This window comes from Bartonella sp. B35(2025), from assembly GCF_053794465.1.
In genome coordinates this window covers 288,357-1,032,500 of sequence record NZ_CP200035.1, presented here as the reverse complement: position 1 = coordinate 1,032,500, position 744,144 = coordinate 288,357, and the positions used below count along the sequence as shown (strand labels likewise).

The 744,144-nt window shown below is 34.6% G+C and carries 581 protein-coding genes, 25 tRNA genes, 2 other RNA genes and 26 pseudogenes (1 of these 634 cut by a window edge); 308 read left to right on the top strand and 326 right to left on the bottom strand.

The genetic code is table 11. From position 1 onward, the window contains the following. Window positions 1–874 precede the first annotated feature (874 nt). On the bottom strand, window positions 875–1,960 hold the full coding sequence (locus tag V4P56_RS04315; protein WP_455481710.1) for a YrzE family protein: 1,086 nt from the start codon (window positions 1,958–1,960) through the stop codon (window positions 875–877). A 627-nt stretch (window positions 1,961–2,587) separates the two neighbouring features. On the opposite strand from V4P56_RS04315, the pseudogene V4P56_RS04310 reads away from it, so the two are divergent. Together V4P56_RS04310 and V4P56_RS04305 are read left to right on the top strand one after the other, a co-directional pair. Next, window positions 2,588–2,761 (top strand): annotated as a pseudogene (locus tag V4P56_RS04310) (histidine--tRNA ligase); the annotation flags it as partial. Window positions 2,762–4,914: 2,153 nt separating this feature from the next. Continuing rightward, complete coding sequence (locus tag V4P56_RS04305) at window positions 4,915–5,832, top strand: N-acetylmuramoyl-L-alanine amidase (protein ID WP_455481709.1); 918 nt, start codon at window positions 4,915–4,917, stop codon at window positions 5,830–5,832. An 865-nt stretch (window positions 5,833–6,697) separates the two neighbouring features. On the opposite strand, the gene V4P56_RS04300 is transcribed toward V4P56_RS04305, so the two are convergent. Then, window positions 6,698–7,897 (bottom strand): porin, encoded by a 1,200-nt coding sequence (locus tag V4P56_RS04300; protein ID WP_455481708.1) that lies wholly within the window; start codon window positions 7,895–7,897, stop codon window positions 6,698–6,700. Window positions 7,898–8,202: 305 nt separating this feature from the next. On the opposite strand from V4P56_RS04300, the gene V4P56_RS04295 reads away from it, so the two are divergent. Further along, window positions 8,203–8,293: transfer RNA gene (locus V4P56_RS04295), tRNA-Ser, on the top strand. 185 nt (window positions 8,294–8,478) lie between these two features. On the opposite strand, the pseudogene V4P56_RS04290 reads toward V4P56_RS04295, so the two are convergent. Further along, window positions 8,479–8,660 (bottom strand): annotated as a pseudogene (locus tag V4P56_RS04290) (tyrosine-type recombinase/integrase); the annotation flags it as partial. 454 nt (window positions 8,661–9,114) lie between these two features. Here V4P56_RS04290 and V4P56_RS04285 point away from each other — a divergent pair. The 4 genes from V4P56_RS04285 to V4P56_RS04270 all read left to right on the top strand — a co-directional run bounded on the left by V4P56_RS04285 (window position 9,115) and on the right by V4P56_RS04270 (window position 13,504). Further along, window positions 9,115–11,268, top strand: coding sequence for a helicase-related protein (locus V4P56_RS04285; protein ID WP_455481707.1), 2,154 nt, complete (start codon window positions 9,115–9,117; stop codon window positions 11,266–11,268). A gap of 97 nt (window positions 11,269–11,365) precedes the next feature. Further along, entirely contained in the window at window positions 11,366–11,767 is a 402-nt protein-coding gene (locus tag V4P56_RS04280; RefSeq protein WP_455481706.1) for a hypothetical protein, read from the top strand. Between the two features lie 11 nt (window positions 11,768–11,778). Next, complete coding sequence (locus tag V4P56_RS04275) at window positions 11,779–12,984, top strand: type ISP restriction/modification enzyme (RefSeq protein WP_455481705.1); 1,206 nt, start codon at window positions 11,779–11,781, stop codon at window positions 12,982–12,984. Beyond that, window positions 12,947–13,504, top strand: a complete 558-nt coding sequence (locus V4P56_RS04270; RefSeq protein WP_455481704.1) for a type ISP restriction/modification enzyme — start codon at window positions 12,947–12,949, stop codon at window positions 13,502–13,504. The genes V4P56_RS04275 and V4P56_RS04270 overlap by 38 nt, the downstream gene beginning before the upstream one ends. Before the next feature lie 303 nt (window positions 13,505–13,807). On the opposite strand, the gene V4P56_RS04265 is transcribed toward V4P56_RS04270, so the two are convergent. From V4P56_RS04265 to rpmH, 8 genes are all read right to left on the bottom strand, one after another. Next, a tRNA-Leu gene (locus V4P56_RS04265) sits at window positions 13,808–13,892 on the bottom strand. Between the two features lie 113 nt (window positions 13,893–14,005). Further along, window positions 14,006–14,626: a 2,3-bisphosphoglycerate-dependent phosphoglycerate mutase gene (locus tag V4P56_RS04260; protein ID WP_455481703.1), complete on the bottom strand. Its 621-nt coding sequence runs from the start codon at window positions 14,624–14,626 to the stop codon at window positions 14,006–14,008. A gap of 30 nt (window positions 14,627–14,656) precedes the next feature. Next, window positions 14,657–15,469 (bottom strand): 4-hydroxy-tetrahydrodipicolinate reductase, encoded by an 813-nt coding sequence (dapB, locus tag V4P56_RS04255; RefSeq protein WP_455481702.1) that lies wholly within the window; start codon window positions 15,467–15,469, stop codon window positions 14,657–14,659. 331 nt (window positions 15,470–15,800) lie between these two features. Beyond that, window positions 15,801–16,493 (bottom strand): glutathione S-transferase family protein, encoded by a 693-nt coding sequence (locus V4P56_RS04250; protein WP_455481701.1) that lies wholly within the window; start codon window positions 16,491–16,493, stop codon window positions 15,801–15,803. A gap of 142 nt (window positions 16,494–16,635) precedes the next feature. Next, window positions 16,636–17,280 (bottom strand): ribosome biogenesis GTP-binding protein YihA/YsxC, encoded by a 645-nt coding sequence (gene yihA, locus V4P56_RS04245; protein WP_455481700.1) that lies wholly within the window; start codon window positions 17,278–17,280, stop codon window positions 16,636–16,638. Further along, on the bottom strand, window positions 17,277–19,115 hold the full coding sequence (yidC, locus tag V4P56_RS04240) for a membrane protein insertase YidC (RefSeq protein WP_455481699.1): 1,839 nt from the start codon (window positions 19,113–19,115) through the stop codon (window positions 17,277–17,279). Before yidC ends, yihA begins: the two co-directional genes overlap by 4 nt. Continuing rightward, window positions 19,105–19,497 (bottom strand): ribonuclease P protein component, encoded by a 393-nt coding sequence (gene rnpA / locus V4P56_RS04235; protein WP_455481698.1) that lies wholly within the window; start codon window positions 19,495–19,497, stop codon window positions 19,105–19,107. The genes yidC and rnpA overlap by 11 nt, the downstream gene beginning before the upstream one ends. A 119-nt stretch (window positions 19,498–19,616) precedes the next feature. After that, window positions 19,617–19,751, bottom strand: coding sequence for a 50S ribosomal protein L34 (gene rpmH, locus V4P56_RS04230; RefSeq protein WP_455476768.1), 135 nt, complete (start codon window positions 19,749–19,751; stop codon window positions 19,617–19,619). Between the two features lie 646 nt (window positions 19,752–20,397). Here rpmH and V4P56_RS04225 point away from each other — a divergent pair. From V4P56_RS04225 to V4P56_RS04210, 4 genes are all read left to right on the top strand, one after another. Beyond that, window positions 20,398–21,492, top strand: a complete 1,095-nt coding sequence (locus tag V4P56_RS04225; RefSeq protein ID WP_455481697.1) for an Mrp/NBP35 family ATP-binding protein — start codon at window positions 20,398–20,400, stop codon at window positions 21,490–21,492. A 785-nt stretch (window positions 21,493–22,277) separates the two neighbouring features. Further along, complete coding sequence (rsmI, locus tag V4P56_RS04220) at window positions 22,278–23,168, top strand: 16S rRNA (cytidine(1402)-2'-O)-methyltransferase (protein ID WP_455481696.1); 891 nt, start codon at window positions 22,278–22,280, stop codon at window positions 23,166–23,168. A 4-nt stretch (window positions 23,169–23,172) separates the two neighbouring features. Then, a complete protein-coding gene (locus V4P56_RS04215) occupies window positions 23,173–23,541 on the top strand; it encodes a YraN family protein (protein ID WP_455481695.1) in 369 nt (122 codons plus the stop codon). A gap of 437 nt (window positions 23,542–23,978) precedes the next feature. Beyond that, on the top strand, window positions 23,979–24,770 hold the full coding sequence (locus tag V4P56_RS04210; protein WP_455481694.1) for a pyrroline-5-carboxylate reductase: 792 nt from the start codon (window positions 23,979–23,981) through the stop codon (window positions 24,768–24,770). A 417-nt stretch (window positions 24,771–25,187) separates the two neighbouring features. On the opposite strand, the gene V4P56_RS04205 is transcribed toward V4P56_RS04210, so the two are convergent. From V4P56_RS04205 to V4P56_RS04195, 3 genes are read right to left on the bottom strand one after another with little or no spacing between them, the layout of a single operon-like run. After that, window positions 25,188–26,849 carry a 4Fe-4S dicluster domain-containing protein gene (locus tag V4P56_RS04205; RefSeq protein WP_455481693.1) on the bottom strand — a complete coding sequence of 554 codons (1,662 nt, stop codon included), beginning with the start codon at window positions 26,847–26,849 and terminating at the stop codon, window positions 25,188–25,190. 4 nt (window positions 26,850–26,853) lie between these two features. Continuing rightward, window positions 26,854–27,774: an electron transfer flavoprotein subunit alpha/FixB family protein gene (locus V4P56_RS04200; RefSeq protein WP_455481692.1), complete on the bottom strand. Its 921-nt coding sequence runs from the start codon at window positions 27,772–27,774 to the stop codon at window positions 26,854–26,856. Between the two features lie 52 nt (window positions 27,775–27,826). Beyond that, complete coding sequence (locus tag V4P56_RS04195; RefSeq protein ID WP_455481691.1) at window positions 27,827–28,573, bottom strand: electron transfer flavoprotein subunit beta/FixA family protein; 747 nt, start codon at window positions 28,571–28,573, stop codon at window positions 27,827–27,829. A 566-nt stretch (window positions 28,574–29,139) separates the two neighbouring features. Here V4P56_RS04195 and V4P56_RS04190 point away from each other — a divergent pair. From V4P56_RS04190 to V4P56_RS04180, 3 genes are all read left to right on the top strand, one after another. Beyond that, the gene (locus V4P56_RS04190) at window positions 29,140–30,039 is read left to right on the top strand and encodes a hypothetical protein (protein WP_455481690.1); all 900 of its coding nucleotides are present in this window, start codon (window positions 29,140–29,142) and stop codon (window positions 30,037–30,039) included. 161 nt (window positions 30,040–30,200) lie between these two features. Continuing rightward, window positions 30,201–31,121, top strand: coding sequence for a sulfite exporter TauE/SafE family protein (locus tag V4P56_RS04185; RefSeq protein WP_455481689.1), 921 nt, complete (start codon window positions 30,201–30,203; stop codon window positions 31,119–31,121). 1 nt (window position 31,122) lies between these two features. Then, window positions 31,123–31,923 carry a TIGR02186 family protein gene (locus V4P56_RS04180; RefSeq protein WP_455481688.1) on the top strand — a complete coding sequence of 267 codons (801 nt, stop codon included), beginning with the start codon at window positions 31,123–31,125 and terminating at the stop codon, window positions 31,921–31,923. 23 nt (window positions 31,924–31,946) lie between these two features. On the opposite strand, the gene V4P56_RS04175 is transcribed toward V4P56_RS04180, so the two are convergent. After that, on the bottom strand, window positions 31,947–32,228 hold the full coding sequence (locus V4P56_RS04175; RefSeq protein WP_455481687.1) for a DUF6460 domain-containing protein: 282 nt from the start codon (window positions 32,226–32,228) through the stop codon (window positions 31,947–31,949). Window positions 32,229–32,670: 442 nt separating this feature from the next. Between V4P56_RS04175 and xseA the strand changes: the two genes are divergently transcribed. The 8 genes from xseA (at window position 32,671) to V4P56_RS04135 (ending at window position 43,743) form a co-directional block, all read left to right on the top strand. Beyond that, window positions 32,671–34,359 (top strand): exodeoxyribonuclease VII large subunit, encoded by a 1,689-nt coding sequence (gene xseA / locus V4P56_RS04170; RefSeq protein WP_455481686.1) that lies wholly within the window; start codon window positions 32,671–32,673, stop codon window positions 34,357–34,359. Next, a complete protein-coding gene (locus V4P56_RS04165) occupies window positions 34,337–34,963 on the top strand; it encodes a DNA-3-methyladenine glycosylase I (RefSeq protein WP_455481685.1) in 627 nt (208 codons plus the stop codon). The genes xseA and V4P56_RS04165 overlap by 23 nt, the downstream gene beginning before the upstream one ends. Window positions 34,964–36,422: 1,459 nt before the next feature. Beyond that, window positions 36,423–37,988, top strand: coding sequence for an ABC transporter substrate-binding protein (locus tag V4P56_RS04160; protein WP_455481684.1), 1,566 nt, complete (start codon window positions 36,423–36,425; stop codon window positions 37,986–37,988). 358 nt (window positions 37,989–38,346) lie between these two features. Next, on the top strand, window positions 38,347–39,984 hold the full coding sequence (locus V4P56_RS04155) for an ABC transporter substrate-binding protein (RefSeq protein ID WP_455481683.1): 1,638 nt from the start codon (window positions 38,347–38,349) through the stop codon (window positions 39,982–39,984). A 104-nt stretch (window positions 39,985–40,088) separates the two neighbouring features. Then, on the top strand, window positions 40,089–41,162 hold the full coding sequence (locus tag V4P56_RS04150) for an ABC transporter permease (protein WP_455481682.1): 1,074 nt from the start codon (window positions 40,089–40,091) through the stop codon (window positions 41,160–41,162). A gap of 2 nt (window positions 41,163–41,164) precedes the next feature. Continuing rightward, window positions 41,165–42,094, top strand: a complete 930-nt coding sequence (gene nikC / locus V4P56_RS04145; protein ID WP_455481681.1) for a nickel transporter permease — start codon at window positions 41,165–41,167, stop codon at window positions 42,092–42,094. After that, window positions 42,087–42,956 (top strand): ABC transporter ATP-binding protein, encoded by an 870-nt coding sequence (locus tag V4P56_RS04140; protein WP_455481680.1) that lies wholly within the window; start codon window positions 42,087–42,089, stop codon window positions 42,954–42,956. The genes nikC and V4P56_RS04140 overlap by 8 nt, the downstream gene beginning before the upstream one ends. 1 nt (window position 42,957) lies before the next feature. Next, entirely contained in the window at window positions 42,958–43,743 is a 786-nt protein-coding gene (locus V4P56_RS04135) for an ABC transporter ATP-binding protein (RefSeq protein WP_455481679.1), read from the top strand. A gap of 1,502 nt (window positions 43,744–45,245) precedes the next feature. On the opposite strand, the gene V4P56_RS04130 is transcribed toward V4P56_RS04135, so the two are convergent. Continuing rightward, window positions 45,246–45,322 (bottom strand) — tRNA-Met (locus tag V4P56_RS04130). Window positions 45,323–45,491: 169 nt separating this feature from the next. On the opposite strand from V4P56_RS04130, the gene V4P56_RS04125 reads away from it, so the two are divergent. Further along, on the top strand, window positions 45,492–46,448 hold the full coding sequence (locus V4P56_RS04125) for a Gfo/Idh/MocA family protein (protein ID WP_455482656.1): 957 nt from the start codon (window positions 45,492–45,494) through the stop codon (window positions 46,446–46,448). 49 nt (window positions 46,449–46,497) lie between these two features. Continuing rightward, entirely contained in the window at window positions 46,498–47,616 is a 1,119-nt protein-coding gene (locus V4P56_RS04120; RefSeq protein WP_455481678.1) for a DegT/DnrJ/EryC1/StrS family aminotransferase, read from the top strand. A 255-nt stretch (window positions 47,617–47,871) separates the two neighbouring features. Here the strand turns inward: V4P56_RS04120 and V4P56_RS04115 are convergent, their stop codons facing one another. Further along, entirely contained in the window at window positions 47,872–48,534 is a 663-nt protein-coding gene (locus V4P56_RS04115) for a hypothetical protein (RefSeq protein ID WP_455481677.1), read from the bottom strand. A gap of 26 nt (window positions 48,535–48,560) precedes the next feature. After that, window positions 48,561–49,157 (bottom strand): DUF1134 domain-containing protein, encoded by a 597-nt coding sequence (locus tag V4P56_RS04110; protein WP_455481676.1) that lies wholly within the window; start codon window positions 49,155–49,157, stop codon window positions 48,561–48,563. A 219-nt stretch (window positions 49,158–49,376) separates the two neighbouring features. On the opposite strand from V4P56_RS04110, the gene chpT reads away from it, so the two are divergent. Then, window positions 49,377–50,015, top strand: a complete 639-nt coding sequence (gene chpT, locus V4P56_RS04105; RefSeq protein WP_455481675.1) for a histidine phosphotransferase ChpT — start codon at window positions 49,377–49,379, stop codon at window positions 50,013–50,015. A gap of 193 nt (window positions 50,016–50,208) precedes the next feature. On the opposite strand, the gene ctrA is transcribed toward chpT, so the two are convergent. Beyond that, on the bottom strand, window positions 50,209–50,910 hold the full coding sequence (ctrA, locus tag V4P56_RS04100; protein WP_455481674.1) for a response regulator transcription factor CtrA: 702 nt from the start codon (window positions 50,908–50,910) through the stop codon (window positions 50,209–50,211). A 582-nt stretch (window positions 50,911–51,492) separates the two neighbouring features. On the opposite strand from ctrA, the gene V4P56_RS04095 reads away from it, so the two are divergent. Then, the gene (locus tag V4P56_RS04095) at window positions 51,493–51,879 is read left to right on the top strand and encodes a flagellar export protein FliJ (RefSeq protein WP_455481673.1); all 387 of its coding nucleotides are present in this window, start codon (window positions 51,493–51,495) and stop codon (window positions 51,877–51,879) included. A 128-nt stretch (window positions 51,880–52,007) separates the two neighbouring features. On the opposite strand, the gene sciP is transcribed toward V4P56_RS04095, so the two are convergent. Beyond that, entirely contained in the window at window positions 52,008–52,283 is a 276-nt protein-coding gene (gene sciP, locus V4P56_RS04090) for a CtrA inhibitor SciP (RefSeq protein WP_455481672.1), read from the bottom strand. Between the two features lie 346 nt (window positions 52,284–52,629). Between sciP and mnmA the strand changes: the two genes are divergently transcribed. Together mnmA and V4P56_RS04080 are read left to right on the top strand one after the other, a co-directional pair. After that, on the top strand, window positions 52,630–53,826 hold the full coding sequence (mnmA, locus tag V4P56_RS04085; RefSeq protein WP_455481671.1) for a tRNA 2-thiouridine(34) synthase MnmA: 1,197 nt from the start codon (window positions 52,630–52,632) through the stop codon (window positions 53,824–53,826). A 1,660-nt stretch (window positions 53,827–55,486) separates the two neighbouring features. Further along, window positions 55,487–56,395, top strand: coding sequence for a cation diffusion facilitator family transporter (locus V4P56_RS04080; RefSeq protein ID WP_455481670.1), 909 nt, complete (start codon window positions 55,487–55,489; stop codon window positions 56,393–56,395). Window positions 56,396–56,472: 77 nt separating this feature from the next. Here the strand turns inward: V4P56_RS04080 and V4P56_RS04075 are convergent, their stop codons facing one another. The 5 genes from V4P56_RS04075 to V4P56_RS04055 all read right to left on the bottom strand — a co-directional run bounded on the left by V4P56_RS04075 (window position 56,473) and on the right by V4P56_RS04055 (window position 64,490). After that, window positions 56,473–57,375: a metallophosphoesterase family protein gene (locus tag V4P56_RS04075; protein WP_455481669.1), complete on the bottom strand. Its 903-nt coding sequence runs from the start codon at window positions 57,373–57,375 to the stop codon at window positions 56,473–56,475. Between the two features lie 257 nt (window positions 57,376–57,632). Beyond that, window positions 57,633–59,729, bottom strand: a complete 2,097-nt coding sequence (locus tag V4P56_RS04070) for a hypothetical protein (protein WP_455481668.1) — start codon at window positions 59,727–59,729, stop codon at window positions 57,633–57,635. After that, a complete protein-coding gene (locus V4P56_RS04065) occupies window positions 59,729–62,530 on the bottom strand; it encodes a DUF4159 domain-containing protein (protein WP_455481667.1) in 2,802 nt (933 codons plus the stop codon). The genes V4P56_RS04070 and V4P56_RS04065 overlap by 1 nt, the downstream gene beginning before the upstream one ends. Then, window positions 62,527–63,441, bottom strand: a complete 915-nt coding sequence (locus tag V4P56_RS04060; protein WP_455481666.1) for a DUF58 domain-containing protein — start codon at window positions 63,439–63,441, stop codon at window positions 62,527–62,529. The genes V4P56_RS04065 and V4P56_RS04060 overlap by 4 nt, the downstream gene beginning before the upstream one ends. Continuing rightward, window positions 63,441–64,490 (bottom strand): AAA family ATPase, encoded by a 1,050-nt coding sequence (locus V4P56_RS04055; RefSeq protein WP_455481665.1) that lies wholly within the window; start codon window positions 64,488–64,490, stop codon window positions 63,441–63,443. Before V4P56_RS04055 ends, V4P56_RS04060 begins: the two co-directional genes overlap by 1 nt. Window positions 64,491–64,777: 287 nt before the next feature. Here V4P56_RS04055 and V4P56_RS04050 point away from each other — a divergent pair, with 287 nt between their 5' ends. Further along, window positions 64,778–66,031, top strand: a complete 1,254-nt coding sequence (locus tag V4P56_RS04050) for a CCA tRNA nucleotidyltransferase (RefSeq protein ID WP_455481664.1) — start codon at window positions 64,778–64,780, stop codon at window positions 66,029–66,031. A 238-nt stretch (window positions 66,032–66,269) separates the two neighbouring features. Here V4P56_RS04050 and V4P56_RS04045 read toward each other — a convergent pair whose 3' ends face one another. Continuing rightward, window positions 66,270–66,752, bottom strand: coding sequence for a tRNA (cytidine(34)-2'-O)-methyltransferase (locus V4P56_RS04045; protein WP_455481663.1), 483 nt, complete (start codon window positions 66,750–66,752; stop codon window positions 66,270–66,272). A 769-nt stretch (window positions 66,753–67,521) separates the two neighbouring features. On the opposite strand from V4P56_RS04045, the gene V4P56_RS04040 reads away from it, so the two are divergent. Together V4P56_RS04040 and V4P56_RS04035 are read left to right on the top strand one after the other, a co-directional pair. Further along, window positions 67,522–67,665 (top strand): hypothetical protein, encoded by a 144-nt coding sequence (locus V4P56_RS04040; protein ID WP_455481662.1) that lies wholly within the window; start codon window positions 67,522–67,524, stop codon window positions 67,663–67,665. A 142-nt stretch (window positions 67,666–67,807) separates the two neighbouring features. Continuing rightward, window positions 67,808–68,248, top strand: a complete 441-nt coding sequence (locus V4P56_RS04035; protein WP_455481661.1) for a PRC-barrel domain-containing protein — start codon at window positions 67,808–67,810, stop codon at window positions 68,246–68,248. 151 nt (window positions 68,249–68,399) lie between these two features. Here V4P56_RS04035 and ychF read toward each other — a convergent pair whose 3' ends face one another. Beyond that, the gene (gene ychF / locus V4P56_RS04030; protein ID WP_455481660.1) at window positions 68,400–69,503 is read right to left on the bottom strand and encodes a redox-regulated ATPase YchF; all 1,104 of its coding nucleotides are present in this window, start codon (window positions 69,501–69,503) and stop codon (window positions 68,400–68,402) included. Between the two features lie 263 nt (window positions 69,504–69,766). Here ychF and V4P56_RS04025 point away from each other — a divergent pair, with 263 nt between their 5' ends. Beyond that, a complete protein-coding gene (locus tag V4P56_RS04025; protein ID WP_455481659.1) occupies window positions 69,767–70,510 on the top strand; it encodes a L,D-transpeptidase in 744 nt (247 codons plus the stop codon). A gap of 148 nt (window positions 70,511–70,658) precedes the next feature. Here V4P56_RS04025 and pth read toward each other — a convergent pair whose 3' ends face one another. The 6 genes and pseudogenes from pth to lgt form a co-directional block, all read right to left on the bottom strand. After that, window positions 70,659–71,240, bottom strand: a complete 582-nt coding sequence (gene pth, locus V4P56_RS04020; protein WP_455482655.1) for an aminoacyl-tRNA hydrolase — start codon at window positions 71,238–71,240, stop codon at window positions 70,659–70,661. Window positions 71,241–71,305: 65 nt separating this feature from the next. Continuing rightward, window positions 71,306–71,932 (bottom strand): 50S ribosomal protein L25/general stress protein Ctc, encoded by a 627-nt coding sequence (locus tag V4P56_RS04015; RefSeq protein WP_455481658.1) that lies wholly within the window; start codon window positions 71,930–71,932, stop codon window positions 71,306–71,308. Between the two features lie 1,732 nt (window positions 71,933–73,664). Further along, on the bottom strand, window positions 73,665–74,597 hold the full coding sequence (locus tag V4P56_RS04010; protein ID WP_455481657.1) for a ribose-phosphate pyrophosphokinase: 933 nt from the start codon (window positions 74,595–74,597) through the stop codon (window positions 73,665–73,667). A 1,174-nt stretch (window positions 74,598–75,771) separates the two neighbouring features. After that, window positions 75,772–76,563: a peptidoglycan editing factor PgeF gene (gene pgeF, locus V4P56_RS04005; RefSeq protein WP_455481656.1), complete on the bottom strand. Its 792-nt coding sequence runs from the start codon at window positions 76,561–76,563 to the stop codon at window positions 75,772–75,774. Between the two features lie 80 nt (window positions 76,564–76,643). Continuing rightward, window positions 76,644–77,723 carry a class I SAM-dependent methyltransferase gene (locus V4P56_RS04000; protein ID WP_455481655.1) on the bottom strand — a complete coding sequence of 360 codons (1,080 nt, stop codon included), beginning with the start codon at window positions 77,721–77,723 and terminating at the stop codon, window positions 76,644–76,646. Further along, window positions 77,698–78,574: pseudogene (gene lgt, locus V4P56_RS03995) on the bottom strand (prolipoprotein diacylglyceryl transferase). Before lgt ends, V4P56_RS04000 begins: the two are co-directional and overlap by 26 nt. Window positions 78,575–78,850: 276 nt before the next feature. Between lgt and V4P56_RS03990 the strand changes: the two are divergent. From V4P56_RS03990 to V4P56_RS03980, 3 genes are all read left to right on the top strand, one after another. Next, window positions 78,851–79,108 (top strand): accessory factor UbiK family protein, encoded by a 258-nt coding sequence (locus V4P56_RS03990; RefSeq protein ID WP_455481654.1) that lies wholly within the window; start codon window positions 78,851–78,853, stop codon window positions 79,106–79,108. A 376-nt stretch (window positions 79,109–79,484) separates the two neighbouring features. Beyond that, window positions 79,485–79,985 (top strand): YbjN domain-containing protein, encoded by a 501-nt coding sequence (locus V4P56_RS03985; RefSeq protein ID WP_455482654.1) that lies wholly within the window; start codon window positions 79,485–79,487, stop codon window positions 79,983–79,985. Window positions 79,986–80,535: 550 nt separating this feature from the next. Then, a complete protein-coding gene (locus tag V4P56_RS03980; protein WP_455481653.1) occupies window positions 80,536–81,180 on the top strand; it encodes an MBL fold metallo-hydrolase in 645 nt (214 codons plus the stop codon). A gap of 60 nt (window positions 81,181–81,240) precedes the next feature. Here the strand turns inward: V4P56_RS03980 and V4P56_RS03975 are convergent, their stop codons facing one another. From V4P56_RS03975 to V4P56_RS03965, 3 genes are all read right to left on the bottom strand, one after another. Further along, window positions 81,241–81,948 (bottom strand): BA14K family protein, encoded by a 708-nt coding sequence (locus tag V4P56_RS03975; protein WP_455481652.1) that lies wholly within the window; start codon window positions 81,946–81,948, stop codon window positions 81,241–81,243. Window positions 81,949–82,669: 721 nt separating this feature from the next. After that, complete coding sequence (uvrB, locus tag V4P56_RS03970; protein WP_455481651.1) at window positions 82,670–84,838, bottom strand: excinuclease ABC subunit UvrB; 2,169 nt, start codon at window positions 84,836–84,838, stop codon at window positions 82,670–82,672. Between the two features lie 250 nt (window positions 84,839–85,088). Then, the gene (locus tag V4P56_RS03965; protein WP_455481650.1) at window positions 85,089–85,409 is read right to left on the bottom strand and encodes an SH3 domain-containing protein; all 321 of its coding nucleotides are present in this window, start codon (window positions 85,407–85,409) and stop codon (window positions 85,089–85,091) included. 312 nt (window positions 85,410–85,721) lie between these two features. Here V4P56_RS03965 and greA point away from each other — a divergent pair, with 312 nt between their 5' ends. Together greA and V4P56_RS03955 are read left to right on the top strand one after the other, a co-directional pair. Continuing rightward, window positions 85,722–86,195 (top strand): transcription elongation factor GreA, encoded by a 474-nt coding sequence (greA, locus tag V4P56_RS03960; protein WP_455481649.1) that lies wholly within the window; start codon window positions 85,722–85,724, stop codon window positions 86,193–86,195. A gap of 6 nt (window positions 86,196–86,201) precedes the next feature. Next, window positions 86,202–87,260: a glycosyltransferase family 4 protein gene (locus V4P56_RS03955; protein WP_455481648.1), complete on the top strand. Its 1,059-nt coding sequence runs from the start codon at window positions 86,202–86,204 to the stop codon at window positions 87,258–87,260. A gap of 768 nt (window positions 87,261–88,028) precedes the next feature. Here V4P56_RS03955 and V4P56_RS03950 read toward each other — a convergent pair. Next, window positions 88,029–89,417: a TrkH family potassium uptake protein gene (locus V4P56_RS03950; RefSeq protein ID WP_455481647.1), complete on the bottom strand. Its 1,389-nt coding sequence runs from the start codon at window positions 89,415–89,417 to the stop codon at window positions 88,029–88,031. 304 nt (window positions 89,418–89,721) lie between these two features. On the opposite strand from V4P56_RS03950, the gene trxB reads away from it, so the two are divergent. Both trxB and V4P56_RS03940 read left to right on the top strand, forming a co-directional pair. Continuing rightward, a complete protein-coding gene (trxB, locus tag V4P56_RS03945; protein ID WP_455481646.1) occupies window positions 89,722–90,669 on the top strand; it encodes a thioredoxin-disulfide reductase in 948 nt (315 codons plus the stop codon). A 59-nt stretch (window positions 90,670–90,728) separates the two neighbouring features. Continuing rightward, window positions 90,729–91,634, top strand: a complete 906-nt coding sequence (locus tag V4P56_RS03940; RefSeq protein ID WP_455481645.1) for a LysR family transcriptional regulator — start codon at window positions 90,729–90,731, stop codon at window positions 91,632–91,634. A 688-nt stretch (window positions 91,635–92,322) separates the two neighbouring features. On the opposite strand, the gene V4P56_RS03935 is transcribed toward V4P56_RS03940, so the two are convergent. The 4 genes from V4P56_RS03935 to V4P56_RS03920 all read right to left on the bottom strand — a co-directional run bounded on the left by V4P56_RS03935 (window position 92,323) and on the right by V4P56_RS03920 (window position 99,276). Beyond that, window positions 92,323–93,525 carry a pyridoxal phosphate-dependent aminotransferase gene (locus V4P56_RS03935; protein ID WP_455481644.1) on the bottom strand — a complete coding sequence of 401 codons (1,203 nt, stop codon included), beginning with the start codon at window positions 93,523–93,525 and terminating at the stop codon, window positions 92,323–92,325. A 302-nt stretch (window positions 93,526–93,827) separates the two neighbouring features. Continuing rightward, the gene (locus V4P56_RS03930) at window positions 93,828–94,037 is read right to left on the bottom strand and encodes a cold-shock protein (protein WP_455481643.1); all 210 of its coding nucleotides are present in this window, start codon (window positions 94,035–94,037) and stop codon (window positions 93,828–93,830) included. A gap of 256 nt (window positions 94,038–94,293) precedes the next feature. Beyond that, entirely contained in the window at window positions 94,294–97,779 is a 3,486-nt protein-coding gene (carB, locus tag V4P56_RS03925) for a carbamoyl-phosphate synthase large subunit (protein WP_455481642.1), read from the bottom strand. A gap of 657 nt (window positions 97,780–98,436) precedes the next feature. Then, the gene (locus V4P56_RS03920) at window positions 98,437–99,276 is read right to left on the bottom strand and encodes a DUF1460 domain-containing protein (protein ID WP_455481641.1); all 840 of its coding nucleotides are present in this window, start codon (window positions 99,274–99,276) and stop codon (window positions 98,437–98,439) included. Between the two features lie 234 nt (window positions 99,277–99,510). On the opposite strand from V4P56_RS03920, the gene V4P56_RS03915 reads away from it, so the two are divergent. Together V4P56_RS03915 and V4P56_RS03910 are read left to right on the top strand one after the other, a co-directional pair. Next, window positions 99,511–99,777 (top strand): hypothetical protein, encoded by a 267-nt coding sequence (locus V4P56_RS03915; protein ID WP_455481640.1) that lies wholly within the window; start codon window positions 99,511–99,513, stop codon window positions 99,775–99,777. A gap of 293 nt (window positions 99,778–100,070) precedes the next feature. Next, window positions 100,071–101,291: a TCR/Tet family MFS transporter gene (locus tag V4P56_RS03910; protein ID WP_455481639.1), complete on the top strand. Its 1,221-nt coding sequence runs from the start codon at window positions 100,071–100,073 to the stop codon at window positions 101,289–101,291. 171 nt (window positions 101,292–101,462) lie between these two features. Here V4P56_RS03910 and carA read toward each other — a convergent pair whose 3' ends face one another. The 5 genes and pseudogenes from carA to V4P56_RS03885 form a co-directional block, all read right to left on the bottom strand. Beyond that, a complete protein-coding gene (carA, locus tag V4P56_RS03905; RefSeq protein WP_455481638.1) occupies window positions 101,463–102,653 on the bottom strand; it encodes a glutamine-hydrolyzing carbamoyl-phosphate synthase small subunit in 1,191 nt (396 codons plus the stop codon). A gap of 950 nt (window positions 102,654–103,603) precedes the next feature. Then, on the bottom strand, window positions 103,604–104,119 hold the full coding sequence (gene ubiC, locus V4P56_RS03900) for a chorismate lyase (RefSeq protein WP_455482653.1): 516 nt from the start codon (window positions 104,117–104,119) through the stop codon (window positions 103,604–103,606). A 735-nt stretch (window positions 104,120–104,854) separates the two neighbouring features. Then, window positions 104,855–105,106, bottom strand: coding sequence for a GlsB/YeaQ/YmgE family stress response membrane protein (locus V4P56_RS03895; protein WP_455481637.1), 252 nt, complete (start codon window positions 105,104–105,106; stop codon window positions 104,855–104,857). 536 nt (window positions 105,107–105,642) lie between these two features. Then, window positions 105,643–107,333 (bottom strand): annotated as a pseudogene (locus V4P56_RS03890) (Na/Pi cotransporter family protein). 73 nt (window positions 107,334–107,406) lie between these two features. After that, on the bottom strand, window positions 107,407–108,618 hold the full coding sequence (locus V4P56_RS03885) for a mechanosensitive ion channel family protein (RefSeq protein ID WP_455481636.1): 1,212 nt from the start codon (window positions 108,616–108,618) through the stop codon (window positions 107,407–107,409). A gap of 123 nt (window positions 108,619–108,741) precedes the next feature. Here V4P56_RS03885 and dnaG point away from each other — a divergent pair, with 123 nt between their 5' ends. From dnaG to V4P56_RS03870, 3 genes and pseudogenes are all read left to right on the top strand, one after another. Next, window positions 108,742–110,682, top strand: coding sequence for a DNA primase (gene dnaG / locus V4P56_RS03880; protein ID WP_455481635.1), 1,941 nt, complete (start codon window positions 108,742–108,744; stop codon window positions 110,680–110,682). A gap of 343 nt (window positions 110,683–111,025) precedes the next feature. Then, the gene (gene rpoD / locus V4P56_RS03875) at window positions 111,026–113,035 is read left to right on the top strand and encodes an RNA polymerase sigma factor RpoD (RefSeq protein ID WP_455481634.1); all 2,010 of its coding nucleotides are present in this window, start codon (window positions 111,026–111,028) and stop codon (window positions 113,033–113,035) included. Between the two features lie 696 nt (window positions 113,036–113,731). Next, window positions 113,732–114,180: pseudogene (locus tag V4P56_RS03870) on the top strand (YcgN family cysteine cluster protein). 39 nt (window positions 114,181–114,219) lie between these two features. Here the strand turns inward: V4P56_RS03870 and V4P56_RS03865 are convergent. Next, window positions 114,220–114,945: an SIMPL domain-containing protein gene (locus V4P56_RS03865; RefSeq protein WP_455481633.1), complete on the bottom strand. Its 726-nt coding sequence runs from the start codon at window positions 114,943–114,945 to the stop codon at window positions 114,220–114,222. A 170-nt stretch (window positions 114,946–115,115) separates the two neighbouring features. Between V4P56_RS03865 and V4P56_RS03860 the strand changes: the two genes are divergently transcribed. Next, a tRNA-Ile gene (locus V4P56_RS03860) sits at window positions 115,116–115,189 on the top strand. Between the two features lie 918 nt (window positions 115,190–116,107). On the opposite strand, the gene V4P56_RS03855 is transcribed toward V4P56_RS03860, so the two are convergent. Together V4P56_RS03855 and V4P56_RS03850 are read right to left on the bottom strand one after the other, a co-directional pair. Then, a complete protein-coding gene (locus tag V4P56_RS03855) occupies window positions 116,108–116,287 on the bottom strand; it encodes a YegP family protein (protein WP_455481632.1) in 180 nt (59 codons plus the stop codon). 440 nt (window positions 116,288–116,727) lie between these two features. Further along, window positions 116,728–117,267 carry a helix-turn-helix domain-containing protein gene (locus V4P56_RS03850; RefSeq protein WP_455481631.1) on the bottom strand — a complete coding sequence of 180 codons (540 nt, stop codon included), beginning with the start codon at window positions 117,265–117,267 and terminating at the stop codon, window positions 116,728–116,730. 338 nt (window positions 117,268–117,605) lie between these two features. Between V4P56_RS03850 and V4P56_RS03845 the strand changes: the two genes are divergently transcribed. Continuing rightward, window positions 117,606–118,658, top strand: a complete 1,053-nt coding sequence (locus tag V4P56_RS03845; protein WP_455481630.1) for a DUF475 domain-containing protein — start codon at window positions 117,606–117,608, stop codon at window positions 118,656–118,658. 49 nt (window positions 118,659–118,707) lie between these two features. On the opposite strand, the gene pncA is transcribed toward V4P56_RS03845, so the two are convergent. Beyond that, window positions 118,708–119,316, bottom strand: coding sequence for a bifunctional nicotinamidase/pyrazinamidase (pncA, locus tag V4P56_RS03840; protein WP_455481629.1), 609 nt, complete (start codon window positions 119,314–119,316; stop codon window positions 118,708–118,710). 59 nt (window positions 119,317–119,375) lie between these two features. Further along, entirely contained in the window at window positions 119,376–119,900 is a 525-nt protein-coding gene (locus V4P56_RS03835; protein WP_455481628.1) for a hypothetical protein, read from the bottom strand. Between the two features lie 168 nt (window positions 119,901–120,068). On the opposite strand from V4P56_RS03835, the gene ettA reads away from it, so the two are divergent. The 24 genes from ettA to ligA all read left to right on the top strand — a co-directional run bounded on the left by ettA (window position 120,069) and on the right by ligA (window position 150,332). Further along, a complete protein-coding gene (ettA, locus tag V4P56_RS03830) occupies window positions 120,069–121,718 on the top strand; it encodes an energy-dependent translational throttle protein EttA (protein ID WP_455481627.1) in 1,650 nt (549 codons plus the stop codon). Window positions 121,719–123,253: 1,535 nt separating this feature from the next. After that, on the top strand, window positions 123,254–123,652 hold the full coding sequence (locus V4P56_RS03825; RefSeq protein ID WP_455481626.1) for a hypothetical protein: 399 nt from the start codon (window positions 123,254–123,256) through the stop codon (window positions 123,650–123,652). Window positions 123,653–123,806: 154 nt separating this feature from the next. Next, entirely contained in the window at window positions 123,807–124,037 is a 231-nt protein-coding gene (locus V4P56_RS03820; RefSeq protein WP_455481625.1) for a hypothetical protein, read from the top strand. 454 nt (window positions 124,038–124,491) lie between these two features. Continuing rightward, on the top strand, window positions 124,492–125,001 hold the full coding sequence (locus V4P56_RS03815; RefSeq protein ID WP_455481624.1) for a lytic transglycosylase domain-containing protein: 510 nt from the start codon (window positions 124,492–124,494) through the stop codon (window positions 124,999–125,001). A gap of 98 nt (window positions 125,002–125,099) precedes the next feature. After that, window positions 125,100–125,490, top strand: an RNA gene (rnpB, locus tag V4P56_RS03810) — RNase P RNA component class A. A 261-nt stretch (window positions 125,491–125,751) separates the two neighbouring features. Beyond that, on the top strand, window positions 125,752–126,750 hold the full coding sequence (gene rsmH / locus V4P56_RS03805; RefSeq protein WP_455481623.1) for a 16S rRNA (cytosine(1402)-N(4))-methyltransferase RsmH: 999 nt from the start codon (window positions 125,752–125,754) through the stop codon (window positions 126,748–126,750). After that, complete coding sequence (gene ftsL / locus V4P56_RS03800) at window positions 126,747–127,151, top strand: cell division protein FtsL (RefSeq protein WP_455481622.1); 405 nt, start codon at window positions 126,747–126,749, stop codon at window positions 127,149–127,151. Before rsmH ends, ftsL begins: the two co-directional genes overlap by 4 nt. Beyond that, window positions 127,151–128,896 carry a peptidoglycan D,D-transpeptidase FtsI family protein gene (locus V4P56_RS03795; RefSeq protein WP_455482652.1) on the top strand — a complete coding sequence of 582 codons (1,746 nt, stop codon included), beginning with the start codon at window positions 127,151–127,153 and terminating at the stop codon, window positions 128,894–128,896. Before ftsL ends, V4P56_RS03795 begins: the two co-directional genes overlap by 1 nt. A gap of 24 nt (window positions 128,897–128,920) precedes the next feature. Next, a complete protein-coding gene (locus V4P56_RS03790; protein WP_455481621.1) occupies window positions 128,921–130,372 on the top strand; it encodes a UDP-N-acetylmuramoyl-L-alanyl-D-glutamate--2,6-diaminopimelate ligase in 1,452 nt (483 codons plus the stop codon). After that, window positions 130,369–131,799, top strand: a complete 1,431-nt coding sequence (locus V4P56_RS03785; RefSeq protein ID WP_455481620.1) for a UDP-N-acetylmuramoyl-tripeptide--D-alanyl-D-alanine ligase — start codon at window positions 130,369–130,371, stop codon at window positions 131,797–131,799. Before V4P56_RS03790 ends, V4P56_RS03785 begins: the two co-directional genes overlap by 4 nt. 25 nt (window positions 131,800–131,824) lie before the next feature. After that, on the top strand, window positions 131,825–132,895 hold the full coding sequence (mraY, locus tag V4P56_RS03780; RefSeq protein WP_455481619.1) for a phospho-N-acetylmuramoyl-pentapeptide-transferase: 1,071 nt from the start codon (window positions 131,825–131,827) through the stop codon (window positions 132,893–132,895). 4 nt (window positions 132,896–132,899) lie between these two features. Further along, a complete protein-coding gene (gene murD, locus V4P56_RS03775; RefSeq protein ID WP_455482651.1) occupies window positions 132,900–134,315 on the top strand; it encodes a UDP-N-acetylmuramoyl-L-alanine--D-glutamate ligase in 1,416 nt (471 codons plus the stop codon). 115 nt (window positions 134,316–134,430) lie between these two features. After that, window positions 134,431–135,588 (top strand): FtsW/RodA/SpoVE family cell cycle protein, encoded by a 1,158-nt coding sequence (locus V4P56_RS03770; protein ID WP_455481618.1) that lies wholly within the window; start codon window positions 134,431–134,433, stop codon window positions 135,586–135,588. Continuing rightward, complete coding sequence (locus tag V4P56_RS03765; RefSeq protein WP_455481617.1) at window positions 135,578–136,711, top strand: UDP-N-acetylglucosamine--N-acetylmuramyl-(pentapeptide) pyrophosphoryl-undecaprenol N-acetylglucosamine transferase; 1,134 nt, start codon at window positions 135,578–135,580, stop codon at window positions 136,709–136,711. Before V4P56_RS03770 ends, V4P56_RS03765 begins: the two co-directional genes overlap by 11 nt. Beyond that, window positions 136,695–138,122 (top strand): UDP-N-acetylmuramate--L-alanine ligase, encoded by a 1,428-nt coding sequence (gene murC / locus V4P56_RS03760; RefSeq protein WP_455481616.1) that lies wholly within the window; start codon window positions 136,695–136,697, stop codon window positions 138,120–138,122. Before V4P56_RS03765 ends, murC begins: the two co-directional genes overlap by 17 nt. Then, window positions 138,100–139,068, top strand: a complete 969-nt coding sequence (gene murB, locus V4P56_RS03755) for a UDP-N-acetylmuramate dehydrogenase (RefSeq protein ID WP_455481615.1) — start codon at window positions 138,100–138,102, stop codon at window positions 139,066–139,068. Before murC ends, murB begins: the two co-directional genes overlap by 23 nt. Window positions 139,069–139,305: 237 nt before the next feature. Further along, window positions 139,306–140,226: a D-alanine--D-alanine ligase gene (locus V4P56_RS03750; RefSeq protein ID WP_455481614.1), complete on the top strand. Its 921-nt coding sequence runs from the start codon at window positions 139,306–139,308 to the stop codon at window positions 140,224–140,226. Then, window positions 140,214–141,119, top strand: a complete 906-nt coding sequence (locus V4P56_RS03745) for a cell division protein FtsQ/DivIB (protein WP_455481613.1) — start codon at window positions 140,214–140,216, stop codon at window positions 141,117–141,119. Before V4P56_RS03750 ends, V4P56_RS03745 begins: the two co-directional genes overlap by 13 nt. After that, a complete protein-coding gene (gene ftsA / locus V4P56_RS03740) occupies window positions 141,116–142,417 on the top strand; it encodes a cell division protein FtsA (protein ID WP_455481612.1) in 1,302 nt (433 codons plus the stop codon). The genes V4P56_RS03745 and ftsA overlap by 4 nt, the downstream gene beginning before the upstream one ends. A gap of 69 nt (window positions 142,418–142,486) precedes the next feature. Then, complete coding sequence (gene ftsZ / locus V4P56_RS03735) at window positions 142,487–144,241, top strand: cell division protein FtsZ (RefSeq protein ID WP_455481611.1); 1,755 nt, start codon at window positions 142,487–142,489, stop codon at window positions 144,239–144,241. 210 nt (window positions 144,242–144,451) lie between these two features. Then, window positions 144,452–145,324: a UDP-3-O-acyl-N-acetylglucosamine deacetylase gene (gene lpxC, locus V4P56_RS03730; protein ID WP_455481610.1), complete on the top strand. Its 873-nt coding sequence runs from the start codon at window positions 144,452–144,454 to the stop codon at window positions 145,322–145,324. A 172-nt stretch (window positions 145,325–145,496) separates the two neighbouring features. Beyond that, window positions 145,497–146,390: an outer membrane protein assembly factor BamD gene (locus tag V4P56_RS03725; protein WP_455481609.1), complete on the top strand. Its 894-nt coding sequence runs from the start codon at window positions 145,497–145,499 to the stop codon at window positions 146,388–146,390. A gap of 6 nt (window positions 146,391–146,396) precedes the next feature. After that, window positions 146,397–148,070 carry a DNA repair protein RecN gene (gene recN / locus V4P56_RS03720; RefSeq protein ID WP_455481608.1) on the top strand — a complete coding sequence of 558 codons (1,674 nt, stop codon included), beginning with the start codon at window positions 146,397–146,399 and terminating at the stop codon, window positions 148,068–148,070. Between the two features lie 102 nt (window positions 148,071–148,172). After that, complete coding sequence (gene ligA / locus V4P56_RS03715) at window positions 148,173–150,332, top strand: NAD-dependent DNA ligase LigA (protein WP_455481607.1); 2,160 nt, start codon at window positions 148,173–148,175, stop codon at window positions 150,330–150,332. A 279-nt stretch (window positions 150,333–150,611) separates the two neighbouring features. On the opposite strand, the gene V4P56_RS03710 is transcribed toward ligA, so the two are convergent. Genes V4P56_RS03710 through V4P56_RS03700 form a run of 3 tightly spaced genes read right to left on the bottom strand, consistent with a single transcriptional unit; the run spans window position 150,612 to window position 153,933 of the window. Further along, window positions 150,612–152,438 (bottom strand): aminopeptidase P family protein, encoded by a 1,827-nt coding sequence (locus V4P56_RS03710; protein WP_455481606.1) that lies wholly within the window; start codon window positions 152,436–152,438, stop codon window positions 150,612–150,614. 14 nt (window positions 152,439–152,452) lie between these two features. Then, the gene (locus V4P56_RS03705; protein ID WP_455481605.1) at window positions 152,453–153,322 is read right to left on the bottom strand and encodes a 50S ribosomal protein L11 methyltransferase; all 870 of its coding nucleotides are present in this window, start codon (window positions 153,320–153,322) and stop codon (window positions 152,453–152,455) included. A gap of 29 nt (window positions 153,323–153,351) precedes the next feature. Continuing rightward, the gene (locus tag V4P56_RS03700; RefSeq protein WP_455481604.1) at window positions 153,352–153,933 is read right to left on the bottom strand and encodes an SCO family protein; all 582 of its coding nucleotides are present in this window, start codon (window positions 153,931–153,933) and stop codon (window positions 153,352–153,354) included. 460 nt (window positions 153,934–154,393) lie between these two features. Between V4P56_RS03700 and V4P56_RS03695 the strand changes: the two genes are divergently transcribed. Next, entirely contained in the window at window positions 154,394–154,546 is a 153-nt protein-coding gene (locus V4P56_RS03695; protein ID WP_455481603.1) for a hypothetical protein, read from the top strand. Between the two features lie 206 nt (window positions 154,547–154,752). Here the strand turns inward: V4P56_RS03695 and V4P56_RS03690 are convergent, their stop codons facing one another. From V4P56_RS03690 to ssrA, 4 genes are all read right to left on the bottom strand, one after another. Continuing rightward, complete coding sequence (locus V4P56_RS03690; RefSeq protein WP_455481602.1) at window positions 154,753–157,089, bottom strand: ATP-dependent helicase; 2,337 nt, start codon at window positions 157,087–157,089, stop codon at window positions 154,753–154,755. Between the two features lie 144 nt (window positions 157,090–157,233). Next, complete coding sequence (locus tag V4P56_RS03685; protein WP_455481601.1) at window positions 157,234–157,524, bottom strand: ribbon-helix-helix domain-containing protein; 291 nt, start codon at window positions 157,522–157,524, stop codon at window positions 157,234–157,236. 179 nt (window positions 157,525–157,703) lie between these two features. Continuing rightward, window positions 157,704–158,264, bottom strand: a complete 561-nt coding sequence (locus V4P56_RS03680) for an SspB family protein (protein ID WP_455481600.1) — start codon at window positions 158,262–158,264, stop codon at window positions 157,704–157,706. Between the two features lie 168 nt (window positions 158,265–158,432). Then, window positions 158,433–158,789, bottom strand: a transfer-messenger RNA (tmRNA) gene (gene ssrA / locus V4P56_RS03675). 91 nt (window positions 158,790–158,880) lie between these two features. Between ssrA and V4P56_RS03670 the strand changes: the two are divergent. Further along, a pseudogene (locus tag V4P56_RS03670) lies at window positions 158,881–159,187 on the top strand (DUF2853 family protein). Window positions 159,188–159,264: 77 nt separating this feature from the next. On the opposite strand, the gene V4P56_RS03665 reads toward V4P56_RS03670, so the two are convergent. Beyond that, window positions 159,265–160,572 carry an MFS family transporter gene (locus V4P56_RS03665; RefSeq protein WP_455481599.1) on the bottom strand — a complete coding sequence of 436 codons (1,308 nt, stop codon included), beginning with the start codon at window positions 160,570–160,572 and terminating at the stop codon, window positions 159,265–159,267. A 208-nt stretch (window positions 160,573–160,780) separates the two neighbouring features. Between V4P56_RS03665 and V4P56_RS03660 the strand changes: the two genes are divergently transcribed. The 10 genes from V4P56_RS03660 to ilvC all read left to right on the top strand — a co-directional run bounded on the left by V4P56_RS03660 (window position 160,781) and on the right by ilvC (window position 173,481). Further along, on the top strand, window positions 160,781–161,575 hold the full coding sequence (locus tag V4P56_RS03660; RefSeq protein ID WP_455481598.1) for a thymidylate synthase: 795 nt from the start codon (window positions 160,781–160,783) through the stop codon (window positions 161,573–161,575). Continuing rightward, entirely contained in the window at window positions 161,572–162,081 is a 510-nt protein-coding gene (locus tag V4P56_RS03655) for a dihydrofolate reductase (protein ID WP_455481597.1), read from the top strand. The genes V4P56_RS03660 and V4P56_RS03655 overlap by 4 nt, the downstream gene beginning before the upstream one ends. Before the next feature lie 122 nt (window positions 162,082–162,203). Beyond that, on the top strand, window positions 162,204–163,352 hold the full coding sequence (gene hflK, locus V4P56_RS03650) for an FtsH protease activity modulator HflK (RefSeq protein WP_455481596.1): 1,149 nt from the start codon (window positions 162,204–162,206) through the stop codon (window positions 163,350–163,352). Between the two features lie 2 nt (window positions 163,353–163,354). After that, on the top strand, window positions 163,355–164,290 hold the full coding sequence (hflC, locus tag V4P56_RS03645) for a protease modulator HflC (RefSeq protein WP_455481595.1): 936 nt from the start codon (window positions 163,355–163,357) through the stop codon (window positions 164,288–164,290). A gap of 129 nt (window positions 164,291–164,419) precedes the next feature. Continuing rightward, window positions 164,420–165,937: a Do family serine endopeptidase gene (locus V4P56_RS03640; RefSeq protein ID WP_455481594.1), complete on the top strand. Its 1,518-nt coding sequence runs from the start codon at window positions 164,420–164,422 to the stop codon at window positions 165,935–165,937. Window positions 165,938–166,514: 577 nt separating this feature from the next. Next, window positions 166,515–167,408, top strand: coding sequence for a tRNA (adenosine(37)-N6)-dimethylallyltransferase MiaA (gene miaA, locus V4P56_RS03635; protein WP_455481593.1), 894 nt, complete (start codon window positions 166,515–166,517; stop codon window positions 167,406–167,408). Between the two features lie 218 nt (window positions 167,409–167,626). Further along, window positions 167,627–169,426: an acetolactate synthase 3 large subunit gene (locus V4P56_RS03630; protein ID WP_455481592.1), complete on the top strand. Its 1,800-nt coding sequence runs from the start codon at window positions 167,627–167,629 to the stop codon at window positions 169,424–169,426. Window positions 169,427–169,789: 363 nt separating this feature from the next. Beyond that, window positions 169,790–170,911 (top strand): ATP-dependent DNA helicase, encoded by a 1,122-nt coding sequence (locus V4P56_RS03625; RefSeq protein WP_455481591.1) that lies wholly within the window; start codon window positions 169,790–169,792, stop codon window positions 170,909–170,911. A gap of 86 nt (window positions 170,912–170,997) precedes the next feature. After that, window positions 170,998–171,732, top strand: a complete 735-nt coding sequence (locus tag V4P56_RS03620; RefSeq protein WP_455481590.1) for a pyridoxine 5'-phosphate synthase — start codon at window positions 170,998–171,000, stop codon at window positions 171,730–171,732. Window positions 171,733–172,461: 729 nt separating this feature from the next. Further along, on the top strand, window positions 172,462–173,481 hold the full coding sequence (ilvC, locus tag V4P56_RS03615) for a ketol-acid reductoisomerase (protein ID WP_455481589.1): 1,020 nt from the start codon (window positions 172,462–172,464) through the stop codon (window positions 173,479–173,481). A gap of 89 nt (window positions 173,482–173,570) precedes the next feature. On the opposite strand, the gene V4P56_RS03610 is transcribed toward ilvC, so the two are convergent. Then, a complete protein-coding gene (locus V4P56_RS03610) occupies window positions 173,571–174,968 on the bottom strand; it encodes an amino acid permease (RefSeq protein ID WP_455481588.1) in 1,398 nt (465 codons plus the stop codon). A gap of 627 nt (window positions 174,969–175,595) precedes the next feature. Here V4P56_RS03610 and V4P56_RS03605 point away from each other — a divergent pair. Then, on the top strand, window positions 175,596–175,742 hold the full coding sequence (locus V4P56_RS03605; protein ID WP_455481587.1) for a hypothetical protein: 147 nt from the start codon (window positions 175,596–175,598) through the stop codon (window positions 175,740–175,742). A 320-nt stretch (window positions 175,743–176,062) separates the two neighbouring features. Here the strand turns inward: V4P56_RS03605 and hutC are convergent, their stop codons facing one another. Continuing rightward, a complete protein-coding gene (hutC, locus tag V4P56_RS03600; RefSeq protein ID WP_455481586.1) occupies window positions 176,063–176,803 on the bottom strand; it encodes a histidine utilization repressor in 741 nt (246 codons plus the stop codon). 77 nt (window positions 176,804–176,880) lie between these two features. Continuing rightward, window positions 176,881–178,227: a formimidoylglutamate deiminase gene (locus tag V4P56_RS03595; protein ID WP_455481585.1), complete on the bottom strand. Its 1,347-nt coding sequence runs from the start codon at window positions 178,225–178,227 to the stop codon at window positions 176,881–176,883. Between the two features lie 89 nt (window positions 178,228–178,316). On the opposite strand from V4P56_RS03595, the gene hutI reads away from it, so the two are divergent. The 6 genes from hutI (at window position 178,317) to V4P56_RS03565 (ending at window position 185,757) form a co-directional block, all read left to right on the top strand. Beyond that, window positions 178,317–179,573, top strand: coding sequence for an imidazolonepropionase (hutI, locus tag V4P56_RS03590; RefSeq protein WP_455481584.1), 1,257 nt, complete (start codon window positions 178,317–178,319; stop codon window positions 179,571–179,573). A 39-nt stretch (window positions 179,574–179,612) separates the two neighbouring features. Next, window positions 179,613–181,148: a histidine ammonia-lyase gene (gene hutH, locus V4P56_RS03585; protein ID WP_455481583.1), complete on the top strand. Its 1,536-nt coding sequence runs from the start codon at window positions 179,613–179,615 to the stop codon at window positions 181,146–181,148. Window positions 181,149–181,150: 2 nt separating this feature from the next. Continuing rightward, a complete protein-coding gene (gene hutG, locus V4P56_RS03580) occupies window positions 181,151–181,954 on the top strand; it encodes an N-formylglutamate deformylase (RefSeq protein WP_455481582.1) in 804 nt (267 codons plus the stop codon). Between the two features lie 2 nt (window positions 181,955–181,956). Then, a complete protein-coding gene (gene hutU / locus V4P56_RS03575; RefSeq protein ID WP_455481581.1) occupies window positions 181,957–183,636 on the top strand; it encodes a urocanate hydratase in 1,680 nt (559 codons plus the stop codon). 112 nt (window positions 183,637–183,748) lie between these two features. Beyond that, a complete protein-coding gene (locus tag V4P56_RS03570) occupies window positions 183,749–185,137 on the top strand; it encodes an amino acid permease (RefSeq protein WP_455481580.1) in 1,389 nt (462 codons plus the stop codon). 56 nt (window positions 185,138–185,193) lie between these two features. Further along, a complete protein-coding gene (locus tag V4P56_RS03565) occupies window positions 185,194–185,757 on the top strand; it encodes a HutD/Ves family protein (RefSeq protein ID WP_455481579.1) in 564 nt (187 codons plus the stop codon). 963 nt (window positions 185,758–186,720) lie between these two features. On the opposite strand, the gene V4P56_RS03560 is transcribed toward V4P56_RS03565, so the two are convergent. Continuing rightward, window positions 186,721–186,796: transfer RNA gene (locus V4P56_RS03560), tRNA-Lys, on the bottom strand. A 481-nt stretch (window positions 186,797–187,277) separates the two neighbouring features. Here V4P56_RS03560 and V4P56_RS03555 point away from each other — a divergent pair. Then, complete coding sequence (locus tag V4P56_RS03555; RefSeq protein ID WP_455481578.1) at window positions 187,278–188,855, top strand: TerC family protein; 1,578 nt, start codon at window positions 187,278–187,280, stop codon at window positions 188,853–188,855. A gap of 630 nt (window positions 188,856–189,485) precedes the next feature. On the opposite strand, the gene V4P56_RS03550 is transcribed toward V4P56_RS03555, so the two are convergent. The 3 genes from V4P56_RS03550 to secD form a co-directional block, all read right to left on the bottom strand. Next, window positions 189,486–190,436, bottom strand: coding sequence for a lysylphosphatidylglycerol synthase transmembrane domain-containing protein (locus tag V4P56_RS03550; protein WP_455481577.1), 951 nt, complete (start codon window positions 190,434–190,436; stop codon window positions 189,486–189,488). Window positions 190,437–190,463: 27 nt separating this feature from the next. After that, window positions 190,464–192,218 (bottom strand): YbaL family putative K(+) efflux transporter, encoded by a 1,755-nt coding sequence (ybaL, locus tag V4P56_RS03545; RefSeq protein ID WP_455481576.1) that lies wholly within the window; start codon window positions 192,216–192,218, stop codon window positions 190,464–190,466. Between the two features lie 101 nt (window positions 192,219–192,319). Continuing rightward, on the bottom strand, window positions 192,320–194,833 hold the full coding sequence (gene secD, locus V4P56_RS03540; RefSeq protein WP_455481575.1) for a protein translocase subunit SecD: 2,514 nt from the start codon (window positions 194,831–194,833) through the stop codon (window positions 192,320–192,322). A 624-nt stretch (window positions 194,834–195,457) separates the two neighbouring features. Between secD and V4P56_RS03535 the strand changes: the two genes are divergently transcribed. From V4P56_RS03535 to V4P56_RS03505, 7 genes are all read left to right on the top strand, one after another. Continuing rightward, window positions 195,458–197,830 carry a mechanosensitive ion channel family protein gene (locus tag V4P56_RS03535; protein WP_455481574.1) on the top strand — a complete coding sequence of 791 codons (2,373 nt, stop codon included), beginning with the start codon at window positions 195,458–195,460 and terminating at the stop codon, window positions 197,828–197,830. Then, the gene (locus V4P56_RS03530; protein WP_455481573.1) at window positions 197,827–198,099 is read left to right on the top strand and encodes a hypothetical protein; all 273 of its coding nucleotides are present in this window, start codon (window positions 197,827–197,829) and stop codon (window positions 198,097–198,099) included. Before V4P56_RS03535 ends, V4P56_RS03530 begins: the two co-directional genes overlap by 4 nt. A 1,203-nt stretch (window positions 198,100–199,302) precedes the next feature. Continuing rightward, window positions 199,303–200,154: an outer membrane protein gene (locus V4P56_RS03525; protein WP_455481572.1), complete on the top strand. Its 852-nt coding sequence runs from the start codon at window positions 199,303–199,305 to the stop codon at window positions 200,152–200,154. Between the two features lie 680 nt (window positions 200,155–200,834). After that, window positions 200,835–201,317, top strand: coding sequence for a phage integrase central domain-containing protein (locus tag V4P56_RS03520; RefSeq protein ID WP_455481571.1), 483 nt, complete (start codon window positions 200,835–200,837; stop codon window positions 201,315–201,317). Between the two features lie 90 nt (window positions 201,318–201,407). Then, entirely contained in the window at window positions 201,408–201,809 is a 402-nt protein-coding gene (locus V4P56_RS03515; RefSeq protein WP_455481570.1) for a hypothetical protein, read from the top strand. A 32-nt stretch (window positions 201,810–201,841) separates the two neighbouring features. After that, window positions 201,842–202,105, top strand: coding sequence for a phage antirepressor KilAC domain-containing protein (locus V4P56_RS03510; protein WP_455481569.1), 264 nt, complete (start codon window positions 201,842–201,844; stop codon window positions 202,103–202,105). A gap of 95 nt (window positions 202,106–202,200) precedes the next feature. After that, window positions 202,201–202,374 (top strand): hypothetical protein, encoded by a 174-nt coding sequence (locus V4P56_RS03505; RefSeq protein WP_455481568.1) that lies wholly within the window; start codon window positions 202,201–202,203, stop codon window positions 202,372–202,374. 46 nt (window positions 202,375–202,420) lie between these two features. On the opposite strand, the pseudogene V4P56_RS03500 reads toward V4P56_RS03505, so the two are convergent. The 4 genes and pseudogenes from V4P56_RS03500 to V4P56_RS03485 all read right to left on the bottom strand — a co-directional run bounded on the left by V4P56_RS03500 (window position 202,421) and on the right by V4P56_RS03485 (window position 204,199). Beyond that, window positions 202,421–202,691 (bottom strand): annotated as a pseudogene (locus V4P56_RS03500) (type II toxin-antitoxin system YafQ family toxin). Beyond that, the gene (locus V4P56_RS03495) at window positions 202,678–202,941 is read right to left on the bottom strand and encodes a type II toxin-antitoxin system RelB/DinJ family antitoxin (protein WP_455481567.1); all 264 of its coding nucleotides are present in this window, start codon (window positions 202,939–202,941) and stop codon (window positions 202,678–202,680) included. Before V4P56_RS03495 ends, V4P56_RS03500 begins: the two are co-directional and overlap by 14 nt. Window positions 202,942–203,128: 187 nt before the next feature. Further along, a pseudogene (locus V4P56_RS03490) lies at window positions 203,129–203,890 on the bottom strand (MFS transporter); the annotation flags it as partial. Window positions 203,891–204,049: 159 nt separating this feature from the next. Beyond that, window positions 204,050–204,199 (bottom strand): hypothetical protein, encoded by a 150-nt coding sequence (locus V4P56_RS03485; protein ID WP_455481566.1) that lies wholly within the window; start codon window positions 204,197–204,199, stop codon window positions 204,050–204,052. A 157-nt stretch (window positions 204,200–204,356) separates the two neighbouring features. Here V4P56_RS03485 and V4P56_RS03480 point away from each other — a divergent pair, with 157 nt between their 5' ends. Next, complete coding sequence (locus tag V4P56_RS03480; protein WP_455482643.1) at window positions 204,357–204,584, top strand: hypothetical protein; 228 nt, start codon at window positions 204,357–204,359, stop codon at window positions 204,582–204,584. Between the two features lie 193 nt (window positions 204,585–204,777). Beyond that, complete coding sequence (locus tag V4P56_RS03475) at window positions 204,778–204,930, top strand: hypothetical protein (protein ID WP_455481565.1); 153 nt, start codon at window positions 204,778–204,780, stop codon at window positions 204,928–204,930. Between the two features lie 340 nt (window positions 204,931–205,270). On the opposite strand, the gene V4P56_RS03470 is transcribed toward V4P56_RS03475, so the two are convergent. Continuing rightward, a tRNA-Leu gene (locus V4P56_RS03470) sits at window positions 205,271–205,356 on the bottom strand. A 159-nt stretch (window positions 205,357–205,515) separates the two neighbouring features. On the opposite strand from V4P56_RS03470, the gene ilvA reads away from it, so the two are divergent. From ilvA to V4P56_RS03455, 3 genes are all read left to right on the top strand, one after another. After that, entirely contained in the window at window positions 205,516–206,781 is a 1,266-nt protein-coding gene (gene ilvA / locus V4P56_RS03465) for a threonine ammonia-lyase IlvA (RefSeq protein WP_455481564.1), read from the top strand. Between the two features lie 36 nt (window positions 206,782–206,817). After that, entirely contained in the window at window positions 206,818–207,348 is a 531-nt protein-coding gene (locus V4P56_RS03460; RefSeq protein ID WP_455481563.1) for a hypothetical protein, read from the top strand. Window positions 207,349–207,613: 265 nt separating this feature from the next. Then, entirely contained in the window at window positions 207,614–209,020 is a 1,407-nt protein-coding gene (locus V4P56_RS03455) for a DEAD/DEAH box helicase (RefSeq protein ID WP_455481562.1), read from the top strand. Between the two features lie 980 nt (window positions 209,021–210,000). On the opposite strand, the gene V4P56_RS03450 is transcribed toward V4P56_RS03455, so the two are convergent. Then, window positions 210,001–210,075, bottom strand: a tRNA-Asn gene (locus V4P56_RS03450). 184 nt (window positions 210,076–210,259) lie between these two features. Here V4P56_RS03450 and V4P56_RS03445 point away from each other — a divergent pair. From V4P56_RS03445 to V4P56_RS03425, 5 genes are all read left to right on the top strand, one after another. Further along, window positions 210,260–210,333: transfer RNA gene (locus V4P56_RS03445), tRNA-Cys, on the top strand. Between the two features lie 211 nt (window positions 210,334–210,544). After that, window positions 210,545–211,219 carry a protein-L-isoaspartate O-methyltransferase family protein gene (locus tag V4P56_RS03440; RefSeq protein ID WP_455481561.1) on the top strand — a complete coding sequence of 225 codons (675 nt, stop codon included), beginning with the start codon at window positions 210,545–210,547 and terminating at the stop codon, window positions 211,217–211,219. A gap of 69 nt (window positions 211,220–211,288) precedes the next feature. Continuing rightward, a complete protein-coding gene (locus V4P56_RS03435) occupies window positions 211,289–212,581 on the top strand; it encodes a TolC family outer membrane protein (protein ID WP_455481560.1) in 1,293 nt (430 codons plus the stop codon). Between the two features lie 228 nt (window positions 212,582–212,809). After that, window positions 212,810–213,376, top strand: a complete 567-nt coding sequence (locus V4P56_RS03430) for a DUF2497 domain-containing protein (protein WP_455481559.1) — start codon at window positions 212,810–212,812, stop codon at window positions 213,374–213,376. Window positions 213,377–213,516: 140 nt separating this feature from the next. Further along, entirely contained in the window at window positions 213,517–216,240 is a 2,724-nt protein-coding gene (locus V4P56_RS03425; RefSeq protein WP_455482650.1) for a valine--tRNA ligase, read from the top strand. A gap of 1,103 nt (window positions 216,241–217,343) precedes the next feature. On the opposite strand, the gene V4P56_RS03420 is transcribed toward V4P56_RS03425, so the two are convergent. From V4P56_RS03420 to xth, 5 genes are all read right to left on the bottom strand, one after another. Then, the gene (locus V4P56_RS03420; RefSeq protein WP_455481558.1) at window positions 217,344–218,090 is read right to left on the bottom strand and encodes an amino acid ABC transporter ATP-binding protein; all 747 of its coding nucleotides are present in this window, start codon (window positions 218,088–218,090) and stop codon (window positions 217,344–217,346) included. A gap of 11 nt (window positions 218,091–218,101) precedes the next feature. Continuing rightward, window positions 218,102–218,818, bottom strand: coding sequence for an amino acid ABC transporter permease (locus V4P56_RS03415; RefSeq protein ID WP_455481557.1), 717 nt, complete (start codon window positions 218,816–218,818; stop codon window positions 218,102–218,104). Between the two features lie 2 nt (window positions 218,819–218,820). Beyond that, window positions 218,821–219,573, bottom strand: coding sequence for an amino acid ABC transporter permease (locus tag V4P56_RS03410; protein ID WP_455481556.1), 753 nt, complete (start codon window positions 219,571–219,573; stop codon window positions 218,821–218,823). 131 nt (window positions 219,574–219,704) lie between these two features. After that, a complete protein-coding gene (locus V4P56_RS03405; protein WP_455481555.1) occupies window positions 219,705–220,616 on the bottom strand; it encodes a transporter substrate-binding domain-containing protein in 912 nt (303 codons plus the stop codon). Window positions 220,617–220,743: 127 nt separating this feature from the next. Next, a complete protein-coding gene (xth, locus tag V4P56_RS03400) occupies window positions 220,744–221,526 on the bottom strand; it encodes an exodeoxyribonuclease III (protein WP_455481554.1) in 783 nt (260 codons plus the stop codon). 513 nt (window positions 221,527–222,039) lie between these two features. Between xth and rpsL the strand changes: the two genes are divergently transcribed. From rpsL to V4P56_RS03215, 37 genes are all read left to right on the top strand, one after another. Further along, window positions 222,040–222,411 carry a 30S ribosomal protein S12 gene (gene rpsL / locus V4P56_RS03395; RefSeq protein ID WP_455481553.1) on the top strand — a complete coding sequence of 124 codons (372 nt, stop codon included), beginning with the start codon at window positions 222,040–222,042 and terminating at the stop codon, window positions 222,409–222,411. Window positions 222,412–222,429: 18 nt separating this feature from the next. Continuing rightward, window positions 222,430–222,900, top strand: coding sequence for a 30S ribosomal protein S7 (gene rpsG, locus V4P56_RS03390; protein WP_455481552.1), 471 nt, complete (start codon window positions 222,430–222,432; stop codon window positions 222,898–222,900). Between the two features lie 29 nt (window positions 222,901–222,929). Then, the gene (fusA, locus tag V4P56_RS03385; protein WP_455481551.1) at window positions 222,930–225,014 is read left to right on the top strand and encodes an elongation factor G; all 2,085 of its coding nucleotides are present in this window, start codon (window positions 222,930–222,932) and stop codon (window positions 225,012–225,014) included. A 63-nt stretch (window positions 225,015–225,077) separates the two neighbouring features. Beyond that, window positions 225,078–226,253, top strand: a complete 1,176-nt coding sequence (tuf, locus tag V4P56_RS03380; protein ID WP_455481550.1) for an elongation factor Tu — start codon at window positions 225,078–225,080, stop codon at window positions 226,251–226,253. 64 nt (window positions 226,254–226,317) lie between these two features. Continuing rightward, entirely contained in the window at window positions 226,318–226,626 is a 309-nt protein-coding gene (gene rpsJ / locus V4P56_RS03375) for a 30S ribosomal protein S10 (protein WP_455481549.1), read from the top strand. A 27-nt stretch (window positions 226,627–226,653) separates the two neighbouring features. Further along, window positions 226,654–227,394 carry a 50S ribosomal protein L3 gene (rplC, locus tag V4P56_RS03370; protein ID WP_455481548.1) on the top strand — a complete coding sequence of 247 codons (741 nt, stop codon included), beginning with the start codon at window positions 226,654–226,656 and terminating at the stop codon, window positions 227,392–227,394. Further along, window positions 227,394–228,014, top strand: a complete 621-nt coding sequence (gene rplD / locus V4P56_RS03365) for a 50S ribosomal protein L4 (RefSeq protein ID WP_455481547.1) — start codon at window positions 227,394–227,396, stop codon at window positions 228,012–228,014. Before rplC ends, rplD begins: the two co-directional genes overlap by 1 nt. Then, window positions 228,011–228,304, top strand: a complete 294-nt coding sequence (locus V4P56_RS03360) for a 50S ribosomal protein L23 (RefSeq protein ID WP_455481546.1) — start codon at window positions 228,011–228,013, stop codon at window positions 228,302–228,304. Before rplD ends, V4P56_RS03360 begins: the two co-directional genes overlap by 4 nt. A gap of 20 nt (window positions 228,305–228,324) precedes the next feature. Further along, entirely contained in the window at window positions 228,325–229,158 is an 834-nt protein-coding gene (gene rplB, locus V4P56_RS03355) for a 50S ribosomal protein L2 (RefSeq protein WP_455481545.1), read from the top strand. A gap of 15 nt (window positions 229,159–229,173) precedes the next feature. Next, window positions 229,174–229,452, top strand: a complete 279-nt coding sequence (gene rpsS, locus V4P56_RS03350) for a 30S ribosomal protein S19 (protein ID WP_004855734.1) — start codon at window positions 229,174–229,176, stop codon at window positions 229,450–229,452. Between the two features lie 2 nt (window positions 229,453–229,454). Next, window positions 229,455–229,844 carry a 50S ribosomal protein L22 gene (rplV, locus tag V4P56_RS03345; RefSeq protein ID WP_455481544.1) on the top strand — a complete coding sequence of 130 codons (390 nt, stop codon included), beginning with the start codon at window positions 229,455–229,457 and terminating at the stop codon, window positions 229,842–229,844. Beyond that, entirely contained in the window at window positions 229,844–230,554 is a 711-nt protein-coding gene (gene rpsC / locus V4P56_RS03340) for a 30S ribosomal protein S3 (RefSeq protein ID WP_455481543.1), read from the top strand. Before rplV ends, rpsC begins: the two co-directional genes overlap by 1 nt. A gap of 36 nt (window positions 230,555–230,590) precedes the next feature. After that, window positions 230,591–231,004, top strand: coding sequence for a 50S ribosomal protein L16 (gene rplP / locus V4P56_RS03335; protein ID WP_455481542.1), 414 nt, complete (start codon window positions 230,591–230,593; stop codon window positions 231,002–231,004). 12 nt (window positions 231,005–231,016) lie between these two features. Next, window positions 231,017–231,217 carry a 50S ribosomal protein L29 gene (gene rpmC, locus V4P56_RS03330; RefSeq protein WP_455481541.1) on the top strand — a complete coding sequence of 67 codons (201 nt, stop codon included), beginning with the start codon at window positions 231,017–231,019 and terminating at the stop codon, window positions 231,215–231,217. Window positions 231,218–231,228: 11 nt separating this feature from the next. Continuing rightward, complete coding sequence (gene rpsQ, locus V4P56_RS03325) at window positions 231,229–231,468, top strand: 30S ribosomal protein S17 (protein ID WP_455481540.1); 240 nt, start codon at window positions 231,229–231,231, stop codon at window positions 231,466–231,468. Between the two features lie 148 nt (window positions 231,469–231,616). Next, window positions 231,617–231,985: a 50S ribosomal protein L14 gene (gene rplN / locus V4P56_RS03320; protein WP_455481539.1), complete on the top strand. Its 369-nt coding sequence runs from the start codon at window positions 231,617–231,619 to the stop codon at window positions 231,983–231,985. Between the two features lie 12 nt (window positions 231,986–231,997). Next, on the top strand, window positions 231,998–232,312 hold the full coding sequence (gene rplX / locus V4P56_RS03315) for a 50S ribosomal protein L24 (protein ID WP_455481538.1): 315 nt from the start codon (window positions 231,998–232,000) through the stop codon (window positions 232,310–232,312). Then, on the top strand, window positions 232,305–232,862 hold the full coding sequence (rplE, locus tag V4P56_RS03310; RefSeq protein WP_455481537.1) for a 50S ribosomal protein L5: 558 nt from the start codon (window positions 232,305–232,307) through the stop codon (window positions 232,860–232,862). The genes rplX and rplE overlap by 8 nt, the downstream gene beginning before the upstream one ends. Window positions 232,863–232,886: 24 nt before the next feature. Continuing rightward, on the top strand, window positions 232,887–233,192 hold the full coding sequence (gene rpsN / locus V4P56_RS03305) for a 30S ribosomal protein S14 (protein WP_455481536.1): 306 nt from the start codon (window positions 232,887–232,889) through the stop codon (window positions 233,190–233,192). Between the two features lie 14 nt (window positions 233,193–233,206). Beyond that, window positions 233,207–233,605: a 30S ribosomal protein S8 gene (gene rpsH / locus V4P56_RS03300; RefSeq protein WP_455481535.1), complete on the top strand. Its 399-nt coding sequence runs from the start codon at window positions 233,207–233,209 to the stop codon at window positions 233,603–233,605. Between the two features lie 64 nt (window positions 233,606–233,669). Beyond that, entirely contained in the window at window positions 233,670–234,203 is a 534-nt protein-coding gene (rplF, locus tag V4P56_RS03295; protein ID WP_455481534.1) for a 50S ribosomal protein L6, read from the top strand. Between the two features lie 12 nt (window positions 234,204–234,215). Then, window positions 234,216–234,578 carry a 50S ribosomal protein L18 gene (gene rplR, locus V4P56_RS03290; protein ID WP_455481533.1) on the top strand — a complete coding sequence of 121 codons (363 nt, stop codon included), beginning with the start codon at window positions 234,216–234,218 and terminating at the stop codon, window positions 234,576–234,578. A gap of 101 nt (window positions 234,579–234,679) precedes the next feature. Next, window positions 234,680–235,228 (top strand): 30S ribosomal protein S5, encoded by a 549-nt coding sequence (gene rpsE, locus V4P56_RS03285; protein ID WP_455481532.1) that lies wholly within the window; start codon window positions 234,680–234,682, stop codon window positions 235,226–235,228. 31 nt (window positions 235,229–235,259) lie between these two features. Beyond that, window positions 235,260–235,466: a 50S ribosomal protein L30 gene (gene rpmD, locus V4P56_RS03280; RefSeq protein ID WP_455481531.1), complete on the top strand. Its 207-nt coding sequence runs from the start codon at window positions 235,260–235,262 to the stop codon at window positions 235,464–235,466. Window positions 235,467–235,486: 20 nt separating this feature from the next. Continuing rightward, on the top strand, window positions 235,487–235,954 hold the full coding sequence (gene rplO, locus V4P56_RS03275) for a 50S ribosomal protein L15 (protein WP_455481530.1): 468 nt from the start codon (window positions 235,487–235,489) through the stop codon (window positions 235,952–235,954). Between the two features lie 171 nt (window positions 235,955–236,125). Then, complete coding sequence (gene secY / locus V4P56_RS03270) at window positions 236,126–237,472, top strand: preprotein translocase subunit SecY (RefSeq protein ID WP_455482649.1); 1,347 nt, start codon at window positions 236,126–236,128, stop codon at window positions 237,470–237,472. Further along, the gene (locus V4P56_RS03265; protein ID WP_455481529.1) at window positions 237,469–238,047 is read left to right on the top strand and encodes an adenylate kinase; all 579 of its coding nucleotides are present in this window, start codon (window positions 237,469–237,471) and stop codon (window positions 238,045–238,047) included. The genes secY and V4P56_RS03265 overlap by 4 nt, the downstream gene beginning before the upstream one ends. 186 nt (window positions 238,048–238,233) lie before the next feature. Continuing rightward, window positions 238,234–238,602 (top strand): 30S ribosomal protein S13, encoded by a 369-nt coding sequence (gene rpsM, locus V4P56_RS03260; RefSeq protein WP_455481528.1) that lies wholly within the window; start codon window positions 238,234–238,236, stop codon window positions 238,600–238,602. 143 nt (window positions 238,603–238,745) lie between these two features. Continuing rightward, window positions 238,746–239,135, top strand: a complete 390-nt coding sequence (gene rpsK, locus V4P56_RS03255; RefSeq protein ID WP_455481527.1) for a 30S ribosomal protein S11 — start codon at window positions 238,746–238,748, stop codon at window positions 239,133–239,135. 94 nt (window positions 239,136–239,229) lie between these two features. Continuing rightward, window positions 239,230–240,243, top strand: a complete 1,014-nt coding sequence (locus tag V4P56_RS03250; protein ID WP_455481526.1) for a DNA-directed RNA polymerase subunit alpha — start codon at window positions 239,230–239,232, stop codon at window positions 240,241–240,243. Window positions 240,244–240,266: 23 nt separating this feature from the next. Further along, complete coding sequence (gene rplQ / locus V4P56_RS03245; RefSeq protein ID WP_455481525.1) at window positions 240,267–240,695, top strand: 50S ribosomal protein L17; 429 nt, start codon at window positions 240,267–240,269, stop codon at window positions 240,693–240,695. 251 nt (window positions 240,696–240,946) lie between these two features. Then, window positions 240,947–242,341, top strand: a complete 1,395-nt coding sequence (locus V4P56_RS03240) for a DegQ family serine endoprotease (RefSeq protein WP_455481524.1) — start codon at window positions 240,947–240,949, stop codon at window positions 242,339–242,341. 8 nt (window positions 242,342–242,349) lie between these two features. Further along, window positions 242,350–243,663, top strand: a complete 1,314-nt coding sequence (locus tag V4P56_RS03235; protein ID WP_455481523.1) for a replication-associated recombination protein A — start codon at window positions 242,350–242,352, stop codon at window positions 243,661–243,663. Between the two features lie 616 nt (window positions 243,664–244,279). Further along, on the top strand, window positions 244,280–245,323 hold the full coding sequence (recA, locus tag V4P56_RS03230; RefSeq protein ID WP_455481522.1) for a recombinase RecA: 1,044 nt from the start codon (window positions 244,280–244,282) through the stop codon (window positions 245,321–245,323). A gap of 137 nt (window positions 245,324–245,460) precedes the next feature. Next, window positions 245,461–248,124: an alanine--tRNA ligase gene (gene alaS, locus V4P56_RS03225; RefSeq protein WP_455481521.1), complete on the top strand. Its 2,664-nt coding sequence runs from the start codon at window positions 245,461–245,463 to the stop codon at window positions 248,122–248,124. Window positions 248,125–249,298: 1,174 nt separating this feature from the next. After that, a complete protein-coding gene (locus tag V4P56_RS03220) occupies window positions 249,299–250,282 on the top strand; it encodes an RluA family pseudouridine synthase (protein ID WP_455481520.1) in 984 nt (327 codons plus the stop codon). Between the two features lie 216 nt (window positions 250,283–250,498). Continuing rightward, window positions 250,499–251,281, top strand: a complete 783-nt coding sequence (locus tag V4P56_RS03215; protein ID WP_455481519.1) for an ATP12 family chaperone protein — start codon at window positions 250,499–250,501, stop codon at window positions 251,279–251,281. 51 nt (window positions 251,282–251,332) lie between these two features. Here the strand turns inward: V4P56_RS03215 and V4P56_RS03210 are convergent, their stop codons facing one another. The 4 genes from V4P56_RS03210 to uvrA form a co-directional block, all read right to left on the bottom strand. Then, window positions 251,333–251,878: a hypothetical protein gene (locus V4P56_RS03210; protein ID WP_455481518.1), complete on the bottom strand. Its 546-nt coding sequence runs from the start codon at window positions 251,876–251,878 to the stop codon at window positions 251,333–251,335. 154 nt (window positions 251,879–252,032) lie between these two features. Further along, window positions 252,033–253,442 carry a type I glutamate--ammonia ligase gene (gene glnA / locus V4P56_RS03205; RefSeq protein WP_455481517.1) on the bottom strand — a complete coding sequence of 470 codons (1,410 nt, stop codon included), beginning with the start codon at window positions 253,440–253,442 and terminating at the stop codon, window positions 252,033–252,035. 54 nt (window positions 253,443–253,496) lie between these two features. Further along, on the bottom strand, window positions 253,497–253,835 hold the full coding sequence (locus V4P56_RS03200; protein WP_455482648.1) for a P-II family nitrogen regulator: 339 nt from the start codon (window positions 253,833–253,835) through the stop codon (window positions 253,497–253,499). A gap of 258 nt (window positions 253,836–254,093) precedes the next feature. After that, the gene (gene uvrA / locus V4P56_RS03195) at window positions 254,094–256,997 is read right to left on the bottom strand and encodes an excinuclease ABC subunit UvrA (RefSeq protein ID WP_455481516.1); all 2,904 of its coding nucleotides are present in this window, start codon (window positions 256,995–256,997) and stop codon (window positions 254,094–254,096) included. 248 nt (window positions 256,998–257,245) lie between these two features. Between uvrA and ssb the strand changes: the two genes are divergently transcribed. The 6 genes and pseudogenes from ssb (at window position 257,246) to V4P56_RS03165 (ending at window position 264,701) form a co-directional block, all read left to right on the top strand. Continuing rightward, window positions 257,246–257,764 carry a single-stranded DNA-binding protein gene (gene ssb / locus V4P56_RS03190; RefSeq protein WP_455481515.1) on the top strand — a complete coding sequence of 173 codons (519 nt, stop codon included), beginning with the start codon at window positions 257,246–257,248 and terminating at the stop codon, window positions 257,762–257,764. 253 nt (window positions 257,765–258,017) lie between these two features. Beyond that, on the top strand, window positions 258,018–260,798 hold the full coding sequence (gyrA, locus tag V4P56_RS03185; protein WP_455481514.1) for a DNA gyrase subunit A: 2,781 nt from the start codon (window positions 258,018–258,020) through the stop codon (window positions 260,796–260,798). A gap of 24 nt (window positions 260,799–260,822) precedes the next feature. After that, on the top strand, window positions 260,823–261,341 hold the full coding sequence (gene coaD, locus V4P56_RS03180; protein ID WP_455482615.1) for a pantetheine-phosphate adenylyltransferase: 519 nt from the start codon (window positions 260,823–260,825) through the stop codon (window positions 261,339–261,341). After that, entirely contained in the window at window positions 261,331–261,906 is a 576-nt protein-coding gene (locus tag V4P56_RS03175) for a peptidylprolyl isomerase (protein ID WP_455482614.1), read from the top strand. Before coaD ends, V4P56_RS03175 begins: the two co-directional genes overlap by 11 nt. Window positions 261,907–261,924: 18 nt before the next feature. After that, window positions 261,925–262,437 carry a peptidylprolyl isomerase gene (locus V4P56_RS03170; RefSeq protein ID WP_455482613.1) on the top strand — a complete coding sequence of 171 codons (513 nt, stop codon included), beginning with the start codon at window positions 261,925–261,927 and terminating at the stop codon, window positions 262,435–262,437. 1,043 nt (window positions 262,438–263,480) lie between these two features. Continuing rightward, a pseudogene (locus V4P56_RS03165) lies at window positions 263,481–264,701 on the top strand (MFS transporter). Window positions 264,702–264,734: 33 nt separating this feature from the next. Here the strand turns inward: V4P56_RS03165 and V4P56_RS03160 are convergent. After that, window positions 264,735–266,105 carry an MFS transporter gene (locus V4P56_RS03160; protein WP_455482647.1) on the bottom strand — a complete coding sequence of 457 codons (1,371 nt, stop codon included), beginning with the start codon at window positions 266,103–266,105 and terminating at the stop codon, window positions 264,735–264,737. Between the two features lie 172 nt (window positions 266,106–266,277). Continuing rightward, window positions 266,278–267,492, bottom strand: a complete 1,215-nt coding sequence (locus tag V4P56_RS03155; protein WP_455482612.1) for an NADP-dependent isocitrate dehydrogenase — start codon at window positions 267,490–267,492, stop codon at window positions 266,278–266,280. Window positions 267,493–269,234: 1,742 nt separating this feature from the next. Here V4P56_RS03155 and V4P56_RS03150 point away from each other — a divergent pair. Beyond that, complete coding sequence (locus V4P56_RS03150) at window positions 269,235–269,558, top strand: XRE family transcriptional regulator (RefSeq protein ID WP_455482611.1); 324 nt, start codon at window positions 269,235–269,237, stop codon at window positions 269,556–269,558. Window positions 269,559–269,701: 143 nt separating this feature from the next. Here V4P56_RS03150 and V4P56_RS03145 read toward each other — a convergent pair. Continuing rightward, window positions 269,702–269,776, bottom strand: a tRNA-Glu gene (locus V4P56_RS03145). A gap of 1,242 nt (window positions 269,777–271,018) precedes the next feature. On the opposite strand from V4P56_RS03145, the gene V4P56_RS03140 reads away from it, so the two are divergent. Together V4P56_RS03140 and glpX are read left to right on the top strand one after the other, a co-directional pair. Next, window positions 271,019–272,335, top strand: coding sequence for a homoserine dehydrogenase (locus V4P56_RS03140; RefSeq protein ID WP_455482610.1), 1,317 nt, complete (start codon window positions 271,019–271,021; stop codon window positions 272,333–272,335). A 98-nt stretch (window positions 272,336–272,433) separates the two neighbouring features. Next, window positions 272,434–273,417: a class II fructose-bisphosphatase gene (gene glpX, locus V4P56_RS03135; protein ID WP_455482609.1), complete on the top strand. Its 984-nt coding sequence runs from the start codon at window positions 272,434–272,436 to the stop codon at window positions 273,415–273,417. A 105-nt stretch (window positions 273,418–273,522) separates the two neighbouring features. Here the strand turns inward: glpX and V4P56_RS03130 are convergent, their stop codons facing one another. Then, on the bottom strand, window positions 273,523–274,629 hold the full coding sequence (locus V4P56_RS03130; RefSeq protein WP_455482608.1) for a branched-chain amino acid aminotransferase: 1,107 nt from the start codon (window positions 274,627–274,629) through the stop codon (window positions 273,523–273,525). Window positions 274,630–274,931: 302 nt separating this feature from the next. Between V4P56_RS03130 and V4P56_RS03125 the strand changes: the two genes are divergently transcribed. Beyond that, window positions 274,932–275,339 carry a hypothetical protein gene (locus V4P56_RS03125; protein ID WP_455482607.1) on the top strand — a complete coding sequence of 136 codons (408 nt, stop codon included), beginning with the start codon at window positions 274,932–274,934 and terminating at the stop codon, window positions 275,337–275,339. Between the two features lie 61 nt (window positions 275,340–275,400). On the opposite strand, the gene V4P56_RS03120 is transcribed toward V4P56_RS03125, so the two are convergent. The 3 genes from V4P56_RS03120 to V4P56_RS03110 all read right to left on the bottom strand — a co-directional run bounded on the left by V4P56_RS03120 (window position 275,401) and on the right by V4P56_RS03110 (window position 280,946). Continuing rightward, entirely contained in the window at window positions 275,401–277,827 is a 2,427-nt protein-coding gene (locus tag V4P56_RS03120; protein WP_455482606.1) for an SPOR domain-containing protein, read from the bottom strand. A 128-nt stretch (window positions 277,828–277,955) separates the two neighbouring features. Next, on the bottom strand, window positions 277,956–279,713 hold the full coding sequence (argS, locus tag V4P56_RS03115; protein ID WP_455482605.1) for an arginine--tRNA ligase: 1,758 nt from the start codon (window positions 279,711–279,713) through the stop codon (window positions 277,956–277,958). A 30-nt stretch (window positions 279,714–279,743) separates the two neighbouring features. After that, complete coding sequence (locus tag V4P56_RS03110; protein WP_455482604.1) at window positions 279,744–280,946, bottom strand: deoxyguanosinetriphosphate triphosphohydrolase; 1,203 nt, start codon at window positions 280,944–280,946, stop codon at window positions 279,744–279,746. A 96-nt stretch (window positions 280,947–281,042) separates the two neighbouring features. Here V4P56_RS03110 and V4P56_RS03105 point away from each other — a divergent pair, with 96 nt between their 5' ends. The 5 genes from V4P56_RS03105 (at window position 281,043) to glmS (ending at window position 286,588) form a co-directional block, all read left to right on the top strand. Then, complete coding sequence (locus tag V4P56_RS03105) at window positions 281,043–281,366, top strand: HesB/IscA family protein (protein WP_455482603.1); 324 nt, start codon at window positions 281,043–281,045, stop codon at window positions 281,364–281,366. Between the two features lie 58 nt (window positions 281,367–281,424). Next, entirely contained in the window at window positions 281,425–282,393 is a 969-nt protein-coding gene (locus V4P56_RS03100; protein ID WP_455482602.1) for a carboxypeptidase regulatory-like domain-containing protein, read from the top strand. Between the two features lie 42 nt (window positions 282,394–282,435). Then, complete coding sequence (locus V4P56_RS03095) at window positions 282,436–283,224, top strand: cytochrome c biogenesis CcdA family protein (RefSeq protein ID WP_455482601.1); 789 nt, start codon at window positions 282,436–282,438, stop codon at window positions 283,222–283,224. Window positions 283,225–283,238: 14 nt separating this feature from the next. Continuing rightward, the gene (gene glmU, locus V4P56_RS03090) at window positions 283,239–284,588 is read left to right on the top strand and encodes a bifunctional UDP-N-acetylglucosamine diphosphorylase/glucosamine-1-phosphate N-acetyltransferase GlmU (RefSeq protein ID WP_455482600.1); all 1,350 of its coding nucleotides are present in this window, start codon (window positions 283,239–283,241) and stop codon (window positions 284,586–284,588) included. A gap of 176 nt (window positions 284,589–284,764) precedes the next feature. After that, complete coding sequence (gene glmS, locus V4P56_RS03085) at window positions 284,765–286,588, top strand: glutamine--fructose-6-phosphate transaminase (isomerizing) (RefSeq protein ID WP_455482599.1); 1,824 nt, start codon at window positions 284,765–284,767, stop codon at window positions 286,586–286,588. Between the two features lie 102 nt (window positions 286,589–286,690). On the opposite strand, the gene recG is transcribed toward glmS, so the two are convergent. After that, window positions 286,691–288,799 carry an ATP-dependent DNA helicase RecG gene (gene recG / locus V4P56_RS03080; protein WP_455482598.1) on the bottom strand — a complete coding sequence of 703 codons (2,109 nt, stop codon included), beginning with the start codon at window positions 288,797–288,799 and terminating at the stop codon, window positions 286,691–286,693. Between the two features lie 389 nt (window positions 288,800–289,188). On the opposite strand from recG, the gene dnaE reads away from it, so the two are divergent. Beyond that, the gene (gene dnaE / locus V4P56_RS03075; RefSeq protein ID WP_455482597.1) at window positions 289,189–292,689 is read left to right on the top strand and encodes a DNA polymerase III subunit alpha; all 3,501 of its coding nucleotides are present in this window, start codon (window positions 289,189–289,191) and stop codon (window positions 292,687–292,689) included. 134 nt (window positions 292,690–292,823) lie between these two features. Here the strand turns inward: dnaE and V4P56_RS03070 are convergent, their stop codons facing one another. Together V4P56_RS03070 and V4P56_RS03065 are read right to left on the bottom strand one after the other, a co-directional pair. Then, complete coding sequence (locus V4P56_RS03070; RefSeq protein WP_455482596.1) at window positions 292,824–294,083, bottom strand: FAD-binding protein; 1,260 nt, start codon at window positions 294,081–294,083, stop codon at window positions 292,824–292,826. Between the two features lie 33 nt (window positions 294,084–294,116). Then, window positions 294,117–294,365 (bottom strand): zinc-finger domain-containing protein, encoded by a 249-nt coding sequence (locus V4P56_RS03065; RefSeq protein WP_455482595.1) that lies wholly within the window; start codon window positions 294,363–294,365, stop codon window positions 294,117–294,119. A gap of 273 nt (window positions 294,366–294,638) precedes the next feature. Here V4P56_RS03065 and V4P56_RS03060 point away from each other — a divergent pair, with 273 nt between their 5' ends. Continuing rightward, complete coding sequence (locus V4P56_RS03060) at window positions 294,639–296,819, top strand: RNA degradosome polyphosphate kinase (RefSeq protein WP_455482594.1); 2,181 nt, start codon at window positions 294,639–294,641, stop codon at window positions 296,817–296,819. A 6-nt stretch (window positions 296,820–296,825) separates the two neighbouring features. Beyond that, window positions 296,826–298,337 carry an exopolyphosphatase gene (ppx, locus tag V4P56_RS03055; protein ID WP_455482593.1) on the top strand — a complete coding sequence of 504 codons (1,512 nt, stop codon included), beginning with the start codon at window positions 296,826–296,828 and terminating at the stop codon, window positions 298,335–298,337. 516 nt (window positions 298,338–298,853) lie between these two features. Here the strand turns inward: ppx and rnd are convergent. Then, a complete protein-coding gene (gene rnd, locus V4P56_RS03050) occupies window positions 298,854–300,008 on the bottom strand; it encodes a ribonuclease D (RefSeq protein ID WP_455482592.1) in 1,155 nt (384 codons plus the stop codon). A 135-nt stretch (window positions 300,009–300,143) separates the two neighbouring features. Here rnd and aspS point away from each other — a divergent pair, with 135 nt between their 5' ends. Both aspS and parC read left to right on the top strand, forming a co-directional pair. Next, the gene (gene aspS / locus V4P56_RS03045) at window positions 300,144–301,934 is read left to right on the top strand and encodes an aspartate--tRNA ligase (RefSeq protein ID WP_455482591.1); all 1,791 of its coding nucleotides are present in this window, start codon (window positions 300,144–300,146) and stop codon (window positions 301,932–301,934) included. Between the two features lie 720 nt (window positions 301,935–302,654). Continuing rightward, window positions 302,655–304,904: a DNA topoisomerase IV subunit A gene (gene parC, locus V4P56_RS03040; RefSeq protein ID WP_455482590.1), complete on the top strand. Its 2,250-nt coding sequence runs from the start codon at window positions 302,655–302,657 to the stop codon at window positions 304,902–304,904. 99 nt (window positions 304,905–305,003) lie between these two features. Here parC and V4P56_RS03035 read toward each other — a convergent pair whose 3' ends face one another. The 10 genes from V4P56_RS03035 to rpe form a co-directional block, all read right to left on the bottom strand. Beyond that, complete coding sequence (locus V4P56_RS03035) at window positions 305,004–306,263, bottom strand: multidrug effflux MFS transporter (protein ID WP_455482589.1); 1,260 nt, start codon at window positions 306,261–306,263, stop codon at window positions 305,004–305,006. 69 nt (window positions 306,264–306,332) lie between these two features. After that, window positions 306,333–306,665 carry a Grx4 family monothiol glutaredoxin gene (gene grxD, locus V4P56_RS03030; protein WP_455482588.1) on the bottom strand — a complete coding sequence of 111 codons (333 nt, stop codon included), beginning with the start codon at window positions 306,663–306,665 and terminating at the stop codon, window positions 306,333–306,335. A 100-nt stretch (window positions 306,666–306,765) separates the two neighbouring features. Further along, window positions 306,766–306,999 carry a BolA/IbaG family iron-sulfur metabolism protein gene (locus V4P56_RS03025; protein WP_455482587.1) on the bottom strand — a complete coding sequence of 78 codons (234 nt, stop codon included), beginning with the start codon at window positions 306,997–306,999 and terminating at the stop codon, window positions 306,766–306,768. 68 nt (window positions 307,000–307,067) lie between these two features. Then, window positions 307,068–309,278: a phosphoribosylformylglycinamidine synthase subunit PurL gene (gene purL / locus V4P56_RS03020; RefSeq protein ID WP_455482586.1), complete on the bottom strand. Its 2,211-nt coding sequence runs from the start codon at window positions 309,276–309,278 to the stop codon at window positions 307,068–307,070. Window positions 309,279–309,481: 203 nt separating this feature from the next. Beyond that, the gene (gene purQ / locus V4P56_RS03015; protein ID WP_455482585.1) at window positions 309,482–310,153 is read right to left on the bottom strand and encodes a phosphoribosylformylglycinamidine synthase subunit PurQ; all 672 of its coding nucleotides are present in this window, start codon (window positions 310,151–310,153) and stop codon (window positions 309,482–309,484) included. A 12-nt stretch (window positions 310,154–310,165) separates the two neighbouring features. Next, window positions 310,166–310,405 (bottom strand): phosphoribosylformylglycinamidine synthase subunit PurS, encoded by a 240-nt coding sequence (gene purS / locus V4P56_RS03010; protein WP_455482584.1) that lies wholly within the window; start codon window positions 310,403–310,405, stop codon window positions 310,166–310,168. 84 nt (window positions 310,406–310,489) lie between these two features. Next, a complete protein-coding gene (gene purC, locus V4P56_RS03005; protein WP_455482583.1) occupies window positions 310,490–311,254 on the bottom strand; it encodes a phosphoribosylaminoimidazolesuccinocarboxamide synthase in 765 nt (254 codons plus the stop codon). Window positions 311,255–311,428: 174 nt separating this feature from the next. Beyond that, on the bottom strand, window positions 311,429–311,977 hold the full coding sequence (locus V4P56_RS03000; RefSeq protein ID WP_455482582.1) for an RBBP9/YdeN family alpha/beta hydrolase: 549 nt from the start codon (window positions 311,975–311,977) through the stop codon (window positions 311,429–311,431). A gap of 78 nt (window positions 311,978–312,055) precedes the next feature. Continuing rightward, on the bottom strand, window positions 312,056–313,357 hold the full coding sequence (gene purB, locus V4P56_RS02995; protein WP_455482581.1) for an adenylosuccinate lyase: 1,302 nt from the start codon (window positions 313,355–313,357) through the stop codon (window positions 312,056–312,058). 10 nt (window positions 313,358–313,367) lie between these two features. Next, the gene (gene rpe, locus V4P56_RS02990; protein ID WP_455482580.1) at window positions 313,368–314,042 is read right to left on the bottom strand and encodes a ribulose-phosphate 3-epimerase; all 675 of its coding nucleotides are present in this window, start codon (window positions 314,040–314,042) and stop codon (window positions 313,368–313,370) included. 966 nt (window positions 314,043–315,008) lie between these two features. Here rpe and dksA point away from each other — a divergent pair. Continuing rightward, the gene (gene dksA, locus V4P56_RS02985; RefSeq protein WP_455482579.1) at window positions 315,009–315,425 is read left to right on the top strand and encodes an RNA polymerase-binding protein DksA; all 417 of its coding nucleotides are present in this window, start codon (window positions 315,009–315,011) and stop codon (window positions 315,423–315,425) included. A gap of 45 nt (window positions 315,426–315,470) precedes the next feature. On the opposite strand, the gene V4P56_RS02980 is transcribed toward dksA, so the two are convergent. Further along, entirely contained in the window at window positions 315,471–316,019 is a 549-nt protein-coding gene (locus V4P56_RS02980; protein WP_455482578.1) for a flagellar biosynthetic protein FliO, read from the bottom strand. A gap of 212 nt (window positions 316,020–316,231) precedes the next feature. Here V4P56_RS02980 and V4P56_RS02975 point away from each other — a divergent pair, with 212 nt between their 5' ends. After that, window positions 316,232–318,790 carry an ATP-binding protein gene (locus V4P56_RS02975; RefSeq protein ID WP_455482577.1) on the top strand — a complete coding sequence of 853 codons (2,559 nt, stop codon included), beginning with the start codon at window positions 316,232–316,234 and terminating at the stop codon, window positions 318,788–318,790. Window positions 318,791–319,062: 272 nt separating this feature from the next. Here V4P56_RS02975 and purN read toward each other — a convergent pair whose 3' ends face one another. Further along, the gene (purN, locus tag V4P56_RS02970; RefSeq protein ID WP_455482576.1) at window positions 319,063–319,674 is read right to left on the bottom strand and encodes a phosphoribosylglycinamide formyltransferase; all 612 of its coding nucleotides are present in this window, start codon (window positions 319,672–319,674) and stop codon (window positions 319,063–319,065) included. Then, window positions 319,671–320,756, bottom strand: coding sequence for a phosphoribosylformylglycinamidine cyclo-ligase (gene purM / locus V4P56_RS02965; RefSeq protein WP_455482575.1), 1,086 nt, complete (start codon window positions 320,754–320,756; stop codon window positions 319,671–319,673). The genes purN and purM overlap by 4 nt, the downstream gene beginning before the upstream one ends. Window positions 320,757–320,917: 161 nt before the next feature. On the opposite strand from purM, the gene V4P56_RS02960 reads away from it, so the two are divergent. The 6 genes from V4P56_RS02960 to V4P56_RS02935 all read left to right on the top strand — a co-directional run bounded on the left by V4P56_RS02960 (window position 320,918) and on the right by V4P56_RS02935 (window position 327,477). Continuing rightward, complete coding sequence (locus V4P56_RS02960; protein ID WP_455482574.1) at window positions 320,918–322,129, top strand: AI-2E family transporter; 1,212 nt, start codon at window positions 320,918–320,920, stop codon at window positions 322,127–322,129. Then, window positions 322,126–322,815, top strand: coding sequence for a DnaA regulatory inactivator HdaA (hdaA, locus tag V4P56_RS02955; protein WP_455482573.1), 690 nt, complete (start codon window positions 322,126–322,128; stop codon window positions 322,813–322,815). Before V4P56_RS02960 ends, hdaA begins: the two co-directional genes overlap by 4 nt. A 798-nt stretch (window positions 322,816–323,613) precedes the next feature. After that, window positions 323,614–323,690: transfer RNA gene (locus tag V4P56_RS02950), tRNA-Pro, on the top strand. 113 nt (window positions 323,691–323,803) lie between these two features. After that, on the top strand, window positions 323,804–324,109 hold the full coding sequence (locus V4P56_RS02945) for an ETC complex I subunit (RefSeq protein WP_455482572.1): 306 nt from the start codon (window positions 323,804–323,806) through the stop codon (window positions 324,107–324,109). A 36-nt stretch (window positions 324,110–324,145) separates the two neighbouring features. Next, window positions 324,146–324,222: transfer RNA gene (locus V4P56_RS02940), tRNA-Arg, on the top strand. A gap of 459 nt (window positions 324,223–324,681) precedes the next feature. Further along, window positions 324,682–327,477: an autotransporter outer membrane beta-barrel domain-containing protein gene (locus V4P56_RS02935; protein WP_455482646.1), complete on the top strand. Its 2,796-nt coding sequence runs from the start codon at window positions 324,682–324,684 to the stop codon at window positions 327,475–327,477. Between the two features lie 331 nt (window positions 327,478–327,808). On the opposite strand, the gene V4P56_RS02930 is transcribed toward V4P56_RS02935, so the two are convergent. The 6 genes and pseudogenes from V4P56_RS02930 to V4P56_RS02905 all read right to left on the bottom strand — a co-directional run bounded on the left by V4P56_RS02930 (window position 327,809) and on the right by V4P56_RS02905 (window position 333,156). Continuing rightward, window positions 327,809–328,330 (bottom strand): DUF805 domain-containing protein, encoded by a 522-nt coding sequence (locus V4P56_RS02930; RefSeq protein WP_455482571.1) that lies wholly within the window; start codon window positions 328,328–328,330, stop codon window positions 327,809–327,811. 832 nt (window positions 328,331–329,162) lie between these two features. After that, window positions 329,163–329,719, bottom strand: a pseudogene (locus tag V4P56_RS02925) (phage integrase central domain-containing protein); the annotation flags it as partial. Window positions 329,720–329,899: 180 nt separating this feature from the next. Continuing rightward, a tRNA-Thr gene (locus tag V4P56_RS02920) sits at window positions 329,900–329,972 on the bottom strand. 204 nt (window positions 329,973–330,176) lie between these two features. Next, window positions 330,177–331,535 (bottom strand): acetyl-CoA carboxylase biotin carboxylase subunit, encoded by a 1,359-nt coding sequence (accC, locus tag V4P56_RS02915; RefSeq protein WP_455482570.1) that lies wholly within the window; start codon window positions 331,533–331,535, stop codon window positions 330,177–330,179. Between the two features lie 14 nt (window positions 331,536–331,549). Continuing rightward, complete coding sequence (accB, locus tag V4P56_RS02910) at window positions 331,550–332,035, bottom strand: acetyl-CoA carboxylase biotin carboxyl carrier protein (protein WP_455482569.1); 486 nt, start codon at window positions 332,033–332,035, stop codon at window positions 331,550–331,552. A 251-nt stretch (window positions 332,036–332,286) separates the two neighbouring features. Further along, entirely contained in the window at window positions 332,287–333,156 is an 870-nt protein-coding gene (locus tag V4P56_RS02905) for a DsbA family protein (RefSeq protein ID WP_455482568.1), read from the bottom strand. 353 nt (window positions 333,157–333,509) lie between these two features. Here V4P56_RS02905 and glpD point away from each other — a divergent pair. The 3 genes and pseudogenes from glpD to cobT all read left to right on the top strand — a co-directional run bounded on the left by glpD (window position 333,510) and on the right by cobT (window position 337,849). Next, window positions 333,510–335,016 (top strand): annotated as a pseudogene (gene glpD, locus V4P56_RS02900) (glycerol-3-phosphate dehydrogenase). A gap of 480 nt (window positions 335,017–335,496) precedes the next feature. Then, window positions 335,497–336,477, top strand: a complete 981-nt coding sequence (dusA, locus tag V4P56_RS02895; protein WP_455482567.1) for a tRNA dihydrouridine(20/20a) synthase DusA — start codon at window positions 335,497–335,499, stop codon at window positions 336,475–336,477. A gap of 382 nt (window positions 336,478–336,859) precedes the next feature. Beyond that, entirely contained in the window at window positions 336,860–337,849 is a 990-nt protein-coding gene (gene cobT, locus V4P56_RS02890) for a nicotinate-nucleotide--dimethylbenzimidazole phosphoribosyltransferase (protein WP_455482566.1), read from the top strand. A gap of 57 nt (window positions 337,850–337,906) precedes the next feature. Here the strand turns inward: cobT and V4P56_RS02885 are convergent, their stop codons facing one another. From V4P56_RS02885 to topA, 6 genes are all read right to left on the bottom strand, one after another. Then, window positions 337,907–338,377 (bottom strand): Lrp/AsnC family transcriptional regulator, encoded by a 471-nt coding sequence (locus V4P56_RS02885; RefSeq protein WP_455482565.1) that lies wholly within the window; start codon window positions 338,375–338,377, stop codon window positions 337,907–337,909. Next, window positions 338,364–339,023 (bottom strand): uracil-DNA glycosylase family protein, encoded by a 660-nt coding sequence (locus tag V4P56_RS02880; RefSeq protein WP_455482564.1) that lies wholly within the window; start codon window positions 339,021–339,023, stop codon window positions 338,364–338,366. Before V4P56_RS02880 ends, V4P56_RS02885 begins: the two co-directional genes overlap by 14 nt. Before the next feature lie 52 nt (window positions 339,024–339,075). Then, entirely contained in the window at window positions 339,076–339,636 is a 561-nt protein-coding gene (locus tag V4P56_RS02875; RefSeq protein ID WP_455482563.1) for a thermonuclease family protein, read from the bottom strand. Window positions 339,637–340,023: 387 nt separating this feature from the next. Further along, complete coding sequence (rpmG, locus tag V4P56_RS02870) at window positions 340,024–340,191, bottom strand: 50S ribosomal protein L33 (RefSeq protein ID WP_004864083.1); 168 nt, start codon at window positions 340,189–340,191, stop codon at window positions 340,024–340,026. A gap of 888 nt (window positions 340,192–341,079) precedes the next feature. Beyond that, on the bottom strand, window positions 341,080–343,353 hold the full coding sequence (gene rnr, locus V4P56_RS02865; RefSeq protein WP_455482562.1) for a ribonuclease R: 2,274 nt from the start codon (window positions 343,351–343,353) through the stop codon (window positions 341,080–341,082). Between the two features lie 3 nt (window positions 343,354–343,356). Beyond that, the gene (topA, locus tag V4P56_RS02860) at window positions 343,357–345,918 is read right to left on the bottom strand and encodes a type I DNA topoisomerase (protein WP_455482561.1); all 2,562 of its coding nucleotides are present in this window, start codon (window positions 345,916–345,918) and stop codon (window positions 343,357–343,359) included. Between the two features lie 248 nt (window positions 345,919–346,166). Between topA and V4P56_RS02855 the strand changes: the two genes are divergently transcribed. Continuing rightward, window positions 346,167–346,373 (top strand): hypothetical protein, encoded by a 207-nt coding sequence (locus V4P56_RS02855; protein WP_455482560.1) that lies wholly within the window; start codon window positions 346,167–346,169, stop codon window positions 346,371–346,373. Here V4P56_RS02855 and dprA read toward each other — a convergent pair. Genes dprA through V4P56_RS02835 form a run of 4 tightly spaced genes read right to left on the bottom strand, consistent with a single transcriptional unit; the run spans window position 346,303 to window position 350,401 of the window. Next, window positions 346,303–347,517 (bottom strand): DNA-processing protein DprA, encoded by a 1,215-nt coding sequence (gene dprA / locus V4P56_RS02850; RefSeq protein WP_455482559.1) that lies wholly within the window; start codon window positions 347,515–347,517, stop codon window positions 346,303–346,305. The two genes, V4P56_RS02855 and dprA, sit on opposite strands and share 71 nt — an antisense overlap. After that, a complete protein-coding gene (gene plsY / locus V4P56_RS02845) occupies window positions 347,492–348,124 on the bottom strand; it encodes a glycerol-3-phosphate 1-O-acyltransferase PlsY (protein ID WP_455482558.1) in 633 nt (210 codons plus the stop codon). Before plsY ends, dprA begins: the two co-directional genes overlap by 26 nt. Window positions 348,125–348,137: 13 nt before the next feature. Next, complete coding sequence (locus tag V4P56_RS02840) at window positions 348,138–349,439, bottom strand: dihydroorotase (RefSeq protein ID WP_455482557.1); 1,302 nt, start codon at window positions 349,437–349,439, stop codon at window positions 348,138–348,140. Continuing rightward, window positions 349,436–350,401 carry an aspartate carbamoyltransferase catalytic subunit gene (locus tag V4P56_RS02835; protein ID WP_455482556.1) on the bottom strand — a complete coding sequence of 322 codons (966 nt, stop codon included), beginning with the start codon at window positions 350,399–350,401 and terminating at the stop codon, window positions 349,436–349,438. Before V4P56_RS02835 ends, V4P56_RS02840 begins: the two co-directional genes overlap by 4 nt. A 128-nt stretch (window positions 350,402–350,529) precedes the next feature. On the opposite strand from V4P56_RS02835, the gene V4P56_RS02830 reads away from it, so the two are divergent. Further along, window positions 350,530–352,158 (top strand): acyl-CoA dehydrogenase family protein, encoded by a 1,629-nt coding sequence (locus V4P56_RS02830; protein WP_455482555.1) that lies wholly within the window; start codon window positions 350,530–350,532, stop codon window positions 352,156–352,158. Here the strand turns inward: V4P56_RS02830 and ruvX are convergent. After that, window positions 352,143–352,622: a Holliday junction resolvase RuvX gene (ruvX, locus tag V4P56_RS02825; protein WP_455482554.1), complete on the bottom strand. Its 480-nt coding sequence runs from the start codon at window positions 352,620–352,622 to the stop codon at window positions 352,143–352,145. The two genes, V4P56_RS02830 and ruvX, sit on opposite strands and share 16 nt — an antisense overlap. Before the next feature lie 136 nt (window positions 352,623–352,758). On the opposite strand from ruvX, the gene gatC reads away from it, so the two are divergent. Further along, a complete protein-coding gene (gatC, locus tag V4P56_RS02820) occupies window positions 352,759–353,046 on the top strand; it encodes an Asp-tRNA(Asn)/Glu-tRNA(Gln) amidotransferase subunit GatC (protein ID WP_455482553.1) in 288 nt (95 codons plus the stop codon). Window positions 353,047–353,077: 31 nt separating this feature from the next. Continuing rightward, the gene (gatA, locus tag V4P56_RS02815) at window positions 353,078–354,562 is read left to right on the top strand and encodes an Asp-tRNA(Asn)/Glu-tRNA(Gln) amidotransferase subunit GatA (protein ID WP_455482552.1); all 1,485 of its coding nucleotides are present in this window, start codon (window positions 353,078–353,080) and stop codon (window positions 354,560–354,562) included. 103 nt (window positions 354,563–354,665) lie between these two features. Here gatA and V4P56_RS02810 read toward each other — a convergent pair whose 3' ends face one another. The 5 genes from V4P56_RS02810 to V4P56_RS02790 form a co-directional block, all read right to left on the bottom strand. Beyond that, window positions 354,666–355,376 carry an ABC transporter ATP-binding protein gene (locus V4P56_RS02810; RefSeq protein WP_455482551.1) on the bottom strand — a complete coding sequence of 237 codons (711 nt, stop codon included), beginning with the start codon at window positions 355,374–355,376 and terminating at the stop codon, window positions 354,666–354,668. Beyond that, window positions 355,363–356,145 carry an ABC transporter ATP-binding protein gene (locus V4P56_RS02805; RefSeq protein ID WP_455482550.1) on the bottom strand — a complete coding sequence of 261 codons (783 nt, stop codon included), beginning with the start codon at window positions 356,143–356,145 and terminating at the stop codon, window positions 355,363–355,365. The genes V4P56_RS02810 and V4P56_RS02805 overlap by 14 nt, the downstream gene beginning before the upstream one ends. After that, entirely contained in the window at window positions 356,142–357,200 is a 1,059-nt protein-coding gene (locus V4P56_RS02800) for a branched-chain amino acid ABC transporter permease (protein ID WP_455482549.1), read from the bottom strand. Before V4P56_RS02800 ends, V4P56_RS02805 begins: the two co-directional genes overlap by 4 nt. Then, on the bottom strand, window positions 357,200–358,276 hold the full coding sequence (locus V4P56_RS02795) for a branched-chain amino acid ABC transporter permease (RefSeq protein WP_455482548.1): 1,077 nt from the start codon (window positions 358,274–358,276) through the stop codon (window positions 357,200–357,202). Before V4P56_RS02795 ends, V4P56_RS02800 begins: the two co-directional genes overlap by 1 nt. A 118-nt stretch (window positions 358,277–358,394) precedes the next feature. Further along, a complete protein-coding gene (locus V4P56_RS02790) occupies window positions 358,395–359,528 on the bottom strand; it encodes an ABC transporter substrate-binding protein (protein WP_455482547.1) in 1,134 nt (377 codons plus the stop codon). A 285-nt stretch (window positions 359,529–359,813) separates the two neighbouring features. On the opposite strand from V4P56_RS02790, the gene V4P56_RS02785 reads away from it, so the two are divergent. From V4P56_RS02785 to V4P56_RS02775, 3 genes are all read left to right on the top strand, one after another. Further along, a complete protein-coding gene (locus V4P56_RS02785) occupies window positions 359,814–360,389 on the top strand; it encodes a cold-shock protein (protein ID WP_455482546.1) in 576 nt (191 codons plus the stop codon). A gap of 609 nt (window positions 360,390–360,998) precedes the next feature. Then, the gene (locus tag V4P56_RS02780; RefSeq protein WP_455482545.1) at window positions 360,999–361,772 is read left to right on the top strand and encodes an alpha/beta fold hydrolase; all 774 of its coding nucleotides are present in this window, start codon (window positions 360,999–361,001) and stop codon (window positions 361,770–361,772) included. A gap of 632 nt (window positions 361,773–362,404) precedes the next feature. Then, window positions 362,405–362,617, top strand: coding sequence for a DUF3126 family protein (locus V4P56_RS02775; protein WP_455482645.1), 213 nt, complete (start codon window positions 362,405–362,407; stop codon window positions 362,615–362,617). Between the two features lie 44 nt (window positions 362,618–362,661). On the opposite strand, the gene radC is transcribed toward V4P56_RS02775, so the two are convergent. The 3 genes from radC to sfsA are packed head-to-tail and all read right to left on the bottom strand — an operon-like array spanning window position 362,662 to window position 365,013. Further along, the gene (gene radC / locus V4P56_RS02770; protein ID WP_455482544.1) at window positions 362,662–363,456 is read right to left on the bottom strand and encodes a RadC family protein; all 795 of its coding nucleotides are present in this window, start codon (window positions 363,454–363,456) and stop codon (window positions 362,662–362,664) included. Window positions 363,457–363,473: 17 nt separating this feature from the next. Then, window positions 363,474–364,304 carry a type I methionyl aminopeptidase gene (gene map, locus V4P56_RS02765; protein ID WP_455482543.1) on the bottom strand — a complete coding sequence of 277 codons (831 nt, stop codon included), beginning with the start codon at window positions 364,302–364,304 and terminating at the stop codon, window positions 363,474–363,476. Continuing rightward, a complete protein-coding gene (gene sfsA, locus V4P56_RS02760) occupies window positions 364,297–365,013 on the bottom strand; it encodes a DNA/RNA nuclease SfsA (protein WP_455482542.1) in 717 nt (238 codons plus the stop codon). Before sfsA ends, map begins: the two co-directional genes overlap by 8 nt. 348 nt (window positions 365,014–365,361) lie before the next feature. Here sfsA and V4P56_RS02755 point away from each other — a divergent pair, with 348 nt between their 5' ends. The 3 genes from V4P56_RS02755 to rpsD all read left to right on the top strand — a co-directional run bounded on the left by V4P56_RS02755 (window position 365,362) and on the right by rpsD (window position 367,804). Further along, a complete protein-coding gene (locus V4P56_RS02755) occupies window positions 365,362–366,198 on the top strand; it encodes an RNA methyltransferase (protein ID WP_455482541.1) in 837 nt (278 codons plus the stop codon). Further along, entirely contained in the window at window positions 366,191–367,003 is an 813-nt protein-coding gene (gene murI, locus V4P56_RS02750; RefSeq protein WP_455482540.1) for a glutamate racemase, read from the top strand. The genes V4P56_RS02755 and murI overlap by 8 nt, the downstream gene beginning before the upstream one ends. A gap of 183 nt (window positions 367,004–367,186) precedes the next feature. Beyond that, the gene (rpsD, locus tag V4P56_RS02745) at window positions 367,187–367,804 is read left to right on the top strand and encodes a 30S ribosomal protein S4 (RefSeq protein WP_455482539.1); all 618 of its coding nucleotides are present in this window, start codon (window positions 367,187–367,189) and stop codon (window positions 367,802–367,804) included. Between the two features lie 1,689 nt (window positions 367,805–369,493). Here the strand turns inward: rpsD and lexA are convergent. Next, a complete protein-coding gene (gene lexA, locus V4P56_RS02740) occupies window positions 369,494–370,210 on the bottom strand; it encodes a transcriptional repressor LexA (RefSeq protein WP_455482538.1) in 717 nt (238 codons plus the stop codon). 545 nt (window positions 370,211–370,755) lie between these two features. Here lexA and V4P56_RS02735 point away from each other — a divergent pair. Beyond that, window positions 370,756–370,831, top strand: a tRNA-Lys gene (locus V4P56_RS02735). Window positions 370,832–370,907: 76 nt separating this feature from the next. Here the strand turns inward: V4P56_RS02735 and V4P56_RS02730 are convergent. The 3 genes and pseudogenes from V4P56_RS02730 to V4P56_RS02720 form a co-directional block, all read right to left on the bottom strand. Further along, the gene (locus V4P56_RS02730; protein WP_455482537.1) at window positions 370,908–371,951 is read right to left on the bottom strand and encodes a tyrosine-type recombinase/integrase; all 1,044 of its coding nucleotides are present in this window, start codon (window positions 371,949–371,951) and stop codon (window positions 370,908–370,910) included. Between the two features lie 2 nt (window positions 371,952–371,953). Next, window positions 371,954–372,201, bottom strand: a pseudogene (locus V4P56_RS02725) (hypothetical protein). A gap of 118 nt (window positions 372,202–372,319) precedes the next feature. Further along, a pseudogene (locus V4P56_RS02720) lies at window positions 372,320–372,807 on the bottom strand (lambda exonuclease family protein); the annotation flags it as partial. 150 nt (window positions 372,808–372,957) lie between these two features. On the opposite strand from V4P56_RS02720, the gene V4P56_RS02715 reads away from it, so the two are divergent. Next, the gene (locus V4P56_RS02715; protein ID WP_455482536.1) at window positions 372,958–373,311 is read left to right on the top strand and encodes a hypothetical protein; all 354 of its coding nucleotides are present in this window, start codon (window positions 372,958–372,960) and stop codon (window positions 373,309–373,311) included. On the opposite strand, the gene V4P56_RS02710 is transcribed toward V4P56_RS02715, so the two are convergent. After that, window positions 373,283–373,498, bottom strand: a complete 216-nt coding sequence (locus V4P56_RS02710; protein ID WP_455482535.1) for a hypothetical protein — start codon at window positions 373,496–373,498, stop codon at window positions 373,283–373,285. The genes V4P56_RS02715 and V4P56_RS02710 overlap by 29 nt on opposite strands. Before the next feature lie 130 nt (window positions 373,499–373,628). Between V4P56_RS02710 and V4P56_RS02705 the strand changes: the two genes are divergently transcribed. The 13 genes and pseudogenes from V4P56_RS02705 to V4P56_RS02645 form a co-directional block, all read left to right on the top strand. Further along, entirely contained in the window at window positions 373,629–374,108 is a 480-nt protein-coding gene (locus tag V4P56_RS02705; protein ID WP_455482534.1) for a crossover junction endodeoxyribonuclease RuvC, read from the top strand. After that, complete coding sequence (locus tag V4P56_RS02700; protein WP_455482533.1) at window positions 374,098–374,232, top strand: hypothetical protein; 135 nt, start codon at window positions 374,098–374,100, stop codon at window positions 374,230–374,232. Before V4P56_RS02705 ends, V4P56_RS02700 begins: the two co-directional genes overlap by 11 nt. Before the next feature lie 84 nt (window positions 374,233–374,316). Then, window positions 374,317–374,571, top strand: coding sequence for a hypothetical protein (locus V4P56_RS02695; RefSeq protein ID WP_455482532.1), 255 nt, complete (start codon window positions 374,317–374,319; stop codon window positions 374,569–374,571). Then, window positions 374,522–374,785: a hypothetical protein gene (locus V4P56_RS02690; RefSeq protein WP_455482531.1), complete on the top strand. Its 264-nt coding sequence runs from the start codon at window positions 374,522–374,524 to the stop codon at window positions 374,783–374,785. The genes V4P56_RS02695 and V4P56_RS02690 overlap by 50 nt, the downstream gene beginning before the upstream one ends. A gap of 63 nt (window positions 374,786–374,848) precedes the next feature. After that, window positions 374,849–375,292, top strand: coding sequence for a hypothetical protein (locus V4P56_RS02685; protein WP_455482530.1), 444 nt, complete (start codon window positions 374,849–374,851; stop codon window positions 375,290–375,292). A 66-nt stretch (window positions 375,293–375,358) separates the two neighbouring features. Next, the gene (locus V4P56_RS02680) at window positions 375,359–375,814 is read left to right on the top strand and encodes a hypothetical protein (RefSeq protein ID WP_455482529.1); all 456 of its coding nucleotides are present in this window, start codon (window positions 375,359–375,361) and stop codon (window positions 375,812–375,814) included. 502 nt (window positions 375,815–376,316) lie between these two features. Further along, complete coding sequence (locus V4P56_RS02675; RefSeq protein ID WP_455482528.1) at window positions 376,317–376,829, top strand: hypothetical protein; 513 nt, start codon at window positions 376,317–376,319, stop codon at window positions 376,827–376,829. A gap of 19 nt (window positions 376,830–376,848) precedes the next feature. Beyond that, window positions 376,849–377,310, top strand: a pseudogene (locus V4P56_RS02670) (hypothetical protein); the annotation flags it as partial. Beyond that, on the top strand, window positions 377,303–377,944 hold the full coding sequence (locus V4P56_RS02665; protein ID WP_455482644.1) for a phage baseplate assembly protein V: 642 nt from the start codon (window positions 377,303–377,305) through the stop codon (window positions 377,942–377,944). The pseudogene V4P56_RS02670 and the gene V4P56_RS02665, both read left to right, overlap by 8 nt. Beyond that, window positions 377,941–378,282 (top strand): GPW/gp25 family protein, encoded by a 342-nt coding sequence (locus V4P56_RS02660; RefSeq protein ID WP_455482527.1) that lies wholly within the window; start codon window positions 377,941–377,943, stop codon window positions 378,280–378,282. The genes V4P56_RS02665 and V4P56_RS02660 overlap by 4 nt, the downstream gene beginning before the upstream one ends. Continuing rightward, window positions 378,279–379,103, top strand: a pseudogene (locus V4P56_RS02655) (baseplate J/gp47 family protein). The gene V4P56_RS02660 and the pseudogene V4P56_RS02655 overlap by 4 nt, the downstream one beginning before the upstream one ends. Then, window positions 379,103–379,648 (top strand): annotated as a pseudogene (locus tag V4P56_RS02650) (phage tail protein); the annotation flags it as partial. The pseudogenes V4P56_RS02655 and V4P56_RS02650, both read left to right, overlap by 1 nt. Beyond that, window positions 379,626–379,872: pseudogene (locus tag V4P56_RS02645) on the top strand (late control protein); the annotation flags it as partial. The pseudogenes V4P56_RS02650 and V4P56_RS02645, both read left to right, overlap by 23 nt. A 350-nt stretch (window positions 379,873–380,222) precedes the next feature. On the opposite strand, the pseudogene V4P56_RS02640 reads toward V4P56_RS02645, so the two are convergent. Further along, window positions 380,223–381,380: pseudogene (locus V4P56_RS02640) on the bottom strand (MFS transporter). 159 nt (window positions 381,381–381,539) lie between these two features. Then, window positions 381,540–381,689 (bottom strand): hypothetical protein, encoded by a 150-nt coding sequence (locus tag V4P56_RS02635; RefSeq protein ID WP_455481566.1) that lies wholly within the window; start codon window positions 381,687–381,689, stop codon window positions 381,540–381,542. Between the two features lie 157 nt (window positions 381,690–381,846). On the opposite strand from V4P56_RS02635, the gene V4P56_RS02630 reads away from it, so the two are divergent. Beyond that, entirely contained in the window at window positions 381,847–382,074 is a 228-nt protein-coding gene (locus tag V4P56_RS02630) for a hypothetical protein (RefSeq protein ID WP_455482643.1), read from the top strand. 193 nt (window positions 382,075–382,267) lie between these two features. Continuing rightward, window positions 382,268–382,420: a hypothetical protein gene (locus tag V4P56_RS02625; RefSeq protein ID WP_455482526.1), complete on the top strand. Its 153-nt coding sequence runs from the start codon at window positions 382,268–382,270 to the stop codon at window positions 382,418–382,420. A gap of 138 nt (window positions 382,421–382,558) precedes the next feature. Here the strand turns inward: V4P56_RS02625 and V4P56_RS02620 are convergent, their stop codons facing one another. Further along, complete coding sequence (locus V4P56_RS02620) at window positions 382,559–383,491, bottom strand: YopJ/AvrA family T3SS effector serine/threonine acetyltransferase (protein ID WP_455482525.1); 933 nt, start codon at window positions 383,489–383,491, stop codon at window positions 382,559–382,561. Window positions 383,492–383,998: 507 nt separating this feature from the next. On the opposite strand from V4P56_RS02620, the pseudogene V4P56_RS02615 reads away from it, so the two are divergent. The 8 genes and pseudogenes from V4P56_RS02615 to V4P56_RS02580 all read left to right on the top strand — a co-directional run. Further along, window positions 383,999–384,070: pseudogene (locus V4P56_RS02615) on the top strand (DNA adenine methylase); the annotation flags it as partial. A gap of 554 nt (window positions 384,071–384,624) precedes the next feature. After that, window positions 384,625–385,506, top strand: coding sequence for a septal ring lytic transglycosylase RlpA family protein (locus V4P56_RS02610; RefSeq protein ID WP_455482524.1), 882 nt, complete (start codon window positions 384,625–384,627; stop codon window positions 385,504–385,506). Window positions 385,507–385,831: 325 nt separating this feature from the next. Next, window positions 385,832–386,995 (top strand): D-alanyl-D-alanine carboxypeptidase family protein, encoded by a 1,164-nt coding sequence (locus V4P56_RS02605; RefSeq protein WP_455482523.1) that lies wholly within the window; start codon window positions 385,832–385,834, stop codon window positions 386,993–386,995. Between the two features lie 34 nt (window positions 386,996–387,029). Continuing rightward, window positions 387,030–387,674, top strand: coding sequence for a dTMP kinase (gene tmk / locus V4P56_RS02600; RefSeq protein WP_455482522.1), 645 nt, complete (start codon window positions 387,030–387,032; stop codon window positions 387,672–387,674). Continuing rightward, window positions 387,671–388,726, top strand: a complete 1,056-nt coding sequence (locus V4P56_RS02595; RefSeq protein WP_455482521.1) for a DNA polymerase III subunit delta' — start codon at window positions 387,671–387,673, stop codon at window positions 388,724–388,726. Before tmk ends, V4P56_RS02595 begins: the two co-directional genes overlap by 4 nt. 61 nt (window positions 388,727–388,787) lie before the next feature. After that, the gene (gene metG / locus V4P56_RS02590) at window positions 388,788–390,347 is read left to right on the top strand and encodes a methionine--tRNA ligase (RefSeq protein ID WP_455482520.1); all 1,560 of its coding nucleotides are present in this window, start codon (window positions 388,788–388,790) and stop codon (window positions 390,345–390,347) included. Continuing rightward, window positions 390,337–391,110: a TatD family hydrolase gene (locus V4P56_RS02585; protein WP_455482519.1), complete on the top strand. Its 774-nt coding sequence runs from the start codon at window positions 390,337–390,339 to the stop codon at window positions 391,108–391,110. The genes metG and V4P56_RS02585 overlap by 11 nt, the downstream gene beginning before the upstream one ends. Window positions 391,111–391,120: 10 nt before the next feature. Further along, complete coding sequence (locus tag V4P56_RS02580) at window positions 391,121–391,942, top strand: MBL fold metallo-hydrolase (protein ID WP_455482518.1); 822 nt, start codon at window positions 391,121–391,123, stop codon at window positions 391,940–391,942. Window positions 391,943–393,119: 1,177 nt separating this feature from the next. On the opposite strand, the gene pcsA is transcribed toward V4P56_RS02580, so the two are convergent. Further along, window positions 393,120–393,923, bottom strand: coding sequence for a phosphatidylcholine synthase (gene pcsA / locus V4P56_RS02575; RefSeq protein ID WP_455482517.1), 804 nt, complete (start codon window positions 393,921–393,923; stop codon window positions 393,120–393,122). 184 nt (window positions 393,924–394,107) lie between these two features. On the opposite strand from pcsA, the gene V4P56_RS02570 reads away from it, so the two are divergent. The 5 genes from V4P56_RS02570 to V4P56_RS02550 all read left to right on the top strand — a co-directional run bounded on the left by V4P56_RS02570 (window position 394,108) and on the right by V4P56_RS02550 (window position 397,537). Further along, window positions 394,108–395,337, top strand: coding sequence for a UbiH/UbiF family hydroxylase (locus V4P56_RS02570; RefSeq protein WP_455482516.1), 1,230 nt, complete (start codon window positions 394,108–394,110; stop codon window positions 395,335–395,337). A gap of 31 nt (window positions 395,338–395,368) precedes the next feature. After that, a complete protein-coding gene (locus tag V4P56_RS02565; RefSeq protein ID WP_455482515.1) occupies window positions 395,369–395,791 on the top strand; it encodes an NUDIX hydrolase in 423 nt (140 codons plus the stop codon). Window positions 395,792–396,049: 258 nt separating this feature from the next. Then, entirely contained in the window at window positions 396,050–396,394 is a 345-nt protein-coding gene (locus V4P56_RS02560) for a hypothetical protein (protein ID WP_455482514.1), read from the top strand. Next, the gene (locus V4P56_RS02555) at window positions 396,387–396,695 is read left to right on the top strand and encodes a hypothetical protein (RefSeq protein ID WP_455482513.1); all 309 of its coding nucleotides are present in this window, start codon (window positions 396,387–396,389) and stop codon (window positions 396,693–396,695) included. The genes V4P56_RS02560 and V4P56_RS02555 overlap by 8 nt, the downstream gene beginning before the upstream one ends. A 317-nt stretch (window positions 396,696–397,012) precedes the next feature. Then, window positions 397,013–397,537: a superoxide dismutase family protein gene (locus V4P56_RS02550; RefSeq protein ID WP_455482512.1), complete on the top strand. Its 525-nt coding sequence runs from the start codon at window positions 397,013–397,015 to the stop codon at window positions 397,535–397,537. Between the two features lie 198 nt (window positions 397,538–397,735). Here the strand turns inward: V4P56_RS02550 and V4P56_RS02545 are convergent, their stop codons facing one another. The 6 genes from V4P56_RS02545 to V4P56_RS02520 form a co-directional block, all read right to left on the bottom strand. After that, window positions 397,736–398,131 carry an SUF system Fe-S cluster assembly protein gene (locus tag V4P56_RS02545; RefSeq protein WP_455482511.1) on the bottom strand — a complete coding sequence of 132 codons (396 nt, stop codon included), beginning with the start codon at window positions 398,129–398,131 and terminating at the stop codon, window positions 397,736–397,738. Then, window positions 398,124–399,368: a cysteine desulfurase gene (locus V4P56_RS02540; RefSeq protein WP_455482510.1), complete on the bottom strand. Its 1,245-nt coding sequence runs from the start codon at window positions 399,366–399,368 to the stop codon at window positions 398,124–398,126. Before V4P56_RS02540 ends, V4P56_RS02545 begins: the two co-directional genes overlap by 8 nt. A gap of 9 nt (window positions 399,369–399,377) precedes the next feature. Next, window positions 399,378–400,646 carry a Fe-S cluster assembly protein SufD gene (gene sufD, locus V4P56_RS02535; protein ID WP_455482509.1) on the bottom strand — a complete coding sequence of 423 codons (1,269 nt, stop codon included), beginning with the start codon at window positions 400,644–400,646 and terminating at the stop codon, window positions 399,378–399,380. A gap of 11 nt (window positions 400,647–400,657) precedes the next feature. After that, complete coding sequence (gene sufC / locus V4P56_RS02530) at window positions 400,658–401,413, bottom strand: Fe-S cluster assembly ATPase SufC (RefSeq protein WP_455482508.1); 756 nt, start codon at window positions 401,411–401,413, stop codon at window positions 400,658–400,660. 59 nt (window positions 401,414–401,472) lie between these two features. After that, a complete protein-coding gene (sufB, locus tag V4P56_RS02525) occupies window positions 401,473–402,984 on the bottom strand; it encodes a Fe-S cluster assembly protein SufB (RefSeq protein WP_455482507.1) in 1,512 nt (503 codons plus the stop codon). 153 nt (window positions 402,985–403,137) lie between these two features. After that, window positions 403,138–404,271 carry a cysteine desulfurase family protein gene (locus V4P56_RS02520; RefSeq protein WP_455482506.1) on the bottom strand — a complete coding sequence of 378 codons (1,134 nt, stop codon included), beginning with the start codon at window positions 404,269–404,271 and terminating at the stop codon, window positions 403,138–403,140. 183 nt (window positions 404,272–404,454) lie between these two features. On the opposite strand from V4P56_RS02520, the gene V4P56_RS02515 reads away from it, so the two are divergent. The 3 genes from V4P56_RS02515 (at window position 404,455) to V4P56_RS02505 (ending at window position 407,315) form a co-directional block, all read left to right on the top strand. Continuing rightward, a complete protein-coding gene (locus V4P56_RS02515; RefSeq protein ID WP_455482505.1) occupies window positions 404,455–405,135 on the top strand; it encodes an alpha/beta hydrolase in 681 nt (226 codons plus the stop codon). Between the two features lie 223 nt (window positions 405,136–405,358). Next, window positions 405,359–406,612: a tyrosine--tRNA ligase gene (tyrS, locus tag V4P56_RS02510; protein ID WP_455482504.1), complete on the top strand. Its 1,254-nt coding sequence runs from the start codon at window positions 405,359–405,361 to the stop codon at window positions 406,610–406,612. Window positions 406,613–406,835: 223 nt separating this feature from the next. After that, the gene (locus V4P56_RS02505) at window positions 406,836–407,315 is read left to right on the top strand and encodes a peroxiredoxin (RefSeq protein WP_455482503.1); all 480 of its coding nucleotides are present in this window, start codon (window positions 406,836–406,838) and stop codon (window positions 407,313–407,315) included. A gap of 152 nt (window positions 407,316–407,467) precedes the next feature. On the opposite strand, the gene prfB is transcribed toward V4P56_RS02505, so the two are convergent. From prfB to V4P56_RS02490, 3 genes are all read right to left on the bottom strand, one after another. Then, window positions 407,468–408,596 (bottom strand): peptide chain release factor 2 gene (prfB, locus tag V4P56_RS02500; RefSeq protein ID WP_455482502.1). Its coding sequence is split into 2 segments (ribosomal slippage): window positions 407,468–408,526 and window positions 408,528–408,596, totalling 1,128 coding nucleotides; the frame shifts between segments, so codons are not numbered across the junction. A gap of 188 nt (window positions 408,597–408,784) precedes the next feature. Beyond that, a complete protein-coding gene (locus V4P56_RS02495) occupies window positions 408,785–411,250 on the bottom strand; it encodes a penicillin-binding protein 1A (RefSeq protein ID WP_455482501.1) in 2,466 nt (821 codons plus the stop codon). 170 nt (window positions 411,251–411,420) lie between these two features. Next, window positions 411,421–412,650, bottom strand: a complete 1,230-nt coding sequence (locus V4P56_RS02490; RefSeq protein ID WP_455482500.1) for an N-acetylmuramoyl-L-alanine amidase — start codon at window positions 412,648–412,650, stop codon at window positions 411,421–411,423. Window positions 412,651–413,263: 613 nt separating this feature from the next. Here V4P56_RS02490 and V4P56_RS02485 point away from each other — a divergent pair. Beyond that, window positions 413,264–415,882, top strand: coding sequence for an Rne/Rng family ribonuclease (locus V4P56_RS02485; protein WP_455482499.1), 2,619 nt, complete (start codon window positions 413,264–413,266; stop codon window positions 415,880–415,882). Between the two features lie 84 nt (window positions 415,883–415,966). Here the strand turns inward: V4P56_RS02485 and V4P56_RS02480 are convergent, their stop codons facing one another. The 23 genes from V4P56_RS02480 to V4P56_RS02370 all read right to left on the bottom strand — a co-directional run bounded on the left by V4P56_RS02480 (window position 415,967) and on the right by V4P56_RS02370 (window position 442,974). After that, window positions 415,967–416,578 carry an invasion associated locus B family protein gene (locus tag V4P56_RS02480; RefSeq protein WP_455482498.1) on the bottom strand — a complete coding sequence of 204 codons (612 nt, stop codon included), beginning with the start codon at window positions 416,576–416,578 and terminating at the stop codon, window positions 415,967–415,969. Window positions 416,579–418,072: 1,494 nt separating this feature from the next. Then, the gene (mfd, locus tag V4P56_RS02475) at window positions 418,073–421,573 is read right to left on the bottom strand and encodes a transcription-repair coupling factor (protein ID WP_455482497.1); all 3,501 of its coding nucleotides are present in this window, start codon (window positions 421,571–421,573) and stop codon (window positions 418,073–418,075) included. Window positions 421,574–421,578: 5 nt separating this feature from the next. Continuing rightward, window positions 421,579–421,869 carry an FAD assembly factor SdhE gene (locus tag V4P56_RS02470; protein ID WP_455482496.1) on the bottom strand — a complete coding sequence of 97 codons (291 nt, stop codon included), beginning with the start codon at window positions 421,867–421,869 and terminating at the stop codon, window positions 421,579–421,581. Between the two features lie 72 nt (window positions 421,870–421,941). Continuing rightward, window positions 421,942–422,622 (bottom strand): ABC transporter ATP-binding protein, encoded by a 681-nt coding sequence (locus V4P56_RS02465; RefSeq protein ID WP_455482495.1) that lies wholly within the window; start codon window positions 422,620–422,622, stop codon window positions 421,942–421,944. Further along, window positions 422,622–423,890 (bottom strand): lipoprotein-releasing ABC transporter permease subunit, encoded by a 1,269-nt coding sequence (locus V4P56_RS02460; RefSeq protein WP_455482494.1) that lies wholly within the window; start codon window positions 423,888–423,890, stop codon window positions 422,622–422,624. The genes V4P56_RS02465 and V4P56_RS02460 overlap by 1 nt, the downstream gene beginning before the upstream one ends. Before the next feature lie 11 nt (window positions 423,891–423,901). Then, window positions 423,902–425,227 (bottom strand): proline--tRNA ligase, encoded by a 1,326-nt coding sequence (proS, locus tag V4P56_RS02455; RefSeq protein ID WP_455482493.1) that lies wholly within the window; start codon window positions 425,225–425,227, stop codon window positions 423,902–423,904. Between the two features lie 218 nt (window positions 425,228–425,445). Then, window positions 425,446–427,122: a ribonuclease J gene (locus V4P56_RS02450; RefSeq protein ID WP_455482492.1), complete on the bottom strand. Its 1,677-nt coding sequence runs from the start codon at window positions 427,120–427,122 to the stop codon at window positions 425,446–425,448. Window positions 427,123–427,176: 54 nt separating this feature from the next. Beyond that, window positions 427,177–427,980 carry a biotin--[acetyl-CoA-carboxylase] ligase gene (locus tag V4P56_RS02445; RefSeq protein ID WP_455482491.1) on the bottom strand — a complete coding sequence of 268 codons (804 nt, stop codon included), beginning with the start codon at window positions 427,978–427,980 and terminating at the stop codon, window positions 427,177–427,179. Window positions 427,981–427,985: 5 nt separating this feature from the next. After that, window positions 427,986–429,443, bottom strand: coding sequence for an NADH-quinone oxidoreductase subunit NuoN (gene nuoN / locus V4P56_RS02440; RefSeq protein ID WP_455482490.1), 1,458 nt, complete (start codon window positions 429,441–429,443; stop codon window positions 427,986–427,988). A 17-nt stretch (window positions 429,444–429,460) separates the two neighbouring features. Continuing rightward, window positions 429,461–430,930 (bottom strand): NADH-quinone oxidoreductase subunit M, encoded by a 1,470-nt coding sequence (locus V4P56_RS02435; protein ID WP_455482489.1) that lies wholly within the window; start codon window positions 430,928–430,930, stop codon window positions 429,461–429,463. Further along, window positions 430,930–432,894 carry an NADH-quinone oxidoreductase subunit L gene (gene nuoL / locus V4P56_RS02430; RefSeq protein WP_455482488.1) on the bottom strand — a complete coding sequence of 655 codons (1,965 nt, stop codon included), beginning with the start codon at window positions 432,892–432,894 and terminating at the stop codon, window positions 430,930–430,932. The genes V4P56_RS02435 and nuoL overlap by 1 nt, the downstream gene beginning before the upstream one ends. A gap of 6 nt (window positions 432,895–432,900) precedes the next feature. Next, window positions 432,901–433,209 (bottom strand): NADH-quinone oxidoreductase subunit NuoK, encoded by a 309-nt coding sequence (nuoK, locus tag V4P56_RS02425; RefSeq protein ID WP_455482487.1) that lies wholly within the window; start codon window positions 433,207–433,209, stop codon window positions 432,901–432,903. Window positions 433,210–433,221: 12 nt separating this feature from the next. Further along, window positions 433,222–433,842, bottom strand: a complete 621-nt coding sequence (locus V4P56_RS02420) for an NADH-quinone oxidoreductase subunit J (protein WP_455482486.1) — start codon at window positions 433,840–433,842, stop codon at window positions 433,222–433,224. A 97-nt stretch (window positions 433,843–433,939) separates the two neighbouring features. Further along, entirely contained in the window at window positions 433,940–434,431 is a 492-nt protein-coding gene (nuoI, locus tag V4P56_RS02415) for an NADH-quinone oxidoreductase subunit NuoI (protein WP_455482485.1), read from the bottom strand. Window positions 434,432–434,445: 14 nt separating this feature from the next. Next, window positions 434,446–435,492 carry an NADH-quinone oxidoreductase subunit NuoH gene (gene nuoH, locus V4P56_RS02410; RefSeq protein ID WP_455482484.1) on the bottom strand — a complete coding sequence of 349 codons (1,047 nt, stop codon included), beginning with the start codon at window positions 435,490–435,492 and terminating at the stop codon, window positions 434,446–434,448. Window positions 435,493–435,515: 23 nt separating this feature from the next. Further along, entirely contained in the window at window positions 435,516–437,588 is a 2,073-nt protein-coding gene (gene nuoG, locus V4P56_RS02405; RefSeq protein ID WP_455482642.1) for an NADH-quinone oxidoreductase subunit NuoG, read from the bottom strand. Window positions 437,589–437,651: 63 nt separating this feature from the next. After that, entirely contained in the window at window positions 437,652–438,959 is a 1,308-nt protein-coding gene (nuoF, locus tag V4P56_RS02400; RefSeq protein WP_455482483.1) for an NADH-quinone oxidoreductase subunit NuoF, read from the bottom strand. Window positions 438,960–439,140: 181 nt separating this feature from the next. Continuing rightward, window positions 439,141–439,794: an NADH-quinone oxidoreductase subunit NuoE gene (gene nuoE / locus V4P56_RS02395; RefSeq protein WP_455482482.1), complete on the bottom strand. Its 654-nt coding sequence runs from the start codon at window positions 439,792–439,794 to the stop codon at window positions 439,141–439,143. Continuing rightward, window positions 439,794–440,984: an NADH-quinone oxidoreductase subunit D gene (locus V4P56_RS02390; RefSeq protein ID WP_455482481.1), complete on the bottom strand. Its 1,191-nt coding sequence runs from the start codon at window positions 440,982–440,984 to the stop codon at window positions 439,794–439,796. Before V4P56_RS02390 ends, nuoE begins: the two co-directional genes overlap by 1 nt. Before the next feature lie 120 nt (window positions 440,985–441,104). Then, on the bottom strand, window positions 441,105–441,713 hold the full coding sequence (locus V4P56_RS02385) for an NADH-quinone oxidoreductase subunit C (RefSeq protein ID WP_455482641.1): 609 nt from the start codon (window positions 441,711–441,713) through the stop codon (window positions 441,105–441,107). Window positions 441,714–441,729: 16 nt separating this feature from the next. Continuing rightward, window positions 441,730–442,311 carry a NuoB/complex I 20 kDa subunit family protein gene (locus V4P56_RS02380; protein ID WP_455482480.1) on the bottom strand — a complete coding sequence of 194 codons (582 nt, stop codon included), beginning with the start codon at window positions 442,309–442,311 and terminating at the stop codon, window positions 441,730–441,732. Beyond that, the gene (locus V4P56_RS02375; RefSeq protein WP_455482479.1) at window positions 442,302–442,667 is read right to left on the bottom strand and encodes an NADH-quinone oxidoreductase subunit A; all 366 of its coding nucleotides are present in this window, start codon (window positions 442,665–442,667) and stop codon (window positions 442,302–442,304) included. Before V4P56_RS02375 ends, V4P56_RS02380 begins: the two co-directional genes overlap by 10 nt. A gap of 230 nt (window positions 442,668–442,897) precedes the next feature. Further along, window positions 442,898–442,974 (bottom strand) — tRNA-Asp (locus V4P56_RS02370). A gap of 219 nt (window positions 442,975–443,193) precedes the next feature. Here V4P56_RS02370 and V4P56_RS02365 point away from each other — a divergent pair. Beyond that, a tRNA-Val gene (locus V4P56_RS02365) sits at window positions 443,194–443,269 on the top strand. Window positions 443,270–444,549: 1,280 nt separating this feature from the next. Then, window positions 444,550–444,639 (top strand) — tRNA-Ser (locus tag V4P56_RS02360). A 394-nt stretch (window positions 444,640–445,033) separates the two neighbouring features. Here the strand turns inward: V4P56_RS02360 and V4P56_RS02355 are convergent. Then, window positions 445,034–445,996, bottom strand: coding sequence for a YopJ/AvrA family T3SS effector serine/threonine acetyltransferase (locus V4P56_RS02355; protein WP_455482478.1), 963 nt, complete (start codon window positions 445,994–445,996; stop codon window positions 445,034–445,036). Between the two features lie 1,910 nt (window positions 445,997–447,906). On the opposite strand from V4P56_RS02355, the pseudogene V4P56_RS02350 reads away from it, so the two are divergent. From V4P56_RS02350 to parE, 4 genes and pseudogenes are all read left to right on the top strand, one after another. Then, a pseudogene (locus V4P56_RS02350) lies at window positions 447,907–448,074 on the top strand (LemA family protein). A gap of 419 nt (window positions 448,075–448,493) precedes the next feature. Then, window positions 448,494–448,577 carry a hypothetical protein gene (locus tag V4P56_RS02345; RefSeq protein WP_455482640.1) on the top strand — a complete coding sequence of 28 codons (84 nt, stop codon included), beginning with the start codon at window positions 448,494–448,496 and terminating at the stop codon, window positions 448,575–448,577. A gap of 597 nt (window positions 448,578–449,174) precedes the next feature. Then, on the top strand, window positions 449,175–449,912 hold the full coding sequence (lipB, locus tag V4P56_RS02340; protein WP_455482477.1) for a lipoyl(octanoyl) transferase LipB: 738 nt from the start codon (window positions 449,175–449,177) through the stop codon (window positions 449,910–449,912). Window positions 449,913–449,986: 74 nt separating this feature from the next. After that, the gene (parE, locus tag V4P56_RS02335) at window positions 449,987–452,047 is read left to right on the top strand and encodes a DNA topoisomerase IV subunit B (protein WP_455482476.1); all 2,061 of its coding nucleotides are present in this window, start codon (window positions 449,987–449,989) and stop codon (window positions 452,045–452,047) included. Window positions 452,048–452,066: 19 nt separating this feature from the next. Here parE and recJ read toward each other — a convergent pair whose 3' ends face one another. Next, the gene (gene recJ, locus V4P56_RS02330) at window positions 452,067–453,851 is read right to left on the bottom strand and encodes a single-stranded-DNA-specific exonuclease RecJ (RefSeq protein ID WP_455482475.1); all 1,785 of its coding nucleotides are present in this window, start codon (window positions 453,849–453,851) and stop codon (window positions 452,067–452,069) included. 337 nt (window positions 453,852–454,188) lie between these two features. On the opposite strand from recJ, the gene rplM reads away from it, so the two are divergent. Both rplM and rpsI read left to right on the top strand, forming a co-directional pair. Then, a complete protein-coding gene (gene rplM, locus V4P56_RS02325; protein ID WP_455482474.1) occupies window positions 454,189–454,653 on the top strand; it encodes a 50S ribosomal protein L13 in 465 nt (154 codons plus the stop codon). Between the two features lie 2 nt (window positions 454,654–454,655). Beyond that, entirely contained in the window at window positions 454,656–455,141 is a 486-nt protein-coding gene (rpsI, locus tag V4P56_RS02320; RefSeq protein WP_455482473.1) for a 30S ribosomal protein S9, read from the top strand. A gap of 122 nt (window positions 455,142–455,263) precedes the next feature. Here rpsI and V4P56_RS02315 read toward each other — a convergent pair whose 3' ends face one another. The 5 genes from V4P56_RS02315 to folE all read right to left on the bottom strand — a co-directional run bounded on the left by V4P56_RS02315 (window position 455,264) and on the right by folE (window position 459,650). Further along, a complete protein-coding gene (locus tag V4P56_RS02315) occupies window positions 455,264–455,629 on the bottom strand; it encodes a response regulator (RefSeq protein ID WP_455482472.1) in 366 nt (121 codons plus the stop codon). Between the two features lie 1,170 nt (window positions 455,630–456,799). After that, on the bottom strand, window positions 456,800–457,291 hold the full coding sequence (locus V4P56_RS02310; RefSeq protein WP_455482639.1) for a hypothetical protein: 492 nt from the start codon (window positions 457,289–457,291) through the stop codon (window positions 456,800–456,802). A 139-nt stretch (window positions 457,292–457,430) separates the two neighbouring features. Beyond that, window positions 457,431–458,603, bottom strand: coding sequence for an alpha/beta hydrolase (locus tag V4P56_RS02305; RefSeq protein ID WP_455482471.1), 1,173 nt, complete (start codon window positions 458,601–458,603; stop codon window positions 457,431–457,433). 201 nt (window positions 458,604–458,804) lie between these two features. Continuing rightward, a tRNA-Leu gene (locus V4P56_RS02300) sits at window positions 458,805–458,889 on the bottom strand. Between the two features lie 137 nt (window positions 458,890–459,026). Beyond that, the gene (gene folE, locus V4P56_RS02295) at window positions 459,027–459,650 is read right to left on the bottom strand and encodes a GTP cyclohydrolase I FolE (protein WP_455482470.1); all 624 of its coding nucleotides are present in this window, start codon (window positions 459,648–459,650) and stop codon (window positions 459,027–459,029) included. Between the two features lie 517 nt (window positions 459,651–460,167). Between folE and yidD the strand changes: the two genes are divergently transcribed. Continuing rightward, the gene (yidD, locus tag V4P56_RS02290; RefSeq protein WP_455482469.1) at window positions 460,168–460,521 is read left to right on the top strand and encodes a membrane protein insertion efficiency factor YidD; all 354 of its coding nucleotides are present in this window, start codon (window positions 460,168–460,170) and stop codon (window positions 460,519–460,521) included. 118 nt (window positions 460,522–460,639) lie between these two features. Then, complete coding sequence (gene thrS / locus V4P56_RS02285; protein ID WP_455482468.1) at window positions 460,640–462,616, top strand: threonine--tRNA ligase; 1,977 nt, start codon at window positions 460,640–460,642, stop codon at window positions 462,614–462,616. 42 nt (window positions 462,617–462,658) lie between these two features. Here thrS and V4P56_RS02280 read toward each other — a convergent pair whose 3' ends face one another. The 5 genes from V4P56_RS02280 to V4P56_RS02260 all read right to left on the bottom strand — a co-directional run bounded on the left by V4P56_RS02280 (window position 462,659) and on the right by V4P56_RS02260 (window position 466,570). After that, entirely contained in the window at window positions 462,659–463,171 is a 513-nt protein-coding gene (locus V4P56_RS02280; protein ID WP_455482467.1) for a MerR family transcriptional regulator, read from the bottom strand. 212 nt (window positions 463,172–463,383) lie between these two features. Next, window positions 463,384–463,707: an integration host factor subunit alpha gene (locus tag V4P56_RS02275; RefSeq protein WP_455482466.1), complete on the bottom strand. Its 324-nt coding sequence runs from the start codon at window positions 463,705–463,707 to the stop codon at window positions 463,384–463,386. A gap of 78 nt (window positions 463,708–463,785) precedes the next feature. Further along, complete coding sequence (locus V4P56_RS02270; RefSeq protein ID WP_455482465.1) at window positions 463,786–464,760, bottom strand: beta-ketoacyl-ACP synthase III; 975 nt, start codon at window positions 464,758–464,760, stop codon at window positions 463,786–463,788. A 49-nt stretch (window positions 464,761–464,809) separates the two neighbouring features. Further along, complete coding sequence (gene plsX / locus V4P56_RS02265) at window positions 464,810–465,886, bottom strand: phosphate acyltransferase PlsX (protein ID WP_455482464.1); 1,077 nt, start codon at window positions 465,884–465,886, stop codon at window positions 464,810–464,812. A gap of 132 nt (window positions 465,887–466,018) precedes the next feature. Continuing rightward, window positions 466,019–466,570: a DUF177 domain-containing protein gene (locus V4P56_RS02260; protein ID WP_455482463.1), complete on the bottom strand. Its 552-nt coding sequence runs from the start codon at window positions 466,568–466,570 to the stop codon at window positions 466,019–466,021. 220 nt (window positions 466,571–466,790) lie between these two features. Here V4P56_RS02260 and V4P56_RS02255 point away from each other — a divergent pair, with 220 nt between their 5' ends. Then, window positions 466,791–467,264: an outer membrane protein assembly factor BamE gene (locus tag V4P56_RS02255; RefSeq protein ID WP_455482638.1), complete on the top strand. Its 474-nt coding sequence runs from the start codon at window positions 466,791–466,793 to the stop codon at window positions 467,262–467,264. Window positions 467,265–467,343: 79 nt separating this feature from the next. Here V4P56_RS02255 and nusB read toward each other — a convergent pair whose 3' ends face one another. The 6 genes from nusB to glyA all read right to left on the bottom strand — a co-directional run bounded on the left by nusB (window position 467,344) and on the right by glyA (window position 471,887). Beyond that, window positions 467,344–467,814, bottom strand: a complete 471-nt coding sequence (nusB, locus tag V4P56_RS02250; protein WP_455482462.1) for a transcription antitermination factor NusB — start codon at window positions 467,812–467,814, stop codon at window positions 467,344–467,346. Between the two features lie 2 nt (window positions 467,815–467,816). Further along, window positions 467,817–468,275 carry a 6,7-dimethyl-8-ribityllumazine synthase gene (locus V4P56_RS02245; RefSeq protein WP_455482461.1) on the bottom strand — a complete coding sequence of 153 codons (459 nt, stop codon included), beginning with the start codon at window positions 468,273–468,275 and terminating at the stop codon, window positions 467,817–467,819. A gap of 84 nt (window positions 468,276–468,359) precedes the next feature. Then, complete coding sequence (locus V4P56_RS02240) at window positions 468,360–468,977, bottom strand: riboflavin synthase (protein ID WP_455482460.1); 618 nt, start codon at window positions 468,975–468,977, stop codon at window positions 468,360–468,362. Further along, the gene (gene ribD / locus V4P56_RS02235) at window positions 468,959–470,086 is read right to left on the bottom strand and encodes a bifunctional diaminohydroxyphosphoribosylaminopyrimidine deaminase/5-amino-6-(5-phosphoribosylamino)uracil reductase RibD (protein WP_455482459.1); all 1,128 of its coding nucleotides are present in this window, start codon (window positions 470,084–470,086) and stop codon (window positions 468,959–468,961) included. The genes V4P56_RS02240 and ribD overlap by 19 nt, the downstream gene beginning before the upstream one ends. Then, window positions 470,079–470,561 carry a transcriptional regulator NrdR gene (nrdR, locus tag V4P56_RS02230; RefSeq protein WP_455482458.1) on the bottom strand — a complete coding sequence of 161 codons (483 nt, stop codon included), beginning with the start codon at window positions 470,559–470,561 and terminating at the stop codon, window positions 470,079–470,081. The genes ribD and nrdR overlap by 8 nt, the downstream gene beginning before the upstream one ends. A gap of 12 nt (window positions 470,562–470,573) precedes the next feature. Continuing rightward, the gene (gene glyA, locus V4P56_RS02225; protein ID WP_455482457.1) at window positions 470,574–471,887 is read right to left on the bottom strand and encodes a serine hydroxymethyltransferase; all 1,314 of its coding nucleotides are present in this window, start codon (window positions 471,885–471,887) and stop codon (window positions 470,574–470,576) included. Window positions 471,888–472,226: 339 nt separating this feature from the next. On the opposite strand from glyA, the gene argC reads away from it, so the two are divergent. Continuing rightward, the gene (gene argC / locus V4P56_RS02220; protein ID WP_455482456.1) at window positions 472,227–473,162 is read left to right on the top strand and encodes an N-acetyl-gamma-glutamyl-phosphate reductase; all 936 of its coding nucleotides are present in this window, start codon (window positions 472,227–472,229) and stop codon (window positions 473,160–473,162) included. Window positions 473,163–473,182: 20 nt separating this feature from the next. On the opposite strand, the gene V4P56_RS02215 is transcribed toward argC, so the two are convergent. The 4 genes from V4P56_RS02215 to hfq all read right to left on the bottom strand — a co-directional run bounded on the left by V4P56_RS02215 (window position 473,183) and on the right by hfq (window position 477,909). Next, on the bottom strand, window positions 473,183–474,277 hold the full coding sequence (locus tag V4P56_RS02215) for a COX15/CtaA family protein (protein WP_455482455.1): 1,095 nt from the start codon (window positions 474,275–474,277) through the stop codon (window positions 473,183–473,185). Between the two features lie 71 nt (window positions 474,278–474,348). Continuing rightward, the gene (locus tag V4P56_RS02210; RefSeq protein ID WP_455482454.1) at window positions 474,349–476,109 is read right to left on the bottom strand and encodes a hypothetical protein; all 1,761 of its coding nucleotides are present in this window, start codon (window positions 476,107–476,109) and stop codon (window positions 474,349–474,351) included. 159 nt (window positions 476,110–476,268) lie between these two features. Further along, window positions 476,269–477,612 carry a GTPase HflX gene (gene hflX, locus V4P56_RS02205; protein ID WP_455482453.1) on the bottom strand — a complete coding sequence of 448 codons (1,344 nt, stop codon included), beginning with the start codon at window positions 477,610–477,612 and terminating at the stop codon, window positions 476,269–476,271. A 57-nt stretch (window positions 477,613–477,669) separates the two neighbouring features. Next, entirely contained in the window at window positions 477,670–477,909 is a 240-nt protein-coding gene (hfq, locus tag V4P56_RS02200) for an RNA chaperone Hfq (protein WP_455482452.1), read from the bottom strand. Window positions 477,910–478,649: 740 nt separating this feature from the next. On the opposite strand from hfq, the gene V4P56_RS02195 reads away from it, so the two are divergent. The 7 genes from V4P56_RS02195 (at window position 478,650) to V4P56_RS02165 (ending at window position 491,710) form a co-directional block, all read left to right on the top strand. After that, window positions 478,650–483,215 (top strand): apolipoprotein A-IV repeat region-like domain-containing protein, encoded by a 4,566-nt coding sequence (locus V4P56_RS02195; RefSeq protein WP_455482451.1) that lies wholly within the window; start codon window positions 478,650–478,652, stop codon window positions 483,213–483,215. A 1,185-nt stretch (window positions 483,216–484,400) separates the two neighbouring features. After that, a complete protein-coding gene (locus V4P56_RS02190; protein WP_455482450.1) occupies window positions 484,401–486,734 on the top strand; it encodes an NADP-dependent malic enzyme in 2,334 nt (777 codons plus the stop codon). 189 nt (window positions 486,735–486,923) lie between these two features. Further along, window positions 486,924–487,208, top strand: coding sequence for an acyl carrier protein (locus V4P56_RS02185; protein WP_455482449.1), 285 nt, complete (start codon window positions 486,924–486,926; stop codon window positions 487,206–487,208). Between the two features lie 12 nt (window positions 487,209–487,220). Next, window positions 487,221–488,396, top strand: a complete 1,176-nt coding sequence (locus tag V4P56_RS02180; RefSeq protein WP_455482448.1) for a beta-ketoacyl-ACP synthase — start codon at window positions 487,221–487,223, stop codon at window positions 488,394–488,396. 13 nt (window positions 488,397–488,409) lie between these two features. Beyond that, window positions 488,410–489,684 carry a beta-ketoacyl-ACP synthase gene (locus V4P56_RS02175; RefSeq protein ID WP_455482447.1) on the top strand — a complete coding sequence of 425 codons (1,275 nt, stop codon included), beginning with the start codon at window positions 488,410–488,412 and terminating at the stop codon, window positions 489,682–489,684. A 61-nt stretch (window positions 489,685–489,745) separates the two neighbouring features. After that, on the top strand, window positions 489,746–490,774 hold the full coding sequence (locus V4P56_RS02170; protein WP_455482446.1) for a zinc-binding dehydrogenase: 1,029 nt from the start codon (window positions 489,746–489,748) through the stop codon (window positions 490,772–490,774). Between the two features lie 6 nt (window positions 490,775–490,780). Next, window positions 490,781–491,710: a lipid A biosynthesis lauroyl acyltransferase gene (locus V4P56_RS02165; RefSeq protein ID WP_455482637.1), complete on the top strand. Its 930-nt coding sequence runs from the start codon at window positions 490,781–490,783 to the stop codon at window positions 491,708–491,710. A 332-nt stretch (window positions 491,711–492,042) separates the two neighbouring features. Here V4P56_RS02165 and V4P56_RS02160 read toward each other — a convergent pair whose 3' ends face one another. After that, window positions 492,043–492,420 carry an iron-sulfur cluster assembly accessory protein gene (locus V4P56_RS02160; RefSeq protein WP_455482445.1) on the bottom strand — a complete coding sequence of 126 codons (378 nt, stop codon included), beginning with the start codon at window positions 492,418–492,420 and terminating at the stop codon, window positions 492,043–492,045. Between the two features lie 462 nt (window positions 492,421–492,882). Here V4P56_RS02160 and V4P56_RS02155 point away from each other — a divergent pair. Further along, window positions 492,883–492,959, top strand: a tRNA-Pro gene (locus V4P56_RS02155). 247 nt (window positions 492,960–493,206) lie between these two features. Here the strand turns inward: V4P56_RS02155 and V4P56_RS02150 are convergent. Continuing rightward, a complete protein-coding gene (locus tag V4P56_RS02150) occupies window positions 493,207–493,704 on the bottom strand; it encodes an Hsp20 family protein (protein ID WP_455482444.1) in 498 nt (165 codons plus the stop codon). Between the two features lie 271 nt (window positions 493,705–493,975). Here V4P56_RS02150 and V4P56_RS02145 point away from each other — a divergent pair, with 271 nt between their 5' ends. The 3 genes from V4P56_RS02145 (at window position 493,976) to V4P56_RS02135 (ending at window position 496,254) form a co-directional block, all read left to right on the top strand. Beyond that, window positions 493,976–494,896: a serine aminopeptidase domain-containing protein gene (locus tag V4P56_RS02145; protein ID WP_455482443.1), complete on the top strand. Its 921-nt coding sequence runs from the start codon at window positions 493,976–493,978 to the stop codon at window positions 494,894–494,896. An 821-nt stretch (window positions 494,897–495,717) separates the two neighbouring features. Further along, window positions 495,718–496,080 (top strand): cell cycle two-component system response regulator CpdR, encoded by a 363-nt coding sequence (gene cpdR, locus V4P56_RS02140; RefSeq protein ID WP_455482442.1) that lies wholly within the window; start codon window positions 495,718–495,720, stop codon window positions 496,078–496,080. Between the two features lie 99 nt (window positions 496,081–496,179). Then, a tRNA-Val gene (locus V4P56_RS02135) sits at window positions 496,180–496,254 on the top strand. 559 nt (window positions 496,255–496,813) lie between these two features. Here the strand turns inward: V4P56_RS02135 and V4P56_RS02130 are convergent. From V4P56_RS02130 to V4P56_RS02120, 3 genes are all read right to left on the bottom strand, one after another. Beyond that, the gene (locus tag V4P56_RS02130) at window positions 496,814–498,190 is read right to left on the bottom strand and encodes an amino acid permease (protein ID WP_455482441.1); all 1,377 of its coding nucleotides are present in this window, start codon (window positions 498,188–498,190) and stop codon (window positions 496,814–496,816) included. A gap of 591 nt (window positions 498,191–498,781) precedes the next feature. After that, window positions 498,782–500,314, bottom strand: coding sequence for a histidine ammonia-lyase (gene hutH / locus V4P56_RS02125; RefSeq protein WP_455482440.1), 1,533 nt, complete (start codon window positions 500,312–500,314; stop codon window positions 498,782–498,784). Between the two features lie 538 nt (window positions 500,315–500,852). Then, window positions 500,853–500,929, bottom strand: a tRNA-Arg gene (locus tag V4P56_RS02120). Window positions 500,930–501,216: 287 nt separating this feature from the next. On the opposite strand from V4P56_RS02120, the gene V4P56_RS02115 reads away from it, so the two are divergent. Then, complete coding sequence (locus V4P56_RS02115) at window positions 501,217–501,990, top strand: NAD kinase (RefSeq protein ID WP_455482439.1); 774 nt, start codon at window positions 501,217–501,219, stop codon at window positions 501,988–501,990. A gap of 142 nt (window positions 501,991–502,132) precedes the next feature. Beyond that, window positions 502,133–503,536 (top strand): DEAD/DEAH box helicase, encoded by a 1,404-nt coding sequence (locus V4P56_RS02110; protein ID WP_455482438.1) that lies wholly within the window; start codon window positions 502,133–502,135, stop codon window positions 503,534–503,536. Between the two features lie 69 nt (window positions 503,537–503,605). On the opposite strand, the gene gltX (V4P56_RS02105) is transcribed toward V4P56_RS02110, so the two are convergent. The 7 genes from gltX (V4P56_RS02105) to V4P56_RS02075 form a co-directional block, all read right to left on the bottom strand. Then, window positions 503,606–504,976 (bottom strand): glutamate--tRNA ligase, encoded by a 1,371-nt coding sequence (gltX, locus tag V4P56_RS02105; RefSeq protein ID WP_455482437.1) that lies wholly within the window; start codon window positions 504,974–504,976, stop codon window positions 503,606–503,608. 9 nt (window positions 504,977–504,985) lie between these two features. Further along, window positions 504,986–506,647, bottom strand: a complete 1,662-nt coding sequence (locus V4P56_RS02100; protein WP_455482436.1) for an NAD+ synthase — start codon at window positions 506,645–506,647, stop codon at window positions 504,986–504,988. 124 nt (window positions 506,648–506,771) lie between these two features. Next, on the bottom strand, window positions 506,772–508,151 hold the full coding sequence (locus V4P56_RS02095; RefSeq protein WP_455482435.1) for a class II 3-deoxy-7-phosphoheptulonate synthase: 1,380 nt from the start codon (window positions 508,149–508,151) through the stop codon (window positions 506,772–506,774). Between the two features lie 73 nt (window positions 508,152–508,224). After that, window positions 508,225–509,616, bottom strand: a complete 1,392-nt coding sequence (gor, locus tag V4P56_RS02090) for a glutathione-disulfide reductase (RefSeq protein WP_455482434.1) — start codon at window positions 509,614–509,616, stop codon at window positions 508,225–508,227. Between the two features lie 198 nt (window positions 509,617–509,814). Continuing rightward, entirely contained in the window at window positions 509,815–510,372 is a 558-nt protein-coding gene (locus V4P56_RS02085; RefSeq protein ID WP_455482433.1) for a DUF2059 domain-containing protein, read from the bottom strand. 108 nt (window positions 510,373–510,480) lie between these two features. Next, complete coding sequence (rpiA, locus tag V4P56_RS02080) at window positions 510,481–511,185, bottom strand: ribose-5-phosphate isomerase RpiA (RefSeq protein WP_455482432.1); 705 nt, start codon at window positions 511,183–511,185, stop codon at window positions 510,481–510,483. Window positions 511,186–511,640: 455 nt separating this feature from the next. After that, the gene (locus tag V4P56_RS02075) at window positions 511,641–513,950 is read right to left on the bottom strand and encodes a ComEC/Rec2 family competence protein (RefSeq protein ID WP_455482431.1); all 2,310 of its coding nucleotides are present in this window, start codon (window positions 513,948–513,950) and stop codon (window positions 511,641–511,643) included. A 109-nt stretch (window positions 513,951–514,059) separates the two neighbouring features. Between V4P56_RS02075 and gltX (V4P56_RS02070) the strand changes: the two genes are divergently transcribed. From gltX (V4P56_RS02070) to V4P56_RS02060, 3 genes are all read left to right on the top strand, one after another. Then, window positions 514,060–515,487 carry a glutamate--tRNA ligase gene (gene gltX, locus V4P56_RS02070; RefSeq protein WP_455482430.1) on the top strand — a complete coding sequence of 476 codons (1,428 nt, stop codon included), beginning with the start codon at window positions 514,060–514,062 and terminating at the stop codon, window positions 515,485–515,487. 261 nt (window positions 515,488–515,748) lie between these two features. Further along, window positions 515,749–517,044, top strand: a complete 1,296-nt coding sequence (gltA, locus tag V4P56_RS02065) for a citrate synthase (protein ID WP_455482429.1) — start codon at window positions 515,749–515,751, stop codon at window positions 517,042–517,044. A 1,631-nt stretch (window positions 517,045–518,675) separates the two neighbouring features. Next, complete coding sequence (locus V4P56_RS02060; protein ID WP_455482428.1) at window positions 518,676–519,008, top strand: hypothetical protein; 333 nt, start codon at window positions 518,676–518,678, stop codon at window positions 519,006–519,008. Window positions 519,009–519,815: 807 nt separating this feature from the next. Here the strand turns inward: V4P56_RS02060 and V4P56_RS02055 are convergent. From V4P56_RS02055 to V4P56_RS02030, 6 genes and pseudogenes are all read right to left on the bottom strand, one after another. Next, a complete protein-coding gene (locus tag V4P56_RS02055) occupies window positions 519,816–520,202 on the bottom strand; it encodes an Mth938-like domain-containing protein (protein WP_455482427.1) in 387 nt (128 codons plus the stop codon). Window positions 520,203–520,662: 460 nt separating this feature from the next. Beyond that, complete coding sequence (gene yajC / locus V4P56_RS02050; RefSeq protein WP_455482426.1) at window positions 520,663–521,115, bottom strand: preprotein translocase subunit YajC; 453 nt, start codon at window positions 521,113–521,115, stop codon at window positions 520,663–520,665. Between the two features lie 391 nt (window positions 521,116–521,506). Next, the gene (locus tag V4P56_RS02045; RefSeq protein WP_455482425.1) at window positions 521,507–522,673 is read right to left on the bottom strand and encodes a peptidoglycan DD-metalloendopeptidase family protein; all 1,167 of its coding nucleotides are present in this window, start codon (window positions 522,671–522,673) and stop codon (window positions 521,507–521,509) included. Window positions 522,674–522,840: 167 nt separating this feature from the next. Beyond that, window positions 522,841–523,500 carry a protein-L-isoaspartate(D-aspartate) O-methyltransferase gene (locus V4P56_RS02040; RefSeq protein WP_455482424.1) on the bottom strand — a complete coding sequence of 220 codons (660 nt, stop codon included), beginning with the start codon at window positions 523,498–523,500 and terminating at the stop codon, window positions 522,841–522,843. A 132-nt stretch (window positions 523,501–523,632) separates the two neighbouring features. Continuing rightward, window positions 523,633–524,910, bottom strand: coding sequence for a serine--tRNA ligase (gene serS, locus V4P56_RS02035; RefSeq protein ID WP_455482423.1), 1,278 nt, complete (start codon window positions 524,908–524,910; stop codon window positions 523,633–523,635). 71 nt (window positions 524,911–524,981) lie between these two features. Then, window positions 524,982–525,467: pseudogene (locus tag V4P56_RS02030) on the bottom strand (twin-arginine translocase subunit TatC); the annotation flags it as partial. 1,360 nt (window positions 525,468–526,827) lie between these two features. Here V4P56_RS02030 and V4P56_RS02025 point away from each other — a divergent pair. The 3 genes from V4P56_RS02025 (at window position 526,828) to pgsA (ending at window position 530,763) form a co-directional block, all read left to right on the top strand. Continuing rightward, window positions 526,828–527,691, top strand: a complete 864-nt coding sequence (locus V4P56_RS02025) for a 23S rRNA (adenine(2030)-N(6))-methyltransferase RlmJ (protein WP_455482422.1) — start codon at window positions 526,828–526,830, stop codon at window positions 527,689–527,691. 431 nt (window positions 527,692–528,122) lie between these two features. Beyond that, on the top strand, window positions 528,123–530,108 hold the full coding sequence (uvrC, locus tag V4P56_RS02020; RefSeq protein ID WP_455482421.1) for an excinuclease ABC subunit UvrC: 1,986 nt from the start codon (window positions 528,123–528,125) through the stop codon (window positions 530,106–530,108). A gap of 73 nt (window positions 530,109–530,181) precedes the next feature. Beyond that, window positions 530,182–530,763 (top strand): CDP-diacylglycerol--glycerol-3-phosphate 3-phosphatidyltransferase, encoded by a 582-nt coding sequence (gene pgsA / locus V4P56_RS02015; protein ID WP_455482420.1) that lies wholly within the window; start codon window positions 530,182–530,184, stop codon window positions 530,761–530,763. A gap of 99 nt (window positions 530,764–530,862) precedes the next feature. Here the strand turns inward: pgsA and ndk are convergent, their stop codons facing one another. The 4 genes and pseudogenes from ndk to bafA (V4P56_RS01995) all read right to left on the bottom strand — a co-directional run bounded on the left by ndk (window position 530,863) and on the right by bafA (V4P56_RS01995) (window position 543,579). After that, on the bottom strand, window positions 530,863–531,285 hold the full coding sequence (gene ndk, locus V4P56_RS02010; protein ID WP_455482419.1) for a nucleoside-diphosphate kinase: 423 nt from the start codon (window positions 531,283–531,285) through the stop codon (window positions 530,863–530,865). Window positions 531,286–531,696: 411 nt separating this feature from the next. Continuing rightward, window positions 531,697–534,582: a BafA family autotransporter gene (bafA, locus tag V4P56_RS02005; RefSeq protein ID WP_455482418.1), complete on the bottom strand. Its 2,886-nt coding sequence runs from the start codon at window positions 534,580–534,582 to the stop codon at window positions 531,697–531,699. 409 nt (window positions 534,583–534,991) lie between these two features. Then, window positions 534,992–537,562: pseudogene (locus V4P56_RS02000) on the bottom strand (autotransporter outer membrane beta-barrel domain-containing protein). Between the two features lie 371 nt (window positions 537,563–537,933). After that, the gene (gene bafA / locus V4P56_RS01995) at window positions 537,934–543,579 is read right to left on the bottom strand and encodes a BafA family autotransporter (RefSeq protein WP_455482417.1); all 5,646 of its coding nucleotides are present in this window, start codon (window positions 543,577–543,579) and stop codon (window positions 537,934–537,936) included. Window positions 543,580–544,187: 608 nt separating this feature from the next. Here bafA (V4P56_RS01995) and V4P56_RS01990 point away from each other — a divergent pair. Continuing rightward, window positions 544,188–545,477, top strand: a complete 1,290-nt coding sequence (locus V4P56_RS01990) for an MFS transporter (protein WP_455482416.1) — start codon at window positions 544,188–544,190, stop codon at window positions 545,475–545,477. Here the strand turns inward: V4P56_RS01990 and V4P56_RS01985 are convergent. Continuing rightward, complete coding sequence (locus V4P56_RS01985; RefSeq protein ID WP_455482415.1) at window positions 545,474–545,737, bottom strand: hypothetical protein; 264 nt, start codon at window positions 545,735–545,737, stop codon at window positions 545,474–545,476. The genes V4P56_RS01990 and V4P56_RS01985 overlap by 4 nt on opposite strands. 163 nt (window positions 545,738–545,900) lie before the next feature. Further along, entirely contained in the window at window positions 545,901–546,347 is a 447-nt protein-coding gene (locus V4P56_RS01980; protein WP_455482414.1) for a DNA polymerase III subunit chi, read from the bottom strand. A gap of 406 nt (window positions 546,348–546,753) precedes the next feature. On the opposite strand from V4P56_RS01980, the gene lptF reads away from it, so the two are divergent. The 6 genes from lptF (at window position 546,754) to rsmA (ending at window position 554,293) form a co-directional block, all read left to right on the top strand. Next, window positions 546,754–547,944, top strand: coding sequence for an LPS export ABC transporter permease LptF (lptF, locus tag V4P56_RS01975; protein WP_455482413.1), 1,191 nt, complete (start codon window positions 546,754–546,756; stop codon window positions 547,942–547,944). After that, the gene (gene lptG, locus V4P56_RS01970; protein WP_455482412.1) at window positions 547,941–549,032 is read left to right on the top strand and encodes an LPS export ABC transporter permease LptG; all 1,092 of its coding nucleotides are present in this window, start codon (window positions 547,941–547,943) and stop codon (window positions 549,030–549,032) included. The genes lptF and lptG overlap by 4 nt, the downstream gene beginning before the upstream one ends. Next, on the top strand, window positions 549,033–551,387 hold the full coding sequence (locus V4P56_RS01965) for an LPS-assembly protein LptD (protein ID WP_455482411.1): 2,355 nt from the start codon (window positions 549,033–549,035) through the stop codon (window positions 551,385–551,387). A gap of 115 nt (window positions 551,388–551,502) precedes the next feature. Beyond that, window positions 551,503–552,459: a SurA N-terminal domain-containing protein gene (locus tag V4P56_RS01960; RefSeq protein ID WP_455482410.1), complete on the top strand. Its 957-nt coding sequence runs from the start codon at window positions 551,503–551,505 to the stop codon at window positions 552,457–552,459. Continuing rightward, the gene (gene pdxA / locus V4P56_RS01955; RefSeq protein WP_455482409.1) at window positions 552,459–553,472 is read left to right on the top strand and encodes a 4-hydroxythreonine-4-phosphate dehydrogenase PdxA; all 1,014 of its coding nucleotides are present in this window, start codon (window positions 552,459–552,461) and stop codon (window positions 553,470–553,472) included. The genes V4P56_RS01960 and pdxA overlap by 1 nt, the downstream gene beginning before the upstream one ends. Beyond that, window positions 553,463–554,293: a 16S rRNA (adenine(1518)-N(6)/adenine(1519)-N(6))-dimethyltransferase RsmA gene (gene rsmA, locus V4P56_RS01950; RefSeq protein WP_455482408.1), complete on the top strand. Its 831-nt coding sequence runs from the start codon at window positions 553,463–553,465 to the stop codon at window positions 554,291–554,293. Before pdxA ends, rsmA begins: the two co-directional genes overlap by 10 nt. A 49-nt stretch (window positions 554,294–554,342) precedes the next feature. Here rsmA and gmk read toward each other — a convergent pair whose 3' ends face one another. The 7 genes from gmk to V4P56_RS01915 form a co-directional block, all read right to left on the bottom strand. Continuing rightward, on the bottom strand, window positions 554,343–555,008 hold the full coding sequence (gene gmk / locus V4P56_RS01945; RefSeq protein ID WP_455482407.1) for a guanylate kinase: 666 nt from the start codon (window positions 555,006–555,008) through the stop codon (window positions 554,343–554,345). 94 nt (window positions 555,009–555,102) lie between these two features. After that, window positions 555,103–556,212, bottom strand: a complete 1,110-nt coding sequence (gene mltG, locus V4P56_RS01940) for an endolytic transglycosylase MltG (RefSeq protein ID WP_455482636.1) — start codon at window positions 556,210–556,212, stop codon at window positions 555,103–555,105. Window positions 556,213–556,317: 105 nt separating this feature from the next. Continuing rightward, complete coding sequence (fabF, locus tag V4P56_RS01935; protein ID WP_455482635.1) at window positions 556,318–557,580, bottom strand: beta-ketoacyl-ACP synthase II; 1,263 nt, start codon at window positions 557,578–557,580, stop codon at window positions 556,318–556,320. A 107-nt stretch (window positions 557,581–557,687) separates the two neighbouring features. Continuing rightward, window positions 557,688–557,924 (bottom strand): acyl carrier protein, encoded by a 237-nt coding sequence (locus V4P56_RS01930; RefSeq protein WP_455482406.1) that lies wholly within the window; start codon window positions 557,922–557,924, stop codon window positions 557,688–557,690. A 259-nt stretch (window positions 557,925–558,183) separates the two neighbouring features. Beyond that, window positions 558,184–558,921 (bottom strand): 3-oxoacyl-[acyl-carrier-protein] reductase, encoded by a 738-nt coding sequence (fabG, locus tag V4P56_RS01925; RefSeq protein ID WP_455482405.1) that lies wholly within the window; start codon window positions 558,919–558,921, stop codon window positions 558,184–558,186. 19 nt (window positions 558,922–558,940) lie between these two features. Beyond that, window positions 558,941–559,885: an ACP S-malonyltransferase gene (fabD, locus tag V4P56_RS01920; RefSeq protein ID WP_455482404.1), complete on the bottom strand. Its 945-nt coding sequence runs from the start codon at window positions 559,883–559,885 to the stop codon at window positions 558,941–558,943. Between the two features lie 77 nt (window positions 559,886–559,962). Further along, a complete protein-coding gene (locus V4P56_RS01915) occupies window positions 559,963–560,550 on the bottom strand; it encodes an undecaprenyl-diphosphatase (protein ID WP_455482403.1) in 588 nt (195 codons plus the stop codon). A 359-nt stretch (window positions 560,551–560,909) separates the two neighbouring features. Between V4P56_RS01915 and rpsF the strand changes: the two genes are divergently transcribed. The 9 genes from rpsF (at window position 560,910) to V4P56_RS01870 (ending at window position 569,776) form a co-directional block, all read left to right on the top strand. Next, the gene (rpsF, locus tag V4P56_RS01910; protein ID WP_455482402.1) at window positions 560,910–561,317 is read left to right on the top strand and encodes a 30S ribosomal protein S6; all 408 of its coding nucleotides are present in this window, start codon (window positions 560,910–560,912) and stop codon (window positions 561,315–561,317) included. Next, the gene (gene rpsR / locus V4P56_RS01905; RefSeq protein ID WP_455482401.1) at window positions 561,317–561,565 is read left to right on the top strand and encodes a 30S ribosomal protein S18; all 249 of its coding nucleotides are present in this window, start codon (window positions 561,317–561,319) and stop codon (window positions 561,563–561,565) included. The genes rpsF and rpsR overlap by 1 nt, the downstream gene beginning before the upstream one ends. Window positions 561,566–561,723: 158 nt before the next feature. Continuing rightward, window positions 561,724–562,704, top strand: coding sequence for a hypothetical protein (locus tag V4P56_RS01900; RefSeq protein ID WP_455482400.1), 981 nt, complete (start codon window positions 561,724–561,726; stop codon window positions 562,702–562,704). A 24-nt stretch (window positions 562,705–562,728) separates the two neighbouring features. After that, window positions 562,729–563,313 (top strand): 50S ribosomal protein L9, encoded by a 585-nt coding sequence (gene rplI, locus V4P56_RS01895; RefSeq protein WP_455482399.1) that lies wholly within the window; start codon window positions 562,729–562,731, stop codon window positions 563,311–563,313. 546 nt (window positions 563,314–563,859) lie between these two features. Continuing rightward, complete coding sequence (locus V4P56_RS01890; protein ID WP_455482398.1) at window positions 563,860–565,362, top strand: replicative DNA helicase; 1,503 nt, start codon at window positions 563,860–563,862, stop codon at window positions 565,360–565,362. A gap of 6 nt (window positions 565,363–565,368) precedes the next feature. Beyond that, a complete protein-coding gene (gene radA / locus V4P56_RS01885; RefSeq protein ID WP_455482397.1) occupies window positions 565,369–566,745 on the top strand; it encodes a DNA repair protein RadA in 1,377 nt (458 codons plus the stop codon). 142 nt (window positions 566,746–566,887) lie between these two features. Next, window positions 566,888–567,466 carry a CvpA family protein gene (locus tag V4P56_RS01880; RefSeq protein WP_455482396.1) on the top strand — a complete coding sequence of 193 codons (579 nt, stop codon included), beginning with the start codon at window positions 566,888–566,890 and terminating at the stop codon, window positions 567,464–567,466. Window positions 567,467–567,533: 67 nt separating this feature from the next. Then, window positions 567,534–569,024 (top strand): amidophosphoribosyltransferase, encoded by a 1,491-nt coding sequence (purF, locus tag V4P56_RS01875; RefSeq protein ID WP_455482395.1) that lies wholly within the window; start codon window positions 567,534–567,536, stop codon window positions 569,022–569,024. 2 nt (window positions 569,025–569,026) lie between these two features. After that, window positions 569,027–569,776 (top strand): SDR family NAD(P)-dependent oxidoreductase, encoded by a 750-nt coding sequence (locus V4P56_RS01870; protein ID WP_455482634.1) that lies wholly within the window; start codon window positions 569,027–569,029, stop codon window positions 569,774–569,776. 80 nt (window positions 569,777–569,856) lie between these two features. Here the strand turns inward: V4P56_RS01870 and pssA are convergent, their stop codons facing one another. The 5 genes and pseudogenes from pssA to cysS form a co-directional block, all read right to left on the bottom strand. After that, the gene (gene pssA / locus V4P56_RS01865) at window positions 569,857–570,696 is read right to left on the bottom strand and encodes a CDP-diacylglycerol--serine O-phosphatidyltransferase (protein ID WP_455482394.1); all 840 of its coding nucleotides are present in this window, start codon (window positions 570,694–570,696) and stop codon (window positions 569,857–569,859) included. Between the two features lie 8 nt (window positions 570,697–570,704). Next, entirely contained in the window at window positions 570,705–571,418 is a 714-nt protein-coding gene (locus V4P56_RS01860) for a phosphatidylserine decarboxylase (protein ID WP_455482393.1), read from the bottom strand. Between the two features lie 99 nt (window positions 571,419–571,517). Beyond that, window positions 571,518–573,398: an ABCB family ABC transporter ATP-binding protein/permease gene (locus V4P56_RS01855; protein ID WP_455482392.1), complete on the bottom strand. Its 1,881-nt coding sequence runs from the start codon at window positions 573,396–573,398 to the stop codon at window positions 571,518–571,520. A 111-nt stretch (window positions 573,399–573,509) separates the two neighbouring features. Further along, window positions 573,510–574,201: pseudogene (locus V4P56_RS01850) on the bottom strand (DUF421 domain-containing protein). 42 nt (window positions 574,202–574,243) lie between these two features. Next, window positions 574,244–575,752 carry a cysteine--tRNA ligase gene (cysS, locus tag V4P56_RS01845; RefSeq protein WP_455482391.1) on the bottom strand — a complete coding sequence of 503 codons (1,509 nt, stop codon included), beginning with the start codon at window positions 575,750–575,752 and terminating at the stop codon, window positions 574,244–574,246. Window positions 575,753–576,247: 495 nt separating this feature from the next. Here cysS and V4P56_RS01840 point away from each other — a divergent pair, with 495 nt between their 5' ends. Further along, window positions 576,248–576,619: a TIGR02301 family protein gene (locus V4P56_RS01840; RefSeq protein WP_455482390.1), complete on the top strand. Its 372-nt coding sequence runs from the start codon at window positions 576,248–576,250 to the stop codon at window positions 576,617–576,619. A 205-nt stretch (window positions 576,620–576,824) separates the two neighbouring features. On the opposite strand, the gene V4P56_RS01835 is transcribed toward V4P56_RS01840, so the two are convergent. Beyond that, window positions 576,825–578,153: a dihydroorotase gene (locus V4P56_RS01835; RefSeq protein WP_455482389.1), complete on the bottom strand. Its 1,329-nt coding sequence runs from the start codon at window positions 578,151–578,153 to the stop codon at window positions 576,825–576,827. 64 nt (window positions 578,154–578,217) lie between these two features. On the opposite strand from V4P56_RS01835, the gene ygfZ reads away from it, so the two are divergent. Continuing rightward, window positions 578,218–579,084, top strand: a complete 867-nt coding sequence (gene ygfZ / locus V4P56_RS01830; RefSeq protein ID WP_455482388.1) for a CAF17-like 4Fe-4S cluster assembly/insertion protein YgfZ — start codon at window positions 578,218–578,220, stop codon at window positions 579,082–579,084. A 353-nt stretch (window positions 579,085–579,437) separates the two neighbouring features. On the opposite strand, the pseudogene recO (V4P56_RS01825) reads toward ygfZ, so the two are convergent. From recO (V4P56_RS01825) to rpoZ, 12 genes and pseudogenes are all read right to left on the bottom strand, one after another. After that, window positions 579,438–579,937 (bottom strand): annotated as a pseudogene (gene recO, locus V4P56_RS01825) (DNA repair protein RecO); the annotation flags it as partial. Between the two features lie 687 nt (window positions 579,938–580,624). After that, the gene (gene panB, locus V4P56_RS01820; RefSeq protein ID WP_455482387.1) at window positions 580,625–581,440 is read right to left on the bottom strand and encodes a 3-methyl-2-oxobutanoate hydroxymethyltransferase; all 816 of its coding nucleotides are present in this window, start codon (window positions 581,438–581,440) and stop codon (window positions 580,625–580,627) included. A 14-nt stretch (window positions 581,441–581,454) separates the two neighbouring features. Then, complete coding sequence (gene panC, locus V4P56_RS01815) at window positions 581,455–582,300, bottom strand: pantoate--beta-alanine ligase (protein ID WP_455482386.1); 846 nt, start codon at window positions 582,298–582,300, stop codon at window positions 581,455–581,457. A gap of 34 nt (window positions 582,301–582,334) precedes the next feature. Next, window positions 582,335–583,060 carry a DNA repair protein RecO gene (gene recO, locus V4P56_RS01810; RefSeq protein WP_455482385.1) on the bottom strand — a complete coding sequence of 242 codons (726 nt, stop codon included), beginning with the start codon at window positions 583,058–583,060 and terminating at the stop codon, window positions 582,335–582,337. Window position 583,061: 1 nt separating this feature from the next. After that, window positions 583,062–583,967: a GTPase Era gene (gene era, locus V4P56_RS01805; RefSeq protein WP_455482384.1), complete on the bottom strand. Its 906-nt coding sequence runs from the start codon at window positions 583,965–583,967 to the stop codon at window positions 583,062–583,064. Continuing rightward, window positions 583,960–584,667: a ribonuclease III gene (gene rnc, locus V4P56_RS01800; RefSeq protein WP_455482383.1), complete on the bottom strand. Its 708-nt coding sequence runs from the start codon at window positions 584,665–584,667 to the stop codon at window positions 583,960–583,962. The genes era and rnc overlap by 8 nt, the downstream gene beginning before the upstream one ends. Then, a complete protein-coding gene (gene lepB, locus V4P56_RS01795; RefSeq protein ID WP_455482633.1) occupies window positions 584,648–585,457 on the bottom strand; it encodes a signal peptidase I in 810 nt (269 codons plus the stop codon). Before lepB ends, rnc begins: the two co-directional genes overlap by 20 nt. An 82-nt stretch (window positions 585,458–585,539) precedes the next feature. Continuing rightward, window positions 585,540–585,941, bottom strand: coding sequence for a holo-ACP synthase (gene acpS / locus V4P56_RS01790; protein ID WP_455482382.1), 402 nt, complete (start codon window positions 585,939–585,941; stop codon window positions 585,540–585,542). Further along, complete coding sequence (locus V4P56_RS01785; protein WP_455482381.1) at window positions 585,938–586,540, bottom strand: DUF2062 domain-containing protein; 603 nt, start codon at window positions 586,538–586,540, stop codon at window positions 585,938–585,940. Before V4P56_RS01785 ends, acpS begins: the two co-directional genes overlap by 4 nt. 98 nt (window positions 586,541–586,638) lie before the next feature. Next, on the bottom strand, window positions 586,639–587,217 hold the full coding sequence (gene pyrE / locus V4P56_RS01780; protein ID WP_455482380.1) for an orotate phosphoribosyltransferase: 579 nt from the start codon (window positions 587,215–587,217) through the stop codon (window positions 586,639–586,641). Window positions 587,218–587,235: 18 nt separating this feature from the next. After that, the gene (locus V4P56_RS01775; protein WP_455482379.1) at window positions 587,236–589,464 is read right to left on the bottom strand and encodes a RelA/SpoT family protein; all 2,229 of its coding nucleotides are present in this window, start codon (window positions 589,462–589,464) and stop codon (window positions 587,236–587,238) included. Between the two features lie 138 nt (window positions 589,465–589,602). Continuing rightward, window positions 589,603–590,001 (bottom strand): DNA-directed RNA polymerase subunit omega, encoded by a 399-nt coding sequence (gene rpoZ, locus V4P56_RS01770; protein WP_455482378.1) that lies wholly within the window; start codon window positions 589,999–590,001, stop codon window positions 589,603–589,605. A gap of 611 nt (window positions 590,002–590,612) precedes the next feature. Here rpoZ and V4P56_RS01765 point away from each other — a divergent pair. Further along, window positions 590,613–591,281: a uracil-DNA glycosylase gene (locus tag V4P56_RS01765; protein ID WP_455482632.1), complete on the top strand. Its 669-nt coding sequence runs from the start codon at window positions 590,613–590,615 to the stop codon at window positions 591,279–591,281. Between the two features lie 35 nt (window positions 591,282–591,316). On the opposite strand, the gene smpB is transcribed toward V4P56_RS01765, so the two are convergent. After that, the gene (gene smpB, locus V4P56_RS01760) at window positions 591,317–591,793 is read right to left on the bottom strand and encodes an SsrA-binding protein SmpB (RefSeq protein WP_455482377.1); all 477 of its coding nucleotides are present in this window, start codon (window positions 591,791–591,793) and stop codon (window positions 591,317–591,319) included. An 18-nt stretch (window positions 591,794–591,811) separates the two neighbouring features. Next, on the bottom strand, window positions 591,812–592,696 hold the full coding sequence (gene dapA / locus V4P56_RS01755) for a 4-hydroxy-tetrahydrodipicolinate synthase (RefSeq protein ID WP_455482376.1): 885 nt from the start codon (window positions 592,694–592,696) through the stop codon (window positions 591,812–591,814). A 243-nt stretch (window positions 592,697–592,939) separates the two neighbouring features. Between dapA and V4P56_RS01750 the strand changes: the two genes are divergently transcribed. Then, the gene (locus V4P56_RS01750; protein WP_455482375.1) at window positions 592,940–595,051 is read left to right on the top strand and encodes a lytic transglycosylase domain-containing protein; all 2,112 of its coding nucleotides are present in this window, start codon (window positions 592,940–592,942) and stop codon (window positions 595,049–595,051) included. A gap of 113 nt (window positions 595,052–595,164) precedes the next feature. Here V4P56_RS01750 and V4P56_RS01745 read toward each other — a convergent pair whose 3' ends face one another. Then, the gene (locus tag V4P56_RS01745) at window positions 595,165–595,950 is read right to left on the bottom strand and encodes an energy transducer TonB family protein (protein ID WP_455482374.1); all 786 of its coding nucleotides are present in this window, start codon (window positions 595,948–595,950) and stop codon (window positions 595,165–595,167) included. Window positions 595,951–596,223: 273 nt separating this feature from the next. Here V4P56_RS01745 and V4P56_RS01740 point away from each other — a divergent pair, with 273 nt between their 5' ends. From V4P56_RS01740 to V4P56_RS01700, 9 genes are all read left to right on the top strand, one after another. Then, window positions 596,224–598,428 (top strand): TonB-dependent hemoglobin/transferrin/lactoferrin family receptor, encoded by a 2,205-nt coding sequence (locus tag V4P56_RS01740; RefSeq protein ID WP_455482373.1) that lies wholly within the window; start codon window positions 596,224–596,226, stop codon window positions 598,426–598,428. Window positions 598,429–598,606: 178 nt separating this feature from the next. Then, complete coding sequence (locus V4P56_RS01735; protein WP_455482372.1) at window positions 598,607–599,650, top strand: hemin-degrading factor; 1,044 nt, start codon at window positions 598,607–598,609, stop codon at window positions 599,648–599,650. Window positions 599,651–599,665: 15 nt separating this feature from the next. After that, on the top strand, window positions 599,666–600,568 hold the full coding sequence (locus V4P56_RS01730; protein WP_455482371.1) for a heme/hemin ABC transporter substrate-binding protein: 903 nt from the start codon (window positions 599,666–599,668) through the stop codon (window positions 600,566–600,568). A 23-nt stretch (window positions 600,569–600,591) separates the two neighbouring features. Next, window positions 600,592–601,680 carry a FecCD family ABC transporter permease gene (locus V4P56_RS01725; protein ID WP_455482370.1) on the top strand — a complete coding sequence of 363 codons (1,089 nt, stop codon included), beginning with the start codon at window positions 600,592–600,594 and terminating at the stop codon, window positions 601,678–601,680. Then, window positions 601,677–602,477, top strand: a complete 801-nt coding sequence (locus V4P56_RS01720) for a heme ABC transporter ATP-binding protein (RefSeq protein ID WP_455482631.1) — start codon at window positions 601,677–601,679, stop codon at window positions 602,475–602,477. Before V4P56_RS01725 ends, V4P56_RS01720 begins: the two co-directional genes overlap by 4 nt. Before the next feature lie 880 nt (window positions 602,478–603,357). Beyond that, complete coding sequence (locus tag V4P56_RS01715; RefSeq protein WP_455482369.1) at window positions 603,358–604,110, top strand: transporter substrate-binding domain-containing protein; 753 nt, start codon at window positions 603,358–603,360, stop codon at window positions 604,108–604,110. A gap of 78 nt (window positions 604,111–604,188) precedes the next feature. Further along, window positions 604,189–604,908 carry an ABC transporter permease gene (locus V4P56_RS01710; RefSeq protein ID WP_455482368.1) on the top strand — a complete coding sequence of 240 codons (720 nt, stop codon included), beginning with the start codon at window positions 604,189–604,191 and terminating at the stop codon, window positions 604,906–604,908. Next, window positions 604,909–605,616 carry an ABC transporter permease gene (locus V4P56_RS01705; RefSeq protein ID WP_455482367.1) on the top strand — a complete coding sequence of 236 codons (708 nt, stop codon included), beginning with the start codon at window positions 604,909–604,911 and terminating at the stop codon, window positions 605,614–605,616. Between the two features lie 81 nt (window positions 605,617–605,697). Further along, complete coding sequence (locus tag V4P56_RS01700) at window positions 605,698–606,471, top strand: amino acid ABC transporter ATP-binding protein (protein WP_455482366.1); 774 nt, start codon at window positions 605,698–605,700, stop codon at window positions 606,469–606,471. 27 nt (window positions 606,472–606,498) lie between these two features. Here V4P56_RS01700 and lpxB read toward each other — a convergent pair whose 3' ends face one another. The 13 genes from lpxB to V4P56_RS01635 form a co-directional block, all read right to left on the bottom strand. Further along, entirely contained in the window at window positions 606,499–607,671 is a 1,173-nt protein-coding gene (gene lpxB / locus V4P56_RS01695; protein ID WP_455482365.1) for a lipid-A-disaccharide synthase, read from the bottom strand. Beyond that, entirely contained in the window at window positions 607,664–608,536 is an 873-nt protein-coding gene (locus V4P56_RS01690; RefSeq protein ID WP_455482364.1) for an LpxI family protein, read from the bottom strand. Before V4P56_RS01690 ends, lpxB begins: the two co-directional genes overlap by 8 nt. 2 nt (window positions 608,537–608,538) lie before the next feature. Next, a complete protein-coding gene (gene lpxA, locus V4P56_RS01685) occupies window positions 608,539–609,363 on the bottom strand; it encodes an acyl-ACP--UDP-N-acetylglucosamine O-acyltransferase (RefSeq protein WP_455482363.1) in 825 nt (274 codons plus the stop codon). A gap of 23 nt (window positions 609,364–609,386) precedes the next feature. Next, on the bottom strand, window positions 609,387–609,854 hold the full coding sequence (gene fabZ, locus V4P56_RS01680; RefSeq protein ID WP_455482362.1) for a 3-hydroxyacyl-ACP dehydratase FabZ: 468 nt from the start codon (window positions 609,852–609,854) through the stop codon (window positions 609,387–609,389). 1 nt (window position 609,855) lies between these two features. Next, window positions 609,856–610,902, bottom strand: coding sequence for a UDP-3-O-(3-hydroxymyristoyl)glucosamine N-acyltransferase (gene lpxD, locus V4P56_RS01675; protein ID WP_455482361.1), 1,047 nt, complete (start codon window positions 610,900–610,902; stop codon window positions 609,856–609,858). Between the two features lie 68 nt (window positions 610,903–610,970). Then, entirely contained in the window at window positions 610,971–613,373 is a 2,403-nt protein-coding gene (gene bamA / locus V4P56_RS01670; RefSeq protein ID WP_455482360.1) for an outer membrane protein assembly factor BamA, read from the bottom strand. A 207-nt stretch (window positions 613,374–613,580) separates the two neighbouring features. Further along, window positions 613,581–614,729 carry an RIP metalloprotease RseP gene (rseP, locus tag V4P56_RS01665; protein WP_455482359.1) on the bottom strand — a complete coding sequence of 383 codons (1,149 nt, stop codon included), beginning with the start codon at window positions 614,727–614,729 and terminating at the stop codon, window positions 613,581–613,583. A gap of 15 nt (window positions 614,730–614,744) precedes the next feature. Beyond that, window positions 614,745–615,560: a phosphatidate cytidylyltransferase gene (locus tag V4P56_RS01660; RefSeq protein WP_455482358.1), complete on the bottom strand. Its 816-nt coding sequence runs from the start codon at window positions 615,558–615,560 to the stop codon at window positions 614,745–614,747. Between the two features lie 789 nt (window positions 615,561–616,349). Then, the gene (gene frr, locus V4P56_RS01655; protein WP_455482357.1) at window positions 616,350–616,910 is read right to left on the bottom strand and encodes a ribosome recycling factor; all 561 of its coding nucleotides are present in this window, start codon (window positions 616,908–616,910) and stop codon (window positions 616,350–616,352) included. Window positions 616,911–616,947: 37 nt separating this feature from the next. Continuing rightward, complete coding sequence (pyrH, locus tag V4P56_RS01650; RefSeq protein WP_455482356.1) at window positions 616,948–617,667, bottom strand: UMP kinase; 720 nt, start codon at window positions 617,665–617,667, stop codon at window positions 616,948–616,950. Window positions 617,668–617,827: 160 nt separating this feature from the next. Beyond that, the gene (gene tsf / locus V4P56_RS01645) at window positions 617,828–618,751 is read right to left on the bottom strand and encodes a translation elongation factor Ts (protein WP_455482355.1); all 924 of its coding nucleotides are present in this window, start codon (window positions 618,749–618,751) and stop codon (window positions 617,828–617,830) included. A gap of 103 nt (window positions 618,752–618,854) precedes the next feature. Further along, window positions 618,855–619,628: a 30S ribosomal protein S2 gene (gene rpsB, locus V4P56_RS01640; protein WP_455482354.1), complete on the bottom strand. Its 774-nt coding sequence runs from the start codon at window positions 619,626–619,628 to the stop codon at window positions 618,855–618,857. A gap of 155 nt (window positions 619,629–619,783) precedes the next feature. Then, window positions 619,784–620,611 carry a cell envelope integrity EipB family protein gene (locus V4P56_RS01635; protein WP_455482353.1) on the bottom strand — a complete coding sequence of 276 codons (828 nt, stop codon included), beginning with the start codon at window positions 620,609–620,611 and terminating at the stop codon, window positions 619,784–619,786. A 142-nt stretch (window positions 620,612–620,753) separates the two neighbouring features. Between V4P56_RS01635 and V4P56_RS01630 the strand changes: the two genes are divergently transcribed. Both V4P56_RS01630 and V4P56_RS01625 read left to right on the top strand, forming a co-directional pair. Then, complete coding sequence (locus V4P56_RS01630) at window positions 620,754–621,215, top strand: RidA family protein (RefSeq protein WP_455482352.1); 462 nt, start codon at window positions 620,754–620,756, stop codon at window positions 621,213–621,215. Window positions 621,216–621,362: 147 nt separating this feature from the next. Beyond that, window positions 621,363–621,785 carry an HIT family protein gene (locus V4P56_RS01625; protein ID WP_455482351.1) on the top strand — a complete coding sequence of 141 codons (423 nt, stop codon included), beginning with the start codon at window positions 621,363–621,365 and terminating at the stop codon, window positions 621,783–621,785. Window positions 621,786–621,792: 7 nt separating this feature from the next. On the opposite strand, the gene clpA is transcribed toward V4P56_RS01625, so the two are convergent. Both clpA and clpS read right to left on the bottom strand, forming a co-directional pair. Next, entirely contained in the window at window positions 621,793–624,144 is a 2,352-nt protein-coding gene (gene clpA / locus V4P56_RS01620; protein ID WP_455482350.1) for an ATP-dependent Clp protease ATP-binding subunit ClpA, read from the bottom strand. Window positions 624,145–624,150: 6 nt separating this feature from the next. Next, the gene (clpS, locus tag V4P56_RS01615; RefSeq protein WP_455482630.1) at window positions 624,151–624,525 is read right to left on the bottom strand and encodes an ATP-dependent Clp protease adapter ClpS; all 375 of its coding nucleotides are present in this window, start codon (window positions 624,523–624,525) and stop codon (window positions 624,151–624,153) included. 245 nt (window positions 624,526–624,770) lie between these two features. Between clpS and V4P56_RS01610 the strand changes: the two genes are divergently transcribed. Both V4P56_RS01610 and V4P56_RS01605 read left to right on the top strand, forming a co-directional pair. Further along, on the top strand, window positions 624,771–626,120 hold the full coding sequence (locus V4P56_RS01610) for an SPOR domain-containing protein (RefSeq protein WP_455482349.1): 1,350 nt from the start codon (window positions 624,771–624,773) through the stop codon (window positions 626,118–626,120). 32 nt (window positions 626,121–626,152) lie between these two features. Further along, a complete protein-coding gene (locus tag V4P56_RS01605) occupies window positions 626,153–626,431 on the top strand; it encodes a hypothetical protein (RefSeq protein WP_455482348.1) in 279 nt (92 codons plus the stop codon). Between the two features lie 476 nt (window positions 626,432–626,907). Here the strand turns inward: V4P56_RS01605 and V4P56_RS01600 are convergent, their stop codons facing one another. The 14 genes from V4P56_RS01600 to V4P56_RS01535 form a co-directional block, all read right to left on the bottom strand. Next, complete coding sequence (locus tag V4P56_RS01600) at window positions 626,908–628,302, bottom strand: L-serine ammonia-lyase (RefSeq protein ID WP_455482347.1); 1,395 nt, start codon at window positions 628,300–628,302, stop codon at window positions 626,908–626,910. Window positions 628,303–628,750: 448 nt separating this feature from the next. After that, window positions 628,751–629,431: a nitroreductase gene (locus V4P56_RS01595; protein WP_455482346.1), complete on the bottom strand. Its 681-nt coding sequence runs from the start codon at window positions 629,429–629,431 to the stop codon at window positions 628,751–628,753. Window positions 629,432–630,519: 1,088 nt separating this feature from the next. Then, window positions 630,520–634,731, bottom strand: a complete 4,212-nt coding sequence (rpoC, locus tag V4P56_RS01590) for a DNA-directed RNA polymerase subunit beta' (protein ID WP_455482345.1) — start codon at window positions 634,729–634,731, stop codon at window positions 630,520–630,522. A 174-nt stretch (window positions 634,732–634,905) separates the two neighbouring features. Continuing rightward, window positions 634,906–639,057, bottom strand: a complete 4,152-nt coding sequence (gene rpoB / locus V4P56_RS01585; RefSeq protein ID WP_455482344.1) for a DNA-directed RNA polymerase subunit beta — start codon at window positions 639,055–639,057, stop codon at window positions 634,906–634,908. 288 nt (window positions 639,058–639,345) lie between these two features. Next, on the bottom strand, window positions 639,346–639,717 hold the full coding sequence (gene rplL / locus V4P56_RS01580) for a 50S ribosomal protein L7/L12 (RefSeq protein ID WP_455482343.1): 372 nt from the start codon (window positions 639,715–639,717) through the stop codon (window positions 639,346–639,348). A 102-nt stretch (window positions 639,718–639,819) separates the two neighbouring features. Then, window positions 639,820–640,338 (bottom strand): 50S ribosomal protein L10, encoded by a 519-nt coding sequence (rplJ, locus tag V4P56_RS01575; RefSeq protein WP_455482342.1) that lies wholly within the window; start codon window positions 640,336–640,338, stop codon window positions 639,820–639,822. A 365-nt stretch (window positions 640,339–640,703) separates the two neighbouring features. After that, window positions 640,704–641,402: a 50S ribosomal protein L1 gene (gene rplA / locus V4P56_RS01570; RefSeq protein WP_455482341.1), complete on the bottom strand. Its 699-nt coding sequence runs from the start codon at window positions 641,400–641,402 to the stop codon at window positions 640,704–640,706. 4 nt (window positions 641,403–641,406) lie between these two features. Further along, window positions 641,407–641,835, bottom strand: coding sequence for a 50S ribosomal protein L11 (rplK, locus tag V4P56_RS01565; RefSeq protein ID WP_455482340.1), 429 nt, complete (start codon window positions 641,833–641,835; stop codon window positions 641,407–641,409). Between the two features lie 154 nt (window positions 641,836–641,989). Further along, window positions 641,990–642,520, bottom strand: coding sequence for a transcription termination/antitermination protein NusG (gene nusG / locus V4P56_RS01560; RefSeq protein ID WP_455482339.1), 531 nt, complete (start codon window positions 642,518–642,520; stop codon window positions 641,990–641,992). Window positions 642,521–642,540: 20 nt separating this feature from the next. Further along, the gene (gene secE, locus V4P56_RS01555) at window positions 642,541–642,753 is read right to left on the bottom strand and encodes a preprotein translocase subunit SecE (protein ID WP_455482338.1); all 213 of its coding nucleotides are present in this window, start codon (window positions 642,751–642,753) and stop codon (window positions 642,541–642,543) included. Window positions 642,754–642,963: 210 nt separating this feature from the next. Then, a tRNA-Trp gene (locus V4P56_RS01550) sits at window positions 642,964–643,039 on the bottom strand. A 47-nt stretch (window positions 643,040–643,086) separates the two neighbouring features. Further along, window positions 643,087–644,262: an elongation factor Tu gene (tuf, locus tag V4P56_RS01545; RefSeq protein WP_455481550.1), complete on the bottom strand. Its 1,176-nt coding sequence runs from the start codon at window positions 644,260–644,262 to the stop codon at window positions 643,087–643,089. 171 nt (window positions 644,263–644,433) lie between these two features. Continuing rightward, a tRNA-Gly gene (locus tag V4P56_RS01540) sits at window positions 644,434–644,507 on the bottom strand. 33 nt (window positions 644,508–644,540) lie between these two features. After that, window positions 644,541–644,624 (bottom strand) — tRNA-Tyr (locus V4P56_RS01535). Between the two features lie 202 nt (window positions 644,625–644,826). Here V4P56_RS01535 and V4P56_RS01530 point away from each other — a divergent pair. After that, complete coding sequence (locus tag V4P56_RS01530; RefSeq protein WP_455482337.1) at window positions 644,827–645,657, top strand: TrmH family RNA methyltransferase; 831 nt, start codon at window positions 644,827–644,829, stop codon at window positions 645,655–645,657. On the opposite strand, the gene V4P56_RS01525 is transcribed toward V4P56_RS01530, so the two are convergent. The 6 genes from V4P56_RS01525 to V4P56_RS01500 form a co-directional block, all read right to left on the bottom strand. Continuing rightward, complete coding sequence (locus V4P56_RS01525) at window positions 645,647–646,384, bottom strand: rhomboid family intramembrane serine protease (RefSeq protein ID WP_455482336.1); 738 nt, start codon at window positions 646,382–646,384, stop codon at window positions 645,647–645,649. The genes V4P56_RS01530 and V4P56_RS01525 overlap by 11 nt on opposite strands. A 552-nt stretch (window positions 646,385–646,936) precedes the next feature. Next, complete coding sequence (locus tag V4P56_RS01520) at window positions 646,937–647,362, bottom strand: DUF2155 domain-containing protein (RefSeq protein ID WP_455482335.1); 426 nt, start codon at window positions 647,360–647,362, stop codon at window positions 646,937–646,939. A gap of 81 nt (window positions 647,363–647,443) precedes the next feature. Further along, on the bottom strand, window positions 647,444–647,842 hold the full coding sequence (locus V4P56_RS01515; protein ID WP_455482334.1) for an NADH:ubiquinone oxidoreductase subunit NDUFA12: 399 nt from the start codon (window positions 647,840–647,842) through the stop codon (window positions 647,444–647,446). A 185-nt stretch (window positions 647,843–648,027) separates the two neighbouring features. After that, on the bottom strand, window positions 648,028–649,527 hold the full coding sequence (gatB, locus tag V4P56_RS01510) for an Asp-tRNA(Asn)/Glu-tRNA(Gln) amidotransferase subunit GatB (RefSeq protein ID WP_455482629.1): 1,500 nt from the start codon (window positions 649,525–649,527) through the stop codon (window positions 648,028–648,030). A 126-nt stretch (window positions 649,528–649,653) separates the two neighbouring features. After that, window positions 649,654–651,081: a trigger factor gene (tig, locus tag V4P56_RS01505; RefSeq protein ID WP_455482333.1), complete on the bottom strand. Its 1,428-nt coding sequence runs from the start codon at window positions 651,079–651,081 to the stop codon at window positions 649,654–649,656. A 135-nt stretch (window positions 651,082–651,216) separates the two neighbouring features. Continuing rightward, window positions 651,217–651,299: transfer RNA gene (locus tag V4P56_RS01500), tRNA-Leu, on the bottom strand. A gap of 166 nt (window positions 651,300–651,465) precedes the next feature. Here V4P56_RS01500 and trmFO point away from each other — a divergent pair. Then, window positions 651,466–652,872 carry a methylenetetrahydrofolate--tRNA-(uracil(54)-C(5))-methyltransferase (FADH(2)-oxidizing) TrmFO gene (gene trmFO / locus V4P56_RS01495; protein WP_455482332.1) on the top strand — a complete coding sequence of 469 codons (1,407 nt, stop codon included), beginning with the start codon at window positions 651,466–651,468 and terminating at the stop codon, window positions 652,870–652,872. Between the two features lie 613 nt (window positions 652,873–653,485). On the opposite strand, the gene V4P56_RS01490 is transcribed toward trmFO, so the two are convergent. The 9 genes and pseudogenes from V4P56_RS01490 to V4P56_RS01450 form a co-directional block, all read right to left on the bottom strand. Then, window positions 653,486–653,764 carry an HU family DNA-binding protein gene (locus tag V4P56_RS01490; RefSeq protein WP_455482331.1) on the bottom strand — a complete coding sequence of 93 codons (279 nt, stop codon included), beginning with the start codon at window positions 653,762–653,764 and terminating at the stop codon, window positions 653,486–653,488. 230 nt (window positions 653,765–653,994) lie between these two features. Next, window positions 653,995–656,418, bottom strand: a complete 2,424-nt coding sequence (gene lon / locus V4P56_RS01485) for an endopeptidase La (protein ID WP_455482330.1) — start codon at window positions 656,416–656,418, stop codon at window positions 653,995–653,997. A 178-nt stretch (window positions 656,419–656,596) separates the two neighbouring features. Beyond that, window positions 656,597–657,871: an ATP-dependent Clp protease ATP-binding subunit ClpX gene (clpX, locus tag V4P56_RS01480; protein WP_455482329.1), complete on the bottom strand. Its 1,275-nt coding sequence runs from the start codon at window positions 657,869–657,871 to the stop codon at window positions 656,597–656,599. 185 nt (window positions 657,872–658,056) lie between these two features. Then, on the bottom strand, window positions 658,057–658,686 hold the full coding sequence (clpP, locus tag V4P56_RS01475; protein WP_455482328.1) for an ATP-dependent Clp endopeptidase proteolytic subunit ClpP: 630 nt from the start codon (window positions 658,684–658,686) through the stop codon (window positions 658,057–658,059). Between the two features lie 143 nt (window positions 658,687–658,829). Then, a pseudogene (locus V4P56_RS01470) lies at window positions 658,830–659,634 on the bottom strand (hypothetical protein). Between the two features lie 14 nt (window positions 659,635–659,648). Next, entirely contained in the window at window positions 659,649–661,025 is a 1,377-nt protein-coding gene (trkA, locus tag V4P56_RS01465; protein ID WP_455482327.1) for a Trk system potassium transporter TrkA, read from the bottom strand. 3 nt (window positions 661,026–661,028) lie between these two features. Continuing rightward, window positions 661,029–661,175 (bottom strand): annotated as a pseudogene (locus V4P56_RS01460) (helix-turn-helix domain-containing protein); the annotation flags it as partial. Next, entirely contained in the window at window positions 661,168–662,532 is a 1,365-nt protein-coding gene (ntrX, locus tag V4P56_RS01455; RefSeq protein ID WP_455482326.1) for a nitrogen assimilation response regulator NtrX, read from the bottom strand. The pseudogene V4P56_RS01460 and the gene ntrX, both read right to left, overlap by 8 nt. 43 nt (window positions 662,533–662,575) lie before the next feature. After that, the gene (locus tag V4P56_RS01450) at window positions 662,576–664,798 is read right to left on the bottom strand and encodes an ATP-binding protein (protein WP_455482325.1); all 2,223 of its coding nucleotides are present in this window, start codon (window positions 664,796–664,798) and stop codon (window positions 662,576–662,578) included. A 177-nt stretch (window positions 664,799–664,975) separates the two neighbouring features. Here V4P56_RS01450 and rirA point away from each other — a divergent pair, with 177 nt between their 5' ends. From rirA to V4P56_RS01435, 3 genes are read left to right on the top strand one after another with little or no spacing between them, the layout of a single operon-like run. Then, window positions 664,976–665,422, top strand: a complete 447-nt coding sequence (gene rirA, locus V4P56_RS01445; protein ID WP_455482324.1) for an iron-responsive transcriptional regulator RirA — start codon at window positions 664,976–664,978, stop codon at window positions 665,420–665,422. A 17-nt stretch (window positions 665,423–665,439) separates the two neighbouring features. Then, the gene (locus V4P56_RS01440) at window positions 665,440–666,639 is read left to right on the top strand and encodes a bifunctional 2-C-methyl-D-erythritol 4-phosphate cytidylyltransferase/2-C-methyl-D-erythritol 2,4-cyclodiphosphate synthase (RefSeq protein WP_455482323.1); all 1,200 of its coding nucleotides are present in this window, start codon (window positions 665,440–665,442) and stop codon (window positions 666,637–666,639) included. Continuing rightward, window positions 666,636–667,124: a CinA family protein gene (locus tag V4P56_RS01435; RefSeq protein WP_455482322.1), complete on the top strand. Its 489-nt coding sequence runs from the start codon at window positions 666,636–666,638 to the stop codon at window positions 667,122–667,124. The genes V4P56_RS01440 and V4P56_RS01435 overlap by 4 nt, the downstream gene beginning before the upstream one ends. 78 nt (window positions 667,125–667,202) lie before the next feature. On the opposite strand, the gene V4P56_RS01430 is transcribed toward V4P56_RS01435, so the two are convergent. The 13 genes from V4P56_RS01430 to tpiA form a co-directional block, all read right to left on the bottom strand. After that, window positions 667,203–667,664 carry a type II toxin-antitoxin system RatA family toxin gene (locus V4P56_RS01430; RefSeq protein WP_455482321.1) on the bottom strand — a complete coding sequence of 154 codons (462 nt, stop codon included), beginning with the start codon at window positions 667,662–667,664 and terminating at the stop codon, window positions 667,203–667,205. Between the two features lie 2 nt (window positions 667,665–667,666). Then, on the bottom strand, window positions 667,667–668,629 hold the full coding sequence (gene lipA / locus V4P56_RS01425) for a lipoyl synthase (RefSeq protein ID WP_455482320.1): 963 nt from the start codon (window positions 668,627–668,629) through the stop codon (window positions 667,667–667,669). Between the two features lie 74 nt (window positions 668,630–668,703). Further along, window positions 668,704–670,164 (bottom strand): dihydrolipoyl dehydrogenase, encoded by a 1,461-nt coding sequence (gene lpdA / locus V4P56_RS01420; RefSeq protein ID WP_455482628.1) that lies wholly within the window; start codon window positions 670,162–670,164, stop codon window positions 668,704–668,706. A gap of 211 nt (window positions 670,165–670,375) precedes the next feature. Then, window positions 670,376–671,713, bottom strand: a complete 1,338-nt coding sequence (locus V4P56_RS01415) for a pyruvate dehydrogenase complex dihydrolipoamide acetyltransferase (RefSeq protein WP_455482319.1) — start codon at window positions 671,711–671,713, stop codon at window positions 670,376–670,378. Window positions 671,714–671,727: 14 nt separating this feature from the next. Then, on the bottom strand, window positions 671,728–673,089 hold the full coding sequence (locus V4P56_RS01410) for a pyruvate dehydrogenase complex E1 component subunit beta (protein WP_455482318.1): 1,362 nt from the start codon (window positions 673,087–673,089) through the stop codon (window positions 671,728–671,730). A gap of 16 nt (window positions 673,090–673,105) precedes the next feature. Further along, window positions 673,106–674,146: a pyruvate dehydrogenase (acetyl-transferring) E1 component subunit alpha gene (pdhA, locus tag V4P56_RS01405; RefSeq protein WP_455482317.1), complete on the bottom strand. Its 1,041-nt coding sequence runs from the start codon at window positions 674,144–674,146 to the stop codon at window positions 673,106–673,108. A gap of 128 nt (window positions 674,147–674,274) precedes the next feature. Continuing rightward, entirely contained in the window at window positions 674,275–674,604 is a 330-nt protein-coding gene (locus tag V4P56_RS01400; protein ID WP_455482316.1) for an FtsB family cell division protein, read from the bottom strand. A 176-nt stretch (window positions 674,605–674,780) separates the two neighbouring features. Next, window positions 674,781–675,185, bottom strand: a complete 405-nt coding sequence (locus tag V4P56_RS01395; RefSeq protein WP_455482315.1) for a TM2 domain-containing protein — start codon at window positions 675,183–675,185, stop codon at window positions 674,781–674,783. A gap of 558 nt (window positions 675,186–675,743) precedes the next feature. Then, the gene (gene eno, locus V4P56_RS01390; protein WP_455482314.1) at window positions 675,744–677,012 is read right to left on the bottom strand and encodes a phosphopyruvate hydratase; all 1,269 of its coding nucleotides are present in this window, start codon (window positions 677,010–677,012) and stop codon (window positions 675,744–675,746) included. A 69-nt stretch (window positions 677,013–677,081) separates the two neighbouring features. Then, window positions 677,082–677,924 carry a 3-deoxy-8-phosphooctulonate synthase gene (gene kdsA / locus V4P56_RS01385; protein WP_455482313.1) on the bottom strand — a complete coding sequence of 281 codons (843 nt, stop codon included), beginning with the start codon at window positions 677,922–677,924 and terminating at the stop codon, window positions 677,082–677,084. Window positions 677,925–677,961: 37 nt separating this feature from the next. Then, on the bottom strand, window positions 677,962–679,590 hold the full coding sequence (locus tag V4P56_RS01380) for a CTP synthase (protein WP_455482312.1): 1,629 nt from the start codon (window positions 679,588–679,590) through the stop codon (window positions 677,962–677,964). A gap of 127 nt (window positions 679,591–679,717) precedes the next feature. Beyond that, on the bottom strand, window positions 679,718–680,173 hold the full coding sequence (secG, locus tag V4P56_RS01375; RefSeq protein WP_455482311.1) for a preprotein translocase subunit SecG: 456 nt from the start codon (window positions 680,171–680,173) through the stop codon (window positions 679,718–679,720). Between the two features lie 82 nt (window positions 680,174–680,255). Beyond that, the gene (gene tpiA / locus V4P56_RS01370) at window positions 680,256–681,020 is read right to left on the bottom strand and encodes a triose-phosphate isomerase (RefSeq protein WP_455482310.1); all 765 of its coding nucleotides are present in this window, start codon (window positions 681,018–681,020) and stop codon (window positions 680,256–680,258) included. A 152-nt stretch (window positions 681,021–681,172) separates the two neighbouring features. Here tpiA and V4P56_RS01365 point away from each other — a divergent pair, with 152 nt between their 5' ends. Next, on the top strand, window positions 681,173–683,062 hold the full coding sequence (locus tag V4P56_RS01365; RefSeq protein ID WP_455482309.1) for a peptidyl-prolyl cis-trans isomerase: 1,890 nt from the start codon (window positions 681,173–681,175) through the stop codon (window positions 683,060–683,062). A gap of 678 nt (window positions 683,063–683,740) precedes the next feature. On the opposite strand, the gene V4P56_RS01360 is transcribed toward V4P56_RS01365, so the two are convergent. Beyond that, a complete protein-coding gene (locus V4P56_RS01360) occupies window positions 683,741–684,601 on the bottom strand; it encodes a phytoene/squalene synthase family protein (RefSeq protein ID WP_455482308.1) in 861 nt (286 codons plus the stop codon). Window positions 684,602–686,377: 1,776 nt separating this feature from the next. On the opposite strand from V4P56_RS01360, the gene V4P56_RS01355 reads away from it, so the two are divergent. From V4P56_RS01355 to V4P56_RS01345, 3 genes are all read left to right on the top strand, one after another. Continuing rightward, the gene (locus V4P56_RS01355; protein ID WP_455482307.1) at window positions 686,378–687,205 is read left to right on the top strand and encodes a uracil-DNA glycosylase; all 828 of its coding nucleotides are present in this window, start codon (window positions 686,378–686,380) and stop codon (window positions 687,203–687,205) included. Window positions 687,206–687,284: 79 nt separating this feature from the next. Further along, a complete protein-coding gene (gene pepN, locus V4P56_RS01350) occupies window positions 687,285–689,912 on the top strand; it encodes an aminopeptidase N (protein WP_455482306.1) in 2,628 nt (875 codons plus the stop codon). A 279-nt stretch (window positions 689,913–690,191) separates the two neighbouring features. Continuing rightward, window positions 690,192–692,531: an ATP-binding protein gene (locus tag V4P56_RS01345; RefSeq protein ID WP_455482305.1), complete on the top strand. Its 2,340-nt coding sequence runs from the start codon at window positions 690,192–690,194 to the stop codon at window positions 692,529–692,531. 1,718 nt (window positions 692,532–694,249) lie between these two features. Here V4P56_RS01345 and V4P56_RS01340 read toward each other — a convergent pair. The 11 genes from V4P56_RS01340 to V4P56_RS01290 all read right to left on the bottom strand — a co-directional run bounded on the left by V4P56_RS01340 (window position 694,250) and on the right by V4P56_RS01290 (window position 707,472). After that, window positions 694,250–697,174 carry a bifunctional [glutamine synthetase] adenylyltransferase/[glutamine synthetase]-adenylyl-L-tyrosine phosphorylase gene (locus V4P56_RS01340; RefSeq protein ID WP_455482304.1) on the bottom strand — a complete coding sequence of 975 codons (2,925 nt, stop codon included), beginning with the start codon at window positions 697,172–697,174 and terminating at the stop codon, window positions 694,250–694,252. A 95-nt stretch (window positions 697,175–697,269) separates the two neighbouring features. Next, complete coding sequence (locus tag V4P56_RS01335; RefSeq protein ID WP_455482303.1) at window positions 697,270–698,652, bottom strand: sensor histidine kinase; 1,383 nt, start codon at window positions 698,650–698,652, stop codon at window positions 697,270–697,272. Continuing rightward, entirely contained in the window at window positions 698,649–699,335 is a 687-nt protein-coding gene (locus V4P56_RS01330; protein ID WP_455482302.1) for a winged helix-turn-helix domain-containing protein, read from the bottom strand. The genes V4P56_RS01335 and V4P56_RS01330 overlap by 4 nt, the downstream gene beginning before the upstream one ends. Window positions 699,336–699,412: 77 nt before the next feature. After that, window positions 699,413–700,924 (bottom strand): Do family serine endopeptidase, encoded by a 1,512-nt coding sequence (locus V4P56_RS01325; RefSeq protein ID WP_455482301.1) that lies wholly within the window; start codon window positions 700,922–700,924, stop codon window positions 699,413–699,415. A 200-nt stretch (window positions 700,925–701,124) separates the two neighbouring features. Further along, the gene (locus tag V4P56_RS01320; RefSeq protein WP_455482300.1) at window positions 701,125–701,562 is read right to left on the bottom strand and encodes a cytochrome c-type biogenesis protein; all 438 of its coding nucleotides are present in this window, start codon (window positions 701,560–701,562) and stop codon (window positions 701,125–701,127) included. Continuing rightward, entirely contained in the window at window positions 701,559–703,544 is a 1,986-nt protein-coding gene (locus V4P56_RS01315) for a heme lyase CcmF/NrfE family subunit (protein WP_455482299.1), read from the bottom strand. Before V4P56_RS01315 ends, V4P56_RS01320 begins: the two co-directional genes overlap by 4 nt. A gap of 7 nt (window positions 703,545–703,551) precedes the next feature. Beyond that, window positions 703,552–704,031 (bottom strand): cytochrome c maturation protein CcmE, encoded by a 480-nt coding sequence (ccmE, locus tag V4P56_RS01310; RefSeq protein ID WP_455482298.1) that lies wholly within the window; start codon window positions 704,029–704,031, stop codon window positions 703,552–703,554. A gap of 203 nt (window positions 704,032–704,234) precedes the next feature. Beyond that, window positions 704,235–704,945, bottom strand: a complete 711-nt coding sequence (locus V4P56_RS01305) for a tetratricopeptide repeat protein (RefSeq protein ID WP_455482297.1) — start codon at window positions 704,943–704,945, stop codon at window positions 704,235–704,237. A gap of 194 nt (window positions 704,946–705,139) precedes the next feature. Then, on the bottom strand, window positions 705,140–706,552 hold the full coding sequence (locus V4P56_RS01300; protein WP_455482296.1) for an ATP-binding protein: 1,413 nt from the start codon (window positions 706,550–706,552) through the stop codon (window positions 705,140–705,142). Continuing rightward, window positions 706,552–707,217: a response regulator transcription factor gene (locus tag V4P56_RS01295; protein ID WP_455482295.1), complete on the bottom strand. Its 666-nt coding sequence runs from the start codon at window positions 707,215–707,217 to the stop codon at window positions 706,552–706,554. The genes V4P56_RS01300 and V4P56_RS01295 overlap by 1 nt, the downstream gene beginning before the upstream one ends. 18 nt (window positions 707,218–707,235) lie before the next feature. Further along, a complete protein-coding gene (locus V4P56_RS01290) occupies window positions 707,236–707,472 on the bottom strand; it encodes a hypothetical protein (protein WP_455482294.1) in 237 nt (78 codons plus the stop codon). 373 nt (window positions 707,473–707,845) lie between these two features. Here V4P56_RS01290 and V4P56_RS01285 point away from each other — a divergent pair, with 373 nt between their 5' ends. The 4 genes from V4P56_RS01285 (at window position 707,846) to V4P56_RS01270 (ending at window position 712,542) form a co-directional block, all read left to right on the top strand. Then, entirely contained in the window at window positions 707,846–709,993 is a 2,148-nt protein-coding gene (locus V4P56_RS01285) for a transglycosylase domain-containing protein (RefSeq protein WP_455482293.1), read from the top strand. A 17-nt stretch (window positions 709,994–710,010) separates the two neighbouring features. Continuing rightward, on the top strand, window positions 710,011–710,604 hold the full coding sequence (locus tag V4P56_RS01280; RefSeq protein ID WP_455482292.1) for a DUF1214 domain-containing protein: 594 nt from the start codon (window positions 710,011–710,013) through the stop codon (window positions 710,602–710,604). Next, window positions 710,597–711,136 (top strand): DUF1254 domain-containing protein, encoded by a 540-nt coding sequence (locus tag V4P56_RS01275; RefSeq protein ID WP_455482291.1) that lies wholly within the window; start codon window positions 710,597–710,599, stop codon window positions 711,134–711,136. Before V4P56_RS01280 ends, V4P56_RS01275 begins: the two co-directional genes overlap by 8 nt. A 620-nt stretch (window positions 711,137–711,756) precedes the next feature. After that, the gene (locus V4P56_RS01270) at window positions 711,757–712,542 is read left to right on the top strand and encodes a DUF1499 domain-containing protein (RefSeq protein ID WP_455482290.1); all 786 of its coding nucleotides are present in this window, start codon (window positions 711,757–711,759) and stop codon (window positions 712,540–712,542) included. 1,048 nt (window positions 712,543–713,590) lie between these two features. Here the strand turns inward: V4P56_RS01270 and V4P56_RS01265 are convergent. The 3 genes from V4P56_RS01265 to V4P56_RS01255 all read right to left on the bottom strand — a co-directional run bounded on the left by V4P56_RS01265 (window position 713,591) and on the right by V4P56_RS01255 (window position 714,302). After that, a complete protein-coding gene (locus V4P56_RS01265) occupies window positions 713,591–713,716 on the bottom strand; it encodes a hypothetical protein (protein WP_455482289.1) in 126 nt (41 codons plus the stop codon). A 314-nt stretch (window positions 713,717–714,030) separates the two neighbouring features. After that, entirely contained in the window at window positions 714,031–714,156 is a 126-nt protein-coding gene (locus tag V4P56_RS01260) for a hypothetical protein (RefSeq protein ID WP_455482288.1), read from the bottom strand. Window positions 714,157–714,176: 20 nt separating this feature from the next. Further along, complete coding sequence (locus V4P56_RS01255; protein WP_455482287.1) at window positions 714,177–714,302, bottom strand: hypothetical protein; 126 nt, start codon at window positions 714,300–714,302, stop codon at window positions 714,177–714,179. A gap of 696 nt (window positions 714,303–714,998) precedes the next feature. On the opposite strand from V4P56_RS01255, the gene V4P56_RS01250 reads away from it, so the two are divergent. Together V4P56_RS01250 and V4P56_RS01245 are read left to right on the top strand one after the other, a co-directional pair. Beyond that, window positions 714,999–716,666 carry a peptidase domain-containing ABC transporter gene (locus tag V4P56_RS01250; RefSeq protein ID WP_455482286.1) on the top strand — a complete coding sequence of 556 codons (1,668 nt, stop codon included), beginning with the start codon at window positions 714,999–715,001 and terminating at the stop codon, window positions 716,664–716,666. After that, window positions 716,656–717,981 carry an HlyD family type I secretion periplasmic adaptor subunit gene (locus V4P56_RS01245; protein ID WP_455482285.1) on the top strand — a complete coding sequence of 442 codons (1,326 nt, stop codon included), beginning with the start codon at window positions 716,656–716,658 and terminating at the stop codon, window positions 717,979–717,981. Before V4P56_RS01250 ends, V4P56_RS01245 begins: the two co-directional genes overlap by 11 nt. 1,435 nt (window positions 717,982–719,416) lie before the next feature. On the opposite strand, the gene V4P56_RS01240 is transcribed toward V4P56_RS01245, so the two are convergent. Beyond that, a tRNA-Gln gene (locus V4P56_RS01240) sits at window positions 719,417–719,491 on the bottom strand. 1,012 nt (window positions 719,492–720,503) lie between these two features. Here V4P56_RS01240 and V4P56_RS01235 point away from each other — a divergent pair. After that, complete coding sequence (locus V4P56_RS01235) at window positions 720,504–721,106, top strand: superoxide dismutase (protein WP_455482284.1); 603 nt, start codon at window positions 720,504–720,506, stop codon at window positions 721,104–721,106. 83 nt (window positions 721,107–721,189) lie between these two features. On the opposite strand, the gene V4P56_RS01230 is transcribed toward V4P56_RS01235, so the two are convergent. Continuing rightward, window positions 721,190–723,283, bottom strand: coding sequence for a S9 family peptidase (locus tag V4P56_RS01230; RefSeq protein WP_455482283.1), 2,094 nt, complete (start codon window positions 723,281–723,283; stop codon window positions 721,190–721,192). Window positions 723,284–724,171: 888 nt separating this feature from the next. Between V4P56_RS01230 and V4P56_RS01225 the strand changes: the two genes are divergently transcribed. Further along, window positions 724,172–724,609, top strand: a complete 438-nt coding sequence (locus tag V4P56_RS01225; protein ID WP_455482282.1) for a MucR family transcriptional regulator — start codon at window positions 724,172–724,174, stop codon at window positions 724,607–724,609. A gap of 106 nt (window positions 724,610–724,715) precedes the next feature. On the opposite strand, the gene V4P56_RS01220 is transcribed toward V4P56_RS01225, so the two are convergent. Continuing rightward, on the bottom strand, window positions 724,716–725,126 hold the full coding sequence (locus tag V4P56_RS01220) for a SufE family protein (RefSeq protein WP_455482281.1): 411 nt from the start codon (window positions 725,124–725,126) through the stop codon (window positions 724,716–724,718). 124 nt (window positions 725,127–725,250) lie between these two features. Continuing rightward, window positions 725,251–725,619 (bottom strand): DUF5330 domain-containing protein, encoded by a 369-nt coding sequence (locus V4P56_RS01215; RefSeq protein WP_455482280.1) that lies wholly within the window; start codon window positions 725,617–725,619, stop codon window positions 725,251–725,253. 972 nt (window positions 725,620–726,591) lie between these two features. Here V4P56_RS01215 and V4P56_RS01210 point away from each other — a divergent pair. After that, window positions 726,592–727,434: a peptidoglycan-binding domain-containing protein gene (locus tag V4P56_RS01210; RefSeq protein ID WP_455482279.1), complete on the top strand. Its 843-nt coding sequence runs from the start codon at window positions 726,592–726,594 to the stop codon at window positions 727,432–727,434. Between the two features lie 176 nt (window positions 727,435–727,610). Here V4P56_RS01210 and ppdK read toward each other — a convergent pair whose 3' ends face one another. The 3 genes from ppdK to V4P56_RS01195 form a co-directional block, all read right to left on the bottom strand. Continuing rightward, window positions 727,611–730,286: a pyruvate, phosphate dikinase gene (gene ppdK, locus V4P56_RS01205; RefSeq protein ID WP_455482278.1), complete on the bottom strand. Its 2,676-nt coding sequence runs from the start codon at window positions 730,284–730,286 to the stop codon at window positions 727,611–727,613. Window positions 730,287–730,468: 182 nt separating this feature from the next. Beyond that, window positions 730,469–731,125: a DsbA family protein gene (locus V4P56_RS01200; protein WP_455482277.1), complete on the bottom strand. Its 657-nt coding sequence runs from the start codon at window positions 731,123–731,125 to the stop codon at window positions 730,469–730,471. A gap of 93 nt (window positions 731,126–731,218) precedes the next feature. After that, on the bottom strand, window positions 731,219–731,719 hold the full coding sequence (locus tag V4P56_RS01195; protein WP_455482276.1) for a DUF721 domain-containing protein: 501 nt from the start codon (window positions 731,717–731,719) through the stop codon (window positions 731,219–731,221). Between the two features lie 208 nt (window positions 731,720–731,927). Between V4P56_RS01195 and mutY the strand changes: the two genes are divergently transcribed. Beyond that, complete coding sequence (mutY, locus tag V4P56_RS01190) at window positions 731,928–732,986, top strand: A/G-specific adenine glycosylase (RefSeq protein WP_455482275.1); 1,059 nt, start codon at window positions 731,928–731,930, stop codon at window positions 732,984–732,986. A gap of 49 nt (window positions 732,987–733,035) precedes the next feature. Here the strand turns inward: mutY and V4P56_RS01185 are convergent, their stop codons facing one another. After that, entirely contained in the window at window positions 733,036–734,124 is a 1,089-nt protein-coding gene (locus V4P56_RS01185) for a DNA methyltransferase (protein ID WP_455482627.1), read from the bottom strand. Between the two features lie 364 nt (window positions 734,125–734,488). On the opposite strand from V4P56_RS01185, the gene V4P56_RS01180 reads away from it, so the two are divergent. From V4P56_RS01180 to V4P56_RS01155, 6 genes are all read left to right on the top strand, one after another. Next, the gene (locus tag V4P56_RS01180; protein WP_455482274.1) at window positions 734,489–735,184 is read left to right on the top strand and encodes an HAD family hydrolase; all 696 of its coding nucleotides are present in this window, start codon (window positions 734,489–734,491) and stop codon (window positions 735,182–735,184) included. Window positions 735,185–736,396: 1,212 nt separating this feature from the next. Beyond that, entirely contained in the window at window positions 736,397–736,606 is a 210-nt protein-coding gene (locus V4P56_RS01175) for a hypothetical protein (RefSeq protein WP_455482273.1), read from the top strand. A gap of 206 nt (window positions 736,607–736,812) precedes the next feature. Beyond that, window positions 736,813–737,181 carry a hypothetical protein gene (locus V4P56_RS01170; protein WP_455482272.1) on the top strand — a complete coding sequence of 123 codons (369 nt, stop codon included), beginning with the start codon at window positions 736,813–736,815 and terminating at the stop codon, window positions 737,179–737,181. A 637-nt stretch (window positions 737,182–737,818) separates the two neighbouring features. Next, window positions 737,819–739,216 carry a threonine synthase gene (thrC, locus tag V4P56_RS01165; RefSeq protein WP_455482271.1) on the top strand — a complete coding sequence of 466 codons (1,398 nt, stop codon included), beginning with the start codon at window positions 737,819–737,821 and terminating at the stop codon, window positions 739,214–739,216. A gap of 83 nt (window positions 739,217–739,299) precedes the next feature. Further along, window positions 739,300–740,574: a M16 family metallopeptidase gene (locus tag V4P56_RS01160; protein WP_455482270.1), complete on the top strand. Its 1,275-nt coding sequence runs from the start codon at window positions 739,300–739,302 to the stop codon at window positions 740,572–740,574. Window positions 740,575–741,012: 438 nt separating this feature from the next. Then, window positions 741,013–743,886 carry an EAL domain-containing protein gene (locus V4P56_RS01155; protein ID WP_455482269.1) on the top strand — a complete coding sequence of 958 codons (2,874 nt, stop codon included), beginning with the start codon at window positions 741,013–741,015 and terminating at the stop codon, window positions 743,884–743,886. A 59-nt stretch (window positions 743,887–743,945) separates the two neighbouring features. On the opposite strand, the gene V4P56_RS01150 is transcribed toward V4P56_RS01155, so the two are convergent. Continuing rightward, window positions 743,946–744,144, bottom strand: the 3' portion of a protein-coding gene (locus V4P56_RS01150; protein WP_455482268.1) for a YqgE/AlgH family protein. Its footprint extends 386 nt past the window's final position; only the last 199 of its 585 coding nucleotides appear in the window; its start codon lies off the right edge, out of view; its stop codon occupies window positions 743,946–743,948.

Here is a 744,144-nt window from a genome sequence, read left to right as displayed (position 1 = left end):
AAGAGGAGATACTGTTTTGGCATGTGTGCCTTCCTTGCTCATGGTGAAAAGAAATACAATACAATGTCCTCTTAAAAAGGATTCTATACTCTTTTCTTTTAATCTCTTCAGCATAAAGCAGAAAACTTCAAATAAAGAGATATTCCTTATAGTTAAGTGGTGAAATTATATAGAAAAAATTATCCTGATAATATGCCTTAACAGTGAGTAATAACACTGCCTGCTGTCATAGTGCCTATATCACCTTCTAATCTATAATGAGAAAGTGGTTCAGCTGTTAAAAATAAAAATTGTCAGCAGTATTGCAATATTATTGTAAGAGATTTTTTAAATGTGCCATAAAGCTCATCTCTAGTGCTTAGAAGTTTGCTCTAAGATTGATCTTCTTTAAGGCTAAACATATCCTTGCTTATATCAAAGGTTAAGAAGATTTATTATCTGAGCAATTAGCATCAAACAGGAAAATTTTAAGGTATATCTTCGCTTATATCAAAGATAGAAAAGTTTTTATTATTTGGATGATGAGCATTAGGTGGGTAAATTCCAAGATTAGTGGAGCTAATTTTGTTTATAATATCAACTGCTATGCAAAAAGTGGGTAAGGCATAAAATTAAGGTGCTTATGAAAGAGGGAGAGTGCAGCCAAATGTCATGAAAAATTTATTAGGAAAATTTAAAGATTTTTCCTGAGAAGGTATTTTCAATTATCTCAACTTCATAAATAATTGTTTTTAGGTTTTTTTATTGGAGAATAGATTGTTTGATACATGTTATTTTTGGTTTGAAGGAAAGACCTTAGAAAGTTTGCAAATAAAAAGCTGCACTGGTTTTGCAGCTTTTTGATATGTTCAATACTTTATGAAGGTATGAGTTTTTAAAGCATGAAAGAATCTTTGCGGCTTTTGTAGCCATAGTAACCAAAAATACTAGAAATAATGGCACCAATTAAGCCGCCTAAAAAGCCCCACCATCCAATACTAGAGGCTGTTTTTACAGCTTTATCTGCAATATAACGAGTATCCTTGATTGGCATATCTAGCTTTTTAGAGAGTATATTTGCTTGTTGTTTGAGGGCTTTTATGGCCTTTTCGGTTTTTGCTTCTGCTGTTTGATAAATATGCAATGCGTTGTTTGCCATGGCTTGTGCATCGGCATGTGTTATACCATTGTTCATGAGGTCGTTGATGATGTCATTCTGATTGATATTTGCTGTAATGGTTTGTGCATGATTAGAAAGACGGTTGCTCAGATTTTTAAGGTATGTGCGATAGTGAGAAGGATCATTCTTGAAAGCTGTTATTGTTGAATCAATCTCTTTAAGAGCTTCCTTATAGGATTGCTTTAAGCGGTCAGGATTGAGAGATGGAACTTCACTTCTATTGAGGGCAGTGTGCAAATCATTGCGTAATTTTTCAAAATCGATCTCTTCGTTTTTTGTATGTAAAAGCTTTTCAAAGCTTTCACTGTTTAATTTTGAGAGAAGGGGAATAGTATCTGTTTCTAGGTTGGTTATGTCTTGTTGAGTTGCTGTAATATTTGCTGAAATAGCCTTAGTACCTAGGTTAACAGAACCTGAAACAAAAAGGATTGTTTGGATTGTCATGAGCAGTGTTAACAGAGCCCAAGTTAAAAAGCCGTGAAATGCTCCTGCTGTTTCTGCAAAATGTCCAGCAACAAAACTTCCTCCTGCAAGACTTATCAGCATAGCAATGAGTGAACCAATACCAACGGATAGAAAGGTGCCTTCAAAAGGGGATGAAGAGTAAAAATCAATTTGGGTTAAGCCTAAAGCCGCAATCAGAAATGATAAGCAGATCAAGCTGGCAAGGGTTGTGACTAGTCCAGCAAAGATTGCTGACCATGAAATGGGTATGTGAAAAAGGGGATACTGTTCCTCTAAAGAGGTTTCTTTTAGAAAATGTGTATCAAATGATGTATCTCCTGGAATACGGGTTTCCATGTGTTTATCTCCTTGAATGATGCTGGAGATACAATGCCTTAGGTTCAATTATGTTCCAAAAGTGGACAGAGATACACCAAAACGGATAAAAACTCTCAAGAAGATATTACGATAGATGATGATTATTATCATTGAAAGTTTGTTTATAGCAGTCAAATTTTAGATATTGAATTTATAGAATGTGAAAAGAAAGAGTGTAATGTTATAAATCGTTAGCTAAAGTCCCCATTAGCTACAATATCTATTAGCAAATCGCCCATTAGCTAAGTTAATTGTGACACTTTATCTTGTTGTTGAAAGCATCTTTCTATCCGTTCGTTGGCATTGGCTTTCTTATTGTTATGCTGATAAGTCTTGCAGGAGGAAGTTTTGTTGCTGGACATTTTGCAAAAATATTAAGAGCATTTAAATGCTTAATAATTGTGAAAATGTAGAGCTTATAGCTTGGTTTTAAGACAAGTCGTTTTATGACAACTTCTTCTGATGTTGAAGTATATGGTTTTTTATTAAGAAAAAGCTTAAAACTTAAAATGTGACATAACGATTGATTTACAAAATTATTGCAGAGTGCTTTTCTATAAGATAGACACAAAAAAGCGTGAATATATACTATTAATAGAGAAAAAAATGCTGCTAAAACAAGAAAAAACCAAAGCTCGTTTACCACGTGGTTTTGTTGATCGTACAGGTGTACAGTTATATGCAATTGAAACAATGATTGCTCAGATTCGTGAAGTGTACGAACTGTATGGTTTTGAAGCACTTGAAACACCGATTTTTGAATATACGGATGTGTTGGGAGATGGTAGGATTGAAACAAAGGATAAAACTTTTTAAAAATTATGAAGCCACTATCTGAATCATGAATATAAGATTATCTTTGGTGTTGGTATGTGTTTATGGGATGATAATTTTTTCGTGCTTTAGATAAGGGATTTTCCATAAAAAATTTTATTCAAATGGCTCTTTTTAGAGATGATAATCAACCACAATGTGTAGTGATACTTTTATCAATTCCAATACAAGCTCCAACGTATTGAATACACAATACAAGAGAAAACATCTTCTTACTATACTTTAAATAATCTTCTAAAAAATAAGTGTTTGCTTAGGTAAACCAAGCAAAATAACAAGGAAACTTCTATTACAGAAAAAGTAAAAATCAGATGCTGTATCAATAAAATTATCAAGAATTTTACTGTATCAGGAAATAATACTTGATGAATATTATTGGTATCTGGTATGATATTTAATCGTTACAATTAGATTTTTATAGTTTACAAAATAGTTTCATGATAAACTGAGGGATGTCGTATACCTTGGGCTATCAGATCATATGTTTTATCTTTTTTGGATATTAGCTTTAATTCTCTACTGGATAATAATGAGATCTTCTTGCTCAAGACAATCAATCATAGCTTTATTAATTTGTTGTAATTGATTGGTATAAACAAAATAGTGTGTTACTTAGACATTTCTCTTTTCGAAGCTTTGACTCAAATCTTGTAAATTTGTATTTACATATTATCCTGAAGAAAATTTATCACCAATAGTCATAATCGCTGCTTGATAAATAGAAAAAGGATACATGAAAAAACTGTGAACAGCTGCAGTCATCTGATATATAAAAGCTAAATCTCCAATATCATAAGAACAGTTTTTTCAATATGAATAATTTGATCAACATTCTTAGATAGTTGTTATGTTGTACTCCACCTGAATTATATAAGAGTGAAATCATGATATAAGGGTACAATTGATTGGTTAGTCATCAACATCTTTAGTACTGTATTTGATCGAAGAATTTTAAGATCATTTTCGCTTACACTTCTAGCTGATATAGAAATTACTCTATTCATCAACAACTAGCAATGCATGTTTGAGGTTCATTGATTATAGAATGATCTACTGATTTCAAAATATTTTCAGCTAATAGAAAAAATACGAAATATATTCCTTATCTTGAAGTTGAGATTAGCTTATTACCTTTCTTTAAGAAAACATTGAACATGCTACAATAATTATACAAATTAAAGGCTATGATGATAATTATATGATTTTTTCCAATACGTGACTGATTTTAAGCATAATTTTATAAGAGTATACAGTTTGGTTGATGTTAAAAAGATACTTGTAAACAGAAAATAGCTAATAATATTTTATGAGGATAATGCAAAAATATTCAAATAAAATTTTTCTTGAGATTATTTTGATCTTTTAATATTTTAAGAAGATAAAAACAGAGAATAATAGCTTTATTCTGAGAAAAAAATTTGAAAACATGTTAATTTAATAGATGAAGAGGGGTATTGAAAAGAATTGGGAAGGAAATTCTTTATCGGAACACCAGGAAGAGACTTTCCATCTTCGATGCCATGTTTAAGAAAGAACCTTTAAATTTCATTAAAAAATGCTCTAATGAAAAGTTAATTATACAGATTAATTAACTTTTTATCGAGATATTGCCACAAAGTTCTTTTATCAATACTCTTTCTATGATTCTAGAGATGTTATAATACAATGAAATATGGCTGGCTGGCTGCAATAGAGCTTTGAAATTGTAACTATATATTATTTCAGATTAATAACAGAAAGAGCTTTATGTACAAACAAGTTTGGGTGAATATTCAATAAGAAATTGTGTAAAGCTTTTGTGTTTTTTTTAATTCATATTTTCCCAGGCATTTTCTTTTCTAGAAAATGAGTGGTCGGCAAGATTTTTCAGTATTTTTGTAATCGCTTTATTGATTATCTGAAAAGCATTGAGGATTAATTCTTAGTTTGAATAATAGTTTGATATTTTATGGCTATTCAATTTGGGGTGTAAGTACCCAGAAATTGAATAAATAGATGATAAGATATATTACAAATAACTATTTTTGAATGGTGCTACGGCTAGTTTTGAATATGGTCTATTGTGATGTGTGATGTAGACAAAAAGGAAGATTTTTTTTATGTATCAGATTGATTATAATAGCTATCGTTCTGTTAAAAGCTTTAATCGTCGTGTTCGTTTTCTTGTAATGCATTATACTTCTATCGACTTTAAGAGTTCGATTACAGCACTTACAGGACTTGCAGTTAGTGCTCATTATCTTGTACCTGATCCTTCAGAAAAAACGTATATTGAGGCAGGGTTTAAGGATATGCGTATTTTTAATCTAGTTGATGAAAATGAACGTGCCTGGCATGCTGGTGTTAGTTCATGGGCTGGACGTAGTAATCTGAATGATACATCTATTGGAATTGAAATAGTTAATTTAGCTACTGGTCACACTAATTGCCTTAAAGAAACACATACTGAATCTCAATTTAAGGATATGCGTGGTGATAAAAGTGAAAATGAAAGATATGTTGCTCGCTTGCTTTCTGGGAGTAGTAATTTAAATGATACTGCTGTTAAGCGTGGAACTGTTTATAATAATGAAGCATTTATATTTCCTCCTTATAATCCGATACAAATTGATGCTGTTAAAGAACTTGCATTAAATATTCTCCAACGTTATCCAGATATTATGCCAGTTGATGTTGTTGGACATAGCGATATTGCCATTGGAAGAAAAAGTGATCCGGGTGCAGCTTTTCCATGGAAAGAATTGTATGTTGCGGGTATAGGGGCATGGTATGATAATGAATTAAAGGATCACTATCAGAAGCAGTTTTGTAAAAATTTACCAACTAAAGCAGATATTTTGGCTAAATTAAAGCAGTATGGATACGATATTCTGATGGCGTGTACAGAGAGTGGATACAAAGATTTAATCCGAGCGTTTCAGCTTCATTTTCGTCAAGAAAATTATGATGGGATTTTGGATGCTGAAACAGCGGCGATTATCTATGCATTAGTAGATAAATATTTTCCATCAAATTAATTCAACTTATTCTTAATTTTAATACATGTAATTATTCATCTTGTATATTTTCTTTTACCAATAACACTTTGTAGTTTAGGTTTGTATGAGAGCGAGAAGATTATTTATGGTATGAGATCAAAATTACATGTAAACAATTAATGAAAAAAGGAAAAAAGCAATGTCGATTTATTAAGATAGCTTTTAAAAGTTTATTTTTTTCATCGTATGAATACTCTATTAATTTTCAAAGATATGTCAAGTTAAGCTTTTGTGTACATTACGAAAAGTATGTTATTCAAGAGTGTGTAGAGGAAAAGAGGTGCAGTATATTAATGTTATGCCTACAATATCGAAGATAAAAAGTAATAGCATATTAGTTTTGCATCTGTAGCGTAAAAACTTGATAATAATTGAAAGAAGAGAGAAAAAAGTACATGCATGTATGTACTTCAGAAAATGTAGGTACAATACCTTCATAATTTTAAAAAAGATACAAATATCTCTCTTTGGTGAATGTCTTTGACGTAACCAAAAACCATTAAGGTCACAAAGAATTTTGCTATTTATTTTAGCATTAGTGTAATTATTTCGATTACTTATTGATCATTGCTTGTAAGATATATTCAGATTTTTTAATTACTTTTAAGGACATTTGCACAATTTTGATTAAAAATTATTAAAGTTTGTATTATTTGAATCAGATATACAGAGTTTGTGAGGTATGTTTATCAGCCATTCATTCACTTAGAGTATTTTCACAAATTAAGCAGTTTTTTGTCAAAAATAGTGGCAAATAAATATTAAAAAGATATTGTTACAATTTTACTTATAGCTAAAAAAATAGAAACTGGTAATTCAAATTACCAGTTTCTAAAAGTATGAATTAGAATGAACGTTGGATACGAATCATGCCTCGCAAAGCACTTTTTCCATCCAGAGCATGGGTATATTTTATATTATTATCTATATCTTTGAAAGTTCTGTCATCACTCCAAGAAACATAAGCCAGTTCAGGAGTTATTATAAGTCCTGGAATTAGTGCATATGAGACATTTATAGCAGTGGCAAAGGTTTTTACAGCACTGTAAGAAATTTGAGCATTGAGATCTGCTTTTGGAGTTATTTTATAAGTCGCGCCAGCCCAAGTGGCCCACTTACCACCCCAGTTTGCATAGATTGTAGTATTTTGTCGTGACAGCACATTTTCATCTGCGTTGTAGTAATCAATGTTGGTTTTATATCCCCCCATGATCCAAAGGTTTAAGTTATCGTTAATATTAAAATCTATACGGGTTTTACCAGCCCACTTTTTATAGTAAGCATCGTAAGCCGCAACTGTTGAAAAACCGCCCCATGCTTGCATGAATTTCATACCAAGAACCAAATTAGGCACATAATTTTTTATTTTTTTACTTGGAGGAGTATTTTGAGGAATGATAGCAATTTTATCATTTTTATCAATGTAATAGTATTGAATATTGTCAGATTCAGGACCTGAGGCATTGCCTAATTCAGTTCCGACAATAGCAGAAAAGCCAGTATCACCACTAAAAGTATAAGATACAAAATTAGTGCGTGTATTACCTGCTGGTGCTATACTATCATCATTTAAAACGTTCCCATAACCACCGGTCCAACTGTTGAAAATTGTGTCATCAAGACCTATGCGAAAACCACTAAGTTCAATGTAAGCAGATGAGATTCTTGCTCCTGCTTTATCTTTACCGTCGCCCCAGGTTGAGGAGACTTTTACATATGAACGAAGTGTTCCCCACTCTGTTTCAGAAGCAGTCTGAAAAGCAAGAACAAATTGTGATGATGCGTTGTAAGTTTTTTTACTTTTAGCTAAATCAGCATTAGTTATTGCATCTATGTTTTCACCACCTATAAGACTAGCTCGGATACTTCCTGATAAACGCATACAAGTTTCAGTTCCGGGGATATAGAAATATCCTTTGCCATATGCATCGCAAATGCGAACATATTTTTGCTCTGGTTCTGTAGTAATTGCTGATGCTGCTTGTGCTCCAGAAACTGCTACAAAAGCTAATGTAAAACTCGAAAAAAGGGACTTAATATTCATAACGAATCTCCAGTGTAAAATAATCTCATCTTGTTAAGGGATATCGTTAGTTTAACCCATTGAAGACAGAATAAGTTACATAAATATTGATGATTTTAGCTATACTGATCTTTTTGACATATACCAGTATGAAATTGTCTTTTTGAAGGGGATTCATGTATTATTCAAGAGAATGTGATAAAAAAATCATACACTTGTTAATTTCAATCTGATAGTATCAATAAAAAAAGAAAAATCTTAGATATTTTTGAAAAAAAGTGAAAATGTCTTGAAATTTTTGTTGATACCATTTATGCACCGCTCTTGGAGAGGTGGCCGAGTGGTTGAAGGCGCTCCCCTGCTAAGGGAGTAGGGCTCAAAAAGCTCTCGAGAGTTCGAATCTCTTCCTCTCCGCCATTTTTTAATAAAATAAGTCAGTTACATAAAGGTTTGGGGATTTTTATCCCATTGGTACTATGGGCTTATTTTTTCCTATCCACAATCATATTTGAATGAAGTATGCACTATAATGGATTGCTTTGAGGTTTATGTCTGTCCATGTTACAGGAAGAAAATTACAAGAAATTTTTTTCAATTGTTATTTAGTTTCTTTGTAATTTTTTAACTGTTTTTAAGAAAAGTTTTTTGCGGTCGATGATTTTTGTATAAAGCGATGCCACATTGTCTTCAGTTCAGCCAAATAGAGCTTTCATCTGCGAAACTGTAGCGCATCTGCATTAGCCGCATGTGTTGCTTCTGATTTTCTTAATTTACATGCTAATTTTTAAAGCTTCACTACATTGCACATTTTTTACAACGGATTCTTCAAGCTTTCTTTGATAGATTTTTAGCTACGTAATACTGCGTATAAGTATTGTATTTTGATAAATAAATTTGAAGTAAGATGGTAAGCTTAGGTTAAAAATAAAGAGAAAGATATTTATCAAGAATTTATTGTTTCAGCCTCTAAAGAAGCGATGCTATTTTTTATCTTTTTTTATTGATGAACACGGCGGTTTTACGATGTGAATCTGTACAGAAAAAATATTCAACTACACATATTGATAAATTCCAAAATTCTGTAAAATCTTTATGAATTCAATTTTACTAAGAGAATTGAGATTTTATCGAACAATACGATCAAAGTTTACACATAATTCATGCAAAAATTTAACCAAGTAATTCTGTAAAAGAGATTTTTATAAATTATTTTCAATAAAATAAACGATATATGAGTAATGAACTTTTTACGTGAATGGAGCCAAGAGGCGCGTATTCCGCTGACGAGTTTTGCCGTTTGTTCAGATAAAACTATTGGGAAGAAGAAAAAAGTGGATCAGGCTCATGAGCTTTTCTATCCTGCAACCACGAGTGCTGATGATTTGGTGGAAGAGTTGTTTTCACAGCATCATGATGAGGCAATGACTGTCATTTTTTCGACCTATCAATCTATCGATGTAATCCGTCAGGCTCACTATCATGCTAAGAAGCCTCTTCCAGAATTTGATCTTGTTATTTGTGATGAAGCACATCGGACAACAGGGTGTACTTATTTCGGTGATGAAGACTCTAATTTTGTTCGTGTCCACGATAATGACTATATTCTTGCGAAGAAACGACTTTACATGACAGCAACGCCACGCATCTATGGAGACAAGGCAAAAAAGAGGGATGACGTTGAACTGTATTCGATGGATGATCCTTCATGGTATGGGGAGACGTTACACACCCTGACTTTCTCTGATGCTGTTTCTTTAGGCTTGTTGTCCGATTATAAAGTAATGATTCTAGCTGTTGATGAAAGGCATATTAATCGAACATTACAGTCAGTTTTTGCAGATGCGAATAATTCGATCAAACTCGATGATGCTGCAAAAATTGTTGGTTGTTGGAAAGCTCTTGCAAAATATGGAATCTCTAAAGAGAAAACTGTTTCTTCTCATCCGATGCGCCGTGCTGTTGCTTTTTGTCAAGTAATTGAGCCTCAAAAGGAGACTAAGACGCACAAGGTCAGCTCAAAGCTTATTGCTAAACATTTCCAGAGGGTAGTCGAAGTCTATCAAAAACAAGAAAAACATGATTTACTGGAAAATAATCCTGCTGCAAAAATAAATCCTGTTCTCTCTATGGAGTGTGAAGTAGAGCATGTCGATGGCTCCATGAGTGCTCACGACAAAGAAAAATTACTCAATTGGTTAAGAGAACCAATCTCTCCAAATGAAAATTGCTGCAGAATTCTCACCAATGTGCGATGTCTTTCCGAAGGTGTGGATGTTCCTGCTCTCGATGCTGTAATCTTTCTAACCCCTCGTTCTTCTAAAGTAGATATCGTTCAAGCCGTGGGATGTGTCATGCGGAAAGCAGAAGGAAAACAGTTCGGATATGTCATCTTGCCGGTTGTTGTACCAGAAGGATATGATCCAGATAAATTGTTAAGAGAGAGTTCTTATAGAGTAGTCTGGGAGGTTTTGAATGCTTTGCGATCTCATGATGATCGTTTTAATGCAACATTGAATCAAGCTAAATTTAATGATTATGCTCAAGACAAAATAGAAGTTGTTGCGGTCACAGACACAATCCATAGAAAAAGCGCGGCTTGCAGAGATGGATTAGATCATGGACAAAATTCTTATATCTCTAGCGTTGCTGCCCATGTTGGACAAGGTGTGCTGGATCTCTTTGGCGAGGAATTTGAACGGGCTCTCTATGCAAAAATTGTCGAAAAATGCGGCAATAAACGCTATTGGGATGATTGGGTCAAGGATATTGAAAAAATTGCACAAACCCATGTTAATCGGATTAAAGCTATTCTAGAGAATGAGAAAAATGTCAAAGAGAGAACAACTTTCGATACATTCCTCAAAGAAATGCGGCAGAATATTAATGAAAGCCTTGGTGAGGAGGAGGTCATCGAGATGTTAGGGCAACATCTGGTGACAAGGCCTGTATTTGATGCTTTGTTTGAGGGAGATAATTTTTCTCAAAAAAACCCGATCTCTCAAGCAATGCAAAAGATCCTCGAACAGATTGATAAATATGGTCTTGAGAAAGAGCGTGATACCTTGCAGAAATTTTATGATTCCGTTAGACAACGGGTAAAAGGGATCGATAATATTGAGGGAAAGCAGGAGTTAATTAAGGAGTTTTACGAAAAATTCTTTCAAGGTGCTTTCCCAAAAATGTCTGAACGACTAGGCATTGCGTACACACCAATCCCAGTTGTTGATTTTGTTTTGCATTCCGTTGAGCATATTTTCAAAACGGAATTTAAGAGCAGTATGGCTGAGGATAATGTCCATATCATAGAGCCTTTTGTTGGAACGGGAACCTTCGTTACACGGCTGTTGCAAAGCGGCATTATCTCTGAGGAAAGACTCCCCCCAGAAGTATAAGCGGGAAATCCATGCCAACGATACTCTTTTGTTAGCCTACTACATCGCTACAGTGAATATCGAAACGGTTTATCATAATCTGCTTAAAGAGAGAGAAATGCCAAAAATGCACCTGAAGCTGTTAGTAAATGAACAGCATTTAGAGCAGGGGGGAAGTAATGGGATCAGCGCAGAGTCACTTTCTTATACGCCATTTGAGGGGATTTGCTTGACCAACACATTCCAGCTGTCTGAAGATAGTCATTGTCTTGAGGGCATTTTAGCGGAAAATAATGAACGACGAAAGAGACAATTTAATCTTCCGATTACGGTTATTGTGGGTAATCCTCCTTATTCTGCGGGACAAAAGAGTGAAAATGACGGAAATAAGAATCTCAAATATCCCCAATTGGACAATCGGATTGCAAAGACGTATATAAAAAGTTCTCAAAGCAAGGGATTAAAGAGATCATTATACGATCCTACATTCGTGCCTTTCAGTGGAGCTCGGATCGTATAGCCAATCGTGGTGTGATTGGTTTTGTTACAAATGCGAGTTTTATCGATGCAAAATCGATGGATGGATTAAGGGCATGTTTAAAGGAAGACTTTACCAGCCTCTATATTTTTCATTTGCGTGGAGATTGCAATACATCAGGGGAAAGGCGCCGTAAAGAAGGCGGGGGAATCTTTAAAGATTCTAGTCGAATGCCTATAGCCATTTTCATTCTCGTCAAAAACCCAGAGGCACAAGAGAAGGGGAAAATTTATTTCAAGGATATAGGAGACTATCTCACAACAGAGGAAAAATTAGATAAAATTAAAAAGCTTGGGAATATCAAGGCTATCGCAGATTGGGAAAGGATTATTCCCAATGAATTTAACGATTGGATTAATCAGAGGGATACTGATTTTAATAGCTATATTGCTTTGGGAGAAAAAAGAGATAAATCTTCTGTCACAATTTTTGAAAATTATTCACAGGGGGTTATGACGAACAGAGATTCCTGGTGCTATAATTTCTCACGCAAAAAGTTACGTGAGAATATGAAGCTTATGATTGATTTCTACAGCTCTGAGTTGGAGAGAATTCAACGAAACAAGATTTCCGTTAATAATGAAAACACATTTAATAACGTGGTGAGTCGCGATCCAACAAAAATCAGCTGGGATGGTCGATTGAAGAAGAGCTTTGTGAAGGGGATATGTCACCAATATGAGCCCAAAGAGAGACGATCTGTTTATCGACCCTTCATAAAAAAGATGCTGTATTTTGATAAGAACTTAAATTGGAGCCACTATCAAATTCCAAAGGTATTTCCAGAGGAGTCCTGCGAAAATCGGGCGATTGTTGTGATAGGATTGGGGGCAAAACAAAAATTTTCGACGCTAATCGTTGATGGAGTTCCTGATTATTCTTTTATCTCATCGGGTCAATGTTTCCCATTGTATCTTTATGAGCCTATAGATTCCTCAGGACAGCTATCTTTAGGGGCCAAGAATGGTGAGCAATACCGACGGAGAGATGCCATTACCGATAAAGGATTGGCTCACTTCCAAGAGGCTTATCCCGGAGAGAAAATCCGAAAAGAAGACCTCTTTTACTACATTTACGGTTTGCTGCATAGTGATGAATATCGAGAGCGTTATGCCAAGAATCTCAACAAGCAGATACCACGGATCCCGCGTGTAAAGAGCTTTGCGGATTTTTCTGCTTTCGCACAAGCTCGGTCGTGATTTAGCTGCTCTCCATCTGAATTATGAAACTGTACCTCTATACACAGGTATTAGTTTGGTCAGTCGCTTAGAGGGATTAGCACTGACAGAACAAGGCGTTATCGGTGGGAATGATTCAGATTTTCGTGTTGAACAAATGAAGTTTGCCAAGAAAAAAGATCCCAAAACAGGGAAGAGTATCGATGATAAAACAACTCTTATTTACAACGGTAGGATTACTATCGAGAATATCCCTGAAGAAGCTTATGAATATGTGGTTGGTGGAAAATCCGCTCTAGAACAGGTGATGGGTTGTCAAACTAGCAAACCAAAAAAGCAGAAGAAAAATAATTCTGGAATTGCGGATGATGCGAATGATTGGGCTTGTGAGATTATGGGCAATGCACGTTATCCGCTCGAATTATTCCTGCGAATGATCACGGTGAGTTTGGAGACATGCAAAATTGTACGGAACCTTCCTCAATTAGATATCAAAGAAGAGTTTTTAGAAAAAGAGATACCTTTGAAGCTGGTCGTCTAAAAGAACTTTCGTCTTCATTCGGTAAGCTGTTGCGAAAAGAAACAATTATTGAAGTGATTGTGGTTATTCGCAGATTTTAAAATATAGGATAGTAAAATAAAAAAACTGAAATAGTATAATGGATTTAGATGGTTTTCTTTTACGCCAGCAATTGTTTTTTAGAGAGCATAGTTAGATTTCCAATAGCTTATTTAAAGTTCCGCTTAGCGCTTTTAATTAAGCAATAAGAGGTGGATTATCAGGTAGATTAAAAAATAACAAAAATGACTAAATTATTGATTATATTGTATTATTAAAATAAAATGGTGCCCAAAAGAGGACTCGAACCTCCACGCCTTGCGGCACAGGTACCTGAAACCTGCGCGTCTACCAATTCCGCCATCTGGGCTAGAAAATCTATCTAAGTTTACGAAGCAATGCTGTCAATCAAATTATAGAATTTACTCTTTAAGCTAACAAGTATTGAATTAAATTACTTCTGTCCGTTATAATTTCAAAAATTTAAGGTGTGACGATTATCTTTGATGAAATTGTTGAATCGGAATTGAATGTATAAATAATAGGAATACCAGTTGCTAATTCTTGAGATATAATTTCCTCATCGTTTAGACCTTCAATTGCCATAATAAGTGCACGAAGAGAGTTACCATGGGCAGCGACCAAAACAGTTTGACAGCGTAAAATGTGAGGTTGGATATGGTAAAGATAATAAGGCCAAACACGTGCACCAGTATCGCGTAGACTTTCCCCATTAGGTGGTGCAATCGCATAAGAACGACGCCATATTTGTACTTGTTCTTTCCCCCATTGCTGACATACTTCCTCTTTATTCAGACCAGATAGATCGCCATAATCACGCTCATTTAATGCTGGTGTTTTTACCAAGTGTAAATCTGGTTGTCCCATTTGTTCTAAAATATGCTGGGCTGTTTTTTGTGCTCGCTGTAAGGCAGATGTATAAGCAATATCAAATTTTAAACCAGCAGCTTTAAGATTTTTCCCTGCTATTATTGCTTCTGCATGGCCTTTTTCTGTTAAATCTGGATCTTTCCAACCAGTAAAAAGATTTTTGATATTCCATTCACTTTGTCCATGCCGAATTAATACAAGCGTACGTTCCATTATAAATTCTCTATGTCAATTGTTGATTGTTTAAAAATTATCGTCTAATCCCAAAACATTAAGCATTGAATAAAGTCCATTTTTGTGTTTCTTTGCCCATAAAGCTGCTTTTAATGCACCATTGGCAAAAATAGAGCGCTCTTGCGCTAAATGTGAAAGAACGATACGTTCATTTGAGCCAGCAAAAGTAACACTGTGATCTCCAATGATTGTTCCACCGCGTGAACAGGCAAAGCCAATAGTACCTTTTTTACGCTTACCGGTATAGCCATTACGTTCGCTGACGCTGATATTCTTAAGTATAACATTACGACCTTCGGCTGCAGCGTGTCCAAGAAAAAGAGCTGTTCCAGAAGGAGCATCAACTTTGTCAGAATGATGCATCTCGTAAATCTCAATATCGAAATCATTAGCTTCCAATGTTTTGGCTGCTTTCTTTACAAGACTAGCCAAAAGATTAACTCCAAGGCTCATATTTCCAGATTTAACAATAGTTGTATATTTTGCAAAAGTTGCAATCTGTGCTTCTTCTGTTTTACTAAATCCAGTTGTTCCTATAATGTGAACTAATCTTTTTTGAGCAGCATAGTTAGCATAGAGAATACTAGCTTGTGGTTGGGAAAAGTCTAAAATACCCTCTGTATTAGAGAAAGCGTTTTCAGGATCGTCGGTAATACGAATTCCAAGAAGTTTTGAATCAATCAATGTGCTGACATCTCTTCCTGCAAGAGGTGATCCCTTGCGTACCAGTACAGCACAAAGCTCTATATCATTTCTACGCTGAATAGCCGCAATTAGCTCGCGTCCCATTTTTCCATTACCGCCAACAACCGTAAGGCGCATATTTATCTCCTTATGACACTTTATTTTTTGAGTATAAGAAAATTCTCTTCTTCTTTCTAACGGTTTTTTCTATATGGAGGGGAAAAATTTTCCTCTTTTTAATTCTTTGAAATAATTATTGGTTTAGATAAGTTTATGATGAGTGATTTATTTGTTATTGTTATAAAATTATCATTTAGATGTATTCCAATAAGCTTTTAAAATATATGTTTTGGGGAGTGATGTGAGAGTTATATAGATATATTCGAATCTATAAGATTTTATTGTAGCAGAAGTATATTAGGAGCATATTATCTGTTAAATATTTCTTATATTTATTTAGCAAAAGTGCTCAAAAATCAAGGTCTGCGTAATAAGGACTAGCTGCAATTCCTCGGACACGGTCTGTTAAAAGAGAGCGAAAAGAAGGTCTTGACTTAATTCGCATATACCAGTCTTTGGCTGCAAGAAATTTATCCCAGTCGATTTCTCCTAAAAAATCAAGTACAGAAACAGCAGATGCAGCTGCTAGATCTGCATAAGATAGCTTAGAGCCAACTAACCAGTCTCGAGATGCACAGAGCCAATTTAGATAATTCATATGTGGTGAAATATTGGCACGCGCATTGCGTAAGATTTGTGAATTAGGGGCGCCGCCGCCAATAGCCAATGGCATTTCACGCTTATAGATTCGTTCTCGCACGATATGGCGTGTAGCTTCATTTTCAAATTTATTTAAAAACCAGTCATTTAAACGTCGTACTTCGGCGCGATCTAAAGGATTTTCTGGAAAAAAATTATTCTCTTGTCGTAAATTACCACGTGTTTCATCCAGATACTCGCAGATAACGGTAGCTCCTGATAATGGAACTTCACACTCAGCAAGGAGAACGGGTACATTTCCGGCTGGATTAAGTGAAAGAAATTCATGTCTTCTTGCCCATTCTTGCTCTTCAATTAAGTGAGTAGCTATACCATATTCATTAAGGATAAGACGTATGAAACGAGAAGCAGAAGAGAGAGGGGAGTGAAAAAGTGTTAGCATAGTCTACATTATCAAAAAGAGTTAATAATTTTTTTTCAAGTAACAGAAATTTCTATAAAGATGCTTTACTAGAAGTACAAGATTATTAATATCTGCTAGCAATCATATTTAATAAGATATTAATAACGAGAGCTACGTCTTACTATGTGATTGCTTGTAAAATGGCAGCACGCAGCTCTTCTAAACCTACTGCTTTTTCTGAAGATGTTACTAGAAGTTCAGGATAAGCTGCTGGATGCTTAAGGAGCTTTGTTTTTGTGGTTATTATTAATTTTTCGAGCATATTCGATTTGATTTTATCACTTTTGGTCAAAACAACCTGGTAAGAGACAGCTGCTCTATCAAGAAGATCAAGAACATCTGCATCATTTTGTTTAATTCCATGACGTGAATCGATCAATACATAAACACGCTTTAGTGTTGTGCGACCTCGTAAATAACTAAAAACTAAATGTGTCCATGTATCGACTAGATTTTTAGGTGCTTTAGCAAAACCATACCCTGGCATATCTACGAGTGCCATAGGGGGAAGATCTCCTAATTGTCCACTGAAACCGTCAGGCACGAAGTAATTAAGTTCTTGAGTACGTCCTGGTGTATTTGAGGTTCGGGCTAAGTTTTTTTGTTGGACAAGTGCGTTAATCAAGGATGATTTCCCAACATTGGAACGTCCTGCAAATGCAATCTCTGGTGGTCCTTCAGGTGGAAGAAAGTGTATTGTGGGTACACCACGAATAAAAACCCAACTACGAGAAAAAATTCCAGAAAAGGGAGGGCATTTTGTCATTCATGTACTTCTGTTTTTGGTGATTTTCGCCACATTGCTTTAAGATTATTGTAGAGCTCAATTTTAACACCTTGACGTTTCATCATAATACTTTGCTGAATTATTGACAATATATTGTTCCACGCCCAATAAATGACAAGACCAACAGGAAAAGAAGCTAGCATGAATGTAAAGATGATTGGCATCCAAGTGAAGAGCATAGCTTGTGTTTGATCTTGAGGTGTTGGGGTCATACGCATTTGTAAAAACATCGTTATCCCCATAATTAAAGGCCATGCACCAAGCATAAGAAATGTTGGAACTGTGTAAGGTAATAGGCCAAAAAGGTTAAAAAGAGACGTTGGATCAGGTGCTGCTAAATCTTTGATCCAACCAAAGAAAGGTGCATGCCGCATTTCAATGGTAATATACAACACTTTATAAAGAGCAAAGAATATTGGAAATTGAATCAACATTGGCCAGCAGCCTGCAAGAGGATTGATGTTTTGTGTTTTATACAATTCTACCATTTCTTGTTGTTGTTTGATGCGATCATCTGGATATTTTTCTTTGATTTCCAATAGCATTGGTTGGATAAGCTTCATACGCGCCATAGATTTATAAGACTTATTTGCAAGCGGAAATAGAAGTATTTTCAAGAGAACTGTGACAAGAAGAATGGCGACACCAAAATTACCTGTCTGCTTATAAAGAATGTCAATGAGGGAAAACATTGGTTTGGTGATAAAATCAAACCACCCCCAATCAATTAAAAGGCCAAATTTTTGAATTTGCAGCTCATTTTGATAATTATTAATTATCTCAACTTGTTTTGCACCAGCAAAAAGATAATTTGTAACAGTTTTTGTTTCATTAGGTGCAATAGTTAAAACTTCACCGAGTAAGTCAGATTGATAATGGGTGTTTAGGTTATCAAAATAGATAAAGCGGCTTGTATATTCTTTATTTTGTGGTGGAATAACTGCTACAGCCCAATATTTATCAGTGATACCAATCCAACCTCCTGTAACTTTAGAAAAAGTTATACTTTTTTGACCATTATCAGGGTTTGGATTAAGCTCCTCTAAGTCTTTGTATTTTTCAGTTTTTAATGAATTTCCTGCAATACCAATCATACCTTCATGGAGCAAATAAGTTGCATTTGTATGTTCTGGTGGAGCTGCACGGGCAATTCGAGCATAAGGGGAAAGATTTATCAGTTTATCACTCTCATTACTGATAGAATCTTTAATGGTAAACATGTAATGGTTATCAACTGAAAGGATGCGGCGAAAAATCTGTCCTTGCTTGTTATTATAGATTAAAGTAACGGGTGTTGAAGGGGTAAGTGTTGTATTATTTCCCTCGATTTGCCATTGTGTATCAGGTTGTGGTAATGCTTTTGCTGACAAAGATGAACTTATAAAACCAAATTCAGCAAGATAGGTCGTTTTAAACCCCTTAGGGTTTAATAAAGCGATATTCGATGATTTCTTATTTGCTTCTAAGTGATATTTTTTGAGAAAAAGGTCATCAAATTGTGCACCTACAAGATTAATTGACCCTTCAAATTCGCCAGTTTTAATCGCAATACGATTTGTTTTAGCCAATTCAGCATTCCGACTCTCAGGAGTCATTAGATCATTGATTGTATATTTTGATCCATGTGTTGGTGCAACATCAGAGAAATTTGTATGAGCAGTTGAAGATGTTAACTGCTGTTTTGACAATTGCTGTGCGATTATTTGTTTTTGTTGTAGCTCATTCTGTTTTGGTATAACATAAAAAAAATGCCATGCAATAAGCACTACAAAAGACAAGCTAATGGCTATAAAGAAATTGCGATTATATTCCATTTGTATTACCCTGTTGTCGCTGCTGGTGTTTTATTTTTGGCTTTATACGTCGGTTTAATTCACTAATTAAAGATGTAAAAGGTGCATGGAGGGCAGAAGAGTGCGCTACAATAACATAATCTGTTCCTGCTTCCATGTTATTTGTTAAACCAACCCTGACTGCTTCGCGCAAACGCCTTTTTATACGATTACGTTTTACGGCATTGCCATTTTTACGTGTAACAGTAAAGCCTACACGCGCGACAGGAGGATGCTTCATTTCCACTGTTTGCTCACGAGATTTGACTTCAAGCAAAAATAAAGGACCACGTCGTTTCTCTCCTGTACGTACAGCTAAAAAATCCGCTCTCTTACGAATGCGACAGGGATGTTTTTTTTTCATAAAGGACGTTTCAAAATTTCGCTAAACACTTGCAGAAGCAAGCATCAAAGGTTGACAATAAAAATTTCACAATAAGAAAATGATAAGTAATATTCAACCTGTTGTGAAAGTTTAAATATTCAAGTAGATAATCGTTTACGTCCACGGGCACGCCGAGCCGCAATAACTTTACGGCCACCAACTGTTGCCATGCGTGCGCGAAATCCATGACGACGTTTACGAACAAGTTTAGAGGGTTGGTAAGTACGTTTCATTTATTTAAATACCGCGGTGTGCGGCCCTTCTTACTTCTATAGGCATTTATACACTATAGTAAACAATCTTACTCCTATTAAATGATAACTAACCCATAAGGAAAAACACAAAAAAAGTCAATCTTAGATTATTTTTCTATTTCTTTAAAAAAAAATATAATAATCGATGACAGATATTTATTTTATGTGCGCCACTTTTAATTTCAGGAAAATAGTTATTAATTTTAATGATTTTAGTCTATAATTGCTACTTCATATACTGAAGATAAATGACCAAAGCATTAAGAGGTTAAAGAAAGAATGGTACCTTATTGCTTTATGGTTGTAAAAAATGTTTTTCTGGATACAAAAAACTCTATATTTTGCATAAAAATATGATGGTTTTTAGCTTTTAAAGCGCTGATATAAACATTTATGAAGTGATTAGGTGATAAAACATATTTGGTAGGATTTTGTAATAGATTTTACACCTAGAATTTTTTATTAGAGGTTGGTTTGGTATTTTGAAAGAGATAAGGTATATGATATTTATACTTTATAATTCGTATATTTCGTATATAGAGACAGAAAATTTTCAGGTAATTAATCTCAATATTTTTCGTTCTTAGTGCTATATTCTCTGGCATTTGTATAGAGAGGAAAGAGCGTGAGTTTTATCACAAGCGAAGCTATCCGAAAAGAGTTACATAAAATCCAAGGGTTGGGTTTTGAAAGCGATATTGTATCGCTGGGGCTTCTTTCAGAAATATTTATTGCTAATGGTAAGGTTTTTTTTTCCATTACGGTTCCTGATGGGCGTGTACAGGAGTGGGAATCGTTGCGCCGTGCTGCTGAAGAAGTGGTGTGTGCTATGGATGGAGTTGATTCTGTTTTTATCACCCTTACAGCAGAAAAAAAATCAAAGGTACCTTCTCAGCCACGTAAAGGTGAAGCTTTTTCTTCACATAAACGTCGGACAAATATGTTGCCTGTAAAAATGCCAGTAGAAGGTGTGCGGCATGTAATTGCGGTTGCTTCTGGAAAGGGGGGAGTTGGCAAATCTACAACAGCGATAAATATCGCCTTAGCTTTACAGGATTCTGGTTTCAAAACAGGTTTAATGGATGCAGATATTTATGGCCCATCTTTACCACGTTTGACAGGATTGATTCATCAAAAACCACAGCTTGTTGCTGAGAAAAAGATTCAACCGATTGAAAAATTTGGTCTTAAATTGATGTCAATGGGATTTTTAGTGGAAGAAGAAAAGCCGCTGGTATGGCGTGGGCCTATGGTGATGGCAGCTGTGACGCAATTGCTGAGAGATGTTTTATGGGATCCTCTTGATGTTTTGGTAATTGATATGCCACCAGGTACAGGAGATGCGCAATTGACGCTTACTCAACAGGTACAGTTATCTGGTGCATTGATTGTTTCTACTCCTCAGGATCTCGCTTTGATTGATGCTCGTAAAGCGATAGAAATGTTTATGAAAGTTGGTGTTCCCATTTTAGGTCTCATTGAGAATATGAGTTATTTTATTGCTCCTGATACTCGGAAACGCTACGATATTTTTGGCTATGGTGGTACGCGTGCAGAAGCAGAACGCCGAGGTTTACCTTTTTTAGCAGAAGTGCCACTTGATGCAGCTTTACGATCTTCTTCAGATGATGGTGTGCCAATCTTTGTTGCTAGACCCGATGAGGAGCATGCTAAGCTTTATCGTTCGGTTATTGATCAAGTAAAAAACAAATTTTTTTAAATAGTAGAATTTGCCAGAATACAATAATTAAAAAATATAAGGCACTATTTTTATGATAATTCTAGAATATTGATGCTTTATTGTTGGATTAGATATTCTAGATGTGAAATAAAAAAATTAATCATGCAGTTGGGTAATTATTTCTGTTATTATAAAATGAGCTATCGATTTGTTTTTGTTGATAAAGTGGAATAGGATAAGAATTTTATTCAGGGATAAAAAAGTATTTTCTAATATAAAATTTCTGGATATTAATTGTATTGTCGCAAAGTCTATAAAAATATTATAGAATTAAATGCTTCGATACTTTGTTGTAAAAGTATTGCAGATAGTTGTTTCTTCCGTCAAAGAAAACAGTCTATTTTTATTTGAGGTGGAAGTTTTTCTATTGATGGATCAGGTTGATTTAGCAAATGCGAGTTATAGAAGTCATCTAAAAAATTTAGCCTTAAAAAAAGCTAAGCAAAATTGAGATACTGGAATAAGAAAAATTATTGCTTCCACTCTTAAAATGGGAGGGGTAAGGAAAATTATTGAAGCTGGTTGATATCGATCATACTGGGAATTCGTTTTGCTAAAGTAATAATAACAATTAAAATATTTATGATACCAAGAATGATGCTTGGTGTTGAGGTAAGCTATCTTATTATGGTACGGTCAATTATTTAAGCGATTGATCTTAATGGAAGCAAAAAAATGGCAAAATTGTCTATTGTCTTATGATCATGAATAAAGGGATTGATGAGGTTTTATGGAGAGAGATTATTTAATTGTGAAAGCAAAGCATGAGTGAGAAGGTATATATTATAGGTACTCATACTTATTTTGTGCCCATCATAGAACCAGCACTTTATCTTGTGGCAACGCCTATTGGAAATCTTGCAGATATAACTATTCGTGCTTTACAGGTGCTTGCAGGTGTTGATATTTTAGCGTGTGAAGATACACGGGTAACACGTATTTTATTAGAACGTTATGGTATTCAGAAAAAACTATTTCTTTATCATGAATATAATGCAAAAAAAGCAGGATCGAGGCTATTAGCAGCGTTAGCAGAAAACAAGACTGTGGCACTGATATCAGATGCTGGAACACCGCTTATTTCTGATCCTGGTTTTAAATTGGTAAAAGAGGCACGTGAAGCTGGTCATAAAATCATTCCGATTCCTGGTGCATCAGCTCTTTTAGCTTCTCTTGTAACGACAGGGCTTCCAACAGATAGTTTTTTCTTTGCAGGTTTTTTGAGTGCTCGTAAGGCACAACGCCAAAAGCGATTGAAACAATTAATGACTATTCCTGCAACTTTAGTTTTTTATGAATCACCTCATCGTCTTGTTGAAACTTTGCAGGATATGGTTTCTATTTTTTCTGCTGATCGTCCTGCTGCAATATGTCGTGAATTAACAAAAAAGTTTGAAACAGTGGATGTATCTAATTTAGGTAATTTGTTTGAAAGCTATAAAAAACAAGCACATATTCGTGGAGAAATTGTTGTACTTGTTGGGGAAGCACTTACTTCCTTGGAAGTAATGAGTAATCAAGAGATTGATCAAATGTTGTTAGAATTAGCGAGTATACACTCTACTGCTAAGGCAGCTTCTTTAGCTGCAAAGAAAACTGGTTTAAAAAAGCAGGAGCTTTTTCAGCGATTAACTTTTTTAAAGGATATGCTGTAATATTATGCAAAAAGAACACAGACAAAAATCTTTTTATCGAGGTGTTCGTGCAGAAAAATGGGCAGCTTGGTGGTTACGTTTCAAAGGATTTCACATTGCTGAAACTCGTTTTAAAACAAAGTGTGGTGAAATTGACTTAATAGCGCGGCGTGGAAATCTTGTTTTAATCGTTGAGGTAAAAGCACGTTCAACATTAGTTGAAGCAATGGCTGCTGTTTCTCGGATAAATGAAAGGCGGATTGAAGCAGCAGCTGATATTTGGTTAGCACGACAAAAAGATCATTCTCTTTTATGTATACGCTTTGATCTGATTGCAATTTTACCATGGCGTTTGCCACACCATATTCCAGCATTTTTTACATCTTATAAATGAAAATTTCTATTCCATTTAAATCATAATAGATAAAAAATATTTTGTTTTTATGTATATATTTTTATGACATAGGTTGAGTTTATGATATGGATTGAAAAAATAAGTAACAGTTTGAGCACTATGAAAAGCGAAATATAGATGATTATGAAAAATTTATAATTGATTTGTTGATTATTTTTTTGGTGCTAATTATTGATGGTATTATATATAGTTAAGGCATATCATGTTCAATGAGTAAGCTAGATTTTTTATTTACGTTACCAGTTTTTGTTGATTAATTTTCCGCTTTTGCAGTTTTTTTGATGGGTGAAAAATCTATTTTGGATTAATTGTTTTTGTTATGATCTGCATTGCTTCTTCAGTTAGTATTTATATTAGTTAAAATGTATGAAGTATTGGTTGAGCTCTATTTAAAATTATGAAAGCGAGGAGTAGAAATGAAAATTGGTTTTTTAGGCACAGGTAAAATCAGTGCTTCAATGGTGGATGGTTTAATGGCAAGCACTTTTGACATTCTTTCCATTATTGTTTCGCCTCGTAATGCACAAATAGCAGAGCGCCTTTCGCACGATTATGATAAAGTTACAATTGCTGAAAATAATCAAGTCTTGTTGGACACTAGCGATTGTGTTTTTCTTTGTTTACCTAATCAAACTGCAGAAGAGATCCTGCGTCCTCTTTATTTTCGTCCTGAACAGATTGTCGTTTCTGTGCTTGCTATGGCAAAGGCAGCAGAAGTTGAAGGATGGATCAATCATAAGATTTATCGTGCTGTTCCTCTTCCTTTTGTTGCAGAATGTAAAAATTTGACACCAATTTATCCTGATCACCTTTTTTTACGTACTTTATTTGATGCGTTGGGTGGTACATTAGTGTTGGAAGCAGAAGAACAATTTGATCTCTTTATGACTGCTGGTTCATTAATGGGGGTTTATTTTAATTTTATAGAAACGGCACATCAATGGCTGATAACAAAAGGGTTAAAGAAGCAGCAATCAGCAGATTTTCTTGCTATAATGTTTGCAAATCTTACTGATGAAATGAGAAAAATGATAGCAATTAATTGTCCTTCATCTCTTGATTTTGCATTGCTTGAGAAAGAGTTTTCAACAAAGGGGGGAACAAACGAATTTTTATCAAATTGTTTTTCTCGTCAAGGAGGAAGAACCGCTTTAACAGGGGCTCTTGAAACTACTTTGCAGAGAATGAACAATTTATCTAAAAATTAAAAAATATTTGATCAATGTTTTTTCTCTAATCCAAATGAGGAGGATGTTGATGTACTTGTTTCCTGTTTATGCGAACATAGAATTCGTAAAGTTGTTTTCTAGGTATGTTCAACAGTGAATAAATAAGTTGATATTAAAAATTTTTCTGTAACTATTAAAAATAACCAAAATATCTTAGTCATTATTTTTTTATCTCTTGATAAGAATTTTTCAATAAGAGCGCGTTATATATTTTTTGAAACAAAAAAGCTCTTAATGCAATGGTACAAATATTTTACTGTAAGTGTGGTACAAAGTGCATTTCACATTGTAAAAGAACTAGATGTATTGATGAGAAAGGATGAGATATCAATTTAAAGAAAGCGCTATCATTGATCAAGTTTTTATAGATTCTCATTTTAAAAGAATAAATAATAATTACATATTTGGGTAAATTGGTCCCTCATTGCCTTGTGGGCAGGTCCAGTTTATATTTTGACTGGGATCCTTAATATCACATGCTTTACAATGTATGCAGTTTGAAGCATTGATAACATAAGTTTGTTGATTATTATGATTTATCCATTCGTAAACAGCAGCAGGGCAATAGCGTGCAGAAGGCCCTCCGTAGATTGCATATTCAGAGTTTTTCTGTTTTTCTAGTGAAGCTATTTTTAAATGGCAAGGCTGATTTTCTTCATGATGTGTATTAGAAAGCACGACACTGGAAAGGCGATCAAAAGTTACAATACCATCTGGCTTTGGGTAAGCAATAGGTTGAAATTTTTCTGCTGGTTCAAGACATTCATGATCTTCTTTTCCATGAGAGAGTGTTTTAAATAAAGAAAATCTGAAAAATTGTTGCCACCATATATCAAAGGCGGCAAGTTTGATTCCATATTTTGTGCCATATTTTGCCCAAAGTGGTTTGGCATTACGTACCTTATAAAGATCTTTACCAATGGGGCTTTCGCGCCAATATTCTTCTATTTCTTTTACTTCATCATGTGCTCGGCCTTGAGCAAGAGCCATAGCAATTTTATCGGCTGCTAGTATGCCGGATAAGATGGCATTGTGTGCTCCTTTCATACGAGGGACATTAACAAAACCCGCAGAGCAGCCAATAAGTATTCCACCAGGAAAAGTGAGTTTTGGTACAGATTGCCAGCCACCATCATTAATGACGCGTGCACCATAAGAAAGGCGTTTACCGTCTTTGAAGATCTCATACAGTTTAGGGTGTGTTTTAAAACGTTGAAACTCTTCAAATGGGGAAAGATAGGGATTTTTATAATTTAAGTGTACAATAAAGCCGACAGAAATTAAATTATTTTCTTGGTGATAAAGGAACCCACCACCACCAGTGTTATCATCTAATGGCCAACCACTGAAATGCTGAATTAAACCAAGTTTATGTTTTTTAGGGTCAATTTCCCAAAGCTCTTTGAGCCCTAGACCAAACTTTTGTGGTTCACGGTTTTTGCTGAGATCAAATTTCTTTATTAGTTGTTTTGTAATTGAACCACGTGCTCCTTCTGCGACTAGAATGTATTTTGCCAGTAAGGCAATACCAGGCATATAATTTTTTCCAGGATTTCCATTTTTTTCAATTCCCATATCACCAGTAAGAACACCAATGATGGCTCCATTATCATTCTGGATGATATGTGATATAGCAAAACCAGGATAAATTTCGACACCGAGTGCTTCAGCTTTTTTGCCTAGCCAGCGGCAAACATCGCCAAGTGAAACGATATAGCAGCCATTACTTAATAAAATTTTTGGGCGAAAAATATTAGGAAGTATTGTGGCGCTTTTTGGCTTAAGAAAAAAAAATTGATCACTCGTAACGGGTGTTTTGAAGGGATGATCATGTTCATTTTTCCACTCAGGCAAGAGAGTATCGATGCCGATAGGATCAAAAATTGCACCAGATATAATGTGTGAACCGACTTCAGCACCTTTCTCAACGATTGTGACAGAAAGCTCAGGATTAATTTGTTTTAGACGAATTGCGGCAGAGAGTCCTGCGGGGCCTGCACCTATAATCACTATATCAAATTCCATGCTTTCGCGTTGGTGGTGTATAGATGAAGTCATGGTCTTATAAAGCTTTCTCAAATTCGGGAATAATTTGATGAAGATCACCTACAAGAGCATAATCAGCAATCTGCATAATGGGAGCTTTTTCATCTTTATTAATGGCTACAATAACTTGCGCGTTCATTATACCAGCTAAATGCTGAATTGCACCAGAAATACCAACAGCAATATAGAGTTCAGGGGCAATGATTTTGCCTGTTTGTCCGATTTGCCAATCATTAGGAGCATAGCCTGCGTCAACTGCTGCTCGGCTTGCACCTAAGGCAGCTTGTAGTTTGTTTGCAAGGGGCAGAAGGAGTGCCATAAATTGCTCTTGCGAACCAAGACCCCGTCCACCTGCTACAACAACGCGAGCTGAAGTAATATTAGGACGATCACTTTTATTGGTTTCTGCTTTAATAAAAGAAGAAAGATTTGGATTGGGCGCTGGTTCTACTATTTTAATAGGAGCGGGGTCATTTTTTTTAGGGGTTGGTGTGAAAGAGGCTGTTCGTACTGTTATAATTTTTCGATGATCACTGGTACGTACAGTTTCAATAGCATTTCCTGCATAAATCGGTCGTTTGAAAGTATTAGGTGTAACAACTGCAATAATGTCTGAAATTTGCATAAGATCAAGAAGAGCAGCTACACGTGGCATCACGCTTTTACCAGTGCTGGTGGTAGCCGCCATGATCACATCATAATCATCAGCCAGTTTAGTTATTGTATCTGCTATAGGTTCAGCCAATTGATGCACTAAATAATCAGCTTCAGCAACAAGAATTTGCCGCACACCAGCCAATTTTGCACTTTTTTCAGCAAGTTCTTGAACTTTTGCTCCACAAACTAAAATATCAATATCGTTGCTGATTTCTTGAGCAGCGGTGAGCACTTTTGCAGTTTCTTCTGTGTTATGTTCAGCCAATAAAAGAATTGCCATAAATTTTTATCCTTTTACGCACTTTTGTGTTTGATCTATTGGTTATCAAATATTAAATGCGATTTGTTTGTTTTAGTGCATCGACAAGCTCTGTTACATTAGCTACTTTGATACCAGCTTGACGGGGAGGTGGCTCTTCAACACTAAGAACTGTTAAGCGTGCCTGTGTATCTACACAAAGATCGACAAGTGCTTTTTGTTCAATGGGTTTCTTTCTTGCTTTCATAATATTGGGTAAAGAAGTATAACGAGGTTCATTTAACCGTAGATCAGCAGTCATGACTATGGGAAGAGGGAGGTGAATAGTTTGTGTACCATTATCTACTTCGCAGATGACTGTAGCATGCCCATTTTCTATATCCAGATGCGAGGCAAAAGTCGCTTGTCCCCAGCCAAGAAGAGCGGCTAGCATTTGTCCGGTTTGATTGCTATCATCGTCAATGGCTTGTTTGCCCAAAAAGACCATATCTGGTTTTTCTTCATGAACAATAACTTTAAGAATCTTAGCAATTGCCAAGGGTTCAAGTGTCTCTTCAGTTTTTACAAGGATAGCACGGTCAGAGCCCATTGCAAGTCCTGTGCGGAGGGTTTCTTGTGCTTCTTCTGATCCAATTGAAACAAGAATAACTTCCGAAACTTTACCAGATTCTTTTTGGCGGATTGCTTCTTCTACAGCAATTTCATCAAAAGGGTTCATAGACATTTTCACATGGGACAGATCAACACCTGTGCTATCGGGTTTGACACGTATCTTGATATTATGATCAACAACACGTTTGACAGCAACAATTATCTTCATGATAATCCTCTTTGTTTATGTGATCACAAGTTTATAGTAATAATTACGAGAAACAAAATGATCTAGAACAGAGCTTCTATTATTATTTCTTTAAAAATATATAAGTTTTCTTATGTTTGTCTGTACTCTTTAATAACTTTGTCATCAAATATTTTTCTTTTTTTACAGCTTAATAATTATCTCCTTGCCTTGGGTAAGAGCAGACGAATCGATGAGTATTCATTGCAAAAATTGAACGCATTTATCAAAGTTTATAAAATAATTTTATGAAAGGAACTTGAAACAGAAAGGGTTAAGAGTGAGCTATGAATAACAAAATGAGGATATCCTTTTTTAGTTCCGTATTCTCAATTTATAACAGGTGTGATATGCATTTAATATTATGGTAGAATAGTGAAAAAGTAAAATGAGGAGACATTTTTTAACTCAAATATTAAGAGTAGACAAATCAAATATTATTATTTCAGATTTTTCTGATAATTTTTAAAGCTCTATTTACTAAAATAGAGCACACTTCTTATTTATTCATGTGATTCTTTAAAAAAGATAAATGAGGGGTAGTATTTGTGAATACCAAGAGTCGTATTATAAATCAGACTATTCGTGATAAATCTCCTTCTTTTGTTGTTGAAAAAAATGAGGCGGTGAATGCGTCTGTTAAAGTTGCGATGTCTGATATTGCTACCAAATTACACTCTGTTTCTGCACAAATGCAAATGAAGCATTCGCTTTCTGCACAAACGCAGACGAAGCATTCATCTCGTCGTTCTTTGGCATCACAGGATTTTATGGATAATGGCTTAAAATCTTATTTAGATGACATTAGTCGAGCGATTTTAGCAGAGCATTATATGCGTCGTCAGGAAGAAAAAAAGTGTTTTGAGCATTTAGAGCAGATTAAAATACTTGTTCAAGGTTTGCATAACGAAAAGAAAAATCAGCAAGAAACTACAATAACACAGAATATTTTTCGTACAAAATCGCCTGCTTCTGTTGTGCATCACCTTGCTCATATGGCATGTAAGGAAAGAAAAATTCCCTCTTCACATCAAAAGGTACAAAATTTTTCGAAACAAAACAGCGTGAATATAATCCAAGAGAATACTGTAAAAGCATTGCAAAAAGACAGACAAAGCCTTTCATTAACAGATGCTGTGAAGCCTTCTTTAAAAAGAGTTTATAGGCCTGTAGCAGAACGTATTGATAGGCCTGTAGCGCATTCTATAGTAAAAGAAAATCATTCTAATACTCAAGCATCTTGTGGTTTTATTAAAGGTGATCAGTATACTCCTTCTTTAAAAACAGAGTTTTTGGGAATTTTCTCTTTTTTACGTTATTTTGATTTTGTTAAAAAATTTCTTACATATTTTTTAATTATTGCATCTATAGCAGGGATAACGTTATTTTTTTACAGATTTTTACAGAAATCTCATTTTTTTGATTTTATGATGTTTCTGTTAAATTAATAGAATAGATATGAGGGATATATGAGTGTAATTCATAATTTTGCAAAGGTATCTATGGAATCTTAAACTTTGTTTTTTTAATAAAGCAAGGCTTATTGAAATTGAAGAAGAGCTTTGAAATTATTCAAAACAAACTTAAAATTATATTGAAGGCTCTGTAAGTGAGTATTTATTTACCAATTGCTGAAATGTCACTAAACATGCTGATTTTGATTAGTATGGGAGTGGTTGCTGGTTTTTTTTCTGGTCTTTTTGGGATTGGTGGTGGCTTTTTAATCACACCTTTATTACTTTTCTATAATATTCCTCCTGCTATTGCTGTTGGAACAGGAGCTAACCAGATGATTGCATCATCTGTGACAGGAGCAATTACACATTTCAGAAGACGCACTCTTGATATCAAACTTGGTATTCTTTTGGTAATTGGAGGAGGAATAGGTTCTTTAATCGGGATTCAGATTTTTTCTATTTTGAAGAAATTGGGTCAATTAGATTTAATCATTTCGCTCCTTTATGTAATTCTTCTTGGGGTTGTAGGAAGCTTGATGATTATTGAAAGTTGGTATGGTATGATACGGCAGCGTAAGGTACAAGAATCGCATGTTCGTTTTACCGGTCGACATCTTTGGATCCATCGACTACCTTTTAAAATGCGTTTTCGAACATCTATGATATATGTTAGCATCATTCCAATTTTAGGAATTGGTTTTATTGTAGGGTTGTTGTCTTCTGTGATGGGAATTGGTGGGGGTTTTTTTATGGTGCCAGCACTAATTTATCTTTTACGCGTTCCAACGAGCGTGGTGATTGGAACTTCACTTTTTCAAATTACATTTGTATCTTCTTTTACTACAGTTTTGCAAAGTATGAGTAATCAGTCAGTTGATATTGTTTTGGCTTTTTTGCTGATGCTTGGGGGAAGTATTGGTGTGCAATATGGAACACGGGCTGGACGAAAATTAAAGGCTGAACAGTTGCGTATAGCGCTTGCATTTTTAGTGTTGATTGTATGTATGCGTTTAGCTTTTCAATTATTTATACGCCCTGATAATCTTTTTTCTCTTAATATTTTTATGATATAAAATGGGCAAGTTATCTCTTTTATGTATCATTATGAGCTTGTTTTGTGTAGTCACTTCTTCTGTATCAGCATATGTCAGAAAAGAAACAGCATCAGTTAACCATGAGACTATTCAAATTATTGTGACAACAAATACGATCATGATTGATACATATTTCGATGGTCGTGATCTTTATATTGCAGGTGTTTTGGAAAACATTGATCCACTATATTCTCGACAGAACCGTTATGATATTGTTGTTAGCTTAGAAGGACAAACTCAACCGATTATCATACGGGAGAAGAAGCGTAATGCTGGAGTTTGGATTAATGCAGATTCTCTCATTTTTAAAAATGCTCCTCTTTTTTATTCAATGGTAACAACACGTGAAATTGATGATATCACTAGCGCTGAAAATTATAGACGCTTGGGGTTGGGATTATCTTATTTTTTGTTGCAGACGGATGAAAAAGATCAAACAAAAATACAAACCTTTCGTAATGAATTTATAAAATTGCAAAAAGCTAAAAAACTTTATAATGAAGAAGTGGGTGGCGTTCATTTTGGTTCTAGTACACTTTTTACTGCACATTTTCAGTTGCCAGCAAATATTCCTGTTGGGCATTATAAAGTTCATGCTTACCTTTTTCGTGATGGGCAGTTTATTGATAGTGCGATCACGACTTTTGAAATAGTTAAAGCACATATCGCTTATACAGTTTTTTATTGGGCTCACGAGCATAGTTTTTTGTATGGTGTTATTGCGGTGATTGTAGCTATTAGCACAGGCTTTTTATGTCGTTTAATTTTGCAAAAGGATTAGCAATAGGGTAGTCTCTAAAGTATTTATTTTTTGCGAAAAATGCGTAAAAAAAGAAAAATAGGTACAACAATAACTGCTCCCATCATGGTTGTATGGAAGAAAGTTGTAAAAGTTATAAATCCTGTTTCCCATAGAAATTTAAAAAATTCTATTATTTTCCGTATAAAAGTGTGAGGTGTCCATCCAAGAAGATTCATTACAATGCCAACAAGGAATGAAAGGATGGATAATTTTATAATAGTAGATCTTAATGTGCCTCCAAGAAATGAATGAAAAACATTAGATATATTTTTTCTTTTGGTCATTTTGGCATACTTTCGAATATATTATGATTCAGTTGTGAAGGATAATGGTATTGGCTGTTAATAAATAAGCAATGAAGTATTTTTGTTATTTATTTTTCATCCAATTATGTGGCTTTGTCATGCAGATATAGTATCTGCGCATGTCTTTAAGATATGCTTGTGTTCTGTTAGCATTTTTCGTGGTATTTTCATTAGCTTGTTGGGTATTCTTTGGTTTTTAGAAATTTACAAAGAGATATTTATACTATTTCAGTTTTAGTATTTTATATGATAATAAGAATTTTTTAGAACGTTAAAGACTTCCCTTATGATGGGGTAATATGTTGTGTATAGAATATAATTTCAAGATATTCTATTTTATAAAAATGCTGCTTATTTCGATATAGATGTGTTCGTGTGGATTTTAGGAGTGAATATTTCAAAGCCCGTGAATTGAAAAAAAATGACGAATTTATTTTTTGAAAAAACAGTTGCTACAAATGTAGTAGAATTTAGTGTTTCTGAAATAGCAGGGGCTTTAAAGCGCGTTGTTGAAGAAAAATTTGGTTATGTGCGAGTACGTGGAGAAATATCAGGTTATCGTGGTGCTCATGATTCAGGTCATGCCTACTTTGCCTTAAAAGATGATAAAGCTCGGTTAGAGGCTGTTATTTGGCGTGGAGTGATGAAAAAACTCAAATTTCCTCCTGAAGAAGGGATGGAAGTGATTGCTATAGGTAAACTTACGACTTATCCAGGATCATCGAAATATCAAATTATCATTGAAGCTCTCGAGCCAGCAGGAGTTGGCGCTTTGATGCAACTTTTAGAAAATCGTAAAAAAAAGTTTGAAGATGAAGGTTTGTTTGATCCAACAAAGAAAAAGCCTTTGCCTTATATGCCACGAGTTATAGGTGTTGTAACATCACCAACAGGCGCTGTTATCCGCGATATCATTCATCGTATATCAGATCGTTTTCCATTGCATATTTTAGTTTGGCCTGTACGAGTTCAGGGGGAAACAAGTGGTCGGGAAGTAGCTGCTGCTATTGAGGGTTTTAATGCGTTGCCTCTGGGAGGTATTATTCCTAAGCCTGATCTTATTATTGTTGCGCGGGGAGGGGGAAGCTTAGAAGATTTGTGGGGGTTTAATGATGAAGCTGTTGTTCGTGCTGTTTACACATCTTCTCTTCCGGTTATCTCTGCTGTTGGGCATGAAACGGATTGGACTTTGATTGATTATGTTGCTGATTGGCGTGCTCCAACTCCCACAGGTGCAGCAGAACGGGCTGTTCCCGTTAAGCTTGATCTCGAAGTGCAAGTAGCATCATTTAGTGCACGTTTACGTACAGGAATAGTTCGTTATTTTGATTTTCATCAACAAAGATTGTATGCATTGGTGCGGAGACTTCCTACCTCTGATCAGCTCTTTGCTTTGCCTCGGCGGAGTTTTGATGAAATTTCAAGCCGATTACAACGTGCTCTTTATGTAGGCTATGATAAAAAACATTTTTGTTTTCATGCGGTTAGCGTGCGTCTTTCTCCACGTTTATTAAATATTGAAAAAGCACAAAAAAGTTTTGATGAAATTTCAAGTCGATTACAACGTGCTCTTTATGTAGGCTATAATAAAAAATGTTTTTATTTTCATGCGGTTAGCGTGCGTCTTTCTCCACGTTTATTAAATATTGAAAAAGCACAAAAAAGTTTTGATGAAATTTCAAGCCGATTACAACGTGCTCTTTATGTAGGCTATGATAAAAAACATTTTTGTTTTCATGCGGTTAGCGTGCGTCTTTCTCCACGTTTATTAAATATTGAGAAGGCACAACACAATGCAAAGGAATATACAGTGCGTTTTCGTCGTACTTTTTTGCGCAATATTGAAAAAAAATGTACCCAGATAGAAACAATATACAGGATTTTAAGAAGCACTTCGTATCAAAATATTTTAGAGCGCGGCTTTGTTTTAGCTTTGGGGCAGGATAAAAAACCCATTAAACGATTAGTTCAGTTTCCTGAAACAGGTGTGATAAATTTACGCTTTTTTGATGGTGAAATCAGCGTTTTGGCACATGGCCATGATCTCAATCAATCTGCAAAATATAAACGAATAAAATCGAAGCAAGATGGTCAAGGAACACTCTTTTGATACAGTAAATTTAGTGCTTGATGAAGGGCTTCTTATGGGTGCGGATGGAAAAGTTCGTTGTTCATGGGCAGGAACTGATCCGCTTTATTGTATTTATCATGATTATGAATGGGGAAAACCTATTTTTGATGATCATCGTTTATTTGAGAAAATTTGTCTTGAAAGTTTTCAGGCAGGGCTTTCTTGGTTGACAATTTTAAAAAAGACCTCTCATTTTCGCCAAGCTTTTGACTATTTTGATTTCGAAAAAATTACTTGTTATAATGAGGAAAAAATCAAAATATTAATGTTGAATAAAAGTATTGTTCGCCATCAAGGTAAAATTCAATCAGTGGTTAATAATGCTTTCAAAGCGCAGGAAATAGTAGCAGAATGGGGTAGTTTATCTCGTTATTTTTGGTCTTTTCAGCCTCCAAAATCTGAGCGCTTTGAAAAGATAAATTTTCAAACACTACAGAACAATCCTGTTACACCTTCTTCTCTTCGTCTTGCTAAAGATTTAAAAAAACGTGGTTGGACATTTGTTGGCCCTAAAATTTGTTACGCTTTTATGCAGGCAATAGGAATTGTGAATGATCATCTTGAAGGGTGTTTTTGTCGTTAAATTTATAAAGATCCTTTTTCTATAAGGGGATAGCTATATTATTGCATGAAGCAATAAAAGAATAAGGATGGGGATTTTGATAATTTAATTTACTTATTTTATTTAATAATTTCTTTTAAATGCAGTAAAGAATGTTGAACTGATTTTAATGGGTGTAGCGATATAATTTAAAAACAAGCAAAAAATTATATACTATTTATTTCTATAGTTATTATTGTTATGTTTGTTTTGAATAATCTGTGTCTATTATTTTTTTATTTAAAATAATTATAAGAAAGAAAAATAGATATTCTACGATAATTATCAATGAAAGTAAGGAGATTTTCAGTTTATTGATTTGAAGTACTTATGTGTGTTGTTTCATTTATTAAAATTTAATAGAATATGTTTGGTTCAGTTTTTACTGAATGTAAATTTTATAGCATCCTACTATTAAATATTTATGAATAAAATAGTAGTATGGACAATCGATACTAAATTATTTATGGTTCTTGTGTTAAATTTTATTATTTGGTAATTTCATCCTTAGGAAGCAACTTTATTGTGTGTGAGCTTTAGTGCTTTAAAACTTGGGTAGGCTTCTATTTACTGCATTTCTTAGTTAGATTCCTCGTTTGTCATTTAAAATAAAATCTTGGATGCGATGATAGATCTTTAGGCGTGAAGCAGTGCTAGGCATCAAATTAAGAGAGATTTATAGCTAATTGTGTTTTTTGAGGTGGGAATCAATATGATAAATTCTGTTTTTATCAATAAATAGAGTATGTTTTGTTATACTCTCTCTTATTAATTGTAGTATCTGTAAATTGTGGTATCTGTAAGAAGATGTCATTTAGAGAGGTGGGTAATTCTTATAGTAATTTTATCTTCAGTAAATTTCTTGATACTGTAAATGAAGAGAGAGTGGTTTCATTTTATTATTTTTCAAAAAACAAATAGCTTTTTCTGAGTACAGTGTTTTAGAGGGGGGTATTTTTATGTTTTACTGACTGCCCAATTCGGCCATGATAATGTGGTAAATTGAATATATACCTTGGAATTATGTATCTGAAGGGGTGCGGTTATTTTTGAAGTTTGTACATTGTATTTTAAATATGGTTTAAGGAGATGGTAAATTTGTGAATTTCCACATGATGACTTTGCTTATGGCTTACATTTTGACGATTAGATATAGCTTATTACTGTAAGTAAGAAGATGTCGTAATGCTAATGTAAGTTGGTCGATTGAAGGTGTATTGTGTGTTTTATGGGTTTTATTGCAATATAAGTGAGTAAATTAAGAAGGGAATAGCTATCATGTACAAGAGGGTTAAAATGTGTTTGCTTAGTTTTTTTGTTGCAAGTGTACAGTGTTATTCCAAAATAATTAATTGATACAATAACATTAAGAAGGAAAATTTATGAGCTCGAGAAAAAAATATTGAAAGGAAGTGGTTCTTTTATTTCTGCGTTTATTGCTATGGGTATATTTATAAAGCAGGTTCCAGCAAAAACACCTGCTGATACACTTGTGATGGCTTGGAATCTTGATGCAATTTCTTCATTGGATCCTGCACAATTGAATGATGTATACAGCAGTGAAATTATTAACAATGTTTGTGATACTCTGGTTGGTTCAGCTCCAAATGAAGTAACTAAACTAGTGCCACGGCTAGCAAAGAGTTGGGATATTTTGAAAGATGATAATAGTACAACAATCATTTTTCATTTACGTGATGATTTGAAATTTTTTGATGGTCGTCCTGCTCGTGCTGATGATCTTGTTTGGAGCATAAAACGAGCTATAAAATTGAAGATGGCTGGTGCAGCTATATTTATTGATTATGGTATTACAGAACAAACAGTTGATGGTGCTATTCAAGCACCAGATGATAAAACTGTAGTAATGAAATTTGATAAGCCTTATCCTGATACACTGCTTCTTGGTCATGTTATTTCTAGTAATAGCACTATGTTGCTTGATCGTGAAACGATTATGAAACATGAAAAAGATGGTGATTTAGGAAATCGGTACTTAACTACTCATGCTGCTTGTGTTGGGCCATATCAATTGAAAAGTTGGCGTCCTGGCGAAGGAGTTTTACTACATGCTAATCTTCATTATTGGGGTGAGGCACCCAAACTAAAGAAGATTCTCATTCGCCATGTTTCTGAGCCAAGTACACAGCGCTTATTGTTGCAAAAGCAAGATATTGATGTAGCACGTGACTTAACACCTGATGATTCAGCAGATCTTCAAGCGACTACGGATATCAGGGTTGAAAAGGTTCTGGTACCTTCTATGATGTATTGGGGATTTAATGTGACAAACCCTATTTTTGCTAATGAAAAAGTACGGTTGGCTATGCGTTATCTTATCGATTATGATGGTTTGGAAAAGACAATACTGAAGGATAGTGCTATCATGCGTGCAAGTTTTATCCCTATCGGTGTTTTAGGAGCTTTGGATGAAAAAGAAGGTCAGCCTTTTAAATTAGATATTCAAAAAGCTAAGCAGCTTTTAACTGAGGCGGGCTATCCAGAAGGGTTTGAAGCAAATTTTTTAGTGTCAGCATCTCCTTATACTTTGGTGCTTGCTCAGTCGATTCAAGATAATGCAGAAAAGGTGGGAGTTCGTTTTAAAATTGAACGTCTAGTCGGTTCACAGTTGTTTTCAAAACTTAATGCTCGTGCCTTTGATACAATTTTTGTTGGATGGAATAATGACTCAGCGGATCCTCATACGATGGCTTCACGTGTTATTGCCAACCCTGATAATCGGTTAGAAGCTAAAAATACAGCTTATCCTAGTTGGCAGCATGGGTATTTTGATGCAGATATGAATCAAAAAGTTGAAGATGCTTTATTCGAGAAAGATCCACAAAAACGAATAGAAAAATATGAGCATTTGCAGCGTGAACTTATGCAAAAAGGACCCTACGCTTTTATTTTTCAAAAATATAGCAAAATATCTGTTGGACCGTCCATTAAAAAGTGGGTTTGGAATAGTGGACCAAATATCTTCTATAATTTAATTGAAAAATAAATGTGTGTTAATTAATATAAAATACTAAAGTCGAGCATGATAATGGGATGAGTGATAAGAAGATTTTTTTCATTTGAGTCACTAAAACTGCAAAATCATGCTCCCTATCAGAATATCTTAGAAATTTGGAATATAGCGTCGTATAAATTATCGTTTATTCAAAGTATAATTTCTTTGTGTTAAAGTGATAATAATGGGACGCATATTATATGCCAAAAATGCTTAAGTTTATTAATTAAACTGTCATCTTGATCGTATGGTGGCAATTAAGAGGAATATTATAGTTTTTTTATAATAGAAAAGCGAGTAAAGAAAATTATAGTTGCTGTATTCATACAGGAGAGTTCAAAATAAAAATATGGAAAATAAGATAAAAATAAAAAGAATATTTAAAAGCTTTTATATTTCATTTGGGTTAATTAGTTTCTTGAGTATCTTCATGTCGTTTGCTTTGAGTGCGCCATCCAAAGATACATTAGTGATGGCGTGGGACATTGATGCAATTAGCAGTTTTGATCCCGCAAAGGCTCTTGAAGTTGTAACGAGTGAATTATTAATGAATATGTGCAGTGCGTTGGTACATTTTGATCAGCATGATGCTACAAAAGTTCGTCCTGCTATGGCTCAATCTTGGGATGTTTCGGATGATGGTAAAACAATAGTTTTTCATCTGCGACATAATTTAAGATTTGATGATGGAAGAAAGGCAACAGCATATGATCTTGCTTGGTCAATGCAGCGGATTGTTAAATTAGGATATAGTTATGCTCAGTCTTTTATAAACTATGGCTTTAATGAAGAAAATGTTGAAACAAATATTAAAGCTCTTGATGACACAACTTTACAAATAAAACTTGATAAACCTTATCCGATATCTTTGTTTTTAACTGTAATTGGGCAATCTTATTCGTCTGCGTTACTCGATCGGCAAACACTTGAGGCAAACAGTGTTGATGGTGATATGGGGAATAAATATTTGGCTACTCACTCGGCTTGTGTTGGTCCTTATAAATTGGTACGTTGGGTTCCAAGAGATCGGGTTGTGTTACAAGCTACGCAATATTATTGGGGAGATGTGCAAAAAACTAAGCGAATTATGATCCTCCATGTGGCTGAACCCATGAGCCAGAGGTTTCTTTTAGAAAAGGGCGATGTAGATATAGCTCGTGATCTCTCTTCTGAGGATATTTTAGATCTTGAAAAAAAGAATGGGGAAATTAAAATTGCTCGTGTTTTACGTCCGCAATCTATTTATCTGTCACTGAATAATAGGCATGCAGTATTATCTCATGAAAAGGTGAGGTTAGCATTACGTTATCTGGTTGATTATGACAATCTTGGCAAAACTGTTTTACAAGGTATTGCAATTCCACGTGCAAGTTATATGCCATTGGGTGTACCAGGCGCTTTGGATGAAAAAGAGGGATTGCCCTTTGAGCTAAACTTAGAAAAGGCAAAACAGTTAATAAATTCAGCAGGATATTCTAATGGTTTTGAGGTTAATCTTTTGATTGGTACTGTTTCTTATATGTCGCCTGTTGCGCAATCTATCCAAGAAAATGCACGCAAAATTGGTATTAAGATTACAATTGAAAAAATGACAAAAGCTCAATTATTAAGTCGTGTTCGTAATGGAAATTATGATATGGCCATTATGGGATGGAATTCAGCTGATCCTGATGGACACCCATCTTCACTACATAGTATTTTTAATCCTGATCCAACTTGTACTCAAAAGCATGGTATGTACTTGGCTTTGCGTGCTGGTTATTATGATGAAAAAGCTAATAAAATGGTGATGGATGCTTGGTTTGAGAAAGATCAAAATAAACGTCTTAAGCAATATCGTGATTTACAGTTTTATATGCTTGAACATGGTCCTATGGTTTACTTATTTCAGACATACTATATCGTTGGTATGGGATCTAGAGTAAAAAAATGGGTTTGGAATAGCTATAGGATTTACTATAATGAGATACAAAAGGATGAAATATAAAAATAAGTGTAAGCATGTTACAAATAATGTCTGATTAAATTTATTTAATTGCCTGAACACAGATGTTAGGCTTGAGTATCGTAAGTATAAAGGGGATTATTACAATGGCTTTACCATTTTCAAAGGTGGGGAGTACAACATTACAGGAAAAGAAAAATCTACCCTTGTTGGATTTTTTTTTCAAGGTACTTAGGCTACTGATATCAGTTTTTATTACATTGCTTGGTTTGGTGACGATCACTTTTTTTATTGGTCGTATTCTTCCTTTAGATCCCATTCTCTCCATCCTTGGTGAAAATGTTAGTCAAGAAGCCTATGATGCAATGTTTTATAAATTGGGTTTTGATCAACCATTGATCGTCCAATATTGGAATTACCTTAAAAATGTTTTTATGTTGGATCTTGGGGATTCTTTAACCTCGGGGCGTCCTGTTTTGGTGGATATTGCACGTGTATTTCCTGCAACGGCAGAGCTTGCGACAGTTGCCATTATTATTGGTACGGGCTTTGGTATTCCATTAGGTGTTTTTGCAGCAATGTATCGTGATTCATTTATTGATTATTTTGTCCGTATTTTTACACTGATTAGTTATTCAACACCAAATTTTTGGCTTGGGTTGATGGCATTGTTGGTGTTTTATGTTAAACTTAATTGGATTGGTTCTCCGGGGCGGATTGATTTTATCTATGAATATTCTTTTGAAGTTAAAACAGGCTTTTTTCTTTGGGATACTGCTATGCAAGGGCAATGGGAAGCTTTTAGGAATGTTTTTAGCCATATTATTATGCCAGCCTTAATTCTTGCTTTTGGTTCTATGGCTTATATTAGTCGTATGACTCGTGGATTTATGCTTGAACAGCTGAATCAGGAATATATCATTACCGCACGTGTTAAAGGATTATCGTGGATGCGAACAGTTTGGAGGCATGCTTTTCGTAATATTTCTGTTCAGATTATTACTATAATCGCACTTTCTTATGCTTTCTTATTAGAGGGTGCTGTTTTAACAGAAACAATTTTTGCTTTGCCTGGTTTTGGTCGCTATTTAACTAGTGCTCTTTTAGCGGGAGATATGAATGTAGTTGTAGGGTGTACTTTGCTCGTGGGATTTTTCTTTGTCGCCATCAATTTATTTTCTGATTTACTTTATCGCATTTTAGACCCAAGGACACGTTGAATATGATAACAACTAATAATAATAAACTATATTTATTATCTTCTTTAAGATGCTGGTTGAATGAATCTATTCCACAATCAGCAATTCAAGCAAATATACAGAAATTCTATCATACATTGATCAGGGTTTTTCATAATTTTTCAGCTTTATCAGGGATGTCCATTGTTTTTGTTGTTATCTTGTGTGCAATTTTTGCTCCTTGGATTGCTACTCATGATATTTTAAGCGCTGACCTTTCTCAGCGGCTGCAGCCACCATCTATGCAGCATTATTTTGGCACAGATGAATTGGGGCGTGATATTTTTAGTCGTTTAGTTTTTGGAGCACGTATTACCCTTTATATTGTTTTTTTAACTACAGTTATTGTAGGACCAATAGGACTTATTGTTGGTACTATATCTGGTTATGTAGGGGGATGGGTTGATACTATTTTTATGCGTATAGTTGATATTTTCCTCGCTTTTCCAGGTTTAATTTTAGCACTTGCTTTTTCAGCAGCTTTAGGACCAGGGATTGAAAATGCTGCAATTGCAATTTCAATTGCAGCATGGCCACCAATAGCACGTTTAGCACGTGCTGAAACTTTAACTATACGTTCCTCTGATTATGTTTTAGCAGTATATTTACAAGGTGCGTCTGCTTGGCGGATTATTTTATTGCATGTAATACCGATGTGTATTCCATCAGTGGTTGTTTGGTTAACATTGAATATATCTGGGATTATTTTGACAGCTGCAGGACTTGGTTTTCTAGGATTAGGTGCTCAACCACCGGATCCTGAGTGGGGTGTCATGCTCTCGACAGGTCGTGAATTTATGATGACAAACTGGTGGTTAGCAGCGATACCAGGTTGCGCAATACTGCTAACAAGTCTTGGTTTTAATCTTTTAGGCGATGGGCTTCGTGATATATTGGATTCGCGTAATGGATAAAAAATTATTGAAGATAGAAGATTTACGCGTTTCTTTTCCCACACCTCGTGGTGTTTTAGAAGCTGTGCGCGGTGTTAGTTTTTCTGTAGGAAAAGAAAAAATTGGGATTGTTGGAGAGTCAGGATCAGGAAAATCCATGACTGGGCGTGCGATTTTGAAACTAAATCCAAGATCGGCAATTGTTAAAGCCCAAAAAATGTGTTTCGATGGTATTGATTTATTGAGCGCAAGTGAAGCTCAGATGCGGACTATTCGGGGGAAACGTATTTCAATGATTCTACAAGATCCTAAATATTCGCTTAACCCATTGGCACGGATTGGGGATCAGATCATAGAGGCTTACCGTATTCATCATCATGTTTCAAAAATGGAGGCGCGTGAAAGGGCGATTATGATGTTAGAATCTGTTCATATTCGCAACTCTGAACATGTTATGCAGCTATTTCCTCATGAAATATCAGGTGGAATGGGGCAGCGAGTTATGATTGCTATGATGCTTATTCCACAGCCTGATTTAATTATTGCAGATGAACCAACATCTGCACTTGATATCACTGTAAGATGTCAGGTTTTATCAGTATTAGATGAACTTGTAACAAAGTCTGGAGCAGGACTTATTTTTATTAGTCATGATTTAAATATGATTGCTGATTTCTGTGATCGTGTTTTGGTAATGTATGCTGGGCGCATATTAGAAGAATTGCCTGCGTGTGATTTATCGCGTGCATGTCATCCTTATACCAAAGCTCTATTAGATAGTTTGCCACGGCTTGATAAACCAGTTGATGTTTTAGCTGTTCTTGAACGAGATCCCAGTTGGCTAAATGGTCCCACGATTGTTAATGGTGTTGAAAGAGCTTAATATGACAAATTGTGAAAATATTGTTAATGTTTCTGATTTATCTGTGACCTTTGGGCGTGGAAACAAGGCAGTAACAGTCATTAAAAATGTTAATTTCCATATTAAATGCGGTGAAGCTTACGGTTTAATTGGTGAATCAGGATGTGGAAAATCAACAATTTTGAATGCATTAGTGGGGCTTGTTCCCTATCATAGTGGAAATTTTATCTTTGACGGAGAAAAAGTATTGCAAAAAAAAAGCAAAGCTTTTTTGCGTCGCATTCAAATGGTTTTTCAAGATCCCTATGCCTCACTTCATCCAAGAAAAATGGTGCATACTGTCCTTTCAGAATCGCTTGCAATTCATCATATGGATAATCAAAAAGAACGGGTGCACAATGTTTTGTATTCTGTTGGTTTAGATTCTTCATTTCTTTATCGTTATCCACATGAGTTATCTGGAGGGCAGCGTCAGCGTATCGCTTTAGCGCGGGCTTTAATTATTGAGCCAGAAGTTTTATTGCTTGATGAGCCAACATCTGCATTGGATGTATCTGTACAGGCTGAAATTTTGAATTTATTAAGATCATTGCGGAAAGAAAAGCAATTAACTTACTTGATGGTATCACATGATCTTTCTGTTATTGCTCATATATGTGAACGTGTTGGTATTATGCATCGAGGAGTTATTCTTGAAGAGCTCAGCAATAATGATTTGCGCAATTTACGTGCAAAAAACGATTATACTAAAAGGTTTTTTGAAACCAGTATTGAACCTATTGCTTATAGAGAAGAAAGAGTGTGGTAGGTTATATAGCAAGATAGTGAAGTTTTTTCCGCTTTTGGTTGTTGTTTCTAAGATGTAAGATTCGTTTATTTTTATTGTATCAGAAAATTCTACCAGTAAGCTTTAATAACAGGATTTTGCTGCTCATATTGTTAAGTTTTCTTGCTATTACATCATGTCGTATGGTTTATAATATAAACTGTAGGATATGTCGTTTTTTAAATATAGTTATTATATTTCTTTTATGAAAAATATTTTTGATTATTTTATGGCATATGTTTTATTCTTGTTTATCTTTGTTTTTATGTGTCTATAAAATGCTATGTTATAGTTCTAGAAAAAGAGGAATTTTATGAGAATTTTTCAATCATAAATTATAGTTATTTGAATAAAAGAGTACTTTTTTCCTTTTATAATTTTTACTCTATTTTTTAAAATAAAATGATTTGTAGTTGTAGTTAATGTAAAAATACTATTAGATATCATTCTAATATCTTTGTTTTTTCCTTAATTTTTTTATTTTTTAATGAATATCAGGGTAGATCTTTGAGTTTATAGGATTGATTGTGCTAATTAATATGTTTGCAATATCTTCGATATCTTTTTCAATAAGAAGATTCAATTTTACAAAATTGATCTCACTATTTTGATATTTTTTAGAATCATTTAGTTTCGCTTAGAGAGATATTTACAAACTGTAGGCTTCAAGTTTTGCTATCTGTTGCAAAAGTACTGTATCTTTCAGATTCATGGGTAATTACTGTTAAATTTTCTCTAACAATTTTGTTATTAGGTATTATCCAATTACATTATTATAGTCATTTCTAAAGGCAATTTTTGTCTTTTCATTCATAGTACTTTGAATTTAAAAGTATATATTATAATAAATGCTAAACGGTATGTTGATTATGGAAGCTGCATAAGATAAAGGGATTTTTACATCTCAATACTTTCTTGGCTTATAAACTTCATCGGTTCTTATCCTTTTTAGCCTTACAGGAAGGATATAAAATAGATAGATATTTTAGAGATGAGTAGATTATTTTCATGTAAAATATAATAGTAATTATATATTTGAATAAAGAATATTTCATTAATTTTTTAGCATTTATGTTCATAATTTAATATATGACTGTTTAGTGAGATATTGTGAAGCACTGATGGTGGTATTTAAAGGGCTTTTACGGGTGGATATTATCAGGTCTTAATTTTAATTTGTTTAGGGTAAAAGATAGAGGAATGGATAATATGCTAAAAAAGATAGAAAAGAAAAATGATTAATAGAAAGTAATAGTGCTTATGTGGTTGTGCACATGCATAGAAGAGGCTTATTATTTCAGAATTATAAGGGAAGAAATTTTTTTAAGCAGCGCTTACAAAAAAGATACAAAGGCTCCAAATAAATTTTAAAACTTCTTAAAAAAGTTATCTGAAAGAGTAAATTAGTAAAAAACCTATAATAAATTATGTAAAGAACTACGATAGCTATCAGTAAGACACTTAAAAAGTATTTTAAAAGAAAGTGGTAGCGGAGGAGGGATTTGAACCCCCGACACAAGGATTATGATTCCTCTGCTCTAACCTACTGAGCTACTCCGCCAAAATGGATAAATATTATGTAAAATATCTCATCTCTGCTGGATATAAGGGGTAGAACAGCAAGATGTCAAGCGTCGCTTTTAAGCTTTTCTCTTGTCATTCCATTTTATCCTAGATATGGAGTATACAAAACTGTATTTTTTATATGATTAATAGGGGAAGGCATGAAAATGTTGCCACGTGTAGCGGTCTTAGGTTGTGGGTATTGGGGTAAAAATCATATACGAACACTTCATAATCTTGGAGCTTTAGCGGCAGTCTCTGATATAGATGTTGAGCGCGCTTCAAGCTTTGCAAAATTATATAGCGTTGAAGCTATTGCACCTAAAGATCTTTTTATCCATAAAGATATTGATGCGTTGGTGCTGGCGTTACCTCCTCAATTCCATACAGAAAATGTTCTGCATGCTATAAAAAATGGTAAAGATGTTTTTGTTGAAAAGCCAATCGCTTTAAATGTTTCTGATGCTGAAGATCAAATCCGAATTGCCAGTGAATATGGACGTATTTTAATGGTAGGTCATATTTTACGATTTCACCCTGCTTTTGAAAAAATGTGTGAATTGGTAGTAGGAGGAAAGTTGGGTGATATACGTTATATTTATTCTCATCGATTAGGTTTTGGAAAATTTCATACACAAAGTGATGCTTTATGGGATCTTGCTCCTCATGATCTCTCAATGATTTTGGCTTTGACAGAATGCGAACCCTCTGAAATTCGTGGAGAGGGAGCAGCTGTGATTGATAAACTCTCTGATTTTTTTCATATTCATTTGACTTTTCCAAATGGTATGCGTAGTCATCTGTTTACTTCACGCCTTAGTCCTTATCGTGAAAGGCGTTTAACAGTTGTTGGTACAAAAGCTATGCTCGTTTTTGATGATATGGAACCGTGGAGTCGTAAATTAGCATTTCACCGTTTTGCTGTTTGGAAAGAAAGTAAAGAGTGGGCTTCTAGCACTGATGAGCTGAGTTATATTGATGTTTATGAAGATTTGCCCCTTACTCGTGAATTGCAGCATTTTCTTTATTGTATTAAAACGCGTCAATCACCTCGTACAAATGGTGATGATGCTGCTACTGTTTTACGAATTTTAACTGCTGCTGGTATCAATTATTATAGATAAAAGAGATAAATAATATTTTTGTATTATTGTGATTAGCAATGGAGTTAATATGCAATTTATCAACCTTGGAGCTCAGCGTGCGCGTATTGCAGATAAAATTAATGCTGCAATTGCACATGTGGTAGACAGTGGTAAGTATATTTTGGGGCCAAAAGTAACAGAATTTGAAGAGCGGCTGGCAGATTATCTCAATGTTAAACATGTAGTTGCGTGTGCCAATGGAACTGATGCATTGAAGATGCCTCTTATGGCTAAAAATATTGGCCCAGGTGATGCTGTTTTTTGTCCTAGCTTTACGTTTTCTGCAACAGCTGAAGTTGTTGTTTTAGTAGGAGCTGAACCTGTTTTTGTTGATGTTATGCCTGATACATTTAATATTGACGTTGAAAAACTCTGCGAAGCTATCACAATGGTTAAAAAAGAGGGACGTCTCAGGCCAAAGGCGATAATTCCCGTTGATTTATTTGGGTTGCCTGCCAATTATAAACAACTTGCTGCAGTAGCTAAAAAAGAGAATCTTTTGATTATTGAGGATAGTGCTCAATCGATAGGTGGTAGAAGTAATAATGTTATGTGTGGAGCTTTTGGTGATGTTGCTGCAACCAGCTTTTATCCTGCAAAGCCATTAGGGTGTTATGGTGATGGAGGTGCTATGATGACAAATGACGATGATTTGGCAGCACTTTTACGTTCTATTCTGTTTCATGGTAAGGGTGAAACACAATATGATAATGTACGCATTGGTTTGAATTCACGTCTAGATACCATTCAGGCTGCTATTTTGTTAGAAAAGCTTGTTATCTTTGAAGATGAGATAGAAAGGCGTGTAAAAATTGCTCAATATTATTCCAATAGTTTAAAAGATATTATTACAGTTCCAGAAGTAGGAGAGGGCATTCGTTGTGCTTATGCACAATATACTGTTAAGGTGGAAAATCGTGATAAATTAAAGAGTTATTTACAGGAAAATTCTATTCCTACAATGGTTTATTACAAAACTCCATTGCATAAACAACCGGCTTATAAACACTTTCCTTATGTAGAGGGTTCTCTTTCTGTTTCTGAATCTTTAGCAAACTATGTTTTAAGTTTACCTATGCATCCTTATTTGACGCAAAGTGACCAGGATGTGATTATTCAGCGAATAAGAGATTTTTATCATTCTTAAGATAAGTATTTTTATTTTTTTAAAAGTTTTTTTAATAGTGCACTTTATTTAAGTTGTTTCTTTAAAAATATTTAGGGAGTGCTTAAAAAGCAAAGAAAAAATTATATGAAGCTATTTCATTAAGAGGATAGATCATATGTAAAGGTTTATCTTATTTTTCTTTTAATGCGATAATAAATTTATTGTATGACGAAAAATACAGTTAATACTAATACTAATTCAAATATTCATATGAGATTATTTAAATAACGCAGATTATTTAAGAGGTGTTTTTTTAGTACTGGCTATTTTCTTATGGATAAGAGATGCTAAGTCATTTTCGCTTTTAGAGTTTTTAATCAATGTGTTGATAGGTGAAGATTCGCATTCGTGTATAGCTATTTGGGCAGCTAATGTTGCTGCTAACTCTTTTATTTCTTCACGTAATTCATCCAAAAGCTGCTGGCCAGAACCGGTATTAAGTTCATTGATATGAATTTTCTGTAAACGCTTCTGGTAATGTATGATTTTTTCATGCATAGTTTCCATTGCCATTATGAATGTATTTGTTGCAGGATCACTTTGTTTGTTTTTTATCATGATGGAATTTTTTTCATGAATAGAATCAGGAGCATATTGGGTGGGCAATATTGATCGATAAAGTTGTTCTTTTACTTGGCTAAGCTGTATTTTCTGTTGGGCGTATTTTTCTTGTAAAGAGTTGTACTTCTGTTCATTTCGGGTTAATTCTATAGCATGTTGAGCACGGAAAAAATCCTGGTTTGCTTGTATTTCGGTGAGTGATAGTGGAATTTGTTCAGAAGCAAATTTATGTGCAAAGTAAACAGCTTTGCGCCAAATAAGGGGGGAAAAAAGCACTAACAACCAAGATGTGAAAGCAATTCCGAGAATAAAAAAAAGAAATGATTGGATAAGCATAAATTTCCTTTTCAATGAGGATCCATTTAAAATGGATTCCATGTTGGTGTGTGTGTCAATTTTAAATATCCCACATTGATTCCAAGGCGTGCACCAATTCCAGTGCGTACTGGAATTAATAAGATGTCATTGCGTTTTAGGACGTGAAAACCAACACCTGCAATTAAATAGGCTGAACCTGAAATACCACCATAGCGTCCCCATAAATTATTTATATTATTGAGATTATAAATTAAAATCATTAAACGGGAACCTTGACCACCAAAATCCCATCCTACAGAAGGGCCTTGCCAAAAAATTTTATGCTGACCATGGCTTTTGGTAAAAATATGTCCTTCACCATAGGTTAATCCTGCAAAAAAAGCACCAGAAGCTTCTTCCCCTAAAATATAGGCATTTGGATAACCGTATTGCGAAAAGATATTTTCAATTGCGGTTGCTATACCACTTGCTGTTTTTCCAAAAAAAATGTGACCGGAATCAATAATTTCTTGTAGTGAATAACGTGGTTCATTTTTCTCTATCGGTATGGATTGAGCATATGTAATGTTGATGGTGACGAATAAAAGGAATATCAAAGGTACAATATTTTTATACCAATGTAACAGAAGAGAGAAAGTCATAGGATTTTTTCCTTTTATTAATTGCTAACAAGAAGATAATATTAGGATTTTCATCTGATTCAAATAAAAAATAAAAGTGTAAAGTTATTTAAATTCTTGAATTTATTTCTTTAAATTTTTTAAACGTAATTGTTAAAGTTCTATATAGGCATGTATTAGATATTAAGAATTTTACTTCAAAATAAATTTTATTTTTGAATCTGGGAGTTATCAATAATTATGACATTAGCTATTTCTTTAAAGTCTACCGATCTTGCTGCTTTGCTCTGTAGCCGTATCTGCCATGATTTAATTTCGCCTGTTGGTGCTATTCAAAATGCGATGGAGCTCTATGATGAAGGAGGATCTGACGAAGATGCTTTGCAATTAGTGCGTTGGTCTGTTGCAAATGCTTCTGCACGTCTACAATTTGCACGGTTGGCTTTCGGGTTTTCAGGAGCAGTGGGGTGTCAAATAGATATACGTTCTGCTGAGCAGGTTGCTCAACAATATATGAAAGAAGAAAAAGCAATTTTAAAGTGGCAAGCCCCTGGTTTATTTTTACCAAAAGATGAAGTTAAACTTTTGCTTAATTTATTATTGATTGCAAATGCAACAGTTTCTCGTGGTGGTGAAATAGTTGTTATGGTTTTGCAGGATGAAAATAAACGTTCTTTTCGATTTGAGATCTATGGTGAAATTTTACGAATTCCATCTCATTTTGTTGAGTTATATAGTGGAAAATTTCAAGAAGAACTTATTGATGCTCATGTAATACAGTTTTATTATACAATGCTTCTTTCTGAGATGACAGCTATGAAAATAAATATAGATAAAGCGGATGGTTGTATTATTTTAGAAAGTGTAAAGAATCTTTGAGCGAGATAAAATGGCTTAAGCCGTTTTAAAAAGATGAATTAGGATTGTATGAGTGGATAGTAGTTTTAGATTTTCTAATCCATAACACTTTATCTGCAAAAGAGATCTTTTTATGTAAAAGAATTCTTTAATAAGAGAAAAAAATCCCGGATCGTTTCTCCGAGATTTTATAATACGTATTCTTATTATTTATTTAAGCAGTTTTACGTATATTTTGTTCAATTGGGTCACGTAATACATAACCGCGTCCCCAAACGGTATCAATGTAGTTTGCGTTAGAAGATACAGCTTCCAATTTTTTCCGTAGCTTACAGATAAAAACATCAATAATTTTTAGTTCTGGTTCATCCATTCCACCGTAGAGATGATTGAGAAACATTTCCTTGGTGAGTGTAGTACCTTTACGTAGAGATAAAAGTTCTAGCATCTGATACTCCTTCCCAGTTAAGTGGACAGGTTGTCCTGCAACTTGAACGGTTTTAGTATCAAGATTGAGGGTAAGGTCACCGGTAACGATAACCGATTGTGCATGGCCTTTAGAGCGACGAACAACCGCATGAATACGTGCAATTAACTCATCTTTATGAAAAGGCTTAGTCATATAATCATCAGCACCAAACCCAAACCCACGAACCTTATCTTCAATGGCACCCATTCCAGAAAGAATAAGAACGGGAGTTTTTATCTTTGCTAATCTTAAAGTTTTTAAAACATCATAACCTGACATATCAGGTAAATTCAGATCAAGCAAAATGATATCATAATCATAAAGTTTACCTAAATCGACACCTTCTTCACCTAGATCAGTGATATAGACATTAAAATTTTCTGATTTTAGCATTAACTCAATGCTTTGAGTGGTTGCTTTATCATCTTCAATTAATAATACGCGCATCTTCGATCCCTCACTTCGCTCCCTCCCGAATCAAGTGGAGCTATCTTATTTTACAGCAATTGATAAATTACTAATTATAAAAAATGATTTACAAAAACAAACACTTACAATGAAAGTGTTTATGAACATTTCAGTAGTACGCGCAACAATCACCACCGAATTTCCCACTATCTATGATAGTGATTAACAAAATATTTTTATTTTTAAAAGAGGTTAATAAAATTATTTTAGAAAAATCGTATATTTTAAAATTTAGTAAAAAAATGAATTGCCTATTTTATTAACCTTTAATTTTTAAAAAATCCAGTAGTGAGTTTTTTAAAATTCCTCTTTTTACAATTGCGTTATTTATTTACCGAGCTTTAAATCTCTTTTTTTATAGTGAAGATGAAAAGTAAAGAAATGGTTATGACTCTTTAAGACAGATTGTGTGTATAGATTACTTTATGGAAGGGGAAAAAATTTGAAATTTCAAGTTAATAAGGGTTGATCTATTTTTCGCCAGTAAAGATAGAAACTAAGAGTGTGGGTAAATAGTAAAAATGAAAATTTTTGAGTTGGGGTAACCAAGGAGTAGTGAATATGAAATCACGAGAAGGTATAGTGCGATTGAAGATGTTTCAAGTGCGTGGAAAACGTCGTGAAATTGCACAACTTGAGATGATGATTGTAGAATTTGAGAAAATGGTGTTAGAGCTAGAAGCTCAAATTACGAGTGAAGAACGTAAATCTGGAAATAGTGATATTCATCATTTTGCTTATTCAGCTTTCGCTCGTGCAGCACGGCAAAGGCGTGATAATCTTATAAATTCAATTCGTGATTTGCAGCTTCAGAAAACAAATGCAGAAATTGCTCTTCATGAAATTAGTACAGAACTGCAACGTGAACAGCTTCTTGATGCGCGAGAAAATGGAACAACAGTAGGTGATGATCATATCTTGATTCAATCTAACTCTATGGTTGGATAATGATAGCTGCAATTTGAAGATAAATTTCTAAAGATTGATGAGCTGAAAGAAAAAACAGCCAAATTTTATAAAATTTGGCTGTTTTGGATGGTATTTTGAAGTAAATATCCAATCATTATCAATGGCAATTAATACCTATAGCGTTGGATTTTGGTTGTTTGTAATCCAGCTAAGCCATGCTCATCAATCAAACTCTGCCATGAAAGAAATTCCTCTACAGTCAAAGTATAAAGTTTACATGCCTCATCAAGACTTAACAATCCACCTCTGACAGCAGCAACAACTTCAGCTTTGCGACGAATCACCCATCGTCTCGTTGTTTTCGGTGGTAGATCGGTGATTGTGAGTGGACTTCCATCTGGCCCAATAACATATTTTATTTGTGTTTTTGTTAAATCAGTCATTGTATTCTTCTATTTTCATCAAGGACTTGATTCTTTTGTAAGACGTGAAATTTAAAAAAGAGCTAAATTTGTTTAAATAAAAAATTACTAAAGTAAGCCAACACATAAAAATATAAAATAAAGCAAGTAGAATAGTCTATTATAGTGCTTTTATGGAATTTTTTATAAATAGAGTAAAAGGGGAGCATCTTGGGTCATATTTTCACTAATTTTTTGTTTTCAGGACCTTCTTAAAAGATAATGCTATTGGTTGTAGAAAAAATTAAAAAGCGCTATAGGGAAATCAATGAACAGTGCACATGAAAATATTAATCATATGGTGTACATTTAAATAGAGAATAAAAGCATGATTTTGAATAGCCTTGATTTACCAGGACAGCCTGAAGATTCTCGTATTATTGTTGCAATGTCTGGTGGAGTAGATTCATCAGTTGTGGCAGGTCTCTTGAAAAAAGAAGGTTATGATGTGATTGGAATTACACTGCAGCTTTATGACCATGGTGCTGCAACGCATCGTGTCGGATCTTGTTGCGCTGGGCAAGATATTGAAGATGCGCGTCGCGTGGCTGAAACATTAGGGATACCTCACTATGTTCTTGATTATGAAAAACGATTTCGTGAGGCTGTAATTAATCCTTTTACAGAAAGTTATGTGTACGGAGAGACGCCTGTGCCATGTGTGGCATGCAATCAGACTGTCAAATTTGCGGACTTATTAGCAACTGCACGTGAATTAGGTGCAGATGCTTTAGCAACGGGGCATTATATTCGTAGTCGTTCTCATGGTGTGCATCGAGCACTCTTTCGTCCTATTGATTCTGCTCGTGATCAAAGTTATTTCCTTTTTGCAACAACACAAGAACAGATTGATTACTTACGTTTTCCACTTGGTGATCTTCCGAAAGCACGTGTTCGTGAAATAGCAGAAGAAATGGGTTTAGTCGTTGCAAATAAGCATGATAGCCAGGATATTTGCTTTGTTCCGCAGGGAAAATATTCTGATGTTATTGCAAAACTTCGTCCAGAAGCTGCAAAACCTGGTGTTATTGTACATGTCGATGGGAAGATTCTGGGTAAACATTCTGGAATTTTCAATTATACTGTTGGTCAGCGTCGTGGTATTGGTGTTGCAACCGGTGAGGCACTTTATGTAGTTCATCTCGATGTGGAAAACGCACGTGTTATTGTTGGCCCTCGTGAAATGTTGGAAACATATAAGTTCTTTTTGCGTGATATGAATTGGCTTGGTGATGAGCAGTTAGATAATTTTCCCTCCAGTGGTGTTGAAGTGGCTGTAAAAGTTCGTTCAACGCGTCCTCCGCGTCTTGCGCGTTTATATTATCAAGAGGGTGTTTTTTCTGTTAATTTGCTAGAACATGAAAGTGGTGTAGCACCAGGACAAGCTTGCGTTTTTTATGATGAAGACAGTGATGGAGCACGTGTTCTTGGGGGTGGATTTGTTACACGTTCAGAACGTACAGCTGGTGCTGAAGCGATGCTGCAGCGTGTTTTATGTAATCTTGAAACAAAAGCAACTGTTTAATCTTAATTAAAAATAACTGTTTCTCATAAATAAAATATAAATACTTAGGGATGTATTTCTAGAACTTTTAATATGGTCATTTTTAGTTACGTTTAATAGAGTCGGTAAAGTGCATTAATGTAAGATTCGAGACCATGGTAACATTACAACTTATCACGGTTGTAGGCTAAGGGAATATGCAAAGTTTATAATTTTTGCGAAGTATAAGCATGTAAGTCGTTGCTCTCAATATGCTAAAAGTAAGTGGTGTCAGTTTTGTTGTTTTTTCTTGCTTGATAATACAGAGGATGAAAAAAGGAAGAATATAAAGATAAAAGTTTGCATCGTTTAAATATCTTATGACGATTATCAACAATCAACACTTTGCGTATAAGGCATTTTAGAGTTGCGCCCGAAGAGATTTGGATTGATTTTCTATAAAGGTAATTGCATGAAGTTTTATCAATGACGTTATCATTATTGGTAAAAATAGCCATGTTATAAAAAATGGCATTTATATCATCGTAATTAGAGAGATTGTATAAAACTATAATCAAGGATTTTTGGGTAATATCTGGGAAAAATTTTTATAATGATGTAGCATTCTGCATTTACTAATGCTGTATTGCTACCACTATAAATATGGAAGCCCATGATATCATCTATGGTTTTTTGTGGAACGCAGCAAATGGAACACAATGGTTATGTTGTTTTCAAAAATGATGTAAGTCCAAAAAAGCATTCTATTGCTATGAGAACCATAGAGCAGAAGATTCTTACGAGTGCAATAATACCGATGATATCATTTTTTTTCTTTTATAAATTGGTGTTGCCTGTCCAATAAAATTTTTTCACTAATATTATGATAGGCTCTTAGATATGAATAAACAGCTTTACGAATTATTGCGAGATTAGGATTTGTCTAAGGTTTTGAATATTCTTTTTTGAGATTACTAGGTATTGAATATTTTTTTTGAACAGAAGGATAAGAAAATATTATTTTAAACTAATAGTAGAATTTTGTTGACATAATACAACCATAGGTATAATGTGTAGGTACCGAGTGTGGTACAACGTGTTGTCTTCGTATCGGGTGCAGGGTTTTGGGTCCCCGCTATTTCCTAAGCCCTGTATACCCTTGATTGCTAAGGGAAAAGAATCTGGGTCCCCAATGCCCAGGTTCTTTTTTTTAATCCTAAAATGGTTTTTATTATTTTATCAGTGTAATGTCTTTGATATAATGTAGAATTAAAGTTGCAGTGGGATGCTAAGCGACTATTCGGTATTTTCGTAATTATGCTGATTAGTACGATAATTATAAAAAGGTTAGTAAGTGGTGTGTAATCACATATTTGAATAAAAACAGTGGGTGATTTTTCAATTATAAGTCAGTAAGCTTGTTAAGCTATTTTAAAAATTATTGATTATTAGGAGAATGTGTTTGGTTTCTCTTAGAGATTGCTTATTTCTCTTTTGAGCAATATCTGTACATCATATTCATCTGTTATGATACGTGTATAGCTACTCCAAGTGGAAATGGTGAGATATAGGAAGTATTTTATTATATTCTGAAATTTTTTATCACATGAGGAAATATTAACAGCATATCAAAAAAGATTATAGGGTATATGGGTTAAAAATATCATTTCTTGTTTGATAAAAGAAGAAGGGGTGTGTGGTGATGGACGTCAAAATCAAAATACAAAGCTTAACCCTATGCTCTATTTTAGTTGCTTGTATCGTTTTTGCTTTGAAGTATTGGGCGTATTACATTACTGGTTCGGTCGCACTTTATTCTGATGCATTAGAGTCAATTGTAAATATACTTGCAGCAGTAGTGGCGTGGTGGGCTGTGAAAGTGAGTATGAAGCCAGCGGATCAAGATCATCCTTTTGGACATCATAAGGTGGAATATTTTTCTGCTATTCTCGAGGGGATACTGATTATTGTTGCGGCAATTATGATTTTAAGAGAAGCATGGATGGCTCTTTCAACCGTTAAATTAGTGCAGAAGCCTGGGATATGGCTTATTATTCACCTTGTAGCAAGTGCCATAAATTACGTGTGGGGTTGGGTTCTTATTAAACAGGGAAAAATTCACCGATCGCCAGCGTTGAGAGCTGATGGCGCACATTTTATAACAGATGTTTTTACTTCATTTGGAATTTTAGTTGGCTTACTTGCAAGTTTTATGAGTGGATGGGCTATTTTGGATCCAATTTTGGCAATAATCATTGCTATTAATATTCTTGCACAGGGATGGAAGGTGGTGAATAATGCTATTCAAGGGTTAATGGATGTTGGAGTTGAATGGAATGAAACCATTCAGATCCGTAATCTTATTTCTACAAATGCGCATGGTGCGCTGGAAGTGCATGATTTGCGTACGCGTGTTGCTGGTCGAGTTACTTTTATAGAATTTCATTTAGTTGTGCCAGCTACAATGCAGGTGGGAGAAGCTCATAAGATTTGTAACAAAATTGAAGATGTTCTTGAAAAAGAATTCAATAATGTGCACATTTCTGTTCATATAGAGCCTGAAGATGAAGCTAAATTGCCTCCTGGCACAACAGCTATTCCTCTTGTATAAATGATTTTTGCGGGTTGGATTATCTTTTAAAGAGACATAAATCAAAAAATGTTTTTTTGTGATTTTTCAGAAAAATATTAAAGATTAATTTTTTCAATACAAGCGATCTCGTTTTCTTGATTAATGATACTATATCGTTGTAATTGACAATGCCATTGATGATGAAAATGCTCAATAGCAAATAAGTTAAAACCAGCAGGTGATTTTTTACTATCGAAAGCTTGCGATGCAGAAGCAACACCAACAATAGGAATTTTTCCCATTTTTCCTTCGACAATATTTAATGTGGGTAAATGGGTATGTCCATGAAGAATAAGTTCGCAGCCGTGATGTTTGATAACATTTAAAAAACGTTCTATGCCCCATAATTTTTTATGCCAAGAAGTTGCATGATGAAAAGGGGGATGATGTATCACTATAATACGGAAAAGATTGCGTGCCGCAGCTTTATTTAAAAGCTTTGATAAAGTTTGCGCCTGCGTTTTATCGAAATAGCCAAAAGCTTGAAAAAATGGTGTAGCAATGGCTGATGAAGCACCTATAATGGCTATATTATCACGAACACGCATATAAGGAAAAGAAAGTGGATTCTTTTGTGGGAAATCATCTGTGATCCAAGGGTAGAAGAGAGTACAAGCCTTCTTGAATGCTCCACGGACATAAGCGTCGTGATTTCCAAACGTTAAAGAAATATTTTGAGGCTGGCCTTGGTTAAGTAACCAATTACGTGCTTGTTCAAATTCTTTATCTAAAGCCAGATTGACAAGATCACCGGAGATTATGAGATGGTCAGGCTTTTTCTTTTTCAACGTGTCCATTAAAATCTCTAGGACATTTGTTGCCATTTGATTTTTACGTTTTTTTTGCCAATTAAGATAGCCGGTAATGCGCTTCCCAAAGAGCTCAAATAAGGAAGGTTGTGGTAAGGGTGAAAGGTGTACATCTGATATATGAGCAAGATAAAACATAGATGCTAGCATAGTGTTGAAAACAATTTAGGCAATAAAAAAATATAAGATAAGTTGTTGTATTTTTAAGGTAAGAGTGGATTATAAAATGAAAAATATCCTATTGAAAATACCAAAAAACCTTTGGGAAATTTACACTTTATTTATTTTTAAAATGACAAAAAGGTACATAATAATGATACTCTATTGTTGTCTATATGTTCTCGATATATATTTTTCTTTAAGATAAGCTCCATCTTAAAGTGATAGCAACAATCTTTTAAGATTTTTTAACGGCTTTCACGATACCACATAATACTAAATAGTAAAAGACAAGTGAGTAATGCAAAGAAACCAGAAAAAATCGAAAAATAAAAAGTATTGACTAAACGAGTTTCTGTAGCTTCTTTCAAAACAATTGAATGAGCAAAGGGGGATTTTTGTTCTGTTTGTGATTGAAGCAGCTTGATAGGAGGAAGATTAATACTCGCTTTTCTTTCGTTGTGTAAACGCACTATGTGGCCACCAGTATATTTGCTGATAGGAGCTAACTTTTCTTCCGTTGAGATTAAGTCAGTCAATTCAAGATTGTTGAGAACACCCACAGAAGAAAGTACTGTTAGATCACCATTTTTGATGTTAAAAATTCCTGTTTCATTGGTATTAATAACAGCTGTAAATACACCTTCCTGTTCTTTGGTAAGGATAATATCCTCTTTTTTTCCAGAGGGAAAAGTTACTTCAATTGGTTCTGGAAAGTCTTTAAGCGTTTGGCGACGAATTATTAAACGATGACGGTCGCTTATTGTGCTTAATTTTTCCTCCTCAAGATCGGGTTCTTTCATAAGCCAATGAGCAATTCGACGATAAAGAGCTGCATAAGGGCCTCCACCTTCGAAACCTCGTGCCCAAAGCCAACTTTCATCAGAAAGTAACATACCAACACGTCCTTTACCAACATGGGAAAGAAGTAAAAGTGGTTGTTCATCAGCTCCCTTCATAAGAATAGTACCTTTATTTGTTTTTTGAATTGCAATTTGTCGTAGCCATTGTCCCCATTGAGAAGCTGGATAAGTAGGAGTTGCAAGGTCTCGTGTAACAGGATGGCGTTCACCTTCTTTGGTTAATGTAGGTCGAAAAGGTTTTTGAATAATAATACCAGTTGGTAATGCAGGAAGGATGCTTATCAAAGGTGTTTTAGCAAGCGAATATTGCTGGATAAATTCAGGACCTGTTACCATTAATAATGCTCCGCCCTTTTGTACATATTGAGCGATATAATCATAATAGATTAATGGGAGAAACGGAGAATGTTGGTAACCATCAAGGATGATAAGATCAAAATTATTAATATCTTCAACAAATAGCTTTGTTGTAGGAAATACCACAAGTGATAATTGGTTTAATGGCGTATTATCTGCTTTTTCAGGAGGACGTAAAATAGTAAAATGAATAAGGTCAATATTGGAATCACCTTTTAAAAGATCTCGCCATGTACGTTCACCGTTGTGAGGTGCGCCTGAAATAAGAAGAACGCGCAGATTTTCTCTTATTCCTTCAATAATGGCTACAGCTTTGTTATTCTCAGAGCTTAATTCACCTTCTTGTACATCAGTTGCAACCTGAATAATGTTTTTTTCGGCATGGGTAAGGGTAATTTCAGTTTGAAAAATAACACCAGGGGTCACAAAATAATGACCAACTTCTTGGCCATTAATACTTACAGTAATGTTTGCTTGTGTTGATATAGATTCTTGAGGTTGTCCTTTATCTTCTACCAAAATAGAGAGTATTTGTGGTTTATTGATAAGAGCAAAGCGAGGAGGGGAAATAAATTTAATTTGGCGATCAAATTCATTCGATCTTCCTGTTATGAGAGCATTGATAGGTGCTTTATGGTAAAGGTCTGATAATGGAGGAATGTCGTGCACTTGTCCGTCGGTGATTAAAATTGTACCTGCATAACGAGATTGCGGTACATCAGATATGGCGTGTGTTAAAGCGTTAAATAAATTCGTTGAGAGTGCATATTGATTATTATCAAGTTTTCCAGCATCGATAAAGCGTGGCTCAAATTGTGGATAGTGAGCTAGTTCAGCCATTAATTGTGCACGCGCTTCATCGCTATCATTTGTACGTGTACCAAATGTTTGGCTTTTACTGCGGTCGACTACAATTCCTACAGTACTTTTGAGTAGTTCTCGTTGTTCTTTTATAATTATTGGGTTCAGTAAAGTAAGGATGAGAGAAACCAATACCATAAGACGTAATAAAGATCCTTGACGTCGTGTAATGAGGCCAATGATTACAAAAATACTGGATATTCCCCCTAACAATAAAAGCCAAGAGATAGGCAAAAAAGGCTGAAAAGTAAAAAATGGTCTCATTACCTTCTTTCTCTGTTAAAGCGCTCCAACAGTGTTGGGACGTAAACTTGGTCAGCTTTATAGTTTCCTGTAAGCACGTAGATGACAATATTCAATCCTGCACGAAATGCCCATAAGCGCTGCATTGCATCATTAGGAATAAGTGGGTATTTCCAAGTACCTTTTGGATCTAGTGCCCAAGCACCAGCAAAGTTATTGGCAGTGATAAGGAGAGAACTTACATTATCACCGGTGGCAAGAAAATTATTATTTCTTTTTTTCATTGATGATGATTCAACCCATAAAGGAGAACCACGGTAGAGACCAGGAAAATCTGGCATAATATAAAAAGAGCGAGCAATAACATGATCAGCAGATGCTGGTTCAATGGGTGGAATATTTAATCCTTTTAATATAGTTCGCAATCTTTGTGTGGCTGGAGTAGCAGTTCCTTCAAAATTAAGATTGGTATTTATTTGATCGCGTGTGTCAAATAAGATTGTACCACCATTTTTCATAAAGCTATTTATTTTTTCAAGGCTTTTTGGTGTTGGGATGGGACTGTTAGAATCAATTGGCCAATAAATGAGAGGATAGAAGGCGAGCTCATCTTTATCAAGATCAATTGCTATCACAGATCCGGGTGAAAGCATTGTACGCTCTGCAATAAACTGACTCAGCGTTTCTAGTCCACTTTTACTTGTAGTATCAATTTCATGATTATTTGTTACGACATAAGCAAGATGAGTAGCACCAGCTGCTTGTATTATAGTTTCATAATAGTTTTCTGTGCTTTGTGCATGAGCACTTGGTATATGCATGAACAAGGTTATAAGACTTATTAGGAAAGGAAGCAGAAGGAGTACATTGTTTCGTCGGTTGAGAAAAAAAGCTCCCCCCATCCATAAAACTAAAAAATTATCCAAAGCAAATAATAAGACAGCTAATCCTAAAAGTGGACCAATGAGATATTTTTCTTTTGTGTCATAAGATAAAGGATTTGTGCTTAAGGAGGTAAGTAATACCGATTGCTCTATTAAGTGTGATGAATGAGTTAAGAGATTAAGTGCATAGAGATTATTTTTTAAGCCATAAAGCCCAGGTGGGGTATGATAAGAGGGAAAAGGTGGGCTTTGTGCATCAATAACGAGTGGAACAACAAAAGTAGGAGGAGTTTGTAGCTGACCATCAGCGGTTAATGTTCGCCAAGGATTTTGTACTGTTGTTGTTTTTGTGTGTGATGGATTTTTATTTTCATAGGCACTGAGCGTGATTAATTTTTGCAACATTTGTGCAAAAAATCCAGAAAGAGGAAGATTTGACCATGTGGGATCTGGTGCAATATGAATAAGAATGAGTGTGCCTTTGCCATGGCTAGCTGCTGTAATAAGAGGAGTTCCATCAGCAAGACTGAGCCATGTTTTTTCAAAAAGATCTGGGCTTGGTTCTCCTAGAATTTGGCGTGAAACAGTGATATCTTCTGGGAAAGGAAGATCAAAAAAGAAGTTATTTTTTGCAAAAGGCGCAAGTTTTTGTGGTTTTGTCCAAGACATGATACTTCCAAGGAAGCGATTTCCAGGACGTAGTGGAACGGGCAGTAGGCTATCATGATGTTCTGTAGTACTGAGATTTTCTCCAGCAAAGCGAATAAGTGTTCCCCCTTTAGTGACAAAATCAGATAGTTTTTTTTCCACTTCTTTTGGCATATTAACGATGTCACCCATAATGAAAACAGAAGGATTTTGTTTCAGTAAGTGATCGATATCAATTGAAAGCTCTTTTCCTCCCGCTGTTATAAGCTGTGTATGGCCTTGTAATGCTTTGATAATGTAATAAAATGGAGAAAGCAGGGGTTGTGTTATTTTGTTAATATTTGGCGATAAGAGAGCAACACGGCTCACTCGATTACGACTGTCAATTAAGAAAGTTGCAGCAGCGTGAGCTTGATTTTCTATTTTTATCCATGCAATTTTATTGCGTAATTCAAGCGGTAAGTTAAAAGAAACAAGAGCTGTTGTTGCTCCTTCTTGAAAGTTTGTTGTAGAACGGCCAAGGAGTTGGTTATTTAAATCATAAAGGCTTAATGTAACTGTAGTTTCACCTTGATTAGTTGCACGAATGATATGTGCTATGATGTTCTTATTGTTATTTTCTATAGCTGTTACACCAATTATGTCGGAAATATCTGCTAAATACCACAAGAATTTTTGAGGTTTTAACTGTTCGATTAGGGCAAAAGCTTGCATATCTTCGCTTGTTTGTAAGCCATCGCTTAAGTAAGCAATATCAAGAGATTTGCCTTTAGTTATTTCAATAAGTTTTTTCAATGTATGTACACGGTTAACAGGCCAAGGGCGGGGCTGTAAATGTTTTAAATGTTGTTTTATAGTTTCTGCCGGTAAGGGATTAATATCAAGGGTGTCATTTTCAGCGGTAGCAAGAAAATAAATATTTTTTTGCTGCTTTTCTGCTTGTGCTAGGAGAGATTCAGCAACGATAATACGTTTTTTCCATTCTTTCGCGGATGCCCATCCATTATCAATAATGAGCGCAAGTGGTTGAGATCCAGAGAATGTAATTGGCTCTTTATGTAAAATGGGTCGTGCTAAAGCGATAATAATTAGCGCTGCTATGGTTAACCGTAATAACAGTAACCACCAAGGTGTACGGTTTTTGGCTTCCTGTTGATTGGCTATTTTAGGAAGGAAACGAAAAGGAGGAAAAAGCTCTTTACACGGAGTAGGAGGTGTTATTTGCACCAACCACCAAATGATTGGTAAAGATAAAAGCCCCAGCAAAATTAAGGGAGCAGCAAAACTCAAAATGCCCTCCTTGTATTATTAGATGAAGAACTGGCCATTTTATTTGTAAGCTGTAAAATAATTTTTGTTAAGGGTTGATCAGTTGTACTGGCATAATAGATCCATCCTTGGCGTAAACAAAAATCTGCTAATTTTTGCCGCCTTGCTTGATATAGCTTACAATAGCGCTCTCGGAAATTGTCTGCTTTTCCCAAAACGTACTTTTCCCCTGTTTCAGGATCAATAAATTCTGTACAGCCTTTGTATGGGAAATGCTCTTCTGCAGGATCAGCTACTTCAATTAAATGAGCAGTAACCTGTTTTGTGGCTAAAATTGTTAAATATTGAATAATTTTTTCAGGACAATCAAGAAAGTCGCTTATTATGATGGCGTGTGAAAAACGTGTAATGGTTGAGAAATCTGGAAATGGATTTTCATCTTGATGATTTATTAAAGCCAGGAGCATACGTTCTATTATATTAGATGTCATTGTGGGTGGCATTAAATTGGGTATAGCAATATGCTCGCCACTTTTTGCAAGAAGTGTTGCTAATGCAAGGGCAAGAATAATAGCATAATTACCCTTAGAGATTTGTGAAAAGTGCGAACAATAATGCATTGAAGCACTCTGATCAGGCCAAATCCAAACTGTTTGTGTTGTTTCCCATTCGTATTCACGTAGGTAAGTATATTCATCGCGTGCTGAACGGCGCCAGTCAATCTGCGTAATGGATTCTCCTTCAACATAAGGGCGAAATTGCCAAAAATTTTCCCCGTTACCACGTTTACGTTGACCATGCCATCCTGTTATTAACGTATTGGCAATAAGACGTGCTTGTAAAAGAAAATATTGTATATTGGCAGTATCTTTATACAACCTAGTAGTGAGTGATAGTGGAGGTTTTTTTGAAACTTTTTTGCCAATAGCCATTAGAGGATGTCTCTTATAAGATTATCAATAAAATCTTTTACAGTTATAGCTTCAGCATGTGCGGAAAAATTTAGCGCCATGCGGTGTTGTAATACGGGTTGAGCCAATATTTTGATATCATCAAGTGAGGGAGCTAAACGTCCATGATAAAGGGCACGAGCGCGGGCACAAAGTGAAAATGCTTGTGATGCCCGAGGACCTGGACCCCAAGCAACATAAGAGTTTGCAAGAGTATTATGCTTATGAGGGCGGGCTGAACGAACAAGTTTTAAAATGGCTTCGACAACATTTTCAGAGATAGGCATTTTACGGACAATTTTTTGAATTCTTTGCAATTTTTTTGCTGATAAAATCGGCTGTGCGCTTTTATTTTCCTCTCCTGTTGTTTTTAAAATAATACGTCGTTCTGTAGTTATATCAGGATAATCGATGTCGATTTGCATCAAAAATCGATCCAGCTGTGCTTCAGGAAGTGGATAAGTTCCTTCTTGTTCAAGGGGATTTTGAGTTGCAAGCACATGAAAAGGTTGTGGTAAATCGTAACGATTTCCAGCAACAGTGACATGATATTCTTGCATAGCTTGTAATAGCGCTGATTGGGTACGGGGAGAAGCGCGATTGATCTCATCAGCCATGAGAAGTTGAGTGAAAATAGGGCCTTGCATGTAGCGAAAAAAGCGCTTACCATTTTCATCTGAATCCATAATCTCAGAACCAATAATATCTGATGGCATCAAGTCGGGTGTAAATTGGATACGCTTTTCATCAAGTCCCAATACTGTTCCTAATGTTTCAACAAGATACGTTTTAGCAAGTCCTGGAACACCAACAAGCAGGGCATGTCCACCAGCTAAAATAGCTGTTAAAGTATATTCAATTACATGGTTTTGGCCAAAAATAACTTTATTAATTTCCTGTTGTAGAATATCCAATTCTTTGTGTGCAATATCAATGTCATCAATGGTTACTTGATCATCTATAATTTCTGGTGCTTCATTACCAATATTAACTTTCTTAATAGAATTGGATAATGTATCATTTTGGATCATATTTTTTCCCCGAAGCACTAATCGTAAAATTGACAATTCCTTATGAATAATAACAAATATTTTATAATGAATATTTTATGATTTGTAGCAAAAAATAAGAAAAAAAGAAGCGTAATGTGCTATTTTTTAAATATTCGTATACAGATGGAAGAATTCATTTCTAACAAGTGGTATGTATTTTGTCAAAGGGCGTATTGGAGATATTGTCTTAGAGGAATAGCTATTTAATAGAATTTATAGGGATAGTTGTTTGATACAATAATAAAATTTGTCTGAAAGGTTAAAGGGTGAGTATAACACAAAGTTTTAAGCACGTTGATTGGTTGCAGACTAATCATATTCAAATGCTTCTACGTGTTTTATCTTTGGATGGTGAAGAAGCTCGTGTTGTCGGTGGGGCAATACGCAATCAGCTGTTAGGGCAGCCTATTAGTGATATTGATATTGCTACAACCTGTTTACCACAACAAGTTATAGCACGTGCTGAAGAAGTGGGATTTAAAGCTATTCCTACAGGTATTGCATTTGGTACAGTGACGGTAGTTGCTGAGTCATGCTCTTATGAAGTTACAACTCTTCGTTCTGATTTTGAAACGGATGGACGTCATACCAAAGTGGTCTTTGGTCGTGATTGGCAAAAAGATGCTGAACGTCGGGATTTTACTATAAATGCGCTTTATTGTGATGCAGCTGGTCATCTTTATGATAAAGTAGGAGGTTTGAACGATATTGCTGGTCGAACAGTACGCTTTATCGGTATTGCGGAGAAGCGTATTCGTGAGGATTATTTGCGTATTTTACGGTTTTTTCGCTTTTTTGCTTGGTATGGGGCAGGACGACCTGATGTACAGGGACTAAAAGCATGTGTCAGTTTAAAGCAAGGTCTGAAAAAACTTTCATCTGAACGTATTTGGGGAGAGATAAAAAAACTTCTTACTGCTTCAGATCCAACACGTGCTCTTTTGTGGATGCGCCAAAGTGGAGTTTTAACACTCATTTTTCCTGAAACAGAAAAGTGGGGTATTGATGCAATTCACTCACTCGTGAAAACAGAACAAGCGCTTGGTTGGAAAGTAGATCCTTTATTACGATTAGAAAGCCTTCTTCCTCCTGATCCTGTCCGTCTTAATGAAATGGCTCGTCGCTTACGTTTGTCTAATAGGGAAACAACACGGTTAATGGAATGGGCAAAATTGGAAATAATTAGCCAAAACTGTTCAGATAGTTTTGTACAAAAACTGATTTATTTTTATGGTCGACAGCCAGTTTTAGACCAGTTATCCTTGTCTATAGCTGCAATGCGTGCTAATACTTTTGAAGAAAAAGAAGTTTCGCAAAAAGCAGAAAATTATATCAGACTTTATCAGCTTGCCCAAAAATGGCAGATTCCTACTTTTCCTATTAGTGGTAAGGATTTGATGAGGAAAGGTTTGACTGAAGGAGTTCTTTTAGGACAAAAACTCAAGGAGCTAGAAATGATATGGATTGAAAGTGGATTTTTAATAGATCGCAATAAGTTATTAGAAAAAATTAATTTATAATACTGCTTTTTAAAAGCAGATTTTTGTTTTTTTATTTTTATATGAAGTTATTATTATTTTTTGGTAATGCTAGTTTATAATTATTGAATTTTTGGCAGAAGAAAAGAAATGATGGTGAAGTTTTAAATGGTTGTTGCAGTGTCTTAGAAAGATGTGAAAGTTTCACTTTTAAAATAAATAGTGATTATATGTAATGTATTGGTATTTTTATTAACATATTAAAGGACTTAATGAATTTTTACATTTTTTCATAAGCAAAATTTTTATTGTAACCAATTTGGCGGAGTGCTTCTCCTGTAGTGATAGCTACGCTCATTGCGAGATTTAGAGAGCGCATGTATGGTAGCATGGGAATTTTCAAGGTATAATCAACGGTTTCATGGACATAGTCAGGAACTCCTGCTGATTCACGGCCAAAGAGTAAAACATCATTTTTTTGGTAATACATCTCTGTATAGCATGTTTCTGCTTTTGTGCTTAAAAGTAAAAGACGGCGATTAAAGCACTTCATAGTGTTCATAAAATGTTTCCAGTCAATGTGCCGTTCTAGTGAAACATATTCAAGATAGTCCATGCCAGATCGCTTAAGATTGCGATCTGATATATCAAAGCCTGTGGGTTCAATGATATGAACATGCAAACCAAAACAGGCGCTAAGACGCAAAATTGTCCCTGTGTTACCAGCAATATCAGGTTGAAAAAGAGCAATATGAAGTGTCATACTCTAGTGGAGTAATTTTTTCTTCATAATTTGTAAAGGAGATATGTGAATTATTCCAAAAATATAGATGAGCATACAGTTTTTATGTTTAGCTGCCACTTACTCTGAAGCTTAGGATAAAATTATATACATAGATTTATCATTAGGTAAGAAAGAAAGTATCTTTTTTCTTTTTTGATAATGTTGGAAGTAGATTTGGTTCATTATAGTAAAAAATGGTATATTTGTAAATGGAATAGGTTTCATTAATATATAAAGTTTATCCAAGCATTGCTGTGTGCAGTGTTTGCCCAATGTAAATCAGGTAATTGGAAGCTTTTGTATTATACAAGTAGCATCAGCAACATAAAAAGAAGAGTGCAAGAAGTCTCATGATAGAGATCACTTAAAAGCAGTAAATTTATTAAAAAAATTTGTTATTGTGAAAAGAGTTATTCTATTTTTGCTTCAATTACTGAAAATATGAAACAGAAAAAAATAGATTATAGTAAATGTTTTTATTGGATTGATTATTATGGCAGCAATGAATTTTTCTTTTCAGAGTGATGCAAGTAATATCCCTTATGAAGAGAAAGAGTCCATTTCTTTTCCTTTATCTGCTCCTAAAAATAGGAATAGAGCTTTTTAGAGCCATTTAGTGTTTATGATCAAAGACTCATTGTAGCGTGGATTGAAGATTTATAAATTAGTTTTTTTAGTTGCCATAGGTTTAAACTTTTCATTATTTGAAAACGTTTGGCTATGATCAGGAACAAGTTAAAATTTTACCATGCAATATGAGGTGAGTAATAGTTTTAGTGGGAAGAAAGAAATTTTTAATCATGTTGGTATTGCAACAAATTATTTTTCTTCTTTTTTTGCTAACGGAGAAGGAGCGAGATTGATTCACAATGATGTTTATGCTTTAGATTGAGGTAATTTAAAGAACAAATTTATAAAAAAGTTGAAAATTGAAGGAGAGAAAAAGGCTAAGATTGTTGATCTTGAAAGAGCACAGGGAACAAATTTGGTTATAGCGCATTGAGACTTTGTAAAGTAAAAACGGAGATGTTAAAATGAAGAAAATTGCATTTACTACTCTTGTTTCAGTTTGGATGGCTTCTGGTGCTTATGCTCAGTCTTTGGCAGTGTCTTCTGAACCTGAAACAGTTTCATCAACAGGTGTCGTACAGATTGGTTCGAATATGTCTGTACGTTATGTTACACCTACAGCAACTGATTTTGTTGCTTCAAGTCTTATTGGTGCAAATGTACACAATATAGAAAATGAAAATATTGGCGAAGTGAAAGATATTATTTTACGTGAAAATAATATTGCGGGGATTGTTATCGCTATTGGTGGTTTTTTGGGTATAGGGGAAAGCTATGTGGTCGTTTCTCCAGAAACAATTCAGATGACAAATGATTATGGTAAGTGGAAGCTCATTACCAATATAACAAAAGATTCGCTGAAAGAAGCTCCAAGATTTAAATATGAAGGACGTTGGGCGCACTAATTTTTGTGTTTTCTTCTTTTATGAAAAAAACAGCCGCTATCATATACCATGATAGCGCTGTTTTTGTTGAAGCGTATTTTTTGAAGATTTAAAAATAATTTTTTATAAAATTATTCCTACTTTTTAAGAGATGTAAAACATTTCAGCTGAGTTAAGTATTATGTTTAAATAACATAATATCACCATCTTGCACAATGTATTCTTTGCCTTCATCACGAGCTTTTCCTGCTTCTTTTGCTCCATGTTCACCACCTAAAGCAATATAATCTTCATAACTGATGGTTTGGGCACGAATGAAGCCACGTTCAAAATCTGAATGGATAACACCTGCTGCTTGGGGTGCTTTTGTTCCGCGCGTAATTGTCCATGCTCGTGTTTCTTTAGGTCCACATGTAAAATAAGTAATTAGATCAAGTAAAGAATATCCAGCTCGAATGAGGCGATTGAGACTTGGTTCACAAAGTTCTAAGGCACTGAGATATTCTGCGATTTCTTCATCATTGAGTTGGGAAATTTCAGCTTCGATAGAGGCAGAAATGATAATGCTTTGAGCGTTTTGCTCTGTTGCCATCTTCTCAACCATTTGGGTAAATTTATTCCCACGAGCGGCGTCATCTTCACTTACATTGCAAACATAAAGTACGGGCTTAGCGGTTAAAAGATTTAAACTATTAAGGATGCAGTGCTCGTCTGAGGAAATATCTTTGAGTAATAATCGAGCAGGGCTTCCTTTTTGCAGTAAATTTAGTGATTCTTCCATCATGGGAAGAATTGTTAGAGCTTCTTTGTCCTTTCCGATTGCACGTTTACGAATTTGTATAATTCGTCGCTCAAGACTTTCAAGATCTGCAAGCATGAGTTCTGTTTCAACAGTTGCAGCATCGGAAATGGGATCAATTCGTCCTTCTACATGAGTGATGTCTTCATTTTTAAAACAGCGTAAAACATGGACAATAGCATCAACCTCACGAATATTAGCTAAAAATTTATTACCTAAACCTTCCCCCTTTGAAGCGCCACGTACAAGTCCGGCAATATCAACAAAACTGATGCGTGTAGGAATAATCTCTTTTGAACCAGCAATAGATGCAATTTTTTTCATCCGTAAATCTGGGATAGCAACTTCACCGGTATTGGGTTCGATTGTACAAAAAGGATAATTAGCAGCTTGTGCTGCAGCTGTTTTTGTTAATGCATTAAAAAGGGTTGATTTACCGACATTAGGTAGTCCGACAATACCACATTTAAAACCCATAAGTGTATTTTCTTCTCTGTTAGTGATTATGGTCAAGATAAAACTTATTTAATATTTTATAGCATATTTTGAGAAGAGTCATAGTCTATACTTACCATGAAGAGAAAAAAAGCTATATTTAAAAAAAGTTATCACTTTTTATCGTCACATTTTAAATATTACCTATTTAAGGTATAAGAAAACCAAAATTAACGTTAATAGTGTGCTAAGTTTTTTAAAGTATGAAAATCTGCATGATAAATTAATAGGAGAAAATTTAAAGAGTGTTGTTTTGTCGTGCTTTTTTAATTGCAATACCTCTGATTTTGGTTGGATGTTTTATGCATCGGTCAGATATGCCACTTGTTTCTTCTCAGCAAGTTCAATATGTGCCAGAAGAAATACAGGCTTTATATGGACCTGTAATAAATGAGCCTTACTTATTGCCTGCTATTGATCTTTCAACAATTGATCCAAAATTTTGGCGTCAACAAGTAATTTATTATACATCTTATCCACCTGGTACATTAATTATAGATACTCAGGAATGTTTTCTTTACCTTATTGGTGAAAATGGAAAAGCTTTACGCTATGGTATCGGTGTTGGTAAGGAGGGATTGGCATTTGAAGGTGTAGGGATTGTACAGAAAAAACGTCGGTGGCCACATTGGGCTCCGACTGCAGCAATGATGGCTCGAGAGCCAGAACGTTATGGTCATTTAGGGCAAGGAATGCCACCAGGGCCTGATAACCCATTGGGAGCACGAGCACTCTACCTGTTTAAAAATTCGCAGGACACCCTTTTCCGTATTCATGGTTCACATGAATCATGGTCAATTGGTCATGCTATGTCAAGTGGGTGTATCCGTTTGCTTAATCAAGATATCATTGATCTTTATGATCGTGTTCCCGTAGGTTCGCGTGTGGTTGTGTTACAGAACGGTGAGAATACATCTAGTATTTTAAGTCAACAATTAAATGTTAATAATAAACTATTGTCAACTTTTACTCAAAGTGAATTATTTTAATTCTAAAAGGTACGGGTTTAGATGGCTTTATTTAGTAAACTTTTATTTGCTATTGGGCGGTCTTTTACTTTTTATAAAAGTGAGAGACTGTTTAGCCACAAAAATTATAGCAAGAGGTATGGTTTTTGTGTACCTAAGAGATGATTTGTTATTGTAGCCCTTTATTTTTCATTGTTAATGAGATCTCATTCATAAAAAGATTACTGTCTCCTTTTATAAGAAGAGTAATGTTTTTTGCAATTGTATCTAATAGAGGCAATAACCATTCTTGGTCAGATTTTGTAAAATTCCCTAAAACATGCTGATGAACGAGTTCTTTAGAACCAGGATGTCCAATTCCCAAGCGAACACGACAATAGCCAGTGCCACAATGAGCATCAACAGATTTTATACCATTATGTCCATTATGTCCTCCACCGGTTTTTATCCGTATTTTCCCAGGGAGTAAATCTAATTCATCATAGATGACAATTAAGTTCTTCGATTCTAATTTATAAAACTGCAAGATTTTACTAATAGCTTGCCCAGATAGATTCATAAAGGTTTGAGGTTTTATAAGAAGAATTTTTTCACCACTTATGAACCCATTAGAAATTTCGGCTTGAAATTTTTTTGACCAAGGAGAAAAAGAAAAGGATTTGTAAATAGCATCAATAGCCATAAAACCAATATTATGGCGGTTATTTTGATAATGTAAACCAGGATTACCAAGACCAGCAATAAGCCACATGTGTGCTTTCAATGAGGTGTAGATTAAAGTAAGGCGGAAAAATATCCCGCCCATTGAAGTTTTATTTAAGCTTTTGTACCAGTTCCGTCATTTTCTTGTTCTGAAGTATTATCACTGATATTCATGCCAGCAGGAGCTGCAATGGTTGCAATGGTAAAGTCTCGATCTTGAATAACTGGGGTAACTCCCTCTGGCAATTGTACTGCTGAAATGTGGATAGAATCACCAATAGAATAACCAGAAAGATCAATTTCGATTGCTTCAGGAATAGCATTTGCCGGTGCAGTACATTCAATTTCATGGCGAACGATATTTAAAACACCACCTCGTTTGATACCAGGAGCTGTATCTTCATTAAGGAAATGAACAGGGATATTTACATCCACAACTGATTTTGCTGAAATACGTAAGAAATCTACATGCATAGGAAAATCACGAACTGAATCCAGTTGGTAATCCTTTGGTAGAACTAAAATTTTCTGTTTATCAACTTCAATAGTTGCAACAGTGGTACGAAAGCCACCTGCATGAATTTTGTAGAAAATTTCTTTGTAGGAAACTGCAATTGCCAAAGGAGGCTGTTTGTCACCATAAATGACGGCTGGAATAAGGCCATTGCGGCGAAGTTCACGGGAGGACCCCTTACCAACCCGTTCGCGTACTTCGGCCTTAAGAGTGTAGCTCTTGCTCATAATTAAGTCCTTTTACATGATTGGAGATTCACAAAAAACCAACAATAGTTTTCGCATGAATATGAAGATATACACTACAAAGTAGTAATCACTTCATTCTGTGTTGCCTCCAAGGGTGTCTACACAGAGATCCTATCTATAATTCAAACTATTTACAGATGCAAGAGTTGTGGAAAAAATCGGTGATTTCTATCATTGAGAAAGAGAAAATGTTGCAAATATGATGCAAATAATACTGGTTAATATATTCAAAATCAGATCTTAGAGGTGTGATAAAGGTTGAGATTACCTTAGGTAGGATGCGAGAATATAATACTTTATATGGAACAATACCACAGTATTTGCTGATCTTAAAAAATTATTAGTAATATATCTTCTTGTATAAGGTAATCTTGATTCAAGAAAATCATATTTTGGCAATATCCTCTCGAAAAAATGATTTTATCAGTACAATATTTATATAATTGATAAAGAGGATATTTTATAACTTTGGCCTATGAATTAGGCTATGTCATCGTTGAGACTCAAGGTAGAAAATAAAAACTAAAATGTATTGTTACAAGATTCACCAATACTAGGTTTTTTGCGGTGTGTAATCTTAAAAATTTAGAGACAGAATAACAGATTATTCCGTTGATATTTTTCTTAAGTGCTATTTTATATGGAGCATGGTTATTGTACATCTATTATGGCAGTAAAGCGTGGTTATTGGTTCTAGCTGTTAGCAGGGGAGATCGCTGATTGTATAAGATTTCACTTAGATGTTATAGCTAATCTTATGTATTAGAGGGGGAGTAGATATGATTTTGTCATATTATTGCTATATAGTGTTTAGTTAAGTTTGAAAGAATGTTGTTGTTGAAATTTTAAGTTTTTTAATAAGATGAATTTTTGATAATATTGATCATATATACTGCTGTCCTTTTGAGAATGGCGCAGCTATCATGAAAAAATATTTAGAGATCTTTGGTATAGCTATGTTATTATTTTAAAATTTGCTTAATCATGACACATTCTTTGATTCTTATAAAACGTTAGTGCGTTTTTTTACCTCTGCATTAATCTACTTACAATAGAATGAGCTGAAGTAAAAGAATATATTTTTACTGCTTTTTTAGAAAAAATCTTAATCTTTATTAAAATGTTTATGAGAGCTTATCAAGAAAAATTAATTTATGAGATGTTAGAAGCATACATGCGCAAAAATAAGATCTTTTGAAAGAAGAACTAAGTTTATTTTCTTAAACATTTCTATTGTTGATCATGATACGCTACATTATTTGTTATCTGCAAGACTTTGGATAGTTCTAAGGTTTCTTATCGTTTTATGGTAGCATGTTATTAAAATTTTTTAATTCTTTATTATATTCAGGGAATATTAAGACTACTTTTTAATTTTCTGTAACTTGGTATAAATTAACTACTGTTTAGGCTTCTATTTATGAAAAAATCGCTGAAAGGAAGGTTGGGAAAATATCTTACATAGGTTGGAAAATTTAAAAGGAATAGTTTGTCAGTTTTTTTGAATACTGCATAGGGAGTGCTAACTGAAAAACTATCTCCATCAGATACATTTTAGGTATGCTTTTTTTATTTTTTAATCTACACATGTCAATTTTTTATTTATTTCAAGGAGCATAAATTTATTGTTATCTATATCATTTAAATGATTAGCAATTATTTTTCTAAATTTTATTTAAAAACAGCATTTAAGAAATTCAAAGCTATAAATTTAACCGAATAAGCTTGAGACAGATTGTTCTGCTGCTGTTCTTGCAATTGCTTCTCCAATTAAGTCTGCAATTGGTAAAACACGGATATTATGTGCATTCTCAATGGCTGCTGTTGGCATAATTGAATCAGTAATGACTAATTCTTTCATTTCTGAATTAGTGATGCGTTCGATAGCATTTCCAGAAAGAACACCGTGGGTGATATAAGCTGTAACACTATTTGCACCGTGTTTGAGTAAAGCGCTTGCTGCATTGCATAAAGTTCCACCTGAATCAACAATATCGTCAAGTAAGAGACAATCTTTTCCAGACACATCGCCAATGATATTCATCACTTCTGATTCGCCTGGGCGTTCACGACGTTTATCAACAATAGCCAGCAAACTGTTTAAGCGTTTGGCTAAGGAGCGTGCACGCACTACACCACCGACATCAGGTGAAACAACGATAACATTTTCAAGGGAATAATGTATCTTGACATCACGAGAAATGGCTGGAACAGCATAGAGATTATCTGTCGGAATATCAAAAAAACCTTGAATTTGTCCTGCATGAAGATCCAATGTTAAAACGCGATGGGCACCTGCTTCAGTAATTAGGTTGGCGACAAGCTTTGCAGAAATGGGAGTGCGTGGTTCAAGTTTTCGATCTTGGCGAGCGTAGCCAAAATAGGGTATAACAGCTGTGATACGACGTGCTGAAGAGCGACGCAAAGCATCAATCATGATGAGTAATTCCATCAAATGATCGTTAGCAGGATAAGATGAGGATTGTAAAACAAACACATCTTCTCCACGTACATTTTCATGTAATTCTACAAAAATTTCCTGATCAGCAAAGCGCTTTACGGTTGCTTTACCTAAGGGAATATTTAAATATTTTGTAACATCTTCAGCAAGTCGTGGATTAGAATTGCCACAGAAAAGTTTCATGGTAGAACCTCTGAATAATCACGGTAGAATGTAACACGGTTTTTAGCTTTTTATTATCACATTGCAAGGAAACAATTACAAAAACATTATAATTTTATCCATCATTATTAAAAAGGTATCTATTGTCTCTTCTTTTTTTCCAAAATTCTTGTCATTAAATAATAGAGTTGGTTGAAAGTTTTATTTTATTATAACACTCAATTTGAATGAGTCTATTGCGTAGTTATTAAGGACAGTATCGTTGAGAATGGGATAGATTTTTATTTTTCTATAATTTAAAAATATATTTTAGTTTTTCTGGATATTTTATAAAGTTAAGTGTATGTTATTTTCGGTATGCTTTTGAATATCTTGATAATAATAATTAACATTTATCTTTAAGTTTTGTAACTAATTTTCTTATTAAATCTTATCTTATCCAAGCTTACAAGATAAGTTATAGCGATGGCATCATGGAACAGATGGTGATGGAAAAGGTCTACCAGAGGACTGATTTCATGGCTCTTTATTTTTGTCTATTGATTGTTATTATTAGGGGATCAAGTTGCTAATTTCTTTATTAATGAATCGTGGATAGACAGATGCTTTATGATAGCATAAAAGCTAAAATTGTTTATTTTATTTATAGAAAAACATTAGCTCTTTTGCAAAAAAAGCTCTTCACGGATCATTTAGATAATATTTATTTATACAGTACAATATAAATAATATATAATTAATTATCATTATCTATAAGTATTTTATATTAATAATAGTATTTGTAAGTATGATATTTCTTACTTGTGTTGATGTTAATATTTTTTTGATTTTCAAAAAAATATTAATATTTTATTATTGTAAGTATGTATACAGTGTATTTTATACTTGTTTTTATATTAGATAAAAAAGATTTATTTTAGTAATAATAAAAATTCAATATTAAGAGAGCTTTTCTGTGATTATTTATGAAAGACCAATGTAGATGGTCACTTTTTTAAAATTTTTTCTATTTCAATATAAAAAGTATCTTATGTTTGAGATAAATGAAGGAGAGCGTATTAAAAAGTTTGTTTTTCCATCAGTCAAATCAACCAAATATTGAAAACAATAGTAACCAAAGTTATCATATTTTATGAATCAATTGGTGAGAAGTTTTGTTTTACAATTTTGATCTTTTTCTAAGATAAAAAGACAGCTATCTTTTATTTTTCAGCATAATAGCAGAAATTTGCCGTCCGTAATCAGGCTCGTTATGATGTACTGCGCGCCGATAGGAGAAAAAGCGTTGTTCATCTTGGTAAGTGCAAAGTTCCAAGCAAGAAGCATTGACTCCTGCTTCTTTGAGTTGCTCCATAATAAATGCCCATAGATTAAAGTTAAAGTGATTTTCTTGATCTGTTTTTAAAAAAAATTTTTGGAATTTGCTATGGCAATCGATAAATTGGCTATAAAATTCACCTTTTACCTTATAGTGGCAAGGTCCAATACAAGGTCCAAGAATCGCTGTTATTGATTGTCGTTTAGCGCCTTGTTTTTCCATAGCAGAAATTGTTTTTTCTATAATTCCATTCAGACTTCCTCGCCAGCCAGCATGTGCAGCAGCGATGACGCCTGCTTGTGGATCAGAAAATAGAATTGGTCCACAATCTGCTGTAAGAATGCCAATTGCTAGATTTTTTGTAGTTGTAACGATGGCATCAGCATTAGGGCGTTCACCAATAAAAGCTCGATCAACGGTAATTACTTGGCAGGAATGTATCTGATTTACAGTGACTAAATTTTGTGCCTTAATCTCAAAATAATTGGCAACTAAAGTACGATTTTGTTCAATATTTTCAGGAGAATCATTGGAGTTTTGACCTAAATTAAGGCTATGATAAAGATTTTTTGAAACACCACCTTGACGTGTAAAAAATCCATGTTTTATTCCATGTATGTGCAAAGCGAAAAGTTCTTTTGCAAGAATAGGGTCAGAGGCAGGTTGCATAAAATTTCCTTATCTGATGGCTTGAAGTGAGAATGGTGAGTGAAATGCCAGTATTTGTCAATGATGGTTATTGTCTTCAGTTAAAATTTAGAAGAAAACAATATATTTTTATTGTTTACATGCAGGACTTTAAATAATTTTCCCATTTGATCTGGATTAACAAGCCGTTCAATATCCTGACAGATTTTGCTTTGTAGTGCAGCACTTTTGTTTGCTCCAAGCCGTTTTGCACGCTCTAAAAGACCCATTTGAAAAAGAAATTCTCTTTGTTCCAAAATTTCAGCAAAGCAGCCTTGTTCAAGAGCTATCGTTTTTAAAAAAGAAAAATCGACATGTGATGTTAAATCATGCTCACCTGGAGCATCAAAAATATTACAAAATTTATGTTTTGAGATAGCCTGTAGTGTATCGCCAAATGCAAGATCAGAAGCACCGTAATCAATGAGCAAAGCAGAACCTTTCATTTGTATTAAGTGGTTGCTAATTTGTTGCATCAATTGATACCGTAAAGGCGCATGTTCAAAAATTATTCCATCAGGTATGTTAGAACAATAAGATTGTAGGCAAGAAGAAGGAAGTTTATGTAAGGTCGAAATAAACGTAAAATCTCCATCTTGATTAACTGTAATGCGGCGTTCTCTCCATTCTCCATTGATTTTAATATATTGGTTGATGGGGAGTGTATCGAAGAATTCGTTAGCAATTAAAAAAAGAGGTCCTGAAGGGATTTGGCTAAAGTTTTCAATACTATGGATTTCTTTTTGATAAGATGAAAGACGCTTTTTTTGTTCTTTTGCAAGGCGTTGGCTTATTTCAATTAGAAAAATTTCAGCAGCATTAAATGCTGTGGTACATAATTTTTGAATGGTACGCAAAACATCATCCATAAGAGTTCCGCGTCCTGGACCTATTTCAGCTAAAATGAAAGGGATGGGACAATCTTGAGCTTTCCAGCTTGCAAGGGTCCAGATACCAATCATTTCTCCAAATAATTGGCTTATCTCAGGAGCGGTAATAAAATCACCAGCACATCCAAAAGGGTGGTGCTTTTGATAATAACCAAATTGAGGGTCTGTAAGTGCCAATGTCATATATTGGCTAACGGTGATTGGCCCATTGTGGGCAATAATCTCTTTAATTTTTTCTTTTAGAGTAGCCATTATTTTACAGATTTATGTCTAAAGGCTTGGAAAAGTAGATAAATACCTAAAAGCAGCATAGGAAAACATAAAGCCATACCATAGGTAAATCCAATGGAATGGAAAAGGGCAGAAAACCATTCTGGGTCTTCTTGAGGAGCGCGATAAATTTCCAAAATGCTTCGTGCTATCGCATAAATTATAATAAATATTCCTGCTACAGTGCCAGGGCGTTTTAATGCTTTGAAAGCGAAAATAATGATGGATAAGATGATAAAGAGCAAAAACCCTTCCATTAGTGCTTCATAAAGTTGGCTTGGATGGCGTGGTAAATATTGGGGATCTTGGGGAAAGCAAACAGCCCAAGGTACAGTAGTGATATTGCCCCATAATTCTTGGTTAATAAAGTTGCATATTCGTACAATACCAATTCCAATAGGAGCACCTGCAGCAACTATATCAAACATTGCCCGTATGTTAATGTTGTTTTTACGGGCAAACCAGATTATTGCAATCATTATGCCAATGAGTCCACCATGAAAGGCCATACCTCCATCCCATACTGCGATGATAGCACTTGGGCGGTTAAAGTAATAAACGGGATCCCATACAAGCACTTGTCCTAAGCGACCACCAACAACGATACTGATGGCAGACCAGACAACGAAATCTCCTATCTTCTCTTTATCCATAGGAGGTTTGTTTGCATACCATAAGGACTGTTCTTTTAATAATTTTTGCGCATACCACCAAGAAAAAAGAATACCTACAACGTAACCAAGCCCATACCAATGTAGAGCTATGGGGCCCAAATGGACAATTACGGGATCAAGAAAAGTAGGAAAAGCAATGGTAGGACAAAAATCGTTCATGGGCAAACACTTTATATTTATAAGTTACATGACGTATAGATTACATGACGGTTAGAAATGCCAGATGAATACATAATGGTCAAGCTAGTAGAATGACAAGTTCCCGCTGTTTATAATGATAAAAATTTATAGTGGAAAAAGAAGTGTGAGAAAGCTTAGATGAAATTTGTATAGTAACGTGAAATCTATAAAGCAAAGGGAACAAATACAGTACCTAAATGTTATTAAAATACGCTATAGTGCGTGCGTCAATAATTAAAATTAAGGAAAAATCATATGCGTAATGGATCAAACCGTATTCTTGATGAATTAGCAAAATTAGCAACAGATGCAGCTGATGTTGCACAAGGGATACGACGAGAAGCTGGGACAGCGTTTCGTTTGCAAGCTGAAAAAATAGCGAATAAACTTGATCTTGTTTCACGGGAAGAATTTGAAACATTTAGAGAAATGGTGCTGAAAGTACATGCCGACAATGCGGATTTGAAAAAACGTCTTGATGATTTGGAAAAAGCGCAGACACAAAAAAAATAAAATGGTTTCTATAAAAAAATATCCCCAATTTTTCAAATACGATGTGTGAAACTGAAAAATGCTGAATCATGAGTCTGTTAGAGCAGATTATCTATGATAATTTTTTATTTTTTTTATAAAAAATTACTTTTTTTAAATCAGGGGGCTGGCGTTCTGAAATTGTATCAATACACTGAAAAGTCTAAGTGATTCGTTTTATAGTTATTAGGTTTATTGCCATAGGAAGCATCATTTGTTTCCTAATGTTGTGGTGTGTATTGTTGGTGTTTTTAATGTGATTTGTTTCGTGTAAAGGTTTGATTTTAGCAAAATGTTGTGACGGTTTGGGCGTTTTACGTTTTGTTGATAGTGTTGTTCATATAGTTGAGGGTTAATGATGAGGCTTGCATTTTGCGCCATAGAAAGAGAAGAGCATCCTGTTGATTTTATTGAGCAAATTGCTTGCAAATATGATTGGTCTTTTGAACGGAATGCAGAAGATGAAATTAATGTTTGCGTAGAAGGGAAACGGGCAAATTATCGTCTTGCTTTTTCATGGATGGAAGAGCATGAGGCTCTCCATTTGGCCTGTGCATTTGATCTTTTTATTGAAAATACTCGAACAGCGGAGATGAATCGCCTATTATTGGCAATTAATGAAAAATTATTACTGGGGCATTTTGATTATTGGCAGGGAAACAATACGGTAATTTATCGGCAAGGTCTTCTTTTGGCTGGTGGGGTGCATCCATCTCATTTACAGGTTGAAACATTGTTAATACATGCGCTAAAAGTCTGTGAGAGCCATTATGCTGCGTTTCAGATGGTTGCTTGGGCTGGTGAAAGCGCCTACAAGGCACTGCAATATACCTTGTTTGAAACTGTAGGTAATGCCTAATAGTTATTTGGAAAATTTTTTTCGTAATCTTTTTTATAGAATTTTGTTTTGTAAAGGGACTGAATATTTTTCATTAGAGGGTAATCAATAATAGTACGAAAATCTCTGGTGGATTGTTGTCTCATTGAATAATGAAAAAATCTTCCTTTTAACGGAATACATAACTGAAATGAATATCGTTTTTGCTTAGAATCGTGAATATTAACTATCAAGATGTTAAAGTGTAAGCATAAAAATGACCATTTTTCTTTATGGGCGTTGATAGAAATTGGGACACGAAGTTCATTTTTAATGAAAAACTGAAATAAAAGATTGAGAATACGTGCATTGCTGTCAATAACAAAAAAATGAAGTGTGTCATTTACGCAAAACTTGAATCTGATCAGCTATTTTTAAAAACTTTGAGAAAAATTTAATTTATACAAAATTTAAGTTTACACAGGTTGCATAAATCTGAAATTGTATAAATATGGTGAGAAGGATATTTTACTCTATAAGAGGAAAATATTACTTATAAGATTGAAAATATTTAACCTTTGAAAAGAGTATCATGGGTAATCTTAGTACACATATTATTCCAGTTACACCTTTCCAACAAAATTGTACTTTGCTTTTTGATAGTGAGTGTAAAATAGGCGTTTTGGTTGATCCTGGTGGTGATTGGTTTCAAATTCAAGAAGTGATCCAAAAGGTAGGTGTTATCGTTGAGGCTATTTGGATAACACATGGTCATATTGATCATGTAGGAGCTGCTATGCAAGCTAAAGAAGCGCTTAATGTAAAAATTATTGGTTCACATCGTAATGATAAGCCTGTAATGGATGCTGTGAGTGAAAGTGCAAAAAATTATGGTATGGCTGATGCGCGCATTTGCATTCCTGATCAATGGTTAGAAGATGGCAGTAGCGTTCATTTTTCTGGACATGTTTTCAATGTTTTTCATACGCCAGGTCATTCTCCCGGTCATGTTATTTATTTCAATAAAAAAGAACGCTTTGCCTTATTGGGTGATGTACTGTTTCGTGGCTCTATTGGACGTACAGATTTTCCATTCTGTTCTCATGAAGAATTGATGAAATCTATTAAGGAAAAAGTTTTGCCTTTAGGTGATGACGTCAGTTTTATCTGTGGTCATGGCTCCGGGAGTCGAATAGGTTATGAGCGTCAGTGGAATCCTTTTCTTCAAGGAATTTGAGAAGTGAGTATACAAAAAACCCGCTTTAAAGCGGGTCTTTGATGAAAAAGATTGCTTAAATTATTTTAGTGGAGCGTAACAGAAATGATCTAAGCCATCATACCCTCGGAAAGTACCTGTTTTAGGATTAAACGAACGGTATTTTTTCTTACAATATTCAAGCCAACCAGCTGTCCATGGTTGCTGAATAGGCTGATATCCTGTTGTTTGTTGTGCTTGATAAACTACTTGTTTTTGCGGTTCTTTTTGGTAAATCACTTGGTTTCTTGGTGGTGCTTGATAGATGATTTGTGGTTGTTGAGGTTGTTTTAAAATATTACCAAGAACTGCACCAGCTGCGAGTCCGAGAATACCTGCAGCTAAAGTATCACTTGCGTTATTAGATATCTGAGGATTATGAATATAGTGGTGTGTTTTTTTCTCAACATACTTGTATGTCTTATGTTCAATATGATAATTATTTTTTACCTGACTTTGACGATCAGCATGGTGGTGGTTCTTCTTATTATCAGAATAAAAAGGATGATGTTGACTGAGAATAGATTGGACATTATAGCCGCCAAAGGGGTGATGTTTACTAAGAATAGATTGGACGTTATAGTGGTTAATAGAAGGGATAGAATGACTAACAGGAGGGCTAGTTTTTACACTTCTCGTAGTATATTCGTTATAAATTATTGTTGAATCGGCTAAAACCATAGTTGATGGCGCTAAAGCTGTCACAGTTGATACTGCCGATAATACTGCTAATTTAGTTAATTTTACCATAGCAATACTCCTTGTACAAAGTTTATATTATCCATATTCTAAACATATCAAGCTGAATATAGCCTGAACAATTTTGAAATTTATTCTGGTAAAACGGATAAATAAGCTATTTAATTTAAAATAAAATACAAAGACACAAAAAAATTGAGTCAAAAATCTATTTTAAAAAACAGACTATATTCAAATTAATTCGTAATACCAGCTAGTATTTACGGCTTTTGATACTTGGCTATAGCAATTAATTCTATATTGAATAACAATTTTCGTATCACCTAATTTAACAAAATCTGTGGTCTGAATAATAGGAATGTAGATAAAAATATCGCCCTTATTATCGTAAAGCTATAATATCATTAATGGCGTCAGGAGTAAAATTATTAATTTTTTTCAATTTGTTTAGAACAATTTTGCTGATCTAGAAGGATCAGCTAAGGTGGCTTATTTGTTAAAGAAAATTATTTTTTATGTTGTATAAATTGATTTTATTAGTTTTCTTTTAGTTGAAAGAATAGTACAGTTTTTGTTACTGTAATGCTATTCTGTTTTGGATAAAAAGAATTATAAATTTTTCTAAATATTCTAAAAAAGATTATTTTCCTTCTCAGCAGCGCTTTTAAGAAGAATACAGAGAGTTAGGAAAAAGCTGTTTCATCCAAATATTTTACTCTTTTCATAAGAATGTGTTGTTGATTTTTTTTATGCTCCAGAGAATTTATTTTATTTAGGTTTGCTCATGGATACATTGTTCATTATTGAGTGTTAAGAGATCATCAGCGATTGCTAATTCTATTTTTTGTAATCTCTTAATTTCATCACGAAGTTGTGCTGCTTTTTCAAAATTAAGATCAGTTGCTGCTTCATGCATTAATTTTTCAAAATGTTTAATATGGAGTGCTAAATTATTACCAACTATGTTGTTTTGTATGATAAAATCAGGAATATTTGTGTGTACATGGTCATTTTCGTTTCCTGAATGAAGAATGTCACTGACATCTTTTTTGATACTGGTTGGTGTGATATGGTGTTTTTCATTATAGGCTATTTGTTTTTGTCGACGTCTTTGTGTTTCTTGCAAAGCGCGTTTTATAGAATCAGTGATCGTATCTGCATAAAGAATAACTCTGCTATCTACATTACGTGCAGCTCGTCCGATCGTTTGTATGAGTGAGGTTTCTGAGCGCAAGAAACCCTCTTTGTCAGCATCTAGAATAGCAACAAAACCACATTCTGGAATATCTAAGCCTTCTCGAAGCAAGTTAATGCCAATTAAGACATCAAAGGTGCCAAGTCGTAAATCACGAAGAATTTCAATACGTTCTAAAGTATCAATATCAGAATGCATATAGCGTACGCGAATACCATGTTCGTGGAGGTATTCAGTTAAGTTCTCAGCCATACGCTTAGTTAAGACAGTTACTAATGTACGATAGCCTTTTTGAATTGTGTTACGAATTTCATTCATAACATCATCGATTTGAGTGCGAGCTGGGCGAACTTCTGTTGGTGGATCAATGAGCCCTGTTGGGCGAATAATTTGTTCAGCAAAAATACCTTGAGATTGTTCTATTTCCCAGCGTCCTGGTGTTGCAGAGACAGCAATAGTTTGTGGACGCATGGCATTCCATTCTTCAAAGCGTAAAGGACGATTATCCATACAGGAAGGTAAGCGAAATCCATATTCTGCTAGAGTAGCTTTTCGACGAAAATCACCTCGGTACATGCCACCAATTTGGGGTATGGTTACGTGGCTTTCATCAATAAAAACGAGAGCATTATCCGGAATATATTCGAACAAGGTTGGTGGTGGTTCACCGGGCTTTCGTCCTGTTAAATAGCGTGAATAATTTTCGATTCCAGCACATGATCCAGTAGTTTCCAACATTTCTAAATCAAAAATTGTACGTTGTTCTAAGCGTTGTGCTTCTAAAAAACGTCCAGCTTTGTTTAATTCATCGAGGCGTTGAACTAACTCCATTTTAATGGATTTCATTGCTTGATTTAATGTTGGTCGTGGTGTTACGTAGTGTGAATTAGCATAAATTTTTATAGATTGAAGGTCATCTGTTTTTTGTCCTGTTAGAGGATCAAATTCAGTAATTGTTTCTACTTCATCACCAAATAATGAAATGCGCCAAGCACGATCTTCAAGGTGAGCAGGAAAAATTTCAATTGTATCACCTCGGACACGAAAAGAACCACGAATAAAATTAATGTCTTGTCGATGATAGTGTTGAGCAACTAAATCAGCTAATAACTGCTGTTGATTGAGCGTATCACCTTTTTGGATTTGAAAAGTCATAGCAGTATAGGTTTCTACTGAACCGATCCCATAAATACAGGATACAGATGCAACGATAATAACATCATCACGTTCAAGTACAGCACGTGTTGCAGCATGGCGCATACGGTCGATTTGTTCATTAATAGAAGATTCTTTTTCGATATAAGTATCAGAGCGTGCAACATAAGCTTCTGGCTGATAGTAATCATAGTAAGAAACAAAATATTCAACAGCATTATGAGGGAAAAAATTCTTAAATTCTCCGTAAAGTTGTGCAGCTAGGGTTTTATTTGGTGCTAAAATTAAAGCTGGGCGCTGTGTTTTTTCAATAATTTGAGCCATTGTATAGGTTTTTCCTGAACCTGTAACACCTAAAAGTACTTGAGTAGGTTCATTGTTTTCAATCCCTTCAACTAAAGTTTTAATTGCTTTGGGTTGATCTCCTGCGGGCTTAAAAGATGTTTCGAGCTGAAATGGAATACCACCTTCAGATTTTTTAGGACGAGCAGGGCGGTGAGGTGTCCATAATACACCATTCTTAAAAAGAGGGTTACCTGAAGCAATAAGTGCAGAAAGAGCTTCAACTGTTGCTGTAATACCATTTTTCATTATTTTATCCCTTGTTAAAAATATTTATAGTTTTGAAAGAAACATCAAGTTTTAAAATGGGATTGAGACAACAGCAAAACGTTACTTAACGATTTTATCTCGGTTTATCTGGATATTGCATAGGATATTTAATTAATTTTTTGGAGAGTTCTTTCGCTATTTTAGTATGATGACAACTATGATTATGTATCTATTATTTTGCTTGCATTATTGCATTATAGAGTGTTTGTCATAATGCTTAATATAGCTGCTATGGGTAGTAATGATCCATGCTGTGATTTGTGACTGAAAACATCATATATGTGTGATAAAGATCATTTCCATCTTTAAATGAGAGGTAACGAGATGATACCCAGCCTGTTTGGCTATTATATATGATATTGCACCAGTTGCCTCTACAATTTTGGACAAATACCGGTTGTCCCGCAGGGATTAAGCCACGAAGTGCATATTGAGTGCTTGGTCCTGCTCTAAAATTAAGATTTTTTATGACAAAGGCGTCAACAGCTCCAGCCGTTGTTGTAGTCAAAAAAAGAGAACCAAATATAAAAAAAATTATCAATTTTTTCATTTCTTCCCCAGAGATTTCTTTTCATTTTACCCTTAAGAATCCTCTCCTGTAAGCTATGATAAAACAGAGATAAATACAATTATTTTTTCTATATGTTGTTGATAAGAATTCAAATGAAGATTTTAAACCATCAATATTGGAGATAGTTTAAATATTCGTTGAGTATCTTGTGCCATTTTTATTTTTATATGGAAAACAAGGATTCTGTGCTATATAATAAGGAAAATCGTGGTTTTCGGATTCCAAAATTACTTTTGGAAGCCGTTTTTTGTTTTTTTATTAAACCTTCCATGTAATAGAAAGGGACGGATTATGGAAAAAGTTCCGATGACTACAGCTGGTTTTGAGAAGCTTAAAGAAGAGTTACGTTGGCGTCAACAACAGGAGCGTCCACGGATTATTGAAGCAATCTCTGAGGCGCGTGCGCATGGTGATTTGTCAGAAAATGCTGAATATCATGCAGCTAAGGAAGCACAAAGTCATAATGAAGGGCGTATAAATGAACTCGAAGATTATATTGCACGCGCAGAAGTTATTAATGTTTCACGCCTTTCAGGTGGCAAAATTAAATTTGGTGCTACTATCAAGCTTTTAGATGAAGATACTGAAGAAAAAAAGGTTTATCAGATTGTTGGTGATCAAGAGGCTGATGTAAAAATTGGCAAAATTTCCATCTCTTCTCCTATCGCACGTGCACTCATTGGTAAGCAAGAGGGTGATGTGATTGAGGTAAATGCGCCAGGTGGTGCACATAATTACGAAATTATTAAGGTTCAGTATATTTAAATTGTTATGCGTGTATCTTTGGAAGAAACTGAAGTTATTGCTCCTCACTTTAAAAAGCGTTTATCAGGGGTGACATCTACAGTTATTCAACTTATTCCATTACAGCGAAAGCAGGGTGTGCGTATATCCACTTTTGGAGTGGGATTACCACAAAATTTGCCATCTCTTGCTTTTAAAGATTTTTTTGGATTTTGGAAAAGTCCTATAGGTAAGCCATTTCGTATTTGGCATGCACGGCGCAATATTGAGATGCTTTGTGGGATATTTTTACGCGATATTTTGCGAATGAAGCTTAAACTCATTTTTACATCTGCATCTCAGCGCCATCATAAGCCTTTTACCAAATGGTTGATTCGGCGTATGGATAAAATTATTGCTACTAGTGTGTGTACAGGAGCTTATTTAGAGGTGCCTCATCAAGTTATCATGCATGGAGTAGATATTGAGCGTTTTTCACCACCAAAAACCATTGATGATCATTTTTCTTCGACTGGGTTTCCTGGAAAATATGCAGTGGGGTGTTTTGGGCGCATACGCTATTCAAAGGGAACCGATTTGTTTATAGATGCAATGATAGCGTTATTGCCGCGCTATCCTGAATGGACAGCACTTATTGCTGGTCGTATTGTAAAACAACATTATAATTTTGGGAAAAAATTACGTCAGAAAATTACTAAAGCCGGTTTAGATGATCGTATTATTTTTCTTGGTGAAGTACTGGATACACCTTTGTGGTATCGTCGTTTATCACTTTATGTAGCGCCTCCTCGTATGGAAGGTTTCGGTTTAACACCGTTGGAGGCAATGGCATCACAAACAGCTGTGGTGGCTAGTGATGTAGGAATTTTTAAAGAATTAGTAGTAAAAGGAACAGGAATAGTTGTTAAAGCAGGAGATGGATTAGCTTTAACTACAGCGATTGAAACCTATTTTGCTGATTTAGAAAAAACATTGATAACCGGAGAAAAAGCTTTAGCTCATGTTCGTACTCATTTCCCTCTGGAAAAGGAAGCTGCCGCAATTGGGAACGTTTACCAGACAATGTTTTCAGAGAAAGATTTTTAAATAAATTTAAAAATCTTTCAAATAAGAAGATAAAGTGAGTTATCTTCAAATATTTATGTAAATAAATATTCAAGTAAAAATCTCAATAATATAGATTTTATTTTATAAAATAAAATCTATATTTGATATGATCAAATAATTACTTAGAAAAATTTTTAATAAAAAACGATAGGGTTATATTCTTAAAAGTGATATTACGATTGTAATTAAACTATAGGCACGGATTTGTTATTTTTTACTCCAGTGATGCTTTATTTTAGAATATAGGATAATGCCCTTTTAATAGAGTAGATTGCTAAAGCTTCGTATTGGTTTAGCGCCAGATGAAGTATAGAATGCTTATTTAATAATACAGTTTAATATCAGATGCAGTAAAATATAAAAAAATTATCGTTTATTAGAAATCATCTATATTTTATGGGATCAGCGATTTTTTATAAGTTATATTAGAGAAAGGAAGGTCTGAATCTATTTTCTATTTGATTAGGGAGATCGATAAGGAAATGTGCTATAAGGTAACTGAGATAAAAGCTATTGAGAAATGTGCAATAGTTATTTTGTAAATATACCTTTGTTTTAAACTACCGATTTTCTTAAAGGAAAATGATATAAGATATTGATTTTCATATAGATTTTATTATTCGTTTAGAGGTTTTTGAAAATTATTTAATCAATTGAAATAATATTAAATTTTATAATATGTATTATTCATTTTTTGTTTATTCATCAATTCCTTATTATTAAAAAAATAAACGTTGCATATTAAAATTATTCAGACCAGAAGGCAGGAATAAAAAGCACAAATATAGTTATAATTTCAAGGCGGCCAGCCAGCATCAGAAAACTCAAAATCCATAAAGCGTTGTCATTAATTGTAGAGAAATTCCCAGTAGGGCCAATAATGTTTCCAAAGCCTGGACCAATATTTGAAAGTGCAGTTAAGACACCTGTAAAAGCAGAAGTAAAGTCAAGACCAGTTGTGAGCAAAAGTGCAGTGCCGATAAGAAGACAGAACATATAAAGACATATAAAGAATAAAACTGCTTTAGCAACATCGCTAGATATATGTGAATGATCATAGCGAGCTTTTACAATGACATTAGGAGAAAGAAGTTTAGCCATATTTGTTTGGGCAATACGCCAAAGAATAATTAAGCGATTGATTTTTATGCCACCAGAGGTAGAACCAGCACATCCACCTGTAAAAGAAACAATAAAAAAAATTCCAAGTGCAAAAGGCCCCCAAAGTTGATAGTCTTTAGCGCTATAGCCAGTGGTACTAATGATAGATGAAAGGTGAAAAATTACATCAAAAAAAATCCAATGGAAAGCACGATGATCATGAAAGCGTAGCCATGCTGCTAAAGCAAAGCTGAAAAGGAAAACAATATTCAGAAAAACAATTACTTGTGGATCAATAAAGTGTTTAGAGCGGCCGGGAAGCACTAATTTAACGTAAAGCACAAAAGGTAAAGCAGAAAGCAACATAAAAATTGTTGCAACAATCAAAATGGCTGGTTTATCAGAAAAATAGCCAAAAGAGGAGTCATGGGTTGAGAATCCAGCTGTTGCTATTGTGCTCATTGCGTGGTTGATAGCATCAAATAAGGTCATGCCGGAAGCAAAATAAGAGAGTGTACAGGCAAGTGTTAGACCAACGTAAGCTATGATAATTCCATTAGCAATTTGGTTGATACGGGGCAATATTTTTTCAGATTTATCTGATGATTCCATATGAAAAAGTTGCACTCCTCCAACACGGAGTGAAGGTAACAGTAATAAGGCTATACCGATAAAGCCAATACCTCCAATCCAGCATATGATAGAACGCCATAACAAAATACTTCGTGATAAATTATCAAGGCCAGTGATCACTGTAGAGCCTGTTGTTGTAATTCCAGAAACAGATTCAAAAATTGCTCCAGCTAGAGAAATTGGGAGAGGGGAGAGATAAAGAGGTAAGGCACCTACTACACTTCCTGTTAACCAAAGGCAAACAGTGAGCATAAAGCCAAGCCGTGCAGAAAAACGACAAGTAGCACCTCTTGTTGCTAAAAGAATCAATGTTGATAACATGGTAGTTATGGTGAAAGAGCAAAGAAAAGTTGTACGGCTATGGGGTTCGTCACGTAAATCTGCAAAAACTGGCAGAAGCATTGCTACCCCCATAATTAACGCAAAACGTGCACAGACATTAGTAATAAATTGAAAAATGGCTATTCCCTATCTTTTTTTATTTTTGTTACAGTTATATGCTCATTAAAATTTACGTTTCTATATTTATAGGGGAAAGCTTAATTTTTACATTAAATATGCCCTGATAAATTAGTAATAAACCTTTTAGTAAAGTTTGCAAAAAATACGTATACACTATAATCTGACTTGTTGGAAAATATTTTTTTAAAGCCACGCATTATTATAATTTATAGAACATTAAAATATGTAAAAGGAAAGGGATTTTATGTCACAATCGCATATTCGCTTGCTTATTATTGGCTCAGGACCAGCTGGTTACACAGCGGCGATTTATGCAGCGAGAGCGATGCTCAAACCAGTTTTAATTACTGGATTACAGCAAGGAGGACAGTTGATGATTACAACTGATGTTGAAAATTATCCAGGTTTTCCTGATCCAATTCAAGGACCATGGCTGATGGAGCAAATGGAAAAACAAGCTAAGCATATGGGTGCAAAAATTATCTATGATATTGTTACAAAAGCTAATTTATCGCAGCGTCCTTTTATCTTACATGGGGATTCAGGAACACAATATTGTTGTGATGCTCTGATTATTGCAACGGGAGCACAAGCTCGCTGGCTTGGTTTAGAAAGTGAGAAGACATTTATGGGTGGTGGTGTCTCTGCTTGTGCTACATGTGATGGTTTTTTTTATCGTGATAGAGATGTTATTGTTGTAGGCGGAGGAAATACAGCTGTAGAAGAAGCTCTTTATTTATCGCATTTGGCGAAAAGTGTAAGTATCGTTCATCGGCGGAACTATTTTCGGGCAGAGAGAATTTTGCAAAATAGGTTACTAGCTCGCAATAATGTACGTGTTATTTGGGATCATGTTATAGAAGAAATTGTGGGTTTACCAGCCCAAGATTCAAGGGGAGCTGTTGTAACAGGTGCACGTCTTAAAAATGTTAAAACAGGTCAAGAAATTAAGGTAGATGCTGATGGGATATTTATTGCCATCGGGCATGATCCTGCTGTTTTTCTATTTGAAGGACAACTAAAACAGAAAAAGGGTGGCTACTTATGGACAAAACCAGACTCAACAGCAACAAGTATTGCCGGTGTTTTTGCTGCAGGAGACGTAGCAGATGACACATTTCGCCAAGCTGTAACAGCTGCTGGAAGGGGATGTATGGCAGCACTGGAGGCGGAACAATTCTTAGATTTGTAGACACAGATATTTAGCACCAAATATTGACCAGAGAAGTAAAAGAAATTAGAGGTAAAATTGTGACGTCACCGTTAGATTGGGATAAGTTACGAATCTTTCATGCTGCAGCAGAGGCAGGTTCTTTTACGCATGCAGCTCAAAAGCTTCATTTATCTCAATCAGCGATTTCACGACAAGTTTCATCTTTAGAGCAGGATGTGGGTGTATCTTTGTTTCAGCGCCATGCACGTGGCTTAATTTTAACAGAGCAGGGTGAAATTCTCTATCGCACAGCCCATGATGTTTTGATGAAGCTTGAAAATGCACGTTCGCAGTTAAATGAAAGCTGTGAAAAACCAACAGGTCATTTACGTGTTACATCGACTTTTGGAATGGGTGCCGGATGGCTTGTGGAGCGTATGCCTGAATTTCTTAGACTTTATCCTGATATGCAGATCCAACTTTTACTTGATGATAAAGAATTAGATCTGACAATGCGTCATGCAGATTGTGCTGTTCGTTTACATCAGCCTCAGCAGCCTGGTCTTATACAAAGAAAACTATTTACGATTCATATGCATGTTTATGCTTCGGAAAATTATATTGCAAACTATGGAAAGCCAGAAAAATTATCTGAGTTAGATACACACCGCATTATTTCATTTGGTGAACCTGTTCCACCTTATTTATCTGGCTTAAATTGGTTAGAAAAGGCTGGAAGAAGTGGTGGATCTTTGCGTACTTCAATTTTACAAATTAATAATATCATTTCAATCAAGAATGCGCTTATGAAAGATCTTGGTATTGCTGTGCTTCCTGATTATATTGTGAATAATGATGAGCGACTTGTGCGTCTTTTCCCTGATATGATTGATATCCCTTCCTTTGATACCTTTTTTTGTTATCCTGATGCTTTAAAAAATTTGGCAAAGCTGAATGCTTTTCGAGATTATATTTTTTTGAAAGCTCGTAAATGGTCTTTTTAATTATGCACTGTTTTAAAGATATGCATTTACTGCATAGCAGATTCGCGTAAGTTTTTATTGTTCTTTTTCCCATAACATGAGATAAGAACGCTATCTCTTGATTATGTTGCCTCCCATTGCATTTTCTTGAGTGTTCCCTTAGCGAAAGTCTATCAGATTGATTTTATCTCTGGAGATTTTCCAAATTTGCCGGGCATGTTTGTCCGGCTTTTTTTTAGTTTCTGAAAGAATATTTATAATAGCTTCTACGCAATAGAAATGGTTTGAGGGAGTATCTACATTTATAGGTATTAGATCTTTTTGATATTGTAAATTTAATTGATAAATCTAAGATATTTCTAATATGGGGCAGCATTTTTAGCGATAATAATTTTAACATTTCAAAAAAGTAATTTCTTAATTATCAAAGTATAATATAGTTAAAGATATATGATTTTAGTATAATAGGAAAAGTAAAAACGTATTTTATACAAAAATTACTTTTAAAATTACTTATATATTACTGATCAGAATAAGATATTAAAAAAGATTTTCTAATTGTGACCGTAATATATTTCTTTTAGTACAACTTTGTTTATATAATTTTTTATAATACTCAGTTATTTAGATCATGGTTTGATTTCTTAAAATGTTATCAAAATACTGGTATTCAGAGACAGAGCTGTCATGATGAATGATACTTAAAATTTTAAAGTAAGTTATTGCAAAAGCGCTGGATACGTAAGCAGGCTTCTTCAAGCAATTCTTCTGAAGTTGCATAAGAAATACGAAATGCTGGCCCAAGTCCAAAAGCAGAACCATGAACTACAGCGACAGATTCTGCTTCCAGAAGCGCTATTACAAAATCTTCATCATGAGCGATAATTTTACCTTTAGGGGTTCTTTTTCCGATGAGCTTTACACAGGAAGGGTAAACATAGAAGGCACCTTCCGGTGTTGAACAGCTAATACCAGGAGCTTTGTTGAGCATAGAAACAACGAGATCACGGCGGGCTTGGAAAATACTTTTATTCTTGGCAATAAAATCTTGTGGGCCATTAAGTGCTTCAACGGCTGCCCACTGTGAAATAGAGCTTGTACCAGATGTTTGTTGGCCTTGAATAACATCCATAGCTTTTATCAATTCTTGTGGACCTCCTGCATAACCGATTCGCCAACCAGTCATAGCATAAGCTTTAGAAACACCGTTCATTGTGAGCGTACGGTTGTAAAGTTTTGGTTCTACCTGAGCTGGGGTAACAAAGGTAAAACCTTCATATGTTAGGTGTTCATATATGTCGTCAGTAAGGATATATACATGAGGATATTTCACTAAAACATCGGTTAACTTTTTTAATTCATCATACGTATAAGCAGCACCTGATGGATTTGAAGGAGAGTTAAAAATGAACCACTTAGTTTTGTGGGTAATGGCAGCTTCTAGTTCTTGTGGTTGAAGTTTATAAGAAAACTCCCCCTTAGTTTCTAAAAAAATAGGGATACCATCGTTGAGAGTAACCATTTCCGGATAGCTTACCCAATAAGGAGATGGAATGATAACTTCATCTCCTTTATTTAAAGTTGCCATCAATGCATTAAAGAGGATCTGTTTACCACCAGTACCAACAATAATTTGCTCCGGTTTGTAAACCAGATTATTTTCTCTTTTGAATTTTGCAGCAATTGCTTGGCGTAATTCTGGAATCCCAGATATGGGTGTGTATTTTGTTTCTCCACGTCGAATAGCTTCAATAGCAGCATTTTTGATATTATCTGGTGTATCAAAATCTGGCTCTCCAGCACTTAAAGAAATGATATTATGACCTGATGCTTTCAAATTACGTGCTTTTTGGGAGACTGCAATTGTTGCAGAAGGTTTGATACAAGAAAGTTTATCAGCGATAAAGGCCATAGTTTGAATTCCTTATACATATAAGCAAATGATTGTTGATTTAAAAATATTGTATAAAAGATCATGTTCTATGCAATAAAAAATTGTGAAAGGATTTTTTAAAAAAATTCAAATATAGACGTTATATTATTGTTTTTTAATATTTTTACTAAAAATAATTCTTGGTAATTATAGAATATTTAAGGAAAAGGATAGGATTATTTTAAAAATTATGCAAAATAGGTAATGAGTATTTTACAAAGAAAAAAATCCTCACCTGTAAAGAAAAGGATTTTTTAATGAAATATAGAAAAACTTAAAAACTAAATGGCTGCAAGGTTACCAGCAGCAAATTTTCCTGAACGACGATCTTGAAGAACATCATAAGAAATTCTTTGTCCTTCATTAAGGTTATTTAGGCCAGAACGCTCAACCGCAGAAATGTGGACAAACACATCTGCACTGCCATCACTAGGCTGAATAAAGCCAAAACCTTTTGTTGTATTAAACCACTTAACTGTTCCTGTAGACATAGGAAACTCCTTAGAATTATAGTATAGTATATTGAAGATAAAGATCTTCAATATGATTTTAAATCGAAATTAGGTGGGAGAAGTTTCATCAAAAGTGCAAAGTGCACAGGAAAGAAAGTCACATAACCGAAAGTCCGATAAGATTCACATAAAGGTTTTGAAGATAAAAAGCAAGTCTTAATCAGTATTTTTATTAAAAGAAAAAGATTGATAGAGAATGTCAAAGGACAGTATGCTTTTTAGCATAGCAAGAATTTTAGGTAAAATAACTTTGTAGTGGACATACTTCAAGGCTCTTTTTTTTAAGAGCTTTGATAGCCTGTACTACAGATTCGGCTCCAGCTATTGTTGTGTAATAGGGCACTTTTTGCATGAGTGCTGCATAGCGTAATGATTTTGAGTCTGAGATGGTACTGGCAGTATTGGTTGTATTAAAAATTAATTGAATTTGCCTATTACGAATAGCATCTTCAATATGAGGATGGCCTTCTAGCACTTTATTGATTTTCTCTGCCTTAATATGATGTTCAGCAAGAAATTTTTGTGTTCCACTTGTTGCTAAAACGGAAAAGCCAAGCTCAATTAAACATTTCACAGGATTTAAGATACGTTTTTTATCTTCGTCTCTAACAGAAACAAACAAAGTGCCCTCCTGTGGGAGTTCAACACCGGCTCCAAGTTGTGCTTTAGCAAAAGCAAGTGAAAATTCATAATCAAGTCCCATTACTTCACCAGTTGAACGCATTTCAGGGCCAAGAAGCGTATCGACACCTGGAAAACGAGCAAAAGGAAAGACAGCTTCCTTGACAGCGATGTGCGGTTTTTGTTGTTTAGATGGCAATCCACCATAAGCTTGAAGAGCACTATGGAGCGTTTCTCCTGCCATAATACGTGCAGCCATTTTAGCAATAGGACGGCCAATCGTCTTGGCAACGAATGGAACAGTACGCGAAGCACGAGGATTGACTTCTAAGACATAAATTGTACCATCTTTAATAGCATATTGCACATTCATAAAACCACGAACATGAAGTGCTTGTGCTAAAGCTTTAGTTTGACGCTCTAACTCAGTTATTAATTCATGTGAAAGTGTGCGTACTGGTAAAGAACACGCTGAATCACCAGAGTGGATGCCTGCTTCTTCAATATGCTCCATAATACCAACGATCAGTGTTTCTTTTCCATCACACAAACAGTCAACATCAAGTTCAATTGCTTCTGTTAGATAGGTATCAAATAAAAGTGGATTTTTACCAATCAATGTATTAATCTGCCCTGTTTTGTCGTTAGGATAACGAGCTTTAATTTCTTCTGATACCAATTCAGGAACTATCTCAAGTAAATAATTTTGTAGGCTACGTTCATCGCGGATAATTTGCATAGCACGTCCTCCTAAAACATAAGAAGGGCGTACGACCAAGGGAAATCCAAGTTCATGAGCGATGAGTCGTGCTTGCTCAACTGAATGGGCAATGCCGTTTTTGGGTTGAGTTAAGTTAAGTTTAAATAATAATTTTTGAAAGCGGTCTCTATCTTCTGCTAAATCGATGGCATCAGGAGAAGTTCCTAAGATAGGAATCTTATGTTTTTCTAGCGCTGTTGCCAATTTTAGTGGTGTTTGTCCGCCAAATTGGACAATAACTCCAACCAATTCTCCTTTTTTTTGTTCTGTTTCTAAAATGGCTAAAACATCTTCTGTTGTTAAAGATTCAAAATAAAGACGATCAGATGTATCATAATCAGTTGAGACTGTTTCAGGATTACAGTTAATCATGATAGCTTCAAATCCTGCGTCACGCAGTGCAAAAGCAGCATGGCAGCAGCAATAATCGAATTCAATGCCCTGTCCGATACGATTTGGGCCGCCACCTAAAATGGCAATCTTTTTACGTTCAGAAACTTGTGCTTCTGAGTATTCCAGACCCGCAAAGGGTACTTCATATGTTGAGTACATATACGCCGTAGGTGAAGAAAACTCAGCTGCACAAGTATCAATACGTTTGAAAACGTGTTTAACATTAAGTGATTTGCGCAAAGCAGCAATATCATCAGGATCTTGTCCAGTAAGGGTGGCTAATCGTGCATCAGAAAAGCCCATTGCTTTCAACATGCGCAGATTTTCTGTATCTTGAGGCAATCCATGGATACGGATGCGTTGTTCTGTTTCAATGATGGAGGCTATCTGCTCTAAAAACCATGGATCAATTTTGCTGATTTGGTGAATTTCATTTAAGGATAATCCTGTTCGCATTGCTTGAGCTATATAGCGTAGACGATCAGGACTTGGTATTGCAATGGCAGAGCGTATAGAATTTTTTTCATCACCCTCAGCGTGTTCAGGGATTGTGATTTCATCAAGACCGGTAAGGCCTGTTTCAAGCCCACGAAGTGCTTTTTGTAATGATTCTTGAAAAGTACGACCGATTGCCATAACTTCTCCTACAGATTTCATTGCAGTTGTTAAGACAGGAGATGAATTGGGAAATTTTTCAAAGGCAAAACGAGGAATCTTGGTTACGATATAGTCGATAGAAGGTTCAAATGAGGCTGGTGTTGTACCACCCGTAATATCATTTTTTAATTCATCAAGTGTATAACCAACTGCTAGTTTAGCTGCTACCTTAGCAATTGGAAAACCTGTTGCTTTTGAAGCAAGCGCTGAAGAGCGGGAAACACGCGGGTTCATTTCAATAACAATCAGACGGCCATTTTCAGGATTAACGGCAAATTGTACATTGGATCCGCCAGTTTCTACACCAATTTCACGCAGCACAGCAATTGAGGCATTACGCATACGCTGATATTCTTTGTCAGTTAAGGTGAGGGCAGGAGCTACAGTAATAGAATCACCGGTATGGATGCCCATAGGATCAATATTTTCAATGGAACAAACGATGATACAGTTGTCGTTTTTATCACGAACAACTTCCATTTCATATTCTTTCCATCCTAAAACACTTTCTTCAATCAAAACTTCTGTTGTGGGTGAAGCTTCAAGACCACGTTCAATGATTTCATAAAATTCAGAGCGGTTGTAAGCAATTCCACCACCTGTACCACCAAGCGTGAATGAAGGACGGATAATAGCTGGAAGACCTACAATATCAAGAGCTCGAACCGCTTTTGCAGTAGCATGTGCAATATAATGTTGTTTACGGACAGATTCTGTGTGACACCAGTCATGCTCAAGCTTTTCTAATGCTTGGTTAAGTGCATCACCGGAGAGTTTGGCTTTAAGTTTATCGCGTGTTTTTGCATGTAGTCGGCGGTTTTCTTCTTTAAGTTCAGTTGCATTAGCTAATATGGAACGTGGTGTTTCCAACCCGATCTTTTCCATTGCTTTGCGAAATAAAGCGCGGTCTTCAGCTTTATCAATAGCATCAGCATTTGCACCTATCATTTCAACATGATAGCGATCTAAAATTCCCATGCGCTTTAATGATAAAGCGGTATTAAGTGCTGTTTGTCCTCCCATTGTTGGTAAAAGAGCATCAGGACGTTCACGAGCAATAATTTGAGCAACTATTTCGGGAGTGATGGGTTCAATATAAGTTGCATCGGCTAAATCTGGATCCGTCATAATAGTGGCAGGATTAGAATTAACCAGAATAATTCGGTAGCCTTCTTCTTTTAAAGCTTTACAGGCTTGTGTGCCAGAATAGTCAAATTCACATGCCTGACCAATAATAATGGGTCCTGCTCCAATAATAAGAATAGATTTTATGTCTGTACGTTTTGGCATGTTTTTTTTCCTATGACAAACATCCGTGCGTGATTGCGGTAGGTAGTATTTAAATTTTAAGGCTAAAATCGTTTTATAGGTCAATATACAAATAAAGTAAGCTATAAAATGCCCTTTCCATGCTTTTTTATTGAATTGAAGATCAATATCTTTTTTATATTGGTTAATTTTAAATGGGAGTGGAGGGATAACCGTCGATAAAACCACAGTATTGCACGACAAAGTTAGAATATTGTAGATTACTGTGGACGATAGAATATAAGGGATTATTTTACAGGCAAATGAAGTCTTTTACATGAAGTGGTAAGACATAACATGCTTATCATTATTGCTATGTTAGCTATTGTAAGTTTTTTAGCTGTGATCTTTCACACTTTATTTTCCATGATGATTCTTAAGTTCAATTTAAATTATTCATAACAAATTAATCTATCAAAATAACGAGTTGATCATGGTAAAAAAGTAATTATCAACACTAAGCTGATTATTTTATCAGCATACGAAGCTAGACTGGAATTATTTAGTACTGTGTTTCAAGTGATAAGAAAAGATATTGTATTTTTATAAATTACACAGATTCTAATATTTATATTTATAAATATTTATTTGAAATACATAATTGATAATAGTAAGGAAGAATTTTTGCCTTTATATAGGTTATTTGATAGCTCTTAAAACAATAATTCCTGGTATTTTTGCCACATAATCCATAAAAGGGGAATCTACTACTTTTTTATTTTCTTTTCGTGAAGAAGCATTTCGTAACATTGGGCCATTATCTGTCATGATAAAGAAACCAACATGGGTTACATCCAATCCTGCAAGTTTGGTATAAATGCCAATGAAATCCCCAGATTGTAAACGGCTTATAACCTCTTCATTAATAAAGTTACTTGGAATGTAAGTTATTTTGCGTTTTACAATTGGTAATCCAGGAAGGTAGTTTTCACCGTCAGCTTTTTTATTGAGATATTTTTCAATGCTCACCGCATTGGAGCTTATTTTTGCGGTAATATCATTGGCGAGTTTATATTCTCTATAAGCCCAGTCAGTGAAAAAATGTTTCCGATTTAAAAAGCTAACATTGCCATCAACATAACGAGTGCGGATGACATTATTGATGAATTCTGTTTGCGATTTTGATTTTCGTAATGCTTCAACATAGTCCAGATAAGTGAAGCAATCTAAGCCTCTAAAATCAATTACCAATTTTTCTGGTGTTTTTTCTGATCCATGTAGCATATTTTCCTTATAAATTGTCCCTAAAAAAGCTTCAGATAGAAGATCAATCGTTTGTCCTATCTCATGGTCATTCATCTTTGATTGTTTTTCAAGAAGAGTGTTTAGTTTATTTAAAGTATATGGATCTAGGTTTATTTTGATCTTTTGTTGTGTTTCTGTTTTGTTTTTTTGAACATTTTTCTTACCACTAGAATCTTGAAAACCACATCCTGAAACAAAAAATAATATTAAAAATAATTGAAATATTTTTTGCATTTTATTCACCATTTTTTAATTAATAATTAATCGGTTAATAATTGCTGAAAGTGGTATTATTTATGCTAACTGGATTATTGTTGAACTAACGATAACATAATAGCAAATTGTAGCGTAAATAGATATAATTAGAATTCTATTTTAAGTTATACAGATTATGTATGATGTAAATATTTCCCGATGTTTCAAGCTGTGAAATATTGTATACCTTATCTTGGTGGAAAAAATTTAACTATGCTGATTTTCCTGTTTTTTCCAACAAAACCTAAAGGATATTGGATTCGTCGGTTAAACAATTTACCTTTGATAGGTACTATAGGTATTGTTTCCTTTGCGCTTATTAGTATTACTAATACTTTTATATTGTGGCATCGATCTAATGATGTTTTCATAGAAGATGAAAAACTTTTACTCGTAGATAAAACATCTTTGCCAATTTGTCCAGAAAGAGAATTGTATTTAATGAAAATTAACGGAGATTTTCCTATTAGAATCAACTAAGCCAATTGAAATTAAACAATTAGTAGAAAAAAACAATAAAATCAGCATAGTTAAATATTTTCCTCATAATTTGATTTTATTTAATCCCTTGAATAGTACCTCTTGAAAATAGTTATGATACTGCGCGAGGTGTGTGCAATAATATATGATAAAATAAAAATTTGTGCTATTCTTCTGACTTTTTCTAAAATTTTTTGCTCTAACTACGGTTTTGGTAAAAATAAATTATACTGTATAACAATCCTTAACGATAGGTGGGATTTAGAGGGTAGTAGGGAAAGCACGTGCATGTTATGAATGATCAAGAACCTGATTCAAAATTTATTCGTCGTGGACTTATTTTAGTTTTTATTACTTTGTTGCTAGATATTATTGGTATCGCAATTATTAGTCCTGTTTTACCTGAGTATTTAGTTCAGTTGACAGGAAAGAATATTAGTGATTCATCTATAGAAGGAGGAAGATTACTGGTAGTATATTCAGTAATGCAGTTCTTGTTTGCACCTATTCTTGGTAATCTTTCTGACCGTTACGGTCGTCGTCCTATTTTGCTTATCTCTATTATCAGTTTTGCTATTGATAATCTTATATGTGCTATAGCGTGGAGTTATACTATCTTGTTTATTGGGCGTATTTTATCAGGGATGAGTGGTGCTAGTTTTGCAATTTGTACAGCTTGTTTAGCTGATATTTCCGATGATAAAACTCGCACACGCAATTTTGGTTTATTAGGAATTGCATTTGGATTGGGATTTATTTTAGGCTCACTTATTGGAGGTTTTTTAGGTCAATTTGGTCCACGTATCCCATTTTATTTTGCAGCTGGTTCTTCACTTATTAATTTTATTTTTGCATGGATTATGCTTCCGGAAACTCTTCCTATGCAAAATAGGCGATATTTTGACATTAAGCGTGCAAATCCTGTGGGAACTCTTTTGCAACTTAGACAATATCCAAAAGTTCTCTGGTTGTTATTGGCTTTTTTTCTTTATTGGCTTGCGGAATCTATATGGCCAAGTATTTGGGCATTCATTGCTAAAAAACGCTATGATTGGAGCACTTTATCTATTGGATTATCTCATAGCATTTTTGGGATAGGACAGATTATTGTAATAGCTTTCATTTTACCTTATTTTTCTAAGCGATGGAGCAGTTGGTGTATTGCAATGGTAGGCCTCGTATTTGCATTGGTTGCTATGCTTGGTTATACATTTGCGACGCAAGGATGGATGGTTTATGCAGTTTTTGCATGTACAATGCTTGAATATCTTATTCACGCACCTATGCGTTCTATTGCTTCGACACAGGTACCAAAGAATGCACAAGGGGCATTGCAGGGAGCAATGACATCTATTTTTTCACTGAGTTCGATATTTGGCCCCATTTTTTATACGCTTCTCTTTGAACGATTTACACGTGAAGGTACAGCATTTTATTTTCCTGGCGCTCCTTTTGTGGGGAGCTTCTGTATACTTGTCATTACGACGATAATTTTTGCTTTAAGGGTACGCTAATTTCTTAAGATTTTGAATGGTAAGAGTACTTTACCAAGGAATTCAAGATGCAGATAAAGTTTATAAATTTATAAACAGGGTGAGCTATCTATTTCAAAAAAATATGTCAGTAAATGAAAAAAGATACAATTTGGAAAGAAAGAATCCAAAGTACAAAGTCATTTGATTAAGTTATTTTTTATAATCCACAATGAGATTGAAAAAACGTTGAAATAAATAGTGACTGTCTTGTGGTCCAGGAGAAGCTTCAGGATGATGCTGAACAGAAAAAACTGGCTTTCCAATGATCTGAATACCGCAATTTGAGCCATCAAAGAGGGAAATATGTGTCTCTTTAACATATTTCGGCAAAGATGTTTTATCTACAGTAAAACCATGATTCATTGATACAATTTCTACCTTTCCGGTAGTAAAGTCTTTAACAGGATGATTGGCACCATGGTGTCCTTGATGCATTTTTATGGTTTTGGCTCCAACAGCAAGAGCCAGAAGCTGGTGTCCGAAACATATGCCAAAAAGGGGTATATTATGCTCAATGAGTGTTTTGATCATTGGAACAGCATAATCGGCTGTAGCTGCTGGATCTCCTGGTCCATTAGAAAGAAAAACACCATCAGGGTTCATTGCCAAAATTTCTTCTGCGTTTGTGTCTGCTGGCATGATGGTTATGCGGGCACCTTGTGCAGCCATAAGGCGGAGAATATTGCGTTTAATACCGTAGTCAATTGCAATGATGTGAAAATTGTGCTTACTATTTGTGCTATAGCCCTTATCCCATACCCATGGTTTCTCACTCCATTCCATTGATTGTCTTGATGTTACTTCTTTTGCAAGATCAAGGTTGATGAGACCAGTCCATTTTTGTGCACGTTTTTTCAAAGAACTGATATCAAAGTTTCCATTAGGATCATGGGCGATAATAGCATTTGGTACACCTTTTTCACGAATAAGAACAGTTAATGCCCGTGTATCAATGCCACAAAGTACAATAATTTTACGCATTTTGAGCCACTGATTAAAATTTTCATTTGCTCGGTAGTTGGAAGGATGGGTGATATCTGCTTTAAAAACAGCACCGATTGCTCCATGATAATTCAAGGGTGTAAGATCTTCAATATCCTCATTATTTGTTCCTACATTACCAATATGAGGAAAAGTGAAGTTAATGATTTGTTTTTTATATGATGGGTCTGTAAGAATCTCTTCATAGCCTGTCATGGCAGTATTGAAACATACTTCAGCTTCAGCAACACCCGTAGCACCTGCTCCTTTGCCTTCAATAATTGTTCCATCAGCTAATATTAAGAGAGCTGTAGGTCTGCTTATACTCCAAGGATTAAGAGATGAGATAGTTTGTATCATAGTGAGCGCCTACAATCTTTTATTTGAAAAATATAATGACCAATGTTACACAAAAAGCACAACCATAACAGATGCTGTGTATACCGTATTGTAATGTTTCACTTAAAGCTAAGAGTATAGGTATATTCCATGACGAGGTAAAGCCCTTTTTAGCTTTTCTAAAACTTGGATATTAATTATTTTTTATCATACATGGTAAGTTGTATAAAGATTGGTCAGAATCTATTTTTCGGCTTAAACAAAATTAGATAAATTTATACTACATGACCAGATTAATATGGTACTAAAAATTACCTTTTAAGGTGCAAGATAGGGTGTATCTTGCCACATTTCGTTTAACTAATGCTGCAGTTAAAAATCAGATGTTTTTCACTACAATGAGGGGGGGGATCATAAGCTGATGATCATTAGATACAGTTTATTGTAGCTAAAATAGTTAACAAGGTGAGGGGGGTAACACGTATTTATGAAGAGTCTGATTGTTTAAAACTGGTGAAGAAACCACAAGAGAAAGTGGGAGTTATTTGTGAATTTCTTTCCTATCAATTTTAATGAGATGAACGTTGAGTACGTTTTCTGTGAAGTTTTGGTGAAAATAAAGATATGAAATGATTGTGTGATATAAGTAAAATTATAGTATAGATGAAAGAATATTATGTAGGAGTCAATAAATTTCTTTAAGATTAGCAGTTATTTGTAGAAAAGTATGATAAACATTACTAAGTTATAAAGAATATATGAAAGTCTTTTTCATTATCATCAATTATCTGAGCGCATAAATAGTATAAGTTAATATTATTAGGTAATACTTATTCAATAAAAATTATTTTGAAAGTATAACTTGAAGAAAGAAAATTAGTGATTTTTTACTGATGGATAAATAAGGCAACTTCTTTCTATTTTATATTATTCTTCTCTTCAGAATATACAGGATATATATGTCTTCTAATTTATGTAAGATTTTTTGTGTATAGCGGTGAATCTTTTAAAAACAGTTCGGTTAACAACAATGGTTTGTTTGCTAATCGTAAACGGGAACGGCGAGCCCATAGTGTATCTTGTCGACCAATATGAATGTAATCGCGGGTTAGTTTACCACTACTAAATAAATAGCGTCCTAGCGGTACAGTTCCCAAATTTATCAGTGCTTGATTGTGTTCAGATAAAGTTTCTTGTGGGATTACAGTACGCCCAAGGAGCCAAGGCTGATTGTCTCCTAATAATATGACTTCGCGTAACCAGTAACGCGAGCTGTCGGGAAGATGTTCAGCTTCTTTCTTTAGTTTATCACGTGTAATGAAGCATTCACGTTGTGGTTCAACACGTAGGTCAGTACAATAGCTTTCAAATCGACGCGTCATGGATCCCAGCTCCATTAGCCAATCACTAACGTCAGCTGGTATTGGAGGATCTTGATCAGATAGCCATTTCAGAGGTGGTAAGATAGAATCTTGAAGATTGGGCATCATGTTGCTCTACATCTAAAATTGTATTTCCTTTGTTGTTGTGCTGTGTTGGATGATACAAATAGACGTTCTTATTATAATATAGAAATGTGAAGACAGCAAGATTCTAAAAGGGAAGACATAAGAAGATATAAAAGGAGGATATCACTTTTTGGGTGTTTATTTTTTACCTTTTATTATACCGTAAGCTCTGTTTTTATTTACAGATTTAAAAGAGACATATGTCAGTTAAATGTCTGCGATGGAGATTTTGATATAAGATGTCAGTTATCATAATAAAATTTGTTGGCTATTTTTGTGTATGCGGTTAGATAAGAAGAATTTGATAGTCCGTAATCGACATATTTTATTTTTTATCAGAATTTTGATTATCAATATAGGTGCATAGTAATTATGTGCTGGAGATGGTGATATTAGAGCGTGAGTTGTAAAAAGAAAAATTCGTGCTATACAAATTCAGTGTAGGAACCTCTACTAATACAAATGCAACATTCTTTAAGATAGAAACACGATTATAAGTATCATAGATGATAAATGTAAGTACTATAGATGACAAACTGCTGGGATTTCTCGTTGTTTGCTTAATGACATGGTAACGGTGATATAAAAAAGCTACAGATTAAGGAGCTAACTGCTCTTCCCAATAATTGCTAAGGCTTCTAAAATTGTAGTGAGAATATTTCAACAATCCCAAGAAGTATCAAAAGAAATCCCTCTAAAAAATGAATAAACGCTCTATGGTCGAATTTTTCGTCCTATCCATATCAGGAGACATGCTCCAATAAAACCTGAAATAAGATAGCCAAACAAACCAGCAAAGTTAATACCTAAAAGGCCAAAAAGAAAACTAGCTAATGCGGATCCAATAATTCCCAAGATAATGTTCAAAAATATTCCTGTTTTGCTTTTCATAAAATATTGTGCAGCCCAACCTGCAAGGCCACCAATAATAATAGCTGCAATCCAGCCAATGTTCATCTCTTCCATTACACCCTCCTTATGCCTGAATCTTAACTGTTAATTCTAGCTAGGGTAAGCTTTGTAAAGGTCAAGATCTATCTTTTTACTATCTGGGGAGATATTGCTGTTGGGAGAGGGTATTAAAATTTGATTTTGTTGATTTTTCAACTAATGTAAAGATACTATGATCTAACATCGTATTTGTGAAATAATAAGTACATATAACTTTACATGCGGTACCAAAAAGCACTAAAATTAGCAGTTATTGTATGGTAAAAATAGAAATGTTTGCAAAGATATTTAAGAGGTATAGATAAAGTATATTTATGATTAGATCTTTTGCAAATAAAGGACTGAAAGGAATTTTGCCAACGCGGTATTAACAATACTTAAGCTGATATTAAAAGTATTTATTTTTAATTCTTTGCAAAATGTTATCTATGCGCTGAATTTACAAAAATATTGATATAATAATCACAAGCTGATCAATCTTTGTATTCTTTATGATATACTTCTTACCAGAAATAAAAATCATTAATTTTTTTGTTAAAATAATCTTAAAGTTAAGATTTTGATGTTTGTTGTTCAGAAGGATCACGTAGGCGGGAATTTTGAAGTAATCCCTGTGCTTCTAGAATTGGATAAATCATTGAAGTTAAAAGAGAGTTGATTTGTTTCAGGTCACGCACGATATCAAGATGAAGACTGGATGATTCTACATTTTTAAGATCTCCTTCACGGAGGCGTTTAAAGTGCTTTAGGTTCATTTCTTTTTCTAGATCTCGGAGTTGATCTTTTTTCTGTACCAATAAATGTGCAGTATGTGTATCACGCGAGACGAGTACATTAAATGCAATATGTGCATTGGCTAAAACAATTGCATGGAAACAGAGTAAGTCATTCTATCCTTCATTACTAAATTGTAGATTTTTTTGTTGTTTCTTCTTAACCAGCATAAGCATACTGTGAATAATGATATCTCCTGCTTGATCCAATTTTATACAGGATCCAAGAAGCTCTTGTGTTTGAAGAGCCTCTTCATCGGATAATTTTTGTCCAGCTAGTCGTGCAAGATAAAGTTTGATTGCAATATGCTTTTTATCCAATATGATGTTTAACTGATTAAGTTCACGTATGATGTCTGGATCAGGCGTTTCATAAAGTTCCATAATTTTTTCCAGCATGATATCTACAAGATCACAAATATGGATGACTTCAACGTCGGACATTAGAGAGTGCTAAAGTTGGTCATTCAATAACGCTATCATCAAGAGCTGTTTGGTCAGATAAATTAAGGCTTTTATCAGTTTGTGTTTTTTTGTGCTTACATGGACAATTTTGGTGGTTAGTTTTAAAATCCATTTTGATAGAGGTATTCCAGCAAAAAGGATAAAAGTATTAAAAATGATATGAGTATTAACAACTTGAGTAGCGGTATCATTGCCAAGCCATGTAATGGGTGGTTGAAAGAAGAGAAATAAGATCAGGATAAGGATTGAACCAGCACCACGCATAAGTAAATTTCCTAATGGAACAAGTCGAGTATTAGGAGAGGTGTGGCGTGTTAAAAATGGTGCTATGAGAGAGGAGCCCAAATTAACACCAAGAACTGTTATGACACATAATTGAGCGTTGATGAGATCGTAATTGGCAAAATTGACCAATAAGATGATTCCAGCGATGGATGAATGCAAGAGGTAAGTCAATATCGTGGCTAATAAAAAAGCAGAAATAGGGTCGGTTGAAAGGTAGCTAATAATATTAAGCAAGATTATACTATCACGTAAAGGCTCTGTGGCTTCACTGATTATTTGTAAAGATAGAATTAAAAGACCGATACCAATAACAATACGCCCTATTTGACGCCAATCGCGTTTTTCAGTTGTCATAAAAATAAAAGTACCAATGAAAAGACATAAAGGTATAACGATAGTGAGGTCATAGGAGAGAATTTTGACAACCAATGCTGATCCTAATTCTCCTCCACGGAGGCCATAAGCCCTGCTAAGCCAGAGACAAAACCAGAGTTAACAAAAGAACTAACAAGGAATGTTACTGCTGTAGAGCTTTGTAAAATCATTGCTGTGAAAAGCCCAAAACTTACAGCGAAAAATGGATTAGACATGATTTGGCGCATTTTGAATTTAAGTCTATCACCATATCCACGTTCAATTCCTGTGCGCACCATACGTGTAGACCAAAGCAGTAAGGAAATAGCCCCTGCAAGATGAAGGAGTACCAATGAGCCGTTCATGATACTTTTGTCTCTTTCTTTTTGGCTTTATTGATAAGAGTTCATTTAAAGAATGTAGTTGGGGTTTATTATTTCACTTTATTATAGAAGCGTGAGCAAAATCATAGCCGCTTGGATTTTGAAAAATCTTTAAACCAAAATCAGGAAGAATAGAGTAAAGATGATCAAAAATATCAGCTTGAATTTGTTCATACTCTGCCCAGACAGTTGTATTAGTAAAGCAATAGATTTCCAAAGGTAGACCATTTGGTGTAGGAGGTAGTTGTCGTGTCATTACGGTCATGTTTTGTGTGATATTTGAATGTTTTTGCAAATAAGCTAAAGTATAAGCGCGAAAAGTTCCAATATTAGTTAAACGGCGAGTATTGGCTGGTATGTCGTGGTTTTTATTTAATTGAGCATTCCATTCGTTGATTTCCGGTATTTTTTTTGCAAAATAACTTTCTAATAAATTCAATTGTGTAAGATATTCTTGTTCTTCTTTAGTATGAAAGCGAATGCTTGATTGATCGATAAATAAGGATCGTTTAATACGCCTTCCACCTGATTCTTCCATTCCACGCCAATTTTTGAAAGGATCAGTTACCAATTTACGGATGGGAACTGTAACAATCGTTTTATCAAAATTTTGAACTTTGATGGAATGAAGCGCAATTTCAATGACATCACCGTCTGCACCGAGATTAGGAATTTCAATCCAATCGCCGACACGTACCATATCAGTTGATGAAATTTGGATACCAGCAACGAAGGAGAGCAGCGTGTCTTGAAAAATCAAAAGAAGAACTGCTGCCATTGCACCAAGACTGGAGAAGAGGATAAAAGGTGAGCGGTCAAGCAGTGTTGCTACCATTAAAATAGCAGCGATAGCAAAAAGTGTAATTTTAGCAATTTGAATATAGCCTTTTATTGGCTTTAATCGTGCTGTTGGTCGTTGTTCATAAATAGCATTAATGACATTGCAAAGAGAAGAAATTGTTAGGACAATAACAAAAATGATCAAGGCGTTGGAAGCATTACGGATAATAGTGCTGAATACCTTAGGTAATGTAGGTATAAAATTGATACCGGTTGAGATAATAAAGATCGAAGTAATATGAGCCATGTACTGTATAGCGCACTCAATATCGGTAGTTGTATTCTTAGGAAGAAAAGAAGAAAGGCGCCTTGTTACCTTCATGAGTAAGTTTCGTGCTAAAAAATTAACTAAAAACGCAGTAAAAATAAGGAAAATGAGCCAAGAAATAGGTTCGAGCAATGGATATTGAACAAGAAATTTGGTCACTTTTTTGTCTCCATTTTTAAATTAATCATTTGCAAATTCGTTAACAGCTTAAGATAAAGTATTGGAATTATGCTCTAAAGTCATTAAATATGCAAAAAAGAATTTTAAACTCTGTGAGAGATAATGCGTTTTCCGCCTGATTTCCTTGATGAGATCCGTACTAAGTTACCAATTTCAACAGTTATTGGCCAAAGGGTGACATTTAACCCCCAAAAAAGCAAACCTTCACGAGGAGATTTTTGGTGTTGCTGCCCATTCCATGGTGAAAAAACACCAAGTTTTCATTGTGATGATCATAAAGGTCGCTATTATTGTTTTGGTTGTGGTGTGAGTGGTGATATTTTCACTTTTCTTTGTGAGCTTGATGGATTGCACTTTTCGGAAAGTGTAAAACGTTTAGCTGATCTTGCAGGTATTAAATTACCTATTTTTGATCCACAAAGTCATCAACATCAAATGGAAAAGGCCGATCTTTATGATATTATGAGGATGGCGACAGATTTTTTTCAACATAGTTTGCATGATAAAGAAGGTGCACAAGCACGCTGTTATCTTAATGAGCGTGGTGTAACGTCAAAGCTTGCTGAGCGCTTTAAGATTGGTTTCGCTCCGACAAAGCGTACAGCTTTAAAAGAAGCTTTAAGTGCACGTGGTATTTCAATAAAACAAATGGAAGATTGTGGACTCCTCAAATTTGGTGAAGATAATAAAGTTCCTTATGATCAATTTAGAAATCGTATTATATTTCCCATTGAAGATTTACGCGGACGTGTGGTGGCTTTTGGAGGGCGTGCATTAGGTAAAGATACGCATGCAAAATATCTCAATAGCCCTGAAACAGTGCTGTTTCATAAAGGAAATATACTTTACAATGCAGCTTTCGCTCGTAAAAATAGCCGCTTCATTGGTAATGATGAAAAGAACTGTTCCATCCTTGTTGTTGAAGGTTATATGGATGTAATTGCATTAACCAAAGCTGGTTTTGAGAGAGTAGTAGCACCTTTGGGTACGGCATTAACAGAAGCGCAAATTGGGCTTTTATGGCAGATGGATCCTAATCCAATTTTGTGTTTTGATGGAGATGATGCTGGTTTAAGAGCTGCTTTTCGTGTAGCTGATCGTGTTCTTCCTCTTTTAAAAGCTGGGGTATCTGTGCGCTTTGTTTTACTTCCACAGGGCAAAGATCCAGATGAAATTGTTTGTGCTGGTGGTGCACAGCTTTTTACTTCTTTTTTACAAAAATCAATTCCGTTAATTGAGCTTTTATGGTGGCGTGCTACCTATGGAAAGAATTTTGAAACTCCAGAAGCACGAGCTGCACTGGAAAAACAACTGAAACAGCAAATTTTTATGATTAAGGATCAAGATATACGTCGTTATTATCTTCAAGATATAAAGAAACGTCTCTTTGATTTTTTCCGTCTATCTTTTTCAAGAAAGGAAAGTGGGGGGCAATATGATCGAAATTACAAAAATAGGATATTAAAAGATCAATTTTTTTCTACGCTAGCAAACTCCGATATTGTGCGCAATTCATCACACTCTATTCCTTTGCGCGAAACAGTTATTTTACTGATTTTAGCTTATTATCCTGAGTTATGGTATGAAAATTTTGAAGTTCTTGCTGAGTTGGAGCTACAAAACACTCAATTGATGAGCCTTCATCAATCTATGTTAGAGATTCTTGGGAGCCAGAATCTTCATAATAAAGAAACGATGGTTGCGCTTTTGGAAGAAAAAGGGCAAAAAGCTCTTTTAGAGCGGATGAAAAATCTTGTACAAAATATTGGTATGCGTACTATCTTTGTTGGAGCGCCTATAGAAGATGCTCGTACTGTATTAAAACAAGCCATCTACTTGCATCTTCAAGAACACCACCTACATAAGAGGTTGCAAGATATCGAAGAGCAACTTATAGAAAATCCTGATAATGAGGTTTTTGATCTGCTTCGTGAAATAAAAATAGAGTTAGAGAAGATGCAAGCGACAGAAGCTTTAATTGAGGGATTCGGAAGTTGGTTTGATGAAGAAATAGACGGGAATAAGCAAGATAAGATAAAATGATTCGCTTTTTTGGAGCGAATCAGTCACCTAAAGCTTAGTATGAGGAAATTTATGTAGATCGACATTTTTCTGAAGAATGACGACTAAATTTTAGGAAAAGCGGGAAATTGGTTCTTACTATATGGTACAGAAATTATCTCAGAAAGGCTGAGAGGTGTCGGGGAAGCTTCTAGAGTTCTCCCGCGTTTTTGTGTGAATGAGGCGCGTGTGCAAAATGTATCTTTTACAATAGAGATCTCCTCTAAAAATAAGTGTATATAGGAAATTGTTAATACACTTAAGTGAGAATACAAAAAAAGCTGGTCACGCAGAAGCTGTACGGTGATCAAGTGGAGTTAATGGTATGGCCACAAAGGTTAAACAGAAAGATAATATGGAAGCAACAGGCCAAGCGAATTTGGATGGTCCTCTTCTCGATTTTTCTGATGATGCCATCAAAAAAATGGTTAAACTCGCCAAAAAGAATGGTTATGTAACAATGGATGAATTGAATGCAGTTCTTCCTCCCAGTGAAGTAACATCTGAGCAAATTGAAGATACTTTGGCGATGTTCTCTGAGATGGGTATCAATGTTGTAGATGATGAGGATGAAGCTGAGCCTGAACATTATGAAGGAGAAATTACAGCAGAGGGTGGAGATTTAGTAGGAGCTACCAGCTTTGCTGTTGCAACGACATCTAAGCGTGAGACAACAGATCGTACTGATGATCCGGTACGTATGTATTTACGTGAGATGGGGGCTGTCGAATTACTTTCTCGAGAAGGTGAAATTGCCATTGCTAAGCGTATTGAGGCAGGACGTGAAACAATGATTGCTGGGCTTTGTGAAAGCCCCTTGACTTTTCAAGCTCTCATTATTTGGCGTGAAGAATTGAAAGAGCAGCGTATTCTTCTTCGTGAAATTATTGATCTTGAAATGACTTATGCTGGCCCTGAGGCTAAGCAGGCTCCTATTATTGAACGAAGTGAGGTTGAAAGAATAACAGAGGAAAAACCATTTTCTAGCGCTCGTGATATGAGTGATATCGCGAAAAATATGGGGATAGAGGATGATGAAGATGATGAAGATGAGGTTAATCTATCACTCGCTGCAATGGAAAATGAGCTATGTCCTCAAGTTATGGAAACATTAGATTTCATTGCTGAAACCTATGTAAAACTGAGAAAGTTACAAGATCAGCATGTTGAAAGCAGTTTGGCAGATTGTAAAGAGGGAGCCTTGTCACCTGCCCAGAAGAAAAAATGTATTCAGTTGAAAAGCAAATTAGTTCAAGCAGTAAAATCTCTTTCTCTGAACCAAAATCGCATTGAAGCTTTGGTTGAGCAGCTTTATGATATTAATAAGAGGTTGATTCATAATGAAGGTAAATTGAAAAGAATCGCTAATAATTATGGTGTTGGCCATGAAGATTTTTTAAAAGAATACCAAGGACGTGAATTGGATGCAGATTGGATAGATTATATTTCAACTTTGTCAGGGCGCGGTTGGAAAGAGTTTTCAACACGTGAATCTACAGAAATCCAAAATTTGCGCAGTGAAATCCAAAATCTTGCACAAGAAACTGCTATTTCGATTGGTGAATTTCGTCGAATTGTTACACAGGTGCAGAAGGGTGAGCGTGAGTCAACAATTGCTAAAAAAGAAATGGTGGAAGCTAATTTACGCCTCGTGATTTCGATAGCAAAGAAATATACTAATCGTGGCTTACAGTTTCTTGATTTGATCCAAGAAGGCAATATTGGTTTGATGAAGGCGGTAGATAAGTTTGAATATCGGCGTGGGTATAAGTTTTCAACTTATGCAACATGGTGGATCCGTCAGGCAATTACACGCTCAATTGCTGATCAGGCACGTACCATTCGTATTCCTGTTCATATGATTGAAACAATTAACAAGATTGTTCGTACATCACGCCAGATTTTACATGAAATTGGACGTGAACCCACACCAGAAGAATTGTCGAGCAAACTTTCTATGCCACTAGAAAAAGTACGAAAAGTACTTAAAATTGCAAAAGAACCTATTTCACTTGAAACACCTGTTGGTGATGAGGATGATTCTCATTTAGGTGATTTTATTGAGGATAGGAACGCATTATTGCCAATTGATGCAGCTATTCAAGCTAATTTACGAGATACGACAACTCGTGTACTTGCCTCACTAACACCACGTGAAGAGCGTGTTTTACGAATGCGTTTTGGTATAGGGATGAATACTGATCATACCTTGGAAGAAGTTGGTCAACAATTTTCAGTTACACGAGAACGTATTCGTCAAATTGAAGCAAAGGCGCTTCGTAAATTGAAGCATCCCAGCCGTTCACGGAAATTGCGTAGTTTTCTTGATTCTTAATGATATAATTATATGTTTCAAAAGATGTGTTATTTATAAATTGAGTGTGAATGAAGGGCGCATCATGTAATTCTAGAAGTACTTTTTAGAAGAAGATGAATCTAACACTAGCATAGTTTATACAGAGTTTATGATATAAAAACTTTCTCTTGGCTTCGATATTTAAGCTACAGTCTATAAAACAGAAGATACTATAAATCAAAAGATAAGTGATGTAGCACTGTATAATAATTTATAAAATGAATAAACAGTATCCAAGGTATATTAGTAAGTTTGTTGATAAAGGTGATGTATTAAGTATGCTTTATATCGGATTATGTTAGTTTTCTGGTAAACAAGAAAATTCTCCTTTATATAGAGGTATTCGTAAAAGTAGCCTAATAAGTATATGAGTATGTGAAAAATTTCATTTAGATTACGCTGTCTTAGAACTGCTAAATATTTATGGTTAAATATTATGGTATACATTTAAGTGAATTGATCTTGGCTATTTAGGTTGGTTATTTTTATTCATATAAGATATTTACTAAGGGTGTGTTCTATTTTTATTAAATTGAATTTTGAAAAAATACACTGAATTGAATATTTTTTTAACAAACGAAATATATGAAACTACAAAGATTAGATTTTGTTTATTTTGCTTTTTAATAGATTTTCTTATTTGAAAGAGATGCAACTAATTTTATGAATCAATAGATTCCTTTTTGGAAAGAAAAAAATTAGAAGAGATTTCCGTTTCTGAGTGGGAAAGCCTTTGTGATGGATGTGGGCGTTGTTGTTTATACAAGGTGGAAGATGATGATACCGGTGATATCTATGTAACCAGTGTTGCTTGTCGTCTTTTAAATAAGGAAACTTGCCGATGTCGAGACTATGTTAATCGTAGATCAATTGTTTCAGACTGTATATCGTTGGATATTGCAATGATTAAAACGGCTCGTTGGCTTCCAGAAAGTTGTGCTTATCGATTAATTAATGAGGGAAAAGACCTTCAATGGTGGCATTCATTGGTATCAGGAGATTGTCAGATAGTGCATCAAATACAATTTTCTGCGCGTAAACAGGTAAAAATTTACGAAGATGAATTATCGTCTGAAGAAGATTACCTTTGGCACATCACCGGCCTTCTGTGTGAAGGTCAGTGATAAGGTTATTTTACGCAATGATTGATGATACTACGTGACTTAGTCGATAGCAAATACTACGGTAACAGTGACATCATAGTTCAATTCACCACCTGAAAAATTTGTATCTGCGTAGCTTGTTGTTGCACTTCCTATTAAGCGTGGTGTCAGATTATAGTTACCATTATTTTCTTTGATTTCAAGAATTTTCCCTAATTTTAAATTGGCTGCCTGTGCTATAGTTTTTGCTTTTTCAATGGCTTCAGCAATAGCTTTTTTACGTGCTTCTTGAAAAAATGGTTTGGTATCAGCGTTGGTAAAGATAATACCATTAACTGAATTAACACCAAATGCCATTGCTTGATCAAATATTTTACCAGCATTGGGAAGATCACGAATGCGCACTGTTAAAAAATTTGAAACATGATAGAGATTTTCATTATTATTTTTTTCATGATTTTTATCTGAGCCAGATTGATAAATAGACATATCTGATGTTTGCAAATCATTTGCTTGAATACCATTGCTTTTTAAAGCATTGATAACATCTTTCATTGATTTATTATTGGCTGCTAATGCTTTTTGAGCAGTTTCATCATGAGTAATAATGGCTAGATTGATAATTGCTATATCTGGTACTGCTTGGTTTTCACCGGTTGCAGTAACAGTGATAGTTGATTTTCTTTCTTCAGCATATACGGTGAATGCAGTGACTAGTGATATGAGTGCTATCGTGGCTATTTTTATAAAATAACTATTTAACGGTTGAAAAATTACCTTTGTCATATCTGTTCCTTTTTATTTATTAATTTACTAATTCTCTCATTTTCTGGAGCTATTGTAAATAAATTAGGATATTAGGAGAAAAAACAAATAAAAAAGAGAAAAAGATAGTTTATACTTTAAGTAAGCTCTTGTATCATAGGGTATTTTAGTTTAGAGAGAAACAGCTTGTGGGGCCTGTAGCTCAATTGGTTAGAGCCAGCGGCTCATAACCGCTTGGTTGGGGGTTCGAGTCCCTCCGGGCCCACGTTACCTCAATGAGAATAGTAATTTGTTGCAAGAAGTTAGTATAGCACAATACAAGAGAGTTTTGTAGTTATCAATTTATTTAGGCTTTGGAGAGTTGTGCTTTCTAGTTTGCCTATTTTTTTTATGATTTTCAGCCTATTTATGATTCATTACGTTATCTTGTAGAGTTGCTGTTGCGTGGCTTTAGTAAAATTGTAAAGTGTACTGCATTATAAGGATTTTTATCAATTTTATAATATACTATACCAAAAGCTATTTTGAAGCTGATTTTCATGTTAGTCTTATATTTTCTTTTTTATTGAAGATAAGCTGGTTATTAAAATCTAGTCAGCAGATTTTTGGGTTTATTTTGTGTTCAATTGTAGATTTGAGTTCTATAAGTAGAAGATAGTACATAAAATAATTGGGAGCAATTTAGCTCTATTCAGGAAGATAAAATGTACTTTCTTGATTCAATAATGTATAATACTCATTGGTAAATTTATAGCTCAGAGTATAAAGATACGATTGTGTGTGCTGGTTATTTATTATTTTAAGGTATAAAAATTAATTTAACTATATATCTGAATATATGATTTTCATTTAATTTTAAAAGAAATAGCACAATAAATTTCTTAAACTAAGTGATTTTAATCCATTTCCCTACAAAGAATAAAGCTCGTTTATCTTCTTTTCTTTTAAATAAGAATAAATAATGTTGTTTCTGCTGATTTGTGGATTAAATAAAAATTTAATTGTTTACTTAAAGAAGAATATACCAATAACAAAAAAATTTATTTAATAGTCATTTATAAGTATATTATAACTATAAAAGGCACATTTTTTTGCAAAAAAACAACTCTTTTTTTGATTATCACTAAAATACGATACGAATCAAATATACTAAATAAAAAATCTTATTTTAATGGTAAAAGCGTTAGGGATGTAGCTCTCTAATAATAGCTTTATATGTAATTTCTTTTATTTGTTCAATATTTACCAGAATATCTTGCTTTGTTGGATAACCTTTACTAGAAAAAGCAATTTTTTGTTCATCTCCTGAGATTAAACGCCAGTACCATTGATTATGAACACCTTGAAATATCTCAAAATACATGCTCCCTACCTCATAAAATAGTAGATGATTTACAAGATAAGTATCAACCCATCTGACTTATGAGAATTAAATATGCTTCCATCATCAGCAGTCAATATATTTTCCTTAATTTTTTTAGATCAAAAAAATTAAATGAAAGTTATATTTGTAACAAGAAAATATTTATTGTCAATAAGGTACAAATAGTATTTTATACTCTTAAACAGATTTATTTTAACAATTATGTCGTTGTATTTTTATTTATAGTAGGAAAATTTTACTATTGCTGGTTTATTATTGCTATAAGGATATATTCAATTATTTTACTATAAAAATAAATTTAAATAGAAACTCTAATTTAGCCAGTATGAAAAAAGAAACTCCAACTTTACCAGCGTAAAAAAAAGTTAAAATACTTTTTTTTGTGCTGGTAAAGTTGGAGTTTGTTCTGTGGCCTTTATTTATTGATTAGCGATAATCTCTTTTTGTGATATGCTTCGAATAAGTAAATCAATAAATAGACTAAGAGCATAAGAATTCGCCATCTTTGCTTTCATATCGATCAAAGAGGTTGCAGCTTTCAGATTGGGGCCATTGGATGTGCTCTGTGTTAATAGATATTGCTGCAATTTTTCATAAGAGCTTTCGATTTTTTCTTGGTTTTGTTTTTCACTGTGACTGTTGTTGGTAAGAATCTCTTCGAGTTTCTCAATTTTTTTTATAAAATAGTTCCAGTCAAAGTCACCTTGAGTATATTCAGTATCAAACATTTTTCCTTGTCCAGTTAAAAGCCAATTAATATTGACTCCGTACAATGTACGATATGTTTGTAAAACACTCAGATTAGGTTCTCTTTCTCCACGCTCATAAAAGGCGATAGAGTTTTTTGTCATGCTAAAACTTTTAGCTAAGGCTTCACGTGATGGATCCCCTAAAGCGAGGCGTACATAACGTAAACGTTTTCCAAATATAGTTTTTGCTTCAGTTTCAGGACGTGCCACGAATTATCTCCCTCAGTAAATCATCATGGTATAAGCTTTTGTCAATAAAGATACACTACGTCTTAATACCTCGTTATGCAATGTCAATATTTATCGCTTTATATTTCTTTTTATTTATTAATTTTAGCAAATAGGAAGTAAATTTTAATTTATCAGGTTATGCGACGTTTAAAAGTGATATCTATTTCAAATGAAAGATATTACTTACCAATTGTTTTATTGTTTTTTTAGGAGAAGATTTTATGTACATTTGCTAGTTGTATTTGATATTGTATTAATAAACAGAATCTTTTGATTTTGTGTAAATAAATTAAAGAAATAAATTTTAAGGAACGATCATGGCCCTGTTAAGATATTTTGGGTGGGCTTTTTTTTTCACAATTGTTGGTGTTTTTACGGGAGGGGCTATTGGTTGGTTTGAAACGGGAAGTATTGCTGGCTTTCTGAAATATTTTTTCATTTGCTGTGTTTTAGGAATTTTGGAAATTTCTTTATCTTTTGATAATTCTATTATCAATGCGCGTATTCTCGGGGGCATGGATCAGTTATGGCGCCGTCGTTTCTTAGTATGGGGCATTTTGATAGCAGTATTTGGGATGCGGATTATTTTTCCATTGTTGGTAGTTATTGTTGCTGCTTGGATTAATCCGATTGCAGCAGTAAAATTAGCGATATGGGAACCATATCAATATGCTGCAATCTTAACAGATGTGCATGTGGGTATTGCTGCTTTTGGGGGAACTTTTCTTATGATGGTTGGTTTGAGATATTTTTTTAATCCTGAAAAAGAAGTGCATTGGCTAACTTTTATAGAAAAATCAGCTCAAAGGCTTGGATTATTTGTTGGAATTGAGATTGCATTTGTTTTGATTTTGATATTGCTCTTTTCAGGTCAGGTTGCAACAGAAGATAAGATGGCTTTTTTGCTTGCTGCCCTTTATGGGCTTTTGACATTCATAGTAGTTGATGGTGTCGGTTCACTCTTGGATGCTCCAAAAACTACTTTAACTACAGTTACCAAGGGGGGGGCAGGATCATTTCTTTATTTAGAAATTCTAGATGCTAGTTTTTCTTTTGATGGTGTTGTTGGAGCTTTTGCCTTTTCACACAATCTTTTTATTATCGCAATTGGTCTTGGTATAGGTGCATTTTATGTTCGTTCTATAACGATTATGTTGGTTGAATCAGGAACATTATTACATTATCGTTATCTAGAACATGGTGCTTTTTATGCGATCTTGGTACTTGCAGTGATTATGTATATGCAAACTATTATATCAGTTCCTGAAATATTAACGGGATTTGTTGGTATAGGTATTATTGGAATGGCATTTTATTCTTCTATTCGCTTTAAGCGTCATCATTTAAATGAACAGGTTATACCTCAGTAAGCTTATAGTTTTTGCTATCGTTGCAATAGTTAAAAGAAAAGAAGGTATTTTAAGAGGTCATTAAGAGCTCTACACCAGCCTCATTCATAGTTTTAAGCATTGTGTTCAGCGATCCGTTTAGGTCAATACCAGCACAGGCATTTAATGAAATACTAACTTTGAAACCACATTTTATGGCATGAAGTGCAGAAAATCCAACACAAAAATCGGTTGCTAAGCCGCATATAGATAGTTTTGTAAAACCATTTTCTTTGAGATAAACTTGTAAGCCTGTTGGTGTTTTTTGATCATTTTCAAAAAAAGCAGAATAGCTATCAATTTTTTTATTATAGCCTTTTCGAAGGATAAGTTGTGCCTTCTCAGCTTTAAGAGATGGATGAAATTCTGCACCTTGTGTTCCCTGTATACAGTGATCAGGCCAAAGTATTTGGGGACCATAATTAAGATTGATTGTGTCATAGGGCTTTTTCTCAGAATAGGAAGAGGCGAAGCTGCAATGATTTTGAGGGTGCCAGTCTTGGGTTAAAATGATATGATTAAAATGGCTTATAAGATTATTGATAGCAGGTAGAATGATATCGCCTTGTGGTACTGCAAGTGTTCCACCTGGTAAAAAATCATTTTGAACATCAATGACGATCAAGGCTTTTTTTTCCATGACATATTCCTGTAAGAGATTTAATTTTGTGTAGTAGCTTTAAAAGTCTATGTTTCGTCTTAAAATTTCAGGATAACTTTATGAATATCAGTGTTATTTTTATAATTATCAAGCCAAAGTAATGGGATAGATAAATTGTTATAATTAGTTTCATAGTTTTTTATTAATTGCAACCATGTGCCAATGGGCAGGGTGCTGTAGTTACTTACAGCTACATGTTGATGTAGGGCTTTAATTATCATAGGGCTTGGTACATCAGATCCCATAAGATAGCGATCATTTTTTAAACGTAATTTTAGCCATATTAAGGCCAGAGGCGAATACCATTGTTTTCCATGACACAAAAGTGCTGAAAAGAGGTGAGGATTTTCTACAGTATAATGTAAAGCCCACAAAGCAAGAAAAGAGGGAGCATAGAGAATTGGTTTTTTTTGTGGTATTATATTACATTGATAAGTTGGTTTAATACGATAAAAACATAATTTTATATTTGGTATAAAAAAGAGAGATGATGTTTGATAACATGTTTCAGGTATAGCTAAAAAGATTTTCTTTTCACTTTCTAATGTGGTGTTTTTTTGCATTCAGAACCATAAGGGGGCTTGTGAGATTAGAGAAAATGTACCAGTATAAAATGAAAAGCTCTGAATTAAACGAAAACTCTGCTTAATCCCAGAACTTAAGAAAAGAGAAAGTAATTTTTTTAAAATCCTAACTCCTTTAATATTGAGCAATATCATAAAGAGAAATTTATGGCACGTCAATTTATCTATCACATGGCTGGACTTAGCAAGGTTCATGGTAATAAAAAAATTTTAGAAAATATTCATCTGTCTTTTTATCCAGATGCTAAAATTGGGATTTTGGGACCAAACGGTGCTGGTAAATCAACGATTTTACGTATTATGGCTGGGTTGGATAAGGAATATACAGGAGAAGCATGGCTTTCTGAGGGAGCATGCTGCGGCTATCTACCACAGGAGCCTGTTCTTGATATAAAAAAAGATGTGCGTGGTAATGTTATGGAAGGTGTCGCGGATAAGCAAGCAATTGTAGAGCGTTATAATGAATTGATGATGAATTATAGCGAGGAAACGGCTGATGAAAGTGCACGTCTTCAGGATATTATCGATAGTCAGAATCTTTGGGATTTGGAAAATCAAGTAGAAATGGCTATGGCTGCTCTTGCCTGTCCACCAGCAAACGAGGATGTGACAAAACTTTCAGGTGGAGAGAAGCGCCGTGTTGCTCTTTGTAGACTGCTTTTATCAAAACCAGATCTATTACTTTTGGATGAGCCCACAAACCATCTAGATGCCGAAACTACGGCTTGGCTTGAAAAGCATCTACGCGAATATTCTGGTGCGGTACTTTTGGTTACACATGATCGCTATTTTCTCGATAATGTAACGGGTTGGATTTTAGAATTAGACCGCGGTAAAGGCATTCCTTATGAGGGTAATTATTCTGCTTATTTGAAAGCTAAAGCCAAGCGTATGGCACAGGAAGGTCGTGAAAAGGCTGCTCTTCAGCGTGTATTGTCACGTGAGCAAGAGTGGATAGCTTCCAGTCCGAAAGGGCGGCAAGCAAAGTCAAAAGCTCGGATTAAAGCTTATGATGAATTGGTGCAGGCTGCTCATGAGCGTCATCCTGGAGAAGCACAAATCATTATTCCTATTGGTGAAAGATTGGGGAAAATTGTCATTGAAGTTGATAAGTTATCTAAAGCATATGGCAATCGTGTATTGATTGATTCTCTTTCTTTTAAGCTTCCTGCAGGGGGAATTGTTGGGGTTATTGGTGCTAATGGTATGGGAAAATCTACCTTGTTTAAAATGTTGACAGGGCAAGAACAGCCAGATTCAGGTCAAATCCGTATTGGGGAAACAGTTCAGATGAGTTACGTTGATCAAAATCGTGATTCGTTAGAAGGTAATAAAACTGTTTGGGAAGAGATTTCTGATGGAAATGACATTATTAAGTTAGGTAAATATGAGATGAATAGCCGCGCTTATTGCAGTGCGTTTAATTTTAAAGGTACAGACCAACAGCAAAAAGTAGCAAATTTGTCAGGAGGTCAGCGCAATAGAGTACATTTAGCTAAGCTTTTAAAAGAGGGCGGTAATGTTCTTCTTCTTGACGAACCAACAAATGATCTAGATACTGAGACGTTGGGTGCATTGGAAGATGCACTAGAAAATTTTGCTGGTTGTGCAGTTATCATCTCGCATGATCGAATGTTTCTTGATAGATTAGCAACTCATATTTTAGCTTTTGAAGGGAATGGTCATGTAGAATGGTTTGAAGGTAATTTTGCTGAGTATGAGGCTGATAAAATTCGTCGTTTCGGTTCAGATGCTTTTAATCTTAAGCGTGTAAGTTATAAGCCGCTTACACGTTAGCATCACTTACCTTGTTTGAATTTGACTGGGAAAATGTTGACAGTATTTGGATGATTCCCGTTTTTTTGAAGGGGAATCATATATTGTACTTTGAGGTTTTCTTAATTTTATCTACGACAATAAAGACAAAATTCTTGATTATATCCTTCATGAAGTGTGCTTTTGGTATATATTATAAGTTTTTTTCATTAAATTATAATTAGAAAGTGGCAAATTTTTATATAAAATCTCGTTACTTGTAGGATGAATGCTTTAACCATTAAGGTGAGTTTGATATTGTTAAATCTTTAGCAATTGCTTATTTTTTGTTATCAAAAATCATACTATCAGAATAAATGAATATATATCTTATTGCTTGATTTTTTATTAATTCGAACAAATATCTACATTTAGTAGCATGACAGTTCGCATAATCATACTTGTTATTAATTTTCCTTAAAAGTACAAAAATGGAAATTTAGTAGATTATTAAGGGGCTGATTTTTGCAGCTGACATGTATCTTTACAAAGTATAGAGCGGCTGTTTCAATTATAGATTTGTAGAAAAGATGTTTTTGCAGAAATAGAGCTATTAGAACAATCATTTTATCCGTATTAATACAGGATGTACTGAACCAGAAAGCGTGATACAGCAATTGTCTAATATAGAGATTAATAGAGTAGCCAAAAAAATAGGAACAAGGGAGAGGTTATACTGATTGTTGTTTGTTATGGTAATGCACTGTGATTGGTTACCGGTTTACAAAATGATTTGTAGCGATCTTACATAAGGATGATAGATGATTCGGAATAAGTACGCTCAAAATTTTGATTTTTTGCTGCAATCTTAAAGAAGTACAAAAATATTTCCAGATTCACATTTTGGCTTCAGTTGTGCAGATTATTGAATAAGCGAGGTAATTGTGTGGATATGATTCGTCTCTTTTATCAAAGCGTAGTATCTATACATACTGCTTGTTTTTAAGACTTTTACAGTGATGGTTTTTTAAAAAAAATGACACATAATTAAAGGATATCTGTTGGTACATTCTGAAATAGAAATGCTTCAAATTGGATCATTTTAAATATTTTTTGCCTAAATTTTTCCATTTTTAGACAATTTGTAACTTTTTTACATTTTTTTGCGTGGAAGATGATAAGAACTGCTTGTTGTTTAGAATATTTTATTCCATAGCAAGGATATTGCATCGGCTATCTTAGTGGTTGATGCAAGAAGACAATCAGGGAACCTCCTCCCCCCCCCCGCGTGGATCCCTTAGATTGTCTGGCCTGGCTGGGAGTTTTCTCAGTCGGGCTTTGTGGGGGGGTAATATTAAAGTTTAATAAAGTTTTGTATGTAGGATATTTGAAGATATTAAGCGTCTGACACTGTATACCGTGTAGTATAAATAGGGAGAGATGTGGGGAGTAATTTGATAGCGAGTATTATCCATATTGCTGTCAATGATTAGAAGAGTCATCCTTTATTAAAAAACTAGACAATATTGTATAAGGGGTGTATATCTAATGTGCTGCAGTGTTTTAGGTAAAAGATAATGGGATTTTGCTGGCGCCGTATTATTTTAATTTTGTTTGTATTTTTGATGTTTGCAACTAGCTTATTTGTTTCTAGAGGTGGAACATTTTATCAATTTGTGTTTGATAGAGCATTTTCTTCTCGTCAAATTAACGTAACAGAAGAGGTGTTTGTTGATGTGACACAAGGGTTACTTTTAGAAAAATTAGCAGTGTCTTTCCCGGATGTTATAATGAAACTTTCTAAAATGAGCTCTCAGCAAAAAAGAGAATTTATTGAGGTTGTACGTCGAGATGCGATCGCTGTTGCTTTTGCGAACGGTCAGAGCAATGAGCGTGCACAGAAATTTGGTGAAGCTGTCGCTATGGCTATATCAAAAGCAGTTTATAATCCCTCTATCGGTGATAATTATTTTTAGTCGTTTCTTTTATAATTATTTTTTATAAAGAAATTATGCTTTTATAGCTGAATATGGAGATAAAAGGTAGACACGCTATTGTAGTGTCGCCTTTTTTTATGGATTTCAGTATATCTATTTCTTGTATAGCATACAGGGGTAGGGGTGCAGGTGTGTGCTGCAACGAATGTATGAAGGTGATTGTGTTTATGGTGTGCTGGTGAAATATTTTGAAGGGGATCAGCAGCGTAAATTTTCATTCAATCTATTTATATTAATTTTTTATAAAAATAAAAAATTAGCATTTATATTATTTGTATATTTATATGTTGTTCTCTATCAAGAAATTGATTTTGATAAGCAGTTTATATTACATAAATTTGCACTAATGGTTATCAGCTTTTAAGAGAATTGGTAAGGAAGAAGCTGTTCTTGGTGGATACTAGAATAGTATCAAGAGTATTTTGGTATCAGCATTTTAATTTATGTTAACTTTTACAATTATAGAATTGACATACATTAGGATTTAATAATCATATGTGAAAAATAATAAAGATTTTATAATAGTGTTTTCATTTACTGAAAGTTTGCAGTGCGATAGCCATATCGGTAATTTGTATATTGTATATCCGATTTAGCATGTTAAAGTTTTCATTATAATTTCTTTATTTTTATATTTTATGAGATGTAGAAATATTATTGAGCCAGTTTAGTAGTTCTTTTATGGGTATAAGAAACTATCTTGAAATTGTCTTAATATTTCCATTTTCACGCCGCTCTTTAGCTTTCTTTTTACATATAATCCGCCTGCAAAATTATCATGGCTGTGATTTAAGAATATCTTAATAAAGAGAAAGAGAATGCAATTTTTGAAAATTCGTTTAAGTACAGTATTTGCTGTATTTTTTATGTTTAACATAAGTCTAGCTTACGCAGTGTTAAGTGTTGCAGGTTCGAGTGAAGATTCGGTGATTATTGCTTCTAAGATGCCTGTTCGCCCTTATGAATCTCTCATTCAGAAATTTGCAACTAAGTATAATGTTCCTATCAACCTAGCGCATGCTGTTGTAAGTATCGAAAGTAGTTATAAAGCGCGCACAAAGGGAGCTGCTGGTGAAATAGGATTGATGCAGATCAAACCATCTACAGCACGAGGATTAGGATTTAACGGTTCTGTGCAAGATCTTTACGATCCTGCGACAAATCTTGAATATGGTATGCGTTATTTGGCACAAGCGCATAAACTGAGTGGTGGCAATACATGTGGCACAATTCTTAAATATAATGCAGGTCACGCTGCCAAAAAAATGAATTCCATTTCGGCAAAATATTGTTCAAAAGTTAAAATTTATCTTGCTTCATTAAAATGATAATACAACTGTAAAAGCAGTGTGTTTTCTGGTTAGATTTTTAAAATATTTTGAGGGATCTATTTTCACTTAATGAAAAATACTTTATAAGTAATATGTCAGTCGGCTGGGCAGCCGCGCTTGTCTCATATCTAAAAGTGGCAGGTGAGGAAAGTCCGGGCTCCATGGAAAAACGGTGCCGGGTAACACCCGGCGGGGGCGACTCTAGGGAAAGTGCCACAGAAAGTAAACCGCCTATTTTTTTAGGTAAGGGTGAAAGGGTGGAGTAAGAGCCCACCGCACATTCAGTAATGAGTGTGGCAAGGTAAACCCCACCGGGAGCAAGACCAAATAGAAATGACGTGCAAGGTTTAGCTTGCAGCCGGTTTCCGGGCGAGTCATTCGGGTAGGTTGCACGAGGCGGGTGGTAACATCCGTCCTAGATGAATGGCTGCCATGTAAAGTGTAAGCTTTACTATACAGAACCCGGCTTATAGGCCGACTGATATCTATGTGATTTACATTGTATGTACTTGGTATTGTACACTAGATTCCATGAAGCTTGTGTTTTTAGCTACACATTTAAATAAAAAGTATTTTTTTTAATCATAACATTTTTTTAAGTATAATGCGTCAATATGCGTGTTGAGCCAATTTTAGCTCCATTTATTCTCATTGTGAGCGATATGAAAGTTAAATTTTGGTTATGATGATATCAGTCACCATTGATGGTTATTGATTTGGAAAAGTATAAATTCAAGACGGATTATTTTGACAAAATATGATAACAGAGCTGAGCGCCATATTCCAGTATTGTTGCAGCCAGTTTTAGCTGGACTTGCACCGTTGGTCGGAGCAAAAGTAATTGATGGCACCTTTGGTGCTGGCGGTTATACACGCGCTCTATTAAATGAGGGTGCTGATGTTATTGCTCTTGATCGCGATCCTTATGCAATTCGTGAGGGGCAATCACTTGTTGATGAATTTTTTCCACGACTTCGTTTAGTACAAATAGCATTTTCACAGTTAGATCGTGTGGTAGAAGAGAAGGTGGATGCAGTTATTCTAGATATTGGTGTATCTTCTATGCAGCTTGATGATGCTGAAAGGGGATTTTCTTTTCAAAGAGATGGTCCGTTGGATATGCGAATGGCTCAGACAGGTTTTACAGCCGGTGATATTGTGAATCGTTTAAAAGTAGATGAGTTAACTCGGATATTTAAGATATTAGGAGAGGAGCGCTATGCGAGTCGAATTGCACGGATGATTGAAAACCGCCGCTGTATTCGCCCTTTTCTGCGTACAGGTGATCTTGCCAATGCTATAGAAGCATTGGTGGGTCGTAAATCAAGAGATCGTATTCATCCCGCAACACGTGTATTTCAAGCTCTTCGTATATATGTTAATGACGAAATTGGTGAGCTTGCACGTGGTTTATTTGCTGCCGAACGTGTTTTAAAAGCAGGAGGGCGTTTAGGCATAGTTAGTTTTCATTCTCTTGAAGATCGTATGGTTAAAAATTTTTTTTCTATTCGTTCAGGAGGGTATGGAAGATCGCGCCATCTTCCTGAAATAGAGGCAGCTCCAGCAACATTTTTTCCTTTGTTTAAAGGCGGAATAACTGCAAATAAAGAAGAATTACAGCAAAATCCTCGTGCACGTTCTGCAAGGTTGCGTATTGGTGTACGCACTGAAGCTGATAGTCTTGCTGCCGATATGAAATTGTTTGGCTTAGAAGAGATTGCCAGTTTTGAAGGCAGCAAGAAATGACAATTTTTCGTACATTGGATATAATTTTATGGATGGTTATGATTTGTATGGCAGGCTTCACATATAAGGTAAAATATGATGTTCAAAAACGAATTAACGAAGTTGGTCGTCTTGAACGTGAAATTGCTGCAGAAAAAAATATGGTTAATTTGCTTCATGCTGAATGGGCTGTGATGATAGAGCCTTCACGCATGCAAAAACTTGCAAAGCGTTATCAAAAAGAGCTTAATCTAGAAATGATACAGCCTCGTCAAATTGTTGGATTGGAAGATATTCCAATGCGTTTATATGATCAAATTGACGAGGTGATTAAACAAAATACCCTTGAAGAGAATAAAGGTTTTTTGGCTAATAATCATATTTCACATATGAATGGTTTTGTTCAAAAGGGTATGCGATGATGAAGCAATTATTTTTACAGAAGAAAAATAATTTAAATAACTCATTGAATTTTCAAAAAAAATCTATTTATTATTCAAATTCTGGCTGCTTATGGTTATTTATTTTTTTATTCATTTTTTTTGCTTTTTACAGTATTATAGGAGTCTGCCTTATTTCTTATGGGCTTAAAGGTGGTCAGATTGAAGAAGCAAAAGGGCCGGTAGCATTGCAGTTGGCTGTTCGTCCTGATATTATTGACCGCAATGGTCGTTTATTAGCAACAGATATTGAGACTTATTCGCTCTTTGCTGAACCACGACGTATTGTTGATGTAGATGAAACAATTGAATTACTTTCAACAGTTTTGCCCGATCTTAATTGGCAGGAAATGTATAAGCGCTTAAAAAAAAAGTCTGGTTTCTCTTGGATTCAGCGTGGGCTAACACCGATGCAAAAAGCAAAAATTATGGCACTTGGAATTCCAGGTATTGGTTTTCGTAATGAAATACGCCGTTTTTATCCAGGTGGATCTATAGCTTCGCATATTCTCGGTATGGTTAATGTTGATAACCAGGGTATAGCGGGTATGGAAAAATATATTGATGATGCTGGCTTGAGTGTTTTGCGTGCTGCTGGTCTTGCTACTAAAGCCTCATTAAAGCCGGTTCAGCTTTCCATTGATGTGCGTATTCAGACAATTGTGCATGATGAACTTATCAAAGCAGTGAAGCGCTATAAAGCAATTGCTGCAGGAGCAGTTATTTTAAATATTCACACCAGTGAAGTTTTAGCTATGGTATCTATACCTGATTTTGATCCTAGAAATCCTGTTGATGCTCTAAAAAGTGATCGCTTAAATCGGATGACTGCTGGAACTTTTGAAATGGGGTCTATCATTAAAAGTTTTACAACTGCAATGGCACTTGATTCAAATATTTTTCACTTAAACAGTGTCATTGATGCTTCACAACCTATTCAAGTAAGTCGAAACTATTTTATTCGTGATTTTCATGGAAAAAATCGTCCCTTAACATTATGGGAGGTTTTTATTTATTCTTCTAATATTGGCTCAGCTAAAGAAGCATTAGCAATAGGGATTGATGGACATCGTGATTTTTTAAAACGGATTGGTTTACTTGATCGTATGATAACAGAATTACCTGAAGTAGCTCATCCTGTTGTGCCGCGTCATTGGCAAGATGTCCATTCTATGACTATTTCTTTTGGACATGGTATGGCGACAACACCTTTGCAAACAGCAGTAGGCGCTGCTGCTTTAATGAATGGTGGTAAGCTCATTGCACCTACATTTTTAAAACGCACAAAAGCACAAGCTTTGAAACATGCAAAACAAGTACTGCATACCAAAACAAGTCAAGATATGCGTTATCTTTATAAATTAAATAGTGATATTGGTTCTGGGCGTAATGCAAAAGTGGAAGGTTATCGTGTTGGTGGGAAGACAGGAACAGCTGAAAAAGTTGAAAATGGAAAATATTCTAAGACAAAAAATTTTAATAGTTTTCTTGCCGCTTTTCCAATTGATAATCCCTCTTATGTGGTCTTAACAATTATTGATGAACCTCAGCCTGAAGATGGAAAAAAATCGGCAACAGCAGCAATGAATGCGGGGCCGATACTTGCTAATATTATTCGCCGTTCAGCTAGTTTTCTAGGAATAAAACCAGATTTTAAGAAAGAATATGAGCCAGTTTTAAGTATGAATAGCAATATGAGATTATTTAGGACAATGGTGAAAAATTAGCATATTGAATATAGGTGTATCGCCATGTTGCTTGGAGAATTATTTACGGAATGGATTAAAGAAGATAGTCTTCACTTCATTGAAGTTACAGGAATAAGTGCAGATTCTCGGCAAATATTGCCAGGCTATGTTTTTGTAGCTATTCAAGGAAATAAAAGTGATGGTAGACAGTATATAAATGATGCTATAAAGCGTGGTGCGCGGGTAATCGTTACAGATTATAATTTTGTTCTTGAAAATTTATCTGTTCCAGTTTTGCATGTTTTTAATGTTCGTCATAGTTTAGCTATAGCCGCGGCACGTTTTTACAGTTCTCAGCCTGAAATTATTGTGGCTGTGACAGGTACAAGTGGTAAGACATCAGTTGTATCTTTTCTTCAGCAAATTTGGAAATATGCTGGGGTTTGTGCAGCTAGTATAGGAACAGTAGGTATTATTTCTCCTAAACGAAATGATTGTGGATCTCTTACAACTTTGGATCCGGTAATATTACATCGTTTATTACGTGAGATGACTCAGGAAGGTGTGACGCATGTCGCTCTTGAAGCCTCTTCGCACGGACTTGATCAGAACCGACTTGATGGAGTCCGGTTAGAAGCTGCTATTTTTACTAATTTAGGTCGTGATCATATGGATTATCACACGTGCGTAGATGATTATTTACGTGCTAAAATGATATTGTTTGATACACTTTTACCACAAGATGCACCTGCTTTGATTTTTGCAGATGATGTTTATTCAAAAAGAGTTATTGATTATGTCACACAAGTACATCGCCGTGTATTAACAATTGGACGTAAAGGGCAGTTTATTACAATTAATCGTGTTGAACATCAACGTTCAAAACAGTGTGTTGAATGTCGTATGGATAATAATATTTATACATTTGATTTGCCTTTAGTTGGAGATTTTCAGGTAGCAAATGCACTTATGGCTGCGGGAATGGCAATTACAATGGGTGTGTCTCCTGATAAAGTTTTTCGTTCTCTTGAAACTTTGCAGGGGGCACCTGGTCGGCTAGAATTGGTTGGAAAGACAGAAAATAATGCTCCTGTTTATATAGACTATGCACATAAACCGGAAGCTTTGGAGCAGGTATTACTTGCTGTTCGCCCCTTTACACAGGGACGTTTAATTCTTGTTTTTGGTTGTGGTGGTGATCGTGATCAAGGAAAAAGACCGTTGATGGGGAAAATTGCAGTTAATAAGGCTGATATTGTTATTGTAACTGATGATAATCCCCGTACTGAAGTACCAGAAAAAATCCGAAAAGATATTTTACAAGCGGCGCCAGGAGCGATAGAAATAGCAGATCGAGGTGAAGCAATTTCTCATGCAATAGAGCTTCTTGAAGCTGGGGATACATTAATTATAGCTGGAAAAGGTCATGAAAATGGTCAGATTATAGGGCAAGAAATATATCCTTTTTCAGATCGTTTGCGAGCGCTTTCTGCTTTAAAAGAAAGGCATAAATGACTATTTTGTGGGATAAACAGACACTCTTGACTGTAATGGATGGTTTTGCACTTGGGTGTTTACCAGAAACTTTTTCTGGGATTTCTATTGATAGCCGCACACTTATAAAAGGTGATATCTTTTTTTGTATTAAAGGTGATCATTTTGATGGCCATGATTTTGCTGCACAAGCTTATGCAAAAGGTGCTGGAGTTGTTATAATTGCGCAAGATCATTTATCTAAAATGAGAAAATTAGCTCTTCCATTTATTGTTGTTTCTGATGTTTTTCATGCATTAAAAAAGCTTGCACAAGCAGCACGTAGGCGTTCAAAAGCAAAGATTATAGCTGTAACTGGTTCCGTTGGAAAAACAACAACAAAAGAAATTCTTAAACAAGCACTTGAAACTGTTGGGAAAGTTCATGCTAATCTTGCATCTTTAAATAATTGTTGGGGGGTGCCACTAACTTTGGCACGGATGCCTGTAGATAGTGATTATGGTATTTTTGAAATTGGTATGAATCATAAAGATGAAATTCGTCCTTTAGTGAAGTTGATCCGTCCACATGTGGCTTTGATTACTCGCATTGCTGCTGGACATATGGGTTTCTTTAAAAATCTTACAGAAATTGCAGATGCAAAAGCTGAAATCTTTGAAGGATTGGATAAGGGGGGTACCGTTGTTTTAAATGCAGATGATGATTTTTTTTCTCATTTAGTTCATAAAGCAAAGCAGTGTGGTATCAAAAAGATTTTAAGCTTTGGTGAGTGTGATTATGCTGATTATCAAGCGAAAGAGCTTCATCTTTTTAAAGATTCTTCTCGTATGATGGTGGATATTTCTGGGCGTAATTTGGGCTATGATATGATGGTTACAATTGGTGCTCCTGGTCAGCATATAGTACAAAATAGCTTAGGTGTTCTCGCTGTTTGTGATGTAGTTGGTGCGGATTTAGCGCGTGTTGTACTTGCTTTGAGCTGTTTTTCTCTACAAAAAGGTCGCGGTATTTGTTATCGGTTATCTTTACCAAATGGTGGTGTATTTCATTTAATCGATGAAAGTTATAATGCTAACCCTGCTTCCATGCAGGCAGCTCTTAATCTTCTTGCTACAGGGCCAGTTGGAAAAAAGGGGCGACGGATTGCTGTTTTGGGCGATATGCTTGAATTGGGAGATTATAGTGAAAAGCTTCATCGTGATTTAGCAAAGCCGATATGTATTTCTGGTGCTAATCCAGTTTTTTTATTTGGTGAAGCAATGAGGTTTTTGACTATCGATCTATCTGCTTTCATTAAAGTTTATTATGCTGAAAATAGTAAAAAGATTTTACCGTTTATTTTTTCAGAAATTTCAGATGGGGATTTGATTATGGTTAAATCATCCCGTAGTGTTTATTCATCATATATTGTGACTGAAATTTTGGACCATTATAAGGTAATTTCTTGATAATTTTAATAGGTTTTTTTATTCTATGATGCTATTCTTATCTTCATTTAATGATTGGATTCCAGGTGTCAATGTTTTTCGTTATATTACTTTTCGTACTGTGGCGGCCATGCTTACGTCAGGATTAATTGTGTTTTTATTTGGTCCTAGCATCATTTCTTCTCTTAAATTGCGGCAGGGAAAAGGACAACCAATACGAGCGGATGGTCCTCAAACACATTTTAAAAAAGCTGGAACACCTACTATGGGTGGATTGATAATTTTAACTGGTATTGTGGTATCAGCGCTTTTGTGGTGTAATTTATCGAATATTTATTTTTGGGTATCGTTGTTTGTTATGCTTTCTTTTGGGATCATTGGTTTTTACGATGATTATCTTAAGGTAACAAAACAAACAGAGAAGGGGTTTTCTGGTAAGGCACGGTTAAGCCTAGAGTTTTTTATTGCAGTAATTGCTTCTTTTGTCATTTTACAAATTGGTTCGTCAGGATTAGCTTTGCCCTTTGTGAAGGATTATTTTATTAATTTAAGTTGGTTTTTTCTTCCTTTTTCTGCTTTTGTTATAGTAGGAACTGGTAATGCAGTTAATTTAACCGATGGTCTTGATGGACTTGCTATAGTTCCTGTAATGGTTGCTGCTTTATCTTTTGCTTTGATTGCTTATCTTTCTGGTAATATAAATTTTGCTGATTATCTACAGATCCATTATGTGTCGGGGACAGGTGAATTAGCTGTTTTACTGGGAGCTGTTGTTGGTGCTGGTCTTGGATTTTTATGGTTTAATGCGCCTCCAGCAGCTATTTTTATGGGAGATACTGGTTCATTAGCACTTGGAGGGTTACTGGGTGTTGTTTCTGTCATAACTAAGCATGAAATTGTTTTAGCTTTTGTTGGTGGGCTTTTTGTTTTAGAAGGATTTTCAGTTGTTATTCAGGTTGGATATTTCAAATTAACAAAAAAGCGTGTGTTTCTTATGGCACCGATCCACCATCATTTTGAAAAAAAAGGTTGGACTGAAAGTCAGGTCGTAATACGTTTTTGGATTATTTCGATTGTTCTTGCTTTGATTGGTTTGTCAACACTTAAATTACGGTAAGATTTTGATTTCTGTTGAACATTATAAAGGTCAAAAAGTTGCTCTGTTTGGATTAGGACAGTCAGGGTTAGCTACAGCACAAGCATTACTCAGTGGCGGTGCAGAAGTGGTTGCGTGGGATGATAATTCTTCAGGCGTGGAAATGGCTTGTAGAAAAAATATTCCAACGAAAGATCTTCAGTATGAAGATTGGTCAGAATTTGTTGCATTGATTTTAGCTCCTGGTGTTCCTTTGACTCATCCTAAATCTCATTGGGTTGTTGATAAAGCACGTCAAGCAGGTATAGAAATTGTTGGTGATATTGAATTATTCGTTCGTGCACGCAATCATTTTTTACAGCACTATGGTTTTTGTGATTGGGATATTCCATTCATTGCGATTACAGGTACGAATGGGAAATCGACAACAACAGCTTTGCTTGCTCATCTTTTAGAACAAATGGGCTATGATGTACAGATTGGGGGAAATATTGGAACTGCAATATTAACTCTTAAACCATTCATTAAAAACCGTATTTATGTTATTGAGTGCTCATCATTTCAAATTGATCTTACACCATCTCTTCAGCCGACTATTGGTATATTATTGAATTTAACGCCTGATCATATTGATCGTCATGGTAGCTTTGCTAATTATGTACAAACTAAAAGGCAGCTAGTTGCGAGAGCTTCTCGTTCTTTCATTTCAGTTGACGATGAAGCTTGTCAGGTTTTGTATCAGCAATTGATTCATGATGGTTGTCAGATTGAGGCAATTTCTAAGAAATATTCTATTGAAAATGGTTTTTATATGGATAAGAGAAAACTTTTTTCTGTTCGCCATGGTCAGCACTGTATGCTTGCAGATCTTGCTAATATGACGTCGTTACGTGGTGATCATAACGCGCAAAATGCTCTTATGGCTTTAGCAATATTGCAGGCCTTAAAAATTACTGATCCACATATCGAAAAACACTTGGAGAATTATAAAGGGTTAGCGCATCGTATGCAGCAAGTACGTAAAATTCGATCAGTGTTGTTTATTAATGATAGTAAGGCCACTAATGCAGATGCGTCAGCTTCTGCACTTTCTGCGTTTGATAATATTTTTTGGATTATTGGAGGACAGGCGAAAGAAGGTGGGATTGATACTCTTAGAAGATTTTTTCATAAAATTCGCAAAGCTTATTTAATTGGAACTTCAGCAGAAGAATTTTCCAACGTTATTGGATCATCTTTTCCTTTTTCGATGAGCTTAACTTTAGAAAATGCGGTATATGAAGCAGCTGTTGATGCAATTCGTTATAAAGCAAAAGAGGCTGTTGTTCTTTTTTCACCGGCTTGTGCAAGTTATGATCAATTTAAAAATTATGAAGTACGTGGAGAAGCCTTTGTTTCTTTTGTTATGCAGTTAAAAGAAACAGAAATTGTGAAAAAATGATTTTTTGTTAACATTCCAGAATTTTTTTTCGTGTAATTCACTTTCTGAAGTGCTGACTAAAAACAGTAAATTATGTCACTTTAAGCAGAATAACGAAAAGGATAAAGTAAATATTATGGTTACTCGTGCCGATCGAGATCTGACTGCAAATTGGTGGTGGACAATTGATCGTTCCATTCTTTCTGCTTGTTTGATCTTAATGGGAATAGGAATCATTTTATCTTTTGCTGCGAGCCCCCCTATTACAAAAAAAATTGGGATTGCTGATAGTTTTTATTTTGTGCGGTGGCACATTATTTTCAGTATATTTGCATTTTTTATCATGATTACTATTTCTTTTTTTTCACCTCGTAATATTCGTCGTTTAGGCGCCTTTTTATTGGTTACGACGCTTATTCTTATGGTAGCAACTTTATTCTTTGGTTTAGAATTTAAGGGAGCTCGGCGGTGGATTCGCGTGTTTGGTACTTCTGTACAAGCTTCAGAGTTTATGAAGCCAGCTTTGGTGATAGTGTCTGCTTGGCTTTTTTCAAAACAGGCATGGTACATTGGCATTTTTAGCTACATATTAGCTACTGTACTTTGTGTTTTTTGTTGTATACTTCTCATTTTACAGCCTGATATTGGTCAAACACTTTTGCTTATTGCAACATGGGGTAGTGTATTTTGTATCACAGGTGTGCCTTTTGTCATTATTTTGTTATTTATCATTGTAGGTATTGCAGTATATGCTTTAGCTTATCTTTTTTTTCACCATGTACGTGAACGTGTTAATGGATTTTTGGCAGGTGAAGGCAATACTTTTCAAGTCGATGTAGGACGTGAAGCTATTTTGAATGGTGGTTGGTTTGGGCAAGGACCGGGTGAGGGAACAGTGAAGCGCATTATTCCAGATAGCCATACGGATTTTGTATTTTCTGTTGCCGCTGAAGAATATGGTATTATTCTCTGTTTATTGATTATGATGCTTTTTGGCTTTATCGTTATCCGTTCGCTTTATATAGCATTGAATACACGTGATTCATTTATACGTTTTGGTATCACTGGTATAGCGGTAATGATTGGTATTCAATCAGGAATTAATATGGCGGTTAATCTTCATTTAATACCTCCCAAAGGTATGACATTGCCATTTATTTCTTATGGTGGTTCATCTATGGTAGCAGTTGCTATTTCAATGGGTATTTTGCTTAGCTTGACACGCCGCTGGCCAGAAGCATGTCTTTCAGCTTTTTCCTTACCAGCTGTTTTGGATGCTACTTATGGCACATAAAAAAGTTATTGTTTTGGTTGCTGGTGGTACAGGTGGACATCTTTTTCCTGCAGAAGCACTGGCTGTTGAATTAAGGCAGCGTGGGTATGATGTTCATTTGGCAACAGATAGAAGAGCTCAGCGTTTTGTTCGTCACTTTGATGCTGAACATATTCATATTATTTCATCGGCAACATTTGCACGACATCATCCTTTTGCATTTATAAAAACACTTTGGCTTTTGTTGAAAGGGATGGGGCAATCATTAGCACTTTTTTATAGATTACGTCCTGTTCTTGTTGGTGGGTTTGGTGGTTATCCTACCTTTCCTCCTATTTTAGTTTCTGCTTTAACGAGGCACGTAACATTTATTCATGAACAAAATGCTGTTATGGGGCGTGCCAATAGAATGTTGGCAGCTTTGGTACATGCGATAGCAGGTGGTTTATTATCCTCAAATAGTGCCTATGCTCATAAAACATTTTTAACAGGTAACCCTGTGCGTGAGGATATTCTCAAAGCAGCAAAAATTCCTTATTGTCCTTCTACTGGCGAAAATACATTTCATTTTTTGGTTTTTGGTGGTAGCCAAGGAGCTTCTTTTTTTTCAAAAATTGTACCTGAAGCAATTGCTTTGTTAGATAGTAAGATACGTAAACGCTTACAGATTAGCCAGCAAGTTCGAGATGAAGCTGTAAAGTTGATAAAGATCTATCGTGATATGGGTGTGCAAGCAGAAGTTGCTCCTTTTTTTGATGATATGGCTGAACGTATGGCGCGATCTCATTTTATTTTATCACGTGCTGGTGCTTCATCTGTTTGTGAAATAGCTGTGATTGGGCGTCCTGCTTTGCTTATTCCATATCCTCATGCCTTAGATCATGATCAGGCAGCGAATGCAGAACGGCTTGCTACAGGAGGAGGTGCTCAAATTAGGTTAGAAAAAGATTTAGATGCACAAGGACTTGCTTCTTTCTTAACGAAAATTTTTGGTGAATCGCATTTATTAGAAAAACAAGCACTGGCTGCAAAAAAGGTTGGGCAACCTTATGCAACCAACCGCCTTGCCGATATGGCTGAAGCGTTGATTGCGAAGCAGTCACTGTTAGATTTAAAGAGGATTTTTGATGAAAATGCCACTTAATATCGGCCTTATCCATTTTGTCGGAATCGGTGGAATTGGTATGAGCGGAATCGCTGAGGTTTTTCACAATCTTGGCTATAAAGTTCAAGGATCCGACCAAGTTGATAATACGAATGTTGAACGTTTACGGAGACGGGGAATTAATGTTTATATAGGCCATTGTGCTGAAAATTTAAGAGAAGCAGAGGTTGTTGTTATCTCTACTGCTATAAAAAAAACAAACCCTGAATATATCGCTGCAAAAGAAAGGCATTTACCGGTTGTAAGGCGTGCAGAAATGCTTGCTGAGCTAATGCGGTTTCGTCGAGCAATTGCCGTTGGCGGTACGCATGGAAAAACAACCACTACATCAATGATCGCTGCACTTCTTGATATCGGTAGTTTTGATCCAATGGTGATTAATGGCGGTATCATTAATGATTATGGCACCAATGCTCGTATGGGGGGTGGTGATTGGATGGTAGTTGAAGCTGATGAAAGTGATGGTACATTTTTAAAGTTACCTGCCGATATTGCTGTTGTTACCAATATTGATTCTGAGCATTTAGACCATTACGGTAGTTTTGGTGCTGTACGTGAGGCTTTTCGGCAATTTGTTGAAAATGTTCCTTTTTATGGTTTTGCTGTTTTGTGCCTTGATCACCCAGAGGTTCAGACATTGGCAAGCCGTATCGATGATCGTTGGATAATTACTTATGGTGCAAATCCACAAGCTGATGTTCGTTTTTTTAATCTTTCTATGAATGGTCAAAAAACACATTTTGATGTTATCATTCGCTCACGAAAAACAGGTAAAGAAACTGAATTTAGAAATTTGGTTTTGCCAATGTCGGGACGACACAATGTTTCTAATGCTACTGCAGCGATTACTATTGCTTATGAACTTGGTATATCACATGAATCTATAAAAAGGGGTTTAGCAGAATTTGGTGGAGTAAAACGCCGTTTTACGCAAACAGGGAGTTGGCGTGGTATTGAAATATTCGATGATTATGGGCATCATCCTGTCGAAATAAAAGCTGTCTTACGTGCAGCCCGTGAAAGTGCAAAAGGGCGAGTTATTGCGATTGTACAGCCACATCGATATTCACGTTTACGTAATTTATTTGATGATTTTGCTGGTTGTTTTAATGATGCAGATACAGTAATGATTACACCGGTTTATGCAGCTGGTGAAGAGCCAATTGCTGATTTCGATTCTAAAGAATTGGTAAACCATATTCAAATGGCAGGTCATCGTGATGTGCGTTTGATTAATTCTTTAGAAGATGTTGTTTTGGTTGTATCCACATTTGCTAAGCTTGGTGATTATGTTATTTTTCTTGGTGCTGGCAATATTACACAATGGGCATGGGCATTGCCTAAGCAGTTAGCGGTACTTGATAGCAATGATAAATTTTCAGCAAATTGATGGTGAGGCGTTATTAGCGCAGTTGAAATCGGTGTTAAGCGGTATAAAGGGTAAACTTACACCTAATGTTGAAATGCGTAAGGTGACATGGTTTCGAACCGGTGGATTAGCTGAGCTTTTTTATCAACCTGCGGATGAAGACGATTTAGCTCTATTTCTTAAGATTTTGCCTGAATCTGTTCCAATAACAATTGTGGGGATTGGTTCTAATCTTTTGGTGCGTGATGGAGGTATTCCTGGTGTTGTTATTCGTCTTTCAGCAAAAGGTTTTGGACAAATTCAGCAAATTTCTCCAAATCGCTTTTTAGTTGGTGCTGCTACAGCAGATAAACATTTAGCAGTGGCAGCTTTAAAAGCTGAGATTGCAGGTTTTCATTTTTATTATGGTATTCCTGGTGGTATTGGTGGAGCACTGAAAATGAATGCAGGAGCTAATGGTGTTGAAACAGCTGCACGTGTTGTTGAAGTTTATGCACTTGATCGTAAAGCACAACGCCATACCTTAAGTTTAGAAGATATGCATTATTCTTATCGCTGTTGTGATATCCAGGAAGATCTTATTTTTACTGCTGCATTGTTAGAAGGGCAGCAAGGCGATAAAGATGAAATTCGTGCTTCCATGAATGAAGTTGCTCTTCATAGAGAAACAGTACAACCTATTCGTGAAAAAACAGGTGGATCTACCTTCCGAAATCCTGCAGATACATCTGCATGGCGTGTTATTGATGAAGCAGGGTGTCGTGGTTTACGAATTGGCGATGCACAAATGAGTGAAATGCACTGTAATTTTATGATTAATATGGGTCAAGCAACAGGCTATGATCTTGAAGCATTGGGTGAAACAGTGCGTGCTCGTGTTTTTGCTCACTCAGCTCATCTGTTACAGTGGGAAATACAGCGTATCGGTCAATTTGAACAAGGCCGTATAGTTCCTTCTTTTGATTAGTTTTATTAGTTTGTTTAGCACAAATAAAAAAATGAGTCATTTCAAAGAGATAATAAAAAAATCCATTAAAAAACAATAAATTAATAGAGAGGCTCTTGCGTCAAGCGCCTGAGTCTGATTCATTATAGCGAATGCTAGGTTATTGATTCGCAAGGATAAATCTTTGTTTTTTTCTGGATATAGTATTAGTGATTTCTGTGTATTCTATATTTAGTATATAAAGGAGGATAAATTACTATGAAGGATGAACATGTAGCTGTGTTGATGGGTGGGATTTCCTCGGAGCGTTCTGTAAGTTTGTCTTCAGGTACTGCTTGTGCTGATGTTCTTGAAGCTCAAGGGTATCGTGTAAGTCGTGTGGATGTTGACAGTCATATTGCTTCCGTTCTTGCGCAGTTGCAGCCTGATATTGCTTTTAATGCATTGCATGGATCATTTGGTGAGGATGGTCGTATTCAGGGGATTCTTGAATATTTAAAAATCCCCTATACCCATTCTGGGGTAATGGCATCGGCATTGGCAATGGATAAAGGGCGCGCAAAAATTATTGTTGCTAATGTTGGTGTTTCTGTTGCTCCTTCTTATGTGATGAGCCGCTTTGCTGTGGGGCGATCACATCCGATGGAGCCTCCTTATGTGATTAAACCTGTGTCTGAAGGGTCAAGTTTTGGTATTGTAATTGTAGAAAGTCATGAATCGTTACCGCCACGTCATATTGTAGGAGCTGAATGGGTTTATGCAGATGAAGTGATGGTTGAAAAATATATTCCTGGGCGCGAGCTTACTTGTGCTGTTTTGGGAAATGAAGCTTTGGATGTTTGTGAAATCTTGCCTGATCAGCGTTTCCAGTTCTATGATTATAACTCAAAATATAAATCTGATGGTTCTCTTCATATTTGTCCTGCACAACTTTCATCAAATATTTACCAAAAGGTGCAAAGAATGTCTTTAGCGGCACATCAGGCAATAGGTTGTCGAGGTGTTAGTCGTTCTGATTTTCGTTTTGATGAGGAAACGGGAGAGTTGGTTTGGCTTGAAATTAATACACAGCCCGGTATGACATCAACATCTCTTTTTCCTGATATTGCAAAAGCGAGTGGCCATACTTATGGCGATATTATTCAGTGGATGGTGGAGGATGCATCGTGTCTGCGTTAAATGTTGGTAAAACAGATATTCCGATGGTGCTGTCAGTGCCGACTTTGCCGCGTCTCTATCGTCGCTTTCTTCGATTTATGTTTGAGTTTATATTTGCCAATATTCACGTGCCTCGTCATTTTGGTTCTTTTGCAGTTTTGTTTTTTTTCTTTGTTACGATGCTTTATGGGATTTCATCTAGTGGTCATATGGAAATGATTATGAGGACTGCAATATCAGATGTTGGTTTTGTAATTACTGATGTCGATATGAGCGGTAATAAGCGTATAGTAAAACAGGAAATTTTGAGGATTTTAGGACTTGATGTTTCTCCATCAATACTCGATTTTGATGTTGATAAAGCACGTTCTATTTTGGAACAACAAGCTTGGATTCAATCGGCTAATGTACAAAAAATTTATCCTAATCGAGTACGCATTACACTAGTAGAACGTGAACCGTATGCAGTTTGGCAGCATGATGGTATGATGGATATCATTGATAGCACAGGGAGTGTAATTGTACCATTTCAGAGAGGCTTGGTGCGGAATTTACCTTTCATCATTGGTCATGGTGCACAAAATACTGCAAAAGCGTTTATTCAAGCACTTTCAGGGTATCCGCAATTTTATGATCATATTCGTGCTTATATACGTGTTGGTGATCGGCGTTGGGATCTTATTTTGGATAATGGGGTACGCGTTATGTTGCCGGAAAATGATGCGTTTGAAAGGCTTACTTTCCTTATTAAAACGGGTGCTGTGCAGGATCTTTTTTCGCGTGATATTTTGAGTATTGATTTACGTCTTTCTGATCGGATTACAGTTTCTTTGTCGGATGAGGCATTAGAGCGTCATGGTGCTACTGTGGAAGAAGAGCGCATTTTGAAAGTGAAAAAAGCAGGGGGGCTATGATGTTGCTAGGATCACATCATATAGGAGGGCGAAAAGCTCGTCTTTTGACAGTTCTAGATGTGGGATCAAGCAAAATTGTTTGTCTTATTGCTTGTTTACGTCCTTTGAAGCATACACAATATTTACATGGTCGTAAGTACTCTGTGGAAATTTTAGGTTTTGGAGTACAGCGTTCATGCGGTATCAAATCTGGTGTTGTGATGGATATGCTTGCAGCAGAACAATCAATACGGTTAGCGGTTGGTGCTGCAGAAAAAATGTCTGGTTTAGTAGTGGATTCAGTGATTGTAAATTTTTCCTCAAGTCGATTACAAAGTGCTCTTATCAATGGCATGGTACGTTTAGATGGCCGCGCAGTAATTATGCATGATATGTATACGGCATTAGCGGATGTTTCACACAAAGTTTTTGATGCTGAGCGTCATGTTCTGCATTCAATTCCAGTATCTTATACATTAGATGGAGATAAAGGAATTTCTGATCCTGTTGGGATGGTGGGGGAATTATTGGGTGTAGATGTACATGTTGTAACAGCGGAAAAAGCGTCGTTACGTAATTTAGAAGCTTGTATTAATCGTGCATATTTAAGTGTTGAGGCAATGGTTGCAACTCCTTTTGCAAGTGGTCTTGCTGTTTTGGTTAATGATGAGGCGCATTTAGGGGCAGCATGTATTGATTTTGGTGGTGGAACAACGACATTTGCAGTGTTTTCTGAAGGAAAATTTGTTCATGCGGATGCACTTGCGATTGGTGGACATCATGTGACTCTTGATGTTGCACGTGGATTCTCTATTTCTATTGAAGAAGCCGAGCGCTTAAAAGTTATGGAGGGGTCAGCGCTTTTGGCGAGTTCTGATGATCAGCATATGATTAATGTAGCAGAAATTGGAAGTGAGCATCATGAAACTCAATATCCACGTTCTGTTCTTAGTCGTATTATTCGTGCACGCGTTGAAGAAATATTAGAGATGGTACGTGACTGTTTGAACCGTTCTGGTTTTGGCTACATTATTGGTAAGCGTGTTATTTTAACTGGAGGAGCAAGCCAGTTAACAGGGTTACCAGAAATGGCACGTAATATATTGGGAAGAAATGTTCGTATAGGGCGGCCTTTAGGTATTTCGAGGCTTCCTACTCTTGCAAAAGGGGCGGCATTTTCATCTGCTGTTGGATTGTTAATTTATCCGCAATTAGCGGATTTTGAAGAAAAAACAGTACAGGCTGCAGTGAATCATTTATCAACAGGCACGTGTGGGTATTGGGGGCGTGTTGGTCAGTGGTTGCGTGAAAGTTTTTAAGTAAGTTTATTTAGATAAAGTTAATTTTCATCGCTTTGGCTTGCGATGTCTTATGAGAAGGAAAAGAAAATGACGATTAATCTGCATCGGCCAGATATCGCGGAATTAAAGCCACGCATTACCGTTTTTGGTGTTGGTGGTGGTGGCGGGAATGCCGTGAATAATATGATTAATGCTGGTCTTCAAGGAGTTGATTTTGTTGTTGCTAATACAGATGCACAGGCTTTAGCTATGTCAAAAGCTGAACGTTTAATTCAGCTTGGTGAAAAAGTTACGGCAGGTTTGGGAGCTGGCGCTTTACCAGAAGTTGGACAAGCGGCTGCAGAGGAATGTCGTGATGAGATTATTGATCACCTTGCGGATTCTCATATGGTTTTTATTACTGCAGGTATGGGTGGAGGTACCGGAACTGGAGCGGCGCCTGTTGTTGCTCGCGCAGCACGTGAAAAAGGTATTTTAACTGTTGGTGTTGTGACAAAACCGTTTCAGTTTGAAGGTGCTCGCCGTATGAAAACGGCAGAAAGCGGTATTGCAGAATTGCAAGAAGCTGTTGATACGTTAATTGTTATTCCCAATCAAAATCTTTTTCGTATTGCAGATGATAAGACCACATTTGCTGATGCTTTTGCTATGGCTGATCAGGTACTGTATTCTGGTGTTGCTTCCATTACGGATTTGATGATTAAAGAAGGGTTGATTAACCTTGATTTTGCTGATGTTCGTTCTGTTATGCATGAAATGGGTCGTGCAATGATGGGAACTGGTGAAGCGTCTGGTGAAGGTCGTGCTTTGGCTGCCGCTGAGGCTGCTATTGCGAATCCACTGTTGGATGATACTTCTATGCGTGGTGCGCGTGGTCTCTTAATTTCCATTACTGGTGGTCGTGATATGACCTTATTTGAAGTAGATGCAGCTGCTACTCGTATTCGAGAAGAAGTTGATGCTGATGCAAATGTTATTTTTGGTGCTATTGATGATGAATCATTAGAGGGGATTATTCGTGTATCAGTGGTTGCAACAGGAATCAACCGTGAAATCAGTGATATGGTTCAACCTGCTCAGTCTAAATTACAAAGACCTGCAGCTTCAATTCGTAAAAATGATTCTGGAACATCACATGCTTCTTTTCATTCTCAGTCATCTTCATCACGTTCTGAGTCAATGGTAGAGGTAGTAGAAGCACTTGAAATAGAGATGAACAAGTCGGCTGAAGAGCAATTCCGTCCTAAAAGCCAAATTTTTGCACAACCTGCAGATACAATTTCTGCACGAAGTGTGAATGCTGCTCCTTATAAGCAAAGTGTTATACATGGGCAAGCACATATACCACGTATGCAAGTTAGTCGTGGTTCTCATCAATCTACGGCTGCAGCAGTAAATATGGAGGCGACATCACATGTTCTTGATGAGATGACTGAGCTTGTGAAGCAGAAGGAGAAGCAAGTACAACAGATGCAGCCTCGTTCAACGCCGGTGCGTATGCCGGAATTAAAGGATTTTCCACCTGTTGTACATGATCAAAGAGAGAGGTCATCTGCTGCTGATCATGGACTTCACAATCTTTGGCAGCGTTTGAGACGGAGTTGGACTCATCGTGAAAAAATGGAGCCAGAAGCTCGGCTAGAGCCTGCTGTAAGATCTTTTCAACAGCAAGAAAATTATGCTTATAATAAAAATTTTCAAGCACCTTCTCAAGACGCCTCTGTTTATGTTCCACGCCGTTCTGGTGAATTGCATCCACGTGTGCCACAAGATCAGCATACTTTTTTAAGTGAAGAAGATCAGCTAGAAATACCGGCATTTTTGCGTCGTCAGGTATATTAGCTAAAAAAATAAAAAGAGGAGAGATTTTAGTATTTCTTTCATGGTCAAGTGAAAGATTTATTTAATAAAATGCACTGTACTTTTTTAAAAGATTCTATGTTTTTTATAAACTCGTCATTATAAATGAGATTATGATTTTACGAATGGATATGATTTTTTTGATTTTTTAAATATTCTAAAAAGAATCAAAAAAATCAGTGAATCGATATTATGAAGTTTATGAAAAAATATCAGTCTACTCTAAAAAAGGCAGTCACATTTAAAGGTTATGGTATTCATAGTGGATGTTTATCTGTTGTGAGAGTTTGTCCAGCTGACGTTGGGTGTGGAATTATTTTTAAACGTTGTGGAATAGATGGAAAAGAACAGATATTTCAAGCACATGCGTCACAAATAGGAGAAACTGAATTATCAACAGTGCTTGGATGTGGAGATATAAGGATTGAAACAATTGAGCATTTGATGGCTGCGATTGCAGCTTATAATTTGGATAATTTGATTATTGAAGTAACAAACAATGAAATACCTATTTTAGATGGTTCTTCATGGCAATATTGTCAAGGTTTTGAAGAAGTTGGTATCGTTCAGCAAAATGCATTGCGTTCTTATTTCATTATAAAAAAGCCACTACGGGTTGAAGTAGGTAGTAGCGTTGCAGAATTTTTGCCATTTGATGGATGTCGTTTTGATGTGACAATCTCTTTTTCTTCTTCTGCTATTGGTAAACAACACTTAATTTTTGATCTTACCTTAGAAGGTTTTCGAGATGATTTGTCACGTGCGCGTACTTTTGGCTTTGTTAAAGATAGGGAAAAATTACGGGCTTTTGGAAAAGGATTGGGTGCTTCTTTGGACAATTCCCTTATTATTGATTTTAATGATCAAGTTATGAATCCAAGTGGTCTTTATTGGGAAAATGAATATGTTCGGCATAAAATGCTTGATGCAATTGGTGATACTGCTTTGCTTGGAGCACCTTTTATTGGATTATTTCGTTCGTATTGTGGTGGGCATAGGATCAATTCGCAATTGGTGAAAGCTATTTTAGCAGACGAATCGTGTTATCAAAAAAGCTATTTGTAGGTAAATTAAAAGAGAAATTGAAAATATTTTATTGTGGTCTATTTGATTTTTAAGGGGATGATTGACCTAAGTTTATAAATTGGTTAGTGGGTTTTGGGGTGATATGGTATAAAAAGATTTTTTTATAAATAACTTTTGCTATAAATGATGTTCTCTGGAAGACAAAGGAAATATGATGGAATCATACATATGTGTTAGCAATATGGTGTATAAGAATCCTAGCATTGTGCACAAAATATTGAGTGGGATTCTTGTAGGGTGTGTTTTCTTTTTAGCTGGATGTTTATTCAAAGATAAAAACGCCCTCAGTCCATCAGCATATGTTTTAGCAATAGATTCACCAGATGTTTTGTACAATCAAGCACTTTCTAGCCTTAATAATGGTCGATTTGGTGAGGCGTCAAAAAAATTTCTTACGATTGAAAAGCATTATGCTTATACTGATTGGGGTCGTAAATCTCTAGTTATGGGTGCTTTTACAAATTATCAGCTTGCTAATTATGATGATGCAATTAGCATGGCTCAGCGCTATCTCACTCTTTATCCAGAATCAAATGAATCGGCTTATGCTTATTATATCATTGGTCTTTCTTCTTTTCGTCGGATTCCTGATATTACGCGTGATCAACAAGATACTAAGCGTGCTATTGCTGCTATGCAGCTACTTGTGGAGCGTTATCCAGAGTCTAAGTATGTCAAAGATGCTAAAGATAAAATACATTTTGGGCGAGAGCAGCTAGCTGGTAAAGAGATGCAAGTTGGCCGTTACTATGAAAAAGGTCGGAAATATCTCGCTGCTAGTAGAAGATTTCGTAAGGTAGTTGAAGAATATTCAGATACAAACCAAGTTGAAGAAGCACTTTTTCGTTTGACCGAAGTTAATCTTGCTCTTGGCTTAATCGCGGAAGCACAGACAGCAGCAGCTATTTTGGGACGTAATTATCCGAAAAGCGAGTGGTATAAATTCTCTTGCAATTTATTACAGAAGAATAGTGTATTGCCACAGGATCATAAGTCTTCTTGGATTTCGCATGCTTTGAGTAGTGATAAAAATAAGGTACGTTGATTCTATATGCTGGTACAGCTTTCGATTCATAATATTGTTTTGATCGAAACGCTTGAGATTCATTTTACAGCGGGTTTATCAGTTTTAACTGGAGAGACTGGTGCAGGGAAGTCTATCTTGCTTGATGCATTATCGTTGGCTCTTGGTGGGCGTGGAGATGCTTCGCTTGTGCGTCATGGTGCAACGCAAGGGCAGGTGACCGCTGTCTTTGATGTACCTATTTCACACCCTGCACGTCAGCTTATCCGTAAAAATGGTTTTAATGATGACGGCGATATTATTTTACGACGTATACAATCAAGTGATGGTCGTAGTCGTGTCTTTATCAATGATCAGGTGGCTAGTGTTACGTTGATGCGTAATATTGGGCGTATGTTGGTTGAAATTCACGGACAACATGATGATCGTGCGCTTGTTGATATTGCTACGCATCGCCAATTATTAGATGCTTTTGCTGGGCTTGAAGATAAAATAGAAAGTTTACGTCAGTGTTATAAGACATGGCGTGAACTTGAAGAATGCCTGCAACAACAGCGTATTAAAGTGGAGCATGCAGTGCGTGAAGCTGATTATCTCCGTGCATGTTTAGAAGAGCTTGATAAGTTTAATTTTCAAGTTGGTGAAGAAAATACTCTATCTCTTCGTCGTGCAGATATGCTTAAATTAGAAAAAATAGCGACAGATATTAGGGAGGCTGGTGCTCTCTTGGGTGGTTCGAAATCACCAATTCCTGTCCTTTCTAATTTAGTAAGACGTTTGGAGCGGAAAATTCCTGAGGCGCAAGCGCTGATTGTACCTGTGGTGAAGTCTATTGATGATGCATTACATGCGCTTGCAACAGCACAAGAGGGTATTGAATCTGCAATGCAGGCATTGGATTTTGATACTGGCGAATTAGAACGGATAGAAGAACGTCTTTTTGCTCTTCGAGGTTTTGCTCGTAAATACCATGTTTCTGCAGATGAATTAGCTCAGTTACGTGATAAAATGGATGCTGAACTCACTGATTTTGAAGAAGCTAAGGCTACATTAACACATTTTGAAGATGAGATGAGGGAAGCACAAAAAAACTATGATATATTGGCGCAAGAACTATCAATAAAACGTCGAGAAGCGGCAAATCACTTATCTAATAGTGTTATGGTTGAGTTACCTGCATTGAAATTAGAAAAGGCAGAATTTATTGTTGAAATGCAAAGTGATGCTGAAAGACGTAGCGCAGAGGGTATAGATCGTATTGAATATTGGGTTCGAACAAATCCTGGAACACGAGCTGGACCAATGCTTAATGTAGTTTCTGGTGGTGAATTATCTCGTTTTTTATTAGCATTAAAAGTCGTTTTATCTGATCGTGGATCAGCTCCTACATTGATTTTTGATGAAATTGATACAGGAGTTGGTGGAGCTGTCGCAGCTGCTATTGGACAACGGCTGCAGCGTTTATCAGAAAATGTTCAGGTTTTCGCTATTACGCATGCACCGCAGGTAGCATCTAAAGCACACAGTCACTTTCTTATTTCAAAAGTTGAAAGTGATGATAAAAGATGTTTTGTTACAGCTGTTCATAAAATGGAAGAGCATGAGCGTGCAGAGGAAATTGCTCGTATGTTAGCAGGAGAACAGATTACTAAAGAAGCACGTGCAGCGGCTAAAAAGCTTTTAGCAAAAGATATAAATTGATAATCGATAAAATATTGATTCACATATGTGTATTTAGATTTTCTTGAAAGAAATTGGAGTTAAGAGTCGTATGATTATAGTGTACGATTTTAAATGAGATTTATGGATAAAAATGTAATCAAAAATTTAACTGCCCTTGAAGCAGAAAGAGAGTTAGAGCGGTTAGCAAAAGAAATAGCACGTCATGATATTCTTTATAATAACAATGATCAGCCTGAAATTTCTGATGCACAATATGATGCTCTTCGTCGTCGTAATGCGGATATTGAAGCTCTGTTTCCTGAGTTAATTCGTACAGATTCTCCTTCGTATAGAATTGGAGCACCAGTTTCTGAGAAATTTGAGAAATCCATTCATACACATGCAATGCTTTCTCTTGATAATGCATTTAGTTCTGAAGATGTTAGTGAATTTTTTGATCGCATTCGTCGCTTTTTACGATTTCCAGAAAAACAGATATTGGAGATGACAGCTGAGCCAAAGATTGATGGTTTATCTCTATCTTTGCGCTATGAAAAAGGAAGACTTGTATGTGCCGCAACGCGTGGTGATGGGCATGTTGGTGAAAATGTTACAGTAAATGCACGAACAATTTCTGATATTCCACAAATTTTGCAGGGTAAATTTCCTGATATTATAGAAGTTCGTGGTGAGGTTTATATGAGGCGAGAGGATTTCCAATTGCTTAATATGAGTCATCAAAGAGAAGGAAAATTGACTTTTGCTAATCCTAGGAATGCCGCAGCTGGTTCTTTACGTCAGCTAGATTCACGGATAACCGCTAGCAGAAAGCTTAAATTTTTTGCTTATGCTTGGGGTGAAGTAAGTGAAATGCCAGCAAAAAGTCAAATGGAAATGATGAAAAAGTTAAAAGAATATGGCTTTGTTATCAATCCATTAACAAAAGTTTTTAAAACAGTAAAAGAGGTTATTTCGTATTATCATGATATTGAAAAATGTCGTCATTCCTTAAGCTATGATATTGATGGGGTTGTATATAAGGTTAATGATTTGATGCTACAAACGCGTTTGGGATTTGTATCTCGTTCACCACGTTGGGCAGTGGCACACAAATTTCCAGCAGAAAAAGCTATAGCACTTTTGGAAGGTATTGATATTCAAGTAGGTCGAACTGGAGCATTGACTCCTGTTGCGCGTCTTTCACCTATTACTATTGGGGGGGTGGTGGTTACTAATGCAAGTTTGCATAATGAGGATTATATTAAGGGAATTGGCCATAAAGGTGAACTTATTCGTGAAGGGCGTGATATCCGTGTGGGTGATACAGTGATTGTGCAGCGTGCTGGTGATGTGATTCCACAAATTGTTGATATTATTTCTGAAAAACGTCCTAAAAATTTGCATGCTTTTATTTTTCCTCAGCTGTGTCCAGCTTGCGGGAGTCATGCTGTTCGTGAGATAGGCGAAGCTGTACGTCGATGTACTGGTGGACTTATTTGTCCAGCACAAGCGATTGAACGTATTCGTCATTTTGTTTCACGTAATGCTTTTGATATTGAAGGGCTTGGTAAAAAACAGGTAGAGTTCTTTTTTCACATTCAAGATGAGACACTTTGTATTCATACACCAGCCGATATTTTTACTTTACAACGGCGCCAAGAAAAATCTTTGACACGTTTGGAAAATATGGAAGGTTTTGGTGCTGTTTCAGTTCGTAAACTTTATGATGCCATTAATGCTAGTCGAGAAATTTCTTTAAGCCGTTTTTTATTTGCATTAGGAATTCGCCATGTTGGAGAAGTTAATGCACGACGACTTGCTCGCGCTTATCAAAATTATGTTGCCTTCGAAACTGCGGTAACAGCAGCCATTATGCCATATGATAAGGTGAATGAAGAAGGCAATGAGGAATGGATAGAACTTACTAATATTGAGGGGATAGGATCACGTGTAGGGCGAGCAATTATTGATTTTTATCGAGAAGAACATAACCGTGAGATTTTATCTTCTTTACTTCAGGAAATAACACTTCTTCATGAAGAATCAGTGATGAAAGGCTCTTCACCAATAGCAGGAAAGATAATTGTTTTTACAGGAACTTTAGCGCACATGTCACGCGATGAAGCAAAAGCATTAGCAGAACGATTAAGTGCTAAAACGTCTGGTTCTATTTCTAAAAAAACCGATATTCTTGTTGCAGGATTGGGAGCAGGATCAAAATTATCCAAAGCACAAGAATTAGGTATTGAGGTTATGGATGAAGAAGCTTGGTTGCGGTTGATTGAGGGACATTATATTTAATTTTTTTCTTCAAGAATGATGAATACACCAGCACTATCATTTATCTTAAGATAATATTTTTATTTATATGCTTGAGAATAGCGATAGCTTTCTTTTTTAGATGGTTATGATTTGCTTTACTCTTGCAAAATATTCTTATGTTTAAATATCTTAGGAAAAATTATTCGTATAAGAGGCGGCTTCTTAGATTCTCTGATAGCAAGTAAGGCATCTTTTTCTTTTAAATAGAAGGGGTAGCATTTTGCTAAAAGAGTAAAAAGATTCTCGATACTAGTTCATTTAAAGAGGCATTGTTGCTTCTTTTACCCATTTTTTGTCTTCTTCGTTTAAATAAGGCATAGTAACATGACAAACGTGATCATGATAGTCATTAAGCCATTGTCGTTCTTGTTGTGTTAAAAGATCTAATAGGATTAATCGTCTATCGATAGGGCAAATTGTCAATGTTTCAAATGACAGCATATCTATGTCTCCAGCAGTAATTTTTTGTGCCGGTTTTACAATCATTAGATTTTCAATACGAATACCAAAAATACCTTCACGGTAATATCCAGGTTCATTGGAAATAATCATTCCAGGAATCAGTTCTTGACTTCCGTAACGTGACAAATTTTGTGGTCCTTCATGAACAGAGAGATAAGATCCAACCCCATGGCCAGTGCCGTGAGCATAATCAAAACCAGCTTTCCATAATGCGATACGTGCTAGAATATCAATGTCTTGTCCACGCGTACCTTTTGGAAATCGTGCTGTTGAAAGAGCAATCATTCCTTTTAAGACAAGAGTAAAACAACGTTTTTCTTCTTCTCCAATATTCCCAATTGCTACTGTGCGCGTGACATCTGTCGTACCATCACGATATTGTCCACCTGAATCAATAAGATAAAGTTCACCAGAATTTAGTAATTTATTTGTTTCAGTTGTTACACGATAATGGATAATTGCACCATTTTCTCCTACTGCTGAGATTGTATCAAAAGATAAATCTTCAAGTTTTTCACCCATTTCTTTTGCTGTTATTATACGACATTCTTCTAATTTTTGGGCAGCGGAAATTTCACTTATTGTGCCAGGTGTTTTTTTATCTAACCAGGAAAAAAAGCGAATAAGGGCTATACCATCACGTAAATGTGCATTACGTGCACCATTTAATTCTATGCTATTTTTAATAGCGCGTGGTAAAGCAGCAGGATCGGTAAGCCTAATGAAAGAGCTATTTTCTTCTTCAATAACAGTACGTAATTTTTCGCATGTTAAATGTGGATCCAAAGCAAAAACCGTTCCTTTTTGAACATAGTCTTTGATTTTTGAAATAAGTTGTTCTGGTTCATATAATTGTGCATATCGTTTTAGATATTGTCTCTGTTCTATACCAAGTTTTTTACTGTCAATGAATAAAGTTGGTATTTTTTTGATTGAAATGATGGCAAAACAAAGGGAAAAAGGTGTGTTGGAAACATCATTGCCACGTATATTAAATAGCCATGCAATAGAGGAAGGATCTGTAAAAATAAAAGCATCTGCATTGGCTTGCTGTATAGCTTTACAAATCAATGTGAGCTTTTCATCGGTTTTGCATCCTGCATATTTGAGAGGATGAATCGATAATGCAGATTGCGGTACTTGTGGTTGATCATGCCAGATAAGATCAATAGGATTGGATTGAACTGCAATAAGTTTTCCGCCTGTTTTAAATTCTAATGCTTTTTTTAGTATATCTGTGGCTTCAATGGTGTGAAGCCATGGATCAAAACCAATAGAAAGCTTTTGCTTATTTTGTTCAAGCCATTGTGATGGTGGGCAAGTTATTAGATTTTCATAATCAAAAATATGAGAGTCAGTTTGTTGGCGAACTTGGAGTTTATAACGTCCATCTGTAAATATGATCGCTTTATTTTTTAAAATGAGAGCTATACCAGATGAGCCAGTAAATCCGGTTAGCCAACTAAGACGTTGAGCATGTGGGGGGACATATTCTCCTTGATGTTCATCTGCACGTGGAACCAAAAAGCCATCTAATTTAAGATGATCGAGTTCTTTACGAAGGGAGGAAACACGTTCTGCAGCATAAATTGAATTTGTTGTTGCCTCAAAAGATTGGTACATAACAGTTTCCTTTTTTATTTCATATATATTGTAACCCATCCCTGACGGTAATATGTTTCAATATGTTTTAGACCTTGTTTTACATAAGCTTCTAAAACATAAGCATGTTGTTCTTCAAGAATTCCAGATAATATGAGTGATCCGCCTTTTTTGAGTGCTTGTACTATTTTTTCTGCAAGTTCAATGAGAGGATTAGCAAGAATATTTGCAACGATGAGATCAAAAGGTGCGCGGAGTGCAATTTCATCATGGTTGAGATCTATTGCTGTGATAGCCGTAATATATTCTTTTACACCATTGAGTTGGATATTATGTTGTGCAACTTGAATAGCAATTGGGTCAATATCAGATGCTAGTACAGCAATAGGTTTAAGCATTGCGATGCTAATTGCTAATACTCCGCTGCCAGTACCAAGATCAAGAGCATTTTGTGGATTTTCATTTTGCATCACTTTGGCAATCATTTCTAGACAACCGGCTGTCGTTCCGTGATGTCCTGTACCAAAAGCTTGATTAGCGTCAATTTCAATAGGTAAAACATTAGGTGGAATGTTATTTTGGTTATGGCTTCCATGAAGAAAAAAAGGCCCTGAATATACAGGTGTTAATCCTTCAAGACTTTGTTTCACCCAATCAATATTGGGTAAAACTTCTATATTAATTTTATCAGGATCTATAGCAAAAAGATGTGCAAAACGCTTTAAAGCATGTTTTTGATTTTCACTATCTACATAAAGCGAAAGCTCATACACAGCATTTTTTTCATCTATTTCTGTGAGAGCAAGAGGATATCCTTCTTCTTCAAAAGCTGTTTCTACAAGAGTATAAAACCGTTCTGCTTCATTTTTTAAAGCAGTATAATACAAGCGAATTTGCTGTGACATATTTTTCTTTCTTTGGGCAGCCCTTAAATTCAGCTTGAGATAAGCTTTTTAAGCCGTCTAATAGCAATGTCATCTTGTAATTCACTGTTACTTTCTTCAAGTTTATAAGGAATAATCCCAGCTAACTTTCCACCTTTTTTTAATAAAAAGATCGCAGCTGTATGATTATAGGTGTAATTGCCATTTGTTCCAAATACTTTTTCAGCAAATATCTCAAAAGAATCTACCATTTTATGAACTTTTTCAGGATCTCCACTGATACCAATAATTTTATTGTCAAAATTACTAAGATACTCATGAAGCACTTCTGGTGTGTCGCGTTCAGGATCGACAGTGACAAACCATATTCCTAATTTATCAGCATTTGATCCGAGTGCTGTCAGCCATCGATCAAGATTGGCCAATGTGACAGGGCAGCTTTCAGGGCACATAGTGAAGCCAAAGAAAATTGCTGAAGGTTTGCTTCGAATATCAGCTTCAGTAATAGTTTTTCCATTAGAATCAGTAAGTGTAAAATTACCACCTACAGGCTTGTTTCTGTACGTGTCATAGATAAAAACGCAAGAGAGAAATACGATTGTTAGCCCTAAGATGCGCATTACATTTTTCATAGTCTTACTTTCTTAAAAGATCAGAAAACTGTAGCATTTGTGGGTTAGTTTTGCAATCTTTGTTTTATGGTTAGCTTTATTTACCTAGTCAGGTATATTTTCTTAATTGGTTATGAAAAAATAAATTAGTAAAATATGAATGAATACTTGGAAAGATCTTCAATTTTATAATGGTAAGCTTTGTATCAATAGGTATTAATAGATTGTAAGATCTGGATAGCTGTGAATTTGAATGCCATATGGAAATCAATGAGTAAATAGTTTTACATGATATATATTGGGTATTTTCTTATTTCGAGTATAACAGTGAGGCTGTTTATAGCAATATTAGGCATTTTTCTTTATTACATCCTGTAGATGTATAGATGTGCTTAAAATTTTTTATAGAAAACTTTTAATTAATAAGATAATACACCATCTTAAAGAATATTTTTGCTATATGACAGTTGGATAGCTTGTTTTGCAAAAGATATTTTACAAAGTATTTATCGTTGAACATAATGTATGGATTGGCTGTAATGCAACTATTGTCTCTGTGGTGATAGTTAAATATAATGCAATTATTGGCATTCAAGTTGTTATACCGTACACGATTATCATTGATATTCTTTAAAAGTAATTATGGATGTATTTTAAAAATAACATAATTCGGACATTTTTAGATATAATTTAATGAAATTAGCGATTTGATAAAGTTTGTAATGCATAGTTTAATATGAAAAACTTTCTAATTAAGGTTTTTAGTTGCAAATAGAAGTAGTGTTCAAAATAAAATGAAAAATAGCTATCTCTAAGCAGGAAATGTTTGCTATGTGTGTGTTAGGCTTTGGTTACAAAGTTAGCGAGTACACGTTTTTCCCCAGCTTTCTCAAATAGAATAGTTAATTTATGACCGTCTACTGCTGAAATATAGCCATAACCAAATTTTATGTGAAAGACTTTATCATTGATTAAAAATTTTGATGATATCTCAGATATTGATTGGGCAATGACTTTTCCTTCAATGTTTTTTTGTGCACGCTTCCATTCTGATGATGAATAATCATGATAAAAAGGGTTTTGATGTTTAAAGCGCGATTTTCCATAACTGCCATAAGATGTTTCCATCTCTACTGCTTCTATATGTCCTTCTGGCAATTCATCAAGAAAGCGAGAGGGAATTGTAGATTGCCAAAATCCATGAATTCTTCGATTAGATACAAACCATATATGTAGATATTTTTTTGCTCTTGTCAGTCCTACATAAGCTAATCGCCGTTCTTCTTCTAATCCTGAACGTCCACCTTCATCTAATGAGCGCTGATGGGGAAATAAGCCTTCTTCCCAACCAGGGAGAAAAACTGTCTCAAATTCAAGCCCTTTAGCTGAATGAAGAGTCATAATGTTTACAGCATCCATATTTTCATTGTTTTCAGAGTCCATAACTAGTGCAACGTGTTCTAAAAAGCTATGAAGACTTTCAAATTGTTCCATAGAGCGGATCATTTCTTTGAGATTTTCTAGCCGTGTTTGTGCTTCTGGTGAGTGATCTTTTAGCCACATAGCTGTATAGCCTGAATCATCAAGGATTGTTTCGGCAAGTTCTCTATGGGGAGTATATTGCAGCATATTTTGCCAACGGTGAAAATTTTCGATGATATTCCGTAAAGCACTGCGTACTTTGGGTTTTAATTCGTCTGTTTCAATTATTTCAGCTGCAGCAGCAAAGAGAGGAATAGCACGTGCACGTGCACTTTCATGAAGGTAGTGCAGGGTTGCATCTCCTAAGCCACGTTTGGGTGTGTTAATAATACGTTCAAACGCCAAATCATCCGCTGGTTGGACAACGACACGTAAATAAGCCATGGCATCACGTATTTCCATTCGTTCATAAAAGCGTGGACCACCAATGACACGATAGTTAAGACCTAATGTTACAAAGCGATCTTCAAATTCACGCATCTGAAATGATGCTCGTACCAGGATAGCTATATGATTTAATAAATGACCAGCTTGTTGTGCTCGTTCAATTTCTTCTCCGATTGCACGAGCTTCTTCTTGTGAATCCCATGCTGCGTGAATTTTTACTTTTTCTTCTTCAGTATTTATTTGATCAGAAAAAAGTACTTTTCCGAGCCTTCCTTGATTATGAGAAATTAGATGAGAAGCAGTTTTAAGAATATGTGATGTTGAGCGATAATTTCGCTCTAAACGAATAATTTTAGCAGGAGGGAAATCTTTTTCAAAGCGTAATATGTTGTCGATTTTAGCACCACGCCACCCGTAAATGGATTGATCATCATCTCCGACACAACAAAGATTGACTTGTTGTCCTTTAGGCTGTTGTGCTAGAAGACGGAGCCAGAGATATTGTGCTATATTTGTATCTTGATATTCATCTACAAGAATATAGCGGAATTTTGCATGATATTCACGGAGAATATCTGGATTTTGTTGAAAAATAGAGATAGAATGAAGTAGAAGATCACCAAAGTCACAAGCATTAAGATTTTTTAATCGATCCTGATAATTTCTATAAAGCTCACGTCCCATACCATTACCAAAGGAATGGTCATCACTTTTTGAAATATGTTCTGGTGAAAGTCCTTGATTTTTCCAAGAATCAATCATCATTGCAAAGTTACGTGCTGGCCAACGCTTATCATCTAAACCTTGAGCTTGAATAAGTTGTTTTAAAAGACGAATGACATCATCGCTATCAAGAATTGTAAAGTTACTTTTTAAGCCAACGATTTCTGCATGAAGTCGCAGAATTTTTGCACCAGTAGAATGAAAAGTTCCAAGCCAAGGCATACCTTCAACAGTTTCACCAATAAGTTCACCAATACGCATTTTCATTTCACGCGCTGCTTTGTTAGTGAATGTTACAGCTAATATTTGCTTAGGGGAGGCAAGACCAGATCGCAAAATATGAGAAATACGGGTTGTCAGAACACGTGTTTTTCCAGTACCAGCTCCTGCAAGAACTAAAAGAGGCCCTTCTGTATTCATAACAGCCTGTCGTTGTTCTGGATTAAGTTTTTCTAAATAGTTGGCATCACACTGTACTTTTTCTTTTACTGTTATAGTATGAGCGGTTAATCCAGAGTTATTCTCAAGTTTATTGAGGGCGGATTCATCTTCAAAGAATGGTATGTGATAAGAAAAATTATTCATTAGACCTTTTGTGTAGTATTTTTTTGATTTAAACGCTAGGTATAAAAAAAATTTTCTTGAAAAAGCGGTAACAACTTTTGGTTGAATAAGTTGATAAAGATCGCAAAAAAATAAAAGTGAATATTATAGATAATTTAGCAGGTATCACGGTTTTGAAGATATTTCCTTTGTTGGATGTCTGGTATTAAGACATTGGGTAAGAATATTTTGAAGTACATAAATGCGTAATGCAGATGAAAGATTTACTTGCTGTGGTTTTTGGTTATCAACATCAGTAATAATGAAGGTTAAAGATTGTCCTTTTTTATTTGCTATGGTTTTCAAAATGTCTAGAAATGGTTGTTCTAAAGATACACTTGTTGAGTGTCCATTAATTCGGACAGATATTTTTTGTAGAATTACTTTTGACCAATCAACAGAATCATCTATTTGCATTTTCTGTCACTTTTATTCACCACTAGATAAATGACTTTAATTAATAAAATTTCAAGTCTTTAGAAGATTTTTTCTATCCAAAATAATAACCATTTTTCTCTACATAGCTGGCTTGTTTTGGATATTTTTTTGTTTTTCAAATTATTGAATATTAATCGATTCAATCGTATAAAACTTATTTATTTTTTTCGAAAAGAATCTAAAGAAACAACATCAGCGCTTTGTTTAGCATTATTGTTTGGTGATTTTTTATTTGATGATTCTTTGTTTGTTTTAAGATTATGTTTTTTTGTAAACATATTTTCTTTTTTTTGTTGGTGCGATAGCGGGATAGGTGTGGATAAGGTATTTTCTAAATTCTTGCTTTCTCCAGAGGTAAGATTTGAAGGTAAATCAAACGCTGCTTCAAATGCTGCTACAGGATCATAAAATACTTGTATAGAAGTAAAAGGAATTACTAATTTTTCTGTAATTTCTCTAAAAGAGAGTGTCACTTCGAAAGCAGTTTCTGATACACTTAAATCTCTAAATTGATGTTGTAATACGATTGTCATTTGCTCAGGATAGCGGTTTTTAAGCCGTGGGGAAATTTTTATTCCTGGTGCATTTGTCAAAAAAGTAATAAAGAAATGGTGATTATCTGGAAGACCTGCTTTGGCAACTTCTAATAAAACCTTGCGGATAACTCCACGCAGTGCATCCTGAACGAGAATATCGTAGCGGATTTGATCTTGAACCATAGAAGTTTATTCCTTTTATTTTATACAGTAGTTAAGTACGAATGATATCGTTTAATGAAATATTTCTTTAAATTAGCAATATTGTATCTATGGTATACCTAATTAACCAAGAAAACGAAATCTTATGGCAAATAAGATCTAAAAGATCAATCAATAATATTTACAAAAGGTGAAGGCTTCTGTTGCCAGGTGCCTTCAAACCCCGCTTAAATCTGCGATGATTTAAGACTTAATTTGAAACATTCGCACCGCATCAAGCAGCGAGACGTGCTTCCGCATAGTTGTCATTTGCAACTACTAATTTAGTCCGATAACGGTGGTACTATGCCGAGTAAAAGAGCAATCTTTACACTCTTGTCGATCCTATTTCGCCCCCACCAAAATATAATTTTTGTTTATTATATTTTGGTGGAGGCGCCGGGTACCGCCCCCGGGTCCAATGAGTTTATTTCATTGTCCATTTATTACCATAGCTAGCAAGCTAGCTCTCTAAATATAGATGAAGAATAGTCTTTAGAAAAGGGGGGGTGTTAATATTTTAAGTTTTCTAGTTATTTATTAATATGATGCGGTTGTAAAATACAGCTGTTAATTCTTGGAAAAGAGGTATCGCGGAATGACGAATGATTTAGCAGATATTAAATTATATGATCCAAGTCCCGATGAATCCGCAATAAAATGGCTTAGTCATCGTTTAGCTTTAGTAATGAAAAAAATGGGATGCATCGTTGGTTGCTACATCAGATCTAAAAGAGTTAGAGCGTGTTGAAAAATGGGTTCAAGATGTTTTAAGTGTTGATGAGCAGTGTACTAAAACAGCTATTTCAAAAGTTTTAGAAATGATGTCGGAAAGCCGGAGAAAAAGCCGTATGACTTTTTATTATTTGATAGTTAAACAATTAGGTATGCTTGATAAATTATAATAATATCAAAATTGGATTTTACACAATAATCACAAAAAAGCCCAAGATATTGGGCTTTTTTGTTTTACGTAAAACGATTAATGGATATCATCTCTTTGAAGGTATCCTTCTTTTCGGGCATCTGGCATCAAGATAACCGCAATAAACGCAATTATCATCATGCCGGTTATGTAAAAATAGAAAATTGATCCACATCCAATATCTTTTAACCAGAGTGCTACAGCTTCAGCAGAGCCACCAAATATCGCATTGGCGATAGCATAAGACAGTCCAACCCCTATAGCTCTCACAGAAGCGGGGAACATATCTGCTTTTATAATACCAGAAATAGAGGTGTAAAAGCTTATGATACATAGCATCCCAATAATGGCTGATAGAGCAATCCATGTATTATCGGTGTTTCCAATTACTGAAAGTCCAGGAATTGTAAAAATAATGGATAAAGAACTCCAAATAAGAAGTGAAATTTTTGTTCCAATTTTATCAGCGAGAGCACCAAATGCAGGTTGGATTAACATAAAAACAAAGAGTGCTGCTGTCATTATCGTTGTGGCTGTGTGTTTATCAAATCCAGTAGTTGTAATCAGATATTTCTGCATATAAGTTGTGTAGGTATAAAATGTAAGTGATCCTCCAGCTGTAAAGCCAATAACCAGAAGAAAAGCTTTTAGATGGTTACGCAAAAGCTCTTTAAGGCTGCCCGTGTGTTCTTTAGAACGGCTTTCTTTGGTTGTTGTTTCATGAAGAGAGCTGCGTAGGAAAATTGCAACAATTGCTCCTAGTCCACCAATAGCAAATGGAATACGCCAACCCCATGCTTTTAGTTGATCTTCTGTCAGATAAAGCGCCAAAATAAATATAACAAAACTAGCAAGAAGTTGACCACCAATGAGTGTAGTATATTGAAAAGAACCAAAGAATCCTCGATGATTCTTAAGGGCGATTTCACTCATATAAGTTGCTGTTGTACCATATTCACCACCGACAGAAAGCCCTTGAATCATTCGGAGTAATAGCAAAAGAATTGCTGCTGTTACTCCAATAGTTTCATAGGTAGGAAGTATAGCAATTAAAAATGAACCACCACACATCATAAAAACAGAAATGAGTAAGGAGCGCTTACGACCATAACGATCAGCAATGAAACCGAAAAGCCATCCACCGATTGGACGCATAAGAAAGCCAATAGCAAAAACTCCTGCGGCCTTTAAAAGTTGGGCAACAACATCACCGTCTGAGGGGAAGAATTGTGATGCAAAATAAATTGATGTAAAGGAATAAACATAAAAATCGTACCATTCTACTAAATTTCCTGATGCACTAGATACAATAGATAGAATACGCTTTTTTGTATCACATGGTGTTAAAGTTTCTTCATTCTCCATAAGTCTATCCCTTTTATGTTCATATATGTACTCTATTTCCCCAGCGCTTTGTTAGGGTTGTTTACAGTATTTTATCTTTTTCGTCACTAAAATTTAATTCTATTATAACAATTTTCTGTGTAAGATGTTTTAGAGGGATGTAAATTGTATTTTTATATATTTTGTATTTCTGCTTTTTATAATTAGTAGAATAGGTCATAATGCTTATATGAAAATTTATCTTGATCTTTTATATCATGTTTTAAATAAAGGTATTGATCGTGCGGATCGAACTGGGGTTGGGACAAGGTCTGTTTTTGGGTATCAAATGCGGTTTGATTTACAAGCAGGGTTTCCATTGTTAACAACGAAAAAATTACATTTGCGTTCGATTATTTATGAGCTTTTGTGGTTTCTTAGAGGTGATACAAATATTGCATGGTTAAAGAAAAATGGTGTATCAATTTGGGATGAATGGGCTGATGAAAAAGGTAATTTAGGTCCTGTTTATGGTTATCAGTGGCGTTCTTGGCCAGCTCCTGATGGGCGTCATATTGATCAAATTAGTAATCTTTTAACTATGATTAAGGAAATACCTAATTCTCGTCGCTTAATTGTATCTGCATGGAATCCCGCTTTGATAGAAGAAATGGCGTTACCTCCTTGCCATTGTCTTTTTCAATTTTATGTTGCTGATGGTAAATTATCTTGCCAGCTTTATCAGCGTTCGGCAGATATTTTTTTGGGTGTTCCATTTAATATTGCTTCCTATGCGTTATTAACGATGATGATTGCACAAGTAACTGGCCTTAAAGCAGGTGAATTTATTCATATTCTTGGTGATGCACACCTTTATTCTAATCATTTTGAGCAGGCTAGATGCCAATTATCTCGTATACCAAATACTTTGCCATCAATGTTGATAAATTCAGCAATAAAAGATCTTTTTTCTTTTAAATTTAAGGATTTTGAATTACTTAATTATGAAGCGCAACCACATATTAAAGCACCGGTAGCAGTATGACTTTTCCAGTTTATTTAATTGCAGCGGTTGCAAAAAATAATGTTATCGGTCGTAAAGGTGCGATACCTTGGCGCCTATCGACAGATTTGCAACGTTTTAAAGCTTTAACTCTTGGTAGACCCATTATTATGGGGCGAAAAACTTGGGATTCTCTTAAGCATCCTTTATCAGGACGCACAAATATTGTAATTACCCGCAATTGTACTTTTACAGCTGAAGGCGCTATTATTGCTCATTCTTTTTCTGAAGCTTATTGTATTGCAAAAAGTGTAGCTTCTAAAGATGGCGCAGATGCAATCTTTATTATTGGTGGTGGTGAAATTTTTCAACAGGCTTTGAGTATTGCTGGTAAAATATTCCTTACAGAAGTTTTGGATTCTATTGAAGGTGATAGTTTTTTTCCTGTTTTTGATAAAGAGGAGTGGACTATTGTACAAATGCAATATATTCCAGAAGGAGATAAAGATAGCCATCCAACACGTTTTGTAGTTTATGAGCGAAAATAATTATTTATAATTTAAGTGGAAAGAGCCTATTAATTGAATTATAACAGGTGTAAAATACACTATAAAATTAAGTAAATAAATAGTTGGTATTTATTAACGGTACTAAATTCAAAGAGGTGATAATGCCCTGGACAAATCAAAATGGCGGCGGCCCATGGAGTGGCGATAATAAAAATAAGCTTGGTGGTGATAAAAAAAATGCAGCTAAGAATTTCTTTGGTTCTGGCAGTAATAATAGTGGTGACAATAACCCCAATCTTGACGATATTTTTCGTAAAGGACAAGATCAGCTCAAGCAATTTGGTGGGGGTAGTCTTTTTATTTTATTGTTGTTGCTCGTCGTATTTCTTTGGTTATACCAGTCTATGTATATTGTTCAACAAAATGAGCAAGCAGTAGAGTTACGTTTTGGTGTTCCTAAATCAAAAATTATCAGCGATGGTTTGCATTTTCACTTTTGGCCAATTGAAACTTATATGAAAGTACCTTTAACGGAAAAAACAATCGCAATTGGTGGCCAGTCTGGTCAAATGCAACAAAGCGATGGCTTGATGCTTTCAAGTGATCAAAATATTGTTAATGTTAATTTTTCCATTTATTATCGAATCTCATATCCTAGCCAATTTTTATTTAATGTGAATGATCAAGAAGGAACAGTGCGTCAAGTTGCTGAGAGTGCAATGCGTGAAGTAATTGGTTCTCGTCCAGTTGATGATGTTTTACGTGATAAAAAAGAGGAAGTTGCTGATGATGTCAGAAAGATTATTCAGCTGACTGCAGATAAATATCAACTTGGCATTGAAATAAACCGTGTGTCGATCAGTGAAGCTGCGCCTCCTACTAAAGTTGCTGCAGCGTTTAATTCTGTTCAACAAGCAGAGCAAGAACGTGGACGAATGATTGAAGAGGGAAATCGTGTACGTTTCAATAAAATTGGTTTAGCTAATGGTGAGGCCTCACGTACACGGGAGGTTGCAAAAGGTGAAAAGGCACAAATGGTTGAAGAGGCAACAGGACGTGCTGAACGCTTTCAGGCTATAGCTCGTGAGGCAGCGATTGCGCCAGAAGCTGCTCGTTATCGCCTCTATATGGAGACGATGGGGCGTATTCTTGCTTCGCCAAATAAGTTGGTTTTTGATCAAAAAAATTCTCCAGTGGTGCCTTATTTACCTTTGAATGAATTGCTGCAGAGTAATTTATCAGAAAAAGCAAGAGCGACATCAGTACGTTCTGCATCACCAGTGAATTCTATCATTTCTGGAGGGCGTTGATTATGCAGCAATCTCGTTTCTTGTTTATTTTCAGTGCTATAGTATTTATTTTTATGATTTTATGGATGTCCATTTTTATTGTTTATCCTCGTCAGCAGGTGGCAATTAAGCGTTTTGGACAGATTGTTAAAGTTGAGCCTAATCCTGGTATTTATTTTAAAATTCCCTTTTTAGATAAGATGGTTATTATTGATAACCGATTATTGCGTTATGATGTGCCTACACAATCTGTACAAGTTCGTGGTGGGGCTTATTATGAAGTGGACGCATTTTTTATCTATCGTATTACAGATCCTAAATTATTTTTACAGCGTATTGCATCGGGGCGTCCACAAGTCGCTGCACGTGAAAATCTTGCACCGCGTTTTATTGATGCTTTGCGTGCTGTTTATGGTAAGCGAGAATTTAAAGCAGCTTTATCGGATGAACGTGGAGCGATGATGGCTGAAGTACAGCGACAGTTTTCTGTAGATGCAGGCTCATTAGGGATTACTATCGTTGATGTACGTATCCGAAAAACTGATTTAACAGATGCAGTTTCAGAAGATGTATATCGTCAAATGGCTGCTGAACGTGAAGCTGTAGCAGAAAATATTCGTGCTCGTGGTCAGCAGGAGCGGGATCGTATTGTGGCAGAAGCTAACCGCGAATATGAAGAAATTGTAGCAGCTGCAAAGCGTGATGCTGAAATTACTCGTGGTGAAGGTCAAGCTGAAAGTATTCGTCTTTTATTGAATGCGAGAGAAGCTAATCCATCTTTTTACGATTTTTGGTTAGCAATGGAACAATACAAAAATTTAGAGCGCACCTCAATGGTAATTTCACCAAGCGAGGATTTCTTTTTTTATTTTCGTAATCCACCGCAAGCAAATAGAATATTTTTACCGGCAATGAATACTGATCTCAATAATACTGCTTCAAAATCCGTGAGAGAATAGATGAAATAATAAGTTGTAACCAATATTTACAGTAGCTTTCTTTTATGATGAAAGTGGTGGGGGGTCTATATTGGTCTCGTATAGATGGATTTAGCGATACTTTTTTCAGCTTTTTGTCAACGGTATATCATGAGTAAAAATGTTGAAGATAAAAATACATCTCTGAAGTACTTTGTCACAAGAATTACTGTTTTTATGGTTTTATTTTTTTCAGGATCAGTGAGTTGGTCTGAAGAGAAAATACCGGAAAGTGCACCACTTTCTGTTCCTGATTTAGCTGCTAAGCTCTTGGAGACGGTTGTGAATATTTCTACAACACAAACAGTTGATGGAACTGAACAGGATGAACATACTTCTATGCCTGTTATTCCGAAAGATTCATTATTGCAAGAATATTTTAGTGATTTTTTTACATCAAAAGACGGTGAGAAAGGTAACCAGTTTCAAAAAGTACGTTCTTTGGGATCTGGTTTTGTGATTGATGCGCAAAAAGGGCTTATCGTTACTAATTACCATGTTATTGTTGATGCTGACGACATTGAAGTTAATTTTACCGATGGTACAAAGCTAAAAGCAAAGTTACTTGGAAAAGATAGTAAGACTGATTTGGCGCTACTTAAAGTAGATACGGGAAGAAAAAAATTAACAGCCGTACGTTTTGGTGATTCAGAAAAAGCGCGTATCGGTGATTGGGTAATGGCTATTGGTAATCCTTATGGTTTTGGTGGAAGTGTAACGGTTGGTATTATTTCTGCACGAAATCGTGATCTTAATGCTGGTCCTTATGATAATTTTATTCAGACAGATGCGGCAATTAATCGAGGTAATTCTGGAGGTCCGTTATTTGATAGAAATGGTAAGGTAATCGGGATTAATACAGCAATTATTTCTCCTTCTGGAGGATCGATTGGTATTGGTTTTGCTATACCGTCTGACATGGCTCTTTCTATTATTAATCAGTTACGTGATTTTGGAGAAATAAGGCGAGGTTGGTTAGCTATTCGTATTCAACCGGTGACTGAAGATGTTGCAAAAAGTTTAAAATTAGACAATGTTGAGGGAGCGTTGGTTGCGGGTAAAATAAAACATGCAGATGTGGATAATAGCCAGTTGCGTGTTGGAGATATCATCCTTCGCTTTGGGAAATCAAAAATCAAGAATGCACGTGAATTACCGCGTTTAGTGGCAGAGAGTTCAGCAGGAAAAATAGTGGATGTTACGGTTTTGCGTAATGGACAGGAAAAAATAGTAACAGTTAAGCTTGGTCGTTTGATTGAGACGGATGTAAATGAAAACACTGCAGAGGAATCTGATGATGAAAAAAGTGATGCTGTATCAAAAAGCGTAACAATGCAATTTATGGGAATGACATTATCTGAGTTGACAGCTGATCTGCGTCAGCGCTATTCAATTTCTGATAAGCTTAGCGGATTGGTTGTGACATTTGTTACACCAAATAGTATAGCTGATAAAAAACGTATTTGTGTTGGTGAGGTGATTGTTGATATTAATCAAAGTGCAGTCACGACGATTGATGAAGCTAAAAAACGTGTTCATAAATTGCGTGAAGCTGGGCGCAAGAATGCTTTATTTATTGTTGCTCGTCCAGATGGAGAATTACGATTTGTAACCATTCAAATAGATTGATATGCTGCTCAATCTTGAAATATCTCACTTTATATAGAAATCTTTATATATGACCAGTAATTTGAGCATATCGTTGTATTTTATTTTATTAAAAATAAAAGATTTTAAGAAAGTTATGTATATCTTTTTGGGGAGTGTTTTTATAAAGTGGAAGCTGTAAAAATTTTATAAGTTTATTTTCCTCATTATTAAAAAGAGTTATGCGATATTTTGTCATAGCTGCAGGCTTTTATATTAAATAGAAAAATTATCTGATATGAAGTATTGTTTTATGTATAATTGCAAGTGTTTTTTATTATTAGTATTTATTTAGAGGATTTATTTTTGTCTAAACTATCATTAGACAGATATTATTATGGAAAGTACTTTAAATATTCTTGTGTAGGATTTTTATTCTTCTAAATAGATGAAAATTTGCTCTAGGTATATTTCTTTCTTAATAAATGAATAAGTATTGTTTGTATGCCCATTTAAAAGAATTGATGCTATGATATGATATGGTATCGTAGGTGAGATTTAAGGTAGCTATAGGTAATTGCAATAAGTTGTGATTGATGGGCATAAAAGGTTTTCATTCATGACACAAAGAACGATTACATTGATAGCAGGTCCCACTGCAAGTGGGAAATCGGCGTTAGCATTAAAAATAGCTCAAGAAAAAAATGCTGTTATCATCAATACAGATTCTATGCAAATTTATGATATATTAAATATTTTAACAGCGCGGCCAACAAAAGAAGATATGACAATTGTTCCGCATTACCTCTATGGCTATGTGAATCCTGCTATTCATTATTCAGTGGGTCAGTGGTTACATGATGTTGGTAAGCTTTTAAGTATATTAGAGTCGAAATCACTTATTTTTGTTGGCGGAACAGGACTTTATTTTCGTGCTCTTTTAGAAGGTATTTCGGAAATTCCTCATGTTCCAGATGTTGTACGGCAAAAATGGCGACTTCGGCTTAATGAAGAAGGAGCAGAAAGTCTTTATCAGCAGTTATTGCAGGTTGATGCTTGTCTTTCTAAAAAAATTTCCTCACAAGATGGTCAACGTATCATACGTGCTTTGGAAGTTTATGAAGCGACTGGTAAAAAGTTAAGTTGGTGGCATAAGAAAAAAACAACGCCTCTGATTATGCAAGATTGTTCAGAAAAAATTCTTCTCATTCCTCCACGTCAATTGCTTTATGAGTACATTAATAAACGGTTTAATGATATGGTTAAGAAAGGAGCTTTAAAAGAGGTGGTTGCTATAAAAAATCTCATGCTTTCTCCCTTATTGCCAGCAATGAAAGCTATTGGTATGCGTGAGTTAATAGCTTATTTAGATGGATATAAAAGTTTTGAGGATGCTCTGGAGATAGCAAAGACACAAACAAGGAGATATGCAAAAAGACAAATGACGTGGTTTCGAAATCAATTTGATGAAAAATGGACGATTATTTCTTCAGAAAATTTAAAAGCATTTTAAGATAATTGGATACTGGCTTGAATGGAAAATTTTTAGTAAGGTAATTTGTGATTGACGAATAATATTAATATTGATGGAATTAAAACCTTTTTTAGGAAATATCCTTTTTGGTAGGGTATCAAACAATGGGGGGGCATCATACGGTGTATGTTTTTGTGTGTAATAGGCTCCTAAAGGGGCCTTCTTTTATTGTATTATGAAATGAATGAGTGGGAAAAATGACAAATCATCAAGGAACAAAAGAGAGTGCCGATGGGAAAATAATGTCAGGAGCTGAAATAGTGATTCAAGCTCTTATTGATCAAGGAGTTGAACATCTTTTTGGTTATCCTGGTGGTGCTGTCCTCCCTATTTTTGATATTATTTACCAACAGGATTCAATTCAACATATTTTAGTGCGTCATGAACAAGCAGCAGGTCATGCTGCAGAGGGGTATTCACGAAGTACAGGAAAAGTAGGCGTTATGCTTGTAACTTCTGGTCCAGGTGTAACTAATGCCATAACACCTCTTCAAGATGCATTAATGGATTCTGTTCCCATTATTTGTTTTTCTGGTCAGGTACCAACAACTGTGATTGGAACAAATGCTTTTCAAGAGGCTAATACAGTTGATATTACAAAACCCTGTACTAAACATAATTATTTAATTAAAGATGTGAATGATCTTGCAGCGGCTATTCATGAAGCTTTTTATGTTGCTCAATCAGGATGTCCAGGACCAGTTTTGATCGATATTCCTAAGGATATTCAATTTGCTTTGGGTGTTTATAAAGCACCTAAGATAGCAGAATTTATGTATTCTTATCCACAGCCAAAAGAGAATAATAAAGCTATTGAATCTGCTGTTTCTTTTTTGGCCAAAGCAAGACGGCCTGTTATTTATTCTGGTGGTGGTGTTATTTCATCAGGATCTGAAGCAGTACAGCTTTTGCGTGATTTGGTTCAGTTGGGAGATTTTCCGATCACTTCAACATTAATGGGGCTTGGTGCTTATCCAGCTTCTAGCAAAAATTGGCTTGGAATGCTTGGGATGCATGGAACCTATGAAGCCAATATGGCTATGCATGATTGTGATGTTATGTTAGCTATTGGTGCACGGTTTGATGATCGTATTACTGGGAGGCTTGATGCGTTTGCTCCTTATGCACGCATTATCCATATTGATATTGATCCTTCTTCCATTAATAAGATAGTAAAAGCAGATGTTCCACTTATTGGTGATATAGCCTGTGTTTTGCGAGATATGGTTCAACGTTTGCGTACGTACAAACCAATATTTAAAAGTGAAGATCGTGATTCGTGGTGGATGCAAATTAATCGTTGGAGAGCTCGTAATTCATTAGCATACGCTGAGAAGAAAGATGTTATCCTGCCACAATATGCTATTGAACGGCTTTACTTTCTTACTAAAGATACGAATGCTTATATTACAACTGATGTTGGACAACATCAAATGTGGGCTGCACAATATTATCGCTTTGATAAACCAAACCATTGGGTAACTTCTGGTGGTCTTGGAACTATGGGTTATGGTTTACCTGCTGCTATTGGTGTTCAAATAGCACATCCTAATGCACTTGTTTTATGTATTTCTGGTGATGCTTCAATACAGATGAATATTCAAGAACTTGCAACAGCAATTCAGCACAATGTACCTGTGAAAGTTTTTATTTTAAATAATCAGTACATGGGCATGGTTCGTCAATGGCAGCAATTGCTACATGGCAATCGTCTTTCTCATTCTTATATGGAATCAATGCCAAATTTTGTGAAATTGGCAGAAGCTTATGGAGCGGTTGGTCTCTATTGTTCAAAAGCAGATGAATTGGATGAAAAAATTAAACAAATGATTAATTATAATAAACCAGTTCTTTTCGATTGCCGGGTTGATAATTTAGAAAATTGTTTTCCAATGATTCCTTCTGGGCGTGCACATAATGAAATGTTGTTGCCTGATGAGGCTAATGATGAAGCAGTTGCTAATGCTATTCCTGCTGAAGGACAATTTTTTGTATAAGGAATCTATGGTTATGATTATACAGATTTAGATTTTTATTTTAGTTGTTTTTTTAGTTCTGAAAACAATGCTCATATATGAGCCATTTTGGAGTTGCTGTGTGTATTTACTGTAGGAAAAGTTATTTTCCTCAATAAAAATAATATTTGATCAAGATGGTTGGTAAAAATTTTATTTGTGTAGAATGTGTTATAGATTTTGGAATTATTTTGTTTGAAAGTCATTGTTTCGATGGTTGGTGCTTGCTATGTAAGAATAGCTAGATATCTGTGTATTAAAAACTCTGAGGGATAAGGTTTTTTTGATAGAAATTTTGCTGTAAAAATACTTGCTCTTTTGGTACAAATCTTATTTTGGTAAACTATGCAGTTTTCTCTGGAACAGAATAATGCATTGAAGGCTGTCTCCAATTGGTTAAAGGATGGGCGTTCTCCTATTTTTCGCCTTTTTGGCTATGCAGGAACGGGGAAGACGACGCTTGCTCGCTATTTTGCCGAAACAGTTGATGGATCTGTCCAGTTTACTGCGTTTACCGGTAAAGCAGCTCAAGTTTTACGATCTAAAGGTGCAAGTAATGCTTGTACTATTCATTCTCTGATTTATTGTCCGCGTGGAGAAGAAGAAGTTTCTGATGAAATAACAGGAAAGAAATCTATCACACCAACATTTGTATTGAATAAGAGGAGTTCTGCGGCACAAGCGAAACTTATCATTGTTGATGAGTGTTCAATGGTAGATGAACAGTTAGCACATGATTTAATGAGCTTTCGGACACCAATTCTTGTTCTTGGTGATCCAGGTCAGTTACCTCCTATATCGGGTGGTGGTTTTTTTTCTAATGGTACACCAGATTTTCTTCTTTCAGAAATTCATCGACAAGCGCGTGATAATCCGATTGTTCGTTTAGCTATGGATGTACGTGAAGGACGTGATATCGCTTATGGTGATTATGGGGCAGCATGCGTTATTAAACGAAAAGAGGTAGATCAACAATTGGTTTTGGACGCTGATCAGCTTTTAGTAGGGGTTAACCGAACACGTTACCTCTATAATAAACGTTTGCGTGAGTTGAAGGGATTTACGGCAGATTATCCACAAGCAGGAGATAAGCTTGTTTGTTTGCGTAATGATCCTGCTAAAAGCTTATTGAATGGTTCTTTATGGAAAGTCGTAACTTCTCAAAAAGAAACAGTTAAACCGAGTATTAATCTTCTTATTAAACCGGAAGAAAGTGAGCGTGGGATAGCGAAAATTAAGCTTTTAAAAGCAGTATTTGAGAACCCTCATAATGAGGTTTCATGGCAGTTTAAAAAAAGATATGATGATTTTGATTATGGGTATGCGTTAACTGTTCATAAAGCGCAAGGATCCCAATGGGATAATGTGGTTTTATTTGATGAAAGTTTTGCATTTCGTGAAATATATGCACGTTGGCTTTATACTGGAATTACACGTGCGGTGGAGCGTTTAACAATTATTCGATAAAGGAAAATATTTTTATTGTCTGAGGTTATGTTGGGAAATGTATTTTTTTTCTGTCTTTAAAATTATGTATGAAAACGGGAGTGTGTATGGCAGTAAAACTTTCAGTTAATCTTAATGCTATTGCTGTTTTACGCAATCGACGTAACCTTCCTTGGCCAAATATCAAAAATATCGGACATATAGCACTTACAGCTGGTGCATCTGGTTTAACAGTTCATCCGCGAGCAGATGAACGGCATATTCGTTTTACTGATTTACCAGACATATATTATTTAATTAACAGTACTTTTTCTACTGCAGAGTTTAATATTGAAGGTTATCCAAGCAAGAAATTTTTGGATTTAGCAGAAAAATATGCTAGCCAGATTACCCTTGTTCCTGATAACCCAACGCAATCAACTTCTGATCATGGTTGGGATTTTGCTCGTAATGCAGAATTTTTGGCACCTATTGTTCAGCGTTTAAAAGAAAGAAAAATTCGTGTATCGTTATTTGCTGATCCTGTTGTAGATGGTTTGGATATTGCTAAAGCGATTGGTGCTGATCGTGTAGAGTTTTATACTGGTCTTTATGGCGGTGCGTTTAAAGATAAAGCAAAACAAGATCACGAGTTAAATAAACTTACTTTAGCGGCAAAAAAAGCAAAAGAGCTACAATTAGGTGTTAACGCAGGTCACGATTTGACGATTGCTAATCTTCCTGCTCTTGTTAATCAGATTCCTTGGCTTGATGAAGTTTCTATTGGTCATGGGCTTATTGCTGATGCATTGGAGTATGGAATGTATGAGACTGTTCAGCGTTTTATTCGGTTATTGCTGTAATCTTTTTTCTTTATTAAATTTGTGGGATGAGATTTTATAAAATTTTGCTATTTGTATCCCAATAGAATGGTTTTTCACATACTTCCATAAATAACATCGCTATATTTTTAGTGTGTATTCATTTATAGTTATAGTTCTCCATTTTTCTGCATTTTTAGTATATTAAATGCTTCTGTGTTGATGTTATCAGTTATGAAGATATTTTAGTTGATATATTTTTATGTGATCTTTACATAAAAATATTAAATTTTTGAAAGAACTTTTTGTCAAAAAAATATATAAGATTATATAAATGGTATTTTTTCTGAGAAAGGAAAAGTTAATTTTTTATGCTAAAGTGTAAAAAGCTATTATGTTCATTTTATAATTTTTCTTATTATCCGTTTTAATTTTGTTTATATATAACTGCATAATGTATCTTAATTTTAAGAATATAATGTATTATTAAGTAAAATAATAATATATTTTATAGTATATATTTATATTAATTAATTATTATTTTAAAAATATAATATTAATTTATATTTTTTATTTATTTTATTTAAGAGTATTTTATAAACAAATAAGAGTATTTTATAAACAAAAAGGTTTTTATATAAATTATATTTATTTATTAAATTAATAATTTAATAAATTACTTATGTAATATAATATTTATTATTTATAATATAAAAAATAATTTACAGATATTTTGAATTATTTTCAAAATAAATATAAGGAAGTACTTTCATGCGTGTTTATTATGATTGTGATGCGAATATTGAATTGATTAAAGAAAAAAAAGTAGCCATTGTTGGTTATGGTTCACAGGGACGTGCACATGCCTTAAATTTAAAAGATTCTGGTGTTCAAAATATGCAAATTGCTTTGCACTTAGGATCGGAAACAGCTAAAAAGGCTACCATAGATGGTTTTGAAGTTGTTAGTGTTGCTGAAGCAGCAAAATGGGCAGATCTTATTATGATGGCAACACCTGATGAATTACAAGCTGACATTTATAAAGAGCATATTCATGATCATTTACGTGATGGGACAGCAATTGCTTTTGCTCATGGTTTAAGTATTCATTTTGGTTTAATTGAAGCTAAAAAAACAGTTGATGTTGTGATGATTGCTCCCAAAGGTCCAGGTCATACAGTTCGCAATGAATATCAACATGGTGGTGGTGTTCCTTGCTTAATTGCTATTGCACAAGATGCTTCAGGTTATGCTCATGATATAGCATTGTCTTATGCTTGTGGTATTGGTGGTGGACGTGCTGGTGTCATTGAAACAACTTTTAAAGAAGAATGTGAAACAGATCTTTTTGGTGAACAAGCTGTTCTTTGTGGTGGGCTTGTTGAGCTTATTCGTGCAGGTTTTGAAACATTAACGGAAGCAGGTTATGCACCAGAAATGGCTTATTTTGAGTGTTTACATGAGGTTAAACTGGTTGTAGACCTCATTTATGAAGGTGGTATTGCTAATATGAATTATTCAATTTCTAATACTGCTGAGTGGGGTGAATATATGTCTGGTCCGCGCATAATTACTGATAAAACTAAAGCGGAAATGAGACGTATTTTAAAAGACATTCAAACAGGTAAATTTACATCAAATTGGATTCAAGAATACAAAGCTGGTGCTGCCCATTTTAAGAGTATGCGTAGATTAAATGATAATCACCCTATTGAAGAAGTTGGTAAAAAACTCCGCACGATGATGCCTTGGATTGCATCTAATGCTTTAGTTGATAAAGAACGTAACTAAGCTTATTGAATTATTATAAAGACCATCATGTTATATATAAAAAGGCAACTTTTGTTGCCTTTTTTTGATCTGTTTTCTATACATAATTTCTATTTTTTAGATCTCATAATATTTTTTTTAGATATAAAATACGTAATTCCTAAGAAAATAAACCATAATGGAGCGTACTTTAAAGCTATAAAAGTATCTGCATCTAATGTTAATAAAAAGATAATAAAAGCAAAGAAGACTAAAATAGCACAACACATAATAACGCCTCCAGGCATTTTATAGGTGGATGTAGCATGTTGTATAGGACGAGTGCGGCGATAAACAATGTAGCTAATTAAAATTATGGACCACACAAAGATAGATAAGATCGCTGACATAGTGGTCACGACTGTAAAAGCACCCACGATAGTAGGGGATAGTGATGCGATTATATATCCCAATAAAATACATATGCAAGAAAAGAATAATGCGTTAGCAGGAACATGGTTATTGGAAAGTTTTCCAAAAAGCTGAGGAGCTCCTCGTTGAGTTGCAAGTCCATATACCATGCGACTGGTAGAAAAAATACCACTGTTTGCAGAAGATGCGGCTGATGTGAGAACAACAAAATTCACTAAACCAGCAGCTATTGGAATACCAGCAAGTAAAAACATTGTTACAAATGGGCTTTTTTCTGGTACAACTTGATCCCAAGGTGTGACTGACATAATCACAATAAGAGAAAATATATAAAATAGTACAATACGAATGGGTATTGAATTAATTGCTTTTGGTAAAACTTTTTCAGGATCTTTAACTTCAGCTGCAGCTGTTCCTGCAAGTTCTAGACCAACAAAAGCAAAGATAGCAATTTGAAATCCAGTAAAAAATCCTGTAATTCCTTTAGGAAAGATATTTCCATCGTTCCATACATGATTAAGAGAAGCTACAGTGCCGTTTGGAGAAGTATAACCGGCAAATATCATAAAAAATCCTACAATAATTAATGCTACAATTGTTATAATTTTGATGAGACCAAACCAAAATTCAAGCTCACCGAATAATTTTACAGCTAAAAGATTAAATATTAAAAAGAAAGTGATACAACTTAGAACAATAATCCACGGATCAAGTGTAGGCCACCATAAGTGTGTATAACTAATGATAGCGATAATGTCTGCGATTCCGGCTACGATCCAACATAACCAATAGCTCCATCCAATAAAAAAACCAGCTCCTGATCCTAGTAAATCAGTTGAAAAATCAATAAAGGATCGGTATTCTAAATTGGATAGTAGCAATTCTCCCATAGCACGCATCACAAAATAGAGGAAAATACTAATAATAGCATAGACTAATATAATTGAAGGGCCAGCAACACTAATAGTTTTTCCTGATCCCATGAAAAGACCTGTTCCGATAGCACCACTGATGGCGATAAGTTGCACATGGCGTGTAGTTAGCTCACGACGCAACTTTTTATTATAATTTCCATCTATATTTTGTTTAAAACTCATTTTTTGAGGTTCCCTTTATTTTAAGGTTAAAATTATACCAAAAAAAGCAATTTCTTATATGGAAGCATGATATGAATGAGTCGTAAAGGAGAAAAATGTTTTTAATAACTTTTATGGATTCAAATAAATTACTGTAGAGAAAGAATTAATACAGTATTGCTAAAATTATCTATTTATTAACAATATTATGAAAATTTTGATGTGAAATTTTGCACTGTAGACGATATAGGGTAATCAATATACTATAGCTGATAGAATTCATAGTAATTGTTACAATTGCTATGAATTACTGAGTAGAGTCAAGAAACTGTCAAAATGTTATGCTGAATGCTATAGGTTACAGCAAAGTTATTTGGAAATATAGGAAGTCTAATTTAAACGATAACAGATTCAGTTAAAAGCAAGAAGAGTTTCTTGAAATCTTTAATTATGCCTTAAAGTAGGGATAGGCTGATTTCGCACTGATTGTATTTTACTGGTTGTATAATTTTTTAAAGATGTTGAATAAAAAACAAAGTTGTATCAACGGAGATGACAACTTTCGCTTTGTTGGCAAGTGTTAGCTTGGACGGGGTATGTCCGTGCTTAACTTTCTGTGGTATTTAAAGATTCAAATTTTTTCGACATGTGGTGAGATTAAAAAATGTTATAGAAATTTTAACCCATGTCTTTGATATGCAGCACAAAGAAGAAATTAGTGAAGCTGCACAGCTTTTGCAGATTGTTGACCTTTATAGTCATAAGAATCAGTATCTAATTTTTTCTTATGGCTAATAACAGCATATCACGATTGTGTACATTTTGTGTATAGATCAAAAGGTGTTTCTTTTTTTATGAATCGATATTGGCCTTAGGTTAGGTTCTAAATTTGTAAAAAAGTACTGAATGTTATTGGTAAATTGGCAGATGAGAAACGAAATATGATACTGATGACACATGAGGTAAAACTTATCTAGAATGTTTCAATTCAGATTATCTTTCTACAAAAAGGAAAGATTGACAAAGAAGGTATTCAGATAATGCCTTTTACCATGCTGAAAATAAAACTTTCCAGCAATTTTTTTGCATTCATTACTACATTGAAATTGTAATCATTAGCTTATTGTTGGTAAGTGGTCGAGTGTAGGCTTGAATTGGGCAACAATAGAGTGTCTGTTACCGGCATAGAGAAGCTTAACTTTTGTCACAACACCGCCGTGATTGCGGGTTAGACGTTCGACAAGAAGGCATGCATCACGCTCGGAGATTTGCAATATTCGAGCTGTTTCCAAATTAGCCGATATGGCTGAAATACGATTTTCTGCTGCACTCCATGGAACCATCTTAATCAACCAGTTTCCTGGTGCGGTTGCTGCGAAATCAGCATTTTCAGCATCAGGTATAGTTTCAAGATTGATAAGACGTCGTTCTAGGCAAAATGGTCGTGCATTGGCAAGGTGAAGGCAACTTATCGCAAGAACCATACCACCTTGTTTCAGACCTAATATTTGTTTTTCTTTTTGTTTTGCTTTACGTTTTTCTTGTGCAAGAATAGTCCAACTATAATCAAGATTCATAGTTGCGACCTCCGTTGCAATTTCATTAATAGGTAAAATAGCTGACTGGCTTTGAGGTACACGAACAAACGTACCTGATTTGCGTCGACGTTCCACCATACCAGCCGTAGCAAGCTGGGTCATAACTTTATTGACTGTCATACGTGAACAGCCATAATGTTTGGCTAAATCAATTTCAAATGGCAAACGGTATCCCGGCGGCCAAGCCCCTGACAAAATATTATTCTGGATTTCATTTAAAATACGCTGGTGCAGCGTTTGATCTTCTTTGTCTGACATGATCCTATTTTATTAGATTAGATTACATCAGGCAAAGCATAGTTAGTACAGATCACAACAAACATAGATCAATAATGTTATTTTTCAAATAAAGAACGCATGGTTTTTTGAAATGCGCCTGTTATTGATGATCGTGCATGATGTTGACCATTTTTGACGATTTCATGGCCACCGATCCAAACACTTTCTACGGCTATATTACCAGTGAAAATCCAATTATCCAAAATTTCGTCATCCACAAGCCAATCTTGCCCTCGGCGGTCAAGTGCTACGAAATCTGCCGGTTGTCCTACATGTAATGCACTTTTGGCGCCCAGCGCTCTATCTCCACCTAAAACAGCTTTTGTATAAAGATTAAAGCCATTGGACTGCTTAGGCATCGAGATTACATTGCGCATGTGATTTTTTAATCGCAATGAATATTCTAGCTGACGCAATTCCTGATCGACAGAAATACAGATATTTGAGTCTGAGCCAATGCCGTAAGTACCGCCATAATCGAGAAATTCTAAACCATTGAAAATACCATCACCTAGATTTCCTTCTGTTATTGGGCAAAGACCGACAATTGCATCAGTTAGAACGGTGTTTTTTGTTTCTTGTTTGGTCATGTGGGTAGCATGTATAAGGCACCATTTTTCATCAACGGGTTGGTGTGTAAGCAACCATTCTACGGGCCGTTGTCCTGACCAAGCCAAGCAGTCTTCTACTTCTTTTATTTGTTCGGCAATGTGGATGTGTATAGGGCCGCCTTCAGCCATAGGCAAAATAGATTCTAATTCCTGTGGTGTAATCGCGCGTAAACTGTGCGGTGCAATACCGAGTACAGAACCGTCAAGCTGTTTTAAATGCTGTTTACATGATGTTAGAATTTTATCAAAATTTTCTGGTGTATTGATAAAACGTTTTTGCCCATCAATCGGGTCGAGTCCACCAAATCCAGCATGGGCATAGAATACTGGTAAAAGTGTTAGACGTATTGATGTCTTTTGGGCAGCAGCTGCAATGCTTCCGGCCATTTCGCCAATATCGTCATAGTTTTGACCATCAATATTGTGGTGCAGATAATGAAATTCTCCTATGCGTGTAAAACCAGCCTCCAGCATTTCCATATAAAGCTGACTAGCAATATCTTCCAGTTGCTGGGGAGTTATAGAAAGTGCAAGCCGATACATTTCGGTGCGCCAGCTCCAGAAACTATCTGTTGTGCTGCCGCGACGCTCAGCAAAACCGGCCATTGCACGCTGGAAAGCATGGCTGTGTAGATTCGGCATACCAGCAACTAGTATCTGATAATGGTATGCATTATCTGTTGGTTTTGTATCAGCCATTATAGAATTAATGATACCATTTTCTACGCACAGGGTTACATTATGTTGCCAAGCATTTCCAACCAAAACAGTATCTGAAAAAATTTTGTGCATTACGTTCTCCAAATCGCAAGCTTGTCAAAATGAGCTTGCCAAGACAAATATTATGTATATACATTATAGCGGCATTCAGGGAGGCCGCAATGGAAAAAATCATGTCACATGCCCATTTCGAAGAATTGAGCAATGGTTGGATTTTGTTTAAAAATGCGCGTATCATGACTATGGCCTCGGATTGTCAAGGAATTGGCATTGTTGAAGATGGTACATTATACGTTGAAAATGGGCTGATTCTCTATTGTGGGCCTTCTGCTGGGCTTGGGGAAATTCAAGACAATACGCGTATTGTCGATTTAGAGCAGCGTTGGGTTACACCGGGACTTATTGATTGCCATACGCATATTATCTATGGCGGAAACCGTGCAAAAGAATTTGAAATGCGGTTGGAGGGGGCTTCTTACGAAGAGATAGCACGCGCAGGTGGTGGTATCGCTTCTACAGTATCAGCTACAAAATCTATGTCGGTAGATGAATTGGCAGCTTCGGCTTTACCACGTCTCGATCATTTACTGAGTGAAGGTGTGACGACGATTGAAATTAAATCCGGTTACGGCCTTTCAGTTGAAGCTGAATTGAATATGTTACGCGCAGCTAAAATGATCGCGCATCTACGGTCTGTTCATGTATGTACAACCTGCCTTGCTGCTCATGCAGTACCACCGCTCTATAAGAATCGTATGGATGATTATATTAATGAGGTGGTTTTTCCAGTTATCGAACGTGGTCAAGCTGAAGGTCTTATTGATGCTGTCGATGGATTTTGTGAAAATATTGCCTTTTCGCCAGATCAGATTGCACGTGTTTTCGATAAAGCGAGAGAGTTTGGGTTACCAGTCAAATTACATGCAGAGCAATTAAGCAATCTTGGTGGAGCCAAACTTGCAGCCTCCTATGGTGCTTTGTCTGCTGATCATCTTGAATATCTCGACGAAGCTGGGGTTCAGGCTATGGCTGATGCAGGTACTGTTGCAGTTATTTTACCGGGCGCTTTTTACACGATCCACGAAACACGAAGACCCCCAATTGCTCTTTTGCGTGCAGCAAATGTACCCATTGCTTTAGCTACTGATTGTAATCCCGGTACTTCACCACTGATGTCATTGCTTCTCACGATGAATATGGCGGCAACGCTTTTTGGTATTCGTGTTGATGAATGTCTACGTGCGGTCACACGTGAGGCAGCACGTGCGCTGGGCATTTTGAAATATTGTGGCACTCTTGAAAAAGGCAAGCGTGCCGACTTTGCAGTATGGGATATTGAAGAGCCTGCGGAGCTTGTCTACCGCATAGGATTCAATCCCCTTCATGCCCATTACCGGTCACTGGCCCCCTTTTCTTAAAAGTGAATTTGATTCCGGCAATTGCCGAGGGAGGAAATTATGAAACATATTCTGAAACCAGGGCACGTTTCCCTTGATATATTGGAAACGGTTTATTGGCATGGTACTGTATGCAAACTTGATCCAGATACATGCACAGCCATTGAAAAAAGTGCGGCTCGCATTGCGGAAATCGCGGCGGGGGACGAGCCTGTTTATGGTGTGAATACCGGTTTTGGCAAACTGGCTTCTATCAAAATTAATGCAGATGATGTAGCAACCTTACAAAGAAATCTTATTTTGTCACATTGTTGTGGTGTAGGGGATCCTCTTCCTGAAAATATCGTGCGGTTGATTATGACTCTTAAGCTGATTTCCCTTGGTCGGGGTGCTTCAGGTGTAAGGACAGAATTAATCGCATTAATCGAATCGATGCTAGAAAAAGGTGTTATTCCTATTATTCCTGAAAAGGGATCAGTTGGTGCCTCCGGTGATCTAGCTCCATTAGCGCATATGGCTGCTGTTTTGATGGGGGAGGGTGAGGCTTTTTATCAGAATAACCGTATGAGTGGTGCTGATGCTTTAGTAAGAGCAGGGCTGAAACCGGTAGTATTGCAAGCTAAAGAAGGATTAGCTTTGATTAACGGCACACAGACATCTACTGCACTTGCTTTAGCTGGTTTATTTCGCGGCTATCGTGCATTATGTGGTGCACTGTTGGCAGGAGCAATGTCAACGGATGCAGCCATGGGGTTATTAGCGCCTTTTCATCCAGATATTCATAGCTTGCGGGGACATAAGGGGCAGATTGTTATCACACAAACTTTGCGCAAATTGCTCGAAGGTTCACAAATACGTATCAGTCATCTTAACAATGATGAGCGAGTACAGGATCCTTACTGTATTCGTTGCCAACCTCAGGTTAGTGGAGCTTGTTACGATATTCTTTCAGCAGCAGCCAAAACACTTATCATTGAAGCTAATGCTGTAACTGATAATCCGCTAGTATTGAGTGATAATACAGTTGTATCAGGTGGAAATTTTCATGCAGAGCCGGTAGCATTTGCAGCTGACCAGATTGCTCTTGCCCTTTGCGAAATTGGTGCTATCGCACAACGCCGCATCGCATTAATGATGGATCCAGCTTTATCATATGGTTTACCGGCATTTTTAGCTAAAAAACCGGGACTCAATTCTGGATTGATGATTGCTGAGGTAACATCCGCGGCTTTAATGTCTGAGAATAAGCAGATGGCGCATCCAGCTTCTGTCGATTCTACACCAACTTCGGCAAATCAGGAAGATCATGTTTCTATGGCTTGCCATGGTGCTCGTCGTCTTTTGAAAATGAGTGACAACCTGTTTGGTATTATTGGGATTGAAATCATTGCTGCGGCACAGGGGGTAGAATTTCGTGCGCCACTCAAGACTAGCCCACTATTATTATCAGTTATCGACAGATTACGCAAAGATGTTGCTACTCTTGAAACTGATCGCTATATGGCGCTAGACTTAGAAAAGGTGCAGAAACTTGTGGCTGAGGGTACACTACTTAGCGTGCTTCCAGAAAACATTTTTACTACCTTGGAAGTTTAGCGATGAAGGTGTTTGATATTAAGCGTGGTAATAGTCCGCTTATCTTAGCTTTTCCGCATACTGGTACGTTTGTTCCTGAAAATATTCGTCATGTTTTAAACGAAAATGGGCAGATTTTTGCCGATACAGACTGGCACATCAACCAGCTTTATGATGGTCTTGTCGATGATGCTACAACCATACATGCCCTTTTCCATCGTTATGTTATTGATGCAAATCGTGATCCATCGGGTATGAGTCTTTATCCTGGACAGAATACGACATCACTTGTGCCGACGACCGATTTTGATGGACATCCGATCTGGCTTAAAAATCCCTATCCTGCAGAAATTGAACAGCGAAAAAAGCAATATCATACCCCTTATCATGCTGCTTTGCAGGCAGAAATTGATCGAGTGAAGGGCATACATGGTTTTGCTGTTTTATATGATTGCCATTCTATCCGGTCACATATTCCGTTTTTATTTGAAGGAAAATTACCGGATTTTAATGTGGGTACAAATAGTGGAAAAACTGCAACAAAGTCTATCGAGCAAGCAGTTATGGGCGTTTTGGCAAAAGCCGAAGACTATGATTATGTCTTGAATGGACGATTTAAAGGTGGTTGGACGACACGCCATTACGGCGATCCAGAAAACAAGGTTTACGCTATACAGATGGAGCTTACACAATCAACTTATTTAAAAACTGAAAAACCACCCTTTGCCTATGATAGTGAAAAAGCAACAGCTTTGCGGATTCATTTAAAAGCAATTCTTAAGGCCATATTAGCCGATGTTAAGACATATTCAAATACTGGGAGGTAAGAATGAAAACAATAAATCCACGTCATAATATTCGAGAAGTAAAGCCACCTTTGGGCAATGAAATTTCGGCAAAAAGCTGGTTAACAGAAGCACCACTGCGAATGCTTATGAACAATCTTCACCCTGATGTTGCGGAAAATCCACATGAATTGGTGGTTTACGGTGGTATTGGACGTGCAGCGCGCACATGGGCAGATTTTGACCGTATTGTTGATACATTGCGTTCACTGGAAAATGATGAAACCTTGTTGGTACAATCAGGTAAGCCTGTTGGCGTATTTCGCACTCATAAAGATGCACCACGTGTGCTTATTGCTAATTCCAATCTTGTACCGCATTGGGCAAATTGGCATCATTTTAATGAGCTCGATAAAAAAGGCTTGATGATGTATGGCCAAATGACAGCAGGATCATGGATCTATATTGGTTCACAAGGTATTGTGCAGGGTACTTATGAAACCTTTGTCGAAGCAGGCCGCCAGCATTACAACGGTAATCTGAAAGGTAAGTGGATTTTAACAGCAGGACTTGGTGGTATGGGTGGGGCACAACCTCTTGCAGCAGTTATGGCTGGTGCATCGTGTCTGGCTATTGAATGTAATCCTGAAAGCATCGACTTCCGGTTACGTACACGTTATGTTGATGAAAAAGCTGAAAACCTTGATGAAGCTTTGGCAATGATAGCTGACTGGACTTCAAAAGGTATTGCAAAATCTATTGGGTTACTTGGAAATGCTGCCGAAATTTTACCAGAAATAGTGCGTCGTGGTGTGCGTCCAGATATGGTAACAGATCAGACTTCTGCGCATGATCCGATCAATGGTTATTTGCCAATTGGTTGGACGATGGCGCAATGGAAAGAGAGACGTGAGTTCCATCCTGCTGAAGTTGAAAAAGCAGCACGTGCATCGATGAAAGTGCATGTTCAGGCCATGCTGGATTTTTGTCATGCTGGCATTCCAACATTTGATTATGGTAACAATATACGCCAGATAGCAAAGGATGAAGGCTTGGAAAATGCTTTCGATTTCCCTGGATTTGTGCCTGCTTATATCCGGCCACTTTTTTGCCGTGGGATTGGACCTTTCCGTTGGGTTGCGCTGTCCGGTGATCCAGAAGATATCTATAAGACCGATCAAAAAGTTAAAGAATTGATGCCAGATGATAAACATCTGCATAACTGGCTCGATATGGCACGTGACCGTATTGCATTTCAGGGATTACCTGCTCGCATATGCTGGGTTGGTCTTGGTGATCGCCATCGCCTTGGTTTAGCATTTAACGAGATGGTCAAGAATGGTGAATTATCTGCTCCTGTTGTTATTGGTCGAGACCATTTAGATTCAGGTTCTGTAGCATCACCAAACCGTGAAACTGAATCTATGAAAGATGGTTCCGATGCAGTTTCGGATTGGCCATTGTTGAATGCATTGCTGAATACATCATCTGGTGCAACTTGGGTTTCACTTCATCATGGCGGCGGTGTTGGTATGGGATTCAGTCAGCATTCTGGCATGGTTATTTGTTGTGATGGTAGTGATAATGCAGCACGAAGGATTGAACGTGTCTTATGGAATGATCCAGCAACTGGTGTTATGCGCCATGCTGATGCAGGATACGACATTGCAATTCAATGTGCCAAGGAACATCATTTACGGTTGCTCGGTATATTGGGCAACTGATCATAAAATTCTTCAATAAGGCAAGCCTATCAGATGGGAAAATGATGTGGTTTGCTCTGAAGGTTTGTATTTTTATTTTAATGGATAATACAAAATATGGGAGAAAATAGGGATGGGTCGTCGTAGTTTGAAAAAGGGTCTGAACAAGCGGCATGTTTTTTTTATTGCACTTGGCTCGGCAATCGGTACTGGTCTTTTTTATGGATCGGCAGGTGCGATCAAATTGGCTGGTCCTATCGTGCTGTTGGCTTATTGTATTTCTGGTGTTATGGCTTTTATGGTTATGCGTGCCTTAGGTGAAATGGTATTACATAATCCGCTGCCTGGTTCATTTGGTCGTTATGCCTCCACTTATATTACTCCTCTTGCCGGTTTTCTAACGGGCTGGACTTACATTTTTGAGATGGCACTTGTATGCCTTGCCGATATTACTGCATTTGCCACCTATATGGCTTTTTGGTATCCTGATGTGTCACCTTGGATATGGACATTGGGTATCACGTTGATCATTACAGCTTTAAACTTAATTGCTGTGAAGATTTTTGGTGAAATGGAATTCTGGTTATCGGCGGTAAAAATAGTAGCAATTATTGCAATGATTGTTGCTGGTATTGCTATTATATTTTTTGGTTTTGGTAATTATTCGCATCAATCTACGGGTATCCACAATCTTTGGGATAATGGCGGCTGGATACCCAATGGGTGGTTTGGTTTTATTGCTTCTTTCAGTGTGGTAGTTTTTGCTTTTGGTGGGATAGAAATCATTGGTCTTACGGCTGTTGAGGCTGAAGATGCAGATCAGAATATTCCCAAGGCTATTAATGCGATACCATTTCGTATCTTATTATTTTATGTCATGACACTGGCTGTCCTGATGTCACTTTATCCATGGAATCAGATTGGTCTAGATGGGAGCCCCTTTGTCACGATTTTTGAAAGTCTTGGTATCAAATATGCTGCTAATATTCTCAATATTATTGTTATAACAGCTGCAGTTTCAGCAATCAATAGTGATTTTTTTGGTGCTGGTCGAATGATGCATGGTTTGGCAGAAGAAGGTCATGCCTTAAAACATCTTACCTATGTTTCGGAAAACGGTATACCCATTTTTTCAGTTTTGGTAATGTTTATGGTGCTAATATCTGGTGTTGTGCTAAATTATTATTATCACGAAAAACTATTTTTTCTTATCGCAGCTATGGCAACTTTTGCAACAGTTTTTGTTTGGTTTTTTATCTTACTTTCGCAATTTTTTATGCGCATGAAAATGTCAAAGAGTGAAGTTGCAGCATTGAAATACCCTGTTCCTTTTTGGCCAATTGGCCCGATTATTGCTATCTTATTTATGGTTTTTATTATTGTTCTTTTAGGTGTATTTGAAACTACAAGAGCAGCACTTATTGTCGGTACGATCTGGGTTATATGGCTAACCATATGTTATTGTGCTATCAAATATTTGCATAAGAATGACAGATGGGTCATCAAAAAAAATCACTACTAAAATCATCATTAATTCAGGTAAATTTTATAATTAGTAAATAAAGTTAAGATTCTCTAATGCAATTGTTAAAAGCTGATCAATATAAAGTTATGTCTTGGAAAAACGGTGGTGGAAGCACACGTGAAATAGCATTTGCGTTGAATGATAATGGTGAAATAGATTGGCGACTTAGCATTGCAACGATAAGTCAATCTGGCCCTTTTTCAAATTTTGAAGGTATTGATCGGACGATTGTGTTGTTGGATGGTGATCAGGTTACCCTCAACATTGCTGGTCAACCTGCAGTTGTTCTTGATTATTCAAGCCAGCCTTTTACATTTGCAGGAGAGGCGGATGTAGATGCAGTTTTAAATGGTCGAGAAACAATTGATCTGAATATTATGACGCGCAGGAAGATTTTTCGCCATCATATATCGAAAATTGATACCAAGAAAGATCTTCTATTACAAAAAGATGTTGAGTATATGTTTATCGTATTCAATGCTGATTATAAATTAGGGTTTGAAGGCAGAATAATAAATGTCTCACGCTTTGATACATTGGTTTTAGAAAATTCTGATACAATCAGTTTATATAAGGGGAAAGGGACCGTTTTCTCTATTGAAATTTATAGTTATTAGTAGTGCTGATTCTTAATTATTTAATTTTAATAAAAAGAGATTTATAATAAATTTTTAACTTTAATTTATCAAAAGTTGGAGCTGTCATAGTTGACATATTTTAAACTTTAATGGCTGAAAAATAGCTAAAAGGGGACGTATAGCTCAAATATATCAAATGCATAACACGAAAATAGTAAATACTTTATCAGGCGTATTGCTGTGACAGAAACTAAGGTATTGGGATGATAAAAATGTATATGATTGTGAATGTAGCTTTTCTCTTATCAAGTATTAGTTTAGTCGTAGCGCAAACGGTGAGCCTTGGTGTACCTACGGTGCTAGATATGATTAAAGTAAATTAAAATATGTCTGAAATCACTCAAAAACATTTTCAGAATATATCTGGAAGATAGTATTGTAGATAATGATGAAGTGCCAACATCATTTAACCTTTGTTAAGGGGTTGTTTTATGTCTTGCAGGTTTTTATAGCTTTTTAATGTTCTTAGTGCATAAATCTCTAATCTTAAAGTAGCTAAGTGAGCAGTAGAAAATGGGTAAGGAAAAAGCAGTGAAAGACATCTCAAGTTAATAAAGAAATAACAATATCAACTTGATAACCAAATTAATAACCAAAATTTTATCATTATTGAGCAGTAAATAATGATATTCTTTTGACTAAAGCAACAGTATAAACGGGGTGTTTCTCATTGCCAACATGTATTATTTTAGGTATTTGATCATTGCATAGCCGTCATGAGTGAAGGTGAGAAAAAAATTAGCTTTCCATAATAAATGATAAAATAATATGGTCAAGATACATCTTTATTTCTATTATCAATGCTGGGAAGATAGAGTGATTTTTTAATTATGCAATATACTGAATTAAAGGCAAAAAGTGTGAACTTGAAATTCCGCGATTTCTTTCGTTGCAATTAAGCATTGTGCAATGCAGTTACCTACTAACTTATTGAAAAAAAATTGGTGGGTGATGAGGGGATCGAACCCGCGACCCGCTGATTAAGAGTCAGCTGCTCTACCAACTGAGCTAATCACCCATAATTTTTCGAAAAATGAGAATAAGTGGTTCTATAACGGTCTCAAAGAAGGATGTCTAGATGGTTTCGCTATTTTTTTTATATGAGAACGAGTAAAGACTGTAACTAAACTAAGCTGTATAATTAAATTAAAATATGATATTATCTCTTGATCTTATATAAAAATATAACCATTATATTAGCTTCTATGAATAAATTCTGAATTATTATGTAGAACTGTAGTTGGAGGATCATCGAGTGTAATGCCTGAACAAAATTTAGGGGAACCTTCTTGTGATTGCAGGCGGTACAGACTGCTATTTTGTTCTATGAATTTTATCAATGATCATATGCGTTTAAGCGATATTTTGCGGTTTTTTATTTTTGGACTCAATCCGTTTGTATTTAATACTGTTGATCGATCGTGCGAATGAAGGCTTATGGATTTATTTTTTCAGCTGCATATGTTTAAGCTTTTCAAGATGTTTTTTAAGGATGAACTATGATGGAATGGATCGTTGATCCTCATGCGTGGTTTGGCCTAGTAACTTTGATTTTTCTCGAAATTGTTTTGGGAATAGATAACCTTGTCTTTATTGCTATTTTAGCAGAAAAATTACCACTGCATTTGCGTAATCGGGCGCGCTTGATAGGTTTGATTTTAGCATTAGTTATGCGGCTTTTCCTTCTTACGGTTATCGGGTGGGTGATGAATCTCGATACTATGATTTTTTCATTTTCATCTTTTGTATTTAGTTGGCATAGTTTCATCTTGATTGGTGGTGGAGCTTTTTTGTTAGCAAAAGGAACACTAGAGTTACATGAAAGATTAGAAGGTACGATGCATAAAAGAGAAACAGGTGTTACTTATGCTGTTTTTTGGCAGGTTATTGTTCAAATTGTTGTACTTGATGCTATATTTTCCCTTGATAGTATTATTACTGCAACGGGTATGATTGCTAAAGAGCAAGCAACAGTTATGTATATAGCAGTGATTGCTGCTATGGGGGTAATGATGTATGGATCCGGCCTCCTCATGCATTTTATTAATCGTCATCCTACTATTGTGATCCTTTGCCTTGGTTTTTTGATGATGATCGGTTTTACTCTTATTGTTGAAGGATTTGGTTTTCATATACCAAAAGGATATCTGTATGTAGCTATTGGTTTTTCTGTTCTTATTGAAGCTTTTAATCAAATTGGACGTCATAATCGTGAGAAGATGATTACAACAAATGATTTGCGTAGTCGAACAGCTGATGCTGTGTTAAGGCTTTTGGGCGGTGGAAAAAAGGATGGAAATCTTAGTGAGACTGTAGATGTTATTGCTGAACAGGCTGCAGCGTCTGAGATTTTTCGGCCTGAAGAAAAAGAGATGATTCGTGGCGTTCTTGATTTAGCTGATCGTCCTGTCCGTTCTATTATGTCACCACGTAATGAGATTGAATGGTTAGATTTAAATAGTGATGAGAATGAAATGCATGAAGAGTTGCAACAAGTTAAGCATAGCCGATTAATTCTTGCACGTGAAAAAGTGGATGAGTTTGTTGGTGTTGCTTTGACAAAAGATCTTCTTTTAAATTTAGCTGAAGGTAAAAAGATCAATTGGAAAAAAGCTATGCGTGAACCGCTCGTTGTTCATGAAAATACAAGTGTTTTACGGTTGATGGAGCAACTACGGCGTTCTTCAATTCAGCTTGCAATTATTGTTGATGAGCATGGATCTTTTGAAGGAATTGCAACACCAACAGATATTCTTGAAGCTATTGCGGGTGATTTTCCTGATGATGATGAAGAATCTGTCGTAGCAGAAAAGCTTGAAGATGGCAGTCTTCTTGTTGAGGGATATGCCGATATCCGTCGTTTAAGCGGTTACCTTGAGCGTAATCTTGTTGATGAATCAGATCGTTATACAACCTTAGCAGGATTTATGCTTTGGCGTTTTGGTCATTTGCCAAATGAGGGTGAGAGCTTTGAAGCTGATGGCTTACGCTTTAAAGTTATTGAGATGCAGCATCGAAATATATCTAAAATTCTTATTTCTCCACTTGTTTTGCAGGAAAAAAACTCATCATTTTAGTAAGTAAAGGGGTGGGTAAATACATCACTATTATAAAGAATTGAAGATGTATGGAGATAAGCTACTCGATTATATTGAAATTATTGTTTTAATAGGTTTTTAAGCTTGTAGTGATGGGTATATAAAAAATTGAATTATCAGTGATTCTTCATATTAAAAAGGGTATTGAATTGGTGATTAATGGAAAACTTTGAGGGATAAGAGATTGCTGATAAATACCCATTAATAAAGCTGGTGACCATATTTTTGTTATTCAATGTACTTTTGTGTAGTGGTTTATAAAGGCTTCACTTTATCTTTTTTAGATTTAGTATTAACTATAGAAATGCTTCTCTTTTCAGATAAATTTTATTTTGAATCAAAATATATGGAGTATTTTATCCTCTTAGGAAGCTGCTAAACGATCTGTCTAAAATCCATAAAAAAGCAACAGTTCTCAATAAATTGACTTTTAATATGGATATTTGAGTTACTTTATTTGTAATAAAATGTACTCTGTAACGCTTTAAATTAAAGAAAAAATAAAGAAAGCTAAAGATCACGTTAACTTATGAGTAAAATAAAATTCAACACATTATCGGTTAATTATATACGAACAAAAATAATGGGGGTGAGTTTTTCTTTTTTTATTTAGGTTATGTTTTTCTGTGTTCGTTTACAATATTGTTGAATTTCAAAAATTGCTACAACAAATAACGAAATAATGAGAGGTATAACCAAATAAAGTATTCTAAATACAATAAGTGCTGCAATGACATCGGTTGGATCTACATTGGGCATGCCTGTTATGAATAAGGCTTCAAGAACGCCAACTCCTCCTGCTGGAGCATTAGAGAGAAGGGTTATAGTAAAAGATGCAAGGAAAACACCAAGTACTGAAATAAAATAAACATTCTCATTGTGTGGGAGAACAGAGTATATAATTCCTGCTGCACCCAAAAGCTCAATGGGACTAATCAGGAGTTGTTGAATGACAATTTTAAGCCGAGGGTAGGAGAGTTGAGTTTTCTTACCCAAGCGTAAAGGTTTTAACTGAAGCCAACTGCCAAAAGTATAAAGTGCTATAAAGCCGAGTAAAACTATACCAATCGTTATACCAAGCCATTCAGGAAGATTATCATTGATCAGAGTGATAATTTCGGGCCGAAGAATCAAAATAATACCAGAAAGTAAAACCGTACCAATTACAAAAGTGAAAGAGCAAAAACCAACCAATATGGCAATTTCTGTCCCATTTAATCCTTTCATTTTATAGGCACGATAACGTACGACAGCGCCAGAAAAAACTGAAGCACCAATATTATGTGAAAGCGCATAAGTAGTAAATGAGCATATAGCAATGAAAATCCAAGAAATTTTGTGACCAAGATGCTGTAAAGCAATTCGATCATATCCAGCAAGAGCTGCATAAGCTATAAAAGAGCATAAGCAAGCTAATAACCAGTGATTTGCGTTTAAATTACTCAAGCGTTCTAGTACATCACTGAAAGAAATAGCGGATAGTTTTATATAAAGAATACGGATAGATATCAGCATTGTTAAAATACCAATAAACGGCCATATGAATTGCTTTGTTTTCACGCTTCTTTATCCATTTTTTGTTTTCATTTATGTTTTCTGTAAACTTAATTTACGGTTCTGTATATCAGATAAAGATTGCTGTTCAGATATATTATCAATAATACCCTCAGAAATTTCTTCATCATCGGTTATTACAATATTTGCACCTAAATCAATGAGGTAAGATGTTTCTGTATCAGATAGCGCATGAGTGATTATCGTAATATCCTTTTTGATATTACGTATATTTGTTATGCATTGTCCTACTTCAATAGTGCTTCGCATTGTAATAATAATTTTACATGCATTACTAATATTTGCAGCGTCCATTACCTCCTGTTTAATAATATTACCGCAGATTGCTTCGATCCCGTCTTCAATTGCTTTATCAGTAAGGCGTTTTGATTCTTCTACTACTACTACAGATTCATTTCTGTTTATTAAAGATAATGCAACACGTTTACCAATACGGCCATAACCAATAACTACAATATGGTTGATTTTTGAGGTGATTGGAAAAAAATCTTGGTCAGAATCCTTCGAATCAATATCAATGACTACTTGTGTATTTTGTAAGTTCATAGGAAAATTTTCTAGATATTTTTTAATTTTATCACAGATAATAAAAACAAAGGGATTAAGTAAAATGGAAAGAATTGCACCTCCGATGATCAAGTCATGAGCATCATTGTTTAGAAATCCAAAATTTAAACTTAGGCCTGCAAGGATGAAAGAAAATTCTCCGATTTGAGCAAGGCTAGCAGAAATAGTTAAAGCTGTCTTATTAGAGTAGCGAAAAGCTTTAATGATGAAAAAGGCAATAACAGATTTTCCTAGTACTATAATTAATAATGTTGCTAATAGAGGGAAGAAATTTGTTAATATTTTTCCTGGATCAAATAACATACCTACAGAAACAAAAAAAAGCACAGAAAATGCATCTCGCAGTGGTAAGGATTCTTCCGCTGCACGATGACTTAATTCTGATTCGCTCATAACCATACCTGCAAAAAAAGCACCAAGGGAAAGAGAAACACCAAATAAATGGGCTGCTCCAAAAGCAACTCCTAATGCAATAGCAAAGACACTAAGACGAAATAATTCACGTGATCCTGATTGTGCACTTACTTTTAGTAACCATGGAATAACACGTCGTCCAATAACAAGCATAAGAGCAATAAATACAATCACTTTTAGGATAGTAAGACCAAAAATTCCCCAAATATCTAAGTCTAACCATTGAATAAGAGGATCGATAGCTTTTTTTTTCGTATTACCAAAGATGTTTGCTAATGATGGTATGAGAACAAGTATGAGAACCATAGCTAAATCTTCAATAATCAACCAACCAACAGCAATACGTCCTTTTTCTGTTTCAATAAGATGACGTTCTTGTAAAGTGCGCAGCATGATAACAGTACTTGCTATTGATAAAGCTAAACCAAAAACTAAACCACCACTGATTCCCCACCCCATGATTAAAGCAAGGCATAAGCCTAGAAAAGTAGAAAAAATCATTTGTGCAATAGCAGCAGGAATTGCGATAGCTTTAACAGATAAAAGGTCTTTTAATGAAAAATGTAACCCAACACCGAACATTAGCAAAATTACACCAATTTCAGCAAGTTGATTAATAATAATGGAATCTATTTTAAATCCACCTGTGTTGGGTCCTACAATAACGCCAGCTAATAGGTAACCTACTAGGGGTGAGATGCGTAAACGATTAGCAATCATTCCCAAAAGGAATGCTAAACATAGGCCTGCAACTATAGTTGTAATAAGTGGTGTATCATGGAGCATGATTATTTACGGCTTTTTGTAAAAAATAAGTTAGTTAAGACGATTATAGTTTTTTTATGAGACAAAGAGATTAGTATGTCATACTGAATTAAGTGGCATTTTCATGTTAGATTAACGTTTGTACGATTATTTCGTTCACACCACCAATTACCCAGTAATAGTAAAATAGGAGCTGCAATAAAGATTGAAGATGATGTTGCAATAATAATTCCAAAGACCATAGGATATGCAAAATTATGGACAGCACTTCCACCCCATATCGCCATAGGTAGCATAGCTAAAACTGTAGTAGTTGATGTAAAGAGACAGCGTATCAGAACCTGATTAATTGAAAGATCGATCAGTTCACGCAGCGGCATTTTTCTATAAAGACGCATATTTTCACGCATTCGATCGTAGACAACAACCTTATCATTGATAGAATAACCAACAATAGTTAAAAGAGCGGCGATAGCAGTCAAATTGAAATCAAACTGAAATAAAGCGAAAAAACCAATCATTTTTGTGGTGTCTAGAGTAAGTGTAATGATTGCTCCAACTGCGAAGAACCATTCGAAGCGCAGCCATATATAGAATGACATAGCAATTGCTGCTAGAATAATAGCGGTAAAAGCAGCTGTTGCAAGTTCACCTGAAATTTTAGGGCCAACAACCTCTATTTGATCAAATGTGGCGTTTGGATAGATGTTCTGTACGGCTGTTTTGACTTTATCAATGGCAATAGTTTGTTGTGCTTCACTGCCGCTTTGTTTTTGAATACGGATCATAACGGTGTTTGCATTATCAATATTTTGCAGCGTAACTTCACCAATGTTAAGGGTAGAAAGCTTTGAACGTAAGGTTGCTAAGTTTGCTGGTTCTTTTGTGGTAATACTCATTTGGCTGCCACCAATGAAATCAATTCCAAAATTTAAACCAGGTTTAAAAAATAAAAAAGCTGAAGTAAGCGATAAAATAACTGAGATACCAATCCCGATAAAGCGGGCGTTCATAAAGCGGAAAGTCGTATTTTGGGGGATAATATTAAATCTAGAGTGAAAATCTAGAGTTTTTATTTTCCATCTACGAACTACCCAAATCATGATAGTGCGCACAATAATGACATTCGTAAACATGGAGATGATAATACCAAGCAACATTGTTACAGCAAAACCACGAACAGGGCCGGTGCCGAACCAAAATAATAAAATGGTTGCAATAATTGCAGTAACATTGGCATCAATAATGGTTGCAAAAGCTTGTTTAAACCCATGATCTAAGGCAGCAAAGGCACTGATACCTTTTCGACTTTCTTCACGAATGCGTTCATTAATTAAAATATTGGCATCAACGGCGATACCAATACCTAAAATAATTCCTGCAATACCTGGTAATGTGAGTGTTGCACCAAGAAGACTTAGTGCAGCGAATGTTAAAATAGTATGTAATATCAATGCTATATTAGCAATTATACCCCAAATTCTGTACAGAAAAAAAATAAAAATTGTAACGAGAAAAAAGCCTATAATACCTGTGTAAAGTCCCATCTGGATAGCATCAGCACCAAGATTTGGACCTACGGTTCTTTCTTCAATCACAGTTAGTGGTGCAGGTAAGGAACCAGCTCGGAGGAGAGCAGCTAAAGTTGATGCTTCTTTGGGATCAAAATTTCCTGTAATTTGGCCTTGTCCATTGGGAATAACGCCATTAATGGTAGGGGCAGTTAAAACTTTGTTATCAAGAACGATTGCAAAGGGACGATTAATGTTTTTTCGTGTTATATCTGCAAATATTTTTGAGCCAGCAGAATTCATAGTAAATGAAATAACAGAACGTCCTGGTATTTGTGGGTCGAAACCTGCACGGGCATCTTTAAGTACATTTCCATCTAAAGCGATTTGATCATAAATTGGATAACGTTGTGTTTCATCAGTATATCCAGGAAGAATTGAAACACCTGTAGGTGGATTATTTATATCTACATTGGAGGGAACAAGATGGAAAGTCATCTTAGCAGTAGTTCCTAAAAGATTACGTAGCTGTTTTGGATCTTGTAAGCCAGGTAATTGAACCATAATACGATCAGTTCCTACTTTTTGGATGGCTGGCTCAATAACACCAACTTGGTCAATACGGCGACGGATGATTTCTAAGCTTTGTTCGATAGCATTGCTGATACGATCTTTAATACCAGCTTCAGTTAATACCACACGGATAGTTTCATTTTGAATACTGATAGCAATGTCATTAGCTGTAGTGCCAAAACTGCTGTGTATGGGGGTAATTAATGTTTTCAAAGCAGAAATTGCTTTTTCACTTTGTGTTGGATCAGAAATAATTGCAATTACGCTATTTTCAACTATACGAACACTTGATGTTCGGATTTGTTTTTCACGTAGAGTGTTACGTACATTATTTAATACTATATGTAGTTGGTCGCGCTTTAGTGTTTTGGTATCAACTTCGAGTAAGAGAGAAGATCCTCCTTGAAGATCAAGCCCAAGTGTTACACGAGTGTTAGGTAAAAATTTTGAATTTTTAACCTGTTCTTGCGAAAATAAATTAGGTAAGGCAATGTAAATGCTACTTAAAAGGATAAAACAATAGAAAGTAGTTAACCAGCTGGGTGTACGCATAATATATTCCGCTAATAGGCAATTTAATAATAATTAAAGTTAAATGCAGGAGTAAGATAGAATGATAATTGCATAGTTAAAGCAACAGGAGGGGCGTGTTTATTAAAAAAATATTGTGTGCAAATCATTGTGTTAGCCATTAAAAATATATTCAATACTAAGATATTTTGAATAGTACTGATAAGTAGAACATGATCTGTATGGAGTATTAAAAATTTTTTATTTGCAATTGTTTCAATATCCAATTGATCATACTTATTTTTATATCAATTGGATTTGTTTTAATTATATTACTGGCATGTAGTTGTTTGATAAAATAAGTTTTGTCTCCTAGGTTACTCGTTAAAAATATGCCAAAATTGGACAGAAGAGTCCAAGTCATAAAAGGAAAAAAATTTTCTTTTTTGCAATATATCTTTTTTGCAAAATAAGTGCAAAAAAACATGCTCAGGCGCCTTCTTTATTTTGCTATTTTATCTTGATGTTATCTTCTCTCTTATCAGTATTATAGGATTAGGGGAAGCTTTTATAAGATTATTCTACAAAAGTTGAAAATATTTTCCTCATGCCATATTTTCAAAGGAGGTGGTGGGGTATTTATTATGATTTACGCTTAAGGTAGACATGTATTTATTTTTTAAAAAAAAATTACGTATTCTTTTTTTCATTTTTGGAATTATCATTGTATTTAACTCTTATGTGTGGGGGCATTTAATACCACAAAATACAACAATTGGACAATCAGTAACTACACACTCGATTGATGAAATTATTCAACAACAACAGTTAATTATAAAAAATCTTGAACAAAATACAGAAACTTTAAAAAAAGATTTTTCAAACGAATCAGAAGATGAACATATTTTGACAGAGCTGCGATTGCGGGCACAAAATATCAGTAACCGTGCTATAGAATCAGCACTTGTTTTGCGTGCTCCTCTTAATGATATTAATATACTTCTTGATCAGTTAGCAGAGCTTCATGATGATCCAAAAAAATTAGAAAATTACAATAAAGAGCATGCTTGCTTAATGGAGCAAAGAGCTAAAATTAATAATACAGTGCGTCGATTTGAAGAAATATTTTTAAATGCAAATAAAATAGCTGAACTTGCCATTTTTCAGTCTCGAGAACTTTTTAAACGTAAGCTGACATACAAGTTTAATTTTTCAATACCAATGATCAAGTATACTGCTGAGAAAACCAAAGAAGCTGCATCTGATTTTGTTTTGTTGTTTAATTCTTGGTGGAAATCTGTATCATATTTTAAATTGTTACAACTGTTTCTTTCTTTTTTAATTTCACTTTTTTTGGCTTTTATCTTTGTTTATTTTTTTCGTAAAATCCTAACACATGTGCGCTATCGTGTTACCAAGTGTAATGAGGAAGTATCTTATTTACAGCGCTTATTAATTGCTTTTATGTCAATTCTCTTTCCTTTATTTGTGTGTATTGCTTGTGTTTATTTTTTATTTTTTCTGTTGCATAGTTTTAGTTTTGATCTGGGAAAACTCGAACCGGTATTTTATACAATTGGGCACCAGATTAGCTTAGTCTTTTTTATAAATCGTTTAGCAGTTGTTTTGTTATCATCCAATATAGCATATGGTCACCTTTTAAATATTGCACCGTTTACGGCATATCAATTGATGATTTTACTGACTGTTCTAGGTGGAATTTTGGCATTTGATGCTATTCTCGATAGTGTTTATCAAGTGGTTTCAGCTTCTCTTTCTTTAACAATTGTAAAAAGTTTTATTGCGGTTTTTCTTATAGCAATGCTTTTGTTCATAATCTCATTTGTACCTTTGTATTTCAGGTATAAAAGTTCTCACAGTAAAGAAAGAGAGCCACTATTTTGGCCATTTTATATACGCATACCCCTTATTTTACTGGGATTATTACTTATTGTAATGGATTTTTTGGGTTATGTTGGCTTAGCACGTTTTATTGTGCAGCAGATTGTGATTAGTGGTGCATTTTTAATTTTAATGTATTTAGGGATAAAAAGCGCCCAAGCTATTAGAATTAAAGGACAATTTATGAAAACAAGTGTCGGCCGTATTTTAATGCAACGGTTACATTTGGAAGAGAAAACAATGGATCGATTGGGGATTATTGTTAGCATTTTTCTCAATTTTTTTGTTATCGTATTTTGTACTATGCCGATTATCGTACAATTCGGGTCTTCGTATTTTGATTTGAGAGCGGTGTTATGGCAGTTGATTACTGGTTTTCAAATTGGAAATATATCTATTTCTTTGATTTCTATCATAACAGGGATCATTGTTTTCTTTGCCTGTTTATTCTTTATCCGCCGATTTATTGGTTGGCTGGATGATACAGTATTAACGCATGGAGAATTTGATTCTGGTGTACGTAATTCTATCAAAACAGTTATAAATTATTGTGGTGTTGTTGTGTCTGCCTTGGTAGGATTGTCAATGGCAGGTTTGGATCTTAGCAATTTTGCACTCATTGCTGGTGGTCTTTCACTTGGTATAGGCTTTGGTCTACAGAATATTGTTCAAAATTTTGTATCTGGACTTATTATTTTGGTTGGAAGACCGTTTAAATTGGGTGATTATGTAGAGTCTGGATCAGTAGGTGGTATTGTTAAACGTATTAGTGTGCGTGCAACTGAACTTGAAACGTTTCAACGTAAGACGATTATTATTCCTAATTCAAGTCTCATTAATAATAACGTAAGTAATTGGACTCGACATAGTAAAATGGGAAGGATCGATATCCCTGTTACTGTCTCTCCTAATATTGCACCAGAACGCGTTGTTGAAATCTTGCTGGAGATCACTTCTGCAACAGAAGGAGTTTTAAAAAACCCTATGCCACAGGTAAGTTTTACTGCATTTGATAGTAAGAAACTCTCATTTAATTTGGCTATTTATGTACCTAATATCACTTCTACTTCTAAAGTGGTTAATGCTCTTCGCTTTATACTATATAAGCGTTTTTCTGAGGAAGGGATCTTAGAATGATAAAACATATTTATGTTGTTATTACAGTTATGATGTTGGATATTTTGACTACGACAGTTTTTTCCGCAACTGTGAAGAATACTGATTTAAAAGCACAATCGTTTACTATTGCTGAAGGCAGTACATTTTCAACCATTTCATTGAATAATAATCAAACAGTCACAGTTTGTTTGAAGGGTTGTTTTATCATTTTTCCTAATAAAGATCATTTTGCAATAACGGCTGAAGATAATATAGAAATCAATGAAGGTAGAGCGATTTTTAAATGAACTACTTTAATTTTTTTATTGATTTGTTAGAGTATAAAGAAGTGGTAACTATTTCCTTGGAGTGAACTTGTGGTAAATAAGAATTTTAAGCTATTTTTCTATAGGAAATTGGCTCAGTAGCAGAAAAAGATTTTTTATATCATTAAAATAATTGAAGGGTGGATTGTGGGGTGTCCAATCCTTATTCAAGCCACGAAAGATTTTCGTATTTTTTAGCTATTTTTATATAATTTGTTCTCGGGTAGATACAGTCTTTTTTGATTGGTAATGTTTTTTGTTGTTCAGGAATAGTTGTTATTTTTTTGAATACAGTTTTTGCAAATTTAGCAGATACGATACCTTAGAAGTTGTATCTAATATGGTAATAAAGCCAGCAATTATATGTTACTGTTTACTTGATTGATAGGGTAAGGCTTCCATTGTCATGGATTAAACAACAGATAGCATCTATAGTTTCTGCTATGATATCGCGTCTACTTAAATTTAATGTTATATTTCTACAAATACGCTATACTTTTGGTAAACAGAAAGTCTATTGGATACTTTGGAATGTCACAGAATTGATTTGAAAAAAGGCTAAATGAAAATTTACTGAAGTCTTTTGGTTATTTTTTACGTGCAACATAGTATATAGTATTCCTCAATTGCAGCTCGCATATTTTAAGATGATAAAGTTTTATGTTTTTGATGTCATCTAATGCGTCATTGGCAAATTTACATCAATTTTTTAGTGATATGATCGTAGAAAATAAATCAGCTTTTTAATATTTCAGTAATTTTTTATTAAGAATGGATGTGTATTTGTTGATATTAATTTAGTATTTAACTACCCATCAAATATATTAAAATGATTTTTTTGATAAACATCAATATGATAAAAATCATTGATAATATTTGTATGATTCTTCATTTAAGTAGGTTGTTGTATAACCTATTTTTAGGATTTTAATATAATAATTTGAGTAGAAAGTGTTTCTTAATTTAATTCTTTTTAATGATAATTTTGAGACATTGTAATAAAATTTTAACCTTTTAACTATTTATAATTTCTTGAATTTTAAAAATAATAAAAATTATTTACTAATCTTGAATTTTGATGTAATTTAGAAAACATATGAATTGTGCAGCATGAAATTTTAAAGTATTCTATTTTTCTAGATTGAATTTTTATTATATTTAAACAATAGAAATGAGGTATATTATATGAATACAAAGTGGTTAATAACAGCATCTATTTTTGCTTTTATTGTGCCTTCTATGGCATATGCAGCAGATAAGGCATATGCAGCAGACAGGATGGTTCATCATCAACCAAAACATGTTATTTCACCAGTTGTTGCTCCTTCTGATTTTTCTTGGACAGGTTTTTATTTCGGAGGTCAAATTGGTAACTTTTCGAGTAAAATTTCTGCGACTACCCGTGATGTTGATATTCCTCTATTTCCTGATAAAAATAGCAAGAATAAAAAATGGGTTCCGATGGAGGAAAAGTATTTACCAAAGCTTTCTGGTTTTGTAGGTGGTTTGTATGCAGGTGCTAATATTGATTTTGGCAATAGTATAGTTTTGGGCGTTGATACAGATGTACTTTTATCGGAACGAAAGGGTACAAAAACTATTGTTATTGTAGATAATACAGCAAAGGATGAAGCAAATAGGGTTCTTCAGCCAGCTGCAAGAAAAAAAGAAGAAAAAGATAGTGCAACTTTCAGTCATACTATAAAACAAAAATGGGCTGGCGCTACACGGTTGCGTGCTGGTTTTTCTGCTGTTCGTGCTATGTATTACGTTGCTGGTGGTGTTGCTTATGGGCAGTTACAGGATACTTTATCAACGTTGATTACAGGGAGCGATGGCTTTCATGGTGTGTCAGATGATAAAGGTACGATGATTGGATATACTATTGGTGGTGGTGTTGATTTTGCAATGACGGACAATACTATTTTTCGTGCCGAATATCGTTACTCAGACTTTGGTAAAAAGAAATTTGGAAATGAGATTGAGCTTGACTATAAGACCAATGATTTCCGCGTTGGTGTAGCTTATAAATTCTAATTTTTACAAATTTAATTTTTGTAAATTAAATTTCTAAGAGGTTCTATCTTTGATAGGGCCTTTATTTTTTTAGTGCATTGTAAGAATTACATTTTATGATAAAGGGAAAATCATTAATTTATGATGATTGTGATAAGGTAAGAAAGATTTTTAAAGATTTCTGTTTTTTAAAGTAGGGATGCTTTGAATATTTTTATAGTCAAAAAACATTTTGCAAAGAAGCCTTGATTCGTAATTTGATATAATCACGATTCCATCTGATACACTATAATAATGTTACAAAAGATGGCTTAATTTTTGTCATCCTCTCTTTAGGAATAATAAATTTCCATGAAATGGTGTGGACGGCGTGCGCCTATTTTTCTCTCTTCTTAGAGTTCAGGACAATATCATGTGATAACGTTATTTATCTTTTTTCTATTTAATAAGTAATTGTTTTTATTATAATTTATTTTTCATATTGTTTTTTATACGTCATTTTGATACCAGGTGAAAGCGTCTCAAGCGCGACTTGAAAGGTGGTTTTAAGAGCGAGAATGCGTGATAGGTTGTCTGCCTTAGAAGTCAAGAATTTGTCAAAAGGTAAATATGCTGATGGAGCTTGCTTATGGCTTATTAAAATGACATCAGATTAAGGGCGTTGGGTTTTTAGATTTGATCTTAATAAAAAGCACTGTAAGATGGGATTAGGCTCTCGTGATGATGTATCTTTAAAAGAGGCAAGGCTTAAGGCCGTGATTTGCCGTGAACTCTTGAATCAAGGAATTGATCCAATTTGTGAAAGAAAAAAAGCAAAATTACAACGAGCTGGTGATGGTATTTCTTTACGGGAGATTGTCTTAAGTGCTTTTGAAGCGAAAAAAAGTGAATTGAAAGGTGGGGGAAAAGCTGCAAGGTGGCTAACACCTCTTGAGCTGCATGTTTTCCCTAAACTTGGTGATATAGCAATTAATGAATTGAGTCAGGTTAATATAAAAGAATGTGTGTCGCCTATTTGGAAAACAAAAAACGAAACAGCAAGCAAAGCTTTGTCTCGCTTGAATATTGCTATAAAACATGCGGCAGCACGTGGTATAGATGTTGATATGCAATTGATACCAAAAGCAACAGCTTTATTGGGAAAATTTATCCAAGATACCCAAGATATTCCAGCAATGCCATGAAAATAAGTGTCTGAATTTTATCAATCTTTAAATGATTCACTTGTATCAAATTTAGCTTTAAAGCTTCTTATTTTAACTGGGGTTCTCTCGATGCCGATCAGACATATTCGGTCGGAGGAGATTAATGAATCAATATGGACGATTCCAAAAGAAAACATGAAGGGAATAGTTGGAAAGGTTTCTGACTTTCACGTTCCACTTACAATTGAAGCGCTTGCTGTTATTGAAAAAGTAAAACGAAATGGCTTTTTATTTGTTGGAAGTTCTGGAAAGTCTATATCTGATGTTACACTTTTTAAATTCATGAAAGGTAGAGGGATTAATTATAGACCTCATGGTTTCAGATTAATTCTTCGTGATTGGATAGCAGAAACAACGTCTACACCATTTGAAATTGCAGAAACTATTCTTGCTCATTTGGTCGGGAATACAGTCACAAAAGCTTATATGAGAACTGATTTTTTAGAACAGTGCCGCGTCCTTAGGTTATAGCTTATGACCACTTAACTCGTGCTGAGGGCACTATGTGCATCACAGATACCGCTAAAATGCTTGAAATACGTCCAAAAGATCTATTCGGCTATATGAAACAAAAACGTTGGATATATAAACGCGTGGGTACATCTGAATTTGTATCCTATCAGGATAAGATACAACAAGGTCTTATGGATTGTGCGACGAATGTGTTTAGAAGAGATGATGGCAGCGAGAAAATTTCTGTTCAGGCACGTGTTACAGCAAAAGGCTTGGTATACTTGAAAAAACAAATCCATGGGGGTGTACAATGAATATCGATTCTTTATGTGATTTATGACTGGTGTTATTTAAGCTTTTCAATCGCGATTGTATTGAAGATGAGGAATGTAATGCTTTGGTTAATATTATGAGCACAGTAGAGAAAGTTTTAATTTTTAAGCTTAAGGAAGAATCTCCACACATTATCAGGCTTTTAGCTGTTTTTACAGATTTTGGATATTCAGAATTTCCTCAAGCTATGGATCCTTTGCTAAGAGCTTATGATCCAAGTTTAAAAAGCCCACTTAAGAAAGTGACTTAACTTTATACTGAAGCTTATCTCTTCTCATCTTCAAGGTGGGGAGAGATTAAAGATCAAGCTGTGAATGAGAACCAAGACGCACTAAAATAAGTCTTTAAGCGATAAATCAAAACTAAATCAGGTCGAATATGGCAATCTCGGTAATCTTTCCAATTTCCAATTAATGCATGATCATAGTGCCGAGGTTCTAGAGGCTGATCATTTGCTAATGCTTCAATGATTTGACGCAAATCAGTATCTAAAAGATGCCGATATCGTCCTCTCATTTCACGCTTGAAATCACGTTTGAAGATAGCGGTTCGTTCAATCATCCGCATATAAATCATCAAATAATTCGTCTACAGAATTAAACTTTTTTAAGTCGCCTTTATCTAATTCAGTAAAAGCCGCTATGGTTTCCGCATTGGGTTGAAATAAGAAGGATGGAATAGCTTTATCTTGCGCAATACGTGTCATCAATACTCTCACAACATCACTTACGGATAAGCCAGAAGCTTGAATGACTTGATTAGCGACATTTTGAATCTCTTCTGGTACACGCGCTTGAACTATGCGACTGGTAGCCATGATGATTTTTCCTTTCTTAACTGTATTTCAATGCAATACAATTGAAGTTTAATTTCAATTGTATTTGGCTTATTCCGTGCACTGAAAAATATCGTTTTAGAGTGGGGAGCAAATATTTCATGAATAAGAGAGGTCGTGAAGGCATGTCGGTGCGTGCTTTTGCCAAAAAAATGGGTGTGTCTGCGAATGCGGTCGTTTCTCGCTTTAAAATAAGAGAAAATATCATACCAAGATAGAAGTAAGTTACATCGATATCATAGTCTTTAAATATCCATTGCCAATACTGCGAGAATATATTGAAAAAAATAAGTAAAAAATAAAAACATAGAGATATATAAGGAATCTTAACAAAAATAGATAACATCTCTCTTGCGTCAGAAATTAGAGAATTCGTTTGTTTTATTTTTTTCTCCTTTTAGATCATCTAAAAAAATAAACCAAATATTGTTGTAATCATCATTAAAAATGCAGATACGTACCATATATATTGACTAGAATAATCAGCAAAATATGCGCCTACCAAACTAAATACAAACATTCCAGTATAATTATATTGAGAGCTAGAACCAAGCACCTTTTTAGTAGATGTAAGCTTTGTTTTTGCATATTGAACAAGTAGAGCATTGTAGGCACCAGCAATCAATGTAAGCGACAGCGCATTAAAAAATTCTGCCAAAAGAATACCGCAAAAGCCTTTAGAAACTCCCATAAGAAACAGCCATGTAGCTGAAAAAGCTGACGCCAAAATTATAGATATTTTATAACTTTTTCTATCTGCAAAATACCCAAGAGGAATATCTGTAACCATCATAATAAAAGCTTGAAATGACTTAATTATACCTATGTCGACAATAGTTAATCCTTTTTCAAGCATATAAAACACAACAAAGGCACCTGTCAGAATTCTTATACCATTAAATAAGAAACCAAATGTTAATATACTGCCTATTTATTCACTAACAATGCTAAGAAAGTAACTAATACATTACTTCATATGAAACACATAAATTTACATCTTATTACAAATATGGCAATATCTGCTATATAGATTTTCAATTTTACCAATTTTATATCCAGAAAAATCAATGAATAATGTACGTTCCATAATTTAACATTTATCAAAATTCGTTAAATATTTTACTGCTTCAAGAGCAGCCAAAGAACCAGCGACCGCATTATACGGATCTATCAAACTATTCATGTAATTTTTCTTGATATTTTTAACAAACTTAAACTCACACTCATTGACATCCTTCATATGATTCACACACGAATAACATTTTGTTTTGCCTGGAATAATAAGCGGCTCAACAATAGCATTTGTTGTGGACGAACCTACATATGTAATAGTGCGTCTGTCATATTAAAAGCAGCTTTGTTCATCAGATGAAAAAAATTTGGTCTTGGATTATCTTATGATGTGGTGGATGAGGAAAAACTTCATGTTCATTATGGCAGCTTTAGCTGCTTTTTTTATGGCCATAGCGAAAGCTTTTTATCTTGGAAAATATGCTGAAAAACAAAAGCAAATAAAGAAAGCTTTAGAGGCAGCAGCAAGACGGCTTAAGGTGGAAAATGAGATTAACAAGAAAAGTGATGCTGATGTGCGTGCTGATCTTACCAAGTGGGTGCGTGATAAATAGGTCTGTTTCCTGTCTAGGTTGGATGCCCATTTACTTAAGAAAGAAAGATCTGAACGCTATCAGCTCAAACTTAGCAAGAGATATTTTAGAGTACAACAAACAAGGTGAACGCTTGTGCGGGTAGAAACATGGTCAGAAAAAAATTTAAAAAACAACAGAGCTTACGAAATCAGAAAAAGAAATGCTTCAAGAAATGATCGTTACTTACCAAAGTGTGAAGGTGATGTCTCGTTTTATGAAATGGATCGTATTTATTGTCTTTTTATTGATTCTTGATTTTGCACGTCTCATGGATGCACTAGACAATATTTTTACGCTCTTAAAGCAGTGGTTTTTAAGAAGTTGAAAAATATACATAAAAACATAGCCTCTCTTCTTAATACCAGAGATTCGAAAAGACTTTAGTCAATTTCATATAATAAAAAGAGGTTACTACATCTTATTCATTTGGCGATTCAAATATTGCCGAGGAGCTTATCATCACAAATTGCGCTCTTTAACAAAAGAAAAAACACTCTTTGAGGAGCTTTTAAAACCTCTTTAAGAAACTTTGAAAAGAAGTTCTTGTTTGTAATTTTTTATGGCCACGATTTCACCTGATAGCACTTTAACAACATCAAAAAAGGTGGTTTATCTTTTTTATGTTTTAAAATTATTTGAAAAATAAAGAAAAATTCCTGTCCCTTTGGTGCGGACGGCGGGACTTGAACCCGCAAGGTCTTAGACCGGCAGATTTTAAGTCTGCTATGTTTACCTATTTCATCACGTCCGCGATAAGAACCTTCTCTTAAGCTATATCTTTTATTGAATCAAGAATTAATAATTAAGAGAAAAATTTTTCATTTTTTTGTGAATTTTTAACTGACAATGGTTGCTTTTATAATTAGAAAAAGTGTTGATAATACTAACAAAGCATGGAATGGCCTGTGTTATGAGTAAATTTGTCCAAGATGTAACCAAGGCTACAATAGCTTTGCATAGTGTGTTTACTGAAACACCACTTCAAAGAAATGATTTTCTTAGTCAAAAATATGATGCAGAAATTTATTTGAAACGTGAAGATTTAACACCAGTACGATCATATAAGATTCGCGGTGCTTTTAATTTTATTTCAAAAATGCTCAATGAAATATCTCAAGATACTGCATTCGTCTGCGCATCAGCTGGTAATCATGCGCAAGGAGTTTCTTTTGTTTGTCGCTATTTTAAACGTAAAGGCGTGATTTTTATGCCTGTAACAACTCCACAGCAAAAAATTGATAAGACACGCGTTTTTGGTAAAGAGTTTATTGATATCCGCTTAATTGGTGATACGTTTGACCAATGTTATGCAGCTGCACAATCTTTTGTTGTTGAGAGTGGTGGTGTGATGGCGCCACCTTTTGATGATATTCGCATTATTACAGGACAAGCGACAGTCCTATATGAGGCTGTTTTACAATGGAAAAAGCTTAATGGAGAGAATGAGCCAGATTTAATCATTGTGCCTGTAGGAGGAGGAGGATTAGCGAGTGGGGTAAGTAAATTTTTATATGAATATGGCTGGAAAACAAAGCTTCGTTTTGTTGAACCACAAGGAGCTGCAAGTTTATTTGCTTGTTTAAAGGGCGGAAAACGTGTCAAACTTGAAAATATTAATACATTTGTGGATGGTGCTGCTGTAGCTGAAATTGGCGCATTAAACTATACGATATTGAAGCAATTTTCACCAGATTCTGTTATTATAGTTCCTGAAAATCGTGTTTGTTCTACAATGATTGAAATGCTCAATGTGGAAGGTATAGTTCTTGAACCAGCTGGGGCTTTATCTATTGATGCTCTTAATAGTATTTCCTCTCAGGAATTGAAAGGTAAAAAAATTCTCCTTGTTATTTCAGGTGGTAATTTTGATTTTGAGCGTTTACCGGATATCAAAGAGCGTTCTCTACGTTTTCAAGGATTGAGAAAATATTTTATTTTTAGTTTTCCACAACATCCTGGTGCGTTGCGTAGTTTTCTTGCTCAATTATCTCCAGATGATGATATCGTACGCTTTGAATATCTTAAAAAATCATCCAGAAGTTTTGGTTCTGTATTGATTGCAATTGAGACAAAAAAATATGATAATTTTTGTCTCTTAAAGGAAAAATTTCAAGCATTAGGTTGGCGCTATCATGATATTACTGACGATCAAACATTATTTGATTTTGTCATATAAGAAGCTGAAATTTTTGCTAAGACAAGAGAGGTAAAAATGAAATTTGTTTTTTATTTTTTATTGAGTCTGTTTTTAATTTTAAATGTTGATAAACAAAGTTTAGCATCTAAGCCAACAGAAATACAAAAAGCTGAACTTTCAAACTTAGTTCTTAATATCAATAATGCTGTAAAAAATGGAAATTTTATACCTATCTCTTCTTATATGCCTAGTCGGCTTTACAAAGAAATAGCGCGTCGATTAAATACGACTGAGGATAATTTACGTCATAATTTTCTTAAGCAATTACGTGTCCAATTTGAGAATTTACCTGCTGGTGCTTATCATTTAGATGAAACAAGCATAGATTACCTGAAAACTGCTAGTGGTGCTTTTTACGCTTTAATTCCAACTAAGCTTGAGACTAAGGATCGTGTCATTCAATATAAAACTTTGGCGATTTTTGATAAAACTCAATGGTATTTGATCTATGGAGGTCAGAAAACTGTACAAAATCCGATTTTTCTTGAGATTTATCCTGATTTTAATGAGGTAAATTTACCAAAAGAAACAGTAACAAAGAAATAAGCAGCTAAAATATCATTTTTTTTGTTCAATATAAATATATTTCGTAAAACGCTTGCTTTTTTGTTATAATCTAACAATAGTACGATAATGAATTATTTTGGTTTGTTGATTGGCTCTTTGTAAAACGAAATTCATATGCCTTTACTTTAATTTAAAGGTGTTGATGGGTTAAGAAACTTGCTATGATCGTTGCTTCATGAATTAAAATATCAGGATTTTTATTGCACGGATCCTTGGATAGTGAAATTCAGCTTGTCATTTATTTATGGTTATTAAGCCGAGGAAAGATTTTATTTTGAATATAAATAGAGAAAATGTTTTTACAGAATTAGGATTGTCTGCTCTTTTGATCAAAAATTTACTCACTGCTGGTATGAGTAAACCTAAACCTATTCAAGAACAAGTTATTCCAATGATGTTAAAGGGGCGGGATATTTTAGGTATTGCACAGACAGGTTCTGGAAAAACTTTGGCATTTAGCTTACCTATTTTGAGTCAAATTTTAGCTTTAGGTGATAAGCGCTGTCGTAAAACTGCAAGAGCTTTGATTTTGGTTCCTACACGTGAACTTGCTGTGCAGATTGATGAAACTATTCGCACTACTGCACAAGGAACACATCTTTCAACATGCCTCATTTTAGGTGGGGTATCGCGTTTAAAACAAATTAAACGTATGGAAAAAGGTGTAGATATTTTGATAGCGACACCAGGTCGTTTAATAGATCTTGTGCGTGAAAAATGTGTTGATCTTTCTCAATCTCGTTTTTTAGTTTTAGATGAAGCAGATCGTATGTTGGATATGGGCTTTATCAATGATGTACAGAAAATTGCAAAACTTTTGCATCAAGACTGTCAGACAGCACTTTTTTCTGCGACAATGCCAAAAGAAATTATTACGTTTTCAAAGTGTTTACTTGATGATCCAATAAAAATAGAAATTGCACCTCAAGGAACTACCGTTGCTGAAATTACTCAAAAATTATATTGTGTTCCTACAAGTAAAAAAAAGAATGTCTTAGGTAAACTTTTGACAAACCCAGCTTTCACTTCGGTTATTGTCTTTACCAGAACTAAACATGGTGCCGATGCTGTCACACGTAATTTAAAAGGGATAGGGTACTCTGTTGCGACGATCCATGGTAATAAGTCACAGAGTGCGCGTCAGTATGCATTAAAAGCTTTTCGTGAAGGATCAGCACGGATTCTTATTGCAACAGATATTGCAGCGCGTGGTATTGATATACCAGGAATAAGCCACGTTATTAATTATGATTTACCGGATGAAGCTGAAAGCTATGTACATCGCATCGGCCGCACAGGACGTAATGGTGCATTTGGCAATGCTATTACACTTTTTGATGAAGGAGTAGAACGAGCACGGTTGCGTGCTGTAGAGCGCTTGATTTGTATGAAATTAACACGCGAAGCTATTCCATTACAGTTCGCAGAATTTCCAGAAAAACCATTTTTATCAGAAAGAAAAGAAAACGGTAAGAAGTCCTGTGCTAAAAAATCTAAACATCAGAAGCAGTTTTTTGGTTGCAAAGATAAGGCCGCACAATTACAGGGAAAAAATTCTTCATCTCATGGTGAGAGACATGAAAAAGCAAAAGTAATGGCAAGGCGCGCAAAGTCTTTCCGTTTTCGCAAGTCAATAAAGAAAGCAGCTTGAATATGGTATTTAGAAAAGATCATGAGCAAGGAATTTTTCTTCCTAGTTGGTAATTAAAGCGAAGAGAACAATAATCTTGTCAAAACAGATATTATTGCATCTATTGGCTTATATTAGCTGATAATTGAGAGAAAATTATGATTAATAAAAGTTTTCTCAATATAGCGTACATATTCCAAGCAATATAAATAAAGAAAATTTGTATTAAATCTTAATGATTATAAAGAGTAAGCAAAATTTTTTAAGATTTCTGTATTTTTTTAGAAGTAGGAATAGTTTAGAAAACTGAAATGGTTAAAAAACATCTTAAGAAAAGCTATTATTGATAATACTACACTATAGAGGAAAATTTTAAAAACCTATTCTTTTATTTTACTTATGTATTTTTCTTTTTGAGCTTATAAATAAAAACAAATATTATTTACATCAAATATTTTTAAATTCTTTATAGATTTAAGAATTAACTGTAGTTATATTTTGATGTATTATTAATAGTATTAATGGATTTTTAATTTTATATTTATTGTAATATAAAATTAAAATACGATGTATAAAAGTTTATTTTTCAAGAGAAGTATTTTAAAATAGAATTAAACTTATGTTGAAAACTTCAATCTATTCCATACTTTTTAAAGTCATGAGAATTTTCTTGTTATATTAGTGTGATATATGTCAGTATTCGATAATATATAATTTTGACCATTGCCTCCAATATTTCTAAATGACTGCTTTGGAAGCTTATCTTTAAGATCAATTATTCTTTTTAGTATATTAATTTTCTTTAATTTGTTCACAGTGCACTATAAGTAAATCTCTGAACTATCATTATCATGAAACATAATCTTTTAAGATAAATCATAATTTACGATTTGAAGTGGTTATGGTTCCATTTAAAAATGTTACAATGACTGAACAAAGAGCAATTTAATTTTTGCGATTCTTAATAAATAACCAAGAAATAAAAGAAAAACCTTGCATAATGGCTCCCCGGGCCGGATTCGAACCAGCGACCAACCGGTTAACAGCCGGTTGCTCTACCACTGAGCTACCGGGGAACAGTGCTCAATTATCTAACTAAAAGGGCTATAGCAAAGCAATATCGATTTGCAAAGAGTAAAATTGCTTTTTTTTTAAAAATATTAAAAGTTGTATAAGAAGAAGAAAAAAGACGAAAGAAGATTTCTATAGCTTGACGGATGTGTTGCCTTCCCTTATTGAAACTTTTATGTCTGTTAATGAGGCCTCGTGGCAGAATGGTTACGCAGAGGACTGCAAATCCTTGTATCTCGGTTCGATTCCGGGCGAGGCCTCCAGCCTGTTTTAATTAAAATGGCTTTCAAGGATTAATTTAAATAAACTGCTTTTCTCTTTAGTAAAAATGCTTTTCTATGAAAAAATAGTATAATTAGAACCTAATTATTGGCTGTAGCATGTTTTTTTGCAACACCCATAATTAAAGATTTTAGATCCTAATTGTTGCCATTTTGGTGTGATTCTTTTTATATATGGGAAAAAAAGTTAGCTATGGTTATAGATTTTGCAGAGCTTCGTCGCAAAATGGTTGATAATCAAATTCGTACAGTGGATGTAACGGATTTAGCAGTTCTTGCAGCATTTTTAACAGTACCACGTGAAGATTTTGTACCAGAAGATATTAAAGCTTTAAGTTATCTTGATACCGATGTTAGTGTATATCCAGCACAAAATGGGTTGCCTGCATGCTATTTGATGAAGCCTGCGTCTTTAGCAAAATTATTACAACTTGCGGCTGTAAAATCATCAGATATTGTTTTAGATATTGGAGCTAATAGTGGCTATTGTGCAGCGGTACTTTCAAAACTTGCGAGATTTGTGGTTGCATTGGAAGGTAATAAAGATCTTTCAGAACGAGCTGCCAAGAATTTAGAGCGTAACCAATGTGGTAATGTGATTGTGGTTCATAGTCCATTAGAGCAGGGTTATGCTGTTGGAGGGCCTTATGATGTGATTTTCATTGAGGGTGCGGTTGATTTTATTCCTGAAGGTATCTTTGATCAAATGAAAGATAATGGACGTCTTGTCGTGGTTGAAGGATATGGTAATGCCGGTACTGCACGAATCTATATAAAAGAAGGTGGGATTATTTCGGTACGTCGTGCTTTTAACCTTGCTGTAAAATGCCTTCCTAGTTTTTTAAAAATGCCTGATTTTGTATTTTAGTGCTTGTTTTATTTAAGAATAAAAGATACTTAATAAAAAGTTAATTTGGGGGTTATTGTTTTGTGTACTATGTTTAAAATAAGCAAAAAATTTAAAATATATGTGTTGCTTATATTAAGTATTTTTATATCAAGATTAGCTTATGCTGAGACATTGATGGATGCTTTTTCTAAAGCTTATATTTACAATGCGAGGTTGAATAGTGAGCGTGCTGCTGTGCGTATATCAGGCGATGATGTAGCAATTGCGCGTTCGGGATTATTACCGCAAATTGAAGGAATTGGGGGGTATGGGCGGAATAAATCTATTGTAGGTCCTTATAGCACTGCTGGATCCATCGGAATCAGATTGAATCAAAGATTATTTGATGGTTTTATTACACAAAATATATTTTTTTCAGCTCAAGTTAAGCTAAAGGCGCAGCATGAATATTTTCGCAATATTGAACAAACTATATTTTTAGACACTGTGACAGCATATGCTAATGTGTATCAAGCACGTCGTATCGCGGATCTTCGTAAAAAGAATTTAGCTGCTCTTGAAGAGCAAGTTCGTTCAAATAAAGCAAAACTTGATGTAGGAGAGGGGGGGAGTATTGATTTTTCTCAGGCACTAGCTGCGCGTTCTGTAGCTGTTTCAGAACTTAGTCTTGCGCGTGCTGATGTAAAATCAGCGGAAGCAGTTTATCGACAAGTTGTTGGTTCTGATCCCCAAGAATTACAAAATCCGCCAGTAGCAAAAGATTTACCGAAAAATCTTGATGTAGCTTATCAAATTAGTACTGTTAAACATCCAGCGATTCTTTATGCAAAACATTTAGTTGATGCCAGTTTTTATGACGTAAAGGCAAAAGAAGGAGCATTGCTTCCTAAAATTGATTTTTCTGCAACAACATCTTATAATAAAATTTACAGTGGTCCTGGAGAAAATGGGGTTTCAAAATCAATGGGATTATCACTTAGTGTTCCTATTTTTGAAGGTGGGCGTACATCTGCACAGATTCGTCAATCAAAAGAACAATTTGGACAAGCTCATCTTCAGCTTGATTTGGCTCATAGCAATATAAGGCAAGCACTTACTTCTTCTTGGTTCCAGTTAGAAGGTGCACGTGCATCTGTTATTGCCTATCGTGAGAGTGTTCGTGCTGCTGAAATTGCTCTTAAAGGACGTGTTCAAGAGAATCGCGTGGGGCAAGCAACTACATTAGATGTTTTAAATTCTCGGACTCAGTTGATTAATGCTCAAATTGCACTTGCGATGGCAGAACGTAATGTTGTTGTTGCAAGTTATAGTGTTCAATCTTCCATTGGCAAATTAACTGCAGGTTATTTAGGCTTGAAGACTGTTAAATACATTCAATAAGAGTGTAGAAATAGTTCTTTATCTGTTAAATAATTTAAACTTTAAAAGATCAGCAAATCAATAATTTAGTATGTTAAAAAATGTAATAGTTGGATGTTATTTTGTAAATGAAAAAATTTATGTGTAGCACCACTCTCGTGACAAAGAGGTGTGTTGATCTTATGATTCTTTTGCTTACACTAAAACAGTGATTCTGTTTGTTGTTGCGTCTTTGAAAGGTTTTTAGGTATGGTACAGAGTTCAAGCGTATTACGTGAGCCAAGTATGGATGAAATTTTGACATCTATTCGTGAAATAATCGAAGAAAATGCGGTTCAGTCGGATCATTTTTCAAATGAAGATACTACAGTGAATTCTTCTGAAGGCCATTCAACAATACCGTCAGAAGGTGCTTATGATGCAGCTTTATCAGTTGATGATGCAATGAGAGCTTTGGCTAATCGTATTGGTCTTTCTTCTGAAACTCAGGATTTTTCTTTAGCACAGGTAAAAGAGGACAAAGAAGTAGAAAACAATACGGTTGGTGTGGATATGCAAAAGATAAAATCTTCTTATGAGGAGCAGCGCTCTTTTTGTAAAGCACAGGAATGTAGTGGTGAGGAGTTTGTATCACAATCAAAAAATCCAACTGCTAATCATGTAGAATTTTCTACGTATTGTGTTTCTTCTGCGGATAAAATTGCAAGAGATGTGTTGCGTCCAGCTATAGTAGAATGGTTACAGTGTAAATTACCTGTTTTGATTGAAGATATTTTACGTGAAGAGATCGTCAAGGTAATTAAAAAGTTACCTTAATTATTTTCTTATTTTGTTTTTTTATGGATATTTCATTCACAGTTTTGTGGGATCACTGTGAATAAATGAAGACAGATTGTGTGATCAGATTTGAGATCATACTTTTTGTTTTCAGCGGCGTTATGAATGAATGGGTGAAAATGTTAGAAAAAAATTATGACGCTGCTCTCATAGAGCAACGAGCTGCAAAAAGGTGGGAGGATCGTGGTGTTTTTAAAGCGGGAATGGGTTCAAAGATAGGTGCAGAATCTTTTTGTGTTATGCTTCCGCCTCCAAATGTTACGGGCTCTCTTCACATGGGGCATGCGCTAAATACGACAATTCAAGATATTGTAGTTCGATTTCAGAGGATGCGTGGCAAGAATGTGTTATGGCAACCTGGTATGGACCATGCAGGAATTGCAACCCAAATGGTTGTTGAGCGTCAGCTCGTAGAGCATCAAGAACTGACGCGCCAAGAAATGGGTAGGGAAAAATTTATTAAACGTGTTTGGGAATGGCGCAATGAGACTGGCGGAGTTATTGCCAATCAACTACGACGCTTGGGTATTTCATGCGATTGGTCGCGTGAGCGGTTTACAATGGATGAAGGATTATCCCAGGCTGTGTGTGAAGTTTTTGTTACACTTTATAAACAAGGATTGATATATAAGGATAAACGCTTAGTCAATTGGGATCCAAAATTGTTAACAGCTATTTCGGATCTTGAAGTTGAGCAAAAAGAAGTGAAGGGTCATTTATGGCATTTTAAGTATCCGCTTGAAGGTAAAATTTTTGATCCGGATGATGCTACAACTTTTATAACAGTGGCAACAACGCGGCCAGAAACAATGCTTGGTGATACAGGAATTGCAGTTAATCCTGAAGACGATCGTTACAAAAATCTTATAGGTCAAAATGCTATTTTGCCACTTGTTGGTCGTAAATTATTGATTGTTGGTGATACTTATGCTGATCCTGAAGAAGGAAGTGGGGCTGTAAAAATTACACCAGCACATGACTTTAATGATTTTGAAGTAGGGCAGCGTCACAATCTGCGCTTGATTAATATTTTTATGCAAAAAGCTGAGATTTTTCTACATGATAATGAAGCATTTTTTGATGGCTTAGTTTTATCGGATGAATTAAAAATATTATTGGAAAATTTAGATCGATCTGATCGCTTTGTTGCGCGCGATCGGATTGTTTCTTTAATGAAAGAAAGAGGATATTTGGCAGCTGTTAGTGATCACCTACATACTGTTCCTCATGGAGATCGGAGTGGGGTGCCTATTGAACCGTTCTTGACAGATCAATGGTATGTTAATGCTGCAGAATTAGCTAAGCCAGCAATGGAAGCTGTTCATCAAGGGAAAACGCAGTTTGTTCCAGATACTTGGAAAAAAACCTATTTTAATTGGATGCAAAATATTCAACCTTGGTGTATTTCTCGCCAACTATGGTGGGGACATCAGATTCCAGCTTGGTATGGGCCTGATGGTACGGTTTTCGTTGAAAAAAGTGAAGAAGAGGCTTTAGCTTCAGCTTTATCTCATTATGGTAAAGTGGTTGAATTAATCCGTGATCAGGATGTTTTAGATACTTGGTTTTCATCAGCTCTTTGGCCTTTTTCAACTCTTGGTTGGCCCAATAAAACGGCTGAATTAGCAACTTTTTATCCAACATCTTTGTCAGTGACTGGATTTGATATTATTTTTTTCTGGGTTGCCCGCATGATAATGATGGGGCTTCACTTTATGGGTGAAGTTCCTTTCCCGACTGTTTATGTTCATGCTCTTGTACGGGACCAGAATGGCGCAAAGATGTCAAAGTCGAAGGGAAATATTATTGATCCATTGGAACTCATTGATCAATATAGTGCAGATGCGCTCCGTTTTACTTTGGCTATTATGGCAGCACAAGGTCGTGATGTAAAACTCGATTCTTCCCGTGTTGCAGGTTATCGTAATTTTGCTACAAAATTATGGAATGCTACTCGATTTATACAAATAAATGGTGTTAAACATGATCCAGCTTTTAAACCAGAAAAAGTAAAGCTTTCGCTTAATCGTTGGATTTTAACAGAATTATCTAAAACTGTTTCAGCAGTGACTACTGGTATTGAAAACTACAAATTTAATGAATCTGCTGGTGCACTTTACCGCTTTATTTGGAATATATTGTGCGATTGGTATCTAGAACTTCTCAAACCTATATTTCAAGGTTCAGATGAGGATGCTAAAAAAGAAGCTCAATCTTGTACTGCTTGGGTTTTTGATGAAGTATATAAGCTGCTTCATCCTTTTATGCCTCATATAACAGAAGAATTGTGGTTTCTTACAGAAACACCAAGTATGAAACGCGAGGATGTTTTGGCATTGATACAATGGCCGCAGGTAACGTTTGCAGATGAAGAAGCTGCTTCTGATATTAATTGGCTTATTGATGTTATTACCGGGATTCGTTCTGTACGTTTTGAAATGAACATTCCAGTAAGTGCTTTGGCACCTCTTGTTATTGTAGATGGAGGAAGTGTAACACAAGAGCGTGTGCAGCGTTATGATGTTGTTCTTAAAAGATTAGCACGTATAGAAACAATTCGTTTTTCTGATAAAGTGCCTGCTGTATCAGTACAGATAGTTGTGGGAGAGGCAATTTTTTGTTTGCCATTAGGGCAGTTAATTGATTTAGAAGCTGAACGTGCTCGTTTAATGAAAAACATCAATAAAATTGAGCAAGATATTGAAAAAATATCGATTAAATTAAATAATCCTAAATTTATAGCAAATGCAAATCCTAAAATCGTTGAAGCTGAACGCAACAAGGTTTTAGAGTTGCATACTGCAAAGAAGAAAATATCTGTTGCTTTAGAACGGTTAACTTAGTCACAATTCTTATTTATCACTCTTACTAAAGTTAAAGATTATTTTAGTCTGATATTTTGAGAGTTTTCATTTATCTATCTGTTTTATTAAATTTATATGATATCCTAAGTATTTTCCTTATATGAGAGTATCTGGGATGTGTGTAAAAAAAATTATGACAAATGCAAGGATTAAAATAAGATAAGGGACAGAACTTTAAATGATAACTTAGCTTAAGGTATGGAAAAAGATTACGATTGTTATTATTTCGGGGAGGGTCTTTGTCTATTACTTATATAAATAGATTTGAATAATTTTCAGAAAATTACTGATAATTCATCTTATTTTGTGAAATTTGGAGCATCTGCTTATAAAATAGGTAAGTAAATAGATCAGGTTATCTCTGCTTTACGTTGAGAAGCTAATATGGATCATATTGATGTAAATTGGGAGCTTGGGCATATTATGCAAATAATGGTTATATGTCTAAAGATAATTATAAAGCATACAATTTTTGTATTTATCGTTGAAAAAATATTGATCTTGTTTCAGGGAATGAAAGCTATATTTCTGATGTATTTGTTGGGCTTGCAGAGTTATATAAAAAAGGTATTCCTCAATCTCCTATAAAATTTTATCTTTCTTATACGTCTAGCTTTTATATGTTACGCCTAGCTTTTAGATGTAAGGTGCAATGGATTATGGAAAGGAATCCTAAAGCTCTCATTACTACTTAGGAAAAATATTTTTAAAGGGTAAAGGATAAGGAGAAAAGTTTTACACAAGCAATAAGATGGTTTCAGTTTTCAATAAAGAAAGGTAGCTCTCCTGCTCAAGATATACTTAAAAACATGCTTTTTCAGTCAAGAAAAGAAGTTTTCGGTGTGGCAATGTTAACTGCAGTATATGGAAAAGCTCTAATATAAAATACCAAAATTGAAGATCTATTCTTTGCAAGAGTGCGCTTTTGCCATTTATGATGGATTTAAGTGACATAAAAATATTTTTAAAATAACAATTCTCGAATATATATATGACATTTCTTAGATATCTGAATCTCACAGGTCAGTCTTATTATATCTAAATCTACATCAGAAATGGCTTTGTTGGTTATAATCTAGTAGCTAATGGCTGAGGATTTTAGACAAAAATTCTCGCACACGTGGTGTTCTGGCTTGTGGATCAGAAAAGAAATCTTTAGATAGACAGTCTTCAATAATTCTTCCTTGATCCATAAAAATAACACGCTCTGATACTTTTTGAGCAAATCCCATTTCGTGGGTTACACAAATCATTGTCATACCTTCTTCTGCTAATCCGATCATAACATCTAGCACTTCACCTACCATTTCAGGATCTAAAGCAGATGTTGGCTCATCAAAAAGCATAACGAGTGGATTCATGGTTAAGGCACGCGCAATAGCGACACGTTGTTGTTGACCTCCAGACAGTTCACCAGGATATTTATCTTTATGTTCAATGAGTCCAACACGTTCAAGATATAACAAACCATGTTCAAGTGCTTCTTTTTTGCTACGCTTTAGAACTTTGATTTGTGCAATCGTTAAATTTTCTGTAACAGATAAATGTGGGAAAAGCTCAAAGTGTTGAAATACCATTCCTACGTGGCTGCGTAATTTAGATAAATTAGTTTGCTTTGAATGAACTGGTATTCCATTAATCCAAATTTCACCTTTTTGGAAAGGTACCAAAGCATTAATAGTTTTTATAAAGGTTGATTTACCTGATCCGGACGGTCCACAAACTACAACAACTTCTCCCTTATTGATATTAGCTGTACAATTTTTAAGAATATTAATTTCGCCATACCAGTTAGAAACATTTTTTATTTCGATCATATGAGTAGACATTTTTTTTCCTGTTAGCGAATAATAGATATTTTTTTCTGTAAATACAAAACTATTTGCGACAGTGTAAAGCAAATAACAAAATAGAAAATGGCTGCCAAGATATAAGCTTCTTGCTTCACACCAAAATTGTTAGCAACAATATCAAAACCATTTAAAAGGCTATTACCACTAATTGCATAAACAAGAGTTGTATCCTGAAAAAGTATAATGACTTGTGTTAAAAAGACTGGAAGCATGTCTCTAAGTGCTTGAGGAAGGATTATAATGTACATATTTTGCCAATATGTCATTCCAAGAGCCTGTCCTGCATATTTTTGTCCTTGTGAAACTGAATTTATTCCAGCGCGCATAATTTCAGCAAAATAAGCAGTTTCAAATGCGGTAAATGTAATTAATGCTGATTTATTGGCACCGATTGATGTACCAGTCAAGAAAGGTAGAAGGACAAAAAACCATAAGATAACCATAACAAGCGGTATTGAGCGCATAGCGGTTATATAAATTATTGCAAGTAAGGAGATTAGTTTAATAGAAGAAAGTCGCATCATTGCCAATAGTGTGCCAAAAATAAATCCAAATACTGTGGCAAATAGAGTTAGGCAGATACTAAAAAGCAATCCTGACAGAATATAAGAACAGAATATATCAAAAGTAAAAAATGAAAAATCAAAGTCTGAAAAATTGAAAGGAAAGTGAGATCCAAACTGAGATTCTATGAAATCTATCATATTTAACGTCCCTCTGTTTGAAAATTAGGAATTTTGAGCATTTGTTCAATTACTGTCATAATTATAAATACACATAAAGCTATTAAAATATAAAGAATTGTAACAAGAAGATAATTTTCGTAGACATGACTTACTTCTTCAATCGTTTGATATTGAAATTGCATTAGCTCATTTATTGAAACAGCGAACGCTATAGACGAATTTTTTATAATACTCATTGCTTCTGAAGTAAGTGGAGGCATAATTGTGCGCATAGCGCGTGGTAATATGATATAGCGATAGCTTTGATAGGTAGTAAATCCCATTGCCATCGCTGCATAACGCTGACCAGAAGGGATAGCTTCAATACCTGAACGAATCTGCTCCGCGATACGTGCAGATGTAAAAAAACCTAAAGCACATGTTACTAGTAAAATGGGTGGAAAATTTATTGCAGGTGGGTAAATTTTAGGCACAACAAAATACCATAAAAATACTTGTATAAGTAGAGGGATATTACGCATAACCTCTACCCAAATACCACCAACAATACGAAATGAGCAAAAAATTATGGAAGTATTTGGTAAAGTGCGCATTGTTCCAATAATAACACCAAAAAATACAGCCAAGATTAGCGAAGAAATAGATAATATAATTGTATTTTTTAAGCTATCGAGTAGTGTATCTAAATAGGTATGACTTATACCGGGAGTTCCCAAGCATCCAGCTATTAATGTTTGATTAAGATCATCCGTACAAAGGAAAGAAAAGTCCATTAATTAATATTTCCTAAATTTTATCATTCGAAAAAAAGCACTAAATCAGCTATATTTTCACATATGCTGAATTTATTGAAAAATGAACCCAAAATAACCACACTCAATTTTCAAAAAGTGCGGCTATCTTTTTAATTCTCCAAATTATTTTCTGTATAATCTTCTCGAGGCTTATTATTAGGATGTTCCCAAGCATATTTTGTTGATTTAGATAAAGGGAGGTTAAGAACAGTATTTGCAGGCGGAATCGGTTTCATAAACCATTTATCATAAAGTTTTTTCAGTGATTCATCTTTTATTTGGCGCATGATACTATCGTTAATTGCTTGTTCAAAGTTTTTATCATTTGATCGGAGCATGCAGGCGATTGGTTCAACTGAAAGTACAATATCAAGAATGATGTAGTCAGATGGATTTTTTGATTTAGCAATAAGTCCAGCAAGAATTGAGGTGTCCATGACAAACGCATCTGCACGGCCAGATTCTAATAATAAGAAGCTATCTCCATGATCTTTTCCTTTTACGACTTTAAAGTCAATGTTTTTTGCACGTTTATTTCTACGGATCAGCTGTACAGATGTTGTGCCAGTAGTAGTTGCAATTGTTTTTCCTTTTAAATCATCAAGGGATTTAATGTTGGAATCTTTCTTCACGGCAATTCGAACATCTTCGATGTAAGTAGTATAAGAAAATGCTGCTTCTTTGCTGCGGGAAATATCATTTGTTGTTGAGCCACATTCAAAATCATAAGTATTATTTTTTAGAAGGGGAATTCTATTTTGTGATGTGATGGGAAGATAATGAATTTTAATTGGTCTACCAATTTTTTTTGAAATATCAGCGATGATATGCTCTGCCATTTCTGTGTGGAATCCTACATATTTTCCATTGCCGAGAGCATAAGCTAGCCCAGATGATTCGCGAACACCTAGAGTAATCTCCCCCGTCGTTTTAATTTTCTCAAGTGTATCATTTCCAGCATTTACGATATCTGTTAGCCCAACGGCAATTATTGTAATAAATATTAATAACGATTGTTTCATTTTTTCCTCCATATATCATGATCTTATTTTTTTTATTGCTTATGGTATACTGCTATGTACTGTGCAACATATTTATTCTTAGAGATGAGATATTTTACTATTCTAATGAACTGAGCAGTGTATTTCCTTAGCTGAAATTAAGGTAGATCCAAACGGGAGTATGATCTGATGGTTTTTGGTATCCTCTCACCTCTGTTTGACTATAAGCGTAGATAAGTTGATCAACAGCTTCTGGTGATAATAGCAAATGATCAATGCGAATACCATTATTTTTGAGCCATGCGTTGGCTTGAAAATCCCAAAAACTAAATGAAGAAGTATCGGTGACATTACGGATGGCATCATAAAAACCTAAATTAACAATGCGTTGGAATGCTTGTCTTGTTTGTGGAATAAATAAGGCATCATTATACCATTTTTGAGGTTTTTTTGCATCCAACGGAGTAGGGATGACATTATAATCACCAGCTAAGACAAGAGGCTCTTCGTATGACAGCAATAATTTTGCATGTGTATACAGTCTTTCCATCCATTCCATTTTGTAAGAGTATTTTTCGCTGTCAACGGGATTACCATTTGGAAGATAAAGAGATGCAACTCGGATAACTCCTTTATTTGTTGAATAAACTGCCTCAATGTAACGTGTTTGTTTATCGTTGTTGTTGCCTGGTAATTGGCGGATAACTTCATCAGGAGTTTTTTTAGAGAGAATTGCGACACCATTGAAGCTTTTTTGTCCGTGCGTTTCTATATGATAGCCTAAATTTTCAATTGCATCGCGTGGAAAGTTTTCATTGGTACTTTTAATTTCTTGTAGACAAATTATATCAGGTTGATTTTGCTGTAGCCATTTACATAATGTTTCATGTCGTGCTTTTATTCCGGCAATATTCCACGTTACTATTTTCATGGTATTCATCTTAATTAAATATCACTTTGCAGTGAAATTAAGTTATTTTGTTAAAAGATTATAGAGAAAGCCCTAATATATTGCAGTTCTTTATTGTTGTGTAAGGGATATTAGTATGGTAATCTTAGTTTATCAAGAATTCCTGTAAAAGCTAAATTAAAGTATTACAATGTCAGTTTATTTTTATTTTTACACACTTTCTGATGTTTAGTTCTTGACGAATGTATGTGTTCTCGTTATTAGAGGCTATCGCAACCGATGTAAGAATGATTAGTGTTTAAGGAGTTGATTCCGGTAATCATTTCAAACAGGGTTTGTTTTAGGAAATTAAAAGCGAATGCCAGTGCAAGAGGCTGTTGCCTTCTCTGCTTGTAGTCGGGTAAGCTGTTTGTAGCAGTCCTGCCCGATTTTGTGTGTGAGCTTAAGTGTTTATTCTGATTGTGTCAGGATAGATAGAAATAGAAAAAGCCCAAATTGGGTGAGACGAACGTAGATTAAAAAGAGGAAGGTTACATGCCTACCGTAAATCAGTTGATTCGCAAACCGCGTATTGTACCGGTTAAGCGCAATAAGGTTCCTGCTCTTCAGGCGAATCCGCAAAAGCGTGGTGTTTGCACTCGTGTTTATACGACAACGCCTAAGAAGCCAAATTCTGCTCTTCGTAAAGTTGCTAAAGTTCGTTTAACGAATGGATTTGAAGTAATTGGTTATATTCCCGGAGAGGGGCATAATCTTCAAGAACACTCTGTTGTTATGATTCGTGGTGGTCGTGTGAAGGATTTGCCAGGAGTTCGTTATCACATTATTCGCGGCTTGCTTGATACACAGGGTGTAAAAAATCGTAAACAGCGTCGTTCAAAATATGGCGCAAAACGTCCAAAATAATATTGAAAGACAGAATCAATGTCCCGTCGTCATAGAGCAGAAAAGCGTGAAATCAATCCAGATCCCAAATTTGGCGATTTAGTTATTACAAAGTTTATGAATGCCATTATGTTTGATGGTAAAAAGTCAGTTGCTGAGCGCATTGTTTATTGCGCGCTTGATGTTGTAGAAAGTAAAGTGAAGTCAGATCCTGTAGCTTTATTTCATCAAGCATTGGAAAATGTTGCTCCTCATATTGAGGTTCGTTCACGTCGTGTTGGTGGTGCTACTTATCAAGTTCCGATAGAGGTTCGTCCTGATCGCCGTCAGGCTCTTGCTATTCGTTGGTTGATTGCAGCAGCGCGTGGGCGCAATGAAACGACAATGATTGATCGTCTTTCTGGTGAGTTAGTGGATGCAGCTAATAATCGCGGTTCTGCAGTAAAGAAGCGGGAGGATGTTCATCGTATGGCCGAAGCTAATCGTGCATTCTCTCATTATCGCTGGTAAGGTGTGTTAAAAAACTAAGGCAATTGTAAATGGCTCGCGAATATAAAATTGAAGATTATCGTAATTTTGGTATTATGGCGCATATTGATGCTGGTAAGACCACTATGACTGAGCGTATTTTATTTTATACTGGGAAAAATCATAAAATTGGTGAAACCCATGATGGTGCTTCTACAATGGATTGGATGGAGCAGGAACAGGAGCGAGGTATTACGATTACATCTGCTGCGACAACAACCTTTTGGGAAGGGCGGGATGGTCGGAAGCGACGCTTTAATATTATTGATACGCCAGGACATGTTGATTTTACAATTGAGGTTGAGCGTTCTTTGCGTGTTCTTGATGGTGCAATAGCATTATTAGATGCTAACGCTGGTGTGGAACCTCAAACCGAGACTGTTTGGCGGCAAGCTGAAAAATATCATGTACCGCGCATGGTTTTCGTCAATAAGATGGATAAGATAGGTGCTGATTTCTATCGTAGTGTGGAGATGGTTGGTTCACGATTGGGAGCTAAGGCATTAGTTTTGCAGTTACCAATCGGTGCTGAAAATGATTTTGAAGGTGTCGTTGATCTTGTTGAAATGAGAGCGTTGAGATGGGATGGTTCTATTGGAGCTGCAGCAGTAGTGGGTGAAATTCCTTCTGATTTAAAAGAGCAAGCAGAAGAGTATCGTGAAAAATTAATTGAGATGGCAGTTGAAGTTGATGAAGCTGCAACGGAGGCTTATTTAGAGGGTGTGATGCCAACTAATGAGCAGCTTATTGCTCTCATTCGTAAAGGGACAATTGAGGTTCAGTTTCATCCGGTTCTTTGTGGTACTGCTTTTAAGAATAAAGGGGTTCAGCCGCTTTTAGATGCTGTTGTTTCTTATCTTCCTTCTCCAGTTGATGTTCCAGCGATTAGTGGTATTGATGTAAAGACTGAAGTTGAAACGACACGTGAGTCTTCAGATGATGCTCCACTTTCTATGCTTGCTTTTAAAATTATGAATGATCCTTTTGTTGGATCATTGACTTTCTGTCGTATTTACTCTGGTAAAGTCCAAAAAGGTATTTCTCTTGAGAATACTGTAAAAAGAAAAAGGGAGCGTTTAGGGCGTATGTTGCAAATGCATTCAAATTCTCGTGAAGATATTGAAGAAGCATTTGCAGGTGATATCGTTGCTCTTGCGGGACTTAAAGAAACAACGACTGGTGATACTCTTTGTGATCCTTTAAAACCTGTTATTTTAGAACGGATGGAATTTCCTGAACCTGTTATTGAAATTGCAATTGAGCCAAAGACAAAGGCAGATCAGGAGAAAATGGGTATTGCGCTCAGTCGTTTGGCGGCAGAGGATCCTTCATTTCGTGTTAAATCAGATGAAGAATCAGGTCAAACAATTATAGCTGGTATGGGTGAACTTCACCTTGATATTATTGTTGATCGTATGCGTCGTGAATTTAAAGTTGAGGCCAATGTAGGGCAACCTCAGGTTGCTTATCGTGAATCAATTACGAAAACTGCAGAAATTGATTACACTCATAAAAAACAATCTGGTGGTGCTGGGCAATTTGCTCGTGTAAAAATTATTTTTGAACCTCATGAAGGTGATGATTTTCTGTTTGAGTCAAAAATTGTTGGTGGTGCTGTCCCTAAAGAATATATTCCAGGGGTTCAAAAGGGGATTGAGAGTGTTATGGGATCGGGGCCTCTTGCAGGTTTTCCTATGCTTGGTGTAAAAGCTACCTTAATTGATGGTGGTTATCATGACGTTGACTCATCTGTTTTAGCTTTTGAAATTGCTGCCCGTGCAGCTTTTCGAGATGGCGCAAAAAAGGCTGGTGCGCAGCTTCTTGAGCCAATTATGAAAGTAGAAGTTGTTACACCGGAAGATTATGTTGGCGATGTTATTGGTGATTTGAATTCTCGTCGAGGTCAAATTTCAGGAACTGAGGCGCGGGGCATAGCAACAGTTGTGAATGCAATGGTTCCTTTGGCAAATATGTTTGGTTATGTAAATACTCTTCGTTCAATGAGTCAAGGGCGTGCTCAATATACAATGCAGTTTGATCATTATGAACCTGTCCCTTCGGCTGTTGCTTTGGAGATTCAAAAGAAATACGCGTAATTTTAAATTACATAATTAATTTTTAACTTAGTTCTTGGTTTGAACAGAAAATGGAGAGCTCAAATGGCAAAGAGCAAATTTGAACGCACGAAGCCGCATGTTAATATAGGTACGATTGGTCATGTTGATCATGGGAAGACTTCATTAACAGCAGCGATTACGAAATATTTTGGTGAATTTAAAGCATATGATCAAATTGATGCAGCTCCTGAGGAGCGTGCGCGTGGGATTACTATTTCTACGGCACACGTTGAATATGAAACAGAGAGCCGGCATTATGCGCATGTTGATTGCCCAGGACATGCAGATTATGTAAAGAATATGATCACAGGTGCAGCGCAGATGGATGGTGCGATTTTGGTTGTTTCTGCTGCGGATGGCCCGATGCCACAGACACGAGAGCATATTTTGCTAGCACGTCAAGTAGGTGTTCCTGCGATTGTTGTTTTTCTTAATAAGGTTGATCAAGTTGATGATGCTGAGCTTTTAGAGCTTGTTGAGCTTGAAGTTCGTGAGCTTTTATCAAAGTATGATTTTCCAGGAGATGATATCCCAATAGTTAAAGGTTCTGCGTTAGCGGCACTTGAAGATACAGATAAGAGCATTGGTGAAGATGCGGTTCGTCTTTTGATGAGTGAAGTTGATAATTATATACCAACTCCAGAGCGTCCAGTTGATCAACCATTTTTGATGCCGATTGAGGATGTTTTTTCGATTTCAGGTCGTGGAACTGTTGTTACTGGTCGTGTTGAGCGTGGTGTTATTAAAGTTGGTGAGGAAATCGAGATTATTGGTATTCGTCCAACTTCTAAGACAACAGTTACAGGGGTTGAAATGTTCCGCAAGCTTTTGGATCAAGGGCAAGCAGGCGATAATATTGGTGCATTACTTCGTGGTGTTGATCGTGATGGAATTGAACGTGGTCAAGTTTTAGCGAAGCCTGGTTCAGTTACTCCGCATACTAAATTTAAAGCAGAGGCTTATATTTTGACAAAAGATGAGGGTGGTCGTCACACTCCATTTTTTACAAATTATCGTCCTCAATTTTATTTCCGTACTACAGATGTGACTGGAATTGTTATACTTCCAGAAGGTACTGAGATGGTTATGCCTGGTGATAATGTTGCTATGGATGTTTCTTTAATTGTTCCAATTGCAATGGAGGAAAAGCTTCGTTTTGCTATTCGTGAAGGTGGTCGTACCGTCGGTGCAGGTATCGTCTCTAAGATCATTGAGTAAATAATAATTGTTGAAGAATGCCTTTGTTGTTAGAGATATTTCGCATAACAAGGAAATAAAGAGAATGAATAGTCAAAATATCCGCATTCGCTTGAAAGCGTTTGACCATAGAATCCTTGATGCGTCGACACGTGAAATTGTGTCGACTGCTAAGCGTACTGGTGCTAGTATCCGTGGTCCAATTCCGCTTCCAACGCGGATTGAAAAATTTACGGTTAATCGTGGGCCGCATATCGATAAGAAGAGCCGTGAGCAGTTTGAGATGCGTACACATAAGCGTCTTCTTGATATTGTTGATCCAACACCGCAGACAGTAGATGCTCTTATGAAGCTTGATCTTTCTGCTGGTGTGGATGTTGAGATTAAGCTCTGAGGTTTGAAGATAGAAGGAACAAATCTGATGCGTTCAGGTGTAATAGCACAGAAGCTAGGCATGACCCGTATTTATAATGATGCTGGCGAGCATGTACCGGTAACAGTACTTCGTTTGGAAAATTGTCAAGTCATTGCTCAGCGTACAGTTGAAAAAAATGGTTATACTGCTGTTCAGTTAGGCGTGGGATTCGCTAAAGTTAAAAATGTTTCGCAAGCTCTTCGTGGACATTTTGCTAAAGCTTCGGTTGAACCTAAAGCGAAAATAGTGGAATTTCGTGTTAGCCCCGATAATCTTCTTGATATTGGTACCGAAATTACAGCAGAACATTTTGTTCCAGGACAAAGAGTTGATGTAACAGGCACAAGTATTGGTAAAGGCTTTGCTGGTGTTATAAAACGGCATAATTTTGGTGGACATCGTGCTTCACATGGTAATTCGATCACACATCGCGCTCATGGTTCAACGGGTCAATGTCAAGATCCGGGTAAAGTGTTTAAGGGTAAAAAGATGGCTGGTCATATGGGGCAGGTACGTGTGACAACGCAAAATATTGAAGTTGTTTCTACAGATGTTGAGCGTGGTTTAATTTTAGTGCGTGGTGCTGTTTCTGGCTCTAAAGGGGCTTGGATTTTGGTGCGGGATGCTATAAAGAAACGTCTTCCTGATAATGCACCAAGACCTGCTGGTATTCGCCGTTCTGTAAAGGAGAAAGCAGAAATGGTTGCTCCGATAGCGGAAGTTGCTGAATCTAAAGGAGCCGAATAATGGATCTTATAGTTAAAACTCTAGATGGCAATGAAGTTGATACATTAAAGGTTTCCGAAAGCATTTTCGGTCTTGTTCCGCGTGAAGATATTTTGCAACGGGTTGTTCGTTGGCAGTTGGCGCGTCGTCAACAAGGAACGCATCAATCACGGGGGCGGTCTGATATATCACGGACTGGAGCAAAGATGTTTAAGCAAAAAGGAACTGGACGCGCTCGGCATTCATCTGCTCGCGCACCACAGTTCCGAGGTGGTGGTAAGGCGCATGGTCCGGTAGCACGTAGTCATATGCACAATCTTCCAAAAAAAATTCGTTCTCTTGGATTATGTCTTGCTTTGTCAACAAAATTAAAGGCAAACAATTTAATTATAGTTGACGAGTTGAGCATTAAGAATGCTAAAACTAAATTGCTTGCTTCCAATTTTTCTAAGATTGGGTTTGATAACGCTCTATTAGTTGGTGGAAGAGAGATTGATATTAATTTTTCTCGTGCAGCATCCAATATCCCTAATATTGATATTTTGCCAATTCAAGGAATTAATGTGTATGATATTTTGCGTCGCAGCAAACTTGTTTTATCAAAAGCAGCTGTTGAGGCTCTTGAGGAGCGTTTTAAATGACAGATCTTCGTCATTATGATATAATTGTTAGTCCAATTATTACTGAGAAGTCGACTATGATTTCTGAATATAATCAAGTTGCTTTTAATGTTTCGTTAAAAGTAACGAAGCCTGAAATTAAGGCTGCTGTTGAAGCGCTTTTTGGTGTTAAGGTGAAAGCAGTAAATACGATAATTCGTAAGGGAAAAGTAAAGCGTTTCAAAGGTATCATTGGTCGGCAGAGTGATGTTAAGAAAGCGATAGTAACATTAGCTCATGGTCAGTCTATCGACGTTTCAACAGGTCTTTAAAAAGCTCGGAGATAAGAATAATGGCACTTAAGTACTTTAATCCGACTACACCAGGGCAACGTCAGCTTGTTACGGTAGATCGTTCTTGTCTTTATAAAGGTAAGTCTGTAAAAGCATTAACTGAGGGGCTATCATCAAAAGGTGGACGTAATAATCGTGGTCGAGTTACTGCTCGTTTTCAGGGTGGAAGGCATAAGCGTAGTTATAGGCTTATTGATTTTAAGCGTCTTAAGCGTAATATGTCTGCGAAAGTTGAGCGTTTAGAATATGATCCTAATCGCACTGCTTTTATCGCGTTAATTCGCTATGAAGATGGGCAATTAAGTTATATCCTTGCACCACAACGTCTTGATGTTGGTGATTCTGTTATTGCTGGTTCAAATATTGATGTTAAGCCAGGAAATGCGATGCCACTTAATAATATGCCTGTAGGTACGATTATTCATAATGTTGAAATGAAGCCGGGGAAAGGTGGTCAGATTGCACGTTCAGCTGGTGCTTATGCACAGTTGGTTGGACGAGATCAAGGAATGGCTATTCTTCGTCTTAATTCTGGTGAACAGCGTTTAGTGTCTAGTAGTTGTTTTGCAACTGTTGGTGCAGTTTCAAATCCTGATCATGGAAACATCAATGATGGTAAGGCAGGTCGATCGCGTTGGCGTGGAAAGCGTCCACATGTTCGTGGTGTTGCCATGAATCCAGTTGATCATCCACATGGTGGTGGTGAGGGTCGTACATCAGGGGGGCGTCATCCAGTATCCCCTTGGGGTAAGCCTACAAAGGGTAAGCGTACACGCTCTAATAAAGCCACTGATAAGTTTATTATGCGTACACGGCATCAACGCAAGAAATGAGAAAGGTAGTCTGAAATGGTTCGTTCGGTTTGGAAAGGTCCGTTTGTTGACGGTTATCTTCTTGGAAAGGCCGAGAAAGTACGCGCAAGTGGGCGCAATGAAGTTATAAAAATATGGAGTCGTCGCTCTACTATTTTACCACAATTTGTCGGTTTGACTTTTGGTGTTTATAACGGCAATAAGCATATTCCTGTTTCTGTTTCTGAAGAGATGGTTGGGCATAAATTTGGTGAGTTTGCTCCCACTCGAACTTATTATGGGCATGGTGCAGATAAGAAAGCGAAGAGGAAGTAGAAATGGGAAAAGCTAAGGTTCCGCGCCAGTTGAAAGATAATGAAGCTAAGGCTGTTTCTAAGACGATTCATGTTAGTCCTCAAAAGCTTAATTTAGTTGCTGCAATGATTCGTGGTAAAAAAATTAATGTAGCATTAGCTGATTTAACGTTTTCACGTAAACGTATCGCTGGAACAGTTAAAAAAACCCTTGAATCAGCAATTGCAAATGCAGAAAATAACCATGATCTCGATATTGATTCGTTAATTGTTGCAGAAGCTTATGTTGGTAAATCGATAGTGATGAAACGTTTTCATGTTCGTGGTCGTGGTCGTACTAGTCGAATTGAACGTCCGTTTTCACATCTTACTATTGTTGTTCGTGAAGTTACCGAAGAAGTGGAGGCTACATAATGGGTCAGAAGATCAATCCAATAGGGCTGCGTCTTGGAGTTAATCGAACTTGGGATTCACGTTGGTACGCTAATAGTGGTGAATATGGGCGCCTTCTTCATGAAGATTTTAAAATTCGTTTATATGTTCTTGAAGAATTAAAGCAGGCGGCTATTTCTAAGGTTGTTATTGAGCGTCCTCATAAAAAATGTCGTATAACAATCCATTCGGCACGCCCTGGTCTTATTATTGGTAAAAAAGGTGCCGATATTGAAAAGCTTCGTAATAAACTTTCAAAGATGACGAATGCTGAAACTTCATTAAATATTGTAGAAATTCGTAAACCAGAAATTGATGCAACAATTATTGCTCAGTCAATTGCTCAGCAGCTTGAGCGTCGTGTTGCTTTTCGACGTGCAATGAAGCGGGCAGTTCAATCGGCTATGCGTCTTGGAGCAGAAGGCATTCGTATTAATTGTTCTGGTCGTCTTGGTGGTGCTGAAATTGCTCGTATGGAGTGGTATCGTGAAGGTCGTGTTCCTCTTCATACTTTGCGTGCTGATGTTGATTATGGTACAGCAGAAGCTAAGACTGCTTATGGTATTTGTGGTGTTAAAGTTTGGGTTTTTAAGGGTGAAATTCTTCAACATGATCCAATGGCTTCAGAGCGTCGCGCTACAGAAACTGATCATTCTGGTTCTTCATTGAATCGTCGCCGTGAAAATGCTTAATTTTTGTAGTTGAACTAAAATTTGGAGTAGAGAGCAATGTTGCAGCCAAAGCGCACAAAGTTCCGTAAGCAATTTAAAGGTCGTATTCACGGTACTTCGAAAGGTGGTACGGATTTAAATTTCGGTGCTTATGGTCTGAAAGCTATTGAGCCAGAGCGTATCACGGCTCGTCAAATTGAAGCAGCACGTCGTGCAATTACGCGTTATATGAAGCGTTCTGGTCGTGTATGGATTCGTATTTTTCCGGATGTTCCGGTTACATCTAAACCCACTGAAGTTCGGATGGGTAAAGGTAAAGGAAGTGTTGATTATTGGGCAACTCGTGTTGCGCCTGGGCGCGTCATGTTTGAGCTTGACGGGATACCTGAAGATGTGGCACGTGAAGCACTGAGATTAGGTGCTGCAAAATTACCTATTAAGACGCGTTTCATCCAGCGTATTGCTGAATAAAGAGGTTAAGCGATGAAAGCTATAAAATTACAGGAGCAAACGCTCGACCAAATGAAAGATGAATTGGCTAAATTAAAGAAAGAGCAGTTTAATTTGCGCTTTCAGAAAGCGACTGGTCAATTAGAAAAGACTTCACGTATTAGACAAGTTCGTCGTAATATTGCACGTGTTAGAACTTTTCTTCACCAGAAGATAAATGAAAGTAAGGCTTAAGGAAGTAAAAGATGCCTAAACGCGTTTTGCAGGGTGTTGTCGTTAGTGACAAAAGTGATAAAACTGTTGTTGTCAAAGTGGAGCGTCGTTATTCTCATCCACTTCTCAAAAAGACTGTTCGGCAGTCTAAGAAGTATAAGGCGCATGACGAATACAATCAGTTTAAGATTGGGGATCAGATTTCTATTCAGGAATCTAAACCAATTTCGAAAGATAAACGTTGGATTGTTGTTAAAGACAGTGTAACGTGATTAGCTGGGGTTATTGTTTTAAAATTTAACAATGGTTATCTTTTCATTGGTAAATTTAAAAGTGATAGCTTTATTCATTGTTTGGCAGGCAAGTCCGGATATGTTAGAAACATGACCGGACATAAACGTTAAGAAAAGGTGGCCAGTCATGATTCAGATGCAAACAAACCTCGACGTTGCAGATAATTCGGGTGCTCGTCGTGTCATGTGCATCAAGGTATTGGGCGGTTCAAAGCGGAAGTATGCTTCGGTCGGCGATATTATTGTTGTTTCGGTTAAGGATGCTATTCCTCGCGGCCGTGTTAAAAAAGGTGATGTAATGAAAGCTGTGGTAGTTCGTACAGCTAAGGATATTCGTCGCACAGATGGTAGTGTTATTCGTTTTGATAGCAATGCTGCTGTTTTAGTGGATAATAAGAGAGAGCCGATTGGTACACGTATCTTTGGGCCGGTTCCTCGTGAGCTTCGTGGTAAGAATCATATGAAAATCATCTCTCTTGCTCCTGAAGTGTTATAAGGAGCGGATGTTATGCAAAAGATTCGAAAAGGCGATAAAGTTGTGGTCTTATCTGGTAAAGATAAAGGGTGTCGTGGTGAAGTAATTAAAGTGAATCCGAAGGAAAATAGTGCTTTTGTTCGCGGAGTTAATATGATTAAGCGTCATCAGCGACAAACACAAAAGCAAGAGGCTGGAATTATTTCCAAAGAAGCTCCGATTCATTTGTCTAATTTAGCGATTGCTGATCCTAAAGATGGTAAGCCTACACGTGTAGGTTTTCGTGTGAATGCAGATGGTAATAAGGTTCGTTTTGCCAAGCGTTCGGGAGAGTTGATTAATGGCTGAAGAAAAACAAAAGCCACGTATGAAGATGCATTATTTTGAAGTAGTTCGTAAAGCTCTTCAAGAGAAATTTAACTATAAAAATGAAATGCAAATTCCGCGTGTTGATAAAATTGTGATTAATATGGGGATTGGTGAAGCAACTGCTGACTCAAAGAAACCGTCTATTGCAGCTGAAGATTTGGCATTGATAACAGGTCAGAAAGCTGTTGTTACGCGTGCACGTAATTCTATTGCGACTTTTAAGGTTCGTGAAGGAATGCCGCTTGGAGCTAAAGTTACACTGCGTAAAGATCGCATGTTTGAATTTTTGGATCGTCTTGTTACGATTGCACTTCCGCGGGTTCGTGACTTTCGTGGTTTGAATCCGAAAAGCTTTGATGGTCGTGGTAATTTTGCTATGGGTATCAAGGAACACATTGTGTTTCCAGAAGTGAACTATGATAAAGTTGATCAAATTTGGGGAATGGATATTATTGTTTGTACGACAGCAAATACAGATGATGAGGCACGTGAATTATTACGCGCTTTTAATTTTCCGTTTCGTTCGTAACAGCAAACGTAGTGAGGTAAGGTTATGGCCAAAGTAAGTGCTGTTGAAAAAAATAAACATCGTGGTGTGATGATAAAACGTTATGCTGCACGTCGTGAACGCTTGAAAGCGATAGTTATGGATCAGAAAGTTTCTATTGAAGAGCGTTTTAAAGCTTCTGTTCAGTTGGCAAAATTACCGCGTAATTCTGCAAAAGTTCGTTTTCGTAATCGCTGTGAAGTTTCAGGTCGTCCTCGAGCTTATTATCGAAAATTAAAAATGTCGCGGATTGCATTGCGTGAACTCGGTTCTCTGGGTCACATTCCTGGTATTATTAAATCTAGTTGGTAAGAGGAGATTAATCAATGTCTGTGTCAGATCCTCTTGGTGATATGTTAACACGTATTCGTAATGCGCTTTATCGTAAAAAAGGTAAAGTGGTCACACCTGCTTCAAAGCTTCGTGCACGTGTTCTTGATGTTCTTCAATCAGAAGGTTATATCCGTGGGTATAATCAGGTTAATTTTGGTAATGGGAAGTCTGAAATTGAAATAGAGTTGAAATATTTTGAAAGATCAGCTGCTATTCGTGAGATTTCACGTGTTTCAAAACCTGGTCGTCGTGTGTATGTTTCTGCTAAATTTATTCCCCAAGTAGCAAATGGTCTTGGTATTTCAATTTTATCGACTCCTAAAGGAGTGATGGCAGATCATGAAGCACGTGAACAAAATGTTGGTGGAGAGCTTCTTTGTCGTGTTTTCTGAATGATTATTTATCGTGTTTTCTGTCTGAATACTTATAAGAAAACAGAAAAAATAGGTTAGAATAATGTCTCGTATTGGAAAAAAGCCCATTTCAGTTCCTTCTGGAGTTATCGCTACTGTTGAAGGTCAAATAGTTAAGGCAAAGGGGCCAAAAGGTGAATTGAGTTACACCGTTAATGATGAAGTCTTGGTTAAGTTTGAAGAGAATGCTGTATCAGTTACACCACGAGATCAATCAAAAGATGCTCGCTCTAAATGGGGTATGTCACGCTCAATGATTGAAAATATTTTTTGTGGGGTGAAAGATGGTTTTGAGAAAAAGCTTGAGATTAATGGTGTTGGTTATCGTGCTGCTATGCAAGGGAAAGATATTCAGCTATCGTTAGGTTTTTCGCATGATGTTGTTTATAAAGTGCCAGCAGGTGTTACTGTAACGGTTCCAAAGCCAACGGAAATTATTGTTTTTGGAATTGATAAGCAGCAGGTTGGGCAAGTTGCGGCAGAAATTCGAGAATATCGTAGACCTGAGCCTTATAAAGGTAAAGGTGTTAAGCATGCAGATGAGCGTATCTTCCGTAAAGAAGGTAAAAAGAAGTAAGGATTTTGTACCATGGTTTCATCTAAAGACATTATCCAGCGTCGTGCAAGGCGTGTTCGTCGTCGGATTAAAATGGTTTCTAACGATCGTCCACGGCTTAGTGTTTATCGTTCAAATCAGAACATCTATGCTCAGATTATTGATGATTTACATGGATGTACGCTTGTTTCTGCATCTACTCTTGAAGGTGATTTAAAAAAATCTTTAAAGAATGGTGCTGATAAAAAAGCTGCTTTTGCTGTTGGAAAATTAATTGCTGAACGCGCTAAGAAAGCTGGTGTTAGTGAAGTAGTTTTTGATCGTGGTGCATATGTTTATCATGGTAGAGTAAAGGCTTTAGCTGAGGCTGCTCGTGAAGGTGGTTTGAATTTTTAAAGTGTTTTATTTAGGAATTTTTAGGGCGTTTCATGTAAGTTCTTTTTATTTTGTATTGGAACTTTGTTAACGTGCTTCCGGAAAAGAAAAAGGAATGAGGAATGGCACAAAAAGAGCGTAGTGAGCGTGATGAACGTGACGGTGAATTTATCGATAGGCTTGTTCATATCAATCGTGTTGCTAAGGTTGTAAAGGGTGGTCGGCGTTTTGGTTTTGCTGCTCTTGTTGTTGTTGGAGATCAAAAAGGACATGTCGGTTTTGGTCATGGCAAAGCGCGTGAAGTACCTGAGGCAGTTCGTAAAGCTACAGAATCTGCAAAGCGTGGAATGATTTATGTACCGCTTAGGTCTGGTCGTACATTACATCATGATCTTGAAGGTCGTCATGGAGCTGGTCGTGTTTTGTTGCGATCAGCTGCAGCTGGTACTGGTATTATTGCTGGGGGGCCGATGCGCGCTATTTTTGAAACTCTTGGTATGCAGGATGTTGTTGCAAAATCACTGGGATCGTCAAATCCTTATAACATGGTGCGTGCAACTTTTGATGCATTAAAGAATCAAATGCATCCTAAAGATATTGCAGCTCGGCGTGGTATTAAGTATTCAACTTTGCAGGCGCGTCGTCAGCATTTAGTTGGTGCAGAAGGGTAATTTCTGAGATTATCAGAAAAGGAATTTTAAAATGGTTCAAAAAAAATCTCAGAATGGAAAGACTATCACAATAGAGCAGATTGGAAGTCCAATGCGGAACCCAAGGGTTCAGCGTGCAACGTTGAAAGGGCTTGGATTAAATAAAATGCATCGTCGTCGTACTTTAGAGGATACACTTTGTGTACGGGGTATGATTGCTAAAGTTCGGCATCTTGTTCGAGTTATAGATGAACGTTGAAGATTGCGGGAGTATAAGATATGAGACTCAATGGACTGCGTGATTGTGAAGGCGCAACAAAGAATCGTAAGCGTGTTGGACGTGGAATTGGTTCGGGTATTGGTAAAACAAGTTGTCGTGGTGTTAAAGGACAAAAATCGCGTTCTGGTGTTTCACTTAATGGTTTTGAAGGTGGGCAAATGCCTATTTATCGTCGTTTACCAAAGCGTGGATTTAGAAATTTTTTTGCTAAGAACTATAATGAAGTTTCACTAGGTCGTATTCAGTTGGCAATTGATGAAGGTAAATTGAATATTGCAAAAACAGTTGATATTGTTTCATTGAAAGAGGCTGGGATTATTCGTCGTTTAAAAGATGGAGTTCGTCTTCTTTCTGATGGTGAATTGAAAGACAAAATTACATTTAATGTTTCTGGTACTTCTGCGGCTGCTCGCATCAAGATTGAAAAAGCTGGTGGTCAAGTTATTTTTTCTGAAGTGGTTCAATAAATTTATTTTGATATGAATGGCGATATAAGAGGGGAGTATGTATATCTTTTATTAAAATGATTCTTTGCGGAGAGTGATTTGATTTTAACATTTGTTTTTGTATGACGATATAAATTTTTAAAGTTGTACTTCTGCGGTTTAAAGAATTGTAGTGTGAACTGGAGACGTTTTATGGCATCAGCAGCAGAGCAATTTGCTTCTAATATAAATTTCGGCACTTTTTCGCGTGCGACAGAATTAAAAAAACGCATTTGGTTTACTTTAGCTGCGCTCCTTGTGTATCGTTTTGGTACTTATATCTCTCTTCCTGGTATTAATATTGATGCTTTACGGCAAACATTTGAACATCATGCATCTGGTGTACTAGGGCTATTTAATATGTTTGCTGGTGGTGCAGTTGGACGCATGGCGGTTTTTGCGCTGGGAATTATGCCTTATATATCTGCATCAATCATTGTACAATTGCTAACTTCGATTATTCCTTCATTGGAATCTCTCAAAAAAGAAGGAGAATTGGGTCGTAAAATTATTAATCAATATACCCGATATGTAACGGTCATACTTGCAATTCTACAAGCTTTTGGTATTGCAGTTGCACTTGAAACTGGTATAGGAACAGGTCTTCAAATTGTTATAGAGCCAGGCTTTATGTTTCGTATTTCTTCTATTGTTACACTTGTTGGTGGGACAATGTTTTTAATGTGGCTTGGTGAACAGATCACATCACGCGGTGTTGGTAACGGAGTTTCCCTTATTATTTTTACAGGGATTGTGGCTAATTTTCCTTCTACTTTTGCTCAGCTTTTGACTGCTCATAGTCAAGCTGATTTATCGACTTTTTTATTGATAGGGATTGTTTTTATTACTGTTTTTGTTATCGGAATTATTGTTTTTGTGGAACGTGCGCAACGCCGAATCCTTATTCAGTATCCGAAACGTCAGATTGGTAACCAGATGTTTCAAGGAGATATGTCACATCTTCCTTTAAAACTAAATACTGCGGGTGTTATTCCGCCAATTTTTGCTTCATCTTTATTGTTGTTGCCTGCAACTGTTAATAATTTTTCTGACCAAATGCCGCATTGGATTCAGGCTATTTCTTATTCTCTTGGTCATGGCCAGCCACTTTATATGATTATTTATGCTATTTTAATGGCATTTTTTTGCTTTTTTTATACAGCTATTGTGTTTAATCCAAGCGATACAGCGGATCAATTAAAAAAGCATTCAGGTTTTATTCCAGGGATTCGTCCTGGTGAGCGTACAGCTGAATATATCGATTATGTTTTGACTCGTATTACTGTTGTGGGTGCAATTTATATTATTTTGATTTGTTTATTACCTGAGTTTATGATATCTGCATTACAAATTCCTTTTTATCTTGGGGGGACATCATTATTAATTGTTGTTACTGTTACGCTTGATACAGTTGTTCAAATTCAGGGACATCTTGTTGCGCATCAATATGAAGGATTGATTAAAAAATCAAAACTTCGTGGGGGTAGAAAGAATCGATGAGAATTATTCTTTTAGGTCCTCCTGGAGCTGGAAAGGGTACGCAGGCTAAAATATTAGCTGAGAGATATAGTATCCCTCAGTTATCGACGGGTGATATGCTGCGTGAGGTTGTTATCAAAGAGACAGAAATTGGCAAAAAAGCTAAAGCTATTATGGATTCTGGTAATTTAGTGTCTGATATAATTGTTAATCAAATTGTATCAGATCGTATCGATGAAAGAGATTGTGTGAATGGTTTTATATTGGATGGGTATCCGCGTACTGTAGGACAAGCAGAAGCTTTGCAACAAATTTTGCAATCGAAAAATATGTCGCTTGATGCTGTTATTAAATTAATTGTTGATGAAGATGTATTGATTGAGCGAATGAAAAAACGTGTTCAGGAAACAATAGCTGTTGGTGAAAAAGTTCGTTCAGATGATAATCTTGTTGCTTTTGCGAAACGGTTAGTAGAATATCATGAAAAAACAGAACCATTATCAAAATTTTATTCAGAAAAGGGGTTATTAAAAATAGTTGATGGTATGATTGGTGTTGCTGAAGTATCACGTATCATAAAGGAGTTTCTTAAATAAGGAATTTTTTTTAGAAATAAGTGAAAGGAGTTGACTTTTGCGGTAAAATCTATCAAAAGCTGCTGTAGTTAATTTCAGTAAGATGGCAGGCTTTGAAGCGCTTTTGCACAAGTCAGGTCTGTATTTTTATGTAAAGCGTATTAGGTATTTTATGGTTGATTGTCAACATAATTAAGGAGAATAGGCGTGGCTCGTATTGCTGGCGTCAATATCCCGACAGGTAAGCGTGTAGTTATTGCGCTTCAGTATATTCACGGGATTGGACAAAAATTTGCTCAAGAGATTACTAAAAAAGTTGGCATTCCTGCAGGGCGTCGTGTACATGAGCTTTCAGATGCAGAAGTGTTGCAGATTCGTGAAGCGATAGATCAGGATTATCAAGTTGAAGGTGATCTTCGCCGTGAAGTTGCGATGAATGTTAAGCGTTTAATGGATCTTGGTTGCTATCGTGGGTTGCGTCATCGCCGTTCTTTGCCTGTTCGTGGGCAACGTACTCATACAAATGCTCGTACACGTAAAGGTCCGGCTAAGGCAATTGCAGGCAAGAAAAAGTAATAATATTTGGAAAAAAGGGGGTTATTTTTTTAGATATTTTGTTTCTTGTTAAAGTTTTTTGTTAAAGTTTTTTTAATAAGAAGAAAAATAGGGTGGAGCTGCTGGTGTTACGGCAGTGGAGAGATTCATTTGAAAGGAAAACTATGGCCAAGGAAGCCACACGTATTCGTCGTCGTGAACGCAAAAATATTTCATCAGGTGTTGTGCATATAAATTCAACATTCAATAATACAATGATTACTATTACTGATGCTCAGGGAAATGCAATTGCTTGGTCGTCTGCAGGTGCTCAGGGATTTAAAGGTTCACGTAAGTCGACGCCCTTTGCGGCTCAAGTTGCAGCGGAAGATTGTGCTAAGAAAGCGCAAGAGCACGGTATGCGTTCATTGGAAGTTGAAGTTTGTGGTCCTGGAGCGGGTCGAGAGTCCGCTTTGCGTGCATTGCAATCTGTTGGTTTTATAATTACTTCCATTCGTGATGTAACACCGATCCCTCATAATGGATGTCGTCCACGAAAAAGGCGGCGTGTTTAATTGGGTGTTGTTTTTCGTTATCGGAGCCTTCTCTGATGTTCACATTGGCCGTCGCGATTGAATGGTGGCGGGACTAAAGAATGGGAATAAAAATATGATCCAGAAAAACTGGCAAGAGCTAATTAAACCCAATAAGGTTGAGTTTTATGCGCATGATAATCCAAATATTTTAAGTGTAGTAGCTGAGCCTCTTGAGCGTGGTTTTGGTTTAACGTTGGGGAATGCGCTTCGTCGTGTATTATTGTCATCGCTTCGTGGTGCTGCAGTTACTGCTGTGCAGATTGACGGTGTATTGCATGAATTTTCATCAATTCCAGGTGTCCGTGAAGATGTCACAGATATTATTCTGAATATTAAGGAAATCGCACTTCGTATGGAAGAGGAAGGGCCTAAACGTATCGTTGTTTGTAAAGAAGGGCCTGGTGTTGTTAAAGCTGGGGATATCAATACTGTTGGAGATATGGAAATTCTGAATCCAGAGCATATTATTTGTACTCTTGATGAAGGCGCGGAGATTCGTATGGAATTTATTGTCAATACAGGAAAGGGTTATGTTCCATCTGATCGTAATTGTGTTGATGATGCGCCAATAGGTTTTATTCCAGTTGATAGTCTTTATTCACCAATTCGTAAAGTATCTTATAAAGTAGAGAATACACGTGAAGGTCAAGTTCTGGATTATGATAAATTAACGCTAACAATTGAGACGAATGGTGCTGTTAATGGAGAGGATGCAGTTGCTTTTGCAGCGCGTATTCTTCAAGATCAATTATCATTATTTGTAAATTTTGAAGAACCGCAGAAAGAAATTGTTGAAGAATCTGTTTCTGAACTTGCTTTTAATCCTGCACTCCTCAAGAAAGTAGATGAGTTGGAACTTTCGGTTCGTTCAGCAAATTGTCTGAAGAATGATAATATTGTCTATATTGGTGATCTTATTCAAAAAACAGAATCTGAAATGCTTCGGACACCAAATTTTGGGCGGAAGTCATTAAATGAAATTAAGGAGGTTTTAGCGTGTATGGGATTGCATCTTGGTATGGAAATTCCTGCATGGCCACCTGAAAACATTGATGATCTTGCTAAACGCTATGAAGATCAGTATTAAATTAGGATTCAAGGAGAAGGCTCATGCGCCATAATAATTCAGGCCGTAAATTGAATCGGACTGCTAGCCACCGTAAAGCAATGTTTGCAAATATGGCAGTTTCATTGATTGAGCATGAACAAGTTGTAACAACATTGCCAAAAGCCAAGGAACTTCGTCCTATTGTTGAGAAGTTAGTTACACTAGGTAAGCGCGGGGATTTGCATGCACGTCGACAAGCAATTTCGGCTATTCGTGATGCTGGAAAAGTTGCGAAGTTGTTTGATAAAATTGCATTGCGTTATGCATCGCGTAATGGTGGATATTTGCGTATTATGAAGGCAGGCTTTCGTGCTGGTGATAATGCTCCTATGGCTGTTATAGAATTTGTTGATCGTGATGTCGATGCAAAGGGTTCTGTGGATCGTGCACGTATAGAAAGTGCAGTAAATGAGAAAGAAACTTCTTCATAAAGTATTTTCTTTTTTTTGATTTTAAAAAACCGTCTTTTTAGGGCGGTTTTTTTTTTAGAATTTTAGAGTAAATTTTATTTGAAAGATAAATGTAAGAAGAAAATTATACAATATTGAATTATTTGATTTTTATAATATTCTTCATTTAGATAGCTTGTTTTTGTTCTGAATTATAAATATTAATAAGGATCCTTAGCAATATGGAGAGCTTGTTTTGTTAAGAGATAACTTGTTTTTATGAGGAGTAAAGAATGAAGAATTCTTTTTTTATGTGGTTTTTTTTTACAATTATAGTAGGAATATCACTTCATTGTGCTTATGCTCAAATTCCACAAACACAATCAGAAATTACTCTTTCATTTTCTCCTTTAGTTAAAAAGACTATCCCATCTGTTGTGAATATTTATGCAGCTCGGAAAATTAGAGCACGTTCGCCGTTTGAGGGTGATCCATTTTTTGAGCAATTTTTTGGTCGTTATCAAGATAATCGGCCTTTACGTACGCAATCATCATTGGGATCTGGGGTAATTGTTGATACGCGTGGTTTAATTGTTACCAATTATCATGTCATTAAGGATGCGAACGAAATTAAAGTTGCTCTTTCTGATGGTCGAGAATTTGAGAGTAAGATCATGTTAAAAGATGAAGTAACTGATATTGCGATACTTGAGATTGATGTAAAAGGTGCACAATTTCCTGTTCTTCCTTTGGGAAATTCTGATGCAGTTGAAGTTGGTGATCTTGTTCTTGCAATTGGTAATCCTTTTGGTGTTGGTCAGACGGTTACAAGTGGTATTGTTTCAGCACAAGCACGTACACGTGTTGGTATTTCTGATTTTGACTTTTTTATTCAAACAGATGCTGCCATTAATCCAGGTAATTCTGGTGGCGCTTTAATTGATATGAAAGGGCAATTAATTGGGATTAACACAGCTATTTATTCACGTTCGGGGGGGTCTGTAGGCATTGGCTTTGCTATTCCAGCGAATCTTGTGAAAGTGATGCTTGATACTGTTAAACGTGGTGGAAAGTATTTTGTACCACCTTATATTGGTGCATCTTTTCAAAATGTTACCCACGACATTGCAAATGGTTTAGGTTTAGAACATCCCTATGGTGCTCTGGTCATTGAGATTACTAAAGACAGTCCTGCTGAAAAAGCTGGTTTAAAGGTAGGTGATGTTATTTTAAGTGTGCAAGGGGTACGAATTGATAGCCCAGATGGTCTTGGGTATCGTCTAATGATAGCTGGTATTGGACAGAATCTTATTCTAGAATATTTGCGTAGTGGAAAGATTTTTAAGACGGAACTGGTTGTTTTATCAATACCAGAATCTGCATTTTTAAAATCTGAAAAAATTATTGGTGAAAGTCCTCTTTCTGGTGCTGAAGTGTTGGATTTAACGCCGTACAATAGTAGGCATTTTCGTCTTCCTGCGACTACAAAAGGTGTTGTGATTACTAATATTGATGAAATAAGCAACGCTGCAGGGATTTTTCGGTCTGGAGATATTTTGCGTGTTATTAATGGTCATAAAATTCAAACAGTTATTCAATTAAAGAAGGTTCTTATGCAAGGTCATTCACGTATTTGGCAATTGGAATATGAACGTGATGGTATGTATATCCGCCAGTTTGTTCGCTGAGGTTTTTTTTGAATAAAGATTTTTTTTCTTCATCTTGCGATTCTCATATTAATAAAAATCGTCCACTTGCAGAAAGAATGCGTCCTTGTTCTCTTCGTGATGTAATAGGGCAAAATCACTTAGTTGGAGAGGAAGGCATACTTTCACGTATGGTGGCGGCTGGTTCATTTAGTTCGATGATTTTTTGGGGGCCTCCAGGGACAGGAAAAACGACAATTGCGCGTTTATTAGCACGTGAAATAAATTTTGCTTTTGAGCAAATTTCTGCTATTTTTACTGGAGTTGCAGAACTTAAGAAAATTTTTGAAGTAGCTCAGACTCGTTTTATATCTGGATATCAAACACTTTTATTTGTCGATGAAATTCATCGTTTTAATCGTGCTCAGCAGGATAGTTTTCTTCCTGTTATGGAAGATGGCACTGTAATTCTTATAGGTGCAACGACTGAAAATCCTTCGTTTGAGTTGAATGCTGCTCTTCTTTCTCGTGCGTGTGTTTTGACGTTTTTTCCCCATGATAATGAAAGTTTGGGTATACTTTTGAAACGTGCTGAAGAGGTAGAGGGAAAGCCTCTTCCTTTAGATGATTATGCTAGGGATATTTTGATAAGGATGTCTGATGGTGATGCACGGGCAGTATTAACATTAGCAGAGAAAATTTGGTGTACTGCTCGACCAGGGGAGATATTTGATTCTATAGCTTTGCAAAAAATCGTGCAGCGTCGTGCTCCAATTTATGATAACGGACAAAGTGGTCATTATAATCTTATTTCAGCATTGCATAAATCAGTTCGTGGATCTGATCCTGATGCTGCTCTTTATTATTTGGCACGTATGTTTGATGCAGGTGAAGATCCTTTATATATTGGGCGCAGATTAATTCGTATAGCGATTGAAGATATTGGTTTAGCGGATCCACAAGCTCTTGTCATATGTAATGCAGCAAAGGATGCTTATAATTATTTAGGGTCACCCGAGGGAGAATTGGCTTTGGCGCAAGCATGTCTTTATATTTCAACTGCACCAAAATCAAATGCGACGTATCTTGCTTATAAAGAAGCTATGCATTGTGCTCGCAAAAATGGTTCTTTACCCCCTCCTAATCATATCCTTAATGCACCTATAAAGTTTATGAAAGAAGAGGGGCATGGTTATCGTTATGATCATGATGAGCCAGATGCTTTTTCAGGGCAGGAATATTTTCCTGAAAAACTTGGACGCCAGATTTATTATCAGCCACAAGAACGTGGTTTTGAACGCGAGATTATAAAGCGTCTTGAATGGTGGAAGAAGCTAAGAAAAAAACGAAGTAATTCGAAATAAAATTTTAGTTAAGATAAGAAATTTTTGTTATTTTGGGACTGATTTTATATCAGTTATATAATTATAATTTCATTAATAATCTAAATTATGCTTTAAATATTATTAAAGTAAAACATTTTATTTTTGTGTGGCTAGGCGATTCATATGCAAGTTGTAAGGAATATTTTTGTAGCTATAATTTTTGTGATTGATATGTCTTTAATAATTTAAGTTTTGGGGAATGCTATATTATTTTGATTGATGATGAATTTTCGAGTTATCAATAGTGAGGTGATCAGCTAAAGTATGCTACCTCTTAATTATTTATAAAGACATATTAAAAGAGGATGAATGAAGCATCATGTTGAAATTTAAATTGTTTCTTTTCTGAAGGAAAGATATTAAATATAATTGTTCAGTGTTTGGCTTCTATCCTTTACACAAAAATATTTTGTTGAGGTGGATTTTATATTGTAAGACAAGGCTGTGATTTTTTAATCACATTAATGGGATGGTGGATATACATAAGAATAAGGATGGAAATAGTCTGTGAAAATTTAGACTCAAGGCTTTAGTTAAGTTGAGAGAACAGTGTACATTGAGTGTAAAATTATTGTGACTCGTTAAGGATATAATTGTGGATAAAACAAAAGCTTTAGATGCTGCTCTATCACAAATTGAACGTTCTTTCGGTAAAGGCTCAATTATGCGTCTTGGGCAAAAAGAGCAAGTTGTTGAAATTGAAACAATCCCAACAGGTTCTTTATCTTTAGATATCGCTTTGGGTGTGGGGGGATTACCAAAAGGGCGTATCATTGAGATTTATGGACCAGAAAGTTCTGGAAAGACAACGCTAGCTCTTCATGCTATTGCTGAGGCACAGAAAAGTGGTGGGATTTGCGCTTTTATTGATGCAGAGCATGCTCTTGATCCTATTTATGCGCGTAAACTTGGTGTTGATTTAGAGAATTTGTTTATTTCTCAGCCAGATACTGGCGAACAGGCATTAGAAATTACAGAGACACTTGTTCGTTCTGGTGCAGTTGATGTGCTTGTTGTTGATTCAGTAGCGGCTTTGACACCACGTGCAGAAATTGATGGTGAAATGGGTGATGCTTTACCTGGGTTGCAAGCTCGATTAATGAGCAAAGCTTTACGAAAACTAACGGCATCTATTTTTAGATCTAACTGTATGGTTATTTTTATTAACCAAATTCGTATGAAAATTGGTGTGATGTTTGGCTCTCCTGAAACAACAACAGGTGGGAATGCATTAAAATTCTATGCCTCTGTGCGTTTAGATATTCGTCGCATTGGAGCAATTAAAGATCGGGATATGGTTGTCGGCAATCAGACACGTGTTAAGGTTGTCAAGAATAAATTAGCTCCTCCGTTTAAGCAAGTTGAGTTTGATATTATTTATGGTGAAGGTATTTCTAAATTAGGTGAGCTAATTGATTTGGGAGTAAAAGTTGGCATTGTGGAAAAATCTGGTTCATGGTTTTCTTATAATTCTCAGCGTTTAGGGCAGGGACGTGAGAATGCCAAGCAGTTTTTACGTGAACATGCAGAAATAGCTACAGAAATTGAAACAGCTTTGCGCCAAAATGCTGGTTTAATTGCGATTGAGTTATTAGAAAATGTAGGATCAGATAATATAGAAGGCGATGAGTCAATTTAATGGAGTATTATTTTAAGTATAATTCGTCCGTTTAAAATTTTTTCTGTTTTTTTTAAAATATTCCTATTTTTGATTAAATTAACTCTATGGATGGTCTTAATTAGGAGTGGGTTTTGCTTTGCCCTACAGGTGTCAATATGAATAGCGTTAATAGCATCCGGTCAACTTTTCTGGATTATTTTCATCTTAATGAACATAAAGTTCTTTCTTCTAGCCCACTTATTCCACGTAACGATCCTACACTCATGTTTACAAATGCAGGCATGGTACAGTTTAAAAATGTTTTTACTGGGTTTGAACAGCGTGCTTATAAAAAGGCAGCAACTGCACAAAAATGTGTTCGTGCAGGTGGAAAGCATAATGACCTTGATAATGTTGGCTATACAGCGCGCCATCATACTTTTTTTGAAATGTTGGGTAATTTTTCTTTTGGCGATTATTTTAAAGAAGAAGCAATTTTTTTTGCGTGGCACCTTTTAACAAAGGAATTTTTCCTTCCAAAAGATAAATTGTTGGTGACTGTTTATCATAGTGATGATGTTGCTGCTGAATTATGGCGTAAGATTTCAGGTCTTCCAGATGAAAAAATTATTCGTATTGCGACGACTGATAATTTTTGGGCAATGGGAGATATAGGACCTTGCGGTCCTTGTTCTGAGATTTTTTATGATCATGGTGATAAAATTTGGGGAGGTCCTCCTGGAAGCGCTGATGAGGATGGTGATCGCTTTATTGAAATTTGGAATCTTGTATTCATGCAGTATGAGCAAGTAAGTAAAGAAGAACGTATTGAATTACCTCATCCTTCTATTGACACGGGCATGGGATTGGAACGTATTGCTGCTGTTTTGCAGGGTGTTCACGATAATTATGACATTGATCTTTTTCGTGCATTAATTGATGCATCACAAGAAATAACAGGAATTGAGGCAACTGGTGATTTTGTTGCGAGTCATCGTGTGATTGCAGATCATCTTCGTTCATCGGCATTTTTGATTACTGATGGTGTTCTTCCTTCTAATGAAGGTCGGGGGTATGTTTTACGTCGAATTATGCGTCGTGCTATGCGTCATGCTCATTTTCTTGGTGCTCAAGAACCATTAATGTGGCGCCTTTTACCTACTTTAGTCCGTGAAATGGGGCAAGCTTATCCTGAATTAGTACGTGCTGAATCTTTGATTTCAGAAATTTTGAAGTTAGAAGAAATACGTTTTCGTAAAACTCTTGAACGAGGGCTTGGTTTGTTGAAGGAAGCGAGTATAAATCTTAAAGAAGGGGATTATTTTAATGGTGAGGTCGCTTTCAAACTTTATGATACGTATGGTTTCCCACTCGATTTGACACAAGATGTTCTTCGGCGTCGTGGAATATCTGTTGATGTTGATGCCTTTGATCAAGCAATGGAACGTCAAAAAGAAGAAGCACGTGCTAGTTGGTCTGGTTCTGGTGAAACTATAACAGAGACAATCTGGTTTTCTATTCGTGATCAAGTGGGGGCTACAGAATTTTTAGGTTATGGAACAGAAAGGGCTGAAGGTATTATTACAGCTCTTATTCAAGATGATAAAATTGTTGATCATGTTTCTTCAGGACAAAAAGCTATTCTCATTGTTAATCAAACACCTTTTTATGGTGAATCTGGTGGACAGACTGGTGATAGTGGTATCATTTCTGGTGAACACTTTGTTTTTGAAGTACATGATACCCAGAAAAGAGGTGCTAGTGTTTTTATTCATATTGGAGAAGTTAAATCTGGACAAGCGAAAACATCTGATTATGTAGAGTTAACTGTTGATATTGCTCGTCGTAAAAAGATTTGTGCAAATCATTCAGCTACCCATTTATTACATAAAGCTTTACATCAAATATTAGGACCTCATGTTATACAGAAAGGTTCTTTGGTATCACCAGATCGGTTGCGTTTTGATTTTTCCCATCCAAGATCAGTTTCTTCAGAAGAATTAAAAAAAATAGAAGATTTAGTCAATGATATTGTTTTGCAAAATAGTGAAGTAACAACACGCCTTATGGCTCTAGATGATGCAATTTCGGAAGGGGCGATGGCCTTATTTGGTGAAAAATATGGTGATGAAGTTCGCGTTGTTTCTATGGGAGATCAATTTGAACAAGGAGGATTAAAAAGGCGTTGGTCAATTGAGCTTTGTGGAGGCACACATGTGGAGAGAACAGGGGATATCGGTTTGATTCATATTATTTCTGAAAGTTCTGTGGCTTCTGGTGTTCGTCGTATTGAAGCTTTAACAGGTACAGCTGCACGTCTTTACCTTAATCATCAAGATAAGCGTGTTCATGAAATCGCTGATCTTTTAAAAACTTCTCCTGTTGATGTGGAAGAACGTGTTCGTACTTTGCTTGATGATCGTCGTAAACTTGAAAAAGAGTTAAATGGTGCACGCAAGAAAATTGTGCTGAGTGGTGGGGCGATAAATAGTGCTCAAGAAGATATCACCATTATCAAGGGCATTTCTTTTATGGGGCGTGTTATTAATAATATTTCAGCACGGGATCTTAAAATGTTGGTAGATTCTGGAAAGAAAAAGATTGGATCTGGTGTTGTTGCTTTTATTGGTATCTCAGAAGATGGTAAAGGAAGTGCTGTTGTTGGTGTTACTGATGACTTAATCAATACGTTGAATGCTATCGATTTGGTGCGTATTGTTTCAGGTATTCTTGGTGGTAAAGGCGGCGGTGGTCGTTCTGATTTGGCTCAGGCTGGTGGTCCGGAGGGAAGTAAAGCTGATGAAGCTATTATTGCATTAAAAGCTTTCCTTGAAGGATAATTGTTTGTGTTGCTTAACTATAAAATTTCTTGAAGGAATAAAATTTTATAGTTAAGGCTTATATCTTGCTAAAAGAATGGCATGTTGATTTTATAATAGAACGGCTTTACACAATGGAAGCATATTTTTCATTTCTAGCTCTTAGTAGTTTATAAAAGTGGCTATCTTTATCAATCAATTTTTAAAAAATTCCTCTTTCAATTATATGACTATGATTTCTCAATAATACGAGATTAACGTAGTAAACTGTCGAAAGGTGATGCAGCATAATAAAATTATGTAGTTTTGGTTTATGTAATCAGTGAAATCTTTAATTATAAGTTTTATCTTAATACCAAGAGTATTTGTTACTTTATGCAGAAAGAGAATATAGTATACTTTTTAAAATAGTGCATATAATTGCTCGTTATTGTCTTTTATCACCTGATAATTTTAAATCCTATATATTTGCCATTATGTACTAATGGTTAGTCAATATTATTAAAAGATATTAATTCATATTAGAGATTATAGATATGAGAATAAGTAGTGTAACAAGAGCTGAAAGATGTTGACTGATAAAGTCTAGCTATATTGATTGATATAGAGTGTTTATAGCGTACAAAATATACAAAGAATATTAAAAATTGTGTATTGTCGATATCAAATTAAGGGTATGGGGAACAAAAAATTCAGTTAGAACGGTTAAGTTGTGCTTATATGTTTAGCAGGTTGGTATACCATAAGTAATAACAATATAAGAAATGATATTTAAAAATATCAAAACATATCCAAATTATGAGAGTAAGAAAATACCTGATTTATCTTCAACAAAAGCAATGACATATTTAAATATAATGGATTCTGTGATGATGATAACAGCTAACATTACATTAGTAGTACAGGTAAAAAGAGCTGCATTTTTTTCTTAGTTTAGATAAGTGATAAGATGAGCATAAATTTTGAATAAGGATATAGATGATATCCTCAATGTTTATGTTGTGAGTATACAGGTTATCATGTCTTATAGCAGGTGGTCTTTAAGCTAAAAGAATTTAAATGATAAAAAATACAATGTATAAATATTGGCTATAATGTAGTGTGATCAAGCCAATTTTATAGGATATAGATTTTTGTATTTATAAAGATGGAGCTTAAAAATTGATAAACAAGATTATTTAGTAAGGGAACCGTTGTGGTAGGTGTAGAAATAAAAAAGGTTGAAGCAGATGAAAGTGGAATACGCTTAGATCGCTGGTTTAAGGTACATTATCCAGGACTTGGGTTTGGATATTTACAAAAATTACTGCGTTCTGGGCAGATACGAGTTGATGGTGGGCGTGTTAAAGCTGATACACGTCTTTTCATGGGGCAATCTATTCGTGTACCACCTTTACCTGTTGGTGAAAAAAAGAATTTTTCTTTGACAGATAAGACTATTCGTGGGCAGGACGACAGAGTCATTTTGAAAAAAATGTTGCTTTATGAAGATTCAAAAATTTTTGTTTTTAATAAGCCTGCGGGTTTAGCTGTGCAAGGTGGTTCTGGTTTAAGGTGCCATGTGGATGGTATGCTTGAGGTATTGCGCAATAAAAAAGGTGAAAGACCACGTTTGGTTCATCGTCTTGATCGTGAAACATCAGGTGTGCTCATTGTTGCTAGATCAAGAGGAGCTGCGCAGGCTTTGACTGCTTCTTTTAGAGCACGGGAAACGAAAAAGATTTATTGGGCATTGGTTCGAGGAGTGCCTAGGAAAAAGCAGGATAAAATTTCAACATGGATGGTTAAAGAAATGACTGCTCAAGGTGATAAAATGCGTGTTTGTGAACATGGAGAACCAGACTCTAGCCATGCAGTTTCTTACTATCGTGTTTTAGATACTCGAGGGCGTGCTCTTTCGTTGCTTGAAATGGAGCCGTATACCGGTAGAACACACCAGCTACGTGTACATGCTGCTTATATGAATCATCCTATTATTGGTGATTCAAAATATTTTTTTTCTGATAGTAACTGGGCATTACCAGGAGGAATTCAAAATCGGCTTCACCTTCATGCGCGTCGTATTCGTATACCTCATCCTTCAGGAGGGATATTGGATATTGTTGCGCCTTTACCGCCTCATATGCTACAAAGCTTTAACCTTTTGGCTTTTAATGAAATTGATGAGAATACAGAATAGTGGAAAAGAGTTTATAACTTATTCTGTTTGATTATATGTAAGAATACTTTACCACCGAGAATTTAATTTTTACTACGTGGATGGTAAAATTGATTTACATACTGATTGATGTTTTTTAAAAGATTATTACGCTATGTTTGTGTTGCAAAAGGTTGATACAAATTCTTTTCCAGAAAAATTAATTGATTTATTGAAAAATAGCGTAGGTAGAATAATATGCGTGAAATTTTAGATCGTTTTGATATGACGTTGAATAAAAATAATTCCATTCATAAGGTTCAAAAATTTTCGTGTCAGCCGTTACCTAAACGATTTTATAAAGAAGTAAAAATTAGATGTGAAGAGAGTGGTTTCTCTATATTATTGGATGAATGTCCAGTTAAAACACCAGCAAGACATCATTTCCTCGTACCAACAGAAATATTTGCTAAATTAGTAGTACAGGAATTTGAAAGCCAGAAAGAAGTTATTGATCCAGTAAAAATGCCAATTACGCGTCTTGTTAACACGGTTCTTGATGGTGTAGCTGGCAATATGCAAGTTATTTTTGAAGATTTATTGCGTTTTGTTACATGCGATATGATTTTTTACCGTGCAAAAGCACCAAAAGAGTTGGTACAACGACAATGTGAACAGTGGGATCCTTTACTCAATTGGGTAGAAGAAGAACTTGGTTCACATTTTAATTTAACAGAAGGGCTGATGTATGTTGAACAACCTCGGGAAGCTATTCAGGCAGTAAGTAATTATTTACGCAGGGTAGAATCTCCTTATATGCTTGCTGCACTTCATACTATAACAACATTAACGGGATCCACCATCATTGCTCTTGCTATTGCTGCGGGGAGAATCGATTCAGATCATGCTTGGGATATTGCGCATTTAGATGAAAATTGGACAATGGAACAATGGAAAACCGATGAGGAAACAATGGCACGCCGAGCATATAAAAAAATTGAATTTACTGCAGCAGTTACAATCATTACAACTTGTTTGTGAAGTTAAATTTTCTTTTTTTTGTACATGTACTATGCGTGCTCATTTCCTACATTACAGTATTTTTATAATTTTTTGGGGATTTGTCTTTATTTTTTCAAGCCCAGGAAATGCTCGACTGGTTATGTTTAAGATTGTTTCGTCATTACCACGGATAAAATACCACCGTTTATTGTCAAGAAGAGCAATAATCTCAGTTTGAATAGAACACTTTTTCCCAGCATTTGTCGTGATTACAAACTTTACAGGTATAATGAAATAAGGAATATTATTATCAAGTTTTCCTTCACGTTTCTGCTTTTGGTCGACTTGGATATTCTCAATTTTATAATTTTCTGCCAACTGTTCCATCTGGCTTTTCATGATTTGTTGGAATTGTGATCTACTAAGATTTTTCTTAGTAGTTAAGTTGTCAATGATTTGGGGAGGAATAGCATTCAGGATGGCGTCTGCATCTGCATTTTGAATCGCTTTACTATAAGCAAAAGCTGCTTTTTCAAGGGTTGTGAGTTCTTTATCAGTAATTGTATAGGCTTGAACTACTGATATAATAAAAGCAAAGTATAAAAATATAAAGAAGAGGGGATGAATTCTCAGCATTGAAAACCTTGATAATTGATTTGAATGAATTTATCTAAGCTTATAAAGGAAAAGCTCATTAGTAAAAAGCCCATTATACTCTTTAAAAAGAAGAATACCCCACAAAAATAGGAAAATAATCTTCCTTTTTAAATTAAAAAGGATAATTTATTCTTTAAACAGAATAATACATATCAAATTCGATAGGATGTGGGGTTGTTTCATAGCGTAAGACTTCTTGCATTTTTAATTCGATGAAGGAATTAATTTGATCATCATCAAAAACATCACCAGCTTTCAGAAAGCTGCGATCTTTATCAAGTGCTTCAAGTGCTTCACGTAGACTTCCTGAGACCGTAGAGAGTTCTTTAAGTTCTTTTGAGGGGAGATCATAAAGATCTTTATCCATAGCTTGTCCGGGATGAATTTTGTTTTTTATACCATCAAGACCAGCCATTAAGAGTGCTGAAAACGCTAAATAAGGATTTGCTGTTGGATCTGGAAAACGAATTTCTACACGCTTTGAATTTGGCGAAGAACTCATTGGGATACGGCAAGATGCAGAACGATTGCGTGCAGAATAAGCAAGTAAGACAGGAGCTTCATAACCAGGAACCAAACGCTTATAAGAATTAGTAGATGGATTGGTAAAAGCATTGATTGCTTTTGCATGCTTAATAATACCACCAATAAAGAATAAACAAGTTTCTGATAGTCCAGCGTATTCATTTCCCGCAAAGATTGGTTTGCTATCTTTCCAAATAGATATGTGCACATGCATTCCAGAACCGTTATCACCAAAAATCGGCTTTGGCATAAAAGTTGCTGTTTTTCCGTAGCTATTTGCTATTTGATGTACAACATATTTAAAAATTTGCATTTTATCTGCTTCGCGGACTAAAGTATCAAAGCGAATACCTAATTCATGTTGAGCTGCTGCTACTTCATGATGGTGCTTCTCAACACGGACACCCATGTCTTTTAGTGCTGTGAGCATTTCAGAGCGCATATCTTGACAAGAATCAATTGGAGGAACTGGAAAATAACCACCTTTCATTCGTGGACGGTGACCAAGATTGCCCATTTCATATTTAGTATCACTATTTGACGGAAGTTCACTTGAATTGAGTTTAAATCCCGTATTGTAAGGATCAGTTTTATAGCGCACATCATCAAAGATAAAAAATTCTGCTTCTGGACCTATATTGATAGTATCTCCGATTCCTAAAGATTTTAAATAAACTTCAGCTCTTTTAGCGATAGAACGAGGATCTCTACGATAAAATTCTCCAGAAATGGGATCAAGTACATCACAAAATATGACCAAAGTAGATTGAGCAAAAAAAGGATCAATATGCGTTGTTTCTGGATCTGGCATCAATACCATGTCCGATTCGTTAATTGTTTTCCATCCAGAAATTGAAGAACCATCAAACATAACACCATCACTAAATGTATCTTCGTTGATTTCTGCAACATCCATTGTGACATGATGTAATTTTCCTCGTGGATCAGTAAAGCGTAAATCAACAAAACGTATTTCATTATCTGCAATCTGTTTGAGAACATCTGCTGCGGTTATCATATTCAATTTCCTTATTGGACTGAGGTGAATAAAAAAGTAAAAATTTTGTAAATGTTAAATGGCATCAATTCCAGATTCACCGGTACCGATACGAATGGCTTTATCGATAGAAGAAACAAATATTTTTCCATCTCCGATATGTTTCGTTTGAGCTGCTTTGCGTATCACATCAACGACTTGTTCTAGTTTTTCATCTGCAACAACGATTTCAATTTTTACTTTAGGTAGAAAATCAACGATATATTTAGCACCAGGATAAAGTTCTGTATGTCCTTTTTGGCGGCCAAATCCTTTTGCTTCTGTTACAGTAATGCCATGTAATCCAATCTTTTGAAGCGCTTCTTTCACTTCATCAAGTTTGAAAGGTTTTATAATGGCTTCAATTTTTTTCATGCTGAAATTATCTCCAACGTTGTTTTGTCTTTTTAGACAACAATACATTATATTGACAGCCATAAAATGTACACAGATACGTTCTACACGGAAAATTTAAATTAAAAAGATTTTCTTGCAATATAGAATAAAGTGCTATTATTTTACAGGAAAAAAGGATGCAATTATTATAAAAAAATCAAAATGATACAGTAAAAAATATTTGACTTTCTTTTTTCTTATTTGTGCCATTATATACTCTATAACTTGAAAATTTCTCTAAGAATTGGGATTATGCAAAGGTTTGCGTTCTAAAATTTTTTTTAGAAATTTCCCGGTATAGGAAGCGGAGACATTTACAATATCTTCAGGTCTTCCAATTGCAACGATTTCACCACCGCCATCTCCACCTTCTGGTCCTAAATCGATAATCCAGTCAGCTGTCTTTATGACTTCAAGATTATGTTCAATTACGATAACTGTATTACCTTGATTGACGAGCTCATGCAACACTTCAAGAAGTTTAGATATATCATGAAAATGTAGACCAGTTGTTGGTTCATCTAAAATATAGAGTGTACGACCTGTTGTTTTGCGTGAAAGTTCTTTAGCAAGTTTCACGCGTTGTGCTTCTCCACCAGAAAGTGTTGTAGCTTGTTGTCCAACTTTAATATAACCGAGGCCAACAGTGATGAGAGTTTTCATTTTATTATGAATAGAAGGGACAGCTTGAAAAAATTCTTCTGCTTTTTCAACTGTCATATCAAGGATATCAGCTATGGATTTTCCTTTAAATTTTACTTCTAGTGTTTCTCTATTATAGCGTTTTCCTTGACAGACATCGCAAGTAACATAGATATCAGGTAAAAAGTGCATTTCAATTTTAATAACACCATCACCCTGACATGCTTCACAGCGTCCTCCTTTGACATTGAATGAAAAGCGTCCTGGTTGATAACCACGCGCTTTCGATTCTGGCAGTGAAGCAAACCAATCACGGATTGGTGTAAATGCACCTGTATAGGTTGCTGGGTTAGAACGTGGGGTGCGTCCAATAGGTGATTGGTCAATATCAATGACTTTATCAAGAAATTCTAATCCCTCAATTTTATCATAGATTGCTGGGCTTTGATGGCTTCCCATGATATGGCGTGATGCTGCTTTAAAAAGGGTTTCAATGAGAAATGTTGATTTTCCTCCACCTGAAATACCAGTTATACAAGTGAATGTCTCAAGAGGGATCTCAGCGCTGACATTTTTTAGGTTATTGCCTCGAGCACCGATAACTTTTAGTATTTTTGATTTCGATATTTTTCTTCGCTGAGAAGGAATGGAAACCGTCATTCTTCCAGAGAGATATTGTCCTGTAAGAGAAGATGGATTATTGATAATTTCTTTTGGTGATCCTTGAGCTATGATTTTTCCTCCATGAATTCCTGCAGCAGGGCCGATATCAACGACATAGTCTGCGGAGAGAATAGCATCTTCATCATGCTCCACAACGATAACTGTATTGCCAAGATCACGTAGATGGCACAGTGTTTTTAGAAGGCGTTCATTATCACGTTGGTGTAAACCAATGGATGGTTCATCTAAAACATAAAGAACCCCTGTAAGACCGGAGCCAATTTGAGATGCTAATCTAATACGTTGGCTTTCTCCACCCGATAGTGTTCCTGAAGTTCGAGATAAAGTAAGATACCCAAGTCCCACATGTTTCAAAAATGCTAAGCGTGCACGAATTTCTTTTAAAATACGTGTCGCGATACTACGTTGTTTTTCAGTTAAATGTTGATAAATGTTAGCGAACCAATCATCTGCTTTTAAGATAGAAAATTCTGATATTTGCCCAATATGCATCCCGTCAATTTTGACAGCGAGTGATTCTGGTTTTAAACGATAACCATGACAAACTGGACAAGGTGCAGAAGATATGTAACGCTCAATTTCTTCACGTGACCATGAAGAATCAGTTTCTTTCCATCTTCGCTCCATATTTGGAATAATACCTTCAAAGCATTGATTTGTTGTATAGGAGTGTTTACTATCTTTATAGACAAAAGGAATTTTTTTTGTTTCTGTGCCATATAAGATAATTTTTTGTGCTTCATTTGGAAGTTCACACCATTTATCTGTGAGTTTAAATCCATAAGTTTTACCCAATGCTTCTAAAGTTTGAGTATAGTAAAGTGAAGATGATTTAGACCAAGGGGCAATAGCTCCAGCTTTTAAGGTGAGATTTTCATTAGGGACGATTCTTGCTGGGTCAATTGCTTTTTTGATACCAAGACCATCGCAAACAGAGCAGGCTCCAAAAGGACTGTTGAATGAAAATAAACGTGGTTCAATTTCAGGAATAGAGAAACCGGATACAGGACAGGCAAATTTTTCTGAAAAAATGAGTCGTTTGTGTGTTTCATTTTTTGATTTATTAATCGATTCCTTTGTGACCAAAGGCTGATCTGTCATTTCAGCAATTACAAGTCCATCAGCTAATTTTAGACAGGTTTCTATACTGTCAGCTAAGCGGGAAGTAATGTCTTGGTGCACAACAATACGGTCAATTACGACATCTATGTCATGATTATATTTTTTATCAAGAGAAGGAAGATCAGGAATTTCATAGAATCTGCCATCAACTTTAACACGTTGAAATCCTCTTTTTAAAAGGTCTGTTAGCTCTTTTTTATATTCTCCTTTTCGTCCTCGAATTAACGGTGCCATAATAAAAATCCGTGTACCTTCTGGTAAAGACATAATTTGATCGACCATTTGGCTTACGGTTCTGCTTTCGATAGGAAGTCCTGTAGCAGGGGAATAAGGAACGCCAATACGTGCAAAAAGAAGACGCATATAATCATAAATTTCTGTGACAGTACCAACTGTTGAACGGGGATTACGACTGGTAGTTTTTTGTTCGATAGAAATGGAGGGGGAGAGACCATCTATTTGGTCAACATCTGGTTTTTGCATCATTTCCAGAAATTGTCGTGCATAAGATGAAAGACTTTCGGTGTAACGACGCTGACCTTCAGCGTAAATTGTATCAAAAGCTAAAGATGATTTACCTGATCCAGAAAGCCCTGTGATAACAATTAGTTTGTCACGAGGAAGGTCTAAGTCGATATTTTTTAGGTTATGTTCACGTGCGCCGCGAATGGAAATATATTTCTGATGAATCATGTTTATCCTTGGCATATGTGATAAAAATTAAACACCTTAAAATGAAATAAAACTGTTTCTATGAAATTACAATGTATTTAACTGCTATAACTATAACGTGGAAAGAGATTGCAAGTTCTGTGGAAAGAGAAAGATAGCAGATTTTTATTCTTAAAAATGGAATAAACTATATTTAAAAATGGAATAAACTATATGTTGTTGCGATCTTTATGTTATAATTGTACGGTTACAATTTTGGAGTTTATGCGATGGCTGGTAGCCTTAATAAAGTTATTTTAATTGGTAATCTTGGTGCAGATCCTGAAATTCGCCGTTTGAATTCTGGTGATCAAGTGGCGAATATGCGTATAGCTACTTCAGAAAGTTGGCGTGACCGCAATACAAATGAGCGTAAAGAACGTACTGAGTGGCACAGTGTTGTTATTTTTAATGAAAACCTAATCAAAATTGTAGAGCAGTATTTAAAAAAAGGCAGTAAAATTTATATTGAAGGTCAGCTACAGACACGTAAATGGCAAGATCAAAACGGTCATGATCGCTATACAACAGAGGTGGTTTTACAAAAATACCGCGGTGAATTACAAATGCTTGATGGGCGTGGAGTAGGGAGTGGAGAGCAAATGCAAAGTGCAAATCAATCAGTTAGTAGCTATGGTAGTGGTGGTTTTAGTGACAGTAGCTCAAATCAAGGAGATACTTTTGATCAAAATAATAGCCAATTGGGAGAAAGATTTTCGCACAAATTAGATGACGATATACCTTTTTGATAGTTTTTGAGAAAATATTGTCATTACTCAATATTGTCATTACTCTTTGTGTCTTTTCGGTTATTTATTTTAGATTTTAAAAGTTTAGAAAACTAAATTCTAGTTATTTTATTTAAAATATTTAATATAAATAAATAACATATTGAAAATTATTGTTAAATTTCTCCTCTACTGTAGGAGATAAATTAGTATTTTAGTGTATTTTTCGATATACAAAGAGTTAAGTGATTCTTTATTTGAAAGTTTTGAAGCTGTGACTGATCTTACTCCACTATCAGAACGTGATGTGCTAACTGATATAAAACCAATCAGTATTATTGATGAAATGCAACGCTCTTATCTTGATTATGCAATGAGCGTGATTGTTTCACGTGCATTACCCGATGTGCGTGATGGTCTAAAACCTGTTCATCGGCGTATTCTTTACGCTATGAATGAAATGGGGCTTTCTTTCGATAAATCTTATCGTAAGTCTGCGGGTGTTATCGGTGAAGTTATGGGAAAATTCCATCCTCATGGTGATGCTTCAATTTATGATGCGTTGGTACGTATGGCACAGGATTTTTCTTTACGAAATCCGTTGATTGATGGTCAAGGAAATTTTGGTTCTGTTGATGGTGATCCACCTGCAGCAATGCGTTATACAGAATGTCGTTTAGAGAAAATTTCAGAAGAGCTTTTAACCGATATAGATAAGGATACTGTTGATTTTCAGGATAATTATGATGGACGTGAGCGTGAACCTATAGTCTTACCGGCACGTTTTCCTAATCTTTTGGTCAATGGATCAGGTGGTATTGCTGTGGGAATGGCGACAAATATTCCCCCTCATAATCTTGGTGAAATCGTTGATGGTTGTATAGCTTTAATTGATAATCCTAACATAACACTTGATGAGATAATAAAAATTATTCCTGGTCCTGATTTTCCTACGGGTGGTATTATCCTTGGTCTTTCTGGTATTCGTTCGGCTTATGAAACAGGACGTGGTTCGATTATCATACGTGCTAAGGTTAATATTGAGGAAATTCGCAATGGTCGACAAGCAATCATTGTAAGTGAAATACCTTATCAAGTTAATAAAGCAACAATGCTTGAAAAAATGGCTGAATTGGTACGCGATAAACGTATTGAAGGAATCTCTGATTTACGTGATGAATCTGATCGTGATGGGTATCGTGTTGTTATTGAGCTTAAGAGAGATGTTGTTGCAGACGTTGTTTTGAATCAATTGTATCGCTATACACCGCTACAAACTTCTTTTGGTTGTAATATGGTCGCGTTAAATGGAGGAAAACCTGAACAAATGTCGTTGCTTGATATGCTTCGTGCATTTGTTTCTTTCCGAGAAGAAGTTGTAAGTCGGCGAACGAAATATCTTTTGCGTAAATCACGTGAACGTGCACATGTTTTGGTTGGTCTTGCTATTGCTGTTGCCAATATTGATGAAATTATAGCGTTAATTCGTGCAGCATCTGATCCACAGACAGCGCGTGAACAATTAATGAGACGGCGCTGGCCAGCTGCTGATGTAGCGCCTTTAATTAAGCTTATTGATGATCCTCGTCATATTATTCATGAGGATAGTACTTATAATTTATCTGAAGAGCAGGCGCGAGCTATTTTAGAGTTGCGTTTGCAAAGGTTGACAGCACTTGGTCGTGATGAAATTGCTGATGAATTGAATAGAATTGGAGCTGATATTACCAATTATCTTCACATTTTGGCATCACGCTCACGGATTATGAGTATTGTTAAGGACGAATTAAGTGCTCTTCGTGAAGTATTTGTGACTCCTCGGCGTACCGTATTTGGTTTTGGTAGCGCTGATATGGATAATGAAGATCTGATCACGCCGGAAGATATGGTGGTAACGGTTAGTCATAGTGGTTATATTAAACGCGTTCCTCTTAATACATATCGTGCACAACGTCGTGGTGGTAAGGGGCGTTCTGGTATGTCCACAAAAAATGAGGACTTTGTAACCCGTTTATTCGTGGCTAATACACATACACCAGTTCTTTTCTTTTCATCTCGTGGGATTGTTTATAAAGAAAAAGTTTGGCGTTTACCCATTGGTACACCACAATCACGTGGGCGAGCTTTGATCAATATGCTCCCCTTACAGCAAGGTGAACGCATAACAACTATTATGCCTTTACCAGAAAATGAAGCGAGTTGGAGTGAATTGGATGTCATGTTCGCAACGACCCGAGGAACTGTGCGTCGCAATAAATTATCAGATTTCATTCAGGTTAATCGTAATGGTAAAATTGCCATGAAACTTGATGAAGAAGGGGATGAGATTCTTTCTGTAGAAACTTGTACAGAAAATGATGATGTTGTTTTGACAACCGCTAATGGACAATGTATTCGTTTCCCAGTTGTTGAGGTTCGTATATTTATCAGTCGTAATTCAGTTGGAGTACGTGGTATCAATTTAGCTGATGGTGATAGAGTTATTTCTATGACTATTTTGGAGCATGTTGAGGCGACATCGGTTGAGCGTTCTGCTTATATCAAACGTGCGATTAATGAACGGCGTGCAGCTGGTGCTGATGCTGAAGATGTCTTAACTCTTGATGAAGATGACGAAGGAACTGAAACAGAGTTAATAGATGAGCGTTATGCGGAGCTCAATTCTGGTGAGCAAATGCTTTTAACAGTTAGTGAATTTGGCTATGGAAAACGATCCTCTTCTTATGAATTTCGTATTTCAGGACGTGGAGGAAAAGGGATTCGTGCGACAGATTTATCCAAGACAGCTGAAATTGGTAAGTTAGTAGCCGCTTTTCCGGTAAAAGCACAAGATCAAATTATGTTAGTGTCAGATAAAGGGCAGCTTATTCGCGTTCCTGTTAATGGTATCCGTATAGCTGGCCGTTCAACTAAGGGGGTGACGATCTTTAACACCGCTGAGGGTGAAAAAGTTGTATCAGTTGAACGTATTTCTGAGCCTGAGGATGATGTTAGTCAATTAGGTGATGAAGATAAAAAGCATTCTGATATGGTTGATATTATCGAAGAGAAATAATTCTGGAAGTATCGGAGGAAAACAATGAAAATTGCTCTTTATACAGGTTCCTTCGATCCTTTTACTAATGGCCATCTTGATGTTTTGCGAGGAAGCTTGTCTTTAGCTGATAAAGTAGTAGTGGCTATCGGTATACAAGCTAAAAAAAAACCACTTTTTAGTTTTGAAGAGCGTATTGATTTAATTACACAGATCAAGAAAGATTTATTAAACATAGATTCTGATCGATTACAGGTTATTTCATTTGATACGCTTTTGATCGATAAGGCTCGTGAAATTGGTGCTTCATTTCTTATTCGTGGATTGCGTAATGGTACTGATTTTGATTATGAAATGCAAATGGCAGAGATGAACAGCATTATGGTTCCTGAATTACAAACTGTTTTTTTGCCGGCAAGCATTTCTGGGCGTATGATAACTTCTACATTGGTGCGTCAAGTTGCTTCTATGGGTGGTGATGTTGCACCTTTTGTACCTCCAAATGTTGCACGAGCTTTGCATTTGAAATTTCAATTTTTAAGGAAAAATGATTGTGTATCTTAGAGTTTTTGTCTTTTTGACATGTATTTTTTGCTTTTTTTCATTGAATGCTACAGCAAATGATTCAAATTTTCTTGTTTTGTCTCTTAAAAATGGTGATGTGATTATTCGTTTTCGTCCTGATTTAGCTCCTAACCATGTTGCACGTATTAAAGAGCTTGTACGTGAAGGTGCCTATGATAATGTCATTTTTCATCGTGTTATTCCTGGCTTTATGGCACAGACCGGTGATATAAAGTTTGGAAAAAAAGGTAGTTCAAGTTTTAATCTTAAGCGCGTTGGTAAGGGGGGCTCAAATTATCCCAATATACCTGCAGAGTTTTCAAAGCAGCCGTTTAAACGTGGTACTGTTGGCATGGCACGTTCACAAGATTTACATTCAGCAAATTCTCAATTTTTTATTTGTTTTAATGATGCTGATTTTTTAAATGGTCAATATACTGTTATTGGAGAAGTTGTAGAGGGAATGGATGTTGTTGATAAAATTAAAAAAGGGACTGTAAGTAATAATGGATCTGTAACTGATCCTGATGTTATTAATGCCGCCTATTTACAGGCTGATAAGTGATTTCAAGGAGCTATCCGTATGGCAGAGATTAAAGATTTAGAAAATACTTTAATTCTTGAAACAACGAAAGGTAAAGTAGTTATTGAGCTTTTTATTAATTTAGCTCCTAACCATGTTGCACGTATTAAAGAGCTTGTACGTGAAGGTGCCTATGATAATGTTATTTTTCATCGTGTTATTGATGGTTTTATGGCTCAAACCGGTGATGTGCAATTTGGAAAAAGAGATAGTGAGAAATTCGATTTATCACGTGCAGGTATGGGTGGTTCAAATAAACCAAATTTGACAGCGGAATTTTCAAATCTTTCTCATAAGCGTGGTACAGTTTCTATGGCACGTAGTCAGAATCAAAATTCTGCTAATTCACAGTTTTTTATCTGCTTTGCAGACGCCCCTTGGCTTGATCGCCAATATTCTATATGGGGACAGGTGATTGAAGGCATGGAAAATGTCGATAAAATTAAGCGTGGTGAACCAGTAATAGATCCTGATGCAATCATAACGGCTATGATTATTGCAGATATAAAATAATTTAGATTGTACTATACTATGGCTTTTACATAAAGAATTTATGTTAGCCATATATTCTTTTTTTTTGGGAATAGGAGATTGTATTAATATTCTTTTGTATATGAAAAGTGCACTTTTGATTTATATTTTTTAAAAATAAAAATGCTATAGGTTTTTTATTCATTATTTTTCAAAAAATCTTAATACCAAATGCTTTGTAAATATCATCGCAATGAAGTATCAATTACAATGGATGGTGTTTTTTTAAAGTTTTTAAATTTACTTTTGTATAAAGCTTTGTTACTCAAAGTATATGTATTGAAGCAATACTTTTCGAGAGTATCCAATTATTCTGTTTTAAAAAATGAATATACAATTTTATTGATCTATATTTTCTCTGCAATTATTTATATTGGGTAAAGATTAATACTCCGGTACGCACTACCTTCTCCGGAGAAAAACAGTGTATTTCTGTCTCTTATGACTGTTTAGATTAACAATGTTAATGAGGAGTTAGAGAATCCTTAAAGAAGTATAAAAATTGTATTTTTATGGAGTGTTTTGTATTTTTTACAATTGTTAAATAATGAATTCTTAACAAAAAATTTCGATGAATCCTATTCATACATAAAATAACTCTGAGTGATTTATTGTTTAAAGAGAAACATTAATGAGGAATATTTTAGGATTTAATGTAAGGATAAAAGTAGTTTGATTTATCATCAGTGAAAAAGTCATCTAGTCTGAGATTAAGGTCTAGGAAATACAAGAAATTAATAGTGCGTAGTACAGATCTTTTTTCCATTAGCTATAGCATTTTAATCATTTAAGTTTTACTTCATTTGCAAAATATTGCGGCCACAATGCAGTTTGAAAAGAACAAATTTTGTTTATAAATAATATTTTGTTATATATTTGCCATGAAAGAAACTAAAAATAATGCTCTTTCCATTATGGGAATATATTAAAATTTTATCGGGAAATATTAAATATAGGTGAAAAAATGTTTTGAGTTCATTTGCATGTATTACAGATATCTATGATTAAAATTTTACCATACAGAGATGATAATCGTGAAGGGTTCTCATAAAAAAATATTCTTACATCTTTTGAAATTGATTCTAGAACGCGATGTTTAGCAATTTTAGCTCTTGCTGTGGGGAGTTTTGCTATTGGTACTGCTGAATTTGTTGCAATGGGTTTACAGCCAGAAATGGCACGCAGTTCATATGTTGATATTCCTAAAGCTGGCCAATATATTTCTTTTTATGCGTTGGGAGTTGTAATTGGAGCACCTTTTTTGGCTGTTGCAACAGCTAAGTTATCATATAAAACTGTTTTAATAGGATTGATGCTTTTTTATGCACTAGCAAACATTGTTAGCGCATTTTTTTTTGATTTTAGTACATTAGTAGTGTTGCGATTTATCAGTGGTCTTCCACATGGTATTTATTTCGGTCTCGCAGCTATGGTTGCATCTTCAATGGTAGAAATGAATGAACGTTCCAAAGCTGTTGGAGGGGTTATGCTTGGTTTGACGATTGCAACAGTTCTTGGAGCACCAAGTGCAACTTGGATTGGCCAGCTTGTTGGTTGGCAGATTGTTTTTATCCTTGTAGGTGCTATTGCTTTACTATGTTGTTTACTTATTTGGGAATTTTTGCCTTCTATTTTGGATATTCCAGAAAAAAATCCTCTATGTGAATTAAGTGCATTAAAGCAAAAGCAAGTTTGGCTTCTCTTAATGATGGTTTCAGTTGGCGCATCAGGGCTGTTTTCTATTTTTACTTATATTAAGTCAACATTAATGCATATTTCTAATATCTCGCTTGATTGGGTGCCATTTGTTATGCCGTTAGTTGGATTGGGAATGGTTATAGGAAATATTTTGGGGCCTAAATTTGCAACTAAAGTTGGTACTTCACCAGTAATATTTTTCTCTATGCTTTGGAGTACATTTGTTTTTTTTCTTTTTATCCTATACTCCATTAACGGCAGTATTAGGATGTTTTCTTGTTGGTACTTCTTTTGCAGCTATGCCTTCTATACAAACAAAAATTATGAATTTTTCTAAACATGGACAGATCTTGGCAGGAGCTTTAATGCAATCTGCTTTTAATATTGCTAATGCTCTTGGAGCAGAATCTGGATCGTTAGTTTTAAAGCTGGGCTATAATTATGAATATACTAGTATTTGGGGAGGAATTTTAACTTTATGTGGGTTATTGATTTTTTGCTTATCATGGTATGTAGAAAAACGAAATCAATATTCCTCTCAATTATAAATATTTTTGAAAGAAAAATATTTTTTTATTTATTTAGCTCTTTGATTGTCCAGTTGGATTTTTTAATATTCTGTTAGAAACACGCAAAGAAAATGGAACACCAAAGAAAAATAAAAGAATAAAGAGTGTTATGAGAAGAGCTTTTGCTGAAGAAATCATTCCCTCTATTCCTCCAGGGTCAAGGCGACCAGCAAGGTTGGTGATTGTTCCTGCCAGTGTTGCGCTTAAAGCTGCTGAAAATAACTGTATAGAGGTTAAAGATTCGCTGGCACGTAAAGCATCATTATCATCTGCACATTGTAAGATTCGTGTTAATAAATGTGGCCATGCCATGCCAGCACTAATACCGATCGTAAATAATACAAGGCAAATGATAACAGTATATCCAAGCGTAGAAGCCTCTGTTGGAATAAGCCATAAAAGAATGCCTATGCCTAAAAGGTTTGATATGGGAGAATACACAATGATATTACAAACTTTTTTTCCAGATAGACCAGCACTTAATAGAGAACCAAATGTCCAGCCGAAGCTTATGAGTGCTGCCATGTAACCTGCAACAAGTGGTTCTTGTCCATGAAGTGTTTGAAGAAAAAGTGGAAAGTAAAACTCTATACTGAATGCCACTACAGTCATTATAAGCATCAATGTATAAATAGGAAAAAATTCAGAAGAGAAAGAGAAAGTTTTACGTGGTAACATAGGGTGAATCGCAGATGATTCAATTTTTGTTAGAATAAAAAGAAGACTAAACCCGATAATCAATCCGCAGATTTGTGCAATTGAAGTATCGATAGCTTCTCCAGTAGAGATGATAAAAATCAGTAAAATAAGTATGAGTAATTGTGGGAGAGGAAGTGGGGGTATTGGAACATGGTTTTTATTTTCTTTTGGTAAAACTTCAAGAGCTATGAGTGCGAAGATTATTGCTAACAAGCCAATTATCCAAAAAGACGCTCTCCATACGCCATATTGTACGCAAATACCACCAATAGCTGGTCCTAATAAAATCGATATTCCCCACATTCCAGCAATAAGACCTAATGCATACGACCATAAAGGTGGACTGAAAACGATCCGCACCATGGAATAGGATAGGGATAACAAAGACCCCCCTCCAAATCCTTGAATAAAGCGCCCTATTAAGAATAAGGGCATATTCGAAACAATGCTGCACATGAAAGTGCCAATGATAAAGATAAGACAAACGATAATATAAGCTTTACGAGGGCCTAGTTTCCCTAATATTTTTGTTGCAAGGGAAGTACCAAGGAGTGAAGCTGTAACAAAGACACTAGTTACCCATGAATAATATAATCCACTACCAATATCATCTAGAAGAGAGGGTAAAATAGTAACGACGGTGTAAGCAGTAATGGCATATAACGCAACACCGCTTGTAAGCATTAAGGAGCGAATACCGTTTTTACCCAATAAAAGTATAGACCAGTTATTTTTCACTGTTTCTTTTCTATCTATTAAAAACCAATTTCTCTCTTATAAAATAATTATTTGAATTTGCCAAGAAAATTCCAAGCTCTCCTTTCGCAGAGCTTTAGAATTGAAATTAAATTATAACTTAATTGGTCATTGCTTTTTTAAGATTTTCATCAATTTTATCTAGAAATCCCGTTGTAGAAAGCCATTTTTGTTGGGGTCCAATCAAAAGTGCAAGATCTTTAGTCATAAAACCGTCTTCGACAGTTTTAATACAAACTTTTTCCAATATTGTGGCAAAGTTTTTTAATTTTTCATTATTATCTAATTTGGCACGGTGTGCCAGTCCACGTGTCCATGCAAAAATAGAAGCAATAGAATTCGTTGATGTTTCTTCATTTTTTTGATGCTGGCGGTAATGGCGTGTTACTGTACCATGTGCGGCTTCTGCTTCGACAATTTTACCATTTGGCGTCATAAGAACAGAGGTCATAAGACCAAGAGATCCAAAGCCTTGAGCAATGATATCTGACTGAACATCACCATCATAGTTTTTACATGCCCAAACATAGCCACCTGACCATTTAAGTGCAGAAGCAACCATATCATCAATTAAGCGATGCTCATAGTATAGTTTATGATTTTCAAATTTAGCTTTAAATTCTGTATCAAATATTTCTTGAAAGATGTCTTTAAAACGGCCGTCATACGCTTTCAGAATAGTATTTTTTGTTGAAAGATAAACTGGAACATTTCGTTGTAATCCATAATTGAAAGATGCACGTGCAAAGTCACGAATTGATTCATCAAGATTATACATAGCCATAGCAACTCCTGTGCTAGGAGCATCAAAAACATCATATTCAATAACTTGATTATCATCACCGACAAATTTAATACTTAGTTTTCCTTTACCAGGAAATCTGAAATCAGTTGCTTTATACTGATCACCAAAAGCGTGGCGCCCGATAATAATTGGCTTTGTCCAGTGAGAAACAAGGCGGGGGATATTTTTGCAGATAATGGGTTCACGAAAAATGACTCCTCCTAAAATATTACGGATCGTACCATTGGGGGATTTCCACATTTTTTTTAGGTTAAATTCTTTGACACGTGATTCATCAGGAGTGATGGTTGCACACTTTATACCAACACCATATTGTTTGATAGCATTGGCAGAATCGATTGTTATTTGATCATTGGTTGCGTCTCGATTTTCGATGGAAAGATCATAATATCTAAGATCAATATCAAGATAGGGATGAATCAGTTTATCTTTTATGTATTTCCAGATGATACGAGTCATTTCATCACCATCGATTTCAACAATGGGATTTTTTACTTTAATCTTTATCATTAGAAGTCCTTTTTCCTTTAAATAATGTTGTTTTTTATAGCACTTTCAGAATTATAATGAAAAGTGAAAACACTGATAACAAAGATGCATTCAAGAGTGATATCGGTAAAATATATGACTAACATAATATTAATTTTATTGGGGAACACACTGATTAAAGAGAGAGTAAATTATTTTCTAATGTATGATTATTATATTTTTGATAAAGAAGCTATTTTATAAAAATGGTAAGTGGGTATTTATTAACGGCATAGAGTTTATTCATTATTTATTATTAAATATTTTATTTAACTATTTGATTAATTTATATTAATTTTTATCAATAATTTATTGAGATTCTGTATTAAGATTGTAAATCTTTGTATTGTTACTTTACCTTTAAAGTTGTTGTTTGCTAATTTTTTAAAAAATCTAATGGGATTAAAATAACTTTAATTGAGAATAATTGATATAAAATAAGTTATGGGCTAGTATTGCAGGAAATTTTAGAAGTGCTTTAGGTTATTTGAAGAATAGTTAGAAATTTATCAAAGATAAGATTAAATTTTACCAAAATAAATCAATAACTTATGTATTAGCATAGTTCATAGATTTTAATTTATTAGGAGATCAAATTACCAAAAGATTCTATCTTTTATAGTTTTTTTATTATCGATATGGATGAGAAAGCTTCATTTTCAAAAAAGTAGAATCAACTTCATAGTATTTTGATGATTTCTATACGGAAAAATATATTAGAAAATCTTATTTCTAATTACTAAAAAAGAAAATATAATCAATATATTATAAGATATAAAAAAGATGGTATTCCTAAGGAGAGAAATAAAAAATAAGAAAGTTAATAACTTACCGTAATGGTAAGGGATTTACTTTTTATTGATTATATTACGTTTTTTATCTCTATCCCTCACTTTTTTGAAGTTTTTGATCGATTTAAGAGTTGTTTGCAATAAAAGCTGGGAAAAATGATATAGCAAAGGCTATTTGGGTGTTTTCGTGTAGTTTTTGAAAATAGTGCAACATTCAAATCATGAAGGGATAGCGTTTACCTATAAAATGGTTTTCGAAACTGTTTCTGTATGGTCATTGATACAAGCAGTTAAGCAGATTTTTTGTAATGAGATAGAGGGTTTATCTGATAAATTTTTTCCAAGTATACGTAAGTTTGTGAGATTGTGTCGTAATTTGGAAAGAAGTTTTTTGACAGGAGAGAATATTGCTCGCAAAGCTTTTTTAATACCTGTAAAAAAACAATAAATGAAAAAGGCGCGAGAGAGTATTCCAGACCATTGATGTTTGTTCAAAAGCAAGAGCTTGAAGGGATTTTTAATGGCATTGGAGAAGTAATGAAAGATTTTAAATCAGCAAAACAGTAAAGAGAGATTGTTTTGTAATTATTATACGTTTAAATCGACAAAAAGGTACTGTACAGAGCAACAATTTGCACGTCTTATGAGTGTTAGACAAATAACTTTACACATTTAAAGCAGTGGTTTTTAAAAAATTAAAAATGGAATATAAAAAAGTTTTATTTTTTACTTAAACAAAAAGTATTTATGTTATGTAATAATTTTATATTATTTAACTAATATATAAGTAATATTATAATAACAAAAATTGTTATTTTATAATAAATGAAGTTATATTCATAATATATTATAATTTAATAAGAAATTTAAAATATAGTATTATTTCTTAAAAAAGCTTAATTATTTTTATGTTATAAAATAAAAGATGTTTAGATGCTTACATTATGTGGTAAAATTTCATCCAAGATTTGCATTGATCACTCCGCACAGCTTTTCGATATGGCTAAAAAATTGGGCGTATTATCAGCATTTTTACCTTCTATTGAAATTGAAAAAAATCTTGTACAGTTAGTATGGAAGAGAAAATCATTAAACTTCTATGCCTTAGATAGAAGCATTGCTTTTCTTTTAAGAAAAGCAGCTGATGTTTGTCGTAAAAATTTTACAATAAAGCTTTCTGATTCATTGATTCGTGAAACTATCAATATATTCGTTAGAAATTTTTATATTTTTTATAAAAAAATTATAAAAATTTAAGATATTAACAGAAAAATTTGGTAAAAAGGAACTGTGCTTTATAAGGATACACTCAGAATTTTATTCCCTTACCTTGTATTTACTTACCTTATATTTCAAAAAAATACATAAAATCAATAAATTACTTATAATAAAAAAGAAGATGGTACGCCCAAGGGGAATCGAACCCCTGTTTCCGCCGTGAAAGGGCGATGTCCTAACCGCTAGACGATGGGCGCAAACCAATTCATGAGGCTTATAGAGAGGATCTTTTTACTTCGCAAGCCCTATGCGTAATTTTTTTTAAAAAAACGTACTTTATTGAATTATTTTTTTGAGTATGGTTACATTATTCCTATCTGATTTTATTTTCTAAAATTTTGTATGAAAAATGTATAAAAAAATAATGTCATAATTATAAGGGATGATAGGGAGTTTCAGGATTAGCATAAAAGTAACAAAAATTAATATTTTTGCTATAATGAATGTTTCTTGTATCATTTTAATGATTAATGTAGAATACATACATAATTAAAATAATCCTTATATTTTTCAAAAATCTTTCATAAAAAATGGTTATAACAAGTTTTAATAAAGCTACAATTTGTTATAGAGTAATTTATTGAAACGAAACAATAAACATTCATCGATAAATTAATCAATGATATAAATCATTTAAGAATTGTTTTGAATATATAAGTTCAAAATTTATTTAATTAAAAATAGAATACGTATCGTGATGAAAATGTACATGTTAATTAAAGAGAGGTATCAATAAAATATTGAAGTAAATTGAAAAGAGTAGGAATTAACAATCATTTTTTTTATAATATATATTTGTATAAGTGTATAAAAAATTAAAATTTACCGTTTTTATTTTATGAATTTGAAGTAATCATTATTGTGTAGGTTTTTATGTAAATAGAGAGTATTGATATTATTTTTAAGTATATATTGGCTGTCATTCACTAATACGGTAAATTACTATCAATCAGTTATTATAAAATTTTCAAAATCTACAAGTTTTGTTATTATTCTATGTATTATACAATATTTCATAATTACATTTATATATAATTCAAGTATATATAATTCAAATTTTGTGATTTTGAGTTTTTATATTTTTATATATAGTATAATTCAGAAAAATTTTAAATAGTTATGCTATTACTATTGTAATAATTTAAAAAAAGTATAAAAACGTATAACAAGAAATATTATGTTTAATAATCATAAGTTTATGTTCTGTAGTGATTTATAATATTGAAAATAATACTACTTATAATTAGTTTTTATTTTTAAAATATAGGTTTTATACTTTTAAATATTTAAATTGAATAAGTGGGTAGGAATTAGCATACTCATTCAGACAAATGATTGAGTATGGTCGTATTGATTGTTGATAAGAATTATTTTTACTTTGCTGTGCATAATTTAAAATATTTTTTTAATGAAGATATAAAGATAGGCTAGTCTAAATAATGGCAGAAGCTTTAAAAGTTGGTATTGGAGGTCTCGGTACGGTTGGTGCTTCAGTTATAAAGATTTTGCGTGAAAAAGAAAATAGCTTGGCTCGCCAGTGTGGACGATCGATCAAAGTTGTTGCTGTTAGTGCGCGCGATAAAGACCGTAATCGTGGAATTGATCTGAGTGACGTAAAGTGGTTTGATTCACCTGTGGAGATGGCTGCTTCTGATGAGATTAATGTTTTTGTTGAGTTAATTGGTGGTGAATCAGATATCGTGCATGCAGCTATTAAAGAAGCACTTAATGCGAGGCATCATGTTGTTACTGCTAATAAAGCACTTCTTGCTCGATACGGAGTAGAACTTGCTATTAGGGCAGAAGAAAAAGGTGTTTCTCTTAATTTTGAAGCTGCTGTTGCGGGTGGGATTCCTGTCATAAAAGCGATGAGGGAATCGCTTTCTGGTAATCATGTATCGCGAATTTATGGCATTCTAAATGGAACTTGTAATTATATATTAACGCGCATGTTTACCGAAGACCTTTCATTTCAAGATTGTTTAGTAGATGCACAAAGGCTCGGTTACGCTGAATCTGATCCGACTTTTGATATAGAAGGAAATGATACTGCTCATAAATTAGCTCTACTGACAAGTTTGGCATTCAAAACTGAAATTTCGTTAGATGATGTTTATATTGAGGGGATTAGTAATATTTCACAGGTTGATATTCGTGCGGCTGATGAATTGGGGTATCGGATCAAACTGTTAGGGGTTGCATTAAAAACTGATTCTGGAATTGAACAACGTGTTCATCCTACAATGGTACCAGCATCATCAATGATTGCACAAATTCATGGTGTGACTAACGCTCTTTCTATTCAGAGTGATTTACTAGGTGAATTATTATTTTCTGGTCCTGGTGCTGGGGGAGTGGCAACAGCATCAGCGGTTATTGGTGATTTGGCTGATATTGCAAAAACACACTCTGGTTTTCAGTATGGACCTGTTTTAGGAATACCAGCGTTAGCGCTTACTCCTCATAAAAAAGCACGTATTACCAATCATGCAGGCAGTTACTTTATTCGTTTGAATGTTTATGATCGCGCTGGTGTGTTTGCAATGGTTGCACAGCATATGGCTGATAATCATATCTCATTAGAATCGATTGTTCAGAAACCTTTTGCAGAAAATCAGACTGGTAAAATAAAAATAATCATTTTAATAACACATGAAACAACAGAAGTGAATATACGAAAAACACTTGCGGCAATCGAGAAAGATGGTCATCTTGTTACAAAATCTCAATTCATTCGTATCGAACATATAGAATAAAGTTGATGATTTATTGTATAATGGTAAGAGAAAAGCTAATTGTTTTTTTCTTGGAATGCTGATGTTTTTTTTAGTATTCACTTAGTAGGATTTTTTATATGCTTACAGCTCAGAATATTTTAAATGGATTTGATCGTATTCTAACTCTTGAATTGGTACGTGTTACTGAACGTGCTGCTATTGCAGCTGCTCATTGGCGCGGGCGCGGCGATGAAAAGGCTGCTGATCAAGCTGCTGTAGATGCGATGCGTCAGGAACTTAACCGTTTGCCTATTGATGGTACAGTAGTAATTGGTGAAGGTGAACGTGATGAAGCTCCCATGCTTTATATCGGAGAGAAAGTAGGGCTTCAAAATGGATTAGCAGTTGATATTGCGCTTGATCCGCTTGAGGGAACTACAATTTGTGCTAAAAATCTTGCTAATTCTCTGGCTGTGGTTGCAATTGCTGAAAAGGGTAATTTACTTTATGCCCCTGATGTTTATATGAAAAAAATTGCTATTGGCCCTGGTTATCCAAAGGGAGTAGTTGATATAGATGCTAATACCGTGGATAATATTTATGCTCTTGCAAAAGCTAAAGGAGTGGCTGTTAATCAGATTACTGCCTGTATTATGGATCGGCCTCGTCATAAAAAAATAATTGATGAAGTACGGACAACAGGAGCGGCAATTCGCTTAATTAGTGATGGTGATGTTGCTGCTGTTATTCATACAACTGATCCAGATGAAACAGGTATTGATATTTACATGGGTATTGGTGGAGCTCCAGAGGGTGTATTAGCTGCTGCGGCCTTGCGCTGTATTGGTGGGCAGATGCAGGGATGTTTACAGCTTGACACAGAAGAAAAAATTGAGCGTGCAGCAAAAATGGGGATCAATAATCCTCATAAAGTTTATACAATAGAAGAGATGGTAAAAGGCGATGTTTTGTTTTCTGCAACAGGTGTAACTGATGGAAATATGCTTTCTGGTGTTAAATTTACCCCTCGCTATATTCAAACAGAGACAATTGTAATGCGTTCACACACTGGCACAATTCGTAATATAAAAACACAACATAGAGATCACTCTAAAGTTTGATTGATACTTTTTTTTTAAAATTTTTAACATTAAAGGAATTCTATCTTATAAATACACCTTTTGTAAAAGGTTTTATAGATACGTTTAAAGGGATGTTTTTCATCATCATGATAATGGAACAGAGTGTACCCATCCATTTTTGTCTTCTGTGTTTCCTTTTTGAAGGTTAACTAATTTTGTTCGAAGTTGCTCTGTAATCTTACCAATCATTTCATTTCCAATAACTAACTCTCCACCTTTATATTTGAAACGACCGATTGATGTTATAACAGCAGCAGTACCACAAGCAAAAGCTTCTTTAAGATGGCCATTTTGTACATCTTCCTTGAGTGATTCAAAAGAATAAGGACGTTCTTCTATTTTAAAACCTATTTGTTGTGCTAATTCTAAAATTGAATGACGTGTTATTCCTGGAAGAATATTGCCATTAAGCTCAGGTGTTACAAGCGTATTATTTTCCATAATAAAGCAAACATTCATACCGCCAAGTTCTTCAATCCACTTATGTTCAACCATATCAAGGAAAAGTACTTGACTACAATTATTTTGAGTTGCAATATCTTGTGCAAGTAAGCTTGCTGCATAGTTTCCACCACATTTAGCAGCGCCTGTACCACCCGGGCCAGAACGGCTATAATCTGTTTCAAGCCATACACTGATGGATTTCTCTTCTCCTTTAAAATACGATTCAACTGGAGTTGCTATGATACAAAAGATATATTCTCGAGAGGGGCGAACCTTTAAAAAGCTTTCATTGCCAAACATGAATGGGCGTATGTAGAGGCTAATATTTGGATGATAAGAAACCCACTTTTGATCGATTTTTATCAATTGATTAATTGCATCTAAAAAAATATTCTTTGGCAATTCAGGCATAGCTAACCGCCGTGCTGATTCCATAAAACGCTGTGCATTGGCATCGGGGCGAAATAACAAAATACGTCCGTCTTTTGCACGATGTGCTTTCAATCCCTCAAAGATCTCTTGCCCATAATGCAGAACAGTACTTGCTGGATGAATCTCTAGAGGTTTGTGTTGAGAAATAACAGCGTTATGCCAGCCCTTATCCTCAGTCCATTTGATAATACCCATATGATCTGTAAAAAATTGCCCAAAACCAGGATTTTTTAAAATCTTTTCAAGATTCTCATCTGACAAAGGTGAGGGGTGTTTTTCTATTTTAAATGGAAGTGATGATGTGAAAAATTCCATAGGTAAAACCTTTTGGGGAATACTTTATTTTTACATAATATTTACTAAAAAATAGCAAAAAACGTCTACTATAACATTATGATTAGTAACTTCTTTGTGTCAATACTTTATTATAGAATTTAAAGCAAAGACTTATTGATAGAGATATTTTTGACCACATTTTCATAATCGTTTTTCTAGTTTTTATAGAGTGATTTGGAACCTTTATACATATGGGTCGTTTTTCAAAACAAGAACCCGAATAACTTCAATACATTATATTTAAATCATTGAAGATAGGGGAATTAAAAAGGGAATTCATCATGACTAATAAACATTATCCAGCATACAAGCAACATACAGTTAAAGATAAATCAGATCGTGAACAACGTAATTTTATTGGTAAAAGTATCTTTGCGATTATTTTTACACTCATTATTCTTTGGTTTATTTTTAGCTTTTTAGGATCTCTTTTTGAAAAATCCCCAAAACATAACGCATCTAACTATAATACTACAGAATCAAGTCAAACTATAACAACTCCGAAAAAAGATTTAAATACAACATCTCCACTACCTCATACTCATAAAGATACGGTACCACCATTATTTTATGAACAAAACCCTTCAGGTGAAGGAGATAAATCAAGCACAGATTCAGGAGAAAAACTACCTTCAGTGTCTGAGAAAGAAAAATCTGACACGATTTTCATTCCTGAAGCTAATCAATAAGTCAATTATTCGATATTGCAATGAATAATGCAACAATTAATAAAACCGTTGCATTATTTATTTAGCGGGTGATAAAACAACTACCCCCAAAATTTTTAATTTCTTCACAAAGTCTTATAGCTTCGTTACGATTTTTAGTTTGAACACGAACACGATAATAAGTACCTTTTCCTGGTATAAGAGCTGGTTGAATATTTAAAGGGCGAGTACCGATAAGAAATTTAAACCTAGATTTAATATTTTTTAAAGAATCCTTAGCTAGCTCAGACGTTGGTTGAGATGCAAGCTGTACATAATAACTTTCTGAATTTTGTATTGTTTCTCGAGTTGATTGGGATGAGTGAGAAGCAACGTGTTTTTGTGTTTCTGAACTAAATTTTGTCTGTGAAGGAATCGGTATAAATGAATTTTTAATTTTTTTCTCGATATTGATATCAGGAGCAGAAGCATTTTTTTCTATTATTTTATCAATATCAACCAAAAGATTATGTTCTATTGCATTGTTATTTATATCAGAGTTATCTGCATCAGAAAATTTTGAAGAAATTGAGGGTTCTTCTTGAAATTGATTTACAGTAATTTTATCATTTTTTTCAATATCATCAGTAAGCTTTTTATCTTTATCTATATTATACATTGGAGTAAGGATAGCTGTACCATCTTGTTTTACAATAACGGTTTGTATTTCTCGTGTTGGAATGGTATGATTAGCAGCTTCTGTGATTGCGTCTTCAACATCGGATTCATTAAAAGATGAGGATGAAATATTTTCAGATAGTTGCTCATTTAATTCTGTTAAATCTTCAAGCGATTCAGAATTATTAATGAGAAACTGTTGTGTATCTTCCTGCGTTTCATTTTGTCCAGTTGCTTGCTTATAAATATCTAAATTATGAGCAGCGTCATTTTCAGTTCTGGTTGTTTCTTGTTTAAATTTAAAAGGTGTATCATCAGCACGGATAATAAGCGGGTTTTCATTTTTTTTTGATGACGTAAAAAAATAAGAATAACTGGTAAAACCAATTACTATCAATACAATAGGAACAACACTTCTAGTAAAAACTTTTCCGATGATTAAAGAAGTTTTTGAGATGGAAGGTATAGACGTATTAGCAGGAATTCTATCTACACTTTTATGTAGTGAATTTTTAGAAAAAGGAGAAGAATAATTAGTATTTTGCTCTGGAGTATTTACATATGGATCTTCTTTTGAATTTTGTACAGTTTGATGAAAAATTTCGTTAAAGATTTCATTTTGTTGCTGTTGTGAAAAATCTTCTACTGGAATATTTCCTATATTAAATACATCAGAAAATTCTTCTTTTAAATTATCAGAAGATACACCATATTCTGGAGTTCCGTATGGAACTTCTGGAACTATGATTTCTTCAGTTTTTTCTACGATTTCTTCTGCAAATTTATCAGTATTAATATTTGGGGGAGGAGAAGTGTCTTTATGAGTATAGTTATGTGAAAAAAAATTGTCTGTTTGTGTAGTCTTGAAGATTTTCGACGATGATTGTGTATCATTTAAATTATTTTGATTATATGGAGCCCATCTTTCATTAATTTGATTAGAGATATTTTCAGTATTATCGATGTATTGGGTTTGAGCATTACTATATTCCGGAATTTTTGTAATACTTGCCTCTTGTTCCAAAACTTTCTCTTTATAAAATTGAGTATAATCGTTAGTATAATTTTCTTGTGGAAAATCTTTTAAAGCAAATAGCTTATCAGCTTGTGCTGTATCCAAAACAGACGAGAAGTCTTCTGTTGATTCATCATTTATGATGCTATTTTTTTTTGAAGCAATATCAGAAGATGAAAAAACGGTATTTCTATCTTTGAAGGAATTAGATGCGTTGCTATGGTATTCTTTATCCCATTCTCTTTGATCAACGGGAATCGTATATGGGTGATTTATGGGAGTGTTGGAAGAACTTTGATGATCATTATAATAATTTTGTTTTATATTCGAAACATCTAATTGTGCATCAAAATCATCTGTCTCAAAAAGTGGGTCAATATGTGTTGGTGTTGTTTTACTTTGAGGTGATTGATTTTTTTGAATAGGTAGTGGAGAAAGTGCATCTAAGATCTGCTCTTCATCAAGATCGGTAGATGGAAAATGTGTAAAGCTATTTTGTTCTAAATGGTTGAAAGCAGTAGTAGTTGTAACATCCATTGAGACTTGTTCACCATTGGGTGAGTACGAATCTCTTTGTTCATACTGTAAGCCATCAGCTAAATTATTTTCAAGTTCTGCTTCTAAAAAAGATAAATCAAAATCATCACCATGAAATGGAGTTTCAGAGGGATGAGGTATTGATTGATCAGGCTGTAAAGCAGATTGAGTACTTTGATTTTTACTGTGTTTATTCGAATTAAAAATTTGTTCAAATTTTTCTGCAGAATCATAGTGTCCATGATCTTGTTTTATTTTGTGCAGATTTTTGCGATCGTTATCGCTCATAATTTCTCTCACATGATGATTTGCATTTGAATGCAATAAATGATTAATTCTAATTTATTATTTGTTAAATAATAATTTTTCTTCCTCTTACGAAAAAAATTATAAACAAAGCACTTATTTTATGTATTTATAAAACTTTTTCAACGCATTTCTGCAGGTGCGTCTACTCCTACTATCTTGAGTCCTGATGATAAAACATTTATAATCGCTTGTATCAATCCTAGTCTAGCAAATGATAGCTCCTTATCATCCGGCTTAAGAAAGCGTAAATCAGGATTATCACTTCCTTTATTCCAATGTGCGTGGAATCTTGAAGCAAGATCGTAAAGATAAAAAGCTAATCGATGTGGTTCTTTATGCACTACAGCTTGTTCGATGATACGTGGATATTCAGCAAGTTTACGTATTAGTGATATTTCATTTTCATCGATTAATCGATTAAGATGTGCAATCATTACATCGTTTGAAAGATTTTCAATAAGAAGGGTTTCTTTTGCCTGACGAAAAACTGAGTGACAACGTGCACTTGCATACTGCACGTAAAAAATAGGATTATCTTTTGATTGTTCTGTTACTTTTGCAAAATCAAAATCAAGAGGTGCTTCACACTTACGATACAGCATCATAAAACGTACTGGATCTCGGCCAACTTCTTCCACAACATCACGTAGAGTAATAAATGATCCTGCTCTTTTTGACATACGTATAGGTTGACCATTGCGGAAGAGCTTTACCAATTGACATAAGAAAACACTCAGTTTTGCTTTATCGCCAGAGATGGCTTTTGCCATCGCTTCTAGCCGCTTCACATAACCAGCATGATCTGCACCTAGAATATAAATCATTTCATCAAATTGACGATTAAATTTATCACGAAAATAAGCAACATCAGCAGCAAAATAAGTATAAGAACCGTCAGACTTAACTAAGACACGATCTTGGTCATCTCCAACATCAGTTGAACGGAATAAAGTCTGTTCGCTTGGCTCCCAGTCTTCTATGTTTTGTCCTTTTGGTGGTGGTAGCTTACCTTTATAGATATAACCGTTTAAAGTGAGATCATTAATTGTACTGTGTATGGCTCGCGCATTATCTGCATAAAGCATTCGCTCAGAAAAAAAGATATCATGATAAATATTAAGGGCAGCTAAATCTTTGCGAATCATTGACATCATTGCATTAATTGCATGCTCTTTCACTATAGATAAAGCTTCATCTTTATCCATGGTGAGTAATTGATCACCAAATTCTTGAGCAAGTGATTGGCCTAATGGTATCAAATATTCACCAGGATACAGACCTTCTGGAATTTTATTAATTTTTTGTCCAAGAGCTTCACGGTAGCGCAATAATACAGAATGGGCGAGTATTTCAATTTGTCCGCCAGCATCGTTGATATAATATTCTTTTGTAATGTTATAGCCGACAAATTGTAGTAGATTGGAAAGAACATCTCCAATAACTGCACTTCGACAATGTCCTACATGCATTGGACCAGTTGGATTTGCCGATACATATTCTACATTGACACGTTTTCCCTGTCCTATTGGAAGACGACCATAGGACATGCCTGATTGAAGTATAGATTTTATTACATCTTGCCAAAATGATTTTGTAAGTTTGATATTGATGAATCCAGGACCAGCAATTTCAATGTGCTCAATAGAATGATCATTTTTGAGAAGCTCGATAATTTTTTCTGCAAGTGCACGTGGATTAAGCCCAATAGGCTTTGCAAGCACCATAGCAACATTGGTTGATAAATCACCATGTAAGGAATCGCGTGGGGGATCAACAGTAATTTTTGATAAATCTAAGTGTTCATCATTTTTACCCTTTATATCAGATAGTTCGAGTATTTTTTTGATTTTTTTCTCGAATTTTTTAAAAACATTCATATTCAACTTCCATAGTGCATTTAAAATTAATTAAATAAAATTATCTGTATGGTTAAACAAACGATGATATTCACGTAGGGCATAGTGATCAGTCATACCTGACAGAAAATCAGCAATGAGGCGCGCTAATTCTTGATTTGTTAAGTGAGATGTTTTACTGCGCCAGCTTTCAGGCATCACATTAGGGTTTTTATAATAATAATCAAACAGTTCTTGTACAATGCATTTTGCTTTATTGCAACGATTAAGAACTTGCTCATGATGATAAAGGTTTTTAAAAAGAAAATCTTTCAATTCTTTTTCACGAATAGTCATCATAGGTGAAAAGGTAACAATGGTTTGCCCTGCTTTATGAATATCATTTATGTTTGTTGGTTTAATGCGTGCCAAGTTTTCTTGTGATTGTTTAATAACATCTTTAACCATGGTTGTTATTTGTCTACGTACCAATTCATAGCCACACCGAGTTGGGTCGAGTTGTGGATACTCTTGTTTTATATCTTTTAATAATGATGCAGTTAGTGAAACATGTTCAAGCTGGCTAATTGTTAATAAGTGTGAATGTAAACCATCATCAATATCATGAGCATTATAAGCAATGTCATCGGCAATAGCAGCACATTGTGCTTCTAGTCCAGCAAAATGATCAAGCTCAAGATCCTGCTTTGCGTTATATTGTAGAATATCTATAGGAACATCTTTACTGTTAGCATAAGGGCCTAAAAGGGGACCATTGTGTTTTACGAGTCCTTCAAGTGTTTCCCAAGTGAGGTTAAGTCCATCAAAATTAGCATAACGCTGTTCCAAATTTGTAACAATGCGTAATGCTTGTGCATTATGATTAAAGCCACCATAATGTGCCATTGCTTCATTAAGAGCATCTTCTCCTGCATGGCCGAAAGGTGTATGCCCAAAATCATGGACAAGAGCGATGGCTTCGGCAAGATCTTCATCAAGATATAGTGCACGAGCCAAGGTCCGTGCAATTTGAGAAACTTCTATCGAATGTGTGAGTCGAGTGCGGTAATGATCGTTTTCATCAGCGATAAATACTTGGGTTTTATGTTTGAGTCGTCGAAATGCATTAGAATGAATGATCCGATCTCTATCTCGCTGAAAGGGTGATCGTGTGGTATTAGAAGTTTCATGAAATAATCTACCACGGCTTGTCTGTGGATTAGTGCTATATATTGCTCGAGATCGATAATTGAAATTGATATTATTTATATCCATTGCAAGTCATCCATTCTCAACTTAAATGTATTATTATAAATTTCTATCTATTTTAGATACCCCTTCTTGATAGTTTAATGCAAGGATATTGGAAAGATGAGCGTGAATATTTCGGATTTTGCTGCCAAGCATATCGCACAGATACTTTTAAGTGAACCCGATAAGATAGGATTGCGTATTTCCGTTGAAGGTGGCAGGTGTTCAGGTTTTTTTTATAAATATGATTTAGTTTCTGAAAGCAAAGATGATGATCTTGTTCTTAAAAAAGATGGAGCGATTATATTTATTGATTCTGTATCCCTTCCTTTTATGGAGGGGGCTGAAATTGATTTTGTTGACGATCTTATGGGACAATCTTTTCAAATTCGTAATCCTAATGCTGTTTCCTCGTGTGGTTGCGGTGTAAGTTTTTCAATTTAAAATGGTAACTTTGATATTGCTTCTTGAAAAGGTTATCATGTTCGTTAAAAATACTAGAATGAATATTCTTACAAAAATATTATGTCAGTCTTTGTGGCTATACATAGTTTTTATCGCGTTAACTTGGAGAAGCTGGGCATTTTCTGAAAAAGGGGAAAGGAAAAATTATCAACAAAAACAATTAACAAGTTTTATCTTAAAATCGCAAAATCATGAAAAAGAAAATTTGTCCTCTCAGGCTCAGCTTATATTGCATGCTCGATTAACAAATGATAGCGAAAATATTATGAAAGGGCTTATATGGAGGGTTTATGCGCCTATCTTAGGAATTGATAATAAATTACCGCTGATTGCATCTTATGAAGGGGGGAGTGTACACTTTAATTTAGAACCAGGAAGCTATCTTGTTCATGTTTCATTTGGTCATGCAAGTGCTGTACAGCGCATAAAATTAGAAAATGGACAGCGTCTTTCCAAAAATTTTAATCTTGATGCTGGTGGTATAATTTTAAATGCTACATTGCTTAATGGTATAATCAACGAAAAGGAATTACGTTTCACTATATATGAGTATGCAAAAGAAAATGATGATATTGGTATAATTTTATCAAATATTAAGCCTCACTCAATTATACGTTTGAAAGCTGGCTATTATCATATTGCTTCCCATTATGGCTCTATTAATGCTATTGTACGTTCAGATATCCAAGTGGATGCAGGTAAAATTACTGAAGTAAGCTTTGAGCATCAAGCAGCACAAATTATCTTAAAATTAGTACGTCAAGAAGGAGGAGAGGCACTTGCAGATACAAGCTGGTCTATTACTAATGATTCTGGTGATATCATTTATGAGACAGTTGGTGCTTATGTTTCACTTACGTTAGTTGAGGGTAAATATATTGCGATTGCTAAAAATAAGGATCAAATTTATCAAAAAGTTTTTTCAGTTCTCTCTGGTCATGATGAAGATGTGAGCGTGGTGGCAAATGCACAAAGTATGCAAAAAATAAATGAGTCAAAAGATTAAAGGTTGTTAATGAGGGTAAGCAGCCATTAAAGGTGTAGAGTTTTGGTTATAGAGATTTCGACAGTTAGTGTATTTTTTGCAGGTATATTGTCTTTTTTATCGCCGTGTGTTTTGCCATTAGTACCTCCTTATTTATGCTATATGGCAGGGGTTGGGATTGATGATTTTCGTTCAGAAAAACCTAATAGAAAAATGTTTATACGGTTGGCACTTTTGTCTTCTGTTATTGCGTTCATTTTTGGTTTTACAACTGTTTTTGTTGCTTTAGGTGCTAGTGCAAGCACACTTGGTAGGTTTATTAATTATTATCGTGATTGGTTTACTATTGCTTCTGGAATTATTATTATCATTTTCGGTTTAAATTTTTTAGGCCTTTTTAAAATTGCTTTTTTATTTCGAGAAGTACGTTTTCAAACGCATAATACTCCTACAGGGCCTTTAGGGGCTTATGTCATTGGTTTAGCTTTTGCATTTGGTTGGACACCATGTATTGGTCCGATTTTAGGGCCTATAATAACGCTTGCTGGAACAAAAGAAACTATGAGCGAGGGAGTTGTGCTTTTAGGGATTTATGCACTTGGTCTTGGAGTACCTTTTATTTTGGCAGCTTTATTTTCAAATAGTTTTATGAGATTTTTTGGGGTTTTTCGTGTCCACTTAAGAAAAGTTGAAAAAATTATTGGTATTTTTTTGGTTATTACGGGTATTTTATTTTTGACAGGTTCTATGCAGAATCTTTCATTTTTGCTTTTAGAAAATTATCCTTTATTGAGTAAGGTTGAAGTTATTCATTGGCATGATATTGTAAATTTTTTTGGATTTTTTCGTTAATTTTATGTGTTCTTATGGTTAGAAATTGTCTTTCTATTGTCCTTGCAGCAGGTGAGGGGACGCGTATGAAGTCGTCTCTTCCTAAGGTGCTTCATAAAATCGCTGGATTACCACTTGTATGCCATGTTGTAAAACAAGTAGAATTGACAGGTACTTCACAATTGGCAGTCGTTGTTGGATTTGGCGCTGAAACTGTAACTGAAGTTGTTCAGTCATTTGTAAAGAATACGGTAATTTTTGAACAAAAAGAACGCTTAGGAACTGCTAATGCTGTTTTATCTGCTCGCTTGGCTTTGCAAAAAGGAGTGGATGATGTTCTTATTGTTTTTGGTGATACTCCTTTGATTCAAAAAGATTCATTGCTACAAATTCGCGAGCAGCTTGCTACTGGAGCGGATGTTGTTGTTGCTGGTTTTCACGCTCCAGATCCAACAGGTTATGGGCGTCTTATTGAAAAAAATGGTAAACTTATTGCTGTTGTAGAAGAAAAAGATGCAAGTGATGAAGAAAAAAAAATTTCTTTTTGTAATGGTGGGATATTTGCAATTAATGGAAAGCATGCACTTTCTCTTTTAGAGAAGGTTGGTAATAACAATTTAAAGCAAGAATATTATTTAACAGATATTGTTTCTATTGCATCGCATCAAGGATTGGATATTCGAATCGTTGAAGTACCTTTTGATAATATTGTAGGAATTAATAATTGTCTTGAGCTTTCCGAAGTTGATACTTTGTGGCAAAAGCGTAAAGTACGTGATTTGATGTTGTCTGGAGTTACAATACTTAAACCAGAAAGTGTTTATTTTTCTTATGATACAGAGATTGAGCCAGGTGTAGTAATTGAGCCAAATGTTTATTTTGGGTTGGGGGTAAAAGTACAATCTGGTGCAGTTATCCATGCATTTAGTTATTTGGAGGGAGCTGTAGTTGGTAAAAATGCACGGATTGGGCCTTATGCACGTTTGCGTTCTGGAACAGAATTGTCAGATTCGGTAAAGATTGGAAATTTTTGTGAAGTTAAAAAAGCTAAAGTTGGGGAAGCCTCTAAGATTAACCATTTAAGTTATATTGGTGATACAGAAATTGGTGCCCATACTAATATTGGAGCTGGTACTATTACTTGCAATTATGATGGATTTCATAAATACAAAACTATGATTGGTTCTAATACGTTTATTGGTTCTAATTCAGCACTTGTTTCTCCACTGATTATAGGAAATGATTCTTATATTGCCTCAGGAAGTGTTATTACTAAAGATGTTCCTTCAAATAGTTTAGCTTTTGGGCGTGCACGACAAGTAGTAAAAGAAGATTATGCAATAAAATTACGTGTACGCTTATCAACAAATAAACAAAAAAAGTGATCATTTTCAATTTATTTTTTAATTTTATAATGATTTAACTATTTTATAGGAATCTTATTCTTAAGCATTACCATACTAAATATTTGGTTTATATGATTATTTAAAACTTTCAATGAAGGTAAGTTTGTTATTTTATTTGGATTATATAAATCTAGGATGTAAGTTGGAGCTCTTTAATGTGCGGAATTATTGGAATTCTTGGAAAGAGGTGTGTTGTATCTTCTTTGGTTGATGGTTTGAAGTGTCTTGAGTATAGAGGATATGATTCATCTGGTATAGCAACAGTGCATAATGGGCATCTTTATTGTATACGTGCTGAAGGTAAGCTTATTCACTTAAAAGAGAAATTAGAAAAAACACCTCTAAAAGGGAACTTAGGGATTGGTCATACGCGTTGGGCTACTCATGGGGCTGCTGCAGAGCGGAATGCTCATCCTCATGTAACAGACCGGCTTGCGATTGTTCATAATGGTATTATTGAAAATTTTATAGAATTACAAAAAGAACTTATTGAAGATGGTTACGTTTTTAAAACAGAGACAGATACAGAGGTTATTGCTCATTTAATTACGCGCGCATTAAAAAGTGGCCTTTCTCCACAGGAAGCAGTATGCACAAGTTGGAAAAGGTTGCGGGGTGCTTTTGCTATTGCTCTTATTTTTGAGGGCGAAGATAATCTCATGATTGCTGCCCGCTCTGGGCCACCGCTGGCAATTGGTTATGGTAAAGGTGAATTTTTTGTCGGTTCAGATGCAACTGCTTTAGCTTCATTTACAGATTGCATAAGCTATATGGAAGATGGAGATTGGGCTGTTCTTACCCAAGAAGGCGTAGCAATTTATAATTCAAATAACCAACCAGTACAACGCCCAATTACAACATTGCTTAATGGATCTTTGTCGGTTTCTAAAGGTAATTACCGTCATTTCATGTATAAGGAAATATTTGAACAGCCTGAGGTTATTGCTCATAATTTAGCACATTACCTTGATCTTGGAAATTATATTGTTCGCCCACTAAAAAATTTGATTAATTGGAAAAGAATTAACCGGCTACTCTTTGCAAGTTGTGGAACTGCTTATTATTCAACCTTAGTTGCACGTTACTGGTTTGAAAGTCTTGCCGCTTTAAGTGTTGACAACGATGTGGCTTCGGAATTTCGTTATCGTGAACCACCTATAACTTCAGATATGTTATCGGTGTTTGTTTCTCAATCTGGAGAAACTGCTGATACGTTGGCATCTTTACGTTATTGTCGCGAGCATGGTATGAAAACAGCGACAATTGTGAATGTTGAGCAATCAACAATGGCCAGAGAGGCTGATTTTGTTTTACCAACGTTAGCAGGTCCAGAAATTGGTGTTGCTTCAACAAAAGCTTTTACTTGTCAATTAGCGGCACTTGCATCAATGGCACTTAATGCTGCTAAGCAACGAGGATATCTTTCTGAAATAGCAGAACATCAATTTGTTCAGCAATTAGCAGAAGTTCCAAGGATTTTGAATGAAGTTTTAAAGCTAGATAACGAAATTGAATATATTTGTCGTGATTTAGTGAACGTAAAAGGTGTTCTTTATCTTGGACGTGGTACTTCTTATCCTATTGCTCTGGAAGGAGCACTTAAATTGAAGGAGCTTTCTTATATTCATGCTGAAGGTTATGCAGCGGGTGAGTTGAAACACGGACCAATTGCGTTGGTAGATGAGACAATTCCAGTTATTGTTGTGGCACCTTATGATAAGTGGTTTGATAAGACTTTTTCTAATATGCAAGAAGTAGCAGCGCGTCGTGGTCGTATTATTTTGATAACTGATAAAAGAGGAGCAGAGGTAGCTTGTCTTGATACCTTGTCAACTATTGTTTTGCCTAATATTCCAGAGTTTATTGCACCCATTATTTATGCGTTGCCTATTCAATTAATTGCCTACCACACAGCTGTTTTATTGGGAACAGATGTTGATCAACCCCGTAATTTAGCAAAATCAGTTACTGTTGAGTAAAAAATATTTTTTATGCCTTTGAGGTTTATGGAAGACAATAAAGGGTACGAATCATAAAAGAATGTTTATAACAGGCATATAAAGTTTTCGCTTTTTTAATAATTAACCTGCATGCAATAATCGAGTAGCATCGTCACGTCCAAAAAGATCAAGCAGTAAGCGTAAAGCTTGCCCCTGTTTTGAAGAAAAATCGGCATCACGTTGCAAAAACAAACGCGCATCTTTTCTTGCCATTGATAAAAGATCACTATGTACTGCAAGATTTGCTATGCGAAATTCAGGCATACCAGATTGTCTGGTTCCCAAAAGTTCTCCCTCTTTTCGTAAGCGCCAATCTTCCTCAGCAATTTTAAAACCATCTTCTGTATCGCGTATAATATTAAGGCGTATCTCAGCCATTTTTGTTAATGGATCTTTATATAGCAAAATACAAGAAGATTTTTTTTCTCCCCGTCCAACACGTCCACGCAATTGGTGCAGTTGTGAAAGACCAAAATGTTCTGCATGTTCGATAACGATAATCGAGGCATCTGGAATATCTATTCCCACTTCAATTACTGTAGTTGCAACTAAAATACTTATATTTCCACATTTAAAAGATGCTATAATTTTTTCTTTTTCATCAGTGGACATTTTTCCGTGTATCATACCAACACGCATTCCAAATCTTTTATGGAGAATAGTAAAGCGGCTTTCAATTGAAGTGAGCTCAAGAGTTGTAGATTCTTCCACTAAAGGACAGATCCAATAAAGTTTTTCTCCTTTTTCTAATACAATTGCAATTCGTTCCATAAGTTCATTAATACGTTTCAAAGGAAGTATTGCTGTTGTAATTGGTTGTCGCCCAATTGGTTTTTCTGTAATTTTTGAAACATCCATATCACCAAAAGCTGTCAAGACCAGTGTGCGTGGAATAGGGGTAGCAGTCATTACCAGCATGTCAGGTTTATAGCCTTTTGCGGTAAGCGCAAGACGTTGGTGTACACCAAAACGGTGTTGCTCATCAATAATGGTTAAAGCAAGATTATTGTAAGAAACGTTGTTTTGTATTAGAGCATGAGTTCCAATGATAATTGAGGTTTGACCTGATAGAATATCCTTTAGAATATTTGTGCGTAATTTTCCTTTTTCTCGTCCAGTTAAAAGAGCTGTTTGTAATCCAATTTTTTCAGCAAAAGGAGTAATTGTAGCAAAATGTTGTCGAGCAAGAACTTCTGTTGGAGCCATTAAAGCTGATTGTCCTGAATTTTCAGCAATTTGGGCTATTGCCATTAGTGCAACTATGGTTTTTCCTGATCCTACATCACCTTGAAGAAGCCTTAACATCGGTTCTGGTGAAGCGAGATCGTTTGCAATATCTTTTATCGCTTTACTTTGTTCATTTGTAAGTTGAAAAGGTAAGGCTTCTAGCAATTTTTTAGTATAGGTTCCGGTTTGTGGGCGAGAAATTCCTGAAAGAGATTTTTTTTTCAAACGCATTAAACCAAGAGCTAATTGACAAGCTAGCAATTCATCATAAGCAAGACGTCTGCGTGCTGAACTTTCTAAAGACAAATCATCAGGATCTATGGGAGCATGGATGCGTCGTAAAGAAACCGAAAAAGAAGAAAAATTTTGCTGCTTTTTGACACTTTCTTCTATCCATTCTGGTAAAAGAGGGATATATTCGAGGGAGCTTTGTATTGTATGTCTTAGAATCTTTGCTGATAATCCAGAAGTAGATGGATAGATAGGTTCAATCAGTGGTATTTCATTTAATTGTTTGCTTGATACAATGTAATCTGGATGTACCATCGAAAGTTGTCCATTAAATCGCTCAACTTTACCTGATACAATAACTTTTTTTCCTTCTGGTAGTTGATTTTTTAACCAAGAGCGTCGAGTATGAAAAAATACTAAATTTATTTTCCCTGTTTTATCATGAGCAATGACACGATAAGGTAGTCGGTTGAAACCAGTTGGTGGTGGTTGATGTTGATCGATAATAATTTCAAGAGTAGCAGTGATTCCTGCTTGTGCAAAAGCAATGCTGGGACATACTCTGCGATCTATAACAGAATAAGGCATTAATTGAAGAAGATCGATAAGAGTTGGTTCACGCTGTGCCAAATTAATATTTAAGATTTTTGCTAATAAAGCACATACTTTGGAGCTAATTCCTAAGAGAGTACGAACTGGAGTAAAAAGAGGACTAAGAGGGTTTGGATGCATAAGGAAATTTAACCTGCTCTTTTTGTTTTTTCTAGTGCTTTAAATAAGATTTTTGAGGATAATTTACTCAGTATGCAAAGATAAGCTTATTATATTTATACTTTATATTTTAAGTAAAAAATAATTCCTTAAATAATTAATACAATAAACTATAGTGAAAAAGATGAGTAATATTTAATAATATTTTATATGATTCAATGGATTTTATTTTGTGAGTTTATTAGATGTAATTATTGATAGAAGATTTATATAAATATAAATGAAATTAAGATGTCTTTTAAATTATGAGATACTAGATTTACAGATTTAAAAGCACAATAAGCTAAAATACTCTCTATTATAAGGCAGATAAGAGCTACGATTTGATATATATTCTATAATAGGAAATTATGAGAGTGCCAAAAAATAAAAGTAAAATACGAGATGATAAAAACTTTCTTCCTCGATTTATTCATTTAAGAGTACATTCAGCTTATTCATTGCTTGAAGGAGCTTTAAAAATCCCACAAATTATTCGGCATGCAATTTCTGATCATATGCCATCAATTGCTATTACAGATACCAATAATTTATTTGGCGCTTTAGAATTTTCGCAATATTGTTTTTCTCACGGTATTCAACCTATTATTGGTTGTCAGCTTGCAATTGATTTTGGTGATGAAAGTAGTAATTCACGTTTAATTAAATTGCGTCATCCTTCTGCTTCTGATTTTTGCTCTATTGTTCTATTGGCTGCTAGTGAGATTGGTTACGCTCATTTGGTTCATCTTGTTAGTCGTGCTTATCTTGATAAGAACGACACGGATCCTCCTCATATTAAATCTGATTGGCTTGTATCACACAGTGAAGGAATAATTGCTTTAACTGGTGGTAAGGGAGGGCCTATTAATTTACTTTTGGCAGAAGATAAGAAAGAACGTGCTGTTGAGCGCTTAATTTATCTGAAAAAAAATTTTGGTGATCGTCTTTATGTGGAATTACAACGATGTGGCTCTTATGATCGAAAAGTAGAAACTGCACTTATTGAATTAGCTTATGCATATGAAATTCCTCTCGTTGCAACTAATGAGGCTTTTTTTCTGAACAAAGAAGGGTATGAAGCTCATGATGCTTTGATGGCGGTCGCAGAGGGACAAATTGTCTCTAATCCAGAGCGAAAACGTATGACGCCAGATCATTATTTAAAATCACAAAATGAAATGGTTGCGCTATTTTCTGATCTTCCAGAAGCCTTGGAAAATAGCGTTGAAATTGCATTGCGTTGTCATGTTGCTACACCAACTCGAAAACCAATTTTACCTCGTTTTATAGAAAAATCGGTAGATTCAAACGTTAATTTAAAAGCAGAAGATAATGAATTGTTAAACCAGGCTAAAGCCGGCTTAAAAATGCGGCTTGAGACAGTTGGATTGGCAGAAGGATACACGATTGAAGATTATAAGCAACGACTTGATTATGAAATTTCAGTTATTACACGTATGCAATTTTCTGGATATTTTTTGATTGTTGCGGATTTTATAAAATGGGCAAAAGCGCATAATATTCCTGTTGGCCCAGGTCGTGGTTCTGGTGCTGGTTCACTTGTTGCTTATGCATTGACCATTACTGATGTTGATCCATTGCGTTTTTCTCTTCTATTTGAACGATTTTTAAATCCAGATCGTGTTTCAATGCCTGATTTTGATATTGATTTTTGTCAAGAAAAGCGTGAAAAAGTTATTTATTATGTTCAAGAAAAGTACGGACGAGATCAAGTCGCTCAAATTATTACGTTTGGTAAATTACAGGCACGCGCAGTGCTTCGTGACGTTGGACGTGTTTTAGAAATGCCATATCGTCAAGTGGATTATCTTACAAAATTAGTTCCTGCCACGCCTGGGAGTCAGGTTGAATTAGCTGATGCTATCAAAGATGAACCAAAATTTGAAGAAGAGAAGAGAAAGGATCCTGTTGTGGGACGTGCCTTAGATATCGCACTTCAGCTAGAGGGGCTTTATCGTCATGCATCGACTCATGCTGCAGGGATCGTTATCGGTGATCGTCCACTGTCAGAACTTGTACCAATGTATCGTGATCCTCGTTCCGATATGCCTGTAACTCAATTTAATATGAAATATGTTGAACAGGCCGGGTTGGTAAAGTTTGATTTTCTTGGATTAAAGACACTTACTGTTTTGAAAATGGCTGTAGACTTTGTTGCACGAAAGAGTATCAAAATAGATTTGTCGCATATCCCTCTAAATGATGAAGCAACTTATGCTATGATGGCACGTGGTGAAACCGTTGGTGTGTTTCAAGTTGAAAGTTCTGGTATGCGTAAGGCACTGATTGGGATGAAGCCAGATCGCATTGAAGATATTATTGCGCTTGTTGCACTTTATCGTCCTGGTCCGATGGAAAATATTCCAACATATAACGCACGCAAACATGGGGAAGAGAAAATTACTTCTATTCATCCTAAAATAGATCATCTGGTTGAAGAAACACAAGGCGTTATTGTATATCAAGAACAGGTGATGCAAATTGCTCAGGTGCTTTCTGGGTATTCACTTGGGGAAGCGGATTTATTACGTCGAGCTATGGGTAAAAAAATCCATAAAGAAATGCAAAAACAACGTACACGTTTTGTAAATGGAGCTATTGTTGGTGGTGTTGATAAGGATCAGGCTAATAATATCTTTGAACTTTTAGCAAAATTTGCAGATTACGGTTTTAACAAATCACATGCTGCTGCCTATGCAATTGTTTCTTATCAAACAGCTTACATGAAAGCACACCATCCGGTTGAATTCTTAGCGGCTTCAATGACGTATGATATGACAAATACAGATAAGTTAAGTGATTTTCGACGTGAGGCATTAAGGTTAGGTATTGAGGTTATTGCTCCGTGTATACAAACATCACATCGTATTTTTGAAGTTGGTGAAAATTGTATTTATTATTCTCTTGCTGCGATTAAAGGAGTAGGGGAAGCAGTTGTTGATCATATTGTAGCGTGCCGTGGAACTAAAATTTTTAAAAATCTAGAAGATTTTTTTGAACGTATTAATCCTCATATTGTTAATAAGCGTGCAATGGAAAGTTTAATTTGTGCTGGTGCTTTTGATTGCTTTAATATTGCACGTGAGGTTTTATTGGAAAGTCTTGAAATTCTTCATTCACGCGCACTTCGTATTCTTGATAATAAATCTAGTGGGCAAACTGATATATTTGGAATAGAAAATGGGATAAAAGAGCCTTTAATTTTATCAGAGGCATCTTCTTGGTTATTGACTGAGAAACTTTATCGAGAATTTCAAGTGATAGGTTTTTATTTTTCTGCTCATCCTTTGGATGAGTATCAAGCTATTCTTGATAAAAAACGTATTCAGACTTGGGTTAATTTTACCAATACAATCAAAAAAGGAGAAACTACTGCCCGGCTTGCTGGAACTGTGGTGGCAAAACAAATTCGTAAAACAAAATCTGGTAAAAAAATGGGGATTGTTCAGCTGTCTGATACGAGTGGACAGTATGAGGTAGTCTTATTTTTTGAGGAGCTTTCGGTTTATGGGGATATGCTAAAGCCTGGAAAATCTTTTATTATTACAGCTATTGCAGAAAACCGCTCAGAGGGGATTAGTTTGCGACTTGAAACGGTACAATCATTAGAAGAAGAAGCATTGCAGCATTATAAAGTGATGCGCCTCTTTATAAAAACAGTTGATGCACTTTCACAAATTGAACAAAATTTAAATCCTAGTGGTAATGGAGAGGTTGGGCTTATTTTAGTACAAGAGGATGGATTGCGAGAAGTTGAAATTACACTTCCAAAGCGATATGAAATAAATCTACGTGTCGCGAACATTATGAAATCAATTCGTGGTGTTGTTAATGTAGAATTGATTTAAATCAGTAATATATAGTGATCTGATTTAGGTTGTGTTCTTTTATTGAAATAAGTTTAGGTAGATTCCTAATGTAGAAAATTCAGAAAAATCTTCACTTATATCCTCATGAATAGTATTCAAAGAAATTTAGAATTTTAAGCTTTCATTATCACTTTTTTTATCTCATTTTTTGTTAAATTTATAGCATCATACATATAAAGCCAATTAAGGCTGGATATGATACTTTCTGGTGTATGAATTTTCATTATAAAGTTACGTGCAATTGCTATGGGACCGGTTGCATGGTAAATCATCCTGTTAAAATTTCCACGTTTTTTAACTGCTGTGATACGGGGACTTCGTATTTTTTTGTAGAGGGAAAGAGATTCGATTAGTGAAAAATCTTTAATAGAAAGTACTTCTGCTAATGTAGCAGCATCTTCTATTGCCATAGCAGCACTTTGTGCTGCAAAGGGAAGAGCTGCGTGTGCACAATCACCAACAAATACTTGTCGTTCCAAACCTAGAAAACGATTATGTTTCATTTGAAAAAGTGGCCAATAGCTCCATTCATCGATGTGATCAAAAATCTGAAAAATTTGATGATTCCAGTTTTTAAAAAGAGATATAAGCTCTTCTTTTTTTCCTTTTTGAGCCCATTTTTCTTCTGAATTTTCTCCATGAGTGATAGCTACAAAATTGAAAATTTTTTCTGATTGAATGGGATAAACAACAAGATGATTTTTTGGTCCTAGCCAAGCAGTAATTGTCTTCACATTTTGCAATAGAGAACGAAAATTTTTAGGAAGATTTTGAAATTCTGTTGTTGCACGCCAAGCAATAAAGCCACTAAAATTAGCTCTTTCATGAAAGGGAGCTAATTTCCTCAATGTTGACCAAACTCCATCACATCCAATAAGGAGAGGTGTTGAATAAAATTGGTGCTTTTGTGTTTCAGTTGGTGAATCTGTTTTTATTGTTGTTATATTAATGGTATCGATTGCAGTTTGGATAGATGATATAACAGTCTCGCCTGTTATATATTTGATAAGAGGATTTTCAATAACAGCGTTGTATAAGACTTTTTGCAAATTAGCTCTATGGACTGTAATATAAGGAGCTTTCCAATTTTTTTCAGATAAATTGATAAGATTAGCGCGTAGGTATGTCTTTAGAGATATACCGTCTCTTAATTCAAGAAAATGTGGTGTTACGCTTACTTCAATGAGTTTATCAAAAATTCCCCAGTGAGCAAGAATACATGTTGCATTTGGAGTAAGCTGAATGCCAGCGCCTACAATATCAAGCTGTTTATGTTTTTCGATAACGGTGCTTGCAATTCCTTTATAAGCAAGTGCTAGAGCAGAGCTCAAGCCTGCAATCCCTGATCCGACAATAATTGGTGATTGGTTCATTGGTTATTTCATACTGAGAAAGCATCAAATATATTATATCGGATTATTGGGACGATATAAACATCCTGTGGGGTCTGTTTGATTATATAGTAATGAGGAATCATAGCGATAAAGCGTTGAACAATAGGGGCAAAATCCTTCATCAGCTGATCCCATGTCGATAAAAATATGGGGATGATCAAATGGTTGCGTAGCACCAACACACATAAATTCTTTTACACCAATTTTAATTATTTTATATCCAAGATCATTTTGGAAATGAGGAACGTTGTGATTAGCCATGATGTCAAAACTCCGGATAAATCACCTAGTAAGGGGTGCTTTTAATCTGTATTCAATACTTATTAGTTTGTAATAAAGTTTATTATAATGCAAGGTGTTTATTAAGATAATTTTTGAATAAGAATGACCTTAATTGTTTTAAAATATCAATATAAATGACAAAAAATTAGCTATTGATATGTTATGATTACAATAAGATATCGTAAAGCATTAATATGAGATATTTACTTACAAAAATTTTTGAGAGTACAATGAAAGATTAGATAGAAATATATGAAGCAAACGATAACAGATCAAATTTCTATGCGGGATATAACGATGAAAAATCCGATACGGTTTGTTAATCGAGAATTTTCATGGTTACAGTTTAATAACCGCGTTTTGATGGAAGCTATGAATCCTAAGCATCCTTTATTAGAACGAGTAAGATTTCTTTCAATTTCAGCAACAAATCTTGATGAGTTTTTTATGGTTCGTGTTGCGGGTCTTGTTGCTCAAATTCGTGCTGGGATTACAGAATGTAGTGCAGATGGACGCACACCACAGGAACAACTGGATTTGGTGTTAGCTGAGATTGCTAACTTACAGAAAAATCAGCAACAAGCACTAAAAATATTACGTCATGAATTAAGACAGAATAATATTGAAGTTATAGATGCTGATGAGCTTTCTGAGATTGAAAAATTATGGCTTGAAGAGTATTTTTTTACTACGATTTTTCCTAGTTTAACACCTTTGTATATTGATACTGCTCATCCATTTCCATTTATTCCTAATTTAGGTTTTTCTGTGGTACTTCATTTGTTACGGCATGGTGATTGTCGTCCTATGGTAATGTTATTGCGGGTACCAACTACCTTGAAGCGCTTTATCTGCCTTCCACAAAAAGGTAATAATTTTCGTTTCATTGCATTTGAAGATGTTATAAGCTTTTTTATTCATCACATGTTTCCAGGCTGTGAAGTTGATGGAATTGGTACATTTAGGGTGATCCGTGACAGCGATATTGAAGTAGAAGAAGAAGCTGAAGATTTGGTTCGTTTTTTTGAAACTGCTCTTAAAAGGCGCCATCGTGGTCAGGTTATTCAAATTGAATTTGACACAAAAATGCCTAAAAAATTACGCCAATTTATAATGAATGAGCTTGCTGTTTCTGATGATTGTATAAGTGTTTTAGATGGATTTTTAGCACTTAGTACGATATCAGAGATTATTTCTATTCCGAATGATGATTTAAAATTTGTTCCTTATAATCCTAGATTTCCTGAATGTATTCGTGAGCATAATGGTGATTGCTTTGCAGCTATTCGTGAAAAAGATATTGTTCTTCACCACCCTTATGAATCATTTGATGTTGTTGTACAATTTTTACATCAGGCTGCTGGCGATCCTGATGTTATCGAGATTAAGCAAACTCTCTATCGTACGTCAAATGATAGTCCAATTGTTAGTGCTTTGATTGAGGCAGCTAAAAAAGGTAAATCTGTAACTGCTTTAGTAGAACTTAAAGCACGTTTTGATGAGGAAGCCAATATTCGTTGGGCACGTGATCTTGAACGTGCCGGTGTTCAAGTTTTTTTTGGTTTTATTACATTAAAAACACATGCTAAGATATCACTTGTCGTAAGGCGTGAAAGAGGCTTTCATCGCTTTTATGTTCATCTTGGAACTGGGAATTATCACCCGATTAATGCTAGGATTTATACTGATCTTTCTTTTTTTACTGCAGATGATGATATTGGTCATGATGTTGCATTGCTTTTCAATTATATCGCTAAATATGAAAAGCCGAATGAATCAATGAAAATTGCGTTTTCGCCTTTAACATTGCGTAATCGTATTCTTGGACATATAGAGAGAGAGATTACTAATGCGCGACGGGGGCAATTTGCTGCTATTTGGATGAAAGTGAATTCATTAGTTGATCCTGAAATTATTGATGCTTTATACCGTGCTAGTCAAGTGGGTGTACAAATCGATTTAGTTGTTCGTGGTATCTGTTGTTTACGCCCTGGTGTTTTAGGAATTTCGGATAATATTCGTGTAAAATCTATTGTAGGTCGTTTTCTTGAGCATAGCCGCGTTTTTTGTTTTGGTAATGGTGAAGATTTGCCAAATGAGAATGCACTTGTTTATTTAGGTTCAGCTGATATGATGCCTCGTAATCTCGACCATCGTGTCGAAATATTGGTTCCAGTTTTTAATAAAATAGTTCGTCAGCAAATTCTTCTGCAAATTATGTTAGCTAATATTATTGATAATCAACAAAGCTTTGATATATTGAGTAATGGGACATCAAGACGTATAATACTACAAAAGGGTGAGAGTTCGTTTAATGCGCAGGAGTATTTTATGATCAACGCAGGTCTTTCGGGGTGGGAAAAATCTTTTGAATCTTCTGCTTCGCATCTGGTTGCGTTGCATCGGCAGCGAACCAAAGTGCATAAAGACTGAAGTCCAATGCCGTATATAAATGCTCAAGGTCGATTAAAAGGGCGCAAGCCTGTCGCTGTCATTGATATTGGATCAAATTCTGTTCGGCTTGTTGTGTACGAAGGTCTTGTCCGTTCACCAACGGTTTTATTTAATGAAAAGATTCTTTGTGGTCTTGGCCAAGGTGTTGCAAAAAATGGATTTTTAGAAGAAAAATCAAGTGAAATGGCACTTCGAACCCTGAAACGTTTTCGTGCACTTTGCCAACAGATCGGGGCAGATGAGATTTATACTTTAGCAACAGCAGCAGCACGAGAAGCGAAAAATGGGTTAGCATTTATTCATAATGCTGAGAATATTTTACAAAATAAAATATATCTTCTTTCAGGAAATGAAGAGGCTATTTATTCAGCGTATGGGGTTATTTCTACCTTTTACCAGCCAAAGGGCATTTCTGGTGATCTTGGTGGTGGAAGTCTTGAACTTATTGATATTGATGATTCTAATGTAGGTGAAGGGATAACTCTGCCATTAGGTAGTTTACGGCTACAGCATATGTCAAATAGTAATATTTCTGTGGCAGCAAAGATTGCACATGAGCAACTTTGTAAATCTAATATCATACATAAAGGTATGACGCGTTGTTTTTATGCAGTAGGAGGGACTTGGCGTAATTTAGCAAAACTTCATATGGCAACAAAAAATTATCCACTACCTGTTATGCATGGTTATACAGTTGATGCAATTGAAATGGAGAATTTTTTGCGCCTTGTTGTAAGTGGAAGTATTGGTAATATGAGGGGAATTTCCGCTATTTCAAAGAATCGTCGTCAACTTCTGTCTTATGGGGCGATTATTCTTATTGAACTTATTCAGTCTATGGGGATTGAAAATATAATTTTTTCTGGAGCTGGAGTGCGTGAAGGTTTTCTTTATTCACGATTGCCACAAGAGATTCGTCTTTCAGATCCTTTAATTGCGGCATGTACAGAAATGGCTATTCTACGGGCACGTTCACCAAAGAAAGCAGAAGAGTTGATTGATTTTACTACGAATGCATTTGAGGCTTTTGGGATTTTAGAAACCGAAAATGAATGTCGTTACCGTAAAGCTGCCTGTCTTCTTGCTGATATTGGTTGGCGTATACATCCAGATTATCGAGGCAATGAGGCGGCCAATCAGATAGCTTTAGGATCTTATCCAGGAATTTCTCATGAAGGGCGTGTCTATGCTGCATTAGCTGTTTTTTTTTGCAATACGGGTTTGTTGGTTAATGAAGAAGCTCCAGCCATTTTCCACTTAGCAACTAAAAATATAATTGAGAAAGCATGTATTCTTGGTGGAACGATGCGTGTTGCTAATCTCTTTAGTGCTTCCACTGCAGGAATTTTACCAAATTTATCATGGCATAAAAAGCCAAACCATATTGCATTGCACATACCAATACGTTACGCTGATTTAATAGGTAAACGCCCTCTAGAGCGGTTAAATAAATTATCAAAAATAATAAAGTTACCACTATCTTTTGAAATTTTTTAATTTTTTATTGTATCTTTATAAAAGATTATTCATATATTATGATATTTTTACATTGTTATGTATTTTTCTTAATACTTTATTATATATTTTTTTCTTTGTATTATAGAATAAATATCTATCAATATATTTTATATATTAAAAGTATTAAAAAGATATTTCGTTTAATATTATTAAAATTTATAAATACTTTATAAGTAAATGTATTATTAATTTTAGGATATGATAATTCTTTTGTATCGTATTTTATATTAGTAATTGAATATATTTTAATTAATTCATCAAAGTGAACAATATCATCAAAATTAGCGATGTAATGATTTTTATAAAAAAGAAGATACTGAAAATTTTCTGATATTATTTAAAGTAAAATTGATTAACCTTTAGATACGATTACACAATTCCTTTATTTAGGGGGAGAGGAGTAGATTTTTATATTAGATTAAGATGGGTGATCCTATTTACAGTGTTTTTATTTCATCAATCTCAAAATATAAATAGCTGATTTGTTTTTATAAATTAAAGTTGTTTGGTGCTTATTTTTCCATTATTAAAATAAAGTCCTATTTGGCCTTTTAGCATTTGTTCAGCTCTTCTACCAAATATTTCATAGCGCCAACCGTTCATAGCGGGGATATTTTGTTTTATACAACCATTAGCAATTTTTTCTAAATCATTGGAAGTTGCAATAATTTTAGGTGCAATATTATTTTCGTTTGCAACGAGTTTTAATAACACTTTAAGAAGATCGATTATAGCGGCTGTTGTTTCGTTAATAGGATTATACTTATGAAGGGTGGGTAAAGTAGCAATATCAATCTCTAAACCTTCGTGAACAGCTTTGATTAATGTTTGTGTGATTGGCAGCTTATCCCAATTTTTGTTAAGACTGCGTAAACGTTTTAATGCTTCTTCATCTTTTGGTTGTTGAATTGCGATTTCGATAAGACATTCATCTTTCATGATACGGCGACGTGGGAGATTATATCGTCGTGCTTCACGTTCACGCCAAGCTGCTATTTTTTGCAATACAGCAAGCTCACGGAGTTTTTTGACTTTTCCTTTTACTTTTTTCCATGCCTCATCTTCTGGCATATCATAAGTTTTGGGGGTTAACAGGATCTTTATTTCATCATCCATCCAGTGTGTGCGTTTATTTTTTTCTAGCTGCTTTTTTAATATGAGGTAAACATCTCTTAAATAGGTTACATCAGCAAGCGCATAGAGTAATTGTTTTTCAGAAAGAGGGCGATGACTCCAATCTGTGAAACGGGATGATTTATCAATATGATGACCTGTACAACGTTGTACAATTTGATCATAGGAGATAGAATCACCAAATCCACAGATTGAACCTGCTACTTGTGTATCAAAAATAGGATAAGGAATAACACCTCCAAGATGATAAATAATTTCGATATCTTGGCGTGCAGCATGGAAAACTTTGACAATTTTTTCATCTACCATCAAATCAAAAAATGATTGTAAATCAATATCTTGTTCTATTGGATCAATGAGTATTGTAACATCTGGTGATGCAAGTTGTATCAAACATAGCTGAGGCCAAAAAGTTGTTTCACGGATAAATTCGGTGTCTACTGTTACAAAATTAGATGTACGCAGAGCGTTAATAGAAATTTCAAGATCAGTTGTTTTTGTAATAAGCTTCATCATTTTATTATAACCAGATAAATTAAATTTGTCTTTTATTGTATTTTTTTTTTAAAGTCTTTACTGTCATATCTTGACAAATAGCTACTAAAAAGCGTTTGTAACGCATGTGAAATAATATAATCAAAGGTAAAAACTATGCACCGTTATCGCAGTCATAATTGCGCTGCCCTTCGTAAATGTGATGTAGGAAAAAAGGTTCGTCTTTCGGGATGGGTTCATCGTGTTCGTGATCATGGTGGAATTCTTTTTATAGATTTACGTGATCATTTTGGAATCGCACAACTTGTTGTTGATCCTGCTTCTTTGGCTTTTAAAATTATCGAAAAGGTGCGTTCTGAATGGGTTATTCGTGTAGATGGAAAAGTGTGTGCACGTTCTGATGAAGTTATTAATAAATCCCTTCCAACAGGTGAAATTGAGATTTTTGTGGAAGATGTTGAAATTATTTCAAAATCTGATGAGCTTCCTTTACCTGTTTTTGGTGAACCTGATTATCCAGAAGATATTAGATTAAAGTATCGTTTTCTTGATTTGCGTCGGGAAACTATGCATAGAAATATAATGCGTCGTACCGAAATTATTGCCTCTATGAGACGGTATATGCAAGACAATGGTTTTATAGAATTTTCTACGCCACTTTTGACAGCATCATCACCAGAAGGGGCGCGTGATTTTTTGGTTCCAAGTCGTATTCATCAAGGAAAATTTTATGCACTGCCGCAAGCACCTCAACAATACAAACAGTTGTTGATGATGTCAGGCTTTGATCGTTATTTTCAAATTGCACCATGTTTTAGAGATGAAGACCCACGCGCAGATCGTCTTCCAGGTGAATTTTATCAATTAGATATTGAAATGAGTTTCGTTGAACAAGAAGATGTTTTTGTTACAATGGAACCTATTATACGCTCTATTTTTGAAGAATTTGCAGATGGAAAATCTGTAACACAAAGTTTTCCTCGTATTTCTTATGATGAGGCAATACAGAAATATGGCTCTGATAAGCCAGATTTACGTAATCCGATTATTATGGAGGATGTTTCTCGGCATTTTTACGATTCTGGTTTTAAAGTTTTTTCTCAAATTTTAGCGAATAATGGAAATGCACAAGTGTGGGCGATCCCAGCTAAAATGGGTGGAAGCCGTGCTTTTTGTGATCGTATGAATGTATGGGCGCAAAGTGAGGGACAACCAGGTCTTGGCTATATTTTCTGGCGAAAAGAGCAAGAAGAATTTGAGGGAGTGGGGCCGATTGCCAAAAATATTGGAAAGCAGAGGACTGAAGTCATCCGTAGGCAGCTTGGACTTAAAAATGGTGATGCTTGTTTTTTTGTTGCAGGAGATCCGAAGAAATTTGCTTCTTTTGCAGGAGCAGCGCGTACACGGGTAGGGGAAGAATTAAACCTTATTGATCGAGAGTGTTTTTCTTTAGCATGGATTGTTGACTTTCCATTTTTTGAATGGAATGAAGATGATGGAAAGCTTGATTTTGCACATAATCCCTTTTCTATGCCTCAAGGTGGAAAGAATGCTCTTGATTGCCAAGATCCTCTTACTCTTAAAGCTTTTCAATATGATCTTGTTTGTAATGGTTATGAGATTGCATCAGGCGGAATCCGTAATCACTCGCCAGAAATGATGCTTAAGGTTTTTGATCTTGCTGGTCTTTCTAAAGAAGTGGTAGAAGATCGTTTCGGAGGGCTTTACCGTGCTTTCCATTATGGAGCTCCGCCGCATGGCGGCATGGCGGCTGGTATTGATCGTATTGTTATGCTTTTACAAGGCGTGAAAAATTTACGTGAAGTTGCATTATTTCCCATGAATCAGCAAGCATTTGATCTTTTAATGAGTGCTCCATCGGATGTTTCTGCTACACAATTACGTGATTTAGCAATTCGAATTGCTCCTATTGCTAAAAATAGTTAATAAAGTTGGTTGTGGTGAGATGCTAAGGTTGTTTTTTTATGTAATAAGTTTGTAATATTTTTAATTATATTATATATCTTAGTTTTTGTCAAGATTAGTTACTATTGTAAATTATTGCATTGCACTGAATTATCATTTTATGAATTTTTATAGTATAGAAGTTGTATTTAATTTTATAGATGCGATCTTTTATTAAATAAATATGAAATTATAATATTTATTTATATTAAATTTTAAGAAAAATATTACGATAATAATTTTTTTATTAAAAATTATTCATAATAAAGTTTATTTTATATTATTTTTTATATTTAATTTTTCTTACTTAGAGAATTTTAAGATATTATTTTAATGTTTAAATAATTTATTTTATATTTTCTGTTATTAATGTCTTTATAATATTCTATTAAGAATTAAATTATCTTTTTTAATCATTATAAAATTAATAATTATTAAATATATATATATAAATATATTTTTATTATTCTTTTAAAAATACTTTTAAGTCAGTATGTTAATTAACTATGTTTTTTTAAATAAATAGTAAAATACATATATAAATTTTTTCAAATTGATATAATTTTTTGTTCATGTTTTAATCATAATGTTTATTTTTATATGGGTTACTTTTTAACAAAAATGACTCATTTATAAAAGTTTTCATTTAAGAAATATTATAGAATAATTGTTTATTATTTGAAGAATTTTTGTCCTAATATTATGTCTGATAAAATAATTTTACCTTTTGATAAAGAACATATTGAACCAATAGAATTACGCTCTGCTTTACAAGAACGCTATTTAGCTTATGCACTTTCTACCATTACTCATCGTGCATTACCTGATGTACGCGATGGATTAAAACCTGTGCATCGACGTATTGTTCATGCGATGCGCTTACTCAAGCTTAATCCTGGACAATCTTATGCTAAATGTGCACGGATTGTTGGTGATGTAATGGGAAAGTTTCATCCTCATGGTGATGCATCTATTTATGATGCATTAGTGCGTTTGGCTCAGAATTTTGCTGTTCGTTATCCATTAATTGATGGACAAGGTAATTTTGGTAATATTGATGGTGATAATGCTGCTGCTATGCGTTATACGGAGGCACGCATGACCGAGGTTGCAGCATTATTACTGGAAGGGATTAATGAAAACGCCATCGATTTTCGCTTAACTTATAATGAAGAAGATGAAGAGCCTGTTGTTTTACCCGGGGCTTTTCCTAATCTTTTGGCTAATGGTTCATCAGGGATTGCTGTTGGTATGGCAACATCTATTCCACCACATAATGTTGCTGAATTATGCGATGCAGCGTTACATTTGATTGCTTATCCTGATGTAAGTGATGAGGAATTGAATCAATTTGTACTTGGGCCTGATTTTCCAACAGGAGGTATTTTAATTGATTCTAAAAAAAGCATTGAAGAATCTTATCGTACAGGGCGTGGTTTTTTTCGATTACGTTCGCGTTGGCATAAAGAATTTGGAAATCGTGGCTCTTATGTAATTGTTGTTACTGAAATTCCATATCAAATCCAAAAATCACGCCTTGTTGAAAGAACAGCGGAATTATTGCTTGCACGGCGCTTATCAATGCTTGAGGATATTCAAGATGAATCAGCAGAAGATATTCGTATTGTACTTGTTCCAAAAAATCGTACTGTTGATCCTGAACTTTTGATGGAATCACTTTTTAAATTGACTGATTTTGAAATCAGATTTCCTCTTAATCTTAATGTCTTGACTTTAGGGAAAGTACCTAATGTTCTTTCTTTACGTGAAAGTTTGCAGCAGTGGCTTGAACATCGTCAAGAAGTTCTTATTCGTCGTTCAAGTTATCAGCTTGATGAAATTGATTGTCGGTTAGAAATTTTACATGGATATCTTATTGCATATTTAAATCTTGATGAAGTAATCCGGGTTATTCGTGAAGAGGACGAACCCAAAAAAGAATTGATTGTACGCTTTGAATTAACAGAAAATCAGGCTGAAGCTATTCTTAATATGCGGTTACGTTCTTTACGTAAGCTTGAAGAAGTTGAAATTCGTAAAGAATTTGAAGCTCTGAAGATTGAAAAAGAAAAATTACAAGATTTGTTGGCTTCAAATACAAAGCAATGGAAAATAATTTCAGAGGAAATTATAAAAGTTCGTGAAATTTTTGGTCCTGAGACTTTTTTAGGAAAAAGACGTACGACATTTGAAAAAGCACCAAAGCACAATATTGACGATATTCATCAGGCGATGATTGAAAAGGAACCGGTAACTATTGTTATTTCTGAGAAAGGGTGGATGCGCGCTTTAAGAGGACATTTGAGCGATTATAAGACGCTTTCTTTTAAAGAAGGAGACTGCTTAAAGCTAGTATTTCCAGCTTTTACTACAGATAAGATTGTAGTGATAAGTACTGGTGGAAAATTTTTTACTATTAGTGCTAATGGTTTACCTGGAGGGCGAGGGCATGGCGAACCAATTCGTATTTTGATCGATATGGATGATGAACACGATATTCTTACAGCTTTTGTGCATAATGCACAGAGAAAACGACTTTTAATTTCATCTTATGGCAATGGTTTTATTATTTCTGAATCTGAAGTAATTGCTAATACACGAAAAGGCAAGCAAGTTATGAATGTAAAATTTCCTGATAAGGTCAAGCTTTGCATTCCAGTAGAAGGTGATTATGTTGCACTGGTTGGAGAAAATCGTAAAATGCTTATTTTTTCTGTTGAGCAAGTACCAGAAATGAATCGTGGCAAAGGTGTTCGTCTACAACGTTATAAGGATGGGGGTGTTGTTGATGCTAAAACTTTTAATTTATCAGAAGGTTTAAGCTGGCAAGATACAGCTGAACGTAGTTTTAGTCGCAAAGCTGATGATCTTGTTGAGTGGATAGGGATACGTGCTGGGATAGGGCGTTTGGTTCCAAAAGGATTTCCAAAATCAGGAAAGTTTTCTAATTAATATAGTATAGTAAATTTGATTATGAAATCATCAAAATATAAGAAAAAATTTTTAAATTTTGTTTTACCGTAACAAAATTAAGGAAATTGTTAGATTCTTTTATAGCTTTTTTGTTTTATAATTATACTGCATAAAAAGACGACCGCGTTCACTCCATAAAACGAGAAGTATTGCGAAGAAGCTAAGAAGAAAAAATCCAGCTGAATTGGGAATCATCGTTTCATCAAATTGTTGTGCAATAAAAAAACCAAGACCTGTACCAATGGATGTTTGAAGAAAACCAGATACAGAGGATGCAGTTCCTGCCATATTTCCTACAGATTCGAAAGCAAGTGTGTTAAAATTAGCTATAATACCACCACATGTGAACATTAAGATACAATATAACACCATGTAAAAAGAGGAGGGGATAACCCCACCCGTTAAAACTGAGCTAATAAACCAAATTCCTGAGATAGTGCAAAATAGCAGAAGCATAGTATGGGCAATTCGCCGCATTCCAAAACGTCCTACAAGTCGAGAATTTAAAAAAGAAGATAAAGCTTGAAATGCAGCACCAGTTGCAAAAGCTATAGGAAACCAGAAGCCAAAATTGTAAATTCCTTCAAATATTTGTTGTGATGTATTAACGGTGGTAAAAATACAACCGAAAATGATGGAGGTAGCAAGTGTATAACAAAACATTGTACGATTAGTTATAACAAACCAAAAGCTATTTTTAAGAGAAGAAAAAGAAAGAGGCTGTTGTGTATGTAAAGTTTCAGGCAAGCGTAATTGAATCCAAGCCATTAACCCAAAACCGATAATCGCCATAAATATAAAAACAAATTTCCAGTTTCCAAGTAACAAAATTATTTGCCCTGTTGCTGGCGCAAGCATTGTTGCAATCAGAAAAACCATCATGACTATAGACGTAATTTTTGCCATTTCTCGGCCACTGTAAAGGTCTCGTATAATGGAAATTGCGAGGACACGTATAGCAGCTCCTCCAATGCCTTGCAAAATGCGTAGAATGAGTAATATGGAAAAGCTTGATGCTAATATACAGCTAATTGCTGCAAATGAATAAAGAACAAGACCTATAAGAACAACTTTACGCCGACCATAACGGTCGCTTATTGGGCCAAAAAATATCTGTGTAACACCATAGCTGATAAGATAAAAAGAAATAATATAATGCTGATCATTGTTATTAATAACGTGAAAGCCTTGTAAAATATCAGGCATAGCAGGAAGCATAATATCAATAGCTATAGAATTAACTGCCATAAGCGCTGCAATGACAATGACAAATTCTTTATATCCAATTTTTTGTTTAATTGCATCTATACGCTTTTGTTCATCAATTAAATACGGCATATGCATCCCTGAAACAAGAATTTTGGCTGAAAAGTATTTTATGAAAAGCTGAATAAGAGCAAAGACAATTTATGATATGTTAAATGTAATACCTTTTTTTTTCAAAAGATCTTGCAACTCGTTGCTTTGAAACATCTCTTTAATGATATCGCAGCCACCAACGAATTCACCTTTGATATAAAGTTGTGGAACTGTTGGCCAATTTGAGTAATCCTTTATCCCTTGACGTAACTCAAGAGAAGATAAAATATCAACTCCTTTATAATTTACCCCTAAATAATTAAGGATCTGAACAACTTGCCCAGAAAATCCACATTGTGGGAAGCTTGGCGTTCCTTTCATGAATAAAACAATGTCATTTGTTTTAATTTCATTATCAATAAAATCATGAGTAGTTGTCATGTTCATCCCTCAATACTAAAGATCTTAAAAGTACGTTTTTCATACTTAATCGCAATTTTAAATCGCATTAAGAGAGCGAATGCAAGAGGAAATTTTTAGATTATTTAGGAATATCTGTTTGAAGTGCTAAAGCATGGAGTATGTTCCCCATATTACCTTTAAGCGCATCATAAACCATTTTGTGCTGTTGAATACGATTTTTTCCTCGAAAACTTTCTGAAATAACTTCTGCGGCGTAATGTTCACCATCTCCAGCAAGATCACGGATCGTTACTTTTGCATCAGGAATACCTTCACGAATAAGAGTTTCAATTGCATCAGAACTCATTGCCATAGTCATTCTCCTTTAATCTTTTTTTCTTTTACAAGAATAGCATACAGCTCATGAAAATGAATAATTATTTATTGCTCTTCCATAAATTTTGGAAACCAACTTTCATAAGCCTGTGTCAATTCTGATATTGAAAATTTAAAAATACCTTTGACATCAAGTGTATCACCTTCGACTTTACCAAGTTCTATTAAGCAAACATCGCTTGTTTGAGCAAGTTTTTTAAGATTATTGAGTGCATCGAATTTGACAGCCAAAAGGTAACGTCCTTGGTCTTCACCAAAGAGTTCGGCATGATGAGGTGATTTATTGCTTAATTCTACTTTGATTCCTTTTTCCGCTTTAATTACCATTTCTGCAAGAGCAATGGCCAATCCTCCATCAGAGAGATCATGAGCAGCATGAATAAAACCATAATTAATACTATCTCTAACAAACTGACCGTGTTTTTTTTCAAGTTGTAAATCTATATGAGGAGGGGAACCTGTGTTAATATTTAAGATATTATGTGCATAAATTGATTGTCCTAAATGTGAGCCACAAGATCCAACTAAAACAATAATATCTCCATTTTGCATACCATTAATTGTTACCATTTTTGACCAATCATCAAGAATGCCAACACCGGCAATTGTTGGGGTAGGAGGGATCGCTTCTCCATTGGTTTCATTATAAAGAGAAACATTTCCTGAAACAATTGGAAAGTCTAGTATCCTACAAGCCTCACCTATGCCTTTAATGGCAAAAACAAGCTGCCCCATAATATCAGGTTTTTCAGGATTACCAAAATTGAGGTTATCTGTGGCAGCTAGTGGTGTTGCACCTGTAGTGCTGATATTGCGCCAACATTCCGCTACAGCTTGCTTTCCTCCTTCATAAGGATCAGCTTCGCAATAACGAGGTGTTACATCAGAAGAAAAAGCAAGGGCACGTTTGCAGTTATTACTTATGCGGATGACACCTGCATCACCTCCTGGTCTAATGAGGCTATTTCCTTGGATAATCGTATCATATTGTTCATAAACCCACCGTCGCGAGCTTTGATTGGCAGAGTTTAATAGTGTCAGGAGTGCATCACCAAGATTTTCAACTTGCTCGACTTCTTCCATTTTAAGAGTAGTTTTTTTAATAGGCTCTATCCAAGGACGATCATAAACAGGTGCTTCATTACCGAGTTCTTTAATAGGAAGATTAACCACTTCTTCTCCTTGATGCAGTACACGGAAACGCAAATCATCTGTTGTTTTTCCAATGATAGAGAAATGGAGTCCCCATTTTTGAAAAATTGCAGCTGCCTGTTTTTCCATTTCAGGTTTAAGCACCATGAGCATACGTTCTTGGCTTTCAGAAAGCATCATTTCATAGGCTGTCATATTTTCTTCACGAACAGGAACTTTATCAAGATTAAGCTCTATTCCTAGATCTCCTTTAGCGCCCATTTCAACTGCCGAAGATGTAAGTCCTGCAGCACCCATATCTTGAATAGCAATGACAGCTCTTAATGTCATTAATTCTAAACAAGCTTCCAGAAGACATTTTTCAGTAAAAGGATCACCAACTTGAACGGTTGGACGTTTTTCATTAATTGAGTTATCAAATTCAGCAGATGCCATCATTGCTCCACCGACACCATCACGCCCTGTTTTTGCTCCAAGATAAACAACAGGAAGTCCTACTCCTTGCGCTTTGGAGTAAAAAATAGAATCTATCTTTGCGATACCAGCAGCAAAGGCATTGACAAGGATATTACCATTATAACGTTGGTCAAAGTTAACTTCTCCACCAACAGTTGGAACACCAAAAGAGTTGCTATAACCACCGATTCCAGAAACAACACCAGCAACAAGATGGCGTGTTCGTGGATGGTTAGGAGATCCAAATCGCAATGCATTCATAGCTGCAATAGGACGAGCACCCATTGTAAAAATATCCCGCAGAATGCCACCAACACCTGTCGCTGCACCTTGATAAGGCTCAATGTATGAAGGGTGGTTATGGCTTTCCATTTTAAAAACAACACATTGCCCATTTCCAATGTCAACAACACCAGCATTTTCACCAGGGCCTTGAATGACACATTTTCCTTTTGTTGGTAAAGTTTTGAGCCATTTTTTAGACGATTTATAGGAACAATGTTCGTTCCACATTGCAGAAAAAATTCCAAGTTCAGTAAATGTTGGTTCTCTACCAATTAATAGCAGGATACGCTGATATTCATCAGTTTTTAGACCGTGATGCGCAATTAACTCTGGCGTAATGGCAATATTATTATGAAGATTCATGGGTGTATTATTCCGTTAAGTTAATAAAAATTTAGCACTTATTTCGCCTTTAATTTAGCATCTTAGATTACAGGTTATTTTATTTCTTGATGATAAGTTGGCTAATGATTTACAAATTAAAATTTTATTTGTGTTTTTAGGCTGTTTTGTTTTTGCAGTTAATATAAGAATAATTAAGTAATCTACAACATTTGTCGTTATGATCATGCGTTTACTAATTCTAAAGTACTTTGAAAAAGTAAACGACCATCAGTACCACCATGCGCAGCTTCGATAAAATTTTCAGGATGGGGCATCATACCAAGGATATTGCCCGTTTTATTGGTAATACCAGCGATATCTTTCATTGAACCATTAGGGTTCGTATTTTCTGCATAGCGAAAAACAATTTGTTCATTGTCTTCCATTTGTTTTAATGTCTCGCTGTCAGCAAAATAATTTCCATCATGATGAGCAACAGGACAACGAATGATTTGTCCTTTGTAATAATATCGAGAAAATTTTGTATTAGCGTTAACTACTTCAAGTTTTACCTCTCGACAAACAAATTTCAATGAAGCATTACGTATTAAAGTACCGGGCAATAATCCGGCTTCTAACAAAATTTGAAATCCATTACATATACCTATTACTATAATACCCTTTTGCGCTTTCTCGCGAACAGCTTGTAAGACTGGTGTTCGTGCACCAATGGCGCCACATCTTAAGTAATCACCATAAGAAAAACCACCGGGAATAATAATGACATCTACATCTGGGATTGTTGTATCTGTTTGCCAAATTTTAATTGGTTCAACTCCCGTTATATGGTGTAATGCTGCAATCATATCTCGATCACGATTTAATCCAGGTAATTGAATGATAGCGGTTTTCATAGAGAGATTCACTTAAAGAAGTTTTATTGTGTAGTTTTCAATAACAGTATTTGCGAGTAATTCTTCGCACATTTGCTCAAGTTTTTTCTTTGCAATTTCAGTAGGCATGTCATCAAGCACAATATCAAAGACTTTTCCTTGGCGAACAGATTGAATGCCATGAAAGGCTAGGCCATTTAAAGCACTGGCAATCGCTTTTCCTTGGGGATCAAGAACACTATTTTTTAAAGTAACTGTAACACGTGCTTCCATTTTTATTTCCTATTGTTAAAGTAATTCTCTTTTTAAGAGTAATACTTACATATAAGGAAAGGTAACATTACGTCACCTTGGTTTTTATTTTACTAAAACTGGACCACTTGGTCGTGGGGGTTCATTTTCGTTGATAATACCAAGACGCTTTGCAACTTCTTGATAAGCGTTAATGAGTCCTCCCATATCACGGCGAAAACGATCTTTATCCATTTTTTCTTGTGTTTGCATATCCCACAAGCGGGCAGAATCAGGAGAAATTTCATCTGCAAGAACAACACGTGTTGTTTCATTTTCCCATAAACGACCAAATTCCATTTTAAAATCAATTAATTGAATACCAACAGCTGCAAAAAGCCCAGAAAGAAAATCATTAATCCGAATTGAAAGTTGCATAATATCTTCTAATTCTTGAGGAACAGCCCATCCAAAAGCAGTGATATGTTCTTCGGTTACCATTGGGTCATCAAGAGAATCATTTTTATAGTAAAATTCAATGATAGATTGTGAAAGAGGTGTTCCTTCTTCTAACCCAAAACGTTTAGAAAGAGAGCCAGCAACAACATTGCGAACTACAACCTCCAAAGGAATAATTTCCACTGCTTTAATAAGCTGTTCGCGCATATTGATACGCCTAATAAAATGTGTTGGGATGCCTAAACGGCTAAGATGGTTAAAGATATGTTCTGAAATGCGGTTATTTAAAACCCCTTTTCCATCGATAATCTCATGTTTTTTTGCATTAAAGGCAGTTGCATCATCTTTAAAAAATTGAATATAGGTTCCTGGTTCAGGTCCTTCATATAAAATTTTAGCCTTGCCTTCATAAATACGGTGGCGACGATTCATTATGATTCTCTATTTTCTGAGAGGTTTTAAATAATATTGATGGATGATACTATCTTAATTAACAAAAATTCTCAATAATAGCTATGATACTTCTTTATAATTTTTATTATTTCAATTTTGTCAAAGAAGAATGAGATAACATAAATAAAATGAGGAAAATTATCTTTAATTTGATCAAAGCTTTGCAAGAAAATGGGAAAGAACCATGAGCCCTTCAGGCCATGGTCCATGTCCAGATTCTACATTAATGTGGCCAGATTGCCCAGCATCAATGAAAAGTGCTCCCCAGTCATAGGCGAGATTTTCGGCAACTTGAAATTGGCAAAATTTATCATTACGACTGGCTATGACTACAGAGGGAAAAGGTAATTTTCCACGGTGATATGGGCCAAATGTTTTGAAGTGTTTTGGACGTATTTTTTCATTGGTTATGTCTGGGGGCGCAACAAGAAAAGCGCCGCAAACTTTTTCTGTATTTTCTATAGTTGCATGAAGAGCTGTTGGAACTCCTAATGAATGAGCAATAATAGCAACAGGTTTTTGAGCTTGTGCAATGGCAATTTTAACCTCATTAATCCATTCTTCACGAATAGGTTTTGACCAATGAGCTTGCTTAACACGGTGGGCTGTAGATAACTTTCTTTCCCAGCGTGTTTGCCAATGATCAGAGCCAGATCCTTTATAGCCAGGGACAATAAGAATATCGAGTTGGTTTACTTTCATAAATTGCTTCCTTCATTACAATGAGATTTAGATCAAAGGTAGAAGGCATTTTTTTATTCCTTGTATGCAATTTTGTTACTATCCAAAAACACGTTTAAAAATTGTTTCAACATGTTTTGTATGATAAGAAAGGTCAAATTTTTCACGCAGTTCCGTTTCACTCAAAGCTTTTGCAACATCTTTGTCGTTGAGCAATTCTTCTAAAAAATCTTTTCCTTGTTCCCAGACTTTCATCGCGTTTCGTTGTACAATTCGATAAGAATCTTCACGACTGATTCCGGCTTGTGTAAGTGCCAAGAGTACCCGTTGTGAATGAATCAGACCACGAAATTTATTAAGATTTTTTTTCATATTTTCTGGATATATAACTAAATTTTTAATGACAGATGTTAATCGCTCAAGAGCAAAATCAAGTGTAATCGTAGCATCAGGGCCAATATAACGTTCGACAGATGAATGAGAAATATCACGTTCATGCCAAAGTGCTACATTTTCCATGGCAGGCATTGCAAATGCACGTACCATACGTGCTAATCCAGTTAAATTTTCTGTTAAAACCGGATTGCGTTTATGGGGCATAGCGGATGAGCCTTTTTGCCCAGGTGAAAAATGTTCTTCTACTTCAAGAATTTCTGTTCGTTGCAGATGGCGTATTTCTATTGCTAATCTTTCAATAGATGAAGCAATAACACCAAGTGTTGCAAAAAACATAGCATGACGATCACGTGGTATAATTTGAGTAGAAACGGGTTCAATATGCATACCTAATGCTTTTGCTACATGTTCTTCAACACGTGGATCAATATTAGCAAACGTTCCTACGGCTCCTGAGATAGCACAAGTAGAGATTTCTTCACGTGCCGCAAGAAGACGGTTGCGACAGCGGGAAAATTCAGCATATGCAAGAGCAAATTTAACACCAAATGTTGTTGGCTCAGCATGAATACCATGGCTACGCCCAATAGTAATCGTTTCTTTATGTTCAAAAGCACGTTCTTTCAATACTTTGAGAAGTTGATCTATGTCTTTTAGAAGAATATTACTGGCACGCATCAGCTGAATATTAAATGTTGTATCTAAAATATCTGATGATGTCATACCTTGGTGAATAAAGCGAGCTTCTGGTCCAATGAATTCGGCTAAGTGGGTTAAAAATGCTATAACATCATGTTTAGTGATTGCCTCAATTTCATTAATACGATTAACATCAAATTTAGCTGCTGTTCCTTTTTCCCAAATGATTTTTGCTGCTTCTTTTGGAATAATTCCCAGTTGTGCTAATGCATCACAGGCATGTGCTTCAATTTCAAACCAAATACGATATTTCGTTTCGGCTGACCAAATTGTTATCATTTCAGAACGAGAATAACGTGCTATCATAATTTTTTCCTTATTGTGAAAGACTTGCAGCTTGGCGCAATGCACTAATACGTGTTTCGTAAAGCTCTTTGTTTCCATTTTTATAAATTGCAGAGCCTGCGACAAATACATTTGCACCAGCTTTTGCTGCTATTCCGATTGTATCAACTGTGATACCGCCATCAACTTCAAGATCAATAGGTCGATTAGCAATCATGCTTTTAACTCGTTTAATTTTATTTTTCATTTCTGGGATAAAATTTTGCCCACCAAAACCGGGATTGACAGTCATGATTAATATAAGATCTAATTGATCAAGCAAATATTCAAGTATATGCTCTGGCGTACTAGGGTTAATTGAAATTCCAGCTTTTTTTCCCATTGCTTTGATTGTTTGTAAAAAACGGTGAAGATGAGGGCTTGCTTCAGCATGAATGGTTATAATATCTGAACCAGCTTTTGCGAAGGCTTCAAGATAGGGATCTACTGGTGCGATCATCAGATGAACATCAAATGTTGCTTTGGTTAATGGACGTAGTGCTTTAATGATATCAGGTCCAAAAGTGATATTAGGAACAAAATGACCGTCCATAATATCGAAATGAATCCAGTCTGCACCAGCATCAATAACATCCAACACTTCTTGGCCAAGTTTGGAAAAATTAGATGCCAATAGCGAAGGTGAAATGAGGTAAGAACGAGGCATTAAGATCTCCTTAGTTGGCTCTTTTTAGTATGTAACCCTGTGTATTAAAATATCATTTATGCTATGGTGTGAAAGAATGAGAATATATAATAAATATTAATTATTGAGATTTCATTTGATATTTTAAAAGCTGTATATACAAGATAGATCAAATTATACGATACATTTAATATCTCAAATTCAATATATTTTTCCATTTTTTTGCAAAAATGCTAGGATATCGCGAATTATTTTATAAGTTATTTACATAATTTTGATGATAAATGATGTTAAAGAAAATTATATAGGAATAGCTAATTCATTGTTTTTTCAGTTGATTTCATAACATTTTTTATTTATTTTACATGCCATAATTTAAAAAATCTGCTTATGGAGAACGAAAACTTTTATGTTTATAACTTAGTAGAAGATACCGTTTATTAGCAGATATTTTTTTAGATATTGCAATTTTACACAAATAAATTTTTTGATGGACTTCAATGAGGTATCTTTTAAGCTAGTATATTCAATCTTTTAGAAGCTTTGATATCTTTTGATTGTTAGCTGATTTGTCAGCAAAAATGTGCAATCCATTGCATTTTTATTGGTGAAGTCGTTGCAATAAATCATAATCAAAAAAAAGATGCTTTTATATATTTAAATCATGAATATTATGTTCATTTTTGCAAAGATTTTTGTTTTTATACGTTTGGATAATTTATTTTAGTGCATTTAGGTTTTAACTCAATAACTGGATAAGCTTATTTCGTATAATTTTACAAGATTGCATTTTCTCTTTTATAAGTTTGTAAGTGTGATTGAAAAGGGTTTTTATGGAATTTCTCTGATCAACGTTATCATAAAAATAACATGCTATACGAAAAATTAGCTGATTGGTATGTTGTTATAAAAAAGTATTTTATACTTGTGTTGATTGGCATTACACAATATATAGACCACACATACCATATATGGAGGTTTTATGGCATGAAAAAAAAGGTTGGTGGTCAATATCGCCCTAGTGAAGATGAACCTTTTATGAATGAACAGCAAAAGGCATATTTTCGCGCTAAGTTGGTTTCTTGGAAAAATGATATATTGAAAGAAGCTCGTGAAACTTTGGATAATTTGCAAGAAGAGAGTGCTGGTCAACCTGATTTAACCGACAGAGCATCTTGCGAAACTGATCGCACAATTGAATTACGTGCTCGTGATCGTCAAAGAAAGCTTATTTCAAAGATAGATGCAGCTTTGGAGCGTATTGATAATGGTACTTATGGGTTTTGTGAAGAAACTGGTGAGCCTATCAGCATAAAGCGCCTTGAAGCTAGGCCGATTGCTGTGTTGTCATTGGAAGCACAGGAACGTCATGAGCGACGAGAAAAAGTTTACCGTGATGACTGAATTGATTATGATGAAAAACAAGAAAAATATTTAATACAGTAGGATTTATATTTTATTTTTTTGAGTAGGGATAAATAAGGATGGTTCTTGCCGTCCTTCAACTTCAGCAGTGATTACCGAATCTTTCAAATGTTGGTGATTCGTAAAAGGGGTAGGAATATTGCTTTGCACATATTCTATTTCACTTACAGAAAAAGGTATTTTTTCTGTAAGGTTAGAATTTTGTTTAGTTTCTGGTATCACTGATATTGGTTGTGTATCTTCTTTTTGTTTGTAAGTACTTTTGTGTTTGATGTGTTTATCAATGATATTGGATTCTATGACAAAATTTGTTGACCCACCAATAAGAATTAAATGCTCTGTATCATCACGACGAACCAGAATTAGACGGTGTGTACGATCGATCATGATTGTATCGCATATAGTTAGTCGCGGTATGTGTTTTTTCCTATGAATATTAAAATTTCCTGCATTTAAACGGTTTAAAAATATGATGATTACAATACTGGTTGTGATTATCATTATGCAAAATATAAGGCTTATGGCTATATTTGCTGCAAATGTACCTATTTGGTTTGATAACCAGATATGCATGTCATTTTTCCCACTTTATGATGAAAGTATTATTTTTTATTTATATAAGTTTGTAAACATACCCTAAAAGGTTCATTTGTAATATAAAATATGATTTTTAAAAATATTAAGTAATTTCCATTAAGTAGATATTATTATGCTGTATATTCTATGACATCAATCATGGAGGCAATTTGTAGCATAAAAATTGACCTTAATTGAGGTAAATAGAAATGGATAAAGGTTTTGACAATATTAAAAAATCACCGCCTACTTCTGTACACTGGGGAATTATAGTTTTTTATTTTATTTTTGTAGTAGTTTTTTTGTTTATTGTGGATTTTTTAGGTTTTTCTTATCCACAGAGCTATTTTCAAAAGGCTATGTTGATGTCTTTTTTAGCTTTGGCAGTTATAGGTGTTTCTACGCTTATTTTGATAGGAATGGGGATTTTAAGATATGATGTAGCACACTTGTATGAAGATTTTGATTTAAGTATCTTGAATAGTACTGATGATGCAATTATGATATCAGACCTATCAGGGTTTGTTTATTATTCTAATCAAAATTACCGTAAAATTTTTACCTATAAGCCTGAATCTTCTTGTTATGCGGTTATTGCTGATCTTCCAGGATCTGGTACTCTTTCGTATCGCTTAAAAGTTGCTGCATGTGATGATTTTGTAACACAAGAAGAATTGAGGATGGAACGGTCGATTTTTAGCCATTCTACACAAAAAAGTCCTTTTTGGTACAATATTTCTGTTCAACCGATAATAAGGCGAAAAAAAAAGTTTTTATTTTGGCGGATTACTGATATTTCGCATTTGCAAAAGTATCGTGAAACTTTTTTCTCAAATCTTCAAGAAGCCATCAATCACTTAGATCAAGCCCCTGTTGGTTTTTTATCTGTTAATACACAAGGGACAATTCTTTATGCAAATGCAGTTTTTGCCGAATGGTTTTCAATTAACTTAGCAAATTTTTCTATTGGTCAATATAACTTCGATCAGTTATTTAATAGTATTGAAACTAATAGAACGTGGAGCGATGTCTGCTTGCAAAATAACAAATATCAACATTCAAATTATTCTATACCTTACACGTTTTCGTTATGTTTAAATTCAGAGGCTAGCAGTAAAAAAATATTGAATTGTTTTATGTGTACTTCTTCTTTTTCAGAGAATGAAGCTATTTACCGTATTGTGATGGTGCCACAGCAGATACAAAAGAAAAAAGATGAAGATCAATCAAATTTATCAAATGCATTGGTGGAGTATTTTGATGCAAGTCCTTTCGCAATAGCAGTTGTAGATCAAAAAGGACAATCAGTTTACATAAATGGTGCTTTTTCATCTTTAATAGGATATACAGACAAAAGTATTAATCTTTATAATATTATATCTCATTGTGATAGTGTGCAGTTAGAGCGCGCATTTCGGAAAATTATAGCAAATAAAATTACAACAAATAAAGATTGTTCAGTTTTAATAGAGACAGTTTTAGAAAATAATAAAGAGCGTCATTTGCGTCTTCATATTATGCCTATAACATCCTATCATGCTGATGAATTACAAGACTTGGTAATTATATCTGTAATAGAAATAACAGAACAAAAAGTGCTTGAAGATAAAATGGTGCAAAGTCAGAAAATGCAAGCTGTTGGGCAGCTAGCTGGTGGTATCGCTCATGATTTTAATAATGTATTAACTGCAATTTTGATGTCATGTGATCTCCTTTTGAATACGCATCGCAGTTCTGATCCAGCTCATGCTGATCTTATCAATATTAAAAATAATGCTAATCGTGCAGCAGCACTTGTACAGCAATTATTAGCTTTTTCTAGAAAACAGACGCTTCGACCTGAAAAAGTTGATTTTACTGAATTTTTATCAGATATTCGCAATCTTATTTTACCTCTTTTAGGCAATAGTATTCAATTAAAAATTATCCATGGAAGAGATTTGTGGAGTGTTGAAGTTGATCAAGCATCTTTCCAGCGTGTTATCATGAATTTGGTTCTTAATGCGCGTGATGCTATGCCAGATGGAGGTATTGTTACGATTACAACAAACAATATTACAAAACAACATAGTGCTGAATTCGATAATGTTGGTTTTGCACTCGGTGAGTATGTGCAGTTGACTATTTCAGATACAGGAACTGGAATATCAGCTGCTATACAGGAAAAAATGTTTGAACCATTTTTTACAACAAAAGAAGTTGGAAAAGGAACTGGTCTTGGCTTATCAATGGTTTATGGAATTATAAAACAGACAGGTGGTTATATTTACTGTGATAGCCAGGAAGGAGAAGGAACAAAATTTCATATCTTTCTTCCTCGATATATTCCCGATAATAGTAGTAAAATTTCTCAACAGATTGAAAAAGTGGAAGAGCAGGAAAAAAATACAGATTTAACAGGATCTGCAACTGTTTTGTTAGTTGAAGATGAAGATTCTGTCAGAATAGGTGGAGTAAGAGCGCTTCAAATGAGAGGATACACTGTTTTGGAAGCTGCGAGCGGGGTGGAAGCACTTGCTATTCTTGAAAAAAATAAGGGTGCTGTTGATATTGTTGTTTCTGATGTGGTAATGCCAGAAATGGATGGGCCAACTTTGCTTAGAGAAGCGCGTAAAAATTATCCTAATATCAAGTTTATTTTTATTTCTGGGTATACAAAAGACGCTTTTACCAAAAATCTTCCACAAAATGCTGTTTTTGGTTTTTTATCTAAACCATTTACACTCAAACAATTAGCTTTAGAAGTTAAAAAAATGCTGGCACAGTAAAAGAAAAAAATTATGTATTTTTAGATCTTTTAAAAGAAAATTTAAAGTATTTTAGAAAGATTATTAAAATAACAAGAAAAAATAATAGACAATATAAGTAATAATAATTTTAATACTTAATAACAAAAAAATAAGAAAAATATTACAAATTTTGTAAAGGAGTATTTATAAAAATAATAATTTTAAGTGTGAAAAATTATTGTTTTAATTCAAAATATAAAGCTAAAAAATTAAATTTATATATAATGTATGGTACATACTGGTTGATATACTCAAAAAGATAAAATTTGTTGCTGAGCATTTATCATTTTGTCGTTTCCCTTAATAAATGCTTTTAAGGCTTTTGGATAAAGTTTATGTTCAGCTTTAAGAACTCTTTGTGCTAAGCTATCAACAGTATCATTGGGACATACTGGAACCGCCGCTTGAGCAAGGATTTTTCCCGCATCCATATTTTCTGTAACAAGGTGAACAGTACAACCAGTGATTTTAACACCTGCTTGTAAGACTCTTTCATGAGTATTTAAACCTTTAAATGAAGGTAAAAGGGAAGGATGAATATTTAAAATTCGTCCTTCATAGAGTTTTATAAAGTGTGGTGAGACGAGGCGCATATAACCAGCGAAGCAGATAAAATCTGGCTGATATTGATCTAGGACTGTAAGGATAGATTCTTCATGTGCTTTTTTGGTTGGATAATTTTTGTGATCAATAATATGGATAGGAAAATTACTGTTACGTGCTTTTTCAATACCGGTAGCATGAGGATTATTGCAAATAACTGCGATGATTTCAGCAGGGTAATCCTTTTGTTCACTTTCCTTGGCAAGGGCAAGCATATTGGATCCATTACCAGAAATAAAGACAACGATTTGTTTTTTCATAGATGAAGCATCCCTTTACAGAAAATACCTTTATTTGAGCGTTTTGTTAAAACACCAAGGAAAGTAACGGCTTCTCCTTGCTTTTCAAGCTCTTGTGTAATTTCTTTAACTGCATGTTGAGCCACAATAATGATCATACCAATACCACAATTAAATGTTCGTAACATCTCTATTTCATCTATTCTTCCTTGTTTAGCAATCCATGAAAAAACTGATGGAATTTTAATAGAAGAAAGATTAATTTCAGCGCAGAGAGAAGATGGAAGTACACGTGGAATATTTTCAAGAAAACCTCCACCTGTTATGTGAGCAAGAGCCTTGATTCCTTGAAAATTTTGTATGACTGATAAGAGTGATTTGACATAAATGCGTGTTGGTGTGAGAAGTGCTGTGCCAAGATTAATTTGGGGATTAAAAGGAGCTGAATCTTCCCATTTTAAACCACTTTGTTGAACAATTCGTCTGACAAGAGAAAAACCGTTAGAGTGAATTCCAGATGAGCTAAGACCTAAAATAATATCGCCTTCTGTAAGATCTTTTGAAGGTAATAATGCACTACGTTCGACAGCTCCTACAGCAAAACCTGCCAAATCATAATCTCCTTTTGCATACATATCAGGCATTTCTGCTGTTTCTCCTCCAATAAGGGCTGCGCCTGCTTGCTGACATCCAGCTGCAATACCAGAAACGATTATAGCACCTTGTTCAGGGTCAAGTTTTCCAGTGGCAAAATAATCAAGAAAGAAGAGAGGTTCAGCACCTTGTACGAGTAAATCATTAACACACATGGCTACGAGATCAATGCCAACAGTGTCATGGATACCTACTTCAATGGCAATTTTTAATTTTGTTCCCACACCATCATTGGCTGCTACGAGGATAGGATCTTTAAAGTTTGCTTCTTTTAAATCAAATAAGCCACCAAAGCCGCCAATTTCTGCATTTGTACCAGCTCGTTTCGTTAAACGTATGTAGGGTTTAATTTTTTCTACCATGGTATTACCCATATCGATGTTTACACCAGCTTTTGTGTAGGTAAGACCACCATTGGATTTATCATTCATTAGGTTTTTATTGCTCATTTGAGCCTTCCTTATGGAAAATCAGATTTTGACGTTATGCAATGCCATGATAAAGTTATCTCTGCAAGAGATATTGATATTTAGTGTTTAAGAAATAAGCAACTTTACTTGACCTATATGGAAGAAATTTATAACCTTATAAAAATTTTTTTGGAATATTTATGAGTAAAATATCAGATAACCACGATAATTCTGCTTTACAGCTAACACAAGAGAAAATTAATGAGGGTGAGGCTCATAGTTGTTATACAGCTTATGTGCCTGCTTATGCTCAAGTACCATTACCGAACAATATGAAAAAGCAAATTTTTTTCTGGCTTGGCACGTTGATTTTTTTTATTCTTTTTATGTTTGTCTTTGGATCAATTTTGCTACCTTTTGTGGCAGGGATTGTGTTGGCATACTTTCTGAATCCTATTGTTCAATTGCTTGAAAAAATTGGTATTCATCGTGTTTTGGGCACCATCCTGATTATTTTATTTATTGTTGTTATTTTTGTTGCTGCTTTAGTAATTTTGATCCCTATTATCACTTGGCAAATACAACAATTTATGAGTGATGGTTTGCCGATTTATATTGATCGTATTCAAGACTTTTTTAGTAAGCATGATTTTGATTGGGTAAGGCGCTATTTTGGCAGCGATCCAAATGAATTACAGGATAATATTAAAGGGCTTTTAGGACAAGGATCTGATTTTATTAGATCTCTTTTGAATTCACTTTTAAAATCAGGAAAATCTATAGTTAATATCGTTAGTCTATTCATAGTAGCACCTGTAGTATCATTTTATATGTTATTAGATTGGCCACGTATGGTTGAAGCAGTTGATTCGTGGATACCGCGAGATCATCTTAAAACTGTTCGTGGTATTTTTCATGAAATGGATAGAGCTATTGCTGGCTTTGTTCGTGGGCAGGGAACAGTTTGTCTAATATTGGGGGGGTATTATACCATTTGCCTTACCATCACAGGACTAAATTTTGGCCTTTTGATTGGTATGTTGATTGGACTTATCAGTTTTATTCCTTATATTGGTGCAATGAGTGGTTTTGTTTTATCTGTTGGTGTCGCGTGGGTTCAATTTTATCCTGATGATTGGGGATGGATTATTGTTGTTATAACTGTCTTTTTTATTGGTCAATTTATTGAAGGTTATATTCTTCAACCCAAACTTGTAGGTTCATCAGTAGGACTTCATCCAGTGTGGTTAATGTTTGCACTGTTTGCTTTTTCTTCATTATTTGGATTCACTGGTATGCTTATTGCTGTTCCTGCGGCAGCAGTTGTTGGTGTTTTGGTTCGTTTTGCTCTTCATACTTATCTTAATTCTCAAATGTATTCTCGAAGTGGAAATTTGGAGCCACTAAAATGAATAAGCATGAAACACAGTTGCCTTTAAATTTTTCTTATAAGTCGGTTTTTCAATTTGATGATTTAGTGGTAACGAAAAGTAATCTTATGGCTTTTCAGCTTATTGATAATTGGCCAAATTGGATTTTACCTATTGCAGTTTTGGTTGGAAAAGAAGGATCTGGAAAAACTTACTTTTCTAATGTATGGGCACAGAAAGCTGATGCTTTAATTATTCATCGTGATAAAGTTGATCAAGCTATTGCTATGGCTTCTTCAGGAAAGTCGTTTTTAATTGAGGATATCGATATTGGTGAAATTAACGAAACAGAGCTTTTTCACTTTATTAACAGTATTAAGCAAGCAAATCTTAATGTATGTCAAGCTACTTTGCTAATAACTGCACGTACAGTACCTTCTACATGGAATTTAAAGTTAAGTGATTTAAAAAGTCGCCTTAATTCTGTTATGCTAGTTACAATTGATCAACCTGATGACGCATTACTGACAGCTATTGCTTTTAAACTTTTTTCTGATAAGCAGATTACTGTTCATCCAGATGCTATTTACTACCTTGTAAATCGCTGTGAGCGTTCTTTGTTTTCATTGAAGCGTATTATTGATTCTGTTGATCAGTTAGCATTGCAAAGAAAAAGTAAAATAACACGTGCTGTTATTGGCGAAGTTCTCAATATGCAAATTCAGTAAATGTTGCTTTATAGTTTGGTTAAAAATTCGATAAAAGGCGCCTGTATGCTATGGTTATTTGGTACATAGATAAAGATAAAATATTTAATTTTTACTTTTCTTACTTCTTTGAGTGAATAATTTGTATAGTAGCATTTTTTCTCTTCTAAGTATGCTCAATATACTGTTTAAATAGCTTTAAGTTTTAAATTTATGATATTTTACTGCTTGTATAAACTACATAAGGATCATCAATTTCAGATTGATCTTGAAGGAGAGGTAGATATTATTTCATTATAATGAAATTTTTATAAATAAAGTTTGAAAGTGTTTATTTTTTAATTTATACACCGGCATTGTAGAGAAACATAAATTTTCTTTCGTAAAAGTTGGATAAAAAGATAAAATAATAATGGTTTTTGATCAATTTTTTTGTGGCAGATATTAAATTTTGCCTTAGCGAAGTGGTAGTGCTTGAGCTTTATGTTTTTTTAAATTTTTTATTATGGTTAAGTTATTTTTGATTAAAAAATTATACTCTCTGAATGTTTTTGATATCGTTTAATCTTTTTTAAAACAGTATAGGTAATTATAGGATTTTTATGTGGAAATTGACTTCTTATCTATGTGGATTAATTTTTTTCTTTTATAGGTATCATTTTTTTGATTTCTATTAAATAATGTATTATTCAATAGAGAGAATTCTAAAAAAGGTTATTACCTATAAAGAAATGAAACAAAATTTTAAAAAAATGTGTTTTACTCTTGCACTTCTGTTATGAAAATTTTAGGAGACATGTATCAAATAAATACAAATGACGGAGCGTAGCGCAGCTTGGTAGCGCACCTGATTTGGGATCAGGGGGTCGTAGGTTCGAATCCTATCGCTCCGACCACGTTTTTTTGTATATAAAGAAGTAGCTCAATCTGATGAATGTGGTAAAGCAGTTATCATTATGATATGACGTTATAGGCATAGAAGTGTTGTGTAGTTTAAAGGAAAAGTACTATGATTGCACGTATTTATAGTCCTGCAAAAACAGCTATGCAGTCTGGTAAAAGAAATACCGGTTTTTGGTTTTTAGAGTATGAACAGGCACAGGCAAAAATGCTTGAGCCTCTTATGAAGTATACTGCAACATCTGATATGAATAATCAGATAAAAATTCGATTTAATATGAAGGAAGAGGCAATTGCTTTTGCACTCAGGAATGCTATTCCTTATCGTGTAGAAAAACCATTTAAATCGATTCGTCGTATTATTTCTTATTCTGATAATTTCCGCAGCGATAGGCAGCAACCTTGGACACATTAGCAATGGTGCTGTTTTGAATTGAAAAAATGGTCAATTGGTCCCGTAGCTCAGCTGGATAGAGCAACGGCCTTCTAAGCCGTAGGTCACAGGTTCGAATCCTGTCGGGATCACCATGTTGAATAAAATTGATAAATATAATAGTTTAAGAATTTGATTTTCTTTATCCTACGGATTTATTTTTTACTTATTTCATAACGTTTAGCTGTTTTTATTTTTATCTTTGTATCCTTGATTGCATATATTTAAATAATTTTTTCCAAGATCAAAATTAGATTATAACCTCCAGGATCCTTTATAAAATAGTGACATATTGTTTAAAATGGAAAAATTAGATCAGTAGGTTGTGTACGTTTATGAGCATTTATCTAGATTTTACTATAATGAAAAATTCATATTGTATCTGTTGATAACATGTTTTATCTTTCTTTGTAGTTTTTTATAAAACAGTTCATATATATCACTTTAAAAGATTTTTGCTAAATCCTTTTTATTGTATTTTAGATCAATTCTTTAAGGGATTGTAGGTGCAAGTCATGATTTTTTGTTGGAAAAAGGAAGTTTAAAAAGGAATGATGATTAAAATATTGCAAAATCACTTATATTCATGTGCTTTTACAGCGACTATTTTTTCTTTTTTATCGAATGTAAGTGTTGAGGCACATTCTGGTTCTAAACTATCTGCATTATTTTTATGTAAGGAAGATAAATTATCTTATAGGTGTAATGATCGTAAGAAGCACATAATTTTTAATAAATCGTACAACCTCGTTGAATTTTTAGAGGAAGAGAAAAAAGGGGACGAATCTCTCATGCCACCTACTGTTATAACAGTGCAGGAGTCAGGCACAGTTATCCAAGCGGTGAATATACAAATTGAAGGTACTAGTAAAGGTATTAATGGTGTAATTAAAGATACTAATGGTATATTTGTGTCGGAAGGGGGAAAAGTTGTCTTATACGATTCAACCTTTAGGGATGTGCCAATAGGTCTTAAGGTTGATGATGGAGAGATTGAAATAAATCGTGGAGTTATTGGAGCGACCAAGGTAGGTGTTTATGCAGAAAATAAAGAAGCATCTGTTATTTTAAAGGGCACAACAATTAAGATAGAAGGTCAAGAAATTAACCAAAGTGCAGCTCTTTTTAGTACAGTTGGTGCAAGTATTAAAATGATAAGTGGAGTAATTGATACGGCAAATGCTGCTGCACTTTATGTAGGTACTAAGGGAAGTGCAGCTTTAAATAGCGTTGTCATCACTGCAAAAAATCAAAATATAGCGGTTGAAAAAAATGCAAATAAGGAAAATAAAATTATTCCTGCAGTTTTAAATATAAATCAATATGGTTCTATTAATTTAAAGAATAGCAATGTTATTGCTACCGATGTTCGTGGTTTATGGATTGGAAGAGATGATAACACACAATCAAATATTGCTACGGAAGAGAATCTCTTAATTTCGCATGTTAATATCGAAAATTCAAAAATTACAGTGACAGGTAACAAGCACGGTATACATTTCGATATGAATAAAGAGGATAATGATTATGAACAAGGAATTGTTGTACTGAAAAGTACAACTTTTGAAGCACTAGATGGTACAGCTATTCATAGTAGTAAGAGTAGTGGTTATATTACAGCATTAGAAGGTACAAAAATCTCTGGTGATTTATTATTAACAGCCGAGAAGGAATCTTCTGTAACACTTTTGGTTAATTCTTCTTTGCTGACAGGAGGTATTCGCGTCGCTGATAATTCTATTGCTGAGCTTTATTTAACAGAAAATTCAAATTGGCTTTTAACGAAAAAGAAAGAGACAAATTCGCAAGACTTAAATCGTGTTAATTCATTTGTTTCATTTGTAAAACTTTCTGATAGTGCTATTACTTTTGAAACTCCAATATCCCAAGAATACCAGGTTCTTCGTATAGGAAATGGATTGGGTGAGGTTTACAATGCACAAAATAATGCTCATATTTATCTTAACACGCATATCAATAGCGATGGTTCACTTAATCATCAAAAAACTGATCGGCTTTTGATTCATGGTGATGTTTCTGGGGAAACCACAGTTCATGTGCAAATTGTTACAGAGAATCAAAAAAAAGTGGTAGATGGCAAAAATGCTCAAGATATTTCAATTATTCAAGTTTCTGGAAAAGCAAAGGAAGATTCTTTTCAGCTGAATGGTGGTTATATTGCATTGGGTGGTTTGCCTTACCAATATTATCTCCGTGCATATGGTCCCAGTTCTTCTCTTGGGCGTGTATCTACTACTCAAAGATTAGTTGAAGGTAATGGAGATTTTTGGGATTTTCGCCTTGAGAGTAAATATATTCAGCCTGCTTCACCTGCTTCTGTTATATCTGCACCTGAATCCATTCTTCGTTTTGAACCAAAAATGAGAGATGTTGTTCCACAGGTTCCAACTTATCTACTCTTACCAAATTCCTTATTCCATGCTGGTTTGTTGGATATCAGTGATCAAAATAAGCAGTTAGGTATTATGAGAGATGTTTCTAGTAAGCTATTAAAAATCAATGAGAAACCTTCTTTATTTATCCATGGTTATAGCGGTAATTACCATTATACCTCGAATCTGTCTGCGATTGAATATGGTTATGGCGGCAGCCTTGATTATAATGCTATGAAGGCAAATATCTTATTGAAAACAACTGAGCATGTATCTAGTACTGCATCTTTTGGAGTTATTGGGACTTACGGAAGACTTTCTTTATTCCCCAAGAGTGTTGAACAAAGTAAAAAAAGTACATTTGATAGATGGTTAGTTACAGCATATAGCAGTATGGAACATAACGTAGGTGTTTATGTAGATGGCCTTTTATCCTATGGTTTATTTAAGGGTGATATCTTTACCTTTTCTAGGGGAAAGACCGCAACCTTAAAGGGAAATTCCCTAGGTGCTTCATTAACTATTGGTAAAATATTTATGACAGGGTATGAAGATCTTGTTTTTGACCCTCAGGTTCAGGTTATTTATCAACATCTCCATTTTAATAAGGTACGTGATCTTGATGGTTTAGATGTTGATATGGGAAAACCTGATAAATGGGTGATACGTGGTGGTGGGTATTTAACCAAGACACTTGGTTCATTCGAAGAGGGACGTGCCGTTTCCTTTTATGGTAAATTACACCTTGTTAATAGTTTTGAAAGAAAGCAATTTGTGCATTTTAAAGATCCTTTCCAGCTAGGTGCTTTGGGTTCTTCTCTAGAAACTGGGTTGGGTATTCATTCTAAACTATCTTCCAAAATTATGATTCGTGGTGATTTTGTTTACAGGCATAAATTGACAAAGGCTGGTTTTTCTGGAATTCATTTCTCTGGTGCATTATGCTATCATTTTTAATCTATTTTTTTGAAGAGCTTTAGTTAAATTATATAATTTTGTGAGTTTTGAAGATTATTATTTCAAAATATTTTAAAAATTTCTTGGACAGTTCTTTATTTAAAATTGTTTCTTCTTTCTTTTGAGTTAGTTCGTTTTATTTTATGGAGAAAAATCTCTTTAATTATATTTATTTATTGATTCTTTTAAAATTGCTTAAAGTAACAAAGTCAAAAAAATAAAAGATCTCAATCTTGTTGCGCTTCTCCTGCATGAGATAACGGTATGTAAAATACTCTAATCTTTAAAATAATATAACTAATATTTAGTGCTTTATTTTATTGTTCATATTCTATTTATTAGATAAAATTCTTTTTGGATTTACTCCATATTTATTATCTATGCGCTTTCCATTTTTGAAGAAAAGATAAAAAGATAAAGCAATTTTAGAACATATCACCGACATCAAAAAAAGATCAAAAAAGATGCTCTTCATTAGGTAAGCCAAAGGTCCATCCATTTCCGTAGAATCATCTAAAAATCCCATTGCTAACCAAGGTATATAAATAGGGATCAACCAAAAACCTGAATGACCTAAATCGTGCAATCGTCTTACTGAAACAGAAATCTCTGGTATCAGTAATACATGATAAATCACATGCAATAAAACTGTGAAACCAACATTCGGTTCAGGAAGTATAAATGCAAATGTTTTAGGCTGTTTCGCAAAAAACCAGATAGGTGATACAAGAATACGTGATACGAGAAAAATCCAAGCATATTCAGCACGTGTTGCACGTTCTCTCCAGTTAAATGAACGTTTTAGTCCATAGCAGAGCCATCTAAATCCATTATACCATTTCAATTCTTTCACCTTACTCTCCTATATTTTTCTATGTATTATTGTAGTAACCTCGATTTAATAATTTTTTATAGCCGTAGCCTACTTATCACTCTCCTTTCAGATATCTTTAGGATTTAATAATGAAGATGAGAGTTTTTAGACAGTTAGATTCAATAAATTTTCTTTTTTTGTGAGCTCCTTTTTTAATATCTAATTAAGGAAGGTTTTATACAATCTTGCATACTTTTAAACTAGATGTGATAATTTGTAAAAAATTATTCTATCAGATAACGTGTGTTATTTCATGATCTCAAGTGCGTGATTATTTATATCATCTATAATCAAAGGATCTTTATCCATTGCTACAGTTTGATTAAGTTACCATAAAGGATAATTTTCTGCTGCAATAATAATTTCTTTTATTCAAGATGGTGATTTTAGATTTTAATAACTTCAATCTTTTATTATCTACCCGATAATCCACCTTACTTTGTATGATCAAAAGGTGTATGTGTTTCTGGAATTTATTATACAATAATGCGAAGAATGTTTTTTTAAAAAATCGTGAGAGAGATCGTAATTCTTTATCGAGTCAAATACGCCATTAACCTGTCAGCTCTATATCAGATCAGGTAGCACTAACTTATTGAATAATGATGATTATAAAGGGTCTTTTGGTTGTAATGTGATCTCACGAAACTTCCAAAATAGTACCTCAATAGGGGTTTTGATGGTTCGTATTTAGAGTTCCGCTTAACATTTTCAATTACGCAATAAAAGGTGGATTATCAGGTAGATTAAAAAAGAACAAAAATGACTAAATTATTAATTATATTGCATTATTAAAAATAAAGCGGTGCCATAATAAAGCACGTGATTTTTCGACAGCTTGTAAATCGACATCGAGTCCAAGGGCTGCAGCATGCTTTAGGCAAATATTAAGTCTGTTTAGAGCTTTTCGCGCTGTTTCAGCTTTTGTATGCCAAATTGGAGATGGAGTGTCACGAATATCCGTTTGATTAATCTCTGAAATAGGAACTTTGCCTAATTTGGGTAAAACATGAAGTTGCAATGGAGTGTAAACCAGCGCTCTGCCTTTACCGTCTCCTTTTAATTCAGCTGTACGGCTTTTAAAGGCATCGAGAGCAATATCACAGAGCATGTGTAAATTATAAGCGTCTTCAAATTTTAGTTTCTCTCGTTCTTTAATCGGATTACGTCTGGAGTGAATTAGGTCACGCCACAAAGAGACATCCTTATAAGAGCCTAACCCTATTTCGCGATGCCGTCCATAAAGGGTATAACGCAAGAACCATTGTACCCACCATCTTTACGTTTATACAGCCATAAACCGGCGCCATCATTATATTTTCTTGCGGTTAATGTTAAGACCAATCTTGCACTTAAACAGTTTATGATTCACATATGCTATCCACTCAAAAAGAGCTCATTTCAATCCACCCGTGGATCAACCTTTAAGTATATAATTAAATGATTCTTAATGAATATTTGTGAGAATACATGAAATAATAAATTATACAATATCAAATAGTTAGATACAGTATAATATGCAATGATTTGTCCTGAAATAACAGACGGTGCCCCCAGAGAGACTCGAACTCCCGACCCCCTGATTACAAATCAGGTGCTCTACCAACTGAGCTATAAGGGCATAAAACCATGTAGGAAGTAGCACAAACTAACAAAAAGGAAAATAGAAAATTGCTAATTTCAATGGATATTTTTAAAAAAAACTACATCACAAATTATAAAATGATCAGATTCTTTATAACTACCTTATTTTTTAGTAACGCTACTATTATTCTTATAACACTTAATAAAAGTACAGATAAAAACTCACTATTTGATTACCAAATTACGAATCAAAAGATTCTGACTGATTAGAAAGATATTCTTCTAACCAATGAATATTATAATTACCATCCGCAATATCTTGATTGTTAATAAGATTACGAAATAGAGGTAATGTGGTTTTAATTCCATCAACCACAAATTCATCTAAAGCACGTCGTAAACGCATTGTACATTCTAAGCGTGTACGTCCGTGTACAATCAACTTTCCAATTAAGCTATCATAATAAGGTGGAATCCGATAACCTGAATAAGCACCTGAATCAACCCGAATTCCTAAACCTCCAGGAGTATGAAAATGTGTAATGATTCCTGGTGATGGCATAAAGTTAATAGGATCTTCTGCATTTATGCGGCATTCAATAGCATGACCAGAAAAACAGATATCATCTTGTACAACTGAAAGCCCTTGACCAGATGCAATATGAATTTGTTCATGAACTAAATCGATGCCTGTAATTGCTTCAGTTACAGGATGTTCGACTTGTAAACGAGTATTCATCTCAATGAAGTAAAATTCACCACTTTCATAAAGAAATTCAATAGTACCAGCTCCTCTATATCCAAGTTTTGCACAGGCACTTGCAACAATATCGCCAATTTTTTTTCGTTCAATTTCATTAAGTGCAGGTGAATTAGCTTCTTCCCATACTTTTTGATGGCGCCGTTGCAATGAACAATCCCGTTCTCCTAAATGGATAGCATTTCCCGCTCCATCACCTATAACTTGAATTTCAATATGGCGTGGTTTTTCCAAATATTTTTCGATATAAACTGCATCGTTACCGAAAGCTGATCTAGCCTCTGAACGAGTTGTTTTGAGAGCTATAGAAAATTCTTTTTCAGAATGAACAACTTTCATACCTCGTCCACCACCACCTGCAGAGGCTTTTATAATGACCGGATAACCAATTTCATTAGCAATGCGCAAAGCATCTTCTTCTTCAGTGATAGCTTCATCTGAACCTGGTACGACAGGAATTCCAAGTTTTTTAGCGGTTTTCTTTGCTTCGATTTTATCACCCATAATTCGTATATGTGCAGCTGTTGGACCGATAAATGTAATATTATGAGCTTCTAGAACATCGGCAAATTTTGCATTTTCAGAAAGAAAACCATAGCCTGGATGAACAGCATCAGCTCCAGTAATTTCACATGCAGCAATAATTTGGTGAATGCTCAAGTAAGAATCATGAGCTGGGGAAGGGCCAATACAAACACATTCATCAGCAAGACGAACATGCATAGCATCAGCATCAGCGGTTGAGTGAACAGCAACAGTTTTTATTCCAAGTTCTTTACAAGCCCGCAGAATGCGAAGAGCAATTTCTCCTCGGTTGGCAATGAGAATTTTTCGAATCATAGCTATTCCTTGTTTTATTCGACAACAATAAGTGGTTCACCAAACTCAACTGGTTGACCATCTTTAACAAAAATAGCAGTCACTGTACCTGAGCGTGGTGATAAAATTTGATTCATTGTTTTCATTGCTTCAATGATAAGTAATGTTTGTCCTTCAGAAACACTTTGTCCTACTTGTACAAAAAGTTGTGCATCTGGTGCAGGTGCAAGATATGCTGTCCCAACCATTGGAGATGTTATCGCATTTTTGGATTTATCTTCCTGCGTAGAAGGCTCAGTTGTTGAAGTTGAGGGAGAAGCTATAGTAGGAGTGGAAATAGGAGCATAGATTGTTTGTTCAGGAATGTTTGGGGTGCTTTGACGTGACACACAAATACGAAGTCCACCCTGTTCAAGTTCAATATTAGTTAGATTCGTATCATTCAAAATTTCAGCAAGGTCACGAATAATTTTTGTGTTAATTGCAGTGTGTTTTTCCGTGTCCATCTTTTTTGTTACCATTTTATTTCTAACTCCTGGGTCAATAAAGATTATCACTATTGAATTTTTTATGACTAAATATTTTTAACTTACCACTGACCTTTAAAAGGTTTTTATTGAAACTTGTTTATTTTTTTTGATATTTATACTCATTTTTAAGCCAATATTTACTAAGAAAAATTGCACTTATAAGCCTGTTGATGAAAAAGAGAAAGCATAAAATCATTTAATTTACGGTATTCTTCACCAAATTGATGAAGTGAATAAGATATTTATTGCATATTTTTTACTGCCTTTTTTAAAACATCTTTGTTTACTGCTCCAATGAGTATTTGATCACCGATGATATAAGAAGGAATTCCAGTAATATTTAGTGTAGAGGCAATTTTAATATTTTCTTTAAAGGAATTTTGTAAGCTAGGATCTTTTATTATATCGTATAATTTTGTTTCATCTGCACCTAATGAAACTGCTATTTTTATAGCTTTAGCCTCATTAGCACGACCTTGACTGGTTAAAAGTGCTTCGTAAAATTGGTGGTATTTTTCTGGAAATTCTTTTCGAAAAGCATAAGCAACAGTATGTACTGCTGTCGAATCAGATCCTAAAACTGGTAAATCCTTGATAATAACGCGTAAATCTGGAAATTCTTTTATTAAGCTTTCTATATGTGAATAGGAACTTTTACAAAATTTACAATTATAATCAAAAAAATCAACAAGTGTTACCTTGCCATTTGGATTTCCAAAAACAGCATCATGAGGGGATTGAAAAATTTCTTTTTCTAATGAATGGATAATTAAAGCTTGTTTGGGAGATTTTTTCTCATTTTGCTTCTCCAATTTTTCTTGAAGGATCAGCTGCATTTGAACCATAATTTCTGGGTTGGCGAGTAAATAATCTTTTAAAATTTTTTGAAGATGGTAATCATCAATATGTGGTATAATCTTTTCTCTAAGTTTAGATAAAAAGGTAGAGTCTTCCAGAAGTTGTATTTTAAGGTTTTCTAAGTCCAAATAATTGGGTATTTTTTCACTCGATGTCGCCTTTGATGAAGGTGAATAGATTAAAAGACTAAATATAGCTATTACGAAAAATTTTGCAATGAATGTTATTTTTAGGTATCGAGGCTGATGAATCATCTGTATGCCTTTTTATCTCTATTTATGCTATGGATTAAACCATGTAAAAGGTGTTAATCATGGTATTTAACAGTTATGCAGTTATGTAAATTTAGTAAATTGTACAAAAAACATCAATTTTTATTTTTTATGAATAGCTTTCATATAACGCATATTTTATAATGGTTATGTTTTGTATAAAAGCTGAATTTATCTATTTTTTTATCTAATATCATTTTCTGTTTATTATGATAGCAAAGCTATTTCATAGTATATTTACTTTGGGAAAAGCACCTTAACATTTAAGGCATTGGTGTTATCTTTTGATTATTGCTTTATTAAGCACAATAGAACAAAATATAAAAAGTAAAATTATGGAAATAACAACGCATTACGATCTTTTTATTATTGGTGGAGGAATAAATGGGTGTGGATTAGCGAGAGATGCAGCTGGACGCGGATTTAGAGTAGGATTAGCTGAAATGAATGATCTTGCATCGGGTACATCAAGTGCATCGTCAAAGTTGATTCATGGCGGTCTTCGTTATCTTGAACACTGTGAGTTCAAACTTGTCCGTGAAGCATTGAAAGAACGTGAAATTATTTGGCGTATGGCTCCACATATTGTGCGTCCTTTGCGTTTTATCCTTCCTTACCATAAAAAATTACGTCCTGCTTGGATGTTGCGTTTTGGGCTTTTCATTTATGATTATCTAGGTGGCTGGAATCAGAAACTATGGCGTAGCAATACGGTTAATTTCTCAAAGAATTTTAATTCTATATTGAAAGAAGAATATTATAAAGGTTTTGAATATTCTGATGCAAAAGTAGATGATACACGTTTGGTTATTGCCAATGCTTGTGATGCAGAAAAGCATGGCGCGGATATAAAGGTACGAACAGAAGTTTTATCCTTAAAAATAGAAGGAAAAAAATGGCTTATATTTCTTCAAGATAAGTTAAGCGATAAAAAATATTGTATTACAGCTTCTTATGTTGCAAATATGGCAGGGCCTTGGATTAATCATATTTTGGCAAATGTATTAGACTGTAAAGATTATTTACCCATACGACTTGTTAAAGGTTCTCATATTTTGGTTCCAAAGCTTTATACCCATGATCATGCTTATATTTTTCAAAATGATGATGGACGTGTTATATTTTCCATTCCGTATCAAGAAGAGTTTACGTTGCTTGGAACAACAGATTGTGAATATCAAGGAGATCCTTCTGATGTCCATATTACAGATACAGAAATTGACTATATCTGTACAGCAGTGAGTAAATACTTTAAACAGCCGATATCTCAGGAAAATATTATTTGGACTTATTCCGGTATTCGCCCACTCTATGATGATGGAGCTTCAAAAGCACAAGAAGTCACGCGTGATTATATCCTAAAAGAAATGAAGATAGAAAATGCTCCACGGATTCTTAATCTTTATGGCGGTAAGATCACAACTTATCGCAAATTGGCGGAAGATGCGATGAAATTTATTGAAGGAGCGATTGGTGCAAAGGGAACACCATGGACAGCTAATTCAATACTTCCTGGGGGGTAATTTTCCGTATAATAGGTTGGACATAATTGAAAATAAGATTGCTCATTTAATGCCAGATTTAGATGCTTTTACATGCCGAAGACTTTCTCGATCTTATGGTTCAGAAGCGTTGATGATATTTGAAAATGGTAAGGCAGATAAAGGAAAAGATTTTGGACATGGACTTTATGAAATAGAAGTAAGATGGTTAATAGAAAAAGAATGGGCGAAGACGAGTGAAGATGTATTATGGCGTCGTTCAAAACTTGGACTTTTTTTTAATAAAAAAGAAATTAGTGCTCTTTCTACCTATATGCAAAGCAAAAAAGAAATGAAATAAGATTAACAACAATTTATTTATAGTACTTTATTATAGCATATTTGCATAATAAGTTTAAAAATGAAAAAGGGAAGTAACTACAATGATTCATGGATTTATGAACTATATAACACTTTAATTTATTATTTATTAGCTAAAAATACCTCTTAGATACCGTACTAATACTGATATGCCATTTAAAGATACGATATGAATGGAGAAAAACATAATTCGAATAGCTTATTTGTAGTGATATTTGGTACTATATAAAGCCAGTTGAGTAATTGTATATTGGGGAGTATTTTTATTAGGAGCAGTATGTTTTTTTATTTCATTGATTTTGGCGAAAGTTTCAGTTAACTACAAAAAAATTTAATACAAAATGTATTTCATATCTTTAATTGATGATAAAAGATAATAAGACTTTTTATAAAGTGAAAAAGTAGATACTCCTATATATGAATGAGCAGCCATTAATAGAAATGTGAGAGTAGTGCTCCTATGATATTTTATACTTCTCCATCAAAGGTAAGATTTGCAGTGGCACCAATGTTGGGATGGACTGATCGGCATTGCAGATTTTTTTATCGCCTTTTAACAAAGAAAGCACTCCTTTATACCGAAATGGTTGTAGCAGATGCTGTAATTCACGGTGATCGTGAACAAATATTAGCTTTAAACTATAAAGAACATCCAGTTGCATTGCAGTTAGGGGGATCAGATCCACAAAAATTAGCAGAAGCTGCACGAATTGCAGAAGATTTTGGTTATGATGAAATAAATCTCAATGTTGGTTGTCCATCGAATCGTGTTCAAGCAGGTGTATTCGGCGCCTGTTTAATGTTACATCCCAATATTGTGGCAAGTGCTGTGGAAGCAATGAAACAAGCAGTTACTATATCTGTAACTGTTAAGTGTCGGGTTGGTGTGGATGAGCAAGATGAAGAATCAGCTTTAGATCTTTTAGCTAATCAAGTTTGGAATGCTGGGTGTGATGCACTCTGGGTACATGCACGTAAAGCATGGTTACAAGGATTAAGTCCGAAAGAAAATCGCGATATTCCTCCACTTAATTATGAAAGAGTTTATAAATTAAAGCATAAATATCCTAATAGATTTATTGGAATAAATGGTGGAATTAAATCGATTGATGAAGTCAAAGGTCATTTAACCTTTTGTGATGCTGCCATGGTTGGCAGACAAGTTTATCATGATCCAATTTTATTAAAGTATATTGATTCGGAAATATATGGTGAATCACAGAGTGATCTTAGCGATTATGATCTTATTGAAGCCATGTGCGATTATGCTGCCAAATATGTTGCATCAGGAGGGAAGCTTTCTCATGTGACACGCCATATGATTGGTTTATTTCATGGAAGGGATGGGGTACGTCGATGGCGGCAAATATTATCAAATGATGCAACCGGAAGAGATGCAGGTGTGCATGTTCTGAAAGAGGCTTTTTCTTCTCTTATTTAACAATGACTTGATTTGATCAATATATATATTTAACCTTAAATATCTTAAAATTCTGCTTTCTCTAAAAGATTTTGAAGAGAGCTATATCTGTATTTTAGAAAGTTGTTATCTGCATAAAAAAGAGGGTATTAATTGTACATATCAAATAACTTATTAATCAAATATTTATCCAATATAAATGATAATTTAAGGCATTGACAATATTTCTAATCTGTAAATTAGTAAAAGCAGTTATTTTTTTAGAAAATTTACTGCACAAATAATTTTGTTAATAATATTTAGTGTGTTTGAAATACATCTTTTAAAAAAACCAACAAATTATTCACATCCTGTTTGTATGATAAGATTCTAATATATACTTGTAGACTGAAAAGGTATCTTGATGACTATCAGCCCATTTGATGATTTTCGTGCGTTGCTCACAAATTTACCTGTTGCTGATGAATTTTCTACAATTTTGGCAAAAAAACGGCAAGAAAATTTAACAAAAGTGCGAGGAACATTAGGAAAATTAGGAGATATTGCAGTTTGGTATGCAGGGTGGAGAGGTGAGGAAAAGCCTATTATAACACGACCTTTGGTCGCTATTTTTTCTGGAAATCATGGTATCACTGATGAAAATGTTACGCCACTTCCACAATCTATGACACAAAAGATGGTACAAAATTTTGCAGCTGGTGGTTCTGCTATTAATCAAATTTGTATTGCTTATGATCTTGGATTGAAGATATTCGATTTGGCACTGGAATATCCAACAATGAATATTACTAAAGATGCAGCAATGAATGAGCGCAGTGCAGCTGCTACAATGGCATTTGGAATGGAATCAATTGCTGGTGGAACAGACCTTTTATGTATAGGTGAAATGGGGATCGGTAATACGACGATAGCTTCAGCTTTATGTTTAGCATTATTTGGTGGAGAAGTTGAAGAATGGATAGGGAGTGGTATGGCATCTGAGGTTGAATTTTATCAACGTGAAATAATAGCAATCAAGACAGCAGTTTCTTTACATAAAGATTATTTTGATGATCCTTTTGAAATAATGCGCCGCTTAGGAGGACGTGAGATTGCTGCTATGATAGGTGCTATTTTGGCTGCGAGGATGGAAAAAATACCAGTGATTTTAGATGGTTTTGTAGCAATGGCAGCAGCAGCAGTGCTTTATAAAATGCATCCAAGAGCTCTTGATCATACCCTTGTTGGACATGTTTCTTTTGAACCAGCTCATCGTAAACTTTTAGAAAAAATTGAAAAAAAACCACTCCTAGATCTTGGTATGGATTTTGGTGAAGGGGCAGGTGCAGCTATAGCAGCTGGTATTGTTAAGGCTGCTGTTTTAACTCATGCCCAAATGGCTGTTTTCAAATAAGAAGATTTGATTATTTAATGAATGAGTGTGATTATAAAGATTGAAAAAATTAAAGATTTATTCATGTAATTTTATATAGTTAAGTGGTAATTCTGTAGTATATTTAATTTGTTCCATTGCAAAAGACGATGAAACGTCACGAATATCAATTTTAGTAATTAACTTTTTGTAAAAAAGATCATAAGCTTCGATATCGGGAACGACAACACGTAATAAATAGTCGATATCTCCACTCATTCGATAAAATTCAATTACTTCACGGAATTCTTGCACAATTTTTGAAAAACATTTAAACCATTCATGGCTGTGTGTGTTTGTACGAATAGAAACAAATACGGTGACATGTGCATTTACTTTTTCTGGAGAAAGAACAGCGACACGACGTTGAATAACACCATCCTCTTCCAGTTTTTGAATTCTACGCCAACAAGGAGTAGTGGAAAGTCCAATTTTTTTAGCAATATCAGCGACAGAAAGTGTAGCGTTTTCTTGTAAAAGATGTAAAATTTTTCGATCAAGACGATCCATATTGTTCCCTCCTGACAAATTTATGCACTAAATTGCGAAGATATACAATAAGTTCATCATTAAACCATGGATTTTTTTGTAACCAAAAAGTATTTCGCCATGATGGATGAGGTAAAGGCATCACATTGTAACCTCGAGGTTGGCGTATAGAAAGAATATTTCTCCAGTCGTTAACAGTCTCTGAGACGGTTTTATGTTTCAGTTCTGTTATGTGCCATTTATGTGCATAACTTCCAATAGCAAGGACAAGCTTTATTTGTGGCATAGCTTGAAATACTTTTTCATGCCATATTTCTTGACATTCACGTCTTGGTGGCAAATCGGATTTATTTTGATCATAACCTGGGAAACAAAATCCCATCGGAATAATAGCAAATAGAGATCTATTATAAAATTCATCACTGGTTACATTGAGCCAATTACGTAATCTTTCACCTGAACGATCATTAAACGGAATAGAACTTTCATGCACACGTAATCCTGGTGCTTGACCTGAGATTGCAATCAAAGCTGTACTGGATAAATAAATTACAGGTTTTGGTTCATGAGGAAGAGGAGGAAGATAATGCGGATGTTGGATACAAACACGACAGGAATGAATTTCTTTCTCAAGTTGAATAATTTGATTATAGTGTTTTTGTTTCATGGGTAGGTAAAAAATGAAAAAAAGAGAATACTTTCTTTATTGTATTCTGGCTTTATTGTATTCTGGGATGAGCTTTTCGCCATTTTTTTGGTTCTTGAAAACTTGATTGCCATATTCCTTTTTTTTTCTTTTTGGCTTCTTGTTCTTCTTTAGGGTATTTATAGTAACTAAGTGCCCAGCCATTATACACAATTGTTGCATTGATATTGCTGATTTTCTTTGTCTTACATGTCGCAAGGATTCGGTTGTATTTGTCTTTTTTGTACCAATAACATGTAACAGGTTGGTTTTCTACGAGTCTTTCTAAATATTTTTTAGCCTCAAGTCCACATGGATAGCGTGTTGTCTTTGTGCCACAAAATTGGTGAATCTCAGGAGCATCAATCCCTGCAAGACGAATTATGACAGAAGAAATCATGATTGAATCACCATCAATAATCGATGCATTACCTGTAATTGATGCTTTAGAAACAAAAGCCTCTTTTTTAAGGGGCATTTGAGTATATTTAGGATAGGCTGTTGTAACTACAAGAATGGTGGAAACCAGAAGAATACTAAAACCGACAAATTTTAAGCTTAATTTATTAAAATTAAAGTAATTTCTTTTTTTCATAAAATAAAAAAACTATTATTGTAGTGTTTTCAATTTACTACAGATACACTTATAACTTTTATAAACATAGCAATGTATCATTTAATTATAATGAAAAATTTCAGTATATTTGAAGCTATTGCATGTCTTAATTGCATCATTGTATCCACAATAAATTAAATATAATATCATAATGATATTTATAATCCAAGTTTTGAAGTAGTGGTTAAAAAGAGAGAAAAATTTCTTCAAATACACACTGTGTACAACTTAAAATAAGATAAACACACTGCAGCTTAACTTTGATTTAAAAAAGCAAAAAATCTCTCAGAAAATAATTTTAAATAACAAAAAATAACTGTACTTATTTTTAATTACAGCAATTATTAGCTAAATAGTACAAATTAATTATTTAATTTTTGTTTCTTTAAATTCAACGTGCTTTTTCACAACTGGGTCATATTTACGTTTGCTCATTTTATCTGTCATTGTACGACTATTTTTCTTTGTCACATAAAAAAAACCTGTATCTGCAGTCGATAAAAGCTTGATCTTAATGGTTGCTGCCTTAGCCATAATAAAGAATCCTAATTTATACTGAAAACGATATTACTTTACGTTCAAAATCTATCTTTTATGCAATAAGATTTTTATGCGACACTACGGATGTTCTAAAAAAAGTCAAGAGCTGTTCCATTTTTTCATATGTTAAACATACATAAAAAATAGCTTATAGCTCCCAAAATAGTCATTATAGCTAAAAAATTAAATAGCTTGAAGATATTTATCTCTTAGCTGATGACGATTAATTTAACAAATATAATGATCCCATTGCAAAAAATAAAAGCAAAATTAGCAGAAGCAAGGCTATATTTATTAGAGCACTGTATTACTATGTAAACCAGATTACATAAAGTCCAGCAGCTATGTTACTGAAGAAAAAAATTAAATACTAGCATTTATTAATATTTGATTATCCATGGCTTCAGTAAATTCTAAAATAATACAATATATGAAAAGATAGACATCGCTTCGTTACATAATCACTTATGATACTGATAAAGATTGAGAGTAAAATATTATCAAGTATAAGCCTTACCATAACTATTGTTTATGCAGTTGATAAAAGATGATTTAAAATAAAAATAGTAAATTTATCTAATAAATATTGTAAAAATTATTTAGTATATAGAACTTTTTATATAATTATTACTGATAATAATAAAATATATTATCAAATATAATAAAAAAGATGGTATTATATATAATAAACTGAAATATATCGTGCACATTATTCTTTAATTATAAGTTATCGTTATCTTATTTTTTATCATTAATATTTTAAATATTAAATATAATATGAAAAAATATTAATTATTTTGCATAAGATTTTATTATGATATTTTTATATTATAATAATAATTGTAATTATTGTTTAAATTTTTATAATTTTTTTGTTTTTACTTAATATTTTTTACTTTTATAAAAAGTATTCTTATATTTTTTTGCTATAAATTTATTTTTATGGTAAGATATAGCTGAAAAAACTATTGGTTGAGGTTTGGTTAATATCTCAAAACATAAAGCGCCAGCAAAAGGACGTACTTCTATAAGTTTTACCTTTACTATATTGCTAAGTTGGTAGCCTTTATGACTACGCTTTCCTATAAGTAGATGATGTACTTCATCAAAATGATAGTGATCATTTTTAAGTGTAGAAATAGGTACAAAACCATCAGTATTTAATTTATCAAGCGAGATAAAAATACCTGCTTTTGTAATTCCAGAAATACGACCTGTAAAAACACAGCCAATCTTATCCATTACATAATGGGCTACAAGCCGATTGATGGTCTCTCTTTCAGCCATCATTGCACGTCGCTCATGTAAAGAAATTTGTGTAGCAATTTCTGCAAGATTTTGTTCTTGTTGTATATCTATTAATTGATCATTTCCTAATTTTAGGGCATTAACCAGAGCACGGTGAATAATAAGATCAGCGTAACGACGAATCGGTGATGTAAAATGCGTATAATTACGTAAATTCAAACCAAAGTGACCGATATTTTTGGGATTATACTCAGCTTGAGATTGTGAACGAAGAATAACTTGGCTGACCAATTCTTGTTGTTGAGTATTAGTGACTTTTTTCAAAATGCTGTTAAGGTGTGCTGATGTAAGCTCTGCTCCTCGAGAAAGCGATATCCCCAAACTTTTAAGAAAACCCCGTAATATTTCTTGTTTTGCAAGAGAGGGTTTATCGTGAACACGAAAAATGAGGGGGTGATGATGTTCTTTTAATGTTTCAGAAGCTGCAATATTAGCCTGTATCATAAATTCTTCAATTAAACGGTGTGCTTCTAGGTGTGTTTCTATCACAACATCTTTGATGCATCCATTTTGATCAAGAATGATTTTTTTTTCTGCTATCTCTAATTCTAATGGTTGTCGATGATTACGCGCGATTTTAAGTTTACCATAAGCCTCCCACAATGGTTGCAAGATGCTTTCGAGTAAGGGAGCTGTTTTTTCATTTGTATTTCCTTCAATTGCAGATTGTGTTTCTTGATAAGAGAGTTTAGCTACTACATGTACCATAATACGATGAAAACTATGTTTTCGTTTGCTACCGTTTGCGTCAAAAACCATACGAACAGCTAAAGCTGCTCTATCTTTTCCCTCGCGCAGAGAGCATAAATCATTAGAAATACGCTCCGGTAGCATTGGTACAACGTGATCAGGAAAATAAACAGAATTTCCTCGTTTCAGGGCTTCTTTATCTAAAGCACTTCCTGCCTTGATATAGTAAGAAACATCTGCAATTGCGACGATAATAATCCAACCACCAATATTTGTAGGATCTTTATCTTTTGTTGCATAAACTGCATCATCATGGTCTTTTGCATCTGGTGGATCAATTGTAACAAATGGTAACTGCCGCCAATCTTCACGATCGTCTAAGTTAGCAGGTTTTATATTTTTTACTTGTTCCAAAACATTTTCAGGAAAAATATAAGGAATTCCTTTTGAAAGAAGAGCAATCATTGAGAGTGTTTTCTCACTATCAATATGTCCTAAAACATTCTTTATTTTTGCGCTCTTCAATCCATAAACGGTATTTTTTTTAATTTCGGCTTCAACGAGGTCACCAGATTCTATTTTTATTTCAGAAGATATATCAATAATCAGTTTGTTTATTTTGTATTCTATAGGATCAAGCTGCCACTGGCCATTTTTTAATTTTCTTACTATGCCAAACGTACTTTGTTGAGGCTTATCAATTTTACGAATAATTTTTCCTGTATAAGAAGTGTTTTGAAGAGATTTATTATAAAAAATTTTTATAAGAACATTATCTCCAACATCAATACTGATCCCTTTGATATGATGAAAAGGGAGTATTTCAATATTTGGTTTTGGATTATTTTTCCACTCAAGTGGTTGTGCAATAAAACTACCATCCCCATTGCGTGCACTAATTTTTACTAAGGTAATCGATGGCAGTTTTTTTTGATTTACGTTTTTTTTATGCTGTTTTGGTATCAAATTATTATTCTTTAGATCACGTAGTATATTTTTTAACCAAATATAAGAATTGTTTTTTAAATTAAAGGCTTTGGCAATTTCACGTTTGCTTAATTGGTTAGGGTTGTTGTTAATGAAAGAAAGAATTTCTGCTTTTTGGGGCAGTTGTTCTGTATTCAGTAGTTGAAAATATTTTTTTTTACTTTTAGCCAAAATTTATTTCTCTTTTCTTTTAGAAGAAGTTCTTTTTGCAGCTATTTTTTTACTGGAAGCTTTAGCTGATATAAGTTGTAGTGCTTCTACAAGCGTCACATTAATTGGATCTTTATCTTTTGGTAATGGTGCATTAATTTTACCCCAATTAACATATGGGCCATAACATCCATCACGCACAGTAATTACGCCACCATCTGGGTGGTCTCCTAATGTTACCAGTTCTGTAGGTGTCGTTCTACCTTGCTTTATTTTATTTTCTTTTTTCTCAGCTAGTATAGCAACAGCGCGATTGATGCCAATATCAAAGACTTCATCTACATGAAGAAGGGGAGCATATTTTCCATTATGAGAAAGATAAGGTCCATATCGTCCAATTGTGGCTGTAATTACCTTACCTGTTTCAGGATGAATCCCAATTTCACGAGGTAGAGATAGTAAAGCTAAAGCTTTATCAAAAGTAATATTTTCTACTTTCCATTCTTTTGGCAATCCTATACGCTTAATTTCTTTATTTTCACCAAGCTGAATATATGGTCCGAAGCGACCATTGCGTAAAGAAATGTCTTTTCCCGTTTCAGGATCAGTACCAAGTATAACAGGTTCATCATTATGCACGGCTTTATTCTTTTCTCCTGCATCTGTACCAAGTTGGCGTGTGTATTTGCATTCAGGATAATTAGAACAGCCGACAAAGGCACCATAACGCCCTAATTTTAATGATAATTGACCATCTATACAAAGAGGGCAAGAACGAACATCACTTCCATCTTCACGTGCAGGAAAAGCAAGAGGTGTTAAAGCTACATTTAAAGTATCTAAGACATTTGTTATCCGTAATTCTTGAATATTGGTAATAGATGCATTAAATTCATCCCAAAAATCACGTAGAACTTCTTTCCAGGATAGTTTTCCATCTGATATAAGATCCAATTTTTCTTCGAGATTTGCTGTGAAATCATATTCTACATAGCGATTAAAGAAGTTCTCAAGAAAAGCTGTAACGATTCGTCCTTTAACATCAGGAATAAGTTTTCGTTTATCAATTCCAATATATCCACGATCACAAAGTGTTGCCAATGTAGATGCATAGGTTGAAGGTCGACCAATTCCTAGTTCTTCAAGTTTTTTAATTAATGAAGCTTCAGAATAACGGGGAGGTGGTTCTGTAGTATGTTGTATAGCTTCAATTTTTTCTTTTGTAAGTACTTCACCATTTTTCAATTGTGGTAGATGTGTTATTTCGTTTTCTTTACTGTTTTTTTCATCTTGTTGGTCAGTATAGATAGAAGTAAAGCCATCAAAACGAATAACAGAACCTGTTGCGCGTAGGTTCGCGCAATTCTCTCCTTGTAGTGCTTCAATTTCAACAGTTGTTCGTTCAATTTCGGCAGAACACATTTGGCTGGCAATAGTGCGCTTCCATATCAATTCATAGAGTTTTGCTTGATCACTATCAAGAAAATTGCATACTTGGTTGGGAGAACGTTGAAAATCTGTTGGACGGATGGCTTCATGTGCTTCCTGTGCATTTTTTGCTTTTGTTGAATAAAAACGAGGCTTTTCAGGAACATAATTATTGCCAAAAGATTCGTAAATTACTTGTCGTGCTGCATCAATAGCTTCTGGTGCGATTTGTACACCATCAGTACGCATATAGGTAATAAGTCCTGCCATTTCACCATCAATTTCAACACCTTCATAAAGCTTTTGAGCAGTTTGCATGGTACGAGAAGCTGAAAAACCTAATTTTGAAGAAGCTTCTTGCTGTAAAGTGGATGTTGTAAATGGGGGAAAAGGATTTTTCTTTATGGATTTTGCTTCAACGCTTAAGATACGATATTTTGCTTCCTCCAGCATAAGACAAATCTGATTTGCTTGTTTTTGCGATTGAATATCAAGTTTACCAATCTTTTTTTGATTAAATGTTGTTAATCTTGCGTGAAAACTATCATCTTTGATAGTTTTAAAATATGCTGTAATGGACCAATAATCTTCTTTGATAAAATGTTCTATTTCTGATTCACGATCACAAATAATACGCAAGGCAACTGATTGAACACGACCAGCTGAACGTGCACCAGGAAGTTTACGCCATAAAACAGGCGAAAGTGTAAAACCAACGAGATAATCAAGAGCGCGACGTGCAAGGTAGGCATCTACAAGTGATGTATCAATATCACGTGGATTACTTATAGCATCAAGAACAGATTTTTTTGTAATTGCATTGAACACAACACGTTTAACAGGTTTACCATTTAAAACTTTTTTTTGACTAAGAATATCTAGAATATGCCATGAAATAGCTTCTCCTTCACGATCAGGGTCTGTTGCTAAAATAATGCTATCTGCTTCTTTAACAGCTTTTACTATCTCATTTAAACGTTTAGCTGCAGTAGTATCGATATCCCATTTCATAAAAAAGTCTTTATCAGGTAGAACGGAACCATCTTTTGCAGATAAATCACGGACATGTCCAAATGATGCAACTACTTTATATTGAGATCCAAGATATTTATTAATTGTTTTTGCTTTAGCTGGAGATTCAACGATAACGATATTCATAATTTTACCCGAATGTTGAAATAAAAATTCTTTTTATAAACTCCTTTCATAGGAATAGCTAATGACAATTTTATTAAGAGGACATAAAAATATTATATTATACAACTTTTGATTGTTATTATTAAAATACACTCTATATGAAGTAATACGGTTTATTTTATATAGTTAATAATAGAAATATACGACGAAATACTAAGATAACGTCTATTGAGAGGTGGGGGGAGGGAAATGCTCAAGGATAGAAAATTATGTTTATAAATCATTTAAAAATTATCCAATATATCACAGATATGTCAAAACAAATGAACCAGATGGCACGCCAAGCTCGTAGTCCACTTTTAGCATTACTTTTGGATATGGTAGCTAAAGAAGGTCAAAGTATTATTAATAGTGCTGAGGCTCTCGGGGAAGATTCAAATTCGACAATGACACATAACCACCAGAGTGTCGAATAAGCTTTCCAGCAAGATCAAGTTCAACTAACAGAAGATAGAGTTTTTGTAATGAGACACCTGAGTGATTGCTGAGTGTGTCTAAATCAATTGGAGTTGTTGATAAAGCAGAGAGAACAGCTGCGCGTTCTGCATCATCTCCAATTGAAGAGGACTTGTCAGTTTCTATATTAGGTGAGCTCAAGCTTTCTTGTTGAAATTGAGAAGAGGCCGATTCTTCAAAAAAATTTAATTGAGAATTGACGGTATTTGGGATTAATGGTGTCAGTTCTTCTATGATATCAGAAGGATGCGTAGTTAACAAAGCACCATCTTTGATGAGGCTATTTGTACCAACTGATCTTGGATCGAGTGGAGATCCAGGAATAGCAAAAATTAATCGTCCCATCTCAGCAGCTTGACGTGCTGTAATTAAGGATCCTGATCGCATGGCAGCCTCTACAACCAAGAGGCCAAGTGATAAGCCTGCAATAATGCGGTTTCTTCTTGGAAAATCGATAGCACGTGGCTTCCAAGCGATAGGCATTTCACTGATAATTGCTCCATCATTGGCGATAATATCTTCATATAGTTTTTTATTTTCAGGAGGATAGATATGATCAATTCCACCAGCCATAACCGCAATCGTTCCTGTTGATAGACTTGCTTGATGAGCAACACTATCAATTCCACGAGCTAATCCAGAAATAATTGTAAAATCAGCATTGCCAAGAAAATGAGCAAATTGAGCAGCCAGTTTTTTTCCAGCTGCTGAGGCATTTCGAGAACCTACAATTCCAACAGAAGGTTTTTGAAAAGCTGAAAAATTTCCTTTTATTGCAATAAGTGGTGGTGATGCTTCCATTACTTTAAGAAACGCTGGATAATCTGGCTCTCCTAAACCAACAAACCGAACACCTAATCTTTCAGCTTCTTGCATTTCTTTTTCAGCATCTTCTAATGTGGCTATTCGGATAGATGCACAAAGGCCACCCTTTTGACTAAGTTCAGGAAGTGCAGCCAGAGCATTCTCTGCTGTTTTATAATGGCCAATTAAATTGCGAAAACTAACTGCTCCAACATTTTCGCTACGCAATAACCGTAACCAATTTAGGCGTTGACGATCAGTGAGTAAGATTCCTTTATTTATCCTCGTTTTGATTGCCAATCTTTCTTTCTTTTCCAACTAATAATCTACCAATATTTGCATGATGTTTTATAATCACAAGTATACTCATTAGAAGTAGTATATAATGAACATAAAGGTAAGGATAGAAAAAATAAACAAATATCGGGGTAATAATAACAGCAATAAGTGAAGACAATGAAGAGTAACGTGTAAGTAAAAAAAATACTATCCACACAACAATAAACACAATTGCTGCTAACCAATAGAATCCTAAGCACACGCCTAAATAGGTAGCAACTCCTTTACCACCTTTAAATTTAAGCCATATTGGAAAAAGATGTCCCAAAAAAGCAAAGAAACCGGATAGAATAATAATATTATTATTTTCTATCGGATAGTTTGAAAATTTTATAGCAAGAATAACAACAGTTCCTTTGAGTATATCGCAAAGAAGAGTAAGAGTAGCAACTTTTTTATTTCCTGTTCGTAAAACATTTGTAGCTCCAATGTTTCCAGAACCAATTGTTCTCACATCACCAAGTTTAGCCAATTGTGTAAAAAGCAATCCAAATGGAATAGACCCAATGAGGTATGATATCAAGAAGATAAACCATGTATAGAACTGAAAAAATATTTCTGCTTCCATATTAAGAATCTCATTAATTTTGTTGATCTAATTTAAAAATTGATTGTCCTTTAACAAAAGTTTGGAGTATTCGTCCTTGAAAGCGTGCATTTTCAAAAGGGGTATTTTTTGCACGTGAATACAATTTATCTGCAGACATCACCCATGGTTCATCAAGATCAATCAAAATAAAATCTGCATGAGCACCTTTTTTGAGTGTTCCTGCGTCGAGACCAAAAAGTTTTGCAGGTGCTGTTGATAAAAGTTCAGTTAATCTTAGTAAAGATATGGTTTCGTTGTGATAAAGACGTAAAGCTGCGCTCAATAAAGTTTCCATACCAATGGCACCTGAAGCTGCATCATTAAATGGTAAGTTTTTTGTATCAATACCCTGAGGATCGTGAGAAGAAACAATAATATCTACTGTTCCATCTTTTATTGCTTCAATCATTGCTATACGATCTTCTTCTGCTCGCAATGGGGGCATTAAGCGGAAAAAGGTTCTATATTCACCAATATCATTTTCGTTGAGAGATAAGTGATTAATGGATACACCAGCTGAAATCTTTGCATTACGTTCTTTACTAAAGCGAATAGCGTCAGCAGACATAGCTGTTGATATTTGTGCAGCATGATATCGTGTTTGTGTCAATACTGCTAGTCGCAAGTCTCTTTCAAGTGGGATAACTTCTGCTTCACGAGGTATCCCAGAAAGACCAAGCCAGCTCGCTAGCAAACCTTCATTCATCACACCTTGTCCTGTAAGATCATTATCTTGTGTTTCATGTATCAAGGTAGCATCAAGATCACATGCATATGTCATTGCACGCCGCATAACAGATGAACTTTGAAGTGTTTTTTTTCCTTCACTAAAAGCAATTGCTCCTGCATCTTTTAATAAGCCAAATTCTGCTAATTTTTGTCCGTTGAAACCTTGAGTAATAGCAGCAACAGGATAAATATTGATCAATGACATTTCTTGCGCTGTACGTGTAATGAATTTAACAAGTTCTACGTTGTCAATAATTGGATGTGTGTCTGGCATCAAAAGGAAGGAAGTAATTCCGCCTGCTGCTGCAGATTGGCTTGCTGAAGCTATTGTTTCGTGGTATTCACCGCTTAATTCTTTAACAAAAACGCGAGCATCAACAAGTCCGGGTAAAATTGCTTTATTTTGTGCATTAATAATCTCTGCTTCTGTAGGGAATCCTTGATTAAGAGCTTCTTTTCCAGCGATCGTAATTAATCCATTTTCAACAATAACTGTACCGATTTCATCAATTGCGCGTGAAGGATCAATAATGCGAACATTTTGAAAAACTATAGGTTTTATCATTTTTTTTCTCCACTCGCGTTAAGACGTGAATCCAATAAGGCATCCATGACAGCCATACGTACGGCGATTCCCATTTCTACCTGTGTATGAATCATGCTTTGTGGTCCATCTGCTATGTCAGATGCGATTTCTATACCACGGTTTATTGGGCCGGGATGCAGAATAATGCAATCGTTTTTGGCATAGGATAAATTTTCTTTATGTAAACCAAAATAATGGAAATATTCACGAATAGATGGGATAAAAGAACCTTTCATACGTTCATGTTGTAAGCGCAGCATCATGATGACATCAGCATCTTTAAGACCTTCTTTCATAGTGTTAAAGACTTCAACGCCCATATCTGAAATTCCTGTAGGTAAGAGTGTTGAGGGGGCGATAGCGCGAACACGTGCTCCTAAAGTGTTGAGACTGAGGATATTAGAACGTGCAACACGTGAATGTAAGATATCACCGCAAATTGCGACTGTTAATCCTTCAATATGGCCTTTTGCTCTTTTAATGGTCAAGGCATCTAATAATGCCTGTGTTGGATGTTCATGCGCTCCATCACCTGCATTAATGACACAACAATCAACTTTTTGAGCTAATAAAGCAGCTGCTCCGGCGTGGCTATGGCGAATAACCAAGATATCTGGTTTCATTGCATTAAGGGTTGTAGCTGTATCAATTAATGTTTCTCCCTTTTTTACAGATGAATTGCTGATGGATATATTCATTACATCCGCGCCTAAACGTTTACCAGCTAATTCAAACGAAGATTGTGTTCGTGTGGAAGCTTCAAAAAAGAGATTGATTTGAGTACGACCATATAAGGTGGATTTTTTTTTATCAATTTTTTTAGATTGAATAACATTCGCATTTGCACGATCAAGTAATGTGGTAAGGTCTTGTACACCCAGACCTTTAATGCCTAAAAGATGTTGGTAGGGAAAAATGGGGAAAAAAATATTTTGAGCCATGGTATTCTTTTCTATCTCTTTCTAAAAAGAGATTAAACAGGTATTTGTTTAAATGTGATAAATATTTTTTAACTGCAAAAAGACAAATAGTCTATGATATGAATGATTTGAATAATAGGAATATGCCTATGAATGCTGTGTCTGCGCAAAATGTCCGTAAAAAAAATATATTCCTTAGTGATACGCTTATGTTTCGTATTGCTTCTAGTTTGCCTAATTTTCTATTGGCAAGTTTTGAAGAAATGGGAGATTTTGTGGCTAGTAATGAAGCATGGGATCTTTCCTATTTTGCGAATCGTTATCGACCAGTATTGCGCTATAATGATGAATGGGGAAAGCCAACAGAGCAATTGGAGATACATTCTTCTTATCAAGCACTTCAACAATATTCTAGACAGGCTGGTTTAGCTACGTCACTTTGGGAGAATACAACCTTAGAAAATGGAGTACGTTATCAAGCTCGTGCTATTCGCTTGGCTTTATCTGCCTGTCTAGAAACAGGTCATTTAAATGAGATTATTATAGCAAGTGCAGCTATTGCAGTATTAATTGGTGATACTGAGCTATTTGGAAAATGGCAAAATGTACTTTTATCACGTCAATATGATTTATCATCAAAGCCGATTAGTAATAAAAAGTCAGCCTCACTTACTTGTGCTTTTGATGATGTTGAGAAACACGAAAAATACTCTGTAAATTTTCCAACTATTCAAAGAATTACCTTTGATGAAAAAATGGGTCGTGATCTGTATCGTTTAAATATTGTAAAAACCAATGTTATTAATCCTATAGTTGATGGATACCTTGTTAGTGCAGAATTAGATGGCCATTTAAGCTGCTTTTTAGTACCTCGTATGCGAGAAAATGGTGTATTAAATGGTACAATATCGATCCGCCATTTAATACAGCGTTCTGGGGAATTTTCAACACCAGAGGGTGTTATTGATTTTCAAGGTAGTTTTGGTTGGCTTTTGGGTAATACAGGGGAGGGGGGTAAGGTAATTAAAGATATTGAAACTATGATGCGTTTCGATCAATCTGTGATAGCGGCAGGTATTTTGCGGGCAGCACTTCAATTTGGCATAGATTTTTTTCGGCAAAAAATTCCAAATCAACCTTTACCACCTTTAACAGAACGTATTTTTGCAGATATTGCACTTGATATTGCTGCTTCACAAGCTTTGGTTTTGCGTTTAGCACGGGCATTTGATAATGCTGCAAATGATCGTTCTGAGGCTGCTTTTGCACGAATCATGACACCTATTATTGCTTATCATGTGAGCCAATTGGTTATTCCTATTATTGGTGAAATTATTGCACAGCTTGGTATTGAAAGCTTTATAGAAGGTAATCCATTATCGCAAATGTTATGTAATGGACCTGCACGGGTGGTTAGAAATAGTTCTGCTAATCAATTAGTGAAGGATGCAATTCTCATAGCTGAAAAAGCACCTGGATTATTTCAGAAATTATTAGAAAAAATTGCGATTGATATTGGGCCAGCAGGGCCAAGAACAATTGAAATTATCAAATCTGCTGGAGATATGGCATCGACAAACGAGGCAGTAGGGCGGTTTTTTGTTGAGCAAGTAGCATATGCAGCTGCAGCTGCATCATTACGCCAAGTAGATATAGAGCATGTTGCAAATGCCTATATGGAAAGCCGTCTTGGAGGACAATGGAGATCTTCTTATGGTATGTTAATTGCGCGATATAATGCAGGACATTTGTTAAACGTTCTTTATCCTCCCATTTGATGAAGAGTTTGAATTCTATTAAGAGCACCTTGTAATATGAAAGCAGCAGCAGCAGAATCAATACGCGTTGCCCTTTTGGTACGTGACACATCCATTTCTATAAGATAGCGCTGTACAGCAATTGTTGATAAACGTTCATCCCAAAAAACAAATGGAATTTTCGTATATGGTGCCATACTGCTGACAAAAGCTCTAGTTGCTTGAGCACGAGCGCCACTGCTTCCATTCATGTTAAGAGGTAAGCCAATGACAGCAACTCCTACGTTTTCATCGTTAAAAATTTTTACAAGTGTGTGAGCATCTGCCATAAATTTTTTTCGTTGAAGAACAGGGCGTGGATTTGAAAAAGTTAAACCAATATCAGAAACCGCAATTCCGATAGTTTTTGTGCCTAAATCTAAACCAGCTATCGTTTGCTTAGGTAAAAGATGTGTGATAACTTCATCTATGTTAATAACAGCCATATAATGTATTTAATGTTTTAAGTTCATATCTAATTTTCTATTTGATATATCAATATTCTTGCGCTTGCAAACACAGCCTTGTATAGCAAAAACATGAATAAATAAATATCAAGACAAAAAAGTAGAAAGGCGTAATATGTCTGTTGATAAGGAGACAGTTAAGCGGGTTGCACATTTAGCACGCATTGCTGTTCATGATGATGAAGTAGAGCGTATGACAAAAGAGCTCAATGTTATTTTAGGTTTTGTGGAGCAACTTAATGAAGTTGATGTCAGTGGAATTACACCATTAACATCGGTGATACCTATGACCTTGAGAATGCGTGAAGATAATGTCACAGACGGTAATAAAGTGATGGATATCATAGCAAATGCGCCTATTACAGAAGAAAATTTCTTTCTTGTCTCAAAAATTGTTGAGTAATCTTTTACATTTTTAAAATTTGAGAATTAACATGACCGATTTAACAACCCTGACAATTGCGCAAGCTCGTGATTCTTTAACAAAAAAAGACTTTAAAGCAATTGAATTAACAGAAGCCTATTTAAAAGCGATTGAGTTAGCTAATCCCATTTTGAATGCTTATGTGGCAATAGTAGCAGAGCAAGCAATAAAAATGGCTACTGAATCGGATTATCGCTTAGCTAAAGGGCAAAGTGGTATCTTAGAAGGCATTCCATTAGGAATTAAGGATCTTTTTGCGACACAAGGTATTCATACCCAAGCTTGTTCGTATATCCTTGATGGTTTTAAACCACAATATGAATCAACTGTGACTGCGAATTTATGGAAAGATGGAGCAGTTATGTTGGGTAAACTTAATATGGATGAATTTGCTATGGGATCCTCGAATGAAACGTCATATTATGGTCCAGTTATTAATCCATGGAGAAAAAAAGGATCTGATGAAAAACTTGTGCCTGGTGGTTCTTCAGGGGGGTCTGCAGCTGCTGTTGCAGCACGGCTTTGTGCAGGTGCAACAGCGACAGATACAGGCGGATCAATACGTCAGCCAGCAGCATTTACAGGTACTGTAGGGATAAAGCCAACTTATGGACGTTGTTCACGTTGGGGAATTACAGCTTTTGCTTCATCACTTGATCAAGCTGGACCTATAGGGCGAAGTGTTCGTGATTGTGCTATTTTACTGAAATCAATGGCTTCATTTGATGAAAAAGATTCTACTTCAGTTGATGTACCAGTGCCGGATTATGAAAGCTATATTGGTCAATCTATCAAAGGAATGAAAATTGGCATTCCAAAAGAATACTATCTTGAGGGAATATCTAATGAAATTATCGAACTTTGGCAAAAAGGAATAAATTGGTTAAAGGAAGCAGGAGCTGAAATCAGAGATATTTCATTATCCCATACAAAATATTCTTTGCCTGCTTATTATATTGTTGCTCCTGCAGAAGCATCTTCTAATTTAGCACGCTATGATGGTGTTCGTTTTGGCCTCCGTATACCGGGAAAAGATATCATTGAAATGTATGAAAATACCCGCTCAGCTGGTTTTGGTGATGAAGTAAAACGCCGTCTTTTAATTGGTACTTACGTTCTTTCATCAGGTTATTACGATGCCTATTATCTTAGAGCTCAAAAAGTGCGGACACTAGTAAAACGTGATTTTGATCAATGTTTTTCGTCTGGCATTGATGCTATTCTCACACCTGCAACACCAACACAAGCTTTTGGCATTGCTGATGAAAAAATAAAAAATGATGCTTTGGCAATGTATCTTAATGATATTTTTACTGTACCGGTTAATATGGCTGGTTTACCTGGAATTTCTGTTCCTGCTGGTTTATCCTCAGATGGTTTACCGCTAGGATTGCAATTGATCGGTAAGCCTTTTGCTGAAGAGGTAATTTTTCAAATAGCCTATATTATAGAACAAGCAGCTGGAACATTTAGTACTCAGAAATGGTGGGCATAAACAATAGAAAGCCCATCTTTTTATGAAAAAAGTATTTTTCTTAGCATAAAGGAATGATTTAAGAGAAAGTAAGTTATGGGCTTTTAATCATTGTATCTGATTTTTAGCCCCCGAGATATGCTTCTTTAACACGTGGATCAGAAAGTATAGTTTTTCCTTCACCATGAAATAAAACACGTCCTACTTCCAAGATATAAGCATAGTCGGCAATGGAAAGTGCTGCAAATGCGTTTTGCTCAATGAGAAGAATAGTTTTTCCCATATCATTAATTTTTTGGATAATCGAAAAAATTTCCTGTACAAGAATTGGCGCTAAACCTAAAGATGGCTCATCCAATATCAGCATGTCAGGATTACTCATAAGGGCACGCCCCACAGCGAGCATTTGTTGTTCACCACCTGACATCGTTCCTCCTAACTGCTTAGCCCTTTCACGTAAGCGTGGAAATAGGTCAAAAACCCACTCGATATCACGAGTAATACCTGATTTATCACGACGAATATAAGCTCCTAGATGTAGATTTTCCAAAACAGTTAAATGAGGCATAATACGTCGTCCTTCAGGACTTAAAGCAATACCTAATCGTAAAATTTTTTCTGGTGATTTTTTAATAATTGATTCATCTTTATACATAATCTCTCCACAAATAGATCGATTAAGCCCTGTAATAGAACGTACAATACTGCTTTTTCCTGCTCCATTAGCACCAATTAAAGTGACTACACTTCCTTTTTTTATAAACATAGAGAGGTTTTGAATAGCTTTAATGGCACCATAATGAACATGAAGATTTTTGATTTTAAGAATATCCATATACATCTCCACCAAGATAAGCCTCTATAACTCTAGGATTATTATGAATTTCATCTGGTGTTCCGCTTGCAATGCAACAACCATATTCTAATACCCAAATATATTGGCAAAGTCCCATAACAACTTTCATATCATGTTCGATAAGCAAAATTGTGAGATCAAATTCTTTTTGTATTTTTTCTATAAATTTTCTAAGATCTTCACTTTCTTGTGGATTCATGCCTGCTGCAGGTTCATCAAGAAGAAGTAATTTTGGTTTTGTTGCTAAAGCGCGTGCAATTTCCAAACGCCTTTGCACTCCATAGGGCAAAGTCGTTGCTAACTGATTAGCAAGATGATCAAGTTGTAGTTGCTCAAGAAGTTTCATAGAACTTTTATGAAGATCACTTTTTTCTTTAACTGCTTTTGGTAAAAATAGAGCTGAAGCAAACCATGGATATTTTTGTCGAACATGAGCTCCAACTATAACATTCTGCAAGACTGTTAACCCTGAAAAAAGACGAATATTCTGAAATGTTCGTGCAATATGGCGTCTACAGATAATATGAGGAGGAGATCCAGAAATTTTTTTTTCATCAAAAAAAATTGTTCCACTAGTAGGTGTATAAAATCCAGAAATCATATTAAAAACAGTAGTTTTTCCAGCACCGTTTGGGCCAATTAATCCAGTAATTGTTCCTCGTTTGATAGCCATATTAATATTATTTACAGCAACCAATCCACCAAAACGCATCACAATATTATTGAGTGAAAGGATAGCATTGTTCATAATTTTTCCTCAGTATTAGAAAACTTTTTGCGTGTCAAAAAGTAATAAATCCAATTCCATGAAAATTCACGTTGCCCCAATAAACCTTTTCTCCAAAATAATATAATAATCAACAATAAAAGAGAAAAAATAACCATACGAAGCCCTGGTATCCCTGGAATATACATACAACCTAAATCAAACGGACTTTCAATAATGCGAAGCCATTCGAGCATGACCGTAATAATAACGCTTCCAATAATACTCCCTGTAATCGAACCAAGACCACCAGCAACAACAATCATCAAAATATTAAAAGTTAAGAGAAAATTGAACATTTTAGGATCAATAGTTGAAATAAGGGCAGCCATCAATGCTCCTCCAATACCTGCAAAAAATGCACCAATAGTAAAGGAAAAGCTGCGGTAGAAAAAAGCATTAACACCCATTGTTTTTGCAGCAATTTCATCATCACGAATAGCACATAGCACATTACCAGTATTACTTCGTAGTAAAAGAATAATGAAAGTAACTGTAAATGCCAACCAACCATAGTTCCACCACAACGTAGCATTTTGAGGTATTCCTTTGATTCCAAGTGAACCATTCGTTAGTGATGTAGTGTTGGTAATGACAATGCGAATAATTTCTGCAAAACCCAATGTCGCAATCCCAAGATAATCACCACCAAGGCGTAGTACAGATAGAGCAATCAATAAGCCTATAGCTGCTGCACACACACCACTTACAACAACAGTTATAAAAAATGGTAATTGTAAATAATGTAATGGCTCAGCTATAGGTTCAAGAAGCCACATCATTTCTTTTTGTTCCGGCGAAAGAAGTAAAATTGCGCATACATAAGCTCCAATGGCAATGAAGCCAGCATGCCCAAGGGAAAACATACCTGTAAAACCATAAATTAAATTAAGAGAAATTGCTAATATTGCATTGATAGCAATAAGATTGATGATACGAAGTGCGTAGTCATTAAAATGATTATCAGCATAAAATAAAAAACCGATAAGAACAAAAATACTCATGCACGATAAAAAAAATGTGATTGGTCTTTTCATTAAATTTTCTCCTGATTTTTTTTACCCATTAAACCAGTAGGCATTACCAATAAAATCAGAATCAATAAAATAAAAGCGAAAGCATCTCGATATCCAGATAAAGTAGGAAAAAATGCGATGATCATAATTTCAATAAATCCTAGTAACAATCCGCCTAGCATTGCTCCTGGAATTGAACCAATACCTCCAATAACAGCAGCAATAAATGCCTTTAAACCAGGAAGAACACCCATATAAGGCTGAATTTGAGGATAACGTAAAGCCCACATAATTCCTGCAATAGCAGCGAGTGCTGAACCTATACCAAATGTAAATGCAATGACTTTATTAACAGAAACACCCATCAAGCGAGTAGTTTCAATATCATGTGAGATTGCACGCATAGCAAGACCAGGTTTTGTTTTATTGATAATCCATAGCAATAAAATAATAAGGATAAATGAAACAGTAGGAACAATCAAAGATACTGGAGCAATCCTAATGATTCCATCAGAACTTTCTCCTAAAGACCATAAGATCGGTGTTACAAGAAAATCTGGTTGTTTTACACCTTTTGGCACACCGCTAAAGAGAACAGTTGCAAGATTTTCAATAAAAAAGGAAACTCCTATTGCACCAATAAGTGCTGAAATACGTGGAGCATGACGCAGAGGTCTATAGGCAAACTGATCAACAAGAACGCCCACTGCACTTGTGATAACAATCGAGAAGCAGATAGCTAAAGCCCAAATCGGTGCAAAATCTCGTGGAGCAATTTTAAAGTAATAAATAAACCCTAAAGAAAGAATAAAAAAAACAGCAACCCAATAAATTTTAGGCTTTTGTCTAAATCCTATAAATACTGAGTAATAAATAAAAACAGCTAATAAGACAAGAAGAATAGCAACCCAAGCAGGCATAAGGTTAATTGTGGAAAAAAATACAAAATATGCTCCCAGCATAAAAATATCACCGTGAGCAAAATTGATTAATCTCAAGATACCATAGACCATGGTGTAACCAATTGCGATAAGCCCGTATAGTGATCCTAATGCTAATGCATTAAAAAAATACTGGATGAACATTTCAGTGCTCATCTCTCATCCTTCCATATTCCGTTAATTCATTTAAAATGAAGTATAAACCCCTTAGATAATTTAGTTAAAAAAAACCTTTAATTGTTTTTTATATTTGATTAATAAAAAATTCTATTTTTTAAAGAGCAGGTTTAATTTCATCTAAATAAACACGTTTTCCCCCCTTTATTTCAATTATACCTATAGGCATTTGAGGGTTATGGTTTTCGTCCATAGACATGCTACCAAAGGGTGTTTCAAAATCTTTTAATTTGCTAAGTTCTATAGTGATTTTTTCACGATCAGCACTGCCAGAATTTTCGATAGCTTTTATAAACATCATATAACTTGTGTATCCTAAAACAGAATTGATATTTGGCTCCTTATCAGGATAAGTTGCTCTCCATTCATTTGTAAACTCTTTTGCAGTTACTGACATGTTTGGCATATCTACACTATAGGGGAGTGTTGTATGCAAGAAGCCCTCTGAAGCTTTCCCCGCAATTGTAATAATTTCTGGATTATCCATAGCATCACCACCGATAATTTTAAATTTTGCACCCAACTCACGTGCTTGCTTTAAAATGATGGCGCCTTCAGAAAAATAAGATGGAATAAATAAAATATCAGGTTTTTGTGCTATAATCTGTGTGAGAAGAGCTGAAAAATCTTGATCTCCAGAATTATAGTTTAAATTTGAAATAATCTCACCGCCTAGTTTTTTAAAAGAACGAGTAAAATAACTGGAAAGGCCAATTGCATAATCGCTTGATATATCTTTGAGGATAGCTGCTCTTTTTGCATGTAAAGTTTGAACTGCATAAGTTGCGATTCCTATACTTTGGTAAGGATCAATATAGCAAGCGCGAAAATAGTATTTTTTACCCTGCGTAACAAGTGGGTTTGTTGAGGAAGTCGCAATAGTTGGAGTCTTTGCTTTTTCAGATATTTCTCCACCAGCTAGTGATAATGATGAGCCATAACTGCCTATAATTCCACTAACTTTTTCACTAGCAGTTAAACGTACCACAGCATTGGCAGCTTCTACTTTATCAGATTTATTATCAATGATAACAATATCAATTTTACGTCCTAATACCTCTGGAATTTTTTTATGCGCTAGTTGTATACCTCTAATTTCAAGTTGACCTCCAAACGCATTTTGACCACTTAATGGAAGATATACACCAATTTTAATAGGCTCACTTGCAAAAACATTTGTTACAAATGCTATTATTGCAGAGATGGCAGTAAGAATTTTCTTTAATTGCATTGTACACTTCCCTTAATTGGTCGCAGTCTTTAATTCTTTACTTGAACTTCTTTAATGATAAAAATATCGTAATATGAAAGAAAACTTGTATCGCCTCTTTTAAGACACGTAAAGTGCACAATCGAACATTTTTGCAAATATTTGAATTTATGAACTGATAATTAAAAAATGTGACAATATGGGGAAATCTTATCTTAGATCTTGCACATTTAGGTCACAGCGATGTTTACTTACGTAAAAGAATCAATATCATATAATTTAGACCTGATAGGATCGTGTTTCATTATGGCAAGTAAGGATGTATTAAAAAATTATTCCCTATCTGAAGATAGTTTAGGTGCTTGTGGTGAAATTATTGAAATTAGTGGTGTCATTAAATGGTTTGATAGTAGTAAGGGTTATGGGTTTATTGTACCTGATTTACCTGGATTTTCTGATATATTGCTGCACGTTACTATAATGCGGAGAGATGGTTTTCAAACAGCTTTGGAAGGTGCTAGGATTGTCTGTGCTGTGGAGAAAACTGATCGAGGGTTAAAGTGTGTTCAGGTAAAATCGATAGACTGCTCATCGGCTGTTCATCCATCAGAAATTCCAGCACGTACGCATGTTGTTGTTGCTCCAGAAAGTGGTTTAGAGCGTGTAATTGTTAAGTGGTTTAATCGTAATAAAGGATTTGGATTTCTTAGCCGAGGACAGGGAACAGAAGATATCTTTGTTCATATGGAAACATTGCGGCGCTTTGGTTTAGCGGAACTTCGTTCTGGTCAAGTTGTTCTTATACGTTTTGGTAAAGGAGAAAAAGGTTTGATGACAGCAGAGATTTACCCAGATATGGGAATTCCATTTGCTATACATTAAATTTTAACATTAAGCGGTTACCTTATTTTTTATTTCTGTTTTGAAAATCCTCATGCTTTTTATTTTACATAAGAGCGAAGGGATGTGACAATGAGATATAAAGGGATTAAAGCTTTTAAGAGAAGAAGATTATACAGTTCATGTTGTTTTTCATGTTAAAAATCAATACACTTGTAGTTAAAAGATTCCGTTAAGATTTTTTCTTATCTTATTCTCTTAGAAATACAAATAGAATGAGGTGCAGTTTTTTTATAGAGTAGAGTTGGCTTTGCACCATTTTAATCAGCAAGTAATTTGATGTATTATACTGATTTTTTGCATGATCATGCAGTATTTTTTTTAAATTAATAAAAGAATAAGTATGAATTTTTATATATATAAAAAATATATACTTATACATATTTGTTTTTGTATATGATTTTTTAGACGAAGGAATGATTATCTCAATTACTGATTTACCTATTTTTTTATTTTTAATAGATATAATTACATTAACTATATCTGTACTTTTTGTACTTGAGCTTAATGCTGACAAAATTTTTGATGAATAGATAGAAAAAGGATAACATATTATTTATCCTACAATTTACGGAGATTGCAAAATAAAAAATGACGGTTGAAGATATTCGTTTTTTTGAACATGATGGTTTACGGTTTGCTTACCGAGAAGAAGGTCAAGGTGCTCCTATTTTGTTGATTCATGGTTTTGGATCTTCTGCACGGATAAATTGGTATGCAACGAGTTGGTTTCGTACTCTTACTGAAGCTGGATATCATGTCATTGCTGTTGATAATCGTGGACACGGTGATTCAGATAAAAGTTATGATCCTTCCTTTTATACACCTAAAGCTATGGCTGGTGATGCGGTTAAATTATTGCAGCATTTAAAATTATCTAAAGCTCATGTTATGGGATATTCTATGGGTGCTCGGATTGCAGCATTCATGGCTTTTTTATATCCAACATATGTGCATAGTGTTATTTTTGGTGGCTTGGGTATCGGTATGATAACAGGAATGGGAAGTTGGGAACCTGTTGCTGAAGCACTTTTAGCAGAAGATATTTCAACAATTACCAATCCACGTGGTTTAATGTTTCGTAAATTTGCAGATCAAACTAAAAGTGATAAACGTGCTCTTGCTGCGTGTATCATCACCTCAAAACAAGAGCTAACGGTATCTGAGGTTTCTCAAATTAAGCAACCAGCACTCGTTGCCATTGGTTCATTGGATGATATTAGCGGTGAAGCAGAACCATTGGCAGATTTATTACCTCGTGGTGAGGTATTGCAAATTCCTGGTCGAGATCATATGCTTGCTGTAGGGGATAAGATCTATAAAAAGGGTGTTATAGATTTTCTTGCTTGTCATCCTATTATTTGAAAATTATTTATAGTTTTTGAATCTACAGAGAATTTAATGTTTTTTATCTTGGATTAAGACGAAAAAGTTATTCATAATTTTAGCTATTATGGTATAGACTGATACGTAAGGGTAAAAAAATAGCGATAAAATTTTAATTAGCTTATTTTGTATAGGAGTAATTCCCTTTTATGTATCGAATTGATATGCTTTAACAGCAAATTATTAGACGGGAATTATTTTTTGTGATCATGTAATGTTTTTTTAGATAAAAAACAGCTGTAATAGTGAAGTAATGCCTTTATTGTATATAGTTTTACTTTAAGTAAAATGAGCAGAAGTTATAGTCATTGATATATGGTGTTTTGTTAAGATATGTTTGCAGGTATATTAAAATTGGGTAGGGATAAATAAAAAAATATAAAGATTTACAGTTTTCTGCTTGTTTTTTTATTTTTAAATATATGTGGGTACATCAAAAATAATGAACCTTTTAGTAAAAAATATTTAGAAAATATGAAGATTATTCTGCTTTGAGTGTAAGTTATATAATCAAAAGTTGAGATCAATATTTTGCTGTCTTTGCAGAATTGGAGGAATATTTTATTTGCTAATAAAAATTAATTAATAATCTTAAAAAATAGGAGGGCATGGTGAATGCTAGTGAAATAAAAAAACTTGATCGTTATTTTAAAAATACATTTCAAAATTCAGCATTGCAAGTAAAGGCACGTCCTAAAAAAGGTGATTCTTGTGAAGTTTATATTGGGGATGAGTTTTTAGGTGTTATTTATCGAGATGAAGATGAGGATGGATTGTCGTATAATTTCTCAATGGCTATATTAGATATTGATTTAGAAAATTGATGTATTGTGGATAATAAAATAAGATTTTCTTTATCCAATATCATTTATATGAGTTTCAATGTTTTAAAGCTTGTATAGCTGTTACGTCCGATAATAAGATGATCATGAATAGTAATTCCAAATACATTTGCTGCATCTTTTAGTCTATATGTCATTGATATATCTGCTTGAGAAGGTGAAGAATCACCAGAGGGGTGGTTGTGAACTAAGATGAGTCCCGCTGCGGACAATTCTAAAGCTCGAGAAACTACTTCACGAGGATAGACAGGGGTGTGATCAATAGTTCCAATTTGTTGCACTTCATCAGCAAGTAAACCATTTTTCTTATCAAGAAATAAGACACGGAATTGTTCGCGTGTTTCGTGAGCCATAACTGCTTTACAATAAGCTAGTACTTTATCCCATGATGAAAAAATGTCACGTTTAAGTAATTGTGCATGAGCAAGACGCCTAAAAACATCTGAAATAATTTTTAAATCGATCGCAGTAGCTGGACCACATCCTTTAACTTCTTGAAGTCGTTGAATATCGGCACCCAACACATCAGCTAATGAACCAAATCGTGCTATTAAGCCCTTAGCTATTGGTTTTGTATTTGCACGGGGAATAGTACGAAAAAGCAATAATTCAAGATATTCATAATCTTCAATTGCATGGCCTTTTGTTTTTAAATAGCGTTGACGTAAACGTTCACGATGCCCTTGGTAATATTTATATGTCTGTGAATTTTTTTGAAGTTTTTTACTTTTTGTTTCTGGTATTGGATTAAGTGGGGAGCTGGATGTTAATGCAAAGTGATTACTTTGAATGTCTCCCTTTTTATTTGATTTTTTAGCCATGATATTTCTACATTTATTTAGGCATATAAATTTGGAATATAAAAAATATTTTTAGGAGATTGAGTAAATATTTCGCATCCATCCTTTGTTACACCAATTGTATGTTCGTACTGTGCAGTAAGAGATCGATCACGTGTAACAGCAGTCCAACCATCAGATAAAATCTTAACTTGCGGTTTACCAAGATTGATCATAGGTTCAATTGTAAACATCATACCTTGTTTAAGTTCTATTCCTTTTCCGGGATTTCCATAATGTAGAATATTGGGCACATCATGAAAAAGCTGACCGATTCCATGGCCACAAAAATCCCTCACAACTGAGCATCGTTCAGATTCTGCATAATGTTGAATGGCTGCACCAATATCACCTGTGGTTGCACCAGGTTTGACTACAGCAATTCCTCTCATAAGACTTTCATGTGTTATTTTTAGTAAGCGTTCTGCAGCACGTTTAATTTTTCCAACAGGATACATGCGACTTGAATCACCATGCCAACCATCAAGAATAAAAGTAACATCGACATTAACAATATCGCCTTCTTGTAAGAGTCTTTTGTTGGGAATACCATGACAAACAACATGATTGATGGATGTACAGCATGAATGACTGTATCCGTGATAATTTAAGTCGGCAGGAAGAGATCCTCGCTCAGCACCAAAAGTAAACACAAAATCGTCAATTTCTTGTGTAGTAACACCAGGCTTAATTATGTCTATAAGTGCATCAAGGCACTCTGCAGCAATAAGACCAACTTTACGCATTTTAGCAAAAGCATAGTCATCAAAAATACGGATTTGTCCGTTAAGTTTCAGGGGTATTTTATTATACTCAATATAATCAACCATTGTTTTTTCTATTTTCTATTTTTACTCGATGAATCGGAAAAATACCTTTTATATTTACGTGACATTTTACAGCATAAAATTCTACCCCAAATTTCAATGCTAAATCAAATTTACGTCCATAAATGAGATCAAGGTCGTGGCAAATTGTAAAAGCTGAGCAATCTTCCCGTTGAATTATATAAAGTGTAGCAGCTCGTTTTCCTTGTTGTACAATTTTTATAAGCTCCTCGAGATGACGTACACCACGTTTTGTTTCAGTATCAGGGAATTCTGCTAATTCTTTTTGGCGAATAAAATGAACATTTTTAACTTCTAGATAACAGTCAGGAAGGGCGTTATCACGTAAAAGAAAATCAATACGCGATTGTGTACCATAATATTGTTCTCTCAGAATTGTTTTATATCCGCTTAATTCAGGCAATAATCCATTTTGAATTGCTTCTAATGCAAGTTTATTGGGTAAAGTTGTATTTATACCAACCAAGGTATTATTTGCTTCGACAATTTCTAATTGATATGGGTATTTTCGCTTAGAACTTTTATTATATGAAAGCCAAATATTAGAATTAGGAGTTGTTAATCCAAGCATCGATCCTGTATTAGGAACTGAGACAGTGAAGATGTATTGATCATCCTGTTTAACATCAGCAAGAAAACGTTTATAACGACGGATAAGTTTCGCAGGAGTAAGTTGAGAAATAAAGAACATATTCTTTTTTAAAATACATAATTGTATAATTCAACTCAGATTATAAATCTGTAAAATAGCTACAGTATATTCAACAAGGTTACATTGATATAAAAAAATGTTACGGTAACACATATAACGCTTTTAAGTACAAAAATTCCTCTTTTTTTTTCACAATCCATCATTAATATTTTTTAAGTTATTGTTAATTTTTTTTGAAGTTGTTACTTCAATTTATAAATTCTGAATAAAAAGATACAATAAACTGTAATCTTTATTAAAAAGTGATTTCATGTAATCTTTTCTTGAGGAAGTTGGATTCAAAAAAAATCAATGATAGGGGGTAATTGTTGAAATTGGGTGAGATTGATGGCTGGGACAAATAAGAAGTGTAAAAATTTAACAAATGGTCCAATTATTATTTTAGTTGAGCCACAGTTACCAGAAAATATTGGTATGGTGGCAAGGGCAATGGCAAATTTTGGACTCTCTAAGCTTCGGTTAATCAAACCCCGAGAAGAATTTCCAAATAAAAAAGCTAGAGCTGCAGCTAGTAAAGCGGACCATGTAATTAACGATGTAGTGATTTTTGATACGTTGTGTGAGGCAATTGCAGATTTACACTATGTTTTTGCTACAACAGCGCGTGAAAGATGTGGTTTTAAAACTGTAAACAGTGCTGTTGAAGCAGCAAATATATTACGTCAACATGAAAATATTGGGTATAAAACTGGGATTGTATTTGGAAGAGAACGGTGGGGATTAAAAAATGATGAAATCAGTCTTGTTGATGAAATCATCACTTTTCCTGTTAATCCTGCTTTTGCATCACTCAATATCGCACAAGCAGTTTTGCTTATGTCTTACGAATGGATGAAATCAGGTTTGAAAGATATAAGCGATACGGCTTTTCGTGCAGCAGAGATGAAGCCAGCTAATAAAGCTACATTTCATGGTTTTTTATCTCAATTAGAAAGTGCTTTGGATGTACGTGGATATTTTAGACCTAAAGAACGCAAAGAAGTGATGCTTGCAAATATGCGCTCTGTTTTTACACGTGCTAATTTCAGCGAATCTGAGGTTTGCTTGTTAAGGGGAATTATATCTTCGCTGGATCATTTTTCACCTAAATTTCCACGAGGTAGCGGTGCACCCAAAAATCTTGATCGTAAAAAAATAAAAACAAGTGTGAATACCAATGGATGAACGACCTCTTCTTTTTTTTGATAGTGGTATCGGTGGCTTGACAGTATTAAGGGAAGTGCGTGCTCTTATTCCTGAAGCTCAATTTATTTATGTTGCTGATGATGCAGGATTTCCTTATGGAAATTGGGAAGAAAATATTTTAAAAAATCGCATTTTAAAGATTTTTAAGAATCTTTTAACACTTTATAATCCTATTTTATGTGTGATCGCTTGTAACACCGTTTCTACACTAATGATGACAGATTTACGACAAGAATTTCCTCATATTCTTTTTGTTGGAACAGTTCCTGCAATCAAATTGGCAGCTAAACAAACAAAATCTGGATTTATTTCAGTGTTAGCTACTCCTGGAACAGTTAGACGTACGTATACACATGAATTAATCAATTCTTTTGCTAATCAGTGTAATGTTCAGCTTGTTGGAAGTGAAAAACTTGCTGGATTTGCTGAAAATTATTTACGTGGAAAACCTATTAATTTGGAAGAATTGCGCCATGAAATTCTTCCGTGCTTTGTCGAAAAAAATGGTAAATATACTGATACTATTGTTTTAGCTTGCACACATTATCCTTTTTTAATTAGCTTATTTCACAAACAAGCTTTATGGCCAGTTAAATGGATTGATCCAGCAAAAGCTGTAGCTAAACACACAAAATCATTGCTACCGGAAAGAATATCTTACCAAAATATAATGAAGCATAAAGATTTTGCATTGTTTACATCACAAAATATAACTTTTTCAACTGAGTGTGTATTAAAAAGATTTGGCTTAAATATAATTAAAGGAGTTGACTTTAGTATATAGGATCAATAAAGCTACATCAGCTTTTTCTTTCAAGAAAATGGCATTAGTTGACGCGTCCCGTGGATAGCTTTGCATGTTACATGTTTAAGGTATCCTGTCAGTCTTTGTATTTAAAGGCAGAGGAGGGTGCGTTTCCTTGAGATCTAATTTCTGGATCTTTTATTTTATTTTAAAGGAAATGCGATGAGTAAACGCAAAACAACAAAGTATAAAATTGATCGTCGTATGGGAGAAAATATTTGGGGTCGTCCAAAGTCTCCTGTTAATCGCCGCGACTATGGTCCAGGCCAGCATGGGCAACGCCGTAAAGGAAAGCTTTCTGATTATGGTGTACAGTTGCGCGCTAAGCAAAAATTAAAAGGATTTTACGGTGATATCTCAGAAAAACAATTCCGTAAAACTTATAAAGAAGCTGCTCGTCGGCGTGGTGATACCAGTGAAAATCTTATCGGCCTTTTAGAATCACGTTTAGATGCTGTTGTCTATCGTGCAAAATTTGTGCCTACAATTTTTGCTTCTCGCCAATTTATCAATCATGGTCATGTGAACGTAAATGGTCGGCGCACAAATATTCAATCATATCGCTGTAAACCAGGTGATGTTATTGAGATTCGTGAGAAGTCAAAACAGCTTGTTTTAGTATTAGAATCTGTGCAATTAGCAGAACGTGATGTGCCTGAGTATATTGAGGCTGATCATAATCAGATGAAAGCAAAATTTACTCGTGTTCCTACTTTTGCAGATGTTCCTTATGCTGTACAAATGGAGCCAAATTTGGTTGTTGAATTTTATTCTCGCTAAATTTTCTATATGGCGATATTGTTCTTTTTATTTTCTATATACCTTAGAGTGTTCCAGTGCTTTATAAAAATCAGAAATAAAAAACAGCTTTTGTAAATACTGCTATGTTGGGCTTATTGCTATATTTTATAGCAATAAGTTTGTTTGTTTCCAATTTTTTATCTATAATATATCTGATTTATGGATTCATGAGTTAAATTATAACTAAACTATATCTATTGTATTTCGTAAGATATGGTATTGTGGGCGATATTTCAGTTAAATATTAGACTTTGAAAAAGAATGTAGATAAAGCTGATTCTTTGATAGGAGAATCATATGTTTAGTCATCTTAATATTTCGAGTTACCTTTTAATTATTGAATTTAATAAATTGCATAAATAATTTTTGTGTTATATATGGTAAGAGTTTAGTAATTTTTTGTGCTTTCTTAAAAAAATATCTTATTGTTTTATTTAGATTATTAATACTTCTTTTTAAATATTAAGTAGTATAATTTTTTACTTATTAAAATTTTTACCTGTAACCTTGATCAAGAACAATTAAGATTTCAAAGACACATTTTAAAAAGTTTTATTATATGTCATATCACCTTGAATATCAGGGGGCTTATTCAGTTATTACAGATAAATCTGCGTATATCAAAATATGTCTCTTAATATATTTTAAATTACGATATTATAATTTGTATCTGTATTATCCGTAAAGAAAAATATTTTTTATTAATTTTTAGATATTATTGTGATGATATTTAGAAAATATTTATAAATTTATTTATGGTGGCTGATTAGCAGCCATACTTAAAAAGCTTATAAATAATCAAAGGGATTTTTTATTTACACCTTTTTTAAATATGGAGAAATTTTTTTAAGGTAATTCTCATTACTTTTGGTAATTAAGCTAGTTTGTAATGCAATGTGATAAAGTAAATGCAAAATATAAAGATATTATGATTTGTACTTTGATGAAGAAATTTGTAATTTTAAAATCTTATTACAAATATTAAATATTAATAAAAATAAATATAAACATTTTTATGATTTTAAACTGTGATACAATCAAAATTGTATAAGTATAAAATTGTTAAATTTTAATAATAATAAATTACTTATATATAAATTATATTTTAAATAATTTATTATCAAATAGCATTTGAATAATTATTTATGAATATAATCTTCATATATTTTTTATAAATTTATTAATAAAGCTTAAAGTTTTTTATCTAAAGTATTTATAGTAGATTATTATTATTTTTACATAAACTGATGTTATCAGTATTATTTTTTATTTAGATTTTATATTAATTTTTTTTAAGCAAACAGTACGTTTAATTATCTAATTTTTTAAATTATACAAAATTTTACTTTAGAAATAAGATAATAAATGTATCTAATAAATATTATAAAGTAAAAATTTAGATATTTTAATTATTATTTTTAATTTTATTGTCTATTTAAAAAGAAAAGTATTTTTGTAACAGTAGTTTTTAAAATTTTTATATAAAAGAATTTTATTTATACTAATTTTAATTTTTTTTTTAATAAAAAGTAATTTATATCTATAATATATATTAACAATATAATTTGTTAAAAGCTATTTTATTGCTTTCATAATATTTGATTATTGCGTATAAAACAATAAATAAAGAATATTTATATTTAATATGGAGGGTGTGCTAGATAATTTTTAATATTTACGAATAAGTCCAATAAGTTTACCCTGTATTTGTATTTGCTCAGGTCTGTATAAACGTGTTTCATAGTGAGGGTTTGCAGCTTCTAATGCAATAGATGCTCCTTTGCGTCGATAACGTTTTAGAGTTGCTTCTTTTTTATCAATGAAAGCAATAACAATTTCACCTGATGTTGCTGTATTTTGACATTTAACAATTATGGTATCTTTATCAAGAATACCGGCTTCAATCATAGAATCATCCTTAACTTCTAGAGCATAATATTCACCTAAGCTAATCATGTTTGATGGTAATGAAAGCGTGTTCGTTTGTTGTTGTATAGCAGAAATAGGTACACCAGCAGCAATACGCCCCATAATAGGAACAGTAGCATTTTGTTTATCTTCTGCGTCAAAATTATCAAGATTTCCAAAGCTTCTTTTTGCTATTTCTCTTTTATTTTTGTCTATCATACTAGAAAAAATTTTACGAGCTGAAGAAAGATTAAATGTTATTTTATCGGGAAGCCGGATAACTTCCATTGCTCGGGCACGATTTGGTAGGCGGTGTATAAAGCCTCGTTCTTCTAGTGCAATAATAAGTCTATGAATACCAGATTTTGAAGCAAGTTCTAAAGCATTTCTCATTTCATCAAAGGAAGGGGGAACACCTGTTTTTTTTATATAATCATGAATGAATAAGAGTAGCTCATATTGTTTACATGTCAACATTCAGTATTCCAATTAAAAAATCAAAGAAAAGATATGTGTTTAATAATTATTTTATAATTTTTTATAAAATAAATCAAAATTATCTTATTTATTTTTTGATTTTAAAAATGATAATAATTATAAATGGTTATTTATGTTTAAATAATAATGTAATTTATATAATATAAAAAATTTATTATATAATTAATATTTAAAGTAATTTAATTATATTTAATATATATATTTTATATATTAATTAATAATATTAAATAATTATAATTATTATAAAATAAATTATAAAACAGCTTATTATAAATAATAATATTCATATATTAATAATACATTATTATGTAGTATAATTTTTATTATTATTTATTATAAATTATTACTTATTTTTAAATTAAAAAATAATAAAAATTTTATGTGCGATTATAAAAAGAGACGTAAATTAGAAAAGATATTGATAACTACCACGTAAAGTAATATTTTTTTTAAAAGGTGTTGACCAAATGAAAAGTCGACTTTATGTTCCAATCGTTTTCTACAAGTGATAATATCTTGTTTGGGAGCGCGTAGCTCAGCTGGTAGAGCAACTGACTTTTAATCAGTAGGTCCAGGGTTCGAATCCCTGCGCGCTCACCACATTTTAATAAAATCAATAAATTGTGTAAAAGTTAGGGATTTTTGAATAATTTGATTCTTTTAATTTATTTTTTTTCTATCCCGAACTTTTTTGTAGTTTTTTAATTTCTTCTATTGCAAGTCGTTTTCTATCAGCTGTTTTGGTATAGAGTGATGTCATGCTATCTTCTGTCCAGCCAAAAATTGCTTTAAGTTGTGAGACTGTTGCACCTGAATTTGCGGCGCGTGTTGCTGCTAATTTTCTTAATCCATGTGCTGATTTTTTTATGCCTGCTGCATTACAGGCCTCCCGAAATAGGTTGCCAAAACTTTCTTTAACAAGTTTATTCCCGCTTTTCCCGCAAATAAATGTTTCATCACCAATAGGTCCAATTTTAAGAGTTTCTGTTAATTCAGGTAAAATTGGAAGAAAAACATCTGTTTTAAATTGGCTCTTTTCTGTTTTTAAGTAAATGACATTATCTGTAACATCTTTCCAGCCGATTCGAACTGCATCACCACGTCGCAAGCCAGTATACAAAAGCACATCAATCCAGACACGCTCATGTGTACCGTGTGGCCAACGGCGATAATATTTGTCGATGTCTTCTTCTAACCACGGCGTGAAGCCATTTGGATTAAAAGATTTTGGTGCTTTTATGTTCAAAGCAGGATTTTTGCTTAGAAGAGCATTATCAACCGCCCAATTAAACAGACCATTTAAAGCTGTTAAAAAATGCCTTGCTGCTGCGGGGGTATTACGTCTTCTGTCTACAGCATCAAGAATATGTTGTTTTTCTATGCTTTTATAAGAACGATCACCAATAAGTTTAGAAACATTGTTTAAGATTCTGTATTTAACTTTTTGGGTCGATTCTGATTGATTATGCCATTGCATACTTTGTAAGTATTGATTCAACAACCAATCGAAAGACCCTTCTGTAAGTTTGGTGCGCTTCGTGGTTTTTGAGGAGCCGTTTTGCTCTTCTTTGATGGCAAGTGTGTAGTTGTCAACAAACTCTTGTGTTCCGTAGGTTCCTTCAATCCGAAACCGTGATCCGTGACCAATACGTACATACCATATAATTTTACCATGGCGAATGCATTCACGAACAAGATAAGGGGGACGACGTTTAGGCATGGCTAAAACTTTATACCATCAACAGAGCGACAAACTTTATTGGAGCTATATTCTTCTTGTTCAGTTTCAAGTGGTGGAAAATCATCTATGCTATAAGTATTTCCTATAGTTTCTGATGTTCTAATTTTATTAATATGAATTAACAATTCACCCGTTGGTTTGATTTCCACAACCTCTGCTTCTTGTTTTTTGGCTTCTCTCAGGGTACGAGCGATTGCTGGCTGGTTATAGTAGGTATGCGATGAGCCATATCTGGTCTCCTAATTTTAGGTGCAATTCACTTGTGGCGTGAATCACGCATTTAATGAAAAGCTGTTATGAGAGAGGGCGGGGGTGCTAAGAGGAAGAAAAAAGCACCCCCATAGTTGTTAAGCAGCCTTAGTCAATATCTGCTTCATGCCTTGTTCTATCTCTGTTAAAAATGCTTCAACAGCTTTGTTGATGTGTTCAATCTGTTCTTCATCACGGCGAATGCGTCGTATTTTGAGACGTAAATGTGATGATTGGTCGGTAAAGCGTGGGTCGTAGCTTACAAAATCACACCATTCGCGCCTTATACAAGCCATTTGGAATTGCATTTGTGCGACATATTCAGGCTTGATCTGATTATCGATAAAAAAGCGTATATGGGTTGTTGATTTGGGGCATTTGACTTCGATTAATCCATGCTCTCCAATAAGACCATCAGGACTTGCACCAGCCATTGCAATTGTGGGGTGGGGCACAAAAAGCCGCATCTTGTTATATTGGTATCATAAATGAAGCTATATTCTTCAATTGCATCCTCTTCATGCTCAATACCCCACCGTATGTCTTCGGTTTCATAATGTGGGCTTATTTTTCCTGTTAGGCGCTCTCTTCGGGTATAAATTTATGGTATGTGCTTTTATCGCGTGTCCATGATACCCAGAAATGAACAGTGAGTGTTTTCTCTGGGTTAATCAATGAAGTGTGTTCAAGTATAAAATTTGCAATATTTCTGGCATTAGGCTTACGGCAAGTAACCATGAGATCTAAACAATTGACGACTTTAGCCGGCATAATAAAAAAATTTAAAGCATGCTCTGGTGAAGAATTGGACTTTATATTTTTAGGATATAAAGCGATGTGCTTAGAACTCGTCCTTTTTATGACGAGCTGCTCATCTGAAGATACAGGTTTGTATTTAGTAAAACGACAAGCATTTTTAATAAATTGGAAGGGACTTTTTTTTGATATGCGTATATTCCTTATCATTATATCTTTTTCCGTAGAATTTTTAATATACAGCTTTACCATAACAACAGATAAAGTTTTGTCATATTCTTGTGGGTGGAATATTGCCTTTAATTTCAAAGATGGACCAAAATCTCGTGCTTAGCAGTCTGGGTTTCTGATGCTATGGTTTGTCGTTGGATGATTTTAAGTTGTTTTTTTAAACTTCGTTGTTGCACAAAGAGCGCTAATACTCCTGTAGCCATTGTAATAATGACGGGAGCAACTATGGAAGCGCCATCATTTATCTGATGCAGTAAAAATATAGCGTTATCAATTATCCAATCCTGCATCGTTTTTCCCCTCGCTTTTTTAGAATCAGCGAAAGGGTATTTTTTTCAAAAATATTTTTGCAAGAGATCCAATCATGACACACTCTGTCATAGCGTTACATATAAATATGTAACAGCCTTAGGGGGGATTATGAGCTTTAATTCACAAACCACATTGTGCCTTGATTTAGGCACGAGGACTGGCTGGGCGATCTGTGGTGCAGATAATCACATTATAAGTGGAACAGCCAATTTCCAACCACGACGTTTTGAGGGTGGGGGAATACGTTATTTGCGCTTTAAGCAATGGCTTACAGAAATGAAGATGACCGCGAGTCAAGTTGATGAGGTGTATTTTGAAGAGGTGCGCCGTCATGTGGGTACCGATGCTGCTCATGTTTATGGTGGTTTGTTAGCAACCTTAACAGCGTGGTGTGAACATCACACAATTCCTTATGAAGGCATTCCAGTCTGTACAATTAAAAAAGCGACGACAGGGAAGAGGAATGCCTCAAAGGAAGAAATGATAAAGGCGGTGCGTTCTAAAGGACATGCGCCACAAGATGATAACGAAGCAGATGCTTTAGCAATTTTACATTTAATTAAAGGGAAGGACACACATGTCCAATAGGCTACCTTGGGTGCGGAATTTTTATCAAGAATGGATCATGGATTTTGCTGGTACTAATGCGGTAGAGAAGGCTTCTTATAGTACGCTTATTGCTTTTATGTGTCGAGCACGTGAACCAATTTGAGAAGAGAATTCTCTTTTAGCGTGCGCTGTAGGCTGTTCAGAAAAAGCCTTTAAGAAAGCATTAGAAACTTTAATTTGGAAAGGAATGATTATTCAATTAAACAATGATCGTTTGTGGAGTTATCGCGTTGAGGAAGAGCTAAAAGAGTTTAGTGAAAAAAAGGAACACATATCTCAAATTCGCAGCAAAGCTGGTAAAAAAGGTGCACAAGCAAAAACGCATATAAAACAATCAATTAATAATTTTGCTGAAGCAAACGGTAAGCAAAATGATTTTGCTGAAATAAACGATGTTAAGCGAAAAGAAAAGATCCCCACACACCCCCCTAAAAGAAAATAAAAATATAAATAAAAATAAAAAAACTAACACTATCGTGTTAGCAAAAAAAGAAAAAGAAATGGGTTCTGACAATTCAGAAACTGAGGATCTGGTTCACGAGCAAATAGAGGTTGATGTTCTGGAGAATTTTTCAGATCCAGTCAAAACATCATCAGAAAACCATTTTCCTATTCACCAGCAAAATAACGACGGTATCCCCGATTTCAAAAACTAGCCACTGATTGACGATGAAGCGCTAGAGAAAATACCAGCACGCAATAATCCTTCAAGTGCAAAAATGCTTGAAGAAATCATTGGAGATGTTCTTCACGAGACAGCTATGGCTCAAGCGCAAGAGCCTGTTGCTTCACCTGCAAAAAAGCGTTCTTCACGAAGAAAGGGCGAACGTGGTTGTCGATTGCCTGAGGATTTTGAACCGGATTACGATTTTGCAATCGGAAAAGGTTTGTTTCCAGAGCGGGTAAAAATCGAGATTGAAAAGTTCAGAGATTATTGGAGTGCCAAGACAGGAAAAGATGCGACCAAGCATGATTGGTCAGCAACGTGGCGTAATTGGGTACGTAAGACTGTTGAGGATTTAGCGAGAGGAAACAATTATGGAAAAGGAACTGGTTATCAAACAGGTCAACAGCGTGGCTGGGGGGGCACCGTGTCGCTGAACACATGCGCAATATCAAACATTCTGACAGTGCGTACAGGTTTCTCTTTGAGGATGACGTAAGACCCACCATTCCATTGGCTTCCGGGACAAAAACCATCGATTGCAGAAGCGGCGCAAGTCATTGCCTTGGGTAATGAGGCTTTAAAACAACTTGATGACCAAGCTTCTGAGCAAGAAATCAGTTTAATATTTGATGTGCTGTCTGGTGCTCGTAAAACTTCAACTGCAGCAGATGAAAAAGCTACTGCACTTGGATATTTTTTTGCACTTGATGGGGTGAGCCAGTGGGAACTTAAGACGGCAATAAGGGACGTGATAAAAGGTAAAGCAAAAGGCTTTTCGACAACGTTTATGCCATCAGCAACAGATCTGTTTCTTTATTGTGAACAGCTTGAAAATGGTGTTCGAAAAGCAGTTCAAAACATATTTCAGTATTTAAAAAGATCAGAGGTTAAGCTAAAACCAAAAGGAGAGCCGATTTCTGCAGAAAAATTCGATGAACTGAGGCAAATGCTTGATGTTCCAGATTCCGCAAAATCAAAAGCGTATTTTGCCAAAGCACAGCGGGATAAAGCAGCTTGAAAGTCTCTTAATCTAGCAAATTAGTGAAAAATGCTGATCGTTTCGTATCAGATATGCATTTTAAAGGATGATTTAAAAGTTTTTTTGATGTAAAATTTATAGCTGGAAGCAAAAACAGCTGTGTTGTATCAAATTTAAAACGAATAAATCCATCAATATGAATGAAGGATTTTAAGATACACAAATTTAAAAACATTTGTTTAAAAAAAATATAGATAGCTAACGTCAATGCAAAAACATTGCAGCAATTATTGGGCGTTCTCGTGTAATTTTAAAATAGAGAGGCGCTCGATGCTTATGATGTTTACAAACATTAGTATAGCATTAAAGAATGAGGGTGGCAGTATTACGGATTTTCTCTAAAAGAGCAGATTGGGATACTAAAGCACAAGTAGAAGCATAAAGTTACGGAAGTGTGTCACATAAAGTCATTCTTAACTATGAATCAATCATAGATGAGATTAATAAAAATATCAAAAAATTAGCGAAAATTGTTAAAAAAATGAGTATGTTTACAATGAAGAAAACAAAAATTTTATCATTTAGTTTCTGGCTTATGGTATTTGTGAGTTCATTCTTTTTTGTATCAGAAAAGAATACTGATTTTATCCAAGGTGTTTTAACATTTGCATCTATTGCTTTGGGAATGGTGACAACTGCTTTTGCAGTTTTGTCCAACTCTAAACTTCCCTCAAAGTTACATTTTGATTCAGAATACCAATATGAACACACAACGTCTTGGAATATTATAACATCTCATCTACGCCAATATATGCGCCAGCTTGCTTCTTTGATTATTTTGGCGCTTGTGACATTGACTTTTCCATGCAGTTTAAAGACAGATATTTCCTTTTCTGTTGTTTTGGGAGACGAAATCTTCTTTTCAGTAAATGATGGTCTCTTTTATATCTCCAACACCCTTCTTTGGCATATTTTTCTGATTTTTGCCGCTTACATTATGAGTCGTACATATAGCTGCAAGGCTTTATCAGGAGAAGGAATGTGTTGCTGCTAGTACAGGACAACAGCTTGATGAGCGTGTTTTTAATATGCGGGACTTTAATTTCTCTGTTGAGAGTATGCCAGCCATTAACGTTTCTACGCAAAACGAAAGGCTGGAAGAAGGTCATGCTCATGGATTGCGGCGGCGTATTTTAACAGTTGATGTTGAATGTTATGCAACGCAAGAAAAGGGAGCGCGCTGTGTTGATCAGTTGGCATGGGAAGTTGAGGAGATTTTCCACGCCAATCCCACTTTAAACAATAGGGTTGAGAGTTGTCGGCTACAGAATATTGCGATGGCCTTTGGTGATAACGGTGTTTTAGCGCTTCATAGAGCTATTTTGACCTTTGAAGTCACTTATGTAACGAACATTCTTGACACAAATGGAGGAATTATAGAAGCAAGATTTGTTGAGCCTTTTGTAGATGTTACTCCCGAAATAGGGAGAAGGAATGATGATAAATACCATAAAATCGAGGATATTCATGCTTGAGCAGCGCAATAAAGAGATTACGGATTTAAAAAGGCGTATGGTCAATATAGTTGTTGTAGGAAAGATTAGCCATGCAGATCATAAAAACGCTCGTTATCGAGTAAGAAGTGGCACTTTGGTCAGTGATTGGATTCCAGATACACAAGCGCGTGCAGGCAAAACCTGTTCCTATGAAGGACGCGATATTGTCGAGCAAGTGGGTGTTGTGTCATCATCGGGGGATTTATCTCAAGGAGTGATTATTGGTTCCATTCATACCGATGCTAATCAAGTTGCGGATAAAGGGAGCATTCATCATACCGTGTACCCTGATGGCACAGTCATTGAATATGATGATGCAAAGAATACTTACGCTCTCTCTATCAAGTCCGGAGGGAAGTTTATTCTCACGATTTCTGATGGCGTTTCCATGAAAGGAGAGGGTGGCATGTTAGAGCTTACAGCCCCTGATGGCATCAAAATTGCTTCAAAAAGTGATGTGAGCTTAAGCGCAGAGGGCAATCTTTCTTTAAAAGCTAGCGGTCATGTTTCAATAAATGGCAGCTCTTTAACCCATAACGGTAGCAATGTAGGAGCATCTCACATTCACAGTGGTGTTGCTTCTGGCGGCTCTATGACAGGAGTTCCCATTTGACCACAGGAATGGATCGGAAAACAAGCAAGCCCTTATCCGGCATCGATCATTTGCGTCAATCGATCCTTGATATTTTATTCACACGGATTGGCACGCGTGTGATGCGGCGTGATTATGGTTCACGGGTTCCTGAACTGATTGATGCCACCGTTAATGATGTTTTTGCGGTTGCGCTTTATGCGGCGATTGCGGAAGCACTGGATCAATGGGAACCGCGTTTCAAACTTAAAGAAATTGATTTGAAATGGGTTGAGGCTGGCAAAGTTTCCTTATCATTTGCAGGAATTTACTTGCCATCAGGCAAACCCATTGCCATGGAAGGGTTGCTGATAAAATGAGTCAAACCTTTGTTAAACCTGAAATTCTCTCGGAACTTTCTTTTGAGGAAATCCGTGCAGCAAGTCTTGCCCATTTAAAAGAATAGTTACCAAATTACACATTTCTTGAAAGTGATCCGGCTTTAAAAGTCATTGAGGCTTTTAGTTATCAAGAATTGCTTTTAAGGAAACGCATTAATGAAGCAGCACGCAACAATATTCTTGATTTTGCAATAGGCAATTCTCTTGATGCTTTAGGAGATTGGCACGGTGTTCAACGGATGGATACTGAAGGTGATGACAGATATCATGAACGCATTAGGCTTCACGTCCGCAGTGATAAAGACAGTGGTACAGAACCTTATTATAAATTTGTAGCTATGTCAGCAGATAACCGTGTTAAGGATGCCATTGTTTACCGTAAAGGGAAAAATCCAACCATTCATGTTGCCATTTTCAGCAACAATGAAGAAACAGCGAGTCAAGACCTCTTAGAGAAAGTCTCAGTAGCTCTTCACGAGAAAAGTGTGATTATGACCAATGATACGATTATTGTTCATGCTGCTGTAGCAAAGGTTATAGATTTGGAAGCCGATGTTTGGCTGTTGCAAGAAACAGCACTGACAATTTTAGCACAAATGGAAGCAAATTTAAGAACAGCATGGAGGCAAGAACAAATTCTTGAGCGCGAGTTAAGTTTATCATGGTGGGTCTCAAAATTGATGCTTTTGGGTGTGCAGAAAATTATTGCTCTTGAGCCAACAAATGATATTGCGGTTTCAGCTGAAGAAGTTTTGTCTCTTGGCAAAATCACATTAAATTTTAAGGGTCGGACACGTTAATGGTTGGATATTTACTCCCAACTAATGCAACAGAATTTGAAAAGAGGCTTGCGGATGCTTGTGATTTTCATAAAGACGTTGATGATTCTATCTCAGAGATTTCGCGTACTAAGCTTATAATAAGGCCGCCTTGCTTTTTGTCGTGGCTGATTGAAGAATATGGGTTTGGTGAGTTAACCCCTTATGTTCCAAATCTTTATGATTTGCTTGATACAGGTTCCAAATGGCAGCAGGTACGTGGATCGTTAGCAGCTATCGCTATGGGGTTAAAGTGGTTAGAGCTTTCAGCCTATTTTACAGCAGCATGGACAGGGCGTGTCTGGTGGAATTCCTTCCAGCTTAATTTTGATCGTTTACCTGAACAAAGCAGTCTCGAAGCAATTGTGGCGATTACAAACCTGTCTAAAAGTTTGCGTTCTGATTTTCGACGCGCCACTCATGGGTATAACGTTGGAGCTGTCGAAGAGAACATGTAAAGATTAGACAATACGCTGCTTGAACGTGAAAGCGGTGTGCAGATGACCGCTGATGACACCTTATATTCCAGCAGAATGGCGTATCAAAAGCGTTAAGCACAAACTTGATAGGGACAGGCGGTTATACCACAAACACAGAATGCGAGCTCTTTAACAAAGCACAAGAAGATCCAGCAGAGAATATTGCAAGTACTACACCCGATAAAGATGACATCATCGATCCCAACGCTCCATCTGATGCGTCATATGATGAAGATGAGGATGTCATCTATATGGATGAGGGAGATGTGTGAGAAAACGCCTTAAAAACAATAAAGGAATTTATTTAAAGGGTAAAAACAAATAATGCTTTTGCAAGATATAGATCAAATTTTCTTCCTTCAAAAAGAAAGGCTTTATTTTCATATTCGCAATAATTGGTGGATATTGAAGATGTTGAAATGTAAGTATTAAAAGAGTATCATCTTACGCTAAGCATAGCAAGAGAACTTCCTATGATTGGACTCAAAATGAGAAGGGGAGGTAGGTTTGTTATCATTTTATTGAATGTAAAAAAAATTAAAAGCCAATTAATTGATAAAGACCTGTGGTATGCGCTTTGATATATTAAGCTACTGGGGGAAATTTAATGATAACGGATAAATTAATATTCTCGTCGAGATTTTTTAAGGATTCTTTCTAAAAAAACACAGCAAAAAATAAATATGAACATAAATATACCGAAAATGTAAACTAGAGACAGAAAACCAAATATATTTACCATATACGCACTGATGTAAAAAATCATCAATAAGCTAAGTCTTCCAGCAGTTGAGAGAAAGGATTCGTACGTTGCTCTGAGATTATCGCTGATGCTGTCGTGCAAGATAACTTCTGTACGAAGGGATGCTTGTTTAATTAAATAAAAAATCATGCATACTAAAGCAACGGCAATTTCCTTTCTTGGATAAAAGAAAGCAGCCGTCAAAATCATAAAAGTTGAAAGAGATAGCAGTAAAATGAAATTCATCTTCTCATTCAGTTTTGTAAATAAAAAACTAGCGAGTAGTTGAGAAAGCAAAATAAGAGAAAATATCATACCAAGATAGAAGTAAGTTACATCGATATCATAGTCTTTAAATATCCATTGCCAATACTGCGAGAATATATTGAAAAAAATAAGTAAAAAATAAAAACATAGAGATATATAAGGAATCTTAACAAAAATAGATAACATCTCTCTTGCGTCAGAAATTAGAGAATTCGTTTGTTTTATTTTTTTCTCCTTTTAGATCATCTAAAAAAATAAACCAAATATTGTTGTAATCATCATTAAAAATGCAGATACGTACCATATATATTGACTAGAATAATCAGCAAAATATGCGCCTACCAAACTAAATACAAACATTCCAGTATAATTATATTGAGAGCTAGAACCAAGCACCTTTTTAGTAGATGTAAGCTTTGTTTTTGCATATTGAACAAGTAGAGCATTGTAGGCACCAGCAATCAATGTAAGCGACAGCGCATTAAAAAATTCTGCCAAAAGAATACCGCAAAAGCCTTTAGAAACTCCCATAAGAAACAGCCATGTAGCTGAAAAAGCTGACGCCAAAATTATAGATATTTTATAACTTTTTCTATCTGCAAAATACCCAAGAGGAATATCTGTAACCATCATAATAAAAGCTTGAAATGACTTAATTATACCTATGTCGACAATAGTTAATCCTTTTTCAAGCATATAAAACACAACAAAGGCACCTGTCAGAATTCTTATACCATTAAATAAGAAACCAAATGTTAATATACTGCCTATTTATTCACTAACAATGCTAAGAAAGTAACTAATACATTACTTCATATGAAACACATAAATTTACATCTTATTACAAATATGGCAATATCTGCTATATAGATTTTCAATTTTACCAATTTTATATCCAGAAAAATCAATGAATAATGTACGTTCCATAATTTAACATTTATCAAAATTCGTTAAATATTTTACTGCTTCAAGAGCAGCCAAAGAACCAGCGACCGCATTATACGGATCTATCAAACTATTCATGTAATTTTTCTTGATATTTTTAACAAACTTAAACTCACACTCATTGACATCCTTCATATGATTCACACACGAATAACATTTTGTTTTGCCTGGAATAATAAGCGGCTCAACAATAGCATTTGTTGTGGACGAACCTACATATGTAATAGTGCGTCTGTCATATTAAAAGCAGCTTTGTTCATCAGATGAAAAAAATTTGGTCTTGGATTATCTTATGATGTGGTGGATGAGGAAAAACTTCATGTTCATTATGGCAGCTTTAGCTGCTTTTTTTATGGCCATAGCGAAAGCTTTTTATCTTGGAAAATATGCTGAAAAACAAAAGCAAATAAAGAAAGCTTTAGAGGCAGCAGCAAGACGGCTTAAGGTGGAAAATGAGATTAACAAGAAAAGTGATGCTGATGTGCGTGCTGATCTTACCAAGTGGGTGCGTGATAAATAGGTCTGTTTCCTGTCTAGGTTGGATGCCCATTTACTTAAGAAAGAAAGATCTGAACGCTATCAGCTCAAACTTAGCAAGAGATATTTTAGAGTACAACAAACAAGGTGAACGCTTGTGCGGGTAGAAACATGGTCAGAAAAAAATTTAAAAAACAACAGAGCTTACGAAATCAGAAAAAGAAATGCTTCAAGAAATGATCGTTACTTACCAAAGTGTGAAGGTGATGTCTCGTTTTATGAAATGGATCGTATTTATTGTCTTTTTATTGATTCTTGATTTTGCACGTCTCATGGATGCACTAGACAATATTTTTACGCTCTTAAAGCAGTGGTTTTTAAAAAATTAAAAATAAAGATCAAAAAATCTTTTTATTTTTATTATAAAATATATAATATTCACATTACGCAATAATTTTGCATTTCATATCACTAAAAGCAAACATGATAGTAATGATAAAATATTTATTTAAATAACTAAAATTGCCTCATAAAGTGAGGGCAGATCTATATTCACGAATTCTCTTCCTATGTGGCGAAACAGAGACAGTCTTACCTTCTTCGGTTGTAACTGAGTTTTTATCGTATCTTTTAAAGATAGTTTCATCTTTTTTGTTAATTTTTTCATCTACAGCGCTTGGGTTTGATTCTATATATTTTTCGAGACGTTTCCTTCCTTGTGTATGCTTGTAAAAAGTAACAGGAAGATACTGATCTAATTTATGAGAGGGTAAAGGCATATCTGGTTTACATAATATATCTTCAACATTATCTTCGTGCATTTTGCTTAATCGGTCAGATTCAATATGAAGTTTTTTAGCAAGAGCTAAACTAAATATTCCACACTCAGAGGAGCTTCTCTGAATATCCATCTCAGCCATGGAAAAATGGCAATTAGGCAATTCGCAAGATTTAACAGCCATTAATGTTTTCATTCTTAGCATATCTTGTAGTATACCATTAAATGTTGTTGGTTCAAAAAATATGAAGGAGTTTTTGTCTCCAAGAGCTCTATAATCAATGACCGCAAAATGAATTACTGTATCCTTCGAGCTAATTATAAATCTAGAAGATTGAGTTTTATCATCGATCGCTTTTTTCATGAGGAAAGCAAGGTGGTAAGGGTTATTTGCTAATTGAAGATTCATGTCTGGATATTTCTTGTTTGCTTGCTCTACCAAGGCGGGCATTATTCTGATATCTACATGCGCATAATTAGTATGTATCCAACTACCATCGGCAATATCTTTCTCTAAACCTGCAATAACACCTTTTAATTCTTCAGGACTGAATTCTCTATCTTCTTCTGAAGAAGTGTCTTTTTCTAAATTTGCGCGGGCACCTTCCGGTGGCTCGTTTGCAACATCGCTTTCTTGCGTTTGTGAAGAAGAGGCGACGACCTTAAAATCACGCGGTTTCATGGTATTAACCTCCAGCTAGTAATCAATGCTGGATATAATTGATTTACATTTTGGTCAAATAATGTCTAAAGAAATGATTCACTACCTATCAAAGTGTAAAAATGATATCTCGTGGATCATATCATTAAAAATAAAAATAATTATAATATAAAGTGTTTATTTAATATAAACCGAAATTATATTTGTATAATATTATAATTATTTTTTATAAAATTAAAAAAATACATATATCATTATTTCATATTCTTTATAAAAATAGATAAATGTAAAAATTTAAGCTTATTTAATATTAAAAATATTAATTTAATACTTTGTGTTTATTCATCCTTAAAATCTCTAAGCAGTAAATCTGTGCTTTAAAATATGAAAAAGTGTGAAGAAATAATGGATACAATCTCTTCTGAAATATTAAAATCCATTGATCTTGTTACACCAGCAGTTGCTTATGTTGGTGGCAAAAGAAGGCTAGCTAAAACTCTTGTTAAAATCATTGAAGACATTCCTCTTTTAAATGATGTTCCAGAGATCAGAAAAACCTTTAGTCAATTTAATCTAAAAGAGGTCACTACATCTTATTAATGCAGCGATTCAAATAATGCTATTGCCAAAGAATTAATCATCACAAATTGCGATTTTTAGAAGCACGTTTGAAAATCCTATTCCCTAACCACTATAAAATATAAATAAAATCAATAAGATATTAAATAAAAAATTCAGATTCGAATCCCTGCGCGCTCACCAATAGGATAATATTTGAATTTTATAAAAATAATGAGCAGCTATTAATTAGTTAATGAATCAGTGGTGATTTTTTACGATCAAAGTTATGTACTGCCACTTATGCAAAACATATTTTATTCACAGTTTATATTATGAAGTTATGTATTTTACTAACACATTGATTTAATTAATATTAAATGAATTTTAATGTTGACAAAGATAACATTTATTTTTACATCAAATAACAAAAAAAATTAATATTATATTAAGCTCTTGATTAAGGTAGAAATTTTAATGATATACATAACTGTGTAAGGTAAGAGTGGTGTATAAAATAAATTTTCTTACCACATGTAAAGAATGCGATATGGTTTTTGCAATAAATTTTCAACAGAAATAAGCGGGTTTAACAGATGCTCTTAAATAGCAAAGTGAATTTTATTTCCATTTTTAAACTAATGTTTCATCTTACTCTTATGGTAGCTGTTTCCCAATTATTGATATCTTGTAGTACAAAACAAACAGCACATTTTACAACAAAAAATTCTAGTAATAAGATAATTGATAAAAAGATTGTTTCTTTACCTGAAAAAGTTTCGAATGAACAAAATAAATCAAAAATGAAGAATCATGGGCGAGGGCGAGCCGTCGTTGGTAAACCTTACCAAATAAAGGGGAAGTGGTACTATCCTCAAAGTGATCCAACCTATAAACGTATTGGACAAGCATCGTGGTATGGCTCATACTTTCATGGGCGTTTAACAGCAAATGGTGAGATTTATGACATGAATCTTTTAACTGCTGCTCATCCTACAATGCCTTTACCTAGTTATGCTCGTGTTACTAATTTAGAAAATGGAGCTTCTCTCATTGTGAGAGTAAATGACCGAGGGCCCTTTATGAAAGATAGAATTATTGATTTATCAAAACAGGCTGCCTCAGTACTTGGTTATGCCAATGCTGGTATAACGAATGTGAAAGTAGAATATGTTGCTGAAGCACCTGTTGGACATTATGATGGTGGTTATTTAATTGCTTCCTATGTGCCTGGAAATTATACTCCGTCATCATTAGCGTTATTAGGCATTCCTGAGAAAAAAGATGATTCCATGTTAGAAAAATTTAACGTAGAAAGTAGGGAACAATTAGTTAAAGTCTCGGTTGAAAAAAAGAAACTGATTAAAGATTTTTCAATAAAATTACCTCAGACTGGGCCTTTTTTGGTTGATAAACCAGTATTATTTGATCGAGTAGCTTCTATAAATAAATCAAACAAAAAGATAAAGGTAAATTGATTGAAATTATTTTAACAAGCAAGATTTTATATAATTTGTAAAAAGGGTAGTTGTATTTTTAAATCATAAAAGATTTTAAAAAGATAGATAATTAGGTAATTGATTGTAGTAAGATTCTTATTTTTAAACATTAAATTGAGTATATTATAAAAATTTCTTACTAAAAATTTTTATTGTGTTTTTAATATATTAAAATTAGATTCTGTATAAAAAATAAAAATGTGTCTTCTTTTTATAGATAATTCTTAATTTACAAAAATAAGCAAATCTTTCCTTGTACAAAGTTTTTTTTTATGCTGATTCCTTAAATGTGGGAGAATCAGCTATGTATATGATATTAAGGATTTCATTTGCTTTATTTTTAGTATTAATATTAAATGAATGGGGGAAAGCACAAAATTTTCAAATTTCTGCATCGCAAGTACTTTTATTAGACGATGAAACAGATACAGTACTTTTTGAAAAACAGAGTGATATTGCTTTTTTTCCTGCTTCATTAGTAAAATTGATGACTGCTGAAGTAGTATTTCATCAATTAAAGAAAGGAATATTAAGCAGTACACAAACATTTAAGGTAAGTGAAAATGCTTGGCGCAAAGGTGGAGCACCTTCTGGTACAACCACTATGTTTGCAGGAGTGAAGACAGAAATTAGTATTTTTGACCTTTTGCGTGGTTTAATTATTGTTAATGGAAATGATGCAGCTATTATTCTCGCTGAAGGAATATCTGAAAATGAAGCTGATTTTGCAAAATTAATGAATCAGCGAGCCAGGACACTTGGATTATCACATAGTCATTTTGTTAATGCAACGGGACTTCCCGAAGAAGGGCAATTTGTAACCTTACGCGATATGATCACATTAGTACGACATATTGCTCATGAATATCCTGATTATTACATGCTTTATCGTGAACCCCACTTTACTTGGAATAAGATTTTTCAACGTAATAAAAATCCTCTTATTTCTAAGGAAATTGGTGCGGAAGGATTTGGTTTTGGCTATAGTGAGAAAGAAGGTTTTTCAATGGTTGTTGCCGTTTATAAAAATCATCAACGTCTTTTTTTAGCAATAAATGGTTTGCAAGATGATAAAAGACGTACAAAAGAAATAGAAAATATTCTGCAATGGGGAATGACAGCTTTTGATCTTGAAACAATTTTCACAAAAGGAGAAACAATTGGTTATGCCTCTGTTTATGGTGGATCACAAAACCTTGTTCCACTCATTGTTAAAGAGCCGATAAATTGTAGACTCTCTAATGAAAAAAGAGAAAATATTAAAGCAAAAATTAAATATCATGGTCCATTAAAGGCTCCTATCGTTTTTGGACAACCAGTTGGTGTTATTCAAATTTTAGAAAATAAAAAGCTTCTTCTTGAAAAGCCAGTTTTTGCTGGAGCCGATATCCAGGAAGGGAGCTTTTTTACTAAGATAAAAGATGCATTCTATGAAATAACAATTGGATGGTTACGAAAATATTTGTAATATATATATTTAAAATAAAAATTAAGGTTCATACGTGTCCGGTTATTTTATTACATTTGAAGGAGGGGAGGGAGTAGGAAAAACAACTCAAATTTCTTTGCTTGCTCAATATCTCTGTAGCGAAGGCTATGATGTTGTTACAACACGAGAACCAGGAGGAACAATAGGTGCAGAGATAATACGCCATATTTTATTGTCAGGTCAAATACAACATTATGGATCTTTAATTGAAGCAATCTTGTTTACAGCAGCTCGTGCTGATCATGTTACCGAAGTTATTGCTCCTTCTTTGCAGAAAGGTAAAATTGTTTTATGTGACCGCTTTATTGATTCTACACGTGTTTATCAAGGTTTTAATAATGAAGTGAGCTCATATATTCTTTCTATTTTAGAGCGTATTGCTGTGAATAAAATAATGCCTAATTTAACGTTTTTGTTAGATATACCAATAAAATATAGTATGGAGCGCGTAAATTTACGGAGAAAAAAAATAGAAACGGTTGATCGTTTTGAAAAAGATGAATTAAAGATTCAAGAACAAAGACGTCAAGCTTTTCTTCAATTAGCAAAACAGGAATCTCATAGATTTCAAGTGATTGATGCAACAAACACGGTAGAAGCTATTGCGTACCAAATAAAAAGTATTTGTCATAAGGTAATATCGGATCATTTTTTATGAGTGATGTAAATTTTTTACACCAATATGATGATATTGTTTCAGTTTTATCACCATCACAAAATAACATTATCTATGGTCATGAGACTGCTCGTCATTTTTTAGCACAAATACGTGAAGAAGAACATTTACATCATGCGTTATTATTTGAAGGAGAGCGCGGCATTGGAAAGGCTACATTGGCGTTTCATTTTGCTTGGAATATTTTAAACTTTCATAAGGGTAATTTTCTACAGCCAGATCATAATTCGGCTATATGGCATAAAATTACGCAGGGTAGTCATCCTGGTCTTTTACACATTTCACGTCGCTTTGATTTCAAAACAAAAAGATTTAAAACAGGTATACTCATTGATGACATCCGTGATATTTTGCATTTTTTAAATCAAACATCGCAAGATAGTGAATGGCGTATTGTTATCATCGATTCTGCAGATGATATGAATAGAAATTCAGCTAATGCAATTCTTAAAATTCTTGAAGAACCTCCTAAAAAGACTTTATTTATTATTATAACACACTCTTCAGGAAAAGTGCTCCCGACAATCCGTTCACGATGCCAAAAGATTTCCTTGCGACCATTGCAGGATGATGAGATGAAGAAAGTTATCACACATGTTTTTTCCAACAAAATAATGAATGATGAAAAAACTGTTGAAATGATTATTCAAAAATCCAAAGGAAGTCCTCGAAAGGCAGCCTTACTTATTTTTCATGAAGGGCTTGAAATTATTAAAACCATTGATGCTCTATTAGAGCAATCTATTTGTAATTCATCTATTACACATACTCTTGCGCAAACACTCTCTTCACCTTCTTCAGGAATCCAATTTCAACAATTTTGCGATGAAGTTCTTGATAAAATTCAAAAAAGGGCTATTCTGTTAGCTGAACGGGGAGATCTTGCTTTTTCAAAAAAGTGTGCAGAAATGTGGCAAGAGATTCATCAAAAAATAGGGGAGATACAATCATTTAATCTTGATAAAAAGCAATTTATTATTAACTTGCTTTTTAAAGTTCATAAGATCATTCGTGAAAGTAAGCTTTTTCCGTGACAATGTGATTAACAGGCGTTATGTCATTGTATCTTTTATTACGTTTCACAATGAGTATAACATGCGTGACACATATTATATAACAACTCCAATTTTTTATCCTAATGGCACTCCGCATATTGGGCATGCTTATAGCGCGATTGCAAGCGATGCTCTTGCTCGCTTTCAACGATTAGACGGCAAAAATGTATTTTTTCTATCTGGTACGGATGAGCATGGCTTAAAAATGCAACAAACAGCGGAAGCATTAGGTATAACATCTAAGCAGCTTGCAGATCGCAATAGTGCTACCTTTCAAAAAATGCTTACAGTATTAAATTGCTCTCATGATGATTTCATTCGTACGACAGAAGAGCGACATTATCAAGCTTGTCAAAAAATTTGGCAAAAGATGGAAGAAAATGGTGATATTTATCTTGGTCGTTATACTGGCTGGTACTCAGTTCGTCAGGAAGCTTATTATGAAGAAAAAGATACTGAAATTGGAGAAGATAAAATCCGCCGTGAGAAAGAATTAGGCTCTCCAGTTGAATGGAATGAAGAAGAGAGTTATTTTTTTAGGCTTTCCCGTTATCAAAAAGCTCTTCTTAAATATTATGAAAAATATCCTGATTTCATTGCTCCTACTGAACGGCGTAATGAAGTTATAAGTTTTGTTAAATCTGGTTTAAAAGATATTTCTATTTCACGAGCAAATTTAAATTGGGGAATTAGTGTTCCAAGTAATTCAAGGCATGTAATGTATGTCTGGGTTGATGCGCTTACAAATTATTTGTCAGCAATCGGTTTTTTTGACAAAAATTCAAAAAAACGTGATTTTTGGCCTGCAAATGTTCATATTATTGGTAAAGATATTATCCGTTTTCATGCAATCTACTGGCCAGCATTTTTAATGTCTGCTGGCATTGAGTTACCTAAGCGTATTTTTGCACACGGTTTTTTACTTAATCGTGGTACGAAAATGTCAAAATCTGTTGGAAATGTGGTCGATCCTTTTGAAATGATCAATCACTATGGTCTTGATCAGGTACGTTATTTTCTTTTGCGTGAAGTTCCATTTGGACAAGATGGAAGTTATAGTCATGATAATTTTGTGAATCGCATTAATGCGGATCTTGCTAATGATCTTGGAAATTTGGTGCAACGCTCTTTGTCCATGATAGCCAAAAATTGTGATGCAAAAGTTCCTATACCAACTATATTTTTAGTTCAAGATGAGCAGCTTTTAGAACAGTCTCTTCAAGTGCTTAAAATTGTACGCCAAGCCATGTCTTCTCAAAGCATTCATTTAGCACTTTCAGCTATTTTTTCCATCGTCGCAGATGCTAATCGTTACTTTGCTAATGAACAACCTTGGAGTTTGCGAAAAAATGATGCAAAAAGGTTTTCTACAGTTCTTTATATAACTGTAGAAATTTTACGGCGAATAGGGATTATGCTGTTGCCTTTTATACCGGAATCAGCAGCCAAGATTCTTGATAGCCTTGCAATTGCTAAAGAAGATCGATTACTGTACCATATTAGCAATTCAAAAATTCAAGAAGATCTCAATCTTCCACCACCAAAACCAATTTTTCCTCGTTATATTCTTAAGAAAGACGATACTGATTATGCTAATTGATACACATTGTCATCTTGATTTTGAAGATTTTGCTCAGGATTTAGACGGTGCTGTTCAGCGGGCTTTAGACGCTAAAGTTGAACGTATGATAACGATTTCAACACATGTTCATAAATTAGATAAGCTTCTGGAAATTACGAAAACCTATGATCAAGTATTTTGCTCTGTTGGCACACACCCCAATTATGCACATGAAGAACAAAATATTACAGCTGAAAATCTTATTCATTTATCAAATCATCCCAAAATTGTTGCATTTAGAGAAACAGGCCTCGATTATCATTATGATTATGTTTCACCACAAATGCAAAAAAAAAGTTTTCTAGAACATATCATTGCTTCTCGAGAAACACAGTTACCTATTATTATTCATTCACGTAGTGCTGATGCGGACATGGAACAGATATTACGTGAACAAATAAAAAAGGGGACTTTTCCATTCGTACTTCACTGTTATTCATCTGGGATGCGGCTTGCTCATGCTGGCATTGAACTTGGTGGTTATATATCTTTTTCAGGTATCCTTACTTTTAAAAATGCGCTTATAATTCGTGAAATAGCAAAAAGTATACCACATAAACGTTTATTGGTTGAAACTGATGCGCCATTTTTAGCACCTGTTCCTCATAGAGGTAAAACAAATGAGCCATCTTTTGTGTGTTATACAGTAGCTATTTTAGCTGAAATTATTGGCTTAAGTATTGAAGAAACAGCTCAGATAACGACACAGAATGCCTTTTGTTTATTTAACAAGATGAAATAGGGCAAAAAATATGTTTAATCGGTATCGATTTACAATATTAGGCTGTGGTTCTTCTCCGGGAGTACCACGCCCTAATGGTGATTGGGGAGTTTGTGATCCAAGAAATTCTAAAAATAAACGTTATAGAAGTTCTTTATTAGTTGAACGTATTCACACATCAGGAAAAAAAACAACAATTGTTATTGATACTGGGCCAGATTTTCGCTCACAAATGATTGATAATTGTGTGAGCCATCTTGATGCTGCACTTTATACACATGCTCATGCAGATCACATTCACGGTATTGATGATTTACGCAGCTATGCACTTGCACAAAAATGTCTAATAGATATTTATGCGGATTCATTTACGCTAGAGCATTTAAAAAATGCTTTTGGCTACTGTTTCCAAACACCAAGAAATTCATTTCACGCTCCTATTTTAAGAGCGAACCTAATTAATGAAGATAGCAAATTTGTGATTCAAGGACAGGGTGGATCAATAACTATCAATACGCATTTACAGTTTCATGGTGCTATCCATTCTTTAGGTTTTCGTATTGGAAATGTTGCTTACTGCACAGATGTTAGTAAATTTCCTGAAAAAACATTACCAAAATTAATGAATTTAGATGTTTTAATTATTGAAGCTCTTCAGTTTGAATCTCACCCAAGCCATCTTTCAGTTGATCAAGCATTAGAATGGATAAAATATCTAAAACCCAAACAAGCTATCTTAACACATATGGATAGATCACTTGATTACAACGAAGCCGTAAATTATCTCCCTCCACATGTAAAACCTGCATATCAAGGACTTATTTTTGAAACAAAGATACTAACTGGTGCTTAGGATATGAAATATTTATGATCAATTTTAGGCATTATATTGTTTTTTGCAAGAAAATTATGTCAAATATAAGTTTTTATATATAAATACTTTGTATAAGAATATTATATATCTATAGTAGTTAATTAAAAAAACACTGCAATTACAAATATAAATAATTAAATGATGGAATATAGCTTTAGTAATAATAGATGTTCTATTATTACATATTTTAATTATTTTTCAGCTATTTATTAAAATAATGATCATATCAAATTTTTGACACAATTATGCTGCAAAAAGTAAATAATGCGTTAAAAATATGACTAATATCTATAAAAAAGGTTTTTCCATATCTTTTTTATTTTGTCATATTATCGCATAATATATATTATGGAACTTTTTTAGATAAAATAGAAAGGACATATAATGGCAGCAGCATTATGGGGAACATTAGCATCACTGATATGGATATTATCAAAAAAAGCAAGTAGTATATGGGATTTATGGTGGGTACCATTTAGTTAAAAAAATTTTATAATTAAGTTTGGGTCAATAATTCTAGAATTATTGACCCAAAAATATAATTCTTCTTATTCCTTATTTATCGATAATGCTTTGAGAAATCATGGCTTGGCGTACAATTTTAAGCACTTGAAGAGACTGTTCTAAAAGTTGCTCATCTTAAACTAAAAATATATTAATACAGGAATTTTTGGCTATCATGGATAATATGATATAAGGCTTTAATGTATTATTAAATCTCTCAAAAATATACTAAAATAAGATACAACTAATAAAAAATATTAAGATTACTCAAATGAAGGTGATAATTTTTATTTGAGTTCAGATAGTTCAGGACTGTTTATTATTTATTTTTTAAACTAAAAACGATATGTATTCTAATCTTAAAAGTTTAAACAATTTTCCTATGTTTATGTTAATGCAGAATAAACATAATTAGGAAAGGATAAAAAATAAATAGAAACCTTCACTCCTCTTCCCATAAAGAAATATAGGGTACTGAGAGCTTTTTTAAAAACGAAAATTGTTCAATAAATTAAGAGAATTTAATGAAAAAAATGTTCTTTTATGATCTCGGCATGTGTCGTTCTTTTATAAAAGAAATCTCACATCACTTTTTCTAAAATTGATTTACAATCTTATATTTCTCTTAAAGCGCTTATTTTATTATTTTTACTCATCTTTTTTGTGTTCCTAATCGAGGAAATAATTGCATGATAGCACCAATACAATACATATAAATACCTGTTACCGAAATTCCTATTTTAACCCAATACGGAGCATTAAGCTGATAAAAGAATGCAATAATACCAAAAAAACACCATAAAAGAAAAATGGGAAAATTTAGCATACGTAAGCGAATAACTCTTACTGGATGAATAAAATAAATTGGTAAAAAAGATATAATTGCTGATAAGATAATAATAGAAAAGGTGATCCACTCCCCTGGCCTTACTACAAAAAGCATGAAAATCACCATGTTCCAAACTACAGGAAATCCTTTAAAAAAGTTTTCTCTAGTTTTCATTCCAGTATCTGCATAATAAATAGCTGATGAAATCACAATAATAGCACTCAATAAAAAGGATAATCCTGAACCCATAAAACCACTTTGATAAAGTGCAAAAGCTGGGATTAAAACATAAGTTACATAATCAATAATATTATCTAATAATTCTCCAGACCATGTTGGAAGTACGTATTTAACATCAAGTTTTCGTGCAATTGGCCCATCAATACCATCAATGATAAGTGCAAGCCCGAGCCAACAAAACATAGAAGTCCATTCTTTTTCAGATGCAGATATAAGAGAAAGAAATGCTAGAAATGAACCTGAAGCTGTTAATAAATGGACAGAAAAAGCCTTTGCTTGTGGCATTGTTACTGTTTTTTGGCGTAATACATCGGCTTTAGTTTTAATTTTTCTTGTTAATTTGCGTTTCAAGGTTTTTTTATCCTCGTTCTTAAAATTTCTACTCATCTACCAACATATCATTTTTCCCTCTATGCTATACTTCATTTATAAAAGGAGTATGAAAAAGTTATTTTTTTGTATCACATTATTTATTACATAATATAATAGGAAAATTTTATATAATAAAAAGAGATTATTTATTTAGAAATGTTAAAATTACTGATGAAAATAAAAGAGGATTTAAATAGTTTTGATATTTGAACAAAACAGACATAAAGATATTGCTGTTATTGGCGCAGGCCCAGTTGGTATGCTGGCATCACTTAGCCTTGCACATAAGGGGTATTCAGTTTTTCTTATTGGTCCGCCTACTCATGCAGATGAATTACGAACAACTGCTCTTATGATGCCAGCAATTTATATGCTCAAAAGGCTCAATATTTGGGATACCCTCAAATATCATGCTGCAGCTTTATCTTCTATTAGAATCATTGATATAACGTCTAGAGTTGTACGTGCTCCTACTGTGAATTTTTGTTCTACTGAAATTAGTGAAAAGGCTTTCGGTTATAATATCCCTAATATAAATTTAAATAATGCCTTAATCGATTGCATTGCGCATACACCAAATATTATAAGATTTTTTTCTTCGGCGCAATCTTTTCATCATCAAAAAAATTATATACAGATTACTCTTGTGGATGGTAAAATTATTCAGGTGCCACTTGTTGTGGCTGCTGATGGACGCCATTCTCCAACTCGAGCGGCAGCTGGTATAAATATAAAACAATGGGACTATTCGCAAACAGCGTTGATTCTAAATTTTTCCCATGATTTTTCTCATCAAAATACATCAACTGAATTTCATACTGAAGATGGTCTATTTACACAAGTTCCCTTACTAGGACATAGATCTAGTCTTGTATGGGTTGTTAATTCTTCTCGTGCTAAGGAATTGTTGAATATGGAGTCAAAAGCGATGGCGAAATTGATTGAAAATCAGATGCAGTCAATGCTTGGGAAATTAATATTAGAAACACCAGTTCAAGCATGGCCTCTTTCAGGGCTTATTGCGCATAATTTTGCAGCTAATCGGACGATTTTAGTAGGTGAAGCAGCTCATGTTTTCCCTCCTATTGGAGCACAAGGATTGAATTTAGGATTTCGTGATGTTCAAACTTTAATTGATATTTTACCTAAGCAAATATCTGATTTTAATTTTAAAACGATCATTACAAATTACAATCGATATCGCAGATCTGATATATTTATACGAAGTGGATCTATTTATATACTTAATTATGCTTTACTTTCTAATATGTTGCCTATTCATATTATGCGAAGCATTGGCCTTGGATTATTACGAAATTACTCACCATTACGTAATTTTTTTATGCGAGAAGGAATGTATCCCAGTTACGGATTTAAAGAGATTAAACAAATGTTTTCAACTAAATCACCTAAACATGATAAAAATTAACGGTACTGACATAGCTTATAATAGATATATTATGCTAAATAACATGCGTTTTTTGCAGGTTGGAGCATTGATTTATCGTATAAAAAATGAAAATCTTGAATTTCTTCTTATTACTAGCAGAAGATCTGGGCGGTGGATCATACCAAAAGGATGGCCAATTCCCAAAAAGTCTTTTTTGCAAGCTGCATTGCAAGAATCCTTTGAAGAAGCCGGAGTACGAGGTGTTATTGAAACATCTCCTATAGGTACGTATGAATATGAAAAATTAGATCCACCGATAGGAAAAAACGGTAAATTCTGTGTGTATGTTTTTGCAATGCAATATTTGTATCAAGAGAAAAAATGGCCAGAACAAAATCATCGTGTACATGAGTGGGTTACAGCATTAGAAGCAGTAAGACGTGTCAATGAATCGCAACTAAAAGAAATTTTACTGCATTATAAACCAAACTGAAATCAGTGTATATTAAATTTTATCATAATATATTTTTTTATATAAGTTAATTGATGATATAAATGCTGTAAAATCATGTGCTTTAATAAGTAAAATAGATAAATATTTTTTTAAAAATTGATGATATCAGCATTTTTACTGACAAAATAATCAAAAAAATAAAACAGTATTGGGAACTTATTGGCAATATAAAGGTTAAGTTAATATAGTATATGAGGTAAATTTAAAAGTATCCTTTTTTTAATAAATGGTAATAAGATGAAATTAAATAAAATTTTAAGATCAAGTATTTTTTTTATAATACTTATATGTATTTCATCTATATGCACAGATTCAATAAGTAAGATTTTGCACAATCCTTATTGTCAGAGCTTTGAATATCTTTTCACCAAAGATACCTCTAAACCAGGCCAAAACTCATTTACTGCTTCGCAAATTAAAAATTGCCTTATACAAAATGGTTTTAATAATATTAAACGATTGCGTTTGGATGACAAAGGTATTTGGCGTGCTTTAGTACAATTTGATAATTGTCATTTTCTTATATCGGTTGATTATTCTGGAGCAATTATCATCCAAAATGGAAGAAAAAAATATGACTAACTTTAAAATTTATACTAATTTTGATTCAAATAATTGTGAGAAAATTTTTTTAAAAAAGATTTATCCTTCCCTTAAAGAGCTCATGCTTATTGGAAGCCTCAATGGTAGTGTATCAGGAGCAATCGCAGCAATCCTTTCGACTTATGGTTATATTGCTCTTCCAGGATTTGGCCCAATTATAGCAATGGGTGTAGGAACAGCACTTCTTTCCGGTATAATAATTGGTACAACGATAGGATCAATAATAGGTGTTGTTATTGGCGTGTTTTGCACTTTTGTAGAAGATTTTTTTATATCATAATTTATCCTACTTAATGTTGTCTACTGCTAAAAGAATTTTCTTTCTTATTTTAAGAGTGCAATTCGAAAAGATAGATAAAAGTGAAAGATAATTATTAAACTGTAGAGATTGTATTATTTAATATGGAAGAATTTAAAACTATTAGTGGTAGTGATTGTTATTAGGTAGAAACTACTTTTAAATATGAAAAGCTTTATTTTCTTTAGCCATATTTTTCTTGTTTTTTATACAAATATAAAACTATCGAAGAATATGTAGAATATAAATTTTATTAAATTTGTACCATTTTATTTAAATTAAGTACAAAAAGGTGTTCTATGAGTAAATTTTTTTTCCCTTTATTTGTTTTACTTGTATTTTTAATTTTTAGTACTGCTGTTTTAGCAGTATCAACTCAAGTAAAAATCTATAAATTAAAAGAAAACAATATAAAGGAACATATAGGAATAATAAGTATTGAAGAAAATTTACATGGATTAATTTTCATACCAGATTTATTTGAGCTTCCAGAAGGTTTGCATGGCTTTCACGTGCATACAAATCCTTCATGTGATACAAAAGACGATGTGCTCGGTATTGCTGCAGGAGAGCACTATGATCCCCAGAATACTCACAAACATCTTGGACCTTATAATGTTAATGGTCACTTTGGTGATTTACCGGCACTTTATGTAGATAATCAAGGCCGATCAGCAATGAGTGTTCTTGCACCACGAATTAAGAAGCTTTCTGAAATTAAAGGTCGCTCATTAATAATTCATTTAAATGGGGATAATCAATCAGATAAACCACTACCATCTGGTGGAGGTGGTGCACGTTTAGCATGTGGTGTTATTGAATAATTAAAGTTGCTTTTTTATATACATCCTATATTGAATTCATACCTAATTTATACATGAGAAATATCAATTAGTAAATAAATTTCCTATACCATAATTTACTAAAATTAGATTTCCTTAATAACTATTGTTAAAATAAAAAACTACAATTGAGTTAAATTAAAAATCTTACTCTATTTTTAAAATACTTATAATATTGCTCTAATACCACCCAACAGCAATACGTGCTTCCTCTGACATACAATCAGGTGTCCATGGTGGATCAAATGTCATAGTCACTTCAACATGTAAAATACCTTCAACTGCACTCACAGCATTTTCCACCCATTTTGGCATTTCACCCGCAACAGGACACCCCGGTGCTGTAAGTGTCATTTCAATTTTTACTGAACGATCATCTTCGATATCGATACGATAAATCAGCCCTAATTCATAAATATCAGCAGGAATTTCTGGATCATAAACAGTTTTAAGAGCAGCAATGATATCGTTTGTCATACGCTCAATTTCATCTACCGGAATTACTGACATATGAAATTTTTCTTTTTCTGCATCACCAGATTCAGTGAAATTATCTATCTTGATTGATCTATCCATTAAAAAATACCCTCGCTTTTTCTAATGCTTCCACTAACTGATCAATATCTTCATAATTATTGTACATAGCTAATGACACACGACAAGTGGATGTTAAACCAAAGTGCTGTAATAAAGGCTGTGCACAATGTGTTCCTGCACGTATAGCGACACCCTGTCTATCAATAAACATAGTGATATCATGTGCATGAATTCCTTCTATTTCGAAAGATATAATGGCTTCTTTATGAGGAGAACACCCATAAATACGCAATGATTTAATCGTCTTAAGTCTTTCTTGTGCATAAGCTAAAAGTTCTGTTTCGTGTGCATGAATAGCATTTCTGTCTTTGTCTTGCATATAATTAATGGCAGCAGCCAATCCAATAGCCTCTGCTATAGGTGGAGTACCTGCTTCAAAACGATATGGAGGAGTATTATAAGAAACCTTATCAATTGTTACATCCTCAATCATTTCTCCTCCCCCTTGAAAAGGACGCATCTCTTCTAGCCGATATTCTTTACCATAAAGAACACCGATACCTGTAGGACCATAAAGCTTATGACCAGTAAAAACATACCAATCACAATCAAGATCTTGTACATCAACTGTTAAATGAACAGCTCCCTGAGAACCATCAACAAGAACAGGGATAGCATTTTGATGTGCCAATTTAACTATTTCTTTAATTGGAGGAACAGTTCCCAATATATTGGACATGTGAGTAATAGCAATAAGTTTTGTTCTATTACTTAAAATCTTTTGAAAATCCTCAATATGTAAAACACCATTCTCATCAACTGGCACAAAAGTAAGTTTAACTCCTTTTTGTTCACGAAGAAAATGCCAAGGAATAATATTTGAGTGATGCTCCATAATGGTGAGAACAATTTCGTCACCTTCATTTAATTTGAACATACCCCAGCTGTAAGCAACGGTATTAATAGCTTCTGTCGCACTTTTTGTAAAAATAATTTCCTTTGCTGTTTGAGCATTTAAAAAAGCACGGACTGTTTCACGCGCATCTTCATAAAATTGCGTAGCTGTATTCGATAAAAAATAGATGCCTCGATGTACATTTGCATAATGATAATTGTAAAAATTATTCATTGCATCAAGTACTGATTGCGGCTTTTGAGCAGATGCACTACTATCAAGATAAGCTAAGCGCTTTCCGTAAACATCACGTTGTAAAATAGGAAAATTACGTCGAATAGCTTCAACATCATAACTCAATGGTTGTATGCTGCTTTCCATTTTTTTGCCTTAAACATTCTTTTTTAACCATTGGCCAATAATATTACTCAACATATTTTGAATATTACCCTGCTCTATTTCTTCAATTAATTCTGAAATAAATCCTTTAATCAAAAGTTCACGAGCACTTTTAAAAGGGATACCACGTGCCATTAGATAAAAAAGATAATCATCATTAATTTTAGTAACTGTTGCCCCATGGCCGCAGGCAACATCATCAGCAAAAATCTCTAATTCAGGCTTTGCATAAAACTCTGCATCATCTGAAAGGATGAGAGTATTACAAGCCATACGCGCATTTGTTTTTTGAGCTTTTTGCGCTACACGTATCATTCCTTGAAAAGCACCATGTGCTTCATCTATAACAACATTACGTATAATTTCTGTTGAAGTTGAATTTTCTTCAACATGGCGAACTGTCATTGTAAGATCACTATGTGTCTTTCCAGATAATAAATTCATTACTCGTAATTGAAAATCAGAGTCTTTTCCTTGTAATTTTATATCAAGTTCCTGACGATTAAGCTGGCTGCTTATATTAATAATATAAAGCGATAATTTAGCATTTTCTCCAAGCACAGCACACAATCGACCAAACTGCGTAGAATCAAATCCTCGATCTCGAATAAGAATCCATGTAACATTGCTATGAGCTGCAATATTTAATGAAAACATTGCACTAACTAAAGTATTGTGATCATTGCCAATTTGGCGTTCAATAATAACAGCTTGGCTATTTTCACCAATTTTAATGTTTGAAAAAATGTGCGACTGTCCACCTATTTGAATATTTTGTAATTCAATGGGAGCATCTAATTTTGTATTTTCAGGAATCTGAATTAACCAACCATCTGTAACAAAAGCGGTATTTAATTGCCCAATAAAATCTTCATCACTAATAACTTGATCTATATTTTCATAATTTTTTTCTAATGCATCGATTAGGCGTTCTACTGTAATACTTGTTATTTTTGATTGCTTTAGTGTTTTACCATTTTCAATAGAAAATACAGCATTTTCTAAAAATAATGGATCAACTAATTGCTCATTATTTATTTCTGAAAAATCACTAACAGATTTGAATAAAGTGCGCAAATTAGTATAATGCCAGCTTTCAATTTTACGTGAAGGAAGCAACGTTTTTCGAAATAATTCAATAGCTTTTTTACGAGTTTCCTGTACCACTTTATTACCAGGTAAATAATTAATGCGTTGATTAAAATGATTAAGAATATCTGCTTCAACTGCTATCAATTCTCTTTGTGGATTCATATTCATATTTCGTGACCTCAAGTAGCTTCATCGATAATATTGGCGTACCCATTTTTTTCCAAATAAAGTGCCAATGATTTATCACCACTCTTAATAATACGACCTTTATAAAGAACATGAACCGTATCAGGAATAATATAATCAAGTAAGCGTTGATAGTGCGTAATAACCAAAAATGAGCGCTCTAAACTACGCAGTTTATTGACACCATCTGCAACAATTTTTAATGCATCAATATCCAAACCAGAATCTGTTTCATCTAAAATACAAAGTTTAGGTTGAAGAAGAGCCATTTGAAGAATTTCAGCGCGCTTTTTTTCTCCACCAGAAAAGCCAACATTTAAAGGACGTTTAAGCATTTCCATATCTATTTTAAGATCAGAAGAAACTTCTTTAACACATTTTATAAATTCAGGAACTTTAAGTTCTGTATCACCGCGAGCTTTGCGTTGAGAATTCATCGCAACTTTTAAAAATTCCATTGTTGCAACACCAGGTATTTCCATAGGATATTGAAATGCAAGGAAAATACCAAATGCAGCACGTTCTGCTGGATCCATCTCTAAAAGTGATTGTCCATTATAAAGAATATCCCCTTCTGTTATTTCATAATCATTATGACCAGCAAGTAAATAAGATAACGTAGATTTTCCAGCTCCATTTTGTCCCATAATAGCAGCAATTTCGCCATCTTGAACAGTTAAGTTTAAACCACGGATAATCTCTGTATTGGTTTCAGCAATACGAGCATACAAATTTTTAATCTCTAACATAATTGAAAATCCTATTCTTATTGGCTTATAGGCAGTGCATCATTCGGCTTAATAAGTAATTAGCCTACGCTTCCTTCAAGGCTGATACCAATAAGTTTCTGCGCTTCAACAGCAAATTCCATTGGAAGTTTTTGAATGACTTCTTTTACAAAACCATTAACGATTAATGCTATAGCTTCTTCCTCAGGGATTCCTCTCTGCATAACATAAAAAAGCTGATCATCAGATATCTTGGATGTTGTTGCCTCATGTTCAAATTGAACTGTAGCATTTTTTGCTTCAATATAAGGTATCGTATGAGCACCACAGTCATTACCAATTAATAAACTATCACATTGAGTAAAATTACGTGCATTTTGTGCTTTTCTATGTGCCAAGACTTGTCCACGGTATGTATTATTTGAAAAACCAGCAGAAATACCTTTAGCAATAACGCGGCTTGACGTATTTTTTCCTAAATGGATCATTTTTGTACCGGAATCAATTTGCTGATAGCCATTAGCAACAGCAATGGAATAAAATTCTCCACGTGAATTATCGCCACGGAGCAGACAAGATGGATATTTCCAAGTAATTGCAGAACCAGTCTCAACCTGTGTCCATGAAATTTTAGAATTATCACCTCGGCAATCTCCACGCTTAGTTACAAAATTATAAACACCACCCTGTCCTTCTGTGTCACCAGGATACCAATTTTGTACTGTAGAATATTTAATTTCTGCATTTTTTAAAGCAATAAGTTCAACAACAGCAGCATGAAGCTGGTTTTCATCACGTTGAGGTGCAGTACAACCTTCAAGATAAGAAACGTAAGAATTTTCATCAGCAATAATTAATGTTCGCTCAAATTGACCTGTATCACGTTCATTAATCCTAAAATAGGTCGAAAGTTCCATGGGGCAACGAACACCTTTAGGAACATAAACAAATGAACCATCTGTAAAGACAGCTGAATTTAGAGCTGCATAATAATTGTCACCAGCTGGAACTACTGTTCCTAAATATTCCTTAATAAAAGCGGAGTGTTTAATAATCGCTTCTGATATAGAACAAAAAATGACACCAGCACGCGCTAATTCTTCCTTAAATGTTGTTATAACAGAAACAGAATCAAAAACTGCATCAACAGCTACTCGCCCTGATGCATAAATATTATCATTAAGAGTAGGAGAATTTGTTTCCCTTTTTACTCCTGCTAAAATTTCTTGCTCTTTAAGAGGGATACCAAGTTTTTCATATGTTGCTAATAATTTAGGATCAACTTCATCTAAAGATTTTGGTGCTATATGATTTTTAGGAGCAGCATAATAATAAAGCTCTTGAAAATCAATTTTTGGATATTTAAGACGCGCCCAATGAGGTTCTTTCATTGTGGACCAACGACGAAAAGCTTGCAAACGCCATGTTAACATCCATTCAGGTTCACATTTTTTAGCAGAAATGAATCGAATAATATCTTCATTTAGGCCTTTTGGGGCTTTATCCATCTCAATATTGGTTTCAAAACCGTATTTATATTGATCCACATCTATCTCACGGACTTGGCGTATTGTTTCCTGTATTGCTGGCATCAGCTTTCTCCACTCTTCCCGGCATCAAATACCGGCAATTAAAAGTATTTTTTATTCATAAAATCAAAGCAAGCAATTTGTTCCTTAGATTATAGATAAAATAGTGTAATTTCAATCGAGCTATTCTAAGTCATTTTAATGATTTTATTTTACCTAGGATACGATTTGAGAAAAAATTAATAAAAAATCATCAATATCATCACACGTTGTACCCCGCCCTGTTGAAACACGAATTGCGCCATTGGGAATATGATACCCCATTGCCTTTAAAACTGTGCTTTGTTTTACTTTCCCTGAAGAACAAGCAGAGCCTGCTGATACAGCAAATCCTGCTAAATCAAAACTAATTTGCATAGTTTCAGCTTTTATATCTCGTACGGCAAAGTAAGTCGTATTTGGTAAACGCTGAGCGCCTTTACCAAAAATTTCAATATTAGTACTGATTTCCTGTAATCCATTTTCTAATCTATCACGTAAATAAATTAACTGTTTTATCTCTTCATGAGAAAAACAATCAGCTATTGCTGCTCCAAAGGAAGCAATAAGTGGTAAAGCTTCTGTACCACCACGCAATCCTTTTTCTTGTCCACCCGCAATAATCAAAGGGCAAGGCATGAGAAGCCCACCACATGAAACAAAAGCACCAATTCCTTTAGGACCACCAATTTTATGAGCTGAAAGTATAAAAAAATCGCCTCCTAATTGATTGATATCAACAAAATTTTTATCGATGTACTGTACTAAATCAACAATGAGAATACCTCCAAAATCCCGAACAATAGCAGCTATTTCTTTTATTCGTTGAATAACGCCAGTTTCACCATTTGCTGCTTGAATAGCGATAAGAGGTAAGCCTTTTATTTTATCGTGAGAATTTAATAAGAATTTTAGTTCATCTTGTTGAATTAAACCATCCTGATCAACAGAAATTATACTTATTAATTCTTTAGGAAAACGCCCACCTTCTGCAATAGATGGATGCTCACTTGCGCCAATATAAAGGTGAGAAAATCGAACTTCAGAACGTCCCATATAATAAAGAGGTGTTAACAAAGTCATCGCCGCTTCACTTGCACCAGATGTAAATACAACATGATCTGGGTCAGCGTTAAGTTTATGAGCAATTTGCCGACGTGCTTTTTGTAATAAAGCCTTAGCGGCTCGTCCTTCCGCATGAACAGATGAAGGATTACCAAATATCTCTAAAGATTCTAATAATGCTCTTCGTGCTGTTTCTGTAAGCGGGGTTGTTGCATTATGATCAAAATACCGGCGTTTTAAGGCCATTTTAAATCCCAATTATCAATCTTATTAATTGATTTTAAAAAAATGGTGCAATTTTCTTGAAAAGTGCACCTAAAACAGAATATTTAATGACTAATTTAAAATAGAATAATTACAAAAGTGGACTTTATGCTAAAAGTTGATCAAGGTCAATGGAAACCTTGTATAGCATTTAAGGAGTGTTTAATGCCGGAAATTATTTTTAACGGTCCTGCAGGCCGTATTGAAGGACGTTATCAGCCTTCACAATATAAAAATGCGCCAATTGCGATCATTTTACATCCTCATCCACGATTTGGTGGAACGATGAATAATAAAATTGTCTATGATCTATTTTATATGTTTCAGCAACGTGGTTTTACTACATTACGTTTTAATTTTCGTGGTATTGGCCGAAGTCAGGGTGAATTTGACTATGGAATAGGAGAACTCTCGGATGCAGCTGCTGCACTCGATTGGGTACAAACACAACATCCTGATTCTAAAAATTGCTGGGTAGCTGGATATTCATTTGGTGCTTGGATTGGTATGCAGCTTTTAATGCGCCGACCAGAAATAGAAAGCTTTATATCTGTTTCTCCTCAACCTAATATTTATGACTTTTCGTTTCTTGCTCCTTGTCCTTCCTCTGGGCTTATAATCCATGGTGATAGTGACAAAGTCGCTCCTTTAAAAGATGTTCAAGGTCTTGTAGATAAATTGAAAACACAAAAAGGTATCACTATTACACAAGAAATATTGGAAGGTGCAAATCACTTTTTTAGTGGATATAATGAAGAACTTATTGAAAAATGTGCACAATACTTGGATGATCATATAGCAGATGAATTCTTAGCTCCTCCAGCTGAAATATTAGCGCTTACTTAAAAATATTGGAAATTTCTAAAAAATGAATAAAGACTATTTTTATAATAAAAAATTTATCTTCTCATATCAATAATATCTACTTCTTCTTAGAAACAATATTCATACTGCTTTTTGCTACTAATATTTTTCAATCTCTTGTGAGCCATGCGTTGTTTATGATAAAGGTAGCAAATCCGCACTTTATTACATAGACGATAGCAACATTGATCAGGAAATAAAATCCGTGCTTGCCTTTAAATCTGATTTTTTACATATCATGAGTGAACGTGGCTTTATCCACCAAATTTCAGATGAAAAAGGCTTAGATGATCTTTTTTCAAAAGAAGTTATAACTGCTTATATTGGTTTTGATCCTACAGCATCAAGTCTTCATGCTGGAAGTCTTTTGCAAATTATGATGCTTTATTGGTTACAAAAAACCGGTCATCGCCCCATCGCTTTAATGGGTGGAGGAACAGGATTGATCGGTGATCCTTCCTTCAAAGATGAAGCTCGACGCCTTTTAACGCAAAATGATATTAATCAAAATATCTCTGGTATTAAAAAGGTATTTTCTAACTATTTAACATTTGGTGATAAAGCAACTGATGCGTGTATTGTAAATAATGCTGAGTGGTTATGCAATTTAAATTATTTAGAGTTTTTACGCGATGTAGGAAAATACTTTTCAGTCAATCGTATGTTGTCATTTGACTCTGTTAGACTTAGACTTGAACGTGAGCATTCTTTGTCATTTTTAGAATTTAATTATATGATTCTGCAAGCTTATGATTTTATTGAACTTTATAAACGTTATGGGCTACGTATGCAAATGGGTGGTTCCGATCAATGGGGTAATATCATCAATGGAATTGAATTAGGACATCGCTTAGGGACACCACAATTATACGCCTTAACCTCACCTTTGCTTACAAGTTCTTCTGGTGCAAAAATGGGTAAATCGTTGAATGGTGCTATATGGCTCAATGCAGATATGCTCTCACCTTACCAATTTTGGCAATATTGGCGCAATACAGAAGATAATGATGTCACACGATTTTTAAAGCTTTATACCACATTGCCAATGGACGAGATTTTCAAACTTTCTTCATTAAAAGGTACTGAAATTAACGAAGCAAAGAAAATTCTTGCAACAGAAATTACAGCAATGCTGCATGGACGCAATTTTGCAAATGCAGCAGCAGAAACTGCTCGTAAAACTTTTGAAGAAAAAGCACTTGGAGAAGATCTTCCAATTGTTGAAATTAACACTGCAGAATTGAAAACAGGTGTTGGATTATTAACCCTTTTAGTACAGGTAGGATTAGCTAAGTCTAACAGTGAAGCGCGCCGACATATTCAAGGTGGAGGTATACGCGTAAATGATAAAACTGTTGAAGATGAAACACGCCTTATTATTGAAGAAGATATCAACGCTGCAGGAATAGTTAAGCTTTCCTTTGGTAAGAAAAAACACGTCTTAATTAAACCAATATAATCTATTCGTGATTGTCTAACCTGATTTTATAATTTTTTATGCTGGTTGTATACACAGTTTCTGCACTTTTTATGCCAATTTAGTTTCCTTAATTCAATCCTTATGATATAATTAACTCTACATAATAGATAAAAATTCTGTAAATTATTATGTTTTAGAGAATTGAATAGTTATTCTTTCTCTGTATCCTAATCTCAACACTTACACAAAGAAAGATAAGATAATGATAAAATCAATGAAAGGCACCTTTGCTCCTGATTTTAGTTTGCCGCGTGATGGTGGAGATAACGTGCGTCTTTCTGATTTTCGAGGAAAATTAGTTGTTTTATATTTTTATCCCAAAGATGATACCAGTGGATGCACAAATGAAGCACTTGATTTTACAAAGTTAAGAACAAAATTTGATGAAATTGGAACTGTTGTTATTGGAATATCTCCAGATAATGTTGAAAAACATGATAAATTTAAAATGAAACATGGGCTTGATATCATTCTTGTTTCAGATGAAGAAAAAACTACACTTGAAGCTTATGGTGTTTGGGTTAAAAAAAGTATGTATGGACGTAAATACATGGGTGTTGAACGAAGCACTTTTTTGATTGATTCAACAGGAAAAATAGCAGAAGAATGGCGTAAAGTCAGTGTACCTGGACACGCTGAAAATGTTTTAGCAATTGCTACGCAGCAGTACTATAATAGATAATAAATTCAATTACTTATATTATATTTATAAAAAATTAAGAAATCCCCTCTCCTATTGATTTTGTCATTTTTAATAAATAAATTTTAGTATTAGAAGCTGAAATTAATGAATTAACTAATAAACCTGTAAAACTTGAAGAATATTATGTATAATTAATTAATATCACTGTTTTCTTTATTTTTTCCGTGAATACGCCGAGCAAGCGCTGCTTCTATAAATGTATCTAGGTTACCATTAAGTACAGATTGTGGATCAGTATTTTCAATACCTGTACGTAAATCTTTAACAAGTTGGTAAGGTTGAAGAACATAAGATCTAATTTGGTGTCCCCATCCAATTTCTGTTTTTGAAGATTCAATCGCATTCGTTTCTTCTTCTCTTTTTTTGAGTTCTTCTTCATAAAGCCGTGCACGCAACATAGACCAAGCAGTTGCTCGATTCTTATGTTGAGAACGCTCCGTCTGACATTGAACAACGATACCTGTTTTTATATGTGTGATACGCACTGCAGAATCTGTTGTATTAACATGTTGCCCTCCAGCTCCTGATGCACGATATGTATCGATACGAACATCTGACTCTGAAACATCAACTTCAATATTATCATCAATAACTGGATAAACCCAAATACTTGCAAAAGAAGTATGACGTTTTGCATTCGAATCATATGGCGAAATACGCACCAAACGATGAACTCCTGATTCTGTTTTTAGCATACCATAAGCATTATGCCCTTTTACGAGAATAGTAGATGATTTTATTCCCGCTTCTTCTCCATCATGAACTTCTAATACTTCGGCTTTCATTTTATGTTGTTCAGCCCAGCGTATGTACATGCGCAAAAGCATAGCAGCCCAATCTTGACTTTCTGTACCACCTGCACCTGCATGAACTTCTAAATAAGCATCATTTGAATCTGCTTCTCCTGAAAGAAGTACATCAATTTGCCTTTTATCTATCTCACTCTTAAGATTGCGTATCGTCTCTTCTGCATCAGTAATAATTCCTATATCGTTTTCTTCTTCACCCATTACGATTAGCTCAATGCATTCTTCAAGTATTTTTGTAAATGATTGAATGCTATGAATTGAATCTTCAAGATACTGACGCTCACGCATCATCTCTTGAGCTTGTTGTGTATTATTCCAGAGTGTTGGATCTTCAGTTTTTTGATTGAGATACTCAAGACGTTTTAATGACTGATCCCAGTTAAAGATGCCTCCTTAGCAACTGAATTGCCTGCTGGATTTCATCGACCAATGTTTCTATTTCTGCGCGCATAATTTAATACCTCAATCTTTATTTTATATTTTTCTTAAATTATGATGTTAAGAATTGTATTTCCAATACGGTATTATGTCGTGGCGAATATCATACATCTTATGTAATTTATATCCTCCACCGTATTTATGAAAATGGGTGAATATTATTCATATTTATCTATTATATCAAAGAAGATTGATTATTAATTAGTATAATCCACCGGTACCACTATCAAGAGCTTTATTAACCTGTGGAGAAGTAGTTACTAGAGGAACACCTTCTTGAAAAGAAGCTGTACTACCAATTACCTGATATATATCAGCAGGTCCAGTTCCTGGTTTAAATGCTTCTATAATAACATCACGCTCTCCTGCTTCAGCAAGCATACCTGTTTTACGATTAATTGGCATTAAAATCATACCCTCTGGCATTTTAAATGGTATATTTGGCTTTCCTTTTAAAGCAACCTTCATAAACTCACCAAAAATAGGAGCCGCTAATGAACTCCCCGTTCCATTATATCCTAACGGTGCTGGTTGATCATAGCCAATAAAAATACCAACGACAAGATCTGGAGTAAATCCCATAAACCACACATCTTTAGAATCATTGGTTGTGCCCGTTTTAGCAGCAATATGTCGATTAAGATAATGCAAATGTGCTGCTGTACCACGCTGAACAACCCCTTCCATCATCGATATAATCTGATAAGCTGTCATAGGATCAAGCACTTGGTCTCGCTCATCAACCAATGTTGGTTCACTTTGATTATCCCACGACTGAGCATTGCAATTTTTACATAAACGATCATCATGACGATAAATAGTCTTTCCATAACGATCTTGAATTCGATCGATAAGTGAAGGTTTAATAGATCGCCCTCCATTAGCAATAATTGAATAAGCTGTAACCATCCGTAAAACTGTTGTTTCACCAGCTCCTAAAGCCATGGGAAGATAAGGCTGTAATTTATCTGTGAGACCAAAACGTTCTGCATATTCAGCAACGAGAGACATGCCCATATCATTGGCAAGCCGGACAGTCATAAGATTGCGAGAATATTCAATACCATAACGCAATGTTGAAGGTCCTGCAAATGTGCCACCATAATTTTTAGGTTGCCAAACTTCACCATTTGTTTGACGAATCTCGACAGGACCATCCAAAATAACTGATGCTGGGGTATATCCATTATCGAGTGCTGCTGCATACACAAAAGGTTTGAAAGCAGAACCAGGCTGGCGGTAAGCTTGTGTTGCGCGATTAAATTCAGATACAGCAAAAGAGAACCCTCCTACCATTGCAAGAACGCGACCAGTATGAGGCTCCATAGCTACAATTGCACCTTCAACTTTTGGGATTTGCTGTAAACAGTAAGTGTTATCTGTATTTGATACTTTTTCAACAAAAATGACATCTCCAACTCGCAGAACATGAGATAAATCCTGAACATTTTTTTGATGACCATCTTCATTAATAGTAGTTAATGCCCATTTTGAATCATCTTCAGATAAAACAGCAATTTCCCGTTTTGTTGATAATAAACCTGAAGCTTCACGTTTTGGTTGTAAACCAATTTTTACTTTATTTGCGTTAACAGAAAGAACAACTGCTAAACGCCATTCAGGAACATCACTTAATTTAGCAATATTTGCAAGTTCTATACCCCAATCATTTTTCTTATCGATATGTTTATAAGGTCCACGCCACCCCTGTGAACGATCAAATTTAATTAATCCATTTTGCAAAGAACGCCGAGCAATAAGCTGTAAATGTGGATCAAGCGTTGTACGAATTGAAAGTCCACCTTCATAAAGCGTTTTAGCTCCATAACGATACATTAGATAACGACGCACTTCCTCAGTAAAATAATCGGCAGCAAAAACATAGTTGTCATTGCCGCGTATCGTTGTACCTAAAGGTTTTGCTTTAGCTTCTTCACCTTGTTTAGATGTTACATACCCATTTGCAACCATTCGATCTATAACCCAGTTACGCCGATTAATAGCGCGCTGTGTATTTTTAAATGGGTCATAATTTGCTGGTCCCTTAGGGAGAGCAGCCAAATAAGCACACTGTTCTAAGGTAAGTTCATTAACAGGTTTATTAAAATAAACCAAAGAAGCTGCTGCGATACCATAAGTACTACGCCCAAGATAGATTTCATTAAGATACAGCTCGAGAATATGATCCTTTGAATAGGTTCTCTCAATACGCATTGCAAGGATTGCTTCCTTTAATTTACGCTCTAATGTTGCATCAGAATTTAAAAGGAAGTTTTTTGCAACTTGCTGTGTGATGGTTGATGCTCCTTCTGGACGTTTACCAGAACCGATATTACGGATATTATTGATCAAAGCTCTAGAAAGTCCCTCGGGATCTAAACCGAAATGCTGATAAAAATTTTTGTCTTCCGCCGAAATAAAAGCATCTTTAAGAAGTTTTGGTATTGATTGGATTGGTAAATAGAGACGATATTTTGTTGCAAATTCAGCCATAAGGCTACCATCAGAAGCATGAACACGAGTCATCACAGGTGGTTCATATAGCGATAGAACTTCATAATCAGGAATAGCACTCGCCTGACTGCTTATCACCCCTCCCCACATCATTGTTCCCAAAATTCCAATAATAATAATAAAATTAAGGAGATATCTAAAAAAAATCATCATCAAAACGGTTATCGCTTTCTTCAGAATTGATCATAAGGAAAAGTATATTATCTCACTAAAAACAGTTTTTTTTGTTATTAAATTAAGACAAAGATAAGGCTTTTTTCCATCTCTTATTATTCAATATTTTATACCAGAATTTGATACTGATACTCTATTTTTTTGTAAGTTTAAAGAGGCTGCATAATTTTCTGTCTATATTCAGCAAATTGACGAATAGAACGAGCAATAGAAGCAGCCAATTTTTTTCTCCATCGGGGATTATTTAATAATTTTTCGTCCTCTTTATTAGATAAATATCCTATCTCTATCAAGACAGATGGTATATCTGGAGCTTTTAAAACTTGAAAATCAGCATATCGATGAGGATTATTTATTAAATTAATATTACTTTTTGATAAATTCAAAATAACACGATTAGCAAAATTAACTGAAAATGTATGCGTTTCACGTCGAATAAGATCGATTAAAATATCTGTAATTTCAATCGATTCTTCTGCAGGCAATCCATCAAGTAGATCAACCTTGTTTTCTCTTTCAGCTAAAGATTTTGCAACTTCATCAGATGCTTTATCCGATATGGTATATACTGTAGCACCACGCAAAGAGCGGACACCAATAGTATCTGCATGAATAGATATAAAAAGATCAGCATCAAATTCCTGCGCTTTTTTAATTCTCTCACTTAATCTTAGAAAGATATTAGAATCACGTGTTAAGTTAACAGTAATATGGGAATCTTTTCTTAATTCATCTTGCAATGCGCGCGCAAAAGCTAGTGTTATATTTTTTTCTAAAATTCCACTAACACCTCGTGCACCGCTATCGATTCCACCATGACCAGGATCAAGAACAACACGAAAATTACGTATTGGGTTTATCTGTATTTTTGTATCCAGATTAGATTTTTGCTGATTTTTTAATATTTCATCAAATTTTTTTTGTGTACTTCGAGTAATATCTATTACTAACCGCCATAAACCATTATCTAATTTTTGTACTATACTTTTTTCAACAACAAAAGCAGTTTTACTCGTCAAAATAATACGTGATGTCCACATATCAGAAAATCCGTAACGCACATCAGAGAGCATACCTGATAATGTATTTTGTTTATCTAAAGTTGTATCTTGCGCTGGAAAATCAATTGTAGGTAAATTAATAATTAAACGTGCAGGTTTATCCAAAATTTGCAAACGAACATCTGGTTCAGCATCAAAAACAGCGAGAATACGAGTGTATGCATTATCACCTATGGTTCGCAAACTGACAAGTTTCAAAGTATCTGCAGCTTGTATATGTGTTTGAAATATCAAAAAAAATAATAAACAGTATATCAAACACCAAATTATATTCCAATAAATTGCTTTCGGTTTTTTGGTAAAAAATCCTCTTATCATAAGTGAAATACTCTATTCTACAGCAATAACTAATCTCATCGTATAAAAGAAATACGTTGAATCTACGCGATATTTTTCAATAAATTCTAAATTTTTTAACCATAAACAGTAAAAAACTAAATAAAAATAATAGAGACGTTATACAGTACACATTTATATTGTTACTTGCCAAAGACGTGATATCGACATAAAAGAGTATTTACGCCTCTTGGCCAATATAAGAGCCATCTAGTATTGACTTAAATTATCTGTAGTTCATATTAAGTTATCTTTAAAAAGTTTATCGCACATTATACATTTGAGCTTTTTATGAACAATGAACAAAAAGTCTTTATGTCTCAAAAGCCAAGATTGTGTTATTTGAGATTCGCTGGTTCGGATATCCGAGCTATTTTCAAGGTTGTTTTACCAGAGATTTACAAAAATATGAATCATACAAAACAGGTGGAGATAATGATTATAAATACTGTAGGTGCAGCAATGCATTTGAAAGTAGTAACCCACCCTGTGATGCTAACACCACCCTTTTATGGCAGACAGCTCTTTATATTTACGAATAATTACACTGTTCGTCTGAGTAAAGTTATATATGTCGCCTTCAGGATTTTAACTTATGTCAAACAAAATGCTTATCGATGCCTCCCATCCAGAGGAAACACGTGTTGTTGTTATTCATGGCAACAAAATTGAAGAACTTGATTTTGAATCAGAACATAAAAAGCAGCTTAAAGGAAATATTTATCTAGCACGCATTACACATGTAGAGCCATCACTTCAAGCAGCTTTTGTAGAATATGGTGGTAATCGCCATGGTTTTTTAACATTTTCAGAAATCCATCCTGATTATTATCAAATTCCTATTGCTGATCGCCTTGCTCTTCTTGAAGAAGAAGAAATAGTTATTGAAGAAAATCAAACAGATGATCTCACTGAAGAAACAAATAAAAGTAAAAAACACTCTAAAAAAACAAAAAAAGATGAGATTAACGGTAATCTAACTGCAGATGTTGAAAACGATACTATATCTGAACCAATAAAAGTTGATGATGTAGATGATCTAAATGATTCAAATAATGATATTGAAATGGTTGGTGTAGAAGATGTACGTGAAGAGCTTCCCACTTATCAGCGTAAACAAGGGCGTCAATATAAAATTCAAGAAGTAATCAAACGACGTCAAATTTTGTTAGTACAAGTAATCAAGGAAGAACGTGGTAATAAAGGTGCAGCACTCACCACTTATTTGTCTTTAGCAGGTCGTTACTCTGTTTTAATGCCTAACACAGCACGAGGTGGCGGAATTTCACGAAAAATTACTAATGCACAAGATCGCAAGCGTCTTAAAGAAATTGTAAAAGAATTAGAAGTTCCAAAAGGTATGGGAGTTATTCTGCGAACAGCAGGAGCAAATAGAACAAAAGCTGAGATTAAACGCGATTATGAATATCTTACACGATTATGGGATACTATTCGTACTTTAACACTCAAATCAACCGCACCATGTCTTGTTCATGAAGAAAGTAATCTCATTAAACGATCTATACGTGATCTTTATAATAAAAATATCAATGAAATTCTTGTTTCTGGCGATCAAGGGTATCGTGAAGCAAAAGACTTCATGCGTATGCTTATGCCAAGTCATGCAAAAGTTGTTCAACCTTATCGTGATCCTATCCCTATTTTTGTGCGCAATAATATTGAAACCCAACTTGATAAAATGTTGCACCCGAAAGTTTCTTTGAAATCTGGCGGTTATCTTGTTATTAATCAAACAGAAGCACTTGTTGCTATTGATGTAAATTCTGGCCGTTCTACTAAAGAACATTCTGTTGAAAAAACGGCGTTACAAACTAACCTTGAAGCTGCAGAAGAAATAGCTCGCCAATTACGTTTGCGTGACCTAGCTGGTTTAATTGTGATTGATTTTATTGATATGCTTGAGGATCGTAATGTTAGGATGGTTGAAAAAAAGTTGAAAGATTGTTTAAAAAATGATCGTGCTCGTATTCAAGTTGGTCATATTTCACACTTTGGTCTTCTGGAAATGAGTCGTCAACGTATTCGTGTATCAGTTTTAGAAAGTACAATGCAACCTTGTCCACATTGTGCTGGAATGGGAAGTATACGCTCTGAGTCTTCAATCGCTTTACACGTAATGCGTTCAATTGAAGAATATCTTTTTCATAATCCAGAATATAACATTATTGTGCGCACGCCTGTAACAACAGCACTTTATATATTGAATCATAAACGTAATATTCTTGTTAATCTTGAAGCACGCTTTAAACTTAATATTAGTATTGAAGCTGATGACAACATTGGAACACAACATCTCATTATTTCTAAGAGTACAATAGCAGAAGCATCTGCTCATACTTCATTGGCTATTGAAGATAATAGTAAAGAAGAAATTGAAGATGCTATTTTAATAGAAAATGAATCCATTGACGATAAAACATCAGTTGAAATAAATCGACGACGTCAGCGTAAAAATCGTCAAAGTGAGATTAATAATAATTCTCTCTCAAATATCCATAAAAAAGATAATATCCTAAATGATGAAGATTCTCATCGTCGAGGACGCCGTCGGGGGCGTCGTGGTGGTCGCCGTAATCAGGATAATAATTTTTATCAGCCTCGTATTCCTTACGCGGAACCAGTAGGAAATTTTGCTAAACAGGCCTTAGCAGAAATTAAAGCAGAACACCGTCAGCGTCGTATTCCATTTGCTAAATCTATTGAATTTTCGGAATCAAATAATGACACAACACACCCAGTTATACAACAAGATGAAGATATAAAAATTGAGATGATTGATAAACCTAAAAAACGTAAAATATCATCTCAAAAAACAGAAAAAAGTAAGAAAATTCTTGAAAATAATCAGAACATAACAATATCAGAATCTCTTGAAGAAAAATCTACAGTTGACCCGATACATAAAGTTAGAACAAAAGAAGTGGATAAATCTGCTTATGACGTAGCAGAAAAAAATTCTTTAAATACAAAAAAATCGACGCGTAAAGCACGAAAAAAAACATCCTTCGAAGAATCAACAGAAATAAAAGACGTATTAGAGCAGAAATCTACAATAGAAAAAACCACTGAACAAACTTATACTGATCTTGAAGAGCCAATTAATCAACCTGTTATTATATCATCAACATCCGATGATGCTCCCAAAACTAAGCGTGTTGGTTGGTGGAAGCGTAGAAATATTTTTAAAAATTAAGTGTTTAAAAAATCGCCACAAAGTATTTTGTGGCGATTTAGCTTTAGAAGAAAAATATACAATTTTTTTTCTATTTTGTCTTTATTAATCTTGTTTAGCTTTTTCTTGCTCAGCTCGCATACGATCTTCAATATCTTTTTGTTTTGATTGAATAGCTTGATGCAATTTTATTTGTTCTTGTTGAAAATCTTTTTCTTCCATACCAGGGCCTGTGTATGCAGCTGTAAAACCATTGAGAGAAAATTCAATGGGATTAGCTGAACCTCGGAAATTAATTGTAGTTACAATCATTTTTGAGCCATTTTTCATAGCGGCAACGAGTTTATCATCTAAGGCATCATTAGCAATACAACTTGATCCATTACACATAATGTAAGGAACTTTTTTAGAGAAATTATCTCCAATTTGGATATGAACACCTTCTGGTAAAAAACGACCTGTAGGTACCTGAATGCCTATACGTTTTTCATTTTGCTTTCCTTTTATTTCAACTAAATTGAAAGCTGTTAAAGGCTGTCCAGTATTTGATACAATAGTATTCATTGTATTACAAATATCAACGTCGTGCTGTTTACTACAAACTTTATACCAACCTTGAGACAAAGTTTGAGCATTGGCAAGAGTATGAATTGCAAAAAAAAGAGCGGTAGCTCCAGCTAATACTGAAACAGCAGAATAGATATTTTTATACGACATGGTTAAGCTAATCCTTCCAACACGCTTTATACAATAATCCCAACATTAGGAATATTAAATATAATTTAAACTAAATGTGTTAAAATAAATCAATGAAATGATATTTTTTTATGCTTCTTACTTCAACACAAAGAGAAAAGTCAAATTTAGAAAAAAAATTACAAACAACTAATTCAATTCTTTTACAATCATGTATGATATTTTTTTGACCGAATTAATTTTTTATAAAAGTTATTAATAAATTATTTAATAAAATGAAATTACATAAAATAAATTAATAATATAATTTAAATAAACTCTTACATTATCTTATAAATTTTATTTTTTTATGATATTTTTTAATTTATAATTCTTAATTATCTAAATATTTCATTTATTTTTGTGATATTAAAAAAGAAAATAAAAAATAATATTTACAAAAATATTTATAATTATAATTCAATATAAAAATATATAATACTTTAATTAATAGTATTATAATATACTAAAAAATTTATTAAATATTTCCTTATAAGAAATTAATTATAATTATAAATAGATAACGAGTAATATTCAAAATAATTACTAAAATAATTTTATTTATATTTTTCATTTGAATTACTTTTACAAGACACTATGTACAATAGATAATATTTCTCTTTTACTTAAAATTATTATATTATGTATTTCTTTATCAAGAAGAAGAAAATATTATTTTTCAATCTATTATAACTATATATTAATGCTTATTTTTGAATTTTTTTTCTAAGCTCTTGATTAATTTTAGAGTATGTCAAATCGATTATGCTTTTTTCCCAACCAAAATCCTCTCTTTTTTAACAAAATTTTTCTTGTAACACAATTTCTACGTTAGTGTATTAGATATCTTTAACTACTTTCTATAAAGAAATAAAATATGATAAATAATTTTTTACTGTAATATCAATATCTTTATCATAAAAAGTTAAATTAACAAAAACTAATTCAACAAGGAATAATTTGATATAAATACTTTTTATTTCACATATTAAAGTTACTAAAAAAAATTTTGTAATAAAAGGATCACATTTTTACGCTTAAAATTCATACGAATTCTCTATATATAGCGTTATTTATCTATTATATATACTACACATATAAAAATATTTTATTTTATAATATATTTTAAAATTAATAGTTATAAAAGATAATTAATTGACTTTATGATAAAAGTGATATAAGCTTTCCAGTGCTTTTTATAAAAATTATCCATACTGCAAGAAGTTAAGTTTCTTCACTTCTTGCAGTTTTATTTATGAAATTTTTATAAATTATAATACGTGTTTTAGCTTAACTTTTAATGTGTGGTAGATACCATGAATCTTTTTATTCAGTGCCATTTTTTACTAATTACATTACGTTAATATACTTATGGATAGCATTAACCAAAAGTTGGTAATTATATACCTCGAATGAACATCTTTGCAAAATGATGCAATCAAATAAATGATAATTTTGAATTAATAAAGAAGATTTTTAAACAGGACGTTGTTCCGCTATTTCTACAAGCTGTGTCATAATAGTTGCTGCCCCAACAAGTCTTTCATCCACTGTAGCCCAATTACGAATAAAAATAATACTTTGATCTGATCGAATTTTTGCCATTGAATCTTGTTTTCCCACCCATTGAACAAGAGCAACACTATTTTCAAAATAATTATTGCGAAATTGTATAACAATACCCTTTGGTCCAGCATCCAGCTTTTCCACATGTGCTTTCCTACATAATATCTTAATATAAAAGACTTTAAGAAGATTCTGAACTTCAAATGGTAAAGAACCAAAGCGATCGGCTAGCTCAGTTCCAAATTCGTTAATCTCTTCTAAATTATTAAGTGCTGTTAAACGACGATAAAGCCCCATACGTAACGATAAGTCAGGTACAAAACTTTCTGGTATCATTACTGTTGTACCAAGTGAAATTTGAGGTGACCATTGCTTATCTTCACTCTGTTCGCCACCTTTTAACTCCATAACAGCCTCTTCAAGCATTTTTTGATACAATTCAAATCCAACCTCTTTGATATGTCCTGATTGCTCTTCGCCTAAGAAATTTCCTGAACCACGAATATCCATGTCATGGCTTGCTAATTGGAAACCAGCCCCTAATGTATCAAGAGATTGCAATACTTTTAAACGACGATCAGCAGTAGCAGTTAAAACTTTACCAGGAGGAAATGTGAAGAGTGCGTAAGCACGTTGTTTTGAACGCCCTACCCTACCACGTAACTGATAGAGAGCAGAAAGACCAAACATCTCAGCTCGGTGCACAATTAATGTGTTAGCTGTTGGAATATCAAGACCGGATTCAATAATAGTTGTTGATAGCAGAACATTATATCGCCCATCATAAAATGCGTTCATGATATCATCAAGCTGCCCAGCCGGCATCTGACCATGAGCTACAACAAATTTGAGTTCGGGGACATGTGTTTTGAGATATTCTTCTACAAAAGCAAGATCAGAAATACGAGGACAAACATAAAAACTTTGACCACCACGGTAATATTCTCGAAGTAAAGTCTCACGTATAACAAGCGCATCAAAAGGTAAAATAAAAGTACGTACTGCCATTCGATCAATGGGTGGAGTTGTTATTAACGAAAGTTCACGTACCCCTGATAATGCCAATCCTAAAGTTCGTGGTATGGGTGTCGCTGAAAGTGTAAGAACATGAATATCACTTTTAAGCTCTTTTAAGCGCTCTTTTTGTCTTACACCAAAATGCTGCTCTTCATCTACAATAAGGAGTCCTAACCGTGAAAAATTAACTGCGTTACTTAATAATGCATGTGTTCCAATGGCAATATCAATTGTACCATCTGAAATACCCTTTTTAATTTGTGCAAGTTCTTTAGTTTTTACAAGCCTTGAAACATGACCAATTTTAATAGGTAATCCTTGAAAACGTGAGACAAAAGTTTTGTAATGTTGCCGTGAAAGTAAAGTTGTCGGCACAACAACAGCAACTTGATAGCCATTTAATGTTGCAACAAAAGCACTTCGAATGGCAACTTCTGTTTTTCCAAAACCAACATCACCACATATCAACCGATCCATTGGTTTTCCTGATGCTAAATCATCTAAAACAGCATCAATTGCATTTATTTGATCTTCTGTTTCTTCATAAGGAAAGCATGCAACAAACTCATCAAATAACCCAGGTGATGGAACTAAAACAGGTGCAGAACGCATAGCACGCTCTGCAGCTATATTAATCAGCTGACCAGCCATTTCTAATAGATGTTTTTTTAATCGCATTTTACGCGCTTGCCAAGCAACACCACCTAACTTGTCTAGCGCTATATCTACCCCTTCTGATCCATAACGTGAAAGAAGTTCGATATTTTCAACAGGTAAAAAGAGTCGATCACCTCCAGCATAATGAATTTCAAGACAATCCCGTAAAATTCCAGTTGTTGTGATGGTTTTTAGACCCATAAATTGCCCAATACCATGGTCTATATGCACAACGATATCCCCAGAATTTAAAGAAAAAATCTCAGAAATAAAATTTGTATTATGTTTACGTTTTCTTGAAGGCCTTATTAATCGATCGCCAAGGATATCTTGTTCTGCTATAATAGCAAAATCTTCATCCTCAAAACCGTGTTCAATCATTATAACAGCTGCTAATATACGATCACGTGGTGCTGCTTTGACAGCTTGCAATGATTTTACAACATCTATTTTTTTCAATCCATGTTCATCAAGGACTTGTAATAAACGATTAAGAGACCCTTCACTCCAACAAGCTAAAAGTACTTTTTTACCAGCAGCACGTAATGAAGCAATATGATTAACTACACTGGAAAAAACATTTTTTTCTTGTGCATTACGCTCTTTTACAAAATCATATCCCAACATAACATTTGCATGAACAATAGTTTTTTCAAAAGTTGGTGGAATATTAAAAGGTGTAAAATCAATACGCTGGCCAAATTGTTGAGTATGTTCTAAAATATACTTAGGTGTTAAATAAAGAAGGCTAGGCTCTATCGGATGGTAAGAAGCAGGATTTTCTTTATCATTTTCATGCTCTTTGCGAGCATTATAATAATCCTCAATAAGGTGATAACGCTCAATGAGTACTTCTTCTATGCGATGATCAAAAACTAGAGATAAATCCTCACAATAATCAAAAAAACTATCAAGATTTTCATAAAAAAATGGCAACCAATGTTCCATTCCAGCAAAACGCCGCCCTTGAGAAATTGCTTCATAAAGCATATTGTTTTTTCGTGATACACCAAATGTACGGATATAATTGCTTTTAAAGCGACTAATTAACTCAGGATTAAGAACAACCTCACTCATTGATTGCAATAAAAACTCAGTTCTTGTACCCGTTGTTCTTTGTGTTTCTGGATTAAATATGCGAATAGTTTCCAGAATATCTCCAAAAAAATCAAGACGCAAAGGTTCTATATCCATAGGAGAAAAAATATCAATAATTCCTCCTCTTACAGCAAATTCACCAACATCACGTACAACCGTAACACGCTCAAAACCATTGGATTCTAAAGATTGAACCAAATAATTCATATTAATACGCTGGCCAGCATATACATGAAAAATCTGAGCCTCAATCATTTCACGAGGAGGTAATTTTTGCATAATTGCATTTGCTGTCGTTAATATAATTGAGGTGCGTGGATTTTTACGAAAATTTGATATATGTGCTAAAGCTGACAACCGACGTGCCATAATTGCAATCCCAGGTGATACACGATCATAGGGCAAGCAATCCCATGCAGGAAATTGAATAACAGGCAAATTTGGTTCAATAAAATTCAAAACTTGCTGTAAATGAGAAATTTTTGTTCCATCACGAACAACATAGACAAGCGCTTTACCTTGCGAAATTTCTGAACTCAATTTAGCAAGAGCAAAAGCTTCAAATCCTTCAGTAACTCCAGCAAAAATTGTATGGACAGAAATATTTTTAGGAATGATAATTTTTTTGAATATAGGCATCAGAATCAATTTAAATTTATACAAATATAATAATTCACAACATCACGAAAAAGTGAATTATCAACTTCAGGTGGTGGTGAAATCTCTCCAGTAATCCACGTTAATAACTCATGATCATCAAAAGACATAATATATTCAAGATTAGAGATTGTTGTATCATTCATTTTAACAATATGTGCATCTACATAGTACCCCAAAATTAAATCCATTTCACGAATACCTCGGTGCCATGCACGAAAAACCAATCTGCGACGACGCACATCCAATTGATCTTTGTCAATAACCGAATTTGCCATAAAAATCTCCTTAATAGGCAAAAATAATATCAATTAGTATTCAATTTTTAGAATAAATTTTATATCTTATTTTTAAGGAAGTTCGACAATCTTTTTTTCTTTAAGCGTAATTCGACGATGCATCTGTTTAGCTAAACTATAATTATGTGTTGCAATAAGAGCAGAAAGACCAGATTGGCAAACAAGTGTAAATAAAGCTCGAAATACATAAGCTGAAGTTACAGGATCAAGATTTCCTGTAGGTTCATCAGCTAAGAGAATTGAAGGGCCATTTGCTACTGCACGTGCAATTGCAACACGCTGTTGTTCACCACCTGATAATTCTGATGGACGATGTTTTGCACGATGAGAAACACGTAAATATGTTAATAATTTAAATGCACGATCTTCTGCAATAGATTTTTTTAATCCTGCTATCATTTGTGGTATCATAACATTTTCTAAAGCTGTAAATTCTGGAAGTAAATGATGAAATTGATAGACAAAACCGATATCATTTCTCCTAATAGCTGTCCGCTCACTATCAGAATATTTTGCACAAGAGACACCCCGTAATAATACATCACCAGCTGTTGGTTTCTCTAACAACCCAGCAATATGAAGAAGTGTTGACTTTCCAGCACCAGATGGAGCAACAAGCGCTACGAGTTCTCCGCGATTAAGAATAAAATTAGCTTTATCTAAAATAATCAATGACTTATTATTATCAAAAAAACGTTGCTCGATCTCAACAAGCTCTAAAATAGCTGCCATTATTCATACCTCAAAGCTTGTACAGGATCGAGCTTAGCAGCTTGCCATGCTGGAATAAGTGCTGCAAGAAATGATAAAAATAAAGCCATCACAGCAACTATTGCTGTTTGTCCCCAATCAATTTGCGCAGGTAATTTTGTTAAAAAATAAAGTTGAGGATTAAAAACATCTACATTAAATAACCAAGATATAAAGCTTTGGATACGATTAATATTAATGGTAACTATAATACCTAAAATTAGCCCCAATATTGTTCCAATCAACCCAATCACTACACCAGTAGTAATAAATATACGCATAACCGCGCTTTGATGTGCACCCATCGTACGCAAAATTGCAATATCATGGCTTTTATCTTTTACAAGCATAATCAATCCCGAAATAATGTTCAATGCAGCAACAAGAATGATTAAAGAAAGAATAACAAACATAACATTCCGTTCAATTTGTAAAGCTGAAAAAAAAGCTTGATTGCGTGTACGCCAATCAATTAAATAAACTTTTTGATCTATGTCTTTCTCTATTATTGGTTTTATTTGATCGACAATATCAGGATTATGAAGAAATAACTCTAAAGATGGAACTTTATCTCCTAAATTAAAAAACATTTGTGCTTCACGAAGAGGCATAAAAACAAATATTGAATCATATTCCGACATGCCAACTTCAAAAATAGCAATTACTTTGTAAGCTTTAACACGTGGCATAACTCCAAAGGGAGTCGCGTCACCATCAGCTGTAATAATACGAAGATCTCTCCCAACTGTAAGCCCCAATTTTTCCGCCAAACCACTTCCAATTGCAACACCTTCCTCTTTATCAAATTGAGAAAGTGTACCTAATTTAATGTTTTCAGATACCGTTTTTATTTTTTCCAAATCTTGCTTACGCATACCACGAACTAAAGCACCAGCCCCACCTTCAAGTTCACCTTGCACAAGCGCTTGACCTTCAACAACGGGCAAAGCAAATTTTACATTATTCATAGATTCCAAGGAAGAAATAATGGTATCATAATCAGAAAAACCAGAATTCGTTGTTTGAACAATAAGATGCCCATTCATACCTAAAATGCTATTGAGAAGCTCTGTACGGAAACCATTCATTACTGCCATAACAACGATGAGAGCAAATACCCCTAACATAATTCCAATTAAAGAAATAATTGAAATTACAGATGAAACTACATGTTTTTTATTCGGAATCATATAACGAAATGCAATCATCCATTCATAAGATGAAAACCATTTATTCCTCAACTTATTCATAACATCGCCTATCAAATCATAGAAAATTGGTTGAGGATAGCTTCAATCGTTAATGATTTTTTAATACCTGTTTTGCGATCTTTAATTTCAGCTTCGTTTTGTGTAATACTTTTAGGTCCAACAATTATTTGCGTTGGCAAACCAATTAAATCCATTATCGCAAATTTTGATCCAGGACGCTCATGTCTATCATCTAATAATGGATCAAAACCAGCATGTATTAATCCCTGATAAAGAGTTTCACACACATGAGTACATTTCTCGTCATCTGGTTTCATATTAATAATACCAAAATCAAACGGTGCTATTGATTTTGGCCAAATAATACCATTGTCATCATGAGAAGCTTCAATAACTGCTGCAACAAGACGTGAAGGTCCAATACCATAAGATCCCATAGAAACAAGATGCTCTTTTCCATCTTGTCCCATAATTTTTGCTCCCATCGGATCAGAATATTTCGTACCAAAATGAAAGATATGCCCTACTTCAATACCTCGAGCTGAAAGACGATTATTATTAGAAACCCTATTCCACTCTTCTTCATTATGCATTTCCTCTGTTGCTGCATAAAGAGATGTCCATTGTTTTACAATATCAGCTAAAACAATCTTATCAGTAAAATCAACTGAAATATGAGGAACAGTAAGTTCAAGAAATTGCTTATCGCAGAATATAGCACTTTCACCCGTTTTAGCTAAAATAATAAATTCATGACTAAGTTCACCTCCTATAGGACCTGTATCAGCACGCATAGGAATTGCTTTTAAGCCAATACGAAAAAAAGTGCGTAAATAAGCAACAAACATACGATTATAAGATGTCTTTGCGCTTTCATGATCAAAATCAAAAGAATAAGCATCTTTCATTAAAAATTCTCGCGAGCGCATTACACCAAAACGTGGGCGAATTTCATCGCGAAATTTCCATTGAATCTGATATAAATTGAGTGGAAGATCCTTATAAGAACGAACATATGAACGAAAAATATCCGTTATCATCTCTTCATTGGTCGGCCCATAAAGTAAATCACGTTCTTGACGATCTTTAATACGTAACATTTCCAAACCATAATCATCGTAACGGCCACTTTCACGCCAAAGATCAGCAGCTTGAATTGTAGGCATCAATATTTCTACGGCACCAGCTCGTTCTTGCTCTTCACGAATAATTTTACAAACTTTATCAAGCACTTTTTTACCCAATGGAAGCCAAGAATAAATCCCTGCTGTTTGTTGACGAATCATACCTGCGCGTAACATAAGTCGATGGGAAACAATTTCTGCTTCCTTAGGATTCTCTTTTAAAATAGGAAGAAAATATTGAGAAAGACGCATTGAATTAATTAACTCCTAAGCAAATCCATCATATCAGAACAGTTTTAATATATTATATGCCAACCTATAAATACATTTTGAATGTTTGCAAACATAACCAATCTATTATTAAAATTTAATATGTTATATTTTCTTCACTAAATTTATTTGTTACAATAAAAATAATTTAAAAATCTCTTTTTTAGATTAAGAGAAAATAACTTAATATCAAAATATTTTTATTTTGACCGATGTAAAAAAATCGTACAAATGGGCTTTTTTTGCCAAATTTCATTAACAGCCGCTCTCACCGCACGCTGTATTGCTTTTTGAATAAGTTCATTATTTTTTCGTTTAATATGTGGAATATTATGGATAGTATTTTCTATGACATCTAAAAGAACATTTTTTAAAATTTCCCCTTTGCTATTGCTAGCAGGTAAACCAAGCGTAGCTAAACTAATATCACCAAAAAGATCTTGTTTGCTATTCATATGGATAGAAATAACAATATGACCAGCATAACTTAGTTTACGACGATCCCAAATCCCTAACTCATCTTCATTACCAATAAGACAACCATCCTTATAAATTCGACCAACTGGAGCTTGATCAATAATTTCTACTGGCTTTGGTGCGAGTCGTAGTATATTACCATTTCTTATTTCAACAACAGTTTTAATACCGGCTTGACGCGCCAAAGTTGCTTGAGCAGCAAGATGTATTGCCTCACCATGGATAGGAACAAGTATCTGTGGTTTTATCCAATCATACATCTGTAAAAGTTCTGAACGATGAGGATGACCTGAAACGTGAACAAGAGAATCTTCATTTGTAATTATTTTAATTCCTAAATCGATGAAACGATTTTGCATCTCAATAATAGCTTTTTCATTTCCTGGGATATTCCGCGAAGAATAAATAACCACATCCCCTGCAGAAAGTGAAATATTTTTTATCTCATTTCGTGACAGTTTAGCTAAAGCAGCATATGGCTCACCTTGACTACCTGTTACAATTAAAACAACATTTTTTCGCGGAATAGAAGCATACTCATCTTCGGTAATAAATGGTGCTAAACCATTCATATAACCAAGCTCTTGCGCAACCATAATACTTCGCTTAAGAGAGCGCCCAACAACAAGGACTTGACGCCCAGCAGATTCAGCTGCAAGAGCAATTGAACGAACCCGACCAATATTTGATGCAAAAGTTGTAATAGCAACTCGTCCTTCAGCTTTCGAAATAATTTCACGGAGATTTGTCTGAACTGTTTCTTCCGATAATGGCAAACTATCCTGACACGCGTTAGTTGAATCACAAAGCAATGCTAAAATGCCCTTTTCACCTAAAGTGCGGAATTTTTTTTCATCCGTCAAAGCTCCAGGTGAAGGTGTGGAATCGATTTTCCAGTCACCAGTATGAATTGCAGTACCTAAAGATGTTGTAACTGCTAAAGATACAGATTCCGGAATCGAATGGTTAACAGCAATAGCTTCAACTGTAAAGCAACCAACCTGAAAACGATCTCCAGCTTGGAAAATATTTAATGAAATTTTCTGAGAGCCAAAATCTGATTGCCTTTTACTCTCCAATAACCCTGCTGTAAAAGGAGTACAGTACAGTGGAACTTTTAGTTTCGGCCACAAATCAAGAACAGCACCATAATGATCTTCATGCGCATGTGTCAAAATAAGACCACATATATTATGTTTTTCACTCTCTAAAAAACGAATATCTGGTAAAATAAGATCTACTCCTGGTAATTCAGGACCAGAAAAACAAACACCCATATCAATGAGCAACCATTCACGAAGATTTTCAGGACCAAATCCATAAGCAGCTAGATTCATCCCTATTTCACCTACTCCTCCTAAAGGTAAAAAAACAAATTCATTTTCACTAGCTGCAACCATAAACATCTCCTCAATTATTAAAGATAATCTAATGGTGAAATAAAATTTTATAAATTAATAGTAATCTACATTAGAAGAAGCAGCCGAACCAAAATGAACATCTCCAGCTGTCACGATTACCTGCTGACCATTTTTTTGTTTCACAATACAATTAAAATCACAATCAAGATCATCAAAGATACCTTCGATGATTTTTTTATCATTAATTATTTTGACATATTGCCCAAGATGAGCAGAGTATAAAAGCCATTTTTTACGAATTATGTCATGCCCTCCTGGTTGTTTCCAAAGGAGATAATTCTTGGCAAAATGCTCCGTTAAAATTGTAAATAGCTGTTCTGTATTAACTTGTAAACCAATACTTTTCAAACTTAAAGTTGGATACGGAGCATCTTCATAATGATACTTTACATTCATTCCAATACCAATGACTAATGCATACTGTTGTGATGTCAATTTAAAAATTTCTAGCAAAATTCCAGAACTTTTAGCTCCTCTTAAAAGAATATCATTTGGCCATTTTAAACTAACGACACTATTTGTTTTCTTTTCATCTTTTATAAATTGTTTGACTGTTTCTACCATACTTATTCCAGCAACAAAACCAAGCTGAGCAGAAGTTTGATAAACAATATCCTCAGTTAACAAAAGACTAGAATAAAGATTTCCCCTCGGACTATGCCATGCTCTACCTCTTCTTGCTTTTCCCTTTAATTGCTCCTGTGCAACAATCCAAAGATACCCATGATGACCAGCATGTGCTTTTTGTTGTGCAACAAGATTTGTTGAATCAACACTTTCATACGATTCAACAGTGTATCCTTGTTTTTGTGCAAAATCTGATAAAATATAAACCATGTTGACTAAAATAATGCTGCTGCTGCTTTTTCTGCTAATTCAGCAAACCAAATCCCAAAAAATGTGTAAAATAAAACAAACAACGCAGAAAGACCAAGACAAAACTGAAGTTCATTCGATAAATCAATAAAATGAACTTTTGCATCATCAAACCATATAATTTTAATAACCCGCAAATAGTAAAAAGCTCCAACAACCGACGTTACCATACCAACAACAGCAAGTGGAATCAGTCCAGCATGAATAGCAGCAGAAAATGTATACCATTTACCAAAAAAACCAGCCATAGGCGGTATACTTGCTAAAGAGAAAAGCTGTATTGTCATTACAACAGCCATAAATGGATTGGTTTTTATTAATCCTGAAAGATCATAAATACTTTCAACATTTCCACTACTAGATCGCATCCCAAGAATAAAAGCGAATGAACCAAGCGTCATACCAAGATAAATAGTCATATAAAGAATAACACCTTTTACTCCAAGGATATCTCCAGCAGCTAAACCAACAAGCGCATACCCCATATGACCGATTGATGAATAAGCCATTAAGCGCTTAATATTATTCTGACCAATTGCAGCAAATGCACCAAGCATCATTGATGCAACTGCCATAAATACCAAAATTTGCTGCCATGCAGGCATAAAATTATCAGAGTTATCTAATGGAATAAAAGTCAAAATAATAATACGAACTATTAATGCCATTGCCGCAACTTTAGGAGCACCAGCAAAAAATACTGTAATAGGTGTTGGTGCTCCTTCGTAAACATCAGGTGTCCACATATGAAATGGAACTGCAGAAATTTTAAACGCTAAGCCTGCTAAAATAAAAACAATTCCAAAAATTACACCCAATTGTAAATTTTCACCTTTTAAAGCAAAAGCAATTTCACGAAAACCAATTTGGCCAGTAAAACCATAAAGTAAAGAAATACCATAAAGTAATAATCCTGAAGATAATGCTCCTAAAACAAAATATTTCATTCCTGCTTCAGAAGATTTTACATTATCACGATTGATTGCAGCTAAAACGTATAAAGCTAAAGATTGTAATTCTAACCCAATATAAAGTGACAGCATATTACCAGCTGAAATCATAAACATCATGCCAAGAGTTGCTAAAAGAACCAATACTGGAAATTCAAATATATCAAATTTTTGAATACAAGTGAAACCAACAGACATGATAAGAGTAAAGAGTGCACCAATAAGAGTTAAAATTTTCATATAATGGCCAAAAGAATCTATAATAAGCGCATTTGTTTGAAATAAACCATTTTGAGGAAAAACAATGATAACAATGATAGTTGCAACAAGAAGGGCAATCGCTAAACCAGTTACGGTTAGATATGAACGTGCACCAGAATAAACACCAATCAAAAGTAACACTATTCCTCCCAATGCTATTAAAATCTCTGGGAAAATTAATACTAATTGAGCAACTATTATTTCAGTTTGCATGAGCATTCTTCTATTATTTAATGAAGTTTATTAATAAGGGATTCTATGGAAAATGCCATTGTTTGAAGAATAGGTGTTGGATAGACACCAAAAAATATTGTAAGAATAACCATCGGATAAAGGATAAATTTTTCTCTTAAAGAAAGATCAGTAAGTAATTTTAAATTTTCCTTATCTAAAGAACCAAAAACTACACGCCGATAAAGGTAAAGTGCATAGGCAGCTGACAAAATAACGCCAGTTGTAGCAAGAATTGCAACTAATTTATGAACTTGAAAAACACCTATTAAAGTTAAAAATTCACCTAAAAAACCTGAACTCCCAGGTAAACCAATATTTGCCATAGTGAAAATCAAGAAAACAACGGCATATTTAGGCATGTTATTTACTAAACCACCAAAATCTGAAATTTCACGTGTATGCAAACGATCATAAACAACTCCAACACAAAGAAATAAAGCTGCTGAAACAATTCCATGTGATAACATCTGATAAATAGCACCCTGAATACCTTGTTCATTCGCAGCAAAAATCCCCATGGTCACATATCCCATATGAGCTATCGATGAATAAGCGATGAGTTTTTTTATGTCATTTTGAACAAGTGCAACTAACGATGTATAAATGATAGCAACAAGTGATAATATAAAAATAAAAGGAGCAAAATTAGCTGAAGCAATAGGAAACATTGATAAGGAAAAACGAAGGAAACCATAACCACCTAATTTGAGTAATACACCAGCTAAAATAACAGATCCAGCCGTTGGTGCTTCCACATGAGCATCAGGCAACCATGTATGAACTGGCCACATTGGCATTTTAACAGCAAAAGAAGCAAAAAATGCAAGCCATAACCATATTTGCATTTGTGTAGAAAATTGATAAGTGGATAATGTTGGAATATCGAGCGTTCCTACCTCCCAATACATAACCATAATGGCAACCAACATAAGCACTGAACCAAGTAAAGTATATAAGAAAAACTTCATGCTTGCATAAACGCGACGCACCCCACCCCAAACACCAATGATAATAAACATAGGAATGAGGCCGCCTTCAAAAAAAATATAAAATAAGATTGCATCAAGAGCACAAAAAACCCCAATAATTGCAACCTCAAGAAGGAGAAAAGCAATCATATAAGCTTTTAATTTATCTTGAATAGTTTCCCAACTTGCCAAAATACAGAAAGGCAAAAGAAAAGCCGAAAGAACCACAAAAAGAATAGAAATACCATCAATACCCATATGATAGTGAATACCACTATCTAACCAATTTAGCTTTTCAACCATCTGGAAATCAGGATTTGTATTATCAAATCCTACCCAAATCACTAAAGAAATAATGAAGACAAATATACTCGTAAAAAATGCTACATTACGTATATTACGTTTTGCCGCATCACTATCATCTTTAATTAATAAAATCAAAATTACGCCAACAAGTGGTAAAAATGTAACTGTAGAAAGAATAGGCCAATCGGTCATCAATTTATACTCCCGATCACCATCCATGTAATCAGCGCAGCGACACCTATAAGCATCACGAATGCATAGTGATAAAGATAACCTGTCTGCATTCGGATAACTTTATTTGTAATACCAACAACATGTGCAGCGATACCATTTGGCCCCAAACCATCAATAATCTTACCATCACCTACCTTCCAAAGAAAATAGCCAATTCTGAAAGAAGAACGAACAAATAGAGCGTTATACAATTCATCAAAATACCATTTATGGTAAAGAAAACGATACACTGTAGGCATTAATTTAGAAATCTTTTTTGGAATAGAAGGAAAAGAAATATAAAATAAATAAGCCAGTGAAAACCCAATAATCATTACTATGAATGGCGCCCATTTAACCCAATTTGGTACACTGTGTACTTCATGAAGAATATGATTATGACTCCCTGTAAATAATGCGCCTTTCCAAAATACATCATATAAACTACCAAAAAAATAAGGCTGGAAAACCATACCAGCAAACAATGCACCGATAGATAAAATGAACAAAGGAATTAACATAATTGCAGCTGATTCATGAATGTGATGCATAACATCAACAGTCGCACGTGACTTACCATGAAATGTCATAAATACAAGACGCCATGAATAAAAACTAGTTAATAAAGCAGCGAAAACAAGAAGCCAAAAAGCATATCCTGAAGCAATATTATGTGATATAAAAGCAGACTCTATAATTGCATCTTTGGAAAAAAATCCAGCTGTACCAAAAAATGTTCCAGGAATTCCAACACCTGTTAATGCAATGGTTCCTATTATCATCATCCAATAAGTTATCTTTATATGCTTATATAGCCCTCCCATTTTACGCATATCTTGTTCATCAGATACAGCATGAATTACAGAACCTGCACCAAGAAACAATAAAGCTTTAAAAAATGCATGAGTAAAAAGGTGGAAAATAGCTGCCCCATAAGCACCAACACCTAATGCAACAAACATATAGCCAAGTTGCGAACATGTAGAATAGGCAATAACACGTTTAATGTCATTTTGTACCATTCCTACAGTTGCCGCAAAAAATGCTGTTGTCGCTCCAACAATAATAATCACTGTCAAAGCAATTGGAGCAAGTTCAAAAATTGGAGACAACCGTGCAACCATAAAGACACCAGCTGTTACCATTGTTGCTGCATGAATAAGTGCCGATACAGGTGTTGGTCCCTCCATTGCATCAGGAAGCCATGTATGTAAAAGAAACTGTGCTGATTTACCCATAGCACCAATAAACAATAGGAGGCATGTAATGGTAATAGCTGTCTGTCCATCAAGCTGACAATTAAAAAATGTCATGCTTTGTGCAAAATTATTATCTGCAGCTTTCTCAAAAATAGAAGAAAAATTAACAGATTGAAATAAAATAAAAATGCTAAAAATTCCTAAAAGAAAACCAAAATCTCCAACACGATTAACTACAAAAGCTTTCATTGCAGCCTTGTTAGCAGAATCTTTCTGAAACCAAAAACCTATCAGCAAATAAGAAGCAACTCCAACACCTTCCCATCCAAAAAACATTTGAATTAAATTATTAGCCGTCACTAACATAAGCATCATAAATGTAAACAAAGAAAGATAAGAAAAAAAACGAGATCGCGAAGGATCATGATGCATATAACCAATTGAATAAATATGAACCAATGCGGAAACACTATTTACCACAACAAGCATAACAGCTGTCAATGTATCAATATACAATGCCCAATGAAAGCTTAAATTACCAATAACAACCCAGCGTAATATCGGTATATCAACCTCTGAAAAAGAACCAATAGCAATATTAAAAAAAGCTACCCATGATAATGTAGCCACAATCACCATAAAGCTACATGTTACCAATTCACTAGCACGAGCCCCTATAGTTTTCCCCCCTATAGCAGCAATTAAAAAACCTAAAAGTGGAAGAAAGACGATCGTATAATACATTACTCGTCAGCCCTTCATCATATTAATATCTTCAACCGCAATAGAACCACGGTTACGGAAAAAAACAACAAGGATTGCCAGACCAATTGCCGCTTCAGCAGCTGCTACCGTTAAAATAAATAAAGCAAATATCTGACCAACGAGATCATGAAGAAACGCTGAAAATGCAATAAAATTAAGATTGACAGAAAGCAATATAAGCTCAATTGACATAAGAATAATAATCACATTTTTTTTATTAAGAAAAATACCAAAAATACCGATTGTAAACATCAAAGCAGAAACAGTTAAATAATGAGCAATACCGACGTACATAGTAATCCCCTCTTAAATGCCTTTACCTGATTCAACCTGTTTTATTTCAATCGCATTCTCTACGGTCCTAGAGACTTGCATTGCAATAGATTGCCGCTTAACACCTGATTTATGACGAAGTGTTAAAACAATAGCACCAATCATTGCAACCAATAAAACCATCCCAACAGTTTGAAAATAGAAGATATAATCCGTGTAAAGAATATCTCCTAATGCCTGCGTATTCGTTCGCTGCGCTAAATCTGGCATTGGTTGCGTAACGCGAATTCTTAAAACAGGATAAAAACGACTGCCAAAAAAAACAGCAATAAGCTCTACAGCAATAATAAAACCAACAGCAGCACCAACCGGGAAATACCGAAGTGCTCCATTCTTTAACTCAGCAAAATCAACATCAAGCATCATAACCACAAATAAAAATAAAACTGCCACAGCACCAACATAAACAATAAGCAAAATAAGCCCTAAAAACTCTGCTCCAGCAAGCAAAAATAAAGCTGCAGCATTAAAAAATGCCAATATTAAAAACAAAACCGAATGCACTGGATTGCGCGCTGCAACAACAATGATTGCACTTACAAGCATAATAAAAGAAAACAAATAGAAAAACGCCGCTGCTAGGTCTGTTAGCATAGGCCTCTCCTTAATTTAACTAAATAATTGGTATGAATTTTCATACCAGATTACAATTTATCGGAAAGATTATCCGACCACTCATTCAATAATATACCTAACGATAAGGTGAATCCGCTAATATATTTCGAGCAATTTCTCGCTCCCATCGATCTCCATTCATCAAAAGCTTCTCTTTATCATAATACAACTCTTCACGCATTTCTGTTGCAAACTCAAAATTAGGTCCTTCAACAATAGCTTCAACTGGACAAGCTTCTTGACAAAAACCGCAATAGATACACTTAACCATATCAATATCATAACGAGTAGTTCTACGTGTACCGTCATTTTGTCGTATTTCTGCTTCAATTGTAATAGCCTGAGCTGGGCAAATTGCTTCACATAATTTACACGCAATACACCGTTCTTCACCATTTGGGTAGCGACGTAAAGCATGTTCTCCACGAAAACGTTGAGAAACAAAACCTTTTTCATATGGATAATTGATTGTAGGCTTTGGTGCAAAAAATTGACGCATTGCTAAGAAAAAAGCACTCACAAATTCTAATAGAAGGAGTGATTTTGCTGCCTGAATAAAACTCGACATAGTACGAACTCCTCTTAAGCGAAACCAGTATATTTTAAGAAAGCGGCAGTTATCACAACCATCACTAATGAAATAGGAAGAAAAACCTTCCAACCGAGCCGCATTAACTGATCATAACGATAACGCGGAACAAATGCTTTAACCATAGCAAACCAAAAAAATACAAAACAAACCTTTAAAACAAACCAAATAACACCTGGCACCCAATTAAGCCACCAAACATCTAAAAGAGGTAACCAACCACCTAAAAAGAGGATAGTTGTTAATGCACACATTAAAATAATGGCAACATATTCACCAAGAAAAAAAAGCATGTAAGGTGTTGAAGAATACTCAACCATGTGACCTGCGACAAGTTCAGATTCAGCTTCAACCAAGTCAAAAGGTGGACGATTTGTCTCTGCAAGTGCAGAAATAAAAAATATAATGAACATTGGAAATAAAATTAACCAGTTCCAATCAAGAAAACTGCTAAAAGGAAGACCAAGAGTTGTACCAATCCCGTAATTTTGCTTATGAACAATTGTTGTAAGATCCAATGAACCACTTACTAAAATGACAGTGACAAGCACAAACCCAATTGAAACTTCATAAGAAACCATCTGTGCAGCTGAACGAAGAGCTCCTAAGAAAGGATATTTTGAATTTGATGCCCATCCTCCCATAATAACGCCATAAACCTCAAGAGATGAAATAGCTAAGATATAAAGTAAACCAACATTAATAGTTGCTACTTCCCAGCCTTCATTGACTGGAATAACAGCCCAAGTAGACAATGCAAGTGTAGCAGAAACAAATGGTGCTAAAAGAAAAACACCTTTATTAGCACCAGCAGGGATAATAGGTTCTTTAACAACAAATTTAATTAAATCTGCGAAAGACTGCAATAATCCCCATGGACCAACTACATTTGGACCACGCCGCAATTGCACAGCTGCCCAAATCTTTCTATCTGCGTAAAGAAGGTAAGCAACCAAAATTAGAAGAACAACTAAAAGGAGAAGTGTTTTTCCAACTATAATGAGTAACGGCAATAACCATGTTATAAAGAAATCATACATAATTATTCCTTTTTCCTTTACCCTTACTCTACTACCTGCATCGCATGATTTTTGGCCAAAGATGAACATTCAGCCATAACTGCAGAAGCACGTGCTATTGGATTTGTCAAATAAAAGTCTTTAACTGTAGACGTAAATGATTGTGTTTCTAGAACAATAATTTGTGAACCAAGCGCTTTAAGAGCACCTATATCAGTAGAAGGTGCTATGTCATCAATAGCACAAAGATGTGGATAATCATTAAATAGGTTATGTCTTAATTGAGTAAGCGAATCAAAAGGTAGTTTTCGCCCCAAAACATCAGATAAAGCACGTAAAATAGCCCAATCTTCCTTTGCTTCACCTGGAGCAAAACCAGCGCGGTTTGTCATTTGGACACGCCCTTCTGTATTTACATAAAGTCCTGATTTCTCGGTATAAGCTGATGCTGGTAAAATAACATCTGCAGCATGTGCTCCATTATCACCATGGCTACCAATATAAATCGTAAAGGCTTTTTTATCAGTTAATTCTACTTCATCAGCACCAAGCAAAAATAAAATTTCACAAGTTTTAATAATATTTTCGGTACCAAGTTTAGACGTAAAACCAATATCCAGTCCTCCAACTACTGACGCAGCATTGTGAAGGATACCAAATCCATTCCATTCCTCGCTAAGTGCTCCAATACTATCAGCTAATTTTGCAAGATTTTTTAAAACAGATAAACCTTCTTTACCTAAAATAGCTCCTTCCCCAATAAGAATAAGCGGCCTTTCAGCTTTTCTCAACACATTAAAAAAAGCATGTTCTCCACGAACAAGTGTACTCAATGCATCAGTACCAGTTCCAAGATAAGAATAGGGATAACGTAAATCGACCTTCTCTCCAATTAATGCAATAGGAAATTGTCCCCTTCGTTGACGCTTTAAAATACGTGCATTCAAAACAGCAGCTTCATGACGTGGATTAGATCCCACAATCAATAATGCATCAGCTTGTTCAATACCTGCAATTGTTGGATTAAAAATATAACTTGAACGCCCTAATTCAGGGGACAAAGCCATTCCTCTTTGACGACAATCAAATATTTCTGAACCTAATGAAATTAGTAATTTTTTAAGTGCATACATTTCTTCAATAGATGCAAGATCTCCTGCAATTGCACCAATTTTTTCTGGTGAAGTTTTAGAAATCACCATTTTAATTTTTGTAAAAGCTTCTGCCCAACTTGCTGGTTGAAGTCTTCCATCTTTACGTATATACGGCTTATCAAGCCGCTGAGTACGCAATCCATCCCAAATAAAACGTGTCTTATCAGAAATCCATTCCTCGTTTATATCTTCATTCGTACGTGGCATAATCCGCATAACTTCACGACCACGACTATCAATACGAATAGCACTACCAATTGCATCCATTACATCAATAGATTCCGTTTTTACCAATTCCCATGGACGTGCATGAAATGCATAGGGTTTTGAAGTTAGAGCTCCTACTGGACAAAGATCAATAACATTTCCCTGTAACTCAGATGTCATAGCTTTTTCAAGATATGTTGTAATTTCAGCATCTTCTCCACGACCTATCAAACCAAGCTCTGAAACACCTGCTACTTCAGTCATAAAACGAATACAACGTGTACAATGAATACAACGTGTCATAAAAGTTTTTACAAGTGGCCCAATATATTTATTTTCTACCGCACGCTTATTTTCTGTGTAACGTGAGCAATCACGTCCATAAAATAATGCTTGATCTTGAAGATCACACTCTCCTCCTTGATCACATACAGGACAATCTAAAGGGTGATTAATAAGAAGAAACTCCATAACACCTTCACGTGCTTTTTGAACCATTGCCGTGTTGGTAAGAATTTCAGGTACTTCACCATTAGGCCCTGACCGTAAATCACGAACACTGATAGCACAAGAAACTTGAGGCTTTGGAGGTCCTCCCTTAATCTCAATCAAGCACATACGACAATTTCCAGCAATTGATAAAGTTTCATGAAAACAAAAACGCGGTACCTCAGCACCTGCCGCTTCAGCAGCCTGAAGCAGCGTGTAGTGATCAGGGACTTCAATCTCTTTACCATCAACTTTGATATTTATCATCATTTATCCAGTCTGCAGATAACCCACCTAAACTTGCACGCTGTTACTTTTAGAAAAAAACCTTTATCTTACCGCTTCTAAAGCAGTATTTTTGCTCTGAGACATATTTCGTGTATAATCATCAATTCTACGCTCAATTTCAGGACGAAAATTACGTATCAATCCCTGTACAGGCCAAGCTGCAGCATCACCAAGTGCACAAATAGTGTGTCCTTCAATCTGTTTAGAAACTTCAAACAAAAGATCAATTTCACGTTTTTGTGCTCTTCCTTCAACCATACGTCCTAAAAGGCGCATCATCCAACCAGTACCTTCACGGCACGGCGTGCATTGACCACAACTTTCATGCTTAAAAAAAGCCGATATACGCCAAATTGCCTTAATAATATCGGTTGATTTATCCATAACAATCACCCCCCCCGTACCAAAAGAAGAGCCTACATCTCGCATCCCATCAAAATCCATAATTGCATCAACCATATCTTCACCACGAATAACTGGACAAGAAGCTCCACCTGGAATAACTGCTAAAAGATTATTCCATCCACCACGAATACCTCCTGTATGTTTTTCAATTAATTCGCGAAAAGAAACACCTAGAGCTTCTTCAAATGTACAAGGTGCATTAACATGACCAGAAACCATAAATAACTTTGTTCCAGTATTATTTTTGCGTCCAATTGATGAAAACCACGAAGCACCACGACGTAAGATTGTTGGAACAACAGCAATAGATTCTACGTTATTGACTGTTGTTGGACAACCATAAATTCCTATATTTGCAGGAAATGGTGGTTTAATTCGAGGTTGCCCTTTTTTTCCTTCAAGACTTTCAAGAAGAGCTGTCTCTTCACCACAAATATAAGCACCAGCACCATGATGAATAATAATATCACAAGCATGCCCATATTTGGTTTTTTTACCCAATAATCCCGCATCATAACATTCATCGACTGCGACCTGAAGCACTTCACGCTCACGAATATATTCACCACGAATGTAAATAAAAGCAATATTTGCCCCCATCGCAAACGTAGCGATAACACATCCTTCAATCAAAGTGTGAGGATCATGTCGTAAAATATCACGATCTTTACATGTCCCTGGTTCTGATTCGTCTGCATTTACTACCAAATAATGTGGCCGACCATCACTTTGCTTCGGCATAAATGACCACTTCATTCCGGTAGAAAAACCAGCACCACCACGACCACGCAAACCTGATGCTTTCACCTCATTGATAATCCAATCACGGCCTTTTTCAATGATTTCCTTAGTACCATCCCAATGCCCACGCAACATTGCAGCTTTTAATGATTTATCTTTTAAACCGTAAATATTGGTGAAAATGCGATCTTTATCAGCCAGCATACCCCACCTTTTTATTTCTTGACTGTAGCATTTTTAACATTTCCTCAAACATATTTTTTAAAAAAACGTAATTTTAAATACCTTCTCAAAACTTTTTACTTTTAGTCAAAAATCGTTACAATGGATAAAATAATAAATCCCTCTCAAGAAAAAAAATACTCATTACACTCTTATTTCTTCATTACTCTTTTTTCTGAAGATTAGAGCAATCTCTTTTTTCTTTACTATTATCGATTAAAGAAGTTAAACCACTAATCGGCTCCGATGATTTACGACTATTTTGTGGACCAACTGCTATCTTAGAACCTTTTCCTGCCTCAAATGCATCAATAATTTCCTCAAGACGTTCAGCTGTAAGATCTTCATAGGTATCTTTAAAAATCATAACCATTGGAGCATTCACACAAGCACCAAGACACTCTACCTCTTCCCATGATAATGTTCCATCTTGATTGGTAACAAAAGGCTCATGATGAATTTTTTTCTGACAAACTTTAATTAATTCATCAGAACCACGTAGCATGCAAGGCGTTGTACCACAAACTTGAATATGTGCTTTTGTACCAACTGGCTTAAGCTGAAATTGGGTATAAAAAGTTGCAACCTCTAGAACACGAATATAAGCCATAGAGAGAATTTGAGCAATATGCTCAATTGCAGCACGTGTCACCCAACCATCTTGTTCTTGAGCACGCATTAATAATGGAATTACAGCAGATTGCTGGCGCCCTACAGGATATTTTTTTATAGTATTTTGTACCCATATCTGATTTTCCTTTGTAAAAGAAAATTCTGCAGGTTGGTAAATATCATCTGCAAGACGACGTACAGACATTAACGATCAACCTCCCCAAAAACAATATCAATTGAACCCAAAATAGCTGTAGCATCCGCCAACATATGACCTTTAGTTAAAAAATCCATAGCTTGCAGATGAGCAAAGCCAGGAGCACGCAACTTAACACGATACGGTTTATTGGTTCCATCAGAAATAAGATAAACACCAAATTCACCTTTTGGAGCTTCTACAGCAACATAAACTTCACCAGGAGGAGTATGAAAACCCTCCGTATAAAGCTTAAAATGATGGATAAGAGCTTCCATAGAACTTTTCATTTCGCTACGTTTTGGTGGCACAATTTTGTTATCTAAACTTGAAACTGGCCCATTTTTTTCAGTACTAAGCAAACGATCCACACATTGACGCATAATTTTCGCTGATTGGCGCATTTCTTCCATACGAATAAGATAACGATCATAACAATCGCTATTCTTACCAACAGGAATATCAAATTCCATTTCATCATAGCATTCATAAGGTTGGCTTTTACGCAAATCCCATGGTACGCCAGCTCCACGAATCATTACCCCAGAAAAGCCTCGTGCCCAAGCTTCATCAATGCTGACTACTCCAATATCAACATTACGCTGTTTAAAAATTCGATTTGGCGTTATAAGCGCATCAAGCTTACCAAGAGCGACAAGAAATGGATCAATAAAATTACCGATATCTTCAATTAAAGACTCAGGTAAATCCTGATGTACACCACCAGGACGGAAATAATTTGCATGAAGACGTGCGCCACACGCACGTTCATAAAAAATCATTAATCTTTCACGCTGTTCAAATCCCCAAAGCGGAGGCGTTAAAGCACCAACATCCATTGCTTGTGTTGTTACATTAAGTAAATGATTAAGAATACGCCCAATTTCAGAGAATAAAACACGTATTAACTGCCCTCGTTTAGGAATCTCAACATCCAATAATTTTTCAATAGCAAGAACAAAAGCGTGTTCCTGATTCATAGGAGCTACATAATCCAAACGATCTAAATAAGGAACTGCTTGAAGATAAGTTTTTGTTTCCATTAATTTTTCGGTACCGCGATGTAATAATCCAATATGTGGATCTACACGCTCAACAACCTCACCGTCCAATTCCAAAACCATGCGCAAAACTCCATGCGCTGCAGGATGTTGCGGACCAAAATTGATATTAAAGTTTCGAACATTGACCTCAGACACAATCAATCCTTTACTTTAAAAAAAATCACATTAAACATTAACAAAAATCTTTATAATACTGAAAAAATTAATTGTTTAAGAATTTCATTAATCTAATGCTATACTTCATTAACTCTAATATCATCTTGTATTATTTTCTTTTTCATTACATGGTAAAATATACTGAGCGCCCTCCCAAGGAGAAAGAAAATCAAATTTACGCATTTCTTGTCTCAACACCACAGGCTCATAAATTACCCTTTTTGCTTCATTATCATAACGGCATTCAACAAATCCTGTTACAGGAAAATCTTTGCGTAAAGGATGCCCTTCAAATCCATAATCAGTTAAAATCCGCCTTAAATCTGGATGCCCTGAAAATAAAATTCCATACATATCGTATGTTTCACGCTCATACCATTCCGCTCCAGGATAAATCGAGCAAGCAGACGCAACAGGAGTATTTTCATCAGTACGCACCTTAACACGCAATCGTAAATTATGGCGAGGAGATAATAATTGATAAGAAACATCAAAACGTTTATCGCGAGAAGGATAATCGACACCGCTAATATCTGTAATATTGATAAATTGACAGCGAGAATCATCACGAACAAACATTAAAACATCTGTAATCGCATCAAGACGTACTATAATAGTCAATTCACCAAATGCAAAAACAGTTTCTTCAAGCTTATCTCCCAATTTATTTTTCAAATAAATGTCGAGTTCGACTAATGATTCATTTATCATAATAATCACCCCCCTATCGCTCGATAGACCCAGTACGGCGGATTTTTTTCTGTAACAATAATATACCATAAAGTAACGCCTCTGCTGTAGGAGGACATCCTGGAACATAAATATCTACAGGTACAATACGATCACACCCACGTACAACCGAATAAGAATAATGATAATATCCACCACCGTTTGCACATGACCCCATAGAAATCACATAACGTGGCTCAGGCATTTGATCATAAACTTTTCTTAACGCAGGCGCCATTTTATTTGTTAACGTCCCAGCTACTACCATTACATCTGACTGACGCGGTGAAGCGCGTGGCGCATATCCAAAACGCTCATTATCATAATGAGGCATTGAACATTGCATCATTTCGATAGCACAACAAGCCAAACCAAAACTCATCCACATCAAAGAACCGGTACGTGCCCAAGTAATTAAAGCATCTACTGAAGTAACCAAAAAACCTTTATCCGATAATTCAGCATTAATATCACAGAAAAAGCTATCATCAGAACCAACCAACTTACCTGTATTCGGATTAATAACTCCTTTTGGTTCTGGAGCAATAATCGTTGAGTTACTAAATATCAATCCCATTCTAAAGCTCCTTTTTTCCATTCATATATGAACCCAACTGTCAAAAGTGCTAAAAATATAACCATCGACCAAAAACCAAACATACCAATTGAGTTAAATGAAACTGCCCAAGGAAAAAGAAAAGCAACCTCAAGATCAAAAATAATAAATAAAATTGAAACAAGATAAAATCGAATATCAAATTTCATGCGAGCATCATCAAAGGAATTAAATCCACACTCATAAGCGGATAATTTTTCAGGATCAGGGGAACGATAAGCAACAATATAAGGCATAATCAATAAAACCCCAGAAATAACTGCCGAAACAGTGATAAAAATCAATATCGGCAAATAAGAGCTTAATAAATGAGTCATAATCTTCTTCCACACTCTGCTCGCACAGCTTCAAGGGTATGATGCACGATATTTTTACCTACATAGGTACCGTAGAGCAAAAAAAGACGCAAGACCATATTCACCATAAACCATATAAAAAAGAAAGGAGATTTAAATTAGACAGAGTCTTACGGCCAACGCTATACATTGTTTAACAATTTTAAAAATAGAATATCTATTTGTATAAAGTTTAAGAAAGAAATTAAAAATGGCGCGAGTGACGGGGCTCGAACCCGCGACCTCCGGCGTGACAGGCCAGCACTCTAACCAACTGAGCTACACCCGCGCACTACTTCAAACCAATTAATAAATTGGTATAATTGGTCGTGTAAGGGGTTCATTCATTTCTGTCAAGCAAACTTATATATTTTTTCAAAAAAAATTAAATAAAAAGCACGATAATAATTTTTTGCTTTTAAAAAATATTGATAAAAAACATATTTATCCTTGCGTAAAAAAAAAAAATTCCTTAAAGAGTTCTCACTCAATTGCATATTATTGCATCGGGCGATTAGCTCAGCTGGTAGAGCGCCTCGTTTACACCGAGGATGTCGGGAGTTCGAGTCTCTCATCGCCCACCACTTAGACTTTATTCAATGCATAACTTGTTAATTTAATTTATTTTTTAAAATATGAGAGATATATAAATAGAAGTAAAGGAATAGGAATTTTGAATTCTCCTTTACAAAATATATTTTTTTGCCCACTCTCTTCATTGATGCTTCAAATTTTGCTAAACGCTTTTGTAAAAAACTGCTGACACTTCAATCTGTACAAGTAGTGGAAAATACTACTTTTGATAACAAGCGTACTAACAATTTCACAGCTCAACGAATCAAAAGGCTGTGTGTAATTTACATAAGGTTTTATTAAATAATGTAAGCATTTAAGTAAAATTTTTAAGAATATAGCTTTTCGATATAAACTGATAATAAATTAAAAAATTTTTCATACGATCAGTAATAATATGATTTTTTTCCTCTGAAATATTAGAAATTATCTTAAATTTATCCATAATTTGATCATAGCCTTCATAACTTCTTTTGTAAGAAAGTGTAATTTCTCTCCATCATAACAACAAGAATTTACCTCAAATTTTGAAATGATATTATTTTTTGATAACGTTTTTATGTTTTTTAATTCTGGAAAAAGTTAAGATAGAGTCTTTTTCCTTAAAATTCATATTTATTAACGTAGTCTTTAATCTAATTAAAAAAATACCATTTTATCGCAAAATAAAACTTGGATTACCTATAAATTTTAAAAACAATTTTGAAATAAATCCAAATCTACGATTAGTAATCTGTTTAAATACAAAAGTAGTAACAACATTGAAGGTACATAAATATAATGCTGTAAATACCATTACGAATGAACTAAAGCTGCGGAATTTCTTTGTTTTAGACAATTAAAGTAGATAATACTATCTATTGTAGCTTTAAAGCATCTATAATAATTAAGTATTTTATAACATAAAATTTCGTTTTCATGCTGTATTACAGCTACACACTAAAATGAAAATCAAAAAATATATTTTAAGGTTAATCTTCTTTTTATAATTTTCTATAATGATATGTAATAAAGGTGATGAACAGACTAGAAAAAGAAAAAACTATTTTGGGGAAAAAGATAAATTTGCTCAAAAATTTTTACTGCTTCAGTAAATAAAGATATTTGAAATTTTATTATGATATCATATTAATTTTTCATTCCTGAAGCTATTGATTTAAAAAAATATTTAACAAATTGATAGATTAGGATTATTTTTGATAGTAGCTTGAATAATTTTATTAAAATGTAAAAAAAACACATTTAAATGATTGACCTTTTGCGAGAACTTTGTAAAAAAGCTAATTAATCTGGAGGGGTGGTCGAGTGGTTTAAGGCACTGGTCTTGAAAACCGGCGTACAGGAGACTGTACCGTGGGTTCGAATCCCACCCCCTCCGCCACTAGGTTTTTATCAAGTAATATTTTGTGTAGCTGTATGTAGCTTGCCACCTCATTTTGCATCAATTTATTTCTTTTAAACGGTTTTTAAGAGATTCTCAAAGAATCTTTAAAAACTTTTCAAAGAGTCCTCAAATCTCTTAAATGAAAATTGTTTTCTTTTCCTCAAAAGCATTATTTAAACGGATTTAATTTTCCAATTCTTCTTTTCCTTTTTCTGGGACTTCTAAGATAATTTCTGTGGTATAATCGCTGGCTTTCTCATAGTAATGGATCACCGTTGAGGCTTTCCATGATCCATTAACTTCCTCACAAAACCCTCGTAACAGAATTTGAATGACAGATTTCCCCCCCCTTCTCACGCATACTAACTAACAATGTCAAAAAACTATATCATCATCTCATCAAAGACCTATATTCAGAAATTCTTTTTTTGTGTACTGAAACAGAGTAGACCTTATCCTCTTTCATAACCAAATGCTTAGCACGCCTCTCAAAAGCTTCTTCTCCTTTTTTGTTAACAGATTTATGCAAAAGACTAGGATTCTCATCAAAATATTTCCTAAGACGTCTCCCACTTTGTACATGTTTAAACAAAGTGACTGGAAGATATGTATCAATTTTTTCACCAGATAAAGGAACATCTCGATTACCTAAAACACCACGAACATTATCTTCGTGTAACCTGCATAATTTATTAGATTCTCGATGAAGTTTTTTAGCTAAAGCTAAACAAAAAATTCCACATTCAGACTGGCTACGTTGAATATCTATTTCTACCATAGAAAAATAACAATGAGGTAATTGAGAATTCTCAAATGCTGTTTTCAGCTTTACTGCCGATATTGCTGCGTACTGATTATTAAACGTTGTAGGTTCAAACAATACCAATGATGTTTCCCCATTAACAGTTCTATGATCAATTACCGAGAAATGAATTTTCTCATCCCCTACATTTGTTATAAATCTAGAAGATGGAATCCCATCTCTGATTGTTTTTTTCATTAATGTGATAAAATCCTCTGTTGTCGAAACAAAGTGAAGCTTCATCTCCGGATATTTACTATTTGCCTTCTCTACTAATTTAGGCATCCATTGAAGATCCATATCCGCATAATAGCCTGTGATCCAACTCCCATCAGCAATGTCACTTTCCAACTTCGTAATAATACCTTCTAATGTCTTCATAGTGCTTAATGCTGAATCTTTCCCTCCTTTAGCAATAGCTTTCTCTTCTTTTTCTTCTTGATTAAGTGTATCTAAACGTGCAAGAAGATCATCTAATGATGCATGTTCGAGATCAATTTCTTTTGTTTTTGATGAGCCCGTGGCTCCGTCTTTTGAATCTTGTGGTTTCATAATCACTTCCCAGGTTAATAATTGGCGCTATCAGCGTTAGATATTAAATTAATATCTTGACTAAACAATGTCTTATATTGACTTTCTCTTTGTCCGAGGAATTAAAGATTTGCCTATTAGATTAAAATTAAACAGGAGCTGAAAACTCAATTTTATCCTTCATATTTTGAGGAAAATTAATAAAATATTATGTCATAACCTAATTCATAAAATTTTAATAAAAATCTTAAAGATAAAAAGAATTCTGAAAATCAAAAATCTGTAAATATTAATAAAATATAGTAAAATTATCCCTAAATCTCTTTTTGAGCTTATTTCAATAAGGTAATAATGAATTGTTTAGAGCAAGCTAATATAGTTAAGCATTTTTACGTAAATAACATGCTAGCATTTTAATTAACAACTGAGATGTTTTGTTTATATTCAATCCAACAAAGCTGCCTAGTATATATCTAGCAATTATATGTATCTTAAAGAGAAGCTAAAAACAAAGCTGCAAATTAATAAAAATTAAGATTACCGGTAAATTAGCTAATTTATCCTAACAAAATCATAATACTAATTAACATGAAGAATATTTAGAGTATTAATAATGTTTAACTATTTAAAAATAAGTAAAAAATATAGTATTAATGAAATTAACTATTTTATTGATAGTATCCAAAAATTCCATCTACTTACCTTCTTTATGAAGGTAATACACCATAGTAAACTTATATAGTATATTACATATTAATAAATATTACCACTGTTATAACTTACCGTTATAAAATTGAAAGAACTTAGAAATTTACTGAAAATTATACATGCATCATCAAAAAAATATACAATGATTTTTCACAAATATATTCAATAAACCAGAATTATAGAAAATTCTTTTAATCAATTATCACATCAATATTTATAAAATATACAATGATCTAATCAATTAGAATTGATCTCTAAATTTAAGTATAAAATTCTAAAAGTATTTCTAAATATATTTATAATAAAATATTCATTTTTAAAAAATGAATAAATAAATTTTATCGGCATTTTTATAAAAATGAAGTATAATAAATTAAAAAATTAACATATAAATCGAAAAAATTAATAATAATATGTATCGTTAATATAGGCGATATAATTTTACAAATGAATACACATTTAAATTTAACATAATATAAAATAATATTTCATTATATAAAAAGTATTAATCATAAAATTATTCATATAAGATTAATAAAAAATAATTAAAATTACATCATATTGTTTTAATTCATAAATTTTATTATTATACTTTATTTAATGTTTTTTTAAAAAAATTACTTTAATATTGTTTAAATAATTTAAATTATAGAAATATTTTATAATATAATTATATTTAAAAAATAAAATAAATACTAGTTTATATATATTTTAATAAACTTCTTTCAAAAAAATCAAGTTAAAATATAATTAATATATTATATTAATTATAATAGTTTAAATATTAACAAGTATAATTGATAACAAATATCATAATTAATATTTAATATTAATTATTTAATAACAATATACAATAATAAAAATTTATAAAAATATAAACTTCTTTATAAAACATCTATTTGTAAAAAAATGTTTTTTATATAAAAGATGTATCTTATATAACACATAAAATAGCTCTTGAGATACTTTTATGTAAAATATACTAGCTACTTTAATTATATTTACTTACCTTATGATAAAAAATTTAAAACAATTTCTAACTATTATTTTTAATACCATCTTTTTTAACTTACTATATATTTAATACGATACTAACAAATAAAGAAAAAGCACATAAAAAAGCAATAAAAGTAAACATTAATGCTGATATGTTGAATAATCCACAAATGATATAGTAATATCTCAATAATTAAGCAAATTTATCAAGCGTACTTTTGCGTCTTATGGCTGTTATTGAAAATTATCCTGATCTCAAAGCAAATAAAAATTTCCTTTCTCTTTAATAACAATTAGAAAGAACTGAAAACTACATTTCTGTCGCTTGCCGTTACTATATCGAAGCAGTACGTATATACAATACCGCATTAAAGATAATACCAACAATGATTTGAGTAAAACTATGGTTTTATAATACTTTTATAATACTAAGCCTATGTCAACACTTACTATTGAAACCAATAACCAAAAAGTACTAAAGATCAATTTTAATTAATAAAATTGCTTCAATGTTCTACGCAACGCAATATTTTTTTATGCTTATATTCTTTCATAGATATTCTGTGTTTAATTATTGTATCGAGAAGTGTCTTTTATTCACAAATTAAATTTCCTCCTCTAACTAGCTATCTCAATAATAGGGCTTATCTGCTCGATAATACAACGGTAAAAATTTTAACAAAAGAACTAGCTGTATTGAAGGAATAAAATAGGAAATTAAATTATCATTGTAACCATTCCTACTCTTTTGGGAGACAATATAAAAACCTACAGAAATTCTCTTTTCCACGCATAGAGATTAGGTCAAAAACAAATCATTAACAGTATATTATTAGCTATCGCACCGAATGAACGTACAATGCGTATTGAAGTAGGTTATAGTTTTGAAAAAAATTAACATATACCATTTCTGCTGCCATCTGCTATCATTAATTACTTCATTCATTTTTCCTAATTTTCACGAAGGAAATTACACAAAAGGAACCGTTGAAGCCATTAATGAAATTATCGACGTTATTACAGAGAGTAATTCTGATTTTACTTCTTAAATATAAAAGCTAAAACTATTGAAGTACAACGTCAGCAAGCTGAAAAAAAAGAAACGATAACCAATATAATTATATTTTTAATTCTTTTTGCAATAGTTGGTCTACCGATTTTGCAATGATTTCTGGTAAAAAAGTAGATTCACAAAAATATCTCTGGCTGGGTATAATTTTTATCCCTTTGTTTCCCAATTTAGGTATCAATAATGGAACTTTTATAAGCATACAAGTGAAAGAAAATTTAAGGGTGGTGATAGATTATCGGAAAGGAGGTGGTGCAATAAGAAGATGGTAAAACTAGTTTATATTTTTAATTGTTATAAATATTTTTAAAGTAAAATTTATTGCTGTATTATCTATATTTTAATAAACAATCCCATATCTTACTCTCTGTAATCTCTTTAACTGGTTATAACGCAAACTATAATATCAACAATTAAGTGTTGCCAATGACATTTGAATTAAAACATATTGATCGTAATCACTTATCACATCATTTTAAAGCAATTCAAGGCAATCCACCTGTTGAATGGAAAATAAGCAATCACTTAGTCGAATATCCTGATGCACTGCATTATATGCAAGAACGCGTGGAAAATATTTCTGCAAAAATCGCACATGAACAGGTTTGGCTTCTTGAGCATCCTTCCCTTTATACGGCTGGTACAAGTGCGAACAAAAAAGATCTTCTAACACCTAATTTGTTTCCTGTTTATGAAGCAGGCCGTGGTGGTGAATTTACATATCATGGGCCAGGACAGCGTATTGCTTATGTTATGCTTGATCTTAAACGACGAAAACAAGATATTCGTGCTTTCATTAGTGCATTAGAAGAATGGATCATACAAATGCTTATGAAATTTAATATTAAAGGAGAACGCCGTGAAGATCGAGTTGGTGTCTGGATTAAACGACCTCATTATTCATCAACACAAAATGATTTCTTTTTCGAAGATAAAATTGCTGCTATTGGCATTCGTGTACGCAGATGGGTAAGCTTTCATGGGGTTTCCATTAACATTGATCCTAATTTAGCTCATTATTCAGGAATTGTTCCTTGCGGAATCACAAAACACGGTGTAACTAGTTTCTTTGATCTAGGTTTCTCAGTAACAATGCATGATGTTGATACTGCTCTGAGACAGGCATTTGAACAAATTTTTGGCCCAACAATTGATATTTCCTAAATGCATTGATTTTTAAAGACATAGAATTTATTTTGATTGAAAATTTATTCTAATGAAATAGATAGTCAAATGCTATGAGCAAGAACAATAAAGATCTTTTTAGTATTTTAGATAGTGCTCAATCTCGAGTAAAAGCAAAAGAAAAGAATCTGCAAACTCCTGTAAACTTAAAAGTAATGACTTCGAATAAGAAATATACAACGGAAGATAACTATAACGCTCTATCTATTCGAATTCTTGAAGGCTTAGAGCCTGTGCGTTTGCGTCCTGGAATGTATATTGGTGGAACAGATAGTAAAGCACTTCACCATTTATTTGCAGAAATTATTGACAATGCGATGGATGAAGCTGTTGCTGGTTATGCAGATTTAATTGATGTATCATTAGATAAAAATGGTTACTTAACAGTTACAGATAATGGGCGTGGTATTCCTGTCGAAAATCATCCTCAAATGCCTAGTAAGTCTACACTTGAAGTCATTATGACGCAACTTCATTCAGGTGGAAAATTTGATGGAAAAGCTTACAAAATTGCTGGAGGATTACATGGAGTAGGAATTTCTGTCGTTAATGCTCTTTCCGACGATATGGAAGTTGAAGTGGCACGAGAACGAAAACTTTACCGGCAACGTTTTTCACGTGGTATTCCTCAATCTGAGTTAGAAGATCTAGGTGATGTTTATAATCGTCGTGGTACACGGGTTCGTTTTCACCCTGATCATCAAATTTTTGGTGAAAATGCTGCTTTTGATCCAGAAAAAATTTATAAAATGGCCTGCTCTAAAGCCTATCTTTTTGGTGGAGTAAAAATTCGTTGGAGTTGTGATCCTATCATACTTAAAGATATCAAAAATATTCCTGAAAAAGCTGTTTTTCACTTTCCAAATGGGCTTAAAGATTATTTGCTATCATCATTGAAAAATGAAGATCAGATAACGTCAGAAATTTTTTCTGGTAAAATAAAACAACGCAATGGTCATGGTTCAGTTGAATGGGCTATAGCTTGGTATGCTGGTGATTCTCGTGTACAATCTTACTGCAATACTATTCCTACTGGAGAAGGTGGAACACATGAGATAGGATTGCGACAAGCTCTTTTACGAGGATTAAAATCCTATGCTGAATTAATCGGAAATAAACGTGCTTCTATCATTACATCTGATGATGTCATGATTTCAACGGTTGCGATACTTTCAGTCTTCATTAGAGATCCTGAATTTGTTGGGCAAACCAAAGATCGATTAGCTACAATCGAAGCACAACGTATCGTTGAAAATGCAATACGCGATCCTTTCGATCATTGGCTGACAAATTCACCACAAGAATCAACAAAACTTCTTGATTGGATTATTGAAAGAGCTGAAGAACGTATTAAACGACGCCAAGATAAAGAAATAAATCGAAAAACTGCCGTACGTAAACTGCGTCTTCCTAGTAAATTGGCAGATTGTAGTCAAAATTCTGCTGCTGGTGCTGAATTATTTATTGTTGAAGGTGACTCTGCTGGTGGTTCTGCTAAACAAGCACGAAACAGAGCGAATCAAGCAATTTTGCCTCTTCGTGGAAAAATTTTAAATGTAGCTAGTGCTGCACGAGAAAAAATGAGCTCAAGTCAAACCATTAGCGATCTTATACTTACTCTTGGATGTGGAACACGCTCTAAATATCGTGAAGAAAATCTCAGATATGAGCGTATTATCATCATGACGGATGCGGATGTCGATGGTGCTCATATTGCTTCGCTCTTAATTACCTTTTTTTTTCAAGAAATGCCTGATCTTATTCATCAGGGACATTTATACCTTGCAGTTCCTCCTCTTTACAGAATATCGCAAGGAGGAAAAGTCGCTTATGCACGCGATGATGCCCATAAGGACGAATTGCTAAAGAATGAATTTACTGGAAAAGCTAAAATAGAAATTGGGCGTTTCAAAGGTCTTGGTGAAATGCGTGCTGAACAGCTTAAAGAAACAACTATGCATCCTCAAAAACGGACACTTCTACGTGTTTCTATCGATGTAACTGAAATACAAGAAACTAAGAATATTGTAGATAATTTAATGGGAACTAAACCAGAAGCACGTTTTCGATTTATACAAGAAAATTCTACTTTTGTTTCTAATTTAGATATCTGATTTTCAAAAAATACTTCTTTCAAACCACAGCAGCTGCATCAATAACCCACAATTGTGGATTGACCGTACCATTCCAATAATTCAAACTAAGATTACCAGCTAAGTGAATTACTTCACCAATATTTTTAGAGAGAAAATGACCAAATGGTGTTCCTACTGCACGAAAAGCTATTCCTCGCAATCTTTTACCTTCAACATTAGAAATAACAAGGTTAAGATGCCCTTCCCCAACTTCATACAGATTAACTAACCGATGAGAAGGAAAAACAAAAACAGGCCTGGTATTCTCAGAACCAAATGGACCTGCTTTTTCAATCATATCATAAAGATCTTTATTAGCACCAGAAACAGAAAGACAACCATCTATAACAAGAGACTTCTTAGCACGTAATTGCGAAACCATTAGAGAAACTTTTTTTTCTAACCACTCACGAAAAGCTTCAATTTTTGTCGATTGGATCGTGATCCCAGCTGCCATACTATGTCCCCCACCTTTTTCTAATAAATTCAATGTAACTGCTTCATGAATTAAGGCTCCTAAATTTATTCCACTAATTGAACGCCCTGATCCTATACCATTTCCATCTGATCTTAAAGAAATTGCGAAAACAGGACAAAAAAAACGATTTTTTAAGCGAGATGCAATAAGACCAATGATTCCTGGATGCCATTCTCGATTTGCAATAACAAATGAGGCCGGTATTTCTTTGTCCTTATAAAGAGAATCTATATAAGCCTCTGCTTGAGCTAATTGCATCATCTCAATTTCTTGGCGTTCTTTATTAAGCAAATCTAATTGTTTTGCTATTTTATCAGATTCATTTTTATCATCACAGCTCAGTAAGCGTGCTCCTAAAGCTTGATCTCCAATACGTCCTCCAGCATTAATCCTAGGGCCTAATAAAAAACCTAAATGAAAACTATTAAGCGGCTCACCTATCCGTGCAACTTTTGTCAATGCTGCTATCCCAGGGTTATGCATGGAACGAGCAACTTGAAGCCCTTTAACTACAAAAGCACGGTTAACACCCCGTAACGGGACTACATCACATATGGTAGCCAATGCAACAAGATCAAGCATACTTAAAAGATTAGGAAGTTCCCCTCTATATTTTTTTTTTCGTAATAAATGATTAACCCGTACTAGCACAATAAACACTACACCAGTCGCACATAAATGCCCCTGTTCAGAAAAATCATCAGGACGATTAGGATTGACAAGAGCAACAGCTTCATGATGAATCTCTGCCATCTGATGATGATCTAAAATCATAACATCAGCACCTGCAAGCCTTGCGGCCTTTACTGCATCTGGGCTATTTGCACCACAATCAACGGTAATAATTAAATTAGTGCCTTCTTGTGCTAACATTCTCATTGTTTGTTCATTCGGACCATACCCTTCAATAATACGATCAGGAATATAAATTTTTACTTCTATACCAAAACAACGGAGAAAGCGTGCTATGAGCGCTGATGAACAAGCACCATCAACATCATAATCACCAAAAACTGTAATCCTTTCTTGTTTCATAATAGCTTTGATTATGCGCTCTGCTGCACATTCCATATCCATAAAGCTTTCTGGATCAGGCATTAAAGCACGCAAAGTTGGATTAACAAAAGCAACAGCTTCAGATTCATCTACACCTCTTGCTGAAAGAATGCGAGCTAATTGATCCGGAAAACCAAATTTTTGGGAAATAGCACGAGCATTATTTATCCCTTGAATATCAAGAGCATCGACCCAAGCCTGACCGCAAGCAGAAGATTCAACATTGAGAAAATAACGGAGCCGCTGCATTATTGTTTAATCTACAATGAAAGTGCATAAAACACAATTAAAAGTTAAAGAAAAAGTACTTTATTACAGTATCTATATCTATTTTAATACAGCATCTATTCTACCTCAAAATATAAGTAGATTATCAATAAATATAAAATATTATAAATATAAGGTATTATAATACCTCAATCATAATGCATTGTTTTATAATTTTTATTTTCTCTTGACGTAAATCATTAGACACTATATCAGATAAATAATTGGGTATTAAAGACTTTGCTACGATACATAGTTTTTAACATAAAGCAACAAAAAATACCCTTATGTTATAAAGATTTTAATAAAGGATACTTCTATGGCGACGTTTTCGCAAAAGCCAACTGAAGTGGTGAAAAAATGGGTTGTTATTGACGCAGAGAATCTCGTTTTAGGTCGTCTTGCCACATTCGTTGCTAACCGCTTACGGGGGAAACATAAAGCTACGTTTACCCCACATGTTGATGATGGTGACAATGTTATTGTCATCAATGCAGATAAAATAGCTTTCACTGGCAAAAAATATACAGATAAAAAATATTATTGGCACACTGGTTATATTGGTGGAATCAAAGAACGCACAGCTCGTCAGATTCTTGAAGGTCGTTTCCCTGAACGTATTGTTGAAAAAGCTGTAGAGCGCATGATTCCTCGTGGACCGCTTGGTCGTCAACAATTGAAGAATCTACGTGTTTATGCTGGGAGCCAACACCCGCATACTGCACAGCAGCCTGAAGCTCTTGATGTTGGTGCTTTAAACCGCAAAAACAAAAGGATTGCTTGATTATGGCTGAAATTGATTCTTTTTCTAAGCTTAATACAGTAATGGATAGTGCAGAAGTTAATAAAGATATTACTCCCGTCCATGTACAAAAACTTGACTCACAAGGACGTGCCTATGCAACAGGAAAACGTAAAGACGCTGTTGCTCGTGTATGGATTAAGCCAGGCTCTGGAAAAATCATTATTAATAATAAGGAATTCGATAAATACTTCGCTCGTCCTGTTTTGAGAATGATTCTTTGTCAGCCAATTGTTGCAACTAATAGAAATACCCAATTTGATATTATTGCAACTGTTACAGGAGGTGGACTCTCCGGACAAGCGGGAGCAGTACGTCATGGTATTTCCAAAGCTTTAACATATTATGAACCAGCACTTCGTTCAATTTTAAAAAAAGGTGGCTTTCTTACACGTGATAGCCGTATTGTTGAACGTAAAAAATATGGTAAAGCAAAAGCGCGTCGTTCTTTCCAATTTTCAAAGCGCTAATTTTAGTTACATGATATTTAGAGCTTCGCTTTTGACGAAGCTCTAATTTTGATTACTGTTACCTAGCTAAATTATATTTTCAGTATTTTTTATCACTGTTCAGAAAAAAAATTTATAAAGTTTCAATCTAAGAAGCGCTTTACCATTGTGATGAAATGAGGAATAGAAATAGGTTTTGACATATATTCCTCACATCCACTTGCGCGAATTTGTTCTTCATCGCCCTTCATAGCAAAGGCCGTAACAGCAACAATAGGGATAGATTTAAGCTCTTTATCCTTTTTAAATTGTTTAATAACATCAATCCCTGATACCTCAGGTAATTGGATATCCATAAGGATAAGAGAAGGCATTGATGAACGAGCCAAATCTAATGCAATAAGACCATTGCGTGTTTCAACCGTTTCATAACCACTCACCTCTACAAGATCACGGAATAATTTCATATTAAGCTCATTATCTTCCACGATCATGACTTTTTTTAACATTAGTATAACTCCACCCTTTTAAAATAAAGAATGCACATAAACTTTAAGTACAGTACCTCTTAATTAAAATAAAATGATAAAAAAATTATAACTATGAAAAAACTGAATAACTCGCGATGAAAGCATTTTTTTGCTACCATAACAAAATTAATCATAATGCTTCTTCAATGCACTAAGATAAAATTCAGAATGTCTGTAAAATTATGTCATATATTTTTCTAGTTTGTATACTACATTTATATATACAAACTCATTTTCAAACCTTTTCATCTTAGAACAGATGTAAATTATCTTAAATATCAATTTTTAAATAGAAAAGAAGCCAATTAAACGACTCCAATTAATCATGTAATAGATAACCATTACGACAGAATAAATTTATTTCTAAATATAAATTGTCATGTCACATATTAAATCAAGCTGTTTTATATTATAATACTTTATTTTTTTGCAACATTCTTATTATGAATCATCAAAAATTATTTCATGGTAAGTTAAAATATGGATTAGTAAGTATGTGGACTTTAAAGGTGATTTTTGGATGAATCAAATATGCAGTTTATTGAATCTTCAGATAATAAAAACTGTCTACCCAATTTTTTCCTCGTTATCATAAAAAAAGAAGACTTCATCATAAAAAACACCAAACAACCTTTTTGCATATTGTTAATTATTTTTTATCCCAGAATACTTCATATGGTATCATATTTCTTTTTATTTCAAGATAAAAAAGTAAACCTAAGTGTATAATAGTACACCAAAATAATTTTTGTTTGAATAAATAGCTAAGTGATATCACTTTATACAAAACAACACTAATTATAAAAAATCTTTCATTGAATTGCTCAAAAAACGATAAAAAATGAAATATAAAAGAAAAAAGTAATATATATATAATCGTCAACCAAAAGATTCACAATTTGTAATATTAATTTCACTTTTTTTAACCATCGTTTTATTCATATACATATAAATTTCTTTAAATTTATCGCCATACTCATACTATAATGCTATAATGCTATAATGCAAATTGTGCTGATCTTTTCTCTAAAATACAGAATAATAAAAAATTTATAGACTAATAAACTATAAGTTATTGGTTTTATTTTTTTATTAAATAAAAATATCCTTATAAGTATGCTTAGTTTAGAAAGATCTTTATTTTTGGCTTTAATATTCCTTCTCAAAGAGATGTGGACTTTCAAGTATGAGCTTTTCTCGTGCTTTTTGTAACCATTGAATAGTTTCATCAATTTTGGATGGAGAATAAAGAGACTCTTGATCATTCAATAAGTGTTGTTTCTCCTTATTTTCATAAAAACACTGTATTTGAGATTGGAGCATTCTAATCTCTTGAAAAAAAAGACGATTGGTTTCTTTAAAACCATTATTAAGTGAGAAAATCTGATCGGAAATTGATAGCAAAATTTGTTTCAAAAAGCGCTCATTTTCCTGACGTTTGCGATATTCTAAAATAAGAGCACGGCTTATCTCATCTAGCTGTTTTTTAGTGGAATCAAGCTGACATAATAAATTTGTTTCTTCTCCTATATTTTTTTTTGCTTTCAACAGCATAGTGTGAATATCCAGCAATTTAATTGCGGAATGAGATAAACAATCAACCAATGTGGGCGTATCGGTACGGTATTTTTGTGCAACCATCATGAACTTACCTAATGACTCATTTTTAGCATTCATCCCACTATTTATTTTTGATTTTACCGAACCATTCTAAAGAAAGTGCTAAAAAATATTGTTTTAATTGATTTATATTCAATAGTAAGCTCTATCCCTTTCATATTTAATGTCTAATTAGTGGAGATAAAAGATGTACAGGCGTATAAAGGATTAGGTGCGTTGTTTTCTCCAATACACTACTACTATCAGCAAGAATCGCTTGGCTGGGTGATAATTCTGTACCCTGCATAATCGTTGATGCCAAAGAACCTTCATGAGAAAGAGCCATCAATGTTGGTGAAGATGCAAATACATTGTGCGCGCCACCATCAACATCAGAAAAATCAAGAACAGTTATTCCATTTTTACGCAATATTTCAATATCTGAACCATCTCCTACACGAGGATGTCCTCCCGTAAGACGCCCCGAAACAGCTAGAGCTTTATCTGCACGAGATACTAAGATAGCTGTTGGATGAGGTAATCTCTTAATATCATTTAATTGGCGCTCAAATACATCAAGGTCGATATCTGGTGCAGCCATTAAAAAACTTGTAATACGGTAAATTGGTTTGTATTTTTTTTGTAATGCTAAAGTTCTAAATGCTTCCATTATGGCAAAATTGCCCATCGAATGTGCAATAACTGAAATCTGATCTGCATTAGTTTCGCTAATGAGTGTCAACAGCTCTATCAATCCATCACGTGCAAAATTAGCACTATCACGATCATAAATATAAAGGGGTACTGATCCAGCAGAAGGCCACGAATAATGTACAGTGACAACATCTAACGAATAATCATAGGTAAACTGTGCTGCGCGAAATGTACCATCTGCAAAATTATTATTATAACCATGGATAAAAAGAAAAATTTCCCTTTTTCCTTTTGGCTTACTTGCTAAAGCAGTATTTAATTGTTGCTTAAATTGTTTTCCATTATCGTATTTTTGTAATGTTACTGCTGCAAAATATTTATCATGAGTGGGTTTGTACGCATTTGTTTCAACAAAACCTTTTACATGTTTTTGAGGAATTCCTATATCTACACGATTATAGTGTACTTTATTTGACCGCTCTGCTCCGTAAGGCTGAGAATAGCTATTTTGCATCATGCGACTTGTAGCAACATATACTGGTACGATAGCTTTCGGAAGAATCGGTATTCTTTCAGTTTCTCTTTGTACCGCAATCATAGATGGTGTTGCATGTACCCCATGCCACAATACAGCACGTGATTTACTGCATGCTGTTAATAGAACAATATAAATAAAAAGTATTCCATACCTTAAAAACATTACACTTCTCACGGCAAAATCATCCAATTTCATTGAAATAAAATCAACACTCTAAGTTTGGTAAAAAAATACCACTTTCCAAAACTTGAAGTGAAAATGTTATCTAGGAACAAACCGAAAAATAATACGCAAAAAAATCTGTCATAACACGTACTATAATCGCTTTTACTTATATCTTATGTCAGCTACAAAAAATAAAAATGGTGCGGTCGAGAAGACTCGAACTTCCACGGGTTACCCCACAGCGACCTCAACGCTGCGCGTCTACCACTTCCGCCACGACCGCACACGGTGAAGTCAAATACACCGATTTTCCAGATTTAGCAAATCAAAAAACAAGGTACAAGCCTATTTTCACTTTTATATGATTTATTTTATCCGAACTGTTCATAACTCCAAATATAAACTATTAAAGTACCTCCCTCACGGTGATCCACGAACCATCATCATAAAATTAGCCTGTGCAGCTTGATCTTTCGCATAATAACCATGAAAACTTGTCGTAATTGTTGCAGTCCCCTGCTTTTGTATCCCTCTCATAGCCATGCACATATGCTCAGCTTCAATCAATACTGCAACACCACGAGGTTTTAGATATTTTTTCAAAGCATCAGCTATTTGAGCTGTCATAGTTTCTTGTGTCTGTAAACGACGAGAAAAAACATTTACAACACGAGCAATTTTTGAAAGACCAACAATCTTTGTATCAGGAAGATAAGCGATATGCGCTTTTCCAACAATTGGAATTAAATGATGTTCACAATGTGAATAAAAAGAAATATCCTTCACTATTACAGATTCATTGTATCCAGAAACTTCTTCAAAAACTGTACCCAAAATTTTTTCAACTGATTCACTATAACCGATAAAAAGTTCACGATATGCTTTGGCTACACGCTCTGGAGTGTCCAAAAGCCCTTCTCTATTTGGATCTTCCCCTATCCATAACAGTAATGCACGAACCGCTGTTTTTACTTCTTCAAAACTAGGGCGCTTCGTTTCAGTTAAAAATGGATCTATAGTACCTTTTTTAACAACATTATGCATTAAAAACTCCAAACTTACCGCGTACAAAGAATTTGCTACATATATCTATTTCATTCTGTATAGTCTCTATATAATTCAATTAAAAGCTTAAACAATCACAGCCTTCAAAATTTTAGATAACAGTTCATGATTGATAACATCTATAGCAATAAAATACTCGAATCTACCATGCTGTGTAAGAAAAATTGAACATCTTATTAATATCTTACAAAATACGGATATCTTTATGAAACAATAGCTACCGTGGATCTAAAAAAATTATATTGTCGTAGATTTTACTCATGAAATATATGTATACGTAATAAAATACGCTTCAACTTCACTTTTAGCATATTAAATCATTAACAAAATAAATAAAAATCTTAAAATATTACGTAAAATTATCTACTCTATGCTAATAAAAGATGGTATTCTAGTTTTCTCTTATTCAAAGACTATGAAGCACACCACATATCAAAGATTCTTATTTTCGATACCATTTTATTGTACATTGATTGAATAAATTGAAAAAAAATAAATGCTTGAATCATGCTTGAAACAAAAAAAGAAACAAACTCGGAATTATACAGACTCTTGGAGAAAAACACCTGGACGATTATTTGGTATTCTACTGATACGTCTTTATCAAATAACACTTTCCAGCTTTATAGGGAATCAATGTCGCCATGCACCAACTTGTTCAGAGTATATTTATGAAGCAATCGCACGCCACGGATTATGGGCTGGAGCATGGATGGGACTTTTTCGTATCATACGTTGTGGTCCATTTGGCACAAGTGGCTTCGACCCAGTACCTACTTCTCTTGGAGATTCTTGCTGTTTTTATAAACCTTGGCGCTACTGGAAAATTTCTGCCAAACACAACAAATAATTCTTTTCTTTTTTTATGTGTGTTGGTAAAAAATCCGCTACTATTTTAACTGATTATCGCTAAATTTTCACGAAACCATCCGTAATTGCTGGTGGAATTGAATTCAAGGAGTACTCTTATGTCTTGCTCTATTTCTCTTTCTTTTCCTGATGGTTCAAAACGTGATTACCCCATTGAAATGACTGGTTTAGAATTAGCAGAATCTATTTCTAAATCACTTGCAAAAAAAGCAGTTGCTTATAATCTTGATGGCGTTACTCGAGATCTTTCAGATCCATTAGGACAATCTGGTCAAGTTGAAATTATTACCAGAGATGACCCACGTGCACTTAAATTAATACGTCACGATTGTGCACATGTTCTAGCCGAAGCAGTACAAGAACTCTTTCCTGAAACGCAAGTTACAATCGGTCCAGTTATTGAAAATGGTTTTTATTATGATTTTGCACGTAAACAACCTTTCACTCTAAATGATCTCGAAATCATCGAAAAAAAAATGCATGAAATTATTCAACGTAATCAGGTTTTCAGAAAAGAAATTTGGTCTCGTGAAAAAGCTAAAAAGATTTTTTTTGAGAAAAAAGAATTTTATAAGGTTGAGCTTATTGATTCCATCCCTGAAGATCAAACTTTGAAGGTCTATTATCAAGGTGATTGGTTCGATCTTTGTCGTGGTCCACATATGCAATCTACCGGTCAAATTGGCAATGCGTTTAAATTAATGAAAGTTGCAGGAGCTTATTGGCGTGGTGATGCCAATAATTCTATGCTAACACGGATTTATGGTACAGCATTTGCCAATGAGAATGATTTAAAAGCCTATCTCTATATGCTAAAAGAGGCTGAAAAACGTGATCATCGACGCTTAGGACGTGAAATGGATTTATTTCATTTTCAAGAAGAAAGTCCAGGAATGATTTTTTGGCATCCTAAAGGCTGGAAAATATTTCAAAATTTAATCAGCTATATGCGCCGACGGCTCGATGATCATCAATACGCTGAAGTTAATGCACCACAAGTTCTTGATAAATCACTTTGGGAAACATCTGGACATTGGGGATGGTATAAAGAAAATATGTTCAAAACAATTCCTGCTGATGATGATTGGGACGATGAGTGTGTTTATGCTCTCAAACCAATGAATTGCCCTGGTCATGTACAAATTTTTAAACATGGTTTAAAATCTTATCGTGATTTACCTATTAGACTTGCTGAATTTGGTCTTGTTCATCGTTATGAACCTTCAGGCTCTTTGCACGGTCTTATGCGTGCACGTAGCTTTACACAAGATGACGCACATATTTTTTGTACCAATGAGCAATTAGCTTGTGAATGCCTCAGTATAAATGATCTAATCTTGTCAACTTATGCCGATTTTGGTTTTGAAGAAATCAGCCTTAAACTTTCAACACGCCCAGAAAAACGTATCGGTTCAGATCAATTATGGGATTATGTTGAAAATGTCATGATATCTGTTCTTAACACAATTGAAACAAAATCTGCAGGACGAATTAAAACAAGTATTCTTCCAGGTGAAGGAGCATTTTATGGACCAAAATTTGAGTATACACTAAAAGATGCTATTGGTCGCGAATGGCAATGTGGAACAACACAAGTAGACTTCAATCTTCCTGAACGTTTTGGTGCTTTTTACATTGATAAAGATTCAGAAAAACGCCAACCTGTTATGATCCATCGAGCAATTTTTGGGTCAATGGAGCGTTTCCTCGGTATCTTAATTGAAAATTTTGCAGGACATATGCCACTTTGGCTTGCACCACAACAAATTGTTGTTGCAACAATCACTTCTGAAGCAAATGAATATGCAAAAAAAATAACAGCAAAGCTTAAAGCAACTGGCCTTTTAGCAACAGCGGATCTTCGTAACGAAAAAATTAACTATAAAATACGTGAACATTCTTTACAAAAAGTACCTATAATTCTTGTATGTGGTAAACGTGAATCTGAAACAGATAGTGTAAGTATGCGCCGCTTAGGAAGTGCAGATCAAATTTTCTTATCTGTAGAAGAAATGATCAAACAGCTCTTAAATGAAGCAACACCACCAGATATGCGCCGTTTAATAAATACATAAAATGACTAAGAAGTAGAAAAAATTAAAAACAAAGGCTGTTAATCATTGTCGTGTTCTGTCAAGCGTGCGTTTACATTCAATTAATTCAAATAATATTTCCTGTAATAATGCTTTATCAGTTTTATCTTTGTAAATATTAACAGCACCGACAGATGCTTCTCCTTCATTTTTCATAAAATTTAAAAGCCCAAAAGAAGACTTTTGGGGCTTATTTTTATTATGAATAGACTCGGATGTTTGTTCTACATGTTTCTTCTCCATTACAACCTTCATGGCATTGAGATCGCCACTACCAAATGCAATAACAAATGCAACGCCATTTTCCTTTAAAAGTCGCTGCACACCTTTTATAGTATAACCTTGATCATACAATAATTGTTTAATACCATTAAGTAAATCGATATCACCTGGGCGATAATAGCGCCTCCCACCACCACGCTTCATTGGTTTAATCTGTGTAAATCGTGTTTCCCAAAATCTTAATACATGCTGCGGAAGTCTTAATAACTCCGCTACTTCGCTAATTGTGCGAAAGGCATCGGAGCTTTTATCCATATTATAATACCTTATCTAAATTATAAAAATTAAAAATTACAAAAATAATCTTATCGCTGCTGATCAAGTTTTAATTTCTCAACAAGATTAATCAAAAATAAGATTATATTAAACCACATTTAAATTAAAAAGCTGTTTGCATAAAATAAAATTTAAAGACCTATTTTATAAAAAATTCTTTAACAGATGCCATAATATATGATCGCATTCATTTATATAGCATTATTTTTTCTTCTTGCGCGATGCGAATCTAAAATTCTTTGTTTAAGCACATTTGCAGCTTTAAATGTCACAACACGCCGCGGTGAGATAGGGGCTTCTATACCTGTCTTTGGATTGCGCCCAACACGCTCAGTTTTATTACGAACCTGAAAAGTCGCAAAAGAAGATAACTTAACTGCTTCGCCTTTGATAAGAGAATTGCAAATTTCACTCAAGACCAATTCAACCAAAGCTGCCGATTCAGTGTGTGACAAGCCCACTCTTTTACAAACTACGCTCGCTAAATCTGCACGCGTTACTGTTTTACTTGTCATTGTAACCACCTATTCAAATATTAAAAATTATAACAGTGATTTATACGTTTTATTTAAATATGGTCAAGAAGCTATAACTTACCAACGAATAAGAATCGCACCCCATGTAAATCCACCTCCCATAGCCTCCAACATAATAAGATCTCCCTTTTTTATTCTTCCATCTTGAACAGCCGTTGCCAAAGCTAATGGTACCGATGCTGCAGATGTATTACCATGTTGATCAATGGTAATCACAACTTTATCGAGAGAAATCCCTAACCTTTTAGCTGATGCTTCAATGATACGTTTATTAGCTTGATGAGGTACAAACCAATCTAATTTTGAAGAATCTATACCAGCAGCATTAAAACAATCATCAACTACATCAGTTATCATGCCAACTGCATATTTAAAAACTTCTCGTCCTTCCATACGTAAATAACCCGTTGTTTGTGTTGTTGAAGGACCTCCATCAACATATAGCTTATTCATATATGCACCATTAGAGCGCAATTTCGTAGATAATATGCCACAATCAGAAGTTAAATCATTTACTGTTTTTTGTGATTCTAAAACAGCAGCACCCGCACCGTCACCAAATAAAACACATGTCGTGCGATCTTTCCAATCTAAAATTCGAGAAAATGTTTCAGATCCAATGACCAAAATTCTTTTGACTGCTCCACAGCGTAAATAAGCATCCGCTGTCATTAAAGCAAAAATAAAACCAGAACAAACAGCTTGAAGATCAAAAGCAAATCCATGATTCATTCCCAAAGCATGTTGAATTTCAACTGCAGAAGCAGGAAAAGTATGATTTGGTGTTGAAGTTGCTAAAATAATACAATCAATATCTTCTATTGTAAAACCAGAATTTATGAGTGCTGCTTGTGCAGCTTCTACGCCTAAAGAAACAGTTGTTTCATTTTCATTAGCAATATAACGTTGACATATCCCTGTACGCTGAAAAATCCATGAATCGGATGTTTCAACAAATTTCGCAATCTCATCATTCGATAAGCTTTTTTTTGGTAAGGCACTTCCCACACCACACATAACTGATCGAATCATTCGGTTTTTGCCTTTTCTTGATATTTTTTATTTGCATTATAAATACTGGTCATATGATTTCCCCATCAACTGTTGCTTCATCTTCCTTTTCTTTGTCGAAAAATGTTGCTTTATTTTTATGAAACCGTCGTAAATCATCAGTTATTTTTTTTAAAAGTCCATTATTTACCATCTCATAACCAACACGAATAGCAGAAGCAAAACCGCTAGCATTCGCACTACCATGACTTTTTATAACAACCCCATTCAATCCTAAAAGTACTCCACCATTAACTCTATCTGGATCCATTTTATGTTTCAGTATACGAAAAGCACCCCGCGATAAAAAATAACCAAGGTATGAGAAAAAAGAGCTACACATAGCAGTGTTTAGGATTTCTCCTATTTGCCGCACAGTTCCTTCTGCTGTCTTTAGAGCAATATTACCAGAAAATCCCTCCGTTACAACAACATCCACTGTTCCCTTTCCAATATCATTACCTTCAACAAATCCCTTATACTCTAATCCTTCTAATTGCACTTCACGCAATATCATTCCAGCTTTTTTAATTGCATAAAGACCTTTAACCTCTTCAACTCCCACATTTAAAAGCCCGACACTTGGTTTTTCAACATGATACAAAGCGCGAAACATACCAGCTCCCATCACTGCTAAATCAACCAATTGACTAGCAGATGCACCAATTGTTGCACCAATATCTAAAACAATACTCTCACTTCGAAGCGTTGGCCAAATGCCCGCAATTCCAGGACGTTCGGCTTCTGCCATCATTTTCAAACAAAAATAAGACATTGCCATGAGTGCACCAGTATTACCGGCAGAAACACAAGCATCAGCTTCACCATTTTTTACAGATTCAATCGCATACCACATTGATGATTTACCACGTCCAATACGAAGTGCTTGGCTTGGTTTTTCATCCATACGTGTATAACTTTCCGTAGGATAGAAGCGTGATACAGAAGCTAAATAAGGGTATTTTTTTAAAACTGGCTTAACAACCTCATCTATCCCGTAAAATAGAAAATAAATATTTGGCAAATACTTTTGTACAATTGCTGCTCCCTCAATAGTCACTTCTGGACCATAATCACCACCCATTACATCCACAGAAATTCTAATCACGCTTGCATATCCTACATTTTTAAATTTATACTTTTCAACTCATATTACAATTTTTCGCTATTAAACAACTACGAAGCACACTATGAAAATAGCTTCACAGAAAATATTGTTTTTATGCGTTTATGATTATTTTTAACTTTTCAAAATAGAAAATGGCGATAATTTTTGTTCCACCTCATCTGAATTTTCAATTATACTCATGTTTATACCCTTTTTACGTGGATAATGATCAATTGATAACTCAAAAAATTCTTCCATGACTGCACCAATATCAATTTTATCGCCATAAAAAACTTCTGGGGTATCTAATCCACTCGCATCTAAAAATAATTCACCTGTATCCTCTAAAATTTTGGGCTTAGTCAAATTTGAATCTTCAGGGACAAAAACGATGTCAATATTTTCATCGAGAACATTTTCTAATGGTTCTAATGTAATCACACATAACTGTACTACACGTGCTCGTAATGAACCTTTTACGCGTACCCCACGCTTTTTCCAGGGTAAAATATGGAATTCTCCCTCACAAAATTTTACTTCAACTAAATCATGATTCTTAGCTAACTGCGCACATTCTTGTTGATTTGCACAAATATGAGCCTTTATGCCTTTAACAGGCAACGAAGATACCGATATTGGATAAGCCAAAGCAAATGTCATTTGGGAAATATTTTGAGCATTCATTGGCAACTCCTAAATATACAGAAGTAGATACACTGTACTTTTATTTAGCTAAACATATTTCATTCATTTTTTTCTTTTCTAAAGAAACTCTATATGGCATAATTTATTTTATAACAAGGAAGTTCAATGTAAGCTATGGCAGATTGATTAAAATTAGAAAAAACTTAAAGCTGCCTTCTTGTTATACGTCTAAGTATAAAAGGAGATATCATTGTTTCAGATGCCCCACAGAATGGCCTTAATCAAATACAAATTATTGATTGGTTCGTTAATAGCAAGCATGGCTACAACTACTGGTTGTAGTTTAACTGATTCCTCAGGTTTAAGCCAGATATATAAAGAGGGTTATATCCTCGATAAAAATGCTCTTGATTCTATTTCTGTTGGATCAAGTAAAGAACAGGTTATTTTAACTTTAGGAACCCCCTCACTCAAAACAAAATATGATAATGAAATTTTTTATTATATCTCACAAACTCGCTACCGTGGGATGCAATTTATGAAAACTAAAATTATTGATCGTAAAGTTTTGGCCATTTACTTTAATAAAAACAATCAGGTTACTAAGATAGCTAATTACGGTCTACAGGATGGTCAAGTATTTGACTTTATAACACAAACAACACCAACTGCTACCAAAGAACAACCTTTCTTAATCCAAATTATTAAAGGCTCTGTTAATTTATCAACTTAGAATGTAAATTTACTAATCCATAACTAAATTCTAATGATCCATATACAATCCCGATATTACTGGGATTGTATTGTTATTCTTAGGAGCGAATTTCTTTCGCCATGCCATCAAGAACTGCATTAACAAGCTTTGGTTCATCACCTTCAAAAAATGCCTTTGCTATATCGACATATTCATTCATAACAACAGCAACTGGCACATCTTGGCGATTAATCAACTCCCATAAACCTGCACGCAAAATTGCTCGTAGTATAGAATCAAGACGCGAGAGTGACCATTCTGTAGAAAGTTGCTGATGCAACATAGGATCAAGCTGTTTTTGATCTTGCACAACACCAGATATAATAGCCAAAAACCATTGAAAATCAGCATCAAGATATTGATTTCCATCAATATTCTTTCCTAAACGATAAGTCTCATACTCTGCTGCTGTTTCCATAACACCAGTACCTACCATATCCATTTGGTAAAGTGCCTGTACTGCAGCAAGCCTTGCTGCTCCACGTTTATTAGCTAAACGCGGAGAATATCTGCCTCTTACATCAGCCATATTTAATGATTATCTCCAAATTTCTTTTTTAGAGCGATCATACATAAAGCAGCTTCAGCCGCAAAACTACCTTTATTTTTTTCATTCTGTTTTGCACGTGCCCATGCTTGTTTTTCATTTTCAACAGTCAAAATACCATTTCCAATAGCCAAATGTTTATGGATGGTCAAATCCATCAATGCTCGACAAGAATTATTCGCAACAATTTCAAAATGATATGTTTCACCCCGAATGACACAACCAAGTGCTACATAACCATCATAGGATATCTTATTATTTTTTTCGAAAAAAGCTATTGCACCTGGTATTTCTAATGCTCCTGGAACTGTCACAATATCATAGCTTGATGTAGCATTTTGTAAAGTATTCACTGCACCCGAAAGAAGTGCATCGGAAATCCCATCATAAAAACGTGCTTCAACAATCAATATATGAGATTTTTGACGTATTTCTTTTGTCATAAAGAGACTCCATCAAAAAAAAATTAATCAAAAAATTTTGGATTACAGAATATAAAATTTCAAAGAATATAATAAATTTTCAGCTCACTCATCTTTCATTTTTAATCCAGAAAATTTTGCTGCATAACGAGCAAGTTGATCAACTTCTAAATTAATTTTATCTCCAATTTTAACTTGTTTCCAAGTTGTCATTTCAAGTGTATGACGAATAATAAGAACATCAAAAATACTATTTTTAATACTATTAACAGTAAGAGATGTTCCATTAAGCGCAATAGAACCTTTACTTATAATAAAGGGTGATAATTGAGTTGGAACTTGTAGATAAAAACGAACTGCATCACCTTCATTTTTTTGATCAATAATCTCAGCTAAACCATCAATATGACCAAAAACTAAATGCCCACCTATTTCATCACCAAATTGTAGCGACCGTTCCAAATTAACAAAAGTCCCTTTTGTCCATTGTATAAGATTAGTTAAACACAATGTTTCTTCCCACGCTTCCACAGCAAACCAATTGGTAGTTTCTTGTTTTGATGCCCGTTCAACAATTGTTAAACAAATCCCTGAACATGCGATTGATGCACCAATTTTTAAACTTTCTACATCATAATGCGTAGAAATCTCTAAACGTATTCCTTGCTTCAAAGATTGAACATCTTCAACACAACCAATGTCTGTTATAATTCCGGTAAACATAATGCCTTATGCCTCCATTTATAAAAACGGTCATTTCCAAACATTCTCATTTCAATTTGATTAAATTCTGAAAGATAATTCCCAAAATGAGGAGCTTCGATGCGATCTTTACCTAAAATAATAGGTGCGTAAAAGCATATTAAATGATCTACACAACCAGCATTTAAAAATTTTTCTCCTGTTTTTGCTCCTCCTTCAAGCAAAACACTATTGATTCCACGTTGATAAAGCAGCTGTAAAATAGAAAGAGGCTGTATGCAACCATTACTCTTTTCCACCAAATACACAGATACACCAAGCTGTTCCAACGCTATTTTTTTACGTTTCTTTGAAAGATTTGTATCACAAATAATCCATGTAGGAATTTTTGTTGCCGTTTGAACAACCTTCGCATCAAGTGGAATATGTAAATCTGTATCTAAAATAATACGTATAGGTGAACGCATTCCTAGCCCTGGTAAACGGCAATTTAATTGTGGATCATCTGCTAATATAGTACCAATACCAACAATAATAGCATTATTTTTTGCTCGTAAAATATGAGTATGTGTATGAGAAATTATTCCACTAATTTTTATTCTACCTTGCCCCTTTTTTCCTATACCATTATCTGCAGAAATTGCCATTTTTAAAGTAACCACACATCGCTGTAGTTTCCTTATGTACAGATGAGTACATAACGTTTCAAAAGCTTCCTCAGCCAAAACCCCTTCAACAACTTCGATACCGGATGCACGTAAAAGAGCAATACCACGGCCATCAACTCGCTTATCTAGATCAGTAAGAGCAATAACGACCCGCGAAATACCCGAATTAATAAGTGCATTTACACACGGCGAAGTTTTACCATAATGTGAACAAGGCTCCAAAGTAACATAAGCAGTAGCACCACGGGCTAGTGGGCCAGCCATTTGCAAAGCCTGCACCTCAGCGTGAGGCCTCCCATGAATAGCTGTCACACCATAGCCAACGATAAATGTCCCTACACTGTCGTCATTCCTAGTGATTAACGTACCAACAGAAGGATTTTCACCAGTAAGACCGACATGACGTTCTGCCAAACGGATAGCCGCAGCCATAAACCGTTCATCTTGCACTCTTTTATTCATCAAAACAAGATTCTGTATCCGTTACACCCTTTGACAACTCATCTATAACATTATGAAAATCGCTTGCGTTACAAAAATCTTGATAGACAGAAGCAAAACGAATATAAGCAATATCATCAATACCTTTCAACGCATCCATAACGAGATGTCCAATCTTTTTCGAAGCGATCTCAGGCTCCCCTAAATTTTCAAGCCGACGTACAATACCAGAAATTGCTTGTTCAAGATGATCAGGATCAATATTGCGTTTACGCACAGCTATATTAACTGATCGCGTCAATTTATCACGATCAAATGGCTCACATCGACCGCTTTTCTTAGAAACTAAAAGTTCACGTAACTGAACACGCTCAAAAGTTGTAAAACGACCACCACAAACAGAACATACACGCCGACGACGGATTACAGCACCCTCTTCTGCAGGACGTGAATCCTTAACCTGTGTATCCTCATATTGACAATAAGGACAACGCATTTTTTTCTGCCTTTAACAAATGTTAAAATAAGAGTAAATAGGGAAATTATCTGTCATATCTTCTACCTTTTTCTTAACAGCCATTTCAATCACAGTATTATCTTCATCACTTTTCGCTATACTGAGACCATCAAGAACTTCTGAAATCATATCAGAAATTTGAATAAACTCATTCTCTGTAAAACCACGTGTCGTAGCAGCAAGTGTACCCAAACGAATACCTGAAGTTACAAACGACGTTTCAGGATCAAAAGGAATACTATTTTTATTACAGATAATGCCAGCACGCCCTAAGGATAATTCTGCAGATCTTCCCTTCAAATTTTTAGAACGCAAATCAATCAATAATAAGTGATTATCTGTACCACCAGAAACAATACTAAAACCATTATTTTGCAAACTCCTTGCCAAAGTTTTAGCATTAGCAACTACACGAGCAATATAATCTTTAAAAGCAGGTTGCAAAGCCTCTCCTAGTGCTACCGCTTTTCCAGCAATCACATGCATTAAAGGACCACCTTGAAGACCTGGAAAAACCGCTGAATTAATTTTTTTAGCTAAATTCTCATCATTTGTTAATATCATACCACCACGAGGACCACGCAGCGATTTATGTGTTGTCGTAGTAACAATGTGTGCATATGGTACAGGTGAAGGATGCGCACCACCAGCAACCAAACCTGCAATATGAGACATATCAACTACCAAATAAGCCCCGATTTCATCTGCAATTTCACGAAATCTTTCCCAGTTCCATACACGTGGATAAGACGTTCCACCTGCAAAAATAAGCTTTGGTTTATGCTTCTGTGCAAGATATTCAACTTCCGCCATATCAAGAAGCTGATCTTCTTCACGTACACCATAAGAAACAACATTAAACCATTTTCCTGACATATTAACGGAAGATCCATGCGTGAGATGACCACCAGCATTCAAATTCAACCCCATTAATGTGTCTCTAGGTTGAAGCAAAGCTAAAAGTACAGCTTGATTCATCTGACTACCTGAATTAGGTTGAACATTCACAAAAGAAGCACCAAATAGTTTTTTGCCTCGTTCGATTGCTAATCTTTCAATTTGATCAACAAAATGGCAGCCACCATAATAGCGATTTCCTGGATAACCTTCTGCGTATTTATTAGTTAAAATTGATCCTTGCGCTTCAAGAACTGCTCTTGAAACAATATTCTCTGACGCAATTAGCTCAATGTCGCGTCTTTGACGCCCAAATTCACCTCGGATTGCATCAAAAACTGCAAGATCAACGGTTTGTAAATTATTATTAAAAAAGTAACTTCGTGTATCATTTTCTTGCTTGGTCATAAAATTTTATCCTAACGCCTTAAAAATAAAGTGATAGATGGTAACATAGCAAACCGTACAAATAAAATATTTTAAATAGCTTCTATTTAAAAATAAAAAAATATAGCAAATATTTATCTCAATTCTGTTTTTTTCTAAATAATAAAATCTTACTCTTAAAAAAATAAATGATAAAAAATGAATATTAAATTCATTTTAATATACTATTATTGCACAATTTTTTACAGAAAGGTGACTTATAGCCATAAAAAATCTAATAATTTAATTAACAATAATTTAGATTGATTTATAGTGCGACAAACAGACGATGACAATAAAATTTGATTCAAGGCAAATAGAATGGTAACAAAAGTTTTTATTGATGGTGAACATGGAACAACCGGGTTACAGATAAAAAATCGGCTGGTAGAGCACCAAGATTTAAAATTACTTTCTCTTCCTCATGCTGATCGATACAACATTGATATCCGACAAGATTATCTTAATCAAGCTGATATTGCTATTCTGTGCCTTCCAGATGATGTTGCAAAAAAAACAGTCAATCAGCTCAAAAATAATAAAAAAATTAGAATTATTGATAGCTCAACAGCTCACCGTATTGCACCAAACTGGATCTATGGTTTTCCTGAAATGACTGCAGGACAAAAGCAACGTATACAAGAAGCACAATACGTAACTAATCCTGGATGTTATTCCACTGGTGCAATTAGCTTGATTCGTCCACTCCGCGAAGTAGGTTTACTGGATGCTGATTATCCAATTTCAATTAATGCAATATCTGGCTACACAGGTGGTGGTAAACAATTAATTGCACAAATGGAGAACCAATCTCAACAAGATAATCTTCAAGAGAATTATTTTATTTATGGCCTTAATCTTAAGCATAAACATGTGCCAGAAATTAAAATTTATGGGCAGATTAACCAAATGCCCATTTTTATACCAAGTGTTGGTCGTTTTCCTCAAGGAATGATTGTAAACCTCCCATTGCATCGTAATTTATTCACAAAATCAGCTAACTGTTCTGATCTACGTGAAATTTTTAACACTCATTATGATGGACAAAATACCATATCGGTTGCATCACAAGAAGAAACCAGCACACTTACCAAACTTAATCCAGAATGCTTAGCACATAAAGACGGTATGAAATTATTTGTTTTTGGTAATGAAAACGAAAATATTTTTAATCTATGTGCCATATTAGATAATTTAGGAAAAGGTGCATCTGCAGCTGCTGTTCAAAATCTTAACTTAATGCTTTCAGGTTATTGACATTTCTTTGGTAAAAAACCCTATTCAATAACATAATATGCTCCTCCTTTTGTTGCTCTCCAATGCGCAACTGAAAAATATAATATTGCTAATGCAAAACTTTGATGAATAAGCCCCAAGCTTATCGGTACTTCATTTAATAACGTAATGATACCTAAAAATGCTTGAAAAACTATCATAAAACATATAAGAAATGCACGACGAGCATGAGTTGAGTGTGGAATATTTTTCTTTACATATAAAGCATGAATAATCGCTATAATAAACAAAAAATATGCAAAAAAACGGTGAATAAATTGAACTGTTAAGGGGTTATCGAATAAATTAAGCCACATGGGATCACGATTTAGTAATCCATCAGGTATAATCTCACCATCCATAAATGGCCATGTATTATAGACTTTACCTGCATGAAGACCAGCAACCAAAGCACCAAAATAAATTTCCACCAAAATAAGAACAACAAGCCAACCTGCAAAATGTTGAATCATTTTATTCGCTGGTTTTTCTGAATATTTTGTAAATCCTCGAGATAAATAAGTAACAAAAATAATAACAAAGCACGCTGTTATAAGATGAAATGCTAAACGGTAATGGCTAACACTTGTTAAATTACTTTGACCAATACCTGAAGCTACCATCCACCAGCCGATAACACCTTGAAAAGCAATAAGAATTGGCACAATAGTAAGTTGCAGCAAAATATTTCTTTCAATACGTTTTATCATCCAAAACCAAATCAAACCCAATAATGCTACAAGACCAACAAGACGCCCAAGAATACGATGCCCCCATTCCCACCAAAAAATTACTTTAAACGCACTTAACGTCATATCGCGATTAAGCAGCTTATATTGCGCTATTTGTTGATACTTTAAAAATTCTTCCTGCCATTGATCTGAACCAATCGGTGGAATCACACCATGAATGGGTTTCCATTCGGTTATAGATAATCCTGATCCTGTCAAACGAGTAGCTCCCCCTACTAAAACAATTATTAAACAAAGCAATAAAATAGAATAAAGCCACACCTGGATCTGTTTCTGATATTTTTTGTGTAACGGTTTCAAAACGCCCTCGTTCAATCTCTCTACTATCATCTTCGATTGCCCCACGTTTGTATTTCCAACTAAAAATAATCTCTAACCCATTATAACATACGATTAGCATTCCTATTTTGCAATATTTACAATGCAACCACACGGTAAATAGTTTTTGGAAACTTATTTACCATCTGTACCATCCAATCTTGCTCATTAAGAGCTATACTACAGATGTAATAATCTGTTAGCTTTGCAAATTGCTCAAGTCCATATTTAGGTTCACTCGCTATTTCTAAGATAACAAAATCATAATTTTTTTTAAATTCTTGTAATATAATAGGAATATTCTTTGAAAGATCTTGTACACAGTCAATACTTGTTAATCCTTGAGGAAGAATATCAACTCCTGTGTCATAATCATGATAAACAACATCCTGTAGCTGTACCTTCCCCGCTAAGATATCACTCAATCCCCGATGCGGACCAATCACCTTCTCTATTTGTTGACCGGAAATATCCACTAATAAAATTGTTTTACTCTTTTCTATAAGATGAAGAGATAATTTTGCTGCCATCTGCGCAGCTTCTGACCCAATTATTGAAATAACTGTTGAAGCATTCCATTTTAAAAGATCTGAAAATCCCTCTATTGTAATAAGAGCTTCAAAACTTTTTATCCCCTTAAATACTAAAACATCCTCATTGTTTTTAAAATTACCTTCTTCCAAGAGAGATTTTTTTGTTCTAAAATATTGTTGAGATAACAACAATACTCCCCCAAAAATAATTAAGCTTGCAAATATACCAACAATAATATTTTTTCTATGAAGAGTTATAAAAGAAATTGGCACTGGCGTTGTCGAGGAAACTACGCTAATCTTTATGTTTTGCAATGGATGAGATTTGCTTATCTCTTTATTTTGTGCATTTACTACTGCTTTTATTTCATTTTCTAGCTTGTTAAGCATTTGACTCAAAGATTGAGATTGATCCTTTACAACAAGGCTAATCCTTTTTCTTAGCTGTTCTTCAAAATTTCTTGCAATAATTTCATCCGAGTGAATTTGATGAACAATCTGCAAAATTTTATTTTCCAATTGATTAGAAAGCGCCTTTGATTCTGCAGTTAGAGCCTTAATCTGAGGATGTTCCCATCCTAATTGTGCAGCCATATGTACTATTTGCGTTTCCAAAAGATTACGCTTAGATTCTAATGCAGTAATCGCTGAGTTATTTGCAATAAATGATAAAGGCAGTAAAGATTTCCCATTTTCACGCATCATCTTAATGATTGAAATAAGGCTAGTTAAATGAATACGATCTAAGGTTGCTTTCGTTAATTGCGCATAAAGATCATTAAGCTCAGTTTGCTTCGCATCGTGGTGAATAAAAGAAGTAATCGATAAGCGAAATTTCTGTATTATATTTAGTATCGCAGTATTATTATACTGTTGACCAATTTGCTGTCCTTCTAACAATAATTTTTGATTCTTTTTAATGATTGCTTCTGAAAATGCAGAAAAATAGGTTTCTAATCCTTTTTGAGCAGCTTCAGCAGTTTTAGCTTCAAAAGTAAGATCAATTAAATCTCCGTTACGAAAAAAATGAATATTTTCATAAAAATTTTTATGAAACCCATCTGAAGAAAAACCCTGAAAACTTGAATAATTTAAAATAGCCGACTGCGAAGATAAGAACGCGATAACATTATTTTGTTTATCAATTGGCAACGGTTTTCCTGCAGAATCAGATAAAGAAAATGTTAAAGTTGCTCGGTAAATTTGTGGTTGAATAAAATAATACACCAAAATAAAAAATACACATACCTCTACCAACAGCAGAATAACTAAAGCGTTTCTCTGCATTGTATATACAAACAGTTTTTTATTGCATTTAAAATTCATCTTTATTTTAACCAGCAAACTACTTCATATTTTTTATTAAGAGAAAGTGGTAACTATCCTCTTAACTTAAAGCCATATTGTTGATGAGATAAGAAAAATGTAAAATCGAATAAAAAATATTTAATAATATCAATACTCGATAATGTTTTAAAAGAAACTTTAATTCATATCATGTTTAATATGATCTAGCTGTTTTTTTGCTTCAGAAGTAAGTACCGCTCTAATAATAATAGAGCCGTCATCACATCCTTCCTGCATTATTTTACTAGAATTTTTATAAAACCAATTAATAAGATGCATTTCATTAGGTTTTAAAATATACTCAATACTTTGCATTTCTCCAAAAATTCGCTTTTCAATTTCTGTTAATAATTGATCTAATCCCTCACTTGTAAGCGCTGATACCATCACTGCAGGATTTAACAATGTTTTTGCATTTGTTTGCAAAACACTTAATGCACATTCATCTAATATATCGATTTTATTCCAAACTTCCATGATATGCTTTGTATCATCAACAGCAACACCAAGACTTGAGAGAACTTCTAAAACATCTTGGGCATGAGCCCGATGATCAAGATCTGACATATCTCTTACATGAAGAATTAAATCAGCCTCAACCACTTCTTCAAGTGTTGCTCTAAAAGCTGCTATTAAATGTGTTGGTAAATTAGAAATAAAACCTACAGTATCAGATAAAAGAATAGTTTTCCCGTGGGGAAGAGTAACTTTTCGTAACGTTAAGTCAAGTGTTGCAAACAACATATCTTTTGCCAACACATCTGCACCACTCAAACGATTAAAAAGAGTTGATTTGCCCGTATTGGTATATCCTACCAATGAAACAACAGGATAAGATATCTTTTTTCGTTTAGCTCTATGAAGAGAACGTGTTTTCACAACTGTTTCCAATTCACGGCGAATACGAATAATTTTATCTTGTAAAAGACGTTTATCTGCCTCAATCTGAGTTTCACCAGGCCCACCTAAAAAACCACAACCACCACGTTGCCTTTCTAAATGTGTCCAACTACGGATAAGCCTACTTTTTTGATAAGATAAATGTGCCAATTCAACCTGCAAAACCCCTTCTTTTGTTCGCGCACGATTTCCAAAAATTTCAAGAATTAAAGCTGTTCTATCAATAACTTTGCAATTCCATAATTTTTCTAAATTACGTTGCTGCACTGGTGTTAGAAAATGATCTACAATCACAAGATCAATATAATATTCACTTATATAGCAAGTGAGAGCATCCACTTTACCCGTTCCAAATAAAGTCGCAGAACGTGGTGCAATAATATTAATCGTTTCATAATGAACAACATCTAATCTTATAGAATGGGCTATCCCCAACACCTCTTTAATCCGAGAAGATACTGAGCATTCACGTGAAATCTTTTCATTTTTGTGCTCATAAAAAATTGGTATCAAAATAACAGCACGTACCTGTTTTACAACCTGCGAAAAAAAATCTCTAGATCTCTCATTTTTATTTATCATGGTAATTTACATGGCACTTTTAAAACAGGAGAAGAGATCTATAATAAAGCGGCTTTTTTATTCAGAATTTTCACCTTCAAACATCTGCACAGATTGCCCAGGCATAATTGTAGAAATAGCATGCTTATAGACCAATTGTGCATGTCCATCACGACGCAAAAGAACGCAAAAATTATCAAATGACGTTACAATACCTGTTAATTTAACGCCATTCACAAGAAAAATTGTGAGAGAAATTTTTTTTTTGCGAACTGTATTCAAAAATACATCTTGCAGGTGTTGTGATCGTTCTACCATTATTTTTACACCTTTGTTTCGAATTACATAAAATACTCATGCATGCATATCGACTAAAAAACACTCAATTGTCAACGTAGCCGCATTAAAATTTAGTGAAATACTACCTAATATTGATAAAAAAACTACTATTTCAAGCAAAGAGTATCACAACTAATTGAGATCAATCATAAAATATGAAAACTTCCTAATATGTGCTTTTTATAAATTACTATTAAAAATAAACTCTTTTATTCCAAAAATCTTAGTACATTTGGTATATATAGCATACATCTTTATATAAGATAAAGCTGCATATATTTTTAAGAAATATAAAAAATTAATTTCCCTAATTTCATAATCAATAGCAATTGGTAGAGTAATAATTTTTTATCGATATAAAGGATATAAAAAGCTACACATGTATAAATGTATCCATACTTCGCAAATCCCTTTTAAATACTGTATATAACCATAATCTCCATTAAATCGCCCTTATTCAAATACCATAAACTCATAATCTTACCTATAAACTAAAATTGTAAACAGCATTTTTATTTTATATATAATTACTTATTGTATTGTTTTTGTTTAATTTTATATCATTCTTGAATAAGCAACAAGATCCATATTAACTTTATCTTGATAAGTTTTCAAAATTTTTCCTTAAGTATATTCCTTTCTAAATAATTAACAGCTAGTATACGAAAATATCCGAAAGAGGACGTATCCCTTTTTTGTTTGTAGAGTATGAGGCGAGTATGGCACGCAGAACCAAATTACAAACATTTGAAGTCGAAGTTGAAGAGGCTCTAACAAAAGCCATGAACTTTGACTTTAATAACACAGCGATTGAAACAATGTCATCAAATGATTCTGAAAATGTCGTTAATGTAGATGATTTGATTCAAAAAATTGCAATAGCAGAGAAAGAGATTTCTGATGAAAATGTTACTTCAGCTCTTACTTCAAATATTCATGATAATGCCGTTGTTGATGAATCAATTGTTGGACAGATTTTTACCCCTAAACCTCGACATGAGCTTTCAGGTGGAACCGTACATAACACATTATTGTCTGCGCAACTTTTCCCCGCTAATGATGATATAACAACTCCTGTAAATTTTGAATTATTAAAGCAGAATTCTATTTCTCGAATCTATTGGAGTACAACAGCGCTCAGTGCTTTATGGGCAGCGGGAGGTGCTTTTATTGCTCACAGTCTCGCTCCTGCTGGACTGAATTCCTTATCAAATATTGCCGCTTTTTTTACATCTTTTACTGGATTGGCTGTAGCAGCAGGAACAATTATTCCTATTCTTATGTCTTGGGGATTTGCTCAATTAACAAAACGTTCAAACGAATTGTACGATATTGCAATTCTTATGGCAAATGCTGCACAACGCCTCAATGAACCACAGCACATATCTGAAAAACAAGCTATTGCTATAGGGCAAACTATACGTGAAGAAGTAGCTGCAATGAATAAGGGAATTGAACGTACTCTTGGACGAGCTGTTGAACTTGAAGCTATCATACAAGGCGAAGTTCATAGCTTGGAACAAGCTTATGCTGAAAACGAATCTCGTATTCATACCTTAATCAAAGAATTGAGTAATGAACGTATAGCCATTTTAAATCATGCTGAGCGGGTACAATCAACAATTAAAGGAACACAAGAGCAACTGAATAATGAATTTGGTTTGGTTACGTCTAAAATTGTAACTAATGTTGAAAAGCTTGCACAAACTCTTTCTCAAACTTTACAAAAACAAGGAGAAGATCTTGTTGCAAAACTTTCTTATGCAAGTGATGGTGTAACAAATCAACTGGTTGAAAAATTTAATGAGACTACGACACAAATTCGGCAAAAAAATACAGAATTTTTCTGCGAACTAGAAAAAAACTTTGATAACTTCTCAGAGCGTTTTGATAATAATGAAAAACAGATAGAAAAAACTTTTAATGAAACAGCCGCCAAAGCTGAAATGCATATCGCTAAAGTTGCAACGCATCTCCAAGCTGCAACAGAACAGACTTTATGTAGTGTTGATGAAAAATTCAAAGCATTGGACGAAGCCATTGTTGATCGTAATAATCAATCATTACAGAATTTTGATGAAAAGATCATAAAACTTGATGAGCAAGCATGTAAACTCTCTTCTAAATTTAATAACATTACTTCAGAAGCAATTGAAGCTTTTGAAAATCGTTTAGCAGCTGTTGACTTTTCTCTTAGAGAGCATAGCAATTCTATAATCGAATCTTTCATCACCCGCAGTCAAGCTTTAGAAAATAATGCTGAAAAGCTTGGTAATTTTTTGGAAGCTCATGCCTTACAAATTAATACAAATCTTAAAGAAAGAATGGCTGATATTACAAACACCTTCACAAGTGGACACGATAATATTATTTTTGCAATTGACAAAAGCAAAGAGATGCTGAGAGAAGAAGTTAAGAATATCGATAATGCAATTATTGATATCGTACAAGAACGCTCACAAGATCTCAAATTACAACTTTCTGATCAACGAGACATAATGGCGAATATGCTCAACCAAGAAAAGGATAAAATCGCTGATACATTAAAAAATCAAATTGATATCTTAGCTCAAAACGCTTCAAGTATTGAAAAGATCTTAATTGATAATGTTCAAATTGTTGATCAACACACTGAAAATCATGTTGCGAGTATAGTTCAATGTACAGAAAAACTACAAGAAGTCATTGCACAAAGCTGCAATACAACCCAAGATGCTTTAGAAGCACAAGCTAGAAATATTGATATCCGTGCTGATGCACTACGTGATTCTTTAGCTATTAATAGTTTTTCTCTTAACGAAGTTCTTGCAGATCAAGCACGTACACTTGAACAACGAATGGAAACAATCCATAACCTTATTGCAAAAAGCGATATACGTGTCGACGTTGCATTAAAACAACAGATAGACTTAGTTGAAAATGCAATTGCTGCTAATAATAAGAATATTACTGAAACTGTCCAAGGACATATAAAAAACCTTGAAGGCCATACTGAAATTCTAAAGAATACTCTTTCTCAATCTAACAGTACATTCTTTGAAAACCTTGAAGTATATATGGGATCGTTCGATACTAATCTAGAAGAACGTGCACATAAGATTTTTGAGCGCACCGCTACATTAGAAGAGACTTTATCAAAGAAGCTTGGTCAGGTATGTGAGACCATCGAAGTGAAAACATCTCTTCTTGAAGAACATTCTGATACATTAAAGGCATCCATTACTCTTAATAATGAACAAAGCCAAGAAATTCAACAAGCGTTAGAAAAAAGTGTTGATAATATACGCATAACATTAGAAGATTCCGTTAATACAGTCACAAACGGCTTACATGATAAAATTATAAAAGCTTCTGATGTCCTTTCTTCTACGGGTGAACAGATAATTTCGTCTGTAGCTAATGTTGCCGTAAAAGCAGAAAATATTATCTCAGAATCTGGCAATCGTGTTGTATCGAATATGCAACAAACAGTTTATGATACCAGTGAAAAAGTTCTTTCCATTCTGTCTGAACAGACAGCTCATACTGTGGAAGCCTTCACGATAGCGAGTCATAATGCACAAACATTGTTGAATGAAACGATTCATACTTCAGCCACAGCTATTGAACAAGTAATTGGTGAACGCTGTAATGTTCTGCATCATTCCATACAGAATCTTAAAAATAACCTAGGATATCAACTTTCTGACGTAAATAATTGTTTAGAAGAGGCAAGAAATCAAACAGCTACTCAAATTTCAGGACACGTTGAAAAAATTGCAAAGTTGACAAATTCTTTAAATCAAGCTGCACAAGGTACAACTGAATCAATTAGCCATTTAACACAGCATATCAGTGAACAAATCTCCCTCTCAACACAAGAGGCCGAACAAAAAATTTATGCACACAATGAATCTTTAGTAAATACCTTAGCACAAACCAATTCTCAAACTGTTCAGACTGTAACAGCTATAAAGGAAGATTTTGTTAATAGCGTCTCATCCATCCTTGAGCAATTAAATCAATCGATTTATAGTATCTATGAAAATAGTAATGTTTTGATATCAGCAGTTCAAAATATTGATGGTCAATTTAACAAAACTGCTAGTAATTTTTTCCACAATACCAGCCAAGTGGCAGAGCATTTGTCAGCCTCAGGTCAGGCACTTAATAATAATGTAGAAGTTTTACAAGGACTCTCAAAAAATACATTTGAGCAAATTAATTATATAACAAACAATTTTGGTGAACATGTTAAAACGCTTTCTGAGACTATTCGTGTTCTTGAAAAATCTGAAAATACACTCAGTGTAACGCTCAAAGAAAAGCAAAATACTTTATCTACATTAAGCGATGCTCTTGTTTCAAAATCTGAAGAAATCAATAAAATAATTAAGCATTACGAAAATGTTCTCAGTTTGGCATTTGAGCGTACTGGTGAAAATGCACGTAATTCTACACATTCACTTCAGCAATCGCTTAATCAGCTTATTAATGAAGCCTCAACACGTTTTTCAGAAGCAGCAGAAGATATACGACACTCAGCTGATGAAATCCGTTCAGAACTTACAAAAATCAGTAATGATATTAATGAGCGTGTTCAAGAATTACCAAAAAAGACAAAAGAAACAACGCAAACAATTCGCTCTGCCCTAAATGAACAAATTACAGCATTAAAGGACTTGGTAAACGTTACCCAAAACAATAATCAAAATAACACAATAAAGCAAATGATACCGGCAACTTCTACGTCATTAACCCCTAATAAAAACGATAATATTGATTCTGAAACTGTAAAAAAGATAGTGCCACCTAAGCCAATTTTACAACAAGATCAAAGCAAAAAGAAACAAAATACATGGGTATCAAATCTTCTGAAAAGAGTTTCGAGTGAAGAAGAATTTCATGGAGAAACAACAACAAATAACTTTGCTTTTTCATCAGTAAAAATAAAACCACATACTACAAATGTGTCTCTTAATTCATTAGCAACTGATATATTACAGGCCATTAACCATAATGCTATTGTTGAATTATGGAATCATTATCGGCGTGGACAAATAAATATTGTGACAGAGCGCCTTTATACTTTAAATGGAAAAGCAATATTTGAAATGATTAAGAAAAAATACAATAGCGATATTAACTTTAATCGTTCAGTTAATCAATATATTGCAGATTTCGAAAAGCTATTGCGTGATGTATCTCATAATTCTAAAGATATGCGTTCAGTTAGGAAGTATCTAGTGTCAAATACTGGAAAAGTCTATACTATGCTTGCTCATGCCAGTGGGCGGATTCAATAATATAATACAAAGATGGAAAAATTGTTCTTTTTTATCTTTGTGCTATTGTTTTGTTGTGCTTATTATAGTTGTAATTTTATACAATAAGCCTGTCCATTAGTTACTTAATACATAATTTCCTATACCAATAATTTATTTCTATGTACTAGAAATTTTATCATTTTTATTAAATAATATATAAAAGGATATTTTTAGCTGTATTCAAAAAATTATTAAATGTGAAAAAACTAGCATTGGTGTAACTTACATCAACAAGATTTTTATGAACTTCTTCTTAATTTCTTATAAAAAGATTTTATTTATTTAAATAGCTGCCTTTTATTCAATAATAAGTTAATTCAGCTAAACCTAAAATCAAAGAATTACGACCACTCAGTGAATGAGTTAAGCTATCATGAATATTACAATATTTACTCTATTAAAATAATAAAGTGAATAATAAATCGTATACCAACTTAATACGAATACTATTTTAGATATCCTTACCATCATTTTGATTCAAATTGATTCTGTTAATTAGAATCTAAAGACAATAATTTTACTTATTAAGCACTTAATCAATATCTTTCAATTATATTTTAATTTAATTGAAATACTCATCAAATTTACCCTTAAGCTTATCATTTACTTTCTAAATATCTACTTCTATTGAATTATTATTCCTATATATTTTATATAATTTTAATTATAAATTAGTTTTTTTATATTGTATCAATGATGAAGATAAGCGGCATTCCCGCTATCATTCAGCTTGTCGTTTTTCTCCTGAAAGTGTATTAATAATCACATGAGGTGTAAGTTGTAGGTTTTAAAACTACCTTCATCTATAAAATAATAAATGAGGGGCTAAACTTCAGTGAATTAGGATTAAGGGAATAACAAGCAATTATTTTTTGTGCTTGTCTTCCTTTCTTGAAAACATTGCAAAAGAAACGACTGCTTGGTAATGTAGATGCTACTAATATTTTACTATAAAGCTTTTTAAATTAATTAACTGTTGCAAAATTTTGCTAAAGAGAGATAAAATAATAATGTCAATATCAATGAAATTATTAATCAATATAATCCAGAAAATTTCTCACCAATACATTTTTGCATTCAGATCAATCAAAATATATTAGTAGACCAAACTTTATCAAAAGCCATGATGTTTATATAAACGCACACTATCCGGATATCATAAGAATGTCTACAAAACAAAATAATAATTTCAGTTCACAAGAGACTGAATTTGATAGCGCAGCACTTTTTTATCACCAATATCCAAATCCTGGAAAATTAGAAATACAAGCGACAAAACCTCTCGGTAACCAACGTGATTTAGCGCTTGCTTATTCTCCAGGTGTTGCTGCGCCATGCCTTGCAATTCATAACGACCCGAATCTTGCAGCTCAATATACCTCCCGCTCTAATTTAGTGGCGGTTATATCAAATGGAACTGCTGTTCTTGGATTAGGAAATATTGGTGCACTTGCTTCAAAACCAGTCATGGAAGGAAAAGCAGTTTTATTCAAAAAATTTGCAAATATTGATGTTTTTGATATTGAACTTGATGCACCTAATGTTGAACAAATGGTAGAAACCATATCTGCATTAGAGCCAACATTCGGTGGTATTAATCTTGAAGATATCAAAGCTCCTGAATGTTTCGAAATCGAAGAAAAACTTCGTGCTAAGATGAATATTCCAGTTTTTCATGATGATCAACATGGAACTGCCATTATTGTTTCTGCAGCTGTATTAAATGCATTAAATCTCGCTGAAAAAAAAATTGAAAATGTAAAAATAGTTACCTCAGGTGCAGGTGCTGCTGCTCTGGCTTGTGTTAATCTTTTGGTTCGTCTTGGAGCGAAAATTGAAAATATTTGGCTTAGTGATCTAGATGGTGTCGTCTATGAGGGTCGAACAACACTTATGGATCGTTGGAAGATCAATTATGCGCAAAAAACGGATGCGCGTGTCTTATCAGAAATTATTGATGGTGCCGATATCTTCTTAGGTGTTTCAGCAAGTGGTGTTTTAAAACCTGAATATCTAAAAAAAATGGCTCCAAAGCCATTAATTTTAGCACTTGCTAACCCAACCCCAGAAATTATGCCAGAAGAAGCACGTGCTGTCCGACCAGATGCCATGATCTGTACAGGACGTTCTGATTATCCCAATCAGGTTAATAATGTCCTCTGTTTTCCTTATATTTTCCGTGGAGCATTAGATGTTTGTGCTACCGCGATTAATGAAGAAATGAAAATAGCAGCAGTCTATGCTATTGCTGCCCTAGCTTGTGAAGAATCTTCAGATATAGCAGCGCGTGCCTATTCAAAAAAACCATCTAATTTTGGACCAGATTATCTCATTCCCTCCCCTTTTGATCCACGCTTAATTTTACGTATTGCTCCTGCCGTTGCTAAGGCAGCAATGGAAACTGGCGTAGCAGTACGACCAATTGAAGATATGTCTGCCTATCATGATATTCTTAATCGCTTTGTATTCCGTTCTGGTTTAACGATGAAACCTGTTTTTGCAGCCGCCAAAACAGCAAAGCGTAAGCGCGTCATCTATTCTAATGGTGAGGATGAGCGCGTACTCCGTGCAGCACAAATTGTTCTTGAAGAAAACACCGCAATTCCTCTTCTCATTGGCCGTCCACACGTAGTAGAAACAAGATTAAAACGCTTTGGCTTAAAAATTCGCCCTGGCATAGATTTTGAACTTACAAATCCAGAAGATGACCCGCGTTTTCGTGATTATGTTCAGTTATTTCTTCATTATACAGGTAGACGTGGTGTTTCACCTGAAGTTGCAAAAACAATTGTCAGAACATCAACCACAGCTATTGCTGCTTTAGCTGTTATGCGTAACGAAGCTGATGCCATGATCTGTGGTTTAGAAGGACGTTTTGAACGTAATCTTGAATTAATTGAACAAATTATTGGGCTTGATCCCAATGTTAGTCATTTTTCTGCTGTCAGTTTGCTTATCTCCTCGCTTGGCACTCTTTTTTTAACAGATACTTACGTTAATGAAGATCCTTCTGCTGAAGAAATAGTAGAAATGACAGTACTAGCAGCTCAAGAAATCGAAGCATTTGGTATAACACCAAAAGCAGCATTATTGTCACACTCAAATTTTGGCTCCAAAAACACAGAAAGTGCGCGTAAGATGCGCCGCGCTACCGAAATTCTTGCTAAATTATACCCAAATTTAGAAGCTGATGGGGAAATGCACGGTGATGCTGCACTTTCCAAAATTTTGCGTGATCGTGTTTTTCCTGATTCACGTCTTAAGGATGAAGCCAATTTACTTGTCTTCCCAACACTTGACGCTGCCAATATCACGCTCAATATTGTTAAAAATTTAACCAATGCACTTCATATCGGCCCTATCTTAATCGGAGCTTCACGTCCTGTACATATACTAACGCCTTCAGTAACTTCACGGGGAGTTGTAAATATGACAGCTCTTGCAGTTCTTGCTGCAAATAGAAAAAAACTTTGTAATAAGATAAGCTCAAATAAATGAACTCAAGATAAAATTTCAAATTTTCGCAAAACCATAAAAAGTGATAAATTTATGTGTAGTAAATTTGTTTTTTATATTGAAAAGATAGCTAATTCTAGATTTGACCTTTTTTTCTAAGGAAAAAAGGGCTAAAAGAATGGAATTTAAATATATTTTAAATTTATTAACCCTATAATAAGGAACTGTATATTGTCTTCTACGTTTGATAAAGTTGCTGATATTATCGCAGAAATTAGTGAAATTGATCGCAGCATGATCACACCTGAAAGCCATACAATTAACGATTTAGGAATCGATAGCCTTGACTTTCTTGATATTGTTTTTGCGATTGATAAAGAGTTTGGAATTAAAGTTCCTCTAGAGCAGTGGACTCAAGAAATTAATGAAGGTGCAGTTACAACTGAGGAATACTTTGTTCTTAAAAATCTTTGTACAAAAATTGATGAACTCGTTTCTTTAAAACAAGCCGGTTAATATTTTTTTACCATGTATGATCACGCTGTATTCATCACTGGTATAGGTCTTATAAGCTCTTTGGGTGAAGGGGTTGATTATCATTGGAATATCTTGAATGGTCCAACAGTTAAACCACACCTTGATTGTACAACTTTTTTACCATATACTGTCCACAAATTAGCTGAGGTTGACTGGAATTTACAAATTCCAAAACGAAGTGATCAACGACAAATGGGAACGTGGCAACGCCTTGGTACCTACGCAGCTGGCCTTGCCCTTAATGATGCAGGAATAAAAAATGATGAACAATTAACATCAACAATGGATATGATTGTCGCAGCAGGTGGTGGGGAACGCGATGTTGTTGTTGATACGCAGATTCTTTCTAAAGCACGCACAGCGGTTGATAAAGATTCCATGTTGAATTCTGCCCTTTCAAGTGAACTTCGTCCAACTTTATTTTTAGCACAACTTTCAAATCTTTTGGCTGGAAATATTTCAATCGTTCATAAAGTAACTGGATCTTCTCGCACCTTTATGGGTGAAGAAGGCAGTGGGCTTGCTGCTATTCAAATTGCTGCAGCTCGTATTCGATCAGGCCAGAGTACACATGCACTGGTAGGAAGCTCATATAACGCACAAAGTTATGATATGTTGTTGGCACATGAACTTGGTGGTCTTTTATCACGTAGTGGGTGGACGCCAGTGTGGGATCGTAAAGCTTGCCTCGGTGGTGGTGTCATAACTGGTTCTGGTGGTATCTTTTTTGTTCTTGAAAGTGAAGAACACGCAAAAAAACGAAATGCCCATGTTTATGCTGAAATTAGTCAGATTATTACAGACCAGACAAACAGAACAAAAAGACCACTTAAAGATACAATTACAACAATGTTAAAAACAGCAAAGGCAGAATCTGCTTTTACAATTTCAGCGGCTTCAGGCGCTCATGAAGTGACAGAAGCAGAACAAAGTGCTCTTGATAATGTTGGTATATTTTATCGTGGAATTACGACATTATTTGGTTATATGCGAGAAGCACAATTTCCTTTAGCACTTGCACTTGCTGCTATTGCTGTTAAAAAAAGACATAGTTTTCCAGCATTAAGTACTCATGAAAAATCTTTTTCTAAAGAAGTATATGAAGCATTTGTTACCACCGTTGGTATAAAAAGAGCTGAAGGTGTGGTACGTTTAACTGCTATTTAAGGGGATTTCTATAGTGAAATACAGCGATTATCTTGGACGTCCACTCGTAGCAATAACTGGAGCAGGAGTTGTAACATCACTTGGGCAAGGAAAACATAAAAATTGGCAAAAATTAATAAGTGGTGTAAGTGGTATCCATAAAATAACACGTTTCCCTGTTGAAGGATTAAATACACGTATTGCTGGAACTGTTGATTTTCTTAAAGAAAGCACGCTTGGTGCCTCAGCACTTTCTGAAAAACTAGCTCATCTGGCAGCAGAAGAAGCTTTAGAACAAGCTGCTCTTGATAAAACAAATTTTAACGGACCATTATTTTTAGCATCTCCTCCTGTAGAGCTTGGGTGGAAAGCACGTTTTGCTCTTGATCAAGAAGGAGCCTTCAGTAGTGAGCCTTCCTATCAACATCTTCTTGAAGTGTGTAGTAAAAAAAACCATAAAGTGCTTTTTGAAACAACACAGTTTGGTGCAATTGCAGAAAAACTTCAAGAAAAATTTGGAACAAAGGGGATTCCTATTACACTTTCAACCGCTTGTGCATCTGGTGCAACAGCGATTCAGTTAGGTGTTGAATCCATTCGACGAGGTGAAACTAAGCGTGCACTTACAATTGCTACAGATGGTTCAGTTTCAGAAGAATCTCTTATTCGTTTTTCATTATTATCTGCCCTTTCAACCAATAATGATCCTGCAGAAAAAGCTGCAAAACCATTTAGCCGTGATCGAAATGGCTTTGTTATGGCAGAAGGATCAGGAGCTCTTGTTCTTGAATCTCTTAAAAGCGCTTTAGACCGTAAAGCAACAATTTTAGGAATTTTGGCTGGATGCGGAGAGACAGCAGATGATTTTCATCGCACACGTTCAAAGCCTGATGCATCACCAGCAATTGAATCAGTCCGTAAAGCTTTATCCGACGCAAACATAACTATTAATGAAATTGATTATATCAATGCACATGGTACTTCAACACCCGAAAATGAAAAGATGGAGTACTTAGCATTATCAACAGTATTTGGTGATATTCTACAGCATATCCCGGTCTCTTCTAATAAATCAATGATTGGCCACACATTAACCGCTGCAGGCGCAATAGAAGCTGTTTTCTCACTTTTAACCATCCAATCAGGTATCCTTCCTCCTACGATCAATTATGATGATCCTGATCCTGCCATTCCTTTAGATGTTGTTCCCAATTATAGCCGAAAAGCCCGCATTAATGCAGTTTTATCCAATTCTTTTGGTTTTGGAGGCCAAAATACAAGCCTTGTTATAACAGCATATAAAAGGTAATCTTTTAATAACAAACTTTCAACAATCAACTTTATAACATCTAAATTTAAAGAGAATAGTAATGCGTGCACTGCAACTACTCAACGAGCGCCAACTTAAAATCACCGATCTTGCACCACCGCCACCACCCAATCTCGATGAAGTAACGGTGCGCATAAAAATTGTCACCCTTAATCATATTGATGTGTGGGGATGGCGTGGTATGGCTTTTGCAAAAAGAAAAATGCCAATTATTATAGGTGCGGAAGCTTCTGGGGAAATCATTCAATTGGGAGATAATGTTCAAAATTTACAACTTGGACAGCTTGTTTCAATTTACGGTGCACTAACCTGTGGTCTCTGCCAAGCTTGTTGCAAAGGGCAAGATAATCTTTGTAGTCATGTAAACGGTGTTTATGGCTTTCATCTTGATGGCTTTGCTTGTGAACTTGTTAATCTTCCAGCACGTTTATTGGTTCCAGCGCCTCCAGAATGCGATAAAATACAAGCAGCTGTTGCGCCTATTACCTTTGGTACCGTAGAACATATGCTTTTTGATAATGCAAAACTACAAGCTGGAGAAACAATTTTGATCCATGCTGGCGGCTCTGGTATTGGTTCAGCAGCTATTCAGATCGCAAAAAATGCGGGATGCACAGTCATTACTACTGTAGGATCAGATAACAAAATTGCAAAGGCACAATCTCTTGGAGCAGACTACATTATTAATTACCGTAAAGACCGTTTTGAAGGTATTGTTCGTAAATTAACTCAAAAAAAAGGTGTTGACGTTGTTTTTGAACATGTGGGTGCAGATACATGGGGTGGTTCTATTTTATGTATGAAACGCGGAGCACGCTTGGTAACTTGTGGTTCTACTTCTGGTGTTTCAGCACAAATGAATTTGATGCAGCTATTCCAGCAGCAACTTAAAATATTTGGTTCATTTGGCTGTCGTATAGAAAATATGCAAAATGCTATGCAAAAAATGGCACAAGGAGTTATTCAACCTGTCATTGATACAATTATTGGATTTGATGAAATTGATACAGCTTTAAAACGAATGGAAAGTCGTGATATTTTTGGCAAAATTATTCTCGAAATCAATTAAATCATGATAAAATTTTATATTAAGAGTTTTATATATCATACTAAAATTATAGCTAAAAACTCCTTTGATTGGTTGTGGGCACATCTGTTAATTAGTACTTTATTTATTCTAAAATATTTTCCTGCCAATATTGGATTTTCTTTTTTTTCTTGGTTAGCAAAAACATTCGGCCCCCTCATATCTCGTCATCAAATCGCGCTTGCAAACCTCAGAGCTGCTTACCCAGAAAAAACAGAACAAGAACTCCATGCGATTGCAATAGAAATGTGGGAAAATATAGGAAGACTTCTTGCTGAATATATCTTTCTTGATAAAATTTTTGATTTTGATCCTAATATTAACAAACTAGGTCTTGTTGAAGTTAATGGTGCTGAGATATTCCAGCGATTAAAAAATGAAAAAAAACCACATATCTTTTTTACGGCTCATACCGGAAATTTCGAACTTCTTCCTATATGTGCACAAAGTTTTGATCTTAATGTTACAGTATTATTTAGACCCCCCAATAATCCTTATATTGCAAAACGAGTTCTTAAAGCTCGGCAAACCTCTATGGGGCATCTTGTCCCATCTAAAGCTGGTTCAACTTGGGCATTAGCAGCCAAATTAGCAGAAGGTGAAAATATTGGTGTACTTGTCGATCAAAAGTTTCATAGAGGTATTTTAAGCACATTTTTTAACAGACCGGTTCAAACAAACCCCTTAATTATAAAACTTGCTCGGCAGTATAACTGCGATATTTACCCTGCACGCTGTATTCGTCTAGCTGGAGGACGCTATCGTCTAGAGTTGTACGAACGTATAGAACTTTTACTTGATGAAAATAATGAAATCGATATAGCTGCTTCTACACAAAAATTAAATGACATTGTGGAAGCTTGGGTACGTGAATATCCCGGCCAATGGATGTGGTTACACAGACGTTGGAACAGCTAACATATCCAGATTATTTATCGAAGATAACATAAATATTGGTGCCAAAAGATATTAATAATCTTATCGATCTTTATTTCACTCCTCTTAATCTCAAACGCTATCTAGATAGCTAATTTATAAAAAATATTAAAAAACAAATATGAAATTCTAAAGTTACTTTGCCTATATTTTAGAAAAGCCATTTAATTTTCTAAAATACTAGCCGATACAAAATTGAACAAAGTAAAAGCTTTTTGAGATAAAGTTAAAAATAAAAAATAAAGAACTATTATAATTTTATTAGCCAAAAAATGAACAGGTTCATTAGCCAGTTAAACGTAATCTTATTAGACTCACTCCGCCCCATATGCCTTGTTTAACTGATTTTGTGAGATAGGGCGCAGTTCTACCGATTCACCACACCCACATGCTGAAACTTGGTTAGGATTTTTGAATACAAAACCAGATCGAAGCGTCGTCGTTTCATAATCCATCTGTGTCCCTAATAAAAATAATACTGCATCACGCGCTATAAAAACGCGAGCACCATCAATTTCAATAATATCCACATCTAGAATCTCTTCTTTTACAAGATTAATTGTATATTCCATCCCCGCGCAGCCACCTTTTTTGACGCCAATAATGATACCACGCGCATCCTTTGTATCCATAATAGTTTTAACACGATCTACTGCGGCTTTCGTCAAATTCATTATCGAAAAACGACTCATCGTTTACTCTTTTCTTGCTAAAAAAGCACATTAAATAGTTTTGTCTGCTATATTTCAACCATTTGGAATTAACAATAAAAATATTTTAATTTATCTCTTACTGTTTTATTATTCCTTATAAAGATAAAAAACTTATATCCAATAAATTATAGCTATAATTACATATTTATTTAAAGTTCCATTTTTGCTATCATTGCAATCCATATGGTACACAAAAATGTCTATTTCATAAAAATCAAATATAGACAAAATCTTTTTTGAAAAATTTTTACTAAATCAACAAAAATATTAAAAGGACATTTTCTTCTCTCATACCTGCTCAGTACCCAAAAATAAACTCATCTAAAAATACAAAAATTTTACCTCATTTTTTCATAATTCATACAAAATAGTTGAACATGTGATTCTATTCATTTTTTTCTTGCCTTTAAAGAAACAGTCGTTTAGTCGTCTTGTACGGTTCGGGGCGTAGCGCAGCCTGGTAGCGCACTTGACTGGGGGTCAAGGGGTCGTGGGTTCAAATCCCGCCGCTCCGACCATTTCTTTCTAAGTCATTATATCGAAAAATGAAAAGTACACACGTTTTTTGAATTAAATTACTATTCTACTGTACGCTCATGCAATTTTAGCAGTCTATTTTATTTTCTCTGATATTCAAAGATATGTAGAAACATTACTGTTGTAAATTTGTAATAACGAATTGTATTCAAATAATTTTTTTTAATAGAAAATATAAAAAACGCGAGACCTTTGTCCCGCGTCACTTTTCTATTTTATGAATCATAACTACTCAGTCTTCTCTGCTTTTAAACGAGTCTTACTTATACCATTCTCATTACCATTTTTTACAGCATATGGTGAAGCTTGCACAATTATCTTTTTTGGTTTTAACTCAGCTGGCATTTCCCTTTTAAGCTGAATATGAAGAAGACCATCAGCAAGCTCTGCTCCCGTAACTTTAACATGATCAGCCAAATGAAAACGCCGTTCAAAAGCACGTGAAGCAATACCTCGGTAAAGAAATTCCCGTTTTTCATCATCATTTTCAGGCATTCTTTCACCCTTAATGATCAGCTGGTTGCAATGCGTTTCAATATCGATTTCATCCTGAGAAAATCCTGCAACAGCCATAGAAATCCTATAAGAATCCTCAGTTAAACGTTCAATATTATACGGTGGATAAGAGGAAACATCATCTGGTTGTGTTCTAGAATCAAACCAATTTAAAAGATGATCAAAACCTACAGTTGAACGATAAAATGGTGAAAAATCTACTTGACGCATAATATTGCCCTCCTTTAGAGCGACTATTGTTGACTCACAAAGTTCCCAAATGGCAAACCTGCCCGTGAACCAGCAGTCCCATCGTGGCGACCGCACTCCTTATTTGGTAATCATTGTCCCCTATTTCAACTCTTTTTTGCTTTAATTCTGAAAAAATACCCAAAAGCAATATAACTATTTTTTAACCCTTCATCATCATTTATATTAATGCAAGTTTTTTTCATTTTGCTTCACACTAAATTATAAAAATAAACTATATCAAGGATATCAATTGGAAACGCCTCTTTATTATCTTAAAAACAGAGATTCTCCTCCTCCAAATATTAGTAATAGCTACCTCAAAATAGCCGTTGATCACAAAATTCGTTTTGCAATAACTCATCCTGATATAAAAAAACATAAAGGAACAGTTGTTATTCTTGAAAATTATGCGGATACCATAGAAGAATATTTTTTACCAATGAATGAAATTTCTAAACGTGGTTTTTATACGGCAATATTTGACTGGTCTGATCGAGAAAAATCACAATTTAAGACAATAAAACAGAACCAATATAACTATTTTGATGTTAATAATCACATTAATGATTTAGATGAATTTCTCAAAAACATTGTGTATCCTAATTGTCCACCACCTTATTATATACTAGCCTATGGTGCGGGTGGATTGGTAGCACTTAGTGGACTGGATCTTATTAACAATCAATTCAATAGAATGCTCTGTGTTTCTCCTCTTTTTGCCCCATTTGGCTATAAAACAAATAGCTTTCAACACAAATTAATACAACTTTTTTCTGATATAGGCCTTGGATTCTTGCCAATTAAAGGCGAAAAAAAATTAAAACAACAAAATATGCAATTTTGGCATACTAATAAAACATCTTTTTTCTCCAATTTTTTTATGCCTTCCCCAACGTTTCGATGGATGGCATCAATACTCAATACCATTGAGATCATGAAAAAAAATATACTTAATGGACAATTACAAATCCCAACACTGTTTATCCTTGCTAATCAAAACAATATTGCCAATAATATTGAGGTGCGACAATTATGCCAACATACACGTTTGATAGACAGTATAACAATTGCAGGTGCTGAACTTGATACAATCATACATGAAGAATACCACCAGAAACAATTTTGGGCTGTGTTTGATGTATTTATTTTTGATGATAAGCCAATAACATAACATTTTTAATAACACTATAGTTTAATCGTGCCATAAAAAATTTACTTAATTTTTAAAGTAGAAATATATGTACGATCTTTTATTTGATAGAATATTTTATATACATAAAAAAATTAAGACCTTTACCTTATACAATATAAAACTTTGTAAAAATCCTTTTTATATTAAAATTAAACTAATTTCTTACATTATAAATATATTTAAATAATTTATCGAATTAATAACCCTAATTTACAAACAAATTTTAATATAACATAACTATTCAAATAAAATAGCAAAACTATATTCCTGATATATTATTAAAAAATTTTATTTTCATGCTGTGCCATAAGTATAACCTTTATCCACTAAAGGAGAAGAAAATATACTGAAAACGAATTCCCCGCATCTACAATGTGTAGCTCAGAAAGCATACAGGAAATAAACAGCCATAAAAGCTCCTTTCTACCATATAACTTTTCAAAAATAACAAATCAATATAATAACCTTCTAATCTTCCCATATTCATAATTTTTAAAATGAATATGAGTTATGAAAATTTTAGTATATTCATAACTAAAATGAATAAAATTAAAAAAACAGAGCATGCAATTAACTGAGATCAAACCATTCATATACTGCTCCTTTTTTTAATATCACACACATTTCAAATTTAACTAATTCAAAATTAATATTTTATATTTTTAATAAATATGTAAAAATTAACCATTTCGCCATTCATTCCAAGTATGAGCATTTTATCTCTTTTTTTATAAATACTCTATATTGTATAAATAAATGTAGTAACAAACTCTGACAAATGGAGCAATTGGAACATAGTCATGAAACGAATCTTGCTCGCAGAAGATGATAACGATATGCGTCGCTTCTTAGCAAAAGCCTTAAAAAAAGCAGGCTACGAAGTTACTGATTTCGATAATGGTGCTAGCGCATATCAACGTTTACAAGAAGAACCATTTTCTCTTCTACTTACTGATATTGTAATGCCAGAAATGGATGGAATCGAATTAGCACGACGTGCTACTGAAATTGATCCTGACTTACGGGTAATGTTTATTACAGGCTTTGCAGCAGTTGCATTGAATTCAAACAGTGATACCCCTCCTGATGCAAAAGTGCTCTCTAAGCCATTTCATTTGCGTGAGCTGGTAAATGAGGTAGAGAAAATACTTATAGCTGCTTAAAAAGGTATTTTTTTAAAATTATCCATACCTAGTTAAACAGAAAATTAAATTAAGCATTGACGTTTGTAGCTGTATATGGTGTATGCAGCATTATTGAATGGGCGTGTAGCTCAGTGGAAGAGCACTACGTTGACATCGTAGGGGTCATAGGTTCAATCCCTATCACGCCCACCACTCTCTTTGAAAAAATAGGGAAAATCAATTGATATACTCGTATCAATGCCTAATATTTTATTTTGTGAGGCAACACATCATAAAAGCTTAGTGTTATATATCTTAAGAATATTTTTTCTGTCTCTACCATGTCTTACTTAAATTCTTCTATATCATCACAGGCAATGAACCAAACTTATTGATGTAATATCTTAACTATAATGAATAGAGCTATCAAAGCTCAAATAATTTAAAGCTTTATTTTATTTTTTTCCTTAAATGAGCTCTAAAATAAATAAATATAAGTTATTGTATAAGCTCATTGATATTTTTTTCATCTATATATTTAAGATAGCCATAGAAATTTTTTATTATTTTACTTGCTTTTATCTATCTGCTACTATTAGCAAGTATTTTTTTTATGTCAGTTAACAGCACTATTTAATAATATTATACAAATTACTCTAAAATAAATAATAATTGGCTAGATCACCTTCAATCTTGGAAGAATAATTACTTAGATATCTTTCTGCCATAAAATTACTCATTATTTATTGTTGAATTAATTCTTATTCTGACTCTAATGTATCTTTCTTTTTTTAAAATTATAAAGTCTAAGTATATAAAAACATATTACAAGCCAAGTAATCCAACTAATACCTACAATCAAAACTGGCCGTGTGTCATCAAAAAACCATAACAAAACAAAAATAAAGACTATAAATAAAATAGAAAAAATTGATCCTATTGGCCAAAATGGGATTGGAAATTTCAAACTACGCTGTATTTCTTTAGGTATTTTTAACCGCATAAAAATCTGTGACAAGATAATCATCATCCAAACGAAAACTGTCGCAAATGTTGCCATTGCTGCAATAAGAAAAAACAGCCGATCATGGTAAAAATAATTAAGGATAACGCCAAGAAGAAAGATACCCAAGATCAATAAAATAACAAAAATTGGTATACCATTTTTTGATAAATATTGAAATTTTTTCAATGCATAACCTTCCTGCGATAGTCCATGAATCATGCGACCAGCACCATACATTGCACTATTCATTGCTGAAATAGCTGCTGTAACAACAACAATATTTAGAATATTAGCAGCTGATGAGATCCCAAGACTTTCAAAAATTGAAACGAAAGGGCTGTCCATAAGGCCAATCTTATTCCAAGGATAAAGTGACATTAAAACGACTAATGTCATGACATAAAATAGCAAAATACGAACAGGAGTAGAATTTATTGCCTTTGAGATAGTTTGATGAGGATCCTGTACCTCCATCACTGCCATCCCGATGATTTCTATGCCACCAAAAGCAAAAACAACAACACTAAAGCAAGCCAAAAAACCAAACCAACCATTGGGGAAGATACCACCATTTTCCCATAAATTATGAATACTAACAGTGGAGAAAGTAGTATTTGTACCCCAACTCCATAAAATTATTGCTATCCCTAAAATAATCATAATAATGATGGCAATAATCTTTATGGAAGACAACCAAAACTCTAGCTCACCATACACTTCTACTTTTGCTAAATTAATACCAGTAATAATTAATGTAATACTGAGTGCCCATATCCAAGGTGCAACATCAGGATACCAAAATCCCATATAAGTTGCAAAAGCCGTAATATCAGCCAAGCCAACAAGAATCATCTCAAAAACATATGTCCATCCTGTTACAAAACCAGCTAATGGTGAAATGTAATTTGTGGCATAACGAGCAAAAGAACCAGGTAGCGGATTGTGAATAATCATTTCACCAAGAGCTCGCATAACCATAAAAATAGCCAAACCAGCAATACAATAAGCAATTAGGACGCTTGGACCAGCAAGTTTAATTGCTTGTGCAGATCCGTAAAAAAGACCTGTTCCGATAGCAGAACCAAGAGCTAAAAAAATAACCTGGCGCTTGTTCATACCTCGTTTAAATTCATTTATTGCCATTTCTTTCTTCAAAATACTGTTATCCCCTTCATAAAAGTAAGATTCATAAATTAATAAGCATTAAAGCCAATTAAAATGTGAAAAAACTCTAACGAACCTAAAGGATTTTAAATTTCTATTGCTTCATTTTCACAAAAGAGCACAGCATCGCAGCGGCTAAGATACAGGAACTCATTTTAAGTAACAATGCAATGAACACCGGTTCCAACTAAAAAATCGTACTCTTTTTCCTTCTCAATTTAAAGAGCCATTGATAACGAAAAAGCTCCTATGATGATATTTATTCAGTACCCTCATAGCAATTAAAATTAATGCTTGCCGCATTTAGCAAAAAAACTTTAAAGGAGCAAGTATCATTAAGATGATATGTTCAACAATATGATGATAATGACAAAAATTACTCTCACAACCATCGTATCGTTTTTAACTAATTTATTATAGAATTATGGAGATAATAAATATCAAAGTATTAAATTAAGTGCTTTATATTTAGGTTATTTAAATATATGATTGAACTCAATGATCTTACCTGAGAAAATATGAGATTAAGCATTTTTCATTCTTATCTGATCTTAAAGATAAACACCGTTTTTACTGCAATTGTGGAAGAATTGTTTCCGGTAAAATAGATAATAAGTGCCCTTCACTCACAAGCATATACCCCTCATGAAGGTCTGAAGCTAAATAGCGATCTTCCTTAAGAGTATCAACATTTTTACGTAGACGCTCTATAACAGACTGCAATAAGGGGCTTGTTTTTAAAGGAGCACGATACTCAATCCCTTGTGCTGCGATAAGTGTTTCAATTGCAATAATCATAAAAAGATTTTCACTCATTGCCAATAATCGACGAGCACCATGACATGCCATTGAAACGTGATCTTCCTGATTTGCTGCAGTTGGCGTTGAATCAACAGAAGTAGGATGAGCCATTTGTTTATTTTCAGACATTAAAGCAGCTGCTGTTACTTCAGCAATCATAAAACCCGAATTAAGACCTACATTTTTAGCTAAAAAAGCTGGAAGCTTATAAGAAACTGCTGGATCAATCATAAGAGCAATACGTCTTTGAGAAATCGATCCTATTTCACATAAAGCGAGGGCAATTTGATCAGCAGCAAACGCTACAGGTTCAGCATGGAAATTTCCCCCTGATACAATTTTACCGTTGCTTAAAATCAATGGATTATCTGTAACTGCATTTGCTTCAATAATGAGTGTTTTTGCTGATGTTGTAAGAACATCAAAACATGCTCCCATAACCTGTGGCTGACAACGTATACAGTAAGGATCCTGTACGCGATTATCATTATACAAATGTGCAACCCGAATTTCTGATCCCTCTACAAGTTTTTCTAATGTCTGCGATACCACAATCTGCCCATAATGACCACGTAAAATATGAATATCTGGATGAAAAGGAGCTGTTGATCCCATAACAGCATCTGTTGTTAATGCACTCGCAAGAAGTCCACCGCATAATGCCCGATAACCACGAAAAATACCTGCAAGAGCGAGTGCTGTTGACGTTTGAGTTCCATTGATAAGAGCCAAACCCTCTTTCGCTTCTAAAACAATAGGTGATAATCCTGCTTTTTCTAAAGCAGCCGCCCCACTCATACGAACATTTTTAAAGAATGCTTCCCCTTCCCCTATCATAACAGCAGCCATATGAGCAAGTGGAGCAAGATCACCCGATGCACCAACTGATCCCTTTTCAGGGACGATAGGAATCACTCCATTTGCAAGCATATTTTCTAACAAATGTATCAATTCTAAACGGACACCTGAAACTCCTCTCCCTAGCGAAATAAGTTTTAAAGTCATCATCAAACGCACAATATTTTCAGCTAAAGGAGTTCCCACACCGCAACAATGTGACAAAATAAGATTTCTTTGTAAAATCGTCACATCATTTACATCAATTTTAATCGAAGCTAATTTGCCAAAACCAGTATTGATACCATAAACTAGCTCACTTCCAGTAACAATTTCAGTAATACGATCCGCACCCTTTTTGATAGCTAAATGCGTACTATCATGAAGTTTGCTTACTTTACCATTCCAATAAATGTCCTCAAGTTCATTAAATGTTACTTTGCCAGGATTTAATATAACAGTCATAATTTTTCTTCTTATTTATTTAAAATATAAGATTTAATATCGTTGATTTATCTATAAAATAAAAAAGAAAAGTTATTATATATACTTATATGATAAATTTTATTAATTATCTAAATATAAAAAGATAAACATTATATTTTTCAAAATTTTATAAAATAATAATAAAATTACATATTAATACTATTTATTATAGTAGTAATTATTACAGAATATTAATTCTACAATATAATTTAGCATAATTTTATTATTTTACAATAAAAATATTAAAAATAAATATTATAACTTTAAATCTATTTATAGGATAATAGTTAAGTAATTTGATAATATCAATTTTTTCATTTTTTTACAAATTAGTTATATTAATATTTTAAATAATAAAATTTAATAACTTACATAAAATAATAAATTTTATTTTTTTTAATTTTTTTATTCATTAAATAATTTAATAAGCAACAAAAATAACTGCTTTAATAAAAAACAAATACATCTTTTCTGATAAGATGGTCATAAAAATGATATGAGATAAAATCGAAAATTTTGGTGCACCCGACAGAATTCGAATCTGTGACCTCTGCCTTCGGAGGGCAGCGCTCTATCCAACTGAGCTACGGGTGCTTAAAACAAATTATTAAACCAGTTTTGATCTTTTAACTGATCACATTCTTATCTTCAACGATGAATTATCATTCCGACAAAAAATATAAAAAATGTATGATAATGTGTGCTGATGTTATGCGTACAATACATACAATTTTCTTGTTATCCTTAAAATTATATCTTACCTCAAGTAAATTGCTTTTCATATAAAATTTCTATTTTGAAAAAACAGTTTTTATATACAACTTCAAAACTATGAAAAAGTAAGCTACAAAATAACTCATTACAATACTGGAACAATGTTAATGACTATATTACCAAGCCGCTTTCATTTCATTTCTGCTGAAACCAAAGAAGCTATTAAAGCTACCAATAAGCTAATTTCTATTTATGGCCATTCTTCTCTTGAAGAAACCGATATTATTGTTGCAATCGGTGGTGATGGAACAATGTTACAAACGGTGCGAGATGTTATGAATACAGGAAAACCTATTTATGGCATGAATAAAGGCTCTGTAGGATTCCTTATGAATGAATTTCATGAGAAAGACTTGCCAAACCGCATAGCTGTCGCGCACAAAAAACAAATCCATCCCCTTCGTATGATTGCAGAAGCTGAATGCAAAAAATATGTTGAAGCGCTTGCAATCAATGAAGTATCTTTATTTCGTCAATCTTATCAAGCAGCTAAAATTCGTATTATCATTGATGATAATGTACGCATGGAACAATTAAGTTGCGACGGTATCCTCGTTGCTACACCAGCAGGATCTACTGCATATAATTTGTCAGCACAAGGACCTATTTTACCCCTTATGGCTCCTCTTATGGCACTTACCCCCGTTAGCCCCTTTCGCCCTCGGCGCTGGCATGGAGCATTGCTTCCTAATACAGCAACAGTACGTTTTGATATGCTTGAACCAGATAAACGTCCCGTGAATGCCGCAGCAGATAATGTTGAAGTAAAATCTGTACATTCAGTTATCATTTCATCTGCTACTGAAGTAACAGCTTCAATCCTCTTTGATTCTGATCACTCATGGGATGAACGTATTTTATCAGAACAATTTCGCTATTAACTATTATATGCTTTTTACGTGTAACTGACCATTATAGTTGACTTTTTTGCAAATGCGTCTTAACCCTTTTTAACAGTGTAGAATTTTAATTTATTAATAATTTAATAGTTAGGTTAGAATTGCAGAACAATTGACAGAAAAAATGACATTATCTTTAAATAGTTTCGATGATTTAGGTCTTTCCGAAAAAGTTATTAAAGCAGTAAAATCAGTTGGATATAAGATTCCCACTCCTATTCAAAGTGAAACGATCCCTCATGTCCTTCAAAAAAAAGACGTTCTAGGAATCGCTCAAACAGGGACAGGAAAAACTGCATCTTTTGTTTTACCTATGCTCACATTACTTGAAAAAGGCCGTGCAAGAGCACGAATGCCCCGTACTCTCATCTTAGAACCAACACGAGAATTAGCAGATCAAGTAGAAAAAAGTTTTGATAAATATGGAATAAATCATCGTTTAAATGTTGCACTTTTGATTGGTGGCGTTTCTTTTGAACACCAAGATCGTAAACTTGAACGAGGTGCTGATGTTCTTATAGCAACACCAGGACGTCTTCTTGATCATTTTGAACGCGGTAAATTACTCCTTATGGGTGTTGAAATCCTTGTTATTGATGAAGCCGATCGTATGTTGGATATGGGCTTTATTCCTGATATAGAACGTGTCTGTAAATTAACCCCTTTTACTCGTCAAACTTTGTTCTTTTCTGCAACAATGGCACCAGAAATCACAGAATTAACAAAACAATTTTTACATTTCCCTATATCTATTGAAATTACAAAAGCATCCTCAACAGCTACAACAATCACGCAATGGCTGGTTAAATCTGGTCACAAAGCATGGGATAAAAGAGCTGTTTTGCGAGAACTTATCTACAATGAAGGTGACAAACTTAAAAATGCTATTATATTCTGTAATCGAAAAAAGGATATCTCTGAGCTTTTTAGATCACTTATTAGACATAATTTTAATGTGGGTGCACTTCATGGAGATATGGATCAGTATTCGCGCATGAGCACGCTGGCTGATTTTAAAGACTCTAAGCTCACACTTCTCGTTGCTTCTGATGTTGCTGCACGTGGTCTTGATATCCCAGCTGTAAGTCATGTTTTCAACTATGATGTCCCCACACATGCTGAAGACTATATTCATAGAATTGGCCGTACAGGGCGTGCAAATCGTAGTGGAAAAGCTTTTACAATTGTTACAAAAGATGATCAAAAATATATCAATGCTATTGAAGAAATAAGTAATGAAAAAATTGAATGGCTTAATGGAGATCTATCTACTCTAATAACAGATGATCAGGAAAATAGCACTATTTTAAAGAAAAAATCTATAAAATCACCGAAAAAATCTGCTCAAAAAAATCGGTCTGTACAAACTAAAAAATCATTAAAAGATAACAAAATAAATCATATTGAAACTGCAAATAATAAAATAAATCCATCTGAACTATATCGTTCTCAGAAAAATAAAAATTATCCTACTGTTGGATTTGGAGATAATATCCCAGCATTCATGCTTATAAAAAGCCGCACTTAAACTAAAATTTTTTCTTTGGTAATATCATGAAAGTTAAAAGAATACTTTCATTGTAGTTCTTTACTATCCCTAAATGGTCAATCTCTCTATTACCTTTTCACGTCCTAAGAGTTGTAAAAGTTTTCCCATTTCAGGACCATGATCCATCCCAGTTAGCGCCTGACGTAATGGCATAAATAAAGCTTTCCCTCTACGTCCTGTTTTTTCTTTTAATGCTGTTGTCCAAATTTTCCAACTTTCATCACTCAGTGCACCTTCAGGAAATAAATCAATAGATTGACGCACAAATGCACGATCTTCAAGTGCAACTGTATTAAAAATCTTCTTATCATTAATAATTTTCCACCACAAAATGGAATCATTTACTTTATCAATATTACCTCTTATCGCATTCCAAAAATACTCTACTTTTTCTCCATCAATAGAAAGATTTTTAAGTCGTATTTTAACTTCTTCATAAGTTAATTCATGGACAAGATGACTATTCAAAGTAAGAAGATCCGTTACATCAAATTTTGCAACTGATCTTGATGTATCTTGGAGATTAAAATGCTCTAAAAGAGCTTCCTGATTAGGATAGGGATGCACATTTTTTGAAGTTCCGATTAAAACAGAAAGACACTGAATAGCGATAGATTCGATTCCTTCTTCTCGTAAAGAGCGAATAGACAGATCATCATTACGTTTTGAAAATCCTTTCCCTGAAACTGTAGCTAATAAATTAATATGAGCAAAAATTGGTGGTTTTGCATTAAGCGCTTCAAACAGAGCAATTTGCAAACCTGTATTAGTAATATGATCATCACCACGAATAATATGTGTAATAGCCATATCTATATCATCAATCACAGAAGGCAACGTATAAAGATAACTTCCATCTTCACGAATTAAAACAGGATCTGAAAGAGAAGATAAATCAATTGTCTGTTTTCCTTTCACAATATCTTCCCAATAAATTTCTGTCCTTTTGGTTTGAAATGGATCAGTTTCAAAATTAGGAAGAAGAAAGCGCCAATGAGGCCTGCGTCCTTGAGATTCTAATGCTGATTTATCCTCTTGCGTCAATTTTAACGCTGTACGGTCATAAACAGGAGGTTGTTTGCGCAGAAGCTGAATTTTACGACGCCGTTCTAATTCTTCTGCTGTTTCATAACAAGGATAAAGAAGACCACTTTGTTTTAAAATTTCCGCAACCTGATGATATCGAATTACGCGTTTAGATTGATAATAAATTTCATCTGGTTTTATACCAAGCCATTCAAGATCAACCATAATACCATCAACATATTCTTGCTTAGAGCGTTCAACATCTGTATCATCATAGCGTAAAACAAATGTCCCATTATTTGCCTGTGCATAGAGCCAGTTAAACAATGCAGTACGAGTATTGCCAATATGGATATAACCTGTTGGTGAGGGTGCAAAACGAACTTTTATCATAAATAATGCTCAACTTTTATCACGAAAACGATTGACTATGGGATAACGACGGTCGCGCCCAAAATTCTTACAACTTATTTTAACACCAGGCGCAGATTGTTGCCGTTTATATTCAGCTAAGTAAAGAAGATGTTCAATTTTTTTAACCGTTTCTCGTAAATGTCCACGTTTAACAACATCATAAACACTCATATCATTTTCTATAAGAGACTGTAAAATATCATCTAAAATAGGATAAGGAGGGAGAGAATCTTCGTCTTTTTGATTTTCTCGAAGCTCTGCAGAAGGTGTTTTTGCTATAATATTTGGTGGAATTACAATCCCATCTGGTCCTAAAAAATTTTGTAGATGATTTTTATTGCGCCATTCAGCTAATGCATAGACCTGCATTTTATAAATATCTTTAATAGGATTAAATCCTCCATTCATATCACCATAAAGTGTTGTATATCCTACAGCAATTTCTGACTTATTGCCTGTTGTCACCACCATTGAACCCAATTTATTCGAAAGAGCCATTAAAATAGTTCCTCGTATACGACTTTGAAGATTTTCTTCTGTAACATCAGATGGTAATCCTAAAAAAATAGGCGCCATCGTATTCAAAAAATCCTCAACAAGCTGCACAATCGGTATTACTTCATAATGACATCCTAAAAGACGTGCACAATCTTTAGCATCCCTCAGCGATTCTTTTGAAGTATAATAATAGGGCATCATTACAGTACGAACTCTCTCAGCACCAAGAGCATCCACCGCCATTGCTGCACAAAGTGCTGAGTCAATCCCTCCTGAAAGGCCAAGAACAACATCCTTAAAATGGTTTTTATTGACGTAATCTCCTAAACCCAAAACACAAGCTTGATAATCAGCAGCTAATCCGTTGAAAAGATTTTCATTAGGACTAGCAACACATTGCCATCCTGTAGACTTTCGTCGCCAATGGCTCAAAGCAATATGACTTTCAAAATGTTTCATTTGACACACTATTTTGCCTTGTTCATTTAATGCAAAAGATCCACCATCAAAAACTAACTCATCCTGACCACCAACTTGATTAGCATAAATAATCGGTACACCAGATTGAATAGCTTGTTTACGAACAACTTCTATACGTTTTAGTGTTTTATTACGATAATAAGGAGATCCATTAAGGACGAGAATAATCTCAGCTCCTTTATTAACAAGATCTGTACAGATAGAGGAATCATTCCAAATATCTTCACAAATCATTATTCCTAACCTTATTCCACGATAGACAATAGGATCAGGACGTAAACCAGCAGAAAATACACGCTTTTCATCAAATTCAGCATAATTAGGTAAATCAAACTTCAAGCTTTGGGTAATTATCCGTCCCTCATCAAGAAGTATAGCACCATTGTAAATATTATCATTATACCTTAATGGTAGACCAATTATAATTCCAGGTCCTTCTGCTGTTACTTTTGCTAATTCTTTAGTAGCATCTTCACATGCTTTTATAAAAATAGGTTTAAGAACAAGATCTTCCGGTGGATAAGCGCTGATAAAAAGTTCAGAGAATAAAACAAGATCAGCTCCTTCTACTTTAGCTTGCTGATGTGCCATTACTGCAAGAGAAAAATTTCCCTCAATATCACCAACAACAGGATTCAATTGGGCAACTACTACCCGCAAATCATTTTTCATAAGCCTTTGTATCATCCCATTAATTTAGTGATATAACTCTGTTTTGAACACCGAAAAATATTCTTTTCTTTTAAAAATATTCTACATAAACAATAAAAATAATAAATGTTATGTAATTTTCATTTTAACCATTCACAACAGCAGCTAATGAATCATTATCACGATTTTTTTTTAGAAGTTCAGCCACAAGAAAAGCTAATTCTAATGCCTGATCTGCATTCAATCGTGGATCACAATGCGTATGATAGCGATTAGACAAATCTTCAACAGAAATGGCATGTGCACCACCTGTACATTCAGTTACATTACGACCAGTCATTTCAATATGAATACCACCTGGATAAGTTCCCTCTCCATGATGTATTAAAAAAAATTTTTCTACTTCCTTTAAAACATAATCAAAGGGACGTGTTTTATAGCCATTCATAGTGACTGTGTTACCGTGCATTGGATCACACGACCATACAACCTTACGCTTCTCACGCTCAACTGCACGAATTAATTTTGGAAGATAGTTTTCAATCTTATCATAACCAAAACGGGTAATAAGAGTCAGCCGACCAAGATCATTTTCAGGGTTTAAAATATCAATCAATCTTAAAAGCTCATCAGGATCAATAGAAGGACCACACTTTAACCCAATAGGATTTTTAATACCACGACAATATTCAACATGTGCATGATCAATCTGACGCGTACGATCACCAATCCACAGCATATGTCCAGATGTTGCATACCAATCTCCAGAAGTTGAATCAATCCGAGTTAAAGCTTCTTCATAGCCAAGTAAAAGTGCTTCATGGCTGGTATAAAAAGATGTTTCACGCAATACAAAATTTGTTTTGGATGTAATTCCTATAGAACGCATAAAATTAATTGCTTCAGAAATGCGCTCCGCTAATAATTCATAACGTTCACCTTGTGGGCTATTAGAAATAAAACTTAACATCCATGCATGAACATTTTCTAAATTAGCATATCCACCCTGTGAAAAAGCACGTAAAAGATTAAGTGTTGCTGCTGATTGACGATAAGCCATAGACATTCGTCGTGGATCAGGAATACGAGAATCTATAGTAAATTCGATACCATTAATAATATCTCCTCGATAAGCAGGAAGCTCAATTCCCTCTTTGTTTTCTACATCAGAAGAACGTGGTTTTGCGAACTGACCAGCAATACGGCCAACCTTAACAACTGGCTTCGAACTTCCAAAAGTTAAAACAACTGCCATTTGTAAAAATACACGAAAAAAATCACGGATATTATCGGCTTCATGTTCTGCAAAACTTTCTGCACAATCTCCACCTTGCAATAGAAAAGCCTTACTTTCCGCAACTGCTGCTAATTCACTTTTCAAATCACGTGCTTCACCTGCAAAAACTAAAGGAGGATAGCTGTGCAGCTTTTGTTCAACATCTGCTAAAATAAATTTATCTGGATAAGTCGGAACTTGTCTAATTGGCCTTTCTCTCCAAGAGTCAGGTGCCCATTCTTTTATCATTGTAGTCTCTCTAGAACTTAAGCTTATAGCTTGTAGTATAAAAAGCTTTATCGCTTACCATAATATTCGCTGTTCAATTTTCTATTTTTTTCCCATTTTCATATACATAACTTGGTTTATACATCGTTACAAATTCTTCCGCTACAGTTGGATGCACTGCCATAGTTTCATCAAACACATCTTTTGTAAGTCTTCCCTTGAGAGATATCCCAATGAGTTGTGCTATCTCACCAGCACCTTCCCCTAAGATATGTGCACCCAAAACAACACGACTTTCACCATCTACAACTAACTTCATAAACATTTTCTCCGAGTTATCAGAGAAGACATTGCGCATAGGACGAAAAACGGTACGATAAATTTCAAGACGCTTATATCGATGTACCGCTTCTTCTTCTGAAAGACCGACTGTTCCAATTTCAGGTTGTGAAAAAACTGCTGTTGTAATTAAATCATAATCAGGTATAGTAGGAGTATTCTTGAATGCAGTTTTAATGAAACACATAGCATCATGAATTGCAACAGGTGTTAATTGAATATGACCCGTGACATCACCAATAGCCCAAATATGAAACACATTTGTCATCATCTTTTCATCAACAACAACTGCACCAAATTCATTTAATTTAACACCTGCTCTCTCAAGTTTTAAGCCTGTTGTATTTGGCACACGACCCGTTGCCAACATAACTTTGTCAGCACTGATAGTTTTCCCACTCGATAAAATAACGTTATAATGATCACCTACAGCCTGGACTTGAGAAACAGATTCCCCATAAACAACAGAAATCCCCTTTTCAATCATTGCATTGCTAAGCAACTGCCGCAAGTCATAATCAAAATTACGAAGGATTAAATCTCCACGATGGAGCAGCGTTGTTTTTACACCTAATTCATGAAAAATATTAGCAAATTCAACACCAATATACCCACCGCCAATAATTATTATTGATTCTGGTAATTTTTTAAGATCAAAAATTTCATTAGAAGTAAGACACAAATCACTACCTATTATTGCAGTGTTTGATCCAATTTTTGCTCCCGTCGCGATCAAAATTTTTTCTGCTCTTATTCTCTCACCAGTTACAGAAAGCTCTAATGTGTGATCATCCACAAATGTAGCACGACTTTCATAAATATGAACATTATTATTTTCTAATCCCTTACGGTAAAGCCTTTCTAATCTTGATATCTCCTTATTTTTAGCTGCAACCAATTTTTCCCAGCTAAAAATTAAATCAGTATACTTCCAACCAAAACCGGTACTCTTACTAAACTCTCTTGCATATTGTGATGCATAAACGTATAATTTTTTAGGAACACAACCGCGAATAACACAAGTTCCCCCTATACGATATTCTTCTGCTATAGCAACACGTTTACCAAGCTCTCCAGCAAGGCGTGCAGCACGCACACCACCCGAACCACCACCAATAACGAATAAATCAAAATCAAAATATTCCACAAACTGTTCCTTCTCATACGTTTGCAACAACAGACTATCGTTATTGGTTACAAAATAAAAGTTCTTAATATATCTTCAAAATATAATTTCTTGATATAAACATAGTATAAAGAAAACAAGCCCCTCTTTAAAACGGCAGTAAAACTGCCGTTTTAAAAAATAAAAAAAGTTATTAATACCGTAGCAATAGTAATAAAATTACTTTGAATTTACTGGAGAATTAGCTTCTTTAGAAGAAGCAGACTTATCTAAATTAAATGTTTCGGACATCTCATTTTTTACATTTTTTACAAGATCTTGCGTAATAGTAGAACGCCATGCGTCAAATGTAGAATAAGCATCACGTGCGATGCTTGGAGCTTTTGTCAAAAACTTTTTACCAGTATCAGAATTATAGAATGCTGTAATTTTATCAAGTTCTTCCCGAGTAAAATACTTTGCATATATATGAGCAATTTCTTTTTCTAAATCAGAACGCCGTTTAGCCAAAGCAAGCGCCTGCTTATCAACAATTTCAGAAATAACAGATGCTAAATTTGGATCATCACCTGTTAATTCATTTTTGAGATCACGTGCTGCGGTTGGTAAAAAACTGTCAAATTGATCAGTTGCATTTATAGCTTTTATAGCTTTTTTAGCTGAATTTAAATGCTGATCACTCACACCTTGTGCATGAACCATTTCAATAGCCAAAACCAAGATAGCAACTGCACCCAAATATGCTACAAAACGCTGAAAAGAAAATATTGTTTTCATTGAATAATTACCCCGATGATAAATTATAATTTAAATTTGTTGCTTTATCCAAAATCTTAAATGCTCCTTTTTTATTATGCTAATATATCGATATTTAAACTATCTTCTTTAAAAATTAAATGGCTCTAAAACTTTTATTTGACCATCCGCCATCGCTATAATTGCACGCGAAGCTAATCCTAGAAAAAGACCATGTTCGATAACACCAGGTATTCTGAGAAGTGCATCTGATAATAATTTTGGCTGCAAAATCCGTCCCCAAAATGCATCAAAAATAAAATGACCACCATCCGTTTTAAAAGGATTGTCTCCATCCATTCGCAATATAATTTCCCCTGAAAGCCCTAAATCATCAGCTACCTTTTCAATAGCTTTACGTGTAGTATGAACACCAAATGGATTAACTTCAATTGGTAGTGCAAAAGCACCAAGCGTTTTTACTAACTTTGTTTCATCAGCAATAACAAGCATTGTACGAGATGCTGCCGCTACAATTTTTTCATGTAATAACGCTCCCCCTCCCCCTTTAATGAGAGTTATCTCTGGATCAATTTCATCTGCTCCATCAATATCAAGATCAAGTTCAGGTATTTGTTCCAAAGTAGTGATAGGTATCCCAAATTTACGACATAGTTGCTCAGAATGCAGTGAGGTAGCAACGCAAATCACGCGTAGACCACCTGCTACACGCTCACCAAGAAGACGAATAAATTCATTTGTTGTAGAACCAGTTCCTATACCAATCCGCATATTATCTTGAACAAACTCAAGTGCTTTAGCAGCGGCTATCTTTTTTAATTCCTGAATCTTCATAAATTACTTTATCCTTTCACCACTCAGTAATATTCATTATAAATTGATAACTAAAGTAATTTATTGTTTCAATTTGTTACAATTTATTCACTACCTTATTGGCTAAACACGTTAAATCTTATAAGAAAGTGTATGATTTTAAAATACTAATTATTATAAAAATACGTGATAACAATAAAATTACATAATTAATAATTTTATCTCTTTTAAAACTTATTTACATTCTTTACGTTTAGTCAGCACTTTCAGTTTAAGCCCTTATTATCAATTAATGTGTGCTAATCATACAACTTCTACAAAATTAAAAATTATTCACGTTGCAAAAAACATCTTTTTTAAAAAAATTGTTAACAATTGATCAAATCTAAGCACAATTGATAAATTTACAGCACTACGAAGGAGATCCTGAAATATAATTAAGGAAATGTACCTATCATTTCTTATCTTATTTGTGCCTAGGTATCAGAAAGTGTAGAGAAATTTGATAAATTGGACAATTTTTTTGAACACTTCCTATGTATATTCCACGGCCTATGGAATCCTGTAGAAGACCAAATAATATCTCCACTTTTGGTCATCATAACGCTTCCTCGTGATAACAATTGTTGAAGTGTAAATACTACTGGTATTTTCTTGTTACATATTTGATCGCCCATCGCAAATGATTTAATTATAATATCTGCCTCTATACATTGATCTATTCTTCTACGTAAGACAATGATTTTTAATCCATTTTCTAATAAGGATGTACAAACTCGATCATCACAAATAAATTGTTCTTTAAATGAAGGACCATATTTTGCCGGCTTTATCGTTTCACCTACATGAAATGATTTTTCCCATATGGATGTTGTAAATTTAGAGCCATGATAACGATCAGTATATAATTTTTTTTCATTGATAATACCCACAAGATTCATATTATCTGCTATAACTAATTGTATAGGTGAATGTATCAAGCAAACATAAAAGCCGACCAAAATAAAAAAACTAAAAAAGAATCTAATGGGTGTTTTAAAGAAAGTTAGTCCAATTAACCCTACACTAAATAAAATTAATGCAGATAACGGCATAAATCCTAGCTTCAAAGCAGGAGAAATGGCCTTTATAGCATAAGCAATTTTTATCATAAGACCAATACCAAAACCCATAATTTGTAAAGGCAGCCATTCAAGGCTTAAAAGCATTGCAAGCACTGCTATTAATCCAAAAGGCATGACAAAAATTGATATAATGGGTAAGGTTAAAACATTACTTATAATACTAAGAGATGCAATATTGGAAAAATGATAAGCAGCATAAATTCCACTAGCAGTTCCTGCTACAAGAGAAGAAATACATGTTGAAATAACCGATAAGAAAGCAAAATGAATCACTCTACCCCCAACATAAAACGGTGTTGTTTTTCTTGTATAAGAAGATAGCTTTTCACTCCACCAATCAAAGAAAGCAATTAAAGCTACTGTTGCAGAAAAAGACATTTGAAAGCTAGGACCTAATATTTCATGCGGAGTAATAGCGAGAGTTATCAAACCTGCAATGGCAAAATTACGCATTGTAACAGCAGAACGGTTGCATAATATAGCAACCAACATAACAGCAATCATTGTAAAACTTCTTTGTGCTGATACGGCTGCACCAGATAAGAGCAAGTAAAAGGCCATGATTATTAAAGCAACAACAGCAGCAATTTTTTTCGCAGAATAATAGGACGAAAAAACTGGAAAAAGTGCTAAAAAGCTACGAATAATGATAAGAATTATACCGCTCAATAAAGCCATATGTAAACCTGATATTGATAAAACATGTGCTAATCCAGCCATACGCAATGCTTCATTTGTACTATTTGAAATACTACCTCGCTGTCCCGTTATGAGAGCAGCAGCAACACTACCCTTCTCTCCACTAATCGCCATACTGACTCTTTGAGTCATTTTCGTTCGTAAATTCTCAATTTTTTGTAAGGTTATAGCTAATATGCTATCAGGCTGTGGAACTGATATCTTGACTGGTTTTCCCAGATAAATTCCTTGAGCACCAATTCCTTTGAAATAATTATGAAAACTAAAATCGTATCCTCCTGGATATACAGGCCCAGATAAGGCACGAATCTTAACCTTTCCATATAGCCCATCACCAATGGCTAATCCATGTGGCAAATGCCTTGCTATTAAACGAACACGATTAGGTCCATGATGTAATACTGGATTTTCTGTATTTAAAACATCCAAGTTTAAACGAACCATCCCTTTTTGTATTGATTCAATAGAAACGATTCTTCCTGTTAATATAGTAACAACATCACTACCCAGCATTGGCGTAGATAGACGCCACGTTTCTATTTTTGCAGCTAAAGCACCTAGTATAAAACAAAATAAAAATCCCGTAATACGCCATATTCCTCGATAAAATCGTAAAATATACAATATTCCAAGGCATATACTGACTGACACAATAAATTGTCTGCAACTCGGTTCTCGATCTAAACTGAAATAAAAAATAATGCCTATGGAAAAAAATATTAAAACTAATAAAAAAAGAAGCCCTAAAGAAATTTCTTTATGTATGCAATCTATCAACCACTTCCAGCAAAAAATGATTGCTCTTCTTAAAGGCGTAAATAAAAAGACCTTTTGTTCATTACAGCTAGTATTTTTTTTCTTATCAAAAAAAGAGAGAATATCCTGCCATATCAGGCCTAATTTTTTTCCTTCTGATAAACCTTTTTTTGATACATTATTCTTAATTTTATTTTGATTTAGCATCTACCCCCGCTTTACTTGCAATGTAGCTATTGCATACCCTATTACCTATGCTAACATAACCTTTCTATAAAGTTCCATAAGTAATATCTTAATTTAGAGGAAGATATCCGTGTCCGTTATTACCCGTTTTGCCCCCTCACCCACAGGCTTTCTTCATATCGGGAGTGCTCGTACTGCTCTCTTTAATTGGCTTTATGCAAAACACACCGGTGGTAAAATGCTGCTACGAATTGAAGATACAGATCGAGAACGCTCAACAGAAGTAGCTGTAAAAGCTATTATAGACGGTTTGCAATGGATGGGACTTAATTATGACGGTGACCCTATTTCACAATTTAAACGAGCGGAACGTCATCGTCAAATTGCAGAACAATTAGTAAAAGATGGTAAAGCTTATTATTGCTATGCTTCACCTGAAGAATTGGATGAAATGCGCAAAAATGCTCGTGCAGAAGGACGTCCACCACGCTATGATGGACGTTGGCGCGACCGTGATATTTCTCAAGCTCCTAAAGATATCAAGCCTGTTATTCGTATCAAAGCACCACAAGAGGGAGAAACAATTTTGCATGATCGCGTTCAGGGTGATGTTCGCTTCCCCAATAAAGATCTAGATGATTTTATTATTTTACGTTCTGATGGATCCCCAACTTATATGCATGCTGTTGTTGTTGACGATCATGATATGGGAGTAACACATATCATACGTGGTGATGATCATCTCACAAATGCAGCCCGCCAAACAATTATTTTCAATGCAATGGGGTGGGATATTCCTGTTATGGCGCATATTCCACTTATCCACGGTGAAAATGGTGCAAAATTATCAAAACGCCATGGAGCACTAGGCGTTGATGCTTATCGAACAATGGGATATCTTCCCGTTGCCTTGTGTAATTATCTAGTTCGTCTAGGTTGGAGTCATGGTGATGATGAGCTAATTTCAATCGAAGATATGATTGCTTGGTTTGATATTAATGATATTAATAAAAGTGCAGCTCGTTTTGATTTTAAAAAATTAGATGCTATCAATGGATATTATATACGTATGACTAACGATCAAGATCTTTTTGATGCTGCCCTTAATATTTTGCCAGAAGTTAAAGGTGGATTGGAAATACTTAAAAAACTTGATAAACAACGCCGTGCTCAATTTTTAGCAGCTATACCATATTTGAAAGAACGCTCAAAAACACTATGTGAACTCATTGATAACGCCTCCTTTATTTTTATGCAACGGCCATTACTTCTTGATGAAAAAGCAAAAACACTCTTAGATGATAATAGCCGTACCATCTTAAAAGGTATCTATCTTACTTTAAAAACTTGTACCAATTGGGATATAAAAACGTTAAATGAAACTCTTCAGTATTATGCACAGATACAGAATCTCAAGTTTGGATCTGTTGCTCAACCGCTTCGAGTATCTCTTACAGGACGTACAATATCGCTAGGAGTTTTTGATATTCTCATTTTATTAGGACAAGAAGAATCTCTTAATCGTATTAATGACCAACTTATCAACAATTATAGTTAGCTAAATGTGTGTAAGTGTATTTAACAAAATTAACCTTTTAAATATAGATATCTTGACGTTAAATGCAAAGTATCCCCTATTGCTAAGTGGTTGAAATATATATTTAGCAAAACTGCAAATAAAAAAATATTTTAGATTACATGAGCTAACTTTTAGAGTAAACCTACCTCAATATAGGTAGAGAATATTTCAATTACATATCTCCCTATCTAATCGATAGTATCTTGATTTTAAGGGTGACGGATCTGAAAGGAATATCTAATGTCTGTTAATAAAGCACACATTACCGTGAATGACAAAAAAATAGAATTGCCAGTGCGTAAAGGCACTATTGGTCCTGACGTTATTGAAATTACCTCTCTCTATAAAGCAACAGATACTTTTACTTATGATCCTGGCTTTACCTCAACTGCTTCTTGTGAATCGAAAATCACTTATATTGATGGCGATAAAGGAGTATTGCTTTATCGTGGTTACCCTATCGATCAGCTGGCTGAAAAGGGAGATTTTCTTGAAAGTTGTTATCTTTTACTTTATGGAGAACTACCAACAAAACAAGAAAAAATCGATTTTGACCGCCGTATTATGCAACACACGATGGTACATGAGCAATTTTCACGATTCTTTCATGGTTTCCGTCGTGACTCTCATCCTATGGCTGTTATGGTGGCGTGCCTGGGAGCTATGTCTGCATTTTATCATGACTCTATTGATATTACAGACCCTCAACAAAGAATGATTGCTTCCATTCGTCTCATTTCAAAAGTTCCAACTCTTGCTGCTATGGCGTATAAATATAGTATCGGACAGGCATTTGTTTATCCACGTAATGACCTTAGTTATGCCGCAAATTTTCTCTATATGTGTTTTTCTATTCCTTGTGAAGAATACAAAATTAATCCTATACTTGCTCAGGCTATGGATCGAATTTTTACCCTTCATGCAGATCATGAACAAAATGCTTCTACATCTACTGTACGTCTTGCTGGATCATCAGGAGCTAACCCATTTGCATGTATCGCGGCAGGTGTTGCGTGTCTCTGGGGACCAGCTCATGGTGGAGCCAATGAAGCATGTCTAAAAATGTTACAAGAAATAGCTTCTGTTAAAAGAATTCCTGAATTTATTGCACGTGCAAAAGATAAAAATGATCCTTTCCGTCTTATGGGATTTGGTCACCGAGTTTATAAAAATTATGATCCGCGTGCAAAAATTATGCAAAAAACCTGCCATGAAGTTTTAAAAGAACTAAATATTCAAGATGACCCTCTTCTTGATATTGCTATAGAGCTTGAAAATATTGCTCTGAACGATGAGTACTTTATTGAAAAAAGGCTTTACCCTAATGTCGATTTTTATTCTGGTATTACATTAAAAGCTTTAGGATTCCCAACTGAAATGTTTACTGTTCTTTTTGCATTAGCACGCAGTGTCGGCTGGGTTGCACAATGGAAAGAAATGATTGAAGATTCTGCACAAAAAATTGGTCGACCACGCCAGCTTTATACAGGCTATGCTGCGCGTGAATATATCCCTATAGAAGAGCGTATCAGCTAAAAAAAGAAAATAACCAATTAATAAAGCTTCACAATTTACTTAAATGTCATTCCATATAATCAAATAACCTAACATAAAAGAAATTTTTACAAGCCTTATTGCTTTTAGTATTCTTCCTGTAGTTATAATACTATCGCAATAGTCTTTGATAAAGATTTTCTGATAACTTTTATTCAATGAGTAAATGAAACTTATAACTCTCTTTTTTAAAACCTGATTTTAAAGGAACAAATATATGTTAAGCTAAAAATACAGGTAAATTAAAACAGGTGCCATAAAAGGGGATAATTTACACTTAAAATTGTGCTTTTCTATTTTATTAAAAAATACAAAATCAGCTCTGTACTTACTCAAGTAACAAATGTTGAAGAAAAAAACTGTTTAAACGTACTTAAAGTAGCAACACACTTAATTATTTACAGATAAATTATCAAATAACTTATTGAAGCTTATTTAGAATAACTAGACTTTTGGAATTACCTTTATTCATTTCAATAAATACAATAATTTCAATAAATCACAAATTAGTTTAAAGTTTAAAAGTAATACTCATAATTTAAAAATTATAACTCAAATTATTGAATTACTCTTAGATAAGATTTTAAATCTCGTAACTTCATTGATTTATAATATGCTATTTTATGTTATTCGTAGCATAAATCATAATTATTTCATTAATATAAATAACTTATACACCAGAACTTTTTCTTTCTACCATAGTATTTTTATCACATTTAAATACTTATCTATTTTTAAGATTTTTTTTCAGATCTATTTTCTTAAAAGCAATAATTTTCAAATTTTTCAAAGATTCTATATCTTAATGGATTCCCTTCTTCTTTATTTTTAATGGCATTATTTTTATTTCTTTCATTTCTTTAACTTCAATCGCCATAATATAAAAAATAAAGTATAATCCAAAAGATACCATAAATTTTTTATAAAAAGATCAAATCAATATAAAAAAGAAAGGACGCTAATTGAGAAACATATGTAACCCATACATATTAATTATAATAGCTTCAAAAATCACAAAATAACCTAGAAAATAGTCTTTAAAAATTTTACTAAAGATATCTTTCTAATAATATATTTTCTTCATAGATTGATTCTGTAACAAAAAAATACAATAATAGATAATAAATGATCATATTTTTATAAAAAAATAACTTTTAAACTATGATTTTTAATATAATTATTTATAACAATATAATTATTCTATAGACAATTCAAAAATATCCGTAAAGTATTAATTCTATCTTTATAATAATGTATCTACAATACATGCTAATAGAGAAAAATTACTTATTAAATTTATATATTTAGAATAAATATATTATATATATAGCAAAAAATAATTAAATTTTATTATATATTACTTTTAATATATCTATTTGTATTTAATGTATCTTACATTATTGTGTATAACACTTAATAAGTGTAAATACATAAAGTTTACAATAAAACAATTAATAAACAAAAAATTTCAAAGTATTATTTTATAATAATAATAATAAATTGTAAAAAATTATGAACATTTTTTGTTTTTTTTGTGACTGTTGCATTTTTACTATATCTATCCAAAACAAATTAATATAAATTACATTTCGGATATTTATAGTGCTATATTAATGGAGGCAATTATGAATATAAAATATTTTTTTGGTCTTTGTGCAATTGGTTGTAGTTTAGCATTCGGAGCACATGCATTTGAGTATACAGTAGTTAAAGAACCAACACCAGTTGTTGCTATTTTGGACACTTCTGAATACGTTAATCTTAGTAAAAAGGTTAATGGCTCAGTGCATAATACTACCGAATATATTCCTTTCTTTAATAAGTATCGGATCCCTACAGAACATGTAAATGGATTGTTCAAGTACGGTTCAGCTTTAATATCTGCGATAATAGGGATTGTACGTTCAATTATGCATATTTGTACTGAAATGGTAACCATGAAATAATGGTCTATAAATTTTTATACTTGTTATTAGTATTGTTTTATTTTTAGAAATAAAAATATATTATGTACTTTAAAAGGTATATAAAAACTTTCCCCTACAGTTCTCTAAGATAACATGAAAGGGGAGAGTTTTTTTGTGCATATATTGTCTGTAATTTACATATGAAAACAATTAGATACTTTGCTCGTATTATTAAGTAATCGTGCAATAAATATAACTCATAAAAATTTTTACAAAATGTTATTTTTATAATAATATCATAACTTGCTGTTTTGATATATTGAAGCAATTTTTTTATTTATAAAACATTTTATTTTTTTACATACATTATTTACCATTAACATAAATATTTAAAAATTATTTAATGATAAGCTTTAGTATAAATTAGGATATTTATTGAAATAATAAACTCTTAAAAAACTAAAATATAATGATGATATTGTCTTATTATTTTATAAATATAAAAATATTACTACAAAATATATATTTAATTATATAATAATTAATATATTATACTAAAATAAAAAATAAGTTAAATAGAAATATTTCTTTAAAAAAGATAGAAATTAATTATAACTATTTTAAGTTATTTATAAATAATAAATAATTTAAATAATATCTATTTTTTATAATATTATAAATATAATAATATTATCTTTTTATATAAAAAGTATTAGCTATAAAAAAATAGCTCTTAAATCTATAAAAAATTACAAAAAAATAAGGAAAAAAAGCAAAAATTAAGATAATCAATAACCACACAATTTCCTTACCATTGGGGTAATATATAACTCTACTAAACATCAATTACTCTACAGCAAACAGCAATGCAGCAACTGCACGATCTTCAGATAACAAAACATTAAATGTACGTACTGCTGCTCCTGTGCTCATTGTATCTGATGAAATATGTTTTTCCCATAAAAGCGTCTTTAACTCTTCAGGTAACGGTAATAACTTAATTCCAGTACCCACCAATAAAACCTCAATCTTATCCGCTTCATCTAAAATACGAGATATATCCTTCTGAGTGGGAATAGGCTCTGCCATATCAATACCATAAATACCTGATGGTACACAAATAATAGAACCTCTATGCGACATATCAGCAAAACGAAAACCACCATTCCCATAAGCATCAATGGGTGCCCGCCTTGGAAAATGTGCTTCACGGATCTGAATTGCATGAAACATAAGTAAATATCCTTTATTTTGAAGACCTAATTCAGTTTTTCTTTTATTTCTAAAAATCAGTATACCCAACAGATCAATGTTGATACAGAATCTTTTATAAAAAAATACTATTCTAACAACATAACAAATAATGTATGAAAATCGTCTCAGACAATATAGAAAAAATTTTCTGAAAACTATGGTTGAAAGCTACATCTATTTAATCAGAAGAATTTTAGCTTAATCTGTTTACTAAAGAACAAACAATTTTTATCATACAAAACAATGATATTATTCATTAAGTAGATGAAAACTATCCCAATACTGCAAATAAAATAATTCTTAAATTAAAAAATAAATAAAAATACAACGCTCTGTTATCAATGATAAAACCACTTACACAAAAAAATAGCTTCTATACAAACGCTACCTATCTTTATAAAAATCAATTTTAAAAAATTTAATAAACTGGAATTATATTTTAAGATTTATCTTCTTTTGATACAGCCTTTTTTTCTTTAGATGTACCCATATTTTTTTTCATTGCAGTTTTAATTTTAGACTTTTGTGGTACTTTCATTTTAGTGTTAAGTTTTGATTTTCCTTCTGAAATTGGTTCACCTTTAACGCGAACATCAGCCAATGTTGAGCGGATAACGCGAATACGTATATCATCACCAATTTCAACTTCTAATTCACCACTCTCATCATAAACTTTCGTAACCTTGCCGATAACACCACCGCCCGTTATAACTGTATCACCACGGCGCACAGTATTCAGCATTTCTTGCCTCTTTTTCATTTGCGCACGCTGTGGCCGAATGATAAAAAAATACATAATCCCAAAAATCAAAATAAATGGAACAAAAGTAATAATTGAGGTTCCACTAGAAACACCGCCTGCAGCTTGAGCATAAGCGTTGGTAACAAACATTTTTATCTCCTATAAATTAAACTTCAGATATTTTTTACTTTGACTAAAATGAGATTTTGACTCAAAAAAATTTCTCTTTAAAATACTATTACAGCAATAATTCTACAACGTAGCCATAACTTTATCAAAAGGCAATAAATTCTTAAGAAATAGAAAGCAATGAACAAAAACTTTTAAAAAATGAATTTATTTTTCTTTTTGTATATCACAAATATAAGTATTTTCACTAAATGAAAAATAAATGATGTAAGGACAATTTTTACTCCTCCAATTAAATTGAATAATTACCCCTCTAAATCATGTAAATGTAATATCATTAAATTGAACTACAGCAATTATTTTACTTAAAATTAATATGAGCTACAGATTTTTAAAATAAAATTACTATCAATCAATTTTCTAAATATTTGATAGGATCAACAGGTATAGAATTCTTACGTACTTCAAAATAGACACGTGGAGTTTTAACATCTCCTGAAATACCAGACTTAGCAATCTCATCACCACGCCGTACTCTTTGCCCCTTATCAACAACAAGCTTACTGTTATATCCATAAATAGTAATAATATCATTTTCATGTCGAATCATAACAACATTACCAAGCGCTTTTAACCCATCACTCGCATAGATAACAACACCATTTTCTGCTGCTTTCACTGATGATCCTTCAGGTGCAGCTATGTCTATTCCTCGATTAATTGTTGTCCCTTTCTTTTGACCAAATTGGCTTAATAAACGCCCTCGTATTGGCCAACGCATCTTAGAAATTCCTGTAGATTGCGGAGTAACAATATTATCTGTATCTAACAAACCAGTTTCATGATCTGATTTCGTTACCTTTCTAGAAAAATTCTGCTTAATATTTGACTTATCAATTTTTGTAGAAGGTATAGTTTTTACAGGAGCTTTATAGACAGGTGGATCCTTTTTATATTTCATAGAAGACTTTGACTGAGACTGGAATGAAGATTCTGTTGTTGATAAAAATTGATCATTATTTTGAGTACTTAAATTCATTGCTGTGCGCTTACTTGGAATCTTGAGTATCTGACCAATATAAATGGAATTACCGCTGATACCATTTGCTAATTTTAATGCATTAACGCTGATCCCTATCTGCTGTGCAATACTTAATAATGTATCTCCACTTTGAACAATATAAGAATTTTTTTGAAAAATAGTAGCATTATCCATTTGTGAACGAGAGAGTGTTCCAAGATTACGTGGTGGCACCCCTATAATTCGCCCATTAGAAGAAAAATCTTCACCCTGTCTTGGAGAATTATGTGGAACATTATTATCATAAGCCCATGAATCATTACTAGATTCCATAGGCGGCAATTCAGTGCTTTGTATCATACCACCATATGATAGCATTCGTGGATTATAAGGCATAACTGTAGATGTATTTGACTGAGTAGAGACTGTGCTATCAGGAAAAATACTGGCAAAACGCTGCGTACCAGCACTACATCCAGTAAAAACTGTTGCCATCACCCCTAAAGCCACACCCTGAAAATTACACCGAAAAATATTACCCAAAACTTTTAAATACATAGTTTTGCTCACTCACTAAATACTCAACTCACTCTATTAAAGCTTTTTAATATTACCTAAGAGTTAAAATTGGGTATTTTACTCATAAATATCTTTATAATAAAATCAGAATGAATTTTTTATTAAATAAAAAATGAAATATTTTGTGTAGTGTTTTGATTTAAAAATCAAAGTATTTCCGCAATACCTTCAATAAAAGGTTGATAACGCACTTGAAATATTTCTGAATATTCAAATTTGTTACCAATTTTTGTATAACATGTAACCATTTGTATACCTTCATTTGGTCCTATAGCTTGAATAAGAATCCCATTTTCAACCAAAAGTTCTAAAAACTCTTTTGGCTCATCAGGACGCGATGGCCAAATAAGAATACGATCAAATGATCCTAAATCTGAAATAGTTTGGCTTCCATCAGCTTGCTGTGCAACAATATTTTCAATTCCTAAAGTTTGAAATTTTTGTCGTGCTAAATTAATGAGTGTTTTATAACGATCAATGGTTGTTACACGACCACTAAGACATGCCATAAGGGCAGTACAAAAACCAGAACCTGTACCAATTTCTAAAACACGATGCTTTTTTTTCAATGATAACGCAGAAAGAATTAAAAGCTGCTCTTCTAAACGCTCAATATATTCACCACACTCAATTGGAATAACTTTATTATCATAAGCATTGTTAAACCACGGAGCTGAAACAAATTGTTGCCGTGGAATTTTCTCAAATGCTGCAAAAAAATTAACATCATCAATTCCTTTACTGCGCATTTTCAGCACAAGACCTGCCAACTCTTCACGAAATCGTAAAATACCTTTTTTCCCCATAGTGTCATTCGATCTCCAATTAAGTAGCTATCTCATTGTGGGCAAAAATCATTCCTTTAAAAATATCAAAACCTTTCCTTCGCATGTATTATTTGCCAGCAATAAATACATATCAATTTACCTTTTATAAAATTAAGCAGTAATACAACGAATTCCTCTCATATAAGATTGCAACACATCTGGAACAATGATTGAACCATCAGCCTGCTGATAATTCTCAAGAATAGCGATAAGACAACGACCAATAGCTGTACCAGAACCATTAAGGCTATGAATAAAGTTTAGTGTTTTATCACCTTTTTTACGATATCGCGCATTCATACGGCGCCCTTGAAAATCTCCACAAACTGAACAACTGGAAATTTCACGATAACACCCCTGACCAGGAAGCCAAACCTCTATATCATAAGTTTTACGTGCAGAAAATCCCATATCACCGGTAGAAAGAACTACTGTACGAAAAGGCAAACCAAGCCGCTTCAATACATCTTCTGCACACTCTGTCATACGCTCTAATTCAATTAAAGACTGCTCTTCAGTGGTAATTGATACCATTTCCACTTTCCAAAACTGGTGCTGACGCAACATACCGCGTGTATCACGGCCTGCAGATCCCGCTTCTGAACGAAAACATGGAGTTAAAGAAGAAAATCGAAGTGGCAAATCTGATATCTCAAGAATTTCGTTGTTTACCAAATTGGTTAACGGTACTTCTGCTGTAGAAATAAGCCACCGCCCATCCTTAGTCTGAAAGAGATCATCAGCAAATTTCGGTAGCTGTGCTGCCCCATAAACAATCTCATCACGAACAAGAAGAGGTACTGAAACTTCTGTATAACCATGCTCCTCAACATGCACATCAAGCATAAATTGTCCCAATGCACGTTCAAGCCGTGCTAATGCCCCTGACAGTACAGTAAATCGCGTACCCGATAAACGACTTGCCCGTTCAAAATCCATCTGTTTGAGATCTTGACCAAGATCAAAATGTTCCTTTGGTATAAAATCAAACGTCGGAATCGTACCAAAATGTCGAATGACGACATTATCGTTTTCATCTTTACCCTCTGGAACATCATCGAATGGAATATTTGGGAGTGCTGAAAGAGCCTTCTCAAAATTCTCAGTCAACCGCTTTTCTTCTGCTACAGCAGAAGAAAGGAAGGTTTTAATTTCTTCAACCTCGGCTCTAAGATATTCAACCATTCTCTGATCACACATAGCTAAAGCCTGTCCTATTTCTTTTGAAATAGCATTGCGACGTTCCTGCGCAGATTGTACTTTAGCAATATATGACCGACGTTCAAGATCAAGCTCTATCAATATCTTAGCTTGTGGCTCCATACCTCTGTTTTTTAGTGCTTCATCTAATTTTTCAGGGTGCTCACGAATCCACTTAATATCAAGCATTAAAATTCCTCATTTATATTGTTATATTATATTGTTATATTGTTCTTATCGGCTTTTTATCATAAAAATTATTAACTTCTGTTAAGAAGATATTTTTTTTCTATACAGTAAAAAATTAAAATTAAGATGTCATAGAGAGCTATTGTTAGTAAAACTACTACAAACATAGTAAAAAAATCTAATAAAATTATTATAACCGCAATTATAAAAGAGATGCGAATAGCCCACTTTCGTTTGGACACCAATACATAAAATGTGAAAAATCCAGTATCGATTAAAAAACTGGTAATAAGGGGTAATTGAAAAATTAAACCAAAAATAAAAATGAATGATGTCATACAGCTTAAATAATTGAAAATACAAACTATAAACTCTGTTTTATCTAAATATCTGGAAGAAATTTTTAAAAAAGATTAAGCCAAAACATTATTGAAACCAACAGAGTATAAACAGACATACCCTCAACAAAAAATAAAAATGGTTTGCCAATGAAACATGATAAAAAAAGCCGTATATTTATTTTTATAAAGCCCTAGTGCGATAAAACTACAAAACTGAGATGATATAGATAGCCATCATAACTGGCAAATTAGCTTAATTTTTAAAAGGCACAAAATTATATTTTTTTTAAAAATTAAACCACACTTCGATATATGCTAACTAAAAAGGTATATTATAAAGAATACAGACATGTTTGAGTAATATTTAACTATCTACAAAATACCCATATCCTAAAAATACATCTTAAAATTATAACAGTTTTTATTTTTCTACTATAAACATGTATTCTTATAATATTATACTATCCCTATTACTAAAATATTTAAAATAAAAAAATAATCTGTATTTATGCTCAACTTCAATCAATCAAAAATATGAAGTTGTGGCATAATTTATACAGTATGAATTTCCTCATTCTAAGCTTTTTCATAAGGCTTATCTAAAATTATTGCGAATGAGTAATGGCGTACAAAAAACGAAAATGAACTTTGTATTCTTCTTCTCTTGATCAAGAAAATATCACCACATCTACTTACATTATGCAAAGATATAATAAGTATTTTTACATCATATACTGTATTAATTAATGTATTAATTTTATGTTAAAAGTAATAAAAAACAAAATTTCTGATCAATAATAAGTATTTCTTCATTATTAATTTTTAATAAAGACAAAAAATACCAATAATCATAGCTTTTAATTTTAATATTATCGAAACAACTTAATGATTATTTTGATTAATAGTTATTAAATAATTGAGATAACTCATGTATCTCATATTAAAATTTGTAAAGCTATATTTTGACACCATATGCAATAACTGAGCTATTTATTAACACAATTAAATGAAACTTATTTTCTAATTAACCAAAGCCATTATTTAAATTATGTTCTTCAAATTTTTTTCGTATCATATCAACGTTTTTCATTAATCTTAATCATAGATTAATATCAGCTTTTTTAAAATTAAAAAGCAAATCAGTTTAATAGTACTTTTTCAGACATAAAAAATGTATCAATCTTCAAATAATTGGGAACTTTATTGATTAGTACATAAATTAGGCTTAAAATTTTCAGTGAATTGTGATGATTCTTAATTAACTTTTATCTTTCATGACTCTCTGCTTAAAGTAATAATGATAAATATCTTGCAATGTGACAAATATCCCAATCAAAGTGATTGATTTATTCATGTTCTGATAAAATAATTGAAATCATAGCGATTAATTCAATGAATTGATATAAAATAGCATAGCAAATAACTAAAAATCTACGATATTGATACTCCTGTGGAAGTATATAATTTTTATCAAGATATTTTTAATCTCCACAATAGGGCTTTTGTTGATATACAAACTATTGTTTATGTTAATAAAAAATTTTATTAAAAAATCGCATAGTAGCAGAGTTTATTTATGAATTATCGGCATATTTATCATGCTGGCAATTTTGCTGATGTTTTTAAACACATTATTGTCACTCGTATTGTAGAATATCTCAAACGTAAGGAAAAGGCTTTTCGTGTTATAGATACACATGCCGGAATCGGTATCTATGATCTCTCTTCTTTGGAAGCGCATAAAACGGGAGAATGGCGCGAAGGTGTACAACGGCTTCTGTCAGATCCTATCCCAGAAGACTTGAATGAACTCCTTTATCCGTGGTATAATACCATTTACACACTCAATAAAGGAAAAAAAGAAATTGTATTCTACCCTGGGTCTCCTGTTTTTATTCGCCAATTATTGCGCAAACAAGACCGGTTAATTGCAATTGAATTACATTGCGAAGATTATAAAATTTTAGCAAGAAATTTTGCCAATGATTATCAAACAAAAGCTCTACATTTAGATGGTTGGCTTTCTTTAAACTCGCATCTACCACCAAAAGAAAAACGTGGATTCATCCTCGTTGATCCTCCCTTTGAAAAGCCTGGTGAATTTTCTCGTCTTATTGAAGGATTAGTAAAGGCATATAGACGCTTCCCTAAAGGTATTTACGCTTTATGGTACCCTGTTAAATATGAAAAAGAAATTAAAAATTTTCTTTACGCACTTTATCAAACAGAAATTCCTAAAATTTTACAGCTCGAAATGCGTATCCGCAAAAATTCAATACCACCCACAATGAATGGAAGCGGTATGATCCTTATTAATCCTCCCTATATTCTTGAAGAAGAAATGAAAAAACTTAACCCCTTCCTTATCACACGTCTCGGGCAAGATAAAAATGCACAAATAATTCATAAATGGCTCCGAAAAGAGTATCTATTATGTTAAGATCCTCATTTTACTTCTCATCTAAATTAAAATATTCTTCATGAGAAGGAATCTTAAAGCTGCTCCCAAAAACCATAACATTACACTATCACTCCTTTAGCCCTTTAAACTATGATTAGCCTAAAATTTATGCAGTAGCTAACAGCGCAGATTTTATTTTTATTAGTAAAGTCTATTTTAAGTAACCTTTAAGCAGCACAAGCTCATTATTCTAATTAGTTAACGAATAAAATTAGTGAGCACTGAAAATGATTTTCTTGGATTTCATTCATATTTTTTTACGAAAAATAATAACCACAAAATCGTATAATCTAGTGTTATAATACGTCCTTTATAAGATAGGAAAAACGTTATAGATACAATAATTGATTGTAATGGATTAAGAAGAATATTTTATAATAGAAAACACAAAATATTTCTGGATAAACTGAATGATCCTCAAAAATAACACAGCTTGCTCAAAAAATGAAAAAAGAAATTTATCTTTTTTTTCTAATATTACATGGAATAACACCAATATAGAGAATAATAAAAACCAATTAAAAGGTGCCAAACTCATACAAGAATTTGCCAAACATTTGCCGCATAAGCCGGGAGTTTATCGGATGTTTGATGAGAATAATGATGTTCTTTATGTTGGCAAAGCTCGTAATCTAAAAAAACGCGTTTCAAGCTATGCACATGAACAGGGACACAATAACCGTATTACCCGTATGATTCGTGCAACATATCATATGGAGTTTGTCATTACTCATACAGAAACAGAAGCACTACTCTTAGAAGCTAATCTCATAAAAAGGTTGCGCCCACGTTTTAATGTATTACTGCGTGATAATAAAAGCTTTCCTTATATCATTATTACTGATGATCACCGAGCACCTGGACTTTACAAACATCGCGGTTCCCGAACACAAAAAGCACATTATTTTGGCCCTTTCGCTTCTTCAGGTGCAGTTACACAGACAATCAACATCCTACAACGTGCCTTTTTATTACGCACCTGTACCAATTCATTTTTTGAAAATCGTACACGACCCTGTTTACTTTATCAAATCAAGCGATGTTCTGCACCCTGTACGCATGAAATTAGTGACAGTAGCTATATAGAATTGGTAAAAGGAGCAAAAGCCTTCCTTTCAGGCAAAAGTCAATCAATTAAAAATGATATGGTTCAAGCTATGCATAAAGCTGCAAAAAATCTTGATTTTGAGCAAGCTGCAGTCTATCGTGATCGCTTATCAGCTCTTTCTCATATACAAAGCCATCAGAGCATTAATCCTCAAACAGTGGAAGAAGCCGATGTATTTGCTATTGCACAACGGGAAGGAATAACTTGCATTCAAGTTTTCTTTTTCCGTATGAGACAAAATTGGGGAAACCGAGCTTATTTCCCGAAAGCAGATCCGTCCTTTTCTAGTAATGAAATTTTAGCCAGTTTTCTTGCCCAATTCTATGATGATAAGCCTATTCCAAAACTCATCCTTTTATCTGAATCGATCGAAGAAAAAGAACTTCTTACAGATGCATTTAGTCTAAAAGCAAATCGCAAAATATTCCTCTCTTTACCAAAACAAGGTGAACGTAAAAACCTTGTTAACCATGCCTTTATCAATGCTCATGAAGCACTCGAACGTAAGATTTCTGAAACCGCAACACATACAAAATTACTTCAAGATATTACCAAAATATTTCAACTTCCTCATATACCACACCGTATAGAAGTCTACGATAATTCCCATATTACGGGAACAAATGCAGTAGGTGCAATGATTGTTGTAGGTCAAATGGGATTTATTAAAAATCAGTATCGCAAATTCAATATTTGCTCAACTGATATCACACCTGGTGATGATTTTGGTATGATGAAAGAAGTTATCAAGCGAAGATTCTCACGCCTTATTACAGCACAGAATCAGCCTTATAAGAGCAATATTATAAAAAGTGAAAATGATGATCTTTTTCCTATTTGGCCTGATCTTATATTAATCGACGGCGGTGAAGGACAAATAAACAGTGTGCATACAATATTATCCGAATTAAAATTAGATAATCTCATTACAGTAGTAGGAATAGCTAAGGGTGCTGACCGTAAATCGGGATCTGAACGGTTTTTTATAAAAGGAAAAGCACCCTTTACTCTTCCTTCGCGTGATCCTGCTTTTTATTTCCTACAACGCATACGTGATGAGGCACATCGTTTTGCAATTGGATCTCACAGAATAAAACGAAAAAAAGAAACATTCAAAAACCCACTTGATGAAATTGAAAATATCGGTCCAACAAGAAAGCGTGCGTTACTTCACCATTTTGGAAGCGCCAAAGCTGTTACCAATGCTTCTATCGAAGATTTAACAAAAGTTATGGGAATTTCTATCACAATTGCACAAAAAATTTACAATCATTTTAAAGAAAAATAAGCTTGTTTCATAATCTTTACCTTGTTACGCTTATTAGACATATTATGTTTCACAAAGAATTGAAAATAACTCAATGAAAAATCATACTTTTTCTTTTCCAAATATTTTAACTTATGCACGGATTGTCGCAGTACCAATGGTTGTTGCGTGCTTTTTTTTAGAAGGACGATTACAATCAAGCGATATAGCACGCTGGGTTGCTGTTTCCATTTTTATAGTTGCGTCTATTACTGACTTTTTTGATGGTTACCTAGCTCGTATTTGGGAACAAACATCTAATATTGGTCGCATGCTAGATCCAATTGCAGATAAACTTCTTGTATCTGCCTGTCTTTTATTGCTTGCTGCAGATAACACTATCGCTGGGTGGACACTGTGGGCAGCTATCATCATTCTTTGCCGAGAAATTCTTGTATCAGGATTGCGCGAATATTTGGCTGAATTAAAAGTCAGTGTTCCTGTCTCTCGTCTCGCAAAATGGAAAACTTTTGTACAAATGATAGCTATTATCTTTCTCTTAGCAGGACCAGCTGGGAATAAAATTATCCCTCATATAGAAGAACTTGGTATCGCTATGCTTTGGATAGCAGCTCTCCTTACATTATGGACAGGATGGGATTATTTTCGCGCAGGCTTAAAGCACGTTATACCATAAAAAATAAAATTCATCCATCCCTCTAAAAAAATCTATAGCCTCATAAAAAGAATCCTGAAGCGGTATCTTCCGGGATTCTTCATTTTATCCGTGCTTTTATTAGCCAACAATTTCTATCTCAGAAAACCAAAAAGCGATTTCTGTTTTTGCGGTTTCAATGCTATCTGAACCATGAACAGAATTTTCACCAATCGACAAAGCATGTACCTTACGGATTGTTCCTTCCTGCGCATCTATGGGATTTGTAGCACCCATCACTTCACGGTTTTTAGCAATTGCATTTTCACCTTCTAAAACCTGCACAATAGTCGGACCAGAAGACATAAATTCGACCAACTCTCTAAAAAATGGCCGTTCTCTATGAACAGCGTAAAACCTTTCAGCTTCACGCTGACTCATCCACACACGTTTAGATGCAATAACACGTAACCCCGCATCTTCAAGCATTTTTGTAATTTCTCCTGTCAAATTACGACGTGTTGCATCTGGTTTTATCATTGAAAAAGTACGTTCTACGAGCATTTGACTACCTTTTATTTCATTTACCAATATTATCTAGCCGTTCTATAACGAACAAGAAGCTTATTGCCAAGTGATTGTAGAAAATCCGCACCAATTTTTAAAACTATATAGCTAGTTAAAGAGAAAATGTTATAAAAAATAGAAATATCAGCGATACCTAATTTCCCTATCACAGTATTGCTATTCTTCTTACAAAAATTAAAACTATTTGCACAATCCGCCTCCCTTTTTAATTTTTTTATCATTTAGAGAGATTATGATATAAGTAACAAGACATTCTACAATAAAACATACCGCCTGTTGTGATCAAAATGTCTCTGTATTTTTTTAAAATTGTTCTCTGATCACCAAATATATAACTTATAAAAAATAATTATACATTTAAGGATAATCAAAGAACAAAATATATCATTAAAAACTATAGCGCACACCCAAGATACCTTGAAGTAACTGCTTAGTCTTGTGCCCTTTGAGATAATAGGCTTCCGCATAAAACTTTAATCGATCACTAACAAAACTGCTTAAACCAACTCCAAATTTACCCGAATTCCCAGATAAATCCGTAGTAAATTTATGCTGTTTATTAATTGTCGTGTGGTTGTGCTCTATATTCTCACGCAACCAAGCTGCCGCAATATAAGCCACTGATGGAGTATCCATATCAGATCCAAATTCATAACCTAACGATAATCCAATCTCACTACGTAATGAAGTCGATGGACTTATATCACCAGTCATACCATTGGAAAGCTTTATTTCTTTATCTTGAACTTGTAACCAAGTTAATTGCCCATAAGGCTGCATCCAACCACTCTGTGATATATTAAAACGATAACCTACTTCAAATGACGTACCTACTGCCCACTGTTTATAATCTCCTTGAATAGAAATACCATTCGTAGAAACAGCTTTTAAATTATTTTGATAATGATTGTATTTCAAAACACTATCTACATACCATCCACTATGATCAAAATAAGTCGCATAAGTTCCGATGCTATAACTGTTTATGTCACTAGTACCACCTCGAGCATGAGCAATGCGTGCTTGGTTATAACTACCAAAACCACCAATATAAAACTCTCCATTAACTAATTCACTGAGACCATTAATACCTAACACTACACCTGTTTGATCAAGCTTAAAATCTGTATGGCCTGTAGAAAGATGCTCCTTGTTCTTAATCGCATATGTCCAGAAAGTAGCACTCTTCTTGTTTCTATCTAAAATTCCTTTACCAATACGTATACTTTGTAACTCACTATTGAAAATAAGCTCAGGAGTTACTGCCATAGATAATACTGCATCAGTTGATGGGGTCGTCAAAAAGTGAGAAGCTAGTAACTCCTGTTTTAATTCTGGAGGATCTTGACTTTGATGATTTGGATCCTCAATCGTCTGATAAACCAAGGGTGGAGCAGCTAAAGAAATAACAGGCTGCTGTGTTTCACTCGGAGGCTGACGATTATCACCCAAAGACGACATCTCAACAGCTCCCTCTTGTGAAGGTGAAACAGCTAAGAGAACGGGAGGATGATGTTGCTCACTCGAAGGTTGATGATTATCACCCGAAGATAACGTCTCAACAGCTCCCTCTTGTGAAGGTGAAACAGCTAAGAGAACGGGAGGATGATGTTGCTCACTCGAAGGTTGATGATTATCACCCGAAGATAACGTCTCAACAGCTCCCTCTTGTGAAGGTGAAACAGATGGAAGAACAGGAGGTCTTCTTCGACCCGAACGACGATGGCCACCCCTCAAATCAGATAACTCAACAGTTCCATCTCGTAGAGATAAAGCAGTAAAAGGAATAGAATTAGAAGAATTAGAAAAATTTTGACTTAAATGCCGAGGAGGTCGTCTTTTAGGTGATGGTTTAACTGTATCTTCTTCAGATAAAATAGCAGATAAATCAACTCCCTCTGATACTGGATTAAGACGCTTTAAGGAAGATTTTTTATGTTGTGACCTACCACTCCCTGCATCAGAATATGATGCATGAGGTTTCTTAATCACGCGCCGTTTATAGGATTCTGTATGTTTCGGCTTACCCATCTCCACACCTAAATACCAAATTTGTAAATTATCACTCTTGGCTCTCTTTTGTAAACTATACATATAAGTTCCACCATCAACAGCATCAATTAGGTTACCAGAATGATCTGTTAAAATAAAGTTAGCTCCTCCGTTCGTGCTTTTGTCTGTTATTAAATTAAGCTCAGTAATAAAATCACGCTCTCGTGCAAAAAAGTTTGTAATCTCAACACCGGAATCGACAACACTTATCTTATGGTCACCTTCACCATTATTAATTACCAAATAATCGCCACGCCTTTTTTGACTGTTGGTATTAAAATGAAAATGTAAATTACCTGAGAGCCTTTCAACATGAAGTGAAGAATGGTGTGGATCATAACCAATGGAAGAAAAACTAATGGTTCCATTACCACTTAAATTTTCAACATGAATATTAGGATTATCTTTGCTACCCCGTGACCCGACAAAAAATAATGTCTCATCACTTCGCCCTTGTATAGAAAAATCTTTTTGTGTAACCTGGCTGGTGGCATCACCAACATAAAAATGAAGACGACCATTGCCATTAACCTTTGTTTCTCCTTTTAATTCTGCACCAGCGTACACCCATGAATAAGCGTGATCATTAATTGTTAAATTTTCTACGGATCCACCAGGATACACCACTTGAACAGCATCGTTATATAACGTTACCCTTTTAGCACTACCGCCATCTAAAACATGCTGCCGGCCATCTTTAAAGACAGTGGTATTTGAAGCAACTCCTCCCTCTTTTTTATGCCCTCTATAAAGATTTTGTTCTCCTCCACCCATGACTTTTGTATCCCAAGCATGCCCACCATCATACACATTTTGTTGTCCAACTGTTTCATCTTTACCATGAACTATAGCCTGATAAGCGCTGCTTAATCTAGAATTCGTAAAATCTTTAGAGCTTCTTTCCTCGAAGATAAACTGCTGACCTCCATCAATTTTAGTACTTATTGCAGTTCCCTTACGGGTAACTATTTGCTTTCCACCTAAATTAACAACAGCATCCTTGGAAGTCCCACCATTCTCAACAATCTCTATGCCGCCATTCTCAATTGTGGTTTTATTGCTAAAAAGCGTAATAATAAGTGCCTGGTCTTTTGGCACTACCTTTTCATTAACTATCATCTTGTTTAGTAATGCGCTTAAAGCCTCCTCCGCATTTGCAATTTGCACAAGACAACTACTGATCATCAATACTGAAAAACTTAATTTGCATTTATGCTGCATAATTCACACTCCGATATCAATAATTAGACTAACATCCCGCAACTACATAGGTAGCTTATTTTAGATTGTATCATAATGTGTTTTATTTATGTTTTTATGTATATTATAATTGTAATATTATAATTATTGTGATATTATATTCTGTTCAGCGTCTGTGAATTACTGAATCAATGACTTATAATCTGGAGCAAAAAGAACTAAAAAAATGCACATCATATCTTAAATAAAAGATACGATATGCAACAAATGCAATAATTAAAATGAGAAGCTATATCATTGATAGTAAGTTAAGAGTGTGAGATTATCTTTGGATATCTATAAAATTTTAAGAAATATCACCTAACCACTGAGTATTTGGTTTGTAAAATCAACCATAATTATAAAGCTAATAAATGAATAAAATACATACTTAAAAATTATAGCGTATACCCAAAATACCTTGAAGTAATTGCTTTGTCTTATATCCTTTTAGATAATCAGCTTCTGCATAAAGCGTTAATTTATCATTTACAAAACTATTTAAACCAATCCCTAATTTACCAACGTTTCCAGACAACTCAGTAATAAATTCATGCTGTTTATTAATTGTTGTATGATTATTATTCATATTTTCATACAACCAAGCCGCCGTAATATAAGCTGTTAATGGAATTTCTATGCCAACAATAAATTCATGTCCTGCAGATAACCCAACTTCACTACGTAATGAAATAGACGAGCTTATATCACCTCTCATACCATTGGAAAGATTTATTTTCTTCTTTTCAACCTGTGCTCCCGTTAACCTGATATAAGGCTGCATCCAAATATTTTTTTCTGTCTCAAAATGGCGCCCCATCTCAAATGATCCACCAATCGCCCATTGATTATAATTTGCTTGAATAGCTAAAGCATTTGTTGATAAAGCCCTTAGATTATTTCTATAATAATTGTACTTCAAAACGCCATCTAAATACCACTCACGATTATCAAAATAAGTAGCATAAGTTCCAACACTATAAACATCCATGCTACTAATGCCGCCTCGTACATGAGCAACGCGCGCCTGATCATAACTGCCAAAACTACCAATATATAACTCCCCATATGTTAATTCGTTTAACTGATCAGCACCTAATACGATACCAGTCTGCTCAAGCTTAAAATGCGTATGACCTGTAGCAATACGTTCTTTACTCTTGATTGCATGTACCCATAGTCTGTTTTTTTTCTTATTTTTATCTAAAATTCCTCTTCCAGTGCGTATATTTTGCAGCTCATTATTGAAAACAAGCTCAGGAGCTACCGCCATAAATACTACCGTATCAGTCAAAGGAGTCGTTGATGGATGAAGGGATCTATTGGGATTTGGCCCACCAATATAATCTGCAGCTAAATACCAAATTTTTCCTTTTTCATCCTTTCTCTGTTTGAAACCATACATATAAGTTCCACCATCAATAGCATTAATTTTTGTCCCATAGAAATTTACTAAAGTAAAATTAGCCTTTGCACTTTTATCAGTAATTAAATCACGCTGTTGTGAAGAAGGTTCCGTTATTTCAATGCCAGAATCAATAACGCTTATTGTATGATGACCCTTACCATCCTCGATGAAAAGATAATCCCCACGATTATTCGCAATAGTAGTGTGGAACTCAAAATGTAAATTACCTGAAAGATCATAAACATAAAGCTGAGAATAGTATGGATTAGACCCACTATAATTAAAAATTACCTTTCCATCCCCACTTAATTTTTGAATTAAAGAACTTTTTCCATCAAAATCAGTAGCAATAGAATATAATTTTGTATTTTCTCCATTTAAAGTAACATTTTCTACTTCAGTACGGTGCTGATCATCTCCTGCATAAATATGAAATTTTCCAAAATCATGAATTTTGGTATCTCCTTCTAATACCGCACCAGCATATGCCCATGATTGAGCATGATTATTAACTGTTAGATTTTTTAAATATCCACCAGCATATATCCCTTGAATAGCAGTTTCATTTAAAATAGAGTTAACAGCTCTACCTCCTGCTAAAATACGTTGTTTACCGCCACCAAAAACTTGAGTATCGAGTACAAAACCACCATTTTTTGCGTTTTGAGAATTTTTAGCAACTTCTTGTATTCCTCCATTCATAATTTTCGTATTCAAAGCAACACCATCATCATACACTTGCTGTTGCCCAAGTGTTTTATTTTGTCCATAAACTACAGTATTATAAGCAATGCTGCCTAGAGTTTGACCATTAACAGTCCCTTCTCCCCAAATAAGCTGTTTACCACCATAAATTTTTGCATCCTCTGCTTTTCCTCCATTTACAATTCTTTGTTCTCACCCCTTTAAAACAGTAGTATTTTTTGAAAATCCTTGCTTGCCATTTAAAGCCTGAATATTCTCGATACCAGTATCCTCAACTTTAGTATTCTCGCTGAGTCCACCTTCATAAATAAAAAGCTTTGCACTACCTCGAACTATATTATTAATGGATCGACCTGGTTTATTTGTAGAGCCACTATTTGAAATATAAGCTCTACCGTTATTATCGAGAATAAAATCTTGTAGAAGTACTCCATCCCTAATAAAAATAAGTTCAGGCTCTTCATTTTTTTCTTTTTTCAATAACATAATATTTCTTTCTTGTGTAATATGATTTATACTATGATTAATATTGCTATCATGCTCCCATATTTTATTAATCAATATTTCAGGATTTTCATTCATATTAATGCTGTTAAGATCATTTAAAATACTCATTCTATGAGATTCTTCTATAATGATACCGCCTTCAAATGTCTTAACTTTTTTATGCTCTCCTATTTTAGCCTTTTTATCAGGTTGAGAATAAAATAATTTCTTGTTTGTACTATAGCTTGGAGCCTAATAAAAAAATTTTACTCCACTTTCATCTGCACTTGCAAGGTGTATAAAACAACCATTAAATATGAACATCCAATAACCCAATTTCCACTTACATTGCACATATCGCATAATCATACCCTTCCCTCTCACGTTCAATGAACAAATATCAAGTGTAACTAGCTTTTAAAAAATTATTTTCAATCTAAAGTTTTTGAATTCTTTTCAACCCTTTATTAATATAGAAAAAAATTACTCCTTATACTTTATAAAATTTCTTATTTTATAGAGAATACAGAGTAATACCCATATTGCTTCTTCTTAATTTTTTTATCATTTAGAGAGATTATGATATAAGTAACAAGACATTCTACAATAAAACATACCGCCTGTTGTGATCAAAATGTCTCTGTATTTTTTTAAAATTGTTCTCTGATCACCAAATATATAACTTATAAAAAATAATTATACATTTAAGGATAATCAAAGAACAAAATATATCATTAAAAACTATAGCGCACACCCAAGATACCTTGAAGTAACTGCTTAGTCTTGTGCCCTTTGAGATAATAGGCTTCCGCATAAAACTTTAATCGATCACTAACAAAACTGCTTAAACCAACTCCAAATTTACCCGAATTCCCAGATAAATCCGTAGTAAATTTATGCTGTTTATTAATTGTCGTGTGGTTGTGCTCTATATTCTCACGCAACCAAGCTGCCGCAATATAAGCCACTGATGGAGTATCCATATCAGATCCAAATTCATAACCTAACGATAATCCAATCTCACTACGTAATGAAGTCGATGGACTTATATCACCAGTCATACCATTGGAAAGCTTTATTTCTTTATCTTGAACTTGTAACCAAGTTAATTGCCCATAAGGCTGCATCCAACCACTCTGTGATATATTAAAACGATAACCTACTTCAAATGACGTACCTACTGCCCACTGTTTATAATCTCCTTGAATAGAAATACCATTCGTAGAAACAGCTTTTAAATTATTTTGATAATGATTGTATTTCAAAACACTATCTACATACCATCCACTATGATCAAAATAAGTCGCATAAGTTCCGATGCTATAACTGTTTATGTCACTAGTACCACCTCGAGCATGAGCAATGCGTGCTTGGTTATAACTACCAAAACCACCAATATAAAACTCTCCATTAACTAATTCACTGAGACCATTAATACCTAACACTACACCTGTTTGATCAAGCTTAAAATCTGTATGGCCTGTAGAAAGATGCTCCTTGTTCTTAATCGCATATGTCCAGAAAGTAGCACTCTTCTTGTTTCTATCTAAAATTCCTTTACCAATACGTATACTTTGTAACTCACTATTGAAAATAAGCTCAGGAGTTACTGCCATAGATAATACTGCATCAGTTGATGGGGTCGTCAAAAAGTGAGAAGCTAGTAACTCCTGTTTTAATTCTGGAGGATCTTGACTTTGATGATTTGGATCCTCAATCGTCTGATAAACCAAGGGTGGAGCAGCTAAAGAAATAACAGGCTGCTGTGTTTCACTCGGAGGCTGACGATTATCACCCAAAGACGACATCTCAACAGCTCCCTCTTGTGAAGGTGAAACAGCTAAGAGAACGGGAGGATGATGTTGCTCACTCGAAGGTTGATGATTATCACCCGAAGATAACGTCTCAACAGCTCCCTCTTGTGAAGGTGAAACAGCTAAGAGAACGGGAGGATGATGTTGCTCACTCGAAGGTTGATGATTATCACCCGAAGATAACGTCTCAACAGCTCCCTCTTGTGAAGGTGAAACAGATGGAAGAACAGGAGGTCTTCTTCGACCCGAACGACGATGGCCACCCCTCAAATCAGATAACTCAACAGTTCCATCTCGTAGAGATAAAGCAGTAAAAGGAATAGAATTAGAAGAATTAGAAAAATTTTGACTTAAATTCTTAAGAGATCTACTCCTTCGTGGTAAATTATCAATAAATACTGGAGTCAAATACCAAATTTTTCCTTCTGTATTCTCGTCCTTTCTTTGTCTTAAACCATACGCATAAGTTCCACCATCAACAATTCCAGTTTTTGTACCAGAAAAATTTTGCAAAGTAAAATGAGCTCTCCCGCTTTGATCTGTAATTAAATCAAGATTAGTTGAAGAAGGATCAACAATCTCGATACCAAAATCTACAATGCCTATTGTGTGATTACCGCTACTATTCTTAATAAAAAGGTAATCACCTTTTTCTTCTGCAAAGCTAACATTTAAATCAAAATGTATGCTTCCTGAAAGATTATCAATATAAAGATGAGAATAATACAAATTAGACTCCGCAGAGGTAAAGACAACCCTCCCTACACCCCTTAATGTTCGAATCTGAGAACTTTTGTCGTCAAATTTACTAGACACAGAGTATAATATAGCATCTTCTCCATTTAAATAAATGTCTTCTGCTGTAGTTGTATGAACATCTTCCCCAGCATAGAGATGGAGTTGTCCAGAATCATAAACTGTTATTTCCCCTCCTAATGTTGCACCAGCAAAAACCAACGAATTAGCTTTCCCTTTAATTGTTAGATTTTTTACGTGTCCACCAGCATGAACTTCCTGAATAGCATGAGCATGTAAAATAACAGTATCTGCCTCCCCCCCTGATAAAATACGCTGCATACCACCCTCAAAGACCTCAGTATCAACAGCTAAACCACCCTTTTTTAGTGCAAAATTATCATCATCTGCAAACCATTTAGCAAGATTTTGTACCCCTCCATTCATAATTTTTGTTTTAAAAACTATTCCATCATCATACACACGCTGCTGTCCTAGTACGGTACCCTGACCGTAAATTGTGGTACCATAAGCATTGCTTCCCATAATCCTACCATCCATATAACCCTCTCCGAAAACAAGCTGATCACCACCATAAATTTCAACTTTCGCCGTAGTTCCTCCCCCCTCTACCCTTTGTTGCCCACCTTTATAAACAATCGTAGATTCTGAAATTCCTTGTTCGCTAATAACTTCAAGGCCACCATCTTCAATTGTAGTATTTTTGCCAAAACCACCTGCTTCAACATAAATTGTTCCAGATTTCTGAATTGTATTATTAATAGATCGATTAGGAACACCTGCTTTTCCATCATCAGAAATATGAACCACCTGATCATCACGAAGTACAAAATTTTGCAGAATTAATTTATCTTTATCAATACCAAAATTATTTATATGAGAATTGGCTATAAAATCTTTTGAAATTGCAACATCTTCTTCTTGTTTAGGCAATCCAACTATAGGTAACACCATATTAGATGATGTGATTAAAGGAATAGCAATTTTATCTGTAGGAGCCAAATACCAAATTTTTCCCCCCTCATCATCTTTCTGCTTTAAACTATATACGTAAACCCCACCATCAACAGTATCAATCTGTTCACCAGAGAAATCGGTCAGAGTAAAATGAGCTTTTCCACTTTGATCTGTAATTAAATCAAGCTCAGGAATAAAATTATTCTCTTGTGAAGAAGGATTAGTAATTTCGATACCAGAATCAATAACACTTATTGCGTGATAACCTGCACCTTCTTTTATAAAGAGAGAGTCGTTACGATTCTCTGAAAAATTTACATTAAGCTTGAAATTTAAATTACCTGAAAGGTTGTTTATATAAAGCTTAGAGTAATGCGGATTAAATACGGTAGAAGTAAAAATAACACTACCATTACCACTTAAATTCTTAACTAAAGAAGTTTCACCATCGATATCAGCAGAAATAAAATATAGCCTGGTATCTTTTCCATTTAAATAAATGTCTTCTGCTGTAGTTGTATGAACATCCTTCCCAGCATAAAGATAAATTCGTCCAGAATTATTAACTGTTGTTCTCCCTTCTAATATTGCACCATGATGCAGCCATGACTCTGCTCGATCATTAATCATTAGATCTTTTACATATCCACCCAAATTTATTTTTTGGATAGCAGTTCCAGATAACATAACATTAAAAGCCTTACCCCCTACTAAGACATTTTGCTTACCACCAGAAAAAATTTGAGTATCAAATGCAGTACCACCATAATCTTCTTCATCAAGATTATAATCTTTTACATAAAGATTTTGTACCCCTCCTTCTATGATCTTTGTGTTATAAACCACTCCACCATTATACACATTTTGATATCCCGATGCTTGATCTTGACCAGAAACTACAGTACCATCAGCATTACTTCTTACCAACTTACTTTTACTCTTCCCAAAAACAAACTGTTTACCTCCGTAAATTTGAGTTCCTTCAGCTTTTCCCCCATCCTCAATACTTTGTTGCCCATCTTCATAAATAACCGTATCTTGCGAAATTCCCTGTGCCTTAATAATCTCAATACCGCCACTCTTAATTTTAGTATGTAAATTTAAACCACCATTATAAACATAGATCCTTCCACCATTCTGAACCGTATTACTAATCGAAACATCTCCATCGCTGTTACTATTATTATCGCCTACTTCGCTATGAAAATTAAAGCTAGGATCGAAAATATAAATGGCTCTATCCTTATAAATTATAAGATCTGTTAACACATCAGTAGAAAGATCAGTTGATACATTATCGACTGGTGTATTAGGGATAAAATCAGAAATTGTAAGAGTCTCTCTATTATCTATAGTATAATTCTTATCTAAATACCAAATTTTTCCTCTATCCTTATTTTTTCTGTATTTTAAACTATACATATAGGTTCCAGCATCAACAGCGCTAATTTTTTCACCAAAAGTATTCGTCAAAGTAAAATGAGCTCCCCCGCTACGATCAGAAATCAATTTAAGCTTTTTGTGAGTAGAATTTGTAATTTCAATACCAGAATCGGTAACACTTATTGTATGATAACCCGTACCTTTTTTCTTAATAAGGAGATAATCACCATGCTGCTCAGCAAAATTGGTATTGAAATCAAAGTGCAAGTTACCGGATAGATTGTTAATATCAAGCTGAGAGTAATTCCTATCAGATCCAGTAAAAGTAAAAATAACTCTACCACTGCCGCTTAAATTCTTAATATTAATCGGAGACTTTTTACTATGAGTTTTAGTAGCAATATAGTATAATCTAGCGTTTTCTCCATTTAAAATAAGATCTTTTACTTCCGTAACAGGTTCACCATCACCAGCATAAATATAAAGGCTTCCAAAATCATTAATGTTTGTGACCCCATCTAATATTGCACCAGCATATAACCATGATTGTGCTTGATCATGGATTGTTAAATCATTCACATATCCAGTCTTATGTACTTCCTGAATAGCATGATCGTATAAAACAACATCTCTAGCTTTCCCTCCTGCAAAGATGATCTGCATACCATTTTTAAAGACTTCAGTACCAAGTGCTAAAGCGCTATTACCATCCTTTGTACCATCAATGTTTTGTATACCTCCTCTCATAACCTTTGTGTTAAAAGCAACCCCACCGATATGTATATTTTGTACTCCTGGTATTTTGTCTTGACCATAAATCACAGTATCATAAGCACTACTACTGACTATCTCACCATTAATATCACTTTCTCCAAAAATAAACTGCTCACCACTATAGATTTTAACCTTATCCGCACTTGCACCATTTTCAATAATTTGTTTTCCACCTTTTTTAACAATAGCATATTCTGAAGTACTTAGATTTTGAACGAACTCAGTACCATCACTCTCAATTATGGTATCTCTACTAATACTTGCTTCATTAATGTAAAGTTTTCCACCATCTTGCACTGTATTATTGATAGAATACCCGCCGTTTTTATAATTAAAGCTATTTTCTTTTTTACCAGAATTCTTATGATTATGATTGACAATATAGATGGTACTGTCACTACCAATTATTGAATTTGTTAATACCTCAAAAGAAAAGCTTTCTACTCCCTTTTCTTCTTTTAATGGCTCCTCTGGTGCTATTACCTGTTTATTCGGTATTCTTTTTGAATCTTTTGATTTTTCTTTTAATCCTTTTATTTTTGGTAATGACTTTTCCATTTCTCCTAGCTGCTTACTTACTTCTAGGAATATTAATGGGCTTTCTCCTGGAAATGCTGCCCCATCTGCATTTGCAACATTTACAAGAAAACTACTGGTCATTAATGTCCAAAAGCTTAGTCTCAATTTACGTTGCATTATCTATACTCCACGTTTTCCATACTCTACGGCTGTGCAAATAAAAAATTGCATATTTTAAAAAAGCTACACGCAAAAAATACCACGATATAACCGCTCAGCCTTATGTTCTTCAGAATGGAAAGCCAGCCTACACAAAACATTAAGTGCATTGAAACATAACTGATCGAATATTACGTATGCGTTTAAAAATTTTGCAATTAACAGTAGAAAATGTCTTTTATACAGCTAAAAAGTGTTTTATCATATTCACATAAAGCTTTTTTAACATTTTGGAGAGATTAAAATACCAACCTATGAAATCAAATTTGATTCTTACACTAATAAAAATAGCCTTGTGTATTGAAGAAATTGTATTGTTTATAGAAATATACTTCTACCTTCTACAACATTTTAGGTAGTATTTTTATTATGTTTAATTTAGATATATCTATAAGATAAATTATCCATGCTTATTATATCTTAAATTAATTATTCTGATTATTAGATTATAATAGTATCGAATTGGATTATAATAACACCGAATCAACACTGGTCTGAAATTTTTATAACTATAAGATTCAGCTTCATAATTTAATTTGTTATATACTGAAAGGGACATCCTATCTATGTCTATAAGCTCAGAAAAACAAAATGTAAGTAGAAAACATTCAACAAGAAGAATTTTATTTGCAAGCCTTATTGGTCCAACAATTGAATTCTTCGATTTTTATGTTTTTGGAACTGCCGCAGCTCTTATATTTCCCTATATATTCTTTCCAACTCAAAACAATGAACTTGCCATTTTGCAGTCTTTCCTTATCTTTGGAGCAGCCTTTTTTGCACGCCCACTTGGATCGATTATTTTTGGACATTTTGGCGATAAAATTGGACGAAAAGCAACACTTATTGCATCTCTTCTCACAATGGGTATATCAACAGTGCTTATTGGTATCCTTCCTACCTATGAAACAGCCGGTTGGTGGGCGCCATTTTTTTTAACGATATGTCGTATTGGTCAAGGAATGGGATTAGGAGGTGAATGGGGAGGAGCTGTTCTACTCGCAACAGAAAATGCACCACCAGAAAAGCGCGGTTGGTATGCGATGTTTCCTCAGTTAGGTGTACCAATCGGCCTATTTTTATCCATTATGGTTTATTTAGGTCTGCTAAACTTCTTTGATAATGATGAACTTTTAGCATGGGGATGGCGTATTCCTTTTATTGCCTCAATTGCTTTTATGATTGTGGGATTATGGGTTCGTCTCTCAATCAGTGAAACAATTGAATTCAAAAAAAACCTTGAGCGTAAAGAGCATGTCAAAATACCTATAGTAGATGTCTTTTTGAAATGTCCACGAATCTTATTTCTTGGGACATTTGCTGGCATGACAACATTTGTCTTATTTTATCTGGTTACAACATATTTGTTAAGCTATACAACAAACCACTTAAAATTATCAATGAATCAGGCTCTTCAAGTAGAGATAGTCGGTGCTATTTTCTGTGGAATTTTTACTATCTTAACCGGAAAACTTGCAGATCTCATTAAACGCAGAACTTTAATGATTGCGATTACAATAATTACTGGCATCTATTCTTTAGCAGTTCCCTATTTCCTAAATTCCGGAATTGTAGGAATCTTCTTGATGTCTGTAATTGGCTTATCAATTATGGGAATGATATACAGTCCACTTGGTGCTGTTTTGGCTTCACCATATCCAACAGCAATTCGATACACTGGCTCTTCCATAACTTTTAACTTAGCTGGTATCGTAGGTGCATCTCTTTCACCTTATATTTCAGAATATCTGGTTCAACATTTTGATTTTTCTTATATCGGTTATTATTTACTTCTTTCTTCCTTTATTTCACTGATTTGCTTCATTGGATTTACAGATGATGAAATATCTAATTAGAATATTGTGAAGAAAAATAAAATGAATACTGGTGGTAAAAATGCCACCAGTTTTATTTTCAAAGGTATTGGCTGAGGTACCCTAAACCATAATATTCCAGCAAATAGTGCGCTCAGAAAAAAGAATAAAATATCTGCTATATTGCTAATATAAGCGATAGAAAATATTTGTGACAAGATATGCGTTGTACCTAACCATGAAACACAAAAAAAAGCTAATATTACAGCCCATAAAATAATTAAAATCCGATCAACAATCATTATCATTCCATTTTATTTAAATTTTTTAACTGTAAAATATATTTTATTGCTTACAGAAAAAAATCATAACAACAACCCAACGCTCCAAATACTTTCGCAATAAAAAATGCTAAACCATTATTCATATAAATCATACAAATCAAAATGAGAGACGCTACGTGTATTAAATCTGTTTTTCCCAGCAGCGATCTTCAGTTTGCTTCCAATAAGTTAAATTATGATTTTCCATTTTATATTTTTTCCACTGCACACGAACAAGATCTAACTGCTCATTATTTTGACCATCAAATATTACTACAAGCCGTTGATAAGAATTTATATTGGAGCAAACTGCCCCCTCTGTGAGAAAACGTATTTTTGAATCATTTGGATTTTCCTGACCTGTTGTAAGAAATACAGGCTGAAAATTGGGATATTGATCACTCTCAGTTCCATGCCCAATGAATGCTTCATCAGCATAAACCCACAAATGGGTATCTATGGCATCGCATCGTTCTTTATTTACACATTGTATTGTTACCTTACCAAAACGTGTCAGTGCACGTTCTACAAGCGTTGGCAAAACATCTTCTAATGTTGATTTTATTAAATGATAAAAAAGAATATCCACTCTCTTATCCCTTATCACTCTCTATAAAAAACAATATCTTTTTAGAGAAGTCCTTATATGCTTAGCAAAAAAGGAAATGGTTTAAGATATAATGATTTCTCTTTTTCCAGTTGTGTATACCATTTTTTATTTCATGTGTATTAAAAGGTAGAAAAAGAAAAAGGATAAATCATCATTTTAGGCTAATAAAAAGGTCTATCTAACCTATTTTATAGCTTTTTTGTACACCATGCTTGAAAATGCAATACAATGATGGCAAAATAAATTAAAATCTTCTAAATTTATTTGGTAAAAATACGCATATGTATAACATAAAGGTAATTTTTAAATTTTTATTATATTTCTTAACCTGAAGTGCTGTAGAATGTCTGATTTCTAGTTAAGGATTGGAGATATCACCCAATCTATGCGTATTATTGAGTTATATATCCTAAAGCGTGTCTTTATTCTATTTAATGCTGTAATGGCTGCAGTAGTCGGTGTTATTTGGACAGTGCAGATTCTTTCAAAAATTAACTTTCTTACAACCAGTGGACAAACACTCTTAGCAGTTTTATACTTCTCACTATCATTGGTTCCTTCTGTTATTTTTCTTGTCATCCCATTTGCATTAGTAATTGCGATTACAGCCACCCTTTCAACAATGAATCAAGACTCAGAGCTTGCTGTCATTAGTGTTTCTGGTTTTCCTAAATACACTATTTGGAAACCAATTCTTTTCCTTGCTATTATTGCATCATGTGTATCTTTTTTTATAGCCAATTTTGTTGTTCCTCAAACACGTTTTAATATGCGACAAATGCTAGCAAATGCCCAATCTGATCTCATTAATCTTTTTATTCATGAAGGAAACTTCCAAAAACTAGCAGATAACCTTTACATAGAAATTGGCGAACGAAATCCAGATGGAACTCTTGGACGTCTTTTTATTGCTGATCAGCGCGATCCCAAAATTGATCTTTTTTATTATGCTACAAAAGCATCCATTGTTAGCAATAAAAACGGTAGTTTTTTAATTCTCAATAATGGTGAAATAGAAAGAGTCAGCCATCAAAATGACGGTGTTTCGATTATTCAATTTAGCTCATACACCTTTAACTTAGGTGAATTTATCCCCAATGACAAAATACCCACTTTCTATCCTAAAGATAGGCCTCTTTCTTATTTACTAAATCCTAGCCCAAAAGATCCCTACTATCAGCACAAACCACTCCAATATAAGGCTGAGCTTCACCGCAGATTTACAGAATGGCTCTATCCAATTGTTTTTTCATTAATTGCAATAGCAGTAGCTGGGAATATGCGCTCATATCGACAAGCACAGATATCTGGAAATTTTTCTGCGATTGCTTTTTCTTTGCTCGTTTATTGGATAGGACATTTTTTTGCTGAAAAAGCAAAAAATAACCTTGCATACGTTCCTCTGCTCTATATTACCCCTATAGGAATAAGTATGCTAATTTTTTTCATTCTTTTTACAGACCATAAAATTAGTATCTTCACAAAATTGAATGAAGTTGTTCAAATACTTTTTCAAAGAATGATGGACAAATTTAAATATAAAAAATCTCAATATCCTTCGGATGATGTATCATGATTGGATGGACACTTGGATGGTATTTTTTTATACGTTATCTAAGGATAACCTTTTATTTTTTACTAGGAATTTTTTTTCTCGTCCTTTTAATTGATTTTACGGAAAACTCTAGCCGACTAACTAATCTTCCCCATTATACGGTAAAAGATGCACTTCTTATCTCACTTCTCCGCATCCCTTTTATCATGCAACAAATTATCCCCTTTATTGCATTATTTTCTGCAATGATAATGCTAACCTCATTTAATCGAAAATTTGAGCTTGTTATAACTCGTTCAATTGGTATTTCTGCATGGCAATTTCTCATGCCTGCTTGTTTTGGAGCTTTTCTTTTCGGATTATTCTCAATTCTTCTCATTAACCCACTTGCTGCATGGGGATCTTCCCAAGCAGAAAAGATAATGGCTCAATGGCATAGTAATAATGCAAGAAAATCTCTCAATAACATGCGCATCCCATGGTTAACACAACACACAAATTTAGGTAGAACAACCATTGGTGCTAGATTAATCACAGATCAAGGACTCTCTCTTATCGATGCAACTTTTGTACAATATAATGATAATGCAACAATCAAGAATTGGATTAATACCCAAAAAGCAACATTAACAAACGGTGTTTGGTTATTAAAAAATGGAGTAATCTATAAAATAGGACATCCTCCTGAAAAATTTTCTGAATTTCAGATAAAAACTAATCTAAAACCCGAATTTTTAACTGAATATTTAGCAGATCCCACAACTATCCCATTTTATCAATTACCAAAAAAAATTATGATTGCGCGCTCATTTGGCTATTCTGCTAATAACTTTGAAATGTATTTACACTCATTGATTTCATTACCAGCATTGCTGGTATCAATGACTCTCATTGCAGCAACTGTATCTTTAAACTTTACACGCTTTGGACAATCTAGAATATTGATTTTTGGTGGTGTAGTTGCTGGATTTACACTTTATGTAATTTCCACCCTCGTTCAATCTTTTGGGAATGCTGGATACATTCCACCAATCATTGCTGCTTGGATACCAGTTGTTATTGCATTGTTTTTAGGAATCTCCTTTTTACTTTATAAAGAGGATGGTTAAATGAAACCGTTAACAAGTAAAAGAATAATTTTAACAAAAATAGAAACTCTAATTTTAAAGAGTGTTATTGGCTTTATCTTAGGTATATTTTTATCCTATTCTGCATTCACAAAAAGCCTCACTTCCCTTGCTCAAAATCACATTTCAAATCCAGCACATCCTCTGTTTTTATCTGCAGATGAACTTATCTACAATCATGATGCAAATACTATTTCTGCACAAGGGAATGTCCAAATCGAATATGATGGCAATAAAGTTATCGCCCAAGAAATTACTTACCATAAAAAAACAGAACGTATTATCGCACAAGGGAATGTTGTAATTATTCAAAAAAACGGTAATAAAATCTATTCTAATAAGATCGATATGACCAAAGATTTTGGGGAAGGTTTTATAAGTGCCTTATACATTGACACAGCGAATAATGTCCATTTTACAGCAGAAAATGCTATACGCAGCAGCAACCAAATCACAATCTTCAATCATGCGACCTACACAGCATGCGATCCTTGTTCTTACAAATCAGACCCAAAAATTCTGTGGAAAATAAAAGCAAGAAAAATCATATGGAATAGCACTATCAAAACAATTCGATTTGAAAATAGCCATTTTGAAATTTTTGGTATACCGATTGTACAACTTTCAGCTTTTGAACTCTATGATCCAACTGTAAAGCGTGCTAATGGTTTTCTTACACCTAATTTTTTTTATGATGATTATCTCGGTATAGGTATAAAAAATTCCTATTTTTGGAATCTCACACCTTATTACGATTTTACACTTTCTGCTACTGCCTATACCCAACAAGGGCTTTTAACTGAAGGTGAATGGCGCCAACGTTTAAAAAAAGGTAATTATAACATTCGCTTTGCTCATATATACCAAATCAGATCTCATAACTTTGATAATAATACGATTAATGCACAGCATGTAAATCGTTATATGTTAGCAACAAAAGGTGATTTTCACATTAATTCACGCTGGTCTTATGGATGGGATATCTTCACACAGTCTGACCATAATTTTAGCTATACGTATAAACTTGAAAACTACAGCAATCCTATACAAATCTCCAAGATTTATTTAAATGGCCTTGCAGGTAAAAATCAATTTAATATGCATTTTTACCATTTCAATGTTCAAAATTTAATGTTGAACAATACCTATCATAAACATCACTCTCAGCAAGCGTGGGTTCTACCCCGCATCGATTATTCTTTCACCCCAGATGAATCAGTTTATACTGGTATGATTACCTTTCATAGCAATATGCGATCAATTTATCGTCGTCATGCTGACTTCAGTTTTATCAATTGGAATAGCCATCCAATTAACGCAGCTCAGCTTTCCAGTATCACTAGAAATAGTTTTCGTTTAACAAATGAACTAGAATGGAAAAAACGCTTCAATACACATAATGGACTCATATTAACCCCTATCCTCGCTTTGCGTACTGATGTTATTACAACAAATGCACACAAAATCCATTCAACTCATATAACAAATAGCTCCTCACCAACTACCCATAGCGCAATTATCCGTGGCATAGCAACTGTAGGTTTAGAATTAAGATATCCCTTCCTCATTGTATCCGGCAGCTCTACACACATTGTAGAACCAACAGCACAAATTTTTATACGCAATAATGAGCAATATATCAGACAAATTCCTAATGAAGATGCAAAAAATTTTGTCTTTGACGCAACCACTCTATTTCAACGTGATAAATTCTCTGGTTCTGATCGTGTAGAAGGTGGAACAAGAACCAATATAGGTATGAGATATTCTGGAAATCTTAATGATGATTGGTCTCTTTATGGTCTTGTTGGACAATCTTTTCATCTTGCAGGAAAAAATTCTTTTGCAGAAAAAGATTTTTTCAATGTAAGTGCTCATTCTAGCCTTGAAGCAGCACGATCAGACTATGTTGCAATGCTTAATATAAATCATCAAAATGGTTTTTCTCTAGCATCTCGTGGGCGTTTTGATAAAAAAACAGGGAAAGTCCACCATAGCGAAATTGAAGCATCACAAAAATGGAAAAATTTTTCAGTGGCTGTTCAATATGTATATATCCCACGCCAACTACACTACGAATACACACAAGATTATCAAGAAATCTTTTTTCAAACTGGTATTAAATTGGCCAATTATTGGTATATTAGCAGCAATATCGGTTATGATTTAACATCAAGTACATTCATAAAGCAAGGAATCGGCTTAAAATATGCAAACGAGTGTTTTAGCTTAACATTCGGCTATCAACAAACAACTTATCCAGAGAAAAAAACGCCTTCGCAAAATTTTAACTTTTCTCTTTCATTACGCACGATTACAGATATTGGAAAAAAATGAAATCAAATTTATGAAAACAATATATAAGTGCTTTAACTTACCATTGTTTTTATACAAAAAAACAGATATTTTAAGCAATTAGTGAAATTGATAAACAATGCGAAGGCTTACTTACATGAATAAACTTAAAAAGCGTGCTCTTGCTTTATTTTGTATTACTACTTTAAGCGTAAGCGACCTAGGAATAAGTGAATTTTTTATTATGCCAGTCTTCGCACAGACTGAAATTGTTGTCACAGTCAACGGTAGTCCTATTACAAATTATGATATTCAAAGACGTATTGCTTTTCTCAAATTACAACAGAAGCAAGGAAATCTCTCTGCACAAGCTAAAAATGAACTTATAGATGAAGTGCTTAAAAATATTGAAGTAAAACGCCGTGATATTGGAGTCAGTGATGATGAAATTGATAGAGCTTTTGAGAACTTTGCAACGCAAAATCATATGACCATTGATCAGCTTAATCAAATTCTGATTCAAAATGACATCACAGTACAACACTTTAAGGATTACATTCGTGGACAAATAGGATGGGGGCGCCTTGTTAATGCACGCTATCAAGCTGAAACTGGCATAATTAGTGAACAAGAAGCCGTGCGTAGAATATTAAAAAATGGTGGTGTAAAACCCTCAACTAACGAATATACATTACAACAAATTATTTTTGTTATTCCTGAATATCGCCGCTCAGAAATTCTTAGAAAACGCCAGAAGGAAGCAAATAATTTTCGCACAAATTTCCAAGGATGTGTTAACACTCAAAAACAGGCAAAAGGTATTTTAGATGTGACCGTTCGAAATTTAGGAAAGTTTTTAGAACCTCAGCTTCCTAAAGGATGGGAACAAGCTATCCATGCTACACCTGCTGGAAAAATGACTCAAATACGAGAAACATCAAATGGTATTGAAGCACTTGCTGTCTGTAAAATAAAAAGAGTTTCTGATGATCGTGTTGCCCAACTCATATTTTCTATTCAAGATAATAAGCAAAAAAGCCCGCAAGAACTTGAAAACTTAAGTGAAAAATACTTAAAAGAATTGCGACGGGCAGCTTATATTCAGAATTCATAATGGCTGTCCTAGTTGTTAGTGGGGGTGATCCTGCCGGAATCGGGCCTGAAATAGCTATAAAAGCGTGGAGTTTACGTACTATACGTCAAATTCCACCTTTTGCTCTTTTAGCTGATCCAAATGTTATTCGTTCACGTGCCAATTTTTTACAAATCGATGTTGAAATAGAATCTGTCTTTACAGACAATCTCGTGAAAAATTTCCAAATAGCTCTTCCTGTAATACCATTAAAAAATCGACAAAGCGATCAATTAGGAATATCTTTGCCAAACAATGTTGCAGGAATAATTGAATCAATTGAACGTGGTGTTCAATTGATTCAAAGTGGACATGCGTGTGCACTCATCACTTGCCCTATTGCAAAAAAAAGTCTTTATGATTCTGGGTTTAAATTTCCAGGCCATACGGAATTTCTGGCACATCTAGCTCATCAAACCTCTAACAAATGCTATCATCCAGTTATGATGTTATCCGGACCTCGATTGAAAACAGTACCCATTACCGTCCATATTCCATTTAATGAAGTTCCTTCACACCTTACCCGCCATTTAATTATTCAAACTGCACTCATTATTGAAAATGACTTAAAAACACGATTTAGAATAATTTCACCCCGATTAGCTGTTGCTGGTCTTAATCCTCATGCTGGAGAAGAAGGTACAATAGGAAAAGAAGATATTAAAATTATTGCTCCTGCTATTGAATATCTTAAAAATAAAGGATTAAATATTGTAGGTCCGCTTCCTTCCGATACAATGTTCCATGAACGTGCAAGAAAAACATATGATGTTGCCCTTTGTATGTATCATGATCAAGCCCTTATTCCTGTTAAGACATTGGACTTTGATACTACTATTAATATCACTTTAGGGCTACCTTTCATTCGCACTTCTCCAGATCATGGAACTGCTTTTGATATTGCTGATAAAGGGATAGCCTCTCCTGAAAGCTTTATTGCTGCCCTTAGATTTGCAAATCAACTTGCAGAAAATAGTTTGATACCATGCCAATAGATAATCTACCTCCTCTTCGTGAGATAATTGATATATATGGATTACAAGCTCATAAATCTTTAGGGCAAAACTTTCTTTTTGATCTTAATTTAACATCTAAAATTGCCCATCAAGCAGGAAATATATTAGGAAAACCTGTTATCGAGGTTGGTCCAGGTCCTGGAGGTCTTACACGCGCCTTACTTGCAAAAGGCGCCACTGTAACAGCGATAGAGCGTGATGAACGCTTTTTACCGGCTCTGTTAGATATAGAAAAGCACTACCCGCAAAAACTAAAGCTTATTTGCAATGATGCACTAAAGCAAGATTTCTCAAAACTCTTTGAAACATCGCCAGAAAAACCACGTATTATTGCAAATCTTCCCTATAATATCGGAACACAACTTTTATTAAATTGGCTTTTAGCTGAACCATGGCCTCCTTTTTATGAATCAATAACATTGATGTTTCAACGTGAAGTAGCAAAACGTATTATTGCTACACCTCAATCTCCCCATTATGGACGTCTTAGTGTATTAGCCGGCTGGCGTACCACTGCCAAAATCACTTTTGATATACCTCCTCAAGCCTTCATACCAGCACCAAAAATAACTTCTTCCGTTGTTCACATTGTTCCACGTGCACAACCTCTCTCCTGCTCTGCACAAAAATTAAGCTTTGTTACAAAAATTGCATTTGGACAAAGACGAAAGATGCTTCGCCAAAATCTCAAAATTATTGGAGGTGAAATGCTCTTAAAAAAAGCTGAGATTGACGGAACTCGCCGAGCTGAAACACTATCAATTTCTGAATTTGTAACTTTAGCTAATTTAGTGATTTAAAAAGCCCAATTCTTTATTAATTTTTCAATTTTTTTAATGATTAAGAAAATTAATCTCTCTTTTCAGAAAGAAGACCATCAATGAAAGATTCAAGATAAGAACATCGCTCACGTTTCATTGTTTCTGCTAGATAAATCGATTTAACAAGCAAAAATGACTGATTTAAATCTTCATTAATCACAACATAATCGTAAGAATGCCAATGCTGTATCTCTATTTGTGCATTCTTCAATCGCAAATTGATAATCTCCTGGCTATCTTCTGCTCGACGATGTAAACGAGAGGTAAGCTCTTTCATTGATGGTGGAAGAATAAAAACAGATACAGTATCCCCCGGCATCTTTTTTTGTAGCTGCTCAGTGCCTTGATAATCAATATCAAATAATACATCTTGACCAGCATTCAATGCACTCTCAACACTTTTACGTAAAGTCCCGTAGTAATTTCCATGAACTTCTGCCCATTCAATAAACTCATCATTATCACGCTTACATTCAAACTCTTGCCTTGAAATAAAATGATAATGCAAGCCATCCACCTCGCTAGAACGTCTTTGTCGTGTCGTCACACTTACAGAAAGCTCTAACTGCCCATCTTTTAAAAGCAATCGACAAAGAGTTGATTTACCAGCTCCAGAAGGTGAAGAGAGAATAAATAAAAAACCTCGACGTTGACTCACTTTTTTAATACTCACTTCATTCTCAAAGAATGTCATAATATCACTTTACTTCTTTCTAAATATCACTTTACTTCTTTCTAAAGCTTAATACTAGAAATTCGATAATAAACTTCTTACATTCTTAAGAAATTTAATGTGTCTTCTTGAATGCGCGCCATTTTCGAACATTCATATTATGTTCATCCAAAGTTCTGGAAAAAACATGTCCTCCTGAACCATCTGCTACGAAATAGAGTACATCACTGCTTGGTGAATGTGCCACTGCTTTCAAAGATTCTCGACCTGGATTCGCGATAGCTGTTGGTGGCAAACCATTAATTTTATAAGTATTATACGGTGTTTCTTTCTCAAGATCTGAACGGTAAATTGCACGACCTGAAGGCTTTCCTTTTCCACCAAAGAGACCATAAATTACCGTTGGATCAGATTGAAGACGCATACGTTTAGCAAGACGATTATAAAATACTGCAGCAACCTGTGGCTTCTCTGCTGCAATTTTTGTTTCTTTTTCAACAATTGATGCCAATATAACAAATTCATCAATGGATTTAATTGGTAAATCAGGCGAACGAGTAGCCCATATTGCATTAATTAACTTTGACTGTCCTTCACTCAGTCTTTTTATAATTTCTTTGCGTGTTGTACCCCGAATAAAATGAACAGTATCGGTCATCAAACTACCCTCAGGAGGTAAAATTTCCGGAAGATCTCCAATCAGAATTTCATTAGCGGCTAATCGATCGAAAACTTGTTGAACTGTTAAACCTTCAGGCACTGTAAATGTATATTCAATAGATTTTCCTTTCACAAGAATATCCATTATATTCTGCATCGAAGCATGTGCTGGAATTAAATATTCGCCAGCTTTAAGACGTGTTGTTTTGTTATGATAACCAACCCCGTAAACAAAAATATCAGCTGATCGAATAAGACCACGCTTTTCAAGTAATGAAGCGATTTCACGAATTCCAATTCCTGGATAAATAAGAATAACTTGCTCCTCTTCAGCTATCCCCTTCCCTTCAAAAATATTTTTTCCAATATAAAGAGGAACACCGACAGTAAAAATAATAACTAAAATTAGCATCAAAAAAAAATGACCGAGAATGACTAGCGGATTACGTACGATATACGACTTCTTTTGCTTTTTATGCACTGACATACAATTACTATTTACCAAATGATTCAAAGAAGAATCATCTCCATCCTTTAGCTGTCTTTCGTTGTTTACATCGGATATAACCATAAACCTCAATAATTTTTAAATATTATGCTTATAATTTTTTACTTAAATTCTATAATAAAAAAAACTCAGAAGCAAAAAATAAAAATATAGAGATGTTTATTATTTTCCAAAACGCCGAATTACTAAAGATGCATTTGTTCCACCAAATCCAAAAGAATTGGAAAGAACCGTATCAATTTTTCGTTCACGTGGCTTGTGTGGAACAAGGTCGATTTTCGTTTCAATCGATGGATTGTCAAGATTAAGTGTTGCCGGAGCTATATTATCTCTTATAGCTAAAATACAAAAAATAGCCTCAGCAGCACCTGCCGCACCAAGTAAATGCCCTATAGATGACTTTGTTGATGACATCGACACTTGTGACGCATAATGACCTAAAACACGCTCAACAGCTGCCAGTTCTATAACATCAGCCATTGTTGATGTTCCATGAGCATTAATGTAATCAATATCGCTAACATTCACCTGCGCTCGATTAAGAGCAGCCATCATACTGCGCTGTGCCCCCTCACCACTTTCAGAAGGAGCTGTAATATGATAAGCATCACCAGATAAACCATAACCAATAATCTCTGCATAAATACGGGCACCCCGTTTTTTTGCATGTTCAAGCTCTTCTAAAATGATAATCGCAGCTCCCTCACCCATAACGAAACCATCGCGATCGGCATCATAAGGGCGCGATGCTCTCTCAGGATCATCATTACGACTGGTAGAAAGAGCTCGACAAGCAGAAAAACCAGCTAAAGATATTCTATTTATTGGAGATTCGGTGCCCCCTGCCGCCATAACATCTACATCACCCAACGCAATTAAACGTGCTGCATCACCAATTGCATGTGCACCGGTTGAACAAGCTGTTACGACTGAATGATTAGGACCACGCAGACCATATTTAATAGAAACATAGCCAGACGCAAGATTAATCAAACGCCCTGGAATAAAAAAAGGAGAAACACGACGCGGTCCTTTATCACGAAGTGTATAACCAGCCTCAACAATACCTTCAATACCACCAATACCTGAACCAATTAACACACCTGTGCGAATCTGATCTTCATCACTTTTGGGATGCCATCCAGCGTCTGCAAGTGCTTGATCAGCAGCAGCCATTGCATAAACAATAAATGCATCAACCTTACGCTGCTCTTTAGGTTCCATATACAAATCAGCATTATACGTACTATTTGTTCCATCACCCAAAGGAACACGCGCAGCAATCTGACACGGCAAATCAGATACATCAAACTCAGTGATACGCCGAACGCCACTTTTTCCTTCAAGAAGTCGCTTCCAACTACACTCAACATCACCAGCTAATGGAGATATTAATCCCAAACCAGTAACAACAACACGTCTCATACCTGTAACCTTGAACCGAAAATCCACCTCTCAAAGCTATATTTTCAAAATAGCACTCAAAAGAATATAAGTAAAAATATTTATACCTCTAATATAATATTTAACAATCATACAGAGGCTTTATTAATAAATTTTACTGCATCACCAACTGTAAAAATCGTTTCTGCAGCCTCATCTGGGATTTCTACACCAAATTCTTCTTCAAAAGCCATAACGAGCTCAACCGTATCAAGGCTATCTGCGCCTAGATCATCGATAAAGCTCGCATTCTCCACCACTTTATCTGCATCAACTCCAAGATGCTCTATGATAATCTTCTTAACGCGCTCTTCTGTATCACTCATGTTGAAATCCTCAAATTTATATTTTCTATAATTGGTTAGGCATATCAGACTATCTAATCAAGCTAATAGATGCGTAATTTTAAAAATTTTAGCGACAATTCAAAACATTCTGTGGATATCTCCTACAGAATGCAGCTAATCTGACATTCCGATATCAATTAATTAACTACTATGTAAAGATATAGATACATCTTTCCACTTCATTTATTGCTATTTAAAATAATATAACCTATAAATCAATGTAGAATAAAGAAAATACTCAAATCATTGCCATACCGCCATTAATATGTATTGTTTGACCAGTCACATACGCTGCTTCATCGCTCGCTAAATAAACAGAAGCAAAAGCGATTTCTTGCCCCGTACCTATACGCTTCATTGGGATCGCTGCCATAATAGTTTCTTTTTGCTTTTCATTAAGTTTGTCAGTCATCGCAGACTTAATAAATCCTGGAGCAATACAATTTACAGTAATGTTTCGTGAAGCAATTTCTTGCGCCAATGCTTTAGAAAAACCTATTAGACCAGCTTTTGCAGCACAATAATTTGTTTGCCCAGGATTTCCAACAACACCAACAATAGATGTTATATTAATAATCCGCCCATAGCGACGCCGCATCATAGAGTGTATCAATTCACGTGTTAAAGTAGAAGCAGCTGTTAAGTTAATTGCTAATACATCATCCCAGTCTTGTTCTTGCATACGCACAAAAAGACCATCTCTCGTGATTCCAGCATTATTAACAAGGATGTCGATACCCCCCATTTCCTTTTCCGCTGCTTCAGCTAATTGCTTAATGGATTGGCGCTCAGAAAGATTAAAAGGAAATACAGCAACATCTTTTCCTAGATCTGCAGCCACTTCTTTAAGCTTGTCTTCACGTGTTCCGTGAAGCCCAACAATTGCCCCTTGCTCATGAAAGCAACGCGCAATTGCTTCACCAATTCCCCCTGACGCTCCCGTTATAAGAGCTTTACGACCTGTTAACTTGAACATTTTTCAGACTCCTTAAAGATTAAACACCAAGCACTCGTAGCGCTCTTTCTATTTCTTCAGCTGTACTAATTGTTAATCCTTCTATCTCGCTATTAATTCGGCGAGCTAAACCAGTTAATACTTTTCCAGAACCAACTTCAAAAATTGTATCAACCCCATTAGCACTTATCCACTCTATCGTTTCACGCCATCGCACTCTCCCCGTTACTTGATGGATAAGAAGTGTAACGATACGCTCTGGATCACTTTCTGGTGCAACAGAAACATTTGCAACAAGAGGAACAATAGGAGCCACCTTGTTAATACTCAAAAGTGCATTCTTCATGACATCAGCAGCAGGCTGCATTAAGGATGAATGAAAAGGTGCAGAAACTGGAAGAAGAAGCGCGCGTTTAGCACCTTTTTTTGATGCAATCTCTACTGCTGCCTCAACTGCCTTTGTTTCACCTGAAATAACAATTTGCCCACCACCATTATCATTAGCGATTTGACACAATCCTTCTCCTGAAACAATTTCACAAATTTCTTCAACATCTTGTTCATCTAAACCAATCAGTGCTGCCATAGAGCCTGCACCAACAGCAACAGCATCCTGCATGGCATTTCCACGTATCCTCAAAAGTCTTGCCGTATCAGCTAAACTAAATGTCCCAGCAGCACAAAGAGCTGTATATTCACCTAAAGAATGACCTGCAACAAATTTTACTTTTGATTCTATATCAAATCCTAATTGTTCCATTACACGGATAACAGCCATAGACATAGCCATCAATGCTGGTTGTGCATTTGCTGTTAACATTAAAATATCTGCTGGACCTTCAAAAATGATATCTGATAATTTTTCATCTAAAGCATCATCTACTTCGTCAAAAACCATACGTGCCGCAGCAAATTGCTCTGAAAGCATTTTGCCCATACCAACAAGCTGACTCCCTTGCCCTGGAAAAGTAAATGCTGCCACCATTAATTATCTCCTAACATTGTACAATTAAATTATTTACTCTTGATCTTATTCATCAGTAAGAATCAAGATAAACTAACTTACTTAGAACAAATATCTCTCTGAAAATTATATTTCAATGGCGGAATTTGGTATAAAAAATTAGGAAAATATGGTACAATAAACCGAATAACACCCCAACTTATAAAACTTCCCAAAATTGTACCAGCTAAAATATCAAAAGGATAATGTACCCCAACAAAAATACGTGCCCAACAGATCAAGAATAAAAATATCGCTGCAAACTTAAAAGCAACTTTGTGTTGATAAAAATAAAGATTTACTGTATAAGATGCAATAGTTAAAGCATGATTACTAGGAAAAGAAGCTGTTGCACTGTGCTTGATTAGCGGCAACGTTAAACCTGTAACAAACGGACGTGGATGAAAATAAATAAGAGAAATTAGATAACCTGTAAAAAGAGCTGTGAAAATGCTAATACAAATACTTAACGCTACACGTCGTTCCATCTCTGTACCGCAAAACCACAGCATACATAGATGTATAGGAATAATATAAATTAAAAACTTTGCACAACAAATACTAAACAAAATTAAAATCGACCATGATTGATGATTGCCAGCAAGCATTTCAAAAAGTTTAGAATCAACCTGGTTTAAAAAATCCATTTTTATCTCCTCTTCCCCTCTATTCTCACAGCTCTATACTATCATCCTCTAATATAAAATCGTAAAACGTATAAAAACATATCAAGACTCGATAAATCATATTTTTTATGCGTATAAACTTGCTATTTAAAAAGATAAGCTGTAAATATCAAATGTTCATTACTAGTGTTTTGGCTGGAGGTTGAACGGAGGGCTGGAAAATAACCAGTAGGAAATACAATATTTCCGACTTCCCGTATCTCCGCTCTCGAATGTCTCGAATTGTAAACGCGTCCTTTCTTCTTTGGATTTCCAAAAAAGACAAGTCGCAGAGGCTTTGCGCTAAAACCGGTAAAGTTTAATTGAAGAAAGGCAAAACAATGGCTCTTTACGAACATATGTTCCTTGCCCGGCAAGATATTGCACCGCAGCAAATTGATGAACTTTTGAGTGTCTACAAAAGTGTCATTGAAACATACGGTGGAAAAGTTGGGCGTATAGAAAATTGGGGTCTTCGTCCCCTCGCTTATCGTATTCGCAAAAACCGTAAAGCTTATTATGTCTTGGTCAATATTGATGCACCAGCCGCAGCAATTACTGAAATTGAACGGCAAATGCGTATCAATGAAGATATTTTGCGCTACATGACTATTCGCGTAGAAAAGCACGAAAAAGAAAAGTCTGCTACATTTTCGCGACTTGACCGGAACGGACACACAGGTCAAGATGAAGAACGGCCTCGCTACCCACGTCATCGACGTGAAGATGTTGTAGAAGGAGTAGAATAATGACTGATATTAATCAAACTGCAGCACGTCGTCCTTTTCATCGCCGTCGTAAAACATGCCCGTTTTCAGGTGTAAATGCTCCAAAGATTGATTACAAAGACATCAAATTATTACAGCGTTATATTTCAGAACGTGGAAAAATCGTTCCTTCAAGAATCACAGCTGTTAGTCAGAAAAAACAGCGTGAATTGGCTAATGCTATTAAACGTGCCCGTTTTCTTGGCTTGCTTCCATATGTTATAAAGTAAATTTTCAAATCTATTATGCAGCTGAGGAATCTCCTTGGCTGTTTTTTTATGATTCAGTAACGCATCAATCAATTGTATACATATGTGCAGAACTGGATGAAATATTAAAAGTTGGGGCATTATAATGCCTCTAACTGCAAAAGGCAGGACAGCGATAAATGAAAAACTTTTGTGTTTATAAGATTATGACCGGTGTTTTAGCTGGATTATTTGTTGTCGTTATAGGAATGGCAATCATTAGAATCACAAATATCGCACCTTACTTTTCTCTCTTTCTTGGTTGTTTTCTTTCACTTCCAATCTTTATCGTTGCATTTGGTTGGGGAACATTAGCTAGCCTTGCTTCCTTAATAAGTGCTACTGTTGTTCTTACTATAGCTACTGATATCTATATTGGTTTTGGCTTTATGCTGTTATTTTTTCTTCCTGCGGTCTATGCTTCTTGGCTTCTTGGACTTGCACAGCCAACGCAAGAAGAAAATTCATTTATATGGTATCCACTATCATCAGTTATTTTTCATCTAACCAACTTTATTGCTCTTATATCAAGCCTTATCGGACTTTATATTCAAACTCATCCATCCACACCTATCATTATGAAAAAAATCACTGAGAACATAGCACAAACTATGCAACAATCGCAGTCTATAAGGGAAGACGATATACTTGCTTTTAGTGAGCTTTTAATGACTCATGCTGCAACTTTAACAGCTATTGCTCTGACTATTTATAGTTTGATTTTTTTTATTGGTAATCTTTATTTTTCTGTAACAACAGTACAATATATGAAATGGCTAACAAGACCCTATGATGACTGGGGACGAACTCTCCGTCTCCCAATTTCTGGACTTGTGGTTTTTATTACTGTATGTATAGCATCAATGATTGAGTTAAGCTTTACTCTTAATTTGATCATGCGTGTTTTTACTACTGCATATATTGTCATTATATCAATCAGTGGTTTGGCATATCTTCATAATATTACAAAAGAGGTAAGTGGCCGAATTATTATACTTTCTCTTGTTTATATCGCCATGTTGACCGTTGTTTTTGCTCCACCTATTTCTTTCATGATGCTTTTAATGGGTATTTGGGCAACTATTCAATACAACTTTCAATCACACGATAAACTGCACTAATTTATTTATTCGAAAGGAAAGATTATGGATGTTATTTTGCTTGAGCGCATTCCCCGTCTCGGTCAGATGGGTGACATTGTCTCAGTTAAAGATGGCTATGCACGCAATTTTCTCTTACCTCAAGGCAAAGCTATACGTGCCAATGAAGTTAATAAAAAACACTTTGAAATACAACGCACACAACTTGAAGCTCGTAATCTTGAACGCAAAAGTGAAGCACAAAAAATTGCTGAAAAACTTGATGGTAAATCATTTATTGTTGTTCGTTCTGCTGGTGAAACAGGACAACTGTATGGATCTGTATCGACACGTGATATTTCTGAAATTATAACAGTTGAAGGATTTTCTATTGGACGCAATCAGATTGAACTTAATCATCCAATAAAAACTATTGGTCTCCATATTATCACTATTAACCTACATCCTGAAGTACAAATTTCTGTGACAATTAACGTCGCGCGTTCAATCAATGAAGCGCAACGCCAAGCAGAGGGTGAGACTCTTACCTTTGCTGAAGCAATATATGATATTCAGGAAGAACCATTGATAGAAAAGCAAGAAGAACCACTTACAGAAGAAGTCAATGATAATGATAATAAACAACACTGATGAAGAATCTTAACTACTATTTCTCTTATCTTTTTTTCCTTTAGTTCTGATTTTTTACTATCATTGTTACATGAATAAAATACTCAGCTTTTAAAGTTGAGTATTTTATTATTATTATAACAAAAAATGATATTCTCATATATTATTCTACCAAAATAGAAATAAAAAATCACTTGATCCAAGTACTTTAAAAGAATAAATCTTGTATAGATGGTTAATTTCTTATATCTGTACGTTAGATAAAATAATTTTGATTATAAAAAAGTTATCTTATTCATACCAACAGTCTCACATCAATAATAAAATTTGGAAACACTGTGATATAATTCTAAAAATAGAGTATCGCACTTTTGTAGCGTACTGAAAGTACAATTTTAAAAATTTACCAAATACCCTTTCATGATTTTTTAGTTATAAAAGCTAAAATATAAGAGAATGCAGTTTTAATTTAAAATGAAGATTTGTAATCTTATCCTTTTAATGTACAGTATTTAAGTTATTATCTAAAATAACCAAACGTAAAAATTTTATGGGAAAAATACCATTATGGAAGAAACAAGTGTTGTAAGTTTCAACTCTTCAAAAAAAGAAGATTCTTCTTCTTTCCGACAACTTCCGCATAATATTGAAGCCGAACAAGCATTGCTTGGAGCAATTCTCATTAACAATGATGCACTTGATCGTGTTTCAGATTTTCTAAAACCAGAGCATTTTTTTGAACCATTGCATCAAAAAATCTATGATATTTTATCTCACATTATCCAAAAAGGAAAACATGCAACTCCGGTTACCATTAAACCATTTATCCCAGCTGAAGAAAAAATTGGAGATATAACTGTATTCAATTACACTATCCGTTTGGCTAAAGAAGCAGTAACAATCATTAATGCTGAAGATTATGGACGAGTTATCTATGATCTTTTTATCCGGCGATCTTTGGTAAAGCTCGGAAATCAACTTGTCAATACAGCCTTTGATGCTCCTGTAGAATTTACACCAACCCAACAAATTGAAACTATTGAACAGCACCTGTTTGAATTAGCAGAAAAAGGAAAATACGGTGGTGGATTTGAAAATTTTAATGAAGCTGCCAAAAAAGCTATTGATATGGCAACTGCTGCGAAAAAGCGTTCTTCACGATTATCAGGAATAGCTACTCATATCAAAACACTTGATGAAAAAATGGGAGGATTACAACCATCTGATTTAATTATCATTGCTGGACGTCCTGGTATGGGTAAAACCTCACTTGCTACCAATATCGCCTTCAATATTGCGAGCGCTTATAATCACAATACCAAAATAAAAGATTCTTCACAAGAAAATGAAGGAGGAATTGTTGGGTTCTTTTCACTTGAAATGTCATCAGAACAGCTTGCAACACGTATTATCTCTGAACAAACGGAGCTTTCTTCTTCTGATATCCGGCGCGGTAATATTTCAGAAGAACAATTTTCAAAAATGATACAGACAACACGTCATTTACAAAAAGTACCACTTTACATTGACCAAACTGGTGGGATATCAATCGCACAACTTGCAGCACGCGCAAGGCGTTTAAAGCGGCAACATGGTTTGGATGTATTGATTATTGATTATATACAGTTAATGACAAGTAATTTAAAGCGTTCGTCCGAAAACCGTGTGCAAGAAATTACAGAAATTACGACAGGTCTCAAAGCATTAGCTAAAGAACTAAATATTCCTATTATTTCTCTTTCACAACTTTCACGCCAAGTTGAAACACGAACAGATAAACGCCCACAACTCTCAGATTTACGTGAATCTGGCTCAATTGAACAAGATGCTGATATTGTTCTTTTTGTGTATCGTGAAGAATATTATTTTAAAAATGAAGAACCTAAAGTAGGTAGTCCTGAACATAATCAATGGCAAAACACAATGAATAATCTTTTTGGAAAAGCAGAAATTATCATTGCAAAACAACGGCATGGGCCAACAGGAACTGTCCATCTTGCCTTTCAATCGGATTTCACACGCTTTAGTGATCTGGCAGACAGTAATTATCTTCCAGAACAATATGGTTAAATTACTATGGCACGTATCCGTGTTCAATTTATTTGCCAAAATTGTGGTACTGTCCATTTACGTTGGGCTGGAAAATGTAATTCCTGCGGAGAATGGAATTCCCTTATTGAAGAAAGTACGAATAACGGTATCGGCAGTGGCCCTATAAAAAATGTCCGTAAGGGACGTGTAGTTTCTCTTACATCCCTTGCTGGAAATATCGAAGATGCTCCACGCATTTGTTCTGGCATTGCCGAGCTTGATCGTGTTACTGGTGGGGGAATTGTTCGTGGGTCAGCATTACTTGTTGGCGGCGATCCAGGTATTGGTAAATCAACATTACTGACACAAACAGCTGCTGCCTTATCACGAAAAGGATATCAAATCATCTATGTCTCAGGTGAAGAAGCCATTGCGCAAATCCGCCTCCGTGCGCAAAGGCTTGGTGCTGCGAATACAGAGGTTAAACTTGCTTCTGAAACTAATATTGAAGATATTCTTGCAACCTTAAGTGAATATAAAAAACTTGATATGGTTATTATTGATTCAATTCAAACTTTATGGTCAGATGCAGCAGATTCATCGCCCGGAACCGTTACACAAGTACGCATCAGTGCTCAGGCAATGATTCATTTCGCAAAAAAAACAGGAGCTGCTGTTGTTCTTGTTGGCCATGTCACTAAAGATGGACAAATTGCTGGCCCCCGTGTTGTCGAGCATATGGTTGATGGTGTTCTCTATTTTGAAGGTGAAGGTGGGCATCATTATCGAATCCTTAGAACAGTCAAAAATCGCTTTGGACCAACTAACGAAATTGGTGTTTTTGAGATGTCTGATAAAGGATTACGAGAAGTAATCAACCCATCTGAACTTTTTTTAGGTGAACGAAATGAAAAAGCACCAGGAGTGGCTGTTTTTGCAGGAATGGAAGGAACACGCCCAATATTAGTGGAAATTCAAGCACTTGTTGCCCCCTCGTCGCTTGGAACACCACGACGTGCCGTCGTTGGGTGGGATGGGAATCGCCTTTCAATGATTCTAGCTGTCTTAGAAGCTCATTGCGGTGTTCGCTTTGGGCAACATGATGTTTATCTTAATATTGCTGGTGGATATCGTATATCAGAACCAGCAGCTGATTTGGCTGTTGCAGCAGCTTTAATATCCTCCCTTGCAAACATTCCTCTCCCAACTGATTATGTATATTTTGGTGAAATCAGCCTTTCAGGATCCATACGTTCTGTTGCGCATTCAGGGCAACGCATAAATGAAGCCCAAAAACTCGGCTTTCAAGGATCTATTCAGCCTACTACAACAACCGAAATAATGAAATCACCAACTTTTCAACAAAAAACATTCTCTGATCTTCCTGAGTTGGTCACTGCTATTGTTACAGGTAAAAAATAACCTACACCACAAACATAACAATTTAGAAAAAAATTCTACAAAATGCGCAAAATCCTTGTTATAAGGACAAAAAATAACGTAACCAGAAACGTATTTATATATTGGTTAAACGGATATAAATTTATGTACAAGGAATAAACAAATGATTATAACAGTCCTTGATGGAATTGTCTTAGCAATCATCCTGTTTTCCGCTCTTCTAGCCATGCTCAGAGGATTTTCACGTGAAGTATTATCGTTGATTTCTTGGGCAATTGCAGCTGTTGCTACACTATTTTTATTCAAACCCGTATTACCTTTCTTTGAACAATACCTCTCTAATAAAATGATTGCATTAATCGCAACATTGGTCACAATTTTTATCATTATCTTGATTATTACTTCCATCATTACAATGAAACTCTCCGATCTTATTATTGATAGTCAAATTGGTATACTTGACCGCACTATCGGTTTTATTTTTGGAGCACTTCGTGGCTTATTCATCATGGTCATTGGTGTATTGCTCATTAATGCCCTTATCAAACCTGAGCAACAATCTAACTGGTTAAAAAATGCGAAAACAAAACCTATTTTAGATTCATTGGGTCAAAAAGTTTTAGAAATACTGCCAAAAAATCTCGATTCTGCTCTCGAAAAAGCAGAAAAAATCTTTAAAAAAGATGATATAATTACAAGCGATAGTCATTTTCATGAAAATACCCAACAAGATGTTAAATAATTTGTTATTGAAGAATAATTTAGATAATGTGTAATATCACTTCCTATACCATAATTGAAAGAATAAGATGATAAAAGCCGGTATTCCCTGTCAGGAATTTTCATTGGATGACGATACTCTTCATGAAGAATGCGGAGTTTTTGGTATTCTTGGACACGAAGATGCTGCAACATTAACAGCTCTTGGGCTCCATGCACTTCAGCATCGTGGGCAAGAAGCAGCTGGAATTGTTTCCTACCACAACAAGATGTTTCATCAAGAAAAACATTTGGGTCTTGTCGGTGATCACTATACCAATCCTGCAACACTTGCTCGTTTACCAGGAAATTTGGCTATCGGTCATACTCGTTATTCAACAACCGGAGAAATAGCCTTACGCAATGTACAGCCTCTTTTTGCTGAATTAAAGGCTGGAGGTATTGCTATTGCTCATAATGGTAACCTCACAAATGGTCTTACATTACGCCGTGAACTCATTGCCTCCGGTGCTATCTGCCAATCAACATCAGATTCAGAAGTTTTTCTCCACCTTATTGCTCGCTCGCGCCACGAGTCATCTTCTGATCGCTTTGTTGACGCTATTCGACAAGTAGAAGGTGGATATGCTATGCTGGCGCTAACGCGCACCAAGCTCATTGCAGCACGTGATCCGATAGGAATCCGACCACTCGTGATGGGCGAACTTGATGGTAAACCAATCTTTTGTTCTGAAACTTGTGCACTTGATATTATTGGAGCAAAATATATCCGTGATGTCAAAAATGGAGAAATCGTCATATGCGAAATACAAAAAAATGGAGAAATCACTAAAAAAATTATAAAACCTGAGATCGAGAAGCCAGAGAAACTTTGTCTTTTTGAATATGTCTATTTTGCTCGTCCTGATTCAATCGTTGGTGGACGTAATGTTTATACAGTACGTAAAAATATGGGCATCCGCTTGGCACAAGAAGCCCCTTGTGATGGTGATGTCGTAGTTCCTATTCCTGATGGAGGAACACCTGCAGCAATTGGCTATGCACAAGAAATTGGAATTCCCTTTGAGCTTGGTATTATTCGTAACCATTATGTTGGTCGTACCTTTATCGAACCAACGCAACAAATTCGTGCTTTTGGGGTTAAATTAAAACATTCTGCAAATCGTTCTGTCATCGAAGGAAAACGTGTTATTCTGATCGATGATTCCATTGTACGTGGAACAACATCTGTCAAGATTGTAAGACTGCTTCGTGATGCAGGAGCAAAAGAAGTTCATATGCGCATTTCTAGCCCTATGATTTTCTACCCTGATTTCTACGGTATTGATACACCTAAAATTGAAAGTCTTTTGGCTAATCAATATCCAGACTTAAAATCTATGTGTAATTTTGTTGGAGCTGATTCATTAAATTTTCTTTCAACAGATGGCTTATATCTCGCTATTTCAGGAAAAAAACGAAATAACACTGATCCACAATTTACTGATCATTATTTTACTGGGCACTATCCTACACATTTAGTTGATCAAGAGAGTATTCCCAAAATTCATCAATTATCTGTCCTTAAAACAAGAGATTAATGATGCAAAAATTTGATTTTAATCTCTCTGGTCGTGTTGCACTCATTACCGGAGCATCACGGGGGATTGGTTATCATTTAGCATTAGAGCTCGCAGCACGTGGTTCTCACATTATTGCTATTGCACGAACAATCAGTGGACTAACTGAACTTGACAATCAAATTCGGAAAAAAGGTGCTTCCGCAACCCTTGTGCCACTCGACTTACATTATATGGAAGATATTGATACTCTTGGTGTTTCTATTGCTGATCGTTGGAAAAAGCTCGATATTATGGTTGCCAATGCAGGAATCCTTGGAACACTTTCACCAATAGCTCATACCGAAAACATGGTATTTGAAGATATTTTTCAAATAAATCTTATTAGCCAATGGCGCTTAATGAAAGCAGTTGAACCATTATTGCGCAAATCTGATGCTGGACGAGCTATTATGCTATCCTCAAGCGTTGCTCATCTTGCACGTGCTTCCTGGGGACCTTATGCTGCCTCTAAAGCTGCTTTAGAAATTATTACCCGCTGCTGGGCAGAAGAACTAAAACAAACTCCTATTAAAGTTAATTGTGTTAACCCAGGCGCAACACGCACTGCTATGCGCGCGCAAGCTATGCCTACAGAAGACCCACAAACCTTACCTTCGCCGCAAGAAGTTGCTGCAAAGATAGTACATTTATTATCACCTAATTTACAAGAAACAGGCAAACTCTTTAATGTTCATGAAAATCAATTTGTGAACTATCATATACCTAACTAATTATAGCTATGGTGATAAAAATTCTTGAAAAATATTTCTTCTATATTTTTACTTCATTTTCCAAAAGAAAAATTAAAACTCTATGATTCTTGGATATTTTCATCATTGTTTCTCTTTTTTTCCAAAGAAACTCGCTTATTATAAGTCACAAAACTACAAGGTAGAAAAATTATATAACTAACAGCTGTAATCAATAAAGTATGCCACGTGTAAGTAGCGAGAAAACCTACATAAATAACAATAACCAGCATACATGGTACAACGATATCACGCCTCAAATTTTGATCTATTATTTTTGCATTCCATACTGGTAGGCGACTAACTAAAAGAAAAGCAATGATCAAAGTATAAAGACTAAAAAATAATGCCCAGCCCCAACTTGGTATTAAACCAAGAGCTCCTAAATAAATAGGTAACAAAAGTAACAATGCTCCAGCTGGAGCAGGAACACCAACAAAATAATTTTCCTGCCATTTCGGAATATCAGCATGATCCAACATCACATTAAAACGAGCTAACCGCAAACAACAAGCAACACAATAGACAAGCGCTGCAATCCAACCAACTTGATAAGCTTGATTTAAAATAAAAGAATAAACAATAAGAGCGGGCGCAACACCAAAATTAACGATATCAGCAAGAGAATCCATTTGTGCTCCAAAAGATGAACTACCATCCATCAAACGAGCAATGCGGCCATCAGCACCATCTAAAATTGCTGCCAAAAGCACCATTAAAATAGCAGCTTCATAGCGGTGCTCAAAAGCTAAACGAATACTGCTCATCCCTGCACAAATTGCTAAAATAGTTATAATATTAGGGACGACATACCGCATCGGTGTGGGTGAACGCCACCGATTTGCGGTATCATCATGCTGTCCTTCAGGATTAAATGAAGAAAATAGAGAAAAAAATTCCATTGCCTATCCTAATCAAATTTGAATTCAATTACAGCACCACCCTCTACAGCACCCTCATCATCAAAAAAACCTAGAACTGTTTCTCCAGCGATTGCTGTCTGGCCAACTGCAACACGTAATTTTACTTCAGTTGGTACATAAACATCAAGACGGGATCCAAAACGAATCATCCCAAAACGCTGTCCGGTAATAACTGAATCATTCTCCTTTGACCAACAAACAATTCGGCGGGCAACCATTCCTGCTATCTGTACAATACCAATTTTACCATATTTGCTGTCAATCACCATCCCATTACGTTCGTTAAACTGACTAGCTTTATCAAGCTCAGCATTAGCAAAATGACCTGGACGATAAACTATAGACTCTATTGTACCGCTTATAGGAATACGGTTAACATGGCATGAAAAAACATCCATAAATACAGAAATACGGATCATTTCATTGTTACCTAATCCTAAATCTTCAGGAGGAATACATGATTCAATAAATGAGATACGCCCATCAGCAGGAGATATTATCAAATTTGGATTCAAAGGTACTACACGCTCTGGATCACGAAAAAAATATATACACCACACTGTTAAAATAAGGCCACACCAAAATAATGGCTCCCATACCCAACCAAGAATGAGTGAAATAGCAAAAAACACTACAATAAAAGGATAACCTTCTTTGCGAATTGGTACAAAGCTATTACAAACAGATTGAAGAATACTCATATAATTTCCTATTCATAGATATGATTTAACACGTAATAAATCTTTTTGTCTACTTAATCAATTACCCCATATAAAGCTATAGGTACCATTTCATACAGCTCATTTTTTACGATTAACAATACCCAGCTCATCTTCCTCACACATTTTACGTAATTTTTCTTCGGCCTGCGATGCTTCAAGTTGTTTATTCCACATTGAAGCATATAAACCCTTCTTATGCAAAAGCTCAGTATGTGTCCCATTCTCAATAATACGACCATTTTTGAGAACCAAAATGTTATCCGCGTTGATAACAGTAGAGAGACGATGAGCGATAATCAATGTTGTACGACCATGGCTTACGATATCCAATGCCTGTTGAATCTCTTGTTCTGTAGCCGTATCAAGAGCCGCGGTTGCTTCATCCAAAATAAGAAGCGGAGGAGCCTTTAACAATGTTCGTGCAATAGCTACACGCTGTTTTTCACCACCTGACAACTTGAGACCACGTTCACCTACCATAGACTGAAAACCTTCTGGAAGCATCTCAATAAATTTCAATATCTGTGCCATTTCAGCAGCTTTGCGTATTTCTTCATCTGTAGCATTTGGACGACCGTAACGGATATTATACAAAATCGTATCATTAAATAAAACTGTATCTTGAGGTACCATACCGATGGCTTCACGTAAACTCTTTTGGGTTACATCACGAATATCTTGGCCATCAATTGTAACTGAACCTGAATCAACATCGTAAAATCGAAAAAGTAATCGAGAAATAGTTGATTTACCCGCACCTGATGGACCAACAATTGCAACTGTTTTACCCTTAGGAATTTCAAAATCAATATTTCTAAGAATCTGACGAGTTGGATCATAGGAAAACTTTACCTGATTAAACCGAATGGTACCACCAGTCACAACTAATGGCTTAGCATCTGGTTTATCAACAATCTCCTGCTGAACATCTAAAAGATCAAACATAGCTTCGATATCAGTTAAACCTTGTCGAACTTCACGATAAATTGAACCAATAAAATTCAGTGGAATGGAAAGCTGTATTAAAAATGCATTAATAAAAACAAAATCCCCTAAAGTTTGAGTCTCACAAAAAACTTCATAAGCCGACATTAACATTAGGATAGTCATTCCAATACCAAAAATAAGAGCCTGACCAAAATTAAGCCAACTTAACGATGTCCAAATTTTGGTCGCAGCTTTTTCATAACTCGCCATAGAAGAGTCAAATCGATTTGCTTCCAAAGTTTCATTGCAAAAATATTTAACTGTTTCAAAATTCAAAAGAGAATCAACAGCATGTGTATTAGCTTCTGTGTCTGCCGTATTCATTTTTTGCCGAATACTAATACGCCAATTACTCGCTTTAATTGTAAATAAAGTATATAAACCAACTGTCACCACGATTATGAAAAAATAATATCCTCCATAATTTATGTAAAATATAAGTGCTGTCAGAATAAATTCCAAAACTGTTGGTACTGTATTAAGAATCGAAAACCTGACGACAGCTTCAATTCCCTTCGTACCACGTTCAATTACACGAGAAAGCCCACCAGTTCGCCTTTCTAAATGAAATCGCAAAGATAATCCATGAATATGTACAAAGGTCTTATATGCTAATTTACGAACAGCATATTGACCAACAGTTGCAAAAATGGAATCACGCAACTGATTTAATCCAGCCTGAACAATACGTGCAATATTGTATGCTAAAACAAATATGATAGGAATAACTAAACTGGATGAAAACCATACAGATAGCTTACTCGCATCAAGTGTATTTGTCGCATATTTAAATAAATATGGTACAGATATGAGAATTAACTTAGCTACAATAAGACAAAATATCGCCCACATAACACGCATTTTCAGATCGTGCCGATCTGTTGGCCACATATAAGACCACAAATTATACAAGGTACGTAGAGTTCGACCTGTATCTGATGATACAGTTTTTATTATTTCATTTTGTTTCATAAAGCCCTTACTTCTCTACTATACACTTAACAAATCATCACAATACTTCCCTTGTTCCCGTTTACAAGTCACATTATCTCTTAATATAAGCCTCAAATAGACTACACAAAGCTAAACTGTTTTTGAAAAAGGAACAAGAAATAATCCACTATAAAGCTTGTTATTTTGATCTGTATTTTTATACCATTCTGCCACAAACAAATTCTCAGCCTTGGTATGCGCTTTTTTTTCAATTCTTCTTGAAACCATGTCTTTGATTTATCAATTTCTTTAAGATTTTTATCGAGAATTTTACCATTTTGTACCAAAATGACCGACTTCTTACCCTCTTCCTGTTTAATAACAGACCAATCACCATTGATCTCCAAACGAACAAAAGCAGCTTCATGCAAACTACAACCTTTAATACGCAATATTGTCATCAAATCATTCACATTAATACCAAAATTTTTAATCTTATCCCTTTGAAATACGCCATCTAAAACTAATGTGATATTTTGCCCTGCAATAAAATTTTGCCCTGCAATAAAATGATGAAAAAAAGTTGAATAGCGTGCCCAAAAATTAAGAAATGTAATCAAAGATTGCCAAATAAATAAGATAAATAATAATTGAATACTGCTGACATTTAAATTATAGATAACCCCTCCAATAATACCACCCATCACAAAATTACTTACTAAATCGATAAGTGTCATCTGACTAAGACTTCCACGTCCTGTAGTTCTTAAAATTAAAAAGAAGATAATGAGACCTGTAATCAATTTAAGCGCGATATACCCGTAATAATACAAAAATTCCATCAGACTTTCTCTCTTGTTATGAAAGCTGCTAGAATACAGGAATTAGAACCGCTTTATTTCCCATTTGGTTATACGCTTGCCAGTCTGTGGGTCTTTGCTATCTTTTAATAAGATTCCCTCAGCTGCAAGCTCATCACGAATATTATCCGCAGCTTCCCACTCTTTATTATGGATAAGTTGTAACCTTTCGACAATACGCTGATCAATAAATTTTGAATCAAGGGAGGGTTTTTCCATAAACAATGGGCATTCGGTTTTTCTAACCCATTCTTTCCGCAATAGTCCAAGTAAATTCATCCCATTTGCGAGAGCTATAGCATCCCCTTCTTTATAAAATTGTCGCAGAAAAGTAATTGCATTCGGAGTGTTAAGATCATCGCTTAATGCGTTTATTAAAGAATTATCAAAAACTTTATTATTCTCTAAACACCCACTTTCACAGCGAAGTAATTCGTACCAACGATACAATTCTCTACTAGATTGTGTTAAACGCTGACTTGTCCAATTTAACGGTGCACGATAATGAGTTTGTAACATAGAAAACCTTGTAGACAAACCAGACCAATCTTGTTTTACTTCATCTGTTAAAGCATCACTAAACTCAAAAAAATCACTCTCTAAAATAGAACGAATAGTAATGAAATTTCCAAGGCTTTTAGACATCTTTTTGCCTTCAACCTGCAAGAAACCATTATGCATCCAAAAATTAGCCATTCGCTCAGTCCCAAAAGCTGAACAACTTTGTGCAATCTCATTTTCATGATGAGGAAAAATCAAATCAATACCACCACCATGGATATCAAAAACATTTGCTTTTGGGTTATCACATGCCAAACCACCACCATAAGGAACTAACAGTTTTGCCATCGACATTGCAGAACATTCAATATGCCAACCTGGACGACCAAAAACAGGAATTCCTGCCGGTGATACCCAACCTGGTTCTCCCTCTACAGAAGGCTTCCATAAAACAAAATCCATCTCCTCTTTTTTATAAGGAGCAACATCAACACGTGCGCCTGCTCTCATTTCATCTAATGAGCGTTTTGCAAATGTACCATAATGAGGATGATTTTTGACACTACTCACAGAAAATAATATATGATTTTCTGCTCTATAAGCATGTCCCTTTTCAAGCAACCTTTCAATCAAAGAGCACATCTCCTTTAAATGATCCGTTGCACGCGGTTGGCTAGTTGGTGGTAAACAACCAAGTGCCATTGTATCTTTTTGAAATTGAGAATATGTATTCTCAGTCAATTGGCGAATAGCATCATTAAGTTTTAACTCCGGATACTCACAAGCTGCTCGTGCATTAATCTTATCATCCACATCTGTAATATTACGTACATAAATAACATAATCATTGCCATAGACATGACGTAATAAGCGAAATAAAATATCAAAAACAATTACAGGGCGAGCATTACCAATGTGGGCATAATCGTAAACTGTTGGACCACAAACATAAAGACGTACCTTAGTAGCATCTATTGGTATAAAATTTTCTTTTTTGCGTGTAAGAGTATTATAAAATCGTAACTCTCTCATAATTACACTCCATTAACAATGTTACTCGCTACTTTTCTAAATAGACGTTACTCCAAATTATCAAATTATGCGGATTTAGATGAAATTTTTTAAAATTGCTCTATTTTATCTATGCCATGTTCATCATCTATCACAAAAATAATGCCATTTTATTTTGTTAAATATTAAAGTTTTCTATTATACCCCTTTTCTTAATGGCAAAATTGTTGAAGAAAAAAATCTTCAATGCACAAAAATGTGCAAATAAAATGCGAATTCCCACAAAAATAAATTACATACAAAAAATTTAAACTTCTTAACCACACAAAACCAAATCAATTATTATTGACTATTTCTTTTCCATCTTTCATGCTCTAAATTTTATAACGTATCCCCTATTGATAATGATGTATAAATAACTTTTACCCTACCCTTCAACATACGTTTAATGACAAAACCATATCTACTATTGTACTCGTACAAAAATTCACTAAATAAAATTGAGTAATAAAAATAATGCGTAATACATTGATAAAAAACACTATTTTAATATTCTTCTTAACTTCAATATCAACTTTTGCACAACAACCTCTACCACATGATAAAAAATTGCTACGGCTAGCAGAGATTTTGGGATCTCTACACTATTTGCAAAATCTTTGTAGTACCCCAACAAATCAATGGTATAACTACATGATTGCATTAATTGAAGCAGAAAAACCAACTCCACAAAGACGTGCTTATTTTTATGAAGCATTTAATGAGACTTATCGTGCTTTTTCAGCAAATTATCGCCATTGTACACAATCAGCGATTGAAGCAAATCAAAGATACATTAAAGAAGGAATATCCTTATCTGAAAATCTTATCACGAAATTTAACAATTAATTTATTAAAAATTACCATCCCCTTTCAATTTATACTATTTAAATAGCAACTATCTCCAAAATAAATGAACTAATAATTGAAGTATAATAAATTCAATTCTTGAAGAAAAAATCCTAAAAATGCTTTTATTTATTATAATAAGATTGTTATAATTGCTTTTTATCTCCATTTAATCATTCTATTAAACTCATTAATTTTAATCTTACTATGCTAAGGATTCTATAAATTTAACAGGTTCACCCCTCGAAGGTGTGATAATTTCACCTTCCCACATGACTCGCATACCACGAATAATGGTTCCAACAGGCCAACCTTTAACCTTTTTACCATCATAAGGTGTCCAACCAGCACGTGAACCAATCAATGCATTTGTAATAATCTCTTCCCGTTTAAGATCAACAATAGTCAAATCAGCATCATACCCAACAGCAAGGCGTCCTTTACAACTTATACCAAAAATGCGGCTTGGACCATGTGAAGTAAGATCAACAAAACGTTCAAGAGATATCTTCCCTGCATTCACATGTGTCAGCATAATTGCTACTGTTGTCTGCACACCTGTTATCCCTGAAGGCGAAGAGGGATAAGGCCTATGCTTTTCTTCTAGTGTATGAGGAGCATGATCAGAACCTAAAACATCAATAATACCTTGCTGAACACCATACCAAAGAGATTCACGGTGGCGGCTTTCACGGATAGGTGGGTTCATTTGAATCAATGTACCAAATTGCTGATAAGCATCAGCAGCCAAAGTCAAATGATGCTGTGTAACTTCAATTGTTGCTATATCTTTATGATTTTTTAGAAAATCTACTTCTTCTGCTGTAGAAAGATGCAGTATATGAATTCGTGCTTTCGTTTCATGCGCAATTTTAATCAAACGCTGTGTACATTTTAATGCTGTAACTTCATCACGCCAAACCGGATGTGATGATGGATCACCCTCAATACACAACATTTTACGCTCTTTTAGTCTTGCCTCATCTTCAGAATGAAAAGCTACACGACGGTGTGTATTTTTTAAAATAAGGCGTACACTTTCATCATCATCTACTAGAAGATCACCCGTAGAAGAACCCATGAATACTTTAATTCCAGCAGTACCAGGAAGTCTTTCTAGCTCAGCCAATTCATGTATATTTTCACGCGTTCCTCCAACCCAAAAAGCAAAATCACAATGCATTCTGTGAAATCCGCGTTTAACCTTATCAGTCAATGCTTCTTCAGATGTAGTTAATGGACTGGTGTTGGGCATTTCAAACACTGCTGTCACTCCTCCTAAGACTGCAGAATATGATCCACTTTCCAAATCTTCCTTATATTCATTACCCGGCTCACGAAAATGAACTTGGCTATCGATAATACCAGGCAAAATATGAAGCCCTGTACAATCAATTACCTCACCAGCAGACGCATATGTAAGATCACCAATTTCAGCAATACAACCATTTGTGATACCAATATCACGCTTGCTAGTTCCATCATGATTCACAAGTGTTGCACCTTTAAAAATTGTATCAAATGTTTTAAACATAACTGTGCTCCTCACATATCCTTTCCTTATCGATTATGTAACTTTGGGCAGAAAGGCAAGAACCATGATTAAAAAACCAAATGCCATTCTTTTAAAAAACCGAAAGGTTATTAAAGTTACTGGTGAAGAAGCAACACATTTTTTACAAATTCTTATCACGACAAATGTAGAAAAAATCGGCTCACAAGAAATTTTTCCTGGAGCTCTCTTATCCCCACAAGGAAAGGTTATTGCTGATTTTCTAATCGGTAAAATAAATGATGGCTATCTAATTGATATTGTTACGTCTTTAGCTGATGCTTTCCAAAAACGTCTTCTTCTCTATAAATTACATACAAAAGTAGAAATCACACAACCATTACAGGAAGTTGTTACAGTTTTTTGGAATGATGAAATAGATGTCTCAGATTGTAATTTAAGTTTTATTGACAAGCGATTTCCACAAAAAGAAAAAATAATACGAACCTATGGAAAAATACCTTTTTCTGCTCCAGAATATAATAACGATTGGAACCGAATGCGTATCCGTTATGCAATTGCAGAAAGTGGTCAAGATTATGAAATAGGTAAAGTCTTTCCCCATGATATTAATTACGATCAAATCAATGGATTAACATTCAACAAGGGCTGCTATATCGGACAAGAAGTTGTTGCACGAATGCATCATCGCCATATGGCACGTCGCCGAATTTTAGTAGTAAAAAGCCAGCATGAATTAACTCCAAGGTCCAGCGTGCAAGCAGGAACCAAAGTACTTGGTTACTTGGGAACATGTGCTGCAAATGAAGCTTTAACTTTAATGCGTATTGATCATGTCAAAGATGCTATGGATAAAAACATCCCATTTGTAGTAGAAAATGCTCCTGTCACAATAAATATTGCTGAAAATATGAATTTTACTTTTCCTGAAAGCACAGTAGAAACTAGCTAAAAATTAAAGTCAAATTACAACAAAGTGAAAAACATATACTTGGCAAAAATTACTTTCTAGCCAGTATTTGATTTACTAGATCCTTTCCTGTTGGTATCAGAAAAATATTCTACTTATGTCATATAGTAATACTTATGTCATATAATAAAATGTAAGGAAAGTGTACCTATTTTGCCACATAGTATTTACTTCCTATAAAGCAAATGTTTTAGAAAATTTTTCCGCAATTATTTAGTAATAAATATTCCTGCACTCTTCTCTATAAAGTACTAAAATGTATCATAGATTGTATAATTTTAGCTTTTAAAGCTTGTACAAAAAATAATATGAATTCATTGAAAAATGCTATCTACCCCTGATTTTGATAATATATAATGAAATTTTTCCTGACTTCCCGTTGCAGTACAACAAGATAAATCAAGACCAAGCTCTTCAAGAACACATATTTCAAAACGCACAGATAATTCAGCGTTTACAAAGAACTCATCAAAATTCTGTATAAAAAGGTGTAAAATATCATATAGAATATGGGTGTAGATCACGTTCAAAAAACAAGCGTAAATGAAAAATTATCAGCTAAAAAGCGTAAAATGCCTCTGGTAAAATCATTAATCGTGCAGCATGTAAATCAAGTGCTTCAAGCCGAAAAAATCCTAAATGTTCGTCTAAACCAGCTCACCATTCAGCTTCTACAAAATTCCCAGATTGAAAAAGAGCTAATATACGACGAGAACACCTCCCCTTTTACTACTCCCATGTAACGGCCATACTGACGCGCCATAATTTCAAGAATCACACTTGTTTCACCATACCGACGTATGCCAAGGATAATAACCTTTTCTTTCCATTTTATTTTATTTTAAAAAATCAAAGCGCACTTTCTTCTGCTCATTAATCTTTTTCTTAAAAGCTCTAAAAACATCAAATAAACTGACCATATTTCTGCATCTTATGAAGGCTAGCATCTTTACTAAATTCAATACAAAAGAATCTTTTCGCTATTTTAGCATCCAAAATAATACTTTACTAAATAAACTCACCTTACAACCATACTCTACACAAAAGTTGCAAATATCCTTTTAATCTGTTTTAATAACTCCAATGCTAAAATACTTATTTTGATATCTTTCTTACCATTTATCCTTTTTTTCATTGTAGCTGAGAAAACGTAAATACACTGGTTTATTGTTTTCTTCAATTTATACCAATTTTATTGTAATTATTAAGAGGAGTAAAATAGGTACCTCTCTTCACCATTATTCTGTGGATATTTGGTACTTTATAACTATTGTTTTTATAATAGTTCGTAGTTTAGAGTCTGTAAAAATGAATGCTGCTGAATCCCATCGAATATTTGCTACATATCCACTATCAAAAATATCTTTTCAACAATTGTGAAGCTATCCTGATCAATAATATAAACTAACAAAATCATAGCTTAAATTGAGAACAAACAAAGTACGTATGAAGGAATGTACACCAATTAGCAAAGATCTATAACAACTGATTGTTTTGTAATAATTTTATACTAAACTGAATTTTATTTTAATTTATAAATTTCTGCATCAGCTGGAAAAGAACGTGATTTGACGTCATCTGCATAATTCTTGATTGCAATTTCTACTTCTTGTTCAATAACACCATAACGACGCACAAATTTAGGTACATAAGCACCATAGCCTAACATATCTTCCATTACTAATATCTGTCCATCACACTGATTAGACGCACCAATACCAATAGTAGGGATAGAGAGCTTTTCTGTAATCTTCACTGCTAAGGGTTCTACAATCCCTTCTAAAACAATAGCAAAAGCACCTGCCTCTTCAATCGCCGCCCCGTCTGCTTCAATCTTTTGCCAATCACTCTCTTCACGCCCTTGAGTCCTAAAACCACCAAAACGATTCACTGCCTGAGGAGTGAGACCAATATGCCCCATAACTGGAATGCCGCGTTTACACAAAAAATCAATTGTTTCTGCTATATAAACACCACCTTCAAGCTTAATCGCACCACACCCTGTTTCTGAAAGAATACGCGACGCATTAGAAAAAGCTTGTTCTTTACTTTCTTCATAAGAACCAAAAGGCATATCAACAACCACAAGTGCTCTCTTAGATCCACGCATAACTGCCTGCGCGTGCAAAATCATCATATCTACACTAACTGGAAGTGTTGTATCAAATCCATGCACAACCATACCAACACTATCACCAACCAAAAGGAAATCGCAATATGGATCTGCAATCCGCGCAGTGTAAGCTTGATACGCCGTTAAAGCAACAATCGGTTCTTGTCCTTTTCTTAATTGTATTTCAGAAGCGGTAATACGCTTTATGGTTTTATGTACACTCATTTCCAGCTGCCCTTCTATTGCAATATGTATTGATCAATAAGTCTAACTTTACCAAAGCGGACAGTTAGTAATAAAACTGCGGGTTTATCCAATTTTTCTTTGATAACACATAAGGTCTCCATATCTCGTAAATCTACTGATTCAACAATCGCACGCGATTCTTTCTGTAAAGTATCACAAACAATTTTGCATAATTTATAAACTGATCGCTCACCTTGGTAATAAAGTTTTTCAGCAGCCTTACCACTCTCAGGAATAATTTTTGCAGCTTTACGATCTTCTGGTGTTAATAACTGATTACGTGAAGAGCTAGCTACACCATCTGCTTCACGAAAAATAGGTACTCCAATAATTTCGATCGGGAAAGCTAGATCTTTAACCATGCGACGGATAATAACAATTTGTTGAAAATCCTTTTCTCCAAAAAAAGCCTTATCTGGCTGCACAATGTTAAAAAGCTTAGCAACAACGCTGGTCACACCACAAAAATGCTCTGGACGCAATCTTCCTATTAAAATACATGATAATTTTTCTACCTTCACAATTGTTTCATTTCCTATTGGCCACATTTCTTCCACAGAAGGTGCAAAAACATATTCAACTCCCACTTTTTCCAACAAAGCGCAATCATTTACTAAATCTCTTGGGTATTTATCAAAATCCTCGTGGAGACCAAATTGCTTTGGATTAACAAAAATAGAAACCAATATTCGATCACACATCACTCTTGCTTGCTGCACTAACGCAAGATGACCATCATGTAATGCTCCCATAGTTGGAATAAAACCAATAGAAAACCCTAAACGCCGCTCTTCTACGATACATTGGCGCACTTCAGTAATTGTTTTCAAAATCCGCATCTTTATATTCTATTCATTTTTATCAAATTAATATTTATAATCGCTGTTTAAACAATTGTATTAAATTAATACGCACTGATGGCTGCTTTATACTTCGTGGCTCCCAGACATAGCGCATCAAAAAAAAACCTGTTAGAATAAATCCATTAATTATGTCACTAAAATCAACAGGACGAGTAGTTCTTTGTACCAAAAACTGCGGTAAAACTAGAAGCTTTTCTTTCCAAGGACGCCCTGCTTCTTCGCATACAGCACGCCCTGATTTCGGTGATACATAATGAAGTTTTTCCTGGCTTCCTGTTACAGCACAACAGGATAAATCAAGACCAAAACCAAGCTCTTTAAGAATACACATTTCAAAACGCACAGATAATTCAGCGTTTACAAATAACTCATCAAAATTCTTCATAAAAAGGTGTAAAATATCATATAAAATAGGATGTGGATCACGTTCAGGAAGCAAGCGTAAATGAAAAACTATTAACTGCAAAGTGTAAAGTGCCTCTGGTAAAATCATTAATCGTGCAGCATGTAAATCAAGTGCTTCAAGCCGAAAAAATCCCAAATGTTCATCTAAACGAGCCCACCACTCAGCTTCTACAAAATTCCCAGGTTGAAGAAGAGCCAGCATACGACGAGAACGCCCCCCTTTTACCACTCCCATATAACGGCCATGCTGACGCGTCATAATTTCAAGAATCACACTTGTTTCACCATACTGACGTGTGCCAAGGATAATAGCCTGTTCTTTCCATTTCATTTTATTTTAAAAAATCCAATCCCATTTCGCGGTAACGTTCTGGATCGGTATCCCAATTATCACGTACTTTTACAAATAGAAAAAGATGAACTTTTTGATTCATAATTTCCATCAATTCCTTACGTGCTGCCTGACCAATTGCTTTAATTGTATCGCCTTTTGTTCCTAAAATAATTTTTTTCTGACTATCACGCTCTATATAAATGACTTGATTAATTTTAACCGAACCATCTGAATGCTCTTTCCAGCTTTCTGTTTCAACTGTTGAAGAATAGGGAAGTTCATCATGAAGACGAAGAAAAAGTTTCTCACGTGTAATTTCAGCAGCAAGCTGACGCATAGGCATATCAGAAATTTGATCTTCTGGATAATACCATGGTCCCCTCTGCATCATTGTGCTCAGTGCATGAAGCAAATCTTTACAACCAGAACCATCTAAAGCAGAGATCATAAATGTCTGTAAAAAACCTACTTGCTCATTAATTTTTCTAGTTAATGCTAAAAGAGATGATTTAGCAACCTTATCAATCTTATTAAGAACAAGAAGTTTCTCCTTTTTAATATCTTTTACAATACTTAACATCGTATAAATTTCATCTAAAAGACCACTTTGAACATCAATCAAAACTAAAAGTACATCAGCATTCTTTGCACTTCCCCAAGCAGCAGATACCATAGCACGCTCTAATCGCTTGTGGGGACGAAAAACACCTGGTGTATCAATTAACACAATTTGTGTATTGTCATGAATAACAATACCACGAATCAAAGTCCGTGTCGTTTGTACCTTATGTGTTACAATTGAAACCTTCGCTCCAACCAACTGGTTAACCAATGTGGACTTACCAGCGTTAGGCATCCCAATGAGCGCAACAAAACCAGAACGCGTCTTAATAACGTCATCCATGATTATTTTTTCCCTGCGTTTCCCATATTCCTTCTCGTATTAAAATTTTTTCGGCTGCCATTCTTTCAGCATATCGTTTAGAATTACCCTTTCCAATCTCTGGTGCAAAACCAGAAATACTTACCTCTACCATAAAAACAGGATCATGATCTGGACCAGAACGCTTGATAACCCGATAATGTGGTTGTACACTACCCTGTGCATGAGCCCATTCTTGCAACTCTGTCTTAGCATCACGCCGACCAGCATCCATCTGTTTTGCTCGATCTTGCCAATATCTTTTAATAAAAGGCCGAACACTCTCTAATCCCCCATCAAGATACATCACAGCAATCAAAGCTTCAATGACATCAGCATGCATATTTGTAAGCCTACGATCTTTTAAGTTTTTCATCTCAAACCCAACATAGATCATATCAGGTAAACCCATTTCTAGCGCAATATCGGCACATGTCTGCGCATTTACTAAACCATTTAAACGTACTGATAATTCACCTTCACTTGCCTGAGGAAAAAACTCATACAACATTTCCGCAATCAAAAGTCCAAGAACTCGATCACCTAGAAATTCCAGCCTTTCATAATCCCCTTGCTTTGAATCTTGTACACTAGAATGAGTTAATGCTCTTTTTAATCTATCCTCATCTTTAAAACGATGCTTCGTCAATTTTTCAAGCTGATCAATTATTGGACGATTCATTGTTGATCTCTTGCTTATTAAGCGGCAAATCATGAACAGTATTAATAAAAGAAAACAAGCGATTCCAACGCACATCAAATGGCCAGCGCCAAATTTGCCAAGCACTTGAACCATTGCTAATAGAGAAAAAAATCAAGCTTGCTCGACCAACAAGATTTTCCTCTGGAACATAGCCTACATCTAAACGACTATCATCTGAATTATCACGGTTATCACCCATCATAAAATAGTGCCCTTGAGGAACTTCAAAGACCTTTGTTTCATCAATTTGTGGAAAAAAACCTAAATCAAGCGTGTCATAACTAACACCATTAGGCATTGTCTCACGATAAACATCAACGGGATAATTAAACTCTGTTATATCAGGATTATCAATCTGTCCTATAAGGTGACGTGAAACAGCTTTATCATTGATGTAAAGGACACCTTGATGCATCTGTACACGATCACCTGGAAGTCCAACAACACGTTTTATATAATCAATATCTGGGTTACTCGGTAAACGAAAAACTACCACATCTCCACGCTGAGGCTGAGATGCCCAAATACGTCCTGAAAAAAGAGGAGGAGAAAAAGGCATAGAAAAACGAGAATACCCATATGCATACTTAGAAACAAAAAGATAATCTCCTACCAATAAAGTAGGACGCATCGAACCAGATGGAATACTGAAAGGCTGGAAAAAAAGCGTACGGATAAACGCAGCCAAAAATAGAGCCTGTATCAAAACAAAAATAAATTCAAGAATTCCATTTTTTTTCTTTTTACACATTTTCTCTTTCTGAATCATCATAAACTGCCTTCCCATCACAAATATAACTCATTTCTTCATTATAATATTCAAATGTTAGAAGTATAATTCTCTACACTGTCTAACTACGTGAAATTGCTTCAATGATCACAAATGCCTGTGCCCAAGGAAAATCATCCGTTATGCTAAGATGAATGATAGCATCGTGATGAGGAGGTAATAACCTTTGTAGCCACGTTTGTGCTCGATTTGTTAACTGCATAATTGGTTTTCCAGATGGTAAATTAACCACCCCCATATCTTTCCAACTGACACCACAAGCGATTCCTGTACCTAAAGCTTTAGCACATGCCTCCTTAGCAGCAAATCTTTTTGCATAGAAAGAGTTTTTTTGGGTGATATTTTCAGATTTATTTCGCTCAATATCCGTAAAAATACGCTGGATAAAATGATCACCATAACGAATCAACATTCTTTCAATACGTCTTATATCAACTAGATCATTTCCAAGACCAATGATCATAAAATATTACCTGAATTTTCTTGCAACAAACGCCTCTTTTTCATAATTCTTTGATATCTCTTTTGTTGAAAACGAACTATTGCTCTGTAAACACCTATATAAGACAAACTACCAAAAATAAAACCTAAAAGTATACCACCTAAGATCATCGGCCTCATGATAGAGTTCCATGTATCCTTAAAAAGCAGAGATACATTTGAAAGTGTTAAGCCATCAAACAGGGTATGAATTTGAGAAAGAGAAATCTCATTCACATTGCTAAAAAGCGATAAACATAAATAGCCTACTTTATAATCCGCCATAATAATAAGTAAAAATGTAAGTGGATTAGAAAAAATAGTCCCAAGAATCGCTGCTGCAAAGTTTCCGCGCAGAATCCAAGAAAGAAGTACTGCTAAAATAATATGTACTCCAAAAAAAGGTGAACAGGCTAAAAAAATACCAATTGCAAAGCCTAACGCTACTTTATGTGGTGTTGCTGATATACGTAAAATACGTTTACGCATATAGCAAAATGAACGAGAAAATGAACGACGCGGCCACAACCAAAGTCGAATACGCTTTATAAAATCCATTGATTCCCGACGATGAAAAAGCATATAATTCTCAACACATACCTTATAAAACAAGAATAATTCATATGATTCAAATTAATCGTACCAAGTTCTTGCACAAAAACAAAAAAATATAAAGACAATTAAATATTTCGACTTCCTGGCTTAATTGCTGGAAGCATAGCAAGATCAGCAGGTACCGCATCTCTAGCATAAGATACTACTTCATATTCAGCAAGAGCAATAAGAGGAACTCCAACATCAGCTTTACCGCCAGAACGATCAAGAATACATGCACTTGCTACCACATCCGCATCTACTGCAACCAGAGCCTCAACTGTCTCACGAATAGAAAGACCTGTTGTCACAATATCTTCAACAATCACAACCCGTGCACTCTTCTTAATTTCAAAACGACGCAGCTGAAATACACCATTTACACGCTCCACCCAAATAGAAGGAACACCAAGATGGCGTGAAGTTTCATATGAGGGAATAAGACCACCAATAGCAGGGCCAACTATATAATCAATTTTTCCTTCGACACGTTTCTTGATTTCTTCAGCCAATCCACAACACAACTTTTCCGTCAAATCAGCATGCATAAATACTTTCGCTTTCTGCATATAAGTAGCACTATGACGGCCTGATGTTAAAATAAAATGCCCCTCTAAAATAGCATCCGCCTGTTTAAAAATATCAATTACATCTTGTGTATTCATTAAAAAATCTCTTATTCCTTACCCATGAACCCGACGCACTGTACTAACTGAATTTGCCTCTTTTAACTGAGAAAAAATACGATTTAAATGTTTTAAATCCCAGACTTCCAGATCAATCATAAGTTCTACAAAATCTGGTGCAGTACGGATAAAAGATAAATTTTGGATATTAGCATCGTTTGCAGAAATAACTTGAGTAATTTCAGCTAAAGAACCAGGACTATTAACAGCCAAAACATTAACCCGAGCAGGAAAACGTTCACTCATTTGAGCATCGATATCCCAACGTACATCAATCCATCGTTCTGGCTGATCATCATACGCCATTAAAGCCGAAGACTGTATCGGGTAAATAACGATCCCTGCACCCGGTTGCATAATACCAACAATCCGATCTCCTGGCACAGCTCCTTCAGGAGAAAAACGCACTGGAATATCTCCACGGGTTCCACGAATAGGCAATGCCTTATATTTATGTTTTTTTTCTGTGGTTGCATCCTTTTCATTTTCCGGAACTTTAAAAATCATACCTTGAGCATTTTCAATGTTAAACCAACCTTCCTCTCCAGGTTTAAAAGATGATTTTTGTATTACACGGTGATCTTGATAATCAGGATAAACTGCCTTCATCACATCAGAAGAAAGCAATTCACCACGTCCAACAGCTGCCAATACATCTTCCACATCTTTGTGTGCCAAACGTGGCAAAACTTGCTTAAGAATGTCTTTTGAAAATTGTTTTTCCATATATTCAAAAGAACGCTCAAGAATACGATATCCCAAACCTGAATATTGCTTACGTACCGCTGCGCGGGTTGCCCGACGAATGGCTGAACGCGCTTTTCCAGTTACAACAAAAAATTCCCATGCTGCTGGTGGAATTTGAGCTTGTGAACGTATAATATCAACCTCATCACCATTTTTTAATTTGGTCATTAAAGGCATAATGCGACCATTGATTTTTACTCCTACACAAGAATCACCAATATCAGTATGAACTGCATAAGCAAAATCGATAGGTGTAGCACCTTTAGGAAATGCAATCAATCGACCTTTCGGAGTAAAACAAAAAACTTGATCCTGAAAAAGTTCAAGCTTTGTATGTTCTAAAAACTCTTCTGGATTATCCCCATCTGATAAAGATTGGATTGTTTGACGCAACCATGCGTAAGCATTTGTTTCACTTGATAACTTTGAAACCGAATAATTAGAACCACATTCTTTATAAATGGAATGTGCAGCGACACCATACTCAGCAATTTCATCCATATCAGCAGTTCTAATTTGTAATTCAACCCGTTGTCTTGAAGGCCCTACAATCGTTGTATGAATAGAACGATAATCATTCTGCTTCGGTATAGAAATATAATCTTTAAAACGCCCAGGTACCATTGGCCACGTAGTATGAATAACGCCAAGAGCACGATAACAATCATTTACTGTTTCAACAATTACACGAAATCCAAAAATATCAGACAATTGTTCAAAAGATAATGCCTTACTTTCCATTTTACGAAAAACTGAATAAGATTTTTTTTGACGGCTTTTAACATTGGCTTTAATACCATTCTTGAAGAAAAGCTTTGTCAATTCATTTTCAATTGTAGAGAGTAAATCGCGATTACGCTTTAATAATTCAGCAAGCCGGTTGGTAATAGTATGATAACCTTCTGGATTTAGATAAAAAAAAGAAAGATCTTCTAATTCCTCGCGCATATCTTGCATACCCATACGCCCAGCAAGCGGCGCATAAATATCCATTGTCTCCTCAGCAATTCGTCGGCGCTTATCATCACGCATGACACCAAGGGTACGCATATTATGAAGACGATCTGCAAGTTTCACCAAAAGAACACGAACATCATCAGAAATAGCAATAAGAAGCTTCCGGAGATTCTCCGCTTGAACTGCTTTTTTAGATACAAGATCAAGCTTATTAAGCTTTGTTAGCCCTTCAACCAATTTACCAATTTCAGACCCAAAAAGTTGATCAATTTCTGCTCGTGTAGCGCTTGTATCTTCAATTGTATCATGCAAAAGAGCAACAGCAATTGTTGCCTCATCCAATCGCATATCTGTCAAAATGGTTGCTACTTCTAAAGGATGAGAAAAATAAAGATCACCTGAAGCACGTCTTTGGTGACCATGCTTCTGCATAGCATAATCATAGGCTTTATTCAACAGAACCTCATCTACGTCAGATTTGTACCGTTGAACACGGCCAACAAGCTCACACTGACGCATCATACAAGCATATCCCTTATATTTTCACAACTCAACCCTTATTGAACAAAAATACTTTGCTAATACAAAGCAATAAAACAACTACCACTGTCTGATAACATATATCTTCTATGATACGAGAACAATACAATTAACAATCATCTAATAATCATCACTCTTCTCTGGAACAACTAAACCTTCAATGCCTGCTAAAAGATCTTCTTCCGACATATAATCAAATGAACAGCCCTCTTCTTCCGATGATGCCCCAAAAATACTATTAGATTCACCCGAGTGAGAAATAAATTCACTCGCTACTTCTGGTTCATCTACTTCTACGTACTTTTGCAATGAATGAATAAGATCTTCTTTTAAATCAGCAGATGATAGAGTTTCTTCTGCTATTTCACGCAAAGCGATAACCGGGTTCTTATCATTATCACGATCAACTGTAATCTGTGCACCCTGTGAAATCTGACGTGCTCTATGCCCAGCTAAAAGTACTAACTCAAAGCGATTATCAACTTTATCAATACAATCTTCTACTGTTACACGAGCCATTTACGCCTCTTTCTTAAAGATTTTTAAAATTCCATAGTGAGAGTAGATTATATACAATAATCAAAATAAAACACAAGAAAAACAATAAAAACTCAAATATTTTTTTTCCAAAGAAGCTTATTTAAGAAATTTTTTAGAAGCTTTATAAAAAGTATATAATCTATCCAAATCAGTTATGAATACCACTTTAAAATGAAAGGCTTCAATAATGCAGAACTAAATAAAAAATACACTCATGAACAAAATTACTCTCTCTATAGATTTTAATCGTTAAAGCTGTATCAATTATTCAAATTTATTAACAGTTTTTTGAAATAAAAACAATTTAATACACATTATTCATAGCAACATATTTATTAAAAATGAGAAAACTTATCTCACCGAATGTCACATTATATTACCTAATGTCTTATTTATCAAGTAAATTCCTGAAAATTATCTTTCTGTACAAAAATAAGCGATAATGATTTTTGTTAATCTATGTTATAAACAGATCGTTTATATTAATCATTAAATTACTTATAAAGGTATAATTTACCATATACCCTCCATAAATAACTTAAAAAAGTTTTAAAGGATTTTTTATCAAAAATAATTTAATGACTGTCGCTATGAATAGCCAATTCACATCGCTTTGCCCAGAACCGCCAAAAAATTGTAATTTATGCCCCCGCTTACATAAATTTATCGCTGACTGGCGTATAAAAGAACCAAGCTGGCATAATGCACCAGTAAGCCCATTCTTTCCTTATAAAGGCGCTGCCACAACACGTCTCCTGATTGTCGGACTTGCTCCTGGATTACGCGGAGCAAATCGAACTGGACGCCCGTTTACTGGTGATTATGCTGGACAATTACTTTATTCTACTTTAAAAAAATTTGGCTTTGCTCAAGGCACCTTTGAAGAAAAAGCAGATGATAATCTTAAACTAATTGATGCCGCAATTGTTAACTCTGTTCGTTGTGTTCCACCAGAAAATAAACCCACTAGCACTGAAATCAATACTTGCCGACATTTCTTTTCACCTCTCTTAACGAATCTTCCAAAACTTAAAGCCGTTATTACCCTTGGAACCATTGCTCACCACTCAACCATACGTGCCTTAAATGCAAAAGTTTCAGCACACCCTTTTGGACATGGAGAAACAAGTAATATTGGCAGATTACGCATATTTTCAAGCTATCACTGCTCACGCTATAATACTAATACTGGCCGATTGACAGATGCTATGTTCCATCAAATCTTTCAAGCAGCAAAAACACATTTAGATCAATGCTGAAACCTTCTTATCAGCACTATAAAAAAGGATACTTGTCATCCATATTTTTTTAAAAGCCTTGCTTTTTCACGTCCCCAATCACGTTTTTTTTCTGTTTCACGCTTATCATAAAGCTTTTTCCCACGTGCCAAAGCAATCTCTAGCTTAGCACGTCCTCGTTCATTAAAATAAAGTTTAAGTGGAACAAGTGTCATCCCTTCACGAGAAGTCGCATTGAAAAAACGTGCCATTTCACGATTTGAAATCAATAATTTACGCAAACGACGTGATTCATGATTAAACCGATTGGCCTGCGTATATTCAGGAATATAGCTGTTAACTAACCATAACTCTCCATTTTCAAAGCTGGCATAACTTTCAGCGATATTAGCATGATTGAAACGTAAAGACTTCACTTCCGTTCCCTGAAGTACAAGACCAGCTTCAAGACTATCAAGAATTTCAAAATTGAAACGAGCCTTACGATTGTCAGCAATTATTTTTCGTACGGGTACGTTCTTTTTTTTGTTCATAGCTATACCAATATCATGTTATTCTTTAAGAAGACCAGCATGCTGCAAAGCTGCATCAATAATCTTCTTTGTAGTATCCAATAATGGAACAATTGGTGAACGAACAGTATCACCACAAAGCTTTAATTTTGAAGCTGCATATTTGATACCCGCAGGGCTTGGCTCAATAAACACTGCACGATTAAGAGGCATCAAACGATCATTTAATTCCCGTGCTGTTTTATAATCACCGCGATAACAAGCAGCATGAAGCTCTGCACAGAGTTTTGGAGCAACATTGGATGAAACCGAAATACACCCCACACCCCCATGTGCATTAAAACCTAATGTTGTACAATCATCACCAGAAAGCTGTATAAAATCCTTGCCACATTTTTCACGTTGCTCTGTAACACGCTCAATCTTGCTTGTTGCGTCTTTAACACCAATGATATTTTTAAAATCTCGACAAAGATCTTTCATAGTATCCACAGTCATATCGACAACCGAACGCCCAGGAATATTATAAATTATAATTGGGATAGAAGTGGCTTTCGCGATGGAAGAAAAATGTGTATATAATCCACGTTGATTAGGCCTATTATAATAAGGAATTACAACTAAAACTGCATCTGCACCTGCTTTTTCTGCATGCTGCGCAAGCTCTACAGCTTCGCTTGTGCTATTTGATCCTGCTCCAGCAATGACAGGGATACGTTTGGCAACTTGCTCAATACATAATTCTATAACCCGCTTATGCTCTTCATGGCTTAGAGTTGCTGATTCACCCGTTGTTCCAACAGGGCTTACACCATTAATACCTTGTGTGATCTGCCATTCGACAAAATTGCAAAATGCCTTCTCATCAATAGCACCATTATTATCGAATGGTGTGATAAGTGCAGTTAAAGCTCCCTTGAGCATAATAAACTCCCTGCAATGTCAGCTTTATTAAAAATAATCGCTTTTATAAATTACCTAAAGAGCATAATCTCGCTCTATCATTGAAGCAAGATGAATTTCATAGAAGCACTCACAAGATTAGTATGTATCTTTTTTGATTTTGAAGATTCTATAAAAGTATTGACATACTATTAACCCGTTTTTCATGCTTCTATTCTAAAAATCTTAAAGTATCTAAAAAAATGAAATCCCAAGGCTTTTTTTATGCGTGTATTCTTCATTTTCTTTTTTGTACTAACCTTTACTATATTTATACTGTCATCAACAATGTACTTTTCAAGTGCAATTGCACAAACAACCCTTCTGCACAGAAAAATACCAATCCCTTTGGCTCGCCCTACTACATTTGATATACAAGAAAAATCTAAAAAATCACCAAAACAGATTCATGCAACAATCCATAATATTTCTGCGATCAGCAATATTACTCCGCTTAATCAACTTAAATCTGGCCTAGACGCACTTTCAAACAATAACATTGCGAAAACAATAGCTATTCGTGATTCAATGGAAAAAAATAGCCTTGATCGTCATATTTTGACATGGGCGATAAGTATTTCAAATCATATAAATGTTCCAAGTTCTGAAATATTCAATGCAATAAACGAGCTTAAAGGATGGCCAGGCATAACTACTATGCAACGTAATGCTGAACGTGCTTTTATCAATGAAGTAAATTCTGCACACCTCATCATTAAAAAATTTACCCATCATTCTCCTCTCACAGCACAAGGTATGGCCGCATTTGCTAAAGCACTTATAGCAACTGGACAAACCACCCGTGCACAACACATCATCGCCCCATGGTGGCATAAAGTGAAGCTTGATACAGAAGAAGAAGAGCTTATTCTGAAAAATGCAAGTACTATATTAAAGCCTATTGATCATCTAAAACGTATGCAATTTATGCTTTATACAAATCGGATTTACTCAGCTGAGCGAGTCGCAAAATTAGCTCATGCTCAGTCTCTTTTTGACGCTTTTGTTTCTGTTGAGAAAAATGATCCAAGAGCTGCACAAAAATTACAAGCTGTTGAGAGATCATGGCAAAAAGACCCTCTCTTACAATTCGCTCAAATTCGCTATCTGCGACGAACTGGGCAATATGATGCAGCAGCAGCACTTATGATGAAAACCCCAAGAGATGAATCAAGCCTTATCAATTCTAATGCATGGTGGATAGAACGACGTGCCCTTTCTCGTGAAATGCTTGACTTAAATAAACCTGAAATTGCTTATCAACTCGCTGCAATGCATATTGGTGTATTATCTTCGTTAGCAGTCGACGCTGAATTTCACGCAGGATGGTATGCACTGCGGTTTCTTCATGATCCCAAATTGGCAATGCACCATTTTTCACGGATTCCTCAGTTATCTTCCGCACCTCTCTCAGTATCTCGCGGATATTATTGGATGGGTCGATCAGCAGAAATCTTGGGTGAACACAAAAATGCTCAACATTATTTTCATCATGCTGCTTATTTTGGCGCAACTTATTATGGTCAATTAGCAGCTTCACGGCTGAACAAAAAAAAACTCAAAGTCTTTTTTCCCAAACCAACAACTGCTGAGCGACAACGTTTTAGTGCACGAAAAGCCATTAAAGCAATACGGCAACTTGAATCGGCAGGCTATAGTAATTTTGCTAAAATCTTTTATAAAGAACTTGGCGAAAAAATAGAAAGCCCTGGTGAATTAGCTCTTCTCGCTGTTATGGCAGAAAAAAATGGTGACTATTATACTAGCCTTAAAATTGGAAAAACTGCTGTTTTTCAAGGTAAAAATGTCGGCGCTCTTTCCCATCCTCTCGGCGCTATTCCAATATCTACCAGTATTCCCGCGGTAGAACAAGCACTTGTCTATGCCATTGCACGCCAAGAAAGTGAATTTAATCCAACAGCGATATCAACAGCAGGCGCACAAGGTATACTACAGTTGATGCCTACGACAGCAAAAGCACTTGCAACTAAATATTCAATTGCGTGGTCTCCGAAAAAATTCAGCAGCGATGCCAGCTACAATGCTAGATTAGGTGCCCATTTTTTAAGCGAACAGTTGGAACGCTTTAACGGATCCTATATATTGACTCTTATTAGTTATAATGCCGGATCTCGTCGTGCCAACGAATGGATAAAACGTTATGGCGATCCTAGAGGACAATCTCTCGATAAAGTTGTCGACTGGATTGAACGAATTCCCTATACAGAAACACGTAATTACGTAATGCGTGTTATGGAAAATTACGAAGTTTACAAAGCTAGACTTATTGGAACAACAGATATAAAAACCGACCTCATTTTTGGACAACAAAGATAATAGAATAAGTTGCTGAGAAATACTTCATTCTGCTTTCTCATCCATAAATCACTGCTTCACAAGTATCAATAAAAATAAGCAGTATGAAAGATATTTTCAAAAATTGTTCAAAATTAGCTAAATATCAAGGATACTCTGATAATCTTGTTTACCTTTGATGGTGGCGGTGGAGGAAAAGCACCAACTCGTTGAAGTGCTGCTATAGCTAATCGATCAAGCTCTTGATCACCAGCAGAAAGCACAACACGGCTGGAAAAAATATTCCCCTGTTCATGTACTTTAAATTCTAATTGCACCGTTCCTTTTGCACGACTAGTACGCCGTCCAACAACATATTTTTTCTGCCTTTCTAATTGTGTCTGTACCTTTTCTAACCATTTTTCCAATAATGCGCGCTCAAGTGCTGCTGCATTGCTACCATAACTATCGGTAGATGAATGTATTGCCTTTGTATCAAGTTGCTCCATTGTAGTTTTTGATTTTGGTAACTGTTTTTTTACAAGTGCTTTATTTTCTATTTTTTTAGGAAGAGATTTTTTTAAAGGCTTAGGTACCGTAAAATCACTTTTTTCTACAGTATACTGAGAATCTTCTTGTTCAACTTCATCCATTGATTCCAATATTTCTGGTTTTTGCTCGGAAAAATCAGATTGTAATACTTCTAAATCTGGATTGATATCTGATAAATCTGTGTCAACATCTAGCGAATCTGTATCAACATCTGAACGTACAATTTCTTGCGCAAAAGTCAGCATAACCACCGGTGAAATTGTACCTTTATTGCTTACATTAGAATTTTGAAAATAAAACCGGGCTCCTAATGCTATATGTAGAAAGAAAGCACTAATAAATGCACCAACCCAAAGAGTTGATAACCACCTAGTATTCGCAAAATTCATAGTTTTTTTCACCACTAATCTGAGCTTAATTTCACCACTATTCTAAGTTTAATATTGATGCTCAACTCTATTAAAGCAAGCAATTTTAAAATTGCAACTTTTTTCTTGACTGTTTTTGTCATGTTTAATATGGTTTTCTCATGATTTTGTATTGATATCAAATTATTCCTGCTTGGCTGGGGTTTACTAATTTGTAATTCGGTGAGTTAATTGTTTTTGTATGTACAATTTCAAGCCAGGGAGGGGCGTTTAAGAAAAAGGTTGTGATGCGTTATGCAAATAAAACGAAAAAATATCTATAAAAATTGTGTAATTTTAAGTATGCTATCAGTTTTTATACCTCCATTTGTTTTTGCGAAAAGCGACAATGAAGGTGCTGTAACTGAACTTAGACCAATCGTTATTAAAGGAAAGAAGGTAGATGGTTCAAATTCAGTAAATATTCTGACTGATCGCAAAACCACCGAAGATATTAATGAAAAACAAATAAGTGATGCTAACGATATTAGTCGTCTTGATCCATCCGTAAATTACAATCCAAAGAATGGTAGTTTTGTAATTCGTGGTTTAGATGCAAATCGTGTTCTTACAACGATGGATGGTATCGTTGTTCCATGGTTTGATGATATAGTACGCGGAAAAGGTGGAAATACAAATTTTGACTTTGGTGCAATTTCTACACTTGATGTTATTCAAGGATCAGATTCTAGTCTTTATGGATCTGGTGCACTAGGAGGAGTAATTGCTTTACGTACCCTTGATCCTGAAGATATTCTCACCGAGAAAAAAAAATGGGGTAGTCTTTTAAAAGGTGGTTATAATTCTGTTGATGATAGTTGGCGCATAGATCAAGCTATTGCGGTTCGTGCTCAGCAAACACTCTTTCTCTTCCAAGGATCCCGCATGGAAGGTCATCAACGTAAAAATATGGGTACCATAGAGGGTTATAAAGAACGTACTCGTAAAAACCCTGCTCATTTTGATCAAAATAATTTACTTTTTAAAGTTCATCATTATTTCAATAATAATCACCGACTTGGTTTTACAGCAGAACACTTTAATTATGATAAAGATACTCATTCATTAAATGCATCTTCAAGTTACACTCCAGGTTCTGTTTATGATCAAGAAAATAAGTACCGTAAGCGTGTTTCTCTTTCCTATAATTATAATGGTAATGGAGATGCTATTTTAGATTCATTCCGTGGACAGATATATTGGCAAAAACAATTAAATAATCATATTTTAAGTGCACATCGTGTTAGACCACCAAAAGGGGATTATTTGAGAGATAATCTTTTATTTAATACTAATTATGGCTTTAACGCCAATGCTCTTAAAGAAGTTAATATTGGTACTGTAAATCATAAGTTAACATTTGCTTCTAATATTTTATTATCTAAATTTCACCATTATATGTTAGGTAAAGATAATTGTCATTTAGCAGAAAATGCACAGGGATGTGGTTTCTTACCTGCCAACCGATCAGAAGCACCGGACACACATAGCCATGGTGTCGGTTTTGTTTTTGAAGATGAAATTGGCTTCGTCCATAACCTTTTTCGTGTAACACCTGGAATCCGTTATGACTGGTATAAGCATACTCCTCAAAAAACACCTTCTTATGAAAAAGCACTAGGTCCTGATAAATATCCTCCAGCTAGAAGCGATTCACGTTTTTCTCCTAAATTACGCGTGGAATGGGATGCTCATGATTGGATAACATTCTATGCTCAATGGGCGCAAGCTTTTCGTGCACCACGTGTTTCGGAACTCTATCTTTCCTATACTAAACCTGGCCTTTATTATGTGAAGGGAACTCCTGACCTTAAGCCAGAAATAAGTAACGGATATGATATTGGAATAAAATATGGAGATAAAAGTTTTGGTGGTTCTATCAGTGCTTTTATTAATCAATATAAAAATTTCATAGATACTATCGATAAAGGATCGTCACAGGAATTTCGATTTGCGCGTCAGCATTACATAAATCGTTCACGTGTGTGTATTCTAGGAGTTGAAACAAAAGCACATTTGGCTCTTAATGATGGCCTTCATAGTAATTTTGCCCTTATTTATTCGCAAGGAAAAGACCTTGATAAAGATACATATCTTGAGTCAATTCCAGCTCTAAAAGCAGTTATTGGACTAGGATATGCAAAGGATACTTGGGGGACAGATATTATCCTTACTTCATCTGCATCTATCAAACGTGAAAAAGCTGATGAGAAAAAAGCTGATGAAAAATCTGAATACAAAGAAATTCCAGGGCATAACGTTGTTGATATATTAGGTTGGTGGAAACCATTTGGTGAAAAAGGGCTTACTATAAGAGCTGGCGTATATAATCTTCTCAATACGAAATATTGGAATGTGTCAGATTTTCCTTCTAGTTCTTCCAGGGGTGCATTACCACCAAAAGATTATTACAGCCAACCTGGTCGTAACTTTAAGATATCATTTGTACAAAAATTCTAGTTGCTAGGGAAAGATAATTACGTTTCTGTTTTCATTTTCTTTGATCAAAAAAATTAAAGTAATTGATTATGGGGATTTATTTGGTGAAAAGTTGGACTGTTAGTTAATAATGGTTCAACTTATTACTGAAAAATTATGAAATAAATTTATTCTCATAAGATAATTTAGGGGGAATTCTATGTTATATACATCTGAGATGATTATTAATTTGCATGCAGAAAAAGGAGAGAAGAGTAATCGTGATTTTGCAGCTTCTATTGGTATATCTGAGGCAGAACTTATCGCAGCTTATTGCACAACTGGAAGAGCAAAAAAACTACAAACTGATATTTCTATCTTCCTAGAGAATGTTTCTAAACTTGGAACAGTTATGGCATTAACACGGAATGAATATGCTGTCCATGAGGTAACGGGACGATTTGAGAAAGTTGTTCCAAGTCATCCTGTCTCAGTTACACTGGGAGAAATTGATTTACGTATTATTCCAAAACAATGGAAAGTTGGCTTTGAGTATGATGTAGTAATTCGTGAAAAGCCGATGAAAAGCCTGCAATTTTTTGATCAAAATGGTAGTGCTGTTTTTAATATCTACTCTAAAGATGAAACAAATATGGAAGAATGGAGTAAACTTGTCGAAAAACTACTTGATGAAGACCAATCACCCATTCTTGATATTCTGCCCCCCCCTATTCCAGCTCAGTGTGAATTAGCAGAGCCAGATGTTGAAAGATTTCGTGATCGTTGGAGACAAATGACTGATGTGCATCAACTTCATAAGATTATTTCTGAATTTAAAATTAATAGACATAATGCTGTGAAATATGCTGGAAGTGAATTTACTAATGAATTAAAAACAGAATCTGTTGAAATTATACTCAATCAAGCCGTGCAAAAAGAAATGCCGATTATGTGTTTTGTAGGTAATAAGGGATGTATCCAAATTTTTAGTGGAAAGGTAAAAAACATTAAGCAGGTAGGATCTTGGCTCAATGTTCTTGACCCAAAATTCCACCTACATTTGTTGGTTTCTAAGATTGATAATGTATGGCATGTTCGTAAACCTACGCGTGATGGTTATGTTAGCTCACTTGAAGTCTTTGATAAAAATGGTGAGATGATTATTCAATTTTTTAGCCTACGAGAAGAAAAAAAAGAAGAATGTGAGGATTGGCGTTCTTTATTAAATAGTTTGCCCCTAAATCAAGAAATAGCAATAGTTTAAAAAGGTAAAATGATAATGTTTGCGCTTCTTTTGCATAGATCTTTAATTCCTTTTTTTATTTGTATATTGCTTTACTTTACTTGCTTTTCTCAACAAATAACTGCTGAACCTACAAATTCCTTTCCTAAAGATGCACGAATTGTTTCTATTGGTGGATCTCTTACAGAAATTGTTTATGCATTAGGAGCTCAAGATCGACTCGTTGCTCGTGATAGTACAAGTGTCTACCCACAAGAAGCACTAAAACTTCCTGTACTTGGATATATGCGCGCTCTTTCACCTGAAGGTGTTTTATCACTTGCTCCAGAGGGGGTATTACTTGTTGAAGGAAGCGGGCCTCCTTCAACGATTGATATTCTAAAAAAAACATCAATACCTATAGTGATTGTGCCAGAAAACTACTCTCGTGAAAATGTGATAGAAAAAATCCGCCTTGTTGGCAAAGCTATTCATCGAGAAATACAGGCAGCTGCCTTAATTGAAAAAGTAAATCGTGATTTTATGTATAATGATGAGCTTTTATCGAAGATAAAAAAACCAAAGCGTGTTCTTTTTGTTTTATCTGTACAAAATGGACGCGTTATGGCATCTGGAACTGGCACAGCTGCTGATGGTATGATAAAACTTTCAGGAGGTATTAATGCTATCACTGATTATAAAGGATACAAGCTTTTAAATAACGAAGCATTATTAAAATCAGACCCTGATGTTATTTTACTTATCAAGCATAATGAAAAATCTTCTAACATTGACAAAATTTTAGCTATACCAGCAATTCAAGCAACAACTGCAGCAAAAAATCGTGCTATTAAACAGATGGATGCTATGTATCTTTTAGGATTTGGCCCACGTACTGCAAATGCATCAAAAGATCTTATTGATATCCTTTATGGCATAAATGAAAATGATAAAAGCTGATAAAAATAGTAGACAGCAAATCCATGATACATATACTTGAAAAAAAAAATAAAAAAGTAAATCGTAAACACTTTAAAAAAATTTTATTATTAAGCTTAATAGTGTTTCTTATTTTTAGTATTTTTAGTGGAATCTTGAATGGAGCATCAAATGCTTCTTTTACCGATCTCCTTCATATGCTAATTACGCAAGATCTTTCGGTGAGTAGCAAAACTCGTGATTACCTTGTGCTTATTGATATAAGGCTTCCTCGTATTATTTTGGGATTGTTAGTTGGAGCAGCTTTAGCAGTATCTGGTGTCCTTATGCAAGGACTCTTTCGTAACCCTCTTGCAGATCCTGGAATTGTAGGTGTATCAGCGGGTGCAAGTCTTGGAGCTATTTTAGCAATTGTGATTGGCCTTGCTTTTCCCTTTTCGTTTGTGCCTTTTTTAATGCCTTATCTAGAACCTTATAAAGTTATTATAGGCGCCTTTTTTGGTGGACTTTTATCAACAATTATTCTCTATGCAATAGCAACACGTCATAATTGTACTTCTATTGCAACAATGCTTCTTGCAGGTATCGCTCTTGGTGCTTTAAGCGGTGCTGTTGTTGGAACATTAATTTTTATCGCAAATGATCAACAATTACGTGATATCACTTTTTGGAATCTTGGCTCTCTTGCAGGAGCAACATGGTTGAAAGTTTGGCTTGTTTTACCTTTTATTTGCATTGGCCTTCTTTTTTCTCCTTTTTTATCACGAGCACTTAATGCTCTTTCTCTTGGAGAAGCAGTTGCTATCCATATTGGTTTCCATATCCAACGAGTTAAAAATATTGCTATTTTTCTTGTTGCTCTTATGTGTGGCAGTGCAGTCGCTGTCAGTGGTGGTATTGGTTTTATCGGTATTGTTGTTCCACATATTTTGCGTCAATTGATTGGCCCTGATCATCGCTATCTTATTCCTTGCTCTGCCCTTTTAGGGGCATCGTTACTTATTTTTGCCGATACATTTGCACGTTTAATTGTTGCTCCTGCAGAATTACCAATTGGAATCGTTACAGCACTTTTTGGTGCACCTTTTTTTCTTTGGATCCTTATATGCAAACGGGAGAAACATTTTTCATGATAGAGGCAGTCGATATCTGTGTTCAATGCGGGAAAAAACAAATTCTTAATCATATTAACCTTAGAGCAAACAGTGGTGATTTTACTGTCATTATTGGTCCCAACGGATCTGGAAAGAGTACTTTTATTAAAGCCTTGAGTGGAGAAATTCGCTACCATGGAAAAATGACCTTAAATGGTTATGATGTTATCAAAACAAAAGCCTATGAAATGGCTACAATGCGTGCAGTATTACCGCAATCAACAACACTAGTATTTCCATTTTTAGTCCATGAAGTAGTAGAACTTGGCCTTTCTGTAAATCAATTTACTGCTGCAAAAGCTGAATTACAACATCTTCCTCAAAAAGCTTTAGAACGTGTTGGTCTTGCTGATTATGGTGACCAATATTATCATAAGTTATCAGGTGGAGAGCAAGCGAGGGTGCAGTTTGCTCGTATACTTTGTCAAATCTGGGAACCCATTTACAATGAAGTGCCTCGTTGGATGATATTAGACGAGCCTATTGCTAATCTTGATATCCAACATCAGCTTATTGTTATGAATATTGCTAAAGAATTTTCCTATCGTGGTGGTGGTGTTCTTGCCGTTCTTCATGATCTCAACCTTGCTGCATATTATGCAGATAAAATGATATTGCTAAAACAAGGAGAGGTTTATTGTGAAGGCAATGCTTCTACCGTTTTAACAACGAAAAATCTACGTGATGCTTATCATTGCTCATTAACAGTTTCTGAATTACCTAAAGCAGATATCCCTTTTGTACTTCCACAAACAGGTATCTGTGCTATGAGATAGCATATTTTTGCGCTAGCTTTCTTTTCTTAATAGTGTAGAATATGTATATAATTTAATGTCATCTTGCTATACGTTGGCAATTTTTTATTTTTATCTTAATTGATAATTTCCCAATCTTATAATAATCCTTTTAAAAGTTATAGCTTTTAATTACTCATTGATTTTCTTCAAAAAACTTTTAGAAAAAGATTTTTACAACTGATGAATATAAAAAATAGCACCAAATATCTTCTTGATATCAAGCTTATAATCTTTCAAAGTTACCATCAATACAAACATTTTATTTTTTCTGAAATTTCTCCTCCTAAACCGCATGTATTACCGATTTTCTTGTAAAAATTAAAATAAGCTTTGGGATGATCTTAACCTATCATCAAATATATTCTAAACAGATATTTTTTTCCTATTTTATTTGAACTATGTATAATACTTGAAGATAGACATGATTAGCAATGAAATATTCATTCATGGTAAAAAATGGAACGAAACTAACCTCCAATTAAACATTAAAAATCAGCGTATAGCTTAAGAAAATTAAGTAAACTATGATATGAACTTAGGTACAATAATAGCATAATTAAAAACACTTTTTTGATAAATAAATGGTAGTATCTCTTTACATAGAAAATAAAGATTGTAAAAAATTAGCTTTCAAAATAATGAAAACTATAAAAAAATGAAGGATAAAAAAAGTTCGATAGAATCAATAATTATAAAATTCCTTTCTTTAGCAATAACTTATTGACTTTATTGTTTTTATTTTACTCATAATGGTAAAAAATAAACACGAGTAAATTTTTACATTGCTCCCAGAAGGGCTTACAGATTATACGAAATATAATGATTTAATATTTTTCCGATTATCCAACAGGAGAACATAATGAAATTATTAGTGGTAGCTCTTATAACAAGTGCAACACTGTTCATCCAATTGGCCAATGCTAAAACACTGAAAATTGCGAGTGAAGGCTCCTATCCCCCATTTAGTTATATTGACTCAAACAACAAACTCCATGGTTTTGATATTGATATATCTCATGCACTTTGTGAAAAAATGAATGTAAAATGTACTATCATTACCCAAGATTTTGATGGAATTATTCTTGGCCTTCTCGCTAAAAAATATGATGCTATCATTGCTTCCCTTGCTCCTACACAAGAGCGGTTACAAAAAATCGACTTCACAGATGCTTATTATAACACTGAACTAGCTGTAATTGTTGCCAAAAATTCAGAAATTAAAGAAATCTCAGTAAAAGCCTTTAAAGGTAAAAATCTTGGTGTACAATCAAATACAACACAAGCTGCATATGCAGAAGATCATTATGCCTCTGAAGGGGTAAACATTAAACTTTATCCTACAGCAATAGAAGTTAATCGCGATCTTTTAAGCCATCGGCTTGATGTGATTATCTTTGATAAATTACAAGCATTAAACTGGCTCGAAAATGAAGGAAAAGATTGCTGTCAACTTTTAGGAACCCTCCAAGGAACAAAATTTCCTATTGCAATTGGGATACGTCAAAATAACAATGATCTTAAAAATAAGTTTAATAAAGCAATAAGGGAAATTCGTGCAGATGGAACCTATGATCAAATTATGAAAAAATATTTCACATTTGATATCTATTAAATGTCAATATGACCTAAAATTGAACAAATTATTTATTTCTAGAAAACCATTACCTAAATCTTTCTGAGGAGTATAAAAATGGCTGAAAGTTTAGCATTGCTATCGTTTAGCAATGGTGGATGGGGTATGGTTATACTTTCTAGTGCTGGAATGACATTATCATTAGCTTTGTGTTGTGGTATCTTAGGATTTCCTCTAGGCCTTCTAAGTGCGTTGATGATTCGATCTAATATCAAGATAGCTAAAGCTATAGCTTCTCTCTTTTCATCAATATTCCGTAGCCTACCAGAGCTTTTGACTTTATTTTTAGTTTACTATGGCTTACAAAATATCATTCAAACTGTTTTTGATTATTTTAATATTGAAATAGTATTCAGTATAAACGCTTTTATTGCTGGTGTTCTTGCTCTTAGCATGGTTCTTGCGGCCTTTTCTTGTGAAGTTTGGCTTGGAGCATTTAATGTTTTTGACAAAGGTCAATATGAAGCAGCTAAAACTCTAGGACTTTCACGCTCAACTACATTTTTTCGTATTGTCTTTCCTCAACTAATGCGGAACGCTTTACCAGGACTTTCTAATAATTGGCTCACTTTGCTTAAAGATACATCCCTTGTTTCAACTATTTCGCTTGTCGACCTTATGCGACAAACTAATTTAGCAGTAGCAGCTACTAGTGAGCCTATGTTATTTTATTTTGTAGCATGCTCACTCTATTTATTATTTTCAGCATTTTTTTCCACAATCCTACACCATTTGGAAACACGTATTCAAGCAGGATATAAAGAGGTATTAATCTAGATGATTCCTGAATGGCTTTATTTTCTCTTCAATCCTGCTCTCTTAAGCCGTCATGGACTAAAATTTATTGATGGATTAATTGTTACTTTTGAACTTGTTTTTATCGCTTGTTCTATTGGTTTTTTTCTTGGCATACTTATTGCGTTTGCATGTTTATCAAACAATAAGCTTATGCAATATTTTGCGCATGCTTATGTGTATTTTTTCCGTGGATCTCCCTTATTGGCTCAACTATTTCTTTTTTACTACGGTCTTGGATCAATGAGTGATTTTTGGAAGCAAGTTGGCCTATGGTGGTTTTTTCAAAGCGCATGGTATTGCTGTCTTTTCATTTTTGCTCTTAATTCTGCTGCTTATCAGGCTGAAATTTTTAGAGGAAGTTTTTTGTCAGTCACAGCTGGACAACGTGAAGCATCAAAAGCTTTGGGACTAAGTAACTCTGTAACATTTTTTAGAATTATTTTTCCGCAAGCAATGATTGTAGCATTACGCCCTTTAGGAAATGAATTAATCTTAATGATTAAATCTAGCGCCATTGCCTCACTCATCACTGTTTATGATTTAATGGGAGTTGCTAAATTAACTTATTCACGCACATTTGATTTTCAAGTTTATGTTTGGGCTGCTCTTATTTATCTTCTTGTTGTTGAAATCATTCATCGTTTTATTGTTCTTGTTGAACGTCGGCTAACTCGGTATTTACAGTAAACAAAAATGATTACAAAAAACCTTTACCAAACCAAAATGTTAAATTAATCAATTTATTCATCAATGAAAGAATACAAAAAGATGAATTTAGAAAATAATAAGATTAGTCATACTGCTAAAATCCCAGTAATCTCTATTCGAAATTTAAATAAATGGTATGGAAATTTCCAAGTATTGCATGATATTAATTTAGATATCAAAGCTGGTGAGCGTATTGTTATTTGTGGGCCTTCTGGATCAGGAAAATCAACTCTTATTCGTTGTATTAATCAATTAGAAAAAGCACAGCAAGGTTCAATCTGTATCCATAATATGGATATTCATACTGCTCCCGTGCACCAACAAAAAAGTATTTTACGTAAAATAGGCATGGTTTTTCAGCATTTTAATTTATTTCCTCACATGACAGTTATACAAAATTGTATCTTAGCACCTATGACTGTTCAAAAGCTTTCTAAACAACAAGCGAAAGAGCGAGCAATTCGTTATCTTACGCACGTTGGTATTGAAAAATACTGTGAAAAATATCCTTTACAACTCTCTGGTGGGCAACAACAACGCGTTGCGATTGCACGCGCACTTTGCATGGAACCTGAAGTAATGCTTTTTGATGAGCCAACATCAGCTCTTGATCCAGAAAGTGTCAGAGAAGTTTTAGAAGTTATGATTCAATTAGCAGACACAGGCATAACGATGCTCTGTGTTACTCATGAAATGGATTTTGCTCGTCAAGTTTCAAAAAGAATAATCTTTCTAGAAAATGGAAAAGTTATTGAAGACACAGAATCTAATAAATTTTTTACCAACCCCAAAAGCCAACGTGCTCGTAATTTTCTTGCTAAAATTAAACATTAATTATCAATGCTACTTTATTTAATAATTTTAAGTACTCCGATTTTTGAGAAGAGTAATAACTGTTTGAGCAGCAACGATCCCTGATGGTACTTTAGTCTTCATTTTCTGTTCGACCATCTCGAAAGCATCAAGTTGCGCCTGTCGTAATAAAGGATTTTGCAGAAGTTGCTCTATCTGCCTTGCCAATATACCTGGTCGTAAAAATTCATTAAAATACTCTGGAACAATAGGCTTATCAGAAATAATATTGGGAAGAGCAGCACTCCATAGCATCATTTTAGGAAAAATAAATAACTTAGAAAAATAATCAAGTTTATAACAAAGAATCATTGGAATTTTTGCTAATGCTAATTCAAGTGAAACTGTCCCAAGTGCAGCAAGTGCAACATCTGCATTTGCAAAAGCACGCCATTTCGCATCTTCACCAACAACAATTTCTACTTTATTTTCCCAATCCTTTAGAAGACAATGAATTTCATCCACTAAATACGGTAACGTTGGTAAAATAATACGTAAATTAGGTATGCGTTTTGTAAGAATTTTTACTGTCTCTCTAAAAACGGGCATTAAGCAGCGAATCTCTAAATTGCGAGATCCTGGTAAAATAACTAGCGTAGATAATGATACTTGTTTTCCATATAAGCGTTTTTTTTCTGATTGAACAGTCAAAAGTGGAGGATAAGTCAAAAGACGATGTCCAACATAAGTAGTGGCAGGACCCTCTAAATCTTTCATAATCTTTTCTTCAAAGGGAAAAATTGCTAAAACATGATCAATAAACTTACACATAGTTCTAGCTCGTTCCGGCCGCCATGCCCAAACAGTTGGTGCAATATATTTTATAATGGGAATAGAAGGTGCTAAAGCACGTACTTTTTTTGCAACACGATGAGTAAAATCAGGACTATCAATGATAATCAAACAATCGGGGTTCTCTCGAGCGAGAAATTTGGATAAATTGTGGATATGCAATAACAATGATGGTAGTTTTTTTAATACTGCTCCTAAGCCTATTAAAGCAATATCATTAGAATCAAAAATACTTTTTAAACCTAATACCTTTAAGTGCCTACCACCAACGCCAATCAAATGAATATCGCATCCCATTTGTTGTGATAAACAAGAAATCAGATCTGCCCCAAGAAAATCAGCAGATTCTTCACCTGCAACAACAGCAATTTTTAAGAAACAATTATTCATAATCGAACTTTTCAAATGTTTCTATAAATAGTGAATACTTATTAGCTTTTTCTATTATTTCTTTCACGGATAACATAAGACTTTGATTTGCCTCTACCGCAACACCAGATAACCCACTCTTTGCAACATTTATTAACGTCGTAGGACCAATTGATGGCAAATCAACTCGGCAATCTTGTTGTGGTTTTGCACATTTAACAAGAACACCACCTTTAGGTGGAATTTGCTTTCTTTCTCGCATTTCACAAACTCGCAATAACATATTATCAGTTCCCTCTGCACCCTCTACTGCAATCACCCTTCCATTTATAGCTATAGCTGCTTGTCCAATATCCAAACGACCTAAAAGCTTTGCTGCTTTTGCTGCTAATAAAATATCATTTTTCTCTTTTTGAGTAGCACGCCGTAATGTTAAATCAAATACCATGGGAGCTAAAAGATCTGGTACTATCTCATGAACACCAACAACACAAAAACCATGTGCTTCAATAATCCGTATAAAAGCTTTTAATAACGTATCATCCCCACCTCTCAAAGCTCTAAGCAACCTAGGTAAAACCGACAAAGTTCTCCAATCAGGTCTTAATTGTGTAAGAAGTGGCCGTTTCTTTACACCACCTGCTAAAACGACATTACAAATTCCAGCTGTTCTTAAGATTTTAATAAGCTTTGCTAATTCCACAATTGCCAACTCACAATGATCATAGCGATGAAGCGCCGCATCTGCTTCATCACGTAAAAGCACAAGGAAAGGACTTTTTCCATGTTTTTCAAGAGCTTGGGCAACAATAATAGGTAAAATACCATTTCCTGCTATGATAGCAGTTCGGCCGGAAAGAAAATTTCTGTCACTAGAAACAGACATTTCTAATCCTTATTTTCTTTTATTTTATTATCCTTAAATTTAGGTGTACAATAACCACGTTTTCCTTCTTCTTTAATAAAATCAACTATATCAAGAACAAATTGAGAAGTAGAATAACAACAAGAAATATCGTTTGCACGTTCTTTAAATGGTTTACTGCGGTCAAAAAGCATATCAACTGCATGACGCAGTGCATGAATATCCTTGCGATCAAAGCCTGCACGTTTCATACCAGTAATGTTTAATCCAGCAAATTTTGCTTGCACACCAACAGCCATTCCATAGGGAATTAAATCGCCTACCAATGCGGATACACCACCAATAAATGCATGGTGACCAATACGAACAAATTGATGAACAGCAGAACCACCACCAATAATAACATAATCACCAACAGTAACATGACCAGCTATCATTGCATTATTTGCAAATACTACATGATTTCCTACATAACAATCGTGAGCAACATGTGCGTAACAAAAAAATTGGCAATCATCACCAACAATCGTCACTCCCGCACTTGAATCAGATCCTCTATGCATTGTCACACCTTCACGAATCGTACAATTTTTACCAATAGAAAGAGTAGTATAACCTCCCTTATGTTTATTATTTTGTGGATCTGCACCCAAAACAGCATGTGAAAATACTTTACTATTTGCTCCTAATGTTGTTTTCCCCATTACCACAACATGGCTTATCAAACTACATCCATCACCAATAACGGCATCTGAATCAATATGGCAAAATGGCCCGACTAACACATTCTCACCAAGCTGCGCTCCTTTTTCTACAAGAGCAGTTGGATGGATTTTCACACCGGACATTTTTAAATTCCTATTGTATTGTTTTATTCTGCTTCAATAAGCATCGCAGCAATTTCTGCTTCAGCAACACGGATATTCTCTACTTCTGCAACGCACGAAAAACGTCTCACATCAGACCGCCTTTTTAAGAGCTGAACATGAATCTTTAGCTGATCACCAGGTACGACCGGTTTACGGAATTTTGCATTATCAACAGTCATAAGATAAACTAGATTTGTTTTCTTATTGCTTAATCCTAAAAGCGAAATCGCTCCTGCTGTTTGTGCCATAGCTTCTAAAATTAAAACTCCAGGCATGACTGGTTTTGCAGGAAAATGTCCTGTAAAATGTGGTTCATTAATTGTTATATTTTTAATACCAACAGCTTTTTTCTCACCATCAATTTCAATTATACGATCAATCAACAAAAACGGATACCGATGTGGTAAGAGTGACAGCAATTTCTCAATATCTATAGCCTCTAAACTTTTAATTTCTTCAGTGCTGACCATATTAGCGTTTCTCCCTTTTACTCTTACCAATATTACGCAACGCCGCTACTTCACGAAACCACTGTTTAAATGGCTGCGCTGGGCTTCCTCCCCATTTCTCACCATCTGGAATATCATTCATAACACCACTACCAGCAGCAATCTGAACACATTTACCTATTACGATATGGTCTGCAACTCCAACGCTCCCACCAAGCTGAGACATATCACCTATAGATGTACTCCCAGCTATTCCACATTGAGCAGCAATGAGACAATAGCGACCAATTTTCACATTGTGGGCAATTTGTACTAAATTATCAATTTTGCTTCCTTCACCAATAATGGTATCCTCAAATGTTCCACGATCGATTGTTGTATTCGCACCAATTTCTACACCATTTTTGATGATAACACGACCAAGTTGTGGAATTTTTTCAACTCCAGCAATACCACCAACATAACCAAAACCATCTTGCCCAATACAAGCACCAGGATAAATATGAACTTTATCACCTATTAAAGAATATTGAATCGTTACTCTGGGAGCAATATAACATTCACACCCAATACGACAATGCTCACCAATAACAGCAGTTGATGAAATTAAAGTCCCTGAACCAATCTCAACATTTCTACCAATAACAGCTCCTGCTTCAATACATACATCATGTGCTAACTTAGCACTTGGATGAATGTGTGCATATGGCGAAATCTCTCTCCGTCCAAACCAAGGCATAGGTTTTACAGAATCAGGAAATAAGATACGACCAACCTGGGCAAAATCACGCTGTGGTGTTGATGTTACTAAAATTGCCATAGATTCAGGAACTTTAAAAACGATCTCATTTGTACAAAAAACAGCAACAGCGGGACTCCTTAATAAAGCATCAGAAAATTTTCTATGCTCGATAAAAACAAGAGAACCCTCCCTAGCACTTTCCAATGAAGAAAGAGTGTTTATAACCGTATTAGAAAACTCTGGATTAAGAAGTTTTGCACCTGTTAACTCCGCAACATTAGCAACTGTTAATCGCCGAGACGGCGTAAAAAAAAATGTATCCGCCATCAAAACACTTTCTCTCTTAGCCTAATCCATTCTCTTCAAAATTCTTCCTTTTGGAGAGAAAATCCAAATCAGAACTTAGTAGAAATACCAAAGTTAAATTTCTGTACACGATCACCATCCTGCTTAGTTATTGGCCAAGCATAATCAAAACGCAGCGGACCAAATGGCGATTCCCACATCAAACTAGCACCTGCAGATGTACGCCATGCGCTTTTAATATTTGTAATCGGTGCTTCACCCTGAACAACCGGTTTATAATTATTGCCATAGAGTGTTGCAACATCCATAAATAAAGCACCACGGAACCCTAATCCTTCAGGCACAACAGGTATAGGAAACTGTACTTCAGCAGTTGCATTCATATATGTTGTACCCCCTAAGAAATACACTTCACCCTTATTAGAAATTTGACGTGGTCCTATTCCGTTATATCTAAATCCCCGAATCACATCAGAACCTATTTTAAACATATCGAAAATACGCACACCATCACCTTCTTGGCCTATTTCATGAATATAACCACCACCAAAAGAAAGTAAACTGACAAGATCCATCCGATCAGAAAGTGTCTTGTACATCATTGCTTTACCAGTTGTCTTTAAAAATTTTGCATTGCCACCAAGTCCAGCATATTCCTGAAGAATACGCACATATAGCCCATCATGAGGATTTTGCATATTGTCGATAGAATTATAGGTTAAACCATAACTCACTGAAGAACGTCTCCAAGGACTATGCTTTGCTGCTTGAACAATCGCACCAGAATATTTTTCATATAATTCTCTTACAACAGCTGCATTGGTTAAATCATAATCCCCACCAAAATCATACTCCTCCTGCACATAAGAATAAGATAAATTAGCAGATAATTGATCGTTAATAGGCACTGCAAATCGAAGCGATCCACCTGTTTGCCGTACATCATATGCTTTATCAGCCCTGTAAGTACTGCGAAAAACATCAACACCAGCAGATAAACGATAACCAAGGAAATAAGGATCAACAAATGATAAATTGTAATTACGAGATTTTTCTTGCCCAGCACCTAAACTCAAACGAACATACTGACCACGTCCTCCAAGATTACGCTCAGTAACAGATACCTCAAGTGATACACCAGGACTCGTACCCCCTGTCGTATACCCTCCAGACAAAGAGAGATCTCCCGTGGGAGCTTCTACTACATCTATAACCAAAATAACTTGATCAGACTGCTCCGCTGGAATCATAGAAATATTAACAGCTTTAAAAAAACCCAAACTTTCTAGCCGACGTTTTGCCCGCTGCACTAAAGTTTGATTATACGCATCCCCCTCATTCAAATCAATTTCACGACGAATGATATAGTCACGTGTCTTTTCATTACCGCGTATTTCAATACGCTGAACATAAGCTCGCGGACCTTGTTCAATGTTGTATAAAATCGAAATTGTATGATTTGCTAAATCACGATTTCCTCGTGGTTCAACTTTAGCAAAAGCATATCCTGAATTAGCAACTTTGTTATTTATAATTATAACAGACTTTTCAACATTTTCTGCACTATAAACATCACCTGAACGAGTTTTAAGCACCTCTTTTATAGACTGAACATCAATCCCATCGACATCGCTCTCAACCTGAATATCGCCAATTGTGTAGCGCACTCCCTCATCAAGAACAAAATCAATTTTATATGCATTACTCGCTTCATCAAAAGTTGCTTTAGATGAAATAACTCGGAAATCTGCATAACCATGATTATAATAAAAGCGGCGTAAAGCTTCTTTATCTATAGCCAAACGCTCCTCACTATAAACATCACCTTGCATCAATAATGAAAATAACCCCGAAGACTTAGTTGAAATTACATCACGTAAACGACGACTGCCAAAAGCATTATTTCCTTTAAAAGTAATATCATAAATCTTTGTTTTTCGACCTTCGACAACATTAAAAACTATATTTACACGCCCTTTTCCTAAATCAATAGTTTGAGCTGTTACAGTAGCATTATTACGTCCAACGGCTTTATAAGCCTCACGAATTATATTTATATCGGTTGAAAGCTTAACAGAATTAAAAGGTTCATTCGGTTTTAAAGAAATAAATCGTTTAAGATCAGGATCTTTAAGAGATTTATTTCCTTGAAACAATATCTGATTGACAACTTCGTATTCTTTAACTAACACAACCAGCTGATCACCCACTTGATTTATTTTAACATCATAAAATAAACCAAGTCCAAAAAGACGTTTTACTGCAGCATCGATATCGCTACTAGAAATATTCCTTCCTGCTTTGATATTCATATTATCTTGAATTGCCTGAGCACTTACAAATTTATTCCCACGAACCTCAATAGAATGAATAACAGATGCTTGTACTTCTTCAATCATGAAAACTGACATAAAAGCTGTCGTTGGAGCAACCATCCCAATGGTTAACACAAACATGGATGCTGCACTTAAAAACTTTGAATTCGTCATCATTGGCTTTTTTACCTTATCTTATTCCCTGAACACGATGCCTCAAAAAGCTAACTGCTATAACAATCCTTTTATTCACAGCAAAACTTTCTACCCTTTAATTACTAATTATAGCGCATGATGCCACAATATTTTGTGGACATGGTAAACGGATTTTAACTTATATTTTCCTACTATTACCCAATTTCTAAAATGTTTTCCATAATTTAATTAAATAAACCAACAAAAATAATCATTAAAGAACGCAAAAACCATAAATAGAAAAACAATGAGAAAACCTAAGTAAAAAATAATTTCTCGAATTTTAGCTGAAACTGGCTTACCCATAAGAGCTTCAATAACGTAAAATAAAAAGTGCCCACCATCAAGCGGTGGAATCGGAAAAAGATTTATAAGTCCAATACCAATCGAAAGAAAAGCCGTAAAATTTAATAAAGAAATAAAACCGGTTTCACTAACTTTCCAAGCAATTTTAGCTGTCTTAGAAGGACCACTTAACCGACAATGATCTTCTTTGCCACTTATCAAACGGCCAATAAAAAAAACTGTTTGTGTGACAATAAATATTGTACGCTCTGATGCTTCTCTTACAGCTTCTCCCAAATTATAATGAATATGTTTTTTATAAGCTGGATCTAAATGTGTAGGATTATCTGGATCAACAGGGGCACCAACACCGATCATCCCGCTCCGAACCCGATTACCAAATCCATCATCTCGCTCAATCACTGTTGGTGTAATTACTGTCGTAAATAACTGCCCCATACGATCCATCTTAAATTCTATAGGATCTCCACCATGAAAAGTGACATAATTTATCAAATCCTCAAAACTGTTAATCTGTCGACCATCCATTTTAATAAAACGATCACCTAATGCTAAACCAGCCTGAACAGCAGGAGAATCTTTTACCAAATAACCAACAACAGGTTCAATGGTGACACGCCCATGAGTCAAGAAAAAAAACGTCAAAATAATAACTGTAAAAAGAGCATTAAATAAAGGACCTGCAAAAACAGTAGCTGCCTTTTTCCACGCATGAGCACCAGAAAATGAACCATAAACAACCGAAGATAATTGAGACGATGGCATATCAGCTCTATTTTCATCCTCAATGAATTTTACATACCCCCCTAATGGAATAAGTGCTAAACGCCATTGTGTTCCATGCTTGTCTGTAAAATTCACTATTTGTGGTCCAAACCCAAGCGAAAAAACCGATGCCTTAATACCACACCATCGCCCAATGAGATAATGTCCTATTTCGTGTACAAAAATGATAACTATTGTGACAAAAAGAATACTCAAACCTCTCAAAAATAAATCACCCATAGCAATTATATGATTAAAAAATTCCAAAATATCCTCTCCAAATTAAACCATACAAAAAAGATTAAAAGGTGTATCCATATCAGACATAAATGAACCAATTAAATAAAGAAGGAAAGTAGCTCCTACTAATCCATCCATACGATCCATAAATCCACCATGTCCAGGCAATAAAGAACTAGAATCTTTAACAGAAAATTTCCTTTTAAACCATGATTGCCCTAAATCACTTATTTGCGAAACAATTGATAAAATGAGCGCAAGCAATGGTATAAAAAAATTTGCTAAATTCGTGTCAAAAACCAAAAAAGCAATTAATATGCCACCAGTAGCTCCAGCAACTGTACCACCAATCGCTCCAGACCATGTCTTATTAGGAGAAAATCGTGGTGCTAATTTTGGACCTCCAAATGTGCGTCCACTAAAATACCCACCAATATCTGTTCCCCAAACTACTGTAAATAAAAATATAACTGCCCAGAACCCTAATGTTTCATGACCACGTAAAAAAGATAATGCTATAACTGGAAAAGATGCATATAAGAAACCAAAACAAACCCAACCAATATTTTTAATAGACCCAATAGCCAATAATGCCACCAAAACTGCCAAAATACTAAAGATAAATGAAGCAGATACATTCAATACCAAAAAGATACCAAAAATCGAATAAAAAATACCAGCTAATATTTTCTGTGAATTACTCCACTTTTCTTTGGTAATACTAATCCATTCATAAAGAATAAAACTTCCTATTACCCATACAAATATAAGAAATAAAAATCCCCCAGCCCATGTCAAACCCAAAGAAATGATGCCCAAAATTAAAGCTGTTAGAATACGAGAAACAAAATTAGACAAAACAATATCCAAACAATAAAAACAAAAAATACAAACTCCAAAGCTAACGTAAACAAAAAACTCTTCCACACAGCATTTTTATATTTACACTTTTGCAAATTTTGCTTAAATTTATCATAAGTAACCAATATAATAAAATAATGTTTACAAAACAAACATTTATTGATAATGAATTTAGGATCTTACTCATCAATGTTAATTCAAGAGCATATTTCTAAATATACTATCTACCATAAAAGATTAACAAATTATTGTTTTTTATCTATAAGAATGGTGAAATTTGAATCTGATATTGATTGCACATTAAAATATTTTTCTACTAAACTATCAGTAACTTAATCAGAAATGATAAAGTCATAAATCATCTATACAAAAATAGTCACTTAATCTTTTCATTGCATCTTTCATAACTGAAAGCAACAACAAAATTAAGACATTATTCTTTATTGTTTTCATCATATCCCCTGCTTAAATACCTGATATAAAATACTGAATCAAACATCAATCATGAGAATATTTATATCATGAACCCAGCTATGCTACGTTAAACAAAAATCACGTGTATCATTTTGCTAAATAATTTTTTCAACAAGTAACCTTATCAAATCTGTAAATAAAAACTCAAAAGCTATCAACCATTCAAAATTAATCTTGCCTGTATAGCATGCAATATAAAACAATACGTTTATTACTGCTTAATACTTCACCACATCTACCTCCTATTCTTAATTCATTATAACAACTATCAGACGACGGATGTGATACTGTTTTTCTAACAATAAAGCAGTTTTAAACATGAATAATTTCAGATTCTTTTATAGCTAAAAGCTTATCAATGTCTGCAATAGTTTCATCTGTAAGTTTTTGAACTCTTTCGGACAAACCATGAGCCTCATCTTGACCAATTTCACCTTCTTTTTCTAATTTTTTTAGATTATCCATACCATCCCTACGAACATGGCGAGTAGCAATACGAGCTTGCTCGGCATATTGATGCGCAATTTTTACAAGTTCTTTACGGCGCTCTTCATTCAATTCAGGTAAAGGAATACGTAAATTCATACCATCAGTGATAGGATTTAAACCAAGGCTAGAATCGCGAATAGCACGCTCTACAGCACTTACCATCGTTTTATCCCATACAGAAACTAAAAGCATCCGTGGTTCTGGAACAGAAATATTTGCAACCTGATTTAGATGCACGACAGAACCATAAGCCTCAACTGTCAATGGCTCTAATAAGCTAGTAGATGCTCGCCCAGTTCTCAAACCACTTAACTCATGTTTAAAAGCCAAAATAGCACCATCCATGCGACGTTTCAGATCATCCATAATCGATGTAATACTCATATTTCTGTCTCCTTTTATTACGCCTTGAAACTTATCTTTATTCCGATACTATTGTAAACTTTCCTGTTCCATTCAATACCTTGGCTAAACCACCTTTTTCATGAATAGAATACACGATAATCGGTACATTATTTTCACGTGCTAAAGCAATCGCTGTTGTATCCATAACAGACAACCCCCGCTGCAAAATCTCGACATGTGTTAACTGATCAAAACGCTTAGCCATAGGATCTATTTTTGGATCTGCAGAATAAATACCATCTACTTGTGTTCCTTTCAATAAAACGTCTGCACCAATTTCTGCTGCACGTAAAGTAGCAGCAGAATCAGTAGTAAAAAATGGATTACCAGTACCGCCTGCAAAAATAACAACTTTCCCTTGATTCATATAACTGATCGCTTTACGCTGCGAAAAACTTTCACAAATTTGCGGCATAGCAATCGCAGATAATACAACTGTTTCAACTCCTAATTTTGTCAATGATGTTCGCAATGCTAAAGAATTAATAGCTGTAGCAAGCATTCCCATATGATCACCAGTCACACGATCTCCACCACGCGAAGCAACAGCAACTCCACGAAAAATATTACCCCCACCGATAACAATAGCAACTTCTACACCCATCTCTCGCACTTCATCAATATCAGCAGCAATACGATCTGTAACTGAAACATCGATTCCAAAACTTTGCCCTCCCATAAGAGCTTCACCAGAAACTTTTAAGAGAATACGTTTATACTGAAGCGCTAATGTCATTGATAATCTCCCAAAAAGTACATTTACTTTTTACTTTTGATAATACTAAGGGCACCACTTTATCACGTGACGCCCTCTAAATAACTAATATTTTTCATACCAGTAATTTTCAACTGGTTGTAAAATTTTTAATTTTTAATCAAAAACTTACAAAAAATAATTAACCTTTTGCAGCAGCTGCAACCTCTGCAGCAAAATCAGATTCCTCTTTTTTCATACCTTCACCAAGTGCAAAACGAATAAAACCTGTAATCTTTGCTGGTGCACCAATCGATTTTTCGGCATCCCTTAAAGCTGCTTCAACAGTAATATCAGGATTCATAACAAAAGCCTGAGACAATAAAACAACTTCTTCATAAAACTTTCGCATGCGCCCTTCCACCATTTTTTCAATGATATTTTCAGGCTTTCCAGACTGACGTGCTTGATCTGAAAAAATTGCTTTTTCACGCTCAGTAGTATCGGCATCCACATCTTCTACTGTTAACGCTAACGGATTGGTTGCAGCAATATGCATCGCAACTTGCCGACCAAAAGCAGCTGCTTCTTCCTTATTTCCTGTAGTTTCTACAGCAACTAAAACACCAAGTTTGCCAAGACCCTCAGCCACACTATTGTGTATATAAGTAGCAACTACACCATCCTCAACAGATAATTTTGCAGAACGACGAAATGCTATATTTTCACCAATTGTACCAATTGTATCTTTAAGTATCTCTTCTACGGTCTTTTCAGAACCAGGATAAAAAGATGCAGAAACAGATTCAACACTACCTTGCGTATCCAAAGTAGCCATCGCTATATTGCGCACAATATCCTGAAATACATCGTTACGTGCAACAAAATCTGTTTCAGAATTAACCTCAACCAAAACCGCACTTGAATCTCTTGATAACGCTCCAATCAGCCCCTCAACTGCCATACGACCAGCTTTTTTATCTGCTTTAGCTATCCCTTTTTTACGAAGCCAATCAACTGCAGCTTCCATATCACCGTTAGTATCCGCCAAAGCTGCCTTACAATCCATCATACCAGCACCCGACAATTCTCGAAGTTCTTTTACTTGTGCAGCAGTAATACTCATATTTGCCTCTCTGTTCTGTAACAATAAAAGCATGCAAAAAAATCCTGCATGCCTATAATCTTTTCTTTAGAAAATAAGTACCTTAACAGGTATTTTAAAATTATTACTCAGAAACCGGAACTGTATTTTCTAAAATAGGCTCCACAGGTGTATCAATTTGAGCTCCTAAATCGATGCCCATTGCACCTTTTTGACGAGCAATACCATCAAGAGCTGCACGAGCAACAAGATCACAATAAAGAGAAATCGCACGAGAAGCATCATCATTACCTGGAATTGGATGATCAATACTATCAGGATCACAGTTTGTATCAATAATAGCAACAACTGGAATACCTAAGCGTTTTGCTTCTTGAATAGCAATATTTTCTTTATTTGTATCAATGATAAATATAAGATCTGGAACAGATCCCATATCTTTAATACCACCAAGCGCACGATTAAGCTTCTCACGACTACGTTCAAGATTTAAACGTTCTTTCTTGGTAAATCCCTGTGCTTCAGTAGCAAGAATTTTGTCAAGTTTACGCAACCGATGTATTGAATGGGAAATTGTCTTCCAATTTGTCAACATACCACCAAGCCAACGTGCATTAACATAATATTGTGCAGAACGATTCGCTGCTTCAGCAATAATTTCTGATGCTTGCCGCTTGGTACCCACAAATAAAATACGACCACCCCGCGCAACTGTATCTGAAATAAGCTTAAGTGCTTGGTGCAAAAGTGGAACAGTTTGAGCAAGATCAATAATATGAATATTATTACGATATCCATAAATATAAGGAGCCATCTTTGGATTCCAGCGATGAGTCTGGTGACCAAAGTGTACACCTGCTTCTAAAAGCTGATGCATAGTAAAATCTGGTAATGCCATAATTTATCCTTTCCGGTTTTACCTCCGCGGAAAAAGCAGGTAAACCTACTACCGGTGGACATCTGCTAAGCTTTCACCGCAAACACCCAAACTCCGCGTGTGGAATGAAATGAACATACTAATATTTGATTCTTTTTCAAGCTATTTTCTGAAAATTATTTAATGTCGCATTGATCAAGATTTTTTCCAACATCAAGAAATTCAAGACTATTCAATTTTGCACGAACTGCAAAAGTTCCATAATCTACATGAAGATCACGCATAACACCATTTTCATATAAAAGAAAGCTAGTACGATAAACAGGTAAGCCATCTTTATTTTCAGTATCATCAAAATAAGAAATCGTGACAGGCCAATATCCCTCTTCATCTAATTTACCTAATTTTTTCATTTCGGTATTGGGTATTTCTATCTTTTTTTCCCCAATAACTATACTTTCTTTTATAACTTTGTCTGCTTTATTTGTTCCATCAAATACAGTGGCATGATAAAAATGGCGACCTGCTTTTGCATGCCGAATAATATTCTTCAATTGTAAAATTGGAAACTCAGCCATTGCAAGCTTATATTCTTTTTCTTGTGGTTTTTTTAATTTAACTGTAATACCATCCTGAGTACGTTCAGCAAAACCCTCAGCATTATGCATAATATCTTGTCCAACTTGATCTGTAACATTAAAATGAAATGTACGACTATCACCTGTTTCATAACTGGTCGTCTGTTGATCAGTTAAACGTACTGGCATATCTTCAATATAAATACGACTAATAAAACGGAAACGTGTCGTGTAACCTTGGCATATTGAACCCGTGAGTTCATAAACCATTCTTCCAGACATCCCTAAAATCGCCATTTCATTGGAAGTACTATCAAGCTGAAAATCATAAATAGCTCGATGAGGTGCAACGAAAATAGGCTCTTCAGCTCCTGCTGTACGTAAAAGAGAAACATATAAAATTATTATAAATAATGATCTGATCATTCCCAATTTCCAATTCCCTTTCGTTGCATACCATCATATAACAATGCAAAAAAGGTAATATCTTAACTTAATCACACATTTCCTTAAATTGAAAAATAGTTTATTCAAATATGTATTATAGAATAACTATGGAGTTCAAATTATGACCGACTCGATTGAAAATCATTTAAAAAAACTTGGCATAACCATTCCTGAAGCAGTACAGCCAATTGCAAATTACGTAACAACATCACAAAGCGGTAATCAGCTCTTTATTTCTGGACAACTCCCTCTTTCCAATGGAAAACCAGTAGCAATTGGTAAAGTTGGTGCAACTGTTAGCATTGAACAAGCAAAAAAATCAGCCGAAGTATGTGCTATCAATATCCTTGCACAAATAAAAGCAATCCTTGGTGATTTAAATAAAATAAAGCAAATAGTCAAAATCACCGTTTTTGTTGCTACAGATCCTAATTTTACCAATATTCCCCTTGTCGCCAATGGAGCTTCCGATTTACTGATCAAAATCCTCGGTGAATCTGGAAAACATGCCCGTTCTGCTATTGGCGTTGCTACTCTCCCTATGGACGTTCCAGTAGAAATTGAAGCCATCATAGAAATCTAAATTCTTTGCCAATATTAATAATAGTAACCTACATAAAGCAAAAATTGAATATAAAAAAACCGCTTTGATTAACATTTAATCAGTATTCGTGTCCTTTTTGCTTGAAATTAAAATTCTGAATCGAAATCAATAAAAGGAAATATTTATATGAAACAAGCTTACGACAACAATAATATTTTTGCTAAATTGATTCGTAATGAAATCCCTTCTATTCGTGTTTACGAAGATGATGATGTTATCGCATTCATGGATATCATGCCACAAGCACCGGGTCACACACTGGTTATTCCTAGAAAAAGCTTTAGAAATTTGCTGGATGCAGATACTGAAACATTGGTTCCAGTTATTAAAGTTGTCCAAAGAATCGCTCGTGCCACCAAAAAAGCTTTTCAAGCAGATGGTATAACAATTATGCAATTCAATGAAGCTGCCAGTCAACAAACCGTTTACCATCTCCATTTCCATATCATACCACGTATGGAAGGGATAGAACTTACTCCTCATAATAATATTGTATCGCCTACAGAAATACTTGAAGAGCATGCAAAAAAAATTCGAGCTGCCCTTTAAAATACTATTAAGTCGCAGAACTTTTTTTTCTCACACGCCTTTTTGCAAGACATGCATCTTTTCTCCCCTCTGAGTAAATAGGTCTGTCAGAAGATGAGATTTGTAACTGCAAATCCTCTTTTCCTCCACTTGGTTTATATGTTAATATGCGGACTATGCCGCCATTACGCAACTTTCCAAATAAAATTTCATCAGCTAATGGCTTCTTAATGTATTCTTGTATAACACGCCTCAATGGACGTGCTCCCATTTGAGGATCATATCCTTTATTGGTAAGCCAAACCATTGCAGAAGTACTTAATTCAAAACTGATTCTTCGATCAGCCAGCTGTGCTTCAAGCTGAAAAATAAACTTTTGCATGATTTGACTAATGGTCAGCTGAGATAAAGGTGCAAACGGAATGATAGCATCTAATCGATTACGAAATTCTGGTGTAAACAATCGATTGATTGCTTCTATGTCATCACCTGTACGATATACTTTACCGAACCCAATGGCTGATTTTGCCATATTTGCAGCACCAGCATTGGTTGTCATAATTAAAATGATATTGTGGAAATCAATTTTCTTCCCATTATGGTCCGTTAATTTTCCATAATCCATTACCTGTAATAAAATATTAAATAACTCTGGATGAGCTTTCTCGATTTCATCTAGTAATAAAACAGCATGTGGTTTTTGATCAACTGCATCTGTTAAAAGGCCTCCTTGATCAAATCCTATATAGCCTGGAGGAGCCCCTATTAAGCGTGATACTGTATGCCGTTCTATATATTCTGACATATCAAAACGTAATAATTCAACTCCTAAAGAAGATGCAAGCTGTTTTGCGACCTCAGTTTTTCCTACACCTGTTGGTCCTGAAAATAAATAACTACCTATTGGTCTTCCAGATTCACGCAATCCTGCTCGCGCTAATTTAATTGACGATACCAATGCTAAAATTGCTTGATCTTGTCCATAAACAACACGCTTCAGTTCTTTTTCAAGATTATTAAGTATTTTTTGATCATTACCAGAAACTGTTTTGGACGGAATTTTGGCCATAGTTGCAATAGTGGCTTCAATTTCTTTAACGCCTATACTCTTTTTTCTCTGTTTTTTTGGCAAAAGCATCTGCGCTGCACCACTTTCATCAACAACATCAATTGCTTTATCAGGTAACCGACGATCAGCCATATAACGTGAGGATAACTCAACGGATGCTTTCATCGCCTCATCTGTATATTTGATCTGATGAAAATCTTCAAAATAAGGCTTCAATCCCTGTAAAATCTTAATTGCATCAGCAACAGAAGGCTCATTAATATCAATCTTTTGAAAACGACGTTCCAAAGCTCGATCCTGTTCAAAAATTTTACGATACTCTCTATAAGTCGTTGAACCAATGCATCGAATAGTTCCTGAAGATAATACAGGTTTTAAAAGATTTGCTGCATCCATATTTCCTCCTGATGTAGCTCCTGCTCCAATCAATGTATGAATTTCATCAATAAATAAAACGGCACCTGGATACTGTTCAAATTCTTTAATAACTTGCTTTAGACGTTCTTCAAAATCACCACGATAGCGTGTACCGGCAACAAGCCCTCCCATATCAAGAGAAAATATTGTTGTATTTGATAAAACCTCAGGTACTTGTTTATCAACAATACGTTTGGCTAACCCCTCAATTATAGCTGTTTTTCCAACACCAGGATCACCTACTAAAAGTGGATTATTTTTTGACCTGCGACATAAAATCTGAATCATTCGTGAAATTTCTATGTCACGGCCAACCAATAAATCAATTTTTCCATTGCGTGCTTTGCAATTTAAATCAACACAGTAAGCAGTAAGTGCACTCATCACCTTTTCATCAGTATCTGAAATCTGCTGATCCAATTGCTCTTCAAGATCCTCAAGCAACATGGATAATCCATCATCATGTGTAATGCCATGTGAAATGAACCGCACAGCATCATAACGTGTCATTCCCATCTCTTGAAGAAAATATACTGCATGACTTTCACGTTCAGAAAAAATTGCAACGAGAACATTTGCTCCTGATACTTCATCTTTTCCAGCTGATTGAGCATGTATCACTGCGCGTTGAATAACACGCTGGAAAAATACTGTTGGTTTTGTATCCTCATCAGCTCTAATCTGTACATCCAATTCTGACTGGATATAATTTGTTAAGCGCTCTCTCAATTCTCCCAAATCTACTTGACAAGCTTGAATAACTAAACTTGCATCAGCATCATCTAGCAATGCAAGCAAAAGATGTTCTAATGTTGCATACTCATGCTGCGCTTGAGTGGCAATTGTTAATGCACGGTGCAAAACTTCTTCAAGACTAGGCGTAAAAGATGGCATAATACCTCACTTCCATTCCATTACACATTGTAATGGATGTTCATTTTCACGTGCATACTCCATAACTTGCACAACTTTCATTTCAGCCACTTCATAAGTATAAACTCCACATTCACCTACCCCATTTTGATGAACATTTAACATAATATGTGTTGCTTCCTGGAAACTTTTCTTAAAAATTTTTTTCAAAATAAAAACAACAAAATCCATAGGTGTATAATCATCATTAAGCAAAAAAACACGGTATAACTTAGGATTTTGAATTTTTAATTTAGCTTTAGGAATTATAATAGCGTTATGATGCCTATTTTCTTTCAAATTCTTGCCCTTTTCATTGTGCATAACACAGAGTATAGAGTTTATTATTAATTTTTGTAGCATCATCATTTTCCATGTAGCGCACTTTTTTACCAATCTTACGCTCGCTCATAACCATTACAACAACCGTTTACATAAAGATAAAGAAAATTTTGCTTTATAGTTAGATTAAGTCAAATATAGCACATACAAAGTGATTTCTGTAAACAAATTGGTAACACCATTCGTCTAAACTGTATCAATGCACTACAAGCAAAAAGAACCCGGACAGGAGTTTTTAGAATAAATGAAGAAATAGGATACTACAAGTGTATATTAACTGCCAAAAAATTGTGCATTGCTATAAGAAGGTAGCAAGTGCTCTTATTATTTTAGCTTTTTCTTACTCTTGGGCATTAGCTACTCCTCAGGGAGCTTATCCCGATAAATATGCTGCTATCGTTATAGATGCAAATACAGGAAAAACCTTATTTCAAGCCAATGCAACACTGAAACGTTATCCTGCTTCTTTAACGAAAATGATGACATTGTATATACTCTTTGAGGCTATGCATATGCGTCGTGTAACACCCAATACGCCAATCCTTATCTCAAATTATGCAGCATCACGCCCACCAACAAAAATCGGACTTAAAGCGGGTCAAACAATTTCTGCAGAAGTAGCAGCCAAAGCACTCATTACAAAATCAGCAAATGATGTTGCTACTGCTATTGCTGAATATCTTGGTGGTAATGAAAAAAAATTTGCTCAAATGATGACAGCAAAAGCTCACAAACTTGGTATGGTAAATACTCGTTTTGCAAATGCTTCAGGACTCCCAGATATATACAATTATTCTACAGCACAGGATATGGCTATTTTATCATTAGCCTTACGTAAACATTTTCCACAACAGTATAAGCTATTCAAAACAAAAAGTTTTACTTTTCGTGGACAAACAATTAACAGCCACAACAAATTGGTCAAAACAATGAAAGGTGTTGATGGAATTAAAACAGGTTACACACAAATGTCAGGTTCTAATTTAGCAACATCAATACATCTTGAAGGGCGCTCTGTTGTTGCTGTCGTTATGGGAGGAAGATCATCAACTGCACGTGATAACCATATGGCTAGCTTATTGAATCGATATTTACCTAAAGCAAGCCGCATGAAAAGTGACAAATACTTAGTAGCTTCTGCTCACCATAATTTACCTATTGGTACAAGTACTCCTATACCAACCATTAAAGCTTATGTAACCGATTTTGATGACGAAGTTTCTACTATATTGGCAGCACTCGGGGAGAAATCTAAAAATTCCAATAGAGTTATAGCTTCTATAAACCAAGCAATTATACCAATCCCTACCCCTCAAAAAGCTATACCCATTGAAATGGATAGAATTGTTGCTGCCTCTTTATCTACAAATGCTGGATGGGCTATTCAAATTGGTTCTCTTCCCGATAAAGAACAAGCAAAAAATCTGCTTTTGAAAGCAAAAAACACTGCTTATTCAACTTTAAAACATACATCTTCACATATGCAATTGTTTGAAAAAAGTGGGCGTCGTTACTACCGTGCTCGATTTATAGGTTTTCAATCAAAAAAGGCTGCATTCAGGGCTTGTTCGACTCTAAAGAAAGCAAATTTTAACTGCTATATTGTAGCTTATTAAAAGTTTTTGAATTCTGCGTTAAGGATAGTACCATGAAATATAATGCTGTTGCTTCATCTCCTGAAAAAGAAAATTTATTGAAGCAATCACCCTTTCTTTCATTGTATTCTTTTCACGATGCTTTGACAAAGCTTGCTGGCTTAAAACATACGCCATCTATGCTTAACACACAATCTCTTATCAGTCTTCTCATTTACCAAACAGCTCGAAATCGCCGCCTAGCTATACCTCCTGTACGCATTCATCTACGCGTTGCAAGCCAAACTGGTAGCGTACCTATAAAAATTCGTCTAGGTGCAACAAATATCTAATTTCATAAGATAGTTTTCGCGAGAATTATTTATTAATAAAAATATCCACACATTGCCTACAATTCTTTAAAAGATACATTTCTTCTTTATTTTGATAAGAATTGTAATACAAACCTCTATTCAGCTATTGAATAATATCTTCAATTTTTAAACAGAATTATACTTCAAATGAAGCACGACACAAGCATCAAATATTAGAATCACTTTTTGATTTAATAATAAAAACTATCGTCCTTTGATATCTTTTCTATAAATGGAAAGTGGACTCTATTAAATGTAAGTATCCAAACTGCACAATTTTGTAGAAAATCTTCTTCAGTAATTTACCAATTGCTCTAAGCAATATAGGCGCTATATAAGCATTACTTAAGCTCTTTTTTAAATTTGTCATCTCCTCAATACACAAGACAACTTTAAAATGCAAGAACCGCATTGATGAATAATTAAATTTATTTAATTAAGTATTATCGTTCCTTTTAACAAATTATTGCATTGATTGCGAGACCAGCTTTACTTGTTTCTTTATAGCGTTCACTCATATCATATCCTGTCTGACGCATTGTTTCTACACAAGTATCAAGAGAAATAAAATGCTTTCCATTATTATGTAATGCAAGAGAAGAGGCTGTTACTGCTTTAATAGCACCCATTGCATTGCGCTCAATGCAAGGAATTTGTACAAGACCTAAAACCGGGTCACATGTCATTCCTAAATGATGCTCAAGAGCAATCTCTGCAGCATTTTCAACTTGGGCTGGTGTACCACCCAATGCTGCCGTCAACCCCGCAGCTGCCATCGAAGATGCTGCCCCAACTTCACCCTGACAACCAACTTCTGCACCAGAAATAGAAGCATTATGTTTTATGATACCACCAATAGCTGCAGCTGTTAATAAAAAATTATGTATCCCCTCTCGATCTGAACCATCATTAAACTGAAGATAATAACGCAAAACTGCAGGTATAACACCAGATGCACCATTTGTCGGTGCAGTTACAACGCGACCACCAGATGCATTTTCCTCATTCACTGCTATGGCATATACAGAAAGCCAATCATTTGCTAAAAATGGATGATTGCAATTTTTCTTCTGATTTTCCAAAAGCTTATTGTATAGTTTTTTAGCACGCCTCGGGATAGATAATCCACCCGGCAATTCACCTTCTTGTGAAAGTCCTCTATCAATACAATTCGTCATAACTGAAAAAATTTCATCGAGTCCTGTATTAAGAATAGAGCGCTCTATCTTTGTCTCTTCATTGATACGCTTCATTTCAGCAATTGAAAGCCCTGATTTTCCAGCCATTGATAACATTTTACTTGCAGAATCAAAAGGGTATGGCACATCAGATATTTCTAATCGTTTATTGTCATTCACATGACCTAATTCATCCTCGGTTACAACAAAACCGCCACCAATAGAATAATAAATTTTTCGTAAAATAATATTTTTATCAGAATCAAGCCCTTCAAATGCAAGACCATTAGCATGTTGAGGTAAGGATTTTTTTTCAAAAATAAGATCACTGTGCACATCAAATTGATAAGCAGGATGACCTTCTGGTTGTACTTTTTTTTCGCGTCTAATTTTTTCTAACAATAACTCTATGCAATCAGGATCAATAGTAGAGGCTTTTTTTCCTGAAAGTCCTAACATAACGGCTTTATCTGTGGCATGACCAATTCCTGTGGAAGATAATGAACCATAAAGATAAATACGTATATGAGAAACTATAGTATGGGATGAATAAGAAAGATTTTGTGCAACAATCTCCTGCAAAAACATATTAGCAGCAGTCATCGGCCCCATAGTATGTGAACTAGAAGGACCAATACCAATTTTAAAAAGTTCAAAAACAGATAAAAACACCCATTACTCCCCAAAATCAAATATCAGATTTGAGTATAGACTTTTTTATTACTTTTGTCCCATTTTAAAATCAAATTGCGAGATAAGCTAAAAAAATGATAGCAATGAATACGAATATTGCACGTCTCGCCACCACCCAACACTTTCTTTCTATAGTGCTTTCCATAATCAACCTTTGAAAAACTGATAACAATTCTCGAAGAACTAATTTCTCGATGTACAAAACGTAGTAAAATAAATGTTACCATACAATATTAAAATTAAATAAAGACAAGAATTTCCCACCAAAATATTTTTCATAATGCTTTAAACCCTTAAAATTTCACACACAATTACATAAAAATATTTTATGAACAAAAGCCCTACAAGAGTACCAAAAACGAAAAATTCCATGCTTTCCGGTAAAGCATCTTTTCTTGCTCATCCTTTTTAATTCCTATGAATATGATTATTTAATAAAATACGCAAAATTTTCGATTGGTTCACGTTCAGTCTCAAAATTATTTTCTGGGGCATTCACATCACGATAGCCAAGTGCCATACCACAAATAACATGCTGATCAGGAGGGATTGATAAAAGTGTATGAATTTGCTTATGATAATCAGCAAAAGCAGCCTGTGGACATGTATCTAATCCAAATCCACGTGCTGCTAACATAATAGTCTGCATAAATATACCTAAATCAAGCCAGCTTCCCATTTCCATATCTTGATCAATTATGAACAAAAGCCCTACAGGAGCACCAAAAAACGAAAAATTCCGTGCTTTCTGATAAAGCATCTTTTCCTGCTCATCTTTTTTAATTCCAAGGCTCTTATAAAGATCTAAACCAATTTTTTTACGCCGAGAAAGATAAGGTTCACGCCATTGACGTGGATAATAGTGATATTTACGCTCTCCTTTTATACCTGATAACACGAGTTGTGAGAGTTCCTTTCCTACTTTCTGTAGTGCTTCCCCCGTTAAAACAATCACTTTCCAAGGTTGAAGATTTGTTCCAGATGGTGCGCGTGCTGCAAACCTTAAGATTTTTTTTATCGTTTCCTGTGTAACTGGCTGATTAGTAAAAGCTCGAATCGACCTCCGTGACAAAATAGATTGAAAAATATCAATAGGAGAATCCACCATTATTTTTACTTTCTCTTTGTCAAAAAATGAATCTAAATGCTATTATTTTCTAATAAAGATAATATGTTACTAAAAAAACCTCACACAACCCATTCTTTAATAAAAAAGCAATCATTTAAATAAGCAAATGCAATAAATTCAAAAATTAATGATTACTTCCAATTTTAATAAACACTTAAAAAAATATCTTCAATGTGTTTTAAATTATAAAAACAATAATTAATATTATACTACACCCGTTATAAGTTAGTGTATAGCACCAACATCTATACCTAATTTTTTAAGTTTTTTTGGTACAAAACAATTTTTTAAGTACGCGGTGAACACATCAGATACTTCAAACAAAAAAGCTTAATTTTTTAAAACCACAGTATTCGTTTTTATTTGCAATAATTCATTTTCGTATAAAGCTATATGCTCCTATACAGAAAAAATTAAGATCTACTCCTTTATAATCAAATAATTATTGAAATTTTTTATGTTAATTTATTAATTAAATATCATCTATACATTATATTATTATAAAATACACTGTTATCAAAAGTGTATATATAATTTTATAACAATTTTAATTTGTGTTTTATTTTCTACTCTTTTATATTTTTAATTATAAAAAATAAAAAAATCCTCTTATAATACAAGTATCGAATGAAAAAAGTTTTTATTTTTCAGATTACTGAGAAATGATTGCTGATTATTCTTTGTGATACAATTTTTAAGTTTTATAAAAGACACTAATAAAGATAAGTTGTTCCAAAGCTATTTATAATCATAAACCACCTTGTTCTTAGGTAATCTATCCTTTCCTTAATACACATGAACTAACCATAATCTATTTTATATATTTTTCAATTTTAAATATATTTAAAATAAACCTTCTACCTAGCTACACAGATAAGAAATTTTAAAAACCTATATTGTCATAAGCAAACATAATAAACTATCAAAAATGCTCAAAACAACAATTTCCTTATAGTTTTTACAATCATATTTATCAGAAAAGTATACTATTTTTATATTTTAAAAATTTAAAAGCGTCCAAATTTAAAATTTGGACGCTTTCACATTACTTTTAACATATACCCAAATTACTCAGCAGCTGCACTGGTTGTCATATTTGTTAACATAACTTTAGCAGTTTCATTATTACTAGATTTACGTCGTTCATCTACAATTAAATCATCACGAACCGCAGCAATACGGCGAATTTGAGTAATAGTACCACCTGTACCCGCAGGAATAAGACGACCAACAATAACATTTTCTTTGAGCCCTTGCAGAGTATCAATTTTCCCAGAAACTGCCGCCTCAGTAAGTACCCGAGTTGTCTCCTGAAATGATGCTGCTGAAATAAAAGATGGTGTTTGAAGAGATGCTTTGGTAATTCCAAGAAGAATGGGATTACCAGATGCAGGCTTTTTCCCTTCCGCAATCAAATTATCGTTTATCTCATCTAATTCAATACGATCAACATTATCGCCTGGAATATAACCAGAATCTCCAGACTCGGTAATTTCAACCTTTTGCAACATTTGACGAACAATTACTTCAATATGCTTATCATTAATTAAAACACCTTGTAGACGATAAACCTCTTGAATTTCATTAACAAGATAAGATGCCAGAGCTTCAACACCTTTAATAGCCAAGATATCATGAGGTGCCGGATTGCCATCAAGAATATAATCTCCTTTTTCAATCTGATCTCCTTCTTGGAAATGAAACAACTTACCCTTTGGAATTAAATATTCTACTGGTTCAAAAGTTTCATCATTTGGCTCAATGATAATACGGCGCTTATTCTTATAACCACGACCGAACCGAATTGTACCACTAATTTCGGCAATAATAGCGTGATCTTTTGGACGCCGTGCTTCAAAAAGTTCAGCCACACGTGGTAAACCACCCGTAATATCTTTTGTCTTAGCACTTTCCATTGGTAAACGTGCAATGACATCACCAGCCTTGACATAAGCACCAGGCTCAACAGAAAGAATAGTTTCTACTGACATCATATAACGAGCTTCACCACCCTTATATAATTTAGCAATAGACTCACCTTTTTTGTCTGCATGTATTATGATTGCTGGCTTTAGCTCAGAACCACGTGGATTAGCACGCCAATCAATTACCAAACGCTTCGTAATACCTGTAGATTCATCAGCTGTTTCAGTAACTGATAAACCATCAATCATATCTTCAAAGCCCACATAACCATCAACTTCAGTCAAAATCGGACGTGTGTAGGGATCCCATTCTGCTATACGCTGACCACATTTAACAATGTCACCATCATCAACAAAAATATGCGCTCCATAGCTAACACGATGTACAACACGCTCTTTTCCAGCCTCATCCTTAATAAGGATAGCTGTATTGCGCCCCATAACCACTAAATGACCTTCAGAATTACGAACCACATTGCGATTACGAATCTCTACAATACCTTCATAAGAAGCCTCTAAATGAGATGAATCAACAACCTGTGCTGTTCCACCTAAGTGGAAGGTACGCATAGTAAGCTGTGTCCCTGGTTCACCAATTGATTGAGCAGCAATGACACCAACTGCTTCACCCTGATTAACTGGTGTCCCACGCGCCAAATCACGACCATAACACTTTGCACAAACACCAAGACGCGTTTCACATGTCAAAGCAGAACGAATTTGAACAGACTGAATTCCAGCTTCTTCAATTTTGGCGACATCGACCTCCTCAATCATCGCACCACCTTCGAGAATAACTTCCCCAGAAACTGGATGCAAAATATCAACAAGCGCTGTACGACCAAGAATTCTCTGACCAAGTGATGCAACAATTTGTCCTGCATCAACAATTGGCTGCATAGTTAAACCCTTTGCAGCACCACAATCAACCGCTGAAATAATAGCATCCTGAGCAACATCAACAAGACGCCGTGTTAAGTAACCAGAGTTAGCAGTTTTTAATGCGGTATCAGCAAGTCCTTTACGAGCACCATGCGTTGAATTGAAATACTCGTTAACAGTTAGACCTTCTTTAAAATTTGAAATAATCGGCGTTTCAATAATTTCACCTGATGGTTTTGCCATTAATCCCCGCATACCGGCCAACTGCTTCATCTGATTAGCAGAACCACGTGCACCAGAATGTGACATCATATAGATTGAATTCATTTGCCGTTGACGACCTGTTTTAGGATCAAATTCAACAGCCTGAAGACGCTTCATCATCTCATCTGCAACGCGATCTGTACATTTACCCCAAGCATCTACAACCTTGTTATACTTCTCACCTTGCGTAATCAAACCATCATTATATTGTTGTTCATATTCTTTAGCCAACGCTTCTGTCTCTGCAACTAAACGTGACTTGCTATCAGGGATAACCATATCATCCTTACCAAATGAAATCCCAGCACGACAAGCATGAGAAAAACCAAGTTGCATGATACGATCACAAAAAATAACCGTCTCTTTTTGCCCACAGTGCCGATAAACCTGATCAATCATTTTAGAAATGTTCTTTTTGGTCATTTCTTGGTTAACAATATCAAATGAAATATTTGGATTTTTCGGTAAAAGCTCACCAATAATCAAACGACCAGGCGTTGTATCATAAAGTTTTGCAACTTCTTTTCCATCCTTTCCCATATTTTTAAAACGGCCTTTAATCTTCGTGTGAAGAGTCACAACTTTGTTTTCTAAAGCATGATGCAGCTCACCTATATCGGCAAAAGCCATACCTTCACCTGGTTCTTTTTCAGAAACAATCGAAAGATAATAAAGACCAAGAACCATATCCTGCGATGGAACAATAATTGGTGCACCATTGGCTGGATGCAGAATATTATTAGTCGACATCATCAAAACACGAGCTTCAAGCTGTGCTTCAAGAGAAAGCGGAACATGAACCGCCATTTGATCACCATCAAAATCTGCATTAAAAGCAGTACATACTAATGGATGAAGCTGTATCGCTTTCCCTTCGATCAGGATAGGCTCAAAAGCTTGAATCCCTAAACGGTGTAGCGTCGGTGCACGATTCAGCAAAACAGGATGTTCACGAATAACTTCATCTAAAATATCCCAAACTTCTGGATGTTCTTTTTCAACAAGCTTCTTTGCCTGCTTCACAGTTGATGAATAACCTTTCGCATCAAGTCGCGCATAAATGAATGGCTTAAACAACTCGAGAGCCATCTTTTTAGGAAGACCACATTGATGTAATTTTAATTCAGGACCTGTTACAATAACTGAACGCCCTGAATAATCGACACGCTTCCCAAGCAAATTTTGACGAAAGCGCCCTTGTTTTCCCTTTAACATATCTGAAAGCGACTTTAGAGGACGCTTGTTTGCTCCAGTAATAACACGCCCACGGCGACCATTATCAAACAGCGCATCAACAGCTTCCTGCACCATACGCTTTTCATTGCGCACAATAATTCCGGGAGCACGCAATTCAATCAGTCGTTTCAAGCGATTATTACGGTTTATAACACGTCGATAAAGATCATTTAAATCTGACGTTGCAAAACGCCCACCATCAAGCGGAACTAATGGACGTAAATCTGGAGGAATAACTGGAATAGTTTTCATAATCATCCATTCCGGTTTATTGCCAGATTCAAGAAAATTTTCAACAATCTTAAGTCGTTTAATTAGTTTTTTCTGTTTTAATTCTGAAGCTGTTTCACTCAATTCAATGCGTAAATCATTTGCGATCTTTTCTAATTCCATACCAGCCAAAAGCTCATAAATAGCTTCAGCACCAATCATGGCCGTAAATTGATCTTCTCCAAATTCATCAACAGCAAGCATATATTCTTCTTCAGAAAGAAGCTGATGAAGCTTAAGAGATGTCAAACCTGGCTCTGTTACAATATAATTTTCAAAATAAAGAACCCGCTCAATATCCTTCAAAGTTAAATCTAAAAGAGTAGAAATACGGCCTGGTAACGATTTAAGAAACCAAATATGGGCAACCGGTGCTGCAAGCTCAATGTGTCCCATACGCTCACGACGCACGCGTGAAAGAGTAACCTCCACACCACATTTCTCACAGATAATGCCTTTATATTTCATGCGTTTATATTTACCACATAAACATTCATAATCTTTAATCGGACCAAATATGCGTGCACAAAAAAGACCATCACGCTCCGGTTTAAAAGTACGATAATTAATAGTCTCAGGCTTCTTAATCTCACCATATGACCAAGACAGAATCTTCTCAGGACTCGCAATTGAAATACGAATAGAGTCAAATGTCTGCGTTGGCGCCTGAGGATTGAAAAGATTCATGACCTCGTGGTTCATGCCGTTCTCCTTCAAAGATTCTTAAAACCTATTGCAATAGCTCTTTAATTTTATCACAGATCTTATCTAAAACCTGCTTCTACTTTTAAAATTACCTGTGTTATTTTTATAAAAATTTCTTTATTTATTCTCTCAAGATAATCTAAGCGCACTATTCCTAATGCGCCCTTTGAATTATTGTTCTGCTATATCAGATAATGTTCGTCGCGCAATAAGTTCACGCGCATCATCAAGCTCTACATTAAGAGCGAGTGAACGCATTTCTTTCACTAATACATTAAAACTTTCAGGTATACCCGCCTCAAATGTATCATCACCACGCACAATAGCTTCATAAACTTTTGTTCGACCAGCCACATCATCCGATTTAACTGTCAGCATCTCCTGTAGAGTGTACGCGGCACCGTAAGCTTCAAGTGCCCAGACTTCCATTTCACCAAAACGCTGACCACCAAATTGTGCCTTACCTCCCAATGGCTGCTGCGTAACAAGCGAATAAGGTCCAATTGAACGTGCATGAATCTTATCATCAACAAGATGGTGTAATTTAAGCATATAAATATACCCTACTGTCACTGGACGATCAAAAGGTTCCCCAGTACGACCATCATAAAGTGTAACTTGCCCTGAACTATCCAAACCTGCATCTTCCAACATCAAGTTAATATCAGCTTCATGCGCTCCATCAAAAATAGGTGTTGCAATTGAAACACCTTTCCTCATCTGTAATGCTAATTTATAAAGACTTTCATTATCATACTGACGTACTGGTTCATTACGATCATTATCGGGAATGAAATTCTCAATACGCTGACGTAAAGGAAGTATATCCCCAGTCTCTCGGTAAAATTCCACCAAATCGCCAATCTTCTTGCCCATACCAGCACATGCCCAACCAAGATGTGTCTCAAGAATCTGACCAACATTCATACGACTAGGTACACCGAGTGGATTCAATACAATATCGGCATGAGTTCCATCTTCAAGAAATGGCATATCTTCTACTGGAAGAATACGTGACACGACACCCTTATTACCATGGCGTCCTGCCATCTTATCACCTGGCTGAATTTTGCGCTTCACAGCCACAAAAACCTTTACCATTTTCATGACACCAGGAGGCATTTCATCACCTCTTTGGACTTTTTCAACTTTATCCATAAAGCGACGCTGCAATGCTTCCTTTGATTCATCATACTGCTTACGTAAAGCATCAATCGAATCCTGAAGCTTTTCATCCTCAACAGAAAATTGCCACCATTGTGAACGTGGATAATGCCCCATAATTACACTATCAAGTTTCTTACCTTTCGAAAATCCTTTTGGACCTTCTACAGCTAATTTACCTGTCAGCATATCAGCAAGACGTGCATAAACATTGCGATCAAGAATTGATTGCTCATCATCACGATCTTTAGCCAAACGTTCAATTTCTTCACGTTCAATTGCCATAGCACGCTCATCTTTTTCCACACCATGGCGATTAAAAACACGAACTTCAACAACAGTTCCAAAAGTCCCTGGAGGCATTCGCATAGAAGTATCACGAACATCTGAAGCTTTTTCTCCAAAAATTGCGCGTAAAAGCTTCTCTTCTGGTGTCATGGGACTTTCACCCTTTGGTGTAATCTTACCAACCAAAATATCACCAGGTTGAACATCAGCACCAATATAAATAATACCAGCTTCATCAAGATTCCTTAACGCCTCTTCCGCAACATTAGGAATATCACGAGTAATTTCTTCTGGACCAAGCTTTGTATCACGTGCAGCAACTTCAAATTCCTCAATATGAATTGAAGTAAAAACATCATCGGCAACGATACGCTCAGAAAGCAAAATAGAATCCTCATAGTTATACCCATTCCAAGGCATAAATGCTACAAGAACATTCCTCCCAAGAGCTAAATCACCAAGATCTGTAGACGGACCATCCGCAATGATATCACCCTTCTCTATCCGATCACCAACATGTACCAAAGGACGCTGATTAATACAGGTAGACTGATTGGAACGCTGAAATTTTTGTAAACGATAAATATCAACACCAGATTTTGAAGGATTTAGATCTTCTGTTGCACGGATAACAATACGTGTCGCATCAACTTGATCAACAATACCGCCACGCTTTGCACTAATAGCAGCTCCTGAATCGCGAGCAACTATTGATTCCATACCTGTACCAACAAATGGTGCTTCAGCACGTATAAGTGGAACTGCTTGACGTTGCATATTCGAACCCATTAATGCACGATTTGCATCATCATTTTCCAAAAATGGGATAAGAGCAGCAGCTACTGAAACTAACTGTTTTGGTGAAACATCCATCAAATCAACATGATCTCGTGGTGCCATCAAAACCTCACCTGCATGACGGCAAACAACAAATTCTTCTGTAAAACGCCCTTCAGCATCCAAGGAAGAATTGGCCTGAGCTACATAATGCTTAGATTCTTCCATAGCAGAAAGATAGATAACCTCTGTTGTCACCTTTCCATCAATAATTTTGCGATATGGACTTTCAATAAAACCATATTTATTAACCCGTGCAAATGTTGCTAAAGAATTAATTAAACCAATATTAGGACCTTCTGGTGTCTCAATTGGACAAATACGACCATAATGCGTAGGATGTACGTCACGAACTTCAAAACCTGCACGTTCACGAGTTAAACCACCTGGACCTAAAGCAGAAAGACGGCGCTTATGGGTAATTTCTGACAGCGGATTAGTTTGATCCATAAATTGAGATAATTGTGAAGACCCAAAAAATTCACGAACTGCAGCAGCCGCTGGCTTAGCATTAATCAAATCCTGTGGCATAACTGTATCGATTTCAACAGATGACATGCGTTCTTTTATCGCACGCTCCATACGAAGCAAACCAATACGATATTGATTTTCCATCAATTCTCCAACTGATCGAACACGACGATTGCCAAGATTATCAATATCATCAATTTCACCACGACCATCACGTAATTCAACCAACATTTTTATAACACCAAGAATATCTTCTTGACGTAAAATGCGAATCGTATCTGAACAATCAAGATCCATACGCAAATTCATCTTGACACGCCCAACAGCTGAAAGATCATAACGCTCTGGATCAAAAAATAACGAATGGAACATAGCTTCTGCTGTATCTATTGTCGGTGGCTCACCTGGACGCATCACCCGATAGATATCAAACAATGCATCCTGACGACTTTCATTTCTATCTACTTTTAAAGTATTACGGATATATGCTCCGACATTCATGTGATCAATATCAAGAATATTAATTTGATTAGCATTAACATCAGACAATATCTTCAATGTTTTTTCATCAATTTCATCACCAGCTTCAAGATAAATTTCACCTGTTTGATAATTGACGATATCTTCTGCTAAATAAGATCCCAATAAATCATCTTCACTGACTTTAACCGCTTTCAAACCTTTCTCTGCCAAAGATTTTGCAATACGGACTGTTAATTTTTTACCAGATTCAGCAACTACCTCACCACTATCTGCATCAACAAGATCAGAAACAAGCTTTATTCCCTTAAAGCGATCAACAGAATAAGGAACACGCCATCCATTTCCATCCCGCTCGTAAGAAACTTTATTATAAAAAGTCGATAAAATATCTGACGCATCCATGCCTAATGCCATCAAAAGACTTGTAACCGGAATCTTGCGTCGCCGATCAATACGGGCATAAATAATATCCTTGGCATCAAACTCAATATCGAGCCAAGAACCACGATACGGAATGATGCGAGCAGCAAAAAGAAATTTTCCTGATGAATGTGATTTTCCTTTATCGTGATCAAAAAAGACACCTGGAGAACGATGCATCTGTGACACAATAACACGCTCAGTACCATTAATAATAAAGGTACCATTCGTTGTCATTAAAGGCATGTCACCCATATAAACACCCTGCTCTTTGATATCTTTTATATCTTTCGAACCAGTATCTTCATCAATATCAAAGACAATTAAACGTAATATTACCTTTAACGGTGCAGCATAAGTTAAATCACGCTGACGACATTCTTCAACATCAAATTTTGGTAAATCAAATTCATAACCAACAAATTCGAGTATAGCCGTGCCGGAAAAATCTGAAATAGGAAATACCGATTTAAAAACAGCTTGCAAGCCTTCATCTGGACGCCCACCTTTTGGTTCCTTAATCATAAGAAACTGATCGTATGATGCTTTTTGAACTTCAATAAGATTTGGCATCTCTGCTACTTCAGGAATCTTACCAAAAAACTTACGTACGCGCTTACGACCATTAAATTGAGACGTCATCGCTAGGGTCTGAGCCATCGTTACTCCTCGATCTTTACTCTTCAAGGTAGACTAAACCTTGAAAGCTTTACGTCATTAACCTGCAACATGCAGACCAACTCATCTGATACCCAATAATGAGCATCATTGACTGACCCCATAAACACAAGCCATCTCTTTACTTAGCTCTATGATAAGGGGTACCAGAGAAAAAACCCATACCCACTCAGCTACTAAACTGTTGGGAAAAGAGTTTCATCAAACACCTTCCTTCTTTTCAGAAAGAAGAAAATTGGCGAACGTAAACGCTCGCCGATAAAATAAAATCTACTTAAGCTCAACTTTAGCACCAGCAGCTTCAAGCTGAGATTTAATTTTCTCTGCTTCATCTTTAGAAGCACCTTCTTTAATAGGCTTAGGTGCTCCCTCAACCAAATCTTTAGCTTCTTTAAGGCCAAGACCCGTAAGAGCACGAACTTCCTTAATAACATTAATCTTTTGAGCACCACCTTCAACAAGAATAACATCAAATTCTGTTTTTTCTTCAGCAACTGGTGCAGCAACACCAGCAACAGCAGCAACCGCTACAGGAGCAGCAGCCGAAACTCCCCATTTTTCCTCAAGCAACTTAGAAAGCTCTGCAGCTTCTAAAAGAGTTAAATTAGAAAGGTCTTCCACGATCTTTGCTAGATCAGCCATTTTCAAATTCCTTCAATTAAAAAGTTTGAATCATTATTTAGAATTTATCCAAAAAACAAAAAAGCCTCAAAGCTCCTCTGTTAATGTGAATATAAAACAGCCTTAAGCCGCTTCACCCTCCCGAGCATATGCACCAATAACACGAGCAACCTGACCTGCAGGTGCATTAACAACCTGAACAATACGAGTTGCAGGGGTAGAAACCATACCTATAAACTTTGCCCGTAATTCGTTCAATGAGGGCAATGAAGCCAAAGACTTCACAGCATCTACACTCAAATTTGTTGCACCCATCGAACCACCAAGGATAACAAATTTGTCATTGGTTTTTGCAAAATCAACAGCAACTTTTGGTGCTGTAATTGGATCTTCTGAATAAGCAATAAGCGTCTGCCCAACAAACAAACTCATTATTGATTCAGATTCCGTGCCCTGAAGAGCAATTTTAGCAAGACGGTTTTTGGCGACTTTAACGGCACCACCAGCTTCACTCATTTTCGAACGTAGATCGTTCATCTGTGAAACTGTCAGACCGGAATAATGTGCAACAATAACAGAACCAGATTTTTGAAAAATCTCGTTAAGCCATGTAACAAATTCGCGTTTTTCCGCTTTATTCACTGTCTCTCTCCATTTAACAAGTTTGTTTAAAACAAACCTGTCGATTACCTTTGATAACATAAAAATATTTTATGTTATCGACGAGGATCCTGCCCCCTTTTTCACGCATAGCGATCAAAGGTAACCTTGGTTCAAACTCTTTAAAGTCTTTTAACTCCATAGTTTTTACCCCAGTCTCATGTAGGTCTTTTTTTGATTAAGATACTAATATATCACCTACAATCTCGGACAGGATATCCCGGAATTTCTTCCGGTATAATCTAAGCTCAATAAAGCCCAGATAGCCAAATGCCAACAAAAGCTGACATCTTAAACCCAATCTTGATATTTATATACCTCAAATAAAATCATAAATTTATGCATATCTACTCTGACCGGACAGTTTCAGGATTAACTTTAATCCCAACACCCATCGTCGAAGAAATTGCAACACGCTTAATATATTCCCCCTTTGCACCTTGTGGCTTAGCTTTAATAACAGCATGAGCGAAAGCTTTAATATTTTCTACTATCTTTTCAACCCCAAAAGAAGCCTTACCAATACCAGCATGCACAATACCAGCTTTTTCAACACGAAACTCAACAGCACCACCTTTAGAAGCTTTTACAGCACTGGTAACATCAACTGTTACAGTTCCGACTTTTGGATTCGGCATCAAATTCCGTGGACCAAGAATCTTACCAAGACGACCAACAAGAGGCATCATATCTGGCGTAGCAATACAACGATCAAAATTAATTACCCCACCATTAATACTTTCAAATAAATCTTCAGCTCCCACAACATCTGCACCCGCAGCTTTAGCTTCTTCAGCTTTATTCCCACGTGCAAAAACGGCAACACGAATATTTCGCCCTGTTCCATTAGGTAAATGAGCAACACCTCGCACCATTTGATCTGCATGACGAGGATCAACACCCAAATTCATTGAAATTTCAATTGTTTCATCAAATTTAGCAACCGCACGCTCTTTAACCATTGAAACTGCATCTGTTAAAGTATAAAATTCATTAAAATTAATATCTTTACGAATATTTTTTATTCTTTTTGCTACTTTTCCCATAATATTAGCCCACCACTTCTAAACCCATAGAGCGAGCAGAACCCTCAACCATACGCATCGCTGCTTCAATATCATTTGCATTAAGATCTTTCATCTTTATTTCCGCAATTGAATGAATCTTATCACGAGAAATAATTCCTACCGATACCTTACCAGGCTCTTTTGAACCAGATTTTAAATTTGCTTCTTTCTTTAAGAAAAATGATACTGGAGGCGTCTTTAAAGAGAATGTAAAAGACTTATCCTGATAATAAGTAATAATTACAGGAATCGGTGAACCTTTCTCCATTTCCTGTGTAGCCGCATTAAACGCTTTACAAAATTCCATAATATTAATACCACGCTGACCAAGAGCAGGGCCAATCGGCGGAGACGGAGTAGCAGCCCCTGCAGGAACCTGCAATTTTAGCTGACCTATACTTTTTTTTGCCATAATAATCTGCCTTCAATTTATAATTGGTATGCTGACAATTTATCCTTCCTGCCAGCTTCTATTGCAGTTTGGTGGTTCGGATCATCAAGCCGACAAAAGCTAAAAATTACCTCCCACCGATTACTTAAAGCAATTAAAATCACTCTAAGCTTAATCAAAGTTTTTCAACCTGACCAAATTCCAAATCAACAGGCGTAGGACGCCCAAAAATCAATACCTCAACTTTAAGCCGAGAACGCTCTTCTTCAACTTCTTGAACAACACCATTAAACGAAACAAATGGCCCATCAGCAACACGAACTTGCTCACCAACTTCAAACAATACGGAAGATCTTGGAGACTCAACACCTTCCTGAACCTGTTTAAGAATTTGCTCAGCTTCTCTGTCAGAAATAGGAACAGGGCGCGAATCTGAACCCAAAAAACCCGTCACTTTAGGAGTATTCTTAATAAGATGATAAACCTCATCCGTTAATTCAGCACAGACAAGAACATAGCCAGGAAAAAATTTACGCTCAGTATCAATCTTACGACCACGACGAACCTCAACAACACGCTCAGTCGGAACAAAAATTTTTTCAAAAAGATGATCAAGCCCTTTTTGCTTTGCCTCTTTGCTAATAGCTTCTGCCACCTTCTTTTCAAAATTTGAATATGCTTGAACAATATACCAACGAGCAGCCACAGTTACACTTCCTTATACTATCAACTAAAAAGATATTTTAGAAGATCAATACCCTTCCACACACCAAAATGCATAACCTGATCTACAATAAAAAAGAAAGCTGAAGCCAATGCCGTCACCAATAACACCATAACAGTAGAAATAACTGTTTCACGACGCGTAGGCCATTTCACTTTTGCTGTTTCTGTATAAACTTGCTTTAAAAAAGTAATTGGATTGGTTTTAGATGCCATCAGTCACACTATATTCTTTCTAATCTTACTGTGATTTATATAAAAAAATAAACACAACAAAAATGCGAGAAACCAATTTTCAGCTTTATACGGTTTTTTCATTCTTTACTCAATACCGATTCATACAAAAAAAAACAAGCCCCATAAGAAAAAAAGCAAAGAAGGCAATCCAAATTTACCTTCTTAATAACAAAAATTACACTCACCTTTTGGCAGGGGCAGCAGGGCTTGAACCCGCGACCTGCGGTTTTGGAGACCGCCGCTCTACCAACTGAGCTATACCCCTAATTCTTAAAAAAATAAAACACCTTACAATATAACAACAATTATTATTTACTCAATGATCTTAGAGACGATACCTGCACCGACGGTACGACCACCTTCACGAATAGCAAAACGAAGCTTTTCCTCCATTGCAATTGGAACAATTAAAGAAACATCCATAGCAACATTATCACCAGGCATAACCATCTCAGTACCTTCTGGAAGTATAACAATTCCAGTCACATCTGTAGTACGGAAATAAAATTGAGGACGATAATTTGTAAAAAATGGAGTGTGACGACCACCCTCATCTTTTGTCAAAATATAAGCCTCTGCTTTAAATTTAGTATGCGGAGTAACTGAACCAGGCTTCGCTAAAACTTGACCACGTTCAATTCCATCACGATCAACACCACGAAGTAATGCACCAATATTATCGCCTGCTTGCCCTTGATCCAAAAGCTTGCGGAACATTTCAACCCCTGTAACTGTTGTCTTAGAAGTTGGACGAATACCAATAATCTCGATTTCCTCACCAACTTTAATAACACCACGCTCAACACGACCAGTAACAACAGTTCCACGACCTGAAATCGAAAAAACATCCTCAATCGGCATCAAAAATGGTTGATCAACTGGACGCTCTGGAGTTGGTATATAATTATCAACTTCACTCATCAAAAGACGAACCGCATCTTCACCAATGCTCTTATCTGTATCTTCAAGTGCCGCTAACGCAGAACCTTTAACTATTGGGATATCATCTCCTGGAAAATCATACTTTGATAAAAGCTCACGAACTTCAAGCTCAACAAGCTCTAAAAGCTCAGCATCATCAACTTGATCAACCTTATTAAGAAAAACAACAATCGCAGGAACACCTACTTGACGTGCTAGCAAAATATGCTCTCGTGTCTGTGGCATCGGGCCATCCGCAGCAGAAACAACCAAAATCGCACCATCCATCTGCGCTGCACCTGTGATCATATTCTTTACATAATCTGCATGTCCTGGGCAATCAACATGCGCATAATGCCGGCTCTCTGTTTCATATTCAACGTGTGCCGTAGAAATAGTAATCCCACGCGCACGCTCCTCAGGAGCTGCATCAATTTGATCATATGCTTTAAATTCACCAAAATATTTCGTAATCGCTGCTGTTAATGAAGTCTTCCCATGATCAACATGACCAATCGTACCTATATTAACATGCGGCTTCGTGCGTTCAAATTTGCTCTTTGCCATCGCTGTCAATCTCTTGTTTTGTTAGCGCCTAGGAAACAGGCTTGCAGAAATGAATCAAACCGGACTGACACCATCAGCCCGACTATTGCAACTATGTGACGGACAAACCCGCCTAATTTATGATGGAAGTATCTTCCCATCATGCCATTCGCCCAATCATCAACAACTATCTGGAGCGGGTAGCGGGAATCGAACCCGCATATTCAGCTTGGAAGGCTGCTGCTCTACCATTGAGCTATACCCGCACGCACATCACGTACTAACTCTTTTTAGATGAATGGTGGAGGGGGTTGGATTCGAACCAACGTAGCATACGCAACGGATTTACAGTCCGCCCCCTTTAACCACTCGGGCACCCCTCCATTACATCGGCAAAGCTGTACGACGAAGCATCACCACAACCAAACCTTGATCACCTATATCAAACTGGCTGCGGGGCGGTTATGACGATTAGTATCGTATCTGTCAACAAATAAATACGATTCTTTATAAATTTCTTAATAATAATCTTAAATTGTAGTTTTTTTCTAGCTACTTCTGTTACTAACAAGCTATAAAGAAGATATGAAAGAAAAAACATCTAAAAATTCTAGCCGCACTCATCCACGTTATCGATATTACAATACAAAAGGCTTTTCTGTTCCATCTGTAAAACATCTAAAACAAAACACATTCCCCTTAAAACAGGAAAAAATTCGCCTTTATGGTATCCACTCGGTTTATGCAGCTTTAAAAAATCCTACAAGAGTTTTTGGACGTCTCTATGCCACACCAAATGCTTTAAAAAGATTAAATATACCCGAATCAGATTTTCCTTGCTCTGTCATATTATCCTTACCCAGACAACTTGATGCGCTCGTTGGAAGTGATTCAGTTCATCAAGGCGTTGTTTTGGAAACTGACCCCCTGAAACCATGCCAATTATCTGATTTAACGAACACCGATCTTGTCGTTGTAATAGATCAAATTACTGATCCACATAATGTGGGTGCTATTATGCGCTCTGCAGTTGCATTTAAAGCTGGAGCACTCATTACTACTTCTCGTCACTCACCTCAAGAAAGTGGTGTCTTGGCCAAAGCATCTTCTGGAGCTCTAGAACTAATTAATTATATCACCGTCCGAAACCTTGCTCAAGCACTTCATGAACTCCATAAAGCAGGTTTTATAAGTTTTGGACTTGATTCAGAAGCTGATCTACCTTTAGAAACGGCATTCACAGGAAAAAAAATTGCTCTTGTCCTAGGAGCAGAAGGCAAAGGTTTACGCAAAAAAACACGTGAAACTGTTTACGCATTAACACGCCTTGATATGCCTGGAGATATTAAATCATTAAACGTCTCAAATGCAGCAACAATAGCGCTTTATGCAGCTCATAAATATCTTAGACTATAATTTTTGATTTTTCCTGTGAAATATCAAAAAGACCGATTAATAAAAAACCTGAAGAAAAACCACCAATATGAGCTTCCCATGCTATTGAAATACCATCTCCTTCAAATGGAAATGAAAAAACACCTACAATAAAATTAATAATCAGCCATACACCGATATAAATAAGTATAATCTTCGAACAAAGTGCTTTTTTGATGGACCACAAAGGACCAAAAAATCTTTCATTTTTTTTATCGATACCAAAAGGTATAGGAGAAAAACCATAACGAGCAACGGCGCCCATCATTCCAGAAATTGCACCTGACGCCCCAACAAGCGAAACTATACTATCTTGGTGAAAAATAAAGTAGGTTAAAGCAGAAACAAATGCTGTTAATATCCAAAAAATTAAAAAACGAAAACTACCAAGATGCCTTACCAAAGGAGACCCAAAAACCAAAAGCCAAATCATATTAATAGAAATATGTTCAAGACTACCGTGCATGAATGAATAACTAATAATGGTATGACAAAATGCTAGAGGTTCATCCTTAAATAAGGCTGGTGTAAATGAAAAAAATTCAAGACCTCTAATATAAAACTGACTAGAAAAAAAATAACGAAGAAAATAAATACAAAAACAAAATACTATCAAAATGATTATAATAAATGGAACATTTAACAATGGACCTCGAGGCTCTTCTGGCAACAACAAAGTATTATCACATTGATAATCCGAATTTTTCATCGTATAAAATCTCATACTCTTTGTAAAATCGGTAATTTTTCATATAATATAGATATATCAGTTTTTATAATAAAAAATCTTTAAACTTAACATCCCTTCAACTTTAATTCTTAAATACAAAATATTTTCTTTAAATGAATACCAATAATATCATCTAAAAGATTACTATACCAAACTAAACTTAAATTAAGATCACTCAGGTTAGCTAAAATCTATTATATCGATAATAAACAACCTGCACCATTAATCTATTTACCCTGCCCTCCAACAAAATAAAAAGACTTAACCATAAAAAGAACAAAAACCTATCAACTAACTCCTTTATGTTCTTTATACAGTAATGATACTCTATCGTTTACCCATTACGATAGTCAATCCCTTCATAAAAACTACCATAAATGCAAAATAAACAGTCCATCTATTAAATATAGAAGTAAAAATATCAATAAAATTCTTAACTTTAGTATCTAACCTCTATCACTTCAAACACTACCTTTAAAGCAACTTATAAAACTAATAGATTGATTTCAGCACATAACTTCATACAAAAAACTATTGGGAAAGCAAACGACGAGAGCTTTGCTTACAATCTTTTAACCACACGTCATAAATAGGATGCTCGACAGCGTTCAAGCCAGGACTATCCGCAAACATCCATCCTGTAAAAATACGCCGTACCTTCTTATCTAATGTTACTTCATTAACTTCAATAAAACCAGTTGCACGAACTAATTCATCCTTAGAATTTGTATAACACACTCGCGGTACCACCTGAAAAGCACCATATTGATAAACTTCACCAAGAGAAACTTCAAAACGAGTTGTCCGACCAGTGATTTTATCAAGACCTGAAAAAACAGCAATCCCATTGCTAACACGTTCAGCTTGTACTCCACTAACTGAAGATAAGACTACTATAATTCCCATGAAATAAATACAAAAGAAATACCATAACCTTAACAGTAAAAAAGACCTCATAGTATTAAATCAATCATATCTAAAAAAATTCTAACTATAATTTACAGTAAAACAAAAAATACACTTGCCAATCAAGATACTCTATTTTTCAGGTGACCAGGCATAATAATCTTTATGCACACAAGACTGTTCCTTGTTGCGTGTAATAGATCCCTTAGGTCTATAAGCTTTACTTGTTCCTGTCATATTCGCAACGTGAGATTTTTCCCATTTATACGGTTGGTAATTTTCCTGAGTAGGTGGTATATCGCAACGATGATGAATCCAACCATGCCAACCTGGTGGAATAGTGGAAGCTTCAGAATAATCTCTGTAAATTACCCAACGGCGTGGATAGCCATCTTTATGATAGCTACCTTCATAATAAACATTTCCAAACTGATCTTCTCCTACACGCTTACCTTTACGCCATGTAAAAAAACGCGTATTAATGGTATTACCATTCCACCATGTAAAGACTTGCTTTAAAAAAACAGCCATCCTTTATTCCATTTTTCTAATATTCTCACAAACTTAACTATTGGAGTAAATCTACCATAACACCCGAAGTTACTGAAAATACCAATACATTCAATCACAACTTTACCTGATAAAAACTCCTAATCAGATCTCTTAGTTATAAGAAAATATCATATTTATAAACTTTCCTCTACCCCATAATAATATTAATTTATACCAAGTTTCATCTTAACTAGCTCATTAACAGTTTGAGGATTCGCTTTACCATCTGTTGCTTTCATTACTTGTCCTACGAACCAACCGGCTAAGGCAGGTTTTTGTTTTGCTTGCATAACTTTATCAGAATTCTTGGCAATAATTTCACTAACAGCTTGCTCAATAGCTTTTGTATCTGTTACCTGCTTCATATTACGCTCTTCTACAACCTTACGCGGATCTCCACCTTCATTCCAAATAATTTCGAAGAGATCTTTTGCAATTTTTCCAGAAATGATCCCTTCTTTAATAAGATCAATAATGCTCCCCAATTGATCTGGTGATACTGGCACCTCTTCAATTTCACGACCATCTTTATTTAAAGCACCCAAAAGGTCATTAATCACCCAATTAGCAACTATTTTTCCATCACGCCCATGTGCTACTTTTTCAAAATAATCAGCAATTGCTTTTTCTGTTACAAGAATGGAAGCATCATACACTGTCAATCCCATTTCCTTGATGAAACGTATTTTTATATCATCAGGCAATTCTGGTAATTCTGCTGCTAAAGTGTCTACAAAGGCTTGATCTAATTCTAACGGTAAAAGATCAGGATCTGGAAAATAACGATAATCATGCGCTTCTTCCTTTGAGCGCATAGATCGCGTTTCACCTTTAGCCGCATCAAAAAGCCGAGTTTCTTGATCTATTACACCACCATCCTCTAAAATGGCAATTTGGCGATGCGCTTCATACTCAATCGCTTGGCCAATAAAGCGAATAGAATTAACATTTTTTATCTCACAGCGTGTTCCAAAATTTTCACCAGGACGACGAACTGATACGTTAACATCTGCGCGCATAGAACCTTCATCCATATTGCCATCACAAGTACCCAAATAACGAACAATCGTACGTAATTTTGTCATATAAGCTTTAGCTTCATCTGGTGAACGCATATCCGGTTTAGAAACAATTTCCATAAGAGCTACACCAGAACGATTAAGATCCACAAAAGACATTGTTGGATGCTGATCATGCATCGATTTTCCAGCATCTTGTTCAAGGTGTAATCTTTCTATCCCAACTTCAATATCTTCAAACTGGCCATTTGAATCCGGACCAACAGATATAATAACCCTTCCCTCACCTACAATCGGATATCGAAATTGAGAAATTTGATACCCCTGTGGTAAATCTGGATAAAAATAATTCTTACGATCAAAAACAGATTTTAAATTAATGTGAGCCTTTAATCCTAAACCAGTTCGAATCGCTTGACGAACACACTCCTGATTAATAACAGGCAACATACCAGGCATAGCTGCATCAATAAGCGATACTTGATTATTTGGCTCAGCACCAAACTTAGTTGACGCTCCTGAAAAAAGCTTTGAATTTGATATGATTTGTGCATGAACCTCCATACCAATAATAACTTCCCAATCACCTGTCACTCCAGAAATCAAGCGTTTAGAATCAGGGGTACGTGTATCAATGATTTGCATTACCAATCCACTATCAATATTTTTAAACACACTTTATGGCTATATAAAACCACTATTTAAGTGTAAATCTAGAATATGAATCTCATAAAATCTTAGCTTCATTGAGCTTGTTTTTTTTCAAAAACATTAACTTTTTTTAGATACTTTCTTTTTGGCAGAAACTTTTTCTGTACCTTTTTTTTTTACTGTAGATTTTTTCTTAGATGATTTTTTTTCAATTACATCTGATTCGTCATACTCTTTCATCAACTCTTCAACTGTCACTTCTTTATCTGTGATTTTTATCTGTGTTAATAAATGATCAATAACTTTTTCTTCAAAAATCGGGGCACGTAGATTTGCAACAGCTTCCGGTGTATTACGAAAAAAATCCATAATCTCTTTTTCCTGCCCAGGATACTGGCGAACCTGATCAAAAACTGCTGCCTTTAGCTCATCTTCATTTATTTTAATACCAACCTTTATCCCAATTTCAGAAAGTACTAAACCAAGGCGAACACGACGTTGTGCAAGCACACGATATTCTTCTCGCGCTTGCTCTTCTGTAACGTTCTCATCTTCAAAACTACTGCCAGCCTTTTCTAAATCATCATTAACTTGAGCCCATATATTATTAAATTCAATTTCCAAAAGCCCTTCAGGAATCTCAAAATTATAATCAGCATCTAAAGCATCCAGAATTTGACGCTTAATTTTTTGACGTGTTACTGAACCATATTGGCTTTCAATTTGCTCACGAACAACTTCACGTAAACGATCCAGAGATTCCAAACCAAGTTTTTGAGCTGCTTCATCATCAATCTTTAATTCATCTGGTTTAGCAACAGATTTAACAGTGATATCAAATTCTGCCTCCTTACCAGCTAAATGTGTCGCACTATAATTATCAGGAAATTTAACAGAAATTGTTGTTGTATCACCCGCTTTTACGCCAATCAATTGCTCCTCAAAACCAGGAATAAATTGTTTTGACCCAAGAATTAACTGTGCGTCACTATCTGTTCCACCTTCAAATGGAACACCCTCAAGTTTACCCAAATAATCTATTATAATACGATCGCCTTCTTCAGAAAAACCATCTTTTGGTGAATAGCTACGAGTAGAAGAAAGAATGTGCTCTACTTGTTTATTAATCTCCTGTTCAGGAATAGCTACAATTTCACGTATAACTTCAATATGTTCAAAGCCTTTAATTTCAAATTTTGGCAAAACTTCATATTTCAAACTAAAGACAAAATCGGTTTTTCCATCCAAAACTTTTTCATCTTCAGCTATATCAATTTGCGGCTGCATTGCTGAGCGTTCATCACGATTCGCTAAAATAGAATAGGGAGCATCACTAACAATCTGATTAAGAATTTCTGCCATAAAAGACTTACCATACATTTTTCGTAAGTATGAAGAAGGCACCCTACCGGGACGGAAACCATTAAGCTTGATCTTACCCCTAGTATCGTCTAACCGTTCATTTAATTTTTCTTCTAAATCTCTCGCCGGAACCACGATTTTAATTTCGCGCTTCAGTCCTTCATTAAGCGTCTCAGTAATCTGCATCAAACAACCTTCATTTCTTTGAAGAGAGGGTTAAACCCACTCTGATAATAATTACACTTTAACACTTGAGTGTTAAATCATCATGAAGCGGTCTTCCTGGCACATAGAAATAGTAGTCTTCAAGGAATTCCTTTATGGTGCGGATGGAGGGACTCGAACCCCCACGGTCTCCCGCCAGAACCTAAATCTGGTGCGTCTACCAATTTCGCCACATCCGCTCAAATCTGTAAGTCAATAATCTCATATAAGCGGCGTTTCTATACCATTAATTAAAGAAAAAAAGCAAACAAATATATTTTAAAATCTAAATACATATTATTTTCACAAATTACAAAAACAAAATCTATGCTTTTCAGATACAACTGCTTCCGCTAAAAGTAGATTATGTTAAATAAATTCAATACCCCCATTCATATCATCGGCGGTGGTCTTGCCGGCAGCGAAGCAAGCTGGCAGATCGCCCAGTCAGGAATTCCTGTTATTTTGCATGAAATGCGGCCTCAAAAAAAATCTGATGCCCATAAAACAGATAAACTTGCAGAACTCGTATGCTCAAATTCATTCCGTTCTGATGATTCATCAACAAATGCTGTAGGGCTTTTACATGCTGAAATGCGATTAGCAAAATCCTTAATTATGAGTGCTGCAGATGCTAATAAAGTACCAGCTGGGAGTGCACTAGCCGTTGATCGCGATAATTTTTCTAAAACTGTTACAGCAGTACTCGAGAATCATCCTCTCATAACCATAGACCGTACAGAAATTCGTGAAATTCCTGAAGATTGGCATCACATTATTATTGCAACTGGTCCTCTTACTTCACCTACTCTTGCTCAAGCAATACAAAAAATAACTGGAACAGAGGCACTTTCTTTTTTTGATGCTATTGCGCCTATTATCTATACTGATAGCATTAATATGGACATCTGTTGGTATCAATCTCGCTATGATAAAATTGGCCCCGAAGGAACAGGAAAAGATTACCTTAATTGTCCTCTTGATAAAGAACAATATGAAGAATTTGTTCATGCATTAAAAAATGCAGAAAAAATAGAATTCCGCAGCTTTGAAAAAATACCCTATTTTGATGGATGCTTGCCAATTGAAATTATGGCAGAACGTGGACTTGAAACTTTAAGATATGGTCCAATGAAACCTACGGGATTAACGAATGCTCATCATCCTGCAGTTAAAGCCTATGCCGTTGTTCAATTACGCCAGGATAATAAGCTTGGAACCCTTTATAATATGGTCGGCTTCCAAACAAAACTAAAATATAGTGAACAAGTTCGTATTTTTAGAATGATCCCTGGTCTTGAAAAAGCAGAATTTGCGCGCCTTGGTGGACTTCACCGTAATACCTACCTTAACTCACCAATCATTCTTGATAAAACGCTTCGTCTAAAACAAAGACCTCAAATACGTTTTGCTGGACAAATCACTGGATGTGAAGGTTATGTAGAATCATCCGCAATAGGGCTTCTAGCTGGACGTTTTGCTGCTGCTGAATATAATTATAATTATCCTTCCTTACCTCCACAAACTACAGCATTTGGAGCTCTCTTAAACTATATTACTGGTGGACACATCATTGCTGACGATACAAAAAGACAATCTTTTCAACCAATGAATATCAATTTTGGACTTTTCCTACCTATCGCTTCTGTCGACCACTCAGTAAAATATTTATCAAGCAAAGAAAAAAAATTAGCAAAAAAACAAGCTATCACAATAAGAGCCATAAATGACTGTATTCAATGGTTAACAGATAGTGAAAAAAGTAGTTCCTAAACTAAATTATTATCTCTGATTTTTATGAGACATACACTACTCACACTTCTGATTGATTAGGAAAATTCTGTTATTGCCTTGCAGAAAAAACACTTCAATTTTTATGATGCCAGCTAACTCAATCAATAAATGCCAATGTATAGATTACTATTTATTAACAGTATAAAAATTTATTAAATTATTAAATAATGCAAAGTATTCAAAAGATTTTTACTACAAAAGATAAAGCCTTAACCATAATGAAAACAAACTGTATGCATACTAAAATCGTAAAAAAATCAGTAATAATATGAAATATTCTGCAATAATAAGAATAACTAAACAAACACTCAATGCTTATACAATATAAATATTCTCATCACTTCTATAATTCTCTGTCGCAAAGAAAAAACATAAAGACTCGGCATGATAAAAGCCAAAACTATTATCTAAAATATACACTATCCTTTATAGCCAAACATTTTATTTGAAATACAAAAATAAATATATTTATTGCACATAATACGCTGTATAAACTCTAAAAGTACTCATAATATTTATAAAATTCTACATAAAGAGAAATTCAGAAAAAACCCGCTTATAAATAAATCGGGTTTTTTAGTGTAGGCTTATATTATTTTTTATTAACAGCCTCTTTAAGACTTTTCCCTGCAGAAAATTTAGGCACAGAACGTGCTGGAATATTAATTTCAGCGCCAGTTGAAGGATTACGCCCCTTCGTGGCAGCACGATGAGAAACTTCAAAAGAACCAAAACCTGGAAGACGAACATCACTTCCTGAAGCCAAAGCTTCTGTTACAGACGCGATAAAAGCATCGACAACAGAGCTAGCCTGTGCTTTTGAAACACCTGCCTTTTCAGCAACGGAGCTCACCAATTCACTTTTATTCATTGAATATTTCCTTTCCCTATATTACTGGGTAATATAACTTACCCCGTTACCAATTAGTTTATTGAAAAGTACAATAAACAGAAGTCTTATTTTTATTTAAAGAATATTTTTTTTAACAATAATCATAGTTATTCACGGAATTTTTCATTTTTTATTCAAAAAAATAAAACAACAACCATAAAAATAACTTCTATTACCTTTAAAAATATACTTACAAACTAAATAATGAATCAGTGCGCAATCTGTATTCCTCCATTATCACTCTCAGTTCTAACAGCTGCAGCTACTATAGGAGGTTCTGCCCATTCAATAGGATCAGGAAAACGAACTAAAGCATGTTTAAGAACTTCACTTACGTGATTTACTGGAATAATTTCCATATTATTTTTTACATCATCAGGAATATCAATCAAATCTTTTGCATTTTCTTCAGGAATGAGCACTTTCTTTATACCCCCTCGAAGAGCTGCAAGAAGTTTTTCTTTTAATCCACCAATCGGCAAAACACGCCCACGTAAAGTAATTTCTCCAGTCATCGCAACATCTTTATACACAGCTATTCCTGTTAATACTGAAACAATTGCTGTCACCATTGCAATCCCAGCTGATGGTCCATCTTTTGGTGTAGCGCCCTCTGGAACATGAACATGAATATCGCGTTTATCAAAAAGTGGTGGCTCAATACCAAAATCCACAGCACGAAAACGCACATAAGATGCTGCAGCAGAAATTGACTCCTTCATAATATCACGCAAATTTCCAGTTACGGTCATCTTACCTTTACCTGACATCATGACACCTTCAATAGTCAACAATTCCCCGCCAACTTCGGTCCACGCAAGCCCAGTAACAATACCAACCTTATTTTCACCTTCAACTTGGCTGTAACGATAACGCTTAACACCTAAAAAATCGCTAATATTATCTTCTGTAATTTTTACAGATTTTTGACGAGTCTTTAAAATTTTTGTAACTGACTTGCGTGCCATCTTCATTAATTCACGCTCAAGATTACGGACACCTGCTTCACGCGTATAAAACTGGATAATTGATCTTATAGCATCATCAGAGACATTAAACTCTCTCTTAGATAGACAATGATCTTTCAAAGCCTTCGGCAAAAGATGCCGCTTAACAATTTCCATCTTTTCACATTCAGTATAACCAGCAATTCTAATAATCTCCATCCGATCCATTAATGGCCCTGGAATATTAAGTGTATTTGCTGTCGCAACAAACATTACATCAGAAAGATCATATTCTACTTCTAAATAGTGATCAATAAACGCACCATTTTGTTCAGGATCAAGGACTTCTAATAAAGCTGATGAAGGATCTCCTCGAAAATCTTGACCAATTTTATCAATTTCATCAAGCAAAAAAAGCGGATTAGATTTTTTTGCTTTTTTCATAGATTGAATAATTTTTCCAGGCATAGAACCAATATAAGTCCGACGATGTCCACGAATCTCTGCTTCATCCCGAACACCCCCTAATGAAATACGGACATATTCACGACCTGTTGCTTTTGTAATAGAACGTGCAAGCGATGTTTTTCCAACACCAGGAGGACCTAATAAACAAATAATAGGACCTTTTATTTTTGATGCTCGGCTTTGTACTGCTAAATATTCAACAATTCGCTCCTTAACTTTTTCAAGACCAAAATGTTCATTATCCATGACTTTTTCAGCAAAGTTTAAATCATTTTTAATCTTTGATTTTTTACCCCAAGGTATTGCTAAAAGCCAATCAAGATAATTGCGCACAACAGTTGCTTCCGCAGACATAGGAGACATATTACGTAACTTCTTGAGCTCTGATACAGCTTTTTCATGAGCTTCCTTTGAAAGCTTAGTCTTTGTAATGCGTTCTTCTAATTCAGACAGCTCATCGCGGCTATCATCACCTGCTCCTAATTCTTTCTGAATGGCTTTCATCTGCTCATTTAGATAATACTCTCGTTGATTCTTCTCCATTTGCCGTTTGACATGTGAACGAATACGCTTTTCAACCTGCAAAACGGAAATTTCTCCTTCCATGAAAGACAGAACACGTTCAAGACGATCACGGATAGGCAATAAAGCCAACATTTCTTGTTTTTCTGAAAGTTTAATCACTAAATGTGAAGCAATGGTATCGGCGAGTTTAGAAGGATCATCAATTTGACTAATTGCATTAACAACTTCAGGAGAAATTTTCTTATTAAGTTTTACATAATTTTCAAAATAAGAAATTACCGACCGAGAAAGAGCTTCAATCTCAACAGCATTTTCCTTAAATCCCTCGATAACAGTTGCAAAGGCCTGATGATAATCCTCATTTTCAGTAAACCGGCTAATTCTTGCACGTGCAGTACCCTCAACCAAAACCTTTACAGTTCCATCAGGAAGCTTTAAAAGTTGAAGCACATTGGCAAACGTACCAATATCATAAATATCCTCCGATTTTGGATCATCATCAGAAGCATTTTTTTGTGTAACCAGTAGTATCTGTTTATCACCTGCTATCGCTTCTTCAAGAGCACGAATCGATTTCTCTCGTCCCACAAAAAGTGGAACAATCATGTGTGGAAAAACAACAATATCGCGCAGAGGTAAAATAGCGTAAAGCTCTTCCATTATTCCATCTGTTTTTTCATCAATATATTGCATAATTGTCCTTTCTGGAACCTACAATCTATCCACTACACAAACCCACCCTTAGAAAATTCTAGCTCTTCACAATGTATGAAGTGGTGACTCTAAATATACAAATCAAGCATTATGTCTATAATATCCAGAAACATCTACTCTTAAATATATTCATCACCACTATTCATATCATACAAGATCATGCTGATACATTTTCTTTATCTTCTGCACATTCTGAGTAGATGTAAAGAGGACGAGCTTTCCCATCAACCACATCGCTCGATATTACCACTTTTTGAACACCTTCAAGAGCTGGTAGCTCAAACATAGTCTCAAGAAGTATCTTCTCCATAATAGAACGTAAACCACGCGCACCAGTTTTACGCTCAATCGCCTTCTTGGCGATAACTCGTAAAGCATCTTCATGAAACGATAACTCAACATTCTCCATCTCAAAGAGACGCTGATATTGCTTAACTAACGCATTTTTAGGTTGTGATAAAATTTGAACAAGGGCACCAACGTCTAAATCTTCTAAAGTAGCGACAATAGGAAGACGACCAATAAACTCTGGTATTAAGCCAAATTTCACGAGATCTTCAGGCTCTAAATCACGGAAAATCTCACCAACACAACGTTCATCAGGTGCTTTAACAGTAGCAGAAAAACCGATAGAAACTCTTTCACCGCGTCCTGAAATAATCCGTTCCAAACCAGCAAAAGCACCTCCACAAATAAATAAAATATTTGTTGTATCAACCTGAAGAAACTCTTGCTGTGGATGCTTTCGCCCACCTTGTGGAGGAACAGATGCAACTGTCCCTTCCATAATTTTTAACAATGCTTGCTGAACACCTTCCCCTGAAACATCTCTGGTAATAGAAGGATTCTCAGCTTTACGAGAAATTTTATCAACCTCATCAATATATACAATACCACGCTGTGCACGTTCAACATTATAATCAGCAGATTGAAGAAGCTTCAGAATAATATTTTCAACATCTTCACCCACATATCCTGCTTCCGTCAAAGTAGTTGCATCTGCCATCGTAAAAGGTACATCAATGATGCGTGCTAATGTCTGTGCTAGATAAGTCTTACCACATCCCGTAGGACCAACAAGAAGAATATTCGATTTTGCTAACTCAATATCATTGCTCTTAGATTGATGCGCAAGCCTCTTATAATGATTATGGACAGCAACAGAAAGAACGCGTTTTGCATGCCGTTGGCCAATAACGTAATCATCAAGAACTGTTATAATTTCTTGTGGAGTAGGAATACCATCACGCGCCTTAATCCCTGAAGACTTATTTTCTTCACGAATAATATCCATACAAAGCTCTACACATTCATCACAGATGAATACAGCAGGCCCTGCAATGAGCTTACGTACTTCATGTTGACTTTTGCCACAGAACGAGCAATAGAGAGTATTTTTTGCTTCGCCCCCGCTATTGCTAATTTTGCTCATTTCACTTTCCTTTCACCACGATATATGAATATTTCATTTTTTCAAATGAAGTTTTTCATAATGACAACTAAAAAAGATATACAAGACTACATATGTCATAATATCTTTAGGTGTTTTTCTGTTATTTTCGCGATAATTTTTACAAAACTCTCTATTTAAGGTATCTGTTTTTTCTATAAAAATTCTTAATCTTTTTCTTCTTCAGTTTCTGCGCGATATTGTATAACGTCATCGACTAAACCAAATTGCTTTGCTTCTTCTGCTGTCATAAAATGATCACGATCTAAGGTTCTCTCAATAACTTCATAATCCTGACCTGTATGTTGAACATAAATTTCATTTAAACGTTGCTTCATCTTTATAATATCTTGCGCATGCCGTTCAATATCTGAAGCTTGACCTTGAAACCCACCAGATGGCTGATGCACCATAATACGTGCATTCGGTAATGTAAAACGATGACCTTTTGCTCCAGCTGTTAAAAGTAACGATCCCATAGATGCTGCCTGTCCCATGCAAAGTGTAGAAACAGGAGGACGAATAAACTGCATAGTATCATAAATAGCCATACCAGATGTCACTACACCACCCGGTGAATTAATATAAAGACTAATTTCTTTTTTAGGATTTTCTGCTTCCAAGAAAAGTAATTGTGCACAAACAAGCATCGCCATATTATCTTCAACAGGCCCATTAATAAAAATGATCCGCTCTTTCAAAAGACGAGAAAAAATATCATAGGCTCTCTCACCACGATTAGTCTGTTCAATTACCATAGGAACAAGACTTAATGCTGTTTTCATTGGATTATTCATATTTTTACTTCCGTTCATATAAGAATTATTTTTTACACATTCAATAATTTTATCCATATGCTAACATTGCTCTCTTATGCAAACTACAACCAATTCTCTTTAAACAAGATTAAAATCCTAATGGTTAAAATAGCAATAATAACTTATCTGAAAAAATCATCAGCACCAGGAATACGGGACACTGCCCAATGATAAAAGCTTCCTTTTTGAGGTCTTTGAGTTGTCTTTGCCTTTCTATGGATATGAAATCCTATTAAACGTGAATCTGTAAGCGGTTCAATCCCAAAAGCTGGATTAAAAATATACTCAGTTTTTCGTCCAGTCCAATAATAAAAAGTTTCTTTTTCCTTTGCTTCATGAAAAAAACCATATCGTTTAGCCAACCGTGAAATACCATCATTGCCAAATATCGTAATTCCAAGATTTCTCGGTAAAATTGGTTTTTTTCATCTTTAACCAAAATGGCCTCAAAACACGGCGTTTAAATCCTAACCAATCAGGAATAATCTTTGTACTTGCCCAATAATCCTCAAACACTTTTATAATAGGATTATCAGACGGTAAATAAAGTGCAGAAACGCCTACTTTTACAGAATTTTCTTTTGCAAACCAAACTTTATCAATATCTGGATGAAACTGCTTAACTAGATAGACATCCGTATCCAACCAAACACCCTGCTGATATTTCATCAATATAACGCGAAAAAAATCCGAAAACTGAACAATTGTACACCCTTGTTCACTGTCACAAAAATTTGGATCAAGGCGATAAATTGCTGAACGCGGTAAAATTGATTCAGCATTATGCAATTCAACACCAACAGGCAAATTTTCCACTTTGTCATAACTGAAAAGCTTAACCTTCTGCCCAGTTCTAACCATTGATGACAAACACAGCCTATCAACCAGTCTTAATTGTCCACTATACCCAAAAGTACAAATATCCATAAGCAATGAACGTATCAAAAATATTCTAAACTTACGCGAAATAATTGTTCAACATCACGAACACTATCAGCAAGAGCAAAAATCACTATCCGATCACCAGGTAAAATATGTGTAACTGCTGAAAGCTGTATTATTGTCTTATTACGATAAATCGCACCAATCCTTAAACCATCTGATAACTTAAGTTCTGACAATGACTTACCAATCAATGAAGACGTTTGCATCACTTCAGCCTCAATAATTTCTGCCTGACCATTAAAAACTGAATGAACAGCACGAATACGCCCACGACGCATTTGCTGTAAAATTTTCGATATAGTAACACTATGTGGATTAAGATATGCATCAATACCAACTGTGCGACTAAATTCTTGGTAAGCAACATTATTAATTAATACCATATTGGCTCTGCATCCCAATCTTTTAGAGATAATAGCACTTAAGAGATTAACTTGATCTTGATTAGTCAACGTAATCATTAAATCAGCTTGATCAATTCCAGCTTCCTGAAGAATCACTGGATCCAATACATTACCATATAAAACAGTTGTTTTTTCGAGTTGGTCAGCAATTGTGAGCGCTCTTTCTTTATGCGATTCTATAATTTTTAACCTTAACTTATGCAACCGCTTTTCAATAGCTTGAGCAACATAAAGGCCAATATGTCCACCTCCTGCAATAATCATACGATGCGCATCCTGTTCTTTATGACCAAAAATCCCAACTGCACGACGCATCTGATCACGATCAGCAACGAGATAAATCACATCACCAACGCGTAATTGTGTTTCTGAGTGCGCTATTATTAATTCCGAACCACGTTTAATCCCAGTAACTGTCGTCCGAAGATCTGGAAAAAGCTCCGTTAACTGACGTAAAGGTGTATTAATGACTGGACAATCTTCCATACATTCCAAAGCTAACGCAACAATATCATCATTACAAAAATAAAGAACATCTATTGCACCAGGTAAAGCAATACGGCGCAAAACCATTTCCCCCACTTCAACTTCTGGTGAAATAACCACATCAATGGGGATATTCTCTCTAGTAAAAAGCGTTTTATAGCATGGTTCTAAATAAGATTGTGAGCGAATACGTGCTATTTTAGTTGGAACATTGAACAATGAGTGTGCTACCTGACAAGCTACCATATTGACTTCATCAAATAAAGTTACCGCAATCAGCATATCAGCTTTATCTGCACCAGCAGCTAAAAGCACCTCAGGCTGTGAACCATGACCAATAAAGCCTCTCACATCCAGCGTATCGCTAATTTTCTCAACCAATTTTGCTTCAATATCAATAACAGTCACATCGTGATTCTCAGCAGCAAGACGCTCGGCTATCCCATAACCAACCTGTCCTGCTCCGCAAATAATAATATGCATACTCTATGAAACTCCAAGTGTTTTAAGCTTACGATGCAAAGCTGAACACTCCATACCTATAAACTCAGCTGTACGCAATATATTCCCACCCAAACGCCCAATCTGTGCCACTAAATACCTTTTTTCAAATAATTCTCGTGCTTCACGTATATGAAACTCCAAGCGTTTTAAGCTTACGATGCAAAGCTGAACGCTCCATACCTATAAACTCAGCTGTACGTGATATATTCCCACCTAAACGCCCAATCTGCGCCACTAAATACCTTTTTTCAAATAATTCTCGTGCTTCACGTAACGGTAAATCCATTATGCTCTCATCTGTATTTATCTGAAAACATAGCAAAGAATCGCTTACTTCAGTAGGAAGAAATTCTGCCGTTATTGGACCATCACCATCACGTGCAAGAATAAGAAGACGTTCAATATTGTTGCGTAACTGCCGCACATTACCTGGCCAAGCATGCGTTTGCAAAATAGTTATGACATCATCGCTAATTTCACGTGGCTTAATACCGACCTGCTGTGATATTATTCTAACAAAATGACGCACAAGCTCTGGAATATCTTCACGATGGGCAGAAAGTGGTGGAACTGCAACGGGAACAACCGAAAGACGATGAAAAAGATCTTCTCTAAAGTACCCATCAGAAATAAGATTTTCAAGATTTTGTGCTGTTGATGAAATTACACGAACATCCACTTTAACACGTTTTGTACCACCAACCCTTTCAAATGTCTGATTTGTCAATACTCGAAGAATCTTACTTTGAGTCTCGCGAGGCATATCAGCAATTTCATCAAGATATAGTATTCCGCCATGAGCTTCTTCTAATGCACCGATCTTGCGCTCACCATCTTCCCTTTCGTTGCCAAACAATTCTATTTCTACTCTTTCTGGGGTAATCGTTGCTGCATTGATTACAACAAAAGGGCCATTCGAACGTGCTGACAGTGCATGAATAGCACGTGCCACCATTTCTTTTCCTGCACCTGAAGGGCCACTAATCATAATACGACTATTGGTTGGTGCTACTTTTTCTATGGTTTGACGTAAATGTTTCATAACGGACGATGTTCCAATTAATTCTGGTGTCTCGCTTGAACGCTTTCGTAATTCTGAAAGCTCTCGTTTTAATTTCGAATTTTCAAGAGTCCGTTCAGCAACCAATACAAGCCGATCAGCTTTAAAAGGTTTTTCAATGAAATCATACGCTCCTCGTTTTATAGCAGAAACAGCCGTTTCAATATTACCATGACCGGATATCATAACTACTGGAAGAGTAGGATATCGTGTTTTAATTTCATCAAGCAGCGTTAAACCATCAATACGGCTTCCCTGTAACCAAATATCTAAAAAAATTAGCTTTGGGATACGCTCATTAATTTTCGCTAACGCTTCATCGGAGTTACATGCAACACGCGTTTCGTAGCCTTCATCATTTAAAATACCAGCAACAAGCTCACGAATATCCACCTCATCATCAATAATTAAGATATCTGATACCATCTTATCCCCCTATTTTATGATTCGTAGCTTGTGCAATACCATCTTACTTAACCCCATTTGCTGGAAATACCAAACGAATCATTGCACCACGACCATCATAAAAATTTTTTGGTGCATCATGTAGTTCCATATAACCACCATGATCTTCAATAATTTTTCGTACAATGGCTAATCCAAGCCCTGTTCCTTTTTCTCGCGTTGTTATATAAGGTTCCAATAATTTTTGCCTTTGCTCTTTAGGAAGTCCTTTACCATTGTCAATAATATCTACAATTAAGCATTCTTCTTGATGATAAGAACGTACAAGGATATGACCATGAATACCTTCTTCTCGTGCGATTGAATCGATAGCCTCGCTAGCATTTTTGATAACATTGCAAAAAGCTTGAACAATGAGACGATTATCAAATGCACCGACAAGTGGTACACTTCCTAAATCTTGCTCAAAATAAATATCATGTCGTGTAACTTCTATCAAGAAACATGCTTCACGTAGTAATTCACGTATATCTAAAATACGTATTTTTGGTTTGGGCATACGCGCAAAAGAAGAAAATTCATCAACCATACGCCCAATATCTCCAACTTGTCGAATAATCGTATCGATACACTGCTCAAAAACTTCCTTATCCTGTGTGATAATTTTATTATAACGTTTACGAATACGTTCAGCTGATAGCTGAATAGGTGTAAGTGGATTTTTGATTTCGTGTGCAATGCGACGTGCAATATCTGCCCAAGCAGATGAACGCTGCGCTTCAACAAGATCTGTAATATCATCAATCGTCAAAACCCAGGATTGACCCTGCCCATCATCCTCTTCCATAGTAATTTGCACATTAAAAACACGTTCTTTTCCAGCAACACTTAAACTTACCTGTTCACGATGATTTTTACGACCTAATGAACGTGCAAATTTAAAAACCTGCCCAATTTCAGCACTTAATGATAAAAGACTGCGTCCAATAACTTGTTCAGAACGAACACCAAACATTGCTTCAATAGACCGATTAATAATTGTAATATCACCATTATCGCCGATCCCAGCTACACCCGCTGTTACACCAGATAAAACAGCCTCAGAAAAACGTCGCCTCTCATCAATTTGGTCACGCACTGCGATCAATTCATTGCGCCGACTCTTTAGTTCACTTACCATATAATTGAAAGTTTTTGATAATTGTCCAAGATCACCATCCCGCGCGCGTACTGGTACAAAAACTTCCATATTCCCAGCAGCCACATTATCAGCTGCACTAATAAGAAGACGAATAGGACGCACTAAGCGATCAGCAACAGCAATACCGGCCCAAATAGCCGATAAGAATAAACTAAAAAAAAGACAAAGATAAAGTGTACCAAATGCGATTTGCATCGGCAAACGATTTTCATTTAAATCACGATAGTGATCTGTATTAACTTCCGTTAAACGTAAAGCAGACAAAACATCTTCATCAATGTCACGTACCAAGTATAAAAATGTATTTGGAATATTGGTAAATTTTAAAATAATACCAAAATAATCGTGAACCCCAGGTTGAAAAGAAAAAGGCCTCGTGCTGGTTGCACGCTCAATAAGATTGGATGGTGGGATAGGTAATTTATCCTCATCACCAAGATCGCTTGATATAAAAACAGCTCCACTTGAACTCAACAAAAATGCACCACGAAGATTGCGCCCTGCAGCATGACGTGTCAATTTTATTCTATATTCAACTGGATTACGCTCTAAAAGCTTTTTATTATCGAGTGCAAATGCCATAGCATAGGATAAATTTTTCAAATTTTGAAGCATCTCATCCGCATAAGCATTTGCTAAATCGATAGAAGAATTAACAATTTGCCGAGTCGTCGTATCAAACCATCGATCAAGACCTAAATTAAGAGCAGGCCCTGATACGAGTGCGACAGCAACAGCTGGAACTGTTGCAACAAGCGCAAACAACGAAATAAGACGTACATGAAGACGTGAGCCAGCACGTCTTAATCGCCACGCACGAATAATAGGAATTATTTCATAAAAGACAATTATTACAAGCCCCAAAACCCAAATGCTATTAATCCCTATAAGGATTAGCGTTACAATTTTACTGGGAACAACAGGGGTTAGGCCAATAAGAATGATAAATGATACAGAAGCCGTTAGCAAAGCTAATACAATGATTGTGATACCTAAAAACGTATACATTTTACTTAAATGATATAGCTCATCATTATAAGTGTCTTGATCTATGTTTTTGAGATTTGTCACAGATATTGTATTCATAGTCAGTTTACATTATTTTATCCTATCTTTTCCATATAACCTCTTGTAACAAAAATTGACAATACCAATGCTGTATTTAAAATACAGCTAATCTAGTAAATAAAAGAAAAACTTCTACATTTTTTAGAATATCTTTAAAATAAAAAGTGTATTGACTATACTTTAATAGGAGGTGAAATGCGGTTAACTAGACAAACAAACTATGCCCTCCGGATGCTCATGTACTGTGCAGGTAATCAGGGATCTCTCAGCCGTATCCCAGAAATTGCTAAGGTACATGCTGTTTCTGAGCTTTTTTTATTTAAAATTCTTCAACCACTCGTTGAGGCAGGTTTTATACAAACTGTACGGGGTCGAAATGGTGGTATTAAATTAGCTAAACCTGCAACCGAAATTTCGGTAGCAGATGTTGTAAAAGTAACGGAAGATAATTTTTCTATGGCAGAATGTTTTGATACTGCAGAACCTAATTGCCCATTAGTTAATTTTTGTGGTTTAAATATTACACTTAAAAAAGCATTAAATGCTTTTTTTGATGTATTATCAGTAACATCCATTGCTGATCTGCAACAAACATCTTTTCCAAATCAATTAAAAATTAATAATCACGAAACAATCAGCTGAAATAATGAAAAAGGAGATTGGATATTTCTATTGCAGCTATAATATTAGCCGCTGGACGCGGTGAAAGAGCAAGACTTTCACAAAAAACGCCAAAACAATATCGACTTTTAGGACAAAAGCCGGTTATTTATCATACCGTGCGTTGTTTTTGGCAACATCCAGCTATCACAACGATAATTTTAGTTATTCATCCAGAAGATCATCAAATTTGCGAACAAGCTATAGCCGATTTTAGGGAGCATATCATAATTGTTGAAGGAGGTGATACACGTCAAGCATCCACCTTACGTGGGCTTCACGCACTAAAAAAAATCAGACCAAAATATGTTCATATTCACGATGGAGTACGCCCCTTCATTGAAAATACACTTCTTGAGCAAATCCATACTACTGTCAATCATAAAGAAGGTGTTTTACCCGCTCTCACCATTTCTGACACCCTGAAACGTGTAAATAATACACACTATGTTTTAGAAACAATTCCACGTACCAATCTTTGTAGTGCACAAACCCCACAGTGTTTCCCATTTGAACGCATCTTAGCTGCCCATGAAAAAGCAATACAATTCTGTAAATATGATTTTACTGATGATTCAGCAATTGCTGAATGGTTTGGTATTCCTATGCGTACTATCCCCGGAAGCCCTAACAACATAAAAATTACATGGCACGAAGATTTTGATACTGCACATTTACATCTCCAAAAAAAAATGCAAATATTCCCTGATATCCGCACCGGCAATGGCTATGATGTCCATTCATTCAAAGAAGGAACTTTTATCACATTATGTGGTATAAAAATCCCTTTTCATAAAAAATTAAATGGGCATTCAGATGCTGATGTTGCCCTTCATGCGCTAACAGATGCTCTTCTCGCTACTCAAGGCGCAGGAGATATCGGTACACATTTTCCTCCTTCTGATCCTCAGTGGAAAAATACATCATCAGAAATTTTTCTACGCCATGCCATTGATATTATTAAACAAGCAGGTGGCCGTATTGTTAATGTTGATATCACATTGATTGCTGAAAAACCCAAAATTAGTTCTTATCGTTATACAATGACAACAAACCTTGTGAATATACTCAAAATTTCACCTGATCGGATTTCCATAAAAGCAACAACAAATGAAAAGCTCGGATTTATTGGTCGTGAAGAAGGAATCGCTGCTCTTGCAACTGCTACTGTTCTTTATCCAGGAGAAATTTCTAAATGATGTATTTTTGTGAAAAGCAAGCACATGCAGTTCTTAAAGCTTGTCGCCAAAATGGCTTAATTTTAACAACAGTTGAGTCTTGTACAGGGGGGCTTATTGCCGCAAATCTTACTAATATTGCCGGATCATCTGATGTGCTTGATTGTGGATTTGTTGTTTATTCAAATGAATCTAAAATGCGTCTTGTTGGTGTATGTGCTGAACTTATAAAAACATATGGTGCAGTTTCAAAAGAAGTTGCTATTGCAATGGCAGAGGGAGGATTAAAATATTCACAAGCTACAATCGCAGTTTCTGTAACAGGAATTGCAGGCCCTGGAGGTGCATGTCTCAGCAAACCTGTAGGACTTGTACATTTCGCCGTTGCTTACAAAAACCGTAAAACTTTGCACACAGAAACCTACTTCAAGAATCTTGATCGTAATGCTATCCGTCATGCAACTGTTGAGAATGCTTTAAAAATGATTCTAAAATCTCTTCAATGATACTTTTCATATCTAATTTAGACTTCATATCAGCGTAACCATAATTCACGAAACCGCAATATTTATTATATAACAAGATCATATTACCGGAAAACCATAAATCTTATGAGCACGCATTTCAAAAGCATCAGTGAATTTACGAAAAGCAACATCAAATATTGAACCCATAACCAGTCCAAGCATTTTGCTTTTAAATTCATAATCAATAAAAAATTCTACGTTACATGCATTTTTATTCTCGATATGATGAAATACCCAGCGATTTTCAAGATATCTGAATGGACCATCAATATATTTAACTTCTATGATATTTTCTCTTGGTTGAAGAAATACCTGAGTCGTGAAAGTTTCTTGGATAGCCTTATAGCCAACTGTCATATCAGCAAGAAGCAATGTTTTTTCCTCACATTCTTTCCGAGAACGTACTACTAAGGCTTCACACATCGGTAAGAATTCAGGATAACGTTCAACATCTGAAACAAGATTAAACATTTCACGGGCACTATGCGCAACCTGCCGATGTGTTGTAAAAGTTGGCATGATTATCTCTGTAATGCAAATTTCTCATCACGTGCTTTTTGCAAAATTTTAAAATCATCTCCTGCATGATGAGATGAACGTGTCAAAGGACTGGAAGCCATATGTAAAAAACCCTTTGCTTTGCCAATCTTTGCAAAAGATTCAAATTCTTCAGGAGGTACAAAACGAATAACTGGATGATGTTTTCGTGTAGGCTGCAAATATTGTCCAATTGTCATAAAATCAACATCTGCAGAGCGTAAATCATCCATCAATTGTAGAATTTCATTTCGTTCTTCTCCAAATCCCACCATAATCCCTGATTTTGTGAAGATTGTCGGATTAAGTTCTTTAACGCGTTGTAATAATCGAATTGAATGAAAATAGCGCGCTCCTGGACGAACTTTTAAATATTTAGATGGAACTGTTTCCAAATTATGGTTAAAAACATCAGGTTTAGCAGCAACAACAATTTCTAAAGCACCATCTTTATGGCGAAAATCAGGTGTAAGAACTTCAATTGTTGTCTTGGGAGATAACAAACGAATAGCATAAATAACTTTTGCAAAATGTTGTGCACCACCATCAACAAGGTCATCACGGTCAACAGATGTAATCACAACATGTTTTAATCCCATTTGAGCAACAGCATCTGCTACACGTTCTGGCTCATTGTCATCAACTGCTAGCGGAATACCTGTTGCAACGTTACAAAATGCACAAGCCCGTGTACATATCTCACCTAAAATCATGAAGCTAGCATGCCGCTGACTCCAACATTCACCAATATTTGGACACCCTGCTTCTTCACATACAGTCACCAATTTATTGGTGCGTACAATGCTATGTGTTTCCTTATATATTTGTGATGTTGGTGCTTTTACGCGAATCCAATCCGGTTTTTTCTGAACGCTTGTATCTGGACGATGCGCTTTTTCAGGGTGACGCAGACGTCTATGCGTAACTTTATCAACAACCGTAACCATTCAAATTCCTACCTTGCAAATATGGAATACTAATGAAACACCACAAAAACAAGATCTTTTATACAATTCAAGCATTAAGCATTTAAAACCTGATCATAAGCATCTAATACACTTTCTTTCATCATTTCCGATAATGTTGGATGTGGAAAAACAGTATGCATCAATTCTTTTTCAGTGGTTTCAAGATTCATAGCAATAACAAAACCTTGAATTAATTCTGTTACTTCTGCCCCTACCATATGCGCACCAAGAAGCTGTCCTGTTTTTTTATCAAAGATAGTTTTAACTAATCCATGATCTTCACCTAATGCGATAGCCTTACCATTGGCTGAAAAGGAATAACGACCAATATGTATATCATAACCAGCTTCTTTCGCCATCACTTCTGAAAGCCCTACGGATGCCACTTGTGGTGTACAATATGTACATCCTGGAATTTTTTTCTTATCAAGTGGATGAATATTCTTTAAACCCGCAAGATGTTCAATGCATATTACTCCTTCTTCTTCTGCCTTATGTGCTAGCATAGGAGGACCGGCCACATCACCAATAGCATAAATACCCTTTACCCCTGTCCAATTCCATTCATCAGTTACAATGCACCCACGATCGGTTTTTATACCTAACGCTTCTAATCCAAGATTTTCAATATTGCCTTGAACCCCAATAGCTGAAATCAACCGATCAGCCATAATTGTTTCTGTCTTTCCTTTAATTTCAATATGTGCAGTAATAGAATTAGAAGCTTTTTCAACTTTTGTTACTTTTGCCTGCGTAAGAATGCGGATACCTTTTTTCTCTAACTGTTTACGAGAAAATATTGAAATTTCAGTATCTTCAGCTGGCATAATGTGAGGCATCATTTCAATAACAGTTACTTTAGCTCCCATATCATGATAAAAAGAAGCAAATTCAATACCAATTGCTCCAGATCCTATTACCAAAAGTGATTTTGGTATTATAGGTGGAATCATAGCTTCAAAATAAGTCCAAATAAGCCTTCCATCTGGCTCAACACTAGGAAGAACACGAGGACGTGCACCAGTCGCAATAATTACATATTTCGCTTGGTAAATTCCCTCCCCGAGCGTTTCTTTAGGAATTGGATTTTGTGGCTGCATAATTTTCTTGGATGTTGAGGAAACCATAACTTCTGTAAACTGACTTCCCTTAGCTTTTCCAGTTAGCTTTGCTTCACCCCAAATAATATCTATTTTATTTTTTTTCATAAGAAAATTAACGCCAGTATTTAAACGTGCAGAAACCCTGCGCGAGCGGGCTACGACATCTTTGATATTGACTTCAATGGAACCATTAAGCTTTATTCCATAATCTTTAGCATGTTCGGCAAAATGCTTTATTTCTGCTGAGCGTAAGAGTGCTTTTGTTGGGATACAGCCCCAATTTAAGCAAATTCCACCTAAATGTTCACGTTCAACAATTGCAGTCTTGAAACCACACTGCGCTGCACGAATTGCAGTCACATATCCGCCAGGCCCTGAGCCAATCACAATTACATCATAAAGATCCGCCAAAGTAACTCCTCCATGGATATAAAAAATAGATACACTCTCTTTTGGCTTAAGATCAAAAACCAACATAACAGAATTTTATCTAAAGATTTATATAGATGCCTTTATCAAATTAAAATAAACGATAATGTTGCCGTTTAAATTCTTTAAATTTTCTTTTCCTATACTAATGTATCACTATCACATACAATTATGTGAAACACTTTTAAATAAATCAAATTAACAGCGCTAATGGATTTTCAATCATCTTCTGAAAAGTTTGAGCTAGTTCTGCTGCTAATGCACCATCAATAGCACGATGATCAACAGAAAGTGTAACCGACATAACTGTTGCAACTGCTAATGCACCATTCTTAACAACTGCACGTTGTTGACCTGAACCAACTGCAAAAATCGTTGCGTGCGGTGGATTAAGAATAGCAGAAAAACTTTTCACACCATACATCCCCATATTTGATACAGCTGTTGTTCCTCCTTGATATTCTTCCATTTTTAGCTTATGTTCACGTGCACGTTTTGCAAAATCCTTCATTTCATTAGAGATAACTAACAAAGACTTTTCCTCTGCATGGCGAACAATTGGTGTAATTAACCCATTTGAAACGGAAACAGCAACCCCAATATCGCAGTGTTTATGATGAAGTATCCCACCTTCAAGCCAAGATACGTTAGCACTAGGAATTGCCTTTAAAGAAAGAGCTACAGCTCTAATAACCATATCGTTAATTGAAATTTTATAAGAAGATTTAAGCCCTTCCTGTGTCTCAATCATCGGAACCGCAGCATTCAATTGTGCACGTAATTCTAATAATGCATCGAGCTCACAATCTACCGTCACATAAAAGTGAGGTACTTTTTGTTTAGATTCAACCAAACGTTTAGCGATTATTTTACGCATATTATGATGAGGGATAAATGTATACTCATCCTCTTTAAATAACTTTATTGTTTGTTCATCAGAAGTACTTGTAGCTACCTGCTGTTTGTTTTGTGATAAATCATGTGTCTCAAAAACACCATCACTTAAGATTTTTTCTATATCTTGCTTGATAATACGCCCATACGGACCACTACCAGAAACAAGGGATAAATCAAGGCCAGCTTGAGCCGCTAACCGCCGTGCTAAAGGAGATGCGAAAAGACGTGTATTCTTTTTATCGCTCTCTATTAATTGCTGAGTTGGCAATAAATGAGTTACTTGTTTTACTTTTTCTACTTTTAAGTCTGTCTGCTTCACATCCTTTGATTCTTTGATTACAAAAGAAGTAGATTCTTCTTCTACAACCTTAATAGCCTCAGCTAAATCTTCACCTTCTTCTGCTAAAATAACAATTAAAGTATTAACTTTAACTCCCTGCGTTCCAGCAGGAACAATAATTTTAGCAACTCTTCCCTCATCGACAGCCTCCACTTCCATTGTCGCCTTATCAGTTTCAATTTCAGCGATAACATCACCAGGAGAAACCATATCTCCTTCTTGAACATTCCATTTTGACAAATTCCCTTCTTCCATCGTAGGAGAAAGTGCAGGCATTGTAATCTTAATAGGCATAGTACTTTCCTCCATTATGCTTTATAAGTCACAACCTTAACGGTCTCGACAATTTCAGCAATGCTGGGCAAAGCTAATTTTTCAAGATTAGCAGCATATGGTAAAGGAACATCTTTACTAGCAATTGTAGCAACTGGTGCATCAAGATAATCAAATGCTTGCTGCATAACACGTGTTGCTATCTCAGTGCCAACAGATGATTGAGGATACCCTTCTTCAATTGTTATTAAACGACCTGTTTTTTTGACTGAAGTAAGAATCGTTGGAAGATCCATCGGACGAATAGTTCGCAAATCAATCAACTCAACGTCAATACCAAGTTTTTCAATTTCTGGTAATGCTTGAACCGCATAATGCATACCAATCCCATACGCAACAATTGTCACATCCTGACCAGATTTATGAAGGCGTGCCTTACCTATAGGTAAAATAAAGTCGTCTACCTGAGGAACATCAAATTTATGGCCATACAAAATCTCATTTTCAAGGAAAATAATAGGATTGTCATCACGAATAGCAGCTTTCAATAAACCTTTTGCATCAGCAGCACTATAAGGCATAACAACCTTAAGACCTGGCACATGACTGTACCATGCAGCATAACATTGAGAATGCTGAGCACCGACACGTGCAGCCGCACCATTGGGACCACGAAAAACTATTGGAGTAGACATTTGTCCACCGGACATATAACGAGTCTTTGCTGCTGAATTAATAATTTGATCAATTGCCTGCATAGCAAAATTAAATGTCATAAACTCAACAATGGGGCGCAGTCCCCCAAATGCAGCACCAACAGCTAAGCCAGCAAAACCGTGCTCTGTTATTGGGGTATCAATAACTCGTCGTGCACCAAATTCTTCTAATAAACCTTGGCTAACTTTATAAGCACCTTGATATTGCGCTACTTCCTCCCCTAATAGGAAAACTGTCTCATCACGCCGCATTTCTTCAGCCATAGCTTGGTTGATCGCTTCACGCACCGTCATTGTAACCATTTGTGTCCCTGCTGGAATATCTAAATCAAGAGTATGAGATTCTGGCATTAACGAAGAAAGAGATGAAGATTCTCTATTAGATTTTTGATGAAGATTCAAAGAATTAGCAGTAGGTAAAATATCCCCAGCGCTTTCACCTTCCTCTAACAATACTGCAATAACAGTATTAACTTTCACTCCTTCGGAACCTTCAAGCACACAAATTTTGCCAATAATTCCTTCATCGACAACTTCTACTTCCATCATTGCTTTATCAGTTTCAATTTCAGCAATCACATCACCAGAATTAACTTTATCACCTTCTTTTTTGAGCCATTTAGATAATTTACCTTCTTCCATTGTTGGCGAAAGTGCTGGCATCAAAATATCAATAGACATACTTGCTTCCCTCGCATCAAACTAAAACATCAGTATAAAGCTCAGAAGCATCTGGCTCCTGATCGCTTTGTGCAAAATCCGCTGCATCAGCAACAATTGCACGCACTTTCTTATCAATAGATTTTAAATCGTCTTCGCTTGCCCAACCTTGTTGCAGAATCCGATTTTTTACCTGATCAATTGGATCATAATCTTCTTTTATTTTCTGAACTTCTTCCTTTGATCGATATTTTGCTGGATCAGACATGGAATGACCACGATAGCGATAAGTTTGCATATCAAGAATAATTGGCCCCTTACCCGAACGCGCCCAAGCAATTGCTTCATCAGCAGCTCCTTTAACTGCTCGTACATCCATACCATCAACAACAATACCTGGAATTTCAAAAGAAAGACCACGACGAGAAAAATCAATATCTGCAGATGCACGAGCAACTGATGTTCCCATAGCATACTGGTTATTTTCAATAATATAGATAACAGGGAGTTTCCAAAGCGAAGCCATATTAAAACTTTCGTAAACTTGCCCCTGATTTGCAGCACCATCACCAAAATAGACCAATGTTACATTATCTTTACCAAGATACTGATTCGAAAATGCTAAACCTGAGCCAATTGGAACCTGTGCACCAACAATACCATGCCCACCATAAAAGTTTTTTTCTTTAGAGAACATATGCATTGAGCCGCCCTTCCCTTTGGAAAAGCCACCTTGACGTCCTGTTAATTCTGCCATAACACCACGTGGGCTCATACCAGCTGCCAACATATGACCATGATCACGATAAGATGTAATGACCTGATCCCCTTCTTTTACTGCCCTCAGTGTTCCAGTAACAACGGCTTCTTGTCCAATATAGAGATGACAAAATCCACCAATAAGCCCCATACCGTAAAGTTGCCCTGCTTTTTCTTCAAAACGACGAATTAAAAGCATTTCTTGATAAGCATCAATTTCCTCTTCTCGTGTAAAATTAGCTATTTGTGCTATCTTTGTTGTATTTGATAATGCAGAATGCACCACCGATGCAGAATTTTTTTTAAGCCGTTCTGCCATATTAAACTCCCTTTTATGATTATTTAGAAATAACCTTTACGAACAAAAGTTACAAGCACTATCAATCAACCTAAATGATACCATAGATAATTGTTTTAAAATATTTTTTTAAATTAAATAATTTTTAATTAACTTTTAATATCGTTAAAAGGAGTTAAAATTGTCAATTCATTTGGTTTAGAAAAGTTTAAATTTCTCCGAACATACTCATCCAGCATATCCTTTTCAATATGCCCGTCGCGTAAAAGAGTAATACGCTTTTCAATAGATATTCGTTCAGCTTCTACTTTACGAAGCTCCCCTTCTAACTCAACAATATGTTTATTAACTTCATTACGTGAATATAATCCATACTCACCATGAAAAACATGATAACTGAAGTAGCTTAAAACTCCTACTGTCATAATTGGCAGGATGAAGCGTACTTTTACTGATCTCCGTTTCTGCTTTGTCCACATAAAATAGCACAATCTTTTAAAATATTTTAGTTCACTATGTGCACAACTTTCATTAATACTTCATTAACAAATGCCTATACCAACGCAAATTAATATCATACCTTGAATGCTTTTATCACAACAAAAATAAGCTATATCATCAACTTTTCATATCTTATTACATCATGCAGTATCTGCTAATTTACGATTTTATCCCCGCTTTTGTCAGAAAATTTCCCTGCAATAATGATTATAAAATCAACAATTGCCCAAATACCAGTAATAGTCAATCCAATAACTGATAAAGATAAAACAAGCATTAAAATTCCAGTCCAAATCCTACCAACCAAAAAGCGATGAATACCGAATACACCAGCAAACCAACAAATAAGCGCTAACATCACTTTTGATTGTTCTGACTGTTGACTTAGCAGTGGAAAAACAGAATTTATGGAATTACCTTCACACACAAAATCAATGGTATCACCAACTTTTGGTGGGATCTTTCCTAACCAATCCCAAACCGCAAATTGATAACGCTTACCATCATCACCTGAGACGAGATAAGTTCCTTGATCCTGGCTAATAATTATACCTCTCATTTATTTACCACCTACAAAATCGCCATTCATACATCATAAAAATAACAGCTTAATATAATGCTTTTTAACTTGTAATTTTATTCCTACTCTTATTAAAGAAATCTCTAACTGTAATAATTACAAAATCAATAAATACTCAAATAAAATTAATAATTAATCCAACAATTAATTATAGCTAAAATCAATATCAAAATACCTATTTTCACTTTATCAACCATAAAACAATAGATGCCTAATGTTCAAAAAAAGAAATAAATAAAAGAATACTACCTTTGAAGTTCCCTGATGTTCACTTTTAAATAACGAGAAAGCAGAACTAATAACATTACCATTACACACAGAATCAATAGAATCGCTAATATTCAGGAGAACCTTTTTAACTAAGCTACAAATGTAAGTCTATAATGCTTACCATCTTACCTAAAACCAGATAAACTCCTTATCCTTAACTAATAACCCTACTTTTCATTTTTATTCCCTATGCAATTTTTACTAAAAATATTTAGTAATAAAAAATTTAATAATAGTACAAAAAACAACGTTTTATGCTTATAATCATTAACGATGCAAAATACCAGCATAACATGCCTGTTCTCCTAGCATTTCTTCAATGCGAATGAGCTGATTATATTTTGCCACTCTATCTGAACGTGCAAGTGAACCAGTTTTTATTTGCCCACAATTTGTTGCAACAGCAAGATCAGCAATAAAGGTATCCTCTGTTTCACCTGAACGGTGAGATATAACAGTACGATAACCCGCTTGATGAGCTATTTCGACAGTATCAAGCGTCTCACTCAACGTACCAATCTGATTAACTTTAATAAGAATAGAATTGGCAACACCTTTTTTGATTCCATCACGCAAACGCACTGGATTCGTTACAAATAAATCATCACCAACAAGCTGACACTTTTGACCAACTGAATCTGTGAGTAATTTCCACCCCTCCCAATCATCCTCAGCCATCCCATCTTCAATCGTAATAATAGGATAAGTTTCAACAAGTTTAGTCAAATAATCTACTTGTTCTTGAACATCACGATATTTCTCTTCACCTTTATAAAAATACAAACCATTTTTATAAAATTCTGTTGAAGCACAATCCAAACCAAGAGCAATTTGTTCACCTGGTTTATATCCACACGAAATTATAGATTCTATAATAAAATCAATTACTTGTTCTGCATTTTTAAATTGAGGAGCAAAACCACCTTCATCACCAACATTGGTATTATAACCTGATTTTTTTAAATATTTTTTCAATGTATGAAAGACTTCAGCACCATAGCGAACTGCTTCTCTGATTGTGGGTGCTCCGATAGGAATAATCATAAATTCTTGAAAATCAATCGGATTATCAGCATGTACGCCACCATTAATAATATTCATCATTGGTGTTGGAAGAATACGCGCTTGTATACCACCGATATAACGATATAAAGGCAAACACAATGACTTTGCCGCTGCTTTTGCAACAGCTAATGAAACACCAAGAATAGCATTAGATCCAAGACGGGCTTTATTCGGTGTCCCATCTAAAGCAATCATTGCTTGATCAATAGCTATTTGATTTCTTGCATCTCGCCCACAAAGTTCTTCAAGAATTTCACCATTTACTGCAGCAATCGCTTTTTTAACCCCTTTACCTTGATAGCGTGCATCTCCATCACGAAGTTCCATCGCTTCATGTGTACCTGTCGATGCTCCTGAAGGAACAATAGCACGACCAAAAACTCCATTTTCCAAATGAACATCAACTTCTACCGTTGGATTACCACGACTATCAAGTACTTCACGCCCAATAATATCCACAATACTAGTCACATGAATTCCCTTATTTCACAAAATATTGATCTATATTAGATACCATAAAACAGAATATCTTTTATATATTTATATTCGATCCACTTTTTTTGACAGATAATCAAATTCTATCAAAGTCTCAAGTAATCTTTGTAAATCATCAATTTTAATCATATTAAGTCCATCAGAGGGCGCATTATCAGGATCTTGATGCGTTTCTAAGAAAACACCTGCAACTCCAATAGAAACAGCTGCACGTGCTAAAATTTCAACAAACTGACGCTGCCCACTAGATGAATCCCCTTTACCACCTGGTTCCTGAACAGAATGTGTTGCATCAAAAATAACAGGGGCTCCAAATGAACGCAAAATGGGCAATGCACGCATATCAGAAATAAGGCGATTATATCCAAATGAAGTGCCTCGCTCACAAAGCATAACATTGGGATTACCACTTTGAGTAATCTTTCTCAAAACATTTTCCATATCCCACGGAGCTAAAAATTGGCCTTTTTTAATATTAATAACACGCCCTGTTTTGGCTGCCGCCACCAAAAGATCCGTTTGACGACATAAAAAAGCAGGTATTTGCAAAACATCCACTATTGAAGCAACAGCAATACATTGCTCTTCTGTATGAACATCAGTCAATACTGGACAACCAAATTCCTTTTTCAAATCAGAAAAAATAGCTATTGCTTTTTCAAGACCAATACCACGCACTGCATTAAGAGATGTTCGGTTAGCCTTATCATAGCTAGATTTATAAATAAATCCAATACCTACCTGATCTGTAATTTCTTTAATACGACCAGCCATTTCAAAAGCATGATCGCGACTCTCCATTTGACATGGCCCTGCAATTAATGAAAGAGGTGCCTCATTTGAGAAAATAGTCTTTCCAACTTTCACAATAGCATTTGGTTTATACATCTTATTCCTCAAAAAAATAAATAACTAAATTTATGAATTAAACCAATCTGCTTTGTTCTATAGTAGCTTCAATAAAAGAAGAAAAAAGTGGATGTGGATTAAATGGGCGTGATTTTAACTCTGGGTGATACTGAACACCAATAAACCATGGATGGTTCACATATTCTATAGTTTCCGGCAAAATACCATCTGGAGATATACCAGAAAAAATCAAACCACATTGTTCTAGCTTATCTTTGTAATCAATATTTACCTCATAACGATGACGATGACGCTCGTAAATTTTTGTCATTCCATAAATTTTAGCGATACGGCTACCTTCTTTTAATTCAGCAGTAAAAGCACCAAGACGCATTGTTCCACCAAGATCTTTACATTCTGTACGTTGCTCAAGAACACCTTCTCTACGCCATTCTTTTATTAAACCTACAATCGGATTTTTTGTCTCACAAAATTCACTCGATGAAGCATTCTCAATATGTGCGATATTGCGTGCAACCTCTATACAAGCCAACTGCATTCCAAAACAAATACCAAAAAACGGAATCTTATGCTCTCGCGCAAATTGGATTGCTTTAATTTTACCTTCTGCACCACGCCCTCCAAAAGCACCAGGAACTAAAATGCCATGAACTTTGCGTAAAGAAGTGGCAGGGTCTTCTTTTTCAAAACGCTCCGCCTCAATCCATTCAATATTAACCTTCACTCTATTAGCTAATCCACCATGTACAATTGCCTCAGTCAAAGATTTATAAGCATCTTTCAAACCCGTATATTTTCCAACAACTGCAATCACCACCTCCCCTTCAGGATGGTGAATCCGATGTGTAATCTCTTTCCAATGATCCAATTTTGGTTTAGATGCTCGCTCAATTCCAAAAGCAGAAAGAACCTCTGAGTCTAAACCTTCTTTATGATATGCCATTGGAACATCATAAATCGTTGGCACATCCAATGCTTGAATAACTGCATTTGGACGAACATTACAAAAAAGTGATAATTTGCACCGCTCTGTTTCTGGAATAGAACGATCTGTACGTACCAACAAAATATCAGGAGTAATACCAATTGATTGTAACTCTTTAACAGAATGTTGTGTTGGTTTGGTTTTTAATTCACCTGCAGAAGAAATATAAGGCATCAATGTAAGATGCACATAAACAACACTTTGCCTTGGTAATTCATTGTATAATTGGCGAATAGCTTCAAGAAAAGGCATCGCTTCAATATCACCAACTGTTCCACCTATTTCACACAAAACAAAATCAAATCCCTCATTTCCTGTAGTAATGAATCTCTTAATTTCATCTGTAACATGAGGAATAACCTGAACAGTTGCACCTAAATAATCACCGCGCCGTTCTCGTTTAATGATATTGCGATAAATACGCCCTGTTGTAATATTGTCTTGGCCATTCGCAGAACAGCCAGTAAAACGCTCATAATGGCCAAGATCGAGATCCGTTTCTGCACCATCTTCAGTTACAAACACCTCACCATGTTGATAAGGTGACATTGTACCTGGATCAACATTCAAATAAGGATCAAGTTTACGAAGCCGTACACGATATCCACGAGCCTGCAACAATGAAGCTAATGCCGCTGCTGCAATACCCTTTCCAAGAGAAGAAACCACACCACCAGTAATAAAAATATAACGTACCATGGGCCTATGGTAATAAGCAGTTTATAATGATTTTTCCAGTAAAAAATACAAAAAAAATAGCTTTTCTTTTATAAAATAAAAAAGGTAAAAAATTACCTTTTTAAAAATTCATATCATCTTGAAAAAGCTATTTTGTATCATTATCAAAAACTGAATTTTCAGGCAAAGGTGGAACTGGACTTTCAACTACAGGAGCTGTAAATTTGTTTTCTTTCTGAGTTGGAATAGAAACACCATCCAACTGTTCTAAAATAGAAGGCTGAGATTCACTATCTGATAATGGCACAATTTCTGAACCATCTTTATTCATCAGATTCTGTTCCGAGTTAACCGGAATACGCTTAAGAATATCAGAACTAGAGTTCGATAGATTCCCAATTACAATAAGCCCAATTGATACTGTAAAAAAACAAATGGCCAAAATGGCTGTCAAACGTGTCAAGGCGTTTTTGGTACCACGTGTTCTCATAAGGCCAGAACCACTGCTAACACCAAGTCCACCACCTTCTGAAGGTTGAATCAATACAACACCAATCAAAGCAATAACAATTAAAAAATGAATAACAATGAGTACTGTTTGCATAAAACCTGCTCTTTGAAATAACTATACTGCAATTATTTACACATAAATTATACATAATCCAAGGGGGAAAAAAATTTCTTCATTATAATTTACGATAAACATCGCAAATAGTTAAAAAATCATCTGCTTTTAAGCTTGCTCCACCTATCAAAGCACCATTAACATGAGCAGTATCCAAAATTTTCAATGCATTGGATGCTTTTACTGATCCACCATAAAGTAAACGTATCTTGCTTCCATTATTACCAAAACGAGAGCATATTTTATCATGGATAAAACCATGTATTTCCTCAATATCTTCTACAGTAGCTGTGTTTCCTGTACCTATAGCCCATACAGGTTCATAAGCAATAATAACATTCTTCTCTGTTGCACCATCTGGCAAAGATCCCTCAAGCTGTTGCGTAAGTACATCTAGTACCTTATTATTTTTGCGCTCCTCCAATGTTTCACCGATACAAACGAGAGCAGTAAGACCTGCTCGCCATGCGGCTTGCACTTTAGCACAAACAATTGTATCATTTTCATGATAAGCTGTACGACGCTCTGAATGCCCAATAATGACATAACTTGCTCCTGCTTCTTTAAGCATAAAAGCTGAAATATCCCCGGTATAAGGACCACTATCAATAAAATGGCAATCTTGCCCCCCTAAGAGAAGATTTTCACCACTCAATGTATCAAAGGCACGTGACAAAAGCGTTGCTGGAACACAAATAAGTGCTTCAAATAAACGACCTAAATCAGAGCTAACACCAGCAGCAATGGCACGTAGCTCTCCAAGAGACTCACCGGTTCCATTCATTTTCCAATTTCCAGCAATCAAAGGCCGAATCTTTGGTGACATCTTTCTATCCTCAGAGCTATCGTAATATATTTTTATCTTTAATTATCAAATTATAAAGCGAAAGCAAGCCTTTAAGCTTGCATATTACGCATCTTTATTGCAAATTCCATTACTGCTTTGATAATAATTATACCAACAAATGGAATTGAACAATGCTTGACATCATAAGAAATGCTACAAATTCTTGGATTGCTAGGATTTTTCTTACTATTTTACTCTTATGTTTCATCCTTTTATGGGGTATACCACAGTTACATACAAAGAAGGAAAGAGATCTTATTACTTCTGGAGAATCCACAATAACTGTCGATGATTATTATCTTGCACTCGCTGATCAAAGCTTGCATTTAGCACTTGCTTCCCATCTTGGACGGATGCTTACACCAAATGAAATGCAACAATACAGAATCCCCGCTTTTGTTTTCAACCAGTTACAACAAGGTGTACTATTTGATGAACAAGTACGTAAAATGAAAATTAATCTTTCAAAGGATGCGATAGCCCATATCATTAGTACAGATAACAAATTTCAAAAAAATGGGATCTTCAGTGCAAATTTATTTCGTAATTATCTTCAGCAATTGCATATCAATGAAAATAATTTCCTTGATTATTACACTAAAAAAGAGAAACGTAATCAGCTCATTTTAGCTTCACTTTCCGGAATGAAAGCACCAGATCTTTTTTATAAGGCACTTGCTTTTTATCAAGAAGAAACACGTATTGCCGATTATCTTGTTATTGATCTAAAAGAAAAGAAAACAATTTCTGATCCCGATGAAGAAACGTTGCAAAAATGGTTTGAAACTCATAAAAAAAAGTTTCGTGCACCAGAATACCGCACCGTTTCTCTATTATCTCTAACACCTGATGAGTTTATAAAATTAAAAGATATTTCAACAGATGAGGTTAGATCTTACTATACTCAAAATATATCACATTTTATGGATCCTGAAAAACGTACAATTGAAGAATTGCGATTCTCCACACGTGAAGCTGCCGATAATGCAGCAAAAAAAATAGCTGATGGATTGAGTTTTGATGATCTGGTAAAAGCTGAAAAAAAGACTCTCAATGATATAAGAAAAGGCCCTCTAGCGGAAAGTGAACTTCCCAGCTATCTGGCATCTGAAATCTTTGAACTTAAACAGGGACAAATTAGTGCTGTGATCAATGATTTAAAAGGCCCTGTTATCGTTCGCGTTATACAAATTACACCTCCAGGCCCTATTCCATTTGAAAAGGTAAAAGAAAATATTCGTCAAACACTTGCCCAAAACCGCGCTGCAGATGATATGCGTAATAATTATACAGCAATTGAAAATGCTCGCTTTGAGGGCGCTTCTCTCAAAGAACTTGCTGACCAATATAAATTACCTTTACGAACTGTCACTCTTGATAAAACAGGAAAAACAATTGAAGGTGTAATTCTTACAGATTTACCTCAAAAAGACATTTTACTGAATTCCATCTATCAATCAAATGAAGGGATTGATCTTGATCCACTCTCTTTAGAAACAGGTGGATATCTATGGTACAAGGTAGATACAATCATCCCTGCCCGTGATAAAACCCTTAAAGAAGTTAAACAAGATGCTATTGACCAGTGGAAGAGTGAAAAAATTCAACATCTTCTCGATGAAAAAGCTAAAAATGCTCTCAAACAACTCACCGAAGGAAAGAGTCTTGTTTCTCTCGCTCATACACTTGGTGTCACAAAACAAACGACACAACCCCTACGGCGTCAAGATTCATCTGAAATCTTTGGATCTGACGGCATTAAAGTATTATTTTCTGGCCCAAAAGGTCATTACGGTGTAGTAAAAGGTTCAGTTCCAACAAACCGTATTATTTATCAAATAAAAGCAGTCACTACACCTAAAGACATCACCGCTTATACCCTTTCACCTGATATTCGTTCTAATATAGACATGATAATAAGAGAAGATTTAAAGCTAGAAATGCTACAATTCGCGAATAAAGAACATCCTTTAAAAATTAATGGCGCAAACTATAATCAAATCTTTAATGCTCTCCAATAAAAATATTGTAAATAATTTTAAATATTTATTTTATGAATTATAGTTGGCATTTCACCTATAGCTAAAAGAGTAAAGTGGGTTTCTTTTTCATTAGTGTCTGTGCAAAAAAGATTTGTGTAAATAACCAAATTTCCTATAATTTCGGGAATTTACAAAAAAATAATAAATAAAATTTGGAGAATAATTCTTAAGTGTTCAAAAAAATTTGTTTTTTCGGGCTACCCTGCTGATGTTATAATAATCGTGATAATAAATTATGTGATGAGTCTATCCATAGTTAACAGTTGTAATTTTTTTTTATAACTGACATAAATGATCTCTTCTATTAAAAGAGAAATTTACGCTTAACTGGTAAATAAGATACTGTCAGTATATTTAAGAGCATTAAGTATTAAGGTTTGAATATTATCAAAAAACGGGCTGATGTATTATACAAACTTTATCTCATATTTCGTATTTTCTGTATCATCCAATGATATCAACATACTAAACAGGGTGTACAATATTTTCATTACTATAAGCCCAATTTCTAATTTTTGAGACTTCTCAATCAATCTGTTAGTATTGTTTTCTAAATTATAAGAAAAAAGGATTTAAATTCACGATATAGCAGCTGTTTTCAGTACAAAATCTGTATTTTTACCAATTCTTTCGTTTTTGATAACACTCTTTATATTTTCATAATACCTTTGGAAGATTACCACTCATCGCTGCTTTTGTTATCAGCCAATGGCGATGCAGTAATGGTAAGGTTGCATTCTCTTGAAAAAGAGCTGTTCCCAGCTGTACCGCTTTTTGAAGAGATGCTGGCATAACTGCTAAAGGAAGAAATGCTGGTTTAAGTAGCTTAGGTAAAGTTATAAAATAGTTGTAAAATTTTGTATAATGATCTCGTGATAATGCTACCATAGCTTCAACAATGTAGCGCTTTTTTTCATCATTGACACGGTTAGACTCTAATTCTTCCCTATCTACCCCTACAGCCTTTAACATATCAGTAGGTAAATAATATTGGTATCGTGGTTGCATAAATGACAAAAGACGCAACACACCGCTTAGTGCTTGAGTAATTCCTCCATGTTTACAAGCATTTGTAAAATTTTGTGTAGTATCAGAATCTAATATCTGACAAGAAAGCTGTAAAATTATACTCGCTGTTTCACTACAATAAGTTTCAAGATCATGAATAGTTGCTATAGGATTATGGTAAAGATTTAAAATCTGCGCTTCACAATAACGCAAAAAAGCTTTCTTAGGTAAGTTAAAGTGAGTAATTGCCATAAATAAATCATTTAAAATTGGATTGCTGTCACCGTTTTTTATATCAGCATTCATTATAGAATCATGCCACCAGCGTAATCGTATCTCACCAATAAGGGGATCATGTACACTTTCATCAATACGAGAAATTTCTGCATTAAAAGCATAAAGAGCAGCTAGCGCTCTTCGTTTCTTTTTAGGAGCAAATAAAACCGATATGTAGCGATCACGATCTGTAGCACGTAAAATATCAAGACAATAAGGAAGAAAATTTATCATTCTACCGTACTTATTAACCTCTTTTTTATAATTAATATTTGATTTATTTATATTTTTTTAATATAAAGAAACAAAATTAGGGAAGCAATATTCTCAAACTTGCTTTGTCAGCATATTATAGATGAAAAATTCCTTTTTGAACCATCTTAATACTCCCAGCTATTTTCATTTCTAAAAAAGCGAAATCTTTCAAAAATCTCTCTTACTTCTCATAGTAATTGTTAGATTTCAACACAAACTAGCCTTTAATATCTTTATAGGTTCATGACATTAAAAATACCTTTAAATAATAGTAACGCACCCTTAAATAATACTCCTTGAAACAATACGGTGCATCTGAGTAAAATGAGTTTTTTGGGGTATTAAATAGATCAACAATATATTTTTATAAAAAGTTTAAAATATTTATATCAAACAGCTATTTTCTAACCTACCTTATTCTCTTTAAAAGTTCTGTTAGATTAAAAACAACCAGTCTTTAAAAAAAACTAAAATACTTTTAATCCTTTTTGCAAAAAAAGAACAGCATTGTGAAAACAAAAACTACATAAACTTTATTCACCTGAGACATATTATGTCTAAAAATCAAATATAATAAATAATCCATGTTTTTCTGCCATATTTATGTATTAAATAATACAACTTGTTAGTGCTATTTCAATATGCTTTACCATTTTAATGGTATCACTTTTTTCTCCTGTAACTTGAAGAAATAATATTATCCCAATACAATAAACTAAGTAATTCAACACTGAAACACTTACTTTTCAAGATAAAAATAAGCTAATACCATTATCTTTCTCGCTTATCTAATTAATAACTTTGATGGTTGCATATTTTTAAATATATATCTTTACATGTGAATACCTTTAAAAGCCTCTGTTGATTTATGTTCAATTATATCTCATTCAACTTAATTTTGAGTTTTTCAATTTTAAGTTAGTGTGGATTTTTTAGTACTTAAAATCATTATATACAGATTAAATAATGTCAGAGATCAGCTTGAACGCTTAAGATAATGTGGTTGACTTTGAATACTTTGGTAAACCCCTTATTGAAAGTACTATAAGTGCTCAGATCGATCCAAAGGGTAATATTTATCGTTTTATTATGTAGTTATATTCAAGATTCTTGTCTTGCAATTTTTGTATAATCTTTTTTTCTCAAGCAGAGTTTAGATATTGAATCGTTTTTCTTTCATACAGTTTTTAAATCTTTACCTTTGTGACAAGATTCTTAATATCAAGATGATCTAACTATATCATACACAATCTTTTGATATAGATATTATAAATAGACTGTTTAGTTATTTTAACCAGCGCATTAAGAATGCTCAGTTATCTGACCATAAGTGGATAAATTATTAATACAATCAGTGTTATCATTCTACACCACAAGAATAATAACGATGAGAAAATAGACCTGAAAACAGTTAAAATATAATCAGGCATAATCTAAAAAGGTCTTTAGAAATGCCCAACAGGCAAGGAAATTTCTGTCATTTAATCCACATGGTATATTGATAAAAGAGAGAAATGCAAGTGCTCCTCTTATAATCGATAGATTCATCAATAAAACTGAGATAATAAATTTTCATTCCACATTTGATAAGAAAGATACAAGAAATAGGTTGCACCTTTTCTAGCATCATCACTATATATGTGGTATTAAATGGATCTATACCTGAAGCTGTAAAAAAGCAAAGCATATCATAAAGCTTGCAGAATGATTCTATCTGTTCTATTCATTCATGAACGGATCATAAGAAAAAATACAATGCCAAACCAAACCCAATATACAATCTCATATGAAGAACTTTTAACCTTCTATCAAGAAAGTGGTGCTGATGCTGTACTGACTGATGTACCCATTAACCACTTTAGTCAAATTTTTTCTTCAGAAAAAAAATTAGAACAGATAACTGACATTTCCCATCATCAACAAATATCATCAACCACAAATCAACATAGTTATCCACCGTATAACTCTGATACTACGCAGCACACACTCTCAGCTATAGAGATGGCAAAAAATGCGAATACACTTGATGAATTAAAATCTGCCCTTCTTGCTTTTAATGACTGTTCACTAAAATTAACAGCTAAAAATACCTGTTTTGCGGATGGAACAGCAGGAAGCCCGCTTATGCTCATCGGAGAAGCACCAGGACGTGAAGAAGATATCCAAGGTGTTCCCTTCGTAGGAAAGGCAGGTATATTGCTTAATAAAATACTAGCAGCAATCGGTCTAACAAGACAAAATGTTTACATAACCAATACCATTCCATGGCGACCACCGGGAAATCGTACACCAACACCAAGAGAAATTGCCTTATGCCGTCCTTTTGTTGAACGACATATTCAACTGGCTAACCCTCGTATCCTCATAGCATTAGGGGGAATCGCTACGCAATTTTTTACTGGAAATCAAAATGGTATTATTCGAACGAGAGGCAAATGGCTTACTTATGTAGAGGAAGGAGGAATAAAAATACCCGTTATGCCAACCTTTCACCCTGCATATCTTTTAAGAACCCCTAGTCAGAAAAAACTTACATGGATAGACTTTTTAGAAGTAAAAAACCGCCTTAATAGCCTTTTGTAATTCCTTAATTTTTCTTCTCTTCAAGATGTAAGAACATCTTTGATCATCTGTATTCTGAAATTATAGTCAGGAAAAAATTATGAAACAACCAACAATGCCCATTTATCGTCTGGAAGATTATAAGCCAACCCCCTACACTATCCCTAGAACAGAGCTTCACTTCTGTTTAGAACCAACAAAAACTCGTGTAGTAGCAACATTGTTGATTGAAACACATCAAAATACAAGAGAGATGACACCTCTTATTCTTTCTGGCGATGATCTTAAATTAATTTCTGTTGCCATTAATGGCGAAACGTTAGCTCAAAATGCCTATAAAAGTACTCCTTCACTTCTAGAAATTATAACCCCACCAACACCCCCTTTTACATTGCAATTGGTCACAGAATTGAATCCCAAAAATAACCGTCAACTTATGGGTCTTTATCTTTCAAATGACGTCTATTGTACACAATGTGAAGCGGAAGGCTTTCGCCGTATTACTTATTTTTATGATCGCCCAGATGTTCTTTCTACCTATACAGTAAAAATTGAAGCAGACTCTCAGACAATCCCTATTTTACTTTCCAATGGAAACCTTGTTGAAACAGGAATTCTTGACGGTAACCGTCATTTTGCTATTTGGGAAGATCCTTATCCAAAACCATCTTATCTATTTGCTTTAGTCGGCGGTAACCTGGATAAGTTAGAAGATCATTTTATCACTAAATCTGGCAGACGAGTCAAACTTTGTATCTATGTAGAAAAGGGAAAAGCTAAACGAGCAATCTACGCAATGGATGCACTTAAACGTTCTATGCGCTGGGATGAACAGTGTTTTGGACGTGAATATGATCTTGATATTTTTAATATTGTTGCTGTTTCTGACTTTAATATGGGTGCAATGGAAAACAAAGGACTCAATATCTTTAATGATAAATATGTTCTTGCAAATCCTGAAACAGCAACTGACTATGATTATAGAAATATTGAACGCGTTATTGCACATGAATATTTTCATAATTGGACTGGTAATCGTATTACCTGTCGTGATTGGTTTCAACTTTGTTTAAAAGAAGGATTAACGGTTTACCGTGATCAGGAATTTTCTTCAGATCAAAATATACGCAGCTTACAGAGAATTGAAGATATAAAAACATTAAAAGCTACACAGTTTGTCGAAGATGCTGGCCCACTTGCTCACCCTGTACGCCCTCATGAATACAGTCAAATTAATAATTTTTATACCGCAACTGTTTACGAAAAAGGAGCTGAAGTAGTTCGTATGATGCGAACTATCTTGGGCTCTTCTTTGTTTCGTAAAGGTATGGATCTCTATTTTCAACGCCATGATGGGCAAGCTTGCACGATTGAAGATTTTATCTCATGCTTTGCTGAAGTCTCGGGAAAAGACTTCTCACAATTCATGTTGTGGTATGAACAATCAGGTACACCTAATGTGGAAATCGATACCCATTATAGCGATGGTGTATTAACAATTCATGCAAAACAGCATATTCCAGCAACACCACGACAACACATAAAAAAGCCTATGGTTATCCCCATTGCGTTTGGACTTTTAGGACATAATGGAGAGCCCTTAATCTATGAAGCTGATAAAGAAATTCAATCAGATGTTATGCTTTTATCTAAGGAAACTCAAACTTTCACATTAAGAGGACTACGCGAAAAACCTGTTTTATCCTTACTGCGAGATTTTTCTGCACCCATAGCTCTAAAAGCTCCACTCAAAGAAAGTGAACTTATCTTTCTTGCTCAAAATGATAGCAATCAAATCAATCGTTGGCAATCACTTAACCATTTGATGACACAAGCTCTGATTCAGGCTATTCAAGATAAAACACAAACAGCAAAAGCTATGCCTTCTGTTTTGCTCCAATTGATTGCAACTATTATTACAGATGAAAGACTTGAGCCTGAGTTTCGCGCATTTTGCTTAACTTTACCTAGTGAAATTGAGCTAGCTCACGCTATTGGTGAAAATGTTGATCCAGATCGTATCCACTATATACGAAATCAATTTTTAGCTTCTATTGCACACACTCATCAAGAGCTCTTAACAAAAATTTATGCACAAATGCAGATCGAAGAGCCTTATTCACCAAATACTGAACAAATTGGTAAACGAGCATTGCGGAATATTATTCTAGAGTATCTTGCTATTGCTGAAGATGAACCAAACCGTGCTGCTACACAATACGCAGTAGCCGATAATATGACTGACAAAATGGCTAGTATAATCACTTTATTGCGATACTTTAACAAAAGTGAGCAAACACAAAGTGCATTAAATGATTTTGAAAAAAGGTATCAATATGATCCCTTGATTATGGACAAGTGGTTCTCTATTCAAGCGATGGTTGCAGGAGCATCAACACTTGATCATGTACAAAAACTTATGCAACATCCGCTTTTTTCACAAGATAATCCAAATCGTGTGCGTGCTTTAATTGGTGTCTTTGCATCTCATAATCTAACAGGCTTTAACAGAATTGATGGTGCCTCTTATTATTTTCTTTGCCAAATCATTTTAGAAATTGACAAAAAAAATCCACAACTCGCTTCACGATTACTAACAATGATGCGTTCTTGGCGACAATTAGAGCCTATTCGGCAACAAAAACTTGAAACTGCACTAAAAACAATCGAAGCAGCTCCTAAATTATCAAGCGATGTAGCAGATATTATAAATCGTATACTTACTTAAAATAAAAAGTATTTATAATCAAAATATTATAGTATTGCATTATAAAACGAATTAGCTCCTCAGTAACAATAGCCCATCAACAGGTTTAAATTATTTGTTGATGGACTGATTATTAAAATTTCTTTTTATTTCTGTATGCCGTTATCAAAAAGTAAAATTACTTTTTTAAAAAAAAGACTGGACAGAAGACTCCTGTTTTGATTCATTGCACCTAAGAGGTTATTATGAATATCGAAGCAGTTTTTCAGTCAAATTATTCCATAATTAGGGGAACTAAAAATGGCTAAATTGGACGCATATAATGCGCCAACAGAGATGCATGTCGCTTCCAAACCAAGCACTCAAAATAATAAAGTGCGAACAGCATATGCCAATCTACTTTCTGGTTTCACCTATCAAAAACTTTTATTTATCGAACCTTGGCTGCGACGCTTTATTCCATTTATAATTGTTGTATTCCTTATCGTGCTAGCAGTAACTCGTTTCGTATCAATCTATGATTGGCGTCACACAATTAATAAAAATACACGCTCTACAATTACTCTCTTAGCTAATCATATTACCAGTATCATTGATCGTGATCTACTAACTGCCAATCAGCAAGGAAAATCTGCTATTTTGTCTCATAATCATTTGCAAAATATTCTTACCAATCTTCGCAATCAAGGTCTCATCAATACCAGCACTGTTATCGCTATAGTAGATCAAAAAGGAAATATTCTAGCATCATCCAGTTCAGAAATAATCTTAGGAAAATCCTTACAAAATTTTACTTCCGAAAGTGCTGCCTTGCAAGCTCTCAAAAATGATGCTGAAACAATACAGATTACAATAGGAAAAGATGACCCCGCTCTTGCTTCATTTAGAAAAACAGAAAATAGGCAATATGGAGTATTTATTAGTGAAAAAATACAGCATGCCTACATGAAATGGCATAAAATTTTCTTGTTAAATATAACCCTACTCATAGGAACTACCGGCGTCATTTTGGTTCTTCTCTACGCTTATTATAGCCAAATTATACGAGCACGCAATACAAATACGGTTTCAGAAAAAATGCAAAGCCGCATTGATATGGCAATGATGCGTGGACGCTGTGGGTTATGGGATTGGAATATAGCAAGCGGACGTGTATATTGGTCACGAGCAATGTATGAAATGCTTGGTTATGTACCTCAAGATGCATTACTATCAATTTCCCAAATCGCTACTGTTATTAATCCGAATGATACTAATTTTTTTGATCTTGCTCAGGAATTAATGAGCGGTAAAAAAAAGCATATTGATATTAACGTTCCCATGCGTCATGCAGATGGTCATTATATATGGATGCGCATTCGTGCCGAAGTTACTGAAGAAGAAGAACCCCATTTGGTTGGTATTTCCTTTGATATCAGTGAGCAACGTCAATTTGCCGAACAAACAGTGCAAGCTGACCTTCGTATTCGTGATGCTATTGAAAATATTTCAGAATCTTTTGTATTATGGGATTCAGAAGAACGTTTAGTGATGTCCAATAGTAAATTTTGTGAATATGCAGCTATCCCTAAACAAGCTCTACAATCAGGTATTCAGCGTGCAACCATTGAAGCTATGACTCGCCCTGCGATTAGTGAATATCTCCTCAAAGATGATGGTACTGGTAACCTAACCAGTATTCGCAAAATTGCAGATGGCCGTTGGCTTAAAATTAATGAACGGCGTACCCAAGATGGAGGTTTTGTCTGTATTGGCACTGATATTTCTGAATTTAAACAACAACAAGAAAAATTTAAAGATAGTGAAAGGCGCTTTTTTTCTTTCATTCAAGAACTTAAAATTGCACGAGGCAATGCTCAGCAACGTGCAACAGAAGTTGAAAAACTTAACAAAAGCTTGAAAGAAGAAAAAGAGCGAGCTGAAAGTGCTAACAAAGCTAAATCAGAATTTTTAGCCAATATATCTCATGAATTACGCACTCCACTTAATGCCATTCTTGGTTTTTCAGACATCATGTTGCAAGCCACATTTGGCCCTCTTGGTTCACAACGCTACAAAGAGTATATGCAAGATATTTATAACTCAGGAACTCATCTTTTAGCTCTTATCAATGATATCCTTGATATGTCCAAAATCGAAGCAGGAAGATTTACCCTTGATTTTAAAAATATTGATCTTGAACCTATCATCAGTGAAACAATACGAACATTTACACCACAAGCTCAAGAAAAAAATATTTCTGTTACAGCTAATATTGCTTCAAAACTTCATGCCGAAGTTGACTGTAGAGCCATGAGACAAATTTTTCTTAACCTCATCTCTAATGCTATTAAATTTACACCTTCCAGTGGTAATATTGATATCTATGCTGCCCAGAAAAAAAATAATTTTGTTTTTAAAATTAAGGATACAGGGGTTGGTATTCCTCAATCAGCAATTAAAAAACTTGGCCAGCCTTTTGAGCAAGTCGAAAATCAATTTACTAAAACTCATACCGGTTCTGGTCTTGGATTAGCCATCTCACGCTCTCTGTTAAAATTACACAAAGGAAAACTTGAAATTACCTCTAAAGAAATGAAAGGTACAACTGTAACAATTATAATGCCAATCCAACAAAATAAATCTTTAAAAAATACATAACCATTCTCATTGTAAAAATATTTGTTATTATTGACTCTCAAAATAATAACTTACAATTGGACTAAATTAGCTTACTTCTAAGCACTATAGTCAGTTGTAACTTGATATATAAATTTAATATCTGAAACGCTAATATTATAAACAAAAGCCACAGAAAAATTTTATAAAAATAATAAAAAAATATTACTCAAAAACAAGATTTTTAAACCATTGAATCCTGAAATAAACTAAAATTTATAAATTATACTAACACAGCAATTATTAATTTTGTTGTTAATTTTAATCTTCTCAAGCTCAAATATCTTCTTAGAAAAATCTAAATAATAATATTTTGCATGCATAATAACATCTATTGGTCACTAAAAATCAACATTACCACCAGCAGTATAGGAAATCATTATCCTTTTCTTACCCTACCATAAATCAGAAAAATGAACTTCTCCACTTGTTGTATCAACTGACCTTTCATAAATATTTCGAAACCATATATAAACAATGTTATCTCACAATATAAATTATCATACAGCCAAAAACAAAATCAGCTTATACCCGCATAGCGCTAAAGCTTGCGTTTTAAATATAATACATATTTCTAAAAAATGCCGCTACAGTACCTTCTCAATACTCTTCTTTAATTTATGCTCAACGAATTAATATATTTTGTTCCCTTTTAATTAAACCATACCACATTCATATCAATACCTATAATAAGCTCATTATCAGCGTCAGTATTGAAGCCTACAAAAACACTATCTACGAAACTAGAAAATTTAGGCAACAGCTCTTTCTAACCAAATTCCATCCACCTTACACTCTCATCTTCTAAGTAACTTAAGTAGTCTTACCTTTAAAAAGCTTCCAAAGTAAAATATTATTCAAGAAAAGCAGGAGTTATAGCAGCAGATACTTGCCGTTCAGAAACTGTAATATATGCTATCTATATTATAGAAAATGAAATTAAAATAGATATTCTGATTAAATATTTTGTAAGCATCACTACTTTCAAAAAAAATAATGTAACATACAATGATAGGTGATTTTATATTTTTTCAAACAACTTGTAGTAAAAATGATATGATTATGAAAAAATAAAATCTCGATCAAAAAATCTAAACAGATTTTAACAAACCATATTTATATAAATTATTTAGTTTTTCGTTTCTCATCTAATATAATCATCATTATTACCAACTCATTGCTCGGCAATATGTAAATGATTATAAAATCATTTTTTTAAAAAATTAGATTTTTTAATGTAATTAATAAATCTTATATTATCATACATATAAGAAAAGATGATAAATAATATTATTCATTTAAAAATAGCACAAGATTCATTTAAATTTTTTGAATGATCAATAACATTTAATAAGCTAGTACAAAAACTATTTTAACCGATACAAGAAACAAATCAATAGCAGTTCTTAGCCATCTGTTTCACAGAAACACATAATTAAATAAAACATTTAAAAAAATCAGCAAATAGATTAAGGGTTAATAAAATGATTACAATATACTAAAATAATGTAAAAAATTATATCTATATAAATAGAATTTCTTAAAAAGATAAATTATATCATTATTATTAAAAACTATATTTAAAATAACTCACTTAACTTACTATTTTATTAATACATTATACCTATATCTTATATATTTTTATTTATATATACTTCTGTAATATTTTATCTATTGACTATATAAAACTCTCCTTGTAATCAATCTTCCATCACCTGCACGAAAATTGAACGCACTAATTGCCTCGTTTCCTCAATAAGTTCTTCAACACGAGATAAATCAGGTTCCCCAACACTGTTCAACAAAAGATCACTTAATCCAGGTGGCATATCATTAGGATTGAGAATATCATTTAAGCAAAGTCTTATAATTTGACTCAAATTTGTATATAAATCATAAGCATAATGTAAATCTGAAATAGATGATTGATTAAGAAAGTTTTTTGGTAAACGAGCTAAAATATCAGCTGTAGTCTCTCCAATTTTAAACTCAATTACATGAGTAATAAGAGCAAATTGAGCAATAAATTCCAGATCCATAATACCACCTGGCATAATTTTCAAATCCCATAAATTTTCTGAAGGTTTTTCCTTTTCAATCAAAGTACGCATTTTACGTACTGCTTTTGCGACATCCTTCTTATTACGAGAACAAGCAATAATTGTACAAATTTCATTTTCCAACTTTTGTAAAAAATCAGGATCTCCAGCGATACCCCGTGCCCGTGTTAAGGCAAGATGTTCCCATATCCACGCCTCTTTGTGATAATATTTTTTAAAAAATTGAAAAGAAACAGCAACAGCTCCCTTATTGCCTAATGGTCGTAATCTAAGATCAACTGCATAAAGGATACCTTGATTTGTAAGAGTAGACAAAGCTGCAACTATACGCTGTGTCAAACGGGTATAATACTGAGAAACATAGAGAGGCTTTTCTCCATCAGATATTTCTGCATCTTCATCATGTTCATAAAGAAAAATAAGATCAATATCCGAACCAGCAGTTAATTCATGGCTGCCAAGTTTACCCATACCCAGTATACCGATACGCCCACCTTTAATACAACCATGGAGACGAGAAAATTCTTCTTTAACTACAGCAAGTACTTTTGCAATCATAAGATCTGCAAGCGCAGTAAATGCCAAACCTGCTTTATCTCCCTTAATTGCACCATTCAAAATCTGAATACCAATTAAAAAACGTTGTTCATCAGCAAAAACCCTTAAGTGATTAAGAATTTCTTCATAAGAAATCACGCCTTCAAGAAAATATTTTTGCCGATTTTCTAGGTAAGTCTTTGTTGGTAATTTTGAAAAAATTATTGGATCTAACATCGCATCAAAAACATGTGGTTTACGCGTAATAATTTCTGCAAGACGTGGAGCAGCCCCCATAATAAGCACCAACATATCCAAAAGAGATGGATTAGACTGCAATAGACTAAAAAGTTGAATTCCAGAAGGTAAACCCTGTAAAAAACTATCAAAACACAACATTGCTTCATCTGCCCGTTTGGTAGCACCAAAAGCTTTCAAAAGTGCTGGAGTCAATTCCGTTAACCTCTCACGTGCTTCAGCAGATTGGGTGGCTTTATAACGCCCACAATGCAATGTCCGCATAATGCGACAAATATCACTTGCCCTTTCAAAACCTAAACGATTTAATGTTATCAGTGTCTCTGGATCATCTTCTTCACCTGTAAAGACCAAATTACCAATTTCTAAGCCAAGTTCTTGCTCATTCTCAAATAGTGCTGCATAATGTTTTTCAACAACCTGCAATGTTTGTAACAAATCGTTAATAAAGCAACTAGTATCTTGATATCCCATTAAATATGCAACGCTCATGAATTGACAAACATCATTTGGTAGAAGATGCGTTTGCTCATCTGCAAGCATTTGAATACGATGTTCCACATTTCGTAAAAAAGCATAACTTTTTATAAGGTTATCTCTTGTTTCCTCACTAATCCAATCCAGAATGTGTAATTCTGCTAACATTGCAACTGTCTTACGCCCACGTAATTGAGGAAAACGTCCCCCAGCAATTAGTTGTTGTGTTTGAACGAAAAACTCAATCTCACGAATACCACCTCTTCCCAATTTTACATTATGGCCATAAGCAGAAATTTGACCATAATTTTTATATGCATGAATTTGGCGTTTGATTGAATGAATATCAGCAATAGCAGCGTAATCTAAATATTTTCGCCAAACATAAGGAGAAAGCTCTTTAAGAACGTTAAAACCAGCTTTTTTATCACCAGCTACTGGACGTGCTTTAATCATGGCAGCTCGCTCCCAATTTTGCCCACGCCCCTCATAATAACGTAATGCAGTCCTGACCGGTAGAGCCAAAGGAGTTGAAGCTGGATCTGGTCGAAGACGAAAATCGAGACGAAAAACATATCCCTCCGCAGTACGCTCTTGAATGATGCGAATCAATCGACGTACCATTTTAGAGAATACATCGATACTCTCATGGAGATTACCAATATGTGGTGATATTTCATCAATAAAAACAATAAGATCAATATCAGAAGAATAATTAAGTTCTTCTGCTCCTAATTTCCCCATACCTAAAATGATTAAACCACAATCTTTTTCTGGATCATCACGGCTAGACAAACTTATTTTGCCATGATCATGCGCCTCTCTTAAAAGAAAACGTAAAGCTACACCTAATACCACTTCACCTAGGCGCGTCAACCAAGCACATGAAACTTCGTAAGTAAAAACACCACCCAAATCAGCCAGTGCAATAAGAGTGTGCGCTTCTCGTTTTTTGTGTCTCAAATCTGCCATCAATGAAGCTTCATGAATAGATTCATTCTTATCGATGGCTGCAATATCATTTATAATTTCGCTCAGCCTTGTTTCTATATCAACATTCAATAAAGGACTGAGATACGATGGATTAGCGATTAAAACCTCTCGCAAAAAAGGTGATAAGGTCATAATCGAATTTATAAAATTGATTTGCTCTCCCTTGTCTAAAATATAGGAAACAAGCGATTCTAGATTTTCTTTTCTTGCTTGTTTTTCAATATCCTTAAGCCATTGAGAACCACTCTCATCAAGGGGACGTAAAGGGAGAAGCTTTGTTTTTAAAAAAGCATTTTTCATCTATTCTCCCTTAAAAAAACATTCTATTATGTTAAAATTCGAAGAAATAAATAACCATACATGTGTAAAAACAAAAAAATAAAGAAAACGTACCTTTAAGGAAATAATAAAATAGCTCTAAGCCCTGGATTTGCATCTTCAAGTAATAATTCACCTCCATGAAGTTTCATAACAGCTTTTGCTATACTTAAACCAATCCCAAAACCAGGATGTGTACGACTTTCTTCAAGACGAACAAACCGTTCTGTTACTTTTTCACGTTTATCTTCTGCAATTCCTGGACCATTATCACTGACAACAACCAACAAATGTTCATCGTGATATTCCATCGATAAGTAAACTTCTGCCTTTCTTTTACCTTTAGAGGCATATTTAATTGCATTATCAACAAGATTAAAAATTGATTGTGCAATAAGCTCACGATTCAACTTAATCTTTTTATCAAATGTATTTCCTAACTGAAGTATAACACCCGATTCTTCAGCAAAAGGCTCATAAAGCTCAACTGCATCTTCAAGAATTAACCTCATATTCATAATCTCAAGATGCTCAATTTCTCTGCTGGCTTCAATACGAGAAATCATTAAAATAGCATTAAAAGTACGAATAAGCTGGTCTGCTTCAGCGATAACACCATCAAGTGCTTGCCGATATTCAAGTACTGTTTTTTCACCCGAAAGCGCTTCTTCAGCACGATTTCTAAGACGTGTCAATGGTGTCTTAAGGTCATGAGCAATATTATCTGATACTTGATGTAAACCAACATTTAATTCTTCAATACAATCTAACATAACATTAAGATTAGCTGATAATCTATCAAATTCATCACCTACTCCAGAAACAGGCAAACGCCCGCTAAAATCACCTTTCATCAAACGTTTGGATGCATCTGTTACATGATCAATCCTCTGTAATGCCCGTCTTCCAACAAAAAACCATATTAATAAAGCTCCCCCAACCATTGCTGCAAGAGCGATCATTACTGCTTTACGAATAACTGCTACAAAACGTTCTGCTTCATCTAAATCACGTCCTATAAGAATTTTCATAGCATTAGGTAAATTAACAATAATTGCTAAAGCACGATGTTCACTTGTTTGTCCATGTTCTCCAAAACGAGAATATAAAAAAGAACTAGAGAGAAAATCACTATGATTCAGAAGACCAGGCTCAATACGCGCAACATTCCCTGCCAACACACGTCCCATAGGATCAGTAACAAGATAAAGGAACGCTCCAGGTTGTCGTGAACGATAATCAATAGTGCGCATTAACAAAGGTAATCCACCGTAATGATAAGCGCTTTCAATACGCCTTAGCTCTTCACGTAAAGCCTGTTCAGTTTGCTTTGTTAATAACGAAGCAGAAAACGCCGTCATATAAATAGAAAGCCCTGTTGCGACTAATCCAAACAGTAAAATATAAAGTGCTGAAAGCCTTAGCGCAGTTGTGCGCATCATATTGATCAAACGATTCATACTTTGTTATCTGGTACTTTCAGCACATACCCAGCTCCACGTACAGTATGGAGAAGAGGAATATCGAAATCTTTTTCAATTTTTGCTCTTAAACGAGATATGTGAACATCAATCACATTTGTTTGCGGATCAAAATGATAATCCCAAACATTTTCCAAAAGCATAGTTCGTGTAACAACTTGACCAGCGTATCGCATCAAATATTCTAATAAACGAAACTCTCGTGGTTGTAACATGATATTCTTGCCACCACGTTTCACTGTATGTGCTAACCGATCAAGTTCAAGATTCCCCACACAATAAATAGTTTCTGCTTCTTTAGGATTTTTACGCCGATGCAACACTTCAACACGGGCAAGCAGTTCAGAAAAAGCATAAGGCTTTGTCAAATAATCATCACCCCCTGCACGCAAACCTGTTACACGATCATTAACTTGCCCCAAAGCTGAAAGAATGAGAGCTGGTGTTTCATTGCCTTTAGCACGCAACTCAGCAATAATAGAAAGACCATCACGATGCAGAAGCATCCGATCAACAACCATAACATCATAATTTTCTGTATCAGCTAAAATATATCCAGTATCTCCATCATATGCAACATCAGCAGAATGTCCTGCCTCAAAAAAAGCTTTTTCGAGATAACGCCCCGTCTCACGATCATCTTCGATAATGAGTATCTTCATAAAACGTATCTCCGTTGTTTTATCAAATCAAGCTGTAAGATAGAGGTTTTATAAACCTCCATCTTACTATTCAAATATCATTTTTTGAAAATTGGAAGAGCAACAAAACGATTCTGATCATTTGTGCGCACTTGTAGGAGAATAGAATTTCGTCCAAGCTTTTGTGCATGCTTAATTGTATCGGTAATATCAGATATCTTTTTAACAGGTTTATTATTAACCGTCATAATCACATCTCCAGGGTATATTCCCTTATCTGCAGCCTCTGAATCTGGATCTACATCAGTTACAACCAATCCTAAACCATCATCAGCAAGAGTAACAATCAAACCATAATCTTCCAATATTTCGTCAGAATTTCTGTGTTTATTTGAATGTTTTGAACCATCTTTCATATCTTCATCTTCAGGCATTGAATCAAGTTTAACTTTAATATTTTCTTCTTTGCCAGATCTCCAGATACCTATAGTTGCTGTTTCTCCTGGTTTAATAGTTGCAATACGCTTTGCTAGATCACGGACATCATTAATCTTTTCACCATTTACTGAAATAATTACATCACCTACCTTGATACCAGCTTTTGATGCTGGTCCCTTCAATGGATCAGTAATCAAAGCACCTTTAGCCTCTTTCAAACCAATTGAGTCAGAAATTTCCTTAGTTACAGGCTGAATCTGAACTCCAAGCCAACCCCGTTGAACTGAACCTTTTTCAATCAGCTCTTTTACAACTTGTTTTGCTATCACTGCCGGAATAGCAAAAGCAATCCCAACATTTCCTCCAGAAGGAGAAAAAATTGCTGTATTAACTCCAACAACCTTTCCATTAAGGTCAAAGGTTGGACCACCAGAATTTCCTCTATTAACAGCAGCATCAATTTGAATAAAATCATCATAAATACCAGTACCAATCTCACGTCCACGTGCCGAAACGATACCTGCTGTCACAGTTCCACCAAGACCAAATGGATTACCGATAGCAACAACCCAATCACCAATATGTAGCTTTGAATCATCACCAAACTCAACATATGAAAATTTTCTTTCATCATTTACTTTTAATACTGCAAGGTCAGTTCTTTGATCCGTTCCAATAAGCTTTGCATTCAGTTCTGTGCCGTCATCAAGAACAACAACATAATTCGTTCTGTCAGCAATCACATGATTATTGGTAACAATATAACCATCAGACGAAATAAAAAAGCCCGACCCAAAAGCTACAGGACGAAGTCTCTGTGAACGCGGTAAAGGCTTGTTACTAGGATGATGACGATCATAAAATTCTTTAAAAAACCTTTTCAATGGATGTTGTTCTGGCAATTGGTCAATACCTGGACTGCTAAAAAAATTGCTAAAAAACCGCTCTTCTTTCTTTTTTTTGCTCTTCACCTGCACCGAAACAACAGCAGGTTTTACTTGAGCAACAATATCTGCAAATCCTGGCTGTTTCACTAACGAAGTAAATACAGAATTTGCATGAGCTTCTGTTATCCATAAGCTTGATCCACATCCACTAAAAAACAGTGCACTCTCCAAAACCGCAGAAAAACTTACTGCGACTAATGTTGTAAAGAAAGTTTTTTGAATCATTTTGTATGTGCTCCTATTCAGTAATATTTTTATCTCAGTTTTACTCAGTTATAAAATAGTGAACCTTACCGTTTTCTGTCTAAATTATTAAAGTTTCGTAAGATTAAATAAAAAATAATTATAATCACAAATAAAACTAATCATTGATTTAGACACATTAACTTTTTCTTCATAAATATTCATTTTAACTCAACAGCATACTATTTTTCTTCATCATCATTTGAAATAATCGTTTTTTTGTATCTGTATCGTCTTGCTTGAAAAAGAATGATGCTTAAACCAATGATCATAATGATCCAAGGTGATAACCATAAAAACCATGTTGTTTTATTAAATGGTGGCTTCAATAAGATAAATTCACCATATCGCTCTACAAGAAATTCAACAACCTGTTGGTTACTATCCCCCATTTTTAATCGTTCACGAATCAAAAGCCGTAAATCGTGTGCCAAGGAAGCATCGGAATCATCAATTGATTGATTTGGACAAACTGGACAACGTAAACGTAATGAAATATCACGTGCACGTGCTTCAAGAACTGGATCCTTTAAAATTTCATCCGGCTCCACAGCAATCGCTAATGGTAAAGAAAAAATTGTAATTAAGAAAAGCAAAGCCCAAAATAATACCTTTTTCATCTCAATGTCTTTTCAGAAAACTTAAAGCGGGAAACTATCTGTCGATACAGCCCGACACGAAACCAATAACTAAAAAGAGAAAAACATCCACCGATGGCCATCATCAATGCACCTAACCAAACACAAATGATGTAAGGTTTCCACCATATATGCACAACAAGTCCTTGGTCATTGATACGCCCTGGTACAATATATAACTGAGATAAGCCATAATTCTGGATACCAACTTCTGTTGTTGATGTATTCCTGCTTAAGTAAAATCGCTTTGATGCTGTTATGTTACGTACTGTATTTTTATTTTCATGTATTCTGAAATTAAACCCCATTGCAGAATAGTTTGAACCAACATCTTCATGTATCTTTTCAAAGAAAATAGTTTTATCAGCTATCTTAACCATATCTCCTATGTGCATAGTTAGAATACGTTCTTGCGTAAAGGTTGCAGCATAAATAATACCAAATAATGTAACACCTAATCCCATATGTGCTATTGCCGCACCAAAAACTGACCACGGTAATCCAATAAATCGCTTAATCCGCACTGATAAAGCTGTTTTGCGATGTCCACTCTTTCCCCAAAGATCAGCTACGCTACCCAAGCAAACGAAAGCTGAAAGCCCAATTCCTAAAATTGCAAAAATATCACGAAAAGATGTAGCATAAAATATTATAAAACAGGCTACACAAACTAATGAAAAAATAAACCACAATCGTTCAAAAACTGCAAAAATATCACTATGTTTCCATGCCATCATTGATCCAAAAGGAACCAATAATAATAATAACATCATTAAAGGCCCACAGGTAAGGTTAAAAAAGTCAGCACCTACAGAAATTCTTTTTCCAGTTAATGTTTCCACAAAATAAGGATAAAGCGTACCAGTCAGTACTGTCACTGTTATTGTCATAAGCAATAAATTATTTAAAATAATAAAACCTTCACGCGAAATCGGATGAAATAATCTACCTGTTTTCAAAACAGGTGCTCTCAAAGCAAAAAGGAAAAAAGCCCCACCTCCAAAGAAAAATAAAATAGCAAGAATTGCCTGCCCACGTGCTGGATCAATAGCAAAACTATGAACAGACATTAAAAGACCAGAACGAACAAGAAAAATTCCCATAAGAGAAAGAGAAAAAGTAAGAATAGCTAAAAATAAAGTCCAACTTTTCAGTGTCTCCCGCTTTTCAAGAACAAGAGCAGAATGCAAAAGAGCTGTGCTTGAAAGCCAAGGCATAAATGAAACATTTTCAACTGGATCCCAAAACCAATACCCCCCCCAACCCAGCTCATAATAAGCCCAATAAGATCCAATCATAATACCTAGTGTCAAAAAAAGCCAAGAAAGGAGAATCCAAGGGCGAACCCAACGAGCCCAAATTCTATCGACTTGTCCTGTAATTAATGCAACTATTGTAAAAGAAAAACAAACTGAAAAACCAACATTTCCTAAATAAAGAAGTGGTGGATGAATTGCTAAAGCGATATCTTGTAAGATAGGGTTGAGATCATTTCCTTGTAATGCCGGTGGATTAATACGTAAAAAAGGGTTAGATACCAAAAGAATAAATAACAGAAAAGCACTTATAATCCAACCTTGGCAAATTAAAACTAATGTTTTAATCTGTTCCGGTAAATGTTGGCTAAACAACGCCATCAATGTACTAAAAAAAGCTAGGATTAAAACCCATAACAGCATAGATCCTTCATGGTTACCCCAAATACCAATAATTTTATAAAGTATGGGTTTTTCTGAATGAGAATTCTCAACAACATTTAAAACGGAAAAATCAGATACTATATAAGCATAAACAATAATCGCAAAAGACAATAATACTAATATGAAAACCAGATACGTTAAAGAAGTTACTGTTTGCATTAACGAACGCTCCCTTAACAAAACACCCAAAGTGGGTAATGATGCCTGCAATAAACTAATTGAAAACGCTGCAACTAAAAAAATATGACCCAGTTCAATGAGCACGATCGAATTATTTCTCCATACTGTAATGTTTGTTTAAGCGATCAGCTGTTTCTTTAGACATATAAATTTCATCATGTTTTGCTAAAATGCGTGTACCTATAAAAAAACCCTGTTTATCAAAATGTCCTTCTACAATAACTCCCTGACCTTCACGAAAAAGATCTGGAAGTATACCATTGAAAATAACTTTTTCGTATTTTATGTTATCAGTTATGAAAAAAATAACTCCCATCTCTCCAATGTATTCAACGGTCCCTTTTTGAACAAAACCGCCTAAACGCAAAGGACGTCCCATTAAAACATCTTCTCTTGTAATTTCAGATGGCATTCGAAAAAAACTCACTGAATTACGCATTGCATATATGATAAGACTTAATGCAATACTCATAACGAAAAAGCATAATAAGATCATCAGCAATTGTTTTTTTTTCTGCTGCTTTAAAATCACTTCCAATGAAGGAGAATTTTTTAAGAACTGACTGTTCATGAACTATCTACAAAAACTCTTTCTATAAATACGTCGTATAAGCATTAATTCATCGTTTATATAGCTTAAACGTATAGCTGCTTTTTTTAAGAGCTTTTTATATTTGTGTACAGGTATAATTTTTATCTAACATCTATACCATCTCTGAATGAACCCTTCTGATTTAACGATCTTAAACCGAAGACTACTGCTTTCTAGGTATGTTAATTAGATGAATCACGTAACTGAATTATCATTGCTTTAACACGTGATTGTTCTTCAAAAGCTTCAGGCATTGTATCAAGAAAATTTTGTAAAAACTGAGCTGCTTGTGCAGATTTACCTGCCTGGTGAAGTGCATCAGCTAACAATAAACGAGGATAAAGATCATTTGGTGCTAAATCTACAGCCTTTTGAAAAGCATGTTGTGCTTCTTGTGTAATTGTTCCACCTTCATAACCAACTAATGCCAGACCATATCCCACAAGTCTTGGAGCAGATTCTCCATTCAGGCGTAGTGCATCTAAATAAATGTTTACTGCATTCTGAAAATACCCCTCCTCGAGATACCTTACTGCCAACGCATCTGCTAACTTACCATCGTTAGGTGTACGAAAAAAAAGTGCCTGCAAACGAACAAGCTGTTCACTCTTGCTAAGAGTATTTGGCTCTTTATCCATTAATTCGTTAAAAAAATAACTTTTGACCCCTGGACTACCTGTCAGACTGTAAATACCCCATGTTATAAAAAGAACAAGTAAAATACCAAAAGCTTTTAAAATACGTATATTTTTACAATGTGTGCCAAGCTCATAAGTTTTAACTGAACACATACAACTTTTATCAATATCAATAGCTGAAACTTTCTTATCTTTCTTTAACCCACAGCTAAAATACAGCAAAAGAAAAAGTGCAGCCAAAACTAATAATAGCATATCATCTTGGTACCAATAAAAAGATTAAAATATGTAACCAATTATTCTCTCTCATTCATTAAAACATTATTGTAGATAAACGCAATCCTTAGTACTCTAAAATGATTTCCTACTCTGGTGTATTGTACACATAAACATTGATCTATTTTTATAAACTTTAATGTATATACGCCCTGAATAAAAAAAGAATATCTTTACCGTCTTGGTAATAAAACTTTTGCATATAGCCCACCTAAATTAGAATGTGATAAGAAAAAACTTCCACCATATTCATTAACCATATCTGAAACAATCGCTAGCCCTAAACCTGTCCCCGGCTTACTTTCATCAAACCGACGACCTCTTTTAAAAGCTTCCTCAATTTGTTCTTCTGTTAAACCAGAACCATCATCTTCTACGATAATACTAAAGAATTTTGCTTCTTCAATATTTTCTTCTAAACAACAGGAAATTAGAACTTTTGTGTGAGACCATTGAGCTGCATTTTCAATCAAATTACCTACAATATCCTCTAAATCTTCTTTTTCACCAGAAAAAATAATATCATCGATATCCATGATAAATTGAAACTTTTTCTCAGAATTAAGCTTTTCCATAACCCGCATCAAATGATTAACAACTTTACGTACAGATGTATGATAAACAATACTATCACATTGCGCAGCAATCCGAGCGCGCTGTAAATAGTGATTTATTTGTGCCTGCATCATTTTGGTTTGCTCGCTCAATAAAATAGCCGGTTCCCCACACATCTTATCAACCTCATTCATAATAACTGATAAAGGTGTCTTTAATGAATGAGCAAGATTACCAACTTGCGTTCGAAATCGTTCAATAATACGCTGATTATTATCAATGAGAGCATTCATCTCTTGTGCTAATGGCATCACTTCACTTACTAAATTGGTATTCACGTAATTAACCTTGCCCTCACGAATATCATTCAGTACTTGTCGAATAAGCCTCAATGGTTGAAAACTAAAGAAAATAATAGCAATATTGATAAGGACACTGCCTATACCAAAACTCCAAAGAAAAATTTGTAAAGTTCGCTTAAATTCCTGCACTTGTATATGTGCTTCATCGATGTTACCAACAAGACGAAAACGTGCAATATGATCCTGACTGTCAAGAACAACATCACTCTCAATTACTTGTAACTTCTGACCATCTTTTCCCTTTATCCGATAAGAACGAAAGAACTTATTGTCAAAAGGTATATCAACATCGCTCGGTGAAAATATCCTCTCAGTTCCTAACGATGGGGATGTCAATCTTCCTTTTAGATTAGGTGATACAGCAAATACTTCCCAATACCAACCTGATGTTGGGTCTGAATAACGAATATCATCAATCCCAAAATTTCCTTTTAAATTTCCATCAGGTGATACAGTTACTGTTGCAATGAGGCTATAAAGCTGAGCAGAAAGAATACGCTCTAAACTTTGTTCACTTGAACGCTGATAAAATAAAATACTAACTGCAGAAATCGATGAAAGCGAAATAACAACCCACAATGTTGACAAAATCATAACACGTAAACTGAGAGATCTTCCAATGAGAAAAAACATCCCCCCAAATCGATTCTTGTTCTTCAGAACTTTCATTAATCACCCAGCGTTCTTGCTCGATAACCCATTCCACGAATAGTTTCGATCAAATCCACCCCAAGCTTTTTACGCAACCGCCCTACAAAAACTTCAATCGTATTCGAATCCTTGTCAAAATCCTGATCATAAAGATGTTCTATAAGCTCTGTCCTTGAAACCACCCTATCACAATGATGCATGAGATACGAGAGAAGTCTGAATTCATATGATGTCAATTTAATCAGCTGACCATCAACAAAAACACGAGAAGTTTTAGTATCCAACAAAACTTCACCACAGCATAACGAACTTGTTGCATGACCTGTAGCTCGACGAATTAACGCTCGTAACCGCGCCATTACTTCTTCTAAATGAAATGGCTTAACAACATAGTCATCAGCACCAGCATCAATACCAAGCACCTTATCAGACCAGCGATCGCGTGCTGTCAATATTAAAACAGGCATAAAATATCCTTCTTTACGCCATTTTTCAACAACACGAATTCCATCTAAGCGCGGCAAACCAATATCGAGAATTACAGCATCATAAGAATCTGTGCTTCCTAAAAAATAAGCTTCCTCACCATCGAAGGCACTGTCTGAAATGTACCCAGCGCTCCTCACAGCTTCTGCTAGTTGATGATTAAGATTTCGATCATCTTCAACAATTAAAATACGCATTACACTATCTGCCAAGAACTAATCAACAGGAATGGAAACCTCAACACGGCTCAACTTTTTACCTTCACGAGCAGGGACTACAACCACAACCAAACACATATCTTTTCCATCCTGAATAATAGGTGTTGAACGCACCAACACCGCATTCTGTTGGGCAGCAACCTCTTTGCCAACTTCAGCACATTCAGAAGCTAAAACAGAATCTGCTCCCAAAAGGATTGCTATCATCATAAATAAGAAAACTTTTTTCATCACAGATATTTTATAATCTATTCTACATGAACATAGAATGAATAATGTTTTTTTATTTTTAACATCATACACATTTTAACATCATACACAAAGATTCATTATCCCCTGCATGACAAAACAGTTAGTGAATAATATCTCAAATTTTAATAGTTTCAAAATGAAATTTTTCCAAAGATTACATAATAATTGAAAGGGAAAAATTTTAAATAAATCATGAAAGCAAAATATACTTTGTAAGATATAAATTATAGTAACCATAAAATAAACTTTTTCTCTTTTAATACTATAGTAAAAAAATACCTTTATCCCATATAGTTATTACAGATTTGTTTAGTCGTATCAGTTTGCTATAGACTCTCTTTAAATGTTTGGTTAAATGTTTGGTTTTTTTAAAAAAAGGAAAATACAACGCAGTCAGCCATTTCACAGTCCTGCACTTATTGAGTTAGATGCACGGCTAGATACAGCACTTTACCGTATCCGCTCTACTAATAATTTATTTTGGAACAAAGCAAAAATTATCTCACAATGTCTTCATATACAAGGATGGAAACGATTTATAATTGAAATTCTTAATGAAACACTGACATTAGGATTGATTGGTTTTACTATTTTCACCATCATAGGCATTTCTGTTTTTGAGTTAACCAAAAAAGATTGGTATTCATCTAAAAATTTTTCTGTTCTTTTTCTAGATCGGTATGGCAATCCCATTGGTCATCGTGGTGCACTACCAGCTATGTCAGTGCCAGTTGAAGAAATGCCTGATTACCTTATTCAAGCAGTTCTTGCAACAGAAGATCGTCGTTTTTTTAATCATTGGGGTATTGATTTACATGGTCTCACACGGGCAATTTCGCAAAATATGCAAGCTAATAGTGTAGTTCAAGGTGGTTCAACTATTACACAACAATTAGCTAAAAATTTATTCTTAACAAATGAAAGAACTATAACACGTAAAATAAAAGAAGCCTATCTTGCTCTTTGGCTAGAAGCAAACTTCAGCAAAAAGCAAATTTTACAACTTTATCTTGATCGTACATACATGGGAGGCAATAATTTTGGTATTGCAGCAGCTGCAAAATTTTATTTTGATAAAAATATACGCAATGTATCCCTTAGTGAATCCGCTATGCTAGCAGGACTCTTCAAAGCTCCCACAAAATATGCTCCTCATAGTAACCCACTTGCTGCCCGAACACGTGCCAATATTGTACTTTCTAATCTTGTTAATAGCGGATTCATGACTGATAGCCAAATCATCAATGCTCTTCGTTATCCAGCCAGTGCCATTATAAAAATAAAAAATAATCAGCCTGATTATTTTCTTGATTGGGCATTCGATGAAGTCAAAAAAATGAGCAGCCAATTTCTGAATCAGACTTTAATCGTTCAAACTACTCTTGATCCAAATATTCAAAAAATAGCAGAAGAATCAATTGCATATCATTTACATCAATATGGTCAACAATATCGTGTAACACAAGCTGCCACTGTCATTATCAATAATAATGGAGCTGTATGTGCAATTGTTGGAGGATTGGATTATAGCAAAAGCCAATTTAACAGAGCCACACAAGGTGGCCGGCAACCTGGTTCTTCATTCAAACCTTATGTTTATGCAGCTGCGATGGAACGTGGTCTATCTCCCTCAACAATAGTTTCAGATATCCCTATCAATTGGGGAGGCTGGTCACCCAGAAATAACTCGGGTCGTTATCTCGGTAAAATAGATTTAGCAACTGCTTTGGCCTTTTCTATCAATACAGTGCCTGTCTATATCACGTATCAATATCTTAATCGTGATACCCAACCAATTATAAATCTAATCAAGAACATGGGTATTAATGCTAATATTTTATCACATAAAACTATGATTTTGGGTACATCCAATATGACGCCGATGGATCAAGCAACCGGTTTTAATGTCTTCGCCAATGGAGGTATGTCTGGGAATCGCCATGGTTTTACACAAATTAGAACAACAGATGGACATGTGGTGTGGGATTGGGAGTATAATGGTAATAAACCATATCAAGTTATCAGCAAACAATCAGCAGCTTATATGAACCAAATGATGGTTGGTGTCACAACACGAGGATCTGGTAAGCGTGCTGCTTTACCTATGACCCTTGTTGCCGGAAAAACTGGAACATCACAAGCTTATCGTGATGCATGGTTTGTCGGTTTTACCGGTAATTATACTGGAGCCGTATGGATGGGTAATGATAACTTTTCACCAATGAATCGCGCTTTTGGTGGTGGTGTTCCTGCTATGATATGGCATCGCATTATGCTCTATGCACACCAAAACATAATGCTAAAACAGCTCTATGGCGTCAAAAATTCCCTACTCCCTTATCAACCACCAATACTCCCTTTACGTAATGATTCTGAGCCTACCTCCCCAATACCCTACACACTCTCATCTGAAACATTGAATATTGTGCAACTAATTAATAAAGATTTGAGAAATCTGATTATACTTTCTCCGAAGATAAAAATTATTAAAACAACACTTTAAATTCGAGATCCTTTATAATGTTTCTTAATATTTCCATCTCCTTTTTAATCTCTATTTTTTCCGTTTTATGTGGAATATTAAGCGTTGATTATATTCTCAATTCCTTCAACAATTTTGGACGATTTACAATTGACGAATGGAATGCTTACCCACAAGTAGGCACTGCCAACACCGACCCCTATACCCGAGCACGTACTGCCAAACGAGGCGAAATTTCACTTGGACGAACTGAAGGACTCATTTTCCAAATTTGGAAAGATAATCATGGACGTCCACTACGCCCCCATTGCCACTATTTGCTCAAAGGCCACATCCCTGAAGCACGTCTTTTTACCCTTTATACAGCTGATAGATTTCTCAAACCTTATACTTCATCTAATGAAGTACCTTTTGAACTCTATACCAACAATATCATCTACGAAAGCGATGGCTCATTACATATCAACATCTCATCAACACCGAAAACCGGTAATTGGCTTGCAACAGTTAGTCAAAAAGAATTCGGGCTTATTCTTACTTTATACGATACCTCAATCATCTCCGCAACGGAGTTACAAAAGCTCACTATGCCATCTGTAGAACAAATTCCATCAGGAAAAAATTGTGATTAGATTCCTTCGTACTACTCTTCTTGCAGGCATTGGTGCTATCATCGTTCATATTTGTGTTTTATTTTTAATCCCCTATTATGCCCAAAATAATATATGGATACGGCTTAAAAAATCAGGAGATCCTTATCAATTTATTAACTTGGATTCCAGTAATCCTATTCAGCAATCTACTGATCCATTTTTTCTTCTTAAAGTCTGTAGATTTAATCTTGAAAATGGCCCTGTTCATTTAAAGACTTTGAAAACAACACAATTTTGGTCACTATCAACTTATACACGTGAGGGAATTATTTTCTACAGTCTTAATGACCGAACAGCTCCTAATGCTATACTCGATCTTATTATTGGAAAACCTATACAAATAATAGAACTCAAACAGTCAAAATCCAAAAATGATATTAATTCAGTTTTAATTGCTAAAAATTTAAATGAAGGTTTTGCTGTCTTGCGCATCTTTGCTTCTTCTTCACTTGCCAAAAAAGAGAGTGAATCCTTTTTTTCATCTGCAACATGTCGCGTATTTAATGGATAAAATAATACTGATTTCAATTGTACAACTGATCTATTTTTGTAGTAGAGAGAATATGTAAAAATGTATAGCAATAGTAAATTTTTAAATACAATTAATCAAATATCAAAACTAAAATAAAATTCTTATTTAATTTTAAAGCATTTAAATTTTTTATTAAGATAAAAAATTATTCAAATTAAACCTACAATACTCTATCTATTGAGACATCAATTTTCTATAATTGCACATAGAATAAAAAGGTATAGCCTGTTATACTTAAACCGTATTACGCTTGATGAAAAACCTACTGCAGATAGAGTGTAATAAATGAGAGTAAATATGCTGCAAACTTCAGGAAAATAGGCTTATATCGACTTCAGAGCCTGTCATTTGAACTTATTTTTATGTGATTACAACCATGCTCCATAAAATCTAATCTATCACATTAATTAATCCACGAAAAGAATGGCAATTGCGTACACCAATTAGTGAATAAAGCTATCGAAAGTCTATGTAGGACAAAGTATCCTTGATCTTATAAATAAATGCTTTACTTTTATCATAAGACTGAGAACTTTCTATCATATATAGAATCTGAAGAAAATTTTACTTATGTTTTTTGTTGAGGAAATAAGAGCTTAATGAAGAAAAAATACATCCTGTTAATCTCAAGAGCAGCAATATGGTCCCCTCGTTTTAGCGGATTAGCATTATTGATCTTATTATTTTCGGTGATTTTACAGCATTTTTCTGCAATCAGCGTAGTAGATTTCATGATTTTGATAGCAATCTCTGCTTGCTTTGTTGTTATTTCTCTTTTTCTTTCTGTAAAAGCCCTTTACACTTTATGGGTATATGGTGCTCGAGGTGGAATGCAAGCTTTAAGAGGTATTATTTATTCGTTAATAACTGCTACACCATTAATATTATTTTTGAGCTTTTGGTTTTCTTTACCAGCTCTTCATGATATTTCTACTGATACACAGAGGCCACCTGCTTTTTTTCGTACTATACGTCCCAAAGATGCCTTACCACTCAAGAGTATTTTAATTGAACAAGAAACATTACAAATGTCAAAATGGCCTGAAATGTCAGGACGTCGTTATGATGGTTCACCTGACAGTATCTATAAATCAGTACTTAATGTTTTAGCAGCTTATGATTGGCCCGTTGTGGCTCAACAGAAGTTTAAAGATAAAGAAAATGAACTTTATATTGAAGCAATAGCAAAAACTTTTTATCTTGGCTTTATTTCGGATATTGTAATTCGTTTAACGGATGAAGGAGATACAACTTTTGTTGATATGCGTTCTGCTTCACGTTATTTACTAAGAGATTTTGGTACGAACGCTACTTTTATTCTCAATTTTATGGATGCGCTTGATACAGAAGTAGCATCACTTCCTCTTTCTCAGGATGATGAATAAAAAATACAGTACAGTAAGTCATATTTAGCAAAAAGCTTATTTTTAAATAAGTTTTGAAATATGCAAACAGATAAGATTGGCTGTAATCTATTAAAATCTATAAATATATTAACAAGCTACCAATAATCTTAAAGAAATTTATAGAATCTTGTTAATTTATGCAAAATGACCACAATATCTAAATGCGAATCTGAATTTATAAACCATAATAAATTGATTTTATTAAAATTTTTTATGGTAAAAGATCTTATCGTAAGATTTTGGTATAGGATTTTTATGGTTAAGTAAAACTTAATCATCCCATATAGATTTATTTTATACAATGAAAACAAATAATTATGAATTCATTCTGAAGAAAATTATTATAAAGGGATGACAATTTAGAATATTTTTTTATGAACTTTATAACAATATAACAGCTGCAATACAAAATATTATTGCTGAATAAAAAATTTCCCTTGCATCAATAACAAAGCTATAAAAAATAAAGAATAAAAAACAGAAAACATAACAAATCAATAATAATAAAACTTCTTAATATTGTAAAAATTTATTGATTTGACTATTTCTTACTTTACTTCCATCATATAAAAAATTCACTAAGATATTATAAAAATATAAGAAAATAGTGTATATGTCACTTAAAAATAAATTTGATATTACAGTACTTTTTTCAATTATACCAGTAAATATTATTTTAAAAATAATATATATAAATAAAAGAACATTTACTAAAAATAATACTTATGTAATTTTATAAAAATATCTATTATCAAAACTTAAATTATAATACACAATACTATAAATAATAGATATCCCCGAAATATATTTTGTCTATAAACACATATACAGAATTATATTTATTAAATATAATAATAACGTCTTTAGGGATATCTCAGCTAAACATTATCTATCACTTCAATAAGTGCAAATCAGGCTCTACTTAACCACTTGGAACAATCATAAAATACCAAGATTCACACTACTAATTGCACTATTAAAAGAATTAAAATTGAATAAAATTATATATAAACCCTACTTTAATCAATTATAGACATAAACCAAAAAATTTGATGGAACTTGATGTAGATGTACCTTGGCTGAAGTTAATTCCACCTCCGCCTGTATTATTGAGTGTACCATCAAAAAAATTAAAACCAAATGAAAACTGCATATGAACCTCACTTCAATTAATTATAAATTATAAACCAAGAAATTTGATGGAACTTGATGTAGATGTACCTTGGCTGAAGTTAATTCTACCTCCGCCTGTATTATTGAGTGTACCATCAAAAAAATTAAAACCAAATGAAAACTGCATATGAACCTCACTTCAATTAATTATAAATTATAGACTAAAAAATTTTGCAGAACTTGATGTAGATGTACCTTGGCTGAAGTTAATTCTACCTCCGCCTGTATTATTGAGTGTACCATCAAAAAAATTAAAACCAAATGAAAACTGCATATAAACCCTACTTTAATCAATTATAGAGATAAACCAAAAAATTTTATGGAACTTGATGTAGATGTACCTTGGCCGAAGTTAATTCCACCTCCGCCTGTATTATTGAGTGTACCATCAAAAAAATTAAAACCAAATGAAAACTGCATATGAACCTCACTTCAATCAATTATAGAGATAAACCAAAAAATTTTATGGAACTTGATGTAGATGTACCTTGGCCGAAGTTAATTCCATCTCCGCCTATATTATTGAGTGTACCATCAAAAAAATTAAAACCAAATGAAAACTGCATATGAACCTCACTTCAATTAATTATAAATTATAAACCAAGAAATTTGATGGAACTTGATGTAGATGTACCTTGGCCGAAGTTAATTCCACCTCCGCCTATATTATTGAGTGTACCATCAAAAAAATTAAAACCAAATGAAAACTGCATATGAACCTCACTTCAATTAATTATAAATTATAGACTAAAAAATTTTGCAGAACTTGATGTAGATGTACCCTGGCCGAAGTTAATTCCACCTCCACCTGTATTATTGAGTGTACCATCAAAAAAATTAAAACCAAATGAAAACTGCATATGAACCTCACTTCAATTAATTATAAATTATAGACTAAAAAATTTTGCAGAACTTGATGTAGATGTACCTTGGCCGAAGTTAATTCCACCTCCGCCTGTATTATTGAGTGTACCATCAAAAAAATTAAAACCAAATGAAAACTGCATATAAACTCCATCGTAATATAATAAAAAACGTATCACAATGATACACTACAAGCGTAGTATCATCTTATTCAAATAAATGTCAAATATAATTTGGAAAATTATCAATAAAATTATGTATTAATAATATGCACATAACGTATATATTATTAATACATAAATAAATACTTTAAATAAATTAATAATTTTATTTACAATAGAATTAAAATATGAAAAATAAGCTTCTCTTTACTTTTATCAAAAATAAAATCAAAGCAAATGAACAGTTCATCAGAAAAATTGGTATCCTTCTCTTGGTTTACAAAGACAACAAAAAAATACATTTACTATGTCATTGAGCTTAGCATTATTGCTATTGTTTTGCGCTTACTTGGCTTGGTTAACCCATTTATTTTTCAGGCAATTATTGACCGTGTCTTGCCTTTTCAACGTGCAGAAAGCTTATATGTGATCGTTATCTTTATGATTGCTATTATGTTGTTTAACATAGCTCTTAGTGTTTTATCAGGCTATTTAGGAAATTACTTAGCCAATCGAGTGACATTAGAATTGGGATGTCGCCTTTATAACCATGTTTTAAGCCTCTCCTTGCCTATTCTACGTCATTGGCAGGTAGGAGAACTATTTACACGAATTGGAGAAGTTGACACAATTCGAAATTTCTTAACAGGAACTATCGCAACAACCGTATTAAATGTGATCTTTGCGATCATTTATATTGCAGCACTCTTTTCCATTAGTCCGCAACTAACTCTTATTGTCCTCATTATTCTACCTTTGCAAATAGGATCTTTGGCTTTGGTTGGCCCCTTTTTGCGGTACCAATTACGCTATGCTTTTACCCTACAAGCAGCTCATCAATCACGTCTTATTGAAAGTTTTACTAATATTGAATCTATCAAAGCGCATGTAAAGGAACCTGTCCATACAATACGCATGCAAGAAACTTTAGCTCGTAGCCTTGATCAAAGCCTAACAACTAGTAAGTTGCATATCCTGAATGAAGCTGTAAGCCGTATATTTGGCGACCTTTTTAATATTCTTATTATCTTTTTGGGCGCTCAAGCAGTTCTTCAAAATCAAATCACACTGGGACAACTTGTTGCCTTTCATCTTCTCGCAGGCAATGTTTCTGCTCCTATATTAAACCTTGCATCTCTATGGGAAGAATGGCAGAATTTGAAAGTTTCTCGCTTTCGTTTAGGTGATATTATCAACTCCCCATCAGAATGGGAAAATGAAAAACCATCTCTTCAGCTAACCACAATGCCCTATCTTGAAGCCAAAGAGATCTGTTTTTCTTATGGGAAAAAGAAAATTGTCAATCATCTTGATGTTTGTTTACAACCTGGGAAACCCATTATGTTACTTGGCCCTTCAGGTTGTGGAAAATCGACTTTAGCTAAACTTATCTGTGGTCTCTATACCCCAGAAAGTGGGCAGATACTCATTAACAACCAATCCTTACGAAACTTTGATATCCGTAGTGTGCGCAAAACAATCTCCTATTTCCCCCAAAACCCATGTCTTTTTTCCGGAACCATCCTTGAAAATATGTATCTTGCCAAACCAGATGCAACTAAGATGGAAATAGACACCGCACTTCATGTCAGCGCTTGTCATGATTTAATCGCTCAATTACCCCAAGGGCTGAATACCCAAGTAGGAGAGCAAGGTAGTTTTTTATCAGGTGGACAACGCCAACGCCTAGCCTTGGCTTGTTTTTTTCTGACAGAACCGCGCCTTCTTATTTTAGATGAACCCACTTCTGCACTGGATGAGTTCGTCAGTACACAGATTGTTGATCATTTATATAAGCTTTCGAAAGATCGTATCGTTCTTGTCATTACGCACAAATTTGACCTTTTTCCTAAACATGCAACCATATTAAATTTCACTGATCTAGAAGCAAAACATGGCAAATAAGATACTCCATTTACGTCCGTTATCACCAACACTTCATATGGTTGTTGCTATTTTGATCACTTTATTCTTCTTTATTGTGATCAGTAGCTTTATCACAAAAACAGAAATTGTTGCACGAGGCCAAGGAATAATTATTCCCACTGCCTATATTCAACTTATCCAAGCACCAAATACAGGTCGCGTCGAGAAAATTCTTGTGAAAGAAGGACAATTCGTTCACCAAGGTGATCTCCTCATTCAATTAGATCAGCGAGAAGCTTTAAATGAACGCGCACGTGTTCAAGCAGATATCGCACAACAAACCCTTCAAGCACAAATCGCAGTAGCTATTTTAGCCACATTGCGTGAAAATGATCCTTTGGATAAAGATTTTGTAATAAAAGGACTCACCTACCTGCCAAGTTTTTCCTCTAGCAGCGAAAAAGTAGTAACCGAAGGGAAAAAACTTATCAGTGCTACCCTTCAATCACTACAAGATAAACTAAAAACATTGCAAGCTCAAGCTAATCGTGTCGCACGCAGCGGTGATATTCAATATGTGCAATTAAGTAAATTGCAAGATGAGTATCAATTAAGTCAAAAAAAGCTAGAATCTGCAAAAAGCCTCATCGAAACAAAAGTCATTAGCCAAACAAGTTATTTAGAGCATTTACATAACCTTAAAAAGGTAAAGCATGAGATTTTAACTAATCAAAAGCGTATCGATGAAAACATCGCTGAAGTAGATACTCTTCATCAACAACAGCAAAGTCTTATTTCTGATGAAATCGCTCGCTATCAGCAAATTTCTCATGAAACAGAGCTAATTATTCAAGGATTACAAGCTAAACTTGATAGCGCTCAATACCGCCTTGATCAATTATCAATCTATGCGCCTGTTGATGGACGCATTGATGATTTGAGTATTCACACTTTAGGTGGCTTTGTAGAGGCTGGTAAAACTTTAATGCGTATTGTCCCTGACACAGGTGGATTAATTGTTGAAGCATTTTTTGATAATCGGGATATTGGTTTTTTAGAAAATGGCCAACGTGCTTACATAAAGTTTTCTGCTTTTCCATCTGAACGTTTCGGTATTATCCATGGCACGATTATTAGTGTAGGCCCTACAGCACGCTACGACCAAAAAATGAATGGTGCCTACGCAGTTTTGATCAAAATCGATCAAGATCATATTAATGTGAATGATAAGCAACTTAAATTTATCCCTGGTATGACCGTAACAGTTGATATCATTACGGCAAAACGTCGTTTAATTTCTTATTTCTTTGAACCTATCACTAAAATTTTAGAGCAATCCCTCAAAGAAAGATAATATGTATATCTATTATAGATTCTCTTATGAATTTGAGAGTTATAGTAGTTTTAATACTTAAATTTTTCTTACACTGCCACTGGCGAATCTAAAATATTAAATTCAATTTGAAGATGACTTCAAAAATTAGAGAATGAAGATTCTATAAAAATGAGTACAAAGAGTTTTGTACCTTTATCATCTAATTTTTTTTTAGATGAGAAAAATCATCAATCTGTGCTTGAAAAAGGAGAGCTTCTATCTGATACCAATTGGTAGAATGAGGAATACATATGTAACTGATTATGCTTTACCATACAACTGGCATCGTATAAAATATACCACAACATATATTCTTCAATCATTGTATTTAATATTATTCAATGCAATAAAAAAATGAGATATAAAAAATTACCTGCTAGCACAGTTATAAAGAACAAACTCCACTGAAAGAATTTTTGTAAACTAAGTGAGCATAAATTATTTAAAAACTCCCTCTTTTGTACACCATGATAAATAAGAATTTTATTTTGGAACTGTTGCTTACAGTTTTATTGTCTAAAATTGCTCACCATTATCAGTAGTATTTTTAGATTTGATATGAATCATTATAGCCAATCTTAAAGATTAATTATACCTTGAAACTTTTTTAAATTTTTGTTTTTTACATTTTCTATTTTGCTTTACTAAATATAATATTTTTTGTGATAAAACAGTAAATCTGTAAGCTATAATACCTGCAAAATTATCAAACAGAGAAAAAATATACAACCTTCCATAAGTTAATAGTATTTTTGTATCATCCTTATCAATGCAGAGTATGAATTATCTTTAATCTACTTGTTTAGTTGAGCTCCTATTTTAACTATTGCCAAAACTACAAAATAAAACATTCTTATACAGTAAGCTAAAATATTATTATCTTACAGCTCAAAAAAATTAAAAAACAAAAGGTAAGATCTCCAGATAAATATCATCAAAATATAAAAAACTTTTTATAAAACAACAAAAGCTGAGAATATTGAAAAAAAGTTTTTTACGTGTATCAAAGAAAATCTCTTCACCCAAAACAAATCAAAAAACTGATGGAACACCTAGTACTAAATAATGTAGATGAAAAAAATATCAACGTATTTACGATATCAGCACTGAAAACTTCAAAGATAAGAAAGACAATCATAAGAATATTATTACTATAGTGAATCTTCCCCCTTTTATTGAGGCTGATTAGATCGGATAATGAATACGATGAAGATAAAAATACCATACAGATTGAGAAAATTAGCAGCAATGCGTGTAGAAAAATATAGTAGCACCAATTTTGTGAATAAAAGTGCTTTTTACCCGAATTGAAGATAACACGATAACCCCTATATTAAAGTGGTTAAAATGAATAGAAAAAGTCAGAAAGATTTATCTCGAAATTGACAATATTTTCTTAAGGATATTGTTTAAATGGCTGGGGTACCTGGATTCGAACCAGGGAATGCCGGTACCAAAAACCGGTGCCTTACCGCTTGGCTATACCCCAAAAGAAGAACATGCTCACATCCGCGTTCGCATCTTATAGCGATTCCTATGATTATGCGCAACATCTGAAAATAAAAGCTCTTATTTTTTTATTACAAAATCCTACTCAGATCACGATAACGCAGAACTTATAATAAACACAAATATTGTTTATATCCCTAAAAATAAGTACTCATCCCCCACCAATAGTTTTGCATTTTTGTATTTTTCTCTTTTATCTATCCATCTCAGTAATTACATAAAATGTAATTTTTTTGCTTTACCACTGTATTCAACAAATCATCGATAACCATAACTCATAATAATATTTTTTCTATTATCTAAACCTAAAATTATAAAAACAAAATAATAAGAATTTAATCACTTTATATATTTCTGACTCTTTGTTTTCTTTGATTACATACTTGATTTTGTTTATTTAACGTACAACAATTTGTCCTCCACTCCCATCAATTAAACTGATAATTTACGACAAGCATTATTAGATTATCATAGATAATATTATTGTGTCCAATATGCACAAACAATCAATCACAATTCACCTGATGTGACATTATTTAGGACAATACAAAAAAATCTGATGATTCTTATAAAAGATAGCAGCATATGATCTAAGGTAAGCGTTATGATAAAAATGGTAACATACTCAGCGATGAATAAGCTAAAAAATCTTTTAAAGTAGGTAAAGATACTTTGTATGATATTGAGAATATATTTTAGATGATAATTGCAAAAAATGATAATTATTTAAATTTACTTTTTATTCTGTATAAAGACGGTTGTATTTTTTATTAGGTAACGGATATAAAATTTTTTCAGAAGCAGGATTATATAAGTCAATGATATTTTTTCATTAATTAAAAAGATGTATCCAGAAAAAATTATCTCACAAATAAAAGATCGTTAAAATTAAATTAACACAAACAGGTATTCAATATTTGCTTTTAGATGCTATAAGTGGCAAATTAAGCTTGTGGAGTAAGCTTAACAATTAGAATCGAGGAGATTTTTAAATGGCTTTTGAATTAGCTGAGTTGCCTTATGATTATGAAGCCCTTTCACCTTATATGTCACGTGAAACGCTTGAGTATCATCATGATAAGCATCACCTCGCTTATCTTACCAATACCAATAATTTTATAAAAGATTTAGGCTTAGAAAATGAAAGTCTTGAAGATATTATTAAAAAAAGCTTTGGGCAGAATATTGGTTTATTTAATAATGCAGCTCAATGCTACAATCATCATCATTTTTGGTATTGGATGAAAAAGAATGATGGAAATCAAAAACTGCCTGGAAAATTAGAAAAAGCTATTAAAACTGATTTAGGTGGATACGATAAGTTTCGCACTGATTTTATTGCTGCTGCCAGTACCCAATTTGGTTCTGGATGGGCGTGGGTTGCTGTTAAAAACGGTAAACTTGAAATTATGAAAACACCTAATGGTGAAAATCCTTTAGTTTATGATGCTCAACCTATTCTAGGGATTGATGTATGGGAGCATTCCTATTACATAGATTACCGCAATGCACGTCCGAAATATATTGAAGCTTTCGTGGATAATTTAATTAATTGGGACTATGTTTTAAAACTTTATGAAGAATACGGATTTTAATCTATCTATATAATCTTTCATAGAGGATTAAAGGCTCTATAATCCAACAATCATGGAGCCTTTTAAAAAGAAAAATGCTCAAATTAGCAGTGATTTTTCCCTACTATTTTTAAGATATATGCGTAAATATATGCAATTTCTTCTAGCTTTGAAAACCGCCCAGCCGCACCTGCATGACCTGAATCCATATTAATACGCAGTAAGATTGCGTTGCTATCTGTTTTTAAGTCACGTAATTTTGCTACCCATTTTGCGGGCTCCCAATAAGTTACACGAGGATCAGTTAGTCCTGCAATCGCAAGGATAGGTGGGTATTTTTGAGCTTTAACATTATCGTAAGGTGAATAAGAGGAAATAAGATTATAATCCTCTTCTGATTTAAGGGGATTCCCCCATTCAGGCCATTCTGGTGGTGTTAATGGTAATGAAGCATCTAACATAGTTGTTAAAACATCAACAAAAGGCACATCAGCTACAATACCAGCAAAATCTTGTGGAGCTATATTTGCAATAGCACCCATCAACATTCCTCCTGCTGAGCCACCATAAGCTATGAGTCGATCATGAGCAGTGAATTTATTATTTACAAGATAACGCCCACAAGCAATAAAATCTGTAAATGTATTGTATTTAAAACGATGTTTTCCTTTCTCATACCATTCAACTCCTTTTTCTTTTCCTCCACGAATATGAGCAATTGCATAAATAAACCCTCTATTAACTAAAGAAAGTACATTACTATTGAAACTGGCAGGAATAGAGCTTCCATAAGCACCATAACCATAAAGAAGACAAGGTGCACTACCATCAAGAGTGGTAGTTTTATGATAAAAAAGTGAGATAGGAATTTTCTCACCATCGTCGGCAATTGCCATAATACGCCGTGTTACATAATTATCTGCATTATGCCCTGAGGGAATTGTTTGCGTTTTTAAAAGTACCCTTTTGCGACTTTTCATTTCGTAATCAAAAACTTGATTAGGTGTTGTCATAGATGAATAAGAAAAGCGAATAATTTGGCTATTATACTCTGCAGCACCTTGTAAACCTAGAGAATAAGCTTCTTCTGTAAAAGCAATGGAATGAATTTGTTTGGTGGTACGCTCCATTACTTTTATACGAGGAAGCCCCTCAAAACGTTCAAGCCAGATAAGAAAATCTTGATAAGCATCATGAGATATGATCAGCTTCCCAAGCTGATGTGGTATAAATTCAGACCAATTTTCTGATTGTGGCGATGTATATGGTGCTACCATAATTTTGAAATCTTTTGCGTTATCTATATTGGTAAGAATATAAAAAACATCACCACCTTCTGTAAGTGAATATTCAATACCTTTTTGCCGTTTCCGTATACATTGGGGAACAGTAAGAGGTGTTTCAGCAGGGATGATCCAGATTTCTGATGTTTCATGATCATGGATATTAATATAAATAACGTCATTAAGCTTAGAACTACTTACATGTAGAAAAAATCCTGGATTATCTTCATAAAAAATAAGCCTATCTTGTGATTGATCTGTGTTTAATCGGTGATAATAAAGTTTAGAAGGTCGATGATTTTCATCCATCTTAGTATAGAAAAATCCTTCAGATTTAGCATCCCATACGATCTGCCCAGATGTATCAGTAATTGTATCTGCACAATCAGATAACGTTTCTAAATTACGAACTTTAGCTGTGTAAAATTCTGATCCTTTATCATCATAAGTCCATACAACATGTGTATGATCCGGAGATTCTTGAACTGAACCAAAGTTGAAATATTCTTTACCTTCAGCCAAAGTATCGCCATTAAGGTAAACATTTTTTTCTCCTCCATTTCTTAATGTACGAAAATAATGTGGCTGCTGGCCTCCAGTAACATAAGAGAATCCATAGGCAAAAGATCCATGTTTTATAGGAACGGAACTATCATTCTCTTGAATGCGATTTTTCATTTCATCAAAAAGAAAATCTTGTAGTGATTGTGTATCAGCCATTTGAGCAGCTTGATAAGCATTTTCTTGTTCAAGATAATGTCGAATATTTTTATCAAGACAGCTAGGATTTTTGAAAACGTCTTGCCAATTAGATGCACGCAGCCAATAATAGGGATCATCACGACAAATACCGTGATGCATTTCTTTATGAATAATTTTTGATGCTTTGGGAGGAAGTACTGAAGAGCGAGTCATACATAATCCTATGTAAAAGATGGGGATGATTTTTTTTATATGTTAGAATTATACCATTTACACAATAATTTAAGTTTATAAACTTTATCTACTTTTGAAAATATCACTGAGATAAGTTTCACGATTATACTGTGTACTTTTTTGTTACCGTATCATAGATGTTTCTTTGCCATGAATATCGCTTTGTATAAGTGTAATATCACCCTGATAGGCAGATTAGCATGATTTGACCTTTTAGCATCAGAATTAGATTTTTCTTCCAAACAGTAGAACTGATTGTTGAATATACACAAAAAATGTATTTGAGATGGTACTGTTATAATCTGGAGAGGGAAAAACTTTTAATACTGTACTAATATATGACAATATGTTATTTTAGTATTAATTCTTTATGATACTCTGTATCCATAATATATATTTTATTTTTTTTGTTTATCGTATTTTTATCGAGTTTAAAAAAAATCGTTTAAGTGCCTTTTTATATTCAGAAAAAATCATTTTCTAACATAAAAATTGAAATTTTGTAAAAAAATACCAACGCTCTTAATATTATAAGATAAAATATTTGTTTTATATATTACTATTTTATATGTAATATTCTCAATTATAAATCTTCCATAAAATAACTGATTTTGTGTTATATTTTGTTTTTATACATGATATTCTATAGCTAAAACTGTATTTAAAAAAGAAAGCACATTATTTTTCTTGTTATATATTATGACAAAAAAGAGGAATTTATTTGATTTTTTTGTGTTTAAGCAATTTTATAAAATAATTGAATTGACAAAAAATATTTTTGTACAATATGAAACCTACGTGCATAAGATCTCTTTGTTATGAATGTAAATGCAAATTATATCTCGATTAAATTAAAAGGAAACAAGAATGGAACATCATCCAGTCTTAGAGACTGAAAGCAATTTAGTTATTACATTGGTTGCCGATATTGTTGCTGCTTATGTGAGTAATAATTCGATTCGACCGACTGAAGTTCCAAGTTTGATTGCTGATGTTCATGCTGCTTTTCTAAAAGCAGGTAATATGGAGTTAACGGAAGTTGAAATTGAAAAGCAGCGGCCTGCTGTTAACCCAAAGCGTTCGATCTTCCCTGATTATCTTATTTGTCTTGAAGATGGCAAGAAGTTTAAGTCTTTAAAGCGTCACCTAATGACACACTATGGAATGTTACCTGATGAGTATCGTGAAAAATGGCAATTGGATAGTTCTTATCCTATGGTTGCACCCAATTATGCAAAGGCGCGTTCAGCTTTAGCAAAGGAAATGGGACTTGGACGCAAAAGCCAACGGAAGAAAATCAAATAATTGTATTTTATCCAAAAATAATTACATTAGGTAGATAAAAATACTTTTTTAAAGGCATATTTTCCGTAAAGCTTTTGGATAATTTTACTATAAAAGCCTCTGATGTTTATAAAGAACTCTCATTACGGATTCGCTCAATCACCGATTTAAGGCCGTTTGATCGTTGTGGTGTGAGGTTCTCATTTAAACCAAGTACCTCAAGTAGCCCTTCAGCATCAGCATCGCGAATTTCAGAGGCTTTTTTACCTGAATAAAAGGTAAGAAGAATATAGATAAGTCCTCGCACAATATGGGTATCAGAATCACCTTGAAATGTTAATGTTGGATTTTCTGAGTTATCACGAGAAGACAAAAGCCATACTTGGCTAACACAACCAGGCACTTTATGGGCGTCATTTCGAGCACTTTCCGGAAAAGGTGGTAATTCATGGCCAAGTTCAATGACATAACGATAGCGATCCTCCCAGTTATCTAGAAGAGAAAAATTTTCTATAATATTATCAATCGTTTCTGCCATAACCACAGTCCTGTCTTATCTTATTTTATTAATTATGTTGATGCATTTGACTGACAGATAAGTGTTCATTCCTCTTAGCACGAAGCCAATAACAAACGTTCAAAACTTTTATTTAGAGATAATGTCATATGATTCTGTTTTTTTGTGTCAGATTATATATATTTACTTTGAGAGACATACTTTCAGATTGAACCATATTATTATTATCCAGTATACGGCCAAGATATTCATAAACTACTTTTGCACCATAACGCGCACGTTCACCAAGTGAATTTAAAAAAGACTTTCCGGCTTTGCAGGTTTTTTCATGTCTTTTACAGAATGTTCCTAACTCATTTAAGGCTTCCTTAAAAGCAATAATCACATCACTTGTTGTTATCTCATTATCTCTTTGGGTAGAAAAACGGTTACCACTTGGCATTTCTACAAAGAATGAAACGACAACAAAAATAAAAAACAAAAACAATGATAATTTTATTAGAAAACGTATCATAGATAACTAGTATACCGCAATTGCAAATGAAACAAAAGCAACAGTTTATAGGCTTCTTGTTTATAAAAGATTTATAAAACTAGCATTTTTCATAATTAAGTATTCATTTACAGAGCTTAATTGTTACCTATGCTGTAAAAAATATATAGTGTAAGCGTGCACAGGCAAAATATATTACTTTTTCGTTAGTGACTTAACATAAAATTTGCAAAACAGATTAAGTGCCTTTAAAATATGTGAACGTTTATGACATCGGTTGCATATCATAAAAATTAAGATATTATGATAAAGAAAACAATGGGCAATTACCTATGGTAATGAGCGAAACTTAAAGTGCTATACGACTCTCATATATTGTTTTATAAAAGACCGTAGATATGAAGTTGAGAAAATTAAGAAGATTTTTTACTATTTTGCAGGTATTTTTAAAATAACTTCAGTTGAAATTTACAAAATTTATTGAATATTAGTAGAGTGGATTTATATCGACATACGATACAATATTGAATAAATGATTCTGGTCATACTGTTACATGAAAACATAAGTTGATATATGTGAGATATTTGAAAGAGATGTAGCTGCCCATTAGCTTCGTAGTACTCCAAAATATGTCTTAACTTGATTTCATAAATGCCATCCGGTATATGCGAAAGAAGAGCATTATAAAGAAGTATGTGCACTGCCATTTAAATAATCATAAAAAATTAATTATATATACCGATATAGTTGAAAATGAAAAAAAACGCGATATCGCATAGCAAAAAACTATCTTTATACGTACCAAGAATGCATTTAAAATATGAGATTAAAAGGAATTTATAAAGGATGCAGTTGATTTATAATTATATATAATGTGAAAATTTTATTTATTTTAGTAATTTGAAAGAATAGATCAACGGCAATACATATACCTCCCTTTAGTTGGAAATGGAATAATTTATGTTAGATTCTTTATAAAAAATAATCGTAAAATGACAAAAAAACGGAAAACACGCAAAACAAAAATTATAAAAAAGCATACACAACGTAGTATTGTTATAACATTTTTTCTCATCAATGGTCGTTTGCTTTTCTGGATAGCAAAACAGATTTATTTTCACACACGTAAAAACACTTTGTTAGCCATTGGATTTTTTCTTTTTTCTATCAGTTTTGGATTTGTTTCCTTTAATGCTTTATTTTCACAAGTAGCAATGCACCAGGATGTATCTACCCAAATGGAATTCATATCAATTTCAGGTATAGGGAAAAGTTCTAATTTACCAAAAAAAGAAGCAAAATTTCAAACCGATACTCATATTATTCCTGTACCTATTCCGAATAATTTACGAAAAAATCCCCCTTCACATTCTTTTTCAGAAAGCACATTAAAAATACAGAAAAAATTAGCACAATTAGGGTTTTATGATGGTTCCTTAGATGGAGTAGAGGGACCTAAAACACGTCGTGCCATAGTATTATGGAAACAACAAAATGCTGATAGAGTGCAAAACAGTGCCCTACCAAAATCCACAATAGATGAGATTGCAATATTAATTCAGCATAGCGAAATGGAAATGGCAAATGATACAACAAAAACAAGCAATCTTCCTTCTTCAAAAGAAACTATTTTAGAATCTCCTATGACAGATATTGTACAGGTTCAAAAAGCTTTACGTATTTTTGGTCACCAAGAGGTAATTGTTACTGGTGTAGAAGATCAAAATACAATAGATGCTTTAAAACAATTTCAAAAGATATTTAACCTTCCTATAACAGGTAAAGTCAATCACACAGTTTTAATGAAAATGCGTGAAATTGGTTTGCTGAATTAAAAGATCCCCCTTATCTTATAAAACATAAGATAAATATATATATGCTGCATTATCCATATCTTATCTTCTCACATAAACATATCAAAGATCGACCTCACCTCTCCAACGCATATAGTTAACAATGTGCTATAGAGATTTCATTCAGCATATTATAACCACCATACAATAAAAATACCTCAATCTCCTGATATTTTTTTTGCAATTTTTGATTGTGCTGCAGCTAACCGTGCAATTGGCACTCGAAAAGGAGAACATGAAACATAATCTAGATTATTCTCTTCACACAAAGCAATAGAAGCAGGATCACCTCCGTGTTCACCACAAATTCCCAGTTTAATTTTTTTATGCCGCAACCGCCCACGCTGTGCAGCAATAGCAATAAGCTCCCCTACCCCATCACAATCAATTGATACGAAAGGATCTTGTTCTAAAAGCCCTTTTTGAAAATAAGTTGTCAAAAGGGAAGCTGCATCATCACGTGAAATACCAAAAGTAGTTTGTGTTAAATCATTTGTTCCAAATGAAAAAAATTCTGCAGTTTCTGCAATTTCACCTGCCCGAAGAGCTGCTCTTGGGAGTTCAATCATTGTCCCAACCATGTATTGAATATCAATTCCCTTTTCATTCATCACCTCACTGGCTACTTGATCAATATGAGCTTTAACAAAGTCCAATTCAGACTTAAGTGCAACAAGTGGTACCATAATTTCAAGCATAACAGGAGATCCAGATTTCTTAGCAGTTTCAGCAGCTGCTTCAAAGATTGCTCGTGCCTGCATTTCTACAATCTCAGGGTAAGTAATAGCTAAACGGCACCCACGTAAACCAAGCATCGGGTTAAATTCATGGAGCTGCTGAGCACGCTCAGTAAGTATTTCAGTAGAAATCCCCATAGCTATTGCAACATCAAGAATTTCTGCATCTGTTTTTGGTAAAAATTCATGTAATGGTGGATCTAAAAGGCGGATAGTAATAGGCAAACCGCACATAATTTCAAACAATTCGATAAAATCTGAGCGCTGCATAGGCAAAAGCTTATCCAATGCTTTGCGACGCCCACTTTCATCATTACTTAAAATCATTTCTCGCATAGCAACGATACGATCGCCAGAAAAAAACATATGCTCCGTACGGCAAAGGCCAATACCTTCAGCCCCAAAAGAGCGCCCCATACGTGCATCAGACGGTGTTTCAGCATTGGCACGGACTTTTATGCGCCGTATCCCATCAGCCCACTCCATCAATTTTGAAAAATCTCCACAAAGCTCAGGCTGTAACATCGCAACCTCTCCTTTGAAAATTTCCCCACTTCCACCATCAATCGTAATGATATCGCCTTTTTTAAAGCTTTGTCCTGAAGCAAACATTGTATTGGTATTATAATCAATTCGCACACTGCCCGCACCAGAAATACACGGTTTTCCCATACCACGCGCTACAACAGCAGCATGGCTTGTCATACCACCACGTGTCGTTAAAATCCCTTCAGCAACATGCATACCATGAATATCTTCTGGACTTGTCTCTATACGTACCAAAATAACCTTACGCCCATTTGCTGATACAGCTTCTGCCTCTTCTGAAGTAAAAACAATTTCACCAGTTGCTGCCCCAGGAGAAGCAGGTAAACCACGTGCCAAAATGAAACGTGTCGCCTTTGGATCAAGTGTTGGGTGTAAAAGTTGATCAAGTGCGTTTGGATCAATTCTCATCAAGGCTTCTTCACGGCTTATCAATCCTTCCTCAACCATTTCAATCGCTATCTTCAAAGCTGCACGTACTGTTCTCTTTCCTGAACGAGTTTGTAGTAGCCACAATTTACCTTTTTCAATCGTAAATTCAATATCCTGCATATCTCGATAATGCTGTTCAAGCTTCTGTGTAATCTGACATAACTTTAAAAAAGCTTCTGGCATAACTTTTTCCAGAGATGGATTACTTGAACCTGCAGCAATACGTGCCTTCTCCATGATATTTTGAGGAGTTCGAATACCTGCCACAACATCTTCACCCTGTGCATTAACTAAAAATTCACCATAAATCTCTTTTTCTCCTGTCGACGGATTACGTGTAAAAGCAACACCTGTTGCCGAATCTTCACCCATATTACCAAACACCATCGCCTGCACATTAACTGCTGTTCCCCAATTTTCAGGAATATTATGTAAACGGCGATAAGTGATCGCACGTGCTGTCATCCAGCTTGAAAAAACCGCCCCAATTGCACCCCATAGCTGTTGTTCAGGATCTTGTGGAAAAGGTTCACCCAATTTTTCTTCAACATATGCTTTATAAGAAACAATAACATCTTTCCAATTAACTGCTGTCATTTCTGTATCGATGCTGTAACCATTACGGACTTTTACCTCATCAAGAATCTCTTCAAAATATGAATGATCTAATCCCAAAACAACATTAGAATACATTTGGATAAAACGACGATAACTGTCATAAGCAAAGCATTCATTATTGGTTTGCGAAGCAATTGCCTTCACAGTCTCGTCATTCATACCAAGATTGAGTACTGTATCCATCATCCCTGGCATAGAAGCTCGAGCTCCTGAACGAACAGCGAGTAAAAGTGGTTTTTTTTCATTGCCAAATTCGCCTCCTGTTTGTTCACCAATGCGCTGAATTGCTTGTTTAACAGCTTCCTGTAATTCTTCTGGATATGATTTACTATGTGCGTAGTAAAAGTTACAAACTTCCGTTGTAAGAGTAAAACCAGGAGGCACAGGTAAGCCAAGATTACTCATTTCTGCTAAATTGGCTCCCTTACCACCAAGAAGATTGTACTCGCTTGCACTTCCTTCTGCATTACCATCACCAAAACTATAAACCCATTTTGTCACCGTATAAGTCCTCCCATGTCAGCATCATCACATCATTTGACCTGAGCTAATAATCAAAAGAAATGATTCGATAAAATTGAGTAAACTAAAGAAAGTAGCGCTCCATAGTACATCAAATTAATTCTCTCTAGAAAGCAAAGCATCAACCATAAATATCAATACCCACCTTCTAAAGAGAAGCTTTAATTTTTAAGAAAACTGTCAATCACTGAAAAGAAAGATTCAACTGTCATTATACCTTCATATTTATTACCGTTAATAAAGAAGGTAGGAGTTCCTGTGATACCAAGTTCTTTTCCACGCTTAAAAGATGCATTAATCTCATCCAAAATGGATTGATTTTTTAGGCAAGCATGAAAACTTTCATCTGTAAATCCCGCCATTAAACCAATTTTCTTCAATGGCGTTAGAGCATCTTGCTCCCAAACCCACTCATGCTGTTTCTGAAATAAAACTTCTATCAAAGGAAAATAACGATCTTCTGGTGCACACCGCGCCAACATAAAACCTGCTGTTGCCCGAGGGTCAGAAGCAAAATCTCGAAAAATAAATTTTACTTTTCCTGTTTTGATATATTTTTTACGAATTTTAGGAAATATATCATTATAAAAATGCGCGCAATGAGCACATGTCAATGAAGCATATTCAATAATTGTTACCGGTGCATTCTCTTCTCCTTCAATCCTATCCTTAACTTTACCCAATTGAAGAAGCTTGATCATATCAACAGTTGAAACTGGTTTAATTTTATTATGTAAGGAAGTAGCTGTACCGATCTGTACAGTTGTCATTAGAAAAAAAATTATCGTAAAAGGCAAAAAGGAACGAAAATTTATCATAAATAATACTTTTCTTCTATTTTTAAAAAGGTAAGAACCCGGCATTCTCTTATATATTAATCTTAAATGAATGTGTAAAATATCTTACTTTTCCTATTTATTATTTTTTTCAGCCAAAATGCAACAACCGAGTTCATAAAGGGAATAGCGCAAACTTTCATCTTCAATCCCTTCAAGCATTTTTTCTACGATTTTTTTGTCTTTTTCATTTAAAACTGATTTTGTAGGTAGATAATTTGTAAGAACAGATACACACTTTTGCTCGATCTTTATACGATCGATAGCGATATACCCAAAAAAAACATTAATTCTATGAAGCAATTCACTTGTTTCATGCATCACTTTTAACACTGCAAACCCTTCACAAGCCATAACAAGCGTTGCAGGTTGGAAAACTTCATGCCAATCTGCATGACATTTCCAAATAATTTTGAGCGGCATTGTATGTTCACCGATATCATGACCTATAATCTGTGGCCAATGCTCTATAAGCTCCGCACTAAATCCCGCCCGCTTGCGTAAAACTGGATCAAGTATCTTGGATGCCATTTCAGAAAGAGAATGAAAATAGCGCTTTTGAAATCGTTTGCTCATTTTTAGATCATTATTAAATTATTTACTAAATTATAATAATCTCTTTTCCATTTAAGAGCTATTATTCTCAAAAACTACTTAAATATCAACAAAATTTGATATTCACCTAACCAAAAATTTTACAATAAATAATCAAAAATGAGCCATGAGTTACAAAATAAATATTTTTTCTTTTGCATTTTATATCTCTCTGTGATTGAGAACAATCATGCACGAAATTTCTTCACGCCTCCTCTCTTGGTACGATCAGCAACACCGACATTTACCATGGCGTATTACCCCTAAAGAACAAATGCAAGGTATCCGCCCTGATCCTTATCAGGTTTGGCTTTCTGAAATCATGCTTCAACAAACAACAGTTGAAACTGTTAAACCTTATTTTAAAAAATTTCTGAAACTTTGGCCTAATCTCTTCTCTTTAGCAAAAGCTTCACAAGATGATATTATGAAAGCGTGGGCAGGTCTTGGCTATTATTCACGCGCACACAACCTTAGAAATTGTGCTTGGCAGCTTATTGAAAACTACGGAGGACAATTTCCACAATCCGTGAAAATATTGCGTACTCTATCTGGTATTGGAGACTATACTGCTGCAGCTATTGCTGCAATTGCTTTTAACAACCCTGTAGCTGTTGTTGATGGTAATGTTGAACGTATTATAACTCGCTTATTTGCTATCACCTCAGTATTACCCAAAGCAAAAGCTGAAATTAAAGAAAAAACGCAAAAAATTATTGCCTTAGATCGCCCTGGTGACTTTGCTCAAGCCATGATGGATTTGGGAGCGACAATTTGTACACCTCGTAAACCATCTTGTTTACTCTGCCCTCTTCAAAGTTTATGTAGGGCAGCAAAAATGCAAGCAACAGAGTTCTTTCCAGTTAAAGCTCCTAAGAAAGAACGCCCTTTAAAAACTGCTGCTGCTTTTGTTGTACTTAATGAAAATAGACAAATTTTTTTAGAAAAACGACAAGGCAAAAAATTACTAGGTGGAATGACTCAAATCCCCAACAATATCGGCATAAACAATGATAACGGACTCCAAAATGCACCCTTTACCGCTAATTGGCAATTCAAAGGGCAAATTACGCACATTTTTACCCATTTTTCTCTAAAACTTGATGTTTATTACATTAATGGTATTCGCGAAATGAACTATAAAACCGGCTGGTGGTGTGACATCCATCATCTTGCCGAAGAAGCACTCCCTACTGTTATGAAAAAAGCTATTTCCATAGCAATCCCTAATTCTTTCAGATTTAAATAATTATCCGCTGAAAAATAAAATATTCAGCTTAATCTGAACTAACCATTTTTCATAGAATACCGGTTTTTAACATCTGTGAACGTATTATCATTCTTAAATCATCTATTGACTTCAATCGTCCACCTTCCTCATAATACCAAAATGTCCAACCATTACAGCTCTGTGAAGCTTGAGCCTTTCGCCCCATTGCATGAATAGAACCAGCTTCACCATCATACATTAGAGTACCATCAGCTCTTATAATAGCAGATACTTTCTTTTTCCGATCATAAAGAACTTCTCCAGGATAGAGTAAACCTGCTTCAAGCAAACTATTAAACGCTACACGTGGTTCTGCTTTTCTTTTATCCAAAATTGCTAATTCTGGTTTATCTAAAGGCTTAACCGCAGCAATCCTCTCACACGCTGCATCAATGTAGTGCTGCTCACGCTCAATACCTACAAAATCACGCCCAAGAAGTTTAGCAACAGCACCTGTCGTTCCCAAACCAAAAAATGGGTCAAGAATAACATCACCCGGTTTACTAGAAGCCATAATAACACGAGCTAATAACATTTGCGGCTTTTGTGTTGGATGTAACTTACGCCCTGCTTCATCTTTTAAACGTTCTGCACCAGTGCACAGAGGGAAAAGCCAATCTGAACGCATTTGTACATCTTCATTTGCAGCTTTCAAAGCATCATAATTAAATGTATATTTTTTATCCTTTTGATCTCGCACAGCCCAAATAAGCGTTTCATGAGCATTTTGAAAACGACGTCCTCGAAAATTAGGCATTGGATTATTTTTGCGCCAAATGATATCATTAAGCACCCAAAAACCTAAATCCTGTAATGCTGTACCAACTCGAAAAATATTGTGGTAAGTTCCAATGACCCAAAGTGTCCCGTTAGGCTTCAATACACGACGACAAGCAAGTAACCACGCACGCGTAAAGGCATCATAAGCAGCAAAACTCTCAAACTGATCCCACGCATCATCAACTCCATCAACAAGTGAATGATCTGGGCGGTATAAGGCACCATCCAATTGTAAGTTATAAGGAGGATCTGCAAAAATCATATCAACTGAATGTTTGGGAAGTTTTTCTAATACTGCAACACAATCTCCTTTGAAGATTTTATTGCGCCATGGCATCAGTGGAGAAGTACGAGATAAATCTTTTTGAAGCTGAATAACCGTCATAAAATACCCAAAAAATGAAACAAAATACCCCATAATCGGAATGATTTATAGGTTTGTACTGCTGCTCTATATTTACAAAATAGAGTAAATGTATAGTTAATCTTATTTAAAATTGATGATTGTTTCTGCTCTTTCAGAAAAATAAAATAATCTCACACTGATAAAGTCTTTATTTTCTTTCCTTGCAATATGCTATTCACATATCTTGACTCATCACATAATTTAAGAAGCATTTTTTTTTATGACGATAAATCTTTCTTAATGCCCTCTTCATATATATTCATATGGTTATAAGTAATACATAAAGGAATATCCCATGCCTCAAATAGATCTCATTATTTTTGACTGTGATGGAGTTTTAGTAGATTCTGAATATCTCGCAGCAAAAATTGGATCTCAGTTACTTAAACAAGTTGGATATGAGATATCACCTGAAGAATTAAGTGAACGTTATACTGGACTAACTTTTATCGATATTCTTAAAAAAGTCGAACAGACAATAGAAAAACCAATTTCAGCTCATCTCATAGATCAAATGTCAGATCTTTTTCGAGCACAAATAAAAACTAAGCTACGTGCTATCGATGGCATAAAAGAAGTAATAAAAGCCATTCAACCTCGCTATCCTTATTGTATTTGCTCTAATTCAGCCAGTAGAGACATAAAAGAAATGCTCACCATTGTTGACCTTTATGATTTTTTTGATGATGAAAATAAAATATTTTCTGCACCTGAAGTTGAAGCAAAAAAAACTAAACCTGCCCCTGATGTTTTTCTTTTTGCCGCACGACAATTACATGCAAAGCCCCAAAACACTATTGTTATAGAAGATTCTATTCATGGAGTACATGCTGCAACAACAGCAGGTATGCGCGTCATCGGTTTTACCGGAGGATCGCACAGTTACTTTGGTCACTCTAATGTACTTGTAGATGCTGGTGCCGAAATATCTATCGACAAACATGCTTATTTACTAGAAGTCTTAGAAGCCATGGCAGTGTGGCAAGATTAATCATAAAGAAATATCGTAAGCACATATCAGCTCAAAAATCCTTCCAGTGATACCTTTACCAAGATATTTCCATCTCAATTGGAGCAGACTCGAAAGAGCAAAAATATAACTATATTGGCTTCGTATTATAAATATCTCATATACACCATTGTTATGATCAACAAAATTTTCACTTTTATTAAATTTGAGCTCTGTTTATTACAAAAAATCATACATTTTGTTTATTATCAAGAACGTAACATGAAATTTATATAATTAAAAAAATCACATTCCTCTTTAAGAATAATGATAAAAGTAAATACAATAATTAGATAAAACTTAAACACATTTTTTAGGGTACATGATTTGCATAAATCGCTATCTAAATAAAACTCATTAATAAACTTAAGTGTTTTATTAAGATATTGCGAATCTTTTTATTAATCAGCCTATTATAAATTTTATATTTCTTCTTATTGTATGCTCAACACCACACTAAGCATTCATCAATTTACCCTGATTAAAAGTTTTTAAATACAATTTATAAAATCCATTTTATAGCTGAATATATTTTAAAAATACATAGAATTTAGAATATTCTTCATACCATTTTTGAATAATTTGAAAGTTTACAAAACAGATAAAATAATATTTTTTACACTTACTCTTACTGTAATTAAGATTTGCTATTACCTATTAATTATTAGGCTATCAATATAGTGCACTATATATATTTCTATAATTCATAAATAAAGAATTACAAACTAAACACTCCAAAATACAATACAAAGAGATAATATAAAAACTCAATTCAAAAATACTTATAACAATACACTATTTTAATAAATCCATTTAGTTAATATTTCAATTTTTTTGATCAATTTTATTCACTTTTAGTAATAAAAATAAATATAATATCATTATGTATTTTTATTATTTACTAATAATACATAATGATCTATATGGATATAGATCATGTCTGCTGTGAGTACTTTTGTATCTTCTTTAGTGTGTTTACTGATTATATCGATATATTTTCTTACCCACATTAAACAAAAAAATATTTGAGGTAAAACTATGATTAGAGTATTTAAAAATTATATATTAAGTTTTTTTATGGCAGTTACTTTCTTTTTTTCACAAGTTATAAGTATTAATGCAAATTATTTAAACAATAATTCTCAACGAAGGGATACTTCTATTTCTGTAATAGAACAGGAAAGGAGTAAAATAATGAATATAGCTTCTCTCCATGTTCCAAATTTAAATTATGGAGTAAATAATGAGGATACCATTGAAGGAAAAATTGAGAAAGTACTTGAACCTGTCACAATAGGAACTTTTGGTTTAGGAGTTGCTACTGGATATGGATCAACTGTAATAAGTGCACTAGTAGGATGGATAATAGCAAAAATAGTGCAATTGATCCGAGCTTACACTTAAATTTAGAAATTAGTAAGAATAAGATTTTTCAGTATAAAACATCCAGACATAGCATTATTATGTTTTCTATAAAAAACATAATGAATTATTCTATAATGAGTAACAAGGGTCGTGAATAATTCTGTATCTCTTTCAGGATATTCATTGATTTTACCTATATAGTTTTCTCATCCATATTCAATGCAAAAAGTATTTGAGGTGAAATTATGGCAAAATTATTTAAAAACCATGTATTAGGCATCTGTATATCGGTTGCTTTTTTTCTCTCGCAAATTGTGAGCGTTAATGCAAATTATTTGAAAAATAATTCTCAACAAAGTGAAATTTTCACTCTCATAGTAGAACAAGGAAGGAGTAAAGCAACAAGTATGACTACTCTCCATGCTCCAAGTTTAAATTATGAAGTAGAGAATGAGACTATCATTGAAGGAAAAATTGAAAAAGTAATCGGACCTATCACAATAGGTCTGTTGAGCACAGCCGGAGCTTTTAGTTTTGGCTGCTTGACTGGATCTGTTATGGCAATAGTCAGTGCAATAATTGGCTGGGCAATAGGTGTAATTAAAAAAAGTTAAAACTTAAATAATTTAAAACTATTCAGTTATTTTTTTGTTTTAAAATTAATATTAAAATTGCAGCTTTCCTCAAATAATTGAGGGGGCTGTTTTTTTGATTTTCATGGATAACTTTGCTAATTACAAATAGCATTACATAATACAAGCTATGGATATCCATCAGCATGAAAATTGATAATTTATAATGAAAAAAATACGTCCAAATGTATAATGCACACACATAACATCAACAAACTACCTAATGAACCATCTTACATGGATCATATTACTCATAAAAAAAATAACTGATGTAATACAAATACTTTATTATAAATCAATAATAGTAAATTAAGTCTCTGAAAAATCTTAAAAAAATACCCATCCTATATATTGATCCCAATATCCCGGTAGCTTAATAAAGAAATGTAAATTATAAAATAAGCTAGTAAATAAAAGAAGATATTTTTTAATTATAACAAAATTTTCTTTAATATTCAGTATATTGTATTGTAATATCTAAAAAATTTAATACTTTTGCTTTTTATTATTTATAAACATAAACGAACAAATTTCTATTCGTTTAATAAGCTAAATGTTGTTAAAAACATAAAATGTGCAACCTTATCAATTCACTCAAAATAAATGAAAGAAAAAGTTTATGAAATATATCAGCACAAGAGGTAAAGCTCCTATTTTAGGCTTTACTGAAACTATCATGGCTGGATTAGCCAGCGATGGTGGACTTTATCTTCCAGAAAAATTTCCTAAATTCTCCTTCGATGCATTACGAGCACTCCGTGGACAATCTTATATAACAATTGCGAAAACTATTCTTTGGCCCTTTGTGAATAATGAAATCGAATATACATCTTTTGAGAATATAATTGCTGAATCTTATGCTACTTTTCATCATCCAGCAACTTGTCCGTTGCGACAAACCGGTTCTAATGAATTTATTCTTGAACTTTTTCATGGCCCTACTTTAGCATTTAAAGATGTTGCAATGCAATTTCTCTCTAGGACAATGGATTACATTCTCACTAAAAAAAATAGACGCGCAACAATCATTGGTGCTACATCAGGTGATACAGGTGGTGCTGCGATACAAGCCTTTGCAGGAAGAGAACATTCAGATGTTTTTATTTTATTTCCTAAAGGGCGCGTATCACCCATTCAGCAACGGCAAATGACTACCAGTCATAGCACTAATGTTCACGCTATCGCCATTGAAGGAAACTTTGATGATTGCCAAGCACTTGTAAAAGAAATGTTTCATGATCATAATTTTCGCCAAAAAACAGCACTTTCAGGAGTTAACTCTATAAATTGGGCACGTATCATGGCGCAAATTGTTTATTATTTTTCATCTGCGCTTTCCCTCGGTTCTCCTGATAGACCTGTCTCATTTACTGTTCCCACCGGAAATTTTGGTGATATTTTTGCAGGTTATGTTGCTGCTCGTATGGGATTGCCTATTGCACAACTGATTATTGCAACAAATGATAATGACATCCTTGTACGTACATTAACTGATGGTATTTATGAAACACAACCTATAATTCATACGACATCACCTTCTATGGATATTCAAATATCTTCTAATTTTGAACGCTTATTGTTTGAAAGTAGTGATCGTGATGCAGTCTGGATTTGCAATGCGATGGCAAACTTAAAAAAATCAGGCCGTTTTAATCTTGATGAAAAACAACTTCAAAATATTCGTTCTCTATTTTCTGCTGGAAAAAGCAACATGGCTGAAACAGCACAAATAATTGATAGTGTTTATAAAGAAAGTGGCTATCTTGCTGACCCACATACAGCTGTTGCCCTGAAAGTAGCTCGCGAAAACAAAAAATCACATATTCCGATGGTTGTCCTTGCCACCGCTCATCCTGCAAAATTTCCTAATGTAATCAAAAATTCCTGTGATATTAATGCACCATGGGCATCGTATCTGAATGATTTAATGGAACGTGAAGAATGCTTTATAGGTCTTGCCAATAATGGAAAAATAGTAAAAGATTATATTTCTCTAAAATCACGTGCATCTTATTAAAGTTAGCTGCATTGATTCAAATCAAAAATATTCCAATACCTCTATAATAAGGTATTTGGCTTGTTTAATGGAGTCGTAAACACATGGGTGTAGATATCAGTCACCTTAGTAATGGTTTGACTATCGCCACACATACAATGCAACAAATTGACAGCGTAGCGCTCGGAATATGGATTAAAGTAGGATCACGCAACGAAACTCCTACACAACATGGTATTGCTCATCTTCTTGAACATATGGCTTTCAAAGGAACGGAAAACCGCACAGCTTTTCAGATTGCAACTGATATTGAGGATGTTGGTGGTGAAATCAATGCCACTACCAGTACTGAAACAACTGCCTATTTTGTGCGCGTACTCAAAAACGATATCCCGCTAGCTGTTGATATTCTTGCCGATATTTTGATGCATTCAAAATTTGATGAAGATGAATTAGAACGAGAAAAACAAGTGATTCTTCAGGAAATCAGTGCTGTTCGTGATGCTCCTGATGATGTGGTTTTTGATCACTTTACTGAAACGGCTTTTCGTCATCAATCCTTTGGTCGCTCTATTTTAGGAACAACCAAAACAATCCAATCCTTTACATCTGCTGACCTTTATAATTTTATGAATAAACAATATAGTGCAGACCGTATGATTGTGGTTGCTGTAGGAGCTGTACAGCATGAAAATTTCTTACGAGAAATTGAAAACTGTTTTAGTACTTTTCGCTCTCACTCAACAGCACCTCTCACTAATCTTGCTAATTATGTCGGTGGTGACTTTCGCGAATATCGTGATTTAATAGACACACAAGTTGTTCTTGGCTTTGAAGGACGAGCCTATCACGCACGTGACTTTTATGCTACTCAAATTCTTTCAATTATTCTTGGTGGAGGTATGTCATCCCGTCTTTTTCAAGAAGTGAGGGAAAAACGTGGATTATGCTATTCTATTTATGCTTTTCATTGGGGTTTTTCAGATACTGGAATCTTTGGTATTCATGCTGCCACTGGACAAGAAAAGCTAAAAGAGCTACTTCCTGTGATTCTGGCTGAACTCTCTAAGTTAAGCAAAAATATTCACGCCAATGAACTTCAGCGAGCACAAGCACAATATCGTACCAATCTCATAATCTCACAGGAAAATCCATCTACTCAAGCATATCTTATTGCCCGTCAAATACTCCTTTATGGCCGACCAATTCCAATCTCTGAAATAGTTGAGCGCTTAGAACTTATTACTCTTGAAAGACTAACTGATTTAGCTGATCGTCTTTTTATTAATTCTACTCCAACATTAGCAGCTGTCGGACCTGTTGGTTCTCTTATGAATTTTGATGATTTAACATCAATTCTTTCATCTAATACAAAATAAGATTAAATAAAATCTTCCAAGTACTTTAGGCCATATTAATGCTTTTAAATAAAATGTATAATAACGTACACATATTTTATGATAAAATTTACCATAAAAATTCTTTTCTCTGAATAAATTTTAGAAATATTTATCAAAGAAGTATACAAAACTATCCAATTAACGCTTTATGTGATAAAGCATTTAATAAACAAAGATATATCTGCAAAATTTGAAAATTAATGGTTTAATTTTATCCTTCAAAAATATTTAATTCCATCAATTTCAAGTTTCATTAAAGAAAACAGGTATTTTATCTATCTTTGTATAAAATCGTATAACTTTTTCAAAAAAATGTGATAACCGCTTATTATATACAATAAACTATAAAAGGTGGACGTATTTTCTCAAAAATATAAGTTAAAATTAAATATTCTAAAATACTGAGAGTAAAACACTGTGAAGAGTTTACGTAAAATAATTAATATAATTTTTATTGTAACAGTTAATTTCTTTATCCACCTTATGTCAGCGCATGCAATTGAGCCAGTAAAAATTTCTTCTCAAGATATTGTTCTTGATCTCTCAAAAGCGATTGAAATTCATCATACAAACGACTCTATTTTTCAAACAAGTACAACACCAAGACCAGATGGTATTGTATGGCGTATTGAAGTACAGGCAAAAAGTGAAAAATTTTCTGGAAATTGGGCAGTATTTTCTCTTGCAAATCCAACAGATGAACAAATTGATCGACTTATTGTCGCACCACATTATCGTATGGCTCGTTCAGGCATTATTTGGCCAGATCTTGGCTCAGCACGTATTCAATCTATCACTCCAAGCGAAGGTTTTTCTCTTGATCGTCAAACGAGTGCAAACTCAGATATCTTTCATATTACACTTAATCCTGGTGCTATCATTACATTTGTTGCTGAGCTTAACTCTGCAAATCTACCACAAATCTATTTGTGGCAACCCGAAGCTTATAAAGATGCAATAAATTCTTATACGCTTTATCATGGTATTCTTCTTGGTATATCAGGCCTTTTAGCACTCTTATTAACCGTTCTCTTTGTCGTCCGTGGAACAAGCCTCTTTCCTGCAACAGCAGCTGTCGCTTGGGCTGTCCTTTTTTATATTGGTATTGACTTTAATTTTTTAAACAAATTCTTTGCAATTACATTAACAACACAACCGATCTGGCGTGCTAGTACAGAAGTAGCGCTTGCTGCCACACTCTTCATTTTCCTTTTTACTTATCTATGTCTTAGCCGCTGGCACTATCATTTCAGCTATGGTGCAATCGCATGGATCATAGCCCTTTGTTGTCTGGGAGCATTTGCTGTTTATGATCCAACTAAAGCAGCTGGAATCGCTCGTTTATCATTCAGCATCACCACCATAATTGGCATACTCTTAATTAGCTATTTTTCGATTCGGAGCTATGACCGTGCAATCATGCTTATCCCAACATGGCTGCTTATTAGCCTTTGGTGTTTTGGAGCTTATGTTTGCATAGCAGGGTATTTAGATAATGACATTATCCAACCAGCCTTAGCAGGCGGACTAGTGCTCATTGTTCTTCTCATAAGCTTTACAGTCATGCAACAAACTTTTTCCCATGATGCTTTTCATGAAGGAATATTTTCTGACCTTGAGCAACAAGTGCTTGCAGCAAAAGGAGCTGGAAATATTATTTGGGACTGGAATATCGAACGTGACAGAATTATTGTTCATCCAGATATAGCAACTACCTTTGGTACTGAAACTAAAAAACTTAATGGCTCTATGCGTAACTGGATTTCAGCCTTACACTACGATGATCGTGAGCGTTTTCAAGCTGTATTAGATATCATTCTTAAAAATAAAAAGGGACGTATTGATCAAATTTTTCGACTTTCTTCTGGCGGTGGCTATTATCACTGGTTTTCTCTTCGCGCACGTCCAGCTATGCAAAAAGATGGAAAAATTACACGTATTATTGGAACCATGGTCAATATTACCAATCACAAAAAAGCCGAAGAACGCTTATTGCATGATGCAATTCATGACAGTTTAACTGGCCTTCCTAATCAACAAATTTTCTTCGATAGACTACAAAATTACACCTCTTTAGCTAAAGCAAATATCAAAATTAGGCCAACTGTCTTTATGATTGATTTTGACAATTTCCGTCAAATTAATCGTGAATTGGGCATAGCTGTTGGTGACACTGTACTACTCATAATTGCACGACGTTTGAGTCGTCTCATTAATTTTCAAGATACCCTATCTCGCCTTTCTGCAGACCGTTTTGCAATCATTTTACTCAGCGAAGATGAACCACAGAAAATTGCAGCATTTGCAGATCATCTGCACAAAACAATCTCAGCACCTATTTCACTTTCAGAAAAAAAAATATCGCTTTCAACATCAATTGGATTAGTTACATGGAGTGAAAGTAGATCAACTGCTAAAGATATTTTTAATGATAGTGAATTAGCGATGATTCGTGCAAAACAAATGGGGGGTAATCATATTGAACCTTTTCGTCCTAATTTTCGTACTTTGGGTCTTGAGCATAACAGCATGGAGCAAGATATTCATCTTGCTATACAGCGCAATGAAATAAAAATCCTTTATCATCCTATTCTTAATTTATCTAATGGACAAATTATTGGTTTCGAAACAATCGTAGAGTGGCATCATCCAAATTATGGCAATTTAAATATTTACGATTTTATCAAAATTGTTGAAAATGAGCAGATTGTTATGGAATTGGCACAATTCATTATCGATAATGCTGTTATTGATCTTACAAATATACAGGAAAAATTTTTCCAACAATCTTTCTTTATTTCAATCAATTTACCAAGCACAGAAATGGTTCATCCTAACTTCATAAGTCAATTGCGCTCTACTTTGCTTCGTTATCCGCTAAAAAAAGGGTGCTTGATGATAGAAATACCTGAGTTTGTCTTAAGAAAAAATCCTGAACAATCAGCATATTTTCTTGAACAAATTAAAGCATTAGGAATGAATCTTGCATTAGATAATTTTGGAACAGGTTACTCATCACTTGCTTATCTCACCCGTTATCCATTTGACATGGTTAAATTGGATCGTTCCCTCATTTCAATTGATTTACCCAAGAAAAAACTTGTTCTCAAGTCCATTATCAATATGGCAAATGATCTTAATTTACAAATTATCGCGGAAGGTGTTGAAAATGAAAAGGAAGCTATTTTTCTCCGCCAAGAAGGCTGTAAATATGTTCAAAGTACACTTATTACTAAACCAATTACCATCGAAGAATTAATTACTTTAGTTCAAAATCACTTCCCTTATTAAATCAAAACATAGTCAATAGAACATTGTAGAATATAAAGCTTGAAAAATCTCGGTATTCTCTATGCATGACCCATCTCAGAAACAAGATAGGTTGGGTTGATTCCCATTCGAACTAAACTCTCATCGTATTTACCACTTAAATCACTTTCAAAAAGGAAACTAGGTGATGTAGGGCTAATTAGCCAGCTATTTGTAGAAATTTCTGCCTCGAGCTGTCCAGCTTTCCATCCAGTATAACCTAGTGCTACAAGTGATTGT

Coding starts and splice junctions, on each gene's coding strand:
- V4P56_RS03750 (WP_455481614.1), top strand. CDS start 139,306: ATGAAGGATGAACATGTAGCTGTGTTGATGGGTGGGATTTCCTCGGAG.
- V4P56_RS02885 (WP_455482565.1), bottom strand. CDS start 338,377: ATGGATCGTCTTGATCGAAAAATTTTACATCTTTTACAAGAAAACGCT.
- V4P56_RS03570 (WP_455481580.1), top strand. CDS start 183,749: ATGGGTCGTCGTAGTTTGAAAAAGGGTCTGAACAAGCGGCATGTTTTT.
- V4P56_RS01235 (WP_455482284.1), top strand. CDS start 720,504: ATGGCTTTTGAATTAGCTGAGTTGCCTTATGATTATGAAGCCCTTTCA.
- V4P56_RS02715 (WP_455482536.1), top strand. CDS start 372,958: ATGAGATCTAAACAATTGACGACTTTAGCCGGCATAATAAAAAAATTT.
- V4P56_RS02210 (WP_455482454.1), bottom strand. CDS start 476,109: ATGAATTTTAAATGCAATAAAAAACTGTTTGTATATACAATGCAGAGA.
- grxD (WP_455482588.1), bottom strand. CDS start 306,665: ATGACAACTACTCATGATTTTATTGATAATGAAATTAAAACAAATGAC.
- lepB (WP_455482633.1), bottom strand. CDS start 585,457: ATGATTCAGAAAGAGAAAATGTGTAAAAAGAAAAAAAATGGAATTCTT.
- V4P56_RS03505 (WP_455481568.1), top strand. CDS start 202,201: ATGAGCACAGTAGAGAAAGTTTTAATTTTTAAGCTTAAGGAAGAATCT.
- V4P56_RS03625 (WP_455481591.1), top strand. CDS start 169,790: ATGCAGTTTTCTCTGGAACAGAATAATGCATTGAAGGCTGTCTCCAAT.
- pyrE (WP_455482380.1), bottom strand. CDS start 587,217: ATGAATACACAAGATGTAATTGATATTTTTAAACAGGCGGATGCTATT.
- V4P56_RS01335 (WP_455482303.1), bottom strand. CDS start 698,652: ATGAATCGTTTGATCAATATGATGCGCACAACTGCGCTAAGGCTTTCA.
- V4P56_RS03000 (WP_455482582.1), bottom strand. CDS start 311,977: ATGAAAGTAAACCAACTCGATATTCTTATTGTCCCTGGCTATAAAGGA.
- V4P56_RS01185 (WP_455482627.1), bottom strand. CDS start 734,124: ATGCCATGGCGCAATAAAATCTTCAAAGGAGATTGTGTTGCAGTATTA.
- V4P56_RS02835 (WP_455482556.1), bottom strand. CDS start 350,401: ATGGCTCAAAATATTTTTTTCCCCATTTTTCCCTACCAACATCTTTTA.
- ilvC (WP_455481589.1), top strand. CDS start 172,462: ATGCGTGTTTATTATGATTGTGATGCGAATATTGAATTGATTAAAGAA.
- V4P56_RS03415 (WP_455481557.1), bottom strand. CDS start 218,818: ATGATAGATTTCATAGAATCTCAGTTTGGATCTCACTTTCCTTTCAAT.
- V4P56_RS03895 (WP_455481637.1), bottom strand. CDS start 105,106: ATGGAAGAGATGAACATTGGCTGGATTGCAGCTATTATTATTGGTGGC.
- V4P56_RS01380 (WP_455482312.1), bottom strand. CDS start 679,590: ATGGTACGTTATATTTTTATTACTGGTGGTGTGGTTTCTTCTCTTGGA.
- glyA (WP_455482457.1), bottom strand. CDS start 471,887: ATGACCAAGCAAGAAAATGATACACGAAGTTACTTTTTTAATAATAAT.
- pcsA (WP_455482517.1), bottom strand. CDS start 393,923: ATGAGTAGAAATTTTAAGAACGAGGATAAAAAAACCTTGAAACGCAAA.
- V4P56_RS03610 (WP_455481588.1), bottom strand. CDS start 174,968: ATGAGTTTTAAACAAAATATAGATGGAAATTATAATAAAAAGTTGCGT.
- V4P56_RS04165 (WP_455481685.1), top strand. CDS start 34,337: ATGGTCAAGGAACACTCTTTTGATACAGTAAATTTAGTGCTTGATGAA.
- rpsI (WP_455482473.1), top strand. CDS start 454,656: ATGGCTGAAATTGATTCTTTTTCTAAGCTTAATACAGTAATGGATAGT.
- fabZ (WP_455482362.1), bottom strand. CDS start 609,854: ATGGTCAGCACTGAAGAAATTAAAAGTTTAGAGGCTATAGATATTGAG.
- rpsL (WP_455481553.1), top strand. CDS start 222,040: ATGCCTACCGTAAATCAGTTGATTCGCAAACCGCGTATTGTACCGGTT.
- V4P56_RS02785 (WP_455482546.1), top strand. CDS start 359,814: ATGGCAAGTAAGGATGTATTAAAAAATTATTCCCTATCTGAAGATAGT.
- V4P56_RS02170 (WP_455482446.1), top strand. CDS start 489,746: ATGCGTGCACTGCAACTACTCAACGAGCGCCAACTTAAAATCACCGAT.
- V4P56_RS02305 (WP_455482471.1), bottom strand. CDS start 458,603: ATGTTTTTAAGGTATGGAATACTTTTTATTTATATTGTTCTATTAACA.
- V4P56_RS01180 (WP_455482274.1), top strand. CDS start 734,489: ATGCCTCAAATAGATCTCATTATTTTTGACTGTGATGGAGTTTTAGTA.
- rplA (WP_455482341.1), bottom strand. CDS start 641,402: ATGGGAAAAGTAGCAAAAAGAATAAAAAATATTCGTAAAGATATTAAT.
- metG (WP_455482520.1), top strand. CDS start 388,788: ATGCGTGACACATATTATATAACAACTCCAATTTTTTATCCTAATGGC.
- dusA (WP_455482567.1), top strand. CDS start 335,497: ATGATATTTTATACTTCTCCATCAAAGGTAAGATTTGCAGTGGCACCA.
- V4P56_RS02880 (WP_455482564.1), bottom strand. CDS start 339,023: ATGAAACAAAAACACTATAATCAAATTATTCAACTTGAGAAAGAAATT.
- coaD (WP_455482615.1), top strand. CDS start 260,823: ATGAAAATTGCTCTTTATACAGGTTCCTTCGATCCTTTTACTAATGGC.
- V4P56_RS01710 (WP_455482368.1), top strand. CDS start 604,189: ATGGCTGAAAGTTTAGCATTGCTATCGTTTAGCAATGGTGGATGGGGT.
- rplE (WP_455481537.1), top strand. CDS start 232,305: ATGGCTGAAGAAAAACAAAAGCCACGTATGAAGATGCATTATTTTGAA.
- plsY (WP_455482558.1), bottom strand. CDS start 348,124: ATGGAAGCAGAAATATTTTTTCAGTTCTATACATGGTTTATCTTCTTG.
- V4P56_RS04040 (WP_455481662.1), top strand. CDS start 67,522: ATGCAATATGAGGTGAGTAATAGTTTTAGTGGGAAGAAAGAAATTTTT.
- V4P56_RS02560 (WP_455482514.1), top strand. CDS start 396,050: ATGAAATTAAATAAAATTTTAAGATCAAGTATTTTTTTTATAATACTT.
- gltA (WP_455482429.1), top strand. CDS start 515,749: ATGTCTGTTAATAAAGCACACATTACCGTGAATGACAAAAAAATAGAA.
- pyrH (WP_455482356.1), bottom strand. CDS start 617,667: ATGACATTAGCGCTTCAGTATAAACGTATTCTCTTAAAAGTTTCTGGT.
- ndk (WP_455482419.1), bottom strand. CDS start 531,285: ATGCTCGTAGAACGTACTTTTTCAATGATAAAACCAGATGCAACACGT.
- V4P56_RS03455 (WP_455481562.1), top strand. CDS start 207,614: ATGGTTATTAAGCCGAGGAAAGATTTTATTTTGAATATAAATAGAGAA.
- uvrA (WP_455481516.1), bottom strand. CDS start 256,997: ATGATTCATCAGAAATATATTTCCATTCGCGGCGCACGTGAACATAAC.
- pepN (WP_455482306.1), top strand. CDS start 687,285: ATGAAACAACCAACAATGCCCATTTATCGTCTGGAAGATTATAAGCCA.
- V4P56_RS01400 (WP_455482316.1), bottom strand. CDS start 674,604: ATGTGGACAAAGCAGAAACGGAGATCAGTAAAAGTACGCTTCATCCTG.
- V4P56_RS02420 (WP_455482486.1), bottom strand. CDS start 433,842: ATGCTAACAGACCTAGCAGCGGCGTTTTTCTATTTGTTTTCTTTTATT.
- V4P56_RS01195 (WP_455482276.1), bottom strand. CDS start 731,719: ATGAGCAAACGATTTCAAAAGCGCTATTTTCATTCTCTTTCTGAAATG.
- V4P56_RS02115 (WP_455482439.1), top strand. CDS start 501,217: ATGACTATATTACCAAGCCGCTTTCATTTCATTTCTGCTGAAACCAAA.
- V4P56_RS02625 (WP_455482526.1), top strand. CDS start 382,268: ATGATCGTTACTTACCAAAGTGTGAAGGTGATGTCTCGTTTTATGAAA.
- V4P56_RS01170 (WP_455482272.1), top strand. CDS start 736,813: ATGGCAAAATTATTTAAAAACCATGTATTAGGCATCTGTATATCGGTT.
- gatB (WP_455482629.1), bottom strand. CDS start 649,527: ATGCAAATCATTGATACACGTACCCCTGATTCTAAACGCTTGATTTCT.
- radC (WP_455482544.1), bottom strand. CDS start 363,456: ATGGCTAAAAAATCAAATAAAAAGGGAGACATTCAAAGTAATCACTTT.
- V4P56_RS02450 (WP_455482492.1), bottom strand. CDS start 427,122: ATGGTTGCAGCTAGTGAAAATGAATTTGTTTTTTTACCTTTAGGAGGA.
- V4P56_RS01880 (WP_455482396.1), top strand. CDS start 566,888: ATGATTATAACAGTCCTTGATGGAATTGTCTTAGCAATCATCCTGTTT.
- V4P56_RS02515 (WP_455482505.1), top strand. CDS start 404,455: ATGCCGGAAATTATTTTTAACGGTCCTGCAGGCCGTATTGAAGGACGT.
- V4P56_RS01900 (WP_455482400.1), top strand. CDS start 561,724: ATGAAAAACTTTTGTGTTTATAAGATTATGACCGGTGTTTTAGCTGGA.
- V4P56_RS02565 (WP_455482515.1), top strand. CDS start 395,369: ATGCTAAATAACATGCGTTTTTTGCAGGTTGGAGCATTGATTTATCGT.
- V4P56_RS02635 (WP_455481566.1), bottom strand. CDS start 381,689: ATGAAGGATGTCAATGAGTGTGAGTTTAAGTTTGTTAAAAATATCAAG.
- V4P56_RS04160 (WP_455481684.1), top strand. CDS start 36,423: ATGGGTATATTTATAAAGCAGGTTCCAGCAAAAACACCTGCTGATACA.
- V4P56_RS04000 (WP_455481655.1), bottom strand. CDS start 77,723: ATGGCTACTCTAAAAGAAAAAATTAAAGAGATTATTGCCCACAATGGG.
- rplL (WP_455482343.1), bottom strand. CDS start 639,717: ATGGCTGATCTAGCAAAGATCGTGGAAGACCTTTCTAATTTAACTCTT.
- dnaE (WP_455482597.1), top strand. CDS start 289,189: ATGAGAGTGCCAAAAAATAAAAGTAAAATACGAGATGATAAAAACTTT.
- lipA (WP_455482320.1), bottom strand. CDS start 668,629: ATGGTTACGGTTGTTGATAAAGTTACGCATAGACGTCTGCGTCACCCT.
- map (WP_455482543.1), bottom strand. CDS start 364,304: ATGGTTGATTATATTGAGTATAATAAAATACCCCTGAAACTTAACGGA.
- V4P56_RS03065 (WP_455482595.1), bottom strand. CDS start 294,365: ATGGCTAATCACAACGTTCCTCATTTCCAAAATGATCTTGGATATAAA.
- V4P56_RS02705 (WP_455482534.1), top strand. CDS start 373,629: ATGAGCTTTAATTCACAAACCACATTGTGCCTTGATTTAGGCACGAGG.
- V4P56_RS03240 (WP_455481524.1), top strand. CDS start 240,947: ATGAAGAATTCTTTTTTTATGTGGTTTTTTTTTACAATTATAGTAGGA.
- V4P56_RS02260 (WP_455482463.1), bottom strand. CDS start 466,570: ATGAATGCTCAAAATATTTCCCAAATGACATTTGCTTTGGCTTATCCA.
- V4P56_RS04210 (WP_455481694.1), top strand. CDS start 23,979: ATGAAAATTGGTTTTTTAGGCACAGGTAAAATCAGTGCTTCAATGGTG.
- V4P56_RS02755 (WP_455482541.1), top strand. CDS start 365,362: ATGGCTGGGACAAATAAGAAGTGTAAAAATTTAACAAATGGTCCAATT.
- V4P56_RS02585 (WP_455482519.1), top strand. CDS start 390,337: ATGCTAATTGATACACATTGTCATCTTGATTTTGAAGATTTTGCTCAG.
- V4P56_RS04125 (WP_455482656.1), top strand. CDS start 45,492: ATGTTGCCACGTGTAGCGGTCTTAGGTTGTGGGTATTGGGGTAAAAAT.
- V4P56_RS03070 (WP_455482596.1), bottom strand. CDS start 294,083: ATGAACCAATCACCAATTATTGTCGGATCAGGGATTGCAGGCTTGAGC.
- serS (WP_455482423.1), bottom strand. CDS start 524,910: ATGCTTGATATTAAGTGGATTCGTGAGCACCCTGAAAAATTAGATGAA.
- rplM (WP_455482474.1), top strand. CDS start 454,189: ATGGCGACGTTTTCGCAAAAGCCAACTGAAGTGGTGAAAAAATGGGTT.
- V4P56_RS01450 (WP_455482325.1), bottom strand. CDS start 664,798: ATGAATACAATATCTGTGACAAATCTCAAAAACATAGATCAAGACACT.
- V4P56_RS01985 (WP_455482415.1), bottom strand. CDS start 545,737: ATGATTGTTGATCGGATTTTAATTATTTTATGGGCTGTAATATTAGCT.
- V4P56_RS03410 (WP_455481556.1), bottom strand. CDS start 219,573: ATGGACTTTTCTTTCCTTTGTACGGATGATCTTAATCAAACATTAATA.
- V4P56_RS03770 (WP_455481618.1), top strand. CDS start 134,431: ATGGTTACTCGTGCCGATCGAGATCTGACTGCAAATTGGTGGTGGACA.
- rplK (WP_455482340.1), bottom strand. CDS start 641,835: ATGGCAAAAAAAAGTATAGGTCAGCTAAAATTGCAGGTTCCTGCAGGG.
- tpiA (WP_455482310.1), bottom strand. CDS start 681,020: ATGTCACCAAAGATTCGGCCTTTGATTGCTGGAAATTGGAAAATGAAT.
- nuoH (WP_455482484.1), bottom strand. CDS start 435,492: ATGTATGATTTCTTTATAACATGGTTATTGCCGTTACTCATTATAGTT.
- glpX (WP_455482609.1), top strand. CDS start 272,434: ATGCTTACAGCTCAGAATATTTTAAATGGATTTGATCGTATTCTAACT.
- glmU (WP_455482600.1), top strand. CDS start 283,239: ATGGTTAGAAATTGTCTTTCTATTGTCCTTGCAGCAGGTGAGGGGACG.
- V4P56_RS01840 (WP_455482390.1), top strand. CDS start 576,248: ATGCGTAATACATTGATAAAAAACACTATTTTAATATTCTTCTTAACT.
- rpsQ (WP_455481540.1), top strand. CDS start 231,229: ATGCCTAAACGCGTTTTGCAGGGTGTTGTCGTTAGTGACAAAAGTGAT.
- cysS (WP_455482391.1), bottom strand. CDS start 575,752: ATGAGAGAGTTACGATTTTATAATACTCTTACACGCAAAAAAGAAAAT.
- V4P56_RS02150 (WP_455482444.1), bottom strand. CDS start 493,704: ATGCGTCAAGTAGATTTTTCACCATTTTATCGTTCAACTGTAGGTTTT.
- V4P56_RS02095 (WP_455482435.1), bottom strand. CDS start 508,151: ATGATAAAAGAATGGGCACCTGACTCTTGGAGAGAAAGGCCAATTAGA.
- V4P56_RS01715 (WP_455482369.1), top strand. CDS start 603,358: ATGAAATTATTAGTGGTAGCTCTTATAACAAGTGCAACACTGTTCATC.
- V4P56_RS02795 (WP_455482548.1), bottom strand. CDS start 358,276: ATGAGCACTGAAATGTTCATCCAGTATTTTTTTAATGCATTAGCATTA.
- V4P56_RS04110 (WP_455481676.1), bottom strand. CDS start 49,157: ATGACTTTCTCTCTTCTGTTACATTGGTATAAAAATATTGTACCTTTG.
- V4P56_RS01765 (WP_455482632.1), top strand. CDS start 590,613: ATGAATAGCCAATTCACATCGCTTTGCCCAGAACCGCCAAAAAATTGT.
- lexA (WP_455482538.1), bottom strand. CDS start 370,210: ATGTTGACATGTAAACAATATGAGCTACTCTTATTCATTCATGATTAT.
- tuf (WP_455481550.1), bottom strand. CDS start 644,262: ATGGCAAAGAGCAAATTTGAACGCACGAAGCCGCATGTTAATATAGGT.
- thrS (WP_455482468.1), top strand. CDS start 460,640: ATGTCTTGCTCTATTTCTCTTTCTTTTCCTGATGGTTCAAAACGTGAT.
- V4P56_RS01520 (WP_455482335.1), bottom strand. CDS start 647,362: ATGAGGTCTTTTTTACTGTTAAGGTTATGGTATTTCTTTTGTATTTAT.
- V4P56_RS03640 (WP_455481594.1), top strand. CDS start 164,420: ATGAGTAAAAATGTTGAAGATAAAAATACATCTCTGAAGTACTTTGTC.
- V4P56_RS03025 (WP_455482587.1), bottom strand. CDS start 306,999: ATGGCAATGAGTTCTGATGCAATTGAAACTCTTATTCGTGAAGGTATT.
- rpsN (WP_455481536.1), top strand. CDS start 232,887: ATGGCCAAAGTAAGTGCTGTTGAAAAAAATAAACATCGTGGTGTGATG.
- V4P56_RS01525 (WP_455482336.1), bottom strand. CDS start 646,384: ATGAAAAATTCGGATTATCAATGTGATAATACTTTGTTGTTGCCAGAA.
- rnc (WP_455482383.1), bottom strand. CDS start 584,667: ATGAATCGTCCAATAATTGATCAGCTTGAAAAATTGACGAAGCATCGT.
- V4P56_RS02810 (WP_455482551.1), bottom strand. CDS start 355,376: ATGGATATTCTTAAAATCAAAAATCTTCATGTTCATTATGGTGCCATT.
- bafA (WP_455482418.1), bottom strand. CDS start 534,582: ATGCAGCATAAATGCAAATTAAGTTTTTCAGTATTGATGATCAGTAGT.
- pdxA (WP_455482409.1), top strand. CDS start 552,459: ATGGCTGTCCTAGTTGTTAGTGGGGGTGATCCTGCCGGAATCGGGCCT.
- V4P56_RS02445 (WP_455482491.1), bottom strand. CDS start 427,980: ATGGTTTATATTTTATCAGATTTTGCACAAAAACAAGGATACACTGTT.
- V4P56_RS03035 (WP_455482589.1), bottom strand. CDS start 306,263: ATGCCGTATTTAATTGATGAACAAAAGCGTATAGATGCAATTAAACAA.
- V4P56_RS01230 (WP_455482283.1), bottom strand. CDS start 723,283: ATGACTCGCTCTTCAGTACTTCCTCCCAAAGCATCAAAAATTATTCAT.
- sufC (WP_455482508.1), bottom strand. CDS start 401,413: ATGTTAGAGATTAAAAATTTGTATGCTCGTATTGCTGAAACCAATACA.
- chpT (WP_455481675.1), top strand. CDS start 49,377: ATGACATTAGCTATTTCTTTAAAGTCTACCGATCTTGCTGCTTTGCTC.
- purN (WP_455482576.1), bottom strand. CDS start 319,674: ATGAAAAAACAAATCGTTGTCTTTATTTCTGGTAATGGATCCAATATG.
- V4P56_RS03420 (WP_455481558.1), bottom strand. CDS start 218,090: ATGTCTACTCATATGATCGAAATAAAAAATGTTTCTAACTGGTATGGC.
- panC (WP_455482386.1), bottom strand. CDS start 582,300: ATGCGGATTTTGAAAACAATTACTGAAGTGCGCCAATGTATCGTAGAA.
- V4P56_RS04180 (WP_455481688.1), top strand. CDS start 31,123: ATGGGCAAGTTATCTCTTTTATGTATCATTATGAGCTTGTTTTGTGTA.
- V4P56_RS03200 (WP_455482648.1), bottom strand. CDS start 253,835: ATGAAAAAAATTGAAGCCATTATAAAACCTTTCAAACTTGATGAAGTG.
- V4P56_RS03930 (WP_455481643.1), bottom strand. CDS start 94,037: ATGTCTACAGGAACAGTTAAGTGGTTTAATACAACAAAAGGTTTTGGC.
- lpxB (WP_455482365.1), bottom strand. CDS start 607,671: ATGAATAATTGTTTCTTAAAAATTGCTGTTGTTGCAGGTGAAGAATCT.
- V4P56_RS03660 (WP_455481598.1), top strand. CDS start 160,781: ATGAAAATTTATCTTGATCTTTTATATCATGTTTTAAATAAAGGTATT.
- clpS (WP_455482630.1), bottom strand. CDS start 624,525: ATGCTACAAAAATTAATAATAAACTCTATACTCTGTGTTATGCACAAT.
- V4P56_RS01990 (WP_455482416.1), top strand. CDS start 544,188: ATGTCTATAAGCTCAGAAAAACAAAATGTAAGTAGAAAACATTCAACA.
- V4P56_RS03685 (WP_455481601.1), bottom strand. CDS start 157,524: ATGCAAATAGATGATTCTGTTGATTGGTCAAAAGTAATTCTACAAAAA.
- V4P56_RS03430 (WP_455481559.1), top strand. CDS start 212,810: ATGGTACAGAGTTCAAGCGTATTACGTGAGCCAAGTATGGATGAAATT.
- nuoK (WP_455482487.1), bottom strand. CDS start 433,209: ATGTACGTCGGTATTGCTCATTATTTAACTGTTTCTGCTTTGATGTTT.
- rpoC (WP_455482345.1), bottom strand. CDS start 634,731: ATGAACCACGAGGTCATGAATCTTTTCAATCCTCAGGCGCCAACGCAG.
- tuf (WP_455481550.1), top strand. CDS start 225,078: ATGGCAAAGAGCAAATTTGAACGCACGAAGCCGCATGTTAATATAGGT.
- kdsA (WP_455482313.1), bottom strand. CDS start 677,924: ATGTATAAACCAAATGCTATTGTGAAAGTTGGAAAGACTATTTTCTCA.
- V4P56_RS03975 (WP_455481652.1), bottom strand. CDS start 81,948: ATGGTAAAATTAACTAAATTAGCAGTATTATCGGCAGTATCAACTGTG.
- purF (WP_455482395.1), top strand. CDS start 567,534: ATGATAAAAGCCGGTATTCCCTGTCAGGAATTTTCATTGGATGACGAT.
- V4P56_RS04070 (WP_455481668.1), bottom strand. CDS start 59,729: ATGAGACCATTTTTTACTTTTCAGCCTTTTTTGCCTATCTCTTGGCTT.
- V4P56_RS02280 (WP_455482467.1), bottom strand. CDS start 463,171: ATGGATAAAAGCTCCGATGCCTTTCGCACAATTAGCGAAGTAGCGGAG.
- V4P56_RS01720 (WP_455482631.1), top strand. CDS start 601,677: ATGATAGAGGCAGTCGATATCTGTGTTCAATGCGGGAAAAAACAAATT.
- V4P56_RS01430 (WP_455482321.1), bottom strand. CDS start 667,664: ATGCCAACTTTTACAACACATCGGCAGGTTGCGCATAGTGCCCGTGAA.
- V4P56_RS03360 (WP_455481546.1), top strand. CDS start 228,011: ATGACAGATCTTCGTCATTATGATATAATTGTTAGTCCAATTATTACT.
- V4P56_RS02620 (WP_455482525.1), bottom strand. CDS start 383,491: ATGAAACCGCGTGATTTTAAGGTCGTCGCCTCTTCTTCACAAACGCAA.
- V4P56_RS03435 (WP_455481560.1), top strand. CDS start 211,289: ATGTTTAAAATAAGCAAAAAATTTAAAATATATGTGTTGCTTATATTA.
- V4P56_RS02355 (WP_455482478.1), bottom strand. CDS start 445,996: ATGAAACCACAAGATTCAAAAGACGGAGCCACGGGCTCATCAAAAACA.
- rpoZ (WP_455482378.1), bottom strand. CDS start 590,001: ATGGCTCGTGTAACAGTAGAAGATTGTATTGATAAAGTTGATAATCGC.
- V4P56_RS03705 (WP_455481605.1), bottom strand. CDS start 153,322: ATGTCACAGCAAATTCGCTTGTATTATACTGCTTTAAAAAATGAAGCA.
- V4P56_RS02505 (WP_455482503.1), top strand. CDS start 406,836: ATGATAAAATCAATGAAAGGCACCTTTGCTCCTGATTTTAGTTTGCCG.
- dapB (WP_455481702.1), bottom strand. CDS start 15,469: ATGCGCCTTACGGTTGTTGGCGGTAATGGAAAAATGGGACGCGAGCTA.
- pdhA (WP_455482317.1), bottom strand. CDS start 674,146: ATGGCAGAACGGCTTAAAAAAAATTCTGCATCGGTGGTGCATTCTGCA.
- V4P56_RS02605 (WP_455482523.1), top strand. CDS start 385,832: ATGTATATGATATTAAGGATTTCATTTGCTTTATTTTTAGTATTAATA.
- purB (WP_455482581.1), bottom strand. CDS start 313,357: ATGATAGCACGTTATTCTCGTTCTGAAATGATAACAATTTGGTCAGCC.
- V4P56_RS01260 (WP_455482288.1), bottom strand. CDS start 714,156: ATGCAGTTTTCATTTGGTTTTAATTTTTTTGATGGTACACTCAATAAT.
- V4P56_RS02855 (WP_455482560.1), top strand. CDS start 346,167: ATGTTTATAAATCATTTAAAAATTATCCAATATATCACAGATATGTCA.
- rplN (WP_455481539.1), top strand. CDS start 231,617: ATGATTCAGATGCAAACAAACCTCGACGTTGCAGATAATTCGGGTGCT.
- V4P56_RS01210 (WP_455482279.1), top strand. CDS start 726,592: ATGACAAAAAAACGGAAAACACGCAAAACAAAAATTATAAAAAAGCAT.
- V4P56_RS02710 (WP_455482535.1), bottom strand. CDS start 373,498: ATGCAGGATTGGATAATTGATAACGCTATATTTTTACTGCATCAGATA.
- rplV (WP_455481544.1), top strand. CDS start 229,455: ATGGGAAAAGCTAAGGTTCCGCGCCAGTTGAAAGATAATGAAGCTAAG.
- V4P56_RS02665 (WP_455482644.1), top strand. CDS start 377,303: ATGCTTGAGCAGCGCAATAAAGAGATTACGGATTTAAAAAGGCGTATG.
- V4P56_RS02595 (WP_455482521.1), top strand. CDS start 387,671: ATGAGTGATGTAAATTTTTTACACCAATATGATGATATTGTTTCAGTT.
- V4P56_RS01855 (WP_455482392.1), bottom strand. CDS start 573,398: ATGAAACAAAATGAAATAATAAAAACTGTATCATCAGATACAGGTCGA.
- hutG (WP_455481582.1), top strand. CDS start 181,151: ATGAAGGTGTTTGATATTAAGCGTGGTAATAGTCCGCTTATCTTAGCT.
- V4P56_RS02040 (WP_455482424.1), bottom strand. CDS start 523,500: ATGGGGAAAAAAGGTATTTTACGATTTCGTGAAGAGTTGGCAGGTCTT.
- V4P56_RS03215 (WP_455481519.1), top strand. CDS start 250,499: ATGCGTGAAATTTTAGATCGTTTTGATATGACGTTGAATAAAAATAAT.
- rnd (WP_455482592.1), bottom strand. CDS start 300,008: ATGATGAAGCTTATTACAAAAACAACTGATCTTGAAATTTCTATTAAC.
- V4P56_RS03630 (WP_455481592.1), top strand. CDS start 167,627: ATGACAAATCATCAAGGAACAAAAGAGAGTGCCGATGGGAAAATAATG.
- V4P56_RS02975 (WP_455482577.1), top strand. CDS start 316,232: ATGGATAAAGGTTTTGACAATATTAAAAAATCACCGCCTACTTCTGTA.
- V4P56_RS02025 (WP_455482422.1), top strand. CDS start 526,828: ATGAATTATCGGCATATTTATCATGCTGGCAATTTTGCTGATGTTTTT.
- V4P56_RS03665 (WP_455481599.1), bottom strand. CDS start 160,572: ATGGAGAATGAAGAAACTTTAACACCATGTGATACAAAAAAGCGTATT.
- ligA (WP_455481607.1), top strand. CDS start 148,173: ATGGATAAAAATGTAATCAAAAATTTAACTGCCCTTGAAGCAGAAAGA.
- V4P56_RS01750 (WP_455482375.1), top strand. CDS start 592,940: ATGCGTGTATTCTTCATTTTCTTTTTTGTACTAACCTTTACTATATTT.
- V4P56_RS03530 (WP_455481573.1), top strand. CDS start 197,827: ATGATAAAACATATTTATGTTGTTATTACAGTTATGATGTTGGATATT.
- recG (WP_455482598.1), bottom strand. CDS start 288,799: ATGCATCCAAACCCTCTTAGTCCTCTTTTTACTCCAGTTCGTACTCTC.
- V4P56_RS04285 (WP_455481707.1), top strand. CDS start 9,115: ATGAACTTTTTACGTGAATGGAGCCAAGAGGCGCGTATTCCGCTGACG.
- yajC (WP_455482426.1), bottom strand. CDS start 521,115: ATGTTTGTTACCAACGCTTATGCTCAAGCTGCAGGCGGTGTTTCTAGT.
- miaA (WP_455481593.1), top strand. CDS start 166,515: ATGACACAAAGAACGATTACATTGATAGCAGGTCCCACTGCAAGTGGG.
- V4P56_RS02375 (WP_455482479.1), bottom strand. CDS start 442,667: ATGACTCATTTATTAAGCTCTTATTTGCCGATATTGATTTTTATCACT.
- dnaG (WP_455481635.1), top strand. CDS start 108,742: ATGCGTTTTCCGCCTGATTTCCTTGATGAGATCCGTACTAAGTTACCA.
- sfsA (WP_455482542.1), bottom strand. CDS start 365,013: ATGTTCTTTATTTCTCAACTTACTCCTGCGAAACTTATCCGTCGTTAT.
- rpmD (WP_455481531.1), top strand. CDS start 235,260: ATGGTTCAAAAAAAATCTCAGAATGGAAAGACTATCACAATAGAGCAG.
- V4P56_RS04250 (WP_455481701.1), bottom strand. CDS start 16,493: ATGCTAACACTTTTTCACTCCCCTCTCTCTTCTGCTTCTCGTTTCATA.
- acpS (WP_455482382.1), bottom strand. CDS start 585,941: ATGATCATTGGTCTTGGAAATGATCTAGTTGATATAAGACGTATTGAA.
- V4P56_RS03950 (WP_455481647.1), bottom strand. CDS start 89,417: ATGCTTCTGCCAGTTTTTGCAGATTTACGTGACGAACCCCATAGCCGT.
- nuoN (WP_455482490.1), bottom strand. CDS start 429,443: ATGCAAACTGAAATAATAGTTGCTCAATTAGTATTAATTTTCCCAGAG.
- trmFO (WP_455482332.1), top strand. CDS start 651,466: ATGTTAAATAAATTCAATACCCCCATTCATATCATCGGCGGTGGTCTT.
- rplB (WP_455481545.1), top strand. CDS start 228,325: ATGGCACTTAAGTACTTTAATCCGACTACACCAGGGCAACGTCAGCTT.
- V4P56_RS02315 (WP_455482472.1), bottom strand. CDS start 455,629: ATGTTAAAAAAAGTCATGATCGTGGAAGATAATGAGCTTAATATGAAA.
- xth (WP_455481554.1), bottom strand. CDS start 221,526: ATGAAAATAGTAACGTGGAATATTGCCGGAATAAAAGCACGACATGAA.
- rirA (WP_455482324.1), top strand. CDS start 664,976: ATGCGGTTAACTAGACAAACAAACTATGCCCTCCGGATGCTCATGTAC.
- V4P56_RS02190 (WP_455482450.1), top strand. CDS start 484,401: ATGTCTACAAAACAAAATAATAATTTCAGTTCACAAGAGACTGAATTT.
- fusA (WP_455481551.1), top strand. CDS start 222,930: ATGGCTCGCGAATATAAAATTGAAGATTATCGTAATTTTGGTATTATG.
- V4P56_RS04175 (WP_455481687.1), bottom strand. CDS start 32,228: ATGACCAAAAGAAAAAATATATCTAATGTTTTTCATTCATTTCTTGGA.
- fabD (WP_455482404.1), bottom strand. CDS start 559,885: ATGGTGGCAGCATTTACTTTTCCAGGGCAAGGGAGTCAGCTTGTTGGT.
- V4P56_RS02240 (WP_455482460.1), bottom strand. CDS start 468,977: ATGTTTACCGGAATTATAACAGACATTGGTTGTGTTGAAGATGTTCAA.
- V4P56_RS02085 (WP_455482433.1), bottom strand. CDS start 510,372: ATGAAAACAATATTTTCTTTTCAGCGTTTTGTAGCATATTTGGGTGCA.
- V4P56_RS03155 (WP_455482612.1), bottom strand. CDS start 267,492: ATGATAAAGATTAAAGTAAAAAATCCCATTGTTGAAATCGATGGTGAT.
- fabF (WP_455482635.1), bottom strand. CDS start 557,580: ATGAGACGTGTTGTTGTTACTGGTTTGGGATTAATATCTCCATTAGCT.
- hutC (WP_455481586.1), bottom strand. CDS start 176,803: ATGTCAGACAAAGAAGATCAAACGCTGCACCAGCGTATTTTAAATGAA.
- radA (WP_455482397.1), top strand. CDS start 565,369: ATGGCACGTATCCGTGTTCAATTTATTTGCCAAAATTGTGGTACTGTC.
- tsf (WP_455482355.1), bottom strand. CDS start 618,751: ATGAGTATTACTGCTGCACAAGTAAAAGAACTTCGAGAATTGTCGGGT.
- proS (WP_455482493.1), bottom strand. CDS start 425,227: ATGCGTCTTTCTCAATATTTTCTTCCTATTTTAAAAGAGAATCCTAAG.
- V4P56_RS04115 (WP_455481677.1), bottom strand. CDS start 48,534: ATGCTTATCCAATCATTTCTTTTTTTTATTCTCGGAATTGCTTTCACA.
- argC (WP_455482456.1), top strand. CDS start 472,227: ATGGTAACAAAAGTTTTTATTGATGGTGAACATGGAACAACCGGGTTA.
- V4P56_RS01870 (WP_455482634.1), top strand. CDS start 569,027: ATGCAAAAATTTGATTTTAATCTCTCTGGTCGTGTTGCACTCATTACC.
- ilvA (WP_455481564.1), top strand. CDS start 205,516: ATGAGTAAATTTGTCCAAGATGTAACCAAGGCTACAATAGCTTTGCAT.
- rpoB (WP_455482344.1), bottom strand. CDS start 639,057: ATGGCTCAGACCCTAGCGATGACGTCTCAATTTAATGGTCGTAAGCGC.
- V4P56_RS01965 (WP_455482411.1), top strand. CDS start 549,033: ATGAAACCGTTAACAAGTAAAAGAATAATTTTAACAAAAATAGAAACT.
- V4P56_RS03620 (WP_455481590.1), top strand. CDS start 170,998: ATGGCAGTAAAACTTTCAGTTAATCTTAATGCTATTGCTGTTTTACGC.
- V4P56_RS01860 (WP_455482393.1), bottom strand. CDS start 571,418: ATGAGTATTCTTCAATCTGTTTGTAATAGCTTTGTACCAATTCGCAAA.
- V4P56_RS03910 (WP_455481639.1), top strand. CDS start 100,071: ATGAATGATCAAGAACCTGATTCAAAATTTATTCGTCGTGGACTTATT.
- lptG (WP_455482412.1), top strand. CDS start 547,941: ATGATTGGATGGACACTTGGATGGTATTTTTTTATACGTTATCTAAGG.
- parE (WP_455482476.1), top strand. CDS start 449,987: ATGAGCAAGAACAATAAAGATCTTTTTAGTATTTTAGATAGTGCTCAA.
- V4P56_RS02805 (WP_455482550.1), bottom strand. CDS start 356,145: ATGAACAATGCTATCCTTTCACTCAATAATATTGTGATGCGTTTTGGT.
- nusB (WP_455482462.1), bottom strand. CDS start 467,814: ATGGCTGATGTAAGAGGCAGATATTCTCCGCGTTTAGCTAATAAACGT.
- V4P56_RS03425 (WP_455482650.1), top strand. CDS start 213,517: ATGTTAGAAAAAAATTATGACGCTGCTCTCATAGAGCAACGAGCTGCA.
- V4P56_RS03125 (WP_455482607.1), top strand. CDS start 274,932: ATGACTAATAAACATTATCCAGCATACAAGCAACATACAGTTAAAGAT.
- V4P56_RS02980 (WP_455482578.1), bottom strand. CDS start 316,019: ATGCATATCTGGTTATCAAACCAAATAGGTACATTTGCAGCAAATATA.
- V4P56_RS03865 (WP_455481633.1), bottom strand. CDS start 114,945: ATGACAAAGGTAATTTTTCAACCGTTAAATAGTTATTTTATAAAAATA.
- V4P56_RS02460 (WP_455482494.1), bottom strand. CDS start 423,890: ATGAATAAGTTGAGGAATAAATGGTTTTCATCTTATGAATGGATGATT.
- V4P56_RS02545 (WP_455482511.1), bottom strand. CDS start 398,131: ATGGATAGATCAATCAAGATAGATAATTTCACTGAATCTGGTGATGCA.
- V4P56_RS02270 (WP_455482465.1), bottom strand. CDS start 464,760: ATGATTCGATCAGTTATGTGTGGTGTGGGAAGTGCCTTACCAAAAAAA.
- V4P56_RS01890 (WP_455482398.1), top strand. CDS start 563,860: ATGGAAGAAACAAGTGTTGTAAGTTTCAACTCTTCAAAAAAAGAAGAT.
- accB (WP_455482569.1), bottom strand. CDS start 332,035: ATGGTAACAAAAAAGATGGACACGGAAAAACACACTGCAATTAACACA.
- V4P56_RS01490 (WP_455482331.1), bottom strand. CDS start 653,764: ATGAATAAAAGTGAATTGGTGAGCTCCGTTGCTGAAAAGGCAGGTGTT.
- pncA (WP_455481629.1), bottom strand. CDS start 119,316: ATGGAAAAAAAAGCCTTGATCGTCATTGATGTTCAAAATGATTTTTTA.
- V4P56_RS03965 (WP_455481650.1), bottom strand. CDS start 85,409: ATGAAAAAATTGATAATTTTTTTTATATTTGGTTCTCTTTTTTTGACT.
- pgsA (WP_455482420.1), top strand. CDS start 530,182: ATGAAAAATCATACTTTTTCTTTTCCAAATATTTTAACTTATGCACGG.
- rpoD (WP_455481634.1), top strand. CDS start 111,026: ATGGCCACAAAGGTTAAACAGAAAGATAATATGGAAGCAACAGGCCAA.
- V4P56_RS02905 (WP_455482568.1), bottom strand. CDS start 333,156: ATGATTCATCAGCCTCGATACCTAAAAATAACATTCATTGCAAAATTT.
- V4P56_RS02945 (WP_455482572.1), top strand. CDS start 323,804: ATGATTGCACGTATTTATAGTCCTGCAAAAACAGCTATGCAGTCTGGT.
- V4P56_RS02245 (WP_455482461.1), bottom strand. CDS start 468,275: ATGACAAAAGAAATACGTCAAAAATCTCATATATTGATTGTTGAAGCA.
- argS (WP_455482605.1), bottom strand. CDS start 279,713: ATGAATGTTTTTAAAAAATTCGAGAAAAAAATCAAAAAAATACTCGAA.
- purQ (WP_455482585.1), bottom strand. CDS start 310,153: ATGAAAACCGCTATCATTCAATTACCTGGATTAAATCGTGATCGAGAT.
- frr (WP_455482357.1), bottom strand. CDS start 616,910: ATGAGTATTACATCGATTATGGATGATCTGAAACGTCGCATGGATGGT.
- dksA (WP_455482579.1), top strand. CDS start 315,009: ATGAAAAAAAAGGTTGGTGGTCAATATCGCCCTAGTGAAGATGAACCT.
- V4P56_RS02130 (WP_455482441.1), bottom strand. CDS start 498,190: ATGGCAATAAATGAATTTAAACGAGGTATGAACAAGCGCCAGGTTATT.
- gatA (WP_455482552.1), top strand. CDS start 353,078: ATGACCGATTTAACAACCCTGACAATTGCGCAAGCTCGTGATTCTTTA.
- V4P56_RS01435 (WP_455482322.1), top strand. CDS start 666,636: ATGATGTATTTTTGTGAAAAGCAAGCACATGCAGTTCTTAAAGCTTGT.
- V4P56_RS02485 (WP_455482499.1), top strand. CDS start 413,264: ATGTCAAACAAAATGCTTATCGATGCCTCCCATCCAGAGGAAACACGT.
- ctrA (WP_455481674.1), bottom strand. CDS start 50,910: ATGCGCGTATTATTAATTGAAGATGATAAAGCAACCACTCAAAGCATT.
- V4P56_RS01300 (WP_455482296.1), bottom strand. CDS start 706,552: ATGAAAGTTCTGAAGAACAAGAATCGATTTGGGGGGATGTTTTTTCTC.
- V4P56_RS02465 (WP_455482495.1), bottom strand. CDS start 422,622: ATGGCAGCTATTTTAGAGCTTGTTGAGATCGAGCAACGTTTTTTTGAT.
- V4P56_RS03485 (WP_455481566.1), bottom strand. CDS start 204,199: ATGAAGGATGTCAATGAGTGTGAGTTTAAGTTTGTTAAAAATATCAAG.
- V4P56_RS04315 (WP_455481710.1), bottom strand. CDS start 1,960: ATGGAAACCCGTATTCCAGGAGATACATCATTTGATACACATTTTCTA.
- ftsL (WP_455481622.1), top strand. CDS start 126,747: ATGACAATTTTTCGTACATTGGATATAATTTTATGGATGGTTATGATT.
- panB (WP_455482387.1), bottom strand. CDS start 581,440: ATGAGTGTACATAAAACCATAAAGCGTATTACCGCTTCTGAAATACAA.
- V4P56_RS01730 (WP_455482371.1), top strand. CDS start 599,666: ATGTTTGCGCTTCTTTTGCATAGATCTTTAATTCCTTTTTTTATTTGT.
- V4P56_RS03140 (WP_455482610.1), top strand. CDS start 271,019: ATGGCAGAAGCTTTAAAAGTTGGTATTGGAGGTCTCGGTACGGTTGGT.
- V4P56_RS03460 (WP_455481563.1), top strand. CDS start 206,818: ATGAAATTTGTTTTTTATTTTTTATTGAGTCTGTTTTTAATTTTAAAT.
- V4P56_RS04045 (WP_455481663.1), bottom strand. CDS start 66,752: ATGACACTTCATATTGCTCTTTTTCAACCTGATATTGCTGGTAACACA.
- V4P56_RS03105 (WP_455482603.1), top strand. CDS start 281,043: ATGAGCGTGAATATTTCGGATTTTGCTGCCAAGCATATCGCACAGATA.
- V4P56_RS03990 (WP_455481654.1), top strand. CDS start 78,851: ATGCGTAATGGATCAAACCGTATTCTTGATGAATTAGCAAAATTAGCA.
- trkA (WP_455482327.1), bottom strand. CDS start 661,025: ATGCATATTATTATTTGCGGAGCAGGACAGGTTGGTTATGGGATAGCC.
- V4P56_RS02550 (WP_455482512.1), top strand. CDS start 397,013: ATGAGTAAATTTTTTTTCCCTTTATTTGTTTTACTTGTATTTTTAATT.
- rplX (WP_455481538.1), top strand. CDS start 231,998: ATGCAAAAGATTCGAAAAGGCGATAAAGTTGTGGTCTTATCTGGTAAA.
- V4P56_RS02255 (WP_455482638.1), top strand. CDS start 466,791: ATGCCCCACAGAATGGCCTTAATCAAATACAAATTATTGATTGGTTCG.
- V4P56_RS01245 (WP_455482285.1), top strand. CDS start 716,656: ATGGCAAATAAGATACTCCATTTACGTCCGTTATCACCAACACTTCAT.
- hflC (WP_455481595.1), top strand. CDS start 163,355: ATGCAGCAATCTCGTTTCTTGTTTATTTTCAGTGCTATAGTATTTATT.
- hdaA (WP_455482573.1), top strand. CDS start 322,126: ATGAATAAGCATGAAACACAGTTGCCTTTAAATTTTTCTTATAAGTCG.
- V4P56_RS04155 (WP_455481683.1), top strand. CDS start 38,347: ATGGAAAATAAGATAAAAATAAAAAGAATATTTAAAAGCTTTTATATT.
- V4P56_RS01320 (WP_455482300.1), bottom strand. CDS start 701,562: ATGAAAAAGGTATTATTTTGGGCTTTGCTTTTCTTAATTACAATTTTT.
- V4P56_RS02800 (WP_455482549.1), bottom strand. CDS start 357,200: ATGAAAAGACCAATCACATTTTTTTTATCGTGCATGAGTATTTTTGTT.
- murB (WP_455481615.1), top strand. CDS start 138,100: ATGATAAATTTTCAGCAAATTGATGGTGAGGCGTTATTAGCGCAGTTG.
- V4P56_RS02630 (WP_455482643.1), top strand. CDS start 381,847: ATGATGTGGTGGATGAGGAAAAACTTCATGTTCATTATGGCAGCTTTA.
- V4P56_RS01250 (WP_455482286.1), top strand. CDS start 714,999: ATGAACAGTTCATCAGAAAAATTGGTATCCTTCTCTTGGTTTACAAAG.
- V4P56_RS01595 (WP_455482346.1), bottom strand. CDS start 629,431: ATGGTGGATTCTCCTATTGATATTTTTCAATCTATTTTGTCACGGAGG.
- rpiA (WP_455482432.1), bottom strand. CDS start 511,185: ATGAAGATTCAGGAATTAAAAAAGATAGCCGCTGCTAAAGCACTTGAG.
- V4P56_RS03525 (WP_455481572.1), top strand. CDS start 199,303: ATGAATACAAAGTGGTTAATAACAGCATCTATTTTTGCTTTTATTGTG.
- rplD (WP_455481547.1), top strand. CDS start 227,394: ATGGATCTTATAGTTAAAACTCTAGATGGCAATGAAGTTGATACATTA.
- V4P56_RS01280 (WP_455482292.1), top strand. CDS start 710,011: ATGTTTCTTAATATTTCCATCTCCTTTTTAATCTCTATTTTTTCCGTT.
- V4P56_RS01960 (WP_455482410.1), top strand. CDS start 551,503: ATGAATAAACTTAAAAAGCGTGCTCTTGCTTTATTTTGTATTACTACT.
- ettA (WP_455481627.1), top strand. CDS start 120,069: ATGGCACGTCAATTTATCTATCACATGGCTGGACTTAGCAAGGTTCAT.
- V4P56_RS04010 (WP_455481657.1), bottom strand. CDS start 74,597: ATGAAACTTTTCTGTGGCAATTCTAATCCACGACTTGCTGAAGATGTT.
- recN (WP_455481608.1), top strand. CDS start 146,397: ATGCTGGTACAGCTTTCGATTCATAATATTGTTTTGATCGAAACGCTT.
- rpe (WP_455482580.1), bottom strand. CDS start 314,042: ATGCCTCGTTCTTACCTCATTTCACCTTCGCTATTGGCATCTAATTTT.
- V4P56_RS04075 (WP_455481669.1), bottom strand. CDS start 57,375: ATGCTAGCATCTATGTTTTATCTTGCTCATATATCAGATGTACACCTT.
- V4P56_RS01725 (WP_455482370.1), top strand. CDS start 600,592: ATGATACATATACTTGAAAAAAAAAATAAAAAAGTAAATCGTAAACAC.
- V4P56_RS03515 (WP_455481570.1), top strand. CDS start 201,408: ATGCCGATCAGACATATTCGGTCGGAGGAGATTAATGAATCAATATGG.
- V4P56_RS01625 (WP_455482351.1), top strand. CDS start 621,363: ATGAAACAAGCTTACGACAACAATAATATTTTTGCTAAATTGATTCGT.
- V4P56_RS01360 (WP_455482308.1), bottom strand. CDS start 684,601: ATGATAAATTTTCTTCCTTATTGTCTTGATATTTTACGTGCTACAGAT.
- V4P56_RS01200 (WP_455482277.1), bottom strand. CDS start 731,125: ATGATAAATTTTCGTTCCTTTTTGCCTTTTACGATAATTTTTTTTCTA.
- V4P56_RS04300 (WP_455481708.1), bottom strand. CDS start 7,897: ATGAATATTAAGTCCCTTTTTTCGAGTTTTACATTAGCTTTTGTAGCA.
- carA (WP_455481638.1), bottom strand. CDS start 102,653: ATGATACAAACTATCTCATCTCTTAATCCTTGGAGTATAAGCAGACCT.
- V4P56_RS03110 (WP_455482604.1), bottom strand. CDS start 280,946: ATGGATATAAATAATATCAATTTCAATTATCGATCTCGAGCAATATAT.
- ruvX (WP_455482554.1), bottom strand. CDS start 352,622: ATGGCTGTTATTAACATAGATGAAGTTATCACACATCTTTTACCTAAG.
- V4P56_RS01285 (WP_455482293.1), top strand. CDS start 707,846: ATGTTTGGTTTTTTTAAAAAAAGGAAAATACAACGCAGTCAGCCATTT.
- glnA (WP_455481517.1), bottom strand. CDS start 253,442: ATGATAACCGCAGCAGATGTTCTCAAACAGATTGCAGATAATGAAATA.
- carB (WP_455481642.1), bottom strand. CDS start 97,779: ATGCCAAAACGTACAGACATAAAATCTATTCTTATTATTGGAGCAGGA.
- rpsK (WP_455481527.1), top strand. CDS start 238,746: ATGGCCAAGGAAGCCACACGTATTCGTCGTCGTGAACGCAAAAATATT.
- lipB (WP_455482477.1), top strand. CDS start 449,175: ATGACATTTGAATTAAAACATATTGATCGTAATCACTTATCACATCAT.
- V4P56_RS01775 (WP_455482379.1), bottom strand. CDS start 589,464: ATGATGCGTCAGTGTGAGCTTGTTGGCCGTGTTCAACGGTACAAATCT.
- gmk (WP_455482407.1), bottom strand. CDS start 555,008: ATGACATTCTTTGAGAATGAAGTGAGTATTAAAAAAGTGAGTCAACGT.
- recJ (WP_455482475.1), bottom strand. CDS start 453,851: ATGCAGCGGCTCCGTTATTTTCTCAATGTTGAATCTTCTGCTTGCGGT.
- V4P56_RS02730 (WP_455482537.1), bottom strand. CDS start 371,951: ATGCCTAAACGTCGTCCCCCTTATCTTGTTCGTGAATGCATTCGCCAT.
- rpsD (WP_455482539.1), top strand. CDS start 367,187: ATGAGTAAACGCAAAACAACAAAGTATAAAATTGATCGTCGTATGGGA.
- V4P56_RS03785 (WP_455481620.1), top strand. CDS start 130,369: ATGACTATTTTGTGGGATAAACAGACACTCTTGACTGTAATGGATGGT.
- V4P56_RS01160 (WP_455482270.1), top strand. CDS start 739,300: ATGGGTGTAGATATCAGTCACCTTAGTAATGGTTTGACTATCGCCACA.
- pssA (WP_455482394.1), bottom strand. CDS start 570,696: ATGGAATTTTTTTCTCTATTTTCTTCATTTAATCCTGAAGGACAGCAT.
- V4P56_RS03815 (WP_455481624.1), top strand. CDS start 124,492: ATGCAATTTTTGAAAATTCGTTTAAGTACAGTATTTGCTGTATTTTTT.
- V4P56_RS03150 (WP_455482611.1), top strand. CDS start 269,235: ATGCTTACATTATGTGGTAAAATTTCATCCAAGATTTGCATTGATCAC.
- V4P56_RS02520 (WP_455482506.1), bottom strand. CDS start 404,271: ATGGCCTTAAAACGCCGGTATTTTGATCATAATGCAACAACCCCGCTT.
- secY (WP_455482649.1), top strand. CDS start 236,126: ATGGCATCAGCAGCAGAGCAATTTGCTTCTAATATAAATTTCGGCACT.
- V4P56_RS03725 (WP_455481609.1), top strand. CDS start 145,497: ATGATGGAATCATACATATGTGTTAGCAATATGGTGTATAAGAATCCT.
- V4P56_RS01395 (WP_455482315.1), bottom strand. CDS start 675,185: ATGAGAGGTATAATTATTAGCCAGGATCAAGGAACTTATCTCGTCTCA.
- V4P56_RS03790 (WP_455481621.1), top strand. CDS start 128,921: ATGTTGCTTGGAGAATTATTTACGGAATGGATTAAAGAAGATAGTCTT.
- ppx (WP_455482593.1), top strand. CDS start 296,826: ATGCCGTATATAAATGCTCAAGGTCGATTAAAAGGGCGCAAGCCTGTC.
- sufD (WP_455482509.1), bottom strand. CDS start 400,646: ATGAATATGAATCCACAAAGAGAATTGATAGCAGTTGAAGCAGATATT.
- lpxC (WP_455481610.1), top strand. CDS start 144,452: ATGAAGTTTATGAAAAAATATCAGTCTACTCTAAAAAAGGCAGTCACA.
- V4P56_RS01740 (WP_455482373.1), top strand. CDS start 596,224: ATGCAAATAAAACGAAAAAATATCTATAAAAATTGTGTAATTTTAAGT.
- rpsB (WP_455482354.1), bottom strand. CDS start 619,628: ATGGCATTACCAGATTTTACTATGCATCAGCTTTTAGAAGCAGGTGTA.
- rpsG (WP_455481552.1), top strand. CDS start 222,430: ATGTCCCGTCGTCATAGAGCAGAAAAGCGTGAAATCAATCCAGATCCC.
- secD (WP_455481575.1), bottom strand. CDS start 194,833: ATGCGTACACCCAGCTGGTTAACTACTTTCTATTGTTTTATCCTTTTA.
- V4P56_RS02380 (WP_455482480.1), bottom strand. CDS start 442,311: ATGGGATTGATATTTAGTAACTCAACGATTATTGCTCCAGAACCAAAA.
- V4P56_RS03935 (WP_455481644.1), bottom strand. CDS start 93,525: ATGGCCTTTATCGCTGATAAACTTTCTTGTATCAAACCTTCTGCAACA.
- bafA (WP_455482417.1), bottom strand. CDS start 543,579: ATGCAACGTAAATTGAGACTAAGCTTTTGGACATTAATGACCAGTAGT.
- V4P56_RS02100 (WP_455482436.1), bottom strand. CDS start 506,647: ATGAAAAATGATTTGCGGGTAGTAGTTGCCCAATTGAATCCTGTTGTT.
- mnmA (WP_455481671.1), top strand. CDS start 52,630: ATGATTTTGAATAGCCTTGATTTACCAGGACAGCCTGAAGATTCTCGT.
- ygfZ (WP_455482388.1), top strand. CDS start 578,218: ATGATTAAAAAACCAAATGCCATTCTTTTAAAAAACCGAAAGGTTATT.
- yidC (WP_455481699.1), bottom strand. CDS start 19,115: ATGGAATATAATCGCAATTTCTTTATAGCCATTAGCTTGTCTTTTGTA.
- rplP (WP_455481542.1), top strand. CDS start 230,591: ATGTTGCAGCCAAAGCGCACAAAGTTCCGTAAGCAATTTAAAGGTCGT.
- V4P56_RS03265 (WP_455481529.1), top strand. CDS start 237,469: ATGAGAATTATTCTTTTAGGTCCTCCTGGAGCTGGAAAGGGTACGCAG.
- V4P56_RS01745 (WP_455482374.1), bottom strand. CDS start 595,950: ATGAATTTTGCGAATACTAGGTGGTTATCAACTCTTTGGGTTGGTGCA.
- nrdR (WP_455482458.1), bottom strand. CDS start 470,561: ATGCGTTGTCCTTATTGTCAATATGAGGATACACAGGTTAAGGATTCA.
- V4P56_RS01270 (WP_455482290.1), top strand. CDS start 711,757: ATGAAGAAAAAATACATCCTGTTAATCTCAAGAGCAGCAATATGGTCC.
- V4P56_RS01255 (WP_455482287.1), bottom strand. CDS start 714,302: ATGCAGTTTTCATTTGGTTTTAATTTTTTTGATGGTACACTCAATAAT.
- V4P56_RS03475 (WP_455481565.1), top strand. CDS start 204,778: ATGATCGTTACTTACCAAAGTGTGAAGGTGATGTCTCGTTTTATGAAA.
- V4P56_RS04260 (WP_455481703.1), bottom strand. CDS start 14,626: ATGGAACGTACGCTTGTATTAATTCGGCATGGACAAAGTGAATGGAAT.
- V4P56_RS04150 (WP_455481682.1), top strand. CDS start 40,089: ATGGCTTTACCATTTTCAAAGGTGGGGAGTACAACATTACAGGAAAAG.
- V4P56_RS02780 (WP_455482545.1), top strand. CDS start 360,999: ATGACGGTTGAAGATATTCGTTTTTTTGAACATGATGGTTTACGGTTT.
- V4P56_RS02960 (WP_455482574.1), top strand. CDS start 320,918: ATGAGTAAAATATCAGATAACCACGATAATTCTGCTTTACAGCTAACA.
- lpxD (WP_455482361.1), bottom strand. CDS start 610,902: ATGGCGGATACATTTTTTTTTACGCCGTCTCGGCGATTAACAGTTGCT.
- V4P56_RS03535 (WP_455481574.1), top strand. CDS start 195,458: ATGTATTTATTTTTTAAAAAAAAATTACGTATTCTTTTTTTCATTTTT.
- V4P56_RS03520 (WP_455481571.1), top strand. CDS start 200,835: ATGGGATTAGGCTCTCGTGATGATGTATCTTTAAAAGAGGCAAGGCTT.
- V4P56_RS02060 (WP_455482428.1), top strand. CDS start 518,676: ATGGAGGCAATTATGAATATAAAATATTTTTTTGGTCTTTGTGCAATT.
- V4P56_RS04095 (WP_455481673.1), top strand. CDS start 51,493: ATGAAATCACGAGAAGGTATAGTGCGATTGAAGATGTTTCAAGTGCGT.
- V4P56_RS01635 (WP_455482353.1), bottom strand. CDS start 620,611: ATGATCAGATCATTATTTATAATAATTTTATATGTTTCTCTTTTACGT.
- V4P56_RS02495 (WP_455482501.1), bottom strand. CDS start 411,250: ATGATGATTTTTTTTAGATATCTCCTTAATTTTATTATTATTATTGGA.
- hflX (WP_455482453.1), bottom strand. CDS start 477,612: ATGATAAATAAAAATGAGAGATCTAGAGATTTTTTTTCGCAGGTTGTA.
- mfd (WP_455482497.1), bottom strand. CDS start 421,573: ATGCCTATATTCAAAAAAATTATCATTCCTAAAAATATTTCTGTCCAT.
- greA (WP_455481649.1), top strand. CDS start 85,722: ATGGAAAAAGTTCCGATGACTACAGCTGGTTTTGAGAAGCTTAAAGAA.
- clpX (WP_455482329.1), bottom strand. CDS start 657,871: ATGAGCAAAATTAGCAATAGCGGGGGCGAAGCAAAAAATACTCTCTAT.
- uvrC (WP_455482421.1), top strand. CDS start 528,123: ATGATCCTCAAAAATAACACAGCTTGCTCAAAAAATGAAAAAAGAAAT.
- V4P56_RS02610 (WP_455482524.1), top strand. CDS start 384,625: ATGCTCTTAAATAGCAAAGTGAATTTTATTTCCATTTTTAAACTAATG.
- V4P56_RS03980 (WP_455481653.1), top strand. CDS start 80,536: ATGGGTAATCTTAGTACACATATTATTCCAGTTACACCTTTCCAACAA.
- V4P56_RS02580 (WP_455482518.1), top strand. CDS start 391,121: ATGTTTAATCGGTATCGATTTACAATATTAGGCTGTGGTTCTTCTCCG.
- V4P56_RS02275 (WP_455482466.1), bottom strand. CDS start 463,707: ATGACAAGTAAAACAGTAACGCGTGCAGATTTAGCGAGCGTAGTTTGT.
- rpmC (WP_455481541.1), top strand. CDS start 231,017: ATGAAAGCTATAAAATTACAGGAGCAAACGCTCGACCAAATGAAAGAT.
- ccmE (WP_455482298.1), bottom strand. CDS start 704,031: ATGAACAGTCAGTTCTTAAAAAATTCTCCTTCATTGGAAGTGATTTTA.
- murC (WP_455481616.1), top strand. CDS start 136,695: ATGAAAATGCCACTTAATATCGGCCTTATCCATTTTGTCGGAATCGGT.
- V4P56_RS03765 (WP_455481617.1), top strand. CDS start 135,578: ATGGCACATAAAAAAGTTATTGTTTTGGTTGCTGGTGGTACAGGTGGA.
- V4P56_RS03480 (WP_455482643.1), top strand. CDS start 204,357: ATGATGTGGTGGATGAGGAAAAACTTCATGTTCATTATGGCAGCTTTA.
- rpsE (WP_455481532.1), top strand. CDS start 234,680: ATGGCACAAAAAGAGCGTAGTGAGCGTGATGAACGTGACGGTGAATTT.
- aspS (WP_455482591.1), top strand. CDS start 300,144: ATGCACCGTTATCGCAGTCATAATTGCGCTGCCCTTCGTAAATGTGAT.
- V4P56_RS02075 (WP_455482431.1), bottom strand. CDS start 513,950: ATGCTAAATCAAAATAAAATTAAGAATAATGTATCAAAAAAAGGTTTA.
- V4P56_RS02830 (WP_455482555.1), top strand. CDS start 350,530: ATGAATGCTGTGTCTGCGCAAAATGTCCGTAAAAAAAATATATTCCTT.
- accC (WP_455482570.1), bottom strand. CDS start 331,535: ATGATTCGAAAAATTCTCATTGCCAACCGAGGAGAAATTGCTCTTCGC.
- lon (WP_455482330.1), bottom strand. CDS start 656,418: ATGCAATATATTGATGAAAAAACAGATGGAATAATGGAAGAGCTTTAC.
- V4P56_RS01515 (WP_455482334.1), bottom strand. CDS start 647,842: ATGGCTGTTTTTTTAAAGCAAGTCTTTACATGGTGGAATGGTAATACC.
- V4P56_RS03595 (WP_455481585.1), bottom strand. CDS start 178,227: ATGCACAAAATTTTTTCAGATACTGTTTTGGTTGGAAATGCTTGGCAA.
- rpsC (WP_455481543.1), top strand. CDS start 229,844: ATGGGTCAGAAGATCAATCCAATAGGGCTGCGTCTTGGAGTTAATCGA.
- V4P56_RS03100 (WP_455482602.1), top strand. CDS start 281,425: ATGAATATTCTTACAAAAATATTATGTCAGTCTTTGTGGCTATACATA.
- V4P56_RS03510 (WP_455481569.1), top strand. CDS start 201,842: ATGTGCATCACAGATACCGCTAAAATGCTTGAAATACGTCCAAAAGAT.
- V4P56_RS01735 (WP_455482372.1), top strand. CDS start 598,607: ATGTTATATACATCTGAGATGATTATTAATTTGCATGCAGAAAAAGGA.
- secE (WP_455482338.1), bottom strand. CDS start 642,753: ATGGCATCTAAAACCAATCCAATTACTTTTTTAAAGCAAGTTTATACA.
- V4P56_RS03825 (WP_455481626.1), top strand. CDS start 123,254: ATGGGATTTTGCTGGCGCCGTATTATTTTAATTTTGTTTGTATTTTTG.
- V4P56_RS03655 (WP_455481597.1), top strand. CDS start 161,572: ATGACTTTTCCAGTTTATTTAATTGCAGCGGTTGCAAAAAATAATGTT.
- V4P56_RS03680 (WP_455481600.1), bottom strand. CDS start 158,264: ATGGTTCAAGATCAAATCCGCTACGATATTCTCGTTCAGGATGCACTG.
- yidD (WP_455482469.1), top strand. CDS start 460,168: ATGCTTGAATCATGCTTGAAACAAAAAAAGAAACAAACTCGGAATTAT.
- murI (WP_455482540.1), top strand. CDS start 366,191: ATGGATGAACGACCTCTTCTTTTTTTTGATAGTGGTATCGGTGGCTTG.
- folE (WP_455482470.1), bottom strand. CDS start 459,650: ATGCATAATGTTGTTAAAAAAGGTACTATAGATCCATTTTTAACTGAA.
- V4P56_RS03405 (WP_455481555.1), bottom strand. CDS start 220,616: ATGAAACAATCGTTATTAATATTTATTACAATAATTGCCGTTGGGCTA.
- V4P56_RS03845 (WP_455481630.1), top strand. CDS start 117,606: ATGGCCCTGTTAAGATATTTTGGGTGGGCTTTTTTTTTCACAATTGTT.
- V4P56_RS01220 (WP_455482281.1), bottom strand. CDS start 725,126: ATGGCAGAAACGATTGATAATATTATAGAAAATTTTTCTCTTCTAGAT.
- rplR (WP_455481533.1), top strand. CDS start 234,216: ATGGTTTCATCTAAAGACATTATCCAGCGTCGTGCAAGGCGTGTTCGT.
- pgeF (WP_455481656.1), bottom strand. CDS start 76,563: ATGCAACCTGCCTCTGACCCTATTCTTGCAAAAGAACTTTTCGCTTTG.
- rpmG (WP_004864083.1), bottom strand. CDS start 340,191: ATGGCTAAGGCAGCAACCATTAAGATCAAGCTTTTATCGACTGCAGAT.
- bamA (WP_455482360.1), bottom strand. CDS start 613,373: ATGATGACGAATTCAAAGTTTTTAAGTGCAGCATCCATGTTTGTGTTA.
- mutY (WP_455482275.1), top strand. CDS start 731,928: ATGCACGAAATTTCTTCACGCCTCCTCTCTTGGTACGATCAGCAACAC.
- V4P56_RS01835 (WP_455482389.1), bottom strand. CDS start 578,153: ATGTTTAAAACATTTGATACAATTTTTAAAGGTGCAACACTTGTGAAT.
- V4P56_RS04080 (WP_455481670.1), top strand. CDS start 55,487: ATGGACGTCAAAATCAAAATACAAAGCTTAACCCTATGCTCTATTTTA.
- V4P56_RS02875 (WP_455482563.1), bottom strand. CDS start 339,636: ATGAAAAAAAGAAATTACTTTAATTTTAATAAATTAAGCTTAAAATTT.
- rnpA (WP_455481698.1), bottom strand. CDS start 19,497: ATGAAAAAAAAACATCCCTGTCGCATTCGTAAGAGAGCGGATTTTTTA.
- V4P56_RS04135 (WP_455481679.1), top strand. CDS start 42,958: ATGACAAATTGTGAAAATATTGTTAATGTTTCTGATTTATCTGTGACC.
- fabG (WP_455482405.1), bottom strand. CDS start 558,921: ATGTTCAAGTTAACAGGTCGTAAAGCTCTTATAACGGGAGCGTCAGGG.
- V4P56_RS02160 (WP_455482445.1), bottom strand. CDS start 492,420: ATGAGTCGTTTTTCGATAATGAATTTGACGAAAGCCGCAGTAGATCGT.
- recO (WP_455482385.1), bottom strand. CDS start 583,060: ATGAAATGGAAAGAACAGGCTATTATCCTTGGCACACGTCAGTATGGT.
- nikC (WP_455481681.1), top strand. CDS start 41,165: ATGATAACAACTAATAATAATAAACTATATTTATTATCTTCTTTAAGA.
- V4P56_RS02690 (WP_455482531.1), top strand. CDS start 374,522: ATGTTAAGCGAAAAGAAAAGATCCCCACACACCCCCCTAAAAGAAAAT.
- V4P56_RS01330 (WP_455482302.1), bottom strand. CDS start 699,335: ATGAAGATACTCATTATCGAAGATGATCGTGAGACGGGGCGTTATCTC.
- V4P56_RS04015 (WP_455481658.1), bottom strand. CDS start 71,932: ATGAGCAAGAGCTACACTCTTAAGGCCGAAGTACGCGAACGGGTTGGT.
- V4P56_RS01345 (WP_455482305.1), top strand. CDS start 690,192: ATGGCTAAATTGGACGCATATAATGCGCCAACAGAGATGCATGTCGCT.
- gatC (WP_455482553.1), top strand. CDS start 352,759: ATGTCTGTTGATAAGGAGACAGTTAAGCGGGTTGCACATTTAGCACGC.
- V4P56_RS03920 (WP_455481641.1), bottom strand. CDS start 99,276: ATGCAAAAAATATTTCAATTATTTTTAATATTATTTTTTGTTTCAGGA.
- rplF (WP_455481534.1), top strand. CDS start 233,670: ATGTCTCGTATTGGAAAAAAGCCCATTTCAGTTCCTTCTGGAGTTATC.
- clpA (WP_455482350.1), bottom strand. CDS start 624,144: ATGCCATCTTTTACGCCTAGTCTTGAAGAAGTTTTGCACCGTGCATTA.
- V4P56_RS03495 (WP_455481567.1), bottom strand. CDS start 202,941: ATGGCTACCAGTCGCATAGTTCAAGCGCGTGTACCAGAAGAGATTCAA.
- ftsA (WP_455481612.1), top strand. CDS start 141,116: ATGATGTTGCTAGGATCACATCATATAGGAGGGCGAAAAGCTCGTCTT.
- purM (WP_455482575.1), bottom strand. CDS start 320,756: ATGAGCAATAAAAACCTAATGAATGATAAATCCAATGGTGGTCTTACC.
- V4P56_RS04035 (WP_455481661.1), top strand. CDS start 67,808: ATGAAGAAAATTGCATTTACTACTCTTGTTTCAGTTTGGATGGCTTCT.
- nuoE (WP_455482482.1), bottom strand. CDS start 439,794: ATGTCTGTACGTCGTCTTGCAGATGATATTTACCAACCTGCAGAATTT.
- V4P56_RS03955 (WP_455481648.1), top strand. CDS start 86,202: ATGCGTGTATCTTTGGAAGAAACTGAAGTTATTGCTCCTCACTTTAAA.
- V4P56_RS01630 (WP_455482352.1), top strand. CDS start 620,754: ATGACCGACTCGATTGAAAATCATTTAAAAAAACTTGGCATAACCATT.
- V4P56_RS02700 (WP_455482533.1), top strand. CDS start 374,098: ATGTCCAATAGGCTACCTTGGGTGCGGAATTTTTATCAAGAATGGATC.
- V4P56_RS04055 (WP_455481665.1), bottom strand. CDS start 64,490: ATGATCCAAAATGATACATTATCCAATTCTATTAAGAAAGTTAATATT.
- pth (WP_455482655.1), bottom strand. CDS start 71,240: ATGTGGCTTATTGCTGGTCTTGGTAATCCTGGTTTACATTATCAAAAT.
- V4P56_RS01410 (WP_455482318.1), bottom strand. CDS start 673,089: ATGTCTATTGATATTTTGATGCCAGCACTTTCGCCAACAATGGAAGAA.
- V4P56_RS02790 (WP_455482547.1), bottom strand. CDS start 359,528: ATGCAATTAAAGAAAATTCTTACTGCCATCTCTGCAATAATAGCATTT.
- V4P56_RS04215 (WP_455481695.1), top strand. CDS start 23,173: ATGCAAAAAGAACACAGACAAAAATCTTTTTATCGAGGTGTTCGTGCA.
- ssb (WP_455481515.1), top strand. CDS start 257,246: ATGGCTGGTAGCCTTAATAAAGTTATTTTAATTGGTAATCTTGGTGCA.
- V4P56_RS04195 (WP_455481691.1), bottom strand. CDS start 28,573: ATGAAGATAATTGTTGCTGTCAAACGTGTTGTTGATCATAATATCAAG.
- rplC (WP_455481548.1), top strand. CDS start 226,654: ATGCGTTCAGGTGTAATAGCACAGAAGCTAGGCATGACCCGTATTTAT.
- V4P56_RS04305 (WP_455481709.1), top strand. CDS start 4,915: ATGTATCAGATTGATTATAATAGCTATCGTTCTGTTAAAAGCTTTAAT.
- clpP (WP_455482328.1), bottom strand. CDS start 658,686: ATGAATAATCCAATGAAAACAGCATTAAGTCTTGTTCCTATGGTAATT.
- rplQ (WP_455481525.1), top strand. CDS start 240,267: ATGCGCCATAATAATTCAGGCCGTAAATTGAATCGGACTGCTAGCCAC.
- V4P56_RS01295 (WP_455482295.1), bottom strand. CDS start 707,217: ATGCGTATTTTAATTGTTGAAGATGATCGAAATCTTAATCATCAACTA.
- ychF (WP_455481660.1), bottom strand. CDS start 69,503: ATGGGTTTTAAATGTGGTATTGTCGGACTACCTAATGTCGGTAAATCA.
- glmS (WP_455482599.1), top strand. CDS start 284,765: ATGTGCGGAATTATTGGAATTCTTGGAAAGAGGTGTGTTGTATCTTCT.
- ribD (WP_455482459.1), bottom strand. CDS start 470,086: ATGAATAAAAGAGTGCAAGATGAACGGTTTATGGCTGCGGCTATCCGT.
- xseA (WP_455481686.1), top strand. CDS start 32,671: ATGACGAATTTATTTTTTGAAAAAACAGTTGCTACAAATGTAGTAGAA.
- ubiC (WP_455482653.1), bottom strand. CDS start 104,119: ATGCCCAATCTTCAAGATTCTATCTTACCACCTCTGAAATGGCTATCT.
- V4P56_RS01530 (WP_455482337.1), top strand. CDS start 644,827: ATGAAAGAAAAAACATCTAAAAATTCTAGCCGCACTCATCCACGTTAT.
- rplO (WP_455481530.1), top strand. CDS start 235,487: ATGAGACTCAATGGACTGCGTGATTGTGAAGGCGCAACAAAGAATCGT.
- V4P56_RS03690 (WP_455481602.1), bottom strand. CDS start 157,089: ATGAATAATTTTTCTTATCACATACCATTCTTTGAAGATGAATCCGCC.
- V4P56_RS02935 (WP_455482646.1), top strand. CDS start 324,682: ATGATTAAAATATTGCAAAATCACTTATATTCATGTGCTTTTACAGCG.
- V4P56_RS02480 (WP_455482498.1), bottom strand. CDS start 416,578: ATGTCGTATAAAAATATCTATTCTGCTGTTTCAGTATTAGCTGGAGCT.
- ftsZ (WP_455481611.1), top strand. CDS start 142,487: ATGACGATTAATCTGCATCGGCCAGATATCGCGGAATTAAAGCCACGC.
- nuoG (WP_455482642.1), bottom strand. CDS start 437,588: ATGATAAATATCAAAGTTGATGGTAAAGAGATTGAAGTCCCTGATCAC.
- hfq (WP_455482452.1), bottom strand. CDS start 477,909: ATGGTAGAACGATCACAACACCTGCAAGATGTATTTTTGAATACAGTT.
- V4P56_RS01915 (WP_455482403.1), bottom strand. CDS start 560,550: ATGGATTTTTTAAACCAGGTTGATTCTAAACTTTTTGAAATGCTTGCT.
- sciP (WP_455481672.1), bottom strand. CDS start 52,283: ATGACTGATTTAACAAAAACACAAATAAAATATGTTATTGGGCCAGAT.
- V4P56_RS01225 (WP_455482282.1), top strand. CDS start 724,172: ATGGAACATCATCCAGTCTTAGAGACTGAAAGCAATTTAGTTATTACA.
- V4P56_RS02555 (WP_455482513.1), top strand. CDS start 396,387: ATGACTAACTTTAAAATTTATACTAATTTTGATTCAAATAATTGTGAG.
- hutH (WP_455482440.1), bottom strand. CDS start 500,314: ATGACTGTTATATTAAATCCTGGCAAAGTAACATTTAATGAACTTGAG.
- V4P56_RS01340 (WP_455482304.1), bottom strand. CDS start 697,174: ATGAAAAATGCTTTTTTAAAAACAAAGCTTCTCCCTTTACGTCCCCTT.
- ntrX (WP_455482326.1), bottom strand. CDS start 662,532: ATGGTATCAGATATCTTAATTATTGATGATGAGGTGGATATTCGTGAG.
- V4P56_RS03250 (WP_455481526.1), top strand. CDS start 239,230: ATGATCCAGAAAAACTGGCAAGAGCTAATTAAACCCAATAAGGTTGAG.
- V4P56_RS03160 (WP_455482647.1), bottom strand. CDS start 266,105: ATGCTTACAAGCGGTGTTGCGTTATATGCCATTACTGCTTACACCGTC.
- V4P56_RS03985 (WP_455482654.1), top strand. CDS start 79,485: ATGAGGCTTGCATTTTGCGCCATAGAAAGAGAAGAGCATCCTGTTGAT.
- ybaL (WP_455481576.1), bottom strand. CDS start 192,218: ATGCTCCATGATACACCACTTATTACAACTATAGTTGCAGGCCTATGT.
- mraY (WP_455481619.1), top strand. CDS start 131,825: ATGATGCTATTCTTATCTTCATTTAATGATTGGATTCCAGGTGTCAAT.
- rpsR (WP_455482401.1), top strand. CDS start 561,317: ATGACTGATATTAATCAAACTGCAGCACGTCGTCCTTTTCATCGCCGT.
- hutU (WP_455481581.1), top strand. CDS start 181,957: ATGAAAACAATAAATCCACGTCATAATATTCGAGAAGTAAAGCCACCT.
- secG (WP_455482311.1), bottom strand. CDS start 680,173: ATGCAAACAGTACTCATTGTTATTCATTTTTTAATTGTTATTGCTTTG.
- V4P56_RS01175 (WP_455482273.1), top strand. CDS start 736,397: ATGAATATAGCTTCTCTCCATGTTCCAAATTTAAATTATGGAGTAAAT.
- V4P56_RS01605 (WP_455482348.1), top strand. CDS start 626,153: ATGAAATATAATGCTGTTGCTTCATCTCCTGAAAAAGAAAATTTATTG.
- tig (WP_455482333.1), bottom strand. CDS start 651,081: ATGCAGATTACTGAGACGCTTAATGAAGGACTGAAGCGCGAAATTAAA.
- alaS (WP_455481521.1), top strand. CDS start 245,461: ATGAATAGCGTTAATAGCATCCGGTCAACTTTTCTGGATTATTTTCAT.
- purS (WP_455482584.1), bottom strand. CDS start 310,405: ATGGAAGCACGTGTTACAGTTACTTTAAAAAATAGTGTTCTTGATCCC.
- smpB (WP_455482377.1), bottom strand. CDS start 591,793: ATGAACAAAAAAAAGAACGTACCCGTACGAAAAATAATTGCTGACAAT.
- V4P56_RS01325 (WP_455482301.1), bottom strand. CDS start 700,924: ATGATTCAAAAAACTTTCTTTACAACATTAGTCGCAGTAAGTTTTTCT.
- V4P56_RS03915 (WP_455481640.1), top strand. CDS start 99,511: ATGCTGATTTTCCTGTTTTTTCCAACAAAACCTAAAGGATATTGGATT.
- V4P56_RS02470 (WP_455482496.1), bottom strand. CDS start 421,869: ATGGCAAATTCGGTTATTGACAAAGATCAATTGGATGTGCGTCGTCGC.
- V4P56_RS03710 (WP_455481606.1), bottom strand. CDS start 152,438: ATGTACCAATCTTTTGAGGCAACAACAAATTCAATTTATGCTGCAGAA.
- rsmA (WP_455482408.1), top strand. CDS start 553,463: ATGCCAATAGATAATCTACCTCCTCTTCGTGAGATAATTGATATATAT.
- rplI (WP_455482399.1), top strand. CDS start 562,729: ATGGATGTTATTTTGCTTGAGCGCATTCCCCGTCTCGGTCAGATGGGT.
- V4P56_RS01705 (WP_455482367.1), top strand. CDS start 604,909: ATGATTCCTGAATGGCTTTATTTTCTCTTCAATCCTGCTCTCTTAAGC.
- lpxA (WP_455482363.1), bottom strand. CDS start 609,363: ATGTCCGGTGTGAAAATCCATCCAACTGCTCTTGTAGAAAAAGGAGCG.
- V4P56_RS02695 (WP_455482532.1), top strand. CDS start 374,317: ATGATTATTCAATTAAACAATGATCGTTTGTGGAGTTATCGCGTTGAG.
- dapA (WP_455482376.1), bottom strand. CDS start 592,696: ATGCTCAAGGGAGCTTTAACTGCACTTATCACACCATTCGATAATAAT.
- V4P56_RS01700 (WP_455482366.1), top strand. CDS start 605,698: ATGAATTTAGAAAATAATAAGATTAGTCATACTGCTAAAATCCCAGTA.
- rsmI (WP_455481696.1), top strand. CDS start 22,278: ATGAGTGAGAAGGTATATATTATAGGTACTCATACTTATTTTGTGCCC.
- V4P56_RS04060 (WP_455481666.1), bottom strand. CDS start 63,441: ATGGCTATTGGCAAAAAAGTTTCAAAAAAACCTCCACTATCACTCACT.
- V4P56_RS01690 (WP_455482364.1), bottom strand. CDS start 608,536: ATGTCTGTTTCTAGTGACAGAAATTTTCTTTCCGGCCGAACTGCTATC.
- V4P56_RS03565 (WP_455481579.1), top strand. CDS start 185,194: ATGCAATTGTTAAAAGCTGATCAATATAAAGTTATGTCTTGGAAAAAC.
- topA (WP_455482561.1), bottom strand. CDS start 345,918: ATGAATATCGTTATCGTTGAATCTCCAGCTAAAGCAAAAACAATTAAT.
- V4P56_RS01215 (WP_455482280.1), bottom strand. CDS start 725,619: ATGATACGTTTTCTAATAAAATTATCATTGTTTTTGTTTTTTATTTTT.
- uvrB (WP_455481651.1), bottom strand. CDS start 84,838: ATGAAAAATGGTATTACAGCAACAGTTGAAGCTCTTTCTGCACTTATT.
- V4P56_RS02675 (WP_455482528.1), top strand. CDS start 376,317: ATGAGTATGTTTACAATGAAGAAAACAAAAATTTTATCATTTAGTTTC.
- V4P56_RS01265 (WP_455482289.1), bottom strand. CDS start 713,716: ATGCAGTTTTCATTTGGTTTTAATTTTTTTGATGGTACACTCAATAAT.
- V4P56_RS01305 (WP_455482297.1), bottom strand. CDS start 704,945: ATGCTATTATTAGTTTTGGCTGCACTTTTTCTTTTGCTGTATTTTAGC.
- V4P56_RS02045 (WP_455482425.1), bottom strand. CDS start 522,673: ATGTATTTAAAAGTTTTGGGTAATATTTTTCGGTGTAATTTTCAGGGT.
- V4P56_RS01365 (WP_455482309.1), top strand. CDS start 681,173: ATGCTTGACATCATAAGAAATGCTACAAATTCTTGGATTGCTAGGATT.
- V4P56_RS04205 (WP_455481693.1), bottom strand. CDS start 26,849: ATGACTTCATCTATACACCACCAACGCGAAAGCATGGAATTTGATATA.
- cobT (WP_455482566.1), top strand. CDS start 336,860: ATGACTATCAGCCCATTTGATGATTTTCGTGCGTTGCTCACAAATTTA.
- purC (WP_455482583.1), bottom strand. CDS start 311,254: ATGAATCGTCGCCACCGTATTTATGAAGGCAAGGCTAAAATTTTATAT.
- gltX (WP_455482437.1), bottom strand. CDS start 504,976: ATGATAAAAGTTCGTTTTGCACCCTCACCAACAGGTTATATCCATATT.
- rpsS (WP_004855734.1), top strand. CDS start 229,174: ATGGTTCGTTCGGTTTGGAAAGGTCCGTTTGTTGACGGTTATCTTCTT.
- V4P56_RS02180 (WP_455482448.1), top strand. CDS start 487,221: ATGTATGATCACGCTGTATTCATCACTGGTATAGGTCTTATAAGCTCT.
- V4P56_RS01785 (WP_455482381.1), bottom strand. CDS start 586,540: ATGCTTTTTCATCGTCGGGAATCAATGGATTTTATAAAGCGTATTCGA.
- V4P56_RS02490 (WP_455482500.1), bottom strand. CDS start 412,650: ATGATAAGAGGATTTTTTACCAAAAAACCGAAAGCAATTTATTGGAAT.
- V4P56_RS01355 (WP_455482307.1), top strand. CDS start 686,378: ATGCCAAACCAAACCCAATATACAATCTCATATGAAGAACTTTTAACC.
- parC (WP_455482590.1), top strand. CDS start 302,655: ATGTCTGATAAAATAATTTTACCTTTTGATAAAGAACATATTGAACCA.
- V4P56_RS03700 (WP_455481604.1), bottom strand. CDS start 153,933: ATGAAAAATGTAATGCGCATCTTAGGGCTAACAATCGTATTTCTCTCT.
- rpsJ (WP_455481549.1), top strand. CDS start 226,318: ATGAATAGTCAAAATATCCGCATTCGCTTGAAAGCGTTTGACCATAGA.
- V4P56_RS02195 (WP_455482451.1), top strand. CDS start 478,650: ATGGCACGCAGAACCAAATTACAAACATTTGAAGTCGAAGTTGAAGAG.
- V4P56_RS03170 (WP_455482613.1), top strand. CDS start 261,925: ATGGCAGAGATTAAAGATTTAGAAAATACTTTAATTCTTGAAACAACG.
- V4P56_RS01415 (WP_455482319.1), bottom strand. CDS start 671,713: ATGCCTATTAAGATTACAATGCCTGCACTTTCTCCTACGATGGAAGAA.
- V4P56_RS04140 (WP_455481680.1), top strand. CDS start 42,087: ATGGATAAAAAATTATTGAAGATAGAAGATTTACGCGTTTCTTTTCCC.
- nuoI (WP_455482485.1), bottom strand. CDS start 434,431: ATGTCGAGTTTTATTCAGGCAGCAAAATCACTCCTTCTATTAGAATTT.
- V4P56_RS02435 (WP_455482489.1), bottom strand. CDS start 430,930: ATGACCGATTGGCCTATTCTTTCTACAGTTACATTTTTACCACTTGTT.
- V4P56_RS03440 (WP_455481561.1), top strand. CDS start 210,545: ATGGTTATAGATTTTGCAGAGCTTCGTCGCAAAATGGTTGATAATCAA.
- V4P56_RS03835 (WP_455481628.1), bottom strand. CDS start 119,900: ATGCAAAAAAACACCACATTAGAAAGTGAAAAGAAAATCTTTTTAGCT.
- V4P56_RS02310 (WP_455482639.1), bottom strand. CDS start 457,291: ATGGTTGCACAAAAATACCGTACCGATACGCCCACATTGGTTGATTGT.
- V4P56_RS04280 (WP_455481706.1), top strand. CDS start 11,366: ATGCCAAAAATGCACCTGAAGCTGTTAGTAAATGAACAGCATTTAGAG.
- thrC (WP_455482271.1), top strand. CDS start 737,819: ATGAAATATATCAGCACAAGAGGTAAAGCTCCTATTTTAGGCTTTACT.
- era (WP_455482384.1), bottom strand. CDS start 583,967: ATGGATGACGTTATTAAGACGCGTTCTGGTTTTGTTGCGCTCATTGGG.
- purL (WP_455482586.1), bottom strand. CDS start 309,278: ATGAATCTTCATAATAATATTGCCATTACGCCAGAGTTAATTGCGCAT.
- hflK (WP_455481596.1), top strand. CDS start 162,204: ATGCCCTGGACAAATCAAAATGGCGGCGGCCCATGGAGTGGCGATAAT.
- cpdR (WP_455482442.1), top strand. CDS start 495,718: ATGAAACGAATCTTGCTCGCAGAAGATGATAACGATATGCGTCGCTTC.
- V4P56_RS03210 (WP_455481518.1), bottom strand. CDS start 251,878: ATGCTGAGAATTCATCCCCTCTTCTTTATATTTTTATACTTTGCTTTT.
- nuoL (WP_455482488.1), bottom strand. CDS start 432,894: ATGTATTATACGATCGTCTTTCTTCCACTTTTAGGTTTTTTAATTGCT.
- V4P56_RS01930 (WP_455482406.1), bottom strand. CDS start 557,924: ATGAGTGATACAGAAGAGCGCGTTAAGAAGATTATCATAGAGCATCTT.
- V4P56_RS03855 (WP_455481632.1), bottom strand. CDS start 116,287: ATGTATTTTGAGATATTTCAAGGTGTTCATAATCAATGGTACTGGCGT.
- lptF (WP_455482413.1), top strand. CDS start 546,754: ATGCGTATTATTGAGTTATATATCCTAAAGCGTGTCTTTATTCTATTT.
- V4P56_RS03060 (WP_455482594.1), top strand. CDS start 294,639: ATGAAGCAAACGATAACAGATCAAATTTCTATGCGGGATATAACGATG.
- trxB (WP_455481646.1), top strand. CDS start 89,722: ATGTCACAATCGCATATTCGCTTGCTTATTATTGGCTCAGGACCAGCT.
- V4P56_RS02110 (WP_455482438.1), top strand. CDS start 502,133: ATGACATTATCTTTAAATAGTTTCGATGATTTAGGTCTTTCCGAAAAA.
- V4P56_RS02055 (WP_455482427.1), bottom strand. CDS start 520,202: ATGTTTCATGCAATTCAGATCCGTGAAGCACATTTTCCAAGGCGGGCA.
- hutI (WP_455481584.1), top strand. CDS start 178,317: ATGGAAAAAATCATGTCACATGCCCATTTCGAAGAATTGAGCAATGGT.
- V4P56_RS03130 (WP_455482608.1), bottom strand. CDS start 274,629: ATGGAATTTTTCACATCATCACTTCCATTTAAAATAGAAAAACACCCC.
- hutH (WP_455481583.1), top strand. CDS start 179,613: ATGAAACATATTCTGAAACCAGGGCACGTTTCCCTTGATATATTGGAA.
- V4P56_RS03555 (WP_455481578.1), top strand. CDS start 187,278: ATGATGGAATGGATCGTTGATCCTCATGCGTGGTTTGGCCTAGTAACT.
- sufB (WP_455482507.1), bottom strand. CDS start 402,984: ATGCCAGCAATACAGGAAACAATACGCCAAGTCCGTGAGATAGATGTG.
- rpmH (WP_455476768.1), bottom strand. CDS start 19,751: ATGAAACGTACTTACCAACCCTCTAAACTTGTTCGTAAACGTCGTCAT.
- V4P56_RS02540 (WP_455482510.1), bottom strand. CDS start 399,368: ATGGAAAGCAGCATACAACCATTGAGTTATGATGTTGAAGCTATTCGA.
- nuoF (WP_455482483.1), bottom strand. CDS start 438,959: ATGCTGGCTGATAAAGATCGCATTTTCACCAATATTTACGGTTTAAAA.
- V4P56_RS02685 (WP_455482530.1), top strand. CDS start 374,849: ATGCTTGAAGAAATCATTGGAGATGTTCTTCACGAGACAGCTATGGCT.
- V4P56_RS04200 (WP_455481692.1), bottom strand. CDS start 27,774: ATGGCAATTCTTTTATTGGCTGAACATAACACAGAAGAAACTGCAAAA.
- V4P56_RS03795 (WP_455482652.1), top strand. CDS start 127,151: ATGAAGCAATTATTTTTACAGAAGAAAAATAATTTAAATAACTCATTG.
- V4P56_RS04120 (WP_455481678.1), top strand. CDS start 46,498: ATGCAATTTATCAACCTTGGAGCTCAGCGTGCGCGTATTGCAGATAAA.
- V4P56_RS02840 (WP_455482557.1), bottom strand. CDS start 349,439: ATGATAAAACCTATAGTTTTTCAAAATGTTCGCATTATTGATCCTTCA.
- rpsH (WP_455481535.1), top strand. CDS start 233,207: ATGTCTGTGTCAGATCCTCTTGGTGATATGTTAACACGTATTCGTAAT.
- yihA (WP_455481700.1), bottom strand. CDS start 17,280: ATGACAAAATGCCCTCCCTTTTCTGGAATTTTTTCTCGTAGTTGGGTT.
- rpsF (WP_455482402.1), top strand. CDS start 560,910: ATGGCTCTTTACGAACATATGTTCCTTGCCCGGCAAGATATTGCACCG.